894 protein-coding genes, 12 tRNA genes, 1 other RNA gene, 26 pseudogenes, 2 riboswitches and 4 other annotated features (1 of these 939 running past the window's edge) are annotated in these 922,746 nt (G+C 40.3%); of the genes and pseudogenes, 542 read left to right on the top strand and 391 right to left on the bottom strand.

Translation table 11 applies throughout. The annotated features are described in order from the left end of the window. From GOM47_RS02140 to GOM47_RS02160, 5 genes are all read left to right on the top strand, one after another. A tRNA-Phe gene (locus GOM47_RS02140) sits at nucleotides 1-23 on the top strand; it begins 50 nt to the left of the window's first position. Nucleotides 24-41: 18 nt separating this feature from the next. Next, nucleotides 42-112: transfer RNA gene (locus GOM47_RS02145), tRNA-Gly, on the top strand. Nucleotides 113-146: 34 nt separating this feature from the next. Further along, nucleotides 147-220 (top strand) — tRNA-Ile (locus tag GOM47_RS02150). Between the two features lie 6 nt (nucleotides 221-226). Beyond that, nucleotides 227-314 (top strand) — tRNA-Ser (locus GOM47_RS02155). A gap of 144 nt (nucleotides 315-458) precedes the next feature. Continuing rightward, nucleotides 459-1,163, top strand: a complete 705-nt coding sequence (locus tag GOM47_RS02160; protein WP_195216960.1) for a hypothetical protein — start codon at nucleotides 459-461, stop codon at nucleotides 1,161-1,163. A gap of 104 nt (nucleotides 1,164-1,267) precedes the next feature. On the opposite strand, the gene birA is transcribed toward GOM47_RS02160, so the two are convergent. Together birA and GOM47_RS02170 are read right to left on the bottom strand one after the other, a co-directional pair. Beyond that, complete coding sequence (gene birA, locus GOM47_RS02165) at nucleotides 1,268-2,206, bottom strand: bifunctional biotin--[acetyl-CoA-carboxylase] ligase/biotin operon repressor BirA (protein WP_235080914.1); 939 nt, start codon at nucleotides 2,204-2,206, stop codon at nucleotides 1,268-1,270. Beyond that, nucleotides 2,203-3,063 (bottom strand): AraC family transcriptional regulator, encoded by an 861-nt coding sequence (locus GOM47_RS02170; protein ID WP_235080915.1) that lies wholly within the window; start codon nucleotides 3,061-3,063, stop codon nucleotides 2,203-2,205. The genes birA and GOM47_RS02170 overlap by 4 nt, the downstream gene beginning before the upstream one ends. A 107-nt stretch (nucleotides 3,064-3,170) precedes the next feature. Between GOM47_RS02170 and GOM47_RS02175 the strand changes: the two genes are divergently transcribed. From GOM47_RS02175 to GOM47_RS02235, 13 genes are all read left to right on the top strand, one after another. After that, on the top strand, nucleotides 3,171-5,333 hold the full coding sequence (locus GOM47_RS02175; protein ID WP_235080916.1) for an alpha-galactosidase: 2,163 nt from the start codon (nucleotides 3,171-3,173) through the stop codon (nucleotides 5,331-5,333). Nucleotides 5,334-5,345: 12 nt separating this feature from the next. Continuing rightward, nucleotides 5,346-6,596: an extracellular solute-binding protein gene (locus GOM47_RS02180; RefSeq protein ID WP_235080917.1), complete on the top strand. Its 1,251-nt coding sequence runs from the start codon at nucleotides 5,346-5,348 to the stop codon at nucleotides 6,594-6,596. 18 nt (nucleotides 6,597-6,614) lie between these two features. Beyond that, a complete protein-coding gene (locus GOM47_RS02185) occupies nucleotides 6,615-7,487 on the top strand; it encodes a carbohydrate ABC transporter permease (RefSeq protein WP_235080918.1) in 873 nt (290 codons plus the stop codon). A gap of 16 nt (nucleotides 7,488-7,503) precedes the next feature. After that, the gene (locus tag GOM47_RS02190) at nucleotides 7,504-8,337 is read left to right on the top strand and encodes a carbohydrate ABC transporter permease (protein WP_000711270.1); all 834 of its coding nucleotides are present in this window, start codon (nucleotides 7,504-7,506) and stop codon (nucleotides 8,335-8,337) included. Between the two features lie 195 nt (nucleotides 8,338-8,532). Next, on the top strand, nucleotides 8,533-9,975 hold the full coding sequence (gene gtfA, locus GOM47_RS02195) for a sucrose phosphorylase (RefSeq protein ID WP_235080919.1): 1,443 nt from the start codon (nucleotides 8,533-8,535) through the stop codon (nucleotides 9,973-9,975). Nucleotides 9,976-10,106: 131 nt separating this feature from the next. Then, entirely contained in the window at nucleotides 10,107-11,300 is a 1,194-nt protein-coding gene (locus GOM47_RS02200; protein ID WP_235081267.1) for an O-antigen ligase family protein, read from the top strand. Between the two features lie 143 nt (nucleotides 11,301-11,443). Continuing rightward, nucleotides 11,444-11,887 carry a MarR family transcriptional regulator gene (locus tag GOM47_RS02205; protein ID WP_235080920.1) on the top strand — a complete coding sequence of 148 codons (444 nt, stop codon included), beginning with the start codon at nucleotides 11,444-11,446 and terminating at the stop codon, nucleotides 11,885-11,887. A 72-nt stretch (nucleotides 11,888-11,959) separates the two neighbouring features. Continuing rightward, the gene (locus GOM47_RS02210) at nucleotides 11,960-12,688 is read left to right on the top strand and encodes an ABC transporter ATP-binding protein (RefSeq protein ID WP_235080921.1); all 729 of its coding nucleotides are present in this window, start codon (nucleotides 11,960-11,962) and stop codon (nucleotides 12,686-12,688) included. Continuing rightward, complete coding sequence (locus GOM47_RS02215; RefSeq protein WP_235080922.1) at nucleotides 12,681-14,201, top strand: ABC transporter permease/substrate-binding protein; 1,521 nt, start codon at nucleotides 12,681-12,683, stop codon at nucleotides 14,199-14,201. Before GOM47_RS02210 ends, GOM47_RS02215 begins: the two co-directional genes overlap by 8 nt. Nucleotides 14,202-14,551: 350 nt before the next feature. Then, entirely contained in the window at nucleotides 14,552-15,154 is a 603-nt protein-coding gene (locus tag GOM47_RS02220; protein ID WP_000846130.1) for a hypothetical protein, read from the top strand. Next, nucleotides 15,154-15,945 carry an energy-coupling factor transporter transmembrane component T gene (locus tag GOM47_RS02225; RefSeq protein WP_000130448.1) on the top strand — a complete coding sequence of 264 codons (792 nt, stop codon included), beginning with the start codon at nucleotides 15,154-15,156 and terminating at the stop codon, nucleotides 15,943-15,945. The genes GOM47_RS02220 and GOM47_RS02225 overlap by 1 nt, the downstream gene beginning before the upstream one ends. Next, nucleotides 15,921-16,757: an ABC transporter ATP-binding protein gene (locus GOM47_RS02230; RefSeq protein ID WP_235080923.1), complete on the top strand. Its 837-nt coding sequence runs from the start codon at nucleotides 15,921-15,923 to the stop codon at nucleotides 16,755-16,757. The genes GOM47_RS02225 and GOM47_RS02230 overlap by 25 nt, the downstream gene beginning before the upstream one ends. Beyond that, nucleotides 16,744-17,544, top strand: coding sequence for an energy-coupling factor ABC transporter ATP-binding protein (locus GOM47_RS02235; protein WP_000103848.1), 801 nt, complete (start codon nucleotides 16,744-16,746; stop codon nucleotides 17,542-17,544). The genes GOM47_RS02230 and GOM47_RS02235 overlap by 14 nt, the downstream gene beginning before the upstream one ends. Before the next feature lie 224 nt (nucleotides 17,545-17,768). On the opposite strand, the gene GOM47_RS02240 is transcribed toward GOM47_RS02235, so the two are convergent. The 5 genes and pseudogenes from GOM47_RS02240 to GOM47_RS02260 form a co-directional block, all read right to left on the bottom strand. After that, entirely contained in the window at nucleotides 17,769-17,930 is a 162-nt protein-coding gene (locus tag GOM47_RS02240) for a hypothetical protein (RefSeq protein ID WP_001062367.1), read from the bottom strand. Continuing rightward, nucleotides 17,918-18,144, bottom strand: a pseudogene (locus GOM47_RS02245) (DNA-binding protein). Before GOM47_RS02245 ends, GOM47_RS02240 begins: the two are co-directional and overlap by 13 nt. Before the next feature lie 12 nt (nucleotides 18,145-18,156). Next, a complete protein-coding gene (locus GOM47_RS02250) occupies nucleotides 18,157-18,414 on the bottom strand; it encodes a plasmid replication protein (RefSeq protein WP_235080924.1) in 258 nt (85 codons plus the stop codon). Beyond that, a pseudogene (locus tag GOM47_RS02255) lies at nucleotides 18,407-18,793 on the bottom strand (DNA replication protein); the annotation flags it as partial. The gene GOM47_RS02250 and the pseudogene GOM47_RS02255, both read right to left, overlap by 8 nt. After that, nucleotides 18,779-19,102 (bottom strand): annotated as a pseudogene (locus GOM47_RS02260) (IS6 family transposase); the annotation flags it as partial. The pseudogenes GOM47_RS02260 and GOM47_RS02255, both read right to left, overlap by 15 nt. A gap of 39 nt (nucleotides 19,103-19,141) precedes the next feature. On the opposite strand from GOM47_RS02260, the pseudogene pnuC reads away from it, so the two are divergent. Then, a pseudogene (gene pnuC / locus GOM47_RS02265) lies at nucleotides 19,142-19,648 on the top strand (nicotinamide riboside transporter PnuC); the annotation flags it as partial. A gap of 35 nt (nucleotides 19,649-19,683) precedes the next feature. Here pnuC and GOM47_RS02270 read toward each other — a convergent pair. Together GOM47_RS02270 and GOM47_RS02275 are read right to left on the bottom strand one after the other, a co-directional pair. Beyond that, nucleotides 19,684-20,016, bottom strand: coding sequence for a glucuronide permease (locus GOM47_RS02270; RefSeq protein WP_235080925.1), 333 nt, complete (start codon nucleotides 20,014-20,016; stop codon nucleotides 19,684-19,686). Between the two features lie 26 nt (nucleotides 20,017-20,042). Next, nucleotides 20,043-20,597: a TetR/AcrR family transcriptional regulator gene (locus GOM47_RS02275; protein ID WP_235080926.1), complete on the bottom strand. Its 555-nt coding sequence runs from the start codon at nucleotides 20,595-20,597 to the stop codon at nucleotides 20,043-20,045. A gap of 130 nt (nucleotides 20,598-20,727) precedes the next feature. Here GOM47_RS02275 and GOM47_RS02280 point away from each other — a divergent pair, with 130 nt between their 5' ends. Further along, on the top strand, nucleotides 20,728-21,621 hold the full coding sequence (locus GOM47_RS02280) for a cation diffusion facilitator family transporter (protein WP_235080927.1): 894 nt from the start codon (nucleotides 20,728-20,730) through the stop codon (nucleotides 21,619-21,621). 751 nt (nucleotides 21,622-22,372) lie between these two features. Then, nucleotides 22,373-23,410: pseudogene (locus tag GOM47_RS02285) on the top strand (zinc-binding dehydrogenase). A gap of 67 nt (nucleotides 23,411-23,477) precedes the next feature. Here the strand turns inward: GOM47_RS02285 and galR are convergent. Continuing rightward, nucleotides 23,478-24,479 carry a DNA-binding transcriptional regulator GalR gene (gene galR, locus GOM47_RS02290; RefSeq protein WP_235080928.1) on the bottom strand — a complete coding sequence of 334 codons (1,002 nt, stop codon included), beginning with the start codon at nucleotides 24,477-24,479 and terminating at the stop codon, nucleotides 23,478-23,480. Nucleotides 24,480-24,643: 164 nt separating this feature from the next. Here galR and GOM47_RS02295 point away from each other — a divergent pair, with 164 nt between their 5' ends. From GOM47_RS02295 to GOM47_RS02310, 4 genes are all read left to right on the top strand, one after another. Further along, on the top strand, nucleotides 24,644-25,822 hold the full coding sequence (locus GOM47_RS02295; protein ID WP_235080929.1) for a galactokinase: 1,179 nt from the start codon (nucleotides 24,644-24,646) through the stop codon (nucleotides 25,820-25,822). 11 nt (nucleotides 25,823-25,833) lie between these two features. Continuing rightward, entirely contained in the window at nucleotides 25,834-26,493 is a 660-nt protein-coding gene (locus GOM47_RS02300) for an HAD family hydrolase (protein WP_235080930.1), read from the top strand. Continuing rightward, on the top strand, nucleotides 26,490-27,977 hold the full coding sequence (locus GOM47_RS02305) for a UDP-glucose--hexose-1-phosphate uridylyltransferase (protein WP_235080931.1): 1,488 nt from the start codon (nucleotides 26,490-26,492) through the stop codon (nucleotides 27,975-27,977). Before GOM47_RS02300 ends, GOM47_RS02305 begins: the two co-directional genes overlap by 4 nt. 69 nt (nucleotides 27,978-28,046) lie before the next feature. Continuing rightward, nucleotides 28,047-28,451: a PaaI family thioesterase gene (locus tag GOM47_RS02310; RefSeq protein ID WP_000651196.1), complete on the top strand. Its 405-nt coding sequence runs from the start codon at nucleotides 28,047-28,049 to the stop codon at nucleotides 28,449-28,451. A gap of 33 nt (nucleotides 28,452-28,484) precedes the next feature. Here the strand turns inward: GOM47_RS02310 and GOM47_RS02315 are convergent, their stop codons facing one another. From GOM47_RS02315 to GOM47_RS02330, 4 genes are all read right to left on the bottom strand, one after another. After that, entirely contained in the window at nucleotides 28,485-29,747 is a 1,263-nt protein-coding gene (locus GOM47_RS02315) for a nucleobase:cation symporter-2 family protein (protein ID WP_235080932.1), read from the bottom strand. Then, a complete protein-coding gene (locus tag GOM47_RS02320; RefSeq protein ID WP_235080933.1) occupies nucleotides 29,747-30,328 on the bottom strand; it encodes a xanthine phosphoribosyltransferase in 582 nt (193 codons plus the stop codon). The genes GOM47_RS02315 and GOM47_RS02320 overlap by 1 nt, the downstream gene beginning before the upstream one ends. 126 nt (nucleotides 30,329-30,454) lie before the next feature. Next, nucleotides 30,455-30,550, bottom strand: a riboswitch (purine riboswitch). A 133-nt stretch (nucleotides 30,551-30,683) separates the two neighbouring features. Beyond that, on the bottom strand, nucleotides 30,684-31,070 hold the full coding sequence (locus GOM47_RS02325; RefSeq protein WP_235080934.1) for a bleomycin resistance protein: 387 nt from the start codon (nucleotides 31,068-31,070) through the stop codon (nucleotides 30,684-30,686). Between the two features lie 11 nt (nucleotides 31,071-31,081). Next, nucleotides 31,082-31,909, bottom strand: a complete 828-nt coding sequence (locus tag GOM47_RS02330; protein ID WP_235080935.1) for an exodeoxyribonuclease III — start codon at nucleotides 31,907-31,909, stop codon at nucleotides 31,082-31,084. A gap of 133 nt (nucleotides 31,910-32,042) precedes the next feature. Here GOM47_RS02330 and GOM47_RS02335 point away from each other — a divergent pair, with 133 nt between their 5' ends. The 8 genes from GOM47_RS02335 (at nucleotide 32,043) to GOM47_RS02370 (ending at nucleotide 40,915) form a co-directional block, all read left to right on the top strand. Beyond that, entirely contained in the window at nucleotides 32,043-32,498 is a 456-nt protein-coding gene (locus GOM47_RS02335) for a DUF3290 family protein (RefSeq protein ID WP_235080936.1), read from the top strand. After that, the gene (locus GOM47_RS02340; protein WP_235080937.1) at nucleotides 32,495-33,130 is read left to right on the top strand and encodes a DUF421 domain-containing protein; all 636 of its coding nucleotides are present in this window, start codon (nucleotides 32,495-32,497) and stop codon (nucleotides 33,128-33,130) included. Before GOM47_RS02335 ends, GOM47_RS02340 begins: the two co-directional genes overlap by 4 nt. A gap of 54 nt (nucleotides 33,131-33,184) precedes the next feature. After that, nucleotides 33,185-34,930: an ABC transporter ATP-binding protein gene (locus GOM47_RS02345; protein ID WP_235080938.1), complete on the top strand. Its 1,746-nt coding sequence runs from the start codon at nucleotides 33,185-33,187 to the stop codon at nucleotides 34,928-34,930. After that, entirely contained in the window at nucleotides 34,920-36,662 is a 1,743-nt protein-coding gene (locus GOM47_RS02350) for an ABC transporter ATP-binding protein (protein WP_235080939.1), read from the top strand. The genes GOM47_RS02345 and GOM47_RS02350 overlap by 11 nt, the downstream gene beginning before the upstream one ends. Before the next feature lie 183 nt (nucleotides 36,663-36,845). Then, on the top strand, nucleotides 36,846-37,538 hold the full coding sequence (locus GOM47_RS02355) for a sugar transferase (RefSeq protein ID WP_235080940.1): 693 nt from the start codon (nucleotides 36,846-36,848) through the stop codon (nucleotides 37,536-37,538). A 42-nt stretch (nucleotides 37,539-37,580) separates the two neighbouring features. Then, nucleotides 37,581-38,810 carry a DegT/DnrJ/EryC1/StrS family aminotransferase gene (locus GOM47_RS02360; RefSeq protein WP_235080941.1) on the top strand — a complete coding sequence of 410 codons (1,230 nt, stop codon included), beginning with the start codon at nucleotides 37,581-37,583 and terminating at the stop codon, nucleotides 38,808-38,810. Between the two features lie 332 nt (nucleotides 38,811-39,142). Further along, complete coding sequence (gene trpB / locus GOM47_RS02365) at nucleotides 39,143-40,324, top strand: tryptophan synthase subunit beta (protein WP_235080942.1); 1,182 nt, start codon at nucleotides 39,143-39,145, stop codon at nucleotides 40,322-40,324. 27 nt (nucleotides 40,325-40,351) lie between these two features. After that, nucleotides 40,352-40,915 (top strand): aminodeoxychorismate/anthranilate synthase component II, encoded by a 564-nt coding sequence (locus GOM47_RS02370; RefSeq protein ID WP_235080943.1) that lies wholly within the window; start codon nucleotides 40,352-40,354, stop codon nucleotides 40,913-40,915. Between the two features lie 51 nt (nucleotides 40,916-40,966). Here GOM47_RS02370 and GOM47_RS02375 read toward each other — a convergent pair whose 3' ends face one another. Next, entirely contained in the window at nucleotides 40,967-41,626 is a 660-nt protein-coding gene (locus GOM47_RS02375; protein WP_235080944.1) for a prepilin peptidase, read from the bottom strand. 69 nt (nucleotides 41,627-41,695) lie between these two features. Between GOM47_RS02375 and GOM47_RS02380 the strand changes: the two genes are divergently transcribed. Together GOM47_RS02380 and GOM47_RS02385 are read left to right on the top strand one after the other, a co-directional pair. Then, entirely contained in the window at nucleotides 41,696-42,151 is a 456-nt protein-coding gene (locus tag GOM47_RS02380) for a GNAT family N-acetyltransferase (RefSeq protein ID WP_235080945.1), read from the top strand. A gap of 79 nt (nucleotides 42,152-42,230) precedes the next feature. Further along, nucleotides 42,231-43,490 carry a S41 family peptidase gene (locus tag GOM47_RS02385; protein ID WP_235080946.1) on the top strand — a complete coding sequence of 420 codons (1,260 nt, stop codon included), beginning with the start codon at nucleotides 42,231-42,233 and terminating at the stop codon, nucleotides 43,488-43,490. Between the two features lie 519 nt (nucleotides 43,491-44,009). Here the strand turns inward: GOM47_RS02385 and GOM47_RS02390 are convergent. Next, on the bottom strand, nucleotides 44,010-45,155 hold the full coding sequence (locus GOM47_RS02390) for a low temperature requirement protein A (protein ID WP_235080947.1): 1,146 nt from the start codon (nucleotides 45,153-45,155) through the stop codon (nucleotides 44,010-44,012). 826 nt (nucleotides 45,156-45,981) lie between these two features. On the opposite strand from GOM47_RS02390, the gene GOM47_RS02395 reads away from it, so the two are divergent. Then, nucleotides 45,982-47,271 carry a DUF308 domain-containing protein gene (locus tag GOM47_RS02395; RefSeq protein ID WP_120770487.1) on the top strand — a complete coding sequence of 430 codons (1,290 nt, stop codon included), beginning with the start codon at nucleotides 45,982-45,984 and terminating at the stop codon, nucleotides 47,269-47,271. Between the two features lie 9 nt (nucleotides 47,272-47,280). Then, nucleotides 47,281-48,369 carry an AI-2E family transporter gene (locus tag GOM47_RS02400; RefSeq protein WP_004193676.1) on the top strand — a complete coding sequence of 363 codons (1,089 nt, stop codon included), beginning with the start codon at nucleotides 47,281-47,283 and terminating at the stop codon, nucleotides 48,367-48,369. A gap of 140 nt (nucleotides 48,370-48,509) precedes the next feature. Here GOM47_RS02400 and GOM47_RS02405 read toward each other — a convergent pair. The 4 genes from GOM47_RS02405 to GOM47_RS02420 all read right to left on the bottom strand — a co-directional run bounded on the left by GOM47_RS02405 (nucleotide 48,510) and on the right by GOM47_RS02420 (nucleotide 51,101). Then, nucleotides 48,510-48,582: transfer RNA gene (locus GOM47_RS02405), tRNA-Lys, on the bottom strand. Between the two features lie 62 nt (nucleotides 48,583-48,644). Further along, nucleotides 48,645-49,160, bottom strand: a complete 516-nt coding sequence (locus GOM47_RS02410; protein ID WP_000672739.1) for a DUF308 domain-containing protein — start codon at nucleotides 49,158-49,160, stop codon at nucleotides 48,645-48,647. Nucleotides 49,161-49,491: 331 nt separating this feature from the next. Next, nucleotides 49,492-49,564 (bottom strand) — tRNA-Lys (locus tag GOM47_RS02415). 265 nt (nucleotides 49,565-49,829) lie between these two features. After that, on the bottom strand, nucleotides 49,830-51,101 hold the full coding sequence (locus GOM47_RS02420; protein ID WP_235080948.1) for a replication-associated recombination protein A: 1,272 nt from the start codon (nucleotides 51,099-51,101) through the stop codon (nucleotides 49,830-49,832). Between the two features lie 115 nt (nucleotides 51,102-51,216). Here GOM47_RS02420 and GOM47_RS02425 point away from each other — a divergent pair, with 115 nt between their 5' ends. The 11 genes from GOM47_RS02425 (at nucleotide 51,217) to GOM47_RS02475 (ending at nucleotide 60,007) form a co-directional block, all read left to right on the top strand. Then, on the top strand, nucleotides 51,217-51,687 hold the full coding sequence (locus GOM47_RS02425) for a DUF3013 family protein (protein WP_235080949.1): 471 nt from the start codon (nucleotides 51,217-51,219) through the stop codon (nucleotides 51,685-51,687). A gap of 18 nt (nucleotides 51,688-51,705) precedes the next feature. Next, a complete protein-coding gene (locus GOM47_RS02430; protein WP_235080950.1) occupies nucleotides 51,706-52,773 on the top strand; it encodes a site-2 protease family protein in 1,068 nt (355 codons plus the stop codon). 1 nt (nucleotide 52,774) lies between these two features. Further along, nucleotides 52,775-53,206, top strand: a complete 432-nt coding sequence (locus tag GOM47_RS02435) for an NUDIX hydrolase (RefSeq protein WP_235080951.1) — start codon at nucleotides 52,775-52,777, stop codon at nucleotides 53,204-53,206. Beyond that, the gene (locus GOM47_RS02440; protein WP_235080952.1) at nucleotides 53,203-53,583 is read left to right on the top strand and encodes a hypothetical protein; all 381 of its coding nucleotides are present in this window, start codon (nucleotides 53,203-53,205) and stop codon (nucleotides 53,581-53,583) included. Before GOM47_RS02435 ends, GOM47_RS02440 begins: the two co-directional genes overlap by 4 nt. Before the next feature lie 61 nt (nucleotides 53,584-53,644). After that, complete coding sequence (locus GOM47_RS02445) at nucleotides 53,645-54,118, top strand: GNAT family N-acetyltransferase (RefSeq protein ID WP_235080953.1); 474 nt, start codon at nucleotides 53,645-53,647, stop codon at nucleotides 54,116-54,118. Nucleotides 54,119-54,255: 137 nt separating this feature from the next. Then, on the top strand, nucleotides 54,256-55,206 hold the full coding sequence (prmA, locus tag GOM47_RS02450) for a 50S ribosomal protein L11 methyltransferase (protein ID WP_235080954.1): 951 nt from the start codon (nucleotides 54,256-54,258) through the stop codon (nucleotides 55,204-55,206). A gap of 1 nt (nucleotide 55,207) precedes the next feature. Beyond that, a complete protein-coding gene (locus GOM47_RS02455; protein ID WP_061598113.1) occupies nucleotides 55,208-55,951 on the top strand; it encodes a 16S rRNA (uracil(1498)-N(3))-methyltransferase in 744 nt (247 codons plus the stop codon). Between the two features lie 10 nt (nucleotides 55,952-55,961). Then, complete coding sequence (gene pepF, locus GOM47_RS02460) at nucleotides 55,962-57,758, top strand: oligoendopeptidase F (RefSeq protein WP_235080955.1); 1,797 nt, start codon at nucleotides 55,962-55,964, stop codon at nucleotides 57,756-57,758. Between the two features lie 28 nt (nucleotides 57,759-57,786). After that, nucleotides 57,787-58,569, top strand: a complete 783-nt coding sequence (locus GOM47_RS02465) for a deoxyribonuclease (RefSeq protein WP_321159575.1) — start codon at nucleotides 57,787-57,789, stop codon at nucleotides 58,567-58,569. Between the two features lie 61 nt (nucleotides 58,570-58,630). After that, the gene (locus GOM47_RS02470) at nucleotides 58,631-59,422 is read left to right on the top strand and encodes a DUF2785 domain-containing protein (protein ID WP_235080957.1); all 792 of its coding nucleotides are present in this window, start codon (nucleotides 58,631-58,633) and stop codon (nucleotides 59,420-59,422) included. 111 nt (nucleotides 59,423-59,533) lie between these two features. Continuing rightward, the gene (locus tag GOM47_RS02475; RefSeq protein ID WP_235080958.1) at nucleotides 59,534-60,007 is read left to right on the top strand and encodes an aquaporin; all 474 of its coding nucleotides are present in this window, start codon (nucleotides 59,534-59,536) and stop codon (nucleotides 60,005-60,007) included. A 217-nt stretch (nucleotides 60,008-60,224) separates the two neighbouring features. On the opposite strand, the gene queF is transcribed toward GOM47_RS02475, so the two are convergent. From queF to GOM47_RS02510, 7 genes are all read right to left on the bottom strand, one after another. Further along, the gene (gene queF, locus GOM47_RS02480) at nucleotides 60,225-60,716 is read right to left on the bottom strand and encodes a preQ(1) synthase (RefSeq protein ID WP_000082582.1); all 492 of its coding nucleotides are present in this window, start codon (nucleotides 60,714-60,716) and stop codon (nucleotides 60,225-60,227) included. Nucleotides 60,717-60,734: 18 nt separating this feature from the next. Then, the gene (gene queE / locus GOM47_RS02485; protein WP_193432009.1) at nucleotides 60,735-61,451 is read right to left on the bottom strand and encodes a 7-carboxy-7-deazaguanine synthase QueE; all 717 of its coding nucleotides are present in this window, start codon (nucleotides 61,449-61,451) and stop codon (nucleotides 60,735-60,737) included. After that, entirely contained in the window at nucleotides 61,444-61,887 is a 444-nt protein-coding gene (queD, locus tag GOM47_RS02490) for a 6-carboxytetrahydropterin synthase QueD (RefSeq protein WP_070683812.1), read from the bottom strand. Before queD ends, queE begins: the two co-directional genes overlap by 8 nt. Then, entirely contained in the window at nucleotides 61,887-62,540 is a 654-nt protein-coding gene (queC, locus tag GOM47_RS02495) for a 7-cyano-7-deazaguanine synthase QueC (RefSeq protein ID WP_235080959.1), read from the bottom strand. Before queC ends, queD begins: the two co-directional genes overlap by 1 nt. Before the next feature lie 202 nt (nucleotides 62,541-62,742). Next, nucleotides 62,743-63,057, bottom strand: coding sequence for a thioredoxin (gene trxA / locus GOM47_RS02500; RefSeq protein WP_001029581.1), 315 nt, complete (start codon nucleotides 63,055-63,057; stop codon nucleotides 62,743-62,745). Nucleotides 63,058-63,072: 15 nt separating this feature from the next. Continuing rightward, nucleotides 63,073-63,294 (bottom strand): DUF4649 family protein, encoded by a 222-nt coding sequence (locus tag GOM47_RS02505; RefSeq protein ID WP_000570263.1) that lies wholly within the window; start codon nucleotides 63,292-63,294, stop codon nucleotides 63,073-63,075. A gap of 97 nt (nucleotides 63,295-63,391) precedes the next feature. Next, nucleotides 63,392-63,772, bottom strand: a complete 381-nt coding sequence (locus tag GOM47_RS02510; RefSeq protein ID WP_000221641.1) for a MarR family winged helix-turn-helix transcriptional regulator — start codon at nucleotides 63,770-63,772, stop codon at nucleotides 63,392-63,394. Nucleotides 63,773-63,968: 196 nt separating this feature from the next. Here GOM47_RS02510 and GOM47_RS02515 point away from each other — a divergent pair, with 196 nt between their 5' ends. Together GOM47_RS02515 and GOM47_RS02520 are read left to right on the top strand one after the other, a co-directional pair. Next, nucleotides 63,969-64,343: a CidA/LrgA family protein gene (locus tag GOM47_RS02515; RefSeq protein WP_235080960.1), complete on the top strand. Its 375-nt coding sequence runs from the start codon at nucleotides 63,969-63,971 to the stop codon at nucleotides 64,341-64,343. After that, nucleotides 64,340-65,035 carry an LrgB family protein gene (locus tag GOM47_RS02520; protein ID WP_235080961.1) on the top strand — a complete coding sequence of 232 codons (696 nt, stop codon included), beginning with the start codon at nucleotides 64,340-64,342 and terminating at the stop codon, nucleotides 65,033-65,035. The genes GOM47_RS02515 and GOM47_RS02520 overlap by 4 nt, the downstream gene beginning before the upstream one ends. A gap of 33 nt (nucleotides 65,036-65,068) precedes the next feature. Here GOM47_RS02520 and GOM47_RS02525 read toward each other — a convergent pair whose 3' ends face one another. From GOM47_RS02525 to GOM47_RS02535, 3 genes are read right to left on the bottom strand one after another with little or no spacing between them, the layout of a single operon-like run. Further along, nucleotides 65,069-65,803: a hypothetical protein gene (locus tag GOM47_RS02525; protein WP_235080962.1), complete on the bottom strand. Its 735-nt coding sequence runs from the start codon at nucleotides 65,801-65,803 to the stop codon at nucleotides 65,069-65,071. A 15-nt stretch (nucleotides 65,804-65,818) separates the two neighbouring features. Further along, nucleotides 65,819-66,514 (bottom strand): ABC transporter ATP-binding protein, encoded by a 696-nt coding sequence (locus GOM47_RS02530; protein ID WP_084946298.1) that lies wholly within the window; start codon nucleotides 66,512-66,514, stop codon nucleotides 65,819-65,821. A 4-nt stretch (nucleotides 66,515-66,518) separates the two neighbouring features. Then, nucleotides 66,519-66,884 carry a GntR family transcriptional regulator gene (locus GOM47_RS02535; protein WP_000119121.1) on the bottom strand — a complete coding sequence of 122 codons (366 nt, stop codon included), beginning with the start codon at nucleotides 66,882-66,884 and terminating at the stop codon, nucleotides 66,519-66,521. A gap of 140 nt (nucleotides 66,885-67,024) precedes the next feature. On the opposite strand from GOM47_RS02535, the gene nrdR reads away from it, so the two are divergent. The 27 genes and pseudogenes from nrdR (at nucleotide 67,025) to GOM47_RS02665 (ending at nucleotide 97,722) form a co-directional block, all read left to right on the top strand. Next, nucleotides 67,025-67,498: a transcriptional regulator NrdR gene (nrdR, locus tag GOM47_RS02540; protein ID WP_001203678.1), complete on the top strand. Its 474-nt coding sequence runs from the start codon at nucleotides 67,025-67,027 to the stop codon at nucleotides 67,496-67,498. After that, on the top strand, nucleotides 67,499-68,662 hold the full coding sequence (locus GOM47_RS02545) for a DnaD domain protein (protein ID WP_235080963.1): 1,164 nt from the start codon (nucleotides 67,499-67,501) through the stop codon (nucleotides 68,660-68,662). Beyond that, entirely contained in the window at nucleotides 68,663-69,559 is an 897-nt protein-coding gene (gene dnaI / locus GOM47_RS02550; protein ID WP_000446485.1) for a primosomal protein DnaI, read from the top strand. Continuing rightward, nucleotides 69,556-70,269 (top strand): NADPH-dependent oxidoreductase, encoded by a 714-nt coding sequence (locus GOM47_RS02555; RefSeq protein WP_235080964.1) that lies wholly within the window; start codon nucleotides 69,556-69,558, stop codon nucleotides 70,267-70,269. Before dnaI ends, GOM47_RS02555 begins: the two co-directional genes overlap by 4 nt. Before the next feature lie 13 nt (nucleotides 70,270-70,282). Further along, nucleotides 70,283-71,593: a ribosome biogenesis GTPase Der gene (gene der / locus GOM47_RS02560; RefSeq protein WP_001207684.1), complete on the top strand. Its 1,311-nt coding sequence runs from the start codon at nucleotides 70,283-70,285 to the stop codon at nucleotides 71,591-71,593. A 227-nt stretch (nucleotides 71,594-71,820) separates the two neighbouring features. Next, nucleotides 71,821-72,672: a TPM domain-containing protein gene (locus tag GOM47_RS02565; protein WP_235080965.1), complete on the top strand. Its 852-nt coding sequence runs from the start codon at nucleotides 71,821-71,823 to the stop codon at nucleotides 72,670-72,672. Between the two features lie 160 nt (nucleotides 72,673-72,832). After that, on the top strand, nucleotides 72,833-73,429 hold the full coding sequence (locus GOM47_RS02570; RefSeq protein ID WP_235080966.1) for a LemA family protein: 597 nt from the start codon (nucleotides 72,833-72,835) through the stop codon (nucleotides 73,427-73,429). A 123-nt stretch (nucleotides 73,430-73,552) separates the two neighbouring features. Continuing rightward, a complete protein-coding gene (locus GOM47_RS02575) occupies nucleotides 73,553-73,891 on the top strand; it encodes a hypothetical protein (protein ID WP_235081268.1) in 339 nt (112 codons plus the stop codon). 19 nt (nucleotides 73,892-73,910) lie between these two features. Further along, entirely contained in the window at nucleotides 73,911-74,201 is a 291-nt protein-coding gene (locus GOM47_RS09670; protein WP_321159576.1) for a hypothetical protein, read from the top strand. A gap of 143 nt (nucleotides 74,202-74,344) precedes the next feature. Beyond that, a pseudogene (locus tag GOM47_RS02580) lies at nucleotides 74,345-75,095 on the top strand (DNA alkylation repair protein). A gap of 130 nt (nucleotides 75,096-75,225) precedes the next feature. Then, nucleotides 75,226-77,739, top strand: a complete 2,514-nt coding sequence (gene secA, locus GOM47_RS02585; RefSeq protein ID WP_235080967.1) for a preprotein translocase subunit SecA — start codon at nucleotides 75,226-75,228, stop codon at nucleotides 77,737-77,739. A gap of 79 nt (nucleotides 77,740-77,818) precedes the next feature. Next, the gene (locus GOM47_RS02590) at nucleotides 77,819-78,850 is read left to right on the top strand and encodes a 3-deoxy-7-phosphoheptulonate synthase (protein ID WP_235080968.1); all 1,032 of its coding nucleotides are present in this window, start codon (nucleotides 77,819-77,821) and stop codon (nucleotides 78,848-78,850) included. A 1-nt stretch (nucleotide 78,851) separates the two neighbouring features. After that, nucleotides 78,852-79,883, top strand: a complete 1,032-nt coding sequence (locus GOM47_RS02595) for a 3-deoxy-7-phosphoheptulonate synthase (RefSeq protein WP_235080969.1) — start codon at nucleotides 78,852-78,854, stop codon at nucleotides 79,881-79,883. 44 nt (nucleotides 79,884-79,927) lie between these two features. After that, complete coding sequence (acpS, locus tag GOM47_RS02600) at nucleotides 79,928-80,290, top strand: holo-ACP synthase (protein ID WP_235081269.1); 363 nt, start codon at nucleotides 79,928-79,930, stop codon at nucleotides 80,288-80,290. Further along, nucleotides 80,280-81,383 (top strand): alanine racemase, encoded by a 1,104-nt coding sequence (alr, locus tag GOM47_RS02605; RefSeq protein WP_235080970.1) that lies wholly within the window; start codon nucleotides 80,280-80,282, stop codon nucleotides 81,381-81,383. Before acpS ends, alr begins: the two co-directional genes overlap by 11 nt. Nucleotides 81,384-81,400: 17 nt before the next feature. Then, nucleotides 81,401-83,416, top strand: coding sequence for an ATP-dependent DNA helicase RecG (gene recG, locus GOM47_RS02610; RefSeq protein ID WP_235080971.1), 2,016 nt, complete (start codon nucleotides 81,401-81,403; stop codon nucleotides 83,414-83,416). Between the two features lie 317 nt (nucleotides 83,417-83,733). Beyond that, complete coding sequence (locus GOM47_RS02615) at nucleotides 83,734-84,714, top strand: acetylxylan esterase (protein ID WP_235080972.1); 981 nt, start codon at nucleotides 83,734-83,736, stop codon at nucleotides 84,712-84,714. 336 nt (nucleotides 84,715-85,050) lie between these two features. Next, complete coding sequence (locus GOM47_RS02620; RefSeq protein WP_235080973.1) at nucleotides 85,051-88,659, top strand: SIALI-17 repeat-containing surface protein; 3,609 nt, start codon at nucleotides 85,051-85,053, stop codon at nucleotides 88,657-88,659. Nucleotides 88,660-88,904: 245 nt separating this feature from the next. Continuing rightward, nucleotides 88,905-89,603: an N-acetylmannosamine-6-phosphate 2-epimerase gene (locus GOM47_RS02625; RefSeq protein WP_033630087.1), complete on the top strand. Its 699-nt coding sequence runs from the start codon at nucleotides 88,905-88,907 to the stop codon at nucleotides 89,601-89,603. Between the two features lie 114 nt (nucleotides 89,604-89,717). Next, nucleotides 89,718-91,046 carry an ABC transporter substrate-binding protein gene (locus GOM47_RS02630; RefSeq protein ID WP_125838330.1) on the top strand — a complete coding sequence of 443 codons (1,329 nt, stop codon included), beginning with the start codon at nucleotides 89,718-89,720 and terminating at the stop codon, nucleotides 91,044-91,046. 219 nt (nucleotides 91,047-91,265) lie between these two features. After that, nucleotides 91,266-92,132, top strand: coding sequence for a carbohydrate ABC transporter permease (locus GOM47_RS02635; protein ID WP_161800156.1), 867 nt, complete (start codon nucleotides 91,266-91,268; stop codon nucleotides 92,130-92,132). Between the two features lie 15 nt (nucleotides 92,133-92,147). Beyond that, entirely contained in the window at nucleotides 92,148-92,987 is an 840-nt protein-coding gene (locus GOM47_RS02640; protein ID WP_001183243.1) for a carbohydrate ABC transporter permease, read from the top strand. Nucleotides 92,988-93,432: 445 nt separating this feature from the next. Next, nucleotides 93,433-93,885, top strand: a complete 453-nt coding sequence (locus GOM47_RS02645; RefSeq protein WP_235080974.1) for a YhcH/YjgK/YiaL family protein — start codon at nucleotides 93,433-93,435, stop codon at nucleotides 93,883-93,885. A 20-nt stretch (nucleotides 93,886-93,905) separates the two neighbouring features. Beyond that, entirely contained in the window at nucleotides 93,906-94,550 is a 645-nt protein-coding gene (locus tag GOM47_RS02650) for a YesL family protein (RefSeq protein WP_235080975.1), read from the top strand. A 170-nt stretch (nucleotides 94,551-94,720) separates the two neighbouring features. Beyond that, a complete protein-coding gene (locus GOM47_RS02655) occupies nucleotides 94,721-95,638 on the top strand; it encodes a dihydrodipicolinate synthase family protein (protein WP_235080976.1) in 918 nt (305 codons plus the stop codon). Nucleotides 95,639-95,655: 17 nt separating this feature from the next. After that, a complete protein-coding gene (locus GOM47_RS02660) occupies nucleotides 95,656-96,540 on the top strand; it encodes an ROK family protein (protein WP_235080977.1) in 885 nt (294 codons plus the stop codon). A gap of 417 nt (nucleotides 96,541-96,957) precedes the next feature. After that, on the top strand, nucleotides 96,958-97,722 hold the full coding sequence (locus GOM47_RS02665) for a class I SAM-dependent methyltransferase (RefSeq protein ID WP_235080978.1): 765 nt from the start codon (nucleotides 96,958-96,960) through the stop codon (nucleotides 97,720-97,722). Between the two features lie 446 nt (nucleotides 97,723-98,168). Here GOM47_RS02665 and GOM47_RS02670 read toward each other — a convergent pair whose 3' ends face one another. Further along, on the bottom strand, nucleotides 98,169-99,020 hold the full coding sequence (locus GOM47_RS02670) for a MurR/RpiR family transcriptional regulator (RefSeq protein WP_235080979.1): 852 nt from the start codon (nucleotides 99,018-99,020) through the stop codon (nucleotides 98,169-98,171). 256 nt (nucleotides 99,021-99,276) lie between these two features. Here GOM47_RS02670 and pbp2b point away from each other — a divergent pair, with 256 nt between their 5' ends. The 14 genes from pbp2b (at nucleotide 99,277) to ileS (ending at nucleotide 115,165) form a co-directional block, all read left to right on the top strand. After that, on the top strand, nucleotides 99,277-101,322 hold the full coding sequence (gene pbp2b, locus GOM47_RS02675) for a penicillin-binding protein PBP2B (protein ID WP_235080980.1): 2,046 nt from the start codon (nucleotides 99,277-99,279) through the stop codon (nucleotides 101,320-101,322). A 10-nt stretch (nucleotides 101,323-101,332) separates the two neighbouring features. Next, the gene (gene recR / locus GOM47_RS02680; RefSeq protein ID WP_000966747.1) at nucleotides 101,333-101,929 is read left to right on the top strand and encodes a recombination mediator RecR; all 597 of its coding nucleotides are present in this window, start codon (nucleotides 101,333-101,335) and stop codon (nucleotides 101,927-101,929) included. A 165-nt stretch (nucleotides 101,930-102,094) separates the two neighbouring features. Further along, on the top strand, nucleotides 102,095-103,138 hold the full coding sequence (locus tag GOM47_RS02685) for a D-alanine--D-alanine ligase (RefSeq protein WP_235080981.1): 1,044 nt from the start codon (nucleotides 102,095-102,097) through the stop codon (nucleotides 103,136-103,138). Nucleotides 103,139-103,222: 84 nt separating this feature from the next. Next, complete coding sequence (locus GOM47_RS02690; RefSeq protein WP_235080982.1) at nucleotides 103,223-104,596, top strand: UDP-N-acetylmuramoyl-tripeptide--D-alanyl-D-alanine ligase; 1,374 nt, start codon at nucleotides 103,223-103,225, stop codon at nucleotides 104,594-104,596. Next, nucleotides 104,583-105,194: an NUDIX hydrolase N-terminal domain-containing protein gene (locus GOM47_RS02695; RefSeq protein WP_235080983.1), complete on the top strand. Its 612-nt coding sequence runs from the start codon at nucleotides 104,583-104,585 to the stop codon at nucleotides 105,192-105,194. Before GOM47_RS02690 ends, GOM47_RS02695 begins: the two co-directional genes overlap by 14 nt. Nucleotides 105,195-105,284: 90 nt before the next feature. Further along, the gene (locus tag GOM47_RS02700) at nucleotides 105,285-105,989 is read left to right on the top strand and encodes a TIGR02206 family membrane protein (RefSeq protein WP_235080984.1); all 705 of its coding nucleotides are present in this window, start codon (nucleotides 105,285-105,287) and stop codon (nucleotides 105,987-105,989) included. Nucleotides 105,990-106,400: 411 nt separating this feature from the next. Next, nucleotides 106,401-107,777, top strand: coding sequence for a cell division protein FtsA (gene ftsA, locus GOM47_RS02705; protein WP_000196334.1), 1,377 nt, complete (start codon nucleotides 106,401-106,403; stop codon nucleotides 107,775-107,777). Between the two features lie 16 nt (nucleotides 107,778-107,793). Continuing rightward, a complete protein-coding gene (gene ftsZ, locus GOM47_RS02710; protein ID WP_084976373.1) occupies nucleotides 107,794-109,050 on the top strand; it encodes a cell division protein FtsZ in 1,257 nt (418 codons plus the stop codon). 3 nt (nucleotides 109,051-109,053) lie between these two features. Beyond that, nucleotides 109,054-109,725 carry a YggS family pyridoxal phosphate-dependent enzyme gene (locus tag GOM47_RS02715; RefSeq protein ID WP_235080985.1) on the top strand — a complete coding sequence of 224 codons (672 nt, stop codon included), beginning with the start codon at nucleotides 109,054-109,056 and terminating at the stop codon, nucleotides 109,723-109,725. 9 nt (nucleotides 109,726-109,734) lie between these two features. Further along, entirely contained in the window at nucleotides 109,735-110,268 is a 534-nt protein-coding gene (locus GOM47_RS02720; RefSeq protein WP_000053360.1) for a cell division protein SepF, read from the top strand. After that, nucleotides 110,268-110,528, top strand: a complete 261-nt coding sequence (locus GOM47_RS02725; RefSeq protein ID WP_000576497.1) for a YggT family protein — start codon at nucleotides 110,268-110,270, stop codon at nucleotides 110,526-110,528. Before GOM47_RS02720 ends, GOM47_RS02725 begins: the two co-directional genes overlap by 1 nt. Next, nucleotides 110,525-111,316 carry an RNA-binding protein gene (locus tag GOM47_RS02730; protein WP_235080986.1) on the top strand — a complete coding sequence of 264 codons (792 nt, stop codon included), beginning with the start codon at nucleotides 110,525-110,527 and terminating at the stop codon, nucleotides 111,314-111,316. The genes GOM47_RS02725 and GOM47_RS02730 overlap by 4 nt, the downstream gene beginning before the upstream one ends. Before the next feature lie 8 nt (nucleotides 111,317-111,324). Then, a complete protein-coding gene (locus tag GOM47_RS02735) occupies nucleotides 111,325-112,119 on the top strand; it encodes a DivIVA domain-containing protein (RefSeq protein WP_235080987.1) in 795 nt (264 codons plus the stop codon). A gap of 253 nt (nucleotides 112,120-112,372) precedes the next feature. After that, nucleotides 112,373-115,165: an isoleucine--tRNA ligase gene (gene ileS / locus GOM47_RS02740; RefSeq protein WP_235080988.1), complete on the top strand. Its 2,793-nt coding sequence runs from the start codon at nucleotides 112,373-112,375 to the stop codon at nucleotides 115,163-115,165. A gap of 327 nt (nucleotides 115,166-115,492) precedes the next feature. Here ileS and GOM47_RS02745 read toward each other — a convergent pair whose 3' ends face one another. Further along, nucleotides 115,493-116,284, bottom strand: coding sequence for a DUF4037 domain-containing protein (locus GOM47_RS02745; protein WP_235081270.1), 792 nt, complete (start codon nucleotides 116,282-116,284; stop codon nucleotides 115,493-115,495). 222 nt (nucleotides 116,285-116,506) lie between these two features. Between GOM47_RS02745 and GOM47_RS02750 the strand changes: the two genes are divergently transcribed. The 11 genes from GOM47_RS02750 (at nucleotide 116,507) to GOM47_RS02800 (ending at nucleotide 127,411) form a co-directional block, all read left to right on the top strand. Next, nucleotides 116,507-116,887, top strand: coding sequence for a hypothetical protein (locus GOM47_RS02750; protein ID WP_125841438.1), 381 nt, complete (start codon nucleotides 116,507-116,509; stop codon nucleotides 116,885-116,887). Between the two features lie 13 nt (nucleotides 116,888-116,900). After that, complete coding sequence (locus GOM47_RS02755) at nucleotides 116,901-117,377, top strand: hypothetical protein (RefSeq protein WP_235080989.1); 477 nt, start codon at nucleotides 116,901-116,903, stop codon at nucleotides 117,375-117,377. A 238-nt stretch (nucleotides 117,378-117,615) separates the two neighbouring features. After that, on the top strand, nucleotides 117,616-118,308 hold the full coding sequence (locus GOM47_RS02760) for a phosphoglycerate mutase (protein ID WP_000240121.1): 693 nt from the start codon (nucleotides 117,616-117,618) through the stop codon (nucleotides 118,306-118,308). Between the two features lie 121 nt (nucleotides 118,309-118,429). Continuing rightward, nucleotides 118,430-119,131 (top strand): ABC transporter ATP-binding protein, encoded by a 702-nt coding sequence (locus GOM47_RS02765; protein ID WP_235080990.1) that lies wholly within the window; start codon nucleotides 118,430-118,432, stop codon nucleotides 119,129-119,131. Then, the gene (locus GOM47_RS02770; RefSeq protein ID WP_235081271.1) at nucleotides 119,127-121,835 is read left to right on the top strand and encodes an ABC transporter permease; all 2,709 of its coding nucleotides are present in this window, start codon (nucleotides 119,127-119,129) and stop codon (nucleotides 121,833-121,835) included. The genes GOM47_RS02765 and GOM47_RS02770 overlap by 5 nt, the downstream gene beginning before the upstream one ends. Nucleotides 121,836-121,979: 144 nt before the next feature. Beyond that, nucleotides 121,980-122,249, top strand: coding sequence for a 30S ribosomal protein S15 (gene rpsO / locus GOM47_RS02775; RefSeq protein WP_001018251.1), 270 nt, complete (start codon nucleotides 121,980-121,982; stop codon nucleotides 122,247-122,249). A gap of 785 nt (nucleotides 122,250-123,034) precedes the next feature. Next, nucleotides 123,035-123,646 carry a CadD family cadmium resistance transporter gene (locus GOM47_RS02780; RefSeq protein WP_009730425.1) on the top strand — a complete coding sequence of 204 codons (612 nt, stop codon included), beginning with the start codon at nucleotides 123,035-123,037 and terminating at the stop codon, nucleotides 123,644-123,646. Nucleotides 123,647-123,904: 258 nt separating this feature from the next. Then, the gene (locus GOM47_RS02785) at nucleotides 123,905-124,951 is read left to right on the top strand and encodes a FecCD family ABC transporter permease (RefSeq protein WP_235080991.1); all 1,047 of its coding nucleotides are present in this window, start codon (nucleotides 123,905-123,907) and stop codon (nucleotides 124,949-124,951) included. Between the two features lies 1 nt (nucleotide 124,952). Next, complete coding sequence (locus GOM47_RS02790) at nucleotides 124,953-125,708, top strand: ABC transporter ATP-binding protein (RefSeq protein WP_235080992.1); 756 nt, start codon at nucleotides 124,953-124,955, stop codon at nucleotides 125,706-125,708. 19 nt (nucleotides 125,709-125,727) lie between these two features. Then, on the top strand, nucleotides 125,728-126,738 hold the full coding sequence (locus GOM47_RS02795) for an ABC transporter substrate-binding protein (protein ID WP_235080993.1): 1,011 nt from the start codon (nucleotides 125,728-125,730) through the stop codon (nucleotides 126,736-126,738). Then, the gene (locus tag GOM47_RS02800; protein WP_235080994.1) at nucleotides 126,719-127,411 is read left to right on the top strand and encodes an alpha/beta hydrolase-fold protein; all 693 of its coding nucleotides are present in this window, start codon (nucleotides 126,719-126,721) and stop codon (nucleotides 127,409-127,411) included. Before GOM47_RS02795 ends, GOM47_RS02800 begins: the two co-directional genes overlap by 20 nt. A 42-nt stretch (nucleotides 127,412-127,453) precedes the next feature. On the opposite strand, the gene GOM47_RS02805 is transcribed toward GOM47_RS02800, so the two are convergent. Then, complete coding sequence (locus tag GOM47_RS02805; protein WP_235080995.1) at nucleotides 127,454-128,203, bottom strand: lysophospholipid acyltransferase family protein; 750 nt, start codon at nucleotides 128,201-128,203, stop codon at nucleotides 127,454-127,456. A gap of 133 nt (nucleotides 128,204-128,336) precedes the next feature. Between GOM47_RS02805 and GOM47_RS02810 the strand changes: the two genes are divergently transcribed. The 6 genes from GOM47_RS02810 (at nucleotide 128,337) to GOM47_RS02835 (ending at nucleotide 135,444) form a co-directional block, all read left to right on the top strand. Beyond that, entirely contained in the window at nucleotides 128,337-130,673 is a 2,337-nt protein-coding gene (locus GOM47_RS02810) for a cation-translocating P-type ATPase (protein WP_235081272.1), read from the top strand. Between the two features lie 101 nt (nucleotides 130,674-130,774). Then, nucleotides 130,775-131,452, top strand: coding sequence for a tRNA (adenine(22)-N(1))-methyltransferase (locus GOM47_RS02815; protein WP_049505283.1), 678 nt, complete (start codon nucleotides 130,775-130,777; stop codon nucleotides 131,450-131,452). Beyond that, nucleotides 131,439-132,236, top strand: a complete 798-nt coding sequence (locus tag GOM47_RS02820; RefSeq protein ID WP_049479536.1) for a Nif3-like dinuclear metal center hexameric protein — start codon at nucleotides 131,439-131,441, stop codon at nucleotides 132,234-132,236. The genes GOM47_RS02815 and GOM47_RS02820 overlap by 14 nt, the downstream gene beginning before the upstream one ends. A gap of 16 nt (nucleotides 132,237-132,252) precedes the next feature. Next, complete coding sequence (locus GOM47_RS02825; RefSeq protein ID WP_038805532.1) at nucleotides 132,253-133,356, top strand: NAD(P)/FAD-dependent oxidoreductase; 1,104 nt, start codon at nucleotides 132,253-132,255, stop codon at nucleotides 133,354-133,356. Between the two features lie 101 nt (nucleotides 133,357-133,457). Then, a complete protein-coding gene (galE, locus tag GOM47_RS02830) occupies nucleotides 133,458-134,477 on the top strand; it encodes a UDP-glucose 4-epimerase GalE (protein ID WP_001156556.1) in 1,020 nt (339 codons plus the stop codon). Between the two features lies 1 nt (nucleotide 134,478). Next, nucleotides 134,479-135,444 (top strand): glycosyltransferase family 2 protein, encoded by a 966-nt coding sequence (locus GOM47_RS02835; RefSeq protein WP_049479532.1) that lies wholly within the window; start codon nucleotides 134,479-134,481, stop codon nucleotides 135,442-135,444. 57 nt (nucleotides 135,445-135,501) lie between these two features. Here the strand turns inward: GOM47_RS02835 and GOM47_RS02840 are convergent, their stop codons facing one another. Next, complete coding sequence (locus tag GOM47_RS02840) at nucleotides 135,502-135,699, bottom strand: ferredoxin (RefSeq protein ID WP_004235080.1); 198 nt, start codon at nucleotides 135,697-135,699, stop codon at nucleotides 135,502-135,504. Between the two features lie 45 nt (nucleotides 135,700-135,744). Here GOM47_RS02840 and GOM47_RS02845 point away from each other — a divergent pair, with 45 nt between their 5' ends. The 10 genes from GOM47_RS02845 to whiA all read left to right on the top strand — a co-directional run bounded on the left by GOM47_RS02845 (nucleotide 135,745) and on the right by whiA (nucleotide 142,807). Next, nucleotides 135,745-136,254: an SAG1386/EF1546 family surface-associated protein gene (locus GOM47_RS02845; RefSeq protein ID WP_049479530.1), complete on the top strand. Its 510-nt coding sequence runs from the start codon at nucleotides 135,745-135,747 to the stop codon at nucleotides 136,252-136,254. A gap of 9 nt (nucleotides 136,255-136,263) precedes the next feature. Continuing rightward, nucleotides 136,264-136,938, top strand: coding sequence for a (d)CMP kinase (gene cmk / locus GOM47_RS02850; RefSeq protein ID WP_070657425.1), 675 nt, complete (start codon nucleotides 136,264-136,266; stop codon nucleotides 136,936-136,938). A gap of 118 nt (nucleotides 136,939-137,056) precedes the next feature. Beyond that, on the top strand, nucleotides 137,057-137,563 hold the full coding sequence (locus GOM47_RS02855) for a dihydrofolate reductase (RefSeq protein ID WP_235080996.1): 507 nt from the start codon (nucleotides 137,057-137,059) through the stop codon (nucleotides 137,561-137,563). Further along, entirely contained in the window at nucleotides 137,563-137,733 is a 171-nt protein-coding gene (locus GOM47_RS02860) for a hypothetical protein (RefSeq protein WP_000442255.1), read from the top strand. Before GOM47_RS02855 ends, GOM47_RS02860 begins: the two co-directional genes overlap by 1 nt. A 31-nt stretch (nucleotides 137,734-137,764) precedes the next feature. After that, complete coding sequence (clpX, locus tag GOM47_RS02865) at nucleotides 137,765-138,997, top strand: ATP-dependent Clp protease ATP-binding subunit ClpX (protein WP_235080997.1); 1,233 nt, start codon at nucleotides 137,765-137,767, stop codon at nucleotides 138,995-138,997. Between the two features lie 8 nt (nucleotides 138,998-139,005). Beyond that, entirely contained in the window at nucleotides 139,006-139,593 is a 588-nt protein-coding gene (gene yihA / locus GOM47_RS02870; RefSeq protein ID WP_000405203.1) for a ribosome biogenesis GTP-binding protein YihA/YsxC, read from the top strand. A gap of 9 nt (nucleotides 139,594-139,602) precedes the next feature. Further along, nucleotides 139,603-139,983 carry a RidA family protein gene (locus GOM47_RS02875; protein WP_001140420.1) on the top strand — a complete coding sequence of 127 codons (381 nt, stop codon included), beginning with the start codon at nucleotides 139,603-139,605 and terminating at the stop codon, nucleotides 139,981-139,983. A gap of 51 nt (nucleotides 139,984-140,034) precedes the next feature. Then, complete coding sequence (rapZ, locus tag GOM47_RS02880) at nucleotides 140,035-140,925, top strand: RNase adapter RapZ (protein ID WP_000163046.1); 891 nt, start codon at nucleotides 140,035-140,037, stop codon at nucleotides 140,923-140,925. Further along, nucleotides 140,922-141,899 carry a YvcK family protein gene (locus GOM47_RS02885; protein WP_200371063.1) on the top strand — a complete coding sequence of 326 codons (978 nt, stop codon included), beginning with the start codon at nucleotides 140,922-140,924 and terminating at the stop codon, nucleotides 141,897-141,899. The genes rapZ and GOM47_RS02885 overlap by 4 nt, the downstream gene beginning before the upstream one ends. After that, nucleotides 141,896-142,807, top strand: a complete 912-nt coding sequence (gene whiA, locus GOM47_RS02890) for a DNA-binding protein WhiA (RefSeq protein ID WP_235080998.1) — start codon at nucleotides 141,896-141,898, stop codon at nucleotides 142,805-142,807. Before GOM47_RS02885 ends, whiA begins: the two co-directional genes overlap by 4 nt. A gap of 32 nt (nucleotides 142,808-142,839) precedes the next feature. On the opposite strand, the gene GOM47_RS02895 is transcribed toward whiA, so the two are convergent. Further along, entirely contained in the window at nucleotides 142,840-143,808 is a 969-nt protein-coding gene (locus GOM47_RS02895) for an NAD(P)/FAD-dependent oxidoreductase (RefSeq protein WP_235080999.1), read from the bottom strand. A 136-nt stretch (nucleotides 143,809-143,944) separates the two neighbouring features. Between GOM47_RS02895 and cdaA the strand changes: the two genes are divergently transcribed. The 9 genes from cdaA (at nucleotide 143,945) to GOM47_RS02940 (ending at nucleotide 152,974) form a co-directional block, all read left to right on the top strand. Further along, nucleotides 143,945-144,802 carry a diadenylate cyclase CdaA gene (cdaA, locus tag GOM47_RS02900; protein WP_235081000.1) on the top strand — a complete coding sequence of 286 codons (858 nt, stop codon included), beginning with the start codon at nucleotides 143,945-143,947 and terminating at the stop codon, nucleotides 144,800-144,802. Further along, nucleotides 144,789-145,586: a YbbR-like domain-containing protein gene (locus GOM47_RS02905; RefSeq protein WP_235081001.1), complete on the top strand. Its 798-nt coding sequence runs from the start codon at nucleotides 144,789-144,791 to the stop codon at nucleotides 145,584-145,586. The genes cdaA and GOM47_RS02905 overlap by 14 nt, the downstream gene beginning before the upstream one ends. Before the next feature lie 29 nt (nucleotides 145,587-145,615). Then, nucleotides 145,616-146,968 (top strand): phosphoglucosamine mutase, encoded by a 1,353-nt coding sequence (gene glmM / locus GOM47_RS02910; protein ID WP_235081002.1) that lies wholly within the window; start codon nucleotides 145,616-145,618, stop codon nucleotides 146,966-146,968. 73 nt (nucleotides 146,969-147,041) lie between these two features. Next, a complete protein-coding gene (locus tag GOM47_RS02915) occupies nucleotides 147,042-147,416 on the top strand; it encodes a DUF1149 family protein (protein WP_001050092.1) in 375 nt (124 codons plus the stop codon). A 2-nt stretch (nucleotides 147,417-147,418) separates the two neighbouring features. Continuing rightward, entirely contained in the window at nucleotides 147,419-148,267 is an 849-nt protein-coding gene (locus GOM47_RS02920) for a DegV family protein (protein ID WP_235081003.1), read from the top strand. Between the two features lie 264 nt (nucleotides 148,268-148,531). After that, nucleotides 148,532-149,299: a 4-hydroxy-tetrahydrodipicolinate reductase gene (gene dapB, locus GOM47_RS02925; RefSeq protein ID WP_000027888.1), complete on the top strand. Its 768-nt coding sequence runs from the start codon at nucleotides 148,532-148,534 to the stop codon at nucleotides 149,297-149,299. Beyond that, nucleotides 149,296-150,495 (top strand): CCA tRNA nucleotidyltransferase, encoded by a 1,200-nt coding sequence (locus tag GOM47_RS02930; protein WP_008292630.1) that lies wholly within the window; start codon nucleotides 149,296-149,298, stop codon nucleotides 150,493-150,495. The genes dapB and GOM47_RS02930 overlap by 4 nt, the downstream gene beginning before the upstream one ends. After that, nucleotides 150,492-152,360 (top strand): ABC-F family ATP-binding cassette domain-containing protein, encoded by a 1,869-nt coding sequence (locus GOM47_RS02935; RefSeq protein WP_235081004.1) that lies wholly within the window; start codon nucleotides 150,492-150,494, stop codon nucleotides 152,358-152,360. Before GOM47_RS02930 ends, GOM47_RS02935 begins: the two co-directional genes overlap by 4 nt. A gap of 125 nt (nucleotides 152,361-152,485) precedes the next feature. Continuing rightward, nucleotides 152,486-152,974 carry a hypothetical protein gene (locus tag GOM47_RS02940; RefSeq protein ID WP_235081005.1) on the top strand — a complete coding sequence of 163 codons (489 nt, stop codon included), beginning with the start codon at nucleotides 152,486-152,488 and terminating at the stop codon, nucleotides 152,972-152,974. A 53-nt stretch (nucleotides 152,975-153,027) separates the two neighbouring features. Here GOM47_RS02940 and mntE read toward each other — a convergent pair whose 3' ends face one another. Beyond that, on the bottom strand, nucleotides 153,028-154,221 hold the full coding sequence (gene mntE / locus GOM47_RS02945; protein ID WP_235081006.1) for a CDF family manganese efflux transporter MntE: 1,194 nt from the start codon (nucleotides 154,219-154,221) through the stop codon (nucleotides 153,028-153,030). Nucleotides 154,222-154,527: 306 nt separating this feature from the next. Between mntE and GOM47_RS02950 the strand changes: the two genes are divergently transcribed. From GOM47_RS02950 to yaaA, 4 genes are all read left to right on the top strand, one after another. Further along, nucleotides 154,528-157,224: a cation-translocating P-type ATPase gene (locus tag GOM47_RS02950; RefSeq protein ID WP_235081007.1), complete on the top strand. Its 2,697-nt coding sequence runs from the start codon at nucleotides 154,528-154,530 to the stop codon at nucleotides 157,222-157,224. A 104-nt stretch (nucleotides 157,225-157,328) separates the two neighbouring features. Then, nucleotides 157,329-157,739: a peptide deformylase gene (locus tag GOM47_RS02955; protein ID WP_235081008.1), complete on the top strand. Its 411-nt coding sequence runs from the start codon at nucleotides 157,329-157,331 to the stop codon at nucleotides 157,737-157,739. 11 nt (nucleotides 157,740-157,750) lie between these two features. Beyond that, nucleotides 157,751-159,346: a hypothetical protein gene (locus GOM47_RS02960; RefSeq protein WP_235081009.1), complete on the top strand. Its 1,596-nt coding sequence runs from the start codon at nucleotides 157,751-157,753 to the stop codon at nucleotides 159,344-159,346. A 78-nt stretch (nucleotides 159,347-159,424) separates the two neighbouring features. Next, nucleotides 159,425-160,153, top strand: a complete 729-nt coding sequence (yaaA, locus tag GOM47_RS02965) for a peroxide stress protein YaaA (RefSeq protein ID WP_235081010.1) — start codon at nucleotides 159,425-159,427, stop codon at nucleotides 160,151-160,153. 31 nt (nucleotides 160,154-160,184) lie between these two features. On the opposite strand, the gene GOM47_RS02970 is transcribed toward yaaA, so the two are convergent. After that, complete coding sequence (locus GOM47_RS02970; RefSeq protein WP_235081011.1) at nucleotides 160,185-160,733, bottom strand: NADPH-dependent FMN reductase; 549 nt, start codon at nucleotides 160,731-160,733, stop codon at nucleotides 160,185-160,187. A gap of 247 nt (nucleotides 160,734-160,980) precedes the next feature. Here GOM47_RS02970 and GOM47_RS02975 point away from each other — a divergent pair, with 247 nt between their 5' ends. From GOM47_RS02975 to asnS, 4 genes are read left to right on the top strand one after another with little or no spacing between them, the layout of a single operon-like run. Beyond that, nucleotides 160,981-161,457: a DUF5590 domain-containing protein gene (locus GOM47_RS02975; protein WP_235081012.1), complete on the top strand. Its 477-nt coding sequence runs from the start codon at nucleotides 160,981-160,983 to the stop codon at nucleotides 161,455-161,457. Nucleotides 161,458-161,466: 9 nt separating this feature from the next. Continuing rightward, a complete protein-coding gene (locus GOM47_RS02980) occupies nucleotides 161,467-162,648 on the top strand; it encodes a pyridoxal phosphate-dependent aminotransferase (protein WP_235081013.1) in 1,182 nt (393 codons plus the stop codon). Further along, a complete protein-coding gene (locus tag GOM47_RS02985) occupies nucleotides 162,648-163,019 on the top strand; it encodes a VOC family protein (RefSeq protein ID WP_235081014.1) in 372 nt (123 codons plus the stop codon). The genes GOM47_RS02980 and GOM47_RS02985 overlap by 1 nt, the downstream gene beginning before the upstream one ends. 13 nt (nucleotides 163,020-163,032) lie before the next feature. Then, nucleotides 163,033-164,376 (top strand): asparagine--tRNA ligase, encoded by a 1,344-nt coding sequence (gene asnS / locus GOM47_RS02990; protein ID WP_235081015.1) that lies wholly within the window; start codon nucleotides 163,033-163,035, stop codon nucleotides 164,374-164,376. Nucleotides 164,377-164,412: 36 nt separating this feature from the next. Here the strand turns inward: asnS and GOM47_RS02995 are convergent. Further along, nucleotides 164,413-165,208, bottom strand: a pseudogene (locus GOM47_RS02995) (IS30 family transposase); the annotation flags it as partial. A 397-nt stretch (nucleotides 165,209-165,605) separates the two neighbouring features. Here GOM47_RS02995 and GOM47_RS03000 point away from each other — a divergent pair. The 3 genes from GOM47_RS03000 (at nucleotide 165,606) to GOM47_RS03010 (ending at nucleotide 170,107) form a co-directional block, all read left to right on the top strand. Beyond that, nucleotides 165,606-167,792, top strand: a complete 2,187-nt coding sequence (locus GOM47_RS03000) for a PTS transporter subunit IIBC (RefSeq protein ID WP_235081016.1) — start codon at nucleotides 165,606-165,608, stop codon at nucleotides 167,790-167,792. 51 nt (nucleotides 167,793-167,843) lie between these two features. Next, nucleotides 167,844-168,659: an endonuclease/exonuclease/phosphatase family protein gene (locus GOM47_RS03005; protein ID WP_235081017.1), complete on the top strand. Its 816-nt coding sequence runs from the start codon at nucleotides 167,844-167,846 to the stop codon at nucleotides 168,657-168,659. 104 nt (nucleotides 168,660-168,763) lie between these two features. After that, nucleotides 168,764-170,107, top strand: coding sequence for a DEAD/DEAH box helicase (locus GOM47_RS03010; protein WP_235081018.1), 1,344 nt, complete (start codon nucleotides 168,764-168,766; stop codon nucleotides 170,105-170,107). A 46-nt stretch (nucleotides 170,108-170,153) separates the two neighbouring features. On the opposite strand, the pseudogene GOM47_RS03015 reads toward GOM47_RS03010, so the two are convergent. Beyond that, nucleotides 170,154-170,814, bottom strand: a pseudogene (locus GOM47_RS03015) (IS30 family transposase); the annotation flags it as partial. A 339-nt stretch (nucleotides 170,815-171,153) separates the two neighbouring features. Here GOM47_RS03015 and rpsF point away from each other — a divergent pair. The 12 genes and pseudogenes from rpsF to GOM47_RS03075 all read left to right on the top strand — a co-directional run bounded on the left by rpsF (nucleotide 171,154) and on the right by GOM47_RS03075 (nucleotide 178,397). Then, nucleotides 171,154-171,444: a 30S ribosomal protein S6 gene (rpsF, locus tag GOM47_RS03020; RefSeq protein WP_001151782.1), complete on the top strand. Its 291-nt coding sequence runs from the start codon at nucleotides 171,154-171,156 to the stop codon at nucleotides 171,442-171,444. Between the two features lie 11 nt (nucleotides 171,445-171,455). Continuing rightward, nucleotides 171,456-171,926 (top strand): single-stranded DNA-binding protein SsbA, encoded by a 471-nt coding sequence (gene ssbA / locus GOM47_RS03025; RefSeq protein WP_000609595.1) that lies wholly within the window; start codon nucleotides 171,456-171,458, stop codon nucleotides 171,924-171,926. A 31-nt stretch (nucleotides 171,927-171,957) separates the two neighbouring features. After that, entirely contained in the window at nucleotides 171,958-172,197 is a 240-nt protein-coding gene (gene rpsR / locus GOM47_RS03030; protein WP_000068664.1) for a 30S ribosomal protein S18, read from the top strand. Nucleotides 172,198-172,432: 235 nt separating this feature from the next. Beyond that, nucleotides 172,433-172,942, top strand: a pseudogene (locus GOM47_RS03035) (GNAT family N-acetyltransferase). 81 nt (nucleotides 172,943-173,023) lie between these two features. Then, nucleotides 173,024-174,424: a bifunctional Cof-type HAD-IIB family hydrolase/peptidylprolyl isomerase gene (locus GOM47_RS03040; protein WP_235081019.1), complete on the top strand. Its 1,401-nt coding sequence runs from the start codon at nucleotides 173,024-173,026 to the stop codon at nucleotides 174,422-174,424. Between the two features lies 1 nt (nucleotide 174,425). Continuing rightward, complete coding sequence (locus GOM47_RS03045) at nucleotides 174,426-174,785, top strand: S1 RNA-binding domain-containing protein (RefSeq protein WP_125424627.1); 360 nt, start codon at nucleotides 174,426-174,428, stop codon at nucleotides 174,783-174,785. A gap of 35 nt (nucleotides 174,786-174,820) precedes the next feature. After that, a complete protein-coding gene (locus tag GOM47_RS03050) occupies nucleotides 174,821-175,567 on the top strand; it encodes a tRNA1(Val) (adenine(37)-N6)-methyltransferase (protein WP_235081020.1) in 747 nt (248 codons plus the stop codon). Further along, nucleotides 175,557-175,841 carry a GIY-YIG nuclease family protein gene (locus GOM47_RS03055; protein WP_235081021.1) on the top strand — a complete coding sequence of 95 codons (285 nt, stop codon included), beginning with the start codon at nucleotides 175,557-175,559 and terminating at the stop codon, nucleotides 175,839-175,841. The genes GOM47_RS03050 and GOM47_RS03055 overlap by 11 nt, the downstream gene beginning before the upstream one ends. 85 nt (nucleotides 175,842-175,926) lie before the next feature. Further along, a complete protein-coding gene (locus GOM47_RS03060; RefSeq protein ID WP_235081022.1) occupies nucleotides 175,927-176,874 on the top strand; it encodes a manganese-dependent inorganic pyrophosphatase in 948 nt (315 codons plus the stop codon). Nucleotides 176,875-176,948: 74 nt separating this feature from the next. Then, on the top strand, nucleotides 176,949-177,461 hold the full coding sequence (locus tag GOM47_RS03065) for a YiiX/YebB-like N1pC/P60 family cysteine hydrolase (RefSeq protein WP_235081023.1): 513 nt from the start codon (nucleotides 176,949-176,951) through the stop codon (nucleotides 177,459-177,461). After that, nucleotides 177,445-178,095 carry a DUF1803 domain-containing protein gene (locus GOM47_RS03070; RefSeq protein ID WP_235081024.1) on the top strand — a complete coding sequence of 217 codons (651 nt, stop codon included), beginning with the start codon at nucleotides 177,445-177,447 and terminating at the stop codon, nucleotides 178,093-178,095. The genes GOM47_RS03065 and GOM47_RS03070 overlap by 17 nt, the downstream gene beginning before the upstream one ends. 101 nt (nucleotides 178,096-178,196) lie before the next feature. Beyond that, entirely contained in the window at nucleotides 178,197-178,397 is a 201-nt protein-coding gene (locus tag GOM47_RS03075; protein ID WP_235081025.1) for a CsbD family protein, read from the top strand. Nucleotides 178,398-178,433: 36 nt separating this feature from the next. On the opposite strand, the gene GOM47_RS03080 is transcribed toward GOM47_RS03075, so the two are convergent. Next, nucleotides 178,434-179,879 carry a UDP-N-acetylmuramoyl-L-alanyl-D-glutamate--L-lysine ligase gene (locus GOM47_RS03080; protein ID WP_235081026.1) on the bottom strand — a complete coding sequence of 482 codons (1,446 nt, stop codon included), beginning with the start codon at nucleotides 179,877-179,879 and terminating at the stop codon, nucleotides 178,434-178,436. A 105-nt stretch (nucleotides 179,880-179,984) separates the two neighbouring features. On the opposite strand from GOM47_RS03080, the gene GOM47_RS03085 reads away from it, so the two are divergent. The 33 genes from GOM47_RS03085 to GOM47_RS03245 all read left to right on the top strand — a co-directional run bounded on the left by GOM47_RS03085 (nucleotide 179,985) and on the right by GOM47_RS03245 (nucleotide 213,839). Further along, nucleotides 179,985-181,607 carry a polysaccharide biosynthesis protein gene (locus tag GOM47_RS03085; RefSeq protein ID WP_235081027.1) on the top strand — a complete coding sequence of 541 codons (1,623 nt, stop codon included), beginning with the start codon at nucleotides 179,985-179,987 and terminating at the stop codon, nucleotides 181,605-181,607. A 208-nt stretch (nucleotides 181,608-181,815) separates the two neighbouring features. After that, entirely contained in the window at nucleotides 181,816-183,774 is a 1,959-nt protein-coding gene (locus tag GOM47_RS03090; protein ID WP_235081028.1) for a peptide ABC transporter substrate-binding protein, read from the top strand. 145 nt (nucleotides 183,775-183,919) lie between these two features. Beyond that, nucleotides 183,920-185,014 carry a cystathionine gamma-synthase gene (locus GOM47_RS03095; protein ID WP_235081029.1) on the top strand — a complete coding sequence of 365 codons (1,095 nt, stop codon included), beginning with the start codon at nucleotides 183,920-183,922 and terminating at the stop codon, nucleotides 185,012-185,014. Nucleotides 185,015-185,021: 7 nt separating this feature from the next. Continuing rightward, the gene (locus tag GOM47_RS03100; RefSeq protein WP_235081030.1) at nucleotides 185,022-186,188 is read left to right on the top strand and encodes a MalY/PatB family protein; all 1,167 of its coding nucleotides are present in this window, start codon (nucleotides 185,022-185,024) and stop codon (nucleotides 186,186-186,188) included. A 92-nt stretch (nucleotides 186,189-186,280) separates the two neighbouring features. Beyond that, nucleotides 186,281-189,376 (top strand): DEAD/DEAH box helicase, encoded by a 3,096-nt coding sequence (locus GOM47_RS03105; protein ID WP_235081031.1) that lies wholly within the window; start codon nucleotides 186,281-186,283, stop codon nucleotides 189,374-189,376. A gap of 47 nt (nucleotides 189,377-189,423) precedes the next feature. Further along, nucleotides 189,424-190,035 carry a cystathionine gamma-synthase gene (locus tag GOM47_RS03110; protein WP_235081032.1) on the top strand — a complete coding sequence of 204 codons (612 nt, stop codon included), beginning with the start codon at nucleotides 189,424-189,426 and terminating at the stop codon, nucleotides 190,033-190,035. Nucleotides 190,036-190,046: 11 nt separating this feature from the next. Further along, nucleotides 190,047-191,381, top strand: coding sequence for a UDP-N-acetylmuramate--L-alanine ligase (gene murC / locus GOM47_RS03115; RefSeq protein ID WP_235081033.1), 1,335 nt, complete (start codon nucleotides 190,047-190,049; stop codon nucleotides 191,379-191,381). Between the two features lie 10 nt (nucleotides 191,382-191,391). Continuing rightward, nucleotides 191,392-191,859, top strand: a complete 468-nt coding sequence (locus GOM47_RS03120; protein WP_235081034.1) for a GNAT family N-acetyltransferase — start codon at nucleotides 191,392-191,394, stop codon at nucleotides 191,857-191,859. Beyond that, entirely contained in the window at nucleotides 191,856-192,344 is a 489-nt protein-coding gene (locus GOM47_RS03125) for a GNAT family N-acetyltransferase (protein ID WP_235081035.1), read from the top strand. The genes GOM47_RS03120 and GOM47_RS03125 overlap by 4 nt, the downstream gene beginning before the upstream one ends. 62 nt (nucleotides 192,345-192,406) lie before the next feature. Further along, nucleotides 192,407-194,107: an endolytic transglycosylase MltG gene (gene mltG, locus GOM47_RS03130; protein WP_235081036.1), complete on the top strand. Its 1,701-nt coding sequence runs from the start codon at nucleotides 192,407-192,409 to the stop codon at nucleotides 194,105-194,107. Between the two features lie 62 nt (nucleotides 194,108-194,169). Continuing rightward, nucleotides 194,170-194,652, top strand: coding sequence for a transcription elongation factor GreA (gene greA, locus GOM47_RS03135; RefSeq protein ID WP_235081037.1), 483 nt, complete (start codon nucleotides 194,170-194,172; stop codon nucleotides 194,650-194,652). A gap of 77 nt (nucleotides 194,653-194,729) precedes the next feature. Further along, complete coding sequence (locus GOM47_RS03140) at nucleotides 194,730-196,094, top strand: amino acid permease (RefSeq protein WP_235081038.1); 1,365 nt, start codon at nucleotides 194,730-194,732, stop codon at nucleotides 196,092-196,094. Nucleotides 196,095-196,193: 99 nt separating this feature from the next. Further along, nucleotides 196,194-196,604, top strand: coding sequence for a GNAT family N-acetyltransferase (locus GOM47_RS03145; RefSeq protein WP_009730376.1), 411 nt, complete (start codon nucleotides 196,194-196,196; stop codon nucleotides 196,602-196,604). 59 nt (nucleotides 196,605-196,663) lie between these two features. Then, nucleotides 196,664-197,260, top strand: coding sequence for an HAD family hydrolase (locus GOM47_RS03150; RefSeq protein WP_235081039.1), 597 nt, complete (start codon nucleotides 196,664-196,666; stop codon nucleotides 197,258-197,260). Between the two features lie 147 nt (nucleotides 197,261-197,407). After that, entirely contained in the window at nucleotides 197,408-197,617 is a 210-nt protein-coding gene (locus GOM47_RS03155; protein ID WP_038805946.1) for a helix-turn-helix transcriptional regulator, read from the top strand. Beyond that, on the top strand, nucleotides 197,607-198,080 hold the full coding sequence (locus tag GOM47_RS03160; RefSeq protein ID WP_235081040.1) for a DUF6773 family protein: 474 nt from the start codon (nucleotides 197,607-197,609) through the stop codon (nucleotides 198,078-198,080). Before GOM47_RS03155 ends, GOM47_RS03160 begins: the two co-directional genes overlap by 11 nt. After that, entirely contained in the window at nucleotides 198,070-198,558 is a 489-nt protein-coding gene (locus tag GOM47_RS03165) for a DUF6773 family protein (RefSeq protein WP_235081041.1), read from the top strand. Before GOM47_RS03160 ends, GOM47_RS03165 begins: the two co-directional genes overlap by 11 nt. A gap of 116 nt (nucleotides 198,559-198,674) precedes the next feature. Next, the gene (locus tag GOM47_RS03170; protein WP_235081042.1) at nucleotides 198,675-200,135 is read left to right on the top strand and encodes a nicotinate phosphoribosyltransferase; all 1,461 of its coding nucleotides are present in this window, start codon (nucleotides 198,675-198,677) and stop codon (nucleotides 200,133-200,135) included. After that, nucleotides 200,132-200,956, top strand: a complete 825-nt coding sequence (gene nadE, locus GOM47_RS03175; protein WP_235081043.1) for an ammonia-dependent NAD(+) synthetase — start codon at nucleotides 200,132-200,134, stop codon at nucleotides 200,954-200,956. The genes GOM47_RS03170 and nadE overlap by 4 nt, the downstream gene beginning before the upstream one ends. Before the next feature lie 106 nt (nucleotides 200,957-201,062). Continuing rightward, on the top strand, nucleotides 201,063-201,614 hold the full coding sequence (locus GOM47_RS03180) for a GNAT family N-acetyltransferase (RefSeq protein WP_235081044.1): 552 nt from the start codon (nucleotides 201,063-201,065) through the stop codon (nucleotides 201,612-201,614). A gap of 163 nt (nucleotides 201,615-201,777) precedes the next feature. Next, the gene (gene ccdA2, locus GOM47_RS03185; RefSeq protein WP_235081045.1) at nucleotides 201,778-202,488 is read left to right on the top strand and encodes a thiol-disulfide oxidoreductase-associated membrane protein CcdA2; all 711 of its coding nucleotides are present in this window, start codon (nucleotides 201,778-201,780) and stop codon (nucleotides 202,486-202,488) included. 13 nt (nucleotides 202,489-202,501) lie between these two features. Then, nucleotides 202,502-203,065 (top strand): redoxin family protein, encoded by a 564-nt coding sequence (locus GOM47_RS03190; protein WP_235081046.1) that lies wholly within the window; start codon nucleotides 202,502-202,504, stop codon nucleotides 203,063-203,065. A 9-nt stretch (nucleotides 203,066-203,074) separates the two neighbouring features. Continuing rightward, nucleotides 203,075-204,187: a peptide-methionine (R)-S-oxide reductase MsrB gene (gene msrB / locus GOM47_RS03195; protein WP_235081047.1), complete on the top strand. Its 1,113-nt coding sequence runs from the start codon at nucleotides 203,075-203,077 to the stop codon at nucleotides 204,185-204,187. Between the two features lie 70 nt (nucleotides 204,188-204,257). After that, nucleotides 204,258-204,995 (top strand): response regulator transcription factor, encoded by a 738-nt coding sequence (locus GOM47_RS03200; RefSeq protein WP_235081048.1) that lies wholly within the window; start codon nucleotides 204,258-204,260, stop codon nucleotides 204,993-204,995. Then, the gene (locus tag GOM47_RS03205; RefSeq protein ID WP_235081049.1) at nucleotides 204,992-206,683 is read left to right on the top strand and encodes a sensor histidine kinase; all 1,692 of its coding nucleotides are present in this window, start codon (nucleotides 204,992-204,994) and stop codon (nucleotides 206,681-206,683) included. Before GOM47_RS03200 ends, GOM47_RS03205 begins: the two co-directional genes overlap by 4 nt. Before the next feature lie 109 nt (nucleotides 206,684-206,792). After that, the gene (locus GOM47_RS03210; protein WP_235081050.1) at nucleotides 206,793-207,356 is read left to right on the top strand and encodes a TIGR01440 family protein; all 564 of its coding nucleotides are present in this window, start codon (nucleotides 206,793-206,795) and stop codon (nucleotides 207,354-207,356) included. Nucleotides 207,357-207,412: 56 nt separating this feature from the next. Next, on the top strand, nucleotides 207,413-207,940 hold the full coding sequence (locus GOM47_RS03215) for an AAA family ATPase (RefSeq protein ID WP_235081051.1): 528 nt from the start codon (nucleotides 207,413-207,415) through the stop codon (nucleotides 207,938-207,940). A gap of 234 nt (nucleotides 207,941-208,174) precedes the next feature. Then, complete coding sequence (gene pabB / locus GOM47_RS03220) at nucleotides 208,175-209,896, top strand: aminodeoxychorismate synthase component I (RefSeq protein WP_235081052.1); 1,722 nt, start codon at nucleotides 208,175-208,177, stop codon at nucleotides 209,894-209,896. After that, entirely contained in the window at nucleotides 209,897-210,514 is a 618-nt protein-coding gene (locus GOM47_RS03225) for an alpha/beta fold hydrolase (RefSeq protein ID WP_235081053.1), read from the top strand. A 60-nt stretch (nucleotides 210,515-210,574) separates the two neighbouring features. Continuing rightward, nucleotides 210,575-211,360, top strand: a complete 786-nt coding sequence (locus GOM47_RS03230) for an excalibur calcium-binding domain-containing protein (RefSeq protein ID WP_235081054.1) — start codon at nucleotides 210,575-210,577, stop codon at nucleotides 211,358-211,360. 100 nt (nucleotides 211,361-211,460) lie between these two features. After that, on the top strand, nucleotides 211,461-212,420 hold the full coding sequence (locus GOM47_RS03235; protein ID WP_000078588.1) for an ROK family glucokinase: 960 nt from the start codon (nucleotides 211,461-211,463) through the stop codon (nucleotides 212,418-212,420). A 93-nt stretch (nucleotides 212,421-212,513) separates the two neighbouring features. Further along, the gene (locus tag GOM47_RS03240; protein ID WP_235081055.1) at nucleotides 212,514-212,948 is read left to right on the top strand and encodes a GTP pyrophosphokinase; all 435 of its coding nucleotides are present in this window, start codon (nucleotides 212,514-212,516) and stop codon (nucleotides 212,946-212,948) included. A 51-nt stretch (nucleotides 212,949-212,999) separates the two neighbouring features. After that, complete coding sequence (locus tag GOM47_RS03245) at nucleotides 213,000-213,839, top strand: thymidylate synthase (protein WP_235081056.1); 840 nt, start codon at nucleotides 213,000-213,002, stop codon at nucleotides 213,837-213,839. A gap of 42 nt (nucleotides 213,840-213,881) precedes the next feature. On the opposite strand, the gene GOM47_RS03250 is transcribed toward GOM47_RS03245, so the two are convergent. After that, entirely contained in the window at nucleotides 213,882-214,052 is a 171-nt protein-coding gene (locus tag GOM47_RS03250) for a DUF3042 family protein (RefSeq protein WP_169447210.1), read from the bottom strand. Nucleotides 214,053-214,172: 120 nt separating this feature from the next. Between GOM47_RS03250 and miaA the strand changes: the two genes are divergently transcribed. The 6 genes from miaA to bgaA all read left to right on the top strand — a co-directional run bounded on the left by miaA (nucleotide 214,173) and on the right by bgaA (nucleotide 226,111). Next, the gene (gene miaA, locus GOM47_RS03255; RefSeq protein WP_235081057.1) at nucleotides 214,173-215,057 is read left to right on the top strand and encodes a tRNA (adenosine(37)-N6)-dimethylallyltransferase MiaA; all 885 of its coding nucleotides are present in this window, start codon (nucleotides 214,173-214,175) and stop codon (nucleotides 215,055-215,057) included. After that, nucleotides 215,050-216,288 carry a GTPase HflX gene (gene hflX / locus GOM47_RS03260; protein ID WP_084852381.1) on the top strand — a complete coding sequence of 413 codons (1,239 nt, stop codon included), beginning with the start codon at nucleotides 215,050-215,052 and terminating at the stop codon, nucleotides 216,286-216,288. Before miaA ends, hflX begins: the two co-directional genes overlap by 8 nt. Continuing rightward, nucleotides 216,281-216,904, top strand: a complete 624-nt coding sequence (locus GOM47_RS03265; RefSeq protein WP_235081058.1) for a cystathionine beta-lyase — start codon at nucleotides 216,281-216,283, stop codon at nucleotides 216,902-216,904. The genes hflX and GOM47_RS03265 overlap by 8 nt, the downstream gene beginning before the upstream one ends. 14 nt (nucleotides 216,905-216,918) lie before the next feature. Next, nucleotides 216,919-217,848, top strand: coding sequence for a ribonuclease Z (gene rnz / locus GOM47_RS03270; RefSeq protein WP_235081059.1), 930 nt, complete (start codon nucleotides 216,919-216,921; stop codon nucleotides 217,846-217,848). Nucleotides 217,849-217,868: 20 nt separating this feature from the next. After that, nucleotides 217,869-218,624, top strand: coding sequence for an SDR family NAD(P)-dependent oxidoreductase (locus GOM47_RS03275; protein ID WP_235081060.1), 756 nt, complete (start codon nucleotides 217,869-217,871; stop codon nucleotides 218,622-218,624). 248 nt (nucleotides 218,625-218,872) lie between these two features. Then, nucleotides 218,873-226,111: an LPXTG-anchored adhesin/beta-galactosidase BgaA gene (gene bgaA, locus GOM47_RS03280; protein ID WP_235081061.1), complete on the top strand. Its 7,239-nt coding sequence runs from the start codon at nucleotides 218,873-218,875 to the stop codon at nucleotides 226,109-226,111. A 178-nt stretch (nucleotides 226,112-226,289) separates the two neighbouring features. Here bgaA and GOM47_RS03285 read toward each other — a convergent pair whose 3' ends face one another. Then, nucleotides 226,290-226,652 (bottom strand): DUF3397 domain-containing protein, encoded by a 363-nt coding sequence (locus GOM47_RS03285; protein ID WP_235081062.1) that lies wholly within the window; start codon nucleotides 226,650-226,652, stop codon nucleotides 226,290-226,292. 91 nt (nucleotides 226,653-226,743) lie between these two features. Between GOM47_RS03285 and GOM47_RS03290 the strand changes: the two genes are divergently transcribed. The 7 genes from GOM47_RS03290 (at nucleotide 226,744) to GOM47_RS03320 (ending at nucleotide 232,736) form a co-directional block, all read left to right on the top strand. Beyond that, nucleotides 226,744-227,700, top strand: a complete 957-nt coding sequence (locus GOM47_RS03290) for a TIGR01212 family radical SAM protein (RefSeq protein WP_235081063.1) — start codon at nucleotides 226,744-226,746, stop codon at nucleotides 227,698-227,700. Further along, nucleotides 227,684-228,241 (top strand): tRNA (mnm(5)s(2)U34)-methyltransferase, encoded by a 558-nt coding sequence (locus GOM47_RS03295; protein ID WP_235081064.1) that lies wholly within the window; start codon nucleotides 227,684-227,686, stop codon nucleotides 228,239-228,241. Before GOM47_RS03290 ends, GOM47_RS03295 begins: the two co-directional genes overlap by 17 nt. After that, nucleotides 228,234-228,488 carry a hypothetical protein gene (locus tag GOM47_RS03300; RefSeq protein ID WP_000361094.1) on the top strand — a complete coding sequence of 85 codons (255 nt, stop codon included), beginning with the start codon at nucleotides 228,234-228,236 and terminating at the stop codon, nucleotides 228,486-228,488. The genes GOM47_RS03295 and GOM47_RS03300 overlap by 8 nt, the downstream gene beginning before the upstream one ends. An 11-nt stretch (nucleotides 228,489-228,499) precedes the next feature. After that, nucleotides 228,500-230,554 (top strand): cation:proton antiporter, encoded by a 2,055-nt coding sequence (locus GOM47_RS03305; protein WP_235081065.1) that lies wholly within the window; start codon nucleotides 228,500-228,502, stop codon nucleotides 230,552-230,554. 35 nt (nucleotides 230,555-230,589) lie between these two features. Beyond that, nucleotides 230,590-231,474: a YihY/virulence factor BrkB family protein gene (locus GOM47_RS03310; RefSeq protein ID WP_235081066.1), complete on the top strand. Its 885-nt coding sequence runs from the start codon at nucleotides 230,590-230,592 to the stop codon at nucleotides 231,472-231,474. Nucleotides 231,475-231,562: 88 nt separating this feature from the next. Next, entirely contained in the window at nucleotides 231,563-232,015 is a 453-nt protein-coding gene (locus tag GOM47_RS03315; RefSeq protein WP_235081067.1) for a MarR family winged helix-turn-helix transcriptional regulator, read from the top strand. A gap of 13 nt (nucleotides 232,016-232,028) precedes the next feature. Beyond that, nucleotides 232,029-232,736: a B3/4 domain-containing protein gene (locus tag GOM47_RS03320; protein WP_235081068.1), complete on the top strand. Its 708-nt coding sequence runs from the start codon at nucleotides 232,029-232,031 to the stop codon at nucleotides 232,734-232,736. Nucleotides 232,737-232,797: 61 nt separating this feature from the next. Here GOM47_RS03320 and queA read toward each other — a convergent pair whose 3' ends face one another. Further along, nucleotides 232,798-233,826, bottom strand: a complete 1,029-nt coding sequence (gene queA, locus GOM47_RS03325) for a tRNA preQ1(34) S-adenosylmethionine ribosyltransferase-isomerase QueA (protein WP_235081069.1) — start codon at nucleotides 233,824-233,826, stop codon at nucleotides 232,798-232,800. A gap of 145 nt (nucleotides 233,827-233,971) precedes the next feature. Between queA and GOM47_RS03330 the strand changes: the two genes are divergently transcribed. From GOM47_RS03330 to GOM47_RS03430, 21 genes are all read left to right on the top strand, one after another. Then, nucleotides 233,972-234,679, top strand: a complete 708-nt coding sequence (locus GOM47_RS03330; protein ID WP_235081070.1) for a glucosamine-6-phosphate deaminase — start codon at nucleotides 233,972-233,974, stop codon at nucleotides 234,677-234,679. A 277-nt stretch (nucleotides 234,680-234,956) separates the two neighbouring features. Continuing rightward, a complete protein-coding gene (gene rpsU / locus GOM47_RS03335; RefSeq protein WP_000048054.1) occupies nucleotides 234,957-235,133 on the top strand; it encodes a 30S ribosomal protein S21 in 177 nt (58 codons plus the stop codon). A gap of 130 nt (nucleotides 235,134-235,263) precedes the next feature. After that, nucleotides 235,264-236,199 carry an HPr(Ser) kinase/phosphatase gene (hprK, locus tag GOM47_RS03340; protein WP_038805477.1) on the top strand — a complete coding sequence of 312 codons (936 nt, stop codon included), beginning with the start codon at nucleotides 235,264-235,266 and terminating at the stop codon, nucleotides 236,197-236,199. Next, nucleotides 236,192-236,980: a prolipoprotein diacylglyceryl transferase gene (lgt, locus tag GOM47_RS03345; RefSeq protein WP_235081071.1), complete on the top strand. Its 789-nt coding sequence runs from the start codon at nucleotides 236,192-236,194 to the stop codon at nucleotides 236,978-236,980. The genes hprK and lgt overlap by 8 nt, the downstream gene beginning before the upstream one ends. Further along, nucleotides 236,981-237,364, top strand: a complete 384-nt coding sequence (locus tag GOM47_RS03350) for a DUF948 domain-containing protein (protein ID WP_235081072.1) — start codon at nucleotides 236,981-236,983, stop codon at nucleotides 237,362-237,364. It abuts the gene before it with no gap. Nucleotides 237,365-237,379: 15 nt separating this feature from the next. Further along, nucleotides 237,380-237,778 carry a YtxH domain-containing protein gene (locus GOM47_RS03355; RefSeq protein WP_235081073.1) on the top strand — a complete coding sequence of 133 codons (399 nt, stop codon included), beginning with the start codon at nucleotides 237,380-237,382 and terminating at the stop codon, nucleotides 237,776-237,778. Between the two features lie 72 nt (nucleotides 237,779-237,850). Continuing rightward, complete coding sequence (gene hemW / locus GOM47_RS03360) at nucleotides 237,851-238,981, top strand: radical SAM family heme chaperone HemW (protein ID WP_235081074.1); 1,131 nt, start codon at nucleotides 237,851-237,853, stop codon at nucleotides 238,979-238,981. Between the two features lie 4 nt (nucleotides 238,982-238,985). Continuing rightward, the gene (locus GOM47_RS03365; RefSeq protein WP_235081075.1) at nucleotides 238,986-239,723 is read left to right on the top strand and encodes an acyl-[acyl-carrier-protein] thioesterase; all 738 of its coding nucleotides are present in this window, start codon (nucleotides 238,986-238,988) and stop codon (nucleotides 239,721-239,723) included. A gap of 10 nt (nucleotides 239,724-239,733) precedes the next feature. Beyond that, complete coding sequence (locus GOM47_RS03370) at nucleotides 239,734-240,507, top strand: TIGR01457 family HAD-type hydrolase (protein WP_235081076.1); 774 nt, start codon at nucleotides 239,734-239,736, stop codon at nucleotides 240,505-240,507. Beyond that, entirely contained in the window at nucleotides 240,497-241,117 is a 621-nt protein-coding gene (locus GOM47_RS03375; RefSeq protein WP_235081077.1) for a TIGR01906 family membrane protein, read from the top strand. The genes GOM47_RS03370 and GOM47_RS03375 overlap by 11 nt, the downstream gene beginning before the upstream one ends. Nucleotides 241,118-241,314: 197 nt before the next feature. Beyond that, the gene (locus GOM47_RS03380) at nucleotides 241,315-241,716 is read left to right on the top strand and encodes a Spx/MgsR family RNA polymerase-binding regulatory protein (RefSeq protein ID WP_235081078.1); all 402 of its coding nucleotides are present in this window, start codon (nucleotides 241,315-241,317) and stop codon (nucleotides 241,714-241,716) included. Beyond that, nucleotides 241,717-241,995, top strand: a complete 279-nt coding sequence (locus tag GOM47_RS03385) for a UPF0223 family protein (protein WP_235081079.1) — start codon at nucleotides 241,717-241,719, stop codon at nucleotides 241,993-241,995. Then, nucleotides 241,985-242,758, top strand: a complete 774-nt coding sequence (locus tag GOM47_RS03390; RefSeq protein ID WP_235081080.1) for an inositol monophosphatase family protein — start codon at nucleotides 241,985-241,987, stop codon at nucleotides 242,756-242,758. The genes GOM47_RS03385 and GOM47_RS03390 overlap by 11 nt, the downstream gene beginning before the upstream one ends. After that, nucleotides 242,759-244,063: an RsmF rRNA methyltransferase first C-terminal domain-containing protein gene (locus GOM47_RS03395; RefSeq protein ID WP_235081081.1), complete on the top strand. Its 1,305-nt coding sequence runs from the start codon at nucleotides 242,759-242,761 to the stop codon at nucleotides 244,061-244,063. 213 nt (nucleotides 244,064-244,276) lie between these two features. Next, the gene (locus GOM47_RS03400; protein ID WP_235081082.1) at nucleotides 244,277-245,155 is read left to right on the top strand and encodes a phosphate ABC transporter substrate-binding protein PstS; all 879 of its coding nucleotides are present in this window, start codon (nucleotides 244,277-244,279) and stop codon (nucleotides 245,153-245,155) included. Beyond that, nucleotides 245,155-246,072, top strand: coding sequence for a phosphate ABC transporter permease subunit PstC (gene pstC, locus GOM47_RS03405; RefSeq protein WP_001070951.1), 918 nt, complete (start codon nucleotides 245,155-245,157; stop codon nucleotides 246,070-246,072). The genes GOM47_RS03400 and pstC overlap by 1 nt, the downstream gene beginning before the upstream one ends. Then, the gene (gene pstA / locus GOM47_RS03410; protein WP_235081083.1) at nucleotides 246,062-246,946 is read left to right on the top strand and encodes a phosphate ABC transporter permease PstA; all 885 of its coding nucleotides are present in this window, start codon (nucleotides 246,062-246,064) and stop codon (nucleotides 246,944-246,946) included. Before pstC ends, pstA begins: the two co-directional genes overlap by 11 nt. 10 nt (nucleotides 246,947-246,956) lie before the next feature. Beyond that, nucleotides 246,957-247,760 (top strand): phosphate ABC transporter ATP-binding protein PstB, encoded by an 804-nt coding sequence (gene pstB, locus GOM47_RS03415; RefSeq protein WP_235081084.1) that lies wholly within the window; start codon nucleotides 246,957-246,959, stop codon nucleotides 247,758-247,760. 12 nt (nucleotides 247,761-247,772) lie between these two features. Continuing rightward, nucleotides 247,773-248,531 carry a phosphate ABC transporter ATP-binding protein PstB gene (gene pstB, locus GOM47_RS03420; protein ID WP_235081085.1) on the top strand — a complete coding sequence of 253 codons (759 nt, stop codon included), beginning with the start codon at nucleotides 247,773-247,775 and terminating at the stop codon, nucleotides 248,529-248,531. 11 nt (nucleotides 248,532-248,542) lie between these two features. After that, nucleotides 248,543-249,196, top strand: a complete 654-nt coding sequence (phoU, locus tag GOM47_RS03425; protein ID WP_235081086.1) for a phosphate signaling complex protein PhoU — start codon at nucleotides 248,543-248,545, stop codon at nucleotides 249,194-249,196. A 158-nt stretch (nucleotides 249,197-249,354) separates the two neighbouring features. Continuing rightward, nucleotides 249,355-250,170, top strand: coding sequence for an ABC transporter substrate-binding protein (locus GOM47_RS03430; protein ID WP_235081087.1), 816 nt, complete (start codon nucleotides 249,355-249,357; stop codon nucleotides 250,168-250,170). A gap of 21 nt (nucleotides 250,171-250,191) precedes the next feature. On the opposite strand, the gene GOM47_RS03435 is transcribed toward GOM47_RS03430, so the two are convergent. Then, nucleotides 250,192-251,463 carry a PLP-dependent aminotransferase family protein gene (locus GOM47_RS03435; RefSeq protein WP_235081088.1) on the bottom strand — a complete coding sequence of 424 codons (1,272 nt, stop codon included), beginning with the start codon at nucleotides 251,461-251,463 and terminating at the stop codon, nucleotides 250,192-250,194. A gap of 144 nt (nucleotides 251,464-251,607) precedes the next feature. On the opposite strand from GOM47_RS03435, the gene budA reads away from it, so the two are divergent. From budA to alaS, 10 genes are all read left to right on the top strand, one after another. Then, nucleotides 251,608-252,339, top strand: coding sequence for an acetolactate decarboxylase (gene budA / locus GOM47_RS03440; RefSeq protein ID WP_049538323.1), 732 nt, complete (start codon nucleotides 251,608-251,610; stop codon nucleotides 252,337-252,339). A gap of 9 nt (nucleotides 252,340-252,348) precedes the next feature. Beyond that, entirely contained in the window at nucleotides 252,349-253,104 is a 756-nt protein-coding gene (locus GOM47_RS03445; protein WP_235081089.1) for a YhfC family intramembrane metalloprotease, read from the top strand. A 110-nt stretch (nucleotides 253,105-253,214) separates the two neighbouring features. Next, nucleotides 253,215-254,120: a UDP-N-acetylmuramate dehydrogenase gene (gene murB, locus GOM47_RS03450; RefSeq protein WP_235081090.1), complete on the top strand. Its 906-nt coding sequence runs from the start codon at nucleotides 253,215-253,217 to the stop codon at nucleotides 254,118-254,120. A gap of 158 nt (nucleotides 254,121-254,278) precedes the next feature. Then, on the top strand, nucleotides 254,279-255,436 hold the full coding sequence (locus GOM47_RS03455; protein WP_084975022.1) for an ABC transporter ATP-binding protein: 1,158 nt from the start codon (nucleotides 254,279-254,281) through the stop codon (nucleotides 255,434-255,436). Beyond that, nucleotides 255,417-256,223 (top strand): ABC transporter permease, encoded by an 807-nt coding sequence (locus GOM47_RS03460; RefSeq protein ID WP_235081091.1) that lies wholly within the window; start codon nucleotides 255,417-255,419, stop codon nucleotides 256,221-256,223. The genes GOM47_RS03455 and GOM47_RS03460 overlap by 20 nt, the downstream gene beginning before the upstream one ends. Further along, nucleotides 256,220-256,993 carry an ABC transporter permease gene (locus GOM47_RS03465; protein ID WP_065371896.1) on the top strand — a complete coding sequence of 258 codons (774 nt, stop codon included), beginning with the start codon at nucleotides 256,220-256,222 and terminating at the stop codon, nucleotides 256,991-256,993. The genes GOM47_RS03460 and GOM47_RS03465 overlap by 4 nt, the downstream gene beginning before the upstream one ends. Then, complete coding sequence (locus GOM47_RS03470) at nucleotides 256,990-258,060, top strand: ABC transporter substrate-binding protein (RefSeq protein ID WP_235081092.1); 1,071 nt, start codon at nucleotides 256,990-256,992, stop codon at nucleotides 258,058-258,060. The genes GOM47_RS03465 and GOM47_RS03470 overlap by 4 nt, the downstream gene beginning before the upstream one ends. 185 nt (nucleotides 258,061-258,245) lie before the next feature. Continuing rightward, on the top strand, nucleotides 258,246-258,611 hold the full coding sequence (locus GOM47_RS03475; protein ID WP_000591173.1) for a DUF3021 family protein: 366 nt from the start codon (nucleotides 258,246-258,248) through the stop codon (nucleotides 258,609-258,611). Nucleotides 258,612-258,853: 242 nt separating this feature from the next. Beyond that, nucleotides 258,854-259,339: an LURP-one-related/scramblase family protein gene (locus GOM47_RS03480; protein ID WP_235081093.1), complete on the top strand. Its 486-nt coding sequence runs from the start codon at nucleotides 258,854-258,856 to the stop codon at nucleotides 259,337-259,339. A gap of 21 nt (nucleotides 259,340-259,360) precedes the next feature. Further along, nucleotides 259,361-261,979: an alanine--tRNA ligase gene (gene alaS / locus GOM47_RS03485; RefSeq protein ID WP_235081094.1), complete on the top strand. Its 2,619-nt coding sequence runs from the start codon at nucleotides 259,361-259,363 to the stop codon at nucleotides 261,977-261,979. A gap of 87 nt (nucleotides 261,980-262,066) precedes the next feature. Here the strand turns inward: alaS and GOM47_RS03490 are convergent, their stop codons facing one another. Next, nucleotides 262,067-263,515: an alpha-amylase gene (locus GOM47_RS03490; RefSeq protein ID WP_235081095.1), complete on the bottom strand. Its 1,449-nt coding sequence runs from the start codon at nucleotides 263,513-263,515 to the stop codon at nucleotides 262,067-262,069. 272 nt (nucleotides 263,516-263,787) lie between these two features. On the opposite strand from GOM47_RS03490, the gene GOM47_RS03495 reads away from it, so the two are divergent. The 16 genes from GOM47_RS03495 to GOM47_RS03570 all read left to right on the top strand — a co-directional run bounded on the left by GOM47_RS03495 (nucleotide 263,788) and on the right by GOM47_RS03570 (nucleotide 281,732). Further along, the gene (locus tag GOM47_RS03495; protein WP_235081096.1) at nucleotides 263,788-264,951 is read left to right on the top strand and encodes a class I SAM-dependent rRNA methyltransferase; all 1,164 of its coding nucleotides are present in this window, start codon (nucleotides 263,788-263,790) and stop codon (nucleotides 264,949-264,951) included. Next, complete coding sequence (aroD, locus tag GOM47_RS03500) at nucleotides 264,948-265,625, top strand: type I 3-dehydroquinate dehydratase (protein WP_235081097.1); 678 nt, start codon at nucleotides 264,948-264,950, stop codon at nucleotides 265,623-265,625. Before GOM47_RS03495 ends, aroD begins: the two co-directional genes overlap by 4 nt. After that, nucleotides 265,615-266,469 (top strand): shikimate dehydrogenase, encoded by an 855-nt coding sequence (locus tag GOM47_RS03505; protein ID WP_235081098.1) that lies wholly within the window; start codon nucleotides 265,615-265,617, stop codon nucleotides 266,467-266,469. Before aroD ends, GOM47_RS03505 begins: the two co-directional genes overlap by 11 nt. An 18-nt stretch (nucleotides 266,470-266,487) precedes the next feature. Next, nucleotides 266,488-267,555, top strand: a complete 1,068-nt coding sequence (gene aroB / locus GOM47_RS03510; protein ID WP_235081099.1) for a 3-dehydroquinate synthase — start codon at nucleotides 266,488-266,490, stop codon at nucleotides 267,553-267,555. Nucleotides 267,556-267,564: 9 nt separating this feature from the next. Continuing rightward, nucleotides 267,565-268,731: a chorismate synthase gene (gene aroC, locus GOM47_RS03515; protein WP_235081100.1), complete on the top strand. Its 1,167-nt coding sequence runs from the start codon at nucleotides 267,565-267,567 to the stop codon at nucleotides 268,729-268,731. A gap of 9 nt (nucleotides 268,732-268,740) precedes the next feature. After that, on the top strand, nucleotides 268,741-269,844 hold the full coding sequence (locus GOM47_RS03520; RefSeq protein WP_235081101.1) for a prephenate dehydrogenase: 1,104 nt from the start codon (nucleotides 268,741-268,743) through the stop codon (nucleotides 269,842-269,844). A gap of 10 nt (nucleotides 269,845-269,854) precedes the next feature. After that, nucleotides 269,855-270,193 (top strand): YlbF/YmcA family competence regulator, encoded by a 339-nt coding sequence (locus tag GOM47_RS03525; protein ID WP_235081102.1) that lies wholly within the window; start codon nucleotides 269,855-269,857, stop codon nucleotides 270,191-270,193. A 90-nt stretch (nucleotides 270,194-270,283) separates the two neighbouring features. Beyond that, on the top strand, nucleotides 270,284-271,567 hold the full coding sequence (aroA, locus tag GOM47_RS03530; RefSeq protein WP_235081103.1) for a 3-phosphoshikimate 1-carboxyvinyltransferase: 1,284 nt from the start codon (nucleotides 270,284-270,286) through the stop codon (nucleotides 271,565-271,567). After that, nucleotides 271,560-272,036: a shikimate kinase gene (locus GOM47_RS03535; protein WP_235081104.1), complete on the top strand. Its 477-nt coding sequence runs from the start codon at nucleotides 271,560-271,562 to the stop codon at nucleotides 272,034-272,036. Before aroA ends, GOM47_RS03535 begins: the two co-directional genes overlap by 8 nt. Beyond that, nucleotides 272,033-272,881 (top strand): prephenate dehydratase, encoded by an 849-nt coding sequence (pheA, locus tag GOM47_RS03540; protein WP_235081105.1) that lies wholly within the window; start codon nucleotides 272,033-272,035, stop codon nucleotides 272,879-272,881. Before GOM47_RS03535 ends, pheA begins: the two co-directional genes overlap by 4 nt. After that, on the top strand, nucleotides 272,878-274,170 hold the full coding sequence (locus tag GOM47_RS03545) for an LCP family protein (RefSeq protein WP_235081106.1): 1,293 nt from the start codon (nucleotides 272,878-272,880) through the stop codon (nucleotides 274,168-274,170). Before pheA ends, GOM47_RS03545 begins: the two co-directional genes overlap by 4 nt. Nucleotides 274,171-274,317: 147 nt before the next feature. Then, entirely contained in the window at nucleotides 274,318-275,154 is an 837-nt protein-coding gene (locus GOM47_RS03550) for a LicD family protein (RefSeq protein WP_235081107.1), read from the top strand. Beyond that, nucleotides 275,151-276,119, top strand: a complete 969-nt coding sequence (locus GOM47_RS03555; protein ID WP_235081108.1) for a glycosyltransferase family 2 protein — start codon at nucleotides 275,151-275,153, stop codon at nucleotides 276,117-276,119. Before GOM47_RS03550 ends, GOM47_RS03555 begins: the two co-directional genes overlap by 4 nt. A 21-nt stretch (nucleotides 276,120-276,140) precedes the next feature. Next, nucleotides 276,141-278,300 (top strand): LicD family protein, encoded by a 2,160-nt coding sequence (locus tag GOM47_RS03560; protein WP_235081109.1) that lies wholly within the window; start codon nucleotides 276,141-276,143, stop codon nucleotides 278,298-278,300. A 57-nt stretch (nucleotides 278,301-278,357) separates the two neighbouring features. Next, entirely contained in the window at nucleotides 278,358-279,170 is an 813-nt protein-coding gene (locus tag GOM47_RS03565; protein ID WP_235081110.1) for a LicD family protein, read from the top strand. Between the two features lie 36 nt (nucleotides 279,171-279,206). Then, entirely contained in the window at nucleotides 279,207-281,732 is a 2,526-nt protein-coding gene (locus tag GOM47_RS03570) for an MBL fold metallo-hydrolase (RefSeq protein ID WP_235081111.1), read from the top strand. Nucleotides 281,733-281,779: 47 nt separating this feature from the next. Here GOM47_RS03570 and GOM47_RS03575 read toward each other — a convergent pair whose 3' ends face one another. Beyond that, complete coding sequence (locus tag GOM47_RS03575) at nucleotides 281,780-283,258, bottom strand: oligosaccharide flippase family protein (protein WP_235081112.1); 1,479 nt, start codon at nucleotides 283,256-283,258, stop codon at nucleotides 281,780-281,782. A gap of 121 nt (nucleotides 283,259-283,379) precedes the next feature. On the opposite strand from GOM47_RS03575, the gene mecA reads away from it, so the two are divergent. The 26 genes from mecA to GOM47_RS03705 all read left to right on the top strand — a co-directional run bounded on the left by mecA (nucleotide 283,380) and on the right by GOM47_RS03705 (nucleotide 309,082). After that, on the top strand, nucleotides 283,380-284,120 hold the full coding sequence (mecA, locus tag GOM47_RS03580; RefSeq protein WP_235081113.1) for an adaptor protein MecA: 741 nt from the start codon (nucleotides 283,380-283,382) through the stop codon (nucleotides 284,118-284,120). Between the two features lie 120 nt (nucleotides 284,121-284,240). Beyond that, a complete protein-coding gene (locus GOM47_RS03585) occupies nucleotides 284,241-285,527 on the top strand; it encodes a homoserine dehydrogenase (protein ID WP_235081114.1) in 1,287 nt (428 codons plus the stop codon). Nucleotide 285,528: 1 nt separating this feature from the next. Next, complete coding sequence (thrB, locus tag GOM47_RS03590; protein WP_235081115.1) at nucleotides 285,529-286,398, top strand: homoserine kinase; 870 nt, start codon at nucleotides 285,529-285,531, stop codon at nucleotides 286,396-286,398. 251 nt (nucleotides 286,399-286,649) lie between these two features. Further along, the gene (gene msrB / locus GOM47_RS03595) at nucleotides 286,650-287,588 is read left to right on the top strand and encodes a peptide-methionine (R)-S-oxide reductase MsrB (RefSeq protein WP_235081116.1); all 939 of its coding nucleotides are present in this window, start codon (nucleotides 286,650-286,652) and stop codon (nucleotides 287,586-287,588) included. Between the two features lie 58 nt (nucleotides 287,589-287,646). Then, a complete protein-coding gene (locus GOM47_RS03600; protein ID WP_235081117.1) occupies nucleotides 287,647-289,371 on the top strand; it encodes an ABC transporter ATP-binding protein in 1,725 nt (574 codons plus the stop codon). A gap of 1 nt (nucleotide 289,372) precedes the next feature. After that, on the top strand, nucleotides 289,373-291,121 hold the full coding sequence (locus GOM47_RS03605) for an ABC transporter ATP-binding protein (RefSeq protein WP_235081118.1): 1,749 nt from the start codon (nucleotides 289,373-289,375) through the stop codon (nucleotides 291,119-291,121). Between the two features lie 101 nt (nucleotides 291,122-291,222). Next, nucleotides 291,223-292,482: a TRZ/ATZ family protein gene (locus GOM47_RS03610; protein ID WP_235081119.1), complete on the top strand. Its 1,260-nt coding sequence runs from the start codon at nucleotides 291,223-291,225 to the stop codon at nucleotides 292,480-292,482. 61 nt (nucleotides 292,483-292,543) lie between these two features. Further along, nucleotides 292,544-292,679 (top strand) — a sequence feature (ribosomal protein L10 leader region). A gap of 38 nt (nucleotides 292,680-292,717) precedes the next feature. Further along, a complete protein-coding gene (gene rplJ, locus GOM47_RS03615) occupies nucleotides 292,718-293,218 on the top strand; it encodes a 50S ribosomal protein L10 (RefSeq protein ID WP_070567620.1) in 501 nt (166 codons plus the stop codon). A 74-nt stretch (nucleotides 293,219-293,292) separates the two neighbouring features. Continuing rightward, nucleotides 293,293-293,658, top strand: coding sequence for a 50S ribosomal protein L7/L12 (gene rplL, locus GOM47_RS03620; RefSeq protein WP_235081120.1), 366 nt, complete (start codon nucleotides 293,293-293,295; stop codon nucleotides 293,656-293,658). 201 nt (nucleotides 293,659-293,859) lie between these two features. Next, nucleotides 293,860-294,033, top strand: coding sequence for a hypothetical protein (locus GOM47_RS03625; RefSeq protein WP_000159607.1), 174 nt, complete (start codon nucleotides 293,860-293,862; stop codon nucleotides 294,031-294,033). Continuing rightward, on the top strand, nucleotides 294,030-294,809 hold the full coding sequence (locus GOM47_RS03630; RefSeq protein ID WP_000822762.1) for a replication initiator protein A: 780 nt from the start codon (nucleotides 294,030-294,032) through the stop codon (nucleotides 294,807-294,809). The genes GOM47_RS03625 and GOM47_RS03630 overlap by 4 nt, the downstream gene beginning before the upstream one ends. A 98-nt stretch (nucleotides 294,810-294,907) precedes the next feature. Then, a complete protein-coding gene (gene dcm, locus GOM47_RS03635; protein ID WP_001210970.1) occupies nucleotides 294,908-296,266 on the top strand; it encodes a DNA (cytosine-5-)-methyltransferase in 1,359 nt (452 codons plus the stop codon). Further along, nucleotides 296,250-296,699 (top strand): hypothetical protein, encoded by a 450-nt coding sequence (locus GOM47_RS03640; RefSeq protein WP_000645888.1) that lies wholly within the window; start codon nucleotides 296,250-296,252, stop codon nucleotides 296,697-296,699. The genes dcm and GOM47_RS03640 overlap by 17 nt, the downstream gene beginning before the upstream one ends. Further along, nucleotides 296,692-297,072 (top strand): hypothetical protein, encoded by a 381-nt coding sequence (locus GOM47_RS03645; protein WP_000566538.1) that lies wholly within the window; start codon nucleotides 296,692-296,694, stop codon nucleotides 297,070-297,072. Before GOM47_RS03640 ends, GOM47_RS03645 begins: the two co-directional genes overlap by 8 nt. A 12-nt stretch (nucleotides 297,073-297,084) precedes the next feature. After that, a complete protein-coding gene (locus GOM47_RS03650; protein WP_000840776.1) occupies nucleotides 297,085-297,318 on the top strand; it encodes a hypothetical protein in 234 nt (77 codons plus the stop codon). Between the two features lie 2 nt (nucleotides 297,319-297,320). Continuing rightward, complete coding sequence (locus GOM47_RS03655; RefSeq protein ID WP_000821310.1) at nucleotides 297,321-297,908, top strand: CPBP family intramembrane glutamic endopeptidase; 588 nt, start codon at nucleotides 297,321-297,323, stop codon at nucleotides 297,906-297,908. Nucleotides 297,909-298,038: 130 nt separating this feature from the next. Next, nucleotides 298,039-298,629, top strand: a complete 591-nt coding sequence (locus GOM47_RS03660; RefSeq protein WP_000227920.1) for a type IV toxin-antitoxin system AbiEi family antitoxin domain-containing protein — start codon at nucleotides 298,039-298,041, stop codon at nucleotides 298,627-298,629. Further along, nucleotides 298,629-299,465: a nucleotidyl transferase AbiEii/AbiGii toxin family protein gene (locus tag GOM47_RS03665; RefSeq protein WP_000492396.1), complete on the top strand. Its 837-nt coding sequence runs from the start codon at nucleotides 298,629-298,631 to the stop codon at nucleotides 299,463-299,465. The genes GOM47_RS03660 and GOM47_RS03665 overlap by 1 nt, the downstream gene beginning before the upstream one ends. 282 nt (nucleotides 299,466-299,747) lie before the next feature. Continuing rightward, a complete protein-coding gene (locus tag GOM47_RS03670) occupies nucleotides 299,748-300,047 on the top strand; it encodes a hypothetical protein (RefSeq protein WP_000869753.1) in 300 nt (99 codons plus the stop codon). Next, complete coding sequence (locus tag GOM47_RS03675; RefSeq protein ID WP_000093683.1) at nucleotides 300,037-300,525, top strand: hypothetical protein; 489 nt, start codon at nucleotides 300,037-300,039, stop codon at nucleotides 300,523-300,525. Before GOM47_RS03670 ends, GOM47_RS03675 begins: the two co-directional genes overlap by 11 nt. Further along, complete coding sequence (locus tag GOM47_RS03680; RefSeq protein ID WP_000286823.1) at nucleotides 300,525-302,402, top strand: VirD4-like conjugal transfer protein, CD1115 family; 1,878 nt, start codon at nucleotides 300,525-300,527, stop codon at nucleotides 302,400-302,402. Before GOM47_RS03675 ends, GOM47_RS03680 begins: the two co-directional genes overlap by 1 nt. A 20-nt stretch (nucleotides 302,403-302,422) precedes the next feature. Beyond that, nucleotides 302,423-302,665, top strand: coding sequence for a hypothetical protein (locus GOM47_RS03685; RefSeq protein WP_000627865.1), 243 nt, complete (start codon nucleotides 302,423-302,425; stop codon nucleotides 302,663-302,665). 16 nt (nucleotides 302,666-302,681) lie between these two features. Next, entirely contained in the window at nucleotides 302,682-303,536 is an 855-nt protein-coding gene (locus tag GOM47_RS03690; RefSeq protein WP_235081121.1) for a conjugal transfer protein TrbL, read from the top strand. Nucleotides 303,537-303,589: 53 nt separating this feature from the next. Next, nucleotides 303,590-303,949 (top strand): PrgI family protein, encoded by a 360-nt coding sequence (locus GOM47_RS03695; RefSeq protein ID WP_001097591.1) that lies wholly within the window; start codon nucleotides 303,590-303,592, stop codon nucleotides 303,947-303,949. After that, complete coding sequence (locus tag GOM47_RS03700) at nucleotides 303,900-306,257, top strand: VirB4-like conjugal transfer ATPase, CD1110 family (RefSeq protein WP_171964974.1); 2,358 nt, start codon at nucleotides 303,900-303,902, stop codon at nucleotides 306,255-306,257. The genes GOM47_RS03695 and GOM47_RS03700 overlap by 50 nt, the downstream gene beginning before the upstream one ends. Nucleotides 306,258-306,268: 11 nt before the next feature. Beyond that, nucleotides 306,269-309,082, top strand: coding sequence for a phage tail tip lysozyme (locus GOM47_RS03705; RefSeq protein WP_000653450.1), 2,814 nt, complete (start codon nucleotides 306,269-306,271; stop codon nucleotides 309,080-309,082). A 34-nt stretch (nucleotides 309,083-309,116) separates the two neighbouring features. Here the strand turns inward: GOM47_RS03705 and GOM47_RS03710 are convergent, their stop codons facing one another. From GOM47_RS03710 to GOM47_RS03720, 3 genes are read right to left on the bottom strand one after another with little or no spacing between them, the layout of a single operon-like run. Beyond that, nucleotides 309,117-309,725 (bottom strand): hypothetical protein, encoded by a 609-nt coding sequence (locus tag GOM47_RS03710; protein ID WP_024478356.1) that lies wholly within the window; start codon nucleotides 309,723-309,725, stop codon nucleotides 309,117-309,119. A gap of 1 nt (nucleotide 309,726) precedes the next feature. Beyond that, entirely contained in the window at nucleotides 309,727-309,891 is a 165-nt protein-coding gene (locus GOM47_RS03715) for a hypothetical protein (RefSeq protein WP_171964973.1), read from the bottom strand. A 55-nt stretch (nucleotides 309,892-309,946) separates the two neighbouring features. After that, complete coding sequence (locus GOM47_RS03720; RefSeq protein WP_074192753.1) at nucleotides 309,947-310,210, bottom strand: hypothetical protein; 264 nt, start codon at nucleotides 310,208-310,210, stop codon at nucleotides 309,947-309,949. A 141-nt stretch (nucleotides 310,211-310,351) separates the two neighbouring features. Between GOM47_RS03720 and GOM47_RS03725 the strand changes: the two genes are divergently transcribed. From GOM47_RS03725 to GOM47_RS03740, 4 genes are all read left to right on the top strand, one after another. Next, nucleotides 310,352-310,762, top strand: coding sequence for a thrombospondin type 3 repeat-containing protein (locus GOM47_RS03725; RefSeq protein ID WP_000387508.1), 411 nt, complete (start codon nucleotides 310,352-310,354; stop codon nucleotides 310,760-310,762). Nucleotides 310,763-310,809: 47 nt separating this feature from the next. After that, nucleotides 310,810-317,028: an SNF2-related protein gene (locus GOM47_RS03730; RefSeq protein WP_024478355.1), complete on the top strand. Its 6,219-nt coding sequence runs from the start codon at nucleotides 310,810-310,812 to the stop codon at nucleotides 317,026-317,028. Nucleotides 317,029-317,102: 74 nt separating this feature from the next. After that, nucleotides 317,103-317,387 (top strand): DUF5962 family protein, encoded by a 285-nt coding sequence (locus GOM47_RS03735; protein WP_000969635.1) that lies wholly within the window; start codon nucleotides 317,103-317,105, stop codon nucleotides 317,385-317,387. A 13-nt stretch (nucleotides 317,388-317,400) separates the two neighbouring features. Next, complete coding sequence (locus tag GOM47_RS03740; RefSeq protein WP_024478354.1) at nucleotides 317,401-317,697, top strand: DUF5966 family protein; 297 nt, start codon at nucleotides 317,401-317,403, stop codon at nucleotides 317,695-317,697. Between the two features lie 13 nt (nucleotides 317,698-317,710). Here GOM47_RS03740 and GOM47_RS03745 read toward each other — a convergent pair whose 3' ends face one another. Next, nucleotides 317,711-317,908, bottom strand: a complete 198-nt coding sequence (locus GOM47_RS03745) for a hypothetical protein (RefSeq protein ID WP_002876112.1) — start codon at nucleotides 317,906-317,908, stop codon at nucleotides 317,711-317,713. A gap of 159 nt (nucleotides 317,909-318,067) precedes the next feature. Here GOM47_RS03745 and GOM47_RS03750 point away from each other — a divergent pair, with 159 nt between their 5' ends. From GOM47_RS03750 to GOM47_RS03795, 10 genes are all read left to right on the top strand, one after another. Then, nucleotides 318,068-318,709 carry a hypothetical protein gene (locus GOM47_RS03750; RefSeq protein WP_000933087.1) on the top strand — a complete coding sequence of 214 codons (642 nt, stop codon included), beginning with the start codon at nucleotides 318,068-318,070 and terminating at the stop codon, nucleotides 318,707-318,709. Nucleotides 318,710-318,718: 9 nt separating this feature from the next. Continuing rightward, a complete protein-coding gene (locus GOM47_RS03755; RefSeq protein WP_000401910.1) occupies nucleotides 318,719-319,804 on the top strand; it encodes a DUF3991 domain-containing protein in 1,086 nt (361 codons plus the stop codon). A 50-nt stretch (nucleotides 319,805-319,854) separates the two neighbouring features. Next, nucleotides 319,855-320,088 (top strand): DUF5965 family protein, encoded by a 234-nt coding sequence (locus GOM47_RS03760; RefSeq protein ID WP_000152425.1) that lies wholly within the window; start codon nucleotides 319,855-319,857, stop codon nucleotides 320,086-320,088. Next, complete coding sequence (locus tag GOM47_RS03765; RefSeq protein ID WP_000159224.1) at nucleotides 320,085-320,468, top strand: DUF5945 family protein; 384 nt, start codon at nucleotides 320,085-320,087, stop codon at nucleotides 320,466-320,468. The genes GOM47_RS03760 and GOM47_RS03765 overlap by 4 nt, the downstream gene beginning before the upstream one ends. A gap of 37 nt (nucleotides 320,469-320,505) precedes the next feature. Then, a complete protein-coding gene (locus GOM47_RS03770; protein ID WP_000494441.1) occupies nucleotides 320,506-320,778 on the top strand; it encodes a hypothetical protein in 273 nt (90 codons plus the stop codon). A 67-nt stretch (nucleotides 320,779-320,845) separates the two neighbouring features. Further along, nucleotides 320,846-321,322, top strand: coding sequence for a type II toxin-antitoxin system antitoxin PezA (pezA, locus tag GOM47_RS03775; RefSeq protein ID WP_000579610.1), 477 nt, complete (start codon nucleotides 320,846-320,848; stop codon nucleotides 321,320-321,322). Then, the gene (pezT, locus tag GOM47_RS03780) at nucleotides 321,322-322,074 is read left to right on the top strand and encodes a type II toxin-antitoxin system toxin PezT (RefSeq protein ID WP_000405374.1); all 753 of its coding nucleotides are present in this window, start codon (nucleotides 321,322-321,324) and stop codon (nucleotides 322,072-322,074) included. The genes pezA and pezT overlap by 1 nt, the downstream gene beginning before the upstream one ends. 48 nt (nucleotides 322,075-322,122) lie before the next feature. Continuing rightward, the gene (locus tag GOM47_RS03785; RefSeq protein WP_000423012.1) at nucleotides 322,123-322,401 is read left to right on the top strand and encodes a hypothetical protein; all 279 of its coding nucleotides are present in this window, start codon (nucleotides 322,123-322,125) and stop codon (nucleotides 322,399-322,401) included. A 57-nt stretch (nucleotides 322,402-322,458) separates the two neighbouring features. Continuing rightward, the gene (locus tag GOM47_RS03790) at nucleotides 322,459-322,671 is read left to right on the top strand and encodes a hypothetical protein (RefSeq protein ID WP_000521157.1); all 213 of its coding nucleotides are present in this window, start codon (nucleotides 322,459-322,461) and stop codon (nucleotides 322,669-322,671) included. Nucleotides 322,672-322,691: 20 nt separating this feature from the next. After that, nucleotides 322,692-322,898 carry a hypothetical protein gene (locus GOM47_RS03795; RefSeq protein ID WP_050078263.1) on the top strand — a complete coding sequence of 69 codons (207 nt, stop codon included), beginning with the start codon at nucleotides 322,692-322,694 and terminating at the stop codon, nucleotides 322,896-322,898. A 196-nt stretch (nucleotides 322,899-323,094) separates the two neighbouring features. Here the strand turns inward: GOM47_RS03795 and GOM47_RS03800 are convergent, their stop codons facing one another. Continuing rightward, a complete protein-coding gene (locus GOM47_RS03800) occupies nucleotides 323,095-323,991 on the bottom strand; it encodes a tyrosine-type recombinase/integrase (protein ID WP_050078262.1) in 897 nt (298 codons plus the stop codon). A gap of 92 nt (nucleotides 323,992-324,083) precedes the next feature. On the opposite strand from GOM47_RS03800, the gene GOM47_RS03805 reads away from it, so the two are divergent. Beyond that, nucleotides 324,084-325,067, top strand: coding sequence for a hypothetical protein (locus tag GOM47_RS03805; protein ID WP_050198294.1), 984 nt, complete (start codon nucleotides 324,084-324,086; stop codon nucleotides 325,065-325,067). Here GOM47_RS03805 and GOM47_RS03810 read toward each other — a convergent pair. After that, nucleotides 325,064-325,777 carry a methyltransferase domain-containing protein gene (locus tag GOM47_RS03810; protein WP_050198293.1) on the bottom strand — a complete coding sequence of 238 codons (714 nt, stop codon included), beginning with the start codon at nucleotides 325,775-325,777 and terminating at the stop codon, nucleotides 325,064-325,066. The genes GOM47_RS03805 and GOM47_RS03810 overlap by 4 nt on opposite strands. 647 nt (nucleotides 325,778-326,424) lie before the next feature. Here GOM47_RS03810 and GOM47_RS03815 point away from each other — a divergent pair. Beyond that, nucleotides 326,425-328,494 carry an AAA family ATPase gene (locus tag GOM47_RS03815; protein WP_050198295.1) on the top strand — a complete coding sequence of 690 codons (2,070 nt, stop codon included), beginning with the start codon at nucleotides 326,425-326,427 and terminating at the stop codon, nucleotides 328,492-328,494. Beyond that, nucleotides 328,481-330,298, top strand: coding sequence for a UvrD-helicase domain-containing protein (locus GOM47_RS03820; protein WP_024478122.1), 1,818 nt, complete (start codon nucleotides 328,481-328,483; stop codon nucleotides 330,296-330,298). The genes GOM47_RS03815 and GOM47_RS03820 overlap by 14 nt, the downstream gene beginning before the upstream one ends. Nucleotides 330,299-330,383: 85 nt before the next feature. Here the strand turns inward: GOM47_RS03820 and GOM47_RS03825 are convergent, their stop codons facing one another. Beyond that, nucleotides 330,384-331,559 (bottom strand): ATP-binding protein, encoded by a 1,176-nt coding sequence (locus tag GOM47_RS03825; RefSeq protein WP_024478123.1) that lies wholly within the window; start codon nucleotides 331,557-331,559, stop codon nucleotides 330,384-330,386. Nucleotides 331,560-331,920: 361 nt separating this feature from the next. Between GOM47_RS03825 and GOM47_RS03830 the strand changes: the two genes are divergently transcribed. Genes GOM47_RS03830 through GOM47_RS03840 form a run of 3 tightly spaced genes read left to right on the top strand, consistent with a single transcriptional unit; the run spans nucleotide 331,921 to nucleotide 334,457 of the window. After that, on the top strand, nucleotides 331,921-332,277 hold the full coding sequence (locus tag GOM47_RS03830; RefSeq protein ID WP_000817622.1) for an SAG1252 family conjugative relaxosome accessory protein: 357 nt from the start codon (nucleotides 331,921-331,923) through the stop codon (nucleotides 332,275-332,277). 4 nt (nucleotides 332,278-332,281) lie between these two features. Next, on the top strand, nucleotides 332,282-332,647 hold the full coding sequence (locus GOM47_RS03835; protein ID WP_000401233.1) for a MobC family plasmid mobilization relaxosome protein: 366 nt from the start codon (nucleotides 332,282-332,284) through the stop codon (nucleotides 332,645-332,647). Further along, on the top strand, nucleotides 332,634-334,457 hold the full coding sequence (locus GOM47_RS03840) for an SAG1250 family conjugative relaxase (protein ID WP_000237141.1): 1,824 nt from the start codon (nucleotides 332,634-332,636) through the stop codon (nucleotides 334,455-334,457). The genes GOM47_RS03835 and GOM47_RS03840 overlap by 14 nt, the downstream gene beginning before the upstream one ends. 556 nt (nucleotides 334,458-335,013) lie before the next feature. On the opposite strand, the gene GOM47_RS03850 is transcribed toward GOM47_RS03840, so the two are convergent. Then, nucleotides 335,014-335,877, bottom strand: coding sequence for a helix-turn-helix domain-containing protein (locus GOM47_RS03850; protein WP_001093611.1), 864 nt, complete (start codon nucleotides 335,875-335,877; stop codon nucleotides 335,014-335,016). Between the two features lie 191 nt (nucleotides 335,878-336,068). Here GOM47_RS03850 and GOM47_RS09645 point away from each other — a divergent pair, with 191 nt between their 5' ends. From GOM47_RS09645 to GOM47_RS03925, 16 genes and pseudogenes are all read left to right on the top strand, one after another. Further along, nucleotides 336,069-336,239 (top strand): PhrA family quorum-sensing system peptide, encoded by a 171-nt coding sequence (locus tag GOM47_RS09645; RefSeq protein ID WP_001227861.1) that lies wholly within the window; start codon nucleotides 336,069-336,071, stop codon nucleotides 336,237-336,239. Nucleotides 336,240-336,640: 401 nt separating this feature from the next. Continuing rightward, entirely contained in the window at nucleotides 336,641-336,955 is a 315-nt protein-coding gene (locus GOM47_RS03855; RefSeq protein ID WP_000420682.1) for a YdcP family protein, read from the top strand. A gap of 15 nt (nucleotides 336,956-336,970) precedes the next feature. Further along, complete coding sequence (locus GOM47_RS03860; protein WP_000985015.1) at nucleotides 336,971-337,357, top strand: YdcP family protein; 387 nt, start codon at nucleotides 336,971-336,973, stop codon at nucleotides 337,355-337,357. Nucleotides 337,358-337,385: 28 nt separating this feature from the next. Beyond that, nucleotides 337,386-338,771: an FtsK/SpoIIIE domain-containing protein gene (locus GOM47_RS03865; protein ID WP_000813488.1), complete on the top strand. Its 1,386-nt coding sequence runs from the start codon at nucleotides 337,386-337,388 to the stop codon at nucleotides 338,769-338,771. 2 nt (nucleotides 338,772-338,773) lie between these two features. Beyond that, a complete protein-coding gene (locus tag GOM47_RS03870; RefSeq protein ID WP_000879507.1) occupies nucleotides 338,774-338,926 on the top strand; it encodes a hypothetical protein in 153 nt (50 codons plus the stop codon). A 22-nt stretch (nucleotides 338,927-338,948) separates the two neighbouring features. Further along, nucleotides 338,949-340,154 carry a MobT family relaxase gene (mobT, locus tag GOM47_RS03875; protein WP_000398284.1) on the top strand — a complete coding sequence of 402 codons (1,206 nt, stop codon included), beginning with the start codon at nucleotides 338,949-338,951 and terminating at the stop codon, nucleotides 340,152-340,154. A gap of 42 nt (nucleotides 340,155-340,196) precedes the next feature. Continuing rightward, nucleotides 340,197-340,418 carry a hypothetical protein gene (locus GOM47_RS03880; protein ID WP_001009056.1) on the top strand — a complete coding sequence of 74 codons (222 nt, stop codon included), beginning with the start codon at nucleotides 340,197-340,199 and terminating at the stop codon, nucleotides 340,416-340,418. A gap of 116 nt (nucleotides 340,419-340,534) precedes the next feature. Next, nucleotides 340,535-341,032, top strand: coding sequence for an antirestriction protein ArdA (locus GOM47_RS03885; protein ID WP_000342539.1), 498 nt, complete (start codon nucleotides 340,535-340,537; stop codon nucleotides 341,030-341,032). An 88-nt stretch (nucleotides 341,033-341,120) separates the two neighbouring features. Then, nucleotides 341,121-341,513 (top strand): conjugal transfer protein, encoded by a 393-nt coding sequence (locus tag GOM47_RS03890; RefSeq protein WP_000723888.1) that lies wholly within the window; start codon nucleotides 341,121-341,123, stop codon nucleotides 341,511-341,513. Further along, nucleotides 341,497-343,944, top strand: coding sequence for an ATP-binding protein (locus GOM47_RS03895; RefSeq protein ID WP_000331160.1), 2,448 nt, complete (start codon nucleotides 341,497-341,499; stop codon nucleotides 343,942-343,944). Before GOM47_RS03890 ends, GOM47_RS03895 begins: the two co-directional genes overlap by 17 nt. Nucleotides 343,945-343,946: 2 nt before the next feature. Next, nucleotides 343,947-346,124, top strand: a complete 2,178-nt coding sequence (locus GOM47_RS03900; protein ID WP_000804748.1) for a CD3337/EF1877 family mobilome membrane protein — start codon at nucleotides 343,947-343,949, stop codon at nucleotides 346,122-346,124. After that, on the top strand, nucleotides 346,121-347,122 hold the full coding sequence (locus tag GOM47_RS03905; RefSeq protein WP_000769868.1) for a lysozyme family protein: 1,002 nt from the start codon (nucleotides 346,121-346,123) through the stop codon (nucleotides 347,120-347,122). Before GOM47_RS03900 ends, GOM47_RS03905 begins: the two co-directional genes overlap by 4 nt. Continuing rightward, entirely contained in the window at nucleotides 347,119-348,054 is a 936-nt protein-coding gene (locus tag GOM47_RS03910) for a conjugal transfer protein (protein WP_001224320.1), read from the top strand. The genes GOM47_RS03905 and GOM47_RS03910 overlap by 4 nt, the downstream gene beginning before the upstream one ends. A gap of 313 nt (nucleotides 348,055-348,367) precedes the next feature. Beyond that, nucleotides 348,368-348,415, top strand: a pseudogene (locus GOM47_RS09700) (hypothetical protein); the annotation flags it as partial. A gap of 15 nt (nucleotides 348,416-348,430) precedes the next feature. Beyond that, entirely contained in the window at nucleotides 348,431-350,350 is a 1,920-nt protein-coding gene (tet(M), locus tag GOM47_RS03920; protein ID WP_130884523.1) for a tetracycline resistance ribosomal protection protein Tet(M), read from the top strand. A 118-nt stretch (nucleotides 350,351-350,468) separates the two neighbouring features. Next, complete coding sequence (locus GOM47_RS03925; RefSeq protein ID WP_000336323.1) at nucleotides 350,469-350,636, top strand: cysteine-rich KTR domain-containing protein; 168 nt, start codon at nucleotides 350,469-350,471, stop codon at nucleotides 350,634-350,636. 59 nt (nucleotides 350,637-350,695) lie between these two features. Here GOM47_RS03925 and GOM47_RS03930 read toward each other — a convergent pair. After that, nucleotides 350,696-350,833, bottom strand: a pseudogene (locus GOM47_RS03930) (XRE family transcriptional regulator); the annotation flags it as partial. Between the two features lie 283 nt (nucleotides 350,834-351,116). Between GOM47_RS03930 and GOM47_RS09675 the strand changes: the two are divergent. From GOM47_RS09675 to GOM47_RS03950, 5 genes and pseudogenes are all read left to right on the top strand, one after another. Beyond that, nucleotides 351,117-351,201, top strand: a pseudogene (locus GOM47_RS09675) (MLS leader peptide); the annotation flags it as partial. Nucleotides 351,202-351,249: 48 nt separating this feature from the next. Continuing rightward, nucleotides 351,250-351,333, top strand: coding sequence for a 23S rRNA methyltransferase attenuation leader peptide (locus GOM47_RS03935; protein ID WP_001814874.1), 84 nt, complete (start codon nucleotides 351,250-351,252; stop codon nucleotides 351,331-351,333). A gap of 124 nt (nucleotides 351,334-351,457) precedes the next feature. Further along, the gene (gene erm(B), locus GOM47_RS03940) at nucleotides 351,458-352,195 is read left to right on the top strand and encodes a 23S rRNA (adenine(2058)-N(6))-methyltransferase Erm(B) (RefSeq protein ID WP_001038790.1); all 738 of its coding nucleotides are present in this window, start codon (nucleotides 351,458-351,460) and stop codon (nucleotides 352,193-352,195) included. Nucleotides 352,196-352,549: 354 nt separating this feature from the next. Beyond that, nucleotides 352,550-353,104 carry a recombinase family protein gene (locus tag GOM47_RS03945; protein WP_000576156.1) on the top strand — a complete coding sequence of 185 codons (555 nt, stop codon included), beginning with the start codon at nucleotides 352,550-352,552 and terminating at the stop codon, nucleotides 353,102-353,104. 3 nt (nucleotides 353,105-353,107) lie between these two features. After that, nucleotides 353,108-356,026 (top strand): Tn3 family transposase, encoded by a 2,919-nt coding sequence (locus tag GOM47_RS03950; RefSeq protein ID WP_001240982.1) that lies wholly within the window; start codon nucleotides 353,108-353,110, stop codon nucleotides 356,024-356,026. A gap of 73 nt (nucleotides 356,027-356,099) precedes the next feature. Here GOM47_RS03950 and GOM47_RS03955 read toward each other — a convergent pair. After that, a pseudogene (locus GOM47_RS03955) lies at nucleotides 356,100-356,321 on the bottom strand (helix-turn-helix domain-containing protein); the annotation flags it as partial. Nucleotides 356,322-356,825: 504 nt separating this feature from the next. Between GOM47_RS03955 and GOM47_RS03960 the strand changes: the two are divergent. Together GOM47_RS03960 and GOM47_RS03965 are read left to right on the top strand one after the other, a co-directional pair. Further along, a complete protein-coding gene (locus GOM47_RS03960) occupies nucleotides 356,826-357,248 on the top strand; it encodes a sigma-70 family RNA polymerase sigma factor (RefSeq protein WP_000804885.1) in 423 nt (140 codons plus the stop codon). Continuing rightward, nucleotides 357,245-357,475, top strand: coding sequence for a helix-turn-helix domain-containing protein (locus GOM47_RS03965; RefSeq protein ID WP_000857133.1), 231 nt, complete (start codon nucleotides 357,245-357,247; stop codon nucleotides 357,473-357,475). Before GOM47_RS03960 ends, GOM47_RS03965 begins: the two co-directional genes overlap by 4 nt. A gap of 225 nt (nucleotides 357,476-357,700) precedes the next feature. Here GOM47_RS03965 and GOM47_RS03970 read toward each other — a convergent pair whose 3' ends face one another. Further along, on the bottom strand, nucleotides 357,701-357,952 hold the full coding sequence (locus GOM47_RS03970) for a hypothetical protein (protein ID WP_001845478.1): 252 nt from the start codon (nucleotides 357,950-357,952) through the stop codon (nucleotides 357,701-357,703). Here GOM47_RS03970 and GOM47_RS03975 point away from each other — a divergent pair. From GOM47_RS03975 to GOM47_RS04040, 14 genes and pseudogenes are all read left to right on the top strand, one after another. Continuing rightward, the gene (locus tag GOM47_RS03975; RefSeq protein WP_000814511.1) at nucleotides 357,936-358,139 is read left to right on the top strand and encodes an excisionase; all 204 of its coding nucleotides are present in this window, start codon (nucleotides 357,936-357,938) and stop codon (nucleotides 358,137-358,139) included. The two genes, GOM47_RS03970 and GOM47_RS03975, sit on opposite strands and share 17 nt — an antisense overlap. A gap of 81 nt (nucleotides 358,140-358,220) precedes the next feature. Next, nucleotides 358,221-359,438: a tyrosine-type recombinase/integrase gene (locus GOM47_RS03980; RefSeq protein WP_001291561.1), complete on the top strand. Its 1,218-nt coding sequence runs from the start codon at nucleotides 358,221-358,223 to the stop codon at nucleotides 359,436-359,438. A 1,068-nt stretch (nucleotides 359,439-360,506) separates the two neighbouring features. Further along, nucleotides 360,507-360,737, top strand: coding sequence for a hypothetical protein (locus GOM47_RS03985; RefSeq protein WP_000256953.1), 231 nt, complete (start codon nucleotides 360,507-360,509; stop codon nucleotides 360,735-360,737). Nucleotides 360,738-361,050: 313 nt separating this feature from the next. Beyond that, on the top strand, nucleotides 361,051-361,608 hold the full coding sequence (locus tag GOM47_RS03990; protein ID WP_001270298.1) for a hypothetical protein: 558 nt from the start codon (nucleotides 361,051-361,053) through the stop codon (nucleotides 361,606-361,608). 109 nt (nucleotides 361,609-361,717) lie between these two features. Next, entirely contained in the window at nucleotides 361,718-363,493 is a 1,776-nt protein-coding gene (locus GOM47_RS03995; RefSeq protein WP_000411094.1) for an ABC transporter ATP-binding protein, read from the top strand. Between the two features lie 35 nt (nucleotides 363,494-363,528). After that, nucleotides 363,529-364,914 (top strand): ATP-binding cassette domain-containing protein, encoded by a 1,386-nt coding sequence (locus tag GOM47_RS04000; protein WP_171964981.1) that lies wholly within the window; start codon nucleotides 363,529-363,531, stop codon nucleotides 364,912-364,914. A gap of 261 nt (nucleotides 364,915-365,175) precedes the next feature. Beyond that, nucleotides 365,176-365,430 (top strand): annotated as a pseudogene (locus tag GOM47_RS04005) (transposase); the annotation flags it as partial. Nucleotides 365,431-365,541: 111 nt separating this feature from the next. Beyond that, nucleotides 365,542-365,691 carry a hypothetical protein gene (locus tag GOM47_RS04010; protein WP_000462711.1) on the top strand — a complete coding sequence of 50 codons (150 nt, stop codon included), beginning with the start codon at nucleotides 365,542-365,544 and terminating at the stop codon, nucleotides 365,689-365,691. A 173-nt stretch (nucleotides 365,692-365,864) separates the two neighbouring features. Next, entirely contained in the window at nucleotides 365,865-367,046 is a 1,182-nt protein-coding gene (locus GOM47_RS04015; RefSeq protein WP_002917258.1) for an MFS transporter, read from the top strand. Between the two features lie 164 nt (nucleotides 367,047-367,210). Then, nucleotides 367,211-367,429 (top strand): helix-turn-helix domain-containing protein, encoded by a 219-nt coding sequence (locus GOM47_RS04020; RefSeq protein WP_223842281.1) that lies wholly within the window; start codon nucleotides 367,211-367,213, stop codon nucleotides 367,427-367,429. Nucleotides 367,430-368,568: 1,139 nt separating this feature from the next. Then, entirely contained in the window at nucleotides 368,569-368,787 is a 219-nt protein-coding gene (locus GOM47_RS04025; RefSeq protein WP_023916206.1) for a helix-turn-helix domain-containing protein, read from the top strand. Between the two features lie 306 nt (nucleotides 368,788-369,093). After that, nucleotides 369,094-369,363 carry a DUF3173 family protein gene (locus GOM47_RS04030; protein WP_000450956.1) on the top strand — a complete coding sequence of 90 codons (270 nt, stop codon included), beginning with the start codon at nucleotides 369,094-369,096 and terminating at the stop codon, nucleotides 369,361-369,363. Beyond that, nucleotides 369,335-370,522 (top strand): tyrosine-type recombinase/integrase, encoded by a 1,188-nt coding sequence (locus tag GOM47_RS04035; protein ID WP_002917255.1) that lies wholly within the window; start codon nucleotides 369,335-369,337, stop codon nucleotides 370,520-370,522. Before GOM47_RS04030 ends, GOM47_RS04035 begins: the two co-directional genes overlap by 29 nt. A gap of 438 nt (nucleotides 370,523-370,960) precedes the next feature. Further along, nucleotides 370,961-371,527 (top strand): hypothetical protein, encoded by a 567-nt coding sequence (locus GOM47_RS04040; protein WP_235081122.1) that lies wholly within the window; start codon nucleotides 370,961-370,963, stop codon nucleotides 371,525-371,527. Between the two features lie 21 nt (nucleotides 371,528-371,548). On the opposite strand, the gene gdhA is transcribed toward GOM47_RS04040, so the two are convergent. After that, nucleotides 371,549-372,895, bottom strand: a complete 1,347-nt coding sequence (gene gdhA / locus GOM47_RS04045) for an NADP-specific glutamate dehydrogenase (protein ID WP_235081123.1) — start codon at nucleotides 372,893-372,895, stop codon at nucleotides 371,549-371,551. Nucleotides 372,896-373,129: 234 nt separating this feature from the next. On the opposite strand from gdhA, the gene GOM47_RS04050 reads away from it, so the two are divergent. From GOM47_RS04050 to GOM47_RS04080, 7 genes are all read left to right on the top strand, one after another. Continuing rightward, nucleotides 373,130-374,065, top strand: coding sequence for a dihydroorotate oxidase (locus GOM47_RS04050; RefSeq protein WP_235081124.1), 936 nt, complete (start codon nucleotides 373,130-373,132; stop codon nucleotides 374,063-374,065). Between the two features lie 33 nt (nucleotides 374,066-374,098). After that, nucleotides 374,099-375,133, top strand: a complete 1,035-nt coding sequence (holA, locus tag GOM47_RS04055) for a DNA polymerase III subunit delta (protein ID WP_235081125.1) — start codon at nucleotides 374,099-374,101, stop codon at nucleotides 375,131-375,133. Between the two features lie 72 nt (nucleotides 375,134-375,205). Next, entirely contained in the window at nucleotides 375,206-375,811 is a 606-nt protein-coding gene (sodA, locus tag GOM47_RS04060) for a superoxide dismutase SodA (protein WP_000974733.1), read from the top strand. Nucleotides 375,812-375,966: 155 nt separating this feature from the next. Then, on the top strand, nucleotides 375,967-376,497 hold the full coding sequence (locus tag GOM47_RS04065) for a YutD family protein (RefSeq protein ID WP_084874176.1): 531 nt from the start codon (nucleotides 375,967-375,969) through the stop codon (nucleotides 376,495-376,497). Nucleotides 376,498-376,517: 20 nt separating this feature from the next. Then, nucleotides 376,518-377,603: a 23S rRNA (adenine(2503)-C(2))-methyltransferase RlmN gene (gene rlmN, locus GOM47_RS04070; protein ID WP_000804768.1), complete on the top strand. Its 1,086-nt coding sequence runs from the start codon at nucleotides 376,518-376,520 to the stop codon at nucleotides 377,601-377,603. Nucleotide 377,604: 1 nt separating this feature from the next. After that, on the top strand, nucleotides 377,605-378,084 hold the full coding sequence (locus GOM47_RS04075) for a VanZ family protein (protein WP_235081126.1): 480 nt from the start codon (nucleotides 377,605-377,607) through the stop codon (nucleotides 378,082-378,084). Nucleotide 378,085: 1 nt separating this feature from the next. Next, nucleotides 378,086-379,627 carry an ABC-F family ATP-binding cassette domain-containing protein gene (locus tag GOM47_RS04080; RefSeq protein WP_235081127.1) on the top strand — a complete coding sequence of 514 codons (1,542 nt, stop codon included), beginning with the start codon at nucleotides 378,086-378,088 and terminating at the stop codon, nucleotides 379,625-379,627. Between the two features lie 55 nt (nucleotides 379,628-379,682). Here the strand turns inward: GOM47_RS04080 and GOM47_RS04085 are convergent, their stop codons facing one another. The 4 genes from GOM47_RS04085 to GOM47_RS04100 all read right to left on the bottom strand — a co-directional run bounded on the left by GOM47_RS04085 (nucleotide 379,683) and on the right by GOM47_RS04100 (nucleotide 381,767). Beyond that, nucleotides 379,683-380,486 (bottom strand): peptidylprolyl isomerase, encoded by an 804-nt coding sequence (locus GOM47_RS04085; protein ID WP_235081128.1) that lies wholly within the window; start codon nucleotides 380,484-380,486, stop codon nucleotides 379,683-379,685. Nucleotides 380,487-380,594: 108 nt separating this feature from the next. Next, nucleotides 380,595-380,867: a hypothetical protein gene (locus tag GOM47_RS04090; protein WP_009013947.1), complete on the bottom strand. Its 273-nt coding sequence runs from the start codon at nucleotides 380,865-380,867 to the stop codon at nucleotides 380,595-380,597. Nucleotides 380,868-380,943: 76 nt separating this feature from the next. Then, nucleotides 380,944-381,168, bottom strand: a complete 225-nt coding sequence (locus GOM47_RS04095) for a helix-turn-helix transcriptional regulator (protein ID WP_001041097.1) — start codon at nucleotides 381,166-381,168, stop codon at nucleotides 380,944-380,946. A 2-nt stretch (nucleotides 381,169-381,170) separates the two neighbouring features. Next, a complete protein-coding gene (locus GOM47_RS04100) occupies nucleotides 381,171-381,767 on the bottom strand; it encodes a DUF3796 domain-containing protein (protein ID WP_235081129.1) in 597 nt (198 codons plus the stop codon). A 694-nt stretch (nucleotides 381,768-382,461) separates the two neighbouring features. Between GOM47_RS04100 and rpsP the strand changes: the two genes are divergently transcribed. From rpsP to GOM47_RS04145, 9 genes are all read left to right on the top strand, one after another. Further along, complete coding sequence (gene rpsP / locus GOM47_RS04105) at nucleotides 382,462-382,734, top strand: 30S ribosomal protein S16 (protein WP_000268760.1); 273 nt, start codon at nucleotides 382,462-382,464, stop codon at nucleotides 382,732-382,734. A 19-nt stretch (nucleotides 382,735-382,753) separates the two neighbouring features. Continuing rightward, the gene (kphA, locus tag GOM47_RS04110) at nucleotides 382,754-382,993 is read left to right on the top strand and encodes an RNA-binding protein KphA (RefSeq protein ID WP_000379617.1); all 240 of its coding nucleotides are present in this window, start codon (nucleotides 382,754-382,756) and stop codon (nucleotides 382,991-382,993) included. Between the two features lie 42 nt (nucleotides 382,994-383,035). Continuing rightward, nucleotides 383,036-383,371, top strand: a complete 336-nt coding sequence (locus tag GOM47_RS04115) for a MazG nucleotide pyrophosphohydrolase domain-containing protein (RefSeq protein WP_235081130.1) — start codon at nucleotides 383,036-383,038, stop codon at nucleotides 383,369-383,371. Nucleotides 383,372-383,712: 341 nt separating this feature from the next. Further along, complete coding sequence (locus tag GOM47_RS04120; RefSeq protein ID WP_235081131.1) at nucleotides 383,713-384,615, top strand: DMT family transporter; 903 nt, start codon at nucleotides 383,713-383,715, stop codon at nucleotides 384,613-384,615. 149 nt (nucleotides 384,616-384,764) lie between these two features. Further along, nucleotides 384,765-385,622 carry an alpha/beta fold hydrolase gene (locus GOM47_RS04125; protein WP_235081132.1) on the top strand — a complete coding sequence of 286 codons (858 nt, stop codon included), beginning with the start codon at nucleotides 384,765-384,767 and terminating at the stop codon, nucleotides 385,620-385,622. Between the two features lie 98 nt (nucleotides 385,623-385,720). Continuing rightward, nucleotides 385,721-386,509 carry an alpha/beta hydrolase gene (locus GOM47_RS04130; protein WP_235081133.1) on the top strand — a complete coding sequence of 263 codons (789 nt, stop codon included), beginning with the start codon at nucleotides 385,721-385,723 and terminating at the stop codon, nucleotides 386,507-386,509. 30 nt (nucleotides 386,510-386,539) lie between these two features. After that, entirely contained in the window at nucleotides 386,540-387,058 is a 519-nt protein-coding gene (gene rimM / locus GOM47_RS04135; RefSeq protein ID WP_235081134.1) for a ribosome maturation factor RimM, read from the top strand. Further along, the gene (gene trmD, locus GOM47_RS04140; protein WP_235081273.1) at nucleotides 387,048-387,767 is read left to right on the top strand and encodes a tRNA (guanosine(37)-N1)-methyltransferase TrmD; all 720 of its coding nucleotides are present in this window, start codon (nucleotides 387,048-387,050) and stop codon (nucleotides 387,765-387,767) included. Before rimM ends, trmD begins: the two co-directional genes overlap by 11 nt. 11 nt (nucleotides 387,768-387,778) lie before the next feature. Beyond that, nucleotides 387,779-388,117, top strand: coding sequence for an ATP cone domain-containing protein (locus GOM47_RS04145; RefSeq protein WP_235081135.1), 339 nt, complete (start codon nucleotides 387,779-387,781; stop codon nucleotides 388,115-388,117). Between the two features lie 25 nt (nucleotides 388,118-388,142). Here GOM47_RS04145 and GOM47_RS04150 read toward each other — a convergent pair whose 3' ends face one another. After that, the gene (locus GOM47_RS04150; protein WP_235081136.1) at nucleotides 388,143-388,463 is read right to left on the bottom strand and encodes a hypothetical protein; all 321 of its coding nucleotides are present in this window, start codon (nucleotides 388,461-388,463) and stop codon (nucleotides 388,143-388,145) included. Between the two features lie 103 nt (nucleotides 388,464-388,566). Between GOM47_RS04150 and GOM47_RS04155 the strand changes: the two genes are divergently transcribed. Further along, nucleotides 388,567-388,785, top strand: a complete 219-nt coding sequence (locus GOM47_RS04155; RefSeq protein WP_235081137.1) for a YdbC family protein — start codon at nucleotides 388,567-388,569, stop codon at nucleotides 388,783-388,785. A gap of 17 nt (nucleotides 388,786-388,802) precedes the next feature. Here the strand turns inward: GOM47_RS04155 and GOM47_RS04160 are convergent, their stop codons facing one another. Then, nucleotides 388,803-389,378, bottom strand: a complete 576-nt coding sequence (locus tag GOM47_RS04160; protein ID WP_235081138.1) for a TetR/AcrR family transcriptional regulator — start codon at nucleotides 389,376-389,378, stop codon at nucleotides 388,803-388,805. Nucleotides 389,379-390,108: 730 nt separating this feature from the next. On the opposite strand from GOM47_RS04160, the gene GOM47_RS04165 reads away from it, so the two are divergent. After that, complete coding sequence (locus GOM47_RS04165; RefSeq protein ID WP_235081139.1) at nucleotides 390,109-395,829, top strand: Cna B-type domain-containing protein; 5,721 nt, start codon at nucleotides 390,109-390,111, stop codon at nucleotides 395,827-395,829. Nucleotides 395,830-395,915: 86 nt separating this feature from the next. Here GOM47_RS04165 and GOM47_RS04170 read toward each other — a convergent pair whose 3' ends face one another. Together GOM47_RS04170 and gor are read right to left on the bottom strand one after the other, a co-directional pair. Next, on the bottom strand, nucleotides 395,916-396,452 hold the full coding sequence (locus GOM47_RS04170; protein WP_235081140.1) for a biotin transporter BioY: 537 nt from the start codon (nucleotides 396,450-396,452) through the stop codon (nucleotides 395,916-395,918). Nucleotides 396,453-396,595: 143 nt separating this feature from the next. Continuing rightward, nucleotides 396,596-397,942 carry a glutathione-disulfide reductase gene (gene gor / locus GOM47_RS04175; protein WP_235081141.1) on the bottom strand — a complete coding sequence of 449 codons (1,347 nt, stop codon included), beginning with the start codon at nucleotides 397,940-397,942 and terminating at the stop codon, nucleotides 396,596-396,598. Between the two features lie 267 nt (nucleotides 397,943-398,209). Between gor and GOM47_RS04180 the strand changes: the two genes are divergently transcribed. The 4 genes from GOM47_RS04180 to metG all read left to right on the top strand — a co-directional run bounded on the left by GOM47_RS04180 (nucleotide 398,210) and on the right by metG (nucleotide 403,473). Continuing rightward, nucleotides 398,210-399,394 (top strand): efflux RND transporter periplasmic adaptor subunit, encoded by a 1,185-nt coding sequence (locus GOM47_RS04180; protein WP_235081142.1) that lies wholly within the window; start codon nucleotides 398,210-398,212, stop codon nucleotides 399,392-399,394. Then, nucleotides 399,378-400,079, top strand: a complete 702-nt coding sequence (locus tag GOM47_RS04185) for an ABC transporter ATP-binding protein (RefSeq protein ID WP_235081143.1) — start codon at nucleotides 399,378-399,380, stop codon at nucleotides 400,077-400,079. Before GOM47_RS04180 ends, GOM47_RS04185 begins: the two co-directional genes overlap by 17 nt. A 1-nt stretch (nucleotide 400,080) precedes the next feature. Beyond that, nucleotides 400,081-401,340 (top strand): ABC transporter permease, encoded by a 1,260-nt coding sequence (locus GOM47_RS04190; protein ID WP_235081144.1) that lies wholly within the window; start codon nucleotides 400,081-400,083, stop codon nucleotides 401,338-401,340. Between the two features lie 135 nt (nucleotides 401,341-401,475). Next, on the top strand, nucleotides 401,476-403,473 hold the full coding sequence (gene metG, locus GOM47_RS04195) for a methionine--tRNA ligase (RefSeq protein ID WP_235081145.1): 1,998 nt from the start codon (nucleotides 401,476-401,478) through the stop codon (nucleotides 403,471-403,473). 16 nt (nucleotides 403,474-403,489) lie between these two features. Here the strand turns inward: metG and GOM47_RS04200 are convergent, their stop codons facing one another. The 3 genes from GOM47_RS04200 to coaA form a co-directional block, all read right to left on the bottom strand. Further along, nucleotides 403,490-404,023 (bottom strand): DNA topology modulation protein, encoded by a 534-nt coding sequence (locus GOM47_RS04200; RefSeq protein ID WP_235081146.1) that lies wholly within the window; start codon nucleotides 404,021-404,023, stop codon nucleotides 403,490-403,492. A gap of 52 nt (nucleotides 404,024-404,075) precedes the next feature. Then, on the bottom strand, nucleotides 404,076-404,312 hold the full coding sequence (rpsT, locus tag GOM47_RS04205; protein ID WP_001274000.1) for a 30S ribosomal protein S20: 237 nt from the start codon (nucleotides 404,310-404,312) through the stop codon (nucleotides 404,076-404,078). Nucleotides 404,313-404,379: 67 nt separating this feature from the next. Continuing rightward, nucleotides 404,380-405,300: a type I pantothenate kinase gene (gene coaA / locus GOM47_RS04210; RefSeq protein WP_235081147.1), complete on the bottom strand. Its 921-nt coding sequence runs from the start codon at nucleotides 405,298-405,300 to the stop codon at nucleotides 404,380-404,382. Nucleotides 405,301-405,511: 211 nt separating this feature from the next. On the opposite strand from coaA, the gene GOM47_RS04215 reads away from it, so the two are divergent. The 8 genes from GOM47_RS04215 to GOM47_RS04250 all read left to right on the top strand — a co-directional run bounded on the left by GOM47_RS04215 (nucleotide 405,512) and on the right by GOM47_RS04250 (nucleotide 413,262). Continuing rightward, nucleotides 405,512-406,102: a class I SAM-dependent methyltransferase gene (locus tag GOM47_RS04215; RefSeq protein ID WP_235081148.1), complete on the top strand. Its 591-nt coding sequence runs from the start codon at nucleotides 405,512-405,514 to the stop codon at nucleotides 406,100-406,102. Continuing rightward, on the top strand, nucleotides 406,099-407,376 hold the full coding sequence (locus GOM47_RS04220; RefSeq protein ID WP_235081149.1) for a pyrimidine-nucleoside phosphorylase: 1,278 nt from the start codon (nucleotides 406,099-406,101) through the stop codon (nucleotides 407,374-407,376). The genes GOM47_RS04215 and GOM47_RS04220 overlap by 4 nt, the downstream gene beginning before the upstream one ends. 19 nt (nucleotides 407,377-407,395) lie before the next feature. Next, the gene (gene deoC / locus GOM47_RS04225; protein WP_235081150.1) at nucleotides 407,396-408,058 is read left to right on the top strand and encodes a deoxyribose-phosphate aldolase; all 663 of its coding nucleotides are present in this window, start codon (nucleotides 407,396-407,398) and stop codon (nucleotides 408,056-408,058) included. After that, the gene (locus GOM47_RS04230; RefSeq protein ID WP_000246111.1) at nucleotides 408,045-408,434 is read left to right on the top strand and encodes a cytidine deaminase; all 390 of its coding nucleotides are present in this window, start codon (nucleotides 408,045-408,047) and stop codon (nucleotides 408,432-408,434) included. Before deoC ends, GOM47_RS04230 begins: the two co-directional genes overlap by 14 nt. A 90-nt stretch (nucleotides 408,435-408,524) precedes the next feature. Then, nucleotides 408,525-409,580, top strand: coding sequence for a BMP family lipoprotein (locus tag GOM47_RS04235; RefSeq protein WP_125394328.1), 1,056 nt, complete (start codon nucleotides 408,525-408,527; stop codon nucleotides 409,578-409,580). Between the two features lie 136 nt (nucleotides 409,581-409,716). Further along, nucleotides 409,717-411,252, top strand: a complete 1,536-nt coding sequence (locus tag GOM47_RS04240; protein ID WP_235081151.1) for an ABC transporter ATP-binding protein — start codon at nucleotides 409,717-409,719, stop codon at nucleotides 411,250-411,252. Continuing rightward, the gene (locus tag GOM47_RS04245) at nucleotides 411,245-412,303 is read left to right on the top strand and encodes an ABC transporter permease (protein WP_235081152.1); all 1,059 of its coding nucleotides are present in this window, start codon (nucleotides 411,245-411,247) and stop codon (nucleotides 412,301-412,303) included. The genes GOM47_RS04240 and GOM47_RS04245 overlap by 8 nt, the downstream gene beginning before the upstream one ends. Before the next feature lie 2 nt (nucleotides 412,304-412,305). Beyond that, on the top strand, nucleotides 412,306-413,262 hold the full coding sequence (locus GOM47_RS04250; RefSeq protein ID WP_235081153.1) for an ABC transporter permease: 957 nt from the start codon (nucleotides 412,306-412,308) through the stop codon (nucleotides 413,260-413,262). A gap of 33 nt (nucleotides 413,263-413,295) precedes the next feature. Here GOM47_RS04250 and plsY read toward each other — a convergent pair whose 3' ends face one another. After that, a complete protein-coding gene (gene plsY, locus GOM47_RS04255) occupies nucleotides 413,296-413,937 on the bottom strand; it encodes a glycerol-3-phosphate 1-O-acyltransferase PlsY (protein WP_235081154.1) in 642 nt (213 codons plus the stop codon). Nucleotides 413,938-414,072: 135 nt separating this feature from the next. Between plsY and parE the strand changes: the two genes are divergently transcribed. The 3 genes from parE to GOM47_RS04270 all read left to right on the top strand — a co-directional run bounded on the left by parE (nucleotide 414,073) and on the right by GOM47_RS04270 (nucleotide 417,707). Next, the gene (gene parE, locus GOM47_RS04260; RefSeq protein ID WP_235081155.1) at nucleotides 414,073-416,016 is read left to right on the top strand and encodes a DNA topoisomerase IV subunit B; all 1,944 of its coding nucleotides are present in this window, start codon (nucleotides 414,073-414,075) and stop codon (nucleotides 416,014-416,016) included. Beyond that, complete coding sequence (locus tag GOM47_RS04265; protein ID WP_235081156.1) at nucleotides 416,016-416,807, top strand: hypothetical protein; 792 nt, start codon at nucleotides 416,016-416,018, stop codon at nucleotides 416,805-416,807. The genes parE and GOM47_RS04265 overlap by 1 nt, the downstream gene beginning before the upstream one ends. A gap of 87 nt (nucleotides 416,808-416,894) precedes the next feature. Continuing rightward, nucleotides 416,895-417,707, top strand: a complete 813-nt coding sequence (locus GOM47_RS04270; RefSeq protein ID WP_235081157.1) for an aminoglycoside 6-adenylyltransferase — start codon at nucleotides 416,895-416,897, stop codon at nucleotides 417,705-417,707. Between the two features lie 9 nt (nucleotides 417,708-417,716). Here GOM47_RS04270 and GOM47_RS04275 read toward each other — a convergent pair whose 3' ends face one another. Further along, nucleotides 417,717-417,962: a hypothetical protein gene (locus GOM47_RS04275; RefSeq protein WP_235081158.1), complete on the bottom strand. Its 246-nt coding sequence runs from the start codon at nucleotides 417,960-417,962 to the stop codon at nucleotides 417,717-417,719. 456 nt (nucleotides 417,963-418,418) lie between these two features. Between GOM47_RS04275 and parC the strand changes: the two genes are divergently transcribed. The 15 genes from parC (at nucleotide 418,419) to GOM47_RS04350 (ending at nucleotide 433,278) form a co-directional block, all read left to right on the top strand. After that, complete coding sequence (gene parC, locus GOM47_RS04280) at nucleotides 418,419-420,899, top strand: DNA topoisomerase IV subunit A (protein ID WP_235081159.1); 2,481 nt, start codon at nucleotides 418,419-418,421, stop codon at nucleotides 420,897-420,899. Between the two features lie 130 nt (nucleotides 420,900-421,029). Then, nucleotides 421,030-422,052 carry a branched-chain amino acid aminotransferase gene (locus tag GOM47_RS04285; protein WP_235081160.1) on the top strand — a complete coding sequence of 341 codons (1,023 nt, stop codon included), beginning with the start codon at nucleotides 421,030-421,032 and terminating at the stop codon, nucleotides 422,050-422,052. Between the two features lie 112 nt (nucleotides 422,053-422,164). Next, on the top strand, nucleotides 422,165-422,395 hold the full coding sequence (locus tag GOM47_RS04290) for a DUF2969 domain-containing protein (protein ID WP_125422577.1): 231 nt from the start codon (nucleotides 422,165-422,167) through the stop codon (nucleotides 422,393-422,395). A gap of 49 nt (nucleotides 422,396-422,444) precedes the next feature. Then, nucleotides 422,445-422,525 (top strand) — tRNA-Tyr (locus GOM47_RS04295). Between the two features lie 8 nt (nucleotides 422,526-422,533). Beyond that, a tRNA-Gln gene (locus tag GOM47_RS04300) sits at nucleotides 422,534-422,605 on the top strand. Nucleotides 422,606-422,767: 162 nt separating this feature from the next. Further along, nucleotides 422,768-423,970, top strand: a complete 1,203-nt coding sequence (gene rpsA / locus GOM47_RS04305) for a 30S ribosomal protein S1 (protein ID WP_235081161.1) — start codon at nucleotides 422,768-422,770, stop codon at nucleotides 423,968-423,970. An 82-nt stretch (nucleotides 423,971-424,052) separates the two neighbouring features. Beyond that, on the top strand, nucleotides 424,053-424,550 hold the full coding sequence (locus GOM47_RS04310) for a GAF domain-containing protein (RefSeq protein WP_000887142.1): 498 nt from the start codon (nucleotides 424,053-424,055) through the stop codon (nucleotides 424,548-424,550). Continuing rightward, nucleotides 424,550-426,211 carry a DNA polymerase III subunit gamma/tau gene (gene dnaX, locus GOM47_RS04315; protein ID WP_235081162.1) on the top strand — a complete coding sequence of 554 codons (1,662 nt, stop codon included), beginning with the start codon at nucleotides 424,550-424,552 and terminating at the stop codon, nucleotides 426,209-426,211. The genes GOM47_RS04310 and dnaX overlap by 1 nt, the downstream gene beginning before the upstream one ends. A 27-nt stretch (nucleotides 426,212-426,238) precedes the next feature. Further along, complete coding sequence (locus GOM47_RS04320; RefSeq protein ID WP_001081605.1) at nucleotides 426,239-426,433, top strand: DUF3272 family protein; 195 nt, start codon at nucleotides 426,239-426,241, stop codon at nucleotides 426,431-426,433. A gap of 150 nt (nucleotides 426,434-426,583) precedes the next feature. Beyond that, nucleotides 426,584-427,354, top strand: a complete 771-nt coding sequence (sufC, locus tag GOM47_RS04325; RefSeq protein ID WP_235081163.1) for a Fe-S cluster assembly ATPase SufC — start codon at nucleotides 426,584-426,586, stop codon at nucleotides 427,352-427,354. Nucleotides 427,355-427,381: 27 nt separating this feature from the next. Continuing rightward, nucleotides 427,382-428,644, top strand: coding sequence for a Fe-S cluster assembly protein SufD (sufD, locus tag GOM47_RS04330; protein WP_235081164.1), 1,263 nt, complete (start codon nucleotides 427,382-427,384; stop codon nucleotides 428,642-428,644). Between the two features lie 10 nt (nucleotides 428,645-428,654). After that, a complete protein-coding gene (locus tag GOM47_RS04335) occupies nucleotides 428,655-429,881 on the top strand; it encodes a cysteine desulfurase (RefSeq protein ID WP_235081165.1) in 1,227 nt (408 codons plus the stop codon). Beyond that, the gene (gene sufU / locus GOM47_RS04340; protein WP_235081166.1) at nucleotides 429,868-430,308 is read left to right on the top strand and encodes a Fe-S cluster assembly sulfur transfer protein SufU; all 441 of its coding nucleotides are present in this window, start codon (nucleotides 429,868-429,870) and stop codon (nucleotides 430,306-430,308) included. The genes GOM47_RS04335 and sufU overlap by 14 nt, the downstream gene beginning before the upstream one ends. A gap of 35 nt (nucleotides 430,309-430,343) precedes the next feature. Further along, nucleotides 430,344-431,756 (top strand): Fe-S cluster assembly protein SufB, encoded by a 1,413-nt coding sequence (gene sufB / locus GOM47_RS04345; RefSeq protein ID WP_050235838.1) that lies wholly within the window; start codon nucleotides 430,344-430,346, stop codon nucleotides 431,754-431,756. A 124-nt stretch (nucleotides 431,757-431,880) separates the two neighbouring features. Next, nucleotides 431,881-433,278 carry an APC family permease gene (locus tag GOM47_RS04350; RefSeq protein WP_235081167.1) on the top strand — a complete coding sequence of 466 codons (1,398 nt, stop codon included), beginning with the start codon at nucleotides 431,881-431,883 and terminating at the stop codon, nucleotides 433,276-433,278. A gap of 24 nt (nucleotides 433,279-433,302) precedes the next feature. On the opposite strand, the gene GOM47_RS04355 is transcribed toward GOM47_RS04350, so the two are convergent. Then, nucleotides 433,303-434,157 carry a YitT family protein gene (locus GOM47_RS04355; protein ID WP_235081168.1) on the bottom strand — a complete coding sequence of 285 codons (855 nt, stop codon included), beginning with the start codon at nucleotides 434,155-434,157 and terminating at the stop codon, nucleotides 433,303-433,305. Between the two features lie 143 nt (nucleotides 434,158-434,300). Between GOM47_RS04355 and GOM47_RS04360 the strand changes: the two genes are divergently transcribed. Beyond that, nucleotides 434,301-435,137 (top strand): DegV family protein, encoded by an 837-nt coding sequence (locus GOM47_RS04360; protein WP_235081169.1) that lies wholly within the window; start codon nucleotides 434,301-434,303, stop codon nucleotides 435,135-435,137. A 107-nt stretch (nucleotides 435,138-435,244) separates the two neighbouring features. Next, nucleotides 435,245-435,520: an HU family DNA-binding protein gene (locus tag GOM47_RS04365; protein WP_235081170.1), complete on the top strand. Its 276-nt coding sequence runs from the start codon at nucleotides 435,245-435,247 to the stop codon at nucleotides 435,518-435,520. 131 nt (nucleotides 435,521-435,651) lie between these two features. Here GOM47_RS04365 and GOM47_RS04370 read toward each other — a convergent pair whose 3' ends face one another. Beyond that, the gene (locus GOM47_RS04370) at nucleotides 435,652-436,638 is read right to left on the bottom strand and encodes an L-lactate dehydrogenase (RefSeq protein ID WP_000204720.1); all 987 of its coding nucleotides are present in this window, start codon (nucleotides 436,636-436,638) and stop codon (nucleotides 435,652-435,654) included. Nucleotides 436,639-436,832: 194 nt separating this feature from the next. Between GOM47_RS04370 and gyrA the strand changes: the two genes are divergently transcribed. From gyrA to GOM47_RS04630, 52 genes and pseudogenes are all read left to right on the top strand, one after another. Continuing rightward, nucleotides 436,833-439,301 carry a DNA gyrase subunit A gene (gene gyrA, locus GOM47_RS04375; RefSeq protein ID WP_235081171.1) on the top strand — a complete coding sequence of 823 codons (2,469 nt, stop codon included), beginning with the start codon at nucleotides 436,833-436,835 and terminating at the stop codon, nucleotides 439,299-439,301. Then, complete coding sequence (locus GOM47_RS04380) at nucleotides 439,301-440,047, top strand: class A sortase (protein ID WP_000018514.1); 747 nt, start codon at nucleotides 439,301-439,303, stop codon at nucleotides 440,045-440,047. The genes gyrA and GOM47_RS04380 overlap by 1 nt, the downstream gene beginning before the upstream one ends. 73 nt (nucleotides 440,048-440,120) lie before the next feature. Further along, a complete protein-coding gene (locus GOM47_RS04385) occupies nucleotides 440,121-440,537 on the top strand; it encodes a hypothetical protein (RefSeq protein WP_235081172.1) in 417 nt (138 codons plus the stop codon). A gap of 26 nt (nucleotides 440,538-440,563) precedes the next feature. Further along, the gene (locus GOM47_RS04390) at nucleotides 440,564-441,193 is read left to right on the top strand and encodes a hypothetical protein (protein WP_235081173.1); all 630 of its coding nucleotides are present in this window, start codon (nucleotides 440,564-440,566) and stop codon (nucleotides 441,191-441,193) included. A gap of 131 nt (nucleotides 441,194-441,324) precedes the next feature. Then, on the top strand, nucleotides 441,325-441,528 hold the full coding sequence (locus GOM47_RS04395; protein WP_038805382.1) for a hypothetical protein: 204 nt from the start codon (nucleotides 441,325-441,327) through the stop codon (nucleotides 441,526-441,528). Nucleotides 441,529-441,565: 37 nt separating this feature from the next. Beyond that, a pseudogene (locus GOM47_RS04400) lies at nucleotides 441,566-441,906 on the top strand (hypothetical protein). A gap of 122 nt (nucleotides 441,907-442,028) precedes the next feature. Continuing rightward, nucleotides 442,029-442,376 (top strand): hypothetical protein, encoded by a 348-nt coding sequence (locus tag GOM47_RS04405; RefSeq protein ID WP_038805381.1) that lies wholly within the window; start codon nucleotides 442,029-442,031, stop codon nucleotides 442,374-442,376. A gap of 125 nt (nucleotides 442,377-442,501) precedes the next feature. Continuing rightward, nucleotides 442,502-443,299 carry a formate/nitrite transporter family protein gene (locus GOM47_RS04410; protein ID WP_000254767.1) on the top strand — a complete coding sequence of 266 codons (798 nt, stop codon included), beginning with the start codon at nucleotides 442,502-442,504 and terminating at the stop codon, nucleotides 443,297-443,299. A gap of 150 nt (nucleotides 443,300-443,449) precedes the next feature. Next, nucleotides 443,450-444,730 carry an O-acetylhomoserine aminocarboxypropyltransferase/cysteine synthase family protein gene (locus tag GOM47_RS04415; RefSeq protein WP_235081174.1) on the top strand — a complete coding sequence of 427 codons (1,281 nt, stop codon included), beginning with the start codon at nucleotides 443,450-443,452 and terminating at the stop codon, nucleotides 444,728-444,730. Nucleotides 444,731-444,823: 93 nt separating this feature from the next. Continuing rightward, complete coding sequence (locus tag GOM47_RS04420; protein ID WP_235081175.1) at nucleotides 444,824-446,098, top strand: DUF2130 domain-containing protein; 1,275 nt, start codon at nucleotides 444,824-444,826, stop codon at nucleotides 446,096-446,098. A 56-nt stretch (nucleotides 446,099-446,154) separates the two neighbouring features. Next, nucleotides 446,155-447,048, top strand: coding sequence for a hypothetical protein (locus tag GOM47_RS04425; protein ID WP_235081176.1), 894 nt, complete (start codon nucleotides 446,155-446,157; stop codon nucleotides 447,046-447,048). Continuing rightward, the gene (gene truB, locus GOM47_RS04430; RefSeq protein WP_235081177.1) at nucleotides 447,045-447,923 is read left to right on the top strand and encodes a tRNA pseudouridine(55) synthase TruB; all 879 of its coding nucleotides are present in this window, start codon (nucleotides 447,045-447,047) and stop codon (nucleotides 447,921-447,923) included. The genes GOM47_RS04425 and truB overlap by 4 nt, the downstream gene beginning before the upstream one ends. 114 nt (nucleotides 447,924-448,037) lie before the next feature. Next, nucleotides 448,038-448,676, top strand: coding sequence for a uridine kinase (gene udk, locus GOM47_RS04435; RefSeq protein WP_001181376.1), 639 nt, complete (start codon nucleotides 448,038-448,040; stop codon nucleotides 448,674-448,676). Nucleotides 448,677-448,804: 128 nt separating this feature from the next. Then, nucleotides 448,805-450,145, top strand: a complete 1,341-nt coding sequence (gene xseA / locus GOM47_RS04440) for an exodeoxyribonuclease VII large subunit (RefSeq protein ID WP_235081178.1) — start codon at nucleotides 448,805-448,807, stop codon at nucleotides 450,143-450,145. Further along, nucleotides 450,123-450,335, top strand: coding sequence for an exodeoxyribonuclease VII small subunit (locus GOM47_RS04445; protein WP_000043224.1), 213 nt, complete (start codon nucleotides 450,123-450,125; stop codon nucleotides 450,333-450,335). Before xseA ends, GOM47_RS04445 begins: the two co-directional genes overlap by 23 nt. After that, a complete protein-coding gene (locus tag GOM47_RS04450; protein ID WP_235081179.1) occupies nucleotides 450,332-451,207 on the top strand; it encodes a polyprenyl synthetase family protein in 876 nt (291 codons plus the stop codon). Before GOM47_RS04445 ends, GOM47_RS04450 begins: the two co-directional genes overlap by 4 nt. Next, complete coding sequence (locus GOM47_RS04455; RefSeq protein ID WP_235081180.1) at nucleotides 451,200-452,015, top strand: TlyA family RNA methyltransferase; 816 nt, start codon at nucleotides 451,200-451,202, stop codon at nucleotides 452,013-452,015. Before GOM47_RS04450 ends, GOM47_RS04455 begins: the two co-directional genes overlap by 8 nt. Then, entirely contained in the window at nucleotides 452,008-452,439 is a 432-nt protein-coding gene (locus GOM47_RS04460) for an arginine repressor (RefSeq protein ID WP_235081181.1), read from the top strand. The genes GOM47_RS04455 and GOM47_RS04460 overlap by 8 nt, the downstream gene beginning before the upstream one ends. 6 nt (nucleotides 452,440-452,445) lie before the next feature. Continuing rightward, nucleotides 452,446-454,113, top strand: a complete 1,668-nt coding sequence (gene recN, locus GOM47_RS04465; protein ID WP_235081182.1) for a DNA repair protein RecN — start codon at nucleotides 452,446-452,448, stop codon at nucleotides 454,111-454,113. Then, nucleotides 454,114-454,842 (top strand): metallophosphoesterase family protein, encoded by a 729-nt coding sequence (locus GOM47_RS04470; protein ID WP_235081183.1) that lies wholly within the window; start codon nucleotides 454,114-454,116, stop codon nucleotides 454,840-454,842. It begins immediately after the preceding gene. A 78-nt stretch (nucleotides 454,843-454,920) separates the two neighbouring features. Continuing rightward, on the top strand, nucleotides 454,921-456,744 hold the full coding sequence (gene lepA, locus GOM47_RS04475) for a translation elongation factor 4 (RefSeq protein ID WP_235081184.1): 1,824 nt from the start codon (nucleotides 454,921-454,923) through the stop codon (nucleotides 456,742-456,744). A 167-nt stretch (nucleotides 456,745-456,911) separates the two neighbouring features. Beyond that, complete coding sequence (gene dprA, locus GOM47_RS04480; RefSeq protein ID WP_235081185.1) at nucleotides 456,912-457,760, top strand: DNA-processing protein DprA; 849 nt, start codon at nucleotides 456,912-456,914, stop codon at nucleotides 457,758-457,760. Between the two features lie 117 nt (nucleotides 457,761-457,877). Further along, nucleotides 457,878-459,965 (top strand): type I DNA topoisomerase, encoded by a 2,088-nt coding sequence (gene topA / locus GOM47_RS04485; RefSeq protein WP_235081186.1) that lies wholly within the window; start codon nucleotides 457,878-457,880, stop codon nucleotides 459,963-459,965. 106 nt (nucleotides 459,966-460,071) lie between these two features. Continuing rightward, nucleotides 460,072-460,431 carry a YbaN family protein gene (locus tag GOM47_RS04490; protein ID WP_001220359.1) on the top strand — a complete coding sequence of 120 codons (360 nt, stop codon included), beginning with the start codon at nucleotides 460,072-460,074 and terminating at the stop codon, nucleotides 460,429-460,431. Nucleotides 460,432-460,524: 93 nt separating this feature from the next. Further along, on the top strand, nucleotides 460,525-461,157 hold the full coding sequence (locus GOM47_RS04495; RefSeq protein ID WP_235081187.1) for a copper homeostasis protein CutC: 633 nt from the start codon (nucleotides 460,525-460,527) through the stop codon (nucleotides 461,155-461,157). Between the two features lie 43 nt (nucleotides 461,158-461,200). Continuing rightward, nucleotides 461,201-461,857, top strand: a complete 657-nt coding sequence (locus GOM47_RS04500; protein WP_235081188.1) for an MmcQ/YjbR family DNA-binding protein — start codon at nucleotides 461,201-461,203, stop codon at nucleotides 461,855-461,857. Nucleotides 461,858-462,171: 314 nt separating this feature from the next. Continuing rightward, on the top strand, nucleotides 462,172-463,734 hold the full coding sequence (locus GOM47_RS04505) for a 2-isopropylmalate synthase (RefSeq protein ID WP_235081189.1): 1,563 nt from the start codon (nucleotides 462,172-462,174) through the stop codon (nucleotides 463,732-463,734). A gap of 11 nt (nucleotides 463,735-463,745) precedes the next feature. Then, nucleotides 463,746-464,783 (top strand): 3-isopropylmalate dehydrogenase, encoded by a 1,038-nt coding sequence (leuB, locus tag GOM47_RS04510; protein ID WP_235081190.1) that lies wholly within the window; start codon nucleotides 463,746-463,748, stop codon nucleotides 464,781-464,783. Continuing rightward, the gene (locus GOM47_RS04515; protein ID WP_000700089.1) at nucleotides 464,780-465,049 is read left to right on the top strand and encodes a DUF1294 domain-containing protein; all 270 of its coding nucleotides are present in this window, start codon (nucleotides 464,780-464,782) and stop codon (nucleotides 465,047-465,049) included. Before leuB ends, GOM47_RS04515 begins: the two co-directional genes overlap by 4 nt. Before the next feature lie 3 nt (nucleotides 465,050-465,052). After that, nucleotides 465,053-466,435, top strand: a complete 1,383-nt coding sequence (leuC, locus tag GOM47_RS04520) for a 3-isopropylmalate dehydratase large subunit (RefSeq protein ID WP_235081191.1) — start codon at nucleotides 465,053-465,055, stop codon at nucleotides 466,433-466,435. A gap of 9 nt (nucleotides 466,436-466,444) precedes the next feature. Then, complete coding sequence (gene leuD / locus GOM47_RS04525; RefSeq protein ID WP_235081192.1) at nucleotides 466,445-467,038, top strand: 3-isopropylmalate dehydratase small subunit; 594 nt, start codon at nucleotides 466,445-466,447, stop codon at nucleotides 467,036-467,038. A 29-nt stretch (nucleotides 467,039-467,067) separates the two neighbouring features. Continuing rightward, nucleotides 467,068-467,847, top strand: a complete 780-nt coding sequence (locus GOM47_RS04530; RefSeq protein ID WP_235081193.1) for an L-threonylcarbamoyladenylate synthase — start codon at nucleotides 467,068-467,070, stop codon at nucleotides 467,845-467,847. 706 nt (nucleotides 467,848-468,553) lie between these two features. After that, on the top strand, nucleotides 468,554-469,870 hold the full coding sequence (locus GOM47_RS04535; protein ID WP_235081194.1) for an SPFH domain-containing protein: 1,317 nt from the start codon (nucleotides 468,554-468,556) through the stop codon (nucleotides 469,868-469,870). A gap of 48 nt (nucleotides 469,871-469,918) precedes the next feature. Beyond that, entirely contained in the window at nucleotides 469,919-471,004 is a 1,086-nt protein-coding gene (locus GOM47_RS04540) for a hypothetical protein (RefSeq protein ID WP_235081195.1), read from the top strand. Nucleotides 471,005-471,014: 10 nt separating this feature from the next. Further along, nucleotides 471,015-472,178: a TPM domain-containing protein gene (locus GOM47_RS04545; RefSeq protein ID WP_235081196.1), complete on the top strand. Its 1,164-nt coding sequence runs from the start codon at nucleotides 471,015-471,017 to the stop codon at nucleotides 472,176-472,178. A 61-nt stretch (nucleotides 472,179-472,239) separates the two neighbouring features. Next, entirely contained in the window at nucleotides 472,240-472,962 is a 723-nt protein-coding gene (locus tag GOM47_RS04550; protein WP_235081197.1) for a hypothetical protein, read from the top strand. A gap of 278 nt (nucleotides 472,963-473,240) precedes the next feature. Continuing rightward, a complete protein-coding gene (locus tag GOM47_RS04555; RefSeq protein WP_000931191.1) occupies nucleotides 473,241-474,227 on the top strand; it encodes a GMP reductase in 987 nt (328 codons plus the stop codon). Nucleotides 474,228-474,294: 67 nt separating this feature from the next. Further along, nucleotides 474,295-474,366 (top strand) — tRNA-Arg (locus GOM47_RS04560). A gap of 172 nt (nucleotides 474,367-474,538) precedes the next feature. Beyond that, nucleotides 474,539-475,237 carry a ribonuclease III gene (rnc, locus tag GOM47_RS04565; RefSeq protein WP_000661472.1) on the top strand — a complete coding sequence of 233 codons (699 nt, stop codon included), beginning with the start codon at nucleotides 474,539-474,541 and terminating at the stop codon, nucleotides 475,235-475,237. After that, nucleotides 475,228-478,767: a chromosome segregation protein SMC gene (smc, locus tag GOM47_RS04570; RefSeq protein ID WP_235081198.1), complete on the top strand. Its 3,540-nt coding sequence runs from the start codon at nucleotides 475,228-475,230 to the stop codon at nucleotides 478,765-478,767. Before rnc ends, smc begins: the two co-directional genes overlap by 10 nt. A 143-nt stretch (nucleotides 478,768-478,910) precedes the next feature. Beyond that, complete coding sequence (locus GOM47_RS04575; protein ID WP_235081199.1) at nucleotides 478,911-479,837, top strand: bifunctional riboflavin kinase/FAD synthetase; 927 nt, start codon at nucleotides 478,911-478,913, stop codon at nucleotides 479,835-479,837. Nucleotides 479,838-479,986: 149 nt separating this feature from the next. Next, a complete protein-coding gene (locus tag GOM47_RS04580) occupies nucleotides 479,987-481,480 on the top strand; it encodes a type I restriction-modification system subunit M (RefSeq protein ID WP_084859845.1) in 1,494 nt (497 codons plus the stop codon). A gap of 12 nt (nucleotides 481,481-481,492) precedes the next feature. Further along, the gene (locus tag GOM47_RS04585) at nucleotides 481,493-482,029 is read left to right on the top strand and encodes a restriction endonuclease subunit S (protein ID WP_235081200.1); all 537 of its coding nucleotides are present in this window, start codon (nucleotides 481,493-481,495) and stop codon (nucleotides 482,027-482,029) included. After that, entirely contained in the window at nucleotides 482,026-483,171 is a 1,146-nt protein-coding gene (locus GOM47_RS04590; RefSeq protein WP_235081201.1) for a restriction endonuclease subunit S, read from the top strand. Before GOM47_RS04585 ends, GOM47_RS04590 begins: the two co-directional genes overlap by 4 nt. Before the next feature lie 82 nt (nucleotides 483,172-483,253). After that, on the top strand, nucleotides 483,254-483,490 hold the full coding sequence (locus GOM47_RS04595; protein ID WP_000260600.1) for an AbrB family transcriptional regulator: 237 nt from the start codon (nucleotides 483,254-483,256) through the stop codon (nucleotides 483,488-483,490). Further along, nucleotides 483,487-483,900 (top strand): type II toxin-antitoxin system death-on-curing family toxin, encoded by a 414-nt coding sequence (locus tag GOM47_RS04600; protein WP_235081202.1) that lies wholly within the window; start codon nucleotides 483,487-483,489, stop codon nucleotides 483,898-483,900. The genes GOM47_RS04595 and GOM47_RS04600 overlap by 4 nt, the downstream gene beginning before the upstream one ends. Before the next feature lie 121 nt (nucleotides 483,901-484,021). After that, nucleotides 484,022-484,987, top strand: coding sequence for a site-specific tyrosine recombinase/integron integrase (xerA, locus tag GOM47_RS04605; RefSeq protein WP_200371320.1), 966 nt, complete (start codon nucleotides 484,022-484,024; stop codon nucleotides 484,985-484,987). Nucleotides 484,988-485,009: 22 nt separating this feature from the next. Then, a complete protein-coding gene (locus GOM47_RS04610) occupies nucleotides 485,010-485,585 on the top strand; it encodes a restriction endonuclease subunit S (RefSeq protein ID WP_235081203.1) in 576 nt (191 codons plus the stop codon). Nucleotides 485,586-485,613: 28 nt separating this feature from the next. Further along, entirely contained in the window at nucleotides 485,614-488,964 is a 3,351-nt protein-coding gene (locus GOM47_RS04615) for a DEAD/DEAH box helicase family protein (RefSeq protein ID WP_235081204.1), read from the top strand. A gap of 17 nt (nucleotides 488,965-488,981) precedes the next feature. Then, nucleotides 488,982-489,755 (top strand): DNA polymerase beta superfamily protein, encoded by a 774-nt coding sequence (locus tag GOM47_RS04620; RefSeq protein WP_235081205.1) that lies wholly within the window; start codon nucleotides 488,982-488,984, stop codon nucleotides 489,753-489,755. An 8-nt stretch (nucleotides 489,756-489,763) separates the two neighbouring features. Continuing rightward, entirely contained in the window at nucleotides 489,764-490,822 is a 1,059-nt protein-coding gene (locus GOM47_RS04625) for a hypothetical protein (RefSeq protein WP_235081206.1), read from the top strand. Between the two features lie 17 nt (nucleotides 490,823-490,839). Continuing rightward, complete coding sequence (locus GOM47_RS04630) at nucleotides 490,840-491,451, top strand: tetratricopeptide repeat protein (RefSeq protein WP_235081207.1); 612 nt, start codon at nucleotides 490,840-490,842, stop codon at nucleotides 491,449-491,451. Nucleotides 491,452-491,471: 20 nt separating this feature from the next. On the opposite strand, the gene GOM47_RS04635 is transcribed toward GOM47_RS04630, so the two are convergent. Genes GOM47_RS04635 through GOM47_RS09650 form a run of 3 tightly spaced genes read right to left on the bottom strand, consistent with a single transcriptional unit; the run spans nucleotide 491,472 to nucleotide 493,321 of the window. Further along, entirely contained in the window at nucleotides 491,472-492,287 is an 816-nt protein-coding gene (locus GOM47_RS04635) for a TIGR03943 family putative permease subunit (protein WP_235081208.1), read from the bottom strand. After that, nucleotides 492,284-493,189, bottom strand: coding sequence for a permease (locus GOM47_RS04640; RefSeq protein WP_235081209.1), 906 nt, complete (start codon nucleotides 493,187-493,189; stop codon nucleotides 492,284-492,286). The genes GOM47_RS04635 and GOM47_RS04640 overlap by 4 nt, the downstream gene beginning before the upstream one ends. Next, the gene (locus GOM47_RS09650; RefSeq protein ID WP_000268696.1) at nucleotides 493,190-493,321 is read right to left on the bottom strand and encodes an SPJ_0845 family protein; all 132 of its coding nucleotides are present in this window, start codon (nucleotides 493,319-493,321) and stop codon (nucleotides 493,190-493,192) included. It lies immediately after the preceding gene. A gap of 130 nt (nucleotides 493,322-493,451) precedes the next feature. On the opposite strand from GOM47_RS09650, the gene GOM47_RS04645 reads away from it, so the two are divergent. The 8 genes from GOM47_RS04645 (at nucleotide 493,452) to GOM47_RS04680 (ending at nucleotide 503,134) form a co-directional block, all read left to right on the top strand. After that, a complete protein-coding gene (locus tag GOM47_RS04645) occupies nucleotides 493,452-495,581 on the top strand; it encodes a Tex family protein (RefSeq protein ID WP_235081210.1) in 2,130 nt (709 codons plus the stop codon). Continuing rightward, a complete protein-coding gene (locus GOM47_RS04650) occupies nucleotides 495,568-496,011 on the top strand; it encodes a SprT family protein (protein ID WP_235081274.1) in 444 nt (147 codons plus the stop codon). Before GOM47_RS04645 ends, GOM47_RS04650 begins: the two co-directional genes overlap by 14 nt. Nucleotides 496,012-496,070: 59 nt before the next feature. Beyond that, complete coding sequence (locus tag GOM47_RS04655) at nucleotides 496,071-496,343, top strand: PspC domain-containing protein (protein WP_001092790.1); 273 nt, start codon at nucleotides 496,071-496,073, stop codon at nucleotides 496,341-496,343. A gap of 112 nt (nucleotides 496,344-496,455) precedes the next feature. Beyond that, nucleotides 496,456-498,144: a hypothetical protein gene (locus GOM47_RS04660; RefSeq protein ID WP_235081211.1), complete on the top strand. Its 1,689-nt coding sequence runs from the start codon at nucleotides 496,456-496,458 to the stop codon at nucleotides 498,142-498,144. 10 nt (nucleotides 498,145-498,154) lie between these two features. After that, a complete protein-coding gene (locus GOM47_RS04665; RefSeq protein ID WP_235081212.1) occupies nucleotides 498,155-498,877 on the top strand; it encodes a hypothetical protein in 723 nt (240 codons plus the stop codon). A gap of 3 nt (nucleotides 498,878-498,880) precedes the next feature. Further along, nucleotides 498,881-500,002, top strand: coding sequence for an AAA family ATPase (locus GOM47_RS04670; RefSeq protein ID WP_235081213.1), 1,122 nt, complete (start codon nucleotides 498,881-498,883; stop codon nucleotides 500,000-500,002). Nucleotides 500,003-500,385: 383 nt separating this feature from the next. Continuing rightward, nucleotides 500,386-501,144, top strand: a complete 759-nt coding sequence (locus GOM47_RS04675; RefSeq protein ID WP_033629643.1) for an ABC transporter ATP-binding protein — start codon at nucleotides 500,386-500,388, stop codon at nucleotides 501,142-501,144. Between the two features lies 1 nt (nucleotide 501,145). Beyond that, on the top strand, nucleotides 501,146-503,134 hold the full coding sequence (locus GOM47_RS04680) for an FtsX-like permease family protein (protein WP_235081214.1): 1,989 nt from the start codon (nucleotides 501,146-501,148) through the stop codon (nucleotides 503,132-503,134). 39 nt (nucleotides 503,135-503,173) lie between these two features. Here the strand turns inward: GOM47_RS04680 and GOM47_RS04685 are convergent, their stop codons facing one another. Beyond that, nucleotides 503,174-503,869 (bottom strand): VIT family protein, encoded by a 696-nt coding sequence (locus GOM47_RS04685; RefSeq protein WP_235081215.1) that lies wholly within the window; start codon nucleotides 503,867-503,869, stop codon nucleotides 503,174-503,176. 205 nt (nucleotides 503,870-504,074) lie between these two features. Between GOM47_RS04685 and GOM47_RS04690 the strand changes: the two are divergent. The 3 pseudogenes from GOM47_RS04690 (at nucleotide 504,075) to ftsY (ending at nucleotide 507,000) form a co-directional block, all read left to right on the top strand. After that, nucleotides 504,075-504,864, top strand: a pseudogene (locus GOM47_RS04690) (Cof-type HAD-IIB family hydrolase). After that, nucleotides 504,864-505,675 (top strand): annotated as a pseudogene (locus GOM47_RS04695) (Cof-type HAD-IIB family hydrolase); the annotation flags it as partial. The pseudogenes GOM47_RS04690 and GOM47_RS04695, both read left to right, overlap by 1 nt. Nucleotides 505,676-505,686: 11 nt before the next feature. Then, nucleotides 505,687-507,000 (top strand): annotated as a pseudogene (gene ftsY / locus GOM47_RS09655) (signal recognition particle-docking protein FtsY). A gap of 149 nt (nucleotides 507,001-507,149) precedes the next feature. Here the strand turns inward: ftsY and tnpA are convergent. From tnpA to GOM47_RS04725, 4 genes and pseudogenes are all read right to left on the bottom strand, one after another. Then, a pseudogene (gene tnpA / locus GOM47_RS04710) lies at nucleotides 507,150-507,613 on the bottom strand (IS200/IS605 family transposase). A gap of 186 nt (nucleotides 507,614-507,799) precedes the next feature. Beyond that, nucleotides 507,800-509,287, bottom strand: a complete 1,488-nt coding sequence (zwf, locus tag GOM47_RS04715; protein ID WP_235081217.1) for a glucose-6-phosphate dehydrogenase — start codon at nucleotides 509,285-509,287, stop codon at nucleotides 507,800-507,802. A 149-nt stretch (nucleotides 509,288-509,436) separates the two neighbouring features. Further along, entirely contained in the window at nucleotides 509,437-510,177 is a 741-nt protein-coding gene (locus tag GOM47_RS04720) for an amino acid ABC transporter ATP-binding protein (RefSeq protein WP_235081218.1), read from the bottom strand. Continuing rightward, nucleotides 510,177-512,342, bottom strand: coding sequence for an ABC transporter substrate-binding protein/permease (locus GOM47_RS04725; RefSeq protein ID WP_235081219.1), 2,166 nt, complete (start codon nucleotides 512,340-512,342; stop codon nucleotides 510,177-510,179). The genes GOM47_RS04720 and GOM47_RS04725 overlap by 1 nt, the downstream gene beginning before the upstream one ends. 172 nt (nucleotides 512,343-512,514) lie before the next feature. On the opposite strand from GOM47_RS04725, the gene GOM47_RS04730 reads away from it, so the two are divergent. The 6 genes from GOM47_RS04730 to GOM47_RS04755 all read left to right on the top strand — a co-directional run bounded on the left by GOM47_RS04730 (nucleotide 512,515) and on the right by GOM47_RS04755 (nucleotide 519,437). Then, complete coding sequence (locus GOM47_RS04730; RefSeq protein ID WP_235081220.1) at nucleotides 512,515-513,468, top strand: CPBP family intramembrane glutamic endopeptidase; 954 nt, start codon at nucleotides 512,515-512,517, stop codon at nucleotides 513,466-513,468. Between the two features lie 76 nt (nucleotides 513,469-513,544). Next, nucleotides 513,545-515,533, top strand: a complete 1,989-nt coding sequence (gene uvrB, locus GOM47_RS04735) for an excinuclease ABC subunit UvrB (protein WP_235081221.1) — start codon at nucleotides 513,545-513,547, stop codon at nucleotides 515,531-515,533. Nucleotides 515,534-515,547: 14 nt separating this feature from the next. Next, complete coding sequence (locus GOM47_RS04740) at nucleotides 515,548-517,371, top strand: DUF2971 domain-containing protein (protein ID WP_235081222.1); 1,824 nt, start codon at nucleotides 515,548-515,550, stop codon at nucleotides 517,369-517,371. Between the two features lie 63 nt (nucleotides 517,372-517,434). Then, nucleotides 517,435-518,298 carry a hypothetical protein gene (locus GOM47_RS04745; RefSeq protein ID WP_235081223.1) on the top strand — a complete coding sequence of 288 codons (864 nt, stop codon included), beginning with the start codon at nucleotides 517,435-517,437 and terminating at the stop codon, nucleotides 518,296-518,298. A 105-nt stretch (nucleotides 518,299-518,403) separates the two neighbouring features. Continuing rightward, on the top strand, nucleotides 518,404-518,946 hold the full coding sequence (locus GOM47_RS04750; RefSeq protein ID WP_235081224.1) for a hypothetical protein: 543 nt from the start codon (nucleotides 518,404-518,406) through the stop codon (nucleotides 518,944-518,946). A gap of 23 nt (nucleotides 518,947-518,969) precedes the next feature. Next, nucleotides 518,970-519,437, top strand: a complete 468-nt coding sequence (locus GOM47_RS04755; protein ID WP_235081225.1) for an 8-oxo-dGTP diphosphatase — start codon at nucleotides 518,970-518,972, stop codon at nucleotides 519,435-519,437. Here GOM47_RS04755 and GOM47_RS04760 read toward each other — a convergent pair. The 5 genes from GOM47_RS04760 to coaB all read right to left on the bottom strand — a co-directional run bounded on the left by GOM47_RS04760 (nucleotide 519,434) and on the right by coaB (nucleotide 522,531). After that, entirely contained in the window at nucleotides 519,434-519,949 is a 516-nt protein-coding gene (locus GOM47_RS04760) for a transcription repressor NadR (RefSeq protein WP_000159158.1), read from the bottom strand. The two genes, GOM47_RS04755 and GOM47_RS04760, sit on opposite strands and share 4 nt — an antisense overlap. An 11-nt stretch (nucleotides 519,950-519,960) precedes the next feature. Beyond that, entirely contained in the window at nucleotides 519,961-520,488 is a 528-nt protein-coding gene (locus GOM47_RS04765; RefSeq protein ID WP_235081226.1) for a hypothetical protein, read from the bottom strand. Between the two features lie 243 nt (nucleotides 520,489-520,731). Beyond that, nucleotides 520,732-521,295, bottom strand: coding sequence for an ECF transporter S component (locus GOM47_RS04770; protein WP_235081227.1), 564 nt, complete (start codon nucleotides 521,293-521,295; stop codon nucleotides 520,732-520,734). Beyond that, entirely contained in the window at nucleotides 521,279-521,830 is a 552-nt protein-coding gene (gene coaC / locus GOM47_RS04775) for a phosphopantothenoylcysteine decarboxylase (protein WP_235081228.1), read from the bottom strand. Before coaC ends, GOM47_RS04770 begins: the two co-directional genes overlap by 17 nt. Nucleotides 521,831-521,841: 11 nt before the next feature. Next, complete coding sequence (coaB, locus tag GOM47_RS04780; RefSeq protein ID WP_235081229.1) at nucleotides 521,842-522,531, bottom strand: phosphopantothenate--cysteine ligase; 690 nt, start codon at nucleotides 522,529-522,531, stop codon at nucleotides 521,842-521,844. A gap of 228 nt (nucleotides 522,532-522,759) precedes the next feature. Here coaB and GOM47_RS04785 point away from each other — a divergent pair, with 228 nt between their 5' ends. The 3 genes from GOM47_RS04785 (at nucleotide 522,760) to radC (ending at nucleotide 527,626) form a co-directional block, all read left to right on the top strand. Further along, nucleotides 522,760-524,430, top strand: coding sequence for a formate--tetrahydrofolate ligase (locus GOM47_RS04785; protein WP_235081230.1), 1,671 nt, complete (start codon nucleotides 522,760-522,762; stop codon nucleotides 524,428-524,430). Nucleotides 524,431-524,611: 181 nt separating this feature from the next. After that, a complete protein-coding gene (gene pcrA / locus GOM47_RS04790; RefSeq protein ID WP_235081231.1) occupies nucleotides 524,612-526,903 on the top strand; it encodes a DNA helicase PcrA in 2,292 nt (763 codons plus the stop codon). 42 nt (nucleotides 526,904-526,945) lie between these two features. Continuing rightward, nucleotides 526,946-527,626, top strand: a complete 681-nt coding sequence (radC, locus tag GOM47_RS04795) for a RadC family protein (RefSeq protein WP_235081232.1) — start codon at nucleotides 526,946-526,948, stop codon at nucleotides 527,624-527,626. Here radC and GOM47_RS04800 read toward each other — a convergent pair. The 7 genes from GOM47_RS04800 to GOM47_RS04830 all read right to left on the bottom strand — a co-directional run bounded on the left by GOM47_RS04800 (nucleotide 527,623) and on the right by GOM47_RS04830 (nucleotide 532,350). Further along, entirely contained in the window at nucleotides 527,623-528,312 is a 690-nt protein-coding gene (locus GOM47_RS04800) for a gamma-glutamyl-gamma-aminobutyrate hydrolase family protein (protein WP_235081233.1), read from the bottom strand. The genes radC and GOM47_RS04800 overlap by 4 nt on opposite strands. A gap of 15 nt (nucleotides 528,313-528,327) precedes the next feature. After that, nucleotides 528,328-528,972, bottom strand: a complete 645-nt coding sequence (locus GOM47_RS04805) for a redox-sensing transcriptional repressor Rex (RefSeq protein WP_009730202.1) — start codon at nucleotides 528,970-528,972, stop codon at nucleotides 528,328-528,330. 88 nt (nucleotides 528,973-529,060) lie between these two features. After that, nucleotides 529,061-529,270, bottom strand: a complete 210-nt coding sequence (locus GOM47_RS04810; protein WP_235081275.1) for a DUF4649 family protein — start codon at nucleotides 529,268-529,270, stop codon at nucleotides 529,061-529,063. Nucleotides 529,271-529,276: 6 nt separating this feature from the next. Beyond that, nucleotides 529,277-529,624: a DUF1831 domain-containing protein gene (locus GOM47_RS04815; protein ID WP_235081234.1), complete on the bottom strand. Its 348-nt coding sequence runs from the start codon at nucleotides 529,622-529,624 to the stop codon at nucleotides 529,277-529,279. 4 nt (nucleotides 529,625-529,628) lie between these two features. Beyond that, a complete protein-coding gene (locus GOM47_RS04820; protein WP_235081235.1) occupies nucleotides 529,629-530,744 on the bottom strand; it encodes a cysteine desulfurase family protein in 1,116 nt (371 codons plus the stop codon). A gap of 9 nt (nucleotides 530,745-530,753) precedes the next feature. Beyond that, nucleotides 530,754-531,713 carry a ribose-phosphate diphosphokinase gene (locus tag GOM47_RS04825; protein ID WP_235081236.1) on the bottom strand — a complete coding sequence of 320 codons (960 nt, stop codon included), beginning with the start codon at nucleotides 531,711-531,713 and terminating at the stop codon, nucleotides 530,754-530,756. A gap of 67 nt (nucleotides 531,714-531,780) precedes the next feature. After that, nucleotides 531,781-532,350: a CYTH domain-containing protein gene (locus GOM47_RS04830; RefSeq protein ID WP_235081237.1), complete on the bottom strand. Its 570-nt coding sequence runs from the start codon at nucleotides 532,348-532,350 to the stop codon at nucleotides 531,781-531,783. Nucleotides 532,351-532,478: 128 nt separating this feature from the next. Between GOM47_RS04830 and GOM47_RS04835 the strand changes: the two genes are divergently transcribed. The 8 genes from GOM47_RS04835 to GOM47_RS04870 all read left to right on the top strand — a co-directional run bounded on the left by GOM47_RS04835 (nucleotide 532,479) and on the right by GOM47_RS04870 (nucleotide 540,043). Then, complete coding sequence (locus GOM47_RS04835) at nucleotides 532,479-533,150, top strand: GTP pyrophosphokinase family protein (RefSeq protein WP_000151563.1); 672 nt, start codon at nucleotides 532,479-532,481, stop codon at nucleotides 533,148-533,150. After that, nucleotides 533,134-533,952 carry an NAD kinase gene (locus tag GOM47_RS04840; protein ID WP_235081238.1) on the top strand — a complete coding sequence of 273 codons (819 nt, stop codon included), beginning with the start codon at nucleotides 533,134-533,136 and terminating at the stop codon, nucleotides 533,950-533,952. Before GOM47_RS04835 ends, GOM47_RS04840 begins: the two co-directional genes overlap by 17 nt. Further along, entirely contained in the window at nucleotides 533,949-534,845 is an 897-nt protein-coding gene (locus GOM47_RS04845; protein WP_235081239.1) for an RluA family pseudouridine synthase, read from the top strand. The genes GOM47_RS04840 and GOM47_RS04845 overlap by 4 nt, the downstream gene beginning before the upstream one ends. Nucleotides 534,846-534,890: 45 nt before the next feature. Further along, a complete protein-coding gene (pta, locus tag GOM47_RS04850; RefSeq protein ID WP_235081240.1) occupies nucleotides 534,891-535,865 on the top strand; it encodes a phosphate acetyltransferase in 975 nt (324 codons plus the stop codon). 82 nt (nucleotides 535,866-535,947) lie between these two features. Beyond that, nucleotides 535,948-537,126: an A/G-specific adenine glycosylase gene (gene mutY / locus GOM47_RS04855; RefSeq protein WP_235081241.1), complete on the top strand. Its 1,179-nt coding sequence runs from the start codon at nucleotides 535,948-535,950 to the stop codon at nucleotides 537,124-537,126. A gap of 56 nt (nucleotides 537,127-537,182) precedes the next feature. Beyond that, nucleotides 537,183-537,890: a response regulator YycF gene (gene yycF, locus GOM47_RS04860; RefSeq protein ID WP_235081242.1), complete on the top strand. Its 708-nt coding sequence runs from the start codon at nucleotides 537,183-537,185 to the stop codon at nucleotides 537,888-537,890. Then, nucleotides 537,883-539,232, top strand: a complete 1,350-nt coding sequence (gene vicK, locus GOM47_RS04865) for a cell wall metabolism sensor histidine kinase VicK (protein WP_235081243.1) — start codon at nucleotides 537,883-537,885, stop codon at nucleotides 539,230-539,232. Before yycF ends, vicK begins: the two co-directional genes overlap by 8 nt. A 1-nt stretch (nucleotide 539,233) precedes the next feature. Further along, entirely contained in the window at nucleotides 539,234-540,043 is an 810-nt protein-coding gene (locus GOM47_RS04870) for an MBL fold metallo-hydrolase (RefSeq protein WP_235081244.1), read from the top strand. Between the two features lie 31 nt (nucleotides 540,044-540,074). Here GOM47_RS04870 and GOM47_RS04875 read toward each other — a convergent pair whose 3' ends face one another. Together GOM47_RS04875 and GOM47_RS04880 are read right to left on the bottom strand one after the other, a co-directional pair. Then, nucleotides 540,075-540,422, bottom strand: coding sequence for a thioredoxin (locus GOM47_RS04875; RefSeq protein WP_235081245.1), 348 nt, complete (start codon nucleotides 540,420-540,422; stop codon nucleotides 540,075-540,077). A gap of 110 nt (nucleotides 540,423-540,532) precedes the next feature. Further along, nucleotides 540,533-542,251, bottom strand: a complete 1,719-nt coding sequence (locus tag GOM47_RS04880; RefSeq protein WP_235081246.1) for a phospho-sugar mutase — start codon at nucleotides 542,249-542,251, stop codon at nucleotides 540,533-540,535. A 154-nt stretch (nucleotides 542,252-542,405) separates the two neighbouring features. On the opposite strand from GOM47_RS04880, the gene GOM47_RS04885 reads away from it, so the two are divergent. The 13 genes from GOM47_RS04885 (at nucleotide 542,406) to GOM47_RS04945 (ending at nucleotide 561,890) form a co-directional block, all read left to right on the top strand. Next, on the top strand, nucleotides 542,406-544,307 hold the full coding sequence (locus GOM47_RS04885) for an ABC-F family ATP-binding cassette domain-containing protein (RefSeq protein WP_235081247.1): 1,902 nt from the start codon (nucleotides 542,406-542,408) through the stop codon (nucleotides 544,305-544,307). A gap of 12 nt (nucleotides 544,308-544,319) precedes the next feature. Beyond that, a complete protein-coding gene (locus tag GOM47_RS04890; RefSeq protein WP_235081248.1) occupies nucleotides 544,320-545,903 on the top strand; it encodes a DUF2971 domain-containing protein in 1,584 nt (527 codons plus the stop codon). 37 nt (nucleotides 545,904-545,940) lie between these two features. Then, nucleotides 545,941-546,804: a MutR family transcriptional regulator gene (locus tag GOM47_RS04895; RefSeq protein WP_235081249.1), complete on the top strand. Its 864-nt coding sequence runs from the start codon at nucleotides 545,941-545,943 to the stop codon at nucleotides 546,802-546,804. 80 nt (nucleotides 546,805-546,884) lie between these two features. Beyond that, nucleotides 546,885-548,063: an MFS transporter gene (locus tag GOM47_RS04900; protein WP_235081250.1), complete on the top strand. Its 1,179-nt coding sequence runs from the start codon at nucleotides 546,885-546,887 to the stop codon at nucleotides 548,061-548,063. Nucleotides 548,064-548,152: 89 nt separating this feature from the next. Then, complete coding sequence (ligA, locus tag GOM47_RS04905) at nucleotides 548,153-550,111, top strand: NAD-dependent DNA ligase LigA (protein ID WP_235081251.1); 1,959 nt, start codon at nucleotides 548,153-548,155, stop codon at nucleotides 550,109-550,111. A gap of 153 nt (nucleotides 550,112-550,264) precedes the next feature. Next, nucleotides 550,265-552,550 carry a type I pullulanase gene (gene pulA / locus GOM47_RS04910; protein ID WP_235081252.1) on the top strand — a complete coding sequence of 762 codons (2,286 nt, stop codon included), beginning with the start codon at nucleotides 550,265-550,267 and terminating at the stop codon, nucleotides 552,548-552,550. A 195-nt stretch (nucleotides 552,551-552,745) separates the two neighbouring features. Beyond that, nucleotides 552,746-554,170: an NADP-dependent glyceraldehyde-3-phosphate dehydrogenase gene (locus GOM47_RS04915; protein ID WP_235081253.1), complete on the top strand. Its 1,425-nt coding sequence runs from the start codon at nucleotides 552,746-552,748 to the stop codon at nucleotides 554,168-554,170. 269 nt (nucleotides 554,171-554,439) lie between these two features. Beyond that, nucleotides 554,440-556,368 (top strand): 1,4-alpha-glucan branching protein GlgB, encoded by a 1,929-nt coding sequence (gene glgB / locus GOM47_RS04920; protein WP_235081254.1) that lies wholly within the window; start codon nucleotides 554,440-554,442, stop codon nucleotides 556,366-556,368. Beyond that, the gene (locus tag GOM47_RS04925; protein WP_125449060.1) at nucleotides 556,358-557,500 is read left to right on the top strand and encodes a glucose-1-phosphate adenylyltransferase; all 1,143 of its coding nucleotides are present in this window, start codon (nucleotides 556,358-556,360) and stop codon (nucleotides 557,498-557,500) included. Before glgB ends, GOM47_RS04925 begins: the two co-directional genes overlap by 11 nt. Continuing rightward, on the top strand, nucleotides 557,490-558,629 hold the full coding sequence (gene glgD / locus GOM47_RS04930; protein WP_235081255.1) for a glucose-1-phosphate adenylyltransferase subunit GlgD: 1,140 nt from the start codon (nucleotides 557,490-557,492) through the stop codon (nucleotides 558,627-558,629). Before GOM47_RS04925 ends, glgD begins: the two co-directional genes overlap by 11 nt. After that, nucleotides 558,626-560,059: a glycogen synthase GlgA gene (gene glgA / locus GOM47_RS04935; protein ID WP_235081256.1), complete on the top strand. Its 1,434-nt coding sequence runs from the start codon at nucleotides 558,626-558,628 to the stop codon at nucleotides 560,057-560,059. The genes glgD and glgA overlap by 4 nt, the downstream gene beginning before the upstream one ends. Before the next feature lie 61 nt (nucleotides 560,060-560,120). Next, a complete protein-coding gene (serB, locus tag GOM47_RS04940; protein ID WP_235081257.1) occupies nucleotides 560,121-560,765 on the top strand; it encodes a phosphoserine phosphatase SerB in 645 nt (214 codons plus the stop codon). A gap of 9 nt (nucleotides 560,766-560,774) precedes the next feature. After that, nucleotides 560,775-561,890 (top strand): glycerate kinase, encoded by a 1,116-nt coding sequence (locus GOM47_RS04945; protein ID WP_235081258.1) that lies wholly within the window; start codon nucleotides 560,775-560,777, stop codon nucleotides 561,888-561,890. Here the strand turns inward: GOM47_RS04945 and GOM47_RS04950 are convergent. Further along, nucleotides 561,887-562,333, bottom strand: a complete 447-nt coding sequence (locus tag GOM47_RS04950) for a DUF1694 domain-containing protein (RefSeq protein ID WP_235081259.1) — start codon at nucleotides 562,331-562,333, stop codon at nucleotides 561,887-561,889. The two genes, GOM47_RS04945 and GOM47_RS04950, sit on opposite strands and share 4 nt — an antisense overlap. 163 nt (nucleotides 562,334-562,496) lie before the next feature. Between GOM47_RS04950 and eno the strand changes: the two genes are divergently transcribed. The 17 genes and pseudogenes from eno to GOM47_RS05030 all read left to right on the top strand — a co-directional run bounded on the left by eno (nucleotide 562,497) and on the right by GOM47_RS05030 (nucleotide 579,622). Next, on the top strand, nucleotides 562,497-563,801 hold the full coding sequence (gene eno / locus GOM47_RS04955) for a surface-displayed alpha-enolase (protein ID WP_125847471.1): 1,305 nt from the start codon (nucleotides 562,497-562,499) through the stop codon (nucleotides 563,799-563,801). A gap of 127 nt (nucleotides 563,802-563,928) precedes the next feature. Beyond that, the gene (locus GOM47_RS04960; RefSeq protein WP_000031476.1) at nucleotides 563,929-564,423 is read left to right on the top strand and encodes a YkgJ family cysteine cluster protein; all 495 of its coding nucleotides are present in this window, start codon (nucleotides 563,929-563,931) and stop codon (nucleotides 564,421-564,423) included. Nucleotides 564,424-564,588: 165 nt separating this feature from the next. Further along, a pseudogene (locus GOM47_RS04965) lies at nucleotides 564,589-565,424 on the top strand (AraC family transcriptional regulator). Nucleotides 565,425-565,607: 183 nt separating this feature from the next. Then, on the top strand, nucleotides 565,608-566,522 hold the full coding sequence (locus GOM47_RS04970) for a C39 family peptidase (RefSeq protein ID WP_235080003.1): 915 nt from the start codon (nucleotides 565,608-565,610) through the stop codon (nucleotides 566,520-566,522). Between the two features lie 108 nt (nucleotides 566,523-566,630). Continuing rightward, nucleotides 566,631-567,173: a ClbS/DfsB family four-helix bundle protein gene (locus GOM47_RS04975; protein ID WP_221160796.1), complete on the top strand. Its 543-nt coding sequence runs from the start codon at nucleotides 566,631-566,633 to the stop codon at nucleotides 567,171-567,173. A gap of 284 nt (nucleotides 567,174-567,457) precedes the next feature. Continuing rightward, nucleotides 567,458-567,961: a hypothetical protein gene (locus GOM47_RS04980; protein WP_235080004.1), complete on the top strand. Its 504-nt coding sequence runs from the start codon at nucleotides 567,458-567,460 to the stop codon at nucleotides 567,959-567,961. An 88-nt stretch (nucleotides 567,962-568,049) separates the two neighbouring features. Continuing rightward, nucleotides 568,050-568,595 (top strand): annotated as a pseudogene (locus GOM47_RS09685) (hypothetical protein); the annotation flags it as partial. Between the two features lie 33 nt (nucleotides 568,596-568,628). Continuing rightward, nucleotides 568,629-569,321, top strand: coding sequence for a YjjG family noncanonical pyrimidine nucleotidase (locus tag GOM47_RS04985; RefSeq protein ID WP_235080005.1), 693 nt, complete (start codon nucleotides 568,629-568,631; stop codon nucleotides 569,319-569,321). Nucleotides 569,322-569,382: 61 nt separating this feature from the next. After that, nucleotides 569,383-570,036: a uracil-DNA glycosylase gene (locus GOM47_RS04990; RefSeq protein WP_235080006.1), complete on the top strand. Its 654-nt coding sequence runs from the start codon at nucleotides 569,383-569,385 to the stop codon at nucleotides 570,034-570,036. Between the two features lie 9 nt (nucleotides 570,037-570,045). Continuing rightward, nucleotides 570,046-570,510: an NUDIX hydrolase gene (locus GOM47_RS04995; RefSeq protein ID WP_235080007.1), complete on the top strand. Its 465-nt coding sequence runs from the start codon at nucleotides 570,046-570,048 to the stop codon at nucleotides 570,508-570,510. 12 nt (nucleotides 570,511-570,522) lie between these two features. After that, nucleotides 570,523-571,791, top strand: coding sequence for a dihydroorotase (locus GOM47_RS05000; RefSeq protein ID WP_235080008.1), 1,269 nt, complete (start codon nucleotides 570,523-570,525; stop codon nucleotides 571,789-571,791). Between the two features lie 46 nt (nucleotides 571,792-571,837). After that, a complete protein-coding gene (locus tag GOM47_RS05005) occupies nucleotides 571,838-573,202 on the top strand; it encodes an MATE family efflux transporter (protein ID WP_235080010.1) in 1,365 nt (454 codons plus the stop codon). 145 nt (nucleotides 573,203-573,347) lie between these two features. Then, nucleotides 573,348-574,316, top strand: coding sequence for a thiamine pyrophosphate-dependent dehydrogenase E1 component subunit alpha (locus GOM47_RS05010; protein ID WP_235080011.1), 969 nt, complete (start codon nucleotides 573,348-573,350; stop codon nucleotides 574,314-574,316). A gap of 15 nt (nucleotides 574,317-574,331) precedes the next feature. Next, nucleotides 574,332-575,324, top strand: a complete 993-nt coding sequence (locus GOM47_RS05015; protein WP_235080012.1) for an alpha-ketoacid dehydrogenase subunit beta — start codon at nucleotides 574,332-574,334, stop codon at nucleotides 575,322-575,324. A gap of 321 nt (nucleotides 575,325-575,645) precedes the next feature. Further along, nucleotides 575,646-576,689, top strand: coding sequence for a dihydrolipoamide acetyltransferase (locus GOM47_RS05020; protein ID WP_235080013.1), 1,044 nt, complete (start codon nucleotides 575,646-575,648; stop codon nucleotides 576,687-576,689). 44 nt (nucleotides 576,690-576,733) lie between these two features. Further along, entirely contained in the window at nucleotides 576,734-578,437 is a 1,704-nt protein-coding gene (gene lpdA / locus GOM47_RS05025) for a dihydrolipoyl dehydrogenase (RefSeq protein ID WP_265324772.1), read from the top strand. A gap of 195 nt (nucleotides 578,438-578,632) precedes the next feature. Beyond that, a complete protein-coding gene (locus GOM47_RS05030) occupies nucleotides 578,633-579,622 on the top strand; it encodes a lipoate--protein ligase (protein ID WP_235080014.1) in 990 nt (329 codons plus the stop codon). A 73-nt stretch (nucleotides 579,623-579,695) separates the two neighbouring features. Here the strand turns inward: GOM47_RS05030 and xerS are convergent, their stop codons facing one another. The 6 genes from xerS to ylqF all read right to left on the bottom strand — a co-directional run bounded on the left by xerS (nucleotide 579,696) and on the right by ylqF (nucleotide 585,421). Further along, nucleotides 579,696-580,766 (bottom strand): tyrosine recombinase XerS, encoded by a 1,071-nt coding sequence (gene xerS, locus GOM47_RS05035; protein ID WP_235080015.1) that lies wholly within the window; start codon nucleotides 580,764-580,766, stop codon nucleotides 579,696-579,698. Nucleotides 580,767-580,944: 178 nt separating this feature from the next. Beyond that, nucleotides 580,945-581,382, bottom strand: coding sequence for a MepB family protein (locus GOM47_RS05040; RefSeq protein ID WP_235080016.1), 438 nt, complete (start codon nucleotides 581,380-581,382; stop codon nucleotides 580,945-580,947). A gap of 65 nt (nucleotides 581,383-581,447) precedes the next feature. Further along, nucleotides 581,448-582,188, bottom strand: a complete 741-nt coding sequence (locus GOM47_RS05045) for a CPBP family intramembrane glutamic endopeptidase (RefSeq protein ID WP_235080017.1) — start codon at nucleotides 582,186-582,188, stop codon at nucleotides 581,448-581,450. Nucleotides 582,189-582,240: 52 nt separating this feature from the next. Further along, nucleotides 582,241-583,791, bottom strand: coding sequence for a ClC family H(+)/Cl(-) exchange transporter (locus GOM47_RS05050; protein WP_235080018.1), 1,551 nt, complete (start codon nucleotides 583,789-583,791; stop codon nucleotides 582,241-582,243). A 12-nt stretch (nucleotides 583,792-583,803) separates the two neighbouring features. Then, a complete protein-coding gene (locus GOM47_RS05055) occupies nucleotides 583,804-584,583 on the bottom strand; it encodes a ribonuclease HII (protein ID WP_235080019.1) in 780 nt (259 codons plus the stop codon). Beyond that, nucleotides 584,570-585,421, bottom strand: a complete 852-nt coding sequence (gene ylqF / locus GOM47_RS05060) for a ribosome biogenesis GTPase YlqF (RefSeq protein ID WP_138100305.1) — start codon at nucleotides 585,419-585,421, stop codon at nucleotides 584,570-584,572. The genes GOM47_RS05055 and ylqF overlap by 14 nt, the downstream gene beginning before the upstream one ends. 209 nt (nucleotides 585,422-585,630) lie before the next feature. Between ylqF and mazE the strand changes: the two genes are divergently transcribed. Together mazE and GOM47_RS05070 are read left to right on the top strand one after the other, a co-directional pair. Then, a complete protein-coding gene (gene mazE / locus GOM47_RS05065) occupies nucleotides 585,631-585,846 on the top strand; it encodes a type II toxin-antitoxin system PemI/MazE family antitoxin (protein ID WP_235080020.1) in 216 nt (71 codons plus the stop codon). Continuing rightward, nucleotides 585,830-586,186: a type II toxin-antitoxin system PemK/MazF family toxin gene (locus GOM47_RS05070; protein ID WP_235080021.1), complete on the top strand. Its 357-nt coding sequence runs from the start codon at nucleotides 585,830-585,832 to the stop codon at nucleotides 586,184-586,186. The genes mazE and GOM47_RS05070 overlap by 17 nt, the downstream gene beginning before the upstream one ends. 33 nt (nucleotides 586,187-586,219) lie before the next feature. On the opposite strand, the pseudogene GOM47_RS05075 reads toward GOM47_RS05070, so the two are convergent. The 3 genes and pseudogenes from GOM47_RS05075 to rexB all read right to left on the bottom strand — a co-directional run bounded on the left by GOM47_RS05075 (nucleotide 586,220) and on the right by rexB (nucleotide 594,543). Next, nucleotides 586,220-587,403 (bottom strand): annotated as a pseudogene (locus GOM47_RS05075) (hypothetical protein). Between the two features lie 214 nt (nucleotides 587,404-587,617). Next, nucleotides 587,618-591,271 carry a helicase-exonuclease AddAB subunit AddA gene (addA, locus tag GOM47_RS05080; protein WP_235080022.1) on the bottom strand — a complete coding sequence of 1,218 codons (3,654 nt, stop codon included), beginning with the start codon at nucleotides 591,269-591,271 and terminating at the stop codon, nucleotides 587,618-587,620. Further along, nucleotides 591,268-594,543, bottom strand: coding sequence for an ATP-dependent nuclease subunit B (gene rexB, locus GOM47_RS05085; protein WP_235080023.1), 3,276 nt, complete (start codon nucleotides 594,541-594,543; stop codon nucleotides 591,268-591,270). Before rexB ends, addA begins: the two co-directional genes overlap by 4 nt. 119 nt (nucleotides 594,544-594,662) lie before the next feature. On the opposite strand from rexB, the gene GOM47_RS05090 reads away from it, so the two are divergent. The 3 genes from GOM47_RS05090 to GOM47_RS05100 all read left to right on the top strand — a co-directional run bounded on the left by GOM47_RS05090 (nucleotide 594,663) and on the right by GOM47_RS05100 (nucleotide 597,291). Continuing rightward, nucleotides 594,663-595,472, top strand: coding sequence for a Cof-type HAD-IIB family hydrolase (locus GOM47_RS05090; protein WP_235080024.1), 810 nt, complete (start codon nucleotides 594,663-594,665; stop codon nucleotides 595,470-595,472). A gap of 144 nt (nucleotides 595,473-595,616) precedes the next feature. Next, nucleotides 595,617-596,525, top strand: coding sequence for an ATP-binding cassette domain-containing protein (locus GOM47_RS05095; protein WP_235080026.1), 909 nt, complete (start codon nucleotides 595,617-595,619; stop codon nucleotides 596,523-596,525). Between the two features lie 10 nt (nucleotides 596,526-596,535). Beyond that, nucleotides 596,536-597,291 carry an ABC transporter permease gene (locus GOM47_RS05100; RefSeq protein ID WP_235080027.1) on the top strand — a complete coding sequence of 252 codons (756 nt, stop codon included), beginning with the start codon at nucleotides 596,536-596,538 and terminating at the stop codon, nucleotides 597,289-597,291. Between the two features lie 38 nt (nucleotides 597,292-597,329). Here GOM47_RS05100 and GOM47_RS05105 read toward each other — a convergent pair whose 3' ends face one another. The 11 genes from GOM47_RS05105 to GOM47_RS05155 all read right to left on the bottom strand — a co-directional run bounded on the left by GOM47_RS05105 (nucleotide 597,330) and on the right by GOM47_RS05155 (nucleotide 608,547). Then, nucleotides 597,330-598,208: a sensor histidine kinase gene (locus tag GOM47_RS05105; protein ID WP_235080028.1), complete on the bottom strand. Its 879-nt coding sequence runs from the start codon at nucleotides 598,206-598,208 to the stop codon at nucleotides 597,330-597,332. After that, nucleotides 598,208-598,906, bottom strand: coding sequence for a response regulator transcription factor (locus GOM47_RS05110; RefSeq protein WP_235080029.1), 699 nt, complete (start codon nucleotides 598,904-598,906; stop codon nucleotides 598,208-598,210). The genes GOM47_RS05105 and GOM47_RS05110 overlap by 1 nt, the downstream gene beginning before the upstream one ends. A 104-nt stretch (nucleotides 598,907-599,010) precedes the next feature. Continuing rightward, entirely contained in the window at nucleotides 599,011-599,748 is a 738-nt protein-coding gene (locus GOM47_RS05115; protein WP_235080030.1) for a TraX family protein, read from the bottom strand. A 144-nt stretch (nucleotides 599,749-599,892) separates the two neighbouring features. Continuing rightward, on the bottom strand, nucleotides 599,893-600,768 hold the full coding sequence (aguB, locus tag GOM47_RS05120) for an N-carbamoylputrescine amidase (protein WP_235080031.1): 876 nt from the start codon (nucleotides 600,766-600,768) through the stop codon (nucleotides 599,893-599,895). A 9-nt stretch (nucleotides 600,769-600,777) separates the two neighbouring features. After that, nucleotides 600,778-601,863 carry an agmatine deiminase gene (gene aguA / locus GOM47_RS05125; protein ID WP_235080032.1) on the bottom strand — a complete coding sequence of 362 codons (1,086 nt, stop codon included), beginning with the start codon at nucleotides 601,861-601,863 and terminating at the stop codon, nucleotides 600,778-600,780. Then, nucleotides 601,860-602,987, bottom strand: coding sequence for a carboxynorspermidine decarboxylase (nspC, locus tag GOM47_RS05130; RefSeq protein WP_235080033.1), 1,128 nt, complete (start codon nucleotides 602,985-602,987; stop codon nucleotides 601,860-601,862). The genes aguA and nspC overlap by 4 nt, the downstream gene beginning before the upstream one ends. Next, complete coding sequence (locus GOM47_RS05135) at nucleotides 602,987-604,246, bottom strand: saccharopine dehydrogenase family protein (protein WP_235080034.1); 1,260 nt, start codon at nucleotides 604,244-604,246, stop codon at nucleotides 602,987-602,989. Before GOM47_RS05135 ends, nspC begins: the two co-directional genes overlap by 1 nt. Next, the gene (gene speE / locus GOM47_RS05140) at nucleotides 604,243-605,103 is read right to left on the bottom strand and encodes a polyamine aminopropyltransferase (protein ID WP_000366713.1); all 861 of its coding nucleotides are present in this window, start codon (nucleotides 605,101-605,103) and stop codon (nucleotides 604,243-604,245) included. The genes GOM47_RS05135 and speE overlap by 4 nt, the downstream gene beginning before the upstream one ends. Beyond that, entirely contained in the window at nucleotides 605,104-606,564 is a 1,461-nt protein-coding gene (locus GOM47_RS05145) for an aminotransferase class I/II-fold pyridoxal phosphate-dependent enzyme (RefSeq protein WP_235080035.1), read from the bottom strand. A gap of 546 nt (nucleotides 606,565-607,110) precedes the next feature. Further along, nucleotides 607,111-607,422, bottom strand: coding sequence for a hypothetical protein (locus GOM47_RS05150; RefSeq protein WP_235080036.1), 312 nt, complete (start codon nucleotides 607,420-607,422; stop codon nucleotides 607,111-607,113). Between the two features lie 105 nt (nucleotides 607,423-607,527). Continuing rightward, complete coding sequence (locus GOM47_RS05155; RefSeq protein ID WP_235080037.1) at nucleotides 607,528-608,547, bottom strand: hypothetical protein; 1,020 nt, start codon at nucleotides 608,545-608,547, stop codon at nucleotides 607,528-607,530. Nucleotides 608,548-608,782: 235 nt separating this feature from the next. Here GOM47_RS05155 and GOM47_RS05160 point away from each other — a divergent pair, with 235 nt between their 5' ends. Next, nucleotides 608,783-608,968 carry a hypothetical protein gene (locus GOM47_RS05160; protein ID WP_235080038.1) on the top strand — a complete coding sequence of 62 codons (186 nt, stop codon included), beginning with the start codon at nucleotides 608,783-608,785 and terminating at the stop codon, nucleotides 608,966-608,968. Between the two features lie 82 nt (nucleotides 608,969-609,050). Here the strand turns inward: GOM47_RS05160 and GOM47_RS05165 are convergent, their stop codons facing one another. The 5 genes from GOM47_RS05165 to GOM47_RS05185 all read right to left on the bottom strand — a co-directional run bounded on the left by GOM47_RS05165 (nucleotide 609,051) and on the right by GOM47_RS05185 (nucleotide 612,328). After that, nucleotides 609,051-609,614, bottom strand: coding sequence for a hypothetical protein (locus tag GOM47_RS05165; protein ID WP_235080039.1), 564 nt, complete (start codon nucleotides 609,612-609,614; stop codon nucleotides 609,051-609,053). Nucleotides 609,615-609,620: 6 nt separating this feature from the next. Continuing rightward, nucleotides 609,621-610,184 carry a hypothetical protein gene (locus tag GOM47_RS05170; RefSeq protein WP_235080040.1) on the bottom strand — a complete coding sequence of 188 codons (564 nt, stop codon included), beginning with the start codon at nucleotides 610,182-610,184 and terminating at the stop codon, nucleotides 609,621-609,623. Between the two features lie 28 nt (nucleotides 610,185-610,212). Beyond that, nucleotides 610,213-610,671 carry a hypothetical protein gene (locus tag GOM47_RS05175; protein WP_414930261.1) on the bottom strand — a complete coding sequence of 153 codons (459 nt, stop codon included), beginning with the start codon at nucleotides 610,669-610,671 and terminating at the stop codon, nucleotides 610,213-610,215. Nucleotides 610,672-611,053: 382 nt separating this feature from the next. Further along, entirely contained in the window at nucleotides 611,054-611,782 is a 729-nt protein-coding gene (locus GOM47_RS05180) for a HEAT repeat domain-containing protein (protein ID WP_235080041.1), read from the bottom strand. 48 nt (nucleotides 611,783-611,830) lie between these two features. Then, nucleotides 611,831-612,328: a YfbM family protein gene (locus GOM47_RS05185; RefSeq protein WP_235080043.1), complete on the bottom strand. Its 498-nt coding sequence runs from the start codon at nucleotides 612,326-612,328 to the stop codon at nucleotides 611,831-611,833. Between the two features lie 176 nt (nucleotides 612,329-612,504). On the opposite strand from GOM47_RS05185, the gene GOM47_RS05190 reads away from it, so the two are divergent. Continuing rightward, nucleotides 612,505-613,527 carry a hypothetical protein gene (locus GOM47_RS05190; protein ID WP_235080045.1) on the top strand — a complete coding sequence of 341 codons (1,023 nt, stop codon included), beginning with the start codon at nucleotides 612,505-612,507 and terminating at the stop codon, nucleotides 613,525-613,527. 9 nt (nucleotides 613,528-613,536) lie between these two features. Here GOM47_RS05190 and GOM47_RS05195 read toward each other — a convergent pair whose 3' ends face one another. From GOM47_RS05195 to GOM47_RS05345, 31 genes and pseudogenes are all read right to left on the bottom strand, one after another. Beyond that, nucleotides 613,537-614,691, bottom strand: coding sequence for a hypothetical protein (locus GOM47_RS05195; protein WP_235080047.1), 1,155 nt, complete (start codon nucleotides 614,689-614,691; stop codon nucleotides 613,537-613,539). A gap of 51 nt (nucleotides 614,692-614,742) precedes the next feature. After that, complete coding sequence (locus GOM47_RS05200; RefSeq protein WP_235080048.1) at nucleotides 614,743-614,979, bottom strand: hypothetical protein; 237 nt, start codon at nucleotides 614,977-614,979, stop codon at nucleotides 614,743-614,745. Nucleotides 614,980-615,052: 73 nt separating this feature from the next. Then, the gene (locus GOM47_RS05205; RefSeq protein WP_235080050.1) at nucleotides 615,053-615,379 is read right to left on the bottom strand and encodes a hypothetical protein; all 327 of its coding nucleotides are present in this window, start codon (nucleotides 615,377-615,379) and stop codon (nucleotides 615,053-615,055) included. Between the two features lie 69 nt (nucleotides 615,380-615,448). Next, nucleotides 615,449-616,003 carry a DUF6892 domain-containing protein gene (locus tag GOM47_RS05210; RefSeq protein WP_235080052.1) on the bottom strand — a complete coding sequence of 185 codons (555 nt, stop codon included), beginning with the start codon at nucleotides 616,001-616,003 and terminating at the stop codon, nucleotides 615,449-615,451. Nucleotides 616,004-616,015: 12 nt separating this feature from the next. After that, nucleotides 616,016-616,242 (bottom strand): annotated as a pseudogene (locus GOM47_RS05215) (hypothetical protein); the annotation flags it as partial. 153 nt (nucleotides 616,243-616,395) lie between these two features. Next, nucleotides 616,396-618,135: a glycoside hydrolase family 13 protein gene (locus GOM47_RS05220; RefSeq protein ID WP_235080054.1), complete on the bottom strand. Its 1,740-nt coding sequence runs from the start codon at nucleotides 618,133-618,135 to the stop codon at nucleotides 616,396-616,398. Between the two features lie 680 nt (nucleotides 618,136-618,815). Continuing rightward, nucleotides 618,816-619,931 carry a tetratricopeptide repeat protein gene (locus tag GOM47_RS05225; protein WP_235080055.1) on the bottom strand — a complete coding sequence of 372 codons (1,116 nt, stop codon included), beginning with the start codon at nucleotides 619,929-619,931 and terminating at the stop codon, nucleotides 618,816-618,818. 198 nt (nucleotides 619,932-620,129) lie between these two features. Further along, nucleotides 620,130-620,537: a hypothetical protein gene (locus GOM47_RS05230; RefSeq protein WP_235080056.1), complete on the bottom strand. Its 408-nt coding sequence runs from the start codon at nucleotides 620,535-620,537 to the stop codon at nucleotides 620,130-620,132. 33 nt (nucleotides 620,538-620,570) lie between these two features. Further along, the gene (locus GOM47_RS05235) at nucleotides 620,571-620,948 is read right to left on the bottom strand and encodes a hypothetical protein (protein ID WP_235080057.1); all 378 of its coding nucleotides are present in this window, start codon (nucleotides 620,946-620,948) and stop codon (nucleotides 620,571-620,573) included. Between the two features lie 271 nt (nucleotides 620,949-621,219). After that, nucleotides 621,220-621,894, bottom strand: coding sequence for a hypothetical protein (locus tag GOM47_RS05240; RefSeq protein ID WP_235080058.1), 675 nt, complete (start codon nucleotides 621,892-621,894; stop codon nucleotides 621,220-621,222). A gap of 19 nt (nucleotides 621,895-621,913) precedes the next feature. Then, the gene (locus GOM47_RS05245) at nucleotides 621,914-622,324 is read right to left on the bottom strand and encodes a hypothetical protein (RefSeq protein WP_235080059.1); all 411 of its coding nucleotides are present in this window, start codon (nucleotides 622,322-622,324) and stop codon (nucleotides 621,914-621,916) included. A gap of 51 nt (nucleotides 622,325-622,375) precedes the next feature. Beyond that, nucleotides 622,376-623,203: a hypothetical protein gene (locus GOM47_RS05250; RefSeq protein ID WP_235080060.1), complete on the bottom strand. Its 828-nt coding sequence runs from the start codon at nucleotides 623,201-623,203 to the stop codon at nucleotides 622,376-622,378. 45 nt (nucleotides 623,204-623,248) lie between these two features. Then, nucleotides 623,249-623,746, bottom strand: coding sequence for a phosphoribosylanthranilate isomerase (locus GOM47_RS05255; RefSeq protein ID WP_235080061.1), 498 nt, complete (start codon nucleotides 623,744-623,746; stop codon nucleotides 623,249-623,251). A 402-nt stretch (nucleotides 623,747-624,148) separates the two neighbouring features. Further along, entirely contained in the window at nucleotides 624,149-624,718 is a 570-nt protein-coding gene (locus GOM47_RS05260) for a hypothetical protein (protein WP_235080062.1), read from the bottom strand. Between the two features lie 117 nt (nucleotides 624,719-624,835). Further along, nucleotides 624,836-625,264, bottom strand: coding sequence for a hypothetical protein (locus GOM47_RS05265; protein ID WP_235080063.1), 429 nt, complete (start codon nucleotides 625,262-625,264; stop codon nucleotides 624,836-624,838). A gap of 135 nt (nucleotides 625,265-625,399) precedes the next feature. Beyond that, on the bottom strand, nucleotides 625,400-626,368 hold the full coding sequence (locus GOM47_RS05270; protein ID WP_235080064.1) for a hypothetical protein: 969 nt from the start codon (nucleotides 626,366-626,368) through the stop codon (nucleotides 625,400-625,402). Nucleotides 626,369-626,550: 182 nt separating this feature from the next. Next, the gene (locus GOM47_RS05275; protein WP_235080065.1) at nucleotides 626,551-626,784 is read right to left on the bottom strand and encodes a phosphohydrolase; all 234 of its coding nucleotides are present in this window, start codon (nucleotides 626,782-626,784) and stop codon (nucleotides 626,551-626,553) included. A 251-nt stretch (nucleotides 626,785-627,035) separates the two neighbouring features. After that, nucleotides 627,036-627,302 (bottom strand): annotated as a pseudogene (locus GOM47_RS05280) (phosphotransferase family protein); the annotation flags it as partial. A gap of 150 nt (nucleotides 627,303-627,452) precedes the next feature. Beyond that, complete coding sequence (locus GOM47_RS05285) at nucleotides 627,453-628,070, bottom strand: SAP domain-containing protein (protein WP_235080066.1); 618 nt, start codon at nucleotides 628,068-628,070, stop codon at nucleotides 627,453-627,455. Between the two features lie 104 nt (nucleotides 628,071-628,174). Beyond that, nucleotides 628,175-628,303, bottom strand: coding sequence for an ADP-ribosylglycohydrolase (locus GOM47_RS05290; protein WP_235080067.1), 129 nt, complete (start codon nucleotides 628,301-628,303; stop codon nucleotides 628,175-628,177). Nucleotides 628,304-628,314: 11 nt separating this feature from the next. Beyond that, nucleotides 628,315-629,121, bottom strand: a complete 807-nt coding sequence (locus GOM47_RS05295) for an alpha/beta fold hydrolase (protein WP_235080069.1) — start codon at nucleotides 629,119-629,121, stop codon at nucleotides 628,315-628,317. Nucleotides 629,122-629,165: 44 nt separating this feature from the next. Further along, on the bottom strand, nucleotides 629,166-630,524 hold the full coding sequence (gene rlmD, locus GOM47_RS05300; protein WP_235080071.1) for a 23S rRNA (uracil(1939)-C(5))-methyltransferase RlmD: 1,359 nt from the start codon (nucleotides 630,522-630,524) through the stop codon (nucleotides 629,166-629,168). Between the two features lie 74 nt (nucleotides 630,525-630,598). After that, on the bottom strand, nucleotides 630,599-631,573 hold the full coding sequence (locus GOM47_RS05305) for a DUF1002 domain-containing protein (protein ID WP_235080072.1): 975 nt from the start codon (nucleotides 631,571-631,573) through the stop codon (nucleotides 630,599-630,601). Between the two features lie 86 nt (nucleotides 631,574-631,659). Continuing rightward, nucleotides 631,660-632,262, bottom strand: coding sequence for a lysozyme family protein (locus tag GOM47_RS05310; RefSeq protein ID WP_235080073.1), 603 nt, complete (start codon nucleotides 632,260-632,262; stop codon nucleotides 631,660-631,662). Further along, nucleotides 632,262-633,236 carry a nucleoid-associated protein gene (locus GOM47_RS05315; protein ID WP_235080074.1) on the bottom strand — a complete coding sequence of 325 codons (975 nt, stop codon included), beginning with the start codon at nucleotides 633,234-633,236 and terminating at the stop codon, nucleotides 632,262-632,264. Before GOM47_RS05315 ends, GOM47_RS05310 begins: the two co-directional genes overlap by 1 nt. Before the next feature lie 7 nt (nucleotides 633,237-633,243). Then, nucleotides 633,244-634,500, bottom strand: coding sequence for a serine hydroxymethyltransferase (glyA, locus tag GOM47_RS05320; RefSeq protein ID WP_235080075.1), 1,257 nt, complete (start codon nucleotides 634,498-634,500; stop codon nucleotides 633,244-633,246). Between the two features lie 54 nt (nucleotides 634,501-634,554). Beyond that, nucleotides 634,555-634,986, bottom strand: coding sequence for a GNAT family N-acetyltransferase (locus tag GOM47_RS05325; RefSeq protein WP_235080076.1), 432 nt, complete (start codon nucleotides 634,984-634,986; stop codon nucleotides 634,555-634,557). A 1-nt stretch (nucleotide 634,987) separates the two neighbouring features. Further along, nucleotides 634,988-635,590: an L-threonylcarbamoyladenylate synthase gene (locus tag GOM47_RS05330; protein ID WP_235080077.1), complete on the bottom strand. Its 603-nt coding sequence runs from the start codon at nucleotides 635,588-635,590 to the stop codon at nucleotides 634,988-634,990. Further along, nucleotides 635,574-636,410: a peptide chain release factor N(5)-glutamine methyltransferase gene (gene prmC, locus GOM47_RS05335; RefSeq protein ID WP_235080078.1), complete on the bottom strand. Its 837-nt coding sequence runs from the start codon at nucleotides 636,408-636,410 to the stop codon at nucleotides 635,574-635,576. Before prmC ends, GOM47_RS05330 begins: the two co-directional genes overlap by 17 nt. Then, the gene (gene prfA, locus GOM47_RS05340) at nucleotides 636,410-637,489 is read right to left on the bottom strand and encodes a peptide chain release factor 1 (RefSeq protein ID WP_215804644.1); all 1,080 of its coding nucleotides are present in this window, start codon (nucleotides 637,487-637,489) and stop codon (nucleotides 636,410-636,412) included. Before prfA ends, prmC begins: the two co-directional genes overlap by 1 nt. Beyond that, nucleotides 637,486-638,076 carry a thymidine kinase gene (locus tag GOM47_RS05345; protein WP_129312856.1) on the bottom strand — a complete coding sequence of 197 codons (591 nt, stop codon included), beginning with the start codon at nucleotides 638,074-638,076 and terminating at the stop codon, nucleotides 637,486-637,488. The genes prfA and GOM47_RS05345 overlap by 4 nt, the downstream gene beginning before the upstream one ends. Nucleotides 638,077-638,198: 122 nt before the next feature. On the opposite strand from GOM47_RS05345, the gene GOM47_RS05350 reads away from it, so the two are divergent. Together GOM47_RS05350 and mnmE are read left to right on the top strand one after the other, a co-directional pair. Next, a complete protein-coding gene (locus GOM47_RS05350) occupies nucleotides 638,199-638,381 on the top strand; it encodes a 4-oxalocrotonate tautomerase (protein WP_001117401.1) in 183 nt (60 codons plus the stop codon). A 134-nt stretch (nucleotides 638,382-638,515) separates the two neighbouring features. After that, complete coding sequence (gene mnmE, locus GOM47_RS05355) at nucleotides 638,516-639,889, top strand: tRNA uridine-5-carboxymethylaminomethyl(34) synthesis GTPase MnmE (RefSeq protein WP_235080079.1); 1,374 nt, start codon at nucleotides 638,516-638,518, stop codon at nucleotides 639,887-639,889. A 46-nt stretch (nucleotides 639,890-639,935) separates the two neighbouring features. On the opposite strand, the gene dapA is transcribed toward mnmE, so the two are convergent. The 4 genes from dapA to GOM47_RS05375 all read right to left on the bottom strand — a co-directional run bounded on the left by dapA (nucleotide 639,936) and on the right by GOM47_RS05375 (nucleotide 643,029). After that, the gene (gene dapA / locus GOM47_RS05360) at nucleotides 639,936-640,871 is read right to left on the bottom strand and encodes a 4-hydroxy-tetrahydrodipicolinate synthase (RefSeq protein ID WP_235080080.1); all 936 of its coding nucleotides are present in this window, start codon (nucleotides 640,869-640,871) and stop codon (nucleotides 639,936-639,938) included. Between the two features lie 55 nt (nucleotides 640,872-640,926). Then, entirely contained in the window at nucleotides 640,927-642,003 is a 1,077-nt protein-coding gene (locus GOM47_RS05365; RefSeq protein WP_000542494.1) for an aspartate-semialdehyde dehydrogenase, read from the bottom strand. 338 nt (nucleotides 642,004-642,341) lie between these two features. Further along, nucleotides 642,342-642,414 (bottom strand) — tRNA-Thr (locus tag GOM47_RS05370). Nucleotides 642,415-642,519: 105 nt separating this feature from the next. After that, entirely contained in the window at nucleotides 642,520-643,029 is a 510-nt protein-coding gene (locus GOM47_RS05375; RefSeq protein ID WP_235080081.1) for a QueT transporter family protein, read from the bottom strand. Next, a riboswitch (PreQ1 riboswitch) is annotated at nucleotides 643,027-643,123 on the bottom strand. Its footprint overlaps the gene before it by 3 nt. 28 nt (nucleotides 643,124-643,151) lie before the next feature. Between GOM47_RS05375 and GOM47_RS05380 the strand changes: the two genes are divergently transcribed. Then, nucleotides 643,152-643,583, top strand: a complete 432-nt coding sequence (locus GOM47_RS05380) for a GtrA family protein (protein WP_235080082.1) — start codon at nucleotides 643,152-643,154, stop codon at nucleotides 643,581-643,583. Between the two features lie 84 nt (nucleotides 643,584-643,667). Then, nucleotides 643,668-644,048 (top strand): large conductance mechanosensitive channel protein MscL, encoded by a 381-nt coding sequence (gene mscL / locus GOM47_RS05385; RefSeq protein WP_000910209.1) that lies wholly within the window; start codon nucleotides 643,668-643,670, stop codon nucleotides 644,046-644,048. A 41-nt stretch (nucleotides 644,049-644,089) separates the two neighbouring features. Here mscL and hemH read toward each other — a convergent pair whose 3' ends face one another. Continuing rightward, nucleotides 644,090-645,184, bottom strand: a complete 1,095-nt coding sequence (hemH, locus tag GOM47_RS05390) for a ferrochelatase (RefSeq protein WP_235080084.1) — start codon at nucleotides 645,182-645,184, stop codon at nucleotides 644,090-644,092. Nucleotides 645,185-645,336: 152 nt separating this feature from the next. Here hemH and pepT point away from each other — a divergent pair, with 152 nt between their 5' ends. Further along, a complete protein-coding gene (gene pepT / locus GOM47_RS05395; protein ID WP_235080085.1) occupies nucleotides 645,337-646,560 on the top strand; it encodes a peptidase T in 1,224 nt (407 codons plus the stop codon). A 45-nt stretch (nucleotides 646,561-646,605) separates the two neighbouring features. On the opposite strand, the gene GOM47_RS05400 is transcribed toward pepT, so the two are convergent. The 5 genes from GOM47_RS05400 to GOM47_RS05420 all read right to left on the bottom strand — a co-directional run bounded on the left by GOM47_RS05400 (nucleotide 646,606) and on the right by GOM47_RS05420 (nucleotide 655,560). Further along, nucleotides 646,606-649,650 (bottom strand): pneumococcal-type histidine triad protein, encoded by a 3,045-nt coding sequence (locus GOM47_RS05400; protein ID WP_235080086.1) that lies wholly within the window; start codon nucleotides 649,648-649,650, stop codon nucleotides 646,606-646,608. Between the two features lie 7 nt (nucleotides 649,651-649,657). Further along, complete coding sequence (locus GOM47_RS05405; protein WP_235081278.1) at nucleotides 649,658-650,575, bottom strand: metal ABC transporter solute-binding protein, Zn/Mn family; 918 nt, start codon at nucleotides 650,573-650,575, stop codon at nucleotides 649,658-649,660. A gap of 188 nt (nucleotides 650,576-650,763) precedes the next feature. Beyond that, the gene (locus GOM47_RS05410) at nucleotides 650,764-653,301 is read right to left on the bottom strand and encodes a pneumococcal-type histidine triad protein (protein WP_235080087.1); all 2,538 of its coding nucleotides are present in this window, start codon (nucleotides 653,299-653,301) and stop codon (nucleotides 650,764-650,766) included. A 257-nt stretch (nucleotides 653,302-653,558) separates the two neighbouring features. Then, complete coding sequence (gene ptsP, locus GOM47_RS05415; RefSeq protein WP_235081279.1) at nucleotides 653,559-655,292, bottom strand: phosphoenolpyruvate--protein phosphotransferase; 1,734 nt, start codon at nucleotides 655,290-655,292, stop codon at nucleotides 653,559-653,561. A gap of 4 nt (nucleotides 655,293-655,296) precedes the next feature. Continuing rightward, on the bottom strand, nucleotides 655,297-655,560 hold the full coding sequence (locus tag GOM47_RS05420; RefSeq protein WP_000146948.1) for a phosphocarrier protein HPr: 264 nt from the start codon (nucleotides 655,558-655,560) through the stop codon (nucleotides 655,297-655,299). A gap of 360 nt (nucleotides 655,561-655,920) precedes the next feature. On the opposite strand from GOM47_RS05420, the gene nrdH reads away from it, so the two are divergent. The 4 genes from nrdH (at nucleotide 655,921) to GOM47_RS05440 (ending at nucleotide 660,438) form a co-directional block, all read left to right on the top strand. After that, a complete protein-coding gene (gene nrdH, locus GOM47_RS05425; protein WP_000259241.1) occupies nucleotides 655,921-656,139 on the top strand; it encodes a glutaredoxin-like protein NrdH in 219 nt (72 codons plus the stop codon). Nucleotides 656,140-656,219: 80 nt separating this feature from the next. Next, nucleotides 656,220-658,379 carry a class 1b ribonucleoside-diphosphate reductase subunit alpha gene (gene nrdE, locus GOM47_RS05430; protein WP_235080088.1) on the top strand — a complete coding sequence of 720 codons (2,160 nt, stop codon included), beginning with the start codon at nucleotides 656,220-656,222 and terminating at the stop codon, nucleotides 658,377-658,379. 188 nt (nucleotides 658,380-658,567) lie between these two features. After that, on the top strand, nucleotides 658,568-659,530 hold the full coding sequence (nrdF, locus tag GOM47_RS05435) for a class 1b ribonucleoside-diphosphate reductase subunit beta (protein WP_000451379.1): 963 nt from the start codon (nucleotides 658,568-658,570) through the stop codon (nucleotides 659,528-659,530). Nucleotides 659,531-659,670: 140 nt separating this feature from the next. Beyond that, entirely contained in the window at nucleotides 659,671-660,438 is a 768-nt protein-coding gene (locus GOM47_RS05440) for a DeoR/GlpR family DNA-binding transcription regulator (protein ID WP_235080089.1), read from the top strand. 39 nt (nucleotides 660,439-660,477) lie between these two features. Here the strand turns inward: GOM47_RS05440 and lacG are convergent, their stop codons facing one another. The 17 genes from lacG to GOM47_RS05525 all read right to left on the bottom strand — a co-directional run bounded on the left by lacG (nucleotide 660,478) and on the right by GOM47_RS05525 (nucleotide 676,125). Then, nucleotides 660,478-661,884, bottom strand: a complete 1,407-nt coding sequence (lacG, locus tag GOM47_RS05445) for a 6-phospho-beta-galactosidase (RefSeq protein WP_235080090.1) — start codon at nucleotides 661,882-661,884, stop codon at nucleotides 660,478-660,480. A gap of 202 nt (nucleotides 661,885-662,086) precedes the next feature. Further along, the gene (locus GOM47_RS05450) at nucleotides 662,087-663,778 is read right to left on the bottom strand and encodes a lactose-specific PTS transporter subunit EIIC (RefSeq protein WP_084940738.1); all 1,692 of its coding nucleotides are present in this window, start codon (nucleotides 663,776-663,778) and stop codon (nucleotides 662,087-662,089) included. Then, complete coding sequence (locus GOM47_RS05455; protein ID WP_023936918.1) at nucleotides 663,778-664,095, bottom strand: PTS lactose/cellobiose transporter subunit IIA; 318 nt, start codon at nucleotides 664,093-664,095, stop codon at nucleotides 663,778-663,780. Before GOM47_RS05455 ends, GOM47_RS05450 begins: the two co-directional genes overlap by 1 nt. Nucleotides 664,096-664,130: 35 nt before the next feature. Beyond that, nucleotides 664,131-664,967: a PRD domain-containing protein gene (locus GOM47_RS05460; RefSeq protein ID WP_235080091.1), complete on the bottom strand. Its 837-nt coding sequence runs from the start codon at nucleotides 664,965-664,967 to the stop codon at nucleotides 664,131-664,133. A gap of 234 nt (nucleotides 664,968-665,201) precedes the next feature. Further along, a complete protein-coding gene (gene lacD / locus GOM47_RS05465) occupies nucleotides 665,202-666,182 on the bottom strand; it encodes a tagatose-bisphosphate aldolase (RefSeq protein ID WP_235080092.1) in 981 nt (326 codons plus the stop codon). A 1-nt stretch (nucleotide 666,183) separates the two neighbouring features. Further along, the gene (locus GOM47_RS05470; protein ID WP_235080093.1) at nucleotides 666,184-667,113 is read right to left on the bottom strand and encodes a tagatose-6-phosphate kinase; all 930 of its coding nucleotides are present in this window, start codon (nucleotides 667,111-667,113) and stop codon (nucleotides 666,184-666,186) included. Nucleotides 667,114-667,123: 10 nt separating this feature from the next. Then, a complete protein-coding gene (gene lacB / locus GOM47_RS05475; RefSeq protein WP_001216921.1) occupies nucleotides 667,124-667,639 on the bottom strand; it encodes a galactose-6-phosphate isomerase subunit LacB in 516 nt (171 codons plus the stop codon). Between the two features lie 30 nt (nucleotides 667,640-667,669). After that, nucleotides 667,670-668,095 (bottom strand): galactose-6-phosphate isomerase subunit LacA, encoded by a 426-nt coding sequence (gene lacA / locus GOM47_RS05480; protein WP_000029277.1) that lies wholly within the window; start codon nucleotides 668,093-668,095, stop codon nucleotides 667,670-667,672. A 291-nt stretch (nucleotides 668,096-668,386) separates the two neighbouring features. Continuing rightward, nucleotides 668,387-669,283, bottom strand: a complete 897-nt coding sequence (locus GOM47_RS05485; protein ID WP_235080094.1) for an aldose 1-epimerase family protein — start codon at nucleotides 669,281-669,283, stop codon at nucleotides 668,387-668,389. A gap of 107 nt (nucleotides 669,284-669,390) precedes the next feature. Beyond that, a complete protein-coding gene (locus GOM47_RS05490; protein ID WP_235080095.1) occupies nucleotides 669,391-670,866 on the bottom strand; it encodes a PTS galactitol transporter subunit IIC in 1,476 nt (491 codons plus the stop codon). 55 nt (nucleotides 670,867-670,921) lie between these two features. Beyond that, entirely contained in the window at nucleotides 670,922-671,227 is a 306-nt protein-coding gene (locus GOM47_RS05495; RefSeq protein WP_000590577.1) for a PTS sugar transporter subunit IIB, read from the bottom strand. A gap of 37 nt (nucleotides 671,228-671,264) precedes the next feature. Beyond that, a complete protein-coding gene (locus GOM47_RS05500) occupies nucleotides 671,265-671,741 on the bottom strand; it encodes a PTS sugar transporter subunit IIA (protein WP_235080096.1) in 477 nt (158 codons plus the stop codon). Between the two features lie 194 nt (nucleotides 671,742-671,935). Then, on the bottom strand, nucleotides 671,936-672,625 hold the full coding sequence (locus GOM47_RS05505; RefSeq protein WP_061588148.1) for a sugar phosphate nucleotidyltransferase: 690 nt from the start codon (nucleotides 672,623-672,625) through the stop codon (nucleotides 671,936-671,938). A gap of 11 nt (nucleotides 672,626-672,636) precedes the next feature. After that, entirely contained in the window at nucleotides 672,637-673,515 is an 879-nt protein-coding gene (locus GOM47_RS05510) for a DMT family transporter (protein ID WP_235080097.1), read from the bottom strand. A gap of 1 nt (nucleotide 673,516) precedes the next feature. After that, the gene (locus tag GOM47_RS05515; RefSeq protein ID WP_235080098.1) at nucleotides 673,517-674,374 is read right to left on the bottom strand and encodes a phosphotransferase family protein; all 858 of its coding nucleotides are present in this window, start codon (nucleotides 674,372-674,374) and stop codon (nucleotides 673,517-673,519) included. Nucleotides 674,375-674,390: 16 nt separating this feature from the next. Further along, nucleotides 674,391-675,413 carry a ribitol-5-phosphate dehydrogenase gene (locus tag GOM47_RS05520; protein WP_235080099.1) on the bottom strand — a complete coding sequence of 341 codons (1,023 nt, stop codon included), beginning with the start codon at nucleotides 675,411-675,413 and terminating at the stop codon, nucleotides 674,391-674,393. A 4-nt stretch (nucleotides 675,414-675,417) separates the two neighbouring features. Further along, a complete protein-coding gene (locus GOM47_RS05525) occupies nucleotides 675,418-676,125 on the bottom strand; it encodes a 2-C-methyl-D-erythritol 4-phosphate cytidylyltransferase (protein ID WP_235080101.1) in 708 nt (235 codons plus the stop codon). A gap of 439 nt (nucleotides 676,126-676,564) precedes the next feature. Here GOM47_RS05525 and GOM47_RS05530 point away from each other — a divergent pair, with 439 nt between their 5' ends. Further along, nucleotides 676,565-676,864 carry a YbaB/EbfC family nucleoid-associated protein gene (locus GOM47_RS05530; RefSeq protein WP_000981527.1) on the top strand — a complete coding sequence of 100 codons (300 nt, stop codon included), beginning with the start codon at nucleotides 676,565-676,567 and terminating at the stop codon, nucleotides 676,862-676,864. Nucleotides 676,865-676,910: 46 nt separating this feature from the next. Here the strand turns inward: GOM47_RS05530 and GOM47_RS05535 are convergent, their stop codons facing one another. The 7 genes from GOM47_RS05535 to glmU form a co-directional block, all read right to left on the bottom strand. Then, the gene (locus GOM47_RS05535) at nucleotides 676,911-678,674 is read right to left on the bottom strand and encodes a glycerophosphoryl diester phosphodiesterase membrane domain-containing protein (RefSeq protein ID WP_235080102.1); all 1,764 of its coding nucleotides are present in this window, start codon (nucleotides 678,672-678,674) and stop codon (nucleotides 676,911-676,913) included. Between the two features lie 8 nt (nucleotides 678,675-678,682). Further along, entirely contained in the window at nucleotides 678,683-679,273 is a 591-nt protein-coding gene (locus GOM47_RS05540; RefSeq protein ID WP_235080103.1) for a 3'-5' exonuclease, read from the bottom strand. A gap of 81 nt (nucleotides 679,274-679,354) precedes the next feature. Then, nucleotides 679,355-679,849, bottom strand: coding sequence for a chromosome segregation protein RocS (gene rocS / locus GOM47_RS05545; RefSeq protein ID WP_000021247.1), 495 nt, complete (start codon nucleotides 679,847-679,849; stop codon nucleotides 679,355-679,357). Nucleotides 679,850-679,925: 76 nt separating this feature from the next. Then, a complete protein-coding gene (locus tag GOM47_RS05550; protein ID WP_235080104.1) occupies nucleotides 679,926-680,618 on the bottom strand; it encodes a 5'-methylthioadenosine/adenosylhomocysteine nucleosidase in 693 nt (230 codons plus the stop codon). A gap of 15 nt (nucleotides 680,619-680,633) precedes the next feature. Beyond that, complete coding sequence (gene macP / locus GOM47_RS05555) at nucleotides 680,634-680,945, bottom strand: cell wall synthase accessory phosphoprotein MacP (RefSeq protein ID WP_000517873.1); 312 nt, start codon at nucleotides 680,943-680,945, stop codon at nucleotides 680,634-680,636. Between the two features lie 11 nt (nucleotides 680,946-680,956). Beyond that, nucleotides 680,957-681,502: an NUDIX hydrolase gene (locus GOM47_RS05560; protein ID WP_235080105.1), complete on the bottom strand. Its 546-nt coding sequence runs from the start codon at nucleotides 681,500-681,502 to the stop codon at nucleotides 680,957-680,959. A 9-nt stretch (nucleotides 681,503-681,511) separates the two neighbouring features. Continuing rightward, nucleotides 681,512-682,891, bottom strand: a complete 1,380-nt coding sequence (glmU, locus tag GOM47_RS05565; RefSeq protein WP_235080106.1) for a bifunctional UDP-N-acetylglucosamine diphosphorylase/glucosamine-1-phosphate N-acetyltransferase GlmU — start codon at nucleotides 682,889-682,891, stop codon at nucleotides 681,512-681,514. 158 nt (nucleotides 682,892-683,049) lie between these two features. Here glmU and GOM47_RS05570 point away from each other — a divergent pair, with 158 nt between their 5' ends. The 5 genes from GOM47_RS05570 (at nucleotide 683,050) to lysS (ending at nucleotide 687,533) form a co-directional block, all read left to right on the top strand. Then, the gene (locus GOM47_RS05570; protein ID WP_235080107.1) at nucleotides 683,050-683,850 is read left to right on the top strand and encodes a glycoside hydrolase family 25 protein; all 801 of its coding nucleotides are present in this window, start codon (nucleotides 683,050-683,052) and stop codon (nucleotides 683,848-683,850) included. 106 nt (nucleotides 683,851-683,956) lie between these two features. After that, complete coding sequence (locus GOM47_RS05575; RefSeq protein WP_235080108.1) at nucleotides 683,957-684,799, top strand: DUF368 domain-containing protein; 843 nt, start codon at nucleotides 683,957-683,959, stop codon at nucleotides 684,797-684,799. Further along, nucleotides 684,799-685,281, top strand: a complete 483-nt coding sequence (locus tag GOM47_RS05580; protein ID WP_235080109.1) for an aminoacyl-tRNA deacylase — start codon at nucleotides 684,799-684,801, stop codon at nucleotides 685,279-685,281. The genes GOM47_RS05575 and GOM47_RS05580 overlap by 1 nt, the downstream gene beginning before the upstream one ends. After that, nucleotides 685,281-685,904 (top strand): histidine phosphatase family protein, encoded by a 624-nt coding sequence (locus GOM47_RS05585; RefSeq protein WP_235081280.1) that lies wholly within the window; start codon nucleotides 685,281-685,283, stop codon nucleotides 685,902-685,904. The genes GOM47_RS05580 and GOM47_RS05585 overlap by 1 nt, the downstream gene beginning before the upstream one ends. Before the next feature lie 138 nt (nucleotides 685,905-686,042). Further along, nucleotides 686,043-687,533: a lysine--tRNA ligase gene (gene lysS / locus GOM47_RS05590; RefSeq protein ID WP_235080111.1), complete on the top strand. Its 1,491-nt coding sequence runs from the start codon at nucleotides 686,043-686,045 to the stop codon at nucleotides 687,531-687,533. Between the two features lie 74 nt (nucleotides 687,534-687,607). Here lysS and GOM47_RS05595 read toward each other — a convergent pair whose 3' ends face one another. The 5 genes from GOM47_RS05595 to GOM47_RS05615 all read right to left on the bottom strand — a co-directional run bounded on the left by GOM47_RS05595 (nucleotide 687,608) and on the right by GOM47_RS05615 (nucleotide 692,259). After that, a complete protein-coding gene (locus GOM47_RS05595) occupies nucleotides 687,608-688,444 on the bottom strand; it encodes an amino acid ABC transporter substrate-binding protein (RefSeq protein WP_235080112.1) in 837 nt (278 codons plus the stop codon). A gap of 11 nt (nucleotides 688,445-688,455) precedes the next feature. Then, nucleotides 688,456-689,085, bottom strand: coding sequence for an amino acid ABC transporter ATP-binding protein (locus GOM47_RS05600; protein WP_235080114.1), 630 nt, complete (start codon nucleotides 689,083-689,085; stop codon nucleotides 688,456-688,458). Nucleotides 689,086-689,094: 9 nt separating this feature from the next. Beyond that, complete coding sequence (locus GOM47_RS05605; RefSeq protein WP_084976289.1) at nucleotides 689,095-689,736, bottom strand: amino acid ABC transporter permease; 642 nt, start codon at nucleotides 689,734-689,736, stop codon at nucleotides 689,095-689,097. Nucleotides 689,737-689,873: 137 nt separating this feature from the next. After that, nucleotides 689,874-691,103, bottom strand: a complete 1,230-nt coding sequence (locus GOM47_RS05610) for a tetratricopeptide repeat protein (protein ID WP_235080116.1) — start codon at nucleotides 691,101-691,103, stop codon at nucleotides 689,874-689,876. Beyond that, complete coding sequence (locus tag GOM47_RS05615; protein WP_235080117.1) at nucleotides 691,093-692,259, bottom strand: AI-2E family transporter; 1,167 nt, start codon at nucleotides 692,257-692,259, stop codon at nucleotides 691,093-691,095. The genes GOM47_RS05610 and GOM47_RS05615 overlap by 11 nt, the downstream gene beginning before the upstream one ends. Nucleotides 692,260-692,402: 143 nt before the next feature. Here GOM47_RS05615 and GOM47_RS05620 point away from each other — a divergent pair, with 143 nt between their 5' ends. Next, nucleotides 692,403-693,416, top strand: a complete 1,014-nt coding sequence (locus tag GOM47_RS05620) for a lactonase family protein (RefSeq protein WP_235080118.1) — start codon at nucleotides 692,403-692,405, stop codon at nucleotides 693,414-693,416. Nucleotides 693,417-693,451: 35 nt separating this feature from the next. On the opposite strand, the gene GOM47_RS05625 is transcribed toward GOM47_RS05620, so the two are convergent. The 11 genes from GOM47_RS05625 to GOM47_RS05675 all read right to left on the bottom strand — a co-directional run bounded on the left by GOM47_RS05625 (nucleotide 693,452) and on the right by GOM47_RS05675 (nucleotide 702,465). Then, nucleotides 693,452-693,871 carry a F0F1 ATP synthase subunit epsilon gene (locus GOM47_RS05625; protein WP_000068036.1) on the bottom strand — a complete coding sequence of 140 codons (420 nt, stop codon included), beginning with the start codon at nucleotides 693,869-693,871 and terminating at the stop codon, nucleotides 693,452-693,454. 10 nt (nucleotides 693,872-693,881) lie between these two features. After that, nucleotides 693,882-695,288, bottom strand: a complete 1,407-nt coding sequence (gene atpD, locus GOM47_RS05630; RefSeq protein WP_235080120.1) for a F0F1 ATP synthase subunit beta — start codon at nucleotides 695,286-695,288, stop codon at nucleotides 693,882-693,884. An 86-nt stretch (nucleotides 695,289-695,374) separates the two neighbouring features. Next, the gene (locus GOM47_RS05635) at nucleotides 695,375-696,253 is read right to left on the bottom strand and encodes a F0F1 ATP synthase subunit gamma (protein WP_000301235.1); all 879 of its coding nucleotides are present in this window, start codon (nucleotides 696,251-696,253) and stop codon (nucleotides 695,375-695,377) included. A gap of 15 nt (nucleotides 696,254-696,268) precedes the next feature. Then, nucleotides 696,269-697,774: a F0F1 ATP synthase subunit alpha gene (gene atpA / locus GOM47_RS05640; protein WP_235080122.1), complete on the bottom strand. Its 1,506-nt coding sequence runs from the start codon at nucleotides 697,772-697,774 to the stop codon at nucleotides 696,269-696,271. A 14-nt stretch (nucleotides 697,775-697,788) separates the two neighbouring features. Beyond that, the gene (locus GOM47_RS05645) at nucleotides 697,789-698,325 is read right to left on the bottom strand and encodes a F0F1 ATP synthase subunit delta (RefSeq protein ID WP_235080123.1); all 537 of its coding nucleotides are present in this window, start codon (nucleotides 698,323-698,325) and stop codon (nucleotides 697,789-697,791) included. Further along, nucleotides 698,325-698,819: a F0F1 ATP synthase subunit B gene (gene atpF, locus GOM47_RS05650; protein WP_235080124.1), complete on the bottom strand. Its 495-nt coding sequence runs from the start codon at nucleotides 698,817-698,819 to the stop codon at nucleotides 698,325-698,327. Before atpF ends, GOM47_RS05645 begins: the two co-directional genes overlap by 1 nt. A gap of 13 nt (nucleotides 698,820-698,832) precedes the next feature. Continuing rightward, nucleotides 698,833-699,546 carry a F0F1 ATP synthase subunit A gene (atpB, locus tag GOM47_RS05655; RefSeq protein ID WP_000392857.1) on the bottom strand — a complete coding sequence of 238 codons (714 nt, stop codon included), beginning with the start codon at nucleotides 699,544-699,546 and terminating at the stop codon, nucleotides 698,833-698,835. Between the two features lie 35 nt (nucleotides 699,547-699,581). Further along, entirely contained in the window at nucleotides 699,582-699,782 is a 201-nt protein-coding gene (locus tag GOM47_RS05660) for a F0F1 ATP synthase subunit C (RefSeq protein WP_001054555.1), read from the bottom strand. Between the two features lie 234 nt (nucleotides 699,783-700,016). Continuing rightward, nucleotides 700,017-700,328, bottom strand: coding sequence for a CHY zinc finger protein (locus GOM47_RS05665; protein ID WP_235080125.1), 312 nt, complete (start codon nucleotides 700,326-700,328; stop codon nucleotides 700,017-700,019). A 14-nt stretch (nucleotides 700,329-700,342) separates the two neighbouring features. Further along, nucleotides 700,343-701,629 carry a peptidase U32 family protein gene (locus GOM47_RS05670; RefSeq protein WP_235080126.1) on the bottom strand — a complete coding sequence of 429 codons (1,287 nt, stop codon included), beginning with the start codon at nucleotides 701,627-701,629 and terminating at the stop codon, nucleotides 700,343-700,345. A gap of 137 nt (nucleotides 701,630-701,766) precedes the next feature. Further along, a complete protein-coding gene (locus GOM47_RS05675) occupies nucleotides 701,767-702,465 on the bottom strand; it encodes a GntR family transcriptional regulator (protein WP_235080127.1) in 699 nt (232 codons plus the stop codon). A 140-nt stretch (nucleotides 702,466-702,605) separates the two neighbouring features. On the opposite strand from GOM47_RS05675, the gene guaA reads away from it, so the two are divergent. From guaA to GOM47_RS05700, 5 genes are all read left to right on the top strand, one after another. Further along, nucleotides 702,606-704,168: a glutamine-hydrolyzing GMP synthase gene (guaA, locus tag GOM47_RS05680; protein ID WP_235080128.1), complete on the top strand. Its 1,563-nt coding sequence runs from the start codon at nucleotides 702,606-702,608 to the stop codon at nucleotides 704,166-704,168. 253 nt (nucleotides 704,169-704,421) lie between these two features. Beyond that, nucleotides 704,422-705,195, top strand: a complete 774-nt coding sequence (locus GOM47_RS05685) for an ABC transporter ATP-binding protein (protein WP_235080129.1) — start codon at nucleotides 704,422-704,424, stop codon at nucleotides 705,193-705,195. Continuing rightward, nucleotides 705,185-707,239 carry an FtsX-like permease family protein gene (locus GOM47_RS05690; protein WP_235080130.1) on the top strand — a complete coding sequence of 685 codons (2,055 nt, stop codon included), beginning with the start codon at nucleotides 705,185-705,187 and terminating at the stop codon, nucleotides 707,237-707,239. Before GOM47_RS05685 ends, GOM47_RS05690 begins: the two co-directional genes overlap by 11 nt. Before the next feature lie 42 nt (nucleotides 707,240-707,281). Then, on the top strand, nucleotides 707,282-707,965 hold the full coding sequence (locus GOM47_RS05695) for a response regulator transcription factor (RefSeq protein WP_235080131.1): 684 nt from the start codon (nucleotides 707,282-707,284) through the stop codon (nucleotides 707,963-707,965). Next, nucleotides 707,955-708,953 (top strand): sensor histidine kinase, encoded by a 999-nt coding sequence (locus tag GOM47_RS05700; RefSeq protein WP_235080132.1) that lies wholly within the window; start codon nucleotides 707,955-707,957, stop codon nucleotides 708,951-708,953. The genes GOM47_RS05695 and GOM47_RS05700 overlap by 11 nt, the downstream gene beginning before the upstream one ends. An 81-nt stretch (nucleotides 708,954-709,034) precedes the next feature. Here the strand turns inward: GOM47_RS05700 and ffh are convergent, their stop codons facing one another. From ffh to GOM47_RS05725, 5 genes are all read right to left on the bottom strand, one after another. Next, complete coding sequence (gene ffh / locus GOM47_RS05705) at nucleotides 709,035-710,606, bottom strand: signal recognition particle protein (RefSeq protein ID WP_235080133.1); 1,572 nt, start codon at nucleotides 710,604-710,606, stop codon at nucleotides 709,035-709,037. A 19-nt stretch (nucleotides 710,607-710,625) separates the two neighbouring features. Next, complete coding sequence (locus tag GOM47_RS05710) at nucleotides 710,626-710,841, bottom strand: 2-oxoglutarate:acceptor oxidoreductase (protein WP_235080134.1); 216 nt, start codon at nucleotides 710,839-710,841, stop codon at nucleotides 710,626-710,628. Between the two features lie 2 nt (nucleotides 710,842-710,843). Further along, nucleotides 710,844-711,176 (bottom strand): putative DNA-binding protein, encoded by a 333-nt coding sequence (locus GOM47_RS05715; RefSeq protein ID WP_218757937.1) that lies wholly within the window; start codon nucleotides 711,174-711,176, stop codon nucleotides 710,844-710,846. 143 nt (nucleotides 711,177-711,319) lie between these two features. Beyond that, complete coding sequence (gene tuf, locus GOM47_RS05720; protein ID WP_001040719.1) at nucleotides 711,320-712,516, bottom strand: elongation factor Tu; 1,197 nt, start codon at nucleotides 712,514-712,516, stop codon at nucleotides 711,320-711,322. A gap of 240 nt (nucleotides 712,517-712,756) precedes the next feature. Next, nucleotides 712,757-713,872, bottom strand: coding sequence for an AI-2E family transporter (locus GOM47_RS05725; RefSeq protein ID WP_235080135.1), 1,116 nt, complete (start codon nucleotides 713,870-713,872; stop codon nucleotides 712,757-712,759). Nucleotides 713,873-713,976: 104 nt separating this feature from the next. Here GOM47_RS05725 and pbp3 point away from each other — a divergent pair, with 104 nt between their 5' ends. After that, nucleotides 713,977-715,221 carry a D-alanyl-D-alanine carboxypeptidase PBP3 gene (gene pbp3 / locus GOM47_RS05730; RefSeq protein ID WP_235080136.1) on the top strand — a complete coding sequence of 415 codons (1,245 nt, stop codon included), beginning with the start codon at nucleotides 713,977-713,979 and terminating at the stop codon, nucleotides 715,219-715,221. 25 nt (nucleotides 715,222-715,246) lie between these two features. Here the strand turns inward: pbp3 and sdbB are convergent, their stop codons facing one another. From sdbB to GOM47_RS05775, 9 genes are all read right to left on the bottom strand, one after another. Further along, on the bottom strand, nucleotides 715,247-715,792 hold the full coding sequence (sdbB, locus tag GOM47_RS05735; protein WP_235080137.1) for a thiol-disulfide oxidoreductase-associated lipoprotein SdbB: 546 nt from the start codon (nucleotides 715,790-715,792) through the stop codon (nucleotides 715,247-715,249). 12 nt (nucleotides 715,793-715,804) lie between these two features. Further along, nucleotides 715,805-716,512, bottom strand: a complete 708-nt coding sequence (gene ccdA2, locus GOM47_RS05740; protein ID WP_235080138.1) for a thiol-disulfide oxidoreductase-associated membrane protein CcdA2 — start codon at nucleotides 716,510-716,512, stop codon at nucleotides 715,805-715,807. Between the two features lie 128 nt (nucleotides 716,513-716,640). Beyond that, nucleotides 716,641-717,501 carry a methionyl aminopeptidase gene (locus tag GOM47_RS05745; protein ID WP_235080139.1) on the bottom strand — a complete coding sequence of 287 codons (861 nt, stop codon included), beginning with the start codon at nucleotides 717,499-717,501 and terminating at the stop codon, nucleotides 716,641-716,643. A 15-nt stretch (nucleotides 717,502-717,516) separates the two neighbouring features. After that, on the bottom strand, nucleotides 717,517-718,794 hold the full coding sequence (gene spxR / locus GOM47_RS05750; protein WP_235080140.1) for a CBS-HotDog domain-containing transcription factor SpxR: 1,278 nt from the start codon (nucleotides 718,792-718,794) through the stop codon (nucleotides 717,517-717,519). Next, nucleotides 718,787-719,338, bottom strand: a complete 552-nt coding sequence (locus GOM47_RS05755) for a GNAT family N-acetyltransferase (RefSeq protein ID WP_235080141.1) — start codon at nucleotides 719,336-719,338, stop codon at nucleotides 718,787-718,789. Before GOM47_RS05755 ends, spxR begins: the two co-directional genes overlap by 8 nt. Before the next feature lie 15 nt (nucleotides 719,339-719,353). Beyond that, on the bottom strand, nucleotides 719,354-720,613 hold the full coding sequence (locus GOM47_RS05760) for a UDP-N-acetylglucosamine 1-carboxyvinyltransferase (protein ID WP_235080142.1): 1,260 nt from the start codon (nucleotides 720,611-720,613) through the stop codon (nucleotides 719,354-719,356). A 173-nt stretch (nucleotides 720,614-720,786) separates the two neighbouring features. Continuing rightward, on the bottom strand, nucleotides 720,787-722,292 hold the full coding sequence (gene pyk, locus GOM47_RS05765; RefSeq protein ID WP_235080143.1) for a pyruvate kinase: 1,506 nt from the start codon (nucleotides 722,290-722,292) through the stop codon (nucleotides 720,787-720,789). Between the two features lie 63 nt (nucleotides 722,293-722,355). Then, nucleotides 722,356-723,363, bottom strand: a complete 1,008-nt coding sequence (pfkA, locus tag GOM47_RS05770; protein WP_173258503.1) for a 6-phosphofructokinase — start codon at nucleotides 723,361-723,363, stop codon at nucleotides 722,356-722,358. 80 nt (nucleotides 723,364-723,443) lie between these two features. After that, on the bottom strand, nucleotides 723,444-726,545 hold the full coding sequence (locus GOM47_RS05775; RefSeq protein WP_235080144.1) for a DNA polymerase III subunit alpha: 3,102 nt from the start codon (nucleotides 726,543-726,545) through the stop codon (nucleotides 723,444-723,446). Between the two features lie 166 nt (nucleotides 726,546-726,711). On the opposite strand from GOM47_RS05775, the gene GOM47_RS05780 reads away from it, so the two are divergent. After that, on the top strand, nucleotides 726,712-728,985 hold the full coding sequence (locus GOM47_RS05780; RefSeq protein ID WP_235080145.1) for a Xaa-Pro dipeptidyl-peptidase: 2,274 nt from the start codon (nucleotides 726,712-726,714) through the stop codon (nucleotides 728,983-728,985). 16 nt (nucleotides 728,986-729,001) lie between these two features. Beyond that, on the top strand, nucleotides 729,002-729,472 hold the full coding sequence (locus tag GOM47_RS05785) for an arginine repressor (protein WP_001043005.1): 471 nt from the start codon (nucleotides 729,002-729,004) through the stop codon (nucleotides 729,470-729,472). A gap of 55 nt (nucleotides 729,473-729,527) precedes the next feature. Here the strand turns inward: GOM47_RS05785 and GOM47_RS05790 are convergent, their stop codons facing one another. From GOM47_RS05790 to ybeY, 32 genes are all read right to left on the bottom strand, one after another. Then, on the bottom strand, nucleotides 729,528-729,701 hold the full coding sequence (locus GOM47_RS05790; RefSeq protein ID WP_223327588.1) for a hypothetical protein: 174 nt from the start codon (nucleotides 729,699-729,701) through the stop codon (nucleotides 729,528-729,530). Nucleotides 729,702-729,710: 9 nt separating this feature from the next. After that, nucleotides 729,711-731,021: a GTPase ObgE gene (gene obgE, locus GOM47_RS05795; RefSeq protein WP_235080146.1), complete on the bottom strand. Its 1,311-nt coding sequence runs from the start codon at nucleotides 731,019-731,021 to the stop codon at nucleotides 729,711-729,713. Nucleotides 731,022-731,091: 70 nt separating this feature from the next. Further along, on the bottom strand, nucleotides 731,092-731,226 hold the full coding sequence (locus GOM47_RS05800) for a DUF4044 domain-containing protein (RefSeq protein ID WP_000863854.1): 135 nt from the start codon (nucleotides 731,224-731,226) through the stop codon (nucleotides 731,092-731,094). 43 nt (nucleotides 731,227-731,269) lie between these two features. Beyond that, on the bottom strand, nucleotides 731,270-731,461 hold the full coding sequence (locus GOM47_RS05805; protein ID WP_001074503.1) for a PspC domain-containing protein: 192 nt from the start codon (nucleotides 731,459-731,461) through the stop codon (nucleotides 731,270-731,272). Between the two features lie 22 nt (nucleotides 731,462-731,483). Continuing rightward, nucleotides 731,484-732,800, bottom strand: a complete 1,317-nt coding sequence (locus tag GOM47_RS05810; RefSeq protein WP_235080147.1) for a glycosyltransferase family 4 protein — start codon at nucleotides 732,798-732,800, stop codon at nucleotides 731,484-731,486. 8 nt (nucleotides 732,801-732,808) lie between these two features. Further along, entirely contained in the window at nucleotides 732,809-733,852 is a 1,044-nt protein-coding gene (locus GOM47_RS05815; protein WP_235080148.1) for a glycosyltransferase family 4 protein, read from the bottom strand. A gap of 113 nt (nucleotides 733,853-733,965) precedes the next feature. Continuing rightward, a complete protein-coding gene (locus GOM47_RS05820) occupies nucleotides 733,966-734,295 on the bottom strand; it encodes a metal-sulfur cluster assembly factor (protein ID WP_000331930.1) in 330 nt (109 codons plus the stop codon). Between the two features lie 14 nt (nucleotides 734,296-734,309). Then, complete coding sequence (rpoD, locus tag GOM47_RS05825) at nucleotides 734,310-735,419, bottom strand: RNA polymerase sigma factor RpoD (protein ID WP_000201893.1); 1,110 nt, start codon at nucleotides 735,417-735,419, stop codon at nucleotides 734,310-734,312. Nucleotides 735,420-735,421: 2 nt separating this feature from the next. Continuing rightward, nucleotides 735,422-737,182, bottom strand: coding sequence for a DNA primase (gene dnaG / locus GOM47_RS05830; RefSeq protein WP_235080149.1), 1,761 nt, complete (start codon nucleotides 737,180-737,182; stop codon nucleotides 735,422-735,424). A 193-nt stretch (nucleotides 737,183-737,375) separates the two neighbouring features. Further along, nucleotides 737,376-737,807 (bottom strand): hypothetical protein, encoded by a 432-nt coding sequence (locus GOM47_RS05835; protein ID WP_000222726.1) that lies wholly within the window; start codon nucleotides 737,805-737,807, stop codon nucleotides 737,376-737,378. Between the two features lie 130 nt (nucleotides 737,808-737,937). Then, complete coding sequence (locus GOM47_RS05840) at nucleotides 737,938-738,609, bottom strand: TipC family immunity protein (RefSeq protein ID WP_235080150.1); 672 nt, start codon at nucleotides 738,607-738,609, stop codon at nucleotides 737,938-737,940. A 600-nt stretch (nucleotides 738,610-739,209) separates the two neighbouring features. Then, nucleotides 739,210-739,968, bottom strand: a complete 759-nt coding sequence (locus GOM47_RS05845) for an ABC transporter ATP-binding protein (protein ID WP_235080151.1) — start codon at nucleotides 739,966-739,968, stop codon at nucleotides 739,210-739,212. Continuing rightward, nucleotides 739,965-740,831, bottom strand: coding sequence for an ABC transporter permease (locus GOM47_RS05850; protein WP_000637255.1), 867 nt, complete (start codon nucleotides 740,829-740,831; stop codon nucleotides 739,965-739,967). Before GOM47_RS05850 ends, GOM47_RS05845 begins: the two co-directional genes overlap by 4 nt. A gap of 65 nt (nucleotides 740,832-740,896) precedes the next feature. After that, nucleotides 740,897-741,892, bottom strand: a complete 996-nt coding sequence (gene trpX / locus GOM47_RS05855; RefSeq protein WP_235080152.1) for a tryptophan ABC transporter substrate-binding protein — start codon at nucleotides 741,890-741,892, stop codon at nucleotides 740,897-740,899. A 117-nt stretch (nucleotides 741,893-742,009) separates the two neighbouring features. Beyond that, nucleotides 742,010-742,226, bottom strand: a binding site (T-box leader). A 96-nt stretch (nucleotides 742,227-742,322) separates the two neighbouring features. Beyond that, on the bottom strand, nucleotides 742,323-745,019 hold the full coding sequence (gene ppc / locus GOM47_RS05860) for a phosphoenolpyruvate carboxylase (protein ID WP_235080153.1): 2,697 nt from the start codon (nucleotides 745,017-745,019) through the stop codon (nucleotides 742,323-742,325). A 23-nt stretch (nucleotides 745,020-745,042) separates the two neighbouring features. Further along, nucleotides 745,043-746,266, bottom strand: coding sequence for a cell division peptidoglycan polymerase FtsW (ftsW, locus tag GOM47_RS05865; protein WP_235080154.1), 1,224 nt, complete (start codon nucleotides 746,264-746,266; stop codon nucleotides 745,043-745,045). 190 nt (nucleotides 746,267-746,456) lie between these two features. Next, on the bottom strand, nucleotides 746,457-747,404 hold the full coding sequence (prsA, locus tag GOM47_RS05870) for a peptidylprolyl isomerase PrsA (protein ID WP_235080155.1): 948 nt from the start codon (nucleotides 747,402-747,404) through the stop codon (nucleotides 746,457-746,459). Nucleotides 747,405-747,469: 65 nt separating this feature from the next. Next, entirely contained in the window at nucleotides 747,470-748,183 is a 714-nt protein-coding gene (locus GOM47_RS05875; protein ID WP_235080156.1) for an O-methyltransferase, read from the bottom strand. Nucleotide 748,184: 1 nt separating this feature from the next. Then, nucleotides 748,185-749,987 carry an oligoendopeptidase F gene (pepF, locus tag GOM47_RS05880; RefSeq protein ID WP_235080157.1) on the bottom strand — a complete coding sequence of 601 codons (1,803 nt, stop codon included), beginning with the start codon at nucleotides 749,985-749,987 and terminating at the stop codon, nucleotides 748,185-748,187. A gap of 18 nt (nucleotides 749,988-750,005) precedes the next feature. Continuing rightward, nucleotides 750,006-750,962, bottom strand: a complete 957-nt coding sequence (locus GOM47_RS05885; RefSeq protein ID WP_235080158.1) for a competence protein CoiA — start codon at nucleotides 750,960-750,962, stop codon at nucleotides 750,006-750,008. Nucleotides 750,963-751,038: 76 nt separating this feature from the next. Beyond that, the gene (locus GOM47_RS05890; RefSeq protein ID WP_235081281.1) at nucleotides 751,039-752,187 is read right to left on the bottom strand and encodes a hypothetical protein; all 1,149 of its coding nucleotides are present in this window, start codon (nucleotides 752,185-752,187) and stop codon (nucleotides 751,039-751,041) included. A gap of 191 nt (nucleotides 752,188-752,378) precedes the next feature. Continuing rightward, the gene (tehB, locus tag GOM47_RS05895) at nucleotides 752,379-753,239 is read right to left on the bottom strand and encodes an SAM-dependent methyltransferase TehB (protein ID WP_235080159.1); all 861 of its coding nucleotides are present in this window, start codon (nucleotides 753,237-753,239) and stop codon (nucleotides 752,379-752,381) included. Nucleotides 753,240-753,252: 13 nt separating this feature from the next. After that, nucleotides 753,253-753,720: an SsrA-binding protein SmpB gene (smpB, locus tag GOM47_RS05900; RefSeq protein ID WP_001051743.1), complete on the bottom strand. Its 468-nt coding sequence runs from the start codon at nucleotides 753,718-753,720 to the stop codon at nucleotides 753,253-753,255. Beyond that, nucleotides 753,683-756,034: a ribonuclease R gene (gene rnr, locus GOM47_RS05905; protein WP_235080160.1), complete on the bottom strand. Its 2,352-nt coding sequence runs from the start codon at nucleotides 756,032-756,034 to the stop codon at nucleotides 753,683-753,685. The genes smpB and rnr overlap by 38 nt, the downstream gene beginning before the upstream one ends. Before the next feature lie 94 nt (nucleotides 756,035-756,128). After that, nucleotides 756,129-756,362 carry a preprotein translocase subunit SecG gene (gene secG / locus GOM47_RS05910; protein WP_000282517.1) on the bottom strand — a complete coding sequence of 78 codons (234 nt, stop codon included), beginning with the start codon at nucleotides 756,360-756,362 and terminating at the stop codon, nucleotides 756,129-756,131. Between the two features lie 39 nt (nucleotides 756,363-756,401). Continuing rightward, nucleotides 756,402-756,551 carry a 50S ribosomal protein L33 gene (gene rpmG / locus GOM47_RS05915; protein WP_007519517.1) on the bottom strand — a complete coding sequence of 50 codons (150 nt, stop codon included), beginning with the start codon at nucleotides 756,549-756,551 and terminating at the stop codon, nucleotides 756,402-756,404. Further along, nucleotides 756,542-757,750 carry a multidrug efflux MFS transporter gene (locus tag GOM47_RS05920; RefSeq protein ID WP_235080161.1) on the bottom strand — a complete coding sequence of 403 codons (1,209 nt, stop codon included), beginning with the start codon at nucleotides 757,748-757,750 and terminating at the stop codon, nucleotides 756,542-756,544. The genes rpmG and GOM47_RS05920 overlap by 10 nt, the downstream gene beginning before the upstream one ends. Continuing rightward, nucleotides 757,737-758,342, bottom strand: a complete 606-nt coding sequence (gene coaE, locus GOM47_RS05925) for a dephospho-CoA kinase (RefSeq protein WP_235080162.1) — start codon at nucleotides 758,340-758,342, stop codon at nucleotides 757,737-757,739. The genes GOM47_RS05920 and coaE overlap by 14 nt, the downstream gene beginning before the upstream one ends. After that, nucleotides 758,342-759,166, bottom strand: coding sequence for a DNA-formamidopyrimidine glycosylase (gene mutM / locus GOM47_RS05930; protein ID WP_235080163.1), 825 nt, complete (start codon nucleotides 759,164-759,166; stop codon nucleotides 758,342-758,344). Before mutM ends, coaE begins: the two co-directional genes overlap by 1 nt. Before the next feature lie 48 nt (nucleotides 759,167-759,214). Continuing rightward, nucleotides 759,215-760,114 (bottom strand): GTPase Era, encoded by a 900-nt coding sequence (gene era, locus GOM47_RS05935; RefSeq protein ID WP_235080164.1) that lies wholly within the window; start codon nucleotides 760,112-760,114, stop codon nucleotides 759,215-759,217. A gap of 16 nt (nucleotides 760,115-760,130) precedes the next feature. After that, complete coding sequence (locus GOM47_RS05940; protein ID WP_235080165.1) at nucleotides 760,131-760,526, bottom strand: diacylglycerol kinase family protein; 396 nt, start codon at nucleotides 760,524-760,526, stop codon at nucleotides 760,131-760,133. Beyond that, entirely contained in the window at nucleotides 760,507-761,004 is a 498-nt protein-coding gene (ybeY, locus tag GOM47_RS05945) for an rRNA maturation RNase YbeY (protein ID WP_235080166.1), read from the bottom strand. The genes GOM47_RS05940 and ybeY overlap by 20 nt, the downstream gene beginning before the upstream one ends. 104 nt (nucleotides 761,005-761,108) lie before the next feature. On the opposite strand from ybeY, the gene GOM47_RS05950 reads away from it, so the two are divergent. After that, nucleotides 761,109-762,764, top strand: coding sequence for an NFACT family protein (locus GOM47_RS05950; protein ID WP_235080167.1), 1,656 nt, complete (start codon nucleotides 761,109-761,111; stop codon nucleotides 762,762-762,764). A 200-nt stretch (nucleotides 762,765-762,964) separates the two neighbouring features. Here the strand turns inward: GOM47_RS05950 and GOM47_RS05955 are convergent, their stop codons facing one another. The 10 genes from GOM47_RS05955 to GOM47_RS06000 all read right to left on the bottom strand — a co-directional run bounded on the left by GOM47_RS05955 (nucleotide 762,965) and on the right by GOM47_RS06000 (nucleotide 772,886). Beyond that, complete coding sequence (locus tag GOM47_RS05955) at nucleotides 762,965-763,696, bottom strand: NAD-dependent protein deacylase (protein ID WP_235080168.1); 732 nt, start codon at nucleotides 763,694-763,696, stop codon at nucleotides 762,965-762,967. A gap of 155 nt (nucleotides 763,697-763,851) precedes the next feature. Beyond that, nucleotides 763,852-764,562 carry a purine-nucleoside phosphorylase gene (deoD, locus tag GOM47_RS05960; protein ID WP_000022080.1) on the bottom strand — a complete coding sequence of 237 codons (711 nt, stop codon included), beginning with the start codon at nucleotides 764,560-764,562 and terminating at the stop codon, nucleotides 763,852-763,854. A gap of 840 nt (nucleotides 764,563-765,402) precedes the next feature. Beyond that, complete coding sequence (locus GOM47_RS05965) at nucleotides 765,403-766,686, bottom strand: chloride channel protein (protein ID WP_235080169.1); 1,284 nt, start codon at nucleotides 766,684-766,686, stop codon at nucleotides 765,403-765,405. A gap of 2 nt (nucleotides 766,687-766,688) precedes the next feature. Then, on the bottom strand, nucleotides 766,689-767,498 hold the full coding sequence (locus GOM47_RS05970; RefSeq protein ID WP_235080170.1) for a purine-nucleoside phosphorylase: 810 nt from the start codon (nucleotides 767,496-767,498) through the stop codon (nucleotides 766,689-766,691). Next, nucleotides 767,495-768,055 (bottom strand): DUF1697 domain-containing protein, encoded by a 561-nt coding sequence (locus tag GOM47_RS05975; RefSeq protein ID WP_235080171.1) that lies wholly within the window; start codon nucleotides 768,053-768,055, stop codon nucleotides 767,495-767,497. The genes GOM47_RS05970 and GOM47_RS05975 overlap by 4 nt, the downstream gene beginning before the upstream one ends. 1 nt (nucleotide 768,056) lies before the next feature. Beyond that, nucleotides 768,057-769,268, bottom strand: coding sequence for a phosphopentomutase (locus GOM47_RS05980; RefSeq protein ID WP_235080172.1), 1,212 nt, complete (start codon nucleotides 769,266-769,268; stop codon nucleotides 768,057-768,059). Between the two features lie 23 nt (nucleotides 769,269-769,291). Next, nucleotides 769,292-769,975, bottom strand: coding sequence for a ribose-5-phosphate isomerase RpiA (gene rpiA / locus GOM47_RS05985; protein WP_235080173.1), 684 nt, complete (start codon nucleotides 769,973-769,975; stop codon nucleotides 769,292-769,294). 105 nt (nucleotides 769,976-770,080) lie between these two features. Next, entirely contained in the window at nucleotides 770,081-771,010 is a 930-nt protein-coding gene (locus GOM47_RS05990; protein ID WP_235080174.1) for a peptidase U32 family protein, read from the bottom strand. Between the two features lie 126 nt (nucleotides 771,011-771,136). Next, nucleotides 771,137-771,817 carry an ABC transporter ATP-binding protein gene (locus tag GOM47_RS05995; protein WP_235080175.1) on the bottom strand — a complete coding sequence of 227 codons (681 nt, stop codon included), beginning with the start codon at nucleotides 771,815-771,817 and terminating at the stop codon, nucleotides 771,137-771,139. A 13-nt stretch (nucleotides 771,818-771,830) separates the two neighbouring features. Further along, on the bottom strand, nucleotides 771,831-772,886 hold the full coding sequence (locus GOM47_RS06000) for an ABC transporter permease (RefSeq protein ID WP_235080176.1): 1,056 nt from the start codon (nucleotides 772,884-772,886) through the stop codon (nucleotides 771,831-771,833). A 386-nt stretch (nucleotides 772,887-773,272) separates the two neighbouring features. On the opposite strand from GOM47_RS06000, the gene GOM47_RS06005 reads away from it, so the two are divergent. Continuing rightward, nucleotides 773,273-773,557, top strand: coding sequence for a DUF3270 domain-containing protein (locus tag GOM47_RS06005; RefSeq protein WP_235080177.1), 285 nt, complete (start codon nucleotides 773,273-773,275; stop codon nucleotides 773,555-773,557). Nucleotides 773,558-773,621: 64 nt separating this feature from the next. On the opposite strand, the gene GOM47_RS06010 is transcribed toward GOM47_RS06005, so the two are convergent. From GOM47_RS06010 to GOM47_RS06115, 22 genes are all read right to left on the bottom strand, one after another. Beyond that, on the bottom strand, nucleotides 773,622-774,959 hold the full coding sequence (locus GOM47_RS06010) for a sensor histidine kinase (protein WP_235080178.1): 1,338 nt from the start codon (nucleotides 774,957-774,959) through the stop codon (nucleotides 773,622-773,624). Next, entirely contained in the window at nucleotides 774,949-775,623 is a 675-nt protein-coding gene (gene ciaR / locus GOM47_RS06015; protein WP_000590630.1) for a two-component system response regulator CiaR, read from the bottom strand. Before ciaR ends, GOM47_RS06010 begins: the two co-directional genes overlap by 11 nt. A gap of 110 nt (nucleotides 775,624-775,733) precedes the next feature. Further along, nucleotides 775,734-778,280 carry a M1 family metallopeptidase gene (locus tag GOM47_RS06020; RefSeq protein ID WP_235080179.1) on the bottom strand — a complete coding sequence of 849 codons (2,547 nt, stop codon included), beginning with the start codon at nucleotides 778,278-778,280 and terminating at the stop codon, nucleotides 775,734-775,736. 122 nt (nucleotides 778,281-778,402) lie between these two features. Beyond that, nucleotides 778,403-778,843, bottom strand: a complete 441-nt coding sequence (locus tag GOM47_RS06025) for an ASCH domain-containing protein (protein ID WP_235080180.1) — start codon at nucleotides 778,841-778,843, stop codon at nucleotides 778,403-778,405. Continuing rightward, the gene (locus GOM47_RS06030; protein ID WP_235080181.1) at nucleotides 778,840-779,688 is read right to left on the bottom strand and encodes a putative PEP-binding protein; all 849 of its coding nucleotides are present in this window, start codon (nucleotides 779,686-779,688) and stop codon (nucleotides 778,840-778,842) included. Before GOM47_RS06030 ends, GOM47_RS06025 begins: the two co-directional genes overlap by 4 nt. A 41-nt stretch (nucleotides 779,689-779,729) precedes the next feature. After that, nucleotides 779,730-780,335: a DUF6707 family protein gene (locus tag GOM47_RS06035; protein WP_235080182.1), complete on the bottom strand. Its 606-nt coding sequence runs from the start codon at nucleotides 780,333-780,335 to the stop codon at nucleotides 779,730-779,732. Between the two features lie 75 nt (nucleotides 780,336-780,410). Continuing rightward, nucleotides 780,411-780,749 (bottom strand): hypothetical protein, encoded by a 339-nt coding sequence (locus GOM47_RS06040; RefSeq protein WP_235080183.1) that lies wholly within the window; start codon nucleotides 780,747-780,749, stop codon nucleotides 780,411-780,413. Between the two features lie 17 nt (nucleotides 780,750-780,766). Next, nucleotides 780,767-781,189, bottom strand: a complete 423-nt coding sequence (locus GOM47_RS06045) for an SMI1/KNR4 family protein (protein ID WP_235080184.1) — start codon at nucleotides 781,187-781,189, stop codon at nucleotides 780,767-780,769. Between the two features lie 17 nt (nucleotides 781,190-781,206). Beyond that, on the bottom strand, nucleotides 781,207-781,542 hold the full coding sequence (locus tag GOM47_RS06050; RefSeq protein WP_000434269.1) for a hypothetical protein: 336 nt from the start codon (nucleotides 781,540-781,542) through the stop codon (nucleotides 781,207-781,209). Between the two features lie 42 nt (nucleotides 781,543-781,584). Then, complete coding sequence (locus GOM47_RS06055) at nucleotides 781,585-782,283, bottom strand: 3-oxoacyl-ACP reductase (protein WP_235080185.1); 699 nt, start codon at nucleotides 782,281-782,283, stop codon at nucleotides 781,585-781,587. Next, nucleotides 782,276-782,512: a DUF2829 domain-containing protein gene (locus GOM47_RS06060; RefSeq protein ID WP_000141913.1), complete on the bottom strand. Its 237-nt coding sequence runs from the start codon at nucleotides 782,510-782,512 to the stop codon at nucleotides 782,276-782,278. Before GOM47_RS06060 ends, GOM47_RS06055 begins: the two co-directional genes overlap by 8 nt. 92 nt (nucleotides 782,513-782,604) lie before the next feature. Continuing rightward, a complete protein-coding gene (locus GOM47_RS06065; RefSeq protein ID WP_235080187.1) occupies nucleotides 782,605-783,645 on the bottom strand; it encodes a DNA/RNA non-specific endonuclease in 1,041 nt (346 codons plus the stop codon). A gap of 170 nt (nucleotides 783,646-783,815) precedes the next feature. Continuing rightward, nucleotides 783,816-785,840, bottom strand: a complete 2,025-nt coding sequence (locus GOM47_RS06070; protein WP_235080188.1) for a glucosaminidase domain-containing protein — start codon at nucleotides 785,838-785,840, stop codon at nucleotides 783,816-783,818. A gap of 125 nt (nucleotides 785,841-785,965) precedes the next feature. Then, the gene (locus tag GOM47_RS06075; protein WP_235080189.1) at nucleotides 785,966-786,952 is read right to left on the bottom strand and encodes a dihydroorotate dehydrogenase; all 987 of its coding nucleotides are present in this window, start codon (nucleotides 786,950-786,952) and stop codon (nucleotides 785,966-785,968) included. Further along, nucleotides 786,915-787,715 (bottom strand): dihydroorotate dehydrogenase electron transfer subunit, encoded by an 801-nt coding sequence (locus GOM47_RS06080; protein WP_042902385.1) that lies wholly within the window; start codon nucleotides 787,713-787,715, stop codon nucleotides 786,915-786,917. Before GOM47_RS06080 ends, GOM47_RS06075 begins: the two co-directional genes overlap by 38 nt. A gap of 248 nt (nucleotides 787,716-787,963) precedes the next feature. Continuing rightward, nucleotides 787,964-788,344 (bottom strand): VOC family protein, encoded by a 381-nt coding sequence (locus GOM47_RS06085; RefSeq protein WP_235080190.1) that lies wholly within the window; start codon nucleotides 788,342-788,344, stop codon nucleotides 787,964-787,966. Nucleotides 788,345-788,402: 58 nt separating this feature from the next. Next, nucleotides 788,403-788,762: a 50S ribosomal protein L20 gene (gene rplT / locus GOM47_RS06090; RefSeq protein ID WP_000124830.1), complete on the bottom strand. Its 360-nt coding sequence runs from the start codon at nucleotides 788,760-788,762 to the stop codon at nucleotides 788,403-788,405. Nucleotides 788,763-788,813: 51 nt separating this feature from the next. Continuing rightward, a complete protein-coding gene (gene rpmI, locus GOM47_RS06095) occupies nucleotides 788,814-789,014 on the bottom strand; it encodes a 50S ribosomal protein L35 (RefSeq protein ID WP_001125942.1) in 201 nt (66 codons plus the stop codon). A 32-nt stretch (nucleotides 789,015-789,046) separates the two neighbouring features. Next, nucleotides 789,047-789,577: a translation initiation factor IF-3 gene (gene infC, locus GOM47_RS06100; protein ID WP_000848184.1), complete on the bottom strand. Its 531-nt coding sequence runs from the start codon at nucleotides 789,575-789,577 to the stop codon at nucleotides 789,047-789,049. 15 nt (nucleotides 789,578-789,592) lie between these two features. Beyond that, nucleotides 789,593-789,724, bottom strand: a sequence feature (ribosomal protein L20 leader region). Between the two features lie 72 nt (nucleotides 789,725-789,796). Beyond that, nucleotides 789,797-792,037, bottom strand: coding sequence for a DNA internalization-related competence protein ComEC/Rec2 (locus GOM47_RS06105; protein ID WP_235080191.1), 2,241 nt, complete (start codon nucleotides 792,035-792,037; stop codon nucleotides 789,797-789,799). Further along, entirely contained in the window at nucleotides 792,021-792,671 is a 651-nt protein-coding gene (locus GOM47_RS06110; protein ID WP_235080192.1) for a helix-hairpin-helix domain-containing protein, read from the bottom strand. Before GOM47_RS06110 ends, GOM47_RS06105 begins: the two co-directional genes overlap by 17 nt. A 66-nt stretch (nucleotides 792,672-792,737) precedes the next feature. Beyond that, entirely contained in the window at nucleotides 792,738-793,307 is a 570-nt protein-coding gene (locus GOM47_RS06115; RefSeq protein ID WP_235080193.1) for a GNAT family N-acetyltransferase, read from the bottom strand. A gap of 178 nt (nucleotides 793,308-793,485) precedes the next feature. Here GOM47_RS06115 and ald point away from each other — a divergent pair, with 178 nt between their 5' ends. After that, entirely contained in the window at nucleotides 793,486-794,598 is a 1,113-nt protein-coding gene (gene ald / locus GOM47_RS06120; protein WP_235080194.1) for an alanine dehydrogenase, read from the top strand. Nucleotides 794,599-794,649: 51 nt separating this feature from the next. Here the strand turns inward: ald and GOM47_RS06125 are convergent, their stop codons facing one another. The 17 genes from GOM47_RS06125 to GOM47_RS06205 form a co-directional block, all read right to left on the bottom strand. Beyond that, on the bottom strand, nucleotides 794,650-795,636 hold the full coding sequence (locus tag GOM47_RS06125) for a PhoH family protein (RefSeq protein WP_000658168.1): 987 nt from the start codon (nucleotides 795,634-795,636) through the stop codon (nucleotides 794,650-794,652). An 80-nt stretch (nucleotides 795,637-795,716) separates the two neighbouring features. Further along, a complete protein-coding gene (locus tag GOM47_RS06130; RefSeq protein WP_001232084.1) occupies nucleotides 795,717-795,932 on the bottom strand; it encodes a YozE family protein in 216 nt (71 codons plus the stop codon). Between the two features lie 23 nt (nucleotides 795,933-795,955). After that, nucleotides 795,956-796,534: a GrpB family protein gene (locus GOM47_RS06135; protein ID WP_235080195.1), complete on the bottom strand. Its 579-nt coding sequence runs from the start codon at nucleotides 796,532-796,534 to the stop codon at nucleotides 795,956-795,958. Between the two features lie 11 nt (nucleotides 796,535-796,545). After that, complete coding sequence (gene cvfB / locus GOM47_RS06140; RefSeq protein WP_235080196.1) at nucleotides 796,546-797,400, bottom strand: RNA-binding virulence regulatory protein CvfB; 855 nt, start codon at nucleotides 797,398-797,400, stop codon at nucleotides 796,546-796,548. Between the two features lie 59 nt (nucleotides 797,401-797,459). Further along, nucleotides 797,460-798,017, bottom strand: a complete 558-nt coding sequence (gene frr, locus GOM47_RS06145) for a ribosome recycling factor (RefSeq protein ID WP_001262236.1) — start codon at nucleotides 798,015-798,017, stop codon at nucleotides 797,460-797,462. Nucleotides 798,018-798,024: 7 nt separating this feature from the next. Further along, nucleotides 798,025-798,762 (bottom strand): UMP kinase, encoded by a 738-nt coding sequence (pyrH, locus tag GOM47_RS06150; RefSeq protein WP_000002989.1) that lies wholly within the window; start codon nucleotides 798,760-798,762, stop codon nucleotides 798,025-798,027. Between the two features lie 83 nt (nucleotides 798,763-798,845). Beyond that, nucleotides 798,846-800,180: a methylenetetrahydrofolate--tRNA-(uracil(54)-C(5))-methyltransferase (FADH(2)-oxidizing) TrmFO gene (trmFO, locus tag GOM47_RS06155; RefSeq protein ID WP_235080197.1), complete on the bottom strand. Its 1,335-nt coding sequence runs from the start codon at nucleotides 800,178-800,180 to the stop codon at nucleotides 798,846-798,848. A gap of 133 nt (nucleotides 800,181-800,313) precedes the next feature. Then, nucleotides 800,314-801,192 carry a 16S rRNA (cytidine(1402)-2'-O)-methyltransferase gene (gene rsmI, locus GOM47_RS06160; RefSeq protein ID WP_235080198.1) on the bottom strand — a complete coding sequence of 293 codons (879 nt, stop codon included), beginning with the start codon at nucleotides 801,190-801,192 and terminating at the stop codon, nucleotides 800,314-800,316. 2 nt (nucleotides 801,193-801,194) lie between these two features. After that, nucleotides 801,195-801,512, bottom strand: coding sequence for a DNA replication initiation control protein YabA (gene yabA / locus GOM47_RS06165; protein WP_000358229.1), 318 nt, complete (start codon nucleotides 801,510-801,512; stop codon nucleotides 801,195-801,197). A 39-nt stretch (nucleotides 801,513-801,551) separates the two neighbouring features. Then, the gene (locus GOM47_RS06170; protein WP_235080199.1) at nucleotides 801,552-802,442 is read right to left on the bottom strand and encodes a DNA polymerase III subunit delta'; all 891 of its coding nucleotides are present in this window, start codon (nucleotides 802,440-802,442) and stop codon (nucleotides 801,552-801,554) included. Next, nucleotides 802,439-803,077 (bottom strand): dTMP kinase, encoded by a 639-nt coding sequence (gene tmk / locus GOM47_RS06175; RefSeq protein ID WP_235080200.1) that lies wholly within the window; start codon nucleotides 803,075-803,077, stop codon nucleotides 802,439-802,441. Before tmk ends, GOM47_RS06170 begins: the two co-directional genes overlap by 4 nt. Nucleotides 803,078-803,197: 120 nt before the next feature. After that, nucleotides 803,198-803,995, bottom strand: coding sequence for a pyrroline-5-carboxylate reductase (gene proC / locus GOM47_RS06180; RefSeq protein WP_235080201.1), 798 nt, complete (start codon nucleotides 803,993-803,995; stop codon nucleotides 803,198-803,200). A 3-nt stretch (nucleotides 803,996-803,998) separates the two neighbouring features. After that, the gene (locus tag GOM47_RS06185) at nucleotides 803,999-805,261 is read right to left on the bottom strand and encodes a glutamate-5-semialdehyde dehydrogenase (protein ID WP_235080202.1); all 1,263 of its coding nucleotides are present in this window, start codon (nucleotides 805,259-805,261) and stop codon (nucleotides 803,999-804,001) included. A gap of 9 nt (nucleotides 805,262-805,270) precedes the next feature. Continuing rightward, on the bottom strand, nucleotides 805,271-806,380 hold the full coding sequence (gene proB / locus GOM47_RS06190; protein ID WP_235080203.1) for a glutamate 5-kinase: 1,110 nt from the start codon (nucleotides 806,378-806,380) through the stop codon (nucleotides 805,271-805,273). A 101-nt stretch (nucleotides 806,381-806,481) separates the two neighbouring features. Next, a complete protein-coding gene (locus GOM47_RS06195) occupies nucleotides 806,482-807,381 on the bottom strand; it encodes an RluA family pseudouridine synthase (RefSeq protein ID WP_235080204.1) in 900 nt (299 codons plus the stop codon). Then, nucleotides 807,365-807,832 carry a signal peptidase II gene (gene lspA / locus GOM47_RS06200; RefSeq protein ID WP_235080205.1) on the bottom strand — a complete coding sequence of 156 codons (468 nt, stop codon included), beginning with the start codon at nucleotides 807,830-807,832 and terminating at the stop codon, nucleotides 807,365-807,367. The genes GOM47_RS06195 and lspA overlap by 17 nt, the downstream gene beginning before the upstream one ends. Further along, on the bottom strand, nucleotides 807,829-808,737 hold the full coding sequence (locus GOM47_RS06205) for a LysR family transcriptional regulator (protein WP_235080206.1): 909 nt from the start codon (nucleotides 808,735-808,737) through the stop codon (nucleotides 807,829-807,831). The genes lspA and GOM47_RS06205 overlap by 4 nt, the downstream gene beginning before the upstream one ends. On the opposite strand from GOM47_RS06205, the pseudogene GOM47_RS06210 reads away from it, so the two are divergent. Further along, nucleotides 808,730-808,834, top strand: a pseudogene (locus tag GOM47_RS06210) (AraC family transcriptional regulator); the annotation flags it as partial. The gene GOM47_RS06205 and the pseudogene GOM47_RS06210 sit on opposite strands and share 8 nt — an antisense overlap. 82 nt (nucleotides 808,835-808,916) lie before the next feature. Here the strand turns inward: GOM47_RS06210 and rpmA are convergent. From rpmA to GOM47_RS06230, 4 genes are all read right to left on the bottom strand, one after another. Further along, nucleotides 808,917-809,210, bottom strand: coding sequence for a 50S ribosomal protein L27 (gene rpmA / locus GOM47_RS06215; RefSeq protein WP_000916509.1), 294 nt, complete (start codon nucleotides 809,208-809,210; stop codon nucleotides 808,917-808,919). Nucleotides 809,211-809,226: 16 nt separating this feature from the next. Further along, a complete protein-coding gene (locus GOM47_RS06220; protein ID WP_000613697.1) occupies nucleotides 809,227-809,571 on the bottom strand; it encodes a ribosomal-processing cysteine protease Prp in 345 nt (114 codons plus the stop codon). A 15-nt stretch (nucleotides 809,572-809,586) separates the two neighbouring features. After that, entirely contained in the window at nucleotides 809,587-809,901 is a 315-nt protein-coding gene (gene rplU / locus GOM47_RS06225; RefSeq protein ID WP_000109141.1) for a 50S ribosomal protein L21, read from the bottom strand. Nucleotides 809,902-809,935: 34 nt separating this feature from the next. Beyond that, nucleotides 809,936-810,055 (bottom strand) — a sequence feature (ribosomal protein L21 leader region). 64 nt (nucleotides 810,056-810,119) lie between these two features. After that, nucleotides 810,120-810,806, bottom strand: coding sequence for a YoaK family protein (locus GOM47_RS06230; RefSeq protein ID WP_235080207.1), 687 nt, complete (start codon nucleotides 810,804-810,806; stop codon nucleotides 810,120-810,122). Between the two features lie 155 nt (nucleotides 810,807-810,961). Here GOM47_RS06230 and GOM47_RS06235 point away from each other — a divergent pair, with 155 nt between their 5' ends. Continuing rightward, the gene (locus tag GOM47_RS06235; protein ID WP_235080208.1) at nucleotides 810,962-811,939 is read left to right on the top strand and encodes a Gfo/Idh/MocA family protein; all 978 of its coding nucleotides are present in this window, start codon (nucleotides 810,962-810,964) and stop codon (nucleotides 811,937-811,939) included. Next, the gene (locus GOM47_RS06240) at nucleotides 811,936-813,018 is read left to right on the top strand and encodes a DEAD/DEAH box helicase (RefSeq protein ID WP_235080209.1); all 1,083 of its coding nucleotides are present in this window, start codon (nucleotides 811,936-811,938) and stop codon (nucleotides 813,016-813,018) included. Before GOM47_RS06235 ends, GOM47_RS06240 begins: the two co-directional genes overlap by 4 nt. Nucleotides 813,019-813,042: 24 nt before the next feature. On the opposite strand, the gene GOM47_RS06245 is transcribed toward GOM47_RS06240, so the two are convergent. Continuing rightward, nucleotides 813,043-813,420, bottom strand: a complete 378-nt coding sequence (locus tag GOM47_RS06245) for a DUF1934 domain-containing protein (protein WP_235080210.1) — start codon at nucleotides 813,418-813,420, stop codon at nucleotides 813,043-813,045. Between the two features lie 71 nt (nucleotides 813,421-813,491). Here GOM47_RS06245 and GOM47_RS06250 point away from each other — a divergent pair, with 71 nt between their 5' ends. Next, a complete protein-coding gene (locus GOM47_RS06250) occupies nucleotides 813,492-814,796 on the top strand; it encodes an HD domain-containing protein (protein ID WP_084933272.1) in 1,305 nt (434 codons plus the stop codon). 12 nt (nucleotides 814,797-814,808) lie between these two features. Then, nucleotides 814,809-815,615: a sugar-phosphatase gene (gene yidA / locus GOM47_RS06255; RefSeq protein WP_235080211.1), complete on the top strand. Its 807-nt coding sequence runs from the start codon at nucleotides 814,809-814,811 to the stop codon at nucleotides 815,613-815,615. A 212-nt stretch (nucleotides 815,616-815,827) separates the two neighbouring features. Here yidA and GOM47_RS06260 read toward each other — a convergent pair whose 3' ends face one another. The 48 genes from GOM47_RS06260 to GOM47_RS06495 all read right to left on the bottom strand — a co-directional run bounded on the left by GOM47_RS06260 (nucleotide 815,828) and on the right by GOM47_RS06495 (nucleotide 868,242). Next, a complete protein-coding gene (locus tag GOM47_RS06260) occupies nucleotides 815,828-817,597 on the bottom strand; it encodes a DUF4365 domain-containing protein (RefSeq protein ID WP_125448223.1) in 1,770 nt (589 codons plus the stop codon). A gap of 460 nt (nucleotides 817,598-818,057) precedes the next feature. After that, a complete protein-coding gene (locus tag GOM47_RS06265; protein WP_084973837.1) occupies nucleotides 818,058-819,059 on the bottom strand; it encodes a LacI family DNA-binding transcriptional regulator in 1,002 nt (333 codons plus the stop codon). A 129-nt stretch (nucleotides 819,060-819,188) separates the two neighbouring features. Further along, on the bottom strand, nucleotides 819,189-819,551 hold the full coding sequence (locus tag GOM47_RS06270; protein WP_235080212.1) for a hypothetical protein: 363 nt from the start codon (nucleotides 819,549-819,551) through the stop codon (nucleotides 819,189-819,191). Between the two features lie 94 nt (nucleotides 819,552-819,645). Continuing rightward, entirely contained in the window at nucleotides 819,646-820,356 is a 711-nt protein-coding gene (locus GOM47_RS06275) for an MgtC/SapB family protein (RefSeq protein ID WP_084973841.1), read from the bottom strand. A gap of 2 nt (nucleotides 820,357-820,358) precedes the next feature. Continuing rightward, nucleotides 820,359-822,050 carry an ABC transporter permease gene (locus tag GOM47_RS06280; RefSeq protein ID WP_235080213.1) on the bottom strand — a complete coding sequence of 564 codons (1,692 nt, stop codon included), beginning with the start codon at nucleotides 822,048-822,050 and terminating at the stop codon, nucleotides 820,359-820,361. A gap of 11 nt (nucleotides 822,051-822,061) precedes the next feature. Next, on the bottom strand, nucleotides 822,062-823,072 hold the full coding sequence (locus tag GOM47_RS06285; RefSeq protein ID WP_000589129.1) for an ABC transporter ATP-binding protein: 1,011 nt from the start codon (nucleotides 823,070-823,072) through the stop codon (nucleotides 822,062-822,064). Nucleotides 823,073-823,175: 103 nt separating this feature from the next. After that, nucleotides 823,176-824,255, bottom strand: coding sequence for an extracellular solute-binding protein (locus tag GOM47_RS06290; protein ID WP_235080214.1), 1,080 nt, complete (start codon nucleotides 824,253-824,255; stop codon nucleotides 823,176-823,178). A gap of 37 nt (nucleotides 824,256-824,292) precedes the next feature. Next, on the bottom strand, nucleotides 824,293-824,949 hold the full coding sequence (locus GOM47_RS06295) for a DUF1868 domain-containing protein (RefSeq protein ID WP_235080215.1): 657 nt from the start codon (nucleotides 824,947-824,949) through the stop codon (nucleotides 824,293-824,295). A 141-nt stretch (nucleotides 824,950-825,090) separates the two neighbouring features. Beyond that, nucleotides 825,091-826,104 carry a UDP-glucose 4-epimerase GalE gene (gene galE, locus GOM47_RS06300; RefSeq protein ID WP_084972183.1) on the bottom strand — a complete coding sequence of 338 codons (1,014 nt, stop codon included), beginning with the start codon at nucleotides 826,102-826,104 and terminating at the stop codon, nucleotides 825,091-825,093. 11 nt (nucleotides 826,105-826,115) lie between these two features. Beyond that, nucleotides 826,116-827,591 carry a UDP-glucose--hexose-1-phosphate uridylyltransferase gene (gene galT, locus GOM47_RS06305; protein ID WP_235080216.1) on the bottom strand — a complete coding sequence of 492 codons (1,476 nt, stop codon included), beginning with the start codon at nucleotides 827,589-827,591 and terminating at the stop codon, nucleotides 826,116-826,118. Between the two features lie 16 nt (nucleotides 827,592-827,607). After that, entirely contained in the window at nucleotides 827,608-828,246 is a 639-nt protein-coding gene (locus tag GOM47_RS06310; protein ID WP_033585727.1) for a phosphate signaling complex PhoU family protein, read from the bottom strand. An 82-nt stretch (nucleotides 828,247-828,328) separates the two neighbouring features. Beyond that, the gene (locus tag GOM47_RS06315; RefSeq protein WP_235080217.1) at nucleotides 828,329-829,060 is read right to left on the bottom strand and encodes a protein phosphatase 2C domain-containing protein; all 732 of its coding nucleotides are present in this window, start codon (nucleotides 829,058-829,060) and stop codon (nucleotides 828,329-828,331) included. Beyond that, on the bottom strand, nucleotides 829,047-831,275 hold the full coding sequence (locus GOM47_RS06320) for a glycosyl hydrolase family 28-related protein (RefSeq protein ID WP_235080218.1): 2,229 nt from the start codon (nucleotides 831,273-831,275) through the stop codon (nucleotides 829,047-829,049). Before GOM47_RS06320 ends, GOM47_RS06315 begins: the two co-directional genes overlap by 14 nt. A gap of 482 nt (nucleotides 831,276-831,757) precedes the next feature. Continuing rightward, nucleotides 831,758-831,829: transfer RNA gene (locus GOM47_RS06325), tRNA-Arg, on the bottom strand. Between the two features lie 42 nt (nucleotides 831,830-831,871). Continuing rightward, nucleotides 831,872-832,219, bottom strand: coding sequence for a 50S ribosomal protein L19 (gene rplS / locus GOM47_RS06330; RefSeq protein WP_001068669.1), 348 nt, complete (start codon nucleotides 832,217-832,219; stop codon nucleotides 831,872-831,874). 379 nt (nucleotides 832,220-832,598) lie between these two features. Then, complete coding sequence (locus GOM47_RS06335) at nucleotides 832,599-833,966, bottom strand: ISLre2 family transposase (protein WP_235080219.1); 1,368 nt, start codon at nucleotides 833,964-833,966, stop codon at nucleotides 832,599-832,601. 140 nt (nucleotides 833,967-834,106) lie between these two features. Then, nucleotides 834,107-834,334: a hypothetical protein gene (locus GOM47_RS06340; protein ID WP_235080220.1), complete on the bottom strand. Its 228-nt coding sequence runs from the start codon at nucleotides 834,332-834,334 to the stop codon at nucleotides 834,107-834,109. Between the two features lie 52 nt (nucleotides 834,335-834,386). Next, complete coding sequence (locus GOM47_RS06345) at nucleotides 834,387-835,193, bottom strand: ParA family protein (RefSeq protein ID WP_235080221.1); 807 nt, start codon at nucleotides 835,191-835,193, stop codon at nucleotides 834,387-834,389. Then, on the bottom strand, nucleotides 835,190-835,336 hold the full coding sequence (locus tag GOM47_RS06350; RefSeq protein ID WP_235080222.1) for a hypothetical protein: 147 nt from the start codon (nucleotides 835,334-835,336) through the stop codon (nucleotides 835,190-835,192). The genes GOM47_RS06345 and GOM47_RS06350 overlap by 4 nt, the downstream gene beginning before the upstream one ends. Nucleotides 835,337-835,427: 91 nt before the next feature. Then, complete coding sequence (locus GOM47_RS06355; RefSeq protein ID WP_235080223.1) at nucleotides 835,428-837,104, bottom strand: helical hairpin domain-containing protein; 1,677 nt, start codon at nucleotides 837,102-837,104, stop codon at nucleotides 835,428-835,430. Continuing rightward, nucleotides 837,095-837,463 carry a plasmid mobilization protein gene (locus GOM47_RS06360; RefSeq protein WP_235080224.1) on the bottom strand — a complete coding sequence of 123 codons (369 nt, stop codon included), beginning with the start codon at nucleotides 837,461-837,463 and terminating at the stop codon, nucleotides 837,095-837,097. The genes GOM47_RS06355 and GOM47_RS06360 overlap by 10 nt, the downstream gene beginning before the upstream one ends. Before the next feature lie 220 nt (nucleotides 837,464-837,683). Next, on the bottom strand, nucleotides 837,684-837,992 hold the full coding sequence (locus tag GOM47_RS06365) for a hypothetical protein (RefSeq protein WP_084911294.1): 309 nt from the start codon (nucleotides 837,990-837,992) through the stop codon (nucleotides 837,684-837,686). A 51-nt stretch (nucleotides 837,993-838,043) separates the two neighbouring features. After that, on the bottom strand, nucleotides 838,044-843,050 hold the full coding sequence (locus GOM47_RS06370; RefSeq protein ID WP_235080225.1) for a PBECR4 domain-containing protein: 5,007 nt from the start codon (nucleotides 843,048-843,050) through the stop codon (nucleotides 838,044-838,046). 12 nt (nucleotides 843,051-843,062) lie between these two features. Next, nucleotides 843,063-844,409: a hypothetical protein gene (locus GOM47_RS06375; RefSeq protein ID WP_235080226.1), complete on the bottom strand. Its 1,347-nt coding sequence runs from the start codon at nucleotides 844,407-844,409 to the stop codon at nucleotides 843,063-843,065. 12 nt (nucleotides 844,410-844,421) lie between these two features. Continuing rightward, complete coding sequence (locus tag GOM47_RS06380) at nucleotides 844,422-846,257, bottom strand: VirD4-like conjugal transfer protein, CD1115 family (protein WP_321159573.1); 1,836 nt, start codon at nucleotides 846,255-846,257, stop codon at nucleotides 844,422-844,424. Further along, nucleotides 846,254-846,802 (bottom strand): DUF3801 domain-containing protein, encoded by a 549-nt coding sequence (locus GOM47_RS06385; protein WP_235080228.1) that lies wholly within the window; start codon nucleotides 846,800-846,802, stop codon nucleotides 846,254-846,256. The genes GOM47_RS06380 and GOM47_RS06385 overlap by 4 nt, the downstream gene beginning before the upstream one ends. Nucleotide 846,803: 1 nt before the next feature. After that, the gene (locus tag GOM47_RS06390) at nucleotides 846,804-847,676 is read right to left on the bottom strand and encodes a hypothetical protein (protein ID WP_235080229.1); all 873 of its coding nucleotides are present in this window, start codon (nucleotides 847,674-847,676) and stop codon (nucleotides 846,804-846,806) included. Continuing rightward, on the bottom strand, nucleotides 847,669-847,908 hold the full coding sequence (locus GOM47_RS06395) for a hypothetical protein (RefSeq protein WP_084911299.1): 240 nt from the start codon (nucleotides 847,906-847,908) through the stop codon (nucleotides 847,669-847,671). The genes GOM47_RS06390 and GOM47_RS06395 overlap by 8 nt, the downstream gene beginning before the upstream one ends. A gap of 10 nt (nucleotides 847,909-847,918) precedes the next feature. Beyond that, nucleotides 847,919-848,575: a hypothetical protein gene (locus GOM47_RS06400; RefSeq protein ID WP_125838274.1), complete on the bottom strand. Its 657-nt coding sequence runs from the start codon at nucleotides 848,573-848,575 to the stop codon at nucleotides 847,919-847,921. Between the two features lie 12 nt (nucleotides 848,576-848,587). Then, nucleotides 848,588-851,293 carry a phage tail tip lysozyme gene (locus tag GOM47_RS06405; RefSeq protein WP_235080230.1) on the bottom strand — a complete coding sequence of 902 codons (2,706 nt, stop codon included), beginning with the start codon at nucleotides 851,291-851,293 and terminating at the stop codon, nucleotides 848,588-848,590. A 10-nt stretch (nucleotides 851,294-851,303) separates the two neighbouring features. After that, nucleotides 851,304-853,667: a VirB4-like conjugal transfer ATPase, CD1110 family gene (locus tag GOM47_RS06410; RefSeq protein WP_235080231.1), complete on the bottom strand. Its 2,364-nt coding sequence runs from the start codon at nucleotides 853,665-853,667 to the stop codon at nucleotides 851,304-851,306. Continuing rightward, the gene (locus GOM47_RS06415; protein ID WP_235080232.1) at nucleotides 853,609-853,983 is read right to left on the bottom strand and encodes a hypothetical protein; all 375 of its coding nucleotides are present in this window, start codon (nucleotides 853,981-853,983) and stop codon (nucleotides 853,609-853,611) included. Before GOM47_RS06415 ends, GOM47_RS06410 begins: the two co-directional genes overlap by 59 nt. 56 nt (nucleotides 853,984-854,039) lie before the next feature. Beyond that, nucleotides 854,040-854,789: a conjugal transfer protein TrbL gene (locus GOM47_RS06420; protein ID WP_235080233.1), complete on the bottom strand. Its 750-nt coding sequence runs from the start codon at nucleotides 854,787-854,789 to the stop codon at nucleotides 854,040-854,042. A gap of 9 nt (nucleotides 854,790-854,798) precedes the next feature. After that, nucleotides 854,799-855,026: a hypothetical protein gene (locus GOM47_RS06425; RefSeq protein ID WP_050137760.1), complete on the bottom strand. Its 228-nt coding sequence runs from the start codon at nucleotides 855,024-855,026 to the stop codon at nucleotides 854,799-854,801. An 86-nt stretch (nucleotides 855,027-855,112) separates the two neighbouring features. Beyond that, entirely contained in the window at nucleotides 855,113-855,529 is a 417-nt protein-coding gene (locus GOM47_RS06430; protein ID WP_235080234.1) for a hypothetical protein, read from the bottom strand. A 71-nt stretch (nucleotides 855,530-855,600) separates the two neighbouring features. Further along, nucleotides 855,601-859,905 (bottom strand): SspB-related isopeptide-forming adhesin, encoded by a 4,305-nt coding sequence (locus GOM47_RS06435; protein ID WP_235080235.1) that lies wholly within the window; start codon nucleotides 859,903-859,905, stop codon nucleotides 855,601-855,603. A gap of 143 nt (nucleotides 859,906-860,048) precedes the next feature. Further along, complete coding sequence (locus GOM47_RS06440; protein WP_235080236.1) at nucleotides 860,049-862,646, bottom strand: SEC10/PgrA surface exclusion domain-containing protein; 2,598 nt, start codon at nucleotides 862,644-862,646, stop codon at nucleotides 860,049-860,051. 253 nt (nucleotides 862,647-862,899) lie between these two features. After that, nucleotides 862,900-863,217, bottom strand: coding sequence for a hypothetical protein (locus GOM47_RS06445; protein ID WP_084946241.1), 318 nt, complete (start codon nucleotides 863,215-863,217; stop codon nucleotides 862,900-862,902). A 439-nt stretch (nucleotides 863,218-863,656) separates the two neighbouring features. Next, nucleotides 863,657-863,923, bottom strand: coding sequence for a thiopurine S-methyltransferase (locus GOM47_RS06450; RefSeq protein WP_235080237.1), 267 nt, complete (start codon nucleotides 863,921-863,923; stop codon nucleotides 863,657-863,659). Nucleotides 863,924-863,945: 22 nt separating this feature from the next. Continuing rightward, the gene (locus GOM47_RS06455; RefSeq protein ID WP_235080238.1) at nucleotides 863,946-864,095 is read right to left on the bottom strand and encodes a hypothetical protein; all 150 of its coding nucleotides are present in this window, start codon (nucleotides 864,093-864,095) and stop codon (nucleotides 863,946-863,948) included. Then, nucleotides 864,089-865,231, bottom strand: coding sequence for a replication initiator protein A (locus GOM47_RS06460; RefSeq protein ID WP_235080239.1), 1,143 nt, complete (start codon nucleotides 865,229-865,231; stop codon nucleotides 864,089-864,091). The genes GOM47_RS06455 and GOM47_RS06460 overlap by 7 nt, the downstream gene beginning before the upstream one ends. Beyond that, nucleotides 865,231-865,413, bottom strand: coding sequence for a hypothetical protein (locus GOM47_RS06465; protein ID WP_235080240.1), 183 nt, complete (start codon nucleotides 865,411-865,413; stop codon nucleotides 865,231-865,233). Before GOM47_RS06465 ends, GOM47_RS06460 begins: the two co-directional genes overlap by 1 nt. Before the next feature lie 34 nt (nucleotides 865,414-865,447). After that, a complete protein-coding gene (locus GOM47_RS06470; protein WP_061419181.1) occupies nucleotides 865,448-866,119 on the bottom strand; it encodes a DUF2786 domain-containing protein in 672 nt (223 codons plus the stop codon). Between the two features lies 1 nt (nucleotide 866,120). Then, nucleotides 866,121-866,582 carry a hypothetical protein gene (locus GOM47_RS06475; protein WP_235080241.1) on the bottom strand — a complete coding sequence of 154 codons (462 nt, stop codon included), beginning with the start codon at nucleotides 866,580-866,582 and terminating at the stop codon, nucleotides 866,121-866,123. Nucleotides 866,583-866,703: 121 nt separating this feature from the next. Continuing rightward, the gene (gene crcB, locus GOM47_RS06480) at nucleotides 866,704-867,051 is read right to left on the bottom strand and encodes a fluoride efflux transporter CrcB (RefSeq protein ID WP_125838292.1); all 348 of its coding nucleotides are present in this window, start codon (nucleotides 867,049-867,051) and stop codon (nucleotides 866,704-866,706) included. After that, a complete protein-coding gene (crcB, locus tag GOM47_RS06485) occupies nucleotides 867,045-867,419 on the bottom strand; it encodes a fluoride efflux transporter CrcB (RefSeq protein WP_125838294.1) in 375 nt (124 codons plus the stop codon). Before crcB (GOM47_RS06485) ends, crcB (GOM47_RS06480) begins: the two co-directional genes overlap by 7 nt. After that, nucleotides 867,416-867,682, bottom strand: a complete 267-nt coding sequence (locus tag GOM47_RS06490) for a chorismate mutase (protein ID WP_235080242.1) — start codon at nucleotides 867,680-867,682, stop codon at nucleotides 867,416-867,418. Before GOM47_RS06490 ends, crcB (GOM47_RS06485) begins: the two co-directional genes overlap by 4 nt. Nucleotides 867,683-867,798: 116 nt before the next feature. Then, on the bottom strand, nucleotides 867,799-868,242 hold the full coding sequence (locus GOM47_RS06495) for a flavodoxin (protein WP_001162125.1): 444 nt from the start codon (nucleotides 868,240-868,242) through the stop codon (nucleotides 867,799-867,801). A gap of 103 nt (nucleotides 868,243-868,345) precedes the next feature. Here GOM47_RS06495 and GOM47_RS06500 point away from each other — a divergent pair, with 103 nt between their 5' ends. After that, on the top strand, nucleotides 868,346-869,281 hold the full coding sequence (locus tag GOM47_RS06500) for a DHH family phosphoesterase (RefSeq protein WP_235080243.1): 936 nt from the start codon (nucleotides 868,346-868,348) through the stop codon (nucleotides 869,279-869,281). 95 nt (nucleotides 869,282-869,376) lie between these two features. Continuing rightward, the gene (locus GOM47_RS06505; RefSeq protein WP_000710762.1) at nucleotides 869,377-869,619 is read left to right on the top strand and encodes a type B 50S ribosomal protein L31; all 243 of its coding nucleotides are present in this window, start codon (nucleotides 869,377-869,379) and stop codon (nucleotides 869,617-869,619) included. A 103-nt stretch (nucleotides 869,620-869,722) separates the two neighbouring features. Here GOM47_RS06505 and GOM47_RS06510 read toward each other — a convergent pair. After that, nucleotides 869,723-870,031 (bottom strand): annotated as a pseudogene (locus GOM47_RS06510) (tyrosine-type recombinase/integrase); the annotation flags it as partial. Nucleotides 870,032-870,189: 158 nt separating this feature from the next. On the opposite strand from GOM47_RS06510, the gene GOM47_RS06515 reads away from it, so the two are divergent. Continuing rightward, nucleotides 870,190-870,474, top strand: a complete 285-nt coding sequence (locus GOM47_RS06515) for a type II toxin-antitoxin system RelB/DinJ family antitoxin (protein ID WP_235080244.1) — start codon at nucleotides 870,190-870,192, stop codon at nucleotides 870,472-870,474. After that, complete coding sequence (locus GOM47_RS06520) at nucleotides 870,464-870,832, top strand: type II toxin-antitoxin system RelE/ParE family toxin (RefSeq protein WP_235080245.1); 369 nt, start codon at nucleotides 870,464-870,466, stop codon at nucleotides 870,830-870,832. The genes GOM47_RS06515 and GOM47_RS06520 overlap by 11 nt, the downstream gene beginning before the upstream one ends. Before the next feature lie 123 nt (nucleotides 870,833-870,955). Here the strand turns inward: GOM47_RS06520 and carB are convergent, their stop codons facing one another. From carB to GOM47_RS06550, 6 genes are all read right to left on the bottom strand, one after another. Further along, nucleotides 870,956-874,132, bottom strand: a complete 3,177-nt coding sequence (carB, locus tag GOM47_RS06525) for a carbamoyl-phosphate synthase large subunit (protein ID WP_235080246.1) — start codon at nucleotides 874,130-874,132, stop codon at nucleotides 870,956-870,958. 294 nt (nucleotides 874,133-874,426) lie between these two features. After that, the gene (locus tag GOM47_RS06530) at nucleotides 874,427-875,509 is read right to left on the bottom strand and encodes a carbamoyl phosphate synthase small subunit (protein WP_235080247.1); all 1,083 of its coding nucleotides are present in this window, start codon (nucleotides 875,507-875,509) and stop codon (nucleotides 874,427-874,429) included. Nucleotides 875,510-875,558: 49 nt separating this feature from the next. Further along, entirely contained in the window at nucleotides 875,559-876,482 is a 924-nt protein-coding gene (locus GOM47_RS06535) for an aspartate carbamoyltransferase catalytic subunit (RefSeq protein WP_235080248.1), read from the bottom strand. Nucleotides 876,483-876,503: 21 nt separating this feature from the next. Beyond that, nucleotides 876,504-877,025 (bottom strand): bifunctional pyr operon transcriptional regulator/uracil phosphoribosyltransferase PyrR, encoded by a 522-nt coding sequence (gene pyrR, locus GOM47_RS06540; RefSeq protein ID WP_001259298.1) that lies wholly within the window; start codon nucleotides 877,023-877,025, stop codon nucleotides 876,504-876,506. Nucleotides 877,026-877,233: 208 nt separating this feature from the next. After that, on the bottom strand, nucleotides 877,234-877,863 hold the full coding sequence (nth, locus tag GOM47_RS06545; protein ID WP_235080249.1) for an endonuclease III: 630 nt from the start codon (nucleotides 877,861-877,863) through the stop codon (nucleotides 877,234-877,236). Continuing rightward, the gene (locus GOM47_RS06550; protein WP_235080250.1) at nucleotides 877,863-878,405 is read right to left on the bottom strand and encodes a YceD family protein; all 543 of its coding nucleotides are present in this window, start codon (nucleotides 878,403-878,405) and stop codon (nucleotides 877,863-877,865) included. The genes nth and GOM47_RS06550 overlap by 1 nt, the downstream gene beginning before the upstream one ends. A 168-nt stretch (nucleotides 878,406-878,573) precedes the next feature. Between GOM47_RS06550 and GOM47_RS06555 the strand changes: the two genes are divergently transcribed. Both GOM47_RS06555 and GOM47_RS06560 read left to right on the top strand, forming a co-directional pair. Next, nucleotides 878,574-878,903 carry a hypothetical protein gene (locus tag GOM47_RS06555; protein WP_061597799.1) on the top strand — a complete coding sequence of 110 codons (330 nt, stop codon included), beginning with the start codon at nucleotides 878,574-878,576 and terminating at the stop codon, nucleotides 878,901-878,903. A gap of 337 nt (nucleotides 878,904-879,240) precedes the next feature. Further along, nucleotides 879,241-880,800 carry an ATP-binding cassette domain-containing protein gene (locus GOM47_RS06560; protein ID WP_235080251.1) on the top strand — a complete coding sequence of 520 codons (1,560 nt, stop codon included), beginning with the start codon at nucleotides 879,241-879,243 and terminating at the stop codon, nucleotides 880,798-880,800. 45 nt (nucleotides 880,801-880,845) lie between these two features. Here GOM47_RS06560 and htpX read toward each other — a convergent pair whose 3' ends face one another. Then, nucleotides 880,846-881,745: a zinc metalloprotease HtpX gene (gene htpX, locus GOM47_RS06565; protein WP_235080252.1), complete on the bottom strand. Its 900-nt coding sequence runs from the start codon at nucleotides 881,743-881,745 to the stop codon at nucleotides 880,846-880,848. Nucleotide 881,746: 1 nt separating this feature from the next. Beyond that, nucleotides 881,747-882,307, bottom strand: a complete 561-nt coding sequence (locus GOM47_RS06570; RefSeq protein ID WP_000219838.1) for a LemA family protein — start codon at nucleotides 882,305-882,307, stop codon at nucleotides 881,747-881,749. A gap of 93 nt (nucleotides 882,308-882,400) precedes the next feature. Here GOM47_RS06570 and rsmG point away from each other — a divergent pair, with 93 nt between their 5' ends. Next, nucleotides 882,401-883,114: a 16S rRNA (guanine(527)-N(7))-methyltransferase RsmG gene (gene rsmG / locus GOM47_RS06575; RefSeq protein WP_235080253.1), complete on the top strand. Its 714-nt coding sequence runs from the start codon at nucleotides 882,401-882,403 to the stop codon at nucleotides 883,112-883,114. Nucleotides 883,115-883,395: 281 nt separating this feature from the next. Continuing rightward, nucleotides 883,396-884,679: a uracil-xanthine permease family protein gene (locus tag GOM47_RS06580; protein WP_165941791.1), complete on the top strand. Its 1,284-nt coding sequence runs from the start codon at nucleotides 883,396-883,398 to the stop codon at nucleotides 884,677-884,679. 48 nt (nucleotides 884,680-884,727) lie between these two features. Here GOM47_RS06580 and GOM47_RS06585 read toward each other — a convergent pair whose 3' ends face one another. From GOM47_RS06585 to GOM47_RS06630, 10 genes are all read right to left on the bottom strand, one after another. Further along, entirely contained in the window at nucleotides 884,728-885,486 is a 759-nt protein-coding gene (locus GOM47_RS06585; RefSeq protein WP_235080254.1) for a CPBP family intramembrane glutamic endopeptidase, read from the bottom strand. A 144-nt stretch (nucleotides 885,487-885,630) separates the two neighbouring features. After that, entirely contained in the window at nucleotides 885,631-886,542 is a 912-nt protein-coding gene (locus GOM47_RS06590) for a DMT family transporter (RefSeq protein ID WP_235080255.1), read from the bottom strand. An 8-nt stretch (nucleotides 886,543-886,550) separates the two neighbouring features. Then, nucleotides 886,551-887,486, bottom strand: coding sequence for a serine hydrolase domain-containing protein (locus GOM47_RS06595; protein ID WP_235080256.1), 936 nt, complete (start codon nucleotides 887,484-887,486; stop codon nucleotides 886,551-886,553). Beyond that, nucleotides 887,483-888,208: a CppA family protein gene (locus GOM47_RS06600; RefSeq protein ID WP_235080257.1), complete on the bottom strand. Its 726-nt coding sequence runs from the start codon at nucleotides 888,206-888,208 to the stop codon at nucleotides 887,483-887,485. Before GOM47_RS06600 ends, GOM47_RS06595 begins: the two co-directional genes overlap by 4 nt. A gap of 123 nt (nucleotides 888,209-888,331) precedes the next feature. Then, on the bottom strand, nucleotides 888,332-889,201 hold the full coding sequence (gla, locus tag GOM47_RS06605; RefSeq protein ID WP_084973918.1) for an aquaglyceroporin Gla: 870 nt from the start codon (nucleotides 889,199-889,201) through the stop codon (nucleotides 888,332-888,334). Between the two features lie 157 nt (nucleotides 889,202-889,358). Beyond that, nucleotides 889,359-890,525 carry an ATP-grasp domain-containing protein gene (locus tag GOM47_RS06610; protein ID WP_235080258.1) on the bottom strand — a complete coding sequence of 389 codons (1,167 nt, stop codon included), beginning with the start codon at nucleotides 890,523-890,525 and terminating at the stop codon, nucleotides 889,359-889,361. A 12-nt stretch (nucleotides 890,526-890,537) separates the two neighbouring features. Next, nucleotides 890,538-891,278 carry an esterase family protein gene (locus GOM47_RS06615; RefSeq protein WP_235080259.1) on the bottom strand — a complete coding sequence of 247 codons (741 nt, stop codon included), beginning with the start codon at nucleotides 891,276-891,278 and terminating at the stop codon, nucleotides 890,538-890,540. Nucleotides 891,279-891,298: 20 nt separating this feature from the next. Continuing rightward, a complete protein-coding gene (locus GOM47_RS06620) occupies nucleotides 891,299-892,123 on the bottom strand; it encodes an alpha/beta hydrolase (protein ID WP_235080260.1) in 825 nt (274 codons plus the stop codon). A 136-nt stretch (nucleotides 892,124-892,259) separates the two neighbouring features. Next, entirely contained in the window at nucleotides 892,260-893,474 is a 1,215-nt protein-coding gene (thiI, locus tag GOM47_RS06625) for a tRNA uracil 4-sulfurtransferase ThiI (RefSeq protein ID WP_235080261.1), read from the bottom strand. A gap of 8 nt (nucleotides 893,475-893,482) precedes the next feature. Beyond that, complete coding sequence (locus GOM47_RS06630; protein ID WP_235080262.1) at nucleotides 893,483-894,625, bottom strand: cysteine desulfurase family protein; 1,143 nt, start codon at nucleotides 894,623-894,625, stop codon at nucleotides 893,483-893,485. Between the two features lie 137 nt (nucleotides 894,626-894,762). Here GOM47_RS06630 and GOM47_RS06635 point away from each other — a divergent pair, with 137 nt between their 5' ends. Beyond that, on the top strand, nucleotides 894,763-895,188 hold the full coding sequence (locus GOM47_RS06635; RefSeq protein WP_235080263.1) for a DUF6556 family protein: 426 nt from the start codon (nucleotides 894,763-894,765) through the stop codon (nucleotides 895,186-895,188). Nucleotides 895,189-895,231: 43 nt separating this feature from the next. Here the strand turns inward: GOM47_RS06635 and GOM47_RS06640 are convergent, their stop codons facing one another. The 4 genes from GOM47_RS06640 to GOM47_RS06655 form a co-directional block, all read right to left on the bottom strand. Further along, the gene (locus GOM47_RS06640) at nucleotides 895,232-897,538 is read right to left on the bottom strand and encodes a DNA translocase FtsK (protein ID WP_235080264.1); all 2,307 of its coding nucleotides are present in this window, start codon (nucleotides 897,536-897,538) and stop codon (nucleotides 895,232-895,234) included. Nucleotides 897,539-897,624: 86 nt separating this feature from the next. Continuing rightward, nucleotides 897,625-899,577: a fructose-specific PTS transporter subunit EIIC gene (locus GOM47_RS06645; protein ID WP_235080265.1), complete on the bottom strand. Its 1,953-nt coding sequence runs from the start codon at nucleotides 899,575-899,577 to the stop codon at nucleotides 897,625-897,627. Next, nucleotides 899,574-900,485: a 1-phosphofructokinase gene (pfkB, locus tag GOM47_RS06650; RefSeq protein WP_235080266.1), complete on the bottom strand. Its 912-nt coding sequence runs from the start codon at nucleotides 900,483-900,485 to the stop codon at nucleotides 899,574-899,576. The genes GOM47_RS06645 and pfkB overlap by 4 nt, the downstream gene beginning before the upstream one ends. Next, nucleotides 900,482-901,222, bottom strand: coding sequence for a DeoR/GlpR family DNA-binding transcription regulator (locus GOM47_RS06655; RefSeq protein ID WP_235080267.1), 741 nt, complete (start codon nucleotides 901,220-901,222; stop codon nucleotides 900,482-900,484). The genes pfkB and GOM47_RS06655 overlap by 4 nt, the downstream gene beginning before the upstream one ends. A gap of 162 nt (nucleotides 901,223-901,384) precedes the next feature. Here GOM47_RS06655 and GOM47_RS06660 point away from each other — a divergent pair. Beyond that, nucleotides 901,385-901,472, top strand: a tRNA-Ser gene (locus GOM47_RS06660). 230 nt (nucleotides 901,473-901,702) lie between these two features. Here the strand turns inward: GOM47_RS06660 and ssrA are convergent. The 4 genes from ssrA to GOM47_RS06680 all read right to left on the bottom strand — a co-directional run bounded on the left by ssrA (nucleotide 901,703) and on the right by GOM47_RS06680 (nucleotide 904,918). Next, nucleotides 901,703-902,050, bottom strand: a transfer-messenger RNA (tmRNA) gene (gene ssrA / locus GOM47_RS06665). Nucleotides 902,051-902,110: 60 nt separating this feature from the next. Next, the gene (locus GOM47_RS06670) at nucleotides 902,111-902,746 is read right to left on the bottom strand and encodes an SGNH/GDSL hydrolase family protein (RefSeq protein ID WP_235080268.1); all 636 of its coding nucleotides are present in this window, start codon (nucleotides 902,744-902,746) and stop codon (nucleotides 902,111-902,113) included. A 1-nt stretch (nucleotide 902,747) separates the two neighbouring features. Then, complete coding sequence (locus tag GOM47_RS06675; RefSeq protein ID WP_235080269.1) at nucleotides 902,748-903,575, bottom strand: Cof-type HAD-IIB family hydrolase; 828 nt, start codon at nucleotides 903,573-903,575, stop codon at nucleotides 902,748-902,750. 23 nt (nucleotides 903,576-903,598) lie between these two features. After that, a complete protein-coding gene (locus GOM47_RS06680; protein ID WP_235080270.1) occupies nucleotides 903,599-904,918 on the bottom strand; it encodes a CapA family protein in 1,320 nt (439 codons plus the stop codon). A 155-nt stretch (nucleotides 904,919-905,073) separates the two neighbouring features. Here GOM47_RS06680 and def point away from each other — a divergent pair, with 155 nt between their 5' ends. Then, nucleotides 905,074-905,685, top strand: a complete 612-nt coding sequence (gene def, locus GOM47_RS06685; protein WP_235080271.1) for a peptide deformylase — start codon at nucleotides 905,074-905,076, stop codon at nucleotides 905,683-905,685. A gap of 44 nt (nucleotides 905,686-905,729) precedes the next feature. Further along, nucleotides 905,730-906,458 carry a 23S rRNA (guanosine(2251)-2'-O)-methyltransferase RlmB gene (gene rlmB, locus GOM47_RS06690; RefSeq protein WP_000855723.1) on the top strand — a complete coding sequence of 243 codons (729 nt, stop codon included), beginning with the start codon at nucleotides 905,730-905,732 and terminating at the stop codon, nucleotides 906,456-906,458. A gap of 37 nt (nucleotides 906,459-906,495) precedes the next feature. Here rlmB and trxB read toward each other — a convergent pair whose 3' ends face one another. The 7 genes from trxB to GOM47_RS06725 form a co-directional block, all read right to left on the bottom strand. Next, nucleotides 906,496-907,407, bottom strand: coding sequence for a thioredoxin-disulfide reductase (gene trxB, locus GOM47_RS06695; RefSeq protein ID WP_235080272.1), 912 nt, complete (start codon nucleotides 907,405-907,407; stop codon nucleotides 906,496-906,498). A 65-nt stretch (nucleotides 907,408-907,472) separates the two neighbouring features. Continuing rightward, complete coding sequence (locus GOM47_RS06700; protein WP_235080273.1) at nucleotides 907,473-907,697, bottom strand: DUF4059 family protein; 225 nt, start codon at nucleotides 907,695-907,697, stop codon at nucleotides 907,473-907,475. A 77-nt stretch (nucleotides 907,698-907,774) separates the two neighbouring features. After that, nucleotides 907,775-908,518 carry an amino acid ABC transporter ATP-binding protein gene (locus GOM47_RS06705; protein ID WP_235080274.1) on the bottom strand — a complete coding sequence of 248 codons (744 nt, stop codon included), beginning with the start codon at nucleotides 908,516-908,518 and terminating at the stop codon, nucleotides 907,775-907,777. Next, nucleotides 908,518-909,318 (bottom strand): amino acid ABC transporter permease, encoded by an 801-nt coding sequence (locus tag GOM47_RS06710; RefSeq protein WP_235080275.1) that lies wholly within the window; start codon nucleotides 909,316-909,318, stop codon nucleotides 908,518-908,520. The genes GOM47_RS06705 and GOM47_RS06710 overlap by 1 nt, the downstream gene beginning before the upstream one ends. A 156-nt stretch (nucleotides 909,319-909,474) precedes the next feature. Continuing rightward, nucleotides 909,475-909,831, bottom strand: a complete 357-nt coding sequence (locus GOM47_RS06715) for an arsenate reductase family protein (protein ID WP_235080276.1) — start codon at nucleotides 909,829-909,831, stop codon at nucleotides 909,475-909,477. A 12-nt stretch (nucleotides 909,832-909,843) separates the two neighbouring features. Beyond that, entirely contained in the window at nucleotides 909,844-910,356 is a 513-nt protein-coding gene (locus GOM47_RS06720; protein WP_235080277.1) for a methylated-DNA--[protein]-cysteine S-methyltransferase, read from the bottom strand. Next, nucleotides 910,353-910,847 carry a GNAT family N-acetyltransferase gene (locus GOM47_RS06725; protein WP_235080278.1) on the bottom strand — a complete coding sequence of 165 codons (495 nt, stop codon included), beginning with the start codon at nucleotides 910,845-910,847 and terminating at the stop codon, nucleotides 910,353-910,355. Before GOM47_RS06725 ends, GOM47_RS06720 begins: the two co-directional genes overlap by 4 nt. Before the next feature lie 134 nt (nucleotides 910,848-910,981). On the opposite strand from GOM47_RS06725, the gene GOM47_RS06730 reads away from it, so the two are divergent. Together GOM47_RS06730 and trhA are read left to right on the top strand one after the other, a co-directional pair. Beyond that, a complete protein-coding gene (locus GOM47_RS06730; RefSeq protein ID WP_235080279.1) occupies nucleotides 910,982-911,428 on the top strand; it encodes a DUF1836 domain-containing protein in 447 nt (148 codons plus the stop codon). Then, a complete protein-coding gene (gene trhA, locus GOM47_RS06735) occupies nucleotides 911,425-912,072 on the top strand; it encodes a PAQR family membrane homeostasis protein TrhA (protein ID WP_001097972.1) in 648 nt (215 codons plus the stop codon). The genes GOM47_RS06730 and trhA overlap by 4 nt, the downstream gene beginning before the upstream one ends. A 19-nt stretch (nucleotides 912,073-912,091) precedes the next feature. Here the strand turns inward: trhA and pdxT are convergent, their stop codons facing one another. From pdxT to nox, 3 genes are all read right to left on the bottom strand, one after another. After that, nucleotides 912,092-912,673: a pyridoxal 5'-phosphate synthase glutaminase subunit PdxT gene (pdxT, locus tag GOM47_RS06740; RefSeq protein WP_235080280.1), complete on the bottom strand. Its 582-nt coding sequence runs from the start codon at nucleotides 912,671-912,673 to the stop codon at nucleotides 912,092-912,094. Next, nucleotides 912,674-913,549, bottom strand: a complete 876-nt coding sequence (gene pdxS, locus GOM47_RS06745; protein ID WP_235080281.1) for a pyridoxal 5'-phosphate synthase lyase subunit PdxS — start codon at nucleotides 913,547-913,549, stop codon at nucleotides 912,674-912,676. A gap of 151 nt (nucleotides 913,550-913,700) precedes the next feature. Then, a complete protein-coding gene (gene nox / locus GOM47_RS06750; RefSeq protein ID WP_235080282.1) occupies nucleotides 913,701-915,080 on the bottom strand; it encodes a H2O-forming NADH oxidase in 1,380 nt (459 codons plus the stop codon). A 297-nt stretch (nucleotides 915,081-915,377) separates the two neighbouring features. Between nox and GOM47_RS06755 the strand changes: the two genes are divergently transcribed. The 3 genes from GOM47_RS06755 to GOM47_RS06765 are packed head-to-tail and all read left to right on the top strand — an operon-like array spanning nucleotide 915,378 to nucleotide 918,193. Then, nucleotides 915,378-916,307, top strand: a complete 930-nt coding sequence (locus GOM47_RS06755) for an FAD:protein FMN transferase (RefSeq protein ID WP_235080283.1) — start codon at nucleotides 915,378-915,380, stop codon at nucleotides 916,305-916,307. A gap of 18 nt (nucleotides 916,308-916,325) precedes the next feature. After that, nucleotides 916,326-916,931 (top strand): NADPH-dependent FMN reductase, encoded by a 606-nt coding sequence (locus GOM47_RS06760; protein WP_084875518.1) that lies wholly within the window; start codon nucleotides 916,326-916,328, stop codon nucleotides 916,929-916,931. Between the two features lie 17 nt (nucleotides 916,932-916,948). Next, on the top strand, nucleotides 916,949-918,193 hold the full coding sequence (locus GOM47_RS06765; protein WP_235080284.1) for an NAD(P)H-dependent oxidoreductase: 1,245 nt from the start codon (nucleotides 916,949-916,951) through the stop codon (nucleotides 918,191-918,193). Between the two features lie 84 nt (nucleotides 918,194-918,277). On the opposite strand, the gene GOM47_RS06770 is transcribed toward GOM47_RS06765, so the two are convergent. The 4 genes from GOM47_RS06770 to GOM47_RS06785 all read right to left on the bottom strand — a co-directional run bounded on the left by GOM47_RS06770 (nucleotide 918,278) and on the right by GOM47_RS06785 (nucleotide 922,571). Next, the gene (locus GOM47_RS06770) at nucleotides 918,278-918,535 is read right to left on the bottom strand and encodes a DUF896 family protein (protein WP_235080285.1); all 258 of its coding nucleotides are present in this window, start codon (nucleotides 918,533-918,535) and stop codon (nucleotides 918,278-918,280) included. A gap of 41 nt (nucleotides 918,536-918,576) precedes the next feature. Next, nucleotides 918,577-920,613 carry a glycine--tRNA ligase subunit beta gene (glyS, locus tag GOM47_RS06775; RefSeq protein ID WP_235080286.1) on the bottom strand — a complete coding sequence of 679 codons (2,037 nt, stop codon included), beginning with the start codon at nucleotides 920,611-920,613 and terminating at the stop codon, nucleotides 918,577-918,579. A gap of 260 nt (nucleotides 920,614-920,873) precedes the next feature. Next, on the bottom strand, nucleotides 920,874-921,791 hold the full coding sequence (gene glyQ / locus GOM47_RS06780; RefSeq protein ID WP_000038733.1) for a glycine--tRNA ligase subunit alpha: 918 nt from the start codon (nucleotides 921,789-921,791) through the stop codon (nucleotides 920,874-920,876). Between the two features lie 18 nt (nucleotides 921,792-921,809). Continuing rightward, nucleotides 921,810-922,571, bottom strand: coding sequence for an elongation factor Tu (locus GOM47_RS06785; RefSeq protein WP_235080287.1), 762 nt, complete (start codon nucleotides 922,569-922,571; stop codon nucleotides 921,810-921,812). Between the last annotated feature and the right edge of the window lie 175 nt (nucleotides 922,572-922,746).

Below are 922,746 nucleotides of genomic sequence, written 5' to 3' on the forward strand. Positions count from 1 at the left end.
CGGTTCGATTCCGTCTCGCGCCATTTTATGGGATTCTTTATGCGGGTGTAGTTTAGTGGTAAAACTACAGCCTTCCAAGCTGTTGTCGCGAGTTCGATTCTCGTCACCCGCTTTGAACTTTGTTCAAATTACCAAGTTTTTAACTTGGGCGCGTAGCTCAGGTGGTTAGAGCGCACGCCTGATAAGCGTGAGGTCGGTGGTTCGAGTCCACTCGTGCCCATTAATAGGAGAATTACTCAAGAGGCTGAAGAGGACGGTTTGCTAAATCGTTAGGTCGGGTAACTGGCGCGGGGGTTCGAATCCCCCATTCTCCGTACTTATAGAGCTAGTAAGCTCTTTTTTTTTTGTTTGTATTTCTTTTAAAATAATAGTGAGAAAAAATTTTTAATATAGCAACAGCTTTGCTAGGTTTAGTGCTATAATGGGAATAAAGATTTTGAGATATTAGGTGATTCTATATGAAAAATGGAATAAAATTTTGTAGTATTTTTTATAGATTTATACTATTTATATTTGTAGTGATTTTAACTGGGATTTCGATGATCTTAGATACAACAGAAGCTCAAATTCGCTTTTTAAATCTATCCTTGATTGTTGGGCAAGAGGAGTTGAGGATTGTTACAGTTGTGGTTTTGCTCCTTACTTTTCTTCTATCCTTCTTGCTTAAATGGAAATGTTCAATTCATAAAAAAGGGATTTATCTAAGAAAAATTGATTTGTTTGTAGCTTGGGATGAGATTAGAGGTCTTAGCCATGTCTGGATCAATGAATATCATCGTGGACCTCATGGTTTCCTGTTCTATAATCGTAAGACGCTGGTTATTTATAGGAAAAATTACCAGCCGATTTGCCTTTATAATATTTCATTATTGGCCTTATATGTGGCTAAATGTTATCATCCAAAATTGAAAACCAATATAGTCTTAGCAACGTTAGCAAGTCTCTTCAATATGGCTTTAAATGCATGGTTCTTGTATGAGATGTTTAGTAAAAATTTGGTGAATATAAAAGCTGAAGTCTTTATGTTTTGGGTGCTTTTATATGCTGTTAAAGTTTTTGCGCTGCCATTGATTATGCTTGAATATGAGAATCACTGCTATGGAGCTTCTTTGGTACATAGCACGGCATATAAAAAGAATGCCTCAAAAGCTATCCACCTGTAAATTGTTGATAGGAAGCTAGCTATTTATATATCTGTTACTTTCTACATTCAAACAGCACTATATGCTTGCTAGATGAGATTCTAGACATCATATAGTGCTGTTTGTTAAGCCCAGCTAGTGAGTGAGATTTCACCACTATTGAGCCAGATTTCTGTCTGGTCATCAAGCTGAATAAGGAGTTGTCCTTTGTCGGAGATGTCCTTGGCGACTCCTTTTTTTTTAGTCTGATCTTGGATAAAACTGACCTCTCTTCCTAGAACAAGAGAGTGTTCTTTATAAAGGTAGAGTAGTTCTTCAGGTGCTGTTTGGTAGAAACAACGCCAAATTTCTGAGATTAGTTCGTTTCGTGTGATAGGTGCAGGTGGCATAAATAGGCTACCTGCTTTTTCTTTTAGGTCTTCTGGGAAGTCTTCTATAGCAAAGTTTATTCCAAGTCCGATAATGACATCTGTAACCAAGCCTGTCTCAACTGATGTCATTGCTTCGGTGAGGATACCTGCTATTTTTTTATTTTTAAAGTAGATGTCATTTACCCATTTGATATCTACTTCTATCATAGTTAGGTTTTTAATGGCTTTGTAGACTGCAGCAGCTACAAGGAGAGTATAGGATGGGAGCTTTTCGTAGTGAAGGTTTGGTTGAATATGCAGGGACATATAGATGCCTCCCTGAGATGGGGAATAGTAGGGACGTTGAAAGCGTCCACGACCTGCTGTTTGACAGGTTGAAAGATAGAGTGTATTTCCTTTGTTTCCAGCTTCAATTCCTTCTTTTGCATCTGTTTGGGTTGATTTGGTCTCAGGTTTGTAGTGAACGATTAAGTTGGTTTTCTCTTGAATCAAATCAGGCAATATCAGGTCGCCTTGAATAAGCTTGTAGCCTCTATTTTTGATACTGTCAATTTCTAGGCCTTCTTGTTGAAGACGTTGGATTGCTTTCCATATGGACGTGCGGCTTAAATTCAGTTCTTCTCCGATTTTTTCTCCGCTAACATAATCGTTTTCTCTAGCTAATATTTGGTAAACTAGTTGGTGTGATTTCATTGATTTTCCTTTCTAGCTGAGAGGGAATGAGAGTATTCTTTTCGAGTTTGACTAGGTGTTTTATGAAAATACTGCTTGTAGGCTTTTGAGAAATGTAGTGGATCTGAAAAACCCACAGAATATGCAATGACTTTGATCGTTTCATTGGTGTGTTCTAGTAACTGTTGAGCGCGCTTCATTCGAACGAAAAGTAAATACTCTTTTGGAGAGAGTTGGTGAAACTCTTTAAACACACTAGTTAAGTAACTTCTATGAACCGATAGCTCTTTAGCTAAATCTTGAATGGTGAGCGATTGTGGATAGTGACTATCAATTAATTGTTTGCAGTCAAGATAGAGTTGGTGGGTTGATGAAATATTCTCTTTTTTCTGTTTGGGAGCAATAGTTCCTAGATGAAACATTAGTTCATGGAGTTGTCCCATGATGTGGAGTTGAGCCAATTCATTTGATTTTGTAATCTGAGCGAAGCGGACAATATCTGAGATGAGTTTTGCAGTTGTTTGTGTATGACAGTTATTTGACTGGATGAGGTAGGATTGGTCAGAAATTTGAGATAGAGCAAAGTAGTCAGGTGCCCTCCCTCCGGAGATCCCCAACCAGTAGTAAGCCCAAGGATCCTGGCTATCTGCTTGATAGAATGTTAATTCATCTGGTTTTAGTAAAAAGAAATCTCCTGTCTTTAAATCAACAATTTTCCCATTATAATGGAACTGACCTTTTCCTTTAGTAATGTAATGTAGTACATAGGTATCTCGAATAGCTGGGCCAAAAGAGTAGTTAGGCGTGCATTCTTCATAACCGTAGAAGCTAAGAGAGAGATCAATTGTTCCAGTCTGGTATTCTGAAAAAACGAGCATGGGCCACCTCCTACCTAACATTTTACCATACTTTAGAGACATTTTTCTATTTTAGAAAGCGCTTTTATTTGCTAAAATTTTATCAAGAAATGGATGAGGTACAATTTATGGGAATTCGGATAGAGAATAATCTATTTTACGTTGAGAGTAAAGGTTTAAGTTTGATTATTGAAAATAGGGATGGGTACTTATTATTAAAACATTTAGGAAAGACTATTAAGAACTATAGAGGTTCTAATAGTGTTTATGAACGCGATCATGCTTTTTCAGGTAATCCAACAGCTACTAATCGCACCTTTAGTTTGGATACGCAACGTCAAATTTTTGGACAACATGGTTTGGGTGACTTTAGAAAACCAACTTTACAGATTCAGCATGATGCAACTGAAGTAACAGACTTTCGATTTGTAGAAGCAAAGATTTTAAAAGGTCAGAATGGTCCACAGGGCTTACCTTCTCCTCACAGCATGGATGATACAGAGACGCTTGTCTTGATTTTAGAAGATCCTCAAGCTAAACTTAGTCTGACTTTGTATTATACAGCTTTTGATAATGATGCGACAATTGCTAGTTATAGCAAATTGGAGAATAATAGTAATCAGGAAGTTGTCATTCATAAGGACTTTTCTTTTATGGCTGATTTTCCTGCTGCAGCTTACGAAATAGTGACTTTACAGGGAGCTTATGCTCGTGAAAAGACTGTCCGACGTCAACAGGTAGAGCAAGGAATCTTTTCAATTAGTTCGAACCGTGGAGCTTCTGGGCATGCTCAAACACCAGCTCTTCTACTATGTGATCAAGGAGCTACAGAGGATGCTGGGAATGTGTTTGCTATTCAACTGATGTATAGTGGAAACTTCGAAGCTTTTGTCCAAAAAAATCAACTGAATGAAGTTCGGGTGGCTATTGGGATTAATCCAGAAAATTTTTCTTGGAAGTTGGATCCTAAGGAAAACTTTGAAACACCGGTAGCTTTAGTGGCCTATTCAGATAAGGGATTAACCGGTATCAGTCATGAAAGTCAGAATTTTGTACTTAAGCACATTATGCCAAGTAAATTTTCTAAAAAAGAACGCCCAATTCTTATCAATAACTGGGAAGCTACTTACTTTGACTTTCAGAGAGAAAAACTGTTAGAATTAGCAGATGAAGCTAAGAAAGTTGGAATAGAACTTTTTGTATTAGATGATGGGTGGTTTGGTAATCGCTTTGATGATAATCGTGCTTTAGGTGATTGGGTTGTTAATGAGAAAAAATTGGGTGGAAGTCTAGAAAGTCTGATTTCAGCTATCCATGAAAGAGGTTTGCAGTTTGGGCTTTGGTTAGAACCTGAGATGATTTCCGTTGATAGCGACTTGTATCGTAAACATCCTGACTGGGCTATTCAGGTTCCAGGTTATGAGCATACTTACTCTCGAAATCAATTAGTACTTAATCTTGCCAATCCCCAGGTATTAGGATATTTGAAAAATGTTTTAGATGAACTCCTCTCTCATCATAAAATTGACTACATCAAATGGGATATGAATCGTAATATTACTAATCTGGGGAATGGTTCAGTTTATCTGGAAACCCAGATGCAGTCTCATCAGTATATGTTGGGGCTTTACGAACTCGTTTCTTATCTGACAAAGAAACACAGTCATATTCTCTTTGAGTCCTGCTCTGGTGGTGGTGGACGAAATGATCTTGGTATGATGCGCTATTTCCCACAAGTCTGGGCTAGTGATAATACTGATGCCATAGCACGTTTACCTATACAGTATGGATCATCTTATCTCTATCCAACCATTTCTATGGGAGCTCATGTGTCAGCTGTACCGAATCATCAGATGAGACGAATGACACCATTGGAAACTCGTGGTCATGTAGCAATGATGGGAAATCTTGGGTATGAGCTTGATTTGACAAGTTTATCAGATGATGAGAAAGCTGAGATTGCTAATCAGGTGAACTTGTATAAAGAATTGCGACCAGTAGTCCAGTTGGGAAAACAGTATAGGTTAATCAATCCCAATGCTGAATCCAATGAAGCAGCTGTACAATTTAACTATGGAAATCAAACGATTGTAACCTACGTTCGAGTCCTATCAGTTGTGGAAACAATAGAAACAACTTTAAAGTTAAAAGATTTGGATGAAGAGGGACGGTATGAATTACAGGAAAATGGTGTAGTTTACTCAGGTGCAGAACTCATGTATGCGGGTATTACTATGGGGCTTCCACAGGGAGATTATCTCAGCAGGCAGTTACATTTCATTAGAAGATAAGGAGATAGAATCATGAGATGGTATAAAAAGATGAGCTTAATTGCTACTACAGGACTCTGCCTTTTGGGACTGTCAGCCTGTAGTAGTCAAGAGAAGTCAGCTGATGGCAAGGTAACGATTGAGTTTTTTAACCAGAAGACCGAGATGGCAGATACCTTGCAAAGGATAGTGGATGATTTTGAAAAGGAACACCCTAATATTGATGTGAAGCTGACTACAGTACCTTCAGCTGGAATTGTGCTAAAGACTCGGATTTTATCAGGAGATGTTCCAGATATTATTAATATCTATCCTCAAAATATGGATTTTCAGGAGTGGGCGAAGGCAGGCTATTTTGCAGATATGACGGGAAAACCCTATCTTGAGAACATCAAGAATGACTATGCCGAAAAGTATGCAATCAATAACAAGATTTATAGTGTGCCATTAACAGCCAACCTTTATGGAATCTATTACAATAAAACGAAGTTTAAAGAATTAGGGCTTGAGGAACCGAAGACTTTTAAAGAGTTTCAAGAGATTGTTAAAAAGATAAAAGATAGTGGAAATTCTCCGTTTGCGGTTGCAGGCAATGAAGGCTGGACATTAAATGGTTACCACCAACTTTCTCTCATTACCCTTACGGGTAGTGGAGACGCGGCTAATAACTATCTTCGCTTTTCAAAACCAAATGCTATTTCTGCTGATGATGCTATTTTAAAAGCAGATGCGGAACGTCTCGATTTATTAGCAGATAATGCTCAAGATGGTTGGCGTGGTGCTTCTTATAATGATGCGGTGGTAGCATTTTCGAGTGAAACAGCTTTGATGATGCCACAAGGTTCATGGGCATTAGCGGCAATTAATCAACAGGATCCAAAATTTGAGGTGGGGATGTTTGCCTTTCCAGGAGAAGAAGTAGGAAAAGAAGTCACTGTTGGTGCAGGGGACATGGCATTATCAATTTCAGCTACTACCAAACATCCGAAAGAAACCGAAGAATTTATCAGCTATATGACTAGTCCAAAAGCTATGCAGTCATACTATGATGTAGATGGATCACCAGTTGCGGTGAAAGGCATACAGGAAAAAGAAGATTCAGCTCTTGCAGATATTTCTAAACTGGCCTTTACGGACAAACATTATGTTTGGTTGGGCCAACGCTGGAACTCTGAAGAAGACTTTTTTAATCTAAGCGCAGGTTATCTGATGGATAAAAATCTGAAAAATATGGCAAACAATCTCAATGCTTTCTTTAATCCAATGAAGGCAGATTTGGACTAGAATAGGAGTTAAGATGATATGGCTATTCGAAAATTTTTAAATAAATACTGGGGTTGGACATTTTTGCTCATCCCGCTTGCTTTACAAGCTATCTTCTTTTACTTTCCAATGGTACAAGGCGCTTTCTATAGTTTGACTAACTGGACTGGATTGACCTATAATTATAAATTTGTTGGTTTGAATAACTACAAATTGCTGATGATTGATGGGAAATTCTTCACAGCGATTGCTTTTACTTTGGTTTTAACTCTGGCATTGATTATTGGAGAGATCACGATTGGGATGGTTGTGGCACGAGCCTTAAATTCTAAGATGAAGGGACAGACCTTCTTTAGAGCTTGGTTCTTTTTCCCAGCTGTTTTATCTGGTTTGACAGTTTCTTTGATTTTTAAACAATTCTTCAACTATGGTCTTCCAACGATTGGAAGAATTTTAGGGATTGGTTTTTTACAAGAGAGTCTATTAGGAACACCTGTCGGAGCGGTAGTAGCAACTATTTTTGTTCTTCTATGGCAAGGAGTAGCAATGCCAATTATTCTCTTTCTTGCTGGTCTTCAGAGTATTCCAAATGATATTTTGGAGGCGGCATCAATTGATGGTGCAACAAGTAAACAAACCTTTTGGAAGATTGAATTACCCTATTTGCTGCCAACGATTTCTATGGTTTTTATTCTGGCTCTTAAGTCCGGTTTGACAGCCTTTGACCAGATTTTTGCATTGACAAGTGGTGGTCCAAATAATGCTACAACGTCTCTTGGACTTTTAGTCTACAACTATGCTTTCAAGAGTAATCAATATGGATATGCGAATGCAATTGCCTTGATTTTATTCTTAATTATTGGAATTGTTTCTCTTATCCAAATCAAACTATCAAAGAAATTTGAAATCTAATAGAGGAGTCCTACACATGAAAAAAGAAGAAAAATTGAATCAGTTTTGGAAATATGTCCTCTTGATAGTCGGTGGTATTCTTATACTTGTTCCTTTGTTGGTAACAGTATTTAGTTCTTTCAAAACAACTAAGGATATCATGAATCATTTCTTTAGTTTGCCCAATCCTTTTACCTTAAGTAATTATGAACGATTAATTTCTGATGGAATTGGAGGCTATTTCTGGAATTCAGCAGTTATTACGGTGTTATCATTGATTGTAGTGGCTTTCTTTATACCAGCTGCAGCTTATTCCATTGCTCGAAATATGTCCAAGAAAAAAGCCTTTGCAATTATGTATTCGCTCTTGATCTTAGGGATATTTGTTCCATTTCAGGTGATTATGATTCCCATCACAGTTATGATGAGTAAACTCGGTCTAGCAAATATGTGGGGGCTAGTAATACTCTACCTAACTTATGCTATTCCACAGACTCTCTTCTTGTATGTTGGTTATATAAAAATCAGTGTACCTGATAGTTTGGATGAAGCTGCGGAAATTGATGGGGCTGATCGTTTTACAATTTATCGTCGAATCATTTTTCCAATGTTGAAGCCCATGCATGCGACAACTTTGATTATCAATGCTCTCTGGTTCTGGAATGACTTTATGTTGCCACTCTTGATTCTGAATAAGGATTCCAAGATGTGGACTTTGCCTCTCTTCCAGTACAACTACCAAGGTCAGTACTTCAATGACTATGGCCCAAGTTTTGCATCTTATATTGTGGGAATTGTAACGATAACCATTGTCTACCTCATCTTCCAAAAACATATCATTTCAGGAATGAGTAACGGGGCAGTGAAGTAAGAAAGTGCTTAGGGAATTTATAATTCCATACATAGATGAACAGTTCAGCTTGTTTACAATTCTATGTAGAAAAAAGAAAGTAGTACTTAGTTGCTTGCAGTCTATATTAGTACTGAACAAAAATCTAAAAATATCTTTCATTTACGAAGCCAGGTCATATAAGACTTGGCTTTCATCAGAAAAAGGAGACCATCTATGACCATTCAAAATAAAACTATGTTGATTACTTACTCAGATAGTCTTGGAAATAACCTTAAAGACTTGTATGAGAATTTGGAAGAACATTTTGGCGATGCTATTGGGGGAGTTCACCTTCTGCCATTTTTCCCGTCAACAGGTGATCGTGGATTTGCGCCTGTTGACTATGACGAAGTGGATCCAGCTTTTGGTTATTGGGAGGATGTTAAGCGTTTAGGTGAGAAATATTATCTTATGTTTGACTTTATGATTAACCATATTTCTCGTCAATCTAAATATTATAAGGACTATCAAGAAAAACATGAAGCTAGTGAATTTAAAGATCTCTTTCTAAACTGGGACAAGTTTTGGCCGGAAAATCGTCCGACACAAGCTGATGTAGATTTAATTTACAAGCGCAAGGATCGTGCACCAAAACAGGAGATCGTTTTTGCAGATGGTTCAGTAGAACATTTGTGGAATACTTTTGGTGAGGAGCAGATTGATCTTGATGTGACTAAAGAAGTAACGATGAAATTTATCCGTAAGACCATTCAGCACTTGGCAAGTAATGGGTGTGATTTGATTCGTCTAGATGCCTTTGCTTATGCAGTGAAGAAATTGGATACCAATGATTTCTTTGTAGAACCAGATATTTGGGATTTATTGGACAAAGTTCGAGATATCGCTGCTGAGTATGGGACAGAGCTCTTACCTGAGATTCATGAACACTATTCGATTCAGTTTAAAATAGCGGACCATGATTACTATGTTTACGATTTTGCCCTTCCAATGGTGACCCTTTATACTCTTTACAGTTCCAGAACAGAGCGCTTGGCAAAGTGGTTAAAGATGAGCCCGATGAAGCAATTTACGACACTAGATACCCATGATGGAATTGGAGTGGTGGATGTCAAAGATATCCTGACTGATGAGGAAATTGACTATGCTTCAAATGAACTCTATAAGGTAGGAGCGAATGTCAAACGTAAGTACTCCAGTGCAGAGTATAACAATCTAGATATCTACCAAATCAATTCAACCTACTATTCTGCGCTTGGAGATGATGATGTCAAGTATTTCCTCGCTCGTCTGATTCAAGCTTTTGCTCCAGGCATTCCTCAGGTTTACTATGTGGGTCTATTAGCAGGAAAAAATGACTTGAAATTGTTAGAAGAAACCAAAGAAGGTCGAAATATTAATCGTCATTACTATAGCAACGAGGAAATAGCAGAAGAAGTTCAACGTCCTGTGGTGAAGTCTCTTCTCAATCTATTTTCTTTCCGTAATCAATCAGAGGCCTTTGACCTAGAAGGAACTATTGACGTTGAAACACCAACAGCTCACAGCATTGTAATCAAACGTCAAAATAAAGACAAGTCCGTAACAGCAGTAGCAGAAATTGATTTGCAGAGTCAGACCTATCAAGTAGTGGAAAACGGCAGAAATATTCAGTTCTAGTGCTATATTGCTGACAGAATTTTTTGTAGTGAAAACGTGTTCATTGTTCCCAAATGACGGAAAAAATGGTAGAATATAAAGATAGTTTAGCATTTATCTTCTGGAGAAATCCAGAACAGAAAGGATCCGTTTTGAAATCAATTGGATTACTGGATAAGATAAGAGGGCTTTCGAAAAAAGATTTCTTTTTGTATTTGATGATCATAAGTATCTTTTTACCTTTTTATTTGTTCTTAGCCCTCTTTGCTTTATATTTGATAGGTTTACTTGTTACTGGGGAGATGAAGGGAATTATTAAAGGATTGGCCAAACATCCTGTACTTCTCTTTTTTATTGCCTACAGTAGTATCATCTCTATCGTCGCCAAGAACTGGCTTGGATTGGTTGCATCTTTACTGATGTTTCTCTTCCTCATTTTCTTTAGTTTTTACCAGAAACGTCTGACGCATGCTTTCTTTCGACTGATTCTGCAGACAATCTTGTTTGGTAGTGTGCTCTCTGCGGCTTTTGCTACTTTGGAGCATTTTCAAATTGTAAAGAAATTTAACTACGCCTTTCTTTCGCCCAATATGCAAGTATGGCACCAAAACCGTGCAGAGGTCACCTTCTTTAATCCTAACTACTATGGGATTATCTGTTGCTTCTGTATCATGATAGCTTTTTATCTCTTTACAACGACGAAGTTAAGATGGTTAAAAATCTTTTGTGTGCTAGCAGGTTTTGTGAATCTATTTGGTTTGAATTTTACGCAAAATAGGACGGCCTTTCCTGCCATCATTGCTGGTGCAATCATTTATCTTTTTACAACCATTAAAAACTGGCGTGCCTTCTGGCTCAGTATTGGAGTTTTCGGGATTGGACTTTGTTTCCTCTTCTCAAGCGATTTGGGAGTCCGTATGGGAACGCTAGATTCTTCAATGGAGGAGCGTGTTTCAATTTGGAATGCGGGTATGACTTTGTTTAAACAAAATCCGATCTGGGGCGAGGGACCACTGACCTATATGAATTCTTATCCGAGAATTCATGCACCTTACCACGAGCACGCGCATAGTCTTTACATCGATACTATTTTAAGTTATGGTTTGATTGGAACCATTCTTCTATCCATTTCTTCGGTTATCCCGGTTCACATGATGATGGATATGAGTCAGGAGTCTGGTAAACGACCAATTATCGGTCTTTATCTCTCCTTCCTTACAGTAGTCGCTGTACATGGAATTTTTGACTTGGCTCTCTTCTGGATACAGTCAGGATTCATCTTCTTGCTGGTTATGTGCAGTCTACCACTGGAACATCGAACACTGGTGTCCGAAATGACAGATTAAGTTGATCAAGATTAGAGATCTTCTACTTTAGGTAGGAGGTCTTTTTTGTTGGTAGAAATTATTTCCAAGTCGAAATAGTTGACAGATGGAACGACAGGTGTTACAATAAAAACAATTCGATATAGAAATAAAATGGAGAGGTCATGAAAGATAGTCATTTAGTTGCCCATCATATTCGTTTGCTGAATGGGCGGATTTTTCAAAAGTTACTGAGTCAGGATCCGGAGGCTCTTTATCGAAGTGAGCAGGGCAAGATTCTCACTGTTTTATGGAATAGTGAAACTGGATGTGCAACTGCGACAGATATTGCGCTGGCGACTGGTCTCACCAACAATACGCTCACAACCATGATAAAGAAACTTGAGGAGCAAAACCTGGTTACCATCAGTCCATGTGGAATAGACAAGAGAAAGAAGTATGTCGTTTTGACTGAACTTGGTTCGTCCCAGAAAGAAGTTGGCTATCGTGTTAGTCAAAAGTTGGATGCAATTTTTTATAAAGGATTCACTGAGGAAGAAATTCGTCAGTTTGAAGCCTTTCAAGAAAGAATTTTGGCTAATCTGAAAGAGGAGGAAAATGGGGTTTAGAATGGGGTAAATTAGTTATTAAAAGTTTGGTAACTTGACCAATCAAGGGAAGTTTTAAATTGAGGACAAAGAATGATTGAATACAAAAATGTAGCGCTACGCTATACAGAAAAGGATGTTTTGAGAGATGTCAATTTACGGATTGAGAATGGGGAGTTCATGGTTTTAGTTGGGCCTTCTGGGTCCGGTAAGACGACCATGATTAAGATGATTAACCGTCTTTTGGAACCCACTGATGGAAATATTTATATGGATGGCAAGCGCATCAAAGACTATAATGAGCGTGAACTTCGTCTTTCTACTGGTTATGTTTTACAGGCCATTGCTCTGTTTCCCAATCTAACGGTTGCAGAAAATATTGCCCTGATTCCTGAGATGAAGGGCTGGACTAAGGAAAAAATTGCGAAGAAAACAGAAGAGCTTTTAGCTAAAGTTGGCTTGCCAGTAGCTGAGTATGGGCATCGACTTCCGAGTGCATTATCTGGTGGAGAACAGCAACGGGTCGGGATTGTCCGTGCCATGATTGGTCAGCCTAAGATCCTCCTCATGGATGAGCCCTTTTCAGCTCTAGATGCAATTTCGAGAAAACAGTTGCAGGTTCTGACGAAAGAATTGCATAAAGAGTTTGGGATGACAACAATTTTTGTGACCCATGATACGGATGAAGCTTTGAAATTAGGTGATCGTATTGCTGTTTTGCAGGATGGAGAGATTCGTCAGGTGGCGAATCCCGAGACGATTTTAAAAGTGCCTGCAACAGACTTTGTAGCAGACTTGTTTGGAGGTAGTGTTCATGACTAATTTAATTGCAACTTTTCAGGATCGTTTTAGTGATTGGTTGACAGCTCTATCTCAACATTTGCAGTTGTCACTTTTGACCTTGTTACTAGCTATTTTTATTGCAGTCCCCTTAGCGGTATTTCTTCGTTATCATGAAAAGCTGGCGGATTGGGTCTTACAGATTGCAGGGATTTTCCAGACCATCCCGTCTCTTGCCTTGTTGGGGCTCTTCATCCCCTTGATGGGAATTGGGACCTTACCGGCCTTGACAGCTCTAGTGATTTATGCTATTTTCCCGATTTTGCAAAATACCATCACTGGTCTGAAGGGAATTGATCCGAGTCTGCAGGAGGCTGGGATTGCCTTTGGGATGACCAGATGGGAGCGTCTCAAGAAATTTGAAATTCCACTTGCCATGCCTGTTATCATGTCTGGGATTCGGACGGCAGCGGTCTTAATTATCGGTACAGCAACCTTGGCGGCCTTGATTGGGGCAGGGGGGCTGGGTTCCTTTATCCTTTTGGGAATTGACCGTAATAATGCCAGTCTGATTTTGATTGGGGCAATTTCTTCTGCAGTGCTAGCCATTGCCTTTAATTTCCTACTAAAAGTGATGGAAAAGGCAAAATTGCGGACGATTTTTTCTGGTTTTGCCTTGGTGACAATATTGCTTGGTTTGTCTTATAGTCCAGCCCTCTTAGCTCAAAAAGAGAAAGAAAACTTGGTTATTGCTGGGAAATTGGGTCCAGAACCAGAAATTTTGGCTAATATGTATAAGTTGCTGATTGAAGAGAATACCAGTATGACTGCGACTGTTAAACCGAATTTTGGGAAAACAAGCTTCCTCTATGAAGCTCTGAAAAAAGGGGATATTGATATCTATCCTGAATTTACTGGTACGGTGACTGAAAGTTTACTTCAGCCATCACCTAAAGTAGGTCATGAGCCAGATCAGGTTTATCAAGTGGCGCGTGATGGCATTGCCAAACAGGATCATCTGGCTTATCTCAAACCTATGTCTTATCAAAATACCTACGCTGTAGCTGTTCCGAAAAAGATTGCTCAAGAATATGGCTTGAAGACCATTTCGGACTTGAAAAAAGTGGAAGGGCAGTTGAAGGCAGGCTTTACACTTGAGTTTAATGACCGTGAAGATGGAAATAAAGGCTTGCAGTCAATGTATGGTCTCAATCTCAATGTGGCGACCATGGAGCCAGCCCTTCGCTATCAGGCAATTCAGTCAGGTGATATTCAAATCACGGATGCCTATTCGACCGATGCAGAGTTGGCGCGTTATGATTTGCAGGTCTTGGAGGATGACAAACAACTCTTCCCACCTTATCAAGGGGCTCCACTAATGAAAGAAGCTCTTCTCAAGAAACATCCTGAGTTGGAGACGGTTCTCAATAAATTGGCTGGTAAAATTACTGAAAGCCAGATGAGCCAGCTCAACTACCAAGTCGGTGTTGAAGGCAAGTCAGCAGAACAAGTAGCCAAGGAGTTTCTACAAGAACAAGGTTTGTTGAAGAAATGATGGGGCAGAGACTTTAAACATACTGAACTCAACTCCCTTAAACAACTAGATAAAAGAATGCTCAGACAATTTCGTCTGGGCTTTTTGGGTGTCAGAATTAATGATTTTCATTTTTAAATGGAAAATAAGAGGAAATTTTTAGGATTTTCTAAAATTTTACTGTAAATACACTTGACTATTCAGAAATTAGGTGTATAATGTGTTGTGAACTACTTAACAAATAAAGATTTCCAGCTCATGTCGACTAAGGATGGAAATCTTGTGTATAGACAGTTCAGTAGATATATAATAGAGCGTTGCGTCCGAAAGTCTATCCAGACACGGCTCTTTAAAAACAAAAGGAGAAGATTATGAAAACAGAACCGATTCATCGTACCAGTATGTGGAAATTTAAGTTAAGTGCTGCCACCATGACTTTGATTCCCGCTGCCGTGGGGATTAACTATGTTGCCAAAGCATTGGCGGAGGGGTTAAAGTTGCCCGTTTGGCTGGGGTCTTTGGGAACCTTTCTTACCAGCATGTTGGCTGGGCCGGTTGCCGGTGCCATTAGTGGTTTCATCAACAACGTGATCTATGGGCTGACCTTATCGCCAATTTCAACCGTGTATGCGATTACCAGCATCGGAATTGGGATTGCTGTCGGAGTTTTGCACGCCAATGGGTGGTTCTCGTCAGCGCGACGAGTATTTGTTTCTGCTATTATTATTGCCATCGTTTCAGCTGTCATTTCAACGCCGCTCAATGTCATCTTTTGGGGTGGTCAGACCGGTATCGCTTGGGGTGACTCATTGTTTGCGGTAATGGTCGCCAATCATGCACCAGTGTGGCTGGCCTCATTTACCGATGAGTTTGTCTTGGATATTTTGGATAAAGTCTGCGTGGCCTACCTGGCATTCTTCATCTATCGTCAGCTGCCGAAGCGGATGGTGCACTTCTTTAGCGATGATAAATGATGACTGATAAAACATTGATTTCTGGAGCGCCACGGGTCAAGCTCAAGTGGTACCAGGTGATCGATCCGATTACTAAGCTCTTGTTCATCTTGGACATGACGTTGTTGAGCTTTGCCAGTATGAATTTATTGCTTCAGGCCGGATTAATTCTTGTCGCAACACTGCTATTGTTATTTTCCAAATTGAGTTCTACCACCTTTAAGGCGCTGGGATTCAGCCTGTTTCTGATTTGCACCATGCTGATCATCCAAGGGTTATTTTACAGTCGGAATCAAACTGTGCTGTTTTCTGTGCTTGGGGTGTCGTTCTACAAAGAAGGCCTGATTTACGCCACCACTCTGGGTTGTCGAGTATTGGTGATTATTTTGACCAGTGGCTTTTTTATGGTGACCACGAGTATTTCAGAAAACGCGGCCTATTTGGAACTGTCCGGATTGTCTTATAAAACCGTCTACGTTCTGATGTCGGTGTGTTATATTTTGCCGGAAATGATGCGCAATATGCGGAAAATCCAGCAGGCACAAAAAGTTCGCGGAACCAATCCGCAAAAAACGTTGATTCAGAAATTAAAGTCAGTCCTGCCGGTTCTAATTCCATTGGTGATTAAGACCTTGGATCAATCGATGACGCGGTCGATTTCTCTCCAACTGAGAGGTTTTGATAATCTCAACCGGACTGTCAGAACCTCCCAGCGCGTGTATCGCCTGTCGCGGACGCTGCACATTGGTCTGACTGGATTGGCAATTTTATTGATTGGGTGGAAGATATGGACGAAGATAAACGGATTGTAATTGAAAATTTGACCACCCGTTATCCGGGTACTGAGCAACCACAACTGCGTCAGATTGACGCGGAGGTTCATACCGGCCAGGTGGTTGGGATTATCGGGAATAGCCACTCCGGCAAATCGACTTTGTGCCGTGTGCTGGCAGGGGTCATTCCCAAAATTGTGTCTGCTGAGATTGAGGGCGATTGGCACATGTTTGGCCAGCGAGTGTCTGACAATTGGCCCGTTTATAATGCCATGAATGGAGTTGTACTGCAAAATCCAGCTGGCCAACTAAGCGGGTTGGCAGACACGGTTGCCGATGAAATCGCCTTTGACTTGATTAATCAGGGAATGACTGAAGGACTGATTCAAAAACGGGTTGAAGAAGTTGCCACGCAAATGGGGCTGATTGAACAGCTGAATTTGCGTCCCGAGAGCCTTTCCGGTGGTCAGATCCAGCGGTTGGCAATTGCCACGGCGATTGTGGCTAATCCGGCTGTTTTGATTATGGATGATCCGACCAGTGAGATGGATCCCCTTGGCCGCCGGCAATTTTTCCAATGGCTGGCCCAAGTCAAAGAGACGACTGTCTTCATTGTCACCAGTGAAATTGACGATTTGTGCGAAGTCGCCGACGTTGTGTGGGTGCTGCACGAGGGTCAAATGGTAGCCCAGGGCAGGCCGGGTGAGGTGTTTAATCATTTGGCAGCTGACTGGCAGATTCCAGCCCCGACAATCCAGCAACTTGCTCAAAAAATGGATTGGCACTTGGCTGATGGCCGGTATCCGGTGAATTACGCTGATCTGAAGGAGGTTCGTTATGTCCACAATTGAACTGAGCCACCTGACGTTCACTTATCCGGAACGGTCCTTTAGCTTGGATGTTGAAGACAAACACTTCGCCGATCCGATGGTGGCGATTGTCGGCCAAAATGGTGCCGGCAAATCAACGCTCTTCAAATTGTTGACGGGCTTGCTGACACCACAAACCGGTGTGATTAAGATCGATGGAGAAAATTTTAATGATCTTAAACCAGTCGAAAAGTTATTGAAGGTTGGGATTACTTTTCAGAATCCTGACGATCAGCTTTTCAACCCGACCGTTCAACGAGAGGTGGAGTGGAATGTCGCGCAGGTCATGGATGACCACGACACGATTACGAGGCGGGCTTTAGCGGCTCTAAAAAGAGTTGGCTTGGATGATAAAACAGCTGAAAGTCCATATGACCTGTCATTGTCGGAACGCAAGCTGTTGAGCGTTGCCACAGTTTTGGCAGTGGATCCGGCGATTTATTTATTTGATGAGCCGATGATGTCGCTTGATTGGGAAAGCCGGCGCAAGTTGACCGCAATTTTCCATCAGTTGGCTGATTCGGGCCACCAAGTTGTGACCATCACCCATGACATGGATTGGGTCGCCGCCGAGTTTGAGTCGGTGTATGTTATGGAACACGGGAAGTTTGGCTTCGCCGGCAGTCCACGGGAATTGTTCAGCAATCACGAACTTGTCCAGCGAGTGGGATTACTACCACCGCGGATTATGGACATAGCGGAGTCGCTGGGTGATTCACAGACATATTTATCGGTTAATGATTATTGCCAGAAAAATCGAGATGTATAGAAAAAGTCACCTCTGCGGGTTTTCCAGGTTGAAGGATTAACTTCAGCTTCTGGCAAGAACTCACATGGGTGACTTTTGTGTTTAATAACGTTTCATGATCATCGGGTGCTTCCTCAGATCACTCGGTTTGATTTTACTTTGTTTCATGGTCATAATCATATACCATTTCTTTTGGATTTTTTGTTTGACTAATACAAAATAGGTCTTCATAGGTCTTCGCATTTTTAGCGCCCATTAGGATCATCAGTATAATTTTCTGAATTAGGAGACTGTCCCATCACTATTCGAACTTCGTCTCCCAACTTACGCTGTTCCCATTCATCCGTGAATCCTTTAAATCGCAATTCTGGAACTTTCTTTTTAACTGAATCATCTATTTTCGCCATAGTCCCCACCATTTTATTGGTTTTTCTTGTTCTTCTATCCTTTTTGATCTTTGATTTGTTCCTGTAAATTTTCCAACTTCTCTTTAAGAGCGTTCACTTCATCTTTATATTGATTGTCTAAGTGTTTGAATTCTGTTTCCTGTGAGGGCATTTTGAGGGCTTTTAAGTTATCATTTTCCGCCTTGTATTCTTCTAGCAACTTTTTATCTTGCAAGGCTAATCGTTGTTACTGGTCTAACAAATTAGTTAGTTTTTCTATTTGTTGGTCTTTGCTACTTATTTGTTGGTCTTTGGTATTTGATTTGCTACTACTTTCTACTTTACCTAAAATTATTTTTTCTGCTTTAGAATTTATTAGATTAGCCCCATTGGAACTTTTAAGCTGTAATTCTTTTGGTAACCTTTGGTAGTGATATTGAATATTTTGTTTTGTAACACTCAACTCATCCGCCAGCTCTTTGATCGTTTTTAAGTCTTCACTCATGGTTTAAGTCCTGCCTTTTAACCGTTGGTAGATATTGTTCAATGGCTTTTTTGAGGTAGCGTGCGATATTATGCTTAGAATATTCTTCACGTCTGCTGGCAACATAAGACAAGTGGTCTTTAACACTATTTAGCCCTCTTAATTCTTTCAGTTCGTCATAGAGGGGGTAAACATGGACTTGCAATCCTGCCATGATTTTTGTATCTTGCATTTCAAACGGACTTAGCAACATATTTTCTAGTAATAGCGTGGTGTACTTGCTTTTCATTGCTTCAATAGCTAGCTTATCTTCGGTTTCTGCTTTGCGTGCTTTATCTTCTTGATAGGCGGTATCTTCTAACTTATAGCTGTTATCGTCTGCTCGACGTTTCTTTCGTAACCAGATATCCAATGTTAAACCGTCCGCATCAATCGCTCGATAGAGATAATGCTAACGCCCCTTAATTTTGATATAGGTTTCATCCATTTTCCACGAATAGAAGGACTGTTTATTTTTCTTTTTCCAGAGATGATAGAGGATTTTACTGTATTCTTGAACCCACCGATAAATCGTAGTGTGACAAACATTTATTCCACGGTCATAAAGCAATTCCTGAACTTCACGATAGCTCAGATTGTAACGTAGGTAATAACCAACAGCGACAATGATGACGTCTTGTTGGAATTGTTTGCCTTTAAAATGATTCATCTCTCAAGCCTTACTAACCTTTTTTCTGCTCTTTGAGAAGCTGAAGGTCGTGCTAGTAACTACCTTTTTGGTTTGATTAACTCTGTTATTTACCTTATCTTGGCTTTGCAGAAAGGCTTTTATGGTGAGGTGCTGACGACACTTTACTTTACGGTCATGCAGCCAATTGGACTTCTAGTTTGGATCTACCAAGCACAGTTCAAGAAAGAAAAGCAAGAGTTTGTCGCGCGTAAACTGGACGGTAAAGGTTGGACCAAGTATCTTTCCATTAGTGTTCTTTGGTGGTTGGCCTTTGGATTCATTTATCAGTCTATCGGAGCCAATCGTCCTTATCGCGATTCCATCACCGATGCGACCAATGGGGTTGGGCAAATCCTCATGACAGCTGTTTACCGTGAGCAATGGATATTCTGGGCAGCTACCAATGTCTTTTCAATCTATCTCTGGTGGGGAGAAAGCCTGCAAATCCAAGGAAAATACCTGATTTACTTGATCAATAGTCTAGTTGGGTGGTATCAGTGGAGCAAGGCTGCAAAGAGTGCTTAAAAAAGTAAAAAAGGATCAGATGATCCTTTTTTGTGTTAGAGCAAAATGAATAATACCGTAATGACAATAGCACTCGTTATACGAATAATGTGGTGCGATATATGTTGGTTTTCTTGCTGTCGCCCATTCCAGTAAGCACCGTAACAGATGATGCTAGAGCCCACTATCCATAATATAACAGTTGCAAGTGGGACGAAGAAAAAGATAGCAAGAGCTAGTGAAGTGAGACAACTTCCCACCAAGATACACATGTTCCCTTGACAGTAATTTTTTTCTTTCATGGCTGCGAAAGCTGCCGCGAGATGAAGGAGGGAGAAAATAAGAGCCAATACAATCGTTAGAATTCCTAGGATAATAGAAGTTAACATGGTTGATTCCTTTCTTCGTGACATGATTAAATTTCGAGTGATTTTGTAGAAGTCATCTCAATCACATCTAAGTAAAATCTCACTACTTGGTCTTCTGTATAAGATTTTCCTTTTTTTAGCCACCAGATTAGTGTTTCGATAAAATTGGTTACTACAAAATGTTTGAGGTAGGAAGCCGGAATGTTTGGATAGGCCTCTTGCAAATCCTCCGCTACCATGGGGTAAACATGGTGTTCGAGTTCCTTGTGTAGTTGGCGGAGAAAGTAGTCGTTTTTGGAAAAAAGAAGACTGGTGACATGGTCTTGATTTTTTTGAAAATGCAAAAAAATATGTGCGAGGTAGTCTTCTGTAGTCAAGTGTTCTTCCCTTTCAAAGAGATGGTGAAAGAGGTAGCGACAGAGTTCATCTAAAAGCAGTTCCTTACTCTCGTAGTGACAGTAAAAAGTGGAACGCCCAACATCTGCCAAGTCAATGATATCCTGAACAGTAGTAGCATCATAGCCCTTGTCGTTCAAAACTTGTAGAAAAGCTTGATAAATGGCTTTTTTCGTCTTACTAACCCGACGATCTCTTTTTTGCATATAGACACTTGAGGCAAACTATTCAGAACTGAACAAGGCTGACAGTTTGCTTCTATCCTTTCTTTGGATTTTATTAGATAATACAAATGAAAGAAGTATATATACCTATTATACCAAAGGAGGGAGAGAAATGAGTTCTAAAACATCTATCTGGCTAGCCTTTTTCTTGAATCTATCATTTTCTGTTGTCGAATTTATTTTTGGGGGCATCTTCAATTCAAGTGCAGTATTAGCGGATGCGGTTCATGATTTGGGCGATGCCCTTGCCATAGGCTTATCAGCTTGCTTGGAAACTATTTCCAATCGAGAGGAAGACAAGCGTTACACTCTTGGCTACAAACGCTTCAGTTTGCTAGGTGCCATGCTGACTGCCTTGATCCTTTTGACAGGATCTTTCATGGTGCTCTTGGAGAATATTCCTCGTCTCCTATCCCCTCAGCCTGTCAACTACCAAGGGATGCTGTGGTTGGGGATTCTTGCGATTCTTATCAATCTCTTGGCTAGTCTAATCATTCGTAAGGGTCGGACAAAGAACGAAGCTATCCTGACCTTGCATTTTTTAGAAGATATTCTGGGTTGGCTAGCGGTCATTCTGGTTGCTGGTGTTTTGTATGTGACAGATTGGTACTTTCTTGATCCGCTCTTATCACTCTTGATTTCTAGTTTTATCCTCTGGAAAGCCATTCCTCGCTTTTGGTCAACACTTAAAATTTTCTTAGATGCTGTGCCTGAAGGGATCGAGACCGCCGAGCTAGAGAAAGAGTTAGCAACACTAGCTAATGTTAAAAGTGTTAATCAACTCAGTATTTGGTCCATGGATGGTTTGGAAAATGACGCCATTGTCCACCTCTGTATCGAGAACTGGGAGCAGATGATGAAAACTAAAGAAGCAGTGCGTCAACTCCTAGGAGAAAGAGGGGTGCAGAATATCACTATCGAAGTGGATGCCAGCCAAAGCAATCATGCAAAACACAAACGGAATGTGCATGACCTAGAGCAACTCTCAGGACACCATCATCACTAGAAAAAAACGGCCTCTTTATGAGGTCGTTTTGTGTGCTCTCTAAAGGTCAGTCTAGGGATTTTATAACTGTGAAGAACTTTTTTGTTGAGGATATTAAAGCCATCCCAGTCCCCCTCCTAAGTATAGAACGTGATGCTAGAGAGAGTCGGAAATAGGTATCATTGTCCGGTAATCCTATATCATTCCCAATCTTGACTGAGATTGATTGCAAACTAAGAAAGTGTAGAATTGTAGAGCAATTTTTCAAACTCAAAAAGGTTGGCATAGATAAGGAATCTTGCAGTTGGCATTTGTTTTTGAACTCATTCATTTCTGATCCACGAAGAGAAACTTATAACCATTGGTTTCCTCTAATCTGACAGATTTTAGATGAGCCAAATCATGTCCCGTCGTAACCATTGGCATTGCCATAGTCCAAGAGTTGCTGAAAGGGGTGAGTCCACATGTGGGTCATTATGATATTACCAAGAATGAAGAAAAGCTACTGTGAGACTCCAATCTAGTGATACCGTTACTACTCACGCAATACAAAACAATGCTATAGTAGCAGTAAGGATTATGGTTCTCTCTTTTTATTTTTGAAATTCCTAGGGAAAATACTAATACGGAATGGAATAAGTTTGTGTCTCAAGAAGACTATTTCAAAGCACAAGAGTAATAAGTTTTATGCCCTTATTCATTCTGAATTCAAATAAAAATCTACAAAAGGTGTATAATGAAAGTAAGAAACCGATAGAAAAGGAGTGGTTCTATGAAGAAAACAGTTTATACAAAAGCTGGTCAGGTTGGTCTTATTGAAGTGGAGCATCCGTAAATCATTGAGGCAGATGATGCCATTATTCGGATCGTTCGGACCTGTGTTTGTGGCTCTGATCTGTGGAGCTATCGCAATCCAGATATTGAAACAGGCCATCAGAATAGCGGGCACGAAGCGATTGGTATCGTTGAGGCAATTGGTGATGCAGTGACGACTGTTAAACCTGGCGATTTTGTTATTGCTCCATTTACTCATGGATGCGGGGAATGTGATGCCTGTCGAGCAGGATATGATGGCACCTGTGATCGTCATATTGGCAATAACTGGTCAGATGGGGTGCAAGCAGAATATATGCGCTTCGATTATGCCAACTGGGCGCTTGTAAAAATTCCAGGACAACCATCAGACTATACAGAAGGTATGCTAAAGTCCCTCTTGACTCTTGCGGATGTGATGCCAACTGGCTATCATGCTGCACGTGTGGCAGATGTGAAACCTGGTGATAAGGTGGTCGTGGTTGGTGATGGGGCTGTTGGTCAATGTGCTGTTATCGCAGCTAAAATGCGTGGGGCATCTCAAATTGTTCTCATGAGTCGTCACGAAGACCGTCAACAAATGGCTTTGGAGTCAGGGGCGACAGCTGTTGTGGCTGAACGTGGCGAAGAAGGAATTGCCAAGGTGCGAGAAATTCTTGGTGGAGGAGCAGATGCAGCACTTGAGTGTGTTGGAACAGAAGCGGCTATTGATCAAGCCATAGGAGTCCTTCACAATGGTGGTCGTTTGGGCTTTGTTGGGGTTCCCCACTATAACAATCGAGCTCTTGGTTCAACTTTTGCTCAAAATATTACGGTAGCAGGCGGAGCAGCCTCTGTAACGACTTACAACAAACAGTTCTTACTGAAGGCAGTCCTTGATGGAGATATCAATCCAGGTCGTGTCTTTACTTCCAGTTATAAATTAGAAGAGATTGACCAAGCCTATAAAGATATGGATGAACGTAAGACGATTAAGGCAATGATTGTGATTGATTAAAAAAGAAAATCCTAATGGAGATTTGAGAATCTCTATTAGGATTTTTTGCGTTGGTATATTTGTTGAGTTATGGAAGAGTACTTTCTCTCAAAGTCAGTCTGGTTCCTAGCATGGTCAGGCTAGGAATTTTCCGACCATGGAGAACTTCCTTGTTAAGAATATCCATACCTGCTCGGCCCATTTCCTCGGTATAGACAGTGATGCTAGAAAGGGGAGGATAGACCTGCTTGGTCAGGCTAGTGTCGTTAAAAGAAATGAGACTGACGCGGTCTGGTAGGCTAATTCCAGCTTCTTGAAGGGCACGGAGGGCGCCGATGGCTAAACTATCGCTGGCAGCGAAAAAGGCTGGTGGGAGTTGTTCTCCTAGCTTGTGAATGGCCTCCTTCATCAAGTCATAGCCAGACTGGGCAGTAAAGCTCCCCTGAAAGATCAGTTCTTCATGGTAGATACCTTTTGCTTGGGTAATGTCTTTGAAATTTTCAAGCCGCTTATCCTGAATGATCTCTTCTTGGTCGGTTGTTTCCTCAAGTCCTGTTAGAATGCCAATCCGATCCAGCCCTTGACTGAGGAAATGGTCTACAACCTGTTTCACAGCAGTGTAAAAGTCCGTGATAATACAGGTATGACCTAGTGAGAGGGTATCGCTGTCTATAAAGACTAAAGGTTTTGGGTATTCTTCAAAGGCGGAAATCTGAGCTCGGCTGAACTTTCCGATGCAGAGAATGCCAATCACTTCCTCGCTCAGTGTAAAAGGATGGTCGTTAAAATAGCGCAAGATATCATAGTCCAGTTCTTGGGCTCTTTTTTCAATACCGAGGCGAATCTGGTAGTAGTATAGGTCGTCTAGCTCCCCTTGTTCGCTGACCCATTGGATAATGGCAATCTTTTGCTTGGGTTTGTGGGATTCGCCTGTCTTGAGGTGCTTAGTATAGCCCAGCTCTTCAGCGACGGTTAAAATACGGTGTCTGGTTTCTTCTGTAACAGATAGACTCTGGTCGCGATTGAGGACACGAGATACGGTCGCGATAGAGACAGAGGCTAGCTGTGCAATGTCTTTTAATGTAGCCATAAATCCTCCTCCTTTTAGGTTAGTATATCATGTTTTTCTTCTTTTTACCGGTTATTTAGTAAAACTTTAGTAAAAAGGATTGACCTTGACAAAAGCCTTGGATACAATAGAAGAAAACGATTACACGTTAAGGCGACTTAACGAACAGTCAAAGGAGAATTCATATGACACAAGATCTTACTGCTGAAGCCCTTCGCAAAGACTTTCTTGCCGTTTTTGGTCAAGAAGCAGACCAAACTTTCTTTTCACCAGGTCGTATCAATCTGATTGGTGAACACACGGACTACAATGGCGGTCACGTTTTTCCTGCTGCTATTTCTTTGGGGACATACGGTGCAGCTCGCAAGCGTGACGACCAAGTCTTGCGTTTCTACTCAGCAAACTTTGAGGACAAGGGTATCATCGAAGTGCCCCTTGCTGACCTCAAATTTGAAAAAGAGCACAGCTGGACCAACTATCCAAAAGGGGTTCTTCATTTCTTGCAAGAAGCTGGACATGTGATTGACAAGGGGTTTGATTTTTATGTTTATGGGAATATCCCAAATGGTGCTGGCTTGTCATCATCGGCATCTTTGGAACTCTTGACAGGTGTTGTGGCGGAGCATCTCTTTGATTTAAAATTAGACCGTCTGGATTTGGTTAAAATCGGAAAACAAACAGAGAACAACTTTATCGGAGTCAACTCTGGTATCATGGATCAGTTCGCTATCGGTATGGGGGCAGACCAACGTGCCATTTACCTGGATACCAATACGTTAGAATATGACTTGGTGCCACTTGATTTGAAGGACAATGTTGTTGTCATCATGAACACCAACAAACGCCGTGAACTAGCGGACTCTAAATACAATGAACGCCGTTCTGAGTGTGAAAAAGCAGTAGAAGAATTGCAAGTTGCCTTGGATATTCAGACCTTGGGTGAATTGGATGAGTGGGACTTTGACCAATATAGCTATCTGATTAAAGACGAAAATCGTTTAAAACGTGCTCGCCATGCTGTGCTTGAAAACCAACGTACCCTTAAAGCTCAAGCAGCTCTTCAGGCAGGTGATTTGGAAACTTTTGGTCGCTTGATGAATGCATCACACGTTTCTCTAGAACATGACTATGAAGTGACTGGTTTGGAATTGGATACCCTTGTCCACACAGCTTGGGCTCAGGAAGGTGTTCTTGGTGCTCGTATGACAGGGGCAGGTTTTGGTGGCTGTGCCATTGCCTTGGTGCAAAAAGATGCTGTTGAGGCTTTTAAAGCAGCTGTTGGCAAGCACTACGAGGAAGTCGTTGGATATGCTCCAAGCTTCTATATCGCTGAAGTTGCAGGTGGCAGTCGCGTTTTAGACTAGGAGAGAAGTAAATGGACGCTGTAATATTTGATTTAGATGGCTTATTAGCTGATACTGAGATCATTTCTCTAAAAGTTTATCAAGAATTGCTTAAAGATTTTGGAATTCCTTTCACAGAAGAAACATATTCTAGAGAATACAGTGGACATAGGGAAGAGGAGAATGTTCAACGATTTTTGGATACCTATGATTTACCTTGGAACTTTGACCAAACCTTGGAAAAAGTTTATGAACTGGAAGCTCGAATATTAGCCAAAGGTGTAAATTTAAAAAAAGGTGCTAAAAATTTGCTTGCTTTTTTGCAAAGAGAAGGTATTCCAATCGCTCTAGCAACTTCAAGTGTTGAATCTAGAGCTAGAATGATTTTGGATAGTAATGGTATACTGTCCCTATTTGACCATCTAGTTTTTGCAAAAGATGTAAAGCGAAGCAAACCTTACCCTGATATATTTTTAAAGGCCTGTAGTGATTTGAATGTTTTACCAGAGAATTGCTTAGTATTAGAGGATAGTGAAGCAGGGATTGAAGCAGCGTATAGAGCTGGGATGCCAGTTATTTGTATTCCAGACTTGAAAATGCCAGCACAGTCTTTCTTAAATAAAACAGAACAAGTTTTTCAGGATTTAGATGCTGTCAGAGACTATTTAGAAAGTAAGAAGGAGAATCAATGAGTCAGGGAGTTATAGATGCATTTATCACGGAAGTCATTGCAGAAAGTTCATTTGAGGAAATGGATCGAATCTACCTGACCAATCGTGTCTTGGCACGAGTTGGAGAAGGCGTTTTGGAAGTTGAGACTGTTCTGGATAAATTGATTGACCTCAAGGATCAGCTGGTCGAGGAGGCGGTTCGATTAGAGACGATTGAGGATAGTCAGGCTGCACGTGAAATCCTTGGTGCTGAACTAATGGACTTGGTAACCCCTTGTCCAAGTCAGGTCAATCGTGACTTTTGGGCAACCTATGCCCAATCTCCCGAACAGGCAATTGCGGACTTCTACCAACTTAGCCAGAAAAACGACTACATCAAACTCAAGGCCATTGCTAAAAATATTGCTTATCGTGTTCCATCTGACTACGGAGAACTTGAGATTACCATCAACCTCTCTAAGCCTGAAAAGGACCCGAAAGAGATTGCGGCAGCCAAGTTGGTGCAAGCTAGCAATTATCCCCAATGTCAGCTCTGTCTAGAGAATGAAGGCTACCATGGTCGGGTTAACCACCCAGCTCGCAGCAATCACCGCATTATCCGTTTCGAAATGGCGGGTCAGGAGTGGGGCTTCCAGTATTCGCCCTATGCTTATTTTAATGAGCACTGTATCTTCTTAGATGGTCAGCATCGTCCCATGGCTATCAGCCGTCAGAGCTTTGAGCGTCTGCTGGCGATCGTAGAGCAGTTTCCAGGCTATTTTGCAGGCTCTAATGCCGACTTGCCAATCGTGGGGGGGTCTATTCTAACTCATGATCACTATCAGGGAGGCCGACATGTTTTCCCTATGGAATTAGCTCCCTTGCAAAAGACTTTCCGATTTACTGGATTTGAGCAGGTCAAGGCTGGGATTGTCAAGTGGCCTATGTCAGTGCTACGTTTGACTTCAGATTCTAAAGAGGATTTGATCAACTTGGCTGATAATATTTTGCAGGAATGGCGGCAATATTCAGACCCTGAAGTACAGATTTTGGCAGAGACAGACGGGACACTACACCATACCATTACACCCATTGCCCGTAAACGCGATGGACAGTTTGAGTTGGACTTGGTCTTGCGGGACAATCAAACCTCTCTAGAGCATCCTGATGGCATCTATCATCCCCACAAGGATGTCCAACATATCAAGAAGGAAAATATCGGCTTGATTGAGGTCATGGGCTTGGCTATCTTACCACCTCGTTTGAAAGCAGAAGTGGAGCAAGTTGCAAGCTATCTTGTAGGAGATGATGAAGCAGTTGCAGACTATCATCAGGAATGGGCAGACCAACTCAAAGCCCAACATCCAGACCTAACAGATAAAGAAAAAGCCCTTGAAATCGTCAAGGACTCTGTGGGTGCTATCTTTGCGCGCGTTCTAGAGGATGCAGGAGTTTACAAGCAGACGGAGCAAGGACAGGCAGCCTTTATGCGCTTTGTAGAACAGGTCGGAATTTTACCAGACTAGGAGCTTTCTCCTTGCACAGTCCTATAAAAAGTAGTATCATAGTGTCGTTTGAACTATCAGGAGGAAACGATGAAAGATTTTCATTTTGATGCTATATCTGCCTTTGAAAATTACGAAATAGAAAAAATGAGAGATGGTCATGTTGTGGTGACGACAAAAGTAGTGGACTCGTCGCTCAACTATTATGGCAATGCCCATGGTGGCTATCTCTTCACTCTTTGTGACCAGATTAGTGGTTTGGTGGTTATCTCGCTGGGGCTTGATGGAGTGACACTCCAATCCTCTATCAACTACCTCAAGGCAGGAAAACTCGACGATGTGCTGACTATTAAAGGAGAATGTGTCCATCATGGACGCACAACCTGTGTAGTGGATGTGGATATTACCAATCAAGAAGGCAGAAATGTCTGCAAAGCAACCTTCACCATGTTTGTCACAGGCCAGCGTTCAGAAGAAAGACAGGTAAGGATATAAATAAACAAAAAAGAGGCTCACACCTCTTTTTTCTTATTTCTTTTTCCGATTTAATACGGCATTGAGGACAATGGCGAGCAGGCTGGCTACGACAATTCCATTTGAGAAGAACATTTGGAAGGCTGTTGGCATGCTGACAAAGAGGTTGCTGTTGTTGAGCCCTACACCAGCAGCGATTGAAACAGCTGCGATAAGGAAGTTGTGTTCATTGTTAGCAAAGTCAACGCGGGCTAGGATTTGCATACCTTGAAGGGAAACAAAACCAAACATCACCAGCATGGCACCACCAAGAACAGGACTCGGAATGATTTGAGCAAGGGCACCAAACTTAGGTAGGAGTCCGAGGAGAACTAGGAAACCAGCTGCGTAGTAGATTGGCAGGCGAGTCTTGATACCAGACAATTTGACCAAGCCAACGTTTTGTGAAAATCCTGTGTAAGGGAAGGTGTTAAAAATCCCTCCGAGAAGTACAGCCAAACCTTCTGCGCGGTAACCGTTGCGAAGGCGCGTGCTGTCAATTGGGTCATTGGTAATATCTGACAAGGCTAGATAAACACCAGTCGACTCCACCATGGAAACCGTTGCGATGATACACATCATGACAATAGAGGAGATTTCAAAAGTCGGTACACCAAAGTAGAGGGGAGTTGGGACATGAACAAGCGGTGCTGCCGCAACAGGCGAGAAGTCCACCAATCCCATGGTAGCAGTGATGGCAGTTCCGACAACCAAACCAATCAAAATAGAGATGGACTTGATAAATCCTTTGGTAAAGATATTAATCAAGAGGATAATCAAAACAGTGATAGCTGCAAGCAAGAGGCTTTGACCAGTTGGCTCTGGGACATTATTTCCCATATTTCCGATAGCGACAGGAATCAAGGTCAACCCAATAGTCGTAATAACAGATCCTGTTACGATAGATGGGAAGAGATTGGCTACTTTTGAGAAGATGCCTGAAATCAGAACCACATAAATCCCTGATACGATAAGGGCACCAAACATAGCCCCACTACCGTGACTCTGACCAATCATAATCAAAGGAGCGACTGACTGGAAAGCAACTCCGAGAACGACTGGTAGTCCAACACCAAAGTGTTTGTTGAGTTGGAGTTGAAGGAAGGTAGCTACCCCACACATGAAGATATCTGTGGAGATTAGGTAGGTCAATTGCTCAGCTGAATAGCCAAGAGCTGTCGCAATCATGATAGGAACCAGGATAGATCCTGAGTACATGGCTAGTAAGTGCTGAAGCCCTAGAACCGCAGCTTGCGAGTGTTTTTCTTGTTGTTGCATTAGAGATCTGCCTCCTTAAATACGACTTGACCGTTTTCAAAACGATCCAAACGAACGAGTGATAGGACTGGGTAGCCTGCTTTTTCAAGCAAATCACGACCATTTTGGAAGGATTTTTCAATCACGATACCGATAGCTTCGACTTTTGCTCCGGCCTGTTCGATGATTTGGATCAAGCCTTTGGCAGCTTGACCATTGGCTAGGAAATCATCGATAATCAAGACCTTGTCCTCTGGTGAGAGGAATTTTCCAGCGATGGAAACCGTGCTCGTCACCTGCTTGGTAAAGGAGTAGACTTCGGCAGTTAAGATACCTTCGTTCATGGTGATATTTTTAGCCTTTTTGGCGAAAATCATGGGAACGTTTAAGGCTTCAGCTGTAAAAACGGCTGGGGCAATGCCCGAAGCTTCAATGGTCACAACCTTGGTAATGCCAGCAGAAGCGAATTTTTCCGCAAATATCTTACCAATCTCTCGCATCAAGCTAAAGTCAACTTGGTGGGTTAGAAAGGAATCTACCTTGAGGATGTTGTCACCCAAGATATGCCCATCCTGAAGGATGCGCTCTTCTAATAATTTCATAAGACCTCCTAAAGTCTAAACTCTTTTGTATTTTTCTATCGCCTTTATCATCTCTAAAAAGGGCTAGAAAAAAGGACCTACTTAATCTCAAAGTAAGTCCCCAAAATAGGTATGGCAAAAAATCATACCTTCAACAGGCTTACTCATTGTTAGGTGTTCCGGCACCTTGTAGAAACGTCCTGCCAATTCACGACATAAACAAGTAAAATGGTACTATAGTTAAATACGATAGCGTTAATGTCATTATTTTACACTAAATAGCTTTAGAAATCAAATATTTTGTTAGTATTTTAATGAAAAAAACGAACAAAAAAGAAACCTACAATACAGTATCGTGTTGTAGGTTTCGATTATTCTATTCGCTAAATCTTAAAAAATAGCCATCTGGATCCAAGACTGCAAATTCGTGAGGGTAAATAAAGCTATCTCCCACTCGAAATTCTCTTTTAGTCAGCGGACGATGGATAGGATAGTCAGCTTCCAGCAGTTTTTGGTGGAGCTGAGGGACATCTTCAATGCCAAAGGAAATATTGACACCGCGCCCGAAAGGATAGGTTAGTTGGGCTAATTCTTCTGTGCTACCTTCTTCTAGCATAAGTTGGCAGTCTTCAAGCGAGAGGAAGAGAAATTTCTCCTCTGGACGCTCGTATTCGACAGAAAATCCCAGCAAGTCGCAGTAGAAGTGGCGTGACTTTTCGAGGTCAGATACAACAAACTCGGGAATAACTGCATTGTAGTTCATAGTGAAAATCCTTAAAGTTCAATTTCCAATACAATCGGCGTATGGTCTTGACGATCTCCTGAGTCAATCATGTTAGACTTAGTCACCTTGTCAGAGATGCGGTTACTGGTGAGCCAGTAGTCGATTCTCCAGCCTGTATTGTTGATTTTGGAAGTTTTGCTGCGTTGCGCCCACCAAGTGTAACGTTCAGGCACATCGCCGTGAATGTGGCGGAAGGTGTCTGTAAATCCAGTTGCCAAGAGGTTGGTAAATCCAGCACGTTCTTCGTCTGTAAATCCAGGTGAACGGCGGTTGCTGGCAGGGTTTGCAAGGTCGATTTCCTTGTGGGCTACGTTGTAGTCTCCAGTAGCCAGAACTGGTTTTTCTTTGTCTAACTCAGCTAGATACTCAGCATATTTCACATCCCAGACTTGACGCTCTTCCAAACGTTTGAGACCATCGCCAGCGTTTGGAGTGTAAACTTGCGTTACGAAGAATGCATCAAATTCCAAGGTGATGATGCGACCTTCCAAGTCCATGGTAGAAGGGGCACCGATTTCTGGGAAGCTGATAGTCGGTGTGAGTTCTTTCTTATAAAGAAACATGGTTCCAGCATAGCCTTTGCGGGCAGGTTCTTGGGAAGAACGCCACGTGTTTTCATAGCTTGGGAAGAGCTCTTCTAAAATTTCCAGATGTTTTTTAGTAGGACCCTTGGCAGAAAGTTTGGTTTCCTGGATAGCGATAATATCAGCATTTTCGGCGACCAAAGTTTGTAGCACTTCCTGTGACAGTTTGGCGCGAGCTGAGTCGCTCGTTAGGGCTGCATTGAGGGAATCAATATTCCATGAGATGAGTTTCATAAAGTTACCTTTTTCATTGAGATTATAGACTATATTATACCAAAAAATGGTCTATTTCCCCAACGTATGGTTTGAAAAATCATCTTATTTCGTTTATAATGAAGGATGATTTTATGAAAAGGAGTGAAAATAAATGAAATTTTACTCATATGATTATGTACTTAGCCAAATTAGTCAACAAAATGGCATTATGATTGGTTTTGGAATTGTCTTATTAGCTGTTACAGGATTTTTTGCTTTTAAGGCTTACCATGATAAAAAGGGAACCAAATTTCGTGAGTTGGTCATGATTTCAGCCTTGACCTTACTAGCTCTCCTTTTGATTAGTATCACGACTTACCAAAACAATCAAGTTTCGAACAACAAATTTCAAACTTCACTTCATTTCATCGAGGTTGTTTCCAAAGATTTGGGAGTTGACAAGTCGGAAGTCTATGTCAATACATCTGCAGCTACTGATGGAGCACTTCTCAAGGTGGGAAATCGCTATTATCGTGCCCTTAACGGTAGTGAGCCAGACAAGTATCTGTTAGAGAAAGTAGAATTGTATCAGACAGATGCGATTGAACTGGTGGAGGTGAACAAATGACACTCAATTATATAGAAATTTTAATCAAACTAGCCTTGGGGCTTTTCTCACTTGTTTTTGTCATCAATGTGACAGGAAAGGGGAATCTGGCACCTAACTCGGCGACAGATCAAATCCAGAACTATGTTCTGGGTGGTATCATCGGTGGGGTGATTTACAATAGTTCCATCAGTATTCTTCAGTACGCAGTTATCTTGATCATGTGGACCATTTTGGTCTTGATCCTCAAGTGGCTCAACAATAATGTCCGCCTTGTGAAACGCTTGATTGATGGGAAACCAACGCTGCTCATCAAAAATGGACAGATTGATCCTGAAGCCTGTCGTTCGGTTGGTTTGTCTGCGGCAGATGTTGCTCTCAAACTTCGTAGTCAAGGCATTTTCCAGATGAAACAAGTCAAACGCGCTATGCAGGAGCAAAATGGCCAACTCATCGTAGTCCAAATGGGAGATGAAAATCCCAAGTATCCTGTTGTCACAGATGGCGTCGTCCAAGTAGAAGTTTTGGAATCAATAGGCCGTAGTGAGGAATGGCTTCTCGACAACCTCAGCAAACAAGGACATGACAATGTAGCCAATATCTTTATCGCTGAGTATGACAAGGGTGCCGTCACAGTCGTCACCTATGAATAAGAAAAACCTGAGGTCTCTGCCTCAGGTTTCCATTTGCAATCAGAAAGGGATTTTATGTCCATTATTCGAAAACTCTGGTGGTTTTTCAAACTCGAAAAACGCCGTTATCTAGTCGGAATTGTGGCCCTAGTCTTGGTTTCCGTCCTCAATCTCATCCCTCCCATGGTTATGGGGCGAGTCATTGATGCCATCACTTCGGGACAATTAAGCCAGCAGGACCTGCTTTTGAACCTCCTTTATCTGCTTCTTGCAGCTGTGGGGATGTACTATCTGCGCTATGTTTGGCGCATGTATATCCTTGGGACTTCCTACCGTCTGGGGCAGATTATGCGGTCTCGCTTGTTTGAGCACTTTACCAAGATGTCGCCAGCCTTTTATCAGACATACCGGACGGGGGACCTGATGGCGCACGCAACCAATGATATCAATGCCCTAACGCGTCTGGCAGGTGGCGGCGTCATGTCTGCGGTGGATGCCTCTATCACGGCGCTAGTGACTTTGCTGACCATGCTCTTTAGCATTTCCTGGCAGATGACGCTAGTTGCTATTTTGCCCCTGCCTTTCATGGCTTATGCGACCAGTCGTCTAGGGAGAAAGACTCACAAGGCTTTTGGCGAATCGCAAGCTGCATTTTCTGAACTCAATAACAAGGTGCAGGAGTCCGTATCAGGTATCAAAGTGACCAAGTCTTTCGGTTATCAGGTGAACGAGCTGGAGTCCTTTCAGGAAGTTAATGAATTGACCTTCCAAAAGAACCTCCAAACCATGAAATACGATAGCCTCTTTGATCCCATGGTTCTCTTGTTTGTTGGTTCCTCCTATGTGTTAACCCTCTTGGTCGGCTCTTTGATGGTTCAGGAGGGGCAAATCACAGTTGGAAATCTGGTTACCTTTATCAGCTACTTGGATATGCTGGTTTGGCCTCTTATGGCCATCGGTTTCCTCTTTAATATCACTCAGCGAGGGAAGGTGTCCTATCAGCGGATTGAGGCTCTTTTGTCTCAGGAATCACCTGTACAAGACCCTGAGATTCCTCTGGACAGTATTGAAAATGGGCGCTTGGAGTATGCCGTTGACAGCTTTGCCTTTGAAGATGAGGAGACATTGACTGATATTCACTTCAGTTTGGAAAAAGGGCAAACCCTGGGCTTGGTCGGACAGACAGGTTCTGGGAAAACGTCTTTGATCAAGCTTCTCCTACGTGAGTACGATGTGGATAAGGGAGCTATTTACCTAAACGGTCACGATATTCGCGACTACCGTCTGACAGACCTTCGCAGTCTCATGGGCTATGTCCCTCAGGACCAGTTCCTCTTTGCAACCTCTATCTTAGACAATATCCGTTTTGGTAATCCTAATTTGTCGCTTTCAGCAGTCGAGGAAGCTACGAAGCTTGCGCAGGTTTACCAAGACATTGTTGACATGCCCCAAGGATTTGATACCCTCATTGGTGAAAAGGGAGTCAGTCTCTCTGGTGGTCAAAAGCAGCGTCTGGCTATGAGTCGGGCGATGATTCTAGACCCTGATATCTTGATTTTAGATGATTCCTTGTCCGCCGTGGATGCCAAGACAGAGTATGCTATTATTGACAATCTAAAGGAAATGCGTAAGGACAAGACAACCATCATCACGGCCCATCGCCTCAGCGCAGTTGTCCATGCAGATCTGATCTTGGTTCTGCAAAATGGCCAAATTATCGAACGGGGCAGGCACGAAGACTTGCTAGCCATGGATGGCTGGTATGCCCAAACCTACCAGTCTCAGCAGTTGGAAATGAAAGGAGAAGAAGATGCAGAATAAACAAGAACAGTGGACTGTATTGAAGCGCTTGATGTCCTATCTCAAGCCCTATGGATTCCTGACCTTTTTGGCCCTGACCTTTCTCCTAGCGACTACGGTCATTAAAAGCGTGATTCCTCTGGTTGCCTCCCACTTTATCGACCAGTACCTCAGCAATCTCAACCAACTTGCTGTGACCGTTTTGCTGGTCTACTATGGCCTTTACATCCTACAAACTCTGGTTCAGTATGTCGGCAATCTTCTCTTTGCGCGCGTGTCTTACAGTATTGTCAGAGACATTCGTCGGGATGCCTTTGCCAATATGGAAAAACTGGGCATGTCTTATTTTGACAAGACTCCAGCTGGTTCGATCGTCTCTCGTTTGACAAATGATACTGAGACCATCAGTGATATGTTTTCAGGGATTTTATCCAGTTTTATCTCAGCAGTTTTTATCTTTCTGACAACCCTTTATACCATGTTGGTTCTGGATTTTCGTTTGACTGCTTTTGTCTTGCTCTTTCTCCCCTTGATTTTTCTTTTGGTCAATCTCTATCGCAAAAAATCAGTCAAGATCATTGAGAAAACCAGAAGTCTCTTATCAGATATCAATAGCAAGCTAGCAGAAAGTATCGAAGGAATCAGGATTATTCAAGCCTTTAATCAAGAGAAGCGCCTGCAGGCAGAATTTGATGAAATCAACCAAGAACACTTGATCTATGCTAACCGATCTGTAGCCTTGGATGCCCTCTTTTTGAGACCTGCCATGAGTTTGCTGAAACTCCTAGGCTATACAGTCTTGATGGCCTATTTTGGCTACCGTGGGCTTTATCTGGGAATAACAGCAGGAACCATGTATGCCTTTATCCAGTACATCAATCGTCTCTTTGACCCCTTGATTGAGGTGACGCAAAACTTTTCAACCCTTCAAACTTCTCTGGTTTCTGCAGGACGTGTTTTTGCCTTGATCGATGAGAGGACCTATGAGCCTCTTCAAAAAGATGGGCAGGCTAAAGTCAAAGAAGGCAATATTCGTTTTGAACATGTGTGCTTCTCATATGATGGCAAACACCAGATTCTGGATGATATTTCCTTTTCGGTTAACAAGGGTGAAACCATTGCCTTTGTGGGTCATACAGGTTCGGGAAAATCATCTATTATCAATGTCCTCATGCGCTTTTATGAATTTCAGTCAGGGCGAGTTCTCTTGGATGATGTGGATATCAGGGACTACAGCCAGGAAGAACTGAGAAAAAATATCGGTCTGGTCTTACAGGATCCCTTCCTCTATCATGGAACCATCAAGTCCAATATCGCCATGTACCAAGATCTCAGTGATGAAGAGGTCCAGGCTGCGGCTGCCTTTGTTGATGCAGATTCCTTTATTCAGGACCTTTCGCAGGGCTATGATGCCCCCGTTTCTGAGCGTGGTTCGAGCTTTTCTACTGGCCAGCGTCAGCTTCTAGCCTTTGCCAGAACAGTCGCCAGTCAGCCTAAAATCCTGATTTTGGATGAAGCGACAGCCAATATTGACTCGGAGACAGAAAGTCTGGTTCAGGATTCTCTGGCTAAAATGAGAAAAGGACGGACAACCATTGCCATCGCTCATCGTCTTTCAACTATTCAAGATGCCAACTGTATCTACGTTTTGGACAAGGGGCGCATCATTGAGAGTGGAACCCATGAGGAACTCTTGGCCTTGGGAGGAACCTATCATAAGATGTATAGCTTGCAGGCGGGGGCCATGTCCTAATACTCTTTGAAAATCTCTTCAAATCATGTCAGCTTTATCTGCAACCTCAAAGCTGTACTTTGATTTTCATTGAGCACCAGAAGGAAATCCTTTAAATTACAGATTTCTTGCACCGCCTTTTCCATTTTGTGGTATAATGAAAAATGTTGACAAATAGTATAATAAAAACAAAGGAGAAACAGCATGCTGAAATGGGAAGACTTGCCCGTGGAAATGAAATCAAGCGAGGTTGAGTCTTACTACCAGCTTGTCTCTAAAAGGAAGGGTTCGCTGATTTTCAAGCGTTGCTTGGACTGGGGTCTAGCCTTAGTCTTGCTGGTTCTGACCTCTCCCATCTTTCTCATCTTGAGCATATGGATCAAGTTGGATAGCAAGGGGCCAGTGATTTACAAGCAAGAGCGCGTGACCCAGTATAATCGACCTTTCAAGATTTGGAAGTTCCGTACCATGGTGACGGATGCGGATAAAAAAGGGAGTCTGGTGACTTCTGCTAACGATAGTCGCATTACCAAGGTTGGCAATTTCATCCGCCGTGTCCGTTTGGATGAACTGCCTCAGCTGGTCAATGTCCTTAAAGGTGAGATGTCCTTTGTCGGTACACGACCTGAAGTGCCACGCTACACAGAGCAGTATAGCCATGAAATGATGGCGACCTTGCTTTTACCAGCAGGGATTACCTCTCCAGCCAGCATCAACTACAAGGATGAGGACACTATCATCAGTCAAATGACGGAGAAAGGTCTGTCAGTTGACCAGGCCTATGTCGAACACGTCCTGCCTGAAAAGATGCGCTATAACCTCGCCTATCTCCGAGAGTTTAGTTTCCTTGGAGACATCAAAATCATGTTTCAAACCGTGTTTGAAGTACTAAAATAAAGTAGTCATGAGAAAATGAGTACAGATAAAAGGAGCAAATCAATGCCAAATTACAATATTCCATTTTCACCACCCGATATTACCGAAGCAGAAATTGCTGAAGTAGCGGATACCCTTCGTTCTGGTTGGATCACGACAGGTCCTAAGACAAAAGAACTGGAGCGTCGTTTGTCTCAATACACACAGACACCTAAGACTGTCTGCCTCAACTCTGCAACTGCCGCTCTTGAGTTGATTTTGCGTGTGCTTGAAGTGGGGCCTGGTGATGAGGTTATCGTTCCAGCCATGACCTATACAGCTTCATGTAGTGTTATCACTCACGTAGGAGCAACACCTGTCATGGTGGATATCCAAGCGGATACGTTTGAGATGGACTATGACTTGCTTGAGAAAGCCATTACTGAAAAGACTAAGGTGATCATCCCAGTAGAACTTGCAGGGATTGTTTGCGACTACGACCGTTTGTTCCAAGTCGTGGAGAAAAAACGTGACTTGTTTGTAGCGTCTAGCAAGTGGCAAAAGGTCTTTAACCGTATTGTGATTGTCTCTGATAGTGCCCATGCTTTGGGATCTACTTATAAAGGACAACCTGCTGGTTCCATCGCTGACTTTACTTCCTTCTCATTCCATGCAGTTAAGAACTTTACAACTGCTGAAGGTGGAAGTGCGACTTGGAAGGCCAATCCAGCGATTGACGACGAAGAAATGTACAAGGAATTCCAAATCCTTTCCCTTCATGGTCAGACTAAGGATGCTCTTGCTAAGATGCAATTGGGTTCATGGGAGTACGATATCGTAACACCAGCCTATAAGTGCAACATGACGGATATCATGGCTTCGATAGGTTTGGTACAATTGGATCGTTACCCTGGTTTGCTACAACGTCGTAAGGAAATCGTGGATCGTTATGATCGTGGTTTTGCTGGTTCTCGCATCCATCCATTGGCACACAAGACTGATACTGTCGAGTCAAGTCGCCATCTCTACATCACACATGTTGAAGGAGCAAGTCTAGAAGAACGCAATCTCATCATCCAAGAATTGGCTAAAGCAGGAATTGCAAGTAATGTTCACTACAAACCGCTTCCTCTCTTGACAGCCTATAAGAATCTTGGCTTTGATGTGGCGGATTATCCAAGAGCCTATGCCTTCTTTGAAAATGAAATTACGCTTCCTCTTCATACAAAATTAAGCGATGATGAGGTTGATTATATCGTTAAGACTTTGGTGAGAATTTCCGAAGAAATCCTTGGTTCTGGAAAAAATTCATAAAAAAATCTTGACAAAGATAGAACAATAACATATAATATTCTCAATAAATCAGAAAAGTAGTTATTTTTGATCTTCAGGGAGCCTGTGGTGATTGTGAACAGGTGGTTGAAAGTAGTGAAAGTGGGCTGATTTAAAAATTGAATTTGAAACAATGAAAATTCGGTGCGCACACCTTACAGTGCAACTTGTTGTTAGACAAGGCAGAGATGTAAAGGGGAATAGTCCCTTTATAATTGAGGTGGCACCGCGTTACCAACGCCCTCACACGGAAGTGAATTCCGTGTGTGGGCTTTTTTCATATCTTGAAATCAATACAAAAAGAGGAAAAATTTATGACAACTAAAGGTTATTTTGGACAATTTGGTGGCAGTTTTGTACCGGAGCCGATTCAGGCTTTGTTGGATGAGTTGGAAGTGACATTTGATAAGTACAAGGATGATCCAGAGTTTTTAGCTGAATTTCGCCATTACTTGAAGGATTATTCCGGTCGCGAAACACCGCTCTATTTTGCGGAAAGTTTGACAGACCACCTAGGTGGCGCTAAGATTTATCTTAAACGTGAAGACCTTAACCACCTTGGTTCTCACAAGCTCAACAACGTTTTAGGACAAATTCTTCTGGCAAAACGTATGGGCAAAAAACGAGTGATCGCAGAAACAGGGGCTGGTCAGCACGGTGTTGCGACTGCAGCTGCTGCAGCTAAGTTTGGTATGGCCTGTGATGTCTACATGGGAGCAGAAGATGTGGAACGTCAACGTCTCAATGTTTTCCGTATGGAGATGATGGGAGCAACTGTGCACGCAGTTGAAACAGGCACTCGTACCCTCAAAGATGCGGTCGATGCTGCCTTTGGAGCATGGATGAATGACCTTGAAGCCTTCTATGTTTTGGGATCTGCTGTTGGACCTCACCCTTATCCTACCATTGTTCATGAGTTCCAAAAGGTCATCAGTGAAGAATCTCGCCGTCAAATCTTGGAAAAAGAAGGACGCTTGCCAGATTACGTTATTGCTTGTGTAGGTGGTGGTTCTAATGCCATCGGTGCTTTTTCTCAGTATGTAGCTGATGAAGAAGTCAAATTGGTTGGGGTCGAAGCTGCTGGGCATGGACTTGATACAGACAAGCACGCAGCCACTATGACAAAAGGTAGTGTCGGAATTGTCGACGGAATGAAGACCTATGCAGTCTTTAAAGAAGATGGAGAGCTGGCGCCAGTTTACTCTATCTCAGCTGGTTTGGACTATCCAGGAGTTGGTCCAGAACACGCCTACTTTAAAGACTCAGGTCGCGTAGAATATGTGGCTGCGACGGATGAAGAAGCTGTTCAAGCCCTGCTCCTTCTCAGCAAGACTGAAGGAATTATCCCAGCGATTGAGAGTTCGCACGCTATTGCAGAAGCAGTTAAACGTGCGCCGAAACTTAGTAAGGATGACATTATCATCATCAATGTCTCTGGTCGTGGAGACAAGGACGTAGCTGCGATTGCAGACTACCTAGAAGCTAAAAACAACTAATCATTCCAAGACTAAAGGGAGAAAACTGTGATTTTATTGATTGATAATTACGATTCTTTTACCTATAATCTAGCTCAGTATATCGGAAATTTTGCTCCTGTTGAGGTCTTAAGAAACGATGACCTTCGTCTCTATCAAGTCGCGGAAAAGGCTCAAGCCCTTGTCTTTTCCCCTGGACCTGGTTGGCCGTCTGATGCTGGAAAGATGGAGGAAATGATTCGAGATTTTGCAGGCCGAAAACCAATTTTGGGGATTTGTCTTGGACATCAGGCTATTGCTGAGGCATTCGGTGGAAAACTCGGCTTAGCTCCCAAGGTCATGCACGGTAAACAAAGTCAGCTACAATTTGAAGCTCCATCCATTCTCTATGATGGAATAGAGAACAAATGTTCAGTCATGCGTTACCATAGTCTTATGGTGGAGAAATTACCTGAAGATTTTGAAGTTACAGCTCGGTCGACGGATGATCAAGTCATTATGGGAATTCAGCACAGGAACCTGCCTATCTACGGTTTCCAGTACCATCCAGAAAGTATTGGAACACCAGATGGTTTATCCACTATTCGAAATTTTATTGAGAAAGTAATTTAACTGGAAAATTTCACTTAATTGAAAAGCCCTCCATAAAAGAGAGCAGGATTATCAGAGAATTACTAGCTTACCAAAAATAATCAAACAAGTAGCAAGTAAGAGGAAAGGCACAAAAGGAAGTCTTTCCTTTTTCTTTTGCGAAAGAAAGGCTAAAATCCCCGTCGCAGAAGCAAACTGGATTAAGATGAGTAGTTCTGTCGTGCTAAAGACGAGGGCACAAGAAGCTAGAAAGAGAAAATCTCCTGCTCCCATGCGGATATCGATAAAATGGGATATGATTCCGAGGGTAAGGAAGAAGAACATAACCAGATTCCAACCACAGAAAACCATGAGGATTAGGTGGAACGTCAGCCAGACCAGTAAGGGATATTCCTGATGGCGAAAGTCATAGATGCCCAAGGTTAAGCCAGCAGTGATTAGGATGACTTGACCCAAGGAAATCCAGCCCCATGACCAAGCCAGAAAAAGTAACCCCAAGCCCAATTCAAAGAGGGCATACCAGATAGGAAAACGGGCCTTGCAGTAGCGACAGCGAAAGCGACCAATTACTTGAGAGATAATCGGAATCAAATCTAAGGGACGCAAGCGAGTCTGACAGAAATCGCAGTGACTAGAAGGAAAGATAATAGACTGCTCTGGAAAACGGTCAATGACCAAACCCAAGAAAGAAGCGAGAATGCTCCCGACAAGAAAAAAATAAATATCAATCATACTTATCTATTCGTAAAAAATAGAAGAAGTAGTATAATAAAGAAACATAGATAAGATGGTGAGGAAAATATGACAATTCGTTTTGAAGAAAATGTGAGCACAGAAAACGCTCAACTCGTATGCCAATGGTCCAACTCCCTTGGCAAATCCTTTCAAGAACAATGGATGGGAACAATGATTCCTTTTCCCTTGACAATTCAAGTCTTACAAGATTTGGAAGGAATCTTTTCAATCTTTGATGGACAAGAGTTTGAGGGGCTTATCCAGAAAATTAGGCTAGAAGACAGGAATCTTCATATCGGGAGATTTTTTATCAATCCCCAGAAACAGGGGCAGGGCTTAGGTAGCCAGGCTTTAAGGAAATTTGTTAGTTTGGCCTTTGAAAATGAAGACATAGATACTGTCTCTCTAAATGTCTACGAGGCAAATCAAACAGCTTACAATCTTTACCAAAAAGAAGGATTTGAAATCGTTCAAATGGTTGAAACACCTATACGGAAATACATTATGAAGAAGGGGAGATAGCTGATTGACTTTGTAGTAAAAACTCCTTTTTCGTTGTGAAGAAGGCTATACTCTTTTAAAGGTAGAAGGAATGGCTCGTATGAAAAAAACAGATATTTTTAAAGACATTGTTTGGATTATGACACATGATTCATCTACAGTAAAAGATCGCAAAGGGTGCAACCCTCAGCCTTTTCTAGAAAAGATTACAGATGATATGACTGAGCAAGAATTTCTTTATCAAGTCAGGACTTATCTTGCTAGTTTTGGGATTATTGGGCATATTTCTTTCCATGATAAAAAATCAGGTCCGAAAGGTTTTCTTTTGAGGATAAGTGAGCAGGAAATGTTTGTTGAGGAAGCAAACCAAGATACAGGTCTCCGAGTGGGGGATCGAATCCTCAGTCTGGACGGGATGAGTTTGGAGCAAGTAGCTTTGCAACACCAAAATTACTTTATTAGTCTGACTCCAGAAAGACGATACCGAGAATGGGCAGATTTGCTACTGATGGCAGAGCAAGTGACCGTCTTGCGAGATGGGCAGGAGATGTCTATTGCAGTTCGTGCTAGCCAGCAAGCTCAAAAAGCTCAGATCTTTTGGAAAGAGTTGGAGTCAGATATCCTCTATATACGCTTAGATAATTTTATGGATGAAGAAGCGATTAACCGTTTATACCAAGAGTGTTTGCAGAAGATTGCTGAGACAGAAACTCTTATTATAGATGTCCGTTACAACAATGGGGGCACGGATTCTTTGTATTTTCCGCTCTTACATCTTGGCTTGGAGGAAGGGAAAGGCTATGACACTCTTGATTTACAGGATGATGGAATGGAAATTCTCTATACAGAAGGAAATGTCGACCGACGCTTAAAAGACTTTGAAACATGGCTTCAACAAGAAAATATCAGTCCTGATACGGTGAAACTGCTTGAAGATTTTCGTAATAATTTACTCCAAAATCGAGGGAAAGGCTATGTTCGGTATCAGGATGATCAAGACGTGCTTTTCCCAGGTGTTAAGGGTGGTCACTATCCAGAGCAGATTTTTGTTTTGTCAGATATTTATTGTGCATCATCAGGAGATAATTTTGTCAAGATGATGAAGAATTTTAAGAAAGTAACAGTTATCGGCCGTCCAACGCTTGGTATTTTAGACTACTCAAATTGTTGCAAGGTGGATTATGATGATTACTTTTTGATGTTCCCAACTTCTCGCTGGTTTGCTATAGATAAAGGCAAAGGGATGACGGACAAAGGTGTTCTTCCTGATATAGAAGTCCCTTGGACTCCTGCACATTTTAAACGAGATGTAGATCTAGATAAATGTCTGGAGTTGATTGAGATGAAGAGGAAACATTAGATTGTTTAAATAAAAGACTTAGTTCTGTATGAAATAGAGCTAAGTCTTTTGCTTTTGATCTGTTTGTAATTGAGTAAAATGATTGTATCACTGAGGGGCAAAAGAATTTTTTTACACATAAAATATATCTTGAGCATCCGTTGATGGAATAAAAGTAGGGAGGATACAAAAAAGCCTTGATTTCAAGGCTTTTCCTGTTGTATTTAGATGCCCCCTGCATGGATTTGTAAGAACTTTTCATATTGAAAATAAACAAAAATGTTGAAATATAGCTGATTTTAGGGAAATACTTTTAGGTGTTTTCAATGTCAGGATTTAAAAATGGGGCAAAAGTGGGGCAAAAACGAATGACTCGTATTTTGTTTGAAAACCTATAATACCTAATGATTATGCTATTCTAGATATATAGTTTTGTTATAAATAAATGTCAGTGCGAGATCAAATTGGAGGATAAAATGGAAAAACAAATTAATGAAAATAAAGCCTTGGTTCCCAAAGCTTTTTTATGTTATAAACTCATTAAAAGAACCCCCAGTTAGATTTGGAATATTTTTTATTCTGTGTCACATAAAAATAAATAAAATGAATGGCTATAGCTAGAGCTAAAATGGTTGTTATACTCACTACTATTATAGGATTAGAAGCAAAGATTAAAGAGAGAATCAAGGCAGCCAGATAGAGTGTCGCTTGGACACAGTAGTAACTTTTCGAATAGCGAAGATAGTGTTTGTTACAGGGCCCATTTACTAGGACAGCAACTTGGAAGAGGCCAAATCCGATATAAGAGAAGCTGGTTGCAAAGAGAAGATTAGCTTCAGGATTCAGAAGAAAACTCATCGAAACAGTCATCATAATAAGTCCAATGAAAATAGGATAGTGACTGTAAATTAGAAATAGTCCCTTTTGATTAGATTTTTCATCAATAGCATGGTCGAATTGACCAAAATAAAACAAGAACAGAGAAAGCATAATAATGAAATAAAGAACCGAATAAATCGAGAAATTCTCGATTGTAAAGAAGTTAGCTAGCTCCATAATCATCTCTCCAAACGTAATAATGACAAGAAGGGAGATGCGCTCGATTAAATGGGGGAGATTTACCTGGTAATGCTTATCTTTACTAAGCAAGATAATTGGCATAATAAATGTTAGCAGAATACTAGCAAATAAGACAGAGACTCCAACGTAAATAGGAAGAAGAGCTGCTAGATAGACTCCTAAACTTCCTAGACCTGTTATCCATAGAAAACCTTTGATACTTTCCCGTTCAACATTATCGGTTGATTTTCTAAAAAATTCAACCAAATATTGTAAAAATAAGGTAAAGGTTAATGTACCAACAGCCCAACAAAGATAATGAAAATATTGTTGCCAATCAGGTCCCATCATATTGGCTATAAAGAGTAAAAGTCCCATTTTGATAAACATGATTACCATGTTAAATAAAGAGTTCTTTCCATAGCGATTGGTATAAACGGTTTGAATCATCCATGAATCAGTGAGAACCAAAACAGCCATGAAAAAATCAAGGAAAGAATTCCAAGTCAAAATACCGTTATGAAGATGCTCAATTAAAGTAGTTACTTTTGAAATTGCAAAAACAAAAACTAAGTCATAAAAAAGTTCTGAAAATTCTACACGTTTATGTTTAATAAGAGTTGTCATCTTAAGACCTTTCTATTTTAGAAGTACAATTTATTATAACAGAAAATGATAATGAAAGAGAAGGATATGCTTAAATAATTTCATGTGGCGCGAATGAACTGCGCCACAAAAGTTAGGTTTTTTCTGTCTAACTTTTGGGGTGCAGTTCAGAAGGGTGTTCATAAAATTATACCGTTGATATCCATTAGTTGACCAAAAGTAGAACAGATACACAAAAAAGCCTTGTAAATCAAGGCTTTTTCCTGTTGTATTTAGATGCCCCCTACAGGGATTTGGAAAGGACTTTCATATTGAGAGCAATTAAAAATATTGAAATATAAGTGATTTTAGGTATTTTCAATGTCATGATTTAAAAATGGGACAAAAGTGGGGCAAAAACCATACAGATTCTAAACTGTATGGTTCTTTTTTTATCTAACCAAGAAAGGTTAAAACTTATTAAAACAAATGCAATCAACTGTTGAAAACTTTTTAGTCCGTGTAATATAAAAACAAGTAAAAAGTTGAACTATAGGGAATATTGTGTCATAATAGGTAATAGATGAATAATTAATAGATTGGAAATAATGCTTTCTTACCTTAACAAGTTGAATTGGTTATACATTTTTTCGTCGCAATTGTGTCTATCTCTCGAGTTTAGCTAGTTTTTATAAGCTCTGGTTTCTAATCAATATAACAAATTTTAGAAGTGCATAAGACAAGATGGTGACATTACTACAGTCATTTCTAGTCACCATATGTTGCTGGCACAGGCTGTTTGTAGTGTTGGCTATTTACTAGTCAGTTTAATCGGAGTGTTTAATTTTTATTGTTGAAAGGTTTTTATATGGCGAAAATTCTATCTTTAGGTCTGACAGGTAAGAAATTACTTGCTCAGGGGTTCTTGTTTGTTCTGCTAGGTCTCATCTTGATGGTCACGGGGACTTGGTTGCCAGTAAAGGTTATTCGACTGGTTCTGTTTTTAGCTTGGATAGCAACGGTCTTAGATTTAGTATTACGTATTTTCAAAAAAAGTCAGTCAACGGACACCTTGGGAGTTGCACTGGTTAAATTGTTAGTGCTGGGATATTTGCTTGGCTCCAATCTTGCGACGGATGTGCCGATTTATATTTTGGCTCTTGTGATTGGAGTTTATCAGATTTTTCATGCTAGTATTAACCTTGTCACCTATGTTCTCTACCGCAAAAACAAAATTCGACCTCGTTTTCGTCTCTTACTAGATGGACTCGTACTAGTTTTTCTTGGTGGGACTAGTCTTTTGTCCTCTACAGGAAATTCTGTCTTTCAACTCTTTGTATTAGGGGCTTATTTTTTCCTTTATGGTGTGTCCAATATCCGTGATGGTTTCTTGTTTGAGGAGGAAATTGGGAAAAACCATCTCAAACGTCGTGTAAGAATGAGCTTACCTATTGTCCTAGCCGCTCTCATCCCTGCAAGAACTTTAGCAAAAATTAACAAATTTATGCTGGAAAATGCTGATGAGGAAGAAGATATCCATCTTGGAATAGTGAAGTCTGGTAAGACAGCGGAGCTTGAAATTTTTGTTCATACAGCTGAGACCTCTCTGTTTTCGGCAATTGGTCATGTGGATATCTGCTATCAAGGCCGTGTTATTTCTTATGGCAACTATGATCCGTCTTCTGAGACCTTATTTGGCATGGTAGGAGATGGTGTCTTATATTTCTGTGATCGTGACAAGTACATTGACCTATGTAAACGTGAGAGTCAAAAAACGCTTTTTGGTTATGGGATAGATTTGACGCCTGAAATGGAAAAAGCAGTTCAGAAAAAGTTGGCTGAATTGAAACAACTGACGATTCCATGGGAGCCAAGTGCAGATAAAATCATGACAGGTGATGGTAAGGAAGACTACACCTACGCTTATAAAATCAGACATGAGACAGATGGGGAACTTTATAAATTTATCAAATCTAAGTTTAAATCCTACTTTGTCTTATCTACAAACTGTGTGCTCTTGGCTGATACCATAGTCGGTCAGGCTGGCACCGATATCCTCTCACCCAAAGGATTTATCGCTCCAGGAACTTACCAAGCCTACCTTAATCGAGAGTTTGAAAAACCAAATAGTATAGTCGTATCTAAACATGTTTATTAAAGAGAATTTATGAACTTAGTAAAAAAATACACCCCGTTAATACTTTTTATAGGGCTGGTTGCTCTTGTAATTCTGAATGCATCGAGCTTTATATCAGGAGCAATCTCTCTCTTTGATGTAATATCAACCTTGATTTATGGTGCTGTTATTGCTTTTGTGCTTAATGTTCCTATGAAAAAAATTGAACAGTACTTAGTTAAATTGAAGGTAAAGGCAGAGTTGCGTCGTCCGATTGCCATGGTACTTGTTTTCCTAGCTCTTATCTTAATCGTGATTGCTCTTTTGGTTTTGGTGCTGCCAACCCTAGCCCAGACTATTAGTCAGCTGGGAACAGTCCTTTCAACAGTCCTTACTCAACTTGGGAAATTGCTAGGCAGCTCGGAATTTGTAACCAAAGACATGTTGTCAACTATCGTATCAGGCATACAGGGACAATCTAGTTCTATTAGCCAAGCTTTGATAGGTTTTTTATCAGGTCTGACTAGTAATATCGGCAATATTTTTTCAAGTTTGATGAATGCCTTTTTGATTATAGTCTTCACCTTTTTATTTTTATCCAGTAAGGAACATTTGGCAGCGATGACGAGTCGACTTCTAAAAGTTTTTCTTCCAGAGAAGGTGGTGATAAAGTTGACTTACATTGGACAAGTAGCACTAGAGACTTATGACCAATTTTTGATGAGTCAGCTGATTGAAGCAGTTATCATAGGAGTTATGATAGCGGTTGGTTACAGCGTGTTTGGGATACCCTATGGAGTAATGACAGGTATCTTTGCAGGAGTGCTATCGTTCATTCCTTATGTAGGGCCTATGATTGCTTGTGTTGTGGGAGCGATTTTTATCTTCACAGTGAGTCCTACTCAAGCCTTACTTTCTCTTCTTCTATATCAAGTTATACAGCTGATTGAAGGAAACCTTATTTATCCTAGAGTTGTAGGTCAGTCTATTGGTTTGCCAGCTATTTTCACGCTTGCGGCTGCTAGTATTGGAGGGAATCTTTTCGGACTACTTGGAATGATATTCTTTACCCCCGTATTTGCTGTTATCTATCGACTGGTTAAAGAATTTGTCGTTGCAAAGGAAAATCAGGTAGATTAAGAAAAACTAAATTTAATAAGATATACTGAGAAGAGAGTGAGAGATTCTCTTCTCTTTTATTTTTAAATACTTTTCTACAAAAAGCTATTAGACGTTAAAAAAAGCCTTGGTTTCAAGGCTTATTTCTGTTGATTTAGATGTGCCCCCTGCAGGGCTCGAACCTGCGCCCCATAGCTTAAGAGTCTACTGCTCTACCAACTGAGCTAAGGAGGCAACAGAAAAAGCTGAGAATGTAACTTCCCAGCTATTTTAATATGCCCAAAATGGCAGCTAGATTATTTACGAAAGGCATCAAGGATATAGGTGAAACCAACAATTAAAAATGCAAAGGCAACGACATAAACGACAAAGACACTTGTAGCTACTGGATTGAACAAAATCACTAGACCTAGTAAAAATGCAAGCAACGCTATCCACATGATATGGTTGCCAATAATAGGGAAAATCAATCCCAGACGATTGCCTTTAAAGAAAGCTATAATGGCTTCTACAATTAACCAAATTCCTAAAATAGTTGGAATGACAACTGGCAGCGTCACAAAGCCATAGGCAACGAGGTAAAGAGCTAAGAGAAGATTAACAATCCCTTGGAAAAGATGAGCTGGTGAGCGAAGCTCTTTTGGTACAGAGAAATAGCCTAAAATAGCTGCTATAGAAGAAACCAGTAAACCAAATGCAATCCACCAGCTGTAAGCAACAAGATTAGCTACTGGGTTTGTAAATAGGAAAAGTCCTAAAAGGACAAAAACAACTCCTGCAAGGAATAGCAGTAAACGATTAGAAAATTTCATTTCAATACCCCCTATATAGTATAGTATAGTATAGTTTGATAATAAAAATATTATACACCTTTTTAGAGGAAATGTCAATAAACAAAATGGAAAATTTGGAAGTTTCAGTTTTTATCATTTTGAAAATAAAAAGAGAAGATAAAATTTGTCTTCTCTACATGAAAATATTGTATGGCATCAAAGCAAAAGTAACTGGCTTTACACTATTTGTTAAGATGTAATTTGATTCAAAAAGAAAAGATAGATTTAAAAGTGGGGCAAATGATGGAGCAAATCAGTTATAGACAAGCAAAAAAGCCTTGAAATTAAGGCTTTTTCCTGTTGTATTTAGTGCCCCCTACAGGGATCGAACCTGTGACCCACGGATTAAGAGTCCGCTGCTCTGCCAGCTGAGCTAAGGAGGCAAAGAAAAAAGCTGTATTGGTGCCGAATCTTCACGGTTTGTATTGAACCCGCGCAATTAAGCAGGTGGGCAACTCGCTCTAACTGAAGCTGTTTCCGTGTGAGACGGCTTACATGCTGTTAGAAGACTTTTGTTTCCCTAATAATACAAAAAATAGTCGGTCAACACTTAAGTGTGAAGTCGTACACCACAGCGTTTCTATGTTTATATGATACCACTTTTTTTAAAAAATTCAAGAGGAAAATTTATTTTTTTTGAAAAGGATTTCACAAGTTTCTTAATTTATCAATGGTTTCCTTACGTTGTGCCAAGGCTCGTTCGTATTTGCCGGTATCTTCTGGAGTAAAATAGTGGTGATTTTGGATTTTTTCTGGCAAATAGTCTTGCTTGACCCAATTTCCAGGATAGTTATGAGGATAGAGATAGTCTTGGGCATTTCCCAGTTCTTTACTTCCACTGTAGTGACCATCACGCAGGTGTCGCGGAATAGGCAAATGGCCTGATGTTTTGAGGTCGGCAAGTGCCTTATCCATAGCCACATAGGCTGAGTTGGATTTTGGAGAAAGGGCCAAATCAATGACGACATTAGCAATGAGGATGCGGGCTTCTGGGAAGCCGATTCTTTGTGCAGCATCTAGAGCAGTTACGGTATGAATATGCGCTTCGGGATTGGCTAAGCCGATATCTTCATAGGCGATAACAGTCAAACGACGGGCGAGGCTAGGCAGGTCACCCGCTTCAATCAAGCGGGCAGCATAGTGGAGGCTGGCATCGACATCAGAGCCGCGGATGGATTTTTGCAGGGCTGAGAGAACATCGTAGTGACCATCCCCATCCTTGTCCATAGTAATATAGCTCCGCTGGAGGCTATTTTCCATAATATCAAGCGTGATATGGCGGATACCCTTGTCATTTTCAGGGGTAGAGAGAACAGCCAAATCTAGTGAATTAAAGGCAGAACGCAGGTCTCCATTGGTAGAGGTTGCGATGAAATCCAGCGCATCCTCATCTAGCTCAACTGGGAAGTCAAATCCTCGTTCAGGGTCAGTTAGAGCGATTTGAATCGCTCCTTTGACATCTTGATTGGACAAGGGTTCCAATTCAAAAATCTGAACACGGCTACGAATGGCAGGTGTTACAGAAAAGAAAGGATTTTCAGTCGTCGCACCAATCATGATGACCAGACCACTTTCCAAGAGTGGCAGGAGGAAGTCTTGCTTGGTCTTGTCAAGACGATGAATCTCGTCTAGAAGGAGAACTAGACCACCTGAAAATTTAGCTTCTTCGGCGATTTCTTGTAGCCGTTTTTTGCTATCAACAGTGGCATTGAAGGTCCGAAAGGCATACTTGGTTGTACCAGCGATGGCTGAGGCGATACTGGTCTTGCCGATTCCTGGAGGTCCGTAGAGAATCATGGAGGACAGACGATTGGCTTCCACCATGCGACGAATAATTTTTCCAGGTCCGACCAGATGCTTCTGACCGATGACCTGGTCGATGGTTTTTGGGCGCATGCGAAGCGCGAGATTGTCTGGCATAGCAGTCCTTTCTAACATGGATTTTCTGATGTATATGTGGTAAGATGGTAGTATCTATTTTAGCATATTTCCGAGCAATCGGGGCGATTAAAGAGTCGCATAGAAAGAGGACAAAATGGCAACATACGGATTTTTAGATGTTTTAGAGGAAGAGTTGGACAAGAACTTTCCCTTTGACTATGAGATTAGCTGGGATAAGCGCAACCATGCGGTTGAAGTGAGTTTTCTATTGGAAGCGCAAAACACTACAGGAGTTGAGATGGTGGATGAGGACGGAGAGGTTTCGTCAGATGATATCCTCTTTGAGGAAGCGGTTCTTTTCTACAATCCTGCCAAGTCAACAGTCAATGAAGAAGACTATTTAACGGTCATTCCTTATCTGCCTAAAAAAGGATTTTCTCGCGAGTTTTTAGCTTATTTTGCGCTTTTCCTTAAAGATACTGCCGAGGTTGGACTAGATGCGCTCATGGACTTTTTGGAAGACCCAGAAGCAGAAGAGTTCGTCATGGAATGGAACCAAGAAGTCTTTGAAGAAGGAAAAGTCGGCTTGGATGAAGGAGAATTTTACCCTTATCCGAGGTATTAGGATGTAAAAGGTGATCAGATGGGGAAAAAAGTAATTAACCTAGTGTATACAATAGCTATCATTTTCTTGATATTGTCTTTTGCATGTGGGATTATTGCATTTGGAGAGTTAGGCTATTCTCTATTTTGGGCCTTTGTTTTTGGTTGTGCTTTTGTTTATCTAAGTATCAAGCTAACACTCATTCTTCATGAGTTAGGTCATGCTTTTTGCGGCTATTTGACTGGCTATCGTTTAGTATCTTTGGGGATAGGCAGGTTTTTATTGGTAAAAAAATCTGGCAAGTTTTATTTTAGTCGAACAGCTGTTTTTAAAAATGTAAGTGCTCAATATATTGGTATAAAAGAAGACGAAAGTGATCAGCGGATAATCCTGATGTTATCAGGTGGCTTGCTAGTGCATCTCTGTTTGATGTTATTGGCAATACTTATTGGTTTTCTCACTCAAACCTGGTATTTTGCAGCGATTTGGATCACTCTTAATCTATCTCTTTTCTTAACAAATGCTTTGCCAATTGGGATTACCGATGGAGCAAAGATCTGGGAATTATGGCAATCTCCTGAAAATGTGAATTATGCATATATGAGCCTCAGACATTCAGCACAGACCATACTGGCTCCCGAAGAGTGTGACTTAAAAGATTTTGTCATGCCTGTCTCTGAGAATGCACAAGGATTTTTTGCTGAAAATATGCTTGTCCAACAAGGGCAAGTGTTCTTGTTGGAAGGAAAACTAAAGGAAGCTAAACAGCAGTTTCAATCCATACTAGAACAGACAGACAATTCACTTATTCAGGCAATCGTCCAAATGTCTCTTCTTCATATCGCCTTGCTTGAAGATAAGGTTGAAACAGCAGAAGAGTATGCCTCTATCCTAAAACTCAAACCTTTTTTATCTCTGAAAATGACTCATATTCAGACGATGCAGGCATGGTATCAATATAATGTTAAAAAAGATTTAGCAAAAACTCACAAAGCGATTCAGATTGCCAGAGAGAAAATGAATGCTAGTTATTTGTTACGGGATGAGAAACGCTACTATGAAAACTGGTTAGCCAAACTAGAAAAGGAATTGTCAGAAGGGATTTAAAATGGAACTAGAAATTTCTGATTTCACAGGTTGCAAGATTGCCTTGTTCTTTGGCACTAAACTTTTGACTATCTTGCGAGATGATATCCCTACCATACCATATCCTAATATGTGGGAATTGCCAGGTGGTGGTCGTGAAGGTCAAGAAACTCCTTTTGAGTGCGTAGCGCGTGAAGTTTACGAAGAACTAGGAATTCATCTGACTGAAGATTGTCTGCTTTGGAGTCAAGTTTATCCAAGTATGCTTTTTGAGAGGAAGGAGTCGATCTTTTTAGTTGGCAAGCTCACTCAGGAGCAGATTGACAGCATTGTCTTTGGAGATGAAGGACAGGGCTATAAATTGATGCCTATTGAAGAGTTTATCTCTACTGAGGGTGTAGTACCACAGTTTCAGGAGCGCGTAAAAGACTATTTGGAGGAAAAAGAGAAATGATTTACACAATAGCTACAACTACACTAAATAAAGAAGTCAAACGAAAATTAGAGACTAACCAGTACAGTAAAGAAGAAGCGACAGCTATCTATATGGAATACTTAAAAGTCAAAGAACAGCGAGAAAAAAGCTTTCGAACTGTTAGACTTATCATGATGTTTACGGTCATCCTACTTCCGATTTTTACTTTAGTAGGGGCTCTTCAAAGAGGGCAAGAGCTTGTACCAGTCTTATTTTCTATCTTGTTACTCCTTTTTATAATCGTTCCAGTGTATTTTTTGGCCTATTATCTCATGTTTAGTCGTTTCAAACACCAACTACATAGCACCATGAGTACACACTATGCAGATGTGATTGAGGAATTTGAGAATCAGTAAAATAGCGTGTAGAAGAGCATAGAAGTGCTAGTTGAGAGAGTGTGTATTTGGAGGTATTAGTATGATTCAGATTATCCGAGCAGGAGCAGAGGATTTAGAAACCGTAATTGCAATTCAAAGAGCTAGCTTTAAGGCTGTCTATGAAAAATATCAAGATGAGTATGATCCTTATCTGGAGGACCGCGAACGAATCAAATGGAAACTAGTCGAGCGTCTTAATAGTTATTACTACTTTGTAAAAGAAAAGGACGAAATTATCGGTTTTTTACGAATTCAGACCAATGAAGAATTGACGGAGGCTTGGTTGGGAACGGCAGCGATTTTGCCTCAGCATCAAGGAAAAGGTTATGGTTCTGAGGGATTGAGATTGCTGGAAAAGGAATTTTCAACGATTAAACAGTGGGATTTGTGTACGGTATTACAGGATGCGGGGATGGTCGCCTTTTATGAGAAAAATGGCTACCGTCAAACCCATATCGAGCCTGAAAAAGAAGGTATGGATATGGTCTACATGAAAAAATTGATTGACAAATAGAAAGGATGGTTCGGTTACATTTCTAAACTGAACCCGCCCTAAACACTGTGCCAAAAAGATAAACTTCTCTTAGACCCAAGCGTCTTCAGAGAATTTCCTATTTTGGCTTTGTGTTTTACGGGCTTGGTATCTTAATTATGGAAACATGGCAAGAGCTAAAAGTTACAGTGAAGCGTGAGGGGGAGGAGCTGGTCTCTAATCTCTTGATTGAGCTAGGTGCTCAAGGTGTTGCGATCGAAGACAGTATGGACTATGTGGGGAATGTCGACCGTTTTGGTGAAATCTTCCCAGAGGTTGAGCAACAAGAAGAAATCGTAGTGACAGCCTACTATCCTGATACGGTTGATGTGGTAGTGGTTGAGGCGGATTTGCAGGCTCGTCTAGCAGAATTGACAGACTTTATGGATTTGGGTGAGGTCAAGATGGGGACGACTGCCTTGGCTGAGGAAGACTGGGCAGATAACTGGAAGAAATACTATGAGCCAGCTCGTATCACTCATGACTTGACCATCGTGCCGTCTTGGACAGACTATGAGGCGACTGCGGGAGAGAAGATTATCAAGCTGGATCCTGGTATGGCCTTCGGGACAGGAACCCATCCGACGACCAAGATGAGCCTTTTTGCTTTGGAGCAGGTTCTTCGTGGTGGCGAAACGGTGCTGGATGTGGGGACAGGTTCAGGTGTCCTCTCCATTGCCAGCTCGTTGCTTGGTGCCAAGGAAATCTTCGCCTATGACCTAGATGATGTGGCAGTTCGTGTGGCTCAGGAAAATATTGAGCTCAACCCTGGCATGGAAAATATCCATGTAGCGGCAGGTGATTTGCTCAAGGGTGTGGAGATTGAGGCAGATGTGATTGTGGCTAATATCTTAGCGGATATTCTCATTCATCTGACGGATGATGCTTATCGCTTGGTCAAGGATGAAGGCTACCTGATCATGAGTGGCATTATCAAGGACAAGTGGGATATGGTGCGTGAGTCAGCTGAGTCGGCAGGTTTCTTCCTTGAAACCCATATGATTCAAGGGGAATGGAATGCCTGTGTCTTTAAGAAGACCAAGGATATCTCTGGTGTGATTGGAGGCTAGCATGCAACAGTATTTTGTCAAGGGCAGTGCAATCTCTCCTGTCACCATTGAGGACAAGGAAACCAGCAAGCATATGTTTCAGGTTATGCGCTTGAAAGAAGATGATGAGGTGACCTTGGTCTTTGATGATGGCATTAAGCGCTTGGCGCGCGTGGTAGATGTGGAAAATCATCAGTTTGAGTTGGTCGAAGAATTAGCTGACAATGTGGAACTACCAGTCCAAGTAACCATCGCATCAGGATTTCCCAAGGGAGACAAGCTAGAGTTCATCACTCAAAAAGTGACGGAACTTGGTGCCAGTCAAATCTGGGCCTTTCCCGCTGACTGGTCGGTCGCCAAATGGGATGGTAAGAAATTGGCTAAAAAGGTTGAAAAACTGGAAAAAATTGCCCTTGGAGCGGCAGAACAAAGCAAGCGTAATATCGTTCCAAGTATTCAGCTTTTCGAGAAGAAAGCAGATTTTCTAGCCCAGCTTGACCAGTTTGACTCTATCATAGTAGCCTATGAAGAATCAGCAAAAGAAGGAGAAGTCGCTGCGCTCTTACAAGCGGTCTCTGGTCTTGAAAAAGGAGCTAAACTGCTCTTTATCTTTGGTCCAGAAGGTGGTCTGTCACCAGCAGAAATCGAAAGTTTTGAAACTAAAGGAGCTGTTTTGGCAGGTCTTGGACCTCGTATCTTGCGAGCGGAAACAGCACCACTTTACGCTTTATCAGCCCTTAGTGTTTTAGTAGAATTAGAGAAATAAGAGGAAGAAAATGGAACAAAAACATCGTTCAGAATTTCCAGAAAAGGAACTTTGGGATTTAACAGCCCTATACCAAGACCGTGAGGATTTTTTGTGTGCAATCGAGAAAACACGCGAAGATATTAACCAATTTAGCCGTGATTACAAGGGCAATCTTCATACTTTTGAGGATTTTGAAAAGGCCTTTTCAGAATTGGAACAAATCTATATCCAGATGAGTCATATCGGCAATTATGCCTTTATGCCTCAGACGACGGACTATAGCAATGAGGATTTTGCTAATATCGCCCAAGCTGGGATGGAATTTGAGACAGACGCCAGTGTAGCTCTTACCTTCTTTGATGATGCCTTGGTGGAAGCTGATGAGGAAGTCTTGGACCGTTTGGGTAAATTGCCGCATTTAACAGCTGCCATTCGTCAGGCCAAAATCAAAAAAGCCCACTATCTAGGGGCGGATGTGGAGAAGGCTTTGACAAATCTGGGTGAAGTTTTCTACAGTCCACAGGACATTTACACTAAGATGCGAGCTGGGGACTTTGAAATGGCTGACTTTGAAGCCCATGGCAAGACCTACAAAAATAGCTTTGTGACCTATGAGAACTTCTATCAAAACCACGAGGATGCTGAGGTTCGTGAGAAATCTTTTCGTTCTTTCTCAGAAGGACTTCGTAAGCACCAAAATACGGCAGCTGCAGCCTATCTAGCTCAAGTCAAGTCGGAAAAACTCTTGGCTGATATGAAGGGCTACGACTCTGTCTTTGACTATCTTCTGTCTGAGCAAGAAGTGGACCGTGCTATGTTTGATCGTCAGATCGACCTCATCATGAAGGACTTTGCGCCAGTAGCTCAGAGATACCTCAAGCATGTTGCCAAGGTGAATGGTCTTGAAAAGATGACATTTGCAGACTGGAAATTGGACTTGGATAGCGCCCTCAATCCTGAAGTGAGCATTGATAATGCCTATGACTTGGTTATGAAGTCAGTCGCACCATTGGGTCAAGAATACACTCAAGAAATTGCCCGTTACCAAGAAGAACGCTGGGTGGACTTCGCTGCCAATAGTGGCAAAGATTCTGGCGGTTATGCGGCGGATCCGTATCGCGTACACCCTTATGTCCTCATGAGCTGGACAGGCTGTTTGAGCGATGTCTATACCTTGATTCATGAAATCGGGCATTCTGGTCAATTCATCTTTTCAGATAATCACCAAAGTTACTTTAACGCTCATATGTCGACCTACTATGTCGAAGCACCGTCAACCTTTAATGAGTTGCTCCTCAGTGATTATTTGGAACACCAATCTGACGATCCACGTCAAAAACGTTTTGCCCTTGCTCATCGCTTGACAGATACCTACTTCCATAACTTTATTACCCACCTCTTGGAAGCAGCCTTCCAGCGTAAGGTTTATACATTGATTGAAGAAGGGGAAACCTTTGGAGCAAGCAAGCTCAATAGCATTATGAAGGAAGTTTTGACAGACTTCTGGGGAGATGCTATTGAAATTGATGACGATGCGGCCTTGACTTGGATGCGCCAGGCCCACTACTACATGGGCTTGTATAGTTATACTTACTCTGCAGGACTAGTCATCTCGACAGCAGGCTACCTCCATCTGAAAAACTCTGAGAATGGAGCTAGAGACTGGCTCAATCTCCTCAAGTCAGGTGGTAGCAAAACACCACTTGAGTCAGCAATGATTATCGGAGCCGATATCTCAACAGATAAACCACTCCGTGATACGATTCAGTTCTTGTCTGATACAGTTGATCAGATTATAGCCTACAGTGCTGAGTTGGGAGAGTAAAGATTGGACAGAGTTTTAGGAGAATAATATGAATAGAATCAAAAAATGGCTGGAACAAAATCCCCAAAGAATGCTCTTTATCAAAATAGGCCTAGTCTTGTTGGGAATCATTTTGTTGATCGCTTTGCCTACTCTCTATCTTGTTTTGAGTGGAATTGGTATTTGGTATTTTGTAAAGAAAGCACCAGATATCCGAAAAAGAAATCTAATGATAGGGCTTTTCATTGTCAGTCTTGTTGCAGTTTCTCTCCAAACTCCGAAAGTCACAAAGAAAATTTCATCTTCTCAATCAGAAACTAAGCAGACTACGACATCTACTACTTCGGCAGCTTCAACCACGGATGCTTCATCTAGTATAGAGGAAGCAAAACGAGTCGAAGAAGAGAAAAAAGCTAAAGAAAAAGCAGAAGAAGAGAGAATTGCTAAAGAAAAAGCTGCAAAGGAGTTGCAAGAAAAAGGTGAAACCCTAGTCAAACAATTGGAAGAAAGTCAAGATGCGAGTCAAGTGAAGTCTGCTAAAGAAACAGTTAATCAGATTGAAAATAATGATAAAAAGGCAGAGTTGCTTGATAGGATAGGTGCGGTTGAATCATCAATTTCTCAAAAAGAGGAAGAAAAAAGAGCTGCGCGTGAAGCTGAAACCAAAACCCAACAGCAAGATAGAATTGTCTATGTTGCAAACTATGGGAAATCAAAAGTTTATTGGTATAGTAAGGATAGAATGCCTCCAAAAACTAATAAAGCTAACGTTGTTGAGATGACAGAAGCAGATGCAATTGCAGCAGGAAAAACTCCATCAAAAACAGAATAAGAAAGAAAGTCATCTGCGGATGGCTTTTTGATAAGTTACTAGAAATGTAGAGGTACTTTAGATGCGTAAAGAATTACAAAGAAAAGTGATAGAAGAAAAACCAAGCTATAGCCGAGAAGAAATTCAGTGGTTGCTTGAGCACTTGGGAGACCCCTCTCCAGAAATTCGAGACGAACTTGTTTTTACGAGTTTAGCTAGAGGTATTCAAGAAGAGTTGTTTACCCTTGAGCAGTTTCAGTTTATCTCAGAAGAGGTCTCCTCTGATGAAGGTCTATACAAAGAGATTGATAGTAGAGGAGTTTCAGCTCTTAAACGTTCTTTTAGGGCACTTATTTATGCCAATCTACTGTCCTGCGATGGTGCTAAGGAATCACTTTATTACCAGCAGTTGCCTTCTCCTATCAGGGCTGCCATGCTAAATCAAGGCTTACACTATCTTACAAAGGAAAAAGAGACGACGGGCTACTCTCATCAGTATGGTTGGGTTCACGCTTTTGCGCATGGGGCTGATCTTTTGACGGAAGTTATATGCCATCCTAGCTTTCCAAAGTCAGATATAGCCGAAGCATTTGAAATCATTGGGGAAATCTTTAAACGTGTTGAAATTCGTTTTACAAATGATGAAGATTGGCGGTTAGCCAGAGCATTTTATGAACCAATCTTACGAGGGAAAATCGAACCGTCTCTCCTCACTGCTTGGTTGCAAACAGTCGAATTTCCCCTGAAAGAAGCAAATGATTTCCATAGATTTTCCAATTTCAGATCCTGTCTGTTGGAAGCCTATGTCCAACTTGATCAGAAAAACTTTTTACAAGATGAGTTAAAAGAAGCTATTCAATCTTTTCAATACTAGAGATTAGCTGGTCATTTTATGATTTTCAAAAAACTTTCCAGTCAATTTTCTTGAAACCCTTTCCTTCTTTTGATAGACTGGTACATAGTTTTGAAAAAAAGGAGACTTATCATGAAAAAATTTGTTGCTGAATTAGTCGGTACATTTATGCTTGTGTTCATCGGAACAGGAGCTGTTGTTTTTGGAAATGGTGTTGAAGGTCTTGGACACCTTTTGTCTAACTCAGGTATGTCAACTGCAAGTCTTGGTGAAAATGCCTTGGCAAACGGTGTCACTGTCTTTGGCGGTTTCTTGTTTGAAGTCATCGCAACTTTCTTGTTTGTCCTAGTTATCATGACGGTAACATCAGCAAGCAAGGGCAATGGCGCAATCGCTGGTTTGGTAATCGGCTTGTCCTTGATGGCCATGATCCTTGTGGGATTGAACATTACTGGACTTTCAGTAAACCCAGCTCGTAGCTTGGCTCCTGCTGTCTTGGTAGGTGGCGCAGCCCTTCAACAAGTATGGATTTTTATCCTTGCCCCAATCGTTGGTGGCCTTCTTGCAGCCCTTGTTGCGAAAAACTTCCTTGGAACAGAAGAATAATTGAAACTCAAAAAGCCTTGCTCCTCATCTTGAGGAACAGGGCTTTTTCGTATTATACTCTTCGAAAATCTCTTCAAACCACGTCAGCGTCCATCTGCAACCTCAAAACAGTGTTTTGATCTGACTTCGTCAGTCTTATCTATAACCTCAAAGCAGTGCTTTGAGCAACCTGCGGCTAGCTTCCTAGTTTGCTCTTTGATTTTCATTGAGTATGAGTTTAGCGGTTGTCAATTTTCTCTGGATAAAGATCGTGTTGGAAGAGGCGTTGTTCTGCCAGACCTTCATACTTGGTTCCAGGTCTACCGTAGTTGTAGTAAGGGTCGATTGAAATGCCCCCGCGCGGAGTGAATTTTCCCCAGACTTCTAAATAGCGAGGGTCAAGCAAGTTGACCAAGTCTTTCCCTATGGTATTGATACAGTTTTCGTGAAAATCCCCATGATTTCGGTAGCTAAAGAGGTAGAGTTTGAGGGATTTTGACTCGACACAGAGCTTGTCAGGAATGTAGGAAATATAAATGGTCGCAAAGTCTGGTTGAGCAGTGATTGGGCAAAGCGAGGTAAATTCAGGACAGTTGAATTTAATAAAATAGTCATTTTCCACATGACGATTGTCAAAGGATTCGAGGACTTCTGGTTGATAGTCAAAAATGTAGTTGGTTTCTTTATTGCCGAGGAGGCTTAGGTTTTTCATTTCTTCTTGTTGTGACATGATTTTTTCTTTCTAATTTTAAACACCACGTTGGTTGTCGTAGAGGAGGGTATGGAGTTGAGGAAGGACGCGGACATTGCCCCAGCTATCGTCAGTAGCGACACGTTCCCAGAGTTCTTTGAGGCGGTCCAGTTGGTCTTGGACAATATTTCCTGTAGCCTTGGGCTCAGGATTTCCTGCTGATAAGAAAAGAACATCTGGTTGGTAACGTTCTTGAATCCCTTTGGCAAAGGCCAAATCGGCATCGTCAAAGACAGGGATTTTAAAGGTGACCTTGTCTGGATCCAGTTGGGAAACGATAAAGTCCAAAGTCTCGAAGTTGACTTCCATCTTGGATGAGGGAGGTTTGGGGCTCAGAGTGACTTGGTCGATGTCTTTTAACCAATTTTGCCAGCGGGAGCCTTGGGTCTCAACTGCCAGAGTGACACCGCGTTCTTTGAGCTTAGTGACGAGTTCAGCCATGTTGGTTGCTAGGATAGCGGGATTTCCGCCAGATAGGGTTACATAGTCGTAGCTTCCTAGCTTATCTAAGGCAGCAATGACTTCGTCAGCCGTCATGCGAGTTGGTTTTTCAGAACCATCCCAAGTAAAGGCAGAGTCGCACCAGTCGCAGTGGTAGTCGCAACCAGCAGTGCGGACAAACATGGTTTTCTGCCCGATAGCACGGCCTTCGCCTTGAAAGGTTGGGCCAAAAATTTCCAGAACTGGTAGTTTGAGGACACGTTCCCTAGTCATCTAACCACTCCCGTCTAAACTCTGCAAAGGCAGTCGGAGTTTCATAGAGGCGAACGTACTCCATACGTAGACCACGCTCATCTGGTAACTCTTGGCTCATGGTTTGGAAAATCCAGTAAACCATGTTTTCAGCAGTCGTGTTCATATAAGGCAGGGTTTCATTGAGATAGCGATGATCCAAATGGGGTTCTAAATAGTCCTTGTAGATAGCTTTGATATCTCCAAAGTCGTAGGTCATGCCCCGTTCATCTAAAAATCCACTGACAGCAATCTGCAGATGATAAGTGTGGCCGTGCAGGGATTTGCATTTTCCTTCATAGTGAAAGAGGTGGTGGGCAGCGTCGAAGGTAAATTCTTTTGATACCAAGGTTCTGTGAGAATTGTAGACAAGAGACTCCCCAGTTTCCTGTTTGATTTCTTTGGGTGCAAAAAACATTAGCCCTCTCCTTTCTGTGAGAGATAAACATCTAAACCATGCTGACGTAGGTGGCAGGCTGGGCAATCCCCACAGCCACTTCCGATAATCCCATTGTAGCAGGTCAAGGTCCTTTCACGAACGTAGTCAAATGCGTCGAGTTGGTCGGCTAATTCCCAAGTTTCAGACTTGTCTAGCCACATGAGAGGTGTTTGGATAACAAAGTCGTAATCCATGGCAAGGTTGAGAGTAACATTGAGAGATTTGACAAAGACATCTCGGCAGTCAGGGTAGCCTGAGAAGTCTGTCTCGCAGACACCTGTCACGATATCTTTAATGCCTCGTTGCTTGGCAAGAACTGCCGCAAAGGACAGAAAGAGGAGGTTGCGACCGTCAACGAAGGTATTGGGAACCTCTCCCTCTTTTTGCTCGATCTCCAGATCAGAGGTCAGGGCATTTTCAGTGATTTGTCCCAGCAGAGACATATCTAAGATGTGATGACGAATGCCTTGTTCCTTAGCGATTTCTCTAGCAACTTGAATTTCGAGATGATGGCGTTGGCCGTAGGCAAAGGTGACGGCTTCGACTGTTTCATAGTGTTCTTTAGCCCAAAAGAGGCAGGTTGTGGAATCTTGACCGCCACTAAAGACGACCAAGGCTGATTGACGTTTCATAGTACTCCTTCCAAAATGGGAAATGTTCAGAGCACGCAAAAAGCTCCCTTGAGGGGAGCTAAAAAATACCAAGTAGAGGTTTTTTTTAGCGATGGCATGTCCCAAACATCGTAATATTCTACCTACAGTCTAGCATATTTTTTGAAAAATGGCAAAGAGCAAGAAAAAAGAGACCAAATGAAGCACTTGGTCTCTCGTGTGATTAGCTCAATTCAGCAACGATGGCCTTGATTTGTTCTGCAGTATGAACACCTGCAACTTGTTTCACCACTTGGCCGTCTTTTTTGAAGAGAAGGGTTGGGATAGACATGATTCCAAAAGCACGAGCTGTGTTTGGATTTTCATCAACATCCATTTTAACGATTTTCAAGACATCTTCTGAAAGTTCTTCAGACAATTTATCCAAGATTGGACCTTGCATACGACATGGACCACACCAAGTTGCCCAGAAGTCTACCAAGACCAAACCGTCTTTTGTTTCTTGTTCAAATGTTGCATCTGTAATTGCTTTTGCCATTGTATTTCTCCTTTTTTAGTTATATTGGCTTAAATCTTGTTTCATGAGATAGAAGAAAACATCTCCATAAGTCCCATGGTAGTCCAAATCATGACCATTGTAGGTTAATTTTTGGACAGTATAGTAATCAGCAACGCCGATGAGGCAGGCGTGTTGAGAACGTTCAAAGTCTTGGTAAGACTCGAAAGTCATGGTTCTCTCTTGCTTACTGGCGTCTAGATAAGTAATTTCGATCATATAAAACTCCTTTGTTCGATCTTGACTTTATTGTACTCCTTGAAAAGAGGAATGTCAAGAAAAATGATTGCGCACGCAACTTTTTTAAAAAATCTGATTAAGAAATGAAATCAAGACTCGTTTCCAGTCTTTCTTCGACGGCTTTTTGCAGGTAAGCTAGGGTGGTTTGTCCCTCGTCAGTCAGGCAGATAAAACTAGCCCGTCTATCCTGATCGCAACATCTGCGACTAAGCAAACCGCAGTTTTTCTCTTCTAATCGTGCCACCATTCGAGAAACAGCGCTCGGACTGAGATGGAGTTTATCGGGTAAATCAATCTGTCGTAAGGATTTTTCATCGGCTAGATCCAAATAGTAGAGCAGGTAAAACTCTTTCAAGTTCAGCCTTTGTTCACTCTGCTGGGCAATAGTTTCTTCCAACAAGGCTTCCATTTCTTTTTGATGGCGGTTGTAGTCAAACCATTTTTCTAAGTAGGTCATTGCTTTCTCCTTTCTTTTCAAAGTAAAAATCACAAAGTCATTAGTGACTGTTTCTGCAATACAAGATGATTGCGCATGCAATGATTATACTACTTTTAACTAATCCGTGCAAGAGAGAAGAATTGCAATATTTCCTTGAAATTTTCTGAAAAAAGAGTAAACTGGTATGCAAGAAGTCTTTTTCGTGGAGTTTAGAATGAAATTATATGTTCAATTAATGATTCTCTTTGTGATTTCATTGATCGGTGAGGGAATTTCTAGTTTCTTTCATCTGCCTATCCCAGGCAGTATTATCGGTTTGATTATTCTCTTTCTAGCCTTACAGTTCAAGTGGCTGAGAACCAGACATGTCAACATGGTGGGGAATTTCTTGCTGGCCAATATGACTATTCTCTTTTTGCCGCCAGCAGTGGGTATCATGGAAAAGTTTGATGTGATTGCCCCCTATCTCTTGTCTATCGTCTTGATTGTCTTTTTTGCGGCTGTTATCAACATTGTCCTCATCGCCCTAGTGGTTCAGTTTATCAAGAGACGTTTTGAGGGAGATTATGAGAAAGGAGATGCCAAATGAGCGAATTTGTATCCAATCCTCTGTTTGGGATTGCCCTGTCTATCCTAGCTTATCTAGCGGGGATGTTGATTTACAGACGTTTTCCACATCCATTGACAACACCCTTGCTGTTGTCGGCTATTTTTATCATTATTTTCCTTAAGGCGACGGGGATTTCTTATCAAGATTATTACCAAGGTGGGGTTTATCTGAATAATTTGATTGTCCCATCGACAGTGGCTCTAGGGATTCCGCTTTATAAGAGTTTTCACTTGATGAAGCACCATGCTCGGAGTATTCTCTTTGGTAGTCTACTAGCAGTAGTTGTCAATACTAGCTTCACCGCCATAGTGGCGAAAATATTTGGCATGGACTTTTTCCTAGCCATTTCTCTCTTTCCCAAGTCAGTGACAACCGCTATGGCAGTGGGGATTACAGAGAAATTGCAAGGTTTAACGACTGTGACCTTGGTCGTCGTAGTGGCAACTGGGATTTTGACTAGTGTTATTGGACCAACCCTTTTGAAGTGGTTGAAGATTGATGATCCAGTGGCTGTCGGACTCTCCCTTGGAGGAACAGGTCATGCAGTCGGAACAGGAACAGCCTTTCGATACGGCTCGGTAGCAGGAGCCATGGGTGGCTTAGCTATCGGTGTCACCGGTATTCTCTATGTCTTTGTAAGCCCCATCGTAGCCAGCTTGATATTGAGTTAAAGCAAAACCCAGCTCTTGTAAGCTGGGCGTTTTTTATTGCAAGTTAACCTTATTTTTCAAGATATAGTAGGTTCCGAGGTAGTAGATAATTGCTAGAATGAAATCTTTGAGGATATCAGCGCTAATTAGGAGGTTAAAATCATAATCTATTCGGAAGAAGATAGAAATATAGCCAATCACGATGTTAAGCACGATATAAGCTAAAATTCCCATAGCGGTACGGTATTCGTTAAATAGTTGACCAATTGAGATACAAAGGTAAATAGATAAAATCCAAGTAATTGAACCCACCAGAAGAGAGAGGGCATAGAGCCAACCGTAACCGAGATAAGGAGAGATAAATCGATAGAGGAGTGGCAAATCTTTCACTACAGGGGTGAGTGAGAAGATAATAATGATACTCAAGATAAATACAATATAGCTTATGATTGACCAAATGAGAGCACCTAGTAATTTGGCGGTGATGATCTGGTGTTCAGAGACGGGCAGAGTCAATGTCAGATAGCCCTGACGATCGTAGACACTTCCCTTGAAGCGTCGGATGATTAGAAAGATCGTCGCGATCCAGAGAGTAACGCTGAGCCCACCAAAAACTAAGATCAGAAAGCCTAAAAGATAGTAGGGATCATTACCATAGCTAGTGTAGGTCTGACTAATACCAGAAATGGATGCACCAATCAAAACCGAAATTGCAAGCACAGCACCGTAGAGAGCTAGATACCATTTGTTAACATTTTTAAATTCATAACGAACTAAATTCCAAAACATAATAATCTCCTTTAACTAAGCCTTGAACTCTTGGCGGAAGAGCTGGTCAATCGACTCACCTGACTCGTAACGAATATCATCTACATTTCCTTGACGAACAACTTTTCCGTTATTTAGGAAGATGATTTCGTCCAAGATCGGCTCAATATCTGAAATCAAGTGGGTAGAAATCAAAACAGTTGAAGTTGGTGAGTAGTTGTTGATGATGGTGTTCAAGATATAGTCACGGGCAGCCGGATCCACACCACCAATTGGTTCGTCGAGCACGTAGAGACGAGCTTCACGGCTCATAACCAGGATGAGCTGAACCTTTTCCTTGTTTCCTTTTGACAATTTCTTGAGGCGACTGTTTTCATCAATGCCAAGATCTGCTAAAAGGTGCTGAGCCCGCTCAAGATTGAAATCTTGGTAGAAAGTTTTAAAGTAGGTCAGTGCTTCTTTGATTTTCATCTGTTCATTCAGATAAGTCGTGTCTGGTAGATAAGAGACAATGGCCTTGGTAGCAGGACTTGGGTCCATGTTGTTAATGAGGACACGACCTTGGTCTGGTTGGAGAAGTCCGTTGATCAGCTTGATCAGGGTTGTCTTTCCAGACCCGTTCGGACCGAGAAGCCCGACGATTTTTCCAGCGGGAATCTCAAGGGAAACATTGTTAAGGGCTGCTGTAGCCCCATAGGATTTGGATACATTTTCAAATGCTAGTAATGTCATAATTTTACACTCCTTTGATGTATTCGCTAAGCACACTTGGCAGTTCTTCTTTTTGATAGCCGAATTGAAGCATGCCCGTTACAAAGTTTTTCAGTTGCTCCTCAGAAAGCTGTTTGCGGGACTGAACGATGAGATCTAAGTCCTCAGTGACAAAACGACCAGTTGTTCGCTTGCTATAAACGAAGCCCTCGCGCTCAAGATCAGACAAGGCACGCTGAATTGTGTTGGGATTGACCCCAGCCTCGCTCGCTAGTTCCCTTACGGTTGGGAGCTGTTGGTTGGGTTCCAGTTCATGGGAAACAATCTGTAGTTTGATTTTTTCCATAATCTGTAAATAAATCGGTTTTGTATTATCAAATGACCAGGACATCATAGTCTCCTTTCTTTTTCTTTATTGTTCTAATTAAATAATACAATAAAACAAAAAACTTGTCAAGTAAAAATAAGAATTGTTTTGGGAATTGCTCAAAAAATGGTATAATGAAAAGAAAACGACAAGGAGGGAAATGCATGCGTTGTCCAAAATGTGGGGCTACCAAGTCTAGTGTTGTTGATAGTCGACAAGCCGAAGAAGGAAATACCATCCGTCGAAGACGTGAGTGCGACGAGTGTCAGCATCGTTTTACAACCTATGAACGAGTAGAAGAAAGAACGCTGGTTGTCGTCAAAAAAGACGGTACACGAGAGCAGTTTTCGAGAGATAAAATCTTTAATGGGATTATCCGCTCAGCCCAGAAACGCCCTGTTTCAAGTGATGAAATCAACATGGTGGTCAATCGTATCGAGCAAAAACTCCGTAGTCGCAGTGAGAATGAGATCCAAAGTGAATATATTGGTTCTTTAGTAATGGAGGAATTGGCGGAGCTTGATGAGATTACCTATGTTCGTTTTGCCAGTGTTTACCGTAGCTTTAAGGATGTGAGTGAGTTGGAGAGCCTTCTCCAGCAGATCACCCAGTCCTCTAAGAAGAAAAAGGAAAAATAGATGAAACCAAATGACCGTTTTTCTTTTATAAAGAATAATCGGGTGTCGCAAGATACCTCTTCTCTGGTGCAGTGCTACCTCCCGATTATCGGTCAGGAGGCGCTGAGTCTCTATCTATATGCTATTACCTTTTGGGATGGTGGGCAAAAGGAGCACCTCTTTGCTAATATTCTTAATCATTTGAACTTCGGGATGAATACGCTCCTCCAGTCTTTTAAAATCTTATCTGCTGTGGACTTGTTAACCCTTTATCAAAAAGGAGAAACCTATAAATTACAGCTTCATTCTCCTCTCTCCAGTCAAGAATTTTTAAGTCATTCTGTCTATAGCAGATTATTGGAGAGAAAGATTGGGGATACAGCTGTTTCTACTATGAAGCAGGTTCCAAGTGAGGGAGAAGAACTCTCTGTTTCCTTGAGCCAAGTTTTTCCAAACCTGACTGAAGAAGTGACTCCAATTGAGTCAAAAAACAGGGTGAAAAATGATTTTGACTTGGCACATTTTCAGCGCCTGATGGCTCGAGATGGCTTGCGTTTTGAAGACGAGCAGGCGGATGTTTTGGAATTGTTTGCCATTGCGGATGAAAAAAAATGGACCTGGTTTGAAACCTATCAATTAGCCAAGGCGACTACAGTGGCTCAGGTTATTTCAGTCAAACGCATGCGTGAAAAGATAGCACAAAAACCAGCATCTTCTGACTTTAGCCCCAAAGAAATGACCATTATTAGGGAAGCCAAAAACAAAACTCCCCTGCAATTTTTAGCAGAAATCAAGCAAACGCGTAAGGGGAACATCACCCAGAGTGAAAGAGAACTCCTTCACCAGATGGCGTCTTTAGGCTTGTTGGACGAAGTCATCAATATCGTCTTACTTTTAACCTTTAACAAGGTTGATTCGGCTAATGTCAATGAAAAATATGCCATGAAAGTTGCTAACGACTATGCCTATCGCAAGATTCGGACAGCAGAGGAAGCCGTGCTTCGGATTCGAGAGCGTCAGCAAAAAGGCAAGGAAGACCAAAAATCAAAAACTAGCTCGACTAAGACCAATGTTCCCAAGTGGAGCAATCCAGAATATAAAAATCAAACCAGTGAGGAGACTCGTCTGGAACTAGAACGTAAAAAACAAGAAATGTTAGCCCGATTAGAAGAAGGAGGAGACTAGATGGAAAGTGTTGGTGACGTTATCAAACGTCAGACAAGTCGTTTTCAGTATCAGGACCTGGTCCAGCAGATCATGAAGGACCCAGATGTAGCGGCTTTTATCCAGAAAGAATCCCTCAGTCCAGAGGAGTTGAATCGTAGCATCTCCAAGTTCAATCAATATATCACAGAACGGGACAAGTTTCTTCGTGGGGATGCGGACTATATAGCACGTGGTTACAAGCCTATCTTGGTCATGAATCACGGTTATGCGGACGTTTCTTATGAAGAAACACCAGAACTAATCGCGGCTGAGAAAGAGGCGGCAATCAAGAATCGTCTCAAGTTGATCAATCTACCAGCAAGTCTCAAGAAAGCGAAATTGGCTCAGATTGACCTGGATGATCTAGGCCGTTTGCCGATTTTTGAGAGACTCTATGCCTTTGTTGACCTTTACCCTAGTATCCGAAAAGGTCTCTATCTTTATGGAGATTTTGGTGTCGGTAAGAGTTTCATGATGGCGGCTCTGGCCCATGACCTATCTGAAAAACGTGGGGCTTCAACAACCATTCTCCACTATCCAAGTTTTGTCATTGATGTAAAAAATGCTATCGGTGAAGGCTCTGTAAAGACCTTGGTGGATGAGATCAAGTTAGCAGAAGTCTTGGTCTTGGATGATATTGGTGCAGAACAGTCTACCCCTTGGGTGCGTGATGAGATTCTCCAAGTTATTCTCCAGTATCGTATGCAGGAAGATTTGCCGACCTTCTTTACTTCCAACTTTAATTTTCAAGATTTGGAAAAACATTTTGCCAAAGGAAAGAATGGAAATGATGAGACTTGGGAAGCTAGACGGGTTATGGAGCGAATCCGTTATTTGGCTGAGGAGACAAGACTAGAAGGAGAAAATCGCCGATGACAGAAACCATTCAACTGATGAAAGCTCATACTTCAGTTCGTCGCTTTCAGGAGCAAGAAATTCCTCAGGCAGACTTGGAAGAGATTTTGACTGCTGGACAAATGGCGTCATCTTGGAAAAATTTTCAATCCTACTCTGTGATTCTTGTGCGTAGTCAAGAGAAGAAAGATGCCCTATATGAACTGGTTCCTCAGGAAGCCATTCGCCAGTCAGCTGCCTTTTTGCTCTTTGTCGGTGACTTGAACCGAGCTGAAAAGGGAGCAAGTCTTCATACGGACACTTTCCAACCTCAAGGGGTAGAAGGTCTCCTTATCACGTCTGTAGACGCTGCGCTTGCGGGGCAAAATACCTTGCTTGCAGCAGAGAGTCTGGGATATGGTGGTATGATTATCGGTTTGGTCCGTTACAAGTCGGAAGAAGTGGCAGAGCTTTTTAACTTGCCTGACTATACCTACCCAGTTTTTGGGATTGCCCTTGGCGTGCCAAACCAACAACATGATGTCAAACCAAGACTGCCTTTGAACCAAGTGGTATTTGAAGAAGAATACCAAGAACAGCCAGTTGAAGCGATTTTGGACTATGACCAAGTACAAGCAGACTATGCTGGTGCGCGTGCGACGACCTCTTGGAGTCAGCGTTTGGCAGAGCAGTTTGGCCAAGCCGAACCTAGTTCAACTCGGAAGAATCTAGAACAGAAAAAGTTATTTTAGAAAGTGAGAAAACATGGCCTTACCAACTATTGCCATTGTGGGACGTCCCAATGTTGGGAAATCAACCCTATTTAATCGGATCGCTGGTGAGCGGATCTCAATCGTAGAAGATGTCGAGGGTGTGACACGTGACCGTATCTATGCAACGGGTGAGTGGCTCAATCGTTCCTTTAGTATGATTGATACGGGAGGGATTGACGATGTCGATGCTCCCTTCATGGAACAAATCAAGCACCAAGCAGAAATTGCTATGGAAGAAGCAGATGTCATCGTCTTTGTCGTTTCAGGTAAAGAAGGGATTACAGATGCGGACGAGTACGTAGCTCGCAAACTCTATAAAACCCATAAGCCTGTTATCCTTGCCGTTAACAAGGTTGACAACCCTGAGATGCGAAATGATATCTTTGATTTCTATGCGCTTGGATTGGGTGAACCACTGCCAATTTCGTCTGTCCACGGTATTGGTACGGGTGATGTACTGGATGCCATCGTGGAAAATCTACCACATGAAGTTGAAGAAGAAAATCCAGATGTCATTAAATTCAGCTTGATTGGCCGTCCAAACGTTGGAAAATCAAGTTTGATCAACGCCATTTTGGGAGAAGACCGTGTGATTGCTAGTCCAGTAGCTGGAACAACGCGCGATGCCATTGATACCCATTTTACAGATGCTGATGGTCAAGAGTTTACCATGATTGATACAGCTGGTATGCGTAAGTCTGGTAAAGTCTATGAAAATACAGAAAAATACTCTGTCATGCGCGCTATGCGTGCTATTGACCGTTCCGATGTAGTCTTGATGGTCCTCAATGCCGAGGAAGGTATTCGTGAGTATGATAAGCGTATCGCTGGATTTGCCCACGAAGCCGGTAAAGGGATGATCATCGTGGTCAATAAGTGGGATACCCTTGAGAAAGACAATCACACCATGAAGAAATGGGAAGAAGATATCCGTGAGCAGTTCCAATACCTGCCTTATGCTCCGATTGTCTTTGTCTCTGCTCTGACCAAGCAACGTCTCCACAAACTGCCTGAGATGATCAAGCAAATCAGTGAGAGTCAAAACACGCGTATCCCATCGGCTGTCTTGAACGATGTCATTATGGATGCCATTGCCATCAATCCAACACCGACAGACAAAGGAAAACGACTCAAGATTTTCTACGCAACTCAAGTGGCAACCAAGCCACCAACCTTTGTCATCTTTGTTAACGAAGAAGAACTTATGCACTTCTCTTACCTGCGTTTCTTGGAAAATCAAATCCGCAAGGCCTTTGTCTTTGAAGGAACCCCGATTCATTTGATCGCAAGAAAACGTAAGTAAGCCTTGCTTATTTTTCAATAAGAATAACTGAAAAGAAGACTGGTATGTCTTCTTTTTTTCTATAAAATAGGTGAAAAAATCCTGTCAAATTGAATGAAAAATCTGTCATCAAAATTCAATCATTTTCCCGGCTTTTGTAACCTATTTGTAATGAAATTGCACTTTTTTTGTAAAAATCAAAATGCTATAATTCCTTAAATCAATTTTCCTTTATCAGGGAGGTTATTATGAAAAGAAGCAGATTATTTAAACATAGTTTGTTGGTTCGCTTGCTTGGACTGCTGATGGTCTTTCTCTTCTTGTCAGCATTCACAGCACCTGAAAAACCTGAGTACGGGATCTATGACCCAGATCACTATCTGACTGACGCGACAATTAGTCAGATTCGGGAATTGAATAATGTCAATAGTAAAAAATCAGAAAAAATCCAGATGGGTGTTTACGTTGTGAAAAGCCTAAATGGAGAAACAATCGAGACTGTTGCCAATGAAACAGCTAGAGCTTGGAAGATTGGCTACTCGGGAGACAATCACGGTGTCTTGATTGTGGTAGCAGTCCAAGATAGAAAATCACGGATTGAAACCAGTAATAATGTGGCCAGTAAAATCACAGACTATCAGACTCACAGATTCTTGACAACAGCACGCCCTTACTTTCAAAATGGTGACTATAACAAGGGTGTTCTCTCAATAGTCAATAATCTCAACTACATGTTCTATAGTGGATCGAGTACAACTGCTTCAAGTTCTAAAAGTAGTTACGACTATACTACCAACTCTAGTCGCTTAAGGGAACTTGAAAGGTATGCTGGTGAGAGCAGTTCTTCGAGACGGCATCGAAAAAGCAGTTCGAGTGACGGAGTTATCGGATTTGGAATTCTCATTTACTTCATCGTGATGATTATCGGATTTATATCTGGAGGTCGTGGTGGCGGTTCACATGGCGATGATTCTGGCGGTGGCTGGTGGGGCGGTGACTCATCAGATTCAGGATCCTCTTGGTCTGACTCGGGCTCCGATTCATCTGGAGGCTGGGACGGCGGTGGCTTCGATGGTGGCGGTTCGTCTGATGACTGGTGAGTGATCGTATATAGCTCAAACCGATTTCTCCATGCAGTAAGGTGACTCCTTTACAACAGTTCACTCCTTAATTAAAAATAAAAACAAAGTTTGGGAAATTGATTTAAAATCTGAGTCCTATCTCAGAAAAGTTGATAAAAGAAAGTGTTAAGGTTTTGATATGAAACAAAATAAAGTAATTCTCTCTATAGTGGCGATTTTCTTTGGACTACTAGTTCTGGGAAGTTGTTCCGCAGTGACGACCTATAACGGTCTGGTTGGTGAACAGACTAAAGTGGAGCAGGCTCAGGCCGATGTCTCTACAGCCCTCCAACGTCGTTCAGACTTGATTGGTAACTTGGTGGAGTCCGTTAAAGGACAAATGAATCATGAAACCGAAGTCTTTACCAAGATTGCTGATGCTAGAGCTAAAATCGGTAGTAGCTCAGTGACTTCGGAAGAAAACCAAAAGGCTCAGGGAGAATTGAGCTCAGCTATTTCCCGCTTGATTTCCTTGACGGAGAATTATCCAGAACTCAAGAGCAATCAAAATGTTGAGCAACTAATGGTGGAACTTTCAGGAAGTGAAAATCGAATCTTTGTAGCACGCAAGGATTATAATAAAGTCGCAGCCGAGTACAATCAAAAGTTGAGAAGTTTTCCAACCGTGCTTTTTGCGAATATGATGAACTTTAAAGAAGCTGAAACCTTCAAAGAAACAGAAGAAGCCAAGACAGTTCCTAAGGTCGATTTCGGAACATCTTCATCAAGTCAATAAAGTGAATCGACTATGAATAAAGGGATTTCTCTAGTATGACTAGTGATTTTAAACTCAAACCTGGAAAGCCTTTTCCAGGTTTTTTTTGGTATAATAAAATAAAAAGAAATCTTGGAGAAAGCTATGCTAGGAAGACTTTTTCAACTCTTGGTCTTGTCACCATACTTTTATTTTTTTCATTGGATTGAGAAGGCGGATAAAGATAGTAAATATTTCGTGTTTTTCTATTACTTTTATTGGATTTATCTCCCTTTTTGGGCTTTATTCAGTATCGCTTTTACAATTTTTTCTTTGTTGATTTTCAATTTTATCTTGAAAAATCCCATGGATCTAACAAGATGGGGGATATGGATTCTTTTAGTCTTCTTGTCTCTTGTAAATGACTGGAAAGTCTATGTCTGCCTGAAGAGAATGTTCAAGCTGAGACAGATCAATAACAGAGGCTCATCACAGAATAGCTAATTTTTAGAGGAGGTTTAAGATGTCAAAGGTAAGGCAGTTTATGTATAGCTATTACAAAATCTATATTCTTACGATTTGCTTTCTCTGGTTCCTCATGTTCTTTCTTCCTTGGGATTGGCAAATAGGAGGAGTTTCAATTTATTATTTCGTTATGAAAAAACTCTTCGTAGTCTTTGGTGTTTTATCCATCCTATACTCCATACTGATTAAAAAAATCAGTCTCTTTATCTTTGGAGTGCTATTTTGCATGGCCTTCTGGATCAATCTCTTTTTGTACTTTGGCTTATTACCAGCATTTTTTGGAAATTAAACACTAAAAATTGATGGGCTAGACTAGCTTCTAGCCCTTTTTATTTTCTTGTCAAAATAGTTTGAGAAGTGAAAATGATTTGGTTGACGGGCTATCTGTATGATATAATAAGTCCCGTAAACAGAAGATTAAGGGATTTAAAAATGGCGAAAAAAGTAAAGGATTATTATGACCTGGCTTATGCTAAGGATTTGAGTCGACGGTTGCAAGAAACATCCGCTGCCTTTGATGGGCAAAAATTTGTTGCTAGAAAAAGATTTGGAAGAGTTGGAGTTCAGTCAGCGTCAAGAACTTTTGGCTAAAAGTATCAAAGATTGCCTTCCCCTATCTTATGAGGATTCTCTCAAGGTTTTTGAGAAAATCTTAGGTCCTGAGTTAGAGGGTGGTTTAGGTATGTTCTCAGAAGGTTATTGGCTTTGGCCAATCGGCAAATATGTAGAGCTATACGGGGACCAAGAATTTGAATTGAGCGCGGCCTTTAGTAAGGAACTCACCAAGCGGTTTACGGGAGAATTTTCCATGAGGCCCTTACTGGCTCGCTATCCTAAGGCTACAATGGCCTTGCTGTTAGAATGGAGTCAAGATGAAAACTTGCGCGTTCGTAGACTTGCTAGCGAGTGCATGCGTATCCGTCTACCTTGGGCCAAGAGACAAACCGTGGTATTGGATTATTTTGAGGATTTCATCACGATTCTGACCAATCTAAAGGATGATAGAGACAAGTCCATTCAAAAAAGCGTAGCCAACAATCTAAATGATTTATACAAGGAAGCACCCGATAAGTTTGAAAGGATACTTCAAGCTTGGCAAAAGGAGGAGCTAAGTCCAAGTTGTGCTTGGATTATCAAGCATGCCTCACGAACAAAAAACAAAAAAATAGCAACAGAAGATTGATGCAAAAAAAGCTGAATTTTGACTGGTCTTTTCCGTTGTAAATTAAGGATTCTTTCTTGAAAAATAATAGTAAATATGCTAAAATGAAAAGAACATTCTAAAATATTCAGAATTAAAAGTAAGGAAAATCATGGCTAATATTTTAAAAACGATTATTGAAAATGATAAAGGAGAACTTCGCCGTCTAGAAAAGATGGCCGATAAGGTTCTTAATTATGAGAGCCAAATGGCTGCGATGTCAGACGATGAGCTAAAAGCAAAAACTGACGAATTTAAAGAACGATACAACAAGGGTGAATCACTTGATTCATTGCTATATGAAGCCTTTGCGGTAGTACGTGAAGCAGCAAAACGTGTCCTCGGGCTTTTCCCTTATAAGGTTCAGGTCATGGGTGGGATTGTTCTTCACCATGGTGACGTTCCAGAGATGCGTACGGGTGAAGGGAAGACCTTGACAGCGACCATGCCAGTATACCTCAATGCCCTTGCAGGTAAAGGGGTTCACGTAGTTACAGTCAATGAATACCTAACAGAACGTGACGCGACTGAGATGGGTGAGCTCTACTCATGGCTCGGTCTTTCAGTAGGGATCAACTTGGCAGCTAAATCTCCAATGGAGAAAAAAGAAGCTTATCTTTGCGATATTACCTACTCAACCAACTCAGAGATTGGTTTCGACTACCTTCGTGACAACATGGTCGTTCGTGCAGAAAATATGGTACAACGTCCGCTCAACTATGCCTTGGTCGATGAGGTGGACTCGATCTTGATCGATGAAGCCCGTACTCCTTTGATCGTTTCAGGTGCCAACGCAGTTGAAACAAGCCAACTCTACCATATGGCAGACCACTTTGTGAAGTCTTTGGACAAGGACGACTATATCATTGACGTGCAGTCTAAGACGATTGGTTTGTCAGACTCTGGTATTGACAAGGCGGAAAGCTACTTCAAACTTGAAAATCTCTACGATATCGAAAACGTGGCTCTTACTCACTTTGTTGACAATGCCCTTCGTGCCAACTATATCATGATTCTTGATATCGACTATGTGGTTAGCGAAGAGCAGGAAATCCTAATCGTCGACCAATTTACAGGTCGTACCATGGAAGGTCGCCGTTACTCTGATGGCTTGCACCAAGCGATTGAAGCCAAAGAAGGTGTGCCAATCCAAGACGAGACCAAAACTTCAGCTTCTATTACCTATCAAAACCTCTTCCGTATGTATAAGAAATTGGCAGGTATGACAGGTACTGGTAAAACAGAGGAAGAAGAATTCCGCGAAATCTACAACATTCGTGTTATCCCAATCCCAACCAACCGTCCAATTCAACGTATCGACCACTCAGACCTTCTCTATGCAAGTCTTGATGCGAAATTTAAGGCTGTAGTTGAAGATGTAAAAGCTCGTTACCAAAAAGGTCAGCCGGTCTTGGTAGGTACAGTTGCCGTTGAAACCAGTGATTTCCTTTCTAAGAAATTGGTAGCAGCAGGTGTTCCTCACGAAGTCTTGAATGCAAAGAACCACTACAGAGAAGCGCAAATCATCATGAACGCTGGTCAACGTGGTGCCGTTACCATCGCGACCAACATGGCCGGTCGTGGTACCGACATCAAGCTTGGTGAAGGAGTTCGTGAACTTGGTGGTCTTTGCGTCATTGGTACAGAGCGTCACGAAAGTCGCCGTATTGATAACCAGCTTCGTGGACGTTCAGGGCGTCAAGGAGACCCAGGTGAGTCACAATTCTACTTGTCTCTTGAAGATGATTTGATGAAACGTTTTGGTTCAGAACGCTTGAAGGGTGTCTTTGAACGCCTCAACATGTCTGACGAAGCTATCGAATCTCGCATGTTGACGCGTCAGGTTGAAGCAGCTCAAAAACGTGTAGAAGGAAACAACTACGACACTCGTAAACAAGTCCTTCAATACGATGATGTTATGCGTGAACAACGTGAAATCATCTATGCACAACGTTATGATGTCATTACTGCAGATCGTGACTTGGCACCAGAAATCCATGCTATGATCCGTCGTACCATTGGCCGAATCGTAGATGCGCATGCTCGTTCGAAAGAAGATGAAAAACTGGAAGCAATCTTGAACTTTGCTAAATATAACTTGCTTCCAGAAGATTCAATCAGCCGTTCAGATTTTGTAGGTCTGTCAGATCAGGCCATCAAAGATGAACTGTATCAACGTGCATTGAAGGTTTATGATAGCCAAGTTGCCAAACTTCGTGATGAAGATGCAGTGAAAGAATTCCAAAAAGTCTTGATTCTACGTGTTGTAGACAACAAGTGGACAGACCATATCGATGCTCTTGACCAGTTGCGAAATGCTGTTGGCCTTCGTGGATATGCCCAAAACAACCCTGTTGTAGAATATCAAGCAGAAGGTTTCCGCATGTTTAATGACATGATTGGATCGATTGAATTCGATGTAACTCGCTTGATGATGAAAGCACAAATCCACGAACAGGAACGTCCTCAAACTGAACACAATATCAGTACAACTGCGACTCGTAATATCGCAGCGCAGCAGACTCAGCTTCCAAAAGATGTGGACTTGAGCCAAATTGGACGAAATGATCAATGCCCATGTGGCTCTGGTAAGAAATTCAAGAACTGTCATGGTAAGAGACAATAATATGAGATAAGATACAGGCGGATACCTGGTGAAAGTCATTTTTTGCTTGGTGTCCGTTTGCTTTATAAGGAGATGAATCATGGTATTTACAGCTAAAAGTCCTAAAATTAACATTGAAGAAGTTCGCGCCTTGTCTAAATTAGAGGGAGCGGCTCTTGCGAGAAAAAACCAACGTGATCAGGAATTGGAAGCCATCATCCGTGGGGAAGACCAGCGTATTCTCTTGGTGATTGGACCATGTTCATCTGATAATGAAGAAGCGGTTCTCGAGTATGCCAAACGTCTATCTACTTTGCAAGAAGAGGTCAAAGATCGTATTTTTATGGTCATGCGTGTCTATACGGCTAAACCTCGTACCAATGGAGACGGCTATAAGGGCTTGATTCATCAACCAAATGCTAAAGAAGCACCTAGCTTGATCAATGGAATCAAGGCTGTTCGTCAGCTACATTACCGCGTTATTTCTGAGACTGGCATGACAACAGCGGATGAGATGCTTTATCCTGAAAATCTTCCGCTGGTGGATGATTTGATTTCTTATATGGCTGTTGGAGCCCGTTCTGTAGAGGATCAACAGCACCGTTTTGTAGCGAGCGGAGCAGATTTCTCAACAGGATTCAAAAATCCCACATCTGGAAATCTCAATGTTATGTTTAACGGGATTTATGCAGCTCAAAATAAACAGAGTTTCCTCTTCCTCGGTAAAGAGGTGGAAACAACGGGAAATCCATTGTCCCACGCAATTCTTCGCGGTGCCTTGAATGAATACGGGAAAAATATTCCTAACTACTACTATGACAATTTGATGGATACCATTGCCCAGTATGAAAAGATGGGCTTAGAAAATCCCTTTATCATCATTGATACCAATCATGACAATTCAGGCAAGCAGTACATGGATCAAATCCGTATCGTTCGTCAGACCTTGATTAACCGTGACTGGAATGAGAAAATCAAGAAATACGTTCGTGGTTTTATGATTGAGTCCTATCTAGAAGATGGACGTCAAAATGAACCTGAAGTTTTTGGTAAGTCCATTACAGATCCGTGTCTAGGATGGGATAACACAGAAGCACTTGTTCGCGAAATTTACCAAACGCTAGGAGAGTAAGATGGCATTTATCGAAAAAGGTCAAGAAATTGATATTGAAGCAATCAAGGCTGCGACCCAGTTGTCACCTGAAGCCTTGCGAAAGAAAGAAGTCCGCGATAGAGAGTTGGCAGCCATCATCTCAGGTGAGGATGACCGAATCCTTTTGGTGATGGGGCCTTGTTCTTCAGACAATGAAGAAGCAGTGCTCGAATATGCTCGTCGCTTAGCAGACTTGCAGAAAAAAGTTGCGGATAAAATCTTTATCGTAATGCGTGTCTATACGGCTAAACCTCGCACCAATGGAGATGGTTATAAGGGCTTGATTCATCAGCCAAATGCTAGTGAGGCTCCTAGTCTCATCAATGGTTTGCAGGCTGTTCGTCAGCTCCACTACCGTGTGATTACGGAGACGGGCTTGACGACGGCTGATGAGATGCTTTATCCGTCAAATCTCGTTTTGGTTGATGACCTGGTCAGCTACCATGCTGTAGGGGCTCGTTCAGTGGAAGACCAAGAACACCGCTTTGTAGCGTCTGGGATTGATGCTCCAGTTGGGATGAAAAATCCAACATCTGGGAACCTTGGGGTCATGTTTAATGCCATCTATGCGGCCCAAAACAAGCAAACCTTCCTTTACCATGGCCAAGAAGTGGAAACTTCAGGAAATCCCTTGGCCCACGTTATCCTTCGTGGTGCCATGAACGAATATGGTAAAAATGAACCCAACTTCTACTATGAAACCCTCTTAAATGCCATCAATCGCTATGAGACTATGGGACTTGAAAATCCCTTCATTATCATCGACACCAATCATGACAATTCAGGTAAGCAGTATATGGAACAAATCCGCATTGTTCGTCAAGCCTTGCTGAATCGTGACTGGAATGAAAAGATTAAAAAGACGGTTCGAGGCTTTATGATTGAATCTTACCTAGCAGATGGTCGCCAAAACCAACCAGAGGTCTTTGGTTGCTCTATTACTGACCCTTGTCTAGGTTGGGAAAATACAGTAGCCTTGGTAGAAGAAATTTATACTACTTTAACAAAATAAGTGAAAAGGATGGAGTTGGGGGAATCTCAGCTCCTTTTATGAGTATGATAGTTGGACACGGAATTGACATCGAAGAATTGGCTTCGATAGAAAATGCAGTTACACGACGTGAGGGCTTTGCCAAGCGCGTGCTGACCCCTAAAGAAATGGAGCGTTTTGCCAGTCTCAAAGGGCGCAGACAGATCGAATACTTGGCAGGTCGCTGGTCAGCTAAGGAGGCCTTTTCCAAGGCTATGGGAACTGGTATTGGTAAACTGACCTTTCAGGATTTGGAAGTTTTGAACAATGAACGCGGGGCACCTTATTTTAGTCAGTCACCATTTTTAGGAAAGATTTGGCTATCGATCAGCCACACAGATCAGTTTGTGACAGCAAGTGTCATTTTGGAGGAAAATCATGAAAGCTAGTCCACATAGACCAACCAAGGCTCTGATTCATTTGGGAGCTATTCGACAAAATATTCAGCAAATGGGGGCTCATATCCCTGAAGGAACGCTCAAGTGGGCAGTGGTCAAGGCTAATGCCTATGGTCATGGGGCTGTTGCCGTTGCGATGGCGATTCAGGACGATGTTGATGGATTTTGTGTTTCCAATATTGATGAAGCCATCGAACTTCGTCAGGCTGGACTTAGCAAGAAAATCCTCATTTTAGGAGTTTCTGAGCTAGAAGCTGTTGCTCTAGCTAAAGAATACGACATCACCTTGACAGTGGCTGGGCTGGAGTGGATTCAAGTGCTCTTGTCTAGAGAGGAAGACCTAGCAGGCTTAACAGTTCACCTCAAGATTGACTCAGGAATGGGACGGATTGGTTTTAGAGAGACCAGTGAAGCTGAGCAGGCTCAAGCCTTGCTCAAGCAACATGGTGCTCGCGTTGAGGGAATTTTTACCCACTTTGCTACTGCAGATGAGGAATCAGATACTTATTTTAATGCCCAGTTAGAACGCTTTAAAGCTATTTTGGCAAGTATGAAGGAAGTCCCAGAGCTGGTTCATGCCAGCAACTCGGCAACGACTCTCTGGCATGCAGAGACTATTTTCAATGCCGTCCGTATGGGAGACGCTATGTATGGTCTCAATCCAAGCGGAGAGGTTCTGACCTTGCCTTATGACTTGACTCCAGCCTTGACCTTGGAGTCTGCCCTGGTCCATGTCAAGACAGTTCCAGCTGGAGCTTGCATGGGCTACGGAGCAACTTATCAAGCGGACAGCGAGCAAGTCATTGCGACGGTGCCAATCGGCTATGCGGATGGTTGGACACGTGATATGCAGAATTTCTCTGTCTTGGTAGATGGTCAAGCTTGCCCAATCGTCGGACGGGTATCTATGGACCAAATCACTATTCGGCTGCCTAAGGTTTACCCGCTAGGAACAAAAGTAACCCTGATCGGCACAAACGGTGACAAGGAAATCACAGCAACTCAGGTAGCGACCTACCGTGGAACCATTAACTATGAGGTGGTTTGTCTCCTCAGCGATCGCATTCCGAGAGAATACTATTAAAAAGAAAGGAGTGGAGCATGAATCTACACCAACCCTTGCATGTCTTGCCTGGTGTGGGACCAAAGTCAGCAGAGAAATACGCCAAACTAGGAATTGAAAACTTGCAAGACCTCTTGCTCTACTTTCCTTTCCGTTACGAAGATTTCAAGACCAAGCAGGTCCTAGACCTGGAAGACGGCGAAAAGGCTGTCCTGTCTGGTCAAGTCGTGACTCCTGCCAGTGTCCAGTATTATGGTTTTAAGCGCAATCGCCTGCGTTTTAGTCTCAAGCAGGGAGAAGTTGTTTTTGCGGTGAACTTCTTTAACCAACCCTACCTAGCTGACAAGATTGAACTAGGCGCAACTCTAGCCGTTTTTGGTAAGTGGGACCGTGCTAAGGCTAGTCTGACAGGGATGAAGGTCCTAGCTCAGGTAGAAGATGACCTCCAGCCGGTCTATCGTCTGGCTCAAGGAATCAGTCAGGCCAGTTTGGTCAAGGTTATCAAGACAGCCTTTGATCAGGGCCTGGATCTCTTGATAGAGGAAAATCTGCCCCAGTCTTTACTGGATAAATACAAACTCATGTCCCGTTGCCAGGCTGTCCGCGCTATGCATTTTCCTAAGGATTTGGCAGAATACAAGCAGGCCCTTCGTCGGATCAAATTTGAGGAACTCTTTTATTTTCAAATGCAGTTGCAGTCACTCAAGTCTGAAAATAGAGTTCAGGGAAGCGGTCTGGTTCTGAATTGGTCTCAAGAAAAAGTGTCGGCTGTTAAAGAAAGTCTGCCTTTCGCCCTGACCCGAGCTCAGGAAAAGAGTCTGCAGGAAATATTGACCGACATGAAGTCCGACCATCACATGAATCGTCTCCTACAAGGAGATGTAGGGAGCGGAAAGACAGTTGTTGCAGGTCTAGCTATGTATGCTACTGTTACGGCTGGCTACCAGGCTGCCCTCATGGTACCGACAGAAATCCTAGCAGAGCAACACTTTGAGAGTTTACAGAACCTTTTTCCGGACTTAAAACTCGCTCTCTTGACAGGTTCCTTGAAAGCTGCAGAAAAAAGAGAAGTCTTGGAGACCATTGCCAAGGGTGAGGCCGACTTTATTATCGGAACACACGCTCTGATACAAGATGGAGTAGATTATGCTCGTCTTGGTTTGATTATCATCGATGAGCAGCACCGTTTTGGTGTGGGGCAAAGGCGTATTTTGCGGGAAAAAGGCGACAATCCAGACGTTCTCATGATGACGGCGACTCCCATTCCACGGACGCTGGCTATCACAGCCTTTGGCGATATGGATGTTTCCATTATCGACCAGATGCCAGCAGGGCGGAAGCCCATTGTGACTCGCTGGATTAAGCATGAGCAGCTGCCTCAGGTCTTGACTTGGTTAGAGGGGGAAATCCAAAAAGGTTCCCAAGCCTACGTTATCTCTCCCCTGATCGAAGAATCTGAAGCTCTGGACTTGAAAAATGCCATTGCCTTATCGGAGGAGTTGACAGCTCATTTTGCTGGCAAGGCAGAGGTTGCTTTGCTACATGGTAAGATGAAGAGTGATGAAAAAGACCAGATTATGCAGGAGTTCAAAGAGAAAAAAACGGATATTCTGGTTTCGACGACGGTTATCGAGGTTGGGGTTAATGTTCCCAATGCGACTGTCATGATTATCATGGATGCCGATCGCTTCGGTCTCAGTCAGCTTCACCAGCTCAGAGGTCGTGTTGGTCGGGGGGACAAGCAGTCCTATGCCGTTCTCGTTGCTAATCCCAAGACGGACTCTGGGAAGGATCGCATGCGCATCATGACAGAAACCACCAATGGATTTGTCCTTGCTGAAGAAGATTTGAAAATGCGCGGATCGGGTGAGATTTTTGGAACCAGACAGTCAGGCCTACCAGAGTTCCAAGTGGCGGATATTATCGAAGATTTTCCGATTTTAGAAGAAGCTAGAAAGGTTGCCAGCTACATTAGTTCAATAGAAGGTTGGAAAGAGGATCTAGAATGGCGCATGATTGCTCTTCATCTAGAAAAGAGAGAACATCTGGATTAAGCCTTTTCTAAGAAATCTATAAGCTAGCTTTTAGGTTTGGGTCTTATACTAGAGTCATCAAAAAGAAACGAGGACTCACACATGACTATTAAAGTAACCTACCAAAAGAAATTCCAAACCGTCAAACTAGAGAAAGGAGCTAGCACCTATTGATACACAGAGAGCGGAAACGCTCTTTTTATTTTTAAAACTACTTTCAGACGATAGGTTTGAGGAAAGAGAATCTAAAATCACTTTCTATTTAGCATTCTTTCTTGCATTGCTTTCCTAGATATGCTAGAGTTATGATAGCGATTACAAAACTAAAGGAGCAAGCTATGAAACATCCAGCTTTGTTAGAAGAAATCAAGACCTATCTAGGAAGGGATGAGGTTCCAGAAGACTTTGATGCTTTCTGGGATGAAGAAGTCAAAAAGGTTTCATCTCTTCCTGCCTACCAGTTGGAAGAGCGCGATTTTCACATTCCGCAGGTTAAGTGCTATGAACTAAGGTTTGAAGGGACGAATGGAGGAAGAGTCTATGCACGAGTCGTCCTTCCAAAAAGTGAGGAGAAAGTTCCGCTAATCTTCCACTTCCATGGCTATATGGGACGTGGATGGGACTGGGCCGATATGCTGGCCTTTACCGTGGCTGGTTACGGTGTTGTTTCCATGGACGTTCGTGGCCAGTCGGGCTATTCGCAAGACTGCTCGCGCTCTCCACTAGGAAATACGGTCAAGGGACATATTATCCGTGGTGCTGTTGAAGGTAAGGATCATCTCTTTTATAAGGATGTCTATCTGGATATATACCAGTTGATTGAAATTCTTGCTAGTCTGCCTCAGGTGGATGAGAAGCGACTTTCTAGCTATGGTGCTTCACAAGGAGGGGCTTTAGCTCTGGTCGCAGCAGCGCTCAATCCTCGAATTCAGCGAACAGTTGCCATCTATCCTTTCTTGTCAGACTTTAGACGAGTGCTTGAGATTGGCAATACCAGTGAAGCCTATGACGAACTTTTCCGTTACTTCAAGTTTCACGATCCCTTCCATGAAACAGAGGAGGAAATCATGGCGACCCTTGCCTATATCGATGTGAAAAATCTTGCCCATCGCATTCAAGGTGAGGTCAAGATGATTACGGGCTTGGATGACGACGTCTGCTATCCTATTACCCAGTTTGCGATTTACAACCGTCTGACCTGTGATAAGGCTTATCGAATCATGCCTGAGTATGCTCATGAAGCCATGAATGTTTTTGTCAATGACCAGGTTTATAACTGGCTCTGTGGCAGTGAGATTCCTTTTAAGTACGTAAGATAATGAATGAGAGAGCCCAGGAGCTCTCCTTTTTATGTCCAAAACCTGAAAGTACTTTTAGAAAATTTAAAATATTAAAATATACTTAAAAGTAAAATCTATTCTGTGGGAACACAGATATAAATATAAGACTTTATTGTATAATAAAGGAAAAGTCACTTGTGAAAGGAGGAAAAAGGCTGCTGGAGGATTAAAAACTCGAGCTCAGCAGAAAATGGGAGAGGATTGGGAGCTCTCATTAAGTTGGATACTTTCTTGTAAAACTTGTCTCTTGAGAGACAATAAAAATTTTTAAAGAAAAAGAAAGCGCTTTATTTTATGAAAAATGAAAGGACAAACATGAATTACAAATCTTTACATCGGAAACAGCGATACGGAATTCGAAAATTTGCAGTTGGGGCAGCATCGGTAGTGATTGGTACAGTAGTATTTGGAGCAAATCCAGTCTTAGCTCAAGAGCAAGCCAATGCAGCAGGAGCCAATACAGAAACTGTCGAACCTGGTCAAGGTTTATCAGAATTGCCAAAAGAAGCGTCCTCGGGAGATCTTGCTCATTTGGATAAGGATTTGGCTGGTAAATTGGCAGCAGCACAAGACAACGGCGTTGAGGTGAACCAAGATCATTTGAAAAAAAATGAGAGTGCAGAATCAGAAACCCCATCCTCTACGGAAACTCCTGCAGAAGAAGCAAATAAGGAAGAGGAATCAGAGGATCAGGGTGCTATTCCTCGTGACTATTACTCAAGAGATTTAAAAAATGCCAATCCTGTCCTTGAAAAAGAAGATGTTGAAACCAATGCATCAAATGGTCAGAGAGTCGATTTATCAAGTGAACTAGATAAACTAAAGCAACTAAAAAATGCTACAGTTCACATGGAGTTCAAACCAGATGCATCAGCTCCACGCTTTTACAATCTCTTCTCGGTATCCAGTGACACCAAGGAAAATGAGTACTTTACTATGTCTGTCCTTGATAATACAGCTCTTATTGAAGGGCGTGGCGCTAACGGGGAGCAGTTCTATGATAAGTATACAGATGCTCCTTTGAAAGTTCGCCCTGGACAATGGAATTCCGTGACCTTTACTGTCGAACAACCGACAGCAGAGTTACCTCATGGTCGAGTTCGTCTCTATGTGAACGGTGTCTTATCTCGAACTAGCCTCAAATCTGGTAACTTCATCAAAGATATGCCAGATGTTAATCAAGCTCAACTTGGAGCAACCAAACGGGGCAATAAAACAGTTTGGGCATCAAATCTACAAGTACGAAACCTAACTGTTTACGATCGTGCTTTAAGCCCAGATGAAGTTCAAACACGAAGTCAATTATTTGAAAGAGGTGAATTGGAACAGAAACTTCCTGAGGGAGCAAAAGTCACTGAGAAAGAAGACGTCTTTGAAGGTGGTAGGAACAATCAACCAAATAAAGAAGGTATCAAGAGCTATCGTATCCCAGCTCTTCTCAAGACAGATAAAGGAACGCTGATTGCTGGAACGGATGAAAGACGTTTGCACCATTCTGACTGGGGAGATATTGGGATGGTTGTTCGTCGCAGCTCAGATAATGGAAAAACATGGGGAGACCGAATCGTAATCTCAAATCCTCGTGACAATGAGCACGCTAAACATGCAGATTGGCCATCTCCAGTCAATATTGATATGGCCTTGGTGCAAGACCCTGAAACAAAGAGAATTTTTGCAATTTACGACATGTTCCTTGAAAGTAAGGCAGTATTTTCATTGCCAGGGCAAGCTCCGAAAGCTTATGAACAAGTGGGAGATAAAGTTTATCAAGTTTTATATAAGCAAGGAGAATCAGGTCGCTATACGATTCGAGAAAACGGAGAGGTTTTCGACCCTCAAAACAGAAAGACAGATTATCGCGTCGTCGTTGACCCTAAAAAACCAGCCTACAGCGATAAGGGAGATTTGTATAAAGGGAATGAGCTAATCGGGAATATTTATTTTGAGTATAGCGAGAAGAATATTTTTAGAGTTTCCAATACCAACTACCTATGGATGTCCTACAGTGATGACGATGGGAAGACTTGGTCTGCACCAAAAGATATTACTCATGGGATTCGGAAAGATTGGATGCACTTCCTAGGAACTGGACCTGGTACGGGGATTGCCTTGCGTACAGGACCTCATAAGGGAAGACTGGTGATTCCAGTTTATACAACAAACAACGTTTCCTACCTAAGTGGTTCTCAATCATCTCGTGTAATTTACTCAGATGATCATGGTGAAACATGGCAAGCAGGGGAAGCAGTTAATGATAACCGTCCAGTAGGCAACCAAACCATTCACTCTTCAACCATGAATAATCCAGGTGCCCAAAATACGGAGTCGACTGTTGTTCAGTTGAATAATGGGGATCTCAAGCTCTTTATGCGTGGGTTGACTGGTGATCTTCAGGTTGCGACCAGTCATGATGGGGGAGCAACGTGGGATAAGGAAATCAAACGTTATCCTCAAGTAAAAGACGTTTATGTTCAAATGTCCGCTATTCACACCATGCATGAAGGAAAGGAATACATTCTACTCAGCAATGCTGGTGGTCCTGGACGCAACAATGGTTTGGTTCATCTGGCTCGTGTTGAGGAGAATGGTGAGTTGACATGGCTGAAACACAATCCTATACAAAGTGGTAAGTTTGCTTACAACTCGCTCCAAGATCTTGGAAATGGCGAATATGGTTTGCTTTATGAGCATGCGGATGGCAATCAAAACGATTATACTTTATCCTATAAGAAATTCAACTGGGATTTCTTGACCAAGGATTGGATTTCTCCTAAAGAAGCAAAAGTGAAATACGCGATTGAAAAATGGCCAGGCATTCTTGCTATGGAGTTTGATTCGGAAGTATTGGTCAACAAGGCACCAACCCTTCAATTGGCAAATGGTAAAACAGCACGCTTCATGACCCAGTATGACACAAAAACCCTCCTATTTACGGTGGATTCAGAGGATATGGGTCAAAAAGTTACAGGTCTGGCAGAAGGTGCAATTGAAAGTATGCATAATTTACCAGTCTCTGTGGCAGGGGCTAAGCTTTCGAATGGAATGAACGGAAGTGAAGCTGCTGTTCATGAAGTGCCAGAATATACAGGCCCACTAGGGACAGCGGGCGAAGAGCCAACTCCAACAGTAGAGAAGCCAGAATATACAGGCCCACTAGGGACAGCGGGTGAGGAACCAGCACCAACAGTTGAAAAACCAGAATTTACAGGCGGTGTGAATGGTGAAGAGGCCGCAGTTCATGAAGTCCCAGAGTACACAGGTCCATTAGGCACAGCGGGTGAGGAACCAGCACCAACAGTTGAAAAACCAGAATTTACAGGCGGGGTTAATGCTGTTGAGGCCACAGTTCATGAAGTCCCAGAGTATACAGGTCCATTATCAACAGTAGGCGAAGAACCAGCACCAACAGTTGAAAAACCAGAATTTACAGGCGGGGTTAATGCTGTTGAGGCCGCAGTCCATGAAGTTCCAGAGTACACAGGCCCACTAGGGACAGCGGGCGAAGAGTCAGCCCCAACAGTCGAGAAGCCAGAATTTACAGGCGGAGTTAATGCTGTTGAGGTCGCAGTTCATGAACTCCCTGAGTATACAGACCCATTAGGCACAGTGGGTGAAGGGGCTGCTCCGACAGTTGAAAAACCAGAATTTACAGGCGGGGTTAATGCTGTTGAGGCAGCTGTCCATGAACTTCCAGAGTACACAGGTGGCGTGAATGCAGCCGCTGCAGCTGTACATGAAATTGCAGAATATAAGGGAATGGATTCGCTTGTAACTCTTGCTGCAGAAGATTATACTTACAAAGCTCCTCTTGCTCAGCAGACACTTCCTGATACAGGGAACAAGGAGAGTAGCCTCCTTGCCTCACTAGGATTAACAACTTTCTTCCTTGGCTTGTTTGCAATGGGGAAAAAGAGAGAAAAGTAAGAGAATAATTTTAATCATTTGGCTTTGTAAAATTAGAAGGAGATAGTAGGTTTTTCAGCCTGCTATCTTTTTCTTTCGGTTCAAGGTGTGCTAATAAGAAATTCTAAGATATCTGAAACTACTTTCAGGATAGTCTGTTCTATAAAATAGTTTTGAAACTGAAATCTATTCTACCATAAGCTATTGAAAGCGCTTAACAAATGATATATAATAAGCCCATAAGAACAAGAAAGGGAGGAAAGAGGATGCCACAGATTAGCAAAGAAGCCTTGATTGAACAAATCAAAGATGGAATCATTGTCTCTTGCCAGGCACTTCCTCATGAACCGCTTTATACAGAAGCGGGAGGGGTTATCCCCTTGCTAGTCAAAGCGGCTGAGCAAGGTGGAGCAGTCGGTATCCGAGCAAACAGTGTTCGTGATATCAAGGAGATCAAGGAGGTTACGAAACTCCCGATTATCGGGATCATCAAACGTGACTATCCGCCACAGGAGCCATTCATTACAGCGACTATGAAAGAAGTTGATGAGTTGGCTGAACTAGACATTGAGGTTATTGCTCTGGATTGTACCAAACGTGAACGTTACGACGGTTTGGAAATTCAGGACTTCATCCGACAAGTCAAAGAAAAGTATCCAGATCAACTTTTAATGGCTGATACCAGTACTTTTGAAGAAGGGCTAGCAGCAGTCGAAGCAGGGATTGATTTTGTGGGAACAACCCTATCAGGTTACACTTCTTATAGTCCAAAAGTAGATGGTCCAGACTTTGAACTAATCAAAAAACTTTGTGAAGCAGGAGTGGATGTCATCGCTGAAGGGAAAATTCATACACCTGAACAAGCCAAACAAATCCTTGAATATGGGGTGCGAGGCATCGTTGTTGGTGGAGCGATTACTAGACCAAAAGAGATTACGGAGCGCTTTGTTGCCGGTCTTAAATAACACAATCTCAAAAAAGAGGAGAGTGGTTGATGCGTCGGACAAAATGAAAACGTATACAAATATAAACTTGCTCATTATCCAATATGGATACGCTTATCAATTAGGAGAATACAAATGAAATTTAGAAAACTAGCTTGTACAGTACTTGCAGGTGCTGCGATTCTTGGCCTTGCTGCTTGTGGTAACTCTGGTGGAAGTAAAGATGCTGCAAATTCTGGTAGCGATAGCGGAAAAACAGAAATCACTTGGTGGGCATTCCCAGTCTTCACACAAGAAAAAACTGGTGACGGTGTTGGAACTTATGAAAAATCAATCATCGAAGCTTTTGAAAAAGCAAATCCAGATGTAAAAGTGAAATTGGAAACCATCGACTTTAAGTCAGGTCCAGAAAAGATTACAACAGCTATCGAAGCAGGAACAGCGCCAGACGTACTCTTTGACGCACCAGGACGTATCATCCAATACGGTAAAAATGGTAAATTGGCTGAGTTGAACGACCTCTTCACAGATGAATTTGTCAAAGATGTCAACAACGAAAACATCGTACAAGCAAGTAAGGCTGGTGACAAAGCTTACATGTATCCAATCAGTTCAGCTCCATTCTACATGGCTATGAACAAGAAAATGTTGGAAGATGCTGGAGTTGCAAACCTTGTAAAAGAAGGTTGGACAACTGATGACTTTGAAAAAGTTTTGAAAGCGCTTAAAGATAAAGGATATACACCAGGTTCATTGTTCAGTTCTGGTCAAGGGGGAGACCAAGGAACACGTGCCTTCATCGCAAACCTTTATGGCGGTTCTGTAACAGATAAAGATGTAACAAAATATACAACTGACGATCCTAAATTCGTCAAAGGTCTTGAAAAAGCTGCTAGCTGGATCAAAGACGGTTTGTTGAACAATGGTTCACAATTTGACGGTGGAGCAGACATCCAAAACTTTGCGAACGGTCAAACTTCATACACAATCCTTTGGGCTCCAGCTCAAAACGGTATCCAAGCGAAACTCTTGGAAGCAAGTAAGGTAGACGTGGTAGAAGTACCATTCCCATCAGACTCTGGTAAACCAGCTCTTGAATACCTTGTAAATGGATTTGCAGTATTTAACAACAAAGACGATAAGAAAGTCGCTGCTGCTAAGAAATTCGTTCAATTCATCGCAGATGACAAAGAATGGGGTCCTAAAGACGTTGTTCGTACAGGTGCCTTCCCAGTTCGTACATCATTTGGCAAACTTTATGATGACAAACGTATGGAAACAATCAGCAGCTGGACTAAATACTACTCACCATACTACAACACAATCAACGGATTTGCTGAAATGAGAACACTTTGGTTCCCAATGTTGCAATCTGTATCAAATGGTGACGAAAAACCAGCGGATGCTTTGAAAGCCTTCACTGAAAAAGCTAACGAAACAATCAAAAAAGCTACAAAACAATAAGCGCTAAGTCAGATTGATTCCCCCCTTTTCCCTGTGCACTATGGTGTAAGAAAAGGGGGACTTTTGTTTGAAATGGTAGGAACTGTCACGAAATTAAAATGAAGTTCTTACATAAGCGAATCTTAAAAAATTTCATTTTGATTTTAAAACAGTTCAAGAAAATCAAAAACTATTCTATTTGAAAGAGAGGTGCCGACTGTGAAAGTCAATAAAATTCGTATGCGGGAAACAGTGATTTCCTACGCTTTCCTAGCACCAGTGTTATTCTTCTTTGTCATCTTTGTCTTGGCTCCTATGATTATGGGATTCATTACAAGTTTCTTTAACTACTCCATGACTAAATTTGAGTTTGTGGGCTTGGACAACTACATTCGCATGTTTAAAGACCCTGTCTTTATGAAGTCTTTGATCAATACCGTTATCCTGGTTATTGGATCTGTTCCGATTGTGGTTCTCTTCTCTCTCTTTGTAGCATCTCAAACCTATCATCAAAATGCCATTGCCCGTTCTTTCTATCGTTTCGTCTTCTTCCTTCCTGTAGTTACAGGTAGTGTTGCCGTAACGGTTGTATGGAAATGGATCTATGACCCCCTATCAGGGATTCTAAACTTTGTCCTTAAGTCAAGCCATATCATCAGCCAAAACATTTCTTGGCTGGGTGACAAAAACTGGGCTTTGCTAGCGATTATGATTATCCTTTTGACAACATCTGTTGGTCAACCGATTATCCTTTATATCGCTGCCATGGGAAATATTGACAACTCACTTGTTGAAGCAGCGCGTGTTGACGGTGCGACTGAATTCCAAGTCTTCTGGAAGATCAAATGGCCTAGCCTTCTTCCAACAACCCTTTACATCGCGATCATCACAACCATCAACTCATTCCAATGTTTTGCCTTGATTCAGCTCTTGACTTCTGGTGGTCCAAACTATTCAACAAGTACACTGATGTACTATCTTTACGAAAAAGCCTTCCAATTGACAGAGTACGGCTATGCAAATACCATCGGTGTCTTCTTGGCAGTGATGATTGCCATTGTCAGCTTTGCTCAATTCAAGATCCTCGGAAACGACGTAGAATACTAAAGAAAGGAGACAGTTATGCAACCTACACAAAAGAAACCCTTAACAGCTTTCACTGTTATTTCAACGATTATCTTGCTCTTGTTGACCGTGCTGTTCATCTTTCCATTCTACTGGATCTTGACAGGGGCCTTCAAATCACAGCCTGATACCATTATGATTCCGCCACAGTGGTTCCCTAAAATGCCAACCATGGAGAACTTCCAACAACTCATGGTGCAAAACCCTGCTATGCAGTGGATGTGGAACTCTGTATTTATCTCACTGGTAACCATGTTCTTAGTCTGTGCAACCTCTTCCCTAGCAGGTTATGTCTTGGCTAAAAAACGTTTCTATGGTCAACGCATCCTCTTTGCAGTCTTTATCGCTGCCATGGCACTTCCAAAACAAGTTGTCCTTGTACCATTGGTACGTATCGTCAACTTCATGGGAATTCACGATACACTTTGGGCAGTTATCTTGCCTTTGATCGGATGGCCATTCGGTGTCTTCCTGATGAAACAATTCAGTGAAAATATCCCTACAGAATTGCTTGAATCAGCAAAAATCGACGGTTGTGGTGAGATTCGTACCTTCTGGAGCGTAGCCTTTCCTATCGTGAAACCAGGATTTGCAGCCCTTGCGATCTTTACCTTCATCAATACTTGGAACGACTACTTCATGCAGTTGGTTATGTTGACTTCACGTCAAAACTTGACTATCTCACTCGGGGTTGCGACCATGCAGGCCGAAATGGCAACCAACTATGGTTTGATCATGGCAGGTGCAGCTCTTGCAGCCGTGCCAATCGTAACCGTCTTCCTTGTCTTCCAAAAATCCTTCACTCAAGGGATTACTATGGGAGCGGTCAAAGGTTAAGGCCTTGCGAAAATCGAGTTTAAACGACGTTAGCGTTACTTTGCCATACTTAAGTATTGCCTGGGGTTAGCTTCCTAGTTTCTTCTTCGATTTTCGTTGAGTATAAGAGAATACAGAGTTATAAGTGTCTACAAAATGGAGAGTATGCAGTTACTTCGTGAAGTTTTGTTAGACACTTATAAACTTAAGAATGAACTCTTTTCATGATACTAGTTAGAGTAGGTTCGTTTTATGGTGGCTATTTCCCGCTTTAGTGGTATCTAAGATAAGCATCTTACGCTTATCTTAGACGGAATTTTTGAGACTGACGATGAAAGAGCAAAGGGCTCAAAAATTAGGAATGAAATTCCGAAGGAATTTGCTTCCGTCCGCACTTTTATAGGGAAATAGAGAAAGGATGATTCGGAACTGAAAAATAGGAACTATCAGAAACGAAGGAAATAGTATGATTTTTGACGATTTAAAAAATATCACCTTTTACAAAGGGATTCATCTCAATCTAGATAAGGCTATCGACTATCTCTACCAGCACCGTAAGGATTCTTTCGAACTAGGTAAGTATGAGATTGACGGGGACAAGGTCTTTCTAGTTGTTCAGGAAAATGTCCTCAATCAAGCTGAAAATGATCAGTTTGAGCACCATAAACACTATGCAGACTTGCATTTGCTGGTAGAAGGACATGAATACTCGAGCTACGGTTCACGCATCAAAGACGAAGCGGTAGCATTTGACGAAGCGAGCGACATTGGCTTTGTCCATTGTCATGAACGATACCCGCTATTGCTGGGTTATCACAATTTTGCGATTTTCTTCCCAGGAGAACCGCACCAGCCAAATGGCTACGCAGGGATGGAAGAAAAGGTTCGCAAATATCTCTTTAAAATTTTGATTGATTAAAAGAATCAGGAGGAGCAAACATGGCACAAAAAGGAGTAAGCCTTATCAAGGCAGCATTTGATACAGATAATTTTCTCATGCGTTTCAGTGAGAAGGTCTTGGATATCGTCACAGTCAATCTTCTTTTTGTCGTCTCTTGTTTGCCCATCGTGACGATTGGAGTGGCGAAAATCAGCCTTTACGAGACCATGTTCGAGATTAAGAGAAGCAGACGGGTACCAGTCTTTAGAACTTATATAAGGGCCTTCAAGCAAAATCTGAAACTGGGGCTTCAGTTGGGTCTGTTAGAGTTGGGTATTGTGTCATTAAGCTTTCTAGACCTCTATCTTTTCTGGGGCCAGACAGCCTTGCCTTTCCAGATTGTGAAAGCTATTTGTTTGGGGATTCTCATCTTCCTCACTCTGGTAATGTTGGCTAGTTATCCCATCGCTGCCCGCTATGATTTGTCTTGGAAAGAAGTGCTGCAAAAAGGGCTTATCTTGGCAAGTTTTAACTTTCCATGGTTCTTCCTCATGTTAGCCATTCTCTTTCTCATTGTGATGGTTCTTTATCTATCCGCATTCACTCTCCTCTTGGGTGGGTCAGCTTTTATCCTCTTTGGTTTTGGTTTGCTAGTCTTTCTCCAAGCAGGTTTGATGGAGAAAATCTTCACCAAATACCAGTAGGATGAGGTGTTTCTGAAACTACTTTCAATCGTTAAAGTTTCTAAAATACAAGTAGAAACTAAAATCTAAGTGTATATAAGATATTGAAAGCGGTTTTCACAAGGTGTATACTAAACTTGTAAAAAATAGAACTGCTCTCAGCAGAAAAAAGAAATCTTAGGAGAAAATCTATGTCAGATTTGAAAAAATACGAAGGTGTCATTCCAGCCTTCTACGCATGTTATGATGATCAAGGAGAAGTAAGTCCAGAGCGTACGCGTGCCTTGGTTCAATACTTCATTGATAAGGGTGTTCAAGGTCTCTATGTCAATGGTTCTTCTGGTGAATGTATCTACCAAAGCGTAGAGGACCGCAAGTTGATTTTGGAAGAAGTCATGGCAGTTGCTAAGGGCAAATTGACAATCATTGCTCATGTAGCTTGCAACAATACTAAAGATAGTATGGAACTTGCTCGCCACGCAGAAAGCTTGGGAGTAGATGCCATTGCAACGATTCCACCGATTTACTTCCGCTTGCCAGAATACTCAGTTGCTAAATACTGGAATGACATTAGTGCTGCAGCACCAAATACAGACTATGTTATCTACAATATTCCTCAATTAGCAGGTGTTGCTTTGACTCCAAGTCTCTACACTGAAATGTTGAAGAATCCTCGTGTTATCGGTGTTAAGAACTCTTCTATGCCAGTTCAAGATATCCAAACCTTTGTCAGCCTTGGGGGAGAAGACCACATCGTATTCAATGGTCCAGATGAACAATTCCTAGGTGGTCGCCTCATGGGTGCTAAAGCTGGTATCGGTGGTACATATGGTGCTATGCCAGAACTCTTCTTGAAACTCAATGAGTTGATTGCTGAGAAAGACTTGGAAACAGCTCGTGAATTGCAATACGCTATCAATGCAATCATTGGTAAATTGACTGCTGCACATGGAAATATGTACTGTGTCATCAAAGAAGTTTTGAAGATCAATGAAGATTTAAACATTGGTTCAGTTCGTTCACCATTGACGCCAGTAACCGAAGAAGATCGTCCAGTTGTAGAAGCAGCAGCGCAATTGATTCGTGAAACCAAGGAGCGCTTCCTCTAATCCATAAGGAGGTATTTATGACACACTACGTTGCAATTGATATTGGTGGAACCAACATCAAATATGGTTTGATTGACCAAGAAGGCCAACTTGTTGAATCGCATGAAATGCCAACAGAGGCGCATAAGGGTGGCCCACACATTTTACAAAAGACCAAAGATATCGTAGCCAGCTATTTAGAAAAAGGTCCAGTAGCAGGTGTTGCTATTTCTTCTGCAGGAATGGTGGATCCTGATAAGGGTGAGATTTTCTATGCTGGCCCTCAAATTCCTAACTACGCAGGAACCCAGTTCAAGAGGGAAATCGAGACTAGCTTTGCGATTCCCTGCGAAATTGAAAATGATGTCAACTGTGCAGGTCTTGCTGAGGCAGTATCTGGTTCAGGCAAGGGAGCGAGTGTCACTCTTTGCTTGACCATTGGAACCGGTATCGGTGGTTGCTTGATTATGGATGGGAAAGTCTTCCATGGATTTAGCAATTCAGCTTGCGAAGTCGGTTATATGCATATGCAGGATGGAGCTTTCCAAGACTTGGCTTCTACGACAGCCTTGGTAGAATATGTGGCAGCAGCTCACGGTGATCCAGTTGATCAGTGGAATGGGCGACGCATTTTCAAGGAAGCTACTGAAGGAAACAAGATCTGTATGGCTGGTATTGACCGCATGGTAGATTACCTTGGGAAAGGTCTGGCAAATATTTGCTATGTGGCCAATCCAGAAGTGGTCATTCTCGGTGGCGGTATCATGGGGCAAGAGGCTATCCTCAAACCGAAGATCCGTACAGCCTTGAAGGCGGCCTTGGTACCAAGTCTAGCTGAAAAAACACGATTGGAATTTGCCCATCACCAAAATACAGCAGGGATGTTGGGAGCCTATTATCATTTCAAGACAAAACAGTCCTAGTTTGGAATTAGAGAATTAAGAAGAACTTTTAATCACTACTTGAGTGAAAAATGTTTTGCTTAATTCTTTTTTTGATGATGGAAAAACTGTCAAGGTATATGAAAAGTAGCGGAAAGACCTATCAAGACCATTATGCGATCTTGCTTCATTTGTATGAGAAAGACAAAGAAGAATTACAAAAAAGAACGATAGGAGCAGATTTCCTACCATCGAAAAATATATGAGAGGAGATAGCCTTAGAAGACGGTACAAGCGTTCTACTTTGTTTCTAAATACTAAACCTAAGCCAAGAAGAAAAAATGATATAATGAGATGGATGAAAAATTGATAAATTAGAAATTCTAGAGGTGATAAAATTGTAATGGCAACCTATTCACCTTAAATCGAAATCATATAAAATTACGAGGAGATTGTAAGATGAGTAATTATATAAAATTAAATGAAGATAGATGGAATAATGTAAAAAATGACTACACTGAGCCATTGACACATGAAGAATTAGAAGAAGTTAGAAAGCATCCAATTTCTGTTGCCTTAACCGTTGGGAAAAAAGTCCCCACAGAATGGTTTGAAAAAGCCAAGGGAAAAAAGATATTAGGTTTAGCTTGTGGTGGTGGCCAGCAGGGTCCCGTTTTTGCTACAAAAGGTTATGATGTCACCATAATGGATTTTTCTAAATCACAATTAGAAAGAGACGAGATGGTTGCAAAAAGAGAAGGCTTAAAAATCAAGACAGTTCAAGGCGATATGACAAAGCCATTTCCATTTGAAGATGAAACTTTTGATATTATTTTTAATCCAGTTTCAAATGTATACATAGAGGATTTAGAAAACATGTATAAAGAAGCCTCTCGCGTATTGAAAAAGGGTGGACTGTTAATGGTCGGATTTATGAACCCTTGGATATACATGTATGATGCTGACACTGTATGGGATAAACCCGATGAGGAATTACTTTTAAAGTTTTCACTACCTTTTAATTCAAGAGAGCTTGAAGCGGAAGGCAAAATCACCATCAATCCAGAATATGGATATGAATTTAGCCATACCTTAGAAACGCAGATTAGAGGGCAACTAAAAAATGGTCTCGCTATGATTGATTTTTATGAATCGTGTGATAAAAGACATCGATTATCACGTTTTGGAAATGACTATATCGCTACACTCTGCATTAAACTATGATATTTTAGAACGTACTTCTGAAGAATAGCTCATTTTATTTTCCTGAAGGGTTAAAATCTAAATCTCAGTTTGTCGTAGTAAAAAAACAAATAGGATATTACCAAGAGGAAGTAAGAGGCAAATAGCCGATACTTCCTTTTTCTTGTCAAACATTCAAAAACGGAAAGGAGAATTTATGGAGGAACTGAAAATACAGATAAACAAGGCATTAGAACAAAGGGGAAGATTGGAAAGACCACCTATGAGCCTATTATCATTTTATACTCAATGAAAATCAAAGAGCAAAGTAGGAAACTAACCGTAGGCAGTTCAAAGGACAGCTTTGAGGTTGTAGATAGAACTGACGGAGTCAGTATCATATACTTACGGCAAGGTGAAGCTGACGTGGTTTGAAGAGATTTTCGAAGAGTATTAAAACAAAATAATCCTAGTTTGGTTGAGCCAAACTAGGATTTTCTAACGCGTTTTTGTCTACGATAGCCGTTGAGCTTTTTATTTTCCCAATAGCTGTTAAAGATTTTTTCCTTGCTCTCGCGATTGATTTCTAAAAAGTAGGCATAAATCAAATCTATTAAAATGAGCATAGGGAGTTGAGCGGAAATACGCTGGATGTAAGAAGATTGACTATGGCTTGCGACAAGGACTGTTTCGGTATAAGCCTGACTATTTTTGTTTGGAGCGCTGGTAAAGAGAATGGTCTTAGCCCCCATTTCCTTGGCATCCAACAAACTATCGAGGACGGATTGGGTAGTGCCAGATAGGGAAAAGCCAAGCACCAAACAGTTTTCATCCATGATGCTGGTCGTCCATGCAAAGCCATCCTGATCGGTCAAAGCTTCACAGACCACACCTAATCGCATAAAACGGAGCTTCATCTCACGGGCAATCAGACCAGAACTTCCCGTCCCAAAAAAGTAAACTCGTTCAGCATCGTCGATTAATTGGGCAACTCGTTCCAGTTGCTCTTCGTCAATTAAATCCTGCGTTTGTTCTCGCATGGTACTGTAGCTTCGTAAAACACGTTTGGTCAAAGGACTGTGTTGGTGCGAATGGGTGTCCTGTTTATTGGCCTGGTGTTGGTATTGAAAAACAAATTCTCGATAGCCAGTAAAGCCACATTTTTTTGCAAAACGGGTAAGGGCAGCTTGGGAAACATGCAGTTTTTGAGTAACCTGTTGCGATGATAGATCATCCACAATCGTATCTACCTGCAAGAAATAACGAGCGATATCCTGCTCTAACTCTGTTAATTCTTCAAAATGAAGATCAATAATAGTTGCGATATCCTGCTTTTTCATGGAGCTCCTTTTCATGAGTCAAACTCTTAAAAGTTGACGATTGCCAGCTTATTAACATCATTATATCATAGAAGTTAGGATAACCAAATAAAAAGGCATTTTCGATTAAAAGTCAAAAAATGCTTCGACTTTTCCAAGAGTTTCTCCGTAAAATATGGTACAATGAAAAGTACTGAGCTTCACCCGTTTGCTCTATTATTTTAGCTGAAAATGAAGGTGAAAATCGGAAATTTTTCTAGAAAAGAGTCTTAGTTGTATGAGAAAATTTAATAGCCATTCGATTCCGATTCGGCTTAATTTACTGTTTGCCATTGTTATCCTACTGTTTATGACCATTATCGGTCGATTGTTATACATGCAGGTGCTGAATAAAGATTTCTATGAAGCAAAGTTGGCATCAGCCAGCCAGACCAGGGTGACAACCAGCTCAGCTCGTGGCCAAATCTACGATGCAACAGGTAAACCCTTGGTAGAAAATACACTCAAGCAAGTTGTTTCTTTCACACGAAACAATAAAATGACAGCAGCTGAATTGAAGGAGACAGCCAAAAAACTTCTCAATTATGTGTCTGTAACCTCCCCTGATCTGACTGATCGACAGATTGCAGACTATTACCTGGCGGACCAGGATATTTACAAAAAAACAGTCGAATCCTTGCCAAGCGATAAACGTCTGGATTCAGATGGGAACCGCTTATCGGAAGCGACACTTTACAATAATGCGGTTGAAAGTATTGACGTGAGTCAACTCAATTATACAGATGACCAGAAAAAAGAAATCTATCTCTTTAGTCAGCTCAATGCCGTTGAAAATTTTGCGACAGGAACCATTTCTACGGATGCCTTAGATGATACCCAAGTTGCTCTCGTTGCATCAGCGTCCAAGGAATTACCGGGCATTAGCATTTCAACCTCATGGGACCGAAAAGTACTGGACACTTCTTTATCGTCTATCGTCGGTAGTGTTTCCAGTGAAAAGTCAGGTCTTCCAGCAGAGGAAGTTGACGCTTATCTCAAGAAAGGATACTCTCTCAATGACCGAGTGGGGACTTCCTATCTTGAAAAGCAATATGAAGACGTCCTTCAAGGCAAACGCTCCGTCAAGGAAATCCACCTCGACAAGCACGGAAATATGGAAAGTGTGGAAAATGTCGAAGAAGGAAGCAAAGGAAACAATATCAAGTTAACGATTGACCTAGCTTTCCAGAATAGTGTGGATGACCTACTCAAGAGCTACTTCAACTCAGAGTTGGGTAACGGTGGAGCCAGATATTCAGAAGGTGTTTATGCAGTAGCCCTCAATCCTAAGACAGGTGCTGTATTAGCCATGTCAGGGATGAAGCACAATGTAGAGACTGGAGAACTGACCACAGACTCACTCGGAACTGTCACCAATGTCTTCGTACCGGGATCTGTCGTTAAGGCAGCTACCATCAGTTCAGGTTGGGAAAATGGGGTTTTGTCAGGGAATCAAACCTTGACAGATCAACCAATCGTCTTCCAAGGTTCTGCGCCTATCAATTCCTGGTATACCCCTTATTATTATGGTTCTTTCCCGATTACAGCCGTTGAGGCCTTGGAGTATTCATCCAATGCTTACATGGTCCAAACTGCTCTTGGAATCATGGGGCAAACTTATCAGCCTAATATGACAGTAGGAACCAACAATCTTGAATCTGCCATGGGAAAACTTCGTTCAACCTTCGGTGAGTATGGTTTAGGAGTTTCTACAGGAATCGACCTACCGGATGAGTCAACAGGCTTTATTCCTAAAGACTACGATTTGGCTAACTATCTAAATAATGCTTTTGGACAGTTCGATAACTACACACCGATGCAGTTAGCTCAGTATGTAGCAACGATTGCCAATAATGGTGTCCGCTTAGCTCCTCATATCGTGGAAGGAGTCTACGACAACAACGAACAAGGTGGTCTAGGAGAACTCATTAAGCAAACGGACAGCACAGAAATGAATAAGATTAATATTTCTGAGTCTGACATGTCTATCTTGCAACAAGGTTTTTACCAAGTATCTCACGGGACAAGTGCTCTCACGACAGGTCGCGCCTTTTCAAATGGGGCAGCAGTCTCCATCAGCGGAAAAACCGGTACAGCCGAAAGTTACGTCAATGGCGGACAAAAAGCCAACAATACCAACGCCGTAGCCTATGCGCCAACCGATAATCCGCAGATTGCAGTCGCAGTTGTTTTCCCGCATAATACGAATCTAACTAATGGTGTCGGACCTTCGATTGCTCGCGACATTATCAATCTATACAACCAACACCATCCAATGAACTAGAAAGGAAGCCATGCTTTACCCAACACCTATAGCCAAGCTGATTGACAGTTATTCTAAACTTCCAGGTATCGGGATTAAGACAGCTACCCGCCTGGCCTTTTATACCATTGGGATGTCGGATGACGATGTCAATGAATTTGCAAAAAATCTCCTTGCAGCCAAGCGAGAATTGACCTATTGCTCTATTTGTGGGCGTTTGACAGATGATGATCCTTGCTCGATCTGTACCGATCCTAGCCGTGACCAGTCTACGATTCTGGTTTTGGAGGATAGCCGAGATGTCGCTGCCATGGAAAATATCCAGGAATATCACGGACTTTACCATGTTTTACACGGTTTGATTTCCCCTATGAATGGGATTAGCCCAGATGACATCAACCTGAAAAGTCTCATGACTCGCCTCATGGATAGTGAAGTTTCTGAGGTCATCGTAGCCACCAATGCAACAGCAGATGGTGAGGCGACCTCCATGTATATCTCTCGGCTACTCAAACCCGCGGGGATTAAGGTTACTCGTCTAGCACGAGGTCTAGCAGTAGGAGCTGATATCGAATATGCGGACGAAGTAACGCTCCTAAGAGCTATTGAAAATCGTACAGAACTTTAGTCTGTAAGGATATAGAACAGGCAATTAACTAGCAGATAAGTTTTCAAGAAATCAAGAGACTGGATTTATTTTTAATCCAGTCTCTTTTGTGCTATTCAAGTTTAAAAAAATAAACAAATGTGATATACTAAAAAGCGAGTATTCTAGTAGAAATAGGACAATCATATGAAACAAACAATTATTCTATTATATGGTGGACGCAGTGCAGAGCGTGAAGTGTCTGTATTGTCAGCTGAGAGTGTCATGCGTGCGGTTAACTATGACCGTTTTGCAGTCAAAACTTTCTTTATCAGCCAGTCTGGTGATTTTATCAAAACCCAAGAATTTACCCAAACTCCTGGCCAAGATGAACGTCTCATGACCAATGAAACGATTGATTGGGACAAGAAAATTGCTCCAAGTGCCATCTACGAAGAAGGCGCAGTTGTTTTTCCAGTTCTTCATGGACCTATGGGAGAAGACGGTTCCGTTCAAGGTTTCCTAGAAGTCTTGAAAATGCCTTATGTCGGTTGCAACATCTTGTCTTCAAGCCTTGCTATGGACAAAATCACGACCAAGCGTGTCTTAGAATCTGTAGGGATTGCCCAAGTACCTTATGTGGCTATCGTTGAAGGTGATGATGTGACTGCTAAAATCGCTGAAGTTGAAGAAAAATTGACTTATCCAGTCTTCACGAAGCCGTCAAACATGGGTTCCAGTGTCGGTATTTCTAAGTCTGAAAACCATGAGGAGCTCCGTCAAGCTTTGGAACTTGCCTTCCAATATGACAGCCGTGTCTTGGTAGAACAAGGAGTGAATGCGCGTGAAATCGAGGTTGGTCTCTTGGGCAACTACGATGTGAAGAGCACGCTTCCTGGTGAAGTGGTCAAGGATGTTGCCTTTTATGACTATGATGCCAAATATATCGATAACAAGATTACCATGGACATCCCAGCTAAGATTAGTGATGATGTAGTAGCTGTCATGCGTCAAAATGCAGAAACTGCCTTCCGTGCGATTGGTGGCCTCGGTCTGTCTCGTTGTGATTTCTTCTATACAGATAAGGGCGAAATTTTCCTAAACGAGCTCAATACCATGCCAGGTTTTACTCAATGGTCTATGTACCCACTGCTTTGGGACAATATGGGAATTAGCTACCCAGAACTAATCGAGCATTTGGTTGACCTTGCTAAGCAAAGTTTTGACAAGCGCGAAGCGCATTTGCTATAAAAATGAAAGAGAGGGTAGAAGCCAGAACTATCACTGCATGGTGACCAGAGTTCTCGGACTTCAACCCTTTTTAAAGGAGTAGAAATGAAATTAACGATCCATGAAGTTGCCCAAGCTGTTGGAGCTAAAAATGATGTTAGTCTTTTTGCGGATGCTCAGTTAGAAAAAGCTGAGTTTGACAGTCGTTTGATTGGGCCAGGTGATTTGTTTGTGCCACTCAAAGGTGTGCGTGATGGTCATGACTTTATCGAAACAGCTTTTGAAAATGGTGCGGCAGTAACCTTGTCTGAGAAGGAAGTAGAAGGTCATCCCTACATTCTAGTAGATGACGTGTTATCTGCTTTTCAAACTCTCGCAGCTTACTATCTTGAAAAAACGGCTGTTGATGTCTTTGCGGTCACAGGTTCAAATGGCAAGACAACGACCAAGGATATGTTGGCGCATTTACTGTCAACAACCTACAAGACCTACAAAACACAAGGCAACTACAATAACGAGATTGGCCTTCCCTACACAGTTCTCCACATGCCTGAAGGGACAGAAAAGTTGGTCTTGGAAATGGGACAGGATCACTTGGGAGATATTCATCTCTTGTCTGAATTGGCCCATCCAAAAATAGCTATCGTGACCTTGGTTGGAGAAGCCCACTTGGCCTTTTTCAAAGACCGTTCTGAGATTGCCAAAGGAAAAATGCAAATTGCAGATGGCATGGCTTCAGGTTCTTTGCTCTTAGCACCAGCTGACCCTATTGTAGAGGACTACTTGCCTACTGATAAAAAGTTGGTTCGTTTTGGGCAAGGGGCAGAGTTGGAAATCACAGACTTGGTTGAACGCAAGGACAGTCTAACCTTTAAAGCTAATTTTTTGGGACAAGCCCTCGATTTGCCAGTGACAGGTAAGTACAATGCCACCAATGCTATGATTGCTGCTTATGTGGCTCTACAAGAAGGAGTTTCAGAAGAGCAAATTCGTCAGGCCTTCCAAAATCTGGAATTGACGCGTAACCGTACTGAGTGGAAGAAAGCAGCCAATGGAGCAGATATTCTGTCTGACGTATACAATGCTAATCCAACAGCTATGAAGCTGATTTTGGAGACATTCTCTGCCATCCCAGCCAACGAAGGAGGCAAGAAAATTGCTGTTCTAGCAGATATGAAGGAACTCGGTGACCAGTCTGTCCAACTCCATAACCAGATGATTTTGAGCCTTTCCCCAGATGTGCTTGATACCGTTATTTTCTACGGGGAAGACATTGCTGAATTGGCTCAACTGGCCAGTCAAATGTTTCCAATCGGCCACGTTTATTACTTCAAAAAAACAGCTGGCGAGGACCAATTTGAAGGCCTTGTCAAGCAGGTTAAGGCAAGCCTTGGTACGAACGACCAAATTCTGCTCAAAGGCTCTAACTCCATGAATCTAGCCAAGTTGGTAGAAAGTTTAGAAAATGAATACAAGTGATTTTACCAAGTATCTGCAAAGAATGCTAGCCATTACGGATACTGGATTAACCTTTACAAAAGATCCTTTTGACCGCGAGCGTTACGAGGACTTGCGAAGTCTGTTATCTGAAATGTTGAATCAGGGATTAGATCTAGATTCAGAAGAAGTGGCAGAAGTCATGAAACCAACTTTCGCTTACGCAACTCCTCTGATGGACGTCCGTGCTTGGATTGTTGAGGATGAAAAAGTATGTTTAGTTAGAGGAAAAGGGGAGGATAGTTGGGCTTTGCCAGGTGGCTTTGGTGAGGTCGGCTATTCTCCAACCGAAAATATTCTCAAGGAAATTGAAGAAGAAACCGGTTTTACAGCAAAAGCTGAAAGGTTACTTGCAGTTTTTGACACCAATCGTTTCCAACTACAGAGCAAACAATATGCAAAGTTTGTCTTTGAATGTAAGCTTCTTGATGGACAATTTCAAGAGAATCAAGAAATTGCTGAGCTTCAATTTTTTGCCATTGACCAATTGCCAGCCTTATCTGAAAAACGCATCACTAAGGACCAAATGGAGATTCTTTGGCAAATTTATAAAGGACAAAGAGAGCAATATCTTGACTAAGGAGATGATTATCGTATTTCTAAATTCATTTTTGTCAAGTAGCATGGTATAATAATATGCAAGAAAATTTTGAACAATGAGGAAAACTAGATGAATTTATGGGATATTTTCTTTACGCCCCAAGCAACAGAGCCACCTAAATTTGACCTTTTTTGGTATGTCAGCCTATTTACGCTCTTAGCTGTAACCTTTTTTACAGCTTATCGTTACCGTGAAAAGAAGACTTGTCAACGATTTTTCCAAATTTTGCAAGCTGCCCAGTTAATCCTTCTTTATGGTTGGTATTGGGTTAATCATATGCCACTGTCAGAAAGCTTACCATTTTATCATTGCCGTATGGCTATGTTTGTGGTGCTTTTACTTCCAGGTCAGTCCAAATATAAGCAGTACTTTGCATTGTTGGGGACATTTGGTACATTAGCAGCTTTTGTTTATCCTGTGCCAGATGCCTATCCTTTCCCACATATTGCTATCTTGTCCTTTATCTTTGGGCATTTAGCTCTCTTGGGAAACTCCCTGATTTATCTATTAAGACAGTATGATGGACGATTGCTAGATGTGAAGCGGATTTTTATCATGACCTTTGCGCTAAATGCCTTGATTTTTGTGGTCAATTTGGTGACAGGCGGAGATTATGGTTTCCTAACAAAACCACCATTAGTCGGAGATCATGGGTTAGTAGCCAACTACTTGATTGTATCTTTTACTTTGTCAGTTGCTATCAGTTTGACAAGGAAAATTTTAGAAGCTTTTTTGGAGCAAGAGGAAGAAAAATTTCTCGTAAAGAAAGTTTAATTTTAAGCTCAGATTGAAGAAAAAGTCCATTTTGGACAATTTTCTTCAATCTTTTTCTTTTACTAGAGAAAGTAAAAAAACTTTTAAAAACAGCATTAGATCAGTATTCCTAAGAGTTTCTGCTATATGGTAATCAATCTTCAAAAGAGAAATTTATTAATTACTGGATAGGATTTGTCTACGTTCTGAAGCTTGATTTTAAGCTTTCTTTTTTCATGAATTCGATTTTTTATAACTTGCCTGGAAAAAAGAAAAGTATAGGAAGAGAAAGTGAAAAAATGGTAAGGAAATTTATGAAAAACTAAGCACGATTGGATTTTTTGTGTTATAATATTTTGTGAATAGCTGTGTCTCGTCACAGTTATTGAAAATAGAAGTGAGAAACTTGGAAGACAGAGAGGACGCAATGTAATGACTAGAGATGGTTTTTTTACAGGCTTAGATATCGGAACTAGCTCCATCAAAGTGCTGGTTGCCGAACATAGAGATGGTGAAGTAAATGTAATTGGCGTTAGCAATGCCAAGAGTAAAGGTGTCAAAGACGGGATTATCGTTGATATTGAGGCTGCTGCTTCAGCAATTAAATCCGCAATTTCTCAGGCAGAAGAGAAGGCAGGAATTTCAATCAAGTCTGTCAATGTTGGTTTACCAGCAAACCTCTTGCAGGTTGAACCAACACAAGGAATGATTCCTGTAACATCAGATACAAAAGAAATTACAGATCAGGATGTTGAAAATGTTGTCAAATCAGCTTTGACAAAGAGCATGACTCCTGACCGTGAAGTGATTACGTTCATTCCTGAAGAGTTTATCGTGGATGGTTTCCAAGGTATTCGTGACCCTCGTGGCATGATGGGGGTGCGTTTGGAAATGCGTGGCTTACTTTACACAGGACCTCGTACCATCCTTCATAACCTTCGTAAAACCGTGGAGCGCGTGGGGATCCATGTTGACAACGTCATCATCTCACCATTAGCGATTGTAAATTCAGTTCTCAATGAGGGAGAACGTGAGTTTGGCGCGACAGTGATTGATATGGGTGGTGGGCAGACTACAGTTGCAACCATTCGCAATCAAGAATTGCAATTTACAAACATTTACCAAGAGGGTGGGGAATATGTCACTAAAGATATTTCCAAGGTCTTAAAAACATCCCAAAAAATCGCGGAAAGTTTAAAACTAAACTATGGTGAAGCTTATGTTCCACTAGCAAGTAACGAGACTTTCCAAGTAGAAGTCATTGGTGAAGTAGAGCCTGTTGAAGTGACAGAAAGCTACTTGGCAGAAATTATTTCAGCACGTATTAAACATATTTTTGATCAAATTAAACAGGAGTTAGACAGAAGACACTTGTTGGATCTACCAGGTGGTATCGTTCTGATTGGCGGAAATGCGATTTTACCAGGAGTTGTCGAATTGGCGCAAGAAGTGTTTGGTGTTCGAGTGAAACTCTATGTGCCAAATCAAGTGGGAATTCGCAACCCTGCTTTTGCACATGTAATCAGCTTGTCTGAGTTTGCAGGTAAATTGACAGAAGTGAATCTTCTGGCTCAAAAGGCAGTCAGAGGAGATGAATTCCTTCGCCAAAAACCAATTAATTTTGGTGTTTCAAATCAAAGTGTGACACCGATTATACAATCAACTCCAGTGCAACCAGCTACTGCAGCAACTGAAATCACACCTGACAGTGGCCTTGCTCCAAGAGACGAATTCCAAGCAAGTTCTCAAGATAAACCGAAATTAACAGACCGTTTCCGCAGCTTGATCGGAAGCATGTTTGATGAATAAAAGAGGAAAAGAAATTATGACATTTTCATTTGATACAGCAGCTGCTCAAGGTGCAGTTATTAAAGTAATTGGTGTCGGTGGAGGCGGTGGTAATGCTATTAACCGCATGATCGACGAAGGTGTTTCAGGCGTAGAATTCATTGCAGCGAACACAGACGTACAAGCCTTAAGTAGTACAAAAGCTGAAACAGTTATCCAACTCGGACCAAAGTTGACTCGTGGTTTGGGTGCTGGAGGTCGACCTGAGGTTGGTCGTAAGGCTGCTGAAGAAAGCGAAGAAGCATTGACAGCAGCGATTAGCGGTGCAGACATGGTCTTTATCACTGCTGGTATGGGTGGTGGATCTGGTACAGGAGCTGCCCCTGTTATTGCACGTATTGCTAAAGATTTAGGTGCCCTTACAGTAGGTGTTGTGACACGTCCTTTTGGATTTGAAGGAAGCAAACGTGGTCAGTACGCTGTAGAAGGAATCAACGAACTTCGTGAACATGTAGATACCCTATTGATCATTTCAAACAACAACTTGCTTGAAATTGTTGATAAGAAGACACCGCTTCTTGAAGCTCTTAGTGAAGCAGATAACGTCCTTCGCCAAGGTGTTCAAGGGATTACAGACTTGATTACCAATCCTGGTTTGATCAACCTTGACTTTGCTGACGTGAAAACGGTTATGGCAAACAAAGGGAATGCCCTCATGGGTATCGGTATTGGTAGTGGAGAAGAGCGTGTCGTTGAAGCGGCTCGTAAAGCGATTTACTCACCACTTCTTGAAACAACCATTGACGGTGCTGAAGATGTCATTGTCAACGTTACTGGTGGTCTTGATTTGACCTTGATTGAAGCAGAAGAAGCTTCTGAAATCGTCAATCAAGCAGCAGGTCAAGGAGTGAATATCTGGCTTGGAACCTCTATTGACGAAAGCATGAAAGATGAAATTCGTGTAACAGTTGTAGCGACTGGTGTTCGTCAAGAACGTGTAGAAAAAGTTGTTGGTTCTTCAGTAAAACAAGCGGCTCGTCGTGAAGCTTCAAGACAACCGCACCCTCAAAATTTTGATCGTCATTTTGACCTAGAAGATACAGCAGAATTACCAAAACAAAGCCAACGACGCTTTGAAACAAGTCAATCTTCTGCTTTTGGTGATTGGGACTTGCGTCGTGAATCAATCGTTCGTCAAACTGATTCAGTCGTATCACCTGTAGAACGTTTCGAAGCACCGACTTATCAGGACGAAGATGAGTTGGACACACCTCCATTCTTCAAGAATCGTTAATCAATGGATTTGAAAAAAAATACAGAGTTCGTTTTTCAGCAGGTCGCTGAAGCTAGCCTAGAAGCCAATCGTGATCCAGCTTCTGTTTCAATTATTGCAGTGACAAAATATGTAGATGTACAAACAGCGGAAGCCTTGCTTCCACTTGGCATCCATCATATCGGTGAAAATCGAGTTGATAAATTTTTAGAAAAATATCAGGCCTTGAAAGATTACCCAGCCACTTGGCATTTAATAGGAACACTACAGAGACGGAAAGTAAAAGAAGTAATCCCATATGTGGATTACTTTCATGCTTTAGATTCCTTAAAGTTAGCGCAGGAGATTCAAAAGAGAACAGATCATGTCATCAAGTGTTTCCTACAGGTCAATATTTCAGGAGAAGAAAGCAAGCACGGTTTTTCAAAAGAAGAATTACTAGAACTTTTGCCAGACTTGGTCCAGCTAGATCAGATTGAGTATGTTGGTTTGATGACCATGGCTCCTTTTGAGGCAGATTCTGATGAATTGAAACAAATTTTCAAGAAAACTCAGGAACTGCAAGCAGAAATTAGAGAAAAACAAATTCCTAATATGCCGATGACAGAGTTGAGCATGGGGATGAGTCGTGACTATAAGGAAGCGATTCAATTTGGTTCAACCTTTGTTCGAATTGGCACAGCATTTTTTAAATAGGAGAGATCTATGTCTTTAAAAGATAGATTTGATAAATTTATAGATTATTTTACAGAAGATGGGGAAGAAACAACTGCGACTTATCAACCTCAGGATGAACAGATGATTGCTTCATCGAGTTCAGCTTCTAAAGAACTGCCAGCGCAGTTTCAATCAACCACTTCAAAAGATGCCAACATCACTCGCTTACATGCTCGCCAACAAGAATTGGCTATGCAAAGTCATCGTACAGATGAAAAAGTAACGATTGATGTTCGTTATCCTAGAAAATATGAGGATGCAACAGAGATTGTGGATTTATTGGCTGGAAATGAAAGTATCTTGATTGACTTCCAGTACATGACAGAGGTTCAGGCTCGTCGTTGTCTAGACTATCTGGACGGTGCCCGTCATGTTTTGGCAGGTAATCTGAAAAAAGTTGCGAGTACAATGTATTTGTTGACACCAGTCAATGTGGTTGTGAATATTGAAGATATCAAGTTGCCTGATGACTCTCAAAGTGCAGAATTTGGTTTTGATATTAAACGAAGTAGAGCGAAATAATGATTTTTCTGATTCGTCTAATCCAAAATGCAGTGAATATCTATTCCCTGCTTTTGTTAATCTATGCACTCCTCTCTTGGTTTCCAAATTCTTATGGTAGTTCACTAGAACGTTTACTGGAAAAGCTGATTAGACCGATTGTTGATCCACTTCGTCGTTTACCTTTACAATTTGGAGGTTTGGATTTATCCATTTGGCTAGCAATCCTAATCGTCCGTTTTTTGGGTGACAGCTTGATTCGTTTCTTGTTGATACTATGATGACAAATAAAGCGATTTACCAGCACTTTTCTCTTGATGATGCTCCCTTTATTGATAAGGGATTAGAGTGGATCAAGCGGGTGGAAGATACTTATACTCCGGTCCTCACTGCTTTTGTCAACCCGCATCAGGAACAGATATTGAGGGTTTTGGCTGGGACCTATGAACTGGGCTGTGTGAGTAGCGGAGAATATGTCCATACAGAATTTGTCCGTGTCCTTCTGTATCCAGACTATTTCCGTCCGACACTGTCAGATTTTGAAATGGCATTGCTAGAGATCCGTTATCCAAGTAGGTTTGAACAGCTAACACATGCAAAGATTTTGGGGACAATCATCAATCAACTAGGAATTGACCGTAAGCTCTTTGGTGATATCTTGGTAGATGAAAAGAGAGCACAGATTTTTGTCAATCGTGATTTTATCCCTCTGTTTCAGGACGGGATACAAAAGATTGCCAGACTACCTGTGTCGCTGGAGGAATGTCCTTTCACCGATAAAATCATATCTGAAATCAATTATCAAGAACAAGAGATTTTGATTTCCAGTTTTCGATTGGATGCCCTCTTATCAAGTGCCTTGAAATTATCTAGAAATCAAACCAGTCAACTGATTGAGAAAAAATCTGTCCAAGTAAACTATCATCTGGTTGAAAAATCTGATTACCAGGTTGCCGTTGGAGATTTGATCAGTGTGAGAAAGTTTGGTCGTCTAAAAGTTGTCAAAGACAATGGACAGACAAAAAAAGACAAGATAAAATTAAGCATTCAATTATTATTAAGTAAGTGAGGAAAAGTATGCCAATTACATCGTTAGAAATTAAAGATAAAACCTTTGGTACAAGATTTAGAGGTTTTGATCCAGAAGAAGTAGATGAATTTCTTGATATCGTTGTTCGTGACTATGAAGATTTGGTTCGTAGTAATCACGACAAAGAGAGACACATCAAGAGTTTGGAAGAACGTTTGTCTTACTTTGATGAGATGAAAGATTCCTTGAGTCAGTCAGTTTTGATTGCTCAAGATACTGCGGAGCGTGTCAAACAGGCTGCTCAAGAACGTTCGAACAATATTATTCAACAAGCTGAACAAGACGCTCAGCGTTTGCTAGAAGAAGCAAAATACAAGGCAAATGAAATTCTCCGTCAGGCAACAGATAACGCTAAGAAAGTGGCTGTTGAGACAGAAGAGTTGAAGAACAAGAGTCGTGTATTTCATCAACGTCTCAAATCTACGATTGAGAGTCAATTGGCTATTGTTGAGTCATCAGATTGGGAGGACATTCTTCGCCCAACAGCAACGTATCTTCAAACAAGCGATGAAGCCTTTAAAGAAGTGGTGGGTGAAGTTCTTGGTGAAACTATTCCTTCACAACCTGAGGAAGAGCCAATTGATATGACTCGTCAATTCACACCAGAAGAGGTTGCTGAGTTGCAAGCTCGTATCGAGGCTGGAAATAAAGAATTGGCTGAGTTTGAAGCTCAACAAAATCAACATACAGATGAAAGTGAACAACATAAAGAGTCAGTTGACGTAGAAACTACTGTAGCAACTGATGAAGTTGCAAATAAAGAATCTGTTCTTATCCTATAAAAGTAAATGTGAGAACAAAATCTAACCAACTATATTTTCAGCGAGTAGGAGATGGTGTGAGTCCTGCAATCCCTAGCGGTCAGATTATCCTCTCAAGCAATCCAGTCTGAAAGCAGTAAGGCTGGACGTTGCCCACGTTACGGGAAAAGAGGGGAAAAGACAAAGTCTTTTTCCGAACAAAGGTGGTACCACGATTTTCGTCCTTTTTAGCGATTCGTGGTTTTTAATTTGTCTATATAATAAAGGAGATATAATGAAACTCAAAGATACCCTAAATCTTGGAAAAACTGAATTTCCAATGCGTGCTGGACTTCCTACTAAAGAACCGCTATGGCAAAAAGAGTGGGACGAAGCGAAACTTTACCAACGTCGTCAAGAATTGAACCAAGGAAAACCGCATTTCACCTTACATGATGGTCCTCCGTATGCAAACGGAAATATCCACGTTGGACACGCTATGAACAAGATTTCCAAAGATATCATTGTTCGTTCTAAGTCTATGTCAGGTTTTTATGCACCTTATATCCCAGGTTGGGACACTCATGGTTTGCCAATCGAGCAAGTCTTGGCAAAACAAGGTGTTAAACGTAAAGAAATGGACTTGGTTGAGTACTTGAAACTCTGCCGTGAATACGCTCTTTCTCAAGTAGATAAACAACGGGATGACTTCAAACGTTTGGGTGTTTCTGGGGACTGGGAAAATCCTTATGTAACCTTGACTCCTGACTATGAAGCAGCCCAAATCCGTGTCTTCGGTGAAATGGCTAAAAAAGGCTATATCTATCGTGGTGCCAAGCCAGTTTACTGGTCATGGTCTTCTGAGTCAGCCCTTGCAGAAGCGGAAATTGAATACCATGACTTGATTTCAACTTCCCTTTACTATGCTAACCGTGTCAAAGACGGAAAAGGTGTCCTAGATACTGATACTTACATCGTTGTTTGGACAACAACTCCATTTACCATCACTGCTTCTCGTGGTTTGACAGTTGGAGCAGATATTGATTATGTGGTTGTTCAACCATCTGGTGAAGATCGTAAGTTTGTGGTTGCTTCAGAATTGTTGAACAGTTTGTCTGAAAAATTTGGCTGGGCTGATGTTCAGGTCTTGGCAACCTACCGTGGTCAAGAATTGAATAAAATCGTGACTGCTCACCCATGGGATGCAGCTGTAGATGAGTTGGTAATCCTTGGTGACCACGTTACGACTGACTCTGGTACTGGTATTGTCCATACAGCCCCTGGTTTTGGTGAGGACGACTACAATGTCGGTGTTGCCAATGGCTTGGAAGTGTTTGTTACTGTCAATGAACGCGGGATTATGATGGAAAATGCTGGTCCTGAATTTGCAGGTCAATTCTATGACAAGGTTGTTCCGACTGTTATCGAAAAACTGGGTGATTTGCTCCTTGCTCAAGAAGAAATCTCCCACTCATACCCATTTGACTGGCGTACCAAGAAACCAATCATCTGGCGTGCAGTGCCACAATGGTTTGCATCTGTATCAAAATTCCGCCAAGAAATCTTGGACGAAATTGAAAAAGTGAAATTCCACTCAGAATGGGGTAAAGTGCGTCTTTACAACATGATCCGTGACCGTGGCGACTGGGTTATCTCTCGTCAACGTGCTTGGGGAGTCCCACTTCCTATCTTCTATGCTGAAGATGGCACACCAATCATGACAGCTGAAACCATTGAGCACGTGGCTCAACTCTTTGAGGAACACGGGTCTATTATCTGGTGGGAACGTGATGCCAAAGACCTCTTGCCAGAAGGATTTACCCATCCAGGTTCACCAAATGGCGAGTTCAAAAAAGAAACAGACATCATGGACGTATGGTTTGACTCAGGTTCGTCATGGAATGGAGTAGTGGTCAACCGTCCAGAACTCAAATACCCAGCAGACCTTTACCTTGAAGGTTCTGACCAATACCGTGGTTGGTTCAACTCATCACTTATCACATCTGTTGCCAACCATGGCGTAGCGCCATACAAACAAATCTTGTCACAAGGATTTGCCCTTGATGGTAAAGGTGAAAAGATGTCCAAATCCCTTGGAAATACCATTGCTCCAAGTGATGTGGAAAAACAATTTGGTGCGGAAATCTTGCGTCTCTGGGTAACCAGTGTAGACTCAAGCAACGACGTACGGATCTCTATGGATATCTTGAGCCAAGTCTCTGAAACTTACCGTAAAATCCGTAACACTCTTCGTTTCTTGATTGCTAACACTTCTGACTTTAATCCAGCTCAGGACGCAGTCGCTTACGATGAACTACGTTCCGTTGATAAGTACATGACCATCCGCTTTAACCAACTTGTGAAAACGATTCGTGATGCTTATGCCAACTTTGAATTCTTGACAATCTATAAGGCCTTGGTAAACTTTATCAACGTTGACTTGTCAGCCTTCTACCTTGACTTTGCCAAAGATGTTGTCTACATTGAAGGTGCCAAATCACTTGAACGTCGTCAAATGCAGACTGTCTTCTATGACATTCTTGTCAAAATCACCAAACTCTTGACACCAATCCTTCCTCACACTGCGGAAGAAATCTGGTCATATCTTGAGTCTGAAGCTGAAGACTTCGTCCAATTGTCAGAATTGCCAGAAGCGGAAACTTTTGCTAACCAAGAAGAAATCTTGGATACCTGGGCTGCCTTCATGGACTTCCGTGGACAAGCTCAAAAAGCCTTGGAAGAAGCGCGTAATGCCAAAGTAATCGGTAAATCACTTGAAGCTCACTTGACAGTTTATCCAAACGAAGTTGTGAAAACTTTACTCGAAGCAGTAAACAGCAATGTAGCTCAACTTTTGATTGTGTCTGAATTGACCATCGCAGAAGGACCAGCTCCAGAAGCTGCCGTTAGCTTCGAAGATGTAGCCTTCACTGTTGAACGCGCTGCAGGTGAAGTATGTGACCGTTGCCGTCGTATCGACCCAACAACAGCAGAACGAAACTATCATGCAGTCATCTGTGACCACTGTGCGAGCATCGTAGAAGAAAACTTTGCGGATGCAGTCGCAGAAGGATTTGAAGCGAAATAAGGTTGAAAAGTCTAGGGAAAACTTAATTTGAGAAGAAAAGACAACTAATCTTATAGTCTATAAAACGCATTGTATCAAGTTTTTGAACACCTGATATGATGCGTTTTTATAATGTTAGAACTTTCCTCTTGTTTCAATTAACTCTATTATATATCGAAATGAAATAAAAACTAAACAAATTGGTTGGGAAATTCAAACCAATTTCTAAAAATGTTTTAGAAATCTCATTGTACTATTCTAGATTCAATCTGCTATATATTGTGAAAATTCAAAAAGCTCATGAATCATCTGAAAAGCAGATTTCATGAGCTTATATCTGTTGGAGTTCTAAATGGATTCATTAATCAAGTGTTTAAGATTTGATAGGAGCTGTTCCAAAGTTAGGACTGTTTTCTGATGGTGATCTAACTGGTAGAGATTTTGAAAGTAATCTTGAATATCGTCTTCAAAATTTTGAGGTAGATGAGAGCAAGTGTTTTTTGCGAACTGGAGCATGCGTTTTTCTCCTGGATGGAGCTGTTCATTGAAGGCGAAGAGCAAATCGAAATAAGAGGCGAAAAACTCGCTACCGCGGTGATTGATACTGAGTAAGTCTTTGCGTTTGAGGGCTTTTTTGATTTGTCTTGAAAAAGCTGGCATAGCTTGGTCGAGAAGCAGGGACTGCTTGCTGATGATATTCTTTTTCAACTCAGCTGGATAAGGAAGATTGTACTTTTTCTGGAGGGCAGCATAGCGGCCGTCTCGATCATAGAGAATCTTGCTGTGGATCAGATTGTACCACATACAAGTAGTGTAAGAATTCTGAGCTTGGTGCTCTAAAACGACGGTCTGCAAGTCTTGGTCAAAGTCGTCCAGCGAGCGGTAAATCAGCTCAATCTCGACACCATTATTGAGGACGCAGTCGTCTTCCAGTTCCCAAAATTGATTGCCGATTTCCATATAGGAGCAGTACTTGCTGAGGATTTCTTGGCGGATGGCTGGCGCGAGAGGAGCGCTCAGGTAGACATAGACATCATAGTCTGAGTCTTGGTCAAAATGTTGGCCAGCCCGTGAGCCTCCGAGAGCCAGTGCTTCCACTTGCTCCAGTTGAGCCAATTCTTTAAAGAGATGTTGCGGTATAATATTGTCCTTCTTTATTTTTTCACATTATTTTAACAAAAAGTAAGGAGACTAGCAAGAGTGAAATGGAAATTTTTCTTCAAATATTTGCTGATATTTACTCAATTTTATTTCATATTATACAAATTTTTACTTTATAATATCAGAAAATACTTTTTTTTTTTTAAAAAAAGCAAATATGATACAATTTTATTTGAAAAAAATAAAAAAGGAGATTTTATTATGAAATCAAAAACACTTGCTTTAATTAGTGGTATCGTCGGTCTTGTGGGAGGAATTTTACTTCTTATTGGTCCTTTTGTCTTGTTGGGAACAGCGGTAAATACAGCTGCTACAACTCTTAATGGAGGAGCTACTGCAGGAGCTGTTTCAGGTGTTGGCTTGCTCTTGAATGCCTTGAAGATTGCAAATCTTGTTCTTGGTATTATTGCTATTGTTTACTATAAAGGAGATAATCGTGTAGGTGCAGCTCCGTCTGTACTAATGATTGTTTCTGGTGGGGTTAGTCTCATTCCATTCTTAGGATGGGTTGGGGGTATCCTTGCTATTATCGGAGGATCTTTATTCCTTGCAACATTGAAGAAATTCAAATCAGAAGAATAAAAGGCATTTTAGCATGAAAGGATCAAAAAAGTTTATCGGTCTAGGAGTGGTTCTATTATCTATTTCTCTTCTGGCTGCATGTGGAGTGCAAAGTTCAAAGACTGCTTCAACAAGTAATGATGAGAAGACAGTAGCAACATCTAATACCTCAAAAGAAACAATCACTTCCGATATGCCAGTTGTAACAGACGATGCGATTGAATCAATGCGCACTTATGCAGATTATATAGATCTTTATAAAAATATTTTTGATGATTATTTTACTAAAGCTGAGGAAAGTTTCAAAGGCACAGCTATGGAAAATAATGAGTCGTTTACTAAACTAAAAGAGTCAACTCAAAAATTATTCGATGCGCAGAAAAAATTGTATGATTTGCTAGGGTCGACTGAGATCAAGGAAGATGATAAATCAAAATTGTCTCAACAATTGAAAGATTTTAGAGATAATTTGCAAAAACAGTTGAAAACTTTGACAGCTCAACTACAATAAGATAGAAATTATTTTTTGTAGTAACGGAGAACAAATGGTAAAATTACACCCCAAATGTTAGAAATAGGGGTGTTTTTTTGAGATTAAATAATGAATATGGAATAGAAACTACCAAAAACAATGTGATTGCCAAACAGTCCTTTCCTTTTTGTTTTTCACTAGCTTTTTTGTGAAAAATTGTGTAAAATGGAATAGATAAACGAGGGCAACCTCGAAAAATTAAAGGAGAATCCATCTAATGGTAAAATTGGTTTTTGCTCGCCACGGTGAGTCTGAATGGAACAAAGCTAACCTTTTCACTGGTTGGGCTGATGTTGATTTGTCTGATAAAGGAACACAACAAGCGATTGACGCTGGTAAATTGATCAAAGAAGCTGGTATCGAATTTGACCAAGCTTACACTTCAGTATTGAAACGTGCGATCAAAACAACAAACTTGGCTCTTGAAGCTGCTGACCAATTGTGGGTTCCAGTTGAAAAATCATGGCGCTTGAACGAACGTCACTACGGTGGTTTGACTGGTAAAAACAAGGCTGAAGCTGCTGAACAATTTGGTGATGAGCAAGTTCACATCTGGCGTCGTTCATACGATGTATTGCCTCCAAACATGGACCGTGATGATGAGCATTCAGCTCACACTGACCGTCGTTACGCTTCACTTGACGACTCAGTTATTCCAGATGCTGAAAACTTGAAAGTGACTTTGGAACGTGCCCTTCCATTCTGGGAAGACAAAATCGCTCCAGCACTTAAAGATGGTAAAAACGTATTCGTAGGAGCTCACGGTAACTCAATCCGTGCCCTTGTAAAACACATCAAACGCTTGTCAGACGACGAAATCATGGACGTGGAAATCCCTAACTTCCCACCATTGGTATTCGAATTCGATGAAAAATTGAACGTAGTTTCTGAATACTACCTTGGAAAATAATCTATAAACAGAAAGCCTAGGATTCTAGGCTTTTTTGTTTTTGCTTCTAGTTTCCAACTAGTTGAAAAAGCGTTATAATGATAGTAAAGAGTGACTAAATTGTAAGAAAGAGAGAAGGACGATGGCTTATATTGAAATGAAACACAGCTACAAGCGTTACCAGGTTGGGGATACGGAGATTGTGGCTAATCGTGATGTGAATTTTGAAATTGAAAAGGGGGAGCTGGTTATCATACTTGGCGCTTCAGGTGCTGGAAAATCAACCGTTCTCAATCTCCTAGGAGGTATGGATACCAATGATGAGGGGGAGATTTGGATCGATGGTGCCAATATTGCCAACTATAGTTCGCACCAACGAACAAACTATCGTCGTGAAGATGTAGGCTTTGTTTTTCAATTTTACAATCTGGTCTCTAATCTGACAGCCAAGGAAAATGTGGAATTGGCCTCAGAAATCGTAGCGGATGCCCTAGATCCAGAGCAAGTGCTCAAAGACGTAGGTCTGGCTCATCGCCTGAATAACTTTCCAGCCCAGCTTTCTGGAGGGGAGCAACAGCGGGTATCTATTGCACGGGCAGTAGCCAAAAATCCTAAAATCCTCCTTTGTGATGAACCGACAGGTGCTTTGGATTACCAGACGGGGAAGCAAGTCTTGAAAATTCTCCAAGACATGTCTCGTCAAAAGGGGGCGACAGTGATTATCGTGACCCACAATGGCGCGCTAGCCCCTATTGCAGATCGGGTGATTCACATGCGCGATGCCACGGTTAAGAGCATGACAATCAATGAGCATCCGCAGGATATCGAAACATTGGAGTATTAGCATGAAAAAAACATACCGAAAAGACTTGCTCCAGTCAGTGACTGCTTCAAAGGGACGCTTTGTTTCTATCCTGACCTTGATGATGCTGGGTTCCCTGGCCCTAGTAGGTCTTAAAGTAGCTAGTCCAAATATGGAACGTACGGCAGGGGATTATCTCCGTAAAGCCAATACCCTGGATCTGGCCGTAATAGCTGATTATGGCTTGGACAAAGAAGACCAGGACGAACTAAAGACCCTTAAAGGAGCAAGTGTTGAGTTTGGCTATATGGCAGACCTAACAGTTGAAAATAGTGAAGAAGCGGTTCGACTTTATTCCAAACCAGAGAGCATTTCAACCTTTCAAGTGACGGAAGGTCGACTGCCAGAAGCTGATGGGGAAATTGCCCTAGCTGACTTCTGGAAAGACCGTTATCAGATTGGACAGGCTATCACCTTTAGCAAGAAAGAAGAAGGGAAGTCCGTTATAAAATCCCAAACTTTCACAATTACTGGATTTGTTCAGTCGGGTGAGATCCTTTCTAAAAAAGATTTAGGGAGTGCTAGTAGTGGAAATGGAAGCTTGGCTGGCTATGGAGTGATTTTACCCAGTCAGTTTGATTCAGATGTTTATAGTATTGCGCGTGTGCGCTATGATGATTTAAAAAACCTGGATGCTTTTTCATCAGACTATAGGACCAAACGAGCTCAATATCAGGAAGACTTGCAAGACATGCTTGCTGATAATGGTCAAAAACGATTGGTAAGCATCAAAACAAATGGGCAAAAGAGCTTAGAAGCTGGAAAAGACCAGCTACAAACAGCTGAAAGTAACCTTCAAAAAGGCAAGAGTCAGTTAGAGCAGGCTGAAAGTCGATTAAAAACTCAAGAAGAACCAGTGACCGCTTTACCAGAACCGCAAAAGAGTCAAATCGAGGGACAGCTGACAAAAGCTAAGGAAGAATTGGCTACAGAAAAAGAAAAACTGGCTCAGACAGAGAGTAATCTAGCCAAGGAAAAAGAGAAGCTTGAACAGCGTCAGAAAGAGCTGGATGAACTGGCAGAGCCGAAATACCACGTATACAATCGCCAAACCATGCCAGGTGGTCAAGGCTACCTCATGTACAGCAATGCATCGTCAAGCATTCGTTCAGTCGGGAATATCTTCCCCGTTGTGCTTTATATGGTCGCTGCAATGGTGACCTTTACAACTATGACTCGCTTTGTAGACGAAGAACGCACCAATGCTGGTATTTTCAAGGCCCTAGGTTACCGTAACCGAGATATAGTTGCCAAGTTTGTCCTCTATGGTTTTCTTGCAGGAACTGTGGGAACCACTTTAGGAACGCTTCTAGGACATTATCTCCTTGCAGGAGTGATTTCGGATGTTATAACAACTGGGATGGTCGTTGGGAAAAGTCAGGAGTATTTCTATTGGTCTTATAGTCTTATTGCCCTAGCTTTAAGTTGGGTATCCAGTGTTTTGCCGGCTTATCTGGTGGCGCGAAGGGAATTACACGATGAAGCAGCCCAACTCTTACTTCCAAAACCTCCCGTTAAAGGATCAAAGATTTTGCTGGAACGCCTGAGCTTTATATGGAGTCGTTTGAGCTTTACTCATAAGGTTACGGCAAGAAATATTTTCCGTTATAAGCAACGGATGTTGATGACCATTTTTGGAGTTGCGGGTTCGGTTGCTCTCCTATTTGCAGGTCTTGGTATTCAGTCTTCTGTGGGAGGAGTTGTCGAGCGTCAATTTGAACAAATCCAGCAATACCAGATGATTGTAGCGGAAAAGAGCAGTGCCAGTGAGCAAGAAAAAGCAGATCTAGAAAGTGCCTTGCAAGCTGGGCCTATCCATGCTTATCAAAAGATTTACTCTAAATCCATTGAAAAAGATTTCAAAGGAAAAGCAGGACTTCAGACTATCACCATAATGGTCACAAGCAGAGAAGACTTCAAGCCTTTTATCGCATTAGAGGAAAAGGGGCAAGAGGTGCAGGTTACCGATGGAGCGGTCGTGAGTCAAAAACTAGCTCAACTAGCAAATGTTAATGTTGGGGACAAGCTAGAGCTTGATGGGAAAGAAATCAAGGTCTCTGCGATTTCTGAAAACTATGTTGGACACTTTGTTTATCTCAACCGAGCGACATACGAACAAGTCTACGGCACCAGTCCGAAAGACAATACCTACCTAGTGAAATTAAAAGAGCCAACACCATCCAATACGGAGAAAGAAGCTGCTACCTTCATGGGAAAAGCTGCTGTTTCTGGGGTCGTCCAAAATGCGACAGCCATCCATCTCTTTGAATCCGTGGCTAGTTCGCTCAATAAAACCATGGCAATCCTTGTCCTTGTTTCCGTCTTACTAGCCATTGTCATTCTTTACAATCTCACTAACATCAATGTGGCAGAACGTATCCGTGAACTTTCCACTATTAAGGTTCTTGGTTTCCATAATAAAGAAGTGACCCTCTATATCTACCGCGAGACTATGGTGCTGTCCCTTGTGGGAATTGCTCTCGGTTTGGTAGCTGGCCACTATTTACATCAATTTTTGATTCAAATGATTTCACCAGCCACCATACTCTTTTATCCTCAGGTCAGCTGGGAAGTCTATGCTCTTCCCATCGTCGTAGTGACTGTGATTTTAGCCTTACTAGGTCTATTTGTCAATCACCACTTGAGAAAAGTAGATATGCTCGAAGCCCTGAAATCAGTAGAGTAATTCACGGGTTTAAATAGTAAATCAGTTGACAAAGTCCCTGCTTCTTGGTAGAATAAGAACTGTCGTAAAGACAAATAACTTCTTCTTGGTTATAGGCATGCCAACCTGTCACTCGGATGAAGCCAAATAAAAAGGAGAAACATCATGGCAATCTCAAAAGAGAAAAAAAATGAAATCATCGCACAATATGCACGTCACGAAGGTGATACAGGTTCAGTAGAGGTTCAAGTTGCTGTCCTTACTTGGGAAATCAACCACCTTAACGAACACATCAAACAACACAAAAAAGACCACGCTACTTACCGTGGATTGATGAAAAAAATCGGTCGCCGTCGTAACTTGCTTGCATACTTGCGTAAAAACGACGTTAACCGTTACCGTGAGTTAATCAACTCTCTTGGACTTCGTCGTTAATCTTGCGTCTAAAACGTTTCTATACTTCGTTGGCTTCGACTCGATGTACCATTAGTACAATCTTCGCCTCGTCGCCTAGTCTATAAACGTTTTATCCAGCAAGATTGGAGCTCTCTGATATTCAGAGGGCTTTTTATGTTGTCACCTTGCCTCGATATACTCAAGTATAATCTTCGGTTACGGTTCCTAGCACTGTAAGGTAAAATAAACCAGATCATCTCCCTTCGGGGAGATTTTTTGTTTCACTAACATTTTTGTACAATCTTCGGCTCATCGCCTAGTCTATAAACGGTTTATCCGGCAAGAATCATGATGCTAAGGGCGTTAAAAATCCGTATGAAAATAGGGAAAGGAAACAGTGTTCGATGAACACAAGGAGTTTCATCTTTTTCACTAGGATTTTAGCCCGAGCTCAAATCAGCTCTCTGACTTCAGAGAGCTTTTTTATTGAGGTTTTATCGGTCATAATTTTGGAGACTACAAAAACCTCAAATAGTATCAGCTAATGACACCATGAAGGTGCGCAGTTACTCGGCTTTTCAAGCCGAGTAACTGTCTGCAAGCCCCCTCGGAGAGCCCACACTTTACGAAGTAAAGTATAGTATGTTATACTTTACATGGAAGTAGTCACCGAATTCCAGTTAGAAATTACTTTGTAACTACGTTTTGAGGAGGAGTAAAATGCTTTCCTACGTTCGACATTACCCACTAGCGATAGCTAAATTAATGTGTCTGTGCTCTCCTAAAATCTGCTGATTTATTACTAACTAATACAGGAGGTTTTTATGGGACAGACAATCATATCTGCTATTGGTGTTTATATTTCCACCAGTATCGATTATTTAATTATTTTAATTATTTTATTTGCACAGCTATCACAGAATAAACAGAAATGGCATATTTATGCGGGGCAATATCTAGGAATAGGCTTACTTGTAGGGGCGAGTTTAGTTGCTGCTTATGTCGTTAATTTCGTTCCTGAAGAATGGATGGTTGGATTGCTTGGTTTAATCCCTATCTATTTAGGGATTCGCTTTGCAATTGTTGGAGAAGGTGAGGAAGAAGAGGAAGAAATTATTGAAAGATTAGAACAAAGCAAGGCAAATCAACTGTTTTGGACAGTTACATTGCTGACAATTGCGTCTGGCGGAGATAATTTAGGTATCTATATACCTTATTTTGCTTCGTTAGATTGGTCACAGACCCTCGTGGCGTTGCTTGTGTTTGTAATCGGCATAATTATCTTTTGCGAGATTAGTCGGATGTTATCCTCTATTCCGTTAATATTCGAGACAATTGAAAAATACGAGCGAATCATTGTGCCCTTAGTATTCATTCTACTTGGACTATACATCATGTATGAAAATGGCACGATAGAGACTTTTCTGACCGTGTAGATTTTTTTGTTTCACTAGGATTTTAGTCCGAGCTCAAATCAGCTCTCTGATTTTCAGAGGGCTTTTTACGTTGTCACCTTACCTCGATATACTCAAGTATTATCTTTGCTTATGCTTCCTAACACTGTATGGAAAAACCAACCATAATTTTTCTGATTTTAATTGTATTTTTTCCATAGCTTGTTACACAGTTGAAAATATGGTATACTTTTCATGAGAATTTTCTAAATTTTTAATATTCTATCAAAGGAGGTTTGCATGCTTTCCAAATTTTCTGGAAGCCGACAAGACCAGCAATTTCTGTTACTTTTAGTTATTTTGCTAGGTATTTTAGGGATTTCTCTCTTTCTAGCAGTTTCAATGGGATCTGTTGCGATTGATCTAGGAGATACCTATCGGATTATTTTGAGCAGGTTGGGATTTCCTCTTGAGATAGGAGAGGTTTCCAAGTCTACTCTTGCCATTGTATGGAACATGAGATTCCCCCGAGTATTGTTAGGTCTGATAGTAGGAGCAGGCCTTTCTATGTGTGGTAGCGTGATGCAGTCTACAGTGAACAATCCCATCGCAGAGCCTTATGTCTTAGGAATATCTGCAGGTGCAACTCTAGGTGCAACCTTGAGCATCATTCTTGGTTTAAAAGTGATGATTAGCCTTGGAGCTTTTCTTGGAGCTATTTTGGCAACAATTGCTGTCCTCATCATTGCCTCTATGCAGGGAAGAATGACGACTTCTAGTCTGATCTTATCAGGAACGGTAGTCAACGCTCTCTTTCTGGCTTTTTCCAACTTTATTATCTCAGTCGGAGCTAATGCGGATAGTGTGATGACCATTAAGTTTTGGACAATGGGCTCGCTTGCTGGGACTTCCTGGGCAGACTTGGTCCTGCCAACTATGGTAGTAGGAATGGCCTTTCTATTTTTCTCTACTCAGTATCGTGTTTTCAATGCGATGATGATGGGAGATGAGGCTGCTTTAACTTTGGGAATTCCCTTACGCTTTTATTGGTATCTTTATGTGACCATGGTGGCTGTGCTGACAGCAGTCTTAGTGGCAACATGTGGAATTATTGGATTTGTCGGTCTGATTACTCCACATTTAGCTCGAGGGTTAGTAGGAACGAATTACAAGAGGCTTTTTCCCGTTGCAACCTTGCTGGGTGCCCTCTTTGTCATCTGGGCAGACGTACTCTCTCGTATCATCATTCCAAACGCAGAGCTTCCTATTGGTATTTTCACAGCCTTAGTAGGTGCTCCCTTCTTTATCTACATTGTTGGAGGTAGGCGAAGGGAGGTGAGGGTCTGATATGGACTTGATTTGTCAAGATATCCATTTTGGACTAGGAGAGAAAAAAATCCTCAAAGGAGTCTCTCTTAAGGTTGAAGGGAATCAATTTCACACGATACTAGGACCAAATGGAAGTGGAAAAACCAGCCTGCTTAAACTCCTCTATCGTCAGGAAAAGGCAGACAAAGGTTTGATAAGCCTAGATGGAAAGCCTCTGGAACAATGGAGGCTCAAAGAAACAGCCAAGCAAATGGCAGTTGTTACCCAGTTTAATCAATTGCAGTTTGATTGTACAGTTGAGGAAATCGTCTTGCTGGGAAGAACTCCCCACCTCTCTTTTTTACAGAAGGAAAAGGAAAGAGATTATGCCCTTGTTCAAGATGCTCTCGTCAAGGTGGATATGCTTGAGAAGAAAACTCGTCTCTATTCGTCCCTGTCAGGGGGAGAGAAACAGCGAGTCTTATTAGCCCGCGCCTTGGCGCAAGAACCGACTCTCTTGCTCCTGGACGAACCAACCAATCACCTGGATATCAAGTATCAGCTAGACTTGTTGGCCATTGTGAAGAATCTCAAGGTCAATGTTTTAGCTGTCCTACATGACATTCAACTTGCTTGTCGCTATTCGGATTATCTCTATCTGATGAAAGAGGGAGAAATCCTTTACCAAGGGACTCCAAAGGAGACCATCACCCCAGAGTCATTGCAAACTGTATATGGAGTTCAAAGTCAGGTTACTTGGACCGAGGATCAGCAAGCTATGATTCACTATTTATAAGAATGAAAAGGAAAACAAGATGAAAAAAACACTAAGCATTTTACTCGTAACAGTAGCTACCCTAACCATGGCAGCTTGTGGTAATACTACTACAGAAAAAGCTACCACACAGTCTAGTACAGAAACAAGTCAAAAAGCCAGCACAGAGACGACTTATCCGTTAACGGTCAAGACCTATGATGTTAAGGGAAATGAAGTCGAACAAGTCTTTGACAAGGCACCTGAAAAAGTTATCACCAACAATCTTTCAACCACTGAAATCTTATTGGAGTTAGGCTTGAAGGATAAAATTGCTGGCATGCTTAACCCTGATAATGCTGTGACGGACAAATACAAGGACGCGATTGCGACGATTCCTCAAATTGGGGACAAAAAAACAGTCTCACAAGAGACAGTCCTTTCTTATGAGCCAGATGCTGTGATGGGTCGAAATATGATGTTTTCTGAAAAATCCTTGGGGACAGTTAGCACTTGGAATGAAAACAAAATCCCAGTCTATACGCAAAAAGCTTCTCTCTCAACGATTCAGCAAAATTTGGGAAATATCGTAGAAGATGTCAAAAATCTTGGAATGATTTTCAATGTTCAGGACAAGGCCAATGAATACGCAGCCCAATTACAAGCTAAAATTGACGCTGTTAAGAAAGCAAATCCAACAAGCCAAGGTGAAAAGAAAAAGGCTTTGATTATGGTTGCTTATAATGACGAAACCTTTGGTGCTTACAAGTCTGCTTTGCAAGAAAGCTTGTTGAATCAACTTGGTTATACAAACGTTGCAACGGGAACATCAGGATTGACCTTGGAAAATCTCGTGTCAATGGATCCTGAGTTGATTATCTATGTGACCAGCGACCGCAATAAAAAATTGGATGCTAACGCTGTAGAGTTGATGAAGAAAAATGCTGTTTTGGAAAATGTTCCTGCTATTAAGAATCAAAAAATCATGACCATCTCTTACGATGAGTTAATGGACTATGGTCCAGCAGTGATTGATTCCCTTGAGAAAATCAATGACTTTATCAATAAATAACGCGTTTGATTGGGAAGGAATCCAAGTCAAGGTCAGCCTTCCTTCGACCTATGATCCCAATCAAACCTATCCAGCGATTCTCTTGAATGATGGAAACTTGGATTTTCTATCTTCCCTTTCTGAATCTGTGATTTTAGTGGGCTTGTCCTCTAAAAATCGCCTAGATGACTACACTCCCTGGAAGGCATCTGCTCTGAGAGATGGAGCTCAAGATTTTGGCGGTCAGGCAACTGCCTATCATGGTCATTTATTTGGAGGTCTTTTAGACAAGTTGCAGTCGCTTTATCGCCTGGACAAAAATCGCCTTGCCTATGGAGGTTACTCACTAGGTGGATTGGCTGCTGTATACAGTCTTTTCCATTTTGACAAGGTCTCCTGTATCTTCTCTATCTGTGGTTCCTTTTGGTATCCTGATTTTGTGACTTATTGCAGGGAAGAAAAGGTGAAAAATTTGGACTGTTTGCTGTATTTACAGAATGGTCAAACAGAAGGAGCCCATCATACCAATCGCTTGGCTCAAGCGCCAGTCTATGCTGAGCAGATTCATACCAGTCTTCAGAAACACTATCCGACTAGTCAGTTTGTCTTTGATCCCTATGGGCATCATGAGCAAGTGGCTGAGCGATTTCTAGTCTTTTCCAGCTGGTTGGCCCAAAAATGGAAAATTGCATAAAAGAAATATCCCTTGGTAAAAGCCAAGGGATAATTGTATTTTTTAACCAAGTTTCTCTCTCTTCTTATCTGGATTCCAGATAAAGCTTGCGATGAAGGTAAAGATAATCGTTAGGATACCAACAATCACAGCAAGGAAGAGGGCAGGGATGCGGACAAACCACCAGAGTGGATTTGGTTTTTTATCATTGTGCCACTGCTTGGTTTCTTCGTCCAAACGTTGGAATTCTGCTTGGATACGGTCTGCAACCATTTCGATTCCTTCATCATTCATTTTCTTGATGTCTGAGATATCGATAGGATTTCCAAAGTTCATATCCACACGTTCACGGCTAACCAAGCCTTTCAAGGTCATGGGACCAGTATAGGTAACTGGCATGATACGGACCTTAGCCATCTTGGCAATCAGAGCAACTCCGCCTTTGACATCTGTCGAGTGGCGACTACCACTAGGAAACATGATGAGAGAGCGGTCGCTTTTTTTGAGGACATTGATAGGGTACTTGATGGCAGAAGCGCTAGGATTTTCCCGGTCGATAGGAAAGGCCCCACACATACGGATCCACCAGCCAAATATGCGGTTGTTAAACAGCTCTTTTTTGGCCATAAAGATGAACTGTTTTGGTTTGGTCGCAAAAGCCATGTAAACTGGATCCCACCAGGTACGATGAGGTGCGACCAGGATATAGTTTTCATCTTGACTAGGGATTTTATTAGTATTGTGGTAGTGGGCATTGCCATTGATGGACCACAAGATCAGCATGACTAGTCCACGCAAATAAGTATAAAACATGAGATCTCCTTCGATTGTATTGCTTTTATTATTATACCTTATCGAAAGACTACTGGCAAACTTTTTCAGTTATCAGTGGACAGTTTTTGGATGAGATTAGAATTCTGCTAGAAAAAATGATATGATAGAATTTATGGATAAAAATAAGATAATGGGATTAACCCAAAGAGAAGTCAAGGAAAGACTGGCTCAAGGTTTGGTCAATGACTTTACCGCATCAGCCAGTACCAGTACTTGGCAAATCATCAAACGAAATGTTTTTACACTTTTTAACGCGTTGAACTTTGCCATCGCTTTGGCGCTAGCTTTTGTGCAGGCTTGGAGCAATTTGGTCTTCTTTGCTGTTATTTGCTTTAACGCTTTTTCTGGAATTGTGACCGAGCTCCGTGCCAAACACATGGTGGACAAGCTCAATCTCATGACCAAGGAAAAGGTCAAAACCATCCGTGATGGCCAAGAAGTCGCTCTTAATCCAGAAGAATTGGTTCTAGGAGATGTGATTCGTCTGTCGGCTGGGGAGCAGATTCCTAGTGATGCGCGGGTTTTAGAAGGATTTGCGGAAGTCAATGAAGCCATGTTGACGGGTGAGAGTGATTTGGTGCAAAAAGAAGTGGATGCTCTGCTTTTGTCTGGGAGTTTCTTAGCCAGTGGATCAGTTTTGGCTCAAGTTCACCATGTCGGTGCAGAAAACTATGCTGCTAAGCTCATGCTGGAAGCTAAGACCGTAAAACCCATCAACTCTCGTATCATGAAATCGCTGGACAAGCTAGCTGGTTTTACTGGGAAAATTATCATTCCCTTTGGTCTGGCCCTCTTGCTAGAAGCCTTGATTTTAAAAGGCTTGCCTCTCAAGTCTTCTGTAGTGAATACTTCGACAGCACTTTTGGGTATGTTGCCCAAGGGAATCGCCCTTTTGACCATCACTTCGCTCTTGACTGCGGTGATTAAGCTGGGCTTGAAAAAGGTCTTGGTGCAGGAGATGTACTCTGTTGAGACCTTGGCGCGCGTAGACATGCTCTGTCTGGACAAGACGGGTACCATCACCCAAGGAAAGATGCAGGTGGAAGCCCTTCTTCCTTTGACCGAAGAGTATGGTGAGCATGCGATTGCCAGCATTTTGACCAGCTACATAGCCCATAGTGAGGATAAAAATCCAACAGCCCAGGCTATTCGCCAGCGTTTTGTGGGAGAAGTTGCTTATCCTATGATTTCCAATCTTCCCTTCTCTAGCGACCGCAAGTGGGGGGCTATGGAGTTGGAAGGTTTGGGAACTGTTTTCTTAGGAGCACCTGAGATGTTGCTAGAAAATGAAGTCCCTGAAGCTAGAGAGGCCTTGGAGCGAGGTTCTCGTGTCTTGGTCTTGGCCCTTAGTCAGGAAAAACTAGACCACCACAAGCCGCAAAGACCATCTGATATTCAAGCCTTGGCACTGCTGGAGATCTTGGATCCTATTCGAGAAGGAGCGGCTGAGACGCTAGACTATCTCCGTTCTCAAGAAGTGGGCCTCAAGATTATCTCTGGTGATAATCCGGTCACTGTATCCAGCATTGCCCAGAAAGCTGGATTTGCAGACTATCAAAGCTATGTTGATTGCTCAAAAATCTCCGATGAGGAATTGATGGCCATGGCGGAGGAGACTGCGATTTTCGGACGTGTTTCTCCTCATCAAAAGAAACTACTGATCCAAACCCTGAAAAAAGCGGGTCATACAACAGCTATGACAGGGGACGGTGTCAATGATATTCTGGCCCTTCGTGAAGCAGACTGTTCGATTGTAATGGCAGAAGGAGATCCGGCAACACGTCAGATTGCCAATCTGGTTCTCTTGAACTCAGACTTTAATGATGTTCCTGAGATTCTCTTTGAAGGTCGTCGTGTGGTCAATAACATTGCCCATATTGCACCGATTTTCTTGATAAAGACCATCTATTCTTTCTTGCTCGCAGTCATCTGTATCGCCAGTGCTCTTCTGGGACGGTCTGAATGGATCTTGATTTTCCCCTTCATTCCGATTCAGATTACCATGATCGACCAGTTCGTGGAAGGTTTCCCGCCATTCGTTCTGACTTTTGAGCGAAATATCAAGCCTGTTGAGCCAAATTTCCTCAGAAGATCCATGCTACGTGCCTTACCAAGTGCCCTTATGGTCGTCTTCAGCGTTCTTTTTGTCAAAATCTTTGGGGCTAGCCAAGGTTGGTCAGAGTTAGAAATCTCAACCCTACTTTATTATCTCCTTGGGTCTATCGGTTTCTTATCCGTATTTAGAGCCTGCATGCCATTTACTCTCTGGCGTGTCCTCTTGATTGTGTGGTCAGTAGGTGGTTTCCTAGCCACAGCTCTTTTCCCAAGGATTCAAAAACTGCTTGAAATATCAACCTTAACTGGACAAACATTCCCTGTTTACCTTGTCATGATGGCTGTCTTTACTGTGATTTTCATTCTAACCAGTCGTTACCAAGCCAGAAAATAAAGAAAGGCTGCAGTCTGTGGATTGCGGTCTTTTTAGGTGCAAGATTGCTAACTGAAATGTGGTATAATAGGATGGAACAGAGTTTTGGAAAGTGAGAGAAGATGATTTCAAAGAGATTAGAATTGGTGGCGTCCTTTGTGTCACAGGGGGCCGTTTTACTAGATGTGGGGAGTGACCATGCTTATCTGCCTATCGAGTTGGTCGAAAGAGGCCAAATTAAAAGTGCCATTGCAGGTGAGGTTGTGGAAGGCCCCTACCAGTCTGCGGTTAAAAATGTTGAGGCTCACGGCCTAAAGGAGAAAATCCAAGTTCGTTTAGCCAATGGCTTGGCAGCCTTTGAAGAGGAAGACCAAGTGTCGGTTATCACCATTGCTGGCATGGGTGGTCGTTTGATTGCTAGGATTTTAGAAGAGGGCTTGGACAAGTTAGCTAATGTAGAGCGTTTGATTCTCCAGCCAAATAATCGTGAAGACGACTTGCGCATCTGGCTACAAGACCACGGTTTTCAAATCGTAGCAGAAAGCATCCTAGAAGAAGCTGGCAAATTCTACGAGATTCTAGTTGTGGAAGTGGGACAAATGAAGCTATCAACCAGTGACCTTCGCTTTGGACCTTTCTTGTCCAAAGAGGTCAGTCCAGTATTTGTCCAAAAATGGCAAAAAGAAGCTACTAAGCTAGAGGTTGCTCTTGACCAAATCCCAGAGAAAAATCGAGAAGAACGTCAAGTTCTAGCTCATAAAATTCAAGCCATCAAGGAGGTGCTCCATGCTAGCAAGTGAAGTGATTAACGCATATGAAGCCTTTTGCCCTCAGGAATTTTCCATGGAGGGAGACAGTCGTGGCCTGCAAATCGGAACTCTAGACAAGGATATCCAAAGGGTCATGGTTGCTCTCGATATTCGTGAAGAGACGGTGGCTGAATCTATTGAAAAGGGTGTGGACTTGATTATCGTCAAGCACGCGCCTATCTTTCGTCCTATCAAGGACTTGGTAGCCAGCCGTCCGCAAAACCAGATTTACATTGATTTGATTAAGCATGACATTGCAGTTTATGTTAGCCATACCAATATTGATATTGTTGAGAACGGCCTCAATGATTGGTTCTGCCAAATGCTAGGTATCGAGGAAACGACTTATCTGCAGGAAACGGGCCCTGAACGTGGAATTGGTCGTATTGGGAATATTCAGCCTCAGCCTTTTGGGGTATTGGCCCAGCATGTCAAGCAAGTCTTTGGTCTAGATAGCCTTCGAATGGTGCATTATCAAGAAAGTGATTTGCAGAAGCCTATTTCAAGAGTGGCCATCTGTGGCGGTAGTGGTCAATCTTTCTATAAGGATGCTTTAGCTAAGGGGGCAGATGTCTACATTACTGGTGACATCTACTACCACACTGCCCAGGATATGTTGTCTGATGGCTTGTTGGCCTTGGACCCAGGTCACTATATAGAAGTGCTTTTTGTGGAAAGAGTCGCAGCACTTCTTACTCAATGGAAGGAAGAGAAAGGCTGGGACATTGATATTTTACCTAGTCAAGCATCGACCAATCCTTTCCACCATATCTAGTTAGAAAGTGAAAACAATGAAAAAAGTTGCTATTATCGGAGCAGGAATTGTGGGAGCAACAGCAGCCTACTACCTCTCACAAGAAAGTGACCTAGAGGTGATTGTTTTTGACCATGGACAAGGTCAAGCTACCAAGGCCGCGGCGGGAATTATCAGTCCTTGGTTTTCCAAACGTCGTAATAAAGCCTGGTACAAGATGGCACGCTTGGGGGCTGACTTTTATGTGGATTTGTTGGCTGATTTAGAAAAGTCTGGCCAGGAAATTGACTTTTACCAATGTTCGGGAGTTTTTCTCTTGAAAAAGGATGAATCCAAGCTAGAAGAACTCTATCAACTAGCCATAGAGCGAAGAGAAGAGTCTCCCTTGATAGGCCAGTTAGCCATTTTAGACCAAGCGTCTGCAAATGAGTTTTTTCCTGGTCTGCAAGCATTTGACCGCCTGCTCTATGCTTCTGGTGGAGCGAGAGTAGATGGTCAACTCTTAGTGACTCGTTTGCTAGAAGCTAGTCAGGTCAAACTGGTCAAAGAAAAAGTAACTCTGACACCTTTAGCATCAGGTTACCAGATTGACGAAGAGGTATTTGATCAGGTTATTTTGGCGACGGGAGCTTGGTTGGGACATCTGTTAGAGCCTTTAGGTTATGAAGTAGATATTCGTCCCCAAAAAGGACAACTCCGAGATTATCAACTTACCCAAGACATGGAAGCTTACCCTGTTGTCATGCCAGAAGGGGAGTGGGATTTAATTCCTTTTGCAGGCGGGAAATTGTCCCTAGGAGCTACTCATGAAAATGACATGGGATTTGACTTGACAGTGGATGAAAGCTTGCTCCAACAAATGGAGGATGCGGCCTTGCCTCACTATCCAGCCTTGGCAGGAGCGAAATCATCGGGTGAGCGTGTGGGAATCCGTGCCTACACCAGTGATTTCTCACCTTTCTTTGGACAGGTGCCAGGCTTAGCAGGTGTCTATGCGGCTAGTGGACTAGGTTCATCAGGCCTCACAACGGGTCCTATCATCGGTTACCATTTAGCTCAACTGATTCAAGACAAGGAGTTGACCTTGGACCCTCTAAACTACCCAATTGAAAACTATGTCAAACGAGTAAAAAGAGAATAGAATTTTACTGAAATTTTAGCCTCCCCTCTAGGATGGCAAATGACATTCCCTATCAAAAATGGTAAAATAAGAAAAAATAATCCGAGAATCGAGGAAAGAAGATGCAAGAAAAGATTTTGGTGACGGGTGGAGCAGGTTTTATCGGAACCCACACAGTTATTGAGTTAATCCAAGCAGGTCATCAGGTTGTTGTGGTGGATAACCTTGTCAACAGCAATCGAAAAAGTTTAGAAGTTGTTGAAAGAATTACAGGAGTTGAAGTGCCTTTCTATGAGGCAGATATCCGTGATACAGATACTCTTCGTGACATTTTCAAACAAGAAGAACCAACAGGAGTCATTCACTTTGCTGGCTTGAAGGCTGTCGGTGAATCTACCCGTATTCCTCTTGCCTACTATGACAACAATATCGCTGGAACTGTTAGTCTTTTGAAGGTCATGGAAGAAAACAACTGTAAAAACATTATTTTCAGTTCTTCTGCGACAGTTTACGGAGATCCTCATACAGTGCCAATCTTGGAAGATTTCCCACTTTCAGTGACCAATCCATATGGCCGCACTAAGCTTATGCTTGAGGAAATTTTGACGGATATTTACAAAGCAGACTCGGAATGGAATGTGGTCTTGCTTCGTTACTTTAACCCAATCGGAGCTCATGAAAGTGGAGACCTAGGAGAAAATCCAAACGGTATTCCAAACAATCTCTTGCCATATGTGACTCAAGTAGCCGTTGGAAAATTAGAGCAAGTGCAAGTGTTTGGAGACGATTACGATACAGAAGACGGAACTGGTGTTCGTGACTATATCCACGTTGTCGATTTGGCTAAAGGTCACGTCGCAGCTCTGAAAAAAATCCAAAAAGGTTCAGGCCTAAATGTTTATAACCTTGGAACAGGTAAAGGATATTCTGTTCTTGAAATTATCCAAAATATGGAAAAAGCAGTGGGACGTCCAATTCCTTACCGCATCGTAGACCGTCGCCCGGGGGATATCGCAGCCTGCTATTCAGATCCTGCAAAAGCCAAAGCAGAACTGGGCTGGGAAGCAGAACTCGACATCACCCAAATGTGTGAAGACGCATGGCGTTGGCAAAGCAAGCATCCAAATGGATTTGAAGACTAAGATGGTGATGTCAATCATTGTCCCCTGTTTAAACGAAGAGGAAGTACTTCCTCTTTTTTATCAGGCTTTGGAAGCTTTACTTCCAGATTTGGAAACAGAAATCGAGTATGTCTTTGTCGACGATGGATCAAGTGATGGGACTTTGGAACTTTTAAAGACCTATCGGGAGCAAAATCCGGCAGTTCATTATATTTCTTTCTCGCGAAATTTTGGCAAAGAAGCTGCTCTCTATGCAGGCTTGCAATATGCGACAGGGGATCTAGTGGTGGTGATGGATGCAGACCTCCAGGATCCTCCTGGTATGTTGCTTGAGATGAAAGTCTTACTAGACAAGAATGCGGATTTGGACTGTGTTGGGACCCGGAGAACTAGTAGGGAGGGAGAACCCTTCTTTCGCAGTTTCTGTGCTGATCTCTTTTATGGCTTCATGAAAAAAATTAGTCCAGTAGCCTTGCCGTCAGGTGTCCGTGATTTTCGCATGATGAGAAGATCTGTAGTGGATGCCATTTTAGCTTTGACCGAGTCCAATCGTTTTTCTAAAGGACTTTTTGCCTGGGTCGGTTTTAAAATCCACTATCTGGACTATCCAAATGTCGAAAGGCAGGCTGGCAAGACCAGTTGGAGTTTTAAGCAACTCTTTTTCTACTCTATTGAAGGGATTGTTAACTTTTCAGATTTTCCCTTGATTATCGCCTTTGTGGCAGGTCTCCTATCTTGTTTTATTTCTCTACTAATGACCTTTTTTGTTGTGGTTCGGACCCTCATTTTGGGCAATCCGACATCAGGTTGGACCTCTCTGATGGCTGTTATTCTCTTCCTTGGTGGGATTCAACTCTTGACCATTGGGATTCTTGGCAAGTATATTAGTAAGATTTATCTAGAGACTAAAAAAAGACCACTTTATCTCGTCAAAGAAAAAAGTGACCTTCCTGATTTTACAGAAAAAAATAAAGAGAAAAGACTATAATTTTGCATGGAAATATGCTAAACTAGAAGGAGTAGGACGTTCTTGTTGATATTAGAGTTAATCTTTAATCAAGGCACGTGTCGGACAGTTTCTAACAGCTTCTACGACGTCCTGACTAGGAGAGATTTCTTTTTCTAGTTGGTCAGGGTCATCGTAAAAACGCACGATTCCATTATCGTGGTAATCAAATAATTCAGAATAAGTTTGGCAAAGCCCACAGGCGATGCAACGTTCAGGTATAAGTGTGATTTTCATATTTATATTGTAATAAGAAAAGTAAAAAAAAACAAGGAGTAAGGTATGGCAAAAGAACCGTGGCAAGAAGATATTTACGAAAACAATGAGGAAGAAACAAGATCAGAGCGTCGACACCGGAAACAAAAAGGGAAAGGCGTTGTTGCCAATCGTGTCTTGACAGTTCTAGCTAGCCTCTTCTTTGTAATTGTTGTAGCGATGGTAGTTGTATTGATTTACCTATCAACCGGTGGAAGCAATCGTACTTCATCTTTGAAGGACTTCTATGATGCATCGTCTCCTTCTACAAGTTCAAGTTCTAAAGTGGAAGAATCATCATCTTCAAGTAGCAAGGTAGAGGAAACAGCTTCTTCTGAATCAACACCTTCACAGAGCAGTTCGGAAGAACATACTACAGAGGGTGAAGGAACACTTACAGTACAGCCTGGAGAGGGAGAAGCAGCTCTTGCTCAACGTGCAGGGATTTCCATTGCCCAGCTAGAAGCCCTAAATCCTTCTCACATGTCATCTGGATCTTGGTTTGCCAACCCAGGTGATGTGATTAAGACAAGATAGGAGTCAATCATGAAGACTATTCAAATTGCTATCGATGGCCCAGCTTCGAGTGGTAAGAGTACGGTCGCAAAGATTGTCGCTAAGGATTTTGGTTACACTTATCTGGATACAGGTGCTATGTACCGTGCTGCGACTTATATAGCGCTCAAGCATCAGTTGGATGCAGGAAATGTAGACCAACTTCTTGAGCTTCTTAACCAACACCCCATTAGTTTTGGTCGTTCAGAAACAGGTGAGCAACTTGTTTTTGTAGGGGATGTTGAGATTACTCATCCGATTCGTGAAAATGAAGTAACCAACAAGGTTTCAAGCATTTCTGCCATTCCTGAAGTGCGTGAGAAACTGGTTTCGCTCCAGCAAGAGATTGCTCAGCAAGGTGGTATCGTCATGGATGGGCGTGATATCGGGACAGTTGTTTTACCACAAGCTGAACTCAAGATTTTCCTAGTGGCTTCTGTTGAAGAAAGAGCAGAGCGTCGTTACAAGGAAAATATTGCTAAAGGGATTGAAACAGACCTTGAAACGCTGAAAGAAGAGATTGCTGCGCGTGACTACAAGGATAGTCATCGTGAAACCTCACCTCTCAAGCAGGCTGAGGATGCGGTTTACCTTGACACAACTGGACTGAGTATCCAAGAAGTGGTCGAAAAAATCGAATCAGAAGCAAAAAAATATATGTCCTAGGGACGAGAGGAGCATGCTTAATGAAGCCTGCTCCTTTTCTCTCTTTTGCGCGCGTTTCAAAACAGCCTTTTTGGGAGAATTTTGATAAAATAGAACTATCAATGAAAAGGATGAAAGCATGACAAAGAAAATCGTAGCCATTTGGGCTCAAGATGAAAAGGGTGTAATCGGAAAAGATGAGCGTCTTCCTTGGCATTTGCCAGCAGAGTTGAAACATTTTAAAGAAACAACCTTGAATCATGCCATTTTAATGGGGCGTGTCACCTTTGATGGAATGGGACGACGTTTACTTCCAGGACGTGAAACCCTGATTTTGACGCGTAATCCCGAAGAGTCAATTGATGGTGCTTTGGTTTTCCAAAATGTTGAGGATGTTTTAGACTGGTATCATCATCAGGATAAAAATCTATACATCCTTGGTGGCAAGCAGATTTTTCAGCTTTTTGAATCCTATCTGGATGAGATCATTGTGACACAAATTCATGCTCAAGTTGAAGGGGATACCTATTTCCCAGCAGATTTTGACTTGACTGCTTTTGAGACCGTTACAAGTAAATCTTATAGCAAAGATGAAAAAAATGCCTATGATTTTACCATTGAATATAGAAAGAGAAAGGAAGTCTAATGGAGCGTAGTATTTTTGGATTTTTTACAGCTCTTTTGTGTGCTGTCTGTCTTGTAGCTGGAACACACGCTTTTCGTAAAAAGCGCTTTGGACTTGCTACTCTGCTTTGGCTTAATGCCTTTACAAACTTGGTGAATAGCATTCATGCTTTTTATATGACCTTATTTTAGATATAAAGAATAGTTAGAACGGAAGGGAATCATGCCTACAAATAGGAAAAATGATATGATGGTTTATTGCTCATTTTGTGGCAAAAGCCAAGAAGAAGTTAAAAAAATAATCGCTGGGAACAATGCCTTTATCTGTAATGAATGTGTGGAGTTGGCCCAGGAAATTATTCGTGAGGAGTTGGCTGAGGAAGTTTTGGCGGACTTGTCTGAGGTACCAAAACCAATCGAACTCCTAAATATTTTGAACCACTATGTGATCGGTCAAGATCGTGCCAAACGTGCTTTGGCAGTGGCTGTATATAACCACTACAAACGCATCAATTTCCATGACACTCGTGAAGAGACTGAAGATGTTGATTTGCAAAAGTCAAACATTCTAATGATTGGCCCAACTGGATCAGGGAAGACTTTCCTTGCTCAAACTCTTGCTAGAAGTTTGAATGTACCATTTGCTATTGCTGATGCAACGGCATTGACGGAAGCTGGTTATGTTGGTGAGGACGTTGAAAATATCCTCCTCAAACTCTTGCAGGCAGCTGACTTTAACATTGAACGTGCAGAACGTGGGATTATCTACGTCGATGAGATTGATAAGATTGCTAAGAAGAGCGAGAATGTTTCTATTACACGTGATGTTTCTGGTGAAGGTGTGCAACAAGCCCTCCTCAAGATTATCGAAGGTACAGTAGCAAGTGTTCCTCCACAAGGTGGACGCAAACATCCACAACAAGAGATGATTCAGGTGGATACTAAAAACATCCTCTTCATCGTGGGTGGTGCTTTTGATGGCATCGAAGAAATTGTCAAACAGCGTCTTGGTGAAAAAGTTATCGGTTTCGGACAAAACAACAAGGCAATTGACGAAAAGAGCTCATACATGCAAGAAATCATTGCAGAAGATATTCAGAAATTCGGTATTATTCCTGAATTAATTGGACGCTTGCCTGTCTTTGCAGCCTTGGAGCAGTTGACAGTGGATGACTTGGTTCGCATTTTGAAAGAGCCAAGAAATGCCTTGGTCAAACAATACCAGACCTTGCTTTCTTATGATGATGTTGAGTTGGAATTTGACGACGAAGCTCTTCAGGAAATCGCCAATAAGGCTATTGAACGCAAAACTGGTGCGCGTGGTCTTCGCTCAATCATCGAAGAAACCATGCTAGACGTTATGTTTGAAGTGCCAAGTCAAGAAAATGTGAAATTGGTCCGCATCACAAAAGAAGCTGTTGATGGAACGGAAAAACCCATTCTAGAAACAGCCTAGAGGTGACTATGGAAATCAATACACACAATGCTGAAATCCTGCTCAGTGCGGCAAACAAGTCCCACTATCCGCAGGATGAACTGCCAGAGATTGCCCTTGCAGGGCGTTCAAATGTCGGCAAGTCTAGCTTTATCAACACCATGTTGAACCGCAAAAATCTTGCTCGTACATCAGGAAAACCTGGGAAGACCCAGTTACTCAACTTCTTCAACATTGATGACAAGATGCGTTTTGTGGATGTACCAGGTTATGGCTATGCCCGCGTTTCTAAAAAGGAACGTGAAAAATGGGGGCGCATGATTGAGGAGTACCTAACGACTCGGGAAAATCTCCGTGCGGTTGTCAGTTTGGTGGATCTCCGCCACGACCCGTCAGCAGATGATGTGCAGATGTACGAATTTCTCAAGTATTATGAGATTCCGGTTATCATCGTTGCGACCAAGGCGGACAAGATTCCTCGCGGTAAGTGGAACAAGCACGAATCAGCAATCAAAAAGAAATTAAACTTTGACCCAAGTGACGACTTCATCCTCTTTTCATCTGTCAGCAAGGCAGGGATGGATCAGGCTTGGGATGCAATATTAGAAAAATTGTGAGGGAAAGAAATGGCAAAAACAATTCATACAGACAAAGCTCCAAAAGCAATCGGACCATATGTTCAAGGGAAAATCGTTGGCAATCTTTTGTTTGCTAGCGGTCAAGTTCCCCTATCTCCTGAAACTGGAGAAATTGTAGGAGAAACGATCCAAGAACAGACAGAACAAGTCTTGAAAAATATCGGCGCTATTTTGGCAGAAGCAGGAACAGACTTTGACCATGTTGTTAAAACAACTTGCTTCTTGAGCGATATGAATGACTTTGTTCCTTTTAACGAGGTTTACCAGACTGCCTTTAAAGAGGAATTTCCAGCTCGTTCAGCTGTAGAGGTTGCACGTCTTCCTCGTGATGTAAAAGTCGAAATTGAAGTGATCGCAGAGATTGGATAAGCTAGTTGAAGTTTGGCTCTGCCAAACTTTTTTTGATATAAGGAGAGATAGATGACAAAGAAACAACTTCACCTGGTGATTGTGACAGGGATGAGTGGCGCAGGGAAAACAGTAGCCATTCAGTCCTTCGAGGATTTGGGATATTTCACTATTGACAATATGCCACCAGCCCTCTTGCCAAAGTTTTTGCAGTTGGTAGAGACCAAGGATGATGACCACAAACTGGCCTTGGTTGTGGACATGCGGAGCCGTTCCTTCTTTTCAGAGATTCAGGCAGTTTTGGATGAATTGGAAAACCAAGATGATTTGGATTTCAAAATTCTCTTTTTGGATGCAAAAGATAAGGAATTGGTGGCCCGTTACAAGGAAACCAGACGGAGTCACCCTCTAGCAGCGGATGGTCGGATTTTGGACGGCATCAAGCTGGAGCGCGAGCTCTTGGCACCTTTGAAAAACATGAGCCAAAATGTGGTGGATACGACAGAACTTACTCCGCGTGAACTTCGTAAAACCATTGCTGAGCAATTTTCGGACCAAGAACAAGCCCAGTCTTTCCGTATCGAAGTCATGTCTTTTGGATTCAAGTATGGTATTCCTATCGATGCAGACTTGGTCTTTGATGTCCGTTTCTTACCAAACCCATACTACCTCCCTGAACTCCGTAATCAGACAGGTGAGGATCAAGCAGTTTATGACTATGTGATGAATCATGAAGAGTCTGAAAGTTTCTATCAGCACTTACTCGCCTTGATTGAACCCATTTTGCCAAGTTACAAAAAAGAAGGCAAGTCTGTTTTAACCATCGCAGTAGGTTGTACAGGTGGACAACACCGTAGTGTTGCCTTTGCCAAACGAATCGCTGAGGACCTTGCTAAAAACTGGCCTGTCAATGAAAGCCATCGTGACAAAGACAGAAGAAAGGAAACGGTAAACCGTTCATGAGAAAACCAAAGATAACGGTAATTGGTGGAGGAACAGGTATCCCCGTCATTTTGAAAAGCTTGCGAGAAAAGGATGTTGATATCGCAGCCATCGTAACGGTAGCTGATGATGGTGGCTCTTCTGGTGAACTAAGAAAGAATATCCAACAACTGACACCACCAGGCGATCTTCGCAATGTTCTGGTAGCCATGTCGGATATGCCTAAATTTTATGAGAAGGTTTTTCAGTACCGCTTTTCAGAAGAGGCTGGAGCTTTTGCGGGTCATCCGCTAGGAAATATCATCATAGCAGGGCTTTCTGAAATGCAAGGATCTACCTACAATGCTATGCAATTACTCAGTAAATTCTTTCACACAACAGGAAAGATCTACCCCTCAAGCGATCATCCTTTGACACTGCATGCAGTCTTTAAAGACGGTTCTGAGGTGGCAGGTGAGAGCCACATTGCTGATCATCCAGGCATGATCGACCATGTCTATGTGACCAATACCTTGGATGATGAAACACCGCAAGCCAGCCGTCGAGTAGTCAATACCATTCTCGAGAGTGACATGATTGTCTTGGGGCCTGGTTCCCTCTTTACATCGATTTTGCCCAATATTGTCATCGAGGAGATTGGACAGGCACTCTTGGAGACCAAGGCGGAGATCGCCTATGTCTGCAATATCATGACCCAGCGTGGGGAAACAGAGCACTTTTCAGACAGTGACCACGTGGAAGTCCTCCATCGACACTTAGGTCGGCCATTTATTGATACGGTCTTGGTTAATATCGAAAAGGTTCCTAGAGAATACATGGATACCAACCGTTTTGATGAATATTTGGTTCAGGTAGAGCATGATTTTGCTGGTCTTTGCAAGCAGGTCCCTCGTGTGATTTCATCCAACTTCCTTCGTTTGGAAAATGGAGGAGCCTTCCATGATGGCGATTTGATTGTAGATGAATTGATGCGCATTATACAGGTGAGAAAATGAGTTTTACAGTTGCAGTAAAAGAAGAAATTCTTGGTCAACATCATCTCAGCCGTCATGAATTGTCTGCCATTATCAAGATGTCTGGCAGTATCGGTCTCTCGACTTCAGGCTTGACCTTGTCAGTTGTAACTGAAAATGCCAAGTTAGCTCGGCACCTTTATGAGTCCTTTCTCCATTTTTATGATATCAAGTCAGAGATTCGTCACCATCAGAGAAGCAATCTTCGTAAGAATCGTGTCTATACGGTCTATACAGATGAGAGGGTGCAGGAGCTTTTAGCTGATTTGCGGCTTGCAGATTCCTTCTTTGGTTTGGAGACAGGTATCGATCCCGATATTTTAGCAGATGAAGAAGCTGGTCGTGCTTACTTATGTGGGGCCTTTCTGGCAAATGGTAGCATCCGAGATCCGGAGTCTGGCAAGTACCAGTTGGAGATCAGTTCCGTTTATCTGGACCATGCCCAAGGGTTGGCCTCTCTTCTTCAGCAGTTTTTGCTGGACGCCAAGGTCATTGAGCGCAGGAAAGGTGCGGTTACCTATCTTCAGCGGGCAGAGGACATCATGGATTTCTTGATCGTGATTGGGGCCATGCAGGCGCGTGATAATTTTGAGCGCGTCAAGATTTTGCGTGAAACCCGTAACGACCTCAATCGCGCCAATAACGCTGAAACAGCCAATATCGCTCGGACAGTTTCTGCCAGCATGAAGACTATCAATAATATCAGTAAAATCAAAGATAGAATGGGTTTGGAAAATTTACCAGTGGATTTGCAGGAGGTGGCTCGCTTACGGATCCAGCACCCAGACTACTCTATCCAGCAGTTGGCGGATAGCCTGAGCAATCCCCTAACCAAAAGTGGCGTCAATCACAGACTCAGAAAGATAAATAAATTAGCGGAAGAACTATAAAACCACGAATCAGTTGATTCGTGGTTCTTTTCTTATAAACTGGTCGAGTGTTTGGGTTGCACTTTTTGTTCTGGGTCAATGTAGTTGATGGCATTGTTAACAGCTGTTGGAGCTTCCCCCAGTCCTGTCGCAATCAAATCAATCTTACCGTCATAGTAGCAACAGTCGCCGATAGCATAGATGCCTGCTTGGCTAGACTCTTGTTTGCTATTGACGATAATCTTGTGGCGGTTGAGATCCAGACCCCAATTTTTAAGATTGCCAACAGATGATTTGAAACCATAGTTGACAAAGAGATGGTCTACCTCAATCGTTTCGGTTTCATCTGATTTGACTTTGGTGATTTCTAGTTTGTCGAGTGTTTTACCATCTCCAAGGAGTTGGCTAGGGACGAACGGTGTCTTGATGGTCACAGATGATTCTTGCAGAGCTTGCACACTATGTTCCAAGGCGCGGAAATTATCTCTGCGGTGAACGAGAGTGGTTGGGGAAATCTTTTCAAAAGCCAGAGCCCAGTCTACTGCTGAGTCCCCACCACCAAGGATGGTCACTTTCTTGCCAGCGTATTGCTGAATGTTGGAAACGTGGTAGTGGATATTTTCATAGTCCTCAACGTTCTCCAATTCGAGTGGACGCGGTTTAAAGGCACCGCCCCCCATAGCAATGATGACTGTTTTGGTCAGGTGGCTTCCCTTATTAGTAGTGATGGTAAATCCTTGATCTTGTTTCTTGATTTCAAGAACAGTTTCGTTGAGGTGAACAGGTGTTTCAAAGCCGTTTAGCTGTTCAATCAAGCGATTGGTCAATTCTTCCCCGGTTAAGTTTGGAAAACCTGGCACATCAAGGATTTGCTTCTCAGGGTAGAGGATGGCTGGCTGGCCACCTAGCTGGGGAAGGGAGTCGATGATTTGGACTTTAGCTTGGCGTAGGTGGGCGTAAAAGGCAGCAAAGAGCCCGACAGGACCGCCACCGACAATGGTAATATCATAGAGTTTAGACATGATTTCTCCTTCGTTTATTCTAATCAGTTTATTTTATCATATTTTTGCTTAATTTAAAATGAGGTAGGATAGGGAAAAAATGGGCAAAAAATGGTATAATGGTACAGAAAGTGTTTTGACAGGGAGGAGGCCAGGGATGAATTTTCAACAATTATCCAATTTGCAATACTGGACGAGTTTGTTTTCAAGTCCTTGGACAATAGTCACCAATCTGATTGATATTCTCATTGTGACTTATATTTTATATCATTTTACCAAAGCGATTGCAGGGACCAAAATCATGATATTGGTTCGTGGAGTCTTGATCTTTATTTTAGGTCAGATTCTGTCCAATATGATTGGTTTGACGACCATTTCCTGGTTGATCAATCAGATCATCACTTATGGGGTTATCGCAGCAGTAGTTATTTTTTCACCAGAGATTCGAACTGGTTTGGAACGATTGGGCCGGGCTACGGATTTCTTCTACAATGCCCCTATTAGTGCGGAAGAGCAAATGGTTCGTGCCTTTGTCAAATCAGTCGAGTACATGAGCCCCCGTAAGATTGGTGCTCTGGTAGCAGTGCAACGCGTGAGAACCTTGCAGGAATATATCTCGACTGGGATTCCTCTGGATGCTAAGATTTCCTCTGAGTTATTGATTAATATCTTTATCCCCAATACTCCCTTGCACGATGGTGCGGTCATTGTCAGAGAAGATCGGATTGCCGTAACTTCAGCCTACCTACCCCTGACTGAAAATACAGGAATTTCCAAGGAGTTTGGGACACGTCACAGGGCAGCGATTGGTTTGTCGGAAGTATCAGATGCTCTTACCTTTGTGGTTTCAGAGGAAACAGGCGGTATCTCAATCACCTATAATGGAGTCTTTAAGCATGATTTGACCCTGGAAGAGTTTGAATCGGAGTTAAGAAGAATCTTGCTTCCAAAATCCGAGAAAAAACAAGGTCTGAAAGAGCGTTTGCTAGGAGGATTGAAACATGAGAAAAAATAGTCTTTATATTATTTCTTCCTTCTTTTTCGCCTGCATCCTCTTTATCTATGCGACTTCAACAAACTATCAGAATAGCAACAGTGCCAGACAGGTGAGGACAGAAACCTATACCAATACAGTCCTTAATGTCCCAATCGATATTCAGTACGACAGCGATCAGTATTTTATCAGTGGTTTTACATCTGAAGTGACGGTCTTTCTGACAGGGTCAAACAGAGTTGCTTTGGCGAGCGAAATGCAGGAAAGCACTCGGAAATTCAAGGTCAAAGCTGACTTAACCAATGCCAGTGTAGGAACCATCGAAGTTCCTCTAACCATTGAAAATTTACCGAGTGGTTTGACGGCTGTTGCAACTCCGCAAAAGATAACAGTGAAGGTTGGTAAAAAAGCAAAACGAGATAATGTAATCGTTGTGCCGGAGATTGACCCTAGCCAGATTGATTCTCGTGTGAAAATTGATACAGTGACTGTGTCAGATGAAAAAGTAACGGTTATTAGTGACGAGGAAACTCTCTCTAGAGTAGATCGTGTCATTGCTATCTTGCCAACGAGTGAACGGATAACAGGTAACTACTCAGCCTCTGTTTCACTACAAGCGGTTGATAAAAATGGAAATGTCTTACCAAGCGTCATTATGCCATTTGACACTACAATGAAAATTACAACCAAAACAGTATCGTCTAGCTCGAGTTCCTCGTCAACGACCTCGTCAACGGGCTCTTCAACCAGCAGTTCGTCTTCAACGAGTTCAGAAACGAAACCAGACTCGTCTAAACAGGACTAAATAAAACAGTAGAAAAGGATGATAAAAAAATGGGTAAATATTTTGGGACCGATGGAGTCCGTGGAGAAGCAAACGTAGAACTGACGCCAGAATTGGCCTTTAAACTGGGACGTTTTGGTGGTTATGTTCTTAGCCAACACGAAACAGAAGCCCCTAAAGTTTTTGTAGGACGTGATACACGTATCTCAGGAGAAATGTTAGAATCAGCTTTAGTGGCAGGTCTCCTCTCTGTAGGGATTCACGTATACAAACTCGGTGTTCTTGCAACACCAGCAGTAGCTTACTTGGTCAAAACTGAGGGAGCCAGTGCAGGTGTCATGATTTCCGCTAGTCACAACCCAGCCCTTGATAATGGAATTAAATTCTTTGGTGGGGATGGCTTCAAACTTGATGATGAAAAAGAAGCAGAAATCGAAGCCTTGCTAGATGCTACAGAAGACACCCTGCCTCGACCAAGTGCCGAAGGCTTGGGAACCTTAGTGGACTATCCAGAAGGTTTACGTAAGTATGAAGGCTACCTTGTTTCAACTGGAACTCCTCTTGAAGGAATGAAAGTGGCCTTGGACACAGCAAACGGTGCAGCGTCTACGAGTGCTCGTCAAATCTTTGCAGACCTTGGGGCTCAAATAACTGTTATTGGTGAGACACCAGATGGTCTTAACATCAACTTGAATGTGGGTTCTACACATCCAGAAGCTCTTCAAGAAGTGGTCAAAGAAAGCCAGTCAGCTATTGGTTTGGCCTTTGACGGAGATAGTGACCGTTTGATTGCTGTTGATGAAAATGGCGATATCGTCGATGGTGATAAGATCATGTACATCATCGGAAAATACCTTTCTGAAAAAGGCCAGTTGGCCCAAAACACCATCGTGACAACGGTTATGTCTAACCTTGGTTTCCATAAGGCCTTGGAGAGTGCTGGCATTAATAAGGAAGTCACTGCAGTTGGTGACCGCTATGTCGTTGAAGAAATGAGAAAATCAGGCTACAACCTTGGTGGTGAACAGTCTGGCCACGTTATCTTAATGGATTACAACACTACTGGTGATGGTCAATTATCAGCTGTCCAATTGACTAAAATCATGAAAGAAACAGGTAAGAGTTTGTCTCAATTGGCATCAGAAGTGACGATTTACCCACAAAAACTGGTCAATATCCGAGTGGAAAATGCTATGAAAGAGAAAGCTATGGAAGTGCCAGCCATTAAAACGATCATCGAAAAGATGGAAGAAGAAATGGCAGGGAACGGTCGTATCCTTGTCCGCCCAAGTGGTACCGAGCCTCTCTTGCGCGTCATGGCAGAAGCTCCTACGACAGAAGAAGTTAACTACTACGTAGATACGATTGCTGCTGTTGTTAAAGATGAAATCGGAATTGACTAAAGCCTAGAAAACTAGATGAAATGATAAAAATGTGGTACAATTGCATAGTAAATTGTAGCAATGGGAGAGAAAAATGAATCTTAAACGAGAACAAGAATTTGTTAGCCAGTATCACTTTGATGCTCGTAACTTTGAATGGGAAAATGAAAATGGAGCTCCTGAAACCAAGGTAGATGTGAACTTTCAGTTGCTCCAACATGACCAAGAAAACCAAGTAACTTCGCTTGTTGTTATCTTGAGCTTCATGATTGTCTTTGACAAATTTGTCATCAGCGGAACGATTTCCCAAGTCAACCATGTGGAAGGTCGCATTGTCAACGAACCAAGCGAATTTAACCAAGAAGAAGTCGAAACCTTGGCTCGTCCATGTTTGAACATGCTCAATCGTTTGACGTATGAAGTAACAGAAATCGCCTTGGATCTTCCAGGGATCAATTTGGAGTTTTAGTCATGAAATTAGCTGTCATTACAGATTCTTCAGCCTATTTAGAGGAGAAGACGCTGCAAAGAGAGAATCTTTTTATCTTGGATATTCCTGTCAATATCGATGGAGAGGAGTATGTTGAAGGTGTCAATCTGACAGCTGAGGAATTTTATCAAAAAATGGCTCAGTCTGCAGAATTGCCTAAAACCAGTCAACCAAGTATTGCCAAATTGGATGAGATTCTAAGTTCCTTGAAAGATGAAGGCTATACCCATGTCTTGGGACTCTTTCTTTCGTCAGGAATTTCAGGCTTTTATCAGAACATCCAATACATGTTGGATGAGTATGATGGCTTGACCATTGCCTTTCCAGATACCCATATCACAAGTTCCCCTCTAGGATTTATGGTGGAGAGTGCCTTTGCATGGGCAGAACAAGGTGATGATTTTGCCCAGATTCAGGAGAAGTTGGGGATTCAAATTGCTGATAATTCAGCCTTTATCATAGTAGATGACCTCGATCACTTGGTTAAAGGAGGACGTTTGTCAAATGGGGCTGCTATTTTAGGGAATCTCCTTAGTATCAAGCCTATTCTTTACTTCAATGACCAAGGGGTGATTGAAGTTTACGAAAAAGTTCGTACAGAAAAGAAGGCAATCAAACGTTTGGTGGAAATCATCAAGGAGTTGACAAAAGATGGGAACTACCGTATAACAGTCATCCATGGCAATGCTCCTCAAAAGGCAGTGGATTTGCGCCAGCTTTTGATGGAGAGTGGTGTGACTTCTGAGATTCCAATTAATACCTTTGGGAGTGTCATTGGGACCCACCTTGGAGAAGGTAGTATCGCCTTGAGCTATACACCAATCGTCTAAATTGTTCTTACAAGCTTTGTATCTTAGCAATTGAACACGGCCTACCTGCCTCTTGAAAAAAGATGCCTGTCTTGCCTTTCGTAGAAAGTCAGCGCCATTCCTTATTTTTCATGGGCAGCTAACGTCCTTTGTATCTTGATAATTGAACACGCCTGGAACCCTGTGTGAAAAAGATAGTTCTTCCAAGGAGTAGACAATCCTTGATCAAAACTCCTATTTTCACTTTGTGTTCTTGCAGGCTTTGTATCTTAGACAGGAGTAGAGATGAGTATTCGAGTAATTATTGCCGGTTTTAAAGGAAAAATGGGTCAAGCTGCTTGCCAGATGGTCTTGGCTGATCCGGGCTTGGACTTAGTTGCAGTTTTGGATCCGTTTGAGTCTGAGTCAGAATGGCAGGGAATTCCTGTTTTCAATGATAAGGCTGACTTGGCTGGTTTTGAAGCGGATATCTGGGTAGATTTTACTACACCAGCCGTTGCCTACGAAAATACACGCTTTGCTCTTGAAAATGGCTTTGCTCCTGTCGTAGGAACAACAGGCTTTACTAGTGAAGAAATTGCAGAACTAAAAGCATTTTCTCGTGAACAAGATTTGGGTGGCTTGATTGCTCCCAACTTTGCCTTGGGAGCTGTCTTGCTTATGCAATTTGCGGCGCAGGCTGCCAAATATTTCCCAAATGTGGAGATTATCGAGCTCCATCATGACAAGAAAAAAGATGCTCCGAGTGGAACAGCCATTAAAACGGCTGAGTTGATGGCAGAAGTTCGAGAGTCTATCCAACAAGGTGCGCCTGATGAGGAAGAATTGATTGCTGGTGCCCGTGGTGCTGATTTTGATGGCATGCGGATCCACTCAGTTCGTTTGCCAGGCTTAGTAGCTCATCAAGAAGTTATCTTTGGCAATCAGGGAGAAGGATTGACCCTTCGTCATGACTCCTATGATCGCAGCTCCTTCATGACAGGGGTCAATTTGGGAATCAAAGAAGTTGTCAAGCGTCATGAGCTTGTCTATGGATTAGAACACTTATTATGAGATTAACGCAAATGCCTTCTGAATTTCAGAAGGCTTTACCAGTATTAGAAAAAATTAAAGAAGCAGGATTTGAAGCCTATTTTGTTGGGGGCTCCGTCAGAGATGCCCTCCTCAATCGTCCTATCCACGATGTGGATATTGCGACTTCTTCCTATCCAGAGGAGACCAAGCAGATTTTTCCGCGAACAGCCGATATTGGAATCGAGCACGGAACTGTCTTAGTTTTAGAAGGGGACGAGGAGTATGAGGTAACAACTTTTCGAACAGAGGATGTCTATGTGGACTATCGCAGACCCAGCGCGGTTTCCTTTGTGCGTTCGCTAGAAGAAGACCTCAAGCGCCGTGATTTCACAGTTAATGCGTTTGCCTTGGATGAGACAGGCGAAATTATTGACTTGTTCCATGGTTTAGACGATTTAGAAAACCAAGTCTTGCGAGCAGTTGGAGTGGCTAGTGAACGTTTCAACGAAGATGCTCTGCGGATTATGCGTGGTTTTCGTTTTCAGGCCAGTCTTGGTTTTAAACTTGAGCAAGAAACATTTGAAGCGATGAAGACTTTGACACCACTCTTGGAGAAAATTTCTGTGGAGCGTACCTTCGTTGAGTTTGATAAACTCTTGCTGGCACCTTTTTGGCGAGTTGGTCTGGCTTCCATGATTGAGAGTCGAGCTTATGACTATCTTCCAGATATGGCAGACAGTCGAGAAAAGCTCCAAAGATTGTTTGATTTAGAGGCGGATTTCACCTTTGAGTCTTCTGAACAAGCTTGGGCAGCTCTATTGTGGGTTTTGGAGATTAAAGATGCACAGCCATTTTTGAAGGTATGGAAAACCTCACGCCAGTTTGCCAAGCAGGTTCAGGATTTGCTGACTATTTTGGCTTTGCGAGAAGAAGGAGAGCTGAGCAAGCGTGATTGTTACCGCTTTGACTTGGATTTACTTTTACAGGCTGAAAATCTTCGTCAGGCACAAGGAAAAGAAGTCAATCCACAAGCTATCACAGAAACTTACCAAAGTTTGACCATTCATGACAAGAAAGAAATTCAGATTAACGGTGGTATTTTAATCAAGGAATATGGTTACCAGCCAGGTCCAGATTTGGGAGATATTTTAACAGAGATTGAGTTTGCCATTGTCGATGGAGTATTGGAAAATGATCGTCAAGCAATCCATACTTACCTGAGGGAGAGAAAATGAGTGATTTTATCGTTGAAAAACTAAGCAAATCCGTCGGTGACAAGACCGTTTTTAAGGATATTTCCTTTATCATCCATGACTTGGACAGAATCGGTCTAATTGGTGTTAATGGAACGGGTAAGACCACCCTTTTAGATGTTCTTTCTGGAGTTTCAGGATTTGATGGTGACGTTAGCCCTTTTTCTGCTAAGAATGACTATAAGATTGGCTACCTGACACAGGATCCTGATTTTGATGATAACAAGACGGTCTTGGATACGGTTCTCTCCAGCGACCTCAAGGAAATCCAGTTGATTCGTGAGTATGAGTTAATCATGCTCAACTACAGTGAGGACAAGCAGGCTCCTTTGGATCGGGTCATGGCAGAGATGGATTCTCTCCAAGCCTGGGAAATTGAAAGCCAGGTCAAGACGGTCCTCAGTAAGCTAGGTATTCAGGACTTGTCGACTCCAGTTGGTGAATTGTCAGGTGGTCTAAGAAGAAGGGTTCAGTTGGCGCAAGTTCTCCTAGGAAACCACGACCTCTTGCTTCTGGACGAGCCGACTAACCATTTGGATATTGCGACCATTGAGTGGCTGACTCTTTTTTTGAAAAATTCCAAGAAGACCGTTCTCTTTATCACCCACGATCGTTATTTCCTAGATGCACTATCAACGCGGATTTTCGAGTTGGACCGAGCAGGCTTGACCGAGTATCAGGGAAATTACCAGGACTATGTTCGCCTCAAGGCTGAACAAGATGAGCGTGACGCTGCCCTTCTCCACAAAAAAGAACAACTTTATAAGCAAGAACTGGCCTGGATGCGCAGACAACCACAGGCACGTGCGACCAAGCAACAGGCCCGTATCAATCGTTTCCACGATTTGAAAAAAGAAGTTTCAGGTGGCGTTGCTGAAACAGACTTGACCATGAACTTTGAAACCAGTCGGATTGGGAAAAAAGTCATCGAGTTTCAGAATGTTTCCTTCGCCTATGAAAACAAGCCCATTTTGCAAGATTTTAATCTATTGGTGCAAGCCAAAGACCGTATCGGAATTGTTGGGGATAATGGTGTCGGGAAGTCAACTCTGCTTAATCTCATCGCAGGAAGTCTTGAGCCGACTAAAGGTCAAGTTATCATCGGTGAGACGGTTCGCATTGCCTATTTCTCTCAACAAATTGAAGGTTTAGATGAAAGCAAGCGCGTTATCAATTACCTGCAGGAAGTAGCAGAAGAGGTTAAGACCAGCGGTGGTTCTACGACTTCCATCGCTGAGTTGCTGGAGCAGTTCCTTTTCCCACGTTCGACGCATGGAACCTTGATTGAGAAATTGTCTGGTGGAGAGAAAAAACGCCTTTATCTCCTCAAACTGCTCTTGGAAAAACCAAATGCTCTCCTTTTGGATGAGCCGACAAATGACTTGGACATTGCAACCTTGACAGTCTTGGAGAATTTCTTGCAAGGTTTTGCGGGTCCTGTTTTAACAGTCAGCCACGATCGCTATTTCCTTGATAAGGTAGCGACCAAGATTCTCGCCTTTGAGAATGGAAGCATCCGTACTTTCTTTGGCCATTATACCGACTACCTTGATGAAAAAGCCTTTGAAGCAGAAACAGCAAGTCAAGTTCAAAAGGCCGAAAAAGAGAAAGTGGTCAAAGTCCGTGAAGACAAGAAGCGAATGACCTATCAAGAAAAGCAGGAGTGGGCAAGCATTGAAGGCGATATTGAAGCCTTGGAAAATCGTATCGCAGCCATTGAAGAAGAAATGCAGGCAAATGGCTCTGACTTTGGTAAACTAGCGACTCTTCAAAAAGAGCTAGACGAGAAAAACGAAGAACTTCTTGAAAAATACGAACGCTATGAATATTTAAGTGAGTTGGTATAATGGAAGAAGTAATCATAAAATGGAGCAGCAAGAAAGTCATCTGGACTATTCTTCTCTGTTTGGTCGAGTTAGTGTTTTTTACTTATATACTATCTTTTTTGCTGATTTATCCCGAAGAAGATTCAATGGGAATCATAGTATTAATTGCTTTTGTTGGATTCCTACTCATTATTGTTGGTTGGCTCTTGTATGAACGGATGCAGATTCTTCTATCAGGCAAAGAGTATTTAAAATTTACGACTCAAGGTTTTTTCTATAAGCCACATCCAAAGAAAGACTGGCAGTTTTATTCCTGGAGGCAAGTAGAAACATTTTCTCTTATGAGAATCAAGGGTGGTAGAAGTTCGAGGGATTTTTACCAGATTGAAGTTTGTTTTTTTGACAAAGACCTTGTAAAAACGAAATCTCTATGGAATCGACTGCGAAGTAAATTTTCAAGTGTTAAACCTGCTGTCGACTTGATAATTCCGATTCATTTACTGGATGTTGACTTTCCTAGAAGAGTCTTTGAAACCATGTCCTACTTTGAGCGAGAATGGCGCATCAAGCAAAATCGCCAAGCAAGAAAAGAGGCAAAACAAGCTTTGAAAAGCAAATCTTCCAAACCGTCATAGTCTGTCTTTGCTTAAAGTAGAATAATCAAAAAGACCCTATCCATTGGATAGGGTCACTGTTTGTCTTCTTTTTTTGTTTCCTGATGAAAGACATTTTGCCAAGTCTCATGGCGACGCCAGATACTAGTGTGGACGATGCCATCTAACTCATAGCAAATGAGCTTGGTTTTCTGACTAATGGAAGTGATTTGAATATCCTTAATAGCAGCACTAAGTTCTTTTTCAGACTTATAAGCCTCTTTGTCCATCTGCTCGCCATCTTGACGGATATAGAGAAAGTCCTCAGCAAGGAGTTCTTCTAGCTGATTTCCTTGGTCAATCAATTGCTCACGCATGAGCAGTTTTTTGTAGACATTGTCTAAAATCTCGTCCTCAGGTATGGGAGCTGGCTCGATATGGACATCGGTATCAAAGACTCCAAAACGCTCTTCCAGCATAGACTCGACCTGGTCTGCGATTTCGTGACTTTCATAGACTGATAGGTCAGGATTCATCTCCAGGGTGATATCAAGGTAGATATTGCTACCGTAGGTACGCCCTCTTTGGGATTTGACCTTACTAATCTTTGGAATCTCCATGATGGCCTTTTGGTAGTCCTCTAGCAGACGGTCATCAAAACCATCTGAAAGACTGAAGGAAGATTCGATAAAGATATCATAGGCTGTCTTTAAGATAAAGAAAGTGATGATGATAGCGACCAATTTATCTACGATCGGATAATTGAAACTGCTGGCTAGGATGGCAATGGAAGTCCCAAGCGAGGTGACAGCATCTGAAAGATTGTCCTTGGCGGCAGCCTTGAGGGCCTTGGACTTGGATTTCTTACTGAGACGAGTATTATAGAGATAAACTGCGAACATGACTGCCGCAGATAAGACCCCTAGACTTGCGCCCAGAGGGTCGATAACTGTTTGTTCCCGACTGAGAATTTTTTGAATGGTGTCCCGAAGAACATCAAAGCCAACGTAGAACATGATGATGGAAGTAATCAAACTAGCCAAATCTTCAATTTTCCAGTGACCGAAACGATGGTCACGGTCTGCAGGCTGGCGCGCCATCCGAATACCGATCAGAAGAGCAACATTTCCGATAATATCGGATACGTTGTTGAAACCATCCGCTACCAAACTGGAAGAATGTAGGAGGTGGCCAGTTGCCAATTTTGCTGCAGACAAGAGCAGGTAGGTTGAAATGCTGATAATGGCTCCACGTTCTGCCAATTTGAGATTTGACATGGATTGGTTCATCGGGCTTCCTTTCTAGTCATATAGTATTCTTACATTATACTGGTTTTCAAGGGAAAATTCAAATTTAGTCTTGTTTCATCGGATTTAAACCCTTGAAAACTTTTCAAATTTTGATATAATAGTACTACTCAAGGGAGTAGCTGGCAGAAACCTGTGATAGTGTCGTCATTCCGAATTGTATACTGAAAAGTATGTTTTCCGGCACTATCTTAAACAGCGAGACTTGTTATGATTAACAGGTCTCTTTTTGTTTGTCATAAAACTAAAAGAGAACTTGTTTTGCACACAATGTCAAGGAGGAGACACATGTCAAAAGAACAAAAACGCCAAGCGTTTTATACTCAAAGTCCTGAAGAGGTCTTGAAGTCAGTTGAAGCAACTGAGCAAGGTCTTTCGTCAAGCGAAGCGCAGAAACGCCTAGCGGAATATGGGCGCAATGAACTCGAAGAGGGTGAGAAAAAATCTCTCTTGGTTAAATTCATCGAACAGTTTAAGGATTTGATGATTATTATTTTGGTGGCTGCAGCCATTTTGTCCGTCATAACTTCTGGTGGGGAAGATATTGCAGATGCCATTATTATTCTAGCCGTTGTTATCATCAACGCAGCCTTTGGTGTTTACCAAGAAGGAAAAGCAGAAGAAGCCATCGAAGCCCTCAAATCTATGTCTAGTCCAGCTGCTCGCGTTATTCGTGATGGGCATATGACTGAGATTGACTCAAAAGAATTGGTACCAGGTGATATCGTTGCTCTTGAAGCAGGTGATGTAGTGCCAGCAGACCTACGTTTGCTAGAAGCTAATTCTCTTAAAATCGAAGAAGCAGCCCTAACAGGTGAGTCTGTTCCAGTTGAAAAAGATTTGACTGTAGAACTCGCTGCAGATGCCGGTATTGGTGACCGTGTCAATATGGCCTTCCAAAACTCAAACGTGACCTACGGTCGTGGTCTTGGTGTTGTTGTCAATACAGGTATGTACACGGAAGTTGGTCATATCGCTGGCATGCTCCAAGATGCGGATGAGACGGATACACCACTCAAACAAAACCTGAACAACCTTTCTAAGGTCTTGACCTATGCAATTTTGGTCATTGCCCTTGTTACTTTTGTAGTCGGAGTCTTCATTCAAGGTAAAAATCCACTTGGTGAGTTGATGACCTCTGTTGCGCTTGCTGTTGCAGCCATTCCAGAAGGACTCCCAGCTATCGTGACCATCGTTCTTGCCCTTGGTACTCAAGTTTTGGCCAAACGAAACTCTATCGTTCGTAAGTTGCCAGCAGTCGAAACACTTGGTTCAACAGAAATCATCGCTTCTGATAAGACTGGTACGCTTACCATGAACAAGATGACAGTCGAGAAAGTCTTCTATGACGCAGTCCTACATGACTCATCTGATGATATTGAACTAGGTCTTGAAATGCCCCTACTTCGTTCAGTTGTCTTGGCCAATGATACCAAGATTGATGCTGAAGGAAACCTGATTGGGGATCCAACGGAAACAGCCTTCATCCAGTATGCCTTGGACAAGGGCTACGATGTTAAAGGGTTCTTAGAGAAATATCCTCGTGTAGCTGAATTGCCGTTTGACTCAGATCGTAAACTCATGTCAACGGTTCATCCATTGCCAGATGGTAAATTCCTCGTGGCAGTCAAGGGGGCTCCAGATCAACTTTTGAAACGCTGTGTTGCTCGTGATAAAGCTGGAGATGTTGCTCCGATTGATGAGAAAGTCACTGAATTAATCCATACAAACAACTCGGAAATGGCTCACCAAGCCTTGCGTGTCCTTGCAGGTGCTTATAAGATTATCGATAGTATTCCAGAAAATCTTACTTCTCAAGAGCTTGAAAACAACTTGATCTTTACTGGTTTGATTGGGATGATTGACCCTGAGCGTGCCGAAGCGGCAGAAGCCGTTCGTGTCGCTAAAGAAGCGGGAATCCGTCCAATCATGATCACTGGTGACCACCAAGACACAGCGGAAGCCATTGCCAAACGATTGGGAATCATTGATGAAAATGACTCAGAAGACCATGTCTTGACTGGTGCTGAGCTTAACGAACTTTCTGATGAAGAATTTGAAAAAGTCGTTGGTCAATACTCTGTTTATGCGCGTGTATCTCCGGAACACAAGGTTCGTATTGTCAAGGCTTGGCAAAACCAAGGTAAGGTCGTTGCCATGACAGGTGACGGTGTTAATGACGCCCCAGCTCTGAAAACAGCCGATATCGGTATCGGTATGGGAATCACTGGTACAGAGGTTTCTAAAGGTGCCTCTGACATGATCCTTGCAGATGATAACTTTGCGACTATCATCGTTGCAGTTGAAGAAGGACGTAAGGTCTTCTCAAATATTCAAAAGACTATTCAGTACTTGCTTTCTGCCAATACGGCTGAAGTATTAACCATCTTCCTATCAACCTTGTTTGGTTGGGATGTCTTGCAGCCAGTTCATCTCTTGTGGATCAACTTGGTAACCGATACCTTCCCAGCTATCGCTCTTGGTGTTGAACCAGCTGAGCCAGGTGTTATGACCCACAAACCACGTGGACGCAAATCAAGCTTCTTCTCAGGTGGGGTCATGAGTTCTATTATCTATCAAGGTGTACTCCAAGGGGCACTCGTCTTGACTGTTTATGGTCTTGCTCTTGCCTATCCAGTCCATGTAGGAGACAATCAAGCCATTCATGCGGATGCCCTCACGATGGCCTTTGCAACACTTGGTTTGATTCAGCTCTTCCATGCCTACAACGTCAAGTCTGTTTACCAATCCATCTTGACAGTCGGACCATTCAAGTCTAAGACCTTCAACTGGTCTATCTTGGTATCCTTCATCCTCTTGATGGCAACAATCGTTGTAGAACCGCTTGAAGGTATCTTCCACGTAACCAAACTAGACTTGTCACAATGGGCCATTGTTCTAGCTGGAAGCTTCTCAATGATACTTATCGTCGAAATCGTCAAGTTTGTTCAACGTAAACTTGGTCTTGACAAGAACGCAATTTAAAAAGAAAGTCATCTTCGGATGGCTTTTTTTGCATTTGAGGGAAAGGACTAGAAGTTGCCCCCTTTTGTGCTATAATAAAGTAAAGTAGCAAGGAGTGAAAGAGAATGGAAAAGAGAATTGTCCAAGATGTCTTATTCTTGTCGCAGGTATCGAAAGCTGCAAGTCAGGAAGACCTTTATCTGGCTAAGGATTTGCAGGATACCCTGCTGGCTAATCGCGAGACCTGTGTCGGTTTGGCAGCAAATATGATTGGGGTGCAGAAGCGTGTCATTATCTTTAATCTTGGCTTGGTTCCCATAGTCATGTTTAATCCCGTTCTCCTTTCCTATAAAGGACCTTACGAGACAGAGGAAGGTTGTTTGTCTTTGACTGGGGTGCGACCAACAACTCGTTATGAAACGATTACGGTGTCCTATCGTGATAGCAAGTGGCAGGAACAGACCATTACGCTGACGGGTTTTCCAGCTCAGATCTGCCAGCATGAACTGGATCATTTGGAAGGACGGATTATTTAGGAGGAACTCAGATGAAACGCATACTTTTTGAACTTGTTTTTATCGCAACGACATGGTATATCTTTTTACCACCCTTCAATCTGACTAGCTGGGAATTCATCTTCTTTCTCTGTGGGCATTTGGTGGTGATGGGTATTTTGTTTAGTTTCCGCAAGGATACCAATCTCCTCAAAACTGTTCATGTACGTCATGGCAAGCCTGCCAAAGATCTCAATCTAGAAGGATTCCTTTTTACCAAACTTAGTAGAGGATTGTTTCTGGCCGCAGGACTTATCTTTGCCCTTGCTGGTCTGGTAAGCCTAGTAACCTCTAGCTTTTTCCAAGCAAAAAATTATGCTAATGTGGTGTCTATCACAGAAAAAGATTTTAAAGATTTTCCTAAGAGTGATACCAGTAAGGTTCCAATTCTAGATCGGAGCACTGCAGAAAAGATTGGTGACCGTTACCTGGGGTCTCTGACGGATAAGGTCTCCCAGTACGTAGCAGCAGATACTTATACCCAGCTGACAGTTGATGGCAAGCCCTATCGGGTGACACCTTTGGAATATGCCGACCCGATTAAATGGTTTAATAATCAGTCCAAGGGAATTGGCGAGTATATCAAGGTTGATATGGTGACAGGAAATGCGGAATTGGTAGACTTGAAAACACCCATGAAGTATTCAGACTCTGAGTATTTTAACCGTGACGTCAAACGTCATCTTCGGATCAAGTACCCAACCAAGATTTTTAAAACGCCCTCCTTTGAGGTGGATGATGAAGGCAATCCCTTCTATGTAGCAACCGTTTATCAAAAGCAGTTTGGTCTAGGAGTCCCGCGTCCTTCATCTGTTATTATCTTAGATGCCACCAATGGAGAAACCAAGGAATACAGCTTGGATGAAGTACCAGAATGGGTGGATCGTGTCTATCCAGCAGAAGAAACAATCGAGCAAATCAACTACAACGGCAAGTATAAAGACGGCTTCTGGAATGCCTTGATTTCTAAGAAAAATGTTACTCAAACGACTGAGGGCTATAACTATCTTTCTATCGGAAATGACATTTATCTCTACACAGGGGTGACTTCAGCCAATGCTGATGAAAGTAATCTAGGATTTATCCTTGAAAATATGCGCACTGGTGAAATCACCAAGTACAATCTAGCATCAGCAACCGAAGAATCAGCCCGTGCTTCCGCAGAAGGAGCAGTGCAGGAAAAAGCCTATAAGGCGACCTTCCCTATCCTTGTCAATCTCAATGACAAACCGCTCTACATCATGGGATTGAAGGACAATGCAGGTTTGGTCAAGGAGTATGCTTTGGTTGATGCAGTAGAGTACCAAAACGTCATCGTAGCAGCTACAGTAGATGAACTCCTCAGCAAATATGCCAATAAAAACGACCTAGAGTTGGATAATGAAACGGTAGAAAACATCAAGGGAGTGATTTCAGACCTTAAATCAGCTGTTATCAAGGGTGATACTGTCTACTTCTTCAAAGTTGATGGCAAAATCTATAAGGTCAAGGCTTCAGTGTCAGACGACCTTCCTTACCTAGAAAATGGCCAATCTTTCGAAGGTCAAGTTGGAAAAGACAATTACCTCAAAACATTTAAAGTGAAATAAACAAAGGAACCTCGGCTAATACCGAGGTTTTCAGATGAAATTCTTGGTCACGATTGAAAAATATGCTACACTAACAATATGAAAATTTTAATCCCAACAGCAAAAGAAATGAACACAGACCATCCTTGTATTGAAGCGCTCCCTTTGAGGGAAGAAAGTCAGGCAGTCCTTGACTCACTGGCGCATTACTCAGCTAGTGAATTAGAGACTTTTTATAAGGTATCTGCCGAGAAAGCAGAAGAAGAGTACAGCCATATTCAAGCTCTAAAAGATCGAAGGGCTAAACATTATCCAGCCTTGAAACTCTTTGACGGTCTCATGTATCGCCACATCAAACGAGATGGGTTAACCGAGGCTGAACAAACCTATCTTGAAAATCATGTCCTGATTACCTCGGCTTTATACGGTGTTGTCCCCGCCTTGTCGCCCATGGCTCCTCACCGTTTGGACTTCTTGATGAAGTTAAAAGTTGCTGGTAAGACTTTAAAGAGTCATTGGAAGTCAGCCTACGATGAGGCCCTACAGGATGAGAACTTGATATTCTCACTCCTATCATCAGAGTTTGAAACCGTATTTTCGAAGGAAATTAGAGAAAAGATGGTGACCTTCAAATTTATGGAGGATAAGGCAGGCCAGTTGAAAATCCACTCAACCATTTCAAAAAAAGCCCGTGGCGCCTTTTTGACCGCCTTGATAGAAGGGCAAGTCCAAACAGTTGAGCAAGCTCGTAAGCTTAGCTTTGCGGGCTTTGTCTACCGACCTGATTTATCAAGTGACTTAGAACTCGTCTTTGTGAAACAAGCATAAAACCAGCTCATTCGAGCTGGTTTTTGCTGGATTAGTTGATGGCTGCAAGAAGGTCGTCCGCTTGTTTTTCAAGTGATGAAGCAGTTGCTTCTTCTAACACCAATTTTCCGTCTACCCAAGCAGAGTCATTGACACGTGCGGCAGTAAAGTCACCAACGATTTGTGTACGGATAAATGGCAATAGGTCTTTGTAAATAGCAAAGAGTTGATCGTGACCGGCATTGGCTACAGATGATACTGTGACAAACTTGTCTTGGAGGGCAGAAGCGCCACGTGTGTCAGACAAGTCAAGGGCACGAGAGAGCCAGTCAAGCAAGTTCTTCACTGTTCCAGGGATAGAGAAGTTGTAGACTGGAGAGAAGATCCAGATGGCATCGGCAGCAAGGACAGCCTCGCGAGCAGAAGCTACAGCTGGATGAGTCGGAACTTCAAGATCTTGGCTGAAGAGAGGAACAGCTGAGTAATCAAGATAGCTGACTTCCGCTTTTCCAGCAAGTGCTTTCTCAGCTTCGAGGGCCATTTGGTGGTTGAAAGAACCTTGGCGTAGTGAACCGACGATAAATAATACTTTTTTAGACATGATGTGTCTCCTTTAGTTTAAAATTCAAAGAGCGAACTCTTTTGTTACCATCTATGTTACAACAAATAATACTAATTAGCAATAATTTTGCTCAGCTAAGTTTACTTGTTAGGGGTGGAAAACTTAGTTCTGAGAAAACAGTATTTGATAGACAGGCAAATATTGTATTTAATTTCAAAGGGAAAATAATCTCGGAATGTTCCTATCTTCACTTGTAATAAAGGAGGAGAGATGGTAAAATAGACGGGTGAAACTAAGACAGAAAAACGCAAAAAACAAGCTACTTTTACAGTATGGGATCGGCATTACTTTAGTATTACTAGTCATGACCACTTCCTTCCTTTATCTGATCTCTCTCAGTATGAAGCCCTATCAGGATGCTAGGGTTGAGGGAGAAAAACTAGCCAAGCAGTATGCAGAATTGGAAAAGGCGGATCAGGTTGATTTTTACAATGGACTAGAAGGCTATTACAGCGTTCTGGGGCATAATAAAAAGCAAGAGGCCATTGCTGTACTGATTGAAAAGAATGAACATAAGATTTATGTTTATCAGCTAGATAAGGGGATTTCTCAAGACAAGGCGGCGACGATTTCGAGGGAAAAAGGTGCTAGCGACATTGACAAAGTCACCTTTGGTCGTTATCAGGACAAGCCGATTTGGGAAGTCAAGTCAGGAAACCAGTACTATCTGGTTGACTTTGAAACAGGAGCAGTGATCCAATAAGGAGGGCATATGAAACTATCCAAACGTGTACTAGAAATGGAAGAAAGCGTCACTCTAGCCAGTGATGCAAGAGCCAAAGCATTAAAAGCTCAAGGAAAGGATGTTCTTTTCTTAACCTTGGGACAGCCTGATTTTCATACTCCTGAAAACATTCAGGATGCAGCGGTGGAAGCGATTCGAGATGGACGAGCTTCCTTTTATACAGTTGCTTCAGGCCTACCAGAGTTAAAAGCAGCGGTTAATACCTATTTTGAACGCTACTATGGGTATTCCGTAGCAGCTAACGAGGTTACCTTTGCCACAGGTGCTAAGTTCTCTCTCTACACCTTCTTTATGGCTGTGGTCAATCCAGACGATGAGGTCATCATTCCTACACCATACTGGGTCAGTTATGGAGATCAAGTCAAAATGGCAGAAGGAGTGCCAGTCTTTGTCCAGGCCAAGGAAGACAATCACTTTAAAGTAACAGTAGAGCAGCTAGAAGCAGCCCGAACAGATAAGACCAAGGTCTTGGTTCTCAATTCACCATCGAATCCGACAGGTATGATTTACACTCGTGAGGAACTCTTGGCTATCGGAAATTGGGCTGTTGAACATGATGTCCTTATCCTAGCAGATGATATTTATGGTCGTTTGGTTTATAACGGGAACGAATTTGTTCCAATCTCTAGTCTGTCAGAAGCCATTCGCAAGCAAACCATCGTGATTAACGGTGTATCTAAGGCCTATGCCATGACTGGGTGGCGGGTAGGTTATGCTGTGGGAAATCCTGAGATTATTGCTGCCATGAGCAAACTAACAGGACAAACAACCTCTAACCTGACTGCCGTTTCGCAATATGCAACCATTGAAGCCCTAACTGGACCGCAAGACTCTGTTGAAACCATGCGCCAAGCCTTTGAAGAACGTTTGAATACCATTTATCCACTCTTGTGCCAAGTGCCAGGATTTGAAGTTGTCAAGCCCCAAGGAGCCTTCTATCTTTTCCCAAATGTTAAAAAAGCGATGGAGATGAAGGGCTATACTGATGTGACAGAGTTTACAACGGCTATCCTCGAAGAAGTCGGCCTTGCCTTGATTACAGGAGCTGGATTTGGAGCACCAGAAAATGTTCGTCTCAGCTATGCCACAGACTTGGATACCTTGAAAGAAGCTATTCGCCGTTTGCATCAGTTTATGGAGGAATTATAATGATAGATCATTTTACCCTTAAGGTAAAGAATTTAGAAGTTTCTAAAGCTTTCTATCAAGCTACTTTAGCTGCTTTAAATTATCACCTTCAATTTGATACGGGGCAGGTCGTTAGTTTCACAGAACCGCGAGATGTGGATCCAGGTGGTGATTTTTGGCTAAATGTTGGTCAACAAGAGCCGATGCATTTTGCCTTTAGTGCTCAAACTTGTCAAGAAGTAGATGCTTTCTATCATGCAGCTTTGGCTGCTGGAGGAAAGGATAATGGTGCACCTGGCGAACGTAAAAATTACCATGTGGGATACTATGCGGCCTTTGTGATAGACCCAGATGGAAATAACGTAGAGGCAGTGTGCCATAAAGAAGAATAGAAAAGGAAAAACAATGACAAAACGTGTAACAATTATCGATGTAAGAGACTACGTTGGTCAAGAAGTGACTATCGGAGCTTGGGTTGCCAACAAATCTGGAAAAGGGAAAATTGCCTTCTTGCAATTGCGTGATGGAACAGCCTTTTTCCAAGGAGTTGCCTTCAAACCAAACTTTATTGAAAAATTCGGCGAAGAAGTTGGTCTTGAAAAATTTGAAACGATCAAACACTTGAGCCAAGAGACTTCTGTTTATGTGACAGGGGTTGTAAAAGAAGATGAGCGTTCTAAGTTTGGCTATGAACTCGATATCACAGACATCGAAGTCATCGGTGAATCACAAGATTACCCAATCACTCCAAAAGAACACGGAACAGACTTCTTGATGGACAACCGTCACTTGTGGCTCCGTTCTCGTAAGCAAGTAGCGGTCATGCAAATCCGTAACGCGATTATCTATGCGACTTATGAGTTCTTTGATAAGAACGGCTTCATGAAGTTTGATAGCCCAATTCTTTCAGGAAATGCAGCAGAAGATTCAACAGAGCTCTTTGAAACTGACTACTTTGGAACGCCAGCCTACTTGAGTCAATCAGGTCAGCTTTACTTAGAGGCAGGTGCTATGGCCCTTGGCCGTGTCTTTGACTTTGGTCCAGTATTCCGTGCTGAAAAATCAAAAACGCGCCGTCACTTGACTGAGTTCTGGATGATGGATGCTGAGTACTCCTACTTGACACACGATGAGTCACTTGACTTGCAAGAAGCTTATGTAAAAGCTCTTCTTCAAGGTGTTTTGGATCGTGCTCCTCAAGCCTTGGAAACTTTGGAACGTGATACTGAACTTTTGAAACGCTACATTGCAGAGCCTTTCAAACGCATCACTTACGATCAAGCCATTGACCTCTTGCAAGAGCATGAAAACGATGAAGATGCAGACTACGAGCATTTGGAACATGGAGATGACTTCGGTTCACCGCATGAAACTTGGATTTCAAACCACTTTGGTGTGCCAACTTTCGTTATCAACTATCCAGCAGCTATCAAAGCCTTCTACATGAAACCAGTCCCTAGAAATCCAGAACGCGTGCTTTGTGCAGACTTGCTTGCACCAGAAGGCTATGGAGAAATCATCGGTGGTTCTATGCGTGAGGAAGACTATGATGCCCTTGTTGCTAAGATGGAAGAACTTGGTATGGACCGTACGGAATATGAATTCTACCTTGACCTTCGTAAATATGGTACAGTACCACACGGAGGATTTGGTATCGGTATCGAGCGTATGGTAACTTTCGCAGCAGGTACAAAACACATCCGTGAAGCCATTCCATTCCCACGTATGTTGCACCGAATTAAACCGTAAACTAGTAAAAAGGCTAAATTTCAATTTCAAGTTAGCCAGCAAGAAGTCTTCTCTGGGCGACTTGTAGTCCAAGCATCTTTTAGGATAGTTGTTGATCCAATTTTCGATGAAGGCGACTTCTTTAGGAGTCATTTTCTTAGTTCCTTTAGGTAACCATCTACGAATGAGCCTATTGTGATTCTCATTGGTTCCCCTTTCCCAAGAGGCATAGGGGTGTGCATAGTAGATATGCTCCTTCGATCCGTCAAGACAAGCAAGCAGTGGTTTTTCACTCTTGCAAGTAAAACCGTATCAATCTCATAGTGCCCATTCTCCAATCGAAGATTGATAGCCTTAGGGCGCTGTTCGATAGACTTCCCAGCAGGTTTAAAGTTAGGGCTAGCTTGTTTCTTGACATTTTTTCCTTTTCTAGGATAAAGGAGGTTCTGCTTGGTTAATCCCAATTTTCCATGATGAATCCAGTAGTAGATGGTTGACATTCCCACTGTAAGACCCTTAGCCTTGACCATCATTTCAGGAGACAACTTTTGGTTATGATAGTGGGAATCTTTTGTTTTAGTTCTTTGGTCAAGATTGATTTCTTCACAGAGCGCTTCCGATTGGTTTCATAAACCATTTGAGCATAGTCGGCAGAATAAATCTTTTTGAAACGTCCCTTTCCAATACATTGTAGGACTGTCCCACGCTTGATTTCATTGTGGATGGTCTGAGGAGCTTTTCCAAGTAGAGAGGCGATTTCTCTATTTGATTTCCCTTCTAATTTCCATCGTTCGATTAAGCGACGGCTATGGATTGTCAATTGTTTGCCTTTTGTAGTATAATCGATTTGCATCTCTGTGCCTTTCTTGTGTTTGTGGTGAACAACAAGTATAACACAGAGATGTTTTCTTATTCCTATAACTAGATTTCATTTGACAACAGGTTCCCTTGAAGATGTTCGGTCAGCTAAACCAAGGCTAGACTTAGCCTTGGCTAGCGAGCCTAATATCTTCAAGCCTCTTATCAAATGAAATCAGGAGCTAGCTATAAGCTAGTTAAACCATTACATTTTTAGGAAAGTTGGGTGGCTAACTTCATTATAGAATTTTTATTGTATAAAAATTTAAGAAAAACGGGAATTTTTTTTTATAAAAGCCTTTACAAAAAAAATAAAAGTGGTATAATTAAAGTATAAACAAGTGCAAACGTTTTCGTAAAACGTTTGCCTAAATAAAATAAAGGAGATTTGAATGATGAAAGCTACATTCAAAAATGTCTTGTCTTTCGAATTTTGGCAAAAATTCGGTAAGGCTTTAATGGTGGTTATCGCTGTTATGCCAGCGGCTGGTTTGATGATTTCAATCGGTAAATCACTCGTGATGATTAACCCTAACTTTGCTCCGCTTGTGATTACAGGTGGAATCCTTGAGCAAATCGGTTGGGGAGTTATTGGTAACCTTCACATTTTATTTGCTCTAGCTATTGGGGGAAGCTGGGCTAAAGATCGTGCAGGCGGTGCCTTTGCTGCTGGTCTTGCCTTCATCTTGATTAACCGCATCACAGGTACTATTTTTGGTGTATCAGGTGATATGTTGAAAGACCCTAACGCTGTTGTATCTACTCTCTTTGGTTCTTCTATCAAGGTGGCAGATTACTTTATCAGTGTTCTTGAAGCACCAGCCCTTAACATGGGTGTCTTCGTAGGGATTATCTCAGGTTTTGTAGGGGCAACTGCCTATAACAAATACTACAACTACCGTAAACTTCCAGACGCACTTTCATTCTTTAATGGAAAACGTTTTGTACCATTTGTTGTTATCTTACGTTCAACAATTGCAGCGATTGCGCTTGCTGCATTCTGGCCACTTGTTCAAACAGGTATCAATAGCTTTGGTATCTGGATTGCCAACTCACAAGAAACTGCGCCAGTTCTCGCACCATTCTTGTATGGTACCTTGGAACGTTTGCTCTTGCCGTTTGGTCTTCACCACATGCTCACTATCCCAATGAACTATACAGCTCTTGGTGGAACATACGAAATCCTTACTGGAGCAGCAAAAGGTACACAAGTATTTGGTCAAGACCCGCTTTGGCTTGCTTGGGTAACAGACCTTGTTAACCTTAAAGGTTCAAATGCTGACCAATACCAACACATCCTTTCAACGATTACACCAGCTCGTTTCAAAGTTGGTCAAATGATTGGTTCATTCGGTATTTTGATGGGTGTGATCGTTGCCATCTACCGTAATGTTGATGCAGACAAGAAACATCAATACAAAGGTATGATGATTGCGACAGCTCTTGCGACATTCTTGACAGGGGTTACTGAACCAATCGAGTACATGTTCATGTTCATCGCAACACCAATGTATCTTGTTTATTCTCTTGTTCAAGGTGCTGCCTTTGCTATGGCGGACATCGTTCACCTTCGTATGCACTCATTCGGTTCAATCGAATTCTTGACTCGTACACCACTGGCAATTAATGCTGGCCTTGGTATGGATATCGTTAACTTTATCTGGGTAACTGTTCTCTTTGCGGTTATCATGTACTTCATTGCCAACTTCATGATCAAGAAATTCAACTACGCAACTCCAGGACGTAACGGAAACTACGAAACTGCTGAAGGAGCATCAGAAGAAGCAGCTCCTGGAACTCCAAAAGTTGCAGCAGCTTCTCAAGCCGTAAATATCATTAACCTTCTTGGTGGTCGTGCAAATATCGTAGATGTGGATGCATGTATGACTCGTCTTCGTGTAACTGTTAAAGACGCAGATCGCGTTGGTACTGAGGAACAATGGAAAGCAGAAGGAGCTATGGGTCTTGTCATGAAAGGGCAAGGTGTCCAAGCTATCTACGGACCAAAAGCTGACGTGTTGAAATCTGATATCCAAGATATTCTTGACTCAGGTGAAGTAATTCCTGAAACTCTTCCAAGCCAGATGACAGAAGCCCAACAAAATACTGTACATTTTAAGGGTGTAACTGAGGATGTTTACTCAGTAGCTGATGGTCAAGTCATTGCCTTGGAACAAGTGAAAGATCCGGTTTTTGCTCAAAAAATGATGGGTGACGGATTTGCGGTAGAACCAGCAAATGGAAATATCGTATCTCCAGTTACAGGTACTGTATCAAGTATCTTCCCAACAAAACATGCTCTTGGTCTTGTCACTGAAGCAGGTCTTGAAGTACTTGTTCACATCGGTTTGGATACTGTAAGCCTTGAAGGTAAACCATTCACAGTTCACGTTTCTGAAGGACAAAAGGTTGCTGCTGGTGATCTTCTTGTTACAGCTGACTTGGATGCTATCCGTGCAGCAGGTCGTGAAACTTCAACAGTGGTTGTCTTCACAAATGGAGATGTTCTCAAATCTGTTAAATTAGAACAAACTGGTTCTCTTGCAGCTAAAACAGCAGTTGCTAAAGTAGAATTGTAATATACTCGAGGTTGGAAGCTGTTTTCCAACCTCTTGTTTTAGGAGAAAAGCATGAAATTTTTAACACTCAATACTCATAGTTGGATGGAAAAGGAAGCAGAGGAAAAATTCCAGCTCTTGCTCCAGGATATTCTTGAAAAAGACTATGATTTGATTTGTTTCCAAGAAATCAATCAAGAAATTACTTCTCCAGAAGTGGAGGTTGATCATCTTTATCAAGCTTTACCAGCGGCAGAACCCATTCATCAAGACCACTATGTGAGACTTTTGGTTGAAAAGTTGGCTGAGAAGGAGAAGACCTACTACTGGACTTGGGCTTACAATCATATCGGCTATGACCGCTACCATGAAGGTGTGGCAATCTTATCTAAAACGCCTATTCAAGCACGTGAGATTTTAGTTTCAGATGTGGATGATCCAACGGACTACCATACTCGCCGTGTCGCCTTGGCAGAGACAGAAGTTGAAGGCAAGGAGCTTGCTCTTGCAAGTGTCCATCTCTCTTGGTGGGATAAAGGTTTCCAGGAAGAATGGGCACGATTTGAAGCTGTGCTGAAAGGTTTGAACAAACCTCTGATTTTAGCTGGTGATTTCAATAACCCAGCTGGTCAGGAAGGCTACCAAGCGATTTTAGCTAGTCCACTGGATTTGCAAGATGCTTTTGAAGTTGCTAAGGAGAGAAGCGGTAGCTATACCGTTCCACCAGAAATTGATGGTTGGAAAGGCAATACCGAACCGCTTCGAATTGACTATGTCTTTACAACGAAAGAGTTAGAAGTAGAAAGCTTGCATGTAGTTTTTGATGGTCAAAATGGTCCACAAGTCAGTGACCACTATGGTTTGAATGCTATTTTAAATTGGAAATAGAAAATGAAAGGGATTACTCCCTTTCATTTTTTGCTATTCGGACTTAACTACTGAAAATGTTCAAAATATGGTATAATGGTTGGAAGAATAGAATCGAGGATAGTATGTCATTTACGAAATTTCAGTTTAAAAACTATATAGAAAAGGCTTTGGAGGAGTTGAAATTTACAACTCCGACAGAGGTTCAAGATAAGTTAATTCCTATTGTCTTGGCAGGTCGTGACTTGGTCGGTGAGTCAAAAACAGGTTCAGGAAAGACCCACACTTTCCTACTTCCCATTTTCCAGCAATTGGATGAAAAGAGCGATAGTGTGCAAGCAGTGATTACGGCTCCAAGTCGTGAGTTAGCTACTCAGATTTACCAAGCAGCTCGTCAGATTGCAGTCCACTCAGATGTTGAAGTCCGTGTGGTTAATTGTGTGGGTGGTACGGATAAGGCGCGTCAGATTGAAAAACTTGCCAGCAACCAACCACATATCGTTATCGGAACGCCAGGGCGTATCTATGACTTGGTCAAATCTGGTGATTTGGCTATTCACAAGGCTAAGACTTTTGTAATTGATGAAGCCGATATGACCTTGGATATGGGATTTTTGGAGACCGTTGATAAGATTGCAGGAAGTCTTCCAAAAAACTTGCAATTCATGGTTTTTTCAGCAACTATTCCAAAAAACTTGCAACCGTTCTTGAAAAAATACTTGTCAAATCCTGTCATGGAAAAAATCAAGACTAAGACAGTCATCTCAGATACGATTGACAATTGGTTGATTTCGACCAAGGGCCGCGACAAGAATGCTCAAATTTACCAGCTGACTCAGTTGATGCAGCCTTATTTGGCAATGATTTTTGTTAACACAAAAACACGTGCTGATGAGTTACATGCCTACTTGACTGCTCAAGGCTTGAAGGTAGCTAAGATTCATGGGGATATTGCTCCTCGCGAGCGCAAGCGGATTATGAATCAGGTGAAAAATCTGGATTTCGAGTACATTGTCGCAACAGACTTGGCGGCGCGTGGGATTGATATTGAAGGTGTCAGTCATGTTATCAATGATGCCATTCCGCAAGACTTGTCCTTCTTTGTACACCGAGTTGGACGGACTGGGCGCAACGGTCTACCTGGTACAGCTATTACTCTTTACCAGCCAAGTGATGACTCGGATATCCGTGAGTTGGAGAAATTAGGAATCAAGTTTACTCCTAAGATGGTCAAAGATGGAGAGTTTCAAGATACCTATGATCGTGATCGTCGTGCCAACCGTGAAAAGAAGCAGGATAAGCTTGATATCGAAATGATTGGTTTGGTCAAAAAGAAAAAGAAAAAAGTTAAACCGGGTTATAAGAAGAAAATCAAATGGGCGGTTGATGAAAAACGCCGCAAAACCAAGCGTGCTGAAAATCGCGCACGTGGCCGTGCAGAGCGGAAAGCCAAACGCCAAACATTTTAAGAACAAATTGGAGTTGAATGGCTCCTTCGCTAAATTTCAAATTCAAGTTAGCCAGCAAGAAGTCTTCTCTAGGAGACTTGTAGTCCAAGCATTTTTTAGAATAGTTGTTGATCCAATTTTCGATGAAGGCGACTTCTTTAGGAGTCGTTTTCTTAGTTCCTGTAGGTAACCATCTACGAATGAGCCTATTGTGATTCTTATTGACTCCCCTTTCCCAAGAGGCATAGGGGTGTGCATAGTAGATATGCTCCTTAGAAAATACATCAGATAAGCGGTTGAATTCCGTTCCATTATCTGCCGTGATGGAAAGAATTTGATGCTGTTTTAAGATGAGTTTTAGAGCCTGATTGACGGACTCAGCGCTTTTATTTGGAATTAATCGAATAATTTGGTGTCTGCTCCTTCGATCCGTCAAGACAAGCAAGCAGTGGTTTTTCGCTCTTGTAAGTAAAACCGTATCAATCTCATAGTGACCATTCTCCAATCGAAGATTGATAGCCTTAGGGCGCTGTTCGATAGACTTCCCAGCAGGTTTAAAGTGGGTGCCAGCTTGTTTCTTGACAGTTTTTCCTTTTCTAGGATAGAGGAGCTTTTCCAAGCAGAGAGGCGATTTCTCTATTTGATTTTCCTTCATTTTTCCATCGTTCGATTAAACGACGGCTATGGATTGTCAAGTGTTTGCCTTTTGTAGTATAATTGTTTTGCATCTCTGTGCCTTTCTTGTGTTTGTGGTGAACAACAAGTATAACACAGAGATGTTTTCTTATTCCTAAATGATCTTTCATTTGACAACATCTTCAAACCTATTATCAAATGAAATCAGGAGCTAACTATAAGTTAGTTAAATCATTACATTTTTAGGAAGGCTGGGTGGCTAACTTCATTATAGAACTTTCAAATTTCTAAGCAATAGAGTTATTTTTTCACTTTTATCTTTTTTCTCTTGCCATCTACTAGCTTTTCTAGTATAATAGTTTATTGTGAGCAAACCTCACTTACCCCTTGCAAAGACTAGGGGTCATTAGACCAAAAGGAGGAACATATCAATGGCTAAATACGAAATTCTTTATATCATTCGTCCAAACATTGAAGAAGAAGCGAAAAACGCTTTGGTAGCACGTTTTGACTCTATCTTGACTGACAACGGTGCAACTGTTGTTGAATCAAAATCATGGGAAAAACGTCGTCTTGCATACGAAATCCAAGATTTCCGTGAAGGACTTTACCACATCGTTAACGTTGAAGCAAACGACGACGCAGCTCTTAAAGAGTTTGACCGTCTTTCAAAAATCAACGCTGACATTCTTCGTCACATGATCGTCAAACTTGACGCGTAAGAAGGTAGATTATGATTAACAATGTTGTACTTGTAGGGCGTATGACTCGTGACGCTGAGTTACGCTATACCCCATCAAATGTAGCAGTTGCGACTTTTACTCTTGCAGTAAACCGTACATTCAAGAGTCAAAATGGCGAACGTGAGGCTGATTTCATCAATGTCGTTATGTGGCGCCAACAGGCTGAAAATCTTGCTAACTGGGCTAAAAAAGGCTCTCTTATCGGGATCACAGGTCGTATCCAGACTCGTAGTTACGATAACCAGCAAGGACAACGTGTCTACGTAACAGAAGTCGTGGCTGAGAATTTCCAAATGTTGGAAAGCCGCGGAGTGCGTGAAGGACATTCAGGTGGAGCTTATTCTGCACCAACTGCTGGCCAATCAGCACCTGCAAACCCAGTACCAGACTTTTCACGTTCTGAAAATCCATTTGGAGCAACCAATCCATTGGACATTTCAGATGATGATTTACCATTCTAATGGACAATTAATACTATAAAGGAGAAAAAACATGGCTCAACAACGTCGTGGCGGATTCAAACGCCGTAAAAAAGTTGATTACATCGCAGCAAACAAAATTGAATATGTTGATTACAAAGATACTGAGCTTCTTAGCCGTTTCGTTTCAGAACGTGGGAAAATCCTTCCTCGTCGTGTAACAGGAACTTCAGCTAAAAACCAACGTAAAGTAACAACAGCTATCAAACGCGCTCGCGTAATGGCTTTGATGCCTTTCGTAAACGAAGATTAAAAAAAAGACCCTTATGGGTCTTTTTTTCAGGTCCAGTGGACCTCTTTTTTACGAGCTTTGAAATGAGGGAGCGAGTTCAGGTCCTGAGGACCTCTTTTTCAGATTTTTATGGGTATCTGTTAGAAACAGCTACTTTTTGACCTAGTAGAATTTTAATTTTAGCCAGCTAGTTCTTTTTCTTTTTATCTTCATTCTCATGCTATAATGGTAGGAGAAAACTTTAAAGGATCAGCTTATGAAGACAATATGTTCAATTAGAGAAATGCAAGAATCTGACATTAAAGATCTATCCCAAGGTTTTATCAATCAAGGTTGGCCGAGTAGAGAAGAAATTTTGGCTAGATATTTTCTTGAACAAGAATGTAGGGAGAGAGAAGTCTTAGTTGCAGAGGTTGGGGGTGCTTTAGCAGGTTATATCACAATTTTGCCCTGCGCTAAGCAGGGGCCTTTTGCAGAAATCTATCCAGAACTCTCAGATTTCAATGTCTTTGAGCCCTTTCAAAATTAAGGTATTGGAAATCTCTTGCTGGAAGAAGCAGAAAAACGAGTTAGGCTCATATCGGATAAGGTGACCCTTGGTGTTGGTCTCCATTCAGGGTATGGACCTGCCCAGAGATTGTACATCAAACGAGGCTATATTCCAGATGGAACAGGAGTTTGGTATCGAAACCAACCGTTGGAAATGAATGTCACTATTCAAAATAATGATGATTTAGTTCTGTATTTATCCAAAGAATTTGAATAAGAGGTAGCGAATTTTTTGAAGATATGGGATTTCTCTACTTTATGGTATAATGGAAAGAGTTAGATTGAAAGAGGTAGAGAGATGGATGCGAAATTAAAATACAAGGCAAAGAAGATTAAGATTGTCTTCTTTGATATTGATGACACCCTGCGTACGTCAAAGACAGGTTTTATTCCAGCTACGATTCCCACGGTTTTTAAGCAGTTGCGAGAAAAAGGGATTTTAACAGGAATCGCCTCTGGGCGTGGCATTTTTGGTGTTGTTCCAGAGATTCAAGATCTCAAGCCTGACTTTTTTGTAACTCTGAATGGTGCCTACATAGAAGATAAAAAAGGAAATGTCGTTTATCAGCATCAGATTGAGAAGTCAGATGTAGAAGAGTACATTTCTTGGACCAAAAAAGAGGGGATTGAATACGGCTTGGTTGGTAGCCATGACGCCAAACTCTCCACGCGAACAGAGTTGATCAGTCAGGCTATTGATCCGATTTATCCAAACTTAGATGTGGATCCGGATTTCCATGAAAAAGTAGATATTTATCAGATGTGGACCTTTGAAGATAAAGGAGATAGCTTGCACTTACCAGAGTCCTTATCAGATAAACTTCGCATGGTGCGTTGGCATGAACATTCATCTGATATCGTGCCGATTTCAGGATCCAAAGCAACTGGTGTGGCAAAGGTGGTAGAACATCTAGGCTTGAAACCAGAGAATGTTATGGTCTTTGGGGATGGTCTCAATGACTTGGAACTCTTTGATTATGCTGGAATCAGTATTGCTATGGGTGTTTCCCATGATAAAATTAAAGAAAAAGCAGATTATATTACAAAAACAATAGAAGAAGATGGCATTTTTGATGCCTTAGAAGGATTTGGTATGGTAGAAAAAGAATTGCATTTCCCACAAGTAGAAATTGAAACAGTAGAAGGTCCCCTTGCGACTATTAAGACAAATCACGGAGACTTGCGTATCAAGCTCTTCCCTGAACAGGCTCCCAAAACAGTGGCCAACTTTGTTGCTCTTTCAAAAGACGGTTACTATGATGGTGTCATTTTCCATCGTATTATCAAGGACTTTATGATCCAAGGTGGAGACCCAACTGGTACTGGTATGGGTGGTGAGTCAATCTACGGCGACTCTTTTGAAGATGAATTTTCAGAAGAACTTTATAATGTTCGTGGGGCTCTTTCTATGGCCAATGCTGGGCCAAATACCAATGGCAGTCAGTTCTTTATTGTGCAAAACCAACACTTGCCATACTCTAAGAAAGAGATTGCGCGTGGTGGTTGGCCTGAACCAATCGCTGAAATCTATGCAGAGAAAGGTGGAACTCCTCACCTTGACCGTCGTCACACTGTTTTTGGGCAATTGGTCGATGCAGAATCTTTTGCAGTCTTGGATGCCATTGCAGCCGTTGAAACTGGTGCTATGGACAAGCCAGTTGAAGATGTAGTTATTGAAACGATTGAAATTGAGGACTAATATGAAAATTGGTGATAAGCTAAAGGGGCGTATTACAGGAATTCAGCCCTATGGTGCCTTTGTCGAATTAGAGACAGGGGTGATTGGGCTGATTCATATTTCAGAGATTCGGACAGGATTTATCGAAAATATCTATGAAGTTTTGAAAATTGGTGAAGAAGTGCAAGTTCAGGTTGTTGATTTAGACGAATTTTCAGGTAAAGCTAGTCTATCTATTCGCACTCTGGAGGAAGAAAAGCATCAATTGCCAAGACGGAGACGTTTTTCAAATGATCGTATCAAGCACGGTTTTGCACCACTTGGGCGAATGATGCCGATCTGGACAAAGGAAGCCCTCAACAATCTGAAAGAGAAAAACTAGTCTATTAGATTTCGTATCTTTTATTAAAATCGTATATGCAAGAACAATTATTAAAACCAGGAGAGCGAATCAATCAGCTCTTTTCGACAGATATCAAGATCATTCAAAATAGAGAAGTGTTTAGCTATTCGGTGGATAGTGTTCTCTTGTCACGCTTTCCTCGCTTTCCCAAAAATGGCTTAATTGTGGACTTTTGTGCTGGAAATGGTGCGGTTGGACTTTTCGCAAGTAGTCGTACCAAGGCAAAAATTCTCTCGGTAGAGATTCAGGAGCGCTTGGCAGATATGGCAGAGCGTTCGGTTCGGTTGAATGGATTGGAAGAGCAGATGCAGGTTATTTGCGATGATTTGAAAAATATGCCTGCACGCATTCAGGGAAGTAAGGTGGATATGATTTTGTGTAATCCGCCTTATTTCAAGGTGGATCCGCATTCCAATCTCAATGAGAGTGAACACTATCTCCTAGCAAGACACGAAATTGCGACTAATCTTAAGGAAATCTGTCGAAGTGCTCAGAGTATTCTCAAGTCTAATGGTCGTTTTGTCATGGTTCATCGTCCAGATCGACTTTTGGATATTCTAGACATGCTTCAACGCCACAATTTGGCACCCAAGCGCCTGCAATTTGTCTATCCTAAACGACAGAAGGAGGCCAATATGCTCTTAATCGAAGCTATCAAAGATGGATCTATTAGTGGCTTCAAGGTCCTGCCACCACTCATTGTTCACAATGATGATGGCTCCTACACGCTAGAAATTCAAGAGATTTACTATGGATCATAAGGCATATATGTACGTGGTGGAGTGCCGTGACGGTTCTTACTATACGGGCTATACAACGGATGTTAAGAAACGCCTTGCCGTTCATAATAGTGGTAAGGGAGCCAAGTATACCCGAGCTCGCTTGCCAGTCAAACTCATCTATGTAGAGGGCTTTGCTAGTAAGGAAGAAGCCATGTCTGCAGAGGCTCTCCTCAAACGAAAGAAACGTCCACAGAAAGAACGATTTCTATCCGAAAATCAAAAGAAAAATCTAGTCAACCATATTGAAATCTAACGAGGAGTCCTTTGACTCCTCTTACTTTTGTCAAAAGAGGAAAAAAATGCTAAAATAAGATGAATAAATTAAAAGAGGTATTATCATGTCTAAGATTCTAGTATTTGGTCACCAAAATCCAGACTCAGATGCCATCGGGTCATCTGTAGCCTTTGCTTATCTTGCAAAAGAGGCGTATGGATTGGACACAGAAGCAGTAGCTCTCGGTACTCCTAATGAAGAAACAGCCTTTGTTTTGAACTATTTTGGTGTTGAAGCACCACGTGTCATCACATCAGCTAAAGCAGAAGGGGCAGAGCAAGTTATCTTGACTGACCACAATGAATTCCAACAATCTGTTTCAGATATCGCTGAAGTAGAAGTTTATGGTGTTGTAGACCACCACCGTGTAGCTAACTTTGAAACTGCAAGCCCACTCTACATGCGTTTGGAACCAGTTGGATCTGCGTCTTCAATCGTTTACCGAATGTTCAAAGAACACGGCGTAGCAGTTCCTAAAGAAATTGCAGGTTTGATGCTTTCAGGTTTGATTTCTGATACCCTTCTTTTGAAATCACCAACAACTCACCCATCTGATAAAGTGATTGCGTCTGAATTGGCTGAATTAGCTGGAGTCAACTTGGAAGAGTACGGTCTTGCTATGCTGAAAGCTGGTACAAACTTGGCTAGTAAATCTGCTGAAGAATTGATTGACATTGATGCTAAGACTTTTGAACTCAACGGAAATAAGGTTCGTGTTGCCCAAGTGAATACGGTTGATATTGCTGAAGTTTTGGAACGTCAAGCTGAAATCGAAGCAGCAATGCAAGCGGCTAATGCGGCAAACGGCTACTCTGACTTTGTTTTGATGATTACAGACATCGTAAACTCAAACTCAGAAATCCTTGCTCTTGGGTCAAACATGGACAAGGTCGAAGCAGCATTTAACTTCAAACTTGAAAACAACCACGCTTTCCTTCCAGGTGCTGTTTCACGTAAGAAACAAGTGGTGCCTCAGTTGACTGAAAGCTTTAATGGGCAAGTTCCTGAGTGATGATTGAAACGTGGAAACACTTGTTTTCCATATAGCTAAAGGGGTTTCGGCTCCTTTTTTTCTAGGAGAGAAAGATGTTAGAAAATGGCGATTTGATTTTTGTGAAGGATCTTTCAGATATGGGGCAGGCCATCCAGGCTTCTACGGGGTACTATAGTCATGTAGCCATCTTTTTGGACGGTTTCATCTACCATGCTAGTGGGCAAGCAGGTGTTATTTGTCAAGAACCGGCTAATTTTTTTGAACCGACTCATCTCTACGATCTTTATGTCTACCCAGAGATGGAAGTTGACTTGGTAAAGGAGAGAGCTAGAAAACATTTAGGTGCACCCTATAATGCCTCTTTTTATCCAGATGGGTCTGGCTTTTACTGCTCCCAGTATATTGCTGAAATCTTACCGATTTTTGAAACTATTCCCATGAAATTCGGGGATGGGGAGCAGGAAATTAGTGATTTTTGGAGAGAATATTACAGGAAACTCGAACTTCCAGTGCCCCTGAACCAGCCAGGGACCAATCCCAGTCAGTTGGCAGCATCTCCTCTTTTAGAATGTAAAGAAAGGAATCTTCATGATTCAGATTTTTAATCCTTCTCGTTTGACTCGACAACCATTTTTTATAGATTTGGTTGACTATTTGGACCAGCATGATGATGTTATCCTCCGGGAGATAAAGGCTCAGTTTCCAGATGTGGCAGTTGATAAACTCATGGAAGAGTATATAAAGGCAGGTTTGATCCTAAGGGAAAACAAACGCTATTTTCTCAATCTCCCTTTTCTAGAATCAATTGATGACCTAACACTTGACCAAGAAATTTTTATAAAAGAGGACAGTCCAGTCTATCAAGACTTGGTGGAGAAGACTTTTGAGACGGAATTGCGCAATCAAACCAATGCAGCCATTTTAATCGAACATACGGACTTTGCAAGAGAAAAGATGACCCTATCCAACTATTTCTACAAGGTCAAGCACCAATATCCTTTGACAGAAAAACAGCTGGAACTCTATACCATTTTGGGAGATGTCAATCCTGAGTACGCCCTCAAGTATATGACGACCTTTTTACTGAAGTTTCTCAAAAAGGACCAGCTCATGCAGAAACGGCATGATATCTTCGTTGAGAGTCTAGTCGTCTTGGGCTATGTAGTGCAAAACGAAGAAGGGAAGTATGAGTTGTCTGTTGATTTCGACAAGGAACGGTTGACTTTCTATTTGTCTTAATTGTTTGCTTTTGAGCAGATTGTTTGACTTTGCTAAAGAATAAGCATAAACTGAATGTAAGCGATAACGTTTATCGTATTAAAAGCAAAGGAGACAGAGCTATGTCACTTGAAAATAAATTGGATCAAGCAACTGGTGCTATCAAAGAAGGATTTGGTAAAGTTACTGGCGATAGCAAGACAGAAGCAGAAGGTACTGTAGAAAAAACAGTTGCGAAAGCAAAAGAAGTTGTAGAAGATGCTAAAGGTGCTGTAGAAGGTGCCGTTGAAGGTCTTAAAAATTCAATTAAGAAAGAAGACTAAAAAAACCAAGGGAAAGCTTCCCTTGATTTTTTGATTTTATAGGTAACGTTCTGCGATAGCTGCGTCTCCAGGATAGTCTTCTTTCTTTCCTTGGACGATTTGGTAGCAATCAGCTCCCTTACCTGCAATAATCACGGCATCAAGTTCTTGATTTGTGATGGCCATCGCCGCCTTGATGGCTTCTTCACGATCGGCAATCTTTTCAACAGGATGACTGATGTAGCTGCTGATTTCATCTGCAATCACCATTGGATCTTCATAGTTGGGGTCATCAGCGGTGAGAAAGACTTGAATCTCAGGATGTTGATTGAGAAGGAGTCCAAAGTCTTTGCGACGACTTTCACCCTTGTTTCCAGTCGAACCGAGAACCAGAGCGATTTTTCCAGTTTGATGGGTTTCAACCACATTGATGAGTTTTTTCAGACTGTCTCCATTGTGAGCATAGTCGATGAAGACCTTGGCTCCATTTTTCTGCGTGAGGACTTCCATACGTCCAGGAACGCGGGTTGCAGCGATCCCTTTTTTGACGTCTTCAAGACTGGCACCTAGACGAAGACAGGCAAGTCCTGCAGCAACTGCATTTTCTTGGTTAAAGTGGCCAATGAGTTGGATATCATAATCACCAGCGAATTTACCTGTAGCTGAAAAGCTAAAGGCTTTGGAGTTCTCGATTTGGTTACTTGACTGGCTACCATAGAAGTCATGGCCTTGATTTGCCACTTGTTCTTTTAAGACTGAAAAATGGTCCATGTCGCTATTAATGACAACTGCTCGGCTATTCTCCATCAAGAGACGTTTGTGGTAGAAGTAATCTTCAAAACTAGGATGCTCAATCGGACCGATATGATCAGGGCTGATATTGAGGAACACTCCTACATCAAAAGTCAGACCATAGACGCGTTTGACCAGATAGGCTTGACTAGAGACTTCCATGATGAGATGGGTTCTACCATTCTTAACAGCCTGAGCCATCATATCAAAGAGATCAATGCTCTCAGGAGTTGTGAGGGCAGATTTAAAGAAGGTCTTACCATCTAAGGTTGTATTCATGGTAGACAGCATAGCTGGGCGACGGTGTTGAGCCAAGATGTTATAGGCAAAATAGGCCGCTGTTGTCTTACCCTTAGTCCCAGTGAAAGCGATAATTTTGAGCTTTTCTTGTGGATTGCCATAAAATTCCATAGCAATCAAACTCATGGCTTTTTTGATATCGTTCACAACGATGACGGGGATACCGACTTCGTAGTCCTTTTCTGCGACATACCAAGCCAAACCTTGACTTATAGCAGAAATGAGATATTCTTTTTTAAAGGCAGCGCCTTTGGCAAAAAAAAGAGTGCCTTCTTTTACTTTTCTGCTGTCGTAACCGATGCTATCAAAAACAACTTCACTGCAGTTGTAGTGGTAATGACCTTGGTCAATAATCTCACGAAAAAGGCCATCTTTCTTTAAAATATCTAATACGGTTTCAATCTTAATCATACTTTCTATTATAAACTTCAAGCCCGAATTTTACAAGTAACAAGGAAAAGTTTATAATGGAAGATAAGGAACTTTTCCTAGTTATCAAAATTGAATGAGGAAACTATGTCTAACGAAAACAATCACCAGCAAGCCCAAATGTTGCGAGGGACTGCCTGGCTAACAGCTAGTAACTTTATCAGTCGCCTTCTTGGGGCGATTTACATTATCCCCTGGTACATCTGGATGGGAACTTATGCCGCTAAGGCAAATGGTCTCTTTACCATGGGCTACAATATTTACGCCTGGTTCTTGCTGATTTCGACAGCGGGTATCCCAGTTGCGGTCGCCAAACAAGTGGCTAAGTACAATACCATGCGAGAAGAAGAGCACAGCTTTGCCTTGATTCGGAGTTTTCTAGGCTTTATGACGGGCTTGGGACTAGTCTTTGCCTTGGTCTTGTATCTCTTTTCTCCCTGGTTAGCAGACTTATCAGGTGTGGGGAAAGACCTAATTCCTATCATGCAGAGCTTGGCATGGGCGGTCTTGATTTTCCCATCTATGAGTGTCATCCGGGGCTTCTTCCAAGGGATGAACAACCTGAAACCCTATGCTATGAGTCAAATCGCTGAGCAGGTGATCCGTGTTATCTGGATGTTGTTGGCTACTTTCATCATCATGAAAATCGGATCAGGGGATTACTTATCAGCGGTTACTCAGTCTACCTTTGCAGCCTTTGTGGGGATGGTGGCAAGTTTTGCAGTTTTGATTTATTTTCTTTCTAAGGAGGGACTGCTCCAAAAGGTATTTGAAACACGAGATAAGATTAATAGCAAGCGACTCTTGGTTGATACCATCAAGGAAGCCATTCCCTTTATCCTGACAGGATCAGCCATCCAGCTCTTCCAGATTTTAGACCAGATGACCTTCATCAATAGCATGACCTGGTTTACCAACTACAGCAATGAAGACTTGGTTGTTATGTTTTCTTATTTCTCTGCCAATCCCAATAAAATCACCATGATTTTAATCTCTGTTGGTGTCTCGATTGGAAGTGTCGGCTTGCCGCTGTTAACGGAGAACTATGTGAAAGGCGACTTGCAGGCGGCGGCTCGTCTTGTCCAAGATAGTCTAACCATGCTCTTTATGTTTCTTTTACCAGCAACAGTTGGGGTCGTCATGGTAGGGGAGCCTCTCTATACAGTTTTTTACGGTAAGCCAGATAGTTTGGCTATGGGCTTGTTTGTCTTTGCGGTTTTACAGTCTACTATTTTAGGCTTGTATATGGTCTTGTCTCCTATGCTTCAGGCTATGTTTCGCAATCGCAAGGCAGTTCTTTACTTTGTCTATGGATCAATTGCTAAGCTAGTCTTGCAGTTACCAGCTATTGCCATTTTCCATAGTTATGGTCCCTTGATTTCAACGACCATCGGTCTCATCATTCCAAATTTTTTGATGTACCGAGATATTTGTCAGGTGACGGGTGCACGTCGTAAGATTATCTTAAAACGGACAATTTTGATTATGATTTTGACAATGGTCATGTTTATTCTGGTTGGTTTTCTACAGTGGATTTTAGGATTTTTCTTCCAACCAAGTGGACGCTTCTCGAGTTTCCTTTATGTAGCCCTCATCGGAGGTCTCGGTGGAGGGCTCTATGGTTTAATGAGTCTTGGCACTCACCTATTGGATAAGATTATTGGGAAACCTCAAGCAGACCGCCTACGAGCAAAATTTAAACGATCTTAACAAAATAGATTTATAAATAAAAGGAATAAATTGGGCTTTTCTACCATAAAAAGCTTAGTTTGTTCTCTTTTTTATTAAAAAGAGGGATAAAAATCTAAAATTTGTAGAGAAAATAATATAATTTCGACCTTTTGTGATAGAAATCGCTTGACTAAATAAAACCAAAGCTGTATAATAAGACAAATCTTTAAAACAGGAGGTTCTGGAAATGAAAAAGTCTAAGGCCAAGTATCTGACACTTGCAAGTGTCGTGTTAAGCGCAGGTATCTTACTGAGCGCATGTGGAAACTCAAGTAGTTCTTCTAAAACATATAACTATGTTTATTCGAGTGATCCATCTAGTTTGAACTATCTAGCAGAGAACCGTGCAACAACCAATGATATCGTTACCAATCTGGTAGATGGTTTGATGGAAAATGACCAATATGGGAACTATGTTCCATCTTTGGCAGAGGATTGGACCGTTTCCAAGGACGGTTTGACTTATACCTACAAACTTCGTAAAGATGCCAAGTGGTATACATACGAAGGTGAAGAATACGCACCTGTAACTGCTCAAGACTTTGTGACAGGTTTGAAATATGCGGCAGATAAAAAATCTGAAGCCTTGTACTTGGTTCAAGAATCTGTAGCAGGTTTGGATGACTATATCAACGGTAAAACAACAGACTTTTCAACTGTCGGTGTGAAGGCGATTGATGACCAAACAGTTCAGTACACTTTGACACGACCAGAGCCTTACTGGAATTCAAAAACAACATCCACCATTCTCTTCCCTGTCAATGCCGACTTCTTGAAATCAAAAGGGGATGATTTTGGTAAGGTAGATCCTTCTAGCATTTTGTACAATGGACCTTTCTTGATGAAATCTTTTGTTTCAAAATCTGTTATTGAATACAAGAAAAATCCAAATTACTGGGATGCTAAAAATGTCTTTGTGGACGATGTGAAATTGACTTACTATGATGGTAGTGACCAAGATGCCCTAGCTCGTAACTTTGTAGAAGGAGTCTACAGCTACGCTCGTCTCTATCCAAATAGCTCAAGCTTTGAAGGAATTAAAGAGAAGAACAAGGATAATATCATCTATAGTATGCAAACCGCAACTTCTTATTACTTGAACTTCAATTTGGACAGAAAATCTTATAACTTCACGTCTAAATCCTCAGATATCGAAAAGAAATCAACCCAAGAAGCAGTTCTGAATAAAAACTTCCGCCAAGCCTTCAACTATGCTTACAACCGTACAGCCTATGGAGCTCAATCTCAAGGGGAAGACGGAGCAACGAAGATTATTCGTAACTTGGTTGTACCTCCAACATTTGTAAGTATCAACGGAAAAGACTTTGGTGATGTTGTTTCAGAAAAGATGGTCAACTATGGCCAAGAATGGCAAGGAATCAACTTTGCAGATGCGCAAGATCCATACTACAATCCTGACAAGGCTAAAGCTAAATTTGCAGAAGCTAAGAAAGAATTGGAAGCTAAGGATGTGCAATTCCCAATCCACTTGGATGTATCTGTAGACCAATCATCTAAAAAAGGTGTACTTGAAGCGAGCTCTTTGAAACAATCCATCGAATCTGTTCTGGGAGCTGAGAATGTGGTTATCGATATCCAACAATTATCAACAGATGACTTCGATAATTCTAGCTACCTCGCTCAAACTGCAGCTCAAAAAGACTTTGATATCTATAATGGTGGTTGGGGTCCAGACTATCTAGACCCATCAACCTACCTCGATATCTTAAATGTCAATAACGGTGGTATGTTGCAAAACCTCGGTCTAGAACCAGGTGAGGTCAATGACAAGGCTAAGGCAGTTGGTCTGGATACTTACACTCAAATGTTGGAAGAAGCGAACAAGGAGCAAGATCCAGCGAAACGTTATGAAAAATATGCTGAAGTTCAAGCTTGGCTCGTTGATAGCGCCCTTGCAATTCCAAACGTCTCCCTTGGTGGAACACCTGGCTTGAGAAAGACAGTTCCATTCTCAGCGCCATTCTCACAAGCAGGAAATAAGGGTGTCGAATCATACAAGTATCTCAAGTTACAAGATAAGACTGTAACGGCTGATGAGTATGAAAAAGCTAAAGAAAAATGGCTGAAAGAAAAAGAAGAATCAAATAAAAAGGCCCAAGAAGAACTGGCAAAACACGTTAAATAACCAGTCTATTCAACAGGAAAAACGATAGTTCCTTAAGAAACTATCGTTTTTATATAGTTTGGAACTATAACTAGCTCTTGAAAACAAGAAAATGAGTTGGTGAAAATAAATGATACAATAGTTACTATAGATTTGGAGGTATTGTATGAGCAAAGAACTACACATCAACACAATTTTAGCCCAGGCGGGGATCAAGTCAGATAAGGCGACAGGTGCCTTGGTGACGCCGCTTCATTTTTCAACCACTTATCAGCATCCAGAGTTCGGTCAGTCTACGGGATTTGACTATACCCGTACTAAAAACCCAACTCGCAGTAAGGCGGAGGAGGTCTTGGCGGCAATCGAATCAGCAGACTATGCTCTAGCAACGAGCTCAGGTATGGCGGCGATTGTACTGGCTTTTAGTGTTTTTCCAGTAGGAAGTAAAGTCTTGGCTGTGCGCGATCTGTATGGGGGTTCTTTCCGTTGGTTTAACCAAGTCGAGCAAGATGGCCGGTTCCATTTTAACTATGCCAATACTGAAGCAGAGTTGATTGCTGAGTTAGAAAAGGATGTGGATGTTCTCTATATCGAAACACCAACCAATCCGTTGATGTTGGAATTTGATATTGCAAAACTAGCCAAACTAGCTCATGCCAAGGGTGCCAAGGTAGTGGTAGACAATACCTTCTACAGCCCGATTTACCAACGTCCGATTGAAGAAGGTGCGGATATTGTTCTTCATTCAGCAACCAAGTATCTAGCAGGGCACAATGATGTCTTGGCTGGGGTGGTTGTGACTAATAGTTTAGAACTATATGAACAACTTTTCTATAATCTCAATACGACAGGTGCGGTCTTGTCACCATTTGATAGTTATCAGTTGATTCGTGGTCTTAAAACTCTACCTCTTCGTATGGAGCGTTCTACAGCCAATGCCCAAGAAGTGGTTGCCTTTTTGAAGGCTTCATCTGCTGTCAAGGAAGTGCTCTATACTGGACGTGGGGGTATGATTTCCTTTAAAGTAGTGGATGAAAAGCGTATTCCTCATATTTTAAATAGCTTAAAGGTTTTCTCATTTGCTGAGAGTTTGGGTGGGGTAGAGAGTCTGATCACCTATCCGACGACGCAGACCCATGCGGATATTCCAGCAGAAGTGCGCCATTCTTATGGATTGACAGATGATCTTTTGCGTTTGTCTATTGGGATTGAGGATGCTAGAGATTTGATTGCGGACTTGCGCCAAGCTTTGGAGGGATAAGATAGATATGGGAAAATATGATTTTACAAGCCTGCCCAATCGTTTTGGGCATCATACCTATAAATGGAAAGAAGCGGAAACTGATCGAGAACTTCTACCAGCCTGGATAGCAGATATGGACTTTGCGGTCTTGCCTGAGGTTCAACAAGCAGTACAAGCCTACGCAGATCAGTTGGTCTATGGCTATACCTATGCTAGCGATGCTTTGATTGAGTCGGTTCAAGAATGGGAAGCCAGCCAACACGGTTATCACTTTGACAAGGATGCTCTCGTCTTTATCGAAGGAGTGGTGCCAGCTATTTCAATAGCTATTCAAGCCTTTACAAAAGAAGGTGAGGCTGTTCTGATTAATACACCGGTCTATCCACCTTTTGCTCGCAGTGTCAAGTTGAATAATCGTAGATTGATTACTAATTCTTTGGTGGAAAAGGATGGTCTGTTTGAGATTGACTTTGACCGGTTGGAGAAGGATATGGTGGGAGAGGATGTGAAGCTTTATATCCTCTGCAATCCTCACAATCCTGGTGGACGTGTGTGGGAAAAGGAAGTGTTGGAAAAGATCGGAAATCTCTGCCAAAAACACGGTGTTTTGTTGGTTTCGGATGAGATTCACCAAGATTTGGCCCTCTTTGGTCACAAACACCAGTCTTTTAATACCGTAAATCCAGACTTCAAAAACTTTGCTCTTGTTTTGAGCAGTGCTACCAAGACTTTTAATATTGCTGGGACCAAGAATTCCTATGCTGTCATTGAAAATCCCAAGCTTCGTGTGGCTTTCCAAAAACGCCAGTTGGCCAATAACCAACATGAAATCTCAGGCTTGGGTTATTTGGCGACAGAAGCTGCCTACCGTTATGGTAAGGACTGGTTAGGAGAGTTAAAGGAAGTCATCGAGGACCACATTAACTATGTAGTGGATGTTTTGGGCAACGAAACCAAGATTAAGGTCATGAAACCACAAGGAACTTACTTGATTTGGCTTGATTTTTCAGCCTATGACCTAACGGATGACCGCTTGCAAGAGCTTTTGAAGAATGAAGCCAAGGTTATCTTGAACCGAGGTTTAGACTTTGGGGAGGAAGGAAGCCTTCATGCTCGCCTCAATGTAGCTATGCCGAAGTCAGTACTAGAAGAGGTTTGTCAACGCATCGTGACCACTTTTGCTACACTTTAAAAATCGAGCCTTCTAGGAGAAAAGTCTTCCTAGAAGGCTATTTTCGTAGCGGAAAATGTGGTATAATGAAAAGATAAGATAAAGGGGTAACTATGGCTAAATTGATTCCAGGAAAGTTGCGCATGGAGGGGGTTGTACTCTATGAGAAGGGCAAGATTGAGATTATCAAGGAAAAAGGGAATCGCCTCTATACTCGTGTAGCTGGAGAAGACTTGCGCTACAGTTTAGAGGATGATCTGGTTTTTTGTGCTTGCGATTTTTTCCAAAAAAGAGGTTACTGTGTTCATCTCGCAGCGCTCGAGCATTATCTGAAGAATGATGAAGAAGGCCAGGTGATTTTACAAGCCTTAGAAAAAGGACATGAAGAGCAAGAAGAGGTCGAAACCAAGGTTAGTTTTGGTGGTAGTTTTTTGGAGCGTATCCAACCTCAGAAGAGAGAGAAAATCTACACTTTGTCGGCTCTAGGCCAGGTGGAAGCTGGGACCAATCGCCTCCTTTGGACACTCCGAATCGGTTTAGTTGATAGTCAAAAATATTATGTCATTCGTGACATCCCTCTCTTTTTGAAGGTCTTGGTCCATCGAAAGCCATATATGATTGGGAAACACTATGAAAATGACTTGTCTTGGGATGCTTTTGATACAGCTAGTCAAGAAGTTCTTACTTTTTTATGTGGCTTGATTGAGGAGGGACTGAGTCAAGAGCTCTTTTTCCCCAATCAAGGTCGTCACCTCTTTTTCCCTCTGACCTTTTTTGAGCAGGGAGTGGAGTTGCTGATGAACTTGGAAGATTTTCATTTTGAGCACCAGATTACTAGTTATGAAAATCTTCTCTTTCATGATTTAGATCCAGAAGCAAACCTTTTCTCTTTTTCCGTGCAGGAGTATCCCGATTATTTTGAGATGGAAATTTCTGAGACTGAGCGAGTCAACGTATTCTATGGGGGAGCGGTTCTCTTTCGTAAGGGGAATCTTTATCTCTTAAACCCTAAACAAATCAGCCTACTAAAGGAAATCAAGGAGCTTCCTCAGGAGGAAAGAGGGAGAAAATGCCTCCAGTTTGACAACAGTGATCGTGACCGTCTGGCTGCCTGTCTGCCTTTGTTTGGACAGCTTGGCACAGTTTCTGCTCCTGAGCGCTTGCAAATCAGACCCTTCTCACCAATCTTTTACTTTGATAGGGAGGATGACGGCCGCATCCGTTTGGATATCCAGTTTGACTATGGAGATGTTAAGGTAACTAGTCGTCAACAGCTGGAACAATTACCATTTTCAAGCGATGCCGTCTTGGAAAATCAGCTATTTCAAGTCTGTTTAGGAGCTGGTTTTGAGGCTGATTTTCAGTCTTGGAGACAGGCTTTGAAGCCAGAGGCAGTTTATTCTTTCTTTCATCGTACGATTCCAGCTTTTGAGAAGTTGGGTCAGGTTTTCTTGTCTGATGAAATGAATCAGCTCTACAGCGTCCAAGCTCCTCAGGTTCAGATTGAGTCCAAGGGAGGACTGTTGGAGATTCAGTTTGATTTCCAAGGGATTGCCCAAGAAGAGATTGATCAAGCTCTTAAAGCCCTGACCAGCAATCAGGATTTCTATATCAGTTCTTCTGACCAAGTGTACTTTTTTGATGAGGAAACCAAGCAGATTAGTCAAAATTTGCAGGAACTGGGGGTTGAGCTAAAAGATGGTTCTTTTCAGGCTCGGAAATCCCTAGCTTACAGTTTGTCTCAGTTGTTTGAAGGTCGAGACAGGATTTCCTTCTCGGAAGAATTTCAGCATTTAGCTCATGATTTGACCCATCCAGAGGATTTTCCTCTGGGAGATATACGGGTGCAGGCGAGTTTGAGAGACTATCAGGAAAAGGGTGTCCGTTGGCTCCAGATGCTTCATCACTATGGCTTTGGTGGCATCCTAGCCGATGATATGGGACTGGGAAAAACATTGCAAACTATCGCTTTTTTGACCAGTCAGGTGACCGAAGATAGTCGGATCTTGATTTTAGCGCCGTCAGGTTTAATCTACAACTGGGCAGATGAATTCAGGAAATTTGCCCCACGGTTGGATTTGGCTGTCGTTCATGGTTTGAAAGCGAATCGAGAAGCGATTCTTTCTGAAAATCACCAAATCTATGTGACTAGCTATGCAACCTTTCGTCAAGACAGCGAGCTTTATCAAGAGATGGCTTTTGATTTTCTCTTCTTAGATGAAGCCCAGGTCATGAAAAATGCCCAAACCAAGATTGCTCAGAGTTTGCGCCAGTTTGTGGTGCCAGCAGTTTTTGCTTTGTCAGGTACGCCCATCGAAAACCATTTAGGAGAGTTGTGGTCTATCTTCCAAATTGTGCTACCGGGGCTCTTACCAAGTAAAAAGGAGTTTATGAAATTACCGGCTGACCGAGTCGCGCAGTTTATCAAGCCTTTCGTCATGAGGCGTAAGAAAGAAGAAGTCCTTACAGAACTACCTGACCTGATCGAAGTCGTCTATAAAAATGAACTGGAAGACCAACAGAAGGCTATCTATCTAGCCCAGTTGCAACAGATGCGAGACCGCCTAGCGCAAGTGACCGATCAAGAATTCCAGAGAAGTCGGGTAGAAATCTTATCTGGACTCATGCGTTTGCGTCAAATCTGCGATACGCCAGCTCTCTTCATGGACGATTACCAGGGAGCTAGTGGTAAACTCGATAGTCTCCGAGATTTATTGCTACAAGTGGCTGATGGTGGGCATCGGGTCTTGATTTTCTCTCAGTTCAAAGGAATGTTGGAAAAAATCGAGCAAGAACTCCCAGACTTGGGCTTGACCTCCTTCAAAATCACAGGTTCAACTCCTGCTCATGACAGACAGGAGATGACCAAGGCCTTTAACCAAGGAGAAAGAGATGCCTTTCTCATCTCTCTAAAGGCAGGTGGTGTCGGTCTTAATCTAACGGGTGCTGATACCGTCATCCTAGTTGACCTCTGGTGGAATCCTGCGGTTGAGGCACAAGCTATCGGACGAGCCCATCGTATGGGACAGGAGCAGAAGGTAGAAGTTTATCGTTTGATTACCAAGGGGACTATTGAAGAAAAAATTCAGGAACTTCAAGAACAGAAAAAACATTTGGTTTCCCAAGTTTTAGATGGTACAGAGTCGCGTGCGAGCCTCAGTCTGGCAGAAATTCGTGAAATTTTGGGAATTTCTGAAGCCAGCACTTGAAAAATCAAGACAATACGCTATAATGAAGTGTTGAAAGGAAATACAAAATGAAACAAGATCGATTTCCATTGGTGTCAGATGACGAGATCATGCTGACCGAAATGCCAGTCATGGACTTGTATGATGAGTCTGACTTTATCAGCAATATCAAAGGCGATTACCGCGATAAAAATCATTTAGAATGGTCTCCTATCAATGAAGAAGAAACCGTAGTTTCTCCAGTGGTTAGCAAAAAGCTAGAACCAGCTCCAGAACCTAAAAAAGTTGAAAAAACGTATGCTGAATTGGCTCGAGAAGAGGCGCGTGCGGACTTGAAGAAGAAACGTTCAGCCAAGTATTTGACTCAGGATGTTAGTCATACCAGACGACACAATGGTTCAACACTTGTTCGTCAAGGAAACCAACCAACAGCGCCATTTCAAAAGGAAAATCCAGGTGAATTTGCCAAATTCAGCAAAAACTTGAGCCAGTCTCACTATATCTTAGCTGAGGAGGTTGGTCAAGTGGCGAATCCAACTCCGAAAACCCAAACGGAAAAAGCTAAAAAGAACAACTACGATTTTCTAAAGAAGAGTCAAATCTATAATAAAAAGAATAAGCAAACAGAACAGGAACGTCAGGTTGCCCAAGAGTTGAATCTGACAAGAATTACTGAGTAGGGGAGAAAAGCATGTCAAAAACATATCATTTTATTGGAATCAAGGGATCAGGGATGAGTGCCTTGGCCTTGATGTTGCACCAAATGGGACACAAGGTTCAAGGTTCGGACGTTGAAAAATACTACTTTACTCAACGTGGACTAGAGCAGGCAGGGATTGCCATTCTTCCTTTTGATGAAAAGAACCTACAAGGTGATGTGGAGATTATCGCGGGAAACGCCTTCCGTCCAGATAACAACGTTGAAATCGCCTATGCGGACCAAAATGGCATCAGCTATAAACGTTATCACGAATTCCTCGGTAGCTTTATGCGCGACTTTGTCAGCATGGGGGTTGCAGGAGCGCATGGTAAGACATCAACGACTGGGATGCTGTCTCACGTTTTGTCTCACATCACAGACACTAGCTTCTTGATTGGGGATGGAACGGGTCGAGGTTCTGAAAATGCGAAGTATTTTGTTTTTGAATCAGACGAATATGAGCGCCATTTCATGCCTTACCACCCAGAATACTCTATTATCACCAACATTGACTTTGACCATCCAGACTACTTTACAAGTCTAGAGGATGTTTTCAATGCCTTTAACGACTATGCCAAACAAATTAGTAAAGGTTTGTTTGTTTACGGTGAGGATGCTGAGTTGCGTAAGATTACAGCCAATGCGCCAATCTATTACTATGGTTTTGAAGCTGAAAGCAATGACTTTGTAGCTAGTGATCTCCTTCGTTCTACGACTGGATCAACCTTCACCGTTCATTTCCGTGGACAAGAATTGGGTCAATTCCACATTCCAACTTTTGGTCGTCACAATATTATGAATGCGACAGCTGTTATTGGTCTTCTTTACACAGCTGGATTTGATTTGAACTTGGTCCGTGAACACTTGAAAACTTTTGCAGGTGTTAAGCGTCGTTTCACTGAGAAAATCGTTAATGATACAGTGATCATTGATGACTTTGCCCACCATCCAACAGAAATCATTGCGACCTTGGATGCAGCTCGTCAAAAATACCCAAGCAAGGAAATCGTGGCAGTCTTCCAACCGCATACCTTTACAAGAACCATTGCCTTGTTGGACGAATTTGCCCATGCATTGAATCAAGCAGACGCCGTCTACCTAGCGCAAATCTATGGATCGGCCCGTGAAGTGGACCATGGTGATGTCAAAGTAGAAGACTTAGCCAATAAAATCAGCAAGAAACACCAGGTTATCACTGTTGAAAATGTTTCTCCACTCCTAGACCATGACAATGCTGTTTACGTCTTTATGGGTGCGGGAGACATCCAAACCTATGAGTATTCATTTGAACGTCTTTTGTCTAACCTGACAAGCAATGTCCAATAAGGAAAGCCAGATGGAAATTCCAATCACTATAAGGCAAGCTACCTTATCAGATTTAGAAGAAATGTTGGCGATTGAAGAAGCCAATCCTACATCAGAAGAGGCATTTAGTCGCCAATCCTTAGAAGAGAGTATCCGCAAGACTGCGGGTACCTTTCTTGTAGCTGGGGATGAAAATCAGCTCCTAGGCTATATTTTAGGAGAATCTCAGTATCTTCATCCCAAATGGATAGAAATAAAATCATTGACCATTCATCCTGACCATTGGGGACAGGGTCTGGGAACTCTTCTTCTTGCAGCCTTGAAACAGGTGACAGTCGAACTAGATTATCAAGGTATTCTTTTGCAGAGTCCTGATGAACTACTATCTTATTTTGAAATGAATGGCTTTGTTGAAGAAGAAGTGACAGGGAGTCAATATGACAGTGGTTCTGAATGGTATCTGACTTGGGGCAATCCCTTTTATCAGGAGGAAATATGAAAATCAGACAAGCGAGATTTTCAGATTTAGATCGGATTATAGAGATAGAGCTAGAGAATTTCTCCCTTGAAGAAGCTATTCCTCGTTCCGTCTTTGAGGCGCACTTGCGGGAAATTCAGACCAGTTTTCTGGTAGCTGAAAAAGAGGGGCGTATTCTTGGTTATATCGAAGGTCCGGTCGTCCCACATCGTCATCTACAAGATCAGTCCTTTACAGAAGAAATAAAAGACTATAGCTATCGACCTGGAGGCTATATCTCTGTGACTTGTCTCTCCATAGCTAAGGAGGCACAAGCTTTGGGCGTGGGGAAAAGACTGTTAAGGGCTCTGAAAGAAGTCGCTTTAGAACATGAACGAGAAGGCATTAACCTGACTTGTCATGATTATCTTATCTCATATTACGAGAAACATGGTTTTGTCAATGAAGGACTATCCCACTCTACCTATGCAGGTGAGACCTGGTATAACATGGTTTGGAAGCCTTGAAAACAAGAAATATAGTTGTAGAAAGGTATATTTTGTTGCTTTTCTGCGACTTTTAAGATATAATGTTATGGATTGCCAACAAGGAGGTAAAGCTTTTGAGCGAGAAATCAAGAGAAGAAGAAACATTAAGCTTTAAAGAACAGATTTTACGCGATTTAGAGAGAGTCAGAGAGAGAGAAAGAAGAGAGAAAGAAGATGAAAGTCCGATCACCCCAACTCCATCTTCTCAAGTAACTCCACCCGCTCCTTCTGAACAAGAACCAAATCTTGCCACAGAAGGTTTAATGGTAGACTCTCTGTCAACTGTGGATGAAATTCTTAAAAATGCCCCAAGTGTGCCACCACGCCCAAGTTTTGAATCAAGCGAAGTGACAGCACTAGAACCAGAAGAGTCAAAACTAGAAGAGCCTGCACCAGCCAAGATTGATGCTGTAGAGCCTAAAAAGGAAGACAAAGAGTTTAACACTACTCCAACTAAAGTGGCTGTTTCCTATAAAACAGATGACAAAAAAGAAGAACCAGTCCCTCCTGTTGTGGAGAATGTAGTGCCTGCTCCAGTTGAGCAAGTTGATAACCTAGCGGATGCTCCACGACGCAGTCGTCGTGAAGGAACAAAGCCAGCTAAGAAAAAGAAAAAATCAAAGGCTAAAGGCTGTTTGCTAACTTTCCTAGTTCTCCTAGTGCTCGTAGGTATTGGTGGCTTCTTTGGTTATGGGTACGTTCAAGAATCCTTGAAACCTGTTGATGCGAGCTCTAAGGATTATGTAACGGTTCAAATCCCAGAAGGTTCAAATATTCAAGAAATTGGGAGCACTTTGGAAAAATCTGGTTTGGTAAAACATGGACTCATCTTTAGTTTGTATGCCAAGTATAAGAACTATTCTGACTTAAAATCAGGTTATTACAACTTGAAGAAGAGCATGAGTACGGATGAATTGATCCAAGAATTGCAAAAAGGTGGAACTCCTGAACCTCAAGAACCAGCTCTTGCAAGCCTGACAATTCCAGAAGGATATACATTAGAGCAAATCGCTCAAACAGTAGGACAACTTCAAGGTGAATTTAAAGAACCTCTTACTGCGGATGCTTTCTTGGCAAAAGCTCAAGATGAGACCTTTATCTCTCAAGTAGTAGCCAAGTATCCAAACTTGCTTGGAAGTCTCCCCACAAAAGACAGTGGCGTTCGTTATCGCCTAGAGGGTTACCTTTTCCCAGCAACTTATACCATCAAAGAAAGCACTACAGTTGAAAGTTTGATTGATGAGATGTTAGCTGCTATGGATAAGGCCTTGTCACCATATTACGCTACGATCAAAGAAAAGAATCTGACTGTCAATGAATTGCTCAGTATCGCTTCTCTTGTTGAAAAAGAAGGGGCCAAGACGGAAGACCGCAAGAAGATTGCCGGTGTCTTCTATAACCGCCTAAATCTCGGTATGCCACTTCAAAGTAATATCGCTATCCTGTATGCCCAAGGCAAGCTTGGTCAAAAGATTAGTCTAGCAGATGACGCTGGAATTGATACAACGATTGATTCACCATACAATGTTTACACACACCTTGGCCTCATGCCTGGACCAGTAGACAGTCCAAGTTTGGATGCGATTGAAGCAAGTGTAAATCAAACAAAGAGTGAGTACTTGTACTTTGTAGCCAATGTCGAAGATGGTAAAGTATACTTTGCAACGACCAAAGAAGAACATGATCAAAACGTTGCAGAACACATCAATAGCAAATTAACACAATCAAGTAGTTCAAACTAAATTATGTGGTTTTCCACATAATTTTGTTTTAAAAACAAATTAAGAAAAGAAAGTTGAGAAAAATGGCAGAAAAAACTTACCCAATGACCCTTGAAGAAAAGGAAAAACTAGAAAAAGAATTAGAGGAGTTGAAACTCGTTCGTCGTCCTGAAGTGGTAGAACGTATCAAAATTGCTCGTTCATACGGAGACCTTTCAGAGAACAGCGAGTACGAAGCAGCTAAGGATGAGCAAGCTTTTGTTGAAGGACAAATTTCAAGTCTAGAAACAAAAATCCGCTATGCTGAAATCGTTAATAGCGATGCAGTTGCCCAAGATGAAGTGGCTATCGGTAAGACTGTAACGATCCAAGAAATCGGGGAAGATGACGAAGAAGTCTATATCATCGTCGGTTCTGCAGGTGCAGATGCTTTTGCTGGTAAGGTTTCAAATGAGAGCCCAATTGGACAAGCCTTGATCGGCAAAAAGACAGGTGATACAGTGACCATCGAAACACCAGTTGGTAGCTATGATGTCAAAATCTTAAAGGTTGAAAAAACAGCCTAAATAGAATGAAAAAGGAGTAGTAGAGGCTTTGACTTGCTCAACTCCTTTTTGGTTTTTTGAATAAAATAGGAGACTATATGAGTGAAAATAAGAAAAAAAATAAGATGGAGCGTGGATTAACCAATCGCCATGTTCAGGTAATGGCTATTGCGGGAACAATCGGAACAGGTCTTTTCCTAGGTGCTGGTCGCTCTATCAGCCTGACAGGCCCTTCTATCATCCTGATTTATATGATTACAGGAGCCTTTATGTTTTTGATGATGAGGGCTGTTGGGGAGATGCTGTATCAGGATCCAGAACAACATACCTTTATCAACTTTATCACCCGTCATTTGGGTAAAGGTTGGGGCTATTTCTCGGCTTGGTCTTATTGGTTGTCTGTCGTCTTTATCGGTATGGCAGAAATCACTGCGATTTCGCATTATGTTCAGTTTTGGTTTCCTAGCTGGCCTAGTTGGTTGATTCAGATTGTCTTTTTAACGATTTTGGCCTTGGTCAATCTGATTGCGGTTAAGCTCTTTGGAGAAGTCGAGTTTTGGTTTGCTATGGTTAAGATTGTGGCTATTTTAGCTATGATTGCAACAGGAGTCTTTATGGTCTTGACAGGATTTGAAACACCATATGGTGCTGCAAGTCTGGCAAATATCAGCAATCAATTCTCTCTTTTCCCAAATGGAGTCATGAACTTTGTCATGGCCTTTCAAATGGTATTTTTTGCCTATCTGATGATTGAATTTATCGGAGTGACAACCTCTGAAACGAAGAATCCTCGTCAGGTTTTGCCAAAAGCAGTTAAAGAAATTCCTCTCCGAATTGTCTTCTTCTATGGTGGAGCTCTATTAGCCATTATGTCTATTATTCCCTGGAGAGAACTTGCTTCTTCAGATTCTCCATTTGTAACGGTCTTTGAACTGGCAGGGATCAAGTGGGCAGCGGCTCTAATCAACTTTGTTGTCTTGACCTCAGCAGCGTCTGCGCTTAACTCAACCCTCTATTCAACAGGGCGACACCTCTACCAGATTGCTCATGATTCACCCAATCGCTTCCTAAAAGCGATCAAGGCAGATACTCTCTCTCGCCATAATGTTCCACAAAATGCTATTATTGCTTCAGCAATCTTGATTGCTCTGGCTGCCTTTATCAATGTTTTGCCAGGTGTTTCCGATGCCTTTGCTTTGATTACGGCGTCTTCATCAGGTGTTTACATCGCGATTTATATCTTGATCATGGTGGCTCATCTCAAATACCGCAAGTCACAAGACTTCATGGCGGATGGCTACCTCATGCCCCATTATCGTTTTCTAAATCCTTTAACCATGCTCTTCTTTATCTTTGTCTTTGTAACCCTCTTTTTACAAGAATCTACCTTTATGGGAGCAATTGGTTCAGCTATCTGGATTATCGGTTTCGGAATTTATAGCCAGTGGAAATTTAGAAAATAACTCATGAACTCATCAACTCTGCTTGGTGAGTTTTTTCTAGTTTGACAGTCTATTGAAATAAGATTATAATCAAGCTGTAACAGTTCGAAGGAGGTTTGGATGCACTTTAGATTGGAAAATAAGGAATCGCATAAAGCGCAAGAAATAGGAAATCTGATTCGTTCTTATAATCGTTCCAAAAGAGAAGAGGCTGAAAGCGAGCCACTGAATCTTTATGTTGAAGACGAAAAGGGTAATCTCTTGGCAGGCTTAGTAGCAGAGACTTTCGGAAATTGGTTGGAAATCGAGTATTTGTTTGTGAAAGAGGAATTGCGAGAACAGGGAATCGGTTCAAAACTATTGCAACAGGCAGAAAGTGAAGCTAAGAATCGAAACTGTCGTTTTGCTTTCGTCAATACTTACCAGTTTCAGGCGCCAGATTTTTATAAAAGGCATGGCTACAAGGAAGTCTTTACCTTGCAAGACTATCCCTATACAGGACAAAGATACTATTACCAAAAGGATTTGTAAGCTTAATATGAAAGTATAAAGCAAAGAGGAAATCTTCACATCACTATGGAGGTGGGCTAATGGATATCATACTAGATATGGGTAACGTTTTATTAGAATGGAACAAAGATAAGATTTTGCAAGGTGTTTCGGATACGAAGGAAGAATATTTGATTTTAGATAAGGCCATTTTTCAGTCGGGGCTTTGGGAAAGATTAGATCTTGGAACCATGACGAGAGAAGAGTTGGTGCTTAAAGTTGTGTCAATGATTGGCAGGACCTATCAAAAGAAGGTTGAAGAGGTTATCTGGAACTGGCCTAGCTACATTGACATTTATAGGGAAGTCTTTCCTGTCTTGTCAGAACTAAAGAAAAAGGGGCATCGCATCTTTGTCTTGTCCAATACCTCAAAGGTATTTTATGACTTGCTGGAAGAGCAACTATCTCCCTTAAAAGAACTTTTAGATGGCTTTGTCTTATCCTGTGATATAAAAGCTATAAAGACTGATTTGGTAATGTTTAAGGAGATTCTCGATAAATACCAGCTAGATCCTACAAATTGTGTCTTTCTAGACGATATTGAGGACAATACAAACGCAGCTCAGAAATTGGGCATCAAGGCCCATCAGGTCAAGAAAAGAAGTGATGTCGTTGATATTTTGAAATCCTATATTTAAAGGCAACACTCTCTATTTTTTGTGGTAGAGAGTTTTTTTGTTAATAAAATCTTACAAAATGACATTTATATATTGCATTAAGTTAGATATATGGTATAATGTTTTTAAAAGAAGCGCAACTTTTTAAGAATGTGAAGGAGGACGCTAGTGGCTAAAAATTTAAAGTTAAAATTAGCTCGGGTGGAGCGTGATTTAACACAAGGGGATTTGGCAGAAGCTGTGGGCGTTACTAGGCAGACTATAGGCTTGATTGAAGCTGGGAAATACAATCCGAGTCTCTCCCTCTGCCAGTCCATTTGCAGATGCTTAGGAAAAACATTAGACCAACTATTTTGGGAGGAAGAAGATGAAGAATAGAAAAAAACTTGTGATCAAAGATGAACGTACGGAAAAATTGGATGGAAAGATTTCAGGAGAAATTCTTTTGGGAATGTGCCTATTTTTGGCACTGGAAATTTTTGCCAAAGTTTATATTTTTAATTTAACGCTTCTATCCTATTTACCAGAATTACTTTTATTGATTGGAGTAGGTTTGTATGCCATTATTCGCCGCATGTATGTAGGAATTGATATTCGAGATATTGTTGAGAATACTGGAAAAGAAAGAATTTTATCTGCTTTGGGATTTTCTATAGTGATTTTATTGATTGATATCGTAGGCAATCGCGAGGAACTGGTCAGTCTATTGACTTGGAAGTACTCCCTAAAAGTGGTTCTAGCAGTTATCATCTATCTAGTTGGGAGTTATTCTATGGATAGAGTTATCCTATACTTGAATCGCAGAAATCAGCAAGTTTGGGAGGAAGAAGATGAAAAATAGAGTTTTTTATTATCAATTGTTAGACGAAAGGGAAGAGCAACTGATTAACAAAGCTGGGACAGAGTCTTTTCATGTGTTTATCGGGCTCATTCTGCTAAGTTATTTGGTGGCAGTATTAGCACCTGCTCTTTTTAATCCTAATATTCTTCTAGTTACCCTTCTTTTGGGAATTTTCTTCTTTTTCAATCGTGCACGACAACTTGGAGTGACCTACTATAGTCGTTTTCATTTTACGATTGTAGGGTGTTTGCTGGTAACTCTCGCTATTACGACTCTCTTGATGTTGCAAAATTATCAATTCAATGTCGAAATTTATCAGCACAATCCTCTGAACGTTAAATACTTGTCTGCTTGGGTCATTACTTATCTGATTTACCTTCCTTGGGTTTTTATCGGCAATCTTGGGCTTAAAAGTTATGGCGAATGGGCTCAAAAAAAGTTTGAGCAAGATATGGATGAACTTGAGAATGGAGAATAGCTTGTTAGCTTTTTATCAATCTCGGTAAAATGTGTTATAATAGTACTAATTTATCGGACGGTGTGAAAGTGGTAGAATACGTTCATACCTTTGTAAAGTAGGAAGAAGGAAAACAGATGTATCCAGATGATAGTTTGACATTGCACACGGACTTGTACCAGATTAACATGATGCAAGTTTACTTTGACCAAGGAATTCACAATAAGAAGGCGGTTTTTGAGGTTTACTTCCGCCAGCAACCGTTTAATAACGGCTATGCGGTTTTTGCTGGTTTGGAAAGAATTGTACATTATCTTGAAGACTTACGCTTTTCAGATAGCGATATTGCCTACTTGGAGACGCTTGGGTATCATGGAGAATTCTTGGATTACCTACGAAATCTCAAGTTAGAACTAACGGTTCGTTCTGCTCAGGAAGGGGACTTGGTTTTTGCTAATGAGCCGATTGTGCAGGTTGAAGGACCTCTAGCCCAATGTCAATTGGTCGAAACGGCTCTCTTAAACATCGTTAACTTTCAAACCTTGATAGCAACCAAGGCAGCACGTATTCGTTCGGTCATTGAGGATGAACCCTTGATGGAGTTCGGGACACGTCGTGCGCAAGAAATGGATGCAGCTATCTGGGGAACACGCGCAGCCGTGATTGGTGGCGCCAATGGAACCAGCAACGTGCGAGCAGGGAAGCTCTTTGGTATTCCAGTCCTAGGAACCCACGCCCATGCCTTGGTACAGGTTTATGGAAACGACTATGAGGCCTTTAAGGCCTATGCAGCGACCCATCGTGATTGTGTCTTTCTTGTGGATACCTATGACACTCTTCGTATCGGTGTGCCAGCTGCTATTCAGGTGGCGCGTGAACTGGGTGATCAGATTAACTTTATGGGTGTGCGGATTGACTCTGGGGATATTGCCTATATTTCCAAGAAAGTTCGTCAACAGTTGGATGAGGCTGGATATCCAGATGCTAAGATTTACGCTTCTAATGATCTTGATGAAAATACTATTCTCAACCTCAAGATGCAACACGCTAAAATTGATGTCTGGGGTGTTGGGACCAAGCTGATTACGGCTTATGACCAGCCTGCTCTTGGCGCAGTTTATAAGATTGTTGCTATTGAAGATGAAAATGGTAAGATGCGCAACACCATCAAGCTTTCAAGCAATGCTGAAAAAGTGTCGACGCCAGGTAAGAAGCAGGTATGGCGCATTACCAGTCGTGAAAAAGGCAAGTCAGAAGGTGACTACATCACCTATGATGGTGTGGATGTGAGTGGCATGACAGAAATCAAGATGTTCCATCCAACTTATACCTACATCAAAAAGACCGTTCGTAATTTTGATGCCGTTCCTCTCTTGGTGGATATCTTTAAAGAAGGGAAATTGGTTTACGATTTGCCTAGTTTGACTGAGATTCAGTCCTATGCTCGCAAAGAATTTGACAAGCTTTGGGATGAGTATAAACGGGTACTCAATCCGCAACACTATCCAGTGGACTTGGCGCGTGATATTTGGCAAGATAAGATGGATTTAATTGATAAGATGCGCAAAGAAGCCCTTGGTGAAGGAGAAGAAGAATGAGTTTGCAAGAGACCATTATCCAGCAACTGGGTGTCAAGCCAGTGATTGATGCCCAGGAAGAAATTCGTCGTTCGATTGATTTCTTAAAGAGATACTTGGAAAAACACCCCTTCCTTAAAACCTTTGTACTTGGAATTTCTGGAGGTCAGGACTCAACCTTAGCAGGGCGCTTGGCGCAATTAGCGATGGAAGAAATACGGGCAGAGACAGGAGATGACAGCTACCAATTTATCGCTGTCCGCCTGCCATACGGAGTGCAAGCAGATGAAGCAGATGCTCAAAAAGCTCTTGCTTTCATCCAGCCAGATATCAGCTTGGTTGTGAATATCAAGGAATCAGCTGATGCCATGACAGCTGCAGTCGAAGCGACAGGAAGCACTGTTTCAGACTTCAACAAGGGAAATATCAAGGCTCGTAGTCGTATGATTGCCCAATATGCCCTTGCGGGTGCCCATAGTGGAGCGGTCATTGGAACAGACCATGCTGCAGAAAATATCACAGGCTTTTTTACCAAGTTTGGTGACGGTGGTGCAGACATTCTCCCTCTTTACCGCCTCAATAAACGCCAAGGAAAACAACTCTTGAAGGAGCTTGGTGCAGACCCAGCCCTTTATGAAAAAATCCCAACAGCAGATTTGGAAGAAGAAAAACCAGGTATTGCAGACGAAGTAGCCTTGGGAGTCACTTATGAAGAGATTGATGACTACCTAGAAGGAAAAACAATCAGCCCAGAAGCCCAAGCGACTATCGAAAACTGGTGGCACAAAGGCCAACACAAACGCCACCTACCAATCACCGTCTTTGATCACTTTTGGGAGTAAAAAGGTCCTGTGGACCTTTTTACCCTGAGCCTAGAAATGAGAAAGCGAGGAAGGTCCGGGGGACCTTTTTAGCTTGAGCCTTAAGCTTAGAAAGCGAGGTAACATTATGAAAGCAATCGGTACGCAAATATTACAGACAGAACGTTTGATTTTGAGAAGATTTGTGGAGAGTGATGCGGAAGCCATGTTTCAAAATTGGGCTTCATCTGCTGAGAATCTGACCTATGTCACCTGGAATCCTCATCCTGATGTTGAGGTGACTCGGAACTCGATTCGAAATTGGGTTTCCTCCTATGAAAATCCCAACTATTACAAATGGGCTATTTGTCTCAAAGAAAACCCTGAGCAAGTGATAGGAGATATCAGCATCGTTGAAATGGATGAGATTGACTCTAGCTGTGAAATTGGCTATGTGCTAGGCAAGGAATACTGGGGCCGTGGTATGATGACAGAGGCCTTGAAAGCTGTGTTAGACTTTTGTTTTACTCAAGCAGGTTTTCAAAAAGTCAGAGCACGATATGCCAGTCTCAACCCAGCTTCAGGCCGTGTGATGGAAAAAGCGGGAATGTCTTATCTAAAAACCATTACCAATGGTGTGGAGAGAAAAGACTACGTCGCGGACCTTATTTATTACCAGATAAGTAGGGAAGACAGGTGATTTTCTTTTCTGTATCTATCAAAGTCAGACCTTGTCTGGCTTTTTTTGTGCCAGATTTCTGAATAAACTGATTAAATTCCTATTTTTCCCTATCATTGTCCCTGTTTTTTCTGGAGTTTTGGAGCTATAATAGTCCTATCAAATTAAAGAATGGAGGAAGGCAATGGACAATGTAATCTTTTTTATCAGTGTTTTTCTTGCTGGAATTCTTTCCTTCTTTTCTCCTTGTATTTTACCCTTGTTACCTGTCTATGCAGGGGTCTTGTTGGATGACAAAGATGGTGCTCAGGCTTCTAGCGGAAAATTTTCAATCTCACTTGTAAGTTTATTGCGAACTCTGGCCTTTATAGCGGGGATTTCTTTTATCTTTATCTTACTGGGCTATGGAGCTGGTTTTTTAGGCAATTTGCTGTATGCTTCTTGGTTTCAGTATGTGACAGGTGCAGTTATCATTCTCTTGGGCTTACACCAGATGGAAGTCTTACATTTGCAGGGGCTTTACAAGGAAAGAAGGCTACAATTAAAGAGACAGGGGCAAAAGGGTAACGGCTATAGTCAGGCATTTTTACTGGGGTTAACCTTTAGTTTTGCTTGGACACCGTGTGTAGGGCCAGTTCTGGGCTCTGTTTTAGCCTTGGCGGCTTCAGGTGGTTCAGAAGCTTGGCAGGGAGCTGGTCTCATGTTGGTCTACACGCTGGGTTTGGCGCTACCATTTTTGGTTCTAGCTCTCGCCTCCAGCTATGTTTTGAAACATTTCCGAAAACTCCATCCTTACCTCGGGACCCTCAAAAAAGTGGGTGGTTTCCTCATTATCGTGATGGGAATCTTGGTGCTTTTGGGGAATGCTTCCATTTTGACTACATTATTTGAATAGAGAGGAAAAAGAAATGAAAAAATGGCAAACATGTCTTCTTGGAGTAGGCTCCATCTGTTGCTTGGCAGCCTGTTCGGCTAAAGACATGTCAGACGAATCTACTATGAAGGAGCAATCCAAAACAGAACAAGTCAGCTCGCAAACTGCCACCAAGGGTCAGGCAGTTGCTGATTTTGAATTGACAGGAGTAGAGGGCAAGACATACCGCTTGTCTGATTACAAGGGCAAGAAAGTCTATCTCAAATTCTGGGCTTCTTGGTGTTCTATCTGTCTAGCTAGTCTTCCAGATACGGACGAAATCGCTAAGGATGCTGGAGACGACTATGTGGTCTTGACAGTGGTGTCTCCTGGCCACAAGGGTGAGCAAGCGGAAGCTGACTTTAAAAACTGGTACAAGGGCTTAGATTATAAAAATTTTCCAGTTCTAATTGATCCATCAGGTAAACTCTTGGAAAGTTATGGTGTCCGTTCTTACCCAACCCAAGCCTTTATAGACAAGGAAGGCAAGCTGGTCAAAATGCAACCAGGTTTTATGGATAAGGATATGATTTTAAAAGAATTGAAAGAAATGGGGTAGAGAAAGGCTATGAATGATAAAGTAAAATTGTTTGTCTTGGCAGGGGTCATTCTCCTAGTCCTAACCGGTTTCTATTTTCTATTGATGCGAAATGCAGGGCAGACAGATACATCGCAAATTGAGAAAGCGTCAGTTAGCCAAGGAGGAAAAACAGTGAAAAAAACAGAGGTTAGTAAAAACGCAGACTTGCACGAGATTTACCTAGCTGGAGGTTGTTTCTGGGGAGTGGAGGAATACTTCTCACGCGTGCCTGGAGTGACAGATGCCGTTTCAGGCTATGCAAATGGTAGAGGGGAAACAACCAAGTACGAATTGATTAACCAAACAGGACATGCAGAGACTGTCCATGTCACCTATGACGCCAACCAAATTTCCCTCAAAGAAATCCTGCTTCATTACTTCCGCATTATCAATCCAACCAGCAAAAATAAACAAGGAAATGATGTGGGGACTCAGTATCGTACCGGCGTTTATTACACAGATGACAAGGATTTGGAAGTAATCAATCAAGTCTTTGATGAAGTTGCTAAAAAATATGACCAACCTCTGGCAGTTGAAAAGGAACCCTTGAAAAATTTTGTGGTGGCTGAGGATTATCATCAAGACTACCTCAAGAAAAATCCAAATGGCTACTGTCATATCAATGTCAATCAGGCTGCATATCCCGTCATCGATGCCAGCAAATATCCTAAACCAAGTGATGAGGAATTGAAAAAGACTTTGTCAACTGAGGAGTATGCCGTCACCCAGAAAAATCAAACGGAACGAGCTTTTTCCAATCGCTACTGGGATAAATTTGAATCCGGTATCTATGTGGATGTGGCAACTGGTGAACCCCTCTTTTCATCAAAGGATAAGTTTGAGTCTGGTTGCGGATGGCCTAGTTTTACCCAACCAATCAGCCCAGATGTTGCTACTTACAAGGAAGATAAGTCTTACAATATGACGCGTATGGAAGTGCGGAGCCGAGTTGGAGATTCTCACCTTGGTCATGTCTTTACGGATGGACCAAAGGACAAGGGAGGCTTGCGCTACTGTATCAATAGTCTTTCTATCCGCTTTATTCCCAAAGACCAAATGGCAGAAAAAGGCTATGCTTATTTACTAGATTATGTTGATTAAGAAGTCTTTCCTAAGCAGTTAGAGGAGAATTTTGCTATACTGATACTAGTAAGTGATAAAGGAGCAGGGCATGACCTACACAATCTTAATCGTAGAAGATGAGTATCTGGTAAGACAAGGCTTGACCAAGCTGGTCAATGTAGCAGCCTACGGTATGGAAATCATCGGTCAGGCTGAAAATGGAAGACAGGCTTGGGAATTGATTCAACAACAAGTGCCGGATATCATTTTAACCGATATCAACATGCCTCAGCTAAATGGCATCCAGTTGGCCAGTCTGGTACGAGAAACCTATCCACAAGTGCATTTGGTCTTTTTGACAGGTTACGATGATTTTGATTATGCCTTGTCTGCTGTCAAACTCGGTGTCGATGACTATCTGCTCAAGCCCTTTTCTCGTCAGGATATCGAGGAAATGTTGGGGAAAATCAAGCAAAAACTAGACAAGGAAGAAAAGGAAGAGCAGTTACAAGATTTACTGACCGATAAGTTTGAAGGAAACATAGCCCAGAAGATCCAGTCCCATCTAGCTGACAGCCAATTCAGTTTAAAGAGCTTGGCCAGTGACTTGGGTTTTAGTTCGACTTATCTGAGCTCCTTGATTAAGAAAGAGTTGGGCTTACCTTTTCAGGATTACCTGGTGAGAGAGCGTGTCAAACAAGCCAAGCTCTTACTTCTGACCACGGATTTAAAGATTTACGAGATCGCAGAAAAGGTTGGTTTTGAAGATATGAACTACTTTACCCAACGCTTTAAACAGATTGCAGGTGTGACCCCTCGTCAGTTTAAGAAGGGGGAAGGTCAATGAAACGTTCTTCTCTCCTAGTCAGAATGGTTATTTCTATCTTTCTGGTCTTTCTCATTCTCCTGGCTATGGTTGGGACTTTCTACTATCAATCGAGTTCATCAGCCATTGAGACTACCATTGAAGGCAATAGTCAAACGACCATTAGCCAGACTAGCCACTTTATTCAGTCTTATATCAAAAAATTAGAAACCACCTCTACCAGTTTGACCCAGCAGACGGATGTCCTAGCCTATGCTGAGAATCCCAGTCCAGACAAGGTCGAGGGAATCCGAGATTTGTTTTTGACCATCTTAAAGGCAGACCAGGACTTGAAAACTGTTGTGCTGGTGACTAAATCCGGTCAGATCATTTCTACAGATGATACTGTGCAGATGAAAACCTCCTCAGATATGATGGCTGAGGATTGGTACCAAAAGGCTATTCACCAGGGGGCTAAGCCAGTTTTAACCCCAGCTCGTAAATCGGATAGTCAGTGGGTTATTTCTGTCACTCAGGAACTTGTTGATGCAAAGGGAGCTAATTTGGGCGTGCTTCGTTTGGATATTTCTTATGAAACTCTGGAAGCCTATCTCAACCAACTCCAGTTGGGCCAGCAAGGTTTTGCCTTTATTATCAATGAAAAGCATGAATTTGTTTATCATCCGCAACACACAGTTTATAGCTCATCTAGCGAAATGGAGGCCATGAAACCCTACATCGAGACGGGGCAGGGCTATACGCTGGATCACCAATCCTACGTCAGTCAGGAACAGATTACAGGTACTGATTGGACGGTTATAGGCGTGTCTTCGCTGGAGAAGTTAGACCAGGTTCGGAGTCAGCTCTTGTGGACCTTGCTTGCTGCTAGTGCCTTATCTCTTCTTGCCTGTCTCTGCTTGGTGTGGTTCAGTCTCAAACGCTGGATTGCCCCTTTGAAGGATCTGAGAGAAACCATGCTGGAAATTGCTTCTGGTACACAAAATCTGCGTGCTAAAGAAGCTGGTGCCTATGAACTGAGAGAAGTGACTCGTCAGTTCAATGCCATGCTGGATCAGATTGATCAGTTGATGGCAGCTATTCGCAGACAGGAAGAAGCGACCCGGCAGTATGAACTTCAAGCACTGTCGAGCCAGATTAACCCCCATTTTCTCTATAACACCTTGGACACTATCATCTGGATGGCTGAATTTCAGGATAGTCAGCGAGTGGTTCAGGTGACCAAGTCCTTGGCAACCTATTTCCGCTTGGCGCTCAATCAAGGAAAGGATTTGATTTCTCTTTCTGATGAAATCAATCATGTCCGCCAGTACCTCTTTATCCAGAAACAACGCTATGGGAATAAGCTGGAATATGAAATTGATGAAAATTCTGTCTTTGATAATTTAGTATTGCCTAAACTGGTGCTACAACCCCTTGTAGAAAATGCCCTTTATCACGGCATCAAGGAGAAAGATGGACAGGGACATATTAAAGTTTCCGTCCAGAAAAAGGATTCAGGGCTTGTCATCCGCATTGAGGATGATGGTGTTGGTTTCCAAGCTACTAGCGATAGTAGTCAAAGTCAGCTCAAACGTGGGGGAGTTGGTCTTCAAAATGTTGACCAACGGCTCAAACTTCATTTTGGAGAAGATTACCAAATGAAGATTGATTCTATTCCCTCAAAAGGGACGACAGTTGAAATATACATAAATGGAATAGAAACTAGCTAACTCCCAGTCAATTCTGGGAGTTTTACTTTGAAAAATTAGAATGATTAGTTGGCCTTGATAAAATCCGTAAAAAAAGATATGATAGATAGTGACAAAAGAGGTATCAAGTATGAAGGAAAAAGACATTCAAAGAGGAACAAGCCAGATTGTAGAAGATGTATTAGAAAAGGCCAATTTGAAGCAAGGATCTATCTTTGTTTTGGGCCTTTCTTCTAGTGAGGTGATAGGTGGTCAGATTGGCAAGGAATCTAGCCAAGAAATTGGGGAAATCATTGTGAAGACGCTTCTGGCTATCCTAAAAGAAAAGAGAATTCATCTAGCCGTTCAAGGTTGTGAACACGTCAATCGTGCCCTCGTCGTTGAACGTCAGGTGGCGGAGCAGTTTGGGCTAGAAATCGTCAGTGTCCTTCCTACCCTTCATGCAGGAGGTTCAGGTCAGTTGGCAGCCTTCAAGTTTATGAAGGATCCAGTTGAGGTTGAATTTATCAAGGCTCATGCTGGATTGGATATCGGAGACACTGCAATTGGCATGCATGTCAAGCATGTGCAGGTTCCGATTCGTCCTGTACTACGTGAGATTGGGCATGCCCATGTAACGGCTCTTGCAAGTCGTCCAAAACTCATCGGTGGTGCGCGTGCGCAGTATCCAGAAGACTTCATAAGAAAGTCATAAGTGGGCGGAGAATGATCATAAGTTAGAGAGATAGTTCAAGTATATAGAGGTTAAATATGGAAAATTGTGTTTATATTATTTCGGGTCCCCCAGGTGTTGGAAAGAGTACTGTCAGCAAAGAGTTGGCCTATTCTTTTGACAAAAGTGCAGTTATAGAGGGGGATATGATTTACTTAATGATAAAAAGTGGTCTCGTAGCTCCTTGGGAAGATGATGGATTTTATATGGATTTGTTCTGGGATAATATCATCAGTCTGACCAATAATTTCTTGAACAGTGGCATTACTGTCGTGATAGAGTATGTCATATTTGAAGATCAACTGAAGAAAATTGCAGCCTTCTTAAAAGAAAAACAAATTAAGCTAAAATATTGTGTCCTAATAGCAGAAGAAGAAACCTTGAAAGATAGGGATTCTTCTCGGAAAGAAATTGAGAGAACAGGCGATTTATCAATCCAAGCGAGAAATGACTTCTTAGCTAAGAATAGTAAGAAACGTCATTTTCTGTATACGGATGATTTAGATGTCAAAGAAACGGTAGGCATCATTAAAACTTCAAATCAATTTTTAATTTCTGAACAGTAAAAGACAGAGAGAGTAAGGGTATAGAAACCATTACTTCCTCTGTTCTTTTTTGTTGAATTTTTGTGTAAAGTGCTCCAAATAAGACCAGTTTTTACAAGAAGAAGGGGTGCTATCTGATGGAGAATTGCCAAAAGTAGAAAAAAGCAACTTAGAGAAGATTTTCCGTTATAGAAATCAGTAAACAAAGCTGGATTTAGCTGTTCTAGGTCGGCTTTTTTGTGCTATACTTAAGATATGCATAGAAAAACAGTGATTGATTTTAAAGCTTTGGGCGAGAGATACATCTTTACCCAGCCGATCAAAGAGTTAAAAACGAGAGATTTAGCAGAAGTAGCAGACTTGCTGGCGCAAGTGGAAAGCTACCAAGAGCAAGGCTATTATGTGGTGGGCTACGTCAGTTACGAGGCTGCACCTGCTTTTGAGGAGAAACTAGCAGTTCATAAGGCTCCCCTACTGGGCGAGTACTTGCTTTACTTTACAGTTCATGATAGGGTGGAAACATCGTCTATTCCTCTGACTTATGAGGAAGTAGATCTGCCTTCAAAGTGGCAAGAAGTAACATCTGCGACAGACTATGAAAAGGCGATTGCCCAGATTCACCATCATTTGCGTCAGGGGGATACCTACCAGGTCAACTACACTGTCCAACTCAAGCAAGATTTAAGTGCCAATCCCTTTGCCATCTACAATCGCATGGTGGTAGAGCAGGAAGCGGGCTACAATGCCTATGTGGAACATGACGAGATGGCAGTGATTTCCATGAGTCCAGAGCTCTTTTTTGAGCAAAATGACCGTGAGTTGACTACGCGACCAATGAAGGGAACGACTCAGCGCGGGTTGACCGACCAAGAAGATTTAGAACAGGCTAGTTGGTTGGAGCAGGATCCCAAAAATCGATCTGAAAATATGATGATTGTGGACCTCTTGCGAAATGATATGAACCGTATTTCTGAAGTGGGCAGTGAATATGTGGAGTGTCTGTGCCAAGTGGAGCAGTATTCAACTGTTTGGCAAATGACTTCGACCATCAAGAGTCAGTTGCGAGAGGATGTGGACTTGGTTGCCATTTTTCGCTCTCTCTTTCCTTGTGGTTCCATAACGGGTGCACCCAAAATTGCGACCATGGAAATCATCAAGAACTTGGAGCCACAACCCAGAGGAGTCTACTGCGGAACGATTGGTCTCTTGCTTCCAAATGGGCGACGGATTTTTAATGTCGCCATTCGGACCATTCAATTCTATAAGGGCCAAGCAATCTATGGAGTGGGTGGTGGCATTACTTGGGATAGTACTTGGGAATCTGAATACCGAGAGGTTCATCAAAAGGCGGCTGTTCTCTATCGTAAACAAGCTCGTTTCAAACTGATTTCAACCGGAAAAATTAGCCAGAAGAGCTTGCTGTTTGAAGATCAACATCTGGAAAGACTGACAAAGGCGAGTCGCTATTTTGCCTATCCTTTTGATCCAGAAGAACTGAGGCATAAGATAGAGGAAGAGTGTCAAGCTTGTGATGCTAATCAAGACTATCGTTTGCGAATTTCTCTCAGCAAATCTGGAGAGATAGAATTCAGTCGCCAAATCTTAACACCCCTTAGTCCAAGCTTCTGCCAAGCCAAACTTTGCCTGCAGGAAGCGGATTTGAATCAATCCTTTACCTACTTCAAAACCACTCACCGACCACATTTGAACCTAGGGGAACAGGAAATTATTTACCATAATGCAGCGGGAGAGCTATTGGAAACGTCTATCGGGAATCTAGCTCTGAAAATCGCTGGAAAACTTTACACACCACCTACCAGTCTAGGAATTTTGCCAGGAATCTATCGTCGGCATTTGCTAGGAAAAGGACAGGTAGAAGAGAAAATTCTGACTTTGGCAGACTTGAACCAAGCAGAAGCTGTATTCGGCTGTAATGCGGTCAGAGGTTTGTATGAGTTGGAATTGAGGGAAAAATAAATGAAATTGATATTTTTACATGGCTTAGGTCAGACAGCCGCAAGCTGGAAGGAAGTTCAGGATCTACTTGCCGATCATCCTTCTGAGGCCCTTGAATTGTTTCCTGTGGGAGTTGGTTCTTATCAGGAAGCCAAAAAACGGATAGCTAAATACCTATCAGAGGAGAAGAAACATTTTGTTTTAATCGGTTTATCCCTAGGTGCTACTCTTGCACTAGAGCTTTCAAGTTACGATTTGCCAAATCTTCAAGGTTTAGTCTTGTCAGGCTGTCCAGTGAAACTAGCAGGTAATATCTTGTTTAGAATCCAGTTGATGATTTTTAAACTACTTCCAAAAAGTTTTTTTGAAAAGCAGGGAGCAGACAAAGCGCTCATGGTTGGTGTTTCTGAGGAATTGAAAACACTTGATTTAACCCAAGTAGCACAGAATTGTTACTATCCAACCTTGCTAATTTGTGGTAGCCAAGACAAGCCTAATCTCAGTTCTATGAGAGGCCTTCATCAATTGATGTCAGATTCTAAGTTGCAGATTATTCCTGACGGTCCTCACACACTGAACACTGACAAACCGAAGGAGTTTGCAGAAAAGACTAGAAGTTTTCTTGAATTGCTGGAATAAGTCTGGTAAAATAAAAGCGAAAACGGTATCAAAAAAGGAGAGAATAATGAAAAAAAAGTTTTGCTAAAAGTGGCTTTTGCTGCCCTTCTAGTTTGGGGACTATTTACCGAACCAGTTACTGCAGAGGAAAATATTCATTTTTCTAGTTGTAGAGAAGCATGGGAAAATGGTTACTCTGATATTCATAGAGGAGAACCAGGTTACTCTTCTAAACTAGATCGTGATGGTGATGGGATAGCTTGTGAACGTGCCAATGCACCTCGGGGAGTCTTTAAACCACGCCAGTCGGGTTCGCAATCCAATGTCACAGCTAGCGAATGGGTCAAACAGGACGGTTATTGGTATTATTTTGCTGAAAATGGGCATGCAGTTAGGAATACTTGGCAAGGTAGCTATTACCTTAAGTCAGATGGCAAGATGGCAGCCAGCGAGTGGATTTATGATGCTAGCTATCAATCTTGGTACTATCTAAAATCCGACGGTTCTTATGCGAGAAATACTTGGCAGGGAAGCTACTACCTTAAATCAAATGGTAAGATGGCAGCAGGTGAATGGCTATATGATTCCTATTATCAATCGTGGTATTATCTAAAAGAGGACGGAGCTTACGCCCGTAACGCTTGGCAAGGAAGCTATTATCTCAAGTCGAATGGTAAGATGGCAGCAAGTGAATGGGTTTATGACACCAGTTATCAAGCATGGTACTACCTAAAATCCAATGGTGTTTATGCTAGAAACACTTGGCAAGGGAACTATTACCTCAAATCAGATGGTAAAATGGCAAAGAATGAGCGAGTTGATGGTGGCAGATACTACGTAGATGGTTCTGGCCTTTGGAAACCATAAATCAGAATAATTTCTAGGAAGTTAATGCAAACCTTTGCACAAAACAGACGATTCTGTTATACTATATCTGTAAGCATTTTCAATTAAAAAGGAGAAGACGATGAGTCAAAAGATTATTGGGATTGACCTTGGTGGGACATCTGTTAAGTTCGCAATTTTAACTCAAGAAGGAGAAATCCAAGAAAAATGGTCTATCAAGACCAATATTTTGGATGAAGGAAGCCATATTGTAGATGATATGATTGAGTCTATTCAGCATCGTTTGGACTTGCTTGGATTATCAGCTACGGATTTCCGAGGTATTGGAATGGGATCACCTGGTGTGGTTGACCGTGAAAAAGGGACTGTTATCGGTGCCTACAACCTAAACTGGAAAACCCTTCAACCGATTAAAGAAAAGATTGAAAAAGCCTTGGGCATTCCATTCTTCATTGATAATGATGCCAACGTAGCTGCTCTCGGTGAGCGTTGGATGGGTGCAGGTGACAACCAACCTGACGTTGTCTTTATGACACTTGGTACTGGTGTTGGTGGCGGTATCGTGGCAGAAGGCAAATTGCTTCACGGTGTTGCTGGTGCGGCAGGAGAGCTTGGTCATATCACTGTTGACTTTGACCAACCAATCGCATGTACTTGTGGTAAAAAAGGCTGTTTGGAGACAGTTGCTTCAGCAACAGGGATTGTCAACTTGACTCGTCGTTATGCGGATGAGTATGAAGGTGATGCAGCCTTGAAACGTTTGATCGATGACGGTGAAGAAGTAACAGCTAAAACTGTCTTTGACCTTGCAAAAGAAGGGGACGACCTTGCCTTGATCGTTTACCGTAACTTTTCACGTTACTTGGGGATCGCATGTGCCAATATTGGCTCAATCCTCAACCCTTCAACGATTGTTATCGGAGGTGGGGTATCAGCTGCGGGAGAATTCCTTCTGCAAGGCGTTCAAAAAGTCTATGACGAAAATACCTTCCCACAAGTACGTACATCCACTAAATTGGCTCTTGCAACTCTAGGAAATGACGCTGGAGTTATCGGAGCAGCATCACTTGTATTGCAATAAAATAAAATGATTATAGAGCTTGGTGTTTATCAAGCTCTTTTTTAAAAATCGAATAAAACGAAATAGGTTTAAATTTTGGGAAGGAGTCGCTAGATGAACACATCAAAACAACCCATGCTTGAATTAGCATTATCTATCGCTATGGAAGCTCATAGAGGGCAATTTGATAAGGCAGGGATAGATTATATAGAACATCCAATCTATGTAGCAAGCCAAGTTGATTCTGAAGAAGAGAAAGCAGTGGCTCTGCAACATGATGTCATTGAGGACAGTCCTTTTACAGCTAAAGAACTATTACTAGCTGGTTTACCAGAAACAGTAGTTACTGCCGTTCAGGTTTTGACAAAGAAAAAGGAGCAAGATTATCAAATATATCTGGATACTGTAAAATCTAATCCCCTAGCACGCGTTGTCAAATTAGCAGATTTAAAACATAATTCAGATTTATCGAGACTTGAGACTATTACTGACAAGGATTTGAAACGATTAGAAAAATATAAAAAGGCCATTAATTATCTGAGTATGTAGAAAAGATTTTTTATGCTATACTAGTTAAGACAATAAATGAGGTGAGAGTAAATGACAAAAGCAGATAAGATTTTTAAAGAGAATATTGAACGAATCCTCAAAGACGGTGTCTTTTCTGAACAAGCACGTCCTAAGTACAAGGATGGAACTGTTGCCAACTCCAAGTACATAACGGGTGCCTTTGCGGAGTATGACTTGGCTAAGGGTGAATTTCCCATCACAACCCTACGACCAATCGCTATCAAATCCGCTATTAAGGAAGTGCTTTGGATTTACCAAGACCAGTCTAATAGCTTAGAAGTTCTCAATGATAAGTACAATGTTCACTACTGGAATGACTGGGAAGTGGGAGATACGGGAACCATCGGTGAGCGCTACGGTGCGGTCGTTAAGAAGCACGACATTATTAACAAGATTCTCAAACAGTTGGAAGCCAACCCTTGGAACCGTCGCAATATCATTTCTCTCTGGGATTACCAGGCTTTTGAGGAGACAGACGGCCTTCTTCCATGCGCCTTTCAGACTATGTTTGATGTCCGTCGAGTAGATGGGGAAATCTATCTGGATGCGACCTTGACCCAGCGTTCTAATGACATGCTGGTGGCCCACCACATTAATGCTATGCAGTATGTGGCTCTTCAGATGATGATTGCCAAGCATTTTGGATGGAAGGTTGGGAAGTTTTTCTATTTTATCAACAACCTTCATATCTATGATAATCAGTTTGAACAAGCAGAGGAATTGCTCCGTCGTGAGCCGTCAAACTGCCAACCACGTTTGGTCTTGAATGTACCAGACAAGACTAATTTCTTTGATATCAAAGCCGAAGACTTTGAGTTGGTCGACTACGATCCAGTCAAGCCGCAACTGAAGTTTGATTTGGCTATTTAAGAAAATAAAAAGAAGTTGAGGTTTCTCAACTTCTTTTGTTGCTTAATGTGATACGCGACGGCGAGCTGCTTTTTTACGGTTTTCTTCGATGAAAGCTGCTTTTTGCTCTTCTGGCTCAATCACTTTCTTTTTAAATGCGTATACTGCTCCTGCAACGGCAGCGACAGTTCCTGCGACACCTGTTACAAGACCTTTAGCGAATCCTTTAGCCATGAGTTTTCCTCCTTTATCTTCCCAATCAGGCAGGTACCTCAATAGGTAGCATTTTTCTGACTGACCATTTTATGTTATAATAATAGTAACGAAAAAATGGAAATTTTTCAAGGAAAAAAGATGAAAACAAAAATAATTGTGATTGTTGGACCGACTGCTGTTGGGAAGACAGCCCTTGCTATTGAAGTAGCCAAGCGCTTTGGTGGAGAGGTAGTCAGCGGTGACAGTCAGCAAGTTTACAGAGGGTTGGATATTGGGACGGCCAAGGCCAGCCCAGAGGAGCAAGCTGTTGTTCCTCATCATTTGATTGATGTCAGAGAGGTGACCGAGTCTTACTCGGCTTTTGATTTTGTTTCAGAAGCTAAGAAGGCTATTGAGGATATTCATAACCGTGGTAAGCTAGCGATTATCGCGGGTGGTACAGGGCTTTATATCCAGAGCTTGTTGGAAGGATACCATCTAGGTGGAGAAACACCTCATGAGGAGATTTTAGCTTATCGGGCTAGCTTGGGCCCTTATTCAGATGAGGAATTAGCCCATCTCGTGAAGCAAGCAGGCCTTGAAATTCCCCAGTTTAACCGTCGTCGTGCCATGCGTGCCTTGGAAATTGCCCATTTTGGTCAGGATTTGGAAAATCAGGAAAGTCCTTATGAACCACTGATTATCTGCTTGGATGATGAACGCAGTCAGCTTTATGAGCGTATCAATCGCCGAGTAGATCTGATGTTTGAGGCTGGTCTTTTGGATGAGGCCAAGTGGCTCTTTGATCATTACCCGGATGTGCAGGCTGCCAAAGGTATTGGCTACAAGGAACTCTTTCCTTATTTCCGTGGGGAGCAAACTTTTGAGGAAGCGAGCGAGAGTCTCAAGCGGGCGACGCGTCGTTTTGCCAAGCGTCAGTTGACCTGGTTCCGTAATCGCATGCAGGTCATCTTTTATCAGATAGGAGAGCCTGGAGTTCAAGACCGCATTTTAAGCCAGATAGAGGAGTTTTTAGATGATTGAAACGGAGAAAAAAGAGGAACGAGTCCTACTCATTGGTGTGGAATTACAGGGCATGGACAATTTTGACCTTTCTATGGAAGAATTGGCTAGTCTGGCTAAGACAGCTGGGGCAGTCGTTGTAGATAGCTACAGGCAAAAACGGGAAAAGTATGACTCCAAGACTTTCGTCGGTTCTGGTAAGTTGGAAGAGATTGCGCGGATGGTGGATGCAGAAGAAATTACCACTGTCATTGTCAACAACCGTCTGACACCACGGCAAAATGTCAATCTAGAGGAAGTTCTGGGTGTTAAAGTTATTGACCGTATGCAGTTGATTTTGGATATCTTTGCCATGCGAGCTCGAAGCCACGAAGGGAAACTCCAAGTTCACCTAGCTCAACTCAAGTATCTCTTGCCTCGCTTGGTTGGTCAGGGGATTATGCTCAGCCGTCAGGCAGGGGGAATTGGTTCCCGTGGACCTGGTGAAAGCCAGCTGGAGCTGAATCGTCGTAGTGTTCGCAACCAAATCACAGACATCGAGCGTCAGCTCAAGGTGGTTGAGAAAAATCGAGCAACGGTCAGAGAAAAACGTCTGGAGTCGAGCACCTTTAAGATTGGCTTGATTGGCTACACCAATGCTGGGAAGTCAACCATCATGAACACCTTGACCAGTAAGACCCAATATGAGGCTGACGAGCTCTTTGCGACTCTGGATGCGACAACTAAAAGTATCCATCTGGGGGGCAATCTACAGGTAACCTTGACTGATACCGTCGGCTTTATCCAAGATTTACCGACTGAATTGGTGTCCAGTTTCAAGTCGACTTTGGAAGAAAGCAAGCATGTTGACCTTCTGGTTCATGTCATTGATGCCAGCAATCCTTATCACGAGGAGCATGAAAAAACGGTTCTGTCTATCATGAAAGACTTGGATATGGAGGATATTCCTCGTCTGACCCTTTATAATAAAGCGGATTTGGTGGAGGATTTCACGCCTACCCAAACGCCGTATGCCCTCATTTCTGCCAAGTCTGAGGATAGTCGTGAGCAGTTGCAAGCATTGTTTTTAGAGAAAATCAAGGAGATTTTTGAAGTCTTTACCCTGCGCGTGCCCTTTTCTAAGTCCTACAAGATTCATGATTTGGAAAGTGTAGCGATTCTTGAAGATCGTGACTACCAAGATGATGGAGAAGTGATTACAGGCTACATTTCCGAGAAAAATAAATGGAGGTTAGAGGAATTTTATGACTGATATTAAAACCTTGGCTCTAAAGTATGGGGGTTATACAAGTCTGGATAAGGTCTATCTAGATCAACTTCTAGCTGGCAAAACAGAGCAAGAGCAGTTGGCTCTCATCACCCCTCCGCCGAGTGTCGTTAACGCCTACTTTGCTGAACTCTACCAGAAAAAGAGTCCTGAAGCTGCGACGGATTATTTTGCAGAACTCAGTCATGAACTGAACCTCTACAATGCTGAGCCAAGTTTCACCTTTGAAAATAAGCCTTTTATTCGTCTTAATTTATCTGGCAAATCTTTTGGATTTTGCTATGAGAGTGAGGGCCTAGGTCGAATTTTCTCTGAAAATGAAGAGGTAATTTCGGATGACTTACTTTTTGAGATTGCACAAATTTTCCCCCATCAACTCATCTTTGAAGAGTCTGGAAAGATTTACATGAAGCCTGTCGGGGATGAGGAAGTTGTTAGTGTGGAAAGTCTCACAGCTTTGACTGATTTGGAAAGCTTGGTTGATGGTCGCAAATGTCTCAAAGGCTACAGCCAAGAGGATTTATTGCAAAAAGCTGCTGCTTTTTCTGGAAAGCGCTATTTCCGATCGGAAAACCGCACAGCTATGTTATATATTGATTAATTAGAAAGTATCGAATGGATATTCAATTTTTAGGAACAGGGGCTGGTCAGCCCTCTAAAGCCCGCAACGTCTCTAGTCTCGCCTTGAAACTTTTGGACGAGATTAACGAAGTCTGGCTCTTTGACTGTGGAGAAGGAACGCAAAATCGCATTCTGGAAACCACGATTCGACCACGTAAGATCAGCAAAATCTTTATCACTCACTTGCATGGAGACCATATCTTTGGCTTGCCAGGATTCCTTTCTAGTCGTGCCTTTCAGGCCAATGAAGAGCAGACAGATTTGGACATTTATGGACCACAAGGGATCAAGTCATTTGTCTTAACCAGTCTACGTGTGTCGGGTTCTCGTCTGCCTTATCGCATTCATTTTCATGAGTTTGACCAAGATTCTCTAGGAAAAATCCTTGAGACCGATAAATTCACTGTGTATGCAGAGGAGCTGGACCACACTATTTTTTGCGTTGGTTATCGTGTCATGCAAAAGGACTTAGAAGGAACCTTGGATGCTGAAAAACTCAAGGCTGCTGGTGTCCCATTTGGCCCGCTTTTTGGAAAAATCAAAAACGGTCAGGATGTTGTTCTGGATGATGGGACTGAAATCAAGGCAGCTGACTATATCTCAGCTCCCCGTCCAGGTAAAATTATCACTATTCTGGGTGACACCCGAAAAACCAATGCTAGTGTGCGTCTGGCTGTTAATGCCGATGTTCTGGTCCATGAGTCCACTTATGGCAAGGGTGATGAAAAAATTGCCCGTAATCACGGTCACTCAACCAATATGCAAGCTGCACAAGTAGCGACAGAAGCAGGAGTAAAACGCCTTTTGCTCAACCATATCAGTGCCCGCTTCCTCTCAAAAGATATTAGTCAACTTAAGAAAGATGCTGCAACTGTTTTTGAAAATGTCCATGTGGTCAAAGACTTGGAAGAAGTTGAAATCTAAAAGATTGAAAAAGAATAAGTATGCGAACAATTCTCATTACAGGTGCTAGCGGTGGCTTAGCCCAAGAAATGGTCAAACTCTTGCCAAATGACCAACTCATCTTACTAGGTAGAAACAAGGAAAAACTAGCCCAACTATATGGAAATCATTCTAATGTGGAATTGATTGAAATCGATATTATTGATGACTCAGCCCTAGAAGCTCTGGTAGCTAACCTCTATCTCCGTTATGGAAAGATTGATGTTTTGATCAACAACGCTGGATATGGAATATTTGAAGATTTCGACCGGATTTCTAATCAAAACATTCACCAGATGTTTGAGGTCAATACCTTTTCCCTGATGAACCTTTCTCGTCGTCTTGGAGCTCGCATGAAGGAGAGAGGAGAAGGGCATATCATCAATATCGTCAGTATGGCAGGTTTGATAGCGACTAGCAAATCCAGTCTTTACTCAGCGACCAAGTTTGCTGCTATTGGATTTTCAAACGCTCTGCGCCTCGAACTGATGCCCGATGGTGTCTATCTAACGACGGTTAATCCAGGACCAATTCGTACTGCCTTTTTTGATCAGGCTGACCCAGATGGGACCTACCTCAAGTCGGTTGACCGCTTTCTCTTAGAACCAGATGCAGTCGCTAGAAAGATTGTCAAAACCATAGGAAAAAACAAACGAGAACTCAATCTTCCTCTTTTGCTCAATTTAGCCCACAAATTTTATAGCCTCTTTCCTAAACTATCTGATAAGTTGGCAGGGGGAGTCTTTAATTATAAGTAAAAGGAGTTCCTTACAAAAGGAACTTTTTATCATGTTTTACTGAGTGTCAAAAATTGTTTGTTTTTGTTCTAAATCTACATTCACTTTTTTCAAATCTTCTACAAATTTTAGAAAAAACAATCAAAATTATGATTTTTTGTATTTAGGGTATTGAAATTCCCTATATTATTTTATAAAATAAGAGTAAAAGACTATGAAAAAGTAATACGCTTACAATGAAATGGAAGCGGTTACTAAAGGAGGATTTTATGGAAAAAGGCTATTGGAATCGTAAAAGAGTCTACAGTATTCGGAAGTTTGCCGTAGGCGCTTGCTCTGTCATGATTGGAACCTGTGCGGTTCTATTTGGAGGAAGTGTCATTGGAGAATCACCAGTTTTTGCGGATGAAACTCCTATTGCGCACACTGTGGAACAAGCAAAAGAGGAAAGTCCGGCAGTGGAGGAAAAAAAGGATCAAGCTGTAGCAGAGCACAAGGATGTTGCAAGTGTCGACCAAAGTCAAGCTGCTCCAATTGAAGCAAGCAAACCAGAGAAGAAAGAAGCTGAACCTGTAGCTCCAAAAGAGGAGAAAGCATCTCTAAAACCTGAAGAAACAGCTCCAAAGGTAGAATCTCAAGCTTCAAGTCAAGAAAAGCCTGTCAAGGAAGAGTTGAAAGCTGCGACAAATGAAGAAGTGAATCAAATGATTGAAGATAGAAAAGTGAATTTTAATCAAAATTGGCACTTTAAACTCAATGCGAACCCTAAAGAAGCTGTGAAATCAGATGCAGACGTATCAACATGGCAAAAATTGGATCTCCCACACGACTGGAGTATCTTTAACGATTTTGACCATCAGTCACCTGCCCAAAACGAGGGTGGACAGCTCAATGGCGGTGAAGCTTGGTATCGTAAGACCTTCAAACTTGATGAAAAAGATCTCAAGAAGAATGTTCGTTTGACCTTTGATGGTGTCTACATGGATTCTCAAGTCTATGTCAATGGCCAGTTAGTGGGACATTATCCAAATGGTTATAACCAGTTCTCATACGATATTACCAAATACCTTCACAAAGATGGTCGTGAGAATGTGATTGCTGTCCATGCGGTTAACAAACAGCCAAGTAGCCGTTGGTACTCAGGTAGTGGTATCTACCGTGATGTGACCTTGCAAGTGACAGATAAGGTTCATGTTGAAAAAAATGGAACAACCATCTTAACACCAAAACTTGAAGAACAGCAACACGGCAAGGTTGAAACTCATGTAGCCAGCAAAATCGTCAATACAGATGATAAAGACCATGAATTGGTGGCAGAGTATCAAATCGTTGAACGTGGTGGTCAGGCTGTAACAGGTTTGGTTCGTACAGCGAGCCGTACCTTGAAAGCACATGAATCAACAAGCCTAGATGCGATTTTAGAAGTTGAAAGACCAAAACTCTGGACCGTTTTAAATGACAAACCTGCCTTGTACGAATTGATTACACGTGTTTACCGTGATGGTCAATTGGTTGATGCTAAGAAAGATTTGTTTGGTTACCGTTACTATCACTGGACTCCAAATGAAGGTTTCTCTTTGAATGGTGAACGCATTAAATTCCATGGTGTTTCCTTGCACCATGACCACGGAGCACTTGGAGCAGAAGAAAATTATAAAGCAGAATACCGTCGTCTCAAACAAATGAAGGAGATGGGCGTTAACTCCATCCGTACAACTCATAACCCTGCAAGTCCACAGACCTTGCAAATCGCAGCAGAACTTGGTTTGCTGGTTCAGGAAGAGGCCTTTGATACGTGGTATGGTGGCAAGAAACCTTATGACTACGGACGTTTCTTTGAAAAAGATGCCACTCACCCAGAAGCTAGAAAAGGTGAAAAATGGTCTGACTACGATCTTCGTACCATGGTCGAAAGAGATAAAAATAACCCGGCTGTCTTTATGTGGTCTATCGGAAACGAAATCGGTGAAGCCAACGGTAATGCTCACTCTCTTGCAACGGTTAAACGCTTAGTAAAAGTGATTAAAGATGTTGATACTACACGTTATGTTACCATGGGAGCAGATAAGTTCCGCTTTGGTGATGGTAGCGGTGATCATGAGAAAATTGCTAATGAACTGGATGCGGTTGGTTTCAACTACTCAGAAGACAACTACAAGAAACTTCGTGCGAAACATCCAAACTGGTTGATTTACGGTTCAGAAACATCTTCAGCAACCCGTACACGCGGTAGCTATTATCGCCCTGAACAGGAATTGAAACATAGTAACGGACCTGAACGTCATTACGAACAGTCCGATTATGGTAATGACCGAGTTAACTGGGGTAAAACGGCAACAGATTCATGGACTTTTGACCGTGACAATGCTGGTTACGCAGGACAATTTATCTGGACTGGTACAGACTATATCGGGGAGCCTACACCATGGCACAACCAAAACCAAACTCCCGTTAAGAGCTCTTATTTTGGTATCGTAGATACAGCCGGCATTCCAAAACATGACTTTTATCTCTACCAAAGTCAATGGGTTTCTGTTAAGAAGAAACCAATGGTTCACCTCCTTCCTCACTGGAACTGGGAAAACCCTACTCTAAAAGCGAATGTGGCTGATGCAGACGGAAAAATCCCAGTTCGCGCCTATTCAAACGCTGCAAGCGTTGAATTGTTCTTGAACGGTCAATCTCTCGGAGTTAAGACCTTCAACAAAAAACAAACCAGCGATGGTCGTACCTACCAAGAAGGTGCCAATGCTAAGGAACTCTATCTTGAGTGGAAGGTTGCTTACCAACCAGGTACCTTGGAAGCTGTAGCTCGCGATGAAGCTGGAAAAGAAATTGCACGTGATAAGATCACTACTGCAGGCCAACCAGCAGGAGTTCGCCTCGTCAAGGAAGAACACGCAATCGCCGCAGATGGAAAAGACTTGACCTACATCTACTACGAAATCGTTGACAGTGAAGGAAATGTGGTACCAACTGCCAATAATTTGGTTCGTTTCCAATTGCATGGCCAAGGTCAACTGGTCGGTGTTGATAATGGGGAACAAGCCAGCCGTGAACGCTATAAGGCGCAACCAGACGGTTCTTGGATTCGCAGAGCCTTTAATGGTAAAGGTGTTGCCATTGTCAAATCAACTGAACAAGCAGGTAAATTCACGCTGACAGCTCATTCGGATCTCTTAAAATCTGGTCAAGTAACAGTCTTTACTGGTAAGAAAGAAGGACAAGAAAAGACCGTTCTCGGAACAGAAGTACCAAAAGTACGTACTGTTATTGAGAAAGAGCCAAAAATGCCGAAGACAGTCGGTTTTATCTACAGTGATGGCAGTCGTGAAAAACGTCCAGTAACTTGGTCTTCAGTTGATGTGAGCCAAGCAGGAGTTGTGACTGTTAAAGGTATGGCAGACGGACGCGAAGTTGAGGCCCGTGTCGAAATTCTAGCAATCGCAAATGAGCTTCCAACTGTTAAGCGTGTTGCTCCAGGAACAGACTTGAGCGCTGTTGACAAATACGTTTCTATTGCTGTTACGGATGGAAGCATACAAGAATACGAAGTTGATAAGTGGGAGATTGCGGAAGCAGATAAAGCTAAACTGTCAGTTGCAGGATCACGTATTCAAATGACTGGCCAACTGGGTGGTGAGACTATTCACGCTACCCTTGTAGTAGAAGACGGTGATGTTGCAGCACCTGTAGCACCAAATGTAACTGTAGGTGGTGAATCTGTCACTGGTCTTACTACTCAAAATCCAATGCAATACCGAACTCTTGCTTACGGTGCATCCTTGCCAGAAGTTGTAGCAAGTGCTGAAAATGCGGATGTTACTGTAGTCCAAGCAAGTGCAGCAAACGGCATGCGTGCAAGCATCTATGTTCAACCAAAAGATGGTGGCCCTCTTCAAACCTATGCAATTCAATTCCTTGAAGAAGCACCGAAAATTGACCACTTGAGTTTGCAAGTAGAGCAATCTGACGGTCTTAAAGAAGATCAAACAGTGAAATTGTCTGTACTCGCTCACTATCAAGACGGAACACAAGCAGTTTTACCAGCTGATAAAGTGACCTTCTCTACAAGTGGTGAAGGGGAAGTCGCAGTTCGTAAGGGAATGCTTGAGTTGCATAATCCAGGAACAGTCACTCTCAAAGCAGAATATGAGGGTGCTACAGGTCAAGTTGATCTCACTATCCAGACCAATACTGAGAAAAAAGTAGCCCAATCTATCCGCCCTGTAAATGTAGTCACAGATTTGCATCAGGAACCAAGTCTTCCAGTAACAGTAACAGTTGAGTATGACAAAGGTTTCCCTAAAGCCCACAAAGTCACTTGGCAAGCCATTCCAAAAGAAAAACTCGACCACTATCAAACCTTTGAAGTTCTAGGTAAAGTTGAAGGTCTGGATCTTGAAGCGCGTGCAAAAGTCTCTGTAGAAGGTATCATTTCAGTTGAAGAAGTTAGTGTTACAACACCAATCGCAGAAGCACCACAATTACCAGAAAGCGTTCGTACCTACGATTCAAATGGTCACGCTTCATCAGCTAAGGTTACTTGGGATAAGATTCGTCCAGAGCAATACGCCAAGGAAGGTGTCTTTACAGTCAATGGTCGCCTAGAAGGTACGCAATTAACAACTAAACTTCATGTTCGCGTATCTGCTCAAACTGAGCAAGGTGCAAACATTTCTGACCAATGGACCGGTTCAGAATTGCCACTAGCCTTTGCTTCAGACTCAAATCCAAGCGACCCAGTTTCAAATGTTAATGACAAGCTCATTTCCTATAATAACCAACCAGCTAACCGTTGGACAAACTGGAATCGTACTAATCCAGAAGCTTCAGTCGGTGTCCTATTCGGAGATTCAGGTATCTTGAGCAAACGTTCTGTTGATAATCTAAGTGTCGGATTCCACGAAGACCACGGAGTTGGTGTACCTAAGTCTTATGTGATTGAGTATTACGTCGGTAAGACTGTTCCAACAGCTCCTAAAAATCCTAGCTTTGTAGGTGAGGAAAACCATGTCTTTAACGATCCTGCAAACTGGAAAGAGGTAAGCAATCTCAAAGCACCAGCTCAATTAAAAGCTGGAGAAATGAATCATTTTAGCTTTGATAAAGTTGAGACCTATGCGGTTCGCATTCGTATGGTTCGACTTGATAGCAAGAAAGGAACATCTATCACAGAGGTACAAATCTTTGCGAAACAAGTTGCGGCAGCCAAACAAGGACAAACGAGAATCCAAGTTGACGGCAAAGATTTAGCAAACTTCAACCCTGATTTGACAGACTACTACCTTGAGTCTGTAGATGGAAAAATTCCTGCAGTAACAGCAAGTGTTAGCAACAATGGTCTCGCTACCGTCGTTCCAAGCGTTCGTGAAGGTGAGCCGGTACGTGTTATCGCTAAGGCTGAAAATGGTGACATCCTAGGAGAATACCGTATACATTTCACTAAGGACAAAGACTTGCTTTCTCGTAAACCTCTTGCTGCGGTCAAACAAGCTCGCTTGCTACAAGTAGGACAACCACTTGAATTGCCAACGAAGGTTCCGGTTTACTTCACAGGTAAAGACGGTTACGAAACAAAAGACTTGGCAGTGGAATGGGAAGAAGTTCCAGCAGAAAATCTGACAAAAGCAGGTCAATTTACTGTTCGAGGTCGTGTCCTTGGTAGTGATCTCGTTGCGGAGTTCACTGTACGAGTGACGGACAAACTTGGTGAGGCTCTCTCAAACAACCCTAACTATGATGAAAACAGTAACCAAGCCTTTGCTTCTGCAACTAATGATATTGATCCAAGTTCACATGACCGTGTAGACTATATCAATGATGGAGATCACAATGAAAATCGTCGTTGGACAAACTGGTCTCCAACACCATCTTCTAATCCAGAAGTATCAGCAGGTGTGATCTTCCGTGAAAATGGTAAGATTGTAGAACGGACTGTTGCACAAGCTAAACTTCACTTCTTTGCAGATAGTGGTACGGATGCGCCATCTAAACTTGTTTTGGAACGTTATATTGGTCCAGAGTTTGAAGTGCCAACCTACTATTCAAACTATCAAGCCTACGACGCAGCCCATCCATTCAACAATCCAGAAAATTGGGAAGCTGTTCCTTATCGTGCGTATAAAGATATTGAAGCTGGTGATGAAATCAACGTAACATTTAAAGCCGTGAAAGCCAAAGCCATGAGATGGCGCATGGAGCGTAAAGCAGACAAGAGCGGTGTTGCGATGATTGAGATGACCTTCCTTGCACCAAGCGAATTGCCTCAAGAAAGTACGCAATCGAAGATTCTTGTGGATGGAAAAGAACTTCCTGATTTCGCTGAAAACCGTCAAGACTATCAGGTAACTTATAGCGGACAACGTCCAAAAGTTTCAGTTGAGGAAACAGACCAAGTGGCTTCAACAGTTGTAGATAGCGGAGATGATAGTCTTCCGGTACTTGTTCGTCTTGTTTCAGAAAGTGGAAAACAAGTCAAGGAATACCGTATCCACTTGACCAAGGAAAAACCAGTTTCTGAGAAGACAGTTGCTGCTGTACAAGAAGATCTTCCAAAACTCGAATTTGTTGAAAAAGATTTGGCCTACAAGACGGTTGAGAAAAAAGATTCAACACTGTATCTAGGTGAAACTCGTGTAGAACAAGAAGGAAAAGTTGGTAAAGAACGTATCTTTACAGCGATTAATCCTGATGGAAGTAAGGAAGAAAAACTTCGCGAAGTGGTAGAGGCTCCGACAGACCGCATCGTCTTGGTCGGAACAAAACCAGGAACCTCTCTTCCAGAAGACGAAGTGAAGAACCTAGTCCTTAACAGACCAGAACTTGTAATCGAAGAAGAAACAATTGATTTCAAGGTTCAGGAGCGTAAGTCTGATAAGTTGTATCTAGGTGAAACTCGTATCCTCCAAGAAGGTCAAAAGGGTATTCGCATTCACTTGATCGAGGTTGAAAATGGTAAGCGGACTGAAAAAGAAAGCTATGATAAAGTTATAACTCAGGATCGCATCGTAGAAGTTGGAACGAAACCAGGGACCTCCCTTCCAGAGGATGAAGTGAAGAACCTTGTCCTTAACAGACCAGAACTTGTAATTGAAGAAGAAACAATTGACTTCAAGGTTCAGGAACAAAAGAACGATAAGCTTCCAGCAGGTCAAACCCGTGTTCTCCAAGAAGGACAAAAAGGTATCCGTATTCACTTGATTGAAGTTGAAAATGGCAAGCGAACTGAAAAAGAAAGCTATGATAAAGTCGTGGCTCAGGATCGCATTGTAGAAGTTGGTACGGCTGGTGAAACGACTAAACCAGTACCGCAAGAGTCTACAAAACCACAAGTATCAGAAAAGGCAGATACAAAAGAAATCGCTTCAAGTGCAGTTGGTCAGGTTCAAAAAGAGCAGTTACCAAATACAGGAAGTGCAGAAGGTCAAGCAGCAGTAGCAGCAGGATTAGCTCTTCTTGGTTTGAGTGCAGGACTAGTAGCCACTAAAGGCAAAAAAGAGGATTAGATATTTTTGATACCTTATTTGCCATTTAAGACCTGAGAGAAACTCTCGTCTCAAATAAAAAGTCCTTAGAATACAAGTTTCTAAGGGCTTTTCTTTGTGTAAAATCGTATAATTTTACTATCTGTGTAATTTTGGAGAGAAAGCAAGAATCCCTAGAAGGCATTTTCTAGAGATTCCATTATTGTTTCAGTAAGAACAATTCGACAATCATAGCTATGTAAATGATTAGAGTAAGGAGAAAACCAGCTCTCCAGAAGAATTTGATGAATTTAGGGTAGTAAAAACTTCGTTTTTTGAGGAGAAAAAAGATAACTAGGAGGATTGCTAGGAGAGAAAGTGCGACACCAAGTCGCGGTAGAAAGTTGTGGGTAAAGGCTTTAGCAGTAATCAGATAGTACTCAAATACCAAAAGTGGAAAAGCTAGATCCGCGAAATTAAATCCTATTTTCCTAAGTCCGAAAAGCTTGGTGACAATAAAGCAAACTACCAAGGTCAATATCAATAATAAAATAGATGCTATTTTCATTAAAATCATACCCATATTGTATCATAAAAAACCGCTAAAGGAAATGAGAAACAAGGGAATTTGTTGGAAAGTCAGGCTTTTGAGATTGTAGGTGTTTTTTGTTATAATGAAAGTTATGAAATCTTATAATACCTTGAATGATTATTATCGAAAACTTTTTGGAGAAAAGACTTTCAAAGTTCCTATTGATGCGGGATTTGACTGTCCCAATCGGGATGGAACTGTAGCTCATGGGGGTTGTACCTTTTGTACGGTTTCGGGTTCTGGAGATGCTATCGTGGCACCGGATGCTCCTATCCGCGAGCAATTTTATAAGGAAATTGACTTTATGCATCGCAAATGGCCAGATGTTAAAAAGTATCTGGTTTATTTTCAAAACTTTACCAACACCCATGAAAAGGTGGAAGTGATTCGGGAACGCTATGAGCAGGCTATCAATGAGCCAGGTGTAGTAGGGATCAATATCGGAACACGGCCAGACTGTTTACCCGATGAAACCATCGAATATTTGGCTGAGTTGTCGGAACGAATGCATGTGACGGTAGAATTGGGCTTGCAGACAACCTTTGAAGCAACCTCTGACCTGATTAACCGTGCTCATTCCTATGAATTGTATGTTGAAACAGTAAAACGCTTGAGGAAATATCCCAAGATTGAAATTGTTTCCCATTTGATCAATGGTTTACCCGGTGAGACTCATGAGATGATGGTCGAAAATGTTCGTCGCTGTGTTACGGATAATGATATTCAAGGAATTAAGCTGCACTTGCTTCACCTCATGACCAATACACGGATGCAGCGGGATTATCACGAAGGACGTTTGCAACTGATGAGTCAGGACGAATATGTCAAAGTCATCTGTGACCAACTGGAAATCATACCCAAGCATATCGTCATTCATCGAATCACAGGAGATGCACCGAGAGATATGTTGATTGGTCCCATGTGGAGCCTCAAAAAATGGGAAGTGCTAAATGCTATTGAAACTGAAATGAGACGCCGCGGAAGTGTTCAAGGATGCAAGGCTGTAAAACAGGAGTTTGAAAATGAAAAGACCACTTGAGATGGCACATGATTTTTTGGCTGAGGTTGTGACTCAGGATGATATCGTAGTGGATGCGACCATGGGCAATGGCCATGATACCCTTTTTCTAGCCAAGCTGGCCAAGCAAGTCTATGCCTTTGATATCCAGGAGCAGGCTTTGGAGAAGACGCAAGAGCGTTTGGATCAGGCTGGAATGACAAATGCCCAGTTAATCTTGCAAGGTCATGAGACACTTGATCAATTTGTTACAGAAGCTAAGGCAGGGATTTTTAATCTGGGTTATCTGCCTTCTGCTGACAAATCCGTTATCACCCAACCTCAGACTACTATCGAAGCCTTAGAAAAGCTGTGTCATTTACTTGTTAAGGGTGGAAGGATTGCCATTATGATCTACTATGGTCATGAAGGAGGAGACACCGAGAGGGATGCTGTATTGGATTTTGTTAGCCAGTTGAACCAACAAGAGTATACAGCGGCCATTTATCGAACCCTCAACCAAGTTAACAATCCACCGTTTTTAGTTATGATTGAGAAATTAGAAAGATATAGACATGGATAAGCAATACCTACGTGAGAAATTAGAGGCTATGCGCCAAAATTTTGTCGAGTCAACGCATCACGAGCGAGCAGTCGGGGTGCTCGACGAAGCACATATGAGCAAGAAAATGCTTAAAATCAAGAAAAAATTAGTGGCTCTTGAAATGGAACGATGCCAAAAAAAAATTGAGCACAAAGACTGTTCTAAGATTGATCAGAAAATCCAAGAGCAAAAGGAGATTTTTGAATCTTGTTGTAAAAAAGATTAAGGAGGGTCTAGATGACACTACTAATTTACCTGATTCTATTTTTATTAGTCTTAATCGTTTCAACTACGACCAATAAACTTCTACCTTTTTTGCCCCTCCCCCTAGTACAAATCCTTTTGGGGCTTGGCATTGGTCTTTTTTTGCCCAATACTGACTTTCATCTTAATACAGAGCTGTTTCTGGCCATGGTTATTGGCCCCTTACTTTTCCGAGAGGCAGAAGAAGCCGATATTACATCTGTTTTAAAACACTGGCGCATCATTGTCTACTTAATCTTTCCAGTAATTTTCATCTCTACCTTGAGTTTGGGAGCCTTGGCTCATTTCCTTTGGCTCAGTCTTCCTTTAGCTGCCTGTGTGGCTGTTGGGGCAGCGCTTGGTCCGACAGATCTGGTAGCCTTTGCTTCTCTTTCTGAGCGTTTTCGTTTTCCAAAACGGGTATCCAATATTCTCAAAGGAGAAGGACTTCTAAATGACGCTTCTGGCTTGGTTGCCTTTCGAGTGGCTCTGGCTGCTTGGACAACTGGCGCTTTTTCCCTCAGTCAGGCTGGAACATCCCTAGCACTTTCTATCCTTGGTGGTTTTGCAGTCGGTTTTGTGACGGCAATGATCAATCGTTTCTTGCATACATTTTTACTGAGTGTGCGAGCGACAGATATAGCGAGTGAACTCTTGCTTGAACTGAGTTTGCCTCTCATGACCTTCTTTATCGCTGAAGAAATCCATGTTTCAGGGATTATCGCAGTTGTAGTCGCAGGCATTTTGAAGGCCAGTCGTTTCAAAAAAATCACGCTCCTCGAAGCTCAAGTAGATACTGTTACAGATACGGTTTGGCATACCGTAACCTTTATGCTCAATGGTTCGGTCTTTGTCATCTTGGGAATGGAATTGGAAATGATAGCAGAACCTATCCTGACCAATCCCCTTTATAGCCCCTTACTACTATTAGTATCGGTTGTTTTGCTGACATTTTTACTTTTTGCAATTCGCTTTGTCATGATTTATGGTTTCTATGTTTGGAGAACACGACGCCTCAAGAAAAGTCTCCGTAAATACATGAAGGATATGCTCCTTTTGACCTTCTCTGGTGTAAAAGGAACGGTCTCTATTGCCACCATACTTCTCATACCAAGCAATCTAGAGCAGGAGTATCCCCTCTTACTTTTTCTAGTAGCGGGTGTCACGCTATTAAGCTTTCTAACAGGTCTCTTAGTTCTTCCCCACCTTTCCGAGGAACAAGAAGAAACAAAAGATTACCTCATGCACATTGCGATTTTAAATGAGGTCACAGCAGAATTAGAAAAAGAACTGGAAGGGCATAAGAATAAACTTCCCCTTTATGTAGCTATTGATAATTATCACGGTCGAATTGAAAACCTAATCCTTAGTCAAGAAAACAAAAGTGCCCAAGAGGACTGGGAGGCTTTAAAACTCCTCATCTTGAGTATCGAAAGTGATGGTTTGGAACAGGCTTACGAGGAAGAGAAAATCGGTGAACGTGGTTATCAAGTTTATCAACGCTATCTGAAAAATATGGAGCAGAGTATCAATCGCAAGGTGGCTTCCCGCCTAACATATTACTTCCTTGTGTCGCTCCGTATCTTGCGTTTTCTCCTGCATGAATTGCTGACCTTTGGCCAGACCTTCCGTAGTTGGAATGACAAGGAGCAACGTCGCCTTCGAGCTATTGACTATGATCAAATATCCGAACTCTATCTGGAGAATACGGAGTTGATTATCGAAAGTTTGGAAAACCTAAAAGGAATCTACAAGAGTAGTCTGATTAGCTTTATGCAGGAGTCTCGCTTGCGTGAAACAGCTATTATCGGTAGTGGGGCCTTTGTCGAACGTGTTATCACTCGTATCAAACCAAACAATATCGATGAAATGCTAAGAGGTTACTACCTAGAACGTAAGTTAATCTTTGAATACGAAGAGAAGAAATTGATTACGACCAAGTATGCCAAAAAATTACGGCAAAATGTCAACAATCTTGAAAATTATTCTCTAAAAGAAGCCGCAAATACCCTACCCTATGATATGATGGAATTAGTCAGAAGAAATTAGTTTAGGAAAACAAAGTGTATTAGGAGGATCGCAACATGAAAAAGTGGTGGAAAGAGCTGATGGAACGGCCCTTGTTGAAAGCTTTTTTACATTTTTATCAAGCTTCTGATAGTGAACTGACCAGTGTTGCGGTTGCTTATTATTGGTTGGTTTCAATCTTCCCCTTGCTGATGATAGTGGTCAATATTTTGCCCTATTTTCAAATTCCGATTTCAAATTTTTTGCTTACCATCAAGGAATTTGTACCTGATACGGTCTATGATGTGGTCGCAAAGATTGCCCGAGAAGTCCTGACTCAACCATCGACTGGTTTGCTGAGTTTTGCAGTTTTGTCTGCCTTTTGGACCTTCTCGAAATCGATGGATTTCCTCCAAAAAGCTTTTAATAAGGCCTATGGAGTGGCCAAGAGCCGAGGAATTATCTCCCATCAATTGATGAGTTTACTCGTCAGCTTTGGCTTGCAGATTCTTTTTGCCCTAGCCTTATTTTTAAGTATGTTTGGGCGTATGTTGCTCAACCTGCTCAAAACTTACTGGCAATCAGACAGTCCTTTCTTTGATTATCTACAGGACTTTACAGGCCCTTTGATTTATGCCTTACTCTTTGCCATCTTGGTCATGCTCTACTATTTCCTTCCAAATGTCAGAGTCCCTCGTATTCGCTACGTTTTTCCTGGTAGTATCTTTGTTTTGCTGACTCTTGTCTTTCTGTTGAATATCTTTTCTGTCTATTTCAATAACTATGTCAACCATCTAGTCGACGTCCGATTTTTCAGCTCCATTATCGTTGTGGTCATGATGTTCTGGTTTATTCTCATCGCAAAGATTCTGATTATCGGAGCAGTTATCAATGCCAGTGTACAGAGTTTGAAAGATCCAAAGTTTCGTGATAACACATTCTTTTTAAAAAATGAAGAATAAAAAAGACGCTTTGTTTTCAAAGTGTCTTTTTATTGCATTTGCAACAAAAATGTGCTATTCTATCATCATAGATACGAGAGGAGGAAACATGTCGTTATTACGCGAAATCGGAGTTATAGCCCGTGCCCTAGATTCTATTGCGAATATTGAGTTTCGTGATATTGAACTAGCTCGTGGGCAATATCTTTATTTAGTACGAATCAAGGAGAATCCAGGAATCATTCAAGAAGCCTTGTCGGATTTACTGAAAGTTGACCGTTCGACAGTTGCTCGTTCAGTAAAAAAACTGGAAGGAAAGGGGTTAATAAAACAAGGAATGACCAGTACAAATCGGAAAAATAAAGAGTGGTTTGTCACTGAAAAAGGAGATGCACTTTATCCTTTTATCCTTGCTGAACATCACTATTCAGAGAACTCTGCCCTAAAAGGATTTTCTAGGGAAGAGGCCAGGGAACTGGAGAGTCTACTAATTCGGGTTAGAAAAAATATTACAAGTGATTGGGATATGGTCAAAAAAGGCCAGAAAAGAAATTATTTATAATAAGAGGTGAAAGATGAAAGTTATCGTTGAAAATGAATTTTGGAGCTTGTTTCCAGAAGCACAGATTAGCGTTTTAGTAGTAAAGGGATTAGATAATACAGTTGATGAAAGCAAGGATCCCTATTTCAAAACCTTACTAGATAAGGGAGCTAAACGAGCTGAGGATTTCATTTCAGATGAGAATTTTACTCAGAATGATGTCATTCAAGAATGGCGTCAGGCTTTCAGCAAGTTCAAAACGAAAAAGGGAGCACGCTCCTCTATAGAAGCTCTGCTTAAAAGGGTTAGTCAGGGAAGAGAGTTTAATCCCATCAATCCCTTAGTAGACATCTATAATAGTGTCTCTCTATCTTATGCGGTTCCCTGTGGTGGCGAGGATGTGAACAAGATTGTAGGCAATCTTCATCTTGGTCAGGCTAAGGGAGGAGAACCTTTCTTTCCACTAGGAGCTGAAAACGATGCGCCTGCACTTCCAGAAGAACTGATCTATTACGATGATGAAGGAGCGGTTTGTCGTTGTCTCAACTGGAGAGAGGCACAGAGAACCATGCTGACAGAAGAGACAAAAGATGCTGTCTTAGTGATTGAAGCGATCAATGCTGAACAGGCAACGCGTGCTAGGGCTGCCATGGAAGAATTACAGGACTTGGTAAAGGACTACTTTGGTGTTCAAGGCAAACTGGTTCATCTAACTTCTGAGTCCCCAGAAATTACACTTTAAACAGAAATAGCCCTGTCATCTCTTAGGAATAAACTATCCTAAAGAAATGGCGGAGCTATTTTTAATAGATAAACATGGCATCACCAAAACTGAAGAAACGGTAGTGTTCTTGAATAGCGTGCTGGTAAGCATCTAGGACTAAGTCACGACCTGCAAAGGCAGAAACCAACATGACGAGAGTTGATTTTGGCAGATGGAAGTTGGTTGAAAAAGAATCCACAACCTTCCAGTCGTATCCAGGTTTGATAAAGATATTGGTCCAACCAGAATCTGCTTGGATTTGCCCATCAAACTTAGAACCGATGGTTTCCAGTGTGCGGATCGAAGTGGTTCCGACGGCAATGACACGGCCTCCATTTTCCTTGACAGAGCGAAGGGTGGCTGCTGCTTCATCAGAAAGTTGGTAGAACTCTGAGTGCATCTCATGTTCGTCCAGATTGTCAACAGAAACAGGTCTAAAAGTTCCTAAACCAACGTGGAGAGTCAAATAAACCAAATGGACACCCTTGGCTTGGATTTCTGCTAGCAGTTCTTTGGTGAAGTGGAGGCCAGCAGTTGGTGCAGCAGCAGAGCCACTTTCCTTAGCGTAGACGGTTTGATAACGTTCACGGTCATCTAGTTTTTCGTGGATATAAGGCGGTAGTGGCATTTCACCTAGACTTTCCAAGACTTCTAGAAAAATTCCTTGGTATTCAAAGCGGACAATACGGCCCCCGTGGGTCAATTCTTCCGTAACGACAGCGCTGAGGCGACCATCACCAAAGTTGACACGAGTGCCAACCTTGAGGCGTTTGGCAGGTTTAGCCAGAACTTCCCACTCATCACCACTAGTATTTTTGAGTAGGAGAAGTTCCACATGGCCTCCTGTCTCTTCCTTTTGGCCATAGAGGCGGGCAGGAAGAACGCGGGTGTCATTCATGACAAGGGCATCACCAGGTTCCAGCATGTCGATAATAGAGTGGAAGTGTTTATCCTGCATTTCTCCCGTCTCGCGATTAACGATAAGGAGTTTGGAGGCATCTCGTTTTTCAAGTGGCGTTTGGGCAATCAATTCCTCAGGCAAGTGGAAATCAAAATCAGCTGTATTCATTTTTCATTATTCTTTCTAAGTTCTAATCTTATCCATTATAACATGTTTCAAGTTTAGACGCTCTTTTTTTAGAAATTAAATCGTTTTCACTTGACAAAAATTGGTCTATACCATATAATAAATATAGAAACATGGAGGATATAAAATGAAAGTTATAAAAGTTGAGAATCAAGTCGAAGGTGGAAAAGTAGCTTTTGAGATTTTGAAGGAAAAATTGGCCAATGGTGCTCAAACATTAGGACTTGCAACAGGAAGCAGCCCGCTTGAGTTTTACAAGGAAATCGTTGAGAGTGACCTTGATTTTTCAAATCTAACTAGTGTGAACCTTGATGAGTATGTAGGGCTTGATGGGGACAATCCACAGTCTTATCGTTACTTCATGCAGGAAAACTTGTTCAACCAAAAATCATTTAAAGAAAGCTTCTTGCCACGTGGTGTTAAGGATAATGCTGAAGAAGAAGTAGAACGCTATAATCAAATTTTGGCTGACCATCCAGTTGATTTGCAAATCTTGGGAATTGGTCGCAATGGACATATCGGATTTAATGAGCCTGGCACTCCATTTGACAGTCAAACGCATCTAGTCGAACTTGACCAATCTACAATCGAAGCCAATGCTCGCTTCTTTGACAAGATTGAAGACGTTCCAACCCAAGCCATTTCAATGGGGATTAAAAATATCTTGGATGCCAAGTCAATTATTCTCTTTGCTTACGGTGAATCAAAAGCTGAAGCTATTGCTGGAACAGTATCAGGCCCAGTAACTGAAAGTCTACCAGCAAGTAGCCTACAAAACCACCCTGATGTGACTATTATTGCGGATGCAGCAGCGCTAAGCTTACTCGAAAAATAAAAATTACAAGAACCACTTGCTCTTTGGAGTGAGTGGTTTTTGAGATCTTGAATTGATATCGCTTAACAATCACCAAGCTCTCATTGTAAGTGGAGAACGGAGAAAATTTTTGACAGTGCAGATTTTAAATATGGGTATCACGGTATCTATTGTAACAATTTGGTTCTTTCTAGGGAAGAAAGTGAAGATAATATAAGTTTATGGCAGTTTTCCCTTGACATTTATTCATTTTGCGTGTAAAATGGAGTAGATCTTGAACTTGAAGGGAGTGAAAAAAATGTCTAAAACAGTAGTACGTAAGAATGAATCTCTTGACGATGCACTTCGTCGTTTCAAACGTGCGGTTACTAAAGCTGGTACTCTTCAAGAAACACGCAAACGTGAATTCTATGAAAAACCTTCTGTAAAACGTAAACGTAAATCAGAAGCAGCTCGTAAACGTAAAAAATTCTAATTAGAAATGAAAGGCTAGAGAAATCTAGTCTTTTTATTTTTAAATAAATACTGTAAATCCTGCAAAAAAAGGAAACTTCCAACTACAATTTGATATAATAGTAGGGAGAACTCGATTGAAGGAGGAAATTATGTCGGTTTTAGTAAGAGAAGTCATTGAAAAGCTCAGACTAGATATTGTCTATGGTGAAGGCGAATTGCTTGAAAAGGAAATAAATACTGCGGACATTATGAGACCTGGTCTTGAAATGACGGGCTATTTTGATTACTATACTCCAGAACGGATTCAACTGTTAGGGATGAAGGAGTGGTCCTATTTGGTCGCTATGCCTGCCCATAATCGTTATCAAGTTCTGAAGAAAATGTTTCTACCTGAAACACCTGCTGTCATCGTTGCTCGTGGCTTGGTAGTGCCAGAAGAAATGTTGAAAGCCGCTAGAGAATGTAAGATTGCGATTTTAACCAGTCGAACATCAACTAGTCGCTTATCTGGAGAGTTATCTAGCTACCTTGATTCCCGTTTGGCTGAGCGTACGAGCGTGCATGGTGTCTTGATGGACATCTATGGCATGGGTGTCTTGATCCAAGGGGATAGTGGTATCGGTAAGAGCGAGACGGGTCTTGAGCTTGTGAAGCGTGGACACCGTTTGGTAGCAGACGATCGTGTAGATATCTTCGCCAAGGATGAAATGACCCTTTGGGGAGAGCCCGCTGAAATTTTGAAGCATTTGCTTGAGATTCGTGGGGTGGGTATTATTGACGTGATGAGTCTCTACGGAGCAAGTGCTGTAAAAGATTCTTCACAAGTCCAGTTGGCTGTTTACTTGGAAAATTATGATACCCATAAGACCTTTGACCGTCTAGGAAATAATGCCGAAGAACTCGAAGTTTCTGGTGTGACGATTCCGCGTATCCGCATCCCAGTAAAAACAGGACGCAATATCTCAGTTGTTATTGAGGCGGCAGCCATGAACTATCGCGCTAAAGAAATGGGATTTGATGCGACGCGTTTATTTGAAGAACGCTTGACTAATCTTATCTCCAAAAATGAGGTGAAAGATGATTAATCCAGTTGCATTTGAAATCGGTCCTTTTTCCGTTCGTTGGTATGCTTTGTGTATTGTAGCTGGATTGGTTTTGGCAGTTTATCTTGCCATGAAAGAAGCTCCTAAAAAGAAAATTCTATCAGATGATATTTTGGATTTTATCCTGATTGCTTTCCCAGTAGCTATTTTAGGTGCTAGACTATACTACGTACTCTTTCGCTTAGATTATTATCTGCAAAATTCAGGTGAAATCATTGCCATCTGGAATGGTGGCTTGGCCATTTATGGAGGTTTGATAGCGGGCGCTATTGTCCTTTATATCTTTGCAGATAGAAAGCTGATTAATACTTGGGATTTCTTAGATATTGCAGCTCCGAGCGTTCTGATTGCCCAAAGTTTAGGACGCTGGGGGAACTTCTTTAACCAAGAAGCCTACGGTGCAACGGTAGATAGTCTGGATTATTTGCCAGGCTTTATCCGTGACCAGATGTACATTGATGGTAGCTACCGTCAGCCGACCTTCTTATATGAGTCTGTTTGGAATCTGATTGGTTTTGCTTTAATCTTGATTTTTAGACGAAAATTAAAGGGAATCAGACGCGGTCATATCACTGCTTTCTACTTGATTTGGTATGGCTTTGGACGTATGATCATCGAAGGCATGCGGACAGACAGCCTCATGTTCTTTGGCCTACGAGTTTCCCAATGGTTATCAGTTGTCCTTATCGGACTCGGTATTTTTATCATACTTTATCAAAATCGAAAGAAAGCCCCTTTCTATCATACAGAGGAGGAAAAATAAATGTTAGAAGTTGCATATATACTTGTTGCGATTGCTTTGATTGTCTGTTTAGTCTATTTGACAATTACGATTCAAAAAGCAGGTCGTATGATTGATGAGACAGAGAAAACCATCAAAACGTTGAGCTCAGATGTGGACGTTACCTTGCATCAGACCAATGAATTGTTGGCTAAGGTCAATGTGTTAGCAGACGATATCAATATCAAAGTTGCGACGATTGATCCACTTTTTACAGCTGTGGCGGACTTGTCTGAGTCAGTTTCTGACCTCAACCAACATGCACGTGTTTTAGGCAAAAAAGCTTCATCTGCTGGTTCAAAGACCATCAAGACAGGTGCAGGCTTGTCAGCTCTTCGTGTCGCAAGTAAATTTTTCAAAAAATAAAAAAGGAGAAATCTTATGGGAAAACTATCCTCTATCCTTTTAGGAACGGTTTCTGGTGCAGCTCTTGCTTTGTTTTTGACGAGTGACAAGGGTAAGCAAGTTTGCAGTCAAGCTCAAGATTTTCTAGATGATTTGAGAGAAGATCCAGAATATGCCAAAGAGCAAGTCTGTGAGAAATTGACAGAAGTGAAGGAACAGGCAAGGGACTTTGTGCTGAAAACAAAGGAACAGGTAGAATCTGGTGAAATCACTTTTGATAGTGTCCTTGACCAAGCTAAAAACTGTGCTCGACAAGCGACGGAAACGTCAAAAGAAACCTTTAACAATCTCAAGGAGCAGTGGCAAGAACAGTCAGCAACTCCAGATATCGTAGAAGACGAAGAAGAGATTATTATTGATATTACAGAAGAATAAAACATCACCATCTCTGGTTCTGGAGATGGTGATTTTTATCTGGAAACCAGTCTTTGTGGTATAATAAGTACTATGCAGAAAAAACCAACGTCAGCCTATGTGCATATTCCCTTTTGTACGCAGATTTGTTATTATTGTGACTTTTCAAAAGTTTTTATCAAGAATCAGCCAGTAGATAGTTATTTGGAGCATCTGCTAGAAGAGTTTCGTTCTTATGATATCCAAAAGTTGTCAACTCTCTATATTGGAGGAGGGACGCCAACGGCACTGTCTGCTTCCCAATTAGAAGTGCTCTTGGATGGCTTGACTAAAAACTTGGATTTGTCTGTCTTGGAAGAGTTGACCATTGAGGCCAACCCAGGCGACTTGGACGCAGATAAGATTGCGGTTTTGAAACAGTCGCCAGTCAATCGTGTTTCCTTGGGTGTGCAGACTTTTGATAATAAAATGCTGAAAAAGATTGGGCGCAGTCACTTGGAAAAGGATATTTATGAAAATATCGACCGTCTCAAACTGGCTGGTTTTGACAATATCTCCATTGACTTGATTTATGCATTGCCTGGTCAGACCATGGAGCAAGTAAAGGACAATGTAGCTAAGGCTATCTCGCTTGATATTCCTCATATGAGCCTTTATAGCTTGATTTTGGAGAATCATACGGTCTTTATGAACCGCATGAGACGTGGGAAATTGCCCCTGCCCAAGGAAGAGTTAGAAGCGGAGATGTTTGACTACATCATCGCAGAACTGGAGCGAGCTGGTTTTGAGCATTATGAGATTTCCAATTTCTCCAAACCGGGCTTTGAAAGTCGCCACAATCTCATGTACTGGGACAATGCCGAGTATTATGGTATCGGTGCGGGTGCTTCAGGTTATGTGGACGGGGTGCGTTATAAAAACCATGGACCTATCCGTCACTATCTCAATGCGGTAGAGACAGGAAATGCTCGGATAACAGAAGAATACCTGAGCCAAAAGGAGCAGATGGAAGAAGAAATGTTTTTGGGACTCCGCAAGAAATCTGGGGTTTCCATGGTGCGATTTGAGGAAAAATTCGGGCGATCCTTTGATGGACTTTATGGAGAAGTCATCAGAGACTTGGTTCAACAAGGACTCATGCAGGTCGATGGTGACCGTGTCCGAATGACAAAGAGAGGTCTCTTTTTAGGAGACACTGTAGCAGAACGATTTATTTTGGAGTAGAACGATGGGCTTAACTTATCAAATGAAAATGAAAATTCCTTTTGATATGGCGGACATGAACGGTCATATCAAACTTCCAGATGTGATTTTGCTGTCCTTGCAAGTATCAGGTATGCAGTCAATTGAACTGGGAGTTAGTGACAAAGATGTGCTAGAACGTTACAATCTGGTCTGGATTATTACAGATTATGCGATTGACGTGGTACGTTTGCCTCGCTTTGCTGAGGAGATTACGATTGAAACAGAAGCATTGACTTACAATCGTCTTTTTTGTTACCGCCGTTTCACTATCTATGATGAAGCAGGTCAAGAAATCATTCGCATGGTAGCAACCTTTGTTCTCATGGACCGAGACAGTCGGAAAGTTCATGCTGTCGAACCGGAGATTGTTGCTCCTTATCAGTCTGAGTTTGATAAAAAACTCATCCGTGGGCCAAAGTATGCAAATCTAGAAGATCCGATCAGTAAAGACTACCATGTTCGTTTTTACGACTTGGATATGAATGGTCATGTCAATAATAGCAAATACCTGGATTGGATTTTTGAGGTCATGGGAGCAGACTTTTTGACCAAGTATATTCCAAAGAAAATCAACCTCAAATATGTCAAAGAAGTGCGATCAGGCGGCATGATTGCTTCAGCTTATGAACTCAAGGGACTAGAAAGCAAGCATGAGATTCTCAGTGATGGCGAGATCAATGCCCAAGCTATGATTACGTGGCAAGAAATTGAAGCGAATTAGAAAGGGCGATATGGCTTATAAAGGTTATTTAATTGATTTAGACGGAACTATCTACAAGGGGAAAGACAGAATTCCCGCGGGTGAGGCTTTTGTCCATGAGTTGCAAAAGCGAGAAATTCCTTATCTTTTTGTAACCAACAATACAACCCGAACTCCAGAGAGTGTTCAAGAGATGTTGGCTCAGAATTTTAATATTAATACCCCTCTATCAACTGTCTACACAGCGACTTTGGCAACCATCGACTATATGAATGACTTGGGACTGGAAAAGACAGTCTATGTCATTGGTGAAGCAGGGCTCAAGGATGCCATTCAGGTGGCAGGTTATGCGGAAGACAAGGAAAATCCAGCCTATGTGGTCGTTGGACTGGACTGGCAAGTTGACTATGAAAAATTTGCCACAGCAACTCTAGCTATCCAAAAGGGTGCTCACTTTATCGGAACCAATCCAGACCTCAATATCCCGACGGAACGTGGTCTTTTGCCTGGTGCTGGTTCACTAATTACACTTCTTGAAGTAGCAACACGTGTAAAACCAGTTTATATCGGAAAACCGAATGCGATCATCATGGAAAAGGCCGTGGAACATCTAGGTATAGATCGAGAAGACTTGCTCATGGTTGGGGATAACTACCTGACAGATATCCGAGCAGGGATTGACAATGGCATTCCAACTCTCTTGGTGACGACAGGTTTTACCAAAGCAGAAGAAGTGGCTGACCTACCAATTGCACCAACTCATGTAGTTTCTAGTCTTGCGGAGTGGAATTTTGATGAAAACTAAACTAACCTTTTGGGGCTCTATGCTCTTTCTCCTCTCCCTGTCTATCCTACTGACGATTTATCTGGCATGGGTTTTCTATCCCATGGAGATTCAGTGGCTGAACTTAGCGGATCGAGTCTATCTAAAGCCCGAAACCATTCAGTATAACTTCCATATCTTGATGAATTACCTGACCAATCCCTTTAGTCTGGTCTTGCAGATGCCTGATTTTCGTTCATCAGCGGCTGGTATACACCACTTTGAGGTGGTGAAGAATCTCTTCCACCTAGTTCAGCTAGTTGCCCTAGTGACGCTACCAAGTTTCTATTTCTTTGTTAGAAAGATTGTGAAAAAAGGCTTTTTGCCCCTATATCGTAAAAGTATCTTGACTTTAGTGCTATTGCCTCTAGTCATTGGCCTTGTAGGAGTGTTGATTGGTTTTGAGCAATTTTTTATACTTTTCCATCAGGTTCTCTTCTTCGGAGATGATACCTGGCTTTTTGATCCCGCAAAGGATCCCGTTATTTTGATTTTACCAGAGGCCTTCTTCCTCCATGCTTTCCTTCTCTTCTTTGGACTCTATGAAAGTTTCTTTGGTTTTCTTTATTTGAAAAGTCGTAGAATACTTTAATGTGTTGCATTGATAAAACAGAGATGAAGTTAAAAATTCTTACGAGGAGTGAATTAACTTCATCGGAATTGAGTAATTCGTTCGCATACAGTCTATTTTTCTTGAAAAAATAGGCTTTTTTTCTAAAAATCCCTAGTCAAGCGCTTTATTTTTTTGTATAATAAGAATAGCAAAGTATAGATAAAGAAGAGAAAAGCATGATTACACTATTTTTATCACCGAGCTGTACATCATGTCGTAAGGCAAAGGCCTGGTTAGAAAGTCATAAGGTGCCCTTTCAAGAGCATAATATTATGACCAGTCCTTTAACGAGAAAAGAACTGCAACATATTCTTTTCTTGACCGAAAATGGTACTGATGACATCATTTCAACTCGTTCAAAAATTTTTCAAAAATTGGATATTGATGTAGAGAGTATTTCGGTATCGGAGTTGCTTCAGTTGATTGAGCAATATCCTAGTCTTTTGCGTCGCCCAATTATTACAGATACCAAACGCATGCAGATCGGTTTTAATGAAGATGAGATTCGTGCTTTTCTCCCTCGTAGTTACCGTAAACAAGAACTAAAAGAAGCAACATTGAGAGCTGGTATTGGATAGATGAACAAACAGTATAGTTACCCACTAGATTTGTCGTGGAGCACTGAAGAACTTGCTTCAGTGCTTTCTTTTTTTAATGATGTTGAAGCTGCCTATGAAGACAAGGTAGAAGCAAAAAAACTGCTAGAGTCTTACAAGGAATTCAAATTGGTTGTGCCAAGCAAGAGTGAAGAGAAACGTTTGGGACGAGAATTTGAAACAGTTAGTGGCTATTCGCTTTACCGAGCAGTTCAATTAGCAAAAGAAAAAAGAGAAGGGAAGATTTCTCTTGGAAACTAAATTTGAATTTGCTAAACAGATTGTGCAGGAAGCTGCCAATTACATTTTAGCTCACATGAAAGAAGATTTGCAGGTTGAGTGCAAGTCTTCACCTACTGACTTAGTGACACGTTTGGACAAGGAGGTCCAGGAACTCTTGGTTGATCGGATCAAGTCCTCCTATCCTGAGGACTTGATTTGCGCGGAAGAGGGCTGTTTACGTGCTGCGGTCGGTCAAGGTTCCGTTTGGGTGATTGATCCCATTGACGGTACCAATAATTTTGTTGCCCAGCAGGAAGATTTTGCAGTTATGTTGGCCTATTTTGAAAATGGGGTTGGGAAATTTGGTATCATTTATGATGTCATGAAAGGGGATTGTTACCATGGTGGTGGTGCCTTTCCTCCTTGTTGTAATAATGAGCCCTTACCGACTTTTAAAAAGAAACCTCTTCAAGAATTTTTAGTGGCTGGTAACTCAGCTATGTTTGAAACCAATGAGTGGGGCTTGGCAGATTTGGGCCGAGCAGCGTTAGGAGTCCGTGTCTATGGTAGTGCGGCCATTAGTTTTGCCAAGGTTTTATCGGGTCGTCTTCTGACTTATATTACCTACTTGCAGCCATGGGATTACGCTGCGGCTAGTATTTTAGGGGAAAGTCTGGGTTATCGTCTTCTTACGGTATCAGGTGAGCCCGCTGATTTTAAAACGCGTCAGCCTGTCATGATGGTGCCAATCGAGATGCAAGAAGAGATTCAGTCTTATATCTACGAAAGGAAAGAGAACTAAATGCAATTTCCAGAAGGATTTGTTGAAAAATATGAAGCGATACTAGAAGATGAGGCAAGAGATTTTCTTGCCTCTTTTAAGCAGGAAGCGGTTTCGGCTTTTCGGGTTAATCCCTTAAAAGAAAGTCAGCTATCGTTTGCTGATGCCATTCCTCGTACACCTTGGGGGCACTATGGAAAAGTTTCTGGGAAATCTCCGGAGCACGTTACGGGTCTCGTTTATTCACAAGAGCCTGCAGCCCAAATGGTGGCCCAGGTAGCTCAACCAAGTCCTGGCATGAAGGTCTTGGACTTGGCGGCAGCACCAGGTGGAAAATCCACTCAACTAGCAGCTTATCTGGCTAATCAAGGAGTCCTTGTTTCCAACGAAATTTCAAGCAAGCGTGCTAAGATTTTAGTGGAAAATATGGAGCGATTTGGAGCGACAAATGTTGTCGTGACCAATGAATCTGCTGACCGCTTAGCCAAGGTTTTTAAAGGTTACTTTGATGTGATTGTCCTTGATGCACCTTGCTCGGGTGAAGGGATGTTCCGTAAACAACCAGATGCCATGGATTATTGGAACATCGACTATCCGAGCCAATGTGCCAGTCTCCAAAGAGAGATTTTAGAAGATGCAGTGACCATGTTGGCAGAAGGTGGCCGTCTGGTTTATTCGACCTGTACCTGGTCGCCAGAGGAAAATGAAGAAATCGTTCGTTGGCTACTAGATGCTTATGATCTTGAATTACTTCCAGTCGAGCATGTGAATGGTATGGTAGCAGGAATTGATCTTCCTGAAACGGCTCGGATGTACCCTCACCATTTCAAGGGAGAAGGCCAGTTTGTAGCCCACCTGCAGTTTAAGGGACAAAATCCAGCACCTAAATTCAAAGCTAGCAAGAGCAATCTCAGTCGTGAACAGCTGGCTTTGTGGCATGATTTTACCCAAAAACACTTTCGGGTCAATCTAACTGGTATCTTGCAAACTTTTGGAGACCAGCTCTATCTCTTGCCAGAGATGCTACCTGATCTAGGGAAACTCAAAATTGCCCGAAATGGGCTCCATCTGGGGACTTTTAAGAAGAAACGCTTCGAACCAAGCTTTGCTCTGGGATTAGCCTTGAAACCAAGCCAAGTACTTCAAAGTGTCGAAATCAATGATGAGGACTTTGTAAAATATGCGGCTGGTGAGACCGTTCAATTGTCTGAAGCTCGACCAAATGGCTGGTACCAAGTTGTGGTTCAAGGAAACGGATTAGGCTTTGCCAAGGTAACGGGAAATGTTTTGAAAAATTATTATCCAAAAGGACTCAGATTCAGGTGAAAAAGCTAGTCAAAGAGCCTATTCTATGTTATAGTGGAAGTATGAGTTTTTTCTGATAGTCTTTCATTTTTACTTATATTATGTGATGAATTGACTGGTCCTCAATGGGGCTTCCAGCCTATAAATCGTAAACCAAGTCTTATCATCACTGATTGATATGATAGGAACAGAAAGAAATCAGAGCATTCATCATTATGTTCAAGGAGAAAAATAGTGAAAAAAAGAAAAAAGCTCGTCCTATCTCTTGCGACTCTTTTGCTGGCAGGTTCTCTAGCAGGATGTGCAAGCTGGATTGATCGTGGAGAATCCATGACAGCCGTTGGTTCAACTGCTCTTCAGCCTCTTGTCGAAGCGGCAGCAGATGAATTCGGTTCTAGAAACATCGGAAAAACAGTTAATGTTCAAGGTGGTGGATCGGGTACAGGACTATCTCAAGTCCAGTCTGGAGCAGTTGACATCGGGAACTCTGACGTCTTTGCAGAGGAAAAAGAAGGAATCGATGCTTCGGCTCTAGTAGACCACAAGGTTGCAGTGGCTGGTCTTGCAGTGATTGTAAACAAGGAAGTGGATGTTGAAAATCTCACAACCGAGCAACTTCGTAAAATCTTTACTGGTGAAGTGACTAACTGGAAAGAGGTTGGTGGCAAAGACCTGACTATTTCAATCATCAACCGAGCAGCAAGTTCTGGTTCACGAGCGACGTTTGATACGGTGGTTATGAATGGCCAATCTGCTATGCAGAGTCAGGAGCAGGATTCTAACGGGATGGTCAAGTCCATTGTATCCCAAACGCCTGGAGCCATTTCTTACCTGGCTTTTGCCTATGTAGATGACTCAGTGAAAAGCATGAAACTGAATGGGTATGAACCTACGTCTGAAAATGTAACGACCAACAACTGGCCTTTGTGGTCTTATGAACATATGTACACACTCGGTCAGCCAAATGAGTTAGCTGCTGAATTCCTGAATTTCGTCCTCTCAGATGAAGCTCAAAATGGGATTGTTAAGGGAATGGGCTATATCTCTATCAATGAAATGAAAGTCCAAAAGGATGCTTCAGGTACCGTTTCAGCAGTAGAAGGAGGTCAATAATGAATCAAGAAGAATTATCAAAAAAATTACTCTCTCCTTCAAAGAACTCTCGCCTTGAGAAGTTTGGTAAAGGTTTGACCTTCACTTGCCTTTCTTTGATTGTTATCATTGTGGCAATGATTTTGATTTTTGTAGCCCAAAAAGGCTTATCGACCTTCTTTGTCAATGGGGTGAACATCTTTGATTTCCTCTTTGGACAAACTTGGAATCCTTCAGGGAAACAATTTGGTGCCCTTCCGATGATTTTGGGTTCCTTTATTGTGACGATTTTATCAGCCCTCATCGCAACACCCTTCGCTATCGGAGCTGCAGTCTTTATGACAGAAGTATCACCAAAGGGTGCAAAGATTTTGCAACCAGCCATTGAACTCCTCGTCGGTATTCCTTCAGTCGTCTATGGATTTATCGGTTTGCAAGTTGTGGTGCCTTTTGTTCGTAGCGTCTTTGGTGGAACTGGTTTTGGGATCTTGTCAGGGATTTTCGTTCTTTTTGTCATGATCCTACCAACTGTAACCTTTATGACAACAGACAGCTTGCGTGCTGTTCCTCGTCATTACCGTGAAGCTAGTTTAGCTATGGGAGCCACTCGTTGGCAAACCATCTGGCGTGTGACCTTGAAAGCAGCACGTTCAGGTATTTTTACTGCAGTGGTCTTTGGGATGGCGCGTGCCTTCGGTGAAGCCCTGGCTATTCAGATGGTTGTCGGAAACTCAGCGGTTATCCCAACCTCGTTAACAACACCAGCTGCGACTTTGACTTCTGTTTTGACTATGGGTATCGGAAATACCGTCATGGGAACGGTTGATAATAACGTTCTCTGGTCACTGGCCTTAGTCTTGCTCTTGATGAGTTTGGCCTTTAACAGTGTGATTAAATTGATTACGAAAGAAAGAGGAAAGAAAAACTATGCACGCTAAGAAATTAGATAAACTTGCAACAGCTATCCTCTATACCATCGCGGGTGTCATCGTGGCCATTTTGGCATCTTTGATTCTCTATATCTTGGTGAGAGGGTTACCGCATATCTCTTGGTCCTTCTTGACTGGGAAATCCTCCTCTTATCAAGCAGGCGGGGGTATTGGGATTCAGCTCTATAATTCCTTCTTCCTTTTGGTCATTACCTTGATCATTTCTGTTCCTTTATCCATGGGAGCTGGCGTTTTCCTCGCTGAGTATGCCAAAAAAGGACCTGTGACCAATTTTATTCGTACCTGTATTGAGATTTTGTCTTCTCTACCATCAGTCGTTGTGGGTCTCTTTGGTTACTTGATTTTTGTAGTCCAGTTTGAGTATGGATTTTCAATCATTTCAGGTGCTTTGGCCTTGACGGTGTTTAATCTGCCACAGATGACTCGAAATGTTGAGGATAGTTTAAAACACGTTCACCATACACAACGTGAGGCTGGCTTAGCTCTTGGAATTTCTCGTTGGGAGACTGTGGTCCATGTCGTCATTCCAGAAGCCCTTCCAGGTATCGTAACGGGTGTTGTCTTGGCATCTGGCCGTATCTTTGGTGAGGCCGCCGCTCTTATCTATACGGCAGGACAATCCGCTCCCGCCCTTGACTGGTCTAACTGGAATATCCTCAGTGTTACCAGTCCTATCTCAATTTTCCGTCAAGCAGAAACCTTGGCTGTCCACATTTGGAAGGTCAACAGTGAAGGAACCATTCCTGATGCTACTATCGTATCAGCAGGTTCTGCCGCCGTGCTCCTCATCTTTATCTTGATTTTTAACTTTGGAGCACGCAAACTCGGAAGCTATTTACACAAGAAATTAACCGCTGCCTAAAGGAGAAGCCATGTCAAAATATAACTGGGATGAAAAGCATATCATCACCTTCCCTGAAGAAAAAGTGGCCCTCTCTACCAAGGATTTACATGTTTACTATGGTAAAAATGAATCCATCAAGGGCATCGATATGCAATTTGAAAAAAATAAAATTACAGCCTTGATTGGTCCTTCTGGATCAGGGAAATCTACTTATCTTCGCAGTCTCAATCGGATGAATGATACCATTGATATTGCCAAGGTCACAGGTCAAATTCTTTACCAAGGGATTGACGTCAATCGTCCTGAAATCAATGTCTATGAGATGCGCAAGCATATTGGAATGGTCTTCCAACGTCCAAATCCATTTGCCAAGTCTATTTACCGCAACATCACTTTTGCTCATGAACGTGCAGGAGTCAAGGATAAGAAAGTCTTGGATGAAATTGTCGAAACCTCTCTCCGACAGGCTGCCCTTTGGGATCAGGTCAAAGACGACCTCCACAAATCAGCCTTGATGCTTTCTGGTGGACAGCAACAACGTCTCTGTATCGCTCGCGCCATCTCTGTCAAGCCAGACATCCTCTTGATGGATGAGCCTGCTTCAGCCTTGGATCCGATTGCGACAGCCCAGCTGGAAGAGACTATGTTGGAATTGAAGAAAGACTTTACCATCATCATCGTTACCCACAGTATGCAGCAGGCAGCGCGTGCAAGTGACTACACAGGATTTTTCTACTTGGGCGATTTGATCGAGTATGATAAGACATCCAATATTTTCCAAAATGCGAAACTACGTTCTACCAATGACTATGTAACGGGACACTTTGGTTAGGAAGGAAGCAGTATGACAGAACCGATTTTGCAGGTTAAAGACCTGTCCGTTTATTACAATAAAAAGAAGGCTTTGAATAGTGTTTCCCTTTCTTTCCAACCTAAGGAAATAACAGCCTTGATTGGTCCTTCTGGATCAGGAAAGTCCACCCTGCTCAAAGCCATCAACCGCATGGGCGATCTAAATCCTGAGGTGACAACAACTGGAACAGTGATTTATAATGGCCACAATATCTACAGTCCACGTACCGATACGGTTGAATTGCGTAAGGAAATCGGTATGGTCTTTCAACAGCCCAATCCTTTCCCTATGTCTATCTATGAAAATGTTGTCTACGGCCTACGTATCAATGGAGTCAGGGATAAACATGTTTTGGATGAAGCGGTGGAAAAAGCTTTGCAACGCGCTTCTATTTGGGATGAGGTCAAGGATCGCTTGCATGATTCAGCCATTGGTCTCTCAGGTGGACAACAACAACGTGTTTGTGTTGCTCGTGTCTTAGCAACCAGTCCCAAGATTATTCTCTTGGATGAACCAACTTCAGCCTTGGATCCTATCTCGGCTGGTAAGATTGAGGAAACCTTGTATGGTCTGAAAGATAAATACACCATGCTCTTGGTAACGCGTTCGATGCAACAGGCCTCTCGTATCTCTGATAAAACAGGATTTTTCCTAGATGGAGATTTGATTGAGTTTAATGATACGAAGAAGATGTTCCTTTCCCCTCAAAACAAGGAAACAGAAGATTATATTACAGGAAAATTTGGATAAGGAGTTGAAAGATGTTACGATCTCAATTTGAAGAAGATTTGGAGAAATTGCACAACCAGTTCTACGCCATGGGACAAGAAGTGCTTTCGCAGATCAATCGTACAGTACGTGCCTTTGTTACGCATGACCGTGATTTGGCAAAAGAAGTTATCGAAGATGATGCAGAAGTAAATGAATATGAAGTGAAGTTGGAAAAAAAATCATTTGAAATGATTGCCCTCCAACAACCTGTTTCTCAAGACCTTCGTACCGTCTTGACCGTTCTCAAGGCAGTGTCAGACGTGGAACGCATGGGAGATCATGCAGTGTCTATCGCTGAGGCGACCATTCGTATGAAGGGGGAGCAACGTATCCCTTCTGTTGAAGAAGAAATCAAAAAGATGGGACGCGACGTGAAAAACTTCGTTGAAGCAGCCCTAGATCTCTATCTCAACGGTTCTGTGAATCAAGCCTACGAAGTAGCAGCTATGGACGAAAAAATCAACCATTACTTTGATAGCATCCGAGATTTGGCTACAGAAGAAATCAAGAAAAATCCTGAAGCTATCGTTACAGGTCGTGATTATTTCCAAGTCATTTCTTTCTTGGAGCGTATCGGAGACTATGCAAAAAATATCTGTGAATGGGTTGTTTACTTTGAAACAGGTAAAATCGTCGAACTCTAAGAAATGGATTAAATATGCACTAAAAAGACTAATCAACTCAGATTAGTCTTTATTTTTGAATAAAAAGGAATTTTTTTGAAATGAAAATTCTGAAAATGTTGACAAGTATTTTCAAATAAGTTATAATTATTCAGAAAAAACAGAAAGGTCGTTTATTTATGAAATTTAAGGAATGGATATTAGTTGTGTGTAGCATGCTTGTCAGCATGATTTTAGTAGCTTGTCAATCCAGTACGGATAGTTCCCAGTCTGCTGTGGAGGCTATCAAACAAAAAGGAAAGCTAGTCGTTGCGACCAGCCCAGACTATGCACCATTTGAATTCCAAGCCTTGGTAGATGGTAAAAACCAAGTAGTTGGGGCAGATATTGATATGGCTCAAGCGATTGCGGATGAACTTGGAGTTAAGCTTGAAATCTCTAGTATGAGTTTTGACAATGTCTTGACCAGCCTTCAAACTGGAAAGGCTGATTTGGCTATTGCAGGAATTAGTGCCACAGATGAGAGAAAGGAAGTCTTTGACTTTTCAATTCCTTACTATGAAAACAAGATGAGTTTCTTGGTTAGAAAAGCCGATTTAGACAAGTACAAGGATCTTTCAAGTCTCGCAAGTGCCAATATCGCAGCTCAAAAGGGAACTGTTCCAGAAACCATGGTCAAGGAACAATTGCCAAATGCCCAATTAACATCTTTGACCAATATGGGTGAAGCAGTCAATGAATTGCAGGCTGGGAAAGTGGATGCTGTTCATATGGATGAACCAGTTGCTCTAAGTTATGCAGGTAAAAACTCAGACCTTGCCGTTGCGACAGCTACTTTGACGATGAAAGATGGCGAAGCCAATGCCGTTGCTATCAAGAAGGATCAATCAGACTTAAAAGCAGTAGTGGATAAGGTTATCCAAAAATTAAAAGATGATGGAACGTACCAAACCTATCTAGAAAAAGCAGCGAAACTAACAGAAGTTGAACAGTAAAAAAGAAAGCAGAGTTGGAGTCTAATCCAATTCTGCTTTTATGTATTGTAATAGTGCTTCTAGATTTTCGAGAGAGACTTTGGCAAACTGATAAGGGCAGGCTTCCAAATAAGCCTCTTCAAAGAAGTCTAGTTTGAGTGAGCTATGCTTTAAACTGGCAATTTTAGGATAATTTCTCAAATCAAGGAGAATCCCATCATATAGAGGATAGTAGGGCAAGGGACAGGTATTTGTTTCAAGTACTTCCTTTATCCGAGTTTGATAGTTCTCTTGAAGGGTCAGTCGAGCCAGTCTATTTTTTTCAAATAACTGACTATCGATGTAAAGAGAGAGAGCCTTTTGCATGATGAGATTGCTGTCATAGTCCAGGATATTTTTGTAGGAAACAAAGGCCTCTTTTAGGGCATTTGGGAGAATGAGGGCGGTGATACGAAGGGCTGGAAAGAGACTTGTTGAAAAGGATTTGATGTAAATGACGCGATCCTCAGTGTCCAGATAGTGGAAGGTCTGGCTTTTTTTAGGGTCTAGGTCTCCTAGATAGTCATCCTCTACGATGTAAACACCATACTGATTTGCTAGATCCAGAATGGCCCTTTTTTCCTGATCAGAATAGGAATGACCTAGGGGATAGTGGAAGCGAGGAATGGTATAGAAGAACTTGATTTTTCCAGATTTGAACTGTTCTTCTAGTTTGTCAAGGTCAATTCCATCGATTCGGCGTTCAATGGTCCTGTAGGTCAATCCCTGAGCGACCAAGAGACGATTCATCCGGTGATAAGTCGGCTGTTCGACCAAAATCTCCTCTCCCTTACTAGGAAAGGCAATCTGAGAAAGGATAAAGAGAGCTTGCTGGGTGCCAGATGTTAAAACCAGTTGGTCGGTTTTGCAGTAGAGGGCTTGGTTGAAAAGAAGCTGATGGACAGATTGCCTTAGTTCCTCAAGACCTTCTTGGTTGTCATAGTAGTTAAAGAGGTAGTTTTCCCGGCCAATCAGTGTTTCATTGACGCAGAGTCGGAAGTCGTCATAGGCACTGGCATGTTCGTCAGTGACTTCGATTTCCAAGTCTTGGTGCTGTCCTTGTTCTAGAACATAGTAGCCACTTTGGGGTTTGGCATAGAGGTATTGTTCATGGCGTAATTCCAGTAGGGCTCGTTGGATAGTGTCCTTGCTACAGTGGAAGTCTTGGCTCAGTTGACGGATGGAGGGAAGCCGGCTACCTGTTGGGAATTTTCCTGATTCAATCCCCTTTTTTAGAAAGGAAACGACTGCTTGGTATTTACTTTCTTTCTTCATTCCAGACCTCCGTTGATTTTGTTACATTGTACCTTTTTTTTGTCTCCTTTGCAATGGGAAAAGCATTCCCCCTTTCACATCTAGGAGCAAATGTGGTATACTTAGAAAGTATGATGATTCATTGAAAAGAAGATAAGAAAGAGAATGGATAGAAAAGTGCAGGAACCGGTAAAATTATTTCAATACAATACTCTAGGTGCCCTAATGGCTGGTCTCTATGGCGGAACCATGACAGTGGGAGAATTGCTGGAGCATGGCGACCTTGGTTTGGGAACCCTTGATTCGATTGATGGGGAGTTGATTGTCCTTGATGGCAAGGCTTATCAAGCTAAAGGTTCAGGGGAACAACCTGAAATTGTAGAAGTGTCACCTGATGCCCTTATCCCTTATGCGGCAGTCGTTCCCCATCAGGCAGAAGTGATTTTCCGCCAGCGCTTTGAGATGACTGACAAGGAATTGGAAAAGCGAATTGAGTCCTACTATGATGGGGAGAATCTTTTTCGTTCTATCAAGATTCATGGGGAATTCGCCCACATGCATGTACGGATGATTCCTAAATCCACACCTGATACCAAGTTTGCTGATGTCGCGACTCACCAACCTGAATATAGCCGTGAAAATGTATCGGGAACCATCGTTGGATTTTGGACACCAGAGATTTTCCATGGGGTCAGTGTAGCGGGTTACCATTTGCACTTTATCTCAGACGATTTGACTTTTGGTGGGCATGTGATGGACTTTGTTATCAAAGAAGGAATGATTGAGGTTGGGGCAGTCGACCAGTTGGACCAACGTTTTCCAGTCCAAGATCGCCAGTATTTATTTGCCAAATTTAACGTTGACGAGATGAAGAAAGACATTGATAAGTCAGAATAGGAGAAAAAGATGACACTACATATTATCCTTACCATGATCGCTTTGGTTTTAGTCCTAGTAGGTGGGACTTGGTATGCAAAAAAACGCTTTAAGATCTCTCTTGCAGTGATGGGCTTGGGGGCAATCGCATTTTTTGTTTCTTCTCAAGTGTTAGAGAAGATGGTTCACCTTCTGGTACTTCATCCACAAAAAGACGGAACCATTGCGCTCATGCAGGAGCAACCTTTCCTATATGTTCTTTATGCGATTGCTATGGCTGCCCTTTTTGAGGAAACTGCCCGCCTTGTCTTTTTTAAATGGTTGGAGAAAAAGAGAAGTCTAGAAGATAGAGATGCTTTGGCTTATGGTTTGGGACATGGGGGCTTGGAGATGCTCTATCTCGGAATGGGAAGCTTGATTAGTCTTTTGATTCTCTTTTCACTCATCCAGTCTTCAAATACTGATGTAGCCAATCTCCTTCCAAAGTCTACCCTTGAAACGGTTCAGTCTCTTTCTGTATGGCAGGTTTATTTACTAGGGCTTGAGCGTGTGCTTGCTCTGGTTCTGCAAATTGGTCTTTCCATCTGGGTCTATCAAAGTGTTAGCCAAAAGAAATGGATTTACCTCGTTGCTGCCTATGGTTTGCATGCCTTGTTTGACTTGGCTCCAGCTTTATCTCAAGTGGGATGGATTGCAAATCCACTTCTAGTGGAGGTCATTCTTCTTTTAGAAGTACTAGCCTTTATCTGGCTAACAAAATCTACATTTTGGAAAAAATCATCATAAAAAGAGGGAAACCTCTTTTTTTACGCAATGCTTTGACACCAAGAATTTTCCTGTCGTCAAAAGCCCTTAAAAATGGTATAATGAAATGACTTTACAAAAGGATGAGAGATATGACATTCGTAACTAAAATACAAGAACAATTAGAAGGAATCGATATTCGTTTTAAGGAGCCCTTGAAGACTTATACCTATACCAAGGTAGGAGGTCGAGCGGATTACCTAGTTTTGCCACGAAATCGCTATGAGATGGCGCGTGTTGTCCAATTTGCCAATCAGGAGAATATTCCTTGGATGGTGCTAGGAAATGCCAGCAATATCATCGTTCGTGAAGGTGGAATCCGTGGTTTTGTCATCTTGTGTGACAAACTCAATAACGTTTCTGTTGATGGTTACACTATTGAAGCAGAAGCGGGTGCTAATTTGATCGAGACAACACGTATTGCACTTCGTCATAGTTTGACTGGTTTTGAGTTTGCTTGTGGCATCCCTGGAAGCATCGGTGGTGCTGTCTTTATGAATGCGGGTGCCTACGGAGGAGAGATTGCTCACATTTTGCAGTCTTGTAAGATTCTGACCAAGGAAGGGGAAATTGAAACCTTGTCAGCCAAGGACTTGGCTTTTGGTTACCGCCATTCAGCTATTCAGGATTCTGGGGCCATTGTCTTGTCAGCTAAATTTGCCCTAGCTCCAGGAAATTATCAGGTTATCAAACAGGAAATGGATCGCTTGACGCACCTTCGCGAACTCAAACAACCTCTAGAATACCCATCTTGTGGTTCAGTCTTTAAGCGTCCAGTGGGGCATTTTGCAGGTCAGTTGATTTCAGAGGCTGGATTGAAAGGCTATCGTATCGGTGGTGTTGAAGTATCTGAAAAGCACGCTGGTTTCATGATCAATGTTGCTAACGGAACAGCTAAAGACTACGAGGACTTGATTCAATCTGTTATTGAAAAGGTAAAGGAACATTCAGGCGTCACCCTTGAGAGGGAAGTCCGAATCCTGGGTGAGAAGGAGTAAGGTTTCACCAGAATAGCTGCTGCTATGTCAATGGAAAGGGGGTGAAAGCCTATCGGTAGCGAAGATATATGCAGGTGGTTTTACTCCCTGCAAGAGGTAGTGGCGGCCTGACAGAGCCCTGATCTGTTAATTTATGAAAAAGAAGGAATTTATGCCAATTGAAAAAACCAATTATCGAATTCAAAAACGTCTCTAAAGTTTTTGAAGACAGCAACACCAAGGTTCTCAAAGACATCAACTTTGAGTTGGAAGAAGGGAAATTTTACACTCTTTTAGGCGCATCTGGTTCAGGAAAATCAACCATTCTAAACATCATTGCAGGTTTACTGGATGCGACGACAGGAGATATTTTGCTGGACGGTGTGCGGATCAACGACATCCCAACCAACAAGCGAGACGTCCATACGGTTTTCCAATCCTATGCCTTGTTTCCACATATGAATGTGTTTGAAAATGTTGCCTTTCCACTCCGCTTGCGTAAAATCGACAAGAAAGAAATCGAACAACGTGTAGCGGAAGTTCTCAAGATGGTTCAGTTGGAAGGTTATGAGAAACGTTCTATCCGTAAACTTTCTGGAGGACAACGTCAGCGTGTGGCCATTGCCCGTGCCATCATTAACCAACCCCGTGTGGTCTTGCTGGACGAGCCTTTGTCTGCGCTGGACTTGAAATTAAGAACAGACATGCAGTACGAACTGCGTGAACTGCAACAACGATTGGGGATTACCTTTGTCTTTGTCACTCACGATCAGGAGGAAGCCTTGGCTATGAGTGACTGGATTTTTGTTATGAATGATGGCGAGATTGTTCAGTCTGGAACGCCTGTGGACATCTACGATGAGCCGATCAACCACTTTGTTGCCACCTTTATCGGTGAGTCCAACATCTTGCCAGGAAACATGATTGAGGACTACTTGGTCGAGTTCAATGGCAAACGCTTTGAAGCGGTCGACGGGGGGATGAAGCCAAATGAGCCTGTTGAGGTTGTCATTCGTCCAGAAGACTTGCGCATTACCCTTCCTGAAGAAGGCAAGCTCCAAGTTAAGGTTGATACCCAGCTTTTCCGTGGGGTTCACTACGAGATTATCGCCTATGACGAACTCGGAAATGAATGGATGATCCACTCGACTCGTAAGGCCATTGTGGGTGAGGAAATCGGTCTGGACTTTGAGCCAGAAGACATCCACATCATGCGTCTCAACGAAACCGAAGAAGAGTTCGATGCTCGTATCGAAGAATACGTAGAAATCGAAGAGCAAGAAGCAGGTCTGATTAACGCGATCGAGGAGGAAAGAGATGAAGAAAACAACCTCTAAACTCTTTGTAGTGCCCTATATGCTTTGGATTGCCCTCTTTGTTCTCGCACCCTTAGTCTTGATTTTCGGTCAATCCTTTTTCAACATTGAAGGCCAGTTTAGTTTAGAAAACTATAAATCCTACTTTGCGTCACAAAATTTGACCTATCTTAAAATGAGTTTCAACTCTGTGCTTTATGCAGGGATTGTCACCTTGGTAACACTGCTCATCAGCTATCCAACAGCCCTCTTTTTGACCCGTCTCAAGCACCGTCAACTCTGGCTTATGCTGATTATCTTGCCAACCTGGATCAATCTGCTCCTTAAGGCCTATGCCTTTATCGGGATTTTTGGTCAAAATGGCTCTATTAACAAATTTTTGGAATTTATCGGAATCGGTTCGCAGCAGTTGCTCTTTACCGATTTCTCCTTCATCTTTGTCGCAAGCTACATCGAGCTTCCCTTTATGATTTTGCCGATTTTCAATGTCTTGGATGATATGGACAACAATCTTATCAATGCCAGCTATGACCTCGGTGCGACCAAGTGGGAGACCTTCCGCCATGTCATCTTCCCTCTATCGATGAATGGAGTGAGAAGTGGGGTTCAGTCTGTCTTTATCCCAAGTTTGAGTCTCTTCATGCTGACACGCTTGATTGGTGGGAACCGCGTTATCACGCTGGGAACGGCTATTGAGCAGAACTTTCTAACCAATGATAACTATGGAATGGGTTCTACCATCGGTGTGATCCTCATCCTGACCATGTTCATCACCATGTGGGTGACCAAGGAAAGGAGAGAACGATGAAAAAATTTGCCAATCTCTACCTAGCCTTTGTCTTTATCGTCCTTTATTTGCCGATTTTTTACCTGATTGGCTACGCCTTTAATGCTGGCGATGATATGAACAGTTTTACAGGCTTTAGCTTGAGCCATTTTAAAACTATGTTTGGTGATGGCCGCCTCATGTTGATCCTCACCCAAACCTTTTTCTTGGCCTTTTTATCAGCCTTGATTGCGACCATTATCGGGACTTTCGGTGCTATCTATATCTATCAGTCTCGTAAGAAATACCAAGAAGCCTTTTTATCACTCAATAATATCCTCATGGTTGCGCCTGACGTTATGATTGGTGCCAGCTTCTTGATTCTCTTTACCCAACTCAAGTTTTCACTTGGATTTTTGACGGTTCTATCTAGTCACGTGGCCTTTTCCATCCCTATCGTGGTCTTGATGGTCTTGCCTCGCCTCAAGGAGATGAATGATGACATGATTCATGCGGCCTATGACTTGGGAGCCAGCCAGTTTCAGATGTTTAAGGAAATCATGCTTCCTTACCTGACTCCGTCTATCATTGCAGGTTATTTCATGGCCTTTACCTACTCGCTTGATGACTTTGCCGTGACCTTCTTCGTAACGGGAAATGGCTTTTCAACCCTGTCAGTCGAGATTTACTCTCGCGCTCGGAAGGGGATTTCGCTAGAAATCAATGCCCTATCTGCCCTTGTCTTTCTCTTTAGTATTATTCTAGTTGTTGGATATTACTTTATCTCACGTGAGAAGGAGGAGCAAGCATGAAAAAACTCTATTCATTTTTAGCAGGAATTTTAGCAATTATCCTTGTCTTGTGGGGGATTTCCTATCATCTTGATAGTAAAATCAACAGTCGAGATAGTCAAAAATTGGTTATCTACAACTGGGGGGACTACATTGATCCCGAACTTTTGGAGAAATTCACAGAAGAAACAGGGATCCAAGTCCAGTACGAGACCTTTGACTCTAACGAAGCCATGTATACCAAGATCAAGCAAGGCGGAACGACCTACGATATTGCCATCCCAAGTGAGTACATGATCAACAAGATGAAGGATGAAGACCTTTTGGTTCCTCTTGATTATTCAAAAATTGAAGGAATTGAAAATATCGGACCAGAGTTCCTCAACCAGTCTTTTGACCCAGGCAATAAATTTTCAATCCCATACTTCTGGGGAACTTTGGGAATCGTCTACAATGAAACCATGGTAGATGAGGCGCCTGAGCATTGGGATGACCTCTGGAAGCCAGAATACAAGGATTCCATCATGCTCTTTGATGGGGCGCGTGAGGTGCTGGGACTCGGGCTTAACTCACTCGGTTACAGCCTCAACTCAAAGGATCCTCAGCAGTTGGAAGAAACGGTAGACAAGCTCTACAAACTGACTCCAAATATCAAGGCCATCGTGGCAGACGAGATGAAGGGTTACATGATTCAGAACAACGCTGCTATCGGGGTGACCTTCTCTGGGGAAGCCAGCCAGATGTTGGAGAAAAATCCTAACCTCAAGTATGTCGTTCCGACTGAGGCTAGCAATCTCTGGTTTGATAACATGGTCATTCCAAAAACCGTGAAAAACCAAGATGCAGCCTATGCCTTCATTAACTTCATGTTGAAGCCTGAAAATGCTTTGAAGAATGCAGAGTATGTTGGCTACTCAACCCCAAACCTACCAGCCAAGGAAATGCTCCCAGAGGAGACCAAGGAAGACAAATCATTCTATCCAGACGCTGATACCATGAAACACCTAGAAGTTTATGAGAAGTTTGACCATAAATGGACAGGCAAATACAGCGACCTCTTTCTCCAGTTTAAAATGTACCGGAAGTAGGAGATTATCTACTATCGGAAATAATTTCAATCAGACAAAAAATAAAACCTAGCCATAGAAAATTAACCATTTTATGGCTAGGTTATTTATTAAAATAGATCATGAATTAGTAGAAAAATATACTTAATTATGCTATAATTTCGATAGAGTTAAAGGCATTTTAGCTTATGATTGAGGTAGTAGTTATGATTAAAAAAGCTATTTTTAGAGGAATTATTCCTTTTGTTATTATGACCAGTTTAGCATTTTTTATAAGACTTCAAGGGATTGATATTTTTCAGGTTAAAAGTACATTTTTGGTTGGTATTATTGCTACCTCGATAGCATCAGCCTCGGTAATTTATGAAATTGAAAAATGGTCGCTATTTAAACAATCTATTATACATTTTATCATTATGCTTTTTACTGTTCTTCCCTGTCTTCTATTTAGTGGATGGTATAAGTTGGTCTCAATTTTGGATTATCTCATTGTTTTAGGTCAATTCTTATTGGTTGGAAGTTTCTTGTGGGCTATCGCCTATATAATATTTGGGAAACTTCTAAAGAAATGAGTTGGGCATTAACCTTGACGAACTCCTTCAAAAACGATATAATACTAGAGTTGAGAATTGATTTTCAGTCATCTTAGTCCAGAGAAATGGCGGTGCTGCGAGCCATCTAAGCTAGGAAATCATGCTACTCAATCAGACAATTGCATAAGAACAAGAGAATGACAAGTTCATTGAATGAAGGTGGTACCGCGGTTTTTCGCCCTTCGTGATATGGACTTGTCTTTTGATTTTTGGAGGTGTTTATGAAGACATTTCTCGTGAAACAAAAGTTTCGACTTGGAGGCGAACGCTTCGATATCAAGGATGATAGAGGAGTAGTGAACTATCAGGTGGAGGGATCATTTTTCCAAATTCCTAAGACCTTTACCATCTATGACGCCTATGGTGAGCAAGTCAGTGAAATCAGCAAAGAATTTTTCACCTTACTTCCTCGCTTTAACATTCAGCTACGGGACGGGTCAAATTTCGTCATTCGTAAGAAGTTTACTTTCTTCAGAGATAAGTATGAATTTGACAACCTCGGTCTTCGTATCGAGGGCAATATCTGGGATTTGAATTTCAAATTACTAGATGATCGTGATCAGCTTGTCGCCGAGATTAGGAAAGAGATTTTCCATTTAACATCGACTTACAACGTAACCGTCTATGAAGACTCTTATGCAGATTTGGTTATTTCCCTCTGTGTCGCAATTGACTATGTGGAAATGCTGGAAAGCCAATCACATTAAACAAGTAAATAAGGAGATATTATGAAACAACTATCTAGTGCTCAAGTTCGCCAAATGTGGCTGGATTTCTGGGCAAGCAAAGGCCACTCTGTAGAACCATCAGTTAGCTTGGTTCCAGTAAACGACCCAACTCTTTTGTGGATTAACTCAGGAGTGGCAACTCTTAAGAAATACTTTGACGGGACTATCAAACCTGAAAATCCACGTATCACCAATGCGCAAAAGGCTATCCGTACCAACGACATCGAAAATGTCGGAAAAACTGCGCGTCACCATACTATGTTTGAAATGTTGGGGAACTTCTCTATCGGGGATTACTTCCGTGATGAAGCCATCACTTGGGCTTATGAGCTTTTGACAAGCCCAGAATGGTTTGACTTTCCAGCTGAAAAACTTTACATGACTTACTATCCAGACGATAAGGATTCTTACAACCGTTGGATTGAAGTAGGAGTGGATCCAAGTCACTTGATCCCAATCGAGGATAATTTCTGGGAAATCGGTGCTGGACCTTCTGGACCAGATACAGAGATCTTCTTTGACCGTGGAGAAGCCTTTGATCCAGAAAATATCGGTATTCGTCTTCTTGCAGAAGATATCGAAAACGACCGTTACATCGAAATCTGGAATATCGTTTTGTCACAATTTAACGCAGACCCTGCTGTTCCTCGTAGCGAGTACAAGGAATTGCCACACAAGAACATTGATACGGGTGCTGGTTTGGAGCGTTTGGTGGCGGTTATCCAGGGGGCTAAGACTAACTTTGAAACAGACCTCTTTATGCCGATCATCCGTGAAGTTGAGAAATTGTCTGGTAAGGTCTACGACCAAGATGGCGACAACATGAGCTTCAAGGTTATTGCGGACCACATCCGTTCCCTTTCATTTGCCATTGGGGATGGTGCCCTTCCAGGAAATGAAGGCCGTGGCTATGTCCTTCGTCGTCTTCTCCGTCGCGCTTCCATGCACGGTCAAAAATTGGGCATCAACGAGCCTTTCCTTTACAAACTCGTTCCAACTGTTGGAAAAATCATGGAAAGCTACTACCCAGAAGTCCTTGAAAAACGTGACTTTATCGAGAAAATTGTTAAGAGTGAAGAAGAGTCATTTGCCCGTACCCTTCACTCAGGTCAACACTTTGCGGAAACCATCGTAGCTGACTTGAAAGCGAAAGGTCAAAACGTTATCGCGGGGCAAGATGTCTTCAAACTCTACGATACTTACGGTTTCCCAGTGGAACTGACAGAAGAAATCGCTGATGAAGCTGGTGTGACTGTAGACCGTGAAGGTTTTGAAGCAGCCATGAAAGAGCAGCAAGAACGTGCGCGTGCGTCTGCTGTCAAAGGTGGATCTATGGGTATGCAGAATGAAACCCTTCAAAACATCACTGTAGAAAGTGTCTTCAACTACAATGCTAGTCAATTGCCTTCTAAATTGCTTGCTATCGTGGCTGACAATGCTGAAGTTGAAGCTGTTTCAGAAGGAACTGCCTCTCTCATCTTTGCAGAGACTCCGTTCTACGCGGAAATGGGTGGACAAGTAGCTGACCACGGTCAAATCTTGGATGCTGCAGGAAACCTTGTTGCTACTGTGACAGATGTTCAAAAAGCACCAAATGGACAACCACTCCATACCGTTGAAGTTCTTGCTCCTCTTGCTTTGAATCAAGAATATACCTTGGCAATCGATACTAATCGTCGTCATCGTGTCATGAAAAACCACACAGCCACTCACTTGCTCCATGCGGCCCTTCATAATATCCTTGGCCACCATGCGACACAAGCAGGATCTCTGAACGAAGTAGAATTCCTTCGTTTTGACTTCACACACTTCCAAGCAGTGACTCCTGAAGAATTGCGTGCCATTGAACAACAGGTCAATGAGAAAATCTGGGAAGCAATTGCTGTAGAAACTGTTGAGACAGATATTGACACTGCTAAAGAAATGGGCGCTATGGCTCTCTTTGGTGAAAAATACGGTAAGGAAGTTCGTGTTGTGACTATCGGCGATTACTCAGTTGAGCTTTGTGGTGGTACCCACGTTGGCAACACTTCTGAGATTGGACTCTTCAAGATTGTCAAAGAAGAAGGTATCGGATCAGGAACTCGCCGTATCTTGGCGGTGACTGGTAAGGAAGCCTTTGAAGCCTACCGTGAGCAAGAAGACGCTCTTAAAGCTGTCGCAGCAACCTTGAAAATACCGCAAGTCAAGGAAGTTCCTCACAAGGTAGAAGGACTTCAAGAACAACTTCGTCAACTTCAAAAGGAAAATGCAGAATTGAAAGAAAAAGCCGCAGCCGCAGCTGCAGGTGATGTCTTCAAGGATGTGAAGGAAGTCAACGGCTACCGTTACATTGCGAGCCAAGTTTCTGTATCAGATGCTGGTGCCCTTCGTACCTTTGCGGATAACTGGAAACAAAAAGACTACTCTGACTTGCTTGTTTTAGTTGCAGCTATCGGAGACAAAGTCAATGTCCTTGTCGCAAGCAAGACGAAAGATCTTCATGCAGGAAACCTTGTCAAAGAATTGGCACCAATCGTCGATGGACGTGGTGGTGGTAAACCAGATATGGCCATGGCAGGAGGAAGCAACCAAGCTAAAATCCAAGACTTGTTGGATGCCGTAGCAGGTAAATTGTAAGACAATGAAGATCTATCCATTTGGGTAGGTCTTTTTGTGCATACAAAAAAGCCAAATCCGGTTGGATTTGACTTGTACCTGATAGGTTTATTTTGCTGCCCAGACACTGACTGAAGCCGCTGCTACTGGAAATTCTCCATAACCATCAGCATTGATTGTAACTTGTGCTGGATGATTTTCAAGGAGGTCAATAAAGGTTTGGTCAGCCCATTCTTGACCGACAAACATGGATTTGCTGTTTTCTTGGTCATTTGAGATAAGGACAGCGATTGGTGATTGGTTTTCAGCACCTGAACGAACCCATCCGATACAGTTGGCATCATCAAAGTAGTCTGTTTGCTCTCCATAGGCCCTGTCTTTTCGGATGGCTAGGAGACGATCAAGAACTTCTTTGAAATCTTGTTGAGCAAATTGCCCAGAAATACCATAATAGTCTCCGTAAAAGACACATGGAAGCCCATCTTGGCGTAATAGAATAAGGGCATAGGCTGCTGGCTTGAACCATTCTTCAACAGTAGACTCAAGGGCTTGTCCTCGTTGAGTATCATGGTTGTCGACAAAGGTTACAGCCTTATCGGGTTTTAGTTCAACCAAGCTATCTGTGAAAATGTTACGAAGATCGTAACTTGCTCCAGCTTGACTGGCTTCAAAGAGATTCTGGTGGAGGCGAACATCGACAAGGTCAAAGCGTTCTTCTGTTTTTTCAAGATAGTCTAGGTTGGCTTCCTTGTCAGGGTTCCAAAATTCTCCGAAAACATAGAAATCTTGACCGTATTTTTCCTTCATATCACGGATGAAATTGCCCATAAAGAAGGAGTCGATGTGCTTAACGGCATCCAAGCGGAAACCAGCTACACCAGTCGTTTCCATGAACCAGTCAGCCCAGTCATAGATATTTTGGATGACTTCAGGATGTTTAAAGTCTAGGTCGGCATACATGAGGTAGTCGTAGTTACCGTTTTCGTTATCGACCAATTCCTCGTTGGCCCAGCCCTTATTGTCCCCTTGAATCAGATAAATCCCAGACTTACGGCGCTTTGCATCATAGTCAGTACCTGTAAAGTGGTACCAGTGCCATTCAAAGTCATTATAGGTTTTCTGACGTCCATCAAAAGTGAAGTGGGTCCAGCCGTTGATAGTAAAGGGCTCACTTAATTGAACGGTACGGTCCTCAGGGTCCACTTCAATAACCTGAAAGGCTTCCATGTGATCGGCTGCAGCCTTGTGATTGAGCACCACATCGGCCATAGGTTGAATTCCCTGTGCTTTTAGGGCTTGAATGGCTTGAAGATAGTCTTCTTTAAACCCATACTTGGTGCGGACAGTCCCTTTTTGGTGAAATTCGCCTAGGTCAAAAAGATCGTAAACACCATAGCCGACATCTTTTTCGTTGGTTGCCTTGAAGGCAGGTGGCATCCAGACATGGCTGATACCAAGGTTTGCTAGGTGCTCTGCATCATTTGTCAGTCGCGTCCAGTGTTGGCCGTCATGAGGCAGATACCATTCAAAGTATTGCATAAGTGTGCGATTTTGCATTGTTTTTCCTCTTGCTTATCAATGTTGTGTTTTATTCTACCATAAAGTTTAGAACTAGGCAAACGTTTGCGCAAGATTCTATACTCATTTATGATTTTGTCTATTTTTAGCGCGTGGAAACTCTCCTTCCATCACAAGGGAAAGGATGTTTTGGTGAAAAAGTAAATGGCATATACTTATTTTAACAAAAATGACACTCAGTAAACTAAAGTACAACTGGTTAAACGGTTTCTTTTTTGAGAATTGTCACAAAATTTGCTATAATAGTAGCTATGAATAGAATTAGAGTCAGCAGACGTGTTGAAAAAAAGCTAGCTAAGGGTCTAGTTCTTTTGGAAGCGAGTGATTTAACAGATATTGAACTGATAGATCAGGCAGTAGAAGTTCTTAGTCAAGACGGGAAGTTTTTAGGGAGTGCCTATCTTTCTCAGCAGAACAAGGGAATCGGCTGGTTCATCAGCAAGGAAAAGGTTCGTTTCAATCAAGCCTTTTTTGAATCTCTGTTTCGTAAGGCCAAGGAAGCTAGAAAGCCTTATTATCAAGATGACTTGACCACTGCCTTTCGCCTTTTTAATCAAGAGGGGGATGGTTTTGGTGGTCTGACTATTGATCTCTATGGAGATTATGCTGTTTTTTCTTGGTACAACTCCTTTGTTTACCAGATTCGTGAGCTGATCGTAAAGGCTTTTAAGGAAGTTTTTCCTGAGGTCTTGGGGGCTTATGAGAAGATTCGTTTTAAAGGTCTAGACTACGAGTCTGCCTATGTTTATGGTGAGGAAGCGCCAGATTACTTTACTGTTCTTGAGAATGGGGTACTCTATCAAGTCTTTATGAATGATGGCTTGATGACAGGGATTTTCCTAGACCAGCATGAGGTTCGTGGGAGTCTGGTTGACGGTCTAGCTATGGGCAAATCTTTGCTCAATATGTTTTCCTATACGGCTGCTTTTTCTGTTGCTGCAGCTATGGGAGGCGCTAGTGAGACGACTTCTGTCGACTTGGCCAAACGGTCTAGAGAACTATCAGAAGCTCATTTTCAGGCAAATGGACTCAGCACGGACAATCACCGTTTTATCGTCATGGATGTCTTTGAGTACTTCAAGTATGCTAAGCGAAAAAGTTTGACTTATGATGTGATTGTTCTGGATCCGCCTAGCTTTGCTCGTAATAAAAAACAAACATTTTCTGTGGCGAAGGACTATCACAAGTTGATTTCCCAGAGCCTAGAGATTTTAAATCCGGGAGGGATTATCATTGCCAGTACTAATGCTGCCAATGTTTCCCGCCAGAAATTTACAGAACAAATTGATAAAGGTTTTGCAGGAAGAAGGTATCAGATTTTAAACCAATATGGTCTTCCAGCAGACTTTGCCTATAATAAAAAAGATGAAAGCAGTAATTACCTCAAGGTGATTAGTATGAAGGTTAGTAGATGAAATTAGTCGTTTCAGTAATGCCAAGAAGTTTAGAGGAAGCGCAAGAACTGGATGCCACTAGGTATGAAGATGCCGATATCATTGAGTGGCGTGCGGACTTTCTTACAAAGGACGCTATTTTACAGGCGGCACCTGCTATTTTTGAAAAATTTGCAGGACGCGAACTGGTCTTTACCCTTCGAACTCGCGCTGAGGGAGGAGAAATCGAACTTTCTTCTGAAGAGTATGTTCAAATCATCAAAGAAGTCACCCAACTCTATCAGCCGGATTATGTGGATTTTGAGTATTTCAGCCACAAGGATGTTTTTGAGGAGATGTTGGATTTTCCAAATCTGGTCTTGAGTTATCACAATTTCCAAGAAACACCTGAAAACATGATGGAAATCTTGTCTGAATTGACCAGCTTGACTCCAAAAGTAGTGAAGGTATCAGTAATGGCAAATACAGCTCAGGATGTTTTGGATCTGATGAATTATACGCGAGGTTTCAAGACACTCAATCCTGAGCAAGAGTACGTGACTATTTCCATGGGGAAAATTGGTAAGGTTTCGCGTATCACTTCAGATGTGACAGGTTCTAGCTGGTCTTTTGCTAGCATGGATGCGGCCAGTGCACCAGGCCAGATTTCTCTATCAAGTATGAAAAAAATCAGGGAGATTCTGGATGAAGCTTGATGGCTATACACGCATGGCGGCTGTCGTTGCAAATCCAATAAAACACTCTATGTCACCATTCATTCACAATAGTGCCTTTAAAGCGACTGCTACTAATGGTGTCTATCTAGCTTGGGAAATTGAAGCAGGTGACTTGGCAGAAACAGTCGCTAATATTCGCCGTTACCAGATGTTTGGGATCAATCTCTCCATGCCTTACAAGGAGCAAGTGATTCCTTATCTGGATGAGTTGAGTGATGAGGCTCGTTTGATTGGGGCGGTCAACACAGTTGTTAATCAAGACGGAACGTTAATTGGATATAATACAGATGGCAAGGGATTCTTTAAGAGCTTGCCTTCTTTTACAATCTCGGATAAGAAAATGACCATTCTGGGAGCAGGTGGTGCGGCCAAGTCCATTTTGGCTCAAGCTATTTTGGATGGCGTCAGTCAGATTTCAGTCTTTGTTCGCTCAAGTTCTATCGAAAAAACAAGACCTTATCTGGACAAGTTACAGGAGCAAACAGGCTTTAAAGTGGACTTGTATGCTTTAGAAAATGTTTCTGAACTGCAATCAAGGATTGCTGAGTCGGACCTGCTCGTCAATGCGTCTAGTGTGGGAATGGACGGTCAGTCGTCCCCAGTTCCAGAAAGCATCAATTTACCAGAAACTCTCTTGGTCGCAGATATCATTTACCAACCCTTTGAAACGCCATTTTTGAAATGGGCTAAAAGTCAGGGCAATCCAGCCGTTAATGGTCTGGGAATGTTGCTCTATCAAGCTGCAGAAGCTTTTCAACTGTGGACAGGTAAGGAAATGCCGACAGATGAGATTTGGCAGTCCTTAACAGAAAAATATAAATAGTGAAAAGGAGACCCTACTATGAAAATCAGAATCGATATTCCGCATCATTCTTATGATATTCAGATTGAAAAAGGTTGTCTGGCTCAGGCTGGTCAATGGTTGCGAGAACTCTGGCAACCTCAAAAGGTAGTCATTGTGACAGATAACCATGTAGCTTCTCTCTATGCAGAGAAGGTTAAACTCAGCCTAGAAGATGCTGGTTTTCAGGTAGCTGTTTTTGACTTCTTAGAAGGCGAAGAACGAAAAAATTTAACCACTGTTCAGAAAGTCTATGAGTTTCTAGTTAAGCAGGGTTTGACTCGTAGCGATGGAATCGTGGCTCTTGGTGGTGGTGTCGTTGGGGACTTGGCTGGTTTTGTGGCCTCTACCTATATGCGGGGCATTCACTTTGTTCAGATTCCGACTAGTTTGACAGCCCAGGTTGATTCTTCTATCGGTGGAAAGACAGGTGTTAATACTCCATTTGCTAAGAATATGGTGGGGACTTTTGCCCAACCAGATGGGGTTCTGATTGACCCGCTTGTCCTTGAAACACTCGGGAAAAGAGAGTTGATTGAGGGAATGGGTGAGGTTATCAAGTACGGCTTGATTGAGGATCCAGAACTGTGGGCTCTCTTAACGGAACTAGATGGTTCTGTAGAGAGCATACTTGAACATGCAGAGACTTTGATTGAACATTCTTGTCAGGTGAAGCGCAAGATGGTGGTTGAGGATGAGTTGGACAATGGTGTTCGCCTCTACCTCAATTTTGGGCACACTATTGGTCATGCTATCGAAGCAACGGCCGGTTATGGCAAGGTCATGCATGGTGAGGCTGTGGCCATGGGTATGGTACAGATTTCCAAGGTTGCTGAGGAAAAAGGTCTTATGCCAGAAGGAATAACCCAGTCCATTAGAGAGATGTGCCAGAAATTTGGTTTGCCAGTTGACTATGAAAACTGGGATGTTGACAAGCTTTATCAGGCTTTGACTCATGACAAGAAGGCGCGTGGCAACACCTTGAAATTGGTCTTGGTACCAGAGCTTGGTTCAGCGACCATTCACCCAGTTTCTCTGGAAGAGATGAAAGACTACTTGGTAAAATAAGGAGAACGTATGAGATATTTAACTTCAGGAGAATCACACGGTCCGCGTCTGACGGCAATTATCGAGGGAATTCCAGCTGGACTTCCTTTGACAGCTGAGGATATTAATGGGGACCTTAAACGCCGTCAGGGTGGCTACGGTCGTGGTGGTCGTATGAAGATTGAGAGTGACCAGGTTGTCTTTACTTCGGGCGTTCGGCACGGGAAGACGACAGGGGCTCCCATTACCATGGATGTCATCAACAAAGACCACAAAAAATGGCTAGATATCATGTCTGCAGAAGACATCGAAGACCGCCTCAAAAGCAAGCGGAAAATCACCCATCCTCGTCCAGGTCACGCCGACTTGGTAGGGGGCATCAAGTACCGTTTTGATGACTTACGAAATTCCTTGGAGCGGTCATCTGCCCGTGAAACCACCATGCGAGTTGCAGTTGGAGCGGTAGCCAAACGTCTCTTAGCTGAGCTGGATATGGAGATTGCCAACCACGTTGTGGTCTTTGGTGGTAAGGAAATCGATGTACCTGAAAATCTGACAGTAGCTGAGATTAAGGAACGAGCTACCCAGTCTGAAGTTTCTATTGTCAACCAAGAGCGAGAACAAGAAATCAAGGACTATATTGACCAAATCAAACGTGACGGTGATACCATCGGTGGGGTTGTGGAGACAGTCGTCGGAGGTGTTCCAGTTGGCCTTGGTTCTTATGTCCAATGGGACAGAAAATTGGATGCGAGATTGGCTCAGGCAGTTGTCTCTCTCAATGCCTTTAAAGGGGTGGAATTTGGTCTCGGCTTTGAAGCTGGTTACCTCAAAGGCAGCCAGGTCATGGATGAAATTCTCTGGTCTAAAGAAGAAGGCTATACTCGTCGTACCAATAATCTAGGTGGTTTCGAAGGTGGTATGACCAATGGACAACCCATCGTTGTCCGTGGTGTCATGAAACCCATTCCCACTCTTTATAAACCACTTATGAGTGTGGATATCGAAACCCACGAACCTTACAAGGCAACTGTGGAGAGAAGTGATCCGACCGCACTTCCAGCAGCAGGTGTGGTCATGGAAGCTGTTGTGGCAACGGTTCTGGCACAAGAAATCCTTGAAAAATTCTCATCAGATAATCTTGAGGAATTAAAAGAAGCGGTAGCTAAACACAGAGACTATACAAAGAACTATTAAGGAGTCCTTATGGCAAAAACCATCTATATCGCAGGTCTTGGTTTGATTGGTGCTTCGATGGCCCTAGGTATCAAGCGTGATCATCCAAATTGTGAAATTTTGGGTTATAATCGCAGTCAGGCTTCGAGAGACATTGCCTTAGAGAGGGGGATGATTGACCGTGCGACGGATGATTTTGCCAGTTTCGCTCCTCTGGCAGATATCATTATTCTGACCTTGCCAATCAAGCAGACCATTGCTTTTATTAAGGAGCTGGCAGATTTAGACTTGAAAGAAGGCGTCATTATCTCGGATGCGGGCTCAACCAAGTCAGCCATTGTGGATGCAGCGGAGAAGTATTTGGCTGGCAAGCCTGTTCGCTTTGTTGGGGCCCATCCCATGGCTGGTAGCCACAAAACAGGGGCTGCCTCTGCGGATGTTAATCTCTTCGAAAATGCCTACTATATCTTCACACCTTCGAGCCTGACAGGTCCTGAAACACTTGAGGAAATGAAGGATCTGCTTTCAGGCCTTCATGCTCGTTTTATCGAGATTGATGCCAAGGAGCATGATCGAGTCACTTCTCAGATTAGTCATTTTCCTCATATTCTGGCTTCCAGTCTCATGGAGCAGACAGCAATCTATGCTCAAGAACATGAACTGGCAAGACGCTTTGCGGCGGGTGGATTTCGAGATATGACTCGGATTGCGGAGAGTGAGCCAGGTATGTGGACTTCCATTCTCTTGTCTAATCGTGAGACCATTCTAGAGCGAATTGCGGATTTTAAGGAGCGCCTAGATGAGGTTGGACAAGCCATCAGCAAGGGAGATGAAGAGCAAATCTGGAACTTTTTCAACCAAGCGCGTGCGCAACGGCAGGCTATGGAAATCCATAAGCGTGGTGGTGTTGATAGCTCTTACGACCTCTATGTCGACGTTCCCGATGAAGAAGATGTCATCTTGCGGATTTTAGAATTGCTACGTGGAACTTCCTTGGTCAACATTCACATCAACGAAGAAAACCGTGAGGATATTCACGGGATTCTACAAATTTCCTTTAAAAATGCTCAAGATTTAGAACGAGCCGAGCATCTCATAACAGAAAATACCGACTACACAGTCGTTGTCAAATAAGGAGAAAATCATGTCAAACATTTACGATAGTGCAAACGAACTCAGTCGCGGACTACGCGAATTACCAGAGTACAAGGCGGTTAAGGCGGCAAAAGATGCCATCCAAGCTGATGCACAAGCTAGCAAGATTTTTGCAGACTACCTCGCTTTCCAGCAAGAAATCCAAGTCATGGCGCAAACGGGACAAATGCCAGACGCCTCTTTCCAAGAAAAGATGCAGTCTTTCAGTAAGCAAATCCAAGAGAACGCTCTTTTGTCAGATTTTTTTGCCAAACAGCAACAATTGTCTATTTACCTTTCAGACATTGAAAAAATTGTCTTTGAACCTGTTTCAGAATTATTGAAATAGTATTTTATCTGTATAAAAGCCAGAAATTTCAAGAATTTCTGGCTTTTTTGTGATAAAATAAGAAAAAGTATTGCAAGTATGAGGTCAACTATGAAACTAAGAACAAACATTCGCCACTTACATGGCAGTATCCGGGTTCCAGGTGACAAGTCTATTAGCCATCGTTCGATTATTTTTGGAAGTTTGGCTGAGGGCGAGACTAAGGTTTATGATATTTTGCGTGGCGAGGACGTGCTTTCGACTATTCAAGTTTTTCGTGACCTTGGTGTTGAAATAGAAGATAAAGACGGTGTGATTAGTATTCAAGGTGTTGGAATGGATGGCTTAAAAGCTCCGCAAAATGCCTTGGATATGGGTAATTCTGGCACCTCGATTCGCCTGATCTCAGGTGTACTTGCTGGTGCAGATTTTGAAGTAGAGATGTTTGGAGATGATAGTCTTTCTAAACGTCCTATGGATCGCGTGACGATTCCACTGAAAAAAATGGGCGTTAGCATTTCAGGGCAAACCGAGCGAGACCTGCCCCCTCTTCACTTAAAAGGGACGAAAAACCTTACACCTATTCACTATGAGTTGCCAATCGCCTCTGCTCAAGTTAAGTCTGCCTTGATATTTGCAGCCTTGCAGGCTCAGGGGGAGTCCGTTATTATCGAAAAAGAGTGTACCCGTAATCATACCGAAGATATGCTTCAGCAATTTGGTGGTCATTTAAGTGTGGACGGCAAGAAAATCACAGTCCAAGGACCACAAAAACTGACCGGACAAAAGGTAGTTGTTCCAGGAGATATTTCTAGCGCTGCCTTTTGGTTGGTCGCTGGATTGATTGTGCCAGATTCTCGTGTGGTGCTGCAGAATGTGGGCATTAACGAAACTCGCACTGGAATCATTGATGTCATTCGCGCCATGGGAGGAAAACTCGAAATAACTGAAATCGATCCAGTCTCTAAATCTGCAACCCTGACTGTTGAGACTTCAGACCTGAAAGGAACAGAGATTGGTGGATCCTTGATTCCACGTTTGATTGATGAATTGCCCATTATTGCCCTTCTCGCGACACAAGCGCGAGGTGTAACGGTCATCAAGGATGCTGAAGAACTCAAGGTCAAGGAAACCGATCGCATTCAGGTCGTGGCAGATGCCTTAAATAGCATGGGAGCGGACATCACCCCCACAGCAGATGGGATGATTATCAAAGGAAAATCCGCCCTTCATGGCGCTAGAGTCAATACGTTTGGTGACCATCGAATTGGAATGATGACAGCCATCGCAGCCCTCTTGGTTGCTGATGGAGAAGTGGAACTTGACCGTGCTGAAGCCATCAATACCAGCTATCCTAGCTTCTTTGATGATTTGGAGAGCTTGATTCATGGCTAAGGTATTACTCGGATTTATGGGGGCAGGCAAGTCGACAATTGCTATAGGATTGGACCCAGACTACATCGATATGGATGCCTTAATCGAGGAACGTTTGGGCATGTCCATTGCGAAATTTTTCGCCGAAAAAGGAGAAGAGGCCTTTCGTCAGGTGGAGTCAGAAGTTCTAGCTGATTTACTAAAAAGGGACCGAGTTGTGTCAACTGGCGGAGGAGTTGTCATTTCTCAGAGAAATCGCGACTTGCTCAAGACCAATCCTGATAACATCTATCTAAAAGCAGATTTTGAAACCCTCTACCAACGTATCGCAGCTGACAAGGACAACCAGCGCCCGCTTTTTCTCAACAAAAGTAAAGAAGAACTAGCAGCTATTTTTCAAAAAAGACAGGCCTGGTATGAGGAAGTAGCCAGTCGGGTTTTGGATGTGACCAAGCTAAGCCCAGAGGAAATTATAGAGGAACTGAGATGAAAATTGCCTATCTAGGTCCCAAGGGATCTTTTTCGCATCATGTTGTGCAGACAGCATTTCCCAAAGAGGAATTGCAGGCTTTTGCCAACATCACAGATGTTATCAAGGCCTATGAACAAGGCTTGGTGGACTATTCGGTGGTGCCAGTTGAAAATTCCATTGAGGGAAGTGTGCATGAAAGCTTGGACTATCTTTTTCATCAGGCGGACATTCAGGCTGTTGCAGAAATAGTTCAACCCATTCATCAGCAACTGATGGCAGTTCCAGGTCAGTCAAAAATTGAGAAGATTTTTTCTCATCCTCAGGCTCTGGCTCAGGGAAAGAAATTCATAGAGGAGCATTATCCAGAAGCCCAGCTTGAAGTGACGGCAAGTACAGCTTATGCAGCTCGCTTTATCTCGGAACATCCAGACCAGCCTTATGCAGCCATTGCTCCTAAAAGTTCAGCTGAAGAATATGGCTTGGAATTAATTGCAGAGGATATTCAGGAGATGGAAGCCAATTTCACACGTTTTTGGGTGTTAGGGGCAGAGATACCGATGATTCCTTTGAACTCGCAAGCTGAAAAAATGAGTTTGGCCTTAACCTTACCGGACAATCTTCCCGGTGCCCTCTACAAGGCACTTTCAACCTTTGCTTGGCGAGGTATTGACCTAACCAAGATAGAAAGTCGCCCTTTGAAAACAGCCTTGGGAGAATATTTTTTCATTATTGATGTGGATTATAGTGCGAAAGAGCTGGTTCATTTTGCCAGACAAGAACTAGAAGCAATTGGAATCCAGTACAAGATACTGGGAACCTACCCTATTTTCACCATAAGGGACCTAGGAAAGGAGAGCCTATGAGCAAAGAAAGCCTTTTAAGTCATCATGAGCAGTTACGCTATGACTATCTCTTCAAAAATATTCATTACCTCAACGACCGTGAACGGAGGGAGTTTGATTATCTGCAACAGAAAATGGCAGGTCCCAAGTCTGAAGTTCACCATTTCTACCAAGAAGAAAAAGAAGAAACTTGGGGTAGAGATATTGATCTTCCGACTTATGGCAGTAGAAGTCGATCTAAGAGACGTGAAAAGGTAACTCCTCTGCCTAAAGTCAAAAAGAAAAAAAGAAGAATTCGCTTCAAACGAATACTGACTTGGCTCTTGCTGTTGATTACATGTGTGGCTGCGGGCATGATTATTATGTTTCTTCGAGGTTTTCAGTCGGCAACTACTAGCAATAAGCCAGCTGATGCAAAAGCGGCACAAGTACAGGTGTTTAATGGTCAAGATACTAAAGACGGGGTGAATATCCTAATCATGGGGACAGATGGCCGTATTGGTCAAAATAGTGCAGAAACTCGCACAGACACGATTATGGTATTGAATGTTAGTGGTTCGGATAAGAAAATCAAGCTAGTTAGCTTCATGCGTGACAACCTAGTCTATATTGATGGCTACAGCCAGATTGTGAATGGCAAGAAACAAATGGATAATAAACTCAACGTAGCCTATGAACTTGGGGAGCAGGAGGGGCAAAAAGGAGCAGAAATGGTCCGCAAGGTTCTAAAAGACAACTTTGATTTGGACATTAAGTACTATGCTCTAGTGGATTTTCAGGCCTTCGCAACTGCGATTGATACACTATTTCCTGATGGAGTGACTATAGACGCTAAGTTTTCAACGTTAAATGGCCAGCCTCTAACAGAAGCTACAGTTGGAGATGACCTACATGCAACAGAAACGGAATCACCAACTCAAACTATTAAAGTTGGGAAACAGCAGATGAATGGCTCGACCTTGCTCAACTACGCTCGTTTCCGTGATGATGATGAAGGAGACTATGGTCGTACCAAACGTCAGCAGCAAGTCATGTCAGCTGTTCTTGAGCAAATCAAAGATCCAACCAAACTCTTTACAGGATCAGAAGCACTTGGAAAAGTTTTTGGAATGACTTCAACCAATCTACCTTATACTTTCCTACTGACTAATGGTTTGTCAGTTATCGAAGGCGCACAGAATGGTATTGAAAGACTCACAGTGCCAGAACTTGGCGATTGGGTAGATGCCTATGATGTCTACGGAGGACAAGGCCTACTTGTCGACCAAAACAAATACCAGACTAAACTCTCCCAAATGGGAATGAGATAAGATGTAAATAAATGAAAATCAAAGCTTCATTCACTGGTGAAAAGAGTGGATTGGGCTTTGATTTTTTACGGTATCTGATGGATTTTTAAGGCTTTTTTATGGTATAATAAAACGATATAACTCGTTATTGGACAGAAGAGGAGAGACATGAGTGATTTGAAAGCGATTCAGGCTCGTAGTCTGGAAATGGCTGAATATTTTGTCGCATTTTGTAAAGAACATAATTTGTTGTGCTATCTCTGTGGTGGTGGGGCTATTGGTACCCTTCGTAATAAGGGTTTCATTCCTTGGGATGATGATTTAGACTTTTTCATGCCTCGCAAAGATTATGAAAAATTAGCAGAACTGTGGCCTCGTTATGCAGATGAGCGTTATTTCTTGTCAAAGAGTCACAAGGATTTTGTAGACCGTAACCTTTTTATTACCATTCGTGATAAGGAAACAACTTGTATCAAGCCTTATCAGAAGGATTTGGATTTGCCCCACGGTTTGGCTTTGGACGTTTTACCTTTGGATTATTATCCGAAAAATCCAGCTGAGCGTAAGAAACAGGTTCGCTGGGCCTTGATTTATTCACTCTTTTGCGCCCAAACTATCCCAGAAAAGCATGGTGCAGTCATGAAATGGGGAAGTCGTATCTTACTCGGTTTGACTCCCAAATCTCTACGTTATCGCATTTGGAAAAAAGCTGAAAAAGAAATGACCAAGTATGGTCTGGCTGAGAGCGATGGAATCACGGAATTATGCTCAGGTCCTGGCTACATGAGAAACAAGTACCCAATCGCATCCTTTGAAGATAATCTCTTCTTGCCATTTGAAGGGACTGAGATGCCCATTCCAGTGGGCTATGATGCCTATCTCAGCACTGCTTTTGGGGACTATATGACACCGCCACCAGCGGACAAGCAAGTACCGCATCATGATGCTATTATAGCGGACATGGACAAGAGCTACACAGAGTATAAGGGAGAATATGGAGCATGATGGGAGAAAGAATAAGCGTTATCGTTCCAGTCTACAATGTAGAAGCCTATTTGGAGCGATGTGTGGAGTCGATTCTTCAACAGACTTATGCCCATTTTGAGTTAATCCTAATCAACGATGGTTCTACTGATTCTAGTGGACAGATCTGTGATCACTTAGCATCTCAGTATGAGAATATCAAGGTTTATCATATCGAAAATGCTGGAGTTTCAAATGCTAGAAATATGGGAATTCAGCTAGCGACTTGTTCTTGGGTTACCTTTATTGATAGCGATGATTTCGTTACCCAGGATTACCTAGCTACTTTAGCAAGTGCAGTTGAAGGGTTGAATGTAGGCTTTGTAATTGCTCCTCTGCACCATGTCAAAAACGGCATTGTAACAGACTTACCTCCACATTCTGGAAAAACAGAACTCTGGTCAACAGAAGAAACCATGAAGGAACTACTGATGACTACTAGAACTTCATTTTTTCCAGTCGCAAAACTGTTTAAGAGAGACCTGCTTGCGGATGAAAAGTTTAATACAAATTATCACCTAGCTGAAGATGCCTTATTTTTAACTGAATTGCTACTAAAGACAAGATGTAGTAGCGTATTTATTGACAAACCAATTTATTATTATGATCATCGTGAGGGAAGTGCAACAACATCTGTTAATCAGCATGTGTTTGACACGATAGAAGTTTATAAGCACATAATTGCTCAAGTATCACAAGCTTTTCCTGATTTAAAACCTGAATTGAAAAATAGAGAATGTTGGTCGTACATCACAGTTTACGATAAAATTATCTTTACTTCATCTGAACAGTACCAAAAGGAGAAAGCCGAACTACGAACTTGGATTGTTCAGCATCGACACGAAATATGGAAGGATGCTTATTTTACTAGATTTCGCAAGATAGCAGTTCTATCACTTGTCTTTTCTCCATGGATTTATAAGAAAATTGTTGGATTAAAAAACTAATATCATGAGAAGGAGTTGAAAATGAATTTTTCAAAAATGGATGAATACTTTGAAAAATCAAAACGATGGATTGCATATCTGTTTGTTTTTATTTCGATTTTAAGTATGAGTTCACTGGTTTATAAGATAGCAAATCCAATCTATAAGGGATTGTCAGCGATTGTTGTACTTTATATTTGCTACACATTGTTGTTTAAGTGGAAACAGATTACAGTAGATCGAAAATTTTTGGCCTTATTTGGCTTGTTATCTGGGAGCCACCTACTATCGGCAGTATTCAATCGCTCCGGACATTTGATTGGGAATGTGATTGAAATCCTCTTCATGGTAACCTATGTTTTATTATTTACCATGTTACAATCAGGGCAACTTAAAAAATTATTTGACTGGATTGCCTATACGGTTCAAATTGTATCTTTTTCTTCAGCAATTTTTGCGTTTGGTTTATTAGTAAGTAGAGTCCTTATCCTATTTAAAATTGGCGAACAATCTTATTATTATGGTGTCATGAATGGACGTCTGTGGGGAATTGTCAATCCTAATGCTAGTGCGATATTTTCATACATTAGCATTATTTTGGCCATGTATTTGATCCATAAAGGAAGTAAATATTCTGTTTATCTTAAACTGAACAATCTGATTCAATTAGTATACTTTGCTACCATGCAAAGTAGAGGAGCCTTACTTTCTTTACTCCTCATGATTGGACTCTATAGTTTCTTTGCCACTAGAGGAAGTCTCATTAAACGATTCCTTACTTTTATCGTTGTTAGTGTACTGATTACTGCTACCAACATTGGATTAAGCTATGCAACTTCAATTTATATCTCATCTGAAACCGCGACTGTTTTTGACTTAAACAAAGGACAATCCTACGCCGAGACAGATTCGTCTGTTACCAAGAAGAATGGTGAACTCCATCTAATTGAAACAACACCAAGTGGTAGAACCTATATCTGGAAAAATGCAATCAAGATGGGAAGTGCCAAACCAATTTTTGGTTATGGTGTACGGAATGTTCCAGATTACTATACAGAATATTTCAGTAAATTTGAGATTCAAAATTCCCTTATCGGTGGGAATTTCCATAACATTTTTGTAACCATATTTGTCAGTTCGGGAGTTCTAGGCTTGGTATCCTTCCTTCTTATACTGGCTTATGTCATCAAGCACTTTTTAACTTATTTGATTATTTCCAAGAAAAATACTGACAAATTGATTATGATTCTTTTCTTCGGTATTTTGTTTGGTCAATTGTTTGAAAGTCAGATCATGTATTCTACCAACTTTATCAATATCATCTTTTGGTTGGCAATCGGTTATGGACTAGTGGTTTGCAAACGGGATGAAGGAGTTCGGTATCAAGAAGTAACAGATGTCAGTGAAATTCAACAGATGGAACTTGGAATCATGGAGTACATTCATGAAGTTTGTCAGAAAATTGGTGTCAAGTATTTCCTAGCATATGGAAGTCTAATTGGTGCGGTTCGCCATAAAGGTTTTATCCCTTGGGATGATGACATGGATATCTGCATGTTAAGAGAAGATTATGAGAAGTTGCAAGACTATCTCATCGCTAACCCTGATGAACGTTATGAGGTTATGTCTTATAAAAATAATCTCAACTATGTCTATCCTTTCATGAAAGTGCAGGATAACCATACCTACTTGCTAGAAGAAGATGTACGAATTGATTCCAATATGGGAATTTATGTGGATATTTTCCCTGTAGATGGTTATGAAGATGATGCAGATTTTAAAAACAAGATGACGAAACTCATAAAGAAACGTCAATTGAGTTGTTACACTTTTAAAGGAATTACCAACACGAAAAGTCTACTAAATTCTTTGATCCGTTATATCTCTGTTGTCATTTTCTATTTCACAAATACGAATAAGTATGTTGAGCAAATTGATGAGCTTGCTAAATCTAGAGCAGTTGCTGACTACGAGCAAGTTGATTATTTGATTTACAAGGATATGAATAAGCCAGTTTGGAAACGTGAGTGGTTAGAACAAGTGATTGTGGGAACATTTGAAGGTAAGGAATTTATGATTCCAAAACACTACCATGAAATTTTGACCTCTGACTACGGAGATTACATGCAATTGCCCCCTCTTGAACAAAGAGTATCTCACCATGATTTTAAACTGTGGAAAATCACTAAAAGTTCTAAGTAAGCAAATCGCAGTTAAAAATCGTTTAAAAAATTAGTCAAAATTAGGAGAATAAAACGTATGTCTGAGAGAGTTTTAAGTCTTGAAGAAATAAAACAAGTGGAGTTGGATATTTTAAAGTATCTACATGAACTATGTGAAAAGCATCAGATTAAATATTTTATTGATTTTGGAACCTTACTAGGAGCTGTCCGCCATAAAGGATTTATCCCTTGGGATGATGATACGGATATTTCCTTGGCGCGAGATGAATTTGAAAAGCTTTATAAGGTTTTAGAAAATGAGAATCATCCCTACTACAAATTGATTTCGTTTAGAGAAACAAAAGGCTATCCGTACAGTTATATGCGTGTCCATGATATTAGAACACGTAGAGATGCCAATCTTCTGGATCCGACAGTCGTATTGGGAACTTGCGTTGACATTTTTCCATACGATGGTGTCGTGACGGAGGAAAGTGATTGTAAGAAAATGAAGCTCTATAAACATTTTGTCCGCCTTTCTTCTTTGAATTTCAAAGGAATTAAATCAGAAAATGGGGGGATAAAAAATCTGCCTCGTTATATTGGATCAGCTATTTTTCGCCTAAGTTCTCCACAAACTTGGAATCAAAAATTAGAGAATCTTGCTTTGAAATATAGTGTAAATCAAGCTACAGATCTTACCTGTACGATATTTGATCCAAGCTTTCCAGAGGGAATCAAAAAAGAATGGCTCTATGATCTGGTTGATATGCCATACGAAAACATCGTAGTGAAGGCTCCGAGAAAATATCATGAAATTCTTGTCTACGAATTTGGAGCCGACTATATGACTCCACCACCTGTTGAACAACAGGTTCCAGGAACTGATAAGAATTATTGGATTGATTAGTAAGAGATTGTTTTCATCGAGAAAGGAGTGTTCAAGATGACGAATAAAAAATTAGTTAAATCAGTCAGTTATAGTTTACTTGCTTTCCTTTTTGTGTTGATTGGTTTATCACAACAAGTTAATGCAGACACCATTACTGCTGGTTCAGGCAACCGTATCCATTTCATAAATACTAAAGCAAAATCTGGGAGTGATGCTATCCTTCTGGAAAGTAATGGTCATTATGCTTTGATTGATATGGGAGAAGACTATGATTTTCCTGATGGGAGTGACCCACGTTATCCAAGCCGCTGGGGGATTTCCATGAGAAATTATCAAGTCTTGGAAGACCGTTTGATTCGCCATCTTGATCAGATTGGTGTTAAAAAATTAGATTTTATTTTGGGGACTCATGTTCATAGTGACCATATCGGCGGAGCAGATGAGATACTTAATCGTTACCAAGTTGGTAAGTTTTATTTAAAAAAATATTCAGATGAACGGATTACCTCACACTGGGGACTCTGGGATAATCTTTTCAATTATGATAATGTTTTAAGAGCCGCATACAAACGAGGAGTTACTCTTATTCAGAATATTACAGACGAGGATAGTCACTTTAAATTAGGTGATATGGATATCCAACTCTATAATTATAAAAATGAATATGATGCTGATGGTAACCTGAAAAAAGTTCGAGATGATAACTCAAACTCAATCGTTTCAGTGGTGACTGTGGCAGGAAAGAGAATCTACCTTGGTGGAGATTTGGATAATGCCGAAGGAGCGGAAGATAAGTTAGGTCCAGTTATCGGTAAGGTTGATATGATGAAATGGAATCATCATTATGATGCGACAATTTCAAATACGATTAATTTTCTTGAAAACCTATCTCCAAAGATGATTATTCAGACAACTGGTGGTGATATTAATGTTGCTTCAACCAGAGAATATCTCCAAAAGAAAAATATTCAAGTTCTCAGAGCTTCTAGTCAAACTCAAGACGCTACCGTTTTTGATATTAGTGATAGCGGATTTGCCAATGTTTCTAATCTCTTCCCTGACATCCCTGTAGTTGACGAAAAATGGTATCAAGAAGGTGGCTACTGGAAATATCGTTTAAGTGATGGGGAAATGGCTATCGGTTGGAAAGAGATTGGCGGAGCCACTTACTTCTTTAATGGAAAAGGACAAATGCAAGCAGGCCGCTGGCTTCACCTTAATGATGATTGGGGAGAAAATGCTAAGGGCAATGATTACTATCTCAACTCAAATGGTAAAATACAAACAGGCGGTTGGTTCAAGCTGGATGGCTCTTGGTATTATATCCAATCAAATGGCGCTAGACGATTTAGTGAGCTTTCTGAAATTGGAGGGAAGAAATATCTCTTTGCAGCAGATGGAAAGATGTTAACAGGACATCAAGTCTTTAATGGCAAGAAGATGTTCTTTGCAGACAGTGGAGCACTCCAAACAGCAGGTAAGCCTTCAACTTGGCAAAAGATTGACTCAGATTGGTATTTCTATGATGAGGATGGGTTACGAACTATCGGTAAAAAGAATATCAATGGAAGCACATATTACTTTAATCAAGAAGGTGTCATGCAAACTGGCTGGGCCTTTGTTGATGGTCACTGGAACTATTTTGCAAGTTCTGGAGCTATGAAAACTGGATGGATCAAGGATCAAGATACTTGGTATTATCTGGATAAAGATGGTATCATGCTCACTGGAAAACAAGATATAAATGGTGTTCGTTACTATTTGAACGCTAGTGGTGCAATGCAAACGGGCTGGAAATGGCTAGAGAACAATTGGTATTACTATGCGAACTCAGGAGCTATGAAAACAGGCTGGATTAAGGATAATGAGAAATGGTATTATCTAAATCAAGATGGTATTATGCAGACCGGGAAACAAGAAATCAACGGTACGCGTTACTATTTGAATACCAGCGGTGCCATGCAAACAGGCTGGCAGTGGCTTGATAAACACTGGCATTACTACGCTGACTCAGGAGCTATGAAGACTGGTTGGTTGAAAGAGCAAGGAACATGGTATTATCTTGAAGATCAGGAAGGCATCATGTTGGTCGGTTTCCAACAAGTGGATGGTAAGCAATATTACTTTAGTGCATCAGGTGTCATGCAGACAGGCTGGAAATGGTTTGATAATCATTATCGTTACTTTGAAGGAAGTGGAGCTATGAAGACAGGTTGGATAAAGGATAAAGGAATCTGGTATTATCTCAATCTTGAAGATGGCATCATGCTAGTTGGTCTTCACAAAATCAATGGCGACCATTATTACTTTGATGAATCAGGAGCTATGCAGACCGGTTGGAAACGAATTGACGGTAATTGGTACTATTTCCAAACAGATGGTTCCTTGTTGAAAAATGCTACCACACCGGATGGTTATAAGGTAAACGAGGAAGGCATTTGGAGACAGGCTGTTGCTGCTGTAAATGGCGAAGCAGATCAGTCAGAGAAGAAGCAAGAAGCTAGTTCCTCTAGTGCTGAACAGCCAAAACAAGATTCAAATCTAGAAGCCAATACTTCTGACAAGAAAGAAAAAGAATAAAAGAAACACCCTACTAGTAAACGCTCGTTTATCAGTAGGGTGTTCTTTTAGTTTCTTTTGATCTTAGCTAATACTAGGTTCAGTGCATAGTGAAGTGTTTTATCCTTAGTGAGAAAGAGTGTTAAGAGATAGTAGATTCCACAAGTAGCTATGGTAGAGAGAACCATGAGAATCATATTGAGGTTCACCGTATAGGAACTGATTTGGAAAATCATCTTGAAAATATAGAAGATAGGGATAAATCCAAGGGATATAAGACCATAACGTGTTAAGGTCACAAAGATTTCTTTTAAATTAATTAGTTGATGTTTCTTAATAAAATGAATTTCTAAGAGAACAACGATGGCTTCCGCAATAATGGTAGTAGCAATATAATACTCAGGGGCAAAAATATTATTGATATACAAGATACAGTTGAAGAGGAGATTTGCTCCACCACCAGCAAAGTAGAAAGCGGTCAAGCGGTTCTCGTGGTCATTGATAAAGATAATTTGCTTACCAAGAATCAATTCAATAGCCCAGATAATGGTTCGAAAGGCGAAGACGCTGGTCACGATACCTGCCTCAAGATACTTTTCAGAAGAGTAGATAACCGTTGCGTACTTTCCTAAAATCATAATTCCGAAACTAGTTGGAATCATGAGAAAATAGAATAATGATGCCGCTTGATTTACAAGATAATTATAAGAATTGTAATCCTTTTTCCCGAGGTAGTAGCCGAGACGTGGAATGCTGACACTGATAGCTCCACTTAGGACACCAGCAATCAGCATGACAATGCTATAGGCAATTGTATAATAAGAAATGTAGTTTTCATCTGGTCCCTTGGTGATAAACATTCTATCTAGCAAGGTATAAAGCATATTAGCGTTTGCTAAGAGAAGCATAGTAAAGAGTGGTTTAGAAGCTTTAGCTAATTCGACGAATCCAATTTTAACAAAAGAAACTTCTCTCTTAATCCAAAGAAAACTAAGGAGGTAGTTGAGGATAGTTGTCGCAGTCATGACGATAGTGTAGGGAACAATATCATCAGCAGTTTTGACAAAGGCAAAGATGGCGACCAGCATGGTAATCCGAATAATCAATGTCTTGTAAAGGATAAAGGCATAGTTTTCATAGGCCTCATTCATCCATTCGATATTGAGGAATTGGAAGAGAGCTTGGGCTCCTAGGATGTAGTAGAGGACTTTCAGGTTCTCAATGCTGGTGTCAAAGAAGATGAAGAGGAAGTAGATACCAGTCGTCAGGAGAGAAGTGAAAACTGAGATATAAAACAACTTAGAAAAGACGTAGTTGATTTTATTCTTATCGTCCTTAACCTTACTGATAGCACGAATCCCGTAGTTGTATATTCCAAAGGCAGCTAGTGGAATAACGAAACTTGCCCAGGTATTGGCCGTATTGAAATAACCGTAGTTGGATTTGCTGAGGATCCGCGTCAGATAAGGGTTGGTTATCAACGGAAAAACGATATTGAGAATATTGACCAGCAAGCTGGCCAAGGCATTTACTTTTATATTTTTCATTGAACTTTCTTTCCTAAATCTTAAATCATCACTAGTATTATATCATATTCAGCGCCATTCTTTTGATAAAATCGTAAAAATCTAGTATAATAGATAAACTGAAAGTATGAGGTTACTAGATATGAAGATGAAACAAATTAGTGATACAACACTGAAAATCACGATGACTTTAGATGATTTGATGGATCGGGGAATGGAAATCGCAGACTTTCTCGTTCCTCAGGAAAAAACAGAAGAGTTTTTCTATGCTATTTTAGATGAACTGGAAATGCCAGACAATTTCTTGGATAGTGGCATGCTGAGTTTCCGTGTGACGCCAAAACCTGATAAGGTGGATGTCTTTGTGACCAAGTCCAAGATTGACCAAAATCTAGATTTTGATGATTTGGCGGACCTACCTGACATGGAAGAATTGGCCCAAATGTCACCAGATGAATTTCTCAAGACACTAGAAAAGAGTATCGCAGAGAAAACCAAGGATGATATAGAGGCTATTCAATCCCTAGAACAGGTCGAGGCTAAGGAAGAGGAGCTGGAGCAAGCGAACAAGGAGACTGAGAGCAAGAAGGAACCTTATATCTACTATATCTTGCGTTTCGCAAATCTTGCTGACCTAGTTGCTTTTGCAAAGACGGTTAACTACCAGATGGAAACATCTGAACTCTATAAGATGAATGACCACTATTATTTGACAATCTTAGTTGATGTGGAAAACCATCCTAGTCCATATCCAGCCTGGCTCTTGGCTCGTATGCGTGAATTTGCTGACGACAGTGATATCAGTCGTTCAGTCTTGCAGGAATATGGTCAAATTTTGATCAATCATGATGCCGTGCTTGGTCTTCAAAAAATCAACAATTAAGAAAGGCGAACCAATTGATTCGTTTTTTCTTTTCCATCTATAAATCGTGGTTTTCATGGATAGGAATTTTCGCAAAATTCTGTTATAATGGCTATATCAGAAAATTTCTAGGAGACAAACATGACAGTTAAAATTGCTTTACTTGGCTTTGGTACCGTTGCAAGTGGTGTGCCATTCCTCCTAAAGGAAAATGGAGAAAAAATCGTTCAGTCAGCTCATTCGGAGATTGAAGTAGCCAAGGTATTGGTCAAGGATGAAGATGAAAAGAACCGCTTGCTTGCGGCAGGAAATGACTTTAACTTTGTAACCAATGTAGACGATATTTTATCAGACAAGGACATTACTATCGTAGTGGAATTGATGGGGCGTATCGAACCAGCTAAGACCTTTATCACTCGTGCCTTGGAAGCTGGGAAACACGTTGTTACTGCTAACAAGGACCTTTTGGCTGTCCATGGTGCAGAATTGTTAGAAATCGCTAAAGAGCATAATGTAGCACTTTACTATGAAGCTGCAGTTGCTGGTGGGATTCCAATTCTTCGTACTTTAGCAAATTCATTGGCTTCTGATAAAATCACGCGCGTCCTTGGTGTGGTTAACGGAACTTCTAACTTTATGATGACCAAGATGGTGGAAGAAGGCTGGTCTTATGATGACGCTCTTGCGGAAGCACAAAGACTAGGTTTTGCAGAAAGCGACCCTACAAATGATGTTGATGGGATTGATGCAGCCTACAAGATGGTGATTTTGAGCCAGTTTGCTTTTGGGATGAAGGTTGCTTTTGACGATGTAGCCCACAAGGGAATCCGCAACATCACACCAGAAGATGTAGCTGTGGCTCAAGAGCTTGGTTATGTTGTGAAATTGGTTGGTTCTATCGAGGAAACTCCTTCAGGTATTGCTGCAGAAGTGACTCCAACCTTCCTACCTAAAGCACATCCACTTGCCAGTGTGAATGGGGTAATGAACGCTGTTTTTGTAGAATCTATCGGTATCGGTGAGTCTATGTATTACGGACCAGGTGCGGGTCAAAAACCAACTGCAACAAGTGTTGTAGCAGATATTGTCCGTATCGTTCGTCGCTTGAATGATGGCACCATTGGTAAAGACTTCAACGAATATAGCCGTGAACTTGTCTTGGCAAATCCAGAAGATGTCAAAGCCAATTATTACTTCTCAATCTTGGCACCAGACTCAAAAGGTCAGGTCTTGAAACTGGCTGAAATCTTTAATGCTCAAGATATTTCCTTCAAGCAAATCCTCCAAGATGGCAAAGAGGGTGACAAGGCGCGTGTAGTGATTATTACTCATAAGATCAATAAAGCGCAGCTTGAGAATGTTTCAGCAGAGTTGGCCAAAGCTTCAGAATTTGACCTCTTGAATACCTTCAAGGTGTTAGGAGAATAAGATGAAGATTATTGTACCTGCAACCAGTGCCAATATCGGGCCAGGTTTTGATTCGGTTGGTGTAGCTGTTACCAAGTATCTTCAAATTGAGGTTTGTGAAGAACGGGATGAGTGGTTGATTGAACACCAGATTGGCAAATGGATTCCCCATGACGAGCGTAATCTTTTGCTTAAGATTGCCTTGCAAATTGCGCCTGACTTGCAACCGAGACGCTTGAAAATGACCAGTGATGTTCCCCTGGCGCGTGGTTTGGGTTCTTCAAGCTCGGTTATCGTTGCTGGGATTGAACTAGCTAACCAGCTGGGCAAGCTCAACTTATCTAACCACGACAAATTGCAGTTGGCTACCAAGATTGAAGGGCATCCTGACAATGTGGCTCCAGCTATCTATGGAAATCTCGTTATTGCAAGTTCCGTTGAAGGGCAAGTCTCTGCTATCGTAGCAGACTTCCCAGAGTGTGATTTCCTAGCCTACATTCCAAACTATGAATTGCGTACCCGAGATAGCCGCGGTGTCTTGCCTAAGAAATTATCCTACAAGGAAGCTGTTGCGGCAAGTTCTATCGCCAATGTGGCCGTTGCAGCCTTGTTAGCAGGAGATATGGTGACTGCTGGACAAGCAATCGAGGGGGACCTCTTCCACGAACGTTATCGTCAAAGTCTGGTCCGTGAATTTGCAACGATTAAGCGAGTAGCCAAAGAGAATGGTGCCTATGCAACCTATCTTTCTGGCGCCGGGTCAACAGTTATGGTCTTGGCTTCTCATGACAAGATGCCGGCGATTAAGGCAGAATTGCAAAAGCAGTCTTTTAAAGGCAAACTTCATGATTTGAAAGTTGATACCCAAGGTGTCCGTGTCGAAACAAAGTAAAGAAATAGAAGATAGGATGGGGAAACTCTTGATTAGAGGGCTTCCTGTCCTTTTTTTGAAAAGAAGTTTATACTCAATGAAAATCAAAGAGCAAACTAGGAAGCTAGCCGCAGGCTGCTCAAAACAGTGTTTTGAGGTTGTGGATAGAACTGACGAAGTCAGTAACCATACTTACGATAAGGTGACGCTGACGTGGTTTGAAGAGATTTTCGAAGAGTATTAGTTAAAAACTTGATAAAGGAGAAATAAAGATGGCAGAAATTTATCTAGCAGGTGGGTGTTTTTGGGGCCTAGAGGAGTATTTTTCCCGAATTTCTGGAGTGCTAGCAACCAGTGTCGGCTATGCTAATGGCCAAGTCGAAACGACCAATTATCAGCTGCTCAAGGAAACAGACCATGCAGAAACAGTTCAAGTGATTTACGATGAGAAAGCAGTGTCGCTCAGAGAGATTTTGCTTTATTATTTCCGTGTCATCGATCCTTTATCGATTAATCAACAAGGAAATGACCGTGGTCGCCAATATCGAACGGGAATCTATTATCAGGATGAAGCAGACTTGCCCGCTATCTATACAGTGGTGCAGGAGCAGGAGCGTATGCTGGGTCGAAAGATTGCAGTAGAGGTAGAGAAACTTCGCCACTACATTTTGGCTGAAGACTACCATCAAGACTATCTCAAGAAAAATCCTTCTGGTTACTGTCATATCGATGTGACGGATGCTGAGAAGCCATTGATTGATGCCTCTAACTATGAAAAGCCTAGTCAAGAGGTATTAAAGGAAAGCTTAACTGAAGAGTCTTATCGTGTTACGCAAGAAGCTGCTACAGAGGCGCCGTTTAATAATGCTTATGACCAAACTTTTGAAGAGGGGATTTATGTAGACATCACGACAGGGGAGCCACTCTTTTTTGCTAAGGATAAGTTTGCCTCAGGTTGTGGTTGGCCAAGTTTTAGTCGTCCGATTTCTAAGGAATTGATTCACTACTACAAGGATTTGAACCATGGGATGGAGCGAATCGAGGTTCGTTCTCGGTCAGGAAATGCTCACTTGGGCCATGTTTTCACAGATGGACCTCATGAGTTAGGTGGCCTGCGTTACTGTATTAATTCTGCATCCTTGCGCTTTGTAGCCAAGGATGAGATGCAAAAAGCAGGATATGGCTATCTATTACCTTACTTAAACAAATAAAACTGAGAGGTGGGACTTCCCACTTTCTTCATTTCCAGAATAAGAATAGAAGGGACTTATGAAACACTTACTATCTTACTTCAAACCCTATATCAAAGAATCAATTTTGGCACCCTTGTTCAAGTTGCTAGAAGCTGTTTTTGAACTCTTGGTTCCCATGGTGATTGCTGGGATTGTTGACCAGTCCTTGCCCCAGAGAGATCAAGGGCATCTATGGATGCAGATTGGCCTGCTCCTTATCTTTGCAGTGATTGGCGTTTTAGTGGCCTTGGTAGCCCAGTTTTACTCAGCGAAGGCAGCGGTTGGTTTTGCCAAAGGACTGACAGACGACCTTTATCGTCATATTCTTTCCCTACCCAAGGATAGCAGAGATCGTCTGACAACTTCTAGCTTGGTGACACGCTTGACTTCGGATACTTACCAGATTCAGACTGGTATCAATCAATTCCTGCGCCTCTTTTTGCGAGCGCCTATTATCGTTTTTGGTGCCATTTTTATGGCCTATCGCATCTCAGCTGAGCTGACTTTCTGGTTCTTGGTCATGGTTGTCATTTTGACAATCGTCATTGTAGGACTCTCTCGACTGGTCAATCCTCTCTACAGTAGTCTCAGAAAGAAAACGGATCAGCTAGTTCAGGAAACGCGCCAGCAATTGCAAGGGATGCGAGTTATTCGTGCTTTTGGACAAGAAAAACGAGAGTTACAGATTTTTCAAACCCTTAACCAAGTTTATGCTAGATTACAAGAAAAGACGGGTTTCTGGTCTAGTTTGTTAACACCTCTGACCTATCTGATTGTTAATGGAACTCTTCTCGTCATCATCTGGCAGGGCTATATTTCAATTCAAGGAGTTTTACTCAGTCAAGGAGCTCTCATTGCCCTTATCAACTACCTCTTGCAGATTTTGGTGGAATTGGTTAAGCTCGCCATGCTGATCAATTCTCTTAACCAGTCTTATATCTCAGCTAAGCGAATTGAGGAAGTTTTTACCGAAGCTCCAGAAGATATTTTTTCAGAATTAGATCAAAAGCAAGCTACCGGTGATCGGGTTTTACAAGTCAAAGAATTAACCTTTACCTATCCTGATGCGGCCCAGCCTTCTCTGAGAAACATTTCCTTTGATATGAAGCAATGGCAGATCCTTGGTATCATTGGGGGAACGGGTTCTGGTAAGTCAAGTTTGGTGCAAGTCTTACTTGGTCTTTATCCAGCAGATAAGGGAAGCATTGACCTTTATCGAGATGGGCGTAGTCCTCGTAATTTGGAGCAGTGGCGGTCTTGGATTGCCTATGTGCCTCAAAAAGTCGAGCTCTTTAAAGGAACTATTCGTTCCAACTTGACTTTGGGTTTCAATCAAGAAGTAACTGACCAGAAACTCTGGCAGGCCTTGGAAATTGCGCAAGCAAAGGATTTTGTCAGTGAAAAGGAAGGACTCTTAGACGCCATAGTTGAGGCAGGAGGACGAAATTTCTCAGGTGGACAAAAACAAAGGTTGTCTATCGCCCGATCAGTCCTGCGCCAAGCTCCGTTTCTCATCCTAGATGATGCAACCTCGGCCCTCGACACCATTACCGAGTCCAAGCTCTTGAAATCTATTCGAGAAAATTTGCCAAACACGAGCTTAATCTTGATTTCTCAACGGACTTCGACGCTTCAGATGGCTGACCAGATTCTCCTTTTGGAAAAAGGTGAGTTACTAGCTGTTGGCAAGCACGATGACTTGATGAAATCCAGCCAAGTCTATCGGGAAATCAATGCATCCCAACATGGAAAGGAGGACTAGCATGAGACGACAAACCGCAAACCAGACGCTCAAACGTTTGGCTAAGGATTTAGCAAGCCATCCCTTCCTCCTTTTCCTAGCCTTTCTAGGAACTATTGCCCAGGTTGCCTTATCAATCTACCTACCTATTCTGATTGGGCAGGTCATTGACCAGGTCCTGGTGGCTGGTTCTTCACCAGTTTTTTGGCAGATTTTTCTCCAGATGATATTGGTGGTCATAGGAAATACCCTCGTTCAATGGGCCAATCCTCTTCTTTATAATCGCCTAATCTTCTCTTATACCAGAGATTTACGAGAGCGAATCATTCATAAGCTCCATCGTTTACCAATTGCTTTTGTGGATAGGCAAGGTAGTGGGGAGATGGTTAGTCGTGTGACCACGGACATAGAGCAGTTGGCAGCTGGCTTGACCATGATTTTTAATCAATTTTTCATTGGTGTCTTGATGATTTTGGTTAGTATTCTGGCTATGCTCCAAATTCATCTCCTCATGACCCTCTTGGTCTTGCTGTTGACGCCACTGTCCATGGTGATTTCACGCTTTATTGCCAAGAAATCTTATCATCTCTTCCAGAAGCAAACAGAGACGAGGGGGATTCAGACTCAGTTGATTGAAGAATCGCTTAGCCAGCAAACTATTATCCAGACTTTCAATGCTCAAACAGAGTTTATCCAAAGACTGCACGAGGCGAATGCCAACTACGCAGGCTATTCTCAGTCAGCCATCTTTTATTCATCAACGGTCAATCCTTCGACTCGCTTTGTCAATGCACTCATCTATGCTCTTCTTGCTGGAGTGGGAGCTTATCGTATCATGATGGGATCCACCTTGACCATTGGGCGTTTAGTAACTTTTTTGAACTATGTCCAGCAGTACACTAAGCCCTTTAACGATATTTCTTCAGTTCTAGCCGAATTGCAAAGTGCTCTCGCTTGTGCAGAGCGTGTTTATGCTGTCTTAGAGAGCTCCGAGGTGTCTGAAACAGGTAAGGAAGTCTTGACCAGCGACCAAGTCAAGGGAGCTATTTCCTTTAAACATGTTACTTTTGGCTACCATCCAGAAAAAATCTTGATTAAGGACTTGTCTATCGATATCCCAGCTGGTAGCAAGGTGGCCATCGTTGGTCCTACAGGTGCTGGCAAATCAACCCTCATCAATCTCCTCATGCGTTTTTATCCCATCAACTCGGGAGATATCTTGCTAGACGGTCACTCGATTTATGACTATACCCGAGCATCATTGAGACAGCAGTTTGGCATGGTGCTACAGGAAACCTGGCTCAAGCAAGGGACCATTCATGACAATATTGCATTTGGCAATCCTGAAGCCAGTCGAGAGCAGGTGATTGCTGCTGCCAAAGCAGCCAATGCAGACTTTTTCATCCAACAGTTGCCACAGGGCTATGATACCAAACTGGAAAATGCGGGTGAATCTCTCTCTGTCGGTCAGGCTCAGCTCTTGACCATTGCCCGTGTCTTTCTGGCTATTCCAAAGATTCTTATCTTAGACGAGGCGACTTCTTCCATCGATACGCGGACAGAGGTGCTGGTACAGGATGCCTTTGCCAAACTGATGAAAGGGCGCACAAGCTTTATCATCGCCCACCGCCTGTCAACCATTCAGGATGCGGATTTGATTCTTGTCTTGGTAGATGGTGACATTGTGGAACATGGCAATCATCAGGACCTCATGGCTAGAAAGGGCAAGTATTACCAAATGCAGCGAGCTGCAGTTTTTAGCTCTGAATAATCCTTTCTATTTTGAAATCTTATGGACAAAAAAAGTTGCCTTCGGGTGACTTTTTTGTTACAATAGCTAGAAAAAATCAAGGCCTTAGAAGGAGAAAACCAATGAAAGTCTATCAGCATGTAAATATTGTGACTTGTGACCAAGATTTCCATGTCTATTTGAATGGTATCTTAGCCGTTAAGGACTCTCAAATCATCTATGTTGGTCAAGAGAAACAAGAGATTTTAGATCAAGCTGAGCAGATTATAGACTATCAGGGAGCCTGGATCATGCCGGGATTGGTCAATTGCCATACCCATTCAGCTATGACAGGATTGAGAGGGATCCAAGATGATAGCAATCTCCACGAATGGCTTAATGACTATATCTGGCCAGCAGAAGCAGACTTCACTCCCGACATGACTACCAAGGCGGTCAAAGAAGCTCTGACGGAGATGCTCCAGTCAGGAACAACAAGCTTCAACGATATGTATAATCCCAATGGTGTGGCTATTGAGCAAATTTATCAGGCAGTCAAGGCTTCCAAGATGCGTTGTTATTTCTCACCGACCCTCTTTTCTTCAGAGACAGAAACAACTGCTGAGACCATAAGCAGAACACGTGCCATCATTGAGGAAATCTTAGAATATAAAAATTCAAATTTCAAGGTCATGGTAGCTCCTCACTCTCCCTACAGCTGTAGTAGAGACTTGCTGGAAGCGAGCTTAGATATGGCAAAAGAGCTGGACATTTCTATCCATATCCATGTGGCGGAGACCAAGGAGGAGTCAGAAATAATCCTCAAACGCTACGGCAAACGCCCCCTTGCTTTTCTTGAAGAACTGGGTTATTTAGATCATCCGTCCGTCTTTGCTCACGGGGTCGAATTAAACGAGCGAGAAATTGAGCGCTTGGCCTCCTCTCATGTGGCTATCGCCCATAATCCTATCAGTAACCTCAAACTGGCCTCAGGAATCGCTCCAATCATCCAACTGCAAAAAGCAGGAGTAGCAGTCGGCATTGCGACTGACTCGGTTGCTTCCAATAACAATCTAGATATGTTTGAGGAAGGACGGACAGCCGCACTACTTCAGAAAATGAAGAGCGGAGATGCCAGCCAATTTCCTATCGAAACAGCCCTCAAGGCTTTGACGATTGAAGGAGCAAAGGTCCTCGGTATGCAAGAACTGATTGGAAGTCTTGAAGTTGGCAAGCAAGCGGATTTTCTGGTCATTCAACCACAAGGGAAAATCCATCTCCAACCTCAGGAAAATATGCTCTCTCACCTCGTTTATGCAGTTAAATCCAGTGATGTTGATGATGTTTATATCGCTGGAGAACAGGTGGTTAAGCAAGGCAAAGTTTTGACGGTAGAGATTTAAAAAAATTTCAAAAAAGTTTGCAAAAATCTTGCATTCTTTTTTTGTCTATGCTATACTTATATACGGTTTGAAAAAACTGCCTAAGACAGTAGGGGAGCTCGGCTCATAAAGATCCTACCGAGGACAAAACGTATCATGTAAAAAGAAGCGTATTGTACTTTCGTGTCTAGGTTTGGGCGCGTTTTTCTTTTGGAAAAATTTCCCAAGCAAAATAATTACGGAGGTGAACACACTAATGAGTGAAGCAATTATTGCTAAAAAAGCGGAACTAGTTGACGTAGTAGCTGAAAAAATGAAAGCTGCTGCATCTATCGTCGTTGTAGACGCTCGTGGTTTGACAGTTGAGCAAGATACAGTTCTTCGTCGTGAGCTTCGTGGAAGCGAAGTTGAGTATAAAGTTATTAAAAACTCAATCTTGCGTCGTGCAGCTGAAAAAGCTGGTCTTGAAGATCTTGCATCAGTATTTGTTGGACCATCTGCAGTAGCATTTTCTAACGAAGATGTTATCGCACCAGCGAAAATCTTGAACGATTTTGCTAAAAACGCTGAAGCACTTGAAATCAAAGGTGGTGCAATCGAAGGCGCTGTCGCATCTAAAGAAGAAATCGTTGCTCTTGCAACTCTTCCAAACCGCGAAGGACTTCTTTCTATGCTCCTTTCTGTACTTCAAGCGCCAGTGCGCAACGTTGCTCTTGCAGTCAAAGCGGTTGCAGAAAGCAAAGAAGACGCAGCTTAATCTTAAGCTACGCAGCGTAGCCTAGCTACGGAAAAACTATTATAAAATTAAAAACTTATTTGGAGGAAATAACAATGGCATTGAACATTGAAAACATTATTGCTGAAATTAAAGAAGCTTCAATCCTTGAATTGAACGACCTTGTAAAAGCTATCGAAGAAGAATTTGGTGTAACTGCAGCTGCTCCTGTAGCAGTTGCTGCAGCTGGTGCTGCTGAAGAAGCTGCTAAAGATTCATTCGACGTTGAATTGACTGCAGCAGGTGACAAGAAAGTCGGCGTTATCAAAGCTGTACGTGAAATCACTGGTCTTGGACTTAAAGAAGCTAAAGAACTTGTTGATGGTGCACCAGCTCTTGTTAAAGAAGGCGTTGCAACTGCAGAAGCTGAAGAAATCAAAGCTAAATTGGAAGAAGCTGGAGCTTCAGTTACTCTTAAATAAGAGGCATATACCAATTAGAATTCGGAATACTATAGTATCAGCCTTTTAGAATCGTGAACACATTTTAGAAACTGATAAATTAATTTAGTTTCCTGCCAAAAACCCTACCAAAAATTAATTTGGCAGGGTTTTTTTTAAAAATAAAATTATTTTGGAGAACAGTTGAATATTGTTCTCCTTTTTTTATTTTCTGGAGGGAAAATGACAAAAGAATTACAATCATCACGCTATATTGTCATTTCATTTTTAGTACGTGAAATGGGAATTGACATTGTTGAAGCCATATCTCTTATGGCTGAATTAGAAAAAAGTGGCTTGGTTCGATTGGAATCAAGTGGAGATTTAATACTCAAAGAACTTGGAGGAGCGCTATGAAACGAATTACCGCAAATCAATACCAAACTTCAGAACGGTATTATAAATTACCTAAAATTCTTTTTGAGGATGAGAAATATATGGATATGAAACTAGAAGTAAAGGTGGCTTATTCTATTTTAAAAGATCGTTTAGAATTATCTCTCAATCGTGGTTGGATAGATGAAGAAGGCGCGGTTTTTTTAGTATTTTCTAATTCTAAACTGATGAGGCTGTTAGGTTGTTCGAAGTCAAAATTACTGTCCATCAAAAAAACTCTTAAAGAATATGACTTAATTGATGAAGTTCAACAGTCTTCAAGTGTTAAAGGAAGACTAGCTAATAAGATTTATTTAGGAGAATTATCTTCTACCCCAGTAGATAATTCAAACAGGCCTAGTGTTAATAAAAGACTAGGGCAGGTTGAAAATGAAACGGCCCCCGTCTCATATTCAGCCCCTAGTGAGACTGAAGTTAGTGAGACTAAATATAGTGAGACTGATTCTTTATTTACTGAGGATGAGGAGGATAGGAATACTCATCCTATCTTGAAAAGAAAAGTAGAAAAGGTCACAAAATATGATCGAGATTATATTTGGGGATTGGTACAAGATCAATTTAGACGAGAAGGTTTTTCTGAAACAGCCAGTGAAATTGCTATGACTGATTTTGAGAGAATCTATCAGTATGCTCTTGACAATGTTCGCTTTGTTAGACGAGCGGAAGCACTTGCTGAATTTGTGTTTAACGGCTTGTATTCTGTTTGGAATAACCGTGTTAGAAAAGGAGGTGGTTAAATGTCGCCAATCGAGTGGATATTAGTTATGCTCATTTTAATTTCAAGTGGTATAACTCTTTGGACGTTGATTGTCGATCAGAAAGGGGTGATCAAGAAATGAGATTTATTGATTTATTTTCAGGTATAGGTGGATTTCGACTAGGAATGGAAAGTGTTGGACACGAGTGTATTGGATTTTGTGAGATTGATAAATTTGCTAGAGAATCTTATAAGTCCATTTTTCAAACGGAAGGAGAAATTGAATTTCATGACATACGAGATGTTTCAGATGACGAATTTAAAAAACTTAGAGGGAAAGTCGATATCATCTGTGGGGGATTCCCTTGTCAAGCATTTTCAATCGCAGGAAGACGATTGGGATTTGAAGATACTAGAGGAACTTTGTTCTTTGAAATTGCTCGGGCGGCCAAACAAATCCAACCACGTTTTCTTTTTCTTGAAAATGTTAAAGGCCTACTCAATCACGATAAGGGACGGACGTTCACCACAATCCTTACCACACTTGATGAGTTGGGGTTTGATGTTGAGTGGCAGGTGCTTAACAGTAAGGATTTCGGCGTTCCCCAAAACAGAGAGAGGGTGTTTATTATCGGACATTCTAGAAAGAAAAGTACCAGACTCTTATTTCCTTTCAGACGAGAAGGTCAAGCAACTAACTCTGAGATTTTAAAAACATTAGGGAATTTGAATCCATCAAAAAGTGGAATGAGCGGTAAAGTCTATTATTCAGAAGGTCTTGCGCCAACCTTAGTTCGTGGAAAAGGAGAAGGATTTAAGATTGCGATTCCTTGCATTACACCAGATAGATTAGACAAGAGACAAAATGGTAGACGCTTTAAGGAAAACCAAGAGGCGATGTTTACTTTAAATACTCAGGATCGTCATGGTATTGTCGTTGTTGGAGATTTACCAACTAGCTTTAAGGAAACTGGTCGAGTTTATGGAAGTGAGGGGTTATCTCCAACACTGACTACAATGCAAGGTGGAGATAAAATTCCCAAAATACTAATTCCAGAACCAATCAAATTTCTAAAAGTACGGGAAGCAACGAAAAAAGGATACGCTCAAGCAGAAATAGGAGATTCAATTAATTTGGAAAGACCAAGTTCTCAGTATCGTCGTGGTAGAGTTGGAAAAGGTATAGCTAATACGTTAACAACTAGTGGACAAATGGGAGTAGTAGTTGCTAGTTATGAAGGAGAAGATAAACAAGTTTATCATGTAGCCGGTGTATTAATAGATGGACAGTTTTACCGTCTGAGGATACGACGAATCACTCCTAAAGAGTGTTTTCGCTTGCAGGGCTTTCCTGATTGGGCTTTTGAAGCTGCTAGAAAAGTCTCTAGTAATAGTCAGCTCTATAAACAAGCTGGTAATAGTGTAACCGTTCCTGTGATTGCCGCAATCGCAAAGAAATTAAAAGAAATAGAGGAAAAAGATGAAAGCATTAAATAAAGAATCAATACTAGATTGTGATGAATTAGAAACAGAATTACATGATGCAGAAATCAAACAGCTGGATGAACAATTATTTTTGATACCCAATTATCCATGTGAGTTTGAAGTAACATTTTTAGATGATTACCATAAAAAACACAACTACCCACTATTTTACGAGTCCTATCTTCAAAACGTTATGGAATTCCTTGAAAGTCAAGACATAAAGAATGGGGTTGATGCCTTTGTAGATGATAATCAAAATCTTGTTTTTGTTTTATATGGACAAGGCTATCGAGCCGAGGGAAAAGAGGGAATACTTACAACCCAAGTAACTGTAAAAGCTTATGATGAAGACAAGAAACCGATTAACTTCGCAAATTTATTAGATTCCTTGATTGTCTCAGAATATCAAATGGAACCGAATCTTTGGGAGGTCTCTCATGATTGATCTCTATCTAAGTAAAAATAGCCAAAGAAATCAACTTCTTTTGGATTTCTTTCAAAAGTATAGCATAGAGGTCACTCCTCATTCTATTTCTGAAATGACAAAGGACAAATTAATTGAAATGATGAGCTATTCTTCAGATTGTTTTGAGTTTTTATCTCCCAATTTATTACGATTTAAGAATCGTGACAATCTAAGATTAACGGATTTCATCGAAATGATATTAAAAAATCCTGAACTAAGCATCAGACTTCCTCTTGCAGTTTCAAATAAGAGAGTTTATCCAAATCTGAATTTGGAAGAGGCTAGAGCTCTATTGCCAAGAGATACGAAACAATTGATTTACATGGCACAAACACATTATTTATCTAACTAAAGGAGAAGCAATATGGCTGAACGATTTTGGGAGAACTTGTCCATTATTTTGGCTGAAAGAAATATCAGCTGGATTGAGTTAACCAGAAAAATGTTTGCGGGAGAGTTTCACTATCCAAGTGAATTGAATCGTTTGTATCAAAAGATACGCCACTACAAGATGGAACAACGAATGCCTCAAAGTCCATGGGTAGAAAGGATTGTGCAGGTATTAGATTTAGATTATGAAGATTTATTTCGGAGGTAACTATGAAAAGAATAATTCCAGTGTATATATTCCAACAAGTAAATGTTTTATTGGTATCCCTATACTTACTGAAATTGCTTTGTATTAGTGAGTTAACCATACTACAGATTCTCTATTGTGCGTCGCTCATTTCTTTTTTATGGATGTATGGTCAACGAAAACAAGTTGTCAAGGTCAATATGAAAACTAGGATGAAATGGCTTGGTATTGGATTCGTTAGCCTACTGATTATAAGTCTATGTTTTAGTCTGATTCATGCTCAAGGAAGCACGAATCAAGCAAACTTAATTGGGCTTCAACATCAAGTTCCTTGGTTTTCATTTTTATTGTTCTTAATCAATGCGAGTATGGTTGAAGAATTTTTGTATCGAGAAATTTTATGGAACTTGGCTAGAAAATTAGATATTCGAGTTGCTTTGACAAGTGTTTTATTTGCCTTAGCACATCATCCAGGAACCATTCTAGGTTGGTGTTTGTATGTTTCACTTGGGATGTTTTTAGGGCTTGTACGCTATAAATCTGACTTATGGGGCAGTATGGGTCTACATTTAGTGTGGAACCTATCAGTCTATGTCTTATTTTTTCTTTAATAATAGCTGGTCTGTCTTACGTATGGATTAATTTTGAAATAAAAAAACTAAATGAATTGATTTTAAGGAAATAAAATGCTAACATATATAGTAGATGTTAGCATTTTATTTCTAAAGAAAGGAGAATGATATGGTTGATAAAAGAGAGAAACTGATGAACTCTTTCAATCAGTATGGTTTTTTAACTTTTAAACAAGTGATAGATGAAAATTTACACTACAAAACCTTATTAAAAATGGTTACAGAAGGAAAAATCGATGCTGCAGAAAAAGGCTTATATCGCTTACCTGATATTTATTTAGATGAGTGGTTTGTTCTTCAGTATCGATTTCCAAAGGGAATCTTTTCTTTGGAGACAGCACTTTGGTTACATGGTTTATCTTTGACTATCCCTTTTAACATGACGATGAGTTTTCCTTATGGTACGAATACCAAAAACATTAAGGAAGCAGATATACGTCCTATTATTTTACGCTCTCACTATAGTGAAGGAATTATTGAAATAGAGCGTCTTCCTGGCCAATTTATTAAAGTTTATGAAGTTGAACGAGTTTTGGTTGAGTGTCTAAGACCAGTTCATCAGGTGGATCTTCAAATTATTGCACCAGCGTTTAAAAAATATTTTCAACAAAATAAAATTTATTTACACAAATTATTTTATTATGCCCAGCTATTTAAAGTAACTGATAAGTTACAATCTTATACGGAGGTACTATCTTAATGTTTTCAAATGCGAATAGCTTTAAAGCAAAAATCAAAAACATTTCAAAAGATAAGGGAATTCCAGCCCAACAAGTACAACAACATTATTTAATTGAGCAAGTGTTAAAACTGATTTCTACTAGTTCTTATAGAGATTCCTTCATTGTAAAAGGAGGGTATCTAATAGGTCAAATGATTGGACTAGATAAGCGAACCACAATGGATTTAGATGTCACTCTGAAGGGAACCGAAATGAGCAAAGAAAATTTGATTCATATCTTTGAAGAGATTCTTTGTTCTAAAACTGATGGATTTTCATTTTCAGTAGATAAGCTAGAACCTATTCGCCAAGATGATGAATATGGAGGATTTTCATTAAAATTAAATGCAACTTTCGATACATTAAAGGAGGTTGTTTTTATTGATATTACTACTGGTGATAAGATCACACCAAGAGAAATTACTTATTCAATGAGTTCTATCTTTACTAATGAAAGCATCAAGATATGGACATATAATCTAGAGACTGTACTTGCTGAAAAGTTAGAAACGATCATCAGTAGGGGATTAGCTTCGACACGCCCACGTGATCGATATGATCTTTTCACCTTGTATAAACTTAGAAAAGAAGAGATTAATCTAGAAGTGTTAAAAAATGCACTTGAGAATACGGCAGAAAAACGTAAAAGTAAAGATACTATTTATAATTGGGAAGAACAAGTGAGAGGAATTGAAATTTCTGATTATCAGAAAGAGCTATGGATTCGTTATCAACGCCAATTTAAGTATGCTAAAGATATCTCATTTGATAACTCTGTTCAGGTTATTAGGGAAATTATGCAACAAATATTTTAGTACAAAAGTAACTCATTCGTAAAGCAGTGAGTTGCTTTTTTTATTCCAATAACTCCAAAAATGTGATAAAAATTTCAACTACTCTTATCTATAATAAAGTTACCTGTTCTTTGAAAATTGAATCCACTCCGTCTTGATTAGCGTGCCTGTGTAAGTAGGGACTGAGAGTATTTCCCTGTGAAGGGCAACTGGCACAAGACGTGTGTGAGAATTTTCTAACAGACACGGAGTTTATCGTTACCAGACTTAAACGATGCGACAAACTAGATAAAGGAGTTAATCATGAAGGTAGTAAACTTGTATGATTTGAAACAAATGGGAAATAAGGGTGGTTGTACCATCCAATTGATTCATCACTTTCCCTTTGGTATGGGCTTAGGACATCTCAAAAAAGACTACATTGAATTTAAACGAGTTGGTATCTTTGATGGGAAAGCAGTAGAAGTTACTCTTCGAGAACCTTATTCGAGAGATCTACTGCAGGTTGTTAAGTCGATTAAGCAACGTCAGAAGTTGATAGCTTATCGTTATAAAGAAGGAAAGCTGCTATTTGTGAAGAAGGAGGCATCAGATGTCCTCTGAACAACAGGAACGAATGGCAGTTCAATATGCTGAGCGTAGTCTTTTATTTACTGTAAAAAGTCTCTTAAAGATTCTAGAATGGTCTAGACGTCAGGCTTTAGCACAGGATTCCGCCTATAAGGTAGGAGTGCAGAAATTAGAAGAATTGCTACAATCTCCTTATTCGATTGATACGATTAATCTGAAAAAAGATTTTTTAGACAAACCAATTGATATAGAGAAGTTTAAAGCTTTTTTAGAAAAAGAAGAGATTCCTTTAGCCATCGCTTGGCAAGGGGATTCTCTGCATTTCTACACGAAAGACCGTTCGATTCTGGATAATCATTTAGACCATCTTTTAGAAAAAATGGTTAATGATCCGGAGAAATTAGCTGATTTTACCATGGATAAGTCATTAGATGATGCTATTGATGAAGCTAAATCCCAAATTACCTTTAGACAAGAAGGAGCCGTCAAACAGAAAGAGATGGTGAGATGATGTACAGTGGAAAGAAATTCCTACTATTCTCACTGTTAGGTATCTTACTAGGCTATCTTTTTCATCGTTTGACGCTTTTGTATGATTCCTATACTGGAAATATCTTAGATAAATGGACTCATCTCCTGATGGAAGGTCAAGATGAAGTTCTTCAGTCGCCATGGAATGTTTCTTTTACTGGAAAATCAAGTGCTTTTTTTCTACTAGGTTTTGTGATGATGTTACTAGTTTATCTCTATCTAGAGACTGGTAAAAAACAATACCGAGAAGGGGTAGAATACGGGAGCGCCCGTTTTGGAACTCTAAAAGAAAAGAAGCTCTTTTACGGTAAAGAATTTTCTCATGATACGATCTTAGCACAAGATGTTCGTCTGACATTATTAGATAAAAAACCACCCCAATATGATAGAAATAAGAATATTGCGGTGATAGGAGGTTCAGGAAGTGGGAAGACTTTTCGCTTTGTGAAACCCAATCTAATTCAGATGAATAGTTCTAATATTGTGGTGGATCCTAAAGATCACTTGGCCGAGAAAACAGGCAAACTCTTTTTAGAACATGGCTACCAAGTAAAGGTGCTAGATTTAGTCAATATGAATAACTCAGATGGCTTTAATCCTTTTCGCTATATAGAAACAGAAAACGATTTGAATCGCATGCTGACGGTTTATTTTAATAACACCAAAGGCTCTGGCTCCCGTAGTGATCCATTTTGGGATGAGGCTTCTATGACTTTAGTCCGTGCTTTGGCCTCCTACTTGGTAGATTTCTATAATCCACCTAAAACAAGAGAACAGCTCATAAAAGAAAGTCGTTTAAGTCAAAAGGAATACCAAAACTTGTTGAAAGGTCAAAAAAAAGAAGTGGAAGAGCGAAAAAAACGAGGACGTTATCCAAGTTTTGCTGAAATCTCAAAACTCATTAAACACTTATCCAAGGGTGAAAATCAAGAAAAAAGTGTCTTAGAAATTCTATTTGAAAATTATGCTAAAAAGTATGGAACTGAAAATTTTACCATACGAAATTGGGCTGATTTCCAAAATTATAAGGATAAGACTCTGGATTCTGTCATAGCTGTAACCACTGCTAAATTTGCCCTCTTCAATATTCAAAGTGTCATGGATTTGACCAAAAGAGATACCCTTGATATGAAGACATGGGGCAAGGAAAAATCAATGGTTTACTTAGTTATCCCAGATAATGATAGTACCTTTCGCTTTCTTTCAGCCCTCTTTTTTTCAACCGTATTTCAAACCTTAACAAGACAAGCAGATATTGATTTTAAGGGACAATTACCTCTTCATGTGAGAGTCTACTTAGATGAGTTCGCAAATATCGGAGAAATCCCAGATTTTGCTGAACAAACCTCAACAGTTCGTTCTCGTAATATGAGTCTCGTTCCCATTCTTCAAAATATTGCCCAACTTCAAGGGCTCTATAAAGAAAAAGAAGCTTGGAAAACCATTTTGGGGAACTGTGATAGCTTAGTCTACTTAGGTGGTAATGATGAAGATACATTTAAATTTATGAGTGGATTACTCGGTAAACAAACCATTGATGTTCGAAATACTAGTCGTTCCTTTGGCCAGACAGGTTCAGGTTCCCTTTCTCATCAAAAGATTGCTCGTGATTTAATGACACCCGATGAAGTCGGAAATATGAAACGGCATGAATGCCTGGTTCGAATTGCCAATATGCCTGTCTTTAAAAGCAAAAAATACAATTCAACCAAGCATCCAAACTGGAAGTACCTAGCCAATCAAGAAACCGATGAACGGTGGTGGAACTATCAAATCAATCCTTTGAATCAAAGACAAGAAAATCATCTTGAAGGCCTTAGAATTCGTGATTTAACTTTTGAATCTAGTTTAAAATAAAAATAGAAAAGAGGAAATAGATGATTACGCATTTTAAAGGTTTTGTTTATGGAGTAGACGCAAGTGCTATGTTTGCACAAGCTATGTCTTTGTTACAGAAGGGATTGATTGCGGTTGGTGCCTTTCTCGTTGTTGTGGGGATTGTCAACCTTGCAACCAACATTAAAGATGGTGGACCAGGTGTTCGGAATGCCATTCTTGAAATTGTCGGTGGTGTTATGGTCGGGGCTGCTGGAGCCTTTGTAACCCAGATTTCAATTTAGGAGGATAAACAATGACATGAATCTTAGTTTAGTCTCACCCTTTGTTTACCTTGCATCTGAAAAAATATCAGCTGAAAATTTATTTGAAGGATTTATTGTAGATTTACAATCTACAGTAGATCTGATTAAATCCCTATCTAGCTACAATCCAACAGTTTGGACTTATATGTCTAGTATTACTAAAAGTGTCATGCAGCCTCTTGGAGTTGCGATTTTATCAGTTGTCCTCATCTTAGAATTTTCGAAGATGGCAAAGAAAATTGCTAACTCTGGTGGAGCGATGACCTTTGAAGCATTAGCGCCGATGTTGATTAGTTATATTATGGTCGCAGTTGTAATTACCAACACTACCGTGATTGTGGAAGCCATCATCGGTATTGCGAGTCATGCCATTGAACAAGTGGCCTCGATTGTGGCTCACGGTGGGGCAAAGTATGATACCATCTCTGGATTAAAAGGTTCAGGCTTTATTGGCCGGATGATTGTAGGCTTTTTCGCCCTCCTCATTTGGCTTGTTCGGATAGTAAGTGCAGCCATGGTTAATCTTTTGGTATCTATTCGATTTATTCAACTCTACCTTATGATCCCATTTGCCCCTCTTACGATTCCAACATTTTTAAGTGATGAATGGAAGTCTATTGGTATTGGCTATTTAAAAAATATTATGGTCTATGCGGTACAAGGGGTTCTTATTTTTCTGATTGTTTCTCTTGTTCCTTTGTTTGAATCTGCTGGGAAAATAGCTGTTTCAAATGGTGCAGGAGTCCTGCAATCTCTTGCGATTATGTTTGGTAGTTTAATACAAGCTATCTTACTGATTATTGCCCTCGTTGGTTCTCAACGTACGGCTCGCTCAATCTTAGGTATGTAATTAGATAAAGGCTAGGAAGTGATTGCTTCTTAGCCTTTTTAGAAAGGAAAGTCATGAATACACGTGTCTTTAAAGACATCTCAAAATACCAACACAGGGCTTGGTTAGGTTTCACCACAAGACAAATCATCTTTGTTTTACCAGCCTTTATTGTCACAATTATTGTTTTGGGCTTGAATCTCTTTTTCTGGCAATTTGGAGATTGGTTTGTTTACGGTTTTGTGTTTGCTTTTACCATCCCCCTAATGCTTTTTGGAGTCTATAAACCCAATGATTTATATTTTGAACATTATTTGAAATACCGTCTTCATTTTGAATTAACGGTTCCCCTACGCACAATTACAGGAAAGAAAGGATCTGAACATGAAAAGAAAATCAAATACATTAAAGAAACAAAAAACTTCAATGACTAATAAAAAGGAAGAAGTTAAAGGGAAAAAAGAGGAAGTGTTACCTTCTACGGCTAATACTCTTTCCTATCAAGCCCTGTATCAAAATGGTCTGATGCAGGTAAAAGAAGATTATTTCTCACAAAGCTACTTACTTGGTGATGTCAATTATCAAACTGTTGGTTTAGAAGATAAGGGCGCAATCATTGAGAAGTATTCTGATTTGATTAACTCTTTAGACGATCAAACCAACTTCCAATTGACCATCTTTAATAAAAGATTGAATTTAGAAAAGTTTAGACAGAGTGTTCTGTATGAGGAAAAAGAAGATGGGTATGATAGCTATCGTAAAGAATTGAATCGGATGATGAATCAGAATTTAGACAGTGGTGAAAATAATTTTTCAGCTGTGAAACTGATTAGTTTTGGTAGAAAGGATTCTAATCCCAAACAAGCCTATCGTTCCTTGTCTCAAATAGGCGAATATTTCAAGAGTGGTTTCTCAGAAATTGATGCACGATTTGAATCCTTGGCTGGAGAAGAACGGGTGAACTTGTTGGCCGATATGCTTAGAGGAGAACACCATCTTCCTTTTTCTTACCGTGATTTAACGAGATCGGGTCAGACAACTCGTCACTTCATAGCACCTAATCTCTTGGATTTTAAAAACAAGAATTACCTACAAATCAATGACCGTTTATTACAGATTGTCTATGTGAGAGACTACGGTATGGAATTAGGAGATCAGTTTATCAGAGACCTCATGCAAGGAGATTTGGAATTGATTGTAAGCCTCCATGCTCAAAGTTCGACCAAGGCAGATGCCATGAAGAAACTACGAACAAAGAAGACCTTGATGGAATCCCAAAAGATCGGGGAACAACAAAAACTTGCTCGTACAGGTATCTATTTGGAAAAAGTAGGTCATGTATTAGAAAGCAATATCGATGAAGCTGAGGAACTCTTAAAAACCATGACCGAGACAGGAGATAAACTATTTCAAACAGTCTTCTTGATTGGTGTTTTTGGTCAGGATGAAGAAGAACTCAAACAAGCACTAGACACTATTCAACAAGTGGCTGGCTCAAATGACCTAATGATTGATAAACTACCATATATGCAAGAAGCAGCCTTTAATAGTTTGCTACCATTTGGTTGTGATTTTTTAGAGGGAGTATCACGGAGTTTATTAACATCTAATGTAGCAGTGAACTCACCTTGGACTTCAGTAGACTTACAAGACCGTAGTGGGAAATATTACGGTATCAATCAAATATCAAGTAATATTATTACCATTGATCGCAGCCTATTAAATACACCGTCTGGTCTGATTTTAGGAACATCTGGAGCTGGGAAAGGGATGGCAACCAAGCATGAAATTATCACGACCAAAATCAAGGAATCTGGTGAAAATACTGAAATTATCATCGTGGATCCAGAAGCAGAGTACAGTGTCATTGGACGAACTTTTGGGGGAGAAATGATTGATATTGCGCCTGATTCCCAAACCTATCTCAATGTCCTTGACTTGTCTGAGGAAAATATGGATGAGGATCCTGTAAAGGTAAAATCAGAATTTCTTTTATCCTTTATCGGTAAGTTATTGGATAGAAAAATGGATGGGAGAGAAAAATCGATTATCGACCGAGTTACGAGACTCACTTATCAGTCATTTAAAGAGCCTTCTTTGGAAGAATGGGTCTTTGTCTTGAGCCAACAAGCAGAAGAAGAAGCGCAGAATTTGGCACTTGATATGGAACTGTATGTTGAAGGTTCTCTTGATATTTTTTCTCATAAGACCAATATTCAAACAGGATCCAATTTCTTAATCTATAATGTTAAAAAGTTAGGAGATGAGCTGAAACAAATTGCCCTTATGGTTGTTTTTGATCAGATATGGAATCGTGTCGTTCGGAATCAAAAATTAGGGAAGAAGACCTGGATTTATTTCGATGAGATGCAGCTTCTCTTATTAGATAAATATGCCAGTGATTTCTTCTTTAAATTGTGGAGTCGTGTCAGAAAATATGGAGCCAGTCCGACTGGGATAACCCAAAACGTCGAAACCTTATTGTTAGATCCAAATGGTAGACGGATTATTGCAAATAGTGAATTTATGATTCTCCTCAAGCAAGCAAAAAATGATAGAGAAGAATTGGTTCAACTCTTAGGCTTGTCAAAAGAACTCGAAAAATACCTAGTCAATCCAGAAAAAGGGGCTGGACTAATAAAAGCTGGTTCAGTTGTCGTTCCCTTTAAAAATAAGATTCCTCAAGGTACTCAATTGTTTGATATCATGAGTACGGATCCTGATAAAATGGCTTCTAATTAAGGGGAAGGTAAATGAAGGATAAAAGAGAAATCATACGTGCCCGAAAGGCATTTAGAAGAAGTCTAAAAGATGAGAAGAAATTCTTGAAAAAAGGAAAGAAGGAGGTAAGGAAACAGAAAAAAGATTCCGCTGTACTGGATGAAAAAGCATGGAAAAAAGAGATAAAAGAAAAGCTAGAGGAGATGAGAGAAGCTTCAAAGGCTAGAGTAAAACAAGCAAATGAAGACTACAATCACATCCTTCAAAATACTCCTCCATCTCTTTTGAATCGGAAAGAATTAAGAGACAGACGATTGCCTCATGCTAGGAAACGATTGAAAATAGCCAAGAAGCAATTTAGAGAAGCCAAGGTAGAAGCAAAAGAAGAAAGAAAAGAGAGTCGTAAAGAAAGAAAAACCAATCAAAAATTTCTTTATGGTCAGGAATCGAAAGCAAAATCCAATTTTTTCTTTCAAGGGAAGAGTTTAGAAGAATTAAAAGCTAAGAAAGAAGTCAAGGCCGCAAAAGATAATCTAAAATCTACTAAACAAGCCTATAAGTCCAAAAAAGTCAGTAGGAAAGCCAAAACTTTTCTTTATGTCCTTGGACGTGAAGGTGGAGAGTTAGCTTCAGAAAATGAAGATTTAGAAGGCTATCGTACACTTCAAGAGACCATTAGAAAAGGGAAACGCTACAGTCGACTTTCTTATAATCTTGGAAAAGCTAGTGTCAAAACAGGACAAGCAACAGGTCGTTTTACCAAGAAAAGACTGACCAACACAAAAGAGCGATACCATCATTTTAAGGATGGAAAAGGATGGAAACTAGCGAAAGATAATCCAAGTTCCTTTAAAAATCGGTATCGAAAATTAAAGAAACAAGGTCTTTCAAGTGTCCGAAATATCTATCAAAAACTAAAAGCAGCCTTTTCCTTCTTTACATTTACGGCTGGGAATCCTGCAACCTGGATAGTTGGAGGATTAGTCTTTCTTCTCTTACTTATGATGAGCTTCTTTTTAGGATTTTCATCTGCTAGTTTGATTCAACAAGATGAATTTGAATTAACAAAAGCTTATACCCATCTAACTTGGGAAGATGCAGAACATACTCGCACAAATGACAAAGGAATTACTTATTACACAAAAGTTGATGATGTGATGGGCTATATGAACTTTAAATTCCATGACTATGAGTTACACAAACCAGTTCACTTATTTAGTTCAGAAACTTACAAGGATTATCTGTCTACTTTGTGGCATGATTTAAACGATGGGGATGATTTGAAATCCATGCAAGACCTCTATGAAACTCCTAAGTATAAACTCTCGAAAGACGATCAAGAGGAAATGAAGGAACTAAAAGAAGAGGGTGTATATGCTTCCATGCAGGAATTGGACAATCCATTTGAGGGGAAAAGCAACGAAGATAGTCTAACCATGACTTATCGTTATGGATACTATGATTTAGATGGGAAACCTACTCTTCAGGAGTACATTCTACTAGAAGCAAAGGCTCACCAAACGATTGTCGCACCAATGGATGGAGTTGTATCTCTAGATGGTGACAATATTATTCTCACTAACGGAAAAGGAGAGAATGAGAGTCGATTGACCTTGTATTCTATTCATAATGGCCGTGCGATTGAGGGGACAAGAGTCTTAACGGGTGATATTATTGGTGAAACACCAGACGATACAGGTTTGAAAGTTTCCTATCAAAAGTATAAGAACAAGAAAGAAAAATTGGTGTATGTCAATCCGCAATTTTATTTTCCAAAAGTCATTCAACTTCAGACAACTATCTTACCTGCCATTGGTCAGTTTGGTGGGGATGAGTTTGAACGAGCAAAACATATTTATGAGTTTTTGAAATCTCAAGGGGCAAGTCCCCAAGCCATTGCGGCTATTTTAGGAAATTGGTCGGTAGAATCTTCTATTAATCCAAAACGAGCTGAAGGGGATTATTTATCTCCTCCTGTTGGCGCTACCGATTCCTCATGGGATGATGAAACCTGGTTAGCAATTGGAGGTCCAGCCATTTATAGTGGTGCTTATCCTAATATCCTTCATAGAGGTTTGGGGTTAGGTCAATGGACGGATACTGCAGATGGTTCAACACGGCATACAGCTTTATTGAATTATGCACATATCAAAAATAAGAAGTGGTATGATTTAGATCTCCAACTTGATTTTATGCTTCATGGGGATAGTCCTTACTATCAAAGTTGGTTAAAGGATTTCTTTGGAAATACGGGCAGTGCAGCCAATTTAGCCCAACTCTTCCTTACCTATTGGGAGGGAAATTCTGGTGACAAACTACTGGAAAGACAAACCAGAGCAACAGAATGGTATTACCAAATTGAAAAAGGCTTTAGCCAAACAAACGGAGGACAGGCAAAGAGTGATCCACAATCCCTCGAAGGTGTTCGTGGGGACTTGTATGATCATTCTGTTCCTGGTGGTGGAGATGGTATGGCCTATGCCTATGGACAATGTACATGGGGTGTTGCGGCTCGTATGAATCAGTTAGGCTTAAAATTAAAAGGAAGTAATGGTGAGAAGATTTCAATCATTAATACCATGGGAAATGGTCAAGACTGGGTTGCGACAGCTTCAAGTCTTGGTGGGGAAACTGGCTCTACACCAAGAGCAGGTGCCATTGTTTCTTTTGTAGGAGGTACACATGGCACACCAGCTATCTACGGTCATGTGGCTTTTGTCGAGAAAGTCTATGATGATGGTTCTTTCCTTGTGTCTGAAACTAACTATGGTGGCAACCCTAACTATACCTTTAGAAAAATCTCGCAAGCAGATAGTGCCATCAGTTTTGCTTATACGGTGAAATAAAAGAATCATGTCATCAGTTTAGGTGACATGATTCTTATTTTTTATAGAGTGACATATTTAATGCCATAGGTTGATAACTTACTTGATGATCGTCTTTAATCAATTGACTGTAAGCAACAAATCCGAACTGTTCATAAAATTGAATGACTTTAGGATGATTGATACTATCTAAAAATACCATCTGAGTTCCTACAATTGCTCGAAATTCTTCAATTTTTTGAATTACAATTTCAAATAACTCTTGTCCTGATAGTTTATTTAGCTTTGTGTTTTTGCCGAATTGACCGATAAGTAACACAGGGAGATAATCAATATTTTTGGGACTTTTTCCTTTTAGGACGAGTTTCTTTTTTAAGGATTCCTTTAAATCAGAAATATCAACAACTTTGAGAGATAAACTAAAGAATCCTATGATGTTATTTGTTTCAGTTTCTTCAACGATAAAATTACGAGAACGATGTTGTTTTTCAAAATTGGGAGCTTTATCAGATAGATAAGTCAACATCTCTTCATTATCTTTGAAATTAACATTTTCTAAAATGATAGTTTTAAATAGCTCCTGAACTTGTTTCTCAGTTTTATCAGGAGCCAGCACTTGAATATTTTCAAGATATTGCTTAAGTGGTGTTACTTGAATTGTCATCTTACAGATACTTTAAAATGAGTTTATTTTTCGTTGGAGCGGTAGCGTCTTGTGATTTAATAGATTTCAAGACTGCTTGTAGCTTTTTAGATGGTTCATGATTAAGAATTTTTAGAGCATCTTCGTTTGTTAGTTTTATATCACGTGTTAAACTGATTGTAGCCATTTGTTCTACCTCCTGTTTCTACTTAAATTCATTATAGCTTATTTTGAACAAAAGTTCAATCTAAAGATAGTGTATGTTTTCTATAGTGTATAAATCCAAAATAAGTTTTTCTCTTGCGTTTGTAGCTCATATTCGTTAGAATAATGGTGTAGATGAGTGGTCGGCTCATGGTCAATCTGATAGTAATCTTGGACATAAGGGCCAAGCGGTGGCGGACACCAGAACAAAATCCGATAGCAATCTTGGACGTAATGGCCAAGCGGTGGCAGACACCAGAATAAACCGACTGACTAGGTGGCTTACAGATTCTGTAAGTCATCTTTTTACTTTGATAATAATGTTTTATCATTTTAAGGAGAACGCAGTTTTGGCTCGTTCTCTTTTTTGTTGTGATACTTCTTTCAAGGAATATTTGGTAGGATTGGAGTGAAAAAAGATTAACTAGGAAAGAAGGAAGTATATGGAAGCCATTTATCAACGTGATTCGGATCAAGATGGATTAACTGATGCTCAAGAATTGGCGCTAGGAACCAATCCTCTTAGCGCAGATTCTGATGGTGATGGACGTTCAGATTTAGTGGAAATAGAAGAAGGAACCAATCCCTTAGAAAAGGATTTACAAGACATAGACCAAACAAGTATCACTGAACCGTCCTCAGTATTAATGGAAATGAAACAAAAGATTTCAGATATGATGGAGAGTCACTACAAGGAATTTATACAGGCTCTGATTAGTATTGAAACAGGGATTGAAAACCAACAAGACCTAGAAGACTTATATACTTACTACATGAGAACGGATGCCGTTTCTCTTTTATCTAGTGATTTAGAAATCAGTCCTCAAGAGGTTGAAATGGAGATAGAGTTGTAGGGAAATCATGTGATTCTCCTATTTTCGTATAGATGAAAGGAGCGAGTATGGAAGTAATACAATTATTGGCTATGTTTCGTGGAACAATTCCAAAAGATAGAGAGAAAATGGACTTATTTCTTCGTTATCAAGCGCAACATTTTGATGAGAAATGGCAGGATTTGGTAGAGAGTTTTTTGACTAAAGAGGGCAAAATAGAAGAGATACCTCATGTCTATTCGTTTCATCAAGATATTGTTTCTTTCCTAGAGGCCAGTTCTGAAAATAATGACCAAGATTTAGAAAGTTACACAAGAAAATTTGGACAAGCAGGTCTAAGTAAATTATCTCAATTAAGTAATTTTGAGAAAAACTTGGTGCTAGAAGTCGCAACCTATAACCTTTCCACTCGATTTTATATCCAATCTGAAAAAGAGAAGCTAACACCATTAAGTGAGCTTGTATTTCATCAGAATCAGGATGTCAATTTAGTCAATGTCTATCGGGTTGCGAATAATCTATCTGACCGTATTAGTAGAGATATAGAGGAATTTCTTCTAATGGTTGATTCCAAAGAACTAAAAAAAGAACTTCTTGAGATTCATTTTGAAGAAAAAGAGGGAGATGTTCTAGCCTATTTGGGTTCAGAATTGATGGCTACTTTAGATACCGTTACGGATCTTGTCCATCATGAAGAAAACTACACACAACTCCCACTGACACAAAAGCTGAAGATTATTACTCATTTTGATGAAGTGAAAGCTATAAGAGAAAAGTCTAATCAAGTAGAGGAATCTTTATCTCCTTCAAGTGATATTGAACAGGAAACGGAAGAAACGAACCCTTTTTCTAATGTCGATAAAATTGTAGAAGAAGCTTTGAGGGAATATCCAATTGGTTCACAAGTAAGTTATAAAGGACAAGTATTTCAGTTGGTTTCGATTGAAAATGCTCAGTTAAATGGCTTAGTTCGCCTAGAGCTATTCAATGATTCCAACCAGTTATTTGAAGAGAATCCTATCTTATACTTGAACAGTTTAGAAGAGATTGAACGAGTATTGTCTCATGTAGAACTTGAAAAAGAAGATTCAGAGATTGAGATGGATTCATCAAGTGAAAGTCAGGAAATAGATTTGTTTTCCTATCTGGAAGAAGAAAAGGAAAAGTTTAATGAAACAGAATCAACACCACTTATTTCAAGTTTAGAAGAGTTGGATATTCCTGTTCAAGATTTTGTTTTTCCAGATGATTTAGAGAACTTTTATCCTAAGACAAATCGAGAAAAAATTGAAACGAATATCGCCGCAATTGAACTTGTTAAAAGATTAGAAAAAGAGGGACGACAAGCGAATCCAGAAGAACAAGAGCTACTAGCCAAGTATGTCGGCTGGGGTGGTCTTGCCAATGAATTTTTCGATGAACTCAATCCAAAGTATGAAGCAGAACGTTTAACTCTTAAGAGTTTAGTAAGTAAATCAGAATACTCCGCCATGAAACAAAGTTCTCTCACAGCCTATTATACAGACCCAATGATTATTCGCCAGATTTGGCAAAAATTACTGGATGATGGTTTTGAGGGAGGGAGGATATTAGATCCTTCTATGGGGACTGGGAACTTCTATGCGGCTATGCCTAGAAGGATACGAGAGAAATCAGAACTCTATGGGGTTGAATTAGACAGCGTGACAGGCGCAATCGCAAAACAACTCCACCCCAATACCCATATTGAAGTGCGAGGATTTGAAGAAGTTTCCTATCAAAATAATAGTTTTGATTTAGTCTTAACGAATGTCCCATTTGGAAATTTTCGCATTGCAGATAAAAACTATGATAAACCTTATATGATTCATGATTACTTTGTCAAACACTCACTTGATTTAGTAAGAGATGGAGGACAAGTTTCGATTATCTCTTCTATTGGCACAATGGATAAACGGACAGATAATGTCTTACAAGAGATTAAATCCAACACTCATTTTTTAGGGGGAGTTCGGTTGCCAGATACGGCTTTTAAAAGCATTGCAGGTACTCGTGTAACCACAGATCTCCTCTTCTTTCAAAAGGATCAAGCAAAGAATCTTAATGAAGAGGAACTTGTTTTTAGTGGTTCTATTCCCTTTGAGGAGGATAAGCGTGTCTGGATCAATCCTTATTTTGATGGGAAATACAATACACAAGTTTTGGGTCAATATGAGGTACGTAATTTTAATGGAGGAACCCTCAATGTTAAGGGGGAATCAGAAACATTAGCTACTGACATAATGAAAGCATTAGAGAATGTAGAAGCTCCTAAACAAATTGACAATTCTTTGAAAGCACCTGTTTTTATCCAAGAAGAAGTGGATAATTCTATCCCAAGTCGTATACGTGAGGACTTAACGCTCTATTCTTTTGGATATGAGGGAAATCAAATTTATTACCGAGATACGCATGGCATTCGGAAAAGTTCAAAAGTTGACGAAATTAGTTATTATGTAGATGAGAAGGGAGATTTTAAAGCTTGGGACAGTTCTTTGTCTGAACATAAAATAGACCGATTCGTGCAACTTCATTTGACTGATGAGGAAGCACTAGATGTTTACAAGTCAGAAGAAGCGAGTAAAAGGGGGAAATATAAGGGACTGTTCAAAAAAACTATCTTTTATGAAAGTCCCTTATCGGATAAGGATATTAGTCGCATTAAGGGCATGGTTGATTTGAGAGAGACCTATCAATCCTTAATTGAAATTCAACGTCATCCAGATTATAGTCGGACAGATTTTCAGGTATTACTTAGTAAACTCAATCGTGACTATAATCGCTTTGTAAGTCAATTTGGATACTTGAATGCCTCAGTCAATCGGAACTTATTTGATAGTGACGATAAGTATTCTTTATTAGCAAGTTTAGAAGATGAATACATTGATTCTAAAGATCAGAAAGTAAAATATAAAAAATCTTTAGCCTTTGAGAAAGCATTGGTTAGGCCGGAGAGAGTGATTACAAGAGTATCAACGGCTTTAGATGCCTTAAACTCTAGTTTATCGGATGGTAGAGGGGTTGATTTAGACTATATGGTATCAATTTATCCCGAACATAGCCAAGCTGCTATTTTAGATGAGTTAGGTGACCAGATTTTAATGGATCCAGAAAGCTATTTAAGAGGGGAAAGAAAATACCTTTCTAAGAACCAGTTTTTATCAGGAGATATTCTCAACAAGATAGAAGTAGTTCAACTATTAGTGGAGGAAAACAACCAAGAATATGATTGGAACCATGCTTTAGATTTGTTAGAATCTGTTCGCCCTCCAAGGATTCATCTGGCAGATATTGAGTTTAAAATAGGGTCACGTTGGATTCCTCAATCCGTTTATGGTAAATTTGCCTTTGAATGTTTTACCAATCGTGAATTTGAATTGTCTTCGCCAGATGTTGAACAAGTCATTGAAGTGAATCCTGTCGATGGCCAGGTTCATTTAAGGACATCATTTGCTTATCGCTATCCAAGTGCCAAAGATAGTAGTCTTGGAGTTAGTGGGTCACGTTATGATACAGGAAGAAAGATTTTTGAGAATTTACTTAATTCGAACCAACCGACGATTACCATGACTGTTACGGAAGGAGAAAAGAAAAAGACCATCACAGATTTGGAAAAAACCTCTGTTCTAAGAGCAAAAGAGCAGCATTTACAAGAGCTCTTTCAAGAATTTGTCTCACAGTATCCAGAAGTCCAACAAGTCATTGAAGAAAGTTACAATCGTCTTTATAATCGGACGGTTAGTCGAGAGTATGATGGTAGCCATCTAGTCATTGATGGCTTGGCACAAAACATCAGTCTTCGTCCTCACCAAGAGAATGCCATTCAAAGAATTATAGAAGAAAAAAGAGCCTTATTAGCTCATGAGGTAGGTTCAGGAAAGACCTTGACCATGCTTGGTGCTGGGTTTAAATTAAAGGAGTTGGGGATGGTTCATAAGCCCTTGTATGTGGTGCCCTCTAGTTTGTCTGCTCAGTTTGGCCAAGAAATCATGAAATTTTTCCCTACTAAAAAAGTCTTTGTGACCACTAAGAAAGATTTTGTGAAGGCGAGAAGAAAACAATTTGTTTCTCGTATTATTACAGGAGATTACGATGCCATTGTCATTGGGGATTCTCAATTTGAAAAAATCCCTGTCAGTAAGGAAAGACAGATGAACTATATAGAGGATAAACTCAATGAACTACGAGAGATTAAAACACATTCTGAAAATAAGTATACCGTTAAAGAAGCAGAGCAATCAATAAGTGGTCTAGAGAAACAATTGGAAGAACTCCAACGCTTTAATCGTGATAGTTTTATTGATTTTGAGAACTTAGGAATTGATTTTCTCTTTGTGGATGAAGCACATCACTTTAAAAATATTCGTCCAATTACTGGACTTGGAAATGTAGCAGGGATTACCAATACAACCTCTAAGAAGAACGTGGATATGGAAATGAAGGTTCGACAGATTCAGGAAGAACATGATTATAAAAATATTGTCTTTGCGACAGGAACACCTGTTTCCAATTCTATTAGTGAGTTATATACTATGATGAACTATATTCAACCAGATATTTTAAAACGCTATCAAGTTGATTATTTTGACTCTTGGGTAGGTGCTTTTGGAGAAATTCAAAACTCTATGGAATTAGCTCCTACAGGGGATAAGTACCAACCTAAGAAACGATTCAAAAAGTTTGTCAATCTACCTGAGTTGATGAAAATCTATAAAGAAACAGCCGACATTCAAACACAAGATATGTTGGATTTACCTGTTCCAGAAGCTCATATTATCCCTATTGAGAGTGAGTTAACTGAAAACCAGAAACTCTATTTAGAAGAATTGGTTATGAGGTCAGATATGGTCAAATGTGGAACAGTTGATCCGAGCCAGGATAACATGTTAAAGATAACAGGTGAGGCACGAAAACTAGCAATTGATATGCGTTTATTGGACTCTAGTTATAGTCTAGCAGACAATCATAAATTGCTTCAGGTAGTGGATAATGTTGAAAGAATTTATCGTGAGGGAATGGAAAATAAGGCTACTCAGATGATTTTTTCAGATATTGGAACACCTAAGAAAAAGGACAATGGCTTTGATGTTTATTCTGAGATTAAGGCTTTATTAGTTGATAGAGGAGTCCCTAGTAAGGAAATTGCCTTTGTACATGATGCCAATAGTGATGAAAAGAAGAATAGCTTGTCTCGAAAGGTCAATGCAGGAGAGGTGCGGATTCTTCTTGCCTCAACTGAAAAAGGAGGAACAGGTTTAAATGTTCAGAGCAAGATGAAAGCAGTTCATCATCTGGATGTACCGTGGAGACCAAGTGACATTCAGCAACGCAATGGACGGATTATCCGACAAGGAAATGAAAACAAGGAAGTGGATATTTACCACTATATTACCAAAGGTTCGTTTGATAATTATCTATGGGCAACTCAGGAGAACAAACTCCGTTATATTAAGCAGATTATGACTTCTAAGGAGCCGATTCGTGCTGCAGAAGACATTGATGAGCAGACCATGACAGCTTCTGATTTTAAGGCACTAGCAACAGGTAATCCTTATCTCAAATATAAGATGGAACTAGAGAATGATCTAACCCTATTAGAAAATCAAAGACGCGCCTTTCAACGTAGCAAGGATCACTATCGTCATACAATCTCTTACTGTGAAGAAAATATTCCCATTCTTGAGAAACGATTAAGCAAGTATGAAGGCGACATTCAACAGTCTGAAATGTCGAAAGACCAATCATTTTCTATGACGGTAGGCAAGCAAGCTTTTGAGCAACGAGCTGAAGCAGGGGAATCCCTACACCGTCTTATCCGTCATAATCAAGCTGATATTAAAGAATTACGTACCCTAGCCAGTTATCGAGGATTTGACATTAAAATGCTTAGTCTTCCAACAAATCAACCTCTTCCTGAAACTTTCTCTGTTAAGATTGTAGGAGAAAATCGGTATTCTGTCAGTTTAGATTTGTATTCTCCTTTGGGGACAATTCAAAGACTCCAACATACGATAGACCACATTAAAGATGACCAAGTGAAAACTCAGAACTTATTGGATGAATTAAAGGATAAATGGACTACTGCTAAGATAGAAATTGAGAAAAATTTTCCAAAGGAAGAGGATTATCAAACTAAAAAGGCCGAATACGATGTACTCGCGCCATTGATTGAAACAGAAACGGATTTAGATATTATTGATCAGGCCTTACGACAATTCCACGAAAAAGGAAAAGAAAAGCAAGAACAACTTTCTTTTGAATTGGATTAAAAAATAGATATAAATAGCGGACAAGAAAAGAAAAGCGCGGTAGAATAAAGATAGAAAGAAACGAGGTAACGATTATGATGGAAGATACCTATTATCAATTAGAAGAGGCTTTGGTACAGGGATTTCAAACACCTGAAGAATACCAAGCCTACAAGGAGTTAAAGGAACATTATGAGGAAGTGACAGGCGATTACAGCTTTTCTATACGAGAACTTACTAGTCAATTGGAAATCGCTCTTCAGAATCATCGAGGTGTGGACTTTGAAGAACATGAGAAAGAGGAGTATTTGGACTTAGTTCAAAAATTAGAAGAGTTTGATTCCTCTCTTGCCACCCATTATCGTCAATTGATTGACTAGAAAGGAGAAAGTCATGAATGATTTACTCCTTATCCCAGTAATTTTTTTAGCAGTAGGAGGAATTCTCATTCTTTTATGGAGACTCTTTCTTATTGCCAGTGGACTTTTCCTTATTGGTTTTATCAGTTTTCTTATTTTCGTGGAGGTCTATGGAATTTATCTGTTCTTTACTGAACCGACTTTATACTTCGATGATATCAGACAACATGGTTTAACTAGTTTTACGGCTGTGTACCTTTTCATCAATCTGATGTTGGTTCTAGGATTCAGTTGGCGTTTAATAAACTCCAAAACTAAGGAAAGTATGTAAACTTGTTAGATGGTTAAAAAACTTTATCTGAATCTAAATTCGGATAAGGTTTTTTATTAGCCTTGATTCTTTCATATACTTCATAGCTAAATTGGAGCAGTAATTTATGAAAATCATTATCCTCACTGTTATTACTTGTATTTATGGCTTGTCTATGTCGTTCAATATGAGAAAGAGCTCTTCTCAAATTTTCTTCTTTTAAATTTTTCATAGTTACATTATAAGCTGAAGACAGATAGTTTTGATATTTTTCTCTGAACTGTACGATTTTGCTTCTTAAATGTAGGAATCACCTTTTATTATGGTGTGATAAAACTTACAAGTCCTTTTTGTTATTCTTGACCTAGTTTTTATAGAAAGAAGGTCTAAGATGTTAAATAAAGTCAAAACTAAAGCCTTAATTAGTGTTGGAGCAGTGGCTGCAACTAGCTTTATTCTCATGATGGGATATACTGCTGGTCAACACTCGACTGCTAAACAAAGTCGTAAAGAGATTGAATTGGCTGCAGCTAAACTTGTAGAGAATAAACAAGCAGAAGATAAAGCCAGCATTTTGTCATCGGATACTGTAAAAGAATTTTTGACGCAGTACTATACGAAAGAAAAGCTCGGAGAAAATAATACACGTATTCAACCTTATATGACTGAATCGGCTTATTCTCAAGAATTGTCAAGTCAAAATGATGCCATGAACCAAGTGTATAAGGATTATATTTTAGATTATCATTTTGAAAAAGCTGATATCTTTGTCAATCAGACTACGAATCAAGCCATTGCCATGGTCTCATATAATGTAACCTATGTATCCGATTTAAAGAATGCAAACCAATCAAAGACCAATCAGACAGAAACCAGAACGGTTAAATTGTCCTATTCTAAACTACCTGGTAAGTTATTGGTCAATCAAGTACAGGTTTGGAAATCTGGATTAGATGATTTAGATAAGGCCACTCCCAAAACTTTAGAAGAATCATCATCAATACCATCACTGCCAAATACTACGACAAAATGATGATATTGCATGGAAATAGAAGAATGTAGGCAAATTTCAATTCTTGATGTAGCAAGTCGTTTAGGTATCTCCTTTAAACAAGTTTCGACCAGTGTCTATGAGCATTCTGAACACGATTCATTTCGGATTTTTTCAACTACCAATACTTTTAAATGGTTTTCAAGAGATATTCAAGGTGATGTCATTGATTTTGTTCGACTTGTTAAGGGAATTTCCTTTAAAGAAGCTCTAGCCTTTCTTTCTGAAGAACCTTTTCAAAAAGAAGCTGTTCAAGAAAAAAGAGAGAGACCATTTTATTATCCTTTAAAGAGAGTAGAAGATTCTAACTGCAGTCTGGCTAGATATTATTTAACAGAATGTAGAGGAATCTCAGAAGAAATCATACAAAAGATGATTCAACAAGGTTTGATAGCCCAAGCTAGTTGGAAAACAAATGAAACAGTTGAACCTGTTATCGTTTTTAAAAGCTATGATCATCGTCACAAGCTGCAGGCAGCAAGCTTACAAGGGATTTATAAGAATCACTCTCTTCCTAGAGAGAGGCTGAAAACGATTCTAAAAGGAAGCCATGGACATATTGGAATATCTTTTGATATTGGTAAACCAAATAGACTGGTTTTTTGTGAATCGTTCGTCGACTTGATAAGCTATTACGAACTTCATCAACAAAGTCTAACTGATGTTCGTTTGGTATCTATGGAAGGATTAAAAAGGTCTGTTGTTGCTTATCAAACTTTACGACTAATAGCTGAAGAAAATCAGAAGTTGGAATTTTTAGATACAGTAACACCTTCAAAGTTATTGCATTTGATCAATACAATTCGTGATACCACCACCTATTTCGATAATCATCCTGATTTATTGACACTTGCGGTAGATTGTGATGATGCAGGAAAAGATTTTTCTGATAAGTTATCTCAATCAGGATTTCCTGTTTTACTGGATTTACCTAATAATGAATCTGGGAAAGAAAAAATAGACTGGAACGATATTCTTAGAGAAAAGAAATCAGATTTACAATTGATGATCGAGAATGTAAAAGAGACATTGAGGAATCAACCAGTAAGACAAACCTCTCAATGTTTAGAATTGTGATAACAAAATCAAGATGTTTTAGCTAATATTAGAATGAAGGAGGATCGTATATGACCATAATCGAGCGCTTAGAAGAAAAGGTCACTAGGCAAGAAAGCAAGGTAGCAAGAGAGACAGAAAAACTAGCTGCTTACAGAGAGCAACTGGAGACAGCGATGTTTGCGACGTTCAAAAGGCGTCAAAGCATCAGTCACATGAGTTTTGAAGAAGCTCTTGACCATGCCTTTGGTAAAGAAAGACAATTCGATGATTCTGAATTTAGAAAGGATGAAATGAGTGAATGACAAAAGATTGGAATTTTAATCAACCATTAGAAAGTAAATCAGAAAATCAAGGGGATTCAGATAAAATTGCGGCCTTATTTGGAAATCATCAAGGAGGTAATGAAGTAAATTATGAAGCAGCTTTTCAAAAGCGAAAACAAGCGCCTGTGACGGAATCAAATTCTAGTTCTAAACCTAAAGTCACAGAGGTTAGAACAGGAAAAGAGACAGATATCACTACAAGTTATCAGCAACATCTTAAAAGACTTATTGCGGATAACAATAGCGATATTCAAAGCAGTCAAAAGAAAATTGAAGAGCTACATACGTTGATTGACACAAAGAATAAAGATAATAAGAAATTGCAGTCCATTTATGATGCGATTTCGGAATTACACTAAGCAGTCTTAAAAGGCTGCTTTTTTTGAGAGGTTATAGATGTTTACAAAACTTTTTAAGAAAAAACAAGACAATAGTGATGTATTTAAGAAGCTAATTCATAGACTATCTGATATGCCCGTCCAAAATCTTGAAAAAATTGACAGACTGTTAGATATCATTTTCACTCCAGATCAAGAATCAGAACAAGTAAAAACAGAATCAATTTATAGGGAAGAAACATTGGACGACACATTAAAGGAAGCTAAAAATCAACTTCATAAGGAACAATTGGAGAAGAATTTAGAGAGATTTAGGAAAAATAGTCAATAACGCACCAAAATTGGTGCGTTATACTTTTTTATGCTATAATTGAATTATAAAAATAAAGGAGTTTGCCATGATTGGAAAGAACATAAAATCCTTACGTAAAACACACGACTTAACACAACCCGAATTTGCCCAAATTATAGGAATTTCTCGAAATAGCTTGAGTCGTTATGAAAATGGAACTAGTTCAGTCTCTACGGAGCTAATAGACATCATTTGTCAAAAGTTTAATGTATCTTATGTCGATATTGTAGGAGAAGACAAAATGCTTAATCCTGTTGAAGATTATGAACTGACTTTAAAAATTGAAATAGTGAAAGAAAGAGGTGCTAATCTATTATCTCGACTTTATCGTTATCAAGATAGTCAGGGAATTAGCATTGATGATGAATCTAATCCTTGGATTTTAATGAGTGATGATCTATCTGACTTGATTCATACGAATATCTATTTAGTTGAAACTTTTGATGAAATAGAGAGATATAGCGGCTATTTGGATGGAATTGAGCGCATGTTAGAGATATCTGAAAAACGGATGGTAGCTTAATGGAAATCCAAGATTATACTGATAGTGAATTCAAACATGCTCTAGCACGGAATCTTCGTTCTCTGACAAGAGGAAGAAAGTCCAGTAAGCAACCTATAGCGATTTTGCTTGGAGGGCAAAGTGGTGCTGGCAAGACTACAATTCATCGTATTAAACAGAAAGAATTTCAAGGAAATATTGTTATCATAGATGGCGATAGTTTTCGTTCTCAGCATCCACACTATTTAGAACTGCAGCAAGAATATGGCAAAGATAGTGTAGAATACACCAAAGATTTTGCAGGGCAAATGGTAGAGTCTTTAGTAACAGAATTGAGTCATTTGGGATACAATCTTTTGATAGAGGGAACTTTACGAACGATTGATGTTCCAAAGAAAACAGCACAACTCTTGAAAAGTAGGGGATATGAAGTACAATTAGCCTTGATTGCGACAAAGCCTAAGCTGTCCTATCTGAGCACCCTTATCCGATACGAAGAACTATACGCTATCAATCCAAATCAAGCACGTGCAACTCCAAAAGAACATCATGATTTCATTGTAAATCATCTAGTTGATAATACACGGCAATTGGAAGAACTAGCTATCTTTGAAAGAATTCAAATTTACCAACGAGATAGAAGTTGTGTATATGATTCAAAAGAAAATACAACTTCAGCAGCAACCGTTCTTCATGATTTACTATTTGGAGAATGGAATCAAGTGGAGAAAGAGATGTTGAAGGTGGGGGAAGAAAAATTGAGAAAATTTTAATCAGTCATGTTTTATGTTAATATCAAATAGAAAGAATAGGTGAAAACTATGGAATTAAGAGCAATATTAGGAAAAGAATTTGAGGGGATTGTTATAGAGTTTCAAAATAGAGGAATAATATTTGAAGGTCAATTTAAAATAATGACTTCAATGTTTTGTAAGAAATATTCAACGGAGTTCTGTAAATTATTGGAAAAGGAAACAGGATTGAACGTGTGGTATGGTTATCAGGTTCCTTATTTTTTCTATTACGATAGTGAAAGGTACGATAAAAAAACAGCTTCTCTTGTTGCAGAAGAGTACCAAATTAAAAAAGGGAATTTGTAATAATTTCCGTAGAGGAGTTATAAAACAGTAAATATTTATTATGAGGTTGCAGATTATATGGGCAAAGTAATGAGACAATATAATGAATTTTATATAAAATTGCAAAAAGAGTTTAAACTGGCTCATAATATGACCATAGAAGCTATGCCAGCAAAATTTTCCAACAAAGATTATGTTAAAAAATTTACTTATATGTTTCCTGATAAAATTTCTAGACTGTTAATAGAAAGAAACTATTGGTATGGTAAACGTATTATTAAAAAAATTTAGTTAAAATTCAGAGTAAAAGGATGTCTTTAGAAACTAATGATTTTATTCTTGAAACATCTAAATATATAAGAAGACGAGTAAGAAAAAATATTTCGAGTATTGAAGAGAGAAAAACTCAGGCAGATGAAATTCGAAAAAAATCTTTAGCAAAATTAAAGCTGCAAACTATAATGGGAAGATTTACTCCATTTTCTTCAGGAATTGAGATTTTGCCCATCTCTTTTTAATATATTTAAGGATACTTGAAAGTTATATTTTAGAAAAACAATTATGGAGTTCTTAATACGGAATATAGTATAAATGCTGATTTAAAGTGGAGTTTTGTATGCTTTTTACTTTTGTTGAGTATAAAATCTATTAACTTAAGTCGAACTACAAACATTAATTTAAGATGAAGTAAACTGTAACCTTCGGAAATGTCTCTTACTCGATTTCAGAATGAATCACTGACATAGGATTGAAAGAACTAAGTATTTCTTTTTGTTTTGAATGAGATACGTGAGTATAGATTTGTGTGATTGATATAGAACTGTGTCCAAGAATTTGTTGAATATATCGAATATCTACATCATTATCTAGAAGCATTGTTGCAAAGCTATGTCTAAACATATGTGGTGTAATAGTTTTAGATAAGCTATTTTGTTCAACGATTTTCTTTAAAATTAAACGTACACTTTGCTCTGACAATGGTTTAGGCGAATATTTTCCTGGGAATAGGAAATCATTAGATTCCTTTCCGTTTTTATTTATATATGTTTCTAATAAATTGAAGGTTGTTTGATCTCCTAAAAATAGGATACGCTCTTTCTTACCTTTTCCTATAATATGGAGTGTCTTATTGGAAAGATTAATATCTTTGAGATGAATGTGACAAAGTTCAGAAATTCTGATACCTGTTGAAAGTAATAGGGAAATAATTAGTAGATTTCTTTCAGCTTTTTGTTTTTGATAGTCAGTTTTAGATATAACTACTCTCTGCTCTAAATATGAAAAAATATTTTTCAGAATATCATACGGAATCGTTTTAGGCAATATTTTTTCAGTTCTAAATTGAAAGCGTAATTGATTGAAGGGACTCTCTTCAATTATGTGCTGGTATTTTAGATAATTATAAAACACCTTTATACAAGCAATTTTTCTTCTTAATGTATTCGTTTTTATGTTAGATTGTGTCAACTCTTCGATATAGGATTCGACATTATCATAGTTTGAATTATAAAATTGCATAAGATCATTCTTATAAGCTCGAATCGTGTGTGAACTCAAACGCTTATGAGTTTTGCAATAATCTAAGTAAGTAGAAATAAGTTTATAATCCATAAAAATCTCCTTTATCAATAATCATGCTATTATAAACCTATTTGAGTGCTTTGTATAGTGATAATAAATTGTTATCGGTAGGAGAAACAAAAATGAATAACCTGTATCTTGAAAACAACTACAAAATAAAATTAATTAAGTCATCTTCCGATATTGACTATGCCGATTCTCTTAAAATTTATTCAAGAGTAACCCCTTCTGACATCATAACGAATACAAACGAACTAACATATTGGTTAGATAATAAAACTGAAGGGTTTGATAGTTACTTTTTCTCTCTTTTCTTAAACGATCAAAATATAGGTTTAGCAATGTGCACTTATTTAAGTTCTGTTAAAACAGTTGTAATTGAATATATAGCCGTTGAGGATGGATACAGAAAAAATAATACTTATCTTAGTTATTTAAATGAATTAAGAATGTATATATCGAATTTGTTAGAAGTTACTTATTTCATCTGTGAAATTAGTAATAAAAATGACGGAAGTGAAATTGATGATGAGAGTAAAATTTTTAAGATTATTTTATCAATAGAAAATTTTTTTACAGTAGATGCTGTCTACCATACACTACCTTTAGGTATTAACAATGAGTTTAGTAGCTTTGAAGCAAGATTAATGATTAATTCAAATACTAATATAAAGACTATTTCAAAAGATACTTATATAAGAATTATCCAATCTTTATATTTTGAATACTATGTAAAATGGTATGAACATTTTTTTAGTGAAAGTGAGAAACTTCAATACATTAATCAAATTCAAAATACTTTTACTGATTTAAAAAATAACCTTGTTGCTTTATCTGAACCATTGCAGTTTATTGAAGTTAATAAAGATAAAATCAAAAGTGCAGGTAATATTGAGAAGCTACCTGCATCAAAAAAGAAACTAAACAATGGTTTAATTTCAATGTTTATATCAATTGTCGTCTTTCCAATTATTATTGTTTCTTATTATAAAATATTTAATGTTTTTGGAATTGATACAAGTACAAATTTTACTCCTATAATTGGTGGAATTTCTAGCATAATTGTTAGCATACTCCCGTTCTTACTAAAAAAAGATAATGTCTAGTGAATTTTAGTACATTTCAAAATTATATTACTAGAACAGTTTCGGATTCCTGGAAAAAATTTAAAAATCTTATCTAGTCCAGTGAACTTTGTTGCAAAATCGTAGTTATTTGTTATTCTCAGAATGATAGAACTTATTATATGAAATTGCTGTTTTTTATTAATTTGAAGTCCTTGTGATTTCAATAAATTTTCAATATATTTTATAGAAAAGATCCAATTACGATGTCTAGTCTTTAAGTAATCCGTTTCAATTATAGAGACGGATTTTTTATACTTATTACTTCCAAAATACTCAAAACTATTGCTAGGTTCAAATTCTAAATATAAAGTACCATCAACTTTTAACACACGTTCAAATTCACTAATCACTTTGCTGGCATCACAATAATTTATCACAGAGCCTACACAGATAATATGATTAAAGTACTCATCGATAACAGGAATATTCTCTATATTTCCAATAATTTTGTTAGAAATTGTACTTAATGTTTTTTCAGCAATATCCATATGGATTGTGTTCCCTGATAGCCCGTAAGTATTCCCTCCTGATCCTGCATTTAGAATAATTTCCTCATTAGAAAAACTACAATTTTTCTGTAAAAATAATTTAATTGACTTATTCGTATATCTATACCAACTGTTATACCAGATAACTTCATGTTCATTATAAAACTTTTCTATTTCAACTAAATCTACTTTATCATTCACTTTCAATCCCTACCGATAACAATTTATTATCACTAGTATACCATAAAGTCATTTTTAGTAGCTTGATTTGTATAATGATTTTTTTAGTTAGAATTAAATGTTATTGGTCAACTATAAAGTAAAATACTGTTTTGAAATTATATCTAATACTTTTGAGTCAATTACAAACTTACAACAACTCGAGAATTGTGTAGTTTGAAGGAAATAAGTACAAGTTTATTAGAAATGTAGCATTTTATATGATTATCAAGAAAAATTCTAATTTTAGAATTATATTTTCTATTAGTTCAGAATCTGTTTTTATTTTTAAATGTTATAATAGTGTTATCAAGTAAAAAGAGCATGCTATAATTGGTAACAATATAAAATTCTACGAAAGACACATGGCCTGACAAAAACAGATTTGCTCGAATTGTATAAATTTTACGCAATAGCCCTTAGCTGTTATAAAAACGGAACAAGTACTATTTCAACTATTTGCTAGGAATTCATAGAAGATGTGTCTATGTTTCAAAAATAGATCAAGGTTAAGCTTCTGTCACTCTTCAATAATGCCTTTTTGGGTAATAGAGTAGGGTCGAGGAAGAGATGTAGAAGGTGGGACAGGAACGGTTGTGTGAATTAGTTTCAGGTAATGGAGATAAGAAATGAAGTTAACAAAAGTAATTATTAATAATTTTAGATCATTCGGTGAAAGTCAAATTATTGAATTAAACAATCAAACTGTACTGATTGGGAATAATAGTTCGGGAAAAACAACTGTATTACAAGCATTGAGTAAGCTGTTTTCGGACAAACAAAATGATAGAATAATTAAAAAAAGTGATTTTCACCTTCCAAAAGGTTCAAGGCCCGGAGAAAATACTAGAAACCTCTTTATAGAAACTATTTTTGAGTTTGATGAACTTGATGGAACTCCCTATAGTCCAGCAATTCCATCGTTTTTCGAACACTTTACAGTTTCTAAAGATGGTGCCAAACCATTTCTACGAATCAGGTTAGAATCTTCTTGGGAAGATGATGGAACAGTTGAAGGAAGTATTGATACTCAATTCTATTATATTTCATCTGATGAAGATACTATTAGAGATGAAGACAAACATCGTGCTCCTAGAAAGGATTTGGATAAAATTAGGGTACTTTATGTACCTGCTTCAAGAACGCCTGAGAAGGAGTTGGGTAATGCTTCAGGTAGTATGTTAAGTAGGTTGGTAAATAGTATAAATTGGACCGAAGATGAGATAAATGAAATTACAGATAAAATTGATGAGTTGAATAACACCTTTTTATCTGAAAATGGAGCATTGAATCAGATCAACAATGAGATTCAGAAGTCATGGGAATTATATCATGAAGATAACCGTTTTTCTCAAGCAGAGTTGATTATTAATTCTTCTGAGATGGCGGCAGCACTTAGACAGATTGCCTTAAAATTTTCACCAACAACCACTGAAGAAGCATTTACAGTTTCAGATCTAGGAGATGGACTGAGATCTATTTTTTATTTTTCACTTGTTGATTCGATACTTGATATTGAGTTAGAAATTACCAAAGACCGTGAAGAAAATCCTAATAATCCAAGATTTAAGTTGATTCCACCAGTACTAACTATCCTAGCAATAGAAGAACCAGAAAATCATATTGCTCCACACCACATTGGAAAACTGATAAAAAGGTTTAAGCAATTAGGCAATAATGACAACTCTCAAGTAATTTTAACGTCACATTCTCCAGCTATTGTAAAAAGAATTGACCCAGAAGATTTGAAGTATTTAAGAATAGAAAATAATGACAGAGTTCTTCAAACCATTGTTTCTGATATACAGCTACCTCTAGCTATAGATGAATCTTATAAATATATTAAAGGAGCAATTCAAGCTTATCCTGAACTATATTTTGCGAAGTTAGTAGTTTTAGGTGAAGGCGACAGTGAGGAACTGCTATTACCAAAGTTTTTTGATTTACTTGGGAAAGAGGTAGATAGCTCTCAGATTTCAATTGTCCCTTTAGGGGGCAGACATGTCAACTATTTTTGGAAATTATTGAATGCTCTCAGAATTCCTCATATTACCTTGTTGGATTTTGATAATGAGAGATACGGAGGTGGTTGGGGAAGAATAAAATACATTTCTCAACATCTGTATGAGCTGAACACAGAGTTTCAAGAATGGTTCAATACTCAGAGACTTGATTTTAATGAAATTGGGTCACGAGGTTGTGAATCGATAGGAGCTCAACGTCTGATTAATTGGTTTAATAAACTCGAAGAATTTAATGTCTACTTTTCATCGCCTTTAGATATTGATTTCTTGATGCTACAACATTATAAAGACAATTATCTGAATACTTTATCCCCAATAGAAGGACCAGTTGTTTCATATAATGATTCGGATGGAAGTAGTAAAAAAGTGAAATTGAGTGATTTAGACTGTCTTGATAGATTGCAGTTAGAAGGTTTCAACAAACGTAAAGAGGAAGCAATAAGAGCTACTTTAAAAGATAAGAGTGGGTCAGGTGATAGTTTTACTGAAGAGGAAAAGAAACTCATGATTTGGTATCAATATTTCTTTTTAGGTAGAGGAAAACCAACAACTCATATGCAATTTTTATCATCTATTAGCGATGATGAATTAACAAGAAATCTACCTCCTGTGTTTGAAAAAATGGTTAAACGTGCTGAAGAATTACTTGGAGATATTGAACATGATGAGGAGTGAAGAGTGGCATCCTAAAGGAGATATTGAATTAGAGAAGGCTGCTTTAGGAGCTGTCAAGGATGTGACCAACAGTCTAGTCATTGCTGGACCAGGTTCGGGGAAAACTGAATTACTAGCTCAAAAGTTAGACTATCTATTCTCTACAAATAAATGCATTTCTCCGAAAAAAATTTTAGCATTAAGTTTTAAGACAGACGCCGCATCAAACTTGAAAGAAAGAGTGAAAAAACGGTATGGTGAGGAGTATGCTTCTCGATTTACCTCTTTAACCTATTCAGCATTTGAAAAGAGAATTTTAGATCAGTTTAGAGATGCCCTCCCTGAAGATATAAGACCAGCAAGAGACTACCTGATTGATGATTGGGATGTTATAAAAGAAACACTTTATGAAAATGACATTAATGTTCATGGGATGAGAATGTCAGATATAAGAAGATATGTCGAAAACATCATACTTAACAATGGGGATAATCACAAGTTTAAAACTGACTTACTAAAAGGAACACAAGATAATAAGCCGGTCCTCTTGTATAGGCAAATAACAAAGTTGAGTACTCAAATAATAGATACTAACGAATACATCCGTAAAGCACTTCAAATGACATACGATTTTGTATTTCTAGATGAATTTCAGGATACTACATATGCCCAGTATGATTTATTAAAAACTTGTTTTTTAGGTTCGTCTTGTAAATTAACAGCAGTTGGAGATGATAAGCAAGCCATTATGAGATGGGCAGGTGCAAAGCCTGATATTTTTCCAGACTATATTCGAGACTTTAATTCAAATGAATATCAATTGTTGATGAATCATCGCTCTGTACCTAAGCTTGTAGAATTTCAAAAAGAGGTTCATCAGATATTAAATAGTAATCACAGTTCTATTCAGACAAATAATTATCCAGAATTTCAAGAGGGTGAAATAACATTATTTGAATTTGAAAATGAAAGTTTAGAAGCTAAGTTAATTGCAAATGATATAGAATCAAAAATTCAAGGAGGTATACGACCATCAGAAATTTGTATCCTAGCAAAACAAAAGGTTGGTATTTATAGTTTCGAATTGATATCTATATTAAATAGCAAAGGGATTAAAGCAAGAATTGAAAATGAATATCAGGATATTTTAAAAGATCCTACGTGTAACCTATTATTAGATTTAATATCATGCAGTCAAGGAAAACGAGATCCTTTAATTTGGGAAAATATTAGTAATTTTTATGGAAATATCAATGGAATAGATGAGTTAACTGATGAATTAATTTTAGCAAAATCCTATAAGGAGATTGACAATATAGTTAGTGATATTACTTACCTAATTTCAAATTTTATTCCCAATGAAGAAAGTATGCTAAAATTAATTGATTGTATTATTGAAAAAATAGATGAAAAAAGAATTATTTCCAATTTTTCAACATACAATGGAAAAAGTGACCTAGATATCATTGTCAAGAACTTTTCAAAGATATTATACATAGAATATTCTCAAACACAAGGTGAATGGCTAGATACAGTCTCTAGTTTCAAGGGTGAAAACTCAATTCCAATTATGACTATCCATAAGAGTAAAGGATTAGAATATGAGGTAGTCTATTTTCTAGGCTTGGAGGATTCTGCATTCTGGAGTTTTAATGATCAGCCGGAAGAAGATAAAAGTGCATTCTTTGTCGCACTTTCAAGAGCAAAAAGTCACTTAATATTCACATATTGTAAATTGAGAAATAATAGTCCGCAAAATAATAGAAATATTAATGAGATATATTCATTGCTGACTCAATCCAATTTAGTTAATGTTATTAATTAATAATGATTAAGGCATAGAAATTAGTTTTTTAGATAAACTAATTTCTATGCCTTGTTTTATCTTTTTTACTAGTTAAAAAGATTGATTATAGTGGGTTATCAAGATATGTTTTTTGAAAACTTTTCAATAACCTAACTAAGTTTAATTCAGTTAGATTTACTTGATTTTCTTGGATACTATAATCAGGATTTTTATGTCTAGCTTTTTTATAGTAAAAATCGAAATCTTTTTCTGTAACTTCAAGTTGCTTCATTATCTCTTCTGTTGAAAAATTACTTTTTATTAAGTTGTGAGTCTTTTCTAATTCTATTTTATCATCATAAATTACTATATTATTTTTAAATCTATCTAAAGGATATTTTTCGAGACCAGATATTGAAGAGAAAACTTTCAGCAATTGGTATTTTAAAGTATTTTTGTATAAACAGTGGTAATAAATAGTGTCAGAATAACCACATTCAAAATCTTCTAAATCAGGGGAGGGCACTAGACAATTTCCCTGATCTAAATACAAAGCCATAAAGTCGATAATTGTAAGGTGTCGATAACGAAGTTGTACTAATTGCCAATCAACATTGGTTTGGTATTGATTTAAACTATAAGGCATAGTTTTGAAACGATTTGCATCATCGTCGGTAAGTTTAATATAAAAATCGGGATTAGGATTATAAATAAAAAATCTTCCGTCTTCATTTTCAACGAAGAACCAATTTTTATAGTCTTTTAAAACATGAAAATATTGCTCTTTGATATTTAAGTCGGTATGATTAAACTTTTGAAACAACTTATTTATTAACTCAAATGGAGCAGAGGAGTCTTTAGGAGTATTTATAGAGCCATTTCTAGCATATATTAATCCTTTTTGTAATGCAGTATCTTTCTTAGGCTTATAATCTTTTGTTAAAAATACAGGAACTTTATCTGTATCATGAATAATTAAGATGTCAATTTCTTTGTTGTCTATAGTTTCAGTTTGTATGCTAATTCTAATTTGATTATTTGTTGATGTAAAGAGTTTATGTAGTAAATCTGTTAGATCTTCTTCATTTCTTCTATTATCATCATTTTTTACACCGATTATATCTAAAGTGATATTATCAATTCCAAAGATGATATAACAATCTTCGTGATGTGATGTATTGACAAAATTTAAGATATCACGCACCAATTCAGTTTTTGAATGATGCCATTTTTGTTTAAAATCATGAAACTCATCTTCGGGAGTATTCAATAGTAAATGTATTTGATCTAGACTCAGCATTTTTATTTCTCCAAATATTAGTTTACAGAAATTTTATCATAGAATCAGAGAAAGTCAATCATAACTATATTAGCTGTGATAACTTTTCCAAATCTTCCCTGTTATCCTAATATCACTCTAAGAAAATCAATCCTCAATTTTTAACTGGGGTTTGGGGGCGGAGCCACCAAGTTATCTTATCGTTGGCTGTCAAAACTAGAAGGTTTTGGTAGGCTGGCGATATGATTTTTGGGATATTGTGGACACAATATCTGAGCTCGCAAAGCCTTACAAGAATGAAAATCAGTTGGTGTAAAAGTGTACTGACATTGTACGGTAGCAGACATTGTCAGTACAGGTATTTTGGAAAGGAAGTAGTAGTATGAAACGAGACGTGCGTGATATTCGAAAACAATTTCGCCTAACAGATGAAGAGGAAAAGCAAATTTTAGCTTTGATGAGAGAGCAGGGAGATACTAATTTTTCAGATTTTCTCCGTAAAAGTTTACTCTCCTCTGATTTACAAAAACAGATAGAGATATGGTTCACCCTTTGGCAATCTCAAAAACTAGAACAAATCAGCCGTGATGTTCATGAGATTTTAATTTCGATCCAGTCAGAACGTCAAGTCACCCAGGAACATGTATCTATTCTCTTAACCTGCGTACAGGAATTGATTAAAGAAGTTGGCAACTCCATTCCTCTCAGTCAAGACTTCCAAGACAAATATATGAGGTAGACACATGGAACATCGTTACCGAATCAATCTCAAGAAAGTGTTTTTGTCTGATATTGAGTTGAACCAACTAAATAGAAATATCGACCAAAGTAGCTGCCAATCTTTTTCTGAATATGCGAGACGCACCCTACTTGACCCTGGAATGAATTTCATCACCATTGATACAAATGGCTACCAAGACTTAGTGTTTGAGTTGAAGAGGATTGGCAATAACATCAATCAGATTGCTCGAAGTGTGAACCAATCTCAGTTGATTTCTAGCGAAGAATTGCAAGAGTTGAAAAAGGGAATCGCTGAATTGATAAAAGAAGTTGAGAAAGAATTTACAATACAAGCTCAAAAGCTGAGGGAGTTCCATGGTCATCACTAAGCATTTTGCCATTCATGGAAAGAGTTATCGCAGAAAGCTCATCAAGTATATTCTCAATCCTGATAAAACAAAAAATCTTACCTTAGTGTCGGATTATGATATGAGGAATTTTCTGGACTTTCCTAGCTATGAGGAAATGGTGCAGATGTATCATGAAAATTTTATCAACAATGACACGCTTTACAATTTTCGACACGATAGGCTGGAGGAGAAACAACGACAAATCCATGCTCACCATATTATTCAGTCCTTTTCGCCAGAGGACAATCTCACTCCTGAACAAATCAATCAGATTGGTTATGAGACCATGAAAGAATTGACTAGTGGAAAGTTTCGCTTTATCGTTGCGACCCACGTTGATAAAGACCATCTGCATAATCACATCATTATAAACTCGGTTGACAGCAATTCTGACAAAAAACTTAAGTGGGATTATAAAGTGGAGCGAAATCTTCGAATGATTTCAGATAGATTTTCTAAAATTGCAGGGGCGAAAATTATAGAGAATCGCTATTCTCACCAGCAGTATGAAGTTTATCGCAAGACCAATCACAAGTATGAACTCAAGCAGCGACTCTATTTTTTGATGGAACATTCTAGAGACTTTGAGGATTTCAAAAAGAATGCTCCACTACTACATGTAGAAATGGATTTTAGCCACAAGCATGCGACCTTTTTTATGACGGACTCATCCATGAAACAGGTGGTGCGTGGCAATAAACTCAATCGCAAGCAACCTTATACAGAAGAATTTTTTAAGAATTACTTTGCCAAAAGGGAAATGGAAGAACTCATGGAATTTCTCTTATCAAAGGCTGAGAATATAGATGACTTGATTGAAACTGCGAAACTTTTTGATCTAACTATCATTCCCAAACAAAAGCATGTGTATTTCCAGTTGGCAGGAGTGGAGGTGAAAGAGACAGAACTAGACCAGAAAAATCTTTATGGTGTAGAATTTTTCCAAGATTATTTTGAGAGTAGAAAAGATTGGCAAAATCCAGAAATTGAGGATTTGGTTCAATTTTATCAAGAAGAAAAATTTTCCAAAGAAAAAGAACTCCCAAGAGATGAGAAGTTCTGGGAATTCTATCAAGAGTTCAAGAGCAACAGAGATGCCGTTCATGAGTTTGAGGTAGAGTTGTCACTCAATCAAATTGAAAAAGTAGTAGATGATGGTATTTACATCAAGGTCAAGTTTGGTATTCGTCAGGAGGGGCTTATCTTTGTGCCGAATATGCAGCTCGATATTGAAGAGGAGAAGGTGAAAGTTTTTATTAGAGAAACTAGCTCCTACTATGTCTATCATAAAGACGATCCTGAGAAGAATCGCTACATGAAAGGTCGAACCTTGATTAGACAGTTCAGCTCTGAAAATCAAACGATTCCATTCCGCAGAAAAACGACAGTCGATATGATTAAAGAGAAGATTGAGGAAGTGTATACTTTACTTGAGCTGGATATGGATAAGCACTCTTATATTACAATTAAAGATGATTTAATTCATGAATTGGCAGCTTCAGAATTGAGAATCAATGCTTTGCAAGAACGAGTGACAACCTTAAATCAAGTAGCAGAATATTTACTGGCTTCAGTTGAAAATAAGCAAAAAATGAAATTGAATCTTTCAAAATTGAATATAACTGATAAAATTGGCATTGATGTTGTTGAGAAGGAATTGAATGAGTTAGGTATCCAGATAGAATTAGAGAGCAATAGATATGAGAATATCGTATTTAAAGTGAATAAGTTTATCAATCGTTTGAGTAAGAAAATTTCAAAAGAAGAAGGGATATGTTTTCAAAAATAGGAACCCAGACAACCATTATATAAAATGTGTATCTTTTATAAAACATATTTGGAATTATGATATTTTTTATTGCATCAGTCGTAGATTTAGTTATCACATACGATACAAAAAAATCATCATTTTGAGCAAATATCTCCTTATATTTATTCACTTATTTCCTTACTAGTTTTTTTATTGATTTGTTGGATAAATTCAACTGCTCAATGGTTTTATCTTATCGTTTACTCTTATTTATCATTTTTCTTTTCAATCTCTTTGCCAAGATGAACCTGACTTCAACTATCAAACTGGAGCAGGTGGAGAAAGAAATCGAAGAAAATCAAAGATTTATGACTAAATGGATAGATGATTACGAATATAAGGTTAGGAGATTAGAGAATTTTATCAATATACTTGATAATACAAGAAATCAAAATGTTACCAAATTAGAACGGGAAACAAAATCAGTATAGTTATTGGAGATACCATGGAAAAATTATAAGGCTGATAGTATTAATATCACTATCAGCCTTACAGGTTATTTAACGTTTCAGAAAAACTATAATGTCAAGATTAACTATACAGTATCTAATTCCTTCAAATAATTTTCTATCTTCATCAACATTAAAGGATTGTTATAAATCTTACATAACTCTCTTGCTTCTATATAATAATTTTTGACTTGTTCTTTGTCTAGAAATTTGGCTCCAGCATTTCCTACAAGAATAAGTAGGGGAGCCAGTTGGTAGCTTGTCTGTCTTTGTTTACAGAGTTCAATCGTCTCAAGAGCTTCTTGGATAGCTTCGTTATATTTTTCCTTTGACACTAGGTAGTGAGAGTAGTTGTAACGAACTCTGATGTAGCCAAATAAAAACTCTTGATGCTCAAAATTTTTTGTCTGATATAACTCCATTAAATGAGAGTAGTTTGCCTCATATTCTTGTTCACGACCCACTAAGGAATAGAAATTAGATAGAGTATTCAATGCCTTTAAATAAATCAGAGTATTTGAGGAGACTTTTAATAATATATTTTCCAATGAAGAAATAGCCTCACACTTACTGTCATATTGATAGAAGTCAATAATAGCTTTAATCCATTCAAGGTAAGTTCGGTCTTCTAGTGTTAGAAAAGTACTTCGTTCAATCTCTATTCTATAAATATATTCCAAATCTTCATAATTTCTGTCATCTAATAGTCGAGCAGATAATTGCTTGAAATTAGAGAGGTTAGATTTAATTTCAATTTGTTCATTAAAAAAATAATCTAATGGTACTTCAAGTCGTTGTGAGAGTTTGAACAAAAGGTCTGCGGAGGGAATGAAATGCCCTCTCTCAATTTTACTAATCTGGCTTTGTTCACAAATTCCTTCTGCAAGAGTTTGTTGGGAGAGTCCTAGCTCTTTTCTTTTTAATCTGAATTTCTCTGCGAGTGTATTCATTAAAGATAATAAACCTTCCTATTTGCTTAATTTCATTATAAAATTTTTAGTTCAAAATAGCAAGTTAAAAGAATAAATAATTCTTTATAGTAATAAAAAAAAAAAAAAGTTCAAAATGCAATAAAAATAATTGACTGAATAAACTACATATGTTAGAATAAAAACAAGGAAAAAGAAAGGGGTTTCATTGCATGAGAAAAAAACGTGGAATTAAAAAATTAGTTACATTTGCATTACTAGGTGTTTTTATGTTTAGTAATACAATTCCTTACCAACAGTTTATTCAGAAGAATAAACAATTGGAGATTCGAGTGCAATCACAAAAGGAGTCCAATGGTCTTGATGTTGGGAAGGCTGATTAGTTGATTAAATGATGAAAATACTAATTAACTATATGGTATTTCTGTTTTATCTAATTTTTAATTAGAAAAATAGCATAAAAATCTAGTTATCCGCATAAAAACTGGACTTATCACACTTTATCAAGGTCAAAACCACTCAATTTACTACTAATTTACTACTTATGAATGAGCTTTGATACGACGATTTATCCTTGAAAAGTGAAGATATAAAGATACTTCCAATAAAATTTGAATATTTAATAGGTAGACACTTCAAAAAATGAGGTGTCTATTTTTTTACCCGATTTTGAAAGGAAGTGAACTTATGAAAACAAAAAATCAAGAATCAAAAGGTCGTTCCCCACTCTTTAAGACCATCAAACATTCATTCAGCCAATAAAAAAGAAAGGATAGGTAAAAATATGGAACTTAAATTTGTGATTCCCAACATGGAAAAAACATTCGGCAATTTAGAATTTGCTGGCGAGGATAAAGTCGTTCAGCGAAGAATCAACGGACGGCTAACTGTCTTATCAAGAAGCTATAATCTCTATTCTGATGTTCAAAGAGCAGATGATATTGTGGTGGTGCTTCCTGCTGAAGCTGGCGAAAAACATTTCGGCTTTGAGGAACGTGTGAAGTTAGTCAATCCACGTATTACCGCAGAGGGCTACAAAATCGGCACTCGTGGTTTTACAAATTACCTTTTACATGCTGACGACATGATAAAAGAATAAAGAAAGAGAGGAAAAATGATGAGATTAGCAAATGGCATTGTATTAGATAAAGACACGACTTTTGGAGAATTGAAATTCTCTGCTCTACGTCGTGAAGTGAGAATCCAAAATGAAGACGGGTCGGTTTCAGATGAAATCAAGGAACGTACCTATGACTTAAAATCCAAAGGACAAGGACGCATGATTCAAGTAAGTATTCCTGCCAGCGTGCCTTTGAAAGAGTTTGATTATAACGCACGGGTGGAACTTATCAATCCCATTGCGGACACCGTTGCTACTGCCACCTATCAAGGAGCAGATGTTGACTGGTATATCAAGGCAGACGATATTGTGCTGACAAAGGATTCTAGTTCATTCAAAGCTCAACCACAAGCAAAGAAAGAACCGACACAAGACAAATAGTCGCTAGGTAGAAAGGAGACTTTTTCGCATGAAACAGCGTGGTAAAAGGATTCGCCCATCTGGTAAAGATTTAGTCTTTCATTTTACGATAGCGTCACTCCTGCCTGTTTTCCTGCTGGTTGTCGGACTGTTTCATGTGAAGACAATCCAGCAGATCAACTGGCAGGATTTTAACCTATCACAAGCAGATAAGATTGACATTCCCTATTTAATTATCAGTTTCAGTGTCGCAATTCTTATCTGCTTGCTGGTAGCGTTTGTATTCAAACGGGTTCGCTATGATACGGTTAAACAACTTTACCACCGTCAAAAACTGGCAAAGATGATACTTGAAAACAAGTGGTATGAATCTGAACAGGTCAAAACAGAGGGTTTCTTTAAAGATAGTGCTGGTCGTACAAAGGAAAAGATAACCTACTTCCCTAAAATGTATTATCGACTTAAAAATGGCTTGATACAGATACGGGTGGAAATCACGCTGGGAAAATATCAAGACCAACTCTTACACTTGGAAAAGAAATTAGAGAGTGGCTTGTACTGTGAGCTGACGGATAAAGAGTTAAAGGATTCCTATGTGGAATATACTTTGCTCTATGACACCATAGCCAGTCGTATTTCTATTGATGAAGTAGAAGCTAAAGATGGTAAACTTCGCTTAATGAAAAACGTATGGTGGGAATATGATAAGCTCCCTCATATGTTGATTGCTGGTGGTACAGGTGGCGGTAAAACTTACTTTATACTGACACTGATTGAAGCCTTGCTTCATACAGATTCAAAACTGTATATTCTTGACCCGAAAAATGCTGACCTTGCGGACTTAGGTTCTGTGATGGCAAATGTCTACTATAGAAAAGAAGACTTGCTTTCTTGCATTGAAACATTCTATGAAGAAATGATGAAACGTAGTGAGGAAATGAAGCAGATGAAGAACTATAAGACTGGCAAAAATTATGCTTACTTAGGTCTCCCGGCACACTTCTTAATCTTTGATGAATACGTCGCTTTCATGGAAATGCTGGGAACAAAAGAAAACACCGCAGTTATGAATAAGCTGAAACAGATTGTCATGTTAGGTCGTCAAGCTGGCTTCTTTCTAATACTGGCTTGTCAACGTCCAGACGCAAAATATTTAGGCGACGGAATCCGTGATCAGTTTAATTTCAGAGTGGCTTTAGGTCGTATGTCTGAAATGGGCTATGGCATGATGTTTGGCAGTGACGTACAAAAGGATTTCTTCTTAAAGCGAATCAAAGGTCGTGGCTATGTTGATGTAGGAACAAGTGTCATATCAGAGTTTTATACTCCCCTTGTACCAAAAGGATATGATTTCTTGGAGGAAATTAAAAAGTTATCCAACAGCAGACAGTCCACGCAGGCGACGTGCGAAGCGGAAGTCGCAGGTGTGGACTGATCTTGCTGGCTGGTGTGGCAATAGCCACGCCAGCACTTAACCCCCCGTATCTAACAGGGGGGTACAAATCGACAGGAAACAGTCAAAAAAACATTAGAAAATCCTTTGGTTACAAGGGATTTACAAAATTTCAGCGTATGTCAAATGGGCTTTAAAAGTTGACATACGCCTTTTTGATTGGAGGGATTTTTACTGAATGAACAAACTTGGTTACAGCATTTAAAAGAAAAACGCTTGGCTTATGGACTATCTCAAAACCGTTTAGCTGTTGCGACTGGTATTACAAGGCAGTATCTAAGCGATATTGAAACAGGAAAAGTCAAGCCATCAGAGGATTTACAGCAGTCCCTTTGGGAAGCTCTGGAACGCTTCAATCCCGACGCTCCCCTTGAAATGCTGTTTGATTATGTAAGGATTCGCTTTCCGACAACAGACGTACAGCAGGTGGTCGAAAACATCTTACAACTGAAACTGTCCTATTTTCTTCATGAGGACTATGGTTTCTATTCTTATTCAGAGCATTATGCTTTAGGCGACATATTCGTCCTTTGCTCCCATGAACTGGACAAAGGAGTTCTGGTGGAATTGAAAGGTCGTGGGTGCAGACAATTTGAAAGCTATCTTCTGGCACAACAAAGAAGCTGGTATGAGTTCTTTATGGACGTTTTGGTGGCTGGCGGTGTGATGAAACGCCTTGACCTTGCCATTAACGATAAGACAGGGATTTTGAATATCCCTGTACTCACTGAAAAGTGCCAACAGGAAGAATGTATCTCCGTCTTCCGCAGTTTTAAAAGCTATCGCAGTGGCGAACTGGTACGCAAAGAGGAAAAGGAATGTATGGGAAACACCCTCTATATCGGTTCATTACAAAGTGAAGTTTATTTCTGTATCTATGAAAAGGACTACGAGCAGTACAAGAAAAATGATATTCCCATTGAAGACGCAGAAGTAAAAAACCGTTTTGAGATTCGATTGAAAAATGAGCGTGCCTATTATGCAGTCCGTGATTTACTCGTCTATGACAATCCAGAGCATACCGCCTTTAAAATTATCAATCGGTATATCCGTTTTGTAGATAAAGACGATTCCAAACCTCGTTCTGATTGGAAACTGAATGAAGAATGGGCTTGGTTTATTGGGAACAATCGTGAACGATTAAAACTAACCACAAAACCAGAGCCTTACTCCTTCCAAAGGACGCTGAACTGGCTATCTCATCAAGTTGCCCCGACCTTAAAGGTTGCGATTAAACTTGATGAAATCAACCAGACGCAGGTTGTAAAAGACATTCTCGACCATGCGAAACTGACAGACCGACACAAGCAGATTTTGAAGCAACAGTCAGTAAAAGAACAGGACGTGATAACAACAAAAAAATAACTCAAATACAAATTCATTGAATATAGAGAGGAGAACATTTTTATGAATTTTGGACAAAACCTTTATAACTGGTTTCTATCAAACGCTCAATCACTGGTGCTTTTAGCAATCGTTGTGATTGGCTTGTATCTTGGCTTCAAGCGTGAGTTTAGCAAACTGATTGGCTTTTTAATTATTGCGATTATTGCGGTTGGCTTAGTCTTCAACGCTGCTGGAGTAAAAGACATTTTACTAGAGCTATTCAATCGCATTATTGGTGCTTAAATAAAACCGTTCTTTTGTGGAATATAAGTGGTTTTCTTATGTTCCGCAAAGGAATGGTACACCAAACGAAGTGCGGTAGGGATTTTTGAATCTCTACAAAGAAAGGACGTGAATATATGGACGATATGCAAGTCTATATTGCGAATTTAGGCAAATACAATGAGGGCGAATTGGTCGGTGCGTGGTTTACCTTTCCCATTGACTTTGAGGAAGTCAAAGAGAAAATCGGCTTGAATGATGAATATGAGGAATACGCCATTCATGACTACGAGTTACCCTTTACGGTTGACGAATACACTTCCATTGGCGAACTCAATCGACTATGGGAAATGGTATCGGAATTACCCGAAGAATTACAATCGGAGCTATCTGCTCTGCTCACTCATTTTTCAAGCATTGAAGAACTAAGCGAACATCAAGAGGATATTATCATTCATTCCGATTGTGATGATATGTATGACGTGGCACGCTACTACATTGAAGAAACGGGTGCTTTAGGCGAAGTACCAGCTAGTCTTCAAAACTATATTGATTATCAAGCCTATGGTCGGGATTTAGACCTTTCAGGAACGTTTATCTCAACCAATCATGGGATTTTTGAAATCGTCTATTAAATCTGTCGGTACATTACTACTGGCAGATTTTCTATTTTACGGGGTGGCTCAATCAGCTACCCCTATTTTTTATGAAAGGATTGATTACATGAAGAAAATACGAAGCTATACCAGTATCTGGTCTGTGGAAAAGGTACTGTATTCTATCAATGATTTTAGACTTCCGTTTCCCATAACCTTTACGCAAATGACATGGTTTGTCGTGTCACTCTTTGCAGTGATGATACTTGGCAACTTGCCCCCTCTTTCCATGATAGAGGGAGCATTTCTCAAATACTTTGGGATTCCTGTGGCTTTCACATGGTTTATGTCTACAAAAACTTTTGATGGTAAAAAGCCTTATGGATTTTTGAAGTCTGTCATTGCTTATGCACTGCGACCAAAGCTGACCTATGCAGGAAAAAAAGTAACGCTTGGCAGAAACCAGCCACAAGAAGCCATTACAGCAGTTAGGAGTGAATTTTATGGCATATCCAATTAAATACATTGAAAACAATCTCGTCTGGAATAAAGACGGGGAATGTTATGCTTACTATGAGCTTGTTCCTTACAATTACTCATTTCTAAGTCCAGAACAGAAAATACAAGTGCATGATTCTTTCAGACAGCTTATCGCACAAAATCGTGATGGCAAAATTCATGCTTTACAAATCAGTACAGAATCCAGCATACGTTCTGCACAAGAGCGTTCCAAAAATGAAGTCACTGGCAAGCTCAAAGCGGTTGCCTATGACAAAATCGACCAACAGACAGACGCTTTAATATCCATGATTGGCGAAAATCAAGTGAACTACCGTTTCTTTATCGGCTTTAAGTTGCTTCTCAACGATCAGGAGTTTTCTATGAAAAGTCTTACCGTTGAAGCAAAAAATGCTTTGTCTGATTTTGTCTATGATGTGAACCATAAGCTGATGGGCGATTTTGTTAGTATGAGTAATGATGAAATCCTGCGTTTTCAGAAGATGGAAAAGCTCTTAGAAAATAAAATCTCTCGTCGTTTCAAAATCCGCAGGTTAGATAAGGACGACTTCGGCTATCTGATTGAACACCTTTACGGACAGACAGGCACTGCCTATGAAGAGTATGAGTACCATCTATCAAAGAAAAAGCTGGATAATGAAACGCTGATTAAATACTATGACTTGATTAAGCCTACTCGCTGTTTGGTGGAAGAAAAACAGCGATATTTGAAAATCCAGCAGGAAGATGAAACCGTCTATGTAGCTTACTTTACCATTAACAGCATTGTCGGAGAACTGGACTTCCCGTCCTCTGAAATCTTCTACTACCAGCAACAGCAATTTACATTCCCGATTGATACGTCAATGAATGTGGAAATTGTAGCGAATCGTAAAGCCCTATCTACTGTCCGCAATAAAAAGAAAGAACTGAAAGACTTGGATAACCACGCTTGGCAAAGTGATAATGAAACCAGCTCCAATGTGGCGGAAGCTCTGGAAAGTGTGAATGAGCTGGAAACCAATTTAGACCAAAGCAAGGAATCTATGTACAAGCTGTCTTATGTGGTAAGGGTATCAGCAAATGATCTTGACGAACTCAAACGTCGTTGTAATGAAGTGAAAGATTTTTATGACGATTTAAGCGTAAAACTGGTACGACCATTTGGGGATATGCTCGGCTTACATGAAGAATTTTTACCTGCCAGCAAGCGTTATATGAATGATTATATTCAATACGTGACCTCTGATTTCCTCGCTGGTTTAGGTTTTGGTGCTACTCAAATGCTGGGGGAAAATGAGGGGATTTATGTTGGCTACAGCTTAGATACTGGACGCAATGTCTATCTGAAACCTGCTCTTGCCAGTCAAGGGGTTAAGGGTTCAGTAACCAATGCGTTAGCGTCGGCTTTTGTTGGTTCGCTGGGTGGTGGTAAATCCTTTGCGAATAACCTTATCGTCTATTATGCGGTGCTTTATGGGGCACAAGCAGTGATTGTAGACCCAAAAGCAGAACGTGGCAGATGGAAAGAAACCTTGCCAGAGATTTCCCATGAAATCAATATCGTCACTCTGACTTCTGATGAGAAAAACAAAGGCTTACTTGACCCTTATGTGATTATGAAAAATCCCAAAGATTCTGAATCACTGGCTATTGATATTCTGACATTCCTTACGGGGATTTCCTCTCGTGATGGGGAACGCTTCCCAATCCTTAGAAAAGCCATTCGTGCAGTAACCAATAGTGAAGTACGAGGGTTGATGAAAGTGATTGAGGAATTACGGGTTGAGAATACGCCACTAAGTACCAGTATAGCCGACCATATCGAAAGTTTTACAGACTATGACTTTGCACATTTATTATTCAGTAATGGTTATGTGGAGCAGTCTATCAGCTTAGAAAAACAACTGAACATTATACAGGTTGCGGACTTGGTACTTCCCGACAAGGAAACTTCCTTTGAGGAATATACCACTATGGAGCTTTTATCCGTTGCTATGCTGATTGTCATTAGTACCTTTGCTTTAGACTTTATCCATACAGACCGAAGCATTTTCAAGATTGTAGATTTAGACGAAGCATGGAGCTTTTTACAGGTAGCACAAGGAAAAACACTATCTATGAAGCTGGTTCGGGCTGGTCGTGCTATGAACGCTGGGGTATATTTCGTGACCCAAAATACAGACGACCTCTTAGATGAAAAACTGAAAAATAACCTCGGCTTAAAATTTGCATTTCGTTCCACTGACCTTAACGAGATTAAAAAGACCTTAGCCTTTTTTGGTGTAGACCCAGAGGACGAAAACAATCAGAAGCGATTGCGTGATTTGGAAAACGGGCAATGCCTTATCAGTGATTTATATGGTCGTGTCGGTGTGATACAGTTCCACCCTGTATTTGAAGAACTGCTCCATGCCTTTGATACCAGACCACCTGTGCGAAAAGAGGTGTAAATGTGAAACCATCAATAGTAAACAGAATAAAATCAAACTGGACGCTGAAACGTCTAGGTAAAGTGGCAATGACAGTGGCTTTCACACTTGTGATTGCCATTTTTCTTTTAGCCATGCTGGGAACGGTGGTTCAAGCTGCGGGCTTGGTAGATGATACGGTCAATGTGGCAAATGAATACAGCCGATACCCACTTGAAAACTATCAACTGGATTTTTATGTGGATAATAGCTGGGGCTGGCTTCCGTGGAACTGGTCGGACGGGATTGGAAAACAGGTCATGTATGGACTATATGCCATTACCAATTTTATTTGGACAATCAGTTTGTATGTTTCCAATGCGACAGGTTACTTAGTACAGGAAGCCTATTCCTTAGACTTCATTTCCGCTACAGCAGATTCCATTGGTAAGAATATGCAGACCTTAGCTGGTGTGAGTGCAAACGGATTTTCAACAGAGGGTTTCTATGTTGGATTCCTCTTACTCTTGATTTTGGTTCTTGGGGTTTATGTTGCCTATACGGGACTGATAAAGAGAGAAACCACAAAGGCAATTCATGCCATTATGAATTTTGTGCTGGTGTTTATCCTATCGGCTTCCTTTATTGCCTACGCTCCCGACTACATTAAAAAAATCAATGACTTTTCATCAGACATCAGTAATGCCAGTTTATCACTTGGCACGAAGATTGTCATGCCCCATTCCGATAGTCAAGGCAAGGACAGCGTGGACTTAATCAGAGATAGCCTGTTTTCCATACAGGTTCAGCAACCGTGGCTACTGCTTCAATACAACAGTTCAGACATTGAAAGTATCGGTATTGACCGTGTGGAAAGCCTGCTCTCCACCAGCCCAGATTCCAACAATGGCGAAGACAGAGAAAAAATTGTTGCGGAAGAAATTGAAGACAGAAGCAATACCAATCTAACCATTACAAAGACCATTAACCGTTTAGGTACAGTCTTCTTCCTATTTGTCTTCAATATTGGGATTTCCATATTTGTATTCCTATTAACAGGAATCATGATTTTCTCGCAGGTACTTTTTATCATCTATGCTATGTTTCTGCCTGTGAGCTTTATTTTAAGCATGATTCCATCATTTGATGGTATGTCAAAACGAGCCATAACAAAGCTCTTTAATACCATTTTGACACGAGCTGGAATCACATTGATTATTACGACAGCATTTAGTATTTCAACCATGCTCTATACCTTATCGGCTGGTTATCCGTTCTTTTTGATTGCTTTTCTACAGATTGTGACCTTTGCAGGAATCTACTTCAAGCTGGGCGATTTAATGAGTATGTTTTCTCTACAGAGTAACGATTCTCAAAGTGTGGGAAGTCGTGTGATGAGAAAACCTCGTATGCTTATGCACGCTCACATGCACCGTCTACAGCGGAAACTTGGACGTTCCATGACTACTCTAGGGGCTGGGTCTGCCATTGTTACAGGTAAAAAAGGACAGTCGGGTTCGGGGAGTTCTGCAAGGACACAAGCAGATCACTCCCGACCAGACGGAAAGGAAAAATCAACACTTGGAAAACGTATCGGTCAAACCATCGGTACAGTAGCTGATACCAAAGACAGAATGGTAGACACTGCTAGTGGTTTGAAAGAACAGGTTAAAGATTTGCCGACCAATGCAAGATATGCAGTATATCAAGGAAAATCCAAAGTAAAAGAGAATGTCCGTGATTTAACCAGTAGTATTTCTCAAACCAAAGCGGACAGAGCCAGTGGACGCAAGGAACAGCAGGAACAAAGGCGAAAAACCATTGCGAAGCGTCGCTCTGAAATGGAACAGGTCAAACAGAAAAAACAGCCTGCTTCTTCTGTTCATGAAAGACCGACTACAAGACAAGAACAATATCATGATGAACAGACCTCAAAACAGTCTAATATTCAGACTTCATATAAGGAATCTCAACAAGCCAAACAAGAGCGTCCAGCAGTTAAGTCCGATTTTTCAAGTCCAAAAGTGGAACGCCAAGGCAATACCGTTCAAGAAAAAACCGTTCAAAAGCCAGCAACTTCAACCACTACAGCAGATAGAACTTCACAACGTCCAATCACAAAAGAACGTCCGTCTACTGTTCAAAGAGTACCACTACAAAATACAAGAAGTAGACCACCAATCAAAACCGCCACCATTAAGAAAGTCGGTAAGAAACCATGAAGTTGAAAACTTTAGTGATTGGTGGTTCTGGATTATTCTTGATGGTCTTCTCACTGCTTCTGTTTGTTGCCATTTTATTTTCAGATGAACAGGACAGCGGAATTTCCAATATTCATTATGGAGGTGTGAATGTTTCCGCAGAAGTGCTGGCTCATAAGCCTATGGTAGAAAAATATGCCAAAGAATATGGCGTTGAAGAATATGTCAACATACTTCTTGCGATTATACAGGTGGAATCGGGCGGTACTGCGGAAGATGTTATGCAGTCCTCGGAATCCCTCGGTCTTCCACCTAATTCATTGAGTACAGAAGAATCCATTAAGCAAGGTGTGAAGTATTTCAGTGAATTATTAGCCAGTAGCGAAAGGCTCAGTGTAGATTTAGAATCGGTTATCCAGTCCTACAATTATGGTGGTGGTTTCTTAGGGTATGTGGCTAATCGTGGAAATAAATATACCTTTGAACTGGCTCAAAGTTTCTCAAAAGAGTATTCAGGTGGCGAAAAAGTGTCTTACCCCAATCCCATAGCCATACCTATCAATGGGGGCTGGCGATACAACTATGGCAATATGTTTTATGTGCAACTGGTAACGCAGTATCTTGTCACAACAGAGTTTGATGATGATACGGTACAAGCCATCATGGACGAAGCACTGAAATATGAGGGCTGGCGATACGTTTACGGTGGAGCTTCCCCGACTACTTCTTTTGATTGTAGCGGACTGACACAATGGACGTATGGAAAAGCTGGAATTAACTTACCACGAACCGCACAACAGCAATATGATGTGACCCAGCATATCCCACTATCGGAAGCACAAGCTGGCGATTTGGTTTTCTTTCATTCTACCTATAACGCTGGCTCTTATATTACTCATGTTGGGATATACCTTGGCAATAACCGTATGTTTCATGCAGGCGACCCAATCGGTTATGCCGACTTAACAAGCCCCTACTGGCAACAGCATTTAGTGGGAGCAGGACGAATCAAACAATGAGAAAGGAAGATTTAATGATGAAATTTAGAAAAAATCAGAATAAAGAAAAACAGATACCAAAGGAAAAGAAACCTCGTGTCTACTATAAGGTCAATCCTCATAAAAAGGTTGTGATTGCCTTGTGGGTACTTTTAGGGCTTAGTTTCAGCTTTGCGATATTCAAGCACTTTACAGCTATAGATACTCATACTATTCACGAAACAACTATCATAGAAAAGGAATACGTTGATACTCATCATGTAGAAAATTTTGTAGAGAACTTTGCGAAAGTCTACTATTCATGGGAGCAATCCGATAAGTCCATTGATAATCGAATGGAAAGTCTAAAAGGCTATCTGACAGATGAACTTCAAGCTCTCAATGTTGATACAGTACGCAAAGATATTCCTGTATCGTCTTCTGTAAGAGGATTTCAGATATGGACGGTAGAGCCAACTGGCGACAATGAGTTTAATGTAACCTACAGTGTAGACCAGCTCATTACAGAGGGAGAAAATACAAAGACCGTCCACTCTGCTTATATAGTGAGTGTCTATGTAGATGGTTCTGGAAATATGGTACTGGTTAAGAATCCGACCATTACCAACATACCTAAGAAATCAAGTTATAAACCAAAAGCCATTGAAAGTGAGGGGACGGTTGATTCCATTACAACCAATGAAATCAATGAGTTTTTAACGACGTTCTTCAAGCTCTATCCTACAGCGACAGCCAGTGAACTTTCCTACTATGTGAATGACGGGATATTAAAACCAATCGGAAAAGAGTACATCTTTCAAGAACTGGTAAATCCTATTCACAATCGTAAGGATAATCAAGTCACGGTATCGCTGACAGTGGAGTATATCGACCAGCAGACCAAAGCAACGCAGGTATCTCAATTTGATTTGGTACTTGAAAAGAACGGGAGTAATTGGAAGATTATAGAATAACAAATATTGGTACATTATTACAGCTATTTTGTAATCACGTACTCTCTTTGATAAAAAATTGGAGATTCCTTTACAAATATGCTCTTACGTGCTATTATTTAAGTATCTATTTAAAAGGAGTTAATAAATATGCGGCAAGGTATTCTTAAATAAACTGTCAATTTGATAGTGGGAACAAATAATTGGATGTCCTTTTTTAGGAGGGCTTAGTTTTTTGTACCCAGTTTAAGAATACCTTTATCATGTGATTCTAAAGTATCCGGAGAATATCTGTATGCTTTGTATGCCTATGGTTATGCATAAAAATCCCAGTGATAAAAGTATTTATCACTGGGATTTTTATGCCCTTTTGGGTTTTTGAATGGAGGAAAATCACATGAAAATTATTAATATTGGAGTTTTAGCTCATGTTGATGCAGGAAAAACTACCTTAACAGAAAGCTTATTATATAACAGTGGAGCGATTACAGAATTAGGAAGCGTGGACAAAGGTACAACGAGGACGGATAATACGCTTTTAGAACGTCAGAGAGGAATTACAATTCAGACAGGAATAACCTCTTTTCAGTGGGAAAATACGAAGGTGAACATCATAGACACGCCAGGACATATGGATTTCTTAGCAGAAGTATATCGTTCATTATCAGTTTTAGATGGGGCAATTCTACTGATTTCTGCAAAAGATGGCGTACAAGCACAAACTCGTATATTATTTCATGCACTTAGGAAAATGGGGATTCCCACAATCTTTTTTATCAATAAGATTGACCAAAATGGAATTGATTTATCAACGGTTTATCAGGATATTAAAGAGAAACTTTCTGCCGAAATTGTAATCAAACAGAAGGTAGAACTGTATCCTAATATGTGTGTGACGAACTTTACCGAATCTGAACAATGGGATACGGTAATAGAGGGAAACGATGACCTTTTAGAGAAATATATGTCCGGTAAATCATTAGAAGCATTGGAACTCGAACAAGAGGAAAGCATAAGATTTCAGAATTGTTCTCTGTTCCCTCTTTATCATGGAAGTGCAAAAAACAATATAGGGATTGATAACCTTATAGAAGTGATTACGAATAAATTTTATTCATCAACACATCGAGGTCAGTCTGAACTTTGCGGAAAAGTTTTCAAAATTGAGTATTCGGAAAAAAGACAGCGTCTTGCATATATACGTCTTTATAGTGGCGTACTGCATTTGCGAGATTCGGTTAGAATATCGGAAAAGGAAAAAATAAAAATTACAGAAATGTATACTTCAATAAATGGTGAATTATGTAAAATCGATAAGGCTTATTCCGGGGAAATTGTTATTTTGCAGAATGAGTTTTTGAAGTTAAATAGTGTTCTTGGAGATACAAAGCTATTGCCACAGAGAGAGAGAATTGAAAATCCCCTCCCTCTGCTGCAAACGACTGTTGAACCGAGCAAACCTCAACAAAGGGAAATGTTACTTGATGCACTTTTAGAAATCTCCGACAGTGACCCGCTTCTGCGATATTATGTGGATTCTGCGACACATGAAATCATACTTTCTTTCTTAGGGAAAGTACAAATGGAAGTGACTTGTGCTCTGCTGCAAGAAAAGTATCATGTGGAGATAGAAATAAAAGAGCCTACAGTCATTTATATGGAAAGACCGTTAAAAAAAGCAGAGTATACCATTCACATCGAAGTTCCACCGAATCCTTTCTGGGCTTCCATTGGTCTATCTGTAGCACCGCTTCCATTAGGGAGCGGAGTACAGTATGAGAGCTCGGTTTCTCTTGGATACTTAAATCAATCGTTTCAAAATGCAGTTATGGAGGGGATACGCTATGGCTGTGAACAAGGATTGTATGGTTGGAATGTGACGGACTGTAAAATCTGTTTTAAGTATGGCTTATACTATAGCCCTGTTAGTACCCCAGCAGATTTTCGGATGCTTGCTCCTATTGTATTGGAACAAGTCTTAAAAAAAGCTGGAACAGAATTGTTAGAGCCATATCTTAGTTTTAAAATTTATGCGCCACAGGAATATCTTTCACGAGCATACAACGATGCTCCTAAATATTGTGCGAACATCGTAGACACTCAATTGAAAAATAATGAGGTCATTCTTAGTGGAGAAATCCCTGCTCGGTGTATTCAAGAATATCGTAGTGATTTAACTTTCTTTACAAATGGACGTAGTGTTTGTTTAACAGAGTTAAAAGGGTACCATGTTACTACCGGTGAACCTGTTTGCCAGCCCCGTCGTCCAAATAGTCGGATAGATAAAGTACGATATATGTTCAATAAAATAACTTAGTGTATTTTATGTTGTTATATAAATATGGTTTCTTGTTAAATAAGATGAAATATTTTTTAATAAAGATTTGAATTAAAGTGTAAAGGAGGAGATAGTTATTATAAACTACAAGTGGATATTGTGTCCTGTATGTGGAAATAAAACACGATTAAAGATAAGGGAAGATACTGAATTAAAAAAATTCCCCCTCTATTGTCCGAAATGCAGACAAGAAAATTTAATTGAAATAAAGCAGTTCAAAGTAACTGTGATTACAGAGCCAGACGCAAAGACGCAGAGCCGATAAAATGAGATTAATACAATCTCATTTTATCGGCTCTTTCCGTTATGTATGGATTCTTTTAATTAGTCTTCGATGTTTCTTGCTTCGTTGATACCGCTGGCTAAAGATTCCATTAAGGATAGTTCTTTGTCTGTAAAGCTATCCATGTATTTCTCTATCTGTAATCGTCGGGTGCTTTTTACCAAGTTATTAGCAGGTAGGGGTCCCGAGCGCCTACGAGGAATTTGTATCGATAAGAAATAGATTTAAAAATTTCGCTGTTATTTTGTACATTTAACTTGACGGTGACATCTCTCTATTGTGAGTTATTAGTGGTACAGTTTTCAACCGTTTTAATTATAAAAAAGTGGTGCATTTTTAAATTGGCACAAACAGGTAACGGTTATTGCAGGTGTATTTCTTATCTATGGGTTTAACATGGATTTTATCATTAAAATCATGAGTATTGTCCGAGAGTGATTGGTCTTGCGTATGGTTAACCCTAAAGTTATGGAAATAAGACTTAGAAGCAAACTTAAGAGTGTGTTGATAGTGCATTATCTTAAAATTTTGGTATAATAGGAATTGAAGTTAAATTAGATGCTAAAAATTTGTAATTAAGAAGGAGGGATTCGTCATGTTGGTATTCCAAATGCGTAATGTAGATAAAACATCTACTGTTTTGAAACAGACTAAAAACAGTGATTACGCAGATAAATAAATACGTTAGATTAATTCCTACCAGTGACTAATCTTATGACTTTTTAAACAGATAACTAAAATTACAAACAAATCGTTTAACTTCTGTATTTATTTATAGATGTAATCACTTCAGGAGTGATTACATGAACAAAAATATAAAATATTCTCAAAACTTTTTAACGAGTGAAAAAGTACTCAACCAAATAATAAAACAATTGAATTTAAAAGAAACCGATACCGTTTACGAAATTGGAACAGGTAAAGGGCATTTAACGACGAAACTGGCTAAAATAAGTAAACAGGTAACGTCTATTGAATTAGACAGTCATCTATTCAACTTATCGTCAGAAAAATTAAAACTGAACATTCGTGTCACTTTAATTCACCAAGATATTCTACAGTTTCAATTCCCTAACAAACAGAGGTATAAAATTGTTGGGAATATTCCTTACCATTTAAGCACACAAATTATTAAAAAAGTGGTTTTTGAAAGCCATGCGTCTGACATCTATCTGATTGTTGAAGAAGGATTCTACAAGCGTACCTTGGATATTCACCGAACACTAGGGTTGCTCTTGCACACTCAAGTCTCGATTCAGCAATTGCTTAAGCTGCCAGCGGAATGCTTTCATCCTAAACCAAAAGTAAACAGTGTCTTAATAAAACTTACCCGCCATACCACAGATGTTCCAGATAAATATTGGAAGCTATATACGTACTTTGTTTCAAAATGGGTCAATCGAGAATATCGTCAACTGTTTACTAAAAATCAGTTTCATCAAGCAATGAAACACGCCAAAGTAAACAATTTAAGTACCGTTACTTATGAGCAAGTATTGTCTATTTTTAATAGTTATCTATTATTTAACGGGAGGAAATAATTCTATGAGTCGCTTTTGTAAATTTGGAAAGTTACACGTTACTAAAGGGAATGTAGATAAATTATTAGGTATACTACTGACAGCTTCCAAGGAGCTAAAGAGGTCCCTAGCGCCTACGGGGAATTTGTATCGATAAGGAATAGATTTAAAAATTTCGCTGTTATTTTGTACAATAAGGATAAATTTGAATGGTACCATAAACGACCGTTTATGGTACCTTTTCATTTTCCTGCTTTTTCTAAATGTTTTTTAAGTAAATCAAGTACCAAAATCCGTTCCTTTTTCATAGTTCCTATATAGTTATACTTAATGAGTTATGGTACATTTAAATTATAAAATTAAGGAGGTTTTTTTATGATTTTTGGCTATGCTCGAGTGAGTACGGATGATCAAAATCTTAGTTTACAAATTGATGCACTTACTCATTATGGAATTGATAAATTATTTCAAGAAAAAGTAACTGGTGCGAAAAAAGACCGACCGCAATTAGAAGAAATGATCAACCTACTACGTGAAGGAGATTCTGTTGTCATTTACAAGTTAGATCGAATTTCACGATCAACTAAACATTTGATTGAACTTTCTGAATTATTTGAAGAACTTAGTGTCAATTTTATATCTATTCAAGATAACGTAGATACTTCAACGTCTATGGGAAGATTCTTTTTCCGAGTTATGGCTAGTTTAGCAGAACTGGAACGGGATATTATTATTGAACGAACTAACTCTGGTCTTAAGGCAGCCAGAGTCCGAGGAAAAAAAGGGGGCCGTCCAAGTAAAGGTAAGCTATCAATTGATTTAGCTTTAAAAATGTATGACAGCAAAGAGTATTCTATTCGTCAAATTCTTGATGCCTCTAAATTAAGCAAAACAACCTTTTACCGTTACCTCAATAAAAGGAATGCTTAAGATATGGCTATGAAAAGAATTTTAACTACTTCACAGCGTGAACAACTTCTTTCTGTAGACCACTTATCAGAAGAGGATTTTAAAGCGTATTTTAGTTTTTCTGATTATGATCTGGAGGTTATTAATCAACACCGTGGAAAGGTCAATAAACTAGGATTTGCGATACAACTTTGTTTGGCCCGGTATCCTGGGTGTTCTTTAAGTAATTGGCCGATTAAATCAACCAGACTAACTTCTTATGTGAGTCGACAGCTCCATCTTGATGCAATTGATTTAAATTCATATGATCATAGAAATACACGTGCAAATCACTTCAACGAGATCTTAGAAGTATTCAACTATCATCGATTCGGTAGTGCTAATACACAAAAACAGTTAATAGAATATTTAATTGAACTAGCTTTAGAAAATGATGACTCTATCTATCTAATGAAAAAAACAATTGATTTCTTAACTCGAAAAAGAATTATTTTTCCATCTATAGCTACACTTGAAGACATTATAAGCCGCTGTCGAGATAAAGCAGAAAACAACTTATTTTCAATATTACTCTGTTCATTAACAGATATACAAATTGAAAAACTAGAGAGTTTGTTTCAAATTTATGAAGAGACGAAAATAACTAAACTCGCTTGGCTAAAAGACATTCCAGGTAAGGCAAATCCAGAAAGCTTTATGAGTATTTGTAAAAAAGTGGAAGTGATTGCTTCCATGGGACTCGGGACAATTAATGTCTCCCATATTAATCGGAACAGGTTTCTTCAGCTAGCTAGACTAGGGGAAAATTATGATGCATATGACTTCTCCCGTTTTGAGCTTGAAAAAAGATACTCTTTACTTATTGCTTTTTTAGTCAATCATCATCAATATCTGATCGATCAACTGATTGAGATTAATGACCGCATTTTAGCAAGTATTAAACGCAAAGGGACACGTGATTCACAAGAACAGTTAAAAGAAAAAGGAAAATTGGCTACTAAAAAATTGGAACATTATGCTTCTTTAATTGATGCTCTTCACTTTGCAAAAGATAATGATAGTAATCCTTTTGACGAAATTGAACGAATCATGCCTTGGGAAGATTTAGTACAAGATGGAGAAGAAGCTAAAAAAATTACAGGTAATAAAAATCATGGCTATTTAGAAATGGTTCGAAATAAAGCTAATTACCTCCGAAGATACACGCCAATGTTATTGAGGACCCTTTCGTTCAAAGCAACTCCGGCAGCAAATCCAGTCCTCATGGCCCTAACTCAACTAACTGATTTACACAATAGTGGTAAAAGAAAAATACCGGCAGATACTTCTACTGATTTTGTGAGTAAAAAATGGAAAAGCCTTGTTCGGCCAGAAGAGGGGAAAATAGATCGGTCTTACTATGAGTTAGTAGCTTTCACCGAGCTAAAGAACAATATTCGATCAGGAGATATTTCAGTTGAAGGAAGTATGATCCATCGAAATATTGATGATTACTTAGTTGATTTATCTGCTTGTATTGATTCAGAAACTATTCCAGACACGTTTGAGGACTATTTAAAGGATCGGGAAATAATTTTAGATTTACAGCTTCAATTTTATTCGACAGTTGATAAGAGAATTTCAAGAGCAAACCTTAAAAAGTTGGAAAAAGTTACACCTAGCGAAGCAGAAATATATAGAAAAAAACTTTATTCAATAATTCCTAAGATAAGGCTTAGTGATCTTTTAATTGAGGTGGACAGTTGGACCAACTTTTCACAAGAATTTAGTCATGATTCTACAGGGAAACCGCCGAGTGAACAAGAAAGAAAAATTATTTTTGCTGCTTTGCTGGGTTTAGGGATGAATATTGGTCTTGAAAAAATGGCCCAATCAACTCCTGGAATTTCTTATTCTCAGTTAGCCAATGCCAAACAATGGCGCTTTTATAAAGAAGCTCTGACTCGTGCTCAATCTGTTTTGGTTAATTATCAGTTAAAGCTTCCTGTTGCAGACTTTTGGGGTGAAGGAAAAACCACTGCTTCAGACGGAATGCGCGTCCCAGTGGGCGTCTCAGCTCTAAAATCCGATGTTAATCCACATTACAAAAGTATGGAAAAAGGAGCTACAATGATTCGATCAATAAATGATAGGCATACGACTCATCATATCGAGGTTGCTTCAACTAATACAAGGGAAGCTACTCATACCCTTGATGGCCTACTTTATCATGAAACAGATCTAGATATTGAGGAACATTTTACTGATACAAATGGGTATTCTGATCAGGTGTTTGGAATGACCGCATTACTAGGCTTTGATTTTGAACCTCGCATCAGAAATATAAAAAAATCACAATTATTTTCTATCAAATCACCTTCCTACTACCCTAACTTATCAGAAGATATAAGCGGAAAAATCAATGTAAAAATTATTGAAGAAAACTATGATGAAATTAAACGAATCGCCTATTCGATTCAAACAGGAAAAGTATCTAGTTCTTTACTATTAGGAAAGCTAGGCTCATACGCACGTAAGAATAGAGTAGCTCTTGCACTGAGAGAACTAGGTCGCATTGAAAAGAGCATTTTTATGATAGATTATATTACAGATAGTGAGCTACGGCGAAGGATCACTCATGGACTAAATAAGACAGAAGCGATTAATGCTTTAGCTAGAGAACTATTTTTTGGGCGACGCGGAAAATTTATGGAGCGCGATATTCGCCGACAACTTCAAAGTGCTAGTGCGCTTAATGTGTTAATAAATGCAATAAGTATATGGAACGCCGTCTACTTACAAGCAGCTTATAATTATCTCGTCAAAATAGATCCCGAAGTAACTAAGTATATGAAGCATGTATCTCCTATTAATTGGGAGCATATCACTTTTCTTGGAGAGTATAAATTTGACTTGTTATCTATTCCTAAACACTTAAGAGAATTGAATATAAAAAATAAATAGGCCTTGAAACATTGGTTTAGTGGGAATTTGTACCCCTTATCGATACAAATTCCCACTAAGCGCTCGGGACCCCAGGTAAGAAAAATTCATCAACGGAAACATGAAGTAACGATACAAGGTCATAAAGAACTTGTATGCTGGGGTGTTGCCCTTTATTTTCAATATTAGTTAAGTACCGTGGGTCAATTTCAATCAATGCTCCCACTTGTTCACGAGTTAAACCTCGTTTCAATCGAGCTTCTTTAATGGCTAAACCAAAGGCTCTAAAATCATATTTATCTTCTTTTTTACGCATAGTAGACCACCTCTATACATTTTATTGTTCCTACTGAATTAAAAACAGGTATAGAAAAACGTGTTATATGGTTTATAGGTTTATATTTAATAAAAAGCACTACTAAACGCCAATAAAAAAAACCGTTATATGGTAGTGCTATTTACGCTGTTAAAATATTGTATATTACTTCCAAATGGCGGTTTGTTGGAGGTCAACGTCGCCATGAAGTACATCATATACAATAAATTTCCTTACATTGGGTTCTTGTCAAAAAAAGTCGTCTATCTGCAATAGATAAGTACGTCCACCAATGTGGTTTTATAAATCATATAGATAGAATAACAGAAGCATGTAAACAGAGAAATAAATCTGTTTATATGCTTTTTTGGCTATTCAGAACTTTTTTACAAAGTTTATTTATCAGTAATGCAACAAATCCCCCTTTCACATTGGGACTAAGAGTGAAAGGAGATAAACGAGCAAGGCTCACTTCCTTTCCTAGACAGAAAGGGGGTGAGAAACATGAAACCATCTTCTTTTCAGACCACAATAGAAAATCAGTTTGACTATATCTGTAAACGTGCTATGGAAGACGAGCGAAAGAATTATATGCTTTATCTTTCAAGGATTGCAAAGCGTGAGGTGTCCTTTTCGGATGTTGGCGATTATCTTGTTAGCCAGTTTGCGACAACAGATAACTATTCAACTGACTTTCAGATTTTTACACTCAATGGGTTATCAGTAGGCGTTGAAAATGATTTGTTGAGTGAAGCATTACGTGAGTTGCCAGACAAGAAACGTGAAATTCTACTGCTGTTTTACTTTATGGACATGAGCGATTCAGAAATTGCAGACCTGTTGAAATTGAACCGTTCTACTGTCTATCGGCATAGAACCAGTGGACTAGCCTTAATTAAAAAGTTTATGGAGGAATTTGAAGAATGAAAACACAATATCCTATGATTCCCTTTCCTCTCATTGTAAAGGCAACAGATGGCGATACCGAAGCGATTAACCAGATTCTACATCATTACAGAGGGTACATAACGAAGCGTTCCCTACGACTTATGAAAGATGAATATGGCAATCAAAGTATGGTCGTTGATGAAGTCTTACGTGGAAGAATGGAAACCAGACTGATTACAAAGATTTTGTCATTTGAAATTAAGTAATATCCTCTCTCCTTTCGTGGAAGCGTGCTAAACCATTCCACGCTTCCCGAACAGGGAGGTTTGTTATTCCACCAAAGCATATTGAGCTTTCAATGTGTTTTGATAGGCTAACGAGCCATTGTTCTTTGAAAACTGAATAAAAGTAATCGAATACGTTTCGATAAGAAAAGAGCCAACGGAACTAACCGCCATGACCTATCTTATAAAGATAGCGAGCGATTCATGTTAGTGATCCGAGAAGCAATCTTTAGCAGGATTGCCTGCAACGACATTCTTATCGTGATAATGATACTCCCATACAGTCAATAGTCCGAGCGTGATAAAACCGTCGCAGGCAATGAGTATGGCTACATGAGAACCATGCAGGGGTGGAACTCCCGTGAGCTTTGCTAAAGCTGTTCGATTGCTGGTAAAACAACTTTTATGAAATCCAAATAAGTGATTTGGAAAGGAGGATTTTATGAAGCAGACTGACATTCCTATTTGGGAACGTTATACCCTAACCATTGAAGAAGCGTCAAAATATTTTCGTATTGGCGAAAACAAGCTACGACGCTTGGCAGAGGAAAATAAAAATGCAAATTGGCTGATTATGAATGGCAATCGTATTCAGATTAAACGAAAACAATTTGAAAAAATTATAGATACATTGGACGCAATCTAGCGTCGCCAAAGGGTCTTGTATATGATAAAATAGTATTAAGTCGTATCAAGGCTCTTTCCATAAAGGAAAGGAGCAAATGCCATGTCAGAAAAAAGACGTGACAATAAAGGTCGAATCTTAAAGACTGGAGAGAGCCAACGAAAAGACGGAAGATACTTATACAAATATATAGATTCATTTGGAGAACCGCAATTTGTTTACTCGTGGAAACTTGTGGCTACAGACCGAGTACCAGCAGGAAAGCGTGATTGTATCTCACTTAGAGAGAAAATCGCAGAGTTACAGAAAGACATTCATGATGGTATTGATGTTGTAGGAAAGAAAATGACACTCTGCCAGCTTTACGCAAAACAGAACGCTCAAAGACCAAAGGTTAGAAAAAACACTGAAACTGGACGCAAATATCTTATGGATATTTTGAAGAAAGACAAGTTAGGTGTAAGAAGTATTGACAGTATTAAGCCATCAGACGCTAAAGAATGGGCTATTAGAATGAGTGAAAATGGTTATGCTTATCAAACCATCAATAACTACAAACGTTCTTTAAAGGCTTCATTCTATATTGCTATACAAGATGATTGTGTTCGGAAGAATCCATTTGACTTTCAACTGAAAGCAGTTCTTGATGATGATACTGTCCCTAAGACCGTACTAACAGAAGAACAGGAAGAAAAACTGTTAGCCTTTGCAAAAGCTGATAAAACCTACAGCAAAAATTATGATGAAATTCTGATACTCTTAAAAACAGGTCTTCGTATTTCAGAGTTTGGTGGTTTGACACTTCCAGATTTAGATTTTGAGAATCGTCTTGTCAATATAGACCATCAGCTATTGAGAGATACTGAAATTGGGTACTACATTGAAACACCAAAGACCAAAAGTGGCGAACGTCAAGTTCCTATGGTTGAAGAAGCCTATCAAGCATTTAAGCGAGTGTTAGCGAATCGAAAGAATGATAAGCGTGTTGAGATTGATGGATATAGTGATTTCCTCTTTCTTAATAGAAAGAACTATCCAAAAGTGGCAAGTGATTACAACGGCATGATGAAAGGTCTTGTTAAGAAATACAATAAGTATAACGAGGATAAATTGCCACACATCACTCCACATAGTTTGCGACATACATTCTGTACCAACTATGCAAATGCAGGAATGAATCCAAAGGCATTACAGTACATTATGGGACATGCTAATATAGCCATGACGCTGAACTATTACGCACATGCAACATTCGATTCTGCAATGGCAGAAATGAAACGCTTGAATAAAGAGAAGCAACAGGAGCGTCTTGTTGCTTAGTAGTACAAATGAATTTACTACTTATTTACCACTTCTGACAGCTAAGACATGAGGAAATATGCAAAGAAACGTGAAGTATCTTCCTACAGTAAAAATACTCGAAAGCACATAGAATAAGGCTTTACGAGCATTTAAGAAAATATAAAAAGATAATTAGAAATTTATACTTTGTTTATTTTAAAGAAGTGATTCTAATGTACAAGGGTGTAATTTGTTAGAATTTCAAAAATTTAGAGCATTTTTGGCTTAGTAATATGTGTTGAAGGCTCAAAATCTATGGTAAAAAAGTAGCTTTGAAAACGTATTACCTCCAAAGATTTAGTTTAATAATGAATTAACATAAAAAGAAATGATTGAAGTTCTGGAAAGATGTTGTTTCAGTATTGAAATCATTGAGAAAAAGTGGGAAAAATTTGCGATTTTCACAGAGAAAGGAAGAAAAAGTATAGAAATAAGTCTTGAAAAACTGGATTTGAAGAATTATTTTGATTATATTGTTTCGGATGACAATTGCTATTGAAGATTTGTACTCAGGGATACAGGTATCAACTAGTGCTGGTATTGATACTATTGGATATTACGATTACCCATTGCCTTTATTTAATGCTAAGGCAAATTGGAAGGCTGGAAGTATGCAAGAAGTATTGAACGTAATTCAATCACAACATGAGTTTTAAAACGTCTAGACGTACTTAGAAAAATTAAAAATATACTTTTCGGGAATCTGTCCATAGATGAACAAAAGAAGCTTCAAAAAAATGTTTCTAATATTTATTTTAGGTCTATTTGTAGGTCGATTCTTAATCCCATTACTTAGACCACATATAGTTGGTTGGCTAAAAACTATATTTGGTTAATAGTAACGATAACCTTATTTAACAAAAAAGTTTTCCCTTTTATTTTTTAATAGCATTGTTTTGACAAATTAACTTCCACGTTTATTGGCGGTAGAAGTTGGTTTGAGAATTTAGCACTTTGATGACCTTAGATCCTTATAATCCTACACGTACAGGTATGACTTTTAGTTTTAGATATTCTCATTAGTTTAATTAAAGGAGGGACTGTGTTATGGTAACTAAGTATTACAAGTATATTCCTTGGTTGATCTTAGGAGCTATTGGATCTTATGAGTCCGCAACTTATTTTGGACATAGCACATTTGATACGCTGTATTTATCTATTGTTTTTATGATTGTTTACGTAGCTTTATTCATTCTACACGAAAAATATCTGAAATATAAATATAAAGAAATATTTACACATATTATGAGCAATTCTGAAAAAGATCATCATCCCTAGTAAGATACAGCATAATAAAGCCCTAGCAACCAGATTGTACTGACCCCAAAATACTTAGATTACCAATATGAAAAACAGGTGAGAACCCAAGGTAATTCTGGAGGGCTTGATGTCGGTAAGGCAGATTAATTATTTGGGATAGGAGTGCATACATTTTTATATATTAGGAGGGATTATAATAAATAATATTGTTGGTTTATATACTACTATTGATGATATCGGAAATCATGAGCGTCACTACACAAAACTTGGTGATTTCCAAAAAGGAAACAATCCTTGTATTGTAAGGTATGTCTCAGGCAGTGATGCAACTGTGAGATATCAAGATGAGGTTTATTCGCTTGAAGCAGGGATGATTCTTGGTGCGGATGCCCTAGTTGATACAAATAATTCATTTGTTGAGATTGCTGACTCATATGAAAATATTTATAGACTTGCACCTGAAAGTCAATTCTGTTTAGAAATGACAGTTAAGGGAGTAATTCCAGTTCATTTTGGACATGTTCATGTTATTCCTTCTTATCAGACAATTGAAGCAGGAGCTAAATATAGAACAAGTTGTTTTACAGCTCGTAGTCAAGTTACTATTGAAGTGGTTGCGAATAATATAGATGTATATTATTCATATGATAAACCCGTTGAAGTATTTGAGTTTGATGAGTTAGGAAATAAATTTACTTTGTTTACGTTGGCACCGTATCAGAAATGTATTCTTCAAGACCAAGGTGGTAGTATGCGAGATAGATACCATGTTTTAGAACAATCTAACTTGGAAAATAGTGAAGTCATAAGATTGTATGAAACTTATTGTATGCCATTTAATTGGAGATTACAAGCTGAAGAGGTGCAACTAAGTGCACAGGCTAATTAGTATTGTGTTGTTGTATTCTGGCTAAACGCTTAGAAATTAAAGTATGCACTTATATAATTTAGGCTAGAGTTTATTCTAGCCTAAAATTTTATTAAAAGGTAGATTGAACATGGAAAAAATATTTAACTATTTAAATTTATATCTAAAAAGTTTGAATTTTGTGTGGAAAACATCAAAGTCTATAATGTTGTGGATGATTTTAATGGTTCCTATACAATCTATTCTTCCTTCTATCAGTATTTTTATTACTAACATAGTTGTCAATAAAATATCCTCTTTGAATTCCATAAATCTTACTATGCTTATTGCGGTTTGGGGGGTATCTTTCTTTCTTAACAATCTAATATCCCCACTGCTCGTGATGATACAAGGTCGCATGACTGATTTATTGACGTATCAATTAAATACGGAGTTGATGCGTAAATCAGAGAGATTACAGAATATTAGTTATTTTGAAGATAGCGAATTCTATAACGATATACAGTTGCTTAGTTCAGAAGCAAGTTGGCGTCCAGTAAATTTATTAGTATTTGGAACTAGCCTTATCTCCAATGCAATTGTATTTGCTTCTATGCTGTTAATGGTTAGCTCTGTGAATATACTAGTAAGTTTACTACTGTTTGTTGTATTGATTCCACAAGGTATCATAGCTTATAGAATTCAGCAACAGGCATTTGAAACACTTGTGTCTAATAGTGAAGAATCTCGTAAGTTAGATTATTATAGTCAGGTTCTTTTGAGTAACAATCACATTAAAGATATTCGGCTTTATAATTTATATATCTTTTTTATTACAAAATATACAGATGTATTTACATCAATAACTGACAAGCTCCAAGTTGATCGGAGAAAAAAATTTACCACTTCAGCTTTATTTATAACTCTTAATAGTATCGTCATAATTTTAATGTTTGGATATGTTATTATTCAAATCAAAAAAGGTGTTTTAGATTTAGGTGTTATTTTTGTGTTTTCTACTAGTATTATCTACTCAATAAATAGTATGGCTAGACTTGTAGAAGATAGTTCACTCCTCTATGACACTCTCCTCTACATGGAAAACTTTTTTAAGTTTATTGAAATTGAAGATGAGCTAAGTACAGAAGTACCAATTACTAAAACTGAAAATAATTTTGGTGATGATATCATAGAATTTAGAAATGTTAACTTTTCTTATTCAAACAATTCTGATTTGGTATTAAGTAACGTTAGCTTTAAAATAGCTGAGGGAGAGAAAATTGCAATAGTTGGGGAAAATGGAGCTGGAAAAACGACTCTAGTCAAATTGCTATGTGCTTTCTATCCTAACTATTCGGGTGATATAATAGTAAACAATAAGTCACTTAGAGAATATGAATTGACAGATTATAGAAAGCAGATTACTTCAATTTTCCAAGATTTTTCTAAATTTGATATTTCATTAAGAGAGAATGTTGCACTGTCCGATTTATCTAGGATATTTAAAAATGAAGATATAACTAAAGCGCTTGATAAAGGTCGGTTTAATATGAAAGATATGTCATTAGACCAAGTTTTGGGAAGAAAATTTGATGGTGGGAAAGAATTATCTGGCGGGGAGTGGCAGAAAGTTGCACTGTCAAGAGCGTTTTTTTCAAATGCACCAATCTTAATATTAGATGAGCCGACGGCATCAATTGATGCCAAAGCAGAATATGAATTATTTCAAGATTTTCTGCAATTGACACAAGGAAAAACTGTTTTCTATATTACTCACAGACTTGCGAGTGTAAAATTTGCTGATAAAATTTTGGTGTTAAAATCCGGAGAAATTCATTCATTCGGAACTCATAATGAGTTAATGAATAAGGATGAGTATTATAGAAAATTGTATAAAATGCAATCGTCAATGTACGCTGAAGAATAGTTTGAAATATAGGAGCTGATATGGAAGTTCTCCGCATGAAAAATATCGAAAAACAAATTAATTCACGACATATCCTTCAAATACCTGAGTTAATTCTTCATCATGGTGAACGGATAGGCATTGTGGGGAGTAATGGTGTAGGAAAAACAACTTTGCTAAGAATGATTATCCAGGAAGATAATGATTACAAAGGTATGATAACAGTGAATGGAGATATTGCTTATGTTCCTCAAGTTAAGGAGATTAGAGATGGATCAGGAGGAGAGATTTCTTTAAAGTTATTAAAGGAGGCCTTTTCTTCAAGAACCTCTATACTAATTTTAGATGAGCCGACATCTCATTTGGATCAGCATAATGTTCAATGGTTAATTCATAGAATATCGAAATTTGATGGTACAATAATTTTGGTTAGTCACGATCGTTTTTTACTAGATAATATTATAGAAAAAATTGTTTTCATTGAAAGGAGTCAAATAGGAGTTTTCAAAGGAAATTTTACGGAATTTGAAAATGAAAGAAATCAAATAGAAGAGCAATGTTGGAAAAATATTGCTCAATATAACAATGAGGTGGCTAGGTTAACTAAAGAATTAGAAAATAAAAAGATAAGATCAAAAAAAATTAGTAAGAAAAGTTCTAATAGAATCAGCAACTCAGACTGGAAAGCGCGTTCAAAAATGGGGAGCTACGATAGTCAAGAAAAAGCCATGGCCAAATCAGCCAAAGCTATTGAAAAAAGATTAAGTAGATTGACTGCACCTTCCCGACCTTCACCTAAAACACAAATTAAGTTTAAAACAATAAGCTCCACATTAGAGTATTCTTCTAATACAATGATCGAATTAAAAGAAAGCAAGCTAAGTACAAATTTTATAGATCTTTATATACCTCAAATAAAAATGAGGTTTGGAGAAAAATGGTTGTTAACTGGAAGAAATAAATCTGGAAAGACTACATTATTAAAAAGTATAGTAAATCAAGAAATAGATGGATATTTTTCAAAAGGTTTAAAAATTGGGTATTTTAGTCAAGAATTAAATACACTAGACCAAGATAAAACACTCTTTGATAATATATATGAAACAAGTAGTCATAATAAACAATTAATTATAAACTTTCTTGCAATGCTAGATTTAAAATTTGATAAAATATTTGTTCCGTTTGGCAAGCTCTCTGGGGGTGAGCAAGTTAAAGGCCAACTTGCATCAGTCCTTCTGAGCGATTCAAATTTTCTTATTTTAGATGAACCAACAAACTTTCTTGATATTACCTCACTTAATGCACTAGAAAAATTCTTATTAAGTTATCCAGGTTCGATACTTTTGGTTTGTCATGACACATATTTTCAAGAAAGATTACATTTTAAAAAGTTATGCATTCTAAATAATAACTTGCTTCTAGAGGATTACTTTGAAGATTGATTTAGTAAACTAAATAGGTGAACCATTTTATTTTTTTGATAGCTAATCAATATCCATGATGTAAAAAGCAGCGTAAAATCGTTGCTTTTTTTCTTTGTACGACTTATCCCGTGAGGTCTCATGGGAGTAAATAAGACGTAGTAACAACTAATCATAAGAAGTACCCTCGCCTATTGTTGTTATCAACTTATTCTTCGTTGAATAACAATGGCTGGGGCAGGCTCTCAGCCGAAGCCATAGTAGTGATGAAATTTCTGTAATGGAAAGGAATTCTCTTGTTACCCTTTGATAGAAGATCTTGGTATTGATTTTTACTTTGAGGATACCTATGCTTCTTGGCAAAGGGGAAATAACGAAACCTCCAATGGTTTACTCAGAGAATATTCCCCTAAGAAGGCTGATTTAACAAGCTTTAGTGATGAAGACTTGTTCTCAGCACTGTTTCATATCAACCATCTACCACGCAAATGTTTAGGTTACAGAACACCCTTCGAGGTACTTTCAAATAAGTGGTAAAAATGTTGCACTTATTCTTGCAATTTATCTTTTTAAAAAATAGGGGTAATCAGAGAAACATGGGTGCTTCATACTAGAAAAAACTTGCAAAGATTGAAAAAAAGATGTAAAATGTTTGAAAATAAAAATCAACATTTAGATGATAGGGAGATTATGAGGTTTATGATACCATTGGATGCTAGTGTATTTATTTTAGGTGTAGTTAAAAATATTGACTATAATACCAAAAATGTAGAAAAAGCTTTATATTCACTTCCATAATTATCAAAAATCAATTTTTATGGTACTTCTTGAAAAGACAGACAATGCATTTGAAATTAGTATTACTAGCGACTCACAACACTATTCACTAGAATTCATGGAAGAGTTTTGTAAACTAGTCAAACAAGAATTTGAGAATTTTTTATCTTGAATACCATGGGAGGGATATTTAGATGGAATCAAAAAACAACAAATTAGAAAAAAAGAATATTTTTCTATTAATTATCAGTAGTCAATTAAATGAATTTGGCACTACAATTTATGATTATGCCAATAAATTGGTTATAGCTTCTTCGGAGAGTAAATCAAATTACTACATGAGGATTTATCAATTTTCAGAGATCATTATACAATTGTTATTCAGCCTTTTTGGAGGTGTATTTGCGGACAGTAAGAATAAGAAAAAAATATTAATTGTTACTGATTTTATAGCTAGTTTACTTACCTTTATAGTTTTTATGTTTTATAGTGAAAGTAATGTATATATGTTGATAGTTACAAATATTTGTTTAGCAATTCTATATGCATTTAATGCTCCTGCTTATAGAGCAATAGTAGGAGATTTATTAAGTAAAAATAACATTATTAAATATAATTCTTATTCAAAATCAATTTCGGAATTTTTGAGTATCCTATCTCCAGTTATTGGGATGCTCACGATAGCATTAGTAGGATATAAATATGGAATGCTAGTTAATTCTCTTAGTTTTTTATTATCTGGGTGTTTATCAGTTTTTTTCACTGAATTAAATTTTTTTGATAACTCTCCCCAAAAATCTGACGCCTTTTCAATAAAGTATGGATTTAGTTACATTTATAACAATAAAGAGTTACTTCTTTTACTGATTTCAAGTTCGATGATTAACTTCTTTTCATCAGGAATAAACTTTTATTTACCGTTTATTAATAAAATGTACGATTTGGATAAGTTATATGGCATGATTTTAATTGGTCAAGCAGTTGGGAATATTATTGGGGCTGTATCGAATAATTTTTTTAAAAGAAGTTTTTCGTCAAACCAATATAGTACATTCCTTTTGATATCATCTTTACCACTGATTATGATTCCTTTAGTGAAGATCTGGTCGATTACTTTACTTTTGTTTTCATTATCATCATTAGCTATGACAATTTTTAATGTTCAAATGTTATCGTATTTACAGTCTACAATTGAAAAGGAATATTTAGGAAGGGTATTTAGTATAATTGCATTTTTTGCTTTAATGTTAATGCCTTTAGGAACGGTTGTATTTTCATATTTTAACTTTAAAACATTACTTGTTTTTGGAGTTGTAGGAGTAGGTGACTTACTAACTTGTATACTCTTAAAATTTGCATTGAAGAGTTTAAAATGAATTCGAAATGGCATTGAAGTAATTACTATGATGAGTTATTCAATCGGTGTTGATTTTTGTAAAAAATAGACAGATAAAAAACTTCTGTCATATTATGACAATTTCCCAGCTTTTTCTGAAAGTGACATATACTTTTCTTAGGAGATAGCTAGATGTACTAACGGATAAGAGATTTGAGAGAAGATCATGATTTCACCCAAAAATTTGTTGCAAATTTACTTTCCTTCCCTCATACAAATTATGCAAAAATTGAGAGAGGAGAGGTTGCCCTAACGGCAGATGTCCTTGTGCAGCTTTCTAAACTCTATAACGTTAGTACGGATTACCTATTAGGGTTAACAGATTGTCCAGATATGATAAAACATAAAAAAATGCTAAACTAGAAACTGATAAATTGTGTCCTCAAAACCGTGACGAGGATAAAAAATTGATTTCTCGAGGGATAGACAACACATATATGTATGATGTGATAAAGAACTAGAGTTTCGTAGTTGGTACATAAAAACAGGAATACCGTCTAAAATATATATGATTGGAAAAATATTGAGAAATTTCAAATAAAAAACAGGGATATTTTTTGAAAAAATTATACGTGAATTAGCTTTTTTATTAGTCTCAAAAACTATCTCCAATTTATCAAAGAAAAAATTAGTTGATTTATCTTTTAATATTGTTCACAGTTTAGATTATACTGATTTGAACGTTCAGCAGAAGAGACAGCTTGAGGAAAGTATAGAAAAAATAAATTATTTCTCTATTTACATAGCTAAGAGATTGAATAAAGTTGAAAACATGCTTAGGAATCAAGAGGTTAATTCTATTGATTTCAGAAAACTAAAAGATGAATACGGAATATTTCATGAATGGATAGTAGCAAAATATTCTTATATTCTCAAGGATAGAGGTATTCATATAGAAATAAAAAACGGAATTCTATTCGAATTTTCTCCTTAGAAAACGATGATAGAACTGTAGATATTGATGAACTATTAGGAGAAAAAATGTCTAAAACACTTGATATTGTTGGTTTTTCTGAAATACACAGAATAATTGTAAGTAAACATTGATTTGTGAATCTTCGAAGATAAAACAATATAAAATCTTATTAATTGCTTTGAATCGATGGAGTGGCTTATCTACATCTGTTAATGCAACGGATAATTTTATTGTTAAATCGTGCCTATTATAAAATTTTTATGTTCTGAAAGTAAGAGATTCACAATCAAAATATCATGTTGATCTTTTTTCAATTTGCTGGTTTACAGAAATCTGTACATCATTAATTCCTTCCATAACAAAATTATGTGACTTTTGTTACCGGATTACTGCTGATTTTTTAATAGCTTATAACATTTTTAGACGGTTAATAGATTTTGACCGTCTTTCTTAATATTGTCTTACCTATAATAGATGAGCTTATGAGAAGTGTTTAATAAATTAACTTTAGTTCAAAATGTCCAATTTGGACACTTTGAATGATTTCTTAGTTTTATATATTATACTTTTCTCAGGAGAAAGCTGTATGTACAGACGATTAAGGGATTTGAGGGAAGATCGTGATTTAACCCAAAAAGAATTAGCAAAATTACTTTCATTTACAACTTCAGCATATTCAAAGATAGAGCGCGGAGAACGAACTCTCACTGCAGAAGTCTTAATCGATCTCTCAAATTTTTATAATGTAAGTACAGATTATTTATTGGGTATTACAGATTATCCTAATAAAATTCACATTAAATAAAATTGTCCATATTTCATATCTCGTGAAATTAAGAAGAATTTAATTAGAACATTGACAATTGAATAGTCCAAAATGGTACTTTCCTCATTTGTGGAGCAGTTTTGAATGGCTCGCCATGATAAGAGCGACATTAAAACCATCAATAAAATAGAGCGATACTTTATATGCCATGATACAAATGATATACAATGATACTTCTGACCGTTCAGGCTGCCACCGTAAAAGAGCAGCAAGTGTAATTCTTATGATGACTTCATCAGTCATGCCATGGAGGTGAAAAAATCTAAGAAAGGAAGTAGTAAAATCATGGAAACAGTAAACTATAAAGATTTAGTTGCGATTGGTTTTCCAGAGCACACATCTAGAAATATTATTAGACAAGCAAAAAAGATTGCTGTAAAAAAGTTTGAAGAAGCTAGAAAAAATGATAAGAATGCGGTACAATTAGGATGTTCACCTTTCGATAATAAAAGGTTAGGCATTGCTCCTAAAAATATTGTAGAAAATTTAATTGGTATTTCTTTTTCAGATATAGAAGGTGAGAAAAATGGTTATATCAAAGACAAAGAAATATAAAGGTGTATACAAAGATTCAAAAGGAAAAATTTACTTTCAAATTGAATTAGGAGTTGATCCAATAACTGGGAAAAGAATTCAAAAGAAAGGAAGGAAAAATCAACAGGGACTACCGTTTAATTCTTTTAAGGAAGCTTATGAAGAGATACTTCGTTTAAAACATGAATTTGTGAACTCTACTATTAATAATAGTTTTCTAACTTTTAGAGAGTTCATGGAAGAGATTTATTTAAAATATTATCAACAAAAAGTTCAATTTGTAACTTATCAGACCGCTTTACCACATCATCAGTTATTTATTAAGCAATTTGGTAGTAAAAAATTATCAGATATTAGTACTATTGACTGTGAGAGATTTCGCTTAGCTATTATAGACAAGTATTCTAGTAACTATGCTAAAAATATGTGGTCTAGATTTAAAGCATGTCTGGGCTATGCAGAAAGATTGGGTTATATTGATAGAGTTCCTTTTAAAGGATTAGAAAATCCTAGAGGAAAGCACCCTGATACAAAATTTTGGACATTTGATGAATTTAAGAAGGTAATAAACTCTTTCGATATTAGTGAGTATGAGGGACTCCATAATTACATGACGATCTGGTTATATTTTATGACTGGCTTAAGAGTTAGTGAGGGTATTGCTCTTAAATGGGAAGACATTGATTTTGAACGTAAATGGATTCATGTTCATTCGACAATTGAGAAAGACAAAAACGGTGTATGGTATGCTAAACAACAAACAAAGACAGTAGCAGGGAATCGTAAAATTGATTTAGATGATTTTACGATTACAATACTTAAAAAGTGGCGAGAAGTTCAAATCAAGAATGATGATAAAGATTATGTAATATCACGTTTTGGTGCCCCCTTGTGTAAGTCTACAATTTCTAGGATAATAAAAAGGCATGCTAAGATTACTGGTGTACCAGAAATTACGGGGAAAGGATTAAGACATAGTCATGCATCTTATCTTATAAATGTGTTACATAAGGATACTTTATATGTTTCATATCGATTAGGACACGCTGATAAGTCAACCACGTTGAATACATATAGTCATTGGTATTATTCAGGTGATTCAACAATTTCAGAAGAGATTACAAGCAGTTTAGATAATCTTGGATTATCAATTTACCTACCAAATTCCTGCCAAAGTTGAAAATGGAGGAATTAACCCACTAATACTGGGAGAAAATAAGATTAGCAAATTGTTACTCTTAAATAATAGAGCAACTACATTAGTAGCTTAAAAACATGATTAAACCGCTATTCTTAGGAGTAGCGGTTTTTCTTTATAATTGAAAAGAGAAAATTTATAAAGTGTCTCCAGTTGTTCCATAAGATTTTCATCATAAAGTTCTGGAGTTTGATTAGAGAACCATGTCAATCAAACTACAACGCTCGATAAAGCGATGATGTATCTGTGGAAGGAGATTATGTTTGCTAAGGTATTTTTTGCAGAAATAGTGGTACAATATCCTTAGAATAGTTCAAAATTTATCTTTGCTAGGGAAAAGGGAGATTGAACTCCCTGATGCATCCGTCTTAGTATGGGATTAATGTCCTATAAAAAGGAAATGTTATAAAGGTGATATTGATGGAAAGATATGAATTTACAGCGACAACAGCAAAATCAGATATAATAATTGGTATCCTTTTTCCCATGTTCCTCATGCTTCCTGTATTGGGAATACAGTTGGCTATATTCTATTTAAAACTGAATGATTTTTTAAAATCACAACCTCTTTTTCTTTATACGATAGTATTAGTGTTTTTTGGTATTAGTTTTCTTTTAATTAAAAAAATACAAGGTAGTCTAGTGAAGAATTTTGTCGTAGAATTATCTGGAAGAAATATTAGGATTTGGTGTGATGGAAAGGAGATTGTATCAGGAGAAGTTGTTTTCTGTAAGATAAAAAATAAGGAGCCTAAACTGGGGGCGAGAACCTTAAATGTAGACATAGACACCAAGGAGGATAATATTAAATTTCGAGTTCGGTCTAAGGAATATGAAAATTTATCATCTTCTACTTGGAATCCTCTCGGGACAAGCAAACCCTCTGATGTAGAAACGTTATTATCTTTGGGCAAAAAAATAAAAAATGCTATGGAAGAAGAAGTTTTGATAGAAGATGAAGCTTCAAAAAAACCTCGATCGTTTTGATTGAGGTTTTTTGCATATTTCTTAAACAATACCTTGTGCAATCATAGCGTTTGCTACATTTTCAAAGGCAGCAATGTTAGCTCCTGCAAGGTAATCAGTACTAAGACCATATGTTTCAGCAGTTGTTTTAGCTGTGTTGAAGATGTTTGTCATGATGTCTTTGAGGCGTCCATCAACTTCTTCACGGGTCCATGAAAGGCGAAGGCTGTTTTGGCTCATTTCAAGGGCAGATACAGCTACACCACCAGCATTGGCTGCTTTTGCTGGTCCGTAAAGGAGACCATTTTCTTTGTAGACTTTGATAGCATCTAGGTCACTTGGCATGTTGGCACCTTCAGATACGCAGATAACTCCTTGAGCAACCAAACGTTTAGCTGCTTCACCATTGATTTCGTTTTGAGTCGCACATGGAAGCGCAATGTCATAGTTTCCAGCGTAAGTCCAGACTGAGCCTTCATAGTAAGTAGCAGTAGCTTTTTCAGCAGCGTATTCTGTCAAGCGAGCGCGACGGTTATTTTTCACATCTGCTAGAAGGTCGAAGTCGATACCATTTTCATCAATGACATAGCCGTTTGAGTCAGATACAGAGATGACAGTGGCACCGAGTTCAGTAGCTTTTTGAAGAGCGTATTGAGCTACATTACCAGAACCTGAAATCACCACCTTCTTACCAGCAAAACTGTTACCATTAGCTTTGAGCATTTCTTCAGTATAGTAAACCAAACCGTAACCAGTTGCTTCTGGGCGAATCAAGCTACCCCCAAATCCAAGAGGTTTACCAGTCAAGACACCCGCATCAAATTGGTTCAGGCGTTTGTATTGTCCGTAAAGATAACCAATCTCACGTCCACCAACACCGATATCACCAGCAGGTACGTCAAGAGATGGTCCAATGTATTTTTGCAATTCAGTCATGAAACTTTGGCAGAAGCGCATCACTTCAGCATCAGTCTTCCCTTTAGGATCGAAGTCTGATCCCCCTTTACCTCCACCGATTGGAAGTCCAGTCAAAACATTTTTAAAGATTTGTTCGAAGCCAAGGAATTTCAAAATTCCTTGGTTTACAGTTGGGTGGAAACGAAGTCCGCCTTTATATGGTCCAACAGCTGAGTTGAATTGAACACGGTAACCACGGTTGACTTGTACTTTTCCATCACGGTCCACCCAAGGAACACGGAAAGAAATCACGCGTTCAGGCTCAGTGATACGTGCCAAGATATTTTCTTCGATATACTCAGGGTGTTTTTCAAATACAGGTTCCAAAGTGCTGAAGAATTCTTCAACCGCCTGGAGAAATTCAGCCTCATGCCCATTACGAGCTTTTACAGTTTCAAACACGCTTTGGATATATTCTTTAGCAGATGTCATATCGTTCTCCTTTTTTTGTTGTTATATTTTATTACATGAGCCATTATAACAGAATTCTTTTTCAGTGTAAAGAAAAAAACGAAAATTTTCTAAAAATTCTTTCAATTTACATTCAGTCAATACTAAGAGCATTATCAAAAAACGAACGTTTTCTCTAGAAATAACTTTCTCAAAGAGAAAATCTTAAAGTATGGTATAATATTAGAAATAAAAGGAATCTGGAGGATCAGAATCATGGTATCAACGAAAACACAAATTGCTGGTTTTGCGTTTGACAATTGCTTGATGAATGCAGCAGGTGTGGCTTGTATGACGGTAGAGGAACTTGAAGGGGTCAAAAACTCAGCGGCGGGTACTTTTGTTACGAAGACTGCGACCTTGGACTTTCGTCAGGGCAATCCTGAGCCACGTTATCAGGATGTTCCACTTGGTTCTATCAACTCCATGGGCTTACCAAATAATGGCTTAGACTACTATCTGGACTATCTTTTGGACTTACAGGAAAAAGAGCCAAACCGAACTTTCTTCCTATCTTTAGTTGGCATGTCTCCAGAAGAAACACATTCCATCTTGAAAAAAGTTCAAGAGAGTGAATTTAAAGGACTGACAGAGCTCAATCTCTCTTGTCCAAACGTTCCAGGAAAACCTCAGATTGCCTATGATTTTGAGACAACAGACCGTATCTTGTCAGAGGTATTTGCCTACTTTACCAAACCTCTCGGGATCAAATTGCCACCTTATTTTGATATTGTTCACTTTGACCAAGCGGCTGCTATTTTCAACAAATATCCGCTCAAGTTTGTCAACTGTGTTAACTCTATCGGAAACGGCCTTTATATAGAAGACGAGTCTGTCGTTATTCGTCCTAAAAATGGTTTTGGTGGGATTGGTGGAGAGTATATCAAACCGACTGCTCTTGCTAATGTGCACGCCTTTTACCAACGCTTAAATCCGCAAATCCAAATCATCGGAACGGGTGGTGTTCTAACGGGTCGTGATGCCTTTGAACATATCCTCTGCGGAGCGAGTATGGTGCAAGTAGGGACTACCCTTCACAAAGAAGGTGTCGGTGCTTTTGAACGCATTACCAATGAACTGAAAGAAATCATGGCGGAAAAAGGATACGAGAGCCTAGAAGATTTCCGTGGGAAATTGCGCTATATTGACTAAATTAAATCGAAAAATCAGAAGAAAGGAGAGAAGATGCTAGCCATTGAAGACAGTCAGAAGTTGACGTTATCAAATCTATCTAGCTTGAACCTATTTACAGGGACAGACCAAGGTCAGTTTGAAGTTATGAAGAGTCAAGTGTTGAAACAGATTGGTTATGATCCAGCTGATCTCAACTTTGCTTACTTTGATATGAAAGAAGTAGCTTATAAAGACTTAGAGTTGGAGTTGGTCAGTCTCCCTTTCTTTGCGGATGAGAAAATCGTGATATTAGACCATTTTGTCGATATCACAACAGCCAAGAAACGTTTTTTAACAGATGATGAGCTCAAGTCATTTGAGGAATACCTTGACAATCCTTCACCGACGACTAAACTTTTGATTTTTGCTGAAGGAAAGTTAGATAGTAAAAGACGGCTGGTCAAATTGCTCAAACGTGACGCGACTGTCTTTGATGCCATTGAACCTAAGGAGCAAGAACTGCGCCAGTATTTCCAAAAGTGGAGTCAGACACAAGGTCTGCAGTTTGTGGGGCAATCCTTTGAAAATCTACTTATCAAATCTGGTTTTCAATTTAGTGAAATCCAGAAAAACCTCCTTTTTTTACAGTCTTATAAATCCGACGGCGTGATAGAGGAGAAGGACATTGTCGAGGCTATTCCTAAGACTTTGCAAGACAATATTTTCGACTTAACTCAGTTTATTTTAGCTAAGAAGATTGACCAGGCGCGTGACTTGGTTAGAGATTTGACCTTGCAAGGGGAGGACGAAATCAAGCTCATAGCTGTCATGTTAGGACAGTTTCGAACCTTTACCCAGGTGAAGATTTTATCAGAGACTGGTCAGACGGAATCACAGATCACAAGCAGTCTGGGGACTTATTTGGGACGCAATCCTAATCCTTATCAAATCAAGTTCGCACTCAGAGATTCGAGGGGGATTTCCTTGAGCTTTATCAAACAAGCTATCTGTTATTTAATTGAAGCAGACTACCAGATTAAGACAGGTGTCTATGAAAAAGGCTACCTTTTTGAGAGAGCGCTGTTACAGATATCTAGCCAATCGTAATGAGCAAAAAACTTGAAAAAAGAGGATGATTGCGTTATCATTTTCTTATAGAAAGAAAAAGAGGTATTACAGATGGCAATTATCTTACCAGATCTTCCATACGCGTATGACGCCTTGGAACCCTACATCGATGCTGAAACAATGCACTTGCACCATGACAAGCACCATCAAACCTACGTCAACAATGCGAATGCTGCTCTTGAAAAACACCCTGAAATCGGTGAAGACCTTGAAGCTTTGCTTGCTGATGTAGAATCTATCCCAGCTGATATTCGCCAAGCGCTTATCAACAACGGTGGTGGACACTTGAACCACGCTCTTTTCTGGGAATTGATGACTCCAGAAAAAACAGCTCCTTCAGCAGAACTTGCAGCAGCAATCGATGCAACATTTGGTTCATTTGAAGAGTTCCAAGCAGCCTTTACAGCAGCAGCTACAACTCGCTTTGGTTCTGGCTGGGCTTGGTTGGTTGTTAACAAAGAAGGGAAGCTTGAAGTGACTTCAACAGCAAACCAAGACACACCAATCTCAGAAGGCAAAAAACCAATCTTGGGCTTGGACGTTTGGGAACATGCTTACTATGTCAAATACCGCAATGTGCGTCCTGACTACATCAAAGCTTTCTTCTCAGTGATTAACTGGAACAAGGTAGACGAGCTTTACGCAGCAGCTAAATAATAAAATATGGAGGGAAGAATTGTTCTTCTCTTTTTAAGGTTATAAAGCAGAAGTCTGACAGAATCGTCAGACTTTTTTCATTTTTAGGATATTCGTGCCAACTGCTAGAAAATATGGTAAAATAGAGTGTTAAGTAATCGTGGAAAAGGAAGACTATGCGTAAAGAAATTGCACCTGAATTATACAATTATAACAAGTTTCCTGGCCCAGAATTTCAGGTAAATGGGGATAAGGTTGAGACTGAAGGGATTGCTTTTACCTTGGTTGAAAATATCAAGGATGCCTTCGATGTGACAGTCTTTAATCAACGCTTTTCAGAAGTGTTGACCAAGTTTGATTATGTCGTGGGGGACTGGAGTAATGAACAGCTCCGCCTACGTGGTTTTTACAAAGACGATCGAACAGAGGAAAAAAATGAAAAGATCAGTCGTTTACAGGACTATCTTTTGGAGTACTGTAGTTATGGTTGTGCCTATTTTGTCCTTGAAAATCAAGCACCGAAGCGGGCTTCATTTGACAAGAAAATGCGTAAAAAAGAGGAGGAAAACCCTTCTAGAAGAGGCAAGAAACCTTCTCAAAACAAGAGAAAACCAAATGCGGATAAGCGAAATAGACGTCGTCATAAGGACCAAAAGTCTCAGAAAGAGGACAAGGGACAGCGCCATTTTGTCATTCGTCAGAAATAGATAGAGAATAAGGAGAAGAGATGAAACCGTCTATTTATAGTTTAACACGTCAAACCATGCAAGAATGGGTATTAGAGCAAGGAGAGAAGAAATTCCGTGCAGATCAAATCTGGGAATGGCTCTACCGTAAACGTGTCCAGTCATTTGAAGAAATGACCAATCTTTCCAAGGATTTGATTGCTAAGCTCAATGAGCAGTTTGTGGTCAATCCATTGAAACAACGAATTGTGCAAGAGTCAGCTGACGGTACCGTTAAGTATCTTTTTGAGTTGCCAGATGGCATGTTGATTGAGACAGTACTCATGCGTCAACACTACGGTTTGTCAGTCTGTGTGACCACTCAGGTTGGCTGTAATATTGGTTGTACCTTCTGTGCCTCTGGGTTGATTAAGAAACAACGTGACCTTAATAACGGGGAAATCGTAGCGCAGATTATGTTGGTTCAGAAATACTTTGATGAGCGTGGTCAGGACGAACGTGTCAGCCATATCGTTGTCATGGGAATTGGTGAACCATTTGATAACTACAACAATGTTTTGAATTTTGTCCGTACCATCAATGATGACAAGGGGATGGCTATCGGTGCTCGTCACATCACTGTTTCAACTTCAGGTTTGGCCCATAAAATTCGTGACTTTGCTAATGAAGGCGTACAGGTCAATCTCGCTGTTTCCCTTCACGCACCCAATAATGAATTGCGTTCAAGCATCATGAAGATTAATCGTGCCTTTCCGATTGAAAAACTCTTCGCAGCTATTGAGTATTATATCGAAACAACCAATCGTCGTGTGACCTTTGAATACATCATGCTCAATGAAGTCAACGACGGTGTTGAACAAGCCTTGGAGCTGGCGGAATTGCTCAAGAACATCAAGAAATTGTCTTATGTAAACTTGATTCCCTATAACCCAGTTAGTGAACATGACCAATATAGCCGTAGTCCTAAAGAGCGCGTGATGGCCTTCTACGATACCCTCAAGAAAAAAGGGGTCAACTGTGTTGTTCGTCAAGAACATGGTACAGACATTGATGCAGCTTGTGGACAATTGCGCTCCAATACAATGAAACGTGACCGCCAGAAGGCAGTCGCAGCGGTAAATCCATAAAATGACTAAAAAAAGAGAATTAACCTTAAGATTGGGAGTGGCTGTTTATAGCCTATGCATTGTCTGTTTTTGCTTCACTCCCCAGCCTCAACTTCCTACAGGAGTGGAAACTCCAGGTATTCAAACTTTTGGACGCCTGGTTTTTCTTTTAACTCCCTTAAACTCCCTTTGGAATCTGGGTGAAGTGACCAGTTTGGGACAAGTCATTTGGATCTTTTTGCAGAACATTTTAAATGTTTTCTTGCTTTTCCCCCTGGTTTTTCAACTTATTTATCTCTTTCCAAACTTGCGGCAAACGAAAAAAATCCTCCTTCTCAGTTTTTTACTGAGTCTGGGAATTGAGTGTACGCAACTGGTTTTAGACTTTTTCTTTGATTTTAATCGCGTCTTTGAGATTGATGATTTGTGGACCAATACCCTGGGAGGTTATCTAGCTTGGCTCCTCTATAAAGGATTGCATAAAAACAAGATAAGGAATTAGAATGAGTATTTTAGAAGTTAAAAATCTGAGTCACGGTTTTGGTGACCGTGCAATTTTTGAAGATGTGTCTTTCCGTCTCCTCAAGGGTGAACACATCGGCTTAGTCGGTGCCAATGGTGAGGGAAAATCAACCTTTATGAGCATTGTGACTGGTAAGATGTTACCAGATGAAGGGAAGGTGGAGTGGTCCAAATATGTGACTGCTGGCTATCTGGATCAGCATGCTGTGCTAAAGGAAGGTCAAACTGTGCGTGATGTACTCCGTACTGCCTTTGATGAGCTTTTCAAAGCAGAAGCACGTATCAATGACCTCTACATGGAAATGGCAGAAGAAGGAGCAGATATCGATACGCTGATGGAAGAAGTTGGAGAACTCCAAGACCGTTTGGAGAGTCGTGATTTTTATACTTTAGATGCCAAGATTGATGAAGTAGCGCGTGCTCTCGGTGTCATGGACTATGGCATGGATACGGATGTAACAGCATTATCAGGTGGACAAAGAACCAAGGTCCTTTTGGCTAAACTTCTCCTTGAAAAACCAGATATCTTGTTACTGGACGAGCCAACCAACTACTTGGATGCTGAACACATTGACTGGCTCAAACGCTATCTCCAAAACTATGAGAATGCCTTTGTCCTTATTTCGCACGATATTCCATTCCTCAACGACGTGATCAATATTGTCTACCATGTGGAGAACCAACAATTAACTCGCTATTCTGGCGACTACTACCAGTTCCAAGAAGTCTATGCTATGAAGAAATCTCAGTTAGAAGCGGCCTATGAACGTCAACAGAAAGAGATTGCAGACCTCAAGGACTTTGTCGCTCGAAACAAAGCGCGTGTTGCAACACGAAACATGGCCATGTCCCGTCAAAAGAAACTCGACAAGATGGACATCATTGAACTCCAAAGCGAGAAACCAAAGCCGTCCTTTGATTTCAAACCAGCTCGTACACCTGGGCGCTTTATCTTCCAAGCCAAGAACTTGCAGATTGGTTATGATCGTCCACTTACCAAACCTTTAAATCTTACCTTTGAACGCAATCAAAAGGTTGCCATTATTGGGGCCAATGGTATTGGGAAAACAACTCTCTTGAAGTCTCTCTTGGGCATTATTCCGCCAATCGCTGGGGAAGTCGAACGCGGTGACTACCTAGAACTTGGTTATTTTGAGCAGGAAGTGGAAGGAGGCAATCGCCAAACACCACTAGAAGCAGTTTGGAATGCTTTTCCTGCCCTTAACCAAGCAGAAGTCCGTGCGGCCCTTGCCCGCTGTGGTTTGACGACCAAGCACATCGAAAGTCAAATTCAAGTCTTATCAGGTGGGGAACAAGCTAAGGTGCGTTTCTGTCTCTTGATGAACCGTGAAAATAACGTTTTGGTACTTGACGAGCCGACCAACCACCTAGATGTGGATGCCAAGGATGAACTCAAACGTGCTCTGAAAGAGTATAAGGGTTCAATCCTCATGGTTTGTCACGAACCAGACTTCTATGAAGGCTGGATGGACCAAATATGGGACTTTAACAAGCTAACTTAAAAATGAGGAAAAAAGAAATACAGTATCGAATGCGGATACTGTATTTTTAGGTTGTTTAGGATTTAAAATTGTAATCTTTCACTACTTCGATGCTATCGATAGTGATAGCAGTAGTTGGTTTATCTTTTTCATCTTTTTCAGCCTTAGCAATCTTGTCGACAACATCCATGCCATCGATGACTTGACCAAAAACAGGGTGTTTGCCATCTAGGCTAGGATTTCCACCCTCTTTATAGGCTTCGATGATTTTCTTTGGATACTTGCTTGAAGGGAGTTTAGCAGAAATATCTGTCGAGTTTTGGTTGATGAAGAACTGGCTACCGTTGGTGTTTGGTTGACCTGTGTTAGCCATAGCAAGGGCTCCACGGATATTGTATAGGTAAGGAGAGATTTCATTTTTGAAACCAGTTCCCTTGTCCTTTGTTTTATCCTTATCATGCCAGATGGATTGGCCACCTGTACCATCTCCCTTAGGATCTCCAGTTTGGATCATAAATCCATCAATGACACGGTGGAAGGTGATGCCGTTATAATAGCCTTCCTTAGCGTGAGTAAGGAAGTTTTCAACTGCTAGTGGTGCTAGTTTTGGAAAGAGTTTGATGCGGATATCGCCTTGATTTGTATGTAAAATGACCTCGGCTTCATCTTCGGCAACTTCCTTAGAAAGTTGAGGGAAGTTGGCATTTTCATTGGTCAATGCGTCATTTAAATCTTTGGCAGCCTGAGCAGCTGCTTTTGAGCTTTCTTCAGCTGAGATACTAGAGTCAACATAGTCATCACCACGGAGACCACGTTGGATACTAGTACATCCTGCAAGGGCAATAGATGATAGTAAAAGAAGGGTTGCTAGTTTTTTCATTGTTTTCCTCTCAAAAATTCATTTCTATCATTGTACCCTAAAAGGGAGGTGATTTCAAATATTTGTGACAAGGTAGTTTAAGAGGAAGCCGACCAGAAAGTCGCTTGCTTAGAGATTTTTCTTTGGATGACGGTCGATAATGTCCTGGTACTGTTCCAGTATCTGCTCCCCCTTTGGAGTCAATTTGTAACCACGAATTGAAAAGTAACTTGCTAATTCTTCTTCTGAAAAGTTGTCACGAAGGGATTGGTCCAAATATGGAGCCCTCATCTTAGACAGTCCTGTCATTCCCTTGCTTTTCAGAATATTCTTTTTTATGGTGGCATTTAGATGGTCAAGTGAATCAAAAGCTGTCTTAATGACAGCATAACCTTTTTCCACAGAGTTTTTAGATGCTTTGGGGTATCAATATCATAAGTGTACTCAAAGTATTTAGGAAACCAGGTCTCGAAAAGAATTATGCTTCCTCTTTCTGTCTGAGTTCAAAGAGGTCTTCTACTTTAAGATTAAAAACTTGAGCAATTTTAAGAGCCATTTCCAGCGAAGGGTTGTAACGGTTATTTTCCAAGTGCAGAATTGTCTCGCGTCGCATGCCGATGAGGTCGGCTAACTCCTGCTGGGTCATGCCTGTGGACTCACGAACAGATTTGAGATTAGTAATAATTTTGCTTTCTTTGGCCATGCTTATCCTCTACGTTCCAAGATAAGATAGACAACCGAAAAGATGCAAATCAAGGCAGCTATGCTAATAAATATCTGTCCCATGTAAAGAGTGAGAGACCCCATATACCCAATGATAACTGCTAGGATCATCAGTGCGCCTAGTATAAAAACAAACATTAAGCTAGCTGCCTTTGCTAAATTAGCATAAAAGCGTTCGTCCGGAGTTTCCTTGACATTTTTTAAAGAGAAAAAACCAAATACAATCACTTCAATAACGAGGCCAATTCCCAAAATCCATTCTTTAATACCAGAACTTTCGCTTGGGGTCGCAACCCAAATCCCTACTGTATAAAAAATGCTTGCTGCAAACAAAAGTATCGTGTAAAGCTTAGCAGACAAGTCAAAAATAATCTTTCCTTTACCTTTCTGACTCTTATGAGGCCATGGTTTCATATGTAGCCAGCCCCAAATAGCTACAATCTGACCTAACACTGAAATACCAGCAATAACTAACTTGGGTCCCCAACTAAGATTAGAACCAAATAAAACAGTAAAATCAATAAAGAGAGCTGCGGAAATCATTGTAATGAGGCCACCCGTTTTTTGACTTTTTTTCATGATAGACTCCTTTCCTTATGTTAGAAATATTTAACAATCTTTATGTTATAAATATATCACACTTAAATTTAGAAATCAAGAATTTATGTGCCAAGGTGCAATTATTTGAAAAAATTTTTTAATAAAAGCCTTCGCTAGTCAAACAACTAAAGAATTCTTTGAAGCAATGCATCGGATTTGGTTTGAATAGTTTCGTTAATAATATTTGATGATAAAGAATTTTTGGAAAATCTAGATACTGTATGAATCTCTACTTTTTTTCTTAGACTATTATAAAGTCTGTCAGAATAAGCTTTGTAGGTGTAGAAGTTAATTTTTACAGAACTAAATTATTCCCCTATTTAGAATCTATTAATTCATATTTTATAAATTAATTAGTAGATATCGTTCTTAAAATCCTTGATATTTCGCTTGGGAACAGGTTTTGGATTTAGTAGCCAAGCATCCAAATCACGTTCAGGAGAGATGAAGGGTTTGACTTGATAATCCTTATATAATTTTCTAAAATAGTATTCATAAACGATTTCTTTCTAATTTTTTCTTTAAGATTATAACCAATTTCTAGTAGTAAAAAAAATCAAAACTTTGTCAAGTTTTTTTCTTGACAGCTGTCAAAAATCTGTTATAATAGAACATGTGCTAAATAGCTCAGCTATTTCACCGAAATAAAAAATAAGAAAAGAGACATTAAAAAATGGCAGTTAAAATCCGTTTGACTCGTATGGGTTCTAAGAAAAAACCTTTCTACCGTATCAACGTAGCAGACTCACGTTCACCACGTGACGGACGTTTCATCGAAACAGTTGGAACTTACAACCCACTTGTTGCTGAAAACCAAGTAACTTTGAAAGAAGACCGCGTTCTTGCATGGTTGGCTGATGGAGCTCAACCTTCAGATACAGTTCGCAACATCCTTTCAAAAGAAGGCGTATTGAAAAAATTCCACGATTCTAAATTCTCAAAATAAGTTTAAAGTAGGTTGACAGATGGATACGATTGAAAATCTCATTATTGCGATTGTGAAACCTTTGATTTCACAACCTGATGCCTTAACTATCAAGATTGAAGACACACCAGAGTTTTTGGAGTATCACTTGGATCTTGACCAAAGCGATGTCGGTCGTGTTATCGGTCGTAAGGGTCGCACTATCTCAGCGATAAGAACGATTGTCTACTCTGTCCCAACTGAAGACAAAAAAGTAAGAATCGTTATCGATGAAAAATAAAGAAAGCGGGACAGATGTCTCGCTTTTTTTGTGGAGGAGAAGATGAAGAATCTAACGTTTAGACAATTACAAGCTTACTTACTTGAACATTACCAACAGTCTCGAACTGAGGAAGGCCTCTTTATCAAGTTAGTGGAGGAAGTCGGAGAAGTAGCCGAGGTCTTGAATGGGCGCTCTGGTCGAAAAGAGGGCGTCCAGGACTCAAATGAGGAACTAGCCAAAGAACTGGCTGATATTATTCACTACACTGTCGCCATTGCGGCTATTAATGACATTGATCTAACCAAAACTATCTTTGATAAAGATAAAAAAGTGGCCATTAAGTACCAACATGAAAGAGATTTGGAAGGATTTTTGGAAAACCTCCAAGAAAACTAGGAATAGTCTCTTTTCACTGATATGGAAGATTTATTCTAGCTTACGCTAGCTTGTATAGAGAAATCAATGAAATTAGCAGATTATGCTATCAAAGTAAGAAATCTATAAGAAGCAAACAAGCTAGAACTTGTGAGAAAAGAACGAGAAAAGCAGATCAGACTGGCTGACTCCTTTATAGGCAAGGAAAAAGAATTTATCATCTTGAAAGAGTGATAGTGGGAATAAAATACCAATCCTAGAAATAGCATCTAGAATTTTACTATGCTAAAATGGAAAGACAGTCTCAAAATTTCTAGTTGATTTATCTTGAGAATAGCTACTTTAAAAGGGAGTAACAATCTATGAACGAGAAAACAAAAGCATACCTAGCAGCCTTATCCTTTTCAGCCATCATTGGTTTTTCTTTTTTATTTACTAAGATTGCTTTGGGCTATGCCAGTCCACTTACAAACTTGGCACATCGCTATACAATCGCTGCTTTGGTATTGGTCATCCTTCATCAAACAACACTTATCAATGTGAGTTTGAGTAGAAAAGATATTCTTTCTATTCTTCCTATGAGTCTTTTCTATCCACTCCTCTTCTTTATTTTTCAATCCTTTGCCTTACAGTATATATCGTCTTCTGAAGCAGGAATTTTACAAGCTCTTGTCCCGATTTTTACTCTCCTTTTGGCATCGGTCTTTCTCAAGGAAAAGACAAGTTTGTTGCAAAAGTTCTTTTTAATTTTATCCGTAGCAGGAGTAGTTTTCATCTTCCTTAGTAAAGGAGCGAACTTTAGCACGGAAACTGCTAGCTTGGGCTTTCTATTGATGTTGGGATCTGTTCTCGCCAATGCAATAAACAATATCCTCAGCAAGGCTAAAGGAGGTCGCTATCGGGCCATGGATATGACAGCTGTTGTGATATTTGTTGGCTTCGTCACCTTTAATACGCTGAGTCTGACCTCGCACTATCTAGAGGGGAACATATTAGCTTACTTTGCGCCACTTGGACAGGTACCCTATCTGCTTTCCATCCTCTATTTGGGAATTTTAGTCTCTATAGTTACTGGTAGTCTTTCTATCTATGCTATTGTTCGACTTGGAGCATCAACCGTCAGTGTCTTTGGTAATCTTGGAACAGTTTTGACCATTCTAGCCGGAGCCCTTATCCTCCACGAACCAATTTATAGTTACCATGTGATTGGAGCTACTCTGATTATTGCTGGAATCTTAGGCATGAATCTGATGAGAAAAAAGTAAAGATTGCGTAGCAGTCTTTTTCTTTATCCAAATGATTCAGAAAATTCAAAATTTTTAATGAAACTAAGTTTAGAAAACCATGATTTTAATATAGCATGATAAAATAGATACAAAGAATGATATCAGGATAAAGAGGAGAGAGTGTAGAAATGAAGCCAAATGATATTGCTGAAGCTATTGCTTTTTATAACAGAGAACCAAAGATGTTGGAACGTCACCTTATAGCAGTCGTAGATTGTGATTTGGTTGTTTATCATCGCCCTGGAAAGTCAAGTAAAGAGCATATTATTTTTTATCATGGAGCTTGTGGACGTAGTCAGATGTGGGCCCACCAGTATGATGCTTTTGATGGATTTGACCTTTACTTTGTAAATGTTAGAGGGCAGGGTGAATCACCTATGAAAGTTGGCCTACCCGACTTGGAAGGCGCTGTTCAAGATGTAGATGCCATTTTGTCCTATTTCCAGTTGGATAAGGTGATATTGGTTGGTCATTCTTGGGGAGGAAATCCACTTCAAGAGTATACCTATCGCCATCCAGAAAGAGTCCTAGCCTTGGTCATGGTAGATAGTTGGGGACAGCATCGTTACCTATCAGAGAAAGAAAGAGGTCGAATCAAATATAGTTCTCTTATGTACAAGACGATTCCTTGGAAGGTGATTGCTGATAAAAACTCAAAAATGTGTACTGATAACCCTATCACAAGAGAATTGGTCAAGACGGCCATTATAGAAACTGGGCGAGATGTTTTCTTGAACCTTGGAATCACAGGTTTCTTGGCAGTCCATGAGATAGAAGGATATAAAGGAAATCCTCCCATGCTATTAGTAAGAGGAGAAAATGATTTCCCCAAACACCTAAAAATAATCTATGATGGTATCATTGCTCTAAATCCCAATGCGCGTCAAGTAACGATTTCAGATAGCAAACACCAACCTATGAATGACCATCCTAAAGAGTTTAATCAGATAGTTGGTGATTTTTTTGAAGAAGTAGTAGCCTTGTAAGATAGGACCTATCCAACTTGTGAAAATCCCTGGAACGTGATAAAATAAAGGATAAGGGTTTTTAATAAATCATTGTTATAGAATGAGTGGATTTCTTTATGAAACGGTTTGAAGTAACTACAAAAATTGGCAGTCTCTTTGTTACTTATAAAAAGAAAAAGAAAGTGCTTGTTTGTTTAAATGGCGCAGGTTTGCTACCAAGTTATGAAAATTTTTCACTTATACTTGAAAAACTTCCTCCTACAATTGGTTATTTGACAATTGATTTTCCGAACACAGGTAGAAGTCTGATTCATGACCAATCTGGAAAAAATCTGGACAATCTTGTAGACGCGGTTTATGAAGTACTTGAAGAATTGGCGATTTCTGAATATATACTTTGTGTTCATAGTTTGAGTGGAATTTTAGCTTGCAAATTACTCAAGAAACCAATTAAGTGTCAGGCTTTAGTAGCAATTGAACCTACAACTAAAAAAGTAATGTTTTCTGATTTTTCAGAAAATCCTTATCCAGAAATGGAAGAGCAGATTAGGTTGATTGACGAGTGTGGTCCTGAACTTTATTTTAAGAACATAACTCAAGCAACATTTAGCCCTGAAACTAATAAAGAAATCTGGGAATTAATGCAAGAAAAAGGCTCAGAGCTGGAAAGTCAAGATCAAGGATTTCAGATGTCTGGAGAGATTACTGAGGAAGATTTTGAGAATGTGTCCATAGAAGCTCATATTCCTGTATTTATTTTTTGTCAGGCTTATAGAGAAAAAGAGTACAGAGAATCAGAATATTGGACTTCCAATACTAAACTCATTTTGGGAGGGAATCACCATTATTTACAGTGGTCAGAATCAGAAAAAATTGCGGCTATTATTCGAGAGCTGTCAGAATAAGATGGAAAGAAGGAGAGTACAGGAGACAAGATGAACTATTTTAATGTTGGGAAAATCGTCAATACGCAGGGATTGCAGGGTGAGATGCGAGTCTTGTCTGTGACGGATTTTGCTGAGGAACGGTTTAAAAAAGGGGCAGAGCTGGCTTTGTTTGATGAAAAAGATCAGTTTGTTCAAACAGTGACCATCGCAAGTCACCGCAAGCATAAGAACTTTGACATTATCAAATTCAAAGATATGTACCATATCAATGCGATTGAAAAGTACAAGGGTTATAGTCTCAAGGTCGCTGAGGAGGATTTGAACGACTTGGACGATGGGGAGTTCTATTATCACGAGATTATCGGTTTGGATGTTTACGAGGGTGATAACTTGATTGGAACTATCAAGGAAATCCTGCAACCAGGTGCCAACGATGTCTGGGTGGTCAAGCGAAAAGGCAAGCGTGATCTGCTTTTACCTTACATTCCCCCAGTAGTTCTCAATGTTGATATTCCAAACAAGCGGGTTCAAGTGGAAATCTTAGAAGGACTAGATGATGAAGATTGATATTTTAACTCTCTTTCCTGAGATGTTTTCTCCGCTGGAACACTCGATCGTTGGAAAGGCTCGAGAAAAAGGGCTCTTGGATATCCATTATCATAATTTCAGAGAATACGCTGAAAAGGCCCGTCATGTTGACGATGAGCCCTACGGAGGCGGTCAGGGGATGTTGCTCCGAGCCCAACCCATTTTCGATGCCTTTGATGCTATTGAAAAGAAACATCCCCGCGTCATTCTTCTTGATCCTGCTGGGAAACAGTTCGATCAAGCTTACGCTGAGGATTTGGCTCAGGAAGATGAACTGATCTTTATTTGTGGTCACTATGAAGGGTATGACGAGCGCATCAAGACCCTGGTAACCGATGAGATTTCCCTAGGAGACTATGTCTTGACTGGAGGAGAATTGGCGGCCATGACCATGATCGATGCGACCGTTCGCCTGATTCCTGAAGTGATTGGCAAGGAGTCTAGCCACCAAGATGACAGTTTTTCTTCGGGACTCCTCGAATATCCTCAGTACACACGTCCTTATGACTATCGTGGCATGGTGGTTCCAGATGTGCTCATGAGTGGACACCATGAAAAGATTCGTCAGTGGCGACTGTATGAGAGCCTAAAGAAAACCTACGAGCGCAGACCTGACTTGCTAGAAAACTATCAACTGACAGCCGAAGAAGAAAAAATGCTGGCTGAAATCAAAGAAAACAAAGAATAAAGGAGAACCTTATGCAAGTAATCAAACGTAATGGAGAAATTGCTGAATTTGATCCAGATAAAATTTACCAAGCTGTCCTAAAAGCAGCTCAAACCGTTTATGTTTTGACAGATGATTTGCGTCAAAACCTTGCACAAGTTACTAAAAAAGTCGTTTTGGACTTGGAGGAAGCAAAAGTGGAACGTGCGACTATCAGCATGATCCAATCAATGGTTGAAAATCGTTTGTTGGGGGCAGGATATATCACAATAGCCGAACACTACATTTCTTATCGCTTGCAACGCGATTTGGAGAGAAGTGGTTATGGTGACCATATCGCAGTTCACCTTCATTTTGAACAAATCCGTTAAGAAAAAGAGTGGGATGAAAAGCATCTCACTCTTTCTTAAATAGATTTTTCTGAGCTTTTTGTACGGTTGAGGGAACGAAACGAAGTCGTTTAATATCACTGATACAGATGATTCGAGTCACGTTTTTTGAAAAATTCTTGATGATAATTTGTTGGCGAATGGCATCGTATTTGAGAATATCACCCGTAAAACTTGTCTCAGCAAGTATCACATGAACAGCTGTTTTTTTCTGGATGGCCTGTTCAATCATAGCAGTGAGGGAGTTATCCTCGATTTGAGGATGATCATCATTCCCATTGAGAAAACCATGTAGTTTATCTAGAACTAGTTGGAATGCCTGTCTCATAGAATCCTCCCTTCTTACATATCCACATTATATAAAATTTTTCTAAAAACCACAAGATTTTTACGAATAGACTAGAGAAAGCATATCACAAAAAGGAGTTAAAATGGCAGAATTCACATTTAAAATCGAAGAGCATTTGCTAACCTTATCTGAAAATGAAAAGGGTTGGACCAAGGAAATCAACCGTGTCAGTTTTAACGGGGCACCTGCAAAATTTGACATTCGCGCTTGGAGCCCAGATCATACTAAAATGGGCAAGGGAATTACTCTTACAAATGAAGAATTTCAGGTAATGGTCGATGCTTTTAAAGGCGGGAAATGAGAGAAGGATAGTGAATTTTACTCACTATCCTTTTCTTGTAAAATCATATAATCTCGAAGAGATATTGTTGTTAATAGGAGAAACGTTTTTTTAAACTTTTCTGGTGGAGTAGGGTTCTCTTTTCGTATCCAAGCTTCAATAAAAGTGATAATCATGTTTGCGACGACATAGGTCATGTCATCTTCACTAAAATCAAATTCCTTGTTGTAGTGGATATTCTTTAAAATCCATTTTGAATAAGTATCTCTTAGGAACTCCTTCCAACTAGGATCTGCTTGAGTTATAAAAAGTGTTCGAATGATATTCCTATTTTCATAAACCAAAGGAATCGCAAAATTCGCAAAACACTCAATCGGATTTCCATCCATTCTCGAACAATAATTATTAAATATCTGGAAAATTTGTTGATCTGCTTGTTCGTGAATATATTTGATAATATCATCATAGTTATGAAAATGTTTTTGATAAATCGCTTGTCTTGAAATACCCGCTTTTTTAGCAATTTCACTCATTGTGAAGGAACTACGTTGAGGATTTTGTTTAGCGAGTGATATAAAAGCAGAAACGATAGAATCTCGAGTATCTTTAGTCATAAGCGTCCTTTCTATGAAATAAATTGTGAATAGGCATCAATTAAAATATTAGATAAAACTGACAACTTAAAAGAAACTGTTTGTAAAAAATTTCAGTAATAAAATATTGTAATATTGTTTATTTTACTAAATAAATTATAACATAGAATCAACAATTCTCCTAATGAATGATATAAAAAGTGTCTATTTTGCTAAACTATAAGAGGAAAAATAATGTAATAAAAACTTTAAAATGATGTATAAAGAACAAAGTGTGCATTGCATAATATACAATTTAAAACTATCCATCCTCCATGAGCTTATTCTAGATCGTATTTTAGAAAAGGTTTTGATTGACAATATACCTTGAAATTTATAATATTTGGAAACTTTTATAATAAAAATACCCTAAACGACAATATGAAATCATTATGTATGCTACGATAAAAGTTGACAAACTGTAAATTTTTTTTTTTTTGGAATATTCATAAAGAATTAATATAATACTAGTAGTTGTGGTATAATGAAGTGAATGATATTTTGCAAGTTTTCATTCATAAGTGAGTAAGAAATCCTATTAAAGATTAGATTAAATCATTACTTTGAGCAGTACTACTAGCCATAGCCAGTAACCGTCGCAGCTATCATAGGAAGATTCTTGTGGTAAATCTAGCAATTGAAAGGGGTGTTGCCTACTGTTAAGACGTGACATACTTCTCAATTAAATTTAATCAAATAGAAAGGATTTTTTATGGATAAACTAAAGAAAGTACTAGGTTTTCTAGTATTTCCTCTTTTACTTTTGATGATGCTTTTCCCGACAGTTGAAGCACAGGCAGCAACTGACGTTACGAGTAAAGTTCAAATAGACCACTTGGAGATTACTATAGCATCCACAGGAAGCAAGACTGAAGGAATTCATGGTTCAAATGATACTTCGATGAAATTGAAATATTCAGGTAAATTCTCATTTCCCAATGTGGCAGCTAATGAAATCAAGGATGGGGATTACTTCATCGTAAAAGCTCCAGATAACTTGAGTTTGACGGATGGTAGTCTGGATTTGATTGATTCGACGTCAAATATCAAAATGGGGACTGTCCGAGTGGAGAATGCTAACCATCAGCTGGTATTTACCTTCAATGACAAGGTGAAGGACAAGCAGAATATCCGTGGGGACTTTGTTGCAGAAGCAACTGAAACACTCCAAAAAGAGGGGAAAACGGTTACCTATGTTTTACCAAATGGTGATAAACAGACCATCACGTATAAAGTGAATAAATATGAACAGACTGACGTGATTGGAGAAACTATTACAAAGTACGGTTATAACGATAACAATAAGGCGAGAGCACATTTTCAGATGAAGATTAATCGCGCTAAGAAAGATATGACTGGACATGTGGTGAAGATTACAGATGACGTTTCAAAGGGAGCCTTTGCTAACTATGTGGAAGGTACTTTCTCTCTGCATGAAGCGGAATTCGAAACGACGAATACGAATTCATCTGCTCTTAAACATTTAGGTGATGAATACGAAATCACAACCGATCCGGAGGTATACAAGGCTAACTCAGATAAAAAAGCTTTGTTGACCTTTGTCAACGGGAAACGAGGATTTGAGTTGCTCATGCCGACTAATATGGGAACAAAGAGCTTTTTCTTAACGTATGATACGTCCTCACCAGCAGATACTTCAACGATAAGTAACTCAGCGCAGTACTTGATTGATAACCAACCACAACTTATTTGGGAAAAATACGGAGGTAGTACCGGAACCAGAACAGAGGCAACGTTTAATTTAAAGTCGGTTAAATCTGTAGGTGCGACTATTACTGCTGATATTGCTGGTAAGATCAAAATCACAAAATACGATGAAGCGGATGCAGATGTTAAGTTGGCAGGCGTTGTCTTTGAAATCCGTGAGAAAACCACTAATAATTTGGTTGATACCGTTACAACAGATAAAGACGGAATTGCTCTTTCAAAGGCTCTCAATGATGGTAAGTATATTGTTAAAGAAAAGACTCCGAAATCAGGCTATCAGGTAAATAGTCAAGAATTTGAAGTGGAGATGAAAGATGGAAAAGGTGTTCCCCTCAATATCTCTAACAAACGTGTGACAGTTGACTTTGAAGCAACCAAGACTTGGGTAAACGGAAAAGCAACTGACTACAAAGAAGTCAAACTCGGTTTGTATGTGCACAAAGAAGGACAAACTGTTGCAGATGCAAAACCTGTTACTGGGAACTACACCCCTGAAGTAACCGTGTCGAACGGTGTCTACACTTATAAGTGGAAAAATCAACTTCCTGAACGTGATGTTGATGGAAGCAAGCTAGTTTATTCTGTTCGCGAACTTCAAGACCAGACAAACCTTCCTTTGAAAGAAGGAGAGAAGGTTGCAGTTGGCGATAACAACTACATCGTATCTTACAATGCAGACAAGACTCAAGTAACCAATACTTACGAAGTTCCAAAAACAAACGTGACTGCTAAGAAAGTCTGGGTTGGCGGTCAGGAACATATTCGTCCAACTGTCTACTTCAAATTGTACCGTACACCAGAAGGTGGAGCGATTGAAGAAGTGGCTGGTGTTGAGAAGAAAGACGTTCCAAAAACAGATGGAACTGTCGAATGGACAGACCTTCCTGCGACAGATGAGCACGGTGTGAAGTACACTTATAGTGTGATGGAAGTCGATGAAGATGGCAATCTCATCGTAGATACGATAGACGGCTATACTCCAGCACAAACAGCGGGTCTTACTGTTACAAATACCTATAGCACTTCACCAACTAAGGCTGATATTGAAGTCAAAAAAGAATTAACTGGTGGTCGTCCAACACCTCTTCAAAACGAAGAATTTGAATTTATCTTGAAAGACAAAAATGGCCAAGAAGTTCAAAGAGCTAAGAACGATGCAGCTGGTCGCGTAGTCTTCAAAGATATTCCTTTCGATAAAGCGGGTGAATACGAATTTACTGTTGTTGAAGTGAATGCTGGTCAAACCATTAATGGTGTGACTTATGATGGTAGAAAAGTACCGGTCACAGTACATGTAGTAGATGATGGCAAAGGTAAGCTGGTTGCATCAGTAATGTATTATCCTATTACTGCTGTAGCACTTCCAGCAGCTGATTTCTCATCTTCAGCACCTGGTGCTAATCTTGTTCCGCCACTTGCTGGTGCAGTGACAAGAGCTACTGATATTGGAATTCAGACATTCACCAATACTTATAAGCCTGCTAATGTGAAAGCTCCTGTTTCGGCAACCAAATCATTCATCAATAAGAACACTGATAAGCCAATTCAGCTTCAAGGTGGTGAATTCGAGTTTGCCTTGTTTGAGAAAAATGGTACAGCTCCAATTCAAACAACAACAAATGATGCAGCTGGAAACATTAAGTTTGAAGATTTAGAATTCAATAAAGCTGACACTTATCATTACACCATCGTTGAAAAGAATGCTGGGACAACTGATAAAGGAATCACTTATTCTAACAAGACTATCGAAGTAACGATCAAAGTTGTTGACAACGGTAAGGGAGCTCTTGAAGCAACTGTTACCTATGACAATAACGACAGCACTTTCGAAAACACCTATAAGGCTAAAAATGCCAAAGAAGTTCTTGAAGTAGATAAGAAACTAACCAATCGCAATCTCGAAGCTGACATGTTCGAATTTACATTGACAGACGAAGTTGGTAACGTTGAAAAAGCGAAGAATGGTGCTGACGGAAAAGTTAAATTCTCAGAGTTGACATTTGATGAAGCACGTACTTACACTTACACTATTAAGGAAGTAAAAGCTGGCACAACGGAGAATGGTATCACCTACGATGCTAAGACCGTCACAGCTACAGTAACTGTAACCGATGATGGTCAAGGTCAATTGCATGCAAAGGTTGAATACAGCAGTGATGCAAGTGATGGTAGCACAAGTTTCACTAATGTCTACACCCCAGCTAAAACACAGGTTCCAGTGAAGAAAGTTTGGAACGATGCTGATAACCAAGATGGCAAACGTCCAACATCAGTCACAGTTAAACTTCTTGCCGATGGTCAAGACACAGGTAAGACCCTTGAACTCAATAAAGACAACAACTGGTCAGGAAGCTTCACAGATCTTGATGTGAACAAAGCTGGTAAAGCGATTAAGTACACTATCGAAGAAGTTTCAGTCGCAGAATATGAGTCTAAGGTAACAGGAGATGCGACAACTGGCTTCACCATTACCAATAGCTACACACCAGGTAAGACTCAAGTACCGGTGAAGAAAGTTTGGAACGATGCTGATAACCAAGATGGCAAACGTCCAACATCAGTCACAGTTAAACTTCTTGCCGATGGTCAAGACACAGGTAAGACCCTTGAACTCAATAAAGACAACAACTGGTCAGGAAGCTTCACAGATCTTGATGTGAACAAAGCTGGTAAAGCGATTAAGTACACTATCGAAGAAGTCTCAGTTGCTGGCTACAAATCTGAGGTGACAGGAGATGCCACAACTGGTTTCACCATTACTAACAGCTACACTCCAGGTAAGACTCAAGTACCAGTGAAGAAAGTTTGGAACGATGCCGACAACCAAGATGGCAAACGTCCAACATCAGTCACAGTTAAACTTCTTGCCGATGGTCAAGACACAGGTAAGACCCTTGAACTCAATAAAGACAACAACTGGTCAGGAAGCTTCACAGATCTTGATGTGAACAAAGCTGGTAAAGCGATTAAGTACACTATCGAAGAAGTTTCAGTCGCAGAATATGAGTCTAAGGTAACAGGAGATGCCACAACTGGCTTCACCATTACCAATAGCTACACACCAGGTAAGACTCAAGTACCAGTGAAGAAAGTTTGGAATGATAGCGACAACCAAGATGGCAAACGTCCAGAGTCTATCACCGTTAAACTCCTTGCTGATGGTCAAGACACAGGTAAGACCCTTGAACTCAATAAAGATAACAACTGGTCAGGAAGCTTCACAGATCTTGATGTAAACAAAGCTGGTAAAGCGATTGTTTACTCAGTAGTCGAAGTAACTGTTACTGGCTACAATTCTGAAGTTACTGGTGACCCTGTATCAGGCTTCACAATCACCAATAACTACACCCCGGAAACAGTTAATGTAAAAGCAACCAAGAACTGGGATGATGCGAATAACCAAGATGGCAAACGTCCAACTAAGATTACAATCAATCTCTTAGCAGACGGTCAGAAAGTTGATTCAAAAGAGATTCAAGCTGCACCAGACGGCACTTGGTCTGTTGAATTTACAAAACTTGCAAAATATAAGAATGGTAAAGAGATTAAATATACTGTGACAGAAGAAGCAGTCGCAGAATACGAATCGACTATTACAGACTTTACCATCACAAACAAATATGCACCAAAAGAAATCGACTACAAGGTAACAAAAGTATGGAACGACGCGAACGACCAAGACGGCAAACGTCCTAAGTCCGTAACGGTTCAACTTTTCAAATCTGTAGGTGGATCTAAAGCAGTAGCCGTTGAAGGTAAGAAATTGACCTTGACAGCTAAGGATAAGACGGACGCTAACACTTGGGTAGCATCATTTACAAAACTTCCACAATTCGAAGCTGGTAAAGAAATCACTTACTCCATCAAGGAAGTGGATGTACCAGCTGGCTACGAATCTTCTGTAACTGGACAAGTGGTAACAAACACTCATAACCCAGAAACAGTTGTTCTTTCAGGAACTAAGGTTTGGAAGGATAACAACAACCAAGATGGCAAACGTACAACATCTGTGAAAGTTCAAATCTTTAAAGGTGAGGGCGAAAAAGCAGAGCTCGCTCAAGAGATTGAAGTATCAGAGAAGACTGGTTGGAAGTTTGAATCAAAACCACTTCCTAAGTATGAAAATGGTCAAGAAATCAAGTACACTGTTAAAGAAGTTGTTGTGAAAGAATATACTTCAACAATTACTACTGACAAAGACGGTAAGTACACGATTACTAACGAACATACACCAGAGAAAATTATTGTAAAAGGTAAGAAGATCTGGGATGATGCTAATAACAAAGATGGTATCCGTCCAGACTCAATTGTTGTTAAGCTGTTGGCAAATGGTGTAGAAACTGGTAAAACAGCTACAGCTTCAGTAGCAAGTGGTTGGACGTATGAATTTACAGATCTTGATCGTTATCAAGATGGTGGTAAAGAGATTGTTTATACAGTTAAAGAAGCATATGTTCCTAAAGGCTATACTTCTGAAGTAATTGGCACTAATATTGTAAATCACCACAAGCCAAAAGACCCAGAACCAAATAAACCACAGGATCCAGAGCCAAACAAGCCAAAAGATCCAGAACCAGGAAAACCAGGACAAAAACCTCAACTTCCTAACACTGGTGAAAAAGCATCTAACGCAACAGTAGTTGCAGGACTTGCTTTGATGGCAGTGACCGGTGGATTATACTTTGTAAGCCGTAAAAATAAATAATCTCTAGATGAGACTTGATTCTCAGTTAGTTCTTATGAAGTAATTGGAAAGGAAATAGTCCAGAACGATTGTTCTGGACTATTTTTTTATCTTGAGAAATAAGTGACGCTTTTCAATCGTTCGAGTAGGGGACGACTAATGAAACTGATCGCAATGATCTTACCAAGATCAGGAAGGATAAAAGGAAGGACACCAACAGCGAGTGCCTTATCAAATGACATACCAGCAAGCAAGTGGAGGCTGAGAATACCTCCGACAAAGACGAGGGAATCACCCAAGAGGTTGGCTAGGAAAATGCGGATATAGCCACTATTCTGATGGATGAGATAAGAGGTAAGTCCTGCATAGACAAGGTCGAACCAAAGATAGCCTGAACTTGGACCGACTAAAATGTGAAATCCTGCACCACCCCCTGCAAAGACAGGTAGTCCAATGGCACCCAGTAGGAGATAGAGAGCTACAGAAAGAGCGGCTTCTCTAGGTCTAAAAACAGTAGCAATCAAACCGATCGCAAAGTTTTGCAGAGTGAAAGGTACAGGACCGATAGGGAGACTGATTTGTGCCAATACGGCGATGAGAGCAGCACCGATAGCAGGAATGGCATAGATATGAGCTTTTTTCAAAATTGTTAACCTCTTTTCAAAATTATAGTAACTATTATACTAATTTAGTAACAGAAGTCAACCTGTTTTTGAAATCAAGGTAACAATTTTGTAACAGCCGATTTTGCAAGTAAAAAGAGACCTCAAGAGGTCTCTTACGATAATTAGCGCATGGTTACAAATTCTTCTGAGGCAGTTGGGTGGATAGCTACTGTAGCATCAAAGTCTGCCTTGGTTGCTCCCATCTTGATAGCAACAGCGAATCCTTGAATCATCTCATCCACTCCGTAACCAAGTCCATGTAGGCCAACAACTTTTTCGTCAGTACCGGCGGTGATGAGTTTGAAGCGAGATTCTTGACGATGGCTTGTAACAGCAGAGTACATAGATGCAAAGCTTGACTTGTAGACTTTGATGTGATCTTGACCGTATTCTTTGATAGCTTCTTCTTCAGTCAACCCCACGGTTCCGATTGCTGGGTGGGAGAAGACAACAGTAGGGATAGTCGTGTAGTCCATCTTGGCATTTGTTTTCCCGTTGAAGAGGCGTTCAGATAGGGTGCGTCCTGCCTTGATGGCTACTGGGGTAAGTTCCTTCTCACCAGTAACGTCTCCAAGGGCGTAGATGCCATCTACAACTGTATTTTGATACTCATCCACTTGGATAAATCCACGTTGGTTGAGTGTAACGCCGGCCTTTTCTAAATCCAGACCATCTACATTTGGACGGCGACCGGTAGCCCAGATAACTTGGCTTGCAGTGTGACTAGAACCGTCTTCAAAATGAATCGTAATGCCTTGCTCAGTTTCTTCGAGCTTGACGGGTACCTTATGCGTGTGCAAAGGTAAACCTGTTTTTTCCATTTCATTGACAAGACCTTCAACGATGTAGCTGTCAAAAGTGCGCAAGGGACGATCGCGACGGACAAACAAATCAGTTTTTACTCCGAGTGCGTGGAGAACACCTGCTAATTCAACGGCGATATAACCAGCCCCAAGAATCGCAACGGATTCAGGAAGTTGTTCCCAAGCAAAGACATCGTCTGAGCTGCCACCGAGTTCAGCTCCAGGAATAGTTGGGATGCTTGGACGAGCTCCAGTCGCAATCACGATATGCTTGGCACGAATCAATTCGCCATTAACGCTGACCGTATGAGCATCAACGAAATGAGCACGGCCTTCAATCAAATCAACGCCGTTACGCTTGAAACTTCCATCATAAGATGAGCGAGCGCGATCAATGTAGGCTTCACGGTTTTGACGAAGCTTTGCGAAATCAAATTGAACATCTGAACTTGTAAAACCATAGTCAGGGCCGTAGTGGTGGAAGCTTTCAGCGATTTGAGCTCCATACCACATGATTTTTTTAGGAACACAGCCGACATTGACGCAGGTTCCACCTAATTTTTTCTCTTCGATAACAGCTGCTTTAGCACCGTGTTCGCCAGCTCGGTTCATAGTGGCAATGCCGCCGCTTCCTCCACCGATGGCGATGATATCATATTCTCTCATAGAAAACTCCTTATAGCTTTGATAGTCATATTCTATCGTTTTTATTTTTTGAATGCAAAAATCTGCTACGTTAAAAAAAATTAGAAAAACACTTGCCAAATTCAAAAAGATATTGTATTATATATCTAGCACAATAATCCAATAAACGAATACCGAACGAAATAATGATCCTGAATTGTCATTGTTACCATCTGAACTGTCATTGTTTGGGCTTGGTGTTTCTGATATAATGGTTTTTGTAAGGCAAAAGAATAAAGGAGTTTGAAAATGAAAAGAAATAAGAAGGCAAAAAAATGGCAATTATACACAGCGATTGGTGTTGCCAGTGCTATTGTTATCGGTGCTGCGGGGATTTTGATTTTTAGGCAACCTTCCCAGTCAGCAGTCAAGGAGGAAACCTCTCATATCATTACTGCTAAGGAAGGTTCCGTTGCTTCATCGGTTCTCTTGTCAGGTACGGTTACAGCAAAAAATGAACAATACGTTTATTTTGATGCTAGTAAGGGAGATTTAGATGAAATTCTCGTTTCAGTCGGGGACAAGGTCGAAGAAGGGCAAGCGTTGGTCAAATACAGCAGTGCGGACGCTCAAGCTGCCTATGATGCAGCTGATCGTGCAGTTGCAAAGGCAGACCGTCATATCGAGGAGTTAAACAAAGCCCGTGAAAATGCATCAGCTGCACCAACTTCTCCACAGGTTCCAACAGAAGCTGGACTCCCAGAACAAGCGCAAGCAGCAACTTCTTCAGTATCTTCTATTGATTCTCAAATCAGTGATGCCAAGGATAATCGTGCAGATGCTGTGGCTCAGCTCAACAAGGCTCAGGCTCAGCTAGATGCTGCAACTGTCCTCAGTACACTAGAAGGGACTGTAGTTGAAGTTAATCGTAATGTTTCTAAATCGCCAACAGGTAATAGCCAAGTGGTAGTACATGTCGTAAGTAATGAAAACTTACAGGTCAAAGGGGAGTTGTCTGAATACAACCTTGCTAACCTTTCTGTTGGGCAAGAAGTTACCTTTACTTCGAAGGTTTACCAAGATAAGAGCTGGACGGGTAAAATCAGCTATATTTCTGATTATCCTAAAAACAACGGAGAAGCAGCAAATGCAGCTCTTGGAGGGAATACTGGATCTAAGTATCCTTATACTGTTGATGTGACTAGCGATATCGGTGAGTTGAAACAAGGCTTCTCTGTCAGTGTTGAAGTCAAGAACAAGAGTAAGGCCATCCTTGTTCCTTTGACAAGTGTTGTTACCGAAAATGATAAAAACTATGTTTGGCTCGTTGACAACCAGAAAAAAGCGAAGAAGGTAGAAGTTACTTTGGGGAATGCGGATGCGGACAACCAAGAAATTACTTCAGGTTTGACAGACGGTGCCCAGGTCATCAGTAATCCAACATCTTCCTTGGAAGAAGGAAAAGAGGTGAAGGCTGATGAAGAAACTAATTAGTCTCAAAAATATCTGCAGGAGTTATCGAAATGGTGACCAAGAACTGCAGGTCCTTAAAAATATCAATCTAGAAGTTCATGAAGGTGAGTTTGTTGCTATTATGGGACCTTCTGGTTCTGGTAAGTCTACGTTGATGAATACCATCGGAATGTTGGATACACCAACCAGTGGAGAGTACTACCTTGAAGGGCAAGAGGTTGCAGGCCTTGGAGAGAAACAACTGGCAAAAGTCCGCAACCAGCAAATCGGCTTTGTCTTTCAGCAGTTCTTTCTCTTGTCCAAACTCAATGCACTTCAAAACGTCGAGTTGCCCTTGATTTACGCTGGAGTTTCAGCTTCAAAACGTCGGAAATTGGCGGAGGAATTTCTGGAAAAGGTTGAGCTGACGGAGCGCAGTCATCATTTGCCATCTGAGTTATCTGGTGGTCAAAAGCAACGTGTAGCGATTGCGCGTGCCTTGGTAAATAATCCCTCTATCATCCTAGCAGACGAACCTACAGGAGCCTTGGATACCAAGACGGGAAATCAAATCATGCAACTGTTGGTTGAGTTAAATAAGGAAGGGAAAACCATTATCATGGTCACTCATGAGCCTGAGATTGCTGCCTATGCCAAACGCCAAATTGTCATTCGTGATGGGGTCATCTCATCAGACAGTGCGCATTTAGAAAAGGAGGAAAACTAAGATGCAGAATCTGAAATTTGCCTTTTCATCCATCATGGCCCACAAGATGCGTTCCTTCCTCACCATGATTGGGATTATCATCGGAGTTTCGTCTGTCGTCGTCATCATGGCTCTGGGAGATTCCATGTCTCGTCAGGTCAATAAAAACATGACCAAATCACAGAAGGATATCCATGTCTTTTTCTCTCCTATCAAAAGCAAGGACGGCTCCTTCACGCAGAAACAATCCGCTTTGACAGTTAGCGGGAAAGAAGAGGATGTTCATGTTGAACCACCCAAACCACTGGAGTCTTGGGTCAAGGAGGCTGCCAAACTCAAAGGAGTAGACAGTTACTATGTCACTAACTCGACCAACGTTACCTTATCTTATAAGGATAAGAAGGTTGAACGAGCGACTCTGACAGGCGGAAATAGCACCTACATGAACGCAGTTGAAAATGAAATCGTTGCGGGTAGAAGTCTAAGACCGCAAGACTACAAGGAATTTGCCAGTGTGATTTTGTTGGATGAAGAACTAGCCAAGAGTTTGTTTGATAGTCCAGAAGCTGCGGTTAATCAAATCATCTCTGTCAATGAATTTAGCTACCGTGTGATTGGTGTTTATACTAGTAATGAAGCTAAAACTGCTAAAGCCTTTGGGATTGGTGGTCTTCCAATTACGACCAATATCTCTCTCGCAGCCAATTTTAATACTGATGAAATCTCGAATATCGTCTTTCGTGTCAATGATACTAGTCTAACGCAGACCTTGGGTCCGGAGTTGGCTCGAAAACTGACTGAGATTGCAGGTCTTCAACAAGGAGAGTACCAAGTTGCGGATTCAACTGCCGCCTTTCAAGAGGTACAACAACTATTTGGTTTTATGACCACCATTATCAGTGCCATCGCAGGAATCTCTCTCTTTGTCGGGGGAACTGGTGTTATGAATATCATGCTGGTTTCGGTGACAGAACGCACGCGGGAGATTGGTCTGCGGAAAGCTCTTGGAGCTACACGGGCTAATATTTTGGTACAGTTTTTGATTGAATCCATGATCTTGACCTTGCTAGGTGGTGTCATTGGTCTTGGGATTGCTGCTGGAATGACCATGTTAGCTGGAGTATTGCTTCAAAACATGATTGCAGGTATTGAAGTTGGGGTTTCCCTCCCAATTGCTCTCTTTAGCTTGGCTGTGTCAGCCAGCGTTGGGATGATTTTCGGAGTCTTACCAGCCAATAAAGCGTCTAAGCTTGATCCGATTGAAGCTCTTCGCTATGAGTAAGACATAGAACAGGACAAACAAGATAGACACTTGTCTGTCTTGTTTTTGTATGGATTTCCCTATCGAAAATCACTAAAAATATGATATAATGAAGTGTTAGAAAAACAGGTTTCATTTGCCTGGAAAGGAAAAATTATGTCTGAAAAGAATTTTTATATTACAACACCGATTTACTATCCATCTGGTAAACTTCATATCGGTTCTGCCTACACAACCATCGCCTGTGATGTCCTAGCTCGTTACAAACGCCTCATGGGCTACGATGTCTTTTATCTGACAGGTCTGGATGAGCATGGTCAGAAAATCCAGCAAAAAGCTGAAGAAGCTGGCATCACACCTCAAGCCTATGTTGACGGCATGGCGGTTGGAGTCAAAGAACTCTGGAAATTACTCGATATCTCATACGATAAATTCATCCGTACAACTGATGATTACCATGAAAAAGTAGTAGCACAAGTATTTGAACGCTTGCTTGCTCAAGATGACATCTACTTGGGTGAATACTCTGGCTGGTATTCAGTCTCAGATGAGGAATTCTTTACAGAAAGCCAGCTTGCAGAAGTTTTCCGTGACGAAGCTGGAAATGTAACGGGTGGTATCGCTCCATCAGGCCACGAGGTCGAATGGGTTTCTGAAGAGTCTTACTTCCTTCGCCTCAGCAAATACCAAGACCGTTTGGTTGAATTTTTCAAAGCTCATCCTGAGTTTATCACTCCTGATGGTCGCCTTAATGAAATGTTGCGTAACTTCATCGAGCCTGGTTTGGAAGATTTGGCGGTATCTCGAACAACCTTTACCTGGGGTGTGCCAGTCCCATCCAATCCAAAACACGTTGTCTACGTTTGGATCGATGCCCTTCTGAACTATGCGACAGCGCTTGGCTATGGTCAAGACGAACATGGTAACTTTGACAAGTTCTGGAATGGAACTGTCTTCCATATGGTAGGAAAAGACATCCTTCGTTTCCACTCAATCTATTGGCCAATCCTTCTTATGATGTTGGATATCAAATTGCCAGACCGCTTGATTGCCCACGGTTGGTTTGTCATGAAAGACGGCAAGATGTCTAAGTCAAAAGGGAATGTCGTTTACCCTGAAATGTTGGTAGAGCGTTATGGGCTTGACCCACTCCGTTACTACCTCATGCGTAGCCTTCCTGTTGGTTCAGACGGAACCTTCACTCCTGAGGACTACGTCGGCCGTATCAACTATGAATTGGCCAATGACCTTGGAAACCTCCTCAATCGTACGGTTTCCATGATTAACAAGTATTTTGATGGACAAATTCCTGCCTATGTAGAAGGTGTGACAGAGTTTGATCATTCTCTTGCTCAAGTAGCTTCTGAATCAATTGCTGATTACCATACACACATGGATGCTGTTGACTACCCACGTGCTTTAGAAGCAGTATGGACTCTTATATCACGTACCAACAAATACATCGATGAGACAGCCCCATGGGTCTTGGCTAAGGATGAAGCGCTTCGTGACCAATTGGCAAGTGTTATGAGCCACTTGGCAGCTAGCCTCCGTGTCGTAGCTCACTTGATTGAACCATTTATGATGGAAACTAGTCGTGCGGTCATGACTCAACTTGGCTTGGAAGAAGTGGTGAGCCTTGAAAACTTGAGCTTGGCTGACTTCCCTGCTGCTGTAACTGTAGTAGCTAAAGGAACGCCAATCTTCCCACGTCTCGACATGGAAGAAGAAATCGCCTATATCAAGGAACAAATGGAAGGCAACAAACCAGCGGTCGAAAAAGAATGGAATCCAGATGAAGTTGAACTCAAACTAAACAAGGATGAAATCAAGTTTGAAGACTTTGATAAGGTCGAAATCCGTGTCGCAGAGGTCAAAGAAGTGTCTAAAGTGGAAGGTTCTGATAAGTTGCTCCAATTCCGCCTAGATGCTGGTGATGGCGAAGACCGTCAAATCCTCTCAGGAATTGCCAAATACTATCCAAACGAACAAGAATTGGTCGGCAAGAAAGTCCAAATTGTTGCCAACCTCAAACCACGTAAGATGATGAAGAAATATGTCAGTCAAGGAATGATCCTCTCAGCTGAACATGAAGGCAAGTTAATCCTTCTCACAGTTGATCCAGCTGTACCAAACGGAAGTGTAATTGGCTAAAAGCAAAAAACCAACGTTAGGCACGTTGGTTTTTCTTGTTATGTGGGAGATTTTCTAAGAAGTGGTCTATCACCTTTTGCGACCGGAGGACAATTACTTTCTTTGGATAGGTTTCTTGAACCCACTTGTAGCGTTCCCTAGCGGATTTGCTTCGCCCATCCCAGAGAATCCATCGGATAAATTCCCAGTCAAAGCGTTCAGGACAACCTGCAGCCATACTTTCTCGGACCTTGCCTCGGTAAGTGAGATACCGTTTAAATGCTCGAAAGAGACAAGTCCATGGTGAAAAATTGAGAAAGATGATTTGGTCAGCTTCCTGCATTCTTTCCTCGTAATAGCACCAAGAGTAGTTGCCATCGATGACCCGGTCTGAGTGACTAGTGAGGAAGTTTTTCATCTCAGTTTCCATCCAATCGCGGTCACTATCTTGCCAACCAGGTTGAAATTGGAGAGTATCCATATGCAGTTTGGGGATGGAGCAGTAGTTTGATAACTTCTCAGCTAGAGTTGACTTGCCAGCTCCAGAATATCCGATGATTGCGATTTTCATTTTCTACCTTTTCTTATTAGAGGACAAAAAAACAGCCTCTATGGACTGTTTCTTATTTAGCAAGTTTAGCTGAAAGACGAGCTTTATCGCGGCTTGCTTTGTTTTTATGAATCAAACCTTTAGTTTCTGCTTTGTCGATAGCTGAGCTAGCAGCACGGAAAAGTTCTTCAGAAGGGTTTGCTTCGAAAGCTTTGATAGCAGTACGCATAGCTGATTTTTGAGCTGAGTTTTTTTCGTTTTGTTTAACGTTCAATTCAGCGCGTTTGATAGCTGATTTAATGTTTGCCAATGTTCTTACCTCCATATTTACTAACTATACCATTATATATGAAAACTCAGGTTTTGACAAGGGGAAATTATTTTTTTAGGTAAATTTCATCGATTTCATGGTTTTTAGCCTTGTGGAGAATGACCTCGGCCCGATTTCTTGTTGGTTCGATATAGTTTTGTAGATTTGTAAGGTTGATAGTAGTCCATACTTGATGGGCAAAAGCTTCTACTTCTCCTATTGGCATTTGAGTAAAACGGTGGTAGTAGCTTTCAGGATCATTCTGGGCAAAGCTGAGAAGTTTCAAGAAACGATCCAGATACCAGCTTTCAATGTCTTCTACTGCAGCATCCACGTAGATGGAAAAATCAAAGAAATCAGTGATGTAAAGGCGCTCATTTTGAGGGTTTTGAAAGACATTAATTCCCTCGACAATGACAAAGTCAGCGGCTTTGACCCGTTGTTTTTCCCCAGGAACGATGTCATACACTTCATGAGAATAGACTGGAATATCGACATCTTGCCCATTCTTTAGGCGGTCAAGAAAATTCAGCAAGGCTTCCATGTCATAACTCTCTGGAAAACCTTTGCGATTTAAGATACCTTGCTCAATTAAAGTTTGATTGGGATAGAGAAAACCGTCGGTTGTCACCAATTCTACAGTAGCATCAGTAACTGTACGAGAGAGAAGGATTTGCAGAAGTCGGCTAGTTGTTGATTTTCCTACAGCTACACTTCCTGAAACTCCAATAATGAAGGGTTGAGATTTACTCTCTCTTTGGAGAAAAATTCCCTTAGAAAAGGCTAAATCCTCTTTGGTGCGTTTGTAAATTTGGATGAGATGAGCTAAAGGTAAATAAATATCTGTCACATCTTGCAGACTAATCTGGTCATTGAAACTCTTGATGGATTCTAGTTCCTCTTCTGTCAAAGGAGGTGTTGTCTTTCGATGTAAAGATTGCCAAGTCTGGCGACTGATTTTTTCAAAATGTAAAAATTCGTTGGTCATAATTTTTCCTCGTTCGATATCTTAGTATATCATATTTCTCATCTAAAGAGAGAATGAAATTCGATATTTATCATTCTGATTCTTGAAAGTTGCTATAACAGTGCAAAATACAAAGATCATTTAATTATTATCATAACAGATTTAGTTTGTTTGTTGAATTTCAGCTTTGTAAACGATTTTATATTTCCTTAAAATATGGTAAAATAGTTTTATGAGTAAAATGTATTATGCAGAAAATCCTGATGCAGCTCACGATATTCATGACTTGAGAGTAGAGTTGCTGGGACATAAATTGACCTTTTTAACGGACGCAGGTGTTTTTAGCAAGAAAATGGTTGACTTTGGGAGTCAGCTCTTGCTCAAGTGTCTAGAGGTTAACAAAGGAGAAACTGTTCTTGATGTAGGTTGTGGTTATGGGCCATTGGGTTTGTCGTTAGCCAAGGCTTATGGAGCTCAGGTAACCATGGTCGATATCAATAATCGTGCCTTGGACCTAGCGCGACAAAATGCTGAACGTAATAAAGTAGAAGCAACGATTTTCCAATCCAATATCTATGAACAAGTTGAAGGGAAGTTTGACCATGTTATTTCCAATCCGCCGATTCGAGCGGGCAAACAGGTTGTTCATGAGATTATCGAAAAGAGCAGAGATTTCTTGAAAGACAGAGGAGATTTAACCATCGTCATTCAGAAAAAACAAGGGGCTCCAAGTGCTAGAAATAAGATGGAAGACGTTTTTGGCAATTGTGAAATCGTAAAGAAAGATAAGGGATACTATATCCTTAGAAGTGTGAAAGAATGAGAGCAGTTGATTTAATCCAAAAGAAACGAGATGGTCAAGAACTGTCTTCAAGTGAAATCAAGTGGTTGGTAGAAGGCTATGTGGCTGGAACTGTTCCAGACTATCAGATGTCTGCTTTTGCTATGGCTGTTTATTTTAAAGGAATGACCACACGTGAGATTTCTGATCTAACGATGAATATGGTCAAGACAGGTCAGGAGTTTGACTTGTCAGCTATTGATGGGGTTAAAGTTGATAAGCATTCGACTGGTGGTGTAGGTGATAAGGTGACCTTAATCTTGGCTCCCCTTGTTGCGAGTTTCGGAGTACCCGTTGCTAAAATGAGTGGTCGTGGTCTCGGCCATACTGGTGGGACAATTGATAAATTGGAGTCCATTAAGGGCTATCAAGTTGAGCGAAGTCAAGAAGATTTCATTCGTCAGGTACAGGACATTGGTGTATCTGTCATTGGGCAGTCCGATCAGCTGGTTAAAGCAGATAAACTTCTCTATGCCCTCCGTGATGTGACAGCAACTGTCGACACGATTCCTTTGATTGCTAGTTCGGTGATGAGCAAGAAAATTGCTGCAGGAGCGGATGCCATTTTGCTAGACGTAACGGTCGGTGAGGGGGCCTTCATGAAGACGGTTGATGAGGCGCGCAAATTAGCTCAAACCATGGTGGATCTTGGTAAGGCAGTTGGTCGAAAGACGGTAGCAGTCATTACCGATATGAGCCAACCCTTGGGAAAAGCTATTGGCAATCGTCTCGAAATCCTTGAGGCAATCGATATTCTCAAAGGAAATGGCCGAGAAGATATTAGTCACTTTATCTGCGAGCTAGCTCAGATTATGCTTGGGTTGGCTGATGTTGAGAAAACGATCGAGGAAATCCGTCAACACCTGGAAAATGGCCAAGCACTGGCTAAGTTTGAAGAAATGGTGGCAGCTCAAGGCGGTGATCTAGAAGATCTCTATCGCCCAGTAAATGTTGCACATGTAGTGGATATCCCGGCTCAAGAGACAGGTGTCATTTCAGCTCTTCCAGCTATGGAATTTGGTCTATATGCCATGAGATTGGGAGCTGGTCGTGCAGTCAAGTCTGATGCTTTAGACTATGAAACTGGAATCGTTTTTGATAAAAAAGTTGGTGACCCTGTCCAGAGGGGTGAAATTGTCGCAAAAGTTTATACAAATGGAAAAATTTCTTCTGAACTAGTTACAGAATTTCAAAAATATGTTAAAATAAATGATGGAGTGCAAAGTTTACGAGAAATTATAGAAATTATCTCATAAAACCAGGGAGAATCCGAATATGAAATTAAATAAATATATCGATCATACGCTTTTAAAGCAAGATGCAAGTCAAGAACAAATTGATCGTTTGCTATCTGAAGCGCGTGAGTATGACTTTGCCAGCGTTTGTGTCAATCCCACATGGGTGAAACATGCGAAAACAGGGCTTGAAGGCTCAGATGTAAAGGTTTGTACAGTAGTAGGTTTTCCTTTGGGAGCAACAACTTCAGCTGTGAAAGCTTTTGAAACAAAAGAAGCTGTCCAAAACGGTGCGGATGAGATTGATATGGTTATCAATGTTGGTGCCCTCAAATCAGGCAATCTGGATTTGGTTGAATCGGACATCCGTGCTGTCGTAGAAGCAAGTGGTGACAAGTTGGTTAAGGTCATTATTGAAGCTTGCTTGTTGACAGACGATGAAAAGGTTGTGGCCTGCGAATTATCCCAGAAAGCAGGCGCTGACTTTGTCAAAACATCAACTGGATTTTCAACTGGTGGTGCCACTATTGAGGATGTTCAGTTGATGCGTGAAACAGTCGGGCCAGATATGGGAGTTAAGGCAGCTGGTGGAGCTCGTTCATATGCAGATGCTGTCGCTTTTGTGGAAGCAGGCGCTACCCGTATCGGAACATCTGCTGGTGTAACAATCTTAAAAGGAGAATTGGCAGATGGCGACTACTGAGTTAATTGAACTAGCAATTGAAACCAGCAAACAAGCCTATGTCCCCTATTCTCATTTTCCCATAGGTGCTGTTTTAGTAGCCAAGGATGGTAGTATTTATACGGGTGTGAACATCGAGAATGCTAGTTATCCCTTAACTAATTGTGGAGAGCGTACCGCTATTTTCAAAGCAGTTTCGGAGGGACAACGGGAGTTTTCAGAATTGATTGTCTACGGTCAAACTGAAAAACCCATCTCGCCATGTGGTGCTTGTCGTCAGGTCATGGTTGAGTTTTTTGAACAAGATCTAAAAGTGACTTTAGTTGCTAAAGATAAATCGACGGTCGAGATGACGGTCGGGGAGTTACTTCCATACTCATTTACAGACTTAAATTAGTCTGAGCTACTCTTCGAGTGGCTGTGGTCTACGTGACCAAACGATCTATACTTGCAACATCGTTGCACATCTTATTTAGGAGGTTCAGTAATGAACAAGAAACAATGGCTAGGCCTTGGTCTAGTTGCAGTGGCAGCAGTTGGACTTGCTGCATGTGGTAACCGCTCTTCTCGTAACGCAGCTTCATCTTCATCTGAAATGAAGACGAAAGCAGCGATCGTAACAGATACTGGTGGTGTTGATGATAAATCATTCAACCAATCAGCTTGGGAAGGTTTGCAAGACTGGGGTAAAGAACACAATCTTTCAAAAGATAATGGATATACTTATTATCAATCTAACAGTGAAGCTGACTACGCTAACCACTTGCAACAAGCGGCTGGAAGTTACAACCTGATCTTCGGTGTTGGTTTTGCACTTCACAATGCAGTTGAAGAAGCGGCAAAAGAGCACACAGACTTGAACTATGTCTTGATTGATGATGTCATCAAAGATCAAAAGAACGTTGCAAGTGTTACTTTCGCGGATAACGAAGCAGCTTACCTTGCAGGTGTTGCAGCCGCTAAAACAACTAAGACAAAACAAATCGGTTTTGTAGGTGGTATGGAATCTGAAGTTATCTCACGTTTTGAAGCTGGTTTCAAAGCAGGTGTTGCTTCAGTAGATTCTTCTATCAAGGTTCAAGTAGACTACGCTGGTTCATTTGGTGACGCAGCTAAAGGTAAAACAATCGCTGCCGCTCAGTATGCTGCAGGTGCTGACGTTGTATACCAAGTAGCAGGTGGTACTGGAGCAGGTGTCTTCTCTGAAGCGAAATCACTCAACGAAAGCCGTCCTGAAAATGAAAAAGTTTGGGTTATCGGTGTTGACCGTGACCAAGTGGAAGAAGGTAAATACACTTCTAAAGATGGTAAGGAATCAAACTTTGTTCTTGCTTCAACTTTGAAACAAGTTGGTACAACTGTAAAAGATATTGCTAACAAAACTGAAAAAGGCGAATTCCCTGGTGGACAAGTTATTGTCTACTCATTGAAAGATAAAGGGGTTGACTTGGCAGTAACAAATCTTTCTGAAGAAGGTAAAAAAGCTGTTGAGGACGCAAAAGCTAAGATCCTTGACGGAAGTATTAAAGTTCCTGAAAAATAATGGATAAAAGTCATTTCTTAGGAAGCGGCCATTGGTCGCTTCTTTAAGAATTGAGACAATTTTTGTCTCAATAGAGCTTGTTAATGTGATTAGCAGGTTTTATTGAAATAAAATAAACCTCTGAAAGGAAGAGCATATGGCACACGAAAATGTCATTGAGATGCGTGAGATTACCAAGGTGTTTGGTGAATTTGTCGCCAACGACAAAATCAACCTGCACCTACGAAAAGGTGAAATCCATGCACTTTTAGGAGAAAATGGAGCGGGTAAATCCACTCTGATGAATATGCTGGCAGGACTTCTCGAGCCAACTAGTGGTGAGATTGTGGTGAATGGTCAAGTTGTAAAACTAGACTCGCCTTCTAAAGCAGCTAGTTTGGGAATCGGTATGGTTCACCAACACTTTATGTTGGTTGAAGCTTTTACAGTGGCTGAAAATATCATTTTGGGGAGTGAAATCACTAAAAATGGTGTTCTAGATATAGCTGGTGCTACTAAAGAAATCAAGGCTCTTTCTGAACGTTATGGTTTGGCAGTGGATCCTGCTGCTAAGGTGGCGGATATTTCCGTTGGTGCCCAACAACGTGTAGAAATCTTGAAAACACTCTATCGTGGTGCTGATATCCTTATCTTTGACGAACCTACAGCCGTATTGACTCCTTCAGAGATTGATGAGTTGATGGCAATCATGAAAAACCTTGTCAAAGAAGGGAAGTCTATCATTTTGATTACCCATAAACTGGATGAAATCCGTGCAGTGTCTGATCGTGTTACGGTTATCCGTCGTGGGAAATCAATCCAGACGGTTGAAATCGCAGGCGCAACCAATGCAGATTTGGCGGAAATGATGGTTGGACGTTCGGTATCCTTTAAGACAGCCAAACAAGCAGCCCAGCCAAAAGATGTAGTCTTGTCTATCAAAGACCTAGTTGTCAATGAAAACCGTGGTGTACCAGCTGTGAAGAACCTTTCTTTGGATGTTCGTGCTGGTGAAATTGTTGGGATCGCAGGAATTGATGGTAACGGCCAGTCAGAACTCATCCAAGCTATCACAGGTCTTCGGAAAGTTGAGTCTGGTAGCATTGATTTGAAAGGAAAGTCAGTTGTCGGTATGCATCCTCGACAAATTACTGAGATGAGTGTGGGGCACGTTCCAGAAGACCGTCATCGTGATGGTTTGATTTTGGATATGATGATTTCGGAAAACATTGCTCTTCAAACCTATTACAAAGAACCACTCAGTAAAAATGGTATCTTGAACTATGCCAATATTACTTCTCATGCTAAGAAATTGATGGAAGAATTTGACGTTCGTGCTGCTAGTGAGTTTGTACCAGCAGCAGCTCTCTCAGGGGGGAATCAGCAAAAAGCAATTATCGCTCGTGAGATTGATCGAGATCCTGATCTCCTAATCGTTAGCCAACCGACACGTGGATTGGACGTTGGTGCCATTGAGTACATTCACAAACGCTTGATTGAGGAACGTGATAATGGCAAGGCTGTTCTCGTTGTCAGCTTTGAACTGGATGAGATTTTAAATGTCTCAGACCGTATTGCTGTTATCCACGATGGGAAGATTCAAGGTATTGTGTCGCCAGAAACAACCAACAAACAGGAACTTGGTGTCTTGATGGCTGGTGGAAGCTTGGGAAAGGAGAAGAGTGATGTCTAAAAAATTACAACAAATTTCGGTTCCCATGATTTCTGTATTCTTAGGAATCTTGCTCGGAGCCATTGTCATGTGGATCTTCGGCTATGATGCTATCTGGGGTTATGAGGAGTTGTTCTACACAGCTTTCGGTAGTCTGCGTGGTATCGGTGAGATTTTCCGTGCCATGGGACCTCTTGTCTTGATTGGTCTTGGTTTTGCAGTAGCCAGTCGTGCAGGCTTCTTTAACGTTGGACTTCCTGGACAGGCTCTTGCAGGTTGGGTTATGAGTGGGTGGTTTGCCCTTTCAAATCCTGATATGCCACGTCCTTTGATGATTCTTGCGACAGTTGTTATTGCCCTTATCGCTGGTGGGATTGTCGGAGCTATCCCAGGTGTTCTCAGAGCTTATCTCGGTACGTCAGAGGTTATCGTGACCATCATGATGAACTACATTGTATTGTATGTAGGAAATGCCTTTATTCATGCCTTTCCTAAAGATATTATGCAAAGTACAGACTCAACGATTCGTGTTAGTGCCAATGCTACATACCAGACACCATGGTTATCAGAGTTGACTGGAAATTCTCGTATGAATATTGGAATCTTCTTTGCAATCATTGCTGTAGTTGTGATTTGGTTCTTGCTCAAGAAAACGACTCTCGGTTTTGAAATTCGTGCAGTTGGTCTCAATCCCCATGCTTCAGAGTACGCTGGTATTTCAGCAAAACGTACAATCATCCTATCAATGATTATCTCTGGTGCCTTGGCTGGTCTTGGTGGAGCTGTCGAAGGTCTTGGAACTTTCCAAAACGTTTACGTTCAGGGCTCATCATTAGCTATCGGATTTAACGGGATGGCAGTTAGTTTGCTTGCTGGAAATTCACCAATTGGAATTCTCTTTGCAGCCTTCTTATTTGGTGTTCTACAAGTTGGTGCGCCAGGTATGAATGCAGCACAAGTTCCGTCTGAGCTTGTTAGCATTGTAACAGCGTCCATTATCTTCTTTGTCAGCGTTCACTACCTTATCGAACGCTTTGTCAAACCTAAAAAACAAGTTAAAGGAGGTAAGTAAGGATGTCTATTACAACATTACTCACCCTCTTGGTCTCTTCTATGCTGATATACTCAGCACCACTTATTTTTACGAGTATCGGAGGGGTCTTCTCTGAACGTGGAGGGGTAGTCAACGTCGGTCTTGAGGGAATTATGGTTATGGGTGCCTTTTCTGGGGTAGTCTTCAACCTTGAATTTGCAGAACAACTTGGATCAGCAACTCCTTGGCTTGCCCTATTAGTCGGAGGAATTGTGGGAGCGATTTTCTCAATTATCCACGCAGCTGCGACCGTTCACTTCCGTGCGGACCATGTTGTCAGTGGAACAGTGTTGAACTTGATGGCACCAGCTTTAGCAGTCTTTTTGGTCAAAGTCCTTTATAACAAAGGACAAACCGACAACTTGAGCCAAACTTTTGGACGTTTTGATTTTCCAGTTTTGGCAAATATCCCAGTGATTGGAGATATCTTTTTCAAGTCAACGAGTCTACTTGGTTACTTGGCGATTGCTTTCTCATTCCTTGCTTGGTTTATCCTCTTCAAAACCCGCTTTGGTCTTCGTCTTCGCTCTGTCGGTGAACACCCTCAAGCAGCGGATACCTTGGGGATCAATGTTTACAAGATGAGATATTTTGGGGTTATCATTTCTGGTTTCCTTGGCGGAATTGGTGGAGCTATCTACGCCCAATCAATCTCAGTCAACTTCTCAGTAACAACCATTGTAGGACCTGGATTTATTGCTCTTGCGGCTATGATTTTTGGTAAATGGAATCCAATCGGAGCTATGCTTTCAAGTCTCTTCTTCGGACTCTCTCAAAGTTTGGCCGTTATCGGTTCCCAGCTTCCTTTCTTACAAGGAGTACCTGCGGTCTACCTACAAATTGCACCTTATGTTTTGACAGTCATTGTCTTGGCAGCCTTCTTTGGAAAAGCTGTTGCACCAAAGGCAGACGGTATCAACTATATCAAATCAAAATAAGTATACAAAAAAACGTCAGTTCAAACTGGCGTTTTATTTTTTAGGATTTTGATGAGTTAGGTTTAATCCCCAAGGGACGAGATTTTCAGTTTTATTTTTGATGCGTGTGATATTATCCTTGTGACGAATGATAATTAAGCTAGCAAGTGCTAGGATAATCAGAATGAAGAGAGGGTCATAGCTGCTCAGGATAAATCCAAATAGTGGAAATAGGAGAACTCCGATAACGGCTGCGATAGAAGCAGTAACGCTAGACAGTGAAATCATACTACCTAGATAGAGGCTTCCAAAGAATACGATTGCTAGATAGAGACAAAAAACAGGCGCAAATCCGAAAATCACTCCAGCGCTGGTTGCGACAGCCTTGCCCCCTTTAAATCCTGCAAAGATAGGAAAGGTATGTCCAATCACAGCCAAAAGTCCAAAGACAAGAGGTGATACACCCTGTAGGTGGAAAAAAATTGGAAGTAGTGTGGCCAAGGTTCCTTTGAAAAAATCAATCACAAAGGTTGCCATCCCTGCTTTCTTACCCAAAATACGGAAAGTATTGGTTGTTCCAGTATTTCCAGAACCGTGTTCACGCAGATTTGTTTGAAAAAAAACTTGTCCAATCCATAGACCAGACGGAATAGAACCTAGTAGATAAGCTAGAATTAATAATACAAATGTCATCATGTGTCTATTATACCATGAAATGGTATAGAAAGGCTGAGAATATCTTGTGAAATTGTGACAGCTGAATGGGAAAAACTTTGCAAAATCCCTAGAAAACCTGTAAAATAGTAAAGATGAACGAATAGGAGGTTCCTTGTGTCAAAAAAGGAAATCAATATTAACAATTATAATGACGACGCCATTCAGGTGCTAGAAGGGTTGGATGCGGTCCGTAAACGTCCAGGGATGTATATCGGATCGACTGACGGTGCGGGTCTCCATCACCTAGTCTGGGAAATCGTGGATAATGCGGTCGATGAAGCCCTATCTGGATTTGGTGATCGCATTGATGTGACCATCAATAAGGACGGGAGTTTGACGGTTCAAGACCACGGTCGTGGGATGCCGACTGGGATGCACGCTATGGGAATTCCAACTGTTGAAGTAATCTTTACTATTCTCCACGCTGGAGGGAAATTCGGTCAAGGGGGTTATAAGACATCAGGTGGTCTCCACGGGGTTGGTTCTTCAGTCGTTAATGCCCTATCAAGTTGGCTGGAAGTTGAAATCACCCGCGATGGTACAGTCTACAAGCAACGTTTTGAAAATGGTGGGAAACCCGTCACAACCTTGAAGAAAATTGGTACAGCAGCTAAGTCTAAGACAGGTACCAAGGTGACCTTCATGCCTGATGCTAGTATTTTTTCTACGACAGACTTTAAATACAATACCATTTCAGAACGCCTTAATGAGTCAGCCTTTCTCTTGAAAAATGTGACCTTGTCTTTGACAGATAAGCGAACAGATGAAGCAATCGAATTCCATTATGAGAACGGGGTACAAGACTTTGTTTCTTACCTCAATGAAGACAAGGAAACCTTGACACCAGTCCTTTACTTTGAAGGCGAAGACAATGGTTTCCAAGTGGAAGTTGCCCTCCAGTACAATGATGGATTTTCAGATAACATTCTCTCCTTTGTCAATAATGTCCGTACCAAAGATGGTGGAACGCACGAGACGGGGCTCAAGTCTGCCATTACTAAGGTTATGAATGACTATGCGCGTAAGACAGGTCTTCTCAAGGAAAAGGATAAAAACCTTGAAGGTTCAGACTATCGTGAGGGACTAGCGGCCGTTCTTTCTATCTTGGTTCCGGAAGAACACCTCCAGTTTGAAGGACAGACCAAGGACAAACTAGGCAGTCCACTGGCTCGCCCGATTGTGGATAGCATTGTTGCTGAAAAATTAACTTTCTTTCTTATGGAAAATGGGGAGCTGGCTTCCAATCTCATCCGCAAGGCTATCAAGGCTCGTGATGCTCGTGAAGCAGCCCGTAAGGCACGTGATGAGAGCCGAAATGGGAAGAAAAATAAGAAAGACAAGGGCCTGCTATCTGGTAAATTAACCCCAGCCCAGTCTAAGAATCCTGCAAAAAATGAACTCTATCTGGTCGAGGGGGACTCTGCCGGTGGTTCGGCCAAACAAGGTCGTGACCGTAAATTCCAAGCTATCCTACCTCTTCGTGGTAAGGTTATCAATACAGCCAAGGCCAAGATGGCAGATATCCTCAAAAATGAGGAAATCAACACTATGATTTATACCATCGGCGCGGGTGTGGGAGCAGACTTCTCTATTGAAGATGCCAACTATGACAAGATCATTATCATGACCGATGCGGATACCGATGGTGCCCATATCCAGACCTTGCTCTTGACATTTTTCTACCGTTATATGCGTCCCCTAGTTGAGGCAGGCCATGTCTATATAGCCCTTCCGCCTCTTTACAAGATGTCCAAAGGCAAAGGCAAGAAAGAAGAAGTGGCCTACGCTTGGACGGACGGAGAGCTGGAAGAACTCCGCAAGCAGTTTGGCAAAGGCGCAATCCTCCAACGCTACAAGGGACTCGGTGAGATGAATGCGGACCAACTCTGGGAAACAACCATGAATCCAGAAACGCGTACCCTCATTCGTGTCACAATCGAAGATCTAGCACGCGCTGAACGCCGTGTCAATGTCCTCATGGGAGATAAGGTCGAACCACGCCGTAAATGGATTGAGGATAATGTCAAGTTTACCTTGGAGGAGAGTACTGTTTTCTGATGGTTAGAAAAAATTATTTTGAAATCTTAGATGGTATGAATTTTAACCCGAGCACGGAATTTGATAATCTCTATATTTTGTTATCGAATAGATTGTTAGAGGAACTAAATCATAAATTTCTTAATTATCAAAATCGCAGAACTTTTATAGATTTTGATGAGTTCTTAAAGTTTTGCTTATCTCAAGCGGATAATGAATTAGAAAAACTTTTTATTTTTGCTGAGCTTTTAAATGATATGTTGTCGATTATAAACCCGAATCATCCCTTATTAAGGGATGATGTGTATGCTGTTAGAGAAAATATCAACAGAGTTCTAGATTTATCGAATCATGAGTTTCTTACTTTAGAAAGTGGTCGTCAAATCATCGTTGAAAAGAATGTTTATGCCTCAGAAGTTTCTCAGATTGTATCTGAAACGAGTATTCAAGATGCGATAAAGGTTTTAGAATATAATCATTTTGCAAATAAAGGAGATGTTCAGCGTAAGAAAGAAATACTTATTGCTTTAGCGAACTACCTTGAACCGTTTAGGAGAGAATTAAATAATTCTGAAGAATTAAAAGATATTTTGAAAGTTAACAATCAAAAGGTTATCGCGTTTGAAAAACTTTTTGAAATGTATAATAATTTTGGTTTAAGGCACAATAATTCAAATCAATATCATCTTGATTTGGCTGATGATGAACTGGAACAATGGTACGATGACATCTATACTTCGACTTTATTTGTTATTTTAAGCATGGATGAATCTAGAATTTTGTCGAAATTAAAAACTTTGAGAGAAGGATAGCTAAATCTGTTATAATTGATTAACTAATTTAACTTGAGAAATAGTACGCTAATAGACAGTAATATCAAATAAAGAACAGGTGTTAACATGAGAACTGAACCCGAAATGCTTGATTTAATTTTACAAACCGCAAAAACTCTAAAAGTCGATGCTGTCGCTATGTCTGGTTCACGAACGGATACAAAAACTCCAAAAGATGAGTTTCAGGATTACGATGTGGTCTATATCGTGGACGACTTAGATATTCTGACGAGCGACCTTTCTTGGTTGGACCAGTTTGGCAAACGTCTGATTGAACAGTATAATGTACTGGGAAACCGTCGTCTTTATCTCCTGCTCTTTGAAGATGGCAATCGGATTGATTTGACCCTCTGTCCTACGGAGTATATTCAAGAGTGGGTGGATAGTGAAGCAGGGTTCACCGTTTTAGAAGATCCTAAGGGTTTGTTTGAACCTTATCTACCGAGTCCTCAACGCTTTTGGACGAGCCCAGCTAGTGCAATAGAGTTTGACAAAGCCTGCAATGAATTTTGGTGGGTGTCAGCCTACGTGGTTAAAGGGATTTGTCGCAAGCAAGTCATCTATGCCACCGACCATCTCTACGGTATTTGTCAACAAGAACTCTTGAAGGTCTTGGCTTGGCAGGTTGCAAGTGATTGGGGAACAGTCGATATCGGCAAGAACTACAAGTATCTTTTCCAGTATTTACCTACAGAGAAAGAGAAGGAATTCTCAGCTCTGCTTGATTTTTCAAGTGTAGAGAAACTTACTCAGTCCTTGTTTGCTACGATGCAACTTTTCCAAAGAGAAGCTCAAATCCTTGCTCAAAAGATGGGCTTTGCCTACGATAAGGAAGTGGCTGAGAAGATGACGAGATATGCTGAGGAGAGATTGAGCTAGTATGCTAGATTATGTATTTGCTTTATTTTTCATGGGATTCCCAGGAGTCCAAATTTTAGTATTGGTATCTTCTTTATTTCTAGCTATTAATAGAAATAAGTTAAATAAAAGAGTGTATGGATTATTTTTCCCGATCATTATAACGATGTGTAATATTTGGCTTATTTCAATCGATCGCACAGAGCTTTTTGATGATGCTTTAAGATTTTCGTTCTTTCTAATTTCTTTTTGTTTCCCTATGCTTATTTCTTCCACGATCTATCACTCCATACGCTTATATTATTTATACAAATCAATCAAGTGGAGAGTCTTCCCTATCAGTATCTGTTATTTATTCGGTTTAATTTTTCATTATTTTAATACAATGCATTGGGAGGAGCTATTTCGAGGGCAAAAGTTTGTATTTGATATCTTGCTGATATCAACTGCTATAATTTCTTATTTTCCTTGTCTATATTTGTCCATTCTTCAAAGAAGAAAGAACAACCCATAGGGAATAGTTGCATTTTCTTAATCTAAATAAATGACTTAAATAGTATCTAAAGATATTTTTCTCAATACCGATTTTAATGTAAAAACCTACTCTACATTCTTTGAAAGGAGTTGAACACGCCCTAAATGCTGTGTGAAAAAGATAAATTCTCTTGAGATCGTAGCTCCCTGAATGAATTTCCTATTTTCACTTTGCATTTTACGGGCTTTGTATCCTATATGAGTAACATTCAAAACATGTCCCTTGAGGACATCATGGGAGAGCGATTTGGTCGCTACTCCAAGTACATTATTCAAGACCGGGCTTTGCCAGATATTCGTGATGGTTTGAAGCCGGTTCAGCGTCGCATTCTTTATTCGATGAATAAGGATGGCAATACCTTTGACAAGAGTTACCGTAAGTCTGCCAAGTCTGTCGGGAACATCATGGGGAATTTCCACCCACACGGTGACAGTTCTATCTATGATGCCATGGTTCGTATGTCACAGGACTGGAAAAATCGTGAGATTCTAGTTGAAATGCACGGTAATAACGGTTCTATGGACGGTGATCCGCCTGCCGCAATGCGTTATACCGAGGCGCGTTTGTCTGAGATTGCTGGTTACCTTCTTCAAGATATCGAGAAAAAGACCGTTCCTTTTGCCTGGAACTTTGACGATACCGAGAAAGAGCCAACTGTTCTCCCAGCAGCCTTTCCAAACCTTTTGGTCAATGGTTCGACTGGGATTTCGGCTGGGTATGCTACAGATATTCCACCACATAATTTGGCTGAAGTTATCGATGCGACAGTTTACATGATTGATCATCCAACTGCCAAGGTTGAGAAGTTGATGGAATTTTTGCCTGGACCAGATTTCCCTACGGGAGCCATCATCCAAGGCCGTGACGAAATCAAAAAGGCTTACGAAACTGGGAAAGGGCGCGTGGTTGTTCGTTCTAAGACTGAGATTGAAAAGCTTAAAGGTGGTAAGGAACAAATCGTTATCACTGAGATTCCTTATGAAATCAATAAAGCCAATCTAGTCAAGAAAATCGATGATGTTCGTGTCAATAACAAGGTAGCAGGGATTGCTGAGGTTCGTGATGAGTCTGACCGTGATGGTCTTCGTATCGCTATCGAACTCAAGAAAGACGCTAATACCGAGCTGGTTCTCAACTATCTCTTTAAATATACTGACCTGCAAATCAACTACAACTTTAATATGGTGGCGATTGACAATTTCACGCCTCGTCAGGTGGGGATTGTGCCAATCTTGTCTAGCTATATCGCCCACCGTCGTGAAGTGATTTTGGCGCGTTCCCGCTTTGACAAGGAAAAGGCTGAGCAACGTCTCCATATCGTCGAAGGTTTGATTCGTGTCATCTCTATATTGGATGAAGTCATTGCTCTTATCCGTGCTTCTGAGAATAAGGCTGATGCCAAGGAAAACCTCAAGGTCAGCTATGAGTTTACAGAAGAGCAGGCTGAGGCTATCGTAACCCTGCAACTTTACCGTTTGACCAATACCGATGTGGTTGTCTTGCAGGAAGAAGAAGCAGAACTTTGTGAGAAAATTGCCATGCTGGCGGCGATTATCGGAGATGAACGGACTATGTACAATCTCATGAAGAAAGAGCTTCGTGAGGTCAAGAAGAAATTTGCGACTCCTCGTTTGAGTAGCTTAGAAGATACTGCGAAAGCAATCGAGATCGATACAGCTAGTCTTATCGCTGAGGAAGATGCCTATGTCAGCGTGACCAAAGCTGGTTACATCAAGCGTACCAGCCCACGTTCCTTCGCAGCTTCCACTCTGGAAGAAATTGGCAAACGTGATGATGATCGTTTGATTTTTGTACAATCTGCCAAGACAACCCAGCACCTCTTGATGTTCACAACTTTTGGAAATGTTATTTACCGACCAATCCATGAGTTGGCGGATATTCGCTGGAAGGATATCGGAGAGCATCTGAGCCAGACTATTACAAACTTCGAAACTAACGAAGAAATCCTTTATGCAGAAGTCGTGGATCAGTTTGATGAGGCCACAACCTACTTTGCTGCAACTCGTCTTGGTCAAATCAAACGCGTAGAACGTAAAGAATTCTCTCCATGGCGGACCTACAAGTCTAAGTCTGTCAAGTATGCTAAGCTCAAAGACGAGACAGACCAGATTGTAGCAGTAGCCCCGATTAAACTGGATGATGTTCTCTTGATTAGTCAGAATGGCTATGCGCTCCGTTTCAATATCGAAGAGGTTCCGGTTGTCGGAGCCAAGGCTGCGGGTGTCAAGGCCATGAACCTGAAAGCAGATGATGCGCTTCAGGCAGCCTTTATCTGTAACACCTCATCCTTCTACCTCTTGACCCAACGTGGAAGTTTGAAACGTGTTTCTATTGACGAAATTCCAGCAACCAGTCGTGCTAAACGAGGACTACAAGTCTTGCGTGAGTTAAAAAACAAACCGCATCGTGTCTTCTTGGCAGGAGCAGTTGCAGAGCAAGGATTTGTAGGTGATCTCTTCAGTACAGAAGTGGACGGGAACGACCAAACATTACTTGTCCAATCTAACAAGGGAACAATCTATGAGAGTCGATTGCAAGATTTGAACTTGTCAGAACGCACTAGCAATGGAAGCTTTATATCAGACACCATTTCAGATGAAGAAGTTTTCGATGCTTACCTCAAAGAAGTCTTTAAAGAAAGTAAAGAAAATCCATAAAAAGAATCAGTCCAGAGGGCTGATTTCTTTTTGTCGAGAAAATTTTCAGAAAATTACAAATAATACTTGAAATTTTACTAGAAAAGTGTAGAATAGAACACATAGTTTGAATAGTATAAAGGAGAAACACATGACAGTTGCAATTGATTGGGAAAACCTTGGATTTTCTTATATGAAATTACCTTATCGCTATATCGCTCATTACAAAAATGGTCAATGGGATCAAGGAGAGTTGACAGAGGATGCGACCTTGCATATTTCAGAGTCTTCTCCAAGTCTCCACTATGGGCAGCAAGCATTTGAGGGCTTGAAAGCCTATCGTACGAAGGATGGCAGTATCCAACTCTTTCGTCCAGATGAAAATGCCAAGCGTCTGCAACGTACTTGTGACCGTCTCTTGATACCACAAGTTCCGACAGAAATGTTTGTAGAAGCTTGTAAAGCGGTTGTTCGTGCCAATGAAGATTATGTACCACCGTACGGAACGGGTGGAACCCTCTATCTCCGTCCGCTTTTGATTGGTGTTGGAGATATTATCGGGGTAAAACCGGCAGAAGAGTATATTTTCACAATCTTTGCCATGCCAGTTGGCAACTACTTCAAAGGTGGTTTAGTCCCAACTAACTTCTTGATTCAAGATGAATACGACCGTGCAGCGCCAAACGGTACAGGTGCAGCTAAGGTTGGAGGAAACTATGCTGCTAGTCTCTTGCCAGGAAAAATGGCTAAGTCACGTCATTTCTCAGATGTTATCTATCTAGACCCTTCAACACATACAAAGATTGAAGAAGTCGGTTCAGCTAACTTCTTTGGAATTACAGCCGATAATGAATTTGTTACACCTTTAAGCCCCTCTATCTTGCCATCTATTACCAAGTACTCTTTGCTTTATTTGGCAGAACACCGCTTGGGCTTGACTCCGATTGAAGGCGATGTCCCAATTGATAATTTGGATCGTTTTGTAGAGGCAGGAGCTTGTGGTACAGCAGCGGTTATTTCTCCAATTGGAGGCATCCAACATGGCGATGATTTCCATGTTTTCTATAGTGAAACAGAAGTAGGTCCTGTGACACGTAAACTTTATGATGAATTGACTGGTATCCAATTTGGTGATGTAGAAGCGCCTGAAGGATGGATTGTCAAAGTGGACTAAAAGACACGAAGTAAAGAAGAACTCCATAGCAGTTGTAAGGACTGAAATGGAGTTTTTTCTTGCTAGTTTGAGCATTTTCTTGTACAATAGAAAAAGTGAAAAGAGGTACAGTATGAGTAAAAAAGATAAGAAAATTGAAATTCAATTAACGGATGCAAAAGTGACTGTTGGAAAAGACAGCTATGAAGGATACGTTTTGACGATCGGGAAAAAGGTTATTGGGCAAATTGCCGAATTAGATAGCCAATTTGCCATCATAAAGAATGGAAATGTCGATAGTTTTTATAAAAAACTTGAAAAAGCTGTGGAAATTTTGATTGAAAACTATAATTTGACAAAATAATACTTGTTTTATTGAAAATTTCATGATATAATAGTTCTCGATAAACATTGGAGAGATAGCGAAGAGGCTAAACGCGGCGGACTGTAAATCCGCTCCTTCGGGTTCGGGGGTTCGAATCCCTCTCTCTCCATTCATCAATGGGGTATAGCCAAGCGGTAAGGCAAGGGACTTTGACTCCCTCATGCGTTGGTTCGAATCCAGCTACCCCAGTTCTTAGGTAATAAATTCAAGATAAAAAGAAAAATATCTTAGGGTATTTTATTTTTATAATTGAAAGACGTGAACGATATGAACATGTCTTTGCGGGTGCTTAGGAAAAAAATTATAAGTATGTCAAGTTTGGAAAAACTTGATTGTTGGAGGATTTTTTAGATGAACGAATTTGAAGATTTGCTAAATAGCGTTAGCCAAGTTGAGCCTGGTGATGTTGTTAGTGCTGAAGTATTGACAGTTGATGCGACTCAAGCTAACGTTGCAATCTCTGGGACTGGTGTTGAAGGTGTCTTGACTCTTCGCGAATTGACAAACGATCGCGATGCAGATATCAATGACTTTGTGAAAGTAGGAGAAGTATTGGATGTTCTTGTACTTCGTCAAGTAGTTGGTAAAGATACTGATACAGTTACATACCTTGTATCTAAAAAACGCCTTGAAGCTCGCAAAGCATGGGACAAACTTGTTGGACGCGAAGAAGAAGTTGTTACTGTTAAAGGAACTCGTGCCGTTAAAGGTGGACTTTCAGTAGAATTTGAAGGTGTTCGTGGATTCATCCCAGCTTCAATGTTGGATACTCGTTTCGTACGTAACACTGAGCGTTTCGTAGGTCAAGAATTTGATGCTAAAATCAAGGAAGTTGATCCTAAAGAAAACCGTTTCATTCTTTCACGTCGTGAAGTTGTTGAGGCAGCTACTGCAGCAGCTCGTGCTGAAGTATTCGGTAAATTGGCTGTTGGTGATGTTGTAACTGGTAAAGTTGCTCGTATCACTAGCTTCGGTGCTTTTATCGATCTCGGTGGTGTTGACGGATTGGTTCACTTGACTGAATTGTCACACGAACGTAACGTATCACCTAAATCAGTTGTAACTGTTGGTGAAGAAATCGAAGTTAAAGTCCTTGATCTTAATGAAGAAGAAGGACGCGTATCCCTTTCACTTAAAGCAACAACACCTGGACCATGGGATGGCGTTGAGCAAAAATTGGCTAAAGGTGATGTGGTAGAAGGAACAGTTAAACGTTTGACTGACTTCGGTGCATTTGTTGAAGTATTGCCAGGTATCGATGGACTTGTTCACGTATCACAAATTTCACACAAACGTATCGAAAATCCAAAAGAAGCTCTTACTGTTGGTCAAGAAGTTACTGTTAAAGTCCTTGATGTTAACGCTGACGCAGAACGTGTATCACTTTCTATCAAAGCTCTTGAAGAACGTCCAGCTCAAGAAGAAGGACAAAAAGAAGAAAAACGTGCTGCTCGTCCACGTCGTCCAAAACGTCAAGAAAAACGTGATTTCGAACTTCCAGAAACACAAACAGGATTCTCAATGGCTGACTTGTTCGGTGATATCGAACTTTAATCAAATTGATAATCACAAAATCCTTTGTTTAAAACAAGGGATTTTTCTTTTGTCTCTTTCCCATTTTTGATATAATAGTTCTATGTTAGATTCAGAAAAACAATCACAATATCAATTGTTAAATGAGGAACTCTCTTATTTACTTGAAGGTGAGAGCAATGTTCTTGCCAATCTTTCTAATGCTAGTGCCCTCCTAAAATCTCGCTTTCCAAATACTGTATTTGCAGGGTTTTATCTGTTTGATGGTAGCGAGTTGGTTTTAGGGCCTTTTCAGGGTGGTGTTTCTTGTATTCGCATTCCGCTTGGAAAAGGCGTATGTGGAGAAGCTGCTGAGTTTCAAGAGACTGTTTTAGTTGGCGATGTGAGCACCTATCCAAACTACATTTCTTGTGATAGTATGGCCAAGAGTGAAATCGTAGTTCCCATGCTCAAGAATGGTCGATTGCTGGGTGTCTTAGACCTGGATTCTTCACTTATTGATGATTACAATGCTATTGATCGTGATTACTTGGAACAATTTGTCGCTATTTTGCTTGAGACGACAGAATGGGACTTTACAATGTTTGAGGAGAAAGCCTAATGTATCAAGCACTTTATCGAAAATATAGAAGCCAGACTTTTTCACAACTGGTAGGACAAGAGGTTGTTGCTAAAACCCTAAAACAAGCGGTTGAGCAGGAAAAGATTAGTCACGCTTATCTTTTCTCGGGCCCTCGTGGAACTGGGAAAACTAGTGTTGCAAAGATTTTTGCCAAGGCAATGAACTGTCCGAACCAAGTGGACGGGGAACCATGTAATAACTGTTATATCTGTCAGGCAGTGACAGAAGGGAGCCTAGAAGATGTTATTGAAATGGATGCGGCTTCAAATAATGGAGTTGATGAAATCCGTGAAATTCGTGACAAATCTACCTATGCACCTAGCTTAGCACGTTACAAGGTTTACATTATCGACGAGGTTCATATGCTGTCTACAGGAGCCTTTAATGCGCTTTTGAAAACTCTAGAAGAGCCAACCCAGAATGTTGTCTTTATCTTGGCAACTACTGAATTGCACAAGATTCCAGCAACCATTTTATCACGTGTTCAACGTTTTGAGTTTAAATCCATTAAAACGCAAGATATTAAAGAGCATATCCAAACAATTTTGCAAAAAGAGAATATCAGTTCTGAACCAGAGGCTGTAGAAATAATTGCTAGAAGGGCTGAAGGTGGGATGCGGGATGCCTTGTCTATTCTGGATCAAGCCTTGAGTTTAACACAGGGAAACGAGCTCACGACTGCTATCTCTGAGGAGATTACAGGCACCATTAGTTTATCAGCACTAGATGACTATGTAGCTGCCTTGTCTCAGCAGGATGTTCCAAAAGCGCTTGATTCTCTGAATCTTTTATTTGAGAATGGCAAGAGCATGACTCGTTTTGTGACGGATCTCTTGCAGTATTTGCGTGATCTACTGGTTGTCCAGACAGGTGGCGAAAATACTCATCATAGTCTAGTTTTTATGGACAATCTAGCTCTGTCTCAGGAAAGACTCTTTGAAATGATTCGTCTAGCGACAGTAAGCTTGGCAGATATGAAGGCCAGTTTGCAACCTAAGATTTACGCTGAGATGATGACCATTCGTTTAGCTGAAATCAAGCCTGAATCTTCGCTTTCAGGAGCTGTTGAAAGTGAAATTTCTGCACTGAGACATGAAGTCGCCCGTCTCAAGCAAGAACTTGCCAATGTGGGCACAGCTCCTAAACAAGTTGCGCCAGTTCTTAGTCGTCCAGCCACTTCCAAGACAGTCTATCGAGTAGATCGTAATAAAGTTCAGTCTATCCTGCAAGAAGCTGTCGAAAATCCTGATTTAGCGCGACAAAACTTGATTCGCCTCCAGAATGCCTGGGGAGAAGTGATTGAAAGTTTAGCTGGACCTGATAAGGCTCTTCTCGTTGGTTCACAGCCTGTTGCTGCTAATGAACACCATGCCATTCTGGCATTTGACTCCAATTTTAATGCTGGTCAAACCATGAAACGTGATAATCTCAACACCATGTTTGGTAATATCCTCAGTCAGGCAGCAGGCTTTTCACCTGAAATCCTTGCTATTTCTATGGAAGAGTGGAAAGAGGTCCGTGCAGCATTTTCTGCTAAGGCTAAGTCCTCCCAGCCTGAAAAAGAAAGACAGATAGAGGAGAGTGTTATCCCAGAGGGGTTTGAATTTCTAGTTGACAAAGTGAGGATAGAGGAAGACTAAAGAAGGATTTCATGATACAATAATCATATGAATAGACAACAATTTATCATAATAGCATTATTTACGGCTGCTGAGACTTATTTTTTCAATGAATCTTTGATGACTGGTCGCTATGTTATGGCAGCTTTTTGGGCGATTCTACTCTTTCGAAATTTTAGGTTAAGTTACGTGATGGGAAAAATCGTAGACGCTATTGATCAACACTTAAACCGCAAGGATTAGCCCCCAGCTTCTAGACAAAATCAAAGCCTTTTAGGCTTTTTTTTGTTATACTAGTAGAGTATATTTATGGACCTTTTGTCCTATTTTTTAGGGATTGTAAGCAATTTCCTAAAGTATTGAGCAAAATGTTTGAAAAAGAAAGGAATTATCATGTCAGTATTAGAGATCAAAGATCTTCACGTTGAGATTGAAGGAAAAGAAATTTTGAAAGGAGTCAATCTGACTCTGAAAACAGGAGAAATCGCAGCTATCATGGGACCAAATGGTACTGGTAAATCGACTCTTTCTGCAGCTATCATGGGGAACCCTAACTATGAAGTTACCAAAGGTGAGGTCTTGTTTGATGGTGTAAATATCCTTGAGTTGGAAGTGGACGAGCGTGCGCGTATGGGACTTTTCCTTGCTATGCAATACCCATCTGAAATTCCAGGAATTACCAACGCTGAGTTTCTTCGTGCAGCCATGAATGCTGGTAAAGAAGACGATGAAAAGATTTCAGTTCGTGAGTTCATCACTAAACTAGACGAGAAAATGGAATTGCTCAATATGAAAGAAGAAATGGCAGAGCGTTACCTTAACGAAGGATTCTCAGGTGGTGAGAAAAAACGCAATGAAATTCTTCAACTCTTGATGTTGGAACCAAGATTTGCCCTTCTTGATGAAATTGACTCTGGTCTTGATATTGACGCGCTTAAAGTTGTTTCTAAAGGTGTGAATGCCATGCGTGGTGAAGGCTTTGGTGCTATGATTATCACTCACTACCAACGTCTTTTGAACTACATCACACCAGACGTGGTACACGTGATGATGGAAGGTCGTGTTGTCCTTTCTGGTGGTCCAGAATTGGCTGCGCGTTTGGAACGTGAAGGATACGCAAAACTGGCTGAAGAACTTGGCTACGACTACAAGGAAGAATTGTAATTCCCTCGTATCTTTTAGGAGAAGTAAATGACTAAAGAAACTATAAAACTTTTTTCAGAAATGCACGCTGAACCAAGCTGGTTGTCCGACCTCCGCCAAAAAGCTTTTGATAAGATTGGGAGTTTGGAATTACCAGTTATCGAGCGTGTGAAATTTCACCGTTGGAATCTGGGAGATGGTACGATTACAGAAAGCGAACCATCGGCAAATATTCCTGACTTCACAGCTCTAGACAATCACTTGAAATTGGTTCAAGTAGGCACCCAAACTGTTTTTGAACAAATTCCAGTTGAGTTAGCTGAACAGGGTGTTGTTTTCACAGACTTTCACTCAGCTTTAGAAGAAATTCCAGAACTGATCGAAGAATTCTTCATGTCATCTGTTAAGTATGACGATGACAAGTTGGCAGCCTACCATACAGCTTATTTCAATAGTGGTGCTGTTCTCTACATTCCTGATAATGTTGAGATTGCTGAACCAATCGAAGGGATTTTCTACCAAGACAGCGATAGCGATGTGCCATTTAACAAGCATATCCTTATCATTGCTGGTAAGAACAGTAAGATTAGTTATCTTGAACGTTTAGAGTCGCGTGGTGGAGGTAGTGCAAAAGCAACTGCCAATATCACAGTTGAAGTGATTGCTCGTTCAGGTGCGCAAGTGAAATTTGCAGCTATTGACCGTCTAGGTGAAAATGTTACTGCCTACATTAGCCGTCGTGGGAAGTTGGGCAACGATGCCAGCATTGACTGGGCAATTGGTGTCATGAACGAAGGAAACGTCGTTGCGGACTTTGATAGCGACTTGATTGGGAATGGTAGCCATGCTGACCTTAAGGTTGTTGCCTTATCAAGTGGCCGTCAGGTGCAAGGGATTGATACCCGTGTAACCAACTATGGTTGCAACTCTATCGGAAATATCCTTCAACATGGGGTTATCCTTGAAAAAGCAACCTTGACATTCAACGGTATCGGTCACATCATCAAGGGTGCTAAGGGAGCAGATGCTCAACAAGAAAGCCGTGTTCTTATGCTTTCAGACCAAGCGCGTTCAGATGCCAACCCAATTCTTTTGATTGATGAAAATGACGTAACTGCAGGTCACGCGGCTTCTATCGGGCAGGTGGATCCAGAAGATATGTACTACCTCATGAGCCGTGGTTTGGATAAGGCGACAGCTGAGCGTTTGGTTGTCCGTGGTTTCCTTGGTTCCGTAATTGTTGAGATTCCAGTCAAAGAAGTTCGTGATGAAATGATTGCAACTATCGAAGAAAAATTGTCAAAACGCTAAGGGGAAGCCTATGTTAGATGTAGAAGCGATTCGCAAGGATTTTCCAATTTTAGACCAGATTGTCAACGATGAACCTCTGGTCTATCTGGACAATGCTGCGACGACACAAAAACCACTAGCAGTTCTGGAAACAATCAACCGCTACTATGAGCAGGACAATGCCAATGTTCACCGTGGTGTCCATACCTTGGCGGAGCGGGCGACAGCTTCCTATGAGGCGGCTCGTGAAACCATTCGTAAGTTTATCAATGCAGGCTCTACAAAGGAAGTTCTCTTTACCAGAGGAACGACAACCAGCCTTAACTGGGTGGCACGCTTTGCTGAGGAAATCCTGACTGAGGGAGACCAGGTCTTGATTTCAGTAATGGAACACCATTCCAATATCATTCCTTGGCAGGAAGCTTGTCGCAAGACTGGGGCAGAGCTTGTCTATGTTTATCTCAAGGACGGAGCTCTGGATATGGATGACTTGCGCGCTAAATTGACGGACAAGGTCAAGTTTGTTTCGCTAGCTCATGCCTCTAATGTCCTTGGTGTGGTTAATCCTATCAAAGAAATCACTCAATTAGCCCACCAAGTTGGAGCTATTATGGTGGTGGATGGTGCTCAGTCTACGCCCCATATGAAGATTGATGTCCAGGACTTGGATGTGGACTTCTTTGCTTTTTCAGGTCACAAGATGGCTGGACCAACTGGTATTGGTGTTCTTTACGGTAAAGAAAAGTATCTGGAACAAATGTCACCAGTTGAGTTTGGTGGCGAGATGATTGATTTCGTCTATGAGCAATCTGCTAGTTGGAAGGAATTGCCTTGGAAATTTGAGGCTGGAACGCCAAATATGGCAGGAGCTATCGGGCTTGCTGCTGCAGTGGATTATCTGGAAAAGATTGGTATGGATGCCATTGAAGCTCATGAACAGGAATTAATCTCATACGTATTTCCAAAACTGCAGGCCATTGAAGGATTGACTATCTACGGTTCACAGAACTTGGCTCAACGTTCAGGTGTCATTGCTTTTAACTTAGGGGATCTTCATCCTCACGATCTTGCGACGGCTCTGGATTATGAAGGAGTAGCTGTTCGTGCTGGTCACCACTGTGCACAACCCTTGCTTCAGTATTTGGATGTCCCAGCAACAGCTCGCGCAAGTTTTTATATCTACAATACCAAGGCAGATTGCGACAAGCTAGTCGATGCCTTACAAAAGACAAAGGAGTTTTTCAATGGCACTTTCTAAACTTGATAGCCTCTATATGGCAGTGGTAGCGGACCATTCGAAAAATCCTCACCATCAAGGGAAGTTAGAAGATGCTGAACAAATCAGTCTCAACAATCCTACCTGTGGTGATGTCATCAACCTCTCTGTCAAGTTTAACGAGGAAGATCGCTTGGAAGATATCGCTTTTCTAAACTCTGGTTGTACCATCTCAACTGCCTCTGCAAGCATGATGACAGATGCTGTTTTGGGCAAGACCAAACAAGAAATTTTAGAACTTGCGACTATTTTTTCTGAAATGGTTCAAGGGCAAAAAGATGAGCGTCAAGACCAACTTGGAGACGCGTCCTTCTTATCAGGTGTTGCCAAATTCCCTCAAAGAATAAAGTGTGCAACTCTAGCTTGGAACGCTCTTAAGAAGACAATTGAAAATCAAGAAGATAAATAAGAAACACAGAAATATATAATGAAAGAAAGGATATTATGGCTGAAGAAAGAGTTGAACCAAAACCAATTGACCTTGGTGAATATAAATTTGGTTTCCATGACGATGTAGAGCCTGTTCTATCGACAGGAAAAGGACTCAACGAAGGTGTTATTCGTGAATTATCTGCTGCCAAGGGTGAGCCTGAGTGGATGCTGGAGTTCCGTTTGAAGTCTTATGAAACCTTCAAGAAAATGCCCATGCAAACTTGGGGAGCAGACTTGTCAGAGATTGACTTTGATGATTTGATCTACTACCAAAAACCATCTGACAAACCAGCCCGTTCTTGGGATGAAGTTCCTGAAAAAATCAAGGAAACCTTTGAACGTATCGGGATTCCAGAGGCTGAGCGTGCCTATCTAGCGGGTGCCTCTGCCCAGTACGAGTCAGAAGTGGTATACCACAACATGAAGGAAGAGTTTGAGAAGTTAGGAATTATCTTTACAGATACAGATTCTGCCCTCAAGGAATATCCAGACTTGTTTAAACAATACTTCGCTAAGTTGGTACCTCCGACAGATAACAAGTTGGCAGCCCTTAACTCAGCAGTATGGTCGGGTGGAACCTTTATCTACGTACCGAAAGGTGTCAAGGTTGATATTCCGCTTCAAACTTACTTCCGTATCAACAATGAAAATACAGGTCAGTTTGAACGTACCTTGATTATCGTTGATGAGGGAGCAAGTGTACATTATGTAGAAGGATGTACAGCGCCAACTTATTCAAGTAACAGTTTGCACGCAGCCATTGTAGAAATCTTTGCTTTGGACGGAGCTTATATGCGCTATACAACCATCCAAAACTGGTCTGATAATGTCTATAACTTGGTAACAAAACGTGCGAAAGCTCAAAAAGATGCTACTGTTGAATGGATTGATGGAAACTTGGGTGCCAAAACAACCATGAAATACCCATCTGTTTACCTGGATGGAGAAGGGGCACGTGGTACCATGCTTTCGATTGCCTTTGCTAATGCTGGCCAGCACCAAGATACGGGTGCCAAGATGATCCACAATGCTCCACACACAAGCTCATCTATCGTGTCTAAATCCATCGCTAAAGGCGGAGGAAAGGTGGACTACCGTGGACAAGTGACCTTCAACAAGAATTCTAAGAAATCTGTTTCTCACATCGAGTGTGATACCATTATCATGGATGACCTGTCTGCTTCAGACACCATTCCATTTAATGAAATTCATAACTCGCAAGTTGCTTTGGAGCACGAAGCCAAGGTTTCTAAGATTTCAGAAGAACAATTGTATTACCTCATGAGCCGCGGATTGTCAGAATCTGAAGCAACCGAGATGATTGTCATGGGATTTGTCGAGCCCTTCACAAAAGAACTTCCAATGGAATACGCAGTTGAGCTGAACCGCTTGATTAGCTACGAAATGGAAGGATCTGTTGGGTAAAAATATGTAAATTCTGAACAGGAAGCCTTCCTGTTCAGATTTTTTTGAAAAATCATCTTATAAATATTCACAAAATTCCTTTTATATGATAAAATAAAACAATCATATTTAGTGGAGATGAAGAATGAATATTTTTAGAACCAAGGATGTTAGTCTGGGACGAACGGAAATGCGTCGCCATTTGAAATTATGGGATTTGATTCTATTAGGAATCGGTGCCATGGTAGGAACGGGAATTTTTACCATTACAGGAACAGCAGCGGCTACACTAGCTGGTCCATCACTAGTGGTTTCCATCGTGATTTCTGCCCTATGCGTTTCCTTATCAGCCCTCTTTTTTGCAGAATTTGCCTCGCGTGTACCTGCAACTGGGGGTGCTTATAGTTACCTCTATGCGATTTTAGGAGAATTACCAGCTTGGATTGCCGGCTGGTTGACCATCATGGAATTCATGACTGCCGTATCTGGTGTGGCGTCTGGCTGGGCAGCTTACTTTAAGGGATTGCTCAGTAATTATGGTATCTCCATGCCTCAAGCCTTGAATGGAACCTTTAACCCTGAACAGGGAACCTATATCGACCTTCTGCCTATTCTGGTACTGATCTTGGTAACAGGATTGGTTTTATTAAATTCTAAGGCAGCCTTGCGCTTTAATTCGCTTTTAGTAGTTTTGAAATTCTCTGCTCTTGCCTTATTTATCCTAGTTGGCATTTGGTATATCAAACCTGAAAATTGGTCGAATTTTGCTCCTTTTGGTTTTGGTCAGCTTTATGGAGGAAGTACTGGGATTATGGCAGGAGCCTCTTTGATGTTCTTCGGTTTTCTCGGTTTTGAGTCAATTTCTATGGCAGTTGATGAAATTCAAAGTCCGCAAAAAAATATTCCCCGCGGAATCGTGTTTTCTCTGACAATTGTCACCATTCTCTATGCCTTGGTAACAATAGTATTGACTGGAATTGTTCACTATAGCAAACTCAATGTGGACGATGCAGTGGCCTTTTCATTGCGTAGTATCGGAATTGGCTGGGCAGCCAACTATGTTTCACTGGTAGCCATTCTAACCCTGATAACCGTATGTATTTCCATGACCTACGCTCTGTCTCGAATGATTTACAGCTTAGCACGTGATGGTCTTTTACCTCGAAGTTTTAAACAGCTAAGTAAAACTAGCCGAGTTCCAAAGAATGCGACCATCTTAACAGGAGTTGCTTCAGCCATTGCAGCAGGAGTCTTTCCGCTAGCCACTATCGCTGCCTTTTTAAATATCTGTACACTAGCTTATCTCATTTTGCTAGCCTACGGAATAATAAAACTCAGAAAGGATAAGGGCATGCCAAAAGAAGGAGAATTCAAAACTCCTTTAGTGCCGCTCTTGCCAATCCTTTCCATTCTTATCTGTCTTTCCTTTATGCTTCAGTACACCAAGGAAACATGGATTGCCTTTGGACTTGCTTTGTTGGTTGGACTAGTGATTTACTTTACTTATGGCTATCGTCACTCTACACTTTCTGAAGAAAAATAAAAGCTGGAAAAATTTCCCAGCTTTTTATCTATTTTCTTTTTTGAAAGTGAATCCTTCGCCCAGAATTTCATGAGCCTCTGTGATGGTGATAAAGGCCTGGGGATCGACTTTGTGAATCATGTCTTTCAACTTGACGATTTCACTGCGTCCAACGATGCAGTAGATGATTTTGAGATCTTTTTTGCTATAATAACCTTGTCCTGAGATAAAGGTTACTCCACGGCAAAGTTCTTCGTTAATCATCTTAGCCAATTGATCAGGATGTCGGGTGATAATCATAAAACCTTTTCCTGCATAGCCTCCTTCACCAATCAAGTCAATGACGCGTGAGATGATAAAGTCAAATAAGAGGGTATAAGTCACTAGACGCAAATCTTGGAAGATAATCAAAATCAACATTAGAATAATAAAATCAAGTGAGAAAAGCAATTTCCCAATCGAAATATTTGTATATTTATTGAGAATTCGTGCAACGATATCGGATCCCCCAGTTGTACCCCCAGCGTTAAAGATAATGCCGAGACCAACTCCAAGCAATACCCCAGCAACAAGAGCTACGATAATCAGATCATCTTGTAAGTCAAAACGTAAAGGGATATGTTCAAAAACAGCTAGCCATCCGGAAAGAGCAAGGGTTCCTAAGATGCTAGAGTAGAGCGTTTTAGGACCAAAAATCTTCCAGGCCAAGATAAAGAGAGGGATGTTAATCAAGAGATTCATCACTGAGACAGGAATTTTAAAGAGATAGAAGGTAATCAATGTGATACCAGTTGCTCCGCCTTCAAACAAATGGTGAGGAACTACAAAGTAGGTAAGACCAAAGGCATAAATAGCTGCCCCAAGTATGATAGTGATAATAGGCTGAACTTTTCGGATCATGACTTTCCCTCGCTTTTCTATAGATAGATTATACCAAAATTCCAAGCTTTTTCATTGGATTCATCATGATTTTTTAACAATTTTTTGATATAATGAAAGTGATAAATCCCTATCTTATTGAGAAGAATAGAAAGATTGAAGATATGACACAAGTAAAAATTGTAACTGATTCCTCTGTTACTATTGAACCAGAACTCTTGAAAGAATTGAATATTACAGTTGTTCCTTTATCTGTGATGATTGATGGTATCCTTTATTCTGATGCAGATTTGAAAGAAGGAGAATTCCTGCATCTTATGCAAGAGAGTAAAAATCTGCCTAAAACCAGTCAGCCTCCAGTAGGAGTATTTGCTGAAGTTTTTGAAGAACTGGGCAAAGATGGTAGTCAGATTCTCGCTATTCACATGTCCCATGCCTTGTCTGGAACTGTTGAAGCCGCTCGCCAAGGGGCAAGTCTCTCAACTGCTGATGTGACGGTTATTGATAGTTCTTTTACAGATCAGGCGATGAAGTTTCAAGTCGTTGAAGCTGCTAAACTTGCCCAAGAAGGAAAAGATTTGGAAACTATCCTAGCTCATGTAGAAGATGTCAAGAATCATACTGAACTCTATATCGGTGTTTCGACTTTGGAAAACCTAGTTAAGGGTGGACGTATCGGACGTGTGACAGGTTTGCTAAGTTCTCTTTTGAATATCCGAGTTGTGATGCAAATGAAGGATCATGAACTCCAGCCTATTGTAAAGGGGCGCGGTGCTAAGACATTTAAAAAATGGCTTGATGAACTAGCAGAGACACTTTCTCATAAATCCGTTGCAGAAATTGGAATATCCTACGCTGGTACCAATGAATGGGCGAATGAGATGAAGAATGTTTTACAAACTTATGTCGAAAAACCAATCTCAGTACTGGAAACAGGCTCTATCATTCAGACACATACAGGCGAAAATGCATGGGCTATCTTAGTTCGATATCATTCCTAAAAAAATAGAGAAAAATCGTTAGAAATAGCGTTTTTGACTTGACCTGTGGGCAATTTTAGGATATGATTATATTTGTTAATTAGAAATTATTTGGAGGAATTATTAACATGGCAAACAAACAAGATTTGATCGCTAAAGTAGCAGAAGTTACAGAATTGACTAAGAAAGATTCAGCAGCAGCAGTTGACGCTGTATTTGCAGCAGTAACTGAATATCTTGCAGCTGGTGAAAAAGTTCAATTGATCGGTTTTGGTAACTTTGAAGTTCGTGAGCGTGCTGCACGTAAAGGTCGCAACCCACAAACTGGTAAAGAAATCAAAATCGCAGCTTCTAAAGTTCCAGCATTCAAAGCTGGTAAAGCTCTTAAAGACGCTGTTAAATAATGAATTTAGAAAAAGCCTGTCATACCAAGTATTTGAGCTTGTGAGACAGGCTTTTTTTGTTTTGGAAAATATGATTTTATCGTTCTGTGCAAAAAGAAAAAGGCTCCCATGAAATGAGAACCTTCTTTTAATTAGTTTTTAGAAGCTGCTTGGAATTCAGGATTTTTCCATGCTTCATCAATGATTGCTTGCAATTCTTTAGCAGATGCTTGCATTTTTTGAGTTTCCGCGTCGTTCAATGGGATGTTTACTGGACGAACGATACCGTGTGCACCAACAACTGCTGGTTGACCGATAAAGACGTTTTCAACTCCGTATTGACCCTCTTGGAAGACTGAAAGTGGAAGTACTGCATTTTCGTCATCAAGGATTGCTTTTGTGATACGAGCAAGTGCTACGGCGATACCATAGTATGTAGCTCCTTTTTTGTTGATGATTGTGTAAGCAGCATCACGAACACCTTCGAACAATTCAATCAATTCAGCTTCTTGAACGTTTTGAGTGTCTTTAAGGAATTCTTCAAGGTTTACACCAGCGATATTTGCATGTGACCAAACAGCGAATTCAGAATCTCCGTGTTCACCCATGATGTAGGCGTGAACTGAACGAGCATCAACATCCAATTTTTCAGCAAGTGCTTGACGGAAACGTGCTGAGTCAAGTGAAGTACCTGAACCGATAACACGTTCTTTAGGGAATCCAGAGAATTTCCAAGTTGAGTAAGTCAAAACGTCAACTGGGTTAGCCGCAACAAGGAAGATACCATCAAAACCTGATTCAACAACTTGTGTTACAATTGATTTGTTGATAGCCAAGTTTTTACCTACAAGGTCAAGACGAGTTTCACCTGGTTTTTGAGGAGCACCTGCAGTGATAACAACAAGATCAGCGTCTGCACAGTCAGAGTATTGAGCAGCGTAGATTTTTTTAGGTGAAGTGAAGGCAAGGGCGTGGCTAAGGTCAAGCGCATCACCAACAGCTTTTTCGTGTAATTGTGGAATTTCGATAATTCCAAGCTCTTGTGCAATTCCTTGGTTAACAAGTGCAAAAGCGTAAGATGAACCTACGGCACCGTCACCAACAAGGATCACTTTTTTGTGTTGTTTAGTTGAAGTCATTATCTAAACATCTCCTTCATTTTTTTTTAGGGGAATCCCCAGACACTTTCATTCTATCACTTTTAAAAAACTTTGTCACGGATATTCTATTCGGTTATCGATGTAAACGTTTTAGTGGTTTTCAAAGACTGAAATGAAGGACAAATTATGGTATAATATATCTAATTACTAATAGTGAAATGAGGCATTTATTAATGCAGGATAGAAATTTAGTGAATGTCAATCTGACAAAGGAGATGAAGACCAGCTTTATCGATTACGCTATGAGTGTTATCGTTGCGCGGGCTCTTCCTGATGTTCGAGATGGTTTAAAACCTGTTCACCGCCGTATTCTTTACGGAATGAATGAACTAGGTGTTACACCAGACAAACCTCATAAAAAATCAGCCCGTATTACAGGGGATGTTATGGGTAAATACCACCCACACGGGGATTCATCTATTTATGAAGCCATGGTTCGTATGGCTCAGTGGTGGAGCTACCGTTACATGCTTGTAGATGGACATGGAAACTTTGGTTCCATGGACGGGGATGGTGCCGCCGCACAGCGTTACACTGAGGCTCGTATGAGCAAGATTGCTCTTGAAATGCTTCGTGACATCAATAAAAACACAGTTGATTTCGTAGACAACTACGATGCTAACGAACGTGAACCCTTGGTTTTGCCAGCTCGTTTTCCAAACCTTTTGGTCAATGGGGCAACTGGTATCGCTGTTGGGATGGCAACCAATATCCCACCTCACAACTTGGGTGAAACCATTGATGCAGTGAAGTTGGTCATGGACAATCCTGAAGTGACGACTAAGGACTTGATGGAAGTTTTACCTGGTCCAGATTTTCCAACTGGTGCCCTTGTCATGGGGAAATCAGGTATCCATAAGGCTTATGAGACTGGTAAGGGTTCGATTGTCCTCCGTTCTCGAACAGAGATTGAGACGACTAAGACAGGGCGTGAGCGCATCGTGGTAACAGAATTTCCTTATATGGTCAATAAAACCAAGGTACATGAGCATATCGTTCGTTTGGCGCAAGAAAAACGAATTGAGGGCATTACAGCTGTACGTGATGAGTCTAACCGCGAAGGCGTTCGCTTCATTATCGAAGTGAAGCGTGATGCTTCTGCAAATGTCATCCTCAATAACCTCTTCAAGATGACGCAGATGCAAACCAACTTTGGTTTCAATATGCTTGCTATTCAAAATGGCGTACCAAAAATCTTATCTCTTCGCCAAATTTTGGATGCTTATATTGAACACCAAAAAGAAGTAGTTGTTCGTCGTACCCGTTTTGACAAGGAAAAGGCAGAAGCGCGTGCGCACATCTTAGAAGGCCTTTTAATTGCGCTAGACCATATCGACGAAGTGATCCGCATCATCCGTGCTAGTGAAACGGATGCGGAAGCACAAGCTGAGTTGATGAGCAAGTTTAAGCTTTCTGAACGTCAAAGTCAGGCTATTCTTGATATGCGTCTTCGTCGTTTGACAGGATTGGAACGCGATAAGATTCAGTCTGAATATGATGAATTGATTGCCTTGATTGCAGACCTAACCGATATTCTTGCTAAACCAGAACGCGTAGTGCAAATCATAAAAGATGAATTAGATGAAGTAAAACGTAAATTTGGTGACAAACGTCGTACCGAGTTGATGGTTGGAGAAGTCTTAACTCTTGAAGATGAAGACTTGATTGAGGAGTCAGATGTCTTAATCACTCTTTCTAACAAGGGCTATATCAAACGTTTGGACCAAGGTGAATTTACTGCTCAAAAACGTGGTGGTCGTGGAGTCCAAGGTACAGGGGTTAAGGATGATGACTTTGTGCGTGAGTTGGTTTCAACCAGCACCCATGATCATTTGCTCTTCTTTACCAATAAAGGTCGCGTATACCGACTAAAAGGTTATGAAATTCCTGAATACGGTCGCACGGCCAAGGGATTGCCGGTTGTCAATCTTTTGAAGCTGGATGAAGGGGAGAGCATACAAACCATCATTAATGTTAAATCTGAACGTAGTGATGACGCCTATCTCTTCTTCACAACCCGTCACGGTATCGTGAAACGAACCAGTGTTAAAGAATTTGCTAATATCCGTCAAAATGGACTTAAAGCTTTGAATCTCAAGGATGAAGATGAACTGATTAATGTCTTGCTGACAGAAGAAGATACAGATATCATCATTGGTACTAAGTTTGGTTATGCCGTTCGCTTTAATCAATCAGCCGTTCGTGGTATGAGCCGTATCGCGACAGGTGTCCGAGGTGTTAACCTCCGTGATGGAGACACTGTAGTTGGTGCTAGTGTCATCACTGACCAGGACGAGGTCCTTATCATCACTGAAAAAGGTTATGGTAAACGTACTCTTGCAACTGAATATCCAACAAAAGGTCGTGGTGGTAAAGGGACGAAGACAGCCAATGTTGCTGAGAAAAATGGCCCTCTTGCAGGTCTCCTTACTGTTAAAGGAAATGAAGACCTGATGATTATCACGGATACAGGTGTTATGATCCGTACAAACGTTGCCAATATTTCACAAACAGGACGCTCAACTATGGGAGTTAAGGTGATGCGTCTAGACCAGGATGCCAAGATTGTGACCTTTACAACGGTTGATGCGGTAGAAAAAGAAGAAGTTGGGACTGAAAACGAAACAGAAGGTAAAGCATAATGTCTCATAAAAAAACGAAAAGTAAGAAGAATAAGCGTAGGAATCTATTTCTCAATATTTTAGCGGTTTTCTTAATTCTTTTATCCTTAGCTTTGATTTTTAATTCAAAGATTCGAGATCTCTTTATGGTATGGAATACCAATAAATACCAAGTCAATCAGGTTACTAAAGAAAATATAGATGAAAATCTCAAAACAGAAGGAAATTTTGATTTTGATTCGGTTAAATCTATTTCATCTGAAGCAGTTTTAGCCGCTCAGTGGGACGCTCAGAAGCTTCCTGTTATTGGAGGAATTGCTATTCCCGAAGTGGAGATTAACTTGCCAATTTTCAAAGGGTTGGATAATGTAAACTTGTTCTACGGAGCAGGAACCATGAAACCAGATCAAAAAATGGGAGAGGGCAACTATTCTCTAGCCAGTCACCATATCTTTACTGCTGAAAATGCCAGTCAAATGCTCTTCTCACCTTTAGTTAACGCTAAAGCGGGCATGAAAATTTACCTGACCGATAAGGATAAGGTTTATACTTATGAGATTACGGAAGTTAAACACGTTACTCCGGACCGAGTAGATGAAATCGAAGATCGTGAAGGAGTTAAGGAGATTACGCTGGTAACTTGTGTGGACTATAATGCGACTGAGCGTATAATTGTTAAGGGGATTTTTAAAGAATCAAAAGCTTATTCAGAGACTTCTGAGGATATTTTGAAGGCCTTTAATCAACCGTATAGACAACGTTATTAACCTCAAAAACCAGTGAAAAATACAATTCACTGGTTTTTGTCAAATTGAGACATCAGTCAAAGGAGAATGATGCATGTTCGAATATTTTTTGTTTGGAATGAAAATGATGTGGGAAAGTCCTGTCTTTAGTTTTGCCTTTTACTTATTAACCTCTATTCTTTTACTAATCTTTTGGCGACGTTTTATAATTGTCCGTCGTAGTGGTGGTAATTTTTTTGCCCCGTTTCACATTGCCAATGGGAGACTTTATATTCACAATGCTTTTGTATTTGTGAAGAGAATCATTCCGCTGAATAACATCAAAATGATTGAAGTCGATTATATTCGAAGTGTCAGATTGAATGGGGCAAGGTATCATTTGTGTATCGAAAGAAAAGATGGAAAAGCTGTCAGTTTTTTCTTCGGACAATCAAAACAGAATGATCTGCTTGTGAAGAATCTAAAGAATGAAACTAAAAACTACCATATTAGAATTGTAATAGATGGATAAGTGTTTAGTTTAAGAAAGGAATGATCATGGATAAGCCACAAGAAGTCAGAGAAAATGAACAGTTAAGGACCTTACTGATGACTGAATGTGATATTTATTTTTATGACAAGATAAGTGAAGTCCAGTTTTCAGGGAACAATGAGGAGTACTCTCTTGCCTGTAAGGCTTTTGCTCAAGACGGTAGTGGGGGAGAATATGTTTTTCTCGAAGATAACAGCATAGGCTTTATCGGAAGTGAGGGCCAAGTGGGAAGAGTAGCAGAAAGTCTGGATGACTTACTGACATTCCTACTTCACGCAGGTTGTATTTCGGATTTTAGTTGTCGGCATCTTTATCAGAACACAGACCTATTGAAAGCATTTTGTAGGGGCTATGTGTCTAAAATACGAGAAAGTTATCAGGCTAAGCAGGAGAATTGGGATCAAGTACGAAGAAATATGGCGCAAAAATTATCACTTGATTTCAATCCCCAAAAACTAGAAGAAGTAGCCATGGCATTTTACCAAGCGGCGACAAGGGAGCCTATCTTTTCCTGTAAGTATATAGACGGTGAAGAAGAATATACCTGTGATTCAGTCTTGTCGGACATTGTGGGCTTGTGGACGACAGAGCTTGTAGGAATGAGTAGAGAAGAAATTGAAAACTATAAAATTTGATAATGTATGATGCTTGCAAGATGATCATTCAACTTTAATGGTATCTTTTCAATGTGAGAGGAAGCTGATCAGTAGATTGAAAGATTTATCGTAAGTAACCGAAGGATGCCTGACATAAGAGAGGATAGATAATGAGTCAGTTAAGAGAAAAGTCTTTCGTTACGCTCAAAGAAGACATAACAAGTAGTTTTCCATTTGACAAGGATCTTCCTATGATATTCTTGGGAGAAATTGCCAATATGGCTGGACACGGAATCTTCATAGGAAAATCGGGGAAGTCTTATTTTGGATATCATATTTCACATTTTAGAGAACTAAGTGAAGATGAGATATAGGACTTTCGCAGTAGGAAAAATAGATGAGGAGTTGAGAATGAATAATCAGATTGACTTGGTACTTCCGAACCTATACGCAGAATTCTTGAGTAAAATGGACAAGGCAGGAGAGTTTGTAATAGAGAATACAGGTATCACCTTATATTCGAGGTTAGATTTGCTAGAAAGAAACTCCACCTACCAAATAGAAGGGTGGGAACCTGATTTTTTCCTGATTGGGCAAGATGGGGATGTCGCTTTTTTATAAAGAAAGATTCTGACGACACTATTTATATGAATGATTGGGGGGCATTAGGTTCACTGGAAATGAAACCCATATCTTTGAATATTTTCGAGTTTGTAAAACAAGCGAGTGAACATTATGATGATATCTTCTAATCATTGCAAGTGTTGTTATTTTATCGTACGCGTGTGTGGAAGACATTTTTATGAAATCATTTGAACATTTTGATTAATGTTAATAAATTTTTAGTAAATGATAATGATTTGGAGAGTGAACAATGAATTTTGATGAGAGTTTACAGCAATACACTTATGAGCATGAGGGAGTGACCTTTGTTTGGGACGAAGAGCCTGATTGTGACTTTATAGATAAAGTTGAACTGTTATCAAAAAATTATCAGGAAAATCTCAATAGAATTATCAACTTTATGCTAGCTGATCTTAAGGAAATGTATGGAGAAGTCAGCGAGGAAGATGTGAAGAACAAGCTGGGGAAACCTATCATTGACTACAATCAAGGAACAGTTAGTTATTGTGAGCAAACCTTCGATGACTGGCACCTATTTGAGTTTGAATTTTTGGATGATCAATTTGAAATATTGAAATGTTTTTCTGTTAATGGGTAAAGGAGAGATTTATGGAATTCCCCCAATGCCTTGATTTTCTTTGTAGAAAACGTATACAAGAAAGGCTTTTCAAAATGCGTGCTTTATGTTATAATATTCACAAATAAAAGTTTAGGAGTTTTTTTATGGTCTCTTCAGAATTTATCTCAAAGATTGAATTTGCTTGTAAGAAGAAAGAAAGTCTTTATAATCAAAGCAAGTTTAAGTATGCGATTCGATCCATGTTTGCAGGTGCCTTTTTAACATTTAGTACAGCTGCGGGTGCAGTTGGGGCTGACTTGATTAATAAGATCGCACCAGGCAGTGGTCGCTTCCTCTTCCCATTTGTTTTTGCTTGGGGATTGGCCTACATTGTTTTCTTGAATGCCGAGTTGGTAACTTCAAATATGATGTTTTTGACAGCTGGTAGTTTCTTGAAAAAAATCTCTTGGAGAAAAACAGCTGAGATTTTACTTTACTGTACCTTGTTCAATCTCATCGGAGCTTTGATAGCAGGTTGGGGCTTTGCCCACTCAGCAGCCTATGCAAATCTAACACATGATAGCTTCATTTCAGGAGTTGTAGAGATGAAGTTAGGTCGTTCCAATGAGTTAGTCTTACTTGAAGGTATTTTAGCCAATATCTTTGTAAACATTGCCATTCTTTCATTTGTTTTGGTGAAAGACGGGGGCGCCAAACTTTGGCTCGTCTTATCAGCGATTTACATGTTTGTATTCTTAACAAACGAACACATTGCTGCGAACTTTGCTTCTTTTGCGATTGTTAAGTTTAGTGTTGCAGCAGATTCAATTGCTAATTTTGACATTCCTAATATTCTTCGTCACTGGGGTGTAACCTTTGTCGGAAACTTTATTGGAGGAGGTCTCTTGATGGGCTTGCCTTACGCCTTCCTCAATAAAAACGAAGATACTTATGTAGATTAAAGAAATGAGCACGAGTTAATCGTGCTTTTTTGTTTGAGATGTAAGACTAGTCATAGTTGTTCCTTATATCAAAATATAGAAAAACGGTATTGGAAAAGGCTAGACCAAGATGATACAATATCTTTAATTAAGCTATTTGGAGGTCGTAAAATGACTCGTGAATTTAAATTTGAAACCCTACAATTACACGCTGGGCAGGTGGTTGATCCAGCTACCAAGTCTCGTGCAGTGCCAATTTATCAGACAACATCCTTTGTTTTTGATGATACGCAAGAAGCTGCAGACCTCTTTGCCTTAAAGAAAGCAGGAAATATCTATACTCGCATCACCAATCCTACAACAGCGGCCTTTGAAGAACGAATTGCTGCTCTTGAAGGTGGTGTTGGAGCGCTAGCGACAGCATCAGGTATGGCTGCTGTAACCTACACTATTTTGGCGCTTGCTCACGCAGGTGACCATGTGGTGGCTGCGTCAACTATTTACGGTGGGACCTTCAACCTCTTGAAGGAAACCCTTCCTCGTTATGGGATCACAACAACCTTTGTGGATGTGGATAATTTGGAAGAAGTGGAAGCAGCTATCAATGACAATACCAAGCTTGTCTTGATTGAAACCTTGGGGAATCCCTTGATTAACATTCCTGACTTGGAAAAATTGGCTGAGATTGCGCATAAACACCAGATTCCTCTCGTTTCGGACAATACTTTTGCCACACCATATTTGATTAACGTCTTCTCTCACGGTGTAGATATTGCCATTCACTCAGCAACTAAGTTTATTGGTGGACATGGTACGACTATTGGAGGACTGATTGTCGATAGCGGTCGTTTTGACTGGGAAGCTTCAGGAAAATTCCCTCAATTTGTTGAGGAAGACCCAAGTTACCATAACTTGAGCTATACTCGTGATGTTGGGGCAGCAGCCTTTATTATCGCTGTTCGTGTCCAATTGCTTCGTGATACAGGTGCGGCCTTGTCGCCATTTAATGCCTTTCTCTTGCTCCAAGGGCTTGAAACTCTCTCTCTTCGTGTCGAACGCCATGTGCAAAATGCAGAGAAAATTGTTGATTTCCTTGTCAGCCATCCTAAGGTAGAGAAGGTAAATTATCCAAAACTCGCTGACAGTCCTTACCATGCCTTGGCTGAGAAATATTTGCCAAAAGGTGTGGGTTCAATCTTTACCTTCCATGTTAAAGGTGGAGAGGCAGAAGCTCGCAAGGTGATTGATAATTTGGAAATCTTCTCTGACCTTGCAAACGTAGCAGATGCCAAATCTCTTGTTGTCCATCCAGCGACGACCACTCACGGTCAGTTGTCAGAAAAAGACCTAGAAGCAGCAGGAGTCACACCAAACCAAATCCGCTTGTCGATCGGTCTTGAAAATGTAGATGATCTGATTGAAGATTTGCGCTTGGCCTTGGAAAAAGTATAAAGTAAACAGATAAACAGTGGGTTTCGACTCACTGTTTTTGATTTTCCCTCAGGCATGATATAATGGTTACAGAAGTCTAGAAAGAGGAAAGTTATGAACGAAATCAAATGTCCCAACTGTGGGGAAGTCTTTACAGTAAATGAGAGTCAGTATGCCGAACTCTTGTCGCAAGTGAGAACGACAGAGTTTGATAAGGAATTGCACGATCGCATGAAGCAGGAACTAGCTTTGGCTGAACAAAAGGCTATGAATGAGCAACAGTCTAAACTGGCTCAAAAGGACCAAGAAATTGCACAATTGCAGAATCAAATCCAAAACTTTGATACAGAGAAGGAATTGGCCAAGAAAGAAGTTGAACAGACAAGCAATGAGGCCTTATTGGCAAAGGACAAGGAAGTACAGGCCTTGGAAAACCAATTGGCTACCTTGCGTTTAGAGCATGAAAATCAACTGCAAAAGACCCTTTCTGACCTTGAAAAAGAACGGGATCAAGTTAAAAATCAGCTCCTCTTGCAAGAAAAGGAAAATGAGCTGTCTTTGGCTTCTGTTAAGCAGAATTACGAAGCCCAGCTTAAGGCAGCCAGTGAACAAGTTGAGTTTTATAAGAATTTCAAAGCTCAACAATCCACAAAAGCTATCGGTGAAAGTTTGGAACAGTATGCAGAGAGTGAGTTCAATAAGGTTCGTAGTTTTGCCTTTCCAAATGCCTACTTTGAGAAGGATAACAAGGTTTCTGCGCGTGGGTCTAAGGGTGACTTTATCTTCCGTGAATGTGATGAAAATGAGGTGGAAATTATTTCCATCATGTTTGAGATGAAAAACGAAGCGGATGGAACAGAGAAGAAGCACAAGAATGCCGATTTTTATAAGGAATTGGACAAGGACCGTCGTGAAAAGAACTGTGAGTATGCCGTTTTGGTGACTATGTTAGAATCAGATAACGACTACTTTAACACAGGAATTGTTGACGTCAGTCACGAGTATGAAAAGATGTATGTGGTTCGTCCACAGTTCTTTATCCAGTTGATTGGACTCTTGCGTAATGCGGCTCTTAATTCCCTTAAATACAAGCAAGAGTTGGTCTTGGTCCGGGAGCAGAATATCGATATTACGCATTTTGAAGAAGACTTGGATGCCTTCAAAGTAGCTTTTGCCAAAAACTACAACTCTGCTTCAACCAACTTTGGAAAAGCTATCGATGAAATCGATAAGGCTATTAAGCGTATGGAAGAGGTCAAAAAGTTCCTAACTACGTCTGAAAACCAACTCCGCCTCGCTAACAACAAATTGGAAGATGTTTCGGTTAAAAAACTAACGCGAAAAAATCCAACTATGAAGGCTAAGTTTGAAGCGCTGAAGGGAGAGTAGTTTCATTTGTAATGTATGGTGGTACTAGTTCAACAATATGAATGGGGAATTATATAATGAATAATAAAAGTTTAATACCTATGCCTGATCTCAATTTGGATGACATAGTTCATCTATCAAAAGAAAATGAAAAGTTAATTGTTAATTTTCTAAGTACATCAGATGAGTTACATACAATCAATCAATTTTATCATGTCTATATCTTTAATTTTTGTCAAATATTTTATCACTTTGAGTTGGATACTAACGATAACATAAGGAAACAAAATGGTTTGAATGGTGATGAATTCATTATTATTAATTCTTTACTTATAAATTTAATGAGTTCATCTAAGACTTTAGTTGATTTGTTAATCAACTTTGATAAAAAGTATTCACAAAAGTTAGAAAAAATGATAAACAAAATATATGATTCTGAGCTTTCGTATATATTAATTATGACTTTAAGAAATTTCGCATTGCATGGGCACATTCCTCTATATTTCAATCAAAATAGGTATAGCTTTAATTTAGATTATATACTAAAAGAAGGTGAAAAGTTTAATTTCAGTAAGTCATCAAAGGAAGCTTTCACAAAAATTCGTGATGAAATTAGGCATGTGTATGGAGATATAGCAAATATTGCTTTTACAAAAACTCTTATGGATTTTCACCTTAATTTACTAAAGATTTATTATCAATTTTATATCGAAAATCAATCTTTATTAGAAAGTTTCTTTAAATCTGTAGAGTTAAAATTACAAAAAGAGAAAAGAAAAATAAAAAATGGACAATTAATTATAGAGATTGATGGGGAACTTCACAGTATTATAATGTGCAGTAAAACAAAATTGTTTAAGAAACTAATGCGGGAAGCAAAAATTAACTTTTACGATTTTAAGAACCAAAAGTCAAAAAGTCGTAGGGATAAAAAGTTAAAAGATAGCAGTAAACTAGGAAACAACACATGAACGGTATTATCAACTTAAAAAAAGAAGCGGGGATGACCTCGCATGACGCGGTTTTTAAACTGCGTAAGATTTTGGGAACTAAGAAGATTGGTCATGGTGGGACCTTGGATCCGAATGTGGTGGGTGTTTTGCCCATTGCGGTTGGCAAGGCGACCCGCATGGTCGAGTTTATGCAGGACGAGGGTAAGGTCTATGATGGGGAAATCACTCTGGGCTATTCCACGACGACTGAGGATGCTAGTGGGGAAGTAGTCGCAGAGACTCCTGTTTTGTCGCCCTTGGATGAAACCATTGTCGATGAAGCGATTGCTAGTCTGACTGGGCCTATTACTCAGATTCCGCCTATGTATTCGGCTGTCAAGGTTGATGGTCGCAAGCTCTATGAGTATGCGCGTGCTGGTCAGGAAGTGGAGCGTCCAGAACGTCAGGTGACTATTTATCAATTTGAACGGACAAGTCATATTTCTTATGAGGATCACCTCGCACGATTCACTTTTCGTGTAAAATGTAGCAAAGGAACTTATATCCGTACCTTATCAGTTGACTTGGGAGAGAAGCTTGGTTATGCGGCTCATATGTCGCATCTGACTCGAACCAGTGCTGCAGGTTTACAACTGGAAGATGCTCTTACCTTGGACGAAATTGCTGAAAAGGTGGAGGCTGGTCAACTGGACTTTCTCCATCCTCTAGAGATTGGAACGGGGGATCTTGTCAAAGTTTTTCTAAGTCCAGAAGAGGCTACAGAAGTGCGCTTTGGCCGTTTTATAGAGCTAGATCAGTCGGATAAGGAGATAGCTGCCTTTGAAGATGATAAATTGCTAGCAATTCTAGAAAAACGGGGCAATCTCTACAAGCCAAGGAAGGTTTTTGGCTAGTCTAACTGGGTGTAAGTATTAGAATTGTGTTACCCATAATCTATCCAAAATCAGACTATAATTTTTGTTAAAAATGTGATAGAATAGACGACGGATAAAAAAACGGAGGATAGCATGCAAAATAGACCAATCATTATCGGAGTGACAGGTGGTTCTGGTGGTGGTAAGACCAGTGTTTCAAGAGCCATTTTATCGCATTTCCCTGATGAAAAGATTTCCATGATTGAGCACGATTCATACTACAAGGATCAGTCTCATTTGACCTTTGAAGAGCGGGTCAAAACTAACTATGACCATCCTTTTGCCTTTGATACAGACTTGATGATTGAGCAGATTAAGGAATTGTTGGCAGGGCGTCCAGTAGACATTCCGACTTATGACTATACAGAGCATACACGGAGCAGCAAGACCTATCGTCAGGAGCCTCAAGATGTTTTTATCGTTGAGGGGATTTTGGTCTTGGAGGACAAGCGCCTGCGTGATTTGATGGATATCAAGATTTTTGTGGATACAGATGATGACGTGCGTATTATTCGTCGTATCAAGCGTGATATGGAGGAGCGCGGCCGTAGTCTGGATAGCGTTATTGACCAATATCTGGGTGTGGTCAAACCCATGTACCACCAGTTTATCGAGCCGACCAAGCGCTATGCGGATATCGTCATTCCTGAGGGAGTCAGCAATACAGTCGCTATCGACCTTTTGACCACCAAGATTGCAAAGATTTTGGAAGAAGCACGAAACAGCAAATAATCAGATGAGGAGGCCTAGCCTCCTTTTTCTATTTTTCCTTTAGTTTCAGTAGGAAAAAGGTGATTTTTAAGCATGTTTTTGGTATAATAATACCCATGGAAAAGCAAGAAAATGAATAGTAGGTGGAGATGGAAAAGTATTTATCGGTAACAACTTTGACCAAGTATCTGAAAATGAAATTCGATAAAGACCCTTACTTGGAACGGGTCTATTTAACTGGTCAAGTTTCCAACTTTCGTAAACGTCCTACTCACCAATATTTCTCCCTAAAAGATGACCGAGCAGTCATTCAAGCGACTATTTGGTCTGGGATTTATCAAAAATTAGGCTTCGACCTCGAAGAAGGAATGAAGATCAATGTGATTGGGCGTGTACAGGTCTATGAACCAAGTGGGAGTTATTCCATCATCATTGAAAAGGCAGAGCCTGATGGGGTTGGGGCGCTTGCGATTCAGTTTGAGCAACTCAAGAAAAAATTGACGGAAGAAGGTCTGTTTCAAGAACGCTTCAAGCAACCTTTGCCCCAGTTTTCAAAGAGAATTGGTGTAGTGACAAGCCGTAGCGGAGCTGTTATTCGAGATATTATCACGACCGTCAGCAGGCGCTTTCCAGGTGTCGACATTCTTCTCTATCCGACCAAGGTTCAAGGAGATGGAGCTGCTGAGGAAATAGCACGGAATATTGCTCGTGCCAATCAGCGTGAGGACCTAGATGTCCTCATCATTGGTCGTGGTGGTGGTTCGATCGAGGATCTCTGGGCCTTTAACGAAGAGATTGTGGTACGGGCTATTTTTGAATCTCGCTTGCCAATCATTTCTAGTGTTGGGCATGAGACGGATGTGACCTTGGCAGATTTTGTAGCGGATCGTCGGGCGGCAACGCCAACGGCTGCAGCAGAACTGGCAACACCTGTGACTAAGTTGGATTTCTTGACCCATTTGCAAAATCAGGAAAAACGGATGGCGACAGCTGTACAAAATGTCCTGTCAAGAAAAAAAGAAGCTCTGAAAAAATGCAGTCAGTCTGTTATCTTTAGACAACCAGAGCGCTTGTATGACGGCTATTTGCAACGCTTGGACCAGCTGCAACTGCGCTTAAAACAAAGTTTGCGAACACGGATTTCCGATAACAAGCAATTAGTCCAAGCAAGGACACACCAATTGGTGCAATTATCACCTGTTACCAAAATCCAACGCTATCAGGATCGGCTTGCTCAGTTGGACAAGCTCCTCCGTAGCCAAATGGCGTTAGTTTATGATGCCAAGGTTGCTGAAGTCAAGCGACTTTCAGAAGCCTTGCTGATGTTGGATACCAGTCGAATCGTGGCGCGTGGCTATGCAATTGTCAAAAAAGAAGAGTCAGTAGTAGATTCGGTTGAGAAGTTGAAGGAAAAAGACCAAGTGACGCTTTTGATGCGAGATGGTCAAGTAGAATTAGAGGTTAAAGATGTCAAAACAAAAGAAATTTGAGGAAAATCTAGCAGAACTGGAAAGCATTGTCCAAAGTTTGGAAAATGGTGAGATTGCTCTAGAAGATGCGATTGCGGCCTTTCAAAAGGGTATGGTCTTGTCAAAAGAACTCCAAGCGACCTTGGACAAGGCTGAAAAAACCTTGGTTAAGGTCATGCAAGAAGACGGAACAGAAAGTGATTTTGAATGAAGAAGCAAGAAAAATTAGCTTTTGTGGAGTCGGCTTTGGAAGACTTTTATGGAGACCAGCAGTTTGCTTCTAGTTTACGAGAGTCTGTTCTCTACTCCATTCATGCTGGTGGCAAGCGTATTCGTCCTTTTCTCTTGTTAGAAGTTCTGGAATCCCTGCAAGTAGTTATCCAACCTGCACATGCTCAAGTGGCAGCGGCCTTGGAAATGATTCACACAGGAAGCTTGATTCACGATGACCTTCCAGCTATGGATGACGACGATTATCGTCGGGGGCGCTTGACAAATCATAAAAAATTTGGCGAAGCAATGGCCATTTTAGCAGGAGATGCTTTGTTCCTAGATCCCTATGCCTTGATAGCGCAGGCAGATTTGCCAAGTCAGATCAAGGTGGACTTGATTGCCAACTTATCCCTTGCTTCAGGAAGTCTGGGAATGGTTGCAGGGCAGGTTTTGGACATGGAAGGCGAACACCAACATTTGTCTTTGGAAGAACTTCAGACCATTCATGCTAATAAAACAGGAAAATTACTAGCCTATCCTTTCCAAGCAGCAGCTATCATAGCAGAATTAGCACCTGAAATCCAAACAAAATTGAAAACTGTGGGTGACTTGATCGGACTGGCCTTTCAAGTCAGAGATGATGTGCTGGATGTGACTGCTAGTTTTGAGGAAATTGGCAAGACGCCGCAAAAGGATTTACAGGCAGAAAAGTCAACCTATCCTGCCTTGTTGGGCTTGGAGGAGGCTATTGCCTTTTGTAACCAAACCTTGGATCAAGCCGAGGCTAAATTAGAAGAAATTGCCCAGCAAGTCAGCTTTGAAAAAGAGCCGATTGTGAAAGTAGTAGAAAGTTTGAGAATCAATGGCTAAGGAAAGAGTGGATGTACTAGCTTATAAACAGGGTTTGTTTGAAACGAGAGAACAAGCCAAGCGGGGTGTTATGGCTGGGCTCGTTGTGGCAGTGCTTAATGGGGAGCGCTTTGACAAACCAGGAGAGAAAATCCCAGATGATACTGAGTTGAAACTCAAAGGTGAAAAACTCAAGTATGTCAGCCGAGGTGGCTTGAAACTGGAAAAGGCCTTGCAAGTCTTTGATTTGTCAGTGGATGGGGCGACCACGATTGATATTGGTGCCTCTACTGGAGGATTTACCGACGTCATGTTGCAGAATGGTGCCGAACTTGTCTATGCGGTGGACGTTGGTACCAATCAGTTAGCCTGGAAATTGCGCCAAGATCCTCGGGTTGTCAGCATGGAGCAGTTTAATTTCCGCTATGCTGAAAAGACCGATTTTGAGCAGGAACCGAGCTTTGCCAGTATTGATGTGAGTTTCATTTCCCTTAGTCTTATCCTACCAGCCTTGCATCGTGTTTTGGCTGAACAAGGTCAGGTGGTGGCACTTGTCAAGCCTCAGTTTGAGGCTGGTCGTGAGCAGATTGGAAAAAATGGAATCATTCGCGATGCCAAGGTTCATCAACATGTCCTTGAATCTGTCACTGCTATGGCAGTTGAACAAGGTTTTTCAGTGTTTGGATTAGACTATTCACCAATCCAAGGTGGACATGGGAATATCGAATTTCTGGCATATTTGAAAAAGGAAGAGGGAGCAAGTAACCAAGTTGCCCCTGAAATAGAAAAAGTTGTAGAGAGAGCACATAGAGAATTTAAAGATGAATAAAAAAGCAAGACTTGAAAAAATTAGAAGATTTGTAACAGATTATCAAATCGGAACACAGGAAGAAATCGTTGAGCATTTGAAGGAAGCAGGTATTTCTGCTACTCAAGCCACTGTCTCAAGGGACATCAAGGAGCTTGGTATTGTTAAAATTCCCTTGAAGAACAATAAATACATCTATGAATTGCCAAAAACAATTGTAAGAAGTTTGCAGTTGGCTGAGAATAACATAGTAGGTTCTGAGCGCATGGGAAATATGATCAATCTGGATGTCATTCCTGGGAATACTGCCTTTGTCAAGAGTCAGCTGATGAATACTTTCTCAGAGAGAATTTTCAACTGTCTGGCAGACGACAACTCAATTTTGATTATCTTGAGAAATGAAGAAGACGCCAAGGAAATGTTTGAACAAGTAAAAAATTGGTAGGTTTATATGTTACTTGAAATTTCGATAAAAAACTTTGCCATTATAGAGGCGATTTCCCTCAATTTTGAAAAGGGTATGACTGTTTTGACTGGGGAAACGGGTGCCGGAAAGTCTATCATTATAGACGCTATGAATCTCATGTTGGGGGCTCGTGCAACGACAGATGTTATTCGTCATGGTGCGCCAAAGGCGGAGATTGAAGGGCTTTTCTCTGTTGAGAATAGCCGTTCTTTACAAGAACTCTTTGAAGAGCAAGGTTTAGAATTGGGTGATGAAATCATCATTCGTCGTGAAATTTTACAGAACGGGCGTAGCATCAGTCGAGTCAATGGGCAGATGGTCAATCTTTCTGTCTTGCGCGCAATCGGCCAACATCTTGTCGATATTCATGGTCAACATGACCAAGAAGAGTTAATGCGTCCACAACTTCATATCCAGATGCTGGATGAGTTTGGTGATGCCGCATTTTTGGAACTTAAACAAGCCTATCAGACAAGCTTTGACGCCTATCGCAAAATGCGTAAACAAGTTCTGGAAGTCAAGAAAAACCAGCAGGAACACAAGTCTCGCATTGAGATGTTGGAATTTCAAATGGCAGAGATTGAAGCAGCAAACTTGCAGGCTGGTGAAGACTTGGCTCTCAACCAAGAACGAGATAAACTCCTCAATTACAAGAATATAGCAGACACCTTGACAAATGCCTACACCATGTTGGACAATGAGGAGTTTTCTAGCCTAGCAAATGTCCGTTCCGCCATGAATGACATGGAAAGTGTTGAAGAATACGACCCTGAATACCGTGAAATTTCAAGTTCTCTATCAGAAACCTACTATGTTTTAGAAGATATTACCAAGCGTTTGGAAGATATTATTGAGGACTTGGATTTTGATGGCAATCGCCTCATGCAGGTTGAGAATCGCTTAGACCTTCTGAATACTATTACCCGTAAATACGGTGGGACTGTGGACGATGTTTTGCTTTATTTTGCCAAGATTACGGATGAGTATAATCTTTTGACAGGAAATAACCTTTCCTCCGAAGACATGGAAGCAGAACTCAAGAAATTGGAAATTAATCTTGTTGATTTGGCAGGGCAGCTTGCATCTGCTCGCCATGACTTGGCCCAGCAGCTAGAAGCTGAGATAAAACAAGAGTTGCAAGATCTTTATATGGAGAAGGCTCAATTTCAAGTTCGCTTTAGTAAGAGCAAGTTCAGCCGTGAAGGAAATGAAGCAGTTGAGTTTTACATTTCAACCAACCCTGGTGAAGACTTTAAACCTTTGGTCAAGGTGGCGTCTGGAGGAGAACTGTCTCGCCTCATGCTAGCTATTAAATCCGCCTTTTCTCGTAAAGAAGGCAAGACTAGTATTGTCTTTGATGAGGTGGATACGGGAGTTTCAGGTCGTGTTGCCCAAGCTATTGCTCAGAAGATTCATAAGATTGGCCAGCATGGTCAGGTTCTTGCTATTTCTCACCTTCCACAAGTAATTGCCATCGCGGATTATCAATTCTTTATTGAGAAGATTAGCGATGAGCACTCAACGGTGTCGACGGTTCGTCTCTTGACTTTAGAAGAGCGAGTAGAGGAAGTCGCTAAAATGTTGGCTGGGGAAAATGTAACCGAAGCGGCCCTTACCCAAGCGAGAGAATTATTGCAAACGAGGAAGAAATAAATGACAGACTATTATGTAATTGGAGATGTTCACGGGAAGGCAGGTATGCTGGAAGATCTGCTCAAGACCTGGAATGGTCAAACTCAGTTGCTCTTTCTAGGGGATTTGATTGACCGAGGTGAAGATAGTCGCCGTGTTCTAGAAATGGTCAAGGACTTGGTGGACAATCAAGGGGCTATCTGTCTATCAGGAAACCACGAGTATATGTTTCTGACTTGGCTCGATGACCCAGAAGAAAGCTATGACCATTATCGTCGCAATGGTGGAGATACAACTATTAACTCAATTTTAGGTCGTCCCTTGGATGCACCAGTTGATGGCGTAGAAGATGCCAAGCGTGTTGCGACTGAAGCGGCAGACTTGGTCGAATTTATTCGTCAAATGCCTTTTGTTGTTGAGACAGACAAGTATATCTTTGTTCATGCTGGTATTGATTTGAACTTGGATGATTGGCATGAAACCACAGATTACAAGAAAGTCTGGCTCAGAAAACCATTCCACGAAGCCGAAAATCATACTGGAAAAACCATTGTCTTTGGGCATACACCAGTTTATGGTTTGCTCAAGCAAGACCGAGGTACTGCTGATCTTTGGATAACAGAGGATGACAAGATTGGCATGGATGGGGGAGCTGTTTATGGCGGTGTCTTGCATGGAATCGTCTTTACAGACCAAGGAATGACAGAACACCACTTTATCGAGAATGACGGCTTTATTGCCGAAGATTAGTACTCCTAGCAGGGTATGGTCTTGTCAAAATGTTAAAAACAATTTATAATTAATAGATACCCTGAAAGGAAGAGAAGCATGAATTTAGAAGAATTGAAAAAACGACAGGAGAAGATTCGTAACTTCTCTATTATCGCCCATATTGACCATGGGAAATCGACTCTAGCAGACCGCATTTTGGAAAAGACAGAGACAGTTTCAAGCCGTGAAATGCAAGCTCAACTTTTGGACAGCATGGACCTAGAACGGGAACGTGGGATTACCATTAAGTTGAATGCCATCGAGTTGAATTACACTGCAAAAGATGGGGAAACTTATATTTTCCACTTGATTGACACACCAGGACACGTAGACTTCACCTATGAAGTTTCACGTTCGCTAGCTGCCTGTGAGGGTGCTATTTTGGTGGTTGATGCGGCTCAAGGGATTGAAGCTCAAACCCTTGCCAACGTTTATCTAGCTCTGGACAATGATTTGGAAATCATGCCAGTCATTAACAAGATTGACCTTCCAGCTGCAGATCCTGAGCGCGTGCGTACAGAAATTGAAGATGTCATTGGTTTGGATGCCAGCGAAGCAGTATTGGCTTCTGCTAAGGCTGGTATTGGTATCGAAGAAATCCTTGAGCAAATCGTAGAAAAAGTGCCAGCGCCAACAGGTGATGTGACGGCTCCGCTCAAAGCCCTGATTTTTGACTCTGTTTACGATGCTTACCGTGGGGTTATCCTCCAAGTGCGTGTCATGGATGGGGTGGTTAAACCTGGGGATAAGATTCAGCTCATGAGCAATGGCAAGACCTTTGATGTTACGGAAGTCGGTATTTTTACACCCAAAGCAGTTGGTCGTGATTTCCTTGCGACTGGTGACGTTGGTTATATTGCGGCTTCTATCAAGACGGTTCAAGATACCCGTGTGGGTGATACAGTGACCCTAGCAAGCAATCCTGCCGCAGAACCGCTAGATGGATACAAGCAGATGAATCCTATGGTCTTTGCAGGACTTTACCCAATCGAGTCAAACAAGTACAATGATCTACGTGAAGCCCTAGAAAAATTGCAACTGAATGATGCTAGCTTGCAGTTTGAGCCAGAAACATCGCAGGCGCTGGGATTCGGTTTCCGTTGTGGATTCCTTGGGCTTCTCCATATGGATGTTATCCAAGAGCGTTTAGAACGTGAGTTCAACATTGACCTCATCATGACAGCTCCATCTGTTATCTATAAGGTTAACCAAACTGACGGTGAGTCTATGGATGTGTCTAACCCCTCTGAGTTCCCAGACCCAACTAAGATCGCGACCATTGAAGAACCTTATGTTAAAGCGCAAATCATGGTACCGCAGGAGTTTGTCGGAGCAGTTATGGAACTAGCTCAGCGCAAACGTGGGGACTTTGTAACCATGGACTATATTGATGATAATCGTGTCAATGTCATCTATCAAATTCCGCTTGCTGAAATCGTCTTTGACTTTTTTGATAAACTCAAGTCTTCGACACGTGGTTATGCAAGCTTTGACTACGAATTGTCAGAGTACCGTCCATCTAAGCTGGTCAAAATGGACATCCTTCTCAATGGTGATAAGGTGGACGCCCTCAGCTTTATCGTTCATAAGGACTTTGCCTACGAACGTGGGAAACTCATCGTTGATAAGCTCAAGAAAATCATCCCTCGTCAACAATTTGAAGTGCCGATTCAAGCAGCTATTGGGCACAAGATTGTGGCTCGTACCGATATCAAGGCCCTTCGTAAGAACGTACTTGCCAAGTGTTATGGTGGTGACGTTTCTCGTAAACGCAAACTCCTTGAAAAACAAAAAGCTGGTAAGAAACGCATGAAGGCTATCGGATCAGTAGAAGTTCCACAAGAAGCCTTCCTCAGCGTCTTAAGCATGGATGAAGAATAGAAATATAAAACAAAACTCTTGAGAAATCTTCAAGAGTTTTGTTGTGTTTTTGACGAACCAAGCTATCACATACGAAAGTTGAATAAATGAAAAAATCAGATTATCAGCTCTTCTTTTTATGATTTTTACGAATAGATAGATGAGTAGCAAAAGAAACGGAGTTGTATATGAAGATTACAAACTATGAGATTTACAAATTGAGAAAAGCTGGGCTGACCAATCAACAAATTTTAACTGTTCTTGAATATGACGAGACTGTAGATCAGGAGCTCTTGCTAGGTGATATTGCGGAAATATCTAGGTTCCGTAATCCAGCGGTTTTTATGGAACGCTATTTCCAGATAGATGATGCGCAGTTGGAGAAGGAGTTTCAGAAATTTCCATCCTTTTCTATTCTTGACGACTGTTATCCTTGGGATCTGAGTGAGATTTATGATGCTCCAGCGCTTTTGTTTTATAAGGGAAATCTAGACTTATTGAAATTTCCAAAGGTTGCTGTTGTAGGGAGCCGTTCATGTTCTAGTCAGGGTGCAAAGTCGGTTCAGAGAGTCATCCAAGGTCTGGGAAACGAGTTGATCGTGGTCAGTGGCTTGGCTAAAGGAATTGATACAGCCGCCCATATGGCTGCACTCCAGAATGGAGGAAGAACAATTGCTGTCATTGGAACAGGATTGGATGTTTTTTATCCCCGAGCCAATAAACGTTTGCAGGAACACATTGGCAATCACCATTTGGTACTTAGCGAGTACGGACCTGGTGAAGAACCCTTGAAATTTCACTTTCCAGCTCGTAATCGAATCATAGCAGGACTATGTCGAGGGGTCATTGTAGCAGAGGCAAGAATGCGTTCAGGGAGTCTCATTACCTGTGAGCGTGCTATGGAGGAAGGGCGTGATGTCTTTGCCATTCCAGGGAACATTTTAGATGGCCATTCAGATGGCTGTCATCACCTAATCCAAGAGGGAGCAAAACTGGTCACCAGCGGTCAAGATGTGTTGGCTGAGTTTGAATTTTAAGGAAAAATTGTTCACTCAGATAAACTTTTCTTCTATACTATAGGAGTTAAGTCTTGACAGCTATAGAAAAATGGTTTACACTTTATAAAGTTTATTACTTTGAAAAGGTGTGATAGTGTGGCTACGGCAACAAAGAAGAAAAAATCAACAGTTAAGAAAAATCTAGTCATCGTGGAGTCGCCTGCCAAGGCGAAAACGATTGAGAAATATTTAGGCAGAAACTACAAGGTTTTAGCCAGTGTTGGGCATATCCGTGATTTGAAGAAATCCAGTATGTCAGTCGATATTGAAAATAACTATGAACCGCAATATATCAATATCAGAGGGAAAGGTCCTCTCATCAATGATCTGAAAAAAGAAGCTAAAAAGGCCAATAAAGTCTTTCTGGCGAGTGACCCGGACCGTGAAGGAGAAGCAATTTCCTGGCATTTGGCTCACATTCTCAACTTGGATGAGAATGATGCCAACCGTGTAGTCTTTAATGAAATTACCAAAGACGCAGTAAAAAATGCCTTTAAAGAACCTCGCAAGATTGATATGGACTTGGTCGACGCCCAACAAGCTCGTCGTGTCTTAGACCGCTTGGTAGGGTATTCGATTTCGCCTATTTTGTGGAAAAAGGTCAAGAAGGGCTTATCAGCAGGGCGGGTGCAGTCGGTTGCCCTTAAGCTCATCATTGACCGTGAAAATGAAATCAATGCCTTCCAACCAGAAGAATACTGGACAATTGATGGTGTCTTTAAGAAGGGAACCAAGCAATTTCAGGCTTCATTCTATGGCATGAATGGCAAAAAGATGAAATTGACCACCAACGAAGAAGTCAAAGAAGTCTTGTCCCATTTGACTAGTAAAGATTTCACAGTAGACCAGGTAGATAAGAAAGAACGCAAACGCAATGCGCCCCTACCGTATACGACTTCAACCATGCAAATGGATGCAGCTAACAAAATCAATTTCCGTACTCGAAAGACTATGATGGTAGCCCAACAGCTCTATGAAGGGATCAATATCGGATCAGGCGTGCAAGGTTTGATTACCTATATGCGTACAGACTCGACTCGTATCAGTCCTGTGGCTCAGAACGAAGCGGCAAGCTACATTAACGACCGTTTTGGTAGAAAGTATTCCAAGCATGGTAGTAGGGTCAAGAATGCCTCAGGTGCTCAGGATGCTCACGAAGCCATTCGTCCATCTAGTGTCTTTAACACACCTGAAAGCATCGCTAAGTACTTGGACAAAGACCAGCTCAAGCTTTATACCCTTATCTGGAACCGTTTTGTGGCCAGCCAGATGACAGGCGCTATCTTTGATACCATGGCTGTTAAGCTCTCTCAAAATGGCGTTCAGTTTGCGGCAAATGGAAGCCAAGTTAAGTTTGATGGTTATCTTGCTATTTACAATGACTCTGACAAGAACAAGATGTTGCCAGATATGGCAGTAGGAGATGTGGTCAAACAGGTCAATAGCAAGCCAGAACAACATTTCACTCAACCGCCAGCTCGCTATTCGGAAGCGACGCTTATCAAGACCTTGGAAGAAAACGGTGTTGGACGTCCGTCAACCTACGCTCCAACCATTGAAACTATCCAGAAACGTTACTACGTTCGTCTAGCTGCTAAACGCTTTGAACCAACAGAATTGGGAGAAATTGTTAACAAGCTCATCGTTGAATATTTTCCAGACATCGTAAACGTAACCTTTACAGCTGAAATGGAAGGAAAACTGGATGATGTCGAAGTTGGAAAAGAGCAGTGGCAACGTGTTATTGACGAATTTTATAAACCATTCTCCAAAGAAGTAGCCAAGGCTGAAGAGGAAATGGAAAAAATCCAGATCAAAGATGAGCCAGCTGGATTTGACTGTGAGGTCTGTGGTAGTCCAATGGTGATTAAGCTAGGACGTTTTGGTAAATTCTATGCTTGTAGCAATTTCCCAGATTGCCGTCATACACAAGCGATTGTTAAGGAGATTGGTGTCGAGTGTCCAAGTTGCCATCAAGGACAAATCATCGAACGCAAAACCAAGCGCAATCGAATCTTCTATGGTTGCAATCGCTACCCAGAATGTGAATTTACCTCTTGGGATAAACCAGTTGGACGTGATTGTCCAAAATGTGGTCACTTCCTTATGGAGAAGAAAGTCCGTGGTGGTGGCAAACAGATTGTGTGTAGTAATGGCGACTACGAAGAAGAGAAAATTAAATAAAACGAAGTGTCCTGAAAATAAATTTCAGGCTCTTTTTACTTGAAGCTTGACAAATTTCCTCACTTTGTGGGAAACTAGTAGAAGATTATTTCAATTAGGAGAAGACATGCGTATTATTTACCTAAGTATTGGTTTTATTTCTTTAGCCTTGGCTCTTGTTGGGGTTGTCTTGCCCCTCTTACCAACAACTCCCTTTCTTTTGCTGTCTATCGCTTGCTTTTCAAAATCCTCTAAGCGTTTTGAAGACTGGCTTTATCATACAAAGCTTTATCAGACCTATGTAGCTGACTTTCGGGAAACCAAGTCAATAGCGCGAGAACGAAAGAAAAAAATCATCGTATCTATCTATATCTTGATGGGAATTTCTATTTATTTTGCCCCTCTTTTGCCTGTTAAAATCGGTTTGGGAGCCCTGACCATCTTTATCACCTACTATCTCTTTAAAGTCATTCCTGACAAAGAATAGATAAAAATAGTAGTTATTTGCCTTGATAAAAATGAAAGCATATTTAAAATAATATGATATAATAAATTCAAAGAAAACATCAAGGAGAATCAAATGATTTACGAATTTTGTGCTGAAAATGTGACCTTGCTTGAAAAAGCAATGCAGGCTGGAGCTCGTCGAATCGAACTTTGTGATAATCTAGCAGTTGGTGGGACAACACCAAGCTATGGAGTGACTAAGGCAGCTGTTGAACTGGCAGCTAACTATGATAGCACCATTATGACCATGATTCGTCCCCGTGGTCGCGACTTTGTCTATAATGATATAGAAATCGCGATCATGCTAGAAGATATTCGTTTGACTGCTCAGGCTGGAAGTCAAGGGGTTGTTTTTGGGGCATTAACTGCCGATAAGAAGTTGGATAAGGCTAATCTTGAGAAGCTGATTGCAGCATCCAAAGGAATGGAAATTGTCTTTCACATGGCCTTTGATGAATTAAGCGATGAAGATCAGTTGGAAGCCATTGACTGGCTCAGTCAAGCTGGTGTCACTCGTATCTTGACTCGTGCTGGAGTGTCTGGGGACTCGCTAGACAAACGTTTTGCTCACTATCAAAGAATTTTGGAACATGCTAAAGGTAAAATTGAAATTCTACCAGGTGGGGGGATTGACCTTGACAACCGTCAAACCTTTATCGATCAACTGGGTGTGACACAACTTCATGGAACCAAGGTTGTCTTTTAAAAAATAGAAAGGAACTGCTAGCTTTCGGTAGCAGTTTTCACTTATGTTTGAAATTTTTAAATCCTATCAGTTAAATCAAGAAAAAGCCAGTACTTATGGTTTTGTAGAAAATGGGGGAGTCTGGAGCTACAGGTGCCAGATTTTGGAAGGAGACTTTGCCATGACTGTGTCCATCACAGCAGATAATGTGAGTTTTCAGGTCTTTGACCAGGAAACGGGTGATCTCTATCCTCAAGTCCATATGGAAAGCATGAGAGGGACTTTTGTCGGAAGTGTCCGTGAGGCTTGTTTGGAGATTCTTTACCAGATTCGGAAGGCTTGCTTTGATGTACAGGATTTTATCTGTCCTCAGACTAAGCGAATCATGGATCAGGTTCAGGAAAATTATGGCAATCAGCTGGAATATCTTTGGGAGAAATCCCCTAATACGGCAGTATTGCGCCATGAAGGAAATAAGAAGTGGTATGCTGTTATGATGAGAATCCCATGGGATAAGCTGGAAAAGGGCAGAGAAGGGCTAGTCGAAGCAGTCAATATCAAACACGACCAAGTAGCTGATTTGCTTTCACAAAAGGGGATTTACCCAGCCTTTCATATGAATAAACGCTACTGGATTAGTCTGGCGCTTGATGATAGTTTGCAAGATGAAGAAGTGTTAGAACTCATCGAAAGTAGTTGGAACTTAACTGGGAAAAAATAAGGAAAGTTACTTGAGTTTTCAAATACTTTCAATTAGCGAAATATTCTTTACTGAAGAAATTTTCAGAAAATATTGGATTTTTTCTTGACAAGAGATTTTTCCTATGCTAAAATACTTAACAAGACATCAAACGAAGGAGAAAGTCAAACATGAAAACAGCTAAGTTTAATCAATTTGCTTTGTTGTTGAGGTACTCGGGCTAGTGCAGAAGCATTAGTCCTGTTTGGCTTACCAAGCGGGAGTAAATCAACATCTCGCTTGGGTTTCCGAGCGAGATGTTTTTTCTATACTGAAATTTTGAAGGGAGAATTCTCATGCGTAGAGTTGAGTTTCTAGATACCAGTCTCCGTGATGGTGAGCAGACACCAGGTGTTAATTTTTCTATTAAGGAAAAGGTCGCTATTGCAAGACAGCTGGAAAAATGGGGGATTTCGGCTATCGAAGCTGGTTTTCCGGCGGCGAGCCCAGACTCATTTACAGCAGTTCAGGAGATTGCTAAAGTCTTGAAAAAAACAGCGGTGACAGGTTTGGCACGTTCGGTCAAGTCTGATATAGATGCTTGTTATGAGGCGCTCAAGGATGCCAAGTATCCTCAGGTTCACGTCTTTATCGCGACCAGTCCGATTCACCGCAAGTATAAGCTCAATAAGAGCAAGGAAGAGATTTTGGAAGCAATCAGTGAGCATGTTTCTTATGCTCGTTCTAAGTTTGAAATCGTCGAATTTTCTCCAGAAGATGCGACTAGGACAGAGTTGGATTTCCTCTTGCAAGTCGTTCAAACAGCAGTTGATGCAGGTGCGTCTTATATCAATATCCCTGACACGGTTGGATTTACCACGCCAGAAGAGTACGGAGCTATTTTCAAACACTTGATTGAGAATGTCAAGACGAATCGTCAGATTATCTATTCACCTCACTGTCACGATGACCTCGGAATGGCAGTGGCTAATAGCCTTGCTGCTGTTAAGAATGGTGCAGGACGAGTCGAAGGGACCATCAATGGTATCGGGGAGCGAGCTGGCAATGCAGCTTTGGAAGAAATTGCAGTTGCGCTCAATATTCGCCAAGATTACTACCAAGCTGAGACAAGCATTGTCCTAAACGAAACCATCAATACGTCAGAAATGGTTTCTCGCTTCTCAGGTATACCAGTTCCTAAAAACAAGGCGGTGGTCGGTGGAAATGCCTTCTCTCACGAGTCTGGTATTCACCAAGATGGAGTTCTAAAAAACCCTCTCACCTATGAGATTATCACACCTGAATTGGTTGGTGTGAAGAGCAATAGCCTTCCGCTTGGAAAATTGTCAGGTCGCCATGCTTTTGTTGAAAAATTAAGAGATTTGGCCCTAGACTTTACTGAAGAAGATATCAAACCACTCTTTGCTAAATTCAAGGCGTTGGCAGACAAAAAGCAAGAAATCACAGATGCAGATATTCGTGCGCTGGTCGCTGGAATCATGGTTGAAAACCCAGAAGGATTCCACTTTGATGATTTACAACTTCAAACCCATGCGGATAAAGCCATTGAAGCGCTTGTCAGCCTTGCTAATATGGATGGTGAGAAGGTTGAGTTTAATGCGACAGGACAAGGTTCTGTTGAGGCTATCTTCAACGCCATCGACAAGTTCTTCAATCAATCTGTTCGCTTGGTGTCCTACACTATCGATGCGGTGACGGATGGCATTGATGCCCAGGCTCGGGTCTTGGTCACTGTTGAAAACAGAGATACAGAGACCATCTTTAACGCAGCAGGGCTTGATTTCGATGTACTGAAGGCTTCGGCTATTGCCTACATCAATGCCAATACCTTTGTTCAAAAAGAGAATGCAGGTGAGATGGGGCGTAGCGTTTCCTATCGCGATATGCCTAGTGTGTAAAGGAGAAAGCTATGACAAAGAAAATAGTGACCCTAGCAGGAGACGGAATCGGTCCAGAAATCATGGAAGCTGGTTTGGAAGTTCTGGAGGCCCTAGCTAAAAAAACGGACTTTGACTATGAGATAGATAGGCGACCTTTTGGTGGTGCTGGGATTGATGCTGCGGGGCATCCCTTACTTGATGAGACTCTCAAGGCATGTAGAGAAGCAGATGCTATTCTCCTAGCAGCTATCGGTAGTACCCAGTATGATGGGGCAGCGATTCGGCCTGAACAAGGACTGCTGGCGCTCCGTAAGGAACTCAATCTTTATGCCAACATTCGCCCAGTTAAGATTTTTGAAAGTCTCAAACATTTGTCACCTCTCAAACCGGAACGAATTGCTGGTGTAGACTTTGTCGTGGTACGTGAGTTGACAGGTGGTATCTACTTTGGAGATCATATCCTTGAAGAGCGGAAAGCGCGTGATATCAACGACTACAGCTATGAGGAAGTAGTGCGGATTATTCGTAAGGCCTTTGAAATCGCAGGAAGTCGCAGAAAAATCGTTACTAGTATCGATAAGCAAAATGTTCTAGCGACTTCAAAACTCTGGCGCAGAGTAGCTGAGGAGGTTGCGCAAGATTTTCCAGATGTAACCTTGGAGCACCAGTTGGTGGACTCAGCTGCCATGCTCATGATTACCAATCCTGCCAAGTTTGATGTCATCGTGACAGAGAATCTTTTCGGAGATATCTTATCTGATGAATCAAGCGTTCTATCAGGCACTCTTGGTGTTATGCCATCAGCCAGTCATTCTGAAAAGGGGCCAAGTCTTTATGAGCCTATTCACGGTTCAGCGCCTGATATTGCAGGTCAAGGAATTGCCAATCCTATCTCTATGATTTTGTCAGTTGCTATGATGTTGAGAGACAGTTTTGGACGTTATGAGGATGCAGAGCGTATCGAGCGTGCTGTTGAAGCTAGTTTAGCGGCTGGCATTTTAACAAGAGATATTGGAGGACAGGCTTCGACTAAGGAAATGACAGAAGCCATCATTGAAAGATTATGAAGATAAATGAAGGAATCACGCTTGCCCTCTTGATTTGGAATTTGCTGATTTTCTTGATTTATGGCATTGACAAATCCAAGGCAAGAAGAGGTGCTTGGCGCGTCCCAGAGAAAATCTTACTCATTTTAGCCTTTACTTGTGGTGGTTTCGGTGCCTGGTTGGCAGGAATCACCTTTCACCACAAGACTAGAAAATGGTATTTTAAAACGGTTTGGTTCCTTGGAATGGTAACCACACTAGTAGCCCTATATTTCATTTGGAGGTAATGGATGGCAGGAAAATCAATTTTTGATAAATTATGGGACCGTCATGTCATCACAGGAGAAGAGGGGCAGCCCCAACTCATGTATGTGGATCAGCACTATATTCATGAAGTGACCAGTCCCCAAGCTTTTCAAGGACTGCGAGACGCAGGTCGTAGATTGAGACGGCCAGACTTGACATTTGGAACTTTTGATCATAATGTTCCGACCGTTAATATCTACGATATTCGAGATGTCATTTCTAAGGCTCAAATTGATAAGCTTGCTGAAAATGTTGAGGAGTTTGGGATTGAACATGCTGCCCACGGTTCTGAAAAGCAGGGAATCGTTCACATGGTTGGTCCAGAAACAGGACGGACCCAACCAGGAAAATTCATCGTCTGTGGAGACAGCCATACAGCTACTCACGGAGCTTTCGGAGCTATCGCTTTTGGAATTGGGACCAGTGAGGTCGAGCATGTCTTTGCTACACAGACACTCTGGCAGGTCAAACCCAAGAAAATGCTGGTAGAATTCACAGGTGTTCCTCAAAAAGGAGTTTATTCTAAGGATTACATTTTAGCCTTGATTGCCAAGTATGGCGTTGCTTGTGGTGTAGGCTATGTGGTGGAATATCGTGGGCAAGCAATTGATGCACTGACCATGGAAGAGAGAATGACTATCTGCAACATGTCCATCGAGTTTGGTTCTAAGATGGGAATTATGAATCCGGATCAGACTACCTATGACTATCTCAAAGGACGAGAATGTGTTCCAGAGGATTTCGAGAAGGCAGTTGCTGACTGGAAGACCCTTGTCAGCGATGAGGATGCTGTTTATGATAAGGTTATCCGGATGGATGTCTCTGACTTGGCACCCATGGTGACCTGGGGAACTAATCCTGCTATGGGGGTTGACTTTGACAGTAGCTTCCCAGAAATTAAGGATATGAATGATGAGCGAGCCTACAATTACATGAATTTGGAACCAGGTCAAAAGCCAGCAGATATTGAACTAGGTTATATCTTTATCGGGTCTTGTACCAATGCTCGTCTCAGTGATTTGCAACTGGCTGCGCGATTTGTCAAAGGGAAGAAAATTGCTCCCAATCTAACAGCAATTGTAGTTCCGGGCTCTCGTCCTGTGAAACGAGCCGCTGAGAAGTTGGGCTTGGACAAGGTCTTTTTGGATGCTGGTTTTGAGTGGAGAGACCCAGGTTGCTCCATGTGTCTAGGGATGAATCCCGATAAGGTACCTGATGGCGTCCATTGTGCTTCAACCAGTAACCGCAATTTTGAAGATAGACAGGGATTTGGTGCTAAGACCCATCTCTGCAGTCCAGCCATGGCAGCTGCAGCGGCTATCGCAGGGCGCTTCGTAGATGTTCGGAAAATGCCAGAGGCCCAGTAAGGAGGGGATATGGAGAAATTTACAGTTTATACGGGAACGACTGTTCCTCTCATGAATGATAACATTGATACTGACCAAATCCTTCCCAAGCAGTTTCTCAAGTTGATTGATAAGAAAGGCTTTGGTAAGTACCTCATGTATGCTTGGCGTTATTTGGACGACAAGTATACTGAGGATCCAGACTTTGTTTTTAACCGACCAGAATATCGTAAAGCCAGTATTCTTATCTCAGGGGATAACTTTGGGGCGGGTTCTTCGAGGGAACACGCAGCTTGGGCATTAGCAGATTATGGTTTTAAGGTCGTGATTGCAGGATCTTTCGGTGACATTCATTACAATAATGAACTCAATAATGGCATGTTACCAATTGTTCAGCCTAGGGAGGTTAGAGAGAAACTAGCCCAGCTCAAACCAAGTGACCAGGTAACTGTGGACTTGGAACAACAAAAAATCATCTCACCAGTTGGAGAATTCTCTTTCGAAATTGATAGTGAGTGGAAACACAAGCTTTTAAATGGTTTGGATGATATCGGAATTACTTTGCAGTATGAAGACTTGATTGCTGCCTATGAAAAACAACGACCAGCCTATTGGCAGGAATAGAATAAAAATAGAAAAGGAACTATAGAATTATGACAAAACACATTCAATGGAAGGGAACACTTTCTCAAGAAGGCTATGAAATTTTAAAAGGTGAGGGCGGATGTATCGTTTGTCCTACTAAAGTCGGTTACATTATCATGACTAGCGATAAGGCAGGACTTGAGCGTAAGTTTGAAGCTAAAGAGCGTAACCGTAACAAACCAGGTGTTGTACTTTGTGGAAGCATGGATGAGCTTCGCGCTTTAGCACAACTCAATCCAGAAATTGAAGCCTTCTACCAAAAACATTGGGACGAAGACATTCTTCTAGGTTGTATCCTTCCATGGAAACCAGAAGCCTTTGAGAAATTGAAAGCATACGGTGATGGTCGTGAAGAACTCATGACAGACGTTCGTGGTACTAGCTGTTTTGTCATCAAGTTTGGTAAAGCTGGTGAACAGTTGGCTGCTAAACTTTGGGAAGAAGGTAAAATGGTCTATGCCTCATCAGCCAACCCATCTGGAAAAGGAAATCGTGGTAAGGTGGAAGGTATCGGAGAACGTATCGAAGGAGCAGTGGACCTTGTCATCGAAGCAGAAGACTATGTGGCCTCTATCCAACCTGACAAAACGATTGAAACTCGCTACGAGCAAGGTGTGATGGTGTCTATGGTTGATAAAGACGGCAAGCTTATCCCAGAACAAGGCGGAGCACGCTCAACTTCACCAGCACCGGTTGTAATCCGTAAAGGACTTGATATTGATAAAATCATGATGCATCTGTCAGATACCTTTAACTCATGGGACTACCGTCAGGGTGAATATTATTAAGCTGAGTAGACCCTAAAAGCCTATCCTTTCACATGTTTTTATATATAGTGATTTCTGAGAATTAATTAGACACAATGAAAACAATTGTCTAAAAATTTTAAAAATTCAGTATAGAACATGCAAAATCCTAGAAAAAAAGGTAAAATAAAGATAGAAATTGGTAACGATTACATTTTAAAGTGAGTTTGAAGTAAGGTGGTTTATTAGTGGGATTTATCATTAGGAGACCCTGATTTATACAGATTACCATTCGCTTAATATATAAAGACTAAGTGGCATTTGAGTGCTTAAAAGTCCAAGATACTGTTTAAGAGGTTTTACGAGTAGTTTGTCTACTGAAAACAAGCTGATAGAACCTCACCATCATCATATAAATATTAGAATTATCCATTTAACGTCGTTCTTTCGCTTTCTACACTCTCCTTGTTAGCTTACTGAGAGTTGTAGCTGATGACAGCTAGAATTATACTGTAAGTGGCTCATTTAGACTCCCTTCGCATGTTTTGCTACTTGCAGTCGGGATCTAAGTGGGCTTTTTTGAGTTATAATTGACTAGTTGTCAACAATATTTTTAATAGTCGATATGCATAGAATCGCTCATACCAGTAATCACAATGAATGGGAGGTGGAAAGGATTATTTAAATAGAAAGGCGGTAGGCAAGTGAGTTATTAATGGCTCACTGATAAAAAGAAAAGAGGTACAATATGGGACTTATCAAAGCAGGTCTAGGAGCTGTAGGTGGTGTATTAGCCGATCAATGGAAAGAATTTTTCTATTGTGAGTCTATGGACAAATCTGTCATGGTTGTCAAGGGGCAAAAGCGGGTCTCGGGTCGATCATCCAATACTAAGGGCAGTGATAATATTATTTCCAATGGTTCAGGTATTGCGGTAGCTGATGGTCAGTGTATGATGATTGTTGAGCAAGGTAAGGTTGTAGAGGTTTGTGCCGAACCAGGTGAGTTCACTTATGATGCCTCCAGTGAACCAAGTATTTTTACAGGAAATCTTGGAAATTCTATCAAGGATACTTTCAAACAAATTGGGAAACGTTTCACTTATGGTGGCGATACTGGCAAAGATCAGCGTGTGTATTATTTCAATACAAAAGAATTAATTGATAATAAATTCGGTACACCAAACCCAATTCCATTTCGTGTGGTAGATTCTAAGATTGGTTTAGACCTTGACGTTTCTGTTCGATGCTCAGGTGTTTATTCTTACAAGATCGTTGACCCACTTTTGTTTTATACAAATGTTTGTGGAAATGTTGAAAGAGAGTATTTGCGTGAAGAAATTGACTCACAGTTGAAAACTGAATTTATCAGCGCCTTGCAACCTTCTTTTGCTAAGTTATCTGATATGGAATTGAGACCGAATCAAATTGTCAGCCACAATACAGAATTAGAAAATGCCCTCAATGAAACTCTCTCAGAAAAATGGGGTCAACTTCGTGGTCTTAAAGTCATTAGCATTGCACTCGGTTCTGTTACTCTCCCAGAAGAAGATGCCGAAATGATTAAGCAGGCTCAACGTACTGCTATTATGAAAGATCCGACTATGGCGGCCGCAACCTTAGTTGGTGCACAGGCAGACGCTATGAAGGCAGCCGCAAGCAATGAAGCAGGAGCTATGACTGGCTTTATGGGCTTTGGCATGGCAGCCAATGCAGGCGGTGGCATGAATGCACAAAATCTCTTTGCTATGGGACAAGAACAGGCTGCTAACCAAGCACAAGCAACCAATCAAGCAGCAACTGCCACTCCGAATGTCAATAAGTGGATCTGTCCAAATGGACATGAGGCTATGGGCAAATTCTGTCCGGAGTGTGGCAGTCCAAAACCGGTGGACAATAATTGGACTTGTTCATGTGGTACACCAAATACAGGTAAATTCTGTTCAAATTGTGGAAGTCCAAAACCTGCAGTTCATCAAGTAAAACACTGTAGTAACTGTGGTTGGAAAGTTCCAGATTCTGGCCAGGCACCGAAATTCTGTCCTGAATGCGGGTCAACGTTTTAGAACAAGACAACTCTAGATTGGCTTAGTGTCGGGAGAGGAGATGATGACATGGCTGATAATTTAGAATACAAATGTCCTTGTTGCGGTGGTGCTTTAGCCTTTGATACGAAAATCCAAAAAATGAAGTGTCCTTACTGTGACTCTGAATATGAAATGGAAAGTCTCAAGCACATGGATGAAGGTTTGGTAGATGTACAGTCTTCTACTGAGTCAACTTCAACAACCTACTCTACTGAAGAATGGCAAGAGGATGATGAACAGCTGAACGTCTTTATTTGCAATTCCTGTGGTGGACAATTGATTGCTGATGAAAATACTGCTGCGACAACTTGCCCTTATTGTGATAATCCAGTTGTTCTCAAGGAACGTCTGGTAGGTGATTTGAAACCAGAGTTGGTTATTCCGTTTAAACTGGATAAAAAAGCTGCCAGAGAAGCGCTTAACAAGCATCTTCTCGGCAAGCGTTTATTGCCAAAAATTTTTAAGGATCAGAACCATATTGATGAAGTAAAGGGTGTTTACGTGCCATTTTGGTTATTTAATACAGAAGCGGATGCGGATATTAAGTACAAAGCAACTAGGGTAACGACTTGGAGTGACAAAGATTACAATTACACCCAAACTGAATTTTACTCTGTCCTTCGTTCTGGTCAGTTAGCCTTTTCTCATCTACCTGTTGACGGTTCTAAAAGTATGGACAATACCTTGATGGAATCCATTGAACCTTTTGATGTTTCAAAAGCAGTTGACTTTCAAACAGCCTATTTAGCAGGTTATTTGGCCGAGCGTTATGATGTGACGGCAGAAGAAAGTATCACCCACGCTAATAAACGGGCTAAAAGGAGTACTGAAGATAGATTTGCGGAAACAGTTAAAGGCTTTACAATGGTAACTCCAGAAAGTAGCCATGTTGAGTTTAAAAATAGCAAAGCCAAGTATGTCCTTTATCCAGTCTGGTTGTTAAACACAACTTGGAATAATGAAAAGTACGTTTTTGCTATGAATGGTCAAACAGGAAAATTTGTAGGCAACCTTCCCTTGGATAAACGAGTCTACTGGCGCTATTTTATGACGATTGCAATGCTTACTTTTATTGTTTGCTATGGCATCGTTTGGTTGATTTATCTAATGTAAGGAGGAAGATATGATGAAAAAACTACTGTCATTCCTTCTTGCGGTTTTTCTCGCTTTTACCTTGATTGGGATTGTGTCAGCTGACATGTCAAGTCAAACTTTAATTTATGATGAGGCCGGCCTCCTATCATCCAATGAGAAAAGCAAACTAGAAGAAGAAGCACAAGCTATTTACAAAGAGCATCAGTTCAAATCTTATCTGCTCATTGCTGACTCTTATGATGATGTAACTCAATATACAACGGATTTCTTCAAGAAAGGGAAGGAAGATGCTATTCTTCTGATAATAGGGAAGTCTAAAGATTATAGAACTATCTGCTACAAGGGAAAAGCAAAAGAGCTTCTGGGAGATTTTTGGGATACCTTTATCAAAGGAGTTTATCATAGCAATAGTAGTTGGTATGACAGTGCCCACCGTAGTTTGACTGCTATTGCTGCTAAGTTTGGACCCCTGAAGCGTCTCGTGGATGAAGCGGATTTACTGAGTGATGCAGAAGAAAAAGATTTATTAAGTAAACTTGATGAGATTAGTGAGCGGCAGAAATGTGACCTTGTTATTGTGACTGTCAAGGATCTGGGAGGGAAGACACCAGAAGCCTTTGCAGATGATTATTTTGACTATAATGGTTATGGTCAGGGTGAGGACCATAGTGGTTTATTGTTGTTGTTAAGTATGAAGGAACGGGATTGGCATATCACCACAACAGGTTATGCGATTCGAGCATTTACCGATGCAGGTTTAGAATATATGTCTGATCGGTTCGTTCCGAAACTAAGCAACGGAGAATATGAGCAAGCATTTAGCAGTTTTGCAGAACTGAGCGATAAGTTCTTAACGCAGGCTAAGACAGATAAACCTTATGACAAAGGGAATCTTCCTAAGGAACCGCTAAGTTGGATATGGGTGCCCCTATCTCTAGGTGTAGGTCTTGTCACAGCCTTTGTAGTTGTTTCAAGTATGGCTGGTCAACTCAAAAGTGTGGATCCAGATGTGGCAGCGACAAATTATATTGTAGAAAATAGTCTCACTGTCACTCAAGCAGAAGAAAAGTTTCTATATAAAACGGTTGATAAGGTGGCGCGTCCCAAAGAGAGCAAATCTTCTTCTGGAGGTAGCAGTACTCATACATCTTCATCAGGAAGAACTCACGGTGGTTCAGGAGGCAAGTTTTGATTAGAATAGATGAGTGAATGAGATAGACTTTCAAATCTATTTTAGGAGAAAGGGAAGTAAAATGAAAAAATTATTTAGCTTGATATTGGCACTTCTGTTACTTATCACGCTTGGAGCTTGTGGAAAATCAGGTGGTAGAGCGGACGATGCCTTAGTGGGTAAATACGTAGCTGTTAGTGGTACGGCCATGGGAGTAACCCTCTCTGGTGATGATATGGCTGGCTTCAAACTCGAATTGATGAGTGGAGGCAAGGCGAAACTAAATGTAGAAGGAACAACTGCAGAAGGTAAATGGAAAAATGATGATAACACGTTAACTCTTACTATTGAAAATACTGATATGGTTGGCAAGCTTGGTAAGGATACGATTACATTTGAAAGCATATTGAAAGAGCTTGTCGGAACTTCAATGGATGTGAAACTTGCAAAAGAAGGAACAGATGCAGCGAAACCTGAGAACTTCTTGCCAGAAGAAGAGAAAGCCCTCTTAGGAGACTGGATAGGCGCGTCTGTAGCGGATGTAATGGATGCAGACGCATCTGGAGAAATAGCACCAGATTCCTTGAAGGCAACTTTAAAGGCAGATCATACTTCTACAATCACCTATAAAGGAGAAGTAATTGCCACTCCTAATTGGAGTTATGTGACGGGTACCATTATATTTGAAGGTAAGGTTGCTGGAAATGCGAGTCTATACAGTGAACAAAAAGATGGGGTCTTTAAAATAACTTATAGCGGAGATAAGTATTATACCTTTACAATGAAATCATCTAAAGGAGATTAGAATAATAAATGGGCTAAATCAGTGCGGTGATGGTATGGAACTGTCATCGCACTTTTGGATTGGCTAAGGTAGTTATCAGCTATAATTTACGAATCTAATAATTTTTAGTGATTTTCAGAAGATTTTGATTGCGATAAAAAACGAACGTTTATAGAATGTTTGTTTTAAAAATTGACAAAATCTGTACTTTGGTGTAGAATTAATCAAGGAAACGTCGGGAAAAGACGTAGTGATGCGAAGGCATAGGTAGGTCATTACAAAAGAAACGAGACATCGATATGTTAAATGAATTTCCAATTTTTGATTACGAAGATATTCAGTTGATCCCAAATAAATGTGTCATTAAAAGCCGTTCAGAAGCGGATACAAGCATTACGTTTGGAAAACACACTTTTAAACTACCTGTTGTGCCAGCAAATATGCAGACGATTTTGGATGAGAACGTAGCAGAGCAACTTGCTAAAGGCGGTTACTTTTACATTATGCACCGTTTTGATGAAGCGGGGCGCATTCCTTTTATCAAGCGCATGCACGATCAAGGGCTCATTGCTTCCATTTCTGTTGGTGTCAAGGATTACGAGTATGACTTTGTTAGCCAGCTCAAGGCTGATGCTCCTGAGTATATCACGATTGATATTGCCCATGGTCATGCGGATAGCGTGATTTCTATGATTCAACACATCAAGAAAGAATTACCAGATACTTTTGTCATTGCTGGAAATGTGGGCACACCAGAAGCTGTGCGTGAATTGGAAAATGCTGGTGCCGATGCTACTAAGGTTGGAATCGGTCCTGGTAAGGTTTGTATCACCAAGGTCAAGACTGGTTTTGGGACAGGTGGTTGGCAGTTGGCTGCTCTTCGCTGGTGTGCAAAAGCTGCTCGCAAACCGATTATTGCTGATGGTGGGATTCGTACACACGGTGACATTGCCAAGTCTATCCGTTTCGGTGCTAGCATGGTCATGATTGGTTCCCTTTTTGCAGGACACATCGAAAGCCCAGGGAAAACGATTGAAGTCGATGGCGAACAGTTCAAAGAATACTATGGTTCAGCTTCTCAATACCAAAAAGGAGCTTATAAAAACGTGGAAGGCAAACGCATCTTACTGCCTGCTAAAGGGCATTTGCAAGACACCCTTACTGAGATGGAGCAGGATTTGCAAAGTGCCATTTCCTACGCAGGTGGACGCAAGGTAGCTGACCTCAAGCACGTTGATTATGTTATCGTGAAAAACTCTATCTGGAATGGGGATGCTTCTCACTAATGGACGCTTAGTCTACCCATAAAAAACTTGTTATTAGAGCAAATTTCTGTTATAATAAAACAAGTTTCCACCCTTAGTGTAATGGATATCACGTAAGATTCCGGTTCTTAAGATGGGGGTTCGATTCCCTCAGGGTGGATGTAAACAGCCTAAAAAAGCCTTTAAATAAGGCTTTTTTCTTTATATTGCCTCCAAAATTGGAAATCTTTTTTCAAAAACGACCCCACTCTCCCCTAGTCCCGTTTTAAAGTGACTCAGAGGACTTTTTTTGTTATAATAGAAAGGATCGTAATTATTAGAAAGAGGTCAGTATGAAAGAATTACAAACTGTACTGAAGAAGCGTTTTGCAATCGAATTTGCAGACAAAAACTTACTGGAAACGGCCTTTACTCATACAAGTTATGCCAATGAGCACCGCCTCTTAAAAATTTCACACAATGAGCGCTTGGAATTTTTAGGAGACGCTGTTCTGCAATTATTGATTTCAGAGTATCTGTATAAAAAATATCCTAAGAAGCCAGAGGGTGACTTATCAAAACTCCGTGCCATGATTGTCCGTGAGGAGAGTTTAGCTGGTTTTGCGCGTGATTGCCAGTTTGATCAGTTTATCAAGCTGGGGAAAGGGGAAGAAAAGTCTGGTGGGCGCAATCGTGACACCATTCTTGGAGATGCCTTTGAAGCCTTTCTGGGTGCTTTGCTTTTAGACAAGGATGTGGCTAGGGTAAAAGAGTTTATCTATCAGGTTATGATTCCCAAGGTTGAAGCAGGTGACTTTGAAATGATTAAGGATTATAAGACACATCTGCAAGAGTTGCTCCAGGTCAATGGAGATGTAGATATTCGCTACCAGGTGACCTCTGAAACGGGACCTGCTCATGATAAGGTTTTTGATGTAGAAGTCCTGGTTGAAGGTAAGAGTATTGGAAAAGGTCAAGGGCGTTCTAAAAAATTGGCAGAGCAAGAGGCCGCAAAAAATGCAGTTGAGAAGGGGCTGGATTCATGTATTTAAAGGAAATTGAGATTCAGGGATTCAAGTCCTTTGCTGACAAGACAAAGGTCGTTTTTGACCAAGGTGTGACAGCTGTCGTTGGGCCTAATGGTTCTGGGAAGTCAAACATCACAGAAAGTCTGCGATGGGCCTTGGGAGAGTCCAGTGTTAAGAGCCTTCGTGGTGGCAAGATGCCCGACGTTATCTTTGCTGGAACTGAAAGTCGCAAACCACTCAATTATGCTTCGGTTGTCGTGACTTTGGATAATGAAGATGGTTTTATCAAGGATGCAGGGCAAGTCATTAAGGTAGAACGCCATATCTATCGTAGTGGTGATAGCGAGTATCGAATTGATGGTAAAAAAGTCCGTCTTCGTGATGTACATGACCTTTTCTTGGATACGGGATTGGGACGAGATTCCTTCTCTATTATTTCCCAAGGGAAGGTTGAGGAGATTTTTAATTCCAAGCCTGAAGAACGTCGAGCTATTTTTGAAGAAGCAGCTGGAGTTTTAAAATACAAGACTCGTCGAAAAGAAACAGAGAGCAAACTGCAACAAACTCAGGACAATCTAGACCGTTTAGAGGATATTATCTATGAGTTGGACAATCAAATCAAGCCTCTGGCAAAACAAGCTGAGAATGCTCGGAAGTTTCTCGACTTGGATGGTCAACGCAAGGCTATTTACTTGGATGTTTTGGTCGCTCAGATTAAGGAAAACAAGGCTGAACTAGAGCTGACGGAAGAAGAACTAACTCAGGTTCAGGAACTTTTGACTAGTTATTATCAAAAGCGTGAAGAGTTAGAAGAAGAAAATCAAACTCTTAAAAAGAAACGCCAAGATCTCCAAGCTCAAATGTCCAAAGACCAAGGAAGTTTGATGGATCTGACGAATCTGATCAGTGATTTAGAACGAAAATTAGCCCTATCAAAACTGGAGTCCGAGCAGGTGGCCCTCAATCAACAAGAAGCACAAGCACGTTTGACTACTTTGGAAGACAAGAGAAAGACTCTAAGTACAGAGAAGACTGAAAAAGAAGCAAATCTGGCACAGTTAGAGGAAGAACTAGCTGAAAATAACAAGGAACTCAATCGTTTAGAAGCAGAATTGCTAGCTTTTTCAGATGATCCTGACCAGATGATCGAGCTCTTACGCGAACGCTTTGTCGCTCTTTTACAAGAAGAAGCGGATGTCTCAAACCAACTGACCCGCATCGAGAATGAACTAGAGAACAGCCGTCAGCTATCTCAAAAACAAGCAGATCAACTTGAGAAACTGAAAGAACAATTGGCTACAGCTAAAAAGAAAGCAAGTCAGCAAAAGTCAGAGCTTGAAACTGCCAAGGAGCAGGTTCAGAGATTATTGGCTGACTACCAAGCTAGTGCCAAGGAACAAGATGATCAGAAAGTTTCTTACCAAGCTCAGCAGAGCCAACTCTTTGACCGTCTGGATAGTCTCAAAAATAAGCAGGCTAGAGCCCAAAGTTTAGAGAATATCCTTAGAAATCATAGTAACTTTTACGCGGGTGTTAAGAGTGTTCTCCAAGAAAAAGACCGCTTAGGTGGGATAATTGGTGCGGTTAGTGAACATCTGACTTTTGATGTGCACTATCAAACTGCCCTAGAAATTGCGCTTGGATTAAGCAGTCAGCACATCATCGTAGAAGATGAAAAAGCGGCAACTAAGGCAATTGATTTCCTCAAGCGCAACAGAGCTGGTCGTGCGACCTTCCTTCCATTGACGACTATCAAGGCTCGTGCGATTTCTAGTCAGAATCAAGATGCTATCGCAGCAAGTCCAGGCTTCCTTGGTATGGCTGATGACTTGGTGTCGTTTGACAAGAGATTAGAAGCCATTTTCAAGAACTTGCTAGCCACAACGGCTATCTTTGATACTGTAGAACATGCGCGTGCCGCAGCTCGCCAAGTTCGTTACCAAGTTCGTATGGTGACACTGGATGGGACAGAGTTGCGTACAGGTGGTTCCTATGCAGGTGGTGCCAATCGCCAGAATAACAGTATCTTCATCAAGCCAGAACTAGAGCAATTACAAAAAGAAATTGCTGAGGAAGAAGCGAGCTTGCGTAAAGATGAAGAAAGTTTGAAGATATTGCAAGATGAGATGGTAGTATTGACAGAAAGATTAGAAGCCATCAAATCACAAGGTGAGCAAGCTCGTATTCAGGAGCAAGGCTTGTACCTTGCTTATCAACAAACCAATCAGCAAGTGGAAGAGTTAGAAACTCTTTGGAAACTTCAAGAAGAGGAATTAAATCGCCTTACTGAAGAAGATTGGCAAGCAGACAAGGAAAAATGCCAAGAGCGCCTTGCTACCATTGCCAGTGAAAAGCAAAATCTAGAAGCTGAGATTGAAGAGATTAAGTCCAATAAAAACGCTATTCAAGAACGCTATCAAAACTTGCAGGAACAAGTAGCGCAAGCGCGCTTGCTTAAGTCAGAACTGCAAGGACAAAAGCGGTACGAAGTGACTGATATTGAACGCTTAGGCAAGGAACTGGATAATCTGGATATCGAGCAAGAGGAAATCCAGCGTCTTCTCCAAGAAAAGGTTGATAATCTTGAGAAGGTTGATACGGATCTGCTAAGTCAGCAGGCGGAAGAGGCCAAAACTCAGAAAACAAACCTCCAACAAGGTTTGATTCGCAAGCAGTTTGAGTTGGATGATATCGAAGGCCAGCTGGATGATATTGCCAGCCATTTGGATCAAGCTCGTCAGCAAAATGAAGAGTGGATTCGCAAACAAACACGTGCTGAAGCCAAGAAAGAAAAGGTCAGCGAACGATTGCGCTATCTACAAGCTCAATTAACTGAGCAGTATCAGATCAGCTATACCGAGGCTCTAGAAAAAGCACATGAGTTGGAAAATCTCAATCTGGCAGAGCAAGAGGTTAAAGATCTTGAGAAGGCTATTCGTTCTCTCGGCCCTGTCAACTTGGATGCTATTGAACAGTACGAAGAAGTCCACAACCGTTTGGATTTCCTCAATAGCCAACGAGATGATATTTTGTCTGCTAAAAACCTGCTCCTTGAGACCATCACAGAGATGAATGATGAGGTTAAGGAACGCTTTAAATCAACCTTTGAGGCTATTCGTGAGTCCTTTAAAGTGACCTTTAGACAGATGTTTGGTGGAGGTCAGGCAGATTTGATATTAACTGAGGGCGATCTTTTAACAGCTGGTGTAGAGATTTCTGTTCAACCACCAGGTAAGAAAATCCAGTCTCTCAACCTCATGAGTGGTGGTGAAAAAGCCCTTTCGGCTCTGGCCTTGTTGTTCTCAATCATTCGAGTCAAGACGATTCCTTTTGTTATCTTGGATGAGGTAGAGGCGGCACTAGACGAAGCCAATGTTAAACGTTTTGGGGATTACCTCAACCGCTTTGACAAGGATAGTCAGTTTATCGTCGTGACCCACCGTAAGGGGACCATGGCGGCTGCGGATTCTATCTATGGAGTTACCATGCAAGAATCAGGTGTGTCAAAGATTGTTTCGGTTAAGTTAAAAGATTTAGAGGAAACAATAGACTAGTTACCAAACGATAGCATCTCTTAGGAGGTGCTATTTTTTAAAACTCATAGCTTGAATTGTCTATCAAGGTCAGTTTAGGCGCAAAAAACGACATTTGGGATTTCCTCTTAGCGAAAAGACTTGCTCTATGATATAATAGTTTCATGATTACAACAGTACCTATTAAGAACGAAAAAGACATTGCAGTACCCGGAAAAACAGTCCTTGTACTAGGTTATTTTGATGGCATCCACAAGGGGCATCAGAAACTCTTTGAAGTAGCCAGTAAGGCTTCTATGAAGGACTATCTGCCAGTTGTCGTGATGACCTTTACAGAGTCGCCAAAACTTGCCTTACAACCTTACCAACCTGAGCTCATGCTTCATATCGTCAATCATGAGGAACGAGAGCACAAGATGAAGTGGCACGGAGTAGAGGCTCTCTTCTTACTTGACTTTAGTAGCAAATTTGCTAGTTTAACGGGTCAAGAATTCTTTGATACCTATGTTCGAGCTTTAAAACCAGCGATTATCGTAGCGGGATTTGATTACACCTTTGGTTCAGATAAGAAAACTGCGGATGATCTGAAGGATTATTTTGATGGAGAGATTATCATTGTTCCTCCGGTTGAGGACGAAAAAGGAAAGATTAGTTCCACACGAATTCGTCAAGCTATTCTTGATGGAGATGTCAAGGAAGTCAACCATCTACTAGGCACACCTCTCCCAACCCGTGGCATGGTCGTTCATGGAAATGCCCGTGGGCGTACTATCGGTTATCCAACAGCCAATCTGGTCCTCAGAGATCGAACTTATATGCCGGCAGATGGTGTCTATGTAGTCGATGTCGAAGTGCAACGTCAGAGATATCGTGGCATGGCAAGTGTTGGGAAAAATGTTACTTTCGATGGAGAAGAACCACGTTTTGAAGTCAATATTTTTGATTTTTCAGATGATATTTATGGTGAGACAGTCATGGTCTACTGGCTGGACCGTGTCCGTGATATGGTTAAATTTGACTCCATCGACGAGCTCGTAGACCAACTCCAGAAAGACGAAGAAATTGCTCGGAACTGGAAGGATGGAGAGTAGAAAAGTTTAAAAAAGTGAACCCTATTTTGTGTTTGCTTTTTTTTATTTTTGAAAGAAATTTTTATAGAGAGAAACATAATTGAAGGTTGATTGAAAATCTGTTAAAATAGTGATATTCATAACTTTAAAACCAAAGAAAAGAGACTAGTATGATTACAGGCGAATTAAAAAATAAAATTGATCAGCTGTGGGAAATGCTGTGGACTGAAGGAAATGCAAATCCTCTAACAAATATTGAACAATTGACTTATCTTCTATTTATGAAGGATTTGGATAGTGTCGAACTTGGACGCGAAAGTGATGCTGAGTTTCTAGGAATTTCTTATGAGGGAATTTTCCCAAAAGACAAACCTGAATACCGTTGGTCGACTTTTAAAAATATGGGAGATGCTCAGGAAGTCTATCGTTTAATGACACAGGAGATTTTTCCATTTATGAAGAATCTTAAGGGTGATACTGATGATACAGCTTTTTCACGTTATATGCGTGAAGCTATCTTTCAAATAAATAAACCTGCTACGCTCCAAAAGGTGATTTCTATATTAGATGAATTTCCAACCAGAGACTCAGGTATAGACTTTGATAGTGACACGCAGGGGATTAATGATATTGGCGACATCTATGAATATCTGCTATCAAAATTGTCAACCGCAGGTAAAAATGGACAATTTCGTACACCTCGTCACATCATCGATATGATGGTTGAGTTGATGCAACCAACTATCAAGGATATTATCTCAGATCCTGCTATGGGGTCTGCGGGTTTCTTAGTATCTGCTAGCCGTTACTTAAAGCGTAAAAAAGATGAATGGGAAACCAATCCAGATAATATCAACCATTTTCATAACATTATGTTTCATGGGAATGATACGGATACAACTATGCTTAGACTTGGTGCAATGAACATGATGCTGCATGGAGTGGAAAATCCACAAATTAGTTATCTTGACTCACTATCTCAAGATAATGAAGAAGCAGATAAATACACTTTAGTGTTAGCAAATCCTCCATTTAAGGGATCGCTTGACTACGATTCAACTTCAAATGATCTCCTTGCAACTGTAAAAACCAAAAAAACAGAATTACTTTTCCTTGCTCTTTTCTTGCGTACATTGAAACCAGGGGGACGTGCAGCAGTTATTGTACCTGACGGTGTCCTCTTTGGTTCTTCTAAAGCCCATAAAGGAATTCGTCAGGAAATTGTAGAGAATCATAAATTGGATGCTGTAATATCAATGCCAAGTGGCGTTTTCAAACCTTATGCTGGAGTTTCAACTGCCATTCTCATCTTTACAAAAACTGGAAATGGTGGAACGGATAAGGTCTGGTTTTACGATATGAAAGCAGATGGTTTAAGTTTGGATGATAAACGACAACCGATCAGTGACAATGATATTCCAGATATTATTCAACGTTTCCATCAACTTGACAACGAAGCAGAACGTAAGAGAACGGATCAGTCTTTCTTTGTTCCAGTCGATGAGATAAAGGATAATGATTATGATTTATCGATCAATAAATACAAAGAAATTGAGTATGAAAAAGTTGAGTATGAACCAACAGAAGTCATCTTAAAGAAAATTAATGATCTAGAAAAAGAAATTCAAGCTGGCTTGGCAGAGTTAGAAGAATTACTCAAGTAGGGAGATGGATGTATGAAAAAAGTGAAGTTGGGGGAAGTGACAATTAATATAGATAATCGTAGGAAACCTCTTAACAATCTTCAACGATCAGAGAAATCGTTCTCAAAAAAATATCCGTATTGTGGTGCAAATAATATTATTGATTATATAGATGAATATATTTTTGACGAAAATGAAGAAATCCTTTGTATTGCCGAGGATGGTGGCAATTGGGGTAAAGATGAGGAATGTACTTATGTGATGAATGAAAAGTGTTGGGTTAATAATCATGCCCATGTGCTTAAAATGAAAACAGGTATTGATATTAACTATATCAAACTTACTCTTGATTATTTAGATTTAACGTCATATATCACAGGTTCAACTAGAGGGAAGTTGACAAAATCCTCTTTAGATAAAATTGAGATTAGTTTACCAAATTATCATACACAGATTAGTATCTCAAAAAAAATATCTGACATACAGAAATTGATTACAAAAAAGGAAACACAAATTCAAAAATATAACGAGATCGTCAAATCCCGATATTTCGAGGAGGTGGTTGCATGAAGAAAGTGAAGTTAGGGGAAATTTGTGAGATACAAGCAGGAGGAACTCCTTCAAGAAATAAAAAAGAATTTTGGGTTCAAGGTAATATTCCCTGGGTAAAAATAAAAGATATAAATTCAAAATACATTTCTAAAGTTGAAGAACATATTACAGAATTAGGGTTGCAGTTTTCCTCAGCAAAATTATTTTCAAGAGGTACGATACTGTATACTATTTTTGCTACTATTGGTGAGGTAGCTATATTAGATATTGATGCTGCAACAAATCAGGCTATAGCAGGTTTACATTTAAAGTCTGAAAAAGTATTAAAAGATTATCTTTATTTTTTTCTTCTTTCTATTAAAAATAGAGTAAAAAACGATAGTAGAGGAGTAGCTCAGAATAATATTAATTTAACTTACTTGAAAAATATAGAGGTCCCTATTGTTGAAAATAGTATCCAGCAAGAAATTTGTAATAATTTAACTAAAATAAATCAAATAATTACTCAGCGTAATCAGCAACTCATAGAACTCTCAAACCTTGTAAAATCCCGATTTAACGAGATGTTTGGGAAAAATAAGCGATTTGAAAGTCTTGATAACTTATTTGATATTATAGATGGCGACAGGGGCAAAAATTATCCGAAATCAGATGAGTTGTTTGATGAAGAATATTGTTTATTTTTAAATGCAAAGAATGTTACAAAAAACGGATTTTCATTTAATATAAAGCAATTTATCACTGAAACAAAGGACAAATTACTTAGGAAAGGTAAATTAGAACGTCATGATATAGTTTTGACAACAAGAGGTACCATTGGAAATGTGGCCTACTATGATGAATCGATTAGTTATGATCATTTACGTATTAATTCAGGTATGGTAATTTTGCGTGCTAAGAAAACTGAATTAAATAGGCAATTTATCCTTTATGTTTTAAAGGATGATAATTATTATAAACGATTAATATCTGGCAGTGCTCAGCCTCAGTTACCAATAACAAAAATAAAAAAAATATTACTTCCCCTTCCCCCTCTTTCCCTCCAAAACGAATTCGCAGACTTTGTAGCTCAGGTTGACAAATCACAATTGGCAATTCAAAAATCTCTGGAAGAATTGGAAACCTTGAAAAAATCACTTATGCAGGAATATTTCGGTTAAGATCTGAGATGAAATAGCAGTTTTACACTATCGTTGTAATTACCGTAATTATTTGTTATAATACTTCAAAGGAGGAAATCAGATGGTCGTAAAAACAAGAAAACAAGGAAATTCAATCACCATTACGATTCCAAGTGAATTCAATATTCCAAGCGGTGTTAAATACGAAGCAAAATTGTTACCAAGTGGCGAAATTATCTTTACTCCTGAAGAATTGGATCATCAGGTCTCTTATGTTTCTGATGATGCCTTTAATTTAAAATTGGATACAATTTTTGATGAATACGACGATGTTTTCAAAGCTTTGGTGGAAAAATGACAGTCTATCTAACAGAAAAGCAAATTGAAAAAATCAATGCTTTAGTAATTCAACGGTATTCTCAAAATGAGCAAATTCAAACAGTTAGTCCTTCAGCGTTAAATATGATTGTGAACTTACCAGAACAATTTGTTTTTGGCAAACCTCTTTATCCAACAATTTTTGATAAAGCAACAATATTATTTGTACAATTGATAAAGAAGCATGTCTTTGCCAATGCCAATAAACGAACAGCTTTCTTTGTTTTGGTGAAGTTTTTACAATTAAATGGTTATCACTTTATTGTTTCCGTGGAAGAAGCGGTTGATATGTGTGTGACTATAGCGGTAGAAGCTTTGACTGATGAAAAAATGATAAGATACTCTAAATGGGTTTCTCAACATTCTGTCAGAGAAAAGGTCAAAAAGTAAGATAGTATGCTGGATTGAAATGAGCATAAGAAAATAAATAAACAGACAATATTAGAATTCTGAAATGCAGAAACTGATATTGTCTCTTTTTATTGATGAGTAATAATGAAAGTGAGAATTTATGGAATCAAAAGTTACAATTATCATACAAGAAATGTTACCCTTTTTAAACAATGAACAATTATTAGCATTGCGAGAGAGTTTAGAACGCCATCTAGTGGATGGAAAAAAGAAGCAGAAGTATTCAAATAATAATCTGTTGCAACTATTTATAACTGCTAAGCAGGTGGAGGGCTGTAGCGCAAAAACAATACGTTATTACCAGAGAACAATTGAAAATTTGTTTCATCATATTAAGGAATCTGTGACACAACTGACAACAGATGATTTAAGGAGTTATTTAGCAAATTATCAGTCTGAAAAGGACTGTAGTAAGGCGAATTTGGACAATATTCGGCGTATATTGTCCTCTTTTTTTGCTTGGCTTGAGCAAGAGGAATATATCATCAAGAATCCTATTCGAAGGATTAAAAAAATTAAAACAGAACAAACTGTGAAAGAAACTTATACGGACGAACATCTGGAAATTATGAGAGATAATTGTGAAAATTTAAGAGATTTGGCAATGATTGATCTACTAGCATCAACAGGTATGCGTGTAGGTGAACTGGTCCAGTTGAATCGTTCTGATATTGATTTTGAAAACAGAGAGTGCGTTGTTTTTGGAAAAGGTAAAAAGGAAAGACCCGTATATTTTGATGCTCGTACGAAAATTCATTTAAGAAACTATCTCAATGATAGAAAAGATGGTCATCCAGCTCTTTTTGTAACGCTACTTGGAAAAGCCCAGAGACTTGGAATTGCTGGTGTCGAGATTCGATTGAGAAAGTTAGGACAAAAACTTGGAATACAAAAGGTTCATCCACATAAATTCAGAAGAACCCTAGCGACAAAGGCTATTGATAAAGGAATGCCTATTGAGCAAGTCCAAAAACTACTTGGTCACAGCAAAATTGATACAACCCTGGCCTATGCTATGGTTAACCAAAGCAATGTCAAACATTCACACCAAAAATTCATCTCTTAACTGCAAATCCCGATTTAACGAGATGTTTGGGGATGATTCTAAGTTTGAAAAAGTTTTACTAGGATGTGTTTGTGATGTTAGAGATGGAACACATGACTCCCCTAAATATGTTGAAAAAGGTTATCCTTTGATTACTTCAAAAAATATTACAGGTGGTGTTATAGATTTCAGCAATACAAATCATATAACACAAGTGGATTTTAATAAAATTAATCAACGATCAAAAGTTGATTATGGCGATATATTATTACCTATGATAGGTACGGTAGGCAATCCGGTTGTAGTAGAAACTCATAAAAAGTTTGCAATAAAAAATGTTGCATTAATAAAGTTTTATGATAGATCAAAAGTAGATAATGTTTATATAAAAAATGTTCTTACTTCATTTTATTTTGATAAACAAGTTTTACAAAAGATTAGAGGAGGTACTCAAAAATTCATTGCACTAAAAGATATTAGGGGGTTACAGATCCCTCTCCCCCCTCTTGACCTCCAAAACGAATTCGCAGACTTTGTAGCTCAGGTCGACAAATCACAATTTGCTTGTGGGATAGTTATAAAACTGTGGAGAAATAGCTTGAAATCTAGTATAATATAGCTATCTATTTATTCAAAGTGAGAGAAAAATGGTAAATTTTGATTTTCTTTTAAATAACGAAGAGTATGAATCTTTTTCAAAGCCTTGTATAGAAGCTGAGAATATGATCGCGACATCTACTGTAGCTACTGCTTTTATGGCACGTCGTGCTCTTGAGCAGGCTGTTCATTGGATATATAGTCACGATTCATATTTAGAAGCTCCCTATCGTGCTACCTTATCTTCTTTGGTATGGGATGATGATTTTAGAGAGATTGTGGATCCTGAGCTCCATAGGCAGATTGTTCTTTTAATTCGATGGGGAAATCATGCTGCACATGGTGGAGAAATTAAGGAACGAGAAGCTATTTTGGCTTTGCATCATTTGTATCAGTTTGTCAATTTTATTGATTATTGCTACAGTAACGAGTTCGTGGAGCGTTATTTCGACGAGCAATTATTGCCACTTTCAGCAAACATCAAGTTTCGAGAAACGCCACAATCTATGGCGAAATTACAAAACAGTTTGTCAGATCTTCCTGATTTCGATGAACAGATGGCTAGTCAGTCATTGGCTGTTCAAGAGACTTATACTGAAAAACGTGAAACAGCAGCTCTACGGCAAGATGTATCTTTCCATATCGATCAACTATCTGAATCAGAGACAAGAAAACTCTTTATAGATATCGATCTCCGTTTAGCAGGTTGGACATTTGAGGAAAACTGTCGTGTTGAGGTAGCCGTTCATGGTTTGAAGCATGGTACAGGAACTGGATACTGTGACTATGTCCTTTATGGCAAAAATGGGAAAGTTCTAGCAATTGTTGAAGCTAAAAAGGCATCTGTAAATCCAGAAGTAGGGGAGGTGCAGGTCAAGGAATATGCTGAAGTTCTTGAGAAACAAATCGGCTATCGGCCAATTTGCTTTATTACCAATGGTTTAAAGCACTACATACTTGATGGTGTTAATCGTCGCCAGATTGCAGGGTTCTACTCTCAAGAAGAGTTGCAACTTTTGATGGACAGACGTCACTTGCAAAAACCACTCGAGGATATTTCTAGCAAAATTAGGGACGACATTTCTGGACGTCATTATCAGAAACATGCGATTACAAGTGTCTGTGAAGCATTCTCCAATAATCGGAGACAGGCACTCTTGGTAATGGCAACTGGGTCTGGGAAAACCCGTACAGCGGTTTCCCTAGTTGATATCCTTTCGCGTCATAACTGGGTAAAAAATGTTCTTTTTTTAGCTGATAGAACTTCCCTAGTTAAGCAAGCTTATGATTCGTTTAGGAAATTACTTCCAGATCTTTCAGTTTGTAATTTCTTAGAGGATAAAGATAGTGCTCGATCTAGTCGAATGGTTTTTTCAACCTATCCGACTATGATAGGAGCGATTAGTGATCAAGAAGAAATAAATCAACGACCCTTTACTGTTGGGCACTTTGATCTTATCATAATTGATGAATCTCACCGTTCTATTTATCAGAAATACAAATCAATTTTTGATTATTTTGATGCAAGGATTGTAGGATTAACTGCCACTCCGCGTCAAGATTTGGATAAAAATACCTATAGTTTCTTTAACTTGGAGAATGGTGTTCCAACATACGCATACGATTTGGAAGAGGCTGTAAAAGATGGTTATTTAGTAGCTTATCATTCGATTGAAACTAAGTTAAAACTACCAACGGATGGTCTACATTACGATGATTTATCCCAAGACGAAAAAGAATATTTTGATAGCCAATTTGAAGATGGTAGTTCTGAGAAAGATATTGATCCTGAGGATTTTAATACCTCTATTTTCAATAGAAAAACAGTCAAAATTGTTCTAGATGAACTAATGACAAGAGGAATTCAGACAGCTTCAGGTGACGAAATTGGTAAAACTATTATCTTTGCTAAAAACCATCGACACGCTGAATACATCAGAGATATTTTTAACGAACGCTATCCTGAAAAAGGAAGCGATTATGCTCAAGTGATTGATTATAGCATTAAGCATTATCAAACCTTAATTGATGATTTTAAAATTAAGGAGAAATACCCTCAAATTGCAATTTCTGTTGATATGTTGGATACAGGTATTGATGTACCAGAGGTTGTTAATTTAATCTTTTTCAAGAAAGTGCGTTCTAAAACTAAGTTTTGGCAGATGATTGGCCGTGGAACCCGTCTTTGTAAAGATTTATTCGGCCCTGAGCAGGATAAGGAAAATTTCTTGGTATTTGATTATGGCGATAATTTTGAATATTTCAAAGCTGATCCAAGAGAAGGAGATGGTCGTCACATTGTTTCTCTGACTCAACGTTTGTTTAACATCAAGGTGGACTTGATTCGTGAACTGCAGGAGCTTCGTTATCAAGATGATCAGTTTGCTAGAGAATACCGTCAACAACTCGTCTCAGAACTTCATGAACGTATGGTGAGCTTAAATGAGTTAGACTTTAGGGTTCGTATGGTCTTAGATACAGTTTATACTTACAGAAAGTTGGAAAATTGGCAAACTCTAACGACCGTCACAAGTGAAACAATCCAGAAAGATCTTTCTCCGCTTCTTTTTGAAGAAAATAAAGAGGACGAGATGGCGAGACGATTTGATTTATGGTTGTTTCAGATTCAGTTAGGACAACTGTTAGCCAAGCCATCAACTGTCCATATTTCTCAAGTTATGAAAACAGCTAAAGCACTTGCTTCTGTTGGTAATATACCACAGGTTTTTGCACAGGCTGAAATCATCAGGAAAGTACAAGAACCTGAATTTTGGGAAGAAGTTAGTTTATCTGGGCTGGAAAAAATACGCCTTGCGCTTCGAGATTTACTACAGTTTCTGGATAAAACGGAACGTACTGTATATTATGTCAATTTTGATGATCATATTCTTTCCACTGTCCATGATACCACGCCATATTTACAGGTCAATGATCTGCGATCTTATAATGAAAAAGTTGAACATTATTTGAAAACTCATCTAGATGACGAAGCAATTTCTAAGTTATACCATAATGAAAAATTGACCTCTCAGGATTTGCTTGCACTTGAAACTTTGCTATGGGAGAAATTAGGTAGCAAGTCAGATTACCAACAACATTATGAAAATAAAGCAATTCCTAGATTGGTTCGTGAAATTATTGGTTTAGATAGAGAGGCTGCCAATCAAGTTTTTTCTAAATTTTTATCGGATGAAAGTCTCAATGCCAAGCAGATCTCCTTTGTGAAATTGATTGTAGATTACATTGTAGAAAATGGTTGCTTGGAGACTAAAGTTTTAACACAAGAGCCGTTTAAATCGTATGGTTCAGTTCAACTACTCTTTCAACACCAACTCCCTATACTTCGTAATATTGTCCAAACAATTGAACTCATTAATGATCGAGCTGGAGAAGCAGCGTAAATAATAAGAGGTTGTAAATGCAAACGCAAGAAGAAATAAATGTTCTGTCACCGGAAAAATTAGCAGAAATTGAGCGTGATTACGATGTCACAGTTTTGTGGGCTATCGAGTCTGGTAGTCGTGCCTGGGGTTTTGAGTCTCCCGATAGTGACTTTGATGTACGATTTATCTACAAACACAAGCAAGATTTTTATCTCCGTTTAAATGAACAGCGTGATGTTATCGAGCTACCAATTGACGATACTTGGGATGTGAGTGGCTGGGATTTAGACAAGACTTTAAAACTCCTTTATAAGTCAAATCCAACACTGTTTGAATGGTTACAGTCACCAATTGTCTATCAACAAACGGATTTTATCGAACGCCTACGTCATCTTGCCAACCAGTATTTTTCTGAGAAGAAAATGCTCCACCATTACTTGAACACTGCTAGAACTCATACGAATAAGTACCTTTCAGGAGACAAGGTCAAACCTAAAAAGTATTTCTATGCGCTGCGTCCCATTTTGGCCTGCCGTTGGATTGAAAAATACCATTCAGTTCCTCCAATTTTATTTGACGATTTGGTCAAAGAATTGCTTCCTGATGAGATGAAAGAGCATGTGTCAAGATTGCTTGATATCAAGGTAAAGGGACCTGAAGGTATGGAAATTGATCCGATTATGCCAATCCAATACTACATCATCAAAAATATCAAAGAGTTGGATGCATACGTTCAAAGTGTTAGTGAGGAAAAGAAAGAGTGGAAGGCTCTAAATCAATTTTTCCTTGAAGAATTAGGCCACGACTGAGGTTTTTTATGGGTAAATGGACATGTAAATGTGGGCAAGCAATGAATGACCACCGAGCGCCTGATCCAAATGCTTATTCAGTTTATTCGGATGAGTTGTTTGAAGAAATCATAAATAAAGCTGACGACCATAATAAAATTTCTTATGATGATATTTCTGAAGCATCATTTTATATGTGGAAGTGCCCTGAGTGTGGTAGCTTTATGGTTTTTGGCGAAGACGGAGAAGGCGATCGATTTACTTTTTATGAGCGACAAGAAGCAGAAATGGTTGAACTTGAACCTCTCTTTGATTCAGATCAAGAGTTAAATCTTGTTGTGGTTGAGTTTCAGGAGGGAGGGAATGGCTATACTTATATCTGCGATGATCCAAATATCCATATTGGGCACGCTGTTATTGTCCCAGTAGGGAAGGAAAATACTGAAAAAATTGCTTTAGTTGTACAGAAGTATCATGCCCTACCAAAGGATATCACTTTTCCTGTTGAAAAGTTAAAACGTGTCATTCGTAGGTATTCACATTTCGACCCAATCACTTCGAAAAACGTTTTTAGAAATTTAGAAAAGCTAGGAAGAATTCTAGATGTTTGCTCTAAAAACGCTAACCCCAACTCTCAGCAAACATATTATAGTATCAAAACTCCTTTAGGATATTTCTGGTTAGAATTAAATGGACTTCCGATTCCAATGAAAATCACACAGATTCAAGTCAAAGATAAAAAATACCAAGTTGATAGCGCCCTTTATATAAAACCTTCAGAGATTAACTGTAGAAGATTCTATGAACTGGAATTATGTGCAGATTTTGATATTGATGCCTCGAGATGGATCGATGTTCTTTCTGATGAAAATGTATGGGGCAATAGTTGGGAATTAAATGGTCTTCAATTTGGTATTACTGCAGGGGAATCTCCAAAATTTGAAGACGAAGTTGTTGCAAGAAAATATAGTCGTATCCCACTTTATTATGACTGGCACCCTGAATTTGAAGATTATTATGGATTCAGTTTAGCTTGGAAAAAATACAAGTCTGATAGCGATTTATCAATAGATTTCTATACAACGTAAGAAGCAGGAGGATATGTATGAATCAAGCATGGGATTTATTGTTTGAGGGTAAGATTAATGAGGCTAAAAAATTAATTGAAGCTGATTTTTTATTGGAAACTTGCACAGATTTTAGTTTATTAAATTTGATGGGCTATATCTATCTTGAAGAGCAAAATTATAACGAGTGCTTAAGTATCTACCAGCGTTATATTGACTTAGCTCGAACTAAAAGTGACCCAGAAAATGAACATATAGGCTATCATCAGTTAGCCATGGTTTATCGTGAAATGAATGAATTTCAAACGGCCCTTTTCTATATCGAAAGAGAGCAAAAAGTCATTGAAGAAGCTTTTACAGAGGATACCCTCAAATCTTCTGTTAACAATTATGAGCAAGGTTATTTACGATTAAAGCTAGGAAAAGTAGCAGAAGCATTCATGTATATGGAACAGTCCTTAAAACAAGCTTTGCAAACAGATGATTTGATTGCCCAAGCTTGTGCCTATAGAGGTTTAGGAGAGATTGGTTCGATACAAAATCCTGAAGAATCACATGAAAATTTTTTACAAGCTATCACTCTTTTTGAAAAGGCAGGCGATCAGATTGGTGCTCAAGAGGTTAGAAACTTGCTAAATAATAAAAAGTAGCCTGAAAAGGCTACTTTTTATTAAAACACGCGATATACATAAGGATTTTCTGGTTTGTCTACTTTTGTGAAACTCTCAACCTCTAGTGTTGGGAGTTTTTGTTTGAGTTCTTTATGGTAGTGGAGAGTCAGGGTTCCTCTAGCTGTGATCCAGGTATTGTCAGGATACTGGCGTGAGTTTCCCTTGGTCAAGAGTCCATATACACCAGAATCGGCGATACAGTGGATGATCCCAAAGCGAAAGAGGAATTGGCTATCTTCATGGCTAGGATCGTTATAGACGAAGCCTGTAAACTCGATTTTCTTTCCTTCAAACTCTTGAGGATAGTCATAGAGAACTTCCATGACCTCCATATAGTTTTCATCAGTGACTTGAATGGTTGGCTGGGTGAGGTATTTGTCAGCTGTAGCCCTCATTTCCTTTTCATAAGCAGATTTGGAAAAATAGGTACTGGTATCCGGTTTGAGGTATTGACTGGATGTGCCTTCGCTTGCCTGAATGACTGTGTTGATTCCCTCAGCAAGTGGGAAATGATATCCTTTGGCAGATACGGTTCTCGAGTCCAGACTTACTGTCGGAAAGGCAGCTCCAATCAACAGAGGTAGCGACAGTAAAAAGAAGCTGATTCGTCTAGCTTGACGACTTTCCAAATGGCTGTGAGAATTGATTTTCTTGACCCAGATATAGAATTGTACCAGAGCCAAGAGAAGAGAAAGAACCATAGAGATATAGACTAGATAGGAATAGTGGAAATTAATATAGTGACTGAGCTTGCCAGATAGCTGCAGATACAGAGTTAGGGCAAAATAACCCAGTAAAATGAAAAATCGGGTCATACCATCACCCCTATCATGTAAGAATAAAGCAAGACAAGCACTGTCACGATGCCCATGAATTGCCAGATGAAGCGCGCTTTGAGATAGTGTTTCATCATGAGGAGATTTTTGATATCAAGCATGGGGCCAATGACCAGAAAAGCGAGGACTGGTGCTAGGCCGAAGCTCGAGAGGAGAGAAGCTCCGATAAAGGCGTCCGCCTCGCTACAAAGAGAGAGGAGAAAGGCTAGAAACATGAGCAAGAGAATCGCAAGGATTGGACTAGCACTGATAGAGGTCAGGATCCGAGTCGGGACATAGACCTGCACGATAGCAGCAAAGAGACAGCCAAAGACCAAGTAACGCCCCATATCGAAAAACTCATCAATAGCTTGTATAAAAACCTGAAAGACCTTTCTAGCAGGAGTCAAGTGTGAAAAGTCATGTTCATGACAAGTGATAGGATTCTCTTTTTGAATGGGTTCCTTCCAGAAAAATCCTAGGAAAATCCCAAGCACCAAAGCAATCACAATAGCTCCCAGAGCTCGCAATAAGGCAAATTTTATTGAATTGCCAAAGGCAGAATATGTGGCGAAAAGAACGATAGGATTGATGATGGGAGCAGTTACCAGAAAGGGAACGGCCGTGTAGCTGGGCACTTTCTTCTCCAGAAAACGATTGATGATGGGAATGATTCCACACTCGCAGGATGGAAAGAGAAAGCCAATGAAGGTACCAAAAAAGATCCTCCCCCAACGATTGCGAGGAAGAAACTCATAAACTTTATCAGGTGTGATATAGACCTCAATCAATCCCGAAATGAGACTCCCAATCAAGACAAAAGGAAGGGCTTCAATCATGATAGAGAGAAAAATAGCTCCTGCTTGCAAGATGCTAGGAGGAAGAGATTGGAAAATCGTCATCTATTTTTTCTTCTCAACTTTTTCTTTTTTGTCTTTGTCATCTGGGAAAGTGACTTGTGTTAAGTCAGGAAGTTTGGCGAATTCTTCAAACATCTTGTCCAAGTCATCCGTTTTTGTAAATTTAACAGCCATGGGCCTACCTCTTTTCTACATTCTACCTCTATTATACTATTATTTTGTGGAAAAGGGATTATTTTGATAATCAAAGATGCAAAAACAGGTAAGGCAAAACAAGAGCTGTTCCTTATGGTATAATAGATTCATGGATAAAAAATACGAAAAAATTTCCCAAGATTTGGGTGTAACCTTAAAGCAAATCGATACCGTTCTAAGTTTGACGGCAGAAGGGGCGACGATTCCTTTCATCGCACGTTACCGCAAGGACATGACTGGTAGTCTGGATGAGGTGGCGATTAAGGCGATTATTGATCTGGATAAAAGTCTGACAAATCTCAACGACCGTAAAGAAGCTGTCTTGGCTAAGATTCAAGAACAAGGCAAGCTAACTAAGGAATTGGAAGAAGCTATCTTAGCTGCCGAAAAATTAGCAGACGTAGAAGAACTTTATCTTCCTTACAAGGAAAAGCGTCGGACCAAGGCAACCATTGCCCGTGAAGCTGGACTCTTTCCTCTCGCACGCTTGATTTTGCAGAATGTAGCTGACTTAGAGAAAGAGGCCGAGAAGTATGTCTGTGAAGGATTTGCGACTGGTCAAGAAGCCTTGGCTGGGGCAGTTGATATTTTGGTAGAAGCCTTATCGGAAGATGTGACCTTGCGCTCACTGACCTATCAGGAAGTGCTGAGACACTCTAAAATCACCTCGCAAGTCAAGGATGAAAGTCTTGATGAAAAACAAGTTTTTCAGATTTATTATGATTTTTCAGAGACAGTTGGCAACATGCAGGGTTATCGTACCTTGGCCCTCAATCGTGGGGAAAAATTAGGTATTTTGAAGGTTGGCTTTGAACATGCGACGGACCGTATCTTATCTTTCTTTGCTGCTCGTTTCAAAGTCAAAAATGCCTATATAGATGAAGTGGTTCAGCAATCTGTTAAGAAAAAAGTCTTGCCTGCTATTGAGCGACGCATTCGGACAGAATTAACTGAGAAGGCGGAAGAAGGGGCTATCCAACTCTTTTCTGACAACCTGCGCAATCTCCTCTTGGTTGCTCCACTGAAAGGGCGCGTGGTTTTAGGATTTGACCCTGCCTTTCGTACAGGTGCCAAGCTGGCAGTCGTTGATACGACAGGAAAAATGCTGACGAGCCAAGTCATCTATCCTGTCAAACCAGCATCAGCTCGTCAAATCGAAGAAGCCAAGAAAGATTTGGCAGATTTGATTGGTCAGTATGGCGTAGAAATTATTGCTATCGGAAATGGAACGGCCAGTCGGGAAAGTGAAGCCTTTGTGGCGGAAGTTCTGAAAGAGTTTCCAGAAGTCAGCTATGTTATTGTCAATGAAAGTGGAGCTTCTGTCTATTCTGCTAGTGAACTTGCTCGTCAGGAGTTTCCAGAATTAACCGTTGAAAAACGCTCTGCTATCTCTATCGCCCGTCGTTTGCAAGATCCCCTTGCTGAATTGGTTAAAATTGATCCTAAGTCAATTGGTGTCGGTCAATACCAGCACGATGTCAGTCAGAAGAAACTGTCTGAGAGTCTGGACTTTGTCGTCGATACCGTTGTCAACCAAGTTGGTGTCAATGTCAATACAGCCAGCCCAGCTCTTCTCTCCCATGTAGCTGGACTCAATAAAACTATTTCTGAAAATATTGTCAAATACCGTGAGGAAGAAGGGAAAATCACTTCACGCGCCCAAATTAAAAAGGTTCCCCGTCTGGGTGCCAAGGCCTTTGAACAGGCAGCTGGCTTCCTCCGTATCCCAGAAAGCAGCAATATCCTTGATAATACAGGAGTTCACCCAGAAAATTACGCTGCTGTCAAGGAACTCTTCAAACGCTTGGATATCAAGGACTTGAATGAAGAAGCCCAAAGCAAACTCAAGTCCCTTTCAGTCAAGGAAGTGGCGCAAGAACTTGACCTTGGACCAGAAACCCTTAAAGATATCATTGCCGACCTTCTCAAACCAGGTAGAGATTTCCGTGATTCCTTTGATGCTCCTGTACTCCGTCAAGATGTACTGGATATCAAAGACTTAAAAGTCGGCCAGAAGCTGGAAGGTGTGGTACGTAATGTCGTTGACTTCGGTGCCTTCGTTGATATCGGGATTCACGAGGACGGCTTGATTCATATTTCTCATATGAGTCGCAAATTTATCAAACACCCCAGTCAAGTGGTTTCAGTCGGAGATTTGGTAACAGTTTGGGTTAAAAAAATCGATACTGAACGTGAAAAAGTCAATCTGTCGCTCCTCGCTCCAGATGAATCTAACTGAGTATGTTCAGTCTGTTTCCCTCGAAGACTTTGGTAGACCTTTTATACACCAAGCCCAGTGGAATTCTCGTCTGCGTACGACAGGTGGGCGATTTTTCCCAAAGGATGGGCATTTGGATTTTAATCCCAAGGTTTATAATAAACTAGGTTTGGAAGTCTTTCGCAAAATCGTGCGCCATGAGCTTTGTCACTATCACCTTTATTTTCAGAAAAAGGGGTATCGCCATAAGGACCGAGATTTTAAGGAACTTTTGAAAGAAGTGGATGGACTACGCTTTGTACCACCTTTGAAAAGTCAGGATAGTTACCTAGTCTATCAGTGCCAATCTTGCCAGCAAATCTATCAACGCAAGAGAAGGATTGACACAAAACGCTATCGCTGTGGCATCTGCCGAGGTAAACTCGTTGTCTTAAATCGGCCTAAGGACTGATGTTCTTGGTCCCGTTTTATGCTATACTATTTGTAAGAATACCGAAAGAGGAAACAATCATGAATACAAAATTTTATAAAATGAGACGAAATCGTATGGTGTCAGGAGTTTTAGCTGGTCTATCAGACAAGTGGAAACTTGATGTAACCCTAGTACGCTTTCTCTTCGCCATTTTTACTGTGGCAAATTTTGGAATCGGTGTGATTATTTACATCATCCTTGCCTCTATCTTGCCAACTAAGGAAGAAATCGAAGCCGAAATGTACGGAACAGGACCACGCAAGCGTAAAGAAGCCCAAGCCATTGAAGACAATGATGGCTGGTTTTGGTGATAATAGTAGAAGCATGAACTTCGTCCAATAGGACGAAGTTTTTTAAACTTGTCAAATCAAATCCTGAAATGGTATAATAAATCAGTGAATACGATAATTTAGAGAGATTAATATGGCTAACGAGAATAAAACGTTTGAATTACAAAGTTCTGAAATTGACTTTGACTATGAACAGTTACTTGAATTAGAATATTCTTTAGAAAATAACCTTAAGGATGTTGTTGAACACATAGAGCAACTTGATATAGATAGAGAAAAATTACAAAATAATGAATACCTTCAAGAATCTATTGAAAATATAGTTTGGGAACAAGTACAACTTCAACTTGCTGCCCAAATAGGTGAAGAGTTTATTAAAGAGAACAACGGTCAAACTCTAGATTTACGAAAAGATGCACATATACAAACTGCTGAAAATTTTGAAAAAGGAAAATTAGCAACTCATAATAGAGATGTCGATTATCAAGAAAGATACGATACTTGGCAAAATAATTTTGTTAAAGATGACTTAGGAAATATTAAAACACACTCAACTCGTTCAGGAAAAATTGTAAATACTTTAACCAAAGATGCGAGAAAACCATTTGACGCAGGACGACCAACAGGTTCAAAAGAAAAAGGAACTCAGATGGATCATACAGTTTCTGCAGGAGAGATTATACGTGATCCAAAGGCAAATGCTTTTTTGACAAAGGAAGAGCAGATTGCTTTTGCAAATAGTAAAGTTAATCTTAACGAAATTAGGAGTGATATTAATCAAGCTAAAGGTGATCAATCAACAACTGAATTATTTGATAATCCAAATTCTAAAGGGCAATATGCTAGAGAAGTCCATAATGTTAGTTCAAAAGAAGAAAACCAGATGAGGGAAAAAGACAAAGGGGCACGAGCTGAATACGACCGAGTAAGAGATGAAGCTGAGAAGCGAGCTATAAAATTTGGTAAAAAATCACGACGTGATGAAGCATTAAAAGTTTCAGGAAAAGCTTTGAAAGCAGCGCTTTTACAGTTACTATCAGAATTTTTGCGAGAGTTAATTTCAAAATTTATCTCTTGGCTTAAAGATACAGAAAGAAACTTATCAACTTTTATTGAAAAGGTAAAAGAGGCCATCATTTCATTTGTAAACAACTTATCAAATCACTTATTAAACGTTGGGAAATCAGTGGTTACGATGATAGCTTCTGCGATAGTTGGACCTGTAATTAACACTTTTCTAAAAGCATGGACATTTATACACCAAGGTTGGAAGTCATTAAAAGAAGCGATTGATTATCTAAACAATCCAGATAACAAAGAAAAAAGTGTTCAGATAATGATGCTAGAAATCGGTAAAATTGTTGTTGCTGGTTTATCGGCTACTGGGGCAATTGTACTTGGAGAAACATTAGGAGCTTCTCTCACAGCTAGTTTTCCAGTCCTAGCTATTTCAATACCACTTTTGGGAACTATTGGTAGCTTGATTGGAACTTTTATGGGAGCGACCTTATCTGGAATTATTGGCGCTTTTGTATTAAAAATGATTGATCAGCAAATTGTCAATAAACAGATTACTGAATTAAGTTCTAAGAAAATTGATCAAAATAATGAAATGTTAGTAATCAAAGATCAATTACTAGATGTAAAGAGCATAAAGCTTCAAGTAGAAAAAGATTCTGTTATCAATACTATTAAGGAAAGACATGATCTGGCTGCTTCAATAATGAAAGAAAAGCTATCAGATATTTTTGTAGAATCTACAAGAGACGATAAAAGTGACTTTTATGAGATTGATAGTTTATTACAAGAATTATTAGATTAGGGAGATAAATATGGAACAAGAGGTATTTGAGCAAGAACAGGAAAAATTTGAAATAAATATTAGCCCATATGACTTCAACGAAGCTAAAGAGCACCTGAAAGAGTTTGCTGAACAGAGTCGAGATGAATTGTATTTTGATACAGTTAAAACTCACGATGATTTCTTTGGTTTTGAATTTACTGAGCATACGGTTACTGGTAAAGAGTTTAATACTTTAGTTGAACAAACTCAAAATTACATTTCAAAATTTTACGAAAAGCAACAAGAAACTATTGATGCGTTTAGTCAAGTGTATAAAGCTTTAGAGGGTCTAGATAAAGGTTATATTCAAGCGATTGTTACTACAGTAGCTGCAATTGAACATACCAATAAGAAAATTCAGCAAGAACAAGCTCGTATTGATAAAACAATCGAGAAGCAAGCATCTACACTCCAAGTACTAAAGCAATTTAAAGAAAAATTCAATGAAAACAATCATAAAGAAACCATTGAGGAACATGAGAATCGACTTTCTAAATTAGACGATAGAATTGTAAGCTTAGAGGATACAGTAAGCGTGCTTCCTTTGGAGCCTGTCTCGCATACTTCTGAAATTGAAGAACTCAGAAAAGAATTGAAAGAAAGTAAAGAACAAATTAAACTTATTTCTAGTCGACTTTTAACTGTTTTTATCATATCAGGAGTATCTATTGGAATGTTAATAATCACTTTAGTGTTTATGTTTTTGAGGTAAATTATGACTGTATCTCGTGACAAGCTAATTGAGAGCGCCAAAAAATTGGATCGACAACTGGGTAATGAGTCGACTTTTCTCACAAAAGTGAATGAGATTATAATTGATCATTCAGACACAAATAAAGTAGCAGATTTATATAAATCTATATATTTATTTCAAAAAGAGAATAAAATAAGCAAGATAAGTCAAATTCTAAAAGAATTATCTGATAATTTAGCTTGTTATTTAGGTTACTCTTATCTTTTTGAAATACTAGGGAAGGAGTTAGGAAAACGTAACAACTCTTCTTTGGATGAATTGATGAAGGAATTAAATCAATTAGTTGGTTTACAAAAAGTTAAAGAGGAAGTTTCGAGGTTAGTTATATATCAAAAGGTTCAGTCCAAAAGAAAAGAGTCTGGTCTAAAAGTACCAAAGAGAACTTTACATATGGCGTTTATGGGGAATCCTGGTACTGGAAAGACGACAGTGGCCAGAATTGTAGGTCGGATGTATTATCAATTAGGCCTTCTTTCAAAGGGGCATTTTACCGAAGTCTCCAGAACAGATTTAATCGCTGGTTATCAAGGTCAAACTGCTTTAAAAGTAAAAAGTGTCATTGAAAAAGCAAAAGGTGGCGTTTTATTCATAGATGAAGCTTATAGTATTACAGAAAATGACAATACGGATTCATATGGACGAGAATGTTTAACAGAATTGACAAAGGCTTTAGAGGATTCAAGAGATGATCTAATTGTTATTGTTGCAGGATATACTGATCCAATGAATCATTTTTTTGAATCGAATCCTGGTCTGAAGTCTCGCTTTAATTATTTTATAAATTTTGAAAATTATTCTTCTACAGAATTGTTAGATATTCTTGAAACACTAGCAAGGAAAGACGACTACCAAATAGATGACAAGCTGAAAGGAATATTATTAAATTATTTTAATGATAAGTTAGAAAGCAATCTTACCAATTTTTCTAACGGTCGTTTTGTTCGAAATCTTTATGAAGATTTAATAATGAATCAAGCAGTTCGAATTGATCAAAGTGAAAATTTGACTTCAAAAGATTTAACTTTGTTGATAAAAGATGACTTTTCTTTAGAACAAAGCTGTTCTACTTACATAGAAATATAATTAAATGAAAGAATACATTATCAAATCGTAGCTAAATGTTTTATTGGTTGATACATAATCAATACCGAACCTTAACCCTTGCATTCGCAAGGGTTTTCTTCTTGTATTTCATTTATGGTAAAATAGGTTTAGCGAAATTGCTTGATATTCCTCAATCTTACAAAAATGTAAGATTAAAGTCTCTTTTGTAAGGTTAGGTTATGGCAAGCTGTCTTTTTTTGCGATAAACTAGACTCATAAAGAACAAAGGAGCAAAACCATGAAAAGAATCTTACAAAAGAAAACAAGAAAACCAAGTCAAAAAGACATCGAGCGTGTTCAACTGGGATGCGCTATGATGCAAGCACAGTTTCAATTGATGGGATATTAAGAAGGAGAAGATCATGACACTTTTAGATGTAAAACACGTTCAAAAAATCTACAAAACACGTTTCCAAGGCAACCAAGTAGAGGCCCTAAAGGACATTCACTTTACCGTGGAAAAGGGTGACTACGTTGCCATCATGGGGGAGTCTGGTTCTGGGAAATCAACCCTGCTCAACATCCTAGCTATGCTGGATAAACCAACTCGTGGGCAGGTTTACCTGAATGGAATAGACACAGCCACTATTAAAAATTCACAGGCTTCGAGTTTCCGTCGTGAGAAGTTAGGATTTGTCTTTCAAGACTTTAACTTGCTAGATACCTTGTCTGTTAAGGACAATATCTTGCTTCCGCTAGTGTTATCACGCAAACCCATCACGGAGATGATGAAAAAATTGGTGGTGACAGCTGAAAATTTGGGCATCAACCAATTGCAAGAGAAGTACCCTTACGAGATCTCTGGTGGTCAAAAACAGCGGGTAGCAGTAGCACGCGCCATCATCACTGAACCTGAAATTCTTCTTGCGGACGAACCAACAGGAGCCCTTGACTCCAAATCATCAGCAGCTCTTCTAGATGTTTTTGATGAAATCAATGAGCGCGGACAAACCATTCTTATGGTAACTCACTCAACGGCAGCAGCAAGTAGGGCCAAGCGCGTTCTCTTTATCAAGGACGGCATTCTTTACAATCAAATCTATCGTGGAGACAAGACAGAGCGTCAGATGTTCCAAGAAATCTCTGATACTTTGACTGTTATGGCAAGCGAGGTGAATTAGTATGTTCCGATTAACCAATAAGTTAGCGGTATCTAACTTGATTAAAAACCGCAAACTCTACTATCCCTTTGCCCTTGCCGTTCTCTTAGCAGTGACCATCACCTATCTCTTTTACTCTTTGTCACTTAACCCTAATATTGGCAAGATCCGAGGGGGAGAAACTATCTCTATGACCCTCGCTCTCGGAATGGTGGTTGTTACCATCGCTTCAGGGATTATTGTACTTTATGCCAATAGTTTTGTCATGAAGAACCGCTCCAAGGAGCTGGGGGTATATGGTATGCTTGGTCTTGAAAAGCGCCATTTGATCAGTATGGTTTTTAAAGAGCTTCTTATTTTTGGTTCCTTAACCTTAACAGCTGGTCTCGGTCTAGGAGCTCTCTTTGATAAGCTAATCTTCGCCCTTCTTCTGAAGCTGATGAAGATGAAAGTGGAGCTCGTTTCGACTTTCCAACCAATTGTCTTTATCCTAGTTCTAATCGTCTTTGGAGCTATCTTCCTAGGTCTGATTTTTATCAATGCCTTTCGCATCGCACGCATGAATGCCCTTCAGCTCTCTCGTGAAAAAACCAGTGGTGAGAAAAAAGGACGTTTCTTAGGTCTTCAAACCATCCTCGGTCTAATCAGTATGGGATCTGGCTACTACCTAGCAGTTACAGTTGAAAATCCACTTTCTGCTGTTCTGATTTTCTTTGTAGCGGTCTTGCTAGTAATCCTTGGTACCTATCTCTTGTTTAATGCGGGGATTACAGTATTCCTACAAATCTTGAAGAAAAACAAACGTTACTATTACCAACCCAACAACATGATTTCCGTATCCAATCTCATCTTCCGTATGAAGAAAAATGCGGTTGGTCTTGCGACGATTGCCATTCTTTCAACCATGGTCTTGGTGACCATGTCTGCTGCAACTAGTATCTTCAAGGCTTCAGAAACCTTCAAGAAATTCATGAATCCACATGATTTTGGAATTTCAGGGCGAAATGTTGAAAAAGAAGATTTAGATAAACTTTTGAGTCAGTATGCTAGCGATAAGGGATTAACTATCACCAAAAAAGAAGTCTTTCGTCACAGTAATTTTGGCATCGAGAGTCAAGATGGAACCAAACTCCGTATCTTTAAAAAGGGGAATAACTTTGTCCAACCAAAAACCATTTTCATGGTCTTTGACCAAAAAGACTATGAAATCATGACTGGTCAAAAACTCTCCCTTTCAGGTAATGAAGTTGGGTTGTTTACCAAGAGTAAAGAACTTCAAGGGCAGAAAGAACTCACTTTAAATGACCAGACTTACACTGTTAAAGAAGAAATTAAAAATGATTTCGTTCTGGAACATGTGCCAAATCAGTTTAACATCCTCACATCTGACTACAATTATCTTGTTGTGCCTAATCTGCAAGCCTTTATTGATCAATATCCAGATTCCTCTCTCTTTGATCAACTTTATGGTGGTATGAATGTAACAGCTAGTGAGGAAGAACAGCTCAAACTCGCTGACGATTTTTCAAAATTCCTTAATAACTTTAATAGAGAATTAAACAAAGAGGGAAGCTATGTATACGGAAGCAATCTGGCTGATAGCAGTGCACAAATCAGTGCCCTCTATGGTGGTGTCTTCTTCATCGGTATCTTCCTTTCTATCATCTTTATGGTGGGAACGGTCCTCGTTATCTACTACAAACAAATCTCTGAGGGTTATGAAGATCGTGAACGCTTCATCATTTTGCAAAAAGTCGGTCTCGATCAAAAGCAAATCAAGCAAACCATTAATAAACAGGTCCTAACTGTTTTCTTCCTCCCATTGCTCTTTGCTTTCCTACACCTTGCCTTTGCCTATCATATGCTTAGCCTCATTCTAAAAGTCATTGGGGTACTAGATGCAACCATGATGTTGACTGTCACTCTGTCCATCTGTGCCATCTTCCTCATCGTCTATGTCTTAATCTTTATGATTACCTCAAGAAGCTATCGCAAGATTGTGCAAATGTAAAAAAGATACCTCGATGTTTATCGAGGTATTTCTTTTATCTTAAATGCTGAAGAGTTGTCCAAATAGGTAAGTCACTCCCATGGTCAGAAGTCCGATACAGAGGTTACGGATCATAGCCGTTTTCGTAGGTGCCTTGCCTAATTTAGCACTGGTATAGCCGGTAATAAGAAGGGAAAGCGCCACGATAAGAACAGTAGCTGGAATACGAAAGTCACTTGGAAAGACGGTGATCGAAAGCATAGGAGGAAGACTTCCCAGTACAAAGGCGATAAAGCTAGAAATAGCAGCATGCCAAGGATTGGTAAATTCTTCGTACTCGATACCGTATTTTTCCTCGACAAGGGCTTTGAGTGGATTTTTTAAAAAGGCCTTGTTAGTCAGGAGTTGGGCGGACGTTTCACACTCACCATTTTGCAGGTAAGCAGCATAGAGGGATTGTTTTGCAGATTCGATGTCCTTATCCAAGAGCAACTGTTCTCTGGCAACAGCGGCTTCTTCCGTGTCTTTTTGAGTGGATACAGAGACATATTCGCCACCTGCCATAGAAAAAGCACCAGCGAGGATAGCTGCCAATCCTGATAAAAAGATAATCCAGATATTACTCGTCGCACTAGCAACACCGATAACGACTCCAGCGATGGAAATAATCCCATCATTGGCACCGAGAACACCTGCACGCAGGATATTGAGTCGTCCTGCAAAGTTTGCATCAATTTCATGTTTTATTTCTGTCATAGTCATCTCCTTTCTCTCCATTATAGAGAAAAGAGTAGGGGAATACAAACTTTTTAAACTATCTGAAAAAAGTTCTACGATTCTAATTTTTAAGCCTTTTGAAGTTTCTCCGAAAAAGTAGTGCTATCCTACTGTACTGGACCTTTTTAAACTTATCTATGGTATAATAGAAGGTAGATTTATCAATTGGAGTATGAAGGATTTTATGATTAGACTTGTAGCAACCGATATGGATGGAACCTTTCTAGATGGAGAGGGTCGGTTTGATATGGAACGCCTTAAAAACGTACTTGTTTCCTACAAGGAAAAGGGGATTTATTTTGCAGTGGCTTCAGGTCGTGGTATCTTGTCCCTGAAAAAGTTGTTTGCGGATGTGCGTGATGAAGTGATTTTTATAGCTGAAAATGGGAGCTATGTTGAGTTTCATGGTGAGGATATGTACGAGGCTACTATGTCTCGGGATTTTTACTTGAGCACTTTTGAAGCTTTAAAGAAATCGCCTTATTTTGATGAAAGAAAAATGCTCTTGACTGGGAAAAAAGCTTGTTATGTTTTGGATACAGTGGATGAGACCTATCTGATGTTTAGCCGTCACTACAATGAAAATATACAAAAAGTAGCGAGTCTGGAAGATATCACGGATGAGATTTTTAAATTCACTACTAACTTTACTGAAGAAACGATAGAAGCTGGAGAGGCCTGGATCAACGAAAATGTTCCTGGTGTGAAAGCCATGACAACAGGTTTTGAATCCATTGATATTGTCTTGGACTACGTTGATAAGGGTGTGGCTGTTGTTGAGTTATCCAAAAAACTTGGTCTAACCATGGATCAGGTTATGGCGTTTGGAGATAATCTCAATGACCTTCACATGATGCAGGTTGTGGGCACCCAATCGCTCCTGAAATGCGAGACCAGAGATTTTAGAATTAGCAGAAGCAGTGATTGGCCATCATAAGGACCAGTCAGTGATGGCTTATATGGAGGGCTTGTAATGGCAGATATTAAATTGATTGCATTGGACTTGGACGGCACTTTGCTGACTACTGATAAAAGACTGACAGATCGTACCAAGGCGGTCCTCAAGGCTGCGCGTGACTGTGGCATCAAGGTCGTACTGACAACGGGTCGTCCTCTAAAGGCTATGGATTTCTTTCTCCATGAGCTAGGGACTGACGGTCAGGAGGATGAGTACACCATTACCTTTAATGGTGGTCTGGTGCAGAAAAATACGGGAGAGATTCTCGATAAAACGGTTTTTTCAATCGACGATGTGGCACGCTTGTACGAGGAAACTGAAAAACTCGGACTTCCGTTAGATGCCATTTCAGAAGGAACAGTCTATCAAATCCAGTCGGATCAAGAAAGTCTCTATGCTAAGTTCAACCCAGCTCTGACTTTTGTACCTGTCGCTTTTGAAGATCTATCTAGTCAGATGACATATATAATATGTGTGACTGCCTTTGCCCAAGAACCTTTGGATGCAGCGATTCAACAGATTTCTCCAGAATTGTTTGACCAATATGAAATCTTCAAATCACGTGAAATGCTATTGGAATGGTCACCGAAAAACGTCCACAAGGCAACAGGTTTAGCGAATTAATTAAACACTTGGGAATCGATCAAAGTCAAGTCATGGCTTGTGGGGACGAGGCCAATGACCTTTCCATGATTGAGTGGGCGGGTCTAGGAGTTGCCATGCAAAATGCAGTTCCAGAAGTCAAGGCAGTCGCGACAATCTTGTAACCCCCATGACAAATGATGAGTGATGCCGTTGCTTGGGCGATTGAAGAATATGTGCTAAGGAGAGTTAAAAAATGGGATTATTTGACCGTTTATTCGGAAAAAAAGAGAGCCAAAAAATCGAAGATGTTGTAAAAGAAGCACTGGAGAAATCTTGATTTGTCAGAAGAGGTTGAAGAAAACCAAACGGCTATCGAAGAAACAAGTCAGGAAGAGACAACAAGAGAAAAAGTGGAAGAAAACACCTGCTCAAGAAGAAATTCCTCAGTTCTCGACAGAAGAAGTTTATTGAACCAGAAGCAGTCGAGGAAACTGCTCAGGAAGAGCCTGAGCTAGAAGCTGATGAATTGGAACAATTCCAAGAGCCGGAAGAAGTTTTAGAAGAAGAGAACCAAGAAACTGTAGAGTTCGAAGAAGAGCTAGCTACTGAAGTTGTAGAAGAAGAACTTCCTCAGGTTGAAGAAACCGTACAGGAAAAATATGACCGCAGTCTCAAGAAAACCCGTACGGGATTCGGTGCTCGTTTGAATGCCTTCTTTGCCAACTTCCGTTCTGTTGATGAAGAATTTTTCGAGGAATTGGAAAGACTGCTCATCATGAGCGACGTCGGTGTGCAGGTCGCTTCGAACCTAACAGAAGAGCTACGCTATGAAGCCAAATTAGAAAACGCTAAGAAGCCTGACGCACTCCGTCGTGTCATTATCGAGAAATTGGTTGAACTCTATGAGAAGGATGGCAACTACGATGAACAAATCCACTTCCAAGACGGTTTGACAGTCATGCTCTTTGTCGGAGTCAATGGCGTTGGGAAGACAACTTCTATTGGGAAATTGGCTCACCGCTACAAACAAGCTGACAAGAAAGTCATGCTGGTTGCGGCAGATACATTCCGTGCTGGAGCTGTTGCCCAGCTAGCTGAATGGGGCCGTCGTGTGGATGTTCCCGTTGTGACAGGACCTGAAAAGGCTGATCCAGCTAGTGTGGTTTTTGATGGGATGGAACGTGCTGTAGCTGAAGGGATTGATATTCTCATGATTGATACAGCAGGTCGTCTGCAAAATAAGGACAAACCTTATGGCAGAGCTAGAAAAGATTGGTCGTATTATCAAGCGTGTCGTTCCAGAAGCAACCCCATGAACCTTCCTGGCACTCGATGCTTCAACTGGACAGAATGCCTTGGTACAAGCTAAAGAATTTTCGAAAATTACCCCTGTTACCGGTATTGTATTGACCAAGATTGATGGAACAGCCCGTGGCGGTGTCGTTCTGGCAATTCGTGAAGAACTCAATATCCCTGTAAAATTGATTGGTTTCGGTGAAAAAATTGATGATATTGGGGAATTTAACTCAGAAAACTTATGAAAGGTCTCTTAGAAGGCTTGATTTAATACAAAATCATAACCACCCGTCAAACGGGTGGTTTGTACCAGGGCTATAAGCCCAAATCACCAGCCAGCGCCTAAAGACGCTGGCTTTCACGTTGTTTCAAGCCTCATTGCTCTTGAATCGTCACTTGCCTCTCGAAGAGGCTTGGGTATTACTTACCACTATCCCTAAAGGGATCCTCATATTCTTTTACACTCAATTTATCTAGTGCTATATCATGCTTTCCCTGTTCTTGGATATATTTCCTAATGTGGCTTCATTGAGCCCTACTGTACTTACATAATAACCTTCTGCCCAGAAATGCCGATTCCCAAACTTATACTTGAGATTAGCGTGTTTGTCAAACATCATGAGTGCACTTTTACCTTTTAAATACCCCATGAAACTTGAAACATTTATCCTTGGTGGAATACTGACTAACATATGTACATGATCTGGCATTAAGTGACCTTCGATGATCTCAACACCTTTATAACTACATAATCGGTGGAATATTTCTCCCAAACTACTTCGATATTGATTATAAATGACTTTTCGTCTATACTTAGGGGTGAACACAATGTGATATTTACACATCCACTTTGTGTGTGATAAACTATGTGCCTTTTGTGCCATATTTTTCTCCTTTCGCTTTACAATTGGCTTGAACACCTTTATTGTATCGCGTTTGGAGTTTTTTGGTATAACCTTCGACGCGCACCCGCATAGCGGGTGGTTTATTTGTCTCGCAACTTACGGAGCGAGACGGACTAATAGTCACATAATAAATATCCTGCAAGATTGACTTGCAGGATATTTTTGCTATTCTAAACGGCCATCTTCACGATAGGCGATATCTGGTTGCCAGGTCCATTTAGCTCCATACTTTTCAAGTAAGTCAAAGCTAGCTTGTGGCCCCATACTTCCGGCTTTATAGTCATGAAGTGGAGCACCGTTTTCAGCCCAGAGCTCTTCGATACGGTCAATCAATTTCCACGAAGCACTTACCTCATCCCAGTGGCTAAAATTGGTTGAGTTGTTGTTCAAGACATCGTAGATTAATTTCTCGTACGGATCTGGTGAGGCTCCAGTAGCAGTAGCGTCAGTACGGTAATCCAGAGAGCTTGGTGCCAGATTGAATTCTTCACCGACTTGCTTCCCATTTAGGCTGAGAGAGAAGCCTTCTGTTGGTTGGATATAGATGGTCAAAATATTTGGTGCCAATGGTTCTCCAAAGATAGACTCCATTTGCTTAAAGATGATATTGACATGAGTCCCTTTTTCAGTCAGACGTTTCCCTGTACGGAAGAAGAAGGGAACACCACGAAAGCGATCACTGTCTACAAAGAAGGCACCAGATGCAAAGGTTTCTGTTGTAGATTCAGGATCGACATTTGGCTCGCTTCGATAGGAAATGTATTTCATACCATCTATTTTACCAGAGCGATACTGACCACGGATAAACTGTTCTTTCAATTCTTCCTCAGTTGGATGATAGAGGTTTTTAAAGACCTTTATCTTTTCAGCACGAATCTCATCTTTTGTAAAGCTAGCTGGTTTGTCCATGGCTAGAAGAGAGAGGAGTTGTAGAGTATGGTTTTGCACCATATCACGAAGGGCACCAGATTCATCATAGTAGCCACCACGTTCTTCTACACCCAAGCGCTCTGCAAAGGTAATCTGTACATTATCAATGTGCTCACGGTTCCAAACATTCTCAAAGATCATGTTGGCAAAACGAACAGCAAAGATACTCTGAATCATCTCTTTACCTAGGTAATGGTCAATACGGTAGATTTGCTCCTCATCAAAGGCCGCAAGGAGATCTTCATTGAGTTTGCTAGCTGTTTCGTAGTCCGTACCAAAAGGTTTCTCAACAATCAAGCGCTCAAAACCTTTGCCGTCAACGATGTTTTCAGACTTGAGGTGTTTGGCAATGGTCCCAAAGAATTGAGGAGCCATTGATAGGAAGAAGAGTTTGTTGTGGTCCGTTTGGTATTTCTCATCAAGTTCAGCCTGTAATTCACGTAAAGCGATGTAATTATCAGTATCATTAACGTCATGACTTTGATAGTAGAAATGACTTGCAAACTCTTGGGCTTGCTCGGTACTATCTGCCAAATCAAGGATGGACTCAACAACAACAGATTCGAAATATTCTTTACTCCAAGGTCTACGAGCTGTTCCGATAACTGCGAAATGCTCAGAAAGATTGCCTGATTTATAGAGTCTAAAAAGGGAAGGGTAGAGTTTGCGTTTTGCTAAATCTCCACTCGCACCGAAAATTGTAACAATAACCTTTGATGACATCTAGCTACCTAATTTCTATATTTTTTCCTAGTTGGACTAGGGATGAGATTTCCTCATTTTCATAGTCTTTATTTTATCATAATTTTCAAAAAAATCAAAAAATCCAATACGCAATTAAAAAACTGTAAGGATTTCCTTACAGTTTTGTTTTATACATTTAGGACCTTGTTCAAGAACTCTTTCAGTCGAGGGTGTTGTGGGTTATCAAAGATTTGGTCTGGAGTTCCATCTTCAAGAAATTCTCCATCCGCTGTGAAGATAACACGGTTGGCCACCTGACGAGCAAATCCCATCTCATGAGTTACGATGATCATGGTCATGCCTTGCTCTGCCAATTCCTTCATAACGTTTAGTACATCTCCGACCATCTCAGGGTCAAGAGCAGAAGTTGGCTCATCAAAGAGCATGATATCAGGATTCATGGCAAGTCCACGAGCGATGGCTACACGCTGTTTCTGACCACCTGAAAGGCTATCTGGATTTGCCTTAGCCTTGTCTGCAAGGCCGACTTTTTCCAGCAATTCCATCCCCAATTTTTCAGCTTCTTCTTTGGTCATCCGTTTGTGTTCAATAGGTGCAAAAGTGATATTTTCTAGGACGGACATGTGAGGAAAGAGGTTGAAGTGTTGGAAGACCATTCCCACGTTTTCACGAACATGGTCGACATTGGTTGATTTTTCAGTCAGATCATAACCATTTACTGTGATGTGACCACTCGTTACCTCCTCGAGAAGGTTAAGGCTACGGAGGAAAGTGGATTTACCAGAACCAGAAGGACCGATGATACAAACAACATCCCCTTCATAAAACTTAGTAGTAATGCCTTTTAAAACTTCATTTTTTCCATAATACTTATGCAAATCATTTACATCAATTTTTAGTTTTGCCATTAACGAATCCTCTTTTCTAAGCGTTTCGCTAGTCTAGTCAAAAGCGTGATAATTACAAGATAGAAGATAGCAAGGATTGCATACATCTTGAAACTTTGGTAGTTACGGGCGATGATGATCTTACCAGTTTGGAAGAGTTCAACCAAACCGATAGCAGACACGATGGTTGTATCCTTCAATGCAATAACAAATTGGTTAACAAAGTTTGGTAACATCAATTTAGTCGCTTGTGGCAAGATAATCTTACGCATGGTTTTTCCATAAGAGATACCAAGACTGCGGCTGGCTTCCATTTGCCCAACTGGAACAGCTTGGATCCCACCACGAACAATTTCAGCGATATAAGCTGCAGCATTGAGTGAGAGGGCGATGGTACCAGCTACAAAGTCGTTAATTGGACTTTGATGGCCTGTAATGGACTCGATGAAGTTTGGAATTCCCCAGAAGATGAAGGCTGCAAGAATCATCAAGGGAATACCACGGATAACGTCAACGAAAATCTCAGAGATGACACGAAGAGATTTGTATGGGCTAACGCTAAACATACCGAAGATAATCCCGATGACAATGGCAATTGCAAATGAAATAAGCGCTAGAGCAAGAGTGATTCCAAGTCCACTAAGAAGTTGTTTATAGTTGTTTTGAAGCAAGCCCCAGATAGTTGTTTCGTCAACCGTACTTGTAGAGTTAGTTGAAGATTCGCTAGCTAGATACTTGTCAAGAATCTTTTGGAATTCTCCGTTAGCTTTGAGGTTCGCAAGTCCATTATTGAACATCTGGATCAATTCTGGGTTTGTTCCTTTTTTAACGGCAAAGGCTGTTTCACCGATTGGAGTTCCAGCGATTGGTGTTTTCAATTTTTGACCTTGGCTGATAGAATATTTGAGAACTGGCTCATCATCCATCACGGCATCGATGGAGCCAGTGTTCAGACTGTCATACATAGAAGCCCCATCTGCAAAGGTTTTAATCTTATAGCCGTATTTGCTTTGATTTTCAGTAAGGAACGTTTGAGAAGCAGTTCCGTTTTTAACGCCGACAGTTTTATCCTTGAGGTCTTCATAAGAAACAATGGTGCTTGATTCTTTCACACCGAGAATCGTATTTGCTGTGTAGTAGGATTCTGAGAAGTCGAAGGTTTCCTTACGGGCATCTGTTACAGACATACCAGCAATGATACCATCTGCTTGTCCTGCTTGTACAGCACTAATGGCTGCGTCAAATCCTGGGTTGGTAATTTCAATTTCAAAACCTTGGTCTTTGGCAATGGCCTTGATGAGGTCCATATCAATACCGGTGTATTGATTGCTTGAATTTTGAAAGACGAATGGGGCGAAAGATGAGTCACTGGCAATAATGTACTTGCTTTTCAATGGAGTAGCTTTTTGTCCAGCAGCAGTAGTTGTCGTTGGGGTTGCCGTTGTTGTAGAAGCTGTCCATTTTTGGATGATTTGCTCCAAGCTACCATCCTTCTTCATTTGTGCTAGGGCTTCATTAAACTCGGTAACCAAGTGTTCATACTTGCTCCCTTTCTTGACACCAAAAGCAAAGCTTCCAACAGCCTCACCATCCATATTGATGCTGAGATCTTGTCCTTGGTTAATCGCATACTCAATAACAGGTTTGTCATCCATGATGGCATTTACAGCACCAGCACTTAGACTGTTATTCATCAAATCACCTGTATCAAAGGTTTTAATAGAGAAACCGTATTTATCTTTGATACTTTCGAGGAAGCGTTGAGCGGCAGTTCCGTTCTTAACTCCAACTGTTTTCCCGCTAAGTTCCTCATATTTGGTGATTTTATTCGCCTTTGTGGTAGCAATGACAACTTTTGTATCATAATAGGTATCAGACATGGTAAAGACATTTTCACGTTCTTTTGTTTTTGTCATACCTGCCATAATAGCATCTGCTTGACCTGACTGCACTGCATTTACAGCTGCATCAAAGCCAGGATAAGACATTTGGATGTTCCATCCTTTGATTTCTGCGACTTTATTGATAATATCAACATCAATCCCCTTATAGGTTTGATCTGAATCTTTAAACTCAAAAGGTGCGTAAGCTGTATCAGACACAATCTTAACAGTATCAGCTTTTGCCATACCTAGTGAGAAAATGGGAAATAAAATGAGCAAACATGCTAGTATTTTTTTCTTCATTTTTAGTCTCCTTTTCCGAATATTTTCCCATTATATCAGAAAATGAATGAAAAGGCAAATTTTTATATTTTCGTGTCAGAAAATATAACATCTATGTTTTCTTTTCCTTCTTGAATTGCTACTATAAAATGATATAATAATAGTATGTAATAGAAGAAATGAGGACAGGAACATGAAGAATAAAAGAATATTTAAAGACTTCCAATCTTCCCAAATGAGTTTAAATATTTACACAAGTCCTTTGTTAGCCTTTGTTTTTGTCTTTATAGGAGAGTTTGTTGCATATACTTTGTATGGTATTAGCTTGTTAGCTCTCATCGGACTTGCTAGAAACTTTGGAGAGTCTGGTCAAAATCTTGCAACTTACTTGCAAACCTTGCAGCAGAGCTTGACGGATAAAACAAGTGACTTTCGTTTAATTTTAGCATTGCTGTCCTTTGGTTTTATTCTCAACACTGTGTTCAGATGGACTAAAAAAGTTGAGAAAAGATCTATTAGAACCTTGGGATTTTATAGAGAAAGTTTCCTTAGCAGTCTTCTGAAAGGATTTGGCCTAGGTTTGGCACTTTTTCTTCTGACCTTGTTAGGTTTGATGGTCTTGGGGCAATATCGTTTGGAATCCATTCGCTTGAATCCTTATTCGCTTACTTTTGTCGTCTTTACTATCCCATTTTGGATTTTACAGGGGACAGCAGAAGAAGTGGTGTCCCGTGCTTGGCTCCTTCCTCAATTGGCCTCAAGAACAAATCTAAAACTTGCTATTGTTATATCTAGCGTACTTTTTACCCTGCTTCATGCGGGGAATTCTGGTCTAACACCTCTATCTCTAGCGAATCTCTTCTTATTCGGAGTTACCATGGCTCTTTACCTTCTCAAAACCGATACTGTTTGGGGTGTTGCAGGTATTCATGGGGCTTGGAATTTTGCTCAAGGAAATCTATTTGGGATTTTAGTTAGTGGTCAACCATCAGGAACGTCTCTGATGACCTTTTTACCACAAGGCAATCAAGATTGGCTATCAGGTGGTTCTTTTGGTATAGAAGGTTCTATCATGACAAGTCTGGTTTTGTTATTGCTGATTGTCTATCTCGCTTATCAATTAAAGAAAGAAAATGAAAGGATGTGACTTAGGTCCGTCCTTTTCTTCGTGAAAATGCTACAAGTATGCTAAAATAGGAATAGCACATCGAGAGAGGATTCTTATGATCAATCGGATTACAGATAATCAATTTAAACTAGTATCAAAATACCAACCATCAGGAGATCAACCCCAAGCGATCGAGCAGTTGGTTGATAACATTGAGGGTGGAGAAAAAGCTCAAATTCTGATGGGGGCGACGGGTACAGGGAAGACCTATACCATGAGTCAGGTCATTTCCAAAGTTAATAAGCCAACTCTGGTCATTGCCCATAACAAAACCCTAGCTGGTCAGCTCTATGGAGAGTTTAAGGAATTTTTCCCTGAAAATGCTGTTGAGTACTTTGTGTCCTACTATGATTATTACCAACCCGAGGCCTATGTGCCTTCTAGTGATACCTACATTGAGAAGGACAGTTCTGTTAATGACGAGATTGACAAGCTTCGCCACTCAGCGACTTCAGCCCTTCTGGAGCGCAATGACGTCATTGTCGTAGCTTCTGTCTCTTGTATCTATGGTTTGGGTTCGCCAAAGGAATATGCTGATAGCGTGGTAAGTTTGCGTCCAGGTCTTGAGATTTCGCGTGATAAACTCTTGAATGACTTGGTAGATATTCAGTTTGAGCGTAATGACATCGACTTTCAACGGGGAAGATTTCGTGTGCGTGGGGATGTGGTAGAGATTTTCCCAGCTTCCCGTGATGAACACGCTTTTCGAGTAGAGTTCTTCGGAGATGAAATTGACCGTATCCGAGAAGTTGAGGCTCTGACTGGTCAGGTATTGGGAGAAGTGGATCATCTGGCGATTTTCCCTGCGACTCACTTTGTGACCAATGATGATCACATGGAGGTTGCGATTGCCAAGATTCAGGCAGAGTTGGAGGAGCAGTTAGCTGTCTTTGAGAAGGAGGGTAAACTGCTAGAAGCCCAGCGTTTGAAACAGCGGACAGAGTATGATATTGAGATGTTACGTGAGATGGGTTATACAAATGGGGTTGAGAACTACTCTCGTCACATGGATGGTCGTAGCGAAGGAGAGCCCCCTTATACGCTTCTTGATTTCTTCCCAGATGATTTCTTGATCATGATTGACGAGAGTCACATGACCATGGGGCAGATTAAGGGCATGTACAATGGAGACCGTTCGCGTAAGGAAATGTTAGTAAACTATGGTTTCCGCCTGCCGTCTGCTTTGGACAATCGTCCTCTTCGTCGTGAAGAGTTTGAAAGTCATGTGCATCAGATTATTTATGTTTCAGCGACACCGGGTGACTATGAAAATGAACAGACCGAGACAGTGATTGAGCAAATCATTCGCCCAACAGGGCTTCTAGACCCAGAGGTGGAAGTCCGTCCGACAATGGGACAGATTGATGACCTCTTAGGTGAAATCAATGCCCGTGTTGAGAAGAACGAACGAACCTTTATCACCACTTTGACCAAGAAAATGGCAGAGGACTTAACTGACTACTTCAAAGAAATGGGTATCAAGGTTAAGTATATGCACTCAGATATCAAGACCTTGGAACGGACAGAGATTATCCGTGACCTGCGTTTGGGTGTCTTTGATGTCTTGGTCGGAATCAATCTCCTTCGTGAAGGGATTGACGTTCCTGAAGTAAGCTTGGTTGCCATTCTCGATGCTGACAAGGAAGGTTTCCTACGTAACGAACGTGGTCTTATCCAGACCATTGGACGTGCTGCTCGTAATAGTGAGGGCCATGTCATCATGTATGCGGACACAGTTACCCAGTCTATGCAACGAGCTATCGATGAAACGGCTCGCCGTCGTAAAATCCAGATGGCTTATAATGAAGAGCATGGTATCGTGCCACAGACAATCAAGAAAGAAATTCGTGACCTAATCGCCGTAACCAAGGCAGTTGCCAAGGAAGAGGACAAGGAAGTCGATATCAATAGCCTCAACAAACAAGAACGTAAGGAACTCGTCAAAAAACTCGAAAAACAAATGCAAGAAGCCGTCGAAGTGCTTGACTTTGAACTGGCGGCTCAGATTCGAGATATGATGTTGGAAGTCAAGGCGTTGGGATAGAGAGGAGAGGACTTATGACAATATTATCAGATTATAAATCAGGTATTGATGCTGATTCGCTAATTAAAAGTTTGAAAGAATTGGATATAGAGAAAAGAAAATCTGAACTTAAGAAACTTTTAAATAACTTTTTAAAATTATCTCCCAAAGATAGTTTATTAAAATTACCAGTAATTTTAGAGATTTTATTTGTATTTCATCAACTACTCGAAATAACAATTCATAGGGAAGTGTTAAAAAAATCAGAAAAAATTCTCAAAGATAATATCCAGCATTTTCTAGAAAATAAGTTGTTAAGAGAAAGCTTTTTCTGGTATTCTTACTCTCTTATAAAATATTTTGATAAAATTGAAGGTATAAAAGTATATCGAGATTTTTTTAAACAGGATAGTTTGTACGCAAAAACTATTAGTTATATTAGTTATATTAGTTATATTAGTTATATGAAAAAATCAAAAGAATCAAAAGATAGTGGAATTGATCAGGATATCATAGGATTCATACTTTCTTTGGTTTTTATCCTTTTTTATAGAATAAATATTAAAAAGACTGACTTAGAATCTGCGCTAAAAAAGACTCATGATTCTCTTGTATCTAAATATCAAAACAACTACTTGAATAATAAAAATATTGAAAGTAAAGAAATTTTTGAAAATTTCGAACCGAAAAGTTTAGTATCAATCAATGAGTATAATGAGTATTATGAAAATAATCCAGATGAATTCTATATAGAATTTTATTTATCATGGTTAGATTCTAATAGTTTAGATACAAATAAGTATTATGAAAATATTATTCAATCTATAATGCGATATAATAAATCGGATGTCATCAATACGCAAGCTTTTAATTTATTAGAAAAATGGGGGAAATTAGGAAATATAGATATAAGAAATTCAAATGACTTGGAAGGGTATTCTATACAAAATCTAGAAAAGTTTGCGAATACTTTGATTGATGAAATTCGAGTAACTTTAACAGTTGATATTGATAATTTAAAAAGACAAGAAAGATATGGTCACTATACAAAAATTGATACTTTGACTAAATTTTTAATTGTGGCTGCAAAATCCGACAAAGAATTCGAGCCTCCCTTTTTACGTTTAACGCATTCAAAGCAGCTTAACGATCCGATGGAAGGTCAGGCTTTGTATGAATATTTAGGTTTGGAGAGAAGTTCAATAGATTATCAAAATTCTAATGTATTTTTATCTTCTTTGACTACTGTATCGGACAGTTTACCAATGTGGACACAATATGCAGATAAATGCGAGGGAGCATTTGTAGAGTATGACATGGAGTATATACAGAATATTGTTGAACATGATTTTTTAGAATTTGTAAAAATTTATTATCTAGAAAATGATAAAGAAGATGAGTCTCTCGTTGGTACAAGACTTCACAGTTTAAAAATAATTATTACAGAATTGATGAATAAGGATGAGAGAAAAGTAGTTTCGGAGATTTCTAGTAATTTAGCCAAAATATCTTATCTTTTTAAGGTAGCAGACTATGAATATGAAAGTGAGTATCGTATTTTAATCAATTTTGATGATTCCCTTATAAAGGAACGAATATCGACTAGACGGCCATATGAACATAAAATAGGTTTAAAAAAGTTTAAAGAATCTAGCTATGAAGATTTTAGAAAATACATTCACTTAACTCCAATGGATGATGGGCGCTATGGATTGTTCGTATATATTAATCTTTTGCCTTTAAGATATTCGAAAGTAAAATTGGGATCAAAAGTGGTTGATCCAGACTACATAGCTCCATACTTGAAACTTGTTGATCCTGATATAGAGATAGAAAGTTCGAAAATTCCTTATCGTTGAGTTTAGAAAAAATTAAAGCTTCAAAGAAATTATAATCTTTTTATTAATAAGGAGAAGCTAGTAATGAAAAAATGGTTACTATTAATTTTCTTCATTGTAAATATTGTCCCTTTATTCTTTATTCTACGTTTTGCCTTCCTTTTCTTTACAACAACTTATGACATTTTCCCTGAAGCAAATCAAGCGGAAGTAGAGACAGCAGTAAGAAGAACCCTTGATTTGTATGGTTTTAAAGGAGATATGAAGGTTACGAAGTTTTCTAGAGATAAATGGACTTCTGAAAAATATAAAATTGAACACGATTATAGTGAAGAGGTTGATGGAAGTAGAGTCACTGTGAGTCATGCCTTGTTTTATCGTCCAAAGTCCTCAAAATACAATCCCCAAAAGACTGATGAAGAACTGGCCTATGATGGGACTACGAGAACCATGTTACAAGAATTTTCAGACATGGCTCATAAACTACTTAACCAGCATCCTGTCAGTATTTCTCACAAAGAGAAGGTAGAGAGTTTTTTTAAGCAATATGAAAATCCAAATCTAGAATATGTGAATAGTTACTGGAGTGTCGATACTGAATCTGAAAATATCCAAGACTATTATGCCCTCATTGAAAAGAACCGTAAGGAAGGGAAAGCTTTTCAAGGTTTGTATGATCTCCCTATTGATGAATTCTTGGGAAAAGAAATGATAAAAGGATACATCATCTATCGCGATACTGTTTTAGAAGAGGGTGAGAAAGATTATTTTGATAGTGAAGGCGGACTGACAGGATTTATTTCAAATGGGATAGATAATGCCGAGTTGCCAGATGCCTTTTATGAGGTTTCTTACTACTATGGTGCTAAAGGATATCGTTCGGGCAGTAGTGTCCCTTTAAAGGTTCAAAATCATAAGATGCTCTATTATGGAAGTAATTTTAACTAAAAATTTTATATGTAATAATTTGTGTTAAAATAATAGACGAGATAATTTAAAAGTGATGGATATTAGTCATTAGTTAGTATTTTGAATTTAAAGGAGAAATAAATAGTGAAAAATTCAAGTACTTTTAACAAGCTTATTTATACTGTCCTATATTCCTTACTGATAGCATTTGTTATCGCTCATTTCATATTATGGTCATTTGGTTTATCATTTACTCCGATTATTTGGAATATTTGGCTCTTTCTTCTAATTTTTACTCTATTTATTCGCTTTTTGAGGTCCTTTGCAATTCTTGATCTTCTATTTGGGATATTTGGACTGAAATTTATTCCCATAGCGTGGAATACAGGGATTTTTGTTCCAATTATTCTCTCTATTTCGCATATTTTTATTTACTTTTTAAAGGGGAAATATCGCTTCCTTGAAGGAGTGCGCAGTGCGATTTGTAGTTTTTATATTTGGTTATTTGTAATTGTCGTCTTCGCTTTTATTCCAAATCCTCCTGTTCCAATCACTATTGATTATGAAGTTAGGGAACAAGAAATTGTCATAACAAAAGGATATTTGCTTCATGATGTATACTATTATCATGAGCTGATCAATCCCTTTATCATGAAATCTGACATCAAGTCTGAAAAAATTATATAACAACTTAGAAAGTGAGTAAATTTATGTCCCGCTCCCAATTAACGATTTTAACAAACATTTGTCTGATTGAAGACCTCGAAACTCAGCGCGTGGTTATGCAGTATCGCTCTCCTGAAGAGAATCGCTGGTCTGGTTATGCCTTTCCTGGAGGTCATGTAGAAAATGGTGAGGCTTTCGCAGAATCTGTTATACGTGAAATCTATGAAGAAACAGGATTGCCTATCCAAAATCCTCAACTTGTCGGCATTAAAAATTGGCCCTTAGATACAGGTGAGCGCTATATTGTCATTTGTTATAAGGCGACTGAGTTCTCTGGTACCCTTCGCTCTTCAGATGAAGGAGAAGTTTCTTGGGTGCAAAAAGACCATATTCCAAACTTGGATCTGGCCTATGATATGCTACCCTTGCTCGAGATGATGGAAGCACCTGACAAGTCAGAGTTTTTCTACCCTCGCCGTACAGAAGACGATTGGGAAAAGAAAATTTTCTAATCCTTTACCAAATAACCTAACTGATCCAAGGCCTCCTCTATATAGTGGAGGTCTTGTTGTGTCTCAGCTTCAACAAGGTGGTAATGGATGCCGTCTGTCAATTCAGAAAGTGGTCTAAAGTCAGAATTTTCAACTTGTTCCAGAAAGTGCTGGACATCTCGACGACAGGTGAGTTTGAGCAGAGTTTCAATTTCACCATAAACGGGATGATCAATTAAGATATTTTGAACGCGTCCGCCATTATCTACAATAGCTAGAAGTTCCTGACCGATTTCTTCCAGTTCATGTTTCACTTTAAAGAGTTTGTGAACGTAGGGGCTGGCATCATTTTCTTTGTAGATATAACCACGATTGGTGGATAGGATAGGAGCCCCATCAGCTCGGAGAATAGCGATATCCTGTACAATGACTTGGCGCGTAACATGAAAGTGCTCAGCCAAGGTTTGACCATTGAGAGCTTTTGGTGCCTCTTTTAACAGTTTGAGAAGAGCTTGTTTGCGATCCTTTGTCATAGTTTTTCCTTTTAGCGACGTTTTCGAAGCACTTTATAGACAGCTAGTGCTAATGTATAGTCTACCATACTATGGACAATTGTGCCAAAACCAACTAGGACGAAGAGAACATAAAACATATTCTCAACGTTTGTCCCTGAAGTAGCATAGAAGATGATACAAGCTACCACTTCAGCGATAGCATGAACAACACCCAAAACAAAGTTAAAAATCCAAGATGCCTTTGGTTTATCCAAGGTTTCAGGGAATTTTTTTAAGTAAAATGCTCCTAAAGTACCAAAAACGATGTGAGAAAAGGCGCGAAGGACGATAACCATAGGATAGCCTGCCATCAGGAAGCCGAGACTAGAAGCAATAATCACAAAAGCAGCCATCAAAGGTGATAGGAACATGGCGATAAAGATGGCGATATGACTTCCCAAGGTGTAAGAAGCTGGTGGGATGACGATTTTAAAAGGCATAATGATTGGAATCAAAATCGCGATTGCTGTGAGTAGGGCAGTCATGGTCATAAACTGCGTTTTTTTCCGTATATCCATAAGAACCTCCATTTAACTGTATATACACAAGTATAGTACAATAAATAGATAGACATGTCAAGAATTTATTTTGATGTTATTAAAAATTTTCAAAAGTATAGGTGGTAGATTCAAAGGATTTTCATATATTTTCAAAATTTTAAACTAATGAATCCTTGGTAAATAACTTTTTATGAGTAGAAGATGAGCCTTTACTGGTGAAAACTAAAACTCCACCTTCAGGACGAAAGTGGAGTTGTTTTTTTATTTCTTCAAGGTTTCGAGACGTGGGACAATTGCTACTGTTAGAACGGCAGAAATGACAAGCTCGGCAATTGAGTTTGTAGAAATAACGGTTGCCAGGAGTTTTTGGATATTTCCATCAAAGACATTTCCAAAAAGAAAGAAGATTCCACCGAGGACAAAGACGGTATTTGTTAGGGAACCGAGAGCACCAGCTAGGATTAGCCCAGTTTTATTTTTCATCAGTTTATATACCAAGTAAGGAGTCAGACCAATCAAAATGCGAGGTAGGATGGCAATCATTGCGGAATAGATGTTTCCGTTTGGTACAAAAGGTGAGAAGAGGTAGCTGGTTGGAAGGATGGTAATCGTGTTTACCGTTAAGCTCAATAGCCCCATAAGAAAACCGAGTGTAACACCAACTCGTGGGCCGTAAATAATACTTGCAATAATAACAGGAATATGCACGATAGTTGGTTTAATTGGGAATGGGAATAGATTAAATAAGAGTGAGCTCAGAAAGTGAATGACCAACATGGTCGCAAAAAAGATAGCAATCGGAGCAATATTAGAGCGTTTTTTCATTGAGTGTTTCCTTTATTCTTTCTAAAATAATATCCAGGTCCGCTAGGGCGCCTTTTCCGTGATCGCCACAGGCTAGTAAAGATTCCTTGGGAGAGATTATCTGATAACCATAGGTCTCTAATGTTTTTAGATTAGCCTGAGTTGCCGGATGGTCATACATTTTTGTGTTCATGGCTGGTGCGACTAACTTTTTGACGTGGTCTGGCAGGGCAAGAGCTGTACTGGTAACCATGCTATCCGCAAAACCATGTGCTAGTTTGGCAATGGTATTAGCAGTAGCAGGGGCGACGATAAAAAGGTCGGTTTCTTTGCCTCTTTCAATATGATTGACTTGATCAGGATAGGGTTCCTGCATGACATCAAGGTGGACAGGATTTTGAGAGAGGACTTGTAGTGTCAAAGGTTGGATAAACTCTCTTGCTGCCTCAGTCATTAAGACAGTGACATGATGGCCTTGTTTCTTCAAGGAACTGACTAGGTCAGCTGATTTATAGGAGGCAATAGAACCTGTCACTGCGATGAGAATATTTGCCATGGCTTTCCTTTCTAAGAATCGTATGCTTGAATTTTTTCAAGGAGGAGGCTTGCAATTTCCTCTTTTGTTTGAACAGTTTGAAGATGCTCTTTCTCAACAAAGATTGCCCGATGCTGATTTGCTGAAATTTGAGTAAGGTCATTTGCAATGATCAAGTCAGCTTGGTTCTTGATAAGACTCTGTCTAGCAATTTCTATGAGATAATCCTCAGAGACATCAACTAGCAGTTTGAAACCAATCAGATGAATAGCAGGATTCCATTCTTTGACTAGAGAGATGATTTTGGGTGTTTTTTTCAGGAATAAAACCTGAACCTCATCAGTTGAAGAAATCTTAGTCTGATGATTCTGCTTGTTTAAGAATTCTTCTAGATTGGAGCTAGCCTGAACTTCCTCAAGCCCTGTCATATAAACAGGAGTGTAGTCAGAAACTGCCATTGAGTGGATTAAGACCTGGTAATCCTTAACAAGTTCTTGCATCACAACTAGAAGATCATTGGTATTTTTGATTTCTCGAATGGTTAGATAGGGATGAGGTTCTGGCTTCAAAGCTCGTTTTGTCGTTATCAAACAAACTTCATGCCCCGCAGCAAGTAAGGTTTCGGTGATGATTTTCCCCAAGCGACCTGTAGAATGGTTCGTGATAGAGCGGACGCTGTCGATAGCTTCACTCGTACCGCCCGACGTAACTAAAATTTTCATAGGACTATTGTACACAAAAATAAACGTTAAGTAAAATGAAAGCGATAAATTTTTGATAAAACGAAGGAATACTATAGTCTAAAACTATAAAAGCATATAAAATTTTAAAAAGCGCTATTATAACCCCTGAAATATTGATATTTACGAACGTTTAGAGAGTTTATGGATGTTAAAAATCTTGTTTTGTGTTATAATGAATTATCACATTAGAGGCTAGAGGAGTTTTGAATGAAAACAGATATTGAAATCGCACAGAGTATTGAGTTGAAGCCGATCGTTGATGTTGTTGAGAAACTTGGTATTTCTTACGACGATTTGGAATTGTACGGGAAGTACAAGGCTAAACTCAGCTTTGATAAAATTCGTGCAGTTGAGAGCAATCCAGTTGGGAAGTTGATCTTGGTTACTGCCATCAACCCAACGCCTGCAGGTGAAGGGAAGTCAACCATTACCATCGGTCTGGCAGACGCCTTGAACAAAATTGGTAAGAAAACGATGATTGCTATCCGCGAACCGTCTCTTGGTCCAGTAATGGGGATCAAGGGTGGTGCTGCAGGTGGTGGTTACGCCCAAGTCCTACCAATGGAGGACATCAACCTTCACTTTACTGGAGACATGCATGCTATTACAACTGCTAACAATGCCCTTTCTGCTTTGATTGACAACCACTTACACCAAGGAAATGAGCTGGGAATCGACCAACGTCGCATTCTCTGGAAACGTGTTGTGGACTTGAACGACCGCGCCCTTCGTCATGTGACCGTTGGACTTGGTGGTCCTCTAAACGGTATTCCACGCGAGGACGGTTTTGACATTACAGTTGCTTCTGAAATCATGGCGATTCTTTGCTTGGCGACTGATATTGAAGATTTGAAACGTCGTTTGGCTAATATTGTAATCGGTTATCGCTATGACCGTACGCCTGTTTCTGTAGGTGATTTACAAGTTGAAGGTGCTTTGGCTTTGATTTTGAAGGATGCTATTAAGCCGAACTTGGTTCAGACAATTTACGGTACACCCGCCTTTGTACACGGTGGTCCTTTTGCCAATATTGCTCATGGATGTAACTCTGTTTTGGCAACAAGTACAGCCCTTCGCTTGGCTGACTATACTGTTACTGAAGCTGGTTTTGGTGCAGACCTTGGCGCTGAGAAATTCCTTGATATCAAGACACCAAACTTGCCAACTTCTCCAGATGCGGTAGTCATCGTTGCAACCCTTCGTGCCCTCAAGATGAACGGTGGCGTCGCTAAAGATGCTTTGACAGAAGAAAACGTTGAAGCGGTTCGTGCAGGATTTGCCAACTTGAAACGTCACGTTGAAAATATCCGTAAGTTTGGTATTCCAGCAGTTGTAGCCATCAATGAATTTGTAACTGATACAGAAGCTGAAATTGCAGCTTTGAAGGAACTTTGTGCCTCAATCGATGTGCCAGTTGAATTAGCAAGTGTCTGGGCTGATGGCGCAGAAGGGGGTGTAGCGCTTGCCGAAACGGTTGTTAAGACTATTGCTGAAAATCCAGCCAACTACACTCGTCTTTATGACAATAACCTTTCTGTACAAGAAAAAATCGAAAAGATTGTCACTGAAATCTATCGTGGTACAAAAGTGAACTTTGAGAAGAAAGCTCAAACGCAAATCGCTCAAATTGTTCAGAATGGTTGGGACAAATTGCCAATCTGTATGGCTAAAACTCAGTACAGTTTTTCTGACAATCCAAATGTACTTGGAGCTCCAGAAAACTTTGAAATTACCATTCGTGAATTGGTACCAAAATTGGGTGCAGGTTTTATCGTTGCTTTAACTGGTGATGTCATGACCATGCCAGGTCTTCCAAAACGTCCAGCCGCTCTCAATATGGATGTTGAAAGTGATGGAACCGTTCTAGGATTGTTCTAATATTTAGATTATATTTAAAGAGTTTGGAAATGCTATCCAAGCTCTTTTTCTTATCTAGATATGAGGAGTTATCTTCAGCTGATGAGAGAGTTTTCTTCTACACGCAACCAGTCTAGGTAAAGATATTTTCCCTGATTTCTGATATAATAGAAACATTGACTTCAAGAGTAAGGAAGAGAAAATGAACGCATTATTGAATGGAATGAATGACCGTCAGGCTGAGGCGGTGCAAACGACAGAAGGGCCCTTGTTAATCATGGCGGGTGCTGGTTCTGGAAAGACTCGTGTTTTAACTCACAGAATCGCCTACTTGATTGATGAAAAGATGGTCAATCCTTGGAATATCTTGGCCATTACCTTTACCAATAAGGCTGCGCGTGAGATGAAGGAGCGTGCCTATGGGCTCAATCCAGCAACACAGGACTGCCTAATTGCGACCTTTCACTCCATGTGTGTTCGTATCCTACGTCGCGATGCGGATCATATTGGCTACAATCGGAACTTCACCATTATAGATCCAGGAGAGCAACGAACTCTTATGAAGCGCATTCTCAAGCAATTAAACTTGGATCCTAAAAAATGGAATGAACGGACTATTTTGGGAACCATTTCTAATGCTAAGAATGACTTGATTGATGATGTGGCTTATGCTGCCCAAGCTGGTGATATGTACACGCAAATCGTAGCCCAGTGTTATACAGCCTATCAGAAAGAGCTTCGTCAGTCTGAGTCCGTTGACTTTGATGATTTGATTATGTTGACCCTGCGTCTCTTTGATCAGAATCCTGATGTCTTGACCTACTACCAGCAGAAGTTCCAGTACATCCATGTTGATGAGTACCAAGATACCAACCATGCCCAGTACCAACTGGTCAAACTCTTGGCTTCACGCTTTAAAAATATCTGCGTGGTCGGTGATGCGGACCAGTCTATCTACGGTTGGCGTGGGGCTGATATGCAGAATATCTTGGATTTTGAGAAAGATTACCCTCAAGCTAAGGTAGTTTTGTTGGAAGAAAATTATCGTTCAACTAAAACCATTCTTCAAGCAGCAAACGATGTCATCAAAAACAATAAAAACCGTCGTCCTAAGAATCTCTGGACTCAGAATGCCGATGGAGAGCAGATTATTTACTATCGTGCAAATGACGAACAAGACGAAGCTGTTTTTGTAGCCAAAATCATCGATGAACTTGGTCGCACTCAAAACTTCCTCCACAAGGATTTTGCAGTTCTTTATCGGACTAATGCGCAATCCCGTACTATTGAGGAAGCCCTGCTCAAGTCCAATATTCCTTATACCATGGTTGGAGGGACCAAGTTCTACAGCCGTAAGGAAATCCGTGATATTATCGCCTACCTTAATCTCATTGCCAATTTAAGTGACAATATCAGTTTTGAGCGCATTATCAACGAGCCAAAACGTGGAATTGGCCCAGGAACCGTTGAGAAAATTCGCGACTTTGCGAATATGCAAGACATGTCTATGCTAGACGCATCAGCAAATATCATGTTGTCTGGCATCAAAGGAAAAGCAGCCCAGTCTATCTGGGATTTTGCCAATATGATTCTGGATTTGCGGGAACAACTGGATCAATTAACCATTACAGAGCTGGTTGAGGCGGTTCTAGAAAAAACAGGCTATATCGATATTCTTAATGCCCAAGCGACCTTGGAAAGCAAGGCTCGGGTTGAAAATATCGAGGAATTCCTTTCTGTTACCAAAAACTTTGATGACAATCCTGATAGTCAGGAAGAAGAAACAGGTTTGGATAAACTCAGTCGTTTCTTGAATGACTTGGCTTTGATTGCAGACACAGATTCAGGTAGTCAGGAAACATCTGAAGTGACCTTGATGACCTTGCACGCTGCTAAGGGACTCGAGTTCCCAGTTGTCTTTATCATTGGGATGGAGGAAAATGTATTTCCGCTTAGCCGCGCAGCTGAAGATCCTGATGAACTGGAAGAAGAACGTCGTTTGGCCTATGTAGGAATTACGCGTGCGGAGAAAATTCTCTATCTAACCAATGCCAACTCTCGCTTGCTTTTCGGTCGTACAAATTATAACCGTCCAACACGTTTCATCAATGAAATCAGTTCGGACTTGCTTGAGTATCAAGGTTTGGCTCGACCAGCGAATACTAGCTTTAAAGCCTCTTATAGCAGTGGTGGGATTGCTTTCGGTCAAGGTATGAGCTTAGCTCAGGCCCTTCAAGAACGGAAACGCAATGCTGCACCAAGCTCTATCCAGTCAAGTGGTCTTCCGTTTGGACAGTTTACATCCGGAAATAAAAAAGATTCAAGCGATACCAACTGGTCTATTGGAGATATTGCACTTCACAAGAAATGGGGAGAGGGTACTGTTCTGGAAGTCTCTGGTAGCGGTGATACTCAGGAACTAAAAATCAATTTCCCAGAAGTAGGTCTGAAAAAACTCCTAGCCAGCGTGGCTCCAATTGAGAAAAAAATCTAATTTTTCATCCTTCTCACGAATAATAAAGTGAGGAGGATTTTTATGTATAGTATTTCATTTCAAGAAGATTCACTCTTGCCTAGAGAAAGATTGGTTAGAGAAGGAGTAGAAGCCCTGAGCAATCAAGAATTATTAGCCATTCTGCTTAGAACCGGAACGCGTCAGGCTAATGTTTTTGAAATTTCCCAGAAAGTCTTGAACAGTCTGACTAGTCTAACTGATCTAAAAAAAATGACCCTGCAGGAATTGCAGAGTCTGTCTGGTATTGGACGGATTAAAGCCATTGAATTACAAGCTGTGATTGAACTGGGACATCGTATTCACAAACATGAAACCCTTGAGATGGAAAGTATTCTCAGTAGTCAAAAGCTAGCCAAGAAAATGCAACAGGAACTTGGGGACAAAAAACAAGAGCACCTAGTGGCGCTCTATCTCAATACTCAAAATCAAATCATTCATCAGCAGACCATCTTTATCGGATCTGCAACACGCAGCATTGCTGAACCGAGGGAAATCCTTCACTATGCTTTGAAGCATATGGCTACCTCTGTGATTCTTGTTCATAACCATCCATCAGGCGCTGTATCGCCTAGTCGAAATGATGACCATGTCACTAAACTAGTCAAGGAAGCTTGCGAACTGATGGGAATTGTTTTCTTAGACCACCTAATTGTCTCGCACTCGGATTACTTTAGTTATCGTGAAAAGACAGATTTAATCTAGAGTTCGTTAACAACATAGTCAAATAGTGTTTTATCCTTGGGGCGGTTTTCAAAGAGAAATTCAGGATGCCATTGAACACCAAGATAAGGGAAGCCGTCCGTAGTTGTCACTGCCTCAATTATTCCATCTTTAGGATCATGTGCTACAACCTTAAGATTAGGAGCTAAATCTTTAATGCTCTGGTGGTGGAAGGAGTTGATATGAGAGATTTCTCCATAGATCTCTCGGAGAATTGTATCAGGTTCCGTTACGAGGCGTTGGGTTGTGTATTCGGCTGAACAGTCCTGCCAATGATCCTCAATATCTTGGTGAAGCGTGCCGCCCATGGCGACGTTGAAAAGCTGAGTACCCCTACAAACAGAGAAAATTGGTTTCTTTTGCTTAATCGCTTCTTTGATAAGTGCTAGTTCAAAAATATCTCTTTGAAGGTGGTAGTCATCACTATCAATAGCCTTTAGTTCACCATAGTATTTTGGATCAACATTTTGCCCACCCGTTAGGATGAGCTTATCAATGATACTGATGTAATGGGTAGCCATTTCTTGATCACCAATCGGTAGGATGATGGGAATTCCGCCAGCGTCCTTGACTCCTTCAACAAAGCCCTTTGCTGCATAGCTCATCATGATGTCATCATCTGGATGAGCTTTTTCATTTCCTGTAATCCCAATAACTGGTTTTTTCATAAATGCTTTCGCTTTCTAATCCTCTTTACGCATAAAATAGAGGAGGGTTTGGAGTTCGCTTGTCAAATCGACATACTGAACGACCACATCTTTTGGAAGGTGGAGATGAACAGGGGAAAAACTGAGAATACCTTTTATACCTGCATCGACCAAAAGATTGGCGACTTCTTGTGATTTAACACTTGGAACAGTTAGGATAGCAGTTTTAACATCTGCTTCTTTGATCTTTTCTTTAATCTGAGAGATGCCATAGATCGGAATTCCATCAGGTGTCTGGGTGCCGACTTCTGGATGGTCATCTAGGTCAAATGCCATGATGATTTTCATCTTGTTACGCTCATGGAAGCGATAGTGGAGAAGGGCATGCCCCATATTACCAATTCCAACCAACATCACATTGGTGATGGAGTTATCATTTAGGAGTTCAGCAAAAAACGTCATCAGTTTTTTAACATCATAACCGAATCCACGACGTCCAAGCTCACCAAAATAAGAAAAATCACGTCGAACAGTAGCAGAGTCAATACCGATAGCTTCAGCAATTTGTTTAGAATTTGCTCTTTCAATTTTTTCTGTGTTAAATCGTTTGAAAATTCGATAATAAAGAGAGAGTCGTTTTGCTGTTGCTTTTGGAATAGTAGCAGACTGTTTATCTTTCACAAAATCACAACCTTTCTATGCTTCTATTTTATAGAAAGTTTGTGAAAAAATCAACAAAAACAAGAAAAAACTAAGAGAATTCTTAGTTTTAATCTGAAAAATTAGTTTGTGATAAAAAACGGTAGAGATCGCCAACTAATCCTTGATAAATCACTTTATCATTCAGTGTTAAGGAGCTGATTAGGAGAGTGTCGGGCAGGGTAACACAGCCTGATAGTGATAGCATAAGCTCTTCGTAATCGGCAAATTCAAGTGTACGTTCTACTTGATAGCTATCTTTATAAGTCAAACGAAACATAGCCAATCATCTCTCTTCTTTTGTGAAGATTCCGCGTTCTACAAGACTGTCCATGAGGAAGTAGAATTTTTCTTGGTGGATATGATGATCTTCTGATTTAAAGATATTCACCAAACGAAGACCTGATTTGTCAGTGATATTAATTTTAACACCTGTAAGCTCTTTGTTGATGATAATTTTTAGTAGGAAACCTTCACCACTATTAGGAACTTTTTCAAGTAGACGAGTCAGTTCGTAGTTTCCGACTTTTGTTTCAAAGAAAGTATTGTCTTTTAGTGTAAACTTTTTTGCAGATGGACTAAGTGTATAGTCGTAGCGGCAGTTTTGTAGTTTAATGGTTTTTTCGAATGCCATTAGGTTAATCTCCAATAATATTTTTTAAGGTTTGAGCCAGTTGTTTCAGTTCTTTCTCGGTATTAAGGGGAGAAAGACTGATACGGACAGACTCTTTTAAACGATGGGAATCAGACCCATAAAAAGCTTCTAGGACATGGCTGGTCTGCACAATACCAGCAGTACAAGCAGAACCAGTTGAGATTGAAATTCCTTCAAGGTCTAACTGGAGCAAGAGCAAATCATTTTTTTGACCAGGGAAGCCAATGTTGAAAACATAAGGAAGTTGATGTTTGTTTTCATTGAGATAGTAGTTGAGACCTGCAATTTCTTCTAGAAAAGCAGTTTTTAATCTTTCTAGTTTTTGGTAATGCTCAGCCTGATGATCCAAGTCTTCTTTGAGGGCAGCAACCATACTGACGATGGCAGCAAGGTTTTCTGTTCCAGCCCGTTTCTTTTGTTCTTGGTCCCCACCGTGAAGATAGGAATCAAAGTCCATAGACGAAGCGTAAAGAAAACCAATTCCTTTTGGTCCATGGAATTTATGAGCAGAAGCGCTAAGGAAATCAATTCCTAATTCTTCTGGATGGATAGGGATTTTCCCGATAGCTTGAACAGCATCAACATGATAAGCAGCAGGATGGTCTTTTAAAACACGTCCAATCTCAGCAATTGGCAAGAGACTGCCCGTTTCATTATTGGCATACATAGTAGAAACTAGGATGGTATCGTCACGTAAAGCCTCTTGAATTTGCTGGGCAGTGATTTCTTGATTTACTGGTTGTATAATTGTCACTTCAAAGCCAAAATGTTGAACCAGATAATCAATGGTTTCAAGGACAGAATGGTGTTCAATAGCTGTCGTGATGATGTGTTTTCCACGCTCTTGATGACGGAGACAATAGCCGATGATAGCGGTATTGTTACTTTCTGTACCGCCAGATGTGAAAAAGATTCGTTGTGGCTTAGTTCCAAGTAAGTGAGCCAAGTCCTGACGGGCTTCACGGAGCAATTTGCCAGCATGGCGACCATGACTGTGAATACTTGAAGGATTCCCATGGGTTTCCTGCATGACCTTGGTCATTTCTGCGATAGCTACTGCTGACATAGGAGTAGTGGCAGCATTGTCCAAATAAATCAAAGAATCACCTTATTCCTTTTTATTATATGCAAAGAGTGGGCTAACTGGTTTTCTTTCGTGGATACGGACGATGGCATCACCAATCAATTCGCTAGCGGTGATATAACATACATTTTCCGGAGTTCTTTCTTTGGTTGCTACAGAGTCTGTCACAAGGATTTCTTTAATGTTAGCCGCGTCAAGAAGCTCAGCAGCTCCTTCTACAAAGAGTCCGTGACTAGATACGGCATAAATCTCAGTAGCACCTCCGCGGTCGACGATTTTTGCTGCTTCTGAGAAAGTACGTCCAGTATTTAGGATATCGTCAATCAAGATGGCCTTCTTGCCTTCAACATCACCGATGATATAACCTTGACTCCGCTCTGAGTCATCTTGAGCATAGTCGATGATTGCGATTGGTGCATCTAAATATTCAGCTAAGCTGCGGGCACGTTTGACGCCAGAGTTTTTTGGACTAACAACAACGACATCTGATCCCAGCAACCCTTTATCGCTGTAGTGTTTAGCAAAGAGAGGAATTGTATAGAGGTTATCTACCGGAATATCAAAGAAGCCTTGAACCTGAACAGCGTGGAGGTCAAGCGTTAGAACACGACTTACACCAGCCTTGACAAGCATATTGGCAACCAGTTTTGCAGTGAGAGGTTCGCGAGAAGAAGCGATACGATCCTGACGAGCATAACCAAAGTAAGGAAGAACAACGTTGATACTATGAGCACTTGCACGTACACAAGCATCGACCATGATTAACAACTCCATCAAGTGGTTGCTAACGGGGTAGCTGGTTGATTGGATGATGTAGACATCGTAACCACGGACACTCTCTTCAATGTTGACCTGGATTTCTCCATCAGAAAATTGGCGTGAAGATAATTTTCCGAGAGGTACCCCAACCGTTTCTGCGATTTTTTGTGCAATTTCATGATTGGAATTAAGTGCAAAAAGTTTCATGTTGTTTCTATCTGACATTATAGACCGTCCTCTGTAAACTCTAAATATTTTATCTCCATTATTTTACCAGAAAATGGAGATTATTTCAGCTTTTTTTCATGCTTTTAATAAAACGAATTAATTTTGAAGGAGCTTTTTGGTAAGTGATATTATTTTCTGAAAGAAATTGCTGAAAATCTCGTTTTCCTTTCTCGTGATCAGTGACCTCTAGTTCCAGTTCGTAGTCTGTATGATCAAAGTAGTGACTTTCATCTAGTGCCATTAGACCAATCGACGTTTCCATTTCGTAACGAATAGTTGCAAGACAACCCAGAACAAACCAGTCTTGGCTTAAAATACCAATCTTAGCAAGTTCCTCTAGAACGAGTCCTTGAGGAAGTATTTGTTTTTCTAGGTAAGATTCAGCCTCTGGAAGATTCAGTTTCTGATTGTATTCCATATTTCCTACAGTTTGTGGCACCTTCAAGGTCAACTCCGCCCAATCTGAAAAGGTGCGAATGCGCATGGCAACCTTTTTTTCACGCAATCGGAAATCAGGTGTATCAATGTAGTAGTTTTTCTGTAGGACGGGTTGGATATGGGAAAACTGTTCTTTTAAATGATCGTAATCCTCTTTTTTCAGTAGTGTTTTCAGTTCAATTTCTAAATGTTTCATTTTTCTAACCTTTTTTCTATCTTTGAAAGCGATTTATGGTATAATGGACAATGTATTTATTGTATATGATTGTAGTGAAAAAATCAAAAATTTTCAACAACACAATCACATACCAAAAGGGAGAAAATATGACCATAGAATGGGAAGAATTTTTAGATCCTTACATTCAAGCTGTTGGTGAATTGAAGATTAAACTTCGTGGGATTCGCAAACAGTATCGTAAACAAAACAAGCATTCTCCGATTGAGTTTGTTACTGGACGGGTGAAGCCGATTGAAAGTATTAAGGAAAAAATGAATCGCAGAGGGATTGGCTACGATACTTTGGAACATGACTTACAGGATATCGCGGGTTTGCGGGTCATGGTGCAGTTCGTCGATGATGTTCAGGAAGTTGTTGCGATTTTACGCAAACGCCATGATATGAGAGTAGTACAGGAACGTGACTACATCACGCATCGGAAGGCTTCGGGCTATCGCTCCTATCATGTGGTGGTAGAGTATACAGTTGACACCATCAGTGGTGTTAAGACGATTCTGGCTGAAATTCAAATCCGGACTTTAGCCATGAATTTTTGGGCTACGATTGAGCATTCGCTCAATTATAAGTATCAGGGGGATTTCCCAGAGGAGATCAAGAAACGCTTGGAGATTACAGCTAGAATTTCCCATCAATTGGATGAAGAAATGGGAAAAATCCGTGATGATATCCAGGAAGCGCAGGCTCTCTTTGATCCATTGAGCAGAAAATTAAACGATGGTGTAGGAAATAGTGACGATACAGATGAAGAATACAGGTAAACGAGTTGACCTCATAGCAAATAGAAAGCCACAAAGTCAGAAGGTTTTGCATGAGCTGAGGGAAAAACTAAAGAAACAACATTTTATACTGAATGATACCAATCCCGACATCGTTATTTCGATTGGTGGCGACGGGATGCTTTTGTCTGCCTTTCACAAGTATGAGAATCAGTTAGACAAGGTTCGATTTGTAGGTGTTCATACAGGGCATTTGGGATTTTACACAGATTATCGTGATTTTGAGCTGGATCAATTGGTGACCAATCTTTTACTAGATACTGGTGCCAAAGTTTCTTATCCAGTCTTGAATGTTAAAGTAACGCTTGAAAATGGAGAAGTGAAAATCTTCCGGGCCTTAAATGAAGCCAGTATCCGTCGATCGGACCGGACCATGGTTGCGGATATCATCATTAACCATGTTCCGTTCGAGAGATTTCGTGGAGATGGAGTGACTGTTTCAACGCCGACGGGAAGTACCGCCTACAACAAATCCTTGGGTGGAGCTGTCTTGCATCCTACCATTGAAGCCTTGCAGTTGACGGAGATAGCGAGTCTTAACAACCGAGTTTATCGAACACTTGGTTCTTCGATAATCGTTCCGAAGAAAGATAAAATCGAGCTTTTACCGACTCGTAATGACTATCACACATTATCGGTTGACAATAGCATCTATTCTTTCCGAAATATAGAACGGATTGAGTACCAAATAGACCATCACAAGATACACTTCGTAGCGACGCCAAGTCACACTAGTTTCTGGAATCGCGTCAAAGATGCCTTCATCGGCGAGGTGGATGAATGAGGTTCGAATTTATCGCAGATGAGCACGTCAAAGTCAAAACATTCCTCAAGAAACACGAGGTTTCTAAGGGACTTTTGGCTAAGATTAAGTTTCGAGGTGGGGCTATTCTGGTCAATGGCCAACCTCAAAATGCGACTTATCTCTTAGATATTGGAGATAGGGTTGCCATTGATATTCCAGCAGAGGAAGGCTTTGAAAGCCTGGAGGCAATCGAGCGACCACTCGATATCTTATATGAGGATGACCATTTCCTGGTTTTGAATAAGCCTTATGGAGTAGCTTCCATCCCCAGTGTCAATCATTCCAATACCATTGCCAATTTTATCAAGGGCTACTTTCTCAAACAAGAATATGAAAATCAGCAAGTTCACATCGTGACTAGGCTTGATAGAGATACTTCTGGTTTGATGCTTTTTGCCAAGCATGGCTATGCTCATGCACGTTTAGACAAGCAACTGCAACGAAAGTCTATCGAAAAAAGGTATTTTGCACTGGTTAAAGGAGACGGTGTCTTGGATCCAGAAGGGGAAATTATTGCACCGATTGCACGTGATGTGGACTCCATTATCACGAGGCGGGTCGCCAAAGGTGGGAAATACGCCCATACATCTTACAAAGTTGTAGCGTCTTATGGAGATATTCATCTAGTCGATATTCGCCTGCATACTGGTCGAACTCATCAGATCCGAGTGCATTTTTCTCATATTGGCTTCCCCTTGTTGGGAGATGATCTCTATGGAGGCAGCCTAGACGATGGGATTCAACGCCAGGCCTTACATTGTCATTCCTTATCCTTTTATCATCCATTTTTAGAGCAACAATTGGAACTGGAAAGTCCTCTGCCGGATGATTTTAGCACCCTTATTACACAGTTATCAACTAATACTCTTTAACATTCTATTTTTGAGTATAATTAATTATCTTAAAGGAGAAAACTCATGGAAGTTTTTGAAAGTTTGAAAGCCAACTTGGTTGGCAAAAATGCTCGTATCGTTCTCCCTGAAGGAGAAGAACCTCGTATCCTTCAAGCAACAAAACGCTTGGTCAAAGAAACTGACGTTATTCCAGTCTTGCTCGGGAATCCTGACAAAATTAAAATTTATCTAGAAATCGAAGGAATTATGGAAGGATATGAGGTGATTGACCCACAACATTATCCTCAATTTGAAGACATGGTTGCTGCGCTTGTAGAGCGCCGCAAAGGTAAAATGACAGAAGAAGAAGCTCGTCAGATCTTGGTAGAAGATGTTAACTATTTTGGTGTAATGTTAGTTTACATGGGCTTGGTAGATGGTATGGTTTCAGGTGCGATTCACTCAACGGCCTCAACTGTTCGTCCTGCACTTCAAATTATTAAAACACGTCCAAATGTTAAACGTACTTCGGGTGCCTTTCTAATGGTTCGTGGAACAGAACGTTATTTGTTTGGTGACTGTGCCATCAATATCAATCCTGATGCAGAAGCTTTGGCTGAAATTGCGATTAACTCGGCTATTACAGCTAAAATGTTTGGAATAGATCCTAAAATTGCTATGTTGAGCTACTCTACTAAAGGTTCAGGTTTTGGAGATAGTGTTGATAAAGTTGTTAAAGCAACAAAACTTGCACACGATTTGCGTCCTGACCTTGAGATTGATGGTGAGTTGCAATTTGATGCGGCCTTTGTTCCTGAAACAGCTGCCCTTAAAGCACCAGGTAGCAACGTTGCTGGTCAAGCAAATGTCTTTATTTTCCCTGGTATCGAAGCAGGAAATATTGGCTACAAGATGGCAGAACGTCTTGGTGGCTTCGCGGCTGTAGGTCCCGTTCTACAAGGTTTGAACAAGCCAGTAAACGACCTTTCTCGTGGATGTAATGCAGATGATGTGTACAAGTTAACCCTTATCACAGCTGCCCAAGCGGTTCATCAATAAGAAAAAGGCCTCTTTCCTTTGGGAAGAGGCTTTTTAGCGCTAATAAAAGGACAGTTAGAAGCTTCTATGTTATACTAGATATATGTTAGATTTGAAAGAATACGGTGTTGACATGTGGCCAGAGGAGAAGATTTCCTCTTTCCGCGAGAAGCTCCTCAACTGGTACGATGAAAACAAACGGGATTTACTCTGGCGTAGAAGTAAAAATCCTTATCATATCTGGGTTTCTGAAATCATGCTCCAGCAGACTAGAGTAGACACAGTCATTCCCTACTATGAACGATTTTTGGACTGGTTTCCAACTGTAGAAAGTTTGGCAAATGCGCCTGAGGAGCGTTTACTGAAAGCTTGGGAGGGGTTGGGCTATTATTCCCGCGTACGCAATATGCAGTCGGCGGCTCAGCAGATTATGACAGACTTTGAAGGGGAATTTCCAAACACTTACGAAGGAATTTCTAGCTTGAAAGGGATTGGCCCCTATACTGCGGGAGCCATTTCCAGTATCGCTTTTAATCTACCCGAGCCAGCAGTTGATGGCAATGTCATGCGAGTTTTGGCACGCTTGTTTGAGGTAAATTATGATATCGGCGTTCCTAGTAATCGAAAGATTTTCCAAGCCATGATGGAAATCTTGATTGATCCAGAAAGGCCGGGAGATTTTAATCAAGCTTTGATGGACTTGGGCTCTGATATAGAGTCTCCAGTTAATCCTCGACCTGAAGAAAGTCCTGTTAAAGACTTTAGCGCAGCGTATCAGAAGGGAACCATGGATCGATATCCGATTAAAGAACCTAAGAAAAAGCCTCTTCCAATCTATCTCAAGGCTTTGGTTGTGCGCAATGATCGAGGTCAATATTTACTAGAGAAAAACGAAAGCGAAAAACTGCTAGCTGGATTTTGGCATTTCCCCTTGATTGAAGTCGAAGAATTTTTTAGAGAAGACGATCAGCTAGATCTTTTTTCTCAAGTCAAGGAGAATAACAGAGCATTTGGACCAAGCCCCCAAGAAAGTTTTGAGCAGGATTATGATTTGGAGGTTAATTGGTCCCATCAAGTTTTTGATCAAGTCAAGCATGTCTTTAGTCATCGTAAATGGCATATTCAAATCCTATCAGGTCAGGTGACAGAATCAAAACAGTTCTCTGACAGAGAAATTCGCTGGGTTTCTTCTCAGGAATTTTCTGATTATCCATTTGCTAAACCTCAACAAAAGATTTGGCAGGCTTATAAAACAGTTCTTGAAGATGAGGGCTGGAATTAGCCATTTGTGCCTTCTTTACATTTTTTTGTTATAATAGATAAAGAAAAGGTGAACATATGAAAAAAATATTAGTTGTAGATGATGAGAAACCAATCTCAGATATTATTAAGTTCAATATGACCAAAGAAGGCTATGAGGTTGTAACGGCCTTCAACGGTCGTGAGGCGATCGAGCTATTTGAAGCTGAGAAACCCGACATTATTATCCTAGACTTGATGCTACCTGAAATTGATGGTTTAGAAGTAGCCAAAGCCATTCGTAAGACGAGTAGTGTGCCTATTATTATGCTCTCAGCCAAGGATAGTGAGTTTGACAAGGTTATCGGTTTAGAACTTGGGGCAGATGATTATGTGACCAAACCCTTCTCAAATCGTGAGTTGCAAGCGCGTGTAAAGGCTTTACTCCGCCGTACAGACCTCGCTTCAGCTGATAGTCAAGAGTCTGATGAAAAGAAATCCCAACCCCTACAGATTGGCGATTTGGAAATTCTGCCGGACGCTTACGTAGCCAAAAAATATGGTGAGGAATTAGAGTTGACTCATCGTGAGTTTGAGCTCTTGTACCACTTGGCCTCTCATATTGGTCAAGTGATTACGCGTGAACACTTGCTTGAGACTGTTTGGGGCTATGATTATTTTGGTGATGTTCGTACAGTGGACGTGACCATCCGACGTTTGCGTGAAAAAATCGAAGACACTCCAAGCCGTCCAGAATACATCCTAACCCGTCGTGGTGTGGGTTATTATATGAGAAGTAATGATTGAAGCAATTAAACAAAGCGTTCTGAACAGAGATTTTATCTTTATTTTGATTTTGCTGGGCTTTATCTTGGTGGTCACCTTGCTATTGCTAGAAAATCGCCGTGATAATATTCGGCTAAAGCAGATTAATCAAAAGGTCAAGGATTTGATTGTAGGGGATTATTCTCGAGTTTTGGATATGCAAGGAAGCTCTGAAATCACTAACATCACCAATAACCTTAATGACTTGTCTGAGGTCATTCGTCTAACGCAGGAAAATCTGGAGCAAGAAACAAAAAGGCTTAACAGTATTCTTTCTTATATGACAGATGGAGTTCTTGCAACCAATCGCCGTGGTCAGATTACTATGATTAACGATATGGCCAAGAAACAGCTGGGTATCGTAAAAGAAGAAGCATTGAACAAAAGCATCCTAGAATTGCTTAAGATAGAGGATGAATATGAACTGCGTGACCTCATTACACAGATTCCTGAATTGATGATTGATTCCCAAAATGCTAACGGAGAATATCTTAGTCTTCGTGTGCGTTTTGCACTCATTCGTCGTGAGTCTGGATTCATCTCTGGTTTGGTTGCCGTTTTGCACGATACGACTGAACAGGAGAAGGAAGAGCGTGAGCGGAGACTCTTTGTTTCTAACGTGAGTCATGAGTTGAGAACTCCTTTGACCAGTGTTAAGTCCTATCTTGAAGCCTTGGACGAGGGAGCCTTGTATGATCCTGTTGCTCCTGATTTTATCAAGGTTTCGCTCGATGAAACCAACCGTATGATGCGGATGGTGACAGATCTTTTGCATCTCTCTCGTATTGATAATGCGACCACTCGGTTGGATGTGGAATTGATTAATTTTACAGCCTTCATCACCTTTATCCTCAACCGCTTTGATAAGATGAGGAGCCAGGATGAAGAGAAAAAATATGAGCTGGTTAGAGATTATCCTATCAATTCAGTTTGGATCGAGATTGACACCGATAAGATGACCCAGGTGATTGATAATATTCTCAACAATGCCATCAAGTACTCACCAGACGGTGGAAAGATTACTGTCAGCATGAAAACAACAGATGACCAGATGATTTTATCTATCTCAGATCAGGGGTTAGGAATTCCAAAACAAGATTTGCCTAAAATTTTTGACCGTTTCTATCGTGTGGATCGTGCACGAAGCCGAGCTCAGGGTGGAACTGGTCTAGGTCTGGCTATCGCAAAAGAAATCATCAAACAACACAATGGCTTTATATGGGCCAAAAGTGAATACGGCAAGGGCTCAACCTTTACCATCGTGCTCCCTTATGATAAGGATGCCGTAAAAGAAGAAGTATGGGAGGATGAAGTAGAAGACTAGAATGAGTGAAATAGGCTTTAAATACAGTATTTTAGCATCAGGTTCCAGTGGAAATTCATTTTATCTGGAAACACCGAAAAAGAAAATCTTAGTAGACGCAGGTTTGTCTGGTAAGAAAATTGCTAGCCTGCTAAGCGAAATAAACCGTAAACCAGAAGATTTGGATGCTATTTTAATTACGCACGAACACTCTGACCATATCCATGGTGTTGGGGTACTTGCTCGTAAGTACGGCATGGATCTTTATGCCAATGAAAAAACCTGGCAGGCTATGGAAAATAGCAAGTACCTCGGTAAGGTGGATTCATCGCAGAAGCACATTTTTGAAATGGGTAAAACCAAAACCTTTGGCGATATTGATATTGAGAGTTTTGGTGTCAGCCATGATGCAGTCGCACCGCAGTTCTATCGCTTTATGAAGGATGATAAGAGTTTTGTCATACTGACTGATACAGGTTATGTTAGTGACCGTATGGCAGGGATTGTCGAGAATGCTGACGGTTACCTCATTGAGTCCAACCACGATGTGGAGATCTTGCGAGCAGGTTCTTACGCTTGGCGACTCAAACAGCGAATCTTATCTGATCTTGGTCACCTCTCTAACGAAGACGGTGCTGAGGCCATGATTCGTGCAATGGGAAATCGGACTAAGAAAATCTATCTTGGTCACTTGTCCAAAGAGAACAATATCAAGGAGCTGGCTCATATGACCATGGTCAATCAGCTAGCCCAAGCTGATCTGGGAGTAGGAGTAGACTTTAAGGTTTACGATACCTCTCCCGATACAGCAACACCACTGACAGATATATAAAAAGAAGGCGAGTGCCTTCTTTTGTTGTCTTTTACAATCCTGCAAATTCTTTGATTTCTTGAGCTGACATTGAAGAGTCGCAACGGACCTTGATTTGTCCATCCGCAACATGAACGAATCCTGGAACAGTTGGAATACCATAGCGTGAACGGAATTCTTGCAACTCATTGAGTTGACTTGGTTCTTCACTGTTGATGAAGTAGATGTGTGCTTTGGTTTCAGCTACGACGCCTGCTAATGTACCAGCAAATTTACGGCAGTAGGGGCAAGTTTTGCGACCGATGAAGAAGGTTGCAGTTTCTTTATTATCGAGTGCTTCTTGGGCACGTGCAACTGTAGTCACTTCAAGGTCTTTAATATCTTCTAAAAACTGATTCATAAGAATACCTTTCTTTTCTTGATAAAACTAGTATGCCACAAAGTTTCTAAAATTGCTCGGATTTGATACGAAAAAAAGATGAGATCGTTTTACCTCATCTTTCATCTTGCTTATTTTACAAAGACATTGATTTCCGCTTCGATGTTAGCAATCTTAGCTTGAGAATCTTCGTTGCTTTGACCCACAACGGCAATGTAGAACTTGATTTTTGGTTCTGTACCTGAAGGGCGAACAGCGATCCATGAACCGTCAGCAAGTGTGTATTTCAATACATCACTTGGAGGAGTTGTCAAGTTTGTAACAGTACCGTTAGCAGCAGTAGCAGTTTGAGCCTTGAAGTCTTCTGTGATTGAGATAGCAGTAGCGTTAAATTCTTTCGGACCATTGTCACGGAATTTAGCCATAATCGCTTTGATTTGCTCAGCTCCATCGACACCTGAAAGAGTAACAGATATTGTTTTTTCTGCGTAGTAGCCGTATTCTTTATAGATTTCTTCGATACCGTCAGCAAGAGTCAAACCACGTGAACGGTAGTAGGCAGCAAGTTCAGCAACGACAAGAACAGCTTGGATAGCGTCTTTATCACGCACGAATGGTTTGATCAAGTAACCGAAGCTTTCTTCAAATCCCATCATGTAGGTGTGGTTGTGTTTTTCTTCGAATTCTTGAATCTTTTCAGCGATAAATTTGAAACCAGTCAAAACGTTGAACATGGTTGCGCCGTAGCTCTCAGCAATCTTCGTTACCAAGTCAGTTGATACGATAGACTTGCAGAGGGCTGCATTTTCAGGAAGAGTTCCAGCGTTTTTGTGAGCTTCCAAGATGTATTTAGCCATGATGGCACCGATTTGGTTACCTGAGAGGTTGAGGTAGCTGCCATCTTTTTGAAGAACTTCAACACCAACACGGTCAGCGTCAGGGTCAGTTGCGACAAGAACATCTGCACCTACTTTGCGTCCAAGTTCTTCAGCAAGGGCAAAGGCTGCCTGGCTTTCTGGGTTTGGAGATTTCACAGTTGAGAAGTCAGGGTCAGCTGTTGCTTGCGCTTCAACGACTTGGACAGAGTCAAATCCTGCTTGAGCAAGAGCACGACGAGCCAACATTTCACCAGTACCATGAAGTGGTGTGTAGACAATCTTCATGTCTTTACCAAATTCTTCGATCAAGGCTGGGTTGATGTTCACATCTTTGACTTCTTTGAGGTACTCTACGTCAACAGCTTCGCCGATAACTTCAATCAAGCCAGAAGCTTTTTCTGCTTCTACATCAGCAACTTCAACAGCAAATGGATTTTCGATTGCACGGATGTAAGTCGTCAAAGCATCTGCATCGTGTGGAGGCATTTGTCCACCGTCTTCTCCATAAACCTTGTAACCGTTAAATGGAGCAGGGTTGTGGCTGGCAGTAATCATGATACCTGCAAAACAGTTGAGGTGACGAACCGCGAATGAAAGTTCTGGAGTTGGACGAAGGCTTTCAAAAACGTATGATTTGATGCCATGTTTTGCAAGAACTGCAGCAGATTCAAAGGCGAATTCTGGAGAGAAGTGGCGGCTATCGTAGGCAATTGCTACACCACGTCCTTTTTCATTTCCACCTTTTGACTCAATCAAACGAGCCAAACCTTCAGTTGCTTGACGGACAACATAGATGTTGATACGATTTGTACCAGCACCAATCAAACCACGCATACCAGCAGTACCAAATTCAAGATTGGTATAAAAGGCATCTTCCTTCGTTTTTTCATCCATGTTTTCCAAATCCTGACGAAGGTAGTCGGGAAGGTCGGCAAAATCGAGCCATTTTTGATAATTTTCTTGGTAAGTCATAGAGCATCTCCTTTTTTGTATATTCTTTTAATCGCTTTCATTATATCACGATTTATCAATTTAGTAAAACGTTAGCATAACTTTCTGAAAAAGCTTGAAATGAAATGGATTCTATAGTCTTGAACCCCTTAGGGAAACATGCTATACTACCTATATGATTATTTTACAAGCTAATAAAATTGAACGTTCTTTTGCAGGTGAAGTTCTTTTTGATAATATCAATTTGCAGGTTGATGAACGAGATCGGATTGCCTTAGTTGGAAAAAATGGAGCAGGTAAGTCTACTCTTTTGAAGATTTTGGTTGGGGAAGAGGAGCCAACTAGTGGAGAAGTAAATAAGAAGAAAGATGTTTCTTTGTCTTACCTAGCCCAAGATAGCCGTTTTGAGTCTGAAAATACCATCTACGATGAAATGCTCCATGTCTTTGATGACCTACGTCGAACTGAGAAGCAACTTCGTCAGATGGAACTAGAGATGGGTGAAAAGTCTGGTGAAGATTTGGATAAACTGATGGCGGATTATGATCGTTTATCAGAGAATTTCCGTCAGGCTGGTGGCTTTACCTACGAAGCTGATATCCGTGCTATCTTAAATGGTTTCAAGTTTGATGAATCTATGTGGCAGACGAAAATTGCTGAGCTTTCAGGTGGTCAAAATACTCGTCTGGCACTGGCTAAAATGCTCCTTGAAAAGCCCAATCTCTTGGTCTTGGACGAGCCGACCAACCACTTGGATATCGAAACCATTGCCTGGCTAGAGAATTACTTGGTGAACTATAGCGGTGCCCTGATTATTGTTAGCCACGACCGTTATTTTTTGGACAAGGTTGCGACGATTACGCTCGATTTGACCAAGCATTCTCTGGATAGATATGTGGGGAATTACTCTCGTTTCGTTGAGCAAAAAGAGCAAAAGCTAGCTACTGAGGCAAAAAACTATGAAAAGCAACAGAAGGAAATCGCTGCTTTGGAAGATTTCGTCAATCGCAATCTAGTACGAGCTTCAACGACCAAACGTGCCCAATCTCGACGCAAGCAACTAGAAAAAATGGAGCGTTTAGACAAGCCAGAAGCTGGTAAGAAAGCAGCCAATATGACCTTCCAGTCTGAAAAAACGTCAGGTAATGTTGTCCTGACTGTTGAAAATGCTGCTATTGGCTATGATGGGGAAATATTGTCAGAACCTATCAATCTTGACCTTCGTAAGATGAATGCTATTGCCATCGTAGGACCTAATGGCATTGGGAAGTCAACCTTTATCAAGTCAATAGTAGACCAGATTCCCTTTATCAAGGGTGAAAAGCGATTTGGCGCTAATGTTGAGGTTGGTTACTATGACCAAACCCAAAGTAAGCTGACAGCGAGTAATACTGTACTGGATGAACTCTGGAATGATTTTAAACTGACACCTGAAGTTGAAATTCGCAACTGCCTTGGTGCCTTCCTTTTCTCAGGAGATGATGTTAAAAAGTCAGTCGGCATGCTTTCAGGTGGCGAGAAAGCTCGTTTACTGCTTGCCAAACTTTCAATGGAAAACAACAATTTCTTGATTCTTGACGAGCCAACCAACCATTTGGATATTGATAGCAAGGAAGTGTTGGAAAATGCCTTGATTGACTTTGACGGAACCTTGTTGTTCGTCAGTCACGACCGTTACTTTATCAATCGTGTGGCAACTCATGTTTTGGAATTGTCTGAGAATGGCTCAACCCTCTACCTTGGAGATTACGATTACTATGTTGATAAGAAAGCAGAAGTAGAAATGATTCAAACCGAGGAAGCTTCAACTAGCAATCAAGCAAAAGAAGCAAGTCCAGCTAATGACTATCAGGCCCAGAAAGAAAGTCAGAAAGAAGCCCGTAAGCTCATGCGACAAATCGAAAATCTAGAAGCTGAAATCGAAGAGTTAGAAAGTCAAAGCCAAGCTGTTTCTGAACAAATGCTGGAAACCAACGATGCCGAAAAACTCATGAAATTGCAGGCTGAACTGGATAAAATCAGCCATCGTCAGGAAGAAGCCATGCTTGAGTGGGAAGAATTATCGGAGCAGGTGTAGAAGGAGTAATAGATGGTAGAATATAAATATTTTAATAGAGTTTATAATGAAGTGACTAATAAAAATTTTTCGGATAGTTTCATTTTTTTTAAAGATGATTGGAATGATTATGGCTACTACATTACTTTTCGTGTTTATTACTATGACGAAGATTGTGGCGAAAGATACATAGGTAGTTATAGAATTTACGAAGCTGAGATAGAACAACAAGAGGATGTTTACGGAATAAAATCTATTTTTAAATTATCTAAAGATGAATTTGATCGGAATCAAAAATATTCTTTGGCTTGTAAGCTAGAGTTTTATCAGAATTTATATGAATTTTGTTCAGAGTATTATAATGATTTTCTGGAAAAATTTAATGATTTAACTTTTGTTGATTTACCTGAAGATTTAAAAGAAAACGAAGGAATAAAGTATGCATTATTAAGAAATGATAGAATAACAAAAAGTAAAGATATAATAGATTTTAATAGTGAACTCCAAAGAATCGATTCAGAATTAAATGTTGGTAATTATCTTTCTTCGGATAAGATTACGGAGTATTTTTTGACTTTATTAGAAGAGGAACGAGTAGAAGATTTAAAAAAAGAAATTGAAGATTTAGTTGAAAAAAGTAATTTTAACTATAATCTATTAAAAAAGTTAATCGAACATTGTATTGAGAATTCATCTAAAGATACCTATCAAGTGTATTATAATACTTTGCTTTCATTGGTTGAAAAGGAAAATTACGAACAGCTAAAGTCCGAGTTAGAAACTATTGACAAAGATGAATTGAAAGAAATATCGGACAATGTAAATATTATAAAAGATAAATTAAAATATAGAGTAGAAGGTGAAGATTTTATTCACTATACTTCATTAAATACCTTAAAATTTTTGCTTTATAAAAATGATGATAAAGATAATTATCCTAGATTACGACTTAGTAATGCCAGACAAATGAATGATCCAAATGAAGGGTATACATTTCTTAATCTCATAGGAATTAAGAAAGATGAATTACCTCAAACTGATTATGATACGTCGCCGTTCTTTTTTGCTTCTATGACACAAACTGGAAATGGGCAAAATCTAGATGATAGTCTTCCAATGTGGAAACAATATGGTGACGACGCAAAGGGTATTAATTTAACTTATCATTCAGATTATATTCAAAAGTTAATGGACGATGGAATAGAAATTTATAAAGTTTGTTATAATGTTAAGGAAGATTTACTAGAGGAAGAAATAAATGCAATAGAATCAGCATTTGACAAAATTAAAAAGCATACATCTGATAAAAGACAAGAATACTTTTCTTTAGCCTTGAATTTAATAGATGACATTCGTTATTTATTTAAAGATGCAGATTACAGTTATGAAAATGAATATAGGATTATTAAATCTTATGAAGGTAAGGAAAATGATATTTTTATTAGCGAAAATTCTAATAGTGTGATTCCTGGATTATATTCTTATATTGACCAAGAACTAAAATATTCAAAAATTAAACTTGGTCCTAAATGCGATGATATTGATTTTATTGCTCCCTATATAAAATACGTTGATCGAAATATTGAAGTAACTAAGTCACAAATATCTTATCGTTAATTTAAAGTGTTTTATTTTTTGAAAAAGGGGTGTAAAGATGGAACATCTTGGAAAGGTATTTCGTGAATTTCGAACTAGTGGGAAATATTCTTTAAAGGAAGCAGCAGGTGAATCGTGTTCAACCTCTCAATTATCTCGCTTCGAGCTTGGGGAGTCTGATCTAGCAGTTTCTCGTTTCTTTGAGATTTTGGATAATATTCATGTGACCATTGAAAATTTCATGGACAAGGCTAGGGATTTTCAAAATCATGAACATGTTGCCTTAATGGCACAGATTATTCCGCTTTACTACTCAAATGATATTGCAGGTTTTCAAAAGCTTCAAAAGGAACAGCTTGAGAAAGCAAAGAGTTCGACCAATCCCCTCTATTTTGAGCTGAATTGGATTCTGCTACAAGGTCTGATTTGTCAAAGAGATGCTCGTTACACGATGAGTCAGAGTGATTTGGAAAAGGTAGCAGATTATCTTTTTCAAACAGAAGAGTGGACCATGTATGAGTTGATTCTTTTCGGAAATCTCTATACTTTCTACAATGTGGACTATGTGGCTCGGATTGGCAGAGAAGTCATGCAGCGAGAAGACTACTACAAGGAAATTGGTCGGCATCGAAAACTTGTTTTGATTTTAGCTCTTAACTGTTACCAGCATTGTTTGGAAAACCGTTCCTTTGCGGATGCGGACTATTTTGAGGGCTATGTGGAGAAGTTGATTGGAAATGGTATCAAGCTTTATGAGCGCAATATCTTCCATTATCTCAAAGGTTTCGCCCTCTACCAGAGAGACTTGAAAGAAGAAGGGTGTAGACAAATGCAGGAATCCATGCATATTTTTGATGTGCTTGGACTTCCGGAGCAAGTGGCTTACTATCAGGAACATTATGAAAAATTTGTAAATGCTTAAATTTCCCAAATAAGGGAAAAATAAAGAGCCTCCTTTCAGTTTTGATACAATAGTTTCAAAATTTGAGAGGAGCTTTTTATATGAATCGACATGCAATCCAGTTGATTAGTCGTGGGGCTATTAATAAGATAGGAAATATGCTCTATGACTATGGAAATAGTGTTTGGTTGGCATCAATGGGAACGATAGGGCAGACTGTTCTTGGGATTTATCAAATTTCTGAACTCGTCACATCAATTCTGGTCAATCCCTTTGGCGGAGTGATTTCAGACCGCTTTTCGCGTCGCAAAATTTTGATGACGACGGACTTGATTTGCGGCATTCTCTGTTTAGCTATTTCTTTCATTAGAAATGATAGCTTGATGATTGCTGCCTTGATTTTTGCCAATATTGTTCAGGCGGTTGCCTTTGCATTTTCTCGTACAGCCAATAAAGCCATTATAACTGAGGTTGTAGAAAAAGACGAGATTGTGACCTATAATGCTCGCTTAGAGCTCGTTTTGCAGGTTGTAGGTGTTAGCTCCCCTGTACTTTCTTTCCTCGTTTTACAATTTGCCAGTCTCCATATGACACTTGTTTTAGATGCCATTAGTTTTTTCATCGCATTTACATTAGTAGCTTTTCTTCCCAAAAAAGAGACTCAGAAACAAGAGAAAAAGACTTTCAGCTGGAAAAGTATTTTTTCTGATATGAAAGAAGGACTTGGCTATATCTGGCACCAGCAAGAAATCTTTTTCCTTTTGTTAGTAGCTTCGAGTGTTAATTTCTTTTTTGCAGCTTTTGAATTTCTCCTCCCTTTTTCAGAACGACTTTACGGGGTAGAAGGAGCTTATGCAACTATTTTGACTATGGGTGCTGTTGGTTCGATTATCGGAGCTCTTCTAGCTAGTAAAATAAAGGCAAGTGTTTATAATCTTTTGATTCTATTGGCGTTGACTGGAGTTGGAGTTTTTATGATGGGGTTACCACTGCCAACTTTTCTTACCTTTTCTGGGAATTTAGTTTGTGAACTGTTTATGACGATTTTTAATATTCACTTTTTTACTCAGGTGCAAACCAAAGTTGAGGGGGAATACTTGGGGAGAGTGCTAAGTACAATTTTTACATTAGCCATTCTATTTATGCCAATTGCAAAAGGCTTTATGACGGTGCTGCCAAGTGTACATCTCTCTTCTTTTCTGATAATTGGAAGCGGGGTTATTGCCCTGTCTTGTTTATCCCTCTTTTATGTGCGAAGTCATTTTAAAAAAGAGTTATAATTTATCTTTTTTAAAAAATATTTCTCTACAATCCATTTTTCAGCCCTTCTCTATTGTGAGGAGGGCTTGATTTATGGTAGAATAGTTTTATGAATGAAAGAATGAATGAGTTAGTTGCCTTGCTCAATCGCTATGCGACCGAGTACTATACGAGTGACAATCCCTCGGTGTCAGATAGCGAGTATGATCGCCTCTACCGAGAGTTGGTCGAATTGGAAGCTGCCTATCCAGATCAAGTTTTAGCGGACAGTCCGACCCATCGTGTTGGTGGTAAGGTTTTAGACGGTTTTGAAAAATACAGTCATCAGTATCCTCTTTATAGTTTGCAGGATGCTTTTTCACGTGAAGAGTTAGAAGCTTTTGATGCGCGTGTTCGAAAGGAATTGCCCCAACCGACCTATATTTGCGAGCTGAAAATCGATGGTTTGTCTATCTCGCTAACTTATGAAAAGGGAATTTTGGTAGTCGGCGCGACACGTGGGGATGGTTCTGTTGGTGAAAATATCACAGAGAACCTCAAGCGTGTCAAGGACATTCCTTTGACCTTGCCAGAAGAACTTGATATCACTGTTCGTGGAGAGTGTTACATGCCACGCGCTTCGTTTGATCAAGTCAACCAAGCCCGCCAAGAAAATGGGGAGCCTGAATTTGCCAATCCTCGTAACGCGGCAGCAGGCACTTTGCGTCAGTTGGATACAGCAGTAGTAGCCAAACGCAATCTTGCAACTTTCCTCTATCAAGAAGCAAGCCCTTCTACTCGTGATAGCCAAGAAAAAGTCTTGAAGCATCTTGAACAGCTTGGCTTTGTAGTTAATCCTAAACGAATATTGGCTGAAAGCATAGATGAGATATGGAATTTTATCCAAGAAGTAGGAAAAGAACGGGATAATTTACCTTATGACATTGATGGAGTAGTGATCAAGGTCAATGACTTAGCAGGTCAAGAAGAGCTCGGTTTTACCGTTAAAGCACCCAAGTGGGCAGTCGCCTATAAATTTCCTGCTGATGAAAAAGAAGCCCAGCTCCTTTCAGTTGACTGGACAGTAGGTCGTACGGGTGTTGTGACCCCGACTGCCAATCTAACACCTGTTCAGCTTGCTGGGACCACTGTTAGCCGTGCGACCCTGCACAATGTAGATTATATTGCTGAAAAGGATATCCGCAAAGATGATACGGTTATCGTTTATAAGGCGGGGGACATCATTCCTGCTGTTTTGCGTGTGGTAGAGTCAAAGCGTGTTTCTGAAGAAAAACTAGATATTCCGACTAATTGTCCAAGTTGTGACAGTCATTTGCTTCATTTTGAAGATGAAGTGGCTCTTCGTTGTATCAATCCAAGATGCCCTGCCCAAATCATGGAAGGTTTGATTCACTTTGCCTCTCGAGATGCCATGAATATTACAGGACTTGGTCCATCTATCGTTGAAAAGCTTTTTGCTGCTAATCTAGTCAAGGATGTGGCGGATATTTACCGTTTGAAAGAAGAAGATTTCCTCCTTTTAGAGGGCGTCAAGGAAAAGTCAGCCTCAAAACTGTATCAGGCTATTCAAGCATCTAAGAAAAACTCTGCTGAAAAGCTCTTGTTTGGTTTGGGTATTCGCCATGTCGGAAGTAAGGCTAGTCAGCTCTTGCTCCAACGTTTCCACTCGATTGAAAACTTAGCCCAAGCTGATCCAGAGGAAGTAGCAAGTATTGAAAGCTTGGGTAGTGTAATTGTCCAAAGTCTTCAAACCTACTTTGCTACTGAAGGATCTAAAATTCTCTTAGAAGAGCTGAAAGTGGCAGGGGTCAATCTGGACTACAAAGGTCAGACTGTAGTAGCAGATGCAGCTTTGTCAGGTTTAACAGTAGTTCTAACAGGAAAATTGGAACGTCTCACTCGCTCAGAAGCAAAAAGCAAACTCGAAAGTCTGGGAGCTAAGGTAACAGGCAGTGTATCCAAGAAAACGGATCTTGTCGTAGTAGGAGCAGATGCAGGAAGCAAACTCCAAAAAGCCCAAGAACTTGGTATCGAAGTTCGAGATGAAGCCTGGCTGGAAAGTATGTAATGATAGTAGAAAACTAGGTGTCAGATAGTCTGAAACTGTCTCTCCTGAAGTGTTTTTACATGGATTGAGTCTATTGTGAGTCAGAAATTAAATCGCTGAATCTATCAACACCACATAAAAAATTAAAATAGAAAATAGAAATTAGGAAAAAACATGTACAATTATCCCGTTCTTCTCCATTTTCATAGAAAAAATGGAGATTATACAGCTTGCTCATTTAGCACAGATCGAGATGAAAATAAAAGCTCTTTAACTTCAGAGACCACTTATTTTGGTCTTCAGTTTTCTTTTACCGTGACCAGTCAGGAGAAGGTGGATAGTTTCACTTTCAAAGCCGAGATAGATGGTGTATTAAAAGAATATCTTGTACGTTTTAACTACTATCCCTTGCTAACAGAAGCATGGATTTTAGAGGGAGACGAGACTGTGTATTATTCAGAAAATCCAGCTATTGCTAGTCCATATTATAAGGATCAGAATCCATTTGCCTTTGATAAAGCCATCCATAGCGCAAGCTTTGATCATCACTGGGGATACCAAGGAGAACTAGGTTACAGCCTTTCAGATTATCAGACAAGTTTTAAACTTTGGGCTCCAACAGCTACAGCTGTTCAGGTGGTTGTCTATGAAAACACTAGTAACGATGCACCGATTTGGAAAACTTTTAATCTAGAGCGTGGTAATAGCTATTCATACAGCCATAAGTACAATACCATTGGTGTTTGGAGTGTAGACCTGGATGAAAATCTTGCAGGTAAAGCTTATCAGTATCAGATTGAGTTTCCGCACCATCAGACTTTGACACGAGATCCTTACACTATCGCTACAAGCCCTGACGGAAAACGTTCCGTAATTCTTTCTCATCAAGACAGACAAGTAGAAGGATTCGAAGTCAAACATGGGACAGAAGCGCCATGGCGTTTGGAAAATCCATGTAAAGCAGTTATCTGTGAAATGCATATTCGTGATTTTACAAAATCGCCTACATCTGGTGTTCCTGAAGAACTCCGCGGAACCTTCTTGGGTGCTGCTCAGACTGGAACAGTTAACCAGTACGGTCAAGCAACCGCCTTTGACTATATCAAAGAACTTGGTTGCAACTATGTTCAACTTCAACCTATCTTTGATCGTCATAAGAAATACGATCAAGATGGAAATGTAACATATAACTGGGGTTATGACCCTCAAAACTACAATGCACCAGAAACGAGCTTCTCTAGCAATCCAGATGATCCCGGACAGGTTATTCGAGACCTCAAGACCATGATTCAGGCTTATCATGATGCAGGAATCGGTGTCATTATGGACGTGGTTTACAACCATACCTTCTCAACAGTGGACGCTCCATTCCAGACAACTGTTCCAGATTATTTCTATCGTATGAATCGTGATGGAACTTTTCAAAACGGTACGGGAGTAGGAAATGAAACTGCAAGTGAACACGAGATGTTCCGCAAGTATATGATTGATTCCATCCTTTATTGGGTGAAAGAATACAATATTGACGGTTTCCGTTTCGACTTGATGGGCATTCATGATGTCAAAACTATGCAGGCAATTCGTTGGGCACTGGATGAGGTCGATCCGCGTATTCTCACTTATGGAGAAGGCTGGGATATGGGAACAGGTCTAGCTCCTTATGACAAGGCTAAGAAGGATAACGCCTATCAGATGCCAAATATAGGTTTCTTTAACGATAATCAGCGTGATGCGATCAAAGGAGGAGAAGTTTATGGAGCAATCAAATCAGGATTTGTGAGTGGTGCTGCTACAGAACCAATCGTCGCCAAGGCTATTCTTGGTAGCCGAGAGTTGGGATCTTATCTCAGTCCAAACCAAGTTCTTAACTATGTTGAAGCTCATGACAATTACAATCTTCATGACTTGCTAGCAACCCTTCATCCTGATAAGAGTTCCGACCAGATTATGCGCAAGGTTGAGACAGCGACAGCTATGAATCTTCTCATGCAAGGAATGGCCTTTATAGAACTAGGTCAAGAGTTTGGTCGAACTAAGTTGGTTCCAACTGGTGAACATGGAGAACTAACTCCTGCAGACCGAGAACGTGCTATGAATAGCTATAATGCTCCGGACAGTGTTAACCAAGTCAATTGGGATCTGATCAATGAACGCCAAGACAGCATTGAGTTTATTCGTCAGATTATCCGACTAAAAACGAAAATCAGTGCCTTCTCTTATCCAACATATGAAGAAATTTACCGTCATGTCTTTGTCCATACAGCTGCTGAGAATAGCGGGTGGATTGTTTATGAGATTCACGGTGGAGGAGAGCACTTATTGGTGGTATTCAATGCTAAGGGAACTTCCTTCTACTTTGAAAATGCAGGTAAGCTTGAAATGTTCCTTACCAACAGTCGTTCAAAACAAGAAAATGTTATTGATGATATTAGTGTCGCAGTTTTAAAAGTGCTCTCATAAATTAATGTAGTAAAAAGGGTTAGATTATCTAATCCTTTTTGTCATTTATGAGTTTTTAATGAAGAGTAGAATTAAGTTTCAAATAATTTGAAGGATCAAGATTGTGAAAAAAATCTCAATTTTTTTCACAAAAAGGGTTGTAATTTTCTGAAAATTTGATAAAATAAGTCTTAATAATTTTCAGGAGGAAGAAAATTGGCAAGATATCAAAATTTAGTAAATGGAAATTGGAAATCATCTGAAAAGGAAATTACAATTTATTCACCCATTAATAAGGAAAAGCTGGGGACAGTACCGGCTATGAGTCAGGCTGAAGTAGATGAGGCTATGAAAGCTGCGCGTGCAGCTCTCCCAGCATGGCGTGATTTAGCACCAGTTGAACGTGCAGCCTATCTGCATAAGGTAGCAGCTATTTTAGAACGCGATAAAGAAAAAATTGGTACAATTCTTGCCAAAGAGGTTGCTAAAGGAATAAAAGCAGCCATTGGAGAAGTAGTACGTACAGCAGATTTGATTCGTTTTGCTGCAGAAGAAGGTCTCCGTATCACTGGACAAGCAATGGAAGGTGGCGGTTTTGAAGCTGCAAGTAAAAACAAACTAGCCGTTGTCCGTCGTGAGCCAGTTGGTGTCGTTTTAGCTATCGCGCCATTTAACTATCCAGTTAACCTTTCTGGATCTAAGATTGCTCCGGCTTTGATTGCAGGGAATGTCGTCATGTTTAAACCGCCAACACAAGGATCTATCTCAGGTCTGTTATTAGCCAAGGCTTTTGATGAGGCAGGTATTCCAGCAGGAGTATTTAATACGATAACTGGACGAGGTTCTGAAATTGGTGACTATATCATTGAACATAAAGAAGTTAACTTTATCAACTTTACTGGCTCGACTCCAATTGGTGAGCGAATCGGTCGTTTAGCTGGAATGCGTCCTATCATGCTTGAACTTGGTGGGAAAGATGCAGCTATTGTTCTCGAAGATGCAGACTTGGAACACGCAGCTAAACAAATCGTCGGTGGAGCCTTTAGCTATTCAGGACAGCGTTGTACTGCCATCAAGCGTGTCTTGGTTGTGGAAAGTGTAGCGGATGAATTGGCTGAATTACTTCAAGCTGAAGTTGCTAAGCTAACCGTTGGTGACCCATTTGACAATGCTGATATCACACCTGTTATTGATAATGCTTCAGCTGACTTCATCTGGGGATTGATTCAAGATGCGCAAGGTAAAGGTGCCAAAGCGCTCAGTCCAATCAAACGTGAGGGCAATCTCATTTGGCCGGGACTTTTTGATTATGTCACAAGAGATATGAAATTAGCCTGGGAAGAACCATTTGGACCTGTTCTCCCAATTATCCGAGTTGCAGATGCCAACGAAGCGCTAGAAATTGCCAACGAATCTGAGTTCGGTCTTCAATCTTCAGTCTTTACAAATGACTTTAAGAAGGCGTTTGAAATTGCTGAAAAACTTGAAGTGGGCACCGTTCATATTAATAATAAAACACAGCGTGGACCAGATAATTTCCCATTCCTTGGGGTCAAAGGATCTGGTGCTGGTGTGCAAGGGATTAAATACAGCATTGAAGCAATGACAAATGTCAAATCCATTGTTTTTGATGTGAAATAATTTATAAAATCAGGAAATATTCTTCCTGATTTTTATTTTTACTAAAAAATCCAGTTTAAAATTGAAAAATAACGAATATTTTGGTATTATACTAAGAAAATATATGTAAATTATTCCTTTCTCTCTGAAATGAGTGAAAGCTTAGTTAGGATAATTTTTCCAAAATTTTCAAGATATTTTTTAAGAAATTCCGTAAACTGCTTGAAAGTTCTTTTAAAAGATAGTATAATAGAAATATGGAAAACGCTTACAAAAAGAAAGGGGATTAGATGAATAATCAAGAAGCATTGAGAACCTTCACTACTGGAGAAAATTTTCATCTCCAGCACTATCTAGGAGCACATAAAGAGGAAAAAGACGGAGAAATTGGTTTTACTTTCCGTGTTTGGGCACCTAACGCTCAGGCTGTGCACTTAGTTGGTGATTTTACAAACTGGACAGAACACCAAATTCCTATGGTAAGGAATGAATCGGGTGTTTGGGAAGTATTCACAAGTCTGGCTCATGAAGGGCAGATTTATAAGTATCATATCACGCGTGCAAATGGGCACCAGATTATGAAAATTGATCCATTGGCGGTTCGTTTTGAGGCCCGCCCAGAGACTGGAGCCATCCTGACTGATATTCCAGAGAAAAAATGGAAAGATGGTCTTTGGCTAGCTAGGAGAAAACGCTGGGGCTTTTTTGAGAGACCAGTCAATATTTATGAAGCCCACGCTGGATCTTGGAAGAGAAATCCAGATGGTAGTCCATACAGCTTTGCACAACTTAAGGAAGAACTCATTCCATACCTTGTTGAGATGAACTACACTCACATCGAGTTTATGCCTTTAATGGCTCACCCGCTTGGATTGAGTTGGGGCTACCAGCTTATGGGTTACTTTGCTATGGAGCACTCTTATGGGCGACCAGAGGAATTCCAAGATTTTGTTGAGGAATGTCATTTAAACAATATCGGTGTAATTGTGGATTGGGTTCCAGGTCATTTTACCATCAACGATGACGCTCTTGCTTATTACGATGGAACACCAACTTTTGAATACCAAGACCACAATAAGGCCCATAACTACGGTTGGGGAGCTCTTAACTTTGACCTTGGGAAGAATGAAGTCCAGTCCTTCTTGATTTCTAGCATTAAATTCTGGATTGAGTTTTATCATTTAGATGGTATTCGAGTGGATGCAGTCAGCAATATGCTCTACCTAGACTATGATAATGCTCCTTGGACTCCAAACAAAGACGGTGGCAATCTCAACTACGAAGGCTACTATTTCCTTCAACGTTTGAACACAGTGATCAAGTTAGCTCATCCAGATGTGATGATGATTGCAGAAGAAAGTTCATCAGCAACAAAGATTACTGGTATGAAAGAAATGGGCGGTCTAGGATTTGATTACAAGTGGAATATGGGTTGGATGAACGACATTCTCCGTTTCTACGAGGAAGATCCGATTTATCGTAAGTATGATTTTAATTTGGTAACTTTCAGCTTCATGTACGTTTTCAATGAAAACTACCTCTTACCATTCTCGCACGATGAAGTCGTACATGGTAAGAAGAGCATGATGCATAAGATGTGGGGAGATCGCTACAATCAGTTCGCTGGTCTGCGCAACCTCTACACCTATCAAATTTGTCATCCAGGTAAGAAACTCTTGTTCATGGGAAGCGAATATGGTCAGTTCTTAGAGTGGAAGTCTGAGGAACAGCTAGAATGGTCTAACTTGGAAGATCCAATGAATGCTAAGATGAAGTACTTCACTTCTCAACTCAATCAATTCTATAAAGAGCATCGTTGCCTTTGGGAAATTGACACCAGCTACGACGGCATCGAAATTATCGATGCGGATAATAGAGATCAGAGTGTCCTTTCCTTTATTCGTAAGAGTAAAAAGGGTGAAATGCTAGTCTGTGTCTTTAATATGGCGCCTGTTGAACGAAAAGACTTTACAATCGGACTTCCTGTCGCAGGAGTTTATGAAGAAGTTTGGAATACAGAATTGGAACAATGGGGTGGTGTCTGGAAAGAATACAACCAAACGGTTCAAACTCAAGAAGGATTATGGAAAGATTATGAGCAGACCTTGACCTTTACCTTGCCAGCTATGGGAGCAAGTATCTGGAAGATTAAACGTCGCTTGAAACCAACTAAAACTGTCACAAATACAACTCAAAAAGGAGTAGAAAATGAAGAATGAAATGCTAGCTTTGATCCTTGCGGGTGGGCAAGGAACTCGTCTCGGAAAACTCACTCAAAGTATTGCTAAGCCGGCTGTGCAATTTGGTGGGCGCTACCGTATCATTGATTTTGCTCTTTCAAACTGTGCTAACTCTGGGATTCACAACGTCGGTGTTATTACGCAGTATCAACCTCTTGCCTTGAACAACCATATCGGAAATGGTTCGAGCTGGGGACTAGATGGTATTAACACAGGTGTTTCCATCCTTCAACCCTACTCTGCAAGTGAAGGAAACCGTTGGTTTGAAGGGACTAGCCACGCTATCTACCAAAACATTGACTACATCGATAGTGTTAACCCAGAATATGTTCTCATCCTCTCTGGAGACCATATTTACAAGATGGACTATGATGACATGCTCCAATCTCACAAGGACAACAATGCCAGTTTGACAGTAGCTGTCTTGGATGTACCCCTCAAAGAAGCTAGCCGTTTTGGTATCATGAATACTGACGCAAACAATCGTATCGTCGAATTCGAAGAAAAACCAGCAGAACCTAAGTCTACCAAAGCTTCTATGGGGATCTATATTTTTGACTGGAAACGTCTACGCAACATGCTAGTAGCCGCTGAAAAGAACAAGGTAGATATGTCAGATTTCGGTAAAAACGTTATTCCAAATTACCTTGAGTCTGGAGAAAGCGTCTATGCTTATGAATTCAAAGGCTACTGGAAAGACGTTGGTACTATCGAGTCTCTATGGGAAGCAAATATGGAATACATTGATCCAAACAACGCTTTGGATAGTCGTGATCGTCAGTGGAAAATCTACTCACGGAACTTGATTTCACCACCAAACTTTATTGGAAAACACGCTCATGTAGAAGATTCTTTAGTTGTGGATGGCTGTCTCGTGGATGGAACTGTTAAGCATTCCATTCTCTCAACAGAAGCGCAAGTACGTGAGGGTGCTGAAGTAGTAGACTCTGTAATCATGAGTGGTGCCATTATCGGAAAAGGTGCAAAAATTAAACGTGCCATTATTGGTGAGGGTGCTGTTATTTCTGAAGGTGTCGAAATTGATGGAACAGACGAAGTACAAGTAGTAGGATATGATGAAGTAGTGGGGGTAGCAACAGATGAAGATTGATAAATATTCAGCCATTTTAGGAAACACCGTTGGTTTTCACGATATGTCAACTTTGACAGATCATCGTCCAGTAGCCAGTTTGCCATTTGGTGCCAAATATCGTTTGATTGACTTCCCTCTTTCTAGCCTTGCAAATGCTGGTGTTCGTAGTGTCTTTGGAATTTTCCAACAAGACAATATCAGTTCAGTCTTTGACCACATTCGTTCCGGACGTGAGTGGGGCTTATCTACCCTTCTAAGTCACTACTATCTAGGTATTTATAATACGCGTGTTGAAAGTAGCACGGTTGGGAAAGAATATTACCAACAGCTTCTCACTTATTTGAAACGTTCAGGATCAAATCAGACGGTTGCACTTAACTGTGATATCGTGGTGAATATTGACCTCAATCAAGTATTCCATTTACATACTACTGCCGGTCGTCCGATTACAGTTGTTTATAAGAAATTACCTAAAAAGGATATTTCAGATGTTAATGCCATCTTGGAAGTGGATGAAACAGACCATGTTCTTTCTCATAAACTTTTTGATGCCAAATCAACAGATGAACTTTTCAACATGTCTACAGATATATTCGTCGTTGATACTCCGTGGTTGATTGAACGACTTGAAGAAGAAGTTCAAAAAGAATATCCAGAAAAATTACGCTATGTACTCCGCGATTTAGCTGTAAAAGAAGGTGCTTTTGCTTACGAATACACGGGCTATCTAGCCAATATTCACTCCGTTCAATCCTATTATCAAGCCAATATTGATATGTTGGAGTCTCAAAAATTCTACTCTCTCTTCTCACCTAACCAAAAGATTTATACCAAGGTTAAGAATGAAGAACCAACCTACTATGCGAATACTTCAAAAGTAAGTACTTCTCAGTTTGCTTCTGGTAGTATCATTGAGGGTGAAGTAGTTCAGTCAGTCCTATCTCGTAACATTTATGTTCACAAAGATAGTGTGGTGAAAGACAGCATTTTATTCCCTCGTGTTGTGATTGGTCAAGGAGCCCAGGTTGAATATGCCATTCTAGACAAAGGTGTTGAGGTTGCGGACGGTGTTGTCATTCGAGGCACAGCAGAACATCCAGTTGTAGTCAAAAAAGGCGAAAAAGTTACAGAGGATATTCATTCATGAAAATTTTATTCGTAGCAGCAGAGGGGGCGCCCTTTTCAAAAACAGGTGGTTTGGGAGACGTCATTGGCGCTCTGCCCAAATCACTGGTAAAGGCAGGGCATGAAGTTGCGGTTGTTTTACCTTACTATGACATGGTAGAGGCTAAGTTCGGCGACCAGATTGAGGATGTTCTTCACTTTGAAGTGAGTGTAGGATGGCGTAGACAGTACTGTGGTATTAAGAAGACCATCTTGAATGGTGTTACCTTCTACTTCGTAGACAATCAAACGTATTTCTTCCGAGGTCATGTTTACGGAGATTTCGATGATGGTGAACGTTTTGCCTTCTTCCAACTGGCTGCTCTTGAAGCCATGGAGCGAATTGATTTCATTCCAGATATTCTCCATGTTCATGATTACCACACAGCCATGATTCCCTTCTTGTTGAAAGAAAAGTATCATTGGATTCAAGCATATCAAGGAATCAGAACCGTTTTAACTATTCATAATTTGGAATTTCAAGGTCAATTTTCTGAAGGAATGTTGTGGGATTTGTTTGGTGTTGGATTTGAACGCTATGCTGATGGAACCCTTCGCTGGAATGATTGCCTCAACTGGATGAAGGCTGGTATCCTATACGCGGATCGTGTCTCAACCGTTTCTCCTAGCTATGCACATGAGATTATGACCAGTCAGTTTGGTTGCGGTTTGGACCAGATTCTTCGGATGGAGTCAGGTAAGGTTTCAGGTATTGTCAATGGTATTGACGCAGATCTTTATAATCCTCAAACAGACCCACTTTTAGACTATCATTTTGATAAGGAAGATTTATCTGGAAAAGCTCAAAACAAAGCAAAATTGCAAGAGAGAGTTGGTCTACCTGTGAGAGCAGATGTTCCTCTAGTTGGGATTGTCTCTCGTTTGACCCGTCAAAAAGGCTTTGATGTTGTTGTAGAGAGCTTGCATCGTTTCTTACAAGAGGACGTTCAAATAGTCCTTTTAGGAACAGGTGACCCGGCTTTTGAACATTCCTTCTCCTGGTTTGCGCAAGTCTATCCTGACAAACTATCAGCAAATATCACTTTTGACGTCAAGCTCGCTCAAGAAATTTATGCAGCTTGTGATCTCTTCCTCATGCCAAGTCGTTTTGAACCATGTGGCTTGTCACAAATGATGGCTATGCGTTATGGAACACTACCATTGGTTCATGAAGTGGGTGGACTAAGAGATACAGTTCAATCCTTCAATCCGATCGAAGGAACTGGTACTGGATTTAGCTTCGACAATTTAACACCATACTGGCTTAACTGGAGTTTTCAAACAGCCTTGGATGTTTATAAGTACCAGCCGGACGTATGGAAAAATCTACAAAAACAAGCTATGGAATGTGATTTCTCATGGGATACAGCCTGCAAATCTTACCTGGACTTGTACCATAGTTTAGTCAACTAATAGATAAAATCGTATGATTCTTTCATACGATTTTTGGGCTGTTTAGAAAAGAGGAGAAGTGATGACTAAAGTAATGGGGCTCTGTGTCATGGATGTTGATGGTACCTTAATAGCAGAGGAAGTGATTGACCTTTTGGGAAGAGAAGCAGGTTGCGAAGCGGAAATTTCAAAGATTACCAATCAAGCAATGCAAGGAGAACTGGACTTTGAAGGGAGTTTACGAGCGAGGGTAGCTTTGTTAAAAGGTCTTCCGATTTCGGTCTTTGATACTGTCTTCAAATCCATTCATCTTTCCCAAAATGCTCAAGAATTTATCTCCATACTTCAAAAGAAGGGTATTCTAGTCGGTCTAGTGTCTGGTGGATTTACACCAATAGTTGAGAGATTAGCAAAATCCCTCGGTATCTCCTATTTCTCTGCCAACCAGTTGGAAGTCAAAGACGGTTTTTTAACAGGTAAATTAGTTGGTGAAATTGTGACAGCCCAAGTAAAACAAGCTACTCTTAAGAAATGGAGAAAAGAATTAAAACTACCCAAAGAAAGAACGATTGCCATCGGTGATGGTGCCAATGACCTTTTGATGTTAAAGTCAGCAGGTCACGGTATAGCCTTTTGTGCCAAAGAAGTCGTAAAAGCAGAGGTAGCTTGTCATGTAGATACAAGGGATCTTTTAGAAGTTCTACCTTTGATTGATTTCTTAGAATGAGAGGGAACTATGAAAATTGTAATTGCACCCGATTCTTTTAAAGAAAGTTTGACGGCAGAAGAGGTCGCTCAAGCTATAAAAAGAGGTTTTGAACAGTCAATAACAGATGTAGAATGTCTGCTTTGCCCTGTTGGTGATGGTGGGGAAGGAACTGTAGATGCTATTCAACATTCTCTTGAACTCGAAAAAAAATGGCAAGAGGTGACGGGACCTTTTGGCCTAAATGAAGCAATGCGCTACTTTCAGAAAAATCAAACAGCGCTCTTTGAAGTTGCTGACTTGGTTGGTTTAGGAAAGATCCCTCATGAGAAACGAAATCCTCTCCACATCCAAACTCGCGGTATCGGAGAGTTGATTCGCCATCTCATTGATCAAGGGATGAAAGAAATCTATATCGGTGTAGGTGGTACGGCTAGTAATGACGGTGGGATAGGCATTGCTGCTGGCTTAGGTTATCGTTTTCATGATAAGAATGGAAAGGAATTGCCAGCTTGCGGTCAGACTTTGCTTGAGTTCGAGTCGGTTTCAGACAGCGAGTTGTATAGGATTCCCGAAGATGTGAAGATTCGCATTTTAGCAGATGTCGTGAGCCCTTTATGTGGTCATCAAGGGGCAACCTATACATTTGGAAAACAAAAGGGCTTGGATCCTGCTTTGTTTGAGACAGTAGATTTGGCTATGTGGCGGTTCTATGAAAAATTCTCATCTTCCACCCTATCTCTGAAAGGAGCAGGAGCTGGAGGTGGGATTGCTGCTGGACTCTGCGCCTTTGCTGAGGCTAGTATCGTATCTGGGATTGACACCTGTTTGGATTTGATTGACTTTGATAAGAAAGTTGCAGGTGCTGACTTGGTTATTGTCGGAGAGGGCAGACTGGACTGTCAAAGCTTTGCTGGAAAAGCTCCTATCGGTGTAGCAAAAAGAACCCCTAACGGAGTTCCTGTTATCGCTATTTGCGGTAGTCTTGCTGACGATTTGCCTCCCCTACCATTCGAAAATATACAGGCAGCCTTTTCTATTTTAGAGAAAAGTGAACCACTAGAAGATAGTCTGAAAAAAGCAAGCCTCTATTTGGAGCACACAGCTGCTAATATTGGTCGTTTATTAAAGTTGAGGAAGAATTAACCCAACCATTTTTTCCAGATGGATTTTTTCGGAGTTTCTGTCTTTTTCTCCTCCCAGAGATTCGAGAATGCAAGTCTAAGGTCCTTTTCATCTACTTGAACAGGTTCATTCGTGTGAATAACTAGACCAAAAGGAGAGGTGATATGATCGTCTGAAACAATAGTCGCCTGGCAGTTGCTTTCCTTTGCTTGTTTTAAGTAAAAGACTTGTTTGTCAAACTCGATATTTGGGGAAATCTTCACAAAAAGACTCTCTGTCTTTTCTTGAAAGTTTTCCAAAATCGTTAAAAATCCTTTTTGGAGTTGAAGGCTATTGGCCGTCTCAACATCCGCATATCCAAGAACTCTTTCCTCGAAAGTGCCGAGAAAACGACGTTGTTCATCCGGGTTTAGTTTTGGCCCACCGTGAGCCTTTTCTAGTAGTTGTTTTGATAAATCTGTCATAAAATTAGTATATCACAAAAGCTATGAGAAAACAGACCAAAGAAAGCGATTACTTTATAAAGTTAAGGAAAATTTGCACAAAGATAACGTTTTTCCTTGAAAAAGGCGTGTATTTGAGGTATCATAGAGGTGTAAAATAAATAAGCTCAAAGGAGAGTAAGAAATGTCAATTATTACTGATGTTTACGCTCGCGAAGTCCTAGACTCACGCGGTAACCCAACACTTGAAGTAGAAGTTTATACTGAATCAGGTGCTTTCGGACGTGGTATGGTTCCATCAGGAGCTTCTACTGGTGAACACGAAGCAGTTGAACTTCGCGACGGTGACAAATCTCGTTACGGTGGTCTTGGTACACAAAAAGCTGTTGACAACGTAAATAACATCATTGCTGAAGCAATTATCGGCTACGATGTACGTGATCAACAAGCTATCGACCGTGCTATGATCGCTCTTGACGGTACTCCTAACAAAGGTAAATTGGGTGCAAACGCAATTCTTGGTGTCTCTATCGCTGTAGCTCGTGCTGCTGCTGACTACCTTGAAATCCCACTTTACAGCTACCTTGGTGGATTCAACACTAAAGTTCTTCCAACTCCAATGATGAACATCATCAACGGTGGTTCTCACTCAGATGCTCCAATCGCTTTCCAAGAATTCATGATCGTACCTGCTGGTGCACCATCATTCAAAGAAGCTCTTCGTTGGGGTGCTGAAATCTTCCACGCTCTTAAGAAAATCCTTAAATCACGTGGTTTGGAAACTGCCGTAGGTGACGAAGGTGGATTCGCTCCTCGTTTTGAAGGAACTGAAGACGGAGTTGAAACTATCCTTGCTGCTATCGAAGCTGCTGGTTATGTTCCAGGTAAAGACGTATTTATCGGATTTGACTGTGCATCATCAGAATTCTACGATAAAGAACGTAAAGTTTACGACTACACTAAATTCGAAGGTGAAGGAGCTGCTGTACGTACTGCTGCAGAACAAATCGACTACCTTGAAGAATTGGTAAACAAATACCCAATCATCACTATCGAAGATGGTATGGATGAAAACGACTGGGACGGTTGGAAAGCTCTTACTGAACGTCTTGGTGGTAAAGTTCAATTGGTTGGTGACGACTTCTTCGTAACAAACACTTCTTACCTTGCAAAAGGTATCGCTGAAGGCGCTGCTAACTCAATCCTTATCAAAGTTAACCAAATCGGTACTCTTACTGAAACATTCGACGCTATTGAAATGGCGAAAGAAGCTGGTTACACTGCTGTTGTATCACACCGTTCAGGTGAAACTGAAGATTCAACAATCGCTGACATCGCAGTTGCAACAAACGCAGGACAAATCAAGACAGGTTCACTTTCACGTACAGACCGTATCGCTAAATACAATCAATTGCTTCGTATCGAAGACCAACTTGGTGAAGTAGCTGAATACCGTGGATTGAAATCATTCTACAACCTTAAAAAATAATCTAGTTCAGTGAACAAGGTTTGAAGCCCCTCGGATTTTATCCGAAGGGCTTTTTTCTGTTCAGGGGGCAAAAAGGGGGCAGTGTTTATGGTATAATAGACAAAAACACTTGTATTAGGAAGAAATTATGTCTAAAGAGATTGATATTGAGTATTATCACCAACTAGCACTGCAAAAGCAGAAGGAGCACCGCAAAGTGTTAGCTAATCTAAAGAAAAAACCTCCTAAAAACTTAGATAAGATTGCCCAGCAGATTCACCAAGAAGTCTTTGCTGAGATTGATTGCACCGCCTGTGCTAACTGTTGCAAGACATTGGGACCCGACTTCAAAGAGGCAGATATTACACGTATTGCTAAGTACTTTAAGATGAAATTACCAGCTTTTGAAGCGGAATTTCTGCAGGTAGATGAAGATGGGGATAAGGTTTTCAAATCCATGCCCTGTCCCTTTCTAGGAGGAGATAATCTCTGTTCCATCTATGATGTTCGTCCAAAGGCTTGTCGTGAATTCCCTCATACAGATCGTAAAAAGATCCATCAAATCAACCATTTGACGATTAAGAATACCTTGACCTGCCCAGCGGCTTATCTCTTTGTTGAGAAATTAAAAGATAAGTTATAAGGAGTTGAACCTTTAAACCTTGTACAAATATTCTAGGGCGGAAGTATCTTGTATTTGTTAGAATATAGATAGAATTGAACACTGCCTAAAAGCTATGCGAAAAAGACAAAATTTCACTTTGCTTTTAATGACCTTTGTATCTTGTGGAGGTGAGAAGAAAAGAATATGATGCATCAATTCAATCAAGCCATGGATTATTTGGAGCAGCAACTTTCTGAAGAAGTGGATATGAAAAGATTTCAGCAGCTATCGGGCTATTCATACCCGCTCTTTAGCAGGCTATTTTCTATCCTGGCTGATATGACATTAGCAGAATACTTGCGCAATCGCAGGTTGTCAGAAGCTGTGACAGACTTGCGGGAAGGCTCTGACAAAATCATTGACATAGCAATGAAGTACGGCTACGAGTCTGCTGACGCCTTCAGCACAGCATTTAAGAAATTCCATGGGGCACCCCCCTCAGAAGTTCGAAATGGAAAACCTTATCGGATCTTTCCTAGACTTCAATTATCCTTAAAGATTACAGGAGGAAAGAACATGGATATCAAGATTCAAAAGAAGCCTGCATTTACCGTGGCAGGCGTCCTATTGGAAACTATTGACAATAGTCAGTGCCCGTCTGCATGGGAGGAACTCTATGCCAATCACAGCATTGAAAACCTAGAAAGTTTGGGTAGTGGCCAATCTTTTGGTGTCTGCTCGGATGTCAAAGAAGGCGAAATCATCAACTACATGGCTGCTTATGATGTCGTGGATAAAGCGAAAGCAGACGAGCTAGGTCTGTTCATCAAAGATATCCCAGCCGCTGAATATGCTATCGTACCAGTCAAAGGTCCTATACCAGCTAGCATTCACCATGCTTGGAATATGTCTTGGAGGTCTTTTTTCCAGAGACTGGCTATCGCCACTCAGGAGCGCCAGATTTCGAAGTCTATACTGAAGGTGATATGTCGTCACCAGACTATCAAATGGAACTCTGGATTCCGGTGATTAAGGGCTAGATAATTTTCTGACTTTTTATAAAGATGCAAACCTAACTCTGTAGAAAGAATCTCTACAGAGTTTTTTATTGTTGACATTCATGTCCGTAAATTAAACATACCATATTTTTTGTTTGGATTTTATGGGGCATGCGAATAGTTTTCTCAGTATAATAGTCCCATAGAAGATAAGGAGGCAGGGATATGCAGATGTATTTTGGAGATGTGTCGCTTTGCTATAGTTATTCATTGGCAATGGCACTGGATGCCTATGGTTATGACTTTAAAGCAGAGTTTTTAGAGGCAATTATGGTGATGGGAAATGGCGCTAGTATCGTAAAGGAAGATGACCGGCACCCTCTAGTATTCTTTGATAACGGAATGCCAGATCTTTCAATCTCTCATTCTTTAAAAATACTTGGGTTTGACTATGAGGACTTCTATCTAAAAGATGGAGTGAAAGTAGATTTAGAAGAGGTTAAAAGAAAGTTGGAAACATTTCTGTCCAATGGACCTGTCGTACTGGGACCTCTTGATATGGGCCATCTGACCTACAATCCCAATCACACAATCCTTTATGGTGTGGATCACTTTGTAACCGTGTATGACATTGATAATCAGTATCTTTATTTACACGATCCAGCTGGGTTTGCCTGTATGAAGGTTGCTTTTAATGACATCTTAGAAGCCTGGAAGGCAGAGGATATTGACTATAAGCGCGGAGCATACTCCATGTGGGGAAATTTTAAGAAGGTCAAGAGTCCTAGTCAGACTGAAATCTATCAGGAAACAGCAAGGATTATGAAGAACCGATATTTGAATGGCCAAAACGGTGTTTTGGAATGCTATGCAAAAGCAGTTGCTGAAAACGGCTTAAATACGGAGCAAAAACAATTGCATCAGTACTTCAGCTTTAAACTTGCTGCTGTTCGAAATCTCTATCTCAGTAAATTCTTAAAAGACCATGATCCCGAAGGGGCAAGATTAAAAGAAGAATTGGCTACTTTATTTGGCCAAGCCCACCTTTCATGTTTAAAAGAAGATTACCAAGAACTATCCCATTTGTTCTATCAGATAGCTGAAGCGGACCGTCGCTTTAGAGATTTATATGTAAAGTAGTGACAAATGGTTAGTAAAAGCAGTTTTTCGTAAAGAACTGCTTTTTGATTATGGTATAATGAAGTGAGGAAATAGCATATCCAACTAAAAAATGAAGGGAGAACTCCTATGCCTAGACCAAGAACAAAAGAGGAATTAGTGTTAGCCTCTAAGGAAAACTATGAAAAGCTCAATCACTTTATATCTAAATTAAGTGAAGAGGAACTGCAGACTCCTTTTGATTTTTCAAAAGACCAAAAGAAAAAAGAAGCTCACTGGAAAAGAGATAAAAATCTAAGAGATGTTCTGATCCATCTCTATGAATGGCATCAGTTACTTTTAACCTGGGTACATTCCAATCAAAAGGGTCATGAAAGACCTTTTCTCCCTGAACCTTATAATTGGAAAACTTATGGAGAAATGAATGTCGCTTTTTGGAAGAAGCACCAGAGAACGTCCTTAGAAGAAGCGACCAAACTCCTCAATCAATCGCATAAAGAGGTTTTAGAGTTGATGGAAGGCTTCAGCAATGACGAATTGTTCACAAAAGGTGTCTATAAGTGGACGGGAGGAACAAGTCTAGGTTCCTACTTTGTCAGTGCCACTTCCAGTCACTATGATTGGGCTCTGAAAAAACTCAAAGCTCATCAGAGAAATTGTAAGAGTAGTTAGTTGAAGTGCTATTGAAATTCACCAAAGGTTCTTCTAAGCTTCGAAAAGCTTTATTCTCGTGATTTTTGAACTATTCTAGCTTTAGAATCCTTCAAAAATTAAAATTTAAGGCTATCATAGACTTAGAATAGCCCTAAAACATTTATTTTAATGTAATTCTAAGTTTAGAATCACAATGATATTAAAGTAATAGAGCTGTTCGATGCTTAGAATGTCTTGATTCTGAGAAATCTTGACTAGAAAATGCCTCGAATGGCTTTTTTCTGATATAGGTTGATAGATAGATGGGTGAGATGATGAACATACAAAAAGAGAACGTTAGAAAAGAGTTGGTGTCCCTCTGTTTGGGAGAGTTCACAGCCGTCCTATCCTTTTGGTTTTGTTTTTTCCTTTTGAAAAATCGGCTTGGTGATGAGAATAGTCTAGTAAACATTCTCTATCCTTTGTCTTTACTGACATTTATTTTGCTTCAAGGCTCAATCTATTGGGCAATTTTGATTAGAAGACTATCGAATCCCCAGTTCGGAAGTGGAAGTGTCCCCAAACTATATGGTGGTTTCAGAATACTAGACCTTGTTTTACTTATTTCAGGCTTTCCTTTTATAGTTTGGAATACCCAGAGTGTCCAAGTGACTATCTTAGCCACACTAATACAGCTTTTTGCACTAATCGAATGGATAAATTATTACTTCCTACGTTTATCCTATAGTCTGAATCCACTTGTTTTATGGAAACGAATTACTAAGGGAAAACTTGAAAAAAGCAGAATAGCCAAGGAGTTGGGGTAGAGACGAATAAAGAGCTTACCCATTCGTTTTGTAATATGCTATAATAAATCTATCAATTATTTTAACAACTACTTTAAGTGAGGTAAGTATGCAAATTAACTATAAGAAGACAGAAATCAGATATTGTTATATCTAAACCGTCAGCCATTGAAGTAGGAAAATACTTGAAAACGTGGAAAAATCTTAAAAATTATCAGTTGCAAGAAGATGCTTTAGATAAATTATTTTTTGAGCTTTTACCAATATTTTTTCAGTTTATCCAGTTGCAGAACATATTCTAAGTCTTAAAATTGATGAGAGGTTGAGACAAGGTGATGTAACTTTAGTCAATGAAATTCAAAATGTTACTATTAATGGAGTCACTAGAAAGTTTTATTCTTTTTCTACCAAATACTGTTCTTATCATAACCCTAACGAATACCCTATTTATGATAGCTACGTAGAAAAGGTATTGAAATACTTTAGAAAAACAGATAAATTTTCTAAATTTAAGAATGCAGATCTAAAAGATTATCAAAAATTTAAAAATATAATTATTGCTTTTAGAGAATATTACGGATTAGAAGAATTTAATCTTAAAGAGATTGATCAGTATTTATGGCAATTGGGAAAAGAATATTTCCCAAATAAATATTATCGACTTGTTCTCACTCAGAAAGGAAACTCAATGCCCTACAAATTTTTACTCTTGGACCTAGATCACACTCTTCTTGATTTTGATGTTGCTGAGGATGTGGCACTGACGCAACTTCTAAAGGAAGAAGGGGTTGCGGATATTCAAGCCTATAAAGACTATTACGTTCCCATGAACAAAGCTCTCTGGAAGGACTTGGAGCAAAAGAAAATTAGTAAACAAGAGCTGGTTAACACGCGCTTTTCTCGTTTATTTGCTCATTTTGGACTGGAAAAAGACGGTAGGTTACTTGCCCAGCGTTACCAATTTTACTTAGCCCAACAGGGACAAACTTTTTCAGGTGCTCATGAACTTTTGGACAGTCTCATTGAGCGTGATTATGAGCTGTACGCTGCGACAAATGGCATTACTGCCATTCAGACAGGACGTTTGGCTCAATCAGGTCTGGCTCCCTATTTCAACCAAGTCTTTATTTCCGAGCAGTTGCAAACGCAAAAACCTGATGCACTATTCTATGAAAAAATTGGTCAGCAAATTGCTGGTTTTGATAAAGAAAATACGCTGATGATTGGAGATTCTCTAACTGCCGACATTCAAGGTGGGAATAATGCCGGCATTAATACTATCTGGTACAACCCTCATCACCTCGAAAATCACACGCAAGCCCAGCCGACCTATGAAGTCCATTCTTATCAAGACTTGCTGGATTGTTTAGATAAACTGTAAAAAGTGGTTTAGATAGCCACTTTTTGCTATAATAGAAGCAGTAAAAACGAAGGAGTTGGCTATGCAACACTCATCTTGGCATGCTTTGATTAAGGAGCGATTACCTGAAGGTTATTTTGGGAAAATCAATCAGTTTATGGAACGAGTTTATGCTCAGGAAACTGTTTATCCGCCCAGGGAAAAAGTTTTTCAGGCTCTGTTGACTACACCGCTTGAAGAGGTTAAGGTGGTGATTCTAGGGCAGGATCCCTATCACGGACCAGGTCAGGCTCAGGGCTTGAGTTTTTCTGTACCCGATGCTATTCCAGCGCCACCATCCTTGCAAAATATCTTGAAAGAATTGTCAGATGATATTGGGGTTAAGAAATCACATGATTTGACGGCTTGGGCTGAGCAAGGAGTCTTACTTCTCAATGCTTGCTTGACGGTTCCTGCTGGTCAGGCCAATGGCCATGCTGGGCAGATATGGGAGCCTTTTACAGATGCTGTGATTCAGGTGGTCAATAATCTAGATAGACCTGTAGTCTTTGTACTCTGGGGGACCTATGCACGTAAGAAGAAGGCCTTGGTTACCAATCCTCACCACTTGATTATCGAATCAGCCCATCCCAGTCCGTTATCTGTTTTTAGAGGATTTTGGGGTTCCAAGCCTTTTTCCAAGGCTAATGCATTCTTAACAGAGACAGGACAAGAGCCAATTGATTGGCTTAGATAAGGAGAGAATATGCCTCAGTTAGCGACGATTTGCTACATTGATAACGGAAAAGAACTGCTCATGCTGCATCGTAATAAGAAGCTGAATGATGTCCATGAAGGCAAATGGATTGGTGTGGGTGGTAAGTTAGAGCGAGGGGAGACACCTCAGGAATGCGCAGCGCGTGAAATCTTCGAGGAAACGGGTTTGAAAGCTAAGCCAGTTCTAAAAGGCATTATCACTTTTCCAGAATTCACACCAGATTTAGACTGGTACACCTATGTTTTTAAGGTGACAGAGTTTGAAGGTGATTTGATTGACTGCAATGAGGGGACGCTAGAATGGGTTCCCTATGATGAAGTTTTGAGCAAGCCAACTTGGGAAGGTGATCACACCTTTGTTGAGTGGCTTTTAGAGGACAAACCCTTCTTTTCAGCCAAGTTTGTTTATGATGGGGACAAATTATTGGATACCCGAGTTGATTTTTATGAATAAAGGAGAGAAGATATGTTATTAATTAAAAATGGTCGTGTGATGGATCCTAAGTCTGGTTTGGATCAAGTATGTGATGTCTTGGTTAAAGACACAAAAATTGTTGAAATTGCTCCAGAAATCAAGGCAGACGGAGCGCAAGTCCTAGATGCGACTGGTCTAGTAGTAGCGCCTGGTTTAGTGGACATTCATGTTCACTTCCGTGAGCCTGGTCAAACCCACAAGGAGGATATTCATACCGGTGCACTAGCGGCAGCGGCAGGTGGTTTCACAACGGTTGTCATGATGGCTAATACGAACCCTACCATCTCGGATGTAGAGACCTTGCAAGAAGTTCTCCAGTCTGCTGCCAAGGAAAAGATTAACGTCAAAACGGTTGCGACTATTACCAAGAACTTTAATGGCCAAGACTTGACTGACTTTAAGGCACTTTTAGAAGCTGGAGCCGTTGGATTTTCAGATGATGGAATTCCGCTTGAAAGTAGCAAGGTTCTCAAAGAAGCCTTGGAAACTGCTAAAAAACTTGGCACTTTTGTCTGCCTTCATGAGGAAGACCCTGGTTTGAATGGTGTTCTTGGTTTCAATGAAAATATCGCCAAAGAACATTTCCGTTTTTGCGGAGCGACAGGGGTAGCAGAATACGCCATGATTGCGCGTGATGTCATGATTGCCTATGCAACCAAGGCCCATGTTCACATCCAGCATTTGTCTAAGGAAGAAAGTGTTAAAGTAGTAGAATTTGCTCAGGGACTGGGGGCTCAAGTCACAGCAGAAGTGGCACCGCAACATTTCTCTAAGACAGAAACCCTCCTCTTGACTCAAGGAAGCAATGCTAAAATGAATCCTCCGCTACGTCTAGAGTCAGATCGTCAAGCCGTTATCGAAGGCCTCAAGTCAGGTGTCATCACTGTGATTGCGACAGACCACGCGCCTCACCATGCAGATGAAAAAAATGTAGAAGATATCACCAAAGCGCCATCTGGTATGACAGGTTTGGAAACCTCTCTTTCTCTTGGTTTGACTTATTTGGTGGAAGCTGGTGAGCTAAGCTTGATGGAATTACTAGAAAAAATGACTGTCAATCCAGCTAAACTGTATGATTTTGAAGCAGGCTACTTGGCTGAAAATGGTCCAGCGGATATCACCATCTTTGATGACAAGGCTGATCGTCTTATCGGACCAAACTTTGCTTCTAAAGCTGCCAATTCGCCATTTATCGGTGAAACTCTTAAGGGACAGGTTAAGTACACTATCTGTAAAGGCGAAATCGTCTATCAGGGTTAAATGGGGAAAACCTGCTCTATAGTTTTTAAGAATTGAGAGTGAGTGTATGTACCAAACCCATCAATTTAAAGATAAGTTTGTCTTATTTCTTAAGATATTTTTCCCTATCCTGATTTATCAGTTTGCCAATTATTCTGCCTCTTTTGTCGATACAACCATGACGGGGCAGTACAATACCATGGACTTGGCTGGTGTTTCAACTGCAACGAGTCTCTGGAATCCTTTCTTTACCTTTTTAACAGGGATTGTTTCGGCCATGGTTCCCATCATCGGCCATCATCTAGGAAGAGGCAAAAAGGAAGAAGTAGCATCTGACTTTTACCAATTCATCTATTTAGCTTTCGGGCTATCTTTGGTTTTGCTTGGCATGGTGCTTTTTCTAGCGCCTCCAGTCTTAAACCATATCGGACTAGAAGCCCAAGTGGCGACAGTTGCGGTTTCTTATCTTTGGTACCTTTCTATCGGGATTATTCCCTTGTTGCTCTTTAGTGTTATCCGATCGCTACTTGATTCTCTCGGTTTGACCAAACTATCCATGTATCTCATGCTCATTTTATTGCCTTTAAATTGTGGGTTTAATTATTTATTAATCTACGGAGCTTTTGGGTTTCCAGAGTTAGGTGGAGCAGGAGCAGGGCTGGGAACCTCACTTGCCTATTGGTGCCTACTAGGAATTTCTATTATCATCTTGATTAAGCAGAAAAATCTAAAAGAATTTCATTTAGAACGACGCGCCCCTCTGAAATTAGAGAGAATTATAGAGGGAATTCGCTTGGGATTACCAATTGGTGGAACTGTTTTTGCTGAAGTCATCATTTTTTCAGTCGTTGGTTTGATTATGGCTAAGTTTTCGTCTATGATTATTGCCAGCCACCAGTCAGCCATGAACTTTTCGACGCTCATGTATGCTTTTCCCATGAGTATTTCTTCTGCCATGGCCATCGTTGTTTCTTATGAGGTGGGGGCTAAGCGTTTTGATGATGCCAAGACCTATATCAAACTTGGACGTTGTATAGCACTGATATTTGCAGGCTTTACATTGAGCTTTCTCTATATTTTGAGAGATGTCGTAGCCAGTTTATATGGAAATAATCCTGATTTCATTGATCTAACATCTACCTTCCTAACTTATAGTCTTTTTTTCCAGTTAGCTGACACCGTTGCAGCTCCTTTACAAGGAATACTGAGAGGCTATAAGGATACGGTTGTTCCCTTCTATCTAGGAGTAATTGCTTACTGGGCTGTGTCCATTCCATTAGGCTTATTCTTAGATCATGTGACAACTTTGGGAGCCTATTCTTACTGGATTGGTCTAATAGCGAGTTTGGTCGTTAGTGCTATCCTCTATCAATGGCGTTTGCAAAAAATTATGAAAAGATTTGAAGTTTCCAATGTCAAATTAACTTTGTGAAAAAATGTTTTAATTTATAGAAAATCCCGATAAACTGGGGTTTTCTTTTTGTATTTTGTGAAAGAATCTAAGCATATATTTTGACAGTGCTTTCATAATGCGATAGAATGAGGACATAAAACTTTAAACCTAGAAAGGCGAGATTATGTCAACTTTAGATAGAAATCTCTTGCTAGAGATGTTCCGTAAGATGGAAGAAATCCGTCGAATGGACTTAAAAATTGCACAATTAGTAAAAAAAGGGAAAGTTCCTGGTATGACTCACTTTTCGGTTGGTGAGGAAGCAGCAAACGTTGGTGCTATGCTCGCTTTGAATGAAGATGACTTGATTACTTCCAACCACCGTGGACACGGGCAAGCTATCGCCAAAGGGATTGACCTCAATGGAATGATGGCAGAAATCCTTGGTAAGTACACTGGAACCTGTAAAGGAAAAGGTGGTTCCATGCATATTGCTGACCTTGATGCTGGTAACCTTGGAGCTAACGGTATCGTAGGTGGCGGTATGGGGATTGCTGTCGGTGCAGCCCTTAGCCAGCAAATGCAACATACTGGTAAAATCGTTGTTTGCTTCTTTGGAGATGGTGCGACCAACGAAGGTGTTTTCCACGAAGCAGTAAATATGGCTTCTATCTGGAACCTGCCAGTCATTTTCTACTGTATTAACAACGGTTATGGGATCTCTGCGGATATCAAGAAAATGACCAATGTAGAACATATTCATCACCGTAGTGCTGCATATGGAATCCCTGGAATGTTTATCGAAGATGGAAACAATGTGATTGACGTCTATGAGGGGTTTAAGAAAGCTGTGGACCATGTTCGCGGAGGAAATGGTCCAGTCTTGATCGAAAGTGTAACCTATCGCTGGCTTGGTCACTCATCATCTGACCCTGGTAAATATCGTACGCGTGAAGAAGTGGAATTGTGGAAACAAAAAGATCCAATCGAAAACCTTCGTAACTACCTTGTTGAAAATAACATTGCAAGTGCTCAAGAATTGGAAGAAATCCAAGCACAAGTCAAGGAAGCAGTAGAAGCCTCTGTTAAATTTGCAGAAGAAAGCCCATTCCCACCACTAGAATCCGCATTTGAAGATATTTACGCAGACTAAGGAGAAAGAGATAAAATGGAAACAAAAACAATGTCGTTCCGTGACACCATTATCCTTGCTATGTCTGAGGAAATGCGTCGCGATGAAAATGTACTCTTGATGGGAGAAGACGTCGGTGTCTTCGGAGGAGACTTCGGAACTTCTGTCGGAATGCTTGAAGAATTTGGTCCAGAACGTGTCCGTGACTGTCCGATTTCTGAAGCTGCCATCTCGGGAGCAGCAGCAGGAGCAGCTATGACAGGACTTCGCCCAATCGTTGATATGACCTTTATGGATTTCTCAGTCATTGCCATGGACAATATCGTCAACCAAGCTGCTAAAACACGTTATATGTTTGGTGGTAAAGGTCAGGTTCCAATGACAGTTCGATGTGCAGCTGGTAACGGAGTTGGTTCTGCGGCACAGCACTCGCAATCCTTAGAGTCTTGGTTCACTCACATTCCTGGACTTAAGGTTGTAGCACCAGGTACACCTGCTGACATGAAAGGATTACTTAAGTCTTCTATCCGTGATAATAACCCTGTTATCATTCTTGAGTACAAGTCAGAATTTAACCAAAAAGGGGAAGTGCCAGTTGATCCAGACTACACAATCCCACTTGGAGTTGGCGAAATTAAACGCGAAGGAACGGATGTAACAGTTGTTACTTACGGTAAAATGCTTCGCCGTGTGGTTCAAGCAGCTGAAGAATTGGCAGAAGAAGGAATTTCGGTTGAAATTGTGGACCCACGTACCCTTGTACCGCTTGATAAGGATATCATCATTAACTCAGTTAAGAAGACTGGAAAGGTCGTTCTGGTCAACGATGCCCACAAAACAAGTGGCTATATCGGCGAGATTTCAGCAATTATTTCAGAATCAGAAGCATTTGACTATCTAGATGCACCAATCCGCCGTTGTGCCGGAGAAGATGTGCCAATGCCTTACGCACAAAACCTAGAAAATGCTATGATTCCAACCGTTGAAAGCATCAAAGATGCAATCCGTAAGACTTATAACAAAGAATAAGGTTGAATAAGATAAGTTATGTAAACATTTTGGGTTTTAAACTGTAGTAGCTTGAGACACGTTTTGTGTCCAAGTTACTTGTAGAGTTAAACATGGGCTAAAAGCTCGGAAAAAAGATAAATCTCCTTGACTTCATCGAAGCCTACGTCGATTTCCTATTTTTCAGTCGCTTTTTACGCCCTTAGTATCATTTAATTGAATTCGGACGGGGGTCTGCGAAAAAAAGATAGATTTCCTTGTGTTCATCGAACACATCGTCAATCTCCTATTTTTTCATTACCCTCTTCGTCCTTAATATCTTAGTATAGAATTGGAGAGGTCATGGCTGATGACAAGCTAAGAGCGACTCCTGCGGCTAGAAAGTTAGCGGATGATCTAGGGATCAACCTCTACGACGTTTCTGGCTCAGGTGCAAACGGTCGTGTCCACAAAGAAGACGTGGAAACTTATAAAGACACAAACGTGGTTCGCATTTCGCCACTTGCAAAACGAATTGCCCTCGAACACAATATTGCTTGGCAAGAGATTCAAGGAACTGGCCATCGTGGCAAGATTATGAAGAAGGACGTTTTGGCCTTGCTTCCTGAAAATATCGAAAACGACACCATCAAGTCTCCTGCTCAAATCGAAAAAGTGGAAGAAGTTCCAGACAATATCACTCCTTATGGTGAAATTGAGCGTATTCCAATGACACCAATGCGTAAGGTTATCGCCCAACGTATGGTTGAATCTTACCTAACTGCGCCAACCTTCACACTCAACTACGATGTCGATATGTCAGAAATGTTGACTCTTCGTAAAAAGGTTCTTGATCCGATTATGGAAGCAACTGGTAAGAAAATTACGGTTACAGACCTTCTTTCACTCGCAGTTGTTAAGACCTTAATGAAGCACCCTTACATCAACGCTTCATTGACCGAAGACGGCAAGACCATTATCACTCATAACTATGTCAACCTTGCGATGGCAGTTGGAATGGATAATGGATTGATGACACCTGTTGTTTACAATGCTGAGAAGATGAGCTTGTCAGAGTTGGTTGTAGCCTTCAAGGATGTCATTGGTCGTACATTGGATGGTAAATTGGCTCCAAGCGAACTGCAAAATTCAACATTCACAATCAGTAACTTGGGAATGTTTGGTGTTCAGTCCTTTGGTCCGATTATCAACCAACCAAACTCAGCAATCCTCGGGGTTAGCTCAACAGTTGAGAAACCTGTTGTTGTCAATGGTGAGATTGTCATTCGCCCAATCATGAGCCTTGGATTAACTATTGATCACCGTGTTGTAGATGGTATGGCTGGTGCTAAGTTTATGAAAGACTTGAAAGCATTGATTGAGAATCCAATCTCAATGTTGGTTTAAGTCAGCTATTGTTTTTTTAGAGATTTAGATAAAGGAAGTAAGACATGGCCTTAGAAGTAATTATGCCAAAAGCCGGCGTGGATATGACAGAAGGACAAATTGTCCAATGGAATAAGAAAGTCGGAGAATTTGTAAAAGAAGGAGAAATCCTTTTGGAAATCATGACTGACAAAGTCAGCATGGAATTGGAAGCCGAAGAAGATGGATACTTGATTGCCATCCTCAAAGGAGATGGTGAAACTGTTCCAGTAACTGAAGTTATCGGTTACCTTGGTGAAGAAGGTGAAAATATCCCAACAGCTGGAGCGGCAGCGCCAGAAGCTAGCCCAGCGCCTGCAGTTAGTGTCTCAAACGACGACGGTAAGAGCGATGATGTCTTTGATATCGTTGTGATTGGTGGAGGTCCTGCTGGATATGTGGCAGCCATTAAAGCTGCCCAACTCGGTGGGAAGGTAGCCCTTGTTGAAAAATCTGAACTCGGTGGAACCTGCTTGAACCGTGGATGTATCCCAACCAAGACCTACCTTCATAACGCTGAAATCATCGAAAACATCGGTCATGCAGCAAACCGTGGTATTGTCATCGAAAATCCCAACTTCACTGTTGATATGGACAAACTTTTAGAAACTAAATCTAAAGTTGTCAGTACCTTGGTAGGTGGTGTTGCGGGTCTTCTTCGTAGTTACGGAGTTACTGTTCATAAGGGTGTTGGTACGATTACTAAAGACAAGAATGTCTTGGTAAATGGTTCAGAATTGCTTGAAACCAAGAAAATCATCCTTGCTGGTGGTTCAAAGGTTAGCAAGATCAACGTTCCTGGTATGGAATCATCACTTGTAATGACCAGTGATGACATTCTTGAAATGAACGAAGTTCCAGAAAGCCTTGTTATCATCGGTGGTGGCGTTGTCGGTATCGAACTCGGTCAGGCCTTCATGACATTTGGTTCAAAAGTGACTGTTATCGAAATGATGGACCGTATCGTTCCAGCTATGGATGCGGAAGTTTCTAAGAACCTTCGCTTGATTCTTGAACGTAAAGGTATGACCATCTTGACAGGTACAAAATTGCAAGAAATCATCGAAGAAAATGGTCAACTTCGTATCAAGGTTGAAGGAAAAGACGATATCATAGCTAGCAAAGCTCTTCTTTCAATCGGTCGTGTACCAGATCTTGAAGGAATTGGCGATGTTGAGTTTGAATTGGATCGTGGACGTATCAAGGTCAACGAATACATGGAAACTTCTGTTCCTGGAATCTACGCACCAGGTGACATCAACGGTACTAAAATGTTGGCGCACGCAGCCTTCCGCATGGGTGAAGTTGCCGCTGAAAATGCGCTTAAAGGAAATCACGTTGTAGCGAAACTTAACTTGACTCCTGCAGCGATTTACACTCTTCCTGAAGTAGCAGCAGTAGGTCTAACAGAAGAACAAGCACGTGAGAAATACGATGTGGCCATCGGTAAATTCAATTTTGCTGCTAACGGCCGTGCCATTGCATCAGATGCAGCACAAGGTTTCGTAAAAGTCATTGCAGATAAGAAATACGGAGAAATTCTTGGTGTTCACATCATCGGTCCTGCAGCTGCAGAATTGATCAACGAAGCGTCAAGCATTATTGAAATGGAAATCACTGTTGAAGAAATGCTGAAGACTATCCACGGACACCCAACCTACTCTGAAGTGATGTACGAAGCATTTGCGGATGTACTAGGAATGGCCATCCATTCACCTAAGAAAAAATAAATAAGTTTTTCAACTAAATTTTCTTAAAGTAGTACGGACGGCAGCGACCTCTATTAGAGTTCCATGCCTAAAAATTGAGCCTCTTGTCTCAATTTTTCCGAGAAATGTAACGATAACACGTTACATTTCTTTTTACCACTTTAGAAAATTGGATTGCTATGAACAGAATTTAAAAACTAAATTTTTGGAAATACTATGAAATATATTATCAATCATTCAAACGACACTGCCTTTAATATCGCCTTGGAAGAATATGCCTTTAAACATCTTTTGGATGAGGATCAAATCTTCCTACTTTGGATTAACAAGCCATCTATCATTGTTGGACGTCACCAGAACACTATCGAAGAAATCAACCGTGATTATGTTCGAGAAAATGGTATTGAGGTAGTCCGCCGTATCAGTGGTGGTGGAGCTGTTTATCACGATCTAAACAACCTCAACTACACGATCATCTCAAAAGAAGATGAAAACCGCGCCTTTGACTTTAAGAGTTTTTCAACTCCAGTCATCAATACCTTGGCTCAACTTGGTGTTAAAGCTGAGTTCACAGGCCGTAATGACCTTGAGATTGACGGTAAGAAATTCTGTGGAAATGCCCAGGCCTATATCAATGGGCGTATCATGCACCACGGTTGCTTGCTCTTTGACGTTGATTTGTCAGTCCTTGCTAACGCCCTCAAGGTTTCAAAAGATAAGTTTGAATCAAAAGGTGTGAAATCCGTCCGTGCTCGTGTAACCAATATTATCAATGAATTACCAGAAAAAATCACAGTTGAAGAATTCCGTGATTTGCTATTGGAATACATGAAAAAAGAGTATCCAGAGATGTCTGAATACGTTTTTTCTGAGGAAGAATTGGCTGAAATCAACCACATCAAGGAGACCAAGTTCGGTACTTGGGACTGGAACTACGGTAAATCACCTGAATTTAACGTCCATCGTGGTACAAAATTTACTAGTGGTAAGGTTGAGGTTTTTGCCAACGTCATTGAATCAAAAATCCAAGATATCAAGATATATGGTGACTTCTTTGGTATCGAAGATGTTGCAGCTGTAGAAGATGTCCTTCGTGGCGTGAAATATGAACGCGAAGATGTCCTTAAAGCTCTAGAAACTATTGATATTACACGCTACTTTGCTGGTATTAGCCGTGAAGAAATCGCTGAAGCGGTAGTGGGATAAATCAAACGAAGTTGGTTGCAGAACCAGCTTCTTTTTATGAGTTCCAGTTTACATAATTTATAGTATGTAACATCTACAAACTATCTAGAGCATTCTTTTGTTCATCATTGACGATATGGGTATAGAGGTCAGTGACTTGTGTACTGGCGTGTCCTAGCTGGTGACTGACTAAAACTTGCGATTTAGTCGCATCATAGAGCCTAGTTGCTAGGGTATGCCGTAGTTTATGGGGAGTTACACGCACTTTGAAATCCTCAGAGTACTTAGCAACCATTTTCTCAACGCTGGAAGCATCAATACGGTTCGGAACACCTCGGTAGAGTGTCAGAAAGAGTGCTGTATCCGTCTTTTCAGTCTTATATCGTTGATTTCGAATGGCGAGATAATTCTCTAGGTAAGGCTTAGCAAAGGCAGCGACATTGACCGAGTCACGTTTGCCACCTTTTCGAGTGACATCAATAACCATCATTTTGAGATTAAGGTCTCTTAGATCCAGATTAACAGCTTCAGATAATCGGACACCAGATGCCAAGAGAAGGGCAATAATGGCTAAATCACGTTCCTTATTTCTATTGAATGACGAGAGAGCGCGATTTGAGAGTTGTTGTGGGTACACTTGGTCGATATAAGTTAGAAAACCCTCTGTTTCATCACCCAGAAAGAGTTTTTGCTTGATGTTTTCAGCTCTGGCAGCAAGTGTTTCTTTCTTTTTCTTAGTTGAAACTTTCTTCATTACATTACGATAGAAATAAGGCTCCCCTTGGTCGTTTTCAACTTCCTCAGTTAGATACTTGTAAAGACTGGAAAGAGCTGATAAGGTCCGATTGATAGTTGTCTGTGAAACACCTTGTTTGGTTGTATTAGCATTCAGCAAAGGTCGTTCTCGTAGATATAGGATAAAGGATTCCATGTCTTTTTTAGACATATTTTCTAAAACCGATAAAGGAATGTCAGAAATTTTATCAGCGTTTGAAATATCAGATTCCAAAACCCAGCTAAAAAATCGATCGTATTCCTTCAGGTATTCGTACAAGGTTGTAAAACTATAGGGGACAGCAAGCTTAGATTGGTAGTATTCCAGAACATACCAAGGCATGATTTGTTTTAGTTTGTCGATTCGTTCCAGTAAAATCTCACGTTTCATGTATTTTCTCCATATATAAGTCTACTAGTAGTATAGCATAGACTTATATATATTTCAAGAAAATTATAGTTTTTCGGAAAGATGTTATGAGTGTTTGATAAATTCTAGAAAAAACAAAGACCTGGTTCCACAATCATAAGAAACAGGTCTTTTGTGTGTATGTAATCCGGCAATCTGTTTATATTTCAATTTCTCTAAAATATTGCAATTGCCATTTTTGTGTTGCTCGAGCTGTTGTATTTAAATTTGAGCACCAAGGAGGATAAAATCGCATAGACATTTTTCCATTGCTATCTTTTGTCGACAGAATGTTTTTACGAATAGCCACCTCGTTTGGAATAATGAATAGTCCCCTCTTATCATTATCAATGATAACGATTATAAGTTCATTCCCTAAGTCCTCATTGGTATAAGGAATGTTCTTGTTGTTTTGGTCTTTTTTCCAGAAAACGGTAAAATATCCTTCTTTTTTCGGTGTTTTTTTTGCCCAGCAGCATCTTTTATATTCTTGCTCTTCCTTTATCTTGATAAGAATACCTTCGTATTTTTCATTGTATTTTTCTTCAATGAAATCAAAATCGCCATAAAAATTATATAGAACATCGCGTATTTTCATTATGATGTATGTCCTCCTTAGCAAATAACTTTTCCAAAGAATGATACTGTTTCCAACAAAATCAGCTACCGCCTATACTCATCTTTTTTATATATTACCATATAGCAGGATACCAAGATGACGAAGATTTTAATCAGGTAGGTTTCGTATCGATCAGTATCTATGGTTAGCTGAGACAAGACGTTAATGATCGAATGAGTCATAACGCAAATCCAAAGATTCTTTGTTTTGATATAAAGAGCTGAGAGTATGAAAGAATTTGTCAGCAATCCAAATAAAAACGGGAGAGTTTGCAGAGTTGCTAGGGAACCATCTATGTAAAAGAACAACAGATGCCAAATCGCCCAGCTGAAAAAAGTTAGGATTGTTGAGTGAAAATACGGTAGCTTCTCTTGTAAAATTGGTTGAAAGACATATCGCCATCCAATCTCTTCTATACCACCAAAGACAATAAATTTGAAGAACATCAAAAATGGGAGATACCAGCTAAATTCTACTATTTTCCCACCAAACATTAGAAAAGAAAAATCAAGGATAATTAGGAAAAAAGATAATAAATAGTGTTTATAACTGGTATGAATGTTTAAAAAATCGTTTACGATTTTCTTAAAATGAATATGAAAATAGTGAATTGCAACAATTATTCCCCAAAGAGCTGAAGAAATCCCACCTAGAAAGATTCCTAAAATAGTTAATAGATTGGAATGAATAGAAAAATGATTCAAGAGAAAGAAAAGGAGACAAGCTGATACTATTTGGCTAAATGTGCCTAGCAAATATACCACAATTGCCTTATTTCTTTTCATAGAGAATCCTTTCAATAATATTTTACGTAAAATAAATTATGTAAACAAAAGCTTACAACAACAAATCTTTTACTTTTCCAATTTCACTTTTGGGAATCACCAAGTGAATCATATCACCCAGATACATTCTAGTTGAGCCGTTAACTGTTTGGCTTTTGCCATTATGGACTTGGGTGGTGATGAGTACGTTATGTGGCAAGTTGAGTTCGTGAACCTGTTTTCCAGCGATTTTGTCAGATACAGGAATTTCAATTAGTGTTACTTCTCCTTCGTCTGTTGCTTCTTCTGGTAGCATTTTTTCCAGCATGGCCTCATAGACTGGAGCACCCTTGAGCAGATCCATGACGATATAGGCTACCAAGGTCACTAAGCCAAGTGGCATGAGGTTGCGAATATCTCCAACCATTTCGGTTACGAGTATCATGGCAGTTAAAGGAGCCTTGGATATTGCCCCAAAGTAGCCACTCATTCCTAAAATGACAAATATAGGGAATTGCTCCTGACTGACAAGCCTGAGATTGACACAAATGACACCAACTAGGGCACCAAGTAAGGAACCAAGCGCCAGAATGGGAAGGAAAATTCCTCCTGGAAGGCCACTTCCATAACTAATCATACTCCAAATAAAGCGGATCAAAAAGTATGCTAATAGAACCTGAAAATTAAAATCTTGCTCAGTCAAAGAAAGAACGACCTGATTTCCACCACCAAGGATTTGTGGCAAGAAAATCCCGACTGGTATGATAAGGATAAAGGCTAGGATTGGATAATAAGCTTTATCCAAATGGATTTTTTGACCAATCCAGTCATAAATTCGACCAACATTGAGTACAGCTTTCTCATAGAGAAAACCAGAGAGTCCTAGAAAAACTCCCATAAGGAGATAAATCCAATACTGGTCCAGGGTCATGAGAGGAATATTATCTGGCATATCCAGTACGGGTGTTAAGCCAAATATGAGTAATGAGACAAAGTTTGCTACGAGACTGGCTGCTAGAGTTGATACCCAGAAAAATCGGGAAAAATGGTGATAGACTTCTTCTACAACAAAGAGGAGACCTGCAATCGGTGCATTAAAGGCAGCAGCTAAACCTGCAGCAGCTCCACTGGCAATCAGGGAGCGTTCCTCTACTGGGCTAGATTTGAGCCACTTGGCAATACCTTTACCACCAACTGCTCCAAGTTGAATACTTGGCCCTTCTCGACCTAGCATAAGGCCACTGGCAATAGCAAGAATACCTAATACATATTTCTTCCAGAGAACACTCCACCAATTAAGTGACATGAGCCCTTTTAATTCGGCTTCGACTTGAGGAATTCCTGAACCCTTAATATCTTTTTCTGACCGAGTTAATCTCGCACTGAGCCAGCAAACTATTAAATAAAATAGGCCAATGATAAAAAGATTGCGCACTAGGTGCGCTTGATCTTGATAAAGGCCTTGAACAAGGTGAAAACCTTTTTCAATCAAATAACGAAAAGAACCTACGATGAGACCGACAAAGATACCAACGATAATTCCTCGTCCAACTTGGGATAATATAGTGCTTGAGGCAAAGGCAAATTCTTTCTTGGAGCGGATTATTTCTGACTGTTCCTCCATAATTATTTCCTCTTACTTATCTTTCTTAGTTGAAACCAGTGTTTTGACTGGTTCAAAACTGGTTCGGTGAATTGGGGTGACACCTAGTTTTTCTAGTCCTTCTAGGTGTTTAGCTGTTCCATAGCCTGCATTAGTCCTGAAATCATAGTCAGGATATTGATTATCATAGTCCTTCATAATATTATCCCGTGTTACCTTGGCCACTATAGATGCGGCCGCGATTGAGAGGGAGTTAGCATCTCCTTTGATAATGGAGGTTTGTGAAATTGGTAACTCCAGTTTCATGGCATCTATCAAGAGATGCTCAGGTTGCGGACTGAGCTGGAAGATTGCTTCCTTCATGGCCAGTTTGGTCGCTTCGTAGATATTGACTTGGTCAATGATGTAATTATCCATGATTCCGACGCCGATTGCCAATGCTTGTTCTTGAACGGCTTGATAAATTTCCAAATGTTTCTTTTTGGGGATTTTTTTGCTATCGTTGAGACCTCTGATTTTACAATCTTTCGGCAAGATAACGGCTGCAGCGACCACAGGTCCAGCCAGTGGACCACGACCAACCTCGTCAACACCTGCTATCAAGGTCATTCCTTGCTTGTAAAGTTCTTTTTCATAGGACAGCATGGATTCCAACCGAAGATCCTCATCCAGTTCTGCCTGAATGGCTTTTTTACGCTTGTTGATTTCCTTTTGAACTCCAGATCGAGTATCTTTTTCGAATTCCAGAAAAAGAGGATTGCCTAATTCTTTGACAGTAGCAAGAAGTTCTCTGATTTCTTTAATCGTCGTCATCTATATCGTCCAATGTATCTAAGGTGTAGTTACCGAGTTTTCCATCACGAACTTCCTTCACGAAAAGACTGTAAAAGCGGTCGTAGTCATCTCGGAAACCGAGGGCACGGGTCATATCCATGATGATAACAGGAGCTTCTTCTTCAATTTTCATTTGTTTGAAACGTTCAGCTAGCTTATCTGGATAATGTTTTTTGAAATAATTGAGACCAAAAATAGTCACTTCATCCATTGGGAGTAGTTGATCTTTGATAGCTCCCGTCAAGGCTAGTTTAAGTGCGACAGCATCATCCTCAAACTTAGGCCAGAGAATCCCTGGTGTATCTAGGATTTCAAGGTCTTTATTGGTTTTGAGCCATTGTTGCCCCTTGGTAACACCTGGTTTATTGCCGACCACCGCAATCTTTTTACCAGCCAAACGGTTCATGAGAGTTGACTTACCGGCATTTGGAATTCCGATAATCATGGTCCGCAAGGTTTCAATTTTAATACCGCGTTCTTTCTGGCGTGCAATCTTATCAGCCATAAGCTTTTTAGCAGCATCAGTCACAACTTTTACAGTAACTTGCTCTTTGGAATTGATGGCCAGTGTTTGAATTCCCTGTGATTCAAAATACTGACGCCATTCTTTTGTCATCGCTGGATCAGCTAGGTCTGCCTTGTTTAAAATTAAGAGTTTGGGTTTATCACCAACAATTTTATTTAACATAGGATTTTGACTAGATAAAGGTAGACGCGCATCCACCAAAATCGTCACAAAATCAACAAATTTTAAATTCTCCTGAACCTGTCGCCGAGCCTTAGACATGTGGCCCGGAAACCATTGAATAGTAGCCATAATATTTTCCCCTTCCGACTAAAAAAACGTAATAAAACGTTTTCTTTCTCACCATCTATTCTATCATAAATTAGGTGCTTTTGCACAGGCTTTGACTAAAATAAAATCATGCTATATCACATAACTTAATTTATGTAATTCAATGTTTGCTTGACTTTATTTGCCGTTTCGTATATACTTTGTATATACGATTTCGTGGAGGTAGAGTGATGAATACAGTAAAGACTCGGAAGGTGGGAAATTCTCTCACTGTGACCATTCCTAAAAATTTGGGTATGACGGAAGGTCAAGAAATGGTTGTCTACAAAGGAGTTGATGGGGTTATTGTCTTGGCTCCGAAACTAAAAGATCCTTTTGATGGGATTGCTGATTTAAGAATGACAAATGATTTTGAAGGAGTAAGGTTACTTGATAGCGAAATCTGAGTATATTCCTGAAAAGCAAGATATCATTTGGCTGGACTTTGATCCATCAGTTGGTCGGGAAATTCAAAAACGGCGCCCTGCCTTGGTTGTTTCTAGGAGAGAATATGCCTTGCGAACTGGTTTTGTGGCCGTCTGTCCTATCACTCATGGTCAACAACGTTTGGCAGAAAAAGGCTTGCTCGTTCCAGTCTCGTCGGATAAGGTAAATGGTGCTGTCAATCCCTTTCAACTCTATACCTTTGATTTTCGAATGCGGAATGCTCAAAAAATAACTAGAATGGATACGCAACGTTTTCAGAAAGTGGTTCAACTGTATCAATATATCTTTGAAGATACTTAAATCCTACCATGTATAGACAAGGTAGGATTTTTTCTATATGAGCAATCTATCTAAAAATGGGTGAAGGCAATTGAGGAGAATCCCTCTAATCCAAGTTGATTGAGCTGAAGATAGGTGGTCCGTTTCTAGACATTCTTTTAGAAAATTCCTCACCTGATCTGGAGCAATTTCAAACTCAAAGGCCTTCATCTTGTAGAAAAAGTCGATTAAATGCTCAGACATGTAATCCTCTGAAAAGGGAACTTCTCCAGTTTTTCGATATTCTAGTAAGAGTCGGGAGAATCTTGCTTTTTCATCTGGCAAATCACGAAAATAAGAATTGAGAATCCAAGTCTGCTTCTGCTTTCTTTCAATAGGATCTTGATTTGCAATTCGCTGGTCTTTTTCCAGCTCTTTTTGGTTTTGCTTTGCCTTGATGGCCCGTTCTTCTCTATTTTTACCAAAAAGGATTTTCTCCCACTTTCGTTCTTCTGGTGTGAGAGTTTCTGTAAAGCCGAAGTAATCTTGATAGGCGCGTTCAGCGGGCCCCATGGCTAGGATGAGATTATCTGCGTATTGCTTGGCGATTTTATCTCTTTTCTTGCGTTCTTTCTCTGCCTGAATCCGTAAATGCTGCTCGCAGTCTATTTTCTCCTTGCCTAGTTTGATAAGGTATAGTTGGTCATCAGACTTTCCGAGTAGAAAGGGTTTGATGCACTTTTCAAGGACTTCTTCCAGACGAGCCTTCTTTTTTGGCTCTGCCTTAGTCCAACTTCCTCCTTGAAAGACTTCTAGGAAAAGCTGGTAATCTTTCTCAGGTGCAAATTGATTGCCACGATTGGCTTTGAAAACACCTTTTTCCCAAAACCATTTTAGAAGTCGTTCGTCAAAGTCGCTTTTATTGACCTTGATTTTTTCCTTTTTCTTGACTTTTCTAGTCAGATTTTCAAGCTTTCTGAGAAGTTTTTCTTCCTCTTACAGTTGCTGCTCGAGACTAATACGATGAAAATGTCGAACACAGTCACTTCCGATAGGAAAGAGACGTTGTCCTGTGACATTGTTAAAGAGTTCGTAAGCGTACTTAATGGCATTTCCGCAGATACAGTTACTGCGCCCAATACCATTAAAAATCAAGGAAACTTCATTCCATTCCATTCCTTGGTAGCTTGATCCCAAGTATCAGCTTTTGAAGCCTGTAACACCGCATCATGCAGGGATTTTCTAACTGGAAGTGGCATGAGGTTTCCTTTCTAATACTCAATGAAAATCAAAGAGCAAACTAGGAAGCTAGCTGCAGGTTGGTCAAAGCACTGCTTTGAGGTTGTAGATAGAACTGACGAAGTCAGCTCAAAACACTGTTTTGAGGTTGTAGATGAAACTGACGAAGTCAGTAACCTTACATACGGCAAGGTGAAGCTGACGTGGTTTGAAGAGATTTTCGAAGAGTATAAATTATACTTTTACAACTTGAACCTCGTCTTTACCAAGTAAAATCAAGTATTTTTCAATGTTTTCAATCGAATAAGCCCGTGACAAGGCTTCTCCATAGAGGGCTAACTGACCACGATAGCGGTCTATGAGTTGACTTGGTTGATCGTAACGGTCTGTTTTGTAGTCGAAAAGAACGATACGATCCTCATAAAGCAGATAGCCGTCCAAGATCCCACGGACAACAAAGTCTTCCTGACTCTTTTGGTCGCGTTTGAGCATAGAAAAAGGTTGCTCGCGGTAAAGATGGCTGGTATTAGCGAGAATTTCCTGACCAAGTGCTGTATCAAAGAATGCTAGGATTTTAGAAAGATTGATCTTGTCTCTAGCAGCTGGACTAGTTTGAACTTGTTTGAGAGTTTCTGTCAGGCTAGCAAGGGTTGGTTGCTGACTGAGGTTAATTCTCTGCATGAGTTCGTGGATTGCACTACCAATCTCAGCTCCTGTTACCTTTTCTTTAGTTGCAAAATCTGGTAAATCAAAGCTGATTCGCTTTTCCGGTGATTGAGTTTGGTTAGTAATTTCTACCCCTTCCATATCCATAACCGGTTCGTAGAATTTCTTGATTTGGCTTGGGGTTTGAACACTAGGAAGCTCAATAGCTGCGTGGTGAAGAGTATTATAAACTTCCACCTCTTTCAGCATTTCCAGAGCTTCTTTGATGGTCTCTGACTGACGGTTGCTTGATTGAGAGCTATCTTGTAGAGGACTCTTGTTTTCCAACTCTCCGATAGCTTCTCCAGTCAACTGGTCTTCACCAATAAAACGATAGCTAAAGTTGAGATCTTCCTTGGCAAATACTTTACTGATAGCCCAGACCCAATCTTGGAAATTTCTTGCTTGCAGTCTGGTATTGCTATCTAATTTTCCGTTATTTGCTGCTGGGTATTCCTTTGCTTCCAGCTTTTCACGAGAACCCTTGCCAACAAGATAAAGTTTTCTCTCCGCCCTCGTCATGGCAACATACAGCAGACGCATCTGCTCTGAATAGCTAGCCAGTTGCAGTTCTTCTTCATTCTGCGTATAAGTTAGGCTAGGAATGGAGAGTTTGAGGGTTTTAGGATAGTGTGCTTCCACTGCTCCTGTTTCCACCTTGGCAATGTATTTGACACCAAGCCCATTTTGACGGCTGAGAATGACGTCTGACATCGAGTCTTGCTTGTTGAAGTCCTGATCCATATTGAGGATAAAGACGTAAGGGAACTCCAGCCCTTTGCTCTTGTGAATAGTCATGAGTTCCACGGCATCTTTAGGCGGTGCGACGGCTACGCTTGCGAGGTCATGCTGAGCTTCTAGGACTTGGTCAATCATACGGATAAAACGAGATAAGCCCTTAAAATTACTCTTTTCAAACTGGTCAGCGCGCAGAGCTAGGGCATAGAGATTAGCTTGTCTAGCAGGTCCGTTTGGCAAGGCTCCAACATAGTCATAATAAAAACGGTCACTATAAATCTTCCAAATTAAGTCATAGAGAGAGTGGGTTTTGGCATACAAGCGCCAAGAATCCAAAATATCCATGAACTGATTTAATTTTTCCGCTAGAGCTGTATGAATTAACTCTTTCTGGCTAGCTACTTGTTTTTGAGCAGTGACCAGTTTCTCATATAGATTCTCTTGGACTTTATCTTCTACTTTCTGAAGGGACAAGCGTGCCAACTCGTCCTCATCAAAGCTAAACATAGGAGACTTCATAAGGGCAACCAAGGCATAGTCTTGCAGGGGATTGTGGATGACACGGAGAGTGTCCAGCATGACTTGTACTTCTAGGGATTGGAGATAATTGTTTTGCTCACCGTCGGTTTTGATAGGAATCCCGTACTCAGACAGGGCAAGTAGAATCTGGTCATTTCGACTGCGACTGGAGGTCAAAAGTGCGATTTCCTTAAAAGCAACACCTTTTTCCTGATGAAGCTTCAGGATTTCCTTGATGACCAGGCGCATTTCCCCAGTGAGTTTCGTGTCTGCCTGACTCTCTTCCTCTTCTTGCCCACTATCGTCCTTATCGTAGAGGAGAAATTCTGCCTTGTTGTCTGGATTAGGAGTTAGTTTGGTATTGGCAAAAACAAGCTGGTGCATGCTGTCATAGTTGATTTCGCCGACCTCTTGGTCCATAAGGCGTGCAAAAACATCATTGGTTGCAGACAGCACTTCTGAACTACTACGGAAATTTTCCTTGAGGAGAATCAGCTTGCCTTCTTGAGGATTTTGCGCATAGCGTTGGAATTTTTCATTGAAAATCTGCGGGTCTGCCTGACGGAACCGGTAGATGGACTGCTTGATATCTCCCACCATAAAGCGATTGTGGCCATTCGACAGCAATTCCAGCATTCGTTCTTGAATGTGGTTGGTGTCCTGATACTCATCGACCATGACCTCGTGGAATCGTTCCTGATAAGCCTCGCGGACTTGTGGGAAATTTTCTAAAATTTCAATGGTATAATGGCTGATATCAGCGAATTCAAAGGCGTTTTCCTGACGTTTACATTCACGATAAGCCTCCACAAAATCACTCATAAAGGTTTGGAAGGTTTTAGCTAGCTCCCAAGTATCTTCATGATAATGTTCTTGGTAGTCGAGAATCGTTATCTGGTCCGCCAGTTGTCCAAGTTTTGAAAACTGGGCCTTTCTCTCCTCATTGTAGGCATCTGCCAGTGGCTTCAAATCAGCCTTTCGACTAGAGTTAGCTAGAGCCCGACCATTTTTCTCCTTAGAGATGACGACAACACGAGCAAGCACTTCTTGATAAGCCAGACTATCGGACTCTTGATTTAAGGAGCTAATTTCATCCAGAACCTGTTGAACAGCTTCTAAATAGGCAGCTTTGGGAAACTCCTTGGCATCATTATCCAGATGATAACAGAAGAAACTTTCCAAGTCCCAAAGCGCCTGCTTGATTTGCTCAGTTAGTTTGTCTTTCTCATTTGCAAAGTCAGCTTCTTCAAACCCTTTGAGAAAAAACTCGTTCAACCATGTTTGGGGACTGCTGGTGGATTGAAGAAAATCATAGATTTTGTAGACTTGCTGGCGCAGACCTCGTTCATCCTTGCCTCGTCCAGCAAAGTTCTTCACCAAGCTACTAAATTTCTCTTTATTCTCACCTTGGTAATGGGCTTCAAAAACCTGATGAAAAACTTCGTTCTTTAAGAGTAACTGTTCACTTTCATTTTGCAGAATACGGAAGTTCGGTGCAATATCAATCAGATAGCCATGTTTGTCAAGGAATTTTTGTGTGAAGGAGTCCATGGTTCCGATGGACGCGTTTGGCAGATCTGCCAACTGGCGTCCCAAGTGTTGTTTGAGATCAACATCATCGGTTTCTTGGATTTTCTGGCTGATTTTTTTCTCCAAGCGTTCCTTGAGTTCAGTCGCAGCCTTAACGGTAAAGGTTGAGATAAAGAGTTGACTGATTTCCACACCACGTGCCAATTGGTCCAGAATGCGCTCGGACATAACAAAAGTCTTTCCAGAACCAGCAGACGCTGAAACGAGGATATTTTGACCAGAAGTGTAGATGGCTTCGATTTGCTCGGCTGTTTTCTTCTGTTCCTTGCTCGAACTCGCTTCTGCTTCTTGCAATTTTTGAATTTCTTCCTCAGTTAAAAAGGGAATAGCATTCATCGATTCAACTCCTCTCTCATTTTTTCAAACCAAGCTTGCTTGAGCTTTTCTCCGACCAGACGCTTGCCATCCTCTAGGTCTAACTTTTCTAGGAAACGGGCTTGTCCCAAGTGGTAATTAGCTTCAAAGCCAGTAATAGCCTGATGTTGTTGAACGTATGGGGCAATACTTCTGCCATTCTCTGTGTATGGATTGATGGCGAACTTACCTTGTAAAATCTTCTCAGCTGCCTTCTTGTAAAGATGGGCATTATAGTCTAGTAAGAGCTGGAATTCCTCGTCTGTCAGCTGATTGGCCTTGTTTTTATTGTAAAATTCGCCTAAATGACTACTTTCTTTCTCTAAAAAGAGGCCTTGATATTTCATAGACTTGCTGGCTTCCACTACTGCTCCTGCCAAACTCTTAACGGTCAAGAGAGATTGGACAGGCTCTGCCATTTCCAAGTACATAGCGCCGAAAAAGTTCTGCTCTCCTGCTCTTTTAAGTGCAGCAAGATAGGTTGGCAGTTGGGAATTAAGTCCATTAAAGAAATGAGGAAACTGGAACTGAGTCAAACTTGACTTATAGTCTACCACTCCTAGCGCTCCATCAGCTTTCAAACGGTCAATTCGGTCCACCTTACCTCGCACATGGACACTGCGACCATTATCCAACTGGATAAAGGGTTGGTCTCTGCCGCCAAATGTTGCCTCTTCCTGAATGGTCTCAATGGCTGGATTATGACGTAGGATGTGGCAAGTGGTCCTAGCGACATCAAGAAGAACTTCCTTGGTAAACTGGGCTTCAAAACTTTCTTGATAAATGGCTTCAAATTCCCGTTCTTGACTTGTTTCCTTAATAGCTTGTTCCAGACGGTGGTCAAAGGAATTTTCAGCAGGTAGTTTCAAGGCACGTTCAAAAATACGATGCAAGAAATTCCCGTGACTGCGAGCATCTGGGCGCAGGCGCAATTCTTCCTGCAAACCTAAGACATAACGGAGGAAATAACTGTATTCATTGCGGTAAAACTCTGTCAAACCAGATGTAGACAGGTAAAACTCTTTGTCAGCAGGGTATAGAGCCTGCAAGGTCTCTTTCTCTAATGGCTTGCTGCTTGGACTGGTTGGGAGTGCTGGATTTGTAAGACCTTTTTGATCGAGTTTTTTACCCATCACACGCGCCAAGACCTTGACAAAGGTCACATCTTGTTCATTTTCACTAGAAGCAGTTTGCTGATGATAGGCAACGAGACTAGACAAGAGACTGTGATAAGAACCCATATCTTCTTTGCTAAGATTTTTATGGTTCATCCTCTTTTCTATCCGGCTAAATCCAAAACTCACCAGTTCCTGAAGATAGGCAGATTCCTTGCTCTCGTTTTCATTGAGAAGACTGGGTGCTGATAACACCAACTGTTTACGGGCAGCATTAACTAAGGAAAGCATGGTATAGCGATTTTTCTTGAGATTTTCGCTACTTGCAATCAGTAATTGCGCTCCCTCTTCTGTCGCTTGGTTTAGGCTTTGTCTTTCTTCATCTGTTAAAAGGCTGGTATTTTGCGCGATTTTTGGCAAATGATCCTGAGTCAGCCCAATGGCGTAGACAAAGTCAGCGGTCAGAGGTGCAATCAGATCGTAACTCTGCACCAGAACGGTGTCCACAGTTGCTGGAATAGTACGGTACTGAGAAAGGCTCATCCCAGAATGAAGCAAGGACAGGAAGTCTTCTAGACTAACTTGTGAACCGGCAAAAACGGTCGCAAATTGTTCAAAAACATGGCAGAAAGCTTTCCAAACTTCGGCTTGTCTTTCCTGTTCTAGAGTTTCCATAGTAGCTGTCAATTCTTGCATCTGCTTGCTTAAAGCAGCACTTTTTAGAAAAGTATTCCACTTTTGCAAGAGATTTTCAGTCTTTTGCTTCCGACTGGCAAATAAGGTTTCAAGTGGAGCCAAAACTCGCAGACGAATGGCGTTCAAACGTGCCAAATCAAATTTTCCGTGGTGGGATTTTGTGAAGGGCTGCTGAAAAGCTGGCAAGCCATTGATGCCAAGATAGCGGAGATATTGCTCAAAAGCATCAATATCAGCTTGGCTAAGGTCAGTATACAGACCAGTTCTGAGGAGATTAATCAAATCCTCCTGACGGAAACGGTAGCGTTTCAAACGTAAAATAGACTCCACATACTGGGTTAAGGGATGATGGGCCATGGATTCACTTCTACCAAGATAGAACGGAATCTGGTACTGGTCAAAAATAGTTTTCAGTGATAACTGATAAGAAGCTACATCTCCCAAGAGAATACGAAAATTCTTGTAACTCAGGTCTGGATGGTCATGTAATTTCTGACGAATGCTACGGGCTACTAGTTCCAACTCCTCTTTTTGTGTCAAACAAGACCAGATTTGCAAATTTTCACGGTCCTTCTCATCGACATCTAAAGCGAGTTCTGAAAAGTCATAAGAAGACTCCAGCAAACGAGAGGCCTTGTCAAAACTATCTATTTTCTCATGAGTCTGAGAACGATTCTGAGCAGGTGTTTGGTATTTTGCCCCCAAATGATGAAGAAATTCCACACTGGCTTGGTAGAGATTCCCTTCAGTGAACGGACTGGTATAGGACTTCTTGCTTGCATAGGCCCCAATAACAATCTCGGCACCTTTGCGATGGAGTAGATCCACCACATGTCCTTCCTCAGCAGAAAAACGGGTAAAACCGTCAATAATCAAGGCAATCTGACTGAAATCACTACTTACCTTATCATTCTCAATAGCCTCAATCAAATGGGATAACTGACTTCCCTGAGCCAACTGACCTTGATTGAGATAGGCTGTTACTTTCTCAAAAATCAAGAGTAAATCTGCTCGCTTATCCTCATCTGTCAAACTTTCCAAGTCCAAAAAGTTCATCTGAGCAGTCGTCATCTCATGATAAAGTTCAACCAACTGCTGGATAAACTGAGGATCTTGTTTAATAGCACCATAAACACGCAAGTCCTTGGGATCTAGTTCTGCAAGACATTTATAAAAAGCCATCCCAAGCCCGATGTCATCTAGACTTGTTTTAGTCGGCAAATCATTCAAGATTAAGTAACGAGCCATCTGAGCAAAACGCGTGACGGTAATCGCAAAAGAAGCCTGCTGGGACAAGCATTCCAGCACGGCGCGTTCCTTTTCAAATGAAAGAGAGTTGGGGGCGATGTAGAAAACCCGCTTGCCAGCAGCAACTAGCTCCTCCGCCTCTCTAGTCAGGATTTTTGTCAAAGAAGTCCGAATATCAGTATAAAGTAATTTCATCTCAGCCTCGTTTGATTTTTTCATTACCATTTATTATACCATGTTTTAACAGAAGATTCTGTCTCCTTATTACCAAAATATGATATAATAAAAGCAAAACACCTAGAAAAGGAAGTCTTATGATTAAACTACTAGCCTTGGATATGGACGGAACCCTCCTTAACGAAGCCAAGGAAATCCCGCAAGCCCACATCACTGCCATTCATCAAGCTATCGAAAAAGGGGTGAAATTGGTTCTCTGTACAGGTCGTCCACTTTTTGGGGTTCTCCCCTACTATGAAAAACTTGGGCTTGATCTAGAAAATGAATACCTTATCGTTAACAATGGTTGTTCAACCCACCAAACTAGTGACTGGGGCTTGGTGGACTGGCAAGAGCTCAGTCCGACCGACATCGACTACCTCTATGGCCTTGCTGAAAAGAGTGATGTTCAGTTTACCTTATTTGACGAAGAACATTACTTTGTTCTTGGGGGCAAGCCTAATCAAGTCATCGAAAAGGATGCCAAACTAGTCTTTACTAGCCCAACTGAAATTTCACTAGAAGAAGCTCTCAGTGGCAAACATCGTATGTTCCAAGGCATGTTTTTAGGCACAAAAGAGCAAACAGACGATTTTGAGCAGCGGTTCGCTGAAGAGCTCTGCCAACGATTCAGTGGAGTTCGTTCGCAGCCTGTCATTTATGAAGCTATGCCGCTTGGAACGACAAAAGCCTCTGCTCTTTCGCGACTAGCAGCGATTTTGAAGATTGAGCCATCAGAGATTATGGCCATGGGCGATGCCAATAATGATATCGAAATGCTTCAGTTTGCAGGACTGGGCATTGCAATGGGAAATGCCAGCAATCATGTCAAATCCCTAGCCAATGACGTTACAGCCAGCAACGAAGAAGACGGCGTTGCGCGTGCGATTGAGAAGTATATTTTATAGAGAAAAGCCCCAGTTAAATCCTTAACTGGGTTTTTGACATTTTAAAAATCTGAAAACTTTAGAAACTCTTTAGAATTACTTGATGTTTCTTTGATTTCTATACCTTATACTAAAGTTAGTAAAACAAATCAAAAGGAGAAAATCATGAAAACAGTACTCGAAATTCATGGACTGACCAAACAATTTGGTAAACAAGCTATTCTTCAAGATCTTAGTCTAACGATAAAAGAGGGAGATATTTATGGTCTAATTGGAAAAAACGGAGCAGGTAAAACCACTCTTATCAAAATCATTACACAACTACTGTTTGCGGATACAGGAACTGTTTCCCTCTTTTCTAGTCAAGAACAAAATGAGTGGACCAAGGCTTTATCTCGAGTAGGTTCAGTTATCGAATCACCTGTAGCCCATAATCACTTAACAGCTTATCAAAACCTTAAATATTATTGTATGATACGTCATATTCCAAATGCTGATAAGGTGATTCATGAAACCTTAGACTATGTTGGTTTGTCAGATACAGGAAAAAAAGTCTTTCGTGATTTCTCACTAGGAATGAAGCAAAGACTTGGCATTGCCATTGCCCTCCTATCAAAACCCGACTTCCTGATTCTTGATGAACCTATTAACGGTCTCGACCCAATTGGAATCAAAGAATTTCGTCTCATGATCCAGCGACTCAATCAAGAAAAAGGCATAACTATCCTCATCTCTAGCCATATCTTGTCAGAACTCTATCTCTTAGCTAATCGCTTTGGTATTCTGGATCAAGGTAAGATTATCCGTGAAATCAGTAAAGCTGAATTTGAAACACTGAGTGAGGATTATATTGTGCTTAAAACAAGCGACAAAGAAAGAGCTTGTCAGGTATTGAAAGAACAAATCCAACTCCAATTTAAGGTTGTCAATCCTGAAAATGAAATCCATATCTTTGGTAATGAACAAGATGTCAAACAGATACTTAAGCAACTAACTTTGGCCGATGTTGCTATTGATGAGATTTACTTTGCCCGTCAAAACCTAGAAGAATACTTCACCCAATTAGTAGAATAGGAGAAAAATCATGATACACACCATTCAAGCAGATTTTTACCGTCTTTTCCGCTCCAAAGGATTCTGGATTACAGAATTCATTCTCTTTGCACTTATGTTAATGGGTGCTACTATCGGAGCTACAGGACATCTAATGTCAGTAAATACTACACCTGAAACAGAATTTCCGACCAAAGGTTGGGACGGCGTCCAAGCTCTTATCAACGCGTCTAGCAATGGTTCAAACCTCGTTTTCCTTTGTATTATTCTAGTATGTTTAGTTCTTGGGGTCGATCTAATCGGCAAGCTTTATAAAAATAATTTAACAGTGGGTGTTTCTCGTACCGAGTTTTTCCTAGCCAAAACCTTTGTACTTGCTAGTATCGCTTTCTTACAACTTATCGTTAGCCTTGTTATTGCCTTTATTCCCGCGACTCTACTAAACGGACTTGGTACAATGCCTGATGGTTTTATTACAAATCTCCTCTTGACGATTTCCCTCCAATTTCTCTGCCTCCTAGCTTGGCTTTCGATTGTTTCCTTTATTCTCTATGTGACTCACTCCTATCTTGCCGTATTTATCGGCTATCTAGTTACCTCTATCATCCTTTCTACGCCAATGCTTGTTTTCCCAGACATTGAAATTCTACGATATCTGAGCTTAAATTTTGCCTATGCCATGACTGCTGATAGTCAATCAGTTCTCTATACCATAACGGTTTGCATCGCTATCATACTTTTCTTCTCTCTCAGTGGACTGACTGTTTTCAAGAAGAAAAGCTTATAAAAAGGACCTCCTCTATATCCTAGAGGAGGTTTCTTCTGTTAAAAATAGATAAAGACCGAAAACCATTCTCCATCAGTGGCTAGTTTCATATCCGCTCCAAGAAGATGAACTAATTCCTCGGTAATATAGAGGCCTAAACCAGACGATTCTTCGGTATCTGACATATTTTCAGAATAAAAACGATTGCTGAGATTGTCTATATTCTTGATAGGTTTTTTGACTAGATTATCAATTTCCAAAACAAGCCTATTTTCTTCCTTTTTCAAAGAAAGTCGAGCCTTCTCCTTGCCGTGCTTAAGAACATTTCCAAGGAGGTTTTGTATAATTCGATCAAGCAAGTCCTCATCAGTCGTCGTTTTCAATCCTGGTTCAACGTTAAAATCAAGAACAATCTGTGAAGATTGAAAAACGTCGTAATAAGCTAAAGTCTTTTTCGTTATAAAAGTTGATAAATCAAGCTCTTCCAGTTTCGGTTTGACTGCTCCTTCCATCAAATGACGGTATTCAAGAAGAGCTTCCAAACGTTTGGAAACCAAATCAAGATGATGGGCTATTTTGTTTAAGGTTTCTGGACTATTATCGGGATGTTTTATCAGTTGCTGAGTATATCCTGAAGCGATTGTCAAAGGTGTCCGAATATCATGAGCTATGTTACTGATTGCCATATCTAGGGTGCGTTTTTCACGCTTCATGATTAGCTGGTTTTGCTCCACTTCTTGAAATAGATTCTCAATTTGGTTATGTAGACGCAAAATGGTCTTTGAAAAGAAATTTACCCCGATCCTCTTCATGCTACCAGAGCGAATCTTTTCTTCCATTTGTCTGCTTAAATCTCTAACTGTTAGATGATAGCGAATCAAAGAAATCGCCAAAATAATGTTAGTAAGGAGTAATATTGATATCAAAATGTAATTCATTATTTGTCTCCTTTTAATCGAACACCAACTCCCCAAATGGTTTCAATGTACTCATGATTTGGATCCAGTTGATACAGTTTTTTACGGAGATTGCTTAGATGAGTGTTGAGCGTATTATCTCCAGGCAGGTAACTTTCTTCCCAGATCAATTCATAGAGTTCTTCCTTGGTGAAGATTTTTTTAGGATGATGGAGCAACATTTGGAGAATCTGACACTCTTTCTTTGCAAGGCGAATGATTTCAGTAGAGTTGCTTATTTCAAAACTATCTGCATCAAACTGGATATTTTTAAAATTTTGTACGAGGTTATCAATTTCTCTTCGATCTTCTGACTGATGTTCACCACTTTGGCGTAATTGAACAGTGACTCTGGCAAAGACTTCGTCCAAATCAAAAGGTTTTACTACATAATCATTGGCACCGTCTAGTAGATATTGGCTGATGAGCTTTTTATCACCTAAAGCAGTAAGCATGATGACCGGAGTCTGACTAGTTTGTCGAATAGCTTGCAAGACTTGGTCGCCATTTTTCCCAGGGAGCATGATATCTAGCAAGACGAGATCGATGCCACCTTTGTCAAATTGTATTATACCTTCTGTCCCAGAAAATGCTTGAATCACCTCGTGTTCCTCTGCAAGAAGGGTTCTTAAAATTTCCTGGATGTCATTATTATCTTCAATTACAAGAATGCTCGCCATAAACCTCGTCCTTTCTAAAACTATTATAACATGTTTTATTAGGAATTCCAGATACAGAAAAGCTCCTCTAACATTTTAAGCAAGAAGGAGCTAATAAATTGAATCTACTTAACCAAATAAGCAATCAAGGTTATAATCCATAGATGAGCTGGGTAGAAAATATAAAAGAAATATTTATTCCAGCTAGTTTCCTTTCCTCGCTGTCCATTATACAAGGCCATAAAAGGAAATACAGTGATAAAGAGCCAGTCAGAATTGTAAAGCATCATTTCCAAGGTTTGGTACCAAGTATCATAGGTATGGATAGAAGTCACTAATAGAAAGGCCCAAAGGAGAGTATAGAGGAGATTTCGCAATCCCTTACGATTCCGACAAGAGTAACTAATCAAGAGAAATGGTAGCATAGTGATACCACCCTCAGTAAAAAGACTACCAAATATCAGAATACCCGCAACCCCAATCCGACGCCACAACTTCTCTTTTTTATCCAGCTCTTTTCTGGGAAAACCAATCAAAAGCATGGTGACACCGATGGCCAAAGTCAAGAAAATGTTACTATTGACCATTACCCCTTTAGCTGCAAATAGGGTATTGAGGAGGCTATTTCCTGCGAACATGACAAGCGCCCAACTCCAGAGACGGATGAGATAGTTTTTCAAATTTCGAGTATGGATAAAACCTTCCATAGCCATATACGCAAACCAAACTCCCACACAACGGGTCATAGCGTGGAAAATACCTTCCCACAGAGGAGAAACGATTCCGGTAATATGAGGGACATGGTCTAGAACCATTACTGCTGCCATCAGATACTTCAACTGCGTCGCATTCCATTTTTTCATAATAAATCTCTTTCTTTTTGATCTACATAGAGTATAGCATACATTTCCACGTATAATCGTACACCCATCTTACATTTAAAAAGCCTATCTTACATTTTTGTAAGACAGGCGTGAATATCAAAAGTTTATTCTGAAAGTTACCTTCTAGTCGGTAATCCGTTGATACATTTCTGGTCTCCTATCACGAAACAAGCCCCAGTTTAGGCGTTCGCTTTCTCCCTTGTCAAGCTCATAAGTGGCTACCAAAACAGCTTCACCTTGTCTTTCAGCTCTCTCTAAAATAGCTCCTGTTTCATCCGTCATAAAGGAGGAACCGTAGAAGTCAAGACTGGAACTTTGTCCACCATTTTCCTCGCTAGGAGTGACTTCCTCCAAACCATAACGATTGGCTGCAATGACTGGGACAATATTCGCTGCTGCGTGGCCTTGCATCGTACGTTGCCAGTGCCCACAACTGTCTGTATCCAGAATTGGCTCTGAACCGATGGCTGTTGGATAAAAGAGCAATTCAGCACCATTCAATGCAAGACAGCGCGCTGTTTCGGGGAACCATTGATCCCAACAGATACCGATACCAATCTTAGCATAGCGAGTATCCCAGACCTTGAAACCAGTGTTACCAGGCGTAAAGTAAAACTTTTCTTGATAATAATGGTCATCTGGTATGTGGGTCTTTCGATAAACACCCAGCACTTCCCCATCAGCATCAATGACGGCGATAGAGTTATACAAGACATTGCCATCTTTTTCATAGAAACTAATCGGCAGAACAACTTCTAGTTCCTTAGCAATCGATTTAAAATGTTGAATAGCTGTATTTTCTATCACCGACTGGGCATACTGGTAGTAGTCATACTGGCGTTCCTGACAGAAATAGGGACGTTCAAACAACTCTGGTAAGAGGATGATTTGTGCACCTTTGTCTGCAGCTTGACGTACTAAACGCTCCGCTGTTTGGATATTTGTTGCTACATCCTTGGCACATTGCATCTGGATTGCTGCAACTCTTACATTTCTCATCTTTTTCTCCTATTCAGGGATTTGTTGGGTGATACAGTGGATATTGCCACCACCTAAAAGAATATCTCTAGCTGGTATTCCGACAACTTTACGATCTGGGAAACAGTTGCTGAGGATATCTAGGGCCACTTGGTCGTTTACATCCTCAAACTGGGGAACCAAGACAGATTTGTTGGCAATATAAAAATTGACATAGGAAGCTGCAAGACGTTCACCTGCATAACGCTCTTCTTCCCCTTCTTCATAGATGTAGCCTGGCAAATCCTCTTCGGTTACAACTTGATGAAGCGCTGGGATTGGCAATTTATGAATAGTGAAGGGACGCCCTTTTGCATCTGTTTCCTTCTCTAAAAGAGCTAAATCAGCTACAGACATAGCATACTGGGGATCGTTTTGATCATCTGTCCAAGCTAAGACAAGTTCCGCAGGACCAACAAAGGCAGCAACATTGTCAACATGTTCATTGGTTTCGTCCTGATAAATACCGTAAGGAAGCCAAATAACTTTTTCGGCACCAAGACTCTCTAATAAGGTGTTTTCAATTTGCTCTTTAGACAGGTGGGGATTGCGTCCAGGACTTAGAAGACAACTTTCAGTCACAAGAATGGTTCCTTGACCATCACTATGTATCGCGCCGCCTTCCAGTACAAAAGGTTTGGCATCATAGACAGGCATTTCCAAGAAATCAGCAAAACGACTGGCTACTTGGTCATCATCTTCATAATCTTGGTAGAGGCCATCGACTGCACCACCCCAGGCATTGAAAGACCAATCGACGGCCAACTTTTCTCTTTTATCATTGACGAGAATAGTCGGACCCGTATCACGTGCCCAGGCATCATTTGTCGGAATTTCTAGATAAACAACCTTGTCTCCAAGATAAGATTGGGCTTCAGATAGATGGTCCTGGTCCACCAAAAGATAAACAGTTTCCCCTTCTGCTATGGTCTTTATAATTTGGCTAAATGCTCTTTTGGCAGCTTTTCCTTGAGAGGGCCATGAACCTGGTCTAGTCGGCCAGATCATGAGGGTTCCATGATGTGGTTCGTACTCTGCTGGCATACGATAGCCTAATTTTTTTGGACTGTCCATCATGATAATCTCCCTTTAAAGTCTTGATAACCGAAGGCTTTGACTAAACTGCAGTCTCCCTGCTCGTCCATAAGATAGAGACTTGGCAAGCCAATACCGTTAAAAGTATTATTTTTGACAAAGGAGTAAATAGCCATGTCTTCAAAGTAAAGTCTGTCTCCAATCTCAACTGGATTTTCAAAACTATAGTCGCCAATCACATCGCCTGTTAGACAAGTATTGGAAGAAAGTCTATAGGTATGGGCTTTTTCCTGAGCCTCAAATCCATTTCTCAAAGGTGGACGATAGGGCATCTCAAGTACATCTGGCATATGGCAGGTCGCGGAGGCATCTAAAACCAAGATCTCCATACCGTTTTCTACAATATCCAATACTTCAGTTGCTAGATAACCCGCATTGAGCGCAATAGCTTCACCCGGCTCGATGTAGACTTCAAGATCGTAAGTTTCTCGGATACGCTTGATTTCAGAAATCAGCAAATCGATATCATAGTCTTCTCTTGTAATGTGGTGGCCACCGCCCATATTGAGCCATTTAACCTCATGTAAATAAGGACCAAACTGCGCTTCTACAGCTTTCAAAGTTGTCTCTAAATCATCTGCCCCTTGCTCACAAAGAGTATGAAAATGAAGGCCGTCTACCAAGTCCAGCAAATCACTCGGTATCTTGTCTAGGGTAACTCCAAAACGGGAGCCAGGTGCACAAGGATCGTAGAGCGCGTGGTCACCCTGCGTTGAACATTGAGGATTGATGCGCAAACCGACACTGATACCAGCCTCACGACAACGAGCACCATGTTTATGCAACTGTCTCTCAGAGTTAAAAACAATATGGTCCGTTATCTCCAGCAATTCCTCCAAGTCCGTATCCTTGAAAGCTGGCGCAAAGACATGAACTTCCCCCGGAAATTCTTCTCTAGCGAGCTTAGCTTCATAGAGACCACTAGCCGTCGTACCAGAGAGATACTGGCTGATCAAGGGATAGGTTTTGTAGAGTGAATAAGCCTTCTGGGCAAGCAAAACCTTGCAACCGCCCTCTTCTTGTACATATTGTAGAATGCGGCAGTTGGCTTCTAACTTTGCCAAGTCAATGACGTAAGCTGGTGTTGGTACCTGTTCTAGCTTCATTAGTCCACCATTTGTGGATTTTCAACCACAACCCAAGGCAATCCGTACTCATTCAAAGCTTCCATGAATGGATCTGGATCCAATTCTTCAAGGTTATATACTCCAGGTTGTTTCCAAGTTCCATTCATCACTAATTTGGTCCCAATCATGGCTGGAACGCCTGTCGTGTAAGAAATTGCTTGTGAACCAACTTCTGCATAACATTCCTGATGGTCGCAAACATTGTAGATATAGATAGTCTTTTCAACGCCGTCTTTGATACCTGTAAAGATACAACCGATATTGGTTTTACCAACTGTGCGTGGACCAAGGCTGGCTGGATCTGGAAGCAAGGCTTTCAAAAATTGGATTGGCACAATTTCTTGACCGTTAAAGTTAATGGTATCCGTACGAAGGAGTCCGACATTTTCCAAGCATTTCATGTGCGTTAGATAAGATTGCCCAAAGGTCATAAAGAAACGAATGCGTTTAACACCTGGAATGTTTTTCGCCAATGATTCAATTTCTTCATGGTGAAGGAGATACATGTCTTTCTGTCCAACTTGAGGGAAATCATACTCACGTTTGATAGACATGGCTTCGACTTCGACCCATTTTCCATCTTCCCAGTAAGAACCTGGCGCAGAAACCTCGCGGAGATTGATTTCTGGATTAAAATTCGTCGCAAATGGATAACCGTGATCTCCACCATTACAGTCTAAAATGTCGATATAGTGGATTTCATCAAAATAGTGTTTCAAAGCATAAGCTGAAAAGACACTGGTCACACCTGGGTCAAAACCAGAACCAAGAAGAGCTGTCAAGCCTGCTTCTTTGAATTTCTCCTGATAAGCCCACTGCCATGAGTAGTCAAAGTAAGCTGTAAAACCTAGTTCCTTGCAACGTTTTTCATAAATGGCGCGCCATTCAGGGTCTTCTGTATTCTCAGCCTCATAGTTGGCAGTATCTATATAGTGGACACCTGTCGCCAAACAAGCATCCATGATAGTTAAGTCTTGGTATGGCAGAGCTACGTTCAAAACGGCTTCTGGTTTGTAGCTTTCAATCAAAGCAATCACTTCTTCTACCTTATCAGCATCAAGAGCAGCTGTTTCAATCTTTGTACTTGTTTTGCCTTCTAATTTAGCCTTCAAATCATCACATTTTGACTTTGTACGGCTAGCAATCATAATCTCTGTAAAGGTTTCGCTATCTTGACAAATCTTTGAAATGGCAACTTGGGCAACGCCCCCACATCCAATGACTAATAAACGACTCATTTTTTCCCTTCCTCTTCTTCTAAAATGTCTTCTACATACTTAGGCAACATAAAGGCTCCCACATGTAAGTTTGCAGTGTAGTATTCTGTGAAAAGCTGGCGTTTTTTCCAGCCTTCCTTATCAAAATCTTTAACAGGGTGGTATTTTTTCGATGCAAATCCAAATAGCCAATAGCCAGCTGGACTGGTTGGGATGTGCGCCTGATAAACCCGACTGATTGGAAAGGCTTGATTGACCTTACGGTGCATGCTTCGGCAAGCTGACTCATCTTCGTCAAAGAAAGGACTACCATGCTGATAAATCATGATACCGTCTTCTTTGAGAGCTCTGTAACTGTTTCCATAAAATTCCTTGGTAAAGAGCCCTTCCGTATGTCCAAATGGATCCGTCGCATCGTTGATAATGATATCGTAATCATCCTCACAGTTTCTCAAAAATCTCAGTCCATTTTGATAATAAATCGTAACACGAGGGTCATCTAGCCCTGCAGCAAAGTCTGGGAAATACTCACGACAAACCTCAACAAGCATTTCATCTGGTTCCACGATATCGATTTGCTCCAGTTCAGGATAGAGTGTTAATACTTGGGCAACTCCGCCGTCGCCCCCCCCTATAACCAAGACTTTCTTTGGATTGGGATGGACAGCCATCGGTACGTGGACGGTCATTTCATTGTAGACAAAATCATCTGCATCTGAAAACAAGACATGGCCATTTAAGATTAATATTTTCCCAAAAGCGGGAGTATCTAATACTTCTATATCCTGCCATTCACTTTTTCCAGCGTAGAGTTGCTTAGCTGTTCTCAAAGATAATTTCACATCTGGAGTATGAACTTCAGAAAACCACAAATCCATCTAGTTCTCCTTTCTATCAATAACGTTGATGTGATTGACTTCTGGATCTTCCGTCCCTTGGAGGGAGCAACCACGTTCTTTGGCAAATAGGATATAATCCACAATTTCTCGTGTAATACGTTCACCTGGTGCTAGGATTGGAATCCCTGGAGGATAGCACATGACAAATTCCCCACAGACCTGTCCAACAGACTCATCCAAGGTTAAACTTCTTCTCTCTGAATAGAAGGCTTCCTGAGGAGATAGCACTAACTCTGGTTGGATATATTCTCCAGCAATCAAGTCCTTTCCATCTCTTGAATAGAGTCTCTTAATATCAGCTAAAGCACCGACCAGACGCTCTATGTCTTGGATGCGGTCGCCGATGGAAATATAAGCCAAGATATTGCCAATATCCCCAAACTCAATCTGAATATCATATTCGTCTCGCAGGAGGTCATAAACTTCGATACCTGTTAAGCCAATACCCTGAGTGTAGACTGACAGCTTGGTCACGTCAAAATCACAGACCGACACACCGTCTATTAACTCTTTTGAGTAGGCATAGTAACCACCGATAGCATTGATTTCACGACGAGCATACTCGGATAGTTCAATAACCTTCTCAAAAGACTCTTTACCACGAAGAGCTAGATTACGACGTGAAATATCAAGGCTTGCCATCAACAAGTAAGAGGCAGATGTAGACTGGGTCAGGTTAATGATCTGTCGAACATATTCAGGATTCATATGCTCCCCGATAAGCAGGATGGAGCTCTGGGTCAAACTCCCACCAGACTTATGCATAGAGACCGCCGCCATATCAGCGCCAGCGTCCATAGCAGATAGTGGCAATTTGTCTGTAAAATGCAAATGCGCTCCATGGGCTTCATCCACTAAAACCAGCATGCCAGCTTCATGAGCCATTTCCGTTAAACTCTTGAGGTCTGAACAAATCCCATAGTAGGTAGGATTGTTGATTAGGATAGCTTTAGCATCCGGATGTTCCTTGATGGCCTGTGCAACACGGTCATTTTCAAGACCTAAAGCGATGCCAATTTTAGGATCTACACTCATCTCGATATAGATGGGAATGGCACCACATAGAACCAGCGCATTGATAGCAGATTTGTGAACATTTCGCGGCAGAATAATCTTATCTCCAGCCTTGCAGGTGGAAAGAATCATAGTTTGAACAGATGATGTTGTTCCACCAATCATGAGAAAGGCATGCGCTGCTCCAAAAGCATCCGCAGCCAGCTCCTCTGCATCTCGAATAATCGAAATGGGATGGCCTAGATTATCCAAGGGTTTCATAGAATTGACATCAATGCCAACACATTTTTCTCCCAACAATTCAACAAGTTCTGGATTTCCCCGTCCGCGTTTATGACCTGGTACATCAAAGGGAACAATCCTTTTCTTTCGTAACTTAATCAGACCTTCATAAATAGGGGCCTGGTTCTGATCTAACTTTATCAAGACATACTCCTTTACCATATTTTTAGCGCCTAAAAAAATGAAGGCGACCAAAGCTTGACTTATGAAAAAAGAGCAGGTTTTCACCTGCTCTGCAATCTTCTGACGTTTTTATTTTGGTTTCTGTTGAGTATGTCTGTTCCCGATGTTTCCTAACTCTCTAGTAGCAAATATTACGTACTTTATTGATCGTTTCACAAGATGACGTGTGCTTTCACCACACTAAAATTTATGAATTAGGACAAGCGTCCTAACATCAACTTATAAAAGTAGGCTTTTAACCCTATCAATAATGTGGCTTTTCAACCACGCTTCGGCATTCAACCCTGCCTGTCCGTAGGCATTTTTTACTCGGGTTTATATTTGCTAGAAAACATCATCTCATTTTCTAAGCCTTATAACTATATCATGTTTACAAGAGCTTGTAAAGTACTTTTTTAAAATTTTCTTAAATTTTGTTCGCGAATAGTTAAATTACCACCCAAAAGTTAAAGTTTAATCAACTGAAAATGATTACAAAAGGAACTAATTTTTTAGTTCCTCTCAAAATTATTTAATCTTATGCTTATTCATTTTTTCTTGGAAAATATCTGTAATGATTTGGCGCAATTCTTCTCTTTCCTTCTCAGGAATCTCACCACTTCTCTTGGCAACTGCGTAGAGCTCTGGATGTTCGATAGAAATACGCTTTATTGTCCGAGTTGTTGCGTGGTTTCTCACAAAAAATGGGATGCGTTTGATCCATTCCTGAGGTACTAGGGCAAGGATTTTCGCAGCGGTTTCCTTATCGCTAATTTCAGATGTTGTCAATCCCTGCCTTATCATCTCCTGTTCTTTTTCTGTAAAATCTTTTAATTCCATTTCCTTCTCCTAGCCAGTAAATTTTTCTATCGTAAATTATATACTAATCCTGATTAAAGTGCAAATAGAACAACGTCCGAAGACTATATTAGAATACCATTTCCTTCAATCATCACGCGCTACTTCTCCAACTAGCTCAAAATCTATCATATAGTAGTTTTCATCCAAGCGAATTAAGGAAAAATATTCATTCCAAAACAGGTGATCACTGCGACTTTTCCACTGGATACCATACCATAGTTGGGTCGAATCTAGAGGATGGGCAGGCGGGACAGACCATAATTTATCACCAAAAGTAGTTCGCATATTCCCTTCCTCAAACCTAGCTAGTAAATCCACACCATCCAGCTTGTAGGAGATAGCTTTTGATTTTGCTGCTTTGATACGATCTTCATCTAGCTTAAATTGGATAATTTTACAGTCCTCTAAGGCAATTTCTTTTGTTTCATCTCCGTATAAGGCAATACTTCCAAGGACTAAGCCATCTTTTCCAAGAAGATAGGGAGAATGGGATACAGCATTGCTATCTAGACGGAAGCCTTTCTTTATAAAAACACTCTTATCAGCTTGGTATTTCTTGATTTCCCCTGAAGAAATATTCGCTTCATAATCATTGCCAAAACTATCCTCCCTCCTGATATAAATGTCAAAACCTTCTTTCAGAAGATCACTCACACTTGTTTGTGTTAGCGTGATCGACTTGTCATCTATCGTCAATTCTGGTGCTTTTGGTGGCAACCCTATCTGACCATAGGCTATCATAAGAAATAAAGCCATCATAAAAGAAACCACAAGTGCGATCATCGCTTTTCCCGTGCGTTTTCTAGCATTAAAAAGTGCCATAACTGGTGGTAGGATCACAATTCTTGCCAAGATAGCATTACCAGTTCCTCCCCTACTCATTATTTGCACTACAAAAACGCCAGCAATCGCAATTATCGACAAGTAAACTAGAAGCTCGCCAAGCCCCATCTTATCTGTACGAGTTTGCTCATTTACTGGCTCGTCTAAGACGGATTTCCCATTCACTACCAGCCTTTTGAGGAAGAAATACATTCCGAGTCCAATCCCCAAAAATGCTAGTCCAAGAAAAACTAGTGATCCGATTGCAATCATTCTGCCCATCTCTATTTTCTCCTTAGTTGATACATTCAGCCTTCATTTTCTTTTTTAAAATTCTATTTGCAATCAGTAGTACAAGCAAAAGAAAGGGTACACCATTAAGAACAAATATAGGGAAGGCCTTGATAGAAATCCATAAAATCGTCCCTTTTTTCTCAATCCAACTACTTCCCCAATCACCATTGATTAATGGAAATAGTGATTCTATATAGCCTTGATACCATAGAAAAAATGGATTTTGGGAGCAATTCGCATTCAGCCAGATAATTATCAAACAAAACAGAATCAAGTAGACCAGACCAACAAATACACTAATCCGTCTGGTAGTCTTTGTCGCCTGCTGACAGATTCTTTCTTTGGTCTCTTGATTAATGCCTTCAAGACCACTATTCTTGCAAGCTTCCTTTTCAAATCTGTAGAGTAGATACCGATAGAGGTAATCCTTTCGCATATTGCCTTTCATACTAAAACCTCGTCTAAAGCTTGGAGAACGAATTAAAAATCTTCTAATTCAAGGAATTGCAGTCTAGATAATTTGTGATTATTGGTGAAGGGAACATAGGGATCTTGTTCAGAGCATATCGACATACCATGTTTTTTTCACCGCCAAATCCATAGAATTTCTCACCAATCAACCATTTGCCATCTATCAACCTAAGCACAAACTTATGTTTCATTTCCAAAGCTTCCTCATAGTATAGTATGACCGTCGCCCTATCCTCTTTTTGCATGGTAAACTGAACGGAAAAATTCTTGCCTCGTAAATACGAATACTCACTTGGATGGCCATAGGAGTTCCTAGCCCCTTTTGATAAGAGTTTCTCGCTTACACAGCCATCCAGGAGAGCTAGATAGCGTTGATGGTATTCGTCCATCAGTTCATTCCACTCGGGATGGATCTGATGTGAAGGTATCTTGAGTAGCCTTTTTTCAGCATCGAGTTCCTTGTTGCGTTCATAGATTTCTTCTTCCAACAAGGTTAATTTCTGTAATAATTCCAATAAGGGAGGTAAAAGTTCATCTACCATTTTTTTGTATTTTTCAGGGGTGCTTTTTAACGTCAGTTCCATTATTTTCTAACCTCGATATTCATGTGTCAGTTCTGCCAATTCTCTATCAGACAGACTACCATCAGTATAGAGTTTTGTCAGTAACTGATCATCAAATTCAAAAGAATAGTATTCTGTCACAAATTCTTGAAATCGTTCGAACGTATCAAAGAGGTAGGCCAATAACCAAGTTCCGCCATTATTATTCTCAATGTTATTTTGATGAATGGTACCATCATACCAGATACAAAATGTTGTTTCTTCTCTTTCTTTTAAAGTTAAAAGATTCAGCCATTTTTCATCAATACCTTCATAAATCCTGTCGATAATGTTCTGATTCCATTGGTCAGCTGCAAACTGATTGAGACTATTTTCATGATCAAATCCCTTTATCAAGACCACTTCTTCTGTAAAAATCACATCCAAAGAATCCCCAGCACCGTTATCAATGCTGTATCGGCTAGTGAAGTCCGTTACTTTCTTTCGTCGTATCAATCTCAAATAGTCTTTTGAAGGATCTGTTAAATAATCATCCAAAACATACAAGGCCTCAAGGCTTTTTTGCATATTGTCCCGGTCTAAGTGCTTCATATCTCACCTTTTCTACCCATCTTTTCCATTACTTGCTAAAATCGCAATTCTTATAGCGAGAAGAGACAAAGCCTGAAATCGAAATCTGAGGAATATTCCATTCATTAGCTAGGTAAATCCTGCACTCAATTTCATCTCCTTTAGGAGTCCTTGCAATAAATTCGTATCTTCCTAATTCTTCATTGTTTCTATTTCTTTCAATCCTTTCGAAATAGCTTTCTTTAAAAAACTTCTGAAACTCATCCCAAATCAGCTCAACCTCATTAAGTGATAATTCGACTTTTAGACCATATCCCAAACCAACCTTACATCTCATCTTTCGACCCGTTTCATCAGCTTTGCAAGTTTTTACGCTTCCTTTATTATGAACCCAATCGATACTATCCAATTGATTGATCTTACTAGCTAATAAGTCTTTGAATCCAGTCATTTGTCCTAGAAAATACTTAGATGCAATCTCAAAAATCTCCAAATTCTCCAATGCCATCATCCTCTCTTATAATTTGAATCTTTCTTGGCCAGCTTACACTAGTTTCCTAATCCGCATCTACCCAGAGATGATATTTTTTACAGTCAAGACATCTGAATAGATAGCCACAAACGGATCTATTACCATCCTCTATTAATATTGGATCTTGGAACCCTTTATATCTCGTTTTTCTTTTATTATACCACTTATAGGACAAAAGCCTGTAATTTCAGTGTACTACAGGCTAACTATGTTGAATAATCACATATTTAAAATATTTCAAGGGCAGATAGTGAGAATCTGTTTTTAAGTAGTTTTAGAGCTGTATTGTTTCTCAATTTGAGAGCTATAAATACTTATTCGATCAATAAGCTTTCCAATGCTTCTATATGGTTATCCCTTAAAACTTCTTTAGGAATCTAATAGCAGATTTTTGAGCCTTTGCTATTTTTTCAAGCTCCACATTTTCCACCGCAGAAGATGATATCCATCTCTTGCCAAATAATAGTTGAGCTGCTTCTATCATCAAACCACAAGCATAAGGATCTTTTTCTTCAGTAATGGCTTGAATAAAACTGGCCTTTGCTTTTTTGGATATAATTTCTGCTTTTACCCTATGAAAGGATAGTTGCATGAGACTCGTCGCAGACCATGCACGACAAAGGGCGTCTTCATCATCAAGCATTTGTCTCGTCAAAAGTTCAATTTCTTTTGCTGATCCTACCCAACCTAAAGCTATGACCACCTTTTGACGAAGAATAGTATTCTTTATATCTAAAAGTGAAATGAGAATAGGAATCAGTTGGTCACAAAGCGACCAATAAAAATCTCGATGCTTTGATTTAGAAAGGATTTCCGCTATAAGATACGCAGTCAATACACTTTGTTTTTCATCTTTAACTTCATCCAACTGTTCAAATAGAAACTCTAATCCATCTCTTCCATGTTTATCGAAGCTACCTTCTAAATGCAGGTTTCTACCTTCATTCCAATCTTTGCAAATCAGTTCATAATGATATGCGATTTCTTGGGAACTACCCAAATTAGCTACAAATTTGATTCTTTTACCAGAAGGAAAGCTTTCTTTTTCCAAGTCAAGATATGCTTTTTGTAAATCTTCTTTATCCATTTTTAACCTCAAGCTGCTTAATTCTTTGAGATACCTTTGCAAAGCTTTCTAAGAAATAGTAACCATGACATTCCCATTGAGCTCTAAAATCTTCTGGTAAAACTCTTTCATCGCTTGGAAATAATCGCAAATTTCTTCTTTAATCTCTTCCTCTTCGTCATCATAATCCCAAATATCGGGATAAAGATCTGCCTTTTTACAAGATTGCATACTAAAATGCGCCATGGCTTCTTCCATATCAAAGTTTTCTAAAGCCGAACAAATCTCTGATACTTTTGATTTTTCTGTATAGGCAATATATTCCGCAACATTTTCAAGTGGCGTCACACCCAAAACAGCCACGCTCAAAGTATTATTCCGACTAGGGTTTGAACTTCCAACCCCTGTAAGCACAAAATGAAGAACATCCCACATTTTATCTATATCAAGTAAAAGTTCTTCTTCCTCTTCTACTACCTCAAATTGATCATCTCCTTCACCATTAAAGGCCTTCAGTTGATGTAAGTACTGATCATTGATATATCTATAATTAGCAATCATTCCCATTTGTTTTTCCTCCAAAATTTCTATGTTGAATGACAATATTTATATTTTATAAAAGCTTATTATCGCTAAGGTCTGATTCTTATCTGATGAATAGTATTTTCAGATGTTTTCCTTATAAAGTGTTATAATGTAGGTGTATCCAAAATATGTTTTATAGCCTAAAAAGGAGAATGGAGATGGGCTTTTTTATATTTGCTTTGACTTTTTATTTTATTTTTTACCTGTTCTTAGTCTGTACGATTTATCTCTATTTTAAACTGGCGAGTGCCGTTAGAGCCGGCGAAGAAGTTCCTAAGTGGATGTATCAGTTTGGGCAAGGTTTTCAAGGACGTTACCATATTGAATATGAAGATATCACTAATAGGAACGCTCTCAAGGAAGTAAACCTATTTATTTTCTATTTTGTTCTGGCTAATATCCTCACTCTAGTGGCACTGTATGTTAAAATGGATAATTTTTCAGCAGCTCTTTATACTTGTTTAAAGGCTCAATTTGCCATTGTTGTAGCAAGTATGCTGTTTAGAAACCTTATCAACTTAATGTTATTTATAGTAAAGCGTCCAAGGAAAAACCATCACCGCTATTCATCATCCAATGCGGTTGTGGGTGCTGTCTTTTTGACCGCTTTCATCTTTACTTTTTGCATCTTCATTACTGGCTTTCCTGCTCAACCTATTGGAATTCAAATCGATAAGACCAATGTTGTGGTCGGAGAAACAAGAGCTTCAGAACTACTGGATCAGGGGTTCAGCTTTACCGGAAAAAATCCTGAGAGCGAGATTGTGAACAAACGCAATGACCACTTCTACTACGGAGAACTGCTCGAAATTGTTCGGGATGGTCAATCTTACGGTCTAATGAGCATTACACCAAAGTGGAAAGACTCTGATAAACTCGAGAACTGCGTCGTCACATACTATGAAATCTCAGCAGACAGCCCACAACTATCCAAAGTTAAAATCAACGGCCAAGACCTCTCCAAACTCACAATCACTGATTTTAAAACGAAAAACTTAACAGATATCTTTTCACTAAAACCTGCTGATGCTAAAGAAGTGAAGCATGATACCTACTTCAGTCTGAGGCTGCAAACTGCTGACTATGTACTATGGAACAGCTATCAATTTGTGGCGAATTTCAATAATGATCAGTCTCCCAATCGATACGGCGTAAGAGCTCAGAATACAATCTGGGAGTGAGAAAAATTCCTACTCCTGATAGGTTAATGTAACGCTGTCTATCTCTTTGAAATAGGTCTTCATCTTAAACAAAACTTTTATATTTTGATAAACTACTCCTTTGCTCTCCTCTTCGCTAGTGGAGGGCTTTTTTATTCCAAGCATATCATATAAATCAGCAGTTAATTCTTTTCTCTTATCAAATTCAAAATAGACATCCCCAATATAGATACTTGCCGGATCAGAGACTACAGTTTTCACCAACGTTCCCTCTAAAAGAGAACATTCCTTATCGCTTAGGTTTTTCACCTGAATTTTAAATTTTGTATAATAAGATAGACTTCCAACATTATAGACTCTAGATAATATATAGCTTTCACTGACTTCTCCAGGTTGTAAGTAAATCTTTTTGAGTTCCCCTATTGTGGTTGATTCTAATTCAACATCCTTATCTAAACAATCATCAAGCGTATCACTTCCCAGTACAAAGGAGGTCGTGTTTACTACAAATACAAATCCCTTTGAATTCTCAAGGTGTGTTCGTAGTTTGGGTTCCAATTCTTGACGAATTTCTTCAAAAGGTCTTATGTTTAATTTCCCATTTTCTGCATTGCAAACTTGTCGATAAATACTGGTATCGATTGACCCATCAAGATTCCTCCTTGAGCTCTTTAATCGAATACCACTGATATCCATTCGTACCCCGAAACAATCAGTTTCTACTAAAATAGGATACTTCAAGCTAGTATAGTTGATAAACTCCAACATCTTGGCATAGGATTCTTTTAGCTGATCTAAATTTGTTACTTCTGTAGAATAGACAAAATTTACGGGATGCAGATAGGAAAGGACATCATCACCTAGATTATGATTTTCCTTATATTCCGCAAGAGCTCTTGTGCAGAATGCTTCTTCAAAATCAGAATGAATAAAAGGTGATCCCATTGCTAGCCAATCATGGGACACACTACAAGTAAAGGGAATATTCGGATAATCCTTCAATGTCACAAACCAATAATAGGAATGCCTAGAATCTTCTTTCATCACATAAGTATTTTCTCCATAGGCGTTATTGAGATATCGAACCAGTCGCTCTTTGTCTTCTTTATGCGAGGTACAGGCACTTAGTAGAAAGGCGCCAACTATAATAATAAATAGACAGGAAATTTTTTTAAATAGTTTCATTTTTTCCTCTTCCTTGCTATCTAATCAATATTCTCTACGATAAAGGGACTTTTATAAGTTGAGTTCTTTGACTTGCTTCCTTCTAATGATAGTATGAGTGGATAATAAATTCTTCACTTCTTCAACACTAGCTTGACTATTTAAATTCGAGTAAGTTGAACTAGATTGAGTAAACTCAGATTTGACTGGACTCTTCTCTGAATCTTTCTGTGATTGAGTGCAACCTGCTAATGTTAGAACAAAAGCTACACATAATCCTAATTTTAATATTCTATGGTATTTTTTCATGCTTCTCCTCTTTCATTAACTGTAACTCACTGCACTCTAGCATCTGCAATCTCTGCGATATAAAATACTCTCATCAAATAAATTTGCTCAAATCCTCAAATGAATAATCTTTATAGATTTGATTTGGTTTAAGTACAGAATCAGTTGTAACAGGCAAATTTTCCAGTAACCTTTTCGTATTTACCCCTTGTGGTAAGGAAATCAACTCTCCAGCCATGTTTTCCTGTCTATGCGCAGTAAATAGAAACTCCCCTTTTTCCCAATCTATTGCAAAATCATTCATCACTTCAGATTTGGATATGTCTAACAATTCTTCCTGTTGTGCTATAAAGTTTTCATAGATAAATTCATAAAGTGCTTCTTTATCTATTTTTACAACTCTAAGTATGTTAGCGTCCATTGATTTTCATACTCCTTTTAAAGCGAGAGCAAATTATTGTCTTAACATGAACTGTCTTGATAACTAAAATTATAATAGCTCGACTTCAATACCAGCCGCATCGAAGATTTCTTTCACGCTATCAAAATTGCTGCTTAAAATAGTTGCTTCTTTTAAGTTTGGAAATTGTTGCAATTCGGATAAGCTGAGCTCATTCAAATCAAATGTTTCATCCTCTCCATCCCATTGTGGAATGATATTCATATAAATCTCATTTCCACCATCCATATAAATTTCTTTGACCTCTTCAGCATATTTCTTAGGAATAGATAATGCTTCAAAATACTCAAGAGCAGGCCTTATAACTTCCATGCTTTCAGTATCAATCTCTTCTTCACTGTATTGATCAGCAAAATCATAAATATCAAAGGATGGTTCAAGCACTTCTAAATCATACATTAAGACCTGAATGACGGCCAATTTAAAATTCAAATGATCAAAATGGAGGATTTGTTCAGAATCCACATTTGCTTCATCATTTTCTAAATCAAGTTTCCTTTCAGAAACAGCCTGATTTTCTTTAGCCTTGTCATGCGACTCCTGATTGAACCGCTTGTTTCTTTTTCGCTTAAAAAAATTAAACATGATTTCTCCTTACTAAGTTTCATCTAAATAAATTTTTACTTTGAGGTATTCCTTGTCTTTAGCATCGGCAAAGACCTCAGAGTTTCGAATATAGTCAAAGATATTCTCATCAGGATCTTCGTCCCATATAGACTCTCTAAACTCTGCATCTCACTAGTCGGCTTATAGAAAATATCTAAATGGACTTGATAAAATTCTTCATCGTCATTAGGAGCCTGTCGAACCAAAGAGATTTGGTCAGTGATCTTTTCTTTTAAAGATTGGACTAGATGGTTCATCGTTCTCTTTTTTCTAAGGGTTTACCTCTGGTATTTCCTTTATTATACTACATAAATAGAAAAAAGACTGGAACGAATGGTTGCCCATCATTACAGTCTTTTTGATTACATTTTTTATTGAATCACAAATCCTTTGGGCAATATCACCAGTTGCTGTTCCAATTCTTGGCAATGACTGGCTAGCGCTACAACATCACTATCTACAAGATAATTTTCAGTTGATTGGTTAAAAATAGCTTGGAGTTTTTGTCCATCATAATTCCATTCGAGAGCTAGCACGTCCGGCTTGATTTCTTTCAGGTTGTAGGTTCCATGTTGGATAATGCCTGAAACACTCTTGCGAAGCTGAATCAATTTCTTCATGAAATTAAGCATGTCATTGCTGTCGGAAACACGTTCCCAAGGCATAACGCGACGACAATCTGGGTCTGGCCCTCCGTCTAATTCTAGCTCGGTTCCATAGTAGAAACACGGTGTTCCCCTTTGTAAAAAGAGGCAGGCTAGGGCAGACTTAACAAGTTGGCTATCTCCCTTGGCAGTAGCCAAAATGCGCTCTGTATCGTGCGAATCCAAAAGATTAAACATAACCTCTGAAATCTGCTGTCTATAATACATGGACTGTCCATTGATCTCATCGATAAATTGACTGGTCTTCTTAACCCCACGCAAGAAATAATCCTTGATACTATCAGATAGAGGATAGTTCATAACTGCGTGAAACTCATCGCCATTTAGCCAAGGCTGAGATGTGTGCCAGACTTCTCCAAGAATATAAAGGTCGGGCTTCTTAGCTAAAACTGCCTTTCGAAAATCTCGCCAAAATTGGTGGTCTACTTCATTAGCCACATCCAAGCGCCAAGCATCGATATAAAACTCTTCAATCCAATAGGTTGCAACACTTAACAAATAGTCTCTTACTTGAGGATTTGCCGTATTGAGCTTGGGCATATAGCTCTCAAAGGCAAATGTATGGTAGGATAGTTCTCTTTTATTAACAATATTTTCTTTAACGACTGGAAAGTTTTGAATATGGAACCAGTCTTTATAAATAGAATCTTCACCGTGTTTGAGAACATCTTGCCATTGAGGAGATTGGTCTCCAATATGATTGAAAACAGCATCCAGCATGATCTTCATGCCACGCTCATGGGCTTGCTCCACTAATTGACGGAAAGTCTTTTTATCTCCAAAATGACGATCAATTTCAAAATAATCTGTCGTATTGTACTTGTGATTACTTGGAGACCCAAAGATAGGACAGAGATAAATCCCAGTAATTCCTAAGTCTTGTAAGTAATCCAGATGATCAATGATCCCTTGTAAATCCCCACCAAAGAAATCACTAGTCTTTGGTTTGATAGAGGAATCCCAAGCTAGAGCCTCTTCTGGAGAAATCTCAGGATTGCCATTAGCAAAGCGTTCAGGAAAAATCTGGTACCATACCGTTTCAGCTACCCAGTCAGGAACATGGCAAGCATCAATCTCATGGATATAAGGAATTTTAAAGCCGTTTCCTTCGTAATGAAGATTTTCTAGCGTGTTTTCAACACATCCCTTATCGCCAAACAAGGTACTCTGACCTTGCTTATCCTTGAGTTCAAAGAGATACTGGAGTCGTGCATGGCCAACTGTAACCTCCACTTGCCAGTAATCAAACAAAGCATCGGAGGTAACTTTGCTCATCTCCTTGATTACTTCATAACGATCCTCTATAAAGATAAAAGGATCTCCATAATGCAAGTTGATGCTTTCAATATCATCTTTCTTGGTCCGGATACGAATGTGCATTGTCATATCCTTATAGAGATAAGCATACTCCGACTCTGGTCTATGGTAAATGGCTGTTAATTCCATTGTATCTGTCTCCTGATTTACTTTCATTCATCTGTAGCGCAAACGTTTTCATAATTATGATTCTAGTATACTATTTTAAAATAATATTTGCAAGCTATTCTTCTTGGTTATTACCGAGATAGTATTCATATGTAAAGAAAAGGTTCTCATTTTTACGTGTCTTCCTACACACTCAACAGTTCATTGTATCGTGTCAACACTTTTTTGACCAACTATCGTATGCACAAAATGTAAACACCTTACGATTATATCATTGCCTACTATGCTGGAATATCAGGAATTTCAATTAATGCAAGGAAAGTGAATAGTAACGAAATTCCAACTATAATAAATGTAAAAATAATTAGAAGAATCTTAAAGAGTAGTTTTAATATCCTTAACCGTTTATTTGTGTTTGCCGATTTACAATTATTTTTATTTCTTGTTTTATTAATTTTGAAATTTATGACACGCATAATTATAGAGATTAATAAAGAAATATATGCAATACAGTTTGCTATAAGTCCATAATGTAAAAATCTTTCCAATTCTTCAAGCCTAGTTATTGGCATAATATGAATCAAATTCAAATTTTGCAAAATAACTAATAACATTAAAATTAAACTTAATACAAAAAAGATATTAGCAATAACATTGAACTTTTTCATGAAATCATTAATAATACCAGCTCGTCCATTCTTTCAAAACCTATGCCTAACGCAGTTCACCATAAAGCAGGAATACTCAGGATATAGTTTCAGCTCCATTGCTGGTCTTGAGGCATGCTCTTTTATCCGAGATAGCATTTCCTCAAATTTTACTTTGTTTTCTTTCCAGCTAGCGATAGTTCCCAGCTTTTCCTCTTCACTATCGTGGTTTTCATCAGCCATAGCTTCTTTGATAGCCTCATCCAAGTAGGTACGGTTCTTATCTTCAAGCTTGACAAAGCGTTCCATCTTGCCCTTTAGCCACAGAGCATAAAACAAATGCGCCCAATCAGCTGTATAACAGCTATCATCCACCTCTTCGTCGCAATAGCTTAGAAATATATCATATTCTTCGAGCGCATAGTAAGCGTCAAAGATTTGATACTCTGCAATATCATCCGTGCTCAAATAATTATTATCATCTTGCCCAGGTTTTACCTGCTCTAAATATGAAATTGCCTCTTCTTTGTTTCCAAGATGTACCTCGCAATAAGCGATGCACAGTTTGAGCCACATCCTATCCGAATAAAGGCTAAGCAAATCTAAGAATAGATTCTTCGCCTTTTCGTATTCCTTAAGCTCGTATAGAGAAACTGCATAGTTAAGAGAACACTCATAGCTTTCATCTATGTCTCTTGCCATCTTGAAATATTCATTGCTTATCGATATGTTTTTTTGGTTTCTATAAAACTCATATTCTGAAAAATAATAAAGTCCAAGAGCTGTATATGTCTCAGCAAATGGCGATTTCAACTCCTCAGCCTGAGTTAAATACTCTAGCGACTTTCTGGAATAGTCCTCAGCAAATGCAATATTTGTATAAATTCTTGCTTTGTCCTTGTCATCTAAAGCATTATCAAACTTATCCAGAAAATTCTCAAGAAACTCTACATATTCCGCTTCGCCCTCTCTTAGTTCCAGCATAACAGACGCAAGCGTGCACACCACGTCAACATTTGATGGGCATTCTTCCAGCTTTGATTGAAGATAGCTTTGCATTTGTTCAAGATATTTTTTTGATTGATTAAAATCGCCTAGAAATGTATCCCCATATCTATTTTCGTATTCTGTTTTTAGATTATACCAATATGCTTTTATTTCTTCTAGCATTTCATCACCTCATAAGTCCCTACCTGCAATTATTAGCATAAATAAAATCCCACAGATGCCCTCTATCATCAAACCTTTAGTTTCCTGAGACAGCATTACCACGCCATTCCTATACTTGCCTATCAACAGAAACAAGTGGAGCAACTTTTGAAAGTTTTTCTATCTCTAATTTATATATGTTTCCTCTTAATTTTGCCATTATTTGGCACAATCCATCATGCTCTCTATCATAACTAAAAGGAGTTTTTCCTGATTTACATCAAAATTATCAGCAGTAATCCTTTTATTAAAGTAAGCTACCGACTTATCGTGATTGAGATATTTATTGAGACTAAGGTACTGCTCAATCTCATCAAGTATAAAAGCACTTTCTTTTAAGGTAGGATCACTGAAGCCATTTGCGTAGTGAATGCTTTTCATAATTCGTTTTAGCCTTGTGTTTGGATATTCTACTTTGAGTGCATCCCTCAGTGAAATTACAAGGCTGTCAAAGCTTTGACCATTAACATCATCTACTATCGTATGATGAATAAAATTTTCTGAATGTAAGTGCTCAATGAGCTCAATCAAGCTTCGCTTTAAATCAATTACATTATTGTCATTCATTAAAATCTGCTCCGTTCGTTTTCTTGCCTAATCTCACTCTATTTGAAATGTGATTTCGGATTTTGGACTTTTTAAATTTGGAAATCCATATTCTTCTATGCTATTTAGTGCTTTTTGAAGTTGCTCAATTATATTTTTCTTGTTAATTGGTAAGTTGCATATGATATAGATAATCCCATCCTGTTTTGCTGGACAGATAACCCCAGATTTATCTTCGTTATTTATCATGCGCAGCAGGTAAACATCGTATTTTGTTTCGACATAAAAATCAATTTCTTCATTATCGTAAAGCTCATTCGGAATCATGTGAACCGGAGCAACGATACAGTCTTTGATTTGAAAACTGTTATTTCCAAAATGCACCTTACAATTGCGTTTTCGCTTCTTTCTCTCTATCCATTCAATCATCATTATTACTCCACTACTTACAGTTCTGTTTTAAGAGCATCCATGTTAGACAAATCTTATTTACCGCTGTCAGAAACTACGAACCTAACTTTTTCAATTACTGCTGCAGTAGTTTTCATCTGAAAAATAGTTTTGAGCTAATACGATAAAGCTATGCCATATCCACTGACATCTTTTAGCGATAACTGTTGGCAAGGTTTTATATGAAATCGACGCTGTATCTTATAAATATCCATAGCCACAACATTTTTTTAATCGCGTATTCCTGCAATATTTAAGAGAGCTTTAAACCATATTCAGAAATAAACTTTTCTTTTTCTGAGTTTATTGCTTTCTTTTGTTGCAAATACATTTTTAGCTCCATTTCTTCCTTATGTCTTTGCTCTGTTAAGTTTTTTTCTCTCTTTTCTATTTCAAGATAAGATACAAGAGTGAAAAACGATACATCGGGATTCATCTTTTTGAGCCGAAAATACTCCACTACGTCATACTGCAAATCAAACATTTTGATTTTAGGTGTAACTTTGATAAAATACCTGTTTAATTCAATTTTCCCAAATTCCTTCTCGAGCATTTCCCATTGTTCATGTGATAAAACACAAAATCTGTGAGTATCATCTTCCATGCTCGCGGAGAACAATCGAATCGAAAAGTCATCTTTGATGGTTTCGTTTATCGCTTTTATCGTTGTATCCCTATCTTTCTTTTCATGATATGGGATCTTCACACTTTTATCTTTATAGTTTAAAATGATATCATCACCATATGGCTCTTCATTATTCTCCGTCTGAACAGAAATGTTATTGCCTATCGCATGATTAAAATATTTTACAACCTCTTCATCATACTCGCGCCAATCAATCTCAATAAGTGCATTGCTTTCCCAAAGCTGATCTGTGCTTTGCGGATTTGCTAAAAAAAATTTAATTGCTTCATAACTCTTATTCATAATAACCTCATAAATTATATTAGAAGATCCCGATGATTTTAACAAGTTGTATAAAATAATATATAACTATTAGACAACCTGCGATAAAAGCTAACCCAACTATTCCAATGATCACCTTTGCCCATAAGTGTCTTCGTGCATGTTCTATAACAAAAGCATCTATTGAGGCAATAGAAAGGATATAGGCTGCAAATATTGATATGAACCAAACGAATTTAACCGCAGTAATCCATGGACTTTCATAGCCTGCTCCAACAGGACAGCTTTGTAAAAAGAAATATGTCACTATTGCAATCAGATACAAGAATATAGTGCTAATATATAAATATTTAAGCCTACTGTGCCTGTGGAAATAGATCATCACCCCTAGTAAAATAATCATAGCCATTGGGAGGTACAAGCGGCCTATAATATAATTGTCTCTTACCATATTTACCACCTTAATTTTTCAAAATGCATTTCTTCCATAAAGAAACTAACTTTACTGGTAGTTTTGGTTTTCTTTATCCTTTAGCGAATCCCCAATCAGTTTTTTTAGATAAATTTTATCCACACGAATCCAATTAATTTCTACATTTTTATTTTTGTATTTATAACATCTAAAAATCAATTCATTCTCAGTCTGATAGAGTGTGTCCATCCCACAATCATCTCCATGGGTGGTATCTATGTCATCTTCAATCATTAATTGGTCAACTAATTCTAGTGTATCTAAATTAAATACATACCATCGTTCTTCCGTTGTACAAAAAATACCAAATGAATCACTAATTCTCCATACATTTGATAAGGTATCATTTTCAAATACAGAGTAACTTTGGCTAATCTTTATCTGAAAATCCTGATTGGAAATTTTGCAAAACTCATCTGTAAGAAAATTCACCATCAAAGAATCTTCCTCATCAATACTGAAAGTATATGTCAGATTCTTAGGAAATTTATGTGTTATTCTTAGCTTATCTTTAAGAAATTCTAGGCAATAATCTTGAGAACCGTCCTGTCCCGCCGTCAATGATACAATTATTCTATGTTCATCAGTCAAGCTCACAAAAGTTACCTCCGAATCAAGAAAGTCATCTTCTAGGTCTATATGGGTAGTCAGATTCTCATTATTGTCCATAACCACAATCCGAATCACTTTCTCACTTTTTCGATAAGCAAACCAAATTAAACTTTTTGCATGCGATTCGTGCCATCCAAGTAAAGTACCTTTTTCGGCTATTTTACACCCGATTTCCATACTATCTTGCTTATTTTTTTCTATCAAAACATTTTCTTTACTTTTTCTATAATGACGAAGATAAATCATTTGTAATCACCTCCATAAGGTATGTGAAACTCTTTTATAGGAAAACTAAACATTCAGATGATTTTTCAGCCAATCAATCTTCTTAAAATCTTTATTGTTATTCTGATCGTTTCGATAGGAATCTTTTGATGAGGCTTGATAAATGCTGAGATATTGTTCTAGGTTTGGAACACGAAAAGTTATGTCACCAAGCTGAATAAGCTCTAGGTCTGATTCGGAAATTCCTGCAAAATCAGATAAGGAATCGATTGTTCCGTATTCCACACTCACTCCATCTTTTTGGAATTCGTGCTCATGAATATCTATCAAGCTATATCCCAAGTCTTTCATCACTTGCATGATTTTCTCCCAATCATAAATCCTAAGACCATCTGGAGCTTCCCAGCCCCTGGGATCGCCAGGAACATGAATATCAATGTCAGACGGATCCCATTCTTCATTTGATCGGTATTCAAACCCCAAAGACCCCATGAGCGTCGGTGTGATTCCGATTTGGTTTAAATGGAAACAAATGGTTTTAAATTCTTCAAATAAGAGACTCATGTTTACTCTAAACCTCAAATGCTAATTTCATCTAAATGTTCGTTATTTCTACTTTATTATATTAAAAATCTTCAATAATCTCAATTCGAAAAACAAGTCATAGAATCTAAGTAAAAAGATGAATCGCTTGCCTTGATAGTTAAAAATCAGCAAATCTTTTATATTTGCTGATTCAACATTATTTTTTGCAATTATAGAACCAGAGAATTGTGGCTTTTATTCTAAGGCCTTGTTTTAGGCTTCTTCTGCTTATGAAACGATTGGCTATCTAGATTATATCGTCGGCAGCTACTACACTGCACATACAACGGCTTCAAAGGATATAAAATCTGTAATTCTTTCCTTTCGAATATAAATTGATTCATTTTTTGTCACATTTTTTCTAAACTGAGTGACTACCTGTTAAATTACAGAAAATTGTTGTTTGATTTCAGACAGTTCTTGTAACTTTCTTTCCAAAAACACTGGATTCATTCCATTTTGAACTGCAATTTCATAATACTTATCAAACTCAGGATGATTATTTTCTTTTACAACTGCTAAAAGTTCTGCAAAATATCCCCAAACATTATTATAGCTCCTTGTTGAAGTATAATCTTCTCTTTTCGGCATCCACTGCAGTTTTACAAAATATTTGTAAAGTATCTTGCTCCATGTTTCTATATCATCGTCATAGCAAAAAAACTTATTTTCAAACAAACTGCCGAAACGCTTATCCCAAAATTTTACATTATCAGGTAAATACCATGTATTACGGGTGTCACGACATATCAATTCTATTGCTATTCTTTCAAGTATTACAGCCGGGTCTCCTCCTACACAGTCATAACTTCCACCAACCATGCTTTGTGCGGCTTCTTCTTTTAATTCTTCATAAGCTGTGCTGCTATCAAGCAAGACCAAAGCAATTTTGGCACGGTGACCGAATGCTTTTCCTGCACTCAATATTCGATACTTCTCAATTTGGTTCATAGTTCCTCCAGCAATTATTTTTCCTTATGTTGATTCATCTTTTTATAACAATTCCTTATACAGATATCACAATCCTCTCTAAGATTGATTTCTCTTAGTTACTTTTGTTGAATAAAATTATTTTCTTGATTGATAGAATTCCTTATACTTTGGATCGTCAGACTGAAAATATCGGTTGCCTACACCTTTTTGTTTGAGCAGATTCTTCCATAGTTCAAATGCTTCGTCTAAGTTTCCAAGTTCAAATTCATACTTTGCCTTCATGTGTTCAACCTCAGAATCAAACAAGTGCAGCTCATCATTGTTTTCGATCATTCTGTCCAACCAAGATTTTGCTATCACCATATCTCTATTTCCGATCGCATGCTTGAAAAAGCTTTTCGCATAGTTGTATCCCTGATTCCATTTTGCTCCCGACTCTGGAAAAGAGTTCCAACCTTGTTCTGCAAGAACGAATCCCTCCTCGATCTTGTTTTCGCCTATCTTGGTTACAGCTTCCCTACCATAAGCAATAACCTCTGCATATCTTTCATCATCCAACAACATCCTCATTCCTCCTCAAATTTTTATTGTTATGTTATCTTTTCAGTTACATGATTGCATTCGTTTTTATCTCAGCAAATACGAATCTAAAAGCAAACGGATTATCGCGAAGTAAAAACATCGTAAATCTTACTATTGTCATCCTATTTTGCACAGTGCAACTTCTTTTAACCCTCTGTTATAAAGCGAAGTAATGCAACTATCTCCACTGATATTTTGCACCTTATGCTTGCTCATTCCTCTCGGAAGACCGATATCAAAATATTTTCTTACAGTAAGTGAAAAAAGTTTTTGCTTTCCCTTCCACTCATCTGTCTTAAAAAGAGGTGTCATTACTACGTAGTCGGAATCGGTGAACACTCCGTTCACACCGCCTTTTTTACTGGATTGTTTCAAATTGTCCGATTCTAAAAACTTTTCAACTACTGTTCCGTCTGCAGAGATTTTGGCAAGTGCATAGTAATCCATGCCCCATTTATTTACCGATGTTGTACTTTCTCCCGAAAGAAAAGCATAGATTTCTCGGTTAGCTATTTTCAGACTGTCTATTTTTGGTGTCTCATCTCTTCTGTCATCACGATGTGTGAATGCCTTTTTATCAATATTTGAAAAAGATTTCCATTCGGCATATTTTTTAGTAATATCAAATTCCAAAAGAGCAAAACATCTTGCATCTCCGTAATACACGTTATTTTCAAAGCAAACCGGAATCAGCGAACTGTCCGATGTAACCTGAAAATATCTCTGTTGAGCTTTTTTAGGCACTATATTTTGTAAAACTGAATCACCGTTCTTTATGGATAATCGTTCAGGTGAGGAAAAATCACCAGTATAATATTCGCATTGTTGTCCTTTTTTTATGATTCCAAAACCGTCTTCAAAACGGAAAAGTACAGGGTAATTTCTTCTATCTTCAGAACAATTACAAATCTTTATTTTTTTGATATCTGAAGAAGACAATACAAGAACACAATATTTATCACTATCATCTGTTTCACTTGTCAGAATCAACACCCTACCGTCAGAAAGTAGAGCTGAACTATGCACAAAGCTATACTGCTCAGGCAGTTCCCATTTTTGTAAAAGACTTAATTTTAATTTCTCCATCACTCCTCCTACGAACCACTTGACTCTTCTGCAAATTTTTTCACTATCATTGCTTAGACGAATTTCAGGTAAGGCGCTTTGTAGAATTCCGTTTCCAACCTGTAATGTTTTCGAATATTTATAAAGCAGCTTGCCTTTTGGAAAATATTTTTTCTATCACCTTTCTTGATAATAATCTTCTCTCATTTTTGGTATGATTCGAAATATTCTTCCAACTGATGATATATCTGCATATCTTCATCTGAGCTGTCACATAAAACCGCGAACTCCTTCCGCTTCTCCGCATTGATAAAAACAAAATTATGTTCACCAAAATAAAGCTGATACCCTATATCTACTAATGACCAAAGTTCTCCCTTTTTAAAACTAAAAATATCTTTTTTAACAAGATAAGTTTTCCCTACTTCCATCTTCATAATAGCCCTTATCCTTAAAATACTAAACCATCTTTTACACATTTAAAATAAATGACTTCAATGCTCCTCTAACATTAGCCTATCTAAGCGTTAAATTATCCATCATATTTTCTTATAATTATATCATTTTTAGAACATTTTATCAGCTGTACTTAAGATTAGTTTTATTCTGTATCTTTATATTTATCTGAAAGATATTCTTCACTTTACCTTACTTCTATTTTCATAAAGAAAAAACAGCAAACTTATTTTTATTTGCTGTTTCTGGAATTATCAGTATTATTCTTGTTCATATACCAACTTGGGATTATTCGGTTCATATAATGATACCATTCTAAAATTTCCTTAGCTTGATTTTGCATTACTGCTACTTTCTCTTCTCCATAAGGAACAGCCCATGGAAGGGCTCCAACTAGGTTGCTTAGAATGTAAATTGCAAGAAGTTTCTAAAATAAATCCGGAACCTCGTCATCAAAATATCCATCTATCATACCAGATGCAAAAGAGGGAGATACTTGAGGTCTATCTTTTAAAAATTTACGAACTCCAAGAGAAGCAACTTTTTCCATAAAATCAAATTCAATTTTCTTAGAATCTAGCTCCTCTTTATCAGAAACACACATACCATAAACTTCCTTCTTGTGAACTATTAGTTTATACTGACATTTCTACTTGTCATACTCGTCTATTTTATCAGCATATTCGGTCAAAAGATTCTTTGAATAAATTTTTTCATTACTTGAATTTCTAACTTCTTTCCAAAGGATAGAAGCTACTTTTAACTTGTTGGAGTAGTTGCGACTATTTTCATCTGCACAGAAATCCTTTAAAAATTGATTCCATTGACAAACCGAATGGTCATACTTGGCATAATCTGAATTTCCATAATAAACTTTTAGCATATCTTGGATTGTAAAACTTAAATCATGTTCTCTTTTTACTTTTCTCCAAGCAGTGGCCATATCAGCAGTAAATTTAAAGGGGGAAACACCTGTTAAAGTTGAGAAATATTCTCTAAAGTGTGCATTAAAGGAGAATCCGCATTCAAGTAAGGGCGTATCTAAGGTAGCGACTTCTACTTGTTTCTTCTTGCTTTTTATTGATGACTTTTTAATCAAATTCCCCTTAAAGTACTGCTCAATAATATCATTGAGTTCCTGTTTTGTACCTCTATTTTCAAGCCCTAACGACTTGCATATCTGTGAAAGTTCATCACGATACCAATAGTATTTATTAAACTCATCAAAGGATGTGATTTTTTCAAACTCAGGTCTGCTTTCTATCAATATTTCACCTCCTTAAAAACAGTTTAGGTTTTCATCTAAAAATAATGGAGTTTTAGTTTCTTTATTTTAAGGATTAACTACGTTTCACTAACAAGCTTACACATTCAGCGGTTCGGACTTACCGTACCATCCGTGAAAAAACAATCCTCACAAAATAAAGGAAGGTCTTTCGTTTTGAAATTGTTCCATTCGTAAACAGAACCTACAATGTCTCCAACTATTGCTCCTAGCATCCGTTTCCTCCTTATGGCATATCAGATTCGTTACACATTTCTAATGAATCACTCTTTAAAAATGGCACCACCAAATCAATCCACTCATAAGGCAAGTAAGCTGATAAATAGCCGTGGTTATAGCCCTTTGCTTCATACAAAATTGTATTTGAATGTAGCTGATGAAATAATTTCGCTGATTCTTTCACACAGTTCAATTCTTTTTCACCATAGATATACAGAACCTGAGCCTTGCTAGCAGAAATCATATCTTTCAGCTTGTAACATCCCATATAGTTTTTGTAAATGGTCACCAATGTTTTGATAGGCGTCCTTGGCAAATCCTCCAAATAATAAGCTTTTATTTCCTCTGGATAAGCCAGTTTAGGATAGAGTTTGTTCATCATGCTTAACTGAAGTTTGCAAGAGAATTTATTGAACATCAGTTTACCAAATAGAGACACTAGAAAGATGCTGATTTTAGCTAACCTTAGTTGAGGAATACAGAGGCTTCCATCTATGATGGCCTTCTCAGCAATTTCACTGTCTAAAGACAAAAGCTCCATGGCAATTTGACCACCAAGTGAAACACCACCGATTGCAAACAATTTCCCACCACAGTTTGCTTTGATATAACCTAGAATCTCCAAAGCAGAATCTTCAGTAGAAACATAATCAAGTTGATATTCCTCGCCGTGGCCATTCAAATTGGGTAGAATAATACGGTATTCTTTTGACAAGATTCGTGCTTGACGAAGATAATTCCACCAAGAACTTCCACCACCATGTATCAGTAAAATAGGAGGCAAATTCTTATCACCAAATTCATGGAATTTCATGTTTAAACTCCTTACTGTAGGACTTTCACTAGCTACACCCATGTTTAATCAGCTCGTACAAGCAGTGATACTGCCTCAACGTGATGCGTCTGTGGAAACAGATCCACCGGCTGTACTTTCTTCAATTCATATCCCAATTCTTGGTAGAGTTTGATATCGCGAGCCATGGTGGCAACATTGCAAGAGATATAGGCAATGCGGTCTGCTCCTGTTTGGCTGCTTGCTTTGATAAAGCTTTCGGTCAATCCCTTGCGTGGAGGATCAACCAATATAGCGGTTGGTTGAATACCTTCCTTGAGCCAGCTCTTCATGGCATTTTCAGCTGTGTCACAGACATAGTGTGCATTAGTAATATTATTCAAGGTAGCATTCTTCTGGCTATTCTCCACTGCTTCTGGAATCACTTCAACACCGTAGACTTCTTTGACATGCTTCGCAACGGACAATCCAATCGTTCCAATCCCTGAGTAGGCATCGATCACCACATCATCTGCTTTTAATCCTGCAAAATCAATAGCTGTCTGATAAAGCTTCTCTGCCATTTCAGTATTGACCTGGTAAAAGGCTGGGCCAGCGATTTGGAAGTCATTTCCCAACATCTGGTCCGTAATATAGTCTTGACCATAAAGAGTCTTCCACTTCTTGCCAAAAATCGCATTGGTGCTCTGGTCGTTGATATTTTGCATGACAGACACAATCTCTGGAAACTGCTTGATGAGTTGTTCAATCAACTGCTCTACTCGAAAAACTTTCGGACGAGTTGTTACTAAAATGACCATGATTTGTCCTGAATAGTGACCACGACGCACCACAAGATTTCGAATCAAGCCAGACTGCTCCTTTTCATCGTAAGGTTTTAAATCAAAACGACGGAGCAGATCTCGAAGAGCTACTACGACTTGGTCAATGACAGGATCTTGGATAAAGAAATCTTCAAGAGGCATAAGGTCATGCGAATTCTTACGGAAAAAACCAGTTTCCAAGACACCATTCACTCGACGAACGGGCACCTGTGCCTTATTTCGATACTTGACTGGATTTTCCATACCAAGCGTTTCAGCAACCTCTACATCTCTAATGCCAGCAATCTTGTAGAGACTGTCTTTGACTTGCTTGGTTTTAAACTTGAGCTGCTCTGGATAAGCAAGATGCCCCAGATCAGCGATACCTGATCGCAGATAAGCTAGATCAAGGTCTTGGTTACGATGCGGAGAATGTGCAAGGCATTCTTCAACTTTTCCATAGCCAATCTTTTTATTGACCTTAAGGACTCGCATGAGGATTTTCTCAGTTGGTAGAGCATTTTCTACAAAGAAAACCAAACCATCTACCCTAGCAACTCCAGCACCTTCATGGGTCAAATCGACAATTTCAACTTCTACAATATCATTTTTCTTTAACATATTTTTCACTTTCTAGTGGCCGACAAAAAAAGACGGCAACATTTCTGTTACCATCTATTATATCATGAAATCACCTAAGCACCAAAACTCTTGAAGAAGTTGACAATGGCTTGCCAAAGGGAACTCAAGAAGTTCCCCCCGTCTTCTAGCGCTTTATTGGCATCAAAGTTGAGGTTGATATTTTTAAAGCTATCTCCAGCTTGGGATACAATACTTTCCTTGAGGTCATTTAGGGTTTTAGTGAAATCAGCATTGTTCAAAATATCACTCTTTGAGAGGTTAAGCGCAAAATTGATGATGATATTGACCTGGTTTCCTGTTATAACCTGATCGAGTTTGTAGTTTTTTAGCGTGTCTTCTACAATTTTGCGGACATCTTCTTCTGTCAGATTGCCTTTGGCTTCTTTTGCCTTTGCAATTCCTGCCTTAATATCTGTCAAAGCAACATTGAGTTTATTGGCATCATAGCCTGATTTGTCCTTGTTTTCAGCATTAATATCGGATAAGGCTTTTAGCTCCTCTTGGGCCAAGTCTTTATTGGCTTGCGGTACTTTAGCGCCATTGGCCTCTAACGAGTAGTAAATCCCTGCTAGGGCGCTCTCTCCTGTAACTGGAATAGGAGCTGCAACTGTGATTTTTGCATGCTCCACTCCCAGCGTTACTGCTGCATTACGGTACATATCCTGCGTCACCTTGGTGATATTTTCAGGCGTTTCAATCTTGACTTCTAGAGGCGACTTATCCCCCAGCTTTTGAATCTTGGCTGATGAATAGAGCTGTAAACTAGCATCATTAGCCACATTCATAATTTTCGAATAGATATCAGGTGTCATAGTTTTGATATCTTTGGTGTCTTTTGATGCATCATAGCCAAGTTTGCTAAGAGTTTGATTTTTCTGGTCTTCAGATAGAGAAGAACCTAGGACATATTCAGGTTGTACATAGGTTTCATCGATTACTTTTTGAACATCGGTTGCTGCGTGGACACTCGTCATAGCTGTTGCGGCCCACAATACTGCAGCACTTGTTAGAAAGAATTTCTTTCTCATGGGATATTCCCTCCTTTACCTTTCTAGGGTAATAAAACAATCTTAAAGAAAGCTTATAGTGAAAAACACCTGGTCAAACCAGATGTTTAAAAGAAATTAAAAAATTTCATGATATAGAGATTAAAGCGAACCTGTCTTGAGTAGTAATAATTTCCACCATTTTCATAGAGTTCGGCTCCGTGAAAGATAGAAATAGGATTGATATAGGTGTAGGTCTTCCCAGTAGTATTGCCAAGGATAGGAGCGACCGTTTCTCGGGAGTAACGCTTGGCTAGTGCCAGAGTATTTTCCTTGCCATTCTGAGCGATAAAGTCGATATAGGCAGGGCCAAAATTATAGGCTTGAACGGCGGTCCAGACATCTACTCCTTTGCTCTGTGCCAAATAGAGGTTATCTGTTAGTGTCTGTATCCCTTGGCGAATACTAGAGGCATCGTCATTGATGGTATTGGTAGCGCCACTAGCAGACTCACTAGACTGCATAACATCCCGCTCTTTACCCTTCGTTTCGGTATAAATCATGGCGAGCACCAACTCTTCATTGGCTAGAGTATCTCTTTCACTAAGGATTTCCCGAACCATAGGTTGATAGGTCATGACTTGCTTTACATCCTGACGAATATGATAGGCTTTGTATCCAGCAAAAAGAAGGACTGCTAGCACTAGCATTCTTCTTATAAATTTAAACATTATTTACTTTGAATATCCTCGATATTTTTGATTAAGATAGAGTAGGTTCCATTGTCATTTTGGATAAACTCAACCGACTCCGCGTCTTGATAGACGTTATTAGGAACGATGAGCTCAATTCCATTTGACAAGGAAAGTTTTTGGTTTTCAAATTTCTTGAGCTGACGACTGGCATCAATTTCATCAAACTGGACTGGTTCTGGTACAGCTTCCTTGACTTGGTCGATAAAACTTAGACGAGCTGTTAGATTGTTATCAAAAAGGTCATTAGCCAATTTTTCAGGTGACAATTCATTGCTTTCTTCAAGATTGTTAAAAATCGCTGATTTGACCTTGGATTGAAATTGAAAATCATCTGTGTTAAAGGACTCAGCAATTCTCTGGGCCGTTTTTTCCAATTCCTTGATGGATTTCTTAGGAGAAATCTTAGGGGCTACGGCAAGGAGATTGTCTGAAAAATAATTCAAGAAAGTCCCATTATACTTGATACGTTTTTCGATGAGATGGTACTTGCGACTTTGAAGATTGACCACCAAGGCCTCGTCAGCTCCCGTTCCAAATCCAGGCAGGTTATTCTGAGTTAGCTTGATTGGATTATCAACTTCTCCCCCAAGGTGGGTCAAGGTTTCCCGCAGGGCAATTCGTAAGAAAGCAAAATGCTCTACACCTTCTTTAGAAAACTCAACAAAAACCAAGTCATTGGTCTTGAGGTTTTCAGAAATACTGAATTCCTCTTTCCAAAGATTAGCCAGTGTTACTGAAGTCTCCAACAAATCGTCTGCGATGTGATTGAAGAAGGGATTTTCTTCCTCGAAAATCCCAGTCTTAGCTTCATCTGAATACACACGTTCGATTTTTTTGCGCAGGTATTCTTCGATTTTTGGAGTGATATTGAGAAACTTATCCGCTAAGAACAGCTCGGTATCATCTGGGCTGAACTGATGGATAATAGCTTTCTTAATATAAATGTCCATAAAAGTATTAGTCCTCATATAGTGGGAAGGCATCTGTCAACGCTTTGACTTCACTTCTCACTTCTTCTAAGACAGCTTCATTTTCTGCATTTTTAAGGGTTTTAATGATGAGTTCAGCCACTTTACAGCTCTCTTCTTCACCAAATCCACGTGCAGTAATGGCTGCAGATCCGATACGAATACCACTTGTCTTAAATGGTGACAAGGTTTCATATGGAATTGAGTTTTTATTTAGGGTAATATTGACTTCGTCCAGCAAGTTTTGAGCAACTTTTCCGTTCTCTACAACCTTAGTCACATCCACTAGGAAGAGGTGATTTTCAGTCCCTCCAGAAATGATACGGAAATCAGGGTCTTGCAAGAAGACTTCAACCATAGCCTTGCTGTTTTTGATGACATTAGCAGCATATTCCTTGAAGGCTGGATCCAAAACTTCTTTGAAGGAAACAGCTTTAGCAGCGACAACATGCTCCAAAGGACCACCTTGAATACCTGGGAAAATAGCAGAATTGATTTTCTTAGCTAGGTCCTCATCATTGGTCAAAATCAAGCCACCACGTGGTCCACGAAGGGTTTTGTGGGTCGTTGTTGTCGTGATATGAGCGTATGGCACTGGACTTGGGTGAAGACCAGCCGCAACCAAACCAGCGATATGGGCCATATCGACCATGAGCTTAGCACCAACAGCATCTGCAATTTCACGGAATTTTGAGAAGTCGATAATTTGAGAATAGGCTGAAGCACCAGCTACGATCAATTTTGGTTTTACTTCTTGGGCTTGTTTCAAGATAGCATCAAAGTCCAAGAGTTCCGTTTCAGGATCCACACTATAAGAAATAAAGTTGTAGGTTTGACCAGAGAAGCTGACAGAAGCTCCGTGGGTCAAGTGTCCACCTGCTGCCAAATCCATCCCCATAACCGTATCACCTGGCTCGATCAAGGCCATGTAAGCCGCACAGTTGGCTTGGCTTCCTGAGTGAGGTTGAACATTGGCGAATTTAGCACCGAAAATTTCTTTTGCACGTTCAATAGCTAGAGTTTCTACCACGTCTACTACATCAGTCCCACCATAGTAACGGCGTCCTGGGTAGCCTTCGGCGTATTTATTCGTCAAGATAGACCCTTGAGCAGCCATTACAGCCTTGGAAACAACGTTTTCCGAAGCAATCAACTCAATGTTGTTTTGTTGGCGTTCTTCTTCTTTGGCAATAGCATTCCAGAGATCAGCATCGTATGCTTTAAAATCATCTTTGTCAAAAATCATAGGTCTTCTCCTTTATAGTGTGACTGATCCTTCAGTTTGTTTTTACAAGATAAACTAAAAGATGCGAATAAACCGTTTTTGCACTTTATCACAAGTATAACCAACTTTTTCATAAAATGCATGAGCTCCCAGACGATGATCAGCAGAGTTTAAGCGGATAAACCCATAACCGCGTCTTTTTGCCTCTTCTTCCAACCCTTGCAGTAAGCTTTTACCGATACCTTGCCCTTGTACTTGAGGTGAAACTGCCAAGGCTAAGATATTAAATCCTGCTTTGGAATAGAGGGATTCATAAACTTCAGCATGAACATATCCAAGTAGGACATGGCTTACCTCATCCTCATAGCCAAGTAGGAAATGATGAGAATCCTGAGATAATTTAGCTAGTTGACTAGCTGTTTTCTCTGGACTAAAAGAATAGCCCAAAGCCTCTTGGTTGATCTCACATATAGCTTTCACATCTGTTTCTTGCAAATCTCTTAGCATCTCATTTCTCCTCAAAAGAAATCTCTGGCAACCGAGCAAGAATATCTTCACGCTTGATCGCCCCTTGGCGTAAGATTTTCACCTTGTCTCCAGACAGATCCAAAATGGTCGAATCCTGTCCAGTTAGAAAAGCATCATCTTCCAGACCCAGAACCTCTTGATCAAAATCTTCAAGGATTTGCTGAAAGGTTACTCCACTTGCCTGACCCGAAATATTGGCAGATGGCCCAATCAAGGGACCTGTCTCTCGAATCAAATCCAGCGTAATGGGGTGATTCGGCATCCGAAACCCAACAGTTGCAAGACCAGAATTGACCCAATAGGGCACTCTATCATTGGCTTCGAGTATAATGGTCAAGGGACCTGGTAAAAAGGTCTCTACAAGTTTTTGTAGATAAGCTGGTTGATTCTTTGAAAAGTACAAGATGTCCTCTAGAGAGGCAACATTGAGATTAAGCGCCTTGTCTCTAGGACGACGTTTGAGCTGGTAAACATGGTCGACTGCTTTTTCGTCTAGAGCTTTGGCAAAGAGACCATAAACTGTCTCAGTAGGTAAGACGACTGCTCCGCCCTTTTCCAACACTTGCCTAATCCTGTCCATCATCAGCTACAACCATCCTATCTTGACCAAATTGGTCCTTGAGTGTTCGTACTCGTTTTTCAGGAAGATGTTTCCTAAAAAGCGCAGGAACACTTTGACCTTGCTTGTATCCAATTTCAAGGTAAATCTTACCACCATCTTTGAGATAGTCTTTTGCACCTTCCGCGATTCTGCGGTAAATAGCTAGACCATCCTCATCTGCAAAGAGAGCTAGGTGAGGCTCCGAATGCAAAACATTCAAACCGACCTCTGACTCATCTTCACGAGAGATATAGGGTGGATTGGATACAATTATATCATATTTTTCAGAAATTTCTGTAAAACAATCGGATTTTTTAAAAAATATCTGGAGATTCTGAATTTTAGCGTTTTCAGTTGCCAAATCTAGTGCATCCTGTGAAATATCAACTGCTGTCACTGACCAGTCTGGACGATTCTTTGCTAAAGCAAGGGCGATGGCACCACTTCCTGTACCAATATCCAATACCCTGATTTGTTCCTCTGGATTTTCTGTGAGGATGAGCTCAACCAACTCCTCTGTCTCTGGTCGGGGAATCAAGACTCGCTCATCTACTTTTAACTGCATTCCAAAGAAATCTGCGTGACCAATGATATACTGAGCTGGTTTGTAAGCTGCTAACTGCTGGTAAATTTCTTCTACAAATAATTCTTCCTCTTTGGTTACCTCTTGCTGAAGGGCAAAGACGAAGTCTGTAAAAGAGAGATTTTTTAGGCTACGATAGACAAAAGAGAGGCTTTCAACTTCCTCTCCTTGTGCTAGTAACTTATCCTCAAAATCTTTAATAATTTGAGCTAGTTTCATTATTTGTTCAATTCTTCTAATTTTTGCGTTTGGTCATAGAGCACCAAGGCATCTACAACTTCATCCAATTTACCAGACAAAATCGTATCCAGTTTTTGGAGGGTCAAGCCAATACGGTGGTCTGTGACACGGTTTTGTGGGAAATTGTAAGTACGGATACGTTCTGAACGGTCACCAGTACCAATAGTAGACTTACGCTCAGCGTCTTGTTCATCTTGAGCAATCTGAGCAAAATGGTCAGCAACACGCGCACGGATGATTTTCATGGCCTTCTCACGGTTTTTCTGCTGAGTACGTTCTTCCTGCATCTCAACCTTGATATTGGTTGGCAAGTGAACGATACGAACAGCAGTCGCAACCTTATTGACGTTCTGTCCACCAGCACCCGATGCGTGGTAGATGTCAACACGAAGGTCTTTTGGATCAATATCGTATTCAACTTCTTCAACTTCAGGCATGACAAGGACTGTCGCAGTTGATGTATGGACACGGCCTTGGCTTTCTGTCACAGGGACACGTTGCACACGGTGAGCACCAGACTCATACTTGAGTTTAGAATAAACTGACTGACCAGAAACCATGGCAACCACTTCTTTGAAACCACCAACACCGTTCATAGAAGCTTCCATGACTTCAAAGCGCCACCCTTGAGCTTCCGCATACTTTTGGTACATAGTTAGAAGGTCTCCGGCGAAAAGTGCTGCTTCGTCTCCACCAGCTGCCCCACGGATTTCAAGGATGATGTTCTTGTCATCATTTGGATCCTTTGGAAGAAGCAAGATTTTCAGTTTTTCTTCGTATTCTTCTTTTTCAGCCTTGGCATCCTTGAGCTCTTGCTTGGCCATTTCTTCCAAGTCTGCATCTCCGCCAGATTCCTTAATCATCTCTTCAGCATCAACGATGTTTTGAAGGACTTGTTTGTACTCACGGTAGGCCGTTACTGTATCACGTGTCCCAGCTTCTTCTTTGGACAATTCCATGAAGCGTTTGGTATCAGATACCACTTCAGGGTCACTGAGCAATTCTCCTAATTCTTCATAACGGTCTTCTACAGCTTGTAGTTGATCATAGATGTTCATTTTTCTTTATTCTCCTTATTGATTTCAGGGGCAAAATAATGTTTTCGGCAGACTGAGATATAGGTTTCATTTCCACCGATCTGAATTTGTTCGCCATCATAGACTGGCACACCATCTTGAGTTCGCAACACCATAGTCGCCTTTTTCTTACAGTACTGACAGATGGTCTTGATTTCGTCAATCTTGTCTGCTAAGAGCAAGAGGTATTTGGAACCTTCGAACAATTCATTGCGAAAGTCATTCTTCAAACCAAAAGCCATGACAGGTATGTCTAGCTCGTCCACAACACGAGCTAGGTCGTAAACATGGTGACGCTTGAGAAACTGGGCCTCATCGACCAACACACAGTAAGGTTTTTCAGGTAAGTCTCGGATATAGCCAAAGATATCTGTCGTTTCCTCAATCGCAATGGCTGGGCGTTTCATGCCGATTCGACTCGACACATAGCCAACACCGTCACGCGTATCCAGAGCCGAAGTCATAATCACAACTCCCTTTCCTTGCTCCTCGTAGTTATAGGCCACCTTGAGAATCTCAATCGTCTTACCAGAGTTCATGGTCCCATAACGATAATACAACTGTGCCATGCTTCTATTTCACGTCCATTTCTAAATTTTTGCTACATTCTAGTATATCATAATTTTCTGAAGCTTTAAACGGCAAAATGTGGTAAAATAGAAGAAATCAAAAACTAGTGGAGGAAGCTATTATGCCATTTGTACGCATCGATTTATTTGAAGGTCGCACGCTCGAGCAAAAGAAAGCTCTTGCTAAGGAAGTAACGGAAGCTGTTGTCCGTAACACTGGAGCCCCTCAATCAGCCGTTCATGTCATCATCAACGACATGCCAGAAGGGACTTACTTCCCACAAGGAGAAATGCGCACCAAATAAACCAGCTTAAGCAGTATTGCTTAGGCTTTTTCAATCTCCAAGTAGCATCCATTGAAGAAATAGTCTAATTTTGTTACAATTTGAAGAGATGCTTGGATACCTATCCTAAGAAAAGAAATACAAAAGGAAATAGTATGATTACACGTGAATTTGATACCATTGCTGCTATCTCTACTCCTCTTGGAGAAGGGGCCATTGGTATTGTCCGCTTGAGCGGAACAGATAGTTTTGCCATTGCGCAAAAGATTTTTAAAGGAAAAGACTTGAGCAAGGTTGCAAGCCATACCCTCAACTACGGTCACATTATTGACCCGCAGACAGGGAAGGTCATGGACGAAGTTATGGTTGGAGTTATGAAGTCTCCAAAGACCTTCACTCGTGAGGATATTATCGAGATTAACACTCACGGTGGGATTGCGGTGACCAATGAGATTCTCCAACTAGCTATTCGTGAAGGAGCTCGGTTGGCCGAACCTGGTGAATTTACCAAGCGTGCCTTTCTAAACGGTCGTGTGGACTTAACACAGGCTGAGGCGGTGATGGACATCATCCGTGCCAAGACTGACAAAGCTATGAATATCGCAGTCAAACAATTGGACGGTTCTCTTTCTGATCTTATCAATAATACTCGTCAAGAAATCCTCAATACACTTGCCCAAGTTGAGGTCAATATCGACTATCCTGAGTATGACGATGTTGAGGAAGCCACTACTGCAGTCGTCCGTGAGAAAACTATGGAGTTTGAGCAATTGCTAACCAATCTCCTTAGGACAGCTCGTCGTGGTAAAATCCTTCGTGAGGGAATTTCAACTGCTATCATCGGTCGTCCCAATGTTGGGAAATCCAGTCTTCTCAACAATCTCCTTCGTGAAGACAAGGCTATCGTAACTGACATCGCCGGTACGACACGAGATGTTATCGAAGAATACGTCAACATCAATGGTGTTCCTCTCAAATTGATTGATACAGCTGGTATCCGGGAAACAGATGACATCGTGGAACAAATCGGTGTCGAGCGTTCGAGAAAAGCCCTCAAGGAAGCTGACTTGGTACTACTAGTACTAAATGCTAGTGAACCACTAACAACACAAGACAGACAACTTTTAGAAATCAGCCAGGATACTAATCGCATTATTCTGCTTAACAAAACAGACCTGCCTGAAGCGATTGAAACTTCGGAACTCCCTGAAGATGTCATCCGCATTTCCGTTCTTAAAAACCAAAATATCGATAAGATTGAAGAGAGAATCAACAACCTCTTCTTTGAAAATGCTGGTTTGGTCGAGCAAGATGCCACTTACTTGTCAAACGCCCGTCACATTTCCTTGATTGAGAAGGCTGTTGAAAGTCTGCAAGCTGTTAACGAAGGTCTTGAACTGGGTATGCCAGTTGATTTGCTTCAAGTTGACTTGACCCGTACTTGGGAAATTCTCGGAGAAATCACTGGAGATGCCGCACCTGATGAGCTCATCACCCAACTCTTTAGCCAATTCTGTTTAGGAAAATAAGAAAAATCCATGATCGTTCATTCGGTCATGGATTTTATTGTCTTTATTAGTAATCTGGACGTAAGACACCAGTCACAGTTGCTTTAGTCGCTTCGTAGTCGCCATCTACAACTACCTTGATAATACGTTTTGCGTCTTCTTCTGGCGCTGGGACTAATGGCAAACGAGTTGGTCCAGCATCAAATCCCATGTAGTTAAGTACCGCTTTAACAGGAGCAGGACTTGGATAAGAGAAGAGCGCATTGACCTTAGGAATGAATTTACGCTGAATAGCTGCAGCCTTCTTCATATCGCTTTCTGCAATGGCAGTAAACATCTCGTGCATCTCATCCCCATTTGTATGAGAGGCAACAGAAATAACCCCATCTGCACCAAGATTCATGGCATGGAAAGCATCCCCATCTTCACCTGTATAAATCAAAAATTCTTCTGGCTTATGCTCAATCAAGTAAGCCATATTTGCCAAACTGGTACATTCTTTAACACCGATGATATTAGGATGGTCAGCCAAACGAAGCATGGTCTCAGGGGTCAATTCGACAACCACACGGCCTGGAATGTTATAAATGATAATAGGCAAATCTGATGCATCTGCAATAGCCTTAAAGTGCTGATACATCCCTTCTTGAGAAGGTTTATTGTAGTAAGGGACGATAGCAAGGCCAGCTGCGAAACCACCAAATTCTGCTACTTCTTTGACAAACTCAATCGAGTCACGTGTGTCATTGGTACCTACACCCGCAATCAAAGGAACACGTCCATTGACAACCTTTTGAACAGCCGCAAAGAGTTCCAACTCTTCATCGTGGGTCAGAGTCGGACTCTCAGCAGTCGTCCCTGCAAGAAGAATGCCATCTGTATGATGCGCCAACAGATGCTCAATCAAGGCTGGAATAGCATCAAAGTTGATGGAACCATCCTCATGGAAAGGGGTAATGAAGGCCGTGATGATTTTACACTCTTTTAAATCTTGATAAGACATGAAAACACCTCTCTATCTCAAAGAAGGAGTTCATCTGAACTCCTAAACGATATGACTATTTTAATTCAAACTTCAATTCAGCTGTTGGACGAACCAATCCACGTTCGTGAAGAGTTTCTGCAATCTGAACTGAGTTCCAGGCAGCACCTTTAAGAAGGTTATCTGAAACAACCCACATATGGATTCCTTTTTCAGCATCCAAGTCTTTACGGATACGACCAACAAAGGTATCACGCGAGCCAACAGCGTTGATAGCTTGAGGATAGATTTGATGCGCTACATCATCTTCAAGAACAGCACCTGGGAATGCTGCGATAGCTGCTTTCACTTCTTCGATTGGAGCCACTTCTTTTGTTTCGATATAAACAGACTCAGAGTGAGCTGACAAGACTGGAATACGCACACAGGTTGCAGAAACTGCGATGCTATCATCTTCCATGATTTTCTTAGTTTCCTTGGTCATCTTCATCTCTTCGTAAGTGTAATCATTGTCAGTGAAGACATCGATTTGTGGAAGAGCGTTAAAGGCGATAGGATAGTGTTTCTTGTCACCACCTGAAGGCAAGATTTCCGCATGCAAATCACGAGGATTCACACCATCATTTAAGACTTCACGAAGTTCACGTTGTGTTTCAAGAATCGCTCCCATACCAGCACCAGAAACTGCTTGGTAAGTTGAAACGATGATACGATCCAAGCCCCATTTTTGACGGACAGGCTCAAGAGCCACCATCATTTGGATTGTTGAACAGTTCGGGCAGGCAATGATTCCGTTGTGGGCATCAAGTGCGTGAGCATTGACCTCTGGAACAACCAAAGGAACATCTGGATTTTGACGGAAATAAGATGTATTATCTACTACTACCGCTCCAGCTTGAACTGCGTATGGTGCATACTTAGCTGATGTCGAACCACCTGCTGAGAAGAGTGCAATATCAACACCCTCAAAAGCGGTCTCAGTCGTTTCTTCAATCGTAATATCTTGGTCTTTAAATTTCAAAGTCTTGCCTGCTGAACGTGCAGAAGCAAGGTAACGAATTTTATCGATTGGAAGTGTAGATTCTTCCAACATTTTTATCATCTGAGCTCCGACAGCACCTGTCGCGCCGACTACAGCAACTGTATATCCCATAAATAACCTCTTTCGGAATTTTCTAAAAATTTCTATAATAGATGTATTATACTACTTTTTCTAAAAATTGAAAAGTATTTTTGGGTCTAATTTCTGAAAATTAAAAATCCCTAGTCATTGACTAGGGACTAAGAGGCATCTTCATGTGATGAGCAGGTTCACACAACTCATCAAGGTCCGCTCCTGCGTTATGACCTCCTTATGCTCAATAGTAGTCCGAAGACTACCTATCGACTCATCGCAGGTTTTATTCTACTATGCTTTGCTGACTTTGTCAAGGCTAATGCGGGGGAAATATAAAAAACTCTCGAATATCAAGAGTTTTCCTGTCTATTTCATGCTAATTGCCGGGATTGAACCGGCGACCTCATCCTTACCATGGATGCGCTCTGCCAACTGAGCTAAATCAGCTTACCTAAAAAGTATACTATAGTTCTATGCTCTTGTCAAGCGCTCTCTTTTAATTTTCTGAAATGAAAAAAGCTAGATCTAGCAAGAATCTAGCTTATAAACTTCTTATTTTGTAAGGTCGATTCGCTGTCCTAGTTTTCCGATTAAGATTGCACCAACGATAAGTGATGCAAACTCTCCAATTCCAGTAGAAAACCATGTCAAGAAGAATGGAGCTTCTGCGACAATATAGAGTTCCGCTGCAATGGTAATCATTGAAATGGAGAACAGGATTGAAAAGAAGAAATGATCTTTTCGAATCAAACCATTGAACAGATAGTCTTTCTTGTACTTGCTAAATAGCCATACACCTAGACTAAGGAAAACTAGGGTAGATCCCCCGCCGACAAAGACATCTATTAGACCAAAGCTAAAGAAATTAGCAATCATACAACCAATCGTCACACCGATGATGTATTTAGGGTTGTAGAAGGCCAAGAAATTCATCATCTCAGAAATACGGAACTGGTAAGCACCGTAGCTAATGGCATTCAACGGTGGGGTAATGGTCAAAACCACATAGATAGCAGCAACGATAGCAATATCTGCCATATCACGAACAGTTAATTTTTTCATGTTTTCTCCTTTGGCGGTTTCCCGCGTAAAATATGCTTGATGAAAGAAGCTAAGCACCAAGGGTTGAGATTATCAACCTTACCAGTATAGCACAATATATGACTTTATGCTATACTAAAATCATGAAAAAACTAATAAAAGATTTCTTTGATAACGAGATTCTCTCCTACCTATTTTTTGGTGGTGCTACTACTCTTGTTTCTATTTTATCACGTTTGGTTATTTACCATATCAGCCACCAGGAAATCCTCGCAACTGTCCTCGCTAATATTATCGGGATTCTTTTTGCCTTTATCACTAACGATACATTTGTTTTTAAACAAAAAAGAAAGAATTGGCCGACTCGTCTTGCTAAGTTTTTCTTAGCTCGTCTTTCAACACTTGGTCTTGACATCCTTTTAACTTATATCTTTGTTACATCTTTTCCCGATATTATCGGGCAATTTGTCAACAATCAACTAGATCAGGTTAATGCCATCGAAACGCTAATTGCGCAGGTTTTGATTATCATTCTTAACTATATTTTTAGTAAAGTATACGTTTTTTATAAATGAAATAGGTATCAGTAAGTATTAAGGTTGTAATATTTAGGTATTTCAGGTACAATTAAGATTAGTTTTTGAAAGGAAATTATGAAAATGTTAAAAGATCTTAAAGAATTTTTGCTTCGTGGCAATGTCGTTGATCTCGCTGTCGGTGTGATCATCGCCTCTGCTTTTGGTGCTATTGTTACTTCACTTGTAAATGATATCATCACTCCACTTATCTTGAACCCAGCTTTGAAAGCGGCGAACGTTGAACGCATCGCTGAACTTTCATGGAATGGCGTTGGATATGGTAGCTTCTTGAGTGCTGTTATCAACTTCTTAGTGATTGGTACTGTTCTTTTCTTCGTTATCAAAGCTGTTGAAAAAGCTCAGAACCTTACTAAGAAAGAAGAGCCAGCTGAGGATACACCCGCTGCTCCAACTGAACTTGAAGTTCTTCAAGAAATCAAAGCTCTTCTTGAGAAAAAATAAGACAATTAAAGGATCTAGCTTCATGCTAAATCCTTTTTTCTTTAGTCTTTCGGCAACTTACCAGCCTTTTCTAGCATTTTCTTAATCAAGTAAGGCATCTTCACATTTTCACGACCTTTTTTCTCAATCAGTTTTTTCACAAATTCTGGCATCTGAAGGTCATCTGTTTCTTCCATAATATCCTTGGTGGTTGCTGAAGGCGCTAATTCGTCAAAGGTTTCTTCTTCTGGGAGAAATTCCTTAAATTCTTTTTGTTCGTTGGCCCTTACAGTATCAACTAAAGCATCAATTAAACGAGAGTCTGTGTTTGGCATAGCTGGTCGATGGTAGGTGACACCTAATTCTTGACATAATTCATAACATTCTACATCGTTATCAAAAAGAACTTCAATATGCTCACTGATAAAGCTAATTGGTACAAAAATATAATGCTCTGGATGTTGTTTCTGTTCTCTCAAATACTCGAGTACATCTGGCTTGATCCAAGGAATCCCTATATCACTTTCGCTCTGCCAAGTATTGGTATACTGATCTGCGGTTAGACTGAGTTGCTCTGCTATCAACTTGCTATTATCAAAAATCTGATCGATATAAGGATCTCCAAAGTCTAAGGCAAAAATTGGAACACTATGGGCTGAAAAGATCACCTTAAAGGACTCTTCTCCCACATCGTTTCGTAAAATTTTGCTAATCTCATCTGTCCAAAAGTTCAGCAAAGACTGTTGCTTATACCAATCCTTAATGACTAAAAACCGAATCTGCTGGCTCTCCAGAAACTTTTCATACCCCATAACCGAGTAGAAGGAATAATGGGGTTCTAAAATCAAACAAATACATTCTTCAACACCATCAGCCTCCATCTGCTTGATCACATCAGGGATAAAGGGCCGAGAAAATTTGTTGGCAAAGTAGATGCCATACTCTTCTCCTAAACGTTCCTTGACTAAATTGACCTCCTCACGTGTAATCCTCTGCAGGGGCGTACCACCTATACGAACATAATTGTCATAAAGAGTCTGAATCTCGTGATCCTTGGGTCTAACTCCACGACGAATGTTGGTAAAAAAATCCGCCACACTCTCAAAGGTAATCTCTTCTGGCGAACCGAATGTCATCATTAAAATTGCTTTTTTCATCGATATGTCCTTGTGATATTTTTTTCAATTACCATTCTACCATGAAATATATCATAAATAAACGCTTTCATTCATTTTATTTTTATTTACTTCTCTTTGTCTTTCTCTCCATTCTATGATACAATGAAAAAAATGATATTAAAGGAGTTTTTATGACTTATCCCAACCTTTTAGATCGTTTCTTGACCTACGTTAAGGTCAATACGCGTTCTGATGAACACTCTACTACTACTCCAAGTACGCAAAGCCAGGTAGATTTTGCGACCAATGTTCTTATTCCTGAAATGAAACGTGTCGGTCTGCAAAATGTTTACTACCTCCCAAATGGTTTCGCCATTGGTACCTTACCAGCTAATGATCCTAGCTTGACACGCAAAATCGGGTTCATCTCCCACATGGATACAGCTGACTTTAATGCTGAGGGTGTTAATCCGCAAGTCATCGAAAATTACGATGGTGGATCTATCGACTTAGGTGATTCTGGTTTTAAACTCGATCCAGCTGACTTCAAGAGTCTTGAGAAATATCCAGGCCAAACGCTTATCACAACAGATGGCACGACCTTGCTGGGTGCTGATGACAAGTCAGGGATTGCTGAAATTATGACTGCTATTGAATATCTGACTGATCATCCCGAAATCAAACACTGTGAGATTCGTGTTGGTTTTGGACCAGATGAAGAAATCGGTGTCGGTGCTGACAAGTTTGATGCAGAAGATTTTGACGTTGACTTTGCCTATACTGTTGATGGTGGCCCACTAGGGGAGCTTCAGTACGAGACTTTCTCAGCAGCTGCTGCTGAACTCCATTTCCAAGGCCGCAATGTCCACCCTGGTACTGCTAAAGGTCAAATGGTCAATGCTCTTCAGCTAGCAATTGATTTTCATAATCAACTTCCAGAGAATGACCGACCTGAACTGACAGATGGTTACCAAGGTTTCTATCATCTTATGGATGTATCAGGTAGTGTCGAGGAGGCATGTGCAAGCTATATCATTCGTGATTTTGAAAAGGATGCCTTTGAAGCACGTAAAGCAACTATGCAGTCTATCGCTGACAAGATGAATCAAGAACTTGGGAATGACCGCGTTACACTCACTCTCACTGACCAGTATTACAATATGAAAGAAGTCATCGAGAAAGACATGACTCCCGTTACCATTGCTAAAGCTGTTATGGAAGATTTAGGTATCACAACTATTATCGAACCAATTCGTGGTGGAACAGATGGCTCTAAGATTTCCTTTATGGGAATTCCAACTCCAAATATCTTTGCCGGTGGTGAAAACATGCATGGACGTTTTGAATACGTCAGCCTTCAGACTATGGAGCGTGCGGTGGATACCATCATTGGTATTGTAGCTTATAAAGACTAAAAAAGACGAGGTAGCTCAGCTACTTCGCCTTTCTTTTTATTCATTTTATTGAGCACTTAGCTCAGATTCACTTTGCGCTTGCTTTTCTGTTGGTTGAGAAGCAACTGTTTCACTGTCTTTCTCAGACTTAGATTGGCTATCAGTTTCACTTGCTTTTGAACGGAGTTCCTGGTTCAATCTAATAATCTCTTTAGCTAGAGTGAGGAGACCTTCTTTATCACTGCTTTTGGCTGCAAGTTGATCAAATAGGGCATCAACACGTTCAAAGTCAGCATCGGATCCTTTGTTATCCTCTAAGTACTTGTGAAGAGAGAGCAAGACATTATAGAGTTTTTGGTAGATGATCACAGTTTGTGGATCTTTTTCTGCTTCTTTTTCCTCTCGTTGGATAGTCGCTGCAATACGATTTAAAAGATCCTCAAGTTGTGTTTTAGCTTCGTCAAGGTCTGCATTTTCCTTTTCAGTAGCCGCTTTGATATTAGCAGCTTCTTCAGCTAGGGATTGTTTGACACCATCCTCTTTAACACGTGCTAGGAGTTGGGCAACTTTAGTTAGGAGAGCATCCACTTCTTCCTTCTTAACATGGCTAACCCGCTCTTCTGGCATAAAATCACCGTAGAGTTCTTTTAGGAATTCATAGATGGCTGTCTTAGCGGTTTGACTATCTACTTTTTCCGTATCTAGAATAGTCTTACCAGCTTTTGTAGAAACGGGTTCTTCTTTGAGAGCTTCTTCTACTTCTAGCTTAGTTTGGTAAATAGTTGGGAATAGCTTGTTCAAGTCGGTTGCTTTGAGGAAAGATTGTGACTGGTAAAGTTCCCATGTCAACTTGGCAACACGGTTCCGAAGTTCTTCTCTCAAACGACCATCAGATACATGTTCATAGAAATACTTGATGTACTCTACTGTTGTAACCCCTGTCCGATCACGGAAATCTTGCAAGGCCTGAAGTTTCGCTTCAATGGCAGCCAACTCTGTCTCATCTTGTGCTAGTTTTGCTTCCTGCAAATGTACCAAAAGATCTTTCTTAGACAAGCCATAAGTGTCCGTATCCAGTGTATTGATCTTATCTACAAGGGCTTGGTACTTCTTATCTAAAGGTGAAGTTTCAACTGGTGCCACACTTTGATCCACATGGATATATTGCTTATCAAAGAGATCCAAGGCTGCTAGATATCCAGCAGTTGAGTTTGTTGCCAGTTTTTTCATATTTTCGGTGAACTGCCCCAAAGCAAGTTCAACACGTCTCTGCATGATTGGCTGGTCTTTGTAGAGACTTCTGCTATCTGCTAAAAGTTGATCCACTTTAGATAGAACAGTTTGTTCATCAAATGCTCCAGGTTGATAGGTCGATTGTAGGGCTGGAATCTTGTTTTTCAAAGCTACTTCATAGCCCTTAGTTTGAACCTTGATGTAGTGATTGTGGTCTCCGTGAGGAATCACAAAACTACCACTTTCTACCTGTAAACTATAAGGAGACACCCCATCACGTAGGGCAGTCGTATAAAGTTCATTTAGGAAATCCAGTTCTGGATTCCCAGTTTGGAGAGGAATACGAACATGTTCTTTTCGAACAGCATAGGGATGGATATGGGTTGGATCATAGGCTTGATCCGGATTTCCAAAGACAAAGAATCCATTTGAAATACGAATCGCTTCGAGCGGAACTCCATAGGTCTGTGAGATATACTTGATTTTTTCTTCATCACTAGCATCTCTTGAGAAACTTTCCACAGTCTTTGCAAGTGGTTGAACCGGCTCAGACTGATGATTTTCTTTCAAGTGATCTTGGGCAGTTTTGATTTGAGCTGCAGTCAAGTCTTTCTTAAAGAAATAATGAGCGTGATCTCCATGAGAAACTACAAACCCTTGCTCATCCTCACTGATGACACGGTCAGCTGCAAAACCATGATCATGTTCTTCACCGTGATGGTGGTCATGCTCCTCTCTATCATGGTCATGATCTTCATGGTTGGTATCCTGACTTCCATGGTCACCGTCTTGGTCATGATGATGATCCGATTGAGCTGGATGCTCTGCTGGTTTGCTTGGATTTTCCAAAGGTGTTGGTTTCCCACTGTCGCTAGATAAAGGAATCATTCGCGCAATCTTTTCTTCCAAGGCAGAAAGCTTTGTATATGGGATGAAATGATAGTGATTTCCATGAGGAATCGCTACGCCACTTGGTGTTCTACTTGAAATCTTAGCAGGGTCAAAAATTAAGCCATCCGATTCCGCATAACGTTGATTACTTGGAAGTGCATAGAGCTGTTTTAATAGATTCTGAAGGCTCTCTTCTGTATTGCTTGGTGTTTCAGTTTGTTGACTAGGATTAGTGGTTTGACTAGTTCCATTTTGACTTGGACGATAGTCAGTCACACTCGGTTGTTTTCTAGTTCCAGAGAGATAGGCTTGAGCAGCAGCCAATTCGCTAGCAGACAAGGAACTTTTGGGAATGTAGTGGTAATGTCCACCATGAGGAACGATATAAGCATCACCAGTATCCTCTATAATATCAGATGGATTAAAGATGTATCCATCATCGGTAGTATAACGTCCTTGTGATCGTGCAAGTGTCACTGCACTGTTAGAAGTTGGTGCATCGTGTGTATGACCTTGTTTTTGGCGTTCAATTTCGTCCTTCGTACGAACATTATCTGCATGTGCCGCATCCTTAAGGTAAACATAATACTTACCATCAACCTTGATAATGTAGCCACCTTTGATTTCATTGACAATATCAGCGTCTTTGAGTTGATAATTGGCATCTTTCATCAACAGTTCTTCACTGAAAATCGCATCAAAAGGAACTTTACCATTGTAATAATGGAAATGATCACCGTGTGATGTCACATAACCTTGGTCGGTAATTTTCACGACAATTTGTTCTGCCTGAATATCTTCTTTTTTGCTAACTTGATCTGGTGTCTGAGTCTCTGTTTTTTGAGAGTCTTGTTTCCCATCGACATAAGACACTCGGTTATTATCTTTGTTTCCTTCTACTTGGTGTTGGTTCAGTGCATAGATGCACAGACTTAGGGAAAAGACTAAAGCCGATCCCGCTGCAAGATACTTTTTCTTAATTTTCATAATCTCCTCATTTTAATTCTTCTGCAAGAACTTTCATATTTTCTTCTAGATTTTCTAAGTAAGTTTTGTCATTTTCGGGGTCTGCTTCCAAAGGATTCAGTGTTTTCAGACTAACTCCTGTTGATTTGACCAGGGTTTCAGCAACTTTAGAAGAAGCATTGCTCTCAGTAAAAATGGTCTTGACATTATAGGTTTTGACGAACTCTTGGATTTCTGTCAACTGTCTGGGACTCGGCTCTTGTTCAGGGGAAATCCCTGCTATACCAAGTTGTTTCAATCCAAAGCGTTTAGCCAGGTAAGAAAAGGCTGTGTGTTGCGTAACAAAGGTCTTTTGACTTGCTTTTTCAAAAATAGGCTGGTATTTCTTAGTCAATCCTTGAGCTTTAGCGATAAAGTTTTTGGCATTCTTTTGATAGGCTTCCTTATTGGCACTATCAAGCTCCGAAAGTTTATCCGCAATAATCTGCGCTTCTTCGCCTGCTTTTTCAGGATCTAACCAAGTGTGCGGGTCGTAAAGTGTTTTTTCATCAATACCGTCACCAGCTTCTACATCTTCCAAACCTGGAACACGCTCCAAGGTCATTCCTTCAGATGCTTCTAAAACTTTTACTTTTGATTTTTTTAAGTTGGGATCCAGACTTCCCGCCCAAGATTCCAATGTATGCGAGTGGTAGACAAAGACATCCGCATCATAGATAGCAGCAATATCATTTGCTGACGGTTCATATGAGTGAATACCACTGCTTGACTGAATCATTCGAACATCATTCAAGTCACCAGATACCTCTTTAACCATGGCATAGACTGGGTAAAAACTTGTGACAATCTTCATCCCTTTTGCTTCTTGTTTTTCTTTTTGACTACATGCTCCTAAGACAAGAGCCAATAAACTGGCCATCAATAATAGGATCGTTCTTTTTTTCATCATTACTCCTTAACTAGTATTTAACCATTTAATTAACTAGTAAATAGTTTATCTTTATTTACACTATCTGTCAAGATATTTTGCACATTTTCATGAAAAAAATGAGAACTAGAACTCACATTCTGTTCTCATTTTTCGTTTTCCAGTTCTCCTATCCTGTTTTTAGGAGTTAAAAAACACTGCTACGACTACTTACTCTCCCTTAACAAAGCCAATAGTTTTTCAGCTTCTGCCATAATGGTATTGTTGTCCTGGGCGCCAAATAGCAAGTTATTCTTTAATCCCGTGAGAGTTTCTTTGGCATTGGACTTGATAATGGGGTCTTGAATTTTTGCAAGTAAATCTTCAGTCTCTCTCAACTTCGCTTCAACCTTTTCAGTCTCAACCTGAGTTTCTTCTGGCTCCTCTGGTGATTCTTCTTCTGGCTCCTCAGTCGGTTTAGGAGACTCTGGTTTCTCACTCTGAGGTTTCTCTTCGCGAGGTTTTTCTCCCTCAGGTTTTTCTGTCCGAGGTTTTTCAACTGATGGTTTTTCAACTGATGGTTTTTCCGATTGATTGTTACCAGCTTGACCATTTTGGTTTCTTTGAACATGGTCACTTGCATTCCCCCATCCACTATCTGAATGCGGACGTTCGTTTGGATGTTCAACATAGTACTTCACAGTCGCAAAGAGATCCTCTAGAGTATACCCCTTAGGTGCCTCATAAAGACCTTCGTCAAACCACTCAAATTTGATGTTATGGTAATGGTCATAATGAGGAATGATTAAACTACCGTTTTTAACTTCCACGGTATGTTGGAGATTGTAAGGCATACGATCAAGGGGCACCTTCTTAGCCGCTTTCACGCGATTGTAGATAGCTTCTGCTCCTTTGGCCTCCGTATTTCCTGAACCCTGATGATCTGTTGATGGAGAGGTCAAACCTTTCTCTTTAGCATAAGCCTGGGCTGCCGCTCTTTCGGCTTCAGACAAACTATCTTTCTTAATCCAATGACTGTGGGTCATATGTGGAGTTACATAGGCTTCCCCCTCATCACTGGTGATATCACGAGGATCAAAGATATAGCCATCTTCTGTTGTATACTTGCCTGCCAACTTGGCTACTTGAATCTCATTATCTGTGTAAGCTATTTGCGCATTCGCTTTTCCTAAACGTTCTGGATGACGAATCGGTGCTAAAAATGCAAGGATGTCATCAACCAACTTAACCTTATCACTTCTTTCATCATTTAAACGTTCCAACAGTTTATCCAAAGTGTTAAAATCAGTTTGGCGCCCTTTATTAGAAATCAAATCTTGATGAATTCTTGCTAGTAAATCATAAGCCTTATTGTAAAATTCTCGATCACCAGACGGGAGGTTGGTTTTCCTAGCTCCTAGCTTATGAGACAAACTTTCTTGCTTGGCTAGTTTGCTATCAATGGCTGCACCAGTTTCTGCTGAAAGTTCCTTAGCAGGAATATAACGTGAGGTTCCATTCTCCTCAAAGACATATCCATCGGCTACTTTTCGAATCGCCTGTTTGACCAATTTCTCATCTATTGGATTGCTTGGAGCTAGTTGAGGATTTGGTGCAGGTTGTGGACTCGGACTGGGTTCCGGAGTCGGTTGTGGACTTGGTTCTTCTGGTCTTGAATCTGGCACCCAATGGTTCGAACTGTAACGAAGAGGAATAATACGAGCGATTCGTTCTTCCAATTCAGACATTTGTTCATAAGGGATAAAGTGGTAATGGTTACCATGAGGGACAGCTACACCTCTGGCTGTTCGACTTGTGATTTGTGCTGGGTCGAAAACAAGACCATCAGATTCTACGTGTCGTTGGCTCAAAGGCAGTTTGTAGAGCTGTTTCAAAAGACTATCAATGTCATCACTTTGACTTCCTTGACTGTCAGTATTGCTGTTGTTACTTGTGTTAGTATTTGTAGTTCCCTGATTGCTTACAGAAGGAACCCAGTTAGTTCTTGGGCTACTATCACTATTTTGTCGGCGATAGGTTCTTGAACTTGACAGATTGCCCCGACCAGATAGGAAGGCTTCTGCAGCAGCCAATTCGCTGGCTGATAACTCACTCTTAGGAATATAATGGTAATGGTCGCCGTGAGGAACGATATAAGCATCACCAGTATCTTCAATGATATCAGAAGCATTAAAGATGTAGCCATCATCTGTGGTGTAGCGTCCTTGTGAACGTGCCAAGGCTACCGCACCATCGTTTGCTGAGGTTCCTCCTTCACGATGCTGACTATGCTCTTGTTTTTGTCGATTAATTTCTTCTTTCGTACGGACATTATCTGCGTGGGCTGCATCCTTAAGGTAAACATAGTATTTTCCGTCCACCTTGATAACATAACCACCCTTGATTTCACTGATAATATCCTCGTCCTTGAGCTGGTAGTTTGGATCCTTCATGAGCAACTCTTCACTGATGATAGCGTCATAAGGAACCTTGCCATTGTAATAATGATAGTGGTCGCCATGTGAAGTGACATAGCCTTGGTCTGTTATCTTGATGACGATTTGTTCGGCATTGATGCCTTCTTTTTTACTAACCTCATCAGGAGTTAGATTCTCCGTTTTTTGCGTCGCTTGTTTACCATCAACGTAAGACACACGATTATTTTCCTTGACTATTCTAGCTTGATACAATCCCAACTCATAAGAACAAACACTTAAAATCAAGGCTGCCGCAGAACCAGCTAGATATTTTTTATTAATTTTCATCGAAACTCTCTTTCTTTTTGATATTTCTAGTTGCAATTCATTTCTAAATTGCAGAAACTCCTCTCTAAAAGTTAACTGGTTAATAGTTTACTCCTAAATTTTCAACTTGTCAAGAATTTTATGAACCAGTTAACAATTTTTTGTTTTCTACACTACCTTCTATCTGAACAGTCTGATTTAAGAATCCTATATTGAAAATCAATCACCAAATTTTTAAAGCAAAAAATCCCTGCAACTGAGTTGCAAGGACCTTTCAATTAATCAAAGTCAACGTATTCTTTTTGAAGTTCAAGAACTTCTTCCATTGTTGAGCATTCTGCAAGGGCACGGTTTGCGTACTCTTCCATCTTAGCTGTGTCGAGTTTTTTCATCAGGCTACGTGTACGAAGGACAGATGTTGCTGACATAGAGAACTCATCCAAGCCCATTCCGACAAGAAGTGGAACAGCCTTTTGGTCACCAGCCATCTCACCACACATACCAGCCCATTTACCTTCAGCGTGAGCTGCTTTAATAACGTTGTTGATCAAACGAAGGATTGATGGGTTGTATGGTTGGTAAAGGTATGAAACTTGTTCGTTCATACGGTCTGCTGCCATTGTGTATTGGATCAAGTCGTTTGTACCAATTGAGAAGAAGTCAACTTCTTTTGCAAATTGGTCTGCAAGCATAGCCGCTGCAGGAATCTCGATCATAATACCAACTTGGATATTATCCGCAACTGCAACACCTTCAGCAAGAAGGTTTGCTTTTTCTTCGTCAAAGACTGCTTTCGCTGCACGGAATTCTTTCAAGAGTGCAACCATTGGGAACATGATACGCAATTGACCGTGTACAGACGCACGAAGAAGGGCACGGATTTGTGTGCGGAACATAGCATCTCCAGTCTCAGAGATAGAGATACGAAGGGCACGGAATCCAAGGAATGGGTTCATTTCGTGAGGCATATCGAAGTAAGGAAGTTCCTTATCTCCACCGATATCCATTGTACGAACGACAACAGGTTTACCATTCATTCCTTCAAGTACAGCTTTGTATGCTTCATACTGCTCGTCTTCTGTTGGGAAGTCTTGAGAATCCATGTACAAGAACTCTGTACGGTAAAGACCAACAGCTTCGGCACCGTTGGCATTGACACCTTCAACGTCTTTTGGAGTACCGATATTAGCAGCCAATTCAAAGTGTTTACCATCAGCAGTCACTGTTTGAGCATCTTTCAAAAGTGCCCATTCAGCTTTTTGCTTCGCATAAGCTTCACCAGCAGCCTTGAATTCAGCTGCTTGCTCATCAGTCGGGTTGATAATAACCTCACCTGTGATACCGTTAACGGCAAGAATGTCACCGTCTTTAACAATTTCAGTGATGTTGTTTGTACCTAATACTGCCGCGATTTCAAGTGTACGCGCCATGATAGCTGAGTGGCTTGTACGTCCACCAATGTTGGTTACAAAAGCTTTTACAAAGTTTTTGTCCAATTGAGCTGTATCTGAAGGAGTCAAGTCATGCGCAATCACGATCACTTCTTCATTGATAGAAGCTGGGTTTGGCAATTTTTTACCAAGGAGATTTGCCAATACACGTTTTGTCACGTCGCGGATATCCGCTGCACGTTCTTGCATGTATGGGTTGTCTTCCATGCCTTCAAAGATAGTGATAAACATGTCTGTCACTTCTTTCAGACCTGCTTCTGCATTCACTTTCTTCGCACGGATAGTTTCTTTAATTTGGCTGATCATTTCAGGATCAGCAAGCACCATTAAGTGAGCGTCAAAAACTTGAGCAGCTTCTTCCCCTAGCGTACCTACTGCTTTCTCACGGATAACAGAAAGCTCGTCTTGTGATGCTTGTAAAGCGGCATCAAGGCGAGCTTCTTCTGCGTTTGTATCTTCGACTGTAACAGTCTCGAATGACAAATCCGGTTGAACGAGTAGATATGCTTTAGCAACTGCAACACCATCTGACGCTGCGATTCCTTTAAGCATTTCTGTCATTTCCTTATGCCAATCCTTCTTTTTCCATAGTTTCAGTGATTGCAGCGATTGCGTCGTCAGCATCTGCACCTTCAGCTGAAATTGTAACGTCAGCACCTTGGCCAACACCAAGACTCATAACACCCATGATAGATTTAAGGTTTACTGATTTACCTTTGTACTCAAGAGTGATATCTGAAGCAAATTTGCTAGCTGTTTGAACCAACAATGTTGCTGGACGTGCGTGGATACCTGTTTCTGCCACTACGTGGAAATCTTTAGAAGCCATAGTTTGACTCTCCTTTAAGTGTTTTCTATTTGAGTTATAAGTGATAACCCTTACAATAGTGTATTATATCACCTTCAAGATAATTTTTCAAGTATTTTATGGACTTTCTTCAATTTCCTTTCAGATAACTTGCTGAAAATCTTCTATATAAATTATCAACATACAGGATATAGTTTTTTTGTTTTAATAAACTTTGATAGTTCAATGAAAGTCAAAGCTTATGTTTCAAAAACCACTATATCTTGTATTTGGTTTTTAAAACTGTAACTTTTAGGCACAAGATTTAGTTTAAAAAGTTTGACAAAGTTTTTTTTTCTGATATACTAAGAAAGTAATCAAATTTTATGAGGAGTTACGAAAATGGTAACGGTTTATTCTAAAAATAATTGTGTACAATGTAAAATGACCAAACGTTTCTTGGATAGCAACAACGTGGCTTATCGTGAGATCAATCTTGACGAGCAACCTGAGTACGTCGATCAAGTTAAAGAGCTCGGTTTCAGCGCAGCTCCTGTTATCCAAACACCAACTGAAGTCTTTTCAGGCTTCCAACCAGGAAAACTGAAACAATTAGCATAATCTTAGTACATCATCCAGAAGAGATTGCTTCTAGGGCTAACTTAGAGGCCTTTCTTTTGTAATTAGATAAGGGAAATTTTATGGGATTAAAACATCTTGAGGACGTGACCTACTTCCGTCTCAATAACGAAATTAACCGTCCTGTTAATGGACAAATCATGCTTCATAAAGATAAAGAAGCCTTGGATGCTTTCTTTAAAGAAAATGTAGTTCCAAACACTATGGTTTTTGATTCAATCACTGATAAAATCAACTACCTCATTGAACACAACTACATTGAAACAGCATTTATCAAGAAATACCGTCCAGAATTCTTGGAAGAATTGTCTCAATTTATCAAAGACCAAAACTTCCAATTCAAGTCATTCATGGCTGCCTATAAATTTTACAACCAGTACGCCTTGAAGACTAACGATGGTGAATATTACCTTGAAAGTATGGAAGACCGTGTCTTCTTTAATGCGCTTTATTTTGCAGACGGGGATGAAGCTGTTGCGATTGATATTGCCAATGAAATCATCCACCAACGCTACCAACCTGCTACTCCTTCTTTCCTCAATGCCGGACGTGCTCGTCGTGGGGAATTGGTATCTTGCTTCTTGATCCAAGTGACGGATGATATGAACTCTATCGGACGTTCCATCAACTCAGCTCTTCAACTTTCACGTATTGGTGGTGGTGTGGGAATCACCCTCAGCAACCTTCGTGAAGCGGGCGCACCTATCAAAGGTTATGAAGGTGCCGCTTCTGGTGTCGTTCCAGTTATGAAACTCTTCGAGGACAGTTTCTCTTACTCAAACCAATTGGGGCAACGTCAAGGTGCTGGTGTTGTCTACCTCAACGTCTTTCACCCAGACATCATCGCTTTCCTTTCCACTAAGAAAGAAAATGCCGATGAAAAAGTTCGTGTGAAGACCCTTTCACTTGGTGTTGTGGTACCCGATAAATTCTACGAATTGGCTCGCAAAAATGAAGAAATGTACCTCTTCAGCCCATACTCTGTAGAGCTAGAGTACGGTGTGCCATTCAACTACATCGACATCACTGAAAAATATGATGAATTGGTCGCAAATCCAAACATCCGCAAGACAAAAATCAAGGCGCGTGATTTGGAAACTGAAATCTCTAAATTGCAACAAGAATCTGGCTACCCTTATGTAGTCAACATTGATACGGCTAACCGTGCGAACCCAGTAGATGGTAAGATTATCATGAGTAACTTGTGTTCTGAGATTCTTCAAGTTCAAGAACCAAGCTTGATCAACGATGCTCAAGAATTCCTTCAAATGGGAACGGACGTTTCATGTAACCTTGGATCAACAAACGTGGTCAACATGATGACTTCACCTGACTTTGGTCGTTCTATTCGCGCTATGGTTCGTGCCCTTACTTTCGTTACAGATAGTTCACACATCGTAGCTGTTCCTACTATCGACCACGGAAATAGCTTGGCCCACACCTTTGGTCTTGGTGCCATGGGGCTTCATAGTTACCTTGCCCAACAACTGATTGAGTACGGATCACCTGAGTCAATTGAATTTACAAGCATCTACTTTATGCTTATGAACTACTGGACCTTGGTAGAATCTAATAACATAGCGCGTGAACGTGGTATCACCTTCCACAACTTTGAAAAATCAGACTATGCTAACGGAAGCTACTTCGACAAGTACGTGACAGGCGAATTTGTTCCAAAATCAGACCGTGTTAAAGAACTCTTCAAAGACGTCTTTATCCCAAGTGCTGCTGACTGGGCTGAACTTCGCGAAAAGGTTCAAGCAGATGGACTTTATCACCAAAACCGCCTTGCTGTTGCTCCAAATGGTTCTATCAGCTACATCAACGATGTTTCTGCTTCTATCCACCCGATTACACAACGTATCGAAGAACGTCAAGAGAAGAAAATCGGTAAAATCTACTATCCAGCTGCAGGCTTGTCTACAGATACCATTCCTTACTACACTTCTGCTTATGACATGGATATGCGTAAGGTGATTGATGTTTACGCTGCCGCAACTGAACACGTGGATCAAGGGCTTTCACTCACCCTCTTCATGCGTAGCGACATTCCAAAAGGTCTTTACGAATGGAAGAAAGAAAACAAACAAACGACACGTGACCTATCTATCCTTCGTAACTATGCCTTTAACAAGGGTATCAAGTCTATCTACTACGTCCGTACCTTTACAGACGACGGTGGGGAAGTTGGTGCTAACCAATGTGAAAGCTGTGTGATTTAATTTTTGCTTGAGGAAACTACATTTTCTCAGATTAGTGATTCAATCACCGTGTTAGACTGGAATAAGCATCTATACTATGAAATAACAAAAAGTCGGGCTTCCGACTTTTTGTGCGATACTCCTCTAGAATTATGATAAAATAGAAATAATTGTGAGCTCGCAATATTAAACACAGAAAGAGATTTCAAATGGAAACTTACTACAAAGCCATTAACTGGAATGCCATCGAAGATGTCATCGACAAATCAACTTGGGAAAAGCTGACGGAGCAATTCTGGCTCGACACTCGTATCCCCTTGTCAAATGACCTTGACGACTGGAGAAAACTGTCAAACAAAGAAAAAGACTTGGTAGGAAAAGTCTTTGGTGGTTTGACCCTTTTGGATACCATGCAATCTGAAACAGGAGTTCAGGCGCTTCGCTCAGACATCCGTACACCGCATGAAGAAGCTGTTTTCAACAACATCCAGTTTATGGAATCTGTCCACGCAAAATCTTACTCTTCTATCTTTTCAACCTTGAATACCAAGGCTGAAATTGAAGAAATCTTTGAATGGACCAACACCAACCCCTACCTACAAAGAAAAGCTGAAATTATCAACGAAATCTACCTCAATGGTACACCTCTTGAAAAGAAGGTTGCCAGCGTTTTCCTTGAAACCTTCCTCTTCTACTCTGGTTTCTTTACACCACTTTACTATCTCGGTAACAACAAACTAGCCAACGTTGCGGAAATCATTAAACTGATCATCCGTGATGAGTCTGTTCACGGAACCTACATTGGTTACAAATTCCAACTTGGTTTCAACGAATTGCCTGAAGAAGAGCAAGAAAAACTCAAAGAATGGATGTACGACCTGCTCTACACTCTCTACGAAAACGAAGAGGGCTATACAGAAAGTCTCTATGACGGTGTTGGTTGGACTGAGGAAGTCAAAACCTTCCTTCGTTACAATGCCAATAAGGCCCTTATGAACCTAGGACAAGATCCACTCTTCCCAGATTCGGCTGATGATGTCAATCCTATCGTTATGAACGGTATTTCAACAGGAACTTCTAACCACGACTTCTTCTCTCAAGTCGGAAATGGTTACCTCCTTGGTGAAGTTGAAGCCATGCAAGACGAGGATTACAACTACGGTTTAGACTAATTTGACCAATCATTCAAAATATCATGGTTTGTTTAAATAAACTATGATATTTTTGTTTTTGTTTTATTTTGTTCTTTTTCTATTTGATTGATTGAGTGTTTTATGGTAAGATAATAATAGTAGAAATCGAGGTGATAAGGATGCTAAAGCAAGAAAAACTAGATAGTATTCTAGAAGCAGTAAACACAAAAGGCACTATTACTGTAAAAGAGATTATGGAGAGTCTTGATGTGTCAGATATGACAGCTCGCCGCTACTTACAAGAATTGGCAGATAAGGATTTGCTGGTTCGTGTGCACGGTGGTGCTGAAAAACTTCGTTCAGGTTCTCTCTTAAACAATGAACGCTCAAATGTTGAAAAACAAGGCTTGCAGATTGCTGAAAAACAAGAAATCAGCCGTTTTGCGGGTCATTTGATTGATGAAGGAGAGACTATTTTTATCGGTCCAGGAACAACCTTGGAGTGTTTTGCTCGTGAGCTTCCTATCGATAATATTCGTGTTGTAACAAACAGTCTTCCAGTTTTTCTCATCCTAAACGAACGAAAACTAACAGATTTGATTTTGATTGGTGGAAATTATCGCTCTATCACTGGTGCTTTTGTAGGGACACTCACCTTGCAGGATTTGACCAATCTTCAGTTCTCTAAGGCTTTTGTAAGTTGTAATGGTATTAAGGATAAGGCTATTGCCACCTTTAGTGAAGAAGAGGGCGAGGCTCAACGAATCGCCTTGAACAATGCCAATAAAAAATACTTACTGGCAGACCACAGCAAGTTTAATAAGTTTGATTTTTACACTTTTTACAATATCTCAGAGATTGATACCATCGTTTCAGATTCTAAACTGAGTCAGGAGACATTTAAAGATTTGTCGAAACAAACAACCATTCTTTTATCAAAACCATAAAAATTCCCCTACCTTTTGGTGGGGAATTTTTGTTGAATTTTATTCAATAAGTTGTGTCTCAGCTAGTTTCTTGTACCAGTGAGCTGATTTCTTTGGATAGCGCTCCTGGGTTTCAAAATCAACATAGAAGAGGCCGTAACGCTTTTCGTAACCATTTGACCAAGAAAAGACATCCATCAGCGACCAGATAAAGTAGCCTTTGACATTGGCTCCATCAGAGATTGCATCTGCAATCACTTCCATATGTTTCTTAACATAATCAATCCGCCCATCATCGTAGACTGTCCCATCCACAAACTCATCTTTGTATCCGAGACCATTCTCTGTGATGTAGATTTTCTTGTAATTTGGGTAATCTTTCTTCACGCGCATGATTTGATCATACAAACCTTGAGGATAGATAATCCAGTCCCAGTCCGTACGTGGGACATAGTCAGGCGCCACTCGACGTCCAACTCCCTTAATCTGATACTTAGAGCTTCCTTTTTCACCCTTACCGTTATGAATGATTTCTGTTTCGCCATCAAAGGCTTGCATCCAATCACTCATGTAGTAGTTAATTCCAAGGAAGTCATTCAGGTCTTTTGCAGCTTCTAGAACAGCGAAGTCTTCTTCACGCAAATCTAAACTTCCACCATTGACTGCTAAGATATGGTTGACACCTTCCATGGTTTCTTCGGAATATCGTCCTAGATAAGTCGCATCCAAAATAAATTTATTGTGAATGATATCTTCTAACTCGGCTGCACGAACATCTGCTGGATTATCTGGATCCAGAGGATACTTAGTAGGCAGGGCATGAACCACACCAATTTCACCCTTATATCCCTTATCCTTGAAAAGTTTTACTGCACGCGCATGCGACACCATCATATTGTGATGAGATTGGAAGACTTTGGCAAGGTCGTACTGAATACCTGGAGGGAATTTCCCAACCAAATACTGACCATCTCCTATCGGCCCAATTTCATTAAAGGTTGTCCAAAAGTTAACTTCAGGAAATTCTTCAAAACAGAAGGCTGCATAATCCACAAAGTGATCAATGTTTTCTCTATTCAGGAAATCTCCGTTTGAATGAAGTGCTTCTGGCGTGTCAAAGTGATGAAGAGTCACGAAGGGCTCAACATGTCGTTTGTGACATTCTGCAAACAACTTGTGATAGAACTCAACTCCCTTGTCATTAACCTTCCCATAACCAGTTGGAAAGATACGTGACCAGGCGATTGAAATACGGATACCATTGACACCATAATCTTCTGCAAGTTTGAGGTCAACTGGATATTTGTGATAGAAATCACTGGCTGGTTCAGCAGTGTACCAATAGTTATCCTTGAGGTATTTGTCCCAGGCAACTGGTCCTTTACCATCGGTATTGGTCGCACCTTCTGCTTGATAGGCGGCTGTTGCTCCGCCAAAAATAAAGTCTTTTGGAAGTGTTTTTGTCATTTGATTCACCTTTCAAGAAATAGAAATGAGATGGGGATATAGTTGGGAGGAGTTCCTCCATCTCACGTCTACTATCAAGTCACCAAATTGTGACATGAGGGGGTAAAAACGATATCTTTTTACCTACGAATTAACAAGACGATTAGGAAATTCGCTATAGCGATTTCCGTAACGATAGGAGACAGTTTCAGAGTCCCTATCGTTAATCGAATTGCGCTTGAACAAAGGCAAGAGCGCCTTTTCCGTCACGAGTCAGTTTAATGTATTGGCCACCTTCTGTCTTAGCAAGTTTGATACCAAGTTTGTCGGTTTCGGCCTTCATGTCTTCAAAGTTAGAAGCTACCTGAGGAGCAAGGATAACCAGATCAAACTCAGGCAACATTTCACGGTGAGCTCCATAGCCACCAGCTGCTGCTTTAACAGGAACTTTGTATTCTGCTGCCGCTTTGTTTAGAGCATTTGCAAGGAGACCACTTGTACCTCCTCCTGCACAGAGAACGAGAACATTTGTTTCTTCTGTGATTGTGTTTTGCGCTGCTTCTACACCTGCTTTTTCAAGAATAGCATCTGCTTTGGCAGTATTGAAGTTTGCAGCTACTTTTTCTTTTAATTCATCATTAACTTTACCAGAACGCTCTTCTTCAAGGATTTGTTCATCATAGACTTTAAGGAATGGATAGTAAATGACAATGTCAACAACGATTAGAAGGGCAGCAAGAATGAACGATAGAACTTGGAAGTTTGTACCGAGAACAATACCGAGCGGACCTGGTGTTGTCCAAGGAAGGTTGGCAGTAAATGAGTTCATGCCGAGCGTTTCAATGAAGAATTTAAAGATCCATACGTTTGCGATTGGAGCAAAGATGAATGGAATAAAGAAGATTGGGTTCAAGACTAGCGGAGCACCAAACAGGATTGGTTCGTTCACACCGAAGAAGGTTGGTACTACTGACGCACGTCCGATTGCACGGTTTCGTTTCGATTTGGTCAACCACATGAACATGAATGGAACAACCAGTGTCGCACCAGTACCACCCATGGTAACGATAAACATTTGTGTACCAGAAGTAAGAATCTTGTCAGCGTGCATACCTTGTTGGAGAAGGTTCAAGTTGACTTCGGCATTTGCATAGGTAATAGCTGCGATTGCTGGCTCGACGATTGAAGGACCGTGGATACCAACAAACCAGAAGAAGGCAAAGGCACCAAAGATAATCGTAATACCTAGATAACCATCAGCAGCAGAGAATAATGGTGCAAAGAATTTACCGATTGATTCAGCTACGCTTGCACCAACAAAATGACGAGCTAGTAAATCAAGAGCATAAAGAGAAACCACTGATAGAGTGAATGGAATCACATCTTTAAATACTTGTGAGATATTTGGTGGAACTTCGTCAGGCATACGAATAGTGACGTTGTTCTTAACACAAACCTTATAGATGGCTACGGTAACAAAGGCTGCGAGGAAGGCTGAAAGCAAACCTTTTGTCCCAAGGAAACCTGTCGCAAAACCACCTTCAATCGGATCAGCTGCTAACATCAACAAACCAACAATTGCTGCCAAAAGTGTTGACATATAGTTGATTTGGTTAGTTTTCTCCATGCTACGGTTAACTGAGTCCGTCAAAGATTTAGCTGTTGTCCCAGCTACCAAAAGAGCCAGAATTCCCATTGAATAGCTGTAAGGTTTCATCAGAAAGGCTACAACTTCATCAGACCATTTAAAACCCCATGAATTAGGAACAAAGGCAATCAAGATAAAGATACTTGAGAAGAGAATGACTGGCATACCAGCAATGAAACCATCACGAATAGCACGAAGGTAGATATTACGAGACAGTTTTTCAAAGAAAGGCTTTCCTTTCTCGATGAATGCAATTAGTTTGTTCATTACTTAACTCCTCTCTTGTAGAGTTCGATTAAATGGTGCATCAAATCTTTTAATAAGATAGTTGTCATCAAGTGATCTTGACCGTGCATCATGGTTACACTATAAGCCAAATCTTCGCCAGCTGCTTCCTTGGTCAATAGACTTGTTTGAGCGTGGTGAGCCTCTGCGATACAGCTACCAGCTTCCTCTACAAGAGCGTCCGCTTTTGCAAAATCACCAGCTTCAGCAGCCTTCAAGGCTTCCAATAGTTTTGAACGAGCATCGCCAGCATAGGCTACGATTTCAAAACCTAACAATGTTACTTCTTCTCTATTCATGATAGAATTCTCCTTATGTATTTTTAATTAAATTTTTATGACAATAAACGTTGGATATGTAGAACTAGATAAACTCGCTCACTCTTATACAAATCAAGACCCGTATGTTGCATAATCACATCATAGATCTTGGAACCAATCTCGAACGCTTTTGGATAGGATTGTTTAATATGATCTTCCATATCCAGAAGTGATTGGTTATCATCTCTGGAACGGTCTAAATAATCCAAAAAATAGTTGAGATGAATCATAAAGCGATCATAGAAATGGTTATTCTCTTTGGTTCGTTGAATAGCGTAACTCTTCAGCACTTCTTCAACATTCCTGAGAATTTCTTTCCTCTTATCAATCGACTCAACCACTTGAACTTCATTCTCCCCTTCGGCATTGATGAAATGATAAGCGATCCGAATAATTTCATCCTCAGGGAAATGATCTGTCAACTTCTGACGATAAATTTCAAAAGCTTCCTTTGCGATTTGAAAAGCTACAGGATACTTGGCAGAAATATCTGGCAAATTACTATCCTTGTACCTTCCTTGTGTTAGAGCTTGATAAGAACAGTAAATATGATCTGTCAAGGTTACGTAGAGATACTCTTGAATTGGATAATGATATTTCTTTGATAGCTTATCAATGATTTCATAAGTCACTGTGATAAAATCAAGCGGAACATCTTTGAGGAGAGCCATAAAGTTTTCTCTTGACTCTTCGGTCTTCATCCGAAAGATTTTCTCAACCTGATGTTCAGCAATCAAATCCCCTTTCTTCTTTCCAAATGTAATCCCCTTACCAATCACAATCACTTCTTCTCCTTTATCATTTCTGACAAGCGAGACATTGTGATTCATTGGATTTAGAATTCGATACATGTCAACCTCCTTTGATATCTTAAAGGTATATGAGTATAAAAAATGACCACAAATGAACTAGAAAATCAGCCGATTTCTAATTCACCTGTGATCATGCCTAATATTACTTAGTAACACTCACCTTGTATTAACTTGTGATTTAAGTATAGCACAAGTAAGTTATTTTGTAAACCTTTACATACAACTTTTTTTAAAATTTTTTTAGATTCATGTTCCTAACCTAGGAGGACTTGCTTACACGCGTTCAGTCCATGAAGTCGCTGTTGTTTGAAGAACCTTGTTGAGTTCGTCAATGTTTTCAAAACCTGTTGTGCGTAGCCATTCACGAGCTGCTGCTTCACCGTCTTTGATGTAGGCTTCAACTGATCCAGCCCATGTTGCACGTCCACAAAGAACGCCGTTGAAGTTTGCGCCTGATTCGTGGGCAAATACTAGCGTTTCTTGGAAGAGTTTTGCTGATACACCAGCACTCAAGTAGATGTATGGCAAGTTCGTTGCTTCATCTTGTGCTTTGAAGAAGGCTGCTGCTTCTTCACGTGTATGAACGATTTCTCCGTCGCCAAAGCCTTCAACGTATTTAACATTAACTGGAACTTCTACTTTCAAGACATCGATGTTGAAGCGTGGATCTGAGAAGACTTTCATGGCACCGATAACCTTGTGAGGTTTCACTTTTGCGTATTCTGCAGAACCTGCGTCAGCAATTTTTTCATCGTAAGCCAAGATTTCAAGGAAGAAAGGAATGTCTTCCGCCACACACTCAGAACCGATGCGTTCGATGTAGGCTTGTTTTTCTTGGTTGAGTTCGTCAGAACTGTCTACGTCATAGTAAAGCAAGAACTTAACAGCATCTGCGCCTTGTTCCTTGATGCGTTTGGCAGACCAAACATCCAAGCAGTCAGGCAAGCGTTTGGTGCTTGTTGTGTCGTAGCCAGTTTTCTCATAAGCAAGGAGAAGACCAGCATTTGGATCAAGCGCTTTTGTAGCTGGAAGACCATACTCTGGGTCGAGAAGCATAGAGGATGCGTATTTTGTCAATTCATCTGCTACCAAGACCTTGAGTTCTTCCATTTGAGCAACTGTTGGTTCTTCCGTTTGGTATTGAGCCATGAGGCGTTTCAAAGCGCCACGTTGGTCAAAAGCAAGGGCTGAGATAATGCCGTTCTCGTCAGAGAGTTTTTTCAAGCAAGCGCGTTTATTTTCTGTTAAAACCATTTTATACCTCTTTTACTATTAATTGATCATATAAAGCTTGATAGTTGGCCATATTGACATGACCTGTCATCTTTTCTTGGGCATTGAGCATACCAAGGACATTGGCCTTGATGAGGAGTTCTTGGTCAGATTCCTTATGAAGAAGACCTGATGAAATACCTGCAACAGTAGAATCTCCGGATCCAACTGGGTTAACTACTTGAATTCTCGGAATATCTACCTTGTAGAAAATATCACCATGTTTGGCGAAAGCACCATTTGCACCAAGTGAAACGATTATCCACTCAATCCCTGCAAATAAAGGCTCTTGAAGAACTTCTTTTAATTCATCCAAATCCTCAGAAACTTCTCTCCCAAGAAGCTGAGACAATTCCTCATTATTGGGTTTGATTACTGTTGGTTTGTGGGGTGATTCAAGAACTGCCTGAAGAGCTGCACCTGAGCAATCCAGAACAACTGGTTTCCCTGCTTGATTAGCAAGCTCTACCAATCTCGCATAATAATCAACTGGAAGCCCAGCTGGCAGACTACCTGAAATAGCGACTACTTCCACAGTGTCAAGGAGATTCTCGAAATGAGCCAAGAAATCTCGCCCTTCTTGTTCCAAAACTTCAGGCCCTTTTTCAAGGATTTCTGTTTGGTTGTCTCCGTGCAGAATAGCGATACAGTTACGAGTCTCTCCTTGAATGGAGAAGAAACGTCTCGTTACTTTATCATCGATATGCTCTACTAAAAACTCACCAAGTTTACCACCGACCAAACCGGTAGCAACAACAGAATCACCAAATTCTGAAAGAACTCGTGTAACATTGAGACCTTTACCACCAGCTGTCTTGGTCACGTCCACCACACGGTTGACAGTGTCAATTTTTAATTCATCCAAAGGATAAGAAATATCAATGGATGGATTCATTGTGACTGTTAAAATCATGCGTCACCTCTTAGTCGTGGTATTCACCGCGATCCCATTTTTCAAGGAATTCTGTAAAGAAGTTTGCATCTGCTTGATGAGCATTGTGAGTTTCAACGTGCTCAATTTTCGCAATCAATTTTTTGTTTTCTTCTGATGGTTTGTATTCAGCATTGATGAAAGCTTCAATGATGTCGCACATGAGCAATTCACCAGTGATTTTACCACCAAAACCAATAACATTGGCGTTCAATTGTTCTTTTGCATAAAGAGCTGTTGTCATATCACGAACCAAGGCAGAACGAACTCCTGGAACTTTATTTACAGCGTTGTTGATACCAACACCAGTACCACAGATACATACCCCAAGATCAGCTTGACCGCTAGTTACAGCTTCACCAACTTTTTTACCAAAGATTGGGTAGTGAGTACGTGTGTGGTCATAGGTACCAAAGTCGATGACTTCATATCCTTTTGATTTCAAAAATTCTGAAACCGCCATTTTTTCATCTGTTACGATGTGGTCACATCCAATTGCAATTCTCATTTTTAACTTACCTTTCTTACTGTAATCTAATTAGCACATTTTGTTCAACATATCCACACGAATTTGGTGACGACCACCGTCGTATTTACCGTTAACAAAACCTTTAGCAATATTTTTAGCCAATTCATCACCAACAAGTTGTGCACCCATAGTGATCATACGTGAGTTGTTGTGTCCACGAGTCATATAAGCTGAACGTTCGTCAGATACTTCTGCGGCAACCATTCCTTTGATCTTTGTTGCGACCATAAATGGACCAGCTCCATAAGCATCAATCACGATACCAAGATTTTGCTCTTCTTTGTTTACTTCTGCAGCAACAGCAAGAGTCACATCAACAAAATCTTGACCTTCAGCTGTAACATCCACAACGTGGAAGTTTTCTTTTTCCAAGAAGTCTTTCACAACTTCTTTCAATCTCAAACCTGCAGCATCTGCACCGATAACAATAGACATATTGTATACTCCTTTTTATTTTTCTAGGCCAGTAAAGACTTTTATAGCTAGTAGTTTACCTACAAAAGACTTTCTAGCAGTTTAGTGACAAATTTGATTGAATGAGATGAAGATCACCTTATCCAAGTCCAGGAAATCAATTTCCTAGAAACAAACTTTCTCCGTGGAAGAGAATATAACAAGTGATTGTTTGTTTGTTACAAACATCATTTGTTGCTCGCAAACATAATATACTCCTATTTTTATAAAAAGTCAACAGTAAATGTTTGTTTTTGTGTTATTTTTTTAAAATTATAAGATTTCGATTTCAAAGCCAATCCGTTCTACTTGACCGGGTTCCAAGAGACGAACGTTTTTCTTATCTTCTAAATGATCTCCTTCTTCAAGTGAAGTTGATAAGCCTGACCATGGTTCAAAAGCGATGAAAGGTCCTTTATTTAGGGTAGACCAAATAATGAGATTTGAAAACTCTTGGAAGTGAACTTTTAATCCCTTCTCATGCTTACGAGAACGAAGGGAAATTGTTCTGGATTGCAACTCATCCAAAGTCACTGCATCAACACTAAACAGATCGTAACTGAGATCCACTTCCTTTTGTGAATCCAACCATGGACTTCTATCTTGGAAGTCTAATAGTCCTGTTTCTGGGAAAGGACGGGGAACAGAGCAAGTCTCTTCTTTCTCAAACTCTAAATAGTAATCTTCATAAGTTTCGCCTTCTAGCAGAGGACAATTAAATCCTGGATGACCACCAATAAAGTAAGGCATGACCTTGCTAGTTTCTTTATTGAAGACTTTGTATTGAGTACGAACAGTCTTGCCAGTAACTTCATAAGTGATTTCAAGGCGGAAATGATAAGGATAGTTTTGATAAGTATTCTCATCATCTTCGATAGCAAAGGTTACACTGTTTTCTGTTTGATCAACTAAGTCAAATTCTTTTTTACGGACCAAACCGTGACGAGGAATGTTTCCTTTCGTCTCCGTTCCATCTGCATGACTGTAGAAGGCTGTATCTTCTCTTAAAGAGCCGCAGATTGGAAAAAGTACTGGGGCTTGTCCACTCCAGTAAGTGGCATCTCCTTGCCACAAATACTCAATGCCTTCTCGGTCCTTGATTGACGACAAGGCGCCACCTAAGATTTTAAACTGGACCGTTAACTGGTCTGATTTTACTTCAATTACCATTATATTCTCCAACTATTTTTAGATTTTTATATAAAAAACTAGGTTGTCACTCCCAATGTCGGAAATTGACAACCTAGTTTTCACAATTTACATTTTATAGGAGCGAATTATTTAGCATTTGCTGCGTATTCTTCGTTACGTTTGATCATTTGTTTTCTATACCAAGCAAAGATACCTACATAGAATACAAGGAAGGCTGCTGCACCAAGGATTGCTTTAATATCACCTGTTGTAGCATTACCGATTGCCCAACCAAATAGTTTTTCGATTGGTCCTTCAAGAGTTGAGTGAGTGATCAATTGAGTTTGGCTCACACCTTCTGGGAAGGCACCTACACCTTTAGCAAGTTCAGTTGCAAATGGAGCGATAAGAGTACCTGAAAGAAGGAAGAGTGGCAACAAGAGTGTTCCGAAGATAATCATACGGAGCAATTTACCACGTGTAACAACCAAGAGAGCTGGAGTTACACCCATAGCGATGATACCTGCAAGTGGCAAGATACCATTTCCGACATTTGAAAGAAGCACTGCTTCAATCAACATGATTGGAGCAAGTACGTTGGCACAAGCCCAGATTTCAGCACGACCAGCGATGAAAGGCCAGTCAAGACCGATATTAAATTTACGTCCTTGAAGACGTTTAGTAGCAACGTTTGTAATACCTTGTGAAAGTGGTTCTACGGCTGCAATGAACCAAGATCCGATAAGTGAGAAGAGCTCCAAGCAGACACCGGCAGTCAAACCAAGGCTCAACCAACCTTTAATAACAAGTTCCCAAGACGCCGCTTCTTCTACTCCAGCAACTGGATGTGGAGTTCCCATCAAACCTATAACGATACCAAGAATGAAACCGATGAAGAATTTAGATCCCCAGAAACCGATTTTTTTGTTCAATTTTGCAGCGTCAAAATCATATTTATCAAGACCTGGCAAAACTTTATCAAAGATCTTATCCAAGACCATGATAACTGGGTTCATCATGTAGTTCATATGAGTTGAAGTCATTGGTGACGAACTTGGTGCGTTAAGAAGGTCGTCGAAAGTTGGTTTCATCAAGTCAGAGTTGATAATCTTCAAAATACCAACAAGTACAACTGCTGCTGTCGCGATGAAGAGTGAAACCCCTTGGCTTACACCGTTGTTGTCAGCATACCATTTGATCAAAAGACCAGTGATTGACAAGTGCCAGATATCGAAGATATCGACGTCAAGTGTGTCCGTTTTCTTCATAGCAAGCATCACAACGTTGACAATCAACATTACAAGCAAGAAGTAAAGTGTCCAAGCAGATCCCCAAGTGATTGTAGCAAGTGGTGCCCAACCAACGTCGGTGATGTTCAATTGGATACCAGTATTTTCAACGAATTTCGCAAGTGAAGCTGAGAAAGCTCCGTTGAGCATACCGATGATGGCACCGATACCTGTAAGGGCGATGGCGAGCTTGATACCACCTTCAAGAGCTTTGGAGAATTTAACTCCAAAAAGTAGGGCCAACACTGTCAAAATGATCAGCATGATGATAGGGCCACCCATAGCCAAGATAGGTTTAAAGATATCGTTGGCCAGATTGATAATGACATCCATAATAGTTCCTCCCGTTTTTCTAAGTTATATGAATGTTAACAAGATAAAGATTAAATTAGCTTAGTCCGTGTTCTTTAATAGCTGCTTCAATATTGTCAAATACTGGAGCGCTCATTGCAGGAATACGGAACAAGATTGGTCCAGCTTCGATTACTGGAATACCTGGTTCAAAACCAAGATCTGTTGCAGCGATTGGAGTAAAGATATCGTAACCTTTCATAAGGTCTTCGTTCACATCTTTAACCATGACTGCATCACAGTGAACGTCATACCCACGGCTTGAAAGTTCTTCTTCTAGAGCACTTTTAATTTGGTGACTTGAGTTAACACCTGCACCGCAGGCAGCAAGAATTTTAATCATTAGGATTTCCTCCGATTTAATAATTTTAATGTACGATTTAAGCAGTTGCTTCAGAAATGTAAGTGTAGAGAGCTTCTGGTTCAGAAATTTTTGCCAGATCTTCTAAGTGACCATTTCCAGTAAAGAAGTCCATCAACTGAGCAAGAATATTGGTTTGACTCGAACTTGAATTGTTAATGATAAAGAAGAGTAGGGATACTGCTACTTCCCTATCAGGAGCAATCATATTGTGAAAAGTTACCGGTTTTTCTAGTCGAACAACCACCACTTTTTCAGCTAGATTATGAACAATATCTGTATGAGGAATCGCTACATTTGGCAAATCCTTTCCCAGAAATTCCATATCTAAGCCAGTTGGAAATGACTTTTCACGCGTGATCAAGGCTTCACGATAAGTTGGAGTTACAATTTCTCGTTCTTCCAACAGGGTTGCTACCTGATCAAAGAGTTGTTCTTGATTATCCGCTTCTAAGCAAAACACGAGGTCTTTGTCAAAGAAATGATCTAATCCCATAACATTTTCCCTTCTTTCAATTAACTTTTATGCTATAAGTATAACACTATATGAAATCGTTGTCAATGATTTTTTGTTTTATTTTGTTCATTTTTTTATAAATTGTGTTTTGTTTGATAAATACAATCAATATCAAACACTTCTTCGTTTCAACTACAAAAAAAAGAAGGCTGAGCCTTCTAATTTTGGATTGGTTATTTAATAGAAGATAAAATCTCTTCTAGTTTTTGATAGTCTTTGACACTATCGATTTCATAGATGCTATTACCTTCTAATTCTTCTACATATACATCTAGTTCTTTAATATTATCTTTAACCATATTGTCCCAGTAGAGATCCACAAATTCTCCACTTTCATAAGCTTTGTCAATAAAGCCAACAATCTTCTCAGCAGTTGGTGCATCCCAGAATGATACACCACTCAAAATACGGCCTGCCTTACTGTCAACAATGATATCTTGAACCTTATAGTCATCACCATAAACCAAGAACCATTCGTTTGTACAGTCTTCACGATAAACGCTAAAATAGGTAGAACGTTTAAGATCGTTTCGAAACATATTTTTGAAAAGATAGTTATCTGCATCGATGACGTAGCTGTTAGCCAAATCTTCTTTTACTAGATAAAGTGAGTAGAAGTTATTGTAATCAGCATACTTGTCGTTAAAGACTAAACGAACACCATATTTTTCTTTTAAGTAGTCAAATTGTTCTTTGAGATAGCCGACAACAATGATAATCTCATCAATTCCACGCTCTTTCAAAAATTCAATTTGGTATTCTACCAAAGGTTTTTGGTTGACCTTAACCAAGGCTTTAGGGGTATTTTCAGTCATAGGGCGCAGACGAGTTCCCAACCCCGCTGCCAAGATAATTGCTTTCACGCTATTCTCCTTTATTCTTTAATAATAATATAAACACCAGCCATAACAACAAGCGATGTAATAATGGTCACCATATCGAGTGGTGTACCTAAAAGCATTGCTGAGAACAATACTGTCCATACGACATAGCTTACGTTCAATCCAGTTGCTTTTGCAGGTTGTAAACGGTTGATAGCAATATAGTAGGCTAAGTATGAAATCATATTACATGCCGCAAAGACAATCAAGAGGCCGAGTAATTGCCCATCCGCCACTTCTGCAAATGAATGGTGAGAAAAGAGCACAATCACTAGATAGGACAAGAATGAGGTCACTTGTCGGATTAACAAGGCTTCAATTTCACTTAAATCACTTTCCATAGCATAGGAGCTGAGAACACTCTCACTTCCCCAAGCGATGGCACAAACTAATGCACAAAGAATTCCGATATAAAAAGAATTAACCTGCTCAACTTTGTAAGTCTGGGCAATTATGCCAGCGATAATCAACAAAATACCAAACACAGTATTCTTAGATACCTTGTGTTTCAAAATGAAAAATGCTAGTAAAACAGAAACTGCTGGATAGATAGCTGATACTGAAGATGCAAGAGAACTTCCGATATACTTAACCGCATAAAGATTGGCCTGCATGCCAATGGGACCAGCTAGCAAGGCTCCGATAATAACACTGACATTTCGGATATTTAGAAAAATCGAGAGTCGAACTTTTCCTTCTTTTACCAAAAGAAAAGCTAACAAGATAAAGATACTCAAGAAATCATGAGCAGCCGCCACCACAAAGGGAGAAAGATTTGTAAAAATCGAAAAGATATAAGAACTAATTGTCAGACCTAGCCCCCAGAAGATTCCTGAGAGCAGACCAAAAGAAACACCATTTTTATTCTTCATCCTAACCTCCATAATAGGTCAAACCGTCAACAGCTCTTTGGTAGCGACTCACACCATAATCTCCAAAGTCAGCGCCTTGATCTTCTTTGTACACTGTCCACAAACTCCAGATAGTATCTTGCAAAATTTTATAGATTCGAATCTTTTCACGAGATACTGGAGTTTTGTCATTCTCATAGTAGGTTAGAAAATCTTCTTCTTCCTGATTTGTAAATTCAGACTCCAAAAAGAGAGCTGCCAAATCCCACATTGGATCATTCATAGAAGAGTATTCCCAGTCGATCAAATACATGCGTCCTTGGGGTGACTCGATAAAGTTTTCTGGTACCAAGTCGATATGACAAGACTTTCTGTCAACACCCAAATCAGCCAACCTTTTCTCTAGTGAAAATACATCTTTTCTTACAGCTTCATAATTGGCGTAAGGGATATTTCCCTCAATCAAGGCTTCATATTTTTTGATTTCCTCAAAAGGAGCAAACTCTCCTCTTAGCTCTTTTCCTGAAGAGTGAATGGTTTGTAAAATTGGTGCAATCTTTTCAAACTTGGTCTTGATTGATGTTGAATCAAGAGTTACTGCTGATTCGATGTACTCATTTACCTTAATCCCAGACTCAATATCAAAGAGATAATTTTCGACATCTAGATTCAAATCTTTCAACAATTCAAGATTGTATTTTTCATCTTGACGATTGATGAGCTTTTCAGTCCCTTTTCCGAAAAATTTAACGATATAGGGTTTGGAGGTTGTTTTAACCAAATAATTCTGATTGGTCATACCGCCTAGCTGTTCAACACTAAGGACTTCCTCTTCATCCGATAGCAAAGAAGAAATTTTTTCTCTGATGAGTTTCTCCACAATTAACCTCCATCTTCTAAACTTCCCACTTAAATACTGTTTTAAAAGCAGTATTTAGGTCGGTGGCAAAGACACGGTGAATGTCCTTGATTTCTCTCACTGGTTCTTCGATATAAAGGATATTCTTCAGACGATTAGCAAACTTTTTGACTTCCATCATTTGAATGGCCTTCTCAAAATCGACGCGTCCTGAGCGAGACGATCCCACTAATAACAATCCTTTTTCCAAAGCATCTCGTGTATTGATATTAACCTTGTATTCGCTCACTCCCATCATGAGAATCGTTCCCTGTGGACGAATATAGCGAATCAAGTCATTGATAGCTGGGCCTGTTCCATCGCCACCACAACATTCAAATCCATGATCAAAGGTCAGATCCTCGGGAATATTATCCGTGATGTAGCACTCTTTTGCAAAAGAGAAAAGCTCCAATTTTTCCCAATGACGGCCAATCACGATAATCTCTGCTTCTGGCAAGGTGTAATTGATAATATTGGCAACCACAAAGGCCAAACTACCATCTCCGATAACAGCAATGCGCTCTCGCTTGCTGTGAGCAAGATTCAAGAAACGATCCATAGCATGCATACCCACACTCACAAACTCGGTAATGGCAGCAACTGTGTCCTCAATGGAATTATAAGACACGACACGATCTTTTGGAAGAGAGACAAATTCTCGCATAAAGCCATCATAACCACTAGATAGGAAGTGGGTCCCTATCATGTAGTTTTCGTAGAACTCCTTGTCACTCTGCATAGGCGGTTGATTAGGAATCATAACTACCTTTTGACCGACTTCATAAGTCCCGGTTGGATCTGAAATAACAGTTCCACAAGACTCGTGAATCATAGCCATAGGAAGCTTTTTAGCCAATATCTTTGGATCGCGTTTCCCTTGATAGTAACGTTGATCCGCATGACAAACCGCCATAAAATTTGGACGGATAAGGATATGATTCTCTTGATCAATGTCCTCTTCTTGGTATTTTACATTGATAAACTTTGGTTTGGTCAGTTGATAAATTTGATTAATCATAGCCTTAGTCTTTCTCAATCATACTTTTCGCGATTTTCAAGTCTGTTACAGTTGTGATTTTAAGGTTTGAGTATTCGCCTTTAGCTAGGGCAACGTCTTTCCCTTTGATAACAAAAATCTTACATGCATCCGTCAGGATTTCCTTTTCTTGATCAGATAGGGAACCATACAAATCCATGAAATCCTTGCAGCGGAAGGTTTGAGGTGTTTGACCCTGATAGAGGTGAGCACGATTTGGAATATCCGTGATAAATTGGCCATTAGTGCTTTCAACAATGGTATCAACCGCTTCTACTACTGTGTCAACTGCATCATGATCTTGAGCGAGCTTGATATTGTCCTGAATCATGCGAAGTGTGATAAAGGGACGAACAGAGTCGTGGGTAATCACGATATCTTCTGGAGTGATTGGACGATAGGCATTAATGGCTTCTATAATCTTCTCGATACTGGTATTGCGATCAGCCCCACCTTTGGTAATGATGATGCGATCCTTGTGGAGAGAAAGATACTTGTCAACTAGGTCCTCAGCGTGTGACACCCAGTCTCCATGAACTCCAACTACAATTTTTTCAATACTTGGTTCCAAAACAAATTTTTCGATTGTGTGGATCAAAATAGGTCGATCACCCAACTCCAAGAATTGTTTTGGTAAATTACTGATTCCCATGCGTGTGCCAGTTCCTCCGGCTAGGATTCCTGCATAGATCATTTATATTCTCCTTTAGTTTATTCTAAAAAACTCATTACTATCTATTATATCACAATCTGCCTCCATCATGAAGAAAAGACAGAGCGTCATTTAGTCTAATCAACACACCATTTAAGGTAAAAAGTGAACAATGTGTTACTAATTCTGGAAAGATCATAATAAATTAAGAAATAAAATTAGGTTATCCTCTATATTATCCGTTCAACGTTCGGTTAATATAGAGTTCTTTAGAATATAATAGAAACCTTAAAGAAAACTTAAATGAAATTATTTGTTTAGCAAAGAATACTAGGTGTGCTTAGTAAATTTCTTAAAAGTTGTTTGAGGGACTCATTATAAAAGCTCATATATCTCATGAATTAAACAAATAATAGACTTTTGAACCTAAAATTGATAAAATAAAAAAGAAAAAAATAGAAAAAGGAAATTGTAAACCGCCATGATGAACATGCAAAACATGATGCGCCAAGCACAAAAACTTCAAAAACAAATGGAACAAAGTCAAGCAGAACTCGCTGCTATGCAATTTGTTGGAAAATCTGCTCAAGATCTTGTCCAAGCGACCTTAACTGGAGATAAGAAAGTTGTTAGCATTGACTTCAGTCCAGCAGTTGTAGATCCAGAAGACCTAGAAACCTTGTCTGATATGACCGTTCAAGCCATCAACGCTGCTCTTGAACAAATTGATGAAACGACTAAGAAGAAACTAGGAGCTTTCGCTGGAAAATTACCATTCTAATCACCTATAGAAAAAGGAGGAAGGTTCACTTCTCCTTTTTTCTCTGTTAAAAATTAAAGAATTCCGTAGCTTTTTTCAAAAGAAGATCGGTGTATTCTGGATCTTCCTGAGCTGCTGCTAAAGTCTCCTGTAGCATCTCCATGTCATCTGTAATCATCCCATCCACTGACAACTGCAACGATTTATCAAGTGCATCAGAGCTATTGATGGTCCATACGTAAAGCTTTTGTTCTGTATACCAAAGTTTAGTAACAAAATATTCATCCAATGTTGAATACTCCATGGTATAGCCCGTTGCCTTGGTTTTTGGGAAAATACTATTATAAGGCAAGATGAAATAAGCTGGAATAGTCGAATCATATTTCAAAACTTGGTCAATCACATGATAGTCTAGTGATTGCATCTGATGACCATACTGCTTGATAATAGGGCCATACTTCTCTAGGAAACGTTCCATCATTTGTGGACTGTCTTTTTTACTGGTTTTAATTTCAATCAACAATCTTTGATGAAGTTCATTCGCGCGATTGAGATAGTCATCAAAACTAGATATCTTGGTTCGATAGCCATTTTCAGAAATATCTAACCCTGTCAACTCCTCTAGAGTCAAGTCTTGAGGATTAGCGTTGATACCTGCTAAGTTCTTAAGATTGGCGTCATGCATCATCACAAACTGACCATCTTTGGTCTCCTGTACATCCATTTCAATCAAATCTGGTTTCAATTGCGCTGTTTTTTCCAAAGACTGTACAGTGTTTTGTACACCATTTTTATTTGAAACGCCCCTATGTGAAATGATTAAAGGGGTATTTGTCACAGGAGCTTCCAGATAGATATAACCTTCCAGCGCAAAAAAGATACTAGCGCAGCCCATAACTCCCCATCTCATCAAATGATCTTTTTTTCTTCTTGGCATAATCTCCAGTTCCTCACCGGTCAAAAAGGAGACAAACTTAACAAGGAAATAGGTCAACGCCATATAGTGGATGTTTTTTATCAAGACAAAGTTGATAACTCCAAGAATCAGTGATTCTTTCTGTGTTAAATTGTCAATTACAATCTGTCCCATTAGCAAGGGAGTCAAGAGAAGGAAGAAAAAGAGATAGGTTTTAATAATAATGAGTAGCAAGTTCCAAGCATAAAAGAGAACTTGTTTCTTTGTCTTTTGTAGGCTATATTTTACTCCTTCTCTCACAGTCCTCTTTTCAAAGAGAATCTTCGGAAGGGCAAACATGAGTCGGACAGACACATAGAGCAAAATCCAAGCAGATGCAAAAATCATCAAGCCTACGAGCCAGTGCTTGTCTTCCAGATAAGTCACAATAAAGTCTGGAATAACGATTTTATTTAAGTAATAAATTTTTAAAATTTTCCTGATGAAAGGAAAGAGCATGGCTACGTAGAAGAATAGAAAAGCCATCTTGCAGAAGCTCAAGCGTTTCATGAATAGAAAACTTTGCTGGAAAACTTTGCGACTGTACTCAATCAAGGTTCTCTTTTCGTGGTAGAGAAGGTGACGCGCCCCAATAAAGAGGAGGCAAATCTGGAAATAGGCCACCAAAAAATTGATTACAATCAAGACGAGAAAAGCCAGACTGATTAAAGGAGAACTCGTGATAATGGCAAAAATATTATTGTAAGAAATAAACAAATAGCCCGTCTGGCTGAGTAAAAGACCAGCAAGAAAGGAATTGAGAGGTAACCACAGATATTCCACCATCATGAAAATTAAGAAAAAGAGGAAGAGAACTTTATCTAGGTTGAGGTAAATTTTCCTAAAACCTAGCTTTTTAGGTTTTTCAGGTTTCATAGGCACTCCTAGTCTAGAAATTGAGATAAATCTAACCCGCCAAAGGGATTCATAGATAGATTACTTTGTTCTTCTAACAATAGTTTTCCTTCATCCGATTCCAAAAAGGCTTCATAAACACGCGCCGTCATGCGGGCATCTTCTAAACTATTATGCGATTGACCTTTAAAGCCTAAGAAATTCGCCACAGTTTGCAATTTGAGATTAGCTATGCCGTGTAGGTCGGAACTACGACGTTCAAAAGCCTCATCATATAGGTCGACCTTGTACTGGTCACGATAGTCCAAGCCATGCTCCAAGAGAATAGGCAAATCACTATTAGCTGCATTGTAACCAACGATAGGTGAATTGCCAACAAATGCCTGAAAGTCCTGTAAAACTTGTTCTACTTTTGGCGCATCTTTCAAGGTTTCAGCTGTAATTCCTGTCAAACCATTAATAAAACTCTTTAAAGGCACGCTGGTATGGACATAAGAATCAAAGGCACCTATCTCTTGACCATCTTGAAAACGAACTGCTGATACCTGAATTAAATGGGTAACTCCTTCGTGTTGATTGAATTCTAAGTCAAAGGCGATATAATCTCTTAATTTTTCCATCTTTTACCTCAATTCCGACTCAATTTAAACTATAAATAAGAAAAGAAGCTATTAGGTTAGTGAATAACCCAAACAGCTTCTTTATTTTCCTCCAAACAGGCGAGCAAAAAAGCCTTTTTTGGTTGCTTGGACTTCTTCTTTTGCTTGGTCCAACTCGAGTTTCAAGCTTTCTTGATCCTTCATAGCTTGAAGAGTTAACTGTTGCTGCTGGTCCAATTGTTTGTCCTTTTCTGCAATCTGGCGGTCTTTGATGCGCATCTGCTCATCTTTTTCTGCCAGTTGCTGGTCCTTGGCCTTGAGTTGCTCGTACAAACGAAGAATTTCAGCATTTTTCTCATCGACCAAGATTTCCATCAGTTCGCGTTGTTTGACATCATCACTGACTGGTTCATCTTCAAAAATCGTTTTTTTATAGATTTCTTCTAGCTTAATCAAGCCACTTCGAGTAACTACTGTTACACCTTTGTCATTTTTTTTCGTGTCCTCTTCGGGAAGTTCTTTGACACGATTGTTGATTGCCTGACGAGATAGTCCTAAGACCTCTGCAATCTCGCTGACGGTCATTTCAATACTCATAATATCCTCTGAAACGTTTTCTAGCTTTTCTTTATTTAAATCTTATCATAAGCTAAATAAACTGTCAAATTTCCGCTTAATCCATAACCTTTAAAAAGGCCAGTAAAACTTGGGCAGAACGACGTCCAGCTTCAATGATAAACTCATCAAAAGAGATAGAAGCCTCGTGATTGGCATTGTCGCTCATGGCACGAATGACTAGGAAAGGTAGGCCAAGAGCCTGAGCTGCCTGTGCAATCGCTGCCCCTTCCATTTCAACTGCTAAAACATCCGGAAAGTGGGATTTGATACTAGCAATCTTATCATCTCCAGCTATAAAGCTATCCCCTGTGGCAATCAATCCTAGGTGCCAGTTCTGTTCTAATTGAGATAAATTCTCTTTAATCCTAGCGATAAAGTTCTTATCGGATTCAAAGTAAAGAGGTTGACCAGCCATCTGACCATAAGCATAGCCAAAAGCAGTTACATCCACATCATGGTAAGCCAATTTATCCGCAATCACTACATCTCCAACGGCAATCCCTTCTGCAACTGCACCTGCTGATCCTGTATTGATAACGGCATCCACTTGGAAATGGTCAGCTAACACCGCTACACTCATAGCTGACATGACCTTTCCAACCCCACTCTGAACTAGGACAACTTCTGTCTTGCCAACAGTGCCAGTGTAGTAAGTATTTCCGAGGACTTGGACTTCTTGTGCTCTATCTAAATTCTGAGTCAAGTGTAGGAGCTCTTCTGGCATGGCAGCAATGATTCCAATTTTCATTTCATGTCCTTTCAATTACAAGAGTTTCATCGCCAACACTAACAAAATCAAGAGTAGGATGACTGCAAATAAGATGCGATTGAGTTTCGAATTAAAAACATTTCTCTTAGTGTTCTCAATGCGACGACTCTTATGAATCGTTGGTTCTACTTCGATTGTAAGTGTATCTTGACTAAAACCGTGGTCTCTAGAACGTGAATAACCAAAATGTTGTGAAGACGTTGGTAGGATCTTTGTTTCCTCATCATCTTGAAGAGGTGGCCCTGATATTTTCTCACCGCGGTTGGCACGTTCAATCATTTCGTCTGTTAATAAAGGTTTTCCCATGGGTTACTCCTCTATTTCTTTTGTAGTTCCCAGTACTGGATTGCCATGATGGTCTTGGCATCACAGATATGACCTGACTGGATCAGGTTCTTGGCTTCCTCTAGACTTACTTCTAGGACCTCCAAGGTTTCATCATCATCTTGTGGACGAGGATTTTCTACCTTAGTCAAATCTCTTGCAAGGTAGAGTTTTAGTTTTTCGTTGCAAAAACCAATCGCAGAATAGAAATCATACAACAGTTCTAACTTAGCTGTGTAGGCAACCTCTTCTTCCAATTCACGAAGTGCCGCTGCCATTGGATCTGCATTTTCACCAATTTCCAGTTTACCTGCAGGAATCTCATAAGAGACCGCCTCAATAGCCTTTCGGTATTGCTTAACGAGGACAATTTTGTCCTCGGCTGTCACGGCTAGTACACAAACAGCTCCATTGTGAAAAATCAAGTCACGTTGGGCAGTTCCCTTTCCTTCTGGTAGTTCCACCTGGTCTTGTACCAGTTTGAAAATAGGACCTTGGTAGATTTCTTTTCGACTAAGCGTTTTTTCTTCAAATTCCATGACAAACTCCTACTGGTTCTTGGGATGATGAGGCAAGCGAGTTGCGTATTCATCTTTGTTAACTTGTCGTCCACGTCCAATAGCAATAGCATCAGCAGGAACATTCTTGGTAATAGTTGAACCAGCTCCAACAAGAGAATTGTCACCAAGTTCTACAGGGGCAATGATGGTTGAGTTTGAGCCAACAAAGACATTGTTTCCGATGACTGTCTTGTATTTGTTTTTCCCGTCATAGTTAACTGTAATGGTACCAGCACCGAAATTAACGTTGCTACCCACTTCACAGTTTCCGATATAAGTCAAATGACCCGCCTTGGTATTTTCACCGATTGAAGATCCTTTTACTTCAACAAAATTTCCAATGTGAACTTGAGCAGCCAGACTTGAACCTGGACGGATATGGGCATAAGGACCAACAGTCACTCCGTCTGCTACCAAGCTTTCCTCAATCATAGAGTTGGTAATCACAGCTCCTGCTCCGATAGTGCTATCCACTACATAAGTTCCATTTGTTAAAATAGTCTCCGCACCAATATTCGTTTGACCTTTCAAGGTAACGTTGGCTTCGATTTGGACCTCAGGAGCAATCTCAACATCAATGTCGATGTATGTTGCTTCTGGATTGACAAAGCTAACACCATTAACCATGTGCTTTTGATTGATACGGCGGCGCATCACTGCTTCCGCAGTCGCAAGAGCTACACGGTCATTTACCCCAAGACTTTCATCAAAATCCTTGAGAGTATAGGCCCCAACCTTCTCACCCGCATTACGGAAAATACCAATCACATCAGTAATATAGTACTCACCTTGGGCATTGTTAGTGTTGATGTTTTTAAGGGCTTCAAAAAGACGTTCATTGTCAAATACGTAAGTTCCAGTATTGATTTCCTTGATTTGTTTTTCAAAATCAGTCGCATCCTTTTGCTCAACAATACGAAGAACTTCTGCATTATCGTTTCGAACAATTCGACCGTATCCAAAAGGATTTGCTGCTTCAGCTGTCAGGATAGTCGCAACATTTTTGTGATTGATATGGAAATCCAAGAGGTTTTTCAAGCTTTCACCTGTAATCAGAGGAGTATCTCCAGCGATAACCAAGGTGTGGCCAGTGCGATTTTGGAGAATAGGCTCTGCCATCATGACAGCATGCCCAGTTCCTAGTTGTTCTGATTGGGTAACAAAGTCTGTCTGACCAGCCAATACTTGCTCAACCAGCTCAGCCTTGTGACCAACTACAGTAACTGTTTTTTCAGGTTGAATAGCACCAACACTACGAAAAACGTGTTCCAACATCGAAATTCCTGCTACTTTATGAAGTACTTTGGGAAGATCTGATTTCATGCGAGTACCCTTACCCGCTGCTAAAATAATGGCATAATTTGACATACTATTCTCTTTTCTGTAAAAATTCCCTTATATTATACCATAATTTTACTTTTAAAGAACAAACAAACAGGTGCTCTCCTGAAAATCTTCCCTACTTGTCTACATTTCTAAACTGTTTCCTTTGATTTTTTAAAATTTTTACGCTAAACTAAGTAAATATGAGAAAACAAATTCATCCAGCTATTATTTTTAGTTTATTTGGAATTTTCATAGCGATTTTACTCCTCAACAAACCAAGTTTTGAGGACCATCCTATCAAAACTAAACCAAATGCTCTTCAAGTTGAAACACAAGCCTTGCATAATCTTGATAAACCCATTATCGACGTCTCTGGTTGGCAAAGACCTGAGGAAATCAACTACGACATCTTGGCTCAAAACATTTCTGGTGTTATCGTTCGCGTGCACAATGGAGCTCAGCATACTGAAGCAAATGATGCTGCCTTTATCAATGGTGTCGATAAAGCCTATAAAAATCATATAGCAGAATTTCAAAAACGGAATGTCCCTGTGGGGGTTTATGCCTATGTAGCTGGAAAAAATAAGGAAGAAATGGAGAAGGCTGCTGAAGTCTTCTACAACGCTGCTTCTCCCTACAATCCTAGCTACTACTGGTTAGATGTTGAAGAAAAAACAATGTCCGATATGAATGAAGGTGTTGAAGCCTTTCGTGCCAAACTGGCAGCTCTCGGCGCTAAAAACATCGGGATCTACGTTGGGGTTTACTTCATGCAAGAGCATAGTATCAATACAAATAAGTTCACTGCTATTTGGATCCCTTCCTATGGAACTGACTCTGGTTATTTTGAAACTAAGCCAAATACTGATCTGGACTACGATCTCCACCAGTACACTTCTAAGGGGAGAATTGCAGGATTTGAACATCATTTGGACATCAATCTGATTTCTACTGACAAAGACAAGGAAGAAACCTTCAGAAAACTATTTTTAAGACCATAAGACAAGTGAAAATAACAAACTTTTTCACTTGTTTTTTCATTTTCTCCCCGTCTGTGTTATAATTGATAGCATAGAGAAAGAATTTTATGAAATTGAGGATTTTATTATGTTTTCATGGATTGCACGAGTTATTAAAGGAATCGTCATCGCCTTAGGATTTATCCTACCAGGAATTTCTGGCGGTGTTTTAGCAGCTATTTTGGGAATTTACGAGCGAATGATTGGCTTTCTTGCTCATCCCTTTAAAGATTTTAAAGAGAATGTCCTTTACTTTATCCCAGTAGCTATCGGGATGTTGCTTGGGATTGGTTTGTTTTCCTATCCGATCGAGTATTTGCTAGAAAATTACCAAGTCTATGTTTTGTGGAGCTTTGCTGGAGCTATCATCGGTACAGTTCCTAGCCTCCTTAAAGAATCTACTAGAGAGTCTGATCGTGATAAGATTGACCTAGTTTGGTTCTGGACTACCTTTATCATTTCAGGATTTGGCCTCTACGCTTTAAATTTTGTTGTAGGTTCACTCAGTGCTAGTTTTGTAAACTTCATCTTGGCAGGTGTTCTTTTAGCTCTTGGTGTTTTGGTGCCTGGTTTAAGTCCGTCAAATCTACTTTTGATTTTGGGTCTGTACGCTCCTATGCTGACTGGTTTTAAAACCTTTGATTTATTTGGAACCTTCCTTCCTATCGGGATTGGTGCAGGAGCAACCCTCATTATCTTTTCAAAATTAATGGATCACGCCTTGAACAACTACCACTCTCGTGTCTATCACTTTATTATAGGAATTGTGCTTTCAAGCACTCTCTTAATTTTGATTCCAAATGCTGGAAATGCTGAAAGTATCCAATACACTAGACTTTCTATTGTGAGCTATGTTCTCATCGCCTTCTTCTTTGCGCTTGGCATTTGGCTTGGTATCTGGATGAGCCAGCTGGAGGATAAGTATAAATAATGGCAAAGAAAGTTAAGATTAAAAAAACCTTGGTCGAGCAGATCTTGACCAAGGTTGGGATTGACCATACTGGTATTCAAATCAATGCGCTTGAAGGAGAACTTCCTCCTGAATACGACCGAAAAGAGATTTTTAAAACTTTGGCTCTTTTGGGAGACAAGACAGGACCGATTATTGGAATTGTTCCCATAACGGAACACCTCGCTGAGAAAAAACTAGCAAAGGTTTCTGGAAATAAAAAAGTGAGTATGATTCCACAAAAAGATCTGGAAAAAACGACAGGCTATATTCATGGGGCTAATAACCCCGTCGGCATTCGCCAAAAACACAATTATCCAATTTTTATTGATAAGACTGCTTTGGATTTGGACCAAATGATCGTATCTGCTGGGGAAGTCGGGCATAGTATTATCATTGATCCCCAAGACTTAGTCAGTTTTGTAAAAGCGGATTTTGCTGATATCTTGGAGGAAAACAAGTGATGAAACTCTATTTTGTCCGTCATGGCCGCACCCTCTGGAATCTTGAAGGACGTTTTCAAGGTGCTAGTGGGGACTCTCCCCTTCTTCCAGAATCCATTGACATCCTAAAGCAACTGGGCCAGTATCTCAAGGAAATACCTTTTGATAAGATTTATTCAAGTGATTTACCTCGAGCAGTCAAATCTGCTGAGATTATCCAAAGTCAACTCCATACCCCCTGTCCTTTAGAGAGCATTCCTGATCTACGCGAATGGCAACTTGGAAAACTTGAAGGTTTAAAAATCGCAACGCTCAATGCCATCTATCCACGACAAATCAAGGCCTTTCGCTCTAATCTGGCCCAGTTTGATACGAAGATGTTTGAAGCCGAGTCCCTCTACTCTACGACTCAGCGTACTATTCAATTTATCAAATCTCTGAAAGAAAGTCCGGCTGAAAGAGTTCTGATTGTCGGTCATGGAGCAAATCTCACTGCTAGCCTACGTACTCTCTTAGGCTATAAAGAGGCTCACCTTCGCAAAGATGGAGGCTTGGCCAATGCTAGTCTGACAATTTTGGACACTGAGGATTTTGAAACCTTCACTCTCGAAAGATGGAATGACACTTCCTATCAAGAAAAATAATGGAACTTGATTCCAATGGTCAAGTTCTTTTTAGTTTTCAAAGAATATCCGTGAATTTCTCTGTTATTTATGATAAAATGGGAGTATCGCAAAAAATGACTCATCGTATCAAATTTTGAGTAAAATTAGGAGGAACCCATGTCTACAGAACATATGGAAGAACTAAATGACCAGCAGATCGTTCGCCGTGAAAAAATGGCTGCGCTCCGTGAACAAGGAATCGATCCCTTCGGAAAACGTTTTGAACGTACTGCTAACTCTCAAGAACTAAAAGACAAATTCGCAGAACTCGATAAAGAACAACTACATGAATTAAACGAAACTGCTACAATCGCAGGTCGCTTGGTTACCAAACGTGGAAAAGGGAAAGTTGGCTTTGCCCATCTCCAAGACCGTGAAGGACAAATTCAGATTTACGTCCGTAAAGACGAAGTCGGTGAAGAAAACTACGAAATCTTTAAAAAGGCAGACCTTGGTGACTTCCTCGGTGTTGAAGGCGAAGTCATGCGTACGGATATGGGTGAACTCTCTATCAAGGCAACTCATATCACTCACTTGTCTAAAGCACTTCGCCCACTTCCTGAGAAATTCCACGGTTTGACAGACGTTGAAACCATCTATCGTAAACGTTACCTTGATTTGATTTCTAACCGCGAGAGCTTTGAACGCTTTGTCACTCGTTCAAAAATTATCTCTGAAATCCGTCGTTACCTCGACCAAAAAGGTTTCCTTGAAGTGGAAACACCTGTTCTTCACAACGAAGCTGGTGGTGCTGCTGCTCGTCCATTTATCACTCACCACAATGCCCAAAACATAGACATGGTCCTTCGTATCGCGACTGAGCTCCACTTGAAACGTCTTATCGTTGGTGGTATGGAACGTGTCTATGAAATTGGCCGTATCTTCCGTAACGAAGGAATGGATGCTACTCATAACCCTGAGTTCACTTCTATCGAGGTTTACCAAGCTTATGCAGACTTCCAAGACATCATGGACTTGACGGAAGGTATTATCCAACACGCTACTAAGGCAGTTAAGGGTGATGGTCCAGTTAACTATCAAGGTACTGAAATTAAGATCAACGAACCATTTAAACGTGTTCACATGGTGGATGCTATCAAAGAAATTACTGGTGTAGACTTCTGGCAAGACATGACTTTCGAAGAAGCTAAAGCTATCGCGGCTGAGAAGAAAGTTCCAGTTGAGAAACACTACACTGAAGTTGGTCACATCATCAACGCTTTCTTTGAAGAATTTGTCGAAGAAACCTTGATCCAACCAACCTTTGTCTATGGTCATCCAGTAGCTGTATCACCACTTGCTAAGAAAAATCCTGAAGATGAACGCTTTACTGACCGTTTTGAGCTCTTCATTATGACCAAGGAATACGGTAACGCCTTTACTGAGTTGAACGACCCAATCGACCAACTTAGCCGTTTCGAAGCCCAAGCTAAAGCCAAAGAACTTGGTGATGATGAGGCAACAGGTATCGACTACGACTACATCGAAGCTCTTGAATACGGTATGCCACCAACAGGTGGTTTGGGTATCGGTATTGACCGTCTTTGCATGCTCCTCACTGATACAACCACTATCCGTGACGTATTGCTCTTCCCAACAATGAAATAAACTCTTATCCTCTGGTACTTGCCAGAGGATTTTTCGATACAAAAAGAGACTGAGGAAAAACTCAATCTCTTTTCTTATTCTTGATTTTTGACTTGACTGGTTGCTACGTCTTCTCCAAACCATTTTTGACTAATTTCTTGGAACTTACCATCCTTGTAAAGACTAGAAAATCCTTCATTTATCTTATTAACCAGAGTTGTATCTTCCTTACGTGCTCCAACTGCAAAAGCTTCTGTTTCTAGTCCAACTGTAAAGATATTATAATCGTTTAAAACGCCTTCTGCTTCTAAATAATAGTTTGCATAGACACGATCAATCAATAGGCCGTCAATTCGATCGTTTTTCAAATCAATCAAGGCTTCATTAAAGGTTTGGTATTGATTCGCTTCATTATTAGCGACAATATCCTTCAAAATCGCTGGCTTTCCTTCAAAGTCCGCATAACCAGATGAACCAGCTTGAGCTCCCAAAGTCTTTCCAGTCATACCTTTTGCAGTCGTGATACCTGACGATTTCTTAGTAACCAATACCTGCTCATTCTTCATATATGAGTTACTGAACGCTACCTTTTCACGACGTTCGTCTGTAGCGGAATAGCCATTCCAAATCAGATCAATCGTTCCTTTTGTCAATTCAGCTTCTTTCAAATCCCAATCAATCGGTTGCCAATTTACCGTAATTCCGTATTTTTCAAAAACAGCTGTAGCTAAATCAATATCAAATCCTGCATAGGAACCATCTTTCTGAGCAAATCCCATTGGAACAAAAGTACTATCAAACCCAATAGTAATAGACTTGTTAGACTCGTACTTAGACCAATTATCTCCACTAGTTTCACTAGAATTTTTCCCACAAGCTACTAAGAACAAAGCAGTCATTAGGCTGACTAATACAAGCATCAATTTTTTCATCACTTTTCCTCCTATTTAGGCTCTACTTTTAATAATACATCTGCAATATTTTCAGCGAATTGTAAATCGTGGGTAACCACAATCTGCGTCATACCAAGTTCCCTATTTTGCAAGATCAGTTTTTCCACTTCCAAGCGCAATTCTGGATCCAGAGCAGAAGTTGGTTCATCGTAACCAATGATTTCTGGGTCAATCATCATAGCACGCGCCAAGGCCACCCGCTGCTTTTGCCCACCTGATAATGAAAATGGATAAGCATCTGCGTGCTCTGCTAGTCCTAACTGTTCCAAGAGTCCACGCGCCTTCTTCTCTGCCTCTTCCTGCTTCATTCCCATTGTTTTCACAGGCGATAAGGTCAAATTGTCTAAAACTGATAAATGAGGGAAAAGTTGAAAATCTTGGAAGACAAATCCTAGTAGGTTGCGCTTTTCTAGTTCATCTAAAGCTAGAGATTCACCGTTATAGTAGATTTCTCCAGAATCGATAGTTTCCAGTCCAGCTAACATACGTAATAAGGTTGTTTTTCCGCCTCCTGATGGACCTACGATTGCCAGGATTTGCTTTTCAGGAATTGATAGGCTGAAATTAGTTAAGATTTGTTTGCCACCAAAGGCCTTGTTGATGTTTCGTAATTCTAACATGGCAACCTCCTATCTATAGTAACTGTACTTCTTCTCAACTTTTTTGGCAAGGATAGTCACAATACCAATCAAAATCAAGTAAATTGCTCCTGCCAAGAACATAGGAATCAGACTGGCATCTCGATTGGCTGCTGTCCGACTAGCCAAAATCAAATCTGAAATCCCTAAAGCATAGACCAGAGAAGTATCCTTGACCAAACTCATGACTTCATTAAATACGCTAGGAAGAACAATTTTGGTCACCTGTGGTAAGATAATATAGCGCACTGTGGCAACAGGGCTAAACTTCAAGACCTTAGCAGCCTCATATTGCCCCTTAGGAATAGTATCAATCCCCCCACGGAAGATTTCAGCAAAGTAAGCCGCATAATTCAAAACAAAGGCAATAATAGCCGCAGGAAGGCGATCCAAACGAATCCCAATATTTGGGAGCACATAATAGATAAAGATCAATTGCAAGAGCAAGGGTGTTCCCCGCATGATCCAGATATAAATGTTGATCAGATAATGGAGGAGCTTCCAATGGACTTGCAAGGCAAAAGCAATCAAAACGCCCAAGGGAATAGAAAAAATCAAGACCAGTACAAAAACCTGTAAAGTCATGCTTGCACCGCTCAATAAACTCGGTAATATCTCAAACAAATAAGACATACTGCACCTCCTAAAAATAATTGTTCCTATTATAGCATAAATAAACAATTTAGCAAGGGTTATTGTAAAAAAATTCTATTTCTTTCAAAAAACGTATCTGCCAAATTGACGGATACGCTCTTTTAGAGAGATAACTTTTAAAGTGTTTCTAGCAGTTCTTGCATTTGAACATCATCTGGGACTAGTTTTAAATAGGCTTCGACTTGCACTTTGGCTTCTTCAAAATATCCCAATTCACGCAAGAGATAAGTATATTGCTCCAGAAACTCTGGATTGTCCTTGAGGTCAGATGACAGTTCTTGATAGAGCTCATAAGCCTTATCTAAATCCTCGATTTTCTGGTAAGAGCGTGCAATCATCCACTTGGTCAGGAGGTTTTCAGGTTCTTGACTTTGGAGAGCGATAATGTCCTCAAACCGTTCTTGTTCCATATAAATGGTCGCAAGGCGAAGGAAAATTTCTTCTGTATCCTCTGCATCTTCTTTGGCAGTAAGGAGAAACTGCTCTGCGCTACTAGGATCATGCAATTCATACGAGAACTGAGAAGCAGCTAGCAAGAGCCGGGTCTCAAACGGATTTTTCTCCAATCCCTGTTTAGCAATACGGAGAGCTTCTTCTATCTGATGTTCCTTGTGCAAGGCTTGACTATAACCATACTCATATCCTTCAAAATCCGGTGAAATGGTATCAATCTGCTTAAAGTAAAGGACAGATTTTTGATACTCTTCTTGGTCAAAGTAAAGACTAGCCAGTTCAAAGGCAGTTTGGTCATCGTATTCTAGTTCTATAGCTTTTTCTAAGAATTCAGTTGCAGCTTCAAACTTGCCTAACTGAGCATAAGCGTAGCCGATTCTCTGATAGGTTGAAACACCCGTTTGCTCATAGAGGGAGCGATTGTCTAATTGAGCATAGCCCTGAATGGCTTCCTGATAATTTCCTAACTCACTATCCAACTCAGCCAAACCAAAAACTAATAAGGCGTCATCTGAGTAATTTAGGGCTTCCAATAACTTTTCACGCGCTACATCTGTCAATCCTTCCAACTGATAGAGGTCTGCCTTCAAGGCCAAGGCCGATACATACCAGTCATTTTCAGGTGTGATTTCCTCAAGGTAAGCAAAGGCTTCCTCAACATTGCCATCCTCGCTAGCAATGCTAGCTAAATTCAGATTCACTTCTGGAAATTCTGTAACGATATTTTGGTAAATTTCTTTTGCTTGAGGATAAAAGCCAATTCCCTCAAGATAGCTTGCTAGTTCGTAAAGAACTTCACTTGAATCTGTTTCGAGGGCTTTGTGAAAGTACTGATCCGCTTTACTTAAATCTTGTTCATCCAAAGCTTGGAGCATGTGTTGACTACTGTTCACTCTTGATTTCCTCCCCTTCTTCTTCATACAAACCGCTGACTTTTTTGTACCAGTTAAAGATAGCAGAGATAACAACCTTAGCAGAGGCATAGACTGGAATTCCCAGCAAGACTCCCCAAATACCAAACATGGATCCTGAAGTTAGAAGAACAAAGAGGACATTGATCGGATGGATGTTTAGCTGACTACCTAAAATAAGCGGAGAAACGAAGCGACCTTCAATCGTTTGTTCAACAATAAAGACAATAATCACTTTCAAAAGCATCACAGGCCCCGCTATTAAGCCCAAAACCAAAGCAGGCAACATCGCTAGAAAACTACCTAGATAAGGTACTAGATTGAGAATACCAGCGGTAATACCAAGAGTCACAGCATATCTGAGACCAATAATCTTAAAGAAGATAATAAACATAATTGCCACGATAATAGCAACTGTAACCTGTCCTCTAACGTAGTTTGACAGCTGTTTATTGACATCCGATAGGACTTCACCCGCAGGTTCTTTTAACTTCGTTGGAATAAACTTAGTCAAATAATCTCGCAAGCCTTTTCCATCACGCAAGAGATAGAAGAGCATAAAGGGTACGATAATGACCGCTACAATCACCTGAGAAACACTACTGATAAAGGCGCTCACCCAGTTAACGGCTTGGGAAGAGATTTTGCTCGCCCACATCGTCGCCTCAGTAGAAATATTCGCAAGAACCTGCTCCAACTGCGGCCTAAAATCATCTGGCAAGCGTTTGGTTACAAGGTCATTGATCACCTTATCAGCATCTTCCAGGTATGTCGGTACATTCTTCGCAAAATTTAAGACTTGACGTTGCAAATTTGGAATAGCAACCGCCAGCCCCCAAATGATAAAGAGACCAATTATAACAAAGAGAATACTAATGGCAAGGACACGATTGATCTTGTGCTTCTCCATCCAGTCAACAATCGGATTGAGGAGGTAATAAAGTAAACCAGATAAAATAACTGGCAACATGACAACCCCAAGAAAATCTAAAACTGGTAAAAAGATAAAACTAATCTTACTTAGAATAAAAATATTTAGCCCCAGTAACAAGGTTACTAAAAATACAGTGATGGCTTTATTATCTAAAAACCACTTAAAAAACCAAGATAGGCTAAAATGTTTCTCTTTATGTTCCATAAATACATCCTTTCTGTCATTCTCTCATTATACCATTTTTAATTTAAAATAACTCTTATTAAAGTGCTTACATAGATTAAACGAACACTTCCTGACTGTCATTTTGTGGTATAATGAACTTATCATTATTAAGAGGTATGGACATGAAAGAAACTGTTTATTTTGGAACTTATACTCGTCGCTCATCTAAAGGGATTTACAAGGCAGATTTTGATACAGAAACAGGCCAGCTTGCAAATCTTGAACTCTTTGCTGCTGAACCAAGTCCAACCTACCTTGCCTTTGACCAACAGCAACACTTATACACTGTAGGGAGCCAGGATGGCTTAGGTGGAATCGCTGCATATAAGACAGATGGCGCTTTGCTAAATCATGTTGTTGAAGAAGGCGCTCCCCATTGTTATGTGGCAGTGGATGAAAAGCGTGGTCTAGTTTATGGGGCCAACTACCACAAAGGTCAAGTTCTGGTTTATCAGCGCCAAGCAGATGGTAGCCTCATCCAAACGGATCTAGATCAGCATAGTGGACAAGGTCCTCATGAAAACCAAACTTCCCCACATGTACACTTTACAGATCTAACACCTGACCAGTACCTCGTCACCTGTGATCTAGGAACAGATGAGGTAACAACCTATGATGTTAGTCAAGAAGGAAAACTAAGTAAACTCTACACTTATCACAGCCAAGCTGGAGCAGGTGCTCGCCACATCGTTTTCCACCACCACTATAAGATTGCCTATCTCATCTGCGAACTTAATAGCACTATAGAGGTCTTGATTTATGATGGTGTTGGTGAATTTGAACGCATGCAAGTCATTTCAACCTTACCAGATGGATACGAGGACTTCAATGCTACTGCTGCTATTCGTCTTTCAAAAGATGGTAAATACCTTTATGCATCAAACCGAGGCCATGATTCCATTGCAGTCTATACGATCCTCGCTGATGGCAGTCTGGAATTATTAGAAATCGTACCAACACACGGACAAAATCCACGTGATTTCGACCTAACTCCTAATCAAGAGTTTCTCATTGCTGTTCATCAAGATTCTGATAATGCAACCGTCTTTAAGCGTAATCCTGAAACTGGCCGTCTTGCAGAACTTTCTAACGACTTCCATGTTCCTGAAGCAGTTTGCATCAACTTCCCACATTAAAAAAAATGAACTTGAAATTCAAGTTCATTTTTTGATTATAGTTTATTTCCGACATTGATACGGTTAATGGCACGTTGAAGAGCAATCTTAGCGCGTCGTTCTTGGTCGATTAAGTGCTTGTCTTGAGCTTCTTCGATTTCACGTTCAGCGCGAAGTTTCGCACGTTCTGCACGACTGATATCGATATCACGAGCTCGTTCTGCTGAGTCTGCTACGATGGTAATGATGTCATTGGCAATCTCGATAATCCCTCCGTTCACTGCAATCCAGTTCACATGAGTATCATCATCGATTCGTTTTACCTTTACTTCATCAACCGCTAAAACCGCAATCATATTTTCATGTCGTGGCAAGATCCCCATCTCACCATCCAGAGTTCGTACCGATACAAAGCTGGCATGGTGATCATAGACGAGGCCATCTGGTGTCACGATCTGGACAGTTAACTGAGCCATAGATCACCTCTTAAAATCCCATTTTCTCTGCCTTGGCAATGACGTCTTCAATTGAACCAACTCCACGGAAGGCATCTTCTGGCAAGTGGTCATGTTTACCATCAAGGATTTCCTTGAAACCACGAACTGTTTCTGCTACTGGTACATAAGAACCAGGTTGGCCAGTAAATTGCTCCGCAACGTTGAAGTTTTGTGACAAGAAGAACTGGATACGACGAGCACGCGCAACCAAGGTCTTTTCTTCATCAGAAAGCTCATCCATACCAAGGATGGCAATGATATCTTGCAATTCATGGTAACGTTGAAGGACACGTTTGACTTCAGCAGCAACTGCATAGTGCTCTTCTCCGACAATCTCAGGTGCCAAGGCACGAGAGCTTGAAGCCAACGGATCAACGGCTGGATAGATACCCAACTGTACCAACTTACGCTCCAAGTTGGTCGTTGAATCCAAGTGAGCGAAGGCTGTTGCTGGCGCAGGGTCAGTATAGTCATCCGCTGGCACATAGATAGCCTGGATAGAGGTTACAGAACCTTTCTTAGTTGATGTGATACGTTCTTGCAATTGACCCATTTCCGTAGCAAGTGTTGGTTGGTAACCAACGGCTGATGGCATACGACCCAAAAGGGCAGATACTTCAGAACCAGCCTGAGTGAAACGGAAGATATTGTCAATAAAGAGAAGAACGTCCTGGCCTTCTACATCACGGAAGTATTCGGCGATTGTCAAACCAGTAAGAGCAACACGCATACGTGCTCCTGGTGGCTCATTCATCTGACCAAATACCATGGCGGTTTTCTCGATAACACCTGATTCTTTCATTTCCCAGTAAAGGTCGTTCCCCTCACGAGTACGTTCTCCAACACCGGTAAATACTGAAATACCACCATGTTCTTGAGCAATGTTGTGAATCAATTCTTGGATCAAGACAGTTTTACCAACTCCGGCACCACCAAAGAGTCCAACTTTCCCACCTTTAAGGTAAGGGGCAAGAAGGTCGATAACCTTAATCCCTGTTTCCAAGATTTCAGATGAGGTAGACAATTCATCAAAAGTTGGAGCTTTCTTATGAATTGGCTGACGCTCAGCGTCTTCAGTGAAAGGAGCATCCAAGTCAATGGTATCTCCCAAAACATTGAAGACACGTCCCAAAGTTTCTTTACCCACTGGTACAGAGATTGGACGACCTGTGTCCAAAACTTCCATTCCACGAGTCAAACCATCTGTTGATTCCATGGCGATCGTACGAACCATACCATCACCCAACTCCAAGGCTACTTCAAGGACGATTTTTGTTTTTCTTTCGTCATTTTTGTAGACGACAAGTGCATTGTTAATCTCAGGAAGTGGTTCCCCTGCTGCAAACAAGACGTCTACAACGGGTCCGATAACCTGAGCAATTTTACCTGAACTCATCTCCTTCTCCTATTCTATATAAGATACTGTCGGTTCCCAGCTAATGCTAGGTCCTAAGTTCATTTTTATACGAGCAGGTTAAAGCCTTATTCTAAGGCACTAGCCCCCGCTACGATTTCTGTAATTTCTTGTGTAATCGCCGCCTGTCTGGCACGGTTATACTGGATTGTCAAATCATTGATGACCTTCTTGGCATTATCAGTCGCCGTTTGCATGGCTGTCATACCGGCGGCATTTTCAGCTGTCTTGGCATCGATAATAGCCCCGTAAATCATACTTTCAGCATACTGTGGCAACAATTGTTCCAAAATTTCTTCTCGGCTTGTTTCCAACTCAAATGTCAAGCTATACTCTTCATCTGCTTCATTTGGATCTAAGTCAACAATCGGCAGCATTTGTTCCACACGCATTTGGCTTGTCAGGGTGTTGACATGGTGATTATAGCAGACATAGAGTTCATCAAAGAGTTCATTTTGGTACATCTCAATCGTTTTTGAAATAATTTTACGAACTTCATCAAAACTTGGTTGGTCGGCCAAGCCCCGCAATTCATAGATTGGTTGAATGCCACGAGCCTTAAAGAAATCAGCCCCCATACCACCAATACAGATGACTTCAAAGTCATCACCATTTGGATGATATTCTTCTTTCAACTCCATAACAGCTTTAAGGATGGAAGCATTATAACCCCCAACCAAGCCACGGTCTGAAGTGATAACGATATAGCCTGTTTTCTTAACTGGACGACTAATGAGCATCGGATTGGTAGAACCACCAGATCCGTTACCATGCAGAATATCCGTCAAAAGCTTACGAACCTTCTGAGCATAAACTTGGAAGTTGCGAGCTGCTTCTTCAGAGCGACCTAGCTTAGCAGCCGATACCATTTGCATGGCATTAGTGATTTGACTAGTATTTTTTGTTGAGGCGATTTTTGTTTTAATATCATTTAGAGATACTGCCATCTGACACCTCTATTCTTATTGGAAGCTGGATTGATTGAGAAACTCTGTAATCGCAGCATCCAAGACTGCTTCTTCTGGCAAGTCTTTTGTTTCACGAATGGTTTCCAAAATCTCTGGATGTTGCGCATCAAAGAAAGTATGGAACTCTTCCTCAAAACGAACAATGTCATTCACTGGAACTGTATCCAAGAAACCATGTGTCAAAGCATACAGGATGGTAACTTGTTTCTCAACAGGCAATGGTTTGTGAACTGGTTGTTTCAATACTTCTACCGTACGACGACCACGATTCAACTTAGCCTGTGTTGCCGCGTCCAAATCAGAACCAAACTTAGTGAAGGCCTCTAGTTCACGGTATGAAGCAAGGTCGATACGAAGCGTACCAGCTACTTTCTTCATGGCTTTGATTTGAGCGGAACCACCTACACGAGATACAGATGAACCCGCATCAATAGCTGGACGAATCCCTGCATTAAAGAGACCATCTCCAAGGAAGATTTGCCCATCTGTAATTGAAATTACGTTGGTTGCGATATAGGCTGAGATATCTCCTGCTTGTGTCTCGATAAATGGTAGGGCTGTGATTGATCCGCCACCAAGCTCATCAGAAACTTTAGCTGAGCGTTCAAGCAAACGACTGTGGAGGTAGAAAACATCCCCTGGGAAGGCTTCACGACCTGGAGGACGACGAAGCAAGAGAGAAAGTTCACGATAAGCTACCGCTTGTTTTGAAAGATCATCATAAACGATCAAAACATGCTTGCCTTGGTACATAAACTCTTCAGCCATAGCAACCCCAGCATAAGGAGCTAGGAAGAGCAATGGAGATGGCTGTGATGCTGAGGCAGTCACAACGATTGTGTAGTCCAAGGCACCGTACTGACGAAGTGTTTCTACTTGTGTACGAACGGTTGATTCTTTTTGCCCAATTGCAACATAGATACAGATCATATCTTGACCTTTTTGGTTCAAGATGGTATCAATCGCAATGGTTGTTTTCCCAGTCTGACGGTCACCGATGATCAACTCACGCTGACCACGACCAATCGGTACAAGGGCGTCAATAGCTTTCAAACCTGTTTGCAATGGTTCTGATACAGACTTACGCTCCATAACACCAGGAGCTGGTGCTTCTACTGGACGAGTCTTGTCAGTATGGATTTCTCCAAGACCATCAACTGGACGACCAAGTGGATCCACAACACGTCCAATCAAATTATCACCAACTGGGACTTCCATGATTTTACCTGTACGGCGGATTGTATCCCCTTCACGGATATCCGTAAAGTCACCTAAAATGATAATCCCAACATCTGTAGACTCCAAGTTTTGCGCCATACCATAAGAGCCATTTTCAAAAATCAAGAGCTCTCCACTCATGGCATTTTCAAGGCCGTGGGCACGTGCGATTCCGTCCCCGATATAGGTTACAACACCAGTTTCAGTCACATCAAAATTGGGTTTGAAATTTTCAATTTGTTGCTTAATTAAAGCGCTGATTTCTTGTGCGTTAATTGCCAAAAGAACACCACTTTCTATTTCAAATTTTCTTTAACAACACGAAGTTGCTGTTTAATACTCACATCAATTGTCTTGTGATTGGCAAAAATGACAAAACCACCAATGAGACTTTCATCGATTTGTTCTTTGATACTCCGAACTTTCAGAGACATTTTTTTCTCAATCAAAGGGAGCAACCGCGCCTTCTGATCATATGTTAATGGATGAGCGGAGGCAATCGTCACTTCAAATCGATTGGTTTCTTTTTCAAGTCGACTCAAACAATCTACAATTACTTCATAAAATAAATTTGCTCTGTGATTGTACAGTAGAACCTGAATAAAGTTTTGCATTAGTGGTGACACAGAGTCTTGGAAGAAACGAACTGTTTTTTCCTTATCCGACTCATCTACTGCCACTTGAGCTAAAAAAGAAGGCAAGCCTGTTTCCTCAGCGACTTGCTTGATTTGAGCTAAGTCAGAAAAGATACGGTCTTCTTCTCCTTTTTCAATCACCAATTGGACAAAAGGCATGCTGTATTTTTCAATTACCTTTACTGTCTTTTTGTCCATTAAGCTTCTCCTAGCTGATCAATGTACTGATCAATGAGTTCTTTGTGGGCTTGACCGTCAAGGTTTTGTGAGATAATTTTTCCAGCTAGACTAATCGTCAAATCTGCTACCTCACCCTTAACGCTTTGTAAAGCTTCAGCTTTGTTTTGAGCGATTTCTTGGCTCGCTTTTTCTTTCAAGCGACCAGCTTCTAGTTTCGCTTCCGCCAGAATATCTGCTCTGCTCTTCTCTGCTGTCTCCTTGGCATTCTCAATGATTGTTTTAGCTTCGGTACGGCTACCTGCCAACTCATCTTCGCGCTTTTGAGCAAGAGTCTCCGCTTTTTGACGAGCTTGTTCAGCTCCATCAATATCTGCAGCAATTTTTTCTGCCCGTTCTTCGAAGATACTTGTCAAGTTTGACCATGCGTATTTTCTGACTAAGACGATCAAAAGGATAAAAGAGCCAGCTATTAAAATAAAGTTACCAATCAATTCACCTACTGTTACGTGCATCAGTTACTCCTTTCTACTCTTCATCATTAATTTTATTTCCTAGATACATAGAAGACAAGACTGTGAACACATAAGCCTGAACACAGGAAATGAACACAGAAAATGCCGTCCAGACAAGGTTGGTAACAAACGCAATTGGATACCAATAAAAGGCCTGGTGAGAAAGTAAGATAAGCAAGCTTGTCATCACTTCCCCGGCAAAGATATTTCCGAACACCCGCAAAGCAAGTGATAGGAAATTCGTGACTTCTTCAAGGAGATTCATCGGTGTCATGAAACCTGGTGTCACAAAAGCTTTTAGATACTTTTTAACACCTCGGCGACGAATCCCTTCTATGTGGGTCATCAAAATAATACCAAAAGACAAAGCCAAGTCAAATTGCAAATTTGCAGTTGGCGAAGTCCAAAGATTAGTACCATCCGTCATTTGAAGTTTTGCCATCAAACCAAGGTTGTTTGCGATGACCATAAAAAGAAACAAGCACAAATAAAAGAGTGAGTAATCTTTCATGTACCGTGAACCAACATTGGGTTCTGTAAATCCAACAACAAAGTCATGAATATACTCAAGTACATTTTGCTTCCCTTTGGGTTTCAGAGTCATACTACGACTCGCCCAATAGATAAAGCCAAAAATAACTGCCACAGACAGCAAGGTTAAGGCTGTCAAGGTTAAATCAAAGGTAACAGGACCGATATTGATGGTTGGATTGATACTTTCTTCCATCTAGAATCCTCCCTTTTCCCAATTTATACTTCTCTTTATTTGATGATAAATGAAAAGACAAGAGTTACAAAGAAAGTTCCTTCAATAAAGGCAATCCCCATGATCATCAAGCTACGCAATTGTGGAATGATGTCTGGTTGGCGTGCTGCTGACTTGAACAAACCGTTCATTAACATACCTTCTGCAAGGGATACACCCATACAGGCAAGACAAAGACCGAAAAATGTTAAATTCATTATAAATTCTCCTTTTTTATTTAAATTTACTTACTTAGTTTAGTCCTAAAATTTGTTTTTGTCAACTTTTTACTAACATTGAAAGCGTTTCAGATAATTTATTTCTAATTTTACTATTTTTAGTACGATTGTATAGAAATTTTTAACCTTTTTCCATAAGAAATTCCGTATTTTTACTAAGGTTTCTGAAGCAAAATAAAAGACCCAAGCTTAAAAACTTGGATCTATTTTTGTCTATTTAAAATAAAATGAATGATGTTGTTTACAACCTGGATTAAATGGAGCGCTGCAATAAGGACAAGCTATCTGTGTTTGGTATTCTTGAAAAGTCATTGTCCTCTTACAAGCCCCACAAAAAATTGGTTGATCCTTGGAAAGCGTCAAGGGATAGGGCGAAAACAAATGCGTCTCCATAGCATTATGGCACTGATAGCAAGCATAGTATTTCTTGCATTCATAGCACTGGAGGGAAACGATATCTTTTTCACTATGATAGTGAACACACCTACTCTCATCATCAACTAACAAACCTTGCGCTTGAATCATTTACTTTTCCTTATCTAGGCACGAACGGTGACACTTGTCCCGTCTTCCTTATAGAGGTTAATGAGACCTTCCTTGAGAGCGCGAACCATGTCACCTGCCTGAACAGGTTGTGGAACCTTGATGGTCAAGAGTTCCATTGGATTTGGAGCGCGATCTATTTTATTGCCTTTAGAATCATGAAGATCTTCGATATAGGTTTCAAAATGACGGAAACCTGGGCCGTAAAACTCAACTTGGTCACCTTCGTTGATTACATTCCGTTGACGGATGGTTGCTGTTTGGGTCGCATCATCATAAGAAACGACTTCAGCGACAAACTTGTATTCAGGGATTTTACGGCGAGCACCAAATAACTGCTCATTCTCAGACGGCGTACCGTAGTAGAATCCTGTTGCCAATTCACGTTGGGCAACCTTCCACATCTCATCTACCAAGTCTTGTTTGATAGCTTCAAATTTTTCTGGGCTTTCAAGGTAAGCATCCACAGCCGCCTTGTAACAGTTGGTTACTGTTGAAACATAGTGGATTGACTTCATACGACCTTCAATTTTTAGACTATCTACACCATTTTCAATCATATCTGGGATATGGTCAATCATAGACATATCAACGGCTGACATTGAAAATTCTTCTGGAATTTCACCTTTAAGACTCTTACGTTCTTGGCCAAAGGGCATATCGTAAAGGTCGTATTTCCAACGGCAAGACTGTGAACAACCTCCACGGTTGGCATCACGCATACTCATGTGGTTTGAGAGCGTACAGCGACCTGAGTAAGAAATACACATGGCTCCATGGACAAAGGCCTCAATTTCTACATCAGTGCGTTTGCGAATCTCTGCCAATTCTTCCATTGAAACTTCACGGGCTAAAACCACGCGAGTTAGACCAAGTTCTTTCCAGAACTCAAGAGTTTCATAGTTGGTCGCACTTGCTTGGGTTGAAAGGTGGATTTCAAGACCTGGTGCTTCTGTTGCTGCAATCATGATCAAAGCCGGATCTGACACGATAATTGCTGCAATCCCGATGTCACGCAACTTACGGAACCACTCACCAGCCCCAGCTTCATTTCCTTCGTGCATAACCATGTTGGCAGCTACATAGACCTTGGCACCATACTTGGCTGCGAACTGGACACCTTCTTCCATCTGTTCAAAGGTGAAGTTTCCAGCACGGCTACGAAGACCATAGGCCTGTCCACCGATGAAGACTGCGTCCGCACCATATTGAACAGCTACTTTCAGCTTCTCTAAAGTCCCTGCAGGTGATAAAACCTCAGGACGTTTTAATGTTTTTGTCATTTTTTCTCCTATTTGCAATATAAAAGTTTGACGTTTTTCCTTCCCATTTTATAGTAAATAATAGATAAAATCAAGTCTAGACAGATTGTTTTGACAATTCTAATCTTTTAAGAAAACAAAAAACTAGCCTTTCTAAACTAGTTGTTTTCAAGATAAAATTCAAAACGTTCACCAACATATTGACTCTTGACATATTCAAAAGCCGTCCCATCATCGAGATAGGAAACCTGAGTCAAGGCCAGAATCGCATGCCCCTTTTCGATTTCTAGGTAATGAGCAATTTTTTCCTTAGCCAGCCTCGCATAAATGGTCTGTTGGGATTTGCCAATCCGGTAGCCATGCTGCTGCAAGGTTTGGAAGAAATGACTAGTGATTTCTTCTTTTTTGAAATCCTTAATGAATTTCTCAGGAATGGATGCGACTTCATAGACCAGAGGAACTTGATCAGCGTAACGCACCCGTTCCATACGGATGATATTTTCAGTTGGTGAAATACCTAGCTTTTCCACTTCCTGCTCGTTGGGAATGGTTCTCCTATAGGAAATCAGCTGACTAGAAGGAACTTTTCCTTGAGCTTTGACAATCTCCGTAAAACTAGTGGTGCCCCGCATTTTTTCTTGTACTCGAGTGCTAGAAACAAAGGTTCCGCTTCCTACACGACGCTCCAAAACTCCCTCCTCAACCAAGAGAGAGATGGCTTGTCGCAAGGTCATCCGGCTAACTTGAAACTTGTCTGCAAGATCCCGTTCACTTGGAAGCCTTTCTCCTATCATCCAACGATGCTCATCGATATCTTTTTTTATCTGATCGTGGATTTTCATATAGGCTGGTAACATGCTTTTCACTTCTTTTCTTTATTTTCTCTATTGTACCGTATTTAATTAGAAAAAGTCAAACTTTGCCTTGTTTAGTTGGTAATTCACCCTCATTTGTGATAAAATAATGAAAAAGATATTTCTTTTGAGAAAGGAAAAAGATGAGCAACATTTCAACTGATTTGCAAGATGTCGAAAAAATCATCGTACTGGACTATGGTAGCCAATACAACCAGCTAATTTCACGCCGTATCCGTGAAATTGGTGTTTTTTCAGAGTTAAAAAGCCATAAAATTTCAGCTGCAGAGGTTCGTGCGATTAACCCTGTAGGGATCATCCTCTCTGGTGGACCAAACTCTGTATACGAAGATGGTTCATTTGATATTGACCCAGAAATTTTTGAACTTGGCATTCCGATTTTAGGAATCTGCTATGGTATGCAACTTTTAACTCATAAACTTGGAGGAAAAGTTGTCCCTGCAGGTGATGCTGGTAACCGCGAGTATGGCCAATCACCACTTACCCATACCACTTCTGCCCTCTTTGAAGGAACTCCTGAAGAACAGATTGTGTTGATGAGCCATGGCGATGCTGTTACAGAGATCCCAGCTGATTTTGTTCGTACTGGTACTTCTGCTGACTGTCCTTATGCAGCTATTGAAAACCCTGACAAGCACATCTATGGTATCCAATTCCACCCAGAAGTGCGCCATTCTGTATACGGAAATGATATCCTTCGCAACTTTGCCCTTAACATCTGTAAAGCTAAGGGTGACTGGTCAATGGACAACTTCATCGATATGCAGATCAAAAAAATCCGTGAAACTGTAGATGACAAGCGTGTTCTTCTCGGTCTATCAGGTGGTGTTGACTCTTCTGTCGTTGGCGTTCTTCTCCAGAAAGCAATCGGCGATCAATTGATCTGTATTTTTGTAGACCACGGTCTTCTTCGTAAGGGAGAAGCTGACCAAGTTATGGATATGCTTGGTGGTAAGTTTGGTTTGAATATTGTCAAAGCTGATGCTTCAAAACGCTTCCTTGACAAACTTGCAGGTGTTTCTGACCCTGAGCAAAAACGTAAAATCATCGGTAATGAGTTTGTTTATGTCTTCGATGACGAAGCAAGCAAGCTAAAAGATGTAAAATTCCTTGCTCAAGGAACACTATACACTGACGTGATTGAGTCTGGAACTGATACTGCTCAAACCATCAAATCACACCACAACGTGGGTGGTCTTCCAGAAGACATGCAGTTTGAATTGATTGAACCATTGAACACTCTTTATAAAGACGAAGTCCGTGCCCTCGGTACAGAGCTTGGTATGCCAGACCACATCGTATGGCGCCAACCATTCCCAGGACCAGGACTTGCTATCCGTGTCATGGGTGAAATCACTGAAGAAAAACTAGAAACTGTTCGTGAGTCTGATGCTATCCTTCGTGAAGAAATCGCTAAAGCGGGTCTTGACCGTGATATCTGGCAATACTTCACTGTCAACACAGGCGTTCGTTCAGTCGGTGTTATGGGTGACGGTCGTACTTATGACTACACCATCGCCATTCGTGCGATTACTTCTATCGATGGTATGACAGCTGATTTTGCCAAGATTCCTTGGGAAGTCCTTCAAAAAATCTCTGTACGTATCGTAAACGAAGTAGACCACGTTAACCGTATCGTCTACGACATTACAAGTAAACCACCCGCAACAGTTGAGTGGGAGTAGAGTTAATGATTTTAAAAAGTCCTAGAAATCAATATTTCTAAGGCTTTTTCTTTCACGTTTTCAAAATCAGAAATTTTTGTAATATGGAGAGTCCTTGAGTTTCAACTCCCTTTTTAAATCCCTAAAACCATGCTATAATATAGTAAGTATAGATCCAATAACCTAATGATAAAGATTTCTTACATCATCCGTAAGTGTTATTCTACTCTGATTCATATTATAATGAAATTAACAAAAGATGGAGGTGTCTCACATGGAAACAATTTTACGAGTAGAATCATTAACAAAGCATTATGGAAAAGAGCCGAATATCACTAAGGCCTTGAACGGCATATCTTTTCAAGTTGTCAAAGGCGAGTTCTTAGGGATTATGGGGAGTAGTGGATCTGGGAAAACAACCCTTCTTAACTGTCTCGCCACTATCATCAAGCCAACTGACGGGTCCATTCAAATGCAAGAAAAGGATTTAGGTCAGTTAAAAGGTAGCCAATTAGCAGACTATAGAGGCAAGGAAATTGGCTACCTCTTTCAGAATTTTGAGCTTTTGGACAATCTGACTGCCAAAGAGAATATTTTACTTCCCTTGTCTTTGCACAAGGTCGATGCTAACGAAAGCAAACTTCGGTTAGAATTGCTTTCCCAATATCTGGATATTTCTGAACTTCTGGATAAGTTCCCATCTCAATTATCAGGTGGTCAACGGCAAAGGGTAGCTGCTGCTCGTGCCTTGATTTTAGACCCTAAGATTGTATTTGCAGATGAGCCCACTGGGGCTTTGGACTCTAAAAATGCGACCATTTTGATGCAAAAATTATCCGAAATGAATCAAGTGGAAGAAACCACCATTCTCATGGTGACCCACGATTCAGTCGCTGCCAGCTTTTGCAACCGCATCTTGTTCATCCAAGACGGAAAACTATTCCATGAAATCCGACGCGATTATCCAAGAGAAAGTCAAGAAGATTTTTACCACAGAATACTAAAGGTCATGGCAGCGCTAGCTGGAGGTGATGGCAATGTTTTCTAAATTAGTCTCAAGAAATAGCAAGAGAGATCGAAAGAATAATGGCTTGTACTTCAGTTCCATGGTTCTTTCTATTATTTCCTTTTACATCATCCTTTCTTTGTCCCATCAAGATGTGATGATCTTTCTAAAACAAATAGAAAGTGACGCTGTAAATAAACTCTTTAGCATGATTCCTATTCTTTACGTAGCAACGCTCTTTATTCTCTTTTTTCTAGTCTACTTCGCAAGCAGTATGCAGATGGAAAGGAGAAAACATGAATTTGGTGTCTATCTCACACTGGGAATGCGAAGAAGCAAACTGTTCTTGCTACTTCTGCTCGAGGATTTGAGAAACAGTGTCCTTGCCCTTGGAATAGGCCTTCCTATTTCTATCTTGATTTCAGAACTGATCAGCCTAATAACCGCTAAAATTGTGGGACTAGGGATTATTGAGCATCAATTTTCTCTATCTACTACAGCTCTACTCTATACAGTCATCGGCTTCCTAGCCGTAAAATTAGCTGTTTTTGTCCTTTTAAGTGCAAAAACAGCCAATAAGGAAATCGGAAACCTGCTTGCCTATTTACCCTCTGGAATGAAGAAACTACTCCCCAAAGGCGTGTACCTTCTTGCTTCCGTCCTCGGAATTTTGCTTCTAGGAACAGCCTATTACATGGGTATGAGTGGACGAGCTTGGAAGAGTGTCATAACCATGGGCATCACCGTTCTCTTAGGAACTCTGGGAACTATCCTACTCTTCTTTGGTATGCGTTTATTTATAGACTTTTTGGTCAAACTTGGAAACAATCGAAAACTTCATGCCTATAATTTTAGACAGATTCAGGAATTAGTTATCCAGCGCTCAACTATACTGGCTGTCTGCTCCCTCTTAATCTTCTCTGCCTTGTGCCTCTTTGGAGCAGGTGTTGCTATTGCAAGTGGCAATTCAGGCAATCAAACCCACGTATTGGATTATACATTTAGAGATAGCAAGCAGGAAACAGATGAAAATCTTGATGTAAATGCAGTTAAAAAAGAGCTTGAAGATGCCGGACTAGTATCACAGTTTTCAAAGATTCTGCAAATCAAAGTAGGCACACCTAAAGAACACAAGTCCGTGTCCTTCGAAGAGGTCATCAAGGAGTTGAAAAAGCAAAAAGACAGCAAGAACAAGGAAATTTTGCTCCGTAAATTTAAACAGTCTACTACTTCCCACCTCATGCCAATTTCCGAATACAATGAACTTAGAAAGGCTGCCAATCTCCCTCCTCTAGAATTAACTAGCAAGGAAGCCTACTTGTATATGGGGAAAGATTTTCTCCCGGATGAGAATCTCGTCAACTCTGTTCTGAAGACGAAGCCTCAAATCAAAGTCATGGAAAATGATGTAAAATTGATTGGAGAGGTGGAGTCTTTACCGATTGTAACGGATCGTGAAATCACCCTCTCTGTTGCCCTCATAGTCCCAGATGAAGTCTTTATGAACTATACAGACGGTCACTACTCGAACTATGTCAGCGGTATCTTGGCTCCTGAGCTAGTCAAAGAAAAAGGTCTGATGAGAGCTATCTCAGATACCAATGAAAAGCTAAATCAAGCCTCTCTTGGCTATGAAAGCTATATACAAAATATGGGAAGACAACTATTTTACATTATCTCTGCCAGCTATATCACTATCTATCTGGCTATCATCTTCCTTGTTGTGGCAAATACAATCATCGGCGTTCAATTTTTGATGGGACAAAGACAATCCTACAGACGATACCAAACCTTGATCCATCTCGGAGCCAACTACGAAACTCTTTGTAAATCGTCAGAAAAGCAAGTCAACTGGTATTTCGGTCTGCCAATAGCCCTTGCACTTCTTAGTAGTAGCTTCGGAGTGAGCTCCCTCCTCACAGGAATAGTACCTGCTAGTGTAAGAATGGACATGGGGCAGAAATTTATCACAGCCATGCTGATCATACTGCTCTTAGCTGGCTTTGAAGTCATCTATATAAAAATTGTAAAGAAAAATAGCAACAAGTACTTATTGTCCTTAATGGAACCCAAAAGAGATGAATAAGGTAGAATAAGGTAGAATAAAATAGGAAAAGGAGGAACCGATATGAAGCATATTCTGGTTATTGAAGATGAAGCCTTGATTCGAGATGAAATTGTCATTTTGTTAGAGAAAGCGGGTTATCAAGTTGATAAGTTGACTGACTTCAAAGATACAAGCCAGCAAGTGCTACAATACGATACGGATCTAATCATACTGGATTTGAATTTGCCGAGAGAAACAGGTTTTCAAATTTGTAAAAATCTCAAGTCAAAACGCTCTGTGCCCATATTGGTTCTCACCTCCCGTGAACAACTAAAAGATGAGATCTACGCCCTAAAATTAGGGGCAGACGAGTACTTAACAAAACCTTTCAAAAAAGAAAGATTCTTGGCTCGTATAGAAAATATCTTGAAACGCTATGAAGGTAGACAAAATTTGCTTGAAAAAGATAATTTCCTTCTGGATAGAAATACCTATACCCTTTATATCAACGGACATTCGATTTTACTCCCTCAAAATCAAGGGAAATTGTTAGAAACCTTATTAGTGGCAACTGGTTCTGTCGTCACAAAAGAAGAATTGAGCATGAAACTGTGGAATACAACTGAGTTCATCGATGAAAATGCACTACAAGTAAACATTGCAAGGCTGAAAAAGGTGATGAAACAGGCTGGCATTGCCCTTCAAGTCAAGTCCGTCAGAGGTATTGGTTACAAGCTAGAAGAGGTAAGTCCAGATGAAATATAATCTAAAATATCTAGCTACTTATCTGCCTTGGTTACTTGTTCTCTTAGCATTTGATCTATTTACAGCTGTCCTGCTTTGGCTTTCAGATGTGAGAATGTTTCAAGCTCTCATCCTGCTCTATCTTTTAGCCACCGTCCTGCTTTTTTTCATCCTATCATTCCTACTGATAAGAAAAGAAAGAAAAAAATCCGCTGCCTATAAAGCCTTCATAGCCAATCCCAAGATGGATACTGAGCTTGAATTATTGCATTTATCAAGTGCCTCAGAGAAAGAAAGCATTGAACAAATGGCAGATACACTTTATCAAAAGCAGGCTGAAATAGGAAAGCTCAACTCATTACTAGCCGAGTACGAGGACTATGTTGAAAAATGGGCGCATGAGATTAAACTCCCTCTATCGCTTCTTTCCCTCCTTTTGGACAACCAAAGTGACCAGTTACCTGAAGATACAGCATTTAAGTTGGACTATGTGAAGAATCAAATCCAAGGAAATGTATCACAAATCCTATTCTATTACAGGGTGAAAAGTGAGAAAAATGATTTTTTATTTGAAGATCTTGATCTAGAAGAATGTATCCAAGATCTATTGGAAAATTTTGATCCCTTACTCAAAGAAAAGAATTTTACGATTCAGCTAGAAAATATACAAGGAACCTGCTACACCGATCAACGCAGTTTTGAATTTATCCTCTCCCAAATCCTCGCCAACGCCCTTAAATACAGCTCTGACAAGCCCAAACTCAGTATTTCTATATCAAAAGACAAGGAGCACACAGCATTGATTATTAGGGATAATGGCTGCGGAGTTAAAGCTTGCGACCTCCCCCATATTTTTGAAAAAGGATTTACAGGTGATTCAGGAGACACAAGGAAAAAATCAACAGGCATGGGCCTCTATCTGGTCAAACAATTAGCAGATGCTTTAAAAATCGAAATCACAGTAAAATCCGAATGGATGCAAGGATTTGAAATCACTCTTTCTATTTAGTCATTTTTCGATTAAGAAAATTGCCTAATCATAGAAAGTACATATTTTATATAAAAAAGGAAAGCACTTCTGCTTCCCTTTTTATTTGCGTTTTTTCTTAGCTTTTTTCATCTTGTTGGCCATACGTTTCATAGACTGTTTCATGGCAAATTCACCGATTTTACCTTTAAGTCCGCCACCAAACATCTGGCTCATATCTGGCATTCCAGCTCCTCCAAGAGCTGACATATCTGGCATGCCACCTTGTCCCATCATTCCTTCAAGGGCAGACATATCCATCCCGCCCATATTTGGCATATTTTTAGGGAGGTTATTTGGATTGATGCCCATTTGTTTCATCATCTTGTTCATATCACCAGACATGACCCCTTGCATGAGCTGTTTGGCCTGATTAAAGTCTTTGATGAATTTATTCACTTCGACAAAGGTATTTCCAGAACCTGCAGCGATACGACGGCGACGACTTGGATTTAACAAATCAGGATTTTCACGCTCCTCAGGAGTCATCGAAGATACGATGGCACGTTTACGCGCAATTTGGCGCTCATCCACCTTCATATTTTGAAGAGCTGGATTATTAGCCATCCCTGGAATCATCTTGAGCAAGTCTTCCATCGGCCCCATGTTTTGCACCTGATCTAATTGATCAATGAAATCATTGAAATCAAAGGTGTTTTCACGCATCTTCTCAGCCATTTCAAGAGCTTTTTGCTCATCGTATTCCTGAGAAGCTTTCTCAATCAAGGTCAGCATATCCCCCATACCAAGGATACGGCTAGACATACGGTCTGGGTGGAAGGTTTCAATATCTGTAATCTTTTCACCCGTACCAGTGAACTTGATTGGTTTTCCAGTGATGTGACGAACAGATAGAGCCGCACCACCACGAGTATCTCCATCAATCTTGGTAAGGATGACCCCAGTCACTTCCAACTGAGCATTAAACTCACGGGCAACATTGGCTGCTTCTTGACCAATCATAGCATCAATGACGAGCAGGATTTCATTTGGTTGAGCCAAGGCCTTAACATCACGAAGCTCATTCATCAAGAGCTCATCGATCTGCAAGCGCCCTGCGGTATCAATCAAGACATAGTCGTTGTGATTGGCCTGTGCTTGCTCCAAACCTTGACGAACAATCTCAACCGCTGGAACATCAGTACCAAGAGCGAAAACAGGCACATCAATTTGTTGTCCGAGTGTTTTGAGCTGGTCAATAGCAGCAGGACGATAGATGTCAGCCGCAATCATCAAAGGCCGTGCGTTTTCTTCTTTCTTGAGTTTGTTAGCCAGCTTACCAGCAAAGGTTGTTTTACCAGCCCCCTGCAAACCAACCATCATGATGATCGTAGGAATCTTAGGGGACTTGATAATTTCTGCCGTATCAGAACCTAAAACGGCTGTCAGTTCCTCATCAACGATTTTGATAATCTGTTGGGCAGGATTAAGAGTATCAATGACCTCATGCCCGACAGCACGTTCACGAACCTTCTTGATAAAGTCCTTTACAACGGGCAAAGCAACGTCGGCTTCAAGCAAGGCCAGACGAATCTCTTTAGTTGCTTCTTGAACATCAGCCTCAGAAATTTTTCCTTTTTTACGTAGATTTTTAAAGACGTTCTGTAAACGTTCTGTTAAACTTTCAAATGCCATTTCTTTCTCCTATGTTTAATCAATTCGGTGGAAATCGTCCAAAATCTTGTAAACAAACAAGTTCTTCTGGAGTGACTTCTTTCATTATTTCAGTGGGATATCCCCAACAAGAAAATCCTTCTTGAAGGGCCTGGTGAATAGAATCAGGTGAGAGGATTTGTAGTCTTGTAGGAAAGGGCTCCTCAGCAGCTAATAATTTACAAGGTATTCCTTTATAGATGACAAGATCTACCATAATTACTCCCTGTTATCAATACTCGTTAAAATCTCAACTTGCTCCTGCAGAAAGTCATCCTTGGGATAGCGCTCCAAGATCTGGTCAAAAATCTGACTGCGAACAATGTAGTCCGAGTACATGTGTAATTTCATCTCATAATCTTCTAGAATCTTTTCCGTCCGCTTGATATTATCATAGACAGCCTGACGACTGACACCGAACTCTTCAGCAATCTCAGCAAGGCTATAGTCATCTGCATAATAAAGCTCAATATAGTTCATTTGCTTGTCCGTCAAAAGCGCAGCATAAAATTCAAAAAGCGCATTCATGCGATTGGTTTTTTCAATTTCCATAACTTTTATTATACCAAAAAATCTATCATATCGCTATACTAGAAAGCCTTCTAAAATAATTACATCACAAAAAAAGAACCTTGCAAAGCAAGATTCTTTTAGTGTCTGACTTAAATAATTGTTCTTCTGGGAACTAAATCGAATTAAGCTTCGATTTCTGTAACCATACCTGAACCAACAGTACGTCCACCCTCACGGATAGAGAATGTAGTACCTTGTTCTACGGCGATTGGGTGGATCAACTCAACGTCGATAGTCACGTTATCACCAGGCATTACCATTTCAGTACCTGCAGGAAGTTCGATTGAACCTGTAACGTCAGTAGTACGGAAGTAGAATTGTGGACGGTAGTTGTTGAAGAATGGAGTGTGACGTCCACCTTCTTCTTTAGTAAGGATGTAGACTTCACCTTTAAATTTAGTGTGTGGGTTGATTGAACCTGGTTTAGCGATAACTTGTCCACGTTCGATTTCGTCACGTTGAACACCACGAAGAAGGACACCTACGTTATCTCCTGCAAGACCTTCGTCAAGTTGTTTACGGAACATTTCAACACCAGTAACAACTGCTTTTTGAGTTTCTTCTTTGATACCAACGATTTCGATTTCGTCGTTAACACGAACAGTACCACGGTCGATACGTCCTGAAGCAACTGTACCACGTCCAGTGATTGAGAATACGTCTTCGACTGGAAGAAGCAATGGTTTGTCTGTGTCACGTTCTGGTTCTGGGATGTACTCATCAACAGTGTTCATCAATTCCATGATGATGTCTTCGTACTTAGAGTCACCTTCAAGAGCTTTAAGAGCTGAACCTTGGATAACTGGAAGATCGTCACCTGGGAAGTCGTATTCTGACAAGAGGTCACGGATTTCCATTTCAACCAATTCAAGCAACTCTTCGTCGTCTACCAAGTCAATTTTGTTCATGAAGACGATAAGATGTTTAACACCAACCTGACGTGAAAGAAGGATGTGCTCACGAGTTTGTGGCATTGGTCCGTCAGTTGAAGCTACTACAAGGATAGCTCCGTCCATTTGAGCGGCACCAGTGATCATGTTTTTAACATAGTCCGCGTGTCCTGGAGCGTCGATGTGGGCATAGTGACGTTTTTCAGTTTCGTACTCAACGTGCGCAGTGTTGATAGTGATACCGCGTTCGCGTTCTTCTGGGGCAGCATCAATAGACGCATAGTCTTTAGGTTGGTTAACTGCTGAAGGCAAGCGACGTGCCAAAACAGTTGTGATAGCTGCAGTTAGGGTAGTTTTACCGTGGTCAACGTGTCCGATAGTACCAATGTTAACGTGTGGTTTACTACGATCGTATTTTTCTTTTGCCATTTGAGTAAAAGCCTCCAATAAAATATATTTTATAGATAGACAGTAGGCAATACAGTCTAACTTTCCTTACTATTTTATCAAATTTCAGCTAAATTGCAAGTGTTTTACACACATTTCGTGAATTATTCTAAATCTCATAATTTCCCATTCTTTTCCTTCTCCAACGGAATCATTTTAAACACTTTTGACCAGTCTAACCTCAAGTCTTTTTATCAAAAAAAAATCAGGTCTCCCTGATTTTTAGATTGATTCTGATTTTTCCAGTTTTTTTTCTTTGGCTTCTTTATGATTTTCATATAATTTCGCCAAGAACTTAGTAATTTCTTTTAGGATAGAATATGTTGGCACTGCTACAATCATTCCTATAACACCATAAATATTGCTAGAAAGTAAGAGAAGGACCAGAATGGTGATTGGATGAACCTTCATAACACCTCCAACGATACGAGGGTAGAGGATATTCCCATCCACCTGTTGGATAATCAGCATATAAATTACTGCAATGAGAACTCTGTGCGGATCAGTAAAGACATTGGCAATAATCATGGGAATCAGACCGATACTTGGTCCAACATAAGGAATCAGATTTGCCAAACCAGAAAAAATAGCAAAGACTAGAGCATATTTCAACCCTATCGTACTGTAACCAACATAGGCCAAACATCCGATAATAACAGCATCAATCGCAATCCCACTGATATAACGTGCGATAGTGGCGTTCAAATTCTTCAAGAGACTGGAGAAGTTTAATTTATCATGTTTTAGGACTGTTCGTTCCAACATCGGCAGGAATTTATGACCATCAAGCAAGAAATAAATCAAAAAGACTGGTGTCATAATGAGAATCAAAACAGTACTAAACAAGGCTGAAAGAACGCTGCCTAAACTATTGCTCACACTGTTGAGAATATTTTGTAAAATATCAACGTAAGATAAATTCAACTGTTGAATGGTTTTTTGAATATCAATATTTTGAAAGATTGGATTCATTGATAAATCATATATCAAATCTTGCAAGCGGCTATAGATATTCTGACTAGAAATAATCAAACTTGTCAACTGATTAATCAAAATCGGTAGCAAGTAGACTACCCCTACTACTATTGTACCAATCAAGGCACAAAGAGTGATGAGCACACCTATCAAACGATTGACTTTACATTTCTTTTCTAGAAATGTTACGATGGGATTTGTCAGGTAATAGAAAAATCCTCCGAGCAAAAATGGAATCATAATGGTATTAGCTACCATCACAAAAGGTGTGACAATCGCTCCCATCTCCCTCCAAAGGTAGAAAATAAGAGTTAATAGTAAAATTTCAGCTGTCCAAAAAAATAACTTGTTTCTACGGAACATAGGCGCCTCCTTCTTTCTATTTTACCATAATTCTTCAAAAAGATAAGATGGCTTTACTATAAAAACGAGAATATTTTTTCGCTTTGTGATAGAATAAAACTACTATGAAGAAAATAATTTTATCCTTACTAACTCTTATCATTTTTGGTACAGCCACTCCTACTGTATCCGCACAAGATTTTGATGTTGCTGCTAAACATGCCATTGCTGTTGAAGCAAACACTGGGAAAATTCTCTACGAAAAAGATGCTACTCAAGCTGTTGAAATTGCCTCTATCACCAAGATTCTCACGGTCTACCTAGTCTATGAAGCCTTGGAGCAAGGGACCATTAGCCTATCTACCCCAGTTGATATCTCCGACTATCCATACCAACTCACAACCAATTCTGAGGCTAGCAATGTTCCTATGGAAGCACGCAAGTATACAGTGGAACAATTATTGGAAGCAACTCTAGTATCAAGTGCCAATAGTGCAGCAATTGCTCTTGCTGAAAAAATTGCTGGTTCAGAGAAAGACTTCGTTGACAAGATGAGGGCGAAACTTCTTGAATGGGGCATCAAAGATGCTACTATTGTCAATACTACTGGACTTAATAACGAAACACTTGGAAATAATATCTATCCTGGTTCTAAAAAGGATGAGGAAAACAAGCTAAGCGCTTACGATGTGGCCATCATCGCTCGAAACCTCATCAGAGATTACCCTCAAGTTTTAGAAATCACCAAGAAATCTTCATCAACATTTGCTGGTATGGAAATTCACTCTACTAACTATATGTTGGAAGGGATGCCAGCATATCGAGGTGGAGTTGATGGGCTCAAAACTGGTACAACAGACAAGGCAGGTGCTTCTTTCGTTGGAACAACTACCGAAAAAGGTATGCGAATCATCACAGTTGTCTTAAACGCTGACCAGCAAAACAGTAATCCTTACGCTCGCTTTACTGCTACTTCTTCTCTTTTGGACTATATAACATCTAATTATGCTCTCAAAACAATTGTCCAGAAGGGAGAAGCCTACAAAGATAGCAAAGTTTCTGTACTTGATGGGAAGGAAGATACCGTAACTGCTGTTGCTAAATCTGATATCACTGTCATACAACGATTGGGAAGTCGAGCATCATCAAGCCTGCAGTTCACTCCAAAAACCAAGGCCGAGACAGCGCCACTAGAAGCTGAAACTGTTGTTGGTCATCTAACCTATGATGACCAAGATTTGGTTGGTCAAGGTTATCTCACTTCTGAAAAACCTTCTTTTGAAATGGTCGCTGAAAAGAAAGTAGAAAAAGCCTTCTTTTTAAAAGTTTGGTGGAATCAATTCATCCGCTTTATCAATGAAAAACTATAAAAAATCGCGATTCTTCGCGATTTTTTTATTTCATTTCTTTAAATGCTGCTTCCGCATCTGCATTGCTAATAGCTCCAAATTGGATTTTTCCGATTTTTCCTTGACTATCAATCAAGTATTCTGTCGGAATACTACGAATTTGGTAGGCTTGAAAAGTAGTTGCTTGGGTATCATATAGAACTGGTATATCCTTGTAGCCTTGTTCTTGGTACCATTTTGGAAACTCTTCAACTGTTTTTTCACCTTGTAGTCCTGGTGCAATGACACTCAAAATTTCAAAGTCTCGATCTTGTTTGGCAGCTAGTTCCATCAGCTCAGGCATGCTTTTTTTACATGGTCCACACCAAGAAGCCCAGAATTTCAAATAGACTTTTTTCCCTTTGTAGTCCGATAGTTTCACTTCTTTGCCATCCATGGACTGTAAGGTGAAGTCTGGTGCATCTTTACCCACTGCGATTTGTTGTACAGCAGGTTGTTTTGGACTGCTTGTCTGTTTGGTTTCTTTTTCACCACAGGCAATCAACAGAAATAGAGACATGAGGCTCAATCCCATAAAAATAACTTTTTTCATCTTTTTCTCCTTTTATCCAAGAATTCCTGACAAGGCATTTAACTGCCCTAGCATTAATAATAATCCCATCAAAATAATCAAGACTCCCCCGATTTTCTTTAGTAGGATCATATGGGGTTTTAATTTGCTAAAATAGGGCATGATCCATCCCGAAGCCAAGGCCAGAACAAGGAAAGGAAGTGCCATCCCTAATGTGTACACTAAGGTTAGTATAGCTCCTTGCCAAGCACCATTCCCTCCTGAAGCTGCAAGAGCCAAGACCGAACTTAAAACCGGTCCGATACAAGGAGTCCAACCAAAACTAAAGGTTATCCCAAGTAAAAAGGCTGACAGATAGTGATTTGACTTTGATTGTTTGAAGGTGACTGTTTTTTGAACTTCCAGTTTATTGAAATGCAAGATTTCCATCTGGTGAAGGCCCAAGAGGATAATGACCGTCCCCATAGCATAACGAAACCAGTCAGCATAGAGCATGTGCCCTAGGAATCCAGCTCCAAATCCCAAAATAAAGAAAATAAGGGAGATTCCAGCAATAAAGCACAAGGTCCGAATTAAGCCTGACCATGCAACGTCTCTTCCAAAAAAGCGAAAACTTTTTGAATTTCCCTGATCATCCAGTAAAATACCAGCATAGACAGGTAGCAAAGGGAAGATGCAAGGTGAAAAGAAAGACAGTATGCCAGCTAAAAAAACGGATACTAGAAATATAATCGACTCCAACAAATTACCTACTTTCACAAAATTCTAATCTTATTTTACTACAAAAGATAAAAATTGTGACAACTTTGCTACGCTTGTCTATTTTATCTAAACTTGAAACAAAAAAAAGGAGCTAAACTCCTTTCGTTTTAATACGTTCCTTCTTCACCTTGACTTGTCAAGATAACAGGACCGTCTTTTGTAATCACAAACTGGTGTTCATATTGACAAGATAGGCCCCCATCGATGGTTTTATGAGCCCAACCAGTCTTCATATCTGTATCGATTTCCCAGTCACCAGTATTGATCATGGGTTCAATGGTCAGCACCATTCCTTCACGGAGACGGAGTCCACGACCTGCTATACCGTAGTTAGGAACCATTGGCTCTTCGTGCATAGTTGGTCCAACACCATGACCAACCAAATCACGTACGACACCGTAACCGCGACTTTCAGCATATTCCTGAATTGCTGCACCGATATCACCGATACGATTGCCAGCAACTGCTTGCTCAATCCCTATATACATAGCTTCCTTGGTCACGTCCATCAAGTTTTTCACTTCTTCAGACGGTGTACCAACCGCATAAGCCCAACATGAGTCTGCTAAACCACCAGTATAGCTTTGGGTGTATTTTTTCATTTGCTCAACATTATTAAAGTTGAGTTTAGATACATTGAGGTCGGATTTGGCAATCGGACCACCCAGTACCATATCAACCTTGAGCAAGTCTCCATCTTTCAAAATGTAATGACGTGGAAAAGCATGAGCAACTTCGTCGTTGAGAGAGCAACAGGTAGCGTATGGGTAATCCATGACTGCGCCATCCACGCCAATCTGTAGAGGAAGGAAATTTTCCTCTTTACAACGTCGACGAACGTACTCTTCGACTTCCCACATATCCACGCCTGGCTTAATCAAATCACGTAAGCCGATATGGATACTTGCTAGGAAATCACCAGCCTTATCCATGGCTTCGATTTCACGTGCTGATTTTAAAGTTATCATTTTTTCTCCTAGATTCTAATTGATTTTAACTGTAACATTTGCTTTTGAAACAATCTGATGACCATGATAAATATCGTAATCAATAATAGCTGAGCGTCTTGTGTGATGTATAATACGAGCCTGAATTCTCAGAGTATCATCTATCTGCACAGCCTGCAAGAAGTAAATTAGCATCTGCTCAATGATGAGATTGCGTCTGCTATTTGCCACCAAATCCTGTGTCATATGAGTTAAAATTTCAGCAAGAACACCATTTGCCAAAACTCCGTTCTTCTCAAGCATAAAGGGCTCAACTGTAATCACAACTTCGTCGTGATGATAAGAGAGTTTCTGCCCAATTTGCTCTGAAAAAGTCGGCAAGGCTGAAACCTGAGAACGACTCATCTTATCCATGACATCTCGTCTTGTAATCACCCCGAGCAAAGTTTGATTGCTTCTCACGACTGGGACCATCTCAAAGTCTTCTGCTATCATCCGTTGACTGACGTTAGCTATATTCGTTGCTAAACCTGTTACGAAGATACTTCGCGTCATCACCTTGTCAATCGTTGTGCTGGGTGATTTATCCCCCGCATCTCGCATGGTAACAACCCCAACAACCACTTGATGTTGGTTAATGACTGGGAAACGACTACTTCTGTTCTTACGTACCAAGTCCAAATAGTCTTTCACTGTGTCCGTTTCTCTCAAAAAGCCATACTCATGGCTAGGACGATAGATTTTTTCAACTGTTAAAATGTCTGTCTTAATCTGCACATTTGACAAAGCTCTATTGATCATGGTCGCAACTGTAAAGGTATCATGCTTGCTTCGTAAAACAGGGATTCCTTTCTGATTAGCAAGTTCCAGTACATCCTCGTGCACATGAAAACCACCCGTCACCAGAACTGCATTTTCATTTTCCAGCGCCAAAAGCTGAATACGAGTACGGTCTCCGACGATTAACAAACCACCATCATTTAGATAGGACAAGATATTCTGCTCGGTCATAGCTCCGATTGAAAATTTGCTGAATTCCCTATCCAAACCTTCTTGACCAGCCAAAACTTCAGATGAGGTTACTTCTGCAATCTCTGCATAGGTCAGTTTTTCAATCGCCACTTTCTGAGATTTGACACGAATGGTTCCACTACGAGGTCGAGTTTCTACAATTCCTCGGTTTTCAGCTTCTTTAATGGCACGATAAGCCGTCCCGTCACTAACACCTAGGTGATTGGAAATGCTACGAACACTGACACGTTTTCCTATTGGTAGCTCTTCCAGATAACTTAAGATTTCTTGGTGTTTACTCACTGAATTCTCCTTTAACGTATCGAAATTCAAGGTAGTCTCTCATTTTTCGTGTATAGCGATCACTCCCCTTAAACTGTCGGAAGAGACTAAATCCCGATTTTAAGGCAACTTTCTGACTAGCTTGATTCTCCAGATGAGTGATGATGGATAATCGTTTTAAACCAAATTCTTCAAATGAAAGTTGACAAAGTTTGGTAACTACTTCTGTCATAAAGCCTTGAGACCAAGAATCCTTTTTTAAGAAGTAACCAATTTCTGCTTCTTTTTTGATTTCATCGATTTTTTCAAATTTAATAGAGCCAATCATTTCCTGATTTCCTTGGAGACAAATTGCCCAGACACCTAGAGGAGCCTTCATAAAATAGTTAGCAAGTGCATACTGACTTTCTTCCAAACTTGCTTGACTGGGAAAAATAAACTGCAAATTCTCAGGGTTTGAAGCAATCTCGAAAAACGCTTGACTGTCACTAAAAAAGAAAGGACGCAAATACAAGCGCTCCGTTTCAAAAAAAGAAAACATTGCTAATTTGGTCCAAATATTCATAATCACCTCAACGGCTTAGTCTTCGACGAGTGTAATATCTGCTCCAAGACTACGTAATTTTTCAATAATATCTGAGTAGCCCCGAAGGATAAACTCAATATTTGTAATTTCAGTCTGGCCTTGAGCCATCAATCCAGCAATCACAAGTGCAGCACCAGCTCGCAAGTCTGTAGCTTTCACCTTAGCACCATGTAGAACACGCCCACCAGTGTAGAAAATATGGTCATTTGTAGTCGCAATATCCGCATCCATTTTTGCTAATTCAAAGACATGATTGACACGTTTTTCATAAATGGTATCAATAATAGTTCCACGACCTTGAGCAGTTAGTAAAAGTGGTGTGATTGGTTGTTGCAAATCGGTTGCAAACCCAGGATAGGGAGCTGTTTTGATATTGATGGCCTTCAAATCAGATTGTTCTTCAACAAAGATACTATCCTCAGAGACTGTCATACGAACACCCATTTCCTCTAGTTTGGCGATAAAGCCTTCTAAGTGTTCATAGAGAACGTTGTTAATACGAATTCCTTTTCCTACCGCTGCAGCAAGTGAAATATAGGTTCCAGCTTCGATACGATCTGGGATTACTTGGTGACGAGTTCCATGAAGTTTCTCGACACCATCAATAATGATAATATCAGTCCCAGCACCACGAATATGGGCCCCCATGTTGTTCAAAAGGGTAGCAACATCGATAATTTCCGGTTCACGAGCCGCATTTTCAATGACAGTGCGTCCCTTAGCTTTAACTGCAGCAATCATAGTGTTAATCGTTGCACCAACACTGACGGTATCCATGTAGATACTTGCGCCGTGAAGTCCCTTGCCCTGGGCAGATAAATTCATATTATCTCCCTCATAGCTGACCTTAGCTCCCATGGCTTCAAAGGCTTTTAAGTGAAGGTCAATCGGACGAGGCCCCAGATCACATCCACCAGGAAGTCCAACTGTAGCTTCACCAAAGCGACCTAAAAGACTTCCGTAGAAATAATAAGAAGCACGAAGGCTATTAATCTTGCCATAAGGCATAGGAATATTTTGAACACCTCTTGGATCAATCTCCAAGACATCCTCATAACGCTTAACAGTCGCCCCCATAATTTCCATAATTTCTACAAGACTAGCAACGTCTGAAATATCTGGGACACAATCCAAAGTGACAATATCATCTGATAAGATAATAGCTGGAATAAGCGCTACAACACTATTTTTAGCACCGCTAATGGTGATCTCACCTTGCAATGGATGTCCACCATTGATGACAATTTTTCTCATGTTATACTCTTTCAAAATTTACTAAAAAGGTCTTTACATTCTATTATACCATAGTTCTCCTATTTTTCCCATTTCTGTTTAATAAAATTCTCCCTCTTTTTATCTTCTAAAATAGAAAAAAGACCCATCATACAAGCACAAAAGCTTGGTATGATAGGCTTTAAAATGTTAGATTAACGTACTGTACGGATACGCATTGTGTTTGTACGGACAGCTTCTCCAAGCGGTACACCTGCAACGATAACAATATCATCACCAGATTCTACCAAACCTTGCTCAACTGCAATTCTTTCAGCGAGATCAAACATATCATCAGTGTTTGATGGGCGATCAGTTGTTACTGGAATAACTCCCCAGTTCAACATCAAACCACGCTGAGTCAATTCATCGAAAGTGATTGCCAAGATATCAGCATCTGGACGGTATTTAGAAATTAAACGAGCAGTGTGACCTGTCTTAGTAAGAGTAACCACCAACTTGATATTCATAGAGTTTGTCGCATCCTTAACAGCTGAAGCCATAACCTCAGTCTTAGAATTACGTGACAAGTTAACAGATGACAAGCGACCGTATTCTTTTAAAAGAGTTTGAGCATTTTTGTCAATAGTTGCCATCGTAGTAACTGACTCAAGTGGATATTTACCATTTGCAGACTCACCTGAAAGCATTGTAGCGTCAGTTCCGTCGATAACAGCGTTAAATACGTCTGATACTTCTGAACGAGTCGCACGTGGTTTTTCAGTCATTGTTTCAAGCATGTTTGTTGCTGTGATAGCGACTTTACCAGCTGCATTTACTTTTGTGATGATCATTTTTTGGTAAACTGGGACCATTTCGAATGGTACTTCGATACCCATGTCACCACGAGCAATCATGATACCGTCAGCAGCTTCAATGATTTCATCCAAGTTGTCGATACCTTGTTGGTTTTCGATTTTAGCGAACAATTGAACGTGACCATTACCAGTTTCTTCACAGATTGCACGAACTTCGTTTACGTCTTTTGCAGTACGTACGAATGAGATCGCGATGAAGTTAATACCTTGCTCAAGACCGAAACGGATATCATCGTTATCACGTTCAGCAAGTGCTGGGAAAGGAATTTTAGTGTTAGGGATGTTTACACCTTTTTGTTTAGCGATAATTCCGTCGTTTTCAACTTCAACTTCAAATTCACGAGTTGCATCGTCTTTAGCAACAACTCGAAGACCAAGCTTACCATCGTCAACCAATACTTGACGACCAACTTCAACATCGTCGTAGATGTCAAGAGCACCCGCAACGTTCAAAGCAATCACTTCACGAGTTGATTTGATTCCTTGTTTAGTTGCAACACGGATTTTTTCACCAGTTTTGTAAGAGTACTCTTTTGCGTCACCTTCAAACAATTCTGTACGGATTTCAGGTCCTTTAGTATCAAGAAGGAAACCAACTTTTTTACCTGCAAGTTTTTCAGCAAGTTTAACAGTTGCCATACGCTCACCTTGTTCTTGGTGGTCACCGTGTGAGAAGTTGAAGCGGAAAGTGTTTGCTCCTGCTTCAATCAATTTCGCAATATTTTGAGCTGAAGCTTCAACGTCAAGTTTTTCTCCCCAGTATCCGTCATCACCGAATTTTTTACCACCACGGATTTCTACCGCAGGACCCAAAGTTGCAACGATTTTTACACGTTTGTTCATGATTTTGTGACTCCTTTATATAATTCGACCTTCTGGTCATTTTACTAGATTTATGAAAGTTGATTAGGACAAGCTCTTGTTCAAGCTAGATAGTTCAAGATCAGCTTTGTGCGGGTTGTTCACCACGATCTTACCATCTTCAGTCAAGCTAAACAAAGCTCCCTCTTCTGCTGTTCCAAGAATTGGATTTTCAACCATTTTCTCATTACGAATACCAACAGCGACACCACCGATTCCTTGTTTGAGGAGTTTAACAGCATGTGCTCCCAAGCGTGACGCCAAGACGCGGTCACGCGCAGTTGGTGAACCACCACGTTGGATGTGACCAAGTTCAGTTACACGAAGGTCACTAGTGTCTCCAGCTTCTTTTAGTTTTTGACCAAATTCAGCTGCTGACATAACACCTTCCGCCAAGACAATGATGTTGTGTTTCTTACCGTGTTCATAACCAGCTTTGATGCTAGCTACGATTTCTTCCATGTTGAAGCCTTCTTCAGGAATAATGATTTCATCGGCACCAGTAGCAATACCTGCCCAAAGCGCGATATCACCAGCGTTACGTCCCATTACTTCTACAACGAAAGTACGACGGTGACTTGATGATGTATCACGAATCTTATCAATCGCATCCATTGCAGTAGTAACTGCAGTATCAAATCCAATTGTGAAATCAGTACCTACGATGTCATTATCAATTGTGCCCGGCAGACCGATAGCTGGGAATCCATGCTCAGTCAAGCGCATAGCTCCGTGATAAGAACCGTCACCACCGATTACAACGACACCTTCGATCCCGTGTTTTTTCAACTGCTCAATCCCTTTAAGTTGACCTTCAAGTTGTGCAAACTCAGGGTAACGAGCAGAGTGAAGGAAAGTACCACCACGTGAAATGATGTCTCCAACTGAAGCAGCATCAAGTGGATAGATTTCACCGGCAACCATCCCTGCGTATCCATCATAGATACCAAAGACTTCCATTCCTTCTGAGATTGCTTGACGAACTACTGCACGGATGGCAGCGTTCATACCAGGGGCGTCTCCACCGCTAGTCAAAACAGCAATACGTTTCATTTGGTTTTGCTCCTTTTTCTTTTAACATTCTTATTGATTATACCACATTTCATTTGAAAATTCTTCTATTTTTTGTATTTTTAGCGATAAATCGTTTTCATAGCAATTCCCTCTAATTTTTCCTGTAAAGCAGGGTCTTTTTTTACAAAATGACGGGAGGAAACAATTGTTTTTTCTTCCTCTACATACCTGATAATAACAGGAATAGGGCCTTTATATTGTTCCAAGATATTTGAAATCTCTTTATCGTATTCATGATTTTTAAGTTGAATCCAGAATCGTTCAGCGACTGCTTCTTTCAAATCTTGTGCAATCATTTGCAGACGACCATCTCGAGATTGAACCTTGCCATTGATGTAGTAGAATTTCCCTTCGGATAAAATGGAAGCGAATTTTCGATATTGGTCTGAAAATACAGTTACATCCAGCCTAGACTTACTATCATGAACCTGTAGAAAGGCCATACTCTCGCCTTTCTTGGTTCGAATCACTTTAATCTTTTGAACTTCAACTAGGAGAGTGGCTTGAGCTCCCTCGGTTAGATTAGTGATTGGCGTCGTCGGATATAGGGCTTGTTTGGCAAGAGTTTGGAGAGGATGGGCACTAATACCTACCCCAATCAGTTCCTGCTCCTTGTAAAATTTCTCTGCTTCAGTAAAATCATCCGTCTCAGTCCAGCTATAGCTTGCATCTGCAAAGAGGCCACCCAACTCCTCAACAAAAACAAACAAATTGGGCAGATTCACTAGGATTTTCTGGCGATTCTTGTCAAATTCATCAAAAAGCCCCAATTCAAACAAAGGAGTCAAAAGCGATAGTTTCTTGTAATTCTTAGGAAGACGTGTGACGAAATCTTCAATGCTTGAGAAGGGACGATTTTCGATAATCCAGTAAGACAAATCTCTCGGTAGTCCCTTAATGGCTTTTAGACCAAGATAGATTTTCTTCTGGGCAATCTTATCATGATAGGGAATACTGTTGATTGCTAAAGGCGCTACTTCAAAGCCTATCTGCAATGCATCTACAATGTAATCACTGCTAGAATAATTCAACATGACTTGGAAGAAAATAGCAGGATAGTGCGTCTTGAAATAGGCAAGCTGGAAAGCCAGGGCTGAGTAGGCATAAGCGTGGGATCGGTTAAATCCATAGCCTGCAAACTTTTCCATCACTGCAAAAACTTGATTGGCCTTTTCTTCTGTATGCCCCAATTTCATAGCTCCTGTGATAAAATCTTCCTTCATCAAATGCATTTCTTTAGCATTTTTCTTACCCATGGCTCGTCTGAGGATATCGGCTTTGCCAAGGCTGAAACCTCCAAAGCGCTGAGCCACCTGCATGACTTGCTCTTGATAGAGCATGATACCGTAGGTTGTTGACAGAATGTCCTCTAAGGCAGGATCTAGTACCGTCACCTTTTCTTTGCCGTGCTTTCGAGCGACAAAGTTATCAATATAATCGCTAGCACCAGGTCTGTTTAGAGAGGTCGTTGCTACTACCTCTTCAAAGACTTGCGGCTGAACTCGTTTCAAGAGTCGAATGGCGCCAGGTTGTTCAAATTGGAAAATCCCCTTGGTATTTCCAGAAGCAAAAAGGGCCAGAGTTTCTTTGTCTTCCAGATCAATCTCTTCGATTTTCAGATGAATACCTTCTGACTCAGCTAGCAATTTCTGCATTTTTTGTACGAAAGTCAGGTTACGCAAACCGAGGAAATCCATTTTTAGAAGTCCATTAGCTTCAACTGCATGAGCATCATACTGGGTGATGAGCATATCCTCACCATATTTTAGAGGAATATAGTCCGTCAAGTCTTGGTCACTCATAACTACTCCGGCTGCATGAATAGAGGTCTGACGAGGATAACCTTCAATCTTTCGAGCAATCTCAAAAGCTTTTTGGTATTCAATCTTGCTATTGATGACCTGTCTAAATTGCAAATTCTTTTCATAGGCCGTCGTTAGCGTATCTCGGAAACTGATTTTTTTCGTAATATTTGTTAATTCGTACTCTGGAACGCCATAGCGTTTGAAAACATCACGAATTGCCTGTTTTGCTCCAAAGGTCGAATAAGTGACAATTTGCGCCACGTGTTGACTGCCATACCGATCACGAACATAACGAATGAACTCTGGTCTATAAAGGTCTGGAATGTCAATGTCAATATCGGGCATAGTGTATCGCTCACGATTTAAAAAGCGCTCGAAAATTAAATTCTTCTCAACTGGATCAATTCCTGTGATGTCAAGTGAATAGGCCACCAAACTACCCACAGCAGAACCACGTCCCATTCCCATATAGTAGCCTTGGGAACGTCCAAAACGCAACAAATCCCAAACAACCAGGAAATAGTCATCAAAGCCCATATCATGAATCACAGCTAATTCTTCATTCAAGCGCTCACGATAGATAGCTGAGGTTAGCCCCTTGTCACTCAAGCCTTGCTCGGCTCTCTCTCTAAGTTCTTCTACCGCTGGTCTTTCAGGATTAAAGCGTGGGAGTTTTAAACTTGGATCAAGTTGATAGCTAACATTCTCTATCAAGCCTTGGAGATTGGCAAACGCCTGAGGAAAGCGATTTTTAAATCTAGCTTCTATTTCTGAGGCTGGTAGAAAAATCCCTTGTTGTGAATGCACATCCACTTCTCGCAGACTAACATTATCCTTGATTGCCGATAAGATTTGCAAAACCTGCATGTCTTCTTTTTCAAAGGAGTTAACCTGATAGAGGGGAATAATGGGTCTGGCAAAGACTTCTTGGGGAGTATTGGGACTAACCCCAATAAAATAATCATGACCCAAATCCAGCTGATCGATTCCATCAAAATAAGGAACAATAACGGCAACGTCCTCAAGGTGGCTGGTAAAGTCAGACCAATTTTTTCGTCCAGTCATTTTTAAAGTGGATAACTTCATCAACTCTTGGTAACCTTTAGTAGATAGAGCAAGAAAACGGAAAGAAATCGCCTTCTCGTCTATACTCAAGGTCATTTCAAGACCAATTAAAGATTGGATTCCATATTTTCGAGTCACTTCTAAAAAGTGATAGGCTCCATAAAGATTATCCACATCCATGATAGCAAGGTGAGAATAGCCATAATCTTTAGCTGTATGTACATATTTTTCAATAGAAACCACACTTTCCATAAAACTATAAACAGTCTTGGTGTCGAGCTGTGCAATCATTTCATCTCCTCCTTGCTTTAGATATAGTACTATTATACCATTTTAAAAACTAGAATGAAAAGGTAGAAGACCATTCCTTTTAAAGTGACTTCATCACAGGTCAACAATATCTTTTTTACCTTATTTTTGATATACTAAATTTAGAATATTTTCAAAGGAGAGCGCCATGCGTTTTAATCAATTCAGCTACTTGCCCGTTTCTCATTCGCAAGTTTTACGCGAGTTATCTCAGCTTGGTTTGAAGCTGGTACCAGAACAAGCATCAAAAAAACAACTTGAACAATTTGTCCGCTGGAGTTTTTTCACTTATACCAATACCGATTATGCTCTATCCACTTTAGCTGTGGATAAAGAAACGGACCTTTTGAGCTTCTTTCAGTCAGATTGTGACCTGACTCCTGAGATTTTTTATACTGTGACTTTTCAACTTCTGGGATTTAGTTATCTGATTGACTTTGAGGATGCCGAACAATTCTGTAAAGAAACTGGATTTCCTATTGTTTATGGAGACCTCATCGAAAATTTTTATCAATTGCTAAATACGCGAACGAAAAAAGGAAATACGCTCATCGACCAGCTTGTTAGTGATGGACTCATTTCAGAAGATAATCACTACCACTACTTTAACGGTAAAAGCTTGGCAACCTTCTCTAATCATGATGTCATTCGTGAAGTCGTGTATGTCGAGAGTCGTGTGGATACTGATAAAGACGGACTCCCTGATTTAGTCAAAGTCAGCGTTATTCGCCCACGTTACGATGGTCAAGTGCCTGCTCTTATGACCGCCAGCCCTTATCACCAAGGGACCAACGATAAAGCCAGTGACAAGGCTCTCTACAAAATGGAAGGAGAGCTTGAGGTCAAACCTACCCACATTATTGAACTTGAGGAGCCTGAGATTGATTTTGTCGAGCCTCTTGGTCAAGCAGAAGTCGTCTCTGAAGCTGAAGAAAAGCTATCTCATATCAATAGCTCATATACTCTAAATGACTACTTCCTCCCACGTGGATTTGCCAATCTCTATGTATCGGGTCTTGGAACTAAAGATTCTCAAGGTCTCATGACCAATGGGGACTACCAGCAGATTGAGGCATATAAAAATGTCATTGATTGGCTCAATGGCCGTTGCCGTGCTTTCACGGATCACACACGCAAACGTCAAATCAAGGCTGACTGGTCAAACGGCAAAGTCGCAACAACAGGAATTTCTTATCTAGGCACCATGTCCAATGGTCTTGCGACAACCGGTGTTGATGGCTTGGAAGTGATTATCGCAGAAGCAGGTATTTCCTCTTGGTATAACTACTATCGGGAAAATGGCCTAGTGACTAGCCCAGGTGGTTATCCAGGTGAGGATTTTGACTCACTTGCTGAATTGACCTACTCCCGTAATCTCCTAGCTGGTGATTATATTCGTGGTAATGGAGCTCATCAGGCAGACTTAGAGAAGGTAAAAGAAAAACTCGATCGCAAGACTGGTGACTACAATCAGTTTTGGCATGACCGCAACTATCTGCTCAATGCTCATAAGGTTCAAGCTGAGGTCGTCTTTACACATGGTTCTCAAGATTGGAACGTCAAACCTCTTCATGTTTACCAGATGTTTCATGCTCTTCCAACTCATATCAATAAGCACCTCTTTTTCCATCATGGGGCTCATGTTTATATGAATAACTGGCAGTCAATCGACTTCCGTGAGTCCATGAATGCCCTCTTAAGCAAGAAATTGTTAGGACTTGACTCAAGCTATCAACTTCCTACTGTCATCTGGCAAGACAATACTGTACCTCAGACGTGGCAGACTCTTGATGACTTTGGCAAACAGGATAAACTTCATACATTCTCTCTTGGAACTGAGGAAAAAGTGATTCAAAACCAGTACGATCAAAATGATTTTGACCGTTATGGCAAGACTTACCAGACCTTCAACACTGAGCTTTACCAAGGAAAAGCCAATCAAATCACCATTGACCTTCCAGTGACCAATGACATCCACTTAAATGGGCGAGTGGTGCTGAAACTTCATGTCAAATCAAGCACAAACAAGGGCTTATTATCTGCTCAACTGCTAGAACTTGGACAAAAGAAATATCTACAACCTTATCCAGCTGTTTTAAGTGCTAGAACCATTGACAACGGTCGCTACCACATGCTTGAAAATCTCTGTGAACTACCATTCAACTCAAGTGCCCAACGTGTCATCACCAAAGGCTACCTTAATTTACAAAATAGAAATGACTTACTATTAGTAGAGGATATTACTACAGATGAATGGATGGATGTGCAATTAGAACTGCAACCAACTATTTACAAGTTAAAAGAAGGAGATACTCTCCGTTTAGTCCTCTATACAACAGACTTTGAGATCACAATTCGAGATAATACAGACTACCACTTAACAGTCGATCTCACACAATCCTCCATCACCATCCCCTCATAAAAGGAGACAGCCTCATATGAATAAATCTGAACATAGACACCAACTCATCCGCGCGCTTGTAGCCAAAAATAAGATTCATACACAGGCAGAGTTGCAAGCTTTACTAGCTGAAAACGACATCCAAGTCACACAGGCCACTCTCTCACGCGATATCAAAACCATGAATCTATCAAAGGTTCGCGAAGCAGATCATTCTTACTATGTTTTAAATACTGGCTCCATCTCCAAATGGGAAAAACGCTTGGAAAACTATATGGAAGATGGACTAGTTATGCTACGTCCTGTCCAGCATCAGGTTGTCCTCAAAACCTTGCCAGGTCTTGCCCAATCGTTTGGAGCTGTTCTTGATGCTCTCGATTTTAAACAAATCATTGCTACCGTATGTGGTGATGATGTCTGCCTTCTTATCTGTGAAAACGCTGAAGAGGCACAGACTTGCTTTGAAATTCTTAAAAAATTTGCGCCACCATTTTTCTTCAATGACTAAAAAATTCCCCGTGATGAATACAATCACGGGGTTCTCTTTTATCAATGTCAATAGGCTATTTTTCTTCTTTATCAGCCTTCTCATTGACTTTTTTTTCTCGTGCCAATCTAAGAGCACGTTTAGGGTTGAGACGATTAAACAATTCTTCTAGTTTCTTTTCATTCCATACATCTGCTGCAGAAACAAAATTTCCATCTGCATCTCGGAATGATATCGGTTTATCTCCCATATCAATCTCCTAGTCTACAAATTCAAACTCAAATTTACCGATTCGGACTAAATCGCCATCCTTGGCACCACGCGCACGAAGGGCTTCGTCAACCCCCATACCACGTAACTGACGAGCAAACTTCATGACAGACTCATCACGATCAAAGTTGGTCATGTTAAAGAGTTTCATGAGTTTTTCACCAGAAAGTACCCATGTCGCATCATCATCACGACTAATCTCAAAGGCTTTTTCTTCCTCGTCAAAGCCATAGTAAGCCTCTTCTTCCATATCGGATTCATCATAAATCGGGAATTCTGGAGTCTTGTCTAACAATTCGGCTGTCGCGTCCAAAAGTGTAGCCAACCCTTGCTTGGTCAGACCAGAAATTGGGAAGATGGCTGGAAGTTCCTCGAACTCGTCGTAGTTTGCTGCCAATTTTTCCTTGAAGATTGCAAAATTTTCCTGACTTTCAGGCATATCCATCTTGTTAGCTACAATGATCTGCGGACGTTCCATGAGACGAAGGTTATAGGATTCCAATTCTTTATTGATAGCAAGGTAATCCTCATAAGGATCACGTCCTTCGCTAGCTGACATATCGATGACATGGAGGATAACTCGAGTGCGTTCGATGTGACGGAGAAACTGGGTTCCCAAGCCGACACCTTGACTGGCACCTTCAATCAAGCCCGGAAGGTCCGCTACGGCAAAAGATTCACCCGAGTGTGTACGAACCATCCCTAGATTAGGGACAATAGTTGTAAAGTGGTAGGCACCAATCTTTGGTTTCGCTGAAGTAATAACACTAAGCAAAGTTGACTTTCCGACAGATGGGAAACCGACTAAGCCAACATCAGCTAGGATCTTCAATTCCAGTTGCAACTCACGTTCTTGACCTGGTTCTCCATTCTCAGAGATTTCAGGTGCAGGATTTTTTGGTGTCGCAAAACGGATGTTTCCTCGACCACCTCGACCACCATGAGCCACGATAAACTCTTGCCCATGCTCAATCAAGTCTGTAATGACTTTACCTGTTTCTGCATCACGTACAGTCGTTCCTTGTGGTACACGAACACGAAGATCTTCTGCACCACGTCCATGCATCCCTTTGGTCATTCCTTTTTCACCAGAATCAGCCTTGAAATGACGGTTATAGCGGAAATCCATCAAGGTGCGCAAACCTTCGTCTACAACGAAAACAACGTTACCACCACGTCCACCATCACCGCCCCAAGGACCACCATTCGGGACATATTTTTCACGGCGAAAGGCAACCATGCCATCGCCACCATTACCAGCCTTGACCTTGATCTTAGCTGTATCTAAAAACATACTCATATTTTCTTCTCACTTTAAAAAGGACTGGAAAATCCAGTCATTAGTTATTGTTTCTATCTTAGCAACTTGCTTAGAATCTGCTAAAAGCTCCAAGCGCTGTCGCAAAAATACCAGCAAGGGTTACAAACAACATAATTAGCACGACAAAAAGCGTTACTTTTTCAAACATTGTTTTTTTACGTTTTCCATTATCTCCAAAAGCCATCTGGACTCCTTTTTATTTCTCTTTGTTCTATTCTGATTCTCTTTTAATATTCGCTAGAAACAGGCGCAATTACCCATAAAATCAAGTAAGCAAGTACCCCTGCCCCATAACAAAAGGCAAGAACGCCCCAAATCACACGGACAATAGTAGGGTCAATATCAAAATAGTGGGCTACACCTGCGCAAACGCCTCCAATTTTTTGATCTCTACCACTTCTCATAAATTTTTTTGCCATATTTTATTCTCCTGTATTTTTACTAATCTCTCCAGTAATCCCGGATGCTAGACAACTGCTTTTTAGAAGCCTTTAATATTCGTTTGGACTCTTTAACTGGAGCTGAAACAGCCTGCTGAGGTAGGTACAAAATAGTTTTTAAGAATCGCTGTGTCATGGGTTCGTCGCCACGTAGTTCCTGCTCAAATTTATTTGAAATCATCGCATCGAGATAAAACTCATGAACTCGTTTCCCAAAATTCTCAGCCGAAATCTCATACAACTTGTCAGCCAACTTCTGCTCATCCATATCTGGAGTGGCGATCAAGGCCTCCAAGATTGCACCTGCAAGATCATGCCCTCCATAGTAGAGGGTTCCAAACATTTTGTCACTGATCAGATTATCCAGATAAGGATTTCCATGAGCGATGACAGGCGTTCCACTGGCTAGACTCTCTAGATAAGTCAAACCTTGGGTCTCACTAGTGGAAGCAGAGATAAAGAAATCTGCAGCCTTATAGTACAAGGCTGTTTCACTTGGAGCAATCATACCAGTAAAAATCACATGATCTTGGATCTGCAATTTCACTGCTTGTTCCTTCAGACTGTCCAGATAAGGGCCGTCACCTGCAACAACAAGTTTCACCTTGTCTTCTTCTTTCACTACCTCAGCAAAGGCATTTAGGACTGCTTGGATATTCTTCTCATAGGAGATACGAGAAAGACTCAGCAACATTTTCTCATCTTCTTTAATCCCAAGCTTAGATCGAAGGGCTGCTAAATTCTCTTCTTTAATCTCAGGGCGTTCAAATTTAGCTAACTCGATACCAGTAGGGATAACACGCTTTTCAACCTTGACTTTGTACTTAGATAGAAGGTCCCGCACAATTTCACTAGGACAAATCACTCCATCCACATCGTGAAGGAAGCCCCGTACCAGATATTTTACCATACTTGGCCGAATCAGCATGCCCTTAGCAATGTAATGCACATAGTCTTCATACTGGGTATGGTAAGTATGAATAACTGGAATTTTCAATTCTCTCGCAATCCAAATCCCAAGCAAACCTAGTGAAAATTCTGTCTGGGTATGAATGATATCGAGTTGATACTGCTTGGCAATTTCAAGCGCCTTTGTGAAACCTCGGTAGGCAAATCGTCGATCCTTAAATGCAAAGAAAGGGACACTCGGAATGCGAATAATTTGCCAATCCTCGTAGCGGTTCACGTCTTTATCAGTCGTTGTAAAGATAAAAACTGCATGCCCTTGCTTCTCAAGCTCAGTTTTCAACGTCCGAATACTAGTCGCGACCCCGGAAACCTGAGGGAAATAGGTATCTGTAAATAAACCAATTCGCATAAATTACCTCACTTTTTGCCCAAAGCAGCCTGTTCTCGATAAAATTTTAACCAGATTTCCAACAAATGCTCCTCAGAGTACTCTTTGGAGATCTCGCGAGCTTTTTCTTTCAAGTCCTTTAAGGCTTCAGGGTCATTCTTGTATTCTAGGATTGCTTCTCTCATCTCGGAAACATCACTTGTAGCACGATAATTCCCATCAAGAATAACCTTATATAGTTCCAAGTCCCTCAACATAATAGGAGCCTCGCAACTAGCGGCCTCTAAGATAGTCATAGGGAATAATTCATTGTAACTTGGTAGCAAGAATAGATCCGACATAGCGTAAAGTTCCCGCATCCGTTCCGGTGACACAATCCCGGGAAAAATAAGATTTTCAGGTGGATTGTCCATAATCTTCTTATAGCGTTCATAACCATCTGTCATCCCACCAAATGAAAAACCACCTGCCCAGATAAAGGTAATTTCTGGCAATTCCTCAGCAAGACGGATAAAGTCATCAATCCCTTTACGTTTCTGAACCTGACCCGCACCGATTACGACAAACTGATCTTCCGCGAGATCTATTTCCTTACGGAGTTTTGAAACTTGTTCAGCTGGTAATGGATGCCATTTTTCTTTGTTTACAAAATTTGGGATGTAAGTCACTTTTTCACGCGGAATACCAGCAGCCACTAAATCCTCGATAAACATGGGATTGACCACCACCAGGTGTTCCATTCGGTTGTAAAAGGAAAAAACATAGCGTTTGACAATTCCTTTTAGGAAAAATGGAATCTTCAAACTCCCCTCAAGCGTATCAGGCAAAAAATGCACATAGCCAATTTTTCTCCCAGAGCGTTTCTTTTGGAAAGTGGATAAATAATAGGGAAAATCAATGGTATGAAAGTGAGTTACATCCGCTTCTACAGGAAGATTCTCTGTAACAATCAACTGGTCTTTGGCATCACGGTGAAGGAGACTAACCAATTCTCGATAAGCTCCTGACACTCCTTGACCAGCTACTTTTTCACTTGAACTCAGCATATTAATACGCAATTTTTCGTTTTCCATACCTTTCATTATACCATTTTATTTCCAGAAAATCAGCAAAAGAAAGAAGAGACCAAAGGAAAAAGGATAAATTTACCCTATTTTCCAATCGTCTCTCGCATTTTTCTTAGTCTTTATTTAATTCCTAGGGCGATACGCGCGTATCGGCTCATTTTTTCAACTGTCCAAGCTGGATACCAGACCAATTTGACCTCGGTATTAGTTACCTCAGGCACATCTGTCATCGCATCGTGTATCTGGTCTGTCAAAAGGTCAGCCAGTGGGCAGCCCATAGTTGTCAAGGTCATATCAATTTCAGTGTGACCTGTTTCACCATCAAATCGAATTTCATAAATCAAACCTAGGTTGACAATATCAATCCCCAACTCAGGATCAATTACTTCTTCCAAGGCATTTAAAATACGTGTTTTGATCGTTTCAATTTGCTCTTCTGTATAAGCCATGTTCATCCTCACTCTTAGTCTTCAATAAAATCACGAAGGGGTTTGCTGCGACTTGGTTGGCGCAATTTTCTCAAAGCCTTAGCCTCAATCTGACGGATACGCTCACGAGTCACGTTAAAGACTTTACCAACATCTTCAAGAGTACGCATTTTCCCATCATCTAGCCCGAAGCGCAAGCGCAAGACGTTTTCTTCACGGTCTGTGAGAGTATCCAAAACCTCATCCAACTGCTCACGCAAAACGATACGAGTTGTGTAGTCTACTGGATTTTCAATCACTTCGTCTTCGATAAAGTCCCCAAGATGGCTATCGTCCTCTTCACCAATCGGTGTTTCAAGTGATACTGGTTCTTGAGCGATTTTTAGGATTTCACGGACCTTGTCAGGTGTCATATCCATACGCTCAGCGATTTGTTCAGGAGTCGGATCTTGCCCCAATTCTTGAAGGAGATTACGTTGTTCACGGACAAGCTTGTTAATGGTTTCTACCATGTGGACAGGGATACGAATAGTACGGGCCTGGTCAGCGATGGCACGGGTAATCGCCTGACGAATCCACCAAGTTGCGTAAGTTGAAAACTTGAATCCTTTTGAATAGTCAAACTTGTCAACGGCCTTCATCAAACCCATGTTTCCTTCTTGAATCAAGTCAAGAAACTGCATGCCACGCCCTACGTAGCGCTTAGCAATAGAAACCACCAAACGAAGGTTGGCTTCCGCAAGACGTTGTTTGGCTTCAATATCACCAGCCTCAACAGCTAGGGCCAATTCCTTTTCTTCTTCGTTGGTCAAGAGAGGAACAACCCCGATTTCCTTCAAATACATACGGACTGGGTCATTAACCTTGGCAGAAGTTGAGCCAATCAAGTCCTCATCACTGAGTTCTGGCTCTTCTTCTGTACTAAGGACACGTGCACTTGGATTCCCTTCGTTATCCGTGATAGAAATGCCAGCATCCTGAATCCGTTGCAAAAGGTCTTCAATGCCGTCTGCATCTAAAGTAAAAGGAATAACCAGACTTGAGTTGATTTCATCGTCTGTTGCTGTTCCTGTTTTTTTGTGGTTACGGATAAAGTCTGCTACTTGCACATCAAATGTGGTTACTTCTTTTTGTTTTGTTGCCATTATTACTCCATTCTTCTCTTTTGGGAAATCAATCGTTGCAATTCTTCCAAGGCTGTGTCTGTATCTCCTACATGACTAGCTTCCTGCACTTTCTTTTTAATCCTTAAATTGTCCTTGCTGAGGAGGGCACGGTTACGAGTCGCTTCGACATCAGAAAGTTCTTGAGGCGACATCTCAGTTGGCAAATCTAGACCAAGAACTTGGTACCAGGCATTTTCAACCTCAGGAGTCTGATGAGAAAGTTCCTCTGAGCTGATTTCTCCCTGCTCACTTAATAATTCGTAAAGAATCTGAAATTCTGGGGTATCAAAGAAAAAATCTTCTCTTAATCTGTAGTCATTTAACACAACTGGATTCTCTGCCATCCTATAAAGGAGATGAGCCTCTGCTCTCATAACTGCTGTCAGTTGCCGCGTCACAGGCAAACTAATCGCTACTGGCGTAGGATTCTCCTTGACCCTCTCCTGCCTTTGAACAATCCGACTTTCATTTACAATCTGTTCTACTTGCTGGTAATCAAAGGAAGGTAGGTTATCCGCCAGAATGTGGATATAGGAATTCTGGGCGGTGATCGACTTTTCTTTGGCGATTAAGGGCGCAATCTTTTCAATGAACTCGATTTGCGCTTGCAAGTTATCACTATTCTCAGGTTTGAGTTGGTGAATATAGAACTCTATGGGACTGATACGTGTCTTGGTTAAGAGGTAGGCCAGATCTTCAGGAGAATTCTTTTGCAAATACTCATCTGGGTCCATGGCATCAGGTACTCGGACAACCTCCACTGAGAAATCTTTCAATTCCTCCAGAGCTTTAGCTGTTGCTGCCTGTCCTGCCTTATCGCCATCATAGCTGAGAACAATTTTTTTGGTAAAGCGTTTGAGGTGGTCAACATGCTCCTTGCTTAAGGCTGTCCCCATGGAAGCCACAGCATTTTCTATACCAGCACGGTAGGCTGCGATCACATCCATGAAGCCTTCCATCAGATAGAGTTCTGTATTCTTACCTGTTCCCTTTTTTGCCTTGTCCAAATGATACAATTCGTAACTCTTGTTAAAAATTGCAGTCGAGCGACTATTTTTATACTTAGCAGTCTGACTATCTGTTTCTTGCCAGATACGACCTGAAAAGGCAATGACCTGCCCCTTGTCATTGGTCAAAGGAAAGATGATCCGTCCGAAAAAAGTATCATAAAACTGATTGCCATCTGACAAGTAAAACAAGCCCGAATCCAATAAATCCTTTTCCTCAAACTTGTCAGATAAACGTTGATAGAGATAGGTTCTCTCTGCTGGAGCCAGTCCAATCTGGAAGTGCTTCAGAACATCATCCGTCAAGCCTCGTTTATATAGATAAGCCCTTGCTTCTTCTCCCATCTTGGTCGTCATGAGAATTGCATGGTAAAAACGGGCAGCTTCTTCATGCATATCATATAGAGCTTGATGAGGGGAAGCTTGTTGGGGACGAGACTGAACAGGCATAGCTAGTTGAATACCGACGCGCTCTCCTAAGAGCTGAACGGCTTCCATGAAGGATACACCTTGGTATTCTTCGATGAACTTAAAAACATCTCCTGAACGACCACAGCCGAAGCAATGATAAAACTGCTTGTCTTCCACAACGTTGAAAGAGGGGGTCTTCTCACCATGAAAAGGACAGAGCCCTAAATAGTTCCGTCCAGCCTTTTGTAAAGAAATCACGTCGCCTATGACTTCCACAATGTTGGTATTGTTTTTGATTTCTTCAATAACTTGCTTGTCAACCATACACAATACCTCCATGTTATCATAGTTTTACGTTAACTAGTATAGCTTATTTCTGAAAAAAAGTAAACCATTTCATACGCTTTCCCTACTTATATTTCATAAAAACTCACTGTTATCATGTTATCGGGAATCTTCTCCTTAACTCCTCCAACTTATCCTTTTATTTTCTTGTAAGATTGCTCATAAGTTACTTTTATTTTACTTGTTCTTGAAGATTATTTTTCAGTATTCTGCTAATATATTGTCCATCTTTTCTGCTGATACAAGCCGTTGCAAAAGTCATGGGTGCTATATATACTTCTCCTCGATAGGAAGGATCAACCAACACAGGCATGGAATAATAAGCATTCTTTTTATTCTTTAGGTCAATGAACCACTTGCCACCTAAGTGCTTGCGGAAGGTTTCTCCGATATAGACTGTTAAATAATCCAAGAGTTTTTTATCCTCTATCAAGACATGGTGATTTTCGTAATGAGCCAAAATCCAAGCCTCCAAATCATCCAAGGACTGCATGCTATAGTCCAAGATTAAATTTTGCTCTTGGGCAAAATCCTTAGTAAAATAATCCATTTTAAATTCAATCTGGAAAATCCATTCCTGAAAGTCTTCTTGTGTGTAAGTCATTTTTTACCTCCATAAACAATATGTTTTATTGAATTTTTTTCACTTTGAATGACTTATTATTATCCTAGATATCCTTGATTTTGATATTTTCTTAAAAGTATAGGAAAAATAAGTTTGAGTCGGCTCCATCCTATTCAGAAAAACTTAGTGGCACAATCTCTACATCCCCAAGATTATCAACCGAGTAACGTTGACTACCATTTTTAAACCAGCGTTCTAGAACGACATCATAGAGCATGAAGTAGGATTTTTCTTTAATCCAAGCTTCATCAATCCCATAAGGCTTTAAATACTCTAGTACTTCGTTTGGATTTGTTATCTGAAAATTTGGTAAGCCTTTAGTCGAGCTAAAACTATAGGAACTTTTTAAATGTAGCTCTAAATCAGATTCTTTTCCACTCTTCACTTCTATATTATAACCAATTAACTCGTAAGCTAATGATTGATCAGATTCTGAAATTTCAATAGTTTGTTTGAGCATCTTATCTCTATAATCATAGTCAATAAAAAGATATCTGCCATTAGGTAACGATCGTCTATACTCAATTAGAAATGTTTCTTCAATACCTACATACACTAATATAGTTTCACTCTCAGATAAGCCTGATTCAAGACTCATACCAACTATAATATCCTTATCGCGATATGATTCACCTCCGTCAACGGCTGTACTAAAATCAGCGAGGCCAGGTAAAACACCACTATTTATCTCTGCATAGTTCATTTCTAAAAAAACATTACTTAAAGATTCATGCACTCCTTTATAATAATACTTTTGATAGACATGATATAGACCAAACAAAGTTAGAAAAACTAATAAAATTATGAGTACGATTTTTAAAATTTTTTTATCTACCTTTTTCCTTACTTAAACCTTGGATAAGCTGAAGGTCACTTATAGATTTGTATTCATTATTCTTTGACTGCTTCAATATTCTTAGATTTGAACAATCAAATCTATCAATTCGTTAATTTGCATGAATATCCTTTTAAATCTAGGTTTAGAATTACCATAATATAAAAGTTTTAGAAATCTTCGAAGTGTTTGAACTGCTACTTTTTTAATTTTTAAACCATTCGATAGCTCGAACTGTCAAAAACTCTGAGAATTGACGAATTCTATGTCTAGAATAGCTGATTTTAAATTCTATCTTGAATGGTTCTGAAAAATTTTTGGTTTACCACTTTAAAAGATGACATTCTATCACTTTCTCAACTCTTTAATCTTAAAGAGTCTAGGAATAATCTTATATTTATACTCCATGCTAATACTTATTATACTATAAAATGAAGCAACTTGGACAAGTGCACCAATTCATCTAATTATGAAACTAAAAAACCTAGAAACATCTGCATGTTTCTAAGTTAATCTTCACTATTTTTTGATCAAATACTGGCTCATCTATTCAAATAATTGATAGTAGTCTGAGATTTTCATCTTAGCTTTTTCTTCTTTATTGAGGTCTTGGATGATACGACCTTCCTTCATGACAATCAGACGATTGCCATACTTCAGTGCATCTTCCATATGGTGGGTAATCATCAAGGCTGTCAGATGATCCTTGCTGACAAAGTCATCTGTTAGTTCCATCAAGGCCACACTTGTTTTTGGGTCAAGAGCTGCTGTGTGTTCATCCAACAAGAGCAACTCTGGTCGCTTCAAGGTTGCCATCAAGAGACTCAAGGCCTGACGTTGTCCACCTGAAAGAAACTCAATCGGAGTGTCGAGATGTTTCTCAAGACCATTTCCCACTTTTTCAATGGTAGCCTGAAACTCTTCCCGATAACTTGATAGCCTTCTAGGCAGGAGCCCTCTCTTCTCACCACGAAACTTGGCAATCAAAAGGTTTTCTGCAACGGTCATACGGGGAGCCGTACCCATTTTAGGATCCTGAAAGACACGAGACAGGTACCTAGCCCGCTTTTCAGGTGAAAAATGCGTCACGTCCTCGCCCATGATGCGGATACTTCCGCTTGTTAAAGGTAGGGTACCTGCAATAGTGTTAAAAAGCGTTGACTTCCCTGCTCCATTTCCCCCTAGGATGGTAATGAAATCATGTTCGAAAATTTCAAGAGAAACATCATTCAGAATGATTTTTTCCTCATCAAAGCCATTCGTGATGACTTTGGTAGCATTTTTTAATTCTACAATTGCTGTCATTTGCTAAACTTGACTCCTTTCAGGTATTTGCTTTTGAAGGTTGGAATCATGAGACAAACTGCCAAAATCAAGGCGCTGTACAAACGAAGATAACTTGTATTAAACCCAAGAGCAATCACTCCCCAAACGAGGAACTGATAAGCGATAGAGCCTACAACGATGGTCATGAGTCGCTCTGCCAAGGTCAAACTCTTGAACAAAACCTCACCAATAATCAAGCTAGCAAGCCCTACGACTATCACGCCGATTCCTCGAGAAACATCTGCATATCCTTCTTGTTGAGCAATTAAGGCCCCTGCAAGCGCGATGATCCCATTTGAGAGAACCAAGCCCATAAGTTCCATACGACCCGTATTGATACCAAAGCTACGAGCCATATCAGGATTGTCACCTGTAGCGATGTAGGCCTGACCTAGTTTGGTATCAAGGAAAAAGAGCATGAGACCAATAACAAGAGCTACAAAGATTAATCCAGTCAGGAGTTGGTTAAGGTCTGAATCGAAAGGCAAGACATCCTGAATTTGCTTGGTTCCAAGAAGCCCCAGATTGGCACGCCCCATAATCATGAGCATGATGGAATGGCAGGAAGTCATGACCAGAATTCCTGATAAGAGGGTTGGGATTTTTCCTTTGGTATATAAGAGTCCCGTCGCCATACCAGCTAGACAGCCCGCTCCTACTGCAGCCAAGGTTGCCAAAAACGGATTGACTCCCTGTGTTATCAAGGTTACAGCTACTGCTCCCCCAAGAGGAAAAGAACCTTCAGTAGTCATATCTGGAAAATTCAAAATTCGAAAAGTCATAAAGATTCCCAAACCTAAAATCGCCCAGACCATCCCCTGAGAAATAATGGATACTATCATAATCTTTCACTCATTTCTTTCTTTAGTAAAAATGGGAGGAGATGTGTCCAGCTCCTCCTTTATCTTTATTCAATCACTTGTCCTGCTTCTTTTAGAACGGACTCAGGGATTGTGATACCAAGTTCCTGCGCTAGTTTTTTGTTGATAACCGACTTACCAGTTGAGAAGACATTAACTGGCGTATCAGCTGGTTTTTCGCCTTTCAATACTTTGGCAATCATTTTACCAGTAGCCACTCCAAGATCGTGTTGGTCAACTACTACAGATGCTAATCCACCTGCTTCTACCATGGCAGTAGCACTTGGGTAGATTGGCTTTTTAGCTGTTTGGTTGCTTGATACAACTGTTGGGAAGGCTGATGCGATGGTGTTGTCAATTGGAACCCAGATTGCGTCGACCTTGCTGGTCATAACATTAACAGTTGAAGCAATTTCATTAGTTGAAGGAACGGCAAAGGTTTCGACTGTCAAACCTGCTTTTTCAGCATAAGCCTTGAATTCTTCAACTTGTGATTTTGAGTTATCTTCACTGCTTGAGTAGAGAGCGCCGATTGTTTTAACATCAGGTGTCAAAGCTTTAATCAACTCTACTTGTTGTTCAGCTGGGTTGTGATCTGACACCCCTGTGATGTTGCCACCCGGTTTTTTCAAATCTTTGACCAAGTTAGCACCGATTGGATCAGTTACAGCCGCCATGATAACTGGTAGGTCTTTTGTAGCACTAGCGAGTCCTTGAGCCGCTGGTGTCGCAATTCCAACAACAACATCGTTTCCATTTGCCACCAATTGTTTACTCATGGTTGCAACCTTGCTCTGATCGCCTTCAGAGTTCATAAAGTCGATTTTTACTTGGTCGTCCTTATACCCTTCTTCAGCTAGTCCATCTTGAATCCCCTGATAAATCAAGTCCAAGGATGGGTGACTAACAAATTGAAGAACACCAACCTTAGCAACCTTTTTCTCTTCCTTAGTTGCTGGCTTGTTCATTGATGAATAAATCAAGCTAGCCACTACCAATACTGCTAATCCAGCGATAATTCCAATTAAACGTTTATTTTTCATATTTTTTCTCCTTTTAAATCACTTGTATAATGCTCTTTTAAACAAAACAAGCGACGCCATCGTTTAAATTCCAATATCTTTCCTCCCCATAGAAAAAGTCCTCACACAAAAAACTTGTGTGAGGACGTCGATGCGCGGTGCCACCTCAATTATAGGGAATATCCCTATCGCTCTTTCTCGCAATAACGAGTTGCACTGTAAGGTGTGCTCACCGAATTTTTATGATTTCAAATTCTTAATAACATTCAGCCCAATTTTCATCACTTTCATCTATCTGTTTCCACCAACCACAGACTCTCTAAAAAACTTCAATGATTACTTTCTGAATGTTTAAATTATATCATTTTTCAACTACTTGTCAAGGTTATTTTTAGAATTTTTTAAACAATTCAAAAACTTCCCCTTGAAAAAAGAGGAAGTTTGTAGAATATCAGCCTGAATTACGCAAACCGGTTGCAATTCCGTTAATAGTTGTATGGATTAGTCTTTCTTCGTCTGCTGACAATTCACCGCGACGTTGGCGTTTGATCAACTCCAACTGGATGTAGTTAAGGATATTAAAGTAAGGCATACGATAGTTTAGACTGTCTTTTAGGTAAGAGTTTTCAGCCAAGAGTTCGTCATAGCCTTCAATAGCTAGAATAACGTTCTTGGTCAATTGCCATTCATCTAAAATAGTGTAGTAGATAGCTTGTACTTCTTCGTCTTCACAGAGCTTGGCATATTCGAAGGCAATGTTCATGTTCGACTTAGACAAGACCATGTCCACATTGGAAAGCAGAGATTGGAAGAAAGGCCAGTTTTGGTACATATCACGAAGGATCTCAATATTATCAGGATCTTGATCAATAAATTCTTTGAAGCTTGAACCCACGCCATACCAGCCAGGGAACATGACACGACTTTGTGACCATGAGAAGACCCAAGGGATAGCACGTAAACCGCCGATTTCAGTGATAGTCTTACGAGCAGCTGGACGAGAACCGATATTGAAGCTTGAAATAGCCTTGATTGGACTTGATTCAAAGAAATAGTCATAGAAATGTTCATTTCCAAAGACCAAATCACGGTAGATATCGTAGCTACGGTCCACTACTTGATCCATGATAGCTTCGTAACGATTTGACGTATTAGTATCGCTCTTCTTCTTGGTAATCATACGGTTAATGGCTGCAGAAACCAGCATCTCAAGGTTATAATAGGCAGCATCTTTGTTTCCGTATTTGTTTCCAATGACTTCTCCCTGCTCAGTCAGACGGATACGGTCCTTGATAGACTTGAGCGGTTGAGATGTGATGGCTTCATAAGTTGGGCCACCACCACGACCCACAGTACCACCACGACCATGGAAGAAGGTGACTTTAACACCAAATTCATCACCGATAGCAGTAAGTTGTTGTTGCGCTTTATATAGAGTCCAACATGATGACAGGTAACCACCGTCCTTGTTACTATCAGAGTAGCCAAGCATGATTTCTTGGTAGTTATCCTTTGAAGCAATCCATTTTTTAGCCAAAGGAAGAGAGAAATATCTTCTCATGGTTTCTTCCGAATGATCCAAGTCCTCGATAGTTTCAAAGAGAGGAACAATCTGAACGCGGGCTTTTTGGGCATCCACCAAGCCGACTTCCTTAAGCATAATTGCTAGTTCGAGCATATCGGATACACTGGTTGCGTGAGAAATGATGGTTTGACGGATGACGTTTTCACCCAGTTTATCCTTCAACTTGCGGGCAGCTTTAAAGATAGACAGTTCTTTTTCAAGCAGTTCTGACTTTTCAGCATGAGTTGCTGAGAGGATACGAGGATCTTCTTCCAACTCTTTTAAGAGAAGGGCGCATTTTTCGTCTTCAGAAAGGTCACTATAATGGTCGTTGATACCTGCAGATGCTAGTAATTCTGCCACACAAGCTTCATGAACACTAGAATCTTGGCGCATATCGATAGAAGCAAGGTAGAAACCAAAAATTTCGACAGCTTGCATCAACTCGACAAATTCTCCAGAAATCAGGTATTCCCCCTTGTTCTCAAGAAGAGAATCGCGAATGGCCAACAAGTCTTGGTAAAATTCATCTGAGGTAGCATATCTTGGATGAACATCCTTATCTTCGATAAGATAGGTCTTGGTTGCCTGCATCTTGGCTTGGATGTCAAAGAGGGCACGACGATAGAGTTCTTTTTCGCGATAAATCGAGTTATCCTGTGACTTAAGAGCCATCTCACGAACCTTGTCGCTGACATTCACAATACTGGTTGAGAGTGAGAATTCACGATAGAGGTTATAAATCTTCTCATCGTAATAATTCATGATGACTTCACACTGGGTCAAGGCTGATTTGTTGAGGGTTTCAGCCGTTACGAAAGGATTGCCATCACGGTCTCCTCCAATCCACATTCCCATGGTAATCGGTTTTGGATGTTGGAGATCGATACCTTGTTCCTTAGCTAGTTTCTTATACTCAGCCGTCAAACGTGGAACAGCATTCAAGAAAGAACTTTGATAGTACTCCATCACGTTGGTGATTTCGTTGGTTACTTTCAATTTCTTCTCGCGAATCATGTCCGTCTGCATGATAATCTCAATATAACGACGGAGATCCGTGTGCCATTTTTCTTTGTTAATCAAGCCTAGTTTGACATCACGGTACTTACGCAAAAGATTATGAATGTGATTGGTCAAATCCAACATACTCTTACGTTGGACCTGAGTCGGATGGGCAGTTAAGACAGGCACAACATTTAGCTGCTCCAAAATTGTAGCTGCATTTTCTTTTTCAGCCACCATTTTAATGGTTGTAGATAGTTTCCCTAGATAGTCTTGGTCCACATTGTTTTGGTGATTGATTTCATAGGCCAAATCCACATCCTCAGAGATATTGATCAAGAGTGGAAGGATTGAGAAATAGCGAGAAATATAAATCATTTCTTCGTTTGAAAGGCTGGTCACCAATTTATTGAGTCCTTGATAGTCTTCGCTTGTAGACAAGTCCTTCAACTGCATGATTTTATCAAAAGTCTCTGGCGCAAGCATATTTTTTGTGATATCTTCTAACAGCTCAGTCAAAATCAAGACTTCTTCTTGGACGACGGCTTTATTGCTATAGTTTTCTAATTTTTGAAGTGACATAAACTTTCCTTTCCATATGATCCTTATAGGTTTTCAGAAGTTTGACCTTTAAATTCTCTGATAAGTTTGGCACGTTTTTCGCTGGCATCGATATTTAAAACAAAAGCTATGGCTACGGATAAGACCAGAAGGCTATTTCCACCTTGTGAAAGGAAGGGGAAGGTTACCCCTGTAGAAGGAATCAAACCAGAAATCCCACCGATATTGACAAAGACCTGAACAAGGATCATGCCTCCGACACCGATAGCGAACATAGAGTTAAAGGGATCCTTAGCTCGAATTCCGACTAAGATAATTCTCAAAATCAAGAAGAAGACCAGAGCTAAAATCATACTTGCACCTACAAATCCGAACTCCTCAATGACAATCGAAAAGACGAAATCCGTGTGGGCTTCTGGCAAATAACCACGTTTCTCAATGGAATTTCCTAATCCAAGTCCGAACCAGCCACCATTTACCATTGCATAGTAGGAATTTGCAAGCTGATGTCCTGCACCTGCTAGGTCGTTAAAGGGATTAAAGAAAGCACTGAAACGTTTAGCAACGTATCCAAATAGCGGAATTTTAGAAAAGGTTTCAACCCCGACGAGACGAATAACAGAAAGGGCTAATATGGAACTTCCTGCTAAAAGAGCCAGTATAGTCGAAAACCAACGGTAGGCAATTCCACTAACCGTATACATGATGAGCGCCACTAAAACCAAGATGGTTGCATTTCCCAAGTCTGGGAAAATTCCCAAGCTACCAATCAGAACTAGTAGAACGAAACGCCAGTCATTAAAAGCCCGAGGCAACCACTGGTTTTGGGTCAAAACCTGGAAGTCATAAACCGCAATTTCATCTTGCTGTTTTGAAAAACGATGCGCCAAATACCAGATGATGATAATCTTAAGGTATTCAGCCGGCTGAATCGTTACAGGTCCTACAGAAATCCATCCGTAAGCTCCATTGACAGGTGTACCAACCAAACGCGCCAGAGCTAAGAGAACCATCTCGACCCCCATAACAATGAAGATTAGACGCCCATTTCTCAGGAAGCCTAATTTTAATTTGTAGATTAAGGCAATCAGAATCAAACTAGCTACCCAGAAGATTCCCTGGTTACGTACCAATTGAAATGCACTTTTCCCTTCTTCAATCAGGGTTGCACTCGTTGTCGAATATACCACAATCAGCCCCAAAATTGATAAAAGGAAATAAGGAATCAAAATGGAATAGTTCAATAGGTGCCTTTTACTAATTTTCATATGTCACCACTCTAATAGGAACAGAGAAAACTGTTCCTAATTCCGTTTTATTTTCTAGTTTTGATTGCTATTATACCATTTTTTCAGAAAGAAAAAAACTCTTATCCTACAATCCTTCGAATTTTGCTCTTTGGTCGAAACTGATTAGTAAAAAATACAAACTTTAAGACAAAGTTTGTATTTTCTTTTTTTATTCTGCTGATGAGCTGCTTGAACTTGAGCTTGAATCTCCACCACTTCCAATATATTGGGCAAAAATACTCTGGAAGGCAGGGTCTTTTATTTTAATATTAGCAGCTTGCAATTCTTTTCCGATGACACTCTGAACGAAGGATGAATCGTTTTGCTTTTGTGTCAAAATGACAGTTTTTAATTTTTCTTTGTAATCATCTAAATTTGAGGATTTTTCTGTTTTCTTGGTTACTTTGATGATGTAGAATTGGTTACTATAAGCTTGGGTACCAGTTGCTCTAATCACATCAGACACCCCATTCACATCCAAAGCAAAGGCAGCCTTCTTAACTTGTTCTGGAAGTTCTGTAGAAGCAGAGTCAAAAGTGATTTCGCCACCATTTTCTTTTGTCTTATCATCATTAGAGTTGTCTTTTGCTAACTGGGCAAAGTCAGCTCCTTCGGCTTTTGCCTTTTCGAGAACTTCTTTTGCCTTGTCTTCATTATCCATACGGATGATTTGTGCTGTTACATCTGGTGTGTATGCTTCGAAAGCCTTTTGGTAAGCTTCGTCAGTTAGTTCATTTTCTGCTGCTTTCTTAACTGCCAATTCAACCAATTTGCTAGTACGGATTTGAGCTTTACGAGTCTCAGGTGTCATACCTGCACGTTGAAGCACGCTGTTATAGCTATCGCCGTATTTCTTTTGTTCTTCAGCAACGGCGTCATCCACATCTTTATCCGTTACCTCTGATCCATATTGTTGTTCGAATACTTTTTGGATGGTCATATTTAGCAAGACTTGTTGCGCAGTTGGATTATTCTTTACTTCTTCAAAGAATTGATGTTCTGTAATCACATCACCCTTCATGCTGATGAGGTCAGCTCCTTCAGAACTTTTTGAACAAGCAGCCAAAGTCGCTACTGATAATAAGGTAATGGCTCCTGCCAATAGTTTTTTCTTCATGTTTACTCCTTTTATGGTAAGTTACCTTCTCTATTTTACTAAATTGTCTTAAATTTTTCTAAAAATCATTCACTCTCAGGAAGTTGGACATCTGCTACATTTTTTCTTAGCATGAGAATGCCGTCCCCAAGTGGAACTAGAGTCGCTGTTAAATCTGGATTATCCAAAGTTGCTTCGAAAAGTCTTTGCAATCCCTTATAGATTGTGCGTTGACCCCGACGGACTTCCATGATATCCTTGGCAACATCGCCTCCTTGGAAAATGTCATCCAAGACCACTACTCCACCAACTTCCAAATGTTTCAAAATTTCTGGCAGAAAGAAAATGTACTTGGACTTGGCTGAGTCCATGAAAACAAAGTCATATGTTTCAGTCAAGGTTGACAAGACATCTACAGCATCTCCTTCCAAAAGAATGATTTGCTTGCGACTGTCAAACTGGGCAAAGTTTTCCTTGGCAAAGCCGATCATCTCAGGATTACGGTCAATCGTTGTAATCTTAGCATCTGGCGCATGTTCCGCCATCAAGAGGGCTGAAAAGCCAATTGCCGTCCCAATTTCCAAAATGTTCTTGGGATGTATGGTCTCCATGAGAAATCGAAAATACGCGACCGTTTCATGGGGAATGATTGGGATATTTTCCTTGCGAGCGAAGGTTTCCAATTCTTTCAAAAAACCAGTCACCTGCTTTTGACGCTGGCGCATGAGTTCAACGATTTCTTCCTTGACGACGGGACGACGCATATTGTGATTGGCATTTTTACTATAAGACTCTACCATCTTAAGCTAGTCCCAATTTTTCAACAAGGGCTTCAAACTCGTTCAAGCGACGTTCAAAGACTGCAAAGGCATCGTTAAGATAGTCTTCTTTTTCCATATCAACACCCGCTTTTCTCATAACATTGAGCGGATAATCAGACTTACCAGCCTTGAGGTAGTCGATATAGCGGTCACGATCTTCTTGACTTCCATGGACAATCTTTTCAGCCAAGGCTGAAGCAGCTGAAAAACCAGTCGAATACTGATAAACATAGTAGTTATAGTAGAAGTGTGGTATGCGTGCCCACTCGTATTGGATCTGAGGATTGTCTTCCTTGCTGAGTCCATAGTACTCTTGGTTCAAGTCAGCGTAGAGTTTATTGAGGAAATCACTGGTCAAGACTTCTCCATTTTGGTCTGCTTGGTGGATAGCATGTTCAAACTCAGCGAATTGAGTTTGACGGAAGACTGTTCCACGGAAACCGTCTAGGAAGTTATTGAGAATAGCAAAGCGAATTGCATCGTCTTCCACTTCTTCCAACAATTTTTCTGTCAAGATATTTTCATTGGTCGTTGAGGCAATCTCAGCCAAGAAGATAGAATAATCTCCGTAAACATAAGGCTGAGTTTCACGAGTATAGCTTGAGTGCATACTGTGACCTGTTTCGTGTACAAGGGTAAAGAGATTGTCTAAATTGTCCTGCCAGTTGAGAAGCATGAAGGCATTGGTATCATAAGAACCACCAGAGTAGGCACCAGAACGCTTTCCTTGGTTTTCATAGACATCAATCCAACGCTCACTAAATGCGCGTTTAACGCGGCTTAAGTAATCCTCACCCAAAACTGCCAAAGCTTCTTCCGCCTTTTTCAAGGCTTCCTCATAAGTAAAGCTGTATTCTACTGAAGACAGTGGTGTGTAGACATCGTACATCTTGAGATCAGAAATCCCCAAGATTTTAGAACGAAGGTTAAGGTATCGATGCAAGAGTGGCAAGTGCTTACGAACTGCTGCTACTAGATTGTCATAGACACTTTCTGGAACAAAGTTTGCTGCGAGGGCTGCATGGCGAGCACTCTTATAGTTGCGAACTTTTGCTCGGTAGTTTTGCACTTTAACATTTGTCTGCAAAGTCTTAGCGTAAGTATGCTGGAATTGCTCATAAGTCGCATAGAGGGCTTCATAGGCACCACGGCGCACTTCACGGTTTTTAGACTCCATCAAACGGATGTAAGTACCGTGTGAGAGTTGCACTTCCTTGCCTTCATCATCAAGGACATATGGGAAGCTAATATCCGCATTGTCCAAAATAGCGAAGATTTCACTAGCAGCGCCAAAGATTTCTCCTGCTCCAGCAAGCAATTCTTCCTCACGTTGCGAAAGAACATGGTCTTTCTTTTGCAAGAGCTTGTCAAAAAAGTGTTTGTAAACTTGGAGTTTTGGTTGAGCTTCTAGGAAGGCCGCATACTGCTCTTCGCTAATCTCCATAAACTCGGGTTCATAGAATGAAAAGGCTTGTTCTAACTGACTGTATAGGGTCATTGCCTTAGCATAGTATTCTTGATACTTGGCTTCACGCGTGTCCTGATCATTTTTCATATGTGCATAGACATAAAGCTTTTCAACTTGGCGTTCCAAGTCAAGTGAGAATTCAGTAATCTCAAGCAAACTGTCTGCGCTATCCAAGAGATGCCCCTCATACTGGGCAGCTGTTTGTACTTTTTCAGTTAAATCTTTCAAGGCTTCTTCCCAAGCCTGATCTGTTGGGTAGATTGTCGAAAGATCCCATGTATCTTTTTCATTTATTTCATGTCGTTGTAATACCATAAGATTCCTCCATCCTTTCTATTTTACCACATTTTTTGAGAAATATAAGTGATAAAAGGCTGGTGGATAGAGCTTTTGGCGATTATTTTTCGGATTTTTTTGATAGTAAGCCTGAAAATTTCTATAATAGCTAGTCAAATCTTGATTAATTTGACAAAAATCTCCTGATTCTATTGGTCTGACTTGGGGATACCAGTCGTCCAGTTGACGGTTTAATAGATTGTCACCTCGTTTATAAGCCTCCTCCTGTTTTTTCATCCAGTAAGGCGTTTGGTAGTACAACTGTTGGAGAATGTAGTGACAGATAGTTGGATCTTGAGAAACTGTAAAACCAGACAGCCTTTGTTTTTGATAAGGAAATCGTAAAATTTCCAAGAGATTTCCTTGACCATAGGAAAATTCCTTGACCTGAAAATGAAGCTTGCCACGTAGGTCCTGATGCAGAAGATATTTGAGTCTCAAAACTTGCTTTTTGAGATCTAGTTCCCAAACATAGAAACCCATATTTTGACTAAAATAGAGGAATACCCTTTGCAGTTGTGTTAATCGCTCTTTTAACCAGAGCTTTTCTCCCAGTAGCCAGATAACTTGGTAGCCCTGACTACGGTAGCCTTGACTTCTATCGCCTAAAAGTTTTTGAGACAAGGGACTGCACTGAACCTCCAGAGCTAGTTTCCCATTGACGAGAACATCTGCTATCTGCTGAATCTCGGGCAAACTATATTCTAAGGCCACCTGATTGTCCTTCTTGGCCCAGTGATAAAGGGCCTCTTTGTTGCCCAAGTGTTCTGGACTTTCATTTTCAAAAATGGCAATACAATCTCTTAACCTTTCATGGGCAAAGTGCGTTCGAATACTCTGTCCCTGACGTAATCGTAGTCCACCACCACAGGCTGGACAAGTATAAGCTTGCTTGCTAACATCTTTTTCGAGGGCATTCACCAATTTCCCCTGTGCATCTCTGGCTACAAACATGGTCTACCTCCTTTTCTCATTTATTCGAAAAAGAACTAAAAAAGACTGGAATTCCAGCCTTTCATAATATTATTTCTTATCTTTTTTGTCTCTTAGAATATTTTTTTAGCATGGGAATGAGATTGGAAATCTGCTCACTTCTAATGACCAGCACGCCGTATTCTTGACAGCGATTGGCATAAACAGGATTGATTTTCCCCGTACAGACAATTAACTTGAGGCAACTTTCGCCAGCAAAATGATTGGCGTAGACTTCTAGCTCATTGATGGCTTCAACTGATAAATCTGTCATCTTGCAGGAGATAAAGGTAATCGAGCGTCCCTTTCTCAGAATGACATCAATCTCATTTTGAACATTGTCCGCCTCTGGAAAGATGCCATTCCAATCAATCTCAGCACCTATCATGCACTCATCAAACAGCTGAGATTCGAGCGCCAAGAGATAGAGATACACCTCTAAAATATGCCCCTTGTTGCGGCAAAAGACCTGGGACTCTTGACTTGGAAAACTGTAGGCTACTCGCTTCTTGTCCTCGCTTTCAATACAAAGCATCCCCGCTTCCACTAGTAAGGGGATAAGGAATTCTGGATAGCGATAATACTTGCCGTTGTTTTCCAGTATCTTTTCAGTTTCAGCATGCAGATCATTGGTCTTTGCTAGAGAGAAAAATTGGGTCACTTGGTACCAGTGGGCTGGATTGGTAATAGCCGAGCTGGCTAATTTTTTGATGGCTGAAATTTCTTGAACTGAGTGGATAGGGCGTTTTGATTTGAGCATTTTTCCACCACGCAAGGCTATCAACTGTTGGATACTTAGGGTAGGAATGTCCAAATCTTCTTTTTCCAACTGACCAGCTACCCACTTGTATTGTTTTCCCCGCTCGACATCCATGGCAACGATGGGAAGTTGGCGATCCAAGCCATATTGATAGAGAGATAAGGCTAGTAGTGAATCTCCGCCAAAAACATCGAGAATAACTTGGTCATAGCCTGCAAGGCAATAATCTAACTGGTCTGTTAATTGTTCTAAAGATAGCTGACGAAAGGCCACTCGTTGGATATGGGGGACTTCTTCTAGGATAAACTGACGGAGAGAAAGCTTCTCATCATTGCTTATTTTCGTCAAAGATAGGAAGAGAATCTCGTCACAATCACTGACAAAAGCTTGGTAGACATTCTTTTCCAATACATGCCGATCATACAGTTCCACCAAAAGACTCGTCATTGGACCACCTCCATCATCTACAACATCTTGCGCTGAGAGTGTCAGCAATACAATACAGCTCTACTGCTCAGATTTCCTACTTCTAGTATAGCATAAAATCCTGCTTGCCCCAATCTGCCGCCACAAACAAAAACGAATAGAAAGCTTCATAAGTGGTTTCTATTCGCTTGTTGGTGTTTGATTTACTTGATTTACTTGATTTTTCTGGCTAGCATAGTCGCAAAGCGTAGTTGAATCCGATTGCCATTTTCATCACGACGGTGCAAATGACCTGGGTTTTCATTATACTTGACCAATTCCCAATCTTTGTAGTAGTTTGCCAATTCCCCTTCTTTAAAGGTGAATGGGAAGTTGACTGAGCAAGGATAATCCTCCGTGTCCATGGCACAGACGATGAGATTGTAGCCTCCAACAGTAGTTTGTTCCTGCATGTTTTGGATGATAGCTGGAATACGATCCGCTTGAAGAAACATTAGAACAACTGTCGATACGATGAAATCATAGGCTTGGCTAATGCTGGCTGAATTGATATCGTAAAGTCCGACAGGCATGTCTAGTTCCTCTTGCTCTACGATGCTTTGTAAGATTTCCAGAGATAGCTCATTTTGATCCACAGCTGTCACATCAAAACCTTGTTGTGCTAAGAAGAGAGAGTTACGGCCTTGACCACAACCCAAATCCAAGGCTCTTCCAGGTTTCACCGTTTGCATAGCTTCTAGAACCTCTGAATGGACTGGATTGGTATTGTATTTCTTAGGGAAATAATCCTCAGGTTTACAATAAAATTCCAAATACCATTCTACATCGTCTGTTGCGGCTTCTACTCGGTGCCAGGCTTGCGGTTGCGCCATAGGATTGTCTGCTCCTGCCTCAAAGAGGTGCCCAGCTAGAACCTCACCATCTTCAGTCAACTCAATAAACTTGAGTGCCCCCTTCAAGACAGTAATTTTTCCCCAAGTGCCGACTTTAGTATTGTGCTTTTGCTGAACTGCTTCAGGCATGGTCTGTTTATTCCACAAGGGCATCCGTTTATAGGCAATTAATTTTTCCATTTCACTTCCTCTTTTATCGCTGGTTGACTGCTTTCATGACCCGTGCGATGTCGCGGTTTTGTTCACGACGCTTGATTGACTCCCGTTTGTCATAGTCATGTTTCCCTTTAGCAAGTCCTAAAAGAAGCTTGGCATAGCCATCTTTGAGATAGACTTTGAGGGGAACAAGAGTCATTCCTGTCCCTTTGGTCTCTTGTTCCAATTTTTGAATTTGCTTCTTATGGAGTAGGAGTTTGCGACGACGTTCAGGTTCCTGGTTCCAGATATTGCCCTCTTCGTAAGGAGCGATATGGACATTGCTCAACCAGACTTCCCCATTTTTTACCTGAGCAAAACCGTCCTTGAGATTGATTCGAGCAGCTCGAACGCTCTTGATTTCAGTTCCTGTCAGGACCATTCCTGCCTCTAGCGTATCTACGATTGTATAATCGTGGTGCGCTTTTTTATTTTGTGCGACGACCTTTCCCTCGCCCTTTGCCATGCTTGGCTCCTTTCTTAGCTACTTCTTTGTAAAATGGTTTCTTACCCTTTTTCTTGTCTTTAGAAGACGATTTGCGCTTATCATTAAAACGACCTTGTCTCTTCTTGTCTTCCTTCTTATCCGAACGACGACTTGAGCCCCGACTTCTGTCTTTGCGCCCAGCTTGTTTTAAGCCTTTTTCGATGACATCAAACTCACTTGGAATATAAGAGAAATCAATCTCGCCCGTCATCTTATCGGCTCTTTCAACCCGAATACGAATCTGTTGCCCTACACGGAAAGTTATTCCTGATTTTTCCCCACGGAGGGTCAAGTCACGCTCATTGAAATGATAAAATTCAGGCAAATTGGTGATGTGAATCAAGCCTTCAACTGTATTTGGCAGTTCGACAAAGAAACCGAACTTGACAATGCTGGATACAACTGCATCGTACTCTTCTCCCACGTATTCTTCCATGTATTCAGCCTTTTTCATGGCTTCAACTTCACGCTCTGCCTCAATTGCACGACGTTCACGGTTGGAAGACTGGGTCGCAATCTCTGGAATCACTTGCTCAAAATGCTCGGCTATTTCCTTAGAACGCCCATAGTCCCGAATCATGCGGTGAACAAGGAGGTCTGGATAACGGCGAATCGGGCTGGTAAAGTGAGTGTAATAGTCAGCTGCTAGTCCATAGTGACCGTGATTGTGCTCAGAATAGCGAGCTTGTTGCATGGAACGCAGAAGCATCATGGACAATACATCCGCATAAGGTTCTCCCTCAACAGCACGCATGATGTCTTGGAGAGCCTCCTGACTAATCTCACTGGCAGTCCCATAAATCCGCAAACCAAAGCTAGAAGCGTAATCAATAAACTTCTGAACTTTTTCAGCCTTGGGCTCCTCATGGATTCGATAGATAAAAGGTAGGTCCAGCTTGCTAAAGTGCTCGGCAACTGTTTCGTTGGCAATCAACATGAAGGACTCAATCATCCGCTCGGCAACGCCACGTTGACGAAGAACAATATCCACAGGCTTGCCTTTTTTATCCACCAAAATCTTAGCTTCGCTGGTATCAAAATTGAGAGCTCCACGTTTCTCACGCATGCTTTCTAGCGTTTCATGAAGCTTGGCCATGAGCTCAATACTAGGAACAATTTTCTTAAACTCTTGTCTCTTTTCCTCATCGCCAGCTAGGATGTCATTGACAGCGCTATAGGTCATACGAAAACTAGTCTTGATAACCGTTTGGGTAATGGTGTAATTAACTACACGACCATGTTTATCAATTTCCATAATGGCAGACTGGGTCAAGCGATCGACTTGAGGATTGAGAGAGCAGATGCCATTTGACAGTCGTTCTGGTAGCATAGGCACTACACGGTCTGTCACGTAGACAGAAGTTGCGCGGTTAAGGGCTTCCTTGTCAAGGGCAGAGCCTTCAGTCACATAGTAGGAAACATCCGCGATGTGAACTCCGAGTTCCATATTGCCATTTTTCAAAGGCTTGATGTGAACTGCATCGTCCAAGTCCTTGGCATCCGCACCGTCAATGGTAAAAGTAAGCTCATCTCTTAAATCAAGACGCCCTTCCATATCCTTTTCTGAGGGAGCATCTGGTACACTTTCTGCCTCCTTGAGAACAGCTTCTGGAAATTCTGAGACAATATCCATGGATTCCAAGACCTCAAGAACGTCAATCCCAACATCAGTCGAGTGTCCCACCACGTCCAGCACACTAGCGACAAAGAAATCGTGTTTCTTACTTGGGTATTTGTCGATAAAGACCTTGAGAACTTCCGTTCCCTCGAGTTTAAGAGCTGGTTTCTTAACATAAATTGGCTGGCTGATTTTCTGATTCTTTGAACGGATGTAGCCCGCATACTTAGGCTTTTCCTGATCCAGAACGATTTGCCCGACAACTGTCGTCAGACTATGCTCTAGGATATCGATAATTTTGGCTTCTGCAGCAGTTCCCTTGTTGCGGTCAGCGACTTTCTTAATCACGACCTCAACGGTATCCCCATCAATGGCGTAATTGACATCGTTTTTTCCTACAAAAAGGTCGTCCTCTTCCCCTTCTAGACTAACAAAGCCAAAGCCGTTTTTATGGGCATGAAAAATCCCTTTGAGGGTGATTTCATGTTTCTTCTTCTGGTCCAAGGTGAGGCTGCCATCTTCTCCAAATCGAATCTGGTGCTTTCTTTCCATCAGAGACAGGGTCTTAATCAACTCTCGGAAATCCTTGGATCCATCCTTTCCGAGAGCCTGAGCTAGGTCATTTACCGTCACTCGCCCCTTCTCTTGCAAATATTCTTTAATTTTATCTTTCATGTTTTCTTTCTAGATTTTTATAATTTTTTTGATTGATAACTTTGTAAGTGTCGTTAAAAATAAAAATAGGCTAAGACCTAGTCTCGCCCATTTCTTATCTACTTGATAATACCGTCAATGCTAAGGCAATGGCTAGCCAGAAAAAGACTAAAATACCTGTTAAACGTTGCATCACAGCTTCAAAACCACGAGCTTTACTACGTTCAAACAAATCACCTGAGCTGGCATCAAATACATTGCTGGATTGGTTCTTGGTTGGTTGCATAAAAATCGCAATCACAATCACAACAGATAATACTAATAAAATGGTTAATAATAGGTTGTACATATCAAACTCCTTAAAATCCCTATTATTTTACCATAAATTCTACTTAGATTCAAGATGTAAAGTTACTTTTCTTTCCTTTGGACAATATTTTAGAACTTCAATCTTGTCTGGATGGGTTTTTGAGTTCTTACTAGTTAGATAATTCATGCTACCACAAGAGGAGCACTTGAGATTAATTTTTACTCGCACGAGATTTCCTTTACTTTTAATAATGATCTAAATTGAACTAAGTTACATAAACAGCTGAAAGCCACACAGGCAGCCGTCGCATAAAAAACAGAGTGGTAGCCGTATTGCCCCGAGACTGCTGAACCAGTCATAGGGCCAACAACACCTCCAAGGTAGAAAAAGACTTGGTTAAAGGCAAAAATCCTTGAAATGCCCGCTTTGGGAGTCATTTTGCTAAGCAAGGCATTGATACCTGGTATCAGAGCACCCGTTCCTAAACCAAAGAGAAAACGATACAAACCGAGTTCAAGGGGACTGGTCGCACTGGCACAAAAAAGGTAGATGATAACTGAATACATCTGAGCCAGAATCAGAAGTCGATGATTCCCTAGCTTATCACCAAACTTTCCCATCACTCCAGCGCTCATCATACTAGAAAATCCCATACTAGATACAATCAAGCCTGAGACGAAGAGGAGATTTTCGTTCTGCCCTAAGTCCCGCACATAGAGAGCCAAAATGGGACCAATGGATTGAGCTGAAAATTGTATGACAAAGGTAGTTAAAAATAAACTAATTAAAAGATGAGAGTGCTTGATTGAAGCGAACAATTCCTTTGTTGGTATTGCTTTCTCCTTAGCTATTGGCTGAAAATCCTCCTTGATAAAGAAAATGGTTAAGAGTGCAGCTAAAAACAAGAAGCCACCTACCAACAGAAAAACATTTCGAATACCAAAAATTTCAGCAACCAGGCCCCCAACAAAGGGGCCCGTTAAAGTTCCTGCTACTACTCCCGTTGATAGAGTCCCCAAAGCATAGCCAGACTTATCCTTAGGAACTTGACTGGCTATTAAAGCCGTCGCATTTGGTACGAAACCTGTAAATACACCATTTAGTAATCTAAGAAAGATTAGCCAATAGATATTCGGAACAAAGGCCAAACCTCCCATAGTAATGGTCATGGCAAGGCCTGCTCGAATCATCATGGGTTTTCGACCGTACTTGTCAGCAAGAATGCCCCAGATGGGAGAAACCAAAGCTGCGGAAACAGCTGAAACTGAGATGGCTAATCCAGCATAGAAAGCAACTTGATCCTGCTCGATTCCCAACTGCTCAACAAAGATAGGCATAAAAGGGACGACTAAGGATATACTGGCCCCAGTTAGAAAACTACCAAACCAGGCGACACGAAGATTCTTTTTCCAACTAATCTCTTGCACAGCTATCGCCTCCTTCAAGTAACTTGACTACTTGACTTACAAGCTGATCACGACTGCCATTGTTATCTAGTATACGACTCGCCAATTTTGTCTTTTCTTCTAAAGACCACTGGGCGGAAAGACGAGACTCGGCGACTTCCTTAGAAAGATGATCCCGTTTCATGAAACGTTCCAATTGGATATCATAGTCCACATAGACCAGCCATGTTTCATCAAACCAGGCACTGTAGTCCTGTTCAAAAAGCAGGGGAATATCCATGAAAAAGATAGATTCTGTCTGGGCTAACTGGTCACGCAATGCTGCCAGTTCCTCACGAATTATCTCTCCTTGTGTTCGCTTAGACCATTCCCGCTCCTCAGGATTTGAAAAGATGAGACTAGCTAGGAGAGGACGATTGAGTTCTCCATTTTCTAAGATAATTTCCTGTCCAAAGTGCTGAACTAAGACCTGATAAAGGCGACCCCCAGGTTTTTGTAGATCATGGACGACCGCGTCGGCATCTACTACTTGAAAACCTTGCTGTCTCAAAAAATTTGTCACAGTTGATTTCCCCGAAGCAATTCCTCCTGTGATTCCGATGATTTTTCCCATCAGCCCCTCCTTTGACACTGGGGACAAAAATGAGTTCCTCGTCCACCGAGCTGGATTTTCTCGATGATGGTGCCACAGCGTGAACATGCTTGACCAGTCTTATCATAGACCTGATGAAAATCCTGCATGGTTCCATCTTCCCCAAAGGCATTGGTATAGGTTCGAATGGTAGAGCCGCCCTTTTCAACTGCCTGTCCCAAAACAGCAATGGTCTGTTCATGAATAGCTGACGCTTCTTCTACCGTCAAAGTCTGGGAAGGTCTTGCTGGATGAACCTGAGCCCGCCAGAGGACCTCATCCACATAGATATTGCCAAGACCAGCGACCAAGGTTTGGTCTAGGAGGTGGGTTTTGATAGGCTTTTTAGATTTGGCTAAGGCAGCTTGAAAGACCTGCAAATCAAAGTCCTGTTCTCTTGGCTCAGGACCTAGTTTCTTAGAAATAAAGTAGGTTTCCAAAAGGTCAGGCGCCAATAATTCCATAGTACCAAACTTGCGCACATCCTCATAAACAAGCGTACCGCCATCCTCAAACTGGATGAAAACATGGGCATGCTTGCGTTCAGGGATCTGGTCTGGATAGTAAAAATACTTGCCCTCCATCCGCAGATGGGAAATCAAGACCTTGTCTGTTAGGTAGAAAAGCAAATATTTGCCACGACGTCCCATTGACTCAACAACTTGACCAGGCACTTCCTTTTGAAACTCTTCCAAATCTGTCTTAATCATCTTGGGATAACGAATCTCTACACTAGAAATCTTCTTACCCAAAATCAATTTTTCTAAGCCACGACGAACCGTTTCAACCTCAGGTAATTCAGGCATAAATCCTCCTTCTGTAAAAACAAGAAGCAGGCATGAGCCCACCTCTACTTAGTATTCTTTTTCATTATAGCCAAAGTCAGCTAAATCTAGCTTTTTATCACGCCAGTTTTTCTTGACCTTGACCCAAGTTTCTAGGAAAACCTTGTCCCCTAGCATGAGTTCGATATCACGACGGGCCATGGTCCCAATTTTCTTGAGCATGGCGCCACCTTTTCCGATGATGATACCCTTTTGGCTATCACGCTCAACCATAATAGTAGCTCGGACATGAACCTTGTCGGTCTCTTCATCACGCTTCATAGAGTCAACCACTACTGCGACTGAGTGAGGAATCTCTTCACGCGTTAAATGAAGAACCTTCTCACGGATCATTTCTGAAACCAAGAAACGCTCAGGATGATCTGTGATTTGATCAGCTGGGAAATACTGGAAACCTTCCTCCAGATTTTCACTCAAAATATCCACTAGACGAGACACGTTATTTCCCTGAAGGGCTGAGATAGGAACAATTTCCTTGAAGTCCATCTGGTTACGGAAGTCATCAATCTGAGCCAAAAGCTGGTCTGGATGGACCTTGTCAATCTTATTCACCACCAGAATCGCAGGAACCTTAGCAGCTTTCAGACGCTCGATAATCATATCGTCACCCTTACCACGTGGCTCATCAGCTGGCACCATGAAGAGAACAGTGTCTACTTCACGAAGGGTGCTGTAGGCAGATTCCACCATGAAATCCCCAAGAGCTGTTTTAGGCTTGTGAATCCCCGGGGTGTCGATAAAGACGATTTGTTCCTTATCCGTTGTGTAAATCCCCATGATTTTATTACGTGTTGTTTGCGCCTTGTCACTCATAATGGCAATCTTTTGCCCCATGACGTGATTCAAAAAGGTTGACTTCCCAACATTGGGACGTCCTAAAATGGCCACAAAGCCTGATTTAAATGTCATAATTTCCTCTTAGTGTTTAAAATAATATATCCCAAATGCGTGGGAGAAAGATAAGTGCACCTGTCACTACAGCAAAAAGAGAGACCACCAGCACGGCGCCTGCCGCCATGTCCTTGGCTTTCTTCGCTAACATAGAAAAGTGATAGTGACTGGCTAAATCCACCACATTTTCAATAGCAGAGTTAATAATTTCAAACGCTACTACCAAGAAAATGCTCATTAGGAGAAAGAGCCATTCGATTCGTGACACCTGAAAAACAAAACCTGCAAGGATGACTACTAGAGCCGTCACTGCATGTTTTCGCATATTGCGTTCTTCCTTGAAAGCAGTCAGAATTCCTGTAAGGGCAAATTCTAAACTGGATACCAGGTCACGATTTTTCCATTTTCGTTTATTGTCTTGTGAGTCCATAGGCTGTTAATATTTCTTCTTGTAAACCGAACATCTCCGCTTCTTCTTCCGGAGTGTAGTGATCATAGCCATTAATATGTAAAAAGCCGTGTACTGCCAAGAAGCCCATCTCACGCTCAAAGCTGTGACCGTATTCCTCGGCCTGCTCATGCGCTTTATCAATAGAGATGAAAAGTTCACCAATATAGGCATCAAACTCAGACATCATCTCTGCTAATTCAGGATTTTCAAGCAAATCTTCTTCATCAAAGGCAATATCCAACTCTGGTTTATACTCAAGGCTGATGACATCTGTCGGACGGTCGGTATCACGGTACTCGAGATTGAGTTCGTGGCTACGCTCGTTGGTCACAAAAGTAACTGCCATCTCCTTGTCTTCTTTTCCTATTTTTTGGGCTGCAAATTCCAAAATCTTTTGGGTTTGTTGCAAGATTTCTTGTGAAACTTGACCAGTTTCATCTACCATTTCAATATACATGTACTTCTCGATTCTCTTTACTTGGCTTTATTATACCACATTTCCATGATTTTATTCTACCTTTTTGATATAATACTATGGAATACAATCACAAGGAGAGAACGATGTCATTTGACGGATTTTTTTTACATCACATGATTGAGGAGTTACGAAGAGAGTTGGTCAATGGTCGCATCCAGAAAATCAATCAACCTTTTGAACAAGAGTTAGTCTTGCAAATCCGTAGCAATCGCCAAAGCCATCGCCTGCTCCTCTCTGCCCATCCCGTTTTTGGTCGCATTCAGCTGACCCAAACGACTTTTGAAAATCCAGCCCAACCTTCTACTTTTATCATGGTTTTGAGAAAGTATTTACAAGGCGCCGTGATTGAGTCGATTGAGCAAGTCGAAAATGACCGTATTGTGGAGATCACGGTTTCTAATAAAAACGAAATTGGGGACCATATTCAGGCTACCTTGATTATCGAGATTATGGGCAAACACAGTAATATTCTCCTTGTGGATAAAAGTAGCCATAAAATCCTCGAAGTCATCAAACACGTTGGCTTTTCGCAAAATAGCTACCGCACCTTGTTGCCTGGATCGGCCTATATCGCTCCGCCAAGCACGGAATCGCTCAATCCTTTCACAATCAAGGATGAGAAGCTCTTTGAAATCTTGCAAACACAGGAAATGACGGCTAAAAATCTTCAAATTCTCTTTCAAGGTCTAGGACGCGATACGGCAAACGAACTGGAAAGTCTATTGGTTCATGACAAACTGTCTACTTTCCGAAACTTTTTCGATCAAGAAACCAAGCCTTACCTAACGGAGACTTCCTTCAGTCCAGTTCCTTTTGCAAATCAGGTGGGAGAGACTTTTACCAGTCTTTCTGCCTTGCTTGACACTTACTATAAGGACAAGGCTGAACGGGACCGCGTTAAACAGCAAGCCAGCGAACTGATTCGTCGTGTTGAAAATGAACTTCAGAAAAATCGACATAAGCTTAAAAAACAAGAAAAAGAGTTACTGGCGACAGACAATGCTGAGGAGTTTCGCCAAAAAGGAGAATTACTGACAACCTTCCTCCACCAAGTTCCAAATGACCAAGACCAGGTTACCTTGGATAACTACTACACGAATCAACCTGTTACCATCACGCTTGATAAGGCCCTGACTCCCAGCCAGAATGCCCAGCGCTACTTTAAACGCTACCAGAAGCTCAAAGAAGCCGTAAAATACCTAACTGAACTGATCGCAGAAACCAAGGAAACCATTCTCTATCTAGAAAGCGTGGAAACTGTTCTCAATCAAGCTGGACTAGAGGAAATCGCTGAAATCCGTGAAGAATTGATCCAAACAGGCTTTATCCGTAGACGACAACGGGAGAAAATCCACAAGCGCAAAAAACCAGAGCAGTATCTAGCAAGTGATGGCAAAACCATCATTTATGTCGGTCGAAACAACTTGCAAAATGAAGAGCTAACCTTTAAAATGGCCCGCAAGGAGGAACTTTGGTTCCACGCTAAGGACATCCCTGGCAGCCATGTCGTTATCTCAGGCAACCTTGACCCTTCTGATGAAGTTAAGACGGACGCTGCAGAACTTGCTGCATATTTCTCTAAGGGACGCTTGTCGAACTTGGTTCAAGTGGATATGATTGAGGTTAAAAAACTCAACAAACCAACTGGTGGAAAACCTGGCTTTGTTACCTATACAGGACAAAAGACCCTCCGTGTTACACCAGACCCAGAAAAAATCGCATCTATGAAAAAATCCTGATTTCTCTTGAAATCAGGATTTTCTATTACAAATTTACTCTGCAATCAAAGTTTCCAAAGCAACCTTCATCATATCGGTGAAGGTGTTTTGATTTTCTCAGCCAGTTTTTAACAAGTCTAAAAGAGCGAGATAGTGGTCAATAAATGAGATAGTTTTCTCTTTCAAGTAACAAGATTTTGTTGCTATCTTCTAAAATTCTTTTATTGTCTCAATTTCGAAAAGACTTCCCCAATCTTGCCTTCAATGACCAATGTAGCTTGGCTGTCTTGTGGAATACTGGTTTTATTGATAACGACCAGATTTGTCCCAGAAAAATAGTTTACTAGGCTAGCAGCAGGATAAACAACCAAAGAAGTCCCACCGATAATCAGCAAGTCTGCCTGCCGAATAGCTTGTGCAGCCTGGCTAAAAACATCCATGTCAAGTGATTCTTCATACAAGGTCACGTCAGGCTTGACCACCTTGCCACAGTCTAAGCAGTGGGGAACAGGTCCCTCAAGGGCCAGAAAAGCAGTTAAGTCATAGAAACGTTGACAACCTAGGCAGTAATTACGGTCCGCACTCCCATGCAATTTAAAGACTTTTTGGGAGCCAGCCATTTCATGAAGACTATCGATATTTTGTGTCACAACAGCCTTTAGCTTGCCAGTTTTTTCCAAAGCAGCTAGGTAGTAATGAGCAGCATTAGGCTTGGCTTCTGGGTAAATCAGGTATTTTTTATAGAAGTCAAAAAAATCTTCTGGATAGCGCTCAAACATGGTCCGAGAAACGAGTTGCTCTGCCGTAAAATGACGGCCTAACTGATGACTATAAACACCATCTGAACTACGAAAATCTGGGATACTAGACTCGGTTGACACTCCAGCTCCTCCGAAAAAGACTATTCTGTGGCTTTTATCAATCAAGTCTTGTAATAGTTCTATTTTATCCATCCTATTCTCCTTGTATTTTACATTCTAAAAAAGTTGAAAACCAATCGCTCCAAGCAATCTGATTTTCAACTCTTCCTTTATCATTACTTATGTATTTGAGATTAAAGCATTTGAATCAATCTTAGAAATAACCTAATCTCAAAGTAATACGATGTTTACTCTGCAATCAAGGTTTCCAAACCAACCTTCATCATATCAGTGAAGGTATTTTGGCGTTCTTCTGCAGTAGTGTCTTCATCAGGATTGACCAAGCTATCAGAAATGGTCATGATAGCAAGTGCATCGACGTGGTGTTGGGCAGCCAAGTAGTAAAGGGCTGCTGCTTCCATTTCCACAGCTTTGACTCCCCATTTACCAAGCTCGATGTTCTTTTCAAAGTAGTTTGAGTAAAAGACATCTGACGACAAAACGTTCCCAACGTGGGTGGTCATACCAAGTTCTTTGGCGATATGGTAGGCCTTGTCTAACAAATCAAAGCTAGCGATTTGTGGGAAATCATACTGTGGCCAGTCGTTGCGGATGATATTTGAGTTGGTTGCAGCTGCTTGTGCCAAAACCAATTCACGGACGTGGACATCTTCATTCAAAGAACCAGCAGTTCCCACACGGATCAATTTTTTCACACCGTAGTCCACAATCAACTCACGCGCATAAATCGAAATAGATGGCATTCCCATCCCAGTTCCCATGACAGATACACGGTGACCCTTGTAAGTACCAGTGTAGCCAAACATGTTACGCACTTCGTTAAAACAAACAGCATCTTCAAGGAAGTTCTCCGCAATAAATTTCGCACGAAGAGGATCCCCCGGAAGAAGAATTTTATCAGCAATTTCACCCTGCTTAGCAGCAATATGGATAGACATGTTTAAGATATAAAGGGCGACAGAGAACAAAGTAAAAATAGGAAACTGACGAAGCATCGCAGATGTTAGACAGTTTATCTTTTTTACACAGTTCTCCGCCCGTATTCAGTTCAGTGAATACAAGGAGCCCATCCTTTCTTTAATTTATATTTAATATTTAGAAAGATACCAAACCCGTCAAAAAGCGAAGGGAAAATAGGAGTTGGGTGCAGTGAGCGATGCTCGCTAGACCAACTATCTTTTTCCCACTGCTTTTAGGGTGGGTTCAATTCCTTTCTTTCTTAATTTTGATAATATAGAGGAGAATAGCTCGGATTCAACTCAAACCCGAACTACCCTTCCTTTCAATGTTTTTAGAAAAGTTTTCCGCTCGTGTTCAAATCTGAACACCTTACTCTACCTTTCTTTTTGTATATTTAGGATAGCGACAGAGAACAAAGTAAAAATAGGAAATTGACGAAGCATCGCAGATGCTTGGCAGTTTATCTTTTTTACACAGTTCTCCGCCCGTATTCAGTTCAGCGAATACAGTTAGCCCATCCTTTCTTTATTTTATGAAGATTAAAGAGCGACAAGAAAACGAATGAAAATTAGGAATCTGACGAGAAATCCTAATTTCTCAGTCAGATTATCTATTTTCCGAGTTTTCCGCTCGTGTTCAAATCAAAACACTCGCTCTACCTTTCTTTTTTTATGTTTATATTTCATAGCTAGGAAAAATCGTATTCAATCAAGACTCTGATAAACCTACTACATTTTTATTTAAAACAGTTATTGATAAACTGACAATAGTTTTTTATCTTCTAAGATAAATCCTTGATTAGAAGAAACGGGCATTTCCTACCTAATTACTTTATTCTTTGACATCTTACACAGTATACTAGCCCAAGGAAAACGGTCTAACACTTTTGCAAAACCATAAGCTAGGAAAGCTGTTAGTAAGAGATACGGAATAGAATCTAAACCTAACCCAGTGAAACCTATAACTAATCCGGTTGCAGAAATGGGCGCCCTCAAGGTCACAGATAAAAAACAAACAGATCCCAAAAGTAAAACGGTTGGCTGACTGTCCAAACCTAGAATCATGCCCAAGAGAGCAGCTCCAGCCATCCCCAAGGCAAAAGATGGTGTAAGAGTACCGCCATAGGCCCCTGCCCAAAGGATAATAAGAACGACCACTGCTTTTAGGAAAAACATAAGAAGCACTGTTTGACCACTGCTACCATTTAAAATTTCCTGAGCCATCATGCGTCCATTGCCAAGTAGATGTGGAAAATAACTTGCCAGACCAACAAGAAACAGAAAAGCTGAGGGCAAAGTGAGAAGTATTCGTTTATCTTTTATCCTGTTTGAAGACACTTCTTTACTTGAACGACCAAAAAGCCAAGCTAGGGGGGTTAAGAAAAGAAGTAATAAAGGGACAATCCACACTTCCTTTAATGACCATGAGATAGTTGGAAGCTGGTAAAGAGCATGATCTGAAATAACCAAGCCTGCTATATAGGTAGACACATAGGTAGTCAAACCGACTAAGACAAATCGCTTGATAGATAAAGTAATTCCTAGAGTCTCAAAAACGAAGAAAACACTTGTTAATGGAACCTGATAGACAGCTGCTAAACCAGCACCAGCACCACAAGCAAGGAGAAAGATACGATCCTTCATAGACAGTGTACATATTTTTCCAATTGGACCTGCAAATAGGGCTCCAATCTCTCGTGGTGCAGCTTCTTTGCCAATAGGTGCTCCCCCTCCAACTGCAATAATCTGCCAAATTGAATGAAATAGCTGTCTTAAAAAATGAAGCTTGTATTGTGAAGTCTCATCCTTCATCTGATCTTTGATGGAATAAATCTTCGACCTTTTTTGCAAGAAGTACCAGACTAAGGACGAGCTAAGACCCACGATTATTAAACTTAGTCCTATCCGTGAAGAGGAAACTCCATCTGTCAAAAATCCATTATGATGCTCTGACTGACCAAAAGCTAGCCCCTCCGCCATCTCTAAAAGATAATGGAGAAATATACCAGATAAACCCGAAACTATTCCTTGCAGAATTACTGCTATGAATAATCTAAAATTATAAGGGATTTTTAGAAAAATTTTCCTCAATTCTATTAACATGATTACAATTCTGCAAGAATCGCTTTAAGCAAGCCTTTGAAGTTACCTTTGACACGCTCTGTCACTTCTACAACTTCTTCGTGGTTAAGTTCTTCTTGGAAACCAGCAGCATGATTAGTGATACATGAAATTCCTAGAACTTTCAAGCCTGAGTGAGCGGCCACAATAACTTCAGGAACAGTGGACATACCAACTGCATCTGCTCCCAATGTCTTATAGGCACGAATTTCTGCAGGTGTTTCATAAGTCGGACCTGTTACACCAATATAGACACCTTCATCAAGCTTGATACCAAGTTTCTTAGCCACTTCATGGGCAGTAGCACGATATTCTGGAGTGTAGGCTTTAGACATATCTGGGAAACGTGGACCAAAATCATCCAAGTTTTCACCCATCAATGGGTTCTGCCCCGTCATATTGATATGGTCTGAGATAGCCATCAAGGTACCAGGACCAAATCCAATACCGCCAGCTGCATTGGTTACAATGACACCTTCACATCCGAGAACTTTCATCACACGTACTGGGAAAGTCACGACTTCAAGAGGATTTCCCTCGTAGAAATGGAAACGACCCTGAAGAGCCAAGACTTTTCGACCTGCAAGGTCACCATATACCAATTTCCCGGCGTGACCGACGACTGTAGAGCGGCCCCAGTTTGGAATATCTGCATAGTCTACTACAACTGGATTTTCGATTTCTTCTGCCAATTCTCCAAGTCCTGATCCAAGGATTAGACCGAACTCAGGCGCTTGGATTCCCTTGTCTTTCAGGAAGGCAGCTGTTTCATTGATTTTATCTAAAAATGTCATTCTGTGTCTCCTTTATTATTTTTTAGCATTTGACCGATTTTGTCAAAGGTTTTTGCATTGCGAATGGTGATGTGGCGATAAAAAGGCATCTTGAGCAAGTACTTATGATAGGCAGTTGCATAGTAAGATTCTTCAGAGAATTTCCCCCAGAAAATCCCAAGTCTTCCAAACTGAACCACTTCATCTTTCAGTTCTAAACTTTCAACTTTCTCAATGACTTGAGCCACATCCAAGCCCTCAGTGTAAAAGAGGACATCCTTTCGTGCCAAATCTTTGGTCCACCAATCTGGCAGATTCTTCAGCTCTTCTTCATAATCTTCCTGACACAGCAAGGAAAAGCTCTGAATAAATGGATAATGGATTTCAAAGAAAGCCTCTAACTTTTCAACCAATCGGGCTTTGGGAGCTGTAGAAGTAAAGAAAATGTTGCCACTGTTGATGTAGGTTTCAACCTTTTCCAGTCCCAACTCTGTCAGTTCTTGACGAAGTTGCGCCATGACAACTTTATTTTTCCCACCTACATTAATGCCCCTTACCAGTAAAGCGTGTCGCATCATCTTATACCAATTTAACTAAGAAACTTTCCCCAATCATGGCAGTTTCAACACCAAAGTTATCCGCAACTGTCGCTGAGATATCTGCAAAATGTCCAACCGGAATGACACCATTTCCCTTAAAGCTAGGGCTGTAAGCTAAAAGTGGGATATATTCACGAGTGTGGTCAGTTCCAGCATAGGTTGGGTCATTTCCATGGTCCGCTGTAATCAAGAGAAGGTCGTTCTCTCTCATGGCTGCGATAATTTCAGGCAAGCGTTCATCAAACTCATGCAAGCAATCACGGTAACCATGAGCATTGCGACGGTGGCCGTAAAGGGCATCAAAGTCAACCAAGTTTGTGAAAGAGAATCCTTTTTCAAATTCAGCAAGTCCCATAGTTTTCAATAGTGTGTCAATTCCGTGACTATTTGACTTGTTGTGGCCCATGTCATGATTGATTCCTGCACCGTTAAAGATATCATTGATTTTACCCACAGCATAAGTATCGATACCAGCCTCATTCAATTTATCCAAAACAGTTGGGGCAAATGGAGAGACGGCCAAGTCACGACGATTTGCCGTACGAATGAAGTTACCTGGCTCACCCACATAAGGACGGGCAATGATACGGCCTAGAAGGGCAGGACGTTCAAGGGTAATCGAACGAGCGTATTCACAGATACGGTAGAGTTCATCCAAAGGAATGATGTCTTCGTGGGCAGCAATTTGCAAAACAGGATCAGCTGAAGTATAGATAATCAACTCCCCAGTTTCCATCTGACGTGGTCCAAAATCATCGATAACAGCAGTTCCTGAGTAAGGTTTATTGGCTTCACGAATGACCTTGCGCCCTGAGAATTCTTCGATTTTTGTCAAAATTTCTTCTGGGAATCCGTTCCAGAAAGTATCAAAAGGCTCCGTAATGTTGAGTCCCATGATTTCCCAGTGTCCAGTCATGGTATCCTTACCAAGAGATACTTCCTCTAATTTAGTTGCATATCCAGTTGGATTGCTTTCTGCCGGTACCGTCTTCAGAGGCGTTTCACGAGGAATATTTCCTAGACCGATTTTAGCCATGTTTGGCACATTCAAACCAACTGTTTTTGAAATGTGTCCCAGTGTGTCAGAAGCTCCGTCTGGAACCCCTGCATTGACAAAGTTATTGGCATCTGGCGCAGCACCGATTCCCACGGAATCCAGTACCACCAAGTGAATACGATTAAATTTTGACATAGTGTATCTCCTTATTATTTTAGTTATCTTGCTTTTGTTGAAGTTAAAATCTGAACCCCGTCTCGTCCAGCAACGATGACCCTATCCACCATTTGGTTGAATAATCCGTGCTCTACAACACCAACGATATGGTCCAATTCTTGTCCGAAAGTAATCGGATCTTCAATGACATCCAAGGCTAGGTCAATGATAAAGTTCTGCATATCGGTCACAAAACGCTGACCGTCTTTTTCGCGGAAACTTGGTTTGTAGCCAGCTCGCTCAAACCGACGAAAGACCTGTTCTGCACCATACTGAACCACTTCTACAGGCAATTTAAAAGCACCTAGTTTCTCTACCAGTTTGCTTTCATCCACCACCCAAATGTATTCTTTTGAGGGCGTTGCGACAACCTTCTCCATCAGAAGGGCACCACCACCGCCTTTGATCCCGTTAAACTGGCTATCTACTTCATCCGCTCCATCGACTGTCACATCGACAAAGTCCACTTGATCAATCGACTTGAGCGGGATGTTAAGACCTTCAGCCTGCTTACTGGTCACACTGGAAGTCGTTACAGCAGTAATCTGCAAACCTTCTTCCTTAATGCGACGACCGATTTCTTCTACGAAATAGTAGGCAGTAGAGCCCGTTCCAAGTCCGACTACCATACCATCCTTGACAAACTCAGCAGCCTTGATACCTGCCATCTTTTTCAGATTCTCCACTTAAACACCTCCATTAAAGAGCTACTTTTATTATAACATGTATCCGTTTTTATTTCATGCATACACTTGAAAAACCCGAACATTTTTATTTCGGGTTTTCGTGTCCTATTTAACCATATCAGGATCGTAATCATAGAATCCTGTGTCAAGAAAACGGTTTTTAGGGTGTAACTTGCGCACTTCCTCATCTAACAAGAAAGCTTGGTCATGGCTGAAATTAACCTCTTGGATCAAGCCACGCGCTTGAATAAAGAGTTTGGCAATTTCTACAAAATTTTGACCTGGGGTGTAGAGACCTTCTAGCTTCCAATGAGTAAAACCATGCTCGACCAGTTCTGTCAATTTGGTCATCAAATCAAGGTCATTGTTGGCAAAGATGTGGGTACCATGATTGTCTTCAAAAATGGAATAGTGGCTCTCTGGGTCACTTGGCTCTGCCAAGAAGAGATCACGTTTGCGTGTTTTTTCATCATCGATATGCGTAAAGTTATAGTAGTTTTGCAAGAGCGGACGCTTAGAATGGTGGATGACGCTAGCTCCGTAAACCAACACTTCAGCAGGAATTTCCAAAATCTCGGGCATCTTGAAGAGTTCAGCAGATGGAATTTCACGCGCCAAAACAGCCTCAGATGCGCCAGCCTTTTGACCCCAGAAGTTAATCTGACGACTGCTTGTCACCATAGTTGAAGCATCGTAGATGGTTTTAAAGGAATAACCATCACGGTTTACCACGTAGAAAACACCTGCATCCCCAACAGTGATATAGTCTGTCTTGATTTCTTCCAAGAAGTCTAGGAAAGGTTTGATGCGGTCCATCATATCTTGGTGCATGAGGGCATTAACCGCAACAATCAATTCCTTGCCTGCCTCATGAACGAGCTTAGCGATGGTGCGTAACTCTTCATGACTGAAGGTTGTTGGCATACGAAGACCAAAATCTTTCTCACCAACATAGATACGGTCTACGCCAGCTTCAAGTAACTGTTCAACTTGTTCAATACTTTCAGCAGTTGCTGTAATGATAATCTTTTCCATAAGGAAAATTATACCACATTTCTCAAAAATCAGCTATGAATACTAGTAGTTTTATAAAAAGTCAAAGTCATTTTTTAAAGGTTGCAATCAAAAAAGTGAACAGTAACTTGTACCATTCACTCTTTTTTATGCCTGTGTTTCTTCAACTAGGTGGCCATCATTCATAACATAGATACGGTCGACCTTATCAAGAAGGCGTGTATCATGTGTAATCATGACAACTCCTCTACCTTGTTCATGGGCAATGGCAGCCAACATCTCCGTTACTTGGTAGGCACGCTGGGTATCCAGACTAGCTGTCGGCTCATCTGCAAGAACGATGCTCGGATTGTTATAAAGCGCTCTAGCAATCGCCGCACGTTGACGTTCACCACCAGATAGAGCTTTGGGATAATGATCTTTTACTTTTTCCAAATCCAACAACTCAAAGAGTTCTTTTCGATCACTTTTACTATTTTTTCCCTTATCTAGTCTGTCAATCAAATCCAGCTGTTCCTTGACCGTTAGAAATGGAATTAAGTTTGAAGCCTGAAGAATGAAGCCAAACTCTCTAAAACGGAGGTCTGTTTTCTCCTTCTCCGTCAAACTACCTGTTTCCTTCCCCTTGACTAGAATCTTTCCACTCGATGCTTCCTGTAGTTGTCCTAGAGTTGTTAGAAAGGTCGTCTTTCCAGAACCTGAAGGTCCAACGATAGCTACGAACTCTCCCGCATTTAGCTGAAAATTCGTCTCATGCAGGGCTACGACTTTCATCTTTCCTTCCCCGTAGGTTTTTGTCACTTGATTCATTTCTATCAATGCTGTCATACTATTCTCCTTATCACTCTGCAATCGCAGTAATCGGGTCCACCTTTAGCAAGCGTGGAAGTGAAATGACACCACCTAGAAGGGCCATCAAGGAAATTACCAAACTTAGGACCGAGTAGGCTATCCAACTTGGATAGAAAAAGAAGGTAGCTGGTAAGACTGAAATCACTCCTCCGATTGCCAGCAAGGCTAAAGCAATCCCCATACCAGCTAGGAGGAAGATTTGACAGAACAGAGACCATACAATGGTTTTAATCTGTATCCCTTGGGCTCGCATTATTCCATAAAGACCTAGTTTTTGGATGGTAATGATATAAACAAAAATACCCACAATCAAGCCCGTGATAATAATCATAGCGAGAATCATTCCCGAAAATACATTCACCTGAGGCGTGTAACCAGGAATTTTCGATATCATTTTTGGAATGGAAATCTGTTTCAGTCCATCGCCAGACACTTCTATGTCATTTTTCAAAACTAAGGCAGAGATGGAACGATTGGCTTTCAAGGTTCCTTGTAAGGTCCAATAAGTTGTCAGACTCGTAAAGACAACAGGTTCGGTGAAAAATTTATTTCCTTGGGTCAGGCCTACAATCTTGTAACTTGCCTCGCTTCCATTGAGCTGAATGGCATCACCTAGCTTAATTCCATAATTTTCAAAGGACTGATCCACGATAACCTCATCATCACCTTCAGGGTAACGACCCTCCGTCAAACTAGGAGAGATAAAAGAGTCCCAGTCTTGAGCAAAAATGGAAACATTGACCTTTTCACTATCATCGACTAGATTGGTCACAGCGAACATATAGCCCAATGGAGCAGCCTCTTCAGAACTCTTATCCTTGTAGTCCTTTTCAGGAATAAAAGATGCCGTCAAATTATCATTTGCGTAGTCAGATAAAACCACACCCGTAGCTTGCCAATTATCAATAGCGGCCCGGTTGTTGCGCACAAGACCAAGAGCTAGACTGGTCATAAAAAAGACCATAAAAGCGATAAGAAAAATGGTAGTTAGAATCAAACTATATCGAAGTTTGTTTCGTAATATTTCTTTGATAGCAAGATACATGCTTATCTCCTTTAACTTTCCCCCCAGAGGTAGCAAAAAGGCCACCCAATCCAATAGACAGAATCTCTGTCCTTCCATCCATTCAAAACAACTCCTACCAATACTCTTCAAAAGTATCTAGGTAGCAACTCAACAAATTATATTAGGAAAAGCCCTTGCTTGCTATCAATTTATATAAGTTGTCCCTTCCTTACTCAGTATATTTATAGTAGAGAAGGTCGGGTCATCTGTTTTAAGTGTAATATCCATGCTATCACTTTCCCCAGTGGGTGTCAAGAAGAGTGACTTAGAAGATGATAAGAGACTTTAGTAGTTTTGTAACCATTCTGTAACAATTCTCTGCATAAAAAATGATAAAATGGTTAGGTATTGTTAAGGAGAGAATCATGCCCGCAAGAAAATTAGAAGCTTATGAGTTTGAACAAATTCCAGAATCGAAACAAACTCCGCTTTATCAAGACTATACACCAGAAGCCCCAGTCAGCCCTAACCTAAAAGAGATTTTATTTTTTGTAAATATTGCTTGTTTTTGTATTTTTATGGTGCTTTTTAGCTTTATCTTTTTAGCCTTAAAATTAAATACAGCTTTATCATTTATTGCTGCTATGGGAACAAGCTTCGCACTTTTACAACTTCAACGAAAGATGATGAAACGAAAAATTTCAAAATAAAGGTTGGTACCACTACCAACCTCTTTTCTAGTTATCAAAAAAGACAGTTTTAAAACTGTCTTTTTTATTTATTCTTACGTTTTGAAGGAGATTGAATAGCGATCTTAACTTCAAAAATTGTTCCTCTAGGTTTGTTATCTTTTACGCTAATCGTTCCTCGTAAGGCATCTACGATCTGCTTGGCCAAAGATAGTCCTAGACCAAAACCACCTTTCTGACGGGTTCTCGCCTTGTCTACACGATAAAAGCGGTCAAAGATTTTCTTCTTATCGGCAGCTGAGATCCCAATTCCATTATCTGTTACTGTAAGATAGAGATGGCGATCTGTGGCATGAACTACAAACTCAATCTTGCCATCCTCTTCGGTATACTTGATGGCATTATCAAACAAGATGGTCATGAGCTGTTTTAGGAGCAACTGATCGGTCATGAATGGGCGATAAACTCGATTTTCATAGTCAAAAACACGATCATTTTCAGAAGCAATCAACTCATAGTTGGCAAAGGTTGTTTTAAAGAATTGTGGAGAAACTTCTGCTATTTCTGGTTTGATCCCATCGTCTCGACGTGCTAGATTGAGAAGGTTGGTCGTGAGGAAACGCATGTTGCGAACTTCTTCAAGGCTAGAAGCAATACTTTCGCTGGATTCCATAATCGTCGCTTCTGGTTTTCGAAAGAGAGTCTCTAAACGATTTTGTAAAACAGCCAAGGGCGTTCTCAGTTCGTGACTCGCATTTTCAACAAAGGACTTCTGCTTTTGCATGCTTTCCAATAGGGGTTTGACACTGACACGTGCCAGGTAAACACTGGCAATTAAAGACAGGAGCCAGAAACTAGCCATCACTACAACAATTAAATGCTCGTGATTTTGGCTGATTTGCTCAAGCTGGCTGGTATTGATTAGAACCGCCGCATATTTGACATTACTTGATACGGTGGAAGAGTTGGTTTCCATCAAGACCATTCGATAGGTTTCTTCCTGACCATAGCTGTTGACAACTTGAATTTGCCGAATATGATTCAACTCTTTCTTGTCCAGCTTGATTTTGTCCAAGCCTAAAAAGCGATTGCCCAGTAAGAGTTGGTTAAAATCCTTGTCAAAAAGCAAAACTTCTGTATTGGAGCTAACATTGGGCTTGATTTCAGCCTTGCTGGCATCCGCTGTTGCTGGTTGAATATCCTTGACTTCCTCAGTTGCCCGATTAAGGGCTAACTGGATAACCGCTTGGGGACTACTACTAAGAGCTTGTAGTTTTTCATCTACAGAAGTGTAGAGACTCGAGTGCATGACCTGGAGGATAATCAAGGTCATAGCAGAGAAGATTAGGGTGAACACTCCAAAGTTTCGAATGAAATAGCTGAAATCATCCGCATACCATGTTTTTTTTAGTTTATTGAACATCTTTTAAAATATACCCGACACTACGCAAGGTTTGAAGATTTTCAGCAAAGGCTGTTCCCTTCAGTTTCTTACGAACTTTTGAAACATAGACTTCTACAACGGAAATAGTCGTATCACTATCAAATCCCCATAGACGGTCAAAAATCTGTGTCTTGGGAAGAATAACATTTTGATTTTGAAGGAAGTAAACCAATAACTCAAACTCTTTTCCGAGTAGTTCCACAGGAGTATCTTCCACCTTCACTTCATTCGTTGAAAGGTTGACGACAATATCCCCATAGGTCAAGGTGTTTTCGTTAAACTTACCTGAACGTTTGAGAAGGGCTTGGATCCGCATTTTGAGTTCTTCTAGATAAAAAGGTTTGGTGAGGTAGTCATCCGCTCCCAACTCAAAACCATGTCCCTTGTCATCCAAACTTTCCTTAGCAGTCATGATAAGGACTGGTGTCGTAATTCCTTTTTCGCGCAACTCTTTCAAAACTTGGAATCCATTTTTTTCAGGCAACATCAGGTCAAGCAAAATCAAGTCATAGACGCCACTTTCAGCTTCGTAGAGACCTTCTTCTCCATCAAAGACCTGCATGACATCTGCAAAATCATCTAAAAAGTCAAATACTGAGTTTGACAGACCCAGGTCATCTTCTACTAATAAGATTTTTATCATCAGAAACTCCTCCTTGTTATGATTATTATACCAAAATTGCCTTAAAAAAAACTCAACTCTCTCTCGTTTTCAGAAAGAAAGTTGAGTTTTTTATTTACATTTCGAATGAATTAAGCTTTGCCATATTGGGCTACAACAGCTTCGACTGCTGCTTTTTCACGATTAATCAATTCTACGCGGGCTGCAATATCCTTGATTCCCATACCGATATTACGACTGAGAGCGAGGTCAGAGAGTTGCGGCTCAAAGAAGGCCTTGTATTCTGCCAAGCGCTCTTCTGTTTTAAAGATATGCGATGGGAAGATGACAAAGCTATCAAAACTCATGTCGCCACCAAGAGCTGCCTTGATCCAATCCCAGTTTTCACGCGCCCATACCCAAACAGTTTCTTGAGTTGCTTGGTGTCCGAGGAATTGGAGGTACCATGAAGAAAGGTCTTGTGGTTTCACGACAAATTTATCTTTCCAAGTTGCAAGTAAAGTTTGGATGTTGTCAGCACCCTTGCTGTGAGCGAGAGCTGCTGCCAACTGACGTTGGAAGACCGCATCCGTCGCATGAGTGTAGAGGTCAAGATAAGTTGCGACCAAATCCTTGGTCTCATGGTGTTTCATTTCATTGATGAGAACTTGAGCACGAATTGCTGCTGGAAGTCCTGCAAGATTATCCTTGTGAGCTGCAAAGATTTGACTAGCGACTTGACTAGCTTCTGCATCATTGGAGCGAATCATCATGGAAATGGTCAACTGACGAACCAATTCGTCTTCATCTGATTCACCATCTTTAGCTTCAAAACCAAGACGGTCATAGTTGTGACGAGCCAATTTAGCAACGAGTGTATTAAAGGCTTTCTCAGTTTCCGTTCCTTCATCGATAAAACGCTCAAGGGCAGAAATCACTTGAGAAATAGCTGAAACCACTAGATAAGACTCTTCCTTAGCAAGTTTATCAAGGACTGGAAGCAAGTCTGCATAAGAAATGTGCCCTGCTTCAGCCAACAAACGACGTTCTTGAACGATTTGCAGTTTGCTTGTGTTATCAAGTGTCTCTAACTCAGCAAGAACAGCTTCTAACAAGTCTCCTTGATAGTCGGTAATATAGTGGGCTGTATTTTCCGTGTTGAGACGAAGGGCGCCCTTGTTTTCAGCAAGAAGAGCTGCGTAGCCAGGGATTTCGATACTTTCAGTTTCGAGTGTATCTGGCAAGCCTTTCCAGTTGCTGTTGAGTGGCACAACCCAGAGACGGTTCTTGTCTTCGTGCTCACCGATAAAGAATTGTTTTTGTGAAATCTTCAAGACATCATTTTCAACTTTGACAGTGAGAACTGGGTAACCAGGTTGCTCCAACCAAGAATCCATGAAGGCTGCAACATCACGGCCTGACGCTTGACCAAGAGCATTCCAAAGGTCACGACCAATGGTATTTCCGTATTGGTGTTTTTCAAAGTAAGCATGCAAACCTTTGGCAAAATCAGCATCGCCGAGCCAACGACGAAGCATGTGCATGAGGCGGCTTCCTTTGGCATAGACGATAGCTCCGTCAAAGAGGGTATTGATTTCGTCTGGGTGTTTAACTTCGACGTGGACAGACTGAACGCCATCCGTCGCATCACGTTTAAGTGCTCCCGGCACACCACCTGTTTGGAAGTCTTCAAAGATATTCCAAGTTGGCTCGATGGCATCGACACAGACGTATTCCATCATGTTAGCGAAGCTTTCATTAAGCCAGAGGTCATCCCACCATTTCATAGTCACGAGGTTTCCAAACCATTGGTGGGCCAACTCATGTGCTACAACTAGGGCAACTTGTTGACGGCTAGCAAAAGTTGAGTTCTCATCCACAACCAAGTAAACTTCACGGTAAGTAACAAGACCCCAGTTTTCCATAGCACCAGCTGAGAAGTCAGGAAGGGCGATGTGAAGTGATTGAGGGATTGGATACTTAACTCCATAGTAATCTTCGTAAAACTCGATCGAGCGAACGGCGATGTCTAGTGAGAAATCGAGGTTAGATAGTGGGTGGGCTTTCGTTGAGTAGACACCGACGAGGGTACCGTTTTTAGTTTTCGCTGTTACCCCTTGCAAATCACCTGCTACAAAGGCCAACAAGTAAGAAGACATGCGAGGTGTTGTCTCGAACTTCCAGATGCCTGTTTCCTTGCGGTTTTCTACATCAATCTCAGGCATGTTTGACAAGGCAACTTCACCTTCTGCTTGGTCAAAACGAAGAGAGAGATCAAAGGTTGCTTTGGCTTCAGGTTCGTCCACACATGGGAAGGCTTCGCGCGCAAAATGGCTCTCGAACTGAGTAGACAAGACTTCCTTCTTGACTCCATCAACAGTGTAGTAAGAAGGGTAAATCCCTGTCATGTTATCTGTGATTTTTCCTGAAAAGGCAAGAACTAATTCAACTTGACCAGCCTCAGCCAATTCGATATGAAGAGCTTCATTGTCATGGTCAACTGTAAACGGACGAGCTTGACCCGCGACTTCTACTGAGGCGATTTCCAAATCCTTTTGGTGAAGGGAAATACGGTCACTCTGTGCTTGACCAGTAATGGTCACCTTACCAGAAAACGTTTTGGTCTCACGACTCAAGTCTAAAAATAAATCATAATGTTCAGGAACAAATTGCTTAATAAAATGTTCAACTGCTTGCATAGTTTTCTCCTATTCTAAGTTTAAGAGCTGCTACTCTTCTTCAAACAAACTTATTATATCATGTTTTGCTTGAGAAAAAAGGATTGGACGGTGATTTCCAAAACTTTCTTCCTTCCATCTGTCTACAGAGGGTAAACCTTGCGAAATTCTTCCAAAACAACTTTGCTGTCAGGTGTAAAAGCCAGCCCAACCTCTCTCAGCCACTCGGCGAAACAGTCTTCATGAACCTGACGCCAATAGGCTAGGGATTTATCACCTTCCCCTTCCTTAAAAGCATGTTCAGCAGAAACTTGATTGAAAGGCTGAACGGAAACCTTTGTAATTTCGACAATGCAGACAGCCCGATCTTGGCCATCTAAAATGACGTCAAATGTTCCTTCTCGTGGAAGTGGTTCGTTATCAACTGCATAAAGATCATAGGCTGAGGCGGTTGCTGTCTTTTCGCCTCTTAGAACTAGGTCTGCCAAGAGATCGGCTTCCACTCCAAAAGCCCAGGCATCTATCTCATCGCCGATAGAGGAGTTGATTTGCTTGTATGCTTTCCACATTTCTTGCGGTGTCATGGGTTGCTCCTTTGTAATTTTTTACTTACTTCTTTTATACGTTTGAGATGGTCTGGATGATCAATCTCTAAATTAAAAATCTCTGGAATAGAACTGTAGTGGATAATACATTTGATACCCATCTGATTCATTTTTTCTATGAAAGAGGCATTCAGATAGCCTGTTACAGCAAAGTCAATCTTTTTTATCCTTGCTTTATCCTGCATCTGTCTTAGCATATCTAACATTATTGGACTTTCCATATCATGCCATTGACTGTTTCTCACAGTCGCAAAAACAAAAGAAGTCAAATCATTCATTCCAACTACAATCTTTGAAATGCCTGTTTCCAATATCCTATCCAAGTCAAAATAAGCTGACGGTAATTCAATCATTGTGGCAATTTTCCCAGTAAAACCATGCTCACGCAATACTCTAATAGCTTGTTTTAATTGGTCGGCATCATTGACAAAAGGAAAGATAACAGACAGATTGGGATTGGTTTGATAAACTTCTGTAACGACATTTGCCTCAGCCTGAAATTCATCTGGACACGCCAGTAAACGCCTAGTTCCTCTGTATCCAAACAAGGGATGATTTTCATCAAAATACTCTTTAGTCCCCTCGAGACAATTAGCTTCTTCATTGGTCAATTCTGAAAAACGATACCAAACTTCCTCATCAGAGTACAAGGAACTGATGTTTAATAGATAATCTTTCACAAATTGCTGACAACTTGGTAACAGTATGTTTTGAATGAGCTCTCTCAACAAGTATTCACCACGAATCATGCCAATATGGTGGAATATTTTAGGATGAACCTTTTCAACAATTTTTTCGCCACTAAGGGCTAGTTGGTTATTCATTTCTTCCCCTCTTTCCATCATTCAAATTTAGCTACACGTCCTCATACCCTAAATGGAAAAAGTACATACATCCCCTGCTCCTTGATAAAGCTTTGTAATCTTTCGATTTGTTCTTCTATTTTAGACTGGATATCCGCCTCGTCCAGAGTTGATTCCGCACTAAACAACTGAAGTTTTAACAAGTCTGCTAAGTAAAGTAAGCACCATTCCATCTCAGATGTAAGGGTCGAAGCTTGCTCGATTTTTGCAAGCTTTTGTTCCAAGGTATCACCATTCAAAAATCTCTGATGTACTCTCCTTCTTATTTTTCTAGTTGTTTCCTCCCCAGAATCCAATGGACTTAAAAGGAGATTTTGATAGATGAACACCTGATTTTCCGTCTGCTTTTCCATATAGGCCAACAAGACTATTGAACTCTCAACAAAGGTCCAACTATTATAATCTCCTTCAAAGGGAATTTGTAGCAAAATATCTAACAACTTTTTAGCTAGTTCTTTTTGACCATCTAGATAGAGTAAATAAGCAAGGTGATTAAGAGACTCAAGATAGGAACAGTTGGTCTTCATGTGCTTTTTTAAAATCTTTTCTACATAGGGTTTTAAATCTGGATGATTTTCCACTAGCTCAAATACTTCTGTCAGCTTCATTTTAACTCCTTACTGTATTTGCCTATACTTACTGTATTCGCCTATACTTAATGGAACTATGTAAATCCAGCTTAGTTACCAGGCAAAAGGCATAAACGTATCATTCCGATTATAGTAATTCAATGCATCGACCAAGTCTTGGAGACTTGCGTCTGGCTTTTCTTCCAAGGCTACAATCAAAACATCAATCAACTGTTCACCATAATATACCAGATTAAGATTTCTCTCTACTACTTCCACAGGGTAGACATCTTTATCATCAACTAAATCTGGATAATCAGAAATCAGATAAAGACTATCAAGTGTTAAGTCACCCTCATCCCGTCCGTAAAGACAAAAATCATCTGAAGCTAGCTGTTCCATGCGAACTTGCTCTAAAATATCTGCTAGTGAAAAGAATTGGTGTTTACGCATGATTGCTCCTTTTATTTCTACTCACCTTCCACAAAACTAGTCAGAAAAGCCTCAAATGAAAACCATTGACCAAAAATTTCGGCTCTTTCTTCTAAAACATAGTAATAAACCTTGCCAAAATCTTCTTCCCTTAGAGACAGAGCATAGTTTCCAGACCCAGGATCATAGGCAAAATGAAGGAGGTCTTTAGCCTGAAATCCAGCAGGAACAACCTCATCGTCAAACCAGTTGAGGGCCTTCTCCATCTCCTCTAATGAATAAAAAGCATTGAAAGGAAAGAGATGTTTGTCATCATGAACACCAGACACACAAGATTGACCACCATTGTACTTGAGATAAAAGTTTAACATGGCTTCCGGCAATTTCTTTCCAAGGTTCTCCTCAAATTGTAAAAGGTCTTCTCTTGTAATTGGCTCATTCGCATCTGTTGCTCTCAGCATAATTATCCCTCCGGTTTTTACAATCTTTCTTCTAAGACCTTGTCAATAAAGTCATAGACAGTTGCAGCAACTTTTTGCATTTCTAAAGAGCCCAAAGCACCCAAATCATTTTCATAAATGCAATCATCAGCATTTTTCTTGATAAAGTAGGCCAAATCTCCCTCTTGACCAATCATAAAGAAGTCTGGTTCATCTACTTCTATCTGATAGGTCTCATTACGCTCTAAGAGATCCTCCTTAGCATATAAACAGATACCTGAGTCACCAATCTCATAAGGATCCACTTCGTCCCATTCCAATAAAAACTGATGGTAGAAACTTGGAAACTCAAATCCAAATATATCTTGTTCCATCTTTAACCTCCAATAGTGAACAATGCAAACTGTACCAAAGCATCACTTCAAACTCCAGCCACCATCCACTGTCAGGATTTGTCCTTGCATGGCAGATGCCTGACCGCTAGCCAAAAAAAGGCTAACTTGAGCAATCTCACTTGGTTCAATCCAACGCTTGATAGGCGTTTCACTAGCTACCCAGTCCGCCAATCCACCTAGTTCAAAGTCTGCAGCAGTCATACCTGTCTTGACTGCTCCGGGAGCAATCCCAAAGACCTGAATCCCAGCTTCAGCATAGTCTAGAGCCAACTGCTTGGTAAAGCCTGCCAAGGCATGCTTAGAGGAAGTATAGGCGTGACCACCTCCACCAGCTAGACTTGAGGCAATCGAACACATATTGATAATAATTCCTTTTTTATTCTCCAGCATTTGTGTCAAATAATAACGAGTCAGCTCAATTGGAGTCACGTAGTTGATTTCAAAGATTTCTTGAATTTCCTGCGCTGTCTGTTCCAAAAGTGGTTTGTAAGCATCCAAAACTCCAGCAGTATTGCACAAAACATCCACCTGAGGACACCAGTCAAAAACAGGTTTCAAGTCTAATGTCAAATCCCTCTGTAAAAAGTGAAAATCACCCTGCAATTGGGGATTTTCAACTTGGTCAACTCCATAAACTTGATAGCCCTTCTCTAAAAAGAGGCGAGCTTGAGCAAGTCCGATCCCTGAACTCACTCCCGTGATCAATACACGTCTAGTCATGCACTTCTACCCAGTCCGTCGCCAAAACATCACAAGGTGTCGGGCTCCACATTGAAAAACCTTCCCCTTCTCCAGATACGTTGATTAGGAAATAAGGCGTCACTTCAAGTGCAACCCCATTTTGCTCGATGGTATCAAAAAGCTGTACATAGTTTTCAGCCCCTCCCCAACCAGTTCGTACATATTTTTTCTTAGCTTTTAATCCAGGCAGGATTTCTTCAAATGTCATGACTGTCTCCTTTAATTCTACATTCTTCATTTAATTATAACAAAAAACCGCTTTCCAACGGCTTTTTGACTGTGTATCTACCAAATTTCTCCCTACCACTGCAATCCAGCTTCTCTAATTTCTTTCTTGGAAGCAAATTTACCATTTGGTCTGTGCCATCTTCCGTTTCTATCTCTAAAGTAGCCACCTGAATTTATTGATGGCGAGTTTGATTCCTGGCTTTCTTCCTTTTCTTGTGCGGCTTGGCGAGCTTTTCCCTCTTCTTCTTTTGCTTTCTTTTCAGCGGCTTCTTTTTCTTCAGCCTCTTTCTTGGCTTTTTCCTCAGCTTCCTTCTTAGCCTTTTCTTCAGCTTCTTTTTTAGCTTTTTCTTCTTTGTTTTCGACTGTATTTTTAGCCGTACCATCCAAGTAATTGATTTCCGCATTAGCTGAAACATTGTCTAAAACGACATGCGTCACTGAATACTGATCAACCTTTTCTTTACTACCACCCAACTTGATTTCCAAGAGTTTACCATTTTCATCTATTCCCACATACTGCAATTCAATCTGTCTCGGAATCAACTCATCTTTTTGATAGATTGGGGTCACCTTATAATCCAGATAGTAGTTTGGGTGATTGGCCAACCAAGAGTCCGATCGATTTTCGTAATAAAGCATACTTTCTTGATTAGTATTATCTGTACCATAATAAGTTCCAGCATTTAGCCAGTTAGTCATCGGAACCAAGTTTTTCTTTTCATCGTTTAATCCACTAAACTGGTACCCAATCAAATGACCACGATTCATCAACCAAGCCTTTTTAGAGCCATCTCCATAATAAAAATTATAATTGTGCCAACCAACTGGGTTATAACTTATCTTAGGCTCTCTCTTTTCAGTTGGCTCATCGCTGTCCTTAAGTTGAATATGAGCACCCGTTGCGCGTGATTTAAAATCCATTTCCCCAAGTTCTAGTTGCTTCTCATTTTTAAAAGGCAAGAGTCCGGCTTCTTTAAACAACTTCTCATCAAACTTGGTTTGCTTTTGTTCAATTTTTTCTTCTGGGACCTTTGATTCTGCCTTATGTCCAGAACATGCAACTAGTGTTGTGATCGAAAGCAAGGCAATTGAGAAGGATAGTAGCTTTTTCATAAAAGTCTCCTTTGTTTTTATATAGTAATTAGATTAACATCTCCTCTTACATTTTACTATCATTTTGTTAATTGTTCAAGAATAAAGAGACTGTTATTATACTATTTTCACTTCAATGCCCAAAACAAAACGATAACCACTTTTCAGTAGTTACCGTTGATTTCTTTTGATTAGTCTTTCTCACCAAGTTTGCTATTGATAGTCATCATGATACTAGCAATTTTCTCTCCCCAGTATGGGTCAGAAGCATAGCGTACATTCATACCAGAAGCTTTGTTCCCAAGGTGGTCTCTTCCACGGTCAATATAGTTCTCACGAATCCACTTGGCCGCACCGAGAATCCCCTTGTCCACATCATCAAATTTCTTGGCTGAGGTATACGGGCTCGAATCATAAGCTGCAATTCCAAAGAAGTTATTCTTATCCTTGGCAATCTGGCTCCGACCCCAAGCACTCTCGAGTGCACTATGCGCCATCAAGTAAAGGGCATTTATACCATAGCGTTTCTCAGCTTCCTTAAAAATAGCACCCTTACCAGCGAGGCGACTATTCCTAATGTTCATCAAAGAATAAACTTTATCCAATTCGGCTGCACTGTAATTACTTGGTTTAGTCAAATTTCTAAAGAGGAAGGGATTTTCAATGGTAAAGCCATCAAAATGAATCCCATCAGTTGAATAATATTTCTTACCAATAGTCATAGCTGAGCTATGTGGCGCAACACGGAGACTTACATAAGGTGATAACTCATGGTAAAAATACTTGCCATCACTTGTATAATGAGGGACAAATTCACTGTCCTTATCAATAGCTTCTAAATCACTTTTATTCATGAAGCCTGATAAACCAGAAATATTGACTGGTATTTGACTATCTTTTTTAGATTGGACATCTCCAAGTGAGACGATAGTTCCCTTTGATACATAACTCAATCTTTCACCAGAAGCGCTGTAAACATAAGCAGTAATTGGTTTCACTTTGTAATATTTTGCCTCTGAGATCCACTTCCCATTATTCTGGAAGGAATACTCTTTACCTTTGATCGTAAAAGTACCCGTTACATATCGACCATCATCTTTTAGATAGTACCAAGCATCGTAATCTTTGTCAAAAATCCATTCATTTTTGGCCATATAGCCACCAGATTTAAGGTAGTATGAACCAATCCATTCACGGGAAGCGTAGGCCCCACCTGACTTCAAGTAGAACCAGCTATTGTAGGATTTATCAAAAATCCACTCTTTTTCCGCCATAGCGCCACTATCTTTCAGATAATAGTCACTTTTCCACTGGCTACTTGCCATCACACCATCGCTATTGAAATAGTACCATGTTCCTTTGATTTTTTCCCATTTATTGCGAGAAATCTTGCCTGAAGCTGTTGCATGGTACCACTTGTCAGAAATTTTTACCCAATCATTTTCTGCCATGGCACCACTACCTTGGAAAAGATAGTCATTATAGATGGTACGGCTAAGCATGACACCATCTTTATCAAAGTAATACCAGACGCCTTCAATCTTTTCCCACTTATTGCGAGAAATCTTTCCCGAAGCTGTTGCATAGTACCACTTGTCAGATATTTTCACCCAATCGTTTTCTGCCATGGCACCACTACCTTGGAAGAGATAGTCATTATAGATGGTGCGACTAAGCATGACACCATCTTTATCAAAGTAATACCAGATGCCTTCAATCTTTTCCCATTTGTCGCGAGAAATCTTGCCTGAAGCTGTTGCATAGTACCACTTGTCAGATATTTTAACCCAATCGTTTTCCGCCATAGCACCGTTACCTTTGACAAGGTAATCATCAATTATAGTATTACTGAGCATAATGCCATTTTTATCAAAGTAATACCAGACGTCACCAATTTTTTTCCAGTTTAAGACAGGCTGGTTATTTTCATAAAAACGCCAGTTTCCTTGCTCTTTTTTCCAACCTTCCATGATAACTTCCTCTTTTTTTTCCTTTTTGGATGAGTCATCTTTAGAAGAATTTTCCTCTTTTACAACCGGCTCTTTCTTGGGCTCCACTTGGGGAACTTCCTTTTTCGGAGTAGCTTCTTCTTTTTTCTCGACTACATCTATGGTCTGAGTTCTTTTCGTAACCTGAGATTCTTCAGCATATACAGATGTCTTTGCAAATCCTGCCATAGAAAGAACGACAGTACTTGCAAGTAGTATCTTCTTCATTTTATTCTCCTCAGTAGAAAACTATCTACACTATTTTATAGAACCTATTGTAACATAGTTAACAGACGAAAATATTACAAATTGATGAAGATTCTGTGTCTTGTTGAGGATAAGGAAGGTCTAGCTTATCTCAGACTGGCTTTAACTTCTCGACGAAGATCTTCCAAACTGCTAATGCCATATTTGTCCATGACTTTTGGTAGATGTTCGATGATATCAGGACAAGCGTAAGGATTGGTAAAGTTGGCTGTTCCAACTCCGATAGCAGATGCCCCAGCCAGATACATTTCTAGCGCTGCTTCAGCCGAATCCACTCCCCCCATTCCAATGATAGGAAGGTCAGTTGTTTGGGCCACTTGTCGGATGAGTTTGAGAGCTACTGGAAAAACTGCTGGACCTGACATTCCACCAGTTCCATTGGCTAGGATTGGTTTTCTGGTTTTAAGGTCAAAGCGCATACCGACTAGAGTATTGATCATGGTTAATCCACTTGCTCCCGCATCTTCAGCAGCTTTTGCGATGGTGACAACATCCGTCACACTAGGGGTTAGCTTAACATAAACCGGTACATCAGAGGCTTCCACAGCTGCCTTTACCACTTCATAAGCTAGATCAGGATCTTGCCCAATCAAAAGTCCTTGATTGCCATGATCCACATTCGGACAAGAGATATTGAGCTCGATAGCTTTTACATTGGCTGCCTTGGAAATTCCTCGAGAAACAGCAGCGTACTCTTGTTTTGAAAAACCTGCAACATTTGCAATGATAGGAAGCGTAGGATACTCTCTTTCCAGCCAAGGCAGTTTTTCAGCTAAAACAGCTTCTAAACCAGGATTTTGCAAACCGATTGCATTGAGCATACCAGCAGGTGTCTCAGCTACTCTCGGAGTTGGATTGCCAAAACGGGGTTCAAGTGTCGTCGCCTTGATCATAATAGAGCCTAAAAGGTCTAAATCATAGTACTTGGCATACTCTTGGCCAAAACCAAAACAGCCTGATGCTGGAATAATCGGATTTTTCAAATCCAAGCCCGGTAGAGAAACTTGTAAACGTTTGTTAGTCATGACTTTCTCCTTATAATACAACTGTTCCTGTGCGGAAAACAGGGCCATCTTCACAGACACGTTGGCTGACAGTCTCACTATCTGGCACTTTTAGAACGCAGGCATAGCAAGCCCCCATCCCACAAGCCATACGAGATTCCAGAGATAGATAGGCTCTTGGGTGGTCATAAAACCTTTGATTGATATACTTCATCATTCCAGGCGCTCCACATGAGTAAACAGCATCAAATTGACTGTCTAAGTCATTGATGACGACTGACACATTTCCCTTAATGCCATACGAACCATCATCTGTCGTTACAAAAACCTGACCATATTGGGCCAATTCGGTTTCGAGAATAACAGCATCCTTGTTGGCAAAACCGAGGACTGTCACTACTTTCACTCCACGCGCATGCAATTCCTTGGCCACCTCAAGCAAGGGCGGAACACCAATCCCCCCACCAACGAGGAGAACTTGACTCTGATTGTCTAAATCAGACAAGTCAAACCCATTTCCCTGAGGCCCCATCACATCAAGAGTATCTCCCTGACTTAAGGTTGAAAAAATAGCTGTCCCAGCTCCCTCAATCCGATAAATGAGGTGACACTGCTTGTTTGCTTTGTCAATAGACGAAATTGAAATAGGGCGGCGCAAGAGATGGGCGTCATCAGGCACACGCAGATGAAGAAATTGGCCGGCTCGCATGGCTTCAACCATCTCCCCTTCTAGGACTAATTCAAAGATTGCTGGCGCAATTTCCTCTTGTGCAACCACCTTCATGGTTTCCAAACGAATGGCACCCAAACGTTTTTTACATGTGGGATTCATGACTTTTCCTCCTTAAATTTAAGGGGACCAGATAAAGAAAAGGCCTTGCAGTAGCAAGGCCTCAGTTAGGTTAGGCTAGAACTCATGCGTACACTAAAAAAAGTCCCCACAGAGAGTTCCCTATCCCTTTTATCTGACACCTTGTGAGTCTCTCTGGACTCCCCCTTAAAGGTTAAATTTGTATTAGTATACTCTTTCAAGAAAAAAAAGTCAAGTAGAAAACGAACATTCTACTTGACTTTACTGGATTATTTTTCACGAATCACTTCGACCTTGTAGCCATCAGGATCCTTGACAAAGTAATAGTTTGGTGGGGTACCAGGTAAGCCTTTTGGCTCTGTAACCTCATAGCCTTTGTTGCTGTGTTCTTGATGAAGAGCCTCAAGGTCAGGTGTACTGAGGGCGATATGGGCGAAGCCATCTCCTACCATGTAAGGGCCGTGGTCATAGTTATAGGTCAATTCCAACTCGTAGTCATCACCATCAAGTCCTAGATAGACAATCGTGAAGGCATGGTCTGGAAAATCTCTGCGACGCAATTCTCTAAATCCAAAAGCATCCTGATAAAATGCGATGGATTTTTCAAGATTTTCTACTCGCAAGCAAGTGTGTAGCATTTTTGAAGCCATTTTTCTCTCCTTTATGTCAAAAAAGACTGGAACAATCCTGTACCAGCCTTATAAGTGATTATTTACCAAGTTTTGCTTTAGCTGCATCTGCAAGAGCTGTGAAAGCTGCTGCATCGTTAACAGCCAAGTCAGCAAGCATTTTACGGTTAACTTCGATTTCAGCCAATTTCAAACCATGCATCAATTGTGAGTATGAAAGTCCGTTCAAACGAGCTGCCGCATTGATACGAGTGATCCACAATTTACGGAAGTCACGTTTTTTCTGACGACGGTCACGGTATGCATAGTAGTAAGAGTTCATTACTTGTTCTTTTGCAGTACGGAACAAGATGTGTTTAGCTCCATAGTAACCTTTTGCTAATTTAAGAATACGTTTACGACGTTTGCGTGATACAACGCCACCTTTAACACGTGCCATGTTTTATTTCCTCCAAATATTTCCTAGAATTGTTTACTTACTGTCAGGCTATTATTTCAAGCGAGTAAGCATTGCTTTGATACGTTTGAAATCTCCTGAATGCACCATAGATGCTTTACGAAGATGACGACGTTGTTTCTTAGTTTTTCCGTGGAAACGGTGAGATGTGTAAGCACGGAAACGTTTAAGTCCACCAGAACCTGTACGTTTGAAACGTTTAGCTGATGCGCGGTGTGTTTTTTGTTTTGGCATGATTTTTTCTCCTTTATTTAACTTTCTGACAATTATTTTTTGTCAGTTGCTGGCGCCAACTGCATGAACATTTGGCGTCCATCCATCTTAGCTCGTTGTTCGATGATTGCAATATCTTGTGTTGCTTCAGCAAACTCGGCTAAAACTTTTGCACCAATCTCTTTATGGGTGATCATACGCCCTTTAAAGCGAATGGATACCTTAACTTTATTTCCTTTTTCAAGGAACTTGCGTGCATTGCGAAGTTTTGTGTCAAAGTCACCCTTGTCGATAGTTGGACTCAGACGAACTTCTTTCACAGTAACAACACTTTGTTTTTTACGTTGTTCTTTTTGCTTTTTCTGATACTCAAATTTGAACTTACCGTAGTCCATAATTTTAGCAACAGGTGGTTTTGCTTGGGGTTGAATCAATACTAAGTCAACATTTGCACTATCAGCCAATGCTTGCGCTTCGCTTAGTGGCTTGATGCCTAGCTGTTCTCCCTCAAGACCGATCAAGCGAACTTCACGTACACGAATTTCATCATTGATGAATAAGTCTTGCTTTGCTATGGTTTTCACCTCTTTTTTATTATTAGAGAAAAACAAGAGCGGACTCGTAATGATACAAGCCCGCACGTTATGATAGCGTTTCTTAGAAACTTTTCATCCGTAGGGCCAGGCAACTTGATGTCACAAGGCGAGAAGCTCTCACTTCTGCTTTTCTCAACTTTTATATGATACCAAGTTTTCTATCCCTTGTCAAGATAAAAAGTCAATTTTTCGAAAAGTTTGTCTATTTTATCGAACCGTTTCAATTCTCCAACTATTCCATCCTTTAAAGCGGATAGCCCCTTGCTGGTCAGTTCGGTAAATCTTACTCTTGATATTTTCCAGTTGTGTCAAGGTTTCCTGATGAGGGAGTTTTGCTCGATTGCTCTTTCCAACTGAAATGAGAGTGAACTCAGGTTTGAGCTGTTCTAGGAAAGCTGAATTGGATGATGTTTTAGCACCATGTTGGCCTGCTTTCAGGACATCCACCTCTAAGTCAGGGTATTGCTTTAGAAGATCCTTCTCTCCCTTCTCTTTCAAATTTCCTGTGAAGAGAAAGTGCTTATCCAAAAGTTTTCCATAAAGAACCAGAGAATCATCACGATCCCCATCTCCAATCTGCCTTGGAGATAGAAGTTCTAAGTAACTGCCAAAAATCGGGAAATACTCCCCAGCTGTCACACTACGTACCTTGTTTTTACTTGCTTCTAGTTCCGCTACAAATTCCTTCTGTGTCAAACTTCCTTTTGACACTAAAATCTCCCCGATATGGAAAGCTTTGGTCACCTCCAGTAAATCACCAACATGTTCCTTGTCTGTGTTGGTCAAAATCAGCTGGTCAATCTTGTCTACTCCTCGACTTTTAAGATAGGGAATCAAGGTTCTCTGGGCATTGCTGGTTGTCACCTTTTCTTGCCAAGCCTCGATTTTCTTACTAGCTTCTACCTTACCACCAACATCTATGAGAATAGTTTTACCAGTTACATCCCGTAGGAAAATACTTTCACCTTGCCCCACATCCAGCATGGTGATTTCATTTTCAAGTGGGTGCTTGGTCAAGAAAAAGAGCCCCACGATAAAAAGACTGACTCCTGCTAGTCTTTTGATGTTTTTCCTCATGTCATAGACTAAGGCTAATGAAACTAACAGTAGAATCAGCAGCCATGCGTTGGGTTGACCAAAGACCAGAGGCCTGCTTGCCAGCTGCGATACCAAGCGAATGATGTTCTCCAACCACTCAAAGACAAGGTTAAACTGAGTGACTGGGTAAGCAAAAGACAGAATGAATAAGATGGACAAAAGCGGCAAGAAGACCAGATCAAACAGAAAGGAAAATACAAAGGTCAAAAGGATAGACCAAGCCTGAAATTCTGCAAAATAAAAGGATAGAATGGGCAATATTCCCAAAGAAATGACCAAACTTTCTCTGGCAACAGCCTTGAGTCCCTCCCCTTCTTTGCTTGTCATGGTCAAGATAAAAGCATAAGCGCAAGACAAGACTCCTCCTGCTGTTAGGAAAAAGTTGGGCATGATGATAAAGAGGACAAGGACTGTTAAGGCAAAATTGTCCAAGCCCTTAACACCATGTTGGGCTAGTAACTTTTGTAAGAGACTACGAATGACCGAAGCTGAAAATCCTGTCAGACCTGCATAGATAAGGGAAAAGGGATAGGTTAGCCACTTCAACTTTTCTTGAGTCAAGCCCAATCGCAAGAGGAGTTTCTTAAAGGCCTCCATAAAGAAGCCCACCTGCATACCAGACAAGGCAAAGAGATGGATAATTCCAAGACTGGAATAAAGCTCATTCATCTCCTCAAAGTCCGTGTCCAAATGTCCTAAAAGAAGACCTGTCATATAGTTGCGCATAGGATCTGGAAAGTGCATCTTGATCCAAACTACAGCCTTTCGACGTAAACTAGACAGATTTTCTCTTATATCCCAACTGCTAACCTGTTTCATTGACTGGATACTCTTGATAGTCAAAGTTTGGTAAATTCCTTGAGTCTTTAGATATGCTTGATAGTTAAAGCCACCAAAATTCCTCTGACCTTCAGGCTCTGAAGGTTTTCCTTCTAGCTCTATCTCGTGAAGGTCTGTTAAGGCCTGAAAGAGCTCTTTCTCCTCCTCAGACTGGAGTTTATAGTAAACTTGGAGGGTGCGGCCCTCAGCCTTGCCCCGAAAGGACAGACTATCTCCATTGACCTTAATAGTGTCAGGCAAAATCCGTACCTTCTCAACAGAATCCACTAGGTTTTGACTAGCTTGTGTCTGTTGCCAAGTTTGAAACAAAAACCAAAATCCAAAAACTCCACAAATCGCTAGAACTCTACCGGCCGATTTCCAAGGAAATTGGAAAAAGAGACAGACAAGCAAAAAAACAAAACCTAGCAGTGCGAGATAGGACGCTCCAAAAATTGCATAGTAAAGCCAGAGCAATAGAAAACTCAGATAGATTAGGGGAATTGGGGAATTCTTAATCCACTGTGACATAATCTTTTAGCTTTTCTATGGTCTTAGCGCCAATACCAGAAACTTTCTTTAATTCATCTACCGACTTGAATTTGCCATTTGTCTCACGATGATCGATAATATCCTGGGCTCGTTTTCCTCCCAAGCCTTTGACCTGTTTTAGTTCTTCCAGACTAGCTTTATTAAGGTTGACCTTCTTATCTTCACTTGTCGAAGGAGTCGTTCCAGAGGCAACCTGCTGACTAGCTGCTTCTTCTCCCTTAGTTGGAACATAGACAAGAGCCTCGTCACTGACTTTCTGAGCGAGATTGAGCGACTTGCTATCTGCCTCATCTGTCAAGCCACCTGCCTTCTGAACGGCATCATGAACTCGACTTCCTACTGGCAAATCATAAATCCCTGGCGATTTAACAGCACCCTTGACATCTACTGTTATTAGATCTTGTTCAGCAGACTCTTCCTTTTCTTCCTTGTTCACTTCTTTTTCAGAAGATGAATCCTTTGAAACAGCTGCGACTTCAGCCTGCAAATTTGTTTCTTTCACAGGTGTTTGTGTAGATGGCTTTAGTAGGAAAAATCCGCCCAAGGCCAAACCCAAACCAGCACAAATGACAATGATTTTATACTCTTTGATTTTCTCGATAATTGCTTCCATATTTTCTCCTCTCTTAAGTTATTCGCAAGAGAAAGAAAAAACAGTCAAAAATTTCTTTTCAACTGCTTATTTATTTGCAAAATAGTCTTCCTTAGTCAAGACATAATAAACTCTTGTGATAATTCGTCCTGGTTCTCTATTATCCATTCTGGCATAGGGTTCTTCGTGGGAAAAATGCATACCTGATTTCTCCATGACTCTTCCAGATGCGAGATTGTCTTTATCGTGAAGCGCGGTCAACTTGTTCATTCCAATCTTCTCAAAAGCCAGCTTAATCACTGCACGATTGGCTTCTGTCGTCAATCCTTGATTCCAATACTTTTGGTTGATAATATAACCAATAGCTGCTTTTTTGAGAATGGGGTCAATCTTGTGCAAGTCAATGGTTCCGATAAACTGACCATTGCTTTTTAGTTCTATCCCCCACCGTCCCAAGGGATTAGCCAAGTAGAACTGAGCAATGTTGTTCTTGGTCTCTTCTAGACTCTGATTTGTTGGAAAGGTATAGCGTGTATTTTCTCTATCCGAAGCATACTCAAACATAGCTTCCGCATCATTCAAAGTTACAGGTCTAAGCAATAAACGTTCTGTCTCCACTATTGGATACTGGGCTAGTTTTAAAAAGATTGATTCCATACACACTTCCCCTATTTACAAGTATTTTCCTACTAGCTTATCAAAAAAAGCTCATCAAAGCAAAAGTTTTTCTTGATTTTCGAAACAGTTTTATATAAAATAAAAACATCACAATAATCGGGTTTCTCTGTGATGTTTGATTTTAAAGACCCGAATTTAGAAAATGGAGTAAACCTATATGTTAATCGGAATCCCAAAAGAAATTAAGAACAATGAAAACCGTGTTGCCCTCACACCTGCTGGTGTTTATAGCTTAGTTAGCCGTGGTCACCACGTCCTCATCGAAACAAATGCTGGTCTCGGTTCAGGATTTACTGATGCGGACTATCAAAAGCAAGGTGCTGAGATTGTCGCTACTGCTGCTGAAGCTTGGGCAGCTGAGTTAGTCGTGAAAGTAAAAGAGCCATTAGCTTCTGAATATGCTTACTTGCGCGACGACCTTCTCCTCTTCACCTACTTGCACATGGCCGCTGCTCCAGAATTAGCAGAAGCTATGTTAGCAGCCAAAACAACAGGAATTGCCTATGAAACTGTTCGTGACAATCAAGGACAACTACCGCTCCTCGTTCCTATGAGTGAGGTTGCAGGTCGTATGGCTGTTCAAATCGGAGCTCACTTCCTTACTAAGCAAGCTGGTGGTTCTGGTGTCCTACTAGGTGGTGTACCAGGTGTTCCAAAAGGAAAAGTAACCATCATCGGTGGTGGTGTCGTCGGTACACATGCTGCCCGCATTGCCCTTGGTCTTGGTGCTCAAGTAACTATTTTAGATATCAGTGCTAAACGTCTCTCAGTTCTAGAAGAAGTCTTCGGAAACCAAATCCAAACTCTTATGTCAAATTCTTTCAATATTGAAGCAAGTGTGAGAGATGCTGATGTAGTGATTGGTGCGGTTCTCATCCCTGGTGCCAAAGCACCAAAATTGGTGACAGATGAGATGGTCAAACAAATGCGTCCAGGCTCTGTCATCGTTGATGTTGCCGTTGACCAAGGTGGTGTTATCGAGACAGCTGACCGTGTGACAACACACGATGAACCCGTCTATGAAAAACACGGTGTTCTCCACTATGCCGTTGCCAATATCCCTGGCGCGGTTGCCCGTACTTCAACCATCGCCCTAACCAATGTCACTCTTCCTTATATCGAAGCTTTGGCCGGCAAAGGATTCGCACATGCAATCTCTGAAGATGAGGGCTTGCGTCAAGGTGTGACCACTTATAAAGGTTACTTAACTAGCCTCCCAGTTGCTCAAGGCCTCGCTAAAGAGCACACGTCTATCGACGAACTTGTTTAAAGCTAGACACTCATTAAAAAAAGCAGTTCGCATCTGAACTGCTCTTTTTTGCTATTCTGTTTCTTGGTTCTTTTCTTCAACCTTAACTGGAGCTGGTTCATAAGCTCGTATGATTTGAGCGACAACTGGATGACGAACCACATCCTTGGCTGAAAAATGAACAAAGTCGATTTGGTGAATGTTCTTGAGCTTTTCTTGAGCATCAATCAAACCTGACTTGACGTTACGTGGTAGGTCAATCTGACTGATATCTCCATTGACAATCATCTTCGAATTAAATCCTAAACGAGTCAGGAACATCTTCATCTGCATGATGGTCGTATTTTGTGCCTCATCGAGAATGACAAAGGCATCATCCAAGGTCCGACCACGCATGTAGGCAAGGGGCGCAATTTCAATGATTTCACGCTCCATGAGACGGGTCGTTTGGTCTTTCCCAAGAATCTGATACAAGGCATCATAAACTGGTCGAAGATAAGGATCCACCTTCTCCTTAAGATCACCCGGAAGAAATCCTAGACTCTCACCTGCTTCCACTGCTGGTCGAGTCAGGATAATCCGCTTGACTTGCCCACGTTTAAGGGCAGTCACTGCCAAGGTCACTGCAAGAAAGGTCTTCCCTGTCCCTGCAGGTCCGATTCCAAAGGTCACATCATGCTGTTTGACACTGTCCACATAAAGTTTTTGACCCAAGGTTTTGACACGGATCGGTTTCCCTGTATTGTCTTTGATAATTTCTTCTTCGTAAAGGGCGACAAACTTGTCGATTTCATCGTTTTTGACCATACTAATCGCAGTCACCACATCTGGTGTGCCAACGGTCATCCCCCGATTCACCAAAACCATCAATGCCTGGATAACCTGACGGGCTTCCTCACAGGCAGACTCTTCTCCGATAACCTGGACAATTTCCGTACGGGCGTGAATCACAACATCGAGCTCTTCTTCCATCAAACGAAGATGGCGTTCATTAGAACCAAAAAGATGAAACAAGTCATCTGGATGACTCAGTTGAATGTCTATTGAATGTTCCTTCAAATAAAGAACCTCTCTAATCCTTTTATTTCTTTTTATTATAGCAAAGAGAACAATAAAATACTAGCCTCATCTCATTGTCTCTAGTGTTCTAAGTATTCTTGCCAGATAGCGTCAAAATCTCCTAGGTTAAAAGAGAAGCTGGCATGCTCCTCCAAAAAGCGACTCACCTCATCAAAATCATCTGTGTGTTTTGGAAAGGCTGACTCCTCAAAAGCGAGGTCTGCCAAGATGGCTTTTGGGCTATTACTTTTCGGATTGCGCTCGGTCATGAGCCAAGTGTAAAATGATTTTCTCAATTCTTTCTCCTATCAAGAGTTTTTTAATGACACTTTTCTGATTCTTGAAAATTACTGGACTTAGCCTCTGAAACGTAGTGGTTTATAAAATCTGTTTTAGCATCAGTATAGGCGTCTCGATTGTGTTCAAATTTTTTCCACAAACTTAGTTTTAATTCCTGATACGCTTGGGCAATATCTGGATGCTGGCAGAGATAATCTCTAAAATAAATCTCGTCATGATCTCCCGTCATTCGCAAATGTAAATGAAAAACTTTCTCAGCAAATCCCTGCTCTGTGTATCCTTTATTTAGCGAAATCCTGTTAGGACTCTCCGACATCAGTAGCCAACCATTCTTCACCAATAAATCCCTAACTCTTGCTAAATCCTCTATTTTACCTACTTCTAACAGAATATCAACGATATTTTTAGCCCAAATATTAGGGATAGCAGTGCTACCGATATGTTCTATTCTTTTAATAACATTTGCACCCAATATTTTTTTCAGACTTGTTTTTTCCGATTCATACCAGTCTTTCCACTCTGACCTGTGCTCTACTAGAAAAATAGGAAAAAGTTGCCAGAGTTCCTCTAAACTCATTTCTTCAAGTTTCTTTATCATGTCTATAAGACCTAAATCAACTCTGTACCAAACTGGTCTTGCTTGATTTTGCCAGCCTTCATCAAGCCACCGAGTGCTTTCTTGAACTGACCTTTAGAGATACCAAAGGTTGCCTTGATATCCTCAGGAGACGACTTATCATTCAAGGTCATGAAACCGCCATTGCTTTCCAAGTAGGTCAAAATCATCTGGGCATCATTTTTCAACATTTCAAAAGAACGTGGTTTGAGGGATAGGTTCAAGGTGCGGTCCACTTCACGGAAACCAATGACACGCGCATCTAAAACTTGACCCAATCGGGGCTCTGAGTAGCGCTCGCTGGGATGGATAAAACCAAGCATGTTATTCTCTGGCAGATAGACAAAGGTCCCAGACAGCTTGAGACGGTAAACAATGGCTGGCCAGTTTTGGTTCTGCATGTTGTTGTAAGCAGGACGCGCCAGACGTTGGAAGTCTTCTTGATAAGCCAAGATTCCCCAGATTCGGTCTTTCTTGTCCACTTCAAGACGAATGTATAGTTTGTCACCCTTCTTGGGCCAGAGTTCCTTGAGCTCAGGGAGGATATCAAGTGACACTACGATCTCCTTGTCAGGTAGACCAGTATCCACAAAAACTCCCAAGTCTTTACGAACTTCTGTTACGGTTCCCCAGCCAAATTGGTCCTGAGTGGCAGTCACTTCTAAGGTTGTCATGCGAAGTTTTTGCTTCATATCCGTGTAGGCAAAACCTTTGACCGTATCCCCTACTGTATGTTGCCCCTCTTCCTTGGCAAGTGCATAGGTTTGACCATCCTTTTGCACAAAGTAAAAACGGTCATTTTCATCGATGATAAGTCCAACGATAAAATTTGCAAGATTTGTATTCATATTTCCTTCTTTCGAATAAAACTCAGCCAGCAATGCCAACTGAGTTTTTCTGTTTATTTTTAGACTTCCAAAAGTTCTTTTTCTTTATTGGCAGTCATGTCGTCGATGTGTTTCACAGCATCGTCTGTTACTTTTTGAATATCTTTTTCAAGGGTCTTCAATTCGTCTTCAGTGATTTCTTTTGCTTTTTCTTGTTTCTTAGCTTCGTCCATAGCATCACGGCGGATATTGCGGACAGCCACTTTAGCATTTTCACCAACCTTCTTCACTTCTTTGGCAAGGTCACGACGAGTTTCTTCTGTAAGGGCAGGAATAACCAAGCGAATCACAGAGCCATCATTAGCTGGTGTAATACCAAGATCAGAAGCGTTCAAGGCACGTTCGATGTCTTTCAATGAAGACTTGTCAAATGGTGTTACCAACAAGACACGCGCTTCTGGAATAGTGATAGAAGCGATTTGGTTAAGAGGAGTTTCGACTCCATAGTATTCTACGTGGATACGGTCTAGCAAGCTTGCGTTGGCACGACCGGCACGGATACCACCAAATTCACGAGCAAGTGATTGGTGAGACTGGGTCATTCTCTCTTTAGCTTTTTCTACAATTGCATTAGCCATAATTTTCTTATTCCTTTTCTTCGATATTGTTTGAAACTGTTGTTCCGATATTTTCACCAAATACGACACGTTTGATGTTGCCTGGTTGGTTCATGTTAAAGACAACCAAGTCAATGTCGTTGTCCATAGAGAGGGTTGAAGCAGTTGAGTCCATGATACGAAGACCTTTATTGATAACATCACGGTGGGTCAATTCTTCAAACTTAACGGCAGTCTTGTCTTTCTTAGGATCGGCATTGTAAACACCGTCTACGCCATTTTTAGCCATAAGGATGGCATCCGCTTCGATTTCAGCTGCACGAAGGGCTGCTGTTGTATCTGTTGAGAAGTAAGGTGAACCAATACCAGCACCAAAGATAACGATGCGGCCTTTTTCAAGGTGGCGAAGAGCACGTCCACGTACGTAAGGTTCTGCCACTTGTTGCATAGCAATGGCTGTTTGTACACGCGTATCGACACCAACTTGTTGCAATGAATCTGCCATCACAAGAGCATTCATAACGGTCCCAAGCATTCCAGTGTAATCTGCCTGAACACGGTCCATTCCTGCTTCTGCAGCAGGTTCTCCACGCCAGAGATTTCCTCCACCAATAACAAGGGCAATCTCGATACCTAAACTATGAACTTCTTGAATCTCTTTTGCGATTTTTTGAACTGTTTGGATATCAATCCCTACGCCACGTTCACCTGCAAGAGCCTCACCTGATAACTTGATTAAAATACGTTTATACTTGGGGTTCGCCATTTTTACTCTCCTTTTTTCATCCTACCTATTTTATCACAATTTCTTAGATTTTTATAGTACCATGAGCAATTCTTTCAAAAAAATTAGACCGTTAAAAATTCCTCTAAGTCGGTAAGAGCGCGCTCTGCAATTTTTTCATAACGAGCCTTCTTATCACGGATACGCTCGCCTTCTAACTCCTTGATGATCCCGAAATTGACGTTCATAGGTTGGAAATGCTTGCTGTCAGCGTGGGTGATGTAATGAGCCAGACTTCCAATCGCTGTTGTTTCTGGGAAGATAGCTTCACTTTCACCCTTGAAGAGTCGAGCCGCGTTAATACCTGCAACTAAGCCTGACGCTGCTGACTCAACATAGCCTTCCACACCCGTCATCTGACCTGCAAAGAAGAGATTTGATTGTTTCTTAGAACGGTAGGTCTGCTCAAGAAGATTTGGTGAATCCATGTAAGAATTGCGGTGCATGACACCATAGCGAACAAACTCAGCATTTTCAAGACCTGGAATCATTTGGAAGACGCGCTTTTGTTCTCCCCATTTGAGGTGGGTCTGGAAACCGACGATATTGTAGAGGCTACCAGCCGCATTATCCTGACGAAGCTGGACAACTGCATACGGTGTTTTGAACTCTCCATCACGAGGTCCTGTGTAGTCGTCTGGGTACTCCAGACCAACTGGCTTCATAGGACCATAAAGCATGGTTTTAATCCCACGCTTGGCCATGACTTCGATAGGCATACATCCTTCAAAGTACTTTTCCTTTTCAAATGAATTGAGCGGTGCTTCTTCCGCATTGACCAAGGCTTCATGGAAATCCATAAATTCTTGTTTGGTCATGGGAGCGTTGAGATAGGCTGCTTCTCCCTTGTCATAACGAGACTTGAGATAGACCTTGCTCATATCGATAGTGTTGACATCGATAATAGGTGCTGCCGCGTCGTAGAAATAGAAACCATCACCGTCATTAAGGGCATGAATCTTTTCAGCTAGGGCATCGCTGGTCAAAGGACCAGTCGCTACAACTGTAATAACATCTGTCGGTAATTCTGTAATTTCATCACGAACCACCTCAATCAAGGGATGGTTGGCCACTTTCTCAGTCACCATCTGGGAGAAACCATCACGGTCCACTGCAAGGGCACCACCAGCTGGAACACGTGTAGCTTCAGCAGATTCCAAGATGACAGAACCCAAGCGACGCATTTCTTCCTTGAGAAGCCCAACAGCATTTGTCAAAGCATCCCCGCGCAAGGAATTGGAACAAACCAACTCTGCAAAATTGTCTGTTTTGTGCTGAGGTGTTGACTTAACACCACGCATTTCATAGAGTTTAACTGGAATACCACGTTCTGCGATTTGGTAGGCAGCTTCAGACCCTGCCAAACCTGCTCCGATAACATTGATATAAGATTGAGACATGACACTAATACCTCTTTGGGTGGAAACTAAGTCCAAATAAAAACAAGCTACTAGACTATTTGACACCCACAAATCTTTCTAATTTTTCTTTTACTAGTATAACAAAAAAAGGGAAGAAGGCAAACTTCCCTGTTTAGTCATTTTCTTGATTTTCTTCCCATTCGTGGTAGGCAGCGTAAAGCTGGCTTTTATTCCACTGGTAGAGTTTCGCAACTTCCTTAATAGCTTGATTTTTCTTCATGCCTTCTTGGATACGAGATTGGATTTCTGAAAACAAGTCCTCCTCGTCCTTTTCCTCCACATCCTGATTGGCACCTTCAACGATGAGAAGGCATTCACCCTTGAGTGGTGTTTCAGCAATACTTTCTAGTAGCTCTGAAATCTTTCCTCGTTGGTATTCTTCATAGATTTTGGTCAATTCTCTGACCAAGACCACCGAGCGATCGCCGTAAACTGCTAGCATATTTTCTAATGTATCTGCCACACGATGAGGAGATTCATAGAAAATTTGTGTTTCAGGATAGTCTTTTTTGGCTTGAAAAAATTGCTTTTGCTGGCCCGATTTTCTAGGTAAAAAGCCGTAAAAAATGTGTGGCTGTGGCGCTAGGCCACTGGCAATCAAGGCAGAAATTCCTGCAGAAGCACCTGGAACTGTCACTACTGCAATATCTTCCTCAATAGCTGCCTTGACCAAATCATGCCCAGGGTCTGAGATACTAGGCAGACCCGCATCAGAAACCTGAGCAATACTTTGCCCAGCTTTCAAAAACTCAATCAAATCAGGAATCTTTTCCTTGGCATTGTGCTCGTGAAAACTGATCTGCTTGGTGAAAATGTCAAAATTCTTGAGCAAAAGCCCCGTGTTACGCGTGTCCTCAGCCGCAATCCAATCCACTTCTTTCAAGGTCTGGATAGCACGAAAGGTCATATCATCTAGGTTGCCAATCGGTGTTGCCACTAGATACAACTTGCCATAGGGAGACTGCCCCTTAAAACTTTTTTGAATCTGCATGTTTACTCCCTGTATAACAACTCGTCACAGAACATACACTCCTCGTCCTGCTCCCGACGTTGTCCATAAAAATCATTACATACGTGAAACCCGTCTTTATAGATCCGACGGACACTTTCACGAACATGCTTGGCCTTAACGGGTGTATCTGCTTCTACCTCGCCTAAGCGTTCGCGCAACTTACTATTTTCCAAGCGAAGAGCTGTATTTTCCTCTACCAGGCTCTTGAGATTTTTCTTGATGGCTTCCACATCGGCCAAGGTCACTAGTAACTGTTGGGAAAAATCGTCTAGCGCATCAAATAATTCTTTTTTGTCCATAAAACAGCCCTTTCCTTTCTTTATCGTTCATTTTTAAGTTTATATTTCCTTCAAAACCAGGTATTCCATGGCATTTTGAAAGCTAACATTGGCTTGCCACATTTTTCTAGCTTCCAGCAAATCTTGTAAAATCTGTCGAATCCTTGCTTGCAAGAGATCCTGCCCACAGAGGACTTCGAGAATTCGCAAGACCTGATCTTGTTTTTCCTTGTCATCTGCCAAGTTGGCTAATTTAGCAACTTGCAGATAACTTTCTTTTTTCTTAGCTAATAACCAGGTCAGCAGGCGTTCACTCTCATCCACCAAGGTCCAAAAACTGGCTTGATTGGCCAGCTTTTCTGCTTCAGCTCTTGATTGACAAAACTGGGCTAAGAAAGTCGCTTTTTTCTTGACTAGACCTGCTTGTTCCAATTGATAAATGAGCTTCTCTTCTTGCTTTTTAAAGTGGAAATTCTGGGTCCGACTACGGATGGTCGGTAACATCTTTTCCCCATCGCTGGTCAAGAAGAAAATATAAACCTCACTCTGGGGTTCTTCAATGACCTTGAGCAGAGAATTGGCTGCGTTGGGATGCATTTTCTCCGCCTGCTCGATAATAAAGACCTGTTGCTGACTTTCAATTCCTGCTTGGGAAAACTGACCCACCAATTCTCGAATGCGTTCTGTCTTGATGACCTGATTAACAGGCTTAATCAAAGTGACATCTGGAAATTCTTCCTGCTCAATCAACTTGCAGTTTCGGCAGTTCTCACATGGTAAAACGCCTACTTTATCCGTACAGAAGAGACTTTTGGCCAAAAATTGCGCCATTTCCAAGCTCCCAAAGAAACCTGAAAAGAGATAGGCGTGATTGAGCTGCCCTTGTTCTAAGATACGGATAAAGCGGTCAAACTGGTCTGGTTGCCAAGCCTTTAGTTGATCTTGTTTCATCTTGTCAATCCCATTCTCTCAAACAAGACAGTTTTGGTATGCTCCACTACTTGGTCCAAAGGAAGACTGGCATCAATCTTGGCAATACGACTTCCTTCTTTTTCCAGAAGAGAAAGGTAGCCTTGACGAACTTTCTTGTGCAAGTCCAAACCTTCTAAGTCCAAACGATTGACCTCACGATCACTATTGGCAGCAATGCGAGCCAGCCCTTCTTCAACCTCGATGTCAAAATAGAGTGTCAAATCGGGTTTGAGGCCATCTGTAGCAAAGTGATTGAGCCAATCAATGGAATCGATATCCAGGCCACGGCCAAATCCCTGATAGGCAACAGAACTATCGATGAAGCGGTCCATAATGACCAACTTGCCAGCTTTAAGGGCTGGAAGAACTTTTTCCACCAAGTGCTGTCTGCGACTGGCGATATAGAGAAGGAGTTCTGTTTTAGGATCCATCTGAGTATGACTTGGATCCAAAACCACTTGACGAATCTTCTCTCCAATCAAGACTCCGCCTGGTTCACGGGTCGTCAGCACCTCTACTCCTTTTTCCTCTAAAATTGGGAGTAAAGCCTCTAAAACACTGGTCTTTCCTGCTCCCTCTGGTCCCTCAAGAGAGACTAAAAATCCTTTTAACATGTCTAACTCATTTCTTTTTTTCTACCTTCTATTCTATCAAAAAAATAGGTTTTTGTGACAATCTTTTTGTTTCTTCTCAATTCAATCGACCATAAAAGAGGTTGGGAGTCATCCAACCTCTTATTTACCTAGTTCTTGTGTTCGTTTATAGGCTTGATGAACTGCGTCCATGACTGCGCCTCTAAAGGCATGTTCTTCCAGACTTGCTACACCAGCGATAGTCGAACCTCCTGGGCTACAAACTTGGTCTTTCAAGACTCCAGGATGTTGCTGACTTTCGAGGACCATTTGTCCTGCGCCGACTACTGTTTGGGCTGCCATTTTCAAAGCCGTTTCTCGTGGCAATCCTGTCTTTACACCCGCATCTGCCAAAGCCTCGATAAAGAGATAGACAAAAGCTGGTCCACAACCTGCGAGACCTGTCGCCGCATCGATTAAGCCATCTCTAAGCTCGACCAAGAGACCAGCCTTGGCTAAGAGTTGACAAAAGAGTTCACTGTCCTCAGTACGACAGTTTGCTGACATGGCATAACTAATCACTCCTTGCCCGATAGCCACTGGAGTATTGGGCATGATGCGAATGATTCGGTGGTGACTTGGAAGAAGTCTAGCCAGTTTTTCCAAGGTCAGTCCAGCTGCCATGGAAATCAAAAGAAGACTTTCTCGTTTTTCAAGAATGGTCTGATATTGAGAAAGCAAGTCTGAAAACTGTGCAGGCTTCACTCCTAGAAAAATCACATCTGCTTCTGCAAATATTTCTTCATTGCTGGAAGCCTGACCGCTAAAATTAGTGATGAAAGCATCTACTTTTGCTTGACTACGATTGGCAAGGAGAATCTGAGCACCCGTCTTGGCCTGCAAAACAGCCTTGGCCAAACTAGCTCCCATATTCCCCAAACCGATAAATCCAATCTTCATCTCTTACTCCCTTATCTGTCCATTACCAGTAACCACATACTTGTAGCTGGTCAACTCTTTCAAGCCCATAGGCCCACGCGCATGCAGTTTCTGAGTAGAAATCCCCATCTCACATCCAAGACCAAACTGGCCACCATCAGTGAAACGAGTCGAGGCATTGACATAAACTGCTGCTGAATCTACTTGATCTGTAAAGTAAGTTGCAGCTTCAGCATTTTCTGTCATAATGGCATCTGAATGATGGGTACTGTGAGCTTCAATATGCTCAACCGCTTCTTCTAAACTGCTCACGACCTTAACCGCTAGAATATAATCTAAAAACTCAGTGTCAAAGTCTTGGGCCTCAGCTGCTCGACCTGAAAGAAACTGACTTGCTTTCTCATCCAAGCGGAATTGAATCGGTTCCAGCCCATCTTCTTTCCGACTTGTAACCAGAACTTGCTCCAAGCGAGGAAGGAAATCCGCTGCCTTGTCTTCATGAACCAATAAAACCTCCATAGCATTGCAGACAGAAGGACGACTGGTTTTAGCATTGTTGATGATAGATAGAGCCTTGTCTTCATCGGCATCCTTATCCACATAGACATGAACAATTCCAGTTCCTGTCTCGATAACAGGTACGATAGCATTTTCAACCACAGCATTGATCAAGCCAGCACCTCCACGAGGAATGAGAAGGTCTAGATAACCCTTGGCCTTCATCATGGCATAGCTACTTTCACGGCTGGTATCTTCCACCAGTTGAATCACCTCTGGATGAATGGCAGTTGTCTCCAAGCCCTTCTTCAAGGCTGTGACAATAGCATAAGCTGTTTGGTAGGCGTCCTTACCACTACGAAGAACGACCGCATTCCCACTCTTGAGAGCCAAGGCAGCCGCATCAGACGTCACATTTGGACGACTTTCATAGATAATACCAATAACCCCCATGGCCACACGTTTCTTGGTAATAACCAAGCCATTTTCAAGCTGACTTGTTTCTAGGACTTCACCAATAGGATCTGGTAAAGCAACCACTTCACGAATCCCATTTGCCATCGCTTCTATACGTCCTGCATCCAAATAAAGACGGTCTAGCATAACATCTGAGATTTTTCCCTTGGCCGCTGCCATATCGAGGGCATTGGCCGCTAAAATCTCCTCAGTAGCTTCCAATAAATGATCAGCCATAGCTAGCAAGGCTTGGTTTTTCACTGCTTCGCTGGCAGTATTGATTGATTTCTTAACAGCCTGTACCTGTTCAAATTGTTCTTGTGTACTTACCATCGTTCACCTCTAAAATTCTGTAAAGAGCAGCTGGATTTCAGGAGTGATGGAAATCCAGTCATCACGGTGAATCAAGACTCCCTTAGCTTTTTGAGAACGGAGCATATCTTCTAGAGCTGAGACGCCAAATTGGACACGTCCCTTTCCAAGAGATTGACCTGTTTCTTTATCTGCTACTGTTACAATATCGTGGTAAGAGAAGTTTCCTTCCACTTCTACCACACCCGATAAAAGGAGACTTTTCCCGTTTTTTGAAAGTGCCTCTGCAGCTCCACCATCTACCCAAATCGTTCCCTGACTTTGAGCATAGAAGGCCAGCCATTGCTTCTGAGTACGAAGGCCCTTCTCTTGCGCAACAAAGTAAGAACCATCCTTGGTCTCCTCCGCTGCCTCAATCAAGGCATCTGATTTCAAAGAGGAGCAAATATAGACTGGTACACCTGACTCCGTCGCAATAGTTGCAGCTTTTATTTTTGTCAGCATGCCCCCAGTACCGTTTGACGAACCTGCTCCACCAGCCATATCAATAATCTCACGATTGATAGTCTCGATTTTCTCCAAACGTTTGGCTGTTGGATCTGAGTTGGGATTTCCAGTATAGAGACCGTCCACATCGGTCAAGAGAACTAAAAGGTCTGCTTGAACCATCGCCGCTACCTGGGCACTCAGAGTGTCATTGTCCCCCACCTTGAGCTCATCAATAACGACACTGTCATTCTCGTTGATGATGGGGATTGCACCACGATGAAGCAATACAGACAAGGCCTGATGGGCATTCTTATAGCGACGTTTATCTACAAAATCATCCTGTGTCAGCAAGATTTGTGCAGAAACGATCTGGCGCATGAGGAGGTTGGTTGTATATTCCTCCAACAAAAGTCCCTGACCAACTGCAGCCGAAGCTTGTTTATCTGCAATCTTGGTCGGACGTTTTTTAAAACCCAAAGCTCCAAATCCAGCAGCTACTGCCCCAGATGACACTAAAATCAACTCATGTCTAGCCTCATGCAGCATAGCCAATTGCTGGGTAATTGCCTTTACTTTGCTTCTTGATAAACTCCCGTCTTCATTTGTCAAGGAGGAGGTCCCCACCTTAAAGACGATTCGTTTGTACTTCATATTCTCACTCCGATTCTTCATATTTATCCATTATAACATGAATACTTTAAAATAGAAAAGACTTGAAATGAAAAAGGTTGAGACAAGGCATCTCAACTCTTTTATCTATTCTCAGTTTTACGCAATCTTTCCAGCGTTTCTTTAAAAATTTCTGGAATATCTGCTGTGAACTCCAAGGTTTCACCTGTTCTCGGATGGGTAAAGCCTAGAGTCTTGGCATGGAGAAATTGTCCATGTCCTTTCAAAGTCTTACGAGGACCATAGACTTCATCACCAGCGATTGGATGGCCAATATAAGCCATATGAACACGGATTTGGTGAGTACGCCCTGTTTCCAGTTGCAACTCTAGCAAACTATAATCTCCAAAGCGTTCCAAGACGTGAAAACGTGTTACTGCAGGCTTTCCTTTAGCAGTCACAGCCTGTTTCTTACGGTCTTTTTCACTACGACCAATCGGCGCTTCAATGACACCACGATCATTGGGAAGATTGCCATGAACAATCGCCCAGTATTTACGTAGAGACTTCTTGTCCTTGAGTTCTTGGGCAAGTGCCAAGTGGGCCTCGTCATTCTTCGCAATCATAAGGAGACCAGACGTATCCTTATCAATACGGTGAACGATACCCGGTCGGAGAACCCCATTGATACCTGACAAATCCTTGATATGGTACATGAGGGCATTGACCAAGGTTCCACTTGTATGACCGGCGCTCGGATGGACCACCATGCCTTGAGGTTTGTTAACAACGGCTACATCCTCATCTTGGTAGATAATCTCGAGCGGCAGATTCTCAGCCACATATTCTAAAACCTCTGGTTCTGGCACGTGATAAGTGACGACATCCCCCTCTTGGACAGTGTATTTTGCTTTCTTGGCTTGCCCATTCACCAAGACTTGTCCAGCCTTGATTTGTTCATTCGCGAGACTGCGTGACAATTCTGTCAGATCCGACAGAGCCTTGTCTAGTCGTTGCCCACCAGTTTCAATTTTTATTTCCATTTACTTCCTCTTTAAGCATTGCAATCAATAAAACAATCACACCAACTGTCAAATAGCTGTCAGCAACATTGAAAATCGCAAAGTTGATAAAGTCTAGGTGAAACATATCCACCACAAAACCTTGACTCATTCTGTCGATAAAGTTGCCCAGACCTCCCGCTATTATCAGGGTCAGTCCAAAAACCATCCAGAGAGAATCCTCCATGTGTTTATGTAGATACCAAATGGCACCGACCATAACGACCAGTGTAATAACAGCAAATAACCACTGCTGATCTTGCAGCATGGAGAAGGCTGCTCCTCTATTTTGCAGATAGGTCAAGCTAACAAGATTGGGTATCCACGAACGCACTTCACCCAGTGGAATCTGCTGGAGAACATAGGCTTTAACCCACTGATCCAGCCCAATCAAAAGCAGTATAATGACTGCCACTATTCCTCTTTTTTTCATGATTTCCTCTTTTGATCAAAATATTCTTGCATGACTTCTACGAAAAGAGTCCCAGCTTGACTAAGCTCAACTTCTTCCCGTTTGACATAGACCATGCGGTTATCTAGATTATCCTTGAGACGAATGACTGTAATCCCATTAACACTGTCGCTATCTAAAAATCCAGATCCAGTCGCATAAGCATCCGTCCGCTCCAAAATACCATTCAAAGTAGCACGGTCGGTCACATTAAACATTAGGGAGCTCGCGCTGGTGTCGACAAAGTTCTCTGAATAGTATAGGTACTCGTCCTTTTCCTGAGTAAACCGAACTGTTGGTAAATCTGCTAGGTCCTCCATGACCAATTCCTCTTTCTGTGCTAAAGGATGTCCTTCACGAAGATAAATGTGAGTCTGGAAAGGAATTAGTTCAATAACTTCTAAACCAAGCTTCTCAACCCGTTGCATAATTCCCTTTTGATTTTGATTATTAAGGTAGATAATCCCAATCTCACTGTGACCCTGAGCTACTTCATCTAGGATTTGAACGGTAGTGGACTCAAAAATACGGAAGTTTTTGTAGTCAGGATAGCGTTCTGAAAAAGCCGTAATCGTTGGTGGCAAGAAATCATAGTGCTGACTGGCAATGGAAAATTCATCCTTTTCTTCCTCAGGATTGGCATACTGATTTTGAAAAACATCAAAGCCTTTGACCAATTCTTGCGCTTTCTCATAAAATTCCATTCCACGACGAGTCAAAAATGTCCCCGAACTCGTCCGACGGAAAATTTTAAAGCCTAACTCTTTTTCCAAATCGCGCACAGAAATAGACAGACTCGGCTGACTCACATACATCTTTTCAGCAGCTTCACGAAAAGTACCACTATTCGCAATAGCAACAACATAGCGTAATTGTTGAATGTTCATCTTTTACCCCCAACTTCTCTATCTGTTCATTATACCATATTTTAGAAATTATCCACTTAGGAAAAATAATATCGCTCATAAAATTCATCTACACTATTAACAAAGAATTATGGGTATCAAAACAAAAAAATAGGCTCTCCGAAAACTCGGAAAGCCTTATTTAATGCTACTTAGAGCGATTATTTTGCGATTGGGTAAACAGAAACTTGTTTTTTATCGCGTCCTTTACGTTCAAAGCGTACTACGCCTTCAACTTTAGCGAACAAAGTATCGTCTCCACCACGTCCAACGTTTACACCTGGATAGATGTGTGTACCACGTTGACGGTAAAGGATTGATCCACCTGTTACAGTTTGTCCGTCAGCTGCTTTAGCCCCAAGACGTTTCGCTTGTGAATCACGTCCGTTTGATGTAGAACCTCCACCTTTTTTGTGGGCGAAAAGTTGCAAGTTGTTAAGAGTCATTTTTAACATAATGTTTTCCTCCGTGTTAGTTTTCTGTGATAACTCTGGTTTGGACGAACTCAGAAGAGTTCTCCGATAAGTTTGCCATACCTAAGAAAAATGATTCGAAGAATAACTGCGTCATTTCTCTCTGGTGCGAAGGAAGATCCGCTGGTATTTCAACCTTTAGATAGCCACCTTCATCTTCGTTTAATTCTAAGATTGGTTCATAGCCTGCAAATTTCTCAATGGAATTGATAAAGTTAATGGCAAGCGTAGAAACCGATGCACACACGACATCTAAGCCGTATTCGCCACTCTCGGCGTGTCCAGTAATTTCCGCACTCCTCAGCTCGCCATCTTCGGCTCTCTCAAAGACTGCTTGTATCATGTGTTCTCCTTAAAATTAAGCGTTGATCGCGTTGATGACAACTTTTGTATATGGTTGACGGTGACCTTGTTTACGGTGGCTACCTTTTTTAGGTTTGTACTTGTAAGTAACAACTTTCTTTTGTTTTCCTTGTTTTTCAACAGTTCCAACTACAGTAGCTCCAGCAACAAGTGGAGTTCCGACAACAGTGTTTTCACCACCAACAAGAACAACTTCGTTAAAAGTAACTTCTTGACCAGCTTCAACGTTCAATTTTTCAACGTAAACTGCTTGACCAACTTCAACTTTAACTTGTTTTCCGCCAGTTTTGATAATTGCGTATGTGCTCATTATGCACCTCCTATGATTTTTAGGGTTTCCCCGTATTTTTGTGAAGACTCGCCTAGCATCGTGGGACGAACCACTTAAAAGAAGAGCTCTAAGCATAACAAAGTTTAAATTTTGTATACGACGAGCAACGATGTTCGTGCGGTTGCACAGGATTGTGCATAGTCAACTCTTCAAGTATAGCATATCTTCTTTTTTCTTACAAGTAAAATCAATCAAATTTAAGCTTTTTCTTTCCCTTTTTTTCTCCAAGAAGCAAAAAGCATACTGATGTAAAAGATACTCATCATAAGAGGAATACCTAGAATTGTCTTCTCCTGATAGTAAATCGTCAAATAAGCCGAAAAAATGACTCCAAAGACAAAACTGCTAAGCAAGCTAACAAAAATCAAGCCCTCTCGTAGGAAAGGCGTATGTTTGGTCCGAAAATAATCCCCAAAAGCTAACATGGTACGTTTGATATTCCCTGTCATAAAAGCATTATTATAGGCAATACCTGACACTTCTCCAAAAGCAGTTGTCACCAGTCCCATACAGAAGGCCAATGGCGGTACGAGATAGATATTATCAACAGTTTTCGGTACAAAGCCAATAATTAGGGACAGGACTGCAAGTGGAATCAAGGATAAAATCGGTTTTTTAACAATTCGAAGTTTTTCCTTATACAATGTCAGAAAAAAGATACCCATCATAAAGGAAAGCAAGGTCATTACTTTGGCACTGGCATCCGAGACATTCTGCTGAATGAGTCCTACAGAAAGAAAAACCACATTCCCAGTTTGTCCAGCCACAAGGGTGTTCCCTCGCACGATAAAAGTATAAGCATCGACATATCCTGCACAAAAAGTCAAAAAAAGCGCTAGTCGCTTAGACTGACGTGATATTTTTCTTATTGGTAATAATCTCATTTTCTCCCCCTTCTTATTTCATCTACTTATCTAAATATTGTACCACTTTCTCCAAGAAATTCGTAGTCCATTTGAAAATTTTTACCATCTGTTGGATAGTCCTTCTTTTCTATGTTATAATGAAGGAAGGATTTGAAGTCGGAAAAGGAGTATCTATGCTTAAATTAGGTGTCATCGGAACAGGGGCTATCAGCCATCATTTCATAGAAGCAGCCCATGCTAGCGGAGAATACCAGCTGGTTGCAGTCTATTCTAGAAAACTAGAAACTGCCACAACCTTTGCTTCTCGCTATCAGAATATTCAACTCTTTGATCAATTAGAAGACTTCTTTAAGTCTTCCTTTGATGTAGTCTATATCGCTAGTCCAAACTCCTTGCATTTTGTGCAAGCCAAGGCTGCCTTGTCTGCTGGTAAGCACGTCATTCTTGAAAAGCCAGCTGTCACTCAGCCACAAGAATGGCTAGATTTAAGGCAAACGGCTGAGAAAAATCACTGTTTTATCTTTGAGGCAGCTCGTAATTACCACGAGGAAGCCTTTACTACTATTAAGAATTTTTTAGCAGACAAGCAAATCTTAGGCGCAGATTTCAACTATGCCAAGTATTCTTCCAAGATGCCGAACTTGTTGGCTGGGCAGACGCCAAATGTCTTTTCAGATCGTTTTGCTGGTGGAGCCCTTATGGATTTGGGGATTTATCCTATCTATGCCGCTGTTCGTCTCTTTGGAAAGGCTCAGGACGCGACTTATCAGGCTCAACAGCTTGACAATAGCATTGACCTAAATGGCGACGGTATCCTCTTCTACCCTGACTTTCAAGTTCACATTAAAGCTGGGAAAAACATCACTTCCAATCTCCCTTGCGAGATTTACACAGCAGATGGAACCTTGACACTCAACACGATTGAGCATGTCCACTCAGCTATTTTTACCAACCACCAAGGAAATCAAGTCCAACTCCCTATCCAACAGGCTCCTCATACAATGACTGAGGAAGCAGCTGCATTTGCACACATGATCCAGCAACCAGACCAGACGCTTTACCAGAACTGGCTGAATGATGCAGGTTCTGTTCATGACCTATTATATACCATGCGCCAGACTGCTGGCATTAGATTTGAGGCAGAAAAATGAAAACCAAACTACCGACTGAATGGCAAGAACTGAGTGACCAACTCGGTTTCCAAGAATTCACCCCCATTCAAACTCAACTATTTGAGCCTATACTTGCTGGAGAAAACCTCCTAGGAGTAAGCCCGACAGGAACTGGTAAGACCCTCGCTTACTTACTCCCAAGTCTACTCAGACTGAAAAAGAAAAAAGCCCAACAGATCTTGATCCTAGCACCAAATACAGAACTAGCTGGACAGATTTTTGACGTGTGTAAAACCTGGGCTGAAGCTATTGGTTTAACAGCTCAACTCTTCCTATCAGGCTCCAGTCAGAAACGCCAGATTGAACGCCTTAAAAAAGGACCAGAAATTCTAATTGGAACTCCTGGCCGTATCTTTGAGTTGATTAAATTGAAAAAAATCAAGATGATGAATGTGGAAACCATCATTCTGGATGAATTTGACCAATTGCTCGATGATTCTCAGATTCACTTTGTCGAGAAAATCACTCACTACGCACCTCGTGACCACCAACTCATCTACATGAGTGCGACGACCAAGTTTGACCAAGAAAAGATTGCACCAAACACGCGCACCATTGATCTCTCTGATCAAAAACTGGACAACATCCAACATTTCTACATGCAGGTAGACCAACGTCACCGAGTAGATATGCTACGAAAATTGGCTCATGTAGAGGATTTCCGCGGACTAGTTTTCTTTAATAGCCTATCAGATCTTGGAAGTGCAGAAGAAAAATTACAGTATCGCGATATCTTGGCTGTTTCCCTCGCTAGCGATGTCAATATTAAATTTCGAAAAGTTATCTTGGAAAAGTTTAAAGATAACCAACTGACCCTGCTCCTTGCAACTGACCTTCTGGCTCGTGGAATTGATATCGATAGCCTAGAATGTGTCGTAAACTTTGACGTCCCAAGAGATACTGAAACCTACACTCACCGGGCAGGACGTACAGGTCGCATGGGTAAAGAGGGCTATGTCATCACTCTTGTAACCCATCCCGAAGAACTTAAAAAACTCAAGAAGTTTGCAAATGTACGTGAAATTGTCCTAAAAAACCAAGAACTCTATATCAAATAAGGTTGGCATTCGCCAACCTTTTTCTTATCCCCAAGTGATTTCTAATTGATAGCTGGCAAAGGGGTGTCCCTCTTGGTTTTGCAGTTGATAGGCTAGCTCAATCTTTTGCCCATCCAGTTTGTAGTGACTCGTTTGGATGATAAACTCCTGCATGCCCATAGGTGTAGGAATATAGGCTAAACTATCACTATCCTTTAGAAATCTCATAATGGTCTTCGGATTGGAAAAACGGGTCATCACCAGTTCTTCTTCATGAAACTTGAGAACCACTTTTTCCTTTTCCTCATTGTAGAAAAGCAGATAGTGATAATCTCCCTTTTCACGCACTTCCACGTCATAGAGTTGGTCAATGACTTCCAACTGCTCATCAAACTGAATCGTATTTCGCATCCGAATCTTCACATCAGGTCCTCTTTCTTCTCTCTTGTTCTACTATTTTACCAAAAAGAGCAGGATTTTGCTATAATGGTCATATGAACGAAAAAGTATTCCGTGACCCAGTTCACAACTATATCCACGTCAATAATCAGGTCATATACGACTTGATCAATACAAAAGAATTTCAACGATTGCGTCGTATCAAACAGCTAGGAACTTCCAGCTATACCTTCCACGGTGGAGAGCACAGTCGCTTCTCCCATTGTCTTGGAGTCTATGAGATTGCACGACGCATCACAGAGATTTTTGAAGAAAAATATCCTAAAGAATGGGATCCTGCTGAGTCTCTCTTGACCATGACCGCTGCGCTCCTTCATGACCTCGGGCATGGTGCCTACTCCCATACTTTTGAACATCTCTTTGATACAGATCATGAGGCCATTACCCAGGAAATCATCCAAAGTCCTGAGACAGAGATTCACCAAGTCCTACTACAAGTGGCGCCCGATTTTCCTGAAAAGGTGGCTAGTGTCATCGACCATACCTACCCTAACAAGCAGGTCGTACAGCTCATTTCCAGTCAGATCGATGCGGACCGTATGGACTATCTCTTGCGCGACTCCTATTTTACAGGAGCATCTTATGGGGAATTTGACTTGACTCGAATTCTCCGAGTCATTCGCCCAGTCGAAAATGGGATCGCCTTTCAGCGTAATGGCATGCATGCCATCGAAGACTACGTGCTCAGTCGCTATCAGATGTATATGCAGGTTTATTTCCACCCAGCAACACGCGCCATGGAAGTTCTTCTACAGAATCTCCTCAAACGCGCTAAGGAACTCTATCCTGAAGACAAAGATTTCTTTGCACGAACTTCTCCACATCTCCTTCCTTTCTTTGAAAAAAATGTGACCTTGTCTGACTATCTAGCTCTGGATGATGGCGTGATGAATACCTACTTCCAACTCTGGATGACCAGTCCTGACAAGATACTAGCCGACTTGTCGCAACGCTTTGTCAACCGCAAGGTCTTTAAATCCATTACTTTTTCAGAAAAAGACCAAGACCAACTCGCAACCATGAGACAACTGGTTGAAGATATCGGTTTTGATCCAGACTACTATACTGCTATTCATAAGAACTTTGACCTCCCTTATGATATCTATCGACCCGAATCTGAAAATCCAAGGACACAGATTGAGATTTTACAAAAAAATGGTGAACTGGCAGAACTATCTAGCCTGTCCCCTATCGTCCAATCCCTTGCTGGCAGCCGCCACGGTGACAATCGTTTCTATTTTCCAAAAGAAATGTTGGATCAAAATAGCATCTTCGCAAGTATCACCCAGCAATTTTTACACTTGATTGAGAACGATCATTTTACCCCAAATAAAAACTAGAAGAGGAAATTTATGAGTATTAAACTAATCGCCGTCGATATCGATGGTACTCTGGTTAACAGTAAAAAGGAAATCACTCCTGAAGTCTTTTCTGCCATCCAAGATGCCAAACAAGCTGGCGTCAAAGTCGTGATTGCAACTGGCCGCCCTATCGCAGGTGTTGCTAAACTTCTGGACGACTTGCAGTTGAGAGACGAGGGTGACTATGTCGTTACCTTCAACGGTGCCCTTGTCCAAGAAACTGCTACTGGCCATGAGATTATCAGCGAATCTTTAGCCTATGAGGACTATCTCGATATGGAATTTCTCAGTCGCAAACTCGGTGTCCACATGCACGCTATTACCAAGGACGGTATCTATACTGCCAATCGCAATATCGGAAAATACACAGTGCACGAATCAACCCTCGTCAGCATGCCCATCTTCTACCGCACTCCTGAAGAAATGGCTGGCAAGGAAATCGTCAAGTGTATGTTTATCGATGAACCTGAAATACTCGATGCGGCTATTGAAAAAATCCCAGCAGAATTTTACGAACTATACTCCATCAACAAATCTGCTCCTTTCTACCTTGAACTCCTTAAAAAGAATGTAGACAAGGGTTCAGCCATTACACACTTAGCTGAAAAACTCGGATTAACCAAAGATGAAACCATGGCGATCGGTGACGAAGAAAATGACCGTACCATGCTCGAAGTCGTTGGAAACCCCGTTGTTATGGAAAATGGAAATCCAGAACTCAAAAAAATCGCCAAATACATCACCAAGTCTAATGACGAATCCGGCGTTGCCCATGCTATCCGTACGTGGGTACTGTAAAAAGGTAAGAATAGACGAAAACCGCTCAGCAGAGCGGTTTTTAGTATGAACATATCACAATGAGGGTAAATCAATAAATTAAATTGCAGTTTTACAGTTACTTAAATCTTGAGAGTGCAAAAATAGGTATTGCTTCCTTAATTGTGGTACTGAATTATAATAAATCACCCTCTTTATTTCCATATTTTATCTCTTTATAATCTCTTTTAATTTTACGATAATTTCATATACAAAGTATAAATAGGAAAGTCTTTATATCTTTCTTTTGTCTCGTTATCCAGTTTATTCCAAAACAAATCAGCTTGCGGTTTCGATTTTAATAACACTGATGAACCGAAACAAAGTTCATAGTTATCATTACTATTTACTAAAATATTGCTTAGAATCTCCATTTCTTTGCTGTTTAATTTACGAACTCTAGATTTTATTTGAAGGTCATTTATTATAGCTATCTCACTATTTTGGGAGTATTTTAAGTTCCAATTAGAAAGACATTGTGCCCAATTAAGCAATAACTCTCTTCTAGAAACATCTTCTGCCATGTCAGCAGCAATAACTATTTTTATAATAGTGTTATTAGCATCTTCAAATTTCAAGTCATTATCAACTAATCTTTGATATGAGGCAATAACCGAATCAAAATTACAATTATCTATTTTTAGCCAATCGTTAGGTTCAAAAACTTCAAAAATTGAAATATCTGAAGAATCTTTACCCTCACCTCTCCTACACCAGGGAATTTCAGTAAAGATATCAATCATAGTTCCGTTCTTATCTATTGTAAAATTATATAAGGCAATAATATGGATATTAGCAATTCTTAGATGAAGTAATTTAGATTCATTATAATCTAAGGCAACCTTCTTCTTTAGAACAAGACCTGAATTAAGGATATTTAGATTTTTTTGAGATTGTTTATCAAAGTAGTTTAGATCAAGATCCTTTTGTACACCCATATTTTCCAAGAAGTTAGAAATCTGTCTCAAATCCTTTATATCGCTATCTAAATTCCGTGAAGTAATATCCGATATTGACTGATTATCTAGTTCTATTTTATTTCCATTGAGATTGAAATATCCTACTCTTCCTAGCTCTTGAAGTACCTCCGTACACTCCATGGCTTTTGAGAGCATATTAGACCTTGTATAATTAAATTTAAATATTTTTTTATTTACATCAAAGGACATTTTAAAGCATTCACCAAAATGTAGTTGTACACTCCCATCAGGGAATCGATGTCTTTTTACATCTTGAAAAGTAAAATCTCCAATTGTAATAATTAAATCAGTTTCCTCGTAAGTTTCGACAACCTTTATTGTATTTTCAAGTGGTATTTCAATACCAGTTAAAGGATCTTTATAATAAATGAAGAGATCGTGTTCTTTCTGATAGTTAAATATCTCTCCTTTTCCTTGTCCATAAAAATAGAATTTAAGATTATTATCGTCAGAGATATCTTCAACTGAGATACCATCAGTATTTATGAAGCTATACTGTCTCTGACTATTATTTATAAAATCCACTAACATTGGATACATCTTTTTTTCATCTAGTTTAAATATCTGTATGGACAGTTTCTTACTATTTGTAGATTTATTTTTTAATTTACTTTTTTTGAGCAAATCTTTTATAGAAAAAGGAGGCAATGATTTATAATAGATTTCTCGTAAGTCATTATTCTCACTCAACCAAACTACAAATAAAACTACGCCGCCATTTGATTTATATAATTCTAAATCTCTAGCATCTAATGGAAAGGATTTTAACACATCTTTTTTCTGTCTAGTGGTTTTAATCTGAACAGGTACTTTACCTAATATTTCGTCTTTCTTCTCACTCGATGATTTAAGAACATGAATTTCTCCATCCCACACTGGAGTTTTATCATTTCTATCAAAATAAGATTGAAGTAACTCATGCTTATCTATAAATGTCGACAGATATGAAACACCTAATGTCTCAATTTTTTTATTATTTGCCAAATCCGCACCTCGAAAAATAGCTCTATATACTTTATATTATAACATTAACAAAGAAAAACTTATATACTATAATTACAACTATTTAACTTAAACTGAATATTATAAACTTAAAAAATACTGTTCATTAATAATTACAAAATAAATAGACCAGTTTCCTGATCCACTTTATTCTATATTGGTCACACTTTGGTCAAAGATTCCAAAAATACTATCCTATCTTAAAAACTAAATTGTGATGATTACCTTTAAACTAACACTTTAAATATTCTTTGTTTTTCTTTACACTTCCCAAAATGCCCCCTATGGATATTATGGAGCCTATTTTGTTGTAGAAAAAAGTCCCATATCATCTATAATGAAAAGCGACTAAACAACTCATTAGAAACTAAATGGAGGCTAAACAGAACTTATTTTAGAACACTCCATCTTTTCCACTAGGATTTTCAAGAATTAAACAATACTAGAAACTCTGTCTCCTAACAAATTTAGGAGAAACTTCAACAGATGTGACACTTTCCCCTTTAATAATTGCTAAAACACCTTCTATCATTTTTTGGGCTAACATAGCATAATTAGGAGAAATAGTAGACAGAGCTGGAGTATAATATTGCGAAATAGGAATATTATCGAATCCAATTATTGAAATATCATCAGGAATGGTAATCCCCTTCTCATAGCACGCACGAATCAGCCCTTGAACCTTCTCATCCCCAGAAACAAATATCATATCCGGATGATTTTGATTAGATAAATTATTTATTGCATATGAATAAACTGAATCAATTGTAGTTAAGCCATAAATAACTTGCAAATCCATTAAATAATTTTTATCAGTCAAAAAAGTACGAATACCTTTTTCACGATCCTTATTAACAAGAGATTCCCCTCCCATAAGTAACAACATACTTTTAATATTCTCTTTTGTTACTAATTCCATCATATCATAAGTGGCTTGAAAATTGTTATTAGATACATAAACAACATCAGGTGTTCGAGATTCTCCAAAAACTATAAAAGGCATATTATTCTTCTGTAAATAATTAATCCGAATATCGTCTTTACTTTCATAAAATACTATTACTCCATCTATTAAGCTTCCTGTACTTGAAATTATTGAATTCCTAATCGTATCTTCTTCACCAAAGTATTCAACAATAGCGTTTACACCAAACTCTTTACAAGTTTGTAGAACTCTATCTAGTAAAGTTTGAAACCAAATCAAGGGAAAAGAATCAATCTTTTTAACGGAAATCAAAATATTTGTAGTTTCTTTCTTAGTCAAATTTTTTGCATATGCATTTGGAACATACGACAACTCATCAATGACTTTTTGAATAGCTCGATAAGTTTCTTCTTTTACCTTTTCACCACCGTTAATAACACGTGAAACAGTTTTTGGAGAAAAACCTGATAAATTCGCAATATCATAAATAGTTACCTTTTTACCGTTTAAATTTTTCACTTTAGTCCTCCATTTATGATTTATCTAATATCATTATACAATATTTACTTTTTTTAACAAGAGAATTTAGTAAAACATTTTAATGTATCTTAACAAAAACTTTAATTTCAAAATTTTCTATTTTATACTCTATTCTTCCGATTCAAAAAAATAACATTGACAATTAAAATTTTTATTCTTTACAATTTTTTCTACTTCACAACTGATAAACTTGTATGAAAATAACTTACCACGAAAATATAAAAAATCATTTTCGGTAAAATCCATTGAAACTATAAAAGTATCTAATAACATTTGGACATAGCAGTCTAAGATCGGAATAATCTTTTCCTTAACAATAACTTTTGCTAATATATCATCAGCTGGTAAAGAAGACGAAAATACAATTTCACAAATATCATGAAAAGAATGAAATCTATATACTTGCACTAAAGAATTATATTCAAAATACGTTATTCTTCCACAGTCAAAATTAATATTATATACCTTCATTTATGTTTATCCTTATACTTTGCAAATAATTTCGAGTCAATTATCACCTAAAAAACAAAGGGGCAAGAATAACTGCCCCTTTGTTTATTCTATATCAACTAACTTCTTCGACATAAATAACACCAACAATATTTGCTATTTCTTCCATTAGTTTAAGATGTTCAAACTTACCTGAAAGTTCTAGAGTCATAAATGATGCTATTCTTTTGTCTGGAACATCAAAATATTCAATTCTTTCAGAATTAACATCTCCAAAAGCAGTTCTTGAATCATTCAATCGAATTCCATTTTCTGCACAATAAACTAATACTCGATTATATGCCTCAGTAGATTTAACTACAATATATAATTCAATAACTTTTGAACGACTTTGCAGATATTTTTTTAAAGGCTGAAACATAGAAATCACACTCCACACAGAAATAGCTACTAACAGAGCACCTTCATAAAAACCTACTCCAATAGCTAAACCTATTCCTGCAGAAGCCCAGATTCCTGCTGCAGTTGTCAGACCAGTAACCTTCTTTTTATCTGTGATAAGAATTGTTCCAGCTCCAAGAAAACCAACACCAGAAATAACTTGAGCACCTAAACGTGTCGGATCTCCTGTTCCAAACTTATAAGATACAAATTCATTAGTCATCATAATCAAACAAGCAGCCATACAAACGATACTATGTGTACGAATACCTGCTGGTTGAGATTTACTTCCTCTTTCTAAGCCAATAATACTTCCAATGACCAAAGATAACACGACTCTAATAATAATTTCAATGTATGATAGTCCAATGCTGGATGATTGCATTACTATTTCCTTTTCTTACCACGCGGTCTCTGTGTGAAGTACAATACAGTTCCTGAAATAATCATTAGAACAATTGTATAAACAAATACAAGAGCTTGTGCATTAGATGTTGCTGTTTCATCACCTGCAGAACGAATCGTAATACCTAATGGTTGAGCCAATGGATGATAAAGGAATACAGATAAATCGAAATCGGTCAATAAAGAGTTAAAGTTGAGTGCGATAACAGAAAGAACTACCGGCAAGATGAAAGGAATAATAACCTTCATCATTGTGTAAAATGGTGAAGCCCCCATACTTCTAGCAGCATCCTCCATCTCATCATCAACACTAAATAAGATTGCACGCACCATTCTATAAGAGAATGGAATTTTTACAACAATATAAGCGATTAGCAAAATTACTAAACTACCAACTAGAATCTGGTTAAAGACTAAAAGTTGAGGTTGGTTGAAAGTGAACAATAAACTAACTGCTAGAAGTGTACTTGGTAATAGCCAAGGAAGAAGAGCTCCGTATTCGAACAAGAAATCAAATCGAGCTTTATGTTTACGAACTACTCGCGCAAACACAACAGCAAGAACTGTTGCAGTAGTTGCAGCAATAATAGAGTATATAAAGCTGACTAAGAATGGAGAGAACGCAGCACTATTACTAAAGAATAACTTATAATTATCTAAAGTAAAGTTTGATAATGATAAGTTTCCTGTCTGTATTGCAACTGGGTCAGTAAATGAATACAATACAATGAAAATCAATGGTAACATGAAAACAGTGAACAAAGCATAAGCAACAATATGTGCAATGATATTCCATGGTTTAGATGTGATTTTTTGTTTTTTCAAAGGTGCTTTCGTTTTAGAAATAGAAATATAATTTCCGCCTTTTTCGATCTTGTTCATAATAGTAAGCAAAATCGTAGTGGCAACACCCAAAATAATTGCTAGAAAGGCGGCTAAGTCACGAGAATTTCCCATTCCAGCAAAAGTTATGATCATTGGGTTAATAGTTTGGAATTCTTTCCCACCAACAATCATAGGTGCTGCTACTGCTGATAACCCACTTAGAAAAACCATAATTGTCAGAGCGAATAAAGTAGGAATAAGAGTTGGCAATACTACTTTTCTAAACACTGTAAATGGTTTTGCACCCATATTACGTGCAGCTTCAATAGTATGATAGTCTACACTACGAATTGTATTAGTTAGGAATAAGGTGTGATTAGCAGTACCAGAAAATGTCATAATAAATAGAACTGCACCATAACCAATAAACCAGTTAGGATCTAAAGATGGAATAATACCTTGTAAAAATTTGGTAATCATTCCATATGGTCCATAAACGAATTTATAACCAGTAGCCAAAACTACTCCACCGTAGATTAGTGACGTCATGTATCCTAGTTTTAATATTTTAGCTCCTTTAATATCAAAATATTCTGTAAACAATACACAAAGTACACCAACAACATTAACAGTTATAATTAGTGAGAATGCTAACTTAAAACTGTTCATAATACTCTGAATCGCACGTTGAGATTTAAGAGCTCGTTGTACGACATCAAGTGAAAACTCCCCACCTTTCACAAATACATTAACTACTAAATCAAAGTTTGGATAAATGATGAAAGTTACCAAGAACCAGATTAAGCCTAAACGAATGAGCCAATCTTTCCAATTTAATTTATGACGCATACTGCACCTCCTTAAAATTGCAGAACGTCTGATGGTGTGATAAATAATTCCACACTTTCTCCGACAGATCTAATAGCTGACTGACTATCGATACTTGTTACATTAAGAATTTGATTTTCAGATACCTGAACAGTATAGTGAATTGTAACTCCTGAAAATTCCACATCAATAATTGAACCTTTTAAGACAAAATCCTGATCCGTTTCACGTTTGAAGCGAACTTTTTCTAAACGAATGTAACCTTTTTTATCTTCCAAAAGAACATGAGCATTATTTAGAAGAATTCCGTGAACAGTTTCATCTGTAAGTACGTTAATGTCTCCAATGAAATCACATACAAATTCTGTTTGAGAATTATGATAAATTTCTACTGGTGTTCCCACTTGTTCAATAAAACCATTATTAAAAACAGCAATCCTATCAGATAGCGTTAACGCTTCCTCTTGGTCATGTGTAACATATAGAGTCGTAATTCCCAATTCTTTTTGAAGACGTTTCAACTCTTTTCTCAAATCCACACGTAATTTTGCATCTAGGTTTGACAAGGGTTCATCCAAACATAGGATTTTAGGTTCCAGAACAAGAGCACGAGCTAAAGCTACACGCTGCTGTTGTCCTCCAGATAATTCTGAAACGTTACGTTGCAATTGTTGATCTGAAATCTTAATTTTAGCAGCCACTGCAGAAACCTTGGCTTTAATAACATCTGGAGCAACTTTTTTAACCTTTAGACCGAATGCAATATTATCAAAAACTGTCATTGTTGGAAATAGTGCGTAAGATTGGAATACGATCCCGATTCCACGTTTTTCTGGCTCCATATGAGTAACATCTTTCCCATTAACCTCAATGCTTCCAGATGAAGGGTCTAAAAAACCTACCAAAGCTCTCAAAGTTGTTGATTTACCGCATCCAGATGGTCCAAGGAAGGTAAAGAATTCTCCTTCCTTAATATCTAAATTTAGATTATCAATCGCGATAAAATCACCGTATTTAATTTGAATGTTATCAAATTTAATCATATTACTAACTTCCTTTACTTATAAATGAAAAGTCTCTCTTAATTTCTCATGTAGGTTTAGAAACTTTAGAGAGACCTGGAATTTTAAAATTTACACTTATGTCCTATTTTACATATTCTAGTTCAGCTTTTTCAACCCATTCATCCAAATGTTTTCCAACAGCTTCCCAATCAATACTTTGCGGTTTCACTTGATCAACAAATTTCTTAGTAGCTTCTGGTAACTCTTTCACTGCCTCAGTATTTGCAGGAATAGAACCAAAGTTTTTGCTGTACTCTACTTGAATTTCTGTTTGACCAAACCAATCAATAAATTCTTTAGCTAAAGCTTGTTTCTTACTAGTATTCAAAATCATTGTTTGTTCAGTTACAAACGGAACACCAATTTCAGGAGACATTACTTTAAATACAACATTTTGTTCTTTTTGTCCAACTAATGCACCAGAACCCCACATCATACCGTACTGGATTGGGTCATCCTTATCTAACATTTTAACAATTGAACTTTCACCCTTTTGAAGAGTGTACGCATTTTCCAAATATTCTTTAGCTGCTTGCCAACCTTTTTCAGAAACGCCTAATTCTCCTTTATCATCGAGATAGCGAACAAGGATACTTGCCAAGATCGCACGCCCTGTTCCCCCTGAAAGTCCAGAAATTGAATATTTACCTTTATATTTGCTGCCTAACTCAGTCCAATCTTTAGGCATTTCAGTAACATCAGGAGCACCAATCAAGACCAATGGCTGAACAATTACAGGATTGTAGTAGTTATCTTTATCTGATAGAGATTGGTCAATTTTATCTAACCATTTAGGTTTGTACTGTACCAATAATTTTTGATCTCTAATTTTATTTGAATCAACAGCTCCAATACCAAATACCATATCAGCTACTGCATTATTTTTTTCAGCAATAACACGATCGGCCAACTGAGCACCTGGAATGTCAACCATTTTAATATTGAAACCAGCTTCTTTAGCCTTAGCAGTTAACCAATCCCCACGTCCGTTTGAAACAGAGTTAGAATAAATTACTAATTCTTGGCTCTTGTCAGCTTTTTCTTCTGATTGAGGTGTATCGCTCGAAGAATTTGATGAATTAGTTGAACCACCTGAACATGCTGCCAATGTTGTAACCGCAACCCCTGTAGCTAAAAACGATAATAATTTAGATTTTTTCATATGAAATCTCCTTTTTATTTTTAATTATAATTTTATTTTAAAATTTTTCACAATATGGAACAAAACGTCTCATATCTTCAAATACTGTGTAATCGATACGATTTACTGTAATGACAGGAATCTTTTCAAGCAGAACTTCCGTTAATTCCTTTTTCACTTTAGTAAACTCTTCATTTTCTTCTTCAGTTAATGGAACTCGAAGATATCCAATTGAGATATGGAATTGATAGCGATCATGATTAGGGAATCGAACACCTGCTTTTTCTGAAACATACGTTCTAATTTCTTCTAATCGTTTAGCTGATTTTTCATCTGCTGGTTCAACTAAAATGTTTTGATTGCCCATTTCAGTCACACGCATATGAATCTCTTCGTTTAGTAATGGGAAGATTTCTAGTTGCTTAGCAAAGTAATCATGAATTTCTTGTAATGGTGTATCTAGTGGTAGATGACTACTCCAAAATTCAGACTCACGATTTTCGTGACAAAGTAACTCTATTACTGTCATATGAATAGAATCTCTTGGAGTTAATGTAAATTTATCTATAAATGGCAACTCTCTATAACGTGATTGAATGATATCAACAACTTCCATCAAATCTGAATTAGTATAAAGATTTGCAACAACTGTATTCCCTGGGAAATGATTGAATTCCCCGTTCTCTTTGAACTTAATTTTTGTTAAGTTTTTCATAAAAAGACCTTCTTTTTTATTTTTGACATCGGTGTCATTCATGTTTACATTATACAATGTAAACGATTACTTTGTCAAGCGCTTTCATAATTTTTTTTTGATTTTTTTTATATATACATATCACAAGACTATTGTGCTTTATTATTTATTGTATCCATTAGGATTTTTGGATTGCCAATTCCATGTATCTCTACACATGTCTTCAACCGTTTTCGTAGTCTTCCAATTTAACTCCTTATACGCTTTGTCTGCATTTGCATAACAAGTCGCAACGTCTCCTGATCGTCTTGGAACAATTTTATAAGGAATTGGAACCTTATTGACACTTTCAAATGTATTTACAAGTTGTAATACACTAGTTCCCTCTCCTGAGCCCAGGTTATAAATATAAACATCTGTTTTTTCGGATACTTTTTCTAAAGCTTTTATATGCCCTATCGCTAAATCCACTACATGGATATAATCGCGAACACCAGTACCATCTACCGTATCATAATCATCTCCAAAAACACTTAGCTCTGATCGCTTGCCTACAGCTACTTGTGCAATAAAAGGCATCAAGTTGTTGGGAATTCCAGAGGGGTCTTCACCAATAAGCCCAGACTCATGAGCCCCAATCGGATTAAAATAACGAAGCAATGCAATACTCCACTCTGAATCTGCTACATGAACATCTTTTAAAATTTGTTCAAGCATCACTTTGGTGTACCCATAAGGGTTTGTTGCACTTGTCGGCATTGTCTCAATGAGGGGTGATTGATTGTGAATGCCGTATACAGTCGCACTCGATGAAAATACAATCTTCTTAACTTTAAACTCTGACATCACTTCAACAAGAGCTAATGTGCTCATAATATTATTTTCGTAGTACATCACAGGCTTTTGCACGGATTCGCCGACAGCTTTGTATCCTGCAAAATGAATTGCAGCGTCAATTGATTCTTGTTCAAATACTTTTCTCAATGATTGTTTATCGCAAACATCAAACTCGTAAAACGTAGGACGTTTTCCTGTAATTGCTTCAATACGATCTAACACTAAGATGCTAGAGTTCGAAAGATTATCAACAATGACAACTTCCTTCCCTAAATTTAATAATTCTACTACGGTATGGCTACCTATATAACCAGCTCCGCCTGTCACCAATATTGCCATTTGGGTTCCTCCTAATTAATTTCAACCGACTTAACAAATCTCATAAATGCTTCATGTCCAAACGGAGTATTCTTATAAACGCCAGCATCTTCGAGAACTCTCGCAAACACTTGTCCTACTTCGTGTTGAACTACGCGATTAACCTCTTCTTTTTTAATATTAGGATATTTTTCTTTCAATTGATCAGCCCATTCTAAATGATAGTTTGCAATTGAATTTTTTTCTCCTAAAAGATATTTTTCAACTTCTTCTAACTCTGTTTTCAAACGAGGTGGTAAAATCGCAAGTCCCATCACTTCGATTAACCCGATATTTTCCTTTTTAATATGTTGTACATCTTGATGAGGGTGGTAAACACCATCTGGGTATTGTTTAGTAGTATGGTTATCTCTCAGAACAATATCCAATTCATATCTTCCATCCACTTTACGAGCAATAGGAGTCACCGTATGGTGTGGAATATCTTCAGTCTTAGCAATGATGTCTACTTCTAAATCTGAATATTCTCTCCAGATATTTAGGATTTTAGTAGCTAATTCTACCAAACGATTTTTATTTTCACCTTGTAGCCTAATCACTGACATCGGCCACTTTACAATACCTGCTTTAACATCCTCAAAGTCTTTAAAAAGAAATTCTCTCTCAATTTTTGCTTTTTCCATTGGGAAAATATGTTTTCCTCCCTGGTAGTGATTATGACTAAGAATAGAACCTCCTGAGATAGGAAGATCAGAATTTGAACCAGCAAAATACCCTGGTAAAATATCAACAATCTCCAATAATTGTTCAAATGTTTTGGACGTAATAGCCATTGGTACATGTTGACTATTCAAGAATATCGCATGCTCATTAAAATATGAGTATGGGGAATACTGGAAACCCCATACTTCGTCTCCCAGTTCCAACCGAATAATTCTATGATTAGCACGTGCTGGATAATTTATTCTCCCCTGATAACCTTCATTTTCCATACAAAGTAAACATTTTGGATAATTAGATGACTTTACCAATTTCTCTGCTGCGATTGTTTTCGGATCTTTTTCCGGTTTTGATAAATTGATTGTAATTTCAAGTGAACCATAATTAGTTTCAGTATGAAAAGCTATATTTTTAGCGATAGCTGACAATTTAATATAGTCGCTATCTTTACTTAACTGATAGAACTCTTCAACTGCTTCCTGTGGCGAAACATCATATGAACTCCAAAAAATATCATTAAGGCGACTTGGTAATGGAACGATAAAATTCATCAGCTCTGCACCTAAACATTCCTTTGCCTCAGCTAAATCAGCAATTTTACCATTCTTTAAAGCTATTTCTACTAAATTGTCTTTTAATTTTTTAAGATCACTATCATTTGAAATCTTATCAGTTCCTTCTTCACCGATTAAAGCCAATATTCTATTTTTTATATATATTTGGTCCATCGATTTATAAATTCCATATTCAATAACTTTATTAGCAAAATTATCTACTATTGTCTGCATATATACTCCTCTTTAACTATAATACTCCAATTTCCTGATAATCTAACCATTTATAAATAGATTGTGTTGTATGGGATATCTTATCAAGAATATTAATAACTTCTAAAAATACAATAGCTTCATCAACATTTGAGAATTCAATAAGAAAGTTCTCTACTACTTTGTCTCCTAGTTTTTGACATAGACCAGATATCAACTTACATTTTTTATTATAGTCATATACGTCAGGTTCATAGTTTCTATTCTTATACCATGTTAGAGTTTTCTTTAAGTGATCCCCTATAATAAAATGTATTTTTAGCATTTCATAAAATAATGGTCCCCATTCATGCATTGTATGAATATTTTTTAAATTCTTAACTATTTCAATGATTCGATCACCAATACGTTCAATATCTGTTGATAATTTTACTATAGTTATAATTCTTCTCAAATCAACAGAAACAGGATGTTGTAAACAGATGAGTTCAATACCTTTCATATCTATTGTAACAACTGCTTCATTAATAACTAAATCATTATCTATAATACTTTGTTTTTGAACTTCGGTTAAGTCATCAAATATAATTTCATATTTTTTTATTATAGAAATCCATATATCTTCTAGATTATTAGACAACTCAATAATTTCATTGTCAAAATGCTTTCTCAACATTATCTAACCTCAATAATCAATTGCACTATAAAGAACTCGTATAGATAACTGTCTTTATAGTTCATCATATGATGAAATTATTTTAAACATCAATTATCAAAATACTTGCATCATCTTTTTTACCATAAATAGGATCAATATTTGTAGATTCTTTTCTCATTTCAATTAACTCTCCAAAATTGTAGCCTGAATTTTGAGTATAAAAATCGTAAAAACCATCAGTCATTAAAACAATATGATTACTAGTTACTTCCAAACTACCATTGATAACATGATTTATACTACTTTTGTCTAGTGAACCTATCCAATATCCATCTGGTTTATTAGCTAGCTTCCTAATATTTTGTAATATAGTCTTTTTATCAGCTTCATCATTAGATTTGATTGAAAATTTTCCTTGTTCAAAAAGGCAATCTACTCTATGGTCTGTAATAGTTTGATTGTTGACTATCATAACACAATCGCCAATCATTATGTATTCTAATTTTAAACCAGATAATTTCGCAAAAATAAAGGCAAAAGTTGGTAACTGGTAATAATCATCAAACTCACACTTATCTATCTCTATTATTTTTCTCACGTCATCCAAAACAAGCTCGAAAATTTTCTTCAATGATAACGAATCGTCACAATACTGCTTGAGACATTCAGAAATAAGGTGAGATACTTCTGAAACTGAATAACCTATAGAGTCTTTTGAATTAAATAAATCTGTTGCTCCATCTATAATCCAGAAATATTGATTTTTGTAATCTACGCTATCTTCGTTCTCTATAGTGCTACCTTGTATTGAGCATATTCTATCTATCTTCATAATGACGTTTAAAACTCCTTTGTCCAAATAGAAGGCAAATTCCAATAATAGTTAAAAGCAACTCAATCATTTTATTTAATCCAGTTTTTGGTAATGCATGTTGATTATTTTTTGTCTTAACTACTTCACTAACATTAGTTACGTCATATTGTTTTTGTGAAATTTCTCCTGTTACTACATTACCTGAATCATGATTTGATTTTTCAATTTTATCATCTACACTATTTACTGAGTAATTATTAGCTAAATTATTATTGTTTTCAGCTACAGGTTTTATTTCCTCTACATGCTTATCTGAGTGGTTATCTGAGTGATTAACTGAATTTTGCGAAAAGATTTTATAACTTTCATTCTCAGTTATAATATTAAAATCACCGACACTATTATTTGTGTCTGAACTGGTCCCATTAAAATCAGTTTTAAGTAAAGAAACATGATTTCCAGTTAAATTGGAAAGTTGGTTATTTAAGACAGTGATACTTCCAGCGGATTCTTCAATTACGATTCCGTCTTTACCTCCTGAAATGATATTATCAGACACTACCAAATTGTCGCTGACTCTTAACATTTCAATATTTGGCTGTTCAGGATTTTTCGAATTATTACGAATGATATTCTTTGTTACAGTAATATCAGTTACTTTTCCAAGATAATCTGCACTATCTTTTGCAACTCGTATTGCTTTAGTGTTAGAATCAGCAATATTAAATACATTTCCAGTAATAGTCACATGTTTATTCAAATCTAATATATCTTTAACATTTTTATAACTATAAGCATTAACTAAAGCGGCACCATTTTCACGATAGTGTCCACTTTCCTCTTTAGTTTTCTTATCAAACCTATTTCCTTTTATTAAAATATCAGTAAATCCTGTAAAGCGAACACCCGCATACATCATATTATCAAAATGATTATTTAGAATTTTAATATTTGAAGGATTTTCAGTTGTTGCAGTTTGATAATGTGTCCCAATTGCAGTTACTAATTCACCTGATTTTTCACTTTTACCAAAATAAGAATTTTGAATTGTTACATTTTCAGATTTTTGACCATTATCATTTAATGCATATGGAAAGCCTTTTCTGGTTAATGGCTCTATTTGAATAGACTCCTTACTGATAATCTGACCATCCTTCATAGTCTTAGGGAGAGCTTGTCCCAAAAACCGAGAGTTGTCTACTAGTACATTTTTTGAACCTGCAATTTGAATGGCATGTCCCTGATAGCTATCTTTAAAGGTTACATTACTTATTGTTACGTTTTTTGAATTTCCTATAGCAAAGGCTCCTGAAGAATTAATCAAAGGGAGATTCTTAGCTTTTGTCCTCTCTTCATTCAAAGCTCCGTTCATATCAATTGTTCCACCAGAGTAACTGATATCTTCGGTTGGTTCCCACTCAACTTGATCTCCATCATCAGTGAATAAACCTGTCATGAATACAATAGAAGGATGATTTTTGATATTGATACCATTTAATATTGTAGCTTTTTCATGTACTTCTAGGTGTGTATGACTTCTCAAAAAGACAATTTCTTTAACTAAATAAGTCCCCTCAGGAAAATATACTTTTCCTCCACCTAATCCTTTAGCAGCTGCATCTATTGTATCTTGAATTGCTTGTCTGTCATCATTAACCCCATCGCCTACTGCACCATAATCTTTTACATTTAAAGCCGAAACTTCAATTCCTTTTTCTAAGGCAGTGTTACTCTCTCGCACTTCATTACTATTAGAGGTATCTGCAACTTCGTTCTCAGAACTAACTGACTTTGAATAAGTACTAATAAAATCAGTCAAACTGTCATGTTTACTAGTTAAGGAACCTTCTAAAGTTTTGATAGTTGAAGTAGAAAGGTCACTATTAGAAACAAGAGGAGAATCTTTCATTTCATCTTCAAAAGTTCCAGTATTTACCCCATCTTCTTTATATTCTTTATTAGGTGTCAAAGGAGAATCAACATTACTATCGGTTAATTGTGAAGTAGAAGAGTCAATCCCAGTAGGTTTATCATAATTATTAGTTGATGAGCTTTCTAAACTATTGGTGGTTGAAGTAGAAAGCTTATTTATAGATATCTGTGAAGTACTTGTAATAACTTCATCAGCAAAAACACTTTGTACCCCCAAGAATGAAACCGCTACCAAAACAGAGCACAATCCAACCTTAAGTTTCCGAATACTAAAAACCTCATTGTGAACAAAATGCTTCATAAAACACCTCCAAATTTTTTATTGTTTTTTTACTATGTATCACTAAATTTTTTTACATCAGACAAAATGACACCGCTGTCATTATCCTTATCATATATTTTCTAAATAAAATTGTCAAGGGATAACACAATAAAATACAACATTTTTTTAAAGCGTAATCATATTTAAAACTTTATATCTGTTCTATAAACCAAAAATATTATTTAGTCTCTTCCAACATTTTTAAATGGACAGAACAATTTCATAGTGAAAATGATAAAATATTTTTTAATAACTCTTAATACTGTTTCACAAAAAATAGACCAATTTCTTGATCTACTTTACTTTATATTAATTTCTAAAAATTTAATTTTGGTCAAAATTTGGTCATGATTTGGTCAAAAAAACAAAAAATACTAAATTATTTTTAAAAATTAACTTGTGATGATTGCCTTAAAATAAACACTTTGCATATTCTTTGCTTTTCTTTGCATTACTTAAAATGCCCCCTGCAGGAATCGAACCTGCAACTACTCCTTAGGAGGGAGTTGTTATATCCATTGAACTAAGGGAGCTAGAGAAAAACTCTGCTAGGTAAGCAGAGTTTTTTAGTCGAATTAACGACGGATTTCTTTGATACGAGCTGCCTTACCTTGAAGTGCACGCAAGTAGTACAATTTCGCACGACGTACTTTACCGTAACGAACAACTTCGATCTTTTCAACACGTGGAGTGTGGATTGGGAAGATACGCTCAACACCTACACCGTTAGAGATTTTACGAACTGTGTAGTTTTCTGAGATGCCAGCACCTTTACGTGCGATAACAACACCTTCAAAAATCTGGATACGTTCACGGTTACCTTCGACAACTTTCGCATGTACACGAACAGTGTCACCAGGACGGAATGATGGGATATCTGTACGAAGTTGACCTTCAGTCAAGCTTTGGATTAATGGATTCATTTTATTCTCCTATCTTTGTCAATCTTGAGGAACCTTCCTCAGCGGATAAACTGTATTTTTGTGCGTCCATTACACACAAGATACAGTTTACCAAATTTCCACATAAAAGTAAAGAAATTTATAGCAGAAGTTTGTGTCTATTCTTTTGAGGTAGTAAAAAAATACATCAAAAACGGAAATATCAAAACAAGGCTAAACAATTTTACTTGCTCAGCCTTGACATCTACTAAAATTTCTGATAGTATTAATCTTACTGATAAACAAGCACCAATTGTTTATCTTTATGAGAGGTACGTTGCTGCGTGCCTCTTTTTAATTATAAGAATATTATACACTATTTCTTCCTGTAAGTCAAGAGTTTAAACCGTTTTGAAGCATACTATCTATTTATTTTTTTCCCTACAAAACGTTGTTTATCTCTCTGCTTTCGCCCCTTCCAAGAAGCATTTACAATCGTTCCTAAACTCCTTGGAGCTTGATTAATCTTTTTTCGTACTTTTGCACTGCTCATTCCTTCTGAGTGGTATTTTTCATATTCATTTCTCCAATTACCAAAAAATAAATCTCGGAGTTCTTGATTGTAAGACAGCAAAATAAGATGGGACATCGCATCGGCATGGTTTAATGACCAATACATCCCTCTATTTTTCATTCGGTAACTGATTTTACGATGCTGACTTTCCATAATTCCTAAACTTGCTGTATCTAGATTCCTCTGTTCAGGAGGTTGTGTATATTTAAAATTTCCAAGGATTCTATTCTTAAAAACCTTAAAAGTATCAATCTTCTTTTCGTTCTGATTAAGTAGGACGAATGATTCTAGTGTATCAATAGTTGTTTTCAGTTTCTTCTTGCAATGGCTATCTATGGCTTTCATAAATTGCTCTAGTAGCTCTACAGAATACGGTTTGACCAACTTTTTTATTTCTTTGTTTAGATGGTATCGATCCCAAAAATGTTGATGATGCTTTATCCCTAGATCGTGTGATATTTCCTTAAATAAATGTGGAGTATATCCGTGACCCATATCTGAGTTTGTCACAAGTAGAGTATCTGACGTAATTTTAAAATGATTATAAATATAATCTACTACTCTTTTTCTTGCTGTTCGATTATTGGGTGACACAATTTCGACCTTATTTTTTAAAATTTTCCTCTTTCCGTACACCTCCGTTCCGGTATGGATGACAAAATGAGATAACTCTTTATTCTGTTGTTCTTTTTCACGTCCACTGACCTTTATCCAGACACCGTCTCCTTCAAGATAAATAACAGGAGCCTCAATTTTTTTGACAGGTACTTCATCGCTATAGAAACGATAATCTTCTTTTTCATTTAACAATTGACTTGCTAGTTTAATCGCTTTTAACACCGTGTCTTTAGTGATATAAACCTGGTACATCAGTTCAATAACTTCCACTACTTTCCGATACGGTAACATTGTAGCTAGTTTAGTGATTTGATACAGCAGTTCTTTGGAATAGGCAATACGTTTCTCCAAACCTAACTTCTCATCTACTGGAATCCTGCATTTTCCATTCTTATACCAGCGCCTTCTTGAAAAAGTTACCTGGCCAAACGTAAAAGTAACGGTTCTCTCAGCATAGTTTACAAATTTGTAACCTCTAGCTCTCATTGTGGGAGCAATATAGTTGTCATAGTCACTTACAAATTTATGAAATCCTTGTAGATTTTTCTCTTTAAATTTCTCTACAAATTCTCTTTCATCAATAATTTTTGTATCCAAAATAAAAACACTCCCAACTAAAATCATAATAAAAAGTATAGAGATTTTAGTTCAGGAGTTCAAATGTTTTTTGTCAGAAAAGATAAAAGCCTTCCCTTATTGGGAAGGCTGTTTGATTATAAATACAATTATATTTATAATTATAGTGATAAACTTTCGATTAGTTTATCAAGGTAATCTGATGCAGACTTTGCGCCGGCTGCTTTAGCAATTTCATCCAATTTTTTCCGATTGCTTGGTTTCAAAGTAAACTGAAATTGTTTCTTACGTTCAAAACTTTCAAAGCTAGCTACATCTGAAAGTTGCTCAGGTTGATGAGTTGCTTCAATAATCTGCGAAATCTCTTTTTCTTTTGGTGTGAATGCCATAACGATCTCCTTCTAATTATATTTATAATTGTATTTGTGTTTATAAATATAATTATATTGTATCATAAATTTTTGAAAAAGTCTGCTCCAACTCAATGAAAAACTTTTTGTGTTTTTGATAAAGCTCAGGATTCTCCTTCATATCTGCAATAGAGATCTTATCAATCGTGGAATGATTGAATAACTCTTTTGCTGGTACGATGCCTAGAAGGTTGTCTGTTCCCTTCTCTTTAGCTTCAAGTCCCAGGGCTTCCAGTAACTCTCTTGATGACCCATAGTTTGGTCGGATCATATTTGCTAAGAAATATAACTCAGCAGTAATGTATGATTCCCTTGTGCGATAGTCAATTACATCCTTTCTGAATGCTTCTAACCGAGTTGATAGATTGAATTTGGCATTATAACCAAACTCTGAAGGAGTCAAGGGACTAATAATAGCGTGACTGACCGCAACAGCATTTTTAGTAGCTGTCGCAAAGTCTGGTCTGCAATCAATCAAGATATAGTCAAACTGATCCAACTTTTTCTTTTCGTAGTTATCCTCTAGCCAAAGATAAAGTAACATATTTTTTTTATCGCTGTTCTCCAGATCTCGTTCCACCGTATCAAGCTGAACTGAACCTGGAATTAAACTGATATTTTCCTTGACTTGCTTAATATCCACATCGCCTCCTTTAAAAGCATTGGCAATTGTATTCTTGCTCTCATAGATATTGTAGCACTGAGTCAAATTACACTGATGATCTAGATCAATCAAAAGCACTTTATGACCTTTCTTGGCAAGCCATTCAGCATAATTAAAAGTTAAAGTTGTTTTCCCAACACCGCCCTTAATAGCGGCAAATGTAATAATTTTCATTCTATTTCTCCATTCCATCCGTAATAGCAATGGCTACACATTGTTTCTTCTTCATCTATCCACCAACAAGCTCCTTCGTCAGGAGTATAGCAAGCATTGTTCCAAGTGCAACCGCAAATTTTGCAATGAGATTCTTCTGCCATCTACCTATCTCCTTGTTATTTTCTATACTTCTATTATACCATTATAATTATATTTGTCAATATGTTTATAATTATATTTATAATTATTTTTTTACAATGAAGTTTCTCTATCCTTACGCTGCTCCACATTTTTCTCAATGTCTTGATGTAACTTATAATCTTTTGTAATTGCTTCTACTCGTTGATACAAAGCCTGACGCTCAAAAGTCGCCTCCTTAACAAGTTTATCAATCTCAGCTTTGCGAGTGCTAGGATCTACTCTCAAATCTTTCAAAATAGAAACAGCTAGTTTAACTTCCTGAGGATCGCTCGATTCCAATGCAAGAAATGCAGACTGAATTTTATTAAGCTCACCCAAGCGTTGATCTAATTTATCAAGCAAATTATCTACTTCTTCTAGTTCCTCTTCAAAACGATTTAACAATTCATCAAATTGCTGTCCTTCTGTCACTCCATGAGCAGATAGATAATTATATTCACGAACAAGCTGATCCAAACTGGAGATTTTCGGATTTTTCCGGACAATCATTTCTCCGTTATCATACGACAACTGAGAAGCGACTGTTTCTCCTTTCATGTATCGATTCTTATCAGCGTGTTCAGGATTAACAAAATAGTAGAAGTCATTCTTTCTGATAAAAATTTCATAAGAGCCATCTTCTGCTTTTTCAATCTGATGAGCTGGAATAAGAATGGTTCCCTTATTTCTAATCCCAAATTCCATTTCAAGATAGATTCCATTTTTTGTTTCTTCCATCACCTGCCATTCTTCAACTGTGATTCTCATTTCAAAATCATCTTCTCGTTCTGCTACCATTTTTTCATATTCGGATTTAATTTCATCGACAGAAAAAGTCACCTCGTTAGCAACCACTCTCTCAGAAATTTTCTCTAAAGAATAATTTCCTTTTTTGGACAGTGTACGATCCCTAACATTTCTTGTTTGTTCCTGATCAGTTAAACGATATTTTATTTCCTTTCCTGAAGTATCAACTACAAGATTTAATGCTTGAGCCTTCGATTTGAAATCTTCTAATGAGGTTGAATGTTTTAAAAGGAAATCTAAACGAGATTTAATCTCATAGCGAAAAGAATTTTTTTTGCGATAGGCATGATAGGTTTTTCGATTAGTCCATAATCGCTCTTTAAGAATTTTAGCTCCAGCTAAATCCGCATACTTATCTGAAATATTCTCTAAACTTTTTTTCGTTCCTTTCTGCCAGCGAAATTTATTTAAGGTTACAGAATTAGTAGAATTGAAAATGATGTGGTTATGAATGTGCCCCTTATCCATGTGTGTTGCAATGACAAATTCATGTTGACCACCAGTCAATTCTAAAATTGTTTTACGACCAATCTCATGAATTTCTTGTGGAGTCAAATCATCTTCAGGCGAAAATGATTGGATGATATGATGAGCCAAAACTCGATTCGGATTTTGAATATCCGATAATTCCTTTGTTCCTGCTCGCTGAGCTGCATTCTTTTTGGTCAAAAGAAATTCTTCTGTCGCCGTGCTAGCATCTGTAATTCCATAAGTAGATACAAGTTGCTTGACTACTCGACCATCTTTAACCACTGCTGGAAATTCAAGCTGTTCATCTTGTTCTAAGAAACTCGTTTTAGATGGATTCTCGATATAGCGTAAAGCATTATTTAAACTTTTTGTATCAGTCAGCTCGACCGTCTTTGCTTCATCCTCAATATATTTTGTAGATCGTCCTAAAGAAGCCACTCCTTTTATCTGCAACACTTTTGTTACAACCATCGCTCTTGTTCCTTTGTTTGATTTTCCTGTTTTTGGATAAATTGATTGACGGTATCTTTCAGATGTTTTTGCAATTCAAGAATCTGACTCAATTCATTGAGACTAGCTTGATTATCTTCGTTTACCTTTTTTGCAACCTGATTAATATTGACCCCTATCCGATTTATTTCTTTACGCAGTTCTCTCAATTCTTCAAAATTTAAGATTTTGACCTCGCCCATAATCAACATAATTCGGGCAAAGGCATTAAAATTTGTCATTCCAGATTCTGCAACTTTAGTTGAAATAAACCGTGCCTCTTCTTCCGTCAAACGAATTTTTTTCTGAATCATTCGCTTTCGTTTTTCTCCATTTTTCAAAAATCATCACCTCTGTTCTGCTATTTCTTGATTGAGGGGCCCAGCCCCCTTTCTTCTGGCAAGCATAGCACTTGGGTACCCAAATGCTGTTTTTAAAAAGGTCAAAGATAGTCAGGGTGTCGCCCCTGACTATTCTTGACTTTTTAAATCTTTGGGGAAATCCCCAATCCCCTAATCCCTGCAAGCAGGAATGTTGTTCTATCACGAGGGAAAAGTTTGACTAAACTTTTAAGTCTTCTAGTAGAAGCTCCATTGTATCAACCAGCTCCATTTTTAAAATTTCGTCTTTTAGTTGCTCAAATCTTTCATCACTCATTCCTTCAATTTCTTTAAGTGCAATGGGATACATTTCTACTTCTTCTAACTCATAGTTTGTTTTGATTCGCATATCTCTACGAAGAATGTAGAGGCATTCTTTACGAGAAATATGCTGGTTGACTTCATTCACTTTTGGCGAATCTGTAGCCTCATTCTCAAAAAATATCTCCATTAAAATATCAAAAGTTTCTTGTCTTAGATTTTCAATCATCTTCTGTTTCTCCTTTTTTATTTTTCTTCCGACGGGTTAGTAGTGCCTCCATTAGTGAGGGCTGCTCAGGGACTTTTTTTCTTCCACCTGCTTTACAGCCTCCGCCTTTTGATTACCCAACTGCTCAGATTTTTCTTTTGCCTGTTGGAGTTTATCAGCAAACTTATCTTTCGTTACGCTTTTATTTTTCACCAGTTCTAACTTAGCATCCATTCGGTCAATCAAACTTTTTGCTTCCTTCTGAACAATCTGCAGTTGTTCCACCATATCTTCAAAACCATTTTTATCTTTCGCCCAAATAGCCAAATATCCAAAACTGTAACTACTCGTATCAAAACCAAAATGATTAGCTACGACATAGGCTACACTTTCAGCTTGTAATTCTTGCTTACGATATTGGTCGTCCCCATATTGGGCATTAGTTCCTCTGTGTAAATCTGAGTGAGCCATTTCATGAAAAATTGTTTTTAGAATATGTTCTTGCCCCTTTAATCCTTTTGAAATGACAATTCGATTTTCATCTGGAGAGTAATAACCATTTGCGCTTTCTCTTTTAATATCTTCAAAACTGATAGGAACCTGATTATCCATCGAAACTGCTTTGGCTGCTCGATATAAATCTTCATAATCTTTAACAGAACCAGTCAATTCATTAATTGCTTTTGGCAATTCTTTTCCTTCTGTTTGAGAAACATCGAAGACATTCCCTAATTTGAATCGAGTCACAGTGACTTCCTTCTCTTCCATTCCATTCTCAGACGGAGAAAAACTCAACTCATTTTGATTAGCAGAAATCTTAGTTTTTACTTGATACGGAACCCAAATTTTCAGAGCTTTAGAACCTTTTTTGACTGTTCTTTCAAAATCCGTTTTCCATTTATTAAAACTTGCGACTTGGGAAACATTAGGATTCTGCATCTTCAGCAAATGAATATTGTTGAGGGAGTAGTTATGAAACTTACTCATCGTATCCAAGAAAGATTTAAACTGTTCTGAATCCAAATAGTTCTTCATTCCCTCTTTCAAGTGTTCAGCTAAACCTTTTGTATCTTTATTTGCGACCAACTGGGAAATGGTTTGTTCCGAATTTTTAGTAGCAATTTCTTCGATAATAATAGCACCTGCAGCTACTTCGGCATCTGTCCTTCTTTCTCGATCTTCCTGCTTTTTATGAAGGTTAGAAGCAGCATTGTATGGATCTGTTCCTTGCAACATCTCATCAGAATTAGAAATACCATCACCATCCAAATCACGATCCCTCTCATCTTTTCGGTTATACTGATAAATTTTTTCGTATGGATTATCTGGTGTATTCTGCGAATTCTTGACTTGTGCTTTTTCAAATTCATCCCGAATGTTTTCGATGGTTTGTTCACTCGCCAATTTCTCCATATGATACTGATTGAATAATGCCCCATCTATCTTCATCAACTCTGGATGCTCTCGCATTTCTCGTGTTCCAAGTCTCTCTTTGTGAGCGATTGGGTTAATCTCGTCCCCAATATCGTAACGAATGCCATCCTGAATCAGTTCACCATCAGGAGCGTAGATACTAAACTGGATCTTAGTTGGAGAGATGTAGGCTTCTGGGTGACCACTAGTTACTTGTTGTAGCCCTTCCTGATGTAGCTGATAGAAGCTCTGATTGGCCTTATATAGTTCCTTAGCAAAATCTTGATAAGATATCAGCTCTGTTTCTTTAAATGGCAATTTAGGCCCATCTGGGCGCTCTTCAGCCCATTGAAGCCGTACATGGTAGTTCTCCTTATAGATATAATCTTGTTTCCATTCTTTATAAAAATCTGAATTTGTATCTAAAAGATGATCTTCTCCAGCTGCAGCAACAATCTGATCAAATTTATCATTGTACTGCTCCGCATAGTCAAGATACTGATTCCAGGCTTGATGAAATTCTTCTGGAGTTTTTGAGATGTCACCTGGCACACCTACATTATAGACAGTATCTAAGACTTGAGTAAACGTAGCTGAATCAAGTGAGATTTTATTCAATGTGTTCTTTGGAGCAATCTGTTCAATTTCTTTAGTTGCATCAGGTTGGATTTCCTCAAACAAGCCATTTTTCATAATGGATTGCAATTCTTTGCCCCCATCCTTAATATAGTCCTCATTGATCGATAGCTGTTCAATGTGGCCATTACGTTCACGGAATACAGCAAGAATAGGAGTTTTATCTGCCGTCTCCAGTTCTTTGACCAGTCTTGCTCTAGATTGAAATACTGATACTGGAATGTAATTTTCTTCTTCCAGCTCTTTAAACAGTAAAATAATATCTTTATCATCAGACTTTATAAGGCTGTCAAAGCGCCCATTATATCGTCTAAGATTAGTTAAATCATCAAAATAGAAAGAGGTACTTTCTGTTGCGACTGAAAGATCTGACAGGACGTTGATTTTGTCAAAAGCCGCATCATTGTTAGCCAAAAGAATATTATCAAAGTGCCCGTTTCCTTCTGCAAAATCACGTAAAGTTTTTTCAGGTGTCTGCCCTGGTGCAAGTGGCTTGATCCCCGTCAAGTGCATGAAGTGTTTTTCTTCAAAATTTACTTGTACAGTCTTATCAGGAGTGACATAATAAATCTTAGAGTTAGCCAATTCAGCCAAATAATACTGCGCTGCATTCTGAATAGTTTGACTACGAATTGGACGATTCAATTTAGCTAATTCATGCGAGGAAATAGAATGATAGTGGCCATCGTTACTTGACTGAAACTCTTCATTTATGGTAAAATATAATAAATGAGAGGATAACGTAGGACGACTGGTAACAGAGCGTTCAAAGGTACCAACTTCTGGTACGGGTGTGGGACTGCCTTCAGCCCTGGGCTGTAAAAACCCCTGACTACCATTGGTCCTCTCATTTTTTTGATACTCTGAATTCACATTTTGCTCTTGAGACTTCCCAAGGGCTTTTTCTGTGCTCTGATTTTCTTCCAGTGCTTCATAAGTATCTCCAAGAGGATTGGAAGGTTTTTCAAAGGTTACTGTTTTATCTGAATCAATAACCATCTGTTTTTTTGGCTCTACTGAAAAGCTGATATTATCCCAGTTCTGCTTCAGCCATTCCGCATCTTCTGGAGATAGATTACTATTATCTGGAGTCAAGGCTGCTTTTTGAGTATCATCCTCACGTTTCTTCTGATTGGACAGTAACTTGTTTACTATCTCTTTTTCTTCATCCGTATTAGGGCGATATTTAGGAGATAGTTCAAATCTCCCTTCCTCGCTCAATTCCAAAGCAACTCGACGTAGCCCTTTTACGAAGTAGATATTTGGCTGCTTAGCCCACTGCTTGACCTCTCCCGAATCAATTAAAGCTTGTGTCTCTGGTTGAATAACCAGTCCATCAACTTTATCTTGAATGGCTTCTAGGCGTTCTAATTCCTTTTTGTAACGCTTGATAGTTTCAGGCCTATAACTCGATTCCCCACGTTCTGCCTTCTCAATTTCTTCCCGAATACGGGGAATATTTTGGACACTCATCTCCAGACCATTCCCCTGCCGGTTGAGACCTGCTGCTTTTCGGTCTTTTCTTTCCTGGAGCCTTTCAATTCGCTCTTCTTGTTCCTTGATTTCATCCAATTTAGAGAAGACACGATTTTCAATTTGTTCTTGCTTCTGCATAAAACGGCCTCCACCTCGTTTATCATTCATAGGCTGGCCATTCGTTAGGGACTGATGAGAATAGGCTGCATTAATCGCCTCATCAGCTTCCCCTTTAAGTCTCTCTAGCTTTCGTTTAGCTTGCGCCAAGCGACTGTTATCTGGCTTTTCTGCTTCATACTCAGCCCTAGCTTCGTGTACTTCCGACATACTATTTCCCCTTTCTTTCTCTTGATCGATAATCCTTGTATATTCCTGATGGACTTCTTCCTTTGTCAGTTGCCTAGCTGAGACAAAGGCTTTTACATCATCTTCAGTTAGCTCTTGCGCTTTTGCGAGAGCTATTTCTTTTGAAAAATAGCCCTGGTAATGCCAGGACTCTTCGTCTGCGCTATAAACATGCACTAGCTCATTAGGAACCTCATTCCCTCGCTTCAGAAAATCATTCCAATCTTCCTTTTCCTGGTCAATCTGGATAATAGGTGGAATGGCGATCTGTACCGGAATGCCCTTTTCTTGTAAGCGAGTGATAAAATTCTGCCCTGCAGCATCATTATCTACAGCAAGCGTAATCATATCCTGATGCTGACCATTTTTAAAATAATTTGTTGTTCTAGCGACAGTTTCTAGAGCTTTTCCAGTATTCTGATCTATTTGATAGGATTTACCGTTCATCTCTGCATACAATTCCATAAAACGTCGACTAATGATGCCCTCTTTGACACCATCCATAGCTACTAAGCGAACATCCTGAAGCGCATCCTTATGAAGCTCATAGTAGCTCATCAGATCGATTGGAGCTTCCGCAAATACCAAACGTTTAGGGATACCAATATCAATTGAAAATCCTAGTTGGCCGTCTGAATTTCTCATAATTTGTTTTAAGCGACCACGTTCTGGATAGTGCACTCGATTCTCTACTATTCCCTGGAGACTAGCACCAGCTAAAAAGCCCGTGTTGTCTTTATATTTAAAGACAATCACAGGCTCAAAATAGTCTCCTTTTTTTCGGGTCGCCTCCGCCATACTCCCCTGGCTAATAAAGAAATTAATCGTGTCATCTGAAAGGCCTCTCTGAGTCTTCAGATAGCTTCTGGAAGCATTGAAATCCTGATGCTCATATCTTCCTAAGCTATAGTGAAAGGGCTCTTTTACGCCCGTCTGATTCGCTAAATCTACTTCCTTAAATTCCCCAGTTTCCAAGAAGTGCATTGCTTCTTTGTATGAAACTCCTCTAATAGTTTGAACTAGCTGAATGACATCCCCAAATTCTGATCGAGAATTCCAATGAAAGTCATTCTTCCTTGCATCGATGACAAATGAATCGTGTTCTATCCATGTATAGCTATAACTCCCCGTGCGCTTTAACTCCATTCCCAGCTGTTCCGCAACAGAAAGGATAGATAGATTTTTAGCCGCTTCTTTAGTTAATACCATCTTTTGTCTCCTCTACAATGAAAATTCTGGTACTTCTTTTTCTAATACATCTTGTGTTCGCTCTTTTTCAAGCTCTTCTGCTTCTACAAAACGGTTTAAACTAGGAAAATGGAGTTGGGTTTGTTTTAGCTTATCATGAACTAACAAGCTCTCATCGATATGATAGACTGCTTCCTGATGGCCATTGAAACCTTTCTCTAAATCAATATCATCAAAGCGGATGACAGCCAATTCTGTCAAACTTCCCTTATACCAAGCTCCAATCTCACTTTCAAGATAGAACTGAACTGATTCTCTATCTTCCGTATTTGTATCTCGCAAATAGGCCAGTTCCCAGCTTTCACCCTGAGAATACCCAGTGACTTCTTGAACAATTAGCTCCTGGTTGTTAGTGCTTAAAATCCGATTAATATCGTCTAAACGGGGAACTAAGATTTCCTGAGCTAGAGAGACTGCTTCTGTACGATAGTCGAAAAATTCATATTGTTCCCTATCTTCGACATAGTTCCTAACGAAATCTGAATAATGAGGGAAATGTTCCTGAAAGCTAGGCGAAATCATCCCATAGATATAGGCTTGTCTTAATGTTTCAAACTGGGCTATTTGATAATATGATGGATCGAGCTTAGCTTCTTGATTCAACATTTCCTTGATACTTTCTGGAAGTTGTATTGGCTCCGAATCTGGCCAAGTTCTCTTAGAATAGTTGATTACTTCCTCGTAGAGAATAGTATCAATCTCTGAATTCTTCATTTCAAGCAAAGCCTCTACAATTTGAGCTGATTCTGAAAGATTGGAACGATAATCAGTAATCAAGCCATCTTTACGAACCTCCCACTCCTCAACTTGAGCATTTTCTGAAGTTCGTAGTAACAATACCTCCTCAGCTTCTAGATCAACTCCAATGACCTGATCCCCATTTGGTAGCTGATCCATCTCCAATTCCTGAATCTTAGCATCTAATTGATTATTAACCTGAAGCAAGTCTTGCTTCAAATGAAATAATTCTTCTGCATTGGCTTGTAATTCCTCAAAATACTCTCTGGAGATCTTCACTGGTTGAACCAATAAATCTTTCTCTCGTTGTTCTCGAGGGTAAGAAAACAAGTAGGGAGCAACTTCTTTGAAGTCCTGGTAGTTCATCCATTTTATAGATTCTGTAACAATCATATTTTGGACATCGATGACATCTGTATGAGGAGTAATCCAGCCAGATAAAGCCAACTCTTTTACTGCTTCAGATAGGGGGTAAGAAGGGATATGTTCTAAAATCCCCTCAAAATAACCAATCCCTCGAGCAGTCTCTTCCTCAACTTCACGCTTCATTCGTTTAAATTGTTTTTGTAGTAATGTATTCATTCTTTATCCTTTCTAACTCACTTTGAGAGGAACTTCCTCGACTTCCTTAATCCCAATATGAATAACATTTTCTTCCCCAACCTGGTCTTTCCACTCATCAATATCGCTTAGATATCGCTTGTAACGATACCAGTTATCATCGTTCGGGCCATTACTTAAGAGGTAGGCTCTTGGATGCGTGTCCAGGTTAAATTTTTGATCTCGAAAAACATTTTGTTTGGATAGGAAGAGCAGGGCTTCTGTTGTTCCAATTGTAGCAACCTCATGCGGTGTCAACAATTCTCGGCCAATTTTTGAGTTCTGCTTGGAACTACTGCCATTTCTTCCCCTGCTCTCGCTATAGTTCTGATCATTCAAAGTCTGCTTACCAGATCGCTCAGATAAATACTTGAGCGTATCTAAGTCATTAGACCCCAAATAGAGAATAGCTCCACAGTTATTGATAATTGTCTTCGTATTCTCTTTCCCGTATAATACTTCGATCTGACTTTGAGATTGCACCATCATCTTGATAGAAATCTCTCGAGAACGAATAACAGAGATAATTGGCGGTAAATTAGGAATCTTCCCAATCTGACCAAACTCATCCGCCCATACCTGGACATGCGACAGATCTTCCTTGGTCTTTGTTGGGTGCTCACCTAGCAAGATGGCATCTGCAGTCTTCATCATCACATCAAAGAGTGTACTAAATAGCAACGCTGACAAGAACTGGTAGGCTGGATCGACTTCTGGAATATGAATGAAGACAGCCGTCTTTTCTATATTCCATTTTTCAATCTCCAGCGTGTCTTTTTCAATAATCTTTCTCAGCTGTTCATGATCAAATACTGAGAAAGTAGTCGCAAAGATAGCATAGACAGAAGCCCTTGTCTGACCATCAAAGTTTTTATTAAACAAGCTCCATTGCCTGCAGGCATAATTCCCTGGGCTCCTTCTCTCCAGGTCTTCAAACATCAATTCAACTGGACTCTCCGCTTCTGGATGATTCCGTCTCAATTCTCGAATCATATCTGTAACCTGCCCCAAATTAGGAAGATAGTGATCGAGCTGACCATCAAAATAAAGATAGCCAATTAGAGAACGCATCAGAAGCTTATTGGCCGCCGGCCAGAAAGGATCGCTTTCATGACCATTTCTGTTTAGCGACTCTGTAATGGCCTCTGACACTCGATCTATATCCATTTCAGTATGGATATATTTGAACACATTAAAGCCGTCTGAATTCAGGAAAGTAATCAAATCAAAGATTTTTATCTTATATCCTTTTTCTACAAGGGATTTTCCCGTTTCATGAATGAGAAGTCCTTTGGTATCTGTCGTCACAAAGCTAGAGTTACCTTGTAAAATATTCGGTTTAACAGCGCTTCGAGTCTTTGAATCCCCGGTACCTCCATAAACTAAGACATTCTTATTAATCTGATTTTCATAGCTCAATCGGCTATTAAATAGTCCCATCTGGCTATTCTGTGTAAAAATCATATTCTTTTCAGGCTCTGCGTCTCGGAAGCGCATCAATTCGTCTTTCGTCGCAAAACGTGCCGACCCATGCTCCTCCCCATACCTGTACGTGCCTGTATCAGATACCCTCAAATACAGTAGAAAAGCAATCAAAAATCCGCCCATACCAACCAATAAAGAAGCAGGAGTAAATTGAAAATCAAGCCAAGATTTATCGCTTAGATGGTCGCTCATCCAGTTAAGCTTTCCAAATCCAAATACATCCGTTACTGAATCGGTATCTGGTGCTAACAGCCACAGTTTAAAAAGCCAATGAAAGAGGTAGAATAGACCCAGTCCTAAAAACAAATACGGCCTAAGTCTCCGTTTCTTCTTTTCTGTAATCACTTCATTTTCCCTCCAATCTGTGGTTCGATATTTTCCGGAAGAACAAATTCTTTGGTATGAATATTTACCTGCAGGGAAGCAATTTTCTCTTGTTCAACTGCTTTGAAATGTTTCAATTTCTCCTCAAAAGAAGTTGTTTTACCATTTTTAAGATTCCGATCATTGAATCCTTTCGGATCTCTTGTGATCCCTTCTAGTACATCCTTAAAGGCTTGTTCGACAACACCTTTATCTTTTGCATTGAAAGCAAGAGTTGTCTTACCATCAGGGTGTGTATAAAAAGAAAAGCCAATCCCGTATTGGCCAAGTTCTTTTCGAACTGCCTCGAGATTGACTTCATTATGTAATAATTGCTGGACTTCTTTAGCATCTGCTGTTGCCATGAATTTATTCCAGTCTGTCTCACCAGTAAAGACTACATTCTCCCCTCTGGCTTGATAAGTTTCAATTCCTTTAGAGCACATCAGGAAAAGACCTTTTAAAATTACTTCTCCTGTCACAAGAGTTGCCCGTCCTAACTGGGCTACCACTTGTTCTTGTTCCATTTTAGCTCACCTCTTCAATTTTGAAATAAAGATCTTTCAATTGAGTGGCTTGAGATTTTTTAGTCAAAATCTGTTGTTGCAACTCATCGATCCTATTTTGGCACTGGGCAATTTCCTCGTTTGCTTCTTTGATAAAATCTTCGTTAGATTTGATTTTATTTTTAATAGATTGCTTATAAGTAATCGTCTGAGCCTCAAAGCTATCAATAACCTCTGAAGGTAAATTTACTGTAGTCGCATGAGAAAGAGAGAAAGAAGATTCAACCTTTTGATCAGGAATCATTTTATTCTCTTTCTGAGTAAATGTTTCAACAACCGGCGATACTTCTTCTGTAGCTGCATCCTGTGTATTTTCATCTTGTGAAGGTTCTACTTGTTCTTCCTCATTTTCATCTAATCTACTGAAATGATCTGTAGTCCATTCACTAGAAGAATAGTTAATTTTATCTTCCAAAGGCACTTCCTTTCCAACCTGATCTTGAGGCTTCTGAGAAACTAGCTCAGCAATTCTTTGTCGAGCCATATCAGCCTCTTCCTTTAACGTTAGATTCTCTAATTCAGGATCTGGTTCTGGTATGCCTTGTGAGGACTTCTTTTCTTTATGTTTTGCCAAAAAATGAAGAAAACCTCTTTTTTTCTTCCCAACACTCATACCAAAATTTTCCAGCAACTGATCAATAATTCCAACAAAAGGTATTTCAAGTCTCTCTTCTTGTAGGATTTCACCCTCAGTATTGAGAGAATAGAGTAGATAGATTCCGTTTATTTTATTACTCTTCATTCGTTCGTTGATGATTTCTAGCTTTGAAAACAGCTCGTCTCGATGCTCAAATGTTTCCTCTTGTTTAGTCAGTTGATTGATAATTTTATACATGGTTCACTCCTTGGTTACTTGATTGTGCTGGAAGGATTAGATCCTTCATTTCCTGATAAGATAGCCCACTTTCTTCCGAAAGGGCAACGAAAAGTTGAGCCTCCACATCTCTTTCCTGGACTGTGTAGTTCTTGATTTTGTCAGTCGCTTCTTCTTTTTGTCGTTGCGCTTTCGCCTTGTCCCTTCTGATTTTTTCAAGTTTATTTTCAAGTTGATTTATTCTCTTGTTCATTCAATTCTCCTTATCGGCTACTACTGGATGAGGTCGTTTGTTCAGCAGAGGAAACTGAAGTCGAACTTGAACTGCTAGTATCTGAATAAGTTCCTATACTTTGCCCCTTTGCTTCAGTCAAGACGATCGGCTCAATTTTATTAATCAATAGCTTCCCTGATTGCTCCACATAGGTCAACCGAATTGTAGCCTTAGTGGTACCAGTAAGCCCCTTAGAATCTCGATTATCTTTTTCTGTTAAGGTTGTACTAGTATATTTAATCTGAGCTAAAGCAACTTTATGTGTTTTATCAATGTAGATAGAGCCTGATTCATAAGATTGGTCAACCACATACCCCTTATAGGTTTGATTGACTGGCTTTTGTTCTTCTTGAACGGTTTCCTGATACATAGAATCAGTCATAAAAGGCTTATATCGTGGACGATTCTCTTCTAAATCCTTTTTAGTATAGTAAGCAATTAGAAAGTCCTCGACCTGCTGTTCAGTAAGAGATAGTTGTTCCTGTTGTTTCTCTTCTGGTTTTTGCTTCGCCTCTTCCTGAACTTGACTATTCTGTCTCAAATTCTGTTGTACTTGAGCAATAGAATAGCCCAGGACAATACATAAAATAGCAGCGACCCCGATGAGAAGTCTCTTGACCATTTTGATTAACTTTTGATTATACATTCTTTTCCTTTCTTATTTAGGGGTAACAAAATAGATGCCTGATTGTGGTGTCAAGGTACGCCAAGTCGTTACATATAAACCACCAAAGTTCATTTCTGACATTAAGAAGCTACCATCACTATTAACGTACTCACAGAATCCAACGTGACCATAGATTGGTGATGCTCCAGCTACACCATTCATGAATACAACTGCAGAACCTGGTTTAGGAGTCGTTGAAATTTCATATCCTTGAGCTTGACCACTGTCAACCCACTGATTGGCATTACCTAAATACGGATAAATTCCAATCCCAATCTGAGCAAAGCGATTGTAGACGTACCAAGTACAATTGCCTAGTTCATAAGCATTACCTGAATAACCTTGGCCTTCTAAAATTGCTTGATCTGTAGGTAGTCCATAAGGGAGCTTATCTTTATACTCTGCTGGGACTTGTTGACTAGAAATACCTGTTGAACCTCCTCCTTTGTTTTTTAAGAAATTCAACCATTGACGAGCCGCAGATTGCCGTTCTAAGAGCTTGTTCCCTGGAACTCCCAACCAAGCATTTAAAAAGTCCTCTGAAAGGGCTTCTACGGATCCAGTTGAGGTTACAATTCTTCTAAAGGCTGCCCGTCTAGTCGGATCATCTTCTTCTAGCAGAAATTTTGTTTGAACTTCTGCAGACCAAATATCTCCATTCACAGCTTTTGCAAAATTCCACAATGCAAGAGCACGAGGACCAGTAAATTGACCAATCCCAATCCCGATATAGTGCAATCCATTGACCAGATAACCTCTTTCGTTTAAAGGTAAGGTAGGATACATAGCTTGAAAGGCTCCCCAATTGCCAACTAGATTTTCTGCAGTAGGCTCTTTAGCAACCTTATCAAACTGATTATTGGTTAGGTAGTCCGTTTCATATCGTTTAAAAGTGATGGAGCTCTCAATATCAAATCCTCCCAAAACAGTTGCAATCCCTTCATCAGTTGCTTCGGGTATATTCTTTTTGATTGCATCCGCAAAAGCTCTTGCACGTTTTCCCTTCTCTCCAGATGTTTCAATACTGCTAACAACAGACGTTGCTTGTGTGTACTCTACACGCTGGAAGTAAAAACCGACATTGACATAGGTCCAACTCTTTTCAACATTACCATCTTTGTCTTTCTTATTTGATCGATCAGGTTCTAGCTTTTGATAATAGACTGTTTGATTTCCTTCAGCAGCCACCTTTCCGATAATATCCCCAGACTTAACATGGTCTCCTGTTTTGTAACGAATCGTATCTACGTTCTTATACAGAAACTTAGAGTCTTGATCACTAATTTCTAGGTCATTCCCATTTACTTCGACTTTTCCATCTAAAACGGCTAATAGAGTCTGACCACCTGAGGCCTGCAGAACAGAACCATTAAAAATTTCCGTCCTAGTTTTATACCCAAACCGCTCAATAATTTGAAGTGGAGTTTGCGATTCAGGCTGATCTTCTGTATAAAATGGATTATCTAGCTCTTGTAGCAACATATATTTTCCGCTATCTCGAGCAATTTCTAATAGTTCTTTATACTCTTCTAACTCATCCTCACTCAACTTGTAGAGGTCATTTTTAGTATAAAGATCTTCCATTGTTTTAAGATTATCTTTATCCCCATTCAAATTCTTCCATAAGGTATCTAAGTAAAGCTTCCCTCGATTATTTTGCGAAAAATACTTGTTCCCGTCTATACGAAGTTTATCTGAAATATCATCATACTTATAATTCAAGTACAAAAGCGGATCATCAATTTTTGTCCAATAATCTACCTTATCATTAGATTTTTCACGATCCAATTTTGAAAGATACAACCAGGTATCATTCATATCAAACTCATCTTGACGGGTAATTCCTGAACTACCAATACCAAGAATTGCCAGAAACAAAAGCAAACCAAAAGAAATCAGATACGCCTTTAAGCTAAATGGATTTTTGATAATGCTTCTAATCGGTTTAGAACCTACACGGTAGACCTTCCTGGCCTTCTTGGCAGCTTTCCCAGCTTTAGAAGCGGCCAAACGTTTCTTATAGTCCTGGATACGACGTGATAGCCGTCCTTCCCAGGAAAACTCTCTTGGAGTTCGGGTGAAACCTCTCCCCTTAGCTTTATTATAGAATCTATTTCCTAGACTATAGCTTGATTTAACTACTCCTTGGCCAATCTTACCGCTATATTTCCCAATCGTTTTGGTACGTTTCCCTTGAATCTGAATATCCTGATACCGATATTTAGCACGTGCTAAATCTGATAGCGTATCATCCTGATGCGCTGCAGAACTAGCTTGTTGACTCGCAGAACGTTCTAAAGCCTGTTTAGTAGCACGATAAAACTTCTTCTTACGTGAACCACCATTAGCCTCTTGAGCAACTTTGAAGACTTTTTTAGAAACTCTCTTCTCTAGTTTTGCCTTATCCAGTTCTTTCTTGAGTGACGCTAACTTTTTAGCACCTTCTGGAGTTAATGATTTTCCTTGTTTCTGTAAACTTTTATATGCCTTTTTAAGAGATTTTACCTTGGCCTTTGAAGCTCTAAATTGTTTACGACTCTTCTTCACTATATGGCGCTTAGAACGTGTTTGTTCTTTTAGCTCCTTCATTTGCTTAGCACTATCTTGTTGAACAGTTCGGTAATTATTCCGAACCGTCTCCAGTTTTTGATCTAACTTATGACCGATTGTGTTTGGTCTGCCTTGATCCTGATTCATAATGAGACTCCTAAGCGTCTGTTGCGACTAAGTTATATAACTTAGTATTCTTAGGTATTGGATTCTCAAATGGCACTACAACTGGCCCTGCTACTATTAAGCCAGTACCTTTAGCTTTTGGTCGAGCCAAGTAGCGAATCTGTTTGTCAGTCAGATTGACAATCTCCTTTAAGATAGCCAAATCCTGGGGCTTTTGTTTGAGCAAAATCATGAACTCGCTATTTGAAAGCAACTTCCGACCTTCTTCAACAGCAGCCAGCGTTTCTACGTTCTGGGTAATTCCTGTTGGAATCGCACCGTATTTCCGAATCCGTGAATACAATGTAGTAAAGAAATCCGCTTGTGCCTTGTTTTTAAATAAAATCTGCATCTCATCAAAGTAAACCCAAGTAGTACATTTTCCTTGATTTTCTACAATTTGATTCCAGATATAATCCTGAATAACCATCAAAGCGAATGGCTTCAATTTGTGAGACAACTTCTTCAAATTAAAGATAACAAAGCGATGATTGAGATCCACGTTGGTACTGTGAGCAAAAATATCTTGAGAACCAGTTGTATAGGTTTCCACTGCCAAAGCTAAATCTTGAGCTTCTGGCTCTGGTTGTTCCTTCAATACCTGGTGCCACTCTTTTAACGTTGGTGTAAAATTCTCTGTCAAATATCGCTCATAAGTCGCACCTGTTACCCGGTCAATAATCCCAATCTGTGCATCTGTCACCTCAGATAGAATTGATTCAAACAATCCCATCAATAAGTTTGCCTTATCTCCAATCGGATCGTCATCCTCATCGTCCAAACGATCTAGATCCGGCAGATCTAAAAGATTGATATGTGTTTTAGATCCAATCGAAATATCCACCATCTGAGCACCGAAAGCACGGCCAATATCAGAATATTCATCTTCGGGATCCACAATGATTACTCGATCTTCTGGATATTTCAGCAAAGTCGGAATGACTTCTCCACCCTTGATAGTAGTAGACTTACCAGATCCAGAGGAACCAAGCACGACACCTGAACCCGTATTCAGATCACGTTTTCGATCTAGTGTAATGATATTGTTTGATAACTGATTTTGGCCATAGTAGCGGGCAAGTGAGCTGTCAGACTTCAAATCCACGTTAGTAAAAGGGACTTGCGTAGCAATATTAGCTGTAGTCATCTTTCTCATGAAATTCTTCTTCACATTTACGAAGCACTCACCGATAGGTAAAATTGTATTTAGAGCCTCTTCCTGGTAATAATAGAGATCTTCAAATTCTACCCCTAACTTCCGGCCAGCACGCTTAATCTTTTGTTCATTACGTTGTAGTTCCTCCTGGTCATCTGCCTTAAAATACACCGCAATAAAGCCAGAGAAGATTTTCTGATCATACTCAGTAATCTCATCTCGCCACTTCTTAGTAGCTTCTGAGATTTCTTGGTCACGACCAGCAACGACCGCATCATCAAAGATACCAGATTGAGCAGCCTTACGTTTAGAACGTAATTTCCCAATTTCAGCATCTGTTTCTGCATCATCAATCTTCTCTAAGATTTCAACATTCTCATAGGGTTCTGCATGGATCGTAATAGCTAGCTCCAGCCCCAGTGTCGTCAAATCTCGAATAAGACGATCAGACATCCAGTTAGGATAGCGACGTGCATAGAGCACCTTGCACCAACGATCATCTATAACCATCCGTTTTTCCTGGAATTCAATCCGGTTTGGAGCAATAAATGATTTCGTTGACAGACCAGATAAAGCAATTTCTTTGTAATCAAAATTGACATACGGGTTATCTCGTAACAGTTCAGAAAAGACCTTTAGACGATCCAAACCATTCATTTCCTTAAATGTAATATCAGATTCCTGAAATTGCGTTCCCAGGGAAACTCCAATATCTTGTAGTAACAACTGAGCCTGTTTTCGGTCGTCAGCGTTCGTTGAAATGGTCACATACTTATGTACCTCGAAGTTGTTAGCATGTGTTGTAAATCGCTCCTTAATCATCTCATTTAGCTCCTCACGATAGTCATCGTAGCCATCGTTTGTTTCTTCAAACAAGATATTCTGCAAGGAGTTATCCGATACTCGACGGTTGATTACTAAGAGTTGATAGTTACTACCTTCATCCAGTGAGTTGAGAGCATCCATCGTTGTATCGATGATACTCTCTTTTTCATCTTGTTGAGCTGTCGAGTAAGAAGCATCTCCCAACATAAAGCTCCGAGAATACTTCTCACGTGCAATGTGCATCAATCCGTCTTCATGTAGTAGTGTATAATTGATAGTATTTTGTGTCGTAGGTTTCATCTGACGACGCAAGCGTTCAATTTTTTTCTTTTCTGCTTTTTCTAGTTTTTCTCTTTTGCTTTTGAATAAACTCATCTTTCGTATACATTCCTACCTTTCTAAATTCTGTCTCATAGGTTCTTTGTTGGATCCGGAAAAAGAAATCGATTTTTTCTTTAATCCGCATTCGCTTGGTCATGCCTGTACCGTACATTGCCCCAGGAACTACAAATAGAGCATCCCAAAGATAAATGTACCAATCAGGTAAACCAAAGAAATATATCGTAATTGTCCCTGAGACAGCTATTATCAAACATACGTAGAGAACAATCATTCTACCTGTTAATCCAAATAAAATTGGTCTGTCCTCGGTTTCAAATTCTCTTAAAAATTCTGATCCAATTTTTTTCAATTATTTTCCTTTCATACAAAATCACATTGATCAATTCTAATTTTTCTAGACATGGATTACACTCCTAAAAGTTGCTTAGCTTTTCGACTGGTTCCAACAAGTGTAAAGATGTATATAACACCTTTAGCGATTGAAGCCAATGCTGTTCCCCAACTTCCACTAGATCCTGCCGCAACTTTTAACATATCTGTAGTGACTAAACCGTTATATACAACAGATACCACAATTAGAACAACTCCAATAAAGGCAGAAGCAGCAAAGTATTTCAGGAAGTTAATCGTAACAGAGCGTAAGGAATCCATCATAAAGAACGTCACTAATAATGGAGCCAAGGCTTTGAGCATATACAAATCTAAATATCGTAAGAAGATGATGATTCCCAGCGTAATATTAGCAATAAATTCAGTTAAACCGCCAACTAGACCAAAAATCAGTTTTTCAAACCAGCCTTTGACCGCCCCTTGCGCATATTGATATTTATCAAGTTGTGAGGGTACTACATGGGCAATTACCTTCACGACAATATTAAGCAATTCCAGAATGGCATCACAAATTTGGGATGAGGCCGAAATCAAGATGAAAGCAAATAAATACTTCATCAATGCCTCTAGCCAAATCTTCTGCGTTAGCGCACCTCCCCTCGACTTGACCATTTGTGACCATGATGCCATTTCAAACCAGAAAAAAAGACCTAAAAGGATATACCCAATAGGTCGGACAGCATTGGCCATCATGGTTACAGCTTGGTTAGTATCAAAACTGTAACTGGAAAGAGAGCTAGTCAACTCTCTAATATCTAAATTCATAGGCTACTCCTAAAATTTTAGCTGTGATAATGCTGCAACGATTGCGGCTGCAATCCCCGCAGAAGCTACGGCCAGAAATGCACCATTAATCATAGAATCAGAACCATCATCTTGCCTTTGCTTATCTTTGTTCTTTCTTCCTTGAATATAATCGACCGCACCATTCCAGATCCAGATAAGACCTGTAATTGTTCCAACAACACCTAGACCAGTAATAATTTTTGTAATAATTTCCATTTTGATTTTACCTCTTTTAATTTTATTTATAATAAAAAGCACTGTAGAAATTACCTACAGTGCTTAGCACGGTTCTATTTTTATAGTTAATCAAATTCTTCACGATAAATCGTCCGAATAGTAGCTACCAGAAGAGCAAGTACAATCATAATAGGAACCTCAATATGTGGATATGGAATGAAATTAGTTCCGCCTACAGGAATTGGAAATTCACGAACTTCGCCATCAATCCAAGCACGTTGAACAAAGCCCATAACATGAATTCCATACCACCGAAAAACATCATCTCCTACTGAAGGACTGACCCAATGTAAGATATCAATCAAAAGCCAGAATGGCAAAAACATAGCTAACCCAACACAGCATTTAGATACAATCCAAAATATAATAACTCCAAAAACTGATTTTACGAAATTAATACACCAAAGAATGATATAAAAGGGAGCCGTAAAAATTCTAATAATAGCTACCCATAACCAGGAAAAATCACTCCCAAATTTCATAATCCTACTCCTCCACGATTTATCATTATTATACCATAAAAATAGCTTATTTTAAAGATTCCTAGAGTATTCTAAGCCTCTTTTTTCTTGCGCTTGCTGTAGAGCAATCCTGCAGCAGCACCCCCCATTGCCAGACCAGCTAACAGCAATTCTGCAGAGGCCTGCTCACCTGTAGATGGCAGGCTTCGTTCTGGTTGTTGCGGATGTTCTTCAGGAGTTTTTGGCTCTTCTGGAGTATGAGTCACAACCGTATTGGAAACAACTTCCACACCGTTAACTGTATGATAGTAAGTATTTTCTACTGTTCCTGACTGAATGCGTGTCATTTGTAGATATACTTCTGCTTGAAACTCTGATGTCTCTAAAATTGACTTCAAGAAAGCATCATCAAAGCTAATATCTACTTTACCTTTAGCCTTGTCTACCACTTGACTGGTAAACTTAGTTAATTCATCACCAGCTTTAAATTTTTGACCGTCACTTGTTTCAAAATCTACAGCAGCAAATACCTTGTAAACACTCTGATAATCATCATGTGTCTCATCGTAATCATCGCTAAATTTATACTCAAATAGCTGTTCTGAGCGATCTTTTGGTATCAAGGAACCAACTAATTTATAATTAAATGTTTGATTCAGTTTTACCTCTTTTCCATCCAAGCTTTCTTTGCTTAGATGGTCGATTACAACATCTTTCTTTGGTTCAATCTTTGGAACATTATTGACTACTGTTTCAGTCACATAGGCCATCCCAAAATCAATTTGGTAGGCTGTATTCTCATACTTACCACCTGTCTGACCCAATTCCTTCTTAACAGTCATTGGATTAGTAATCGTCAGAACTTCTCCAGTTTGAACGTAGGTCTTGTAGAATTCCTCTGGATTCTCCGCCTCAAATACTTGAATCGCTCCTTTAGGGGTAAATCCTTGTTTTTTCAAAGATTCTTGAACTCCTACTGGAGCTTTGTCTAGACTTTCATATATAGTAGCTCTCAACCCCTTAACTACTTGACCTTTAGAATCAGTCACTTGAACACCATCTTGATTGATCGTAACAGCTTCTTCTGGGTAATCATCAACGATATAGAAGCCTTTGCCAATACGATCTTTATCTACTTCAATGCCCTTGTATTGGCTATAATCTGCCGTTACCTTGTAGTAGTTGACAGAGCCTGACAAGACCTGTTTCCCATCGATGTTAACACCTTCCTTGTTAAGATTCTTTTTGGTTGGTTTAACAGTAGGAACATTATTTACAACTGTATCAGTTTGATAGCCATTACCGAAATCAACTTGGTAAGCCGTATTCTCAAATGATTTTCCTGTATTTCGCAATTCTTCCTTAGTTACCATTGGATCAATAATTGTAACAGATTTTCCTGCCTTGATATATTTGTTAAAATAGGCTTCTGGATCATCCACTAAAAATACTTGGAAAGCTCCCTTAGGCTTAATTTCAGAACTTTCTAGAAAAGCTTTAACCTTATCATTATCAACAGATTCAATAGAATCGTACTGATACACTGAAATACCAGAAACTTCTTTTCCTTCGCTATCAATATAACGAATATCTGATTTATTAATAGTCACTGCCTCTTCTGGATAATCATCAATCGCACCAAAGCCTTTTAGAATAGCAGATGGAGCTGCCTTTATCCCTTTATACTGATCATAATCCAAGGTTATACGGTAGTAATTCGTTGAACCAGCTAGAACTGTCTTTCCATCGATGATAACACCATCCTTGTTATGATTGTGTTTGAGAGGTTTGATCAAGTTGTTATTCGGATTGTCAGGATCATTCGGTTTACCTGGGGTTGTTACCTTAACAATATTTGAATAAGACTCAAATTCATTATTCAAATTCAGGCGGAAGTTGTTCTTATAGGTTGCACCATCATTCGTTACTGTACCATACACTTTAAGAACAGGTGCGGTAAATACTTTAGTTAAATCCAAATTAACTTTAGCTAAACCTTCAGACTTCAATAACCCTTTTAACTGATGTTTAGCTTTATCATAAGTTATTGTAAAATCTGAGTTTTGAGCTACAGTTTTTGCTAAATCAAGTTGATACCCTTGAGGTAAGTTATCTGTTAACTCATAAATTGTAGTTTTCTTACGATTAGCAGCAAGAGGTTTAGTTTTCAACTCCCAAACAACTTCTGATAACTTGGGTACTGACGAATTATTCACATTTGTACCTGCAGAGTTCTTAACCAACTTTTCTACAGTAGGCGTAGTTTTCAAGCGAGTGTATGTAACCTTAATTTCTCTCGGTGCGACCTCATTTGGCACAGGTTTTAAGTCTGGTGTAGGAGGTTCACTCGGAATAGGAACGTGAGGTTTATCTGGTTCATCTTTTGGTGAGGCTAATAAAGGTTTCTCCGTAGGAGGTGTCAATGGAGTCTTATCCTTCTCCTTATATTTAGGTTCTAAAGGTCTTGGTTTTGTAGATTCACTTGGTTTAAGTGGCGGTTTTGGTTCCTCTAGTTGATTAATAACAGAGCGACCACCCCATAGTTGGAACGCAAACCCTGATGAAAAGATTTCATCATCATTATCCTCTGGTTGCCCGTTAGCTCTACGCTCATCATTCCAATACTTACGGTAAGAAGCTGACTGCGACTCTGTATAGGTACTGAAAGGTTTATCTCCATAGTGTAAGTAAGTTAAGTGTTGAACAGAACCATGACCGGCACTTACAACAGAACCCTCTGGGATAGAATTGTAATCATCTACATCGGTATAGTAAGGGTCACCTGCTTTATAAAGGTTCAACCCACTTGGATCATCTTTCTTATACACGCCATCAGATTTCACACCCATCCAATAGTTTTTCCCATTGACTGTGGTTTCTTTAACAGAAGAACCTGATGGGTTGATTACAGTGCCCGTGTTACCATCTCCATAAGTATGTCTTACGGCTTGTCCAAAATCTAGGTCAGAGTAAAAAGAGACTGAACCTAAGTCGATAGGTTTACCTGTTTTCTCATCATAGTAATGAATATCCCACTCAACATTAAAGTAATTATATGGGTTGAAGTTAACTGAAGAAGTCTCCGTATCAGTTTTAACTTTATTCCACCAAACATTCAAACGAGTATAAGTTGAAGGGTTGCCTGCAATTTTATGCTCTGGTATAGGATTATTACGAGCCACAAATCTTGCAGAAATTGTTTTTCCCGTTTTTGTTTTACCAACATTATGTAAAGTGAAGGTAGAACCTTGTTTGATACCCGTAACTACATAACCACCATAGGTTCCCTTAGAATCAGAGTGACCATAGAAATCTTTATTTTCTAATCTGTCATGCTGTAAATCTTTATCGAGGGTCATAGTTGTGTTTTTATTAGCAGCTAAAACACCATCCACAACTTCCAATTCTGGATTGGCATCGAATACTGCTGTTAACTTAGAATAGTAATCCAATGAGCCACGTTTCGACTCATCAAATTCACCATAGATTGTGACACCGTTAGCACGACCTTGGACTCGTTGTGTTTGTAACTCTGCCAATTTACGTTTATATTCAGCTGAGTCTTTTTCATACTGAGCTAATTGCTCTTTGTATTTTGTTAAGTCAGCCTCAGACTTACCTTTTTCAATAGTCCACTGTTTTAAAGCTTCTTCGTAAGCTTTCTTGGCAGCTGCGTTTTCCTTATCAATAGCAGCGTCTTTATTAGCTTTTTCTTTTACTGCTTTTTCATAAGTAGACTTAGCAAGAGCGTTTTCTTGTTTGATAAGCTCATTCTCTTTTGCTACACGCTCTCTCTTATCTTTTAAGCGCTCATTCTTTTCTTGATTTTCTTTATCAATCTGAGCGTTTTTAGTAGTAGCATCTGCTAAGTCTTTCTCATACTGAGCTTTAGCTTTGTCATAAGAGTCTTGCTTTTCCTGGTTCTCAGTAGTAATCGTTTTAATCTCTTCTTTACGAGTTTCTACTTCTTTTTTGTACTTCTCAGACTCGTCTACAATAGTAGTTGCTTGCTTGTCGTAACTAGACTCAATCTCAGCAGTTTTCTTAGCTAACTCTTCTGAATTAGCAATTAAACCACCATCAACCACAGTCTCCTTAACAGTCAAGCCAGCTTTCTTTGCAGTGGATACCGCAGACTCTACCTTAGCACGATCCACAGTCACCTCAACAGAACCTGTTGATTTCCCTGCACTACCTTGATCATTTTTAGACTCCGTAGTTGGAGAATCTTGCAAAGGTTTTGCATTTGTAGCAGGATTTGGATTTACTCGTTCATCTGCTCTAACTGGACTAGTTATCAAACCCAGGGCAGCTAGACCAAGAATTACTCCACATGTTCCCCATTGTCGTGTTTTTCGGATTGATCCGAATGCTCGTGTCTCATTATTGAATTTCATGATTTCTCCTTTAACTTTTAATATAGTATTCAATATTATTCGCTTTCGATATAATTTGAAGGAGCTCTCGCCCTAAAATGTATAATTTTCATTTCTTTCTCCAATCAAAAAGTCACCAAGAAATCTTGATGACTTTAGCATGTTTAGTTTTCCTTAGATTCTCGTTTGATTTTCAACAAACTCAAAAGTGAAATAGTTACCATCCCCAAGAACCAAAGACTAGAAGTTTTTTCCCCTGTTTTAGGTAATTCGTATGTTGCAGCAGGTGCTTGATAGACTGGATTTTTCACTTCTGATGCTTGATTTTCAACTTGATCTTGCACATACTTCACAATCTTACCATTTTGAAATACTGGAATCGGATGCCCTCCAGATCGCTCAATACTAGCTTTCTGAGCAGCCAATTTTTCTTGGCGCTCGATTTCCAGTTGTGCTTCCAGATAATCACGATAAGCCGACAACAACTCTTTATGAGCCTCCAATACCTTTCTTTGACCTGCTTTCGCAGTTTCTAGTTTTGCTAGTGCTAACTCAAGAACTGATTTCTTTTCTTTCAAAACTTCTTGAGCAGCTTCTAGATTAACTTTAGCCTTTTCTAAGAGCTGAGGGGCATTCTTCAAAACTTCCACTCGCTCTTTTGATGCTTTTAAGGCTTTAGTTGATTCTGAAAGTAAGGTTTGACGATTGAGGACAAGTTCTTTAATTCGAGTAAGGTCACCTTGTTTAGCAATCAATGCCTCTTTCTCAGCAGTCAAAGCTTCATTCAGTGATTTCCTTTCAGTTTGTTTTTTAACTAGTTTATCTTTAGCTAACGCAAGTACTTCACGTTTGTTTTGTACGTCCGCATTCAACTGTTCCAAAGCCTCTTGCGCTTGTTTATTTTCTAAACCAGCTTTTTCAAGATTTTCTTCTGCCTGTTTCAATTTAGCTTTCGCTTCAGGAGTTTTTAAAGCAATATTCTGAATGGCTTTACGATTAGTCACCGCATTTTGCGCAGCAACTTCTGCTTGAGTATATTCTGTCTGTGCTTGTTTTTTTCTAGCTAGAGCATCTTTACGATTCGTTTTCGCAGTATCATAAGTATCCTGAGCTTGTGCCACAGAATTTCTAGCTACTTGAATTCTTTCCTGAAGACTAGCCAGATTGTTCTTAGTATCAACTTTAACATTTTGATGGAAATCATTTTTCAGCAAATCAATTGTTTTAGAATCTGTTCCAACATAGTGCATCGCAATCAAACCAAGATCTGTCTTTCGGGTTGCTACACCGATATATTGTAGCGTGACTGACTTACGATCTAGTCCTGCAAAGTTTAAAGCATGGCCCCAATCAGCATGTTTATCATAAAACAGCATCATAATCATGTTGTTGTATGCCTGTTGTTTCAGATCAGCTAATGTTACTACATCACCTGCATTTTGAAAGCCTATGTTTTCAGCAAGTAGGCCTTGATTCCCTTGATTCAAACCAACTTCTTTCGCAACTATATTCAAAGCATCTAGGTCATGGCCGTACTGATTAGTAGATAGTTGAGTTGCTTTCTGTGCCACTTTCTGCATATCACGATTCACTAAAACTGGAATATCATCTGTTCCCATCAATCTACGAAAATCATTGATCATATGCGCATTGAAAGCAGCAAGTTCATCTTGAACTTCAGCAGATAAATGATTGACATCAGTAATCACAGTCTTTTTATCTGCTTCACTCTGCTTAAATGGAGAAGTTGGATTGCCGTAATAAGTCTCACCACCATCTGGCGAACTAAAGCCAGCAGCAGTCATTCCTTTCTTGGCAATTTCTTGTAACTTATTTGAATTTTCTTCAGTGGGGTTATTGAAGTAAGCCTTTAAAGCTTCTACATAGCCAGCAGGATAAGTGATAGAGGTCGTTGTCAAACTATCCAGGATACTTTGAGCCTTAGATAGATTCTCTTTAGCTACTCGATACTGATTTTCAACGTTAGTAGCGTGAGTGGTTGCTTGATCTAGTTCCTCCGCTTTCACTAATCTAGTTGCTTCTGTAGTCGTTACTTCATCTTCTGCCTGTTTCAGTTTAGAAGCACGTTGATCATCTGCTTCTTTAGCGAGTAGCAAATCTTGTCGAGCTTGTGATTCGGCTTTTTCGCTCCTTTCTAAGTTTCGCTCAGCCGCTTCAGCGTTGGCAACAATGCCTGCAACTCCAGTTCCGTCTAAAATAGCCTGTTTTTCAGCTACAATTTGTTCTGCATCTGTAACTTCTTTTGTTTTGTCAGCAAGCTTTCTCGTAGCTTCTGTGACATTTGCTTCCTGATCAGTAACATTCTTTTCAGCTAGCTTTTGTTCCTCTTCAGCAGAGGACAGTTCTTCTTGAGCCTTCTTCTCAGCAGCCTCTTTTGCAGAGACATCTTCTTTTGCATCCTGGATATTTTTAGGAGTAGCTTCCTGGACAGCTTTCTCCGCTTGAGTAACAGCTTCTGTAGCTTCTTCTACTACTTTCTCTGCATCGTTTACCTCGTTTTGAGCTGTTTTTACAATCTCCTCCTGGGTTTTTACAACTGAGCTTGCCTGTTCCACATTTGCTTTGGAGATAACGATATCGGTTTCTGTAATTGTTTTTTGAGTTGCTGTCTTCTGTTGGCTCCCTGAAATTGGCTCTGCAGGCTTTACTTCTTCTGCGGAAGCCTGAGTCGTTACTCCAACCGCTGCGGTTGCAATTGCGCTAGCCAACATAAATTTCTTAACTTCATTCATCATTTCCATTTGATTTCTCCTTTTTGATATTACTTAAAATAATGCTTATTTGAATAGTCTTTTAGTTCTCGTGAGATTTTATCAGACAATTTATTTGGGATAAAAGTCATAAATACTAGAATCCCTGAGACTAAAAGAATAACTGTAAATATTAGCTGTATAGTACTCATTTATTCACCTTTTCATAACATCACCTATCTGCTTTCAGCAACAAAGAAACAGTTCTTTGCTCCCCAAAACAGATAGATGAGGACTCTATCTGTTAAATTTTACCGCTAGGTCGGTGATAACCTTTACCGGTTAGCTGTAAGATTGATTTATTTCCTTGTTTAATTCGTCTGGCAACTAAAATATCTCCACGTTTAATGGTGCGTATATCTCTATAGATTTTAGAGTATTCTGCAATCATTTCAACAGTTTGAAGTTTTCCTGCCACATATCCTTTTTTAGGAATAAGACCATACTTACTAGTTAATTTCATTTCTTCACCACTTGCAAGCCGTGCGGTTGCATCACCTTGCAAACCTAGTCGTCTTAAATCAGTGAGTGTAACCTCACTAGTTGATTTTATTTGATTCATATTGTCCTCCTTTTTGAATCAAAGGCTGATTTACAGCCATGCCGAGTTGATGCCGTAGCATCTCTACTGTGTTTTTTACGCACGATTTATAGTTTAGGAATCGCAAACTCTTTCGTCTTACGGGACAAGTCAACCGTGACTTTACATAATGCAGTCAGCACTAGATATACTTTCTAGCTACACACCGCCCCTATTCTTCTTTTTATGCCTAGACTGCGCTAATCGGGACAGTGGGGATATTCAATTTTCAAAGGTCATAAGTAGTTTTATGACTTGCTCAGGTCAAGTATTTTAGAAATATGGAGCTATCTTAATTCCAGTCTTCACCTACTAAAGAATCGTAATCTTCTCCACAACACGGACAGAATCCGCACTCCTCAGCAGAATCGAACTCTGTATCACACATTGGACAATCTACTAGCATGGTAATCTCCTATCCTTATTTTGTCTGATAGGTTATCTTCTTCACCCATCTAGGATTGATAGAAAACGGTGGAGTCGCTGATGGAAAATTCATACTCGCTCCTGTTCCAAATGAACTTGATACCAATTTTTCTAGTTCCTCTAAGTTGGAAGTGACGGAAATACTGTCTACCGTTTTATCAAAATACTCTACAATCATTTCAATCTCTTGAACTGGTTGGGAAGGTGTAGCTTTCATAGCTTGTCCTCTGTTAATTCTCTCTTGATGATTAAACAATCCCATAAAATCAATCCTCTTTCTGTTGTCATGATGAGAAAATTTGGCTGAGTTTCTCAGCTCTTTCTTTTTTCGGTAAATCAAAAACAGCTTTAGGAACCATGTAGATTTTCTCCTTCGGGCTACGACCTACCGTTAGCACTTTACCATCAATTGGTCTAAATTCATCTTTTAACATGTTTCAACTCCCTTAGACAATTCTGATAAATAGCTATTGAGTTTCGTCTCCGACAATTTATCTGGATAATAGTATGCAATCAGACCAGGGCACTCATCAGGGAATTTTCTAGCGTGCTCACTTTGTCCTGATAGCTCCATAAATCCCTGTTCTTTTTCGATAAGTAGAGCCATTTTCCAGAAGCGAATCATCATTTTGTAGAAGTAGGCTGGGACATTCTGGATTGATTTTCCTTCAGCCTCTCCTGTTTTAATTTTGAAAATCAATTTATCAAGCTCACGTTCAAGATCTTGCAGCCAAACCTCTCCATAAATTTCCTGACCGGCTAAGAGGTTGTTGTAATTCTTCTCAACTTGACGTTTCGATTGATAGATTTTATTTTCAAGAATTTTTGCATCTTTTCCAAACATACTGAGTTTCTGAACTAGTTGAGGAGAAAGAAAACCATGTTGCCCCATTTTAAATGCTTCAGAAATTGATAAACCAGATAAAGATGACTCGCCCTCGTATCGATTAGTATCGTATGAGGACTCTGTCTGACTCCTCTCTGTATTTATTCCGTCCGTTTTATGGACGTTTTGAAGTCCATTTTGTGGACGTCCGTTTTGTGGACTTCCGCTATTACCGAGGGGTTTTGGTGTTTTTTCTATATCACACTCTTTTTCATAGAGAACTTTACCAAAAGCATCTATCCTCTTTAACAACTCACCATCGATTGAATAGTGCTCCACTATTTCTAAATTAGCATCTACTAGCTGAAGATAAAGTCTGTTGGGTTTATTGAGGCCCTGCCTAACTTCTCGTAAGAGACCATGTTCTTGCAGTTCTTTCTTAATCTTGGTAACCTTCATCTTTCCCTTATCCAGTAACAACATCAAATCAGATACTGTAAAAATTAGAAAGACTGCTCCGTTCTCATCAACGTAATCTCTATTTCCCTTCTGAAAAGAACTGATACTTAATTTACAACGATTATAGAGAGCGCCATATGCTAACTTGGCATCAGATGAAAGACCAGTATAGGAACTAGTCAATTTGATGTAGCCGTTCTCATTATGTTGAATACGAGTGAAAAAGATTTCTGGAATTTGATAAAAAGTTTGTGTTGATAGTTGATCAATCGTGATATCCGCCATTAAAATCCTCCTACAACTTGTAACCTCAAACCACCAGCATCAGGAAAATAGACAAGGTGGGACTTTTCTAATTCTTCAATAGCCGCCATAGCACGCTTTCTAGTCCATCCCATCGTCTTCATCAAGTCTAAAATCATTACGTCTCTAGTCAAACTTGAGACGTTTGTTTGGTGTTGCTTCATATGTGATCCTTTCTTTAAGTAAGCCACTTTATATTCATACTTGTAGTAATTCTTCTGATAGCAAGCTAGTCTCTTTTGCGTTTTCAAAACCAGCAATATAGGCCTCATAATCAACGTCAACTTTAACATTAATGGTTCTATTATTTAAACTTCCCATGCGACGATGTTGTTCTTCCAAAACTTCTGCTGGGATTTTTACCATCAAACCAAATTCTTCTGATGATTGAGCCTGGTCCTGAAAACGTTGATCTATTCCGTTTAAGAAACCTAGTAAGTACGATTTCTTATAGTCTTTCCATCTTGCTCTTGAGACTGTAGGGAAAAGTCGTTTCAGCCGATATTTAAGGTATAAGAGCGCACCTTCGTAAACCTTGCTACAAAATTCAGCATCAGATTGATATCCAAAGAAAATTATCTGTGTGATGCCGTCTTCAGGAAGTCGTCTTCTTATCGTTTTACATCTAAAATTTTCACCTAAAATACCTGCCAACTTTTCTTGCCACCATGGAAGTCTGTATTCCCATGTTCCTATTGTTTCACCAATATCTTTTTGAGTTTTACTATTCGTTAAATCATTCATAGAAAGATTATGCTTCACCATAAGTCTTTGAGCCATCAGAAGGGCAGTCTGCCCCTCTTCATCGTTTGGTGCATCGTAAGCTAACTCTAAAAGATTTTGTATCTTCTCAATAATTTTATTATCCATATCAATCCACATGTTTATACTTTCTAGGCAAAGAACTAGCGTAATGTTTTGAATCATTGACCTTTGCATTATAAAAAATCATATTATTCCCAATAATTTCTTGCCATTTAGGAATCTCCTCACGATAAATGCGATTAAGTCCATAAAAGTTCCTTACAATAAATCTAACGGCTCCAATATGATCTCCTAAACCAACCACACACAACACATCATGTTCCATATCATATACCCAATGACTTTTTGAATTTGTCAGTATCTCCCAAGCAAATTCCCAATCTCTCTCAAGCCAATCATACCCTGGTCTGTAATAAACTTTTGTCTGACAAGATTCATCATTAAATCCATAAAAACAGTGGCTACACAGCGTTCTGTTTTTATCTACCCACCAACAAGGACCATACTTTTCATTAATGCAAGGTGTAACCCAGTTGCAAGAACATCGTCTACAAATTCCAGTTTCCACGCTTTACTCCTTCCTACCTAGACATATCCATTACAATTTCAATATTATCTGACATTTTTTCTCCCAAAATACAAAAAAGAGCTAACGGAATTTTCCGTTAACTCAATATTTTCTATTTACCTCAAAACACTAGACACTTACATAGCAGAATTCCTAAAAAAATCGCTAGAAAACCACCTATGTAGGTTAAGACTAAATAGCTATAAAATACCTTCTTGTCACTAAGTAGTCTTTGCAGCTCATCATTCAAGGTTGAAAAGGTCGTCAACCCACCACAGAAACCTGTCGCTAGGATAGCATAGACTTCCTTGGACTCCACATGGTTGTAGAGCAAGCCAATCAAAAAACAACCGAGAAGATTGGCTATGAGAGTTCCTAGGGGCAATTTCGAGGATTGATTGTATCGGGAAAAGAAATAGCGCACTAGGGCTCCAAAGCCACAGGCGATTGCAAGATAGATGATTACCATTTCTTCCTCCCTAGAATATAAGCCAATAGCAGACCTCCTCCAATACTCAAAAGCAGATAGCTAATTAAGCTAAGATAACGCCCGGTATCGAGCAATTTCACGGCATCAAGCATTAGACTAGAAAAGGTTGTCAGGCCACCACAAAATCCTGTCCCAAGCGCCAAAACCAAGCCCTTGCTGGTTCCCTTATAGGCCAGATAGCCTTTTACCAGATAGACCAGGTAGAAAATACCCAGATAGTTGACAAGGAGGGTACCCCAAGGAAAGTCTGGACTAGCTGGTAACCAAGTGGAAACCAGATAGCGGACAAGACCTCCCAACATAGCAGCCAGAAAAATCCCTAGCGGATAAAATTGTTCTTTTTTCATTTGATGTTTTGATCCTGATAATCACGCGAACGTTTGAGAATGTCTGAAAAAGTCGCAACAATGGTCTCCTGATAGCGCTTATCTTCTACTCGATTTTTGACTTTTTCAAAAATAACTTCTTCTCTCTTAGAATCTAAGATTGGTTTACCAGATGCTTTTTTATAAGCGACAACCCCTTCAACTAAATGCATTCTTTCTTCCAGGAGCTTGACGATTTGATCGTCAATTTGATCAATTTCTTGCCGAATACTATCTAAATCCATAGTGTCTCCTCCTTTATTTGAATTATTGTATCAAAAAGCCACCAAATAGGCTAGTAAAATCCCAAAATAGCTAATAAAAAACGCACCGACTCCTTCCAGTCAGCGCAGTTTGATTCTTATCCTACTTTTGCAGCCAATTCTTCTGCGAATTGTTCCAAACGTTCGATGTCTTCTTCTTCGGCAGAAAGATCAACTTTAACACACTCTGAACCTTTTTCTGCTCCTGTCGCTACAAAAACGCGATCAAAGTCATCAACAGCCTTACAAAATTCGTCGTAGAAGGTGTCACCTGAACCGACCACTCCGTAGATTTTACCATTCAAGTTGAGGTCTGCTAGGTCTTCATAGAAGTCCATCATCTCATCTGGCAATTCTCCATCTCCGTAAGTGTAAGTCGCAACGATAGCGATGTCCGCTTCCAAGAAGTCTGAAGCGTCAACAGTCGTACATTCATCAACATCGACATCCAAGCCCAAATCACGCAATTTATCTGCTACAATATCTGCAATTTCTTCGGTATTACCGGTCATACTGGCAAATACAATTTTTGCTAATGCCATATCGTCCTCCTCAATTTATCTCCCTCCATTATATCATATCTTTTTCATTTTAAAAATAAAAATTCTTGTGCTACAATGAAATGAGAAAGAATTGAGGTTACTTATGGAAATTTGCCAGCAAATTTTAGAGAAAATCAAAGAATACGATACTATTATCATTCATCGTCATATGAAACCAGACCCTGATGCCTTGGGAAGTCAGGTAGGCTTGAAAGCCTTGCTCAATCACCATTTTCCAGAAAAGACCATCAAAGCTGTTGGTTATAATGAACCGACTTTGACTTGGATGGCAGAAATGGATACTGTCCAAGATAGTGACTACCAAGGTGCTCTTGCTATTATTTGTGATACAGCGAATCGTCCGCGTATCGATGATAAACGCTATGAACAAGCTGATTTTACCATCAAAATCGATCACCATCCAAATGATGATGTTTATGGTGACCTATCTTGGGTGGATACAAGTTCAAGCAGTGCTAGTGAAATGATTACTCTATTTGCTCAAGAAAATCAGCTGGCTTTGTCTAGTGAAGCGGCACGACTTCTCTATGCAGGAATTGTCGGGGACACTGGGCGTTTTCTCTACCCGTCAACTAGTGCTCGTACCTTTAGAATAGCTGCCCAGCTCCGAGAAGTTGATTTTGACTTTGCTGGATTGTCTCGTCAAATGGATACCATGAGCTTCAAGATTGCAAAACTTCAAGGCTATGTCTATGATCACTTAGAAGTTGATGAAAATGGAGCTGCTCGCGTTCTTCTCAGTCAAGAAATCTTGAAACAGTACAATGTTACCGACGCTGAAACCGCAGCGATTGTCGGTGCACCTGGTCGAATTGATACTGTTAAGGCTTGGGCTATCTTTGTTGAACAAAATGATGGCCACTTCCGCGTTCGTATGCGCAGTAAAATCACCCCTATCAATGACATTGCCAAACAACACGACGGAGGAGGACACCCATTAGCCAGTGGCGCCAATTCCTATAGTCTAGAAGAAAACGAAATCATCTACCAAAAACTAAAAAACTTGCTTAAAAACTGATAAAATACTTGCCAAACTTTTCATAATCTGATAGACTAGTAGGGTAACAATCTATGGCTCGCAAAGAGACCATGGCAGAAAGGAAATATTGCAAAATGAAAAAAGATATCCATCCAGAATATCGCCCAGTTGTCTTCATGGACACAACTACTGGTTACAAATTCCTTAGCGGTTCAACAAAACGCTCTAACGAAACTGTTGAGTTCGAAGGCGAAACTTACCCATTGATCCGTGTGGAAATTTCATCAGACTCACACCCATTCTACACTGGACGTCAAAAGTTCACTCAAGCAGATGGACGCGTGGATCGTTTCAACAAAAAATACGGTCTCAAATAATCAACCGCATTTATTGCTTAAAAACGTTGATACAAAGCCTTTTCCAAGAAATTGGAATTGGCTTTTTTGTTTTTAATACCGTTTTTGGTACCGTCTTGGAAAACTAACCTTTTGCACTATCCAGATAATCTACAAATTTTGTGATAGCTTTCTTCTCTCCTGCTACCGTAGAATGGCTATAGATATCCAAGGTCATCTGACTACTTGCATGCCCTAACCTTTTGGCTGCATTTACAGGATCAACACCCGTTTTAATCGTCAAGGTAGCATGAGTATGTCTGAAACCATGAGGAGTTATCTTCTTCAAGCCATGTTTCCTGATAATGCGCTTCAGTATACTATTGATATAGTCCTGATATAAAGGACTCTCTACCCATGCCTCCCAGACATAATGATAAGGAGAGTCTTCCTTTCCTGATTTGTTAATCAGGAAAGGAATAAGACCTTGTTTCACATCAGCTATAAATTCCTTAACGGCTTTAACCAAAACAGGGTTGAAGCCTTTTTTTCTTGATTAAAATCTATATCTAGTATATAATCAATTTATAACGTATATATTGGAGATATATCATGGCTATAAATTTATCGAAACAATACAATTTTAAACTGAATGAAGCCACTATGGAGCAAGCTAGAGCCATTATCAAGGAAAAGGGGATGACCATGACAGATGCTATTTCTTTATTTGTGGAGCAAATAGTCCTGGAGCAAGATTTGCCTATTAAGACGGCCGAAGATCTACATAGAGAACAGTTGATTGAAGAATTACAAGCCCAATCTGAACGTGCCTTGAGAGAATACGAAGCAGGAGAAGGGACTTCCCTAGACGATATGAGGGTACGCTATGGTTTATAAAGTGATTGCTTCAAAAGAGGTCGAGCAAGCTATCGACAATATACACGACTATATAGCTACGGTACTTCTATCTCCTCAATCTGCCAAAAATACTGTGGCTAAAATTTTAGACAGCTTAAAAAGTTTAGAAATCTTTCCTGAAGCAGGTTTTGATGATAATGAGAAAATCGGAGTAAAGATTAACAGCAAGTATCCCACACGAGGAAAAATTATTGACCAATATGTTTTGCTTTACTTCATCGACCAAAAACGAAACACTGTTTTTTTATCTCACCTATTCCACACAAAAAGCGACTATGTCACTTTGCTACAAAAAGGCAATAAAAAAAAGCCCAAATACTTGAGACAACTTTCTTAATTTTATAAGCTCCGAAACCTTAATTTTTGGCACCTTTTTGCTACCGTCTTGGTTTAACAATACGGTATCAAATAATTATAAAAGAACCTGAGACAAAATAGTTCTCAGATTCTTTTTTCTTGATTAAATAGCTTCTGTGACAAAACTACGACTTTCTAGTACTTTGAGCATGGCATCTGCCGTATCTAGAGCTGTAAAGAGTGGTACACCGTGTTCAATGGCCGAACGGCGGATTTGCTCACCATCTTCGTCAGCAGTTCGCTTGGTTCCGACAGTATTGATGATCGCTTGAATTTTCCCTTTGCGGACAAAGCTTGGTATATCCTTCTCATCATCGCCAATCTTACCAACAGGCTGGGCATGCAGTCCATGACTAGCAAAGAAGGCTGCTGTTCCTTCTGTCGCGAGGATACCGTAACCAATATTTTGGAAACGATGAGCCAAGTCCAAGGCTTCTTCTTTGGCATCATCAGCGATGGTAAATACAACGTTACCAAAAGTTGGCAAGTGTAAGTAAGAAGCTTCAAAGGCCTTATAGAGAGCTTTTTCAAGAGTAGTATCAGAACCCATGACTTCACCTGTTGACTTCATTTCAGGACCGAGCAAGCTATCTACCTTAGCTAGTTTCGTAAAGGAGAAGACAGGCGCCTTGATATGAACGCGAGTGCTTTCAGGATAAAGTCCATCTTGGTAACCAAGTTCTTCAAGACTTTGCCCAAGAATGAGCTTAGTCGCTACTTGAGCCATAGGAATATTAGTTACCTTAGAAAGGAATGGCACCGTACGGCTGGCACGTGGGTTCACCTCAATGACATAGACTTTTTCATCTTTGATAACAAACTGGATGTTCATCATACCAAGACAGTTAAGGCCAATTGCTAGGCGTTTCGTGTAGTCTGCGATGGTTTCCTGAACCTTTTGCGACAAGGTTTGTGGTGGGTAAACGGCCATTGAGTCACCTGAGTGGACACCAGCACGTTCGATATGTTCCATGATACCAGGGATGAGAACATTTTCTCCATCTGAAATGGCATCGACTTCACACTCTTGCCCAACGATGTAAGAATCAACAAGGACTGGATGATCTGGGCTTGCCTTAACAGCCGTACGCATGTAAGAACGAAGGTCTTCTTCGTTTTCAACGATTTCCATGGCACGTCCACCCAAGACATATGAAGGGCGAACGAGGACTGGGAAACCAATCTTGCGAGCTGCAAGCACAGCTTCTTCTTCATTGGTGGCTGTTTGGCCAGGTGGCTGTGGAATATCCAAGTCTTTAAGAGCTTGCTCAAAGAGATCGCGGTCTTCCGCGCGATCCAAGTCACCGACTTGCGTTCCCAGAATGGTCACACCTGCTTTTGCCAATGGCTCTGCAAGGTTGATAGCTGTTTGACCACCGAACTGAACGATAACCCCTTTTGGTTGCTCAAGGTCAATGACATTCATGACATCTTCAAAAGTCAACGGTTCAAAGTAGAGCTTGTCAGATACCGAGAAGTCCGTTGAAACTGTCTCTGGGTTTGAGTTCATGATAATAGCTTCATGGCCAGCTGCCTGGATAGCCTTAACCGAGTGAACAGTCGCATAGTCAAACTCAACCCCTTGCCCGATACGGATTGGACCTGAACCTAGAACTAGAACGGATTCCTTATCAGACTTGATAGACTCATTTTCCCAACCATAGGTTGAATAGAAGTATGGTGTTTCAGAGTCGAACTCTGCCGCACAGGTATCGACCATCTTGTAAACTGGGACAATCTTGTTTTCCAAGCGAAGTTGGCGAACTTGGTCAGCTGTCGTTTTCCAGAGTTCAGCAATCTTACGGTCTGAGAAACCATTGAGTTTGGCTGTTTTCAAGATTTCTAAATCTTGTGGATGGGCACCCAATTCCTGCTCAATTTCAAAGATGTGCAAGAGTTTATCCAGATAGAAGATATCAATCTTAGTCAATTCAGCAATTTCTTCTGGAGTATAGCCACGGCGAATGGCTTCTGATACGTAGAAGAGACGGTCATCTTGGGCTTTAACAACTTTTTCAATCAAGGCATCATCAGAAACTGCTGCAAGTTCAGGCATTTCATTGTGGTGCACCCCAATTTCAAGGGAGCGACAGGCCTTAAGGAGAGATTCTTCGATGTTTCGACCGATAGCCATGACTTCTCCAGTGGCCTTCATCTGTGTCCCAAGACGGCGCTCACCTTTTTCAAACTTGTCAAATGGGAAACGTGGAATCTTGGCAACCACGTAGTCAAGGGCTGGTTCAAACATGGCATAGGTTGAACCCGTGACTGGGTTAATAACCTCATCCAAGGTCAAACCGACGGCAATCTTAGCAGCCAATTTGGCAATTGGGTAACCTGTCGCCTTAGAAGCAAGGGCTGACGAACGCGATACACGAGGGTTTACTTCGATGACATAGTACTTGAAGCTGTGGGGATCAAGGGCCAGCTGAACGTTACACCCACCTTCAATCTTGAGGGCGCGAATAATGCTCAAGCTCGCGTCACGTAGCATTTGGTTTTCATAGTCAGACATGGTTTGCGCAGGGGCGAATACGATGGAATCCCCTGTGTGAATCCCAACTGGGTCAAAGTTTTCCATGTTACAAACAACAAGGGCATTGTCAGCCGAGTCACGCATCACTTCGTATTCGATTTCCTTGAAGCCTGCAATCGAACGCTCAATCAAACACTGGGTAACAGGTGACAATTTCAACCCATTTTCAGCGATTTCGCGCAATTCTTCCTCATTGGCACACATACCACCACCAGTACCACCAAGGGTAAAGGCTGGACGGACAATCACTGGGTAGCCGATTGATGCTGCAAAAGCAACAGCTTCCTCAACTGTGTTGACAATTTCAGATTCTGGAATTGGTTGCTCAAGCTCTTCCATCAATTGTTTAAAGAGGTCACGGTCCTCCGCTTGGTCAATGGCAGACAATTTAGTACCTAGAAGCTCTACTCCAAGCTCATCTAGAATGCCATTTTTAGACAATTCCATGGCCATGTTGAGACCCGTCTGACCACCGAGAGTAGGCAGCAAAGCATCAGGACGTTCCTTACGGAGAATACGTGTCACAAATTCAAGTGTGATTGGTTCAATATAAACCTTGTCCGCAATCTCCTTATCCGTCATGATAGTGGCAGGGTTTGAGTTCACCAAGACAACTTCATAACCTTCCTCTTTCAACGACAAGCAGGCCTGGGTCCCCGCGTAGTCAAACTCAGCAGCCTGACCAATAATAATCGGACCAGAACCAATCACCATAATTTTTTGAATATCAGTACGTTTAGGCATTTATAAGATATTAAGGGCGTCAAGCGGACAAAGCTAAAATAGGAGTTATGACGAAGAACCCTCAGTTCTAGGAATAACTATCTTTTTAGCACCGTCCGTAGCCCGTATTCAGTTCAGCAAATACGGACCACCCCCTTCTCCTTTCTATTCGGCAACTCTCAGGTTGCCATTAAATAAATTCTCCGATGATTTTTCAATAATAAATCGAGTGTAAAAATTTTCAGCATCTCATTGATCAACTAAAAGAAAGGACTTGCCTTTTTATTCGACAAGCCTCTGACAGAGTTTCCTATATCAGCGATTAGCAGATTTAAACGACTCCATCATTTCGATAAATTCATCAAAGAGATAGCTTGCATCGTGCGGTCCTGGAGCTGCATCTGGGTGGAATTGCACAGAGAAACCTGGTTGGTATCTGTGACGCACACCTTCAACTGACTTGTCATTGATTTCTTCATGGGTAATAATCAAATGCTCTGGCAAATCCTCACGGCTAACCGCATAACCATGGTTCTGGCTAGTAAAGTCTACTCGACCTGTTGCAATTTCACGCACCGCGTGGTTAAATCCACGGTGACCAAACTTCATCTTGTAGGTCTTGGCTCCATTTGCCATAGCAAAAAGTTGGTGCCCCATACAGATACCAAAGATTGGAATTTTCCCTTGCACACCACGAATCATATCGAGTGCCTGAGGAACATCTTCTGGATTTCCTGGACCGTTTGACAACATGACCCCGTCAGGATGGAGATGGAGAATTTCTTCTGCTGTTGTTGTGTATGGAACAACGGTCACGTTACAGTTACGCTTAGATAGTTCGCGTAAGATGGAGTGTTTGAGACCAAAGTCTACCAATACGACACTCAATCCAACTCCAGGAGCAGGATAAGCTGTCTTAGTAGAGACTTGCTTGATATTATCTGTCGGTAGAACTGTCGCTTGGAGCTGGTCTATGATATGGTCCATGGTATCACCAACATGCGTAAGGGTTGCACGCATAGTACCATGCTTACGGATAATTTTTGTAAGAGCACGGGTATCAATTCCTGAGATACCAGGAATTTTCTTAACTTTCAAGAATTCATCCAAGGTCATTTGATTGCGCCAGTTGCTAGCTCTACGCGCTTCTTCAAAAACTACTACTCCCTTACATGTAGGAGTGATTGACTCGTAGTCGTCACGGTTAATTCCATAATTTCCCACCAAAGGGTAGGTAAAGGTTAAGATTTGTCCATTATAAGACTGGTCTGTAATGGATTCTTGGTAACCAGTCATCCCTGTGTTAAAGACGATTTCCCCTGTTACATCAATATCTGCTCCGAAGGACTTGCCTTCAAATACTGTACCATCTTCTAATACTAGAAGTCGTTTTTTCATCTACTCACCTCTCGTTGATGCTCTCAGACATCTTTTAACGCTTTGTGCCTTATTTTGCTTTTCTGTAGGCCAGCACGGATTCTAAAATTGCCATTCTGACAAAGACACCGTTGGTCATTTGCTGAACAATACGTGATTTCGGTGCTTCTACCAAGTGATCAGCGATTTCCACATCACGATTGACTGGAGCTGGGTGCATAAGGATTGCTTTTTCTTTCAGGCGGTCATAGCGTTCTTGTGTCAAACCATGCTGGATATGGTAGTTTTCTTTTGAAAATCCTGTCACAATTTCATGACGTTCATGCTGCACACGAAGAAACATCATAACATCTACTTGATCAATCACCTCATCAATTGATACAAAGCGACCGTAATGTTCAAACTCCTCACTTCTCCATTCCTCAGGACCTGCAAAGTAAAGCTCCGCTCCCAAGCGTTTAAGGATTTGCATATTAGACTTAGCTACCCGTGAGTGGTTTAGATCGCCAGCGATAGCCACCTTAAGACCTTCAAAATGTCCAAATTCTTCATAAATTGTCATCAAGTCAAGCAAACTTTGGCTAGGGTGTTGCCCTGAACCGTCCCCACCATTGATAATCGAAGTTGTGATGGTCGGGCTAGCAATCAATTCTCTGTAGTAGTCCACCTCTGGGTGACGAATGACACAAGCATCCACTCCTAGTGCGGAAAGCGTCAAGATTGTGTCATAGAGTGTTTCACCCTTATTCACTGAACTGGTCTTCACATCGAAATCCAAAAGATCAAGTCCAAGTTTCAGTTCTGCTACCTCAAAGGATTTGTGGGTACGAGTTGAACTTTCAAAGAAAAGGTTGGAAACAATATGCTGTTCCTCATAAGAAGTACTCGCTCCGTTTTTAAATTCGATTCCTCGTTTAATCAATTTCATTACTTGTTCTACAGTAAGGTCTTCCATTGAAACGACATGTTGCAAAGCTTGTTGATTTTCTGACATTTTTTTACTCCTTTTAGTGTTTTAGGCTTGTTCTGTGATTAGTACTCTGTCTTGTCCATCTAGTTCTGTCATCTCTACGATAATTTCTTCAGAACGACTGGTTGGGATGTTTTTTCCAACATAGTCCGGACGGATTGGAAGTTCTCTGTGGCCACGATCAACCAAGACTGCCAAACTCACACGAGCAGGGCGACCATGGCTAACAATATTGTCAATAGCAGCTCGGATAGTCCGACCAGTGTAGAGTACATCGTCCACCAAGATGACTTCCCGATCTGTCACATCAACAGAGATTACAGAGGTATCTTCTCCACTTTTGACATCGTCACGGAAAGGCTTGGTATCCAGTTCTACCACTGGAACTGAAAGAGATTCTAACTGTTCCAAACGTTCTTGGATACGGCGAGCGATAAAGACACCTCGCGTTTTAATACCAGCCAAAACGATTTTATTCAAATCTTTGTTTCGCTCAATAATCTCGTAGGTAATCCGAGTAATCGCTCGTTTGACGGTCAATTCGTCTACAACTTCTTTTGTCCTCATGACAAACCTCCAAAAAGAAAAGTCTCCTTAACAAGGAGACTTCAGAATGTATAGCCAAGCCAGCTCTACTGTAAAGAGTATAGACTTCTGCTATCTATTGATCCGACTCCTTGCCTGCCTCACGGGACAGGTTTAAAGGAATATTTTATTGTTATTACTATATCACAAAGAAAGGATCAATGCAAGAAAAAAACATAAAATTTTCATCTTATAACGAACTAAAATCATATAATTGTGGATAGTGATCGCATTCTGGGTTCTTTGGGTGACAGATAGCCCGTCCAAAGTAAATCATGGCTTGATGGGCTGCCAACCATTTCTCTGGTGGCAGAATGTCCATGACACGTTTTTCTACTTCGAGGGGTGTGGCCGATTTTTTAACAATATCATGATGTTTGCAGATACGCTCAACATGAGTATCCACTGCAAAGGCTGGAATTCCAAAGCCCACACTCAGTACTACATTAGCTGTTTTACGACCAACACCAGCTAGACTTTCTAATTCCTCTCGTGTCTGAGGCACTTGACCGTCAAAATCGTCTAGTAACTGTTGGGCACATTTTTTTAGAAACTTGGCCTTATTTCGATAAAGTCCTAGGCGGGAAATGTGTGAGGCAATTTCACTTTCAGTCGCGACAGACATGGCTTGAGGCGTTGGAAAGGCTGCAAAGAGAGCTGGCGTAGCCTTGTTGACTGCAGCATCTGTTGTCTGAGCTGACAACATCACCGCAACCAGTAGTTCAAAATGATTGGTAAAATCAAGGCTGGGTTTGGCGTCTGGGAAGAGAGCTATGATTTCTTCTAGCACTTTTCGTGCTCGTTTTTTTGACAAGACCATTATTCGTCTCCGTCAAATAGTCCTTGCAAGCCAGCAAATGGACTGTTTTCTTCTTTCTTGACTGCTTGTTGAGCTTGGTACTCCTCCTCCGTCATGATTTGCCAGTCATTACCTGAAACAAATCCTTGACCAGCTTCTTCTTCAGCTGTCAAGACTTTGATTGGAATGTTTAGCAAGATATTATCTGACACACTCTCAGCAAGGTCGATTTCCCCATTTTCGATAGGCAGGACCAAGTCATCATCTAAAACTTCCTGATCTAGTTGGTTGGTTGCGCCTTCCATGAAAACCTCTGTCACTGGATAAGACTCTGCCAACTCAACTGGCTCCATACTGCGACTGGAAGCAAGGACAATGGTGTAAGATAGTTGATAATCTAAGAAATACATACGGTCTTCGTATTGGACCTTCCCTACCGTAAGGATATCTTTGACATCTAAAATCTCTTGATTCCGTTTACGCAAGTCTGCTGCCAGGTCTAAAGCTTGTTCAAAGTGTAGGCCTTCAGGCTGCTTACGAATTTCTTGAATATTTAACTTCATATTTCCTCCATAAAGATGTACTCACTTGATTATACCATGAAAAGGCTATAAGTCAGCTTTCCAAACTTTGATATTAAAACCTTATTTTTTAATATATTTACTATGACAAACTTTCCTATTAGTGCTATACTATAGGCAAGAATACACCAGAGCAAGGAGGATGCTCATATGGAAGACAAAGCACTCATCGCTGAAGCTTACCAACTCCTTTCCGAGTTAAATAAAAGCTACCAAAGCTGCAAACAAGGTACAGCCGATGATATTCGACTGCAAGAGCTGCTAAACAGCACTCTCCAGGAACTTAAAAAAGCGGAAAAGTTGGACAACAGTATCTTAATCGACCTCGAGAAATTTTACCAACGTACCAGTCTTCTGATTGGACTGGGCAGTCTAAAACTAAACGACCAAGCACGCAACGCTTGGCGCAACTATGACAAGTTCCATTATGAGCATGTCAAACACGTACTAACTCTCTATGGACCTGTTTTTGGATTTTAGAGTTTAGAATTTTGGATTTTCTATTGACAAAATTTCCTGAAAGGTATAGGATAGAGGTACTAATACTCGGAGGTAAGGGAGACATGAACAACTAAGTCTATCAAATAAAGAACTTTATTTAGTAGATCTTGTTTTTGTCTCTTTTTGCATGCTCTTTTGGTACTAGATTTTCTAGTACTTTATCCTCTTTGAAAATCAAAAAACTAGAAAGCTAACCATCTGCTCCTCTTGGCTTGGATAGAGTTAGACGGACCTAGGTTGACAAGATTTTTGACATGGATAATGGTGTTTTTGACAGTGACTTTGGGCTCTACTAGATAAAGTAGAGCTTTTTGTTATGCACTATGGACATTCTAGAAAGGGCAACAATATGATAAAAATCAATCATCTAACCATCACTCAAAACAAAGATCTACGAGATCTTGTATCTGACCTAACCATGACTATCCGAGACGGGGAAAAGGTTGCTATTATTGGTGAAGAAGGAAATGGTAAATCGACTTTACTACGAGCTTTAATGGGGGAAGCATTACCTGATTTTACTATCAAGGGCGACATCCAGTCTGACCTTCAGTCACTAGCCTACATTCCTCAAAAGTTATCCGAGGACCTGAAAGAAAGATCTCTACACGACTACTTCTTTTTAGATTCAGCTAATCTAGGCTACGGTCTCCTCTATCGTTTGGCGGAGGAATTACACTTTGATAGCGACCGTTTTGCTAGCGACCAAGAGATTGGCAGTCTATCAGGGGGCGAAGCTTTGAAAATTCAGCTCATCCACGAGTTAGCAAAACCTTTTGAGATTCTATTTTTAGATGAACCTTCAAATGACCTAGACCTTGAGACGGTTGATTGGCTAAAAAGGCAGATTCGAAAGATTAGGCAAACTGTTGTTTTCATTTCCCATGATGAAGACTTTCTTTCTCAAACGGCAGATACTATTGTCCACTTGCGCCTGGTCAAGCACCGGAAAGAAGCGGAAACACTAGTAGAGCATTTAGACTATGATCTCTATAGTGAGCAGAGAAAGGCTAATTTTGCCAGACAAAGCCAGCAAGCTGCTAACGACCAGAGAGCTTATGACAAAACTATAGAAAAACATCGCCGAGTTAAGCAAAATGTAGAAACTGCACTTCGAGCTACCAAAGACAGTACTGCTGGTCGCCTATTGGCTAAAAAGATGAAAACAGTTCTCTCTCAAGAAAAACGCTTTGAAAAGGAAGCTCAGTCCATGATCCAAAAACCACTTGAAGAGGAACAAATCCAACTTTTCTTTTCAGACATCCAACCATTAGCGGCTTCTAAAGTCTTAGTCCAACTTGAAAAAGAAAATTTGTCCATTGGCGAGCGCATTTTAGCCCAGGAGTTGCAACTAACTGTCCGTGGTCAAGATAAAATCGGTATTATCGGGCCCAATGGTGTTGGAAAATCGACTTTGTTAGCCAAGTTGCAACAACTCCTAAGCGACAAAAGAGAAATTTCTCTTGGTTTTATGCCACAAGATTACCACAAAAAACTGGAATTGGATCTATCTCCAGTAGCCTATCTCAGCAAAACTGGGGAAAAAGAGGAATTACAGAAAATCCAATCTCACTTAGCCAGTCTCAATTTCAGTTATCCAGAGATGCACCACCAAATCCGCTCCTTATCTGGTGGTCAACAGGGTAAACTGCTTCTTTTGGAATTAGTCCTGCGAAAACCAAACTTTCTCATTCTGGATGAGCCTACACGAAACTTTTCTCCCACTTCTCAACCCGAAATCAGAAAACTCTTTGCCTCTTATCCCGGCGGTCTGATCAATGTTTCGCATGACAGACGCTTCTTAAAAGAGGTCTGTACGAGTCTCTATCGTTTAACAGAACATGGTTTAGAAGTCGTCGATTTACAAGATTTATAAATGTTGAACATAGCAAGAATCCAGAGAACTGTCTCTGGATTCTTTTTACATTTGTTTCAAGCGTTCGATTCGCTCTGAGATAGGTGGGTGGGTATAAAAGAGTTTTTGTAGTCCGCCACCTTTCTTAGGGTCATTGATATAAAGAGCGCTGCTAGCATCGTCAACATGGTGATGCATCGGCTCGCTATTGTCCAATTTACGCAAGGCATTGATCATCCCTTGAGGATTGCGGGTCAGCTCCACACTAGATGCATCCGCCAGAAATTCCCTCTGACGGGAAATGGCTAGTTGTACCAAGGTTGCTGCCAAGGGAGCCAAAACAATTGCTAGGAGAGAGATGACAAGCATGATAATCTCTAGACCATTTCCATCGCGATCATTATCACTCCGTCTGCGGCCTGCGCCACCCCACCACATCATCCGACCAGCCATACTAGATAGCAGTGTAATAGCACCAGCAAGTGCAACAGCAATGGTCGAAATGCGGATATCGTAGTTCCGAATGTGACTGACTTCATGACCCATGACCGCTTCTAGCTCCTCACGGTTCATGATGGCTAGGAGACCCGAAGTGGCCGCAACTGCCGCATTCTGCGGATTCGAACCTGTTGCAAAGGCATTTAAAGAAGAATCCTCAATGATGAAAACACGCGGCATGGGAATCTGAGCGACCATGGCCATATCTTCTACTACATGGTAGAGGTCTGGAGCTGTTTGCTCATCAACCTCACGCGCCCCATTCATAGACATGACAATCTCTGTTGATTGAAAGATCATGGTCAGAGCGTAGATAAGACCAATGATCAAGGCAATAATCATGCCACCAAGACCTGAGCGCATAAAGAGATAGCCAACAGCATAACCAACCAAGGCCAAGAGTAGGAAGAAAACCAGCAACAAAATCCAAGTTTTTCGTTTATTGCTCGCAATTTGATCAAACAACATCTTAGTCACCTAAACCGCTAAAGTCAACTTTAGGAACTGCCTTTTCCTCTTCAGGTGTTTGAAGGAAGTCTGCAGCTTTAAAGCCAAATAGTCCTGCGATGATGTTACTTGGGAAGCTTTCAAGTTTTACATTGTAGTTGCTGACAACACTGTTGTAGAGTTGGCGAGAGTAAGAAATTTTATTTTCTGTATTGGTCAACTCTTCTTGCAATTTGATAAAGTTAGCACTAGCTTTCAAGTCTGGGTAATTCTCTGCTACTGCAAAGATACCAGAAATCTGGCGGGTAAGGGCATCACTGGCCTTCATAGCTTCTGCCGGTGAAGTTGCTGCGGCTACTTGTCTACGAAGTTCTGTTACTTTTTCCAAGGTAGAACCTTCATATTTCGCATAGCCTTTGACTGTTTCAATCAAGTTTGGGAGGAGATCATTACGACGCTTTAACTGAACATCGATCTGGCTCCAAGCCTCCTTGGTTTGCATACGATTTTTAACCAAACCGTTATAGCTAACAATCACAAAAATAACAATCAGAGCCAAAACTCCAAGAATAATCCAAGTCATAATCTTATTCCTTTCTGCTTTTAGATTACTACCAGTATATCAAATTTTTAATGAATATGGTAAAATAAGATGATACTAGAGAAGGAAACTACTATGAAACCAGAAACATTTTACAGCCTACTAGCTGAGCAAAATCTCCCACTTTCTGACCAGCAAAAGAACCAATTTGAACAGTATTTTGAACTCTTGGTCGAGTGGAATGAAAAGATTAACCTGACCGCTATTACAGACAAAGAAGAAGTTTATCTCAAACATTTTTATGATTCGATTGCACCCATACTGCAAGGTTTGATTTCAAATGGAACTATCAAACTTCTTGATATCGGAGCGGGGGCAGGTTTTCCTAGTCTACCCATGAAAATCCTCTATCCTCAGTTAGATGTGACCATCATTGATTCGCTAAATAAACGAATCAACTTCCTTCAGCTTTTGGCTCAGGAGTTGGATTTGGATGGTGTTCACTTCTACCATGGACGCGCTGAAGACTTTGCTCAAGACAAGAATTTCCGTGCTCAATATGATTTTGTAACAGCTCGTGCGGTTGCCCGCATGCAGGTTTTGTCTGAATTGACTATTCCCTACCTTAAAGTTGGCGGAAAACTATTGGCACTCAAGGCCAGCAATGCGCCTGAGGAGTTATTAGAAGCCAAGAATGCCCTCAACCTCCTCTTTAGCAAGGTAGAGAACAACCTCAGCTATGCCCTGCCAAATGGAGATCCGCGCTATATCACTGTCGTCGAAAAGAAAAAGGAAACCCCAAACAAATATCCACGTAAGGCTGGCATGCCTAACAAACGCCCGCTTTAATCCTATCAATAGCGCGCCCTTGTTTAAAGTTGAGTAAAAATGATTTACAAAATCATACCTCCCCTCATTTCTAGGCTCGGGAAAAAATGATTTACAAAATCATTTTTTTCTGCTATACTATCTTAAGCAAAGGTTTTTAATGTCATCCCGTGAGGTGACGAAGACGCAGAAATATATGAAGTTCTTTAAGAATGGAATAATCTTTTTAAAGAAGTCTTACTCTGAGAGCCTGTTGCTGTAAAATAATGGGCTCTTTTTTGATGCCCAAAAGTGAGGTTTATATGAAACAAGAATCAACTATTGATTTGTTACTAGACGTTGACCAACGTCCTTCAGCTGGTAAAGGCATTCTCCTCAGCTTCCAGCACGTTTTTGCCATGTTTGGTGCAACCATTCTCGTTCCCTTAATTTTGGGAATGCCTGTATCTGTTGCCCTTTTTGCATCAGGTGTTGGGACACTCATCTACATGATATCAACTGGCTTTAAAGTTCCAGTCTATCTCGGATCATCCTTCGCCTTTATCACGGCCATGTCTCTAGCTATGAAAGAGATGGGTGGTGACGTCTCTGCTGCTCAAACAGGGGTTATCCTGACTGGTTTGGTTTATGTCCTTGTGGCTGCAAGTGTTCGTTTTGCAGGTACAAAATGGATCGATAAACTCTTACCACCAATCATTATCGGACCCATGATTATTGTTATTGGTCTTGGACTGGCAAATTCAGCTGTTACGAACGCTGGACTTGTAGCAGATGGAAATTGGAAAAATGCACTTGTAGCTGTCGTAACTTTCTTGATTGCTGCTTTTATCAATACAAAAGGAAAAGGCTTCCTTCGTATCATTCCTTTCCTCTTTGCCATTATCGGTGGTTACATCTTCGCAGTGACACTTGGCTTGGTTGACTTTACTCCAGTCCTAGAAGCTAACTGGTTTGAAATCCCTGGTTTCTACTTACCATTTAGTACAGGCGGAGCCTTCAAAGAGTATAACCTCTACTTCGGTCCTGAAACAATCGCCATCTTGCCTATTGCTATCGTGACCATTTCAGAACACATCGGAGACCACACAGTTTTGAGCCAAATCTGTGGCCGTCAATTTCTGAAAGAACCAGGACTTCACCGTACGCTTCTCGGTGACGGTATCGCGACATCTGTATCAGCCTTCCTCGGTGGACCAGCTAATACGACTTACGGTGAAAATACAGGGGTTATCGGGATGACTCGTATCGCTTCTGTCTCAGTTATCCGTAACGCAGCCTTTATCGCAATTGCACTTAGCTTCCTTGGCAAATTTACTGCCTTGATCTCAACAATCCCAAGTGCTGTACTTGGTGGGATGTCCATCCTTCTCTACGGAGTTATCGCCAGCAACGGTTTGAAAGTCTTGATCAAGGAGCGCGTTGATTTCAGTCAAATGCGTAACCTCATCATTGCTAGTGCTATGTTGGTTCTTGGGCTTGGTGGAGCCATCCTCAAAGTAGGACCAGTTACCCTTTCAGGTACTGCCCTATCAGCTATGACAGGTATCATCTTAAACCTGATCTTACCATACGAAAATAAAGACTAGTCATCTATACACACAAAATCCACTCAGTTGAGTGGATTTTTCTGATTCTTACCTTCCCCATGCAATCAAGAGATACATGAGGCTAGAACCAAACATATCTGCCAGAGCATGCATAAGGAAAAATGGCAAAAGATTTTTAACCTTATACTTGTATAGAAAATAATAGAATAAACCATAAACTACACCAATAACCAGTGCCCACACCAATCCTTGATAAGTGTGAAAAGAAATCCGAATGAGGGTAGAATAAAACAAAACCCGCCACTTGTGCTTTTCTTTCACTGAGGTCAACAACCCTAGAAAGAAAAACTCTTCATAGAAGCCATTTAACAAGGCATAGGCAATTGCCATCGGACTAAGCGCTAGGAATTTCCGTATAATTTCCATGGGATCTATGTGGGCAAAAAGAGCTGGATTTAAGTAATTGTATTCACCAGTTAGTGTCGTCACCAAGTCTCCAAACAATCCCACAATGGCAAATATAAATGGAACCCAAAAGAGAAGGGACCAGGTCCAACGAATAGGAAGTTGTTTGAAATCATAATTCCGAATCAAAAGGTAAAGCAAGGCTAAGGTCAGAAGTATCACTTGCAAGGTGAAGTTGCTGGAATAGGCTGCTCCTTCGCTGACAGTATAACTTGTCGTGTCCACGGCACTTGACAAGTCTGTCGGAAACGTACTTGCTAAAAAGAGCTCCGTTGATCGAATGATAAACAGGCCAAACATCAGAACTGTAATAATCAGAATGTCAAACCATCTCAAGTAGCGCAGGGGCTTAGTTGGGTGAATACTTTGTAAAATCTTCATATCTCCTCCTTCTAGCAGTTAAAGATTGGTTTATTGTAAGAAAAGAAACTTAAAATTTTATAAAATTCCACTCTCATTCCTTAGCCGTAATCAATATTTCGATAGGATATTCAAACCAACCACTTTTTACGAGTAACTAGTTTCTCATGCAACCTTCCGTTTGTTTGCTATCAACAAATCTTTCAAAGAAATGATGGTTACCGCAAGTAAAATCATAGCCATACCGACAAAATCAATCGCGTAGAATTGCTCCTTCATAATCAGAAAAGCAAAGAAAACAGCTGATATGGGCTCTATGGAAGCCAATAAACTAGACTTAACAGGGCCTATCAAACTAGCTCCCTTTAGAAAAGCTGTGTAGGCAAATACTGTGCCAATAATGATAATGCCAGCAAATGCAAAGAGAAAATCCAAGCTGGTCGGTATACTGGCCTGCAAAACTCCTGTGAAGGGAATAGCCCCTACACCAGAAATAACCATGCCTACACCAATCACCAAAATACTGCCCCACTTCTTAATCAAAGCGATGGGAAGGATAATATATAGGGCATAGGTCAAGGCTGAAAAGAGGCCCCAGAAAAGACCAGCAGGTGTGACAGACAACTGGTCAAGTTCCCCATGCGTCGCGATAAGAAAAGTTCCTCCAATTGCTAAAACAATCGAAACAATCTCAGCCAGAGTTGGTGCCACCCTGTCCGTGATACAAGTATAAATCAAGATCCCAACGGGGCATACATACTGGAGAACTGTCGCCGTTCCAGCATTGGTTTCCTGAATGGCAGAAAGATAGGCAAACTGGTTTAAGAAAAGTCCAAACAAGGCAAATAACAGCAGAGATAAGAGACTTTTTCTGTCTTTTAAAAAAGATAGGAGTTTATCCTTTGCAGTTGCATAGGATAAGAATACCAGTGCCAATCCTGCAATGATAAGTCGCAGATTGGTCAAGACTAGAGCAGAAATCCCGTGTGCCATCAGGTATTGGCCACTGGTTCCAGACAAGCCCCAAGAAATCCCTGCCACTACTGTAAATAGCGTTCCTTTTACGGTTTTTGACATTCTTCTCCCTACCTTTCCCTACGAATCATATCCATGACTTGGTTTCGATCGATTATCCACTGGGCACGCTCATCCTTCTCATACGTTCGATTGGATAAAAGGATAGCGGCTTCCTGTTTCTCTCGGTTCCACATGATGAAGGTACCTGTATAGCCCGTATGGTCCAGCCAGTCTCCCTCCAGATTCCAGGCTAGCGAACGCTCCTTATCATCTAAGGGAGAGTAATTTCGGCTCAAATTTTCAGCAAAATCATCTTTCAAGTAATGCTCCAGAAAGATTTGCAAATCCTTAACAGTTGAAAATAAACCAGCACTTCCAGCATGTTTTCCTAAAAGACGAGCTTTGGGATCGTGAATGATTCCGGCCTCCACCCCTCTCATTGTTGGTACAGCACGCTCAACGGGGCCAAACATGGTTTCCTTCATCTCCCATGGTTCCAAAACTTGCTTCTGTATGATCTGATCCAAATCTTGGTCAAAGATTTTTTCCAAAAGAAAGCCTAAGAGTAAAAAGTGAACATCCGAATAGAGGAAGGCTGCCTGACTTCGTCTGTTGAGGTGAAACATGGCTTCTTTTAATTCAGTAGCTGTCAAGAGATCCCGATTGGGAATAAAGGGATCTAAGTCTGTAGCATGGGTCAGAAGTTGCCGTATAGTAATATCTGGGTAATCACACTCAGCTAAAAAATCCGTCACTGGTCGCTCAATATCTAATTTGCCCTGCTGCCACAAGAAGGTGAAGATTGTCCCAACTCCCACAACCTTACTCACACTGGCTAGGTCATAGACTAGCCCTGACTCAGTTTTCAAACCTTTCTCAGGATCACTCAATCCTAGATAAGACTCTTTCCATTCACCATCCTTATAATACGCAAAAGAGGCCCCGGGATAAATCCCTGCCTCGATTTGATCTTCTATTTTTCTTTGAATTTTTTCCCACTTCATGCTTCTTCAAACCACAATTCAATGTTATTGGTATCTTTACCAAGGAAGAATTTTTCAGACTTGGGAACAAAATAGCCTGTCTTTTCAAATTTCTGACGAAGACTGGTTAAATCAAAATTCTTTACTAAAAATTTTAGCATAGACAAGTCCCAGGTAACATTGTTTTCAACAGTCAAATCTGGACCTTGCCCTTCCGTAAAGGTGATAACTGTCCCAACTTTTTCAGGATCGAGTATACTCTCCGTCCCCTCAGGAAAACGCAACTCCATAGAAATCTCAAATTGACTCAAGTATTTTATACCTGTACTTGAAGAAAATTCAGGAACAGTTTCCAGTGGAACCAAATCTTTAATATGATTTTCCGCATGAACAAGAATCACATCCTGTTCAGGAGAAACAATCTCAAAAGCATAACCACGGCTTCCTTTAAATAGGCGAGGAAGAGACTTCATCTGTGAAAGAAGATCCTCAATTTCAGAAGGATTCTTAACTTTTACAATGAGTCTAGCTAGTTTCTTAAGCCCTTCAACTCGCCGAGTTCGCATACTGGGAGCCTCTTCGAGAATCAACTTCTCAATACCTGATTGGTCACCAAGTGAAAGGAAAGCAGATTCTTCTAATAAGGGCTTCATCCCAAGAGTTTCAATGTAAAATTTTTCATTTAATTTTCGGTTATTGACCTTCAAAGTCGGAATAATTTGTATCATTTGATTTGCATTCATAGCTTCCTCCAACTCTTTTATTTTAAAGGATTTTAGGATTTTTTACAAGCTATTCCACTTAAATTCTAGAATTTTTTACAAAAATTTCCGATAAAAAAACTGGGGTTCCCCAGTTTCATTTTATTATAGGTAAAGTAGTTTAAAGACTGCTACTGCTGCAATACCAGCTGCGATTGGTGCTACAACTGGAACCCATGCATACCACCATTTTGAATCACCCTTGTGTTGACCAAGAACTGATTTTGGAAGGAGTTCGTGAAGAAGACGTGGTCCGAAGTCACGAGCCGGATTCAAACCAGGTCCAGTAGGTCCACCAAGTGAAGTTACCAAGGCCATCACTAGGAAACCAAGTGCCAAGTGAGCAACTGAAAGTCCAGCAGCTGTGTGTGGTGCTACTTGAGCTTTTACTGCCAATTCACTTAAGTCAACAGTTTGACCAGCTTGAGTAGCCATTTGTTTCATGTATTGAAGAACCTCAGCACCGAAGAAGTTTTTAGTCAAACCAAGCGCTGCAAAGAAAAGAACAAATGAACCTACAAACTCATTTAGGAAGCCGTTAACAGTAGCTGCAAAACGTGATTCTTTTGTACCGTGGTCAATGCTTGAAATCGTTGAGAAAGTACCCAAGATATTGTTTGGGTTTTCTGTTTTCAAGTAGTATGGACGGTGAGTCGCTACAACCAAAGCTTGACCAAAAATTGCCCCCAAAACTTGTGCTAGAATGTAAAATGGTACTTGATCCCAAGAGAAAAGTCCGCTAACAGCAAGTCCAAGAGTGAAAGCTGGGTTGATGTGGTTACCAGAAACGTTACCGAACATCAAGGCCGGGATCATAACCCCCATACCATAACCAACAGCGATAACAAGCCAGCCACTTTGGTGACCTTTCGTACCTTTAAGTTCAACGTTGGCAACTGCACCATTTCCAAGAATGATCAAAATAGCAGTTCCCAAAAATTCAGTGGCATATTTAATAGCCCATGTAAAATCCATTTGATAGATTCTCCTTAATTTTTTTTAGACAATCCTTATTCTATCAATTTTTAGGCCTTTTCGCAACCGATTTTCTAAAAGAATCTCTGGAAAACGCTTTATTTAACTTATCTTTAAGAAAAGGACAAAAGAAGTCAAACTTCTTTCATCCTTTTCGTTACTCCTGACGTTGACCAAAGTCTGCTAACATCTGATCCAGCTCCTCACGACTTGGAGTTGTCAACATATAGAGAATATCTCCTTGTAACTCTGCAAAGGCTGCTGGCATGATTTTCTTAGCCTTAAAACCTCCTTGGTATTTAGCTAGTAACTCCTCTTCTGAGTAAACATAATGAGAACTTAAACGCCGAGCAGTCGCCAAGCAATAGAGGGGTTCAAAATATGAACCAGGGAACGGCTCTCCTGCTACGATAGCCGCATAACCTCGGTAGAGGTCAAAAGAGTGGGCATAATTGTAAACATCAATCGTAAAGCCACCCGCAGGACGGTTATTGTACTCAATGGCAATATAATCGTCTCCTTCGCGGAAGAATTCGATATGGAAGAAACGTTCCTTCATGCCAAATTCTTTGACAATGGCTTCACCATACTTACGCAATTTTGGATCCATATCCTTGAGAACATAATAAGCATTGTCCATCTTGTAAAGCATGAGATCCAGTGGTGTGTGGGCATAGTTGAAAGTTGTCGAAAAGACAATATTGCCATCCTTGTCCACTAGTCCATCAAAGGTACAGATTTCGCTAGAAGTGACAAATTTTTCAAAGAAATAGACGGTTGAATGGTCCCATTCTGCCTTAAAACGGTCCACATCTGTTTGGTTTTCAAGTTTAAAGGTTGCTGCTGCTCCCACACCGTTGTCTGGTTTGGCAATCAATGGTAAACCGATCTCCTCCACAGCCTGAGCTACATCGGTTTCTGTCTTAATCACGGCTCCCGGAACAACAGGTACTCCTGCCTTTTGGAAATGTTTTTTCATTTCAGACTTAAACTTGGTCTTTTTGAGGTCATCGGGTTTAGCACCACAGACATTGAATTGCTCACGAAGGGCTGCATCCAGCTCTAACCAATATTCATTGTGAGACTCGATACGGTCAATTGGTCCGTGCTTGTAAATAAGAAAGGCAACTGCACGTTTGACTTCATCCAAATTTTCAAGATCATTTACTCGGAAGTACTCGGTCAGGCTATTGCGCAAGGGCTCATCCAATTGTTCGTAGGGTTCTTGACCGATACCCAGCACCGTGATTCCCTTATTTGCTAACTCAATTGTAAACTGTTGAAAATTTTGTGGATAGTAGGGGGAGATAACAAGGTAATTCATAGGCAACTCCTTTTATAGATACAGATGACCGAGGAAGTGGGGCATTTGTTTGCGCCACCAATCCCAGTCATGAGCGACATCATATCCCCACTCTGCAAACCAAGCAGGGATTTGTTTCTGGTCAAAAGCTTCTTTGAGTTTGTAGTAGGATGGCAAACCATCGTGCTCCCAAGCCCCAAGACCGGTACAAACTATAATTTCTGCCTGACGGTAGCGATCAATAAACCAACTATCATTCTGGTTCCAGATATAGTCAACTGGTGAGTTTTGATAAATGGCGTCGTCATTGTAATAATCACCAACAAAGAATCGTGCATCGTAGACACCGCTGAGAGCAATCACCTTGGTAAAGACATCTGGATGCTGGAGAAAGAAATTGAGGGCATGATAGGCTCCCATAGAGCAACCGGTCGTCATCATGCCATCAAACCAACCTGTCTTGTGCTTGATAAAAGGAATGGCTTCCTCAATCACATAGCGTTCGTAGGCGCGATGCATCTCCGCCTGGTCATGACCATTTTTCCAAGTAGCCAACCAGCTCTCACTGTCAACACTGGATAGCGTAAAGAACTGCACCCGACCCTCTTCGATAAAGGAAGCGCAAGCATCAATCATACCAAAATCATAATATTCGTTGTGACTACCTCCAGATGAAGCAAAAACAACAACTGGAATCCCAGCATGTCCATAACGGTTGAGGTACATTTCGCGGTTGAGGTGACCACTCCAGTGGCTGAGGTTTTCAATATGCATTGGCTTTCTCCTTTCTTAACTTACCATTTCTCTGCAAAAAATCGGAGACAGTCTGGTAAATTTTCCGACCATGGAATCTCACTATGGATGGCACCAGACTGAACTTTTAAGACAAGATTATCCAAGCCTACTCCACCTGCAATCAAATCATAGTAATAGCGAAGCGATGAGTCGATATAGGCTTGCTTGATATTGCCAGCCATCAAGGTCTTGTCCGTATCGTCTGCTTCTTCTGTTCCTACATAAATGAAAATGCGCTGATCAGGCGACAATTTCTTACGCTCGATGTAGCGGTTAAAGGCTTCTTGGTGGAGCCAGTTGGCAGATGAAAAGACTCCTAGACAACCAATTCTCTCTTGGTACTCTAGTCCGATAAACTGGGTAATATTGCCTCCTAGTGACGAACCAATCATGGCCGTATGCTGGCGATCAGCTTTGGTACGGTAGGTCTCATCGATAAAGGGCTTAACCACCTCCATGACAAACTCGGCATACTCCACGCCCTTACCGCCAAACTGTTGACCTGGAATAGGAGATTCTTGAAACTTCCAAGCTGCGTACTCATGCATCCGCCCCAAACCATCATTGTCAATGGCAACCACAATCATGCGACTGATGTCAGGATTCCGCTTAATAGCCGGAATAATCTTCCATGAATGACCAATGAAAGACTCCTTGCTGTAAAAGACATTTTGCCCGTCATGAAAGTAAACAACAGGGTAAAAACTGTCTGTATCTTTCTCATAATCCTTAGGAAGAAGAACACGCACACGACGCTCTTTTCCAGTATAAGGCACCTTAAGTTTGTGTTCTTTCATTTTTAAATAAAAGTAGGAATGATTCATTGTCAGAAAACTCTCTATATTCAAAATTTTATCTTATTATACCATAAAAATAGAAAAAAAGTCAGTAATTGTCCATTTTAAGGATAAATAACTAACTTTTTTCATTTAATATTCTAAATTCTTCTGGTTTTTCTGATTAGAGGAGGTTGTCAATTAACTCATCGACAGCATCTTTTTCAGCCTGAGGCGTGATCTTAGTAATCATAATTCCAGCCACTGCTCGCTCAACCAAACCTTCAACATCCATCCATTTTTCATACTTCTCAGCATTCTCTATCTTAGGATTGGTCTTAGGACGATCAGGCGCAAAAATAGTACAGCAGTCCTCAAACGGCTGGATAGAAATTTCAAAGGTATCGATTTCCTGAGCGATGTCAATGATTTCCAACTTGTCCATAGTGACCACAGGGCGGATGATGGGAGTGTTGGTCACAGCGTTGATAGCCTGCATACTTTCCAAGGTCTGGCTCGCTACTTGACCTAGACTCTCACCATTGATGATGACCAGACCCTTTCTCACCTCACGGATACGGTCAGTAATCCGCATCATAAAACGACGTGTCAAAGTCATGAGATAGGCTTCTGGCGCCTTTGCCTTGATTTCTTCTTGAATCTCTGTGAAAGGAACTTCGATAAACTGGATATTGCCACCAAACTTGGTCAATTTACGGGTCAAATCTTGGGCCTTCTTGAGAGCTCCAGGACTAGTGTATGGTGGGCTGGCAAAGTGAACGGCTTCAATATCCACCCCACGTTTAAGGGCTAGATAACCTGCTACAGGTGAGTCAATCCCTCCTGACAACATGAGCATTCCCTTACCAGAAGTACCCACTGGCAAACCACCTGCTCCCCGAATAGTTTCATAGGAAAGATAGGCCGCCTCCTCACGAATCTCCACTTGAAGAGTGATATCAGGATTTTTCATCTGGGCTTGAATAGTTGGGATTACGTCGAAAACAGCTTCACCAAGCGTTTGGTTGAGTTCACGACTGTCGAGTTCAAAGTTGTGGTCACTACGTCTACTAGAGATTTTAAAGGTCATGCCCTCCTTGTAGATGTCCTGCATAATCTCTTGGACAGCAGCCTTAAGCGTCGCAACAGATTTTTCGACCTTATAAACGGGAGAAAAGTTTTGAATCCCGAAGACTTGTTTGAGTGATTCTGCAACTGCTGTGTAATCGGCTCCATTCAGGTAAACGTGGGCACGGTCGCGATCAGCGGTTACCTTAACTTGGGGATAGATGGACAAAACGTCCGAAATGTTATTGCGAAGTTTATGGATGAAACGCATACGGTTTTTGCCTTTTGTTGATAGCTCTCCGTAGCGAATCATAATTTCTGAATACTGCATGAATGCTCCTATCTTACTTTTCTAGTTTGATTGTAAATCAATTTTAGCTTGGTCAAAAACTGCTCGACCTGACTCATATCATTTTCAAGGTCTAGGCTTAGGCGAACAGCTGACTGGGCTTTATCCTTGTCCACTCCCATGGCAATCAAGGTACCTGCGGGTTTTCCAGCCTTGGACGAACAAGCAGAGGTTGTGGAAATAAAAATATCATATTCCTCAAAAGCGTGAACAATGACTTCACCTCGAACACCCTTGATTCCAAAAGTCAGGATATGAGGGGCAAAGTCTTCCTCGTCTGAAAAGACTAAAATGTCTGGATAATCTAAAAGAGCTTGGCGAATAACTTCCTTCATCTGCCCTGTCTTACTAGTAAAGATATCCAGCTTTTCTATAGACAAACGGAGAGCCTTGGCAGTCGCTGCAATCCCTGCCACATTTTCAGTTGTCGAGCGATAATCGCGCTCTTGACCACCACCTGTCAAAAGAGGAGCAATCTTCTTGCCAGACTTGATATAGACAAAGCCAACTCCTCGAACACCATGAAACTTATGACTTGAGAAGGTTGCAAAATCCACCCGATCCGTTAAATACTCTTCTGTCGGAATCTTGGCAAGAGCTTGGACTGCATCCACGTGGAAGGAAATGGTCGGCTTGTCTGCCAAAAGTTTTGAAATAGCTTCAATGGGCTGGATAGAGCCGATTTCATTGTTCACAGCCATGACTGAAACAAGCGTCGTATCAGGTCGTATCAAATTCGCTAGTGCCTCAACATCCACAAACCCTTTCTCATCAACTGGAGCAAAATCCACCTCAAACCCTTGACTTTTCAGCCAGAGGGCTGATTCCTTAACTGCTGGATGTTCAATGGCTGATACGATGATGTGCTTGCCAAACTGGGCTTTTTCAAAGGCTACACCTTTAATGACCCAGTTATCTCCTTCTGTTCCACCAGAGGTAAAGAAGATTTCGTCACTTTTCTTACCAATCAAATCCGCAATTTGCTGACGGGAAGCATCTAAAATTCGTGTTGCCTGATCTCCCAAACGATGGAGACTAGATGGATTTCCTACAATTTTTGAAGCGACCTGCATATAGGTTTCAAGGGCTTCAGAATAGGGCTTGGTTGTTGCCGAATTATCAAAGTAAATCATGTTTTTTCACGCTTTCTAAAATCACTCCCTCTATTGTATCATGAAACGAAGCTTGCGACAAGAAAGGGCAAGTCCTCTTTTTTTAAGATTTTTTTAAAGAAATGAGGTATAATAAATCATAATTAAAGGAGAGTATCATGTCTAACTATCATAGAACTTCAAAACCAAAAACTGAACATATCAAAAAGGGGTTTACTGTCTTTCAAAAAACGATTGCTACCATCGGTAGTATCCTTGGTCTAATCACCGCTACTATCACCATTATGAACGCTATGGATAATAACAAAAACAACAAAAAAGAACCGACGACAACCCAAACAACTGTTGTCAAGGAAATTCAAAAGGAATCCCCTCAGGAAAATACTACACCTAACAAGGACAACACTTCTACTAAAGAAAGTACCCCGCAAGAAGAAACTTCTCAATCCAACAAGAAAGAGGAGAAAAATGAAGAGCAGAAAACAACAACTCAGGACTCTTCTACACCCGCTACAAATAAAGAAACAAGCGATAACGGTACACAGTCAAATACGACGAGTTCTGAAACTAAAACGAACCAGTAATCACAAAAATAGCTTCCTTCCAGCTTTGGAAAGAAGCTATTTTTTATTGTTGCAATACTTTTCGTGGTTTGGTTCCTTCAGCTGGACCGATAACACCCGCCATTTCGAGTTCTTCCATAAGGCGGGTCGCACGGTTAAATCCAACCGACAAACGACGCTGAATCATCGAAGCACTGGCTTTCTGCGTCTCGATAACCAGAGCCTTAGCTTCTTCAAAAAGCGGATCGCCACCAGCTTCACCATCTGAAAATTCTCCTTCATTTTCAGAAACCTCACCTGGGTCAAAACTCTCATCGTAGTCCGCATCCGCCTGAGCCTTGATGAAGTTTACGATGCGTTCAACATCATCATCCGAGATAAAGGATCCTTGCAGACGGACTGGGTGATTTTCATCGATTGGTTTAAAGAGCATGTCTCCTCGACCAAGCAGTTTTTCAGCGCCATTTTCATCCAAGATGGTTCGTGAATCTGTACCTGATGAAACTGCAAAAGCCACACGAGATGGAACATTGGCCTTGATAAGACCAGAGATAACATCAACGGATGGACGTTGCGTTGCGAGAATCATGTGAATCCCCGCGGCACGCGCCTTCTGTCCAAGACGAATGATGGCATCTTCCACTTCCTTGCTAGCCACCATCATGAGGTCTGCCAACTCATCCACAATGACAACAATCAAAGGCAGTGGTACTTGTTTGTACTCAGACTGGGCATTGAATTCCTCGACCTTAGCATTGTAACCAGCGATATTTCGCACGCCAACCTTAGCAAAGAGTTCATAACGGTTTTCCATCTCATCCACAACCTTTTGCAGGGCCTTGCTGGCCTTGCGTGGATTGGTCACAACTGGAATCAAGAGATGAGGAATGTCATTGTAAACCGATAACTCAACCATCTTAGGATCGACCATCATAAACTTGACCTGGTCGGGTCTTGCTTTCATCAGAATGCTCGCGATAATACCGTTAACTGCGACTGACTTACCAGATCCCGTCGAACCTGCAACGAGTAGGTGGGGCATCTTGGAAAGGTCAAAGGTGCGAGCAGTTCCATTGACAGCCTTACCTAGAGGAATTTCGAGGAGATTTTCTGGTTTAGTCTGAGACTGTTCCCAGAGTTCACGGAAGGAAACAGTCGCAATCTCAGAGTTGGGCACTTCAATTCCAACTAAGGATTTCCCAGGGATCGGAGCTTCAATCCGAACATCCTTGGCAGCTAGAGCTAGCGCTAGGTCATCTGCCAGATTGGAAATGCGATTAACCCGTACACCAACTGCTGGCTTGACTTCATACTTGGTTACTGATGGTCCAATTTCAGCTCGTTCAACCGTCACCTTGATACCAAAACTAGCAAAGGTTTCTTCTAGGATTTTGATATTTTCTCGAACAATCTTCTTTTCCTTGGACTGATCTTTGGGTTTATCTGGCGCAAAGAGTTGCAAGCTTGGTAGCTTGTATTCGAGGGCTTCCTTGGCAGAAAAATCAACCTGCACCTCTTCATCCTCAAAGTCTTCTTCCACATCTGGAACGTCAAAATCAGCTTGAGGGAGGATAATCTCCGGTTCGATCCATTCTTCCTCAGGAATTGGTGGGAAGTCGTATTCTGGTACTTCAGATAAGATTTCTCCCGTTTCAGGATCTACAGGAGGAAGCGGTAATGCATCCTGTTCTTCTTGTTCTCTCTTGATTCTTGCTGCTTCTTCAGCTTCTTGACGAGCCTTCTCTTCTTCTCTCTTGATGAAGCGTTCCTGTTTTCTCTGTTCCTGTTTTTCTATAAACGATCTGAACTGAGCCCCAATAAAGGCTGCAACATCATAAATAGACCAAGGACTGATCAAGAGAGCCCCAACCAGAATCAAGAGAACACCAATAAAGTAAGAGCCGATATTTGAAAAAAGAAAGGCTATGGGGATATAGAGTCCAACACCTAGCAGGCCTCCACCAGCAAAGCTAGTCACCCGGATACCAGTCAGGTCCGTCATAACTTGAGCCAAGGTCCCTTTTAGAACTGACTGCTCCAAGCCAAATTTCCAGACAAGATAGGCCTCAAAAATTAAGAGTAAGCCAGCAAAGATACAGAGAAATCCTGACAGAAGCCCCTCTTTCTTGCGTATCCATTTAAAAAGAAAAAGATAGATGAGGAGGCCACCTATGGCCACATAGGCCAAACTTCCAACCACCAGTCGAATGAGATTGTAAAGAGTAACACCTGCTGCACCGAGTTTGAGGGCTGCAATAATCAACAATAAGGCAATTCCTAAAGAAATCAACATCCTCTGGATAGCCTGTTTTCTTTCGAGTTCTGCTTTAGACGGTCTCCGTCTTGTTTTTATAGTATTCTTGTTTGCCATTCTTTTATTATACCATATTTCACAGCCATTTCGAATAGAGAAAAAGATTGCACCAAATGGTAACAATCTTTCTATTCTAATACTTTTTATGCTTGTGGTTTGCGTAGGTAACCATAAACCACACCACTTACAATTGCTCCAACCAATACAAAGGCAAGGTAAAGAAGGGCATTTGAAGTAAGGGCGATGACGAAGATTCCTCCGTGTGGTGCCATGAGTTTGATACCTGCAAGACCAACGAGTCCGCCTGCTACTGCTGAACCAAGGATGAAGCTAGGGATCGCACGAGCCGGGTCTGCTGCACCAAACGGAATTGCTCCCTCGGTGATAAATGACAAGCCCATGATGATGTTTGTCAAACCAGAGTTGCGTTCTTCTTTGGTAAATTTATCTTTAAAGAGAAGAGTTGCGACGAAGATGGCAAGTGGTGGCACCATTCCTCCAGCCATAACTGCTGCCATAGCTACAGAACCACCTGAAGAAACAGTCGCTGCAAGCGTACCTGTACCAAAGACATAGGCTGCTTTATTAACAGGTCCACCCATGTCAACAGCCATCATGCCTCCAAGAACGATACCAAGAAGGACAGCTGAACCTCCTCCAAGACCGCCTAGGAAGTCATTCATAGCAGTGTTGATTGCTGCCATTGGAATATTGACAGCCAACATAACAAATCCCGTTAAGATTGTTCCAAGAAGTGGCAAGAGAAGAATTGATTTAGCCCCTTCAAGTGAGCGAGGAACTTTAACGTATTTCTTGATGGCAAGAACTAAAGCACCTGCGATAAATCCACCAACAAGGGCACCTAGGAAACCAGATGACACACCTGCAAGAGTTGAAGTTGCTTCACCACCCGCGGCATAAGGGATTTTACCAAAGGCAAAACCTTCTTTGGCAATAGCACCAGCCACAAAACCAGCTACCAAACCTGGTTTTTCAGCGATAGAGTAGGCTACATATCCTGCAAAGACTGGAAGCATCAAGCCAAAGGCCGCTCCACCGATTTTCATGAACATGGAAGCTAGCTCATGGTAGGATCCGAGATTGCCAAGACTATCTTGTGGTACACCAAAAGCTCCGTCGATTAAGAAAGCAAGAGCAATCATGATACCACCACCGATAACGAATGGTAACATTTGAGATACACCACTCATCAAGTGTTTGTAGAAAGCACCACCGATACTTTGTTTTTCATTAGATGCTGCTGTAGCTTTTGCTCCATTAGCAGCACGATAAACTTCGGCATCTCCAGAAAGAGCCAAGTTGATCAGCTCTTCTGTCTTACGGATACCGTCTGCAACTGGACGGTTGATCAATGGTTTACCATCAAAACGATCCATTTCTACTGCCTTGTCTGCTGCGATGATAACAGCTTTAGCCTTGCGGATGTCTTCCGCAGTCAATTGGTTCCCAACACCGCTAGCACCATTGGTTTCAACCTTGATACCAACACCCATTTCAGCAGCCACTTTTTGAAGGGCTTCTTGAGCCATGTATGTGTGGGCAATACCTGTCGTACAAGCTGTAACAGCTACGATAAAGTCGCCAGAGTCATTAGCAAGTGCTTGAACAGGCTCCTCAGCTTTTTCTGAAGCTTGGTTAAATAGTTCGATAACTTGATCTGCAGATGTTACTTGGCGAAGTTTGTCAGCGAAACCATCTTTCATCAAGTATTGAGACAATTCTGCCAAGGCTGCCAAGTGAGTGTCATTAGCACCTTCTGGAGCTGCAATCATGAAGAAGAGGTCAGTTGGTTGCCCATCCAAGCTTTCGTAGTCAACACCCTTGTTTGACTTGGCAAAAAGAACCGTTGCTTCTTTGACAGCAGAGTTTTTGCTGTGAGGCATAGCGATTCCATCACCCAAACCAGTGGAAGTGAGAGCTTCACGCGCTAAAATTCCTTCTTTAAAGGTTTCAAAATTTGTCACATAACCATGATCTACCAAGCTATGAATCATTTCTTCGATAGCTGCTGTTTTTTCAGTTGCTTGCAAATCCAGCAACATGACATCTTTTCTCAATAGGTCTTGAATTTTCATCGTTTTTCTACCTCAACTTTTTCATATGTTTCTTTAATAAATTCCGCTGTTGCCAAATCATCCGAGAAGGTGGTTGCTGTTCCACAAGCCACTCCCCACTTGAAGGCTTCTACTGCATCTTTAGATTTGACAAATTCACCTGTAAACCCAGCAACCATAGAGTCACCAGCCCCGACTGAATTTTTCACTGTTCCCTTGATTGGTTTAGCGAAGTAAGCTCCCTCGGATGTGACAAGAAGGGCACCGTCCCCAGCCATAGAGATGATAACGTTTTGAGCACCTCTAGCCAGCAATTCTCGAGCATATTTCTCGATTTCATCTAAACTTTCGAGTTTCACTCCAAAGATAGCTCCAAGTTCGTGATTGTTTGGTTTAACCAAAAGTGGCTGGTAGTCTAAACTATCAATCAAGGTTTGTCCTTCAAAGTCACAAACCACTTGCGCACCAGTCTGGCGTGTCAATGCAATCAAATCCTTATAGATAACATTGCCCAGGTTCTTAGCACTCGAACCCGCAAACACAACCGTATCATCTGCTGTCAGACTAGACAAAATAGCTTTCAATTCTTCTAGCTGAGCCGGTTCCACATTTGGACCCGTTCCATTGATTTCTGTTTCTTGGTCTGCTTTGATTTTAACATTGATGCGAGTATCTTCTGTTACTTGGACAAAACGTGTTTCGATTTCTTCCTCTACCAGAGTATCTGTGATAAATTTACCAGTAAAACCTCCGATAAATCCAGTCGCTGTATTTGGAATACCCAAGCGTTTCAAGACACGACTGACATTGATTCCTTTCCCACCAGCAAACTTATCATCACTGTCCATACGATTGACACTACCGACTTGGACTTGGTCCAAGCGCACGATATAGTCAATGGATGGATTGAGTGTGACTGTATAAATCATACTTCTATTACCTCCGTTTTCTTCTTAATAGCCTGCAAGAGCTCATGCCCTTGACTTGTAATAACAATGGCGCGTTTAAGTGGTGCTACCTTGGCAAAGCAAGTTTGTCCAATCTTAGACGAATCAACCAAGACATAGGTTTGTTTGGCATTCTCTATAATAGCACGCTTAACAGCTCCCTCCTCCATATCAGGAGTCGTATAATAACCATCGTCTACACCATTCATCCCGATAAAGGCACGGTCAAAGTGCAATTGATTGATTTGGTTAAGAGCAACACCACCGATACATGCATCTGTTGCCATCTTGACACTTCCTCCAACCATGACAGTTGGAATCTGTTTTTCAACCAACTGAACCGCATGATGAATGGAGTTGGTCACAACTGTGATATTCTTATTAACCAATTCCTTGATTAAAAAGGCAGTTGTCGTTCCAGCATCAATAAAGATAACATCTTGTTCCTTAATAAGAGAGGCGGCTTTTTGAGCCAGTAGCTTCTTCTCTTGAAGGTTTTTGACAGATTTTTCTTGGATGGTTTCTTCTTCCTGCAAGGAGTGGGGCAATTCTGCTCCACCATGCACACGGCGAAGCTTGTTTTCCGCCTCCAACTCATCCAAATCTCTTCGTACTGTCGATTCTGATGTTTCTAATAGACTAACCAATTTTTCTAGGGAAACTACATGATGTTGATTTAACTCCTCTAAAATCAGTTGCTTCCGCTCAGTTTTTAACACCAAACCACCTCCTGTTATCGTTTACACTAATTATTCTAGCACAATTTCTGGCAAAGTCAAGCATTTTTTATCATTTTCTTTCAAATTCTATCATTTTTTCTTATTTCCAAAATTTTTATTGCAAGATAAGTGGCTTTATGGTAGACTATTTGAGTAAGTATTGGAAGATTACTCAAGAGGCTTAAGAGGCCGTGTTGGAAACGCGGTAGGCGTGTAACAGCGTGCGTGGGTTCGAATCCCATGTCTTCCGTAGAAAAACCAAAACTGCATTTCGGTGCAGTTTTTTTATCGCAAGCATTTAAAAATCAAATAATACAAACACTATATGATTTCATAAAACAAAAGGATATAGATTTCTAGGATACGACAAAAATGTTGTATCCTTTTTTTACAAAAGACTGCCAAGGAATACCAAAGACAAAAATAAAAAACGTTGATTTAACAACGTTTTACCAAGGAATGCAAAAGAATGCAAAGAAATAATGGAGCCGGTGGGAGTCGAACCCACGTCCAAACACCTGCCAACATATTTGTCTACAACCATAGGTTATGTATTGTTTTAACAGCTCCTCGACACATAACTCAAGCCTAGGAACTGCGAGTCTATCAATCTCTTATCAAACCACTAGACAAGGCTTGATCGTATCTCGCTAATAATAAGACCTGTCATTGAACACGAGCAATCCAAATCGGGTCACGCCTGCTGTTTTTTAGGCAGCTAGAGCGTAAGAAGTGTTATTTTTTGCAGTTATATTTAACTGAGCGTTTACGTCGCCACACGGGTTGCAAAATATGCCTCATAATGCCTGTCGAATCCGTAACGACCCCAAAAGACGATAGAACCATTATAACCTATCTTCATAAAAAATGCAAAATCAAGGCGTTTCTTTAGAAAAGATACATTTTCAAAGCATCTGACAAGGCTTGATAACCTGCCACACTTAGATGGAGGCCATCTGTTGTATAGGCTGATTTAAGTTGTCCTTCTGAGTCTGTCAAACTATCATAAATCGGCACAAAATCCACCTGCATATAGGCAGATGCCAGAGTCTCATAGGCTTGATTCCATTCTCTAATCTTTTCATTGGTTCGGATATAAACAGTCTGCTTGTATTCTTTTCCTTCATTGACTGGCGGAATGGAAATGAGTTTTATTTGTGACAGCGGATAATCCCGAGAAATCGATTGAATCACACGCTCAAGATTATCCAAGGCTTCATTCATAGGGACATCTTTTCCGATATCATTTGTCCCAATTAGGAGAACAATTTGATCCACAGCATCACCATAAAGATGGGCATCCAAATTCTCTAATAACAGTCTCGTCTGGTAGCCTCGGATGCCACGATTGACAATCGTCTTTGCAGTCCCGAGTAACTCTTGCAGAGGGTAATACTCCACTATCGAATCACCAATAAAGATGATATCTGGCTCTAAGACAGAGACTTGATTCAATTCGCAATACTTGGTTTGAATCTTTGCCTGCTCTTTTAGGAGCCAATTTTCTAACAACTGTACTGCCACCTTATCCCTCTTTCTCTAACCAATTTTCTAGGACCTGATAAACACCCGCCTGGCTGTTGGCTGGAGCTAGGGCAGTCGCAACTGCCTTGGCCTCATCATCAGCATTTTCCATAGCATAGGCAATCCCAGCCAGTTCTAACATTTCGGCATCGTTTTCACTATCACCAAAAGCCATGATTTGTTCAGATTTCAAATTCCAGCGCTTGAGTAATTCTTCCAATCCCCAGGCCTTGTGAACACCAGCCTGTAGGATGTCAATGCACCCATAACCGCTAGAAACGGCTCTTACACGGCCATCAAAGAGGTCATTAATTTCTTGCAAAACAGAACTAGAACGTTCTTCACCGACGACCATACTCATTTTAAGCACTCCACCAAAGAGGTCTGATTGAAAATCTTCCACAAAATTCATTCGTTGATAGAGTCTTTCAATCATCTCTGGAGTCATAAATTTATCAAGTTCTGTAAAAACAGTGCCTTCCTTGACAAAACCACCATTCATACCAGTTACGACAAACTGATCTCGGCACTCTCTCCCCTTAAAATGAACTAAAGCCTTGTCAACCATAGCATCATCCCAGGTCTGAGCTTGAATCAGTTTATTGTTTTCAAAAATTCGCGCCCCATTGGCAACTACTAGGACTACTCGTTCAGCCAAGTGTCCCAATAGTTCTCTCATACGATGGATTTCATTCCCCGTCGCAATGACAAAACGGATATCCCTTTGATCTAGCTGATCTAAAATCTTTTCCAAGCGGGGCAGATCCAGCTGCCCCCTCGAGTCTAGCAAGGTTCCATCCATGTCTGTTGCAATTAATTTAATCGTCATCATATCTCCTTTAGGGTGAGCACCTACCACTTCAATCCCACATGTTCATTCATTTCTTTATAGGCCGTGTCAATGCGTTCCTTGGTCGCCTCGTCCAACTTGTCACGGTAACTGCCTCCCTCGATGAAGTCCTCTAGGATATAGGTCTGATAGAGGAAGAGCGGATAACCTTCTGGAGAGTAAGTCCCTTTGGGTGTTCGATTGACCCAAGTAGGATGCGCTTTGGCAGTTTCAATCCTAGTCTTGCCATCTTTTTTCTTAATGGTCACATCCATGAGAACACCGCGCTCCGTCCACTTGGCATTTTCCTCGTCTTGCATGGTTTCAATGCGTTGATTTGAGAGGAAATTTCCCATGGAATAGATAATCAATTTTTTGTCACCATCTTTTTCAACTGTCTCAGCAGGTTCAACGACGTGAGGGTGCCCTCCAAAGATAATATCAGCTCCCCAGTCAATCATCTTGTGGTACAGTGTTTTCTGTTCTTCCGTCGGTTCTAGCTGGTACTCAATTCCCATCTGAGGCATGATGACAGTAATATCCGCCTCTTGCTCAGCTCGTTCGATTTCCGCCTTCATCTTATCTTCATTCAGGTCAGAAAGATAGCGATTATAGTCCTCTTGAGAGATATACTGCTCAATGCCATTAAAACCGTAAGAATAGGCTAGGAGAGCTACCTTGATACCATTGACTTCCTTGATAACTAGTGGAGCTTGGTCACGGGATTCATGTGTGTAGACTCCTATGGGTGTCATTCCTGCCTTTTCGATAGCTTCTGCTGTCGAAACCACTCCCTCTATCTGAGAATCCAAGATGTGATTGTGAGCCAAGTCTAGAACTTGATAGCCTGCATCCTTGATCGCATCCATCACTTCACCAGGTGCATTAAAGAGAGGATAACCTGCCAAATAGTGATCCTTGTTCACCGTTCCTTCAAAGTCACCAAGCACTAAGTCCGCTTGCTTGAGCCATGGTTTTACATATTCAAAATTTTCGTAGAAATCGTAGCTACCGTCTTCTTTCAGAGCTGTTCGGTAGATAGGAATATGGTAGAGAAGGTCACCATTTGCCATGATACGGGCTGTCGTTTCATCAGACTGATTTTCCTTGGATTGACCAGACGTCTGAGCAGAATCAAGAGTTTGACCACTCGGACTTGTTCCCTTGTTCCCTTGTACTGCTTGGGCCAACAAGTTCAATCCCATAGACAAGGTAACTGCAAGTAGTAACACCGTAATAAATTGGGCATTTGTCCAAGATTTATAATTCCGAAAGAAACCAATACCACTCTTCAACAATCCAAAAATAGGACCATGAGACCGTCTATCTTGTCGCTTTTCCATCTTTATTCCCCCCTTGCTTTTACTGCAAGCCTTTTCTTTTATTATATCACAGATAAAAGGGGAATACCGTTTATTATATTATTTTTTAGGAACTTCTGTGACTTTCTTTATCGTCTATTTTGTGTTATCATGTAGAGGTAATGAAAGGAGAGAAAATGTCTGCTATAGAACGTATTACAAAAGCTGCTCATTTAATTAATATGAACGATATTATCCGCGAGGGGAATCCGACTCTTCGCGCAGTTGCTGAGGAGGTCACTTTCCCACTGTCTGACCAGGAAATCATCCTTGGAGAAAAGATGATGCAATTCCTCAAACATTCTCAGGATCCTGTTATGGCTGAAAAGATGGGGCTCCGCGGTGGGGTTGGATTGGCTGCTCCTCAGTTAGATATCTCAAAACGCATTATCGCTGTTTTAGTGCCAAATATTGTAGAAGAAGGTGAGACTCCACAGGAAGCCTACGATCTGCAAGCTATTATGTACAATCCAAAAATCGTATCTCACTCTGTTCAAGACGCTGCCCTCGGTGAAGGAGAAGGGTGCCTATCTGTCGACCGTGTAGTTCCAGGCTATGTTGTTCGTCATGCCCGCGTCACTGTTGATTACTTTGACAAGGACGGAGAAAAACACCGTATCAAGCTCAAAGGATACAACTCTATCGTTGTCCAACATGAAATTGATCATCTAAACGGAATCATGTTTTACGATCGTATCAACGAAAAAGATCCCTTTGCCGTCAAAGACGGACTCCTCATCCTCGAATAAATAAAATCCCGTTGCAAGACGGGGTTTTGTGTTATAATAGAGGCATGAAAACAAATGATATTGTCTATGGCGTCCACGCCGTTACAGAAGCCCTCCTTGCAAATACAGGAAACAAACTCTACCTCCAAGATGATCTCAGAGGCAAAAATGTTGAAAAAATCAAGGAACTGGCTACAGAAAAGAAGGTATCCATTTCTTGGACTTCAAAAAAATCCCTCTCTGAAATGACCGAAGGTGCTGTCCACCAAGGTTTTGTTTTACGAGTGTCCGAATTTGCCTATAGCGAGTTGGATCACATCCTTGCAAAAACACGTCAAGAGGAAAATCCACTTCTATTGATTCTGGATGGTCTAACTGACCCCCATAATCTAGGTTCTATCTTAAGAACTGCTGATGCGACCAATGTTTCAGGTGTCATCATTCCCAAGCACCGTGCTGTCGGAGTGACTCCTGTCGTTGCCAAAACGGCCACAGGTGCTATTGAGCATGTACCGATTGCCCGAGTGACCAACCTCAGTCAAACCCTAGAAAAACTCAAGGATGAAGGATTCTGGACCTTTGGAACGGATATGAACGGCACTCCTTGCCACAAGTGGAATACAAAAGGGAAAATCGCCCTCATCATCGGAAATGAAGGAAAAGGCATCTCTAGCAACATCAAAAAACAGGTCGATGAGATGATTACCATTCCCATGAATGGACATGTTCAAAGTCTCAATGCCAGTGTTGCTGCAGCCATTCTCATGTACGAAGTTTTCCGAAACCGACTATAAAAAAGTTTCCAATCAAGTTGATTGGAAACTTTTTTGCTTAACCATGTTCTGTGATAAATTTATAGGCTTCTTGACCAGCAATCGCCCCATCACCAACTGCTGTTGTTACTTGGCGAAGGTCTTTCTGGCGAACATCTCCAACTGCAAAGATACCGTCAACGGCAGTTTTCATGTGATTATCTGTCACAATCCAGCCTGCCTGGTCTTGAATATTCAACTCTTTAACAAAATCGCTAACAGGATCCAAACCGACATAGATAAAGACACCACCGAAGGCTTGCTCTGTCACTTGACCCGTTTTTACATTTTCAAATACGACAGATTCTACTCGGTTTTCACCTTTGATTTCCTTGACAACAGAATCCCAGATAAAGTTGACTTTCTCATTTGCAAAAGCACGGTCTTGCAAAACCTTTTGGGCACGAAGTTCATCTCGACGGTGAACAATAGTGACGGACTTGGCAAAGCGAGTCAAGAAGAGAGCTTCTTCTACCGCTGAATCTCCACCACCAACTACGAGCAAGTCTTGATCACGGAAGAAAGCTCCATCACAGACCGCACAGTAAGAAACACCTCGACTGTTCAGTTCTTCTTCTCCGGTAACTCCCAAAAGACGGTGTTTAGAACCAGTTGCTACAATGACAGTACGGGTTTCGTAAACTTGATCATCAGTGATTACCTTCTTAAAGTCACCCTTGTCTTCAATATTTTCAACATAGCCATAAAGATGCTCCACTCCAAGGTTTTCAAGTGGTTCAAACATCTTTTCAGCCAATTCAGGTCCACTGATGTTGGCATAACCTGGATAGTTTTCAATATCAGATGTATTATTCATTTGCCCGCCTGGCAGACCACCTTCAATCAAAGCCACTTTCAGATTACTGCGAGCAGCATATAAGGCAGCGGTCATTCCCGCAGGTCCAGCACCGATAATAATCGTATCGTACATTTCGATTCCTTCTTTCTTGTTGTAACTATCTTTATTCTAACTCATTCTTGCTAGTCGCGCAAGGATTATGCCTTGAAAACCAAGAGCAAACTCATGACGGCAAAGGATAACACCGGAACGACCAAAACTCCAATCATAATCATATCATAGAGATGTGCTTGGCGAGCTTTGGCCGTCTTGTCCACACCAGACATGGCCCTCAATCCAATCCAAATCCCCAGAAAAATCATAACCAGGATGGTCGTTAAGATCAAACTCTCGAAATATAAAGAAAACAGTTGCAGCAGCATGATCTCTCTCGTTTCTATCTTTTTTAAAGAGTAAACTCAGCTAGTCCAACTAACTGAGTTTTCCTTTTTCTATTATATCAAATATAAGTCCGTTTGTAACTAGCAAAAAATTCTTTTGTCCGTTCTTCTTTTGGATGATTGATGATTTCATCCGGTGTGCCGGACTCGATGATTTTCCCCTTATCTAGGAACAAAATCTTGTCTGCCACTTGGGCTACAAAAGACATGTCGTGACTGACCAAAATCATGGTCTGACCAGACTTAGCGGCGTCTGCAATAGACTTCTCTACTTCGCCGACCAGTTCTGGGTCAAGAGCTGAAGTGGGTTCGTCTAGTAGCAAGACATCTGGTTTCATAGCAAGCGCACGCGCTAAGGCAACCCGTTGCTTTTGTCCACCTGATAAATGGCGAGGATAATGGTTTTCACGATCAGAAAGACCAACCTTGGCCAACTCTTTCTTAGCGATTTTTGTTGCTTCATCGTCCGATAATTTTTTAACAACAACCAAACCTTCCTTGACATTGTCAAGAGCAGTTCGGCGTTCAAATAAATTAAACTGTTGGAAAACCATAGATAACTTGCGACGAAGGGTTAGGATCTCTTCTTGGCTAATCTGAGAAAAATCAACTTTAAAATTGTCAATCTGAATCGTTCCACTATCTGGAGTTTCAAGGTAGTTCAAACTACGAAGAAAGGTTGACTTCCCAGCTCCAGATGAACCAATCAAGGCCACTACCTCACCTTTTTGAATATCCAAGTCCAGATGATCCAAGACAGTCTGTCCTGAAAAGGATTTGCTTAAATTCGAAATCTTAATCATTAACGAAGGTCTCCTTTCACATCTGTAGACACTGTATCCGGTGCTGAGATAGCCATTTTTCTCTCGATGAAACGGCCGAGGCTTTCAATTCCGATATTGACTACCCAATAAACAAGGGCTACGGAGATGAAACGCTCAAAGTAACGATAATCTGCTCCACCCAAAATTTGAGCCTGGGCAAAGACTTCCACAACCCCCGCACTAAAGGCTAGAGAAGTTCCCTTGGTCAAACCGATAAGAGAGTTAATCAAAGTCGGTGTCGCAACTACCGCCGCATCTGGAATAATCACGCGACGATAAACTTGAGCACGAGTCATACCCAGACTACGCGCCGCCTCAATTTCACCGGGATTAACAGAAAGGATGGCTGCACGAATCGTTTCACTTGCATAAGCCGCCTCATTAAAAGCAAAGGCCACAATCGCAAAAAGCGCTGCTGGAATCGCATTGATATTGAGACCAGTTCCCCATTGTTGGTTGATAGCTTTCAGCGCTAAAGGTATCCCGTAGTAGGTCAACATAAGTTGAACTAGGATTGGGGTACCTTTTAAGAAACTGACGAAAAAGGCCTGCAAGGGATATAGAATCTTAACACGATTGATCTTTACAATGGCAAAAATCAGGGCAAGTAGCAAACCAAAGAGTGCACCTCCAAGCGTCAACATCAAGGTTGTAGGCAGTTGTTGGACAATCCTTGGAATTCCATCAAAGACCGAACGCAAACTAAAGAGCTTACCATCCGGAATGAGTTGCATCAAACTTTGGTACCAATCTGATGCTAAAAATGTTGTAACAGTCATAAAAACATCCTCTCCTGATAATGATTCATTCTATCATACTTCTGCTCGCAAGCAAATTATTTGCTACGGGCTGATCAGACTTTGTCTATCTTCTAGTTTATCACACTTTAAAACAGGGAGGCTATATATTTTACCTATCAAGGAGATAAATAAAAACTATCTCAAACCTAAGTCCTCATAGGTTTTTCTATAGCCGATTTGTTTAACAGAACCGTTTTCCACCAGAATTGGACGTTTCAATAACATGCCATCACTCGCTAGAAGCTTGGCTGCTTCTTGTTTTGACAAACTTCCCACCTTATCTTTCAAGCCCAGTTCACGGTATTTGATCCCGCTAGTATTGAAAAATTGTTTCACTTCAAAACCAGAAGTTTCTAACCAGTTCAAAATCACGTCTTCACTTGGTGTTTCTTCTACGATGTGGACATCTTGGTATTCCAGTCCAAGTTTATCCAATTCATTTTTTGCTTTCTTACAAGTTGAACATTTTGGGTATTCGATAAATTCTAACATCTTCTTTTCTTTCTATTTTTTATTTTCTTGAAATGCTGCACCTTCATGTTGCAAGAGCCAGGCTTTCTTTTCGACTCCAGATGCATAGCCTGTCAAGCGATTGCCTGACCCCAGCACCCGATGACAGGGAACAAGTATGGACCAAGGATTGCGCCCCACTGCTCCTCCAATCGCTTGGGCAGAAGCTACTTGCAGGTCCTGCGCTATTTGTCCGTAAGTCACTGTCTGACCATAAGGAATGACCTGTAAGTAAGCCCAGACTCGCTTTTCAAAATCCGTTCCAATGGGAGCCAAAGGCAAGGAAGACAAATCTTGAGCACGTCCCTTAAAATAAGTATCTAAATAGGAAATAACTTGATCAAGGACAGGATGTTCTGTAACTACTTCCATGTCAGCATCTATCCCCCTCTCAAAATGAGTTTGGTCCTGTACCCAAATTCCATACAGATATTGCTCGTCAGCAACTAAGGATAAGGTTCCAATTGGCGACGGGTAGAGCATTTTTGCGTACTTTTTCTGCTTCATTTTTTTAATTTCTGATAGGCCAAGCGTTCCCCATCAACTGGAACTTTTCCGACCTGCTGAAATCCTAGCTTTTCAAAAATATGCTGCATGGCCTTATTTTCTTCATGTGTATCTGAACGAAAATCTAGATAATCAAAACCTTCAATCAAGCCTTCTAGGAAAGTCTGAGCAACACCTTGTCCTTGGACATCTGCTGCCACAGCGATACGGTGAAAGACCAGATATTCTGATTCTCCCCCCTGCCAACTTCCTTCATAAATGGCTTCATAGGCTTTCTCTGAGCTCTTGGTCACAGCAGCATAGGCTAACAATTCTCCCTCTTCCAAGGCCACATAGGCTTGACCAGAGATAATATCATCAATAATGATGTCGGTATTTGGATAGCCATTTTGCCACTGGTCGCTACCAGACTTGGCTAAGCACTTTTTGGCATCCTCCATCACCTGCATAATCGCATCAACTTCGTTTGGAAAAGCTAAACGAATCTCCATCTCTTCCCCTCATTTCTAACTATTTTCTCTCATCATAGCATAATTTAAAGCTTTCTACAAGCAGTTGAAACTTGACTTTTGTTTTTTATTATTTTATAATCTAGTTATCAAAACTAGATAAAAAGGAGTTGGAAATGAATTCTAACTTTTCCTACCCAAAATGGGAAGACATTCCAAACATTGACCTCTATCTGGATCAGGTTTTACTTTATGTCAATCAAGTCTGCGCCCCTATCTCTCCAGATAAGGACAAGGGGCTAACAGCATCCATGGTCAATAACTATGTCAAACATGGTTACCTGACAAAGCCGGATAAGAAAAAATACCAACGCAAACAGATTGCACGTTTGATTGCCATCACCACTCTCAAGTCTGTCTTTTCGATCCAAGAAATCGCTCAAACACTTAATACTCTACAAACTCAAGCGAACTCAGACCAGCTCTACGACGCTTTTGTAGACTACATGAACCATGGGATTGATCCAAAGAATCCTATTATCCAAACTAGCTGTCAAACGGTTAAACTCTATCATCAAACTCTAGACTTAATCCTTATCAAAGAAGAGGAGGAAATCCAATGAATACCAGTCTAAAACTCAGTAAAAAACTCAGTTTTGGAGAGGAAATTGCTAATAGCGTGACCCATGCTGTGGGTGCCGTTATCATGCTCATCTTACTCCCTATTTCATCCACCTATAGTTATGAAGCACATGGATTTTTATCATCTTTTGGCGTTTCTATCTTTGTTATCAGTCTCTTTCTCATGTTCCTCTCGTCAACCATTTACCACTCTATGGCCTATGGTTCGACCCACAAATACGTCTTGCGAATCATCGACCATTCTATGATTTACGTGGCTATTGCAGGCTCTTATACGCCGGTCGTCTTGACTTTGATGAATAACTGGTTTGGCTATCTGATCATTGCCATTCAGTGGGGAACGACCATCTTTGGCATCCTCTATAAAATCTTCGCTAAAAAGGTCAATGAGAAATTCAGCCTTGCCCTTTACCTGATTATGGGCTGGTTGGTTCTGGCTATCATTCCTGCCATCATTAGTCAAACAACGCCAATTTTCTGGAGTCTCATGGTAACTGGCGGACTTTGTTATACAGTTGGAGCTGGATTTTACGCTAAGAAAAAACCTTATTTCCACATGATTTGGCATCTCTTTATCCTAGCTGCGTCTGCACTTCAATATATCGCGATTGTTTATTACATGTAAAAAAGTTGAGAATCTTTTCTCAACTTTTTTCTTTACACATATTGATAAAGTACTGATGCAAGCCAACATGATCTGTCAATTCTGGATGAAAAGAAGTTACCAGCATATTTTTTTCTTGGGCTGCAACGATTTGATCATCAACTGTTGCTAAAACTTCTACACCCTCTCCAACACTGCTGATAATCGGTCCACGAATAAAGGTCATGGGAATCTGACCGACTCCCTTACATTCTGCCTCCGTATAGAAACTTCCTAGTTGGCGCCCATAAGCATTGCGCTCAACCACTATATCCATGGTTCCAAGATGACTTTCTTCCCGAGAAGTGATTTCCTTAGCTAGCAAAATCAACCCTGCACAGGTTCCAAAGACTGGCAGTCCAGATAGAATGACTTCTCGGATGGGAATTAACATCTGCTGGTCACGCAAGAGCTTGCCCATGGTTGTAGACTCACCGCCAGGTAATATCAAGCCGGACAAGTCACTCTGATGTTGTTGAAAATCATCTAAATTTCTGATTTCGACACTAACAACACCTAACTTTTCTAGCACTTTTGCATGTTCTTCAAAGGCACCTTGCAAGGCTAGTATTCCGATTTTCATCTATTTTCCTCGCTCTGCCATAAGAATTTGGATTTCATTCTCATTAATACCAACCATGGCTTCCCCTAGGTCTTCAGAGATTTGAGCCAGAATTTGAGGATTTTGGTAGTTGGTTACAGCTTTGACAATAGCACTTGCTCGTTTAACAGGATCTCCTGACTTGAAAATACCTGAACCGACAAAGACGCCTTCTGCCCCCAATTGCATCATCAGCGCAGCATCTGCTGGCGTTGCCACACCTCCGGCTGCAAAGTTGACAACTGGTAATTTTCCATGTTCGTGGACGTATTGGACCAATTCTACAGGAACTTGGAGTTCTTTTGCAGCCACATATAGTTCATCTTCGCGTAGATTTTGAATACGGCGAATTTCCTGATTCATCATACGCATATGACGAACGGCTTGAACAATGTCTCCTGTACCCGGTTCTCCTTTTGTCCGAATCATAGAAGCTCCTTCAGCGATACGACGCAAGGCTTCACCCAAGTCCTTAGCTCCACAGACAAAAGGAACTTGGAATTCCTTCTTATCCACATGGAAACGGTCGTCAGCTGGAGAAAGTACTTCACTCTCATCGATATAGTCAATCTCAATAGCCTGCAAAATCTGAGCTTCAACAAAATGCCCGATTCTGACCTTGGCCATCACTGGAATACTGACCGCTTCTTGGATTTCCTTAATCATCTTTGGGTCGCTCATACGGGAAACTCCACCAGCTGCACGAATATCAGCTGGAATCCGCTCCAAGGCCATAACAGCTGCCGCACCAGCAGCCTCTGCAATACAAGCCTGTTCAGGGTTCTGAACATCCATGATAACCCCACCTTTGAGCATCTGCGCCAAATTTTTATTCAGTTCATAACGATTTTCAGTCATTTCTCAATCCTCATCATTTGTATTGGTAGCTACCATTTCATTTTAAGCCAGATTAGAATGAAGTACAAGATAGAAAAACTATAATTGTATGGGTACAGATTAACAAAAAAACTACCTGACCTTCAGTTAAGGCCAGATAGCTCATCAATTTTTATTTTTCAGCTGTAAGTGCAGCCATTGTGATGTAGTTGTATGGTTTGTTGAAGTGTGGCAAGAAGAATAGGTCTGTCAAGGCCAACTTATCAATCGTCACATGCTCTTGGATAGCAAGTGAGAACATGTGGATTCCCATACTGATAGCAGCATCATGTGAAACCATTTGTGCACCTAGAATTTCGCGGCTGTCTTTGTCAAAGACAATCTTGATGGCAACTTCGTGGTTGTCATGCTTCATAAATTCTGGTTTTTGAAGATCGTTAAAGCCAGTTTCAGTTGCATTGTAACCTGCTGCTTTTGCTTTTTCAAGAGTCAAACCAGTTGAAACCATGTGAAGACCATAGATTGAAATACCGTTTGATCCTTGCACACCGATTCCTTCCAATTCATGTCCACAAGCGTTATAAGCACCAACGATACCAGTACGTACAGCGTTAGATGCAAGAGCGATGTAGCTTGTATCTTTACGAGCATTGTCATAAACAGTCGCACAGTCACCAACAGCGTATACACCTGGGATAGATGTTTCTTGTTTCTTGTCTACAAGGAAGGCACCGTTGCGGAAAAGTTCAATCTTACCATCTGCAAGAGCTGTGTTTGGACGGAAACCAACAGCAAGAACAACCATGTCCACATCAAATGTTTCTTTGTCAGTTACCAAGCGTTCTACTTTGCCGTCACCTTGGATTGCTTTAACAGTTTGACCAAGAGCCAAGCGGATGTTGTGGTCTTCCAAGTTCTTAGCCATCATTTGAGTGAAGTCTTTGTCGTAGTAGCCATTCAAAACAGTATCTACGATGTCAACAAGCACAACTTCTTTTCCAAGACGTTCAAAAGCTTCAGCCAGTTCAACACCGATATAACCTCCACCAACAACAGCGATGCGCTCAAGGTGTTTGCTCTTGTCAGCAAGTTTGTTGATAACTTCTTCTGCATTTTGGTACAACTTAACAAATTGAACATTTTCAAGTGTTGCTTTGAATTCGCGGTTGCCCTTCTCAATTTCAACACCTTCGATTGGAGGCAAGATTGGAGTTGAACCAGTCGCAAAGATCAATTTGTCGTAAGATTCTTTATGTTCTTGACCTTCAACTTCTGCAGTCACAACTTTATTGTCATAGTCGATTGAAAGAACAGGTGAGTTCATGTACACTTTAGCACCTTTTGCTTCCAATTTTTCTTTATCAGAGTAGAACAAGCCTTCAGCTCCATCGATTTGTTCCCCGATCCAAAGAGCCATTCCACAACCAAGGAATGAAATATTTGAGTTTTGGTCAAATACAACGATTTCATTTTCATGTCCAAAGTTGTCCAACATAGTGTTGATACATGCTGTACCAGCGTGGTTAGCACCAACTACAACGATTTTACTCATAGAATAATTCCACCTTTAAAATTTAATTTACCCCCCTAGTATATCATTTACTGTTAGCGTTTACAAGGTATTTGCTTGGAATTCTCTTTTTTTCAGAAAAAATTATTCTTTACTATATTGTTTGTTTCATTTCCTTCCAATTTTTAAGCATATTTCTTGACTTTTGTTAAAATTTATTTGTGAAAACGCTGACTTTATGGTATGCTAGATACATGGAAAGAAAATGTAAGGGGTTAAATTTTCTATTAATCTAACTTATCTTGAATGATTTCCTGTAAGAAGAAAGGAGTTGGTAGCTTGCCTCTTCGTTCACGTTCTGAACGGCTAATGGGAACAACTATCACGATTTCATTAGTAGATGAACGGGCTGATTGCCTACTTCAAGGAGCCTTTGACTTGCTCAAAGAGCTCGAATACCGCTTTAACGCCAACAGTCAAGAATCCGAATTGATGGAAATCAACTACCAGGCTGGAATCACACCTGTTAAGGTTCATCCTGATCTATTTGAACTGATTGCTCTTGGACTTGAGCATAGCCTAGCTCCATCTAGCCATCTAAACATCAGCATTGGCCCCTTGATTCAAACCTGGCGAATCGGATTTGCAGATGCACGGCTTCCAGAATTAAACGAAATCGAAGCTGTCTTGCCTCTAGTTAACCCGCATTTTATCAAGTTGGATCCGACTAACTCTACTATTTTTTTAGAGAAGAAAGGAATGAAGCTTGATTTAGGTTGTTTAGCCAAGGGCTATAGTGCAGATAAGGTTGCCCAGTATTTGAAAGCACACGGTGTCACCTCTGCCTTGATCAATCTCGGAGGAAATATCCTCACCATCGGGAATAACCAAGCCAAAGAAGGGAATGCCTGGCAGATTGGGATTCAAGATCCGCGAAATCCTCGTGGCAACCATCTCCTAACCATTCCTGCTTCTAACAAATCCGTTGTCACTTCAGGTATCTATGAACGCCACCTGACAGTAGATGGAAAAGACTACCACCATATCTTTGATAGTAAGACAGGATTCCCTGTCGAAACCGATCTTGCTAGCCTAACGATTGTCTCTGATAAATCCGTTGATGGTGAGATATGGACAACACGCCTTTTCGGAGAACGAAGCGCTTCTATCCTCTGGCAAGTCGAAAGTATAGATGGGATTGAAGCCATCCTCATCGACAAAGAGGGACGCCTTGCATGTTCTTCAGGCCTTCAAAATTGTATTATGTAAAAAGAGAAAGGAAATCTCATGCTAAAACTTATTGCCATTGTTGGAACGAACTCTAAACGTTCTACAAATCGCCAATTGCTCCAATACATGCAAAAACACTTTGCTGATAAAGCTGAAATTGAACTCGTTGAAATCAAGGATATCCCTGTTTTCAACAAACCAGCAGATAAGCAACTTCCAGATGAAATTCTTGAAATTGCTGCTAAAATTGAAGCATCTGACGGTGTGATTATCGGTACTCCTGAGTACGACCACTCTATCCCTGCGGTTTTGATGAGCGCTCTTGCTTGGCTATCTTACGGTATCTACCCACTTTTGAACAAACCAATCATGATCACTGGTGCTTCCTATGGTACACTTGGTTCATCTCGTGCCCAATTGCAGCTTCGTCAAATCTTGAACGCTCCTGAAATCAAGGCAAATGTTCTTCCAGATGAATTCTTGCTCTCACACTCTCTTCAAGCATTTAACCCAAGTGGCGACTTGGTTGACCTTGATGTCATCAAGAAATTGGATGCCATCTTTGATGACTTCCGTATCTTTGTGAAGATTACTGAGAAATTGCGCAATGCACAAGAATTGCTTCGCAAAGATGCTGAAGAATTCGACTGGGAAAATTTGTAAGATAGGAGACCGAAAGAATGAAATTTGTTGGACTTGTTGGATCAAACTACGATCAATCATATAACCGCAAACTCTTGGAATTTATCCGTCGCAATTTCAAATTCAAATTTGAATTAGAAGTTCTTGAAATCGACGAAGTTCCAATGTTTAACCAAGACGAAAAATGGGACGAAAGTTTCCAATTGCGCTTCTTGTATAACAAGATTACACGTGCTGATGGTGTCATTATCGCGACTCCTGAGCACAACCACACTATCTCAGCTTCTCTCAAATCTGTACTTGAATGGCTTTCATACGAAGTTCATCCATTTGAAAACAAACCTGTTATGATTGTAGGTGCATCATACTACGACCAAGGAACATCACGTGCTCAAGTTCACCTTCGTAAAATCCTTGACGCTCCTGGTGTCAATGCCTACACGCTTCCAGGTAACGAATTCCTTCTTGGCAAAGCTAAAGAAGCTTTTGATAACGACGGAAATATCACCAACGAAGGAACTGTTAAATTCCTTGAAACTTGCTTAGATAACTTTGTAAAATACGTAGGAGTAGTTTCGAAATTGAAAAAACCAAAACCAATCGAACCAGAAGACTTGGATTGTGGAAAACCAATTGCTACAACCATTACAGAAGTTGATCCTGACGATCCAGAATGGGTAGAAAAAGTTGCAGCAATCACTGGAGCTGTTTCTGGTGATACCTATGTCAAATTGGACCACGGTATCTTGACAGTTAATCAAATTGATATGTTCTTGAAAGCTATGCCATTTGAATTGACATACGCTGACGACAACAACCAATTCCTCTACTACAACAACGCTCACCAAGATCCAGACACCATGTTTGCTAAACGTGTACCACCTCAATCAGGTAGCCGTATGTCGACTGTTCATGGTTCTCTTCCACCAGCACGTATGAAGAACGTAGAGTGGGTTATCGGAACACTTCGCAACGGAAACCAAGAATACGTTCGTACGATCGTTCCAGGCTCACCTGCAGGTGTTATCAACACTCACAACTACCAAGCGATGTACTATCCTGATGGATCATACGCTGGTATCAATGAAATCGTCTTTAACTTCCAACCATGGCTTGACTGGTACCTAAAAGAAACTGGTCAACGTTTGGTAGGTGGTAGCGGACCATTTGCTCCTGCTGCTGGAGGGCATGGAAATGCTGATGCTACTTCTGGCGCTTCTGATTCAGGTGATGCTGGAGGCCACGGTGGTGGCGCAGACGCTACTTCTGGCGCAAGTAACTAAGAAACCAAAAAGGAGCCAAAGGGCTCCTTCTTTTTTACTGCAAACGAAAAGGGGATTGTAAATCATCTATAAACCCCTTTCGTTCTATGAGTTAGGATCATCTAAACTACGACCATGCAAACCTTTTTCGCGTTGTACTTGGCGTATTTTTTCTGGTGTGACGTCATTGCCTTCCTCGTCCACAATTTTGATTCCTTCAATGTGGTGACGAACAGAACGGCGATAGCCTTCGATGTACTCCTCACGAAGTTTAGCTTGTTCCACTTTTTCAGCAGAAGTTAAGCCTTCTGTTTTTTTCTTTTTGGCAAGCTCGTTGATACGAGCGATTTTTTTCGGATCCATTTCTTCTCCTTTGTGATAAGATACAGTCCGTTTGACTGAGTTTATTTAGTATTAATTTGGTTGAAACGTGCAAGTTTAGCTGCTTTCTTGGTTAATTGCGACAAGATTGCCAAGCGATTTTGACGGACAGCCTGATCTTCGGCCATTACCATGGTATTTTCAAAGAAAGCATCAATAATTGGGCTAAGCACAAAGAGTTGTTCTAATTGCTGACTTGCAGTCCCTGACAAAACGAGTGATTCTACTGCTTCCGCCAAGGATTTCTCTTCTTCATTCTCAAAGAGGGCAGGATCAACAGTATCAGAGCCTTCTGCTTTCTCAGCCAAGTTGAAAGCACGTGAGAGAGATTCGACAGACGATTTGAAATCTTCTTCTTTGCTTGCTTCGACGATAGCACTTGCTGCTTCCAACATATCCGCCACAACAAAGTTCGAACTTGCAAGGACTGCTTCCTTAATGTCTTTTGGAGTTGAACCCATCATCTTATCAACACGAGCCTTGATAAAGTCCATGACTTCTGCTTTATTTTCATAAGTCAAGCTGTCAAATTTCAAAGCATACAGGCTATCAATCAACTCATCCATAGCAATGTGCCAACCAAAAGCATCCAAGATACGAACCACACCTTGCGTCGCACGACGAAGGGCATAAGGGTCATTAGAACCTGACGGAATCAGGCCTGCTGAGAAGAAACTCAAAATCGTATCCAATTTGTCTGCAATGGCTAGAATGGCTCCAACCTTGCTCTCTGGAAGTTCTCCTTCGGCTGATGTAGGCATGTAATGTTCACGAATAGCAGCCGCAACTGCTGGAGTCTCCCCAGCAAGAAGGGCATATTTCTCACCCATAATTCCTTGGAGTTCATCAAACTCACCAACCATCCCTGTCAACAAGTCAAACTTGTAAATGGCTGCTGCACGAGCTAGGTCAACCGTTTCATCCACTGACAAACCAGCTTTTTCCGCCAAAAGGACGGCAATCTGACCTGTACGAATCATGTGCTCACGAAGAGAACCAATCTTTTCATGGAAGGTCACGTTGTTTAATTTTTCAACAAGATCTGAAATGACCAATTTTTGGTCCTCACGCCAGAAGAATTCTCCGTCTTCCAAGCGGGCAACTAAGACTTTTTCATTACCCTTGATGACATTTCCCAAATGCTCTGCGTTTCCATTACGGACTGAAATGAAGTTTGGCAAGAGTTTACCGTCTTGATCACGAACAACAAAGTAACGTTGGTGTTCCTTCATTGATGTCACCAAGACTTCTTCTGGAACTTCAAGGTATTTAGCATCAAAACTTCCCATAAAGGCAGTTGGGTATTCAACCAAGTTCAAGACTTCGTTCAGCAAGTCAGCATCAATCTCGATGCGTACACCATGTTTTGCCTCGATTTCTTTGATTTGATCAACAATCATTTGCTCACGTTCACGTGGATCCGCGATTACAAACTGTTCACGAAGGTCTTCTTCATAGCTCAATGCTGACTGAATCTTTGTTTCTTGCCCCAAGAAACGATGACCACGGCTCACACGACCGCCCTTGATATCAAGGAAATCCAGATCAAACTCCTGCTCGTCCAAGAGAACTGTCAAAGTGTGCACAGGGCGGATATATTCAAAAGTATTGTTAGCCCAGTGCATGCTGACAGGGAAAGTCAATGACTTCAAGACATCTACTACACCTGGAACAATGTTCTCAACTGGTTGGCCCACTTCTTCCTTGGTAACATAGACATATTCTTCACCCTTGATTTCACGGAATTCAATATCTTCAACCGTTAAGCCTTTCCCACGAACAAATCCTTGGGCTGCTTTGGTGAAGTTTCCATCACTATCCAAGGCAATTTTCTTAGCTGGCCCCTTGAAATCTTCTGTCAAATCAGACTGTTTATCTGAAAGACCAGTGACACGAACAGCCAAACGACGTGGAGTTGAGAAGGTTTGAATGTTTTCGTATGATAGGCGGTTTTCTTTGAGAAAGGCTGCCATTTTTTCACCTAGTTGTTTTTCACTTGGGGTCACAACATAGGCTGGTAATTCTTCAAGACCAAGTTCTACTAATAAGTTTTTTGTCATGTTTTTTCCTTTACATTTTCTTCAATCTTTTTTGATATGCACCTTAGGTACTGGGGACATCGCTAACTAACTTTGTGAGTCTGTGGGGAATTCTAATACTAAATTGAGCAAGATTTCCCCACAGTCTCATCAAAGTGGATTTAGCTGACTGATTTTTGAACCTAAAGTTTCAAAAATCCCCACATAACAGTACGGCGGTGCATATCCCTCTAGCAAGTCTTCGACTTGCCTTTAACGATTTTAGATCACAGTATTACTCACTATTCTGCGTCTTCTGCTAAGAGTTTAGCTCGTGTTGCTTCATCCAAAAGTGGGTATCCTAGGCGTTTGCGCTCTGCGACAAAGGTTTTGGCTACGACACGGGCCAAGTTACGGATACGAGCGATATAGCCTGCGCGTTCAGTTACAGATACGGCACCTCGCGCATCAAGCAAGTTAAAGGTGTGTGAACATTTGAGAACATAGTCATAGGCAGGGTGAACCAAGCCTTCTTCCAATGCACGCCCAGCCTCTTTTTCAAACTTATCAAAGTTTTCCAGCAACATCTCTTGATCCGAAATTTCAAATGAATATTTTGAATGCTCGTACTCAGGCTGGATGAAGATTTCTCCGTATTTTACACCATCCGCCCACTCAATATCATAGACAGAGTCTACTTCCTGAATATAAGAAGCCAAGCGTTCCAAACCATAGGTAACTTCAGCAGTCACAGGTCCAGTTGCCAATCCACCAACTTGTTGGAAATAAGTGAACTGAGTGATTTCCATCCCATCAAGCCAAACTTCCCATCCAAGACCAGCTGAACCAGTTGAAGGATTTTCCCAGTTGTCCTCAACGAAGCGGATATCGTGTTCCAAAGGATTAATACCCAATTTTTCCAAAGACTCAAGGTAAAGCTCTTGGATATTTGATGGAGAAGGCTTCATGACCACTTGGAATTGGTGGTGTTGGTAAAGACGGTTAGGGTTTTCCCCATAACGACCGTCAGCAGGACGACGTGATGGCTCTACATAAGCCGCATTCCATGGCTCAGGTCCGATAGCACGAAGGAAAGTGTAAGGACTCATTGTCCCCGCACCTTTCTCATTGTCATAAGCCTGCATGAGCATACAACCTTGGTCATTCCAAAATTGTTGCAAAGTCAAAATAATTTCTTGAAATGTTAATTTCTTAGACATTGTTTACTCCTTTAGTTTTTATATTTCTTTTTCAATTAATTTCTGCTGAACAAACCAATTTAACAAGGGAAGAGTTTTATCTGTGTTTGCCCATAGATGATAAGAATCGAAGACCGCTTGTACACTACCTAGATTTTCTACCAACTTATCTACTGTCAAAAAACTACGCCAGTATTCGTAAAAAATACTTGCATAGTTCTTATCATAAGTAGAGGAACCAAAATCATTCAATGAATGCCAACCATACTTCTTCTGATAAAGTTCTACGAGAGATTGATTACAAATTTTTTCCGCTTGAAATTCCTCTTCTGTCAAGAAATACTTGCGACTAATATATTCAACCATCCCCTCTTCGAACCAGATGTAAGAGTCGTAACCATCAAAATCATCTAAAAAATGCTCCGACCAATGAGCTAACTCATGTCCTACAATCTGTAAGAGGAAATTTTCAGATAAAGAATGATAGTGACTTTTTATTGCTTGAGTTTGCTGAGAACACTCGTAGTCCATCAACTGATACAAATACAGCTCTTTCCAAACAGTTAAATCAGGCGTCATAACCATTCGTTTATTATTTGTATAGGCAGGAACAGGAATTTCCCTAATAATCTGTGTAGCAGCATTAAAACCTGACCAAATGACGGCTTGTGGTAAATCATAGACTGCAAGTTCATTCTTTAAAAAAGATTGATAAGCCTCCAACTTTTCAGTATTTCTTAATACAAAATCACGAAATGCAACTAGTTGGCTATCATCTTTTACAAGATAAAGGTTATCCACGGCTCTCCTTTCTTTCACACAATAGACTGATTAAACAAAAGAACCGCATTTCAACACCCAAGCCTTACGACTAGGGGCGTCAGAAACGCGGTTCCACCCTAATTTATTACTTCATTGTTTTTAAAAAATACGACAGAAAGTGCCAGTTTCTTAGCTTGTTCTACTTGGCTCCCAC

It is taken from the genome of Streptococcus oralis (assembly GCF_021497945.1).
In the GTDB taxonomy this organism is placed as follows: domain Bacteria; phylum Bacillota; class Bacilli; order Lactobacillales; family Streptococcaceae; genus Streptococcus; species Streptococcus oralis_BR.

What these genes read in the sequence shown, in the direction of transcription:
- GOM47_RS02160 (WP_195216960.1), top strand. Translation starts at nt 459, where the DNA reads ATGAAAAATGGAATAAAATTTTGTAGTATTTTTTATAGATTTATACTA.
- birA (WP_235080914.1), bottom strand. Translation starts at nt 2,206, where the DNA reads ATGAAATCACACCAACTAGTTTACCAAATATTAGCTAGAGAAAACGAT.
- GOM47_RS02170 (WP_235080915.1), bottom strand. Translation starts at nt 3,063, where the DNA reads ATGCTCGTTTTTTCAGAATACCAGACTGGAACAATTGATCTCTCTCTT.
- GOM47_RS02175 (WP_235080916.1), top strand. Translation starts at nt 3,171, where the DNA reads ATGGGAATTCGGATAGAGAATAATCTATTTTACGTTGAGAGTAAAGGT.
- GOM47_RS02180 (WP_235080917.1), top strand. Translation starts at nt 5,346, where the DNA reads ATGAGATGGTATAAAAAGATGAGCTTAATTGCTACTACAGGACTCTGC.
- GOM47_RS02185 (WP_235080918.1), top strand. Translation starts at nt 6,615, where the DNA reads ATGGCTATTCGAAAATTTTTAAATAAATACTGGGGTTGGACATTTTTG.
- GOM47_RS02190 (WP_000711270.1), top strand. Translation starts at nt 7,504, where the DNA reads ATGAAAAAAGAAGAAAAATTGAATCAGTTTTGGAAATATGTCCTCTTG.
- gtfA (WP_235080919.1), top strand. Translation starts at nt 8,533, where the DNA reads ATGACCATTCAAAATAAAACTATGTTGATTACTTACTCAGATAGTCTT.
- GOM47_RS02205 (WP_235080920.1), top strand. Translation starts at nt 11,444, where the DNA reads ATGAAAGATAGTCATTTAGTTGCCCATCATATTCGTTTGCTGAATGGG.
- GOM47_RS02210 (WP_235080921.1), top strand. Translation starts at nt 11,960, where the DNA reads ATGATTGAATACAAAAATGTAGCGCTACGCTATACAGAAAAGGATGTT.
- GOM47_RS02215 (WP_235080922.1), top strand. Translation starts at nt 12,681, where the DNA reads ATGACTAATTTAATTGCAACTTTTCAGGATCGTTTTAGTGATTGGTTG.
- GOM47_RS02220 (WP_000846130.1), top strand. Translation starts at nt 14,552, where the DNA reads ATGAAAACAGAACCGATTCATCGTACCAGTATGTGGAAATTTAAGTTA.
- GOM47_RS02225 (WP_000130448.1), top strand. Translation starts at nt 15,154, where the DNA reads ATGACTGATAAAACATTGATTTCTGGAGCGCCACGGGTCAAGCTCAAG.
- GOM47_RS02230 (WP_235080923.1), top strand. Translation starts at nt 15,921, where the DNA reads ATGGACGAAGATAAACGGATTGTAATTGAAAATTTGACCACCCGTTAT.
- GOM47_RS02235 (WP_000103848.1), top strand. Translation starts at nt 16,744, where the DNA reads ATGTCCACAATTGAACTGAGCCACCTGACGTTCACTTATCCGGAACGG.
- GOM47_RS02240 (WP_001062367.1), bottom strand. Translation starts at nt 17,930, where the DNA reads ATGGCGAAAATAGATGATTCAGTTAAAAAGAAAGTTCCAGAATTGCGA.
- GOM47_RS02250 (WP_235080924.1), bottom strand. Translation starts at nt 18,414, where the DNA reads ATGAGTGAAGACTTAAAAACGATCAAAGAGCTGGCGGATGAGTTGAGT.
- GOM47_RS02270 (WP_235080925.1), bottom strand. Translation starts at nt 20,016, where the DNA reads ATGTTAACTTCTATTATCCTAGGAATTCTAACGATTGTATTGGCTCTT.
- GOM47_RS02275 (WP_235080926.1), bottom strand. Translation starts at nt 20,597, where the DNA reads ATGCAAAAAAGAGATCGTCGGGTTAGTAAGACGAAAAAAGCCATTTAT.
- GOM47_RS02280 (WP_235080927.1), top strand. Translation starts at nt 20,728, where the DNA reads ATGAGTTCTAAAACATCTATCTGGCTAGCCTTTTTCTTGAATCTATCA.
- galR (WP_235080928.1), bottom strand. Translation starts at nt 24,479, where the DNA reads ATGGCTACATTAAAAGACATTGCACAGCTAGCCTCTGTCTCTATCGCG.
- GOM47_RS02295 (WP_235080929.1), top strand. Translation starts at nt 24,644, where the DNA reads ATGACACAAGATCTTACTGCTGAAGCCCTTCGCAAAGACTTTCTTGCC.
- GOM47_RS02300 (WP_235080930.1), top strand. Translation starts at nt 25,834, where the DNA reads ATGGACGCTGTAATATTTGATTTAGATGGCTTATTAGCTGATACTGAG.
- GOM47_RS02305 (WP_235080931.1), top strand. Translation starts at nt 26,490, where the DNA reads ATGAGTCAGGGAGTTATAGATGCATTTATCACGGAAGTCATTGCAGAA.
- GOM47_RS02310 (WP_000651196.1), top strand. Translation starts at nt 28,047, where the DNA reads ATGAAAGATTTTCATTTTGATGCTATATCTGCCTTTGAAAATTACGAA.
- GOM47_RS02315 (WP_235080932.1), bottom strand. Translation starts at nt 29,747, where the DNA reads ATGCAACAACAAGAAAAACACTCGCAAGCTGCGGTTCTAGGGCTTCAG.
- GOM47_RS02320 (WP_235080933.1), bottom strand. Translation starts at nt 30,328, where the DNA reads ATGAAATTATTAGAAGAGCGCATCCTTCAGGATGGGCATATCTTGGGT.
- GOM47_RS02325 (WP_235080934.1), bottom strand. Translation starts at nt 31,070, where the DNA reads ATGAACTACAATGCAGTTATTCCCGAGTTTGTTGTATCTGACCTCGAA.
- GOM47_RS02330 (WP_235080935.1), bottom strand. Translation starts at nt 31,909, where the DNA reads ATGAAACTCATCTCATGGAATATTGATTCCCTCAATGCAGCCCTAACG.
- GOM47_RS02335 (WP_235080936.1), top strand. Translation starts at nt 32,043, where the DNA reads ATGAAATTTTACTCATATGATTATGTACTTAGCCAAATTAGTCAACAA.
- GOM47_RS02340 (WP_235080937.1), top strand. Translation starts at nt 32,495, where the DNA reads ATGACACTCAATTATATAGAAATTTTAATCAAACTAGCCTTGGGGCTT.
- GOM47_RS02345 (WP_235080938.1), top strand. Translation starts at nt 33,185, where the DNA reads ATGTCCATTATTCGAAAACTCTGGTGGTTTTTCAAACTCGAAAAACGC.
- GOM47_RS02350 (WP_235080939.1), top strand. Translation starts at nt 34,920, where the DNA reads ATGCAGAATAAACAAGAACAGTGGACTGTATTGAAGCGCTTGATGTCC.
- GOM47_RS02355 (WP_235080940.1), top strand. Translation starts at nt 36,846, where the DNA reads ATGCTGAAATGGGAAGACTTGCCCGTGGAAATGAAATCAAGCGAGGTT.
- GOM47_RS02360 (WP_235080941.1), top strand. Translation starts at nt 37,581, where the DNA reads ATGCCAAATTACAATATTCCATTTTCACCACCCGATATTACCGAAGCA.
- trpB (WP_235080942.1), top strand. Translation starts at nt 39,143, where the DNA reads ATGACAACTAAAGGTTATTTTGGACAATTTGGTGGCAGTTTTGTACCG.
- GOM47_RS02375 (WP_235080944.1), bottom strand. Translation starts at nt 41,626, where the DNA reads ATGATTGATATTTATTTTTTTCTTGTCGGGAGCATTCTCGCTTCTTTC.
- GOM47_RS02380 (WP_235080945.1), top strand. Translation starts at nt 41,696, where the DNA reads ATGACAATTCGTTTTGAAGAAAATGTGAGCACAGAAAACGCTCAACTC.
- GOM47_RS02385 (WP_235080946.1), top strand. Translation starts at nt 42,231, where the DNA reads ATGAAAAAAACAGATATTTTTAAAGACATTGTTTGGATTATGACACAT.
- GOM47_RS02390 (WP_235080947.1), bottom strand. Translation starts at nt 45,155, where the DNA reads ATGACAACTCTTATTAAACATAAACGTGTAGAATTTTCAGAACTTTTT.
- GOM47_RS02395 (WP_120770487.1), top strand. Translation starts at nt 45,982, where the DNA reads ATGGCGAAAATTCTATCTTTAGGTCTGACAGGTAAGAAATTACTTGCT.
- GOM47_RS02400 (WP_004193676.1), top strand. Translation starts at nt 47,281, where the DNA reads ATGAACTTAGTAAAAAAATACACCCCGTTAATACTTTTTATAGGGCTG.
- GOM47_RS02410 (WP_000672739.1), bottom strand. Translation starts at nt 49,160, where the DNA reads ATGAAATTTTCTAATCGTTTACTGCTATTCCTTGCAGGAGTTGTTTTT.
- GOM47_RS02420 (WP_235080948.1), bottom strand. Translation starts at nt 51,101, where the DNA reads ATGCCAGACAATCTCGCGCTTCGCATGCGCCCAAAAACCATCGACCAG.
- GOM47_RS02425 (WP_235080949.1), top strand. Translation starts at nt 51,217, where the DNA reads ATGGCAACATACGGATTTTTAGATGTTTTAGAGGAAGAGTTGGACAAG.
- GOM47_RS02430 (WP_235080950.1), top strand. Translation starts at nt 51,706, where the DNA reads ATGGGGAAAAAAGTAATTAACCTAGTGTATACAATAGCTATCATTTTC.
- GOM47_RS02435 (WP_235080951.1), top strand. Translation starts at nt 52,775, where the DNA reads ATGGAACTAGAAATTTCTGATTTCACAGGTTGCAAGATTGCCTTGTTC.
- GOM47_RS02440 (WP_235080952.1), top strand. Translation starts at nt 53,203, where the DNA reads ATGATTTACACAATAGCTACAACTACACTAAATAAAGAAGTCAAACGA.
- GOM47_RS02445 (WP_235080953.1), top strand. Translation starts at nt 53,645, where the DNA reads ATGATTCAGATTATCCGAGCAGGAGCAGAGGATTTAGAAACCGTAATT.
- prmA (WP_235080954.1), top strand. Translation starts at nt 54,256, where the DNA reads ATGGAAACATGGCAAGAGCTAAAAGTTACAGTGAAGCGTGAGGGGGAG.
- GOM47_RS02455 (WP_061598113.1), top strand. Translation starts at nt 55,208, where the DNA reads ATGCAACAGTATTTTGTCAAGGGCAGTGCAATCTCTCCTGTCACCATT.
- pepF (WP_235080955.1), top strand. Translation starts at nt 55,962, where the DNA reads ATGGAACAAAAACATCGTTCAGAATTTCCAGAAAAGGAACTTTGGGAT.
- GOM47_RS02465 (WP_321159575.1), top strand. Translation starts at nt 57,787, where the DNA reads ATGAATAGAATCAAAAAATGGCTGGAACAAAATCCCCAAAGAATGCTC.
- GOM47_RS02470 (WP_235080957.1), top strand. Translation starts at nt 58,631, where the DNA reads ATGCGTAAAGAATTACAAAGAAAAGTGATAGAAGAAAAACCAAGCTAT.
- GOM47_RS02475 (WP_235080958.1), top strand. Translation starts at nt 59,534, where the DNA reads ATGAAAAAATTTGTTGCTGAATTAGTCGGTACATTTATGCTTGTGTTC.
- queF (WP_000082582.1), bottom strand. Translation starts at nt 60,716, where the DNA reads ATGTCACAACAAGAAGAAATGAAAAACCTAAGCCTCCTCGGCAATAAA.
- queE (WP_193432009.1), bottom strand. Translation starts at nt 61,451, where the DNA reads ATGACTAGGGAACGTGTCCTCAAACTACCAGTTCTGGAAATTTTTGGC.
- queD (WP_070683812.1), bottom strand. Translation starts at nt 61,887, where the DNA reads ATGTTTTTTGCACCCAAAGAAATCAAACAGGAAACTGGGGAGTCTCTT.
- queC (WP_235080959.1), bottom strand. Translation starts at nt 62,540, where the DNA reads ATGAAACGTCAATCAGCCTTGGTCGTCTTTAGTGGCGGTCAAGATTCC.
- trxA (WP_001029581.1), bottom strand. Translation starts at nt 63,057, where the DNA reads ATGGCAAAAGCAATTACAGATGCAACATTTGAACAAGAAACAAAAGAC.
- GOM47_RS02505 (WP_000570263.1), bottom strand. Translation starts at nt 63,294, where the DNA reads ATGATCGAAATTACTTATCTAGACGCCAGTAAGCAAGAGAGAACCATG.
- GOM47_RS02510 (WP_000221641.1), bottom strand. Translation starts at nt 63,772, where the DNA reads ATGACCTACTTAGAAAAATGGTTTGACTACAACCGCCATCAAAAAGAA.
- GOM47_RS02515 (WP_235080960.1), top strand. Translation starts at nt 63,969, where the DNA reads ATGAAATTATATGTTCAATTAATGATTCTCTTTGTGATTTCATTGATC.
- GOM47_RS02520 (WP_235080961.1), top strand. Translation starts at nt 64,340, where the DNA reads ATGAGCGAATTTGTATCCAATCCTCTGTTTGGGATTGCCCTGTCTATC.
- GOM47_RS02525 (WP_235080962.1), bottom strand. Translation starts at nt 65,803, where the DNA reads ATGTTTTGGAATTTAGTTCGTTATGAATTTAAAAATGTTAACAAATGG.
- GOM47_RS02530 (WP_084946298.1), bottom strand. Translation starts at nt 66,514, where the DNA reads ATGACATTACTAGCATTTGAAAATGTATCCAAATCCTATGGGGCTACA.
- GOM47_RS02535 (WP_000119121.1), bottom strand. Translation starts at nt 66,884, where the DNA reads ATGTCCTGGTCATTTGATAATACAAAACCGATTTATTTACAGATTATG.
- nrdR (WP_001203678.1), top strand. Translation starts at nt 67,025, where the DNA reads ATGCGTTGTCCAAAATGTGGGGCTACCAAGTCTAGTGTTGTTGATAGT.
- GOM47_RS02545 (WP_235080963.1), top strand. Translation starts at nt 67,499, where the DNA reads ATGAAACCAAATGACCGTTTTTCTTTTATAAAGAATAATCGGGTGTCG.
- dnaI (WP_000446485.1), top strand. Translation starts at nt 68,663, where the DNA reads ATGGAAAGTGTTGGTGACGTTATCAAACGTCAGACAAGTCGTTTTCAG.
- GOM47_RS02555 (WP_235080964.1), top strand. Translation starts at nt 69,556, where the DNA reads ATGACAGAAACCATTCAACTGATGAAAGCTCATACTTCAGTTCGTCGC.
- der (WP_001207684.1), top strand. Translation starts at nt 70,283, where the DNA reads ATGGCCTTACCAACTATTGCCATTGTGGGACGTCCCAATGTTGGGAAA.
- GOM47_RS02565 (WP_235080965.1), top strand. Translation starts at nt 71,821, where the DNA reads ATGAAAAGAAGCAGATTATTTAAACATAGTTTGTTGGTTCGCTTGCTT.
- GOM47_RS02570 (WP_235080966.1), top strand. Translation starts at nt 72,833, where the DNA reads ATGAAACAAAATAAAGTAATTCTCTCTATAGTGGCGATTTTCTTTGGA.
- GOM47_RS02575 (WP_235081268.1), top strand. Translation starts at nt 73,553, where the DNA reads ATGCTAGGAAGACTTTTTCAACTCTTGGTCTTGTCACCATACTTTTAT.
- GOM47_RS09670 (WP_321159576.1), top strand. Translation starts at nt 73,911, where the DNA reads ATGTCAAAGGTAAGGCAGTTTATGTATAGCTATTACAAAATCTATATT.
- secA (WP_235080967.1), top strand. Translation starts at nt 75,226, where the DNA reads ATGGCTAATATTTTAAAAACGATTATTGAAAATGATAAAGGAGAACTT.
- GOM47_RS02590 (WP_235080968.1), top strand. Translation starts at nt 77,819, where the DNA reads ATGGTATTTACAGCTAAAAGTCCTAAAATTAACATTGAAGAAGTTCGC.
- GOM47_RS02595 (WP_235080969.1), top strand. Translation starts at nt 78,852, where the DNA reads ATGGCATTTATCGAAAAAGGTCAAGAAATTGATATTGAAGCAATCAAG.
- acpS (WP_235081269.1), top strand. Translation starts at nt 79,928, where the DNA reads ATGATAGTTGGACACGGAATTGACATCGAAGAATTGGCTTCGATAGAA.
- alr (WP_235080970.1), top strand. Translation starts at nt 80,280, where the DNA reads ATGAAAGCTAGTCCACATAGACCAACCAAGGCTCTGATTCATTTGGGA.
- recG (WP_235080971.1), top strand. Translation starts at nt 81,401, where the DNA reads ATGAATCTACACCAACCCTTGCATGTCTTGCCTGGTGTGGGACCAAAG.
- GOM47_RS02615 (WP_235080972.1), top strand. Translation starts at nt 83,734, where the DNA reads ATGAAACATCCAGCTTTGTTAGAAGAAATCAAGACCTATCTAGGAAGG.
- GOM47_RS02620 (WP_235080973.1), top strand. Translation starts at nt 85,051, where the DNA reads ATGAATTACAAATCTTTACATCGGAAACAGCGATACGGAATTCGAAAA.
- GOM47_RS02625 (WP_033630087.1), top strand. Translation starts at nt 88,905, where the DNA reads ATGCCACAGATTAGCAAAGAAGCCTTGATTGAACAAATCAAAGATGGA.
- GOM47_RS02630 (WP_125838330.1), top strand. Translation starts at nt 89,718, where the DNA reads ATGAAATTTAGAAAACTAGCTTGTACAGTACTTGCAGGTGCTGCGATT.
- GOM47_RS02635 (WP_161800156.1), top strand. Translation starts at nt 91,266, where the DNA reads ATGCGGGAAACAGTGATTTCCTACGCTTTCCTAGCACCAGTGTTATTC.
- GOM47_RS02640 (WP_001183243.1), top strand. Translation starts at nt 92,148, where the DNA reads ATGCAACCTACACAAAAGAAACCCTTAACAGCTTTCACTGTTATTTCA.
- GOM47_RS02645 (WP_235080974.1), top strand. Translation starts at nt 93,433, where the DNA reads ATGATTTTTGACGATTTAAAAAATATCACCTTTTACAAAGGGATTCAT.
- GOM47_RS02650 (WP_235080975.1), top strand. Translation starts at nt 93,906, where the DNA reads ATGGCACAAAAAGGAGTAAGCCTTATCAAGGCAGCATTTGATACAGAT.
- GOM47_RS02655 (WP_235080976.1), top strand. Translation starts at nt 94,721, where the DNA reads ATGTCAGATTTGAAAAAATACGAAGGTGTCATTCCAGCCTTCTACGCA.
- GOM47_RS02660 (WP_235080977.1), top strand. Translation starts at nt 95,656, where the DNA reads ATGACACACTACGTTGCAATTGATATTGGTGGAACCAACATCAAATAT.
- GOM47_RS02665 (WP_235080978.1), top strand. Translation starts at nt 96,958, where the DNA reads ATGAGTAATTATATAAAATTAAATGAAGATAGATGGAATAATGTAAAA.
- GOM47_RS02670 (WP_235080979.1), bottom strand. Translation starts at nt 99,020, where the DNA reads ATGAAAAAGCAGGATATCGCAACTATTATTGATCTTCATTTTGAAGAA.
- pbp2b (WP_235080980.1), top strand. Translation starts at nt 99,277, where the DNA reads ATGAGAAAATTTAATAGCCATTCGATTCCGATTCGGCTTAATTTACTG.
- recR (WP_000966747.1), top strand. Translation starts at nt 101,333, where the DNA reads ATGCTTTACCCAACACCTATAGCCAAGCTGATTGACAGTTATTCTAAA.
- GOM47_RS02685 (WP_235080981.1), top strand. Translation starts at nt 102,095, where the DNA reads ATGAAACAAACAATTATTCTATTATATGGTGGACGCAGTGCAGAGCGT.
- GOM47_RS02690 (WP_235080982.1), top strand. Translation starts at nt 103,223, where the DNA reads ATGAAATTAACGATCCATGAAGTTGCCCAAGCTGTTGGAGCTAAAAAT.
- GOM47_RS02695 (WP_235080983.1), top strand. Translation starts at nt 104,583, where the DNA reads ATGAATACAAGTGATTTTACCAAGTATCTGCAAAGAATGCTAGCCATT.
- GOM47_RS02700 (WP_235080984.1), top strand. Translation starts at nt 105,285, where the DNA reads ATGAATTTATGGGATATTTTCTTTACGCCCCAAGCAACAGAGCCACCT.
- ftsA (WP_000196334.1), top strand. Translation starts at nt 106,401, where the DNA reads ATGACTAGAGATGGTTTTTTTACAGGCTTAGATATCGGAACTAGCTCC.
- ftsZ (WP_084976373.1), top strand. Translation starts at nt 107,794, where the DNA reads ATGACATTTTCATTTGATACAGCAGCTGCTCAAGGTGCAGTTATTAAA.
- GOM47_RS02715 (WP_235080985.1), top strand. Translation starts at nt 109,054, where the DNA reads ATGGATTTGAAAAAAAATACAGAGTTCGTTTTTCAGCAGGTCGCTGAA.
- GOM47_RS02720 (WP_000053360.1), top strand. Translation starts at nt 109,735, where the DNA reads ATGTCTTTAAAAGATAGATTTGATAAATTTATAGATTATTTTACAGAA.
- GOM47_RS02725 (WP_000576497.1), top strand. Translation starts at nt 110,268, where the DNA reads ATGATTTTTCTGATTCGTCTAATCCAAAATGCAGTGAATATCTATTCC.
- GOM47_RS02730 (WP_235080986.1), top strand. Translation starts at nt 110,525, where the DNA reads ATGATGACAAATAAAGCGATTTACCAGCACTTTTCTCTTGATGATGCT.
- GOM47_RS02735 (WP_235080987.1), top strand. Translation starts at nt 111,325, where the DNA reads ATGCCAATTACATCGTTAGAAATTAAAGATAAAACCTTTGGTACAAGA.
- ileS (WP_235080988.1), top strand. Translation starts at nt 112,373, where the DNA reads ATGAAACTCAAAGATACCCTAAATCTTGGAAAAACTGAATTTCCAATG.
- GOM47_RS02750 (WP_125841438.1), top strand. Translation starts at nt 116,507, where the DNA reads ATGAAATCAAAAACACTTGCTTTAATTAGTGGTATCGTCGGTCTTGTG.
- GOM47_RS02755 (WP_235080989.1), top strand. Translation starts at nt 116,901, where the DNA reads ATGAAAGGATCAAAAAAGTTTATCGGTCTAGGAGTGGTTCTATTATCT.
- GOM47_RS02760 (WP_000240121.1), top strand. Translation starts at nt 117,616, where the DNA reads ATGGTAAAATTGGTTTTTGCTCGCCACGGTGAGTCTGAATGGAACAAA.
- GOM47_RS02765 (WP_235080990.1), top strand. Translation starts at nt 118,430, where the DNA reads ATGGCTTATATTGAAATGAAACACAGCTACAAGCGTTACCAGGTTGGG.
- rpsO (WP_001018251.1), top strand. Translation starts at nt 121,980, where the DNA reads ATGGCAATCTCAAAAGAGAAAAAAAATGAAATCATCGCACAATATGCA.
- GOM47_RS02780 (WP_009730425.1), top strand. Translation starts at nt 123,035, where the DNA reads ATGGGACAGACAATCATATCTGCTATTGGTGTTTATATTTCCACCAGT.
- GOM47_RS02785 (WP_235080991.1), top strand. Translation starts at nt 123,905, where the DNA reads ATGCTTTCCAAATTTTCTGGAAGCCGACAAGACCAGCAATTTCTGTTA.
- GOM47_RS02790 (WP_235080992.1), top strand. Translation starts at nt 124,953, where the DNA reads ATGGACTTGATTTGTCAAGATATCCATTTTGGACTAGGAGAGAAAAAA.
- GOM47_RS02795 (WP_235080993.1), top strand. Translation starts at nt 125,728, where the DNA reads ATGAAAAAAACACTAAGCATTTTACTCGTAACAGTAGCTACCCTAACC.
- GOM47_RS02800 (WP_235080994.1), top strand. Translation starts at nt 126,719, where the DNA reads ATGACTTTATCAATAAATAACGCGTTTGATTGGGAAGGAATCCAAGTC.
- GOM47_RS02805 (WP_235080995.1), bottom strand. Translation starts at nt 128,203, where the DNA reads ATGTTTTATACTTATTTGCGTGGACTAGTCATGCTGATCTTGTGGTCC.
- GOM47_RS02810 (WP_235081272.1), top strand. Translation starts at nt 128,337, where the DNA reads ATGGATAAAAATAAGATAATGGGATTAACCCAAAGAGAAGTCAAGGAA.
- GOM47_RS02815 (WP_049505283.1), top strand. Translation starts at nt 130,775, where the DNA reads ATGATTTCAAAGAGATTAGAATTGGTGGCGTCCTTTGTGTCACAGGGG.
- GOM47_RS02820 (WP_049479536.1), top strand. Translation starts at nt 131,439, where the DNA reads ATGCTAGCAAGTGAAGTGATTAACGCATATGAAGCCTTTTGCCCTCAG.
- GOM47_RS02825 (WP_038805532.1), top strand. Translation starts at nt 132,253, where the DNA reads ATGAAAAAAGTTGCTATTATCGGAGCAGGAATTGTGGGAGCAACAGCA.
- galE (WP_001156556.1), top strand. Translation starts at nt 133,458, where the DNA reads ATGCAAGAAAAGATTTTGGTGACGGGTGGAGCAGGTTTTATCGGAACC.
- GOM47_RS02835 (WP_049479532.1), top strand. Translation starts at nt 134,479, where the DNA reads ATGGTGATGTCAATCATTGTCCCCTGTTTAAACGAAGAGGAAGTACTT.
- GOM47_RS02840 (WP_004235080.1), bottom strand. Translation starts at nt 135,699, where the DNA reads ATGAAAATCACACTTATACCTGAACGTTGCATCGCCTGTGGGCTTTGC.
- GOM47_RS02845 (WP_049479530.1), top strand. Translation starts at nt 135,745, where the DNA reads ATGGCAAAAGAACCGTGGCAAGAAGATATTTACGAAAACAATGAGGAA.
- cmk (WP_070657425.1), top strand. Translation starts at nt 136,264, where the DNA reads ATGAAGACTATTCAAATTGCTATCGATGGCCCAGCTTCGAGTGGTAAG.
- GOM47_RS02855 (WP_235080996.1), top strand. Translation starts at nt 137,057, where the DNA reads ATGACAAAGAAAATCGTAGCCATTTGGGCTCAAGATGAAAAGGGTGTA.
- GOM47_RS02860 (WP_000442255.1), top strand. Translation starts at nt 137,563, where the DNA reads ATGGAGCGTAGTATTTTTGGATTTTTTACAGCTCTTTTGTGTGCTGTC.
- clpX (WP_235080997.1), top strand. Translation starts at nt 137,765, where the DNA reads ATGCCTACAAATAGGAAAAATGATATGATGGTTTATTGCTCATTTTGT.
- yihA (WP_000405203.1), top strand. Translation starts at nt 139,006, where the DNA reads ATGGAAATCAATACACACAATGCTGAAATCCTGCTCAGTGCGGCAAAC.
- GOM47_RS02875 (WP_001140420.1), top strand. Translation starts at nt 139,603, where the DNA reads ATGGCAAAAACAATTCATACAGACAAAGCTCCAAAAGCAATCGGACCA.
- rapZ (WP_000163046.1), top strand. Translation starts at nt 140,035, where the DNA reads ATGACAAAGAAACAACTTCACCTGGTGATTGTGACAGGGATGAGTGGC.
- GOM47_RS02885 (WP_200371063.1), top strand. Translation starts at nt 140,922, where the DNA reads ATGAGAAAACCAAAGATAACGGTAATTGGTGGAGGAACAGGTATCCCC.
- whiA (WP_235080998.1), top strand. Translation starts at nt 141,896, where the DNA reads ATGAGTTTTACAGTTGCAGTAAAAGAAGAAATTCTTGGTCAACATCAT.
- GOM47_RS02895 (WP_235080999.1), bottom strand. Translation starts at nt 143,808, where the DNA reads ATGTCTAAACTCTATGATATTACCATTGTCGGTGGCGGTCCTGTCGGG.
- cdaA (WP_235081000.1), top strand. Translation starts at nt 143,945, where the DNA reads ATGAATTTTCAACAATTATCCAATTTGCAATACTGGACGAGTTTGTTT.
- GOM47_RS02905 (WP_235081001.1), top strand. Translation starts at nt 144,789, where the DNA reads ATGAGAAAAAATAGTCTTTATATTATTTCTTCCTTCTTTTTCGCCTGC.
- glmM (WP_235081002.1), top strand. Translation starts at nt 145,616, where the DNA reads ATGGGTAAATATTTTGGGACCGATGGAGTCCGTGGAGAAGCAAACGTA.
- GOM47_RS02915 (WP_001050092.1), top strand. Translation starts at nt 147,042, where the DNA reads ATGAATCTTAAACGAGAACAAGAATTTGTTAGCCAGTATCACTTTGAT.
- GOM47_RS02920 (WP_235081003.1), top strand. Translation starts at nt 147,419, where the DNA reads ATGAAATTAGCTGTCATTACAGATTCTTCAGCCTATTTAGAGGAGAAG.
- dapB (WP_000027888.1), top strand. Translation starts at nt 148,532, where the DNA reads ATGAGTATTCGAGTAATTATTGCCGGTTTTAAAGGAAAAATGGGTCAA.
- GOM47_RS02930 (WP_008292630.1), top strand. Translation starts at nt 149,296, where the DNA reads ATGAGATTAACGCAAATGCCTTCTGAATTTCAGAAGGCTTTACCAGTA.
- GOM47_RS02935 (WP_235081004.1), top strand. Translation starts at nt 150,492, where the DNA reads ATGAGTGATTTTATCGTTGAAAAACTAAGCAAATCCGTCGGTGACAAG.
- GOM47_RS02940 (WP_235081005.1), top strand. Translation starts at nt 152,486, where the DNA reads ATGGGAATCATAGTATTAATTGCTTTTGTTGGATTCCTACTCATTATT.
- mntE (WP_235081006.1), bottom strand. Translation starts at nt 154,221, where the DNA reads ATGAACCAATCCATGTCAAATCTCAAATTGGCAGAACGTGGAGCCATT.
- GOM47_RS02950 (WP_235081007.1), top strand. Translation starts at nt 154,528, where the DNA reads ATGTCAAAAGAACAAAAACGCCAAGCGTTTTATACTCAAAGTCCTGAA.
- GOM47_RS02955 (WP_235081008.1), top strand. Translation starts at nt 157,329, where the DNA reads ATGGAAAAGAGAATTGTCCAAGATGTCTTATTCTTGTCGCAGGTATCG.
- GOM47_RS02960 (WP_235081009.1), top strand. Translation starts at nt 157,751, where the DNA reads ATGAAACGCATACTTTTTGAACTTGTTTTTATCGCAACGACATGGTAT.
- yaaA (WP_235081010.1), top strand. Translation starts at nt 159,425, where the DNA reads ATGAAAATTTTAATCCCAACAGCAAAAGAAATGAACACAGACCATCCT.
- GOM47_RS02970 (WP_235081011.1), bottom strand. Translation starts at nt 160,733, where the DNA reads ATGTCTAAAAAAGTATTATTTATCGTCGGTTCACTACGCCAAGGTTCT.
- GOM47_RS02980 (WP_235081013.1), top strand. Translation starts at nt 161,467, where the DNA reads ATGAAACTATCCAAACGTGTACTAGAAATGGAAGAAAGCGTCACTCTA.
- GOM47_RS02985 (WP_235081014.1), top strand. Translation starts at nt 162,648, where the DNA reads ATGATAGATCATTTTACCCTTAAGGTAAAGAATTTAGAAGTTTCTAAA.
- asnS (WP_235081015.1), top strand. Translation starts at nt 163,033, where the DNA reads ATGACAAAACGTGTAACAATTATCGATGTAAGAGACTACGTTGGTCAA.
- GOM47_RS03000 (WP_235081016.1), top strand. Translation starts at nt 165,606, where the DNA reads ATGATGAAAGCTACATTCAAAAATGTCTTGTCTTTCGAATTTTGGCAA.
- GOM47_RS03005 (WP_235081017.1), top strand. Translation starts at nt 167,844, where the DNA reads ATGAAATTTTTAACACTCAATACTCATAGTTGGATGGAAAAGGAAGCA.
- GOM47_RS03010 (WP_235081018.1), top strand. Translation starts at nt 168,764, where the DNA reads ATGTCATTTACGAAATTTCAGTTTAAAAACTATATAGAAAAGGCTTTG.
- rpsF (WP_001151782.1), top strand. Translation starts at nt 171,154, where the DNA reads ATGGCTAAATACGAAATTCTTTATATCATTCGTCCAAACATTGAAGAA.
- ssbA (WP_000609595.1), top strand. Translation starts at nt 171,456, where the DNA reads ATGATTAACAATGTTGTACTTGTAGGGCGTATGACTCGTGACGCTGAG.
- rpsR (WP_000068664.1), top strand. Translation starts at nt 171,958, where the DNA reads ATGGCTCAACAACGTCGTGGCGGATTCAAACGCCGTAAAAAAGTTGAT.
- GOM47_RS03040 (WP_235081019.1), top strand. Translation starts at nt 173,024, where the DNA reads ATGGATGCGAAATTAAAATACAAGGCAAAGAAGATTAAGATTGTCTTC.
- GOM47_RS03045 (WP_125424627.1), top strand. Translation starts at nt 174,426, where the DNA reads ATGAAAATTGGTGATAAGCTAAAGGGGCGTATTACAGGAATTCAGCCC.
- GOM47_RS03050 (WP_235081020.1), top strand. Translation starts at nt 174,821, where the DNA reads ATGCAAGAACAATTATTAAAACCAGGAGAGCGAATCAATCAGCTCTTT.
- GOM47_RS03055 (WP_235081021.1), top strand. Translation starts at nt 175,557, where the DNA reads ATGGATCATAAGGCATATATGTACGTGGTGGAGTGCCGTGACGGTTCT.
- GOM47_RS03060 (WP_235081022.1), top strand. Translation starts at nt 175,927, where the DNA reads ATGTCTAAGATTCTAGTATTTGGTCACCAAAATCCAGACTCAGATGCC.
- GOM47_RS03065 (WP_235081023.1), top strand. Translation starts at nt 176,949, where the DNA reads ATGTTAGAAAATGGCGATTTGATTTTTGTGAAGGATCTTTCAGATATG.
- GOM47_RS03070 (WP_235081024.1), top strand. Translation starts at nt 177,445, where the DNA reads ATGATTCAGATTTTTAATCCTTCTCGTTTGACTCGACAACCATTTTTT.
- GOM47_RS03075 (WP_235081025.1), top strand. Translation starts at nt 178,197, where the DNA reads ATGTCACTTGAAAATAAATTGGATCAAGCAACTGGTGCTATCAAAGAA.
- GOM47_RS03080 (WP_235081026.1), bottom strand. Translation starts at nt 179,879, where the DNA reads ATGATTAAGATTGAAACCGTATTAGATATTTTAAAGAAAGATGGCCTT.
- GOM47_RS03085 (WP_235081027.1), top strand. Translation starts at nt 179,985, where the DNA reads ATGTCTAACGAAAACAATCACCAGCAAGCCCAAATGTTGCGAGGGACT.
- GOM47_RS03090 (WP_235081028.1), top strand. Translation starts at nt 181,816, where the DNA reads ATGAAAAAGTCTAAGGCCAAGTATCTGACACTTGCAAGTGTCGTGTTA.
- GOM47_RS03095 (WP_235081029.1), top strand. Translation starts at nt 183,920, where the DNA reads ATGAGCAAAGAACTACACATCAACACAATTTTAGCCCAGGCGGGGATC.
- GOM47_RS03100 (WP_235081030.1), top strand. Translation starts at nt 185,022, where the DNA reads ATGGGAAAATATGATTTTACAAGCCTGCCCAATCGTTTTGGGCATCAT.
- GOM47_RS03105 (WP_235081031.1), top strand. Translation starts at nt 186,281, where the DNA reads ATGGCTAAATTGATTCCAGGAAAGTTGCGCATGGAGGGGGTTGTACTC.
- GOM47_RS03110 (WP_235081032.1), top strand. Translation starts at nt 189,424, where the DNA reads ATGAAACAAGATCGATTTCCATTGGTGTCAGATGACGAGATCATGCTG.
- murC (WP_235081033.1), top strand. Translation starts at nt 190,047, where the DNA reads ATGTCAAAAACATATCATTTTATTGGAATCAAGGGATCAGGGATGAGT.
- GOM47_RS03120 (WP_235081034.1), top strand. Translation starts at nt 191,392, where the DNA reads ATGGAAATTCCAATCACTATAAGGCAAGCTACCTTATCAGATTTAGAA.
- GOM47_RS03125 (WP_235081035.1), top strand. Translation starts at nt 191,856, where the DNA reads ATGAAAATCAGACAAGCGAGATTTTCAGATTTAGATCGGATTATAGAG.
- mltG (WP_235081036.1), top strand. Translation starts at nt 192,407, where the DNA reads ATGTTATGGATTGCCAACAAGGAGGTAAAGCTTTTGAGCGAGAAATCA.
- greA (WP_235081037.1), top strand. Translation starts at nt 194,170, where the DNA reads ATGGCAGAAAAAACTTACCCAATGACCCTTGAAGAAAAGGAAAAACTA.
- GOM47_RS03140 (WP_235081038.1), top strand. Translation starts at nt 194,730, where the DNA reads ATGAGTGAAAATAAGAAAAAAAATAAGATGGAGCGTGGATTAACCAAT.
- GOM47_RS03145 (WP_009730376.1), top strand. Translation starts at nt 196,194, where the DNA reads ATGCACTTTAGATTGGAAAATAAGGAATCGCATAAAGCGCAAGAAATA.
- GOM47_RS03150 (WP_235081039.1), top strand. Translation starts at nt 196,664, where the DNA reads ATGGATATCATACTAGATATGGGTAACGTTTTATTAGAATGGAACAAA.
- GOM47_RS03160 (WP_235081040.1), top strand. Translation starts at nt 197,607, where the DNA reads ATGAAGAATAGAAAAAAACTTGTGATCAAAGATGAACGTACGGAAAAA.
- GOM47_RS03165 (WP_235081041.1), top strand. Translation starts at nt 198,070, where the DNA reads ATGAAAAATAGAGTTTTTTATTATCAATTGTTAGACGAAAGGGAAGAG.
- GOM47_RS03170 (WP_235081042.1), top strand. Translation starts at nt 198,675, where the DNA reads ATGTATCCAGATGATAGTTTGACATTGCACACGGACTTGTACCAGATT.
- nadE (WP_235081043.1), top strand. Translation starts at nt 200,132, where the DNA reads ATGAGTTTGCAAGAGACCATTATCCAGCAACTGGGTGTCAAGCCAGTG.
- GOM47_RS03180 (WP_235081044.1), top strand. Translation starts at nt 201,063, where the DNA reads ATGAAAGCAATCGGTACGCAAATATTACAGACAGAACGTTTGATTTTG.
- ccdA2 (WP_235081045.1), top strand. Translation starts at nt 201,778, where the DNA reads ATGGACAATGTAATCTTTTTTATCAGTGTTTTTCTTGCTGGAATTCTT.
- GOM47_RS03190 (WP_235081046.1), top strand. Translation starts at nt 202,502, where the DNA reads ATGAAAAAATGGCAAACATGTCTTCTTGGAGTAGGCTCCATCTGTTGC.
- msrB (WP_235081047.1), top strand. Translation starts at nt 203,075, where the DNA reads ATGAATGATAAAGTAAAATTGTTTGTCTTGGCAGGGGTCATTCTCCTA.
- GOM47_RS03200 (WP_235081048.1), top strand. Translation starts at nt 204,258, where the DNA reads ATGACCTACACAATCTTAATCGTAGAAGATGAGTATCTGGTAAGACAA.
- GOM47_RS03205 (WP_235081049.1), top strand. Translation starts at nt 204,992, where the DNA reads ATGAAACGTTCTTCTCTCCTAGTCAGAATGGTTATTTCTATCTTTCTG.
- GOM47_RS03210 (WP_235081050.1), top strand. Translation starts at nt 206,793, where the DNA reads ATGAAGGAAAAAGACATTCAAAGAGGAACAAGCCAGATTGTAGAAGAT.
- GOM47_RS03215 (WP_235081051.1), top strand. Translation starts at nt 207,413, where the DNA reads ATGGAAAATTGTGTTTATATTATTTCGGGTCCCCCAGGTGTTGGAAAG.
- pabB (WP_235081052.1), top strand. Translation starts at nt 208,175, where the DNA reads ATGCATAGAAAAACAGTGATTGATTTTAAAGCTTTGGGCGAGAGATAC.
- GOM47_RS03225 (WP_235081053.1), top strand. Translation starts at nt 209,897, where the DNA reads ATGAAATTGATATTTTTACATGGCTTAGGTCAGACAGCCGCAAGCTGG.
- GOM47_RS03235 (WP_000078588.1), top strand. Translation starts at nt 211,461, where the DNA reads ATGAGTCAAAAGATTATTGGGATTGACCTTGGTGGGACATCTGTTAAG.
- GOM47_RS03240 (WP_235081055.1), top strand. Translation starts at nt 212,514, where the DNA reads ATGAACACATCAAAACAACCCATGCTTGAATTAGCATTATCTATCGCT.
- GOM47_RS03245 (WP_235081056.1), top strand. Translation starts at nt 213,000, where the DNA reads ATGACAAAAGCAGATAAGATTTTTAAAGAGAATATTGAACGAATCCTC.
- GOM47_RS03250 (WP_169447210.1), bottom strand. Translation starts at nt 214,052, where the DNA reads ATGGCTAAAGGATTCGCTAAAGGTCTTGTAACAGGTGTCGCAGGAACT.
- miaA (WP_235081057.1), top strand. Translation starts at nt 214,173, where the DNA reads ATGAAAACAAAAATAATTGTGATTGTTGGACCGACTGCTGTTGGGAAG.
- hflX (WP_084852381.1), top strand. Translation starts at nt 215,050, where the DNA reads ATGATTGAAACGGAGAAAAAAGAGGAACGAGTCCTACTCATTGGTGTG.
- GOM47_RS03265 (WP_235081058.1), top strand. Translation starts at nt 216,281, where the DNA reads ATGACTGATATTAAAACCTTGGCTCTAAAGTATGGGGGTTATACAAGT.
- rnz (WP_235081059.1), top strand. Translation starts at nt 216,919, where the DNA reads ATGGATATTCAATTTTTAGGAACAGGGGCTGGTCAGCCCTCTAAAGCC.
- GOM47_RS03275 (WP_235081060.1), top strand. Translation starts at nt 217,869, where the DNA reads ATGCGAACAATTCTCATTACAGGTGCTAGCGGTGGCTTAGCCCAAGAA.
- bgaA (WP_235081061.1), top strand. Translation starts at nt 218,873, where the DNA reads ATGGAAAAAGGCTATTGGAATCGTAAAAGAGTCTACAGTATTCGGAAG.
- GOM47_RS03285 (WP_235081062.1), bottom strand. Translation starts at nt 226,652, where the DNA reads ATGGGTATGATTTTAATGAAAATAGCATCTATTTTATTATTGATATTG.
- GOM47_RS03290 (WP_235081063.1), top strand. Translation starts at nt 226,744, where the DNA reads ATGAAAGTTATGAAATCTTATAATACCTTGAATGATTATTATCGAAAA.
- GOM47_RS03295 (WP_235081064.1), top strand. Translation starts at nt 227,684, where the DNA reads ATGAAAAGACCACTTGAGATGGCACATGATTTTTTGGCTGAGGTTGTG.
- GOM47_RS03300 (WP_000361094.1), top strand. Translation starts at nt 228,234, where the DNA reads ATGGATAAGCAATACCTACGTGAGAAATTAGAGGCTATGCGCCAAAAT.
- GOM47_RS03305 (WP_235081065.1), top strand. Translation starts at nt 228,500, where the DNA reads ATGACACTACTAATTTACCTGATTCTATTTTTATTAGTCTTAATCGTT.
- GOM47_RS03310 (WP_235081066.1), top strand. Translation starts at nt 230,590, where the DNA reads ATGAAAAAGTGGTGGAAAGAGCTGATGGAACGGCCCTTGTTGAAAGCT.
- GOM47_RS03315 (WP_235081067.1), top strand. Translation starts at nt 231,563, where the DNA reads ATGTCGTTATTACGCGAAATCGGAGTTATAGCCCGTGCCCTAGATTCT.
- GOM47_RS03320 (WP_235081068.1), top strand. Translation starts at nt 232,029, where the DNA reads ATGAAAGTTATCGTTGAAAATGAATTTTGGAGCTTGTTTCCAGAAGCA.
- queA (WP_235081069.1), bottom strand. Translation starts at nt 233,826, where the DNA reads ATGAATACAGCTGATTTTGATTTCCACTTGCCTGAGGAATTGATTGCC.
- GOM47_RS03330 (WP_235081070.1), top strand. Translation starts at nt 233,972, where the DNA reads ATGAAAGTTATAAAAGTTGAGAATCAAGTCGAAGGTGGAAAAGTAGCT.
- rpsU (WP_000048054.1), top strand. Translation starts at nt 234,957, where the DNA reads ATGTCTAAAACAGTAGTACGTAAGAATGAATCTCTTGACGATGCACTT.
- hprK (WP_038805477.1), top strand. Translation starts at nt 235,264, where the DNA reads ATGTCGGTTTTAGTAAGAGAAGTCATTGAAAAGCTCAGACTAGATATT.
- lgt (WP_235081071.1), top strand. Translation starts at nt 236,192, where the DNA reads ATGATTAATCCAGTTGCATTTGAAATCGGTCCTTTTTCCGTTCGTTGG.
- GOM47_RS03350 (WP_235081072.1), top strand. Translation starts at nt 236,981, where the DNA reads ATGTTAGAAGTTGCATATATACTTGTTGCGATTGCTTTGATTGTCTGT.
- GOM47_RS03355 (WP_235081073.1), top strand. Translation starts at nt 237,380, where the DNA reads ATGGGAAAACTATCCTCTATCCTTTTAGGAACGGTTTCTGGTGCAGCT.
- hemW (WP_235081074.1), top strand. Translation starts at nt 237,851, where the DNA reads ATGCAGAAAAAACCAACGTCAGCCTATGTGCATATTCCCTTTTGTACG.
- GOM47_RS03365 (WP_235081075.1), top strand. Translation starts at nt 238,986, where the DNA reads ATGGGCTTAACTTATCAAATGAAAATGAAAATTCCTTTTGATATGGCG.
- GOM47_RS03370 (WP_235081076.1), top strand. Translation starts at nt 239,734, where the DNA reads ATGGCTTATAAAGGTTATTTAATTGATTTAGACGGAACTATCTACAAG.
- GOM47_RS03375 (WP_235081077.1), top strand. Translation starts at nt 240,497, where the DNA reads ATGAAAACTAAACTAACCTTTTGGGGCTCTATGCTCTTTCTCCTCTCC.
- GOM47_RS03380 (WP_235081078.1), top strand. Translation starts at nt 241,315, where the DNA reads ATGATTACACTATTTTTATCACCGAGCTGTACATCATGTCGTAAGGCA.
- GOM47_RS03385 (WP_235081079.1), top strand. Translation starts at nt 241,717, where the DNA reads ATGAACAAACAGTATAGTTACCCACTAGATTTGTCGTGGAGCACTGAA.
- GOM47_RS03395 (WP_235081081.1), top strand. Translation starts at nt 242,759, where the DNA reads ATGCAATTTCCAGAAGGATTTGTTGAAAAATATGAAGCGATACTAGAA.
- pstC (WP_001070951.1), top strand. Translation starts at nt 245,155, where the DNA reads ATGAATCAAGAAGAATTATCAAAAAAATTACTCTCTCCTTCAAAGAAC.
- pstA (WP_235081083.1), top strand. Translation starts at nt 246,062, where the DNA reads ATGCACGCTAAGAAATTAGATAAACTTGCAACAGCTATCCTCTATACC.
- pstB (WP_235081084.1), top strand. Translation starts at nt 246,957, where the DNA reads ATGTCAAAATATAACTGGGATGAAAAGCATATCATCACCTTCCCTGAA.
- pstB (WP_235081085.1), top strand. Translation starts at nt 247,773, where the DNA reads ATGACAGAACCGATTTTGCAGGTTAAAGACCTGTCCGTTTATTACAAT.
- phoU (WP_235081086.1), top strand. Translation starts at nt 248,543, where the DNA reads ATGTTACGATCTCAATTTGAAGAAGATTTGGAGAAATTGCACAACCAG.
- GOM47_RS03430 (WP_235081087.1), top strand. Translation starts at nt 249,355, where the DNA reads ATGAAATTTAAGGAATGGATATTAGTTGTGTGTAGCATGCTTGTCAGC.
- GOM47_RS03435 (WP_235081088.1), bottom strand. Translation starts at nt 251,463, where the DNA reads ATGAAGAAAGAAAGTAAATACCAAGCAGTCGTTTCCTTTCTAAAAAAG.
- budA (WP_049538323.1), top strand. Translation starts at nt 251,608, where the DNA reads ATGGATAGAAAAGTGCAGGAACCGGTAAAATTATTTCAATACAATACT.
- GOM47_RS03445 (WP_235081089.1), top strand. Translation starts at nt 252,349, where the DNA reads ATGACACTACATATTATCCTTACCATGATCGCTTTGGTTTTAGTCCTA.
- murB (WP_235081090.1), top strand. Translation starts at nt 253,215, where the DNA reads ATGACATTCGTAACTAAAATACAAGAACAATTAGAAGGAATCGATATT.
- GOM47_RS03460 (WP_235081091.1), top strand. Translation starts at nt 255,417, where the DNA reads ATGAAGAAAACAACCTCTAAACTCTTTGTAGTGCCCTATATGCTTTGG.
- GOM47_RS03465 (WP_065371896.1), top strand. Translation starts at nt 256,220, where the DNA reads ATGAAAAAATTTGCCAATCTCTACCTAGCCTTTGTCTTTATCGTCCTT.
- GOM47_RS03470 (WP_235081092.1), top strand. Translation starts at nt 256,990, where the DNA reads ATGAAAAAACTCTATTCATTTTTAGCAGGAATTTTAGCAATTATCCTT.
- GOM47_RS03475 (WP_000591173.1), top strand. Translation starts at nt 258,246, where the DNA reads ATGATTAAAAAAGCTATTTTTAGAGGAATTATTCCTTTTGTTATTATG.
- GOM47_RS03480 (WP_235081093.1), top strand. Translation starts at nt 258,854, where the DNA reads ATGAAGACATTTCTCGTGAAACAAAAGTTTCGACTTGGAGGCGAACGC.
- alaS (WP_235081094.1), top strand. Translation starts at nt 259,361, where the DNA reads ATGAAACAACTATCTAGTGCTCAAGTTCGCCAAATGTGGCTGGATTTC.
- GOM47_RS03490 (WP_235081095.1), bottom strand. Translation starts at nt 263,515, where the DNA reads ATGCAAAATCGCACACTTATGCAATACTTTGAATGGTATCTGCCTCAT.
- GOM47_RS03495 (WP_235081096.1), top strand. Translation starts at nt 263,788, where the DNA reads ATGAATAGAATTAGAGTCAGCAGACGTGTTGAAAAAAAGCTAGCTAAG.
- aroD (WP_235081097.1), top strand. Translation starts at nt 264,948, where the DNA reads ATGAAATTAGTCGTTTCAGTAATGCCAAGAAGTTTAGAGGAAGCGCAA.
- GOM47_RS03505 (WP_235081098.1), top strand. Translation starts at nt 265,615, where the DNA reads ATGAAGCTTGATGGCTATACACGCATGGCGGCTGTCGTTGCAAATCCA.
- aroB (WP_235081099.1), top strand. Translation starts at nt 266,488, where the DNA reads ATGAAAATCAGAATCGATATTCCGCATCATTCTTATGATATTCAGATT.
- aroC (WP_235081100.1), top strand. Translation starts at nt 267,565, where the DNA reads ATGAGATATTTAACTTCAGGAGAATCACACGGTCCGCGTCTGACGGCA.
- GOM47_RS03520 (WP_235081101.1), top strand. Translation starts at nt 268,741, where the DNA reads ATGGCAAAAACCATCTATATCGCAGGTCTTGGTTTGATTGGTGCTTCG.
- GOM47_RS03525 (WP_235081102.1), top strand. Translation starts at nt 269,855, where the DNA reads ATGTCAAACATTTACGATAGTGCAAACGAACTCAGTCGCGGACTACGC.
- aroA (WP_235081103.1), top strand. Translation starts at nt 270,284, where the DNA reads ATGAAACTAAGAACAAACATTCGCCACTTACATGGCAGTATCCGGGTT.
- GOM47_RS03535 (WP_235081104.1), top strand. Translation starts at nt 271,560, where the DNA reads ATGGCTAAGGTATTACTCGGATTTATGGGGGCAGGCAAGTCGACAATT.
- pheA (WP_235081105.1), top strand. Translation starts at nt 272,033, where the DNA reads ATGAAAATTGCCTATCTAGGTCCCAAGGGATCTTTTTCGCATCATGTT.
- GOM47_RS03545 (WP_235081106.1), top strand. Translation starts at nt 272,878, where the DNA reads ATGAGCAAAGAAAGCCTTTTAAGTCATCATGAGCAGTTACGCTATGAC.
- GOM47_RS03550 (WP_235081107.1), top strand. Translation starts at nt 274,318, where the DNA reads ATGAGTGATTTGAAAGCGATTCAGGCTCGTAGTCTGGAAATGGCTGAA.
- GOM47_RS03555 (WP_235081108.1), top strand. Translation starts at nt 275,151, where the DNA reads ATGATGGGAGAAAGAATAAGCGTTATCGTTCCAGTCTACAATGTAGAA.
- GOM47_RS03560 (WP_235081109.1), top strand. Translation starts at nt 276,141, where the DNA reads ATGAATTTTTCAAAAATGGATGAATACTTTGAAAAATCAAAACGATGG.
- GOM47_RS03565 (WP_235081110.1), top strand. Translation starts at nt 278,358, where the DNA reads ATGTCTGAGAGAGTTTTAAGTCTTGAAGAAATAAAACAAGTGGAGTTG.
- GOM47_RS03570 (WP_235081111.1), top strand. Translation starts at nt 279,207, where the DNA reads ATGACGAATAAAAAATTAGTTAAATCAGTCAGTTATAGTTTACTTGCT.
- GOM47_RS03575 (WP_235081112.1), bottom strand. Translation starts at nt 283,258, where the DNA reads ATGAAAAATATAAAAGTAAATGCCTTGGCCAGCTTGCTGGTCAATATT.
- mecA (WP_235081113.1), top strand. Translation starts at nt 283,380, where the DNA reads ATGAAGATGAAACAAATTAGTGATACAACACTGAAAATCACGATGACT.
- GOM47_RS03585 (WP_235081114.1), top strand. Translation starts at nt 284,241, where the DNA reads ATGACAGTTAAAATTGCTTTACTTGGCTTTGGTACCGTTGCAAGTGGT.
- thrB (WP_235081115.1), top strand. Translation starts at nt 285,529, where the DNA reads ATGAAGATTATTGTACCTGCAACCAGTGCCAATATCGGGCCAGGTTTT.
- msrB (WP_235081116.1), top strand. Translation starts at nt 286,650, where the DNA reads ATGGCAGAAATTTATCTAGCAGGTGGGTGTTTTTGGGGCCTAGAGGAG.
- GOM47_RS03600 (WP_235081117.1), top strand. Translation starts at nt 287,647, where the DNA reads ATGAAACACTTACTATCTTACTTCAAACCCTATATCAAAGAATCAATT.
- GOM47_RS03605 (WP_235081118.1), top strand. Translation starts at nt 289,373, where the DNA reads ATGAGACGACAAACCGCAAACCAGACGCTCAAACGTTTGGCTAAGGAT.
- GOM47_RS03610 (WP_235081119.1), top strand. Translation starts at nt 291,223, where the DNA reads ATGAAAGTCTATCAGCATGTAAATATTGTGACTTGTGACCAAGATTTC.
- rplJ (WP_070567620.1), top strand. Translation starts at nt 292,718, where the DNA reads ATGAGTGAAGCAATTATTGCTAAAAAAGCGGAACTAGTTGACGTAGTA.
- rplL (WP_235081120.1), top strand. Translation starts at nt 293,293, where the DNA reads ATGGCATTGAACATTGAAAACATTATTGCTGAAATTAAAGAAGCTTCA.
- GOM47_RS03625 (WP_000159607.1), top strand. Translation starts at nt 293,860, where the DNA reads ATGACAAAAGAATTACAATCATCACGCTATATTGTCATTTCATTTTTA.
- GOM47_RS03630 (WP_000822762.1), top strand. Translation starts at nt 294,030, where the DNA reads ATGAAACGAATTACCGCAAATCAATACCAAACTTCAGAACGGTATTAT.
- dcm (WP_001210970.1), top strand. Translation starts at nt 294,908, where the DNA reads ATGAGATTTATTGATTTATTTTCAGGTATAGGTGGATTTCGACTAGGA.
- GOM47_RS03640 (WP_000645888.1), top strand. Translation starts at nt 296,250, where the DNA reads ATGAAAGCATTAAATAAAGAATCAATACTAGATTGTGATGAATTAGAA.
- GOM47_RS03645 (WP_000566538.1), top strand. Translation starts at nt 296,692, where the DNA reads ATGATTGATCTCTATCTAAGTAAAAATAGCCAAAGAAATCAACTTCTT.
- GOM47_RS03650 (WP_000840776.1), top strand. Translation starts at nt 297,085, where the DNA reads ATGGCTGAACGATTTTGGGAGAACTTGTCCATTATTTTGGCTGAAAGA.
- GOM47_RS03655 (WP_000821310.1), top strand. Translation starts at nt 297,321, where the DNA reads ATGAAAAGAATAATTCCAGTGTATATATTCCAACAAGTAAATGTTTTA.
- GOM47_RS03660 (WP_000227920.1), top strand. Translation starts at nt 298,039, where the DNA reads ATGGTTGATAAAAGAGAGAAACTGATGAACTCTTTCAATCAGTATGGT.
- GOM47_RS03665 (WP_000492396.1), top strand. Translation starts at nt 298,629, where the DNA reads ATGTTTTCAAATGCGAATAGCTTTAAAGCAAAAATCAAAAACATTTCA.
- GOM47_RS03670 (WP_000869753.1), top strand. Translation starts at nt 299,748, where the DNA reads ATGAAGGTAGTAAACTTGTATGATTTGAAACAAATGGGAAATAAGGGT.
- GOM47_RS03675 (WP_000093683.1), top strand. Translation starts at nt 300,037, where the DNA reads ATGTCCTCTGAACAACAGGAACGAATGGCAGTTCAATATGCTGAGCGT.
- GOM47_RS03680 (WP_000286823.1), top strand. Translation starts at nt 300,525, where the DNA reads ATGTACAGTGGAAAGAAATTCCTACTATTCTCACTGTTAGGTATCTTA.
- GOM47_RS03685 (WP_000627865.1), top strand. Translation starts at nt 302,423, where the DNA reads ATGATTACGCATTTTAAAGGTTTTGTTTATGGAGTAGACGCAAGTGCT.
- GOM47_RS03690 (WP_235081121.1), top strand. Translation starts at nt 302,682, where the DNA reads ATGAATCTTAGTTTAGTCTCACCCTTTGTTTACCTTGCATCTGAAAAA.
- GOM47_RS03695 (WP_001097591.1), top strand. Translation starts at nt 303,590, where the DNA reads ATGAATACACGTGTCTTTAAAGACATCTCAAAATACCAACACAGGGCT.
- GOM47_RS03700 (WP_171964974.1), top strand. Translation starts at nt 303,900, where the DNA reads ATGAAAAGAAAATCAAATACATTAAAGAAACAAAAAACTTCAATGACT.
- GOM47_RS03705 (WP_000653450.1), top strand. Translation starts at nt 306,269, where the DNA reads ATGAAGGATAAAAGAGAAATCATACGTGCCCGAAAGGCATTTAGAAGA.
- GOM47_RS03710 (WP_024478356.1), bottom strand. Translation starts at nt 309,725, where the DNA reads ATGACAATTCAAGTAACACCACTTAAGCAATATCTTGAAAATATTCAA.
- GOM47_RS03715 (WP_171964973.1), bottom strand. Translation starts at nt 309,891, where the DNA reads ATGGCTACAATCAGTTTAACACGTGATATAAAACTAACAAACGAAGAT.
- GOM47_RS03720 (WP_074192753.1), bottom strand. Translation starts at nt 310,210, where the DNA reads ATGACTTACAGAATCTGTAAGCCACCTAGTCAGTCGGTTTATTCTGGT.
- GOM47_RS03725 (WP_000387508.1), top strand. Translation starts at nt 310,352, where the DNA reads ATGGAAGCCATTTATCAACGTGATTCGGATCAAGATGGATTAACTGAT.
- GOM47_RS03730 (WP_024478355.1), top strand. Translation starts at nt 310,810, where the DNA reads ATGGAAGTAATACAATTATTGGCTATGTTTCGTGGAACAATTCCAAAA.
- GOM47_RS03735 (WP_000969635.1), top strand. Translation starts at nt 317,103, where the DNA reads ATGATGGAAGATACCTATTATCAATTAGAAGAGGCTTTGGTACAGGGA.
- GOM47_RS03740 (WP_024478354.1), top strand. Translation starts at nt 317,401, where the DNA reads ATGAATGATTTACTCCTTATCCCAGTAATTTTTTTAGCAGTAGGAGGA.
- GOM47_RS03745 (WP_002876112.1), bottom strand. Translation starts at nt 317,908, where the DNA reads ATGAAAAATTTAAAAGAAGAAAATTTGAGAAGAGCTCTTTCTCATATT.
- GOM47_RS03750 (WP_000933087.1), top strand. Translation starts at nt 318,068, where the DNA reads ATGTTAAATAAAGTCAAAACTAAAGCCTTAATTAGTGTTGGAGCAGTG.
- GOM47_RS03755 (WP_000401910.1), top strand. Translation starts at nt 318,719, where the DNA reads ATGGAAATAGAAGAATGTAGGCAAATTTCAATTCTTGATGTAGCAAGT.
- GOM47_RS03760 (WP_000152425.1), top strand. Translation starts at nt 319,855, where the DNA reads ATGACCATAATCGAGCGCTTAGAAGAAAAGGTCACTAGGCAAGAAAGC.
- GOM47_RS03765 (WP_000159224.1), top strand. Translation starts at nt 320,085, where the DNA reads ATGACAAAAGATTGGAATTTTAATCAACCATTAGAAAGTAAATCAGAA.
- GOM47_RS03770 (WP_000494441.1), top strand. Translation starts at nt 320,506, where the DNA reads ATGTTTACAAAACTTTTTAAGAAAAAACAAGACAATAGTGATGTATTT.
- pezA (WP_000579610.1), top strand. Translation starts at nt 320,846, where the DNA reads ATGATTGGAAAGAACATAAAATCCTTACGTAAAACACACGACTTAACA.
- pezT (WP_000405374.1), top strand. Translation starts at nt 321,322, where the DNA reads ATGGAAATCCAAGATTATACTGATAGTGAATTCAAACATGCTCTAGCA.
- GOM47_RS03785 (WP_000423012.1), top strand. Translation starts at nt 322,123, where the DNA reads ATGGAATTAAGAGCAATATTAGGAAAAGAATTTGAGGGGATTGTTATA.
- GOM47_RS03790 (WP_000521157.1), top strand. Translation starts at nt 322,459, where the DNA reads ATGGGCAAAGTAATGAGACAATATAATGAATTTTATATAAAATTGCAA.
- GOM47_RS03795 (WP_050078263.1), top strand. Translation starts at nt 322,692, where the DNA reads ATGTCTTTAGAAACTAATGATTTTATTCTTGAAACATCTAAATATATA.
- GOM47_RS03800 (WP_050078262.1), bottom strand. Translation starts at nt 323,991, where the DNA reads ATGGATTATAAACTTATTTCTACTTACTTAGATTATTGCAAAACTCAT.
- GOM47_RS03805 (WP_050198294.1), top strand. Translation starts at nt 324,084, where the DNA reads ATGAATAACCTGTATCTTGAAAACAACTACAAAATAAAATTAATTAAG.
- GOM47_RS03815 (WP_050198295.1), top strand. Translation starts at nt 326,425, where the DNA reads ATGAAGTTAACAAAAGTAATTATTAATAATTTTAGATCATTCGGTGAA.
- GOM47_RS03820 (WP_024478122.1), top strand. Translation starts at nt 328,481, where the DNA reads ATGATGAGGAGTGAAGAGTGGCATCCTAAAGGAGATATTGAATTAGAG.
- GOM47_RS03825 (WP_024478123.1), bottom strand. Translation starts at nt 331,559, where the DNA reads ATGCTGAGTCTAGATCAAATACATTTACTATTGAATACTCCCGAAGAT.
- GOM47_RS03830 (WP_000817622.1), top strand. Translation starts at nt 331,921, where the DNA reads ATGAAACGAGACGTGCGTGATATTCGAAAACAATTTCGCCTAACAGAT.
- GOM47_RS03835 (WP_000401233.1), top strand. Translation starts at nt 332,282, where the DNA reads ATGGAACATCGTTACCGAATCAATCTCAAGAAAGTGTTTTTGTCTGAT.
- GOM47_RS03840 (WP_000237141.1), top strand. Translation starts at nt 332,634, where the DNA reads ATGGTCATCACTAAGCATTTTGCCATTCATGGAAAGAGTTATCGCAGA.
- GOM47_RS03850 (WP_001093611.1), bottom strand. Translation starts at nt 335,877, where the DNA reads ATGAATACACTCGCAGAGAAATTCAGATTAAAAAGAAAAGAGCTAGGA.
- GOM47_RS09645 (WP_001227861.1), top strand. Translation starts at nt 336,069, where the DNA reads ATGAGAAAAAAACGTGGAATTAAAAAATTAGTTACATTTGCATTACTA.
- GOM47_RS03855 (WP_000420682.1), top strand. Translation starts at nt 336,641, where the DNA reads ATGGAACTTAAATTTGTGATTCCCAACATGGAAAAAACATTCGGCAAT.
- GOM47_RS03860 (WP_000985015.1), top strand. Translation starts at nt 336,971, where the DNA reads ATGATGAGATTAGCAAATGGCATTGTATTAGATAAAGACACGACTTTT.
- GOM47_RS03865 (WP_000813488.1), top strand. Translation starts at nt 337,386, where the DNA reads ATGAAACAGCGTGGTAAAAGGATTCGCCCATCTGGTAAAGATTTAGTC.
- GOM47_RS03880 (WP_001009056.1), top strand. Translation starts at nt 340,197, where the DNA reads ATGAATTTTGGACAAAACCTTTATAACTGGTTTCTATCAAACGCTCAA.
- GOM47_RS03885 (WP_000342539.1), top strand. Translation starts at nt 340,535, where the DNA reads ATGGACGATATGCAAGTCTATATTGCGAATTTAGGCAAATACAATGAG.
- GOM47_RS03890 (WP_000723888.1), top strand. Translation starts at nt 341,121, where the DNA reads ATGAAGAAAATACGAAGCTATACCAGTATCTGGTCTGTGGAAAAGGTA.
- GOM47_RS03895 (WP_000331160.1), top strand. Translation starts at nt 341,497, where the DNA reads ATGGCATATCCAATTAAATACATTGAAAACAATCTCGTCTGGAATAAA.
- GOM47_RS03905 (WP_000769868.1), top strand. Translation starts at nt 346,121, where the DNA reads ATGAAGTTGAAAACTTTAGTGATTGGTGGTTCTGGATTATTCTTGATG.
- GOM47_RS03910 (WP_001224320.1), top strand. Translation starts at nt 347,119, where the DNA reads ATGAGAAAGGAAGATTTAATGATGAAATTTAGAAAAAATCAGAATAAA.
- GOM47_RS03935 (WP_001814874.1), top strand. Translation starts at nt 351,250, where the DNA reads ATGTTGGTATTCCAAATGCGTAATGTAGATAAAACATCTACTGTTTTG.
- GOM47_RS03945 (WP_000576156.1), top strand. Translation starts at nt 352,550, where the DNA reads ATGATTTTTGGCTATGCTCGAGTGAGTACGGATGATCAAAATCTTAGT.
- GOM47_RS03950 (WP_001240982.1), top strand. Translation starts at nt 353,108, where the DNA reads ATGGCTATGAAAAGAATTTTAACTACTTCACAGCGTGAACAACTTCTT.
- GOM47_RS03960 (WP_000804885.1), top strand. Translation starts at nt 356,826, where the DNA reads ATGAAACCATCTTCTTTTCAGACCACAATAGAAAATCAGTTTGACTAT.
- GOM47_RS03965 (WP_000857133.1), top strand. Translation starts at nt 357,245, where the DNA reads ATGAAAACACAATATCCTATGATTCCCTTTCCTCTCATTGTAAAGGCA.
- GOM47_RS03975 (WP_000814511.1), top strand. Translation starts at nt 357,936, where the DNA reads ATGAAGCAGACTGACATTCCTATTTGGGAACGTTATACCCTAACCATT.
- GOM47_RS03970 (WP_001845478.1), bottom strand. Translation starts at nt 357,952, where the DNA reads ATGTCAGTCTGCTTCATAAAATCCTCCTTTCCAAATCACTTATTTGGA.
- GOM47_RS03980 (WP_001291561.1), top strand. Translation starts at nt 358,221, where the DNA reads ATGTCAGAAAAAAGACGTGACAATAAAGGTCGAATCTTAAAGACTGGA.
- GOM47_RS03985 (WP_000256953.1), top strand. Translation starts at nt 360,507, where the DNA reads ATGGTAACTAAGTATTACAAGTATATTCCTTGGTTGATCTTAGGAGCT.
- GOM47_RS03995 (WP_000411094.1), top strand. Translation starts at nt 361,718, where the DNA reads ATGGAAAAAATATTTAACTATTTAAATTTATATCTAAAAAGTTTGAAT.
- GOM47_RS04000 (WP_171964981.1), top strand. Translation starts at nt 363,529, where the DNA reads ATGAAAAATATCGAAAAACAAATTAATTCACGACATATCCTTCAAATA.
- GOM47_RS04010 (WP_000462711.1), top strand. Translation starts at nt 365,542, where the DNA reads ATGTTTGAAAATAAAAATCAACATTTAGATGATAGGGAGATTATGAGG.
- GOM47_RS04015 (WP_002917258.1), top strand. Translation starts at nt 365,865, where the DNA reads ATGGAATCAAAAAACAACAAATTAGAAAAAAAGAATATTTTTCTATTA.
- GOM47_RS04025 (WP_023916206.1), top strand. Translation starts at nt 368,569, where the DNA reads ATGTACAGACGATTAAGGGATTTGAGGGAAGATCGTGATTTAACCCAA.
- GOM47_RS04030 (WP_000450956.1), top strand. Translation starts at nt 369,094, where the DNA reads ATGGAAACAGTAAACTATAAAGATTTAGTTGCGATTGGTTTTCCAGAG.
- GOM47_RS04035 (WP_002917255.1), top strand. Translation starts at nt 369,335, where the DNA reads ATGGTTATATCAAAGACAAAGAAATATAAAGGTGTATACAAAGATTCA.
- GOM47_RS04040 (WP_235081122.1), top strand. Translation starts at nt 370,961, where the DNA reads ATGGAAAGATATGAATTTACAGCGACAACAGCAAAATCAGATATAATA.
- gdhA (WP_235081123.1), bottom strand. Translation starts at nt 372,895, where the DNA reads ATGACATCTGCTAAAGAATATATCCAAAGCGTGTTTGAAACTGTAAAA.
- GOM47_RS04050 (WP_235081124.1), top strand. Translation starts at nt 373,130, where the DNA reads ATGGTATCAACGAAAACACAAATTGCTGGTTTTGCGTTTGACAATTGC.
- holA (WP_235081125.1), top strand. Translation starts at nt 374,099, where the DNA reads ATGCTAGCCATTGAAGACAGTCAGAAGTTGACGTTATCAAATCTATCT.
- sodA (WP_000974733.1), top strand. Translation starts at nt 375,206, where the DNA reads ATGGCAATTATCTTACCAGATCTTCCATACGCGTATGACGCCTTGGAA.
- GOM47_RS04065 (WP_084874176.1), top strand. Translation starts at nt 375,967, where the DNA reads ATGCGTAAAGAAATTGCACCTGAATTATACAATTATAACAAGTTTCCT.
- rlmN (WP_000804768.1), top strand. Translation starts at nt 376,518, where the DNA reads ATGAAACCGTCTATTTATAGTTTAACACGTCAAACCATGCAAGAATGG.
- GOM47_RS04075 (WP_235081126.1), top strand. Translation starts at nt 377,605, where the DNA reads ATGACTAAAAAAAGAGAATTAACCTTAAGATTGGGAGTGGCTGTTTAT.
- GOM47_RS04080 (WP_235081127.1), top strand. Translation starts at nt 378,086, where the DNA reads ATGAGTATTTTAGAAGTTAAAAATCTGAGTCACGGTTTTGGTGACCGT.
- GOM47_RS04085 (WP_235081128.1), bottom strand. Translation starts at nt 380,486, where the DNA reads ATGAAAAAACTAGCAACCCTTCTTTTACTATCATCTATTGCCCTTGCA.
- GOM47_RS04095 (WP_001041097.1), bottom strand. Translation starts at nt 381,168, where the DNA reads ATGGCCAAAGAAAGCAAAATTATTACTAATCTCAAATCTGTTCGTGAG.
- GOM47_RS04100 (WP_235081129.1), bottom strand. Translation starts at nt 381,767, where the DNA reads ATGAAAAAAAGTCAAAAAACGGGTGGCCTCATTACAATGATTTCCGCA.
- rpsP (WP_000268760.1), top strand. Translation starts at nt 382,462, where the DNA reads ATGGCAGTTAAAATCCGTTTGACTCGTATGGGTTCTAAGAAAAAACCT.
- kphA (WP_000379617.1), top strand. Translation starts at nt 382,754, where the DNA reads ATGGATACGATTGAAAATCTCATTATTGCGATTGTGAAACCTTTGATT.
- GOM47_RS04115 (WP_235081130.1), top strand. Translation starts at nt 383,036, where the DNA reads ATGAAGAATCTAACGTTTAGACAATTACAAGCTTACTTACTTGAACAT.
- GOM47_RS04120 (WP_235081131.1), top strand. Translation starts at nt 383,713, where the DNA reads ATGAACGAGAAAACAAAAGCATACCTAGCAGCCTTATCCTTTTCAGCC.
- GOM47_RS04125 (WP_235081132.1), top strand. Translation starts at nt 384,765, where the DNA reads ATGAAGCCAAATGATATTGCTGAAGCTATTGCTTTTTATAACAGAGAA.
- GOM47_RS04130 (WP_235081133.1), top strand. Translation starts at nt 385,721, where the DNA reads ATGAAACGGTTTGAAGTAACTACAAAAATTGGCAGTCTCTTTGTTACT.
- rimM (WP_235081134.1), top strand. Translation starts at nt 386,540, where the DNA reads ATGAACTATTTTAATGTTGGGAAAATCGTCAATACGCAGGGATTGCAG.
- trmD (WP_235081273.1), top strand. Translation starts at nt 387,048, where the DNA reads ATGAAGATTGATATTTTAACTCTCTTTCCTGAGATGTTTTCTCCGCTG.
- GOM47_RS04145 (WP_235081135.1), top strand. Translation starts at nt 387,779, where the DNA reads ATGCAAGTAATCAAACGTAATGGAGAAATTGCTGAATTTGATCCAGAT.
- GOM47_RS04150 (WP_235081136.1), bottom strand. Translation starts at nt 388,463, where the DNA reads ATGAGACAGGCATTCCAACTAGTTCTAGATAAACTACATGGTTTTCTC.
- GOM47_RS04155 (WP_235081137.1), top strand. Translation starts at nt 388,567, where the DNA reads ATGGCAGAATTCACATTTAAAATCGAAGAGCATTTGCTAACCTTATCT.
- GOM47_RS04160 (WP_235081138.1), bottom strand. Translation starts at nt 389,378, where the DNA reads ATGACTAAAGATACTCGAGATTCTATCGTTTCTGCTTTTATATCACTC.
- GOM47_RS04165 (WP_235081139.1), top strand. Translation starts at nt 390,109, where the DNA reads ATGGATAAACTAAAGAAAGTACTAGGTTTTCTAGTATTTCCTCTTTTA.
- gor (WP_235081141.1), bottom strand. Translation starts at nt 397,942, where the DNA reads ATGAGAGAATATGATATCATCGCCATCGGTGGAGGAAGCGGCGGCATT.
- GOM47_RS04180 (WP_235081142.1), top strand. Translation starts at nt 398,210, where the DNA reads ATGAAAAGAAATAAGAAGGCAAAAAAATGGCAATTATACACAGCGATT.
- GOM47_RS04185 (WP_235081143.1), top strand. Translation starts at nt 399,378, where the DNA reads ATGAAGAAACTAATTAGTCTCAAAAATATCTGCAGGAGTTATCGAAAT.
- GOM47_RS04190 (WP_235081144.1), top strand. Translation starts at nt 400,081, where the DNA reads ATGCAGAATCTGAAATTTGCCTTTTCATCCATCATGGCCCACAAGATG.
- metG (WP_235081145.1), top strand. Translation starts at nt 401,476, where the DNA reads ATGTCTGAAAAGAATTTTTATATTACAACACCGATTTACTATCCATCT.
- GOM47_RS04200 (WP_235081146.1), bottom strand. Translation starts at nt 404,023, where the DNA reads ATGAAAATCGCAATCATCGGATATTCTGGAGCTGGCAAGTCAACTCTA.
- coaA (WP_235081147.1), bottom strand. Translation starts at nt 405,300, where the DNA reads ATGACCAACGAATTTTTACATTTTGAAAAAATCAGTCGCCAGACTTGG.
- GOM47_RS04215 (WP_235081148.1), top strand. Translation starts at nt 405,512, where the DNA reads ATGAGTAAAATGTATTATGCAGAAAATCCTGATGCAGCTCACGATATT.
- GOM47_RS04220 (WP_235081149.1), top strand. Translation starts at nt 406,099, where the DNA reads ATGAGAGCAGTTGATTTAATCCAAAAGAAACGAGATGGTCAAGAACTG.
- deoC (WP_235081150.1), top strand. Translation starts at nt 407,396, where the DNA reads ATGAAATTAAATAAATATATCGATCATACGCTTTTAAAGCAAGATGCA.
- GOM47_RS04230 (WP_000246111.1), top strand. Translation starts at nt 408,045, where the DNA reads ATGGCGACTACTGAGTTAATTGAACTAGCAATTGAAACCAGCAAACAA.
- GOM47_RS04235 (WP_125394328.1), top strand. Translation starts at nt 408,525, where the DNA reads ATGAACAAGAAACAATGGCTAGGCCTTGGTCTAGTTGCAGTGGCAGCA.
- GOM47_RS04240 (WP_235081151.1), top strand. Translation starts at nt 409,717, where the DNA reads ATGGCACACGAAAATGTCATTGAGATGCGTGAGATTACCAAGGTGTTT.
- GOM47_RS04245 (WP_235081152.1), top strand. Translation starts at nt 411,245, where the DNA reads ATGTCTAAAAAATTACAACAAATTTCGGTTCCCATGATTTCTGTATTC.
- GOM47_RS04250 (WP_235081153.1), top strand. Translation starts at nt 412,306, where the DNA reads ATGTCTATTACAACATTACTCACCCTCTTGGTCTCTTCTATGCTGATA.
- plsY (WP_235081154.1), bottom strand. Translation starts at nt 413,937, where the DNA reads ATGATGACATTTGTATTATTAATTCTAGCTTATCTACTAGGTTCTATT.
- GOM47_RS04265 (WP_235081156.1), top strand. Translation starts at nt 416,016, where the DNA reads ATGGTTAGAAAAAATTATTTTGAAATCTTAGATGGTATGAATTTTAAC.
- GOM47_RS04270 (WP_235081157.1), top strand. Translation starts at nt 416,895, where the DNA reads ATGAGAACTGAACCCGAAATGCTTGATTTAATTTTACAAACCGCAAAA.
- parC (WP_235081159.1), top strand. Translation starts at nt 418,419, where the DNA reads ATGAGTAACATTCAAAACATGTCCCTTGAGGACATCATGGGAGAGCGA.
- GOM47_RS04285 (WP_235081160.1), top strand. Translation starts at nt 421,030, where the DNA reads ATGACAGTTGCAATTGATTGGGAAAACCTTGGATTTTCTTATATGAAA.
- GOM47_RS04290 (WP_125422577.1), top strand. Translation starts at nt 422,165, where the DNA reads ATGAGTAAAAAAGATAAGAAAATTGAAATTCAATTAACGGATGCAAAA.
- rpsA (WP_235081161.1), top strand. Translation starts at nt 422,768, where the DNA reads ATGAACGAATTTGAAGATTTGCTAAATAGCGTTAGCCAAGTTGAGCCT.
- GOM47_RS04310 (WP_000887142.1), top strand. Translation starts at nt 424,053, where the DNA reads ATGTTAGATTCAGAAAAACAATCACAATATCAATTGTTAAATGAGGAA.
- dnaX (WP_235081162.1), top strand. Translation starts at nt 424,550, where the DNA reads ATGTATCAAGCACTTTATCGAAAATATAGAAGCCAGACTTTTTCACAA.
- GOM47_RS04320 (WP_001081605.1), top strand. Translation starts at nt 426,239, where the DNA reads ATGAATAGACAACAATTTATCATAATAGCATTATTTACGGCTGCTGAG.
- sufC (WP_235081163.1), top strand. Translation starts at nt 426,584, where the DNA reads ATGTCAGTATTAGAGATCAAAGATCTTCACGTTGAGATTGAAGGAAAA.
- sufD (WP_235081164.1), top strand. Translation starts at nt 427,382, where the DNA reads ATGACTAAAGAAACTATAAAACTTTTTTCAGAAATGCACGCTGAACCA.
- GOM47_RS04335 (WP_235081165.1), top strand. Translation starts at nt 428,655, where the DNA reads ATGTTAGATGTAGAAGCGATTCGCAAGGATTTTCCAATTTTAGACCAG.
- sufU (WP_235081166.1), top strand. Translation starts at nt 429,868, where the DNA reads ATGGCACTTTCTAAACTTGATAGCCTCTATATGGCAGTGGTAGCGGAC.
- sufB (WP_050235838.1), top strand. Translation starts at nt 430,344, where the DNA reads ATGGCTGAAGAAAGAGTTGAACCAAAACCAATTGACCTTGGTGAATAT.
- GOM47_RS04350 (WP_235081167.1), top strand. Translation starts at nt 431,881, where the DNA reads ATGAATATTTTTAGAACCAAGGATGTTAGTCTGGGACGAACGGAAATG.
- GOM47_RS04355 (WP_235081168.1), bottom strand. Translation starts at nt 434,157, where the DNA reads ATGATCCGAAAAGTTCAGCCTATTATCACTATCATACTTGGGGCAGCT.
- GOM47_RS04360 (WP_235081169.1), top strand. Translation starts at nt 434,301, where the DNA reads ATGACACAAGTAAAAATTGTAACTGATTCCTCTGTTACTATTGAACCA.
- GOM47_RS04365 (WP_235081170.1), top strand. Translation starts at nt 435,245, where the DNA reads ATGGCAAACAAACAAGATTTGATCGCTAAAGTAGCAGAAGTTACAGAA.
- GOM47_RS04370 (WP_000204720.1), bottom strand. Translation starts at nt 436,638, where the DNA reads ATGACTTCAACTAAACAACACAAAAAAGTGATCCTTGTTGGTGACGGT.
- gyrA (WP_235081171.1), top strand. Translation starts at nt 436,833, where the DNA reads ATGCAGGATAGAAATTTAGTGAATGTCAATCTGACAAAGGAGATGAAG.
- GOM47_RS04380 (WP_000018514.1), top strand. Translation starts at nt 439,301, where the DNA reads ATGTCTCATAAAAAAACGAAAAGTAAGAAGAATAAGCGTAGGAATCTA.
- GOM47_RS04385 (WP_235081172.1), top strand. Translation starts at nt 440,121, where the DNA reads ATGTTCGAATATTTTTTGTTTGGAATGAAAATGATGTGGGAAAGTCCT.
- GOM47_RS04390 (WP_235081173.1), top strand. Translation starts at nt 440,564, where the DNA reads ATGGATAAGCCACAAGAAGTCAGAGAAAATGAACAGTTAAGGACCTTA.
- GOM47_RS04395 (WP_038805382.1), top strand. Translation starts at nt 441,325, where the DNA reads ATGAGTCAGTTAAGAGAAAAGTCTTTCGTTACGCTCAAAGAAGACATA.
- GOM47_RS04405 (WP_038805381.1), top strand. Translation starts at nt 442,029, where the DNA reads ATGAATTTTGATGAGAGTTTACAGCAATACACTTATGAGCATGAGGGA.
- GOM47_RS04410 (WP_000254767.1), top strand. Translation starts at nt 442,502, where the DNA reads ATGGTCTCTTCAGAATTTATCTCAAAGATTGAATTTGCTTGTAAGAAG.
- GOM47_RS04415 (WP_235081174.1), top strand. Translation starts at nt 443,450, where the DNA reads ATGACTCGTGAATTTAAATTTGAAACCCTACAATTACACGCTGGGCAG.
- GOM47_RS04420 (WP_235081175.1), top strand. Translation starts at nt 444,824, where the DNA reads ATGAACGAAATCAAATGTCCCAACTGTGGGGAAGTCTTTACAGTAAAT.
- GOM47_RS04425 (WP_235081176.1), top strand. Translation starts at nt 446,155, where the DNA reads ATGAATAATAAAAGTTTAATACCTATGCCTGATCTCAATTTGGATGAC.
- truB (WP_235081177.1), top strand. Translation starts at nt 447,045, where the DNA reads ATGAACGGTATTATCAACTTAAAAAAAGAAGCGGGGATGACCTCGCAT.
- udk (WP_001181376.1), top strand. Translation starts at nt 448,038, where the DNA reads ATGCAAAATAGACCAATCATTATCGGAGTGACAGGTGGTTCTGGTGGT.
- xseA (WP_235081178.1), top strand. Translation starts at nt 448,805, where the DNA reads ATGGAAAAGTATTTATCGGTAACAACTTTGACCAAGTATCTGAAAATG.
- GOM47_RS04445 (WP_000043224.1), top strand. Translation starts at nt 450,123, where the DNA reads ATGTCAAAACAAAAGAAATTTGAGGAAAATCTAGCAGAACTGGAAAGC.
- GOM47_RS04450 (WP_235081179.1), top strand. Translation starts at nt 450,332, where the DNA reads ATGAAGAAGCAAGAAAAATTAGCTTTTGTGGAGTCGGCTTTGGAAGAC.
- GOM47_RS04455 (WP_235081180.1), top strand. Translation starts at nt 451,200, where the DNA reads ATGGCTAAGGAAAGAGTGGATGTACTAGCTTATAAACAGGGTTTGTTT.
- GOM47_RS04460 (WP_235081181.1), top strand. Translation starts at nt 452,008, where the DNA reads ATGAATAAAAAAGCAAGACTTGAAAAAATTAGAAGATTTGTAACAGAT.
- recN (WP_235081182.1), top strand. Translation starts at nt 452,446, where the DNA reads ATGTTACTTGAAATTTCGATAAAAAACTTTGCCATTATAGAGGCGATT.
- GOM47_RS04470 (WP_235081183.1), top strand. Translation starts at nt 454,114, where the DNA reads ATGACAGACTATTATGTAATTGGAGATGTTCACGGGAAGGCAGGTATG.
- lepA (WP_235081184.1), top strand. Translation starts at nt 454,921, where the DNA reads ATGAATTTAGAAGAATTGAAAAAACGACAGGAGAAGATTCGTAACTTC.
- dprA (WP_235081185.1), top strand. Translation starts at nt 456,912, where the DNA reads ATGAAGATTACAAACTATGAGATTTACAAATTGAGAAAAGCTGGGCTG.
- GOM47_RS04490 (WP_001220359.1), top strand. Translation starts at nt 460,072, where the DNA reads ATGCGTATTATTTACCTAAGTATTGGTTTTATTTCTTTAGCCTTGGCT.
- GOM47_RS04495 (WP_235081187.1), top strand. Translation starts at nt 460,525, where the DNA reads ATGATTTACGAATTTTGTGCTGAAAATGTGACCTTGCTTGAAAAAGCA.
- GOM47_RS04500 (WP_235081188.1), top strand. Translation starts at nt 461,201, where the DNA reads ATGTTTGAAATTTTTAAATCCTATCAGTTAAATCAAGAAAAAGCCAGT.
- GOM47_RS04505 (WP_235081189.1), top strand. Translation starts at nt 462,172, where the DNA reads ATGCGTAGAGTTGAGTTTCTAGATACCAGTCTCCGTGATGGTGAGCAG.
- leuB (WP_235081190.1), top strand. Translation starts at nt 463,746, where the DNA reads ATGACAAAGAAAATAGTGACCCTAGCAGGAGACGGAATCGGTCCAGAA.
- GOM47_RS04515 (WP_000700089.1), top strand. Translation starts at nt 464,780, where the DNA reads ATGAAGATAAATGAAGGAATCACGCTTGCCCTCTTGATTTGGAATTTG.
- leuC (WP_235081191.1), top strand. Translation starts at nt 465,053, where the DNA reads ATGGCAGGAAAATCAATTTTTGATAAATTATGGGACCGTCATGTCATC.
- leuD (WP_235081192.1), top strand. Translation starts at nt 466,445, where the DNA reads ATGGAGAAATTTACAGTTTATACGGGAACGACTGTTCCTCTCATGAAT.
- GOM47_RS04530 (WP_235081193.1), top strand. Translation starts at nt 467,068, where the DNA reads ATGACAAAACACATTCAATGGAAGGGAACACTTTCTCAAGAAGGCTAT.
- GOM47_RS04535 (WP_235081194.1), top strand. Translation starts at nt 468,554, where the DNA reads ATGGGACTTATCAAAGCAGGTCTAGGAGCTGTAGGTGGTGTATTAGCC.
- GOM47_RS04540 (WP_235081195.1), top strand. Translation starts at nt 469,919, where the DNA reads ATGGCTGATAATTTAGAATACAAATGTCCTTGTTGCGGTGGTGCTTTA.
- GOM47_RS04545 (WP_235081196.1), top strand. Translation starts at nt 471,015, where the DNA reads ATGATGAAAAAACTACTGTCATTCCTTCTTGCGGTTTTTCTCGCTTTT.
- GOM47_RS04550 (WP_235081197.1), top strand. Translation starts at nt 472,240, where the DNA reads ATGAAAAAATTATTTAGCTTGATATTGGCACTTCTGTTACTTATCACG.
- GOM47_RS04555 (WP_000931191.1), top strand. Translation starts at nt 473,241, where the DNA reads ATGTTAAATGAATTTCCAATTTTTGATTACGAAGATATTCAGTTGATC.
- rnc (WP_000661472.1), top strand. Translation starts at nt 474,539, where the DNA reads ATGAAAGAATTACAAACTGTACTGAAGAAGCGTTTTGCAATCGAATTT.
- smc (WP_235081198.1), top strand. Translation starts at nt 475,228, where the DNA reads ATGTATTTAAAGGAAATTGAGATTCAGGGATTCAAGTCCTTTGCTGAC.
- GOM47_RS04575 (WP_235081199.1), top strand. Translation starts at nt 478,911, where the DNA reads ATGATTACAACAGTACCTATTAAGAACGAAAAAGACATTGCAGTACCC.
- GOM47_RS04580 (WP_084859845.1), top strand. Translation starts at nt 479,987, where the DNA reads ATGATTACAGGCGAATTAAAAAATAAAATTGATCAGCTGTGGGAAATG.
- GOM47_RS04585 (WP_235081200.1), top strand. Translation starts at nt 481,493, where the DNA reads ATGAAAAAAGTGAAGTTGGGGGAAGTGACAATTAATATAGATAATCGT.
- GOM47_RS04590 (WP_235081201.1), top strand. Translation starts at nt 482,026, where the DNA reads ATGAAGAAAGTGAAGTTAGGGGAAATTTGTGAGATACAAGCAGGAGGA.
- GOM47_RS04595 (WP_000260600.1), top strand. Translation starts at nt 483,254, where the DNA reads ATGGTCGTAAAAACAAGAAAACAAGGAAATTCAATCACCATTACGATT.
- GOM47_RS04600 (WP_235081202.1), top strand. Translation starts at nt 483,487, where the DNA reads ATGACAGTCTATCTAACAGAAAAGCAAATTGAAAAAATCAATGCTTTA.
- xerA (WP_200371320.1), top strand. Translation starts at nt 484,022, where the DNA reads ATGGAATCAAAAGTTACAATTATCATACAAGAAATGTTACCCTTTTTA.
- GOM47_RS04610 (WP_235081203.1), top strand. Translation starts at nt 485,010, where the DNA reads ATGTTTGGGGATGATTCTAAGTTTGAAAAAGTTTTACTAGGATGTGTT.
- GOM47_RS04615 (WP_235081204.1), top strand. Translation starts at nt 485,614, where the DNA reads ATGGTAAATTTTGATTTTCTTTTAAATAACGAAGAGTATGAATCTTTT.
- GOM47_RS04620 (WP_235081205.1), top strand. Translation starts at nt 488,982, where the DNA reads ATGCAAACGCAAGAAGAAATAAATGTTCTGTCACCGGAAAAATTAGCA.
- GOM47_RS04625 (WP_235081206.1), top strand. Translation starts at nt 489,764, where the DNA reads ATGGGTAAATGGACATGTAAATGTGGGCAAGCAATGAATGACCACCGA.
- GOM47_RS04630 (WP_235081207.1), top strand. Translation starts at nt 490,840, where the DNA reads ATGAATCAAGCATGGGATTTATTGTTTGAGGGTAAGATTAATGAGGCT.
- GOM47_RS04635 (WP_235081208.1), bottom strand. Translation starts at nt 492,287, where the DNA reads ATGACCCGATTTTTCATTTTACTGGGTTATTTTGCCCTAACTCTGTAT.
- GOM47_RS04640 (WP_235081209.1), bottom strand. Translation starts at nt 493,189, where the DNA reads ATGACGATTTTCCAATCTCTTCCTCCTAGCATCTTGCAAGCAGGAGCT.
- GOM47_RS09650 (WP_000268696.1), bottom strand. Translation starts at nt 493,321, where the DNA reads ATGGCTGTTAAATTTACAAAAACGGATGACTTGGACAAGATGTTTGAA.
- GOM47_RS04645 (WP_235081210.1), top strand. Translation starts at nt 493,452, where the DNA reads ATGGATAAAAAATACGAAAAAATTTCCCAAGATTTGGGTGTAACCTTA.
- GOM47_RS04650 (WP_235081274.1), top strand. Translation starts at nt 495,568, where the DNA reads ATGAATCTAACTGAGTATGTTCAGTCTGTTTCCCTCGAAGACTTTGGT.
- GOM47_RS04655 (WP_001092790.1), top strand. Translation starts at nt 496,071, where the DNA reads ATGAATACAAAATTTTATAAAATGAGACGAAATCGTATGGTGTCAGGA.
- GOM47_RS04660 (WP_235081211.1), top strand. Translation starts at nt 496,456, where the DNA reads ATGGCTAACGAGAATAAAACGTTTGAATTACAAAGTTCTGAAATTGAC.
- GOM47_RS04665 (WP_235081212.1), top strand. Translation starts at nt 498,155, where the DNA reads ATGGAACAAGAGGTATTTGAGCAAGAACAGGAAAAATTTGAAATAAAT.
- GOM47_RS04670 (WP_235081213.1), top strand. Translation starts at nt 498,881, where the DNA reads ATGACTGTATCTCGTGACAAGCTAATTGAGAGCGCCAAAAAATTGGAT.
- GOM47_RS04675 (WP_033629643.1), top strand. Translation starts at nt 500,386, where the DNA reads ATGACACTTTTAGATGTAAAACACGTTCAAAAAATCTACAAAACACGT.
- GOM47_RS04680 (WP_235081214.1), top strand. Translation starts at nt 501,146, where the DNA reads ATGTTCCGATTAACCAATAAGTTAGCGGTATCTAACTTGATTAAAAAC.
- GOM47_RS04685 (WP_235081215.1), bottom strand. Translation starts at nt 503,869, where the DNA reads ATGACAGAAATAAAACATGAAATTGATGCAAACTTTGCAGGACGACTC.
- zwf (WP_235081217.1), bottom strand. Translation starts at nt 509,287, where the DNA reads ATGTCATCAAAGGTTATTGTTACAATTTTCGGTGCGAGTGGAGATTTA.
- GOM47_RS04720 (WP_235081218.1), bottom strand. Translation starts at nt 510,177, where the DNA reads ATGGCAAAACTAAAAATTGATGTAAATGATTTGCATAAGTATTATGGA.
- GOM47_RS04725 (WP_235081219.1), bottom strand. Translation starts at nt 512,342, where the DNA reads ATGAAGAAAAAAATACTAGCATGTTTGCTCATTTTATTTCCCATTTTC.
- GOM47_RS04730 (WP_235081220.1), top strand. Translation starts at nt 512,515, where the DNA reads ATGAAGAATAAAAGAATATTTAAAGACTTCCAATCTTCCCAAATGAGT.
- uvrB (WP_235081221.1), top strand. Translation starts at nt 513,545, where the DNA reads ATGATCAATCGGATTACAGATAATCAATTTAAACTAGTATCAAAATAC.
- GOM47_RS04740 (WP_235081222.1), top strand. Translation starts at nt 515,548, where the DNA reads ATGACAATATTATCAGATTATAAATCAGGTATTGATGCTGATTCGCTA.
- GOM47_RS04745 (WP_235081223.1), top strand. Translation starts at nt 517,435, where the DNA reads ATGAAAAAATGGTTACTATTAATTTTCTTCATTGTAAATATTGTCCCT.
- GOM47_RS04755 (WP_235081225.1), top strand. Translation starts at nt 518,970, where the DNA reads ATGTCCCGCTCCCAATTAACGATTTTAACAAACATTTGTCTGATTGAA.
- GOM47_RS04760 (WP_000159158.1), bottom strand. Translation starts at nt 519,949, where the DNA reads ATGACAAAGGATCGCAAACAAGCTCTTCTCAAACTGTTAAAAGAGGCA.
- GOM47_RS04765 (WP_235081226.1), bottom strand. Translation starts at nt 520,488, where the DNA reads ATGGATATACGGAAAAAAACGCAGTTTATGACCATGACTGCCCTACTC.
- GOM47_RS04770 (WP_235081227.1), bottom strand. Translation starts at nt 521,295, where the DNA reads ATGAAAAAACGCTCTAATATTGCTCCGATTGCTATCTTTTTTGCGACC.
- coaC (WP_235081228.1), bottom strand. Translation starts at nt 521,830, where the DNA reads ATGGCAAATATTCTCATCGCAGTGACAGGTTCTATTGCCTCCTATAAA.
- coaB (WP_235081229.1), bottom strand. Translation starts at nt 522,531, where the DNA reads ATGAAAATTTTAGTTACGTCGGGCGGTACGAGTGAAGCTATCGACAGC.
- GOM47_RS04785 (WP_235081230.1), top strand. Translation starts at nt 522,760, where the DNA reads ATGAAAACAGATATTGAAATCGCACAGAGTATTGAGTTGAAGCCGATC.
- pcrA (WP_235081231.1), top strand. Translation starts at nt 524,612, where the DNA reads ATGAACGCATTATTGAATGGAATGAATGACCGTCAGGCTGAGGCGGTG.
- radC (WP_235081232.1), top strand. Translation starts at nt 526,946, where the DNA reads ATGTATAGTATTTCATTTCAAGAAGATTCACTCTTGCCTAGAGAAAGA.
- GOM47_RS04800 (WP_235081233.1), bottom strand. Translation starts at nt 528,312, where the DNA reads ATGAAAAAACCAGTTATTGGGATTACAGGAAATGAAAAAGCTCATCCA.
- GOM47_RS04810 (WP_235081275.1), bottom strand. Translation starts at nt 529,270, where the DNA reads ATGTTTCGTTTGACTTATAAAGATAGCTATCAAGTAGAACGTACACTT.
- GOM47_RS04815 (WP_235081234.1), bottom strand. Translation starts at nt 529,624, where the DNA reads ATGGCATTCGAAAAAACCATTAAACTACAAAACTGCCGCTACGACTAT.
- GOM47_RS04825 (WP_235081236.1), bottom strand. Translation starts at nt 531,713, where the DNA reads ATGTCAGATAGAAACAACATGAAACTTTTTGCACTTAATTCCAATCAT.
- GOM47_RS04830 (WP_235081237.1), bottom strand. Translation starts at nt 532,350, where the DNA reads ATGAAACATTTAGAAATTGAACTGAAAACACTACTGAAAAAAGAGGAT.
- GOM47_RS04835 (WP_000151563.1), top strand. Translation starts at nt 532,479, where the DNA reads ATGACCATAGAATGGGAAGAATTTTTAGATCCTTACATTCAAGCTGTT.
- GOM47_RS04840 (WP_235081238.1), top strand. Translation starts at nt 533,134, where the DNA reads ATGAAGAATACAGGTAAACGAGTTGACCTCATAGCAAATAGAAAGCCA.
- GOM47_RS04845 (WP_235081239.1), top strand. Translation starts at nt 533,949, where the DNA reads ATGAGGTTCGAATTTATCGCAGATGAGCACGTCAAAGTCAAAACATTC.
- pta (WP_235081240.1), top strand. Translation starts at nt 534,891, where the DNA reads ATGGAAGTTTTTGAAAGTTTGAAAGCCAACTTGGTTGGCAAAAATGCT.
- mutY (WP_235081241.1), top strand. Translation starts at nt 535,948, where the DNA reads ATGTTAGATTTGAAAGAATACGGTGTTGACATGTGGCCAGAGGAGAAG.
- yycF (WP_235081242.1), top strand. Translation starts at nt 537,183, where the DNA reads ATGAAAAAAATATTAGTTGTAGATGATGAGAAACCAATCTCAGATATT.
- vicK (WP_235081243.1), top strand. Translation starts at nt 537,883, where the DNA reads ATGATTGAAGCAATTAAACAAAGCGTTCTGAACAGAGATTTTATCTTT.
- GOM47_RS04870 (WP_235081244.1), top strand. Translation starts at nt 539,234, where the DNA reads ATGAGTGAAATAGGCTTTAAATACAGTATTTTAGCATCAGGTTCCAGT.
- GOM47_RS04875 (WP_235081245.1), bottom strand. Translation starts at nt 540,422, where the DNA reads ATGAATCAGTTTTTAGAAGATATTAAAGACCTTGAAGTGACTACAGTT.
- GOM47_RS04880 (WP_235081246.1), bottom strand. Translation starts at nt 542,251, where the DNA reads ATGACTTACCAAGAAAATTATCAAAAATGGCTCGATTTTGCCGACCTT.
- GOM47_RS04885 (WP_235081247.1), top strand. Translation starts at nt 542,406, where the DNA reads ATGATTATTTTACAAGCTAATAAAATTGAACGTTCTTTTGCAGGTGAA.
- GOM47_RS04890 (WP_235081248.1), top strand. Translation starts at nt 544,320, where the DNA reads ATGGTAGAATATAAATATTTTAATAGAGTTTATAATGAAGTGACTAAT.
- GOM47_RS04895 (WP_235081249.1), top strand. Translation starts at nt 545,941, where the DNA reads ATGGAACATCTTGGAAAGGTATTTCGTGAATTTCGAACTAGTGGGAAA.
- GOM47_RS04900 (WP_235081250.1), top strand. Translation starts at nt 546,885, where the DNA reads ATGAATCGACATGCAATCCAGTTGATTAGTCGTGGGGCTATTAATAAG.
- ligA (WP_235081251.1), top strand. Translation starts at nt 548,153, where the DNA reads ATGAATGAAAGAATGAATGAGTTAGTTGCCTTGCTCAATCGCTATGCG.
- pulA (WP_235081252.1), top strand. Translation starts at nt 550,265, where the DNA reads ATGTACAATTATCCCGTTCTTCTCCATTTTCATAGAAAAAATGGAGAT.
- glgB (WP_235081254.1), top strand. Translation starts at nt 554,440, where the DNA reads ATGAATAATCAAGAAGCATTGAGAACCTTCACTACTGGAGAAAATTTT.
- GOM47_RS04925 (WP_125449060.1), top strand. Translation starts at nt 556,358, where the DNA reads ATGAAGAATGAAATGCTAGCTTTGATCCTTGCGGGTGGGCAAGGAACT.
- glgD (WP_235081255.1), top strand. Translation starts at nt 557,490, where the DNA reads ATGAAGATTGATAAATATTCAGCCATTTTAGGAAACACCGTTGGTTTT.
- glgA (WP_235081256.1), top strand. Translation starts at nt 558,626, where the DNA reads ATGAAAATTTTATTCGTAGCAGCAGAGGGGGCGCCCTTTTCAAAAACA.
- serB (WP_235081257.1), top strand. Translation starts at nt 560,121, where the DNA reads ATGACTAAAGTAATGGGGCTCTGTGTCATGGATGTTGATGGTACCTTA.
- GOM47_RS04945 (WP_235081258.1), top strand. Translation starts at nt 560,775, where the DNA reads ATGAAAATTGTAATTGCACCCGATTCTTTTAAAGAAAGTTTGACGGCA.
- GOM47_RS04950 (WP_235081259.1), bottom strand. Translation starts at nt 562,333, where the DNA reads ATGACAGATTTATCAAAACAACTACTAGAAAAGGCTCACGGTGGGCCA.
- eno (WP_125847471.1), top strand. Translation starts at nt 562,497, where the DNA reads ATGTCAATTATTACTGATGTTTACGCTCGCGAAGTCCTAGACTCACGC.
- GOM47_RS04960 (WP_000031476.1), top strand. Translation starts at nt 563,929, where the DNA reads ATGTCTAAAGAGATTGATATTGAGTATTATCACCAACTAGCACTGCAA.
- GOM47_RS04970 (WP_235080003.1), top strand. Translation starts at nt 565,608, where the DNA reads ATGCAGATGTATTTTGGAGATGTGTCGCTTTGCTATAGTTATTCATTG.
- GOM47_RS04975 (WP_221160796.1), top strand. Translation starts at nt 566,631, where the DNA reads ATGCCTAGACCAAGAACAAAAGAGGAATTAGTGTTAGCCTCTAAGGAA.
- GOM47_RS04980 (WP_235080004.1), top strand. Translation starts at nt 567,458, where the DNA reads ATGGGTGAGATGATGAACATACAAAAAGAGAACGTTAGAAAAGAGTTG.
- GOM47_RS04985 (WP_235080005.1), top strand. Translation starts at nt 568,629, where the DNA reads ATGCCCTACAAATTTTTACTCTTGGACCTAGATCACACTCTTCTTGAT.
- GOM47_RS04990 (WP_235080006.1), top strand. Translation starts at nt 569,383, where the DNA reads ATGCAACACTCATCTTGGCATGCTTTGATTAAGGAGCGATTACCTGAA.
- GOM47_RS04995 (WP_235080007.1), top strand. Translation starts at nt 570,046, where the DNA reads ATGCCTCAGTTAGCGACGATTTGCTACATTGATAACGGAAAAGAACTG.
- GOM47_RS05000 (WP_235080008.1), top strand. Translation starts at nt 570,523, where the DNA reads ATGTTATTAATTAAAAATGGTCGTGTGATGGATCCTAAGTCTGGTTTG.
- GOM47_RS05005 (WP_235080010.1), top strand. Translation starts at nt 571,838, where the DNA reads ATGTACCAAACCCATCAATTTAAAGATAAGTTTGTCTTATTTCTTAAG.
- GOM47_RS05010 (WP_235080011.1), top strand. Translation starts at nt 573,348, where the DNA reads ATGTCAACTTTAGATAGAAATCTCTTGCTAGAGATGTTCCGTAAGATG.
- GOM47_RS05015 (WP_235080012.1), top strand. Translation starts at nt 574,332, where the DNA reads ATGGAAACAAAAACAATGTCGTTCCGTGACACCATTATCCTTGCTATG.
- GOM47_RS05020 (WP_235080013.1), top strand. Translation starts at nt 575,646, where the DNA reads ATGGCTGATGACAAGCTAAGAGCGACTCCTGCGGCTAGAAAGTTAGCG.
- lpdA (WP_265324772.1), top strand. Translation starts at nt 576,734, where the DNA reads ATGGCCTTAGAAGTAATTATGCCAAAAGCCGGCGTGGATATGACAGAA.
- GOM47_RS05030 (WP_235080014.1), top strand. Translation starts at nt 578,633, where the DNA reads ATGAAATATATTATCAATCATTCAAACGACACTGCCTTTAATATCGCC.
- xerS (WP_235080015.1), bottom strand. Translation starts at nt 580,766, where the DNA reads ATGAAACGTGAGATTTTACTGGAACGAATCGACAAACTAAAACAAATC.
- GOM47_RS05040 (WP_235080016.1), bottom strand. Translation starts at nt 581,382, where the DNA reads ATGAAAATACGCGATGTTCTATATAATTTTTATGGCGATTTTGATTTC.
- GOM47_RS05045 (WP_235080017.1), bottom strand. Translation starts at nt 582,188, where the DNA reads ATGAAAAGAAATAAGGCAATTGTGGTATATTTGCTAGGCACATTTAGC.
- GOM47_RS05050 (WP_235080018.1), bottom strand. Translation starts at nt 583,791, where the DNA reads ATGGAGGAACAGTCAGAAATAATCCGCTCCAAGAAAGAATTTGCCTTT.
- GOM47_RS05055 (WP_235080019.1), bottom strand. Translation starts at nt 584,583, where the DNA reads ATGACGACGATTAAAGAAATCAGAGAACTTCTTGCTACTGTCAAAGAA.
- ylqF (WP_138100305.1), bottom strand. Translation starts at nt 585,421, where the DNA reads ATGGCTACTATTCAATGGTTTCCGGGCCACATGTCTAAGGCTCGGCGA.
- mazE (WP_235080020.1), top strand. Translation starts at nt 585,631, where the DNA reads ATGAATACAGTAAAGACTCGGAAGGTGGGAAATTCTCTCACTGTGACC.
- addA (WP_235080022.1), bottom strand. Translation starts at nt 591,271, where the DNA reads ATGAATGCTATTCCCTTTTTAACTGAGGAAGAAATTCAAAAATTGCAA.
- rexB (WP_235080023.1), bottom strand. Translation starts at nt 594,543, where the DNA reads ATGAAATTACTTTATACTGATATTCGGACTTCTTTGACAAAAATCCTG.
- GOM47_RS05090 (WP_235080024.1), top strand. Translation starts at nt 594,663, where the DNA reads ATGATTAAACTACTAGCCTTGGATATGGACGGAACCCTCCTTAACGAA.
- GOM47_RS05095 (WP_235080026.1), top strand. Translation starts at nt 595,617, where the DNA reads ATGAAAACAGTACTCGAAATTCATGGACTGACCAAACAATTTGGTAAA.
- GOM47_RS05100 (WP_235080027.1), top strand. Translation starts at nt 596,536, where the DNA reads ATGATACACACCATTCAAGCAGATTTTTACCGTCTTTTCCGCTCCAAA.
- GOM47_RS05105 (WP_235080028.1), bottom strand. Translation starts at nt 598,208, where the DNA reads ATGAATTACATTTTGATATCAATATTACTCCTTACTAACATTATTTTG.
- GOM47_RS05110 (WP_235080029.1), bottom strand. Translation starts at nt 598,906, where the DNA reads ATGGCGAGCATTCTTGTAATTGAAGATAATAATGACATCCAGGAAATT.
- GOM47_RS05115 (WP_235080030.1), bottom strand. Translation starts at nt 599,748, where the DNA reads ATGAAAAAATGGAATGCGACGCAGTTGAAGTATCTGATGGCAGCAGTA.
- aguB (WP_235080031.1), bottom strand. Translation starts at nt 600,768, where the DNA reads ATGAGAAATGTAAGAGTTGCAGCAATCCAGATGCAATGTGCCAAGGAT.
- aguA (WP_235080032.1), bottom strand. Translation starts at nt 601,863, where the DNA reads ATGATGGACAGTCCAAAAAAATTAGGCTATCGTATGCCAGCAGAGTAC.
- nspC (WP_235080033.1), bottom strand. Translation starts at nt 602,987, where the DNA reads ATGAAGCTAGAACAGGTACCAACACCAGCTTACGTCATTGACTTGGCA.
- GOM47_RS05135 (WP_235080034.1), bottom strand. Translation starts at nt 604,246, where the DNA reads ATGAGTCGTTTATTAGTCATTGGATGTGGGGGCGTTGCCCAAGTTGCC.
- speE (WP_000366713.1), bottom strand. Translation starts at nt 605,103, where the DNA reads ATGGATTTGTGGTTTTCTGAAGTTCATACTCCAGATGTGAAATTATCT.
- GOM47_RS05150 (WP_235080036.1), bottom strand. Translation starts at nt 607,422, where the DNA reads ATGGAATTAAAAGATTTTACAGAAAAAGAACAGGAGATGATAAGGCAG.
- GOM47_RS05155 (WP_235080037.1), bottom strand. Translation starts at nt 608,547, where the DNA reads ATGGGCAGAATGATTGCAATCGGATCACTAGTTTTTCTTGGACTAGCA.
- GOM47_RS05165 (WP_235080039.1), bottom strand. Translation starts at nt 609,614, where the DNA reads ATGGAACTGACGTTAAAAAGCACCCCTGAAAAATACAAAAAAATGGTA.
- GOM47_RS05170 (WP_235080040.1), bottom strand. Translation starts at nt 610,184, where the DNA reads ATGAAGCACTTAGACCGGGACAATATGCAAAAAAGCCTTGAGGCCTTG.
- GOM47_RS05175 (WP_414930261.1), bottom strand. Translation starts at nt 610,671, where the DNA reads ATGGCATTGGAGAATTTGGAGATTTTTGAGATTGCATCTAAGTATTTT.
- GOM47_RS05180 (WP_235080041.1), bottom strand. Translation starts at nt 611,782, where the DNA reads ATGGATAAAGAAGATTTACAAAAAGCATATCTTGACTTGGAAAAAGAA.
- GOM47_RS05185 (WP_235080043.1), bottom strand. Translation starts at nt 612,328, where the DNA reads ATGGGAATGATTGCTAATTATAGATATATCAATGATCAGTACTTACAT.
- GOM47_RS05190 (WP_235080045.1), top strand. Translation starts at nt 612,505, where the DNA reads ATGGGCTTTTTTATATTTGCTTTGACTTTTTATTTTATTTTTTACCTG.
- GOM47_RS05195 (WP_235080047.1), bottom strand. Translation starts at nt 614,691, where the DNA reads ATGAAACTATTTAAAAAAATTTCCTGTCTATTTATTATTATAGTTGGC.
- GOM47_RS05200 (WP_235080048.1), bottom strand. Translation starts at nt 614,979, where the DNA reads ATGAAAAAATACCATAGAATATTAAAATTAGGATTATGTGTAGCTTTT.
- GOM47_RS05205 (WP_235080050.1), bottom strand. Translation starts at nt 615,379, where the DNA reads ATGGACGCTAACATACTTAGAGTTGTAAAAATAGATAAAGAAGCACTT.
- GOM47_RS05210 (WP_235080052.1), bottom strand. Translation starts at nt 616,003, where the DNA reads ATGTTTAATTTTTTTAAGCGAAAAAGAAACAAGCGGTTCAATCAGGAG.
- GOM47_RS05220 (WP_235080054.1), bottom strand. Translation starts at nt 618,135, where the DNA reads ATGGAATTAACAGCCATTTACCATAGACCAGAGTCGGAGTATGCTTAT.
- GOM47_RS05225 (WP_235080055.1), bottom strand. Translation starts at nt 619,931, where the DNA reads ATGCTAGAAGAAATAAAAGCATATTGGTATAATCTAAAAACAGAATAC.
- GOM47_RS05230 (WP_235080056.1), bottom strand. Translation starts at nt 620,537, where the DNA reads ATGAATGACAATAATGTAATTGATTTAAAGCGAAGCTTGATTGAGCTC.
- GOM47_RS05235 (WP_235080057.1), bottom strand. Translation starts at nt 620,948, where the DNA reads ATGATGATTGAATGGATAGAGAGAAAGAAGCGAAAACGCAATTGTAAG.
- GOM47_RS05240 (WP_235080058.1), bottom strand. Translation starts at nt 621,894, where the DNA reads ATGAATAAGAGTTATGAAGCAATTAAATTTTTTTTAGCAAATCCGCAA.
- GOM47_RS05245 (WP_235080059.1), bottom strand. Translation starts at nt 622,324, where the DNA reads ATGGTAAGAGACAATTATATTATAGGCCGCTTGTACCTCCCAATGGCT.
- GOM47_RS05250 (WP_235080060.1), bottom strand. Translation starts at nt 623,203, where the DNA reads ATGATTTATCTTCGTCATTATAGAAAAAGTAAAGAAAATGTTTTGATA.
- GOM47_RS05255 (WP_235080061.1), bottom strand. Translation starts at nt 623,746, where the DNA reads ATGAGTCTCTTATTTGAAGAATTTAAAACCATTTGTTTCCATTTAAAC.
- GOM47_RS05260 (WP_235080062.1), bottom strand. Translation starts at nt 624,718, where the DNA reads ATGAACCAAATTGAGAAGTATCGAATATTGAGTGCAGGAAAAGCATTC.
- GOM47_RS05265 (WP_235080063.1), bottom strand. Translation starts at nt 625,264, where the DNA reads ATGTTGTTGGATGATGAAAGATATGCAGAGGTTATTGCTTATGGTAGG.
- GOM47_RS05270 (WP_235080064.1), bottom strand. Translation starts at nt 626,368, where the DNA reads ATGGAGAAATTAAAATTAAGTCTTTTACAAAAATGGGAACTGCCTGAG.
- GOM47_RS05275 (WP_235080065.1), bottom strand. Translation starts at nt 626,784, where the DNA reads ATGAAGATGGAAGTAGGGAAAACTTATCTTGTTAAAAAAGATATTTTT.
- GOM47_RS05290 (WP_235080067.1), bottom strand. Translation starts at nt 628,303, where the DNA reads ATGCTAGGAGCAATAGTTGGAGACATTGTAGGTTCTGTTTACGAATGG.
- GOM47_RS05295 (WP_235080069.1), bottom strand. Translation starts at nt 629,121, where the DNA reads ATGAAATTCCATGAATTTGGTGATAAGAATTTGCCTCCTATTTTACTG.
- rlmD (WP_235080071.1), bottom strand. Translation starts at nt 630,524, where the DNA reads ATGTTAAAGAAAAATGATATTGTAGAAGTTGAAATTGTCGATTTGACC.
- GOM47_RS05305 (WP_235080072.1), bottom strand. Translation starts at nt 631,573, where the DNA reads ATGAGAAAGAAATTCTTTCTAACAAGTGCTGCAGTATTGTGGGCCGCA.
- GOM47_RS05310 (WP_235080073.1), bottom strand. Translation starts at nt 632,262, where the DNA reads ATGTTTAAATTTATAAGAAGAATGCTAGTGCTAGCAGTCCTTCTTTTT.
- GOM47_RS05315 (WP_235080074.1), bottom strand. Translation starts at nt 633,236, where the DNA reads ATGGACATTTATATTAAGAAAGCTATTATCCATCAGTTCAGCCCAGAT.
- glyA (WP_235080075.1), bottom strand. Translation starts at nt 634,500, where the DNA reads ATGATTTTTGACAAAGATGATTTTAAAGCATACGATGCTGATCTCTGG.
- GOM47_RS05325 (WP_235080076.1), bottom strand. Translation starts at nt 634,986, where the DNA reads ATGCTAAGAGATTTGCAAGAAACAGATGTGAAAGCTATATGTGAGATC.
- GOM47_RS05330 (WP_235080077.1), bottom strand. Translation starts at nt 635,590, where the DNA reads ATGATGGACAGGATTAGGCAAGTGTTGGAAAAGGGCGGAGCAGTCGTC.
- prmC (WP_235080078.1), bottom strand. Translation starts at nt 636,410, where the DNA reads ATGAAACTAGCTCAAATTATTAAAGATTTTGAGGATAAGTTACTAGCA.
- prfA (WP_215804644.1), bottom strand. Translation starts at nt 637,489, where the DNA reads ATGAACATCTATGATCAACTACAAGCTGTAGAAGACCGTTATGAAGAA.
- GOM47_RS05345 (WP_129312856.1), bottom strand. Translation starts at nt 638,076, where the DNA reads ATGGCACAGTTGTATTATCGTTATGGGACCATGAACTCTGGTAAGACG.
- GOM47_RS05350 (WP_001117401.1), top strand. Translation starts at nt 638,199, where the DNA reads ATGCCATTTGTACGCATCGATTTATTTGAAGGTCGCACGCTCGAGCAA.
- mnmE (WP_235080079.1), top strand. Translation starts at nt 638,516, where the DNA reads ATGATTACACGTGAATTTGATACCATTGCTGCTATCTCTACTCCTCTT.
- dapA (WP_235080080.1), bottom strand. Translation starts at nt 640,871, where the DNA reads ATGTCTTATCAAGATTTAAAAGAGTGTAAAATCATCACGGCCTTCATT.
- GOM47_RS05365 (WP_000542494.1), bottom strand. Translation starts at nt 642,003, where the DNA reads ATGGGATATACAGTTGCTGTAGTCGGCGCGACAGGTGCTGTCGGAGCT.
- GOM47_RS05375 (WP_235080081.1), bottom strand. Translation starts at nt 643,029, where the DNA reads ATGAAAAAATTAACTGTTCGTGATATGGCAGATATTGCTATCGTTGCT.
- GOM47_RS05380 (WP_235080082.1), top strand. Translation starts at nt 643,152, where the DNA reads ATGAAAAAACTAATAAAAGATTTCTTTGATAACGAGATTCTCTCCTAC.
- mscL (WP_000910209.1), top strand. Translation starts at nt 643,668, where the DNA reads ATGTTAAAAGATCTTAAAGAATTTTTGCTTCGTGGCAATGTCGTTGAT.
- hemH (WP_235080084.1), bottom strand. Translation starts at nt 645,184, where the DNA reads ATGAAAAAAGCAATTTTAATGATGACATTCGGTTCGCCAGAAGAGATT.
- pepT (WP_235080085.1), top strand. Translation starts at nt 645,337, where the DNA reads ATGACTTATCCCAACCTTTTAGATCGTTTCTTGACCTACGTTAAGGTC.
- GOM47_RS05400 (WP_235080086.1), bottom strand. Translation starts at nt 649,650, where the DNA reads ATGAAAATTAAGAAAAAGTATCTTGCAGCGGGATCGGCTTTAGTCTTT.
- GOM47_RS05405 (WP_235081278.1), bottom strand. Translation starts at nt 650,575, where the DNA reads ATGAAAAAAAGAACGATCCTATTATTGATGGCCAGTTTATTGGCTCTT.
- GOM47_RS05410 (WP_235080087.1), bottom strand. Translation starts at nt 653,301, where the DNA reads ATGAAAATTAATAAAAAATATCTAGCTGGTTCTGCGGCAGCCTTGATT.
- ptsP (WP_235081279.1), bottom strand. Translation starts at nt 655,292, where the DNA reads ATGACAGAAATGCTTAAAGGAATCGCAGCGTCAGATGGTGTTGCAGTT.
- GOM47_RS05420 (WP_000146948.1), bottom strand. Translation starts at nt 655,560, where the DNA reads ATGGCTTCTAAAGATTTCCACGTAGTGGCAGAAACAGGTATCCACGCA.
- nrdH (WP_000259241.1), top strand. Translation starts at nt 655,921, where the DNA reads ATGGTAACGGTTTATTCTAAAAATAATTGTGTACAATGTAAAATGACC.
- nrdE (WP_235080088.1), top strand. Translation starts at nt 656,220, where the DNA reads ATGGGATTAAAACATCTTGAGGACGTGACCTACTTCCGTCTCAATAAC.
- nrdF (WP_000451379.1), top strand. Translation starts at nt 658,568, where the DNA reads ATGGAAACTTACTACAAAGCCATTAACTGGAATGCCATCGAAGATGTC.
- GOM47_RS05440 (WP_235080089.1), top strand. Translation starts at nt 659,671, where the DNA reads ATGCTAAAGCAAGAAAAACTAGATAGTATTCTAGAAGCAGTAAACACA.
- lacG (WP_235080090.1), bottom strand. Translation starts at nt 661,884, where the DNA reads ATGACAAAAACACTTCCAAAAGACTTTATTTTTGGCGGAGCAACAGCC.
- GOM47_RS05450 (WP_084940738.1), bottom strand. Translation starts at nt 663,778, where the DNA reads ATGAACAAACTAATTGCATTCATCGAGAAAGGAAAGCCTTTCTTTGAA.
- GOM47_RS05455 (WP_023936918.1), bottom strand. Translation starts at nt 664,095, where the DNA reads ATGAATAGAGAAGAAGTAACATTGTTAGGTTTTGAAATCGTAGCCTAT.
- GOM47_RS05460 (WP_235080091.1), bottom strand. Translation starts at nt 664,967, where the DNA reads ATGTATCGAATTCTAAATCCAATGAATCACAATGTCTCGCTTGTCAGA.
- lacD (WP_235080092.1), bottom strand. Translation starts at nt 666,182, where the DNA reads ATGGTTTTAACAGAAAATAAACGCGCTTGCTTGAAAAAACTCTCTGAC.
- GOM47_RS05470 (WP_235080093.1), bottom strand. Translation starts at nt 667,113, where the DNA reads ATGATTTTAACAGTCACAATGAATCCATCCATTGATATTTCTTATCCT.
- lacB (WP_001216921.1), bottom strand. Translation starts at nt 667,639, where the DNA reads ATGAGAATTGCAATTGGATGTGACCACATCGTAACAGATGAAAAAATG.
- lacA (WP_000029277.1), bottom strand. Translation starts at nt 668,095, where the DNA reads ATGTCTATTGTTATCGGTGCAGATGCTGCAGGTTTGAGATTGAAAGAA.
- GOM47_RS05485 (WP_235080094.1), bottom strand. Translation starts at nt 669,283, where the DNA reads ATGGTAATTGAAGTAAAATCAGACCAGTTAACGGTCCAGTTTAAAATC.
- GOM47_RS05490 (WP_235080095.1), bottom strand. Translation starts at nt 670,866, where the DNA reads ATGGATGTCATTATCAATCTGGCCAACGATATCTTTAAACCTATCTTG.
- GOM47_RS05495 (WP_000590577.1), bottom strand. Translation starts at nt 671,227, where the DNA reads ATGATTAAAATTCTTGCTGCCTGCGGTGCAGGTGTTAACTCAAGTCAC.
- GOM47_RS05500 (WP_235080096.1), bottom strand. Translation starts at nt 671,741, where the DNA reads ATGGGATTAGATCATTTCTTTGACAAAGACCTCGTGTTTTGCTTAGAA.
- GOM47_RS05510 (WP_235080097.1), bottom strand. Translation starts at nt 673,515, where the DNA reads ATGAAGAATAAAAATGGTGTTTCTTTTGGTCTGCTCTCAGGAATCTTC.
- GOM47_RS05520 (WP_235080099.1), bottom strand. Translation starts at nt 675,413, where the DNA reads ATGATTAATCAAATTTATCAACTGACCAAACCAAAGTTTATCAATGTA.
- GOM47_RS05525 (WP_235080101.1), bottom strand. Translation starts at nt 676,125, where the DNA reads ATGATCTATGCAGGAATCCTAGCCGGAGGAACTGGCACACGCATGGGA.
- GOM47_RS05530 (WP_000981527.1), top strand. Translation starts at nt 676,565, where the DNA reads ATGATGAACATGCAAAACATGATGCGCCAAGCACAAAAACTTCAAAAA.
- GOM47_RS05535 (WP_235080102.1), bottom strand. Translation starts at nt 678,674, where the DNA reads ATGAAACCTGAAAAACCTAAAAAGCTAGGTTTTAGGAAAATTTACCTC.
- GOM47_RS05540 (WP_235080103.1), bottom strand. Translation starts at nt 679,273, where the DNA reads ATGGAAAAATTAAGAGATTATATCGCCTTTGACTTAGAATTCAATCAA.
- rocS (WP_000021247.1), bottom strand. Translation starts at nt 679,849, where the DNA reads ATGAGTATTGAAATGACCGTCAGCGAGATTGCAGAGGTCTTAGGACTA.
- GOM47_RS05550 (WP_235080104.1), bottom strand. Translation starts at nt 680,618, where the DNA reads ATGAAAATTGGAATCATTGCTGCCATGCCAGAAGAGCTCCTACACTTG.
- macP (WP_000517873.1), bottom strand. Translation starts at nt 680,945, where the DNA reads ATGGGAAAACCTTTATTAACAGACGAAATGATTGAACGTGCCAACCGC.
- GOM47_RS05560 (WP_235080105.1), bottom strand. Translation starts at nt 681,502, where the DNA reads ATGGAATTTGAAGAAAAAACGCTTAGTCGAAAAGAAATCTACCAAGGT.
- glmU (WP_235080106.1), bottom strand. Translation starts at nt 682,891, where the DNA reads ATGTCAAATTATGCCATTATTTTAGCAGCGGGTAAGGGTACTCGCATG.
- GOM47_RS05570 (WP_235080107.1), top strand. Translation starts at nt 683,050, where the DNA reads ATGAGAAAACAAATTCATCCAGCTATTATTTTTAGTTTATTTGGAATT.
- GOM47_RS05575 (WP_235080108.1), top strand. Translation starts at nt 683,957, where the DNA reads ATGTTTTCATGGATTGCACGAGTTATTAAAGGAATCGTCATCGCCTTA.
- GOM47_RS05580 (WP_235080109.1), top strand. Translation starts at nt 684,799, where the DNA reads ATGGCAAAGAAAGTTAAGATTAAAAAAACCTTGGTCGAGCAGATCTTG.
- GOM47_RS05585 (WP_235081280.1), top strand. Translation starts at nt 685,281, where the DNA reads ATGAAACTCTATTTTGTCCGTCATGGCCGCACCCTCTGGAATCTTGAA.
- lysS (WP_235080111.1), top strand. Translation starts at nt 686,043, where the DNA reads ATGTCTACAGAACATATGGAAGAACTAAATGACCAGCAGATCGTTCGC.
- GOM47_RS05595 (WP_235080112.1), bottom strand. Translation starts at nt 688,444, where the DNA reads ATGAAAAAATTGATGCTTGTATTAGTCAGCCTAATGACTGCTTTGTTC.
- GOM47_RS05600 (WP_235080114.1), bottom strand. Translation starts at nt 689,085, where the DNA reads ATGTTAGAATTACGAAACATCAACAAGGCCTTTGGTGGCAAACAAATC.
- GOM47_RS05605 (WP_084976289.1), bottom strand. Translation starts at nt 689,736, where the DNA reads ATGTCTTATTTGTTTGAGATATTACCGAGTTTATTGAGCGGTGCAAGC.
- GOM47_RS05615 (WP_235080117.1), bottom strand. Translation starts at nt 692,259, where the DNA reads ATGGAACATAAAGAGAAACATTTTAGCCTATCTTGGTTTTTTAAGTGG.
- GOM47_RS05620 (WP_235080118.1), top strand. Translation starts at nt 692,403, where the DNA reads ATGAAAGAAACTGTTTATTTTGGAACTTATACTCGTCGCTCATCTAAA.
- GOM47_RS05625 (WP_000068036.1), bottom strand. Translation starts at nt 693,871, where the DNA reads ATGGCTCAGTTAACTGTCCAGATCGTGACACCAGATGGCCTCGTCTAT.
- atpD (WP_235080120.1), bottom strand. Translation starts at nt 695,288, where the DNA reads ATGAGTTCAGGTAAAATTGCTCAGGTTATCGGACCCGTTGTAGACGTC.
- GOM47_RS05635 (WP_000301235.1), bottom strand. Translation starts at nt 696,253, where the DNA reads ATGGCAGTATCTCTAAATGATATTAAAACAAAAATCGCCTCAACAAAA.
- GOM47_RS05645 (WP_235080123.1), bottom strand. Translation starts at nt 698,325, where the DNA reads ATGGACAAAAAGACAGTAAAGGTAATTGAAAAATACAGCATGCCTTTT.
- atpF (WP_235080124.1), bottom strand. Translation starts at nt 698,819, where the DNA reads ATGCACGTAACAGTAGGTGAATTGATTGGTAACTTTATTTTAATAGCT.
- atpB (WP_000392857.1), bottom strand. Translation starts at nt 699,546, where the DNA reads ATGGAAGAAAGTATCAATCCAACCATCAATATCGGTCCTGTTACCTTT.
- GOM47_RS05660 (WP_001054555.1), bottom strand. Translation starts at nt 699,782, where the DNA reads ATGAATTTAACATTTTTCGGTCTTTGTCTTGCCTGTATGGGTGTATCC.
- GOM47_RS05665 (WP_235080125.1), bottom strand. Translation starts at nt 700,328, where the DNA reads ATGATTCAAGCGCAAGGTTTGTTAGTTGATGATGAGAGTAGGTGTGTT.
- GOM47_RS05670 (WP_235080126.1), bottom strand. Translation starts at nt 701,629, where the DNA reads ATGACAAAAACATTAAAACGTCCTGAGGTTTTATCACCTGCAGGGACT.
- GOM47_RS05675 (WP_235080127.1), bottom strand. Translation starts at nt 702,465, where the DNA reads ATGTTACCAGCCTATATGAAAATCCACGATCAGATAAAAAAAGATATC.
- guaA (WP_235080128.1), top strand. Translation starts at nt 702,606, where the DNA reads ATGAGCAACATTTCAACTGATTTGCAAGATGTCGAAAAAATCATCGTA.
- GOM47_RS05685 (WP_235080129.1), top strand. Translation starts at nt 704,422, where the DNA reads ATGGAAACAATTTTACGAGTAGAATCATTAACAAAGCATTATGGAAAA.
- GOM47_RS05690 (WP_235080130.1), top strand. Translation starts at nt 705,185, where the DNA reads ATGTTTTCTAAATTAGTCTCAAGAAATAGCAAGAGAGATCGAAAGAAT.
- GOM47_RS05695 (WP_235080131.1), top strand. Translation starts at nt 707,282, where the DNA reads ATGAAGCATATTCTGGTTATTGAAGATGAAGCCTTGATTCGAGATGAA.
- GOM47_RS05700 (WP_235080132.1), top strand. Translation starts at nt 707,955, where the DNA reads ATGAAATATAATCTAAAATATCTAGCTACTTATCTGCCTTGGTTACTT.
- ffh (WP_235080133.1), bottom strand. Translation starts at nt 710,606, where the DNA reads ATGGCATTTGAAAGTTTAACAGAACGTTTACAGAACGTCTTTAAAAAT.
- GOM47_RS05710 (WP_235080134.1), bottom strand. Translation starts at nt 710,841, where the DNA reads ATGGTAGATCTTGTCATCTATAAAGGAATACCTTGTAAATTATTAGCT.
- GOM47_RS05715 (WP_218757937.1), bottom strand. Translation starts at nt 711,176, where the DNA reads ATGGAAATTGAAAAAACCAATCGCATGAATGCGCTTTTTGAATTTTAT.
- tuf (WP_001040719.1), bottom strand. Translation starts at nt 712,516, where the DNA reads ATGGCAAAAGAAAAATACGATCGTAGTAAACCACACGTTAACATTGGT.
- GOM47_RS05725 (WP_235080135.1), bottom strand. Translation starts at nt 713,872, where the DNA reads ATGTTCCGTAGAAACAAGTTATTTTTTTGGACAGCTGAAATTTTACTA.
- pbp3 (WP_235080136.1), top strand. Translation starts at nt 713,977, where the DNA reads ATGAAGAAAATAATTTTATCCTTACTAACTCTTATCATTTTTGGTACA.
- sdbB (WP_235080137.1), bottom strand. Translation starts at nt 715,792, where the DNA reads ATGAAAAAAGTTATTTTTATGGGATTGAGCCTCATGTCTCTATTTCTG.
- GOM47_RS05745 (WP_235080139.1), bottom strand. Translation starts at nt 717,501, where the DNA reads ATGATAACTTTAAAATCAGCACGTGAAATCGAAGCCATGGATAAGGCT.
- GOM47_RS05755 (WP_235080141.1), bottom strand. Translation starts at nt 719,338, where the DNA reads ATGAATATTTGGACCAAATTAGCAATGTTTTCTTTTTTTGAAACGGAG.
- GOM47_RS05760 (WP_235080142.1), bottom strand. Translation starts at nt 720,613, where the DNA reads ATGAGAAAAATTGTCATCAATGGTGGACATCCATTGCAAGGTGAGATC.
- pyk (WP_235080143.1), bottom strand. Translation starts at nt 722,292, where the DNA reads ATGAACAAACGTGTAAAAATCGTTGCAACTTTGGGTCCTGCGGTAGAA.
- pfkA (WP_173258503.1), bottom strand. Translation starts at nt 723,363, where the DNA reads ATGAAACGTATTGCTGTTTTGACTAGCGGTGGAGACGCCCCTGGTATG.
- GOM47_RS05775 (WP_235080144.1), bottom strand. Translation starts at nt 726,545, where the DNA reads ATGATTGCACAGCTCGACACCAAGACTGTTTATAGTTTTATGGAAAGT.
- GOM47_RS05780 (WP_235080145.1), top strand. Translation starts at nt 726,712, where the DNA reads ATGCGTTTTAATCAATTCAGCTACTTGCCCGTTTCTCATTCGCAAGTT.
- GOM47_RS05785 (WP_001043005.1), top strand. Translation starts at nt 729,002, where the DNA reads ATGAATAAATCTGAACATAGACACCAACTCATCCGCGCGCTTGTAGCC.
- GOM47_RS05790 (WP_223327588.1), bottom strand. Translation starts at nt 729,701, where the DNA reads ATGGGAGATAAACCGATATCATTCCGAGATGCAGATGGAAATTTTGTT.
- obgE (WP_235080146.1), bottom strand. Translation starts at nt 731,021, where the DNA reads ATGAGTATGTTTTTAGATACAGCTAAGATCAAGGTCAAGGCTGGTAAT.
- GOM47_RS05800 (WP_000863854.1), bottom strand. Translation starts at nt 731,226, where the DNA reads ATGGCTTTTGGAGATAATGGAAAACGTAAAAAAACAATGTTTGAAAAA.
- GOM47_RS05805 (WP_001074503.1), bottom strand. Translation starts at nt 731,461, where the DNA reads ATGGCAAAAAAATTTATGAGAAGTGGTAGAGATCAAAAAATTGGAGGC.
- GOM47_RS05810 (WP_235080147.1), bottom strand. Translation starts at nt 732,800, where the DNA reads ATGCGAATTGGTTTATTTACAGATACCTATTTCCCTCAGGTTTCCGGG.
- GOM47_RS05815 (WP_235080148.1), bottom strand. Translation starts at nt 733,852, where the DNA reads ATGGAAAACGAAAAATTGCGTATTAATATGCTGAGTTCAAGTGAAAAA.
- GOM47_RS05820 (WP_000331930.1), bottom strand. Translation starts at nt 734,295, where the DNA reads ATGGCTTATACAGAAGAGCAAATTGAAACGATCAAAACACGTATTTTA.
- rpoD (WP_000201893.1), bottom strand. Translation starts at nt 735,419, where the DNA reads ATGGCAACAAAACAAAAAGAAGTAACCACATTTGATGTGCAAGTAGCA.
- dnaG (WP_235080149.1), bottom strand. Translation starts at nt 737,182, where the DNA reads ATGGTTGACAAGCAAGTTATTGAAGAAATCAAAAACAATACCAACATT.
- GOM47_RS05835 (WP_000222726.1), bottom strand. Translation starts at nt 737,807, where the DNA reads ATGACTTACACACAAGAAGACTTTCAGGAATGGATTTTCCAGATTGAA.
- GOM47_RS05845 (WP_235080151.1), bottom strand. Translation starts at nt 739,968, where the DNA reads ATGACAGCAATTGTAGAATTAAAAAATGCTACCAAAGTCATCACGAAT.
- GOM47_RS05850 (WP_000637255.1), bottom strand. Translation starts at nt 740,831, where the DNA reads ATGATAGTATCCATTATTTCTCAGGGGATGGTCTGGGCGATTTTAGGT.
- trpX (WP_235080152.1), bottom strand. Translation starts at nt 741,892, where the DNA reads ATGAAAAATAAACGTTTAATTGGAATTATCGCTGGATTAGCAGTATTG.
- ppc (WP_235080153.1), bottom strand. Translation starts at nt 745,019, where the DNA reads ATGTCACTTCAAAAATTAGAAAACTATAGCAATAAAGCCGTCGTCCAA.
- ftsW (WP_235080154.1), bottom strand. Translation starts at nt 746,266, where the DNA reads ATGAAAATTAGTAAAAGGCACCTATTGAACTATTCCATTTTGATTCCT.
- prsA (WP_235080155.1), bottom strand. Translation starts at nt 747,404, where the DNA reads ATGAAGAAAAAACTATTGGCAGGAGCCATTACCTTATTATCAGTAGCG.
- GOM47_RS05875 (WP_235080156.1), bottom strand. Translation starts at nt 748,183, where the DNA reads ATGGTAGAGTCTTATAGTAAAAATGCCAATCACAATATGCGTCGTCCC.
- pepF (WP_235080157.1), bottom strand. Translation starts at nt 749,987, where the DNA reads ATGGTATTACAACGACATGAAATAAATGAAAAAGATACATGGGATCTT.
- GOM47_RS05885 (WP_235080158.1), bottom strand. Translation starts at nt 750,962, where the DNA reads ATGTTTGTAGCCAGAGATGCACAGGGGAAATTGGTGAATGCCCTCGAA.
- GOM47_RS05890 (WP_235081281.1), bottom strand. Translation starts at nt 752,187, where the DNA reads ATGACGAGTCTTTTGGTGGAACTGTATGATCGGCATGTATTGGAAAAG.
- tehB (WP_235080159.1), bottom strand. Translation starts at nt 753,239, where the DNA reads ATGGAAAAATTAATTGCCTATAAACGGATGCCCTTGTGGAATAAACAG.
- smpB (WP_001051743.1), bottom strand. Translation starts at nt 753,720, where the DNA reads ATGGCAAAGGGCGAGGGAAAGGTCGTCGCACAAAATAAAAAAGCGCAC.
- rnr (WP_235080160.1), bottom strand. Translation starts at nt 756,034, where the DNA reads ATGAAAGATAAAATTAAAGAATATTTGCAAGAGAAGGGGCGAGTGACG.
- secG (WP_000282517.1), bottom strand. Translation starts at nt 756,362, where the DNA reads ATGTACAACCTATTATTAACCATTTTATTAGTATTATCTGTTGTGATT.
- coaE (WP_235080162.1), bottom strand. Translation starts at nt 758,342, where the DNA reads ATGGGAAAAATCATCGGAATCACAGGAGGAATTGCTTCGGGGAAATCA.
- mutM (WP_235080163.1), bottom strand. Translation starts at nt 759,166, where the DNA reads ATGCCTGAATTACCTGAGGTTGAAACGGTTCGTCGTGGCTTAGAAAAA.
- era (WP_235080164.1), bottom strand. Translation starts at nt 760,114, where the DNA reads ATGACATTTAAATCAGGCTTTGTGGCCATTTTAGGACGTCCCAATGTT.
- GOM47_RS05940 (WP_235080165.1), bottom strand. Translation starts at nt 760,526, where the DNA reads ATGGACTCACAAGACAATAAACGAAAATGGAAAAATCGTGACCTGGTA.
- ybeY (WP_235080166.1), bottom strand. Translation starts at nt 761,004, where the DNA reads ATGTATATTGAAATGGTAGATGAAACTGGTCAAGTTTCACAAGAAATC.
- GOM47_RS05950 (WP_235080167.1), top strand. Translation starts at nt 761,109, where the DNA reads ATGTCATTTGACGGATTTTTTTTACATCACATGATTGAGGAGTTACGA.
- GOM47_RS05955 (WP_235080168.1), bottom strand. Translation starts at nt 763,696, where the DNA reads ATGGATAAAATAGAACTATTACAAGACTTGATTGATAAAAGCCACAGA.
- deoD (WP_000022080.1), bottom strand. Translation starts at nt 764,562, where the DNA reads ATGTCTATCCATATTGCTGCTAAGCAGGGTGAAATTGCTGATAAAATT.
- GOM47_RS05965 (WP_235080169.1), bottom strand. Translation starts at nt 766,686, where the DNA reads ATGTTAATAGAATTGAGGAAAATTTTTCTAAAAATCCCTTATAATTTT.
- GOM47_RS05970 (WP_235080170.1), bottom strand. Translation starts at nt 767,498, where the DNA reads ATGACATTTTTAGATAAAATCAATGAAACAGCTGCCTTCCTGAAAGAC.
- GOM47_RS05975 (WP_235080171.1), bottom strand. Translation starts at nt 768,055, where the DNA reads ATGATGCGACACGCTTTACTGGTAAGGGGCATTAATGTAGGTGGGAAA.
- GOM47_RS05980 (WP_235080172.1), bottom strand. Translation starts at nt 769,268, where the DNA reads ATGTCAAAATTTAATCGTATTCACTTGGTGGTACTGGATTCCGTGGGA.
- GOM47_RS05990 (WP_235080174.1), bottom strand. Translation starts at nt 771,010, where the DNA reads ATGGAAAAGATTATCATTACAGCAACTGCTGAAAGTATTGAACAAGTT.
- GOM47_RS05995 (WP_235080175.1), bottom strand. Translation starts at nt 771,817, where the DNA reads ATGACAGCATTGATAGAAATGAATCAAGTGACAAAAACCTACGGGGAA.
- GOM47_RS06000 (WP_235080176.1), bottom strand. Translation starts at nt 772,886, where the DNA reads ATGTATCTTGCTATCAAAGAAATATTACGAAACAAACTTCGATATAGT.
- GOM47_RS06005 (WP_235080177.1), top strand. Translation starts at nt 773,273, where the DNA reads ATGCCCGCAAGAAAATTAGAAGCTTATGAGTTTGAACAAATTCCAGAA.
- GOM47_RS06010 (WP_235080178.1), bottom strand. Translation starts at nt 774,959, where the DNA reads ATGTTCAATAAACTAAAAAAAACATGGTATGCGGATGATTTCAGCTAT.
- ciaR (WP_000590630.1), bottom strand. Translation starts at nt 775,623, where the DNA reads ATGATAAAAATCTTATTAGTAGAAGATGACCTGGGTCTGTCAAACTCA.
- GOM47_RS06020 (WP_235080179.1), bottom strand. Translation starts at nt 778,280, where the DNA reads ATGCAAGCAGTTGAACATTTTATTAAGCAATTTGTTCCTGAACATTAT.
- GOM47_RS06025 (WP_235080180.1), bottom strand. Translation starts at nt 778,843, where the DNA reads ATGACACCGCAAGAAATGTGGAAAGCATACAAGCAAATCAACTCCTCT.
- GOM47_RS06030 (WP_235080181.1), bottom strand. Translation starts at nt 779,688, where the DNA reads ATGAATAACCAACTAGCCCTTAGTGGCGAAAAAATTGTTGAAAAGGTT.
- GOM47_RS06035 (WP_235080182.1), bottom strand. Translation starts at nt 780,335, where the DNA reads ATGAAGCTGACAGAAGTATTTGAGCTAGTGGAAAATCATCCAGATTTA.
- GOM47_RS06040 (WP_235080183.1), bottom strand. Translation starts at nt 780,749, where the DNA reads ATGCGTAAACACCAATTCTTTTCACTAGCAGATATTTTAGAGCAAGTT.
- GOM47_RS06045 (WP_235080184.1), bottom strand. Translation starts at nt 781,189, where the DNA reads ATGCTGAGAGCAACAGATGCGAATGAGCCAATTACAAGAGAAGACCTT.
- GOM47_RS06050 (WP_000434269.1), bottom strand. Translation starts at nt 781,542, where the DNA reads ATGGAACAAGATATATTTGGATTTGAGTTTCCAAGTTTCTACCATCAG.
- GOM47_RS06055 (WP_235080185.1), bottom strand. Translation starts at nt 782,283, where the DNA reads ATGACTAGACGTGTATTGATCACGGGAGTGAGTTCAGGGATCGGACTT.
- GOM47_RS06060 (WP_000141913.1), bottom strand. Translation starts at nt 782,512, where the DNA reads ATGACATTTGAAGAAATCCTGCCTGGATTAAAAGCTAAGAAAAAATAT.
- GOM47_RS06065 (WP_235080187.1), bottom strand. Translation starts at nt 783,645, where the DNA reads ATGAAAAAGCTACTATCCTTCTCAATTGCCTTGCTTTCGATCACAACA.
- GOM47_RS06070 (WP_235080188.1), bottom strand. Translation starts at nt 785,840, where the DNA reads ATGAAGAAGATACTACTTGCAAGTACTGTCGTTCTTTCTATGGCAGGA.
- GOM47_RS06075 (WP_235080189.1), bottom strand. Translation starts at nt 786,952, where the DNA reads ATGGCCCTGTTTTCCGCACAGGAACAGTTGTATTATAAGGAGAAAGTC.
- GOM47_RS06080 (WP_042902385.1), bottom strand. Translation starts at nt 787,715, where the DNA reads ATGAATCCCACATGTAAAAAACGTTTGGGTGCCATTCGTTTGGAAACC.
- GOM47_RS06085 (WP_235080190.1), bottom strand. Translation starts at nt 788,344, where the DNA reads ATGGCTTCAAAAATGCTACACACTTGCTTGCGAGTAGAAAATCTTGAA.
- rplT (WP_000124830.1), bottom strand. Translation starts at nt 788,762, where the DNA reads ATGGCACGTGTTAAAGGTGGCGTTGTATCACGCAAACGTCGTAAACGT.
- rpmI (WP_001125942.1), bottom strand. Translation starts at nt 789,014, where the DNA reads ATGCCAAAACAAAAAACACACCGCGCATCAGCTAAACGTTTCAAACGT.
- GOM47_RS06105 (WP_235080191.1), bottom strand. Translation starts at nt 792,037, where the DNA reads ATGTCACAGTGGATTAAGAATTCCCCAATTCCCCTAATCTATCTGAGT.
- GOM47_RS06110 (WP_235080192.1), bottom strand. Translation starts at nt 792,671, where the DNA reads ATGGAAGCAATTATCGAGAAAATCAAAGAGTATAAAATCATTGTCATT.
- GOM47_RS06115 (WP_235080193.1), bottom strand. Translation starts at nt 793,307, where the DNA reads ATGGAATCAATCTTTTTAAAACTAGCCCAGTATCCAATAGTGGAGACA.
- ald (WP_235080194.1), top strand. Translation starts at nt 793,486, where the DNA reads ATGTTAATCGGAATCCCAAAAGAAATTAAGAACAATGAAAACCGTGTT.
- GOM47_RS06135 (WP_235080195.1), bottom strand. Translation starts at nt 796,534, where the DNA reads ATGATAAAGAAACTTGAAGAAATGAGTTTAGAGGAACTCTGGCAACTT.
- cvfB (WP_235080196.1), bottom strand. Translation starts at nt 797,400, where the DNA reads ATGAATACAAATCTTGCAAATTTTATCGTTGGACTTATCATCGATGAA.
- frr (WP_001262236.1), bottom strand. Translation starts at nt 798,017, where the DNA reads ATGGCTAATGCAATTGTAGAAAAAGCTAAAGAGAGAATGACCCAGTCT.
- pyrH (WP_000002989.1), bottom strand. Translation starts at nt 798,762, where the DNA reads ATGGCGAACCCCAAGTATAAACGTATTTTAATCAAGTTATCAGGTGAG.
- trmFO (WP_235080197.1), bottom strand. Translation starts at nt 800,180, where the DNA reads ATGTCTCAATCTTATATCAATGTTATCGGAGCAGGTTTGGCAGGGTCT.
- rsmI (WP_235080198.1), bottom strand. Translation starts at nt 801,192, where the DNA reads ATGCAGATTCAAAAAAGTTTTAAGGGGCAGTCTCCCTATGGCAAGTTG.
- yabA (WP_000358229.1), bottom strand. Translation starts at nt 801,512, where the DNA reads ATGGACAAAAAAGAATTATTTGATGCGCTAGACGATTTTTCCCAACAG.
- GOM47_RS06170 (WP_235080199.1), bottom strand. Translation starts at nt 802,442, where the DNA reads ATGAAACAAGATCAACTAAAGGCTTGGCAACCAGACCAGTTTGACCGC.
- tmk (WP_235080200.1), bottom strand. Translation starts at nt 803,077, where the DNA reads ATGTTAAAAGGATTTTTAGTCTCTCTTGAGGGACCAGAGGGAGCAGGA.
- proC (WP_235080201.1), bottom strand. Translation starts at nt 803,995, where the DNA reads ATGAAGATTGGATTTATCGGTTTGGGGAATATGGGAGCTAGTTTGGCC.
- GOM47_RS06185 (WP_235080202.1), bottom strand. Translation starts at nt 805,261, where the DNA reads ATGGTAAGTACACAAGAACAATTTGAACAGGTACAGGCTGTTAAGAAA.
- proB (WP_235080203.1), bottom strand. Translation starts at nt 806,380, where the DNA reads ATGAAGTACAAACGAATCGTCTTTAAGGTGGGGACCTCCTCCTTGACA.
- GOM47_RS06195 (WP_235080204.1), bottom strand. Translation starts at nt 807,381, where the DNA reads ATGGAAATAAAAATTGAAACTGGTGGGCAACGACTAGACAAGGCTCTG.
- lspA (WP_235080205.1), bottom strand. Translation starts at nt 807,832, where the DNA reads ATGAAAAAAAGAGGAATAGTGGCAGTCATTATACTGCTTTTGATTGGG.
- GOM47_RS06205 (WP_235080206.1), bottom strand. Translation starts at nt 808,737, where the DNA reads ATGAACATTCAACAATTACGCTATGTTGTTGCTATTGCGAATAGTGGT.
- rpmA (WP_000916509.1), bottom strand. Translation starts at nt 809,210, where the DNA reads ATGTTAAAAATGACTCTTAACAACTTGCAACTTTTCGCCCACAAAAAA.
- GOM47_RS06220 (WP_000613697.1), bottom strand. Translation starts at nt 809,571, where the DNA reads ATGATACAAGCAGTCTTTGAGAGAGCCGAAGATGGCGAGCTGAGGAGT.
- rplU (WP_000109141.1), bottom strand. Translation starts at nt 809,901, where the DNA reads ATGAGCACATACGCAATTATCAAAACTGGCGGAAAACAAGTTAAAGTT.
- GOM47_RS06230 (WP_235080207.1), bottom strand. Translation starts at nt 810,806, where the DNA reads ATGAGATTATTACCAATAAGAAAAATATCACGTCAGTCTAAGCGACTA.
- GOM47_RS06235 (WP_235080208.1), top strand. Translation starts at nt 810,962, where the DNA reads ATGCTTAAATTAGGTGTCATCGGAACAGGGGCTATCAGCCATCATTTC.
- GOM47_RS06240 (WP_235080209.1), top strand. Translation starts at nt 811,936, where the DNA reads ATGAAAACCAAACTACCGACTGAATGGCAAGAACTGAGTGACCAACTC.
- GOM47_RS06250 (WP_084933272.1), top strand. Translation starts at nt 813,492, where the DNA reads ATGAACGAAAAAGTATTCCGTGACCCAGTTCACAACTATATCCACGTC.
- yidA (WP_235080211.1), top strand. Translation starts at nt 814,809, where the DNA reads ATGAGTATTAAACTAATCGCCGTCGATATCGATGGTACTCTGGTTAAC.
- GOM47_RS06270 (WP_235080212.1), bottom strand. Translation starts at nt 819,551, where the DNA reads ATGAAGGTATATAATATTAATTTTGACTGTGGAAGAATAACGTATTTT.
- GOM47_RS06275 (WP_084973841.1), bottom strand. Translation starts at nt 820,356, where the DNA reads ATGCAATCATCCAGCATTGGACTATCATACATTGAAATTATTATTAGA.
- GOM47_RS06280 (WP_235080213.1), bottom strand. Translation starts at nt 822,050, where the DNA reads ATGCGTCATAAATTAAATTGGAAAGATTGGCTCATTCGTTTAGGCTTA.
- GOM47_RS06285 (WP_000589129.1), bottom strand. Translation starts at nt 823,072, where the DNA reads ATGATTAAATTTGATAACATTCAAATTAAATACGGTGATTTTATCGCG.
- GOM47_RS06290 (WP_235080214.1), bottom strand. Translation starts at nt 824,255, where the DNA reads ATGAAAAAATCTAAATTATTATCGTTTTTAGCTACAGGGGTTGCGGTT.
- GOM47_RS06295 (WP_235080215.1), bottom strand. Translation starts at nt 824,949, where the DNA reads ATGAAAAACTTAACAAAAATTAAGTTCAAAGAGAACGGGGAATTCAAT.
- galE (WP_084972183.1), bottom strand. Translation starts at nt 826,104, where the DNA reads ATGGCAATATTGGTGACAGGCGGAGCTGGTTATATAGGTAGCCATACC.
- galT (WP_235080216.1), bottom strand. Translation starts at nt 827,591, where the DNA reads ATGCAGACAATAGTAGATAATTTTGCTAATAAAGTTATTGAATATGGA.
- GOM47_RS06310 (WP_033585727.1), bottom strand. Translation starts at nt 828,246, where the DNA reads ATGTTGAGAAAGCATTTTGACAATGAAATTATTGAGTTGTCTAATAAT.
- GOM47_RS06315 (WP_235080217.1), bottom strand. Translation starts at nt 829,060, where the DNA reads ATGAAGATAGATAGAATATGCTCAATACAAGGTAGCACTATAGAGAAC.
- GOM47_RS06320 (WP_235080218.1), bottom strand. Translation starts at nt 831,275, where the DNA reads ATGAAGCATTTTGTTCACAATGAGGTTTTTAGTATTCGGAAACTTAAG.
- rplS (WP_001068669.1), bottom strand. Translation starts at nt 832,219, where the DNA reads ATGAATCCATTAATCCAAAGCTTGACTGAAGGTCAACTTCGTACAGAT.
- GOM47_RS06340 (WP_235080220.1), bottom strand. Translation starts at nt 834,334, where the DNA reads ATGGCATTCACACCAAAAGAAAAAGAGATTTCGCAGATTATTGAAGCA.
- GOM47_RS06345 (WP_235080221.1), bottom strand. Translation starts at nt 835,193, where the DNA reads ATGAAAATTATTACATTTGCCGCTATTAAGGGCGGTGTTGGGAAAACA.
- GOM47_RS06350 (WP_235080222.1), bottom strand. Translation starts at nt 835,336, where the DNA reads ATGGCAGAAGAATCTCATTGCAAAATTTGCGGTTGCACTTGGAACAAT.
- GOM47_RS06355 (WP_235080223.1), bottom strand. Translation starts at nt 837,104, where the DNA reads ATGGTTGTAACAAAAGTGTTGCAGATAAAAGGAGTGGCTTCTTTAGGA.
- GOM47_RS06365 (WP_084911294.1), bottom strand. Translation starts at nt 837,992, where the DNA reads ATGATTGAAAATCTAAGACAAGAAACTTTTGATATTTTAATGGAGATA.
- GOM47_RS06370 (WP_235080225.1), bottom strand. Translation starts at nt 843,050, where the DNA reads ATGGTATTAACTAAAGAAGCGGCTAAAAATCTATCTATCCTTTCTGTT.
- GOM47_RS06375 (WP_235080226.1), bottom strand. Translation starts at nt 844,409, where the DNA reads ATGAATACATTACTACAAAAACAATTTAAACGAATGAAGCGTGAAGTT.
- GOM47_RS06385 (WP_235080228.1), bottom strand. Translation starts at nt 846,802, where the DNA reads ATGGAACAAGAACAAGTGGTAGCCCAGTTAGGACGGGCAACTCTTGTG.
- GOM47_RS06390 (WP_235080229.1), bottom strand. Translation starts at nt 847,676, where the DNA reads ATGTATAAAATTATCAATCAACTGACTAAACAAGAGGAAACATTTGAG.
- GOM47_RS06395 (WP_084911299.1), bottom strand. Translation starts at nt 847,908, where the DNA reads ATGAACAAGAGAATAAATCAACTTGAAAATAAACTTGAAAAAATCAGA.
- GOM47_RS06400 (WP_125838274.1), bottom strand. Translation starts at nt 848,575, where the DNA reads ATGTATAATCAAAAGTTAATCAAAATGGTCAAGAGACTTCTCATCGGG.
- GOM47_RS06405 (WP_235080230.1), bottom strand. Translation starts at nt 851,293, where the DNA reads ATGAATCAGGATCAAGGCAGACCAAACACAATCGGTCATAAGTTAGAT.
- GOM47_RS06410 (WP_235080231.1), bottom strand. Translation starts at nt 853,667, where the DNA reads ATGAGTTTATTCAAAAGCAAAAGAGAAAAACTAGAAAAAGCAGAAAAG.
- GOM47_RS06420 (WP_235080233.1), bottom strand. Translation starts at nt 854,789, where the DNA reads ATGAATTTAGATATTAGAGAGTTGACTAGCTCTCTTTCCAGTTACAGT.
- GOM47_RS06425 (WP_050137760.1), bottom strand. Translation starts at nt 855,026, where the DNA reads ATGGAAATTATTACAAAAATTATTACTGGTCTAGGTGTTGTTGGAACA.
- GOM47_RS06430 (WP_235080234.1), bottom strand. Translation starts at nt 855,529, where the DNA reads ATGAAATTTGGGAGTGATTTTTCCTGGTTATGGGTAGCTATTATTAGA.
- GOM47_RS06435 (WP_235080235.1), bottom strand. Translation starts at nt 859,905, where the DNA reads ATGAAATTCAATAATGAGACACGAGCATTCGGATCAATCCGAAAAACA.
- GOM47_RS06440 (WP_235080236.1), bottom strand. Translation starts at nt 862,646, where the DNA reads ATGGAAATGATGAATGAAGTTAAGAAATTTATGTTGGCTAGCGCAATT.
- GOM47_RS06445 (WP_084946241.1), bottom strand. Translation starts at nt 863,217, where the DNA reads ATGAATCAAATAAAATCAACTAGTGAGGTTACACTCACTGATTTAAGA.
- GOM47_RS06450 (WP_235080237.1), bottom strand. Translation starts at nt 863,923, where the DNA reads ATGGGATTGTTTAATCATCAAGAGAGAATTAACAGAGGACAAGCTATG.
- GOM47_RS06455 (WP_235080238.1), bottom strand. Translation starts at nt 864,095, where the DNA reads ATGTTAAAAGATGAATTTAGACCAATTGATGGTAAAGTGCTAACGGTA.
- GOM47_RS06460 (WP_235080239.1), bottom strand. Translation starts at nt 865,231, where the DNA reads ATGGCGGATATCACGATTGATCAACTATCAACACAAACTTTTTATCAA.
- GOM47_RS06465 (WP_235080240.1), bottom strand. Translation starts at nt 865,413, where the DNA reads ATGAAGCAACACCAAACAAACGTCTCAAGTTTGACTAGAGACGTAATG.
- GOM47_RS06470 (WP_061419181.1), bottom strand. Translation starts at nt 866,119, where the DNA reads ATGGATAATAAAATTATTGAGAAGATACAAAATCTTTTAGAGTTAGCT.
- crcB (WP_125838292.1), bottom strand. Translation starts at nt 867,051, where the DNA reads ATGGTAATCATCTATCTTGCAATCGCCTGTGGCTTTGGAGCCCTAGTG.
- crcB (WP_125838294.1), bottom strand. Translation starts at nt 867,419, where the DNA reads ATGAAAAAAGAACAATTTTATCCGCTAGGGATTTTTCTGGCTGCTATG.
- GOM47_RS06490 (WP_235080242.1), bottom strand. Translation starts at nt 867,682, where the DNA reads ATGGATTTAGATAGTATTCGGCAAGAAATTGATCAAATTGACGATCAA.
- GOM47_RS06495 (WP_001162125.1), bottom strand. Translation starts at nt 868,242, where the DNA reads ATGGCATTAGCAAAAATTGTATTTGCCAGTATGACCGGTAATACCGAA.
- GOM47_RS06500 (WP_235080243.1), top strand. Translation starts at nt 868,346, where the DNA reads ATGGAAATTTGCCAGCAAATTTTAGAGAAAATCAAAGAATACGATACT.
- GOM47_RS06505 (WP_000710762.1), top strand. Translation starts at nt 869,377, where the DNA reads ATGAAAAAAGATATCCATCCAGAATATCGCCCAGTTGTCTTCATGGAC.
- GOM47_RS06515 (WP_235080244.1), top strand. Translation starts at nt 870,190, where the DNA reads ATGGCTATAAATTTATCGAAACAATACAATTTTAAACTGAATGAAGCC.
- GOM47_RS06520 (WP_235080245.1), top strand. Translation starts at nt 870,464, where the DNA reads ATGGTTTATAAAGTGATTGCTTCAAAAGAGGTCGAGCAAGCTATCGAC.
- carB (WP_235080246.1), bottom strand. Translation starts at nt 874,132, where the DNA reads ATGCCTAAACGTACTGATATTCAAAAAATTATGGTGATTGGTTCTGGT.
- GOM47_RS06530 (WP_235080247.1), bottom strand. Translation starts at nt 875,509, where the DNA reads ATGAAAAAACGACTTCTAGTATTAGAAGATGGTACAGTATTTGAAGGC.
- GOM47_RS06535 (WP_235080248.1), bottom strand. Translation starts at nt 876,482, where the DNA reads ATGTCAGAAAATCAACAAGCTTTGCAACATGTCGTTTCAATGGAAGAC.
- pyrR (WP_001259298.1), bottom strand. Translation starts at nt 877,025, where the DNA reads ATGAGGACAAAAGAAGTTGTAGACGAATTGACCGTCAAACGAGCGATT.
- nth (WP_235080249.1), bottom strand. Translation starts at nt 877,863, where the DNA reads ATGGTCTTGTCAAAAAAACGAGCACGAAAAGTGCTAGAAGAAATCATA.
- GOM47_RS06550 (WP_235080250.1), bottom strand. Translation starts at nt 878,405, where the DNA reads ATGAAGTTAAATATTCAAGAAATTCGTAAGCAGCCTGAAGGCCTACAC.
- GOM47_RS06555 (WP_061597799.1), top strand. Translation starts at nt 878,574, where the DNA reads ATGGAAGACAAAGCACTCATCGCTGAAGCTTACCAACTCCTTTCCGAG.
- GOM47_RS06560 (WP_235080251.1), top strand. Translation starts at nt 879,241, where the DNA reads ATGCACTATGGACATTCTAGAAAGGGCAACAATATGATAAAAATCAAT.
- htpX (WP_235080252.1), bottom strand. Translation starts at nt 881,745, where the DNA reads ATGTTGTTTGATCAAATTGCGAGCAATAAACGAAAAACTTGGATTTTG.
- GOM47_RS06570 (WP_000219838.1), bottom strand. Translation starts at nt 882,307, where the DNA reads ATGACTTGGATTATTCTTGGAGTTTTGGCTCTGATTGTTATTTTTGTG.
- rsmG (WP_235080253.1), top strand. Translation starts at nt 882,401, where the DNA reads ATGAAACCAGAAACATTTTACAGCCTACTAGCTGAGCAAAATCTCCCA.
- GOM47_RS06580 (WP_165941791.1), top strand. Translation starts at nt 883,396, where the DNA reads ATGAAACAAGAATCAACTATTGATTTGTTACTAGACGTTGACCAACGT.
- GOM47_RS06585 (WP_235080254.1), bottom strand. Translation starts at nt 885,486, where the DNA reads ATGAAGATTTTACAAAGTATTCACCCAACTAAGCCCCTGCGCTACTTG.
- GOM47_RS06590 (WP_235080255.1), bottom strand. Translation starts at nt 886,542, where the DNA reads ATGTCAAAAACCGTAAAAGGAACGCTATTTACAGTAGTGGCAGGGATT.
- GOM47_RS06595 (WP_235080256.1), bottom strand. Translation starts at nt 887,486, where the DNA reads ATGAAGTGGGAAAAAATTCAAAGAAAAATAGAAGATCAAATCGAGGCA.
- GOM47_RS06600 (WP_235080257.1), bottom strand. Translation starts at nt 888,208, where the DNA reads ATGAATGCAAATCAAATGATACAAATTATTCCGACTTTGAAGGTCAAT.
- gla (WP_084973918.1), bottom strand. Translation starts at nt 889,201, where the DNA reads ATGGATTTTACATGGGCTATTAAATATGCCACTGAATTTTTGGGAACT.
- GOM47_RS06610 (WP_235080258.1), bottom strand. Translation starts at nt 890,525, where the DNA reads ATGAATTACCTTGTTATCTCCCCCTACTATCCACAAAATTTTCAACAG.
- GOM47_RS06615 (WP_235080259.1), bottom strand. Translation starts at nt 891,278, where the DNA reads ATGCATATTGAAAACCTCAGCCACTGGAGTGGTCACCTCAACCGCGAA.
- GOM47_RS06620 (WP_235080260.1), bottom strand. Translation starts at nt 892,123, where the DNA reads ATGAATCATTCCTACTTTTATTTAAAAATGAAAGAACACAAACTTAAG.
- thiI (WP_235080261.1), bottom strand. Translation starts at nt 893,474, where the DNA reads ATGCAGTATTCAGAAATTATGATTCGCTACGGAGAGCTATCAACAAAA.
- GOM47_RS06630 (WP_235080262.1), bottom strand. Translation starts at nt 894,625, where the DNA reads ATGATTTACTTTGATAATTCGGCAACAACCAAGCCCTATTCTGAAGCC.
- GOM47_RS06635 (WP_235080263.1), top strand. Translation starts at nt 894,763, where the DNA reads ATGTCTAACTATCATAGAACTTCAAAACCAAAAACTGAACATATCAAA.
- GOM47_RS06640 (WP_235080264.1), bottom strand. Translation starts at nt 897,538, where the DNA reads ATGGCAAACAAGAATACTATAAAAACAAGACGGAGACCGTCTAAAGCA.
- GOM47_RS06645 (WP_235080265.1), bottom strand. Translation starts at nt 899,577, where the DNA reads ATGAAAATTCAAGACCTATTGAGAAAAGATGTCATGTTGCTGGATTTG.
- pfkB (WP_235080266.1), bottom strand. Translation starts at nt 900,485, where the DNA reads ATGATTTATACAGTCACACTCAATCCATCCATTGACTATATCGTGCGC.
- GOM47_RS06675 (WP_235080269.1), bottom strand. Translation starts at nt 903,575, where the DNA reads ATGACGATTAAATTAATTGCAACAGACATGGATGGAACCTTGCTAGAC.
- GOM47_RS06680 (WP_235080270.1), bottom strand. Translation starts at nt 904,918, where the DNA reads ATGGAAAAGCGACAAGATAGACGGTCTCATGGTCCTATTTTTGGATTG.
- def (WP_235080271.1), top strand. Translation starts at nt 905,074, where the DNA reads ATGTCTGCTATAGAACGTATTACAAAAGCTGCTCATTTAATTAATATG.
- rlmB (WP_000855723.1), top strand. Translation starts at nt 905,730, where the DNA reads ATGAAAACAAATGATATTGTCTATGGCGTCCACGCCGTTACAGAAGCC.
- trxB (WP_235080272.1), bottom strand. Translation starts at nt 907,407, where the DNA reads ATGTACGATACGATTATTATCGGTGCTGGACCTGCGGGAATGACCGCT.
- GOM47_RS06700 (WP_235080273.1), bottom strand. Translation starts at nt 907,697, where the DNA reads ATGCTGCTGCAACTGTTTTCTTTATATTTCGAGAGTTTGATCTTAACG.
- GOM47_RS06705 (WP_235080274.1), bottom strand. Translation starts at nt 908,518, where the DNA reads ATGATTAAGATTTCGAATTTAAGCAAATCCTTTTCAGGACAGACTGTC.
- GOM47_RS06710 (WP_235080275.1), bottom strand. Translation starts at nt 909,318, where the DNA reads ATGACTGTTACAACATTTTTAGCATCAGATTGGTACCAAAGTTTGATG.
- GOM47_RS06715 (WP_235080276.1), bottom strand. Translation starts at nt 909,831, where the DNA reads ATGTTAGAATTTATCGAATACCCAAAATGTTCAACTTGTAAGAAAGCA.
- GOM47_RS06720 (WP_235080277.1), bottom strand. Translation starts at nt 910,356, where the DNA reads ATGAAGCAGAAAAAGTACGCAAAAATGCTCTACCCGTCGCCAATTGGA.
- GOM47_RS06725 (WP_235080278.1), bottom strand. Translation starts at nt 910,847, where the DNA reads ATGGAGATTCGTTTAGCTTTTCCAAACGAAGTTGATGCGATTATGCAG.
- GOM47_RS06730 (WP_235080279.1), top strand. Translation starts at nt 910,982, where the DNA reads ATGAATTCTAACTTTTCCTACCCAAAATGGGAAGACATTCCAAACATT.
- trhA (WP_001097972.1), top strand. Translation starts at nt 911,425, where the DNA reads ATGAATACCAGTCTAAAACTCAGTAAAAAACTCAGTTTTGGAGAGGAA.
- pdxT (WP_235080280.1), bottom strand. Translation starts at nt 912,673, where the DNA reads ATGAAAATCGGAATACTAGCCTTGCAAGGTGCCTTTGAAGAACATGCA.
- pdxS (WP_235080281.1), bottom strand. Translation starts at nt 913,549, where the DNA reads ATGACTGAAAATCGTTATGAACTGAATAAAAATTTGGCGCAGATGCTC.
- nox (WP_235080282.1), bottom strand. Translation starts at nt 915,080, where the DNA reads ATGAGTAAAATCGTTGTAGTTGGTGCTAACCACGCTGGTACAGCATGT.
- GOM47_RS06760 (WP_084875518.1), top strand. Translation starts at nt 916,326, where the DNA reads ATGCTAAAACTTATTGCCATTGTTGGAACGAACTCTAAACGTTCTACA.
- GOM47_RS06765 (WP_235080284.1), top strand. Translation starts at nt 916,949, where the DNA reads ATGAAATTTGTTGGACTTGTTGGATCAAACTACGATCAATCATATAAC.
- GOM47_RS06770 (WP_235080285.1), bottom strand. Translation starts at nt 918,535, where the DNA reads ATGGATCCGAAAAAAATCGCTCGTATCAACGAGCTTGCCAAAAAGAAA.
- glyS (WP_235080286.1), bottom strand. Translation starts at nt 920,613, where the DNA reads ATGACAAAAAACTTATTAGTAGAACTTGGTCTTGAAGAATTACCAGCC.
- glyQ (WP_000038733.1), bottom strand. Translation starts at nt 921,791, where the DNA reads ATGTCTAAGAAATTAACATTTCAAGAAATTATTTTGACTTTGCAACAA.